We start from the raw sequence: 676,712 nt of genomic DNA, 5'->3' as shown, positions 1-676,712 counted from the left end.
CGATGAAGGACGTGGGAGGCCGCGATAGGCCCCGGGGAGCTGTCAACCGAGCTGTGATCCGGGGGTGTCCGAATGGGGAAACCCGGCAGTCGTCATGGGCTGTCACCTCTGCCTGAATGTATAGGGCAGTTGGAGGGAACGCGGGGAAGTGAAACATCTCAGTACCCGCAGGAAGAGAAAACAACCGTGATTCCGGGAGTAGTGGCGAGCGAAACTGGATGAGGCCAAACCGTATGCGTGTGATACCCGGCAGGGGTTGCGTGTGCGGGGTTGTGGGATCTCTTGTCTGTCGTCTGCCGGCGACAGGGCGAGTCAGAAACCGTTGATGTAGGCGAAGGGCATGCGAAAGGCCCGGCGTAGAGGGTAAGACCCCCGTAGCTGAAACATCAGCGGCTCGTTTGAGAGACACCCAAGTAGCACGGGGCCCGAGAAATCCCGTGTGAATCTGGCGGGACCACCCGCTAAGCCTAAATATTCCCTGGTGACCGATAGCGGATAGTACCGTGAGGGAATGGTGAAAAGTACCGCGGGAGCGGAGTGAAAGAGTACCTGAAACCGTGTGCCTACAAGCCGTGGGAGCGTCGCACAACAAGCTTGCTTGTTGTGTCGTGACTGCGTGCCTTTTGAAGAATGAGCCTGCGAGTTTGCGGTGTGTTGCGAGGTTAACCCGGGTGGGGTAGCCGTAGCGAAAGCGAGTCCGATAAGGGCGATGGAGTAGCACGCTCAAGACCCGAAGCGTAGTGATCTAGCCATGGGCAGGCTGAAGCGGAGGTAAGACTTCGTGGAGGGCCGAACCCACCAGGGTTGAAAACCTGGGGGATGACCTGTGGTTAGGGGTGAAAGGCCAATCAAACTACGTGATAGCTGGTTCTCCCCGAAATGCATTTAGGTGCAGCGTCACATGTTTCTTGCCGGAGGTAGAGCACTGGATAGGCGATGGGCCTTACCGGGTTACTGACCTTAGCCAAACTCCGAATGCCGGTAAGTGAAGTGTGGCAGTGAGACTGCGGGGGATAAGCTCCGTGGTCGAGAGGGAAACAGCCCAGAGCATCGACTAAGGCCCCTAAGCGTACGCTAAGTGGGAAAGGATGTGGAGTCGCAGAGACAACCAGGAGGTTGGCTTAGAAGCAGCCATCCTTGAAAGAGTGCGTAATAGCTCACTGGTCAAGTGATTCCGCGCCGACAATGTAGCGGGGCTCAAGCGTACCGCCGAAGTCGTGTCATCGATGCAATAGGACCAACGTCCGTATCGATGGGTAGGGGAGCGTCGTGTGCCGGGTGAAGCCGCCGTGTAAACGAGTGGTGGATGGTTCACGAGTGAGAATGCAGGCATGAGTAGCGATTCACACGTGAGAAACGTGTGCGCCGATTGACTAAGGGTTCCTGGGTCAAGCTGATCTGCCCAGGGTAAGTCGGGACCTAAGGCGAGGCCGACAGGCGTAGTCGATGGATAACCGGTTGATATTCCGGTACCCGCTGTGTGGCGACAAACATCGAGCCCATTAATGCTAAGGCCGTGAAGCCGCCTCTGATCCCTTCGGGGTGAGGGGGAGTGGTGGAGCCGCTGAACCAAGGTGGTAGTAGGTGAGTGATGGGGTGACGCAGGAAGGTAGTCCAGCCCGGGCGGTGGTTGTCCCGGGGTAAGGGTGTAGCCCGAGCAATAGGTAAATCCGTTGCTCTTGTGGGTGAGACCTGATGCCGAGCCGATTGTGGTGAAGTGGATGATCCTATGCTGTCGAGAAAAGCCTCTAGCGATGTTGCATGGCGGCCCGTACCCTAAACCGACTCAGGTGGTCAGGTAGAGTATACCGAGGCGTTCGGGTGAACTATGGTTAAGGAACTCGGCAAAATGCCCCCGTAACTTCGGGAGAAGGGGGGCCACATCCGGTGACGACATTTACTGTCCGAGCTGGGGGTGGCCGCAGAGACCAGCGAGAAGCGACTGTTTACTAAAAACACAGGTCCGTGCGAAGCCGTAAGGCGATGTATACGGACTGACGCCTGCCCGGTGCTGGAACGTTAAGGGGACCGGTTAGTACGACTTCGGTTGTGCGAAGCTGAGAACTTAAGCGCCAGTAAACGGCGGTGGTAACTATAACCATCCTAAGGTAGCGAAATTCCTTGTCGGGTAAGTTCCGACCTGCACGAATGGCGTAACGACTTCTCGACTGTCTCAACCATAGGCCCGGTGAAATTGCACTACGAGTAAAGATGCTCGTTTCGCGCAGCAGGACGGAAAGACCCCGGGACCTTTACTATAGCTTGATATTGGTGTTCGGTTCGGCTTGTGTAGGATAGGTGGGAGACTTTGAAACTCATACGCCAGTATGGGTGGAGTCGTCGTTGAAATACCACTCTGGTCGTGCTGGATGTCTAACCTCGGTCCGTGATCCGGATCAGGGACAGTGTCTGGTGGGTAGTTTAACTGGGGCGGTTGCCTCCCAAAGAGTAACGGAGGCGCCCAAAGGTTCCCTCAGCCTGGTTGGTAATCAGGTGGTGAGTGTAAGTGCACAAGGGAGCTTGACTGTGAGACTGACGGGTCGAGCAGGGACGAAAGTCGGGACTAGTGATCCGGCGGTGGCTTGTGGAAGCGCCGTCGCTCAACGGATAAAAGGTACCCCGGGGATAACAGGCTGATCTTCCCCAAGAGTCCATATCGACGGGATGGTTTGGCACCTCGATGTCGGCTCGTCGCATCCTGGGGCTGGAGTCGGTCCCAAGGGTTGGGCTGTTCGCCCATTAAAGCGGCACGCGAGCTGGGTTTAGAACGTCGTGAGACAGTTCGGTCCCTATCCGCTGTGCGCGTAGGAGTCTTGAGAAGGGCTGTCCCTAGTACGAGAGGACCGGGACGGACGGACCTCTGGTGTGCCAGTTGTTCTGCCAAGGGCATGGCTGGTTGGCTACGTTCGGAAAGGATAACCGCTGAAAGCATCTAAGCGGGAAGCCTGCTTCGAGATGAGGACTCCCACCCCCATGAGGGGTTAAGGCTCCCAGTAGACGACTGGGTTGATAGGCCAGATATGGAAGCCCTGTAAGGGGTGGAGTTGACTGGTACTAATAGGCCGAGGACTTGTCCATAGCTGCTCGCGTCCACTGTTCGGCTCCCAGGCAACAAACAATCTTGCCGGGGATCATGCTTGAACTCGTAACACCTTTAATTGAAGAGTGTGCTTGTTCGCTGAACCCGGAAATAGGGTTTCGGTGGTCATAGCGTTAGGGAAACGCCCGGTTACATTCCGAACCCGGAAGCTAAGCCTTTCCGCGCCGATGGTACTGCACAGGGGACTGTGTGGGAGAGTAGGTCGCCGCCGAACAATCTTTGAGGACCTGTGGTCCCAGCGTGAGCGCTGGGACCACAGGTCCTTTTTTGTTTTGCATTTGCTTCATTTGGTTTCGCTCGGAGCGCGCTGCCGACTCGGCTGCGTGAGAATGACTGCGGTACCTCGACACGACAGGAGCCCTTCCGATGCCCTCCAACGATGACGGCCGGCGGCCATCCGAGCAGCGCGATCGCGATCGGGATCGCGGGCGTGACCGGGATCGGGATCGGGGTCGGGATCGGTCCGGTGGGGACCGGGGCGGCTACCGGGGCCCGCGGCGGGATGACGATCGCGGGCGGGGTCCGCGGCGTGATGATGAGGGCCGTGGCAGGCGTCCGTACGGGCAGGGTGGCGACCGGGGCGGGGACGAGCGTCGGGGCCAGGGCGGTGGCGGTGGCTATCGCGGGCGGGACGATGACCGGCGCGGTGGTAGCGGCGGCTACCGCGGGCGGGACGATGACCGGCGTGGTGGCGGCGGTGGCGGCGGCTTCCGGGGTCGGGATGACGACCGCCGTGGTGGCGGTGCCAGCTACCGCGGGCGGGACGATGACCGGCGTGGTGGCGGTGCTGGCGGTTACCGCGGGCGCGACGACGACCGCCGTGGTGGCGGTGGTGGCGGCGGTTTCCGTGGCCGCGATGATGACCGTCGAAGTGGCTCCGGTGGCGGCTATCGGGGCCGGGACGACGATCGCCGTGGTGGTGGTGGCGGTGGCGGCTTCCGTGGCCGTGATGACGACCGGCGTGGTGGCGGTGGTGGCGGTTACCGCGGGCGCGACGATGACCGGCGTGGCGGTGGCGGTGGCTATCGCGGGCGTGACGACGACCGTCGTGGTGGCGGTGGCGGCTTCCACGGTCGGGATGATGACCGGCGTGGGGGTGGGGGCTTCCGGCGTGATGGTGATGCCGAGCGTCGCCCCTTCCAGCGGGACGATCGTGGGCCGCGGCGTGATGACGATCGTCGCGGTGGTGGCGGTGGCGGCTTCCGTGGTCGTGATGACGACCGTCGTGGCGGTGGCGGTGGCGGCTTCCGTGGCCGTGATGACGACCGTCGTGGCGGTGGCGGTGGCAGCTTCCGCGGGCGTGACGACGACCGACGCGGTGGTGGCGGTGGCGGCGGCTATCGCGGGCGTGACGATGACCGTCGCGGTGGCGGCGGCTTCCGTGGGCGCGGTGATGATCGCCGTGGCGGCGGCGGCTATCGCGGGCGGGACGACGATCGGCGCGGCGGTGGCGGGGGCTATCGCGGGCGCCGTGACGACGACCGCCGTGGTCCGCGCCGCGACGGGGACAACGGGCGGCCCGACCGCGAGCCGGTGCGTAGGCTGCCGATTCCGGATGACGTGACCGGGATGGAGGTCGACAAGTCGGTTCGGCAGGAGTTGAACAGCCTGCCCAAGACACTGGCCGACGATGTCGCCCGTAACCTCGTCATGGTCGCCAGGCTGCTCGACGAGGACCCGGAGACCGCGTACGGGCACGCCAAGGTCGCCCTGCGGCTGGCTTCCCGGGTCGGGGCCGTACGCGAAGCTGCCGGCTTTGCCGCGTACTCGACCGGGCGGTATCAGGAGGCGCTGGCCGAGTTCCGGGCCGCGCGGCGGATGACCGGGTCGCAGCACCTGTGGCCGATCATGGCCGACTGCGAGCGTGGCATGGGGCGGCCGGAGCGGGCGCTGGATATGGCCGGCGCGGACGAGGTGCAGAAGCTCGACAAGGCGGGGCAGGTGGAGATGCGTATCGTCGCCGCCGGCGCCCGGCGCGACCTCGGGCAGCCCGATGCCGCCGTCGTCACCCTGCAGAGCTCCGAGCTGGCCTCGAACTCCGTGCAGCCCTGGACCGCCCGCCTCCGTTACGCCTACGCCGACGCGCTGCTCGAGGTCGGGCGCGAGGCCGATGCGCGGGAGTGGTTCGCTAAGGCGCTGGAGGCCGATCACGACGGGGCTACGGACGCCTCTGACCGGCTTGCCGAGCTGGATGGGGTGGAGTTCACCGACGCGCTCGATGAGGACGCGGTGGATGAGGACGGCTTCGAGGGCGCGGCGGCTGCCGACGAGGATGAGCTCGATGAGGAGCGCGCGGGCGGTGCCGACACCGACACCGACACCGACTTCGACACCGACTCCGCCCCCGCCGCGGGCGAGGACGGCGCCGAGCGGCCACGCTCCGAGCCTGTGAGCCCCGACGCGCTCATGGACGCCGCCGACGAGGACTTCCCCGTCATCGAGGAGGGCCTCTCCGACCCCAACGAGGAGCGGCCCGTCGCGGAGGACGAGGAGCTCGTCGTGGCGGACGACGAGTCCGTCACCGATGAGGAGCCGGTCGCCGATGACGATCGCCCGGTCGTCGTCGACGATGACGACCGAGCCGACGTCGAAGCCGATGACGAGCGGCCCGCCGACGAGCCGCGGGACGACTGACGCGCCGAGCAAGAGCAGAGCAGAGGGGAGCTGGGCCGTCGGCCCAGCTCCCCTCTGCTCTTGCTCACTCCACCCCCGAAACCCCCAACACCCGCAACACCAGCCCCGTAGCCGGCTTAGGCCCAAACGACGTCGATTTCCGCGGCATAGTCACCCCACGCCGCGCATGCTCCCGCACGACATCCTCCGACACCGGCGCCATCAACACCGCCGTCCCCCCGATCTGCTCCGCCCGCGCCACCGCCGCCGCGGCACCGTGGATGTGGCTGACCTGTTCCGCGCCGTCGTCCCGGATCCCGCACAGCTCGCCCAGGATGAGCTGGTCCGCGATGGCGGCGTCCAGGGGCAGCGGGGCGCCGGCCGCATTGGGCTGGACGTGCGCCGCCACCTGCTCCAGGTCCGGCTCCGTGATCAGGTGATACGCGCCATCGCCCGCCAGCACAAACGCCGGCCCGGCAGCCGCCGCCCTCTCCAGCTCCGCCAGCGCGTCCTCCACCGGCCCCGGCACCGTACGCACCCCCGCGAAGGCGCCGCGCACCGCGCGCAGCACCGCCTCCGTGCCCTGCGAGTGCAGCAGCCGGTGGATCGCCTTCACCTCCAGCGGATAGCGGGCCGTGTCCACCAGCAGCACCAGCCCGTAGTCCCATGGACCCGCCGCGGCGCCGCGCTCGTCCCGTAGCCGCAGATACGTCGCCCAGCGGTGGTGGCCGTCCGCGATCATGGCCTGCCGGTCCGCCAGGTCCTTCTGGACCGTCGCCAGCTCGGCCGGATCCGTGACGCACCACAGGCGGTGGGCGAAGCCGTCCTCCGTGGTCGTCGACAGCAGCGGCGGGCGCTGCGCGACCTGCTCGATGACGGCCGTGGCGCCCATGGCGTGGCCGTTGCTGCGGTAGGCCAGGAGCAGCGGCTCCAGGTTGGCCGCCGTCGCCCGCATCACATTGGCGCGGTCGGCGACGATGTGCTCCATCACGCCCTCGTGCGGCAGCACCACACCCTCCTCGGGGGCCGACAGCCGCAGCGCCCCGACGACGCCGCGCTGCAGCAGCTCGCCGCGGCGCTGCTCGTACACGTACAGCGCGGGCTGCGGGTCCGGCACCAGGACGCCTTCCGCCTGCCAGTCGCGCAGCATGTCGGCCGCGGCCTCCGGCGTCGGGGGGAGGATGAGGCGGACGATGTTGTGCGGGTCCGCCTGTTCCAGGTGGTCCTGGCCGTCCGGGCGGACCACCACGTCGTACGGTGGCGAGGTCACCGCGGCAAGGCTGCGGACCCGCGCCGGTGCGTAGCGGAGGCCCGTGAACGGTTGCAGGTCGAGGCCGGAAGAATGCTGCATGCACCGGATCGTAAGCCGTGTGCCGCAGCCCATCAGCATGAGGAGCGTCAGCGCGTGAGGCAGACCGTCAGGACCCGGCCATCCAGCAGCGGCCGGCCGCTCAGCGAGGCGTACGACACGGCGCTGCTCGATCTCGACGGGGTCGTGTACGCGGGGGGTGAGGCCGTCGCGCATGCCGTGGAGTCGCTGGGGACGGCGCGGTTCGGGGGGATGCGGCTGGCGTACGTCACCAACAATGCGGCGCGGACGCCGGAGACGGTCGCCGCCCATCTGACCGAGCTGGGCGTGCCCGCCGACGCGGGTGATGTCATCACCTCCGCGCAGGCGGTGGCCCGGCTGATCGCGGAGCAGGTGCCCGCGGGGGCGCGGGTGCTCGTCATCGGCGGCGAGGGGCTGCGGGTGGCGCTGCGCGAGCGGGGGCTGGTGCCGGTCGAGTCGGCTGATGAGCAGCCTGCTGCTGTCGTGCAGGGGTACGGGGGGCCGTCGCTGCAGTGGGGGCGGTTTGCGGAGGCTTCCTATGCGGTGGCGCGTGGGGTGCCTTGGTTTGCGTCCAATACGGATCTGACCATTCCCAGCGGGCGGGGGATCGCGCCGGGGAATGGGGCGGCCGTGGAGGTCGTACGGATCGCGACCGGGGGCCGCGTGGAGCCGCAGGTCGCCGGGAAGCCGCTGCCGCCGATGCATCGGGAGACGATTCTGCGGACGGGGGCCGAGCGGCCGCTGGTGGTGGGGGATCGGCTGGATACGGATATTGAGGGGGCGTTCAACGGCGGGGTGGATTCGCTGCTGGTGCTCACCGGGGTGACGGACGGGGCGCAGCTGGTGGCGGCCGAGCCTCGGCATCGGCCGACTTATGTGGATGCGGATCTGCGGGGGCTGCTGGCGGAGCAGCCTGAGGTGTCGGGGGATGGAGAGTGCGGGGGGTGGCGGGCTCGGGCCGATGGCGGGCGCGGGGTGCTCGAGCTCGATGGTGAGGGGCGTGCGGTGGATGGGCTGCGGGCGTTGTGTGCCGCGGCCTGGCGGCAGGCGGGGGAGGGGAGCTGCGAGCTGGATGCCGGGAAGGCGCTGGCCCGGCTCGGGTGGTAGGGACTGGCCCGGCTCGGGTGGTAGGGAGCGGTATCGCCGTACGGCCCTACGCCGCCTCCCCGCTCTCCAGCAGCTGCGTCTCCGACGTCCCCCGCCGCCAGTAACCCGAGAACGTCACCCGCTTCCGGTCGACACCGCGCTCGCGGACCAGATGGCGCCGGATCGCCTTCACCGTCGCCGATTCGCCGGCGATCCAGGCGTACGGGGTGCCATCCGGGAGCTCCGCCTCCGCGATGGCCTCCGGGGTCGGGCGGGCCACGCCCCGTACCTGCCAGACGATCTCCGCGTCGGCGGCCGTCGGCAGGCCCTGGATGTCGGCCGGTTCCGCCACGTCGATCCAGGCGCGGACCGGGAGGCCGGACGGGAGGGTTTCGAGGATGGCGGCGATGGCGGGGAGGGCGGATTCGTCGCCGGAGAGCAGGATCCAGTCGGTGTCGGACGGCGGGCGGTAGTCGTACGCGACGTTGTCCGCCGCCACCGGGGCAAGCGCCGCCAGACGGTGCCCCGGGGCGGCGGACATCGCCCAGCGGGAGGCCGGGCCCTCGTCGCCGTGGACGGCGAAGTCCACGGTCAGCTGCTCCGTGGACAGCGCGCGGGTCGTGTACGTGCGCATGATGCCGCGGACCGCCGGGTCCAGGGCCTGGTACGCCCCGTACCAATTGGAGCCGTCGTCGTCCGGCAGGACCGGCGCGTCCTGGCCGGGGTGGGGGAAGAAGAGCTTGATGCGCTGGTCGCGGCCCGCCGAGGCCATGGACGCCAGCTCGGGTCCGGTCATGACGACGCGGATCATCGTGGGGGAGCGGCGCTCGGCGCGCAGCACCTCAAGGGCGAAGAAGCGGAAGGGGGCGGTCGTGGCGGGCGTGGCGGTGGTCGTCATGCGCGTACCTTCTTCGCTTCCTGGAGGGATTTGGCGAGGTTCTCGATGAGGGGGGCGTAGGCGGCGTGGCTGGGCGGGGCCTCGTTCATCCAGGGGATGACCTGGCCGGCCTTGACGGCGGGGAGGTCGCGCCAGGTGGGTTTGGACTTTTCCAGCTGGTCGGGCTGGAGGTTGCCGGTGCGCTGGTCGACGAGGATCAGGTCGGCGTCGTAGCGGTCGGCGTTCTCCCAGCTGGTGGACTCCCAGAAGCCGCCCTTGTCGCGCTTGCCGGGGGTGACGAACTGGACGCCCAGGTCCGCGAAGTGGCGCAGGTCGTAGAAGTCCGGGGCGAAGCCGGCGTAGAGGAGGTCGGGGGAGGCGGAGATGGCGAGGATGCGCACGCCGCGGTTCGACTTCGCCGCCTTACGGAGGGACTCGGACGCGGCCTCGAAGCGGGCCTTCGCGTCCGTGACCTTCTTCGCCTTCGGGTCGGCGCCGAGGGATTCGGCGAGGGCCGCGTATCGCTGGATCGACTTGACGAGAGTGGTCTTGCCGGTCTGGATGGCGACGGACGGGGCCAGTGACAGGATCTTCTTCGCGCTGTCCGGCGGCAGGTACCAGACCTCCGGTGGCACCATCATGCTGCTGACCAGCAGATCTGGTTCGAGCGCGGCGTATTTCTCGACATTGAACTGGCCGTAGGTATTACCGAGGTTGGTCAGTTTGTCGACATCGAGGCGGCCCGCCTGCATCTCGGGCTTACCGTTCTTGCCCTTCGTCGGGCCGAAGATGGCGTCGCACTCGATCCCCAGGTCGTGCAGCGCCGCCGCGGCGCCGACGTAGGCGACGATCCGCTTCGGGGTCGCGTCGGACTTCGCCGTCTTTCCGCGGTCGTCCTTGAAGGACCAGGCGCCGCCGCCCTTGCCGGCGGCCGTACCCGTACCGCCGTCGTCATCGCCGCAGGCCGCGAGCAGCGCGCCGAGTCCCAGGGCGCCGCCGGCGGCCAGAAATCCGCGACGGGAACGGGCTACGGTACGGGCTACGGGCATGGCTGTGGCGCCTGACATGGAGGTCCCTCTCGATCCGCAGGTGCAGGTTAGGCTAACCTAACCATCGTGTTGGTCGACAGTCCCCCGCGGGAGAGCGAAGCAGCCGCCCCCGCCGCACCCCCATCGCGCCGCCGCACCTCGGCGCGCGCCGCGGGCCTGCTGCTTTCCCTGGGCCTGCTTGTCGTGGTCGTAGTCGCGTCCATAGCCGTCGGCGCCAAGCAGATACCCGTCGGCGACGTCTGGCACGGGCTGTTCGGCAACACCGGCACCGACAACGACGTCGTCATCCGCGACCTGCGGCTGCCGCGCACCATCCTCGGGATGCTCGCCGGCGCCGCCCTCGGCCTCGCCGGGGCCGTGATGCAGGCACTGACCCGCAACCCCCTCGCCGAGCCCGGCATCCTCGGCATCAACGCGGGCGCCGCGGCCGCGGTCGTCTCCGCGATCAGCTTCCTCGGGATCAACTCGTTCACCGGCTACGTGTGGTTCTCCTTCGCCGGCGCCGCCGCCGTCATGGTCGTCGTCTACGCCCTCGGCGGCAGCCGCAGCGCCACGCCCGTACGCCTCGCCCTCGCCGGCAGCGCGGTCTCCGCGGCCCTCTTCGGATACATCCGGGCCGTCGAACTCTTCGACACCGCCGCCCTCGACCGGATGCGCTTCTGGACGGTCGGCTCGCTCGCCTCGGCCAACATGAACACGGTCCAGCAGGTGCTCCCCTTCATCGCCGTCGGCATCGTCCTGGCGCTGGCGCTGGCCCGCCCGCTCAACGCCATGGCCCTCGGCGACGACTCCGCCCGCGCCCTCGGCGCCCACCTCGGCCGCACCCGCGGCCTCGCCATGCTCGCCGCCACGCTGCTGTGCGGCGCCGCGGTCGCGGCCTGCGGGCCGATCGTCTTCGTCGGGCTGATGGTCCCGCATATGGTGCGCGCCATCACCGGCCCCGACCTGCGGTGGATCCTCCCGTACACGGCCGTGCTCGCGCCGGTGCTGCTGCTCGGCGCGGATGTCGTCGGGCGGGTGGTGACGCGGCCCGCGGAGCTGCAGGTCGGGATCGTGACCGCGGTGATCGGCGGTCCGGTCTTCATCTATCTCGTACGGCGACGGAAGATGGCGCAGCTGTGAAGACCCTGACGAAGGCGCGGCCCGCTCGTGCCGCTGAGGCGGCGCCCCGTACCGCAAAGCCCGCGCGTGCCCTGCGCACCCCGGGCGGACTCTCGCTCCGCCTCGACGTCCGCGCCGCCGTCGTCACGGCGGGGCTGTTCCTGCTGGCCTGCGCGGCCGGGGTGCTGCTGATCGGCAGCGGGGACTTCGACATCGCGGTTACGGACGTCATCAAGACGCTGTTCGGCGGCGGCACGACCGCGCAGGAGTTCATCGTCAACGACCTGCGGCTGCCGCGGGTGCTCGTCGGCCTGCTGGTCGGCGCGGCGCTCGGGATCGCCGGGGCGGTCTTCCAGACCGTCACCCGCAACCCGCTCGGCAGCCCCGACATGCTCGGCTTCAGCCACGGCGCCACGGCGGGCGCGCTCTGCGCGATCGTGCTGCTCCACGGCGGCCCGATGGCGACCGCGGCGGGGGCGCTCATCGGCGCCGTCGTCACCGGCATCGCCGTCTACACGCTCGCCTGGAAGCGCGGCGTGCACGGCTACCGCCTGGTCCTCGTCGGCATCGGCGGCTCCGCGGTCCTCGTCGCCATCAACGGCTACCTCCTCACCAAGGCCCAGATCGCCGACGCCGCCCGCGCCGTCCTGTGGATGACCGGCTCGCTCAACGGCCGCGACTGGGCGCAGGTCTGGCCGCTGCTCGCCGCCTGCGCGGTGCTCGTGCCGCTGACCGTCGGGTACGGGCGGCAGCTGCGGATGCTGGAGATGGGCGATGACACGGCGTACGCGCTGGGCATCCGCGCCGAGCGGGTGCGGCTGGTGACGCTCGTCGCGGCGACGCTGCTGGTGGCGGTGGCCACGGCGGCCGCCGGGCCGGTCGCCTTCGTGGCGCTCACCGCGCCGCAGCTCGCGCGCCGGCTGACGAAGGCGCCCGGGCCCAACCTGCTGCCGTCCGCCTGCATGGGCGCGGTGATCCTTCTCGTCGCCGACTGGGCCTCGCAGCGGCTCTTCGGCGCCGACCAGCTGCCCGTCGGCGTGCTCACCGGCATGCTCGGCGGCGGCTATCTGCTGTGGCTGCTCGCCGCCGAACGCAAGGCGGGCCGGATATGAACGACGTCAGGAATCCCAGGAGCGCACACGTGTCCCGTCTTACGGCCGAGAACGTCACCCTCGCCTACGACCAGCGGGTGGTGGCCGATGGCCTGTCGGTGGCCATCCCCGACCAGTCCTTCACGGTCATCGTCGGCCCCAACGCCTGCGGTAAGTCGACGCTGCTGCGGGCGCTGTCCCGGATGCTGAAGCCGTCCGCCGGGTCCGTAACGCTCGATGGCGCGGCGATCGGCTCGATGCCGGCGAAGAAGGTGGCGCGGACGCTGGGGCTGCTGCCGCAGTCGTCGATCGCCCCCGACGGGATTACGGTCGCGGATCTGGTCGCGCGCGGGCGCTATCCGCATCAGGGGCTGCTGCGGCAGTGGTCGCGGGACGATGAGCGGATTGTCGAGGAATCGATGGCGGCGACGGGTGTCGGCGAGCTGGCCGATCGTTATGTCGATGAATTGTCGGGTGGTCAGCGGCAGCGCGTGTGGATCGCCATGGCGCTGGCGCAGCAGACGCCGCTGCTGCTGCTCGACGAGCCGACCACGTACCTGGACATCCAGCACCAGATCGAGGTCCTCGACCTGTGCGCGGAGCTGCACGAGGAGCAGGGCCGGACGCTGGTCGCGGTCCTCCACGACCTCAACCACGCGGCGCGCTATGCCACGCACTTGATCGCGATGCGCGATGGTGCGGTGGTGGCGGAGGGGGCGCCCGGGGACATCGTGGACGCGGCGCTGGTCGAGGAGGTCTTCGGGCTGCGCTGCCAGGTGATCGCCGATCCGGAGACCGGGACGCCGCTGGTGGTGCCGGCGGCGCGGAAGGCGCGGGGGCGGGCCGAGGAGGTCGTCGACCGGGTCGAGCGGGTCGAGCGGGGTGGGGCTGAACGGGCCGAGGGTGAACGGGCCGAGGCTGGACGAGCCGACGCTAAAGCAGTGATCTGAGACGCAGCAGATCCATCACGCCCGCCTCCAGCTTGACCCGGCCCTGGCCCCAGGCCTTGGCGAAGTTGAGGTCGCCCTCGACCAGGGTGACGAGGTCGTCGCTGCTCATGGCGAGGCGGATCTGCGCGCGCTCGGCGGGGGCGCCGGGGGCGGAGACGACATCCTGGATGCGGCCGTCGCGCAGCCGCCCGGAGAAGGTCGTGTCCAGATCCGTGAGATGGCAGCTGAGCGACCGGTCCAGCGCCGCGGCCTTCTTCACATCCCCGCCGGCACCGCCCATGCTCTCGGAGAGCCGGTCGAGCGCCTTGCGGCACTCTTCGATCGTCTTCATCACGTACGACGCTACCTGAGCCGATGCGGGTGGCGGCGCTGGGAGTGCGCAGCGGCGGGTTGGCGGCCGGGCACGGTAGCGTCTTCACCATGAGCGATGCGATGCCTGCTGCGCAGGGGTACGGCGAGGGGCGGCCGGTTCCTGGTCCGCCCGGGCGGCGGCCGTTGGGCGGCGGGGGCCGGGCGGGCGTCGGCGCGGGTGCGGCGCCGTGGGCGCCTGCGGCCGAGGAGCCGGACCCGCCGGCTGGCGAGCGCGCTGCCGCGGAGGCGGCGGACCGCGAGCCGGAAGCGACCGACGAGCGGGTCTCGGTGACCAGGGAGCCCGCTGCCGCGGACTTGGAGTCGGAGGCGGTCGACTTGGCCGGGGAGGGTGCGGTCCCCGACGACGAGGGCGTAATCCCGGCTGAGGAGTCTGCGGGCCCGCAGGAGGGGGCCGACGGTCCCGTCGAGGCCGATCGAGCCGAGGCATCTGCGGAAGCCGCGCCACGCGCTACGGAAGCCAAGGCGCCTGCCCTGGCGGCCGAGGCGCCCGCGCGCATTGCTGAGGAGCCCGGCGGCGTGGCTGAGGAGCCCGCTCTCGTGGCTGAGGAGCCCGGCCGCCTGGCCGAGGCGCCCGCTCCCCTGGCCGAGGCGCCCGCCCGCGTGGCGGAGGCGCCCGCCGCCCGCGAGGCAGAGGCACCCGCCGCCCGCGAGGCAGAGGCACCCGCCGCCCGCGAGGCAGAGGCACCCGCTCCCCTGGCCGAGGCACCCGCCCGCATGGGCGAGGAGCCTGCCCCCGTGGGCGAGGAGCCCGCCCCCGTCGACCAGGAGCCTGCGCCCGCCCCCCTGGGCATCGCCCGTACCGCCACCGGTGACGCCGATGTCGATGCCGGGCTTGAACGGCTTGCGGATGCCGACGAGTTGCCGACCTCCAGTCACCTTGAGGTGTACGAGGACGCGCACCGGCAGCTACGCGACGCCTTGGAGGCGCTCGACCGCCGGCAGGGGCCGCCTCCGCCGGCACCGGGCCACGGCCGCCCCGCCGGGGCCGTACCCGCGCAGGGCCAGCAGTCCGCCAGGACGCAGCCGGTGCCCGGCGCGGCCCCGCGCCCCGGCTCCGGCGCGGCCCCGCGCCCCGCCCCCGGCGCGGCCCCCCACCCCGGCCCCGCCGCGACCCAGCCCTCCGGCCCCACCCCCTACCCCCGCCCCGGAGCCTCCACCCCCTACCCCCGCCGGGACGGCTGACGTGGCCGCGGCCAAAGCCAAGGTGCAGCGGCGGCGGCTCGACGCCGAGCTTGTGCGGCGGGAGCTGGCGCGGTCGCGGGAGCAGGCGTCGCAGCTTATTGCCGCCGGGCGGGTCAGTGTTGGTGGGGCCACTGCCACCAAGGCGGCGACGCAGGTGGAGATGAGCGCGGCGATCGTCGTCGCCGAGGACGACAGCGATCCGGGGTACGTCTCGCGCGGCGGGCACAAGCTCGCCGGTGCCTTCGACGCCTTCACGCCGCAAGGGCTACAAGTCGCAGGGCGGCGCGCCCTCGACGCCGGAGCGTCGACCGGCGGCTTCACCGACGTGCTGCTGCGCGCCGGCGCCGCGCACGTCGTCGCCGCCGATGTCGGGTACGGGCAGCTCGCCTGGTCGCTGCAGTCCGACGAGCGCGTCACCGTCAAGGACCGTACGAACGTCCGCGAACTGACCCTCGACCAGATCGACGGCATCCCCGTCGACCTCGTCGTCGGGGATCTCTCCTTCATCCCGCTCGGGCTCGTCCTCCCCGCCCTCGTCCGCTGCGCCGCGCCCGACGCCGACCTCGTGCTGATGGTCAAGCCGCAGTTCGAGGTGGGCAAGGAGCGGCTCGGCAGCGGCGGCGTCGTCCGCAGCCCCGAGCTGCGCGCCGAAGCCGTCCGTACGGTCGCGGAGCAGGCCGCCGCGCTCGGGCTCGGCGTGCGGGGCGTCACCGCCAGCCCGCTGCCGGGTCCGTCCGGAAACGTCGAGTATTTTCTGTGGCTGCGCGCCGGTGCACCCCCGCTCGACCCGGCCGCCGTGGACGACGCAGTAAAGAACGGGCCGCAATGAAGAACGGGCCGCAATGAAGAAGGGGCCGCAATGAAGCACACCCAGCCGAGCGCGCCGCAGCCCGGCGGCCGGACCGTCTTCCTGCTCGCCCACACCGGCCGCCCCGCGGCCATCCGCAGCGCGGAACTCGTCGTCCGCGGGCTGCTCAACAGCGGCGTCGGCGTGCGCGTACTCGCCGAGGAAGCCGCCGATCTGCCGCTGCCCGATGAGGTCGAGCTGTGCAAGGCCGGGCCGTCCGTCATCGACGGCTGCGAGCTCATCGTCGTCCTCGGCGGGGACGGGACGCTGCTGCGCGGCGCCGAGTTCGCGCGGGCGTCCGGGGTGCCGATGCTCGGCGTCAACCTCGGCCGGGTCGGCTTCCTCGCCGAGGCCGAGCGCGATGACCTCGACAAGGTCGTCTACCGCGTCGTCAAGCAGGACTACGAGGTCGAGGAGCGGATGACCCTCGACGTTCTCGTACGCACCAATGGCCGCGTCGTGCACACCGACTGGGCGCTCAACGAGGCGTCCGTCGAGAAGGCGGCGCGCGAGCGGATGCTCGAGGTCGTGACCGAGGTCGACCGGCGGCCGGTGTCGCGCTTCGGGTGCGACGGCGTCGTGTGCGCCACGCCGACCGGCTCGACCGCGTACGCCTTCTCCGCCGGCGGCCCGGTGGTGTGGCCGGAGGTCGAGGCGCTGCTGATGGTCCCGATCAGCGCCCACGCCCTCTTCGCCAAGCCGCTGGTGACCTCCCCCGACTCGGTCCTCGCGGTGGAGGTCCAGCCGACCAACCAGCACGGCGTGCTGTGGTGCGACGGCCGCCGCACGGTCGACCTGCCGGCCGGAGCGCGGGTCGAGGTCCGGCGCGGGGCGACCCCGGTCCGCCTGGCCCGCCTGCACCACTCGGTCTTCACGGACCGCCTGGTGGCGAAGTTCGCGCTGCCGGTCGCGGGCTGGCGGGGCGCACCGAACTAAACCGCCTCGCCGGACGATGCGGGCCCCCGCAACCCGTACATGCATCCCAAACCACCCCTCGACCGGGCCCCCGGCCGGGAGGCCCATCGCATACGACCCCGGGAACCTCGTATGGTCGTACCCGTGTTGGAGGAGATGCGGATCCAGTCCCTGGGCGTCATCGATGATGCCGTCGTCGAGTTGTCGCCCGGCTTCACCGCCGTCACCGGCGAGACCGGCGCGGGCAAGACGATGGTGGTCACCAGCCTCGGCCTGCTGCTCGGCGGCCGCGCCGACGCCGCGCTGGTCCGTATCGGCGCCAAGAGCGCGGTGGTCGAGGGCCGCGTCCTCGTCCCGGACGGCGCGCCCGCGGCGGTACGGGCCGAGGAGGCCGGCGCCGAGCTGGACGACGGGGCGCTGCTGCTGAGCCGTACGGTCTCGGCCGAAGGGCGCTCCCGCGCGCACCTGGGCGGCCGCACGGTCCCCGTCGGCATCCTCGGCGAGCTCGCCGACGACCTCGTCGCCGTGCACGGCCAGACCGACCAGCAGGGCCTGCTGCGCCCGGCCCGGCAGCGCGAGGCCCTCGACCGGTACGCGGGCGACGCCGTCGCCGTGCCGCTCGCGAAGTACGCCGCCGCGTACGCCCGCCAGCGCGCCGTATCCACCGAACTCGACACCATCACCACCCGCGCCCGCGAACGCGCCCAGGAAGCCGACATGCTCCGCTTCGGCCTCGACGAGGTCGCGGCCGTCGAGCCGCTCCCCGGCGAGGACGTCGACCTGGCCGCCGAGGCCGAGCGCCTCGGCCACGCCGAATCCCTCACCGCCGCCGCCAACGCCGCCCACGGCGCGCTGGCCGGCAACCCGGAGGACCCCGAGACGGTCGACGCCACGGCTCTGGTCGCCGGCGCGCACCGCGCCGTCGAGGCCGTACGCTCCCACGACCCGGCGCTGGCCGCGCTCGCCGACCGGCTCGGCGAGATCGGCATCCTCGTCGCGGACGTGGCGGGGGAGCTGGCCGCGTACGCCGACGGCATCGACGCCGACCCGCTGCGGCTGTCCGCGGTGGAGGAGCGGCGGGCGGCGCTCGCCGCGCTGACGCGGAAGTACGGCGAGGACATCGCGGCCGTGCTGGCCTGGGCCGAGCAGGGCGCCGGTCGGCTGGCCGAGCTGGAGGGCGACGACGACCGGATCGGCGAGCTCACGGCGGAGCGCGATGCGCTCACCGCGGAGCTGACCGAGCTGGCGGCGGCGCTGACGGAGGCGCGTGGTGAGGCGGCGACGCGATTCGCTGACGCGGTGACGGCGGAGCTGACCGAACTCGCGATGCCGCATGCGCGGGTCAGCGTCGACATCCGCCAGACCTCGGACTTCGGCCCGACGGGCGTCGACGAGGTCGAGCTGCTCCTCGCCCCGCACCCTGGCGCCCAGCCGCGGCCGATCGCCAAGGGCGCGTCGGGCGGTGAGCTGTCCCGGGTGATGCTCGCGGTGGAGGTCGTCTTCGCGGGCTCGGACCCGGTGCCCACGTACCTCTTCGACGAGGTCGACGCGGGCGTCGGCGGCAAGGCCGCGGTGGAGGTCGGGCGCCGGCTGGCGCGCCTGGCGCAATCCGCCCAGGTCGTGGTGGTGACGCACCTGCCGCAGGTGGCCGCCTTCGCGGACCGGCAGCTGCTGGTGGAGAAGACGTCGGACGGCTCAGTGACCCGGAGCGGTGTGACGGTGCTGGAGGGCGAGGCACGGGTGCGGGAGCTGTCCCGGATGCTGGCGGGCCAGCAGGACTCGGAGACGGCGCGGGCGCATGCGGAGGAGCTGCTGGAGGCGGCGCGGGTGGGGCGCTGAGGCCGAGCGGGTACGGTGCTGCGCATGCTTTCCGCGACATCTGCCCTGGTCACTGCCGCTACGACTACGCGGACCGCGCTCGCTGGGCTGCGGCGGCGGCCGCCGGGTGGGGCGGCGCTGTGGTCGCGTACGAACTTCGCGGGGCGGAGCCTGGATCTGCTGGGCGGCCCGGCATCGGCGGCAGGCACGCTGGTCGCGGTGGCGACGGCGCCTGGCCTGCGCGGCCGCACCCGAGCCGCCGCCGTCCTCGCCACGGCGGCCGCGGGTGGCATCGGCGCGTACGACGACCTCGCGGGGCGCGCCGACGCGCGCCGGGGCTTTCGGGCTCACCTCGCGGCGCTGCGGGAGGGCGAGCTAACGACCGGCGGCGTGAAGCTGCTGGGCATCGGCGCGGCGGGCCTCGCCGCGGGTGCGCTGCTGAAGGACCGCCCGCTGGACCGGCTGCTCGCCGGGGTGGTGATCGCGGGCTCGGCGCACGCAGTGAACCTCCTGGACGTACGGCCCGCGCGGGCCACGGTCGCGACGCTGGCGCTGGCCGCGCCGGGGCTGCTGCGGGGCGGCGAGGGCGCGGCACTGGCGGCCGTACCGGCGGGGGCGGCGGCAGCCCTGCTGCCGGAGGACGCGGCGGAACAAACCATGCTCGGCGACACAGGCGCCCACGCCCTGGGCGCGTCTCTGGGCGTAGCAATCGCAGCGGCAAACGCCCGCGCGGGCCTGGCGCTGCACGCGGCGGCGGTGGTCGCGGCGGCGGTGTACGGGGAGCGGGCGCTGCCCGGGTAGGTCTCTGCGGGCTGTGCTATGCCCGTAATCCCCGGGCGTGTCACTGCCTCGTCTCTCGGGGCGGCAGCGTCACCATCCCTCGTCTCTCGGGGGCAGACGTCCTCTCTTCGGGGGGTAGGCGTCCTCTTCGGGGGGTAGGCGTCCGTCTCTCGGGAGGGTAGGCGTCCGTCTCTCGGGCCCACCCGTCCCGCTGGGCGGGACGGGTGGGCCCGGGCGTTTCCGGCGGCCGCCGACGCGACTTGCGCCGAGGCGAACATGTGGCGCCGGGGCGCACGCCTCGGTCAAGGGCGCCAGGTCACCCGCAAGGGTGGACCGGCACCGCGTGCCAGCCGCAGCCCCGCCGTCAACCCGGCCACGCGCCAGCGAAAGTGGTGCCGGATCACGCCCAACGGATGGCATGCTGCATGCGGACCGCACCGGACACCGGCCGACCGGCCGACCGGCCGACCGGCCGGACAGAACCGGCCCGCGACCCCCGCCCGCCCCGACCGACAGGGAGCCCGTGACCACCTCACCCGCCGCCAAGCGCACGGCAAACGGCCCGCCAGGGCCATTGCACGCCGTGCAGCTGGTCGGCGGCGGCAGCCACGGCAGCGGAGTCCACGTGCGATCGCTCGCCGCCGGCCTCGTCGCCCGCGGCGTCCGGGTCACCGTCGTCACCACCCCCCGCGCCGCCCGGCTGTACGGCTTCGCGGACGCCGGGGCGCAGGTCGCGAGGCTCCCCACGGGCCGCGGCGCCCAGGCCCGTACCCTCGCCGTCGTGCGCGCCGCCTGCGCGGGCGCGGACCTCGTACACGCGCACGGCAGCCGCGCCGCACTCCTGGCGCGCCTCGTCCTGGGGCGGGACGCCCGCCGTACCCCGCTGGTCGTCACCTGGCACATCCGCCCGTACGCGGAAGGCCCCGGCGCCCGCGTCCAGCCGCTGCTGCAGCGGCGCGTCGCAAGGAGCGCGCGGGTGCTGCTCGGCGCCTCCACCGACCTGGTCGACGAGGCCCGCAGGCACGGCGCCCGCGACGCCCGCCTGGCCCCCGTCGCCGCACCGGCCCCGCGGCTGCCGCAGCAACTCGACGAGCGCGCCCGCCAGAAGGCCCGCGCCGAGCTCGGCGCCGTCGGCCGCCCCCTCCTCCTCACCGCGGGCCGCCTGGAGCCCGGCCAGGGCCACGAGCCGCTCCTGGACGCCGCCCGCATCTGGCGCTCCCTCGACCCGCCCCCGCTCCTGGCAATCGCCGGCGAAGGCTCCCAGCGCAGCGCCCTCCAGCGACGCATCGACGCCGAGAAGCTCCCGGTGAGGCTCCTCGGCTGCCGCGAAGACCTCGGCGACCTCCTCGGCGTAGCCGACGTGGCGGTCCTGCCGAGCCGCTGGGAGGCAAGGTCACTCCTGGCCCAGGAGGCCTTGTACGCAGGCGCCCCCCTCGTGGCCACCGCCGTAGGCGGCGTACCGGAACAGGTAGGCGAGGCCGCGGAACTCGTCCCATACGGCGACGCCCGCGCCCTGGCCACCGCCGTAGCCCGCCTCCTGGCCGAACCCACCCGCCGCGCCCAACTCACCGCCGCCGGCCGCGCCCGCACCGAACACTGGCCAACCGAAGACGACACAGTGGCCCAAGTCCTCAGCGTCTACGACGAAATCGTCGACACCCAGCCACGCCGCACGCGGTCGTTCTGACCGTAGGCGGGCGTCTCAGCCGCCCCAAGCCCCCGTAGCGCTCAGCCGCAACGCCGTATCGATCAGCGGCACATGGCTGAATGCCTGCGGGAAGTTCCCCACCTGGCGCTGCAGCCGCGGGTCCCACTCCTCTGCCAGCAGGCCCAGGTCGTTGCGGAGGGCCAGGAGCTTTTCGAAGAGCTCGCGGGCCTCCTTTACGCGGCCGATCATCGCCAGGTCGTCCGCCATCCAGAACGAGCACGCCAGGAAGGCGCCCTCGTCGCCCGGGAGGCCGTCCACGCCCTCTTCGCCGCCTGACGTGGGGTAGCGGAGGACGAAGCCGTCCGGGGTGGACAGCTCTCGCTGGATCGCCTCGATCGTGCCGATGACGCGCTTGTCGTCCGGCGGCAGGAAGCCCATCTGCGGGATCAGCAGCAGGGACGCGTCCAACTCCTTCGAGCCGTAGGACTGCGTGAAGGTGTTGCGCTGCGGGTCGTAGCCCTTTTCGCAGACGTCGCGGTGGATGTCGTCGCGCAGCTCGCGCCAGCGCTCCAGCGGGCCGTCCGCCTCGCCGGACTCGACCAGCTTGATGGTGCGGTCGACCGCGACCCACAGCATCACCTTGGAGTGCACGAAGTGGCGGCGCGGGCCGCGGACCTCCCAGAGGCCCTCGTCGGGGCGGTCCCAGTTCTCCTCGACCCAGCGGATCATCTTGAGCTGGAGGACGGAGGCGTAGTCGTTACGGGCGAGGCCCGTCATGTGGCCGAGGTGCAGGGCCTCGATGGTTTCGCCGTAGACGTCCAGCTGGAGCTGGCCCGCGGCGCCGTTCCCGGCGTGCACGGGCGTCGAACCCTCATATCCCGGCAGCCAGTCCAGCTCCATCTCGCCGAGCTCGCGCTCGCCCGCGATGCCGTACATGATCTGCAGGTTCTCCGGGTCGCCCGCGACCGCCCGCAGCAGCCACTCGCGCCAGGCCCGCGCCTCCTCGCGATAGCCGGTGCGCAGCAGCGACGACAGCGTGATGGCGGCGTCGCGCAGCCACGTGTAGCGGTAGTCCCAGTTCCGTACGCCGCCGATGTCCTCCGGCAGCGACGTGGTCGGCGCGGCGACGATGCCGCCCGTCGGCTCGTACGTGAGCGCCTTCAGCGTGATCAGCGAGCGCACCACCGCTTCCCGGTACGGGCCGTGGTACGTGCAGTGGCCCGTCCACTCCTCCCAGAAGGCCTCGGTGTTCGCCAGCGCCGTCTCGGGGACGGGCAGCGGCGGCGGCTCCTTGTGGGAGGGCTGCCAGCTCATCGTGAAGGCGACCCTGTCACCCGGTGCCACCGTGAAGTCCGAGTAGGTGGTGAGGTCCTGGCCGTATGTGTCGCCGGGCGTGTCCAGCCAAACGGAGTCAGGTCCGGCCACCGCGACCGTGCGGCCGTCGACCTTGTGCACCCACGGCACGATCCGCCCGTACGAGAAGCGCATCCGCAGCGCCGAGCGCATCGGGACCCGGCCGCTGACGCCCTCCACGATGCGTACCAGCTGCGGGGCGTCACCGGCGCGCCGCGGCATGAAGTCGATCACCCGGACCGTGCCGCGCGGGGTGTCCCACTCGGACTCCAGGATCAGCGAATCGCCGCGATAGCGCCGCCGGTCCGCCGCGGGCGGGCGGCGGTCCTCGCCGTATGCGGGGCCCAGCCGCCAGAAGCCGTGCTCCTCGGTGCCCAGGAGGGCCGCGAAGACGGCGTGCGAGTCGAACCGGGGGAGGCACAGCCAGTCGACAGTGCCGTCCCGGCAGACGAGGGCGGCGGTCTGCATATCGCCGATGAGTGCGTAGTCCTCGATGCGCCCGGCCACGTAGTGAATCTCCAGTCGACTGCGTGCGTCCGAGCAGAATACGACGCATGGACGTGATCCGCTTGAGGGCCCTCATATCCGTGCGTCGAACGTCCGCCTGAGCTCGTGCCCGACCTCCCGGCGACGGCTGCACTGCGTGCCGCCGTCGCGCAGCGGGTCCTCCTGGCTGATACCCTGGTAGCCCGTGGAGCGGAAGGTTTCGCCGCAGGTCCCGCGACCTCTTCGGCACCTTTCCAGGACCTTTCGCAACGCACCTTTCAGCAGCGACCACGGGAGCCCCTTTTGCCCAGGCCATCCACGACGACCAAGCACATCTTCGTCACCGGAGGCGTCGCCTCCTCCCTCGGCAAGGGGCTCACCGCCTCCAGCCTCGGCGCCCTCCTCAAGGCGCGTGGCCTGCGGGTGACGATGCAGAAGCTCGACCCGTATCTGAATGTCGACCCGGGGACGATGAACCCGTTCCAGCACGGTGAGGTGTTCGTCACCAACGACGGCGCCGAGACCGACCTGGACATCGGCCATTACGAGCGCTTCCTGGACGTGGATCTCGACGGCTCGGCCAATGTCACCACCGGCCAGGTCTACTCGACGGTGATCGCCAAGGAGCGGCGCGGCGAGTACCTCGGCGACACGGTGCAGGTCATCCCGCACATCACCAATGAGATCAAGTCGCGGATCCGGCGGATGGCCACCGACGACGTCGACGTGGTGATCACCGAGGTCGGCGGCACGGTCGGCGACATCGAGTCGCTGCCGTTCCTTGAGGCCGTACGGCAGACCCGGCACGAGGTCGGCCGCGACAACGTCTTCGTGGTGCACATCTCCCTGCTCCCGTACATCGGGCCGAGCGGCGAGCTGAAGACCAAGCCGACCCAGCACTCCGTCGCCGCGCTGCGCAACATCGGCATCCAGCCCGACGCGATCGTGCTGCGCGCCGACCGCGAGGTGCCGACGTCCATCAAGCGCAAGATCTCGCTGATGTGCGACGTGGACGAGGCCGCGGTGGTCGCCGCCATCGACGCCAAGTCGATCTACGACATCCCGAAGGTGCTGCACACCGAGGGCCTGGACGCATACGTGGTCCGCAAGCTGGACCTGCCCTTCCGCGATGTGGACTGGACGCAGTGGGACGACCTGCTGCGGCGCGTCCACCAGCCCGACCACGAGGTGACGATCGCGCTGGTCGGCAAGTACATCGACCTGCCCGACGCGTATCTGTCGGTCACCGAGGCGATTCGCGCGGGCGGCTTCGCCAACAACGCGCGGGCGAAGATCAAGTGGGTCACCTCCGATGACCTGAAGACCCCGGCGGGCGCCGCGAAGGTGCTCCAGGACGTCGACGGCATCGTCATCCCCGGCGGCTTCGGCGAGCGCGGCGTCGAGGGCAAGGTGCAGGCGATCCGCTGGGCGCGGGAGAAGAAGGTGCCGCTGCTCGGCATCTGCCTCGGCCTGCAGTGCATCGTGATCGAGGCCGCACGGAATCTGGCGGACATCGAGGGTGCCAACTCGACGGAGTTCGACCAGGCCGCGGCCCACCCGGTGATCTCCACCATGGAGGAGCAGCTCGACATCGTCGCCGGCGAGGGCGACATGGGCGGCACGATGCGGCTCGGGATGTATCCCGCGAAGCTCGCCGAGGGGTCCGTGGTGCGCGAGGCGTACGGCGACGCGCCGTACGTGGAGGAGCGGCACCGGCACCGCTACGAGGTGAACAACCACTACCGCACCGAGCTGGAGAAGAAGGCGGGGCTCGTCTTCTCGGGCACCTCGCCCGACAACAAGCTGGTGGAGTACGTGGAGTACCCGCGCGAGGCACACCCGTACCTGGTGGCCACCCAGGCGCATCCGGAGCTCCGCTCCCGGCCCACGCGCCCGCACCCGCTCTTCGCCGGGCTGGTCAAGGCGGCCGTCGAGCAGCAGGAGGCCTCCAAGTGAGGCTGCAGGACACCCCGGAGGAGTGGGAGGTGGTGGCCACGGCCACCCCCTTCACCGGCAACAAGACCTCGGTCCGCACCGACGACGTCGTCATGCCCGACGGCACGGTGGCGCGGCGCGACTATCAGGTGCACCCGGGCTCGGTGGCCGTGCTGGCGCTCGACGACGAGGACCGGGTGCTGGTGCTGAGCCAGTACCGGCATCCCGTACGGCAGAAGCTCTGGGAGATCCCGGCCGGGCTGCTCGACATCCCCGGCGAGAATCCGCTGACCGCGGCGCAGCGCGAGCTGTACGAGGAAGCGCACGTCAAGGCCTCGGACTGGCGGGTGCTCGCCGACGTCTACACGACGCCCGGCGGCTGCGACGAGGCGGTCCGGGTCTTCCTGGCGCGGGACATCTCCGAGGCGGAGGGCGAGCGCTTCGCCGTCGAGGACGAGGAGATGGACCTGGAGTTCGCGCGGGTGCCCCTGGAGGAGCTCGTACGCGGCGCCCTCGCGGGCGAGCTGCACAACAACTGCCTCGTGGTGGGGGTGCTGGCCCTGCAGGCGGCGCTGGCGTCTTCGGGAGGCGTGGGCGGGTTGCGGGCTGCGGATGCGCCGTGGCCGGCGCGGCCGTTTGAGGCGTAGGCATCCTGTGGCTTCGCCACGGATGTCCTCAAGCGCCGGACGGGCTTGATCGGTGGGTGGGCCGGTCCGAGTTCCACGACACCACCGAAAAAACGTGGTGGTCGGCTGCTGCTCGGTGCTGGGTTTTTTCGGCGGCGTCGTTCCACTCGGCCCTCCTCCCGGGGGGATGGATCGGGCAGGGCTTCCCCCATCAGGGCCAACCGCACCGGCGGGCTGGGGTGGGGGCGACTACGCTCGGCAAGCGTGAGCACCCCCTTTGTCGGTCGTGGTCGTGAGCTCGAGGCTTTGCGCGGGGATATCGCGCGGGCCGGTCTGGATACGCTCTCCGGGCGGCCCGCGCCGCGGGCCCGGGTGCTTCTCATCGCCGGGAAGCCAGGGTCCGGGCGCAGCCGGGTCGCCGAGGAGCTGGCGCGGCAGGTCATGGACGACTATCCGGACGGCGTTTTACGACTGGATGCTGACACCGCGGCGGAGATCCGGGACGTCCCGCAGCGGGTCCTGATCATCGTCGACGACGTCACCGAGGCCGAGCAGCTCGACGAGCTGATCCCGGACAGCCGCGACTGCCTGGTCGTCGCCGTATCCGAGGGGCCGCTCACCGGCGTCGCCGACGTGCGGCCCTGCGTGCTCGGCGGCCTGGAGCCGCCCGCCGCGAAGGAGCTGCTGGAGCACTTCGCCGGGGACATCCGGATCACCGTGGATCCGAAGGCGGCGGAGCGGCTCGCCGAGGAATGCGAGGGGCATCCGGCCGCCCTGACCCTGGTCGGCGGATGGCTCGCGGCCCGGCCCGAGGCCGCCGTCGCCGATGCCGTGCAGGCGCTGCCGGCCGGCGGGGCGCCGCTCGGGCGCGCCTTCCGGCTCGTATACGAGTCGCTGCCGCAGCCCGCCGCCCACCTGCTGCGGCTGCTCGTGCTCGCCCCCGCCGGGCTCGTCGACGCGCACACCGCGTCCGCGCTCGGCGGCTGCACCGTCGCGGCCGCGCGGGCCACCCTCGAGGACTTCGAGAAGCTGGGCCTGGTCCGGCGGGAAGGGGAGCTCTACGAGGTCCCCGGCTGCCTGCGGCCGCTGCTGCAGGAGCTCCTTGAAGCCAAGGAGCGGCCCGAGGAGGTGCTGCTGGCGCGGGCCCGGATGCTGGAGCGGACCGTGCGGCTGCTGCACTCCTGCCGGGCCGTCACGGAGCCCGAGGACTCGCCCGTACACAAGCGGCTCGCCGGGCTGCCCAAGACGCTGCGCTTCGCCTCTCCCGAGGCCGCGGGGGAGTGGCTGGCCGGGCGGAGGCCCGCGCTGATCGCGGCGGCCCGCAGCGCCGTGGCGGACGGCGAGCTGGACACCCTCGCGCGGCGGTTCGCGGCCGCGCTGTCGCGGGCGCTGGCAGCGCACCAGGGGGACGAGTCGGCCGCCCCCGAGCAGTACCAGCTGCACGAGCTGGTGCTCGGCGTGGCCGAGCGGCGCGGGCTCGTACGGGAGAAGGCGGCGGCGCTGCTGAACCTCGGGGACCTCGACTCCCGGTCGGGGCGGCCGGAGGAGGCGCTGGTGCGCTACCGCGAGGCGCTGACGGCCGCCCGGGAGGTGCGGGATCCGCAGCCGGTGGGGCGGGCGCTGGAGTCCATCGGGTGCACGTACCAGGAGTTGGGCGACTTCGAGCGGGCAGCCGACTGGTACGGGCGGGCGCTCGCGCTCGTGCAGTCGCGCGGCGGCGACGGGCTGGCCGACGAGGCGCGGCTGCGGGGGCGGCTCGGGGCGGCGCACACATACGCCGGGGCGTGGGGGCATGCGCTGCGGCAGTGGAAGGCGGCCGCGGCGGCCCGCCGGCGGCTCGGCGATCAGTCCGGGCAGGCACGGGCGCTGGGCGAGGTGGCGCGGGTGCAGGAGTACGCGGGCCATCCGCGGCAGGCGGTGGTCACCTGCCAGGAGGCGCTGCAGGTGGCGATGGAGGCGCGGGACGACCGGCTGCGGGCGGCCGTGCAGCTGCGGCTCGCGGACACCCTCGACCGGCTCGGGGACCCGGTGCAGGCGGAGCTGCAGCGGTCGGCGGCGGAGCGGCTGCTGGAGCGGGGTGCGGCCGACAGAATTACCGCCTCCGCCCATGGCTCCACCTAAGAAACATCGACGTTAAGCGAAAAGATTGTTTGGTTTGTAAGGCTGGACAGCGTGGCAGGCCTTCGTTCACACTGGGCGTGCCGCGCGTGGTGCCCAACCCTCGCCCACCGGGCATTCCAGTCAAATCCCTGTGATCCAAGGACCGTGATCTGTCGTGAAGGTCGGCATCCCCCGCGAGGTCAAGAACAACGAGTACCGGGTGGCCATCACCCCGGCAGGCGTCCACGAGCTGGTGCGCCATGGGCACCAGGTGCTGGTCGAGAAGAACGCCGGCGCCGGGTCGTCCATTACGGATGAGGAGTACGTCGCGGCCGGCGCCTCGATCATCCCCACCGCCGACGAGGTGTGGGGCCAGGCCGACCTGCTGCTGAAGGTCAAGGAGCCGATCGCCGAGGAGTACCACCGCCTCCGCAAGGACCAGATCCTCTTCACCTACCTGCACCTGGCCGCATCCCGCGAGTGCACGGACGCGCTGCTGGAGTCGCAGACCACCGCCATCGCGTACGAGACTGTGGAGACGGCCGGCCGGCAGCTGCCGCTGCTCGCGCCGATGTCCGAGGTCGCGGGGCGGCTGGCGCCGCAGGTGGGCGCGTACCACCTGATGGCCTCCGCCGGCGGCCGCGGGGTGCTGCCGGGCGGCGTTCCCGGCACCCACCCGGGCAAGGCCGTCGTCATCGGCGGCGGCGTCTCCGGCTGGAACGCCACGCAGATCGCGGTCGGCCTCGGCTTCCACGTCACCATGCTCGACAAGGACGTCAACAAGCTGCGCGAGGCCGACAGGGTCTTCGGCACCAAGGTGCGGGCGATCATGTCCAATGCCTTCGAGCTGGAGAAGGCCGTCCTCGACGCCGACCTCGTCGTCGGCGCGGTGCTGATCCCGGGCGCGAAGGCGCCGAAGCTGGTCACCAACGAGCTGGTCTCGCGCATGAAGCCGGGAAGTGTCCTTGTCGACATCGCGATCGATCAGGGCGGCTGCTTCGAGGACTCGCGTCCGACCACCCACGCCGAGCCGACCTTCAAGGTCCACAACTCGGTCTTCTACTGCGTCGCCAACATGCCGGGCGCGGTGCCCAACACCTCGACCTACGCGCTGACCAACGTCACGCTCCCGTACATCGTGGAGCTCGCCAACCGCGGCTGGCGCGAGGCGCTGCGCCGCGACCCGGCGCTCGCGCTGGGCCTCAACACGCATGAGGGGCAGGTCGTTTACGGTCCGGTCGCGGAGGCGCACGGCCTTCCGGTCACCGAACTGAGCCGCGTCCTGGGCTGATATCCGGGAGATACGAACGGCCTCAACAGCCGTCGCCAAAAGGGTAATAACGCACCACCGGCCGAACCTTGTCACCTGGGGTTCGGCCGGAGGTGTGTCGTGCATCACCACTGACTTCAGGCGTGTTCGATAGCCGACACATAGTGCCGCGTCCGCCGGTTTGTGTTGCTGACAGGCCCCGACACGCCATAGAGTCGCCAATCGTCGGCAAGATGCCACGCTGACCTATCTAGAAGTTTCCTGGTCACCAAGGAGGTAGGACGACTTGTGAATGAGTCGACATTTGCTCCCGGGGGTGGTCAACCAGGAACGCCTGCGCGGGGCCAGGCCCCCACCGGGGATCAGGCTCCTGTCGGCTCCGTCGCTGTCTCCACCTTCGCGGCACACCAGACGACGGGACAGCCGCAGAGCGGTTACGCCCACGACAGCAGGAACGATCATCACGTGAATGCCATGGCCGGCGACCACGGCGGTGGCGAGGACCCCACTCGCCTCGCCGACTACGACGACCTGTCCGAGAGTCACTTCTACGACCCGGACGCGGACTACGAACCAGACCCGGAGTACGCCGCGACGCTCGCACCCGACGCGGCGCGACAGCGCCGTGAACGTATCGGACCCACCGGCCGGCCCCTGCCGTACTTCCCGATCCCGGGGCCGCTGACCGACCACGGTCCGGCAAAGGTCATCGCGATGTGCAACCAGAAGGGCGGCGTCGGCAAGACCACGTCGACCATCAACCTGGGCGCGGCGCTGGCCGAATACGGCCGCCGGGTGCTGCTGGTCGACTTCGACCCGCAGGGCGCGCTGTCGGTGGGCCTCGGGGTGAACCCGATGGAGCTGGACCTGACCGTCTACAACCTGCTCATGGAGCGGGGGATGTCGGCGGACGAGGTGCTGCTGAAGACGGCGGTCCCCAACATGGACCTCCTCCCGTCGAATATCGACTTGTCGGCCGCCGAAGTGCAGTTGGTGAGCGAGGTCGCGCGCGAGCAGACGCTGCAGCGCGCGCTGAAGCCGCTGATGCAGGAGTACGACTACATCGTCATCGACTGCCAGCCGTCGCTGGGCCTGTTGACGGTGAACGCCCTGACGGCCGCGCACAAGGTGATCGTCCCGCTGGAGTGTGAATTCTTCGCGCTGCGCGGTGTGGCGTTGCTCACGGAGACGATCGAGAAGGTGCAGGAACGTCTCAACCCGGATCTGGAGCTGGACGGCATCCTCGCCACGATGTACGACTCGCGCACGGTGCACTCCCGTGAGGTGCTGGCGCGGGTGGTCGAGGCCTTCGACGATCACGTCTACCACACCGTGATCGGCCGGACGGTCCGCTTCCCGGAGACCACGGTCGCCGGCGAACCGATCACCTCGTACGCCTCCAACTCCGTCGGCGCGGCCGCCTATCGCCAGCTCGCCAGGGAGGTGCTCGCCCGGTGCCACGCCGAGTGAGTCTGCCCGGGGCCGACGAACTGTTCCGTACGACCGGGGGGATGGGACTGCAGTCCCCTCCCGGTACGGGCAACCGCGGCCACGCGAACGGCGAGTCGGGCTCCGCGCCTTCGACGCCTGGCGCACCGGGCACGTCGGCCGCGCCGCGGGTGCCGTCGCCGGCGCGTGAGGGCGATGCGGAGGCCGGCTCGGGGCCGGCGGGGGAGCGCGGGGCGGAGTCGGAGGAGGAGTCCGGGTCGGGATCCGGGTCTGGTTCCGGGGCCGGATCGGGCAAGGGTGGCGGCGGTGCCGCTGGTGAGTCTTCCGGTGGCCGCGGTGGTGACGCCGGCGGTGGCGGTGGTACGGCCACGGCCGGGAGTGACGCGGCGACGCGCGAACGTGAACAGGCGGAGCCTGCCGAGCACTCCGGCCGCGACGCGGGGCAGCCGCGGCGGGAGCGGCAGGCGAGTGCGAGTCCCTCCGGGCCGGGCACGCAGCGGCGGGCGGGGTCCGGTGCGGGCGGCGGCTCCGGGTCGACTGCGGCGCAGCGCCGTTCCAAGCGGGCGGCCGGTCGGCGGCCGAGTGGCCGTGAGCGGCACGACGAGAAGATCACCGTGTACGTCTCCGCGGAAGAGCTGATGGACCTCGAGCACGCTCGCTTGGTGCTGCGGGGCGAGCATGGGCTCGCGGTGGACCGTGGCCGGATCGTGCGGGAGGCGGTCGCGGTGGTCCTGGCGGACCTGGAGTCGCGGGGCGACGCGAGCATCTTGGTACGCCGCTTGCGCGGGCGCTAGCGCGCGGCTGTCGGCTCTTCTGCTGTTGCTGCATGCGACGGCGTCGCTGCGCCCTGGGCGATCGCGCCTGGCGGCGCTCGCCCTCAAGCGCCGGGCGGGCTTGATTTGCGCGTGGTCCGGCCCGGCGGACGGCGGTTGCTGCGCCCTTGGCGATCGCGCCTGGCGGCGCTCGCCCTCAAGCGCCGGGCGGGCTTGATTGTGCGTGTGCGCTTGCCGCGCGGCCTGGTGCGGTTTGGGGGGTGCTGGTGTGCGGGGCTGGGTCTGTGGTTCCGGGTGCGGCTGGCACGGGGTGCTACGCGGGGGTCGGCTTTGTGGGTCCGGGTGCGGCCCGGAGGGGCTGCTCCGCTAGACGTTGGTTGCCCTAGTCCCGGTGCCGGGCCACGCTCCCGCAGCCCCTCCGGGCCACACCCTCCGCAGCGCCGGCGCCCACCGGACCATCCCCGCCTCACCCCGACCCCTGCGGATCGCACCCCCACCCCCGCCTCCGGGGCGCATCCTCCGCACCGCCGCCCGGCCGCCCGGCCGCCCGAGGGGACGATGGCCCAGGCCGCACCCGGGCCCACCCAACTCGCCCCCCACACCTCCGAGGCCACATCCGCCTCACCACCGCCCGGCCGCCGAACACGACCACCCACCCCGCCCCCGCCTCCGGGTCGCATCCTCCCCACCCACTCACCGCCGCCCGGCCGCCCAAGGGGACCAGCCGCCCCCACCCCTCCGCAGCCCGCCAACCCCACTCGCACCGCACCCCACCGCAACCCGGCGACGCGGCCGCCACCATCCGATGCCAAGCCACCCGCACCCCACCCACCCGGCTGACCGCAGGCCGCCCCACCCAGGGAGGGGCCGGGGTGGAACGACGCCGCCGAAAAAACCCAGCACCGAGCAGCGAACCGACCACCACGTTTTTTCGGTGGTGTCGTGGAACCCCGGCCCCGGCCCACCCACCCAAACCAGGGCGCGCCCTGCCGCACACAGCAACGGGCGGGCGGGTGGGAGATACGCGGCCCAGCCCGCCGCAAGCGATACGCTGCGCAGCGATGGACAGGCACGATGACCAGTCACAGGCGCCAGCCCCCTCGCGGCGAGAGCTAGGCCAAGGCCCCCGCGCAGCGGCAACCGCCCCTGCGCCGGACCGCCCCACCCGCCCGCTGGAGCCGGACCCGGTGCCGGAGCCCTACCCCGAGCCGCTCCCCATCCCGCAGCCCGACCCGTCGCCGCTCCCGGACCCACCGGAGCCGGACCCCGTACCCATCCCGGCCCCCGCCCCTGCCCCCGAGCCCGTACCGGAACCGGAAACCGAACCCGCACCCGCCCAGGCACCCGACAACGACCCGGAGGCCGGCGACCCGGAGACGGGCGAGCCCGACGCACACGAGCCCGACGCACACGAGCCCGACGCACACGACCCCGACCCCACCGACAAATTCACCGTCCGCCTCGACAACTTCGAAGGCCCCTTCGACCTCCTCCTCCAGCTCATCTCCAAGCACAAGCTGGACGTCACCGAGGTCGCCCTCTCCCGCGTAACCGACGACTTCATGGCGCACATCCGCGGCATGGGACCGGACTGGGACCTCGACCAGACCACCGAGTTCCTGGTGGTCGCCGCCACCCTCCTCGACCTCAAGGCGGCCCGGCTCCTCCCCGCCGCGGAAGTCGAGGACGAGGCCGACCTCGCCCTGCTGGAAGCCCGCGACCTGCTGTTCGCTCGGCTGCTGCAGTATCGGGCGTACAAGCAGATAGCCGAAATCTTCCAGGACCGGCTGGAGCGCGAGTCGCGCCTCCACCCCCGTACCGTCGGGCTCGAACCGCACCACGCCGAGCTGCTCCCCGACGTCGCCATCTCCATCGGGCCCGAGGGCTTCGCGAAGCTCGCCGTCAAGGCGATGCAGCCCAAGCCCAAGCCGCAGGTGTACGTCGATCACATCCACGCCCCGCTGGTCAGCGTGCGCGAGCAGGCGGAGGTCGTGGTCGCGCGGCTGCGGGAGCTCGGGAACGCCGCTTTTCACGAGCTCGTCGCCGACGCACCGGACTCGCTCACTGTCGTAGCGCGATTCCTGGCGCTCCTGGAGCTCTACCGGGAGAAGGCCGTCGCCCTCGACCAGGACGAGGCGCTCGGCCCGCTGATAGTGCGCTGGACCGGCCCTGAGGACGGCGGGACGCCGATGGTGACCGATGAGTTCGACACCCCGGCCGGGGAACGCGAGAAGGACGAGGAGGGCGCAGCGCAGTGAGCGTTACGGAAACGGAAGACGAGCAGCCAGAGGTGGCGGAGAGCGCGGAGGCCGAGGAGAACGCGGAGAGCGCGGAGACCGCGGAGGCCCCGGCCGACCCCGCCGCCGACCCCATCGCCGACCTCCCCCTGAAGCCCGCCCTCGAAGCCGTCCTCATGGTCGTCGACGAGCCCGTCGCCGCCGAACACCTCGCCAAGGTCCTGCACCGCAAGCCCCGCGAGATCTCCGAGGCCCTGGCCGAGCTCGCCGATGAGTACACCGCCCAGCAGCGCGGCTTCGACCTGCGGCTCGTGGCCAATGGATGGCGGTTCTACACCCGTGCGGAGTACGCCGACGCCGTCGAGGGCTTCGTGCTGGACGGGCAGCAGGCCCGGCTCACTCAGGCCGCGCTGGAGACGCTTGCCGTCGTCGCGTACCGGCAGCCGGTGTCCCGGTCACGGGTCTCCGCGGTGCGCGGAGTGAACTGCGACGGGGTCATGCGCACCCTCCTGCAGCGCGGGCTGATCGAGGAGGCGGGGACGGAAGCCGAAACAGGTGCGATCCTGTACAGGACGACGAACTACTTCCTGGAGCGGATGGGCCTGCGCGGCCTGGACGAGCTCCCGGAGCTCGCTCCCTTCCTCCCGGAGGCGGACGCGGTGGAAGGCGAATCGCAGGAAGGGGTCCCGTCGTTCGACGTAGACGACGACAAGGACTAGCTGAAGTTCCATGCGAAGCAGCAGTGGCGGTGGCCGAGGCGGCAGCGGCGGCGGTGGCCGGAAGAGCGGCGGGAGCGGCGGTAACAACCGCAATTTCCGGGGCGCGGGCAACAAGGGTGACCAGAAGCGCGGCGACCAAAAGCGCGGCGACCAGAAGCGCGGCAAGCCGCGCCCTGAGGAGCGCCGGTACGACCAGAGCGGCAGCAAGCCCGGCGGCGGTCGGCCGGGCGCCGGCGGCAAGACAGGCGGCAGGCAAGGCGGCGGCCAAGGCGGCCGCGGTCGCCCCGCGCCCGCCCGCTCGCGGGAGTACGACGCCCAGATCGAGGAGCGCAATCGCGCCCGGCACAGCAAGCCCGCCATCAAGCTGCCGAAGACCTTCGGCGAGGAGGAGGGCGAGCGGCTGCAGAAGGTGCTCGCCCGCGCCGGCATGGGCTCGCGGCGCGCCTGTGAGGAGCTGATCGACCAGGCGCGGGTCGAGGTGAACGGGGAGATCGTCATGGAGCAGGGGCTCCGCGTCGACCCGGAGAAGGACGAGATCAAGGTCGATGGGCTGACCGTCGCCACGCAGTCTTATCTCTTCTTCGCGCTCAATAAGCCGGCCGGCGTCGTCTCCTCCATGGACGACCCCGAGGGGCGGCAGAACCTCGGCGACTACGTGAACAACCGCGAGACGCGGCTCTTCCACGTCGGCCGCCTCGACACCGAGACCGAGGGGATCATCCTCCTCACCAACCATGGCGAGCTGGCCCACCGGCTCACCCATCCGCGCTATGGCGTGCAGAAGACCTACCTCGCCCACATCCGCGGCCCGCTGCCGCGCGAGATCGGCAAGCGGCTGAAGGACGGCATCCAGCTCGAGGACGGGTACGCCCGCGCCGACCACTTCCGGGTGGTGCAGCAGACCGGCAACAACTTCATGGTCGAGGTCACCCTGCACGAGGGCCGCAAGCACATCGTGCGGCGAATGCTGGCCGAGGCCGGCTTCCCGGTGGACAAGCTGGTGCGGGTGAAGTTCGGGCCGATCGCGCTGGGCGACCAGAAGTCGGGGTGGCTGCGGCGGCTGACGAACACCGAGGTGGGGATGCTGATGAAGGAGGTCGGGCTGTAAGGGCCGTCCCTCCATTGCGGCAGCCCCTTACGACCACACCCCCAGCTCCACCGCCCGCCCCCGGGCATCCCTGCGTACCTCCAGCATCCCCACCACCGCGGTCCGGTTGATCCGCCCGTACACGTGGGGGAAGAGGGTCTCCGCCGGGATGCCCGGGGGCGGCGCCCCTTCCGCCCCTTCCGCCCCTTCCGCTCCATCCGCCGCCTCCCAGCTGATCCGGGCGTCCAGCGCGTGCTCATCGATCATCAGCACCATCAGCGGTCCCGGGGCGCCCCGGTACGCGGTATCAGCCACCGCCAAGCTCGTCGCCTCGTCCGGCGCGCAGTGCACGAAGCCCGCCTCGGCGAGGTGCGGCGGGGCGTACGGGCGGTCCGGCGCGATCAGCCAGTCGTCCAGCGGCACCACGTGGTAGATCATGCCGGTTCTGTACCGCGCTCGAGTGGCCGATATGCCGGAATTGCGGGAAATTGGGCTTGTCCGATGCCGGGGAATGCGTCGACGTGGCCCCCGGCCACATGCACAGCATGAAAGGGACATGGTCATGTCCAGTAACCCTCTCGGAGCACTCCTCGGCAGCCTGCTCGGCGGCGCCGGCGGTCAGCAGGGCGGTAGTGGTGGCGGTGCCGGCGGCCTGCTGGGTTCGCTGCTGAACGCACTCGGTGGCGGCCAAGGCGGCCAGGGCGGCCAGCAGAGCAACCCGCTCGGCAGCCTCTTCGGCCTGGTCGACAGCAAGGCCGAGCCTGACGACGCCGTCCGTGAGAAGGCGCAGTCCTGGGTCGGCAGCGGTGCCAACCAGGACCTCACCCCCGATGAGGTGACCCGCCTCCTCCCGGCCGACGCCATCCACCAGGCGGCAACGGAGCACGGCATCTCGGACGAGGAGGCGGCCAACGAGATCGCCCGCACTCTGCCGCAGGCCGTCGACCGCGCCACCCCGAACGGCGCCGACGACCTGCAGCGGCCCCTGGAGGACGTCGCCAACGAGGTCCTGCCGGGCGGCTGGGGCGGCCAGAAGGCTGCCTGACGCTGTCTGACCCGAGCAACCGCCCGCCGGGCCCCCGTCTCGACAGCCGGGCGGCCCGGCGGCGGCCTGCCCGGGCTCAGTACCCTTGACCACCGTGAGAACCGCACTCGTCATCGGCACCGGCCTCATCGGCACCTCCATCGCCCTCGCCCTCGCGGGCCGCGGCGTGCAGGTCTATCTGCGGGACGAGGACGCCGACCAGGCCCGTACCGCCGCCGCGCTCGGCGCCGGGGCCGACAAGGTGCCTGACGGGCCCGTGGAGCTCGCCGTCGTCGCCGTGCCGCCCGCCTACGCCGCCGAGGCCCTCGCGGCCGCCCAGCGGGACGGTGTGGCCCGCGGCTACATCGACGTCGCCAGCGTCAAGGGCGGCCCGCGCCGCGCCCTGGAGCAGGCGGGCGGGGACCTCAGCTCGTACATCGGCACCCACCCCATGGCGGGCAGCGAGCGTTCGGGGCCCCTGGCCGCGACCGCCGACCTCTTCGAGGGGCGCCCCTGGGTGCTCACCCCGACGCCCGGCACCGACACCGAGGTGCTGAACCTGGCGCTCGAGCTCGTCGCCCTCTGCCGCGCCGTGCCCGTCGTCATGGACGCCGACGCCCACGACCGGGCCGTCGCCCTCGTCTCGCACACCCCGCAGCTGGTCTCCAGCCTCGTCGCCGCCCGGCTGCAGCATGCCGACGAGACGGCGGTACGGCTCTGCGGGCAGGGCATCAGGGACGTCACCCGGATCGCCGCGTCCGACCCGGCCATGTGGATCGACATCCTGTCCGCGAACCCGGGGCCGGTCGCCGATGTGCTCTCGGAGGTCGCGGCCGATCTGGACGGGACCGTACGGGCGCTGCGGGAGCTGGAGACCGGTGGTCCCGCCGCCGGCATCGAAGACGTGCTGCGCCGCGGCAATGCCGGGCGCGACCGGGTGCCCGGCAAGCACGGCGCCGCGCCCGCCGCGTACGAGAGCGTCACCGTCCTCATCAGCGACGAGCCGGGCCAGCTGGGCCGGGTCTTCGCCGACGCGGGCCGCGCCGGGGTCAACATCGAGGACGTCCGTATCGAGCACGCCACCGGCCAGCAGGCCGGCCGCATGCAGCTCATGGTCGAGCCGCAGGCCGCCCCCGCCCTCAGCGCGGCCCTGCGCGAGCGCGGGTGGGCGCTCAGGGACTGACCGAGTGCCAGTACCCTTAGGCGGCGGCCCCCTCGGGGCCGTAGCTATGCGCAGGCTGAATCCGAAAGGTGCACATTCATGATCGTCGGAATCGACGGCCCCTCCGGTACGGGCAAGTCGAGCACTTCCAAGGCGGTCGCCGCCAAGCTCGGCCTGCGTTACCTCGACACCGGCGCCCAGTACCGCGCGATCACCTGGTGGATGCTGCACAACGGCATCGACCTCAAGGACCCCGCCGCCATCGCCGCCGCCGTCGGCCGGGCCGAGATCGTCTCCGGCACGGACCCGTCCGCCCCGACCATCACCGTCGACGGTACGGACGTGGCCGGGCCGATCCGCACCCAGGAGGTCACCTCCGCGGTCAGCGCCGTCTCCGCCGTGCCGGAGGTGCGGGCGCGCATCACCGCCCTGCAGCGCAGCATCGCCAAGGACGCGGCGGGCGGCATCGTCGTCGAGGGCCGCGACATCGGCACCACCGTGCTGCCGGACGCCGACCTGAAGGTCTTCCTCACCGCCTCCGAGGGCGCCCGCGCCGCCCGCCGCTCCGGCGAGCTCAAGGGCAAGGACGCGGCGGGCCTGAAGGCCACCCAGGAGGCCCTCGCCAAGCGTGACGCCGCCGACTCCACCCGCAAGGCCTCCCCGCTGGCCAAGGCCGACGACGCCGTCGAGGTGGACACCACGGAGCTGACCCTCGAGCAGGTCATCGAGTGCGTGGTCACGCTCGTAGAAGAGAAGCAGCAGGGTCGGTGACGTCGCAGCAGACCGAACGGCCCGCCAAGGCGGCGCAGCCGAGCCTGAAGGGGGCCGCCGTCGGGCGGCGGCTCGGCATCGGGATCATCAACGGCATGTGGCGGCCCCGGGTGCTCGGCGGCTGGCGGGTGCCCGCCGCGGGGCCGCTGATCCTCGCGATCAACCACACGCACAACGTGGACGGGCCCGTGCTCATGGGCACCTCGCCGCGGCCGGTGCACTTCCTGATCAAGAAGGAAGCATTCATCGGCCCGCTCGGCAGCTTCCTGCACGGCATCGGGCAGGTGGAGGTCGACCGCTCCGGCGCCGACCGTAAGGCCATCGGCCACGCTCTGGGTGTGCTGGAGCGGGGCGGGGTGCTGGGGATCTTTCCCGAGGGCACCCGGGGCGAGGGCGACTTCGCGTCGCTGCGCGCGGGGCTGGCGTATTTCGCCGTACGGTCGGGGGCGCAGGTCGTTCCCGTGGCGGTGCTCGGCAGCGGGGAGCGCCGCGGCCGGGTGATATCCGCGCTGCCGCCGCTGCGCAGCCGGATCGACGTAGTCTTCGGCGACCCGTTCGAGGCCGGCGACGGCAGCGGCAGACGTACCCGCAAGGCCCTGGATGAAGCCACCGGGCGCATCCAGGAGCGGCTCACCGCGCATCTGGCCGCCGCCAGGCGCGCGACCGGCCGGTAGACGAGACTTGCCGGGGGAGAATCCCCGGACCCCTGTGGATGAGGACAGCAACCCCATGACCGACGACACCACCCCCTCGGGCGCAGCCCACGGCGAGCTCTCCGAGTCCGAGTACGCCGAGTTCCTCGAGCTCGCCGCCCAGGAGGGCTTCGACGCCGAGGACCTGGAGGGCATCGCCGGCGAACTCGCCGCCGCGGGCGGCAGCACACCGCTGCCCGTGCTGGCCGTCGTCGGCCGCCCCAATGTCGGCAAGTCGACGCTGGTGAACCGCATCCTCGGCCGCCGCGAGGCGGTCGTCCAGGACCAGCCGGGCGTCACCCGCGACCGGGTCACGTACGAGGCCAACTGGGCCGGGCGCCGCTTCAAGCTCGTCGACACCGGCGGCTGGGAGCAGGACGTGCTCGGCCTCGACGCGTCGGTGGCCGCCCAGGCGGAGTTCGCCATCCAGGCCGCCGACGCGGTCGTCTTCGTCGTGGACTCCAAGGTCGGCGCCACCGACACCGACGAGGCCGTGGTGAAGCTGCTGCGGCGGTCCGGCAAGCCGGTGGTGCTGTGCGCCAACAAGGTCGACGGTCCTACGGGCGAGGCCGACGCCGCCATGCTGTGGAACCTGGGCCTCGGCGAACCGCACCCCGTCTCCTCCCTCCACGGCCGCGGCACCGGCGATCTGCTCGACGCGATCCTCGAGGTGCTCCCGGAGGCGCCGCAGCAGACCTTCGGCGCCGGCGGCATCGGCGGGCCGCGCCGGATCGCGCTGATCGGGCGGCCGAATGTCGGCAAGTCGTCTCTGCTCAACAAGGTCGCCAAGGAAGACCGGGTCGTCGTCAACGAGCAGGCGGGCACCACCCGCGACCCCGTCGACGAGCTCATCGAACTCGGCGGCAAGCAGTGGATGTTTGTCGACACGGCGGGCATCCGGCGGAAGGTGCACCTGCAGGAGGGCGCGGACTACTACGCGTCGCTGCGCACCGCCGCCGCGCTGGAGAAGGCCGAGTGCGCGGTCGTGCTCATCGACGTGAACGAGTCGATCTCCGTGCAGGACACCCGCATCATCTCGATGGCGGTGGACGCCGGACGCTGCGTCGTCATCGCGTACAACAAGTGGGACACCCTCGACGACGAGCGCCGCTTCTACCTGGAGCGGGAGATCGAGCGCGACCTGGTGCAGGTGCAGTGGGCGCCGCGGGTGAATGTCTCGGCGCGGACCGGGCGGCATATGGACAAGCTCGTCCCGGCGATCGAGACCGCGCTGGCGGGGTGGGAGACGCGGGTGCCCACCGGCAAGCTGAACTCCTTCCTGGGCGAGCTGGTGGCGGCCCATCCGCATCCGATCCGGGGCGGCAAGCAGCCGCGGATTCTCTTTGGTACGCAGGCGGGGACGAAGCCGCCGCGGTTCGTGCTGTTCGCGTCCGGGTTCATCGAGGCCGGGTACCGGCGGTTCATCGAGCGTCGGCTCCGGGAGGAGTTCGGGTTCGAGGGGACGCCGATTCAGATCTCGGTGCGGGTGCGGGAGAAGCGCGGCCGGAAGAAGTAAGAGCGGCCGCGCTTCTGGGGCGTTCCGTCACGTGCACGGCCTGCGGTAGTCCACCTCCGGCAGCCTGACGTCCCACTCCCGCTCGCTGATCGTGCCGCGCGCCCCCGCCCCCGCGCGGGCGCACACGGCCGCCACCGCCGCGTCCTTCGCCATCGGATGCGCCCGTACGCCCCCGGGCCCGGGCCCGGCCTCGTAAAGCCGCGCGCCGTCCGCGCTGAAGCCGGCCGTCACCGGGCCCGTGGTCGCGGTCCCGAAGCCGTGCCCCAGCTGCCGCTGCCACGACACATCCCACAGCCGCAGCGTGCCGTGCGCGCCGCCCACCGCCAGGACGCCCTTCTCCGAGAACTCGCTCCGCCCGAAGGCCAGCGACGCCACCCCTTCCGGACCGCCCGCGCCGTCGCCGCCGTCGGTGGCGGGCAGCACGCCGAGCCGGAAGCCGGTGCGCGCGTCGCGCAGGGTGACGCGGCCGAGGCGGTCGCCGTACGCGATGAGGCACTCTTTCGGGTGGAAGGCGAGCGCGGTCGGATCGGCGGGGGCGAGGCCGCGCTGGATCACCTTGCCGGAGCCGATGTCGATCACCTCGCCGCGGGAAGTGGCCAGCAGGCCGCAGGCGGGGGAGGCCGCAAGTAGCCCGCCGCCGGTGCCACGCACGGTCCCGCGCGGCCTGCCGTCCCGTACGCCGAGGAACTGGACCGCGTCCGGCCCCGACACGGCCAGCCGCTCGGCTCCGGGCAGGAAGGCCAGCCCGTGCGCCGCACCCGCGTCCCCCGCGCGCCGCAGCGTCCGCAGCCGCTCGACGCCCTCGCCCGAGACCCGCCACACCGCGACCTCGCCGTCCCGGCCGAGGGTGGCCAGCCGCCGGCCGTCGGGGCTGAACACCAGCTGCCGGTAGGCCCGTTCACCGCTGCCGATGGCCGCCTCCGCGGCCTTGGCGACCGCGCGACGCGGCGTGCGCTGTGACACCGGCTCGACCGCGAGGCGGCCGCCCGCGCGCTGCGTGAGCAGCAGCCGGCCGTCCGGACTGAGCACCGCCGCCGGACCACCGCTCGGCCCCTGCGGCGCCGTGCCCCGCACCCGCGGCTGCCACACGTCCACCGTCCGCACCGTGCCGCCGCTCAGCAGCCGCACCGCCTCCGCCTTGCCGTCCAGGGCGAGCGCGCCCGCCTCCTCGTTCCCGAGGGGGTACGTCACCGGCGGCGCCGGGTCCGCGGCCGGGCGCAGGTCCGAGGTGCGGTGCAGGGAGAGCGAGTTCGCGTCCGTAGCCGCCAGGAAGTCGCCGTCGGGGCTGAACGCCACCTTGCCCGCGCCCTCATGCGCAAAGCGCCGCAGCGGCGGCTTCGCGGCCGTCAGGTCCCAGCTGCACACCTCGCCCGCGAGCACCGCGGAGACGATCCGGCCGTCGGGGCTGAAGGCCACCGCGCAGTCCTCGCCGGCGATGAGGGTGGGGGAGGTGGTGAGGCGCGGCGTGTGCGAGCCGACGCGGAAGATGCCGATCGGCTTGCCCGTACGGCACATGGCGACGGTCTTGCCGTCCGGGCTGACCGCGACGGCGTCGTGGTGCGGGTACGTTCCCGCGGTCCGGCCGTGGCGGCGCAGCACGACCGCGCCGCGGGTGGTCACGGCGAGGGTGTCGCCGCCGGTGAAGGTGAGTGCCGTGACGGGGGACTTCGCCTGGTACGGGAGCGCGGTCCGGGCGCCGGTGCGGGCGTTGTACTGGGTCACGCGGCGGCCGTCGGCGACCGCGATCGTACGGCCGTCGGGGGTCATGGCGGCGGCGTCCGCGGCGCCGCCGGCGATGCGTGCGGCGGGGCGGGCGTCGCCGGTCCGGACGTCCCAGGTACGGAGCGTGCCGTCGCCCACCAGGGCCGCGGTGCGGCCGTCGGCGCTGAGGAGGGGGAGCGTGGGGCCGCTCCCGCCGCCGAGCCGCAGCACATCCGACTCCCGCTGCGACAGCGCCCCGTACAGCGCCGCCCGCGTGTCCACCGTGTCCGCGGCCCGCACCGCCGCCACCGCGAACTGCATCGCGCCCGCCGGGTCCGACAGCCGCAGCGTGTCCGCCACCGTCGCCACCCGTCCCGCGGCCTCCTTGCGGTCCTGTTCGGCCCGCGCCTCCGAGTTCACGTACGCGATCGAGCCCCCCAGCAGCGCGCACACCACCAGCACCGCTGCCAGCCCCCAGCGCGCCCGCTTGAGTCGCGTGGTGCGAGTGCGTGCCGCCGCGCCCGCCGCCAGGAACTCGCGCTCGGCCGCGGCCGGTCGCAGCCGCGGTGGCGCCTCCGCCACCCACGCCTCGGCCGTACGGAGGGCGGCGCCGCGGTAGAGGTCGTCGGGGCGACGGCCCTGCGCCGCCCAGTTCCCCGCGTCGCGCTCCAGCCGCCGCAGCGTGCGCAGCGTCTCGCGATCCTGCTGCACCCACCCGCGCAGCCGCGGCCACGCGCCGAGCAGCGCGGGGTAGGCGAGCCGCACGGACGTGCCTTCGGCGACGAGCAATCCGAGGGTGTCGGACTGGCTACGGACCCCCGCTTGCCCACCGCCGCCCGACTGGCCACCGGCACCCGACTGACCACCGCCGCCCGCTCGTTCGGCCGCCAGCAACCCGCCCGCCGTGAAGGCAGCCACCGCCTGCCGCGCCGCGGCCTCATCCACGCCGCCCGCCGCATCCGTACCGCCTGCCGCGCCCGCGCCACCCGTGCCCCCCGCCGCCCCCACGGCACCCGCGGCGACCGCCTCCCGCAGCTCCCCCCACTCCGCGCCACGGACCGCGTCCTCGCTCCCGTCCGCCCGCTCCCCTGGCACCACCAGCCGCAGCAGCACCGCCCGCGCCGCCTCCTGCCCCGCCGGCGACAGCGACGCGTACGCCGCCTCCGCCGCATCCCCCAGCGGCAGTTCCGGCAGCGACGCCTCGGCCACGGGCCGTACCGCCGCCGCGGTGTCCGCGCCCCGCTCCAGCTCGCCCTGGGCGGCCACCCGCGCCGCGGCGGTGCCCTGGCCGCCGATCAGGTCCAGCAGGATCTGCCGCGCCGTCGGGCGTAACTCGGGCTGCTTGGCCAGCGCCTGGTCCACCAGCGAGCGCAGCGGCTCGGCCAGCGCGCTCAGGTCGGGGCGGCGGAGGGCGACGGCCTCGATCACCTCGCCGATGCCCGCGCCGCCGAAAGGATCCCGCCCGGTCGCCGCGAAGAGCACCACCGCGCCCCAGGCGAAGATGTCCGCGGGCGGGCCCGCCTCGCCCGTACGGCCGCTGCCGCCGGGGGAGACGACCTCGGGGGCCATGTAGCTCGGCGTGCCGACGAGCATGCCGGGCTGGGTGTAGCGGCTGGACTCCAGCGCGGCGTCGAGGCGGGCGATGCCGAAGTCGATGACGCGGGGGCCGTCCGGGCCGAGGAGTACGTTGTCCGGCTTCAAATCGCGGTGTACGACGCCGCATTGGTGGATGGCGGTGAGCGCGGTGGCGATGCCGATGCCCAGGCGCAGCAGCGAGCCGCCGTCCAGCCGGCCGCCATGCCGCACCGACTCGCGCAGCGTCGGCCCGGCTATGAACTCCGAGACGATGTACGGGTGATCCGCCGCCGTATCCGCGTCCAGCACCCGCGCCGTGCAGAAGGCGGCCACCCGGCGCGCGGCATCGACCTCGCGGGCGAAGCGGCCGCGCAGCTCCGGGTCGTCGAAGCCCGTGCGCATCAGTTTGATGGCGACGCGGCCGCCGCTGCGGGTGTCGTACGCCTCGTAGACCACACCCTGGCCGCCCGCGCCGAGGCGCGCGGCGAGCATGTAGTTCTTCAGGCGCTGCGGATCAGTGGGTGCGAGTGCGGACCGGCCCATTTGCGCCACCCCCATAGGCGTGGGCTCTCAGTCTCCGTCTAGAGACGGTGTCCGTCACCCTCCTGGTTCCGCGTGGACTGTCCGTGCACCCAGCGGGTGCCGCCGTGGGGGAGCGGCGGCCGGCCGCGGAGCACCGCCTCGAAGCGCAGCTTCTCCTCGCCGGTGCGGTCGCCGGGCAGCGCCCGGAACAGGCGGCGGTACTCGGCGTACAGGGCGTCGTAGATCGGCGTCTGGTTGCTGCCGGGCAGGGAGTGGTCGTGGGCGGGACGCATGCCGGGGATGTGTGTCTGGTACGGGTGCACATCCGGGCAACGATCGCCACGCCCCCGAGGCTACGGCCCTTATGCGCCGGTCAGTCGCATGGCGGAGCCGACGAGCGTGCCGCGTGACGCCGCGCGCTCCAGCGCCTCCCGGAGCAGATCCTCGCGCGGCTGCCGGCCGATGGCGCCCGCCGGGGCGGCGTAGACCAGCACCTCGTGCGACTTCGCGGCGATGGTCCGCCAGCCCTCGGTGACCTGCAGCGGCTGATGCGCCTGCCACCACGCGGTGGGCGGCTCGCCGCCGGGGGAGGGCTGCATGACGGCGTGCAGCATGCCCTCGACGAGCAGCACCGACCAGCCGTCCACGCCGGACGGGGGCTTGTCCACGTCCATCACCGGGAGGAAGCCCTGCTCGATGAGGAGCGGCAGGAAGTCGTCGCCCGGTCCGGTGGAGCCGGGGCGGGCGATCGGCCCGGTGGGCTCGACGACCAGCGCCGGGCGCAGCTCCTCGCCGCACAGCACCAGGCCGCAGGTGACGCCGAGGACGGCCTGCTGCGGCGCGTCGGTGGCCGCGGGCTCGGGGCTGGGCGCGGGTGCGGGCGCGGCCGGCTGCAGGGCGGCCGGCTGCGGGATGACGGGCGGCGGCCCGTCGCCCCCTGCGCCGGCCCCGGCGCCGACCGCGGCGGGCGCCGGGGCCGGGGCGGGGGCGCCGTCCTCCTGGGAGGTGATGGCGCGTACCGCTCCCTGCAGCTGATCCTCGGAGACCGGGACCACCTGGGACGGCACGCACGTGGCGTGCGCGAAAGCGAGCACGGCCGTCTCGTCGCCGACGAAGAGCACCGTGGAGGTGCGCTCGCGCTCGGAGTCGCCGGGGGTGCGGCAGGACGTGCAGTCGTACTGTCCCGGTGCGTTGTCCCCGGCGAGCAGCCGGTCCGCTTCTTCGTCGCCGATCTCGGCGCGTACGTCGTCGCTCACATCGAGCATGCGAGGCACGGGTGGCTCCTCGGTGTCGTATGTCGTGTTCGTAAGAGCACAACGGGTGACATGTGTCCGGAGTCACGCCCAGGCCGCCGATTGCTCCACCCGTCGTGCGCACACCGTGAGATATCCGGCGGAACAGCTTACTCCCTGCCAACTCATGCGGAGAGCAAGCAAGTTGGGACGGTGAGGTGAGTCACAGATCGCTGCACACGGAGGGTGATATATCGAGATATCCCAGCATCAATCCGGTGGCTGAAAATCGCTGATACCGGGGGTAACCGTCAACTGGCCTGCGGCAGGGAGGACTTGGTTGATAGTCGGGCGAGCACGGCCATACATTCCTCCGCCGTGTGCACCGAGCACCGCCCGGACACGCCCCGCCATCCAAGCAACCAGCACCGTCGGCGGGGCGGGGCGGAGCGGTCAGCCGGCGCCAGACGCGTCCTGCGGCCGTGCCCGCCTTTGGGGGAATCCGGGTTCGTGGAGAGGGAATTCATGTCTCTTCCCCGGTACGACGTACGTCGCACCACCGCACTGCTCACAGGAGCGGCAGTCGTGATCGCGCCGCTCACCCTGCTCGCCACGGCATCCCCCGCGGGGGCGGCCGACGGCGGCGTGTGGGATCGCATAGCCCAATGCGAGAGCGGAGGGAACTGGCACATCAACACCGGCAACGGCTACTACGGAGGCCTGCAGTTCAACGCCGGCACCTGGCGGGCGCACGGCGGCGCGGCGTACGCGCCGACCGCCGACAAGGCGTCCAAGTCCCAGCAGATCGCCATCGCGACCAAGGTGCAGCGCAGCCAGGGCTGGGGGGCCTGGCCCACCTGCTCGGCCCGCGCGGGCGCCTCGGGCTCCGCCCCGGGCGTCCAGGCGCCGGCCGCAAAGCCCGCCGCACCCAAGGCGGCACCCAAGGCGGCCCCGAAGGCCGCCCCGGAGCGTACGGCTCCGCACCCCGATCGCGGCCACAAGCGTGGCAGCGGCAACTACACGGTCAAGAGCGGTGACACGCTCAGCAAGATCGCCAAGGCGCATGACGTCAGCTGGCGGAAGATCTTCCGGGACAACCGCAACACCATCGGCGGCAACCCGAACCTGATCTTCCCGGGCCAGCGTCTGGAGGTGTGAGCCTCAGCCCGTCCCGTTCGCCCCGCCGGTGCCGTGTTCGCCGGCGGGGCGTCCGCCGACCAGCTCCCAGAAGCAGGCGAGGTGGTCGGCCATGTCGACCCCGGGGTCGTACATCCACTGCAGCTGCAGCCCGTCGAGCACCGCCGCGGTCAGCACCGCGAGCCGCTCCGGGTCCAGCTCCGGCGGCAGCTGCCCGTCCCGCTGGAGCCGCGCGATGGCCGCGGCGAAGGTGGTACGGGTGCGCGCATACCGCTCGCGGACATAGTCGTGCGCCGGGTGTCCGGCCTCGGCGGCCTCGGACGTGAAGCGGGAGAAGAGCTGGACGAGGCCCGGGACTTCGGCGTTGTGCTCGACGACCCGGACGGTGGCGGCGCGCAGGTCGGGGACGGCGGTGTCCGGACCGTGGGGCTCCCGCTCCCCCTCCGCCGGAAAGCCGAAGGCCGCCCGGTCCCGCTCATCCCGCCGCCGCAGGATCTCCTTGAAGAGCTCCTCCTTCGACCCGAAGTAGTGCAGCAGCCCGGTCTGGCTGAGCCCGACCCCCTCCGCCAGCTCGCGCACGGTCGTACGGCTGTAGCCGGCGGTCGCCACGATCTCGAGCGCCTTGTCCAGGATCTCCTCGCGCTTGGCGACGCCTTTCGCGTACGGGCCTCTTTGAGCCATGCCCCCGACCCTAAGGCCTGCGGCAGATCCTTGCCGCCGAAAACCGAGTGACGTACGGTTTTGGCCATGTCCCTCGAAGAGCAGGCGGCCCTCGGCAGCGGCGCGGACTTCTGGACCACCAAGGCCATCGGCCGGGTGCCGTCGCTGCTGCTCACCGACGGCCCGCACGGCGTACGCAAGCAGACCGGCGACACGGACCACCTGGGCCTCGCCGACAGCCACCCGGCGACCTGCTTCCCGCCCGCCACCGGCCTCGCCCAGAGCTGGGACCCCGCGCTGGCCCGGCGCATCGGCGAGGCGCTCGGCCGGGAGAGCCGGGCGCTGGGCGTGGACGTGCTGCTGGGTCCCGGCATCAACATCAAGCGCGACCCGCGCTGCGGCCGCAACTTCGAGTACTACTCGGAGGACCCGCACCTCACCGGCGCCCTCGCCGCCGCCTGGGTCGAGGGCCTGCAATCGACCGGCACCGGCGCCTCCTTGAAGCACTTCGCCGCCAACAACGCCGAACACGACCGCATGCGCTCCAACTCCGACGTCGACCCCCGCACCCTCCGCGAGATCTACCTCCGCGCCTTCGAGCACGTGGTGAAGACGGCGGCGCCCTGGACCGTGATGTGCTCGTACAACCGCATCAACGGCGTCTACGCGGCCGAGAACCACTGGCTGCTGACCGAGGTCCTGCGCGACGAGTGGGGCTTCACCGGCGCGGTCGTCAGCGACTGGGGCGCGGTCGGCGACCGGGTCGCGGCGGTGGCGGCGGGGGTGGATCTGGAGATGCCGGGGACGGGCGGCGCCACGGATGCCGCGGTGGTGGCGGCGGTACGGGCGGGGCAGCTGGACGCGGCCGCGGTGGAGCGGGCGGCGGGACGGGTCGCCGAGCTGGCGGCGAAGGCGCAGTCGCGGACCGGCGAGACCGTGGAATCGGACGTACGGGACCACCACGCCCTGGCACGCGAGGCGGCCGCCCGCTGCCTGGTCCTCCTGAAAAACGACGACGACCTCCTCCCCCTCCCCGCCGCCGAACCCCTCGCCGTGATCGGCGAGTTCGCGACGAAGCCCCGCTATCAGGGCGGCGGCAGCTCGCATGTGAACCCGACCCGCCTCGACATCCCCCTGGACGAGATCCGCGCCGTCGCGGGCGAGGTCACGTACGCCCCCGGCTTCACCACGGGCGGCGACGCGGATGGTGAACTGCGCGCCGACGCGGTGCGAACGGCGGCCGCCGCCCCCGCCGCCGTCCTCTTCCTCGGCCTGGCCGCACACCAGGAGTCCGAGGGCTTCGACCGCGACGACATCGAACTCCCCGCGGACCAGCTCCAGCTGCTCACCGAAGTGCTCCGGGCCCAGCCCCGCACGACCGTGGTCCTGTCGCACGGCGGCGTGCTGCGCCTGGCCCCGGTCGCGGCGGCGGCCCCGGCGATCCTCGACGCCGCCCTGCTGGGCCAGGCGGGCGGCGGCGCGATCGCGGACGTCCTCTTCGGCAAGGTCAACCCCTCCGGAAGGCTGGCGGAGACGATCCCTGTCCGGCTCCAGGACACCCCCGCGTACCTGAACTTCCCCGGCGAGAACTCCCTCGTCCGCTACGGCGAAGGCATCCACGTCGGCTACCGCTGGTACGACGCCCGCGACATGGAGGTCACGTACCCCTTCGGCCACGGCCTGTCGTACACGACGTTCGCGTACGCGGACCTGGACCTGCTCGCGGACGCCGCGGGGATCACGGCACGGGTGACGGTGACGAACACGGGCGAGCGGGCGGGCGCCGAGGTCGTCCAGTTCTACGCGTCGAAGCCCGGCTCAGCGGTGACCCGCCCACCGCGCGAGCTGAAGGGCTTCGCGGTGGTGCCGCTGGAGCCCGGAGAAAGCAGGCAGGTCACGGTGCTGCTGCGGCGCGCGGACTTGGCGTACTGGGAGACGCGGGCGGACCGCTGGATCGTCGAGGACGGCGACTACGAGGTCTCGGTGGGCGCCTCCAGCCGCGACATCCGGCTGCGCCTGCGGGTCGAGGTGATCGGCGACGAACTGCGCCTGCCGCTGACGCTGGACTCGACGCTGGGGGAGCTGCAGGCGCATCCGGAGGGGGCGGCGGTGCTGCCGGAACTCGCCGGTCCGGCGGCCGGAGGGGACGACGGCGGCGAGGGCGCGCTGGGCATCGACCTGGCCCGGATGATGGCGTCGATCCCGATCCGCCGGATCGTCGACCTTGGGATGGGCGGAGTCACGCTGGAGGAGCTGGAACGCGCACTGGCGGTGGCGAACGGCGCCAAGATCAGGAGACGAAACCCCTAGCTGAATGACCCCAGCCGGCCCAACTCACTCAACTCTCCCGGCTCGCCGCCGAAGACGACCTCCCCCCGGCGCAGCTCATAGACCAGCCCGGCGGCTGCTCGCAGCCCCCGCGGCAGCGACTGCTCGGCCACGACGACGGTCGCGTCCAGCTCGCCCAGCAGGGCGTGCGTACGGGCGGCCATGGCGGCGGACATCCCCTGGCCCGGCTCGTCCAGCAGCACCAGGCGGGCTGGGGAGAGGAGGGCGCGGGAGATGGCGAGCATGCGCTGTTCGCCGCCGGAGAGGGTGCCGGCGCGGCGGCTGCGGAGGGGGCGTAGGGCCGGGTAGGCCTCGAAGGCGGGGGAGATGTCGCCGCCGCTTGCGACCAGCTCCAGGTTCTCGGCGACCGTGAGGGACGTGAAGACGGCGCGCAGGTCGGGGGTGAAGGCGAGGCCGCGGCGGGCGCGGGCGTAGGCGGGCAGACGGGTGACGTCGGCGCCCCGCCAGCGGACGCGTCCCGCGGTGAGCGGGACCGTGCCGGCGAGGGCGCGCAGGGCGGTGGTCCGGCCCGAGCCGTTCCGGCCGAGCAGGACGGTGAGCCGGCGGTGCGGCACCGCCAGGTCGATGCCGTGGAGCGCTTCCAGCGGGCCGTAATGGACGCGGGCGCCTTCAAGGGCGATCTCGATGCTCATGAGGCGGTGGCCTGCAGATCGGCGAGTACGCGGGGCGCGGGACCCGCGGCGGTGATGCGGCCGGCGCTCATGGCGTAGGCGGTGTCGGCGAGTTCGACGACGAGGTCGAGGTCGTGCTCGACGATGAGCAGCGCCATGCCGTCGGCGGCCAGCGCTCTGAGCGTACGGGCGAGGGCGCCGGCCTCGGCGGTGTCGAGGCCTGCCGCGGGCTCGTCCAGCAGCAGCACGCGGGGGCCGCCGGCGAGTGCGCGGGCGAGTTCGACGCGGCGGAGGGTGCCGGTCTGCAGCCCGGCGGCGCGGGCGTGGCGGAGCGGGGTGAGGTCGAGGAGGTCGAGGGCGCGGTCGACGGCTTGGGTGGGGTGGCGGCCGGAGCTCGCTCCGTGCTCGGCGCCGATGCGGACGTTCTCCTCGACGGTGAGGGAGGGGAAGACGGCGAGCTGCTGGAAGGTGCGGGCGATGCCTTTGCGCGTACGGGCGTGCGCGGGCGCACGGGTGATGTCGTGTCCGTCGAGGATGACCTGCCCGCTGCTGGGCCGCAGCGTCCCGGCGAGACAGTGGAAAAGGGTCGACTTCCCGGCCCCGTTGGGCCCGACGAGCGCGGTGATGCGACCGGGCGGGATGGCGATATCGACGGAGTCGAGCGCCTGGTAGTCCCCGTAGGCGACGCTGACGGCGCGAGCGGTAAGCCTCGCTGAGGCTGACGCCCCGCCCGCGCCCCCGCCCCCGGGGGCAGGCGTCCCGCTGGGCGGGAAGGGCGGGCCCGGACGTTTCCGCCGGACGCCGACGCGACTCGCACCGGCGAGGACCCGCTGCGCCCAGCGGCGCGTAGCCCGGCCCCGGTGCGAGTGGGGCAGGGCGGGTCCGGCCCGCTGCGCCCGCCCGTGCCGCCCAACGGCGGCCCGTCCGCCCGCAGCGGGGGTGGGTGGCGTTTGGGGTGCGTGGTTGTCTCCGGCGGGGGTGGGTGGCGTCTGGGGTGCGTGGTTGTCCGCGGCGGCGCGGGGATGCGGCGGCCGCGCGGGGTCGTCTGGGGCGGGGATGGGTGGTGGCGGCGCGGGGCTGTCCGCGGCGGCGGGGGTGTGTGGCGTCTGGGGTGCGTGGCCGTCTGCGGGCGGAAGGGCCACCGGGCCCCTGTTCTCCCTGGGCGGCTTGGCGGGTGGCTTGGCATCGGATGGTGACGGCAGGGCTGCCGTCGTGCGCCTGGTCCCGGTGCGGGTGGGAGGGCTGGCTGCGGAAGGGGAGAGGGGCGGGGCGCCGGTCCCGCTGCCGGGCGGCGGTGGGCCTGCGGCCGCAGCGGAGGCGCCTGAGTCCGCAGCGGAGGCGCCTGAGTCCGCCGCCGTGACGCCGACCCCCCTGTCCGCGACAGCAACGGGCGGGTGGGCGGGAGAAGAAGCAGCGGCCAGCCGCAGGCGCGCGCGCAGGTGCTCCCCCCGCGGAGTCAGGCGCACCGGCTCCGCGAGCCCTCGCAGCCGCCCCCACCCCCGCCCCGCCGCCTCGTACAGACCCCCGGGGAACCGCCCCAGCAGGACGGCAAGCACCCCCACCACCGCCGCCGCCATCCCACCCTGCGTCCCCGCATCCAACCCCACCAGCAAAGCCGCGGCCGCAAGGGCGCCCAGCACACTGTCCGCCCCCAACACCACCACCGCCGCAAACCACAACAACGCCCGCACCGGGTCATACGCATTCGGATCGAAGGCCTGCACCCCCATCCCCAACATCCCGCCCCCCAAAGCGGCCAAGCCGGCGCCAGCGACAAACGCTCCGGACTTCAGCGCCGGCACCCCCACCCCCGAAGCCGCCGCCCCCGCCTCGTGATCGCGCACCGCCGCCAGCGCCCGCCCCGTACGCCCCCGCCGCAGCGCCCACACCGCAAGCACCGCACCACCCAGCAGCAGCAACTCCAGCACGTAATACGAGCGGTCGTCCGCGAACCCCGCCGGCCGATCCAGCGTCAGCCCCGTAATCAGATCCGGCTGGGCAAAGACGAACCGGCTCACCGCCACCCCCACCGCCAACGTCGTCAGTGCCAGCGCCAGCCCCTGCCGCCGTATCGCCGGATACCCCACCAGCAGCCCCAGCGGCGCGACGACCACCACCGCGAGCCCCAGCGCCACCAGCTCCGGCACCGCCCCCACCCCCGGCACCCGCCCCGCCGCCAGCAGCGCCGCCAGCAGCGCGCCAAGACCCGCATACGCCGCCTGCCCCAGCGACACTTGCCCACCCCGCCCGGTCACGACCACCAGCGACAGCAGCACCACACCCAGCGCGGGCACCTGCACCGCCGTCGTCAGGTCCGTACCCGCGAAGCCCAGCGGCAGCAGGAAGAGCACCCCGGCCACCACCCAGGCCCGCCCGTCCCGGTCGGGAGTCGCCGCCGGCACCTTCAGAAAGCCCGCACCGTCGCCACCCCCGCCCAACACCCCGATCCGCGGCAGCGCCAGCGCCGCCACCAGCAGCCCTACGGCAAAGAGATTCGTCGACACGGCCTGCACCAACGTCCCCTCCCACCCCCCGGGATGGAAGCGCGTCAGCTGGCTCTGCAGCACCCCGATCGCGAGCGCCGCCAGCACCGCCACCGGCAGGTTGCGCATCGCGGCCGCCACCGCGACGCCGATCACGGCCATCACCAGCAGCGGCAGTCCGTACGGATCGAGCCACAGCTGCGGCGCCAGCAGCACACCCGTAAGCCCGGCCGTAAAGGTGCCGAACGCCCACCCCGTATCCGCCACCCGGTCCGCGTCGATGCCGCTCAGCGACGCCAGCCGCCGGTTGTCGACCACCGCCCGCAGCTCCCGCCCGATCCGCGTCCAGCGGGTGATCGCCGCCACCGCCAGGGCCAGCACGACCACCGTCGCCAACTGCACCCACGGATCGTCCGGCAGCAACTCCGGCGCGTCCGAGCGCGCCCCCGTGCCCCACAGCAGCCCCGCCGCGCCCACCAGCAGCACAAAGACGCCGATCGACGCCACCAGCGTCTGCGCGCCGCCGCTCTCGCCGCGGTCCTGCAGCACCGACAGCGGGCGGAACACAAAGCGCCCCAGCAGCAGCCCGATCCCCGGCGCGATCACCACCAGACACAGCGCCGCGGCCGCCCACAGCGGCCAGTCCCACTCCACCGCGAACTGCCGCAGCGCATAGGCGGTGATCATCGCCACCGCCCCGTGGGCGAGGTTCAGCACCCCGGTCGCCCGGTACGTGACGATCAGCCCGATGCCGGTCAGCGCCGCCGCGCTGCCCACCGCGAGCCCGGCGAGCGTCAGCTCGTACGTGAGCGACGCCGCGAGCGGCCCCATCACGCCTCCGCGGGCCGTACGGGACCGTCAGCCGCCTCGTCCGCCGCTTCATCACCCGGCTCACCTGGCTCGCACACGGGACATGGCGCCAGCCCCCGCCGCGCCTCCGCGTCCACCGCCGCCGCGTCGGCCTTGCCGCGCACCAGCGGGCAGTCGGGGCGGTGGTAGAGCGTGCCGCCCGGCACCGTCAGGCAGCCGTCGGCCGCGGTCGTCCGCGTTACGGGCGGGCCCGTCGCCTCCGGCTCCGTATCGCTCGCCACCAGCAGCCCGTACAGCTCCTCCACCCGCGCCGCCGCGAGGCCCTGGTCGCCGCGGGCGAGCAGGATCGCGCCGGCGATGATGAGCGCGGCGCCGGGGATGGTGCAGGACGCCAGATAGGGGAGCTGGCGCTCGGCGAAGCGCTCGCCGGAGATGCCGTACCAGCCGATCACGCACAGCACCGCGCCTCCGGACACCGCGGCCCAGCCGCCCCACTGGACGGCGAGCGACCGCACGCTCCGGCCCCACCGCGCGCTCACCTGAGGCATCTTTCCCCCTGCGCATCTGTGCATGTCGGCTGCTGGCATGCACTATGCCCCTTGACCCTTTCCTGCGCAGTAACCTGACGAAGATTCAACGTTCGTCAATGACCGTCAACTACCGCACGAGGTGAGGCAGATGGCCCGACGGGGACTCTTGGCGCGTACCGCCGCGCTGACCGCCGTGGTGGTGCTCGCGGGAGCGGGCATGGCCGGCTGCGGCGACGACAGCGGCGGCACCGGTGAGCCGAAGAAGACGCCCAAGCCGCAGCCCAGCAGCTCCGCCAGCTCCACGCCCGCGGAAGGGGGCGGCGGGGGTGCGCCGGCGGACAAGGCGGCCGCGGAGAAGGAGGTCAAGGAGAACTGGCAGAAGCTCTTCGACCCGAAGACGCCCGTCAAGGACAAGCCGAAGTACCTCGAGGACGGCGACAAGATGCAGCCCTTGATGGACCAGATGAGCAACGCCAAGGAACTCAAGCAGGTCGCCGCGAAGGTGACCAAGGTGACCTTCACGTCCGCGGAGAAGGCCGAGGTGAAGTACGCCCTGACGCTCAACGGCGCCACGGCCGTACCCAACACCACCGGCACCGCCGTCCTCCAGGACGGCACCTGGAAGGTCTCCAAGAACTCGATCTGCGCCCTGATCAGCCTCAGCGGCTCCCCGGCCCCGGGCTGCTGAGCGGCGAGCTGAGATGCGCCGCGCCGCCATCGTCCTCGCCGCGCTCGGCCTGCTGCTGAGCGCGGCCTGCGGCAGCCGGCTGCCGGAGAGCGACTTCGCCGACCGCGATCGGGACCGCGGCCCCGCCCCCACCGGCGAGGCCAAGGGCGAGCCCATCAAGGTCGGCATCATCACCAGCGCCACCAGCCCGGTCGGCGGCGAGACCTTCGTCGGCCCGCGCGACGGCGCCCAGGCCTACTTCGCCGCGCTCAATAAGCGCGGCGGGGTGCACGGCCGCCCGGTTGAGGTCGTCACCTGCGACGACGGCGGCAGCGGCGGCGGCAACAGCGACTGCGCGCGCAAGCTCATCCAGCAGGAGAAGGTCTTCGCGCTCGTCGCCACCACCGTCCTCGATTACGCGGGCGCGCCCCTGGTCAGTAAGGCGGGCGTCCCCGACATCGGCGGGCAGCCGATCGGGGCGGCGTACGAGACGTATCCGCACCTGTACGGGATCTACGGCAGCCAGGCGCCACGCAAGGGCAAGCCGGGCTGGGGCGGGCGGCTCTACGGCGGCACCGAGGTCTACCGCTACTTCAAGCGCGAGCACGACGCCCGCACCGCGGCCGTCGTCGCGTACAACCAGGCCGCCTCGGCCGCGTACGCCCGTAATGTCGCCGACGGGCTGCGCAAGGAGGGCTACAAGGTCGTCACCGAGCAGGTGGACTTCGCGCTGCCCAACTTCAAGGCGGTCGCGGCCGACCTGCGCGACAAGAAGGCCGACCTGGTCTTCGACGCGATGGACACGCACGGCAACGCCCAGCTGTGCAAGGCGATGGATGGCGCCGGCGTCGACCTCATCGCGAAGGTGACCAACGTGCAGAACTGGGCGTCCACGATCCCCGCCGACTACAAGGACGCGGGCAACTGCCGCAACACCCTGTGGGCGACCGGCGCCAGCCGCAACTACGCGGACGACGACGACCCGGCGGTGCGCGCCTTCAGCGACGGCATGGCCGTGTACGCGAAGTCCGCGAAGATCAAGACCCGCTCGCAGTGGCAGCTGGAGGGCTGGGCGGCGGCCATGTGGTTCGCGGACGCGGCGAAGTCGTGCGGGCGGCAGCTGGAGCACGCCTGCGTGGAGCGCTTCCTGGAGCGGGACAAGCCGTACACGGCCGATGGGCTGCTGCTGCCGGTGAACTTCCACGCCCAGGCCGAGCCGCCGAAGACCGAGCGGGCCTGCGTGTCCGTGGCCCGCTGGAAGGACGCCGCCGCGGGCGGCAAGGGCGGCTGGGTGTCTCAGGGGGACATGAACGACAACTGCTTCGAGGATGTTCCTCAGCTTTCGTATCGGCCCTGACCTGTTCGTGTGTGGTCCGCCACAACTGTCACTGCTGTGTAATAAGGCCGGTTTTTGACCAACCCTGCCCCACCCCTGTCGGTCGAACTGTGTGCAGGGCGGTAGAGAGAGGACTCACCGCGCACACAGTGGGGAACCGGGACTTATGCGCATCTCTTTCCTGATACACCATGCCTACGGCATCGGGGGCACGATCCGTACCACGGCGACCCTCGCCCGGATGCTGGCGGAGCACCACGAGGTGGAGATCGTCTCCGTGTTCCGGCATCGCGACGAGCCGGTCTTTGACCCGGGCCCGGGCGTACGGCTGCGTGCCCTGGTGGACCTGCGCAAGGACAGTCCCGGTTACGACGGCGACGATCCACTGCACGCGCAGCCGTCCCGCGGCTTCATGCGCTCCGACAACCCGTACAAGAGCTACAGCCGGCTCACCGACCGCCGGATCGCCGACCACCTGGCGACTCTCGACGCGGACGTCGTCGTCGGCACCCGCCCGGGCCTGAACGCGCACATCGCGCGGCAGACCCGCCCCGGCGTGGTGCGCGTCGGCCAGGAGCACCTCACCTTCGACGTGCACCCGTGGCAGATGAAGCTCGCCCTCAGCGCGCTCTACCCGCGGCTGCACGCCGTCGTCACCATGACCGACGCCGACGCCCGCGCGTACCGCAACCGGCTCCGGCTGCCCGGCGTCCGCCTCGAAGCCATCCCCAACGGCGTCCCGGAGCCGCCGTCCGCGCCCTCCGACACCACCGCCAAGTGGGTCGTCGCCGCGGGGCGTCTCGCCCACGTCAAGCGTTACGACGTCCTGGTGCGCGCCTTCGAGAAGGTCGTCGCCGAGCGCCCGGACTGGCGGCTGCGGATCTACGGCGGGGGCGGCCACCGCGACCGGCTGCGCAACGAGATCGAGAAGCGCGGCCTGTACAACCACGTCTACCTGATGGGCGCCGCCCACCCCCTTGAAGCGGAGTGGCCCAAGGGCTCCATCGCCGTGGCCACCTCCAGCATGGAGTCCTTTGGCATGACCCTCGTCGAGGCCATGCGCTGCGGCCTGCCGGTGGTCTCCACCGACGCCCCGCACGGCCCGCGGGAGATCATCACCGACGGCGTCGACGGCCTGCTGGTCGCGCGGCGCAGTGCCGACGCGGTCGCGGACGGGCTGCTCACCCTCATCAAGGACGACGAGCTGCGCCACAAGATGGGCCGCGCCGCGCTGGAGAACTCCGCCCGCTTCGACCCGGCCCGGATCGCCGAGCGCTACGACGCGCTGTTCACCGAACTCACCGGCGGTCCGCGCAGCCTGACCGGGCGCCGCTTCACCGGCGCGGTCCTCGGCGGCGTCTATGCGGCCAAGATGGCGGGCCGGAGGCTGGCGGCGTGAGCAAGAGCACCACCACCCCCCGCGAAGAACGACCCGCCGCCGACGTCGTCGCCGACGCCGAAGGCGCCCTCTGCTTCATCGTCCGCACCGCACCCGCGGGCGCCGCCCTGCTGCTGCGCCGCCGCGGCGGCACCGCCCCCGAGGACGAGCTGCGGCTGCCGCTCGACGGCACCGGCGCCGACGGCCCGCACGCCGTCCTGCCCGGCGACGTGACGCTGCCCGAGGGCCGCTGGAACGTCCATCTGGCGCCGCCGGAGGGCAAGTCCGTACGCCTGGCACCCGGCCTCAACGACCTGCGCGCACTGGTCGACCGGGACATCGAAGGAGACGCCACGGTCCGCGCCCGCATCCCGTACAAGACGGTCGAGTCCAACCTCTCCCTGGTCGCCTGGCACCGCTCCCCGCACGCCGAGGCCGCCGACCTGCACGTCACCGGCGCCACGCTGCGCGTCGGCGGGCGGCTGTACGGGGCCTGGCTCGCGCCCTCCGCGACGCTGGAGGCGCGGCGGCGCACGGACGACGGCGACGGCTCCTGGGAGCCGATGGCGCCGGTGACCGTCCAGGGACCGCGCTTCGAGGCCGGTCTGCCGTAGGGCGCCCTCGTCGAGGCCGCGAGACGGCTGAGCGGCCCGCAGATCTGGGACCTGGCGCTGCGCCCGGCCCCGGACGCGGCGCCGGTGCGGATCGCCCGCATCCTCGACGACGTGCCGCTGAAGAAGAGCATCTTCACCTACCCGGCAACGGAGTTCGACGGCGGCAAGGCCCGCCCGTACTATACGGAGAGCAACGACCTGGCCGTACGGATCAACCCCTAACGCGGTCAAAAGCTGTCCGCAGCCCCTGGCACACTGCAGCCATGCTGGAAACCTCCGCGCGACTCCTGAAGCTGCTCTCCCTCCTCCAGGCGCATCGCGAATGGTCCGGCGGCGACCTCGCCGACCGGCTCGGCGTGACGCCCCGCACCGTCCGCCGCGATGTCGACAAGCTCCGCGAGCTCGGCTATCCGGTGAACTCCTCGACGGGCGTCACCGGCGGCTACCAGCTGGGCTCCGGCGCCAAGATGCCGCCGCTGCTCCTGGACGACGAGGAGGCCGTCGCCGTCGCCGTCGGCCTGCGCCGGGCCGCGGGCGGCGGCGTCACCGGCATCGAGGAGACGTCGCTGCGCGCCCTCGCCAAGCTGGAGCAGGTGCTCCCCGGCCGGCTGCGCCGCCAGGTCTCGGCGCTGTCCGCTTTCACCGTGCCGATGCTGGGTTACGGAGCCGCGGGCGAGGCCACCGGCGTCGACGCCGAGGTGCTCACCGAGCTCGCCGCCGCCTGCCGCGACAGCGAGCGGCTGCGGTTCTCGTACGCGCCGACGAGCGGCGGCGAGCCCAGCCGCCGCGTCGTGGAGCCGCACCGGCTGGTCTGCTCGCGCAGCCGCTGGTACCTCGTCGGCTGGGACGTCGACCGCGAGGACTGGCGCACCTTCCGCGCCGACCGCATCACCCCGCGGCCGCCGCACGGCCCGCGCTTCACGCCGCGCGAGCCGCCGGCGCAGGACCTCGCCGAATACGTCTCCGAGGGCGTCGCCGTGCGGGTCTACCCGGAGCGTGCGGTGGTGCTGCTGCACGCCCCGATCGCCGAGGTGCGGCAGCGCATCTCGCCGTCCGCGGGCGTGCTGACCGAGGTGGACGCGGACAGCTGCCTGCTGACCACCGGCTCGTACAGCCTGGACGCGATGGCCATCCATGTCTCCATGACCGGCTACGACTTCGAGGTGCGCGAGCCGGTGGAGCTGACCGACCACATCAGGACTCTTCGGGACCGTCTTTCCCGGGCGCTGCCGGCGTCTTAGCGGCCGCGACCTCGGGTGGGGCGTGCGGCGCCGTGTCGTCGAAGGCCGCGTACGGATGGTGCAGGTCGAAGGCGGGGGACTCGGAGCGGATCTTCGGGATGGTGACGAAGTTGTGCCGCGGCGGCGGGCAGGAGGTGGCCCACTCCAGCGAACGCCCGTACCCCCACGGGTCGTCGACCTCGACCTTCTCGCCGTACTTCGCCGTCTTCCAGAGGTTGTACAGGAACGGCAGCGTGGACAGGCCGAGCAGGAAGGCGCCGATGGACGAGACGGTGTTGAGCGCGGTGAAGCCGTCGGCCGCCAGGTAGTCGGCGTACCGGCGGGGCATGCCCTCGGCGCCCAGCCAGTGCTGCACCAGGAAGGTGGTGTGGAAGCCGACCATCAGCGTCCAGAAGTGGATCTTCCCGAGCCGCTCGTCGAGCATCTTCCCGGTGAACTTCGGCCACCAGTAGTAGAACCCGGCGAAGGTGGCGAAGACGACCGTCCCGAAGACCACGTAGTGGAAGTGGGCGACCACGAAGTACGAGTCGGAGACGTGGAAGTCCAGCGGGGGAGAGGCCAGCAGCACGCCGGTCAGGCCGCCGAAGAGGAAGGTGACGAGGAACCCCGTACACCACAGCATGGGGTTCTCGAAGGACAGCGATCCCTTGAGCATCGTCCCGACCCAGTTGAAGAACTTCACCCCAGTGGGCACCGCGATCAGGAACGACATGAACGCGAAGAACGGCAGCAGCACGGCGCCCGTGACGAACATGTGGTGCGCCCAGACGACCACCGACAGGCCGGTGATGGCGATGGTGGCGCCGACCAGCATCGCGTACCCGAAGATCGGCTTCCGGCTGAAGACCGGGATGATCTCGCTGACGATGCCGAAGAACGGCAGCGCGATGATGTACACCTCTGGATGCCCGAAGAACCAGAACAGGTGCTGCCACAGCAGCGCCCCGCCGAACTCCGCATCGAAGACCACGGACCCGAACCGCCGGTCCGCCTCCAGCACCAGCAGCGCGGCGGCGAGCACCGGGAAGGCCAGCAGGATGAGGATCGAGGTGAAGAGGGTGTTCCAGGTGAAGATCGGCATCCGGAACATCGTCATGCCGGGCGCGCGCATCCCCAGGATGGTGGTCAGGAAGTTGACCGCACCCAGGATCGTGCCGAAGCCGGCCAGCGCCAGACCCATGATCCACAAATCGGCACCGAGGCCCGGCGACCGCACGTCACTGTTCAGCGGCGCGTACGCGAACCAGCCGAAGGACGCGGGGCCGCCCGGCACCGCGTAACTTCCGACGACCATCAGCCCGCCGAAGAGGAAGAGCCAGTACGAGAGCATGTTCAGCCGCGGGAACGCCACGTCGGGGGAGCCGATCTGCAGCGGCATGATCTCGTTCGCGAAGCCCGCGAAGGTCGGGGTGGCGAACAGCAGCAGCATGATCGTGCCGTGCATCGTGAACGCCTGGTTGAACTCTTCGTTGCTGATCATCTGCAGGCCGGGTCTGGCCAGCTCGGCCCGCATGATCAGCGCCAGGATGCCCGCGAACAGGAAGAACGCGAACGACGTGGCGAGATAGAGGTGCCCGATCTTCTTGTGGTCGGTGGTGGTCAGCCAGTCCACGAGCACCCGCCCGTGACTCGTCTTCACTCCCCGGCCGGGCGCGGGGGCGGTGGCCTCCGCGGTGTGCGTGGTCCCCATCCTGGTGTGCCCCTCTCGTGGACGGACGGGCTCTCACTCGCACGCCATGATGCTCGCGTTGGGGCGGGGTCCGACAGGGGGCGTGCGCGGCTTCCTGGTGAGCGAGGGGTGGCATGGGTTCCCGGGCGCGCGGGCGGAAGTTGTGAGGATTGTGTGTACGCGGCCCATTCCGGGGGTCCGCGGCGGAATTCCCGGCCGCCCTGCGGAATGATCATTTCCGCGTGAAATCCCGGTGAAATACAGCCGTCGTCCGGGCGAGTGGCGGTCTAATCGGAGGCGTTTATCGGGCGCGGTGGCAGGGCGGCAATAACGCGTCGGTAATGTGCACTTACGAGTGACCGGAGTGGTTCACTCCGCCGCGTTGACGGTTGTGACACAAGTGTGACCGGCGCCGGACTTGCCCGCTACGGACCCGTGGTGCTGGTCGCATCCGCCCGGAAGCTTCCGCCCCCGACGCTGTCCGCATAGCGTGGCCCCATGGCACCGCAACCGAACACACCTGTGGAACCCGACGACAATCCCGAGGCGTACGTGGGCCTCGCGGCCGACGCTGCGGAGCGCCAGGCGCGGGAGCGCGGCTGGCACACGGTACGGGCGTTGCCGCCCGGCGCCATCATCACGATGGAGTACCAGGGTGGGCGCCTGAACTTCGAGGTCGCGAGCGGGATGGTGAAGCGCTGCTGGAAGGGGTGAGGCGGCGGCCTGCGGTTGGTCTGTGGCGAGGGCTGTACCCGCCCACCCGCCCGTTGCTGTGTGGAGCAGCCCCCTGCATGGGCCTTACAGAGCCGAGTAACGGGCGGGTGGGCGGGCACAGCCCCGGCGCGCAGCGCCGAAAACCCCAGCGCGACCGCAGCCGGCGAAGCGCACGGCCCCCGACGCGACCGCCCGTGAGGGCGGCATGTCGGGGGCCGACGAGTGCGGGGAGGAGGTTGTGCGTACCGGCCCTCCCCGCCGTTCAAAGGGCCGGGCGCTAGCCCGAGCTGCCCGCGGAGCGCGTCCGCGCGGCGGAGCCGCGTTCCGTGTGCGGAGGACGGCGCGGACCCACCGGCGACACCGGGGTGCGCTCGTGGCGCGACGTGTGGGGGCGGGCCGGGTGGTGGGGCCAGCCGTCGGGGCGGGCGCCGACCGACGCCATCTCCGGCAGGGGCTGCGTCGAGCTGCCCTGCGACGGTACCGGCCGCTGGATGATCGACACCCGCGCCGCCAGCGGCGAAGGCGCCGGCTCCAGGCCTCGGCTGCGCAGCCGGTCCCAGGCGGTCATCAGGAAGCCCTCCGCCCGCGCCATCAGCGGCTCGAACCAGGGCAGCGCCAGCAGCACCAGCAGCCCGGCGGTCCAGCCGAGGAAGACGTCGGAGATCCAGTGCGTGCCCAGGTACACGGTCGTGAGACCGACCCCGAGCGCGACGATGGCGGAGATGACCGAAGCGATTCTGCGAGCCCGCGGCGTGGAGGCCAGGTAGGCCAGGATGCCCCAGGTCACGACGGCATTCGCGGTGTGACCGCTCGGAAATATATCGCCGCCGAGCCACATCTCGTTCGAGCCGATGTCGGTGGCGTAGTGCGGGCCCATCCGGCCCATGCCGAGCTTCGCGGCGCCGACGCTGAGGTTCAGCAGCAGCAGCGACACCCCCAGCACCATCAGCGGGTGCAGGGTCCGGCGCCGCCATGCGCACCAGCCGAGCCAGGCCAGGACGGCCAGGGCGGTGGGGCCGCGCTGGCCCAGCACCACGAAGTAGTCGAGGAAGGCGTGCACCTCGGGCCACTGCTTGTACGGCCGGAAAAGCATCAGCTGCCAGTCCAGCCGGACCAGCCAGGAGTTGATGAGGACGCCGACGACGATCGCCACGTAGACAGCCGCCACCGACCCGAACAGCCAAAGCCGTGTCCGGGTCATGCGCGGCTTGAGGCCGCGGCGGGTCGTCTGCCGCTCCAGCGGGGGAGCGAGCTTGTCTTCGGTACGCACAGATTCGACGCTACATGGCCAGCGCAGGCGGATTGACCAAGCGGCCGGTTTTGTAATGGCTACGTGATGTGGAGTTTGTCTCAACTGGGACTTTGTGCCCGGCGTTTTCGGGCCGTTGTACCGATGTTTTCCGGGAATAAAAGCGGCGTCCATCGAGCAATTGCTTTCCGCCTCCTCCGCTTCAATTAACGGAATCCGGCCCGCCGCCGTGCGTTTCCGCGACGGGCGCCAGAGGCCGTACGGATCAGGGCGGACCCGACCCGAGCAGCCAAAAGGCCCCGTAGGCCGCAGATGTGACCGCCGTCACCACGAGCACGGCGGCCGCCCGCGCCGGGCGCGCCCGCGCGAGCGCCACCGCCGCGGGCAGCAGCAGCGGGAACGCCGGCAGCAGTAGCCGGGGCTTCGAGCCGAAGTACCCCGATGCGGCGATCGCAAGCACGGTCACCACGCCCCCGTACGCCAGCAGCGGCCAGGGCTGCCGCTGCCGTACGCACAGCACACACACCCACACCAGCAGCCCCATCGCCACCAGCAGGCCAAGACCGGCCGCGACCCCCGCGGGCCCGTTGCCGAACTTCTCCGCGATGAAGCGGGCGAAGCCCCAGCCGCCGTCGAAGCCGTTCCCCCACGCCCCCTGCACATCCAGATAGCCGAGCGGCTCGCCGGTCTCGAAGCCGACCCAGACGACATAGCCGAGCCAGCCCAGCGGCGCGAGCACCGCCCCCGCCACCATCCGCGGGCGGAGCTCACCCCGCCGCCACGCCAGCCACACCCCGACCCACACCGCCGCCACCACCGCCGCCCCCACCGGCCGGGTCAGCCCGGCCAGCACCGACAGCGACCCGGCCCACAGCCACCGCCCGGTCAGCACCGCGTAGACGCCCCAGGCCGCGAGGGCGGTGAAGAGCGACTCCGAGTACGCCATCGACTGCACGATCCCGACCGGCAGCGCCGCCCACAGGACGGCCAGCATGATCCCGGCCCGCCGCCCGTACAGCAGCTCGCCGATCGCGTAGAGCCCGGCGGCCGCGGCCAGCGACGCCAGCGCGCTCACCACCAGGCCCACGTCCGCGGGCGTCAGCGACGTCACCGCGGCCCCCGCCTTCTCCAGCCACGGCAGCAGCGGGAAGAACGCCTTCGCCGGCAGCACCCGCCCGTCCGGCGCGACCTTCTCGAAGTCGTAGCCGTAGAGAACCACCCGGGCGTACCAGAGCGAATCCCAGCGCGCGGACAGCAGCTCATGTGCGCTCTTGCCGTTCGCGCCCGCCGACAGCGCGAGCGCCGCCACGCCCAGCGCGCGCACCGCCGCGAAGAGCAGCAGCGCGGGTACGGCCCGGCGGGCGGCGCCGCGCAGAGCGGACAGCCCCCGTCGCGCCGAGGGCGGCGCATGCATCGCGAGATCGGTCATCCGCATGATTATCTGGCATCTGGGCATGCGGAACCGGCAACCGGGGCCCCGGACCGGCGACGGGACGACCCGCCGACGGCGGGCGGTACGCACGTGAGTGCGCTCCGTCACGCCATGGTGCGAGGTTCGTCTCAAGTCGGACCGCACCGGTAACGGAACCGCGGACTCGCGTAATCTGACGTCTTCGCGCATGCGCAGGATGTGCAGGAGGTGCATTGATGGCAGGGACGACCACGGGTACCCCACGACCCGCGGGAGCGCTTGCCGTGCCCACCACCCGCGGTGGCGCGAGCCGCTGGACCGTCCTCGTCGTCCTGTGCTCCTCGCTGCTGCTGGTCGCGCTCGACGCCACCGTGCTGCATGTCGCCGTCCCGGCGCTCACCGAGGACCTGCGGCCCAGCGCCGTGGACCTGCTGTGGATCGTCGACGCCTACCCCCTTGTCGCGGCCTCGCTGCTCATCCTCTTCGGCACCCTCGGCGACCGTGTCGGCCGCCGCCGGGTGCTGCTGCTCGGCTACGGCATCTTCGGCATCGCCTCCGCCATCGGCGCCTTCGCGACCGACCCGCATGTGCTGATCGCGGCCCGCGCCCTCCTCGGCGTCGGCGGCGCCATGATCATGCCGGCCACGCTGTCGCTGCTCCGCCAGGTCTTCCCCGACCGCCGCGAGCGCGCCCTGGCCATCGGCATCTGGTCCGCCACCGCCGCGGTCGGCGCCGCCATCGGACCACTGCTCGGTGGATTCCTGGTGGAGCACTTCTGGTGGGGCTCGGTCTTCCTGATCAACATCCCGCTGATGGTCCTCGCGATCCCCATCGGCCGCTGGCTGCTGCCCGAGTCCACCGCCAAGCACTCCGGACCGTGGGACGTACTCGGCGCGATCATGGCCGCCGTCGGCCTCTTCGGCGTCGTCCTCGCCATCAAGAAGGTCGGTGCCGGCGCCGAGCCGTTCGAGCCCTTCGTCGTCGCCCCCGCCCTGTTCGGCGCGGCGCTGCTCACCCTCTTCGTCCGCCGGCAGCGCCGCCGCGACTGCCCGCTCGTCGACTTCTCGGTGATCTCCCGGCGCGGCTTCGGCACCTCCGTCGGCTGCATCATCCTCGCCATGCTGGCGCTGGTCGGCCTGCAGCTCATCGCCGTCCAGTACCTCCAGCTCGTCCTCGGCCTCAGCCCGCTCGAAGCCGGGATCCGGCTGATCCCGCTCACCTTCGCGGCCATCGCCGCGGGCCTCCTCGGCTCCCGGCTGCTGGCCCGCTTCGGCCCGCGCGCCATGGTCACCTCCGGCTTCGCGCTCACCGCCGTCGCCGTCCTCGGCCTGATCTCCCTCGGCGAGTCCGACCGGCCGCCGATCCTCTGCATCGGCTTCGTCCTCCTCGGCTTCGGCCTGGAGATGGTGCTCTTCGGCTCGTACGAGTCGATGCTCAGCGAAACCCCTGCCGACCAGGCGGGCGGCGCGGCGGCCATCGGCGAGACCTCGTACCAGCTCGGCGCCGGCATCGGCATCGCGCTCCTCGGCAGCGTCATGAACGCCGTCTACAGCCCCGGCGTCGCCGACGTCCCCGGCGTGTCCAGCTACGCCGGAAAGCACGCGGGCAACTCCCTCGGCGAGGCCTACAGCGTCGCCGCGAAGCTCGGCGGCGACGCGGGCGCGGCCCTGCGCAGCGCCGCCCGGGACGCCTTCGTCCACGGCATGCACGTCACGCTGCTCGTCAGCGCCCTGCTGCTGCTCGGCGGCGCGGCCATGGCGCTGCGGCTGCCGCGGCACATGGAGTGCGGCACACCCATCGAAGAGGCCCTGGACGCGGCGGATTACCCGGAAGTAGCGTCGGCCCCGAGCCGCGACCGACGCCCCCCGGAGGGTCCTGATGTCCGCAAGCAGCACTACGCCACCGCTCAATCCGGCCGACCCGCTCGGGATTGACGACCTCCTCGCCCCCGAGGACCTCGCCGTCCGCGACACGGTCCGCTCCTGGGCGGCGGACCGCGTGCTGCCGCACATCGCCGACTGGTACGAGCGCGGCGAACTCCCCGGCGTCCACGAGCTCGCCCGCGAGCTCGGCTCCATCGGCGCCCTCGGGATGTCCCTGACCGGCTACGGCTGCGCCGGCGCCTCCGCCGTCCAGTACGGCCTCGCCTGCCTGGAGCTGGAGGCCGCCGACTCCGGCATCCGGTCGCTGGTGTCAGTGCAGGGCTCCCTCGCCATGTACGCCATCTGGCGGTTCGGCTCCGAGGAGCAGAAGCAGCAGTGGCTGCCGCGGATGGCGGCCGGCGAGGTCCTCGGCTGCTTCGGCCTTACGGAGCCCGACCACGGCTCGGACCCGGCCGGCATGCGCACGTACGCCAAGCGCGACGGCTCCGACTGGGTGCTCACCGGCCGCAAGATGTGGATCACCAACGGCTCGGTGGCGGGTGTGGCCGTGGTCTGGGCCCGTACCGACGACGGCATCCGCGGCTTCGTCGTACCCGCCGACACCCCCGGCTTCTCCGCGCCCGAGATCAAGCACAAGTGGTCGCTGCGCGCCTCCATCACCAGCGAGCTGGTCCTCGACGAGGTGCGGCTCCCGGAGGACGCCGTACTCCCGGAGGTCACCGGCCTGCGCGGCCCGCTCTCCTGCCTCACCCACGCCCGCTACGGCATCGTGTGGGGCGCGCTCGGCGCCGCCCGCTCGTCCTTCGAGTCCGCCCTCGAATACGCGAAGACCCGCGAGCAGTTCGGTAAGCCCATCGCCGGCTTCCAGCTCACCCAGGCCAAGTTCGCCGACATGGCGGTGGAGCTGCACAAGGGCCTGCTGCTCGCCCACCACCTCGGGACGCGGATGGACGCGGGCACGCTGCGCCCCGAGCAGGTCAGCTTCGGCAAGCTCAACAACGTCCGCGAGGCGATCGACATCTGCCGTACGGCACGGACCATCCTGGGGGCGAACGGAATTTCGCTGGAGTACCCGGTGATGCGGCACGCGACGAATCTGGAATCCGTCCTGACCTACGAGGGCACGGTGGAGATGCACCAGCTGGTGCTGGGCAAGGCCCTCACAGGCCAGGACGCGTTCCGGGGTTAAACGGCTAGCTCTGGTTGAAGAACCCGCCGGAGGCGCCCCGCGCCGCCTCCCCGGGCACCACCCGGAAGTCCGCCGGGGTCAGCAGGAACACCCGGTTCGCCACCCGGTCGATCGAACCGCGCAGGCCGAAGATGAGGCCGGCCGCGAAGTCCACCACCCGCTTCGCGTCGGCCGGCTCCATCGCGGTGAGGTTCACGATGACCGGCACCCCCTCGCGGAAGAGCTCGCCGATGCCGCGCGCGTCGCGGAAGCCGTCAGGAGAGATCGTGGCGATGCGCTGCCCCTGCTCCTGCGCCGCCTCGGAGGCGATCCGCACGCGCGGGTCGGTCACCCACGCGGGCCCGTCGGTACGGGAGTCCTCAGTGGTGTAGTTGTCGTCGTCGTAGTAGCGCTCGCCGTCGTTGTCGTCGACGAGGCCGAGCCACGCACTCGCCTTGCGTACCGATCCCATTGACGCCTCCTCTCTCTCACGCGGCCAACTTCTCGTCCGCACCCCTATGGTCGTCCATGATGCGGATGATGTGCCAAGCCGATTGTGCCTGCGCACGGGTCTTGTGACAGGACTGGTGCTTTCCGGCGCCCCCGTGACCGAGTGCCGATCAGCATGCCGACAGCATACGGAATCTGACGGATAGGCAGATAATCTGTTTCCCGGGCGTATGGGTGAACTCTGTGCATGAGCTGTGCTGAAGGAGTGAAAAACGCCCGGCGCGGCAGGCTTGACGGCCGTGACGTGTCCCTGCCTGTCACCTGGGAATGCTCTTGAAGTGGCGGTGCCCACTGGACCCTTGCGCTTGGGTGTCGCTGCCCCGAATACTGCGGCCAGCGTTTGTCAGGGGCACGAAATGCGGGTGGGGTGAGAGGGCCTACGCTCCGGTGTCCTGTGGCAGCGCGTCAAGGGCCCGTTCACCGGCGGGCCCCCGAGCACCTCGGAGGCATGTGTGAGGAACAAGCCCAGGACCGGGCACGGACGCCGCGGCATAACCCGCCGCACCGGGCTGATAGCCGGGGTCGTCGCCCTTGGCGCGGGTGCCGCGGTGGCCGTGCCGGCAGCCAGCGCCGACCAGGCCGAGACCTTCAGCGCCAACCAGCTGCTCAGCACGAGCAACGCCGTGCTGAATGCCGACGTCGCCGGCACCGCCTGGAGCGTCGACAGCAAGACCGGCAAGGTCGTGGTGTCGGTCGACGACCGGGTGTCCGCGAAGGAGGTCGCCGCGCTGAAGAAGGCGGCCGGGGTGACCGCGGGAGCGCTGAAGGTCGAGCGCGTCGACGGCAAGTTCAGCAAGCTGCTGCGCGGCGGCGACGCCATCTACACCTCGCAGTGGCGCTGCTCGCTGGGCTTCAACGTCCGCAACTCGTCCGGGGCGTACTACGCCGTGACCGCGGGCCACTGCACCGAGGGCAAGCCGAACTGGTTCACCAACCAGAGCGCGTCGACCGCCATCGGGCCGACCACCGGCACCAGCTTCCCGGGCAATGACTACGGCATCCTGAAGTACACGAACAGCAGGGTCACCCACTACGGGACGATCAACCTGTACAACGGCAGGACCCAGCAGATCGACAGGGCCGCCAACCCGACCGTCGGCCAGTCGGTCAAGCGCAGCGGCTCCACCACCGGGCTGCACAGCGGCAAGGTGACCGGCCTCAACGCCACCGTCAACTACGGCGGCGGCGACATCGTCAAGGGCCTCATCAAGACCAACGTCTGCGCCGAGCCCGGCGACTCCGGCGGCCCGCTCTTCGCCGGCACCACCGCCCTCGGCCTCACCTCCGGCGGCAGCGGCGACTGCACCTCCGGCGGCACCACCTTCTTCCAGCCGGTGAAGGAGGCGCTGACGAAATACGGGGTGAAGGTCTACTGACGCCCCCGCACGTCTGCTGACGCCTTTTCAGCGATCGCGTAGGCCTCCTGCCCTCCCGGCTCTCCCCAGGGGTGTAGTCGCGGAGTTACCGTAAGAGATGAACGCCTGACTCGTACGGGTACGGCAGGAGGCCAGCGATGGTCGAGGAGCTGGTGGCCGCGGGAGTGACGGTTGCGTCCGTCGGTGCGGTCTATGTCATGTCAGCGGCCCGCGTGGTGAAGCAGTACGAGCGCGGAGTGGTCTTCCGGTTGGGCCGGCTCAGGCGCGAGGTCAAAGAGCCGGGCTTCACCATGATCATTCCGGGCATCGACCGGCTGCGTAAGGTCAATCTGCAGATCGTCACCCTTCCCATCCCCGCCCAAGAGGGCATCACCCGCGACAACGTCACCGTGCGCGTGGACGCCGTCGTGTACTTCAAGGTCGTGGACGCGGCCGACGCGATCGTACGGGTCGAGGACTACAAGTTCGCCGTCTCCCAGATGGCGCAGACCTCGCTGCGGTCGATCATCGGCAAGAGCGAGCTGGACGACCTGCTGTCCAATCGCGAGAAGCTCAACCAGGGCCTGGAGCTGATGATCGACAGCCCGGCGGTGGAGTGGGGCGTCACCATCGACCGCGTCGAGATCAAGGACGTATCGCTGCCGGAGACCATGAAGCGGTCGATGGCCCGGCAGGCCGAGGCCGCCCGCGACCGGCGGGCCCGGGTCATCAACGCCGACGCCGAGCTGCAGGCGTCGAAGAAGCTGGCGCAGGCCGCGCAGCAGATGTCGGAGCATCCGTCGGCGCTGCAGCTGCGGCTGCTGCAGACGGTGGTGGCCGTGGCCGCCGAGAAGAACTCGACGCTGGTGCTGCCGTTCCCGGTCGAGTTGCTGCGGTTCCTGGAGCGGTCGCAGGGTGCCGAGGCCCCGGCGCCGCCGTCGGGGAGCGGGGCGGGGGTGGTTGAGGCTGTTGCCAAGGCCGTCGGGGCTGCGGCTCCGGCTCCCGGGAACGAGGCGAGCGAGCTGCCGGAAGAGCTCAAGGACCTGCCGGAGCTGGGCCCGATCGATCCGGTCGGCCCGCTCGACGAGCCCTTGGGTGAGCCGGACGTGGAGCCCGAGTCCGACCGCAAGGAAGGCGACGGCTGACCGTATGCCACAGTGGGCGGCATGCCTGAGACGCCCGCGCCTGCCAACGAATTCCCCCTGCACGGCCGCGTGGCCCTCGTCACCGGCGTCAGCCGCCGTATCGGCATCGCCTACGCCCTCGCCCGTCGGCTCGCCTTGCTGGGCGCCGACGTCATGGCGCACTCCTGGGCGCCGCACGACGACGAAATGCCGTGGGGCGCAGACCCGGTGGGCGCGGAAGGCGTCGCGGCCAAACTGGCCGGGGAGCTGCCGCCGGGCGCCGGCCGGGTGCTCGCCCGCTCCTCGGACCTCGCGGACCCGGCCGCGCCGGGCGCGCTGGTCGACGCGGTGGACGCGGCCTTCGGCGGCATCGACCTGCTCGTCGCCACGCATGCGCGGTCGAGCACGTACGACCTGGCGTCCTCGACGGCCGCCGAGCTGGACCTGTGCTGGGCGGTGAACGTGCGGGCGACGCTGCTGCTGGCGCAGCGGTATGCGGCCGTACGGGACCACTCGCGGCCCGGCGGGCGGGTGGTGATGTTCACGTCCGGGCAGCACTTCGCGCCGATGGCCGGGGAGATTCCGTACGCCGCCACCAAGGGCGCGCTCCAGCAGCTGACCAAGACGCTGGCGAAGGAGCTCTCCGGGCACCGCGTCAACGTCAACTGCATCGATCCGGGCCCGGTGGACACCGGCTACGCCGAGCCGGGCGGGGAGCTCTACGAGATGGTGGCCTCGCGGATGCCCTTCAAGCGCTGGGGCGAGCCCGACGACATCGCGAACCTGGTGGAGTGGCTGGCGCGGGACGAGGGCGGGTGGATGACCGGGCAGACGCTCTCGCACGACGGGGGCTGGCAGTTCGGCGCGTTCGGCTGAGCGGGGCTAGCTGACGGACTGTCTACGGACTGGCTTATTCCGGCCTCGACGGGCGGGGCAGTACGCGATCAGGCTGCATGACGCCTGTGACGTACACGCACCCGTACACGTCCTACGAGGGAAGGCCCGTCCGTGAAGTTCAGCTACGCCATGCTGCCCGACTACCCCCTCACCGAGTCCATCGCCTCCATCCGCCTCGCCGACGAGCTGGGCTTCCACGCCGTCTACGCCGCCGACGAGACCTGGCACAAGGACATGTGGCTGCTCTTCGCCGCCGCGGCCGGGCAGACGAGGCAGATCCGCCTCGGCCCCAGCCTCTCCGGCGTCGTGCTGCGCGAGCCGACGCTGATCGCCCAGTCCCTCGCCACCCTGGACGAGCTCTCCGGCGGCCGCGCCGAAGGCGTGCTGTCCTGCGGCAACTTCGGGCTGCTCGCCCAGTACGGGGTGGACTGGACCCGCATCAAGCCCCTTTCGCGTACGAAAGAGGCGCTGCACGTCGTACGGACGCTCCTCGACGAGGGCGCGATCACGCATCGCGGCGAGTTCTACACGTACGAAGGGCTCTTCACCTTCGCCCGGCCCGTACAGGAGAAGCTGCCGGTGCTGCTCGGGGCGATGCGCGGGCCGAAGTCCTTCGAGGCGGCGGGGGAGCTGTCGGACGGCTGCCACCACGCGCTGTCGTATACGCGGGAGGCGTACGACTACGCGGTGCGGCACATCCGGGCGGGGGCGGAGAAGGCCGGAAAGGACTGGCGGACGCTGGACATCGGCGCCTGGATCGTCTTCGCCACCGGGCCGGACTCGGCGGCCGCGAAGGAGGCGGCGCGGTCGATGGTGGGCATCTATGCCTCCTCGATGCCCGAGGAGCAGCTGGTGCGCAATGGCGTCGATCCGGCCGAGCTCAAGCCCGTCATCGACGCGATCGGCGCCGGTGATCTGGCGCGGGGGATCGAGCTGACGACGCCGGAGATCACCGAGAAGCTGTCGGTGGCGGGGACGCCCGAGGAGTGCCTGGAGAAGATCCAGCGGGACATCGCGCCCAGCGGGGTCAACCACATCATTTCGGCCATCACCGACCGGAGCCTGGTCAAGGCCTTCACGGGGCGGGACCTGGAGGGCGTGGCGGACGCGGATACGCAGCTGCGGCTGATCGCGGAGGAGATCATGCCGCATTTCAAGGGCTGACAAGCAGATGTCCTCTGTGAGTTGTGAACCTACGTCGTACCGCCTTTAGTACGGAGGCGCGCGATGAGGTTCCATCGCTTCATTCTCCGGAGGTCCCGGCGGCCGGCGGGGGAGTGGCCGCGTGCCATTCGCCCGCCGACTGCGGCGCCGACGCCGTCCACGGCCACAACAACGTCGTTGGCGCCACCCTCCGTCTTCCCGCACCACATCGGCACGGGCGCCACCCGCGACCCGGGCCTGGTCAAGCGAGCCGAGCAGGTCACCCGCGCCACCGCCAAGCACTACGTGGGTGACGGCGGCACCACCTTCGGCACCGGTTCCGGCAACTACCTGACCGACCAGGGCGACACCCGGATCAGCTAGAAGGAGCTGCGCGCCGTCCACCTGCCGCCGTACCGCGCGGCGGTGAAGGCGGGCGTCGGTTCGGCCGGGCACCGGGCGGTGGCGCGGGAGGCCGTACGCAAGTCGCTGACGCTGCTGAAGTGAAGACCTGCATCGCCATCCTGGAGTCCGGCCGCCCGCTGATCATCGGCGGCCAGCTCCCGCAGACCGACGCCTTCGTGGCGGGCTGGCTGCCGGGTACGGGGGGCGAGGGCATCACGGACGCGCTCTTCGGGGCCGGGTTCTCCGGCAGGCTGCCGGTGAGCTGACTGAAGTCGGTGGCGGATGAGCCGGTGAACCGGGGGGGACGGTAAGGGGGCGCTGTTCCCGTACGGGTACGGATCAGGGGTTACTGACCCGGCTGCCGCCGACGGGCCCGGTCATGCCATCATCCGCGGATGACGCGCAGCCGGAAGCCCAGCGGAGGAAGCACCCGAGCGCCCGGGTCGGGAGGACACGTCCTCACCTGGACCCGGGCGCTCGCGGGCGGCGCGGCCGCCGTGGGGACGCTCGTGTTCGCCGTCCGGCTGTGGAACGACGACGGGCTCCGCCAGGACTGGCCGCGGATGATCGACATCAGCGCGCTGGGGCGGGGGGCCGAGGCCGTCATGGTGCTGTGGCTGCTGCTCGCGGTGCCTGCCGGGGCGCTGGTGCAGAGCGCGGTGGCGCCGTTCCGGCGGGCGCGGCTGGGGGCGGGGTGGGCGTTGGCGGGGGCGTATCTGCTGCTTGGCGTCGTGCTGGTGGCCGCGGCCTGGCAGGTCGAGGGGATGTTCCCTGACACGGGGGCGCGGGGGAAGAGCGGCGGTATGTACGGGGCGTTTCTCCTGATTGCGCTGGCGCCGCCGGCCTTTGTCGCTTGCTCGGGCGTGTTGTTCGTACGGCGCGGAGATGAGGCGCGGGGTGGTGATGAGGCGCGGGAGACGCTGGTGTCGCTGCTGCTCTGGCCCGCGGGGATCGCCCTCGGCTGCGCGGGCTTCTTTGCCGCGCTCGCCGCCACCCGTGAGCTGCCGCCGGATGGCGGCTCCGTCGTGCACGCGGTGGCGGCGCTGGGTGGCGGGGGTGTGCTCGGCGGGGCGGCGGCGTGCGCGCTGTGTGCCGGGGTGTTCGCGGGGGAGCGGGAGTGGCTGCTGAAGGCCGCGGTGGCGCTTGCCCGGCCGGGGGCCGCGGTGCTGGTGCTGGGCGCTGTGGTCGGGCAGTTGGGGTGGCTGGTGCCGGGGCGGTTCCTTCCGGTGGTCGGGGTGCCGGCGCTGGTCGGGGCGTACGCCTTCCTGGTGCGCCGGACGCCGCTGCGGGCGTGGCTGTGGCCGCCGACGGGGGTGTCCGGGCAGCGGGCGTGAGGGGCGCGGCAGCGCTCACCCGGCCCGGCGTCGGGCGGCCCGTCCGTCGGGCGGCGGCCGTCCCCGGCCCGTCCGTCCCCGGCCCGTCCGTCACCCGGCCCGTCCGTGCCCGCGTTCACCACCAGGCGGCCGTGGGTGAGGCGGGCGAAGGGCAGGTGGGTGTGGCCGCATACGACCGTCTCCACCTGGTCGGGGCGCAGCTGGTCCGCCGCCCAGGCGCCTTTCGGGGTAGATCGCGCCGTCGCCCAGGTCGCGGAGCGCGTCGAGGGTTTCCACGGGCAGCGGGCCCGCGGCCAGGTCGCCCGGCGAGGACGGCGACCGTGGTGGGGGAGGGAGGCATGTGTCGAGTACGGATCTCGGGGTGCGGGATGAGAAGTGGCCCCTGTCGTTGTTGGAGCGTTTGATTGGACCTACCGACTGAACGCTTCCACTGGAGACGACGACGCGATGACGGCTGCAGCCAGCACCGAGACTCCCAAGGTTGATTTCTACTTCGACCCGCTTTGCCCGTTTGCCTGGATCACCTCACGCTGGATCCTCGAGGTCCAGCGGCAGCGCGACCTCGACCTGCGCTTCCGCGTGATGTCGCTGTCCGTACTCAACGAGAACCGCGAGGACCTCCCGGAGCGCTACCGCGAGCTCCTCGACCGCGGCTGGGGCCCCGTGCGGGTGTGCATCGCGGCGGCGCAGGAGCACGGCGAGGAGGTGCTGCGTGACCTGTACACGGCGCTCGGCACCCGCATCCACAACCAGGACATCAAGGATTACGACGTAGCCATCAAGGGCGCCCTGGAGGAGGTCGGCCTCCCCGCCGCGCTCGCCGATGCCGCGCACTCCGACGCGTACGACAAGGAGCTGCGCAAGAGCCACCACGAGGGCATGGACCCGGTGGGGGAGGAGGTCGGCACCCCGACCATTCACATTGACGGCGTCGCCTTCTTCGGGCCTGTGCTCACCGAGATCCCGCGCGGCGAGGACGCGCTGAAGATCTTCGAGGGGGCGCGGCTGCTGGCCGGATACCCGAAGTTCTTCGAGCTGAAGCGGACCCGGACCGGGGAGCTCAACTTCGACTGAGGCGGCTTTGGGGTACGGGCACGGGCACGGGCCTCACAGCTCCACCGGCAGGCGGGAGTCCACCCCGCGCCCGTACTCCGGGTCCGAGCCGCGGACATGGATCGCGTGCTCGATGACCCGGGCCCGGTACAGCCGCAGCTGTCCCGGCGGCCGCAGCTCGGCCGCCGGGAACGGCTTCTGCTCCGGGAACCGCGCCCGGCACGCCACCTCCACGACCTCCGCCAGCTCCTTCTCCGGCACCTGCTCGCCTTTGGCCTCCAGATAGACGGCCTGCGCCTTACCGATCGCCGCCATCGAGTCGAAAATGACGATGCTGATGGCCGGCTGCCGGGCGATATTGCGGGAGTGCCGGGCGGCGGGCGAGGAGATCCAAAACAGGATCCGGTAGCCGTGCGGCGCGTAATAGACCGGCGTCACCCGCGCCCGGCCGTTGGCGTCCGTGGTCCCCAGGGTCATGTAGCGGTTTCCGTCGATGAGATAGCGGGCTATCTCATTGGGCTTCAGCCGGGTAGTCATGGCTCCAGCGTGCACCCAACACTCCGGATCGCGCCTCAGGTTTGCGCGACCGCGGGGCCGGTCTCCGTATGCGGCTGTTCCGCTTGCCGCCACGCCCGCAGGTGATTGAAGAGCAGGTTCAGCGCGAGCGCCGTTACGCAGCCGGCGCTGATGCCGCTGTCCATGACGGTCTGGAACCAGTCGGGGAACTTCGCGTACACCTCCGGGACCCCTACGGGCAGCAGCCCGACCGCCACGGACACGGCGACGACCGTGAGGTTGTTGTTCCCCCGGAAGTCCACCTGCGCGAGCGTCCGTACCCCGCTCGCCGCCACCGTCCCGAACATCACCAGGCCCGCCCCGCCCAGCACCGGCGCCGGGATCGCCGCCACCACCGCGCCGAGCTTGGGCAGCAGCCCGAGCAGTACGAGCATGCCGCCCGCGGCCGCCACGACCCAGCGGCTGCGTATCCGCGTCATGCCGACGAGGCCGACGTTCTGGGCGTAGGCGGTGTACGGGAAGGTGTTGAAGACGCCGCCGAGAACGGTGGAGAAGCCGTCGGCGCGCAGGCCGTCGGCGAGGGCGCGCGGGGTGACCTTGCGGTCGGTGAGTTCGCCGACCGCGATGAAGTCGCCGGTCGTCTCGGTCATGGCCACGAGGCCGACCACGAGCATGGAGATGATGGCGGAGGCGTGGAACTCCGGTGCGCCGAAGTGGAAGGGCGTGCTGACCCCGAGCCAGTCGGCGTCGCCGACCGAAGCGAAGTCGGTGAAGCCGAGCGGGATCGCGGCGACCATGCCGACGGCTATCCCGAGCAGCACGGCGATACGGGAGAGGGCGGGCGGCGCGAAGCGCTGGACGGCCAGGACGAGGAGGAGGACGGCGGCGGCCAGGGCGAGATTCTTCGGCTCGCCGAAGTCCTTCGTGCCGGCGCCGCCGGCGGCCCAGTTGCCTGCCACGGGGAGGAGGGAGGCGCCGATGATGAGGATCACGGTGCCGGTGACCAGGGGCGGGAAGTAGCGCAGCAGGCGGCCGAAGACGGGGGCGAGCAGCATCATCGCGAGCCCTGCGACGATCACCGCCCCGTAGATCGCGGGCAGTCCGCCGCCCTCCGTGCCGATCAGCACCATGGGCGACACGGCGGCGAAGGTGCAGCCCTGCATGATCGGCAGGCGCACGCCGAAGCGCCAGACGCCGACGCACTGGATGAGGGTCGCGATACCGCAGATGAGCAGGTCAGCGGTGATGAGGTAGGCCAGGTCGGCGGGCGGCAGCTTCATCGCGCCGCCGACGATGAGGGGGACGGCCACGGCGCCGGCGTACATGGCGAGGACGTGCTGGAGGCCGTAGGCGAGGAGGTGGGGGGTGGGGAGCCGCTCGTCGACGGGGTGGGGTGGTGTCTTGGGGGACGTCATGGCTGAGGACCGTAAACGCCTTGAACATTGTGTTGATTGCGGCGCTGTTTCGGCTCCGTATCCTCAGGTCACCGCCAGGTGGGAGCGGTGGTGGGTGGGGTGGTCGATCTCGTCGAGTACGGCGACCGCCAGGTCCGGGTAGGAGATCCGGGCGGCGAGGTCGCCGTGCTTGCGGACGGCGTAGCGGCCGGTGCGGGCGGCGTCGTGGTCGAAGTCTCCGGCCGGGCTCAGATAGACCCAGTCGAGCGCGCCGGCGTCCGGCGCTTCGGCGCGTAGCACCTCCAGGCCGGCGGCATGGGCGAGGGAGAAGGGGCGGGCCTCGGGCGGGAGGGCGGGGGAGTCGAGGAGGAGGGGCGGGTGTGTGCGGTCGTCCGGCTGCGACTGCGACTGCGACTGCGACTGCGGCAGCAGCGTGGCGATGCCGATCGCGATCAGGCGGCCGACGCCGGCGCGGGGGAGGCCGGTGGTGAGGGCGCGGGAGGCGGCGGGGAAGAAGGCGGCCGGGTCGGTGCCCTCGCCGTACACCGCGGCGGCGTTGACGGCCGCGTCGTGGCCTTCGGCGAGCAGCGCGACGGTGGCCGGGTCGGTGACGTCGCCGGCGGCGATCCGGACTCGGCCGTCGGCCGGACCCGGATAGCGAGCGGGGTCGCGGACCACGGCGGTGACGTCGTAGCTGCGCGGCCTGGTGGCGCGGTCGGAGTTCGACGGCGGGACCCGGGTCGAGTACGCGCTCACGCCGCTCGGCCGCAGCATGCTGGAGCCGCTGGCCGCGGTGTGCGCCTGGGCGGCCGAGCACTGGGACGAGCTGCTGGACGCGCAGGAGGCTTACGACAGCAGTGCCATCAGCCGCTCCGCCTGACGCCGGTCGGAGCCGGGCGGGTTGCGGCGGTTGGCGCCCTCGCTGTGGAGGAGCACGTGCAGCCAGATGAGCGCGATCAGGCGGCGGCACTCCCGTAGCCGGGTGGCCTCGGCGGGGGAGAGGTCGAGGTGGGCGAGGAAGTCGCGGCGCACGTCGAAGTCGGTGTCCACCCAGGTGGAGATGTGCTCGGTCAGCTCGGCCAGCTCGAAGACGCGGTCGCTGCGGCCCGAGGTCTCGAAGTCGACGAGGCGGACGCGGCTTTGGGCGGAGCTGGGGTCGTGGTCGTAGAGGTAGTTCGTGAGATTGCCGTCGGACATGCCGAAGACGGGGTGGTGGCCCGGGCCATCGTTCGACAGGCGGGTGCTGCGCAGCCAGCGGACGCCGGCGGTGTAGACGGCGAGGGAGGCCTGCGCGGTCCCGCCCAGGGGCGGCGGCGGGGCTTCGCACCACTGCCGGGTCTGGGCGACGGCCCCCGCCGGGTGCCAGGCGGCGGTCGGGACGCGGTCCAGGACGGGTGCGGGGAGTGCGGTGTGGAGTTCGTGGACGGCGGCGGCGAGCGCGGCGCCCTGGGCGGCGTCGATGCGCCGCCCGCGGAGGGGGGTGCCGGGGATGCGGGTCATGACCACCTCGGGCGGCGCGGCGCTGAGGTCGGCCCGTACGGGAAGCGGGGCCAGCCCCGGTGCGTACTCGGCGAGGAGCCGCAGCGCCCGCCACTCGCGGGCCGGCTCGTCACGATCGGTGGCACGGTAGCGCTTGGTGACGAGGCCGGTGTGAGCGTCGATGTCGACGTGGTGGGTGTGAGACGTGTCCGCCAAGTCAGGCTCCTCCGCCCAGTGGTGCGGTGTCGGGTCAACCAGCATGACCGCCCGTCCCACCTTCAGGTCCCGGCTCGCCCTGCCACCCCTGACCCTCGCATACCCATGGAAGGCTGATCACCGCGCGGAGTCCTGCGGGCCGGGTGAGTGTTGAAAAATTCGCTGTCGGCCGGGGACTTCGCGCCACCGCCGTACCGCCGCCGCCGACGGCTAGGCTCCGCAACATGTCGGAGATCCTGTGGAGCCGTGTCGAGCGCCTGTATCCCCTGTACGCCGAGCTGGACCAGCAGACGCTCATTCTCAAGCTCTCCGAGGAAGTCGGAGAGGTCGCCGAGGCGTACATCGGGATGCACGGTCTCAACCCGCGCAAGGGCGTATGCCGTTCCCGCGACGACGTCCTCGCCGAGCTCGCCGATGTGGTGGTGACGGCTGCGGTCGCGATGTGCGGCGTCGCCGGAGGTGACCCGGCTGCCGCCCGCGCGCACCTGGAGCAGCGGCTCGACGCGGTGGCTGAGCGAGCCGGAGTGCTCTGAGGCAGCAGCCCTTCACACCCCCGAATCACACCCCCGAATCACACCCCGAACACCCGCGCCGCATTGTCATGGCACACCGCCCGCAGCCACTCGTCCCCCAACCCCGTGGCCGTGCGCAGCGACTCAAGGGCATGGGCGTACGTATACGGAATGTTGGGGAAGTCCGTGCCCAGCAGCACCCGGTCCCGCAGCGCCCCCAGCCGCGGCAGCGCCGCCCGCGGGAACGGGGCCCCGGACTCGGCGAAGGGAGTGAAGGCCATCGTCGTATCCAGCAGCACCCGCTCGTAGCGCTCGGCCAGGCCGAGGAAGTCCTCGTACTCGGGCATCCCCAGGTGCGCCACGACAAGGCGCAGCCGCGGGTGGCGGGCGAGCAGCGCCGCCATCGGGCCCGGTCCGGTGAAGCGGCCGGGCACCGGGCCTGAGCCGCAGTGGGTGACCACGGGGGTCCCGGTCTCCGCCAGCAGACCCCACACTCCTTTCAGGGCCGGGTCGGCCGGGTCGTAATCCCCCACCTGCAGGTGGCACTTGAACACCCGCGCCCCCTGCTCCAGCGCCCGCCGCACGTCCGCCTCGGCGCTCGGCTCGGCATAGAACGTCGCCGTGTGCAGGCAGTCAGGGGTGCGCGCGGCGAAGTCGGCGGCCCAGTCGTTCAGCCAGCGGGCCATGCCCGGTTTGTGCGGGTACAGCATCGAGGTGAAGGCGCGGACGCCGAAGGAGCGCAGCAGGTCGATGCGGTGCTGTTCCTCGTGCCGGTACGTGATCGGCCAGTGCCGGCCGATCAGCGGGCCGGCCGCCTCGAAGTACTCCCACACCTTGGCCAGCACCCGGTGCGGCATGAAGTGCGTGTGGACGTCGATGAGGTGGGTCAGCCCCAGGGAGCTGCGGAATGCGGCCACTTGGGCCGCCTCGTCGGCTTCGGGCACGGCAGCCCCTCCTGATCGATCGTCGCGTACGCAGCAGGCTAGCTGCCGCTCACCCGCCCGGCCCCGGCGGACGGCCGCGCTCAGGCGTGGCGACCACCAGCGGCTCCAGTCGGCGGGCGACGAGGTTGACCGCGCCGTCGGCCCGCTCGATGCGGCCGTGGACGAGCAGGCCGGCGTTGTCGACGGCCATCTTCATGTGGGTGTCCCAGACCGGTGGGGGCACGATCACGTTGGTCATGCCGGTCTCGTCCTCGATGTTGAGGAAGCAGGTGCCCTTGGCGGTCGGCGGTCGCTGGCGGTGGGTGACGAGGCCGCCGATGGTCAGCGATGTGCCGTGCGGCAGTTGCCGTGCCGCGGCCGCGGTCAGCACGTGGCGGGCGTCCAGGTGGGAGCGGAGGTGCTGCACGGGGTGGGTGTCGGGGCTGGAGCCCGTGGCCCACAGGTCGGCGAAGGTCTGCTCCACCACCGTCATGCCCGGCAGGTCGGGCGCGGGCGGCGGGGCGGAGACGCCCGGGAGGGAGGCTTCGTCGACACCGGCCAGCGCCCCTGCCGCCCACAGCGCCTCGCGCCGGTCCACTCCGAAGGCGCCGAGCGCGCCGGCGGTGGCGAGGTTCTCCAGGACCTTCACCGACAGGCGGGTGCGCCGGGCGAAGTCCTCCAGGCTCCGGTACGGGCGGCCGGCGATGATCTCCTCCGCGGCGGCGTCCGGCATGCCCCGTACCCCGCTCAGTCCCAGCCTGATGGCGTAGCCGTCCCGGGAGTTCTCGTCGGGTTCGAGCCCGGCGTGCGGCCTTGAGCGGGTGACGTCCACGCCGTGGACGGCGACACCGCGGCGGCGGGCGTCGCCGATCAGCGTCAACGGGCTGTAGAACCCCATGGGCTGGTTGGCCAGCACCCCGGCGATGAAGGCCGCCGGGTAGTGCAGCTTCAGCCAGGCCGAGGCGTACACGATGTGGGCGAGGGACTGGGAGTGCGACTCCGGGAAGCCGTAGCCGGAGAAGGCCTGGATCATCGTGTAGAGCTCCTCGGCCGCCTGCTCCGGGATGCCGCGCTCGGCCATGCCGACCAGCAGCCGCGCGCGCAGCTCCTCGACCCGCTCGGGGGCGTGCTTGGCGGCGAGGGCCTTGCGCAGCGTGTCGGCGTCGCCGGGGCCGAAGCCGGCGCAGTCCATCGCCAGGCGCATCATCTGCTCCTGGTAGAGCGGCACTCCGTAGGTGCGCTCCAGCGCCCCCTCGGCGAGCGGATGCGGGTAGGTGACCGGCTCGCGGCCGGCCCGCCGCCGCAGGTACGGATGGACGGAGCCGCCCTGGATCGGTCCCGGCCGGATCAGGGATACGGCGACCACGAGGTCCTGGAAGGTACGGGGCTGCAGCCGCGGCAGCGTCGACATCTGGGCGCGGCTCTCGACCTGGAACAGGCCGATCGTGTCGGCGCGGGAGATCAGCTCGTACACGTCCGGGTCGTCGGGCGGGATGGACGCCAGGTCGTACTGGATACCCTGGTGTTCGGTGATCAGGTCGCAGGCGGTGTGCAGGGCGGAGAGCATGCCGAGGCCGAGCAGGTCTATCTTGACCAGGCCCGCCTCCTCGACGTCCTCCTTGTCGCCCTGCAGCACGCTGCGGTCCTCGGCGGTCGCCCACTCGACCGGCATCACCTCGCCGATCGGCCGGCGGGTCAGCACCATGCCGCCGGAGTGCACCCCGAGGTGGCGGGGCAACCCGGCCAGTTCCCCGGCGAGTTCGCGCACGTCGGCGGGGGTGTCGGAGTCCTCGCCCGGAGGCTCGTGGTGCTGGATGTGCCGGGTCATCTCGTCGATCCGGCCGATGGGGTAGCCCAGCGCGCGGGCGGCGTCGCGGACGGCGAGGCGGGGGCGGTAGGTGATGATGTTGGCGACCTGGGCGGCGTGGGTGCGGCCCCAGCGCTCGTAGACGTACTGGATGACCTCCTCGCGGCGGGCGTTCTCGAAGTCGATGTCGATGTCCGGGGTCTCGGCGCGCTCGACGGAGAGAAAGCGCTCGAAGAGCAGCTTGTGCTTGATCGGGTCCACGGCGGTGATGCCGAGGACGTAGCAGACGACGGAGTTGGCGGCGGAGCCGCGGCCCTGGCACCAGATGCCGGCGTTGTTGGACCAGTGGACGATGTCCCACACGATCAGGAAGTAGCCGGCCATGTCGAGCCGGTCGATGACGGCGAGTTCCTTCTCCAGCTGCAGCCAGGCGATGTGGGCGGCGGCGCCGCGCGGGCCGTAGCGGCGCTCGGCGGCGGTGACGGCCAGCTCACGCAGGTATGACATCTCGGTGTGGCCGGGCGGTACGGGAAAGCCGGGCAGCCGCGGCTGCAGGTCGGCGAGGTCGACGGCGCAGGCGCGGCCGAGCGCCAGGGTGGCTTCCAGGACGCCGGGATAGCGGGCCAGGCGCTGGGCCATGTCGTCCGGGGCACGCAGGTGGGCGGTGGGCGCCGGGGGCAGGTGGCCGGCGGCGTGGTCGAGGTCCTCGCGGCGGTGCAGCGCGGTGAGGGCCTGGGCGAGCCGGGCGTTCTTCGGGTGGGCGTAGTGGACGGCGTTCGAGGCGACGACGGGCAGGCCGAGCTGCCCGGCGGCGGCGTACAGGGCGTCGTTGCGGACGGAGTCGGTGGGCAGGGCGTGGTCGATCAGCTCGGCGTGGAGGTGGTCGGGGCCGATGAGGCGGGTGAGGGTTTCGAGGCGGTGGCGGGTGTCCTGGGCCGCGGCCGTTTCGGCGGCGCAGCCGGTCAGTACCGCCAGGTGCCCGTCCTGGACTTCCCGCGCGAGCTGGTTGGGATCGTGCACCGGAGCGCCCTTGGCGCCGGTCAGCTGGGCGGCGCTGATGAGGGCGGAGAGCTGCGAGAAGCCCGTCAGATCGCGGGCGAGCACCAGCACAGGACCGTACGGGCCGGGCAGGCTCAGCTCCGCGCCGTACACGGTGGCGAGGTCGTGCCGGCGGGCGGCGGAGGCGAGCCGGCGGGCCGCGTAGAGACCGTCCCGGTCGGTGATCGCCAGCACCTCGACGCCCAGCCGCGCCGCCTCCGCCGCCAGGACGTCGGGGTCGGAGGCGCCCTGGAGGAAGGAGAAGGAGGAGTGGACGTGCAGCTCGGCCCAGCCGGCCGGTGCGGGGTTCTGGTGGCGGGTGGGCAGGGGCAGCAGTCGCCCGAGCTCACCCATAGTGCGCCTCCGCCCACCACTGATTCCCCTCCAGCACCAGCAGCCAGGCCGGTCCCGCCTCCGTGACGACCTGCATGCGCACCAGGCGCCGGGCCCGGTCGGCGTTCCACCACTGTTCGAGGGCCGGCCACGGACCGGCCCAGCCGGTCACCACGGCGGGGCTGGGTGGAGTCCGGCCCTGGATGACGAGCCGGGCGGGCGGAGCGGACAGCACCAGGCGGGCGGAGACCGCCACCGTCTCGCCGTCGGCGTCGAGCAGCTGGGCGGGCTCCGGCCGGTCGGGCACCCAGGCGGGGTGCGGGGCGGGGAGGCGCCCGGGCCACGGCCCGTCGGGCAGCCGGTTCTCCGGCGGCACATCGCCGAAGGCGACGCGTACCGCTCGCTCGGCGGGGCCGCGGCCGCCGCCGAGTTCGACGCGGGTCACCGCGTCATGGCCGAGCATCGCCTGCAGCCGGGCGGCGGCGGCCTCCATCTCCGCGGTCGCCGACCGGTCGCCGAACAGCAGCTGCTGTTGCCCGGTGGCCACGCCCAGCGCCTCCGGGCGCAGCGCGAGGCGGAGGATGCCCGCGGCCGCGCCGCCCTCGTCGGTCAGGGCGCCGGTGTCGTGCCAGGCGGTGAGCTGCCAGCGGACGCGTTCGGCGACCGCCAGCTCCGAGAGTTTCCCTTCGTGGCGCCACAGCCGGGTCAGCCGCTTGCCGCCGCTGCCGCCGTCCTGGGCGGCCAGTTCCACGGCGACCTCGATACGGGCGGCCACCGCCCCCGCCGCGGCCAGCCGTTCGTGCAGCCGCCGGGCGAGCTCCTTCGCCGCGAACGCGACCGGCTCCAGCAGGGTCTCGGCCGGCTCGAAGCCGTGCGCGACGGTGAGGTCCTGGCCGGGGGTGCGGGTGCTCAGGCCGCGCGCCTCCAGGCCGCGGGCGGTGCGATGGGCGGCGGCACCGTCCGTACCGAAACGGGTGGTGACCTTGTCGCCAGGCAGCGCCGCGAAGCCACCCAGGGTGGGCAGCCCCATCCGGGCCAGCAGCACCGCGAGCTCGGGGCGGCCCAGCACGCTCACCGGATACGGGGCCAGGAACCGCCGGGTGTGGCCGGCCGGCACGAGGTGGCCCTGGCGGGCGGCGAGCGCGGCGGCGAAGACGGTGTCCGCGGCGCCGGTACGGGCGGTGAAGCCGACGGCGGCTATGGCGGCGGTGATCTGGTCGGCGAGGGCCTGCTCGCCGCCGAAGTAGCGGGCGGGGCCGCGGGAGGGGAGGGCGAGCAGGCCGGGGCGGATCACTTCCCAGCGGGGGGCGATGTGCTGCTCCAGGTACTGCAGCACGGGTTCGAAGCAGCGGGTCTCGTGCTCCACGTCGCGCTCGGTGATCTGCAGCTCGGGTGCCCGGCCGGTCGCCTGCCGCAGCCGCATCCCGCGGCGTACGCCCTGGGCGCGGGCGGCGGCGGAGCAGGCGACGACCTTGCCGCCGGCGACCACGGCGGTCGGGCGGGCGCCGTCAGGGTTGCTGCCGTCGGCGACGATGGGCCAGTCGGGGATCCAGGTGCAGATCACCCGTTCAGCTGCGCTCATCCGACGACGTGCAGGTCGCGCCGGGCCTTGGCGGGCTTTGCGGCGGCGGGTACGACGGCGCTGATCCGGGTGCCGGGGGTGTCGTCCGGCGCGGCGTCGACCAGTGCGACAGGGGCGGTGCCGGGCTGCTCGGCCGGGGCGGTCAAGGGGTCCGCGCCGTCGTCGGCCGGGCCCGCCCGGCCGTCCGGGCCCGGCAGCCACAGCTGTGCCGTGCGCGGGGCCCCGCCCGCGGCGCCGCGTCCGGTGGCCGTGACCTGTACCCGCCGGGCGCGCAGCAGGCCGTGCCCGGCGCCGACGCCTTCCCAGCGGGAGGCGGTGACCGCCATCCGCAGTCCGGCTCCCTCCCAGGGGCCGGTGGTCAGCAGCACCGTCCCCGTACGCCGCAGCACCGCCGCAAGCCGGCGCGCAAGCCGGTCAGGGGCCGGGCCGAGCGGGCCGAGCAGCAGCACCGGCACGGCCTCCGCGAGCGTGGCCACGACATCCGGCCAGCGCGGTCCCGGCTTGTCGACCCACAGGCCGGTGCCCACGTCGAGACCCATCGACTCGGCGGCGAGCACGCCCAGCTGCGGCAGTCCGATCACCGCCCAGGCTCCGGCTTCGGCGGCGGCGGGGGCGGCGAGGGCGAGCAGCAGCGGGAGGTCCCGGCCCACACTCACCGCGGAGCCGGGGCGCAGCCGGCCGCCGGGCAGCAGGGACTCAAGTCCGGAGGTGACCGGGTACCCGGTGCGGGTTTGCGCATCGTCCCTGCTGAGGACCGGTACTGCTGATGCCATGCCATGAGGATCGAACAGTTGTTCCTATAGCGCAAGGCGGCTCGCCGGGGTTCGTTCGGCCGGGCGCCGGGGCCGGTGGCCGGATGGGCTCAACTCCCGTGCCGGGCAAGGCGATCGGCCGTCGCGCGCCCGGTGGGTGAATTTCCTCACCGGCCTCCGGCCGGGTTGGGGCGGTCGGCTGTTGGCGCGGTCCAGGAGGAATGCCAGGATGTCCCGTATGACCGCTATCGCATTTATCGGGCTCGGCGCCATGGGCAGTCGCATGGCCGCGCGGCTGCTCGATGCCGGACACAGTCTCACCGTGTGGAACCGCAGTGCGGAGAAGGCGCAGGCGCTCGTGGGGCGGGGAGCCGTCTTCGCGAAGTCGCCGGCCGACGCGGCCGGTGCGGCCGACGTCGTGATCACGATGCTCGCCGATCCGGGTGCGCTGCGGGACGTCACCGAGGGGCCGGACGGGGTCGCGGAAGGGCTGCAGTCCGCCGGGGCCTCGGCGACGGTCATCGACATGTCGACCGTCGGGCCCGAGGCGGTGGCGCGGCTGGCGGAGGCGCTCCCCGAGGGCGTCGGGCTGCTCGACGCGCCCGTGCTCGGGAGCATCGACGAGGCCGCGGGCGGGACGCTGAAGGTGTTCGTCGGCGGGCCGGCGGAGCTCGCGGAGCGGTGGGCGCCGCTGCTGTCGGCCTTCGGTACGCCGGTGCACGTCGGCCCGCTCGGCTCCGGCGCGGCGGCGAAGCTGGTCGCCAATACCACCCTCTTCGGAGTGCTCGGCGTGCTCGGCGAGGCGCTCGCCCTGGCCAAGGGGCTGGGGCTTGAGCGGGACAAGGCCTTTGAGGTGCTGGCCGGCACGCCTGTGGCCGCGCAGGCGGAGCGGCGGCGGCCGTTCGTGGAGTCGGGGAAGTATCCGACGCGCTTCGCGCTCGACCTCGCCCTGAAGGACGCGGCGCTGGCCATGGAGGCGGCGACGGCGGCGGATGTCGACGTACGGCTGATCCCCGCCGCGCAGTCGTGGCTCGCCGAGGCGGCGGCCGCGGGGCAGGGGAGCCAGGATTACGCGTCCGTGCTCAGCACGATTCTTGGTGAGGAGGCGGGCTGACAGCCCCAGCCCCCTCACCCCGCCCCCTCACCCCACCTTCTGCAGCGCCCGCTCCCGTCGCGCCGCCACACTCGACCCGGACTCCCTCCGCGGCACCACCGGCGCCACCAGCAGGCCCAACACCGCCCACGCCCCCAGCACACCCACCGTCTCCACCTGCCGCCACGACTCGCCGATCTCCACGCTCACCGCGTCGGCCGACAGCAGCGCGGAGCGCATGCCCAGGCCGAGCCAGTAGACGGGGAAGACCTGGGCGATCCACTGCAGCCACTCCGGCAGCGCGGTCACCGGGTAGAAGATCCCCGAGACCGCGATCATGCCGATGACGGGCAGCTGGATCAGCCCCTGCGCGCGGGCGCTGGTGAACGCCGAGCCGAGGACGGCGCCGATCGGCAGCGTGGCCACCATGCCGAGCGCCACCACCCAGGCGAGGCCCAGCCAGGCACCCGCATCGAGGTCGAGCCCGTCGATCAGCAGCAGACCGGGGACCAGAAAGATCGCCAGGTCGGCCAGCAGCCCGCCGGAGACCGAGACGATCTTGCCGGTGAAGTAGCCGGTCATGCCGTACGGGGTGGCCTTGGCGCGCAGCAGGGTGCCATCCTCGCGGTCCGCGGTGAGCAGCTGGCTCATGCTGACCATGCCGAAGGAGACGTTCATGCCGAGGATGCTCGGCAGCGCGAGGGTGCCGAGCAGCAGGCCCGTACCGGCGAACTCCGCATCGCGCATGAACCACATCGCCCCCAGCATCAGCAGCGGCCACAGCAGATGGCTGAACAGCTCCGCGCCATTGGTGAACGACTGCCGCAGCTCGATCAGGCCGCGGGACAGGCCGACGCGTATCGCACAGGTCGTCACGATTCCTCGGCCTCCTTCACCAGCGCCAGATACGTCTGCTCCAGCGACGCCCGCTCGACCTCGAGCTCGCTGATCTCATCCCCGTACCGCCGGAACAGCTCCCGTACGAACTCGGTCGACCGCGCCGTCGCCCGGACCCGCCGCCGACCGCCCTGGCGCCACCGCACCTGGTCCTCGCCGGCGATCTCCCGCGCCAGCTCGTGCGGCGTGCCGTCGGCGACGATCCGCCCGCGGTGCAGGACCACGATGCGGTCGGCGAGCTTCTCCGCCTCGTCCAGGTCGTGGGTGGTCAGCAGGATGGTGATGTCCAGGCGGCGCACCAGCTCGTGGAAGTCGCGCCTGGCCTGCGGGTCGAAGCCGGTGGTGGGTTCGTCGAGGAACAGCACGTCGGGGCGGCCGACGATGCCGAGCGCCACGTCCATGCGGCGGCGCTGCCCGCCCGACAGCGTCTTGACCTTCTGCTCCGCCTGCCCGGTCAGGCCGACCGCGTCGATCAGCTCGTCCGGGTCCCACGGGGCGCGGGCGCAGCAGGCGTAGTACGCGGCCTGGTGGCCGAGGAGTTCGCGGACCCGCCACTTGCCGTGGTCGCGCCAGGACTGGAGCATGACGCCCGTCCGGGCGCGCCAGGGCTCGTCGCCCTGGGCCGGGTCGGTGCCGAGCACCTGGGCCCGGCCGGCCGAGCGCATCCGGAAGCCCTCGAGGATCTCGATGGTGGTGGTCTTGCCGGCCCCGTTCGGCCCGAGCAGCGCCACCACCTCGCCGGGCGCCACCCGGAACGTCACGTCGTGCAGGACGTCAGCGGTGCCGTACCGCATCCGCAGCCCCTCGACACTCAGCGCGGCCTGCGTCACAACTCGCTCCGCACCTGCTCGATCAGCGCGCCCCGGTCCACGCCCGCCAGCGCCAGCGCGCGCGGGATGGTGCCGGCCTCCGCCTTGAGGAGGCTGAGCAGCAGATGCCCGGAGCGCAGGTCCTTCTTGCGGTACGTGGTCATGAGCCGCTCCATGGCCAGCTTGAACGAGGCGCCCAGCCGCAGGCGTTGCGACGGATCCTGGGTCGCCGGCGGCAGGTCGTAGTCGTCCAGCGAGACCCCCGCCGCGGCCAGGCTGTGCGCGAACTCCTGGCGCAGGGCCTTCTTGAGCGGCTCGTATCCGAGGCCGGCCGCGGCCAGCATGCGCTGCGCGTCGGAGCCGTACTCGGCGGCCATCGCCAGCAGCACGTGGTGCGCGTCGATCGTCGTCGAGCTGTCCTGCCTGGCCTCCGCCTCGGCCCGTTCCATGACCGGCTGGAGGTAGCTGTCAAAGCGGCTCATCCCCGCCTCCTCAAGGTGACTCCGGCGGTGATGAGCCGCTTGGCGTGCTTCTTGTAGACCGCCTGGCGGGTGATGCCGAGCGCCTCGGCGACCTGCGGCCAGCCCCAGCCGGACCGCATCGCCTGCTCGACGGCGGCGTCCTCGAGCTGATCGGCGAGGCGGCGCAGGGCGACCACGGCCGCGAGGGCGTCCGCGGGATCTTTGCTGGACATGTAAGCAACCGTAGTTGCCTAATTCAGGTTAGGCAACCAAAGTTGCTAAGCGCGTCCGGCGCAGCGCCTCAGCCGTAGATCCGCTTCTCGTAGCTCGGGCCGTAGTACTCCTCCAGCGCCTCGAGCGTCATCTCGTACGAATCCAGCTCCTTGGCGATACGGGCCCGCTTCGGCAGCGCGTCCGGGGTCCAGGTCTCCGGCTTCCAGAGTTCGGAGCGCAGGAAGGCCTTCGCGCAGTGGTGGAAGATCTCGTCGATGTCGATGAGGAGTGCGAGCTGCGGGCGGTGGTTCTTCACGATCATGTCGTCGAAGAACGGGGCGTCCTTCACCAGCCGCGCGCGGCCGTTGATCCGCAGGGTGTCGCCGCGGCCGGGCAGCAGGTAGACCAGGCCGACGTGCGGGTTGGTGAGGATGTTGCGGAAGCCGTCGGCGCGCTTGTTGCCGGGGCGCTCCGGGATCGCGATGGTCTTGTCGTCGAGTACGAGCGTGAAGCCGGCCGGGTCGCCCTTCGGGGAGACGTCGCAGGTGCCGTCGGCGGCGGAGGTGGCGATCAGGCAGAACCGGGAGCTCGCCAGCCACTGGCGGTCCAGGTCGTGCAGGGCATGGCGCGCCTTGTTCGCGGCGCGGGCGTTCGGCTCGCCGATGATCTCGCGCAGCTCCGCCTCGGACGTGACTTCGGTTATTCCGGCCGTTTCCATGGACAGCACCCCTCTGCCTGCGGTCGCTACGACAGCGACAGCGCCCGGCTCGATCTTACGAGCCGGGCGCTGTCAGGCGATCGTCAGCTTGCCTTGAACCTCCGCAGCCGCAGGCTGTTCGCCACCACCGACACCGAGGAGAAGGCCATTGCGGCCCCCGCCAGCATCGGGTTGAGCAGGCCCGCCGCGGCGAGCGGCAGGGCGGCGACGTTGTAGCCGAAGGCCCAGACCAGGTTGGCCTTGATGGTGCCCAGCGTCTTCCGCGACAGGCGGATGGCGTCTGCCGCCGCCCGCAGGTCGCCCCGTACCAGCGTCAGGTCGCCGGCCTCGATCGCCGCGTCCGTGCCGGTGCCCATCGCCAGGCCCAGGTCGGCCTGGGCCAGCGCGGCGGCGTCGTTGACGCCGTCGCCGACCATCGCGACCGTACGGCCCTCGGACTGCAGCCGCTTGACGACGTCGACCTTGTCCTCCGGCAGCACCTCGGCGATGACCTCGTCGATGCCCGCCTCGCGGGCCACCGCCTCGGCCACGGCCTTGTTGTCGCCGGTGAGCAGGATCGGGGTCAGGCCCAGGGCGCGCAGCCGGCGGATGGCCTCGGGGCTGGTGTCCTTGATCGCGTCCGCGACCTCCAGCACCGCCCGCGCCTCGCCGTCCCAGGCGACGGCGATGGCCGTACGGCCCGCCGCCTCCGCCTCGCGCTTGGCCGCTGCCAGCGCCGCCGGCAGCTCGATGACCCACTCGGCGAGGAGCTGCTCGCGGCCGACCAGCACCGCGTGGCCCTCGACGATGCCCTGCACGCCGAGCCCCGGCACGTTGGCGAAGTCCTCCGGGGCGGGGAGGGGCCCCACCTTGTCGGCCGCGCCCGCCGCCACCGCCTGGGCGATCGGGTGCTCGGAGGCGTGCTCCAGCGCCCCCGCCAGCCGCAGCGCCTCGGCCTCGCCCGTGCCCTCGGCCGTGTGCACCGCCAGCAGCGTCATCTTGCCCGTCGTGACCGTGCCGGTCTTGTCGAGGACGACGGTGTCCGCGCGGCGGGTGTTCTCCAGCACCTCGGGGCCCTTGATCAGGATGCCGAGCTGGGCGCCCCGGCCCGTACCGACCGTGAGCGCGGTCGGCGTGGCCAGGCCCAGGGCGCACGGGCAGGCGATGATCAGTACGGCCACCGCCGCGGTGAAGGCGGCCGTGAGCCCTGCACCATTGCCGAGCCAGAAGCCGAGGGTGCCCAGGGCGAGGGCGATGACGATCGGCACGAAGACGCCGGAGATGCGGTCGGCGAGCCGCTGGGCCGCGGCCTTGCCGTTCTGTGCGTCCTCGACCAGGCGGGCCATCCGGGCCAGTTGGGTGTCGGACCCGACCCGGGTGGCCTCGACGACCAGGCGGCCGCCCGCGTTCAGGGTCGCTCCCGTCACCGTGTCGCCAGGGCCCACCTCGACCGGCACCGACTCACCCGTGAGCATCGAGGCGTCGACGGCCGAGGCGCCTTCGGCCACGGTCCCGTCGGTGGCGATCTTCTCGCCGGGGCGGACCAGGAAGCGGTCGCCGACGGCCAGTTCCGAGACCGGTATACGGGCCTCGGCCCCGCCCCGCAGCACCGTGACCTCCTTCGCGCCCAGCTCCAGCAGCGCCTTCAGGGCGGCGCCCGCGCGGCGCTTGGAGCGGGCCTCGAAGTAGCGGCCGGCGAGGATGAAGGTGGTGACGCCGGCGGCGGCCTCCAGGTAGATGTTCCCGGCGCCGTCCGTACGGGAGATGGTGAGCTCGAAGGGGTGGGTCATGCCGGGCTCGCCCGCCGTACCGAAGAACAGCGCCCACAGCGACCAGAGGAAGGCCGCGATGGTGCCGACCGAGATCAGCGTGTCCATGGTCGCGGCGCCGTGCCGGGCATTGGTGAACGCCGCCTTGTGGAACGGCCATGCCCCCCACACCACGACGGGTGCGGCGAGGGTGAGCGAGAGCCACTGCCAGAACTCGAACTGCCAGGCCGGGACCATCGCCAGGGCGATGACCGGGACGGACAGCGCGATCGAGGCGAGCAGCCGGTCGCGGAGCGGGCGGGTCTCGTCGGGCGCTTCCTCCGCGGCCGCCGTCTCGGGTGCGGCGGCGGGCGGGGGCGGGGGAGCGGCGGTGTAGCCGGTCTTCTCGACGGTGGCTACGAGGTCCTCGACGGATACCCCCTCCCCGTACGACACCCGCGCCTTCTCGGTGGCGTAATTGACGGTCGCGGTGACGCCGTCCATGCGATTGAGCTTCTTCTCAATGCGGGCCGCGCACGAGGCGCAGGTCATGCCGCCGATGGCGAGCTCGACCCGGTCGGTGTCCCTGGTGTCCCCTGCGTCCGTCGCTGGAACGGTGGTGGTCATGTCCGGCTCCTCGTCCGCCTTTGACTCGATCCAAGTATACCCTCGGGGGGTATGTCGTCGTGCTCCGTCAGGTATACCCCCACCCCCTATTTGAATGCAAGCGGATCCAGGGCTTGACTTCATACCCCTGGGGGGTATCTTCGGGGTCATGAATACGACAGTGAAGATCGCCGTTTTCGCCGGATCGCTCGCAGCGGCCTTCGGGGGCGCGTACGGGGTGGGGCAGGCCGTCCAGCCCGTGGACGCGGAGCCGAAGCACAAGGAGGCGCACGACATGAAGGAGCAGCCGGAGAAGTCCGGCGGTCACGGAGGGCATGGCGCGGCCGCCGCCGACACCGCGCCCGGCGGGCTCGCGGTCTCCGAGGGCGGGTACACCCTCGACCTCGAGACCCGCAGCCTCGACGCGGGCAAGCAGCAGGAGCTGCGCTTCGCCGTCCGCGGCGAGGACGGCCGGCCGCTCAAGGCGTACGCGAAGGAGCACGAGAAGGAGCTGCACCTGATCCTCGCGGCCCGCGACTTCTCGACCTACCGGCACCTGCACCCGACCCGCGCCGCCGACGGCACCTGGTCGACGCCGGTGAAGCTGCCGAAGGCGGGGGATTACCGCGTCTTCGCCGACTTCAAGCCCGACAAGAAGGGCGCGGAGGGGCTGACGCTCGGCGCCGACCTGGCCGTCGGGGGCACGTACCGCCCGGCCGCGATCCCGAAGCAGTCGGCGACCGCCAACGTCGACGGGTACACCGTCAAGCTCGACGGCACGCTCACCCCCGGCGCGGGCGCGGAGCTCAAGCTGAACGTGGAGAAGAACGGCAAGCCGGTCACCAACCTGCAGCCGTACCTCGGCGCCTACGGCCACCTCGTCGCCCTGCGGGCGGGGGACCTCGCGTACCTGCACGTGCACCCGAACGGCGAGCCGGGCGACGGCAAGACCAAGCCGGGCCCGGAGATCTCCTTCACGGCCACCGCGCCGAGCAGCGGGACGTACCGCCTCTACCTCGACTTCAAGCACGAGGGCGAGGTCCGGACCGCGGCCTTCACCGTGAAGGCGGGGGAGCGGGCCGCGGACGGCGGTGAGAAGGCCGAGGGGCACACTGATGGGCATGGTCACTGACACCGCCCTCGTCCGTCGTCCAGGACCGCGCCTCGCCGACGGCCTCGTCACCCACATCGACCGCAAGCCCGTCGATACGGACCTGGCCCTGCGGCAGTGGGAGGCCTACGTGGCCGCCCTCCAGGCGCACGGCTGGGAGACCGCCGAGGTGGCGGGGGCGGACGAGTGCCCGGACGCCGTCTTCGTCGAGGACGCCGTCGTGATGTTCCGTAACGTCGCGCTGATCACCCGGCCCGGCGCGGAGTCCCGGCGGGCGGAGACCGCGGCCGTCGAGGAGGCCGTCGCCGCGCTCGGCTGCCCGGTGGCCCGGATCGCCGCCCCCGGCACCCTCGACGGCGGCGATGTCCTCAAGATCGGCGACACCGTGTACGTCGGCCGCGGCGGGCGCACCAACGCCGAGGGGATCCGGCAGCTGGCTGCCGCCTTCGAACCCCTCGGCGCGCGAGTGGTGGCCGTGCCCGTCAGCAAGGTGCTGCACTTGAAGTCGGCGGTCACCGCGCTGCCGGACACGACCGTGATCGGCTATCCGCGGCTGGTGGACGACGCCGGGATCTTCCCGCGGTTCCGGCCGGTGCCGGAGGAGTCCGGGTCCCATGTGGTGCTGCTCGGCGGCAGGTCGCTGCTGATGGCGGCGTCGGCGCCGCGGAGCGCGGAGCTGTTCGTGGAGCTCGGGTACGAGCCGGTGACCGTGGACATCTCCGAGTTCGAGAAGCTCGAGGGCTGTGTGACCTGCCTGTCGGTGCGGTTGCGGGGACTGTCGGGGTAGACGCCGTCGCGGGCGAGGGCGATACGGGCCGAGGGCTCGAAGTCGCGTCGGCGCCGGGCGGTGGCCTTGGACCGCGGGCCGGCCAGCAGCGCCAGCACGCCGGCCGCGGCCGTCGTCAGGAAAGCGGCGCGCAGCCCGTACGCATCCGCCACCGCGCCCAGCGTCGCAGGCCCCGCGATCGTGCCCAGCGCCAGGAACGCCACCGTCGCGCTGAATCCCGTCGAAGGCCGCTCCGGGAAGACGTGATAGCTCCACACCGCCAGCAGCCCCGAGCCCGCCATGAACAGCGGCCCGTACAGGACGGCGGACACCACGACCGCGGGCAGTGCGCCCGGTGCGAGGCCGAGGAGCGCGACGGCGGTCGCCAGGCCGCCGAAGATCCCGGCGTGTACGCGGCGCAGTCCGTAGCGGCCGATGGCGTGTCCGGTGAGTGCGCCGCCGATGCCGGCGATGCCCATCAGGGTCCAGAACAGGGCGGCGGTGGCCTCGCTGCCCGTGCTGCCGCCCCGGCCCGACTGCACCGCGGCGACCGCGTACTGCCAGTAGACCGAGCCGACGATCCCGTACGCGACGGCGGTGGCGTACAGCGGGACGGCCGGGCGGCGGGCGAACCAGCGGAGGCCGACGCGGGGTTGGGCGGTCTGCTGCTTCTTCGGACCGCCGCGGCCCGGCAGCACCCGCGCGTTGTACACGGTCACGGCGAGGGACAGCGCGGCGAACAGCAGCCACACCGCCCGCCATCCCGTGCCCTGCCCGAGCAGCGCCAGCGGGCCCGCGGTCACGACGCCGAAGGCGGTGCCGGTGGCGATGACGCCCATGGCGCGTTCCCGCCGTCCGGCGGGCACCATGCGGTCCACGGCGTCCGAGTACGGCGCCCAGGCCCAGCCCGCGGCCGTGCCCGCGAGGACCAGGCCCGCGGTCAGCTGGACCGGCTCCTGGGCGGTGGCCACCAGCGCCATGCCGCCGGTCGCGGAGGCGCCGCCGGCCAGCACCAGGGGGCGCGGGCCGAGGCGGGTGACGAGGGCGCCGACGGCGAGCAGCGCGAGGAGGTAGCCGACGTAGGTGGCGCTGCCGATGGCGCCGACGAGGGACATGGACAGGTCGAACTCCCGCCGCAGCTGCGGCTCGAAGAGCCCGTAGCCGTAGCGGGCGAGGCCGAAGGTGACGCCGATGGCGGCCGTGCCCGCGATCACGAGTGTGTTCTGCTGCTTCATGCCATCCATGGTCTGACCTGCGGCGATGTGAAACTACTGGCGTAAACGTCAGGATGCGCTAGATTTACGCCATGAGCATTCGCGTCGCCGTCGCCCTCCTCGACCCCACCTCCCTCTTCGAGTTCTCCATCCCGTGCCACGTCTTCGGCGGCCCGGGCGGAGGCGGTGGGACGGACCCGGGCACGGACTACGAGCTCGTCATCGCGGGCACCGCACCGAGTGGCGACGCACACCGCGGCCCCGCCGGGCTGGCCCTCACCACCGTCCACGGCCTCGAGGCGCTGCGCACCGCCGACACGATCGTCATCCCGGCCGGGATGTACGGCGAGTACGTCCCCCCGCCCGACCTGCTCGACGAGCTGCGCGCCGCCCACGCCAACGGCGCCCGCATCGCCTCGCTCTGCACGGGCGCGTACGTCCTGGCCGCCGCCGGCCTGCTGGACGGCCGCACGGCGGCGACTCACTGGCAGTACGCGGAGGGCCTGCGCCGTGACTACCCCCGGGTGCGGGTGGACGACCGCTCCCTCTACCGCGACGACGGCGACATCCTCACCAGCGCCGGCACGGCCGCCGGCATCGACCTGTGCCTGCACATCGTCCGTACGGACTTCGGCTCGGCGGCCGCCGCCGAGGTCGGCCGCCGCATGGTGGTCGCGCCGCACCGCGAGGGCGATCAGACGCAGTACGCGCAGCCGGCGCGGCCGCTGCCGACCCGCGCGCAGGGGCTGGGGCCCGTATTGGACTGGGCGGAGGCCCGGCTGCATGAGCCGCTCACCATCGCCGAGCTGGCGGGGCGGGCCGGGATGAGTCTGCGGACCTTCGGGCGGCGTTTCGCGGAGGAGGTCGGGACTACGCCGCTGCGGTGGCTGAATCAGCAGCGGGTGGCGCGGGCACGGGAGTTGCTGGAGACGACTGACTTGACGGTGGATGCGATTGCGGATCGGAGTGGGCTGGGGACGGCGGATGGGCTGCGGCAGCACTTCCACCGGGCGGTGGGGACTACACCGGCGGCTTATCGGCGGACGTTTCGGGGGGCGGCTTAGGGCCGCGGCTCAGGGGCGCGGTCTCAGGCCGCGTCCGGGCGTACTCCCCGTGGAGTACGGGAGGTGCCCGCGGCTGTACGACGTGGCGGGCGGGGGTGGTACGGGACCGTGGTTGCCATGGCGATCACCGGAGCTCAGCAGCGCATCGTGACCACACTCGAGGCACGCTGGAAAGCCGCGCGTCCCGTGGAGCGGGTGAGCTATGCCGTGGGCGAGCTGTTGGTGCTTGCCGGGGTGTTCCACTTCGGGGTGTTCCTGGTCGACGGCGGGGCTTGGGAGGGGCCGGTGTCGTGGCGGAAGCCGACGACGTTCGGGCTGTCCTTTGGGCTGACGCTGATCTCGGTGGCTTGGGTGACGTCGTATCTGCGGATTCCGGAGCGGGCGCGGGCGTGGCTGCTCGGGGTCTTCGCGGTGGATTGTGTGGTGGAGGTCGGGGGGATCACGCTGCAGGCGTGGCGGGGAGTGCCGTCGCACTTCAATCGGGAGACGGCTTTCAACTCGGCGGTTGCGACTGTGCTCGCCGTTGGGGGTGCGGTGCTGGTGGCGACGCTTGTGGCCTTCGCGGTGCGGGCGTTCCGGGGGAATCCGGAGCTCCCGGCGAGCATGCAGCTGGCGCAGCGGGCCGGGTGGGCGACGATGCTGGTTGCGCTGGGGTCGGGGGCGGCGATGATCGCGCGGGGGGTGGTGGCGACGAATACGGATGGGCAGCAGGCCGGGTATGACGTGGGTGGCTTCCTGAAGCTCGTGCACGGGGTGAGCATGCACGGGGTGTTGGTGCTGCCGGTGTTGGCTTGGGTGCTTGGGCGCTTGACCTGGTCAGAGGAGCGGCGCGTGCGCGTCGTCGCGGTCGCGACCGGGGTTTATGGGGTGGCGATTGTGGGGGCGCTGGTGGTGTCGCTGGTGCGGGCGTGAGATGCCCCTGACCCGCCCCTTCCCGAAACTGGGGGGATTCGCCCCCAGGCCCCCCGGTCCGCGCTTCGCGCGGTTATCGCGCCTGCGGCGCTCGTCCTCAAACGCCGGACGGGCTTGTAATGAGCGTCAGGTGGCCGCCCAAAGGGCGCCCCCTTACCGCCACCGGGCGCAGCCCGCCCGGCAGGCCCACCGTCGCGCGCAAGCTGCTCGCCTGCCGGCGTGCTCGCTCCGCGGCGACCGCCGCGTCCGCCCCGCCCTCCGCCGCGTGGACGTCGGCCAGCACGTCCAGCGTCCGCGCCGTCCAGTACGGCGAGTCCAGCTGGCGCCAGATCGACAGCGACCGCTGCACCGCCGCCAGCGCCTCTCCCCGCCGAGCGGGGCCAGCGTGCAGCCACAAGTCCGCCTGCGCGCGCAGCGTGAGTGCCTCGCCGAAGCGTTCGCCGAAGCGGCGGTACGCCGACAGGCACTCGGCCAGCGTGGCGTCTGCTCGCGCCGCGTCGCCGCCCACGTCGTCCAGGTGGCCGAGCCATTGCAGGGCGTGGATCTCGCCGACCCGGTTGCCCTGCTCGCTCGCCAGGACCAGCGCGGTCTCCAGATGGCGGCGGGAGGCGTCCAAGTCGCCGGCCGCCAGGGCCGCCAGGCCGAGGCAGCGTTCCGCCGCGTACTCGCCCATCGTGTAGCCGTCCGTCCGCGACAGCGACAGCGCGCGGCCGAACTCCCGCCGTGCCGCCGTCGCCTCGCCGCGCTCCAGCAGCACCGTGCCCAGGCCGCCGTGCGCGTACGCCGCCGCCCGCGGGTTGTCCGCCGCCCGCGCCGCCGCGATGCCGCGGTCGAGGCAGGCGGCGGCCTCGCCGTAGCGGCCGCGCAGCCGCAGCAGCACGCCGAGGCCTGCCGCCGCCGCGCCCTCGCCCGGCTCCGGGCGGCCGCGCGAGGCGTACGCGCGCAAGGAGCGCTTGAAGGACGCGACCGCCTCGCCGTACCTGTCCTGGACCGTCAGCAGCTCGCCCAGACTGCGGTGCATCACCGCCTCGCCGAGCAGGTCGCCGGAGGCGGTCGCCGCCGTCAAGCCCGTCTCGTGGGTGTCGCGCCAGTCGTCGAAGTGGGCGGCGGACTCGAGGTAGTTGGCGAGGGTCGCCGCCAGGCGCCAGGCCAGGTCGGGTGGGGCCTGGCGGACCAGGGCGCAGAGGGTGGTGCGTTCCGCGTCGAGCCAGTCCTGCGGGGCCGCCCGGACCCGGTCCCGTACGTCCGCCGGTGGCGCCCATGCGTACGCGCCGTCCGGCACCGGGCCCGCGAAGCCCGCCGCGAGCGCGGTGTCGGCCGAGCGCGCCAGGTCCAGGTACGCCGCGCAGACGCGCCGCACCGCCGCCGCCCGGCAGGCGGCCGGGTCCTCCGCCGCCGCCTGCTCGTGTGCGTACAGCCGCACCAGGTCGTGCAGGCGGAAGCGGGGCTCGCCGCTGGGGTCGGTCGCGGCGACCTCCACCAGGTGGTTGTCGAGCAGCGCGTCCAGGGCGCGTTCGCCGTCGTCGTACGGGCCGTCCAGCAGCGCGCCCACCACCCAGCCGGGGAGGGTCGGGGCGTCCAGGAGGCCGAGGAGGCGCAGGGCGCGGCGGGATTCGGGGGGTAGCGCCTCGTACGACAGGGAGACGCTCGCGCGGACCTCCAGGTCGCCGGCCACCAGCTCGTCCAGGCGGCGGCGTTCGTCGGCCAGCGCGTCGGCGAGGCGGGCGGCGGACAGGTGCGGGCGGGTGGCGAGGCGGGCGCCTGCGATGCGGAGGGCGAGGGGGAGGTGGCCGCATTGGCGGGTGATGCGGGCGGCTGCCGTGGCGTCCCTTCGCGTACGGTCGTCGCCCACCGCCCGCGCCAGGAGGGCTAGGGCCTCCGGCTCGGGGAGCAGGCCGAGGCCGACGCGCAGGGCGCCCTCCAGGCCTGCCAGGCCGCCGCGGCTGGTGATCAGGACCGCGCTGTCGCCCGTTCCGGGGAGTAGGGGGCGGAGCTGGCGTTCGCTGACCGCGTTGTCCAGGACGACCAGGGCGCGGCGGTCCGCGAGTTCGGCGCGGTAGCGGCGGGCCCGCTCGTCGGGGGTGGCGGGCAGTGCGGCACCCGTTACGCCAAGGGTTTTCAAAAGTGCTGCCAGAACCTCGCCGGGGTCCAAGGGCTGGCCGGTGGAGGAGCGGAGGTCGGCGTATAGCTGGCCGTCGGGGAAGGACTCGCGCAGGAGGTGGGCGGCGTGGACGGCGAAGGAGGATTTGCCTGATCCTGCGACGCCGGTGACCACCACCATGCGGGGGGCGTCCGTCGGCTCGGCGCCCAGGAGGGCCAGGACCGTGGTGAGCTGTTTGCGGCGGCCCGTGAAGTCCGGTACTCGAGCCGGCAGTTGGCACCCGACCGCGCGACTCGGGCGGTCCGGCGGCGGCTCGCCGCCCAGGACCGTCCTGTACACCTCGCGCAGCTCGTCGCCCGGTTCCACGCCGAGCTCGTCCAGGAGGGTGCGGCGGGCCGTCGCGTACGCCTGGAGGGCGTCGGAGCGGCGGCCCGAGCGGTGCAGGGCGAGCATCAGCTTTGCCCACAGCGGCTCGCGGAGGGGCTGTTCCGCGAGGAGGGTGTGGAGTTCGCCGGCCAGTTCCTCGTGCCGCCCGGCCGCCAGCTTGGCGTCGGCCAGGTCCTGCCAGGCGGCCAGGCGGCTCTCCTCCATGCGGGCGGCCTCGGCGAGCACGGATGGGGTAGGGGGTACGTCCGCCAGCGCGCGGCCGCGCCACAGGTCGAGAGCCCGGGTGAGGGCGTCCACCGCGGCGTCGGGGCGGCGGTCGGCCAGGGCGGTGCGGCCGGTGCAGGCGAGGTCGGCGAAGTGTTCGGCGTCCAGGGCGCCGGGGGCTACGGCGAGTTCGTAGCCCCCGGGGCGGGTGAGGAGGGTGCCGCTTTCCGGGGTGTCGTCGTCGCTGCCGATGGCGCGGCGCAGGCGGTGCACGTACACCTGTAGCGACTTGGCGGCCGACGGCGGCACCCGCTCGCCCCACAGCTCGGTGATGAGGGCGTCGGCGGAGACGAACCGGTTGGCGTGGATGAGGAGATGGCCGAGGAGCGCGCGCTGCTTGGCGGCGGGGAGCGGGGACCAGGCGGTGCCGTTGTACACATCGATCCGGCCCAATATGCGGTAGCGCACCACCCATACACCCCCGACGAATAAGTCCGCCCTGGTCAGGGCGATTTCGTGGACTAGTCCAGTGGTCCGGAGTGCCACCATCCAGCCGCAGAAGTGCCCATGTCAACCCGTGCAACCGCGGCGCAACCGGCGCGCTGCACCCCTGTCGTACACACGTCACCGTCCGTACCCCCACCCCCGGGAGCTGCAGATGCGACGACGACCAAGACCGATCTGGGCGGCCGCGGCCGCCGCCCTCGCCACGCTCGCCGGTGCGCTGACCGGCGCCGCGCAGGCCGAGCCCGCCGCGGACGGCACCCGCACCGTCGCCTATCACGGCTACGAGATCCAGGTCCCGGCCGGCTGGCGCGTCGTGGAACTCGCCGAAGACCCGGACGCCTGCATCCGCTTCGACCGGCCCGCCGTCTACCTCGGCAAGCCGTCCGCCGCCCCCGACTGCGCCGCCGACCTCGTCGGCCGCACCGCGGGCATCGTCGTGCAGCCGCTCGACAAGGACGCGGCGGCCCGCACCTCGTCCGCCACCGCCCGCGCCGCCGCCGGCACCGCGACGGCGCCGAAGGCGGCCTCGTACAACGGGAACGTCCAGGTCGCCGTCGAGGACGCGGGCGTGCTGGTCACCGTCGCGCACACGGCGGGCACGGAGGACGATGTGCGTACGGTGCTGGACTCGGCGAAGCTCACCGACGGGGCTGCCCCGGCACGGCTTGCGAAGCCCAAAGCCGCCCCGCTCGCCGACAACGGCCCGCAGCCCGGCGACTTCAAGGGCAAGGGCTTCGACGCCTGCACAGCCCCCTCCTCCTCGGCCATGAACGCCTGGACCGGCGCCTCCCCGTACCGCGCCGTCGGCGTCTACATCAGCGGCGGGCTGCGCGCCTGCGACCAGCCGAACCTCACCGCGAGCTGGGTGTCCACCCAGGTCACGCGGGGCTGGCGGATGATCCCCATCGACGTGGGCCGGCAGGCGCCCTGCACCGACTACCGCAGCAAGATCTCGACCGACAAGGCCACCGCCAAGGAGCAGGGCCGCAGCGCCGCGAACTCCTCGGCCACCGTCGCCCAGGGCCTCGGCATCCCGCCCGGCTCCGCGATCTACAGCGACATCGAGGGCTACACCCCGAGCAGCAGCTGCACCGCCGCCGTCCTGTCGTACCTCTCCGGCTGGACCGAGGCGCTGCACGCCAAGGGCTATCTCTCCGGCTTCTACTCCTCGGCCTCGTCCGGCATCCGCGACGCGGGCAACAACTACGGCAACTCGGCGTACACCCGCGTCGACCACATCTGGTTCGCCTGGTGGAACAACGCGGCCGACACCAACACCGGCTCGTACGTCTCCGCCGACAAGTGGGCGAACCACCAGCGCATCCACCAGTACGCGGGCGAGGTCGCCGAGACCTGGGGCGGCGTGCGCATCGGCGGCATCGACCGCAACTACCTCGACGTCGGCAACGGCACCGCGCCACCGGTCACCTGCGCCACCGCGAACCTGAGCTTCAACGCGTACTCGACCCTCAAGGAGGGCTCGACCGGCGACCAGGTCAAGGCCGCGCAATGCCTGCTCAAGGCGGCCGGGCACGACCCCCTCGGCGGCAAGGACACCCCGACCGGCACCTTCGACGCGGCGATGACCACCGCCACCAAGGCCTACCAGACGTCCAAAGGCCAGACCGCCGACGGCGTCATCGGCAAGAAGACGTGGACGGCGCTGCTGGCCCGCGGCTCCACGCCCACCGTGCAGAACGGCTCCACCGGCGAGGCCGTGCTGCGGCTGCAGCGGGCGCTGACCGCGGCGCTCGGCCGCACCGTCGGCATCGACGGGATCTTCGGGTCCGGCACGGAGCAGGCGGTCAAGGACTACCAGTCGTCCCGCGGGCTTTCCGCGGACGGCATCGTCGGCGCCAACACTTGGGCGGCCTTGCAGGCCGGGAAGTGAGGAGTATGAGGATGAAGCACAAGAATCTCTTCCGGCTCGGCGGGCTGCTCGCCGCCGTCGCCGCGCTGCTCTTCGGCCTGATCCAGCCCGCCCAGTCGTACGCCTCGGCCTTCTTCCCGACGCAGAGCGCGGGCGACCGGGGCAGCGATGTGCTGGCCATCCAGCACCTGCTGGCGGCGAAGGGCAAGACCGTCCCGGCGGACGGGGTCTTCGGGTCGAGCACGACGACGGCGGTGAAGGAGTTCCAGCAGGCCAGCAGCATCGGCGTGGACGGCATCGTCGGGCCCAACACCTGGGGCAAGCTGACCCCGCAGATCAAGGAGGGCGCGACCGGCCCGGCAGTGAAAGCCGTCCAGTCCCAGCTGAACGCGAAACGGAACGCGGGCCTGACCGTCGACGGCACCTTCAACGCCACGACGACCGCGGCGGTGAAGTCGTACCAGAGCCACGCCGGGATCGGCGCCGACGGCATCGTCGGCCCGACCACCTGGAAGAACCTTCTCTGGCACTACGAGAAGGCCGACTTCGCCGGCTCGCTCTGCGACGTCGACCCGGACGGCAACACCAGCGCCAACTGGGGCACCGCCGCCGCGATCGCCGAACTGGAGGAGGCGGCCAAGAACTTCGGCTCCTCCGGCAACGGCGAGATCCCGGTCGGCGACGCCTCCTTCGAGCACGGCGGCGACATCGCCGGGCACGCCAGCCACGAGGTCGGCCTCGACATCGACCTGTGGCCGGTGCGCACCGACTCGGCGCAGTGCACCGGCTCCCGCATCACCTGGCGGTCCGCGGCCTACGACCGGGCGGCGACACGGGAGCTGGTGAAGGCGCTGCGGGCTGCCGCGCCCGGGCACATCAGGTACGTCTGGTTCAACGACCCCACGCTGATCAACGAGGGTCTGACCAGCTCGTACACCGGGCACGACAACCACCTGCACATCCGCTACTGCGAGAAGGTGCATCCCAACTCGCTGTACACCTGCTGATCCCGCACTGATCAGGCGCGGTGCCGGCCGCCCATCGTGCGCTTGCGCACGGCGTTGAACAGGGCGGCCGCACCGAGCGCGAGGGCGGCGGCGCCACCCAGGGCGTACGGGGCGGCGCTGCTCTCGCTGTCGCCGCCGGTCTCAGCGAGGGCGGGGCTGTCCGACGGCTCGGCGGCGGCCGCGTCCTTCGCGCCGCCCTTCGCCTCGGGGGCGTTGGCGGCGGGGGAGCTCGCCGGGGCCTCGCTGTGGTCGCCGTGGTCGCCGTGCTCGCTGTGGTCCACGGTGGACTTCGCGGCGTCCTCCTTGACCTTCTCGTCGCTCGGCGCGGCGGGTGCGGCGGCGCCACTGTCCTTGCCGAAGACCACGTCGGAGCAGGAGTAGAAGGCCTCGGGGCTGTCCGAGCGCTGCCAGATCGCGTAGATCAGGTGCCGGCCCGAGCGCTCCGGGATCTTGCCGTCGAAGGTGTACGTGCCGTTGCTCAGCTTCGGGTCGGTGGCCGAGGCGAAGGGCTTGGCCTCCAGGTCCGACCACTTCAGCGGCTTGGCCGGGTCGTACGACTCCTTGGTGATGTACAGGTCGAAGGTGCCCTTGTGCGGGGCGGTGCCCTTGTACTTGAAGGTGTGCTGCCCGGAGCTCATCTTCGTCGCCGACCAGTCGGCGCGCGGCAGGTCGAGCCCGGCGAAGTTCTTGTCGCCGCCGCTGCACAGCTGGCCGTCCGGGATCTTCTCCTTGGACTTGCCGCCGGCCTCGCCGTCGCGGACGCCGTTCCAGTCGTAGAAGGCCTGCGCGCCGCTCTTGGCGACCGCGGCCTTGCAGGCGGCGGACTTGGGGGACTCCGGGCCTTCCGCGTAGCAGCCGTAGACCCGGCTGATCGGGTCCTGCATGGAGCCGTGGGCGGCGGCCGGGGTGGCGGCGAGCGTGCCGAAGGCTATCGGCGCGGCGGTCGCGGCGGTGATCGCGGCGACGCGCTTCGTCAGGCGCTTGGAGCGGACAGTCATCGTGTGGTTCTCCCTGCGGGTGGGGGTCCGTCGTGCGGACGCGGCGGCCCTGGCCCCTCCCGGTGCCGCCCCCCGGGCCCGGCGCCGGACGGCGCCAGGGCACCGCGTCGGCCACGCACGCTAGACCCTCATGGGGGGCGGAAACCGCAGGGAGAACGGGGTGAGGGAGATCCTTAGGGTTCAGTTAAGGACCGGATCGGCCTCAGTTACGGATGTGGCGGAAGATGCCGTAGCAGAAGCCTGGGACGGCGATTTCGCTACCGGCGAGTACGGCTCCGGAGACGAGCACGGGCTCGGCGCCTTCCCACCCCGGGACGCTCGTCGAGGCCGCCTCCCGGCGCGGGTTGACCGCGACGAGATAGCGATCGCCGCGTACGTACACGAAGGGGTACGCGTCGTGCAGAACGCGCACGTCGGACAGCGCGCCCAACTCCGGCGTGGACTTGCGCAGCTCGATCAGCCGGCGCACCTGGTGCAGCACCGAGCCCTCGTCCGCGCGCTGAGCGGCGACGTCCGGGCGGCCGGGGGCGGGGTCGAGCGGCAGGTAGAAGTCCTCGGGCGGCGCCGAGGAGAAGCCCGCGCCCGGGGTGGCGTCCCACTGCATCGGGGTGCGGGAGCCGGCCCGGTTGTAGCGCGGGCCGAGGACGCTGCCCTCCTTGTCGGGCAGGTCCGGTACGTACCGCATGCCGATCTCGTCGCCGTAATAGATCGCGGGCAGCGTCGGCCAGGTCAGCTGGAAGGCAAAGGCGGCGGGGAGTTGCTCGGCGGTGCGGGGGCCGCAGGCCAGCCGGGAGAAGTCGTGGTTGGAGGTCGGCAGCACGAGATGCTCGGGTCCGACCGCGGCGGCGGCCGCCTGCCAGGCCTCGTGGAAGACGCGCGGTGAGCCCTTGCCCTCGGCGTCGAAGAAGCAGTCGATGGGGTCCCAGGTGTCGTCGACCGTGCCGGTGAGGTTGTTCCAGAGGGAGCGCATGGCGCGGCCCCTGGTCGGGCCGCCGAAGTGCAGGAAGAAGTCGGCGTGGAAGCCGCCCGGGACGCTCACCTCGGGGTGGCCCCACTCGGACAGCAGGATCGCGTCGGGGTGTTCGGCGTCCAGGCGGGCGCGCAGCTCCTGCCAGAGCTTGACCGTCTCCGCCTTCTCCGGATCGTCCTTGACCAGCGACGCCGCCATGTCGACGCGGAAGCCGGAGACGCCGAGGCGGAGCCAGTGGTCCATGATCTGGAAGAGCGCGTCGCGGTTGGCGCGGGGGCCTGGCGCGTCGACCGGGAGGCGCCATGGTTCGGCCGGGTCCATGCGGGCGTAGCCGAAGTTGAGGGCGGGCTGGGAGTCGAAGAAGTTGCGCTGGTACGAGCCGGGGCGGGGGCCGGGGGAGGGGACCCAGCCGTCGCCGAGGTCCGCCGCGGCGGCCTCGGCCCAGATGTACCGGTCGGCGGCGGGGTCCGCCCCGCCGGCGGCTTCGGCAGTGAACCACGGGTGCTGGTCGGAGGTGTGCCCCGCCACCAGGTCGAGCAGCACGCGGATGCCGTGCCGCCCGGCCGCGTCGACGAGCTTGGCCAGGTCGTCGTTGGTGCCGTAACGCGGGGCGACGGTGAGGTAGTCGGCGACGTCGTAGCCCGCGTCGCGGAAGGGGGAGGCGAAGCAGGGGTTCAGCCAGACGGTGTTCACGCCCAGCCAGGCGAGGTGGTCGAGCCGGGACTCGATGCCGGCGAAGTCGCCGATGCCGTCGCCGTCGGAGTCGGCGAAGGACTGCGGATAGATCTGGTAGAAGACGGCGTCGGCGAGCCAGGCGGGAGAAGTCATCGAGGGGGCCTTTCCGGGTGGGGCGGGTCGCGTCTCGTCTCGTGCCCATTGCGTGCTGCGTGTGCTGCCCACCCAGTCTCGCCGGGCACCTCAGGAATTGGTGGCCAGTTCGCGTACGCAGGTCCACTCCGAGCCCGCGGGCCGGTAGCCGAGCCAGGTGTTGACGGCCAGCATCGGGGCGTTGGAGGACTCGTTGCCGGTGTGGGCCTTGGTGATGCCCTGAGCGCGGGCCCGGTGGAGGGAGTCGTTCTTGACCAGCTTGGCCAGGCCGCGGCCGCGGTGCGGGCGGCGGCAGCCGGTGCCGCCGGACATGTAGCGGCCGTGGCCGTCGGTGAACACGAGCGTGAAGGCGAGCACTTCGCCGCTGTCCGCGACGGCGATGGTGGTCAGGTCCCGGTCCAGCATGGGGTTGCGCCAGGCGTTCAGCAGCCATGTGTCGTAGACGAGATGGTCGAGGGTGATGTCGCCGGGCTCGTCCTGCACGGTCTCGGCATCCGCCTCGTACAGGGGGTGCGGGTCGTCACCGAGGACTGCCGCGGGGTGCACGGTGACGCCTGGCGGCGTTGGCTCGAGCGGGGGGAGTGCGGCGGTCGTGAGGTCGAGGCCGAGGAAGTGGCTGCGGCGGGTGCGTCGGTAGCCGTGCCGCTCGGCGAAGGCGAGGGCGGCGGGGTCGTCGTCGGTGTACGCGTACACGGAGGTGGCGCCGACGGTGGTGAGGTGCTTCTCGGCCTCCGCGACCAGGGCGGAACCGGCGCCGCGGCGGCGGAAGTCCGGATGCACATGGACGTCGGCCAGGCCCTGGCCGGGGGTGCTGGACTCGTTCTCCAGGTGGGCGGGCACCTCGCCGACGACCCGGCCGTCGAGCTCGGCCACGAGCAGGCGCAGCCGCATGGCCTCCGGCGCGATGCGCCAGCGCCACAGGACGCCCGCCGCGGTGGTGACCATGAAGGGCACGGCGGCGCGTCGGACGTCGGCGACGGCGGGGGCGTCTTCGGGGCGGAAATCGCGGATTTGGAGGGCCATGGGCGGGAGGGTATGGGGGCGGGGTGGGTGGGTGCACGTGGATTTGTGGGGGCTGGTCGAGGGCTGGTCGGGGGCTGGTGGGGGGAGGTCGGGGGAGGTCGGGGCGTCTCGGGGTGTGGATAGTTGCGCCCGATTGCGCCGCGGGGGCGGTGGGGGTGGGGGTTGGGCCGTGTGGGCGGGGAGGGGCGCGGTGGGTGCGGCGACAATGGGGGCATGGCATTGAAGATCCGTATCGCCGCCGATGCGGCCGAGGCACCCTTCGAGCAGGTCCGGCGGCAGATCAGCGAACAGGCGCTGAGCGGCGCGCTCCCCGTCGGCCACAAGCTGCCGACGGTGCGCGGCCTCGCGGAGGAGCTGGGCCTCGCCGCGAATACGGTCGCCAAGGCGTATCGCGCGCTGGAGGCGGACGGGGTCATCGAGACGCGGGGCCGCCACGGCACGTTTGTCGCTGCCGCTGGGGACGCGGTTTCCCGCGAGGCGGCCGCGGCGGCACAGGCGTATGCGCAGCGCGCGCAGCACCTGGGCCTGGACCGCGCCGCAGCCCAGGCCGCGGTGGAGGAGGCCCTGCGAGCGGCGTACACCCGCTGACGCTCCGCCGCCCACCCGCCCGCCCGTTTCTGTCGGCGGCAGGAGGTGGGCGGGCGTTGGGAGGGGCACGCGGGGGAGGGCTACCCGCCGCTGGGGGCATCGTGCGCGGTGGTCCGGTGGTTGGGCGGCGCGGCGGCCCCGTGGTCGGGCGGTCGGGCGGCGCGGCGGCCCGGCGGTCGGGCGGTCCGGCGGCGCGGCGGTCGGGCGGTCCGGCGGTCCGGTGGTCGGGCGGCGCGGCGGTCCGGTGGTCGGCGGCGTGGCGGCCCCATGGTCCCGTGGCTCGGAGGCCCCGTGGCTCGGATGTCCCGTCCCGTTGGCCTGCTGCTTGCAGCAACGGGTGGGTGGGTGGGATCAGCCCGTCAGGGCGTTTCGCAGAGCAGGCACCAGGGCCGGCACCAGCACCGCGTTTGCCGCCTGGACCGGGATCCGTAGCGCTGAGCTCCGGCCGCAGGCCGGTACGTGGAGCCAGCCGTCCGTGGCCTCCAGCTCCGCCAGCTCCGGCCAGGTGAGCGACGCCGGCCTGAGGCGGCGGCCCGTGAAGCCGTGTAAGCCGGCCGCGGACAGGACCAGCCACTGCGCCGGGCAGACCGTCACCCGCTCGCCGTCCAGCACCCGCCCCGCCAGCTCCGCATAGAGTCGCGGCTCCACATGGCGGCGGGACAGCCGCGTCAAGCCCGACCACACCGGGTCCTGCTCCTGGTCCGCGCGCCACCGCTCCAGGTGGACCGCTATCTCCTCGCCCGCCCCGGTCACCGTGAAGTCCCACTGGCTGCCCGCGCCACTGCGGAAGAGGCCGTTCGCGACATACGTGCGCGTCACCCCGTACGCCACCGACTCCACCTCGGACCACGCCAGCCGCCGCCGGCCGTACGCGATCCCCTCCTCGTCCGCATGCAGCCGCCGACGGCGCAGCCCCACCTCGGCGTCGACGGCTGTGTCACCGGCACCGCTGAACCGTGCCTCCGCCATCGCGCGCACCGACCCCTCCCGTCGCATCCGCTGGACGGCGGCTCCGGGCAGAGACCCCCGTGCCCTGCCCGGTGCCGTCTTGCCATGAAGCCTGCTCGGCGCTTGGAACCGGGCGCAAGGCAGGGACGTCGATACGGGAAGGTGGAACGCCAATCCCGGCTATGACCAGCGGAGATGGGCGGTTCCTGGAATGCTGTACGGATCTCCGGTGGACGAGCGAACGAAAGAGGAACGCCGGTGGCGGGCGCGGAAGAGCAGGGCGACGAGCAGGACGGGGCGGACAGCGCGGCAGCGCACGGCGAGATTTTCGCGGCGCAGTTAAGAGCGCTGAAGGAGCGCAGCGGTCGGAGTTACGGAGCGCTGGCCGGGCGGCTGCACATGAGCGTGTCCACCCTGCACCGCTACTGCAACGGCGACGCCGTCCCGGCCGACTACGCCCCCGTGGAGCGCCTCGCCCGCCTCTGCGGCGCCACCGACGACGAACTCGTCGAACTGCACCGGCGCTGGCTGCGCGCCGACGCCGCCCGACGCCGGCCAGGAGGCGGCCGCCGCACCACCGCCGCGGCACGGACGCCGGCCTGGGCGAAGGACGCGACAGCCGCGAAGGGCGCCACCGCGACGAATGGCGCGGGCGCCAAGCCCAGTCCCATAGCCAAGCCCACCCCCGTCACCGACCCCACCGACGACGGCACCCCACCCCCCTGGCTCGTCCGCCATCGCACCATCATCTGGCCCGCCGTGGCCGCCGCCGCCCTCGTCCTCGCGCTGGTCGCCACCGCCGTCTTCGCGCCGCCCCACGACGAGCGAGCCGGCGCGCGCGGCGACGGTTCAGTAGGCGCGCCGCGGCAGGACGGCGGCGCGTACGGCGAAGGGAAGCCGGGTGGCGGCGGGAAGAATCCGTACGCCTCGCCGCACAGCAGCGGCGCCGGCACGCCCGCGGACGAGCGCGACAAGAGCGCATCGCCGGGCGCGGCCGACCGCGAGGGCAGCGGCGGCGGCTCCAAGGACGCGGGCGCCGGAGGCGACGGCAGCGGCGGCGACGGCACCGAGCAGGCCACCCCGCTCGCCGCCACCACCCGCTCGCACGTCTGGGATTACGGCTGCAATCACACCTACCTCGTCGACAAGTCCCCCTCATCCGTGCCCCCGCCCCCCGTCCAGCAGGACGCCGCCTCCTGGGCGAACAGCCTCGCCGCCGTGCACGGCGGCAACACCACCGTCGAGACCACCCTGGAGCCCAGCGGCTCCGCCCCCGTCGTCGTGGAGTCGGTCAACGTCCGCGTCGCGGGCCGTACGGCACCCGCGAAGCTGCCCGCCTTCGAGATGAGCAACGGCTGCGGCGGCCTGGTCAGCGAGGCGTACTTCAAGGTGAACCTCGACGCCAACCGGCCCGTCCCGCAGCCCGTCAACGGCTACGACGGCAAACGCAAGGTGCCGCCCGCCGAACTGCCCTACCAGGTCACCGAAAAGTCCCCGCTGGCGCTGCGGGTGCGCGCCGACACCAGCGCGTACGACGCCCGCTGGTACCTGGAGGTCGAGTGGACCAGCGGCGGACGGAGCGGCACGACCCGCATCGATGACGCGGGCCGGCCGTTCCGTACGAGCAGCACCAAGGGGCTGAAGCGCTACGGATATGCGCTGGAGGAGCGGCGCTGGGTGAGCGACTGAGCCGGCGGGCTCGGCGGGCTTACAGGTACAGCCCCGACCGATCCTGCTCCGGCACCGTCGCCACCCCCGGCGACGTGCCGCGCCGCAGCGCGTACAGCTCCGCCAGCGACGCGCCCTCGCGCCCCACGCCCTCGTCCGTGCCGAGCCACTCGACCGCCTCGGGGCGGGTCAGGTTCCCCACCTCGATGCGGGCCAGGCAGCGGCCCGGGCGGACCACGGCTGGGTGCAGCCGCTCCAGGTCCTCGTTGGTCGTGACGCCGACGAGCACGTTGCGCCCCTGCCCCAGCAGGCCGTCGGTGAGGTTCAGCAGCCGGGACAGCGCCTGGCCCGCGGCGTGTTTGGCCTCGCCGCGGATCAGCTCGTCGCAGTCCTCCAGGAGCAGCAGCCGCCAGCGGGACTTGCCGGAGCCCGCCGGGTCGTCCTCGCCGATGGCGATGTCCATCAGATAGCCGACGTCGTTGAAGAGCCGCTCCGGGTCCAGCACGCAGTCCACCTGGCACCAGTCCCGCCACGAGCGGGCGAGGGTGCGCAGCGCCGAGGTCTTGCCCGTGCCCGGCGGGCCGTGGAGCAGCAGCAGCCGGCCGCCGATGTCGTCCGGGGTCAGCTTCATCAGCCGGTCCATGGCGGTGGCGACGGGGGCGGTGTAGTTCGTACGGACCTCGTCCCATGCCGCGGCCGAGATCTTGCGCGTGGTGCGGCGCGGGCCGTGCCGGCCCGGCGAGACGTACCAGAACCCCATCGACACGTGGTCGGGCTGCGGCGCCGGCTCGTCCGCGGCGCCGTCGGTGGCCTGGGCGAGGACCTGCTCGGCGAGTTCGTCGGTGACCGCGGTGACGGTGACGTCCGCGCCCTGCTGCCAGCGGGAGACCAGCACCGTATAGCCGACGCCCTCGGCGAGGGTGGAGCCGCAGCGGTTCGCGTCCCTGGCCGCGCGCAGCACGACGGCGCCGGGCGGCAGCAGCCCGGCGTCCTTCTTGACCCGGTCGATGGTGCGGGTGCGGGAGTACGGCTGCTCGCCGGTGGCGAATCTGCCCAGGAACAGTGCGTCGACGACGTCGACGGTGGAGTCGCTGTCGTCGATGTTCAGCCGGATGTCGAGGGCATCCTCGGCTGGGGTGACGTCATCGTGGACGGGGGCATTGAGGGCAGGCCTGTCGACGGGCAGGAGGATCCTCCTCGCTTCGGTACGGCGCTCGGCACACATGCCGCCCATGGTCCGGTACGGAACCCGCTTGCGCACACAGGTTTTTCCGGGCGTGTCTCAGCGGGTGTCCCGTACCTTGCGTGCTGCCTGGCGGCCGCGGCGGATCAGCGCGTAGCCGCGGGTAAGTGCGCGGTCGGTGGCCACGTCGCGTAGCTGGGGGCGGCTGGATACCGCCCGCTCGAAGGCGTCGAGGGTGGTGTTTCTGCGGACGGTGAAGCGGCGGAGGGCGTATGGGCCCTGGCTGGGCTTGGCGAGGTCGTTCTCGACGGCGAGTGCCTGGGTGAAGCCGGCGGCCCTGACCGCCTGGCGGACGCGGCGGTCGGAGTAGCCGTACGGGTACGCGAACGACACCGGCGTGGTGCCGGTCTCCGCGGCGATGATCTCGCGGCAGACGCGCAGCTCGAAGCGCAGCCGCTGGTCGGCGATCTGGTCGAGCTGCGGGTGGGTATGGCTGTGCCCGCCGATCTCGACGCCGGCGCCCGCGAGCTCCCGCAGCTGCGGCCAGCCAAGCATCGCGTCGGGTGCGCCGCCGGTCTCGTACGGGCCGCAGAGCCAGCCGGTGGCGGCGAACAGGGTGGCCGGGAAGCCGTACTTGGCGAGGAGGGGGAGGGCGTGGCGGTGCACGCCGGCGTATCCGTCGTCGAAGGTGATGACGACGGGCTTGTTGGGGAGCGGGTGGTTGTCGCGCCAGGCGGCGGCGAGGTCGGCGGTGCTGATCGGCGTGGCGCCGGCCGCGGCGATGACGTCGAGCTGCGCGGCGAAGTCGCGGGGCGCGACGCTTAGGCGGTGCGCGGCTGGGGCGGGTGTCTCGCATACCGCGTGGTACATGAGGATGGGGACTGGGGCGGTCACGCGGCGGCTCCGTCCGTGGTGACTTGTACCCACCCACCCGCCCGTTGCTGTCGCGGGTGGGAGAGCGGGCCGGGTAGCGCTGCTGCCTGCGGCATCGGGTGGGCGGGCTGAGTCGTCCGTTGCTGTCGCGGGAGGGACGGCCGTGTGTCAGTGTCGGGCAGCGGAGCTGCCGGGTGCCGCCCGAGGCGCCGCTCTCGTATTCCTGCTGCTGGCAGCAACGGGCGGGTGGGTGGGAAGCGCATTACGCCGCCTCACCCCTCGCGTCCTCGACGCTCACCAACGCCGGTGCCACGGGCACCTGCGGCGAGCGGCGCGCGCGCCACGTGCCGACCGCGTAGCCCTGGACCGCGGCCATCGCACCCGCGACGATCGCGCCCGCGCGACCCGCACCCGCGGCGCCGCGCAGCAGCGCAGCATCCCGTACCCCGCGCAACACCCCCGCGGGCAGCACCCGCGTCGCGTACGAGCGCTCCGCCGACAGGCCATCACCCGCGCCGACGCTCTGCGAGACGAGCGCCTTCGACAAGCCCTCCGCGTACGACCTGCGCACCAGATACCCGAAGCGCTCCCGGTCCGCCGACACCTTGTGATGGATCACCGCCGCATCGTCCATCAGGATGCGCGCCGAGGGCACCGTCTGCGTCAGGCGGATGCACATCTCCGTTTCCTCGCAGCCCAGCGGGCGCGCGTCGCCGTCCCGGCCGATGCCGGTGGCGAAGCCGCCCGCCGCCGTGAAGGACTCGCGGCGGAAGGCGGCGTTGCCGCCCATGACGTTGCGGACGCGGGCGCGGCCCGGTGGCACGCCGGTGTACGTGCAGCCGACCGTCCAGTCGAACTCCGCCGGGAACCACGACGGGCGCCGCCCCGACGCCCACACCGGCTCCGTACGCCCGCCGACCGCCCACACCCGCTCGTCGGAGCGGAAGGCGGCGGCGAAGCCGCGCAGCCAGCCGGGGTCGGCGACGGCGTCGTCGTCGAGGAAGGCGATGAACTCGCCGCCCGCCGCCGCGATGCCGGTGTTGCGCCCGGCGGAGAGCCCGCGGGGCCCCGCGTTCGCGAGCACCCGCACGGCAGACGGCTCACCACCTCGCACCGCCGGCCCATATCGCGCCGCCAGGCGCGCGAGCAGCGCCGGATTGTGGTCCACCACCACCAGCGTCTCCAGCGCCGGCAGCGACTGCCGCCGCACCGACTCGACGGCCGCCAGGATGTCCTCCCAGCGGTCCTCCGTATAGACGCAGATGACGACGGAGAAATCCGGCGCGGTGCCCGAGTCGCTCAAGACGCCCTCCGCGGCGCGGCTGCCGCCGCGGTGAGGGCCTCTGCCGGGCGGCCCTGCATGCGCAGCCGTCGCGAGCGCTTCTCGCGGAGGATGACGCGGAGCACCCGCAGGCCGTCGCGGACCGCGCGGAGGTTGCTGGTGCCGTGGATGCGCTTGAACTCCTTGCTCGGGATCTCCTGCACCTTCAGGCGCGCCTGGGCGACGCGGATGTTCATGAGGGTCTCGACCTCGAAGCCGTTGCAGTCGAGCGCCATGCCTTCGAGGCAGCGCTTCCAGAAGGCGTTGTAGCCGTAGCAGAGGTCGCTGTAGCGGGCCCCGAACTTGCGGTTGACCAGCGCCGTCAGCACCGCGTTGCCGAGCTTGCGGATGGGCGTCATGTCCTCGGTGTCGCCGCCCTCGGCGAAGCGCGAGCCCTTCGCGAAGTCGGCGCCGGCGACGAGGGCGGAGACGAAGGTGAGGATCTCCTCGCCGTCCGCGGAGCCGTCGGCGTCGATGCAGACGATGATGTCGCCGGTGGCCGCCTCGAAGCCGCTGATCAGCGCGGAGCCCTTGCCCTTGCCGACCTGCGGGACGATCTTTACGTCCGGGCGCAGCTCGCGCGCGACTTCGACGGTGCGGTCGGTGGAATTGCCGTCCACCAGGACGACCTCGTGAATCCACTCCGGCAGGCTCTTGAAGACATACGGAAGATTCGCCTCCTCATTCATCGCCGGTATCACGACGCTGACAGGCGGCGCTATGGCCAGGTGTAACGACACCGGGCGGTACATCTGGCGCACAGAAGTGCTCATGTGTGTTCCGGTCCCTCTCGTCCGGTGGGCCACCGCCCTGGCGGCCCGCGACTGTCCGGTTCGAAAGGGGGGTCCCCCGCCCTTGCTGACGCTGTTGTGGAACAGAGCGGGTTGTTTGCGCGGCCCGCGACGCGGCGCACCATGCGGCACACCCGAAGCGGCACCCCCCTGCCGCGCCTCACGAAGGCCGTCGTGCCCGGGTCGCGTAGTGCGCGGCTCCCTCCCCTGGGGCCGCACGGAACCCGTGACCATCGCGAGTGAATCTATGAAGTTGGTGACCAATGAGACGTGACAGCAAAGGGAATGGAAGCTTCCGATTTCTCTCCCGCTTCTATCCCTCGTCGCTATCACTGACGGGGACGCGGAAAGGCGCCGCCCAGTTCCGAATGGGCCGCGGGAAAATTGACAATATCCGCGCTATGGCGCGGAGTTGATCGTATAGCTGCCGCTCGGGCTCGGCTCCTTCTCGCAGGTGATCGTGAACGGCACATGATTGCCGCTGGCCGCCTTGGGCTTGCTGACCTCCAGGCCGACCCAGCCCTTGCGGGTGCCGTCGGGGACGAAGACGGTCTCGGTGTGGTTGACCGACTTCGACTTGCCGCCGCCGGCCGGGAAGGACAGCGTCTTCCAGTACGCGCCGATCCCGCTCCCGTCCTGGTTCACCCACCGGTACGTGACGGTGGCCGGGAGCCGCGTGACGGTGATCGTGCCGGTGAAGTACGGGGCGGCGGAGGCGGGCAGCGGGCAGGCGCCCTTGTAGGTGGTGCGGCTGCCGCTGACCGAGACCTTGACGGACTGCGGGGGCTGATGGTGCGTCTTCGTCGGGGACGGCGAGTCGTCGCCGGGTGAGCCGCTGGCGGTGGTGCCGCCGTCCTGGCCGCTCTCCCCGTTCCCGCCGCTCGCGTCGGCCTGCTTATCGTCGCCCTTGCCCTTGCCGGCCGTATCGCCGCCGCCCGAGCCCGCGCTGTCGCCGCCGCTGCTGCCGCCGGTGTCCTTGGGGTCGTCGTCATTGCCCAGGAGTGCGTACGCGATCCCGCCGCCCGCGATCGCGAGCGCCAGCAGGCCCGCGGCAAAGACGGCTCCCGCGCGGCGCCGCTTGGAGACGTCGGTGGTGGTGGTCGTGGAGCCGAAGCCGGTGGGGCCGGTGGCCGCGGATGCGGCCGATCCGGCGGCCGGGGTCCAGGGCTGCGGGCCGCCCGGCGGTGGCGGCGGCGGGGTGGCGTGTTCCGTCGGCGGCTGGCTCGGTGTCGTGACGACCTCGGTGGGCGTACGGGGCGTGCCGCCCGCGGCGATCAGCCGCAGCTGCCCCTCTGCCGCGTCGGGGCCGAGCCGCTGCGCCGGGTCCTTCTGCAGCAGCGCCTGGATGACCGGGCCGAGCGGGCCCGCGCGGGTCGCTGGCGGCAGCTCCTCGTCGACCACGGCGCGCAGCGTGGACAGCGGGGTGTCCTGGCGGAACGGCGAATTGCCCTGCACCGCCGCGTACATGGTCACGCCCAGCGACCACAGGTCGGACGCCGGACCCGGATTGCGGCCCAGCGCCCGCTCGGGGGCGAGGAATTCGGGGGAGCCGATCAGCTCCCCGGTCATGGTGATCGCGGAGCCGCCCTCGACGACGGCGATCCCGAAGTCGGTGAGCACCACCCGGCCGTCGTTGGCGACCAGGATGTTCCCCGGCTTCACGTCCCGGTGCAGTACCCCGGCCTCATGCGCGGCGCGCAGGGCGGCCAGTACCTCCGCGCCTACCTTGGCGGCGCGGGCCGGCGTGATGGGGCCCTCGCTGTCGAGGATGTCGGCGAACGAAAGGCCCTTGATCAGCTCCATGACGATCCACGGCCGGCCCTCGTCGGTGGCGACGTCGTAGACCGTGACGACATTGCGGTGCGAGATCCGGGCCGCGGCCCACGCCTCCCGCTCCAGGCGGGCGTACAGCCGCTGTACCTCGGAGTCCTCGAAGGCGACCGGAGCGCGCACCTCCTTCACCGCGACCTCGCGACCGAGCACCTCGTCCCTGGCCTGCCAGACGACCCCCATGCCGCCCCGGCCCAGCGCGCTGATCAGCCGGTATCTCCCGGCGACGACGCGGTCTTCACCCCCGGCCCCGGTCTCCGCGCTACTCATGGCGTCCCCCATCCCCCCGTGCAGCGGTCGATACTTCGACGCTAGCTCAACCCACCGCGGTTGCCGCCCCTTTGAGCAGCAGTCCACACCCGAGGGCGAAAACCAGCGCGGCGCTGCCGAGCGGGGCGGTACGGCGCAGGCGTGCGGGGATGAGGTGACGGTGGGAGCGGGTGAGCCGGTCCCCGATCCGTACGGCCGCGAACCCGGCCGCGGTGAGGGTGAGCGCGAGCCCCGCCCCGTACGCGATGACCAGCAGCAGCCCGAACCAGGCCCGGCCGAGCGCGCCGGCGCCGACGAGGACGACGACGGCGGAGGGGCTGGGCACGAGGCCGCCGGCGAAGCCGAGGAAGATCGCGGAGCGGAGGGAGGGGGGTGGGTCGTGATGGTGGTGATGGTGGGCGTGCGGGTGGTGGTGTGCGCGGTGCAGTTTGCGGCGTCGCCAGGCGCGGCCGACAAGGGCGGCGCCCGCCATCGTCACCAGGAGGCCGCTGGCGAGGCCGAGCCAGCCGAGCAGGGCGGGTGTCGCGGCGGATCCGGCCACGACGAGGCCGCCCAGCAGGAACACGCCCAGCGTGTGCGTCACCGTGACGGAGGCGCCGAGGGCGAGCACCGCACGCAGCGATCCGCGTCCGCCCGCGGTGGCGGCCGCCGCCATCAGCGTCTTGCCGTGGCCCGGCGCGAGGGCGTGCAGGGCGCCCAGGGCGATGGCGATGGCGAGGGCCAGGGCGGCGAAGCCGGGGGCGAGTTCGTGGCGGGCGACGAGGGAGGTCAGCGCGCCGGTCCAGCGGTCGGTGCCGCGGGGGAGGACGGCGGCGGCGGGGGGTGCGGTGTCGTCGCGGTCCGTGGAGAGGGCGGGGCCGCCGGGGGTGGCGTGGAGGGTGGCCTTGGTGCGCTGGGGTGGGGAGGAGAGCAGGTCGCGGGGGTAGGCGGTGAGGCGGCGGCTTACGGAGGCCTGGGGGACTGCCGACTTGGCGAGGGTGATGCGGTCGCCGCGGGCGGTGATCTCCCGCCAGCCGGGGCCGGTGGTGGCGTCGCCGGGGCGGTAGCGGATGGTGGTTCTGGCCTGGTCGATGGGGGTGGCGGCGCGCAGCCCGCATTCGACGCGGAGGGTGAACAGGCCCGCCTGGCCGGGGCGCACGCGGGCCCGGTGGCTGGTGGCCCGCACGGCGGTGTCGCTGCCGCCGACGGTGGCCTGTGCCGTACGGGCGGCGTCGGCGCAGCGCGCGGCGGACCAGCGGCGCAGCTCCGCGCGGCCGAGCTTGCCGTCGCCGTCGCGGTCGATGCGCGGCTCCGCCTGGCGGGCGGGGATCTCGGCGAGGTCCTCTACGTGGTCGACGCGGAGGCCGCCGGGGGCGGCGATGATGCCGTCGTATTGGCTGACGGTGAAGTTGCCGAGGGGGTGGGCGGAGGCGTGGGGGGCCGGGAGGAGGAGCAGAGTGCTGAGTGCGGCGCCCAGGAGCACCAGCCAGCGGGCGAGGCGGCGCCTGGCCGTGGGGCGTTGGTGACCGCCGAGGCGCGGCATCCTCATCGCAATCCCTCCAGTGCCTTGCGGGCGCGCGGTGCGTCCGTCGCCGAGAAGCCGGGGTTCCAGGTCAGTGCCTGCTTCAGGTGCTCTTGCGCCGGCTTGCGCAGGTCCAGGGCCTTCTCGATCGCGCCGCGGTGGTACGTGAAGGACGCCCAGCGGTAGCCCTGCGCGGTGGCGATCCGGGCGTAGCGCAGCGCCTCGCGGTCGCGGCCGCTGGTGTGCAGCGCCCAGGCCAGCGCGTCCGCGGTGTGTACCGTCTGCCGCCGGCCCCACTCGGCGCGGGCGGCGCGCAGCGCGACCTCCGGGTCGCCGTGGTCCGCTGCCGCTATGGCCGTGTCCAGGTCGGTGGCGACGCCGGCGGCCTTCGCCAGGGCTGCCCAGTCGCCGATCAGGCGGTATTGCTCGCGGGCGGCGCGGTCGCGGCCCTTGGACTCGTAGAGCTCGCCGAGGGCGGCCAGGTCCGAGGGCAGGGGGGCGCGGTGGACGACTTTGCGGAGGTCGCGTATCGCGGCGGCGGTGTCGCCGGTGGCGGCGCGGGTGCGGGCGCGGCCGGAGAGGGCCGCGAGGTTGTCGGGCTCGGCCTTGAGGGCAGCCGCGTAGTGGCGGCGGGCGGTGCGGTAGTCGCCCTGGCTCCAGGCGAGTTGGCCGAGCTGGGTGGCGACGTAGGCGCGGTCGCCGGGCGCGCGGGCCTCGTGGGCGGCGCGGGCGAGGACGCGGCGGGCGGTGGGGACGTCGCCGCGGAGTTCGAGTACGTACGCGTAGCGCGTGGAGGCCGGGATGCCGGGGCGGCGGAGGTCCGCGGTCTTGGCGGCGCGGAGGGCGTCTTTGTAGCGGCCGAGTTCGACGAGTGCGTCCACGCGGGTGGCCAGGGCCCGCTCACTGTAGGCGTTGACGGCGAGGGCGCGGCGGGCGTCGCGGAGCGCGGACTTGAAGTCGTGCCGGGCGGCGGCGAGGGAGGCGCGGGCGGCCAGAGCGGCGTCGTTGTCGTCGGGGCGGAGGCGGAGGGAGCGGGCTACGGCGCGATCCGCCGCGGGATAGCGGGTGGGGTCGGCGGTCGTACGGGCCTGCTCGACGTAGGCGGCGGCGAGGGTGGCCCAGGCGGCGGCGTCTTTGGGCTGCTCCTTGAGGTGGGCTTGGAGGGCCGGGACGCCTTGCGCCGTGGCGGCGCCTGACTGGGGGCGCTTGGGGCCGCTGGAGTCGTCGTCCGGGGAGGGGCCGCCGATGACCAGGGCGGCGGTGGTGATGGCGATCGCCGCCGCGATGACCGCTGCCGCTCGGCGCCGCAGGGCGCGTCGGTTGGGCGCGGGGCTGGGAGGACCGGCGGGTGCGGGCCGCTTCGCCGGCCCACGCCGCCCCTCGGCGGCCCGGCCGCCCAAAGCGGCGGCAGCGGCGGCCGGGGCGGGGGTGGCCGGGGCGGGGGTGGCCGGGGCGGGCTGGTCGCCCAATGCAGTGGCGGAGTCCGCGAGGACGGAAGGGGCGGCGGTGGGGGTGGAGGCGGTGGCCGCCGGGCCGGGTGTCCCCGCCGGGCCGGGTGTCCCCGCCGGGCCGGGTGTCCCCGCCGGGCCGGGTGTCCCCGCTGGGCCGGGTAGTGCTGCCTGGTCCGTTGACTTGGGGTCGGTGCTCGGGCTCTGCCTCATCGGGCTTCCTCTTCCCTGGTCGGTCGGTTGGGTGGGGGTGGTGCCGGCGGGACGGCTGGACCTGCGGGGATGGGGTCTACGGCCGTCCCGCCGGGACGGAGGGCGCCGCCGCCCCGGGGGGAACCGGGCAGAGAGGGCGGCAGCGCCCCGTATTCGGGCGGGCCTTGGGTTACAGGCCCAGGGAGCGGCGGCGGTGGATCCGCCACCACATCAGGCCGGTGCCGACGAGCAGCGCCCCGGCACCGGCGGCCGCGCCGGAGGCGATGAGCACCGCGTTGTCGGAGCCGGAGTCGGACCCGGAGCCGGACGACTTACCGGAGCCGCCGTTCAGCAGCGAGCTGCCGCTCTTGTCCGACGAGCCACGCGCCTTGCCCGCCAGCGGGCCGCGCGAGCCGGACTCGGGCAGCGCCAGGTACGGGAAGGACTTCCCGAAGTCGCGGTCGTTGACGTCGACCGCGTCGCCCAGGTCGTTCTTCTGGCCGAGCAGCTCGCCCTCGACGACCTGCAGCTCGATGTCGACCACGTCGTCGGTCAGCCGCCGCCCGTTCGGGAAGCCCGCCTTGTCGCCGTCCAGCACGCCGAGCCGCTTGGGCTGGTCGGTGGGCGGGATGGAGGTGTTGAGGCGCAGCTCCTCGGCCGGGCGGACGTTCGGCGGCTTGTTGAGGCCGTCGACGCCGGTCAGGAAGGCGGACACCAGGTCCTTGCGGGGAGTCGCCGGAGCCGGGATCTTGTAGATCTTCTCGATCAGCCGCGACAGCTCGGGGTCGGTGACGTACTTCGCGAACTGGGCGTCGTTCCAGGGCGAGGACGCGTTGAACTTGTCCTTGTCCTTGACCGGGATGACGACCTCGTCCACGAGCGGGCTGCCCAGGCGCGAGACCTGGACGAAGTCGCCCTGCGCGTTCTTCTTCTGGGTGGTGGACCAGACGCCGATGATCGGCTGCTTCTCCGACTGCCGGAGCACCTTGGTGGGCACCTGCAGGGCGACGGAGTTGACGTTGTAGCCCTTCACGGTGTCATTGCCGACCTCGGAGAGGTCGCCGCCGTACAGGAGGTCGAAGACCCGCAGGTCCAGGAAGAACGGGTCGTCGGCCTGCCCTGCGAAGGCGGTGTTGCCGCCCGGCAGCTTCTTGACCGCCTGGTCGCGCAGCGTCTTGTAGTTGGGCATGGACGCCCGGCCGACGTTCGAAGGCGCGGTGGGAATGTCGTTCGCGATCTTCGTCTTCGACACGATCTTCTGCTTGTCGAGCTTGAGCAGATCGATGTCGTACGTCTCCCGGAAGTTCAGGTCCGGGTCGTCGAGGCTGGTGACCTGGTTGGTGTTGTAGAGGAACGTGTTGCCGTTCTGGAACTTGTTCTTGAACGTCCAGCGGTAGATCAGGTCGCCCTGTGCGTCGCCGTCGTTGTCGATGTGGATGTCGTGCTGCGCGTCATCCGCGAACGGGTAGAAGTTCGGCCCGCCGGCGGGCTCCTCGAACGGCGTCCAGTTGGCGATGAGCGTGGTCGTGTCCGCCTTGTCGGGGCTGACGAACGCATACACATCGGTGTTGTCGTACTGCGGCATCCCGGAGATCAGCGGTGCTTCGCGGTGACTCGAGGCGGCCGCGTCGCGCGGCTGCAGCAAGCTCACCGACCCCGTGGCCAGCCCTCCGGCGGCCAGGGCGCCGCAGGTGAGTGCGGCAACCGTTCTGATGGGTTTGATCGCGATCATCGCGTCCGTCCCCTCGTTTATGGATCTGTGTCTGCTTGGTGTGGTTGGTCGGTCGGTCGTGCAGGGGGTCGTTCGAAGCGTGCTGCGCGGCGGATTGGTTGCCGTTCGGGCCAGTCCGTTCGGCCCCTCGCCACGAATGAGGGGAGACAGGACAATGACCGCGGTGCGCCATGCCGTGGGGGAGGGGCGCTGTGGGCGACGACCTGGAAGGCAAGCTGCTGGCGCTTGTCGGGCGCGGGGATCAGGACGCGTTCGACGAGTTGTACGGACTAGTGGCCGCACCGGTGTATGGCCTGGTGCGGCGAGTACTGCGCGATGCCGCGCAGTCGGAGGAGGTGGCTCAGGAAGTGCTGCTCGAGGTGTGGCGGACGGCTCCGCGCTACGACCCGGCGCGGGGCGCGGGGCGGGCCTGGGTGCTCACCCTCGCCCACCGCCGGGCGGTGGACCGGGTGCGCTCGGTGCGCGCCTCGCGGGAGCGGGAGGACCGCGCCGGGCGGCGGGCCGAGGGCCCGGCCTTCGACGAGGTCGTGGAGGCGGTGGAGGGGCGCCTGGAGCGCGACTGGGTACGCCAGTGCCTGCAGAGCCTCACCGATCTGCAGCGGCAGTCGGTACAGCTGGCGTACTACGACGGCTGTACGTACCGGGAGGTGTCGCAGCGATTATCGGTGCCGCTGGGCACGGTGAAGACAAGGATGCGGGACGGTCTGCTGCGGATGCGGGCATGTTTGGAGGGGGCGGCGTGAACTCAAACGCACGGCACCAGGTGCCGTTCCCGTGCTGAGGCGACACCACCGCTCGCTCGGTGCTCCGTACGCGCTCAACGCCCTGCCGCCGAGGGAGCATCGCCGCGTCGAGCGCCATATCGCCTGGTGCGGCGACTGCCGGGAGCGGGTCGAGGCGCTGGCCATGGACTCGGCGCGGCTCGGCCTGGCGGTGGCCGCCGTGCCGCCGCCGGCGCTCCGCGACCGGGTGCTGACGGCCGTACGGACGATGGAGCAGGAGCGCCCAGAACCCGGGGTGCCGCAACGGAAGCCGGGCCCCGCGGCCGGCCCGGCTTCCGCAGGGAGACCCAACTGGGGTCTCCGCCTGGCCGTGGCGGGCGCCGCGCTGGCGCTCGTGGCCGCCGCCCTGCTGGGCGTGCAGCTGACCCGCGTCACCGGCGATCTGGATACGGAACGGACCCGCGCGGAGGGGGTCGAGCGCGTGCTCGCCGCCCCGGACGCGGCCGCCTCGACGGCCCGCGATGACGACGGCCGGGTGCTGGGCGCCGTGGTCTCGCGCGGTCTCGGCCGGGCCGTGGTCTCCGTCTCCGGCTTCCCGGACGCCGAACCGGGCCGGGACTACCAGCTGTGGGCGATGGATGACCGGTCGGGCAACTCCGTCCGCTCCGCGGGCCTGCTCCCCGACGGCACCGACGGTCCTGCCGTCGACCACGCCATCGGGCCGCAGGTCAGGTACCTCTCCGTCACCAGCGAGCCGGACGGCGGCTCCCCGCGGCCGACCACGAAGCCGCTCGTCCAACTCGCCCTGCCCACTTCGTGATCCCGGTCACATCCGCCCAACCGCCTTGAGAAGTAGGTGAATCCGCTTCGGGGGATGCGCATGAGGCGCCGCGTGACGATAGGGTTAGAGTGCCCGGGCCGGGTGCCCTCGTACGGGTGGGGAGTGTCATGGATCAGATAGCAATGCGAAGCAGGGCGCGAGTTCCTGCGATCAACTGTGAGAACACCGCGTCCAGAGCGCGTGTCGGACGGCATCTTGACGTGCTGTCCGGGCCCGCGGTCCCGCAGACGCAGGAGACGGAGAGCGCCACGCTGCTGATGCGTGAGCTCACCACGCGTGACAAGCAGCAGACCAAGCCGAGCCGGACGGCACGGGTTTCCCTTCTCGCACCGCTGCGGCGGCTGCGACGGACTCTCTTCGGCGGCCGCCACCGCGGATAAGCGGTCAGGCAGTCGCAGCAGCAGTAACGGGCGCGTCCCCCTCCCGGCAGGGACGCGCCCGACTCATGCCCGTACGGGGCCAGTGGCTGCCCGTACGGGCCCGGCGGCTCAGCCCTCGGCGGGATGCGCGTAACGGCGCACCGCGAGCGGCATGAAGATCGCCAGCAGCAGCACCGACCAGCCCAGCGAGGCGATCACCGGGTGCTCGATCACCCAGGCGGCGTCGGCGGCGCCCGGCGTGGCGTTGCCGAAGAGGTCGCGGCAGGCGGTGACGAAGGAGCTCAGCGGGTTCCACTCCACGACGGCCTGCAGCCAGCCCGGCATTCCGCCGGTCGGCACGTACGCATTGCACAGCAGCTGCACGATGAAGGTGACGCTGCCCAGCTGGCCCGCCGCCTCCTCGCTGCCGAGCTTCATACCCAGCAGGATGCCGATCCAGGCGGTGGCGAAGCGCAGCAGGAGCAGCAGCCCGAAGGCGCCGACGGCCGGGCCGAAGCCGCCCTCGATGCGCCAGCCGACCGCGTAGCCGACGGCCACCAGCGGGATCATGCCGATCGCGAAGAGGAGCACGTCGGCGGTCGCCTGCCCGAGCGGGGCCGCGGCCCGGCTGACGGGGAGGGTGCGGAGCCGGTCCATGACGCCGCGCTGGGAGTCGCCCGCGGCCTGCAGCATGCCCGTGACCAGGCCGCCGGCGGCGGTGATGACGAAGACGCCGGGGACCAGGTAGGTGCGGTAGTCGGCGCCGCCGGGGAGGGTGACCGAGTTGCCGAAGACGTAGCCGAAGAAGAGCAGGAGCATGACCGGCATCGCCTGGGTCATGATCAGCAGGGCCGGATTGCGGCGGACGCGCTGCAGCTGGCGGCCGAGGAGGGCGAGGCTGTCGGCGGCGAGGGTGTTCTGGGGCGCGGTGGTCGCGGTCGTGGTGGCGCTCGGGGCTGTGGCCGTGGCGGTACCCGTACTCATGCGGCGGTCTCCTGCTTCGTGGTGTTTCCGGTGGTCAGGCTCAGGAACGCCTCGTCCAGCGTCGGGCGGCGCAGCCCCGCGTCGAGGATCGGGACGCCGGCGGCGTCGAGTTCGCGGACCACGGCCGGGAGGGTGAGGTCGGCCTTCGTCGTGGCGGCGCCGACCGTATGGGCCTCGTGGTCGATCACCGGCTCCGAGCCGGTCAGCGGGCCGAGGACCACGGCCGCGGCGGAGAGGGCGGCCTCGTCGGCGACGACCACCTCGGCATAGGCGCCGAGCCGGGCCTTGAGCTCGGCGGGGGTGCCGGTGTGGGCGGCGACGCCGTGGTCGATGAGGACGACGTCGTCGGCGAGCTGGTCGGCCTCCTCCAGGTACTGCGTGGTCAGCAGCACCGTCGTGCCCGCTTCCGCGAGCTCGCGGACCGCCGCCCAGATCTGGTTGCGGCTGGCCGGGTCGAGGCCGGTGGTCGGCTCGTCCAGGAAGAGGATGCGCGGGCGGGAGAGCAGGCTTGCGGCCAGGTCGAGGCGGCGCCGCATGCCGCCGGAGTAGGTGCGGACCGGCCGGTCGGCGGCGTCCGTGAGGCCGAAGGACTCCAGCAGCTCGTCGGCCCGGTCGCGGCCCGCGGCGCCGCGCAGGCGGTGCAGCTTCGCGAAGAGGCGGAGGTTCTCGCGGCCGGAGAGGTCGTGGTCGACGGCGGCGTCCTGCCCGGTGACGCCGATGGCGCGGCGGACGGCGGCCGGTTCCCGTACGGCATCGTGCCCGGCCACGGTGGCCGTGCCCGCGTCGGGGCGGGAGAGCGTGGTCAGGATCCGGACGGCGGTGGTCTTGCCGGCGCCGTTCGGGCCGAGCAGGGCGCAGATGGTGCCCTCGGGGACGGCGAGGTCGAGGCCGCGGAGAGCGTCGACGCGGTCGTCGCCCGAGCCAAAGGTCTTCCGCAGACCCTCACTAAGTACAGCGTACGTAAAAGTCATGTCTGCATGCTAACCCATTCCGTACGCTGTACGTAACTAGGATGGTGTCCGAGGTGATGACGCTGATGGCAGCCAGCGGGCGCACGCCCCGCCCCGGGGTGATCTGGACCCGCCCGGAACGCACGGGCCGCGGCCCGCGCCCCGCCCACACGCGCGCGCAGATCGCGGCGGCGGCGGTGCGGATCGCGGACGCGGACGGCCTGGACGCGGTGTCGATGCGCCGCGTCGCGGCGGAGGTCGGCGCGGGCACGATGTCGCTGTACAACTACGTGCCGCGCAAGGAGGACCTCTACGAGCTGATGGTCGATGAGGCCAGCGCGGAGTACGACCTGGACAAGCCGCTGACCGGGGACTGGGCGGCGGACGTGCTGGGCCTGGCCGAGCAGGCGCGCGACCTGATGCGGCGGCACCCATGGCTGCCGCGGCTGACCGACAGCGCGGCGTACGGCTTCTCGCCGAACGCGCTGCGGTATCTGGAGCACTTCCTCGGGGCGCTCGAACCGCTGGACCTGCGGGACGGCGCGAAGATGGAGCTGATCGCGGCCGTGATGAACACGGTGACCGGCTATGTCACCAACGAGCTGGCGCTGGCCGAGCGGGCGCGGTCGCTGCCGTGGAGCCAGGAGGAAGAGGCGGCGGTGCGGGCGGCTTACCTGGCGGAGCAGTTGGGGACGGGCGGCTTTCCGCGGCTGGCGCGGGCGCTGGCCGGGATGGGGGAGGTGGCCGGGTCGGTCGATTACGAGGCGGCGTTCCGGCGGTCGCTGACGCGGGTGATGGAGTCCTTCGCGGCGGAGGCGGGGGCTTCGTAGCCCCGGCTGGTGTCACACCTCACACCAGCGCGAACTGGCCCTCCGGGCCCTCCTCGTGGTGATCGAGCACGGAGGCGGGGCGCTGGGCGGCGCGGGGGGCGGGCAGGACGGCGGCCTGGCGGAGGTCGTACGCGCTGATGGGGGCGGGGAGTTCGGCTGGCTCCGCCGGCTCGGGCAGCTCGGCGAGCAGGGTCAGGATGGTGATGAGGTCCTGCAGCTCCGAGGTCCACTGCTGCGGCCAGGTGTGCGGCCGGAGGGCGTCGAGCGAGCCGGGCTCGGCGGCGGGCGGCGCGATGCGCTCGGTCAGCCACTGCTCGAGTACGCGGACGCCGCCGACGGTGTAGTCCCAGGCGGCTTGCGGGACGGGGGAGATGCGGCCGGTGCCGAGGCGGAGGATCTCGGGGACGGGGGCCGGGGTGGCGGCTGCTTCGGCGGTGTCCCCGGGGTCGTCCCCGGCGGGATCGGCGGTTCCGGTGCCGGATGCGCTGCCCGCCGGAGCGCCTTCGCCGCCTCGGCGCGTGGCTGCGTCCTCGGCTGCCGCATCGCCGGCATCCTCTCCGACCGTCGGCTCCGGCTCCACCTCACCGTAACCGAAGTCGGCCGGGCGCGCCGGGATCGAGGCGCGCACATACGGCCGCCGCCCGCCCGGCAGGCGCGGCTTCGTGCCGCTGTGGGCGCCGCGCAGGTGCAGGTCGAGGATGCGGTGGCCGAGTTCGATGCCTGCGGCCCACGCGGCCGGGTCGGCCGTGAGCGGCACCCGGCAGCCGTCGGAGTGCGGGCGCGCCTGGGCCAGCACCCAGGCCAGCACGTCCTCGGGCGCGACCGGCACCCCGAGCCGCAGCCGCAGATACGGGATCAGGCCCGGCGCCAGGTTGGGCTCGCGGCCGCCCGGGCGCCGGTACAGCGGGCGAATCCGCCCGGGGCGCCCCGCGGGGGAGCGGCCATCGGGCAGCAGGGCGGACGCGACCGCCGCGGGGCCGCCGCCCTGGGCGGCCTGCGCGACCTGGCCCAGCTCGACGACAAAGACCTGCGCCTCGTCCGCCACCCGCCACAACTCCGGCCGGGCGACATCGATCAGCCGCTGGTCCGGTATCAGCCACTGCTCGTCAAACGCGCCGTGCAGCACCCGCACCGGCTCCGGACACGGCCCGTCCTCGCGCTCGAGCGGCCCGGTCCCGGTGCGCTGCCGCGGCAGCTGCCCCGCGGGTCGCCGCACGGACCGGCTCCTGCTGGCCCGGAACAGCGCCTCCCGGTCGGCCCCTTCGGCCTTCACGAGCGCGTCCCACCGCGCGGTGAGCGTGGCGGCGTCGGGGCCCATGACCCAGGACCTGCCCGTACGGAGCGGTGCCACGCCCCACGGCATCAGGTCCCCGAGCAGCGGCGCGCCCGCCGCCCCCGCCGCGGCTGTCCCGCCCATGCGCCGTCCTCCCCTCGCCTGCTGCCTGCGTCGTCCATTGACCGTTGTACGTACCCGGCCCGCCGCTTCCGCATCCTACGATCCACCGCCGACACCCCGCGGAGTTGAGGCATGCTGGCAGTCATTGGCGAGACGGGGGTACGGGGATGGTGCGACGACGCGCTGGAGCGATAGCTGTGGCGGTGCTGCTGGCGCTGCTCGCCGGGGGGTGCACCGGCGGCGACGGCGGGAAGGAGCCCGACGACGGCGCATCGCGGGAGGACGGCGGGCCGCGGTTGGAGCGGGAGTGGAAGATCTCCGTGAGCGGCCAGGTCCGGTCGGTGTGGCGGGTCGGCGGCACGTTCGTCATGGAGAGTCGCAAGGACGGGCTGCGCGGCTTTGATGCCGATACGGGGAAGCGGCGGTGGACGCTCGAACTGCCGCCGGGCGCGGACGGCATCTGTGAGATGTCCGTGCGCCCCGACAACGGGATGCTCGGCGCGGTCTTCGGGGAGAAGACCGACGAGGGGATTCACGCCTGCAAGACGGTCGGCGCCGTAGAGGTGACCTCGGGCAGGCTGCTGTGGCGGAAACGGGTGGCGGACGACTCGCTGGGTGCCGTGAGCATCGGCGGCGGCGTCGTAACGACGGATCTCTTCGAGGGTGGCGTGCGCCGGTACAACGCGGCGGACGGGGACGCGTTGCCCGGCCTGCGGGACGCGGGCAAGCCCGCGCACAATCGCAGCTTCCACGACGGCTCGCACGTCGTCGTAGGGCAGCAGCGCGGCGGCTTCACCGTGCATGACGCCGAATCCGGCAAGCGGCTGTGGGAGTCGGGCCGGGGAATCGAGGTGCACCGGCTCGTCGCCTCAGTGCCGCTGACGCTGGATGTGACCGACGGCGGACAGCGGCAGGTGAACGTATACGACGCCGAATCGGCCGAACGGCTCGGCACCTTCGCCCCGAACCAGCCGCTGCGCACGTACCGGAACGTCAGCGGCAGCCCGGTGACCGGGGACACGACGCAGCTCATCGACACGCCGAGGGGTCGGGGCGGGGTCCTGGTCACCGGCTACGCGGAGGGGGACCAGCAGACCGCGTACGACATTTCCGGCGCCCCCGGCAAGCCGCTGTGGCGGGGCTCGCAGAAGAAGGCCGTGCCCTTCCACGTCAATGCGGGCGGGATACTGGCGAGCACCACCGTCCGCGGCGAGCGGCCGGTCCCGGCGCTCGACGGGCCGGAGCCGGGCCGCCGACTGCTGCTGATCCGCTGGGGCCAGAAGGGTGCGCACAAGCCGGCCGACTGGGGTGTCGTGCCCAAGCTCGACGAGAACAACGCCCGCGAGCTCGGGGCCGTCCCGCTGCTCTTCAGCGACAGCACGGTGTACGTGATGCACCTGCAGGCCGTTACCGGCGACCGCCAGGGGAAGTCCATCGGCCGGGTGGCCGCCTACCGGGCGCCGTCGTAACTACTCCGCCGCACTACTCCGCCGCCACCGTCACGCTGAACGCGAACCGGTCCCCCCGATACCGGATCCGCGCCACATCCACCACCCGCCCGTCCCCGTCGTACGACACCCCCGTGTAGTACAGGATCGGACTGCACAGCGGCACCCCCAGCAGCTCCGCCGTCTCCGGATCCGCCAGCCGCGCCTCGACCGTGTCGGTGATCCGGGATATGCGCACGCCCGCCACGTCCCGTAGCACCTTCGTCATCGGCCAGCGCTCCAGATCCGCCGGGTCGATGCCGGCCGCCGCGTCCGGACGGACCGCGTTCTCCGCCCAGTTCGTCGGCTCGCCCGTCTCGCCGTCGTGGCGGAGCCGCCGGTACGTGACGACCTCCGCCAGGTCCGGGAAGTGCTCCGCGACCTCGACCGGTACGGGCGCCGGGCCGTGGCCGAGGACGACGGTGCGCTCGCCCGACTGCTGGGCGACGATCGCGTCGACCGAGCCGAACAGCCGCACCGGCGTGGCCCGGCGGGCGGCCTCCTCGATGAAGGTGCCGCGCCGCCGGTGGCGGGTGATCAGGCCCTCCTCCTCCAGCTCCTTCAGCGCCTGGCGGAGGGTGAGCACGCTGACGCCGTAGTGCGCGGCCAACTGCTCCTCGGTCGGCAGCCGCAGCGGGGCGTCCGGCGGGCGGCCGAGGATGGAGGCGCGGAGGGACTGCGAGACCTGGTACCAGAGGGGGAGCTTGCGGTTCAGGTCCAGCGAGTCCGGGGCGAAGACGGAAGTCACGGGCGGAAGTTCTTGGCCAGCCCCCGCCACACCTCGTCGTAGCCGCTCTGCAGGTGCTCCGCCTGCGCGGCCTGCGGCGTCAGCGTGACCGGCCAGCGGGTCTCGAACATGAACGCAAGACCGTCGTCGATCTTCTGCGGCTTCAGCTCGGCGGCGCTGGCCTTGTCGAAGGTGTCCCGGTCGGGGCCGTGCGCCGACATCATGTTGTGCAGCGACCCGCCACCGGGCACAAAGCCTTCGGCCTTCGCGTCGTACGCGCCCTCGATCAGGCCCATGTACTCGCTCATCACATTCCGGTGGAAGTACGGCGGCCGGAAGGTGTCCTCGCCGACCAGCCAGCGCGGGGCGAAGACCACGAAGTCCACCCCCGCCAGGCCCGGGGTGTCCGATGGGGAGGTCAGCACCGTGAAGATCGACGGGTCCGGGTGGTCGTACGAGATCGTCCCCATGACATTGAAGCGGCGCAGGTCATAGACGTACGGGACGTGGTTGCCGTGCCAGGCGACGACGTCGAGCGGGGAGTGGTCGTAGGTCGCCGACCACAGGTTGCCGCAGAACTTGTTCACCACCTCGACCGGCCCCTCCACCTCCTCGTACGCCGCCTGCGGGGCGAGGAAGTCGCGCGGGTTCGCGAGGCCGTTGGCGCCGATCGGGCCGAGGTCGGGGAGGGTGAAGGGCTGCCCGTAGTTCTCGCAGACGTACCCGCGGGCGTACGGGTCGAGGAGCTCGACGCGGAAGCGGACGCCGCGCGGGATCAGCGCCACGTGGCCCGGCTCGGCCCGTAGCAGCCCGAACTCCGTGCGCAGCAGCAGCCCGCCGTGCTCCGGCACGATCAGCAGCTCGCCGTCGGCGTCGCCGAACACCCGGTCGCGCATGGAGGTGTTGGCCGCATACAGGTGGATGGCCATCCCTGTGCGCTGGGTGGCGTCGCCGTTGCCGCCGAGGGTCCACAGGCCGGCGAGGAAGTCGGTGCCCGCGGGCGGCTCGGGGAGCGGGTTCCAGCGCAGCCGGTTCGGGTTGGGGGTGACTTCCGTGAAGGGGGCGCCGCTGACGCCCGCGGAATCGATGCGGTGGTACGGCGGGTGCGCGGCGGAGGGGCGGATGCGGTACAGCCACGAGCGGCGGTTGTGGGCGCGCGGCTCGGTGAAGGCGGCGCCGGAGAGCTGCTCGGCGTAGAGGCCGAGGGGTGCGCGCTGGGGGGAGTTGCGGCCGATGGGGAGCGCGCCGGGGACGGCTTCACTGCTGTGCTGATTGCCGAAGCCGGAGAGGTACGAAAGGGCCTCGGCGGCCTTCCGCGACTGCTCGACGCTGCTGGTCATGGCGCTCCTCGTCTCTATTCCTATAGGTGACCATAGGAATGGGGGTGGCGGAGGTCAATAGCCGCGCCCCGCGCAGAGGGCTGGTCGTGGGGAGAGGGACGTACTACGGTCGGAGAGAAAGGCGCACGAGCGTTCGCTTATGCCCGGCGCCGCCCCGTCCCCGAGGGAGAGCGATGTCCGAGACCGCCCTGCGCATCTGCCCGCTGTGCGAGGCCACTTGCGGCCTCACCCTCACCATCGAGGACGGCCGCGTCACCGGCGCCCGCGGGGACCGGGAGGACGTCTTCAGCGCCGGCTTCATCTGCCCCAAGGGCGCCGCCTTCGGCGAGCTCGACGGCGACCCGGACCGGCTGACCGCGCCCCTCGTCCGCGGCCCGGACGGCGAGCTGCACGAGGCCACCTGGGCGGAGGCCTACGCCGCGGTCGAGGCAGGCCTCAAGGGCGTCATCGACGCGCACGGCCGCGAGGCGATCGGCGTGATGCTCGGCAACCCCAACGTGCACACCATCGCCGGCGCCCTCTACCCGCCGGTGATCATGCAGGCCCTCGGCGGCCGCAACCTCTTCACCGCCAGCACCGTCGACCAGATGCCCAAACAGGTCGCCTGCGGCTACCTCTACGGCAACCCGCTCGCCTTCCCCGTCCCCGACCTGGACCGCACCGACCACCTCCTGATCATCGGAGCCAACCCGGTCGTCTCCAACGGCAGCCTCGCCACCGCCGCCGACTTCCCGGGAAAGCTGAAGGCGCTGCGGCGGCGCGGCGGCCGGCTGGTCGTCGTAGACCCGAAGCGCACGCGCACGGCCCGCCTCGCCGGCCGGCACATCGCGCCGCGGCCGGGGACGGATGCGGCGCTGCTCTTCGCGATGGTGCAGGTCCTCTTCGAGGAGGGCCTGGTTGCCACCGGCGAGCTGGGCGACCGGATTACGGGCCTCGGCGAACTCCCGGCCCTCGCGGCCGACTTCACCCCCGAGACGGTCGCGGCGCACTGCGACGTGCCCGCCGACGACATCCGCACCCTCGCCCGCGAGCTGGCCGCCGCGGAGCGGGCCGCGGTGTACGGGCGGATGGGCTCCACCACGACGGAGTACGGCACCCTCGCCAGCTGGCTTGTCGACGTGCTCAACGTCCTCACCGGCAACCTCGACCGCCCCGGCGGCGTCCTCTTCCCGCGGTCCGCCACCGGTCGGGCGCCACGCCCGCCGGGGCCCGGCAAGGGCTTCCGGGTCGGCCGCTGGCACAGCCGGGTCTCCGGGCACCCCGAGGTGATGAACGAATACCCCCTCGCCGCTCTCGCCGAGGAGATCGACACCCCGGGGGAGGGGCGGCTGCGCGCCCTGCTCACCATCGCGGGCAACCCCGTCCTCTCGGCCCCGGACGGCGACCGCCTCGACCTCGCGCTGGCGACCGGGCTCGACTTCATGGTCAGCGTCGACCCGTATCTGAACGAGACCACCCGCCACGCGCACGTGATCCTTCCGCCGCCGCGCCCGTCGCAGTCGCCGCACTACGACGTGGCCTTCAGCCGGATCTCCGTACGGGACAACGCCCGCTACTCGCCGGCTGCGGTGCCGCTGGAGTCCGGCCGCCCGGACGAGAGCGAGATCCTTTCGCGGATCGGGCTGGTGCTCGGCGGGATGCCGGTCGACGGCGACCCGGCCGGGGTGGACGCGCTCGTGATCGGGCACGGCCTGAAGCAGGCGGTCGGCGACCCGCACTCGCCGGTCTACGGGCAGGACCCGGACGCGCTGGCGGCGCGGCTGACCGGGGAGACCGGGTACGAGCGGCAGATCGATCTGCGGCTGCGGCTCGGTCCGTACGGCGACGGCTTCGGCGCCGACCCGGAGGGGCTGTCGCTGGCGCGGCTGAAGGCGTCGCCGCACGGCATCGACCTCGGGCCGCTGAAGCCGCGGCTCGGGGAGGTGCTGCGTACCCCCTCGGGAAAGGTCGAGCTGTGCCCGGAGCCGGTCGTGGCGGACGTGCCGCGGCTGCGGGCGTCGCTCGCCGCGCGCGCGAACGGCGGTCTGGTGCTGATCGGCCGCCGCCACCTGCGCTCCAACAACAGCTGGATGCACAACGTCCCCGCCCTGACCGGCGGCTCGAACCGCTGCACCCTCCAGGTGCACCCGGAGGACGCCGCGCGGCTCGGCCTCATCGAGGGCGGAAAGGCGGCCGTCAAAGGTGATGGCGGCGAGGTCATCGCCGAGGTCGAGGTGACGGATGAGATGCGCTCCGGAGTGGTCAGCCTGCCGCACGGGTGGGGGCATGACCGGCCGGGTACGCGGATGGCGGTCGCGGCCGCGGATCCCGGGGTCAATATCAATCAGCTGCTGGACGGCAGCCGCTTCGATCCGCTGTCCGGGACCTCGGTGCTGAATGGCTTTCCTGTTCAGGTCTCACCTGCGTAGATGCTTTGACCTGGGGTTTTGCTCGTTTTGGTCTTGCCTGAACCCCTTGTGGAGCTTTGTGAACGCCGCTTAACGTCGTCGTGCCATTCCCGGTAATGGACGTTCAACGACGCACGTTAGGCAGTTCCCCCATGCTGACATTCCTTGGCTTTGCCATGATCGCGTGTTTCCTCACGCTGATCATGATGAAGAAGATGTCCCCGATCGCCTCCCTGGTGCTCATCCCGGCGGTCTTCTGCGTCATCGCGGGGAAGGGCGCGCATCTCGGTGACTACGTCATCGACGGCATCGCGGATCTTGCTCCCACGGCCGCGATGCTGATGTTCGCGATCATCTTCTTCGGGATCATGATCGATGTCGGGCTCTTCGACCCGATCGTGCGCGGCATCCTGCGGTTCTGCAAGGCGGACCCGCTGCGGATCGTCGTCGGCACGGCGGTGCTCGCCGCGATCGTGTCGCTGGACGGCGACGGCTCCACCACCTTCATGATCACGGTCTCGGCGATGCTGCCGCTGTACCGCAAGCTGAAGATGAGCCTGGTCGTGCTGACGGGCGTCGCCGCCACGGCGAACGGCGTGATGAACACCCTCCCCTGGGGCGGCCCGACCGCCCGCGCCGCGACCGCGCTGAAGCTGGACGCGAGCGACATCTTCGTGCCGATGATCCCGGCGCTGGCGATGGGCCTGCTGTTCGTGTTCGTGCTGGCGTACTTCCTGGGGCTGCGGGAACGGCGCCGGCTGGGCACGCTGACGCTGGACGAGGTGCTGGAGAAGGAGCCGGAGTCGGAGACCGTGCTGGTGGGCGCGGGCGGCGGCGGTGCGGACCGTACGAAGAAGAGCACGGGCGGCGCGGGCACCGGGACCGGGGCTTCTGGAGACGAGCCGGAGGACAGCAGCTCCTTCATCCTCGACCCGAACCGGCCCACGCTGCGCCCCAAGCTCTACTGGGTCAACGCCGCCATGGTCGTCGCGCTCCTCACCGCGCTCATCATGGAGCTGCTCCCGATCCCCGTCCTCTTCCTCCTCGGCGCCGCCCTCGCGCTCACCGTCAACTTCCCGCACGTGGCGCAGCAGAAGGAGCGCATCGCCGCGCACTCGGACAACATCATCAACGTCTCCGGGATGGTCTTCGCCGCCGCCGTCTTCACCGGCGTGCTCACCGGCACCGGCATGGTCGACGAGATGGCCAAGACCGTCGTAGGCGCCATCCCGGACAGCATGGGCCCGCACATGGCGCTCATCACCGGCATCCTGTCGATCCCGTTCACGTATCTGATGTCCAACGACGGCTTCTACTTCGGTGTCGTCCCGATCCTCGCCGAGGCGGGCGCGCACCACGGCGTCGACCCGGTCGAGATCGCCCGCGCGTCGCTGGTCGGCCAGCCGCTGCACATGTCCAGCCCGCTGGTCCCGGCCGTGTACGTGCTCGTCGGGCTGGCGAAGGTGGAGTTCGGCGACCACACCCGCTTCACCGTGAAGTGGGCCGTGCTGACCTCCCTGGTGGTGCTGGGCGCGGGCCTCCTCTTCGGGATCGTGTGAGGTCGTACGTGTCAGGACCTGGCACCGGGCCCGGCAGGGGCTGGCTGCTGCGCCTTGTCATCACCTTTGCCTTCGCGCAGGGCGCGGTGAGCATGGCGCGGCCCGCCGTCTCCTACCGGGCCCTCGCCCTCGGCGCCGACGCCCGCGCGGTCGGCATCATCGCGGGCGTGTACGCCGTGCTGCCGCTGCTCGCGGCCGTCCCCCTCGGCCGGCGTACGGATCATGGGCGGTGTGCGCCGCTGCTGCCGGTCGGTGTCGCGCTGATCGGGATCGGCTGCGCGCTGAGCGGGCTGGCCGAGTCGCTGGCCGCGATGGCCGCGTGGAGCGCGGTGATGGGCCTCGGTCACCTGGTGTTCGTCATCGGCGCGCAGTCGCTGGTGGCGCGGCAGTCGGGGCCCGGCGACCACGACCGCAACTTCGGGCACTTCACCATTGGCGCCTCCCTCGGCCAGCTCATCGGGCCGATCGCGGCGGGCGTGCTGGTGGATGAGCGGGACGGGCAGATGGCCCGTACGAGCGCGCTGGCGCTGCTGGTGTCGGCGGCGGTGGCGGTGTGCGCGTACGCGGCGATGTGGCGGATCGAGCAGCGGCGTGGGGCCGTACGGGAGAAGAAGGCGGCCGCGGCGAAGGTGCCGGTGCATCGGATCCTGCGCACCCGCGGGGTCCCCGGCGGCATCTATACGTCCCTTGCCGTGCTGTCCGCCGCCGACATCCTCACCGCCTACCTGCCGGTCGTGGGGGAGGAGCGCGGCATCGCCCCGGCCGTGGTCGGCGTGCTGCTCAGCCTGCGCGCGGGCGCGTCGGTGCTGTGCCGGGTGGCGCTGCCGCCGATGGCACGGCTGCTCGGGCGGGATGTGCTGCTGATGGTGAGTTGCGCGCTGTCGGCGGGGCTGTGCGTGGCGCTGGTATTCCCCGCGCCGGTGTGGGTGCTGGCGGTGGCGTTGACGCTGCTGGGGTTCTTCCTCGGGGTGGGGCAGCCGCTGTCGATGACGACGGTGGTGCAGGCCGCCCCGGCGGAGGCGCGGTCGACGGCGCTGGCGCTGCGGCTGTCGGGGAATCGACTGGGGCAGATCGCGGCGCCGGCGAGCGCCGGTCTGGTGGCTGGTGTGGCGGGGACGGCGGCGCCGTTCGCGATGCTGGGCGGGCTGCTGCTGACGGCGGCGGGGGCGGCTGGGTTGCCGCTGGTCCGGCGGCGGGAACGTGACGGAGCGCACTCCGGGGCGCCCTGTGCCGCGGAAACTAGCACCGTTAGTTTGAAGGGGCGCCGAACGGGCTCGTGACTAGAGTGAGCGCCGGCGCAGCAAACCGGCGTGAAAGGGGACACAGAGTCGTGCAAGCATACAATGCCCTGTTCATCAACGGCGAGTGGCGGCCCGCCGCGGGCGAGGACGTCATCGAGGTCATCAACCCAGCGGATGAACAGCCCCTCGCCACGGTCCCGGCCGGTAGCGCGCAAGACGTGGACGACGCCGTCCGCGCGGCCCGAGCCGCCTTCCCCGGCTGGGCGGCCACGCCCCCGGCCCAGCGCGCCGAGCTCCTCGCCAACCTGCGCGACCAACTCGCCGCCCGCGCCGACGAGATCGCCGAGACCGTATCCGCCGAGCTCGGCTCCCCCCTCGTCTTCTCCCAGAAGGTGCACGCCGGCCTCCCGGTGCTCGTCGCCGGCTCGTACGCCGAGCTCGCGGCCTCGTACCCCTTCGAGGAGAAGATCGGCAACTCGACCGTCCTCCGCGAACCCCTCGGCGTCGTAGGCGCGATCACCCCCTGGAACTACCCCCTCCACCAGATCGTCGCCAAGGTCGCCCCCGCCCTCGCCGCCGGCTGCACCGTCGTGCTGAAGCCCGCCGAGGACACCCCGCTGGTCGCCCAGCTCTTCGCCGAGTGCGTGGCCGCCGCGGGCCTCCCCGCCGGGGTCTTCAACCTGGTCACCGGGCTCGGCCCGGTCGCCGGGCAGGCGCTCGCCGAGCACCAGGGCACCGACCTGGTCTCCTTCACCGGCTCCACCGCCGTCGGCAAGCGCATCGGCGCCATCGCGGGCGCCGCCGTCAAGCCGGTCGCCCTCGAACTCGGCGGCAAGTCCGCCAACGTCATCCTCCCGACCGCCGACCTCGCCCAGGCGGTGAACGTCGGCGTCGCCAACGTCATGGCCAACTCCGGCCAGACCTGCAGCGCCTGGACCCGCATGCTGGTCCACGCCGACCAGTACGACGAGGCCGTCGCCCTCGCCACCACCGCCGTGGCCAAGTACGTACCCGGCGAACGCGTCGGCCCCCTCGTCAACGCCGCCCAGCGCGACCGCGTCCGCGGCTACATCCAGCGCGGCATCGCCGACGGCGCCCGGGTGGTCGCGGGCGGCCCCGACGCCCCCGAGGGCCTGGAGACGGGCTACTACGTCCGCCCCACTGTCTTCGCCGACGTCACCCCGCAGATGGCCATCGCGCAGGAGGAGATCTTCGGCCCGGTGCTGTCGATCCTCCGTTACGAGAACGAGGACGACGCGGTCCGCATCGCCAACGGCACCGTCTACGGCCTGGCCGGCGCCGTTTGGGCGGCCGACGGCGCCGAGGCGGCGCGCTTCGCGCGGCGTCTTGAGACCGGGCAGGTGGACATCAACGGTGGGCGGTTCAACCCGAAGGCGCCGTTCGGCGGCTACAAGCAGTCGGGGGTGGGCCGGGAGCTGGGTGAGCACGGGCTCGCCGAGTATCTGCACACCAAGTCGCTGCAGTTCTGACCGGCCCGTCATCCAGCCACCAGGAAAGAGACCCGCACCCATGGTCCGCGCCGCCGTACTCCCCGCCGTCGACGCCCCGCTCGAACTCACCGAGATCGACCTGCCCGCACCGGGCCCCGGCCACATCCGGGTCCGGCTCGCAGCGGCCGGCGTCTGCCACTCCGACCTGTCCCTGTCCAACGGCACCCTCAAGCAGCCCGCCCCCGCCGTCCTCGGCCACGAGGGCGCGGGCACGGTGGTCGCGGTCGGCGACGGCGTCACATCCGTACACGAAGGCGACGAGGTCGTCCTCAACTGGGCGCCGTCCTGCGGCGACTGCCACTTCTGCGGCCTCGGCGAGGTGTGGCTGTGCCTGAATGCGGGCGCGGCGGCGGCCTCTCCGTACGCCCGCTGGCGCGACGGCGACCTCTACCCGGGGCTCGGCACCGCCGCCTTCGCCGAGGAGACGGTCGTCCCGGCCCACGCCGCCATACCGGTCCCGGCCGGCGTCCCGCTCACCGACGCCGCGCTGCTCGGCTGCGCGGTGCTCACCGGGTGGGGCGCGGTGCACAACTCGGCGCGGGTGCGGTCAGGCGAGTCGGTCGCCGTCTTCGGCGTCGGCGGCGTCGGCCTCGCCGTGCTGCAGGCCGCCCGGATCGCGGGCGCGGGACCGGTCGTCGCGGTGGACGTCTCCCCGGCGAAGGAGGAGCTCGCACGGGCCGCGGGCGCGACCGACTTTCTGGTCGCGTCCGACACCACGGCCAAGGAGATCCGCAAGCTGACCGGCTTCACCGGCGCCGACGTCGCCGTGGAGTGCGTCGGCCGCGCCGACACGATCCGCACCGCCTGGTCCTCGACCCGCCGCGGCGGCCGTACGACGGTCGTCGGCATCGGCGGCCAGGACCAGCAGGTGACCTTCTCCGCCCTGGAACTCTTCTACTTCGGCCGCACTTTGTCCGGCTGTGTCTACGGCAACTCCGACCCGGCCGCCGACCTCCCGGTCATCGCCGAACACGTCCGTTCGGGCGCCTTCGACCTCGCCGGGCTGGTGACGGACCGGATCGCCCTGGAGGGCATCCCGGCGGCCTTCGAGGCCATGACGGCAGGAAAGGGCGGGCGCGCGCTGGTCGTCTTCTGATTGGCTACGGCCCTATGGGAAGCGATCTTTACCCGGTCTCCGAGCCGTACGCCGAGGGCCTGCTCGACGTCGGCGACGGCAACCTCGTCCACTGGGCGGCCTGCGGCAATCCGGACGGCAAGCCGGCGCTGGTGGTCCATGGCGGCCCGGGCTCCGGCGCGGGCACGTCCTGGACGCGCTGGTTCGACCCGGCCGCGTACCGCATCGTCCTCTTCGACCAGCGCGGATGCGGCCGCAGCACCCCGGACGCCGGGCTGGTGACCACCGACCTGTCGGTCAACACCACCCAGCACCTCATGTCCGACATGGAGCAGCTGCGCGAAAACCTCGGCATCGAGCGCTGGCTGCTCTTCGGCGGCTCGTGGGGCGCGGCGCTGTCCCTCGCGTACGCGGAAGAGCATCCCTCCCGCGTCTCGGAGATCGTCCTCGTCTCCATCACCAACGGCACGCCGCGTGAAGTGGAGTGGATCACCCGCGACATGGGCCGGATCTTCCCCGCCGAATGGGCCCGCTTCCGCGACCACCTGCCGCCCGACCTCCGCGACGGCAACCTCGCCGCGGGCTACGCGCGGCTGCTCGCCGACCCGGATCCTGCCGTACGGGACGCCGCGGCGGTGGAGTGGTGCCGCTGGGAGGACACCCACGTGGCCACCCACCCCGGCCACAAGTCGGACCCGCGCTACGCCGACCCGGTGCTGCGGCTGCGCATCGCGCGCCTGGTGACGCACTACTGGGGGAACGACCATTTCCTCGAAGACGGCATCCTGCTCCGCGAGGCCGGCAAGCTGGCCGGTATCCCAGGCGTCCTGGTGCACGGCCGGCTGGACATCAGCGGGCCGCTGGACACGGCGTGGCACCTGGCGGCGGCGTGGCCGGACGCCGAGCTGGTGGTGATCGGCGAGGCGGGGCACGGGGCCGGGAACGACGCGGTGCGCGCGGCGCTGGTCGCGGCGACGGACCGCTTCGCGGGCTCTTGATACCTTCACGATCCCTTCGCCCGCCGGAGTCTCGACGCTTGGGTTACCCGCCGGTTACAGTGCGCCGGTGACCGTACGAGACGACGCATTGCACGTGCTCACAGCCTTGTTGCTGACCCCCGCCCAGTTCCCGGCCGCCCTCGGCGACGACTACCCGGAGGCCTGCACGGCGCTCGGCCTGCCGCCCGCGGCGGAGGGCTACGGCCTGGTGCTCGGGCAGGACGGCGAGGGTGCGCGCTGGACCGTGGCGGTGGCGGATGTGTCGGGGGTGGCGGGCGCGATTGCCGCGTGGGACTGCGGCATGGAGGCGGAACTGACCCCGTCGGGAGAGGTGGCCTCGCTCCCGGGCTGGCCGCTGGAGCTGGCGGTGTCGGCGCCTGACGTGCCGGAGCCGCATGATCCTCCGGAGGAGGCGTACGAGGAGGGGCTGCCGGTGCTCGCGCCGCCGAGCGGGGATGAGTGGGGGGCGGCGCAGCGGCGGCTGGTGGCGGATGAGATAGCGCTGCAGTGGCGGGCTTGGCGGGAGCAGTTGGAGGAGGGGGAGCCTGCGGCCGATGAACCCGCGGGTGAGTCCGCGGCCGATGAACGCGCGGATGAGTCCGCGGCCGATGAACCCGCGGATGACTCCGCTCCCGACGGCGCGACGGAACTGAACTCTCGCACCCGCCGCGTCATCGACGCCCTCCACGCCTACGTAACCGACCCCCCGCCCCCCGGCCGGATCCGCTCCTCCTACGCCACCGAGGACGCCCGCACCCTCCGCGTCGACGGCCCCGGCTGGTCCGTCGTCGCCCGCACCGACGACCTCGCCTTCATGCTCCTCGACGACGAGCCCGGCGAGATCTTCCCGGTACGGCCCGGCCCATCGCTCCCCGGACTCCTCGCCGACCTGGACGCGATCGCCGCCCGGCCCGCCTGACGTGCGGGGCGCGTCTCTTACGCCACCTGCTCCAGCCACCGCCCGTACGCCGCCTCCGTGAACGGCGCGCGGGCCGCGGCCACCTCCGACACCAGCCAGCGGGCGGTCCGTTCGGCGGTGTCGATCACGTCGGGCGGGTAGCCGTAGCGGACCTGGTGGTCGGCGAATTCGTCCTCGTCCACCAGCAGTGCGCCGGGCTTGTCGCGGCGCCGGATGACGTCGAGATCGAGGTCGACCCAGCTCACCTCCGCCGCGGAGCGCCACTGCGCCGGTGTCGTCACATCGACGTACACCTCCGTCGACTTGGGCGCGGCGTTGAAGGTCGCCGACCACCACGCCTCCGGGTCGTGCGGCACCAGATAGACGTACGCCCACGGGAGCGGCTTCACCGGATCGTGCCCCTTGCACAGCGGCGTGTGCGCCGGGGCGCCGAGCCACACCCCGTGCGCGTCCTCGCCGAGGCGGCGCATGGTCACATTCCAGTGCAGGGAGCCGTCGTACTTCCGGTATACCGCGCGCACCATCTCCGTCATGGCGCGATGGTAGTAGCCATACGATCAACCGCCTCCGCCAGGATGTCCGGGTGGGTGGCGAAGTTCAGCCGCGCGAAGCCCGCGCCGCCGCTGCCGAAGTGGATGCCGTTCGACAGCGCCACCCGCCCTCGCTCCAGGAAGGCCGCCGCCGGATCGTCGCCGAGGCCCAGCGCGCGGCAGTCCAGCCACGCCAGGAACGTGCCCTCCGGGATGCGGTATCCGACCCCAGGCAGCCGCTCCGCGAGCAGCGCGGCCAGCAGCCGCCGGTTCTCGTCGAGGCCGGCGAGCAGCGCGTCGAGCCAGTCGCCGCCGCCGCGGAAGGCCGCCGAGTGCGCGATGGCGCCGAGGTGGCTCGGGCCGTGGCTGACCTCCTCCGGCACCGTCGCGAGCTCCGCGGCCGCGTCCGCACCGGCCACCGCGAGCGCCGCCTTCAGCCCGGCGAGATTCCACGCCTTCGACGCCGACAGCAGCGCAAAGCCGCGCTCCGCGCCCGGCACCGTCAGATACGGGACATGCCGCGCGCCCGCCGGCACCAGCGGCGCGTGGATCTCGTCGGCGATCACCCGCACGCCGTGCGTGGCGGCCAGCTCGGCGACCGCGGCCAGCTCGTCGGCGGTGTGCACGGTGCCGGTGGGGTTGTGCGGGCTGCAGAGCAGGTACGCGGCGGGGCGGCCGCCCGCCCGGGCGTCGGCGAAGGCGGTGGCGAGGGCGTCCAGGTCGAGGCGGTACGTACCGGCGCTGAGTGGAGCCTCGACCACCCGCCGATCCATGTGCGTCGTGAAGGCGTAGAACGGCGGATAGACCGGGCAGTTGACCACGACGGCGTCGCCGGGGCCGGTGACCAGCTTCAGGATCTCGACGATGCCCATCATGACGTCCGGCATCAGGTACGTCTGCTCGGCCGGCACCCGCCAGTCCCAGCGCCGCTTGGCGAAGTCAGCGAGGGCGGCGTCGTACGGGTCGCCCATGGCGTATCCGGTGTCCCCGAGGTCGACCGCGGTGTGCAGCGCCTGCGCCACCGGCTCGGCGAGAGGGACGTCCATCTCGGCCACCCAGACGGGCAGCACGTCCGGGTCGTAGACCGTCCACTTGGCGCTGGTGCGGCGGCGGAGCTCGGGGAGGGTGAGTTGGCGCAGGGGGTTGGCGGACTGGGCTTCCAGCTGGGGTATCGCGGGATCCGAGGCCATGTGGCCATCGTAATCAGCGGGTCGTGGGCAGGCTCGTGAACTGGATCTCCAAGCCGTCGACCAGCGCCCGCAGCCCTGTCTCGAAGGCGCCCTCGTCCACCTCCTGCTGGTGCCCGGCGAGCAGGTGCGCCTGGCCCAGGTGCGGGTAGTCGGCCGGGTCGTACGCCTCGGGGTCGTCGACGAAGCCGCCGGCGAAGGAGCCGAGGGCGGAGCCGGCGACGAAGTAGCGCATCAGCGCGCCGATCCGCGTGGCCTGGGCCGGCGGCCACCCCGCCTGCACCATGCCGCCGAAGACCGCGTCGGCCATCTTCAGCCCGGCCGGGCGGCGGCCCGGGCCCTGGGCCAGGAACGGGACGATGTTCGGGTGCTCGGTGAGGGCCGCCCGGTACGAGCGGCCCCAGGCCAGCAGCGCGTCGGGCCAGCCGGTGCGGTCGGGGATGCCGGCGAAAGGCGACAGGTCGACCTTCGCCACCACCACGTCGGCCGCGGCGGCGAGGATCTCGTCCTTGTTCCGGAAGTGGTTGTAGAGCGACGGGCCGCTCACTCCCAGCTCGGCCGCCAGCCTGCGGGTGGAGAGGGCGGCGAGGCCCTCCGCGTCCACGAGGGCGAGGGCGGCTGTGACGATGCGCTCACGGCTGAGCAGGGGCTTGCGGGGGCGGGCCATGACGCAGATAGTAGATCCAGCGCGTAAAACTAGCACTGCTAATTTCTCACTGCTGATTTCTTACTCGAACCGGAGAGGTGTCGCCGTGAACCTCGGGCTGACCGCAGAACAGGAAGCCGTCCGCGACCTCGCCAGGGACTTCACCGACCGCGAGATCCGCCCGCACGCGGCCGCGTGGGACCGGGCGGAGAGCGTCGACCGCGCGATCGTGAAGAAGCTCGGTTCTGTCGGCTTCCTCGGGCTGACGATCCCGGAGGAGTACGGCGGCTCGGGCGGCGATCACCTCTCGTACGTGCTGGTGACGGAGGAGCTCGGCCGCGGCGACTCGGCGGTGCGCGGCATCGTGTCCGTATCCCTGGGCCTTGTCGGCAAGTCGATAGCCGCGTGGGGGAGCGAGCAGCAGAAGCGGCAGTGGCTGCCCCGGCTGACCAGCGGCGAGGCGCTGGGCTGCTTCGGCCTTACGGAGCCGGGGACGGGGTCCGACGCGGCGAATCTGACGACGAAGGCCGTGCGGGACGGCGACGACTGGGTGATCGACGGCGCCAAGATGTTCATCACGAACGGCACTTGGGCGGACGTCTGCCTGCTCTTCGCCCGTACGAGCGACGCGCCCGGCCACAAGGGCGTCAGCGCCTTCCTGGTGCCGACCGACGCGGCCGGACTCACCCGCCGCGAGATCCACGGCAAGCTCGGGCTGCGCGGCCAGGCGACGGCGGAGCTGGTGCTGGAGGGCGTACGGGTGCCGGACTCGGCGATGGTGGCGCCCGAGGGCAAGGGCTTCTCGGTCGCCATGTCCGCGCTGGCCAAGGGCCGGATGTCGGTGGCGGCCGGCTGTGTCGGCATCGCGCAGGCGGCGCTGGACGCGGCGGTCGGGTACGCGGGGGAGCGGGAGCAGTTCGGCGCCCCCATCGCGGACAAGCAGCTGGTGCAGGAGCTGCTCTCGGACATCGCGGTGGACGTGGACGCGGCGCGGCTGCTCACCTGGCGGGTCGCGGACCTGATCGACCGCGGCCAGCCCTTCGCGACGGAGTCGTCGAAGGCGAAGCTCTTCGCGAGCGAGGCGGCGGTGCGGTGCGCGAACAACGCGCTGCAGGTCTTCGGGGGTTATGGCTATATCGATGAATACCCGGTGGGCAAGCTGCTGCGGGACGCGCGGGTGATGACCCTGTACGAGGGCACCACCCAGATCCACAAGCTGCTGATCGGGCGGGCGCTGACGGGAGTCAGCGCGTTCTGACGCCGTAACCCAGGTATGTCACCACCGGCTTGCCGTCCGGCTCCGCGACCATGTCCACGAGCTCCGGCAGCTCCGCGTCCGTGATCTCGCCGCGGCGGCGGGCGCGGGTGGCGGTGACGAGGCTGCGTACGCGCCGGGGCTTGAAGGCGCGGACGGCGCCGGGGTCGACGCCGTGGCGGGTCAGGGCGGCCGCCATCTCGTCCGGAGTGCGGAGCCGTTCGGCGGCGTAGCGGCCGGGCGGCATGATGCGGGTGGCGCCGAGGCGTTGGAAGGCGCCCAGGTAGATGAGGCGGGCGACCGGCGTCCGGTTGACGGTGTCGTACGCGAGGAGGCCCTCGGGCCGGAGGGCGCGGGCGGCTTCGGCGACGGCGCGGTCGAGGTCGGCGGTGACCTCGAAGGTGTCGGCGGCGTAGACGAGGTCGAAGGCGGCGGTGTCGACGCCGAGCTCCGTGGCCGGGGCGGTGCGGGCGTCGATGGCGGCGGCCAGCCCCGCGCGCTCGTGCGCCTCGCGGGCCAGGGCGGTGGCGTCCGGCGACGGGTCGACGGCGGTGACGGCGAAGCCGAGCCCCGCAAGGCCGGCGGCGAGCGGCCCGCGCCCGCCGCCGATGACGAGCGCGCGGCCGCCTTCGACGCCGACCCCGAGCCGTTCGAGCAGGCCGGTCACGTACTCCATGCGCACGCGCTGGAAGGTCACGGCGCGGATGTGGCGGCCGTCGACGGAGTCCGGCGAGTCGAGCGCGATCGATGGGGTGGTGCTGGGCATGGCCACACGCTCCTCGGTGCTGGGTTCCTTCAAGAAACCTAGCATTGATGGGTTCCCTCAGGGAACTCGACTAGGGTGTCCTCATGACCAGGACTCCGCTCTCCGGTGTGGCCTGCTCCATCGCCCGCGCCACCGATCTCTTCGGCGACGCCTGGACCGCGCTGATCATGCGCGACGTGCTCACCGGCGTCACCCGCTTCGACGACATCGCCGCGGACCTGGGCGTCTCGCGCAAGGTCCTCGCCGCCCGGCTGGCCCGCCTGGTCGAGGAGGACGTCCTCGTCCGCGAGCGCTACCAGGAGCGGCCGCCACGTGAGCACTATGTGGCGACGGAGAAGGGCCAGGAGCTCTACCCCGTGCTCCTCGCCCTCATGAACTGGGGCGACCGCTGGTACGCGGGCGAGTCCGGCCCGCCCGTCCGGCTGCAGCACGTCGGCTGCGGCGAGGAGACGACGGCGGTGTGTGCCTGCGCGGTGTGCGGCGAGCCGCTGACGGCGGACGACACGGTCGAGCTGCCGGGACCCGGCGGGCGTACAGGGCCGGGGACTCAGGTGCTGGGTCCGCTGCTGGCATCCCGAGTGCACGACTGACATCCGACGTATTGCCGCTCACCGCGACCCGTCGTGACCGCCCGTACGGTCAACTCCCCACGTTCATCCGATGTTTGTGGCGTCGGAGGGCTTCCGGTGGGCAAGCGCTTGCTGCATTCTCCTGCGGGAGGAGATTGGAGCCCGACATGCCTTCACGACGGACCGTCCTGGGCGGCGCCCTCGCCGCCTCCGCCTCTGCCGGCCTTCCCGTTACGGCCCATGCCGCCGCTCGGCCCAGCGCCGATCCCGATCCCGGCCCCGGTCGCGGACCCGGCGCCGCCCTCATCCACGACAGCGCCTGGACCCAGGTCCTCGACGCCGCCGACCTCGTCTGGCAGCGCACGCCCACGACCTGGTACGAAGGTCCGTTCCTCGGCAACGGCTACCTCGGGTCCAGCATCTACGCCCACCCCGACGACACCAACGCCCTCCGCTTCCACGTCCAGCACAGCGAAGTCCAGGACCACCGCCCCGAGTTCGGCTCCCTCTTCGGCCTGGCCCGCCTCCCCATCGGCCACTTCACCCTCGAACCGGTCGGCACCATCACCGCCGTCGACTGGCGCCTGCACCTCGCCGCCGCCGAGCTCACCGGCACCATCACCACCACCGCGGGCACCCTGAAGCTCCGCGCCCTGGTACACAACTCCCGCTCCGTCCTCGCCATCGAGGTCACCCCGACCCCCGGCGAGCGCGCCTTCCGCTGGGTCTTCCACCCCGCCGAGGCGATCAGCCCGCGCGCCGCTTTCAAGGAGCCCCCGCCCGGCTATACGGGCAACCCGCCCGCCACCGTCGCCGACCACGACGGCACCACCGCCGCCACCCAGCCGCTCACCGCGGGCGGGCAGCACGTCACCGCCTGGCGGGAGCGCACCCGCGGCGCCACCCGCACCCTCTACGCCGCCGTCGCCCACTCGCACCCGGACGACGCCGCCCTCGGCCGCGCGCTCAAGACCGCCCGCGCCGCCGCCACTTACCCGTACGACGCCCTCGCCGCCACCCACCGCCCATGGTGGCGCGCGTACTACCGCAAGAGCTTCCTCTCCCTCCCCGACGCCCGCCTCCAGTCCTTCTACTGGATCCAGCTCTACAAGGCCGCTGCCGCCGCCCGCCGCGACGCCCCGGTGATGGCCACCTGCGGCCCCTGGCTCGAACCCACCCCCTGGCCCGCCACCTGGTGGAACCTCAACGTCCAGCTCGAGTACTGGCTCATCCACGGCGCCAACCACCTGGAGCTCGACGCCCCCACCCGCGCGCTGAGCGAGTTTCGCGACCAGCTCACCGCCGAGGTCGCGGAGCCGTACCGCAAGGACTCCGCGGGCATCCCGCGGACCACCGACATGCGGCTGCGCAATGGCGCCGCCTCCGCCACCGGCGGCTACGGCGTCGGCATCCCCGGCCAGAACCCGCCCACCCCCGAGGTCGGCAACCTCACCTGGGCCCTGCACAACGTCTGGCTCAGCTACCGCCACACCATGGACGAGTCGATCCTCCGCGACACCGTCTTCCCGCTCCTCCGCAAGGCCGTCAACTACTACCTGCACTTCCTCACCCCGGCCGCCGACGGCAAGCTCCACCTCCCGGCCACCTTCTCGCCCGAGTACGGCGTGGACGCCCCCGACTGCAACTACGACCTGATGCTGCTCCGCTGGGGCTGCTCGACGCTCCTGGAGGCGTCGGATCTGCTCGGCATCGACGACGAACTGGCGCCCCGCTGGCAGGAGGTGCTCCGCAAGCTCACCCCGTACCCCGTCGACGACAACGGCTTCATGATCGGCGCCGGCGTCCCCTTCGCGAAGTCCCACCGCCACTACTCCCACCTGCTGGCGGTGTATCCCCTGTACGAGATCACCTGGGAGCAGCCGGACCAGCGCAAGCTGATCGAGACCTCCCTCGACCACTGGGTCAGCTTCGAGGGTGCCCTCCAGGGCTACACCTTCACCGGCGCCGCCTCCATGGCCGCGCAGATGACGGACGGCGCGCGGGCGCTCGGCTATCTGGACCGGCTGATGAGCGACTTCATCCAGGCGAACACCATGTACAAGGAGTCCGGCCCGGTCATCGAGACGCCACTGTCGGCGGCCCAGTCGCTGCACGACATGATCTGCCAGAGCTGGGGCGGGGTGATCCGCGTCTTCCCGGCTGTCCCGGCCGCCTGGCAGGACGTCGCCGTGCACGACTTCCGTACGCAGGGCGCCTTCCTGGTGAGTGCGGTGCGGGAGGGCGGGGAGACGAGCTGGGTCCGGCTGCGGAGCGAGGCGGGGGCGCCGTGTGTCGTACGGCATGGGGTCCGGGGCGCGGTGGAGGTGCGGGACGAGGGCGGTGAGCCGGTTCCGTACGAGGAGATGACGGCGGGGACGCTCCGGATCGAGCTCGGGAAGGGGGAGGTGGCGGTGATCCATCCGAAGGGGGCGGAGCCCGACTTCACGGTCGCGCCGGTGCGGCCGAATGCTCCGGCGAAGCGCTGGGGGCTGCCCAAGTAACTGTCAGCGTCCGGGAGTTGACGCTGCAATAATGTCAGTGTCACTGTTGCGGTATGGCCGTGACCTGGACCCTGGCAGAGCTCGCCGAGCGCGCCGCCGACGAGCTGCGCTCCGGCGAGCCCGCGCCCGCGTCCTCGAACGGCCGTGTGCGGGACGTGCCCAGCGCGCGGCTGATCCGCTGGTACACGACGATCGGCCTGGTCGACCCGCCGCTCACGCGGCGTGGCCGGGTCGCGTTGTACGGGGAGCGGCATCTGCTGCAGCTGGTGGCGGTCAAGCGGCTGCAGGCGCGCGGGCGTTCCATCGCGGAGATCCAGAGGCTGCTGGCCGGGGCTACGGATGACCGGCTGGCGGAGGTGGTGGGGCCGGAGGCGCGGGAGCGCTTCTGGGCGACGGCGCCCGTACCCGCGCCCGTGCCCGTACCCGCGCCCGCGCCCGAGGAAGCCCAACCGGCCTCCCCGGCCGCCCCCGTCGTCGTCCCGGCCCTGCGCCTCGCCCCCGGCGTGACGCTCCTGGTCGACGGCGCGCCCCGTACGCCCGACGCCGCCGACCTGGCCGAGCTCGCCGAAGCCGCCGCCCCCCTGCTCGCCACCCTCCGCGCCCGCGGACTCACCGGAGCCGACACCTCCGCCCCGGAAAGCGACCCGGAAACCGACCCGGAAGGGAGCGCATCATGACCGTCCCCATCACCCCGCTCGAAAAGGACGACTACGCACCCCTCCAGGACGTGGACGAGGACGCGGGCCTCGGCGCCCTGCGTACGGACAAGGGCAACCTCCCCCTCGAAGCGGTCGACATCACCGCCCAACTGACCGGCCTGATAGCCGGGGTGACGGTGACCCAGGACTTCCGCAACGCACACGACGTGCCGCTGGAGGCCACCTACATCTTCCCGCTCCCCGACCGAGCGGGCGTGACCGCCTTCCGGATGGAGGCCGGCGACCGCGTGGTGGAGGGCGTGCTCAAGGAGCGCGGCCGGGCCCGCGAGGAGTACGACCAGGCTGTGGCCGAGGGGCGGCGGGCGGCGATCGCGGAGGAGGACCGCCCGGACGTCTTCACCATCCGGGTCGGCAACATCCTCCCCGGCGAGACCGTCCGCGTCCGCCTGACGATGAGCCAGCCGCTCCCGTACGAGGACGGTGCCGCCACCTTCCGCTTCCCCCTGGTCGTGGCGCCCCGCTACATCCCGGGCGCCCCGCTGGCCGGCACGCCGTCGGCCGGCACCGGCACCGAGCCGGACACGGACGCGGTCCCGGACGCCTCCCGCATCACGCCGCCCGTGCTGCTGCCCGGCTTTCCTTCGCCGGTGCGGCTGTCGCTCGCCGTGGATGTCGACCCCGCCGGGCTCGAGCTGGAGGAGATGCGGTCGAGCCTGCATGTGGTCGAGACGGCGGAGCCGGGTGGCGTACGGCTGAAGCCGGGGGAGCGGCTCGACCGGGACTTCGTGCTGCGGCTGCGCTTCGCGGCGTCGAGCTCGCTGGCGCTGGTGCCGGACGTGGAGGCCAAGGACGAGGGCACGTTCGCGCTGACGGTCGTGGAGCTGGAGCCCTCGGAGGGGCTCGCGCGGCCCCGCGACGTCGTCCTGGTCCTGGATCGCTCCGGCAGCATGTCCGGCTGGAAGATGGTCGCCGCCCGCCGCGCGGCGGCCCGCATCGTCGACACGCTCACCGCGCGCGACCGCTTCGCGGTCCTCTCCTTCGACACCGTGGTCGAACGCCCCGACCGCCTCCCGTCCGGCCTCGTCCCGGCCACCGACCGCCACCGCTACCGCGCCGTGGAACACCTCTCCCGCCTGGAGTCCCGCGGCGGCACGGAACTGCTGACACCACTGCGCGAGGCGAGCGGCCTGCTGGCGACCGGGGAGGAGGCCGGCCGCGACCGGGTGCTCGTCCTCGTAACGGACGGCCAGGTCGGCAACGAGGACCAGATCCTCCAGGAGTCGACCAAGGCCCTCTCCGGCGTACGCATCCACACGGTCGGCATCGACCGCGCCGTCAACGCCGGCTTCCTCGGCCGCCTCGCCGCCCTGGGCAGCGGCCGCTGCGAACTGGTCGAATCCGAGGACCGCCTCGACGACGCGATGGAATCCATCCACCGCCGCATCGCCGCCCCACTGGCGATGGACCTGACGGCGACGGGCGCGGACCTGGAGCTGATCCCGGATACGGTCCTCTGCCCGAGCTCCTTCTTCCCCGGCGTCCCGCTGACGGTCCGCGGCCGCTACCGGGCCGCGGGCCCGGACGCGGCGGTGACGGTGCAAGGCCGCTCCGCGACGGGCGAGCAGTGGCGCCGCACGGTCCCGGCCGCCGGCCTGACGGACCGCCCAGGAGTACGGACGGTATGGGCCCGCGCCCAGCTCCGAAGGCTGGAGGACCGCTACGCGGCGGGCGCCCACGCGCTGGAGCGCGAACTGGTCGAGACATCGCTGCGCCACGGCGTGCTCTGCCGCTTCACGGCCTTCGTCGCGGCCGACACGCAGGTGGTCGCGGAGGGCGGCCCGGGCCACCGGGTCACCCAGCCGGTGGAGCTCCCGAGCGGCTGGGGGATGCCGATGCCCCCGGCGCCGTCGGCACCCGGCTCGGGCTTCTACGTCCAGCAGCAGGCCGCGTACGGACAGCCCGAGATGGGACCGGTACGGAGGAAGGCCAAGCTGCGCCGGCCCTTGCTCTCCCAGGACGCGGCGACCGCCCACCGCCCGTCCTTCAGCGCCCCACCCGAAGCGGCGGACGTGCCCACCCCCGCCCCCTTCCAGGACCACCTGGCAGAAGAGCTCCGCCGCCTCCACGAGGCCGCCACCCTCCCCGCCCTCGACCGCCGCCGCCACCTCGCCGACCTCGGCAGCCGCCTCCAGGCCCTCGCCGCCGACAACCCGCGGCTACGCGCCCTCGCGGAGGACCTGCGCGAAGCCGAGCACCCGGACACGGACCTGGACGCCCTGTGGCACAGGACGGTAGAACTCCTCACGGAGCTGACCACCCCTGGGGAGCCACCCGCCCGCGCGTTCTGGAAGCGCACCTAGCATCCCCCTCCCGACTCCGGGCTCTAAGCGCTTGCTCACCCCACGTTGTAGGGTGTGGGCTGCTGGACTGAAGGAGGATCGGGAGGGTGCGCGATGGGCGACGCGGTGGAGTCCGCCGGGTGGTCGGACGTGGAGCCGGATGCGGCGCGGCGGCTGCTTGAGGGGGCCGTGGAGGCGTTTGCCGAGCGCGGCTATCACGCGACCACCACCCGGGACATCGCCGGGCGGGCCGGGATGAGCCCTGCCGCGCTGTACATCCACTACAAGACCAAGGAAGAGCTGCTCTACCGGATCAGCCGGTACGGGCACGAGCGGGCGCACGCCATTCTCGCCAAGGCCGCGGCGGCCGACGGCAGCCCCGCCGAGCGGCTCCGCCTCGCCGTGCACACCTTCGCGCGCTGGCACGCCGAGCACCACACCACCGCCAGGGTGGTGCAGTACGAGATCTCCTCGCTCGGCCCCGAGCACTACGAAGAGGTGCTCGACCTGCGCCGCGGCATCGACCGGCTGCTGCGCGGGATCATCGAGGACGGGGTCGCCGCCGGGGACTTCAGCGTCGATGACGTGCCCGGCACGGCGCTCGCGGTGCTGTCGCTGTGCGTGGACGTGGCGCGCTGGTTCAACGTCAACGGGCCGCGGACACCCGACGAGGTCGGCGCGCTGTACGCCGACCTCGTGCGGAGGATGGTGGGGGCCTAGCCCCCGCGAAAGGTCACCGCCCCTCGATCAGCCCCATCGCCAGCTCCGGCGAGAACTGCCCCGCCGCCATGTCCGGTGCCACCCCGCAATTCCCGTCCGACGCCCCCGGCGTCTTCACCCACAGCAGCATCTCCGCGCCGCCCGGGCCGCCGGTCTTCGCCGCCGGGCCGAGCTTGCGGCCGCCGGGGTTGCACCACTCGTGGTTGGAGCCGTTGCCGTTGCGGCTGGTGTCGATGACGTACGGCTTGGTGTAATCCGCGTTCCGCCGCAGATCGTCGTTGATCTCGCGGGCGAAGTCGCCGGACTCGCCGCTCTCGTAGTAGTTGGCCACGTTGATCGAGAAGCCGTGCGTGTTCCGCAGCCCGGCCGCGTCCAGGCGCTCGGCCATCTGGGGCGCCGGCTTCCAGTGGGCGGTGCCCGCGTCGAGGTAGGTCCAGGCGTTCGGGGCCTTGTCGCGCAGCGCCTCGGTGGCGTGCCTGATCAGGTCCGTACGCTCCTTCTGCTCGGACTCCGACAGGCATTCGTCCAGCTGGGGGAGGGCGTCCGGCTCCACCACGACCAGCGCCGGGCGGTCGCCGATGCCGGCCGCGAAGTCCTCGATCCAGGACCGGTACTCGGCGGCCGTCTCCGCGCCGCCGCCCGAATGGCCGCCGCAGTCGCGGCCCGGGATGTTGTACGCCACCAGCAGCGGCAGCTTGTCGTCCTTCGCCGCGGCACGGGTGTGATCCGCGACCGAGGCGCGCACGTCCGCGTCCCAGGGGCCGAACCAGCGGGCCATGGGCTTCTTCGCGATCGCGCGCCGGATGTCGGCGGCCCGCGGATCGCCGGCGTTGTCGCGCGCCCAGACGGCGGGCGGCGAGTCCGGGTCCACGTAGAAGCCGCGGGTGAGCTTTACGGGGTCGGGGTCTGCGGCCGCCGCGGGGGGTGCGGCGGCCGCGAGCAGGAGAGCGGCCAGGGTCAGGGCAGGGGTCAGCAACTGTCGTATACGCATGCGCAACCAGGAGCCGGCCCCCAGGGTCCGCCAGGCGCGGGGCCGTTCTAGAAGTAGTAGCGGCTGACGGACTCCGCGACGCACACCGGCTTTTCGCCGCCCTCGCGCTCGATCGTGAAGGCCACGGTGAGCTGGGCGCCGCCGGTGACGTCGGCGATGTCGACGATACGGGCGGTGGCCCGCACCCGCGACCCGACGGGGACCGGGGCGGGGAAACGGACCTTGTTGGTGCCGTAGTTCACGCCCATCTTCGCGCCCTCCACCGCCAGCAGCTGCGGGCCGAAGAGGGGGAGCAGGGAGAGGGTCAGATAGCCGTGCGCGATGGTGGTGCCGAAGGGGCCCGCCGCCGCCTTCCCGGGGTCCACGTGGATCCACTGGTGGTCGCCCGTGGCCTCGGCGAACTGGTCGATGCGCCCCTGGTCGACCTCCAGCCAGTCGGAGTAACCGAGCTGCTCGCCGACGGCGTCCTTGAGCTCCTCGACCGACTTGAAGATGCGCGGCTCTGCCATGTCCGTTCCTCCGGCCCTCGTTCGTATGCTCTAAGCAACTGCTTAGCATGCTCGCCGGGTCATGCTGTGTCAACGCCCCGCGCGCCCCGCCGCCAGCACCAGCCGCGCCAGCTCCTTGTGGCAGATATCGCTGTGCGCCCCCGCCGGCGCGCCGCCGGTCTTGACCACCGCCGCCGCGTCCACGCTGACGCAGCCCTTGGCGGGCAGGGCGTCCGCGGCCAGCGCCTCCTTCAGGGTGAGGTTCTTGGTGCCCGTGACCGCCTTGATCCCGTCGAAGCCCAGCGCGCCCCAGCGCTCGGCGCCGGGCAGCAGGCTCTGGTCGTCCCTGGCCATCCGGGCGGTCAGCGGGTAGAAGGTCCGCAGTGCGGTGTCGTGCTTGGAGTGGCAGGACACCAGCGGGCCCGCGATCCGGCGGTGCATGCCGTTCAGGGCGCCGGCCTGGCCCTTGTCGTGCGGGAGTTTCGGGGCGAAGGCGTAGTGCGAGAAGGCGCCCTGGAGCAGCGTGACCGAGGCGACCTGGCCAGGGGTGGCGGGCAGGGCGCGCAGCGCGTACGAGATGAGGCGGGCGCCGAAGCTGTGGCCGATCAGGTGCAGGCGGGCGTCGGGCGCGGCCTTGGCGATGCGTTTCAGGGCGGGGCCGAGGCCGCGCTGGCCGACCGTGCCGGCGCGGCGCTTCATGGCGTAGTACGTGGCGCCGCGCAGGAGTTCGCGGCCGCCGTCCCACAGCGCGGCCGGGTGCTGCGGATCCGGTGCGACCTCGTCGAGCGCCGTCGCGAACTCCGCGAGGACCGTCTCCGCGTCGGCGTCCTCGGCGAGCGCCAGCGGGACGGCCTCCTGGGCGGGCTCGTCCGCCATGTCGGGGGCGACGGTACGGGTCGGATTGCCGGGGTCGAGCTCCAGCAGCCTGCGCAGCAGCCGCAGGAATTCCGCGTACCGCTCGGGCTGCCCCTCGGGGCGCTCGGCGAGCAGCTCGGAGATCCGGGCGACCGTGTGGGTGCGGCCGGGGAACTGGGCGCCCAGCATCCGCTGCGTGGGTGTGTCGAGGCCGGGGGCGGGTGGCCTCGGCGGCGCCGCGGACCGCGGGAAGTCCGGGATCGGCTCGTCCGAGAAGCGCATCGCCGGCCACAGCACGCCGACGTACCCGAGCCGCACATCCGGGCCCGCGAGCCCCGGGAACGGGGCGAAGAAGCGGCTGTAGAGGCTCGTGGCGATGGACCGGTCGTTGTTCCAGCCGTGGCTGAAGAACAGCAGGTCCGTGACGCCCTCCTCGGCCGCCTGCCGCTCGATCCTGCCGCGCTGCGAGGCGTTCACATCGCCCTCGGCGTCGAAGGTCAGCTCCCAGTACGGGCTCACGCTCATCTCAGGCATGCCAGCCAGCGTGGCAAGCTCTCCGCGGCACGAGAAGAGGCCGAGCGGACCCCGGCCCGCAACGTCCGGTTCCACCCCCTTCCCCCGTACATACCGACCGGTTAGTCTGTCGCGTCATGGACTCCTTCCGGGACGCTGCAGTGGTGGTCACAGGTGCCGGCGGTGGCATTGGTGCCGCGCTGGCCAGACGGTTCGCGGCCGCGGGGGCGGCGGTCGTGGTGAACGATCTGAACGAGGGCAAGGCGCAGGCGGTCGCCAAGGAGATCGGCGGGATCGCCATCCCCGGCGACGCCTCCGCGGTCGTCCCCGAGGCCCGCGACGCGCTCGGCGGCCGGATCGACGTCTTCTGCGCCAATGCCGGCGTCGGTACGGGCGGCGGCCCCGACGCGCCCGAGGACGACTGGGCGACCGCCTGGGACGTGAACGTGATGGCGCACGTCAGGGCGGCCCGCGAGCTGCTGCCCGAGTGGCTGGAGCGGGGCGAGGGACGCTTCATCGCGACCGTCTCCGCGGCCGGGCTGCTCACGATGCTCGGCTCGGCCCCGTACAGCGTCACCAAGCACGCCGCCTACGCGCACGCCGAATGGCTCGCCGCCACCTACGCCCACCGCGGCGTCAAGGTGCACGCGATCTGCCCGCAGGGCGTGCGCACGGACATGCTCAGCGACACCGGCGCGGCGGGCGACCTGCTGCTGCGCCCCGGCGCGATCGAGCCGGACGCGGTCGCCGAGGCGCTCTTCGCGGCCGTGGCCGAGGACCGCTTCCTGGTGCTGCCGCACCCGGAGGCGGGCGAGTACTACGCGGCCCGCGCCGCTGACCCGCAGCGTTGGCTGCGCGGCATGAACAAGCTGCAGCGCGACCTGGAAGAGCGAGCAGACCGAAACCTGTGAAGGGACCGCAATGACGCGCTCCGCATACGAATCGATGCCCTGGCTCGCCCAGCTGACCGAGGCGCAGAAGGCACCCATCCAGCCGGCCGAGACCGTGCTGCACTCCTTCCGCGCGGCCGCGGCGCAAGCCCCCGACCGTACCGCCTTCGCCTACTTCGACGGCCGGCTCTCGTACCGCGAGGCGGACGAGCTCTCCGACTCCATCGCCGGGCACCTGGCCGCGGCGGGCTTCGAGCAGGGCGACCGGCTGGCGCTGATGCTGCAGAACACCCCGCACTTCGTGCTGGCGCTGCTCGGCGCCTGGAAGGCGGGCGGCACGGTGGTGCCGGTCAATCCCATGTACAAGTCGGGGGAGCTGACGCATCTGCTCGCCGACGGCGGCGTGAAGGCCGTCGTCTGCTCCGACCGGGCGTGGGAAGGCGTGCTGCGGGGCGCGGCCGAGGGCTCGCAGGTGAGCATCGTGCTCACCGCCTGCGAGCTGGAGCTGCAGAGCCGCGATGACGAGCGGGTGCTGGGCTTCGAGCGGCTGCCGCAGGCCGCGGACGCCGCCGACCTCCTGGCCGTGGCGCGGGCCGGCCACGCCGCCCCGGCCGGGCGCGAGCTGACCGGCGAGGACGTGGCGCTGATCAGCTACACGTCCGGCACCTCCGGCCGCCCCAAGGGCGCGATGAACACGCACGCCAACATCACGTACAACGCCGAGCGCCAGGCCACCGGCCTCGGCATCCCCGAGGGCGGCGTCTATTTCGCGCTCGCCCCGCTCTTCCACATCACCGGCATGGTCGTGCAGCTGGCCGGGTGTCTCGCGAACGCGGGGACGCTGGCGCTGGCGTACCGCTTCGACCCGGGCGTCGTCCTCGACGCCTTCGCCGAGCACCGGCCGCACTTCACCGTCGGCCCGTCCACGGCGTTCATGGCGCTGGCCGCGCACCCGGCGGTCAGCCGCGAGCACTTCACCTCGTTCACGTATATCTCCTCCGGCGGCGCCCCGCTGCCGCCCGCGCTGGTGGACGGCATCGAGGAGCGGCTCGGCGTCTACATCCACAACGGCTACGGCCTCACCGAATGCGCCGCCCCCTGCACCAGCGTCCCGCCGGACCGCCGCGCGCCCGTGGACAAGGTGTCGGGCACGCTGTCGGTGGGCGTGCCCGGGCCGCAGACGGTGGTACGGGTCCTCGACGACGCCGGCGCGGAGGTGCCGCTCGGCGAGACCGGCGAGATCGCCGTACGCGGCCCGCAGGTCTCGCCCGGCTACTTCGGCCGGCCCGAGGCCACCGCGGAGGGCATGCCCGGCGGCGAACTGCGCACCGGTGACATCGGCTTCATGGACGAGGGCGGCTGGCTCTACGTCGTGGACCGCAAGAAGGACATGATCAACGCGTCCGGCTTCAAGGTGTGGCCGCGGGAGGTCGAGGACGTCCTGTACACGCACGCGGCGGTGCGCGAGGCCGCGGTGGTCGGCGTCGCCGACGCGTACCGCGGCGAGACGGTCAAGGCCTACGTGAGCCTGCGGCCGGGGGCCGAGGTGGCGCCCGATGAGCTGGCGGGATACTGCAAGGAGCGGCTGGCGGCGTACAAATACCCGCGCGAGGTGGAGATCCTGCCCGAGCTGCCCAAGACGGCGACGGGCAAGATCCTGCGGCGCGAGTTGCGCTCCGGGTCCTGAGCGAGGAAAGGTTACGGCCATGGCCAGATCTACGAGAGGCGTGAGCGCGAGCGCGACGCAGGCGCCGGGCGACAGCGCGCCGGTGCCCCAGCGGCTCCTCGCCGCCGCCACGCGGCTCTTCGCGGAGCAGGGCTTCGACCGTACCTCCGTGCAGGAGATCGTGGAGGCGGCCGGGGTGACCAAGGGCGCCCTGTACCACTACTTCGGCTCCAAGGACGACCTGTTGCACGAGATCTACGCGCGGCTGCTGCGGGTGCAGCAGGAGCACCTCGACGCCTTCGCCGAGTCGGGCGCGCCGGTCGAGGAGCGGCTTCGTGAGGCGGCGGCGGATGTCGTGGTGACGTCGCTGGAGAACACCGACGACGCCACGATCTTCTTCCGCTCGATGCACATGCTCGCCCCCGAGAAGCAGAAGCAGGTGCGGGCCGACCGGCGGCGCTATCACGAGCGGTTCCGGGCGCTGATCGAGGAGGGCCAGGAGTCCGGCGTCTTCAGCAACGCGACGCCCGCCGACCTGGTCGTGGACTACCACTTCGGCGCGATCCACCACCTGAGCAGCTGGTATAAGCCGGACGGGCCGCTGTCGCAGCAGCAGATCGCGGATCATCTGGCGGACCTGCTGATGAGGGCGCTGCGCCCGTAGGGGTGGAGGTCTGGGGGCGGCGCCCCCAGACCTCCACCCGTCAGAGGTACTGCTTCAGTTCCCGGCGCGCCAGCGACCGCTGGTGGACCTCGTCCGGGCCGTCGGCCAGGCGCAGCGAGCGGGCTGCCGCCCACAGCTCGGCCAGCGGGTAGTCCTGGCTGACGCCGCCCGCGCCGTGGAGCTGGATCGCCTTGTCGACGATCTCCAGCACCGCCCGCGGCGTCGCGATCTTGATGGCCTGGATCTCGGTGTGCGCGCCGCGGTTGCCGACGGTGTCCATCAGCCAGGCCGTCTTGAGTACGAGCAGCCGCAGCTGCTCCACCTGCACCCGCGCGTCGGCGATCCACTGCTGGACCACGCCCTGCTGCGCGAGCGCCTTGCCGAAGGCCGTACGGCTCGTGGCACGGCGGCACATCAGCTCGATGGCGCGCTCCGCCATGCCGATCAGTCGCATGCAGTGGTGGATGCGGCCGGGGCCGAGCCGCGCCTGCGCGATCGCGAAGCCGCCGCCGACCTCGCCGACGATATTGGCGGCCGGCACCCGCACCCGGTCGAAGACGACCTCCGCGTGGCCGCCCTCGGACTCGTCGACGAAGCCGAAGACCTGCATGGGGCGGCGGACTTCGACGCCGGGCGTATCGCGCGGGACGAGGATCATGGACTGCTGGCGGCGGGGGTCGTCGCCGTTGGGGTCGGTCTTGCCCATGAGGATGAAGATCTTGCAGTCCGGGTTCATGGCGCCGGAGATGTAGAACTTCCGGCCGGTGATGACGTAGTCGTCGCCGTCGCGCTCGATGAGGGTGCCGATGTTGGTGGCGTCGGAGGAGGCGACCTCGGGCTCGGTCATCGCGAAGGCCGAGCGGATCTCGCCCGCCAGCAGCGGCTCCAGCCACTGCTTCTTCTGGTCCTCAGTGGCGAACTGGGCGAGCAGCTCCATGTTCCCGGTGTCGGGGGCGTTGCAGTTCAGCGCCGCCGGGCCGAGGTGCGGGCTGCGGCCGGTGAGCTCGGCGAGGGGGGCGTACTGGAGGTTCGTCAGCCCGGCGCCGTACCGCTCGTCGGGGAGGAAGAGATTCCAGAGTCCCCGCTTGCGGGCCTCCTCCTGGAGCTCGGCCAGGATCGGGGTCTTCTTCCACGGGTCGGCCGCCTCCGCGCGCTGGCGGACCGCCACCTCCTCGTTCGGATACACGTGCTCGTCCATGAACGCGAGCAGCTGCTTGCGCAGCTCCTCGGTGCGGGCGTCGTAGGCGAAGTCCATGGCTGTTCAGCCCTCCTGGAGGATGGTGAGACCCTTGGCAATGATCGGCTGCACCAGCTCGCCCATGCCGTCGAAGCCGGCGCCGACGGTCTGGCCGAGGGTGTAGCGGTAGTAGATGCCCTCCGCGATCACGGCGAGCTTGAAGTGCGCGAAGGCGACGTACCAGGCGACCGCCGAGACGTCGCGGCCTGAGCCCGCCGCGTAGCGCTCGATCAGCTCGGCGGAGCCCGGGTGGCCCGGCGCGCCGCCGGTGGCGCCGATCGCGCCCTCCGGGCCTTCGGTACGGGAGCTGTACATCACCAGCAGGCCGACGTCGGTGAGCGGGTCGCCGAGCGTCGACATCTCCCAGTCGAGGATCGCCTTGACCCGGTCGTCGGCGCCGACGAGGGCGTTGTCGAGCTTGTAGTCGCCGTGCACGACCGTCGGCGCCGGGCTGCTCGGCAGCGCCTTCGTGAGCCGGTCGTGCAGCTCGTCGATGCCGGGCAGGTCGCGGCTGCGGGAGGCGGCGAGCTGCTTGCCCCAGCGGCGCAGCTGCCGCTCCAGGAAGCCCTCCGGCCGCCCGAAGTCGCCGAGGCCGACCGCGGCCGGGTCGACGGCGTGCAGCTCGACCAGGGTGTCGATGAGGTTCAGCACCACCGCGCGGGTGCGGTCCGGGCCGATCGCCGTCAGCTCGGCCGCGGTGCGGTACGGGGTGCCGTCGACGAACTCCATCACGTAGAAGGGGGCCCCGAGGACCTCGTCCTCCTCGCACAGCAGCACCGTCCCCGGCACCGGCACGGGGGTGGGGTGCAGCGCGGAGATCACCCGGTGCTCGCGGCGCATGTCGTGCGCGGTGGCGAGGACGTGGCCGAGCGGCGGGCGGCGGACCACCCAGCGGGCGGCGCCGTCGGTGACCTCGTACGTGAGATTCGAGCGGCCGCCCTCGATGAGCCGGGCGCGCAGCGGACCTGCGACCAGACCGGGGCGGACCCGGTCCAGGTGGCGCCGCAGCGCCTCGGGATCGAGTCCCGGCGGCGGGAGCTCGTCGCTCATGCACTTCCCCCTTGGTTTTGTTGGGTACGGCCATGATGCCGACCGGTCGGTATGTAGTCCAGAGGCCCGGGCCGTGCAACTGATCACGGACGGGGATCCGGGCTTTGCTACGCGTGGCAGGTGGGCATCGAGCCGCCGTTGAGCTCGGCCATGTCGCCGAAGACCTGGAGCGGGTCCAGCGGCACCCCGAGCGGTCTGCCCTGGAGCTCGGCGTACGCGCGATGGAGATTGGGCGCCAGCCGCTCGGTCTCCCGCAGCTCGGCGAATTCGCCCAGGTCCGCGGTCTGCGCCACCTCCAGCGGGGTGCGCCCGGCCGCGTACCCCTCCTGGGCCAGGCCGGCCAGGAAGCGCAGATAGCGCTCCATGGCGTCGAAGACGCCCGGGTCGGTGACTGAGCCGTGGCCCGCGACCACCGTGCGGGCGCCGAGCGCGCGCAGCCGGTCGAGGGCGGCGAGGGAGCCGGTGAGCGAGCCCATCGGGATGAACGGGGTGCCGCCGCGGAAGACCAGGTCGCCGGTGAAGACCACCCGCTGCTGTGGCAGCCAGACGATCGTGTCGCCCGCGGTGTGCGCGACGCCGGGGTGGATCAGCTGCACTTCGGTGTCGCCGACGTGGAGGGTGAGGGTGTCGTCGTAGGTGAGATTGGGGGCGTTTATGGTGATCTCGCCGAAGTCGTTGTCCGGCCACAGGAGATGGAGCTGCTTGCCCGCGGCCTGCACCTCCGTACGGCAGCGGCGGTGGCCGATGACGGCTGCGGACGGGGCGAAGACGCTGTTGCCGTACGTGTGGTCGCCGTGGTGGTGGGTGTTGACCACCATCGTCGGCTGCGGGGCGCCGCTGGCGAGCACCGTGTCGCGGAGCTTCAGCGCCCGGGACTCGGTGGCGGCGGTGTCGACCAGGAGCGTGGTGGTGCCGTCGCTGATGAAGCCCGCGTTGCTCAGGCACCAGCCGCCGTCGGGCTGCACGTAGGCGTGCACGCCAGGGGCCAGCTGCAGCGGGTACGGGGCCCGTATCGCGTCGAGGGAGCGCTGCACCACGCCCTCCGGGGTGTCGGCCACGGAGATCGCGGCGCCGTTCTCGTGCCCGTTCAGCGGCTCCAGGTCGGCGAACTGGGAGCGCAGCAGCCCCTTCGGCATGAAGTGGTCCTTGCGCTCCTCCAGCCGCTCGCCGATCAGCTCGGGCGAGCCGTCCAGGTGCAGAAAGAACAGGCCCTCCACGGCCCCGGCGAGGCGCTCGCGATAGCGGCGCTTGAGCGCCGAGCAGGAAATGATGCCGCCACTCGCCACCCGCCCGGCCAGCCAGGCCGAGATGGCGTCCAGCCACGGCAGCCGGTCGTCGTCGTCGAGGGGCGTGCCGCCGGACATCTTCTCGATGTTGGCCGGCGGGTGGAAATCGTCGCCCTCCGCGTACGGCAGCCCGATCCGCTCCGAAAGCGCCTCGCCCACCGTCGATTTACCGGAACCGGTGACTCCCATGACGACAACCAGCGGGGCATGCGCAGGCATTGGCGGAACTCCTGGTGAGGGACGGCGGAGCTGTCCGGCCGAACATAGCTCAACAGGCCGTCACAGGACCATCACAGCACCGAACACGGCCAGCGCCACCACACACGCCGCGGCACCCAGCGGGACGCGTACGTCCTGGGCCTCGGGCGCGGCCTGGTCCATGGAGGTGATGCGGCGCTGCGACACCACCAGAAACGCCACCAGCGCCAGCAGCCCAAGGGCGGCCCCGACGCCGGCCGCCGCCGATCGCTCCTGATGGAGCGCGAGTCGTACGGCCAGCAGGGCCGCGACGGTGAAGGCGAGCGTGGTGCGGCGCCAGGCCATGCGGGTGCGTTCCGGCTGGGCGCCGGGGTCGCGTACGGGTGGCTCCGGTGCCGTCACCGGCCGGCACCGCCCAGGACCACCGCGCCGAGGATCAGCACCGCCGCCACCACCGTGGCCACGGCGAGAGTCGCCGGGAAGCGGGACGGCGGCAGGTCCTCGCCGCGGCGCATGGCGCGCTCGCAGCGGATCCAGTGGTTCACGGCCCGTACCGCGCAGAACGCCCCGCCCGCGAGCAGCAGCACCGCGATCGGGGTGCGGATCGGGCGGTCCAGGTCGGTCAGGAACTGGTCCGCCGCCAGACCGCCCGCGACCAGCGCGAGCGCCGTGCGGATCCAGGCGAGGAAGGTGCGCTCGTTGGCGAGTGAGAAGCGGTAGTCGGGGGTGGTGCCCTCGGAGCGGAGTTTCTCCGGGGCGAACCACAGGCGGACGGTGGAGGGGCGGTGCTCGTCGGTCACGGCGTCGACTCTATGCGTCGCGCCGCGCCAGCAGCCGCTGGTAGGCCTCCAGGCCGTCGGGTGTCCACTGCCACTCGGTGAGCTTCGCGGCGAGTTCGGCGTCGGTCAGGAAGGTGTGCCAGGCGACCTCCGAGGCCTGCGGGTTCACCTCGTACGGGCAGCGCACCTCATAGACCCCCGACCACCAGGTGTGCTCCGGCGACTCGTACAGGAACTTGAACAGCGGGCGCGGCGCGGGCAGCCCCGACACGCCGAGCTCCTCCTCGGCCTCCCGCAGCGCGGCCTCGTCCCATGACTCGCCCGCGCCGACGACCCCTCCGACCCACATGTCGTAGTGGGACGGGAAGATCATCTTCTGCGCGGTGCGGCGGTGCACGAAGATCCGGTCTGCCGGGTCGCGGGCGAGCACAAACGTGCTCCGGTGCCGCAGCCGCCGCTCGTACGTCTCAGCGCGCCGGGCCTGGCCCACCACCCGGTCCTGCTCGTCCACGATGTCCAGCAGCTCGTCCGCGGACATGGGGGCAGTCTCGTTGCTCTCCTCGCTCATGATCCCCATCCAAGCCCCCGTCCCGGGAATGCGCCAGAGTCGCTGGCAGAATGCTGCAAATGCAGCGAATTGTCTTTTTCGGGTGGCTGCGGCTCGCGCTCGGCGCGCTGGGTGCCGTGGCGCTGGGCTTCCAGGCGTACCGGTCGGCAGGCGACGGCACGCTCGACAACTTCTTCAGCTACTTCACCGTGCTCAGCAATATGGCGGGCGTGGTCGTCCTCCTCGCCATGGGCGGCGCGGCGCTGCTCGGCACCCGCGACGTGCCCGACCTGGTCCGCGGCGCTGTGGTGCTCTATCTCGCGATCACGGGGATCATCTACCAGGCGCTGCTCGCGGACCTGCAGGGCGGCGGCCAGAGCATCCCGTGGGTCAACCGCGTCCTGCACCAGCTGCTGCCCATCGTCGCCGTCGTCTACTGGCTCACCGACCCGCCCAGGCAGCGCATCGACCTGAGCGGGGCCGCGCGGTGGCTGGCCTTCCCGCTCGTCTTCCTCGCGTACTCGCTGATCCGCGGCCCGCTGGTGGGGGGCTGGTATCCGTACCCCTTCCTCGACCCGGGCAAGGCCGGCGGCTACGGCGGTGTGGCCGCCCGCTGCCTCGGGATCACCGTCGCTTTTGTGGTGGTCGCGGCGCTGTTGACCTGGCTCGGGAACGTTCGCAGACGAGACCTGGACCGCAGGGTGTTGACTACGGCCGGTAGTCTCCCGAGGATCTGACCGACTGGTCGGTAGCGAGCTTCGAGCGAGGGGCGGAAGGCCATGGCGTACGACGCCGATGTGATCGTGATCGGGGCCGGCCTCGCCGGGCTGGCCGCCACCGCGGAGCTCGCGGAGGCGGGCCGCAAGGTCATCCTGCTCGACCAGGAGCCGGAGCAGTCCATCGGCGGGCAGGCGCACTGGGCGTTCGGCGGCCTGTTCTTCGTCGACTCGCCCGAGCAGCGCCGGATGCGGGTCAAGGACAACCGGGCCCTCGCCCTGCAGGATTGGATGGGCAGCGCCGGCTTCGACCGCCCGGAGGACCATTGGCCGCGCAAGTGGGCCGAGGCGTACGTGGACTTCGCGGCGGGCGAGAAGCGGTCGTGGCTGCATGCGATGGGCATGCGCTGGTTCCCCGTCGTGGGATGGGCCGAGCGCGGCGGCTATGACGCGCAGGGACACGGCAATTCCGTCCCCCGCTTCCACATCACCTGGGGTACGGGCCCGGGCGTCGTCGCGCCCTTCGAGCGCCGGGTGCGCGCGGGCGTCGCGAGCGGCCGCGTCGAGCTGCGCTTCCGGCACCGGGTGACGGGCCTCGGCCGTACGGACGGCGCCGTCGACACCGTGCGCGGCGAGGTGCTGGCGCCGGACTCGATGGAGCGCGGCAAGGCCAGCAACCGCGAGGTCACCGGCGACTTCGAGCTGCGCGCGCAGGCCGTGATCGTCACCTCCGGGGGCATCGGCGGCAACCACGACCTCGTACGCAAGAACTGGCCGGAGCGGCTCGGCAAGGCCCCCCGGACGATGGTCGCGGGCGTCCCCGCGCACGTCGACGGCCTGATGCTCGACGTCGCCGAGGGCGCCGGCGCCCGGCTGATCAACCGCGACCGGATGTGGCACTACACCGAGGGCCTGCAGAACTGGAACCCCATCTGGGACAACCACGGCATCCGCATCCTCCCCGGCCCGTCCTCGCTGTGGCTCGACGCCACGGGCAAGCGCCTTCCGGCGCCGCTGTGGCCGGGCTTCGACACGCTCGGGACGCTGGAGCACATCATGCGGTCCGGGTACGAATACACCTGGTTCGTGCTCAACAAGCGCATCATCGGCAAGGAGTTCGCGCTCTCGGGCTCCGAGCAGAACCCGGACCTGACCGGGAAGTCGGTGCGCGATGTGGTGGGGCGGGCGCGGGTGGATGTGCCCGGGCCGGTGAAGGCGTTCATGGAGAACGGCGCGGACTTCATCGTGGAGCGCGACCTGGGGACGCTGGTCCGGCGCATGAACGAACTCACCGGCGACAAACTCATCGACGAGGCCGACCTGCACCGGGTGATCGCCGACCGCGACCGCGAGACGGTGAACCCGTTCACCAAGGACCTGCAGGTCATGGCCATCAACGGCGCCCGCAACTTCCTAGGCGACAAGCTCATCCGCACGGTCGCCCCGCACCCGATCCTGGACCCGAAGGCGGGCCCGCTGATCGCCGTCCGCCTCAACATCCTCACCCGCAAGTCCCTGGGCGGCCTGGAGACGGACCTCTCGGCGCGGGTGCTGACGGAGGGCGGCGAGCCGCTGCCTGGCGTGTACGCGGCGGGCGAGGCAGCGGGCTTTGGTGGCGGTGGGGTGCACGGCTACCGGTCGCTGGAGGGCACCTTCCTCGGCGGCTGCATCTTCTCGGGTCGTACCGCAGGCCGCGCTGCGGCAAAGGCTGTGGGCTAAGAGCCCACCCCGCACTCGTCACAGCCCCTCGCCATCCCGGCGAGGGGCTGTCGCACGTCTTGCCCCACCCGTAACAGCATGATTGTCTTCTCGCCGGACATCCCACCTCCAACGTCCCACCTATTCCGGAGAGTTCATGAAGAGACCCCGGCTCCTCGCCCTCTCGGCCGTGCTTGCGCTGGCGGCGATAGCCTTTGAAGGCGCCGCCGCCTCCGCAGCAACTGAAGGAAGCGCCGTGCCCGACGCCGCGAACTGCACCTCGTCCGTCCCCTTCTCCTCCGGTACGGGCGGATACGACACGTATCGCATCCCGGCCGTCGTCAAGACGCCCGCGGGCACCGTCGTCGCCTTCGCCGAGGGGCGCGTCGGCGGCGCTGGGGACTCCGGGAACATCGACGTGGTCGCCCGGCGCTCCACCGACGGCGGCTGCACCTGGGGGCCGCTCCGCGTGGTCGCCGCGGGCGACGGCGACACCCGGGGCAACCCCGCGCCCGTCGTCGACCCCAAGACCGGGCGGCTCGTGCTCGTCACCTCGTACAACAGCGGGGACGTCACCGAGGACCAGATCATGCGCGGCGAGGCGACGGCCGAGCAGAGCCGCCGGGTCTTCGTGCAGACGAGCCGCGATGACGGGCGCAGCTTCGGTGCGCTGCGGGAGATCACCGCGGACGTCAAGGCGCCCAATTGGCGCTGGTACGCCACCGGGCCCGGGCACGCCATCGCGCTCACCCGCGGCCCGCACGCCGGGCGGCTCGTCGTGCCGTCGAACCATTCGGTCGCCCCGCCGGCCGGGTCCGCGGACACGGGCGAGGAGGACAAGTACTACGGCGGCCACGCGATCTACAGCGACGACGGCGGCCGCAGCTGGCGCACCGGCTTCGTGGACGACAGCTACGACGGCCTGGTCAACGGCAACGAGTCGACGGCCGCCGAACTCCCCGACGGGCGGCTGTACTTCAACACCCGCGACCACAACGGCACCGACGCCGGCAACCGCGCCGACAGCTACTCCAGCGACGGCGCCGCGACCCTGGACCGCCCGTACGCCATCCAGCACTCCCTGGACGAGGTCCCCGTCGTCCAGGCCAGCGTCCTGCAGTCGCGCGGCCGCAAAGCGCCGCTGCTCTTCGCCGGGCCCTCCAGCCCCACCGCCCGCGAAAAGATGGCGCTGTGGCGGAGCGACGACGCCGGGGCCACCTTCACGAAGGTGACGACGCTGTCGCAGCAGCGGGCGGCGTACTCGGATCTGGTGCAGATCGGCGGCAGGACGGTCGGGCTGCTTTACGAGACCGGGGTCGCCGGGACGTACGAGACGATTGAGTTCCGGCGGCTTTCCTGGGGCACGTCGGGCAGTTGATGGCCGGAAGTCGTCGGTCGGACGGCGCCGTACGTGCCAAATTTGGATCATGTGTGGCGCCGTCCGGCCAGCGTACTTACAAGTAGTGATCGATCCCTTTTCGTCCGGAGTTCGGTATTCCGCCATTCGGGACAACGGCCTGAAGCGATCTGGCCAGTTGTTGCCGCGCAGGTAAAGACTGCTTGGGCACTCACGCATCAGGAGTCACCACAGTTTGTGGTTACGGGGGAACCGCTGCGTGCGGCGTTAGCCCCTATTTCCGTCCCCTGATGCCTGCCGGCACCTGTAGGAATGGAGGGGGACCTGCCGATGCAGCCGCGGACCTATCCCGGTGTCTACGTCGAAGAGATTCCCAGCAGCACCCGTACCATCGCCGCCGTCACCACGTCGGTGACCGCGTTCGTGGGCCACACCCGCCGGGGTCCGCTGGACACGCCGGTGAAGGTCGCGAGCTTCGCCGAGTTCGAGCGCCGCTTCGGCGGGCTCGGGCACGACAGCGCCGTCGGCTATGCGGTGCACCAGTACTTCGCCGGCGGCGGCGCCGATGCGGTGATCGTACGGGTCGTCAAGGCGAACTCCTGCGACACCGCCCACGTCACCCTCGAATCCACCGAAGGCCGCAGCGCCGAGCCGGTGCTGAAGCTCCGCGCCCGCGAGCCGGGCCACTGGGGCAATCACTTACGCGTCGCCGTCGACCACGACACGCCCTGCCCGGACGAGACGTTCAACCTCACCGTCCACGACACCCGCGGCGGCCGGCACGAGCACTTCCACGACCTGTCGATGGACCGGCACCACCACCACAACGTCGAAGACGTCATCCGCGAGCGCTCCCGGCTCATCCGCGCCGAGACCCTCGGCGAGCACCGGCCCGACCCGTCCGGCACCGTCTCCAAGCCCTTCGGGCACCCGCTGCCCGACCTCGACGTCGACATCACCGTCAAGATCGGCGAGGTGGAGCGGGAGTTCCACCTCTACGACCCGAGCTGCGACGGCCACCCGCCGCACCGCGTCCGCGAGCTGGCGCACCTGCTGGAGCGGAAGCTGCGCGCGCAGCGCGACCTGCCCGGCAAGCACGCCTTCGCCCGCGCCGAGGTCACCGCGTTCGGCCACAAGCTGCAGGTCACCGCCGGTTCGCTGGACCCCGAGGACACCGTCCGCTTCCTCGGCGAATGCGCCAACGACCTCGGCCTCGAGGCCTCCGTGAACCCGCCCGCCTTCGCCTTCACCGGCGGCGACGACGGCGAGGCGCCGGGCCCCGACGACCTGATCGGCTCCGAGGCCGCCAAGACCGGCATCCAGGCGCTGCGCGGCGCCGCCGACGTCAACCTGCTGACGCTGCCGGAGCTCGCCGGATACGCCGACATCGACGACGTCCTCGCCGTCCTCTCCGCCGCCCAGCGGCTGTGCGCCGAGCGCCGCATCTTCCTGCTCGCCGACGCGCCCGCCGCGTGGTGCTCGGTGGACGACGCGCGTGCGGGCATCGCCGCGTTCGCGCCCGTACGGCACGACCACACCGCGCTGTACTTCCCGCACATTGAGGCCGTCGACCCGGTGACCGGCCGGGTACGCGCCTTCCCGCCCGGCGGCGCCGTGGCCGGGACCATCGCCCGTACCGACGCCGAACGCGGCGTGTGGAAGGCGCCCGCGGGCACGGAGGCCAAGCTGGCGGGCGCGGTCGGGCTGTCCGTGCCGCTCACCGACCAGGAGAACGGCCTGCTCAACCCGCTCGGCCTCAACTGCCTCCGCACCCGCCCGCTCGCCGGGCAGGTCGTCTGGGGCGCCCGCACCCTCGCCCCGCTCGACCAGGAGGGCGACACCTGGCGGTACGTGCCGGTGCGGCGGCTCGCGCTGCACATCGAGGAGAGCCTCTACCGCGGCCTGCAGTGGGTGGTCTTCGAGCCCAACGACGAGCAGTTGTGGCAGCAGATCCGGCTGAATGCGGGCGCGTATCTGCAGACGCTTTTCCTGCAGGGCGCCTTCAAGGGAAAGGTGCCGCGCGAGGCCTACTTCGTGAAATGCGACAGCGAGACGACGACCGCGGAGGACATCGCGAACGGGGTGGTGAACGTGGTCGTCGGGATCGCGCCGCAGCGCCCGGCCGAGTTCGTCGTTGTGAAGATCCAGCAGTCCGCCGGCCAGTTCGAGCTCTGAGAGGTCCGGAACAGAAATCATGGCTGAGTTCAATGTGAATCCGCGCCGGCTCGACCCGTACAAGAACTTCAAGTTCCTGGTGCTGTGGGACGGCCGGCGGGTCGCGGGCGTCAGCAAGATAAGCCCGCTGAAGCGGACGACGGAGGTCGTCAAGCACCGTAACGGCGGGGATCCGTCGTCGCCGCGGAAGTCGCCGGGGCGGAGTGAGTTCGAGGGCGTGACGCTGGAGCGCGGGGTGACCCACGATCCGGAGTTCGACCGCTGGGCCAACAAGGTGTGGCAGGTCGGGGCCGGGCTCGGCGCCGAGGTGTCGCTCGCCGACTTCCGCAAGGACATCGTCATCCAGCTGCTGAACGAGGCCGGACAGGTCGCGGTCTCGCACAAGCTCTACCGGGCCTGGCCGAGCGAATACCAGGTGCTCGGCGAGCTGGACGCCAACGCCAACGCGGTCGCCATCCAGTCGCTCAAGCTGGAGTGCGAGGGCTGGGAGCGGGACTACGAGGTGCCCGAGCCCGAAGAGCCCTCGTACACGCACCCGGCCTGATGTCCGGGGCGGTCGCGGACCCGTCCTGGCTGCTCGCCGCCTGGGAGGCGGGTCTTGCCACGACCGGCGCCGGGCGGGCGCAGCTGCTGCACCGCACCGCGCGCCCCCGGGACGGTGCCGACGTGCTCGCGTCGGTGCCGGTCGGGGAGCGTGAGGCGGATCTGTACGGGCTGCGGCGGGCGCTGTTCGGCGAGCGGATGGAGGTCGTGCTGGATTGCGCGGCCTGCGGTGAGGCGCTTGAACTCGACTTGGACGCGGGGGCGGTTGCCTCGCGGCCGGGCGGGGATCCGCTGGAGGTGACGGCGGACGGGTGGACGGTCCGGTTCCGGCTGCCGACGGTGGGGGATCTCGCGGACGCGGCGCGGACCGGAGATGCGGGGGCGGCGCGGCGGGTGCTGATCGAGCGCTGCGTGCTGGCGGCTTGGGGGCCGGGCGGGGACGCCGCTTCGGGGCCCGGAGTCGGCGCCGCTTCGGCGCCGGGTGGAGACGTGAGCGCGGTGGCTTCCGGGCTGCCGGAGCCGGTGCTACGGGCCGTAGCCGATGCGGCCTCGGCAGCCGACCCGGCGGCCGAGGTCACCCTCAGCGCCGACTGCCCCGAGTGCGGCCACGCCATCCGCGCCGAACTCGACATCGCCTCCTACCTGTGGACCGAGCTCGACGCCTGGGCCCGCGACACCCTCCTCGACGTCCACCTGCTCGCCACCGCCTACGGCTGGAGCGAGCCGCAGATCCTGGCGCTCAGCCCACTGCGCCGCCGCTACTACCTGGAGCTGTGCGCCGATGCCTGACCTGCACGCCCCCGCCGGCGGGGGCGACTCCGACTCCCTCGACTACTTCGACCGGCTGCTCGCCCGGCACACGCCGGTGCGCGCGGCGTCGGCACCCGCCGACTCCGTACGGGCGCGGCCGCGGCTGCCCGGGCCTTTCGAGCGGGCGGAGGCCGTGTGGTCGGAGGAGGCCGAGGAGACCGTGGCGGCACAGCCCTTGCGGCCCGCGGCGGACGTACGGCCCGGGGCCGGGGTCGTACGGCATGAGCGCGAGATCCGTACGACAGAACGCGAAACCGTGCTGCGCACCGAGCCCGCGGCACCCGCACCCGAGCCGGACCGCCCGGCCCCCGCCGCCGCGCTGCTGCGGCCCGCCGCGCCGGCCGGCCCCGCGCTGCGACCGCCGGCGAGCCCGGCGCGTACCGGCGGGGCGCGTACCGGCGAGCTTGCGACCGGGGCCGAACGGCCCGCCACCGACGCGGCGCCCGCCGCCATCCCACCACCGGGCACGGGCGCCGCAGCCGTATCCGCCGCGCCATCCCCCCGTCCCGGCGCGGCGGATACGGCGCTGGCCCGCACCGCGGCCCGCGTGGCGGGGCGGCGGGGGGCGCGGGCGGCCGCCGAGCGGACGGTGCATGTGCAGATCGGGCGGCTCGAGGTCAGCGCGGCGGGCGCGGGCGGCGGGCGGCCCGCCGAGGGCCGCCGCGACGAGGGCCGCCGGGCGCCGGCGGTCAGCCTCGCGGACTACCTGGCCCGCGCGGGCCAGGACGGCGACCGCGGCGGCAGCCGCGACGGGGGAAGGTGAACCGACGGCATGAGCAACGCACTCGCCATCGCGCACGTCACGCAGGCGCTCGCCGAGCTGATCAGTGCCAACCTGCGGCCCGAGATCGACTTCGCGGTGACGATCGAGACCCGCCGGCCGCCGGCGGACCCGCCGTCGGACCCGACGATCACGGTCTTCCTGTACCAGGTGGTCCCGAACGTGGCCCGCCGCAACGACGACCTGCCGACGCGGGCCGGGAACGGCCACCTTGTGAAACGCCCGGCGGCGGCACTGGACCTGAATTATCTGATCACCGCATACGGCGAGGAGACCCAGGCGGTCGGGCAGCGGCTGCTCGGCGCGGTGGTGCGGACGCTGCACGAGATCCCGATCCTGCCGCGATATGCGATCGAGGCGGCGGCCGAGAAGCAGTGGCTGGCGGGCAGCGACTTCCCGGCGGCGGAGCAGAAGCTGCGCTTCACGCCGATCCAGATGGACGTCGACGAGACGTCGAAGCTCTGGGGGATGCTCAACCAGACGCCGTACGCGCTGTCGGTGTGCTACCAGGGCACGCTGGTGCTGATCGACGGCCGGGAGGAGCCGGCGGCGACGCCGGTGGTGCGGGAGCGGACGGTGCGAGTGGCGCCATTCGGCGCGCCGGGGGCGCCGGTCCCGCCGGGCAGCGGCCCGGGCTCCGGGGCGGGGACGGACGGGGCGGAGCTGGGCCGGGAGCCGGAGGGGGCGGGGCCGGGCCGGGAGGCGGACGCCGATACGGCTCTGGCGTCGGCGACGGCGTCGGCCCCCGCGCCGACCGCGTCGAAGGCCCTCGCCCGCGCCCCGAAGACCCCCGCCCCGGCCCGTAAACGCAAGGCCACGCCGCCAGCCCGCGCCCGCAAGGCGGCGGCGAACCGGGCGCCGGATCCGGCCCCGGCGCCGGAAGAGGGCACGGAGAGCTGAGGCGCGGTGCCGAGACCGGGGGGAGGGGACGCGATGGGGATACGGAACGGGCCCGACGACGCCCGCACCAGCGAGCCGGACAGCGCCGCCCTGGCACGCGCGATCGCGGCCGTCCTCGCCCGCGTGGACGCCCACGCGGAGCGGGGCCGGGGCCGTGGCTCCGAAGGCGAAGCCGCTGAGCACGCCGCCCCGCACCCCGGCCACGAGCCCGCGCCCGACGCGAACGCCGTCGTCACCGCACCGCCCGGGCAACCGTCCACCCCCACCCCCCTCGACGCCCTCACCCGCCTCTTCGACCTCACCCCCTTCGAGCGCGACCTCGTCGTCCTCACGGCAGCCGCCGAGCTGGAGCCCACCACCGCCGCCCGCTGCGCCGCCGCCTCCGGGGACCCCGAGCGCGCCTACCCCACCTTCGGCCTCGCGCTCGCCGCGCTCGCGGCACCGCACTGGAGCGCGCTCACGCCCGTCGCCCCGCTCCGCCGCTGGCGTCTCGCCGAGCTGGACGACGACACCCGGCTCACCACCTCCCGGCTGCGGCTCGACGAGCGGATCCTGCACTTCCTCCTCGGGTCGCCGTATCTCGACACCCGCCTGCACGGCATGCTGCGGCGCACCGCGTCCGCCGACGGCGTGCTGCCGCCCGCGTACGACTCCGCCGCCGGGCGCGTCGCCGCAGGGTGGGCGGTGCCGCGGCCCGAGGCGCCGCTGCGGGTCGAGCTCGTCGGCGGGGATCTGCGCAGCCGGGCCGATATCGCGGCGGCGGCCGCGGCCCGTTCGGGACTGGGTCTGTACGCGATGTCCGCCGAGGACATCCCCGTCGAGCCCGCCGACCGCGACCGGCTCGCCCGGCTCTGGCAGCGCGAGGCGATCCTGCTGCCCGCCGCGCTGCTCATCGAGGTCGGCGACATGGAGCGGGAGCAGGCCGCAGCCGCGGACGCGTTCATCGCCGGCGCCGCCGTACCGCTGATCGTCGCCGGCCCGGACCCGCGCCAAACCGACCGCCCGCGCGGCGAGCGCGTCACCGTGCCGGTGCTCGATGACGCCGAGCAACTCGACCTGTGGGCCGACGCCTTCGCCGGCGTGCCCGACATCGGCGACGAGCAGCTGCGCGGGCTGATCGCCCAGTTCCAGTTGCCGCCGCATGTCGTACGGTCCGCCGCCGCGGCCGTCCGCCGCGACCTGCCGCACGCCGACACCCTCGACGGCCCCGAACTCGCCTGGCAGGCGGGCCTGACCGAAGCCCGTATCGGACTCGACGAGCTCGGCCGCCGCATCGCGCCGGAAGCCGGCTGGGACGACCTCGTCCTCGCCGGACCGCAGACCGACATCCTCCGCGAGATCGTCGCGCACGTACGGCAGCGCGCCACCGTCCACCAGCAGTGGGGCTTCGCCCGCACGCTGCGCCGCGGCCTCGGCGTCACCGCGCTCTTCGCGGGCTCCAGCGGTACGGGAAAGACCCTGGCCGCCGAGGTGATGGCGAAGGAGCTCGGCCTTGACCTCTTCATCATCGACCTCTCCCAGGTCGTCTCGAAGTACATCGGCGAGACCGAGAAGAACCTCCGCAAGGTCTTCGACGCCGCCGAACGCGGCGGCGCCCTCCTCCTCTTCGACGAGGCCGACGCCCTCTTCGGCAAGCGCAGCGAGGTCAAGGACAGCCACGACCGCTACGCCAACCTCGAGGTCAGCTACCTGCTGATGCGCATGGAGGCGTACCGCGGCCTCGCCATCCTCACCACCAACATGAAGAAGGCCCTCGACTCGGCCTTCATGCGCCGCATCCGCTTCGTGGTCGACTTCGCCTTCCCCGCGGAGAAGGAACGCGCCGAAATCTGGCGCCGCGTCCTCCCCGACCAGGCCCCGATGCGCGACATCGACCCCGACCTGCTCGCCCGCCTCACCGTCGCCGGCGGCTCGATCCGCAACATCGCCCTGTCCGGCGCCTTCCTCGCCGCCGAGGAGGGCGAGGAGCTCCAGATGCGGCACATGCTCGCGGCGGCCCGCACCGAGTACCTGAAGCTGGAGCGCTCGCTGACGCCGGGGGAGGTGCACGGGTGGATCTGACCAAGGGGCAGCGGCCTGAGGCGCTCACCGTCGACATCGGCGAGCTGGTCCTCGACGGCTTCGCGCCCGGCATGGACACGGGACTGGTATCGGCGGCCTTCCAGGCCGAGTTGGGCCGTCTCGTACGGGAACACGGCGTGCCCCTCGCGGCGGGCGACGACGGCCTGGTAGCGGAGTCCCTGCGCGGCCTGCCGCCGCTGCCCGCCAACGCCTCCGCCCGCCGCCTCGGCGAGGTGCTCGCCCGCTCCGTACACGCGGGGCTCTCGGGGAGGGGGCGGATGCGGCGATGAGCGGCAGCACGGCACAGTCGCAGGAGGCGCAGCAGCCGGCCCGTAAGAAGAAGCGGAAGGAGCGGTCGGCCAAGTCCTCCGTACCGGAGCCGAAGAACATCGTCAGCGGCGCCGGGCAGCCGCTGGATTTGAGCGTACGACGGGATCTCGAAGAGCGTCTCGGCCACGACTTCAGCCAGGTCAGACTGCATACGGACCGGGACGCCGACGCGCTCACCGGGCTGCTGGGCGCGGATGCCGTCGCGGTCGGGCAGGACATCTTCTTCCGCGAGGGCGCCTATCTGCCGGGGACGGCGGACGGGCAGCGGCTGCTGGCGCATGAGTTGCTGCACACCGTGCAGGACCCGCACGGGCTCGGCGCATTGCGCGCGGGGCGGGATCTGGGAGCGGTCAGCCTGCCGGAGCAGGCCGCGGAGCGCGAGGCGGAGTCGGCGGCTCAGGGTGCCGTACGGGACGAGGCGCCGGAACCCGCGGCGGACGTGGAGCAGGAAGAGCCGCTGCCCGGCTGGATGCGTTACGCGACCGTCGACGCCGACCGGCGCCGGATGGAGCTGCTCGACCCGGCGACGCTGCCGGACCGGCTGGCCAACCAGGTGCTGCGGTCGCTGCGCGGCGACCCGCAGGACGCCTCCGGGCGGGTGCGGATGCAGCTGCGGCGGCTGTCGCCGGAGCTGCTCGACGCGGTGCTCGGCCGGCTGGAAGTGCGGCTGGTGTCCGCCGAGTACGAGCGGGTGCTCGACTTCGCGGTCGGCGTCGAGGACGAACTGCCGCCGCTGCAGCCGGGGGTGGCGCCGGAACCGGTGACGGATCTCTTCGAGCTGCTCGGGGTCGAGCATGTCGAGTTCCAGCGCAAGGCGGAGGGCGAGAAGGGCGACAAGGAGCAGCGGGACGGCGACGCCCGGCAGGAGAGCAAGGACGCCGGGGAGCGCAACGCCCAGGAGGGCTCGGCCACCAGCCGGGCGGCGAGCGACGCCGCGACCGAGGACGCCGAGACCGCGCAGCGGCAGGAGCAGGAGGACGAGCGCGCCCGTTCCCGCGAGCAGGCCGCCGCCGAGGAGCAGCAGGAGGACGAGAAGCAGGCGGGCCAGCGGCAGCAGGTCGACCAGGAGGGCGAGCAGGCCGCCGAGGACCGGCAGGCCGGCTCCGAGGAGCAGAAGGAACAGCGCAAGGAGCAGCGCGACCGCGAGGAGAAGGACCCGGAGCAATCCGCCGAACCCGGGGGCGAGAAGCGTAAGCGCGAGGACGACCAGAAGAAGGCTGCGGACGGGGCGAAGCCGGAGCAGGTCGATCCCAAGGCGAAGGGCCAGCCCGGGCGGGTGCGGCCGGAGAAGGTCGACGAGCGCGGCAATGAGCGGGACAGCGCGCTGTCCGAGCACGGGCTGCACGAGAAGGACGAGGCCGAAGAGGGCGAGCCGCGCGAGGAGGAGAAGCCGCTCGGCCTGGAGGCGGGCGCGGACGGCGAGGTGGGCGGCCCGGAGGAGGGCGAGCAGGACAAGGAGCCGGGCGGAAAGCCGGAGCCGGAGCTCAAGCCCGAGGACCACCTGCCGGACACCGACCTCGACCTGTCCGCCGTACCGACCGCGGACAAGATGAAGCCGGGCGACGCCGAGCCGGCCGCGCCCGACTTCCCCGCACCGCCGCCCACGAAGGCCGAAAAGGCCGAGCGGGAGCGGGAGAAGGAGGAGAACGACCCGGAGTCGGAGGAGCCGGGCGCCGCAGCCGAAGCGCGGCCACCGGGCGAGGACGAGGGGCCGGTGGAGGGCGAGGCGCCCAAGCCCGTCGGCGGGCCCGCGGCCGAGGCGGAGGACCGCGGCGCCAAGGACCTGCAGCCGGAGAAGCCCACCGAGCAGGAAGTCGGCCCCGACCCGGAGACCGAGGAGAAGGAACAGCAGGAGCCGGAGGCCGAGAAGAAGGATCCGGCCCAGCAACAGGACGCCGACGACGACGCCGCGCAAGCCGCCAAGCGCGATGAGGCGGAGCGGGAGAAGGACGAGGACGCGGGCGGCGAGGAGAAGCCCGACGCCAAGGACGCCGAGGACGAAAAGAAGGACCTGCAGGACCGCGACCAGCAGGAGAAGGCGCGGAACGAGCAGGGGCAGGGGCTTGGACAGCCGCAGGGCAGCGCCGTCGACAAGCCGGCCGGAGAGACTCCGTCCGGCAGCCCGCAGGCCGACCCGAAGCTGAACCGCCCCGCCGGCGCCCACACCGAGAAGGCGCCGGTGGAGGACAAGAACCCCTCCGCCGCCGCGCGTCGCGAGGCCGAGCCGCCCAAGCCCGACCGGGAAGCGGCGGCGGCGCCGTCCGCGGTGCCCAAGGAGTCGGGTCCCGGCGCCGTGGTGAAGGGCCCGGTCGGCGGCAGCGAACCGGCCGGACCGACCACGGCCGCTGGGCCGGGTGGTGCGCCGTCGGCCGCGCAGGCGTCGGTGAGCCCGGCGGCTGAGCCGGCCGCGGACCCCGGCGGTGCTCCCGCTGCGGAGGAGCCGCAGGCCAAGCCGGAGGCGTCGCTGGAGAAGGACGGCGGCGGCTGTGCGCCGCCCGAGCCGGCGCCGGAGAAGGAGGAGGGCAAGGCCGGTTGCGGCGGTGGCGGCGGAGCCGCCAAGGAGGAGAAGAAGCCCAAGCCGCCGGACGTCTCGGGGCAGGAGCCGAAGGCCGCGGTCAAGGCCGTGAGCAAGCTGCCGCCCGACCAGGCCGCGCAGGCGGTGGCCGGCGTGGACCGGGCCGCCGACCGGAAGATCGGCGAGGAGCAGCAGAATCTCGCCGCGAAGCCGCCCACCCGCGAGCGGCCTTCCGGCGCCCCGCGTACGCAGAAGTCGCCGCCGCAGGCCGCGGCTCCGGCGCCCGTCGTACGCGGCAAGGTCGAGCGGGTCGGGGAGCCGGGCGAGGGCGACAAGCAGAAGGCGAAGGGCGGCGAGCGGGCCGAGGGCAAGAAGCCCACCGACGACACCCCGCCGCCGACCGTCACCACGCCGCCGGCGAAGGAGCTCTCGGCGGAGGACGCCAAGAACGTCGACGCCGCCGCCGACGCCGTGCCCACGGTCGACCCCGAGTTGCGCAACAAGACCGTCGGCCCCGCCCCCAAGATCCGGCTAGAGGGCAAGAGCGACCCCAAGCGCACCGACGACCAGGCCAAGGCGCTGAAGGAGAAGCAGCGCGACATCCAGATGCGCGGCCGCGAAGACGCGGCCAAGCCCATGGGCGAGGACCAGATCTACCCGAACGCACCCGCGGAGCAGCTGCGCGGCAAGGTCTCCTCGCCGGGGCGGCAGCGTGGCGGCGCTCTGAAGCCGGAGTCGGCCGTCGACACGGGGGTCGGGGCCGTAGCCAAGGAGGAGAAGGGCAAGGAGGTCGCGGCGGGCGGCGAGACGGCCGGCGCCGGCATGGCCGCGGAGGAGAAGAAGCAGAAGCAGGGCGAGCAGCGCGAAAAGCAGCAGAAGCAGCAGGAGATCGACCGCTCCGTCCAGGACAACGCGGCCAAGCAGGCCGCACAGCGCGGCGAGACGGCGTCCGGCGTGCAGCGGGCCCGGCAGAGCTGGCGCGACGAGCAGGACGGCAAGGTCAAGGACTCCGATGACAAGGCCGGCAAGGAGCACAAGGCCCAGAACAAGGAGATCGCCGACGGCCGCAACAAGAAGGACAAGGAGGTCGAGGACAGGAAGAGCAAGGACAACGAGGAGATCGGCAAGGAGCGGGAGAAGGCGGAAAAGGAGGCCGAGAAGAAGAAGGAGGAGGAGAAGCCTTCCGGCGGCTTCTTCGGCTGGATCGCCGACAAAGTGAAGGCCGCCTTCGAAGCCATCCTCGACGCCGTCACCAAGGTCTTCGAGGCGGCCCGCAAGCTCGTCAACGGCATCATCGACAAGTTCAAGGAGTTCGCCAACAAGGCGATCGACTTCGTCCGCGACCTGGCCATCAAGGCGATCAACTTCCTGGCGGACGCGCTGATCGCGCTGGGTGATGTGCTGCTGGCGGCGTTCCCCGGGCTACGGGACAAGTGGCGCAATTTCATCAATGGCGTACGGGACCGGGCCATCGCCGCGGTCAACGCGCTCGCGGACGCCTTGAAGAAGGCCGTCAACTTCCTCCTCGACGCGCTGGCCGCTGGGCTGAACGCGCTGCTGAAGGTCCTTGAGTTCGCGGTGAAGGCGATCATCAAGGCGTACCAGGCCGTCATCATGGGCGCGATCAAGTTTGCGCAGGCGGCGATCGAGGCGCTGGGCAAGTTCGCGGCGCTGATCAAGGACATCGCTCCGGATCCCGGCGGCTGGCTGGGCAAGCTGGGCAGCTCGGCGAAGGAGGGCGTCACCTCCTACCTGTGGCCGGCCCTGAAGTCGGCGGTCAAGAAGTGGTTCGACGCCAAGGTCGAGGGCATCCTGGGCCTGGGCAAGGCGATCATCGGGGCGCTCACGAAGGGCTGCGTATCGCTGAAGCAGATCGGCAAGATGGCCTGGGACGCCATCATCGCGTCCCTACCGATGATCATCATCTCGCTGGTGATCGAGAAGCTGATCTCCCTGATCGTCCCGGCCGCGGGCGCGATCCTCACCATCGTCCAGGGCCTGATGGCGGCCTGGCAGAGCATCAGCTCGATCCTGACGGCGTTCAGCAAGTTCTGGGCGTACCTGCGAGCAGTGAAGGCAGGCCCGGCCGCCTGCCTCTTCGCCGAGGCGGTGGCGGCGGGCGCGGTGGCGCTGCTGGAGTTCATCGCCAACTTCCTGCTGATCCGCCTGCAGTCGGCCACGAAGGGCGTCGGCAAGCGCCTGAAGGCCATGGCCCAGAAGATCATGAAGGGCCTGAAGAAGGTCGGCAAGGGCGCCAAGAAGGCAGCGGGCAGCGCAATCAACCGCGCCCGCGGCGCCATGCGCAACGCCAAGCAGGCCCTCCGAAAGCCCCCGGTCCGCCCCAAGCCAAAGGGCAAGCCCACCCCGAACCCGAAAGCCCCTCCGAAGCCGAAGCCGCACCCGACCCCGAAGGCGCCGCCCAAACCGCAGCCGAAACCGGCAAAGCCGAAGCCAGTGGCGCCCAGAGACAAGACTCCGGACACCAGGGCCAAACCGCCGAAGAAGACCAAAGAGATTGAGGCTCCTAAACCGGCCAATCCCAGGAAGCCGAAGTCGCCCGTGGGCAGCACCCTGAACAAGGTAAAGACCGCGGTCAAAACAGCTTTGAAGAAGGTCCGTAACGCCGTACGGGCACTTGGCAAGAAGCTGGCCAAGAGTAAGCTCGGCAAGGCACTCAAGCGCGGTGCCAATAAAGTGCGCAATGCCTTCAAACGAGTGCGCACGAAGTTCAGGGCCAAGCTCAAGACGCGCCGAAATAACCGTACGACGCGAGCCAACAAGAACAAGAAGAACGAGAAGGAGTCGAAGCGGCAGCGGCTGCACAAGGCGATGCTTCGTATCCGACCGCGCATCAAGTGGAAGACCAAGAAGGGAGTGCCGGACAGGTCGTTCCAGACGATGCTCGATGGGCTCCGCAGGTGGTATCGGCTGAGCAGCCTCAACGACCCCGCGCTCGGCAACGGTCGGCGGATGGTTCGGGCCAGCCTGAACCCCGGTCCGGACGACCTCGAGGACGTGTACGAGAAGTCCGGTGACTGCGGCGAGGACGCCAAGGAAGAGCGTTCCGAGGTGTACGACGAGAAGCCCGAAAAAGATGAGAAGCACCCGGAACTCAAATCGAAGATGAAGGTGCGCGCCAAGAACAAGCACGGCAAATGGCCGGTCGGCGAGGTGCTCAATCTGCGAGAGCGGGAGTTCACCTTCTTTGGGCACGGTGAGAAGGGTGCCGAGGTCTTCAATGTCTGCAACAACGACAAGACTAAATGGGATAAGATCCTGCCCAAAGAGGCGCAAAAGTTCCTGTACGGTAGAGACTTCGAGGCGATCAGGCCGCTGCTGCTCTGGAGCCAGTACGAGCCGGACGCGCGACAGACGCTGAACTACAGGCACCACAACCACTTCGCCAATCCCGCCAGCGGCCCGTACATGAACTGGCATCACATCCATGAGCAGCGGGCGGCCGGGCCGAACACCATCGACAACCTGGTACTGACCACGGCAGTGGAGAACAACAAGTACGCGGCCTACTTCGCCACCAAACACGATCCAGGAACTTCACCCAGCGGAAAGCGGTTCCCCGGCACCAGGAACAAACCTCTGCGCAAGTACCTCGAGGAGATAGGAGCGACTCCTCAGATGCATCTCGACTGGGGCATGCGGGCTATCGAGGAGGAGACGCCGGGCAAGCACATCCGCAAGGTCAGCTACGGCCGCGGGATCTTCCAGGAACTCGTCTAGGCAGGGAGACAGCCAAGAGACATGCAGACCATCTACGTGCCATGCGGTGCACACCAAGAAGTGCGGCGGCTCCTGGAGCGGGCAGGGGCCGTGGCAACGGGCCTCGTCGCCCGCTGGGAAGTGCCCGCGGAGGTAGCCCCCGCCGTCAGCGCACAACTAACCCGCCGTGGCATCACGTTCCACACCGTTGCCGAGTCCGCCCCTGACAGCGAGTTTGCGGCTGCGCAGCTGCCGGGTTACCTGGGCTTGGAGGAATCGACCGGCAAGCCCGCCCCAGCTGAGGTCCCGGAGCTGCTGGAACCGCCCAAGGGCACCGCCCCGCTGGCGAATCAGCGCCTCATCGACCTGATCTCCCCGCTGACTCCCGGCCTCACCTGGTCCCCTCCTCACGACGGCCTGCGCTCCTTGGCCGACGCACCGCGGCTCTCCGACCCCGTGCGCATCGCGGACGTCTTCGGGAAGGACCAGGGGACCACCGGGATGTGGCTGATCGATCACGACGGATTCGAGTACCTGTCTGCGGCGAACCTGGCTGTCCTCAGGGAAGCCGGGGCTGCTTGGTCCCATGACTACCAGTTCGGTGAAGAGGTCTATCCCGTACTCCCCACAGTGATCTTCAACGGCAATGTGATCGACCTGTTGCTGGAGCACCAGGTCCGCTTTGCCGCCCCTCCCCTCTATCTGCTCCCGCTGCCCGAGACCGCGGTCGGCTGAGGGTGCGCGCACAGGAGCTCATGCGATGACGAGATACGCAGACATACCCAAGCCCATACGGTCCGGGATCGTGGTTGTCGACCCCGAGCGGGGGACGCCGCAGCGGGTCATCGTCCTGCAGTTCAATCCCGACTCGCTCGAACGGTCCGTCGCGCCGCAGGCCGCTGGGGGGTCGGGGGATGCGGGGGCCGGTGGGGCCGGGAGTGGGGATCGTAATGAGGCTTTACGGCTAAAGGGGCCGGCTGAGGAGACGTGGAAGTTCACCGCTGAGATCGACTGCACCGATCAGTTCGAGATCGCCGCACCCCACGGCATCCACCCCCAGCTTGCCGCCCTCGAGATGCTGGTGCAGCCCACCACCAAGCAGCTCAAGGACAACACCAAGCTGACCAAGAAGGGCGCCATCGAGATCTCCCCGATCGAGACGCCGTTGACACTCTTCACCTGGGGGAGTAAGCGGGTGCTTCCGGTCAGGCTCACCGAGTTGTCCATTAATGAGCAGGCCTTTGACGTGAATCTCAATCCCATGCGGGCATCGCTCTCCATCGGAATGAAGATCCTGTCCATCAGCGATCTTCCGGCCGGGCATCGCGGGGCGGATTTGTATATGGCGCATCTCGCGCAGAAGGAGAAGTTCGCGGCCGCAGGGGCCAATGGGCGGCTGGGGCAGCTCGGGATCGGGAGGGTGTGACAGACGATGATGGTGACGCCAGGTCCGTACGACAGCACGAATGATCCCCTCGATGCCCTCCCAGGAGCGCACCCGTACCCCCGCACCAGCCGCTATCACGATGCCGAGATCGGCACCCACACCCAGGACGACGGCACCGAAGTGCGGTATGCCAAACGGCGGTTACTCCCGCCCGTCCCGGAAGACCCCGACGACACCGCCCCCCACACCGTCACCGCCGGCGAGCGCCCCGATCACCTCGCCCAGCGCTACATCGGCGACCCCGAGCAGTGGTGGCGCATCGCCGACGCCAACCCCGTCCTCGACCCGCGCGAGCTGACCGACGAACCCGGTGAGGTCATCGGGATACCGGAGCCAGGGGTGGGGGACTAGCGGATGTCCGAGATACCCGTCGGGCAAGGGCCCGTTCACCTCGTCCTGCGCATGGGGCCCAAGTCCATACGGCCCGTGCCCGCCGCCGTCGCCGAGGCGCTGCTGTCGGTGCAGATCACCGCTACCGCGGGGGAGCGGAGCGGGTTTCAGATTGCCTTTGATCTGACCAAGGGCGGGCAGATCAATAAGCGGTTACTGCCCGAGCGGTTCTTCAGCCCGCGCACCCGCGTCGTCGCCACCGCCGTTGTGCGCGGCACCCCCATAGACCTCCTCGACGGGATCATCACCCGGCACGAGGTCGGGTCCAGCAACATCCCGGGGCAGTCCACCCTCACCATCACCGGCGAGGATCTGGGCATCATCCTGGACCTCGAGGACCGGACGGCCGGGTATCCCAATCTGTCGCCCGCCAAGCGGGTCAGGGCGATCCTCTCCCAGTACCCGGACTACGGGATCACCCCCGACGTCAAGGACGAGCAGATCCCGCAGACCGCCCTCCGCGACGTCCGCGTCGACTTCCAGACCGGCTCCGACCTCCAGTACGTCACCGAGCTCGCGCGCGCCAACGGCTACGTCTTCTATCTCGACCCCGGCCCCGGCCCCGGCCGCTCCCGCGCCTATTGGGGCCCCCAGGTCCGCCACGGCACCCCGCAGCACGCCCTCAACGTCAACATGGACGCCCACTCCACCGTCGACCAGCTCACCTTCGCGTACGACGGCACCGCCCGCGAGGACCCGCAGGCCCGCCTCCTCGACCCCGTCACCCGCGCCAGCGAGCTGCTGCCGCCCGAGGACATCAGCCCGCTGCGGCCGAGGCTCGGTGACCTGCCGACGCCCGCCCTGCGCCGCAAGACCCTCTCCGGTACGGCGAAATACAACCGGGAGCAGGCGCGCGCCGAGCTGCTCGCCCGGTCCGCGACCTCGGCCGACGTCATCTCCGGCTCCGGGTCCCTCGACGTCACCCGGCACGGGTACGCGCTCAGCCCCCGCCAGCTCGTCGGCGTGCGCGGGGCCGGCAAGGCGTACGACGGCAACTACTACGTCGCGTCCGTGACGCACAACCTCCGCCCCGGCTCGTACCAGCAGAACTTCACCCTGAGCAGGGAGGGGCTCAACGCCCGCGGCAACACCGTCCGTCCGTAACGGAACAAAGGAGAGCACCCCCGCATGGCACCCCCGAAGGACCGCTACCTCGGCAAATACCGGGGCCGGGTCGCGGCCAACGACGATCCGCTGCAGATCGGCCGGATCCAGGTCAACGTGCCCGACGTCCTCGGCCGCGAGGCGTCCACCTGGGCCATGCCCTGCTTTCCGATGACCGGGCCCGAGGCCGGTGTCATCGCCGTGCCGCAGGTGGGGGCGGGGGTGTGGGTGGAGTTCGAGCAGGGGGATCCGAGCTTCCCGATCTGGACGGGCGGTTGGTACGGGAACAGGGACGAGGCCCCGGACGATGCCGTCGTGCGGTCGCCCGATCACGTGATCGTGCTGCAGACACCCGGCGGCCACAAGATCGTGCTGTCCGACGACCCGGACACCGGGATCATCCTCCGCACTCCGGACAACGGGCCGTACCTGCAGGTCAAGAAGGACGGCGTCTTCGTCGGCGACAAGAACGGCGCCGCGATCAAGGTCAAGGCAGGCGAACTCGAAGTCGGGCGGCTCACCGTCCCGCGGAAAAAGAAGTGAGGAACGGGGAGACATGCCAGCGCACTACGGGAACGGGGCCCTCATCACCGACGCCGCCGTCATCAGCTGCCCGCACGGCGGGCGCGCGCACGCCGCCGGGGCGGGCGGGCTGAAGCTCGACGGGCGGCCCATCGCGACCGCCGCCACCACCTACACCGTCAGCGGCTGCCGGCAGCGGCCCACGCCCTGCACCACCGTGCGGTTCACACCGCCGCGCGACGGCCTGCGGCTCGACGGCGTGCCGCTGCTGCTCGACAGCACGCCTGCCGTATGCCTTACGGCGGAGGGCCTGGCGCAGGGTGCCGCCACCGTGACGGGGGTGGCCCGATGACGAGGACGGTACGTACCCGCACCGACATCGCCTTCCCGTATCGCATCGACGGGCGAGGACGCACCGCCCGGCCCGCCGGCTACGGGGGCCACGTCCGCGATCTGGTCGAGCAACTGCTCTTCACCAGCCCGGGTGAGCGCGTCATGCGCCCGGACTTCGGCTGCGGGCTGCTCGACCTAGTCTTCGCGGGCAGCAGCCCGGAGCTGGCCGCCACCCTCGAACTCTCCGTCCGCGCCGAACTGGAGCGGTGGCTCGGCGAGCTGATCGAGATCGAGGAGCTCGACATCGAGTCGGACGAGAGCGAGATACGGGTGTTCCTCGCGTACGTGGTGCGGGCCACCGCGGAGCGGCGCGAGGACAGATTCACGGGGAGAACGGGGAGCACGGGGAGGGCGACGGCATGAGCACGAGCACCAGCACCGATCTCACCTGCCGCACCGACGGCCGCCGCGCCAAGGTGCGCGAGGCCCGGCGCGGGGGCGTGGACGCCGTGGAGGTGAGCGACGACGGGCTCACCCTCACCGTCACCTTCCTCGGCAAGGCCCCCGACCCGGCGCCGGCCGCCGACAACATCCGCATCGACGGCGGCCGCCGCATCACCGGCATCCGCGCCGTCGCGGTCACGGTCGAGCGGGAGGACGACCCGGAGCTCGACGACCGCCTCTTCGTGACTCTGGACCGGGCCGGGGATACGTCCCGCTACCGGCTGTCGGTCGTCGAGACCGATCCGTACGGGCTGCCGGGCGATGGGCCCTTCTGCGGCTTCGACCAGCGGTATTACGGCGCGGACTTCCGCTTCCACCCGGACTGCCCGTCGCCCTTCGACTGCGACGACTTATCCGGGGCGGGTGAGGGTACGGACCGGGCCCCGGCCCCCGTCATCGACTACACCGCCCGCGACTACGACACCCTGCGCCGGCTCCTCCTCGACCGGCTGGCGCTCACCGCCCCCGGCTGGACCGAGCGCAACGCGGCAGACCTCGGCACCACGCTCGTGGAAATCCTCGCGTACGCCGGAGACCAGATCAGCTACCACCAGGATGCCGTCGCCACCGAGGCCTACCTCGATACGGCCCGCCGCCGGACCTCCGTCCGTCGCCACACGCGCCTGATCGACTACCGGATGCATGACGGCGCCAACGCCCGCGCGTTCATTGCGCTGGAGACGTCGGAGAAGGTGACGCTGCAGCCGGGTACGTATCGCTTCGCGTCCCTGGACGCGCCGGGCCCGGACGCGGTGCTCGACGACGCCGAACTCGACGACTGCGGCCCCGCCGAGATCTACGAGCCCGTCCAGCAGCGCGCGCTGCGCCTGCGCCCCGCCCACAACACCATCCGCTTGTGGACCTGGGGCGACGAGCAGTGCAGCCTCCGCAAGGGCGCGACATCCGCGACCCTGCGCGACGCGTGGGCGGACGAGGAGTGCACGCGGCGCGAACTCGACATCCGGCCGGGTGACCTGCTGATCTTCGAGGAGGTGAAGGGGGCGCGCTCCGGCACCCCGGGCGATGCCGATCCCCGGCACCGGCAGGCGGTCCGCCTCACCTCCGTCACCGCGGCGGTGGACCGGCTCGCCGGCAAGGGGCACGGGCACCACGGCGGGGATGGTCACGACGGCGGCCACGACCACCACGGCGACGGTGATCACGAAGGCGGGCACGACCACCACCGACACCACGGCCAGCCCGTACTGGAGATCACCTGGTCCCCGGAAGACGCCCTCACCTTCCCTCTCTGCCTCTCCACCCTCGGCGGCACCGACTGCGCCCCCGTCCCCGACGTCAGCATCGCCCGCGGCAACGTCGCCCTCGTCGACCACGGCCGCTCCCTCACCTTCTGCGGCACCCCACCCGAGACCGTCGTGGTCCCGCCCCAGCCCGCCGTCCTCGGCGGCTGCGAACCGCCGCCCTTCGGCTGCCCGGACCCGGACGCGGGCAATGCACCCGCCCGTCTGGTGACCTCCCTCCTCGACCGGGTACGGAGCGGGCGCATCCTGGGCAAGCGCCACGTCCAGGAGCTGTACGCGGAGTTCGGCACCGAGGCCACCACCCGTGCCGGCCTCGGCATAGCCGGCAATCACGCGCTCCCCGAAGGCCTCCCGGAGCAGGAGCAGGCCCTGGAGGCGCTGCTCGCGCAGTCCGTCTATCCGGGGATACGAGCCCGATTCCGGCCCGTGCTGCGGCAATTCCCGGTGGTCCAGGCCGCGCCGTTCCCCGACCCGGCGCACGTCGCCGCCGGGCAGGCGCGCCGACTCGCCGCGATCCCCGCCCGCCTGCGCGAGCGCCTCACCGAGCTCTGGCGTAGTGCCCGCGACCGCGATGGCCTGAGCGACGACGAGATCGCCGAGCTGGGCATCGTCTTCGGCCTGGGCCTCCTCGACCGGCTCGAACTGCGCCGCTACCCGGTCCGCGTCCTGCGCGAACTACTCCACCGCAGCGAGCAGCTGCTGCATGCCAAGCTCCGCCGCCTGCGCGTCCTGTCCGCCCGCGCCCGCGCGGGTACGGTCCTCGACGCCCGCATTGCCTGGGAGATCCGGCAGACCTGGGGACGCCCGTACGCCGAGGGCCTGCACCCCGACGATCCGGCGTTGTGCGGACCCGCGGCAGCCATCGCCGCCGACCCGCGCCGCGCCCTCCCGGCGGTCCGGATCCAGGACGGCGACGACGACACCTGGACCCCGCGCCGCGACCTCCTCCAAAGCGGCCCCCGCGACCGGCACTTCGTCGGCGAACTCGGCGACGACGGCCGGCTCACCCTCCGCTTCGGCGACGGCACCCACGGCGCCGCACCCCGCCCTGGCGCCCGGCTCGCCGTGTACTACCGCCGCGGCGGCGGCACCGCGGGCAACGTCGGCGCCGACGCCATCCGCCACCTCGTCGCATGCCGCGCGTCGGAGCACCCGGGACACCCGCAGCGCCCAGAGCACCCCGACACCCCCCTCCCGGACTGCATCACCACCGTCCGCAACCCCCTCCCCGCCACCGGCGGCACCGACCCCGAGCCCCTCGCCGACGTCCGCCGCCTCGCCCCGCTCGACCTGCACCGCACCTTGCACCGAGCCGTCACCGCCGCCGACTACGCCGCGCTCGCCGCACGCCTCCCCGGCGTGCAGCGCGCCGCCGCCGAGCTCCGCTGGACCGGCAGCGTCCAGGAAGCACACGTCGCCATCGACGCCTACGGCACCGGTGCCCCCGACCCCGATCTCCTCGACGCCGTCGCGTACGCCCTGGAGCCATACCGCCGCATCGGCCACGACCTCGTCGTCGGCCCGGCCCGCGCCGTCCCCCTCGACCTGGCCCTGGACGTATGCGCGCTCCCGGGCCACCAGCACGGCCAGATCCTCGCCGACCTGCACCGCGTCTTCGGCCGCCGCCCCGGCGGGCTCTTCCACCCCGACGCGCTCAGCTTCGGCGAACCCGTCAGGCTCAGCCGCCTGGTCGCCGCAGCCGCGGCGGTGCAGGGCGTGGAGAGCGTACGGGTGTCGAGGCTCCGCAGGCTGTTCCACGACGACGAAGGTGAACTGGAGGCAGGCGTGCTGCGGCTAGGACCGCTGGAGATCGCCCAGCTCGACAACGACCCGGACTGGCCGGAAAACGGGCGGCTGCAGATCAACCTCGGCGGAGGTGGCGCGCGATGACCGCGAGCACCTGCACCTGCGGCTGCGGCGGCCACGACGAGCGGCACGCCCCCGCCCCGCCGCACAACCCGCCCGGCCGCGCCGCCCTCGACTACCGCGTCGGCCGCCACGCCGACTTCCTCGCCGCCATGCTCGACCGGCTCGCCTCCCCGGCGTACCCGGCGCTGCGCGGCCTGACCACCCGCGACCCGGCGGACCCGGCGATCGCACTCGCCGACGCCACCGCCGTCCTGGGCGACCTGCTCACCTTCCACACCGAGCGGAATGCCGACGAGAGCTACCTCCGTACGGCGGGCGAGCACCGCTCGCTCGCCCTTCTCGGCCGCCTCGTCGGCCACCGACCCCGCCCGGGCCTGGCCGCCGACACCCACCTCGCCTACACCGTCGACCGCGACCTCGCCGCCGACGGCGGCACCGAGGTACTCATCCCGCGCGGCTCGCGCAGCAACAGCGTCCCGATGGCCCCCGGGGAGGAGCCGCACACCTTCGAGACCGACGCGGACCTGGTCGCCCGCGAGGCCTGGAATGAGCTCAAGGTGCGCAGGCGCCGCCCCACCCTCATCGTCCCCGAGGACCTGCGGCAGCGCTCCGAGGTCTTCGTCGCCGGTACGGACACGGGGCTTGCCGCGGGAGACCGGCTGCTGTTCCTCTTCGGGCGGCGCCGCGAGCTCCACCCCGTATCCCGGGTGCGCACCGACCGCGACGACGACGTCACCGCCGTCGCCATCCCTGTCTCGCCGCCGCCGACGCTCGCCGAACTGGTCGACGAGCTGCGGCAGTGGATCGTCGTACCCGACGGCCCGCCCCCGGACGACCCGACGCCCGAGATCCCCAACCCCCGCCCGGTCAGCGGCCTGATCCAGGCCTTCGACGCCCAGGTGCTGGCCCCGCTGCGCGCCGACGTGCCGCGGCTGACCACCCCGGAGGCATACGTCCGGCGGCTGGCCGACCCGCTCGCCCGGCTCGCCGAGGCGCAGGTGCTGGCGGCGGCGTACGAGGAGGTCGCGGCCTGGTTCGAGCAGCTCGCGGCGGTGCTCGCGGACCTGCGCGAACGGGCCGCCGAGCTCGGCTCGGTCCCGCTCACCGCCGCCGCGGACGACCAGCTCGCCTCCGCCGCCGTACGGGCCCTCCAGGGCGTGCTGCCCGCCCTGCGCGCCCGTACGGGACGGGCCCCCGAGGCCGCGGCCGAGCACCGGCTCGACGCCGGGGCCGACCTCGGCGCGCGGCTGCTCGCCGCGCTCAACCCGGCCGCGGCGGGGGATGTGTACGAGGCGTGGCGGCGCACCGGGCGGGTGCTGGCGCCGGTGCCCGACGCGCTGCGCGAGCTGATCGCGCTGCGCGTGCAGACCGCGCCCTTCGGGGTCACCGCGCCGCTGCGGCCCGTACAGGACGAGCACGGGCGGGTCATCCAGCAGGCCGACTGGCCGCTCGCCGGGTCCGCGCTCACCACCATGCGGGTCGTCTTCGAGACGAGCGGAAAGGATCCGGTGCGGGCGGAGTTCATCCACGCCGAGGGCGCGGCGACGGCGCAGAGTTCGGCGGCCCTGCCCGCCAACGTGACCATCCCGCTCGGCCCCGGCGAGGTCGAGCTGTCCACGACGGCCGGGGAAGCCGCCGACATCACCGCCGTCACCGCTCGCCTCACCCCGCAACTCCCCACCCGCACCCTCGTCGTCCGCCGCCCCGGCGAGGACGGCCGGATCCACGTCGAGGTCCAGGGCGGCCCCGAGCCGGTCGTCTTCGACCTCGCACCCGGCGCCGACGACCAGAAGACCAGCGGCGACTACGAGGTCACCGCCCGCTACACCACCAGCTCCGAGCCCGACGCCGTCGAGATCGGCATCTCCACCGTCCCGGCCGCCGAGCGCCGCAAGGTGCTGCCGCTGGAGGGCGAGCACCCCGAGATCACCCCCGGCAGCTGGATCGCCATCGAGCGGCCCGACAAGGGCGCCCCGGGTGACGACGGCATCCCGGGCAGCCGCCGTTACGCCAAGGTGCTCACCAAGGTCACGGAGGTGCGGACGGTCGGGTACGCCGCGTACGGCATCACCGGGCGCGGCACCCAGGTCACGCTCTCGGCCGCCTGGCTCGACGAGCGCGACACGCTCCTGTCGCACATCCGCGGCACCACCGTGCACGCCGCGGGCGACCTCCTCGACCTGGCGGGGGAGCCGCTCGGCGAGGACGTGCACGGCAACGAGATCGAGCTGGCGGGCCTCTACGACGGCCTCACCGCGGGCCGCGCCATCGCCGTCACCGGCGAGCGCACCGACGTCCCGCACACCCCGGGCCTGACCGCCACCGAACTGGCCGTCATCGCCCGCGTCGAGCACGGCGCCGACCCGCAACTCCCCGGCGACCACGTGCACACGACGCTCACCCTCACCGCCGACCTCGGCCACCGCTACCGGCGCGAGTCCGTGCGCCTGGCGGGGAACGTCGTCCCCGCCTCGCACGGCGAGACCCGCGACGAGCCGATCGGCAGCGGCGACAGCGGGCAGGCGCACCAGACGTTCGCGCTCTGGCAGCACCCGCTGACCTGGCTGCCCGCCGCCAACGCCACCGGCGCCAGGCCCGCCCTGGAGATCCGCGTCGACGGGCTCCGCTGGACCGCCGTCGACGGCCTCGCCGGCCGCGGGCCGCGCGAGCGCGTGTACGTCCTCGGCGCCGACGCCGCAGGCCGTACCACGGTCACCTTCGGCGACGGCGTGCACGGCGCCCGGCTGCCCACCGGGCAGGACAACGTCCGCGCCCGCTACCGGCACGGCTCCGGCGCCGCCGCGAACGTCCCCGCGGGCCGCATCACCCAGGCGGTCAGCCGCCCGCTCGGCGTCACCGCCGTCACCAACCCGATCCCGGCGAGCGGCGGCACCGACCCGGACGGCCCGGGCCTCACCCGCCGTACGATCCCGCTCGCCGTCGCCGCCCTCGACCGGCTCGTCTCCGTATCCGACTACGAGGACTTCGCCCGCTCCCGGACCGGCATCGGCCGGGCGGCGGCCCGCGAGCTGTACGACGGCCGCCGACCGGTCCTGCACGTCACCGTCACCGGCAGCGACGACGTGCCGCTCGACCAGTACTCCGACGCGCTGCCTGCCCTGCGCGCCGCGCTCGCCCGGCACGGCGACGACCGGCTGCCGGTGCGCGTGGACGTACGCGAACTGGTGCTGCTCGTGCTGGCCGCGAAGGTGCGGCTGCTGCCCGAGTACGACTGGCAACTCACCGAGCCACGTATACGGGCGGCGCTGCTGGCCCGGCTCGGCTACCCGGGCGGCGAACTCGCCCAGCCGGCCCGGCTGTCGGAGGTGCTCGCCACCATCCAGGCGGTCGCGGGCGTCGACTGGGTGGACGTCGACACCTTCACCGGCATCCGCGCCTCGGTCACCCCCGACGAGCTGTCCGACCTGGCCGCGGGCCTCGACCGCCCGGCCACCGCCGTTCCGGCCCGCCCGGCGGAGTACGACGAGGTGACGCACCGGGTGACCGCCGCGGACGGCGAGACCCTCACCGCCGTCGCCGCCCAGCACGCCATCCCGCTCGCGGAACTCCTCCGCCTCAACCCCGACATCACCGACACCCAGCCGCTGCGGCCCGGCCGCGCCGTCCTCGTCTTCCGCGGCATCCGCCCGGCCCAGCTGGCGCGCTTCGCCCCGGAGATCGCGGACACGATCATCCTTACGGAGGTACGGCGATGAGCCGGGAACCAGACGCCCTCGCCGCCCTGCTGCCCGAATGGCACCGGCTGCGCGACGCCGAGGAGGGCGAGCCGCTGCGGGCGCTGCTCGCCGTGCTGAACGAGCAGCTCGACCGGGTTCGCACGGGAGTCGAGCAGTCGTACGACGACCTGTTCGTCGAGACGGCCGCCGACTGGCTGCTCCCGTACCTCGGCGACCTGGTCGGCTACCGGCCGCTGCCCGGCTACGAACGCGTCCTCGCCCGCCGTGCAGGGGATGCCCGCCTCGCCGCCGCCCTCGCGCCCCGCGCCGACGTCGCCGCGACCGTCGGCAACCGCCGCCGCAAGGGCACCCTCGCGCTGCTGGAGGAGCTCGCCGATGACGTCGCCGGGTGGCCGGCGCGCGCGGTGGAGCTGTCGCGGCTGCTGGGCCACCACCAGTCCGTACGGCTGAACAGCCCCGGCACCACCGCCGACCGGGCGGCGCGCGGGCGGCTCGCGGACGTACGGGACGGGGACGGGCTCGACCTCGCCGGGACGCCCTTCGCCGCGACCGCCAGGACCGTGGACGTACGAAACGGGCACACGCCCACCGGAGTCGGCCTCTACGTCTGGCGGCTCAAGCCCCACCACCTCACCGCCGCACCCGCCTACTGCATGGACCGGGCCCGCAGCCTCTACACCTTCTCCATCCTCGGCAACGACACCCCACTCGTCACCAAGCCGGAGCCGGAGCCCGCCGCCACCCACATCGCCACCATCGACAACGTCCCCGCCTACATCCGCCGCCGCCAGCTCGCCGACCGGCTCGCGGACTACTACGGGCCCGGCAAGTCCTTCACCATCTGGCGGGACTGCGGCGACGACGGCGCGGAGGACGCCGAGCCGGTGCCGATCCAGGACATCGTCGTCGCCGACCTGTCCCACTGGCGCTACCGCGCCAAGCGCGGCCAGGTCGTCGTCGATCCGGAGCTGGGGCGGCTCGCCTTCGGTTCGCGCGGGGCGCCGCGGCAGGGGGTGTGGGTGACCTACCACCACGCCTTCAGCGACGACATGGGCGGCGGTGAATACCCGCGCCCGGACCGCGAGACGCCGCCGGACGCGCAGGTGTACCGGGTCGGGCCGGCCGCCCCGTATCAGCGAATCATGGACGCGTACGAGGCCTGGCGCGAGGACTGCCGGCAGCGGCGGCGCGAGGGGATCATCGAGATCACCCACAGCGGGGCGTACCAGGAGCAGCTCGACTTCAGCCTGGAGCCCGGCGACCGGCTGCAGCTGCGCGCGGCCGAGGGGACGCGGCCCGTGATCCGGCTCCTCGACTGGTACAGCAACCGGCCCGACGCGCTCAACATCCGTACCCCGGAGGGCGATTGCGAGCGCGGCGAGGAGCCGCGCATCGTGCTCGACGGGCTGCTGATCACCGGGCGCGGGGTGCACGTCAGCGGGCCCGTCGGCGCCGTCGTCATCCGGCACTGCACGCTGGTGCCCGGCTGGACCCTGGAGCCCGAGTGCACGCCGCACTCGCCGGAGGAGCCGAGCCTGGCGCTGGAGGACACCACCGCCTGCGTCGAGATCGACCACAGCATCATCGGCACCATCGAGGTCATCGGCGACGAGGTGCACACCGACCCGCTGCCGCTGCACATCCGCGACAGCATCCTCGACGCGACAGGCCACGACCGAGAGGCGCTGTCCGCGCCCGACTGCCGGCACGCGCACGCCGAGCTGCACCTGCACCGCACGACGGTGATCGGGGAGGTGTACGTGCACGCGGTCCGGATCGCCTCCGACTCGATCTTCACGGGCCGGCTGCACGCCGCCCGCCGCCAAATCGGCTGCATCCGCTACTCCTTCGTGCCGCCCGGCTCCCGCACCCCGCGCCGGCACCGGTGCGTGCGCACGCCGCGGCCGCAGTTCACCAGCGAGCGCTACGGCACCCCGGCGTACGGCCAACTCGCCGCCGGCTGCCCGCCCGAGATCGCCCGTGGCGCCGACGACGGCGCCGAGATGGGCGCCTTCCACGATCTCTACCAGCCGCAGCGCGCGGACAGCCTGCGCGCCCGGATCGCCGAATACACGCCGGCCGGCAGCGATGCCCGGATCCTTTACGTCAACTGAGGGGGACTCACACCCATGCACGCCGACCTTTCCCGCACCACGTTCCGGCCGGAACGCCACTACAGCGCCGTCCTCAGCCAGCAGGGCCGAGTGCAGCTGGACGCCGACGCGAACGAGCAGGCGGCGATCGACCTGCACCGGGCCCGTACGACCGCGGCGGATCTGATCGGGCCGCATGGCGCGCCCGCGGGGCACGAGGGCTTCGCGGTGGAATTCGACGCGCGGGGCCAGGACTTGGATGACCTGAAGCTGAGCTGGGGCCGGTACTACGTGGACGGCATCCTGGTCGACTCCGACCGGCCGAGCCCGATCGGGACCGTCCCGGACGAGGGCGCGGAGGCGGACTCGGAGGTGGCCGAGGATGCCCCGCCGGAGGCGGCCCTGCAGTGGACCTACTGGGACCAGCCGGACGCGTACCGCAACCCGGAAAACCCCGCCGACCGGCTGCCGTCCGCGCCCTTCCTCGCGTATCTGAAGATCTGGGAGCGGTCGGTGACGGCCGCCGAGGACCCGTCGATACGGGAGGTCGCGCTCGGCTCCGCGCTGCCGGACACGGCGGCCCGGGTACGTACCGTGTGGCAGGTGCTGCCGCTGTCCGCGGCCGACCTCGGGCTGAAGGCCGGGGCGGACGCGGAGGACGCCCGCAAGGCCTTCGACGAGTGGACGCTGCGGCAGGGCCCCGGCGGCGCCCTCGCCGCCCGCGCCCAGCGGCCCGAGCACGCCGACGACGACCCGTGCCTGGCGCGCCCGGACGCGCGCTACCGGGGGCCGGAGAATCAGCTGTACCGGGTGGAGATCCACGACGGCGGGCGCGGCGCGGGTTCGGGCGAGGCGACTTTTGTCTGGTCCCGGGAGAACGGCTCCGTCGTCTTCCCCGTCGACGGCCTCGACGGCACCTGGGTCGACCTCGCGCACCTCGGCGGCGACGCGAAGCTGGACGTCAACCCGGGGGACTGGGTGGAGTTCTGCGACTCGGCGTACGTGTCCCGGCTGCAGCCGAAGCCGCTGCTGCGGGTCGAGGAGATCGACCTGCCGCGCCGCCGGGTGCGGCTGTCGGGCGAGCCGGGCGGCGGCGTCGGCAGGCACCCTGAGCGGCACCCGTTCCTGCGCCGCTGGGACCACCGCACCGGCAGCCGCACGGCGGACGGCACGCTGACGCCGCTGCGGGGCGGGGCGGTGCCGGTCGAGGAGGGCCGCTGGCTGCACCTGGAGGAGGGCGTCGAGGTGTACTTCGGGCCCGGCGGCCGCTACCGCACCGGCGACCACTGGCTGATCCCGGCGCGGACGGCGACCGGCACGGTGGAGTGGCCGGCGGATGCGGCCGGGCGGCCGTATTTCGTGGATCCGGCCGGGATCGACTTTCACTTCGCGCCGCTGGCGTGGATCACGGCGGATGGGGTGGCGCACAACTTGCGGCGGGTGTTCCAGCCGCTGGCGGTGAGCCGGGAGGGCTGAGGCCGGGCTGCGCGTGCTGGGTCAGGCCCCGCGCAGCTGCCGCACCTTGCGGCGGTACGCGAACTGCCCGTACGCGCGCCAGGCGACGCGGGCGGGGGGCGGGACGTTCGGCCAGATCCAGGCGCGTTCCTCGGCGGTGGCGTCCTCGAGGAGCGCGCCGAGGGTGTGCAGCAGCTTGTGCTTCGGCGTGGTCTCGACGGCGTGATCGGCGAGCGCCTGCCACTCGGCGAGGGTGATGTGCCGCGCGACGAGGGGGAGGACCTGCCGCTCCTCGTCGTCGAAGTGCTCGGTGAGGGCGGCCTCGTGCTCGTCGAGTACGGAGGCGAGGTGGTCGCGGGTGTCGGGCAGCGCGGCGGCCTCCCAGGCGTCGAAGAGCGCGGCGGCGCGATCGAGGGTCGCCGCGACGACCTGGTGCTGCTCCTCCATCCGCAGCACCAGCTCCGCCTCCAGGTCGACCCGGGCAAGGAGCTTCGGCCAGAGCAGGTCGTCCTCGCCGGTGTGGTGATGGTGCAGCTGATCACGATTGTCGCGCCAGGCGGCGGCGATGGCGTGGGCGCGGTTGGCGTCACCGGCGGCCACGCCCCGTACAAGACCGGGAAAGAGCCGCGCCTCGCGCCGGAACATGCGGTGGACGACGACCATCTCGTGGGTGTCGGGCTGGGTCTCGGGCTGGGTAGTCATGCTGCACCATGCTCAGGGCCTGGTCAGGAGGCGGCTTGGAGGCGGCTTGGAGCGGGTCATAGGCTGCCGGTTGTGGTGGGGATACGGGTGCTGGGGCCGCTGGCGGCCGAGGTGGACGCGGATGACGGGGAGGCCGCCGACCTGGGCGGCCCGCGCCAGCGCGCCGTACTGGCGCTGCTGGTCACCGCGCGCGGCGAGGCGCTGTCCGCGGACCGCATGATCGAGGACCTGTGGGGGAGTGCGGCGCCGCCGCGGGCGCTGGCGTCGCTCCAGGCGTACGTGTCGAACTTGCGCCGGGTCCTGGAACCCGGCCGCTCGCCGCGCACGCCCGCGCGGCTGCTGGTGAGTGCCCCGCCTGGTTATGCGCTGCGGTTGGCCGAGGACGCGGTGGACGCGTGGCGCTTTGAATCCGCGGTACGCAGCGCCGACGCCCTGGTGACGACGTACCCGGCCGCGGCGCGGGCCGCGCTGGACGCGGGGCTGGCGCAATGGCGCGGCGAGGCGTACGCGGAATTCGCCGACGCCGCGTGGGCGGTAACGGAAACAACCCGCCTCGCCGAACTCCGCCTGACGGCGCGCGAGCTGCAGGCAGCGGCGACGCTCCGCCTGGGCCATGCGACGGAAGCCGCAATAGCCGCGGAGACGCTGACGAGATGCGGCCCCCTGAGGGAGGAAGGCTGGCGCCTACTGGCGCTGTCCCTCTGGGCCGCCGACCGCCGCGCAGACGCCTTGGCGGCCCTGCGCCGCGCCCGCGATGTCCTGGCGAACGAGCTGGGCTTGGACCCGGGCCCGGGTCTACGGGAGCTGGAGACGGCGATCCTGCAGGGGCGGGAGGAGCTGCTGGCGGAGGCCGTGGGGCCGGCGGCGGCCGTGGGACCGGCGGAGGCCGTGGGACCGGCGGAGGCTGCGACCGGCAGCACTGCCGCGCCCGCACCCGCCGCGCCGGCCGGGCCCGCGCCTGCCACGCCCGCGGGGCCCGCGTCTGCCGGGCCTGCGTCTGCCGGGCCCGCGTCTGCTGCGCCTGCTGCGCCCGCGTCTGCCGGGCCTGCTGCGCCCGCGTCTGCCGCGCCCGCAGCCGCCGCACCCGCGCCCGTCACGCCTGCCGGGCCCCTGCCCTCCCCGCCCGCCGAGCTCGCGGGCTCCGTACCGCACGCCACCTCGCACGGCTTCGTCGGGCGCGAGGCTGAGCTCGGCGTGCTTGCGCGGGTCGCGGCGGATGCCCGTACCGGCGGGGCCCGGGTGGTGCTCGTCAGCGGTGAGGCCGGGGCCGGGAAGACCAGTCTGCTGGCGCGGGCGTCTGCCGAGCTGCGGCAAGGCGGCTGGGTTGTGGCCACCGGCCGCTGCCCCGAGACGGATGGCGCGCCGCCCGCGTACGCCTGGGAGGAGGTCGTCGGCGCGGTGGCCGCCCACGCGGCCCCGGACCAGCGCCTGACCACCGACCTCGCACCGCTCCTGCGCGCCGGCGGCGCACCCGGACCGGCAGCCCTCCCCGCGCCCGCACCTCTCCCCGCGCCCGCACCTCTCTCCGCGCCCGCATCTCTCTCCGCGCCCGCGCCTCCCCCCGAGCCCACGGCTGAACCGGACCCACCGACAAGCCACGCCCCCCGCCCCACCCCCGGTGGCCCCCCGGCCACCGACCGCTTCCGACTCCACCGCGCCCTCTGCGCCTGGCTGGCGACCGTCGCCGCAGAGCACCCCCTCGCCGTCGTCCTCGACGACCTCCACCGCGCCGACGCCGAAACCCTCGCCCTCCTGGCCGCCGTCGCCGAAGAAGTCACCGGCCCTCCGCTCCTCCTCATCGCCGCCTACCGCCCCGACGAGGGCGACCTCACCGCCGTACACGCCCGCCTCGCCCGCCGCACCCCCCTCCGCCTCCCCCTCGGGGGCCTGGCGCCGGCCGACGCCGTGCGGCTCGTGCACACCGTGGACGGCGTCCCCGCCGAAGCGGCACCGGCGCTCGCCGAGCGCGCCGCCGGGAATCCGTTCTTCCTGCTGGAGAGCGCACGCATGGTCGCCGACGCCGGCGTCTACATGCCCGGCGACGTCCCCGAGGGCGTACGCGACGTCCTGCGCCGCCGCTTCGGCCGGTTGCAGGCGCCCGCCCTCTCCGTACTCCGCCTCCTGGCCGTCGCCGGCCGCGAGGCGGAAGCCGAGGTGCTGATCCGGGCCGCCGATGCCGACGAGGACACCGTCCTCGACGCCCTCGACGCGGGCGTCGAAGCCGGGCTGCTCACCGAACCCGCCGACGGACGCGTGCGCTTCACCCACGCCCTCGTCCGCGACACGCTCCACGCCGACCTCACCCGGCTGCGCCGCGCCCGCATGCACACCCGCATCGCCGCCGCCCTCCGCGACCTGCGCCCCGACGACGTATCGGCGCTCGCCCACCACTACCTCCAGGCACCCTCCGCCGACACCGCCCGACCAGCCGTCGAGTACGCGCTGCGCGCCGCCGACCTCGCCACCCGCCGCTATGCCCACGACGCCGCCGCTGCCCTCCTCGCCCGCGCCGCCCGCTGCCTGGAGGAGCACCCGGCCGCCTGGCAGGGCGAGGACGTCAGGGCCCGCCTCGTCGACGTCCTCGGCCGTCTGCTGCGGGCGCAGATCCGCGGCGGGCGCGTCACCGACGCCCTCGCCACCCGCGGGCGCGCGATGGATGTGGCCGAGGAGTTCGACCGCCAGGACCTGCTCATCGAGGCGCTCACGGCCTGGACCGAGCCCACCGTGTGGGAGAACCGCGACTACGGCGGCCCGGACTCCCGCCCCGCCGCCGCCCTGCACCGGCTCCTCGCCCGCGACGACCTGACCCCGGTCACCCGCTGCCGCCTCCTCGAAGCCCTGGCCTGCGCCCTCGACTCGGACGGCACCGGCGCGGCGAAGGAAGCCGCCGCCGAGGCGGTGCAGCAGGCCCGTACCCTCGGCGAACCCGAGCTCCTGGCCCAGGCGCTGAGCACGCTCAGCCGGGTCTCGGAATGGGAGGCGGACCAGGCCCCGCGGGAGGCCCTCGCCGCCGAGCTGGCGGAGCTCGCCGCCGCGCACGACCTGCCGGGCTATGCCTTCATCGCCGAGTACGTGGCCACCGGAGTCGCCGCCTTCCGCGGCGACCTGCGCACGATGCGCCGGCACCGCGAACGCGGCCGCGAGATCGCGGAGACCCACCGGCTCAGCGACCAGGCGGCGATCGTCCGCGTCCAGGAGGCGGCCCTGGCCATGGCGGCCGGCCGGCTCGAGGAGGCGGAGCGCGGTTACGGCGAGGCCATCCGCCGGATGCGCGCCAACGGCGCCCTGCACGCCGCAGGCCTGGAGACGATCGTCCACTTCTCGCTGCTGTGGCTGCGCGGCCGGCCGGAGGAGGGCGTGCCGCTGTTGCGGGCCGCGCAGAAGCAGTACGGGCCGCTGGTGGGCGACGCGCTCGCCATCGGCCTGGCCGCGGCCGGCGACGAGGCGGCCGCCCGCGAGGCACGCGCCGAACGCCCTCCGATCCGCCGCGACTTCTTCTACTCCCTCTTCCTCGCCATCCGCGCCCACGCCGCCCTCGCCCTACGGGAGCGCGAAGAGGCCGCGGAACTGCTCACCCAACTCCACCCGGTCCGCGACCAGATGATCGGCGCGGGCAGCGTGGCCGTGGCGCTGCAGCCGGTCGCCCTCACCATGGGAGAGGTGGCGCTGCTCCTCGACCGCCCGGCGGAGGCCCGTGCGCACTTCGAGCGCGCGGCCGAGGTGGCCCGCCGATGGGAGTCCGATTGGTGGGTGGCCAGAGTGCGGGAGACGCTGGCTCGGCTCCCCGACGCGTAGAGACAGCCGTACGGATGCCTTGACAGCGCGGCTGTTCAGCGCTCGCCTGGTGTGTTCAGGTCAACCGGCACCGGACGTACCGGACGTGGAGGGGCGATGCTGCGGGTGCACTTCACCGCCGAGGATCTCGCGCGGGTGCGCGTCGCCTCGCGGCCCGACTTCCTCTGGGAGATCACCAACAGCATGCAGACGCTGCAACGCCGGGACGGCGCCCGCGTGTTCGGCGAATGGCGGCGCTGGGCCAGGCCACGGGTCGCGGACAGCGGCCGGCTGCTGTCGCACCTGCTGCCGCCCAGCGGCTACTCCCCGGACTTCCTCACCCCCACCCGTGGTGACCGCGGCACCCTGCAGTCGGCCGTCGACACGCTGCTGCGCACCCCGCGCCCCCGCCTGCGCGCCGACCTCGCCCGCATGGCCGCGTACCGCGAACTCCCGCGCTGGGCCGTCTCCATGGCCGGCGGCGACAGCGCCGCGCTGCGCCGCCTCGCGCAAGCCATGCAGGCGTACCACCACACGGCGATCGCCCCGTACTGGCGGCGCATCCAGGCGCACATCGACGCCGACCGCATCCAGCGGCTGCACGACCTCCTCGACGGCGGTACGGACGGACTGCTGGAAGGGCTCGGGCCCGCAGTCCGCTGGGAGCCGCCGGTGCTGGAGGCGCCGTATCCCGTCGAGCACGAAATCCGTCTTGACGGGCGCGGGCTGACGCTGGTGCCGTCGTTCTTCTGCTGGCCGCGGCCCTTCACGCTGGCCGACCCGGGCCTGCCGCCGGTGCTGGTCTATCCGATCGAGCACACCGCCGACTGGGCGCTGCCCCGCCCCGGCGACCGCGCCGCGCCGGCCGACGACGCGCTCGGCGCCCTCGGCGCCCTGCTCGGGCACACCAGGGCCGCGGTGCTGCGCGCGGCCGCCACCGGCTGCTCCACCGTCGAGCTCGCCCGTCTCCTCGACGTCACCCATCCCGCCATCAGCCGGCATGTGAGCGTGCTGCGCGACGCGGGCCTGGTCGTGACCGTACGGCGCGGTGGCCGGTCCTTCCACGTCGCCACCCAGGAGGGGCGAGTGCTGCTGCGCAGCGCCGGGCGGGGCGAACTCCCGTCGTAGCGGCCGTAAATGCTGGCTTTCATTGTTTGCGCCATGACAGGTGCGCTCACCACTCTGGTCCGGCTGTGCACACCCCCCACCGACGAAGGAGTGTCAGGTGCGCATACGGACCAGAACCGCGATACCCGCCGCCGTGCTCGCCGCCGCGGCCGGCATGTTCGCCGTCCCCGCGGCCACCCAGGCGGCGCCGCCGAGCGCCACGGCGGCCAAGTCCGGGCATGGCATCGAGTGGTTCCAGAAGCAGCACGGGCTCAAGCAGACCGGCAAGGTCGACGCGAAGACCGCCCAGGCGCTGCAGGACGCCCCCAACGCCGAGCTGAAGCAGACCTTCGCCACCCCCGCCGACCTCGGCCCCGAGGAGCTCGCGAACGCCCGCACCGTCATCGGCGTCGGCAAGGGCGCCTCGATCCCCGAGCAGGGCATCGTCATCGCCCTGATGACGGCCATGCAGGAGTCCAAGTTCGTCAACTACCTGGAGCCCGTCGACCACGACTCGCTCGGCATCTTCCAGCAGCGGCCCAGCACGGGCTGGGGCACGCCGGAGCAGATCACGCACGTGCCGACGTCCTCGAAGTCCTTCTACGGGGTAGCCGACTTCGGCAGCAATCCCGGGCTGATCCAGATCGACGGCTGGGAGACGATGCCGCCCGGCGAGGTGTGCCAGGCGGTGCAGGTGTCCGCCTATCCGGACCGGTACGCGCAGTGGGAGCAGTTCGCCCGTGATCTGCTCGCCCAGGAAGGCCCGTCGGTGGAGCCGATCCCGTGAGCGGGCACGGCATGCGCCTCAGGGCGCGCAGGCGGCTGCTGCTGGCCGTGATCGCCGCGCTGGCGGCCCTGGTCGGCCTGGGCACCGCCACCGCCGCCGCGGGGGAGGAGTCCCCGGCCGCCGCGCCCGACTTCAAGGCGCCTTTCGCCTGCGGCCAGTCATGGACGTACAGCCACCACTCCGCAGAGGTCCGCCGCGCCCTGGACTTCGTCCGCGACGACGGCGGCGAGACAGCGGGCGCCCCGGTGCTGGCCTCGGCGGCAGGCACCGCCACGCAGCACTACGAGGACGGCGGCGCGGGCAACTACATCGTCATCGACCACGGCGACGGCTGGCAGACGTACTACTTCCACCTGGACGCCTTCTCGGTCGACGACGGCGCGCAGGTGGCCCAGGGCCAGCAGGTGGGCACGACGGGCGCCACGGGCAACGTAACGGGCCCGCACATCCACTACGAGCAACTGCTCAACGGCGAGGGCCAGGACATCACGATCAGCGGCACCGCCCTCCCGTACCCGGGTGAATACGGCCAGGAGTCCCTGACCAGCGACAACGGCTGCACGTAAGCAATCGTCCCGGGCCAGCCGGTCCGGCCCCTCCCGGGGGCGCTGACGCGCCTCCGGGGGCAGGCGTCCCGCAGGGCGGGACGGGTGGGCCCGGGACGTTTCGCGCAGCCGCCCCACCCAACCTGCACCGCGACCAGGCCAGGCGCCCGCCACCCGAGACTCCAAGCGACTCCCAAGAGGCCCCCAAAGCCCCACCCGCAGGGTGATCCGTAAGAAGAACTCGGACCACCCCGGAGGGGAACCGCATGTCCCGCCTGCTCGGCCGCCTAGGCGGCGGTGCCGCCGCCCACCCATGGCGCACCATCTCCGCCTGGCTGCTCACCATCGCCGCCGCCGTCGCTCTGATGACGACCTTCGGCGGCACGCCCCAGGACGACTACACCGTGCCCGGCACGCCCTCCCAGGCAGGCACGGACTTCCTCACCGAGCGCTTCCCGGAGATGTCCGGCACCAACGCCCGCGTCGTCGTCCATGACGCCGACGGCGACCGGCTCCCGCAGCAGGTGCTGAAGGACGTCCGCGAGCGCCTCACCCACATCGAGGGCGCGGCAGCCGTCGACCGCCCCCAGCTCTCGCGCGACGGCGACACCGCACTGATCGCCGTCACCTACGACATCCCGGTCACCGACTTCAGCGGCAGCGACGGCACCGACGCCCTCCGCGACGCCGCCGCCCCCGCCGAGAAGGCCGGCCTCGACGTCGAACTCGGCGGCCAGGTCCCGGAGAACATCACCAAGCCCAGCGGCACCGCCGAAGCCATCGGCTTCGCCGCCGCCCTGATCATCCTCCTCCTCGCCCTGCGCTCCCTCACCGCCGCCGGACTGCCGCTCGTCGTCGCCCTGGCCGGTCTCGCCCTCGGCACCGCCATCGTGACCCTGCTCTCCGCCGCCACCGACGTCAGCACCATCGCGCCCACCGTCGCCACCATGGTCGGCCTGGGCGTCGGCATCGACTACGCGCTGCTCCTCGTCGCCCGCCAGGCCGAAGGCCTGCGCCGCGGCCTCACCCCGCGCGCCGCCGCGGCCGAGGCGACGGCGACCGCGGGCGCGTCCGTCGTGATCGCGGGACTGACGGTGCTGCTGTGCCTGTTCGGGCTGCGGCTGACCGGGCTGCCGGTCTATTCGTCCTTCGGCTACGCCACCTTCGCCGCCGTCGGCGCCGTGATGGCCGCCGCGCTCACCCTCGTCCCGGCGCTGTGCGGCCTCGCCGGGCACCGGCTGCTGCCGAAGGCCGAGCGGCTCGGGCTCAAGACCCGTAACAACGAAGCGGCCAAGCCCAAGCGCCGCCCGCTCACCGAGCGCTGGGCGCGCACCGTCGTCCGCCGCCCCATCCCGGCCGCGCTCGGCGCGCTCGTCGTGCTGCTCGCGCTCGCGGCGCCGCTGCTGGGCATGCGCACCTGGCCGCAGGACGCGGGCAGCCAGCCGACGTCCAACACCACCCGGCAGGCGTACGACCTCGTCGCCGACGAGTACGGGGCGGGCGCCAACGGCCCGCTCCAGGTCGCCGTCGACCTCGACAAGATCCCCGCCGACCGGCTCTCCGGCCTGCGCAAGGACCTCGCCGCCGACCCGGGCGTGGCGTCCGTATCACCGCCCGCCCTGAACGCGGCCCGCGACGCCGCCGTCATCAACGTAACCCCGAAGACCGGGCCCCAGGACGAGGCCACCCCCGAACTCCTCGACCGCCTCCGCGCGGACGCGCTGCCCGCCAACGGCGCGGAGATCACCGGCACGGTGGCCGTCTTCGCGGACATCTCCGACCGGCTCGCGGAACGGCTCTGGGTGGTCATCCCCTTCGTCGTCGCCCTCGCGCTGATCCTGCTGACGGTGCTCTTCCGGGCGCCCATCGCGGCGCTGAAGGCCTCCGTCATGAATCTGCTGTCGGTGGCCGCCGCCTACGGCGTGATGACCGCCGTCTTCCAGTCCGACGTCGGCGCCCGGGCGCTCGGGCTGCCGCACGAGGTGCCGGTGTCGAGCTGGGTGCCGGTGCTGATGTTCACCGTCCTCTTCGGCCTGTCGATGGACTACGAGGTCTTCCTCCTGTCCCGGGTACGGGAGGACTGGCTGGTCACCCGCGACCCGCACGGCAGCGTCGTGCGCGGCCTGTCCGCCACCGGACGCGTGATCACCAGCGCGGCGGCCATCATGGTCGCGGTCTTCACCGGCTTCGCGATCGACCCCGACGTGACGGTGAAGATGATGGGCTTCGGGATGGCGGTCGCGGTCCTCGCGGATGCCACGATCATCAGGATGGTGCTGGTTCCGGCCACGATGACGCTGCTCGGCAACGCCAACTGGTGGTGCCCCAAGTGGCTGGCCCGCATCGTCCCGGAGCCGCGAGTGGAGGGCGCCCCGCCGGCCGCCGGGGATCAGTCCGACAGCCGCGACTCCGCCAGCTCCACCCAGCCCGTCAGTTCGTCCTCGGGGAAGTGACGGATAGCCCAGTCCGCCATCCGCAGGCTCAGATGCGCCCACGCGGGCCGCAGCACGGCAGGCGGTAGCTCATCCAGCAGGGCGTCGATCCGGTGCACCACGGCCGGGTCGACGTCCTGCTGCGGGTGCACGCCGAAGCGCAGATTGACCAGGTCGAAGGCCGCATCCCCGCGCGCCGCACCGTCCCAGTCCACGACGCCGGTGACGATGCCGCCGGACTCCAGGACATTCCCCGGGTGGAAGTCTCCGTGCACGGCATCATCACCCGGCAGCACATCGCCGAACTCCTCGCCGACCGCCCGCACCCGCCGCACCAGATCGGCCGTCCGGGCGCTGTGGGCGAGCGGCGGCTCGTGCAGGCAGTGGCCGGGACCCGAGGACAGCAGATGGAGGGGCCGTACGGGCACCGACACCCGCCCGGCCAGCGCCCCCACATGCCGGGCGCGTAGCTGAAGCACCTGCTCCAGCAGCCCCGGCGTCAACAGATCGATCTTGCTCCCGGGCAGCAGCTCCTGCACCACCGCCACGTCCTCGCCGAGCTGCACCGCCAGCTCCGTCGCCGGTGCCGGATAGCCGCTCGCCCGCAGCGCCTCGGTCACCGCCAGCGGGCCCACTTCCATCTCGGCGAGCGTGACGCCGGGCCGCCAGGTGAGTACGGCCCGGTGGCCGTCGTCGCGGCGTACGTAGGCCGCGCCCACCTCGCCGCCGGGGCAGCGCCCCTCGACGGCGTAGCGGACGCCCGTGGCCGCGTGGACAGCCGCCGCGATACGGGTGGGGTCGAGGCGTTCTGCCCGGTTCCAGGTGGCGGGGGAAGTGGTCATTCGCCGCAGTATTGCCGTTTCGCGGGCGTCGCCGCCAACACCTTGCTGGTCACCGGCAGATCACGCATTGGGCAGGACTCTTGACCCGCCGTCGCACCACCTCTTATGTTCCATCCGCTGGACATAGGACGTAGGACCTCCCATCTGCTACCTACCACCCGCGCACTTCCCAGGGACAGGGAAGGACGCGGCGACCCGCACCCCTTCTTGGAGGCACCCCGTGAGCGATGGCCTGAACCGCCGGACCTTGCTGAAGTACACCGGCGCGCTCGGCGCCGCCGGTGTGATCACCACGACCCTGTCCGCCTGCGGCGGCGGCCCCAAGTCCACCACCGACACCGGCGACGGCAAGGGCGGGACGGCCGACAACCTCACCGTCGTCATCGGCTACGGCAACGACCAGACCTGGGACCCGCTGATGACCGCGTCGGCCTTCGCCATGGCCGGCAACCACCACATCTACGAGGGCCTGCTCGACACCGACCCGATCACCCGCAAGCCCTACGCCGCCCTCGCCACCGAGGCGCCGTCCGACCTGAACGCCACCACGTGGAAGTTCACCCTCCGCGACGGCGCCAAGTGGCACGACGGCAAGCCGGTCACCGCCGACGACGTGGTCTTCACCTTCGAGCGGGCCCTGGACGAGAACACCCAGAGCCTCGCCTACAGCTTCTTCTCCGGCTGGCTGAAGGAGGTCAAGAAGGTCGACGACAAGAGCGTCGAGCTGATCCTGAACTTCCCCTTCCCGGACGGCGCGGCCCGCCTCACCCTCGCGAAGATCATGCCGAAGCACGTCTTCGGTACGAAGAAGGGCCTCGACGACGCCATCAAGGGCAAGGCCGTCGGCTCGGGCCCGTACAAGCAGGCCTCGCACACGCCGAAGACCAACACCACCTTCGAGGCCTTCAAGGACTACAACGGGCCGCGCAAGGCGAACTTCAAGAAGATGAACTGGCTGACGATCGTCGACGGCCCGGCCCGCGTCGCCAAGATCTCCGGCGGCAGCGCGGACGCGCAGATCGCCGACAACATCCCGTACGGCGACATCGCCCAGCTGGAGAAGGGCGGCCTCACGGTCGAGGGCGGGGCGGGCATGAACCATCTGTTCCTGCTCTTCAACACCAAGCACAAGCCGTTCGACGACGTCCGGGTGCGGCAGGCGCTCTTCTACGCCATCGACACCGACAAGATGATCAAGGCGGCGCTGAAGGGCAAGGGCAAGGCGGCCACGTCCTTCCTCAACGAGGCCAACCCCTCGTACCGCAAGGCGAAGACGGTCTACGCCTACGACCCGGAGAAGGCGAAGAAGCTGCTGAAGGACGCCGGGGTCAGCGACCTCAAGGTCACCCTGGACGGCTCCAACGTCACCTGGATCTCCGAGTGCCTGCCCACCATCAAGGCCTCCTGGGACGCCATCGGCGTCAAGACCGAACTCAACATCCAGGAGACCGGCGCCCTCTTCACCAAGCTGGACCAGAAGAAGGACTTCCAGGTGGTGGCCTCGGCCTCGAACCCCAACCAGTTCGGCCTCGATGCCGACCTGATCATGCGCTACAACTACGGGCCCAAGAACCTGTGGATGACCACGTACTCCCGGTGGGGCGCCAGCTCCGACGCCAAGCGCCTCTTCAAGCAGATGGACGCGGCGACGAAGGAATCCGACCAGGAGAAGAAGAAGCAGATGACGCAGGACTACATCGACGTCGTCGCGGAAAACGCGGTGCTCTACCCGGTGGTCCACAACGAGCTGCTCACCGCCTGGGACGCCAAGAAGCTCACCGGCGTCAAGGCGCAGCCCTATCCGGGCGTGAACCTGCTCGAAGCCAAGCCGGCGTAACCAGCAACTGCTAGGAGCACAACTGTGGCCGCAATAGCCAGAATGCTGGCACGCCGCATCGCCCTGCTCGTACCGCTGCTGCTCGGGGTCGTGCTGTTCGTGTTCCTCGTGATGAGGTTCGCGGACACCGACCCCACCTCGGCGTACTTCCAGGGCGCGAACCCGACGCCGGAACAGATGCACCAGTTCCGCGAGGAGAACGGGCTGCTCGACCCGCTGCCGGTCCGCTATGTGAACTTCGTCGGCGACCTGCTGCAGGGCAACATGGGCATCAGCGTCCTCACCCGCGGCGAGGTCCTCGACCAGGTGACCACCGCGCTGCCGCTCACCCTGCAGCTCACCTTCATGGGCCTGGCCATTGCCGTGGTCCTCGCCCTCGTCGGGGGCATCGTCGCGGCGGTCTACCGCGACCGGCTGCCGGACCAGATCATCCGTGTGGTGTCGCTGGTCGGCGTGGCCGCGCCCGCGTTCTGGCTGGCGCTGCTGATGATCCAGTATCTGGCGGTCGACGTCGGCTGGTTCCCCACCAGCGGATACGTGAATCCGGCGGACTCCTTCAGCGGCTGGCTGAAGACCATGACGCTGCCGGCCTTCTCGCTGTCCCTGCCGGTCGCCGCGCAGCTCACCCGCATCGTCCGTACGTCCATGGTCGAGGAGCTCGACAAGGACTACGTGCGCACGGCCACCGGCAGCGGCCTGCCGCCGTTCGTCGTGGTCGGCCGCAACGTGCTGCGCAACGCCCTCATCACCCCGCTCACCGTGCTCGGCCTGAGGGTCGGCTATCTGCTCGGCGGCGCGGTCGTGATCGAGACCATCTTCGCGCTGCCCGGCATGGGCAACCTGCTGATCTCCGCGGTCAAGAACGGCGACCCGGCGGTGGTGCAGGGCGTCGTGATCACGGTCGCGGTCGGCTTCGTGCTGGTGAATCTGCTGATCGATGTGCTGTATCTGCTGGTCAACCCGCGGCTGAGGGGAGCTGTCTGATGGTGTTCTCCTCACGTTCCAAGCTGGTCGAGACGCTGTCCCGGCCCGGCATCCGGCTGCGCCGGCTGCCGCTGCTGTCCAAGGTCGCCGTCGGCGTCATGGGCGTGGTCATCCTGGTCGCGCTGCTGGCGCCGCTGCTCTCGCCGCACGACCCGTACGAGCAGTACGACGTGGTCGGCGACGGCTCACCGTCGGGCGACCACTGGCTGGGCCAGGACCACCTCGGCCGCGACATCCTCAGCCGGCTCATGTACGGCGCCCGCTGGTCGCTCGCCATCGGCCTCGGCGCCACCGTGCTCGCACTGGCGGTGGGGGCGGCCCTCGGCGCCTTCGCCGCGACCGCCCGCAAGGCCGTGGACGAGCTGGTGATGCGCTGCCTCGACGTGGTGATGGCCTTCCCCGGCATCGCCCTGGCCGTCACCTTCGTGACCGTCTTCGGCGGCAGCATCTGGGTCCTGATCTGCTCCATCGCGTTCCTCTTCACGCCGCCGATCGCGCGGGTCGTACGGGCGAATGTGCTGGATCAGTACGGCGAGGACTACGTGGTCGCCGAGCGCGTGATCGGGGCCCGTACCCCGCATATCGTCCTCAAGCACGTGGCGATCAACTGCGCCGCGCCGATCCTGGTCTTCTGCACCGTGCAGGTGGCGGAGGCGATCGTCTTCGAGGCCTCGCTGTCCTTCGTCGGCGCCGGCATCCGGCCCCCGGAGCCGTCCTGGGGCTCGGTCATCGCCGACGGCAAGAACATGGTGCTCAGCGGCGGCTGGTGGGCGACCATCTTCCCCGGCCTGGTCATGCTGCTCACGGTGCTCGCGCTGAATATCCTCTCCGAGGGCATCTCCGACGCCTGGGCGGCCCCGGCCGCGCGGAAGGCGGAGGTGCGCAAGGAGGCGGAGAAGGCCGACAAGCTGGAGGCGCCCGAGGCCGGCACCGGCAAGGTGCTGGAGCTGCCAGGCCTGGAGACGGCGGCGCAGCGGCTGCGCCAGCGCGCCCGGCCGCTGCCGCAGGGCGAACCGGTGCTGGCCGTCAAGGACCTGCGGATCGGCTTCGACGAGCGGCACGACGGCGTCGACATCGTCGACGGCATCTCCTTCGACGTCCGCCCCGGTGAAGTCCTCGGCCTGGTCGGGGAGTCGGGCTGCGGCAAGTCGCTGACCGCGCTGACCGTCATGGGCCTGCAGCCGGACGGCGCCCGCATCGGCGGCAGCGTGCACTTCGACGGCAAGGAGCTGGTCGGCATGCCGATGAGCCGGCGGCGCCCGCTGCTCGGCCACGACATGGCGATGATCTACCAGGACGCGCTGTCCTCGCTGAACCCGGCGATGACGATCCGCGCCCAGCTCAAGCAGCTGATCCGGCGCGGCGGCACGAGGTCGGCCGAGGAGCTGCTGCAGCTGGTGGGCCTCGACCCGGTCCGTACGCTCAAGAGCTATCCGCACGAGCTCTCCGGCGGCCAGCGGCAGCGCGTGCTGATCGCGATGGCGCTGTCCCGCGACCCGAAGCTGATCGTCGCGGACGAGCCGACCACGGCGCTGGACGTCACCGTGCAGGCGCAGGTGATCGAGCTGCTGCTGCGGCTGCGCGAGGAGCTGGACTTCGCGCTGATCCTCGTCAGCCACGACCTGGCGCTGGTCGCGGACGTGACCGACCGGGTCGTGGTGATGTACGGCGGCCAGATCGTCGAGACGGGTGTGACGGCGGACCTCGTCGAGGCCCCGAACCACCACTACACCCGCGGCCTGCTCGGCTCCGTCCTGTCGCTGGAGTCGGCGCAGGAGCGGATGACGCAGATCAAGGGCGTCGTGCCCTCGCCCGCCGACTTCCCCGCGGGCTGCCGCTTCGCGGACCGCTGCCCGCTGGCGAGCGAGGTGTGCCACACGACGGCGCCCGCGCTGGAGGGCGACGGCGTACGGCACTCGGCGGCCTGCCACCACCCGGCGGGGCGGATCGCGACGGTGCCGGTGCAGCCAACGAAGCGAGACAAGCGAGAGGCCGTCTCATGAGCAAGACCGACCTGCTGACCCTGCGCGACGCGCATGTCGTGCACAAGGCGCGGACGGGCGGCCTGCTCTCCCGCGACCGGGTGTACGCGCTGACCGGCGCCGACCTCACGATCGCGGCGGGCGAAACCGTCGGCGTGGTGGGGGAGTCGGGCTGCGGCAAGTCCACCCTCGCCCAGGTGCTGGTGGGCGTGCAGAAGCTGACGCAGGGCAGCATCGAGCTGCACGGCAAGGACCTGTGGTCCATGGCGGCGGCCGAGCGCCGGGCCGCCGTCGGCACGGGTACGGGCATGATCTTCCAGGACCCGTCCACCGCCCTCAACCGCCGCCTCACCATCCGGCAGATCCTCCGCGACCCGCTGGACGTGCACCGCCGCGGCACGGTGGCGCAGCGCGAGGAGCGGGTGCGCGAGCTGATGTCACTCGTCGGCCTGCCAAAGGTGCTCGAGGACGCGCTGCCGGGCCAGCTCTCCGGCGGCCAGCGGCAGCGCGTCGCGATCGCCCGCGCGCTGGCGCTGGAGCCGGAGCTGGTGGTGGCGGACGAGCCGACATCGGCGCTGGACGTGTCGGTCCGGGCCCAGATCCTCAACCTCCTCCTGGACCTGAAGGAACGCCTCGGCCTCGCCCTGGTCTTCGTCTCGCACGACATCCAGACGGTGCGGCGGATGAGCGACCGGGTGATCACGATGTACCTGGGCCGGATCGTGGAGGAATCACCGGCGGCGGAGATCACGGACGCGGCGCGGCACCCGTACACGAGGGCGCTCTTCTCGGCGACCCCGGGGCTCCTCGACCCGATCGAGCCGATCCCACTGATCGGCCCGGTCCCGTCCGCCACCCGCCCGCCGAGCGGGTGCCCGTTCCGTACCCGCTGCTGGAAAGCGACGGACGAATGCGCCCGCACGATGCCGGACTTCGCCACCAACGGCGACGGCGCCGTCCACCGCTTCCGGTGCCACCACCCCGTAGCCGCCGGTGAGTCCACCCGCGAACTCGTCACCCAAGCAAAGGACCACGCATGACCCTTCCCGCACCTCTGACCGGCGTCGTACCGCCCGTCTGCACACCCCTGACGCCGGAATACGAGGTCGACACCGGGTCCCTGACGAGGCTGGTGGACCACCTGGTGGGGGGAGGGGTGGACGGACTCTTCATCCTCGGCTCGTCGTCGGAGGCCGCGTATCTGCCGGATGGCCACCGCCGCACGGTCGTGGACACGGTCGTACGGCACGTGGCCGGGCAGGTCCCGGTCCTGGCCGGCGTCATCGACATGACGACGCTGCGCGTCCTGGACCACGCCCGCACCGCGCTCGCCGCGGGCGCGGACGCGCTCGTCGCCACGGCGCCGTTCTACACCCGCACCCACCCGGCGGAGATCGACCGGCACTTCCGCGAGCTGGCAGGGCGCACCGGCGCACCGGTGTTCGCGTACGACCTCCCGGTGTCGGTCCACACCAAGCTCGCACCCGAGCTGGTGCTGAGCCTGGCGGCGGACGGCGTGCTGGCGGGCCTGAAGGACTCCAGCGGCGACGAGACGTCCTTCCGCAAGGTGATCGCGGGCGCGCGGGAGACGGCGGCGCCGGGCTTCAGCGTGCTGACGGGGTCGGAGACGGTGGTGGACGCGGCGATCGCCATGGGCGCGCATGGCGCGGTCCCGGGGCTGGCGAACGTGGACCCGCAAGGCTTCGTCAGGCTCTACGAGTACGCCCGGTCCGGCGACGCGGAAAAGGCGCGAACGGAACAGGAGCGGCTGCTGGAGCTGTTCGGCATGATCACGGCCGGCGACCCGGCGCGGATGGGCATGAGCTCGTCGGCGCTCGGCGCCTTCAAGGCCGCCCTCCACCTCCGCGGCGTCATCGCCTCCCCGACGACCGCGCACCCCCAGATCCCCCTGTCCCCGGCCGAAGTAGACCACGTCCGCGCGCACCTGACGGCCGCGGGCCTGCTCTGACCGCAGGGGACCGCGGGAACCCCGGGGCCCGGCTCAGCACCCGCTGAGCCGGGCCTCCACGAGCACGCCATTGAGCGCATCCCGCGCCACCGGCTCCTCCGGTAGGGCAGTGGCCTCCTGCGCGGCGTCGAGGACGCCATGCAGCACCGCCACATCGTCCGCCAGCCGCTCATGCCCTGGCGCATCCGGCACGTCGGCCAGCAGGCCGTGCTCTGCGCCGGCCTTGGCCCGTACGAGATCGGGCAGATACGCGGGCGACGCCACCAGCCCGGCCAGCGCCGGCAGGTCCGCCAGCACCTCGTGCGTACGCATCAGGTGGATGCCCGTGAGCAGCACGCGGAAGGTGTACAGCAGCGGCTTCAGCTCCCCGTTCTTGGCGAACAGCTCCCACTGCGTGCGCGCGAACCCGCGGTAGTGATGCGCGTGGTGCCGGGTCAGGAGTCCGGGCGCCAGGGCGACGAGCTCGGCGTGGACCGGGGTGGTGTGCACGACCAGCGGCGAGAGCAGCTGCTCCAGCACGTAGCCGTTGCGCTTGAGCAGCAGCCGGGCGAACTTCGCGAGGTCGTGCGTGACCAGGTCCATCTCCGTACCCTCGCGGTCCCACATGCGGCTGACCGTCTCCCGCGGCGCCGGCAGACCGACGACCTCGCGGAGCGGCAGCAGGTGCGCGCCGCGCAGGTCGATGTCGGAGTCGGCGGAGGGGAAGCCGTAGAGGTGGGCGCCGGAGACGGTGGCGAAGACCAGCTCGTGCTCGTACGACGCGGTGACGGGCGTCAGATCGGGCAGCTCTCTCACAGCGACCTCTCTCGTACGGACACCAGCCACTTCTCGACCGCCGCCGCGTCCGGGCGCTCGGGCAGAGGGCTGGTGTCGAGGGCGGTGTCCAGGCGGGTGGTCAGGGTGTCGCGCCAGGCGATGACTTCCTCCCACGGGAGTTCGCCGCGGCGGACGGTGAGCAGGCGGTCGCGGCTTTCGCCCACATCCACCCGCAGCTCCCCCGTGCGCAGCAGCGCCTCGCCGCTGATCAGCAGCCGCAGCAAGTGCAGTACGTGCTTCCAGCGGGGGGATCCCTCGCGCTCGATCCGTGAACGGGCCTTCGCCAGCTGGGCGTCCGCGTAGCGGCCGAAGGTGCGGTGCACCTCGCGGGAGAGGAAGGCCGGGGCCAGCGCGCGCAGCTCGTCGCCGAGCGGTGTGGACAGCTCCGTCAGCGGGGAGTGCAGCACCTCGAGGATGTTCGGGTTGCCCGCGAGCGCCAGCTCGCAGAAGCGTTCCACCTCCCAGCTGAACTGCTCCGGGAGCGGGCCCTCGACATGCTGCGGGGGTTTCGACAGCCGCCAGAAGTCGCGCGTCGGCGCCACGTACACGCCGCGCCGGTCGGTGTCCGAGTCCTCCGTGGCCAGGCCGAAGGCACGCGATCCTGCGACCACGCGCAGGATCGTGTGCTCCTCGACCAGCCGCACCCCGTTCGTCATGCGGCCATGGTGGCCACAGCGCAGCGGCCGCGGCCAGCGGTTTTACGGCAGTTGGGGGGCCACCGCGGACGCCACCAGCTCCAGGTGGTCCAGGTCGGACAGGTCCAGGAACTGCAGGTAGACGCGCTCGGAGCCGATGGCCGCGAACTGGGCCAGCTTGTCCGCCGCCTCCGCCGGCGTGCCGGCGATGCCGTTCTCCTTCAGCTCCGCCACATTGCGGCCGATCGCCGCCGCACGCCGCGCCACCTCCGCGTCGTCCTTGCCGACGCAGACGATCAGCGCGTTGGAGTACGTCAGGTCCTCCGCCTTGCGCCCCGCCGCCTCCGCCGCCGCGCGCACCCGCGTGAACTGCTCCTTCGACGCCTCCAGCGAGCCGAACGGGACATTGAACTCGGTCGCGTAGCGCGCCGCCAGCGCCGGCGTCCGCTTCGCACCGAACCCGCCGACGAGGACCGGGATCCGCGCCTGGGCCGGCTTCGGGAGCGCGGGGGAGTCCTTGAGCTGGTAGTACGTGCCGTCGTACGAGAAGGTCTCACCCGGCGCGGTCTCCCACAGCCCCGTGATGATCGCCAGCTGCTCCTCCAGCCGCGGGAACTTCTCCTTCGGGAACGGAATCCCGTACGCCGTGTGCTCGTCCTCGTACCACCCCGCGCCGAGCCCGAACTCGACGCGCCCGCCGGACATCTGGTCCACCTGCGCCACCGAGATCGCCAGCGGCCCGGGGAGCCGGAAGGTCCCGGCGGTCATGAGGGTGCCGAGCTTGATGCGGCTGGTCTCGCGGGCGAGGCCGGCGAGGGTGATCCAGGCGTCGGTGGGGCCGGGGCCGCCGTCGACGTCGCCCATCTTGAGGTAGTGGTCGGAGCGGAAGAAGGCGTCGTAGCCCAGGTCCTCGGTGGCCTTGGCGACGGCGAGGAGGGTGTCGTAGCTGGCGCCCTGCTGAGGCTCGGTAAAAACACGTAGATCCATGGGAGCCATTCTGCAAGGCTCGGGCCCATGGTTGATGCACACCTCTACGGAGCGTTTCTCATCGCAGCCTTCGCGCTGTGCATCGCGCCGGGGCCCGACATGATGTTCATCGTGGCGATGGGCGGCCGGGGCGGCCCGCTGACCGGCGTGCTCGCGGCCACGGGCGTGGCCCTGGGCATGCTCGTCCACATGGTCGCGGCGGCGCTCGGCCTCTCGGCGCTGTTCGAGAACCTGCCGGTGCTGTACCACGTGCTGCGCTGGGCCGGGGCGGCGTATCTGCTGTGGCTGGCGTGGAAAGCCTTCCGCGATCGCGGGGAAGTCACCGAGGACGCGGGGGTGGCGGCCGCGGGCCCGCGCCGCCGCAGAGCCTTCTGGCAGGGCATGGTGACGAACCTGCTCAATCCGAAGGTCATCATGTTCAACATCGCCTTCCTGCCGCAGTTCGTCGACGCGGGGCGCGGCCACGTCGGCGGCCAGCTGATGATCCTGGGCGTCTCGATCGTGGTGATGGGATGGATCAGCGACAGCTGCATCGGCCTCGCCGCCGGCCGCCTCTCCCAGCTGATCCGCCGCAGCCGCCGCTTCAACCGCGGCCTGAACATCTTCAGCGGCACGGTCTTCGCCGGCCTCGCCGTCCGCCTCGCCGCCTCCTCCCCGAAGTGACCGCGAAGCCGAAGTGACCCTGGAAGGACGCCTGTGGTCGACCGCCTCTTCTCCGAGCCGCGCCTCGCCGAGCTGTACGACGAGCTGTGCGCCGGCCGCCCGGACTTCGCCTTCTATCTCCCGCTGGTACGGAACGCCGGCTCCGTCCTCGACGTCGGCTGCGGTACGGGAGAGCTGCTGCGGCTCGCCCGCGAGGGCGGGCACGACGGGCGGCTGACCGGGCTCGATCCGGCGGCCGGGATGCTCGCGGTGGCGCGGCGACACCGTACGGACGTGGAGTGGGTGTCCGGCGACCTGTCCACCGTGTCGTACGACGCGGAATTCGACCTGATCGTCATGACCGGCCACGCCTTCCAGGTGCTGCTCACCGACGACGAGGTGCGCGGCACGCTCGCCGCGATGCGGGCGGCGCTGGCACCGGGCGGGCGAGTCGTCTTCGAGACCCGTAACCCGGCCGCGGAGGCGTGGCGGGAGTGGACGCGCGACCGGGCCGAGGAGACGGCGACGGGGTCGGACGGGGTCGTCAGGACCTGGGGCGGGGTGGATGAGGTGGACGGGGAGTACGTCACCTTCAGCTCCACCTTCGTGTCCGAGGCATGGGACACCCCCGACAACAGCCGCAGCACCATTCGCTTCCTCGGCGCCGACGCGCTGGACGCGTTCCTCGACGAGGCGGGCTTCGAGCTGCTCGACCGGTACGGGGACTGGGACGGCAGCGCGTACGGGCCCGGCAGCCCGGAGATCATCTCGATCCTGGCCCGCAGGGGCCGTTAGTCGCGCTCGACCAGCACCGCCGTGCCCTGCCCGACCCCCACGCACATCGTCGCCAGCCCCCGCCGCGCCTCGTTCCTGCGCATCCGGTGCAGCAGCGTCGTAAGAATGCGGGCGCCCGAGCAGCCCAGCGGATGGCCGAGCGCGATGGCACCGCCCGTCGGATTCACCAGCTCAGGATCGACGCCGAGCGCGTCCACGCACGCGACCGCCTGCGCGGCGAAGGCCTCGTTGAACTCGGCCTCTTCGACGTCGCCCACCGCCCAGCCCACGCGCCGCAGCGCCTTCTCGGTCGCCGGTACGGGCCCGATGCCCATGACGTCCGGATGTACGCCCGCGCTGGCCCCGGCCGCGTACCGGCCCAGCGACTCCAGGCCGAACTCCGCCAGGGCCTCCTCGCTCACCAGCAGCAGCCCGGCGGCGCCGTCGTTCATGGGGGAGGAGTTGCCGGCCGTGACCGTGCCGCCCTTGCGGAAGACCGGCTTCAGGCCCGCCAGTTGCTCCGCCGACGTCGCCTCGCGGATCGACTCGTCCGCCGCTACGACGGAGCCGTCCGCTCGCGTCACCGGCAGCAGTTCGGCGTCGAAGAGGCCGTCCTTGCGGGCCGCGGCCGCGCGCTGCTGGCTGCGCAGCGCGAAGGCATCCTGCCGCTCGCGGGAGACGCCGTGGCGCGCCGCCACCTCCTCGGCGGTCTCGCCCATGGGGAGCAGCCCGTGCAACTCCTTCATCTCCGGATTGACCAGCCGCCACCCGAGCCGGGTGTCAAAGGTCTCCATCTTGCGCGGAAAGGCCTCGTCGGGCCGCGGCAGCACGAACGGCGCCCGCGACATCGACTCCGAGCCGCCCGCGATCACCACGTCCGCCTCGCCCGCGGCAATGGCGCGGGCCGCGGTCGTCACCGCCTCCAGGCCCGAGGCGCACAGCCGGTTCACGGTGGCGCCCGGCACGGACTCCGGCAGTCCGGCGAGCAGCGCCGCCATCCGGGCGACATTGCGATTGTCCTCACCCGACTGGTTGGCGGCGCCCCAGTAGACGTCGTCGATGCGCGCCGGATCGAGCCCGGGCGCACCCGCAAGCAGCCCGCGCACCACCCCCGCGGCCAGGTCATCGGGCCGTACGCCGGAAAGCGCCCCGCGCAGCTTCCCGATCGGGGTCCGGCGGGCGGCAGCGAAATGGACAGCACGCACGGCGGCTCCTCAGCTACTCAAGCTCATCAAGCTACTGAAAACTAGCGGTGTTAGTTTGTCGACTATAGCCCCCACGCCACCGGGGGTGAAGGGACGTCGCGAACGTGTGCGATCTAGGATCGAAGGTGCGCGACAGCCCCTGACGGAGGAGAGCGGTATGGCTACCCCCAAGATTGCGGACCAGCTGGTCGAGGTGCTCCTGCAGTATGGAGTGAAGCGAATCTATGGGGTGGTCGGCGACAGCTTGAATCCGCTCGTGGACGCGATCCGGCGCAGTGACGGCGCCATCGAGTGGGTGCACGTCCGTAATGAAGAGGCCGGTGCCTTCGCCGCCGCCGCCGAGGCTCAGATCACCGGCGAGCTGGCCGCCTGTGCCGGGTCGTGCGGGCCTGGCAATACCCACCTGGTGCAGGGTCTATACGACGCCCAGCGCAGTGGCGCGCCCGTGCTCGCCATCGCATCCCATATCCCCTCCCATCAGATCGGCAGCGGCTTCTTCCAGGAGACCCACCCGGAGAAGCTCTTCGACGAGGCCTCCGGCTACTGCGAGCTCGTCTCCCAGCCGGAGCAGATGCCGCGCATCGCCCGCATTGCCGCGCAGCACGCCATTGGCGCGGGCGGCGTCTCGGTGCTGGTCATTCCCGGCGACATCGCCGACAAGCCGGCCGCGCACCCCACGGGCCGTACGGTCCCGTGCGTCCGCCCCGGCACCGTCACCCCGGACGCGCAGTCGGTGAGCGAGCTGGCCGGGCACATCAACTCCGCGAAGACGGTGGCGGTCTTCGCCGGCGCGGGCGTCCGCGACGCGCACCAGCAGGTGATGCGGCTGGCCGACACCGTGAACGCGCCCGTGGGCCACACGCTGCGTGGCAAGGAGTGGATCCAGTTCGACAACCCGTACGACGTCGGGATGGTCGGGCTGCTCGGCTACGGCGCCTGCTACGAGGCGTTGCACGAGGCCGATCTGGTGCTGCTGCTGGGGACCGACTTTCCGTACGACGCCTTCCTGCCGCAGGCGAAGACCATCCAGGTCGACAAGGACCCGACGAAGCTGGGCCGTCGCACGCCGCTCGAGCTGGCCGTCCATGGGGATGTGGCGGCGACGCTCGACGCCGTGCAGCCGCTGCTGGAGCCGAAGAAGGACCGGCGGTTCCTCGACGAGATGCTGCGCAAGCACGAGCGCTCGCTGACGAAGGTGGTCGAGGCCTACACCTCGAACGTCGACAAGCACGTGCCGATCCACCCCGAGTACGCGGCCCGGCTGCTGGACGAGCTGGCGGCGGACGATGCGGTGTTCACGGTCGACACCGGCATGAACAACGTGTGGGCCGCGCGCTATCTGACCCCCAACGGGCGGCGGCGCGTCATCGGGTCCTTCACGCACGGGACGATGGCGAACGCCCTCCCGCATGCGATCGGCGCTTCCGCCGCCGACCGCTCGCGGCAGGTGATCTCGCTGAGCGGCGACGGCGGGCTGAGCATGCTGCTCGGCGAGCTGGTGACGGTGCGGCAGCATGACCTGCCCGTCAAGACGATCGTCTTCAACAACTCCTCGTTGGGGATGGTCAAGCTGGAGATGCTGGTCGACGGCCTTCCCGCGTACGAGACCGACCACGCGCCGGTCGACTACACGGCCATCGCGAAGGGCGTGGGCATCCCCGCCTACCGGGTCGAGAAGCCGACCGAGATCGCACATGCGCTGCGGGACGCCCTGGCTACGAAGGGGCCGGCGCTGGTCGAGCTGATCACCGACCCCAACGCGCTGTCGATCCCGTCAAAGGTCACGCTGGAGCAGGTGAAGGGCTTCGCCCTGGCGGCTGGGCGTACGGTGCTGGACGGCGGTGTCGGCACGATGCTGGACATGGCGCGGTCGAATCTGCGGAACATTCCGCGGCCTTGAGGCGGTGAGCGGCCCCCCGGCGCCGAAAGGCGCATGCGCCGGGGGGTGTGTCGCTGGTCAGCTCAGCCGGCGGCCCGCCGCCCCCAGGACCGCCGCCGCCAGTGCGGCGATCGCGGCGCCGGTCCACAGCGCGGCCGACGGCGCCGCCGCATCGACCATCCCGCCGCCCACCGCCGACCCCGCGGCGATGGCGGCGTTGAACACCGCCACGTAGAGCGCCGATCCGGCCTCCAGGTGCTGGTCCCCATGGAACTGGCCGGAGACGCGCATGTTCCACATCTGCAGCGCCGAGGGCACCGGCCCGTACCCGAGCCCCCACACCAGCAGCACCGCCACCGCGGCGCCCGCGCCCACGGCCACCGCGGGCAGCAGCGCCGCGGCTGCCGCCACCACCGCGAGCGCCCCCGTCGCCGTCCAGCGGAGCGAGCGGGCGGCGAGCGCGGGCATGGCGAAGTTGCCCGCCATTCCGGCGGCCCCGTACGCCAGCAGCAGCGCTGCCGCGGGGCCCTGGCCGAGGCCCGCGGCCTCGCCGAGCGCGGGGGTGACGTAGGTGAAGGCGGCGAAGTGGCCGGTCACGGCCAGGGCGAGGGCGAGAAGCGAGGTGCGCATCGGGCCGTAACGCAGCATCTGCCGCAGCGTGCCGAAGCGCACCGCGCCCGCCGCGGGCAGCGACGGCACCAGCACCGCCACCGCGGCCAGCACCGCCAGCGACAGCGCGGCGAGCGCGATGAAGGCCGACCGCCAGCCGAGGCCCTCGGCCAGCAGCGTGGTCAGCGGCACGCCGAGGACCGCCGCGGCGGCCACCCCGGAGAAGATCACCGCGGTCGCCTTGCCCACCTGGCCGGGCGGCGCCAGCCGCGAGCCAAGGCCCGCGGCCACCGCGAAGAAGCCGCCGAGGGCCAGGCCGACCAGCACCCGGCCGGCCATCAGCACGGCGAAGTCCGGGGCCGCGGCCTGCACGGCGGAGGCCAGGGCGAGCAGGGCTGCCATGGCGAGCAGGGCGGTCTTACGGTTCAGGCGGCCGCCGGCGATCATCAGCAGCGGGGCCGCCACGGCCGCGACGACGCCGGTGGCCGTCATGGCGAGGCCGGCCGTGCCCGCGGAGACCGCCATCGCGTCCGAGACGGGCCGCAGCAGCCCGACGGCCACCAACTCGCTGGTCACCACGGCGAAGGTGCCGACGGCCACCGCTCCGACGGCGGGCCAGGTGCGAGCGGGCCGGAATCCCTGCCGGGCGTCGAGCGGGGACGCGGCAGTGTCGATCATGTCTGTCATACGTCCAGCCTCGAAGCCGCCGTGACCGCGAACAACAGCGATCCGCTCACCCTTCGATGAGCCCCGCGCATCGATGCCAGGAACAAACGCGAGCATGCGCCACTTGCACCAGTTATGGCCCACGACACCACCCCCACCGACCTCCGCGAACTGGAGTGCTTCCTCGCCCTCTGCGAAGAGCTGCACTTCGGCCGCGCCGCCGAGCGGCTCGGGGTCTCGCAGACCCGGGTCAGCCAGCTGCTGCGCGCGCTGGAGGCCCGGATCGGCGGGAAGCTGCTGGAGCGCACCAGCCGGCGGGTGCGGCTCACGGCTCTCGGCGCCCGCTTCGAGGCCGAGCTGCGGCCCGCGGTGGATGCGGTGACCGATGCCGTACGGGGCGCGCAGGCGCGCGCGTCGGGCGTGGGCGGCACGCTTCGTATCGGCTTTGTCGGCAGCGTCAATTCATGGGTGCTCGACGTCGTCGAGGAGTTCCGGGCCGGGCATCCGCAGGCCGAGGTGCGGCTGGTGGAGCTGCCGTACGGGAACCGCCTCGGGCCGGTGCGGGCGGCGGAGGTCGACGCCGCGTTCATGGAGACCGCGGGTCTGGACGATCCGCGGCTGCGGGTCGGGCCCGTGGTGCTGCGCAGCGGGCAGGTGGTGGTGCTCGCCCCGGCGCACCCGCTGGCCGCACGCGCGGCGGTGGGGTCGGCGGAGCTGGCCGGGATGGCCATGGTCACCGCGCCGCCGGTAAGCGCTTCGGCGCACGAGGACGGTACGGCCACCGTGCAGGAGGCGCTGTCCGTGGTGGCCGCGGGCCGGGCCGGGCTGTTGCTGCCGGACAGCTGCCAGGCCTACTGGTCGCGGTCCGACCTGACGGCGGTACGGGTCGTCGACGCCCCGCCCGCGGAGCTGGCGTTGGTCCGGCTGCGGCGCCATGCCCCGCCCGGGCTGCGGGAGTTCGTCGCGCTGCTGGAGCGGCGCCTGGCCCTGGACCCGGCGCAGGCCCCGCAAGTGGCAGATCCCATCAAGTAGGGGGCGGTCAGGTCGACTTGGATCGGTTGATCCCACAAAACTACGCGCGTAAATGTCATGTTCATTGACTCGTAGCCCAGCCGCGCAATGATGCCCCGCATGAAACTCTCCCCCCACATCACCCGAATCGGCGCCGTAGCCGCGCTCTCCTCAGCCCTCTTCCTCGGCGGCGGCACCGCCCTCGTCGCGCAGGCCGACGAGGCCGCCCCCACCGCCGTGGGCGACATCTGCTACTCGGCGCTGCCGGGCGAAGCGCACGACACCCTCGACCTGATCGAGGCCGGCGGCCCGTACCCGTTCCCGCAGGACGGCACCGTCTTCCAGAACCGCGAGGGCGAACTGCCGCAGCAGAGCTCCGGCTACTACCACGAGTACACGGTCATCACCCCGGGCTCCGACGACCGCGGCGCCCGCCGCATCGTCACCGGCGAAGCCAACGAGGAGGACTACTACACCGCCGACCACTACGCGAGCTTCGACCTGGTCGACTACGGCTGCTGACCGGCGGTCACCAGCCCCGTCTCGTACGCCACGATGACCAGTTGGGCCCGGTCGCGCGCCTGGAGCTTGGCGAGCAGGCGGCCGATGTGCGTCTTGACCGTGGCCGGGCTCAGCTGCAGATGGGCGGCGATCTCCTGGTTGGACAGGCCGCGGGCGACGAGCCCGAGGACCTCCAGCTCGCGGTCTGTGACGTCGTCCAGCAGCCGCGCCGGCGGGCGCCCGGGCTCCGGGCGCCGGGCGAACTCCGCGATCAGGCGCCGGGTGATGGACGGAGCCAGCAGCGCCTCACCCGCGGCGATCACCGCGACGGCGTCGAGCACGTGCTGCGGCGGGGTGTCCTTGAGCAGGAAGCCCGCCGCACCCGCGCGCAGGGCGCCGTAGACGTACTCGTCGAGGTCGAACGTCGTCAGCATCAGCACCCGAACGGCCGCCGTCTCCGCGGCCGCGCAGATCCGGCGGGTCGCCTCGATGCCGTCGAGGCCGGGCATGCGGATGTCCATCAGGACGACATCCGGTTGCTCGCGGCGGGCGAGTTCCACGGCCTCCGCGCCGGTGGCGGCCTCGCCGACGGCCGCCAGGCCCGGCGCGTGGTCGACCAGCACGCGGAAGCTGCCGCGCACCATCGCCTGATCGTCGGCGATGAGCACCCGTATCGCATCCGTCGCGGCCTGATCCGTCGTCGCCTGATCCGTCATCGCCCACCCCCCTCCTCGCGCGGCAGCCGCACCGACACCGTGAAGCCGCCCTCGTCGCGCGGCCCCGCCGCGAAGCTGCCGCCGTACATCATGACCCGCTCCCGCATGCCCAGGAGACCGTGTCCGCCGGTGAGTTCACCCGCCGATGCCGGTGCCGGTACGGGGTCCTCTTCGGTACGGCCCTCGTCGGCCACCTCGATACGGACCTCGCCGGCAGTCGCCGCCACCCGCACCGCGCACCGCGTCGGCGCCGCGTGCTTCACGGCGTTCGTCACCGCCTCCTGGACGATCCGGTAGACCGTCAGCTCCTGCCCCTCGGCCAGCCCTTCCGCGTCCTGCACCGCCAGGTCCACGGCCACCCCGGCCGCCTCCGCCTGCGCCGCCAGGTCCTGGAGATCGCCCAGCCCTGGGGCGGGGCCGAGCGGTAGGTCCGCCGGCGTACGCAACACGCCCAGCGTGCGCCGCATCTCGGCGAGCGCCGAGCGGGAGGTCTCCTCGATCACCTTCAGCGCGGACTGCGCCTCCCGCGGATCCGCCTCCGCGACATGCGCCGCGACGCCTGCCTTTACGGCGATCAGGCTGAGGTTGTGCGACACGATGTCGTGCAACTCCCGCGCGATCCGCAGCCGTTCCTCGGCCACCGCCTGCCCGGCGCGCCGCCGCTCCCGCGCCACCACCTCCGCCCGCCGGTTCCGTACGACGCACCCTGCCGCCCCACCGGTGCCCGAGCAGAGCAGCACCAGGAGCGCCACCCCCGCGGCCTCGGCCCAGCCGCCGCTCGGCGTGACCACCGCCTCGGAGAGCAGCACGGACACGCCGGCCACCACCAGGCCCGCAGCCAGCACCGCGACCGCGCGTCGGATGGGTTCGCACAGTCCGACCGCATACGCCGCGGCGGCCGCGGGCAGCCAGACCTCGCGCGTCAGGTCGAGCAGCGAGGCCGCGGTCAGTGCGGCCACGACGAGGCCGAAGGCGGGGACGGGCAGGCGGCGGCGTACGGCCAGCGGCACGCCCGCCGCCACGGCGATGAGCAGGCCGAGCCAGAACGGCCCGTGGAAGGCGGGCTCCCCGAGGCTGTCCGCCTCCCGGACGAAGCCGACATAGACCGCCGTCACCAGGACAGCGACGGCGGCGTCGAGGGCGTAGAGGTGTGCGCCGCGCAGTCGCTTCATTCCGGCCATCCCCCCTCAACTGCCGCCGATCATCCCGCTCCCACCCGCCACCGCGCATCAGCCCCTGGCCCGGACCTGCGCATCGGACCCAGGTATGACCCCGCCCCCGTCGCGGATCACAGCCGCACGTCGACCGCCAGCTCCGTGCCCTCCTGGCGGGCTTGCACCGCCCCGCCCAGGATCCGGCCCGCCGCCCTGACGTCATGCGCGACCTGGCGGAAGCGCTCCAGCGCATCTGCCGGGCCGGTGACGGTCAGCGCCGCGACCTCCGTACGCATCGACGCCTTGGCCTCGGACTTGGCCCGCCGCACCGCGGCGATCACCGCGGCCGCGGTCTCCAGCAGCGCGGGGTCGCCTCCCGCCGCGCCCAGCTCGCCCGGCTCCGGCCACGCCGCCCGGTGCACCGAACCCTCTGCGCGCCAGGACCAGACCTCCTCCGTGGCGAAGGGCAGGAACGGCGCGAACAGCCGCAGCTGCACCGACAGCGCCGTGGCCAGCGCCGCCCGCGCCGAGTCGGCCGCGTCCGGATCCCCGTCCCCGTACGCACGCGCCTTGACCAGCTCGACATAGTCGTCGCAGAAGCGCCAGAAGAACTGCTCGGTCACCTCCAGCGCCCGCGCATAGTCGTACGCCTCGAAGGCCGCCGTCGCCCGCTCGACCGTCTGCGCCAGCGCCGCGAGCAGCGCCCGGTCCAGCGGCTCGGTCGCGGTGGCGCCCGGCGCCGGAGGGCCGAAGGCGAGCACGAAGCGGCTGGCGTTGAGCAGCTTGATGGCCAGCCGCCGGCCGATCTTCATCTGAGCCGGGTCGAAGGTCGCGTCCGTGCCAGGGCGGGCGCTCGCCGCCCAGTAGCGGACCGCGTCCGAGCCGTACTGCTCCAGCAGATGGGCCGGGGTGACGACATTGCCCTTCGACTTCGACATCTTCTTGCGGTCCGGGTCGAGGATCCAGCCGGAGATCGCCGCATGCCGCCAGGGCAGCTGCCCCGACTCCAGGTGCGACCTGACGACGGTCGCGAACAGCCACGTCCGGATGATGTCGTGCCCCTGCGGCCGCATGTCCATCGGGAAGACCCGGCCGTAGAGATCCGGGTCGCCCAGCGCCCCGCCCGCGATCTGCGGGGTGAGAGAGGAGGTGGCCCACGTATCCATGATGTCCGGATCGCCGGCGAAGCCGCCGGGGCGGCCGCGCTGCGCCTCCTCGTAGCCGGGCGGCGGCTCGGCGCTCGGGTCGACGGGCAGCGCGTCCGGGGCCGGGGTGAGGGGGTGGTCGTAGTCCGGCGCGCCGTCGTCGCCGAGCGGATACCAGACGGGGATGGGCACGCCGAAGAACCGCTGCCGGCTGATCAGCCAGTCCCCGGCCAGGCCCGCCACCCAGTTCTCGTAACGGGCCCGCATGTGCGCCGGATGCCAGGTCAGCTCCCGCCCACGCGCCAGCAGCGCCTCCCGCAGGTCGCCGTCCCGGCCGCCGTTGCGCAGATACCACTGCCGCGTCGTGACGATCTCCAGCGGCTTGTCGCCGCGCTCGTAGAACTTGACCGCGTGTGTCACCGGCCGCGGCTCACCGAGGAGTTCGCCGCTCGCCCGCAGCATCTCGACGGTCCGCTCGCGGCCGGTGTGGACCGTGACGCCCGCCAGCTTCCCGTACGCCGCCCGCGCCTCCTCGGACTCAAGACCCGCCGGCGGCTCGGCGCGGAAGCGGCCGTCCCAGCCGAGCACCGGCCGGGTGGCGAGCCGCAGCTCCCGCCACCAGGTGACATCGGTCGTATCGCCGAAGGTGCACACCATCGCGATCCCCGACCCCTTCTCCGGGTCCGCCAGCCAGTGCGCGACGACCGGCACCTCGACGCCGAACAGCGGCGTGCGCGCCGTACGCCCGAAGAGGCCCTGATAGCGGGCGTCGTCCGGGTGTGCGACCAGCGCGACACAGCCGGGCAGCAGCTCGGGGCGGGTGGTGGCGACCGTGATGTCCTCGCCGTCCGGGCCGTGGAAGGCCAGGTCGTGGAAGGCGCCGGGCCGCTCCCGGTCCTCCAGCTCGGCCTGCGCGACCGCCGTACGGAACGTGACGTCCCAGAGCGTGGGCGCCTCGGCGGTGTACGCCTCGCCGCGGGCGAGATTGTCGAGGAACGCGCGCTGGGACGTCGCCCGCGCCCGCCCGTCGATCGTCTGGTACGTCATCGACCAGTCGACGGACAGCCCGAGCCGCCGCCACAGCGACGCGAAGGCCTGCTCGTCCTCGGCGGTGAGCCGCTCGCACAGCTCGATGAAATTGCGCCGGGAGACGGGCAGCTGCTGCTTGCCCGGCTTGGCGGGCGGCTGGAAGTCCGGGTCGTACGGGAGCGAGGGCTCGCAGCGGACGCCGTAGTAGTTCTGGACGCGGCGCTCGGTCGGCAGCCCATTGTCGTCCCACCCCATCGGGTAGAAGACCTCGCGCCCACGCATCCGCTGGTAGCGGGCGACCGCGTCGGTGTGCGTGTAGGAGAAGACGTGGCCTACGTGCAGGGAGCCGCTCACCGTCGGGGGAGGGGTGTCGATCGAGAAGATGTCACCCCGGGCGGCGGTCCGGTCGAAGCGATAGGCTCCGCCGTCCTCCCACGCCCGGGCCCACTTCTCCTCGATGCCGTCGAGGGAGGGCTTGGCCGGTAGGTCCGTCATGGGGTGATGTTAGGAGCGGGGGAGGGATCGACGGAAATCACTTTTGGGTGCGTCGCCGCTGACAGCAACGGGCGGGCGGGAGGGAAACACCACCCACTCAGCGGAGCATCCGCACCCGACCGGTGTCGAGATCAAACCGTCCCGCAGCGACTCGCACGGCCCCACCAAGCCCAGGCTCAGCCACCAGCCGCCGCCGCGCCCGCACCACGCTCTCCCCCACGGCGTTGTCCACCCAGTCCCCGCCCCGCCGCGAGGCGCTCCGCACCGCGGGAGTCAGCGCACGCTGCACGTACGCGAGATGCCCCGGCAGCGGCCGGCCGGAGGCCATGGCCTCCACCACAGACGACACCGCCCCACACCGCTCATGCCCCAGCACCAGCACCAGCGGCACCCGCAACTCCGCCACCCCGAACTGGATGCTCGCCAGCACCGCCTCATCCAGCACGCACCCCGCCGTACGCACGGTGAGCAGATCCCCGAGCCCCTGGTCGAAGACCAGCTCCGGCGGCACCCGGGAGTCGATGCACCCCAGCACGCAGGCGAACGGCTGCTGGGAGACGGCCAGCGCCCGCCGCCGGCCGGGACCGGCGTGCGGGTGGCGGGGATGGTCGGCGGCATAGCGCCGGTTGCCGGCGTCCAGGAGAGCGAGGGCGGCGGAGGCGGTGGCGGCGGCCGGGCGATGTCGGGTGTCGGCCGGGCGATGTCCGGTGTCGGCAGGGCGGGTCGACGGCAGAGCGGCAGCGAGGATGCTTCGGCGAGCTGGCACGTCCCGACCGTAGAACCGCGGCACCGCCCATGACCTGCGATTACGGAGCGCAATCCCCCCGCCGGGGGTGGCCCGGCGCACTCACTGATCGCGGCGGTGCACCGACATCACTCCGACGGCGGTCGCGAGCACGGCCCACACCCCGTACACGGTGAACGCCCCCTCCGGCGTCCAGGGATACGGACCGTGCCGGTTGAACGCCGCCTCCGTCAGCCGCTCCCACGCGGGCATCGGCAGCGCGTGGTTGAGGAGCACCGACCAGTGGTGGTCCTCGCTGAAGAGGAACGGGCACACCAGCAGGACTGTGATGCCCACCACCGCCGCCGCGCCGGGCTGCCGCAGCAGATTGCCGAGGGCCATGCCGACGAGCGCGCAGACCGGCGCCAGCAGCGCAGACCCGACAACCGCCTGCAGCGCCCCCGGATGCCCGAGCCCGACCCCGACGTCCCGCCGATCCAGGATCCCCTGGGTGGCGAAGAACGACACGATCGCCACCACGGCCCCGAAGACCGTCGTGACCGCCGCCAGCACCACCGCCTTCGCCGCCAGCACCGACCGCCGCGCGGGCACCGCCGCGAAGGTGGTACGGATCTGGCCGCTGCTGTACTCGCCGACCGCGGCGAAGACGCCGATGGCGGTGAGGGCGATCGCGAAGATCGTGGCGGCATTGGTGTGGAAGGCCATCTGGACCGGGATGCCGTCGGCGATGTACTTCGCGGGGGACGCGGGCGGCCGCTGGTCCCAGTAATGGATCACGTCGTAGGACTGGCCGATGTTGAAGCCGATCGCGGTGAGCGCGACGAGGAGATAGGCCCACGGCGTGGCACGCAGCGACCAGGTCTTGAGCCACTCGGCGGCGAGCAGGTCGCGGAAGCGGGCGCCGGATGCGGTGGCGGGCGCGGTGGCGGTGGTGCCGTTGGCGACGGCGGCGGTGGTCATCGGTGCTCCTCGGTGGCGTATTCGACGCTGCCTGCGGTCAGTTCCATGAACGCCTCCTCCAAGGAGGCGGTACGGGTGGTCAGTTCGTGCAGCAGGATCTGCTCGCGCATCGCGAGCTCGCTGATCCGCGCGGCCGGGAGACCGGTGACCGCGAGCAGGCCCTCCTCGTCCCGTACCGCCGCGCCCTCGGCCGTGAGCAGCGAGGTCAGCGCGCCCGGGTCAGGCGTGCGGACGGTGACGCTGAGGCGGGTCGCGCGGGCCGCGAAGTCCTTCAGGCCCTCGGCGGCGATCAGCTCACCACGGCCGATCACCACGAGGTCGTCGGCCGTGTGCTCCATCTCCGACATCAGATGGCTGGAGACGAAGACCGTACGGCCCTCGCCCGCCAGCCGCCGGAACAGGCCGCGGACCCACTTCACGCCCTCCGGGTCGAGGCCGTTGAGCGGCTCGTCGAAGAGCAGCACCGGAGGGTCGCCGAGCAGCGCGGCCGCGATGCCGAGGCGCTGCTTCATGCCGAGCGAGTAGCCGCCGATGCGGCGTCCGGCGGCGTCGGCCAGGCCGACCTCGGCCAGGACCTCCGCGACCCGGGTACGGGGGATGCGGTTGCCGCGGGCCAGCGCGGTGAGGTGGGCGCGGGCGGTGCGGCCGCCGTGCACGTCGGCCGCGTCCAGCAGGGCGCCGACGTGGCGCAGGCCGCGCGGGCGGTCGCGGAAGCGGAGGCCGTCGACGGTGACGGCGCCGGCGGTCGGGGTGTGCAGGCCGAGGATCAGCCGCAGGGTGGTCGACTTGCCGGAGCCGTTCGGGCCGAGGAAGCCGGTCACCCGGCCGGGGCGGACCGTAAAGGAGAGCCGGTCGACGGCGAGGGTCTTGCCGTAGCGCTTCGTGAGCTCGTTGGCTTCGATCATGGTGATTACGGTGCCGTGGCGGGCGGGGGCGGCACATCGCACCGGTGGTGACACTTGGCCGCGGGGTGGGGTCGGCCAGGGGTGTACACCCGCGGGCTGATGACCGGGAGCGCGGCCGCCCGTACGATCTCGGCATGTCCGACGGAGTGCCACAACCGCTGCTCAAACGCATCACGCCGGGTGCCTGGGTGGCGCTCGTGTGGGGCGTCGGGCTGCTGCTCACGATGCTGTTCTTCCAGCGGCTGCCGGGGGAGTGGGAGGCGGCCGACTATCCGGCGACGCAGCTCTACCGGTGGGACGGGATCGTCACCCTGGTCCTTGCCACGGCGCTGACCTTCGCGGGCTGCGCGAGGCTCGCCCGCCGCCCGCTGATCGCCCTCACGCTGATGCTGCTCGGGGCGGCGCTGGCGCCGTCGGCGCTGGGGGTGGGGGAGCTGCCGCTGCTGCAGTTCCTCGCGGTCGACCTCGCCGTCTACTTCGTCGCGGCCGCGTGGCCGCGCCGTACCGGCATCACGGCGGCCGCGATGGCCGTCGGCACCCTGGCCGCTTACGTGGGCACCCGGGCGGCCTTCGGCTTCAGCATCGGCCTGTCCACCGAGCTCAGCGTCGCCCTCACCACCGTCGTCGCCTGGCTGATCGGCAACTCCGCGCACCAGGCCGCCGCGCACGCCGCGCAGCTGCGCGCCCAGGCCGCCACGCAGGCCGTCACCGACGAACGGCTGCGCATCGCGCGCGAGCTGCACGACGTCGTCGCGCACACTCTCGGCATCGTCGCGCTGCAGTCCGGCGCCGCCCGCCGCGTCATCGACACCCAGCCGGTACGGGCCCGCGAGGCGCTCGCCGAGGTCGAGAACGCCAGCCGGGAGACCCTGGCCGGACTGCGGCACATGCTCGGCGCGCTCCGGGAGGCGGCGGAGCCGGACCGGTCCGCGCCGATCCACGACGCCCCCGGCCTCGCCGACCTCGACGACCTCGCGGCGGCGACCACGGCGGCGGGCGTGCGGGTGGCGGTGGCCTGGCGGGGCGAACGCCGGCCGCTGCCGCCGGAGATCGACCTGGCGGCGTACCGGATCGCGCAGGAGTCGGTGACGAATGTGGTGCGGCATGCCGGGATACGGGTGTGCGGGGTGACGGTCACGTACGGGGCCGAGGAGCTGATGGTGGAGGTCGTGGACGAGGGGAGTGGGATGAGCGGCAACGGCGCCAAGGGCGGCGCGGGTGCGGGATACGGCCTCGTCGGCATGCGCGAGCGAGTCGCGCTGCTGGACGGGGACTTCGAGGCGGGGCCGCGGCCCGAGGGCGGGTTCCAGGTGTCGGTGCGGCTGCCGCTGCCGGCCCCTGCGGGCGACCGCTTCGCTGACGCGGCGGTGGCGCGATGACGGATACGGCCCCCGCCGCTCCACTCCGCGTCGTGCTCGTGGATGACCAGCCCCTGGTCCGTACGGCCCTGCAGATGGTCATCGCCGACGCGGCCGATCTGGAGGTGGTCGGCGAGGCGGGCGACGGCGCCGAGGCCATCCGGCTCGCCGAGGCGCTGAATCCCGACGTCGTCGTCATGGACATCCGGATGCCGGGGACCGACGGCATCGAGGCGACCGGCCGCATCACCGAGGGGCCCTCAACGGCCCATGTCATCGTCCTGACGACCTTCGACGATGACGACTATGTCTACGCCGCGCTCCGGGCCGGCGCGGCCGGCTTCCTGGTCAAGGACATGGGGCTGGACGACATCCTCTCGGCGGTACGGGTCGTCGCCGCCGGCGACGGGCTGATCGCGCCGGGGGTCACCCGCCGCCTGATCGCGGAGTTCGCGGCGCGGCCGGCGGGCAGGGGAGACGGGGCGGCGGCCGCGGCCGCGCCCGCCTCCGCCGCGACGGACCGCAGGCTGGCGGCCATCACCGACCGTGAGTGCGAGGTCCTCGAACTCATCGGCTCCGGCCTGACCAACGCCGAGATCGCCGAGCGCCTGAGCATCAGCATCGCCACGGCCAAGACCTACGTCACCCGCCTCCTCGCCAAGCTGGACGCCCGCGACCGCGTCCAGCTGGTGATCCTCGCGTACGAGGCGGGGCTGGTGGCGGTCGGAGACGGGTGACTCACGCACCCGCCGGCCGACCCCACCGACTCACCCCACCGACTCACCCCAGCGCGACCTCCTTGTCGCGGAGCGACTCCAGCACCGGCCCGTACATCCCGGCCTTGATCGCCGCGATATTCGGCCCCGCCTTCGCCACCTGCGCCGCGGCCAGCTCGATCGCGGCGCTCCGCACCTCACCCTCCGCCGCCGTACGGTCGACGATGCCCGCGGCCAGCGAGTCGTGCCCGCCGAAGCGGTGGGCGGTGACCATCGCCCGGTGCGCGGTCTCCGGCCGCAGCCGGGCCCGGATGAGCGCGGCCATGCCGGGGGCGAAGGGCAGCCCGATGTCCGCCTCGTTGAGGCACCAGAAGCCGCGGTCGGCGCGCATCACCCGCAGGTCGAGGGAGAGCGACAGCATGGCTCCGGCGGCGAAGGTGTGCCCCTGCAGCGCGCCCACGGTGATCAGCGGCAGCTCCAGCAGCCGCGCGAACAGCTGCTGCACATCAGCGAGATACGACCCCATCTCCTCGGGGTGGGCGCCGAGCCACTCCAGGTCCAGCCCGTTGGAGAAGAACTTCCCGCTCGCCCCCACGACCAGCGCCTTGGGCCCTTCCGCCTGCTCGACCTCGTCCAGGCGGGCGTGCACGGACGCGATCCAGTCGGGGTGAAAGCGGTTCTCGGTGTCCCCGATGTCCAGAACGAAGACGTCGTCGTGTCGGTCGAGCGCGGGCATGCCCTCACCTGCTTACCGGTCGGTAACTAGCCTGACGACGGGAATGCTACCTAACGGCCCCGCCCCCAAGGAGGGGACGGGGCCATCGCCACTCAGCTGCGGCTACGGCACCAACACCCCAGCCGGCACCCGCGCATACCCGGCCGGCCGCGTCGCAAAGGTCCCGCGACCCTGCGTGCGCCCTCGCAGCCGCGACGCGTACCCGAACAGCTCCGCCAACGGCACCGTCGCCGTCAACACCGCCGTCCCGCCACGCGACTCGGACCCGGTGACCTGCCCCCGCCGCGCAGCGAGATCACCGAGCACGCTGCCCAGCGCTTCCTCCGGCACCGTCGCCGTCAGCTCGACCACCGGCTCCAGCAGCGCAAGCCGCGCCTCGCGCAGCGCGGCCCGCAGCCCCAGCCGGCCCGCCGTCCGGAACGCCGTCTCCGACGAGTCCTTCACATGCGTCGACCCGTCGGTGAGCGTCACCCGCAGCCCGGTCACCTGATGGCCGCCGAGCGGCCCGTCGGCGAGCGCGTCCCGGCACCCGGCGGCCACCGCCCGTACGAACTCCTGCGGCACCCGGCCACCGGTCACCGTCGACCGGAACTCGAACCCGTCCTCCGGCCCGAGCCCCTCCACATCGAGGACCACATGCGCGAACTGCCCGGCCCCGCCGTCCTGTTTGACGTGCCGGTACGTGACCCCGGACACCCCGCGCACCACAGTCTCGCGGTAGCTCACCCGCGGCCGGCCGACCGCGGCGTCCAGGCCCTGTCCGCGGCGGATCTTCTCCAGCGCCACCTCCAGGTGCAGTTCGCCCATGCCGGACAGCAGGGTCTGGCCCGTCTCCGGGTCGGTCCGTACCACCAGCGAGGGATCCTCCTCGGCCAGCCGCGCCAGCGCCGTGGCCAGCCGGTCGGCGTCCAGGCTGGTGCTGGCCTCGACGGCGACCGAGACCACCGGCTCGGCCACGACGGGCGGTTCGAGCAGCAGCGGCTGTGCGGGCGCGCACAGCGTCGCGCCCGCGCGCGCCGCCTTCACCCCCGCGACCGCGATGATGTCGCCGGCCACGGCGGTGCCGGTCTCGGCGTGCCGGTCGGCCTGGACCCGCACGATGCGGCCGATGCGTTCGTTACGGCCCGCGCCGACGTCGCGCACCATGTCTCCCTTCTGCAGCGTGCCGGCGTAGATACGCAGGTACGTAAGCCGGCCCCTGGCGGTCGAGCTGACCTTGAACACCAGAGCGGCGAACGGCGCCTGTGGGTCGGCCGGGCGTTCCGTCTCCGTGCCGTCGGGCGCTTCCCCGCGGACGGGGGGCACGTCCAACGGCGACGGCAGATACGCCACCACGGCTTCGAGCAGCGGCTCGATGCCGCGGTTGCGGTACGCGGAGCCGCACAGCACGACCACGGCCTCGCCGGCCAGCGTCAGGTCGCGGAGCGCCGAGGCCAGGGTCGCCGCCGTGACCTCGGAGTGCGCGTAGTACTCCTCCAGCGCGGCCGGATGCAGCTCCGCAACCGCCTCCTCCAGCAGTCGGCGGCGGCGCCGGGCTTCGTCGAGCAGCCCGTCAGGCACCGGGCCTTCCGTCGGCCCCGCGCCCGTACCGTCCCAGACCAGCGCCCGCATCCGGAGCAGGTCGATCACGCCCGTAAAGCCGGACTCCCGGCCGATTGGCAGCTGCACCGTCAGCGGCACCGCGCCTAGGCGGCCGCGGATCGACTCCACCGCCGCGTCCAGGTCGGCGCCCGCCCGGTCGAGCTTGTTGACGAAGGCGATCCGCGGCACGCCGTGCCGGTCCGCCTGCCGCCACACGCTCTCGCTCTGCGGCTCGACGCCCGCGACGGCGTCGAAGACCGCCACCGCGCCGTCGAGCACCCGGAGCGAACGCTCCACCTCGTCGGCGAAGTCGACGTGTCCCGGAGTATCGATGAGATTGATCCGGTGGCCGTTGACATCGCAGCTCACCGCCGCGGCGAAGATGGTGATGCCGCGGTCGCGCTCCTGCGGGTCGAAGTCGGTGACGGTGGTGCCGTCGTGGACCTCGCCGCGCTTGTGGGTGGCGCCGGTGAGGTAGAGGACGCGCTCGGTGAGGGTGGTCTTGCCGGCGTCTACGTGGGCGAGGATGCCGAGGTTGCGGATGTTTCGGATGGTGCGCACGGCTCAAGGCCTTTCAAGGGTGAAATGGGCACAGGGCAGCGCGATATGCCGGAGGTGTGCGGAGTTACTTCACATCGCCGAACGCGATGACGGGCGCGCAGCCGTCACCGGGCGGCGGAAGAGATCAGGACCACGTCGTACCGCGAAGGTGACGGCATGAAGGTGCGGGTGCGCACGGCCGGTCTCCCCTCGTCTCGTCGGTGGTTGCTGATCGACCGCGAGTGTAGGCACGCGGGACCTGAGCCCGCACCGGATTTATCCCCCGCTACGGTGCGCCCGCGCCCACAGCGCCTGCCAGCCGCCGCCCGCCACCCAGGCGGCGGGCACGCGCAGGCCGTCGGCGGCGATGTACTCCCAGAAGGCCTCGGTGTCCGCGCCCAGTTCGGCCGCGTCCGGCAGCGCGCGCTGCCAAGGCCCCTTCTCGTCGGCGAGGTCCGACGCCGGAAAGCCGGGGACGGTGACGGCGCGCGGCTCCGTGATGCGGATGTCGTCGGGGCGGGGTGCGCGGCAGGTGGCGGCGAGGGTGAGGGCGCAGAGCAGCGGCTCGCTCGTGCGGCGGCGGATGCCGTGCGCGATGGCCGGGCCGGCCGTGGCGGAAAGGCGGCCGATGGCGGCGCGGAGGCGGAGCGCGATGAGGTTCATGGCGTACGCGGGGGCCAGCTCCTCGCGCCGGACGAGCCTGCGAAGGGCGCGGGGGAGGGGGGCCGGGTTGGTGAGGAGGGCGAGCTGGGCGAAGCGGTCGTGCAGGGCGGGGTCGAGGCCGTCGAGGGCGGTGGTGAGGGGGCGGGCGGCGGAGGCGCGCCAGAGGGCGAGCAGGTCGATGGTGCCGTCGGCGAGGGCGGTGCGGGCGGCGGTGGTCAGGTCGCCGGTGCGGCGGAGGCGGGTGAGGGTGGGGGTAATGTCGCGCGCGGCTGCTTGGTCGCGGTGCGGGTGGAGAGGGCGGGTGCGGTCCGCTGTGCCCGCCCGTTCCGCCCCGGCGGAACGCACGCCCACAGCTTGCGGGTGGGCACGATCGCCCGCGGCTCGGGCGGCTTGTCCGCCCGCAGTGGCGTCGGCGAGCGCCGTCACCACCGTCACGACCTCCGCCGTCACCCGCTCCTCCCACGCCCGCGCCGCGAGCGGCACCAGCTCCGGTGCCACCGTCTCCAGCACCCGCGGCGCCGGTCGGCGGCCGGTCGGGCGGGGTGGCGCCGTCTCGTCGGCGGCCGGGCCGGGGTCGGTCGCGGCGGCGGGAGCCGGGATCGTACGGAGCCACTTCTCGAAGGCCGCCGCCAGCTCCGGGTCCGGGTCCTCGTTGAAGCGGCCGCGGATCTCCTCCACCGCCCAGCCGCGGGCGGCCGGACGGGCCGGGACGAGGGCGATGTTGGCGAGGATGCGGCCGTTCTCCGCATGCAGTGCGGCGAGGGTGGTGCGGCCCTTGACCGCCTCCTCCGGGTACGGCCAGCCGGAGATGCAGTTGCCCATGTAGTCGGCCCACTCGGCGAGGGTCCTGGCGTTGTACGCGACCCGGAACTGGGCGCGGGTGCCGGGGACGACGGTGCGGTCCGCCTCGGCGAGCGGCGCCGGGACCCGGAACTCGGCGCTCAGCGCCTCGTTCACGTCCACCCCAGCCCGCAGCGCGGTCATGAGGCCCTGCCAGGTCTTCATGCCCTTGCCGGGCTTGCCGCCGAGCGCGGCGAGCTGGGCCGCGACGGATGCGGCGTGGGCGACGGAGTCGAGGCGCGGGGCGAGTGGCTCCGGTTCGGGGGCGGGCGGGTCGTACCGCAGCGGGAGGATGCCGGGGGCCCAGCCGCCGACGGCGGCCGGGTGGCCGTACAACTGGGCGAGGTCGTCGTGGAGCTCGGCCAGCCAGAGTAGGTCGCCGGTGACTTCGACGTCCGCGGCTGAGGCTTCCGGCCGCTCACCCGACGCCGCCTCCGGCCGGTCGGCGCGCAGTCGCGCCGCGAGCGGCTCCTCCTCGCCGAGCAGGCTGCGGATGCGCGGCGGCACGCCGTCCCACTCCTGCGGCGGGCGGGCCGCCGTATAGCCGGCTGTCGCCCGCCAGGAGGCCATGGGACCGGCGGCCCACCGGTGCAGGATCTCCTGCGGCAGCTGTTCGGGGCCTTCCAGGGTGATCTCGAGGTCCTCGATGACGGCGAGCGCGTAGTCGCGGCCATGCGCCAGCCGCGGCCTGACGTGCCCTTCAAGCCCGGCGGGGGAATCCCAGGCCTTGCGCAGCCGCCGGAGAATCTCCCGTACGTGATTGCCGGGCCGGGCCGGCAGCCCGGTCAGCCCCGGCACGTGCTTGGCCGACCCGGCCGCCTCGGCGTCGGTCATCGTGGCGGCGGCCGCGGCCAGCAGCGGCTCGACGCGCGCCAGGCCCTCCGGCAGCCCGTGGTCGGCGACCGCGACGGCCGTACGCAGCAGGGCGGTGGCGGCGAAGGCGTCGTGGAGCAGACGGTTCAGCTGGTGACCCCACAGCGCGGCCGGCGAGGTCCAGCGGGCGGCCGTCGCCAGCGACGGCTCGCGCCCGTGGAAGGCCCACCGCAGCTGCGACTCCAGGATCTCGTCCTCCCGCCGCGTCCGCCGCTCGCGCAGGTCGTGCAGCCGGTCCTGCTTTCCCTGCGAGGCCAGCAGCCGTCTGCGACGGGCCGCTTCGGCGTCGTGGTCGAGCACCCGGTCCCACAGGTCGAGTACGGGGCCGAGCCGCTGCCGCGCCGGTACGGGCTCGAGCGCCGTCCGCAGATCGGCGGCGAGCGCCGACGGCAGCCCGCCCCGCACCGGATCGACACCGGCGGGTGCCCGCAGCCCGAGCACCTGCTCCAGCTGCTCGGGCCCGAGCACGTCACTGGCCGCCGCGGCCAGCCGCAGCGCAGGCCAGTGCCCCTCGGTCAGCGCCACATGGGCGGCAGCGCCAACCCGCTTCGTGGCCGCGGGCCCGAACAGCGCCACCAGCACCGCCCCCCGCTCACCCAGCCGCCCGTCCCCATCAGGCCCGAGCGCCCGCAGCGCACCCAGCACGGCGTCCCGCTGGTCCCCCCGCCCGCCCTCGAGCCGCGCAGACCGGAACCCATCCCCGAGATCCACCCCGGCCGCCGCCGCAACCACGCCCCCCGCGGCGACCAGCCGCCCAAGCTCCACCACGGCCCGCCGGGCCCGCACGTCATCGGCACCGTCGGGGCCCAGCGCGACCGCGGCCCCCACGGGTGCGTCCCCCTGCTGGAAAACCCGGACAGCCCCACCCGGCCGCAACAGCCAGGCCCCCTGCCCCGACGCCACCAACCCACCCGCAAGCCGCAATCTCATTCCGGCCATGGTGACGCAAGGGGCTTGGGCGTGCCAATGGAGTTTTTGTCAGACGTCGAAGTACAGCTCGAACTCGTGTGGATGCGGGCGGAGCTGCAGCGGGGCGATCTCGTTGGTGCGTTTGAAGTCGATCCAGGTCTCGATCAGGTCGGCCGTGAAGACGCCGCCCTGGAGCAGGAATTCGTGGTCGGCCTCCAGGGCGTCCAGGACCGCGGGCAGGGAGGTCGGGACCTGGGGGACGCCGGCGTGTTCGTCCGGGGCCAGTTCGTAGAGGTCCTTGTCCACTGGTTCGGCCGGCTCTGTCTTGTTGCGGATGCCGTCCAGGCCTGCCAGGAGCATGGCCGAGAAGGCGAGGTACGGGTTGCAGCTCGGGTCCGGGGCGCGGAATTCCAGGCGCTTGGCGCGTGGGCTCGGGCCCGTGATGGGGATGCGGATTGCCGCGGAGCGGTTGCGTTGGGAGTAGACGAGGTTGACCGGGGCTTCGAAGCCGGGGACGAGGCGGTGGTAGGAGTTGACCGTTGGGTTGGTGAAGGCGAGCAGGGCGGGGGCGTGGCGGAGGAGGCCGCCGATGTAGTGGCGGGCGAGGTCGGAGAGGCCGGCGTAGCCCTGCTGGTCGTAGAAGAGGGGCTCTGAGGCGCGCCACAGGGACTGGTGGGTGTGCATGCCGGAGCCGTTGTCGCCGAAGATCGGCTTGGGCATGAAGGTGGCTGTTTTGCCGTGCTGCCAGGCTGTGTTCTTGACGATGTACTTGTAGAGCATCAGGTCGTCGGCGGCGTGCAGCAGCGTGTTGAACTTGTAGTTGATCTCGGCCTGGCCCGCCGTGCCCACCTCGTGGTGCTGCTTCTCGACCAGGATGCCGCTCTCGATCAGGGTGAGGGTCATCTGCGCGCGCAGGTCGGCGAAGTGGTCGACCGGGGGTGCCGGGAAATAGCCGCCCTTGTAGCGGACCTTGTAGCCGCGGTTGCCGCCGTCCTCGATGGCGCCCGTATTCCAGGCGCCCGCCTCCGAGTCGACCTCGTACACCGCCCGGTTGGCGGTGGTCTCGAAGCGGGCGCTGTCGAAGACGTAGAACTCCGCCTCCGGGCCGAAATACGCGGCGTCCGCGATGCCCGTCGAGGACAGGTACGTCTCGGCCTTCTTCGCCACATTCCGCGGGTCGCGGCTGTACTGCTCGCCGGTGATCGGATCGTGGATGAAGAAGTTGACGTTGAGCGTCGTGTCCTTGCGGAACGGGTCGAGCCGGGCCGTCGCCAGGTCGGCGCGGAGCGCCATGTCGGACTCGTGGATGGCCTGGAAGCCGCGGATCGACGAGCCGTCGAACATCAGCTGTTCCTCGGGGTCGAAGGCCTCCACCGGCACGGTGAAGTGCTGCATGATCCCCGGGAGATCGCAGAAGCGGACGTCCACGAACTTCACGTCCTGGTCCCGGATGAATCCCCTGGCCTCGTCGGCGTTCTGGAACATCTGGCCCCCTGCCGGAATGGGATGAGGAGGAATGGGGCGGAGCGGTGCGGCGCCTTTGCCTGAGCCGAGTGAAGTCCTCCGTACCGGAAGGGTCAACCCCCGGCCAGTTACGGCACGGGGCGCAGGCCCGGGCGGCCCGCCTCGACCGCGTACGACGCCGCCGTGGTGACCGGGGCGCCCGGGGTGGTGACGTACGGGACGGTGCGGAAGTCGGCGCGGGCCTGCTGCTCGTCCAGCTCCAGGATGACGTAGCCGCGGCGGCCGCTGTAGAAGTGCAGGTGGGGGTTGGCCGCCAGCATCGCGTCCCAGTTGGCGAGCCGGTCGGCGCCGTCGCGCTCGCTGGAGATCGAGGAGGCGACGAACTCGGCGCCCACGACCGGCGATGCGGGGTCGCCGAAGTCGCGCTTGATGTCCAGGGCGCAGTGCACGTGCACGTCGGCGCTGAGCACGACGAGGTTGGCCACCCCGGCCGCCTCGGCACCGGCCAGCAGCCGTTCGCGGGCGGCCGGATAGCCGTCCCAGGAGTCCATGTTGAGCAGATACGCGGCGGTGTCGCGGTCGCGCCGCTGCCCGAAGACGACCGGCTGGGGGACGACGCTCCACAGCGCGTCCGAGGCGCCCCAGCCGTCCAGCAGCCACTGCTCCTGCGCCGCGCCGGTCATGGTGCGCGAGGGCTCCTCCAGCGCCGGGCCCGGCCGCCGCCAGCCGTCGCCGTACGCCTGGTCGGAGCGGTACTGGCGGGTGTCGAGGATGTCGAGCCTGGCCAGCGTCCCGTACCGCAGGCGGCGGTAGAGCTGCGCGTCGGGCCCGGCCGGGCGGTGCTGCTCGCGCAGCGGCATGTTCTCCCAGAAGGCGCGATACGCGGCGGCGCGGCGGGGCAGGAACGCCTCCGGCGGGCTGCCGGTCTGGTCGTACGCGCCCGCGTAGTTGTTCTCGACCTCGTGGTCGTCCCAGGTGACGATGAACGGGTGCGCGGCGTGCGCGGCCTGCAGATCCGGGTCGGACTTGTACAGCGCGTAGCGCAGCCGGTAGTCGCCCAGCGTCATCGCCTCGCGGTTGAAGACGGCGGGCAGCACGCGGTCGGTGTAATTGCGGTCGCCGCCCTTGGCGTTGACGGCGTACTCGTACACGTAGTCGCCGAGGTGGATGACGGCGTCCAGGTCCTCGGCCGCGAGGTGCCGGTAGGCGGTGAAGTAGCCGTGGTAGTACGCCTGGCAGGAAGCGAGGCCGAAACGAAGCCTTGACGGGCGGGCGTCCGGGGGAGGGGCGGTGCGGGTGCGGCCGGGCGGGCTGGTCCACTCGCCCGTGTGGAACCGATACCAGTAACTGCGACCCGCCTCAAGGCCGTCCACCGCCACGTGCAGCGTGTGATTGTCCTCGGGGAGGGCCGCTGCCTCGCCTTGGGCGACGACGGTCTGGAAGCCCTCGTCAGCGGCGAGCTCCCAGGTCACGGGGACGGCCTCCGGCGGCAGCCCGCCCCCGACCTGATACGGCTCCGGCGCCAGCCGGGTCCACAGCACCACACCGTCGGGCAAGGGGTCGCCGGAGGCGACGCCGAGCGTGAACGGGTCGGTCGTCATAGGAGCAGTGCACGAGACGGCCGCGGCCGGGCACCAGACGCGTTCCCGTCATCTTCGGCGGGGACAGGGAGCCGCAAGAGCCCGCATGGTTCGGCCACTTGCGTCGGAGTGCGCCTGGGGCTAGGTAACACATGCGCGCCCGGCAGGGGGCCGGCTCCGCGCGGGGAGGGACCCATGGCAATTCGCCGTGCCTTCGTGGCAGTCACCACCGCACTTTTCTTACCGCTCCTAGGCCTCACCGCCATCCCGGCAACCGGCGCACCACAGCCGGAACCCAAGCCGAAACCGGGACCGGCCAGTGACGTCCGGGAGCTGACCGGCAAGGACTTCAAGAACCTGAAGCTCGACGGCAAGCCGGTCAAGGTGCCGTCGAAGTACCAGGGCGAGAACGACGCGAGCCCGAAGCAGGCCGGAGAGACGCCGCCGGTCGGCACCGTACGGCAGTGGCTCGGCCTGGACGACTTCCAGGGGCGGCTCTACCGCAAGGACTACACGCTGCTGGCCGTCGGGGAGAAGATCGAGGTCTGGGTCGCCAACGACACCGCGTTCCCGGCGGGCGACTGCCGTACCCAGATCCCGGACTCGACCAAGGTCACCCAGGCGCAGGCGGAATACCTGGCCGACCAGTTCGACACCACGATGTTCCCGAAGGAGACGGCCGCCTTCAGCACGCCGCCGGACCGCGACGGCAGCAAGTCGACGCTCCCGCCGGACGCGAACGGCAACGGCGGCGTCTACACCGGCGCCGGCGACCGTACGGTGACGCTGGTCGACAACGTACGGGACGACAACTTCTACACCTTCCCGGAGGCGCCGACGTACACGGCCGGCTTCTTCTCGGCGCAGTTCAACGAGCTCTTCGACCGCAATGTGATGACCATCGACGCGTTCGACTGGCTGCACCGCACCGGCGCCGACCCGGCCGACGAGCCGACGGGCGACCTGTGCACCAGCCGGCCGGCCCGGCCGCTGCTGTACGAGGGCGTCTTCGCGCACGAGTGGCAGCACCTGCTGCAGTACTACACCGACCCGGGCGAGACGACCTGGATGAACGAGGGGCTCTCCGACCTCGCCCAGACCCTGGTCGGTTACGTCGACGGCACCCGGACCGTCTTCGACCGCGGCGGCGACAGCCATCTCTTCTGCTTCCAGGGCTTCGGCACCGTACAGACGCCGACCAACCCGAACCCGCGGGACTGCGGCGGCCCGGAGAACTCGCTGAACCTATGGGGCGAGGGCACTCCGAACAAACTCCTGGCGGACTACGGCAACGCCTACTCGCTGATGCTCTACCTGTACGACCACTACGGCACCGACCTGATCACCCGCCTGCACCGCGACGGCGCCCTGCACGGCCTGCCCAGCCTGGAGGCCGCGCTGAAGGCGGAGGGCGCGAAGGACCTCTACCGGGTGCTGCACGACTTCCAGACCTCGACGCTGGTCGACAAGTCCATCGGCGAGCGCCGGGGCATCTTCCTGGGCCGCCCGAAGTCCGCGGTGACCACGCCGAGCCTGCGCGCGACGGTCAACTTCGCGAATCCGGACGTGAACGACGATCCGGGGGCGGCGCCGAACGGCGCGGATTATGTGGCGCTGCAGAAGTCGGGCGGCACGCTGCTGAAGGGCCGCGACCTGCGCTCGTTGTCCTTCAAGGGCGCCACGACGCTGCCACCGCTGCCGCTGAAGTGGACCGTGGTGCCGAATGATCCCGACCGGCCGGGCAACCCGGTGCTGTGGTCGGGGAACGCCAGCAACCTCGACTCGGCGGCAGTCACCCCGGTCGCGGTGCCGACGGCGGACCCGACGCTTCGCTTCACGGCGAAGTACGGCGCCGAGACCGGCTTCGACTACGGCTACGTCGTGGTGTCCACCGACGGCGGATCGACGTACACGGCCGTCCCCGGCAACAAGACGGTGGCCGGCCCGCTCGGCCCGGCGGTGAACGGCACGACGACGGGCTTCGAGGCGCACTCGTACGACCTGTCGGCGTACGCGGGCGAGAACATCCTGCTCGGCTTCCGCTACGTCAGCGACGGCGGCGTCAACGAGGGCGGCTGGCTGATCGACGACATCACGGTCGGCGCGACCCAGGTGAGCGACGGCAGCAGCGTGGAGCCGTTCGACTCCCCGACGGAGATCAAGCCGACGACGGTGCACAACTGGAACCTGCGCCTGATCGGCCTGGACGAAAAGCACAAGATCGCGGCACAGGCGGAATACAACGGCAAGAACAGCTTCACCCTCAGCCGCGCCGCACTGGCCCGCTTCAGCCTGTTCCCGAAGGTGGTCGCGATCGTCGCGTACGACGAACCGACGGAGCAGGTCCAGCAGTACGCGGCGTACACGCTGACGGTGAATGGAGTTACTCAGCCGGGAGGAGGCGGGGGAGCCTGATCGCGTAATGGCGCCGGCCGGCTGAGCGCCGGCCGGCGCCATCGGGCGGCTCTTCCTGGTGTGGTGCCGGTCAGTCGATGATCGCCAGGATGATCGCTCCGATGCCCAGTGGTACGTCCAGCAGGATGCAGAACTCGGCGAGGGACCGGGGGACCACCTGCTTGCGCCGGTAGTGGATGACGTCCCACACGGCGTGGGTGGCCAAGGCGATTCCGGCCAAGGCGAGGCCGAGGCGGGGGGCCGTGTACAGCCCGGCTACGGCGAGGCCGCCGAAGCCGGCCAGGGCGATGGTCTGGGCGGTCAGCGGCGGACGCGGGACGTTGCCGCTGAGCCCGATGGCGATGAGTGCGACCGCGGCGATGCCGAGTCCCGCCCACCAGGCAAGACCGGCCAGCTCGCTGGCGACCACGACCAGGCTGCCGCCGACGATCCCCGCCCACGCGACCCACGGTCTGCCGAGCGCGGCGGCGGCGAGATAGCAGACGGCGGCCACGGAGATGGTGGTCGCGACGCCCTCGCGCGCCGCGCCGGTGACCAGGGACTGCGCGGCAGCCGCCAGCCCGAGCGCGCTCGGCCAGCGGTGCGCTAGGGCGCGCCAGCCGGGCGTACGGCGTTGTGACTCGTCTACGTCTGGGGTGCTCATGGCCGCCCAGATTGCTGGCGGGTGGGGCGCCGGTCCACAGTGTCCGGCTCCGGTGGCCGAATCAGCGAGAAATCCGGCCGTAGCCTGGACCGCATGACAGGGGAGCACGCCGCCGATCCTCGCGCCGTGGTCATCGTCGTATATCCGGGAGTTCTGGGCCTGGACGTCGTAGGCCCGCTTGAGGTGTTCGCACTGGCCAACCGCTTCGGGGCGGCTCCCGCGTACGCCACATCCCTCACATCGACGACCGGTGGGACGGTCACGGCCTCGTCCGGGCTGACCATCGGCAGCGAGCCCCTCGGCACTGTAGGGATGCCACTCGACACCCTGGTCGTGGCCGGGGGTTACGGCATAGGCCAGGCAATCGGCGACCGGGACCTCATCGACTGGTTACGCGGCTCAGCCGGGTCGGCGCGACGGGTGACGTCGGTGTGCACCGGTGCATTGCTGCTGGCCCAGGCGGGTCTGCTGGACAGCCGCAGGGCGACCACGCACTGGTCGCTCTACGAAGCACTCGCGAGAAACCACCCGTCGATCGACGTCGAGACCGGCCCCGTCTACGTACGCGACGGCAACGTGTGGACGTCGGGAGGCGTCACCGCCGGCATGGACCTCGCCCTGGCCCTCGTCGAACACGACCACGGTCCTGAACTGGCCCTGAGAGTGGCGCGCGAAATGGTGATGTTCGTCCACCGCCCGGGAGGCTTCCCCCAGATCAGCGCCCAGCTCCAAGTCCGCCGCCCGACGCGTGAACCGCTCCGCGCGCTCCTGGCCTTCATCGCCGAGCATCCCGAGGCCGACCTTTCGGTGCCCGCCCTTGCCCGCCGCTGCGCGATGAGCGTACGAGCGTTCAGCCGGGTCTTCCGCGGGCAAACGGGCACCACGCCCGCGGCGTTCGTACAGACAAGCCGAGTCGAAGCCGCCCGGCGCCTGCTCCAGACCAGCGATGCCACCTTCGAGGAGATCGCCCGGGCCTGCGGATTCCGCACGGTCGCGACGATGCACCGCACGTTTCAGCGGGCGATCGGCACGACTCCGGGCCGATTCAGGCCGCAGCGGAGTCCTTAGCGCGGTGCCCCGTTCCCGTTCTCCTAGGCTGGGGGACGGCCTCGAAGCCGCGAGGCCGGGACGCCGTAACGTCGCGCCGGATGCGCGCGCTCCCGCCCGTTCTGTCCAGGAGGCACCCCGTTGAGCAGCAAGCCGATCCCCGTCATCGTCCTCGCGGGCTTCCTGGGATCGGGTAAGACCACCCTCCTGAATCGGCTGCTGCGGTCCAGTGACGGCACCCGCATCGCGGCCGTGGTGAACGACTTCGGCAGCATCGAGATCGACGCGATGGCGGTGGCCGGCCAGGTGGACGCGATGGTCTCGCTGGGCAATGGCTGCCTGTGCTGTGCCGTCGATTCCAGCGAGCTGGACGCGTGTCTGGACCAGCTGGCCGGCACCGGGCGGGTGGATGTGATCGTCGTCGAGGCCAGCGGACTGGCCGAGCCGGTGGAGCTGGTGCGCATGATCCTGGCCGGCGAGAACCCGCGACTGGAATACGGCGGCCTGATCGAGGTGGTGGACGCGGCGGAGTTCGACGCCACCCGGGCCCGGCATCCGGAGCTGGACCGGCACCTGGGGGCGGCCGACATGATCGTCCTCAACAAGGCCGACCGGGTGGGCCAGGAAGCCCTGGACCGGCTGCGGACGACGGTGGCGGCGCTGAGCCGCCGCGGCGCCCCGGTGCTCCAGACGTCGTACGGCCGCATCGACCCGGAGCTCCTCTTCGACCCGCGCCCGCGCGACTCCGGGATGCGGCAGCTGTCCTTCGCGGACCTGCTGGCCCACGAGGACGACCCGCACGACGACGACCACAGCGGGCACGCACACACGCTGTACGAGAGCGTGGCATTCACCTCCACGGAACCGCTGCACCCGCGCCGCCTGCTGAACTTCCTCGACCGCCGCACCGCCGGCCTGTACCGCATCAAGGGCTACGTCCACTTCCCGGCATCCACATTCGACCAGCGCTACACCCTGCACGCCGTGGGCTCCTTCCTGCGCTTCACCCCCGCCCCCGCCCCAGCCCCCGCCGCGTCCCGGCACGGAGGCGACCGACCGGCAACGGAGCTGGTACTGATCGGCGCAGGCATCGACACCGCCGCCGTACACCGTGACCTGGCCGCCTGCCGCACCACGGAAGCCGCGGACCCGGAGGAAACCGAGCAGGCCATGTGGGCCGTGCAGAGCTACGTAGAAAACGCAAACAGCGCCGACCGGGAACCGGCCGACGCCTTGGATGATCTTGTGTCCGAGGGGGGACTTGAACCCCCACGCCCGATAAAGGGCACTAGCACCTCAAGCTAGCGCGTCTGCCATTCCGCCACCCGGACTTGGGCTGTCGTTTGTTGCGACGTGGTGAACCTTAGCAAAGAACCGGGGGTGCGCGATCACCCGCCCTTGGGCTGTGCAGCGTGGCGAGGCAGGATGGAGGCGGCAGACCCGCACGACACCAGGAGGTATCGGTGAGCCAGGAGCCCGCCCGTAAAGTCAGCGGTGAGGACGAGGTCGTCGATCTGTGCCGGGATCTCATCCGGATCGACACCAGTAACTACGGTGACCACTCCGGGCCGGGGGAGCGCGCCGCCGCCGAGTACGTGGCGGAGAAGCTCGCCGAGGTCGGCCTTGAGCCGGAGATCTTCGAGTCGGCGCCGGGGCGCGCCTCGACAGTCGCGCGGATCGAGGGCGAGGACCGGTCGCGGCCGGCGCTGCTCATCCATGGGCATACGGATGTGGTGCCCGCCAATGCCGATGACTGGACCCATCATCCGTTCTCCGGCGAGATCGCCGACGGGTGCGTCTGGGGCCGTGGCGCCGTCGACATGAAGGACATGGACGCCATGACCCTCGCGGTCGTCCGCGACCGCCTGCGCAGCGGCCGCAAGCCGCCGCGGGACGTCGTGCTCGCCTTCCTCGCCGATGAGGAGGCGGGGGGTGTTTACGGGGCCAAGCATCTCGTCCAGAAGAAGCCGGAGCTCTTCGAAGGGGTCACCGAGGCGATCGGGGAGGTCGGCGGGTTCTCCTTTACCGTCAACGAGGATGTGCGGCTCTACCTCATCGAGACTGCCCAGAAGGGCATGCACTGGATGAAGCTCACCGTCGACGGGACGGCCGGGCACGGGTCCATGACCAACACCGACAACGCCATCACCGAGCTCAGCGAGGCCGTCGCGCGGCTCGGGCGGCACAAGTTCCCGGTGCGGCTGACCAAGTCCGTGCGCGGGTTCCTCGACGAGCTCGGCGACGCCCTCGGGGTCGAGCTGGACCCCGAGGACATGGACGCCACCCTCGCCAAGCTCGGCGGCATCGCCAAGATCATCGGGGCTACGCTCCGTAACACCGCCAATCCGACGATGCTCGGGTCCGGCTACAAGGTCAATGTCATCCCCGGGCAGGCCACGGCGCATGTCGACGGGCGATTCCTGCCCGGATACGAGGAGGAGTTCCTCGCCGATCTCGACCGTCTGCTCGGACCGCGGGTGAAGCGGGAGGACGTACACGCCGACAAGGCGCTCGAGACGACCTTCGACGGGGCGCTGGTCGAGGCGATGTCGTCGGCGCTGAAGGCCGAGGACCCGATCGCGCGGGCGGTGCCGTACACGCTCTCCGGCGGGACCGACGCCAAGTCCTTCGACGACCTCGGCATCCGCTGCTTCGGCTTCGCGCCGCTGCAGCTGCCGCCGGAGCTGGACTTCGCGGGGATGTTCCATGGGGTGGACGAGCGGGTGCCGGTGGACGGGCTGAAGTTCGGGGTGCGGGTGCTGGACCGCTTCCTGGACGCCTGCTGAGGCGTCACCGGCGTAACAAGAACACCTGTGGGCCCGGCCGTTGATCGGTCGGGCCCACAGTCGTACGTACGTCTCCATACAGACTGAAATGGGTGAACCACACCATAGGTTCGTAGCTTGATTGCTCCGTCTTCGTTGCAAAGGGTGCGGTCCGCGGCTGGGACCGCACCATCAATGAGGAGGAAGAATGATCAAGAAGGTTGTCGCCGCTGCGGCTGCCACCGGTGGCCTCGTACTCGCTGGCGCGGGTCTGGCCGTCGCTGACTCGGGCGCCCAGGGCGCGGCCGTCGGTTCCCCCGGCGTCGCCTCCGGCAATGTCGTCCAGGTGCCGGTTGACCTGTCGCTGAACGCGTGCGGGAACACCGTGAATGTCATCGGCCTGCTGAACCCCGCCGCTGGCAACACCTGCATCAACAAGTGACGTTGCACGTCTGCCCGTAAGGGTACGACTCGGCGGCCCCGGAGTGTGTACGCACGCTCCGGGGCTCGCTGGGTACTCAGCGGACGGGCCGTCACCCGTCCGCTTCCAGCAAGGTAAGTAAGGCAGGGAACGACCCATGCGACATGTCGCAAGGAAGAGCCTGATCACCGTGGCCGCCGCGGGCGGTGTGCTCGCCGCCGCGAGTGGTTACGCGGCCGCGGACTCCGGGGCGAAAGGCGCGACGGCCGACTCGCCCGGCGTCGGCTCCGGCAACCTCGTGCAGGTGCCGGTCCATGTGCCGATCAACGTCTGCGGGAACACCGTCAGCGTCGGCGGTCTGCTGAATCCGGCCGAGGGCAACTCGTGCGTCAACAAGGGCGGCGGTGCCGACCAGGGCGGCGGGGGGTCGGCTGGGCGCGGCGGCGCGTCCGCGGACGGTTCCGCGCAGGGCTCGCCGGGCATCGCCTCCGGCAATGCCGTGCAGGCGCCGGTGGACGTGCCGATCAATGTCTGCGGCAACTCCGTCACGGCGGTCGGCGTCGGCAATGCCGCCACCGGCAACGACTGCGGTAACGCAGCGCAGCCGAGCCCGCCGAAGGACCGCGAGCCGGAGCAGCCCCCGGGCAAGCCCGACACGCCCGACAACCCGGGCAAGCCCAAGCCGCCGGCGAAGCCGGACACGCCCGACACCCCGGACGACCGGACGCCGAAGCCGGAGCCGGTCACGCACGAGACGCAGCCCGGCGGCGGGCAGCTCGCGCAGACCGGTTCCGACAACCGTGACCTGCTCGGCATCGGGCTGCCGGTCGCGGGCGGCCTGCTGGCCGCGGGCACGGTGCTGTACCGGCGGTCGCGCGCGGCAGCGTAAGGCGCCGCGTGTGGGCATGACGTACGGGGACGGGGCGGGTGCCGATAGGGCCCGCCCCGTCGCCGTGCGTCACCAGGTGGCGCGTAGCTGACGGATGATCCTGCGGCGCAGCCGCACCCTGCGGCTGCCGTCCGGCAGCAGGCGCAGCCGGTCCAACTCCCAGTGTCCGTACTCTGCGTGGTCGGTCAGTAGCTTGGTCGCCGCGGTCCGGGTCACCCCACGCGGCACGTACACATCGCGAAACTCGTATTCCGGCATCGCATCCATTGTGCGGAATGGCCCCCTCTACGGATAGCGTCTGCACTATGTCTGATGCTGCGCAGCCCACCGCTGCCGAGGTACGCGCCGCCGCGGAGGCGCTCAAAGCCGCGCTCGACCGCCATCTGGCGGCGGTCGAGAACCGGTCGGGCGAGGACGACTCGGCCGTCTACTCCGCCTTCGAGAAGCTGGCCGCCGCAGCTGAGGCGTATGACGAGCTGCTCTACGACGTCCACGACGAGGTCACGCCCTTCGAGATCCCGAGCAGCGACACGCTGCCCGCGTACACCGGTCCCGAGGAGCCGAGCGCGCTCAGCGTGCTGATCCGCCGGGACTACGCGGTCGTGGACTCCCACCGGCTGCTCGCCCAGGCGCAGCGCATCGCGGACCTCGATCCCGATGTGGAGATCGCCTCTGGGGGCGGTGGTGAGGACGAGGAGTCCGGCGAGCGCGTCGGCAAGAGCATGACGGCGGCGCTCGGCGTCCTCTTCGGCGAGTACGAGCCGGACGAGATCGCGTCGCGCCATCTCGAGCTGGGGCTCGCGGAGGGGGACTCCACGGTGTGGGTGGCGGCTTCGGAGGAGCCGTCGGAGCCGGGGGAGTGGCTGTCGGCGCCGTTCGACGCGGCTGATCCGGCGCAGGTGATCTGCCGCTTTGATGTGAGTGCGGCTTTTGATGAGGAGCTGGATATCGAGGAGGGGGAGCTCGAGGAGGAGGAACTCGAGGAGGAGGAACTCGAGGAGGAGGAACTCGAGGAGGAGGACGACACGGAGTCGGACTCCCTCGACGACCTCGACAACGGGGACGATGACTTGGAGCCGCTGGACAGCGGGCGCTGACTGCTTGGGCGCACGCGCCGCGCCGCTTGGGCGGACGGGCCGCCGTGGGGCGGCACGGGCGGGCAAGCGGCCCGCACCCGCCCTCCCCAACCCGCACCGAGACCAACCCGTGCGCCGCGGCGGCGCGACCTCAGCTCACTCGGCGACCGCGACCGGTTGCGGGCGCAGCAGCTCGCGCAAGCGAGTCGTGCGCTCGCGCCCCGGCACCTCGGCGATCGCCCGCGCCAGAGCGGGCCCCGCCCCGTGCACCACGGACAGATGCCGCTCACCGCGACCGAACGCCGTGTACGCCCACGAGCGGGTCAGCGCCCGCTCCGTACCCGGATCCCCGGGGACGACCACGACCGCCGCCGGCCACCGCCGCCCCGCGGCCTGATGCGCGGTGAGCGCCCACCCATGCCGTACGGCGCCGCCCGCGACGGCGTCCGGGCGGATCGTGAGCGGCTCCTGACGGCCCGGGCAGCGCAGCCGCAGACCTTGGTCGTCGGCCGACGCCACGGAGCCGAGCAGCGCGCGGCCCGGCGCCGGTACGTACACGACCCGGTCACCCGCGTCGAAGCCGCCGAATTTCCCCGGGCCAGGGTTGATCCGCTCCTTGAGCGCCGCATTGAGTGCGCGGGTCCCGGCCGCGCCGCCGTGGCCGACCGCGATCACCTGCACCTCGCCGGCCGGAACGCCGAAGGCGCGCGGCACCGAGTCGGCGACCAGCTGCACCGCCCGGTGCACGGCCTCGGCGGCATCGCGGGCCGGCACGATGACGACCTCCTTACCGGGCGCCTCGACCTCGGCCAGCTCGCCGATCCCGATCCCGGAGACGAGCTCACCGATGGGCCCGGGATCCGGGGTCCGCGACACGATGGCGGGGCAACCGCGGGCGGCGGCGAGGTCGGCGAACACGCGTCCTGGGCCGGTCGCTTCGAGCCCTGCGGGATCCCCGCTGAGCACGAGCCGGGCGCCGTCGGGCAACGCCTCCACGAGCGCGGCGGCGGCCTCGACATCGAGCAGCGGCGCGTCGGTGACCGCGAGGAGGTCGAGTGCGAGCACGCCTTCGGCGTCGAAACCGGGGCCTTCGGAGCCGGCGAGGAGGCCGGAGATGGTGACGGCGGCCGGGGCCGGCTGCGGGGCCGAGCCCGTCGTGGCGGGAGCCGGCTGCGCGGACGCGCTCTCGCCGAGCAGTTCGGCCATACGGGCCCGGCCCTCGAGGGTGTGGGAAGCGGTGTACGCGCGCAGTCCGAGGGACCTTGCGGCGCTCACCAGCGCGGCGGGTTCGGCGCGGGCCGCCTCGCCGCCGGAGTGCAGCACGAGTCCTGCGGCGGCGGCAGCACGGATCAGCTCCGCTGCGGATGGCGACGGGGCGGAGCCGGCGGCTGCGTCCCAGTCGCTCGGGGCGGGGGCCTCCGCCTCCGCGGTGCTCGCCGTCGCGAAGGTGGACACCAAGCGCGTGAGGCCGTCTGCCAGGCCCTCTTCGGCTACGGCCAGGCGCTCGAGGCCCAGGAGGATGCGTACGGGCTGGTGCTCCTCGCCGTCCTCGTCCGCCACTGGTTCGGCGGTGGCGTCCGGCTCCTGGAAGACCAGGGCGGTGCCTGCCTCTACGGCTGCGCGGACCGCGGCCTCCGGGTCCGGCACCGCGTTCTGGCCGAGGGCTCGCTGGAGGACTGAAGTCTCCAGTGCTGTGTGGCCCTTGACGGCGGCCTGCTCCAGCAGCCAGCCGACGAGGGCCGCTGCGCGGCGGTCGTCGGCCGGACCGCAATCCGCGCCTAGTAGGGCGCGGGCGAAGCCGTCGGCTTGCTCGGGGCGGATGCCGGGGACGGTGAGCAGCTCCCATGGGTCGGCGCGCAGCGCGTCGGCCGCGCCGGGGCCGAGGGACCTGGCGACCTGGGGGGCGAGGGCCTCCGGCGCGCCGCCGGAGGTGAGCACCTCGCGTACGGCTGCGATGGTCGACTCGTCCGCGGGGCCGGGCTCGGGCCCGGGTTCGGGGCCGGTGAGGGCGGCGCCGGGCGATGCGGAGGCGCCACGTGCCGCGGGCACGGAGGCCGCGGGGCGCGGCTGTGGGCGCGGCCGGGGCTCGGCGTAGAACGACGAGGCGTCGCGCTCGCCGCGCTCCACCGCGCGCACCGCCGCGAGCAGATCCGCGGCCTGGCCGCTGAGCGCCTTCCCGGCCTCGACGGGGATACGCTCCCTGCGGGCCTCCTCCGCCGCGCCTCCGTCCCCGGCCGCGTCCCCCTCGGCGCCGGCCGCGTCCTCCTCGGTGCCGGCCGCGTCGCCGTCCGCGGGTCCGGCGGTGCCCGCCCCTCCCGCCCGGCGGGACGCCCGCCCACCGTCTTGCGGCTGCCCGCCGCCGTCGCCGGACGCGGCGCTGCCTTGCGGCTCCTCGCCGCCGTCCGCGCCGGGGGCGGCGTCCGTGGCGCCGCCTTGCGGCTGCTCGTCGCCGTCCGCCACCGCCGGTGCGCCCCCGACGCTCGTCGGATCCGTACCTTCCGGGGCATCCGCCGCGGGCGCGGCGTCCGCGGGGTGTGGGGCGGTCGGGTCGGTCACAGGGTGCTCCAGTCCTGGTCCGGGTAGCGGTGTAGGGGGGCTGAGACGTCGTCCAGCGCCTGGCAGATCTCGACTGGAAGCGTAAGGCCCTCCACTGACAACGCCGCGGAGAGCTGCTCGGCGTTGCGCGCGCCGATTACTGGGGCGGCTACGCCGGGGCGGTCGCGGATCCAGGCCAGGGCGACCTCCAGGGGAGACACCGCCAGGCCGTCCGCCGCCGTGGCCACCGCATCCACGATGCGGCTCGCGTCCTCGTCCAGGTACGGGGCGACGAAGGGCGCCATGTGCTCCGACGCGCCGCGCGAGTCGGGCGGCAGCTCGTCATTGCGGTACTTGCCCGTGAGGACCCCGCGGCCCAGCGGGGACGAGGGGAGCAGGCCCACGCCCAGGTCGAGCGCCGCCGGGAGCACCTCGCGTTCGATGCCGCGCTGCAGCAGTGAATACTCCATCTGCGTCGACGCCAGCTTGGTACGGCCCGCGGCCGCCTGCTGCCACGTGGCAGCCTTCGCCAGCTGCCAGCCGCAGAAGTTGCTCACGCCCACATACCGGGCGCGGCCGCTCGCCACCGCGATGTCCAGGGCCTGCAGCGTCTCGTCCAGGGGCGTGGCCGGGTCGAAGGCGTGCACCTGCCACAGGTCGACGTGGTCCGTGCCCAGGCGCTCCAGCGACGCGTCCAGCGCCGCCAGCAGATGGCCGCGCGAGCCGTCGAAGCGGCGGTCCGGGTCGGGCACGCTGCCCGCCTTCGTGGCGATGACCAGGTCGCGGCGCGGGACCAGGTCGCCGAGCAGCCGGCCGAGCAGATACTCCGACCCGCCGTCGGAATACACGTCGGCCGTGTCGACGAGCGTGCCGCCCGCCTGCCAGAACGTCTTCAGCTGCGCCGCAGCGTCGCTCTCACCCGTGTCCCGCCCCCAGGTGAGGGTGCCGAGTCCTATCCGGGACACGCGAAGGCCCGTACGGCCGAGATGCCTGAGCTCCATGTGCGTTGAGATTACTGGGCCGGGGCCCCGCCCCGCGTCACCCTGTGGACAACTCCGCCCGGGACGCCCCCTGACGCGTCCCCGCCCGGCGCGCTAGAGTCCGCCACAGAACACGTTACTCGTTAGTAAGGGACAGGTGTGCGCATGCGGCTCGGCATCAATCTCGGCTACTGGGGCGCCGGCATGGACGCGGACAATCTCGCGGTCGCCAAGGAGGCCGACCGCCTCGGCTACGACGTCTGCTGGGCCGCCGAGGCGTACGGCTCCGACGCCGCCACCGTCCTCTCCTGGGTGGCCGCCCAGACCGAGCGGATCGACATCGGCTCCGCCATCTTCCAGATCCCGGCCCGCACCCCGGCGATGACCGCCATGACCGCTGCCACCCTCGACAGCCTCTCCGGCGGCCGCTTCCGCCTCGGCCTCGGCGTCTCCGGGCCGCAGGTCTCCGAGGGCTGGTACGGGCAGAAGTTCGACAAGCCGCTCGCCCGCACCCGCGAGTACGTGGAGATCGTCCGCAAGGCCATGAGCCGCGAGCGCCTCACCCACGAGGGCGAGCACTGGACGCTGCCGCTGCCGGACGGCCCCGGCAAGCCGATCAAGCTCATCGTGCACCCGGTCCGCGAGCGGATCCCGCTCTACATCGCCGCCATCGGCCCGAAGAACCTGGAGCAGACCGGCGAGATCGCCGACGGTGCTCTGCTGATCTTCTGCGCGCCCGAGCACGTCGAGGAGACCGCCCTCACCCACCTGCGGGCGGGCCGTACCAAGGCCGGCAAGGACCTCGACGGCTTCGACGTCGTGCCCACCGTCCCGCTCGCCGTCGGCGACGACCCCCGCGCGCTCGGCGACCAGTTCCGCCCGTACACCGCCCTCTACGTCGGCGGCATGGGCAGCAGGAAGCAGAACTTCTACAACCAGCTGGCGCAGCGCATGGGTTACGAGAAGGAGGCCGCCGAGATCCAGGAGAAATACCTGGCCGGCGACAAGGAGGGCGCCGCCGCGGCGGTGCCCCACGAGCTGATCGACTCGACCACCCTGCTCGGCCCGGTCGAGCGCATCGCCGACCGGATGCAGGCCTACGCCGCCGCCGGCGTGACCAATCTGTCGCTCGCCCCGGCCGGATTCTCGCTCGAGGAGCGGCTCGCCGGGCTGCGCGCGGGGGTCGAGGCGCTGGAGCGCGCCGGGGTCGCATAAGACCGACCCGTTTAAGACCGACCCGTATAAGAAGAGAAGCCTGCGGCCGTGGTGGGGGCTCGGGGGGTCTTCCCCGCCACGGCCGTCACCCAGCTCAACGCGTCATCGCCGGATCGGTTACGGCTTCCTCCTTTTGGCGGAGTCCGCTTCCTGGCCTGTTGCGCCTTTCAGCACACCGTATTTCACTCGACATTCGGGTAGATGTTGTGTTCGCAAGGAGGCAGCGCATGCTCTCGGCCAAGGCGATCTACCAGGAGATCCTCGACCACGACGAATCCTTCCGGCTGTTCTGCTCGATCGCCGCCGCGGGCGAGGCGCAGGGGGGCTGGGAAAACGCCCGCATCGCAGCCCTGGTCCCCGACTCGTACCGCGAGCTGGCCCCGAAGGTCGTACGCCACGGCGCCGACGAGGACAAGCACGGCCGCATCTTCAATGCGCTCCTCAAGAAGCGCGGCCTCGAGCCCGTCACCGTCCCCGGCGAGACCGACTACACCATGCTGCTCGAAGGCATCGGCATCGGCCTCGCCCACGACCAGCTGCGCCGCGACGACCAGCTCAGTGAGCGCGACATCATCGTCTACCTGGCGCACAGCCGGGTCACCGAGCAGCGCGCCAGCGAGCAGATGCAGCAGCTGCTGAAGCTCTTCGGCGACCACCCGGACGTCGGCCGGGCGGTGCGGATGATCTCCCACGACGAGGACAACCACCTCGCGTACTGCAATGAGGAGCTGCTGGCCCTCGCCAAGGCCGGGCACGCCCGCCTCATTCAGCGCACGCTCCGGGAATCCGCGCTCGCCGAGATCCGCATTTACCGCGACGTCAGCCATGCCGTGATGCAGCACATGGCCCGCATCCTGGAATGGCCGGCAGCCAAGCGGACCGCCATCAGCGCGGGCATCGCCGGCGCGTACGGCTATGAGCGGTCCGGCGGCTGGCGGCGCATGGTGAAGCTGAAGATGCCCGAGCACCGCAACGCCCTCGGCGGCCCACCCCCGGCGGCGGAGCAGGTGCCGGCATAAGGGCCACCGCCAGCCGGCTTCACAACCACCCGCGGTTCTTGAAGAAGCGATACAGCAGCCCCACCGCCACGACCATCAGCGTCAGCACCGCCGGATAGCCCCACACCCACTTGAGCTCCGGCATGTGCACGAAGTTCATCCCGTAGATGGACCCGATCACCGTGGGCGCGGCGGCCATCGCGGCGTACGCGGAGATGCGCCGCATGTCGTCGTTCTGGCGCACCCCGGTCTGTGCGAGATGGGCCTGGAGTACGTCCGTGACCAGCCGGTCAATCGACTCCACGTGCTCGGTGACGCGGATCAGGTGGTCGCTGACATCGCGGAAGAACGGCCGCGCGACCTCGGGCACATGCGGCACGGCGGCCCGCGCGAGGCGCTGCATCGGCTCGATGAGGCCGAAGGTGACGCGGCGGAATTCCAGGGTCTGGCGCTTGAAGTTGTAGATGAGGGCGGCGGTGTTCGTGCTGTTCCGGCCGCTGCGCGTGGAGGTCGGCTGGAAGACCTGCTCCTCCAGCTGGCTCAGGTCGTCGTGGAGCTCGTCCGCCACGTCCAGGTAGTTGTCGACGACGGCGTCGCAGACCGCGTACATCACCGCCGTCGGGCCGTGCGTGAGCACGTCAGGGGTCTGCTCCAGGCGGGCGCGCACCGTGCCCAGGGGGTTGGCGGGGCCGTGCCGGACGGTGATCACGAAGGAGTCGCCGAGGAAGACGTTGATCTCGCCCACGTGCACGGTGTCGCTCGGCTCGTCGTACCGCACCGGCTTCAGGACCAGGTAGAGCGCTTCGTCGTAGAGCTCCAGCTTCGGCCGCTGGTGGGCGTTGAGGGCGTCCTCGACGGCCAGCGGATGCAGCCGCACCTGCCGGGTCACCTCGGCGAACTCCGCCTCGGTCGGCTCGTGCAGCCCCAGCCACACGAACGCGTCCGGGTCCTTCAGCGCCGCGGCGTAGGCCACGGCGAAGTCCGCCTTGCCCCCGCTCGCGCGGCGGCCGTCCCGGTACAGCGCGCAGTCCACGATCACACTGTTCATTTTTGCGCTTTCCCGCCGTCCACGCCCACCGTCGTACGCTGGCTGCCATGCCCACGCTGCTCCTTCTCCGGCACGGCCGGTCCACCGCCAACACCCGGGGCGTCCTCGCCGGCCGCGCCCCCGGCGTGCCCCTGGACGAGCGCGGCACCGAACAGGCCGCCGCGCTGCCCGGGCGCCTCGCCGGCCTCCCGCTGGCCGCGATCGTCACCAGCCCGCTCGAGCGCTGCCAGGAGACGCTGCGCCCGCTGCGCGCCGCGCTCCCGGACACCCCGGTGCACACCGACGAGCGGATCGGCGAGTGCGACTACGGCGAGTGGACGGGCCGCAAGCTCGCCGAGCTCGCCGAGGAGCCGCTGATGCGCACCGTCCAGGTGCACCCCTCCGCCGCGGCCTTCCCCGGCGGCGAGTCGATGCGCGCGATGCAGGCGCGCGCGGTCGAGGCGGTACGGGACTGGAACGAGCGCATTGAGGCGGAGCACGGCGCCGGCGCGGTCTACCTGATGTGCTCGCACGGCGACATCATCAAGTCCGTGCTCGCCGACGCCCTCGGCCTGCACCTGGACCTCTTCCAGCGCATCGCCGTAGCGCCCTGCTCGGTCTCCGCCGTCAGCTACACGCCGATACGCCCGTTCGTGGTCCGCGTCGGCGATACGGGCGAACTCGCGGGCCTGGCCCCCGCCGAGGAGGGCCCCAAGGAGGGCGGCGAGTCCGATGCCGCCGTCGGCGGCGGTGCCGGCACATCGTGATCGACGGGCGCAGTAGGGTGGCTGGGCCAGTCAGGCCGAATGAGAACGTACGACGAGCAATCGGAGCAGGACGTGCCTCGTGAGGTGTACCTCTTTGACCCGCCGGACCGCTTCGTCGCGGGCACGGTAGGTCTGCCCGGTCGCCGCACCTTCTATCTGCAGGCGTCGAGCGGCAACCGTACGACCAGCGTCGCGCTGGAGAAGGCCCAGGTGGTGGCGCTCGCCGAGCGCATCGACGAGCTCCTGGACGAGGTGGTACGGCGCACCGGCGGGTCCACCGCCGTCCCCGCCGTGGCGCCTTCGGAGCTGAGCGACAGCGCGCCGCTGGACAATCCCGTGGAGGAGGAGTTCAGGGTCGGCACCATGGCGCTGGCCTGGGACGGCGACGCCGAGCGGATGATCGTCGAGGCGCAGGCGCTGGTCGAGCTGGACGCCGACTCCGACGAGGACCTGGCGGCCGCCGAGGAGGCGCTGCTCCAGGACGACGAGAACGGCCCGCCGATGCTGCGGGTGCACCTCACCGGCCAGATGGCGCGGGCCTTCGCCAAGCGCGCCCACGAGGTGGTCAATGCCGGCCGCCCGCCCTGCCCGCTGTGCAGCCTGCCGCTCGACCCGGAGGGACACGTATGTCCGCGCCAGAACGGATACCGCCGCGGCGAGTGAGCCCCGCCTCGTACGACCTGCTGAAGAACGGCGAGCTCACCGTCGTCGGCCGGATCCGCGAGTCGTCGAACTCGGCGCTGCTGTGCACGATCGAGGACGGCGGCACCAAGGCCGAGTGCGTGTACAAGCCGGTGGCCGGGGAGCGCCCGCTGTGGGACTTCCCCGACGGCACCCTCGCGCAGCGGGAGGTGGCGGCGTACGAGATGTCGCGGGCGAGCGGCTGGGATCTCGTCCCGCCGACGCTGCTGCGGGACGGGCCGTACGGCGAGGGCATGTGCCAGCTGTGGATCGACGCCGCGGAGGAGGGAAACGAGCTGCTCGCCCTGGTCGAGGGCGAGGAGCCGGGAGAGGGCTGGAAGGCGGTCGGCTTCGCCGACGTGGGCGGCGGGCGTACGGCGCTGCTGGTGCACGCGGATGACGAGCGGCTGCGCCGGCTGGCCGTACTGGACGCGGTGATCAACAACGCGGACCGGAAGGGCGGGCACCTGCTGCCGACCGCGGACGGCCACCTTTATGCGATCGATCACGGCGTGACCTTCAACGCGGAGGACAAGCTGCGGACCCTGCTGTGGGGCTGGGCGGGGGAGCCGCTGCCGGAGGAGATCACGGCGGTGCTGCGGCGCCTGGGCGGCGAGCTGGCGGACGGTGCGCCGCTGGCCACCCGACTGGCCGCCTTGATCACGGCGGCCGAGCTGGCGGCCGTACGGGAGCGCCTGGCGGCGCTGCTCGCGACGGGGCGGCATCCGGAGCCGAGCGGGAACTGGCCGGCGATTCCCTGGCCGCCGATCTAGGTCATGATCCGAGGTGTAGGGCCTATGACCTGACGGTTAGGCTCATGGGTATGTATGCCTGGCCCGCTTCCGAGGTCCCCGCGCTGCCTGGCGCCGGCAAGGACCTGAGGATCCATGACACCGCGACCGGCGAGCTCACGACGCTCGCGCCCGGTCCCGTCGCCCGCCTTTACGTCTGCGGCATCACGCCGTACGACGCCACCCACATTGGGCACGCGGCGACGTACAACGCCTTCGACCTCGTGCAGCGGGTCTGGCTGGACAACAAGCGGCACCAGGTCGATTACGTGCAGAACGTCACCGACATCGACGATCCGCTGCTGGAGCGGGCGGTGCGCGACGGCGAGGACTGGACCGGGCTGGCGGAGCGGGAGACGGCGCTCTTCCGGGAGGACATGACGGCGCTGCGGATGCTGCCGCCGAAGCACTATGTGGGTGCGGTCGAGGCCATACCGCGGATCGTGCCGATGGTGGAGCGGCTGCGGGCGGCGGGGGCCGCGTACGACCTCGAAGGGGATGTCTACTTCTCGGTCGAGGCCGATCCGCACTTCGGGTCGGTGTCGGGGCTGGATGCCGCCGCGATGCGTCTGCTCTCGGCCGAGCGGGGCGGGGATCCCGACCGGGTCGGGAAGAAGAATCCGCTCGATCCGCTGCTGTGGCAGGCCGCGCGCGAAGGGGAGCCGTCGTGGGACGGGGCCTCGCTGGGGGATGGGCGGCCCGGGTGGCACATCGAGTGTGTGGTCATCGCGCTTGAGCATCTCGGGATGGGCTTCGATCTGCAGGGGGGCGGGTCGGATCTGGCGTTCCCGCACCATGAGATGGGGGCTTCGCATGCGCAGGCACTGACCGGGGAGTATCCGTACGCGAAGGCGTATGTGCATGCCGGGATGGTCGGGCTCGACGGCGAGAAGATGTCGAAGTCCAAGGGGAACTTGGTCTTTGTGTCGCAGCTGCGCCGGGATGGGGTGGAGCCGGCGGCGATTCGGCTGGCGCTGCTGTCGCGGCATTACCGGGCGGACTGGGAGTGGACGGCTTCGGTCCTGTCGGAGGCGGAGCGGCGGCTGGCCCGGTGGCGGGCGGCGGTGTCGCGGCCTGACGGGGCTCCTGCGGAGGGCTGCATCGAGGAGGTACGAGCGGCGCTGGCGGACGATCTGGATGCGCCTGCCGCGCTGGCGGCGGTCGACCGCTGGGCGGAGCTGCAGATCGAGGAGGGCGGCTCGGATCCGGGTGCGCCGGGACTGGTGTCGCGCGCGGTGGACGCGCTGCTTGGGGTCGCGCTTTAGGTGAGCCCACCCGCCCGCCCGTTGCTGTGTGCGATGGGTGGGCGGGTTGCGTTCGGGTCGTACGGAGGGCTGTGCCCGCCCGCCCGTTGCTCCCAACGGCAGGGGGTGGGCCCCGTTCCGGGAGAGGTGGGCGAGCGGCAGTTCACGCCCACCCGGCGTCCGAGGGCAAGCGCCGTCAGGCGCGGTGCCGCCTCAAGCCCACCCGGCGTCCGAGGGCGAGCGCCGTCAGGCGCGGTGCCGCCTCAAGCCCGTCCGGCGTTTGAGGACGAGCGCCGCAGGCGCGATTCCGCGCGGAGCGCGGCGTTGCACGCTGTCGCACGGAGGAACGGGCGGGTGGGTGGGGGCTACTCGTCCTCTTCCCCGCCGTCGTCCTTTTCCGACGAAGTCGGACCCGTGCCGGGGTCCCGGAAGTACGGGCCCGCCTGCCCCGGCCCCCCATCCCTCCGCCGCAAATACCGCTCGAATTCCCGAGCGATCGCCTCGCCGGAGGCCTCCGGCAGCTCCGCCGTATCCCGCGCCTCCTCCAGGGACTGCACGTACTCCTGGACCTCGCTGTCCTCCGCCGCCAGCTGGTCCACCCCCAGCTGCCACGCCCGCGCGTCCTCCGGGAGCTCGCCCAGCGGAATGCGGACGTCGATCAGGTCCTCCAGACGGTTCAGCAGCGCCAGCGTCGCCTTCGGGTTCGGCGGCTGCGATACGTAGTGCGGCACCGCCGCCCACAGCGACACCGTCGGCACCCCCGCGTGCGTGCACGCCTCCTGGAGCACACCCACGATGCCCGTCGGGCCTTCGTAGCGGGTCTCCTCCAGGTCCATCGTCTCCGCGAGATCCGCGTCCGAGGTCACGCCGCTCACCGGCACCGGCCGGGTGTGCGGCGTATCGCCGAGCAGGGCACCCAGGAGCACCACCATCTCCACGCCCAACTCGTGGGCGAAGCCGAGGAGCTCATTGCAGTACGAGCGCCAGCGCATGCTGGGCTCGATGCCGCGGACGAGCACGAGGTCGCGGGCCTTGCCCTTGCCGTTCGAGTCCTGGATGCGCGCGTACGACAGCCGTGTCGTCGGCCAGGTGATCTTCCGGACGCCGTCCTCGAGGAAGACCGTCGGACGATTCACCTGGAAGTCGTAGTAGTCCTCCGCATCAAGTGCGGCGAACACCTCTCCCTTGAACTCCCGGTCGAGGTGGCCAACGGCAGCCGACGCGGAGTCGCCCGCGTCGTTCCAGCCCTCGAAGGCGCAGATCATGACCGGGTCGACCAGCTCGGGAACCCCCTCCAGCTCGATCACCCAGTGCCTCCCTTTCCGTGCCCAAAACAGCCGCAGCGTGCGGCCCCAGCCTAGAGCCTTCCCCACCCCCGCCCGCATCCCCCGTGCACGCCTCTGGACGTTGACCCGGCACCGCGGATATACATCGGATGAATGTCAGGCCTCCGATGAATCCCCGGCCCCCACGAACCGGCCGGTCCGGCGGAACACCCGACCACCAAGGGGAAGTGAGCCACCCGATGAGAACCCTCCGAAGCACCGCCGCGGCGGGCTGCGCCGTGCTGCTGGCAGTGACGGCGCTGGCGGGCTGCAACCGCGGCAGCGACGACGGCAAGGGCGGCGGCGCGTCCGGCAAGGTCGGCATCGACATGCCGCGTACGGACAGCGACTTCTGGAACTCCTACCGCCAGTACATCGACAAGGGCGTGAAGGACGGCGTCGTATCGGCGCTGCCCGTCACCAACTCCCAGAACGACATCGGCAAGCTGGTCGCCAACGTCCAGACCTTCACCGACCAGGGCGCGAAGGCTGTTGTCATGGCCCCGCAGGACACGGGCGCCATCGCCTCCACCCTCGACCGCCTCGCGGACAAGGACGTCCCGGTGGTCAGCGTCGACACCCGCCCCGACAAGGGCGACGTCTACATGGTCGTACGCGCCAACAACAAGGCGTACGGCACCAAGGCCTGCGACTACCTCGGCAAGCAGCTGAAGGGGAAGGGGAAGGTCGTCGAATTCCAGGGCGACCTCGCCTCGATCAACGGGCGGGAGCGCTCGCAGGCGTTCAAGCAGTGCATGGACGAGAAGTACCCGGACATCAAGGTCTTCGAGCTCGCGACCGAGTGGAAGGGCGACGTCGCCTCCGCGAAGCTGCAGAGCGTCCTCGCCAAGGAGAAGACCATCGACGGCATCTACATGCAGGCGGGCGGCGTCTATCTGCAGCCGACCCTTTCGCTGCTGAAGCAGAAGAAGCTGCTCAAGCCGGCCGGCGAGGACGGCCACATCACGATCGTCTCGAACGACGGCATCCCGCAGGAGTTCGACGCCATCAAGAAGGGCCAGATCGACGCGACGGTCTCGCAGCCGGCCGACCTCTACGCGAAGTACGCGCTGTACTACGCCCAGCAGGCGCTCAAGGGCAAGGAGTTCAAGCCCGGCAAGACCGACCACGGATCGACCATCGTAAAGATCCCGAACGGCCTCGAGGACCAGCTGCCCGCACCACTCGTCACCAAGGACAACGTCGACGACCCGAAGCTCTGGGCCAACCAGCTCGAGAAGTAAGGCAGATGCTGACCATGCACGCAGCAGTACGGGCCGAAGGCGTCGTCAAACGCTTCGGCCCGACCACCGCCCTCGACGGCGTGGACCTCACCGTGCGCCCCGGCGAGGCCCACGCCCTCGTCGGCCGCAACGGCGCGGGCAAGTCCACGCTCGTCTCCGTACTGACGGGGATGGCCCGCCCCGACGCGGGCTCCGTCACCTTCGGCGGCGAGCCCGCCCCGCCGTACGGCGACACCTCCGCCTGGCGGGCGAAGGCCGCCTGCGTCTACCAGAAGTCGATGATCGTCCCGGATCTGACGGTCGCCGAGAACCTGTATCTGGGGCGCTTCCCCGGCACCGGCCCCATCCGCTGGCGCGAGCTGCGCGCCCGCGCGCAGGCGCTGCTCGCCGAGTACGGCGTGGCGGTCGAGCCGGGCGAGCGGGCCAAGGATCTCGGTGTCGAACAGCGGCAGTTCGTGGAGATCGCGCGGGCGCTGTCCTTCGGCGCCCGCCTGATCATCCTCGACGAGCCGACGGCCCGCCTCGACGCCGGCGGCATCGACCGGCTCTTCGCAAAGCTGCGGGAGCTGCAGGACCAGGGCGTGGCGTTCCTGTTCATCTCCCACCACCTCCAGGAGGTCTACGAGCTCTGCGACACCGTCACCGTCTATCGCGACGCGCGGCACATCGTCACGGCGCCGGTCGCCGACCTGCCGAAGGCGGAGCTGGTGGCGGCCATGACCGGCGAGGGCGCGGTGGCCGACGGGGCGGCGGCGGGCGTCGGCCCGCAGGGCGGCCCGTCTCCGGCGGAACTCGAGCCGGTGCTGCGCACGGAGTCGCTGGCGCTGGCGGGTTCGTACGACCCGATCGACCTCGCGGTACGCCCGGGCGAGGTGCTCGGCCTCGCGGGCGCCGCCGCCAGCGGCAACACCGCCATCGGCGAGACGCTCGTCGGCATGCGGGCGCCGGACGGCGGCCGGATCAGCGTGCGGGGGAGCGACGTCCGCACCGGAAGCGTGCCGCATGCGCTGGAGGCCGGCATCGGTTACGTACCGGAGGACCGGCATCGGCAGGGGCTCGTACTCACGCGCAGCGTCGCCGAGAACGCGACGCTCACGGTGGCCGATCAGCTCGGGCCGTACGGGACCGTGCTGCCGTCGCGTACACGGGAATTCGCGCAGGGGATGATCGACTCGCTGGATATCAAGACCTCCGGGCCCGGCCAGGAGGTGTCCGGTCTGTCGGGCGGCAACCAGCAGAAGGTCGTGATCGCGCGGGCGCTCGCGCGCGATCCGGGGGTGCTGGTCGCGATCCGGCCGACCGCGGGGGTCGATGTGAAGTCCAAGGACGCGCTGCTGGGCGTGGTGCGACGGGTGGCCGATTCCGGCGCCGCCGCCGTCATCGTCTCCGACGAGCTGGACGACCTGCGGGTGTGCGACCGGGTGCTGGCGCTGTTCCACGGGCGGACGGTGGCGGAATTCGGGAGTGGCTGGAGCGACCGGGAGCTGGTCGCGGCGATGGAAGGCTTCGAGCCCGGCGGTGCGCCCGGCGGTGCGCGCGGCGCTCAGTCCGGAAAGACGGAGGACTCATGACCGAGACGGCGGACCGCGTGCAGAAGGAGACGGCGGCGAACACGACCGGGCCGCAACTCCGCGTCGCCGGCATGCACTTTGATGTGGACTTCGCGCGCTGGCGAGATTTCTCGCTGGTGCCGGTCATCTTTGTGCTGGGTGTCATCGGTTTCATTGTTTCGCCGGCATTCCTGACCTCGGACAACCTGATCGGGGTGGTGCAGCAGTCCACGGAGCTGGGGCTGCTGGTGCTGGGGGAGGCGCTGATCCTGATCAGCGGGCGGATGGACCTGTCGCTGGAGTCGACGATCGGCGTCGCTCCCGTGATCGCACTGTGGCTGGTGCTGCCGGCGAGTGGGCGTTTCACGGGCCTTGAGCTGCTGCCTTCGTGGATGTCGGTGCCTGTGTGCCTGGCGGTGGGTGGGCTGATCGGGCTCTTGAATGGCTTCTTGATCTTGAAGCTGCGGGTGAATGGCTTTATCGCGACGCTTGGCATGCTCACGATGCTGCGGGGGCTGCATGTGGGCATCTCCGAGGGGCAGTCGATCGTTACGGTGCCGGATTCGTTCGCGTATCTGGGGCGTGCTGATTGGCTCGGGGCGCCGGCGGCTGTGTGGCTGTGTCTGGGGTTGTTCGCCATCGGCGGTGTCGTGCTCGGGTATTTCCGGCACGGGCGGTCGCTCTATGCGATCGGGGGTAATCCGGAGGCTGCGCGGGCAGCGGGCATTCGCGTGGATCGGATTACGTGGGTCGTGCTGTGCGTGGGCGGCATGCTCGCCGCCTTTGCTGGGGTGCTCTATACCGGGCACTACGGGTCGGTGTCGGCCAATCAGGGCAACGGGTGGATCTTCCAGGTCTTCGCTGCGGCTGTGATCGGCGGGATCAGCTTGCGGGGTGGTCGGGGGACGCTGTTCGGTGCGCTTACCGGTGTGCTCACGTTGCAGTTGGTGATCAACGTGATGACGTTGGGTGGGGTGCCTGCGCTTTGGACGCAGTTCATTAACGGGGCGATCATCATTGTGGCGTTGGTGATCTCGCGGTTTGCGAGTGGGGAGAAGCAGGACTGACGGTCTGGGGTGGGGTGGCCTGGCCTGGCCAGGGGTGGTCTGGTCTGGCCTGGGGTGCGGAGGGCTTGGCATCGGATGGTGACGGCCGCGATGCCGTCTTCCGTCGGGGGCGGTGCGAGAAACGGATGGCCTCCTGCGTGGGGAGGCGGGGCGCGTTGGGCTGCCGGGTGGCGGTGTTGGGGGAGGGGGCGCGTGCCTTTGTCGGGGGCGTGCGAGGGGTTGGCGTGCGCTCTTTTTCGTGTGGGTGTGTCTGGGGGCCTGGTGCCTAGGTACGGTGCCTGCCCTCGGGGGGTGCTGCTGGCCAGACCCTCCGCTGTAGGCCCTTAGGTACCCCGGCCCCCGACACACCCACACGAAAAAGAGCGCACGAACGGTGTTCGTGCGCCCCGCCCCAGAGCCGTACGCCCCCTCCCCGTCTTGCAGGCTGTACGCACCCTCCCCGCCCTTGGCTCCGCCGCCTTCCTTCCCGCCCTCGGCTCCGCCGCCCGGCAGCCCAACGTGCCCCGCCTCCCCACTCCCACGCAGGAGGCCATCCGTTTCTCGCACCGAGCTCAAGCGCACGACGGCGGCGCGGCCGTCACTATCCGATGCCAAGCCCCCCGGCCCACCGAACAACCGCACGCAGCGGCTACCGCTAAAGCGTGCGCTTAAGCCACAGCTCCACACCCGCGATATGCACCGTCGACCAAGACCGCGCAGCCTCCGCATCCCCAGCCCGCAGCGCCGCCAAGATCGCCCGATGCTCCGTGAGCGTCCTGCTCACCGCATCCTCCTGCGTCAGGCCGCGCCAGATGCGCGCACGCGCTGTCGGGCCCGACAACCCGTCCAGCAGTGACGACAGCACCGAATTCCCCGACGACCGGACGATCCGCCGGTGGAATTCCAGGTCGCAGGCGACCAGATCCTCCACCGACGGCGCCGGGCCCAGCTCCTCCAGCTCTGCCTCCAGGGCGTCCAGCTCCGCCGTATCAATCCGTGCGCTGGCAAGCGCAGTGGCCGCCGGCTCCAGGATGCGGCGGACGGCCAGGAGTTCCAGGACGGTGTCGTCGCGGTGGAAGTCGACGACGAAGCCCAGGGCTTCCAGCAGGAGCTGGGAGTCGAGGCTGGTGACGTACGTGCCGTCGCCCTGGCGCACGTCGAGGATCCGCATCAGGGCCAGCGCCCGTACCGCTTCGCGCAGCGAATTGCGCGAGAGGCCCAGGTCAGCGGCGAGCTCGGCCTCTTTCGGGAGCCGGTCGCCGGGGCGCAGCGCGCCGGAGACGATCATTCCCTTGATCTTCTCGATCGCCTCATCGGTGACCGCCATGTGCACCCTCCCAGTCCGGTCCCCTCGGACGCCGCCAGACGCTTCTCAGACATCCGATAGACATCCGAGGTCTGCCGCACATTATGGGGTAAGACTGAGGGGAGAGGCGCCCCCGTGGCGCCTCTCCCCTCAGCAGTTTCTGCGGCTCAGCCCAGGACTGAGCCCAGGACTCAGCCCTGGTGGCGGGCCGCCAGCAGCTTCTCGACGCCGTCGCGGACCTCGTCCGTGTCGAGCCCGCGGATGGTCAGCGTCGTACGGCGGCGCAGCACGTCGTCGACCGTCTCCGCCCACTCGTGGTCGCGGGCGTACACCACCTGCGCCCAGATCTCCGGCCCATCCGGGTGGATGCGCTCGCCCAGCGCCGGGTTCTCGTTGACCAGACGGGCGATGTCGAACGACAGCGAGCCGTAGTGCGTGGCGAGGTGCCGCGCCGTGAGCGGGTCCATACGGGCGCCCGGGTCGCGGTCGACCAGCAGCCGGTGCGCCACCGCGTTCGGGTTCGCGATGCCGGGCAGCGGAGTGCGGCGGACCAGGGACTTCACCGGCTCCATGTCGTCGGCGAGGAGGCTGCCGGGGAGGTGGGCGAGCTTGTTCATGACGACGCGGCCGATGTGGCGGTACGTCGTCCACTTGCCGCCCGCGACCGAGAGCATGCCGCCGGCGCCCTCCGTCACGACCGTCTCCCGCTTGGCCTTTTCGACGCCGCCCGGCCCGCCCGGCAGCACGCGCAGGCCCGCGAAGGCGTACGTCATGAGCGAGCGGTCCAGGTCCTCGTCGCGTACCGAGAAGGCGGCTTCATCCAGGATCTGCTGGATGTCCTTCTCCTCGGCGCGGACATCGGCCGGGTCACCGTCGTACACCTCATCGGTGGTGCCCAGCAGCAGCTGGTCCTCCCAAGGCAGCGCGAAGGTGATGCGGAACTTGTCGATCGGGGTGGCCATCGCGGCCTTCCACGGCGACTTGCGCTTGAGGACGATGTGCGCGCCCTTCGACAGCCGGATCGACGGGGCCGCGTTGGCGGACTCCATCTTGCGCAGGTGGTCGACCCACGGCCCGGTTGCGTTGAGCACGACGCGGGCGTTCACGCCGAACTCGGTGCCGTCCATGCGGTCCTTGAGCTCGGCGCCGGAGACCTTGCCGTCGGTGAAGCGGAGCCCGGTGACCTCGGCGTGGTTGAGGACCACGGCACCCGACTCGACCGCCGCGCGGACCGTCATCACGGCCATACGCGAGTCGTTCATCTGGTGGTCGTGGTAGACCGCCACGGCCTTCAGGCCGTCGGTCCGCAGCGCCGGGTTCGCAGCCTGCGCCTTCGAAGGCGACAGCACATGGCCCACACCATCACCGAAGGCCGACAGCGCCGAGTACGCGAAGACGCCCGCGCCCAGCTTGGCGGCGCCGACCGGGCCGCCCTTGTAGACGGGGAGGTAGAAGGTAAGGGGGTTGACCAGGTGCGGGGCCACGTCCTTGGCCAGCACCCGGCGCTCATGGTGGTTCTCCGCGACCAGCTTGACGGACCCGGTCTGCAGGTAGCGCAGGCCGCCGTGGACGAGCTTGGAGGAGGCGGAGGAGGTGGCGCCGGCGAAGTCGCCGGCGTCCACCATCGCCACCCGCAGACCCGACTGCGCGGCATGCCAGGCGACAGAGGTGCCCAGGATTCCGCCGCCGATGACCAGGAGGTCGTACGTCGCACGCGACAGCAGCTCTCTGGTTTCGGCGCGGCCCTGGTTAGGACCGGCAGCCGGGTGCGTCCCTAGGGCAGGGACGGTGCTCTGCGGGGTGCTCATGTCGAACTACTCCTTGCTGTCTTCTTCGATCCAGCCCATGGTCCGCTCGACGGCCTTGAGCCAGCTCTTGTATTCGCGCTTGCGGGTGTCGTCGTCCATCTGCGGCGTCCACTCCGCGGCCCGGCGCCAGTTGGCGCGCAGCGCGTCGGTGTCCGGCCAGAAGCCGACGGCGAGGCCGGCGGCGTAGGCCGCGCCGAGGCAGGTGGTCTCGGCGACCAGGGGGCGCACCACGGGGGCGTCCAGGAAGTCCGAGAGGTTCTGCATCAGCAGGTTGTTGGAGGTCATGCCGCCGTCGACCTTGAGGGCCGTCAGCTCGACGCCGGAGTCCTTCGTCATGGCGTCGACGATCTCGCGGGTCTGCCAGGCCGTGGCCTCCAGCACCGCGCGGGCGAGGTGCGCCTTGGTGACGTAGCGCGTGAGACCCGCGATGACGCCGCGGGCGTCGTCCCGCCAGTACGGGGCGAAGAGGCCCGAGAACGCCGGGACGAAGTACGCGCCGCCGTTGTCCTCGACGGACAGCGCGAGGGTCTCGATCTCGGCAGCCGTCGAGATGAGGCCCATCTGGTCGCGCATCCACTGCACCAGCGAGCCGGTGACGGCGATGGCGCCCTCGAGGGCGTAGACCGGCTTGTTGTCGCCGATCTGGTAGCCGACGGTGGTGAGGAGGCCGTTGTACGAGTTGACCGGCTCGTCGCCGGTGTTCATCAGCAGGAAGGTGCCGGTGCCGTACGTGGACTTGGCCTCGCCCTCCGCGTAACAGGTCTGGCCGAAGAGGGCCGCCTGCTGGTCGCCGAGCGCCGAGGCGACCGGGACGCCCTGCAGGGAGCCGGAGGTGGCCTCGCCGTAGACCTCGGCGGAGGAGCGGATCTCGGGGAGCACCGCGGCCGGCACGCCGATGGAGGCGAGGATCTTCTCGTCCCACGCCATGGTGTGCAGGTTCATCAGGAGGGTGCGGGAGGCGTTGGTGACGTCGGTGACGTGCACGCCGCCGTTGACGCCGCCGGTCAGGTTCCAGATGACCCAGGAGTCCATGGTGCCGAAGAGGATGTCACCGGCCTCGGCGCGCTCGCGCAGGCCGTCGACGTTGTCCAGCAGCCAGCGGATCTTCGGGCCCGCGAAGTACGACGCCAGCGGCAGGCCGGTCTCGCGGCGGAAGCGGTCCTGGCCGACATTGCGGCCCAGCTCGCGGCAGAGCTCGGCGGTGCGGGTGTCCTGCCAGACGATGGCGTTGTGCACCGGCTCGCCGGTGTTCTTGTCCCAGAGCAGGGTGGTCTCGCGCTGGTTGGTGATGCCGATGGCCTTCACGTCGGCGGAGGTGATGCCCGCCTTGCTGACGGCGCCGTCGACGACCTCCTGGACGTTGGTCCAGATCTCCTTGGCGTCGTGCTCGACCCATCCCGGCTTCGGGAAGATCTGCTCGTGCTCCTTCTGGTCGACGGCGACGATGCGGCCGTCCTTGTCGAAGACGATGCAGCGGGAAGAGGTGGTGCCCTGGTCGATCGCGGCAATGAAGGGGCCTGCGGTGTGTGCGTCGGTCACTGTTTCTCCGAAACGTCGTTGTGTCGGGTGCTTAGCCGTATCTCTGCCGCGATCAGGCGAACGCGAGCTGGTAGATGCCGCCCGCGAGCAGGCCGCCGATAAGCGGCCCGGCGACCGGGATCCAGGCGTACGACCAGTCGGAGCCGCCCTTGTTCGGCAGCGGCAGCAGCGAGTGCACGATGCGCGGGCCGAGGTCGCGGACCGGGTTGATGGCGTAGCCGGTCGGGCCGCCGAGCGAGAGGCCGATGGAGACCACGACGAAGGCGGTGATCAGGGCGCCGATGACGCCGAGGCCCTTGCCGTCGGCCGACAGGCCCTGGGTGAGGATGGCGAGCACCAGGACGATGGTGGCGATGATTTCCGTGGCGAGGTTCTGCCAGGTGTTACGGATCTCCGGGCCGGTGGAGAAGACGCCGAGCACGGGGCCCGCGCCCTTCTCCTGGGCCTCCACGGCCTTGAGGTCCTGGGCGCCCGGGCCGCCGACGACCTCGCGGTCGGTGAGGTGGGCGAGGAACTGGCCGTAGTAGGCGATCCAGACCAGCACGGCACCGATCATGGCGCCGATGATCTGGCCGAGGAAGTAGAGCGGGACGTCGCTCCAGTCGTCATCCTTGATGGCGATGCCGACGGTGACGGCCGGGTTCAGGTGGGCGCCGGAGACCGGACCCGAGATGTAGGCGGCGGTCATGACCGCGAAACCCCAGCCGAGCGCGATGGCGACCCAGCCGGCCTCGAAGGCCTTGGACTTTTTGAACGTAACCGCGGCGCACACGCCGCCACCGAGGAGGATCAGCACCGCAGTGCCGATGATCTCGCCAGTGAGAATGTCGGAGCTGGACACCCGCGACTCCTTTGTCTGTCAGATCCAGATGAGTGATATCCGGTCCGCGGACGTCCATCCTACGACTAATGTCGTCAGGCGTTCGACAATGCCGACCGTCGAACGGCAGTTTTCCCCGCTGTAACCGGTGCGTCAAGAGGTGTGTGAGAGGTAACTCACTCGTGAAGATCCACTAGAACCGGTCGGCGCCCAGATCCCTGGCAACGGCGCGCGCACAGTCCCGTACGGCGGCCACCAGATCGGCCCTGAGCTCGCCTTCTGAGCACACGCGTTCCACCGCTCCGGTGAGCCCGACGGCCCCCACCGGCATCCGCCGGCGGTCGTGGATCGGCGCCGCGATCGACGCGACGCCGTCCCACGTCTCCTCCACATCGCCGCCCCAGCCGCGGGCCCGGGTCAGGTTCAGCTCCTGCTCGAAATCCGCCGCTTCGGTGAGCGTGCGCGAGGTCAGCGGCTCCATGCCGACGTCGAGCGCCTCGGCGTGCGCCACCGGGTCGTACGCGGCGAGCACCTTGCCGAGCGCCGTGCAGTGCAGCGGCCGCATGGCCCCTATTTCCAGCACCTGCCGGCTGTCGTCGGGGCGGAAGACGTGGTGCACGATCAGCACGCCCTGCTGGTGCAGCACCCCGAGGAAGACCGCCTCGCCGCTGGAGCGAGCCAGGTCGTCGGTCCAGGGCAGTGCGCGGGCGCGCAGCTCGTGCACGTCGAGGTAGCTGTTGCCCAGGCGCAGCAGCTCGGCGCCCAGCTGGTAGCGGCCGGAGGCCGGCTCCTGCTCCACGAAGCCCTCCTGCTGCAGGGTGCGCAGCAGACCGTGGGCGGTCCCTTTGGCGAGGTCGAGCGCGGAGGCGATCTCGGACAGGCCGAGCCGCCGCTCGCCTCCCGCGAGCAGCCGCAGCACCGCAGCCGCCCGCTCAAGCGACTGGATGGAACGTGCCATCGGTGGAAGCCCTCCCGTGCTCTCAGTACCGGTCGGCAATGCCAAACACTAGCGGGCATTGCCGCCCATGGCGCGCCCGGGAGCAAAACCCGTGCGCTACCCGTCACAGGCGCCGAGTACGCTGGCCGGGTGCGTCGCCCCGCGTGCGGGCCGCGCATAGCCGACAGCCGTCGCACTCCAGGGAGACTCTCCATGGCTTCGCAGCCGACCGTGCCCACGCCAGCCGCCACCGCAGAAGGCGCCCAGCAGGCCCGCGCCACCGCCCTCCGCGAGGCCTTGGCCTCCCGCGTCGTCGTCGCCGACGGCGCCATGGGCACGATGCTCCAGGCGCAGGACCCCACGCTGGAGGACTTCCAGCAGCTGGAGGGGTGCAACGAAGTCCTGAACGCCACCCGCCCGGACATCGTCCGCTCGGTGCACGAGGAGTACTTCGCCGCGGGAGTGGACTGCGTCGGCACCAACACCTTCGGCGCCAACTACTCCGCCCTCGCCGAGTACGACATCGAGCACCGCATCTACGAGCTGTCCGAGTCCGGCGTGCGCATCGCCCGCGAGGCCGCCGACGGCTTTACGGCCAAGGACGGCCGGCTGCGCTGGGTGCTGGGCTCCATGGGCCCCGGCACCAAGCTGCCGACCTTGGGCCACGCCCCGTACACCACCCTCAGGGACGCCTACCAACAGAACGCCGAAGGCATGATCGCCGGCGGCACTGACGCGCTGCTGGTGGAGACCACGCAGGACCTGCTGCAGACGAAGGCCGCCGTGCTGGGCGCCCGGCGCGCGCTGACCGCGACCGGTGCGGATCTGCCGCTGATCGTCTCGGTGACGGTGGAGACGACGGGGACGATGCTGCTCGGCTCGGAGATCGGGGCGGCGCTGACGGCGCTGGAGCCGCTGGGCATCGACCTGATCGGCATGAACTGCGCTACCGGGCCCGCCGAGATGAGCGAGCACCTGCGGTATCTGGCGCGGCATGCGCGGATTCCGCTGACCTGTATGCCGAATGCGGGTCTGCCGGTGCTTGGCAAGGACGGCGCGCACTATCCGCTGACGGCGCGGGAGCTGGCTGACGCGCATGAGTCGTTTGTCAATGAGTACGGGCTGTCGCTGGTCGGCGGTTGCTGCGGTACTACGCCGGAGCATCTGCGGCAGGTCGTGGAGCGGGTCCGCGATCTCAGCCCGGTCGATCGGGAGCCGCAGCCGGAGGCCGGTGCCGCGTCGCTCTATCAGACGGTGCCTTTCCGCCAGGACACCTCGTATCTGGCGATCGGGGAGCGGACGAACGCGAACGGGTCGAAGAAGTTCCGTGAGGCCATGCTGGAGGGCCGCTGGGACGACTGTGTGGAGATGGCGCGCGATCAGATCCGCGAGGGCGCGCACATGCTGGACCTGTGCGTCGACTATGTCGGTCGCGATGGCGTAGAGGACATGAACGAGCTGGCAGGGCGCTTCGCCACCGCCTCGACGCTGCCGATCGTGCTGGACTCCACCGAGGTGCCGGTGATCCAGGCCGGGCTGGAGAAGCTCGGCGGCCGGGCCGTCATCAACTCGGTCAACTACGAGGATGGGGACGGCCCCGACTCGCGCTTCGCGAAGGTCACCAAGCTGGCGCAGGAGCACGGCGCCGCGCTGATCGCTTTGACCATCGATGAGGAGGGGCAGGCCCGTACGGTCGAGCACAAGGTCGCCATTGCCCAGCGGCTGATCGCGGACCTGACCGGGAACTGGGGCATCAACGAGTCCGACATCCTCATCGACTGCCTGACGTTCACGATCTGCACGGGCCAGGAGGAGTCCCGTAAGGACGGCATCGCGACGATCGAGGCGATCCGGCAGCTGAAGAAGCGGCACCCGGACGTGCAGACCACTCTCGGCCTGTCGAACATCTCCTTCGGCCTGAACCCGGCCGCCCGCATCGTGCTGAACTCCGTGTTCCTGGACGAGTGCGTCAAGGCTGGCCTGGACTCGGCGATCGTGCACGCCTCGAAGATCCTGCCGATCGCGCGTTTCGATGAGGAGCAGGTGACCGCCGCCCTCGACCTGATCTACGACCGGCGCAGCGAGGGCTACGACCCGCTGCAGAAGCTGATGGAGCTGTTCGAGGGCGCCACCGCCAAGTCGCTGCGGGCCTCGAAGGCGGAGGAGCTGGCCGCGCTGCCGCTGGACGAGCGGTTGCAGCGCAGGATCATCGACGGCGAGAAGAACGGCCTCGAAGCCGACCTCGACGAGGCCCTGGCCGAGCGGGCGGCGCTGGACATTGTCAACGACACGCTGCTGGCCGGGATGAAGGTGGTCGGTGAGCTGTTCGGTTCCGGGCAGATGCAGCTGCCGTTCGTGCTGCAGTCCGCCGAGGTGATGAAGACCGCCGTCGCGTACCTCGAGCCGCACATGGAGAAGATCGAGGGCGACGAGGGCAAGGGCACGATCGTGCTGGCCACGGTCCGCGGCGACGTCCACGACATCGGCAAGAACCTGGTCGACATCATCCTGTCCAACAACGGCTACAACGTCGTCAACCTCGGCATCAAGCAGCCGGTGAGCGCGATCCTGGACGCCGCGGCCGAGCACCGGGCGGATGTGATCGGCATGTCCGGGCTGCTGGTGAAGTCCACGGTGATCATGAAGGAGAACCTGGAGGAGCTCAACCAGCGCAAGCTGGCTGCCGACTTCCCGGTCATCCTCGGTGGGGCGGCGCTGACCCGCGCGTACGTGGAGCAGGACCTGCACGAGATCTACGAGGGCGAGGTCCGCTACGCGCGCGATGCCTTCGAGGGGCTGCGGCTGATGGACGCGCTGATCGCCGTCAAGCGCGGCGTGCCCGGCGCGGTGCTGCCGGAGCTGAAGCAGCGGCGGGTGCCGAAGAAGGCGACCGCTGCGGTGCCGGCGGCCGGCGAGGACGAGGGCCCGGTCCGCTCGGATGTCGCGGTCGACAACCCGGTCCCGGAGCCGCCGTTCTGGGGCACCCGGGTCTCCAAGGGCATCCAGCTCAAGGAGTACGCGTCCTGGCTGGACGAGGGCGCGCTGTTCAAGGGCCAGTGGGGGCTGAAGGAGAACCGCAAGGGCGACGGCCCCTCGTATCAGGAACTGGTGGAGACCGAGGGACGGCCGCGGCTCCGCGCTCTGCTGGACGAGCTGCACACCAAGAACCTGCTCGAGGCCGGGGTCGTACACGGCTACTTCCCCTGCGTCTCCAAGGGCGAGGACCTGATCGTCCTGCACGAGGACGGCTCGGAGCGCACCCGCTTCACCTTCCCGCGCCAGCGCCGCGGCCGCCGCCTGTGCCTGGCGGACTTCTTCCGCCCCGAGGACTCGGGGGAGACGGATGTGATCGGCTTCCAGGTCGTCACGGTCGGCTCCCGGATCGGCGAGGAGACCGCGAAGCTCTTCGAGTCGAACTCGTACCGCGACTACCTGGAGCTGCACGGCCTGTCCGTCCAGCTGGCGGAGGCCCTCGCGGAGTACTGGCACGCCCGCGTCCGCGCCGAGCTCGGCTTCGCGGGGGAGGACCCGGCGGAGATGGCGGGCATGTTCGACCTGAAGTACCGAGGCGCCCGCTTCTCACTGGGCTACGGCGCCTGCCCCGACCTGGAGGACCGCGCCAAGATCGCCGCACTGCTGGAGCCGGAGCGCATCGGCGTAAAGCTGAGCGAGGAGTTCCAGCTCCACCCGGAGCAGTCGACGGACGCCATCGTCATCCACCACCCGGAAGCGAAGTACTTCAACGCCCGCTGACCGTGCCCACCCACCCGCCCGTTGCTGTGTGAGAGCAACGGGCGGGTGGGTACCACATCTCACACGGCGCTCCCCGAGCGCCCGTCGTACACTTGTCGGTCCAGTATCAGGCCGGTCGCCCCAGGCGACCGGCCTTCGCGCCCCTTGTGGGAGGTGGACGGATGACAAGCAGCATCCCGGCGGTCGACACCCGTTCGGCGGCAGGCGCAGGACTTGAGGCCGTGCTGCTGGACATGGACGGCACCCTCGTCGACACCGAGGGCTTCTGGTGGGACGCCGAGTCCGAGGTCTTCGCCGACCTCGGCTACGTGCTCGGCGACGAGCATCGCGAGGTCGTCGTCGGCGGCCCTATGTCGCGCAGCGCCGCGTACCTCATCGAGGCCACCGGTGCCGACATCGCCCTGCCCGAGCTGACGGTCCTGCTCAACGACAGGTTCGAGCACCGCATCGGCCGCGGCGTAGAGCTGATGCCCGGCGCCCGCCGGCTGCTGAAGGAGCTCACCGCGCACGGCATCCCCACCGCGCTGGTCTCCGCCTCGCACCGCCGCATCATCGACCGGATGCTGCACTCCCTCGGCGCCGAGAACTTCCGCCTCACCGTCGCCGGCGACGACGCCGGCCTTACCCGTACGAAGCCGCACCCCGACCCGTACCTGATGGCCGCCGCCGGACTCGGCGTGGATCCGGCCCGCTGCGCCGTGGTGGAGGACACCGTGACCGGCGTCGCGGCCGCCGAGGCCGCCGGGTGCCGGGTGGTCGCGGTGCCGTCCGTGGTGCCGATCGAGCCGGCCGCCGGGCGGCATGTCGTGCGTTCCCTCGAAGAAGTCGATCTGCCTTTTCTGCGCTCCGTGATCAAGCACATGCACTGAGAATTCACCGGCCCCGCCGACACCGCTTCCGCACCGCTTCAACAATTAGTCGTAGGCCGCCGGAAGGCCGCCGGATGGCTGAATTCCGGCCCTCTGGCACCTTGTTGACAAAGTGAGCTTCGTCACTTGCGAAGGGGTCGACAGGCGTGGTCGGCTATGCTCCTGCGCCGCGCGCGAGGGTGCTGGAGCCTGCCTTGTGTCCCGTTTGGTCCCATCCGCGAGGATGATTCCGCGGGTGGGATATCGCAGCGCTATCGCGTGTATTCGGGGAGTGATTTCCTCCAAGTTCACTGCGGCGTATTGCGCCTTCAGAGGCGCACTAAGGTCTGCGGGGAACTTGATGAGGGAGAAAGCCGACGATGATCCGTAAGACGCTGGTGGTGCCCGCTGCACTGATCGGACTTCTTGCCCCTGTGCTCGCCGCATGCGGCGACGACAGCGGCTCCGACAGCGAGGGCGACGCCATCCGCGTGGGCACCACGGACGGCCTGCAGGTGTCCAAGGAAGCGCCCGCGCCGCTGGACCCGGTCGCGGCGTACGACATCAACACCTGGAACGTGCTGCAGAACACCTTCCAGACGCTGATGCGGATGCCCCGCACCGGTACGGAGCCGGAGCCGGACGCGGCGCAGAGCTGCGAGTTCAGCGACAAGGAGAGCGCGCAGTACCGCTGCACCCTGCGCGACGGGCTGAAGTTCTCGAACGGGCACGACCTCACCTCCGAGGACGTGAAGTTCTCCTTCGACCGGATGCTCGGCATCCACTACGAGAACGGCCCGTACGGCCTGCTCACCAACATCGACAAGGTCGAGACCCCCGGCGAGAAGGAGGTCGTCTTCCACCTGAAGTCCCCGGACGCCACCTTCCCGTCGAAGCTCGCCACCGCCGCGGCAGCCATCGTCGACAAGGATGAATATCCGGCCAAGGGCCTCTACAAGGGCCTGAAGATCGTCGGCTCCGGCCCGTACGCCCTCGACGTGCAGACCAAGGACGGCCAGGCCGTGAAGTCGGTCTACACCCGTAACAAGCACTACAAGGGCGCCCTGAAGATCCAGAACGACAAGGTCGAGGTCAGCTACTACAAGACCGGCGTCGCGATGGAGAAGGCCCTCAAGGGCGACCGCATCGACCTGATGAGCCGCAGCCTCAGCCCCGACCAGGTCACCCGGCTGCGGGTGCGCGCGCCGAAGAACATCAAGTTCGTCGAGCAGGGCGGCCAGGAAATCCGCTACCTCGGCTTCAACACCAACGACCCCGCGGTGAAGAACAAGGCGGTCCGCCGCGCCATCGCGCAGGTCGTCGACCGCGACCAGCTCACCCGCGAGGTCTACCAGCGCACCGCCGAGTCGCTGTACTCCCTCGTCCCGCGCGGCATGGGCGGTCACTCCACCGCCTTCTACGACGTGTACAACGACCCGGACCCGAAGAAGGCCCGCGACATCCTCCGCGGCGCCGGGATCACCAAGCCGGTCAAGATCACCCTGCACTACACGACCGACCACTACGGCACGGCGACCAAGCAGGAGTTCGAGGCGCTGAAGAAGCAGCTCAACGACTCCGGGCTGTTCGACGCCAAGGCCGAGGGCGCGCCGTGGAGCAAGTACAACCCGGCGGCCAAGCGCGGGGACTACGCCGTCTACGGCATGGGCTGGTTCCCCGACTTCGCCGACCCCGACAACTACTCGGCCCCGTTCTTCGGCAAGGACAACTTCATGGGTGCGGGCGCTCCGTACCGCAACTCGACCATCGACAGCCTGATCTCCAGAACCCGCCAGCAGGAGCAGCGGGAGCGCACCACCAAGGACTTCGAGAAGGTCCAGGAGATCATGGCCGCCGACGTGCCGATCCTGCCGCTCTGGCAGGGCAAGCAGTACGTCGCTGCCCGCGACAACATCACCGGCGTTGAGTGGGCACTGAACGCGTCGTCGACGCTGCAGATGTGGGAACTCCGCCGCGGCATCGGTGAGTGACGCCGGCCCCGACCGGGCCGGTGGGACACGACAACACGCAAGGGGAAACACGCACGTGATCAAACGTTTGCCGCGCCTCGCCGCCCCCGCCGGCGCGACACTCGCGATAGCACTGCTCGCCACCGGCTGCGGCTCCGACTCCGGCGCGGCCGCCGGATCCGGCGACAAGGTCGTCATGGGAATGACCGACGAGATCACCGCCATCGACCCGGCCTCCGGCTACGACGTCGGCTCCTGGCTGGTGTTCAACAACGTCTTCCAGTCGCTGCTCAGCTTCCCCAGCGGCGGCACCGAGCCGCGCCCGGAGGCCGCCAAGTCCTGCAACTTCGAGGGCTCCGGCAGCAAGGTCTTCACCTGCAAGCTCAGGGACGGCCTGAAGTTCTCCAACGGCAACGAGCTCACCTCGAAGGACGTCAAGTACTCCTTCGACCGCACGCTGCGCATCCAGGACGAGGGCGGCCCCGCGGTGGCCATGCTCGCGTCCATCGGCAAGGTGGAGACGCCGGACAAGAAGACCGTCACCTTCAAGCTGAAGTACGCCGACGCCACCTTCCCCATGAAGATCGCGTCCGGTGCGGGCTCCATCGTCGACCACACCGAATACCCGGCCGACAAGCTCCGCAAGGACGGCAAGGCCGTCGGCTCCGGCGTCTACAAGCTCGACAAGTACGGCAAGAGCGAGGCCGTCTTCTCGGTCAACCCGGACTACAAGGGCACCGCCGAGGTGCGTAACTCCGGCATGACGCTGAAGCTCTTCCACAACGACACCGGCAAGCTGAAGAGCGCCCTGGAGAGCGGCGACCTCGACCTGGCCTACCGCGGCCTGGCCATGAAGGACATCGCCGACCTGCAGGCCAAGCAGCTCGGCGGCGACGGCGACCAGAAGATCAACGTCGTCGAGGGCACGGGCGCCGAGGTCCAGCACCTCGTCTTCAACATGGACGACCCGGTCGGCGGCGACCCGGCCGTCCGCAAGGCCATGGCGTACCTCATCGACCGCAGCGCCCTCGTCCGTGACGTCTACGAGCGCACCGCCGAGCCGCTGTACTCGATCGTCCCGGCGGGTGTGGCCGGGCACAACACCGCGTTCTACGACACGTACGGCGGCCGCCCCGACGTCGCCAAGGCCAAGCAGGCGCTGCGGGCCGGCGGGCGCGAAGGCAAGGTCAAGGTCACCCTGTACGCCCCGCCGGAGCGCTTCGGCCCCGGCACCGTGCCGTCGTTCAAGCTGATCGCCAAGCAGCTCAACGCCAGCGGGCTCTTCGACGCCGACATGAAGACGGTGCCGCTCGCGCAGTGGGACAAGTCCGTGAAGGACGGCAAGTTCGGCGTGTACGTGCGCGGCTGGGTGCCGGACTATCCGGATCCGGACAACTTCACCTCGCCGTTCTTCGGCAAGGACAACGTCCTGGGCAACAACTACGACCCGGGTGAGATCACCGGCAGCCTGATCCCGCAGACCGCGGCGCAGCCGGACCGCGGCAGCACGGTCGGCGACTTCGGCAAGGTGCAGGACAAGGTGGCCGCCGACCTGCCCGTCATCCCGCTGTGGCAGGGCAAGCAGTACGCGGTCGCCAAGGAGAACATCCTCGGCCTGGAGAACACGATCGACGCCTCCACGGTCTTCCGCTTCTGGGAGATCGAGAAGGGCGAGGACGACGAGTAGGCGCGGAGCGCCCGGGGGCTACTGAGCCCCCGGGCGCACCAGCCCGCTTTCGTACGCGTACACCGCCGCCTGCACCCGGTCGCGCAGGCCCAGCTTCGTCAGTACGTGCCCCACGTGCGTCTTCACGGTGGTCTCGCTGACGAACAGATCGGCCGCGATCTCCGCATTGGACAGCCCGCGCGCCACCAGCTTCAGCACCTCCACCTCGCGCTCGGTGAGGGTGTGCAGCGTGTCCGGAACCTGCTCCTCGCCCGACGGCAGCTTCCCGGCGTACTTGTCGAGCAGCCGCCGCGTGATCGATGGCGCCAGCATCGCCTCGCCGGCCGCCACCACCCGGATGGCCTGCACCAGCTCCGCCGCCGGGGCGTCCTTCAGCAGGAAGCCGCTGGCGCCCGCGCGCAGCGCCTCGACCACATACTCATCGAGATCGAATGTGGTCAGCACCAGCACCTTCGCCGGGCCGTCCTTCGCCGGCCCGGTGATCTGCCGGGTCGCCTCCACGCCGTCCATCCGCGGCATCCGGATGTCCATCAGGACCACGTCGGGCTGCAGCGCCCGCACCTGGTCCAGCGCCTGCAGCCCGTCGCCGGCCTCGCCCACCACGGCGATGTCCTGCTCGGCTTCGAGGATCATGCGGAAGCCGGTGCGCAGCAGCGGCTGGTCGTCGACGAGCAGAACCCGAATGGCCACGAGAAGCTCCTTAACGCTTTACGTGCCGCCCATTCTGCCCTGGCCACCCTCGCCGGACTCGGCCGGGCGCGGCTGGGGCACCGCGAGGTCCACCGGATACGGCGGCGGGGTGCCTCCGTACTCCGGGCAGAACTCCTGGAAGTCGCACCAGTCGCACAGCTTCGACGGCTTGGCGCGCCACTCGCCGGCCGCCATGGCCTGCTCAATGGCCTGCCACAGCGCCAGCACCTTGCGCTCAACGCCCAGCAGATCGCGCTCGTCCGGGTCGTACGTCAGCACATCGCCGCTGCCCAGATAGACCAGCTGCAGCCGGCGCGGCACCACGCCCTTCAGCCGCCAGAGCACCAGGGCGTAGAACTTCATCTGGAACAGGGCGCCCGACGCGTACTGCTCCGGCGGGGCCTTTCCCGTCTTGTAGTCGACCACCCGCACCTCGCCGGTGGGCGCCACGTCGATCCGGTCGATGACGCCGCGCAGCCTGAGCCCCGACTCCAGCTCCGTCTCCACCCACCACTCGCGCTCGGCCGGTTCAAGACGCGCCGGGTCCTCCAGCGTGAACCACCGCTCGACCAGCGCCTCCGCCTCGGCCAGCCACGCCGCCAGCTGCTCCGCCTCGTCGGCGCCGGCGAACAGCTCCCGCAGCGCGGGCTTGTCCGCGAGCATCCGCTCCCACTGCGGCCGCACCATGCCGCGGGCCCGCGGCGCGGTCCGCTCCGCGGCGGGGTCGTCGAAGAGCCGCTCCAGCACGGAGTGCACAAGGGTGCCCTTGGTGGCGGCCGGGCGCGGCTTCTCCGGCAGCCGGTCGATCACCCGGAAGCGATACAGCAGCGGGCACGTCATGAAATCGCTCGCCCGGGAGGGCGACAGCGACGGCGCGGCCGGTCCCGGCGCGGGCCGTTCCGGGTGATCCTCGGTGCCGGTGCGGGTACTCATGGTGTACGACCCTACGGCCCGCCACCGACAGCCGCGGCATACCATCGACGGCAGGCGCTGGAATGCGGGGCGCCGTACGGGGCTGACTGTTCAGGGGAAAGCACGAGGGGAGACCAGTGGCCGAGGACCGCAAGGAGAGCCGCCCGGCAGAGCGAGGAGGCGGCATCCTCATGGGACGTCCCTTCGGGGTGCCGGTTTACGTGGCGCCCAGCTGGTTCCTCGTGGCGGCGCTCATCACCTGGGTCTTCGGCGGCCAGCTGGAGCGGGTGCTGCCGGGCATCGGCGGGGTCCGCTATCTCGTGGCGCTGTTCTTCGCGGTCGCCTTCTACGCGTCTGTGCTGGTGCACGAGCTGGCCCACACGATTGTCGCGCTGCGCTACAAGCTGCCGGTGCGGCGCATTCAGCTGCAGTTCTTCGGCGGCGTATCGGAGATCGAGAAGGAGTCGGAGACGCCGGGGCGGGAGTTCTGGCTGGCCTTCGCGGGGCCGCTGCTGTCTCTGGTCCTGTCCGGTGTCTTCTACGGCGGGCTGCAACTGGTCGAGCCGCGCACGATCCCCGCGGTGCTGCTGGCCGGGCTGATGGTCTCCAACCTGATCGTCGCCGTCTTCAACCTGCTGCCCGGGCTGCCGCTGGACGGCGGGCGGATGCTGCGCGCCGTCATCTGGAAGGTGACCGGCAAGCCGATGACCGGGACGGTCGCCGCCGCCTGGGTCGGGCGCGCGCTGGCGCTCGCCGTACTGATCGGGCTGCCGCTGCTCACCCGCTCCCGCGGCGGCGACGACATCTCCAGCGCGGATTCGATCACCGACGCGCTGCTCGGCGCCATCCTCGCCGCGATCATCTGGACCGGCGCGGGCAACAGCCTCCGCATGGCCCGCCTCCGCGAGCGCCTCCCAGACCTCCGCGCCCGCGTCCTCACCCGCCGCGCCGCCCCCGTAACGTCCGACACCCCGCTCTCGGAGGCGCTGCGCCGCGCCAACGACGCGGGCGCGCGGGCGCTGGTCGTGGTGGACGGCGCCGGAACCCCGACGGGCGTGGTCCGGGAAGCCGCCATCGCCGAGATCCCCTCGCACCGCCGCCCATGGGTGGCCGTCTCGGGCCTCACCCAGGACCTGAAGGACGGCATGCGCGTGTCAGCGGAGCTGACGGGCGAGGAGCTCCTGGAACACATGCGCGCCTCGCCGGCGACGGAGTATCTGGTGGTGGAGGAGACGGGCGAGATCTACGGGGTGCTGTCGACGGCGGACGTTGAAAAGGCATTCGTCCAGGCCATGGCCCGACAGCCGCAATAGCAGCCACTCCGTGGGAGGGCGTCCCGCAAGGCGGGCCTGTGGCACGTCCGGCGCCGCCAGGCCTGTACGCTGGGACTATGTCCGAACCGACCGGTGCCGCCCGCCGACGTGGGCTCTTCCAGGTCGGGGATCAGGTACAGCTCACCGACCCCAAAGGCCGCCACTACACGTTCACGCTCGAAGCCGGGAAGGCGTTTCACACCCATAAGGGTTCCTTCCCCCATGACGAGCTGATCGGGGCCCCTGAGGGCACCGTCGTGCGCACCACCGGGAACGTCGCCTATCTTGCGCTGCGCCCCTTGCTCCCCGACTACGTCCTGTCCATGCCCCGCGGCGCAGCCGTCGTCTATCCCAAGGACGCCGGCCAGATCCTCGCCTTCGCCGACATCTTCGCGGGTGCCCGCGTCGTCGAGGCCGGCGTCGGGTCCGGCAGCCTGAGCATGTTCCTGCTGCGCGCCATCGGCGACCACGGGATGCTGCACAGCTACGAGCGCCGCGAGGACTTCGCGAAGATCGCGAGCGACAACGTCGAGCGGTACTTCGGCGGCCCGCACCCCGCCTGGCAGCTCACCGTCGGCGACCTCCAGGACAACCTCAGCGACACCGAGGTCGACCGCGTCATCCTGGACATGCTCGCCCCCTGGGAGTGCATCGACGCGGTGGCGAAGGCGCTCGTCCCCGGCGGCCTGCTCTGCGCGTACGTAGCCACCACGACGCAGCTCGCCCGCACCGTGGAGACCATCCGCGAGTACGGCTCCTTCAACGAGCCCGCGGCCTGGGAGACGATGGTCCGCAACTGGCACATCGAGGGCCTCGCCGTCCGCCCCGACCACCGCATGATCGGGCACACCGGCTTCCTGCTCACCGCCCGCCGCCTCGCCGACGGCGTCGAGCCCCCGATGCGCCGCCGCCGGCCCGCCCCGGGCGCGTACGGCGAGGACTACACCGGCCCCAACAGCGGCCGCGGGCGCGGGTCCGAGTAAGCGCTGAACTCGCCACGCCAGAACGGGTGCCGGTCCTTCCCCCGACCGGCCCGTTCTGGCAACATGCTGGCCACCCCCACGGCCACAGCTATCCCAGGAGACCCTCCGCGTGCAGCCCCTGGAAGGCGCAGAACTCCCGCACGAACTCCCGCACGACCTCGCTCACACCCGCTTCCGCCCTGCCCACTGGCTCGCCACCGCGGCCGCCCTGGCCGCCGTCGTCGCCGGCTCCGCGCTGCTCCAGCCCGACGGCGCGAACGCCGCCCACGCCCAGGACGGCAAGCAACTCCGCGGCCCCGACCCGGCCACCGCCCTCTATCCGGGCGTACGCTGCGGTGAACACCGCCCGCAGGTGCTGGCGAAGGGCTCCGCCGACCTCGACCACGACGGCCGCCCCGAGACCGCCGCCGTGGTGCGCTGTCCCGCGGGCATCGGCACCCCGCCGAGCGGGGCGTACATCCTCGGCGAGCCGGCCACCAAGGACGCGCCGCCGCGCATCCTCGCGACCCTGGTCGACCCGAAGGACGGCATGACCGTCAGTGACTTCTCGGTCCGCGACGGTGAGATTTCGGCCACAATCCTCGGCTACTCCTCGAAGGACGTGCCGCGCTGCTGCCCCGATCAGCAGGCCAAGCTCAAGTGGGACTGGAACAACGGCAAGTTCGACCGCCACGTCCTGCCCGCACCTGGTGACACGGCCTCCGTCTGAGGCCCCGCAGCAGGCCCGCAACGGCCCCATCAGGGCCGCGACCAGCCCGCGACACGCCCGTACGGAATCACGCCAGAAGGTCACCGACCGGGCCGGCAACACATCCGTTCGCTTTCCGATGTTGCTCAGTGGGTATTCCCCTGGCGTGAGGACGTGCGCAAGGGTGATGATCAGAAACACCCCGACGTCTTTTTGATCTAGGGGTTTCAACTGGGACGTCTCCAGGTAGGGTCAGGAAGCGTCCAGCTCCCCTTGGAGGAGGTGAGGACCGTGGCAGCCCACGACGACGACATGAACCGCGGCAACCGGAGCGGCCGGGGCGAGGACCCGACCGGTCAGATTGCCTACCTCGAGCAGGAGATCGCCGTCCTGCGACGCAAGCTCGCCGACTCTCCGCGTCACACGAGAATTCTCGAAGAGCGGATCGTCGAGTTGCAGACCAATCTGGCCGGAGTCTCCGCCCAGAACGAACGGCTTGCGAACACCCTCCGCGAGGCCCGCGACCAAATCGTGGCCCTCAAGGAAGAGGTCGACCGGCTTGCACAGCCGCCGGCCGGCTTCGGGGTGTTCCTCCAGGCCAACGAGGACGGCACCGCAGACATCTTCACCGGAGGCAGGAAACTCCGCGTGAACGTCAGCCCCAGCGTTGAACTCGACGAGCTCCGGCGCGGACAAGAGCTCATGCTCAATGAAGCGCTGAACGTGGTCGAGGCCATGGAGTTCGAGAAATCCGGGGACATCGTCACCCTCAAGGAGATCCTCGAGGACGGCGAACGGGCCCTGGTGGTCGGGCACACCGACGAGGAGCGGGTGGTGCGGCTCGCCGAGCCGCTGCTGGACATCACCATCCGCCCCGGCGACGCCCTGCTGCTCGACTCCCGTTCCGGCTATGTCTACGAGATCATTCCCAAGAGCGAGGTCGAAGAGCTGGTCCTCGAAGAGGTACCGGACATCGACTACACCAAGATCGGCGGCCTGGGCGGCCAGATCGAGATGATCCGCGACGCCGTCGAGCTCCCGTATCTCTACCCAGATCTCTTCAAGGAGCACGAACTGCGGCCGCCCAAGGGCGTGCTGCTGTACGGGCCCCCAGGCTGCGGCAAGACCCTCATCGCCAAGGCCGTCGCCAACTCGCTGGCCAAGAAGGTCGCCGAGGTCACCGGGCAGCCCGCGGGGAAGTCCTTCTTCCTCAACATCAAGGGCCCCGAGCTGCTGAACAAGTACGTCGGCGAGACCGAGCGGCACATCCGCCTGGTCTTCCAGCGTGCGCGGGAGAAGGCGAGCGAGGGCACCCCCGTCATCGTCTTCTTCGACGAGATGGACTCCCTCTTCCGCACCCGCGGCTCCGGAGTCAGCTCGGACGTGGAGAACACCATCGTCCCGCAGCTGCTCTCCGAGATCGACGGCGTGGAGGGCCTGGAGAACGTCATCGTCATCGGCGCCTCGAACCGCGAGGACATGATCGACCCGGCGATCCTGCGGCCGGGACGACTGGACGTAAAGATCAAGATTGAGCGTCCGGACGCCGAAGCCGCGAAGGACATCTTCTCCAAGTACCTGAAGAAGACCCTGCCGCTGCACACCGACGATGTCGCCGAGCACGGCGACAACCGGGAAGCCGCCGTGGCCGGCATGATCCAGTCGGTCGTCGAGCAGATGTACGCCGAGTCCGAGGAGAACCGCTTCCTCGAGGTCACGTACGCCAACGGCGACAAGGAAGTCCTGTACTTCAAGGACTTCAACTCCGGCGCAATGATCGAGAACATCGTCGGCCGCGCCAAGAAGATGGCCATCAAGGCCTTCCTCGAACACAACCAGAAGGGCCTGCGCGTCTCCCACCTGCTCGCCGCGTGCATCGACGAGTTCAAGGAGAACGAGGACCTTCCCAACACCACCAACCCCGACGACTGGGCCCGAATCTCCGGCAAGAAGGGCGAGCGGATCGTCTACATCCGTACGCTCGTCACCGGAAAGCAGGGCGCCGACACCGGCCGGTCCATCGACACGGTGGCCAACACCGGCCAGTATCTGTAATCCCCGCCGTCCGGCTGCGGACCCCCGTGCGGGGGGCTCCGCAGCCGGACGCTGCATAACGGGGGGAACTGTTACTGGACCGCGCGCGACCGGCATCGAAAGCCATATCAAAGCAATGACCGTAATGATCTCCCCACCGCCGCAAAGGCGTTCTAGGCTCTTCGGTACCGGTGCGCGAACCGCCAACGTGCCGGACACGCAGCGGTACTTGAGCACCGTCCCGGGCAGAGGGCGGTGCCGGGCAAGGAGGGCCGCATGACCGTACGGCGAGTAATGGGCATCGAGACCGAGTACGGAATCTCCGTCCCGGGCCACCCGAACGCCAATGCCATGCTCACCTCGTCCCAGGTCGTCAACGCCTATGCGGCGGCGATGCACCGGGCGCGCCGCGCCCGCTGGGACTTCGAGGAGGAGAACCCGCTGCGGGACGCCCGCGGCTTCGACCTCGCCCGCGAGGCGGCGGACTCCAGCCAGCTCACGGACGAGGACATCGGCCTGGCCAATGTGATCCTCACCAATGGCGCGCGGCTGTACGTGGACCACGCGCACCCCGAGTACAGCGCCCCGGAAGTCACCAACCCCCGCGACGCCGTCCTGTGGGACAAGGCCGGCGAACGCATCATGGCCGAGGCGGCGGAGCGTGCTGCCGCCCTGCCCGGCGCCCAGCCCATCCACCTCTACAAGAACAACACCGACAACAAGGGCGCGTCCTACGGCACCCACGAGAACTATCTGATGAAGCGGGAGACCCCCTTCTCGGACATCGTGCGGCACCTGACGCCCTTCTTCGTCTCCCGCCAGGTCGTCACCGGCGCCGGCCGCGTCGGCATCGGCCAGGACGGCCATGAGCACGGCTTCCAGCTCAGCCAGCGGGCGGACTACTTCGAGGTCGAGGTGGGCCTGGAGACCACCCTCAAGCGCCCCATCATCAACACCCGGGACGAGCCGCACGCGGACGCCGAGAAGTACCGCAGGCTGCACGTCATCATCGGCGACGCGAACCTGTCGGAGATCTCGACGTATCTGAAGCTGGGCACGACCGCCCTGGTGCTGTCGATGATCGAGGACAACTTCATCGCCGTGGACCTGGCGGTGGATCAGCCCGTACGGACCCTGCACCGGGTCTCGCACGACGCGTCGCTCGGGCATTTGATCGAGCTGCGCAGCGGGCGGACGCTGACGGCCGTTCAGCTCCAGATGGAGTACTGCGAGCTCGCCCGGAAGTACGTCGAGGACCGCTTCGGCGCGGACGCGGACGAGCAGACCAAGGACGTGCTCAGCCGCTGGGAGGACACCCTCAACCGGCTCGAGTCCGACCCGATGAGCCTCGCCGGCGAGCTGGACTGGGTCGCCAAGAAGAAGCTCCTGGAGGGCTACCGCCGCCGTGACAGCCTCGACTGGGACGCGGCGCGGCTGCAGCTCGTCGACCTGCAGTACGCGGACGTACGGCCCGACAAGGGGCTCTACAACCGCCTCGTGGCCCGCGGCTCCATCAAGCGGCTGCTTCAGGAGGCGGACGTGGAGCGCGCGAAGGGCGCGCCGCCCGAGGACACCCGGGCGTATTTCCGCGGCCGCTGCCTGGAGCAGTACGCCGACGACGTCGCCGCGGCCTCGTGGGACTCGGTCATCTTCGATCTCCCGGGTCGTGACTCGCTGCAGCGGGTACCCACGCTTGAGCCGCTGCGCGGGACCCGGAACCACGTCAAGGAGCTCCTGGACCGGTGCCGTACGGCCGAGGACCTGGTGCGGGTGCTTTCCGGCGGCTGAGCGCCCGCTCAGCCGGGCTGAGCTGCGGCGAAGCAGGGCTGAAAAGGTGCCGGAACGGGAATCACAAGGGTGGTACTCGGACGTTGTAACGAGTGAGGGGCCGATGTCGGACCCTCCTTGTAGGGTCTGATCTTGAGTACGTCGAACCGAGCGAGCGGGGTGAGGGAAATGGCGACTAAGGACACCGGCGGCGGCCAGCAGAAGGCGCAGCGCCCGACCGAGGAAGTCGAGGAGGCGCCGGAGGCACAGGCCTCCGAGGATCTGAAGGAGCGGCAGGAGAAGCTGTCGGACGACGTGGACGACGTCCTGGACGAGATCGATGACGTCCTCGAGTCCAATGCCGAGGATTTCGTACGTTCATTCGTCCAGAAGGGCGGGCAGTAGTACGCGCCCGCGGCGGAGTTGCCCTCGCCGGCCTCGCTCAGGGGCCGGCCGGGGCAACTGCCGCAGAGCATGTGGATCACGGCCACGGTCCGGGTAGGGTCCGTGGCGTACTCAGCTTCAGCTGCGAAGCAGCAACTTGCGGAGCAGCAACTTACGTGGAAGGAAACGCGTGGAAGCCAACCCTCGTAGCACCGGGCGTCTACCGGCTGCCTTCCTGACGCCGGGCTCGTCGTCGTTCATGGAGTTCCTCGGGGAGCATGCTCCGGAGCGGCTCCCCGGGAATCGCGACCTGCCTCCCGTCAAGGGCAAGATCGAGGCCCCCCATGGCACGACGATCGTCGCCGCCACCTTCCCCGGCGGCGTCGTGCTCGCCGGCGACCGCCGCGCCACCATGGGCAACATGATCGCCCAGCGGGACATCGAGAAGGTATTCCCCGCCGATGAGTACTCCGCCATCGGCATCGCGGGGACCGCCGGGCTCGCCGTCGAAATGGTCAAGCTCTTCCAGCTGGAGCTGGAGCACTTCGAGAAGGTCGAGGGCACCGTCCTCTCCCTCGAAGGCAAGGCCAATCGCCTCACCACCATGATCCGGCAGAACCTCGGCATGGCCATGCAGGGCCTCGCCGTGGTGCCCGTCTTCGCCGGGTGGGACCTCACCCGCGAGCGCGGCCGGATCTTCACGTACGACGTCACCGGCGGCCGCTCGGAGGAGAAGGGCTTTGCCGCCGTGGGCTCCGGTTCGGTGTTCGCCCGGGGCTCGCTGAAGAAGCTGTATCGCGACGACCTCACCCAGGACCAGGCCGCCACCGCCGTCGTCCAGGCGCTCTACGACGCCGCCGACGACGACTCCGCCACCGGCGGTCCCGACATGGCCCGCAAGATCTTCCCGATCGTCACCGTCATCACCGACGAGGGCTTCCACAAGCTCTCCGAGGCCGAGGTCTCGGAGATCGCCCGTTCCGTGGTGGACCGCCGGCTGGAGCTGCCGGACGGCCCGCGGGCCGAGGTGCTCTAGACGATGGCTTTCGCGAAGGTCTTTTCCAACAAGGCAGAAAGGGACGGGTAGCCGGTGTCCACACCGTTCTATGTCTCACCGCAGCAGGCCATGGCGGACCGCGCCGAATACGCCCGCAAGGGCATTGCGCGCGGCCGTAGCGTCGTGGTCCTGCAGTACGCCGACGGCATCCTTTTTGTGGCCGAGAATCCGTCCCGCGCGCTGCACAAGGTCAGCGAGATCTATGACCGGATCGCGTTCGCGGCGGTCGGCAAGTACAACGAATTCGAGAACCTCCGTATCGGCGGCGTCCGCTACGCCGACCTGCGCGGCTATACCTACGACCGTGATGATGTCACCGCGCGCGGCCTCGCCAACGTCTATGCCCAGACCCTCGGCACGATCTTCTCCTCCGCCGCCGAGAAGCCTTATGAGGTCGAGCTGATCGTGGCGGAGGTGGGGGAGGCCCCCGCCGACGACCAGATCTACCGGCTGACGCACGACGGCTCGATCGTCGACGAGCACGGCTCGGTGGCGGTCGGCGGCAATGCCGACCAGATCTCCAGCCATCTCGACCAGCGGCATCGCGATGAGATGACGCTTGCCGAGGCGCTGAAGCTGGCCGTGGAGGGCCTCGCCCGCGATGCCAACGGCTCGGACCGCACCCTCACCGCGGACCAGCTCGAGGTGGCGGTGCTGGACCGGACCCGGGCGCAGCAGCGGAAGTTCAAGCGCGTGCTGGGGCGGCAGCTGTCCCAGCTGCTGGAGGGGGAGCAGGCCGCGGGGTCGTCCTCCGACGACGATGCCCCGTCCGGTGGCGCGAAGACCGCGCCCGAGGAGGAGGACCTCGACCTGCCCGACGAGGAGTAACACTCCCGCTTTCTCAACCCCGTTCCGCCCCGGTCGGCTTCCCGCCGCCGGGGCGGAGCCATGCGCGGGGCCCTCAGCGCCCCGCTGCGGCCGCCGTGGAGCCCCGTACCACCAGCGACACCGGCACGGTCGTCCCGGGCGGCCGGTCGCCCTCCAGGACGGCGCGGAGCGCGCGCATGCCCGCCGCGCCGACGGCCTCCGCGGGGAGCCGTACGGTCGTCAACTCCGGCTCCACCGCAGTGGCGAGGGCCAGGTCGTCGAAGCCGGTGACAGACACGTCCTCGGGTACGCGCAGGCCCAGCCGCCGCACCGCCTTGCAGGCGCCCGCGGCCAGGATGTCGTCGTCGCACACCAGCGCCGTCGGCGTCCAGTCCCGCCCCCGCAGGGCCCGCTCGGCCGCCTCCCGGCCGCCGTCCACGCTGAGCTCCGCCGCCTCGGTGCGGACCACGGCGCCGTCCACATGCCGCACCGCCTGCGACAGCGCCCGGGCGCGTACGGAGAAGGTCCAGGTCTCGACGGCGGCGGCGATGTGCGCGATGCGGCGGTGGCCGCGGCGCAGCAGGTGGGCCATGACCTGGTGCATGCCGTCGTCCAGGTCGAGGTTGACGGTGGCGGCCGCGGTGGGGTCGGCCGGGTCGCTGTCGAGCATCACCAGGGGAAGGTCGCCGCCGCGGACGCCCTCCAGGGAGCCGGCCGCCATCGACGAGGCGATGATGCCGTCGAGGGCCGCCCGGCCCGGGTCGAAGGGGTGCCTGGCGGGTCCCGTGCCCTCGGGGGAGGGGTAGAGGACGACGCCGAAGCCGTGTTCCGCCGCGACCCGGGAGGCGCCGGCGTAGACGCGGGCGAAGAACTCGTTCGTCAGCGCCGGGACCACCAGCAGCGCCGTGCGGGTGCCGCCCATGCGCAGGCTGCGGGCGGCGAGATTCGGCCGGTAGCCGAGGTCGGCGGCGGCCTGGCGGACGGTGGCCGCGGTGGGCTCCGAGACGCGGCCGCGCCACTTGCCGCCGAGCACAAGGGACACGGTGGCCTGCGAGACGCCCGCGCGGCGGGCGACATCGCGGCTGGTGACGGCGGCGGGGGAGCGGGGCACGGTCGCCATCGTACGGTCCGCGTGGTTAAGTTATACGTACAACGTCAAGGCGCGACGGAAGCGCCCAGGACGGGAGAGCCGAAGGGGCGGGCGGGGCGATGGCACAAGCGGCGGGACTGGCCGGATATGTCGAGCTGCTGCGTACGAAGCACGCGGCCCGGCTGCTCGGCGGCACGCTCCTGGGCAGGCTGCCGAACGCCACCGCGGCGCTCGCGATCGTGCTCTTCACTCGCGCCGAGGGCGGCTCGTACACGCTCGCCGGCATCCTGTCCGCCGTATACGGCGTGGGCACGGCGATCGGGCAGCCGCTGCTCGGGCGGGCCGTCGACCTGTGGGGGCAGCCGCGGGTGATGCTACCGGCGGCGCTGCTGTCGGGCCTCGGCATGGGCATGTTCGCCCTCGTCGGCATCGAACCGCTGCCCCTCGCCTATGTCGCAATGATCATCGCCGGCGTCTTCACCCCGCCGCTGGAGGGCGGGCTGCGGGCGCTGTGGCCGAGCGTGGTGGGACGCGGCCCGAAGGTGCACGCGGCGTACGCGCTGGACGCCATCGCGCAGGAGGTCATGTTCGCCCTCGGCCCGCTGCTGGTGACGCTCCTCGTCGCCGCCTGGAGCGAGGCCGCGGCGCTGCTCGTCATCAACGTGGCCGGGGTGCTCGGCGCGCTGTCCGTCGTGATCTCCCGGCCCTCGCGCCGCTGGCGGTCCGAGCCGCGGGAGGCGCACTGGCTGGGGGCGCTGCGCTCGCCCGGGCTGCTGGTGCTGCTCGGCTGCTTCTTCTTCGTAGGCATCGCGCTCGGCTCGATCGCCGTGGCCGCCGTGGCGTACGGGACGGAGGAGGGCAATGACGCGGCCGCCAGCTATCTGCTCTCCGCGCTCGGCTTCGGCGCGCTCATCGGCGGCCTGGTCTACGGGGCCCGGCAGTGGCCCGGGCGGGCCGAGCGGCGGCTGCTGCTGCTCATCGGCGGCCTGGCGGCCGGATATCTGCCGCTCGCGCTCGCGCCGGGCGTGGCCGCCATGACCGTGCTCGCCACCGTCTCCGGCCTCTTCCTGGCGCCCGCGCTCGCCTGCTCCTTCGTCGTGGTCGACCGGGTCGCGCCCAGCGGGACGGTCACGGAGGCGTTCTCGTGGCTGGTGACCAACTTCAGCGTGGGCGCCGCCATCGGCACCGGAGTGGCGGGACCGGCCATCGAGGCGGGCGGCGCGCCCGGCGGATTTCTGGTCGCCGGGGTGGGCGGCATCGCCGCGCTGGCCGTGCTGCTGGCGGCCGCGCCAGTACTCCTGCGCCCCGTAAGTACCGCCGGACCAGCGGCATTGCCGGAAAATGATCGAATCGGTGCGGTCGAACCCGGTTTCACGACCGGGCATCAGGCGTAATGTTCAGTCATGGACCGCCGCATCTTCGGGCTGGAGAACGAGTACGGCGTCACATGCACGTTCAGGGGGCAGCGCCGGCTGTCGCCGGACGAGGTGGCGCGGTACCTCTTCCGCCGAGTCGTTTCCTGGGGCCGCAGCAGCAATGTCTTTCTCCGTAACGGGGCCCGCCTCTATCTAGACGTGGGCTCGCACCCGGAGTACGCCACTCCGGAATGTGACAACGTCATCGAGCTCGTCACCCACGACAAGTCCGGTGAGCGCATTCTCGAGGGCCTGCTGGTGGACGCGGAGCGCCGGCTGCACGAGGAGGGCATCGCCGGCGACGTCTACCTCTTCAAGAACAACACCGACTCCGCGGGGAACTCCTACGGCTGCCACGAGAACTATCTGGTGGCCCGGCACGGCGAGTTCTCCCGGCTGGCCGACATCCTGATCCCCTTCCTGGTGACCCGGCAGCTGATCTGCGGCGCGGGAAAGGTGCTGCAGACCCCGCGCGGGGCTGTCTACTGCGTGAGCCAGCGCGCCGAGCACATCTGGGAGGGCGTGTCGTCCGCGACCACCCGCTCCCGGCCCATCATCAACACCCGCGACGAGCCGCACGCCGACGCCGAGCGCTACCGGCGCCTGCACGTCATCGTGGGCGACTCCAACATGTCCGAGACCACGATGCTGCTCAAGGTCGGGGCCACGGACCTCGTCCTGCGCATGATCGAGGCCGGCACCGTCATGCGCGACCTCACCCTGGAGAACCCGATCCGGGCCATCCGCGAGGTCAGCCATGACATGACAGGACAGCGCAAGGTGCGCCTGGCCAGCGGGCGGGAGGCATCCGCCCTCGAAGTCCAGCAGGAGTACTACGAAAAGGCCGTGGACTTCTGCGAGCGCCGCGGTATCCGCACCGGCACCATCGAGCGGGTTCTGGAGCTGTGGGGCCGTACGCTCGAATCCATCCGCAACGAGGACCTGGACAAGATCTCCACCGAGATCGACTGGGTGATGAAGCACCAGCTCATCGAGCGCTACCGGGCGAAGAACAACATCACCCTGTCGCACCCCAGGATCGCGCAGATAGACCTCGCGTATCACGACATCCACCGCCGGCGCGGCCTGTACTACCTGCTGGAGAAGCGGGGGCAGGCGGCCCGGGTGTGCAATGACGTGAAGATCTTCGAGGGCAAGTCGGTGCCGCCGCAGACCACCCGGGCGCGGCTGCGCGGCGACTTCATCCGCCGGGCGCAGGAGCAGCGCCGCGACTTCACGGTGGACTGGGTGCACCTGAAGCTGAACGATCAGGCGCAGCGCACGGTGCTGTGCAAGGACCCGTTCCGGTCGGTGGACGACCGGGTGGAGAAGCTGATCGCGGGCATGTGAGGTACCCGCGCGTGTGACCTTGAGGGGTCGGGCAGTCGAGGCCGTACAGTGGCAGGACTGCCTGGCCCCTCACACATTCTGTTTGGACCCCCATGAACCTCAGCAAGACGACGCGCCTGGGCGCGGCCCTGGTCGTCCCTGCCCTGCTCTTCACCGCTGCCTGCGGTTCCGACGACTCCTCCGACTCGGGGAAGGGCTCGGGCAGCACGGTCTCCACCGTGTCCGGGAAGTTCGGCGAGCAGCCGAAGATCACCGCCCCCAAGGACGCGAAGGCGCCGGACGAGGTGGCCGTCAAGACCCTCGTCGCGGGCAAGGGCGACAAGATCGCCAAGGGTGACCAGGTGCGCCTGGACATCGCCGGGCAGGCGATGAAGACCAAGCAGGACCTCGGCTCCACCTGGGCCACCGCCAAGAAGGGCGCCAAGGGCCCGCACCAGCAGCTGATCGAGAAGGTCGGCCAGCCGAGCCAGAGCCTGCCGCCGAAGGTCCAGGAGGCGCTCATCGGCGCCAAGCCCGGCAGCCGGCTGCTGGTCGAGGGCACCGCGGGCGCCATCGTCGGCAAGGCCCTGAACCCGCAGGCCGGCATCAAGAAGACCGACGGCCTCACCTGGGTGCTCGACGTCCGCGGCGCCGCCAAGATCGACTCCAAGGCCGAGGCCGAGGGCAAGAACGCCGCCGTCAAGGCCGGCCTGCCCAAGGTCGAGAACCCGTCGCAGAAGCCCGCCAAGATCACCATTCCGAAGGGCGAGGACGCCCCGGAGAAGCTCGACCAGCAGACGCTGATCAAGGGCGACGGCCAGAAGATCGAGGCCGGCGACGGCGTCATCGCCCAGTACACCGGCGTGGCCTGGGAGGACGGCAAGAAGTTCGACTCGTCCTGGGACAACGGTGGCGCCACCCCGTTCCAGATCGGCACCGGCGCGGTCGTCAAGGGCTGGGACAAGACGCTCGTCGGCAAGAAGATCGGCGACCGGGTGCTGATGGTCGTACCGCCGAAGGACGCCTACGGCACCGACAAGAAGGCCCACAAGCTGGGCGGCAAGACCCTCGTCTTCGTCGTCGACGTCGTCGGCAAGGTCTGAGCCGAGCCCCCTGGGGACGGCAGTGGCGGGTCTGGAAGACTTGGCCCGTCATCGCATTGAGGAGCTATTCGTGAGCATCGACAAGCCCGAGGTCGACTTCCCGGGCGGCGAGCCCCCGGCCGACCTGGAGATCAAGGACCTGTGGGAGGGCGAAGGCCCGGTGGCGAAGGCCGGCGACAATGTCGCCGTGCACTACGTCGGGGTCTCCTTCTCGTCCGGCGAGGAGTTCGACGCCTCCTGGAACCGCGGCCAGCCGCTGCGCTTCCAGCTCGGCGCCGGCCAGGTCATCCCCGGCTGGGACAACGGCGTGCAGGGCATGAAGGTCGGCGGCCGCCGCCAGCTGATCATCCCGCCGCACCTGGCGTACGGCGACCGCGGCGCCGGCGGCGGCCGGATCGCTCCCGGCGAGACGCTGATCTTCGTCTGCGACCTGGTGTCCGTCTGACCACAGGTGCAAACAGCGGCCCCCGTCCTGTGAGGCGGGGGCCTGCGCTTTTGCGGGGGGCCGCGGTAGCGGTACCGTCGATGTTTGCAGCTGCCCGGACGCCGTCCGGCGGGGCTGACGGGTGAAGGGGACAAGGGACATCGATGGCGATCGCCAAGGCCGAGCGGCTGATGAACCTGGCGCTGTGCCTGCTCAGCACGCGGCGTCCGCTCTCCAAGCGTGAGCTGCGCGCCTCCATCGAGGCGTATGTGGAGGCCTTCGGCCAGGGGCGGTACGGGGCGGACCCCGATGCCGCCGATGAATCCTTCAACCGGATGTTCGAGCGCGACAAGGACGACCTGCGCGAGCTCGGCATGGTCATCGAGACGGTCGAGAGCCTCGACGGCGAGACCGGCTATCTGGCCCGCCGCGACCGCAACACCCTGCCGCCCGTCTCCCTCGACCCGGAGGAGGCCGCCGCGCTCGGCCTCGCCGCCAAGGTGTGGCAGCACGCCCGGCTCGCGGGCGCGGCGAGCGGCGCGCTGCAGAAGCTGCGCGCGGCGGGCATGCCGGACGGCGGCGATCCGTACGAGGGCGGGCACAGCGCGATCGAGCCGCGGATCCCGGCGCGGGAGGCTTCGTTCGAGCCGCTGATGCTGGCGTGCCGCGACCGGCGCCCCGTCGTCTTCGACTACCGCAAGTCCAACTCCCCGCAGCCGCAGCCCCGCCATGTCGAGCCCTGGCAGCTGGAGTGCTGGCGCGGCCAGTGGTATCTCGCCGGTTACGACCGGGACCGCGGCGCCGAGCGGGTGTTCCGGCTCTCCCGTATCACCGGCAAGGTGCGCAACCGCGGCCGCGGCTTCACCGCCGAGGTGCCCGACCGGGTCACCGTCCGCGAGACGGTCGCGGCCTGGGCGGGCGAGCTCGCCGACCGTACGGCCAGGATCCGGCTGCGCACCGGCGCCGGCTATCCGCTGCGGGCCAAGGCGCTGTCCGTACGGGAAGCGGCCGAGCCCGGCTGGGACGAGCTGGAGATTCCGTACGGGCACGGGCTCGACGCCTGGCTGGTCGAGTTCGGTCCCGATGTGGTGGTGCTGGAGCCGGCGGAGCTGCGCGCCGATGTGATCGACCGGCTGCGCGCGGTCGCCAAGGGCTGAAGGGGAGCTGCGTCAAAGCCATGGCCAATGCCATCGATCAGACCCGGCGGATGCTGTCGCTGGTGACGTATCTGCGGGAGCGGAACGGCGCGCGGGTGGGCGATGTCGCCCGCGCCTTCGGGATCAGCGAGGACGAGCTGATCGCGGACCTGGATGTGCTGCCGATGTGCGGCACATCCTTCCGCGGCGGCGATCTGCTGGACATCGACACGGACGGGGACCGGATCTGGTTCCGCAACCCCGGCGCGACCGAGACCGGCGAGCCGCTGCGGCTGGCGGCGGACGAGGCCACGGCGCTGCTGGTCGCGGCGCGAGCGGTGGCCACGCTGCCCGGGCTGCGCGCGGGCGACCGGGACGCGCTGGTACGGGCCACGGCGAAGCTGGAGGCCGCCGCCGGGGAGGTCGCGGGCGCCTCGTCGCGGCTTTCCGTCACCTTCGAGTCGGAGGGCGGCGTCTTCGCGGACGTCGACCGGGCGATCTCGGAGGGCCGGCGGCTGTGGCTGCGCTACTACTCACCCGCGCGGGACGAGCTGACCGAGCGGGAGGTCGACCCGATCCGGCTGTTCGCGGTCGGCCACACCTACGTGGAGGCGTGGTGCCGGCTGACGGAGGCGCGCCGCACCTTCCGCCTCGACCGGGTCGCGGAGATCCGGATCCTCGACGAGCCGTCCGACCCGCCGCCGATCGAGCCGCGCGACCTCTCCGAGGGCATCGTGCGGACCACGGAGGAGGACCCGGAGGTCGTGGTCGAGGTGGGGCCCGGCGGCCGGTGGGTCGCCGAGTACTACCCGCACGACAGCGCCGAGGAGCTCCCCGACGGCGGGCTGCGGGTGACGCTGCGGGCACCGGACCCGTCGTCGCTGCGCCGCCTCGCCCTGCGGCTCGGCCGGGACGGCCGCATCACCGCGCCCGCGGAGCTCGCCGACGCGGCGCGGGAGGCGGCGGTCAAGGCGCTTGCCGCATACGAATAAGGTGCTGGCGGCATACGAATAGCGCGATACGCTGACCGACATGCTCTGGGCCATGATCGCTGTCACTCTCGGCTTCTTCGGTATCGCCGTGCTGGGCGTGCTGGCCGTACGGGTCGGCCTTGAGGTGCGGCGCCTGGCGCGCGAGGTCAGCGCGGCTGAGCGGGCTGTGACCGCTGCGGCGGAGTCGCTGGAGCGGGCCGCAACGCCACTGGTGACGCGGAGGTGACCCTCCCCACCAAGGGGTGGTGCGGGGTACGCTTCAAGCTGGCCGTGGCCCTGCGAGCGAGGCGGGGGCCGCAACCAGGTGTCCGCACGGGCATTGCCGGGCGTTCACCCTGTCGGGTTACGATCCCAGCCAGACCCACGCCGCCTCGGTGAGAAGGTATAGCCAATGTTTGGACGGCTCGGAGCACCCGAGATCATCCTGATCCTCGTTGTCATCATCCTGCTGTTCGGCGCGAAGAAGCTTCCCGACATGGCTCGCTCCCTGGGGAAGTCCGCCCGGATCCTCAAGAGCGAGGCCAAGGCGATGAAGAAGGACGGCAAGGGCGACGACGACGCCGCTCCGGCCGACCCGCCCACCAGCGAGGCCCCGAAGACCATCCAGGCCGCCCCGGGCGACGTCACCAGCTCCCGCCCCGTCACGGAGCCGACCGACAAGACCACGCAGCGCTAGTACGCTGCGGCACCGTAGTCGGTACCGGACATGCGCATGAGATGAGGACGTGGGTTGCTGAAGGTTGCCCGCCGCAGCGAACGCGAGGACAGGGACCCCGAGGGGCGGATGCCGCTCGCGGAGCACCTGCGCGAGCTGCGTAACCGCCTGGCGAAGGCGTTGCTGGCGATCGTGCTGGTCACGATCGTGGCGGCGTTCTTCTACATGGACATCGTCGACTTCTTCACGAGGCCGGTGCTGGACTCCGTCGGCTGCAAGAAGTCGTTCGCTGACCTCGCCAAGCTCGATGAGGGGGATCGCTGTGCGCAGATCACCATCAATGGTCTGCTGACGCCCTTCACGCTGGCTCTGAAGGTCTCGCTGATGGCCGGCCTCGTCTTCGCGTCGCCGATCTGGCTGTACCAGCTGTGGGCGTTCCTCGCGCCCGGCCTGCACCGCCACGAGAAGAAGTACGCGCTGAGCTTCGTCGGTGCGGGCTTCCCGCTGTTCCTGCTGGGTGGCCTCTTCGCATATCTGGTGCTGCCCACGACCGCGAAGGTCCTGATCGAGTTCACCCCCGTCGGCGTGGGTAACCTGCTGCCGCTGGATGACCTGCTCGACTTGATCGTCCGCATGGTCGTGGTCTTCGGGCTCTCGTTCGAGTTGCCGCTGCTGCTCGTCATGCTCAATATCGGCGGTGTCATCACGGGCCGCCGGATGATCGGCTGGTGGCGCGGCATGATCATGGGCATCACGGTCTTCGCCGCGATCGCCACCCCCTCCACCGACCCGCTGACGATGCTGGCGCTGGCGCTGCCGATCGTGATCCTCTACTTCGGCGCGGCGATCTTCTCGCTCATGAACGACCGCCGCCGGGACCGTATCGAGGCGGCCAAGACCGACCCCGACGAGGCCGAGGACCTGGATCTCCCGGAGGACCTCGAGGACGTCGAGTCCGTGACGGCGGCCCCGGTGCTGCCCGAGCAGTCCGGCAGCCCCGAGGACGACGGCCCGGCCCGGCGCAACGGATACGACGACATCACCTGATCCGCGCCGGGCGGCGACGGGCACCGTAAAAGATCGCGTGCGCTGTCACACCCGGCCGGTAGGCTCGGTGCCAAGATGACCGACGACGAGACCCTCGCGCCTGCCGAGGCGTACGCCGCATCCCGGCGTCGCGCCGTCGAGCAGGCCACCGATCTGTACACCTTCCGCGGGCTGTACGACTTCGCTCTGGACGAGTTCCAGGTCGAGGCGTGTCAGGCACTAGAGGCCGGGAAGGGGGTGCTGGTCGCCGCGCCCACCGGCTCGGGCAAGACCATCGTCGGCGAGTTCGCCGTCCACCTCGCCCTCGCCCAGGGCCGCAAGTGCTTCTACACGACCCCCATCAAGGCGCTGTCGAACCAGAAGTACGGCGATCTCGTCCGGCGGTACGGCGCCGACAAGGTCGGCCTGCTGACGGGCGACAATTCCGTCAACTCCGAGGCGCCGGTGGTCGTGATGACCACCGAGGTGCTGCGGAACATGCTGTACGCGGGCTCCCAGACGCTGACCGGCCTCGGCTATGTGGTCATGGACGAGGTGCACTACCTCTCCGACCGCTTCCGCGGCGCCGTCTGGGAAGAGGTGATCATCCACCTCCCGGAGTCGGTCACCCTCGTCTCGCTGTCGGCGACCGTCTCCAATGCCGAGGAGTTCGGCGCCTGGCTGGACACCGTCCGCGGCGACACCGAGGTCATCGTCTCCGAGCACCGCCCGGTGCCCCTGTGGCAGCACGTGATGGCCGGGCGGCGGATGTACGACCTCTTCGAGGAGAAGGCCGGCAAGAAGGGCGGCACCGCCCGCGAGGTCAACCCCGATCTCGTACGGCTGGCGCGGATGGAGGCCGCCCGGTCGCCGCACAGCCGGGAGCGCGGCGGCCGCCGCCGGCTGCGCGAGGCCGACCGCGAGCGGGAGCGGCGCGCCCGCAGCCGCGTCTTCACGCCCAGCAGGGTCGAGGTCATCGAGCGGCTCGACGCGGAGGCGCTGCTGCCCGCGATCACCTTCATCTTCAGCCGGGCCGGGTGCGAGGCCGCCGTGCAGCAGTGCCTGTACTCCGGGCTGCGGCTCAATGACGAGGCGGGCCGGCTGCAGGTCCGCGAGATCGTCGAGGAGCGTACGGCCGACATCCCGCGCGAAGACCTCCACGTGCTGGGGTATTTCGACTGGCTGGAGGGCCTGGAGCGGGGCATCGCCGCGCACCACGCCGGGATGCTGCCGACCTTCAAGGAGGTCGTGGAGGAGCTCTTCACCAAGGGCCTGGTCAAGGCGGTCTTCGCCACCGAGACGCTGGCGCTGGGGATCAACATGCCGGCGCGGTCCGTGGTCCTCGACAAGCTGGTGAAGTGGAACGGCGAGCAGCACGCCGACATCACCCCGGGCGAGTTCACGCAGCTCACCGGCCGTGCCGGGCGCCGTGGCATCGATGTCGAGGGCCATGCGGTGGTGCTCTGGCAGCGGGCGATGAACCCGGAGCAGGTCGCGGGCCTCGCCGGCACCCGCACGTATCCGCTGAAGTCCTCCTTCCGGCCGTCGTACAACATGGCGGTCAACCTGGTCTCGCAGTTCGGGCGGCACCGGTCGCGGGAGCTGCTGGAGACGTCGTTCGCGCAGTTCCAGGCGGACCGCTCGGTCGTCGGGATCTCGCGGCAGGTGCAGAAGAACGAGGAGGGGCTGAGCGGTTATCGCGAGGCGATGACCTGCCACCTCGGCGACTTCGACGAGTACGCGCGGCTGCGCCGCGACCTGAAGGACCGGGAGACGGAGCTGGCGCGGCAGGGCGCGGCCCAGCGGCGGGCCGCGGCGGCGGTGGCGCTGGAGAAGCTCAAGCCGGGGGATGTCATCCACGTCCCGACGGGCAAGTTCGCGGGCCTGGCGCTCGTCCTCGACCCGGGCGTGCCCGGCGGGCGCAGCAACGGCCACCGCGGCTTCGACCACCAGGACGGGCCGCGGCCGCTGGTGCTGACCGTCGGCCGGCAGGTCAAGCGGCTCGCCTCCGCCGACTTCCCGGTGCCGGTGGAGCCGCTGGACCGGATGCGGATCCCCAAGTCCTTCAACCCGCGCAGCCCGCAGTCCCGCCGCGACCTCGCCTCCGCGCTCCGTACGAAGGCGGGCCACCACGAGCCGAAGCGGCACCGCAAGGACCGCTCGCAGGCCGCCGACGACACCGAGATCGCCCGGCTGCGCACCGAGATCCGCGCCCACCCCTGCCATGGCTGCGACGAGCGCGAGGACCACGCCCGCTGGGCCGAGCGCTATCACCGGCTGCGCCGCGACACGCGCCAGCTGGAGCGGCGCATCGAGGGCCGTACGAACACCATCGCCAAGACCTTCGACCGAGTGTGCGCGCTGCTCACCGACCTCGGCTACCTGGAGGGTGACAAGGTCACCGCCGACGGCAAGCGGCTCGCCCGGCTCTACGGCGAGCTCGACCTGCTCGCGTCCGAGTGCCTGCGCGAGGGCGTCTGGGAGGGCCTCGGCGCCGCCGAGCTGGCCGCCTGCGCGTCGGCGCTGGTCTTCGAGGCCCGGCAGTCCGACGACGCCATGCCGCCCAAGCTGCCGACCGGCAACGCCCGGCACGCCCTGGGCGAGATGGTGCGCATCTGGGGCCGCCTCGACGCCCTGGAGGAGTCCCACAAGATCGACGAGGCGGAGGGCGTCGGCCAGCGCGAGCCGGACCTCGGCTTCGCCTGGTCCGCGTATCAGTGGGCGCAGGGCGCCAGCCTGGATACGGTGCTGCGCGACTCGGAGATGCCGGCGGGCGACTTCGTGCGGTGGTGCAAGCAGCTCGTCGACGTGCTGGGGCAGATCGCGGCGGCGGCGCCGCAGGACGGCACGGTGGCGCGGGCGGCGCGCAAGGCCGTCGATGAGGTGCGGCGCGGGGTGGTGGCGTACAGCTCGGTCGGGTGACCGGCGGGGACAGCGCGGTTTACGCTGCCCGCGTGCTGTCGACTGACGAACTGACACCGCCCGAGCGGCAGTTGTGGGATGCCTTCCCGGAGGGCCGGACGGTGGACCTGACCGTGCGCGAGCCGCTGTGGCGGCCGGATCCGTACGAGGAGGAGGACGAGCCGGAGCCGTGGACGCCGGAGGGGCGGTGGGAGGCGCGGCATACGGTGCGGGCTCGGGTGATCGCCGCGCTGCTGCTGGGGGCGAATCCAGCGGCGGCGGGCGCGGTCGCGGCGCTGCGGCTGCACGGCGCCCGAATCGTCGGCGAACTCGATCTGAGCGGCGCCGAGACCCCGCACCTGATCTCCTTCAGCCGGTGCAGCTTCGCGGCTCCGGTGACGCTGCACGGTGCCGGCACATCCTCGATTCGTCTGCTCCGCTGCGAAGTGCCCGGCATCGAGGCCCACTTGCTGCGCATCGAAGGCACGCTGAACCTGACCGGCAGCGTCATCGACGGGCGGGTGGGCCTGAACAACGCCCGTATATCCGGGCAGCTGCACCTGTCCGAAGCCCGGATCGGGGGCGACGGCACCTGGGCGCTGACCGGCGGCGGCCTGGAGATGGGCGGGGGAGTCTTCGGCCGCCGCGGGTTCGTCGCCGATGCCGGGGTGCGGCTGGCCGGAGCGAGGCTCGCCGGCGGGGTCTTCCTGGAGGGCGCGCGGCTGGCGGCAGCATCGGGGGAGCGGCTTGCCCTCTCGGCCGACAACGCCTCCGTGACGGTGATGCTGCTGTCGGACGGCTTCGCCGCGGCGGGCTTCATGGACCTGGCCGGCATGCAGGTCAGCGACCGGCTTTCGTTCGCGGGTGCCGACCTGGCCGAGGTCGACGAGGTCAGGTGCCGTCGACTCCAGGGCGGGGACCTGGACTTCACCCCCGCCGTGGCGCCCGCGAAGTCCGTGGACCTGCGCGGCGCGAAGGTCGCCACCCTGCACCACGGTCCCCACACCTGGCCCGACGAGGTGCGCCTCGGTGACCTGCAGTACGAGGGGCTGCACTACACCGATCCCGAAGGTGTGGGCATGCCCGAGCGCATCGCCTGGCTGCGCCGATCACGCGGCTACAGCCCCCAGCCGTACGAGCAACTGGCCGCCTGGTACCGGCGGATCGGCCACGACCACAACGCCCGCGGCGTGCTGCTGGCCAAGCAGCGCGACCGCCGCCGCACCCTGCGTCCGCTCGCGCGCCTGTGGGGCTATCTGCTGGACGGCACCGTCGGCTACGGATACCGCCCCTGGCTCGCCGGGTTGTGGCTGGCGGTGGTCGCGGCGCTGGGCACTGCAGTCTTCGCACAGGCCGACCGGATCCCGATCAAGCCCGACGACAACCCCGGCTTCCACCCTCTCGTCTACACCCTCGACCTGCTCGTCCCCATCGGCGGCTTCGGGATGCGGGACGAGTGGCGATGGGTGAATGGGGGCGCGCAGGGGCTGGCGTACGCCCTCGTCGCAATCGGGTGGATCCTGACCACCGCCGTCGTCGCCGGCGTCAGTCGGACTCTGAACCGGACCTGAACTTCGCCCGATCCGCGGCAGCATCCGCGGCGGCCTCCGCCACCGGATCCGCCTCGGCATCCGCCGCCGCGTCCGACACCGCCGGCCCGCTCCCGTGCACCGGCCCGCCGTTCACCAGCACCGCCGCGGCAATCGCCGCCAGCAGCAGCGCGCCCGCCGCCCACCACGTCGCCGTGTGGAAGCCCTCCACCGTCGACTTCAGGCCCAGCGCCCGCTGCTGCCCCGGGCTCATGCCCGGCACCGCGTGGTCCTTCGCGTACGCCGTCGTGGCGCTCGTCGCGATCGTGTTCAGCAGCGCCGTGCCCACCGAACCGCCCACCTGCTGCGCGCTGTTCAGCGTCGCCGAGGTGACGCCGGAATCGTGTGGCGCCACGCCCGCCGTCGCGGTGGCGAAGACCGGCATGAAGACGCAGCCCATGCCGAGGCCGAGGATCATGATGGCGGGCAGCACGTGGCTCGCGTAGCCCGTGTCAACGCCGATGCGGGTCAGCAGCATCAGGCCGATCGCGGCCAGCAGCAGGCCCGGCACCATCAGCGCCCGCGGCGGCAGCTTGTCCAGCAGCCGGGCGGAGACCTGGGTGGAGCCGATGATGATCATCGCGGTCATCGGCAGGTACGAGAAGCCGGTCTTCAGCGGTGAGTAGCCCAGGACGCCCTGGAAGTAGTACGTGAGGAAGAGGAAGACGCCGAACATGCCGATCGTCGTCAGGCCCATCGCCAGAAAGGCGCCGGCGCGCTGCCGGTCCTTCACGATGTGCAGCGGCAGCAGCGGGTGGCGGGCCTTGGTCATCCAGTACGTGAACAGCGCCAGCAGCACCACGCCGCCGATCAGCATGCCGAGGACGAGGCCGTCGTCCCAGCCGCGCGGCTCCGCCTCGCTGAAGCCGAAGACGATGGCCAGCAGGCCGCCGCAGCCGAGCAGCACGCCCGGCACGTCGAGCCGGGCGCCGGGGCGGCCGGGGGAGTCGTGCAGCAGGCGCACGGCGCCCAGCGCGGCGATGATCGCGATCGGGATGTTGACGTACAGGCACCAGCGCCAGTCCAGGTATTCGGTCAGCACGCCGCCCGCGATCAGGCCGATCGCCGAGCCGCCGCCGGCGATCGCGCCGTAGATGCCGAAGGCCTTGCTGCGTTCCTTGGGGTCGGTGAACGTCGTCGTCAGCAGGGAGAGCGCGGCGGGCGCGAGCAGCGCCGCGAAGACGCCTTGGAGGGCGCGGGCGGCGTACAGCATGCCTTCGCCGGTGGCCGCGCCGCCGAGCGCGGAGGCGGCGGCGAAGCCGATCAGGCCGATGATGAACGTCCGCTTCCGGCCCGCCAGGTCCGTGATCCGGCCGCCGAGCAGCAGCAGGCCGCCGAAGGCGAGGGTGTATGCCGTGATCACCCATTGCCGGTTGTTGTCGCTCATGCCGAGCTCGCGCTGCGCGGAGGGCAGGGCGATGTTCACGATGGTCATGTCGAGCACGACCATCAGCTGGGCGAGGGCGATGACGACCAGCGCCCACCAGCGCATGGGGTCGGGCTCGGCAGGGCGGATGCCTTGATCGCTCATTGCTCCATCGTGACTCCGTATGGGTGAGGGCGCATGGCCACCCGCGCAGCATTGCGATGTATCGCGTGTTGACCCGTCCCGGCAATCGCGATATGTTCGGTTACGGATATACGGTTACGAGGAGGTGGGCGCGATGGCCCGGTTCAGGCGGGGCAACCCGCTGGCGCTGGCCGTGCTGGCCTTCCTCAGTGAGCGGCCGATGCATCCGTACGAGATCGGGCAGCTGCTGCGGCAGCGCGGCAACAGCGAGACCATCAAGATCAATTACGGCTCGCTGTACACGGTCGTGCAGAGCCTGGAGAAGCACGGCCTCGTCGAGGTCGCGGGCGTGCAGCGGCAGGGCAACCGCCCGGAGCGCACCGTCTACGCCCTCACCGACGCGGGCAATGCCGAGCTGCACGAGTGGCTGGCCGAGCTGGTGGGCGAGCCGGTGAAGGAGTATCCGGTCTTCGGGGCCGCGCTGTCGCTGATGGGCGTCCTGGGGCCCGATGAGGTGGTCGAGCTGCTCACCACGCGGGCCGAACACCTGGAGGTGCGGGCGGCCGGTGGCCGCGGCGTGGCCGAAGGGCTGGCCGAAAAGCTGCCGCGGCTCTTCATCGTGGAGGCCGAGTATCAGGCGCACATGATGGCGGCCGAGGCCGCCTGGGTGCGCGGCCTGGCCAAGGAGATCGCGTCCGGGTCGCTGGACGGCGTCGAGGAGTGGCGCCAGCTGCGCGACACGGGCGAGGTGCCCGAGAAGTGGAAGAGGCTGGAGGAGCCCGAGACGGACGCGTAACAGCAAAAGAGAATCCCGGCGGCGCTGCGGCAACAGCCCCGCCGGGGAAACGACCCGAGACCGCACCTGAACCCGCCGGAGGCGGGCGTGCGGGACATCCGAGACGTAGCACTTTCAGGATAGCCCGGCGCCGCTCGGCGGAGATCACCCATCTTCGTAAGAAGCGGAGCTTTGTCATGCCTGGAAACGGCAGCGCGCTCGCAGTGGACGCGCGCGACCTCGTCAAGACCTACCCCGGGGACGTCACGGCGCTGGACGGCATGTCCGTCCAGGTGGCCGCCGGCACCGTCTTCGGGCTGCTCGGCCCGAACGGCGCCGGGAAGTCCACCACCGTAAAGATCCTCACCACCCTCGCCCGCCCCGACTCCGGCGCCGCCACCGTGGCAGGGCACGACGTGGCGAAGAAGCCCGGCAAGGTGCGGCGCGCCATCGGCGTCGTCTCGCAGAAGTCCGGCGCCGACCCGGTCGCCACCGGCCGCGAGAACCTGATCCTGCAGGGGCGGCTGTACGGGATGCGCGGCCCCGAGCTGCAACGGCGGGCGGACGAGCTGCTGGAGCGATTCGACCTCGCCGACGCCGGGAAGCGCACGGTGAAGGGCTACTCCGGCGGCATGCAGCGGCGCCTGGATGTGGCCCTCGGCCTGGTGCACCGGCCCGAGGTGCTCTTCCTCGATGAGCCGACCACCGGACTCGACCCGGAGGCCAGGCAGGCCATGTGGGACGAGATCGGCCGGCTGGCGGGCGACGAGGGGCTGACCATCCTCCTCACCACCCACTACCTGGAGGAGGCCGACAAGCTCGCCGAGCGCATCGCCATCGTGGACCGCGGCCGCGTCGTCGTCGACGGCACCCCGGACGAGCTGAAGGGCGAACTGCGCGGCGACGCCGTGCACGTGGAGCTGCGCGACCCGGTGGGGGAGGTGGACGCGCGGCTGCTGACGACCGCACTGACGGAGTTCGCGGGCGTACGGGACGCGGCCGTCGAGGACCGCCGGCTGAGCGCGCGCGCCGACGACGGCCCGGCCGCCGTGCCGCAGGTGCTGGCCGTGCTGGAGCGGGAGGGTGCGAAGGTCGCCGCCGTCACCGTGGCGCGGCCGTCGCTCGACGATGTGTATCTGCGCTATGCGGGCCGCCGGTTCGCCGATGTGGACGCCGGAGGTGCCCGATGAGCAACGTACTCGACCAGACCTGGTTCATGACGCAGCGCCAGCTGATGGCGCTCGTCCGGCAGCCCGCCTTCCTGGTCATCACGCTGATCCAGCCGGTGATCTGGCTCTTCCTCTTCGGCAACCTCTTCAAGAAGGTCACCGAGCTGCCCGGCTTCGCCTCCGGCTCGTACCTGGACTATCTAGTGCCCGGCGTCGTCGTGATGAGCGCGCTGAGCTCCAGCATGTGGGCCGGGATGGGCACGCTGGAGGAGATCGAGCGCGGGACGCTCAACCGCTTCCTGACGACGCCGGTTTCGCGCGGCGCGATCATGAACGGCAACGTCGTACAGAACGCGCTGAGCGTCGCCCTGCAGTCCGTGATCATTGTGCTGCTCGGCAAGGCCGGCGGGGCCGACTACCCGGGCGGGGCCGGGGGTGTGATCATTCTGGTCGCGGCGGGCATCCTGCTCGGCACCGTGTTCGGAGCGATGTCCAACGCGATCGGGATGACCGTCAGGCAGCGGGAGTCGATCATCGGCATCAACACCTTCCTGCTGCTGCCGCTGACCTTCCTGTCCTCCGCCTTCATGGCGCCGGACCTGATGCCGTCGTGGATGCGGCACATCGCCGACTTCAACCCGGTCAACTGGGCGATCGTCGCGGGCCGTTCCGCCATGGCCGCGGATCCGGACTGGGGCGATGTCCTGACCCGCGGCGGGGCGCTGCTGGCGCTGGCGGTCGCGGCGGTGTGGCTGTCGACGCGGACGTTCCGGACGTATCAGCGGTCGGTCTGAGGAGGAGCGGCTACGGAGGGTGTGGCGTTACGCCGCCACGCCCTCCTGCTCCGCCTCCACCTGGGCGTTCCACTCCTTCTTCGAGGACTGCCAGCCGTCCTCGTTGTGGCCGAGCCGCCAGTAGCCGGAGATGGACAGCTGCTCGCGCGGGATCTCCCGCTCCACGCGCAGCATCCGGCGCAGCTCCTTCACCATGCCGGCCTCGCCGTGCACGAAGGCGTGCACCTGGCCCGCCGGGAAGTCGAGGGTGCGGACGGCTTCGACCAGGGCGGTGCCGACCGGCACGCCGTTACGGAACAGCCAGGTGACGTCGGCCCCGGCCGGGGCGGTGAGCGGCTGGCGCTCGTCGCGGTCCTCGACCTCGATGAAGCAGTGCACCTGCGCGCCCTCGGGCATCCGCTCCAGCGCGGCGGCGATGGCAGGCAGCGCGGACTCGTCGCCCGCGAGGAGGTGCCAGTCGGCCTCGGGGTCCGGGGCGTACGCGCCGCCGGGGCCCATGAAGAGCACGGTGTCGCCGGGCTCGGCCTTGTCGGCCCACGGGCCCGCCAGGCCCTCGTCGCCGTGGACGACGAAGTCGACGGTGAGCTCGCGCAGTTCGGCGTCCCAGCGGCGGATCGTGTACGTACGGGTGACCGGCCACTGGTCGCGCGGGAAGTCCTCGCGGATCTGCGCCATGTCGAACGGCTCGGGGTAGGTGACGCCCGGCTGCGGGAAGAGGATCTTGATGTAGTGGTCGGTGTACTCGCCGGCCCCGAATCCGGCCAGCCCTTCCCCGCCGAGCACCACGCGCACCATGTGCGGCGTGAGCCGCTCTGCGCGCACCACCTCGGCGCGGTTGACGGGCCTCTGCTTGCGGGCTGGACGGTCTGCCACTACGGCCTCCCGGACGCTTGTCAGCTACTTAGGTGACCCTAACCTAACAGCTCACGCCTGCAGAGTGGAGAGAACCCGCTCCAGGGAGCTCCCCAGCCCCCACCGCTTCGCCAGCGCCAGCAGCCGCTCCGGGTCCTTCGGGGTGCGGGGGAGGGCCGGGTCGTACGGGGGGAGGGGGATGTCGCTCGCGACCTTGACCACCGTCGGGGCCACCGCGATATACGGGCGGGACTCGTCCAGCTTGCGGCGCTGGGACGGGGTGAGGCCCGACTTCGGGTCGTCGACCGCGGCCATGATGCCGGCCAGGTCGCCGTGCGCGTCCAGGAGCTTCGCGGCGGTCTTCTCGCCGATGCCGGGCACGCCGGGCAGGCCGTCGCTGGGGTCGCCGCGCAGCAGGGCCAGGTCCACGTACCCCGGGCCGTCGACGCCGTACTTCTCGTGCAGCGCCGCCTCGTCCATCACCGTGGCGTTGCCGACGCCGCGTACCGGATAGATGACGCGGATGCCGCGGGCGTCGTCGATGAGCTGGAAGAGGTCGCGGTCGCCGGTGACGATGTCGACCGGGCCCTTCGCCTTGGCGGTGAGGGTGCCGATGACGTCGTCCGCCTCGTAATGGGGGACGCCGACGCGGGCGATGCCGAGGGCGTCGAGGACCTCCTCGATCACCGGCACCTGCGGGGAGAGGGTGTCCGGCACCTCCTCGGTGTCCGGCTCGGCCTCGCCCGGGTGTTCCTCCACGACGCGGTGCGCCTTGTAGGAGGGGATGAGGTCCACCCGCCACTGCGGCCGCCAGTCGGCGTCCATGCAGGCGACGAGGTCGTCGGGGTGGTGGTCGGCGGTCAGCCGGGCGATGAAGTCGAGCAGGCCGCGGACGGCGTTGACGGGGGTGCCGTCGGGGGCCTTGATCGACTCGGGCACGCCGAAGTAGGCGCGGAAGTACAGGCTGGCGGTGTCGAGAAGCATCAGGCGTCGGGTCACGGGGTCGATTTTGCCGTACGGGACGCCCGGCCGGGCGGGTGTGACGCAGTTGGCGGAAGTGCGGGTCGGTTCCATCGGATCACTGTGAAGTCGATCACCGGCCGGGGCGGGTGGGTACGGCCCCGAGCACGCGCCCGCCGGCGGCCGCGTGGAGGTCGCCGTACCCGCTCCCGCCAGGCAGTTCGCCTTCTCGACGGCAGGTCGGAGGGGTCGGCGGCGGAGGCTTTGCGGAGCGGGCCGCGCCCCGGGGGCGGGGGACAGATGGGTGTAAAACTTGGATGCAGTCGCCAACGAATGGTGGTTGGCGGCGGGTGCGCAACCCGACTGGAGAGGCCCTTCGGCCGGGCGCAACACGTGCGTTGAAGGTGACGCACGTCACCAGCGTGTTTGAGACACGTAAGTCTGGGCAGCGGCGCATCGGAGTGGATCCGGCCTGCCCAAGGGCAGAACGGGGCAAAACGGGCAGAACCCGCACCACTCTGCGACCCGCCGGCGGGGGAGGCGGGTCGTTTTACGTACGACTCGTGAGGTGTATGTGAGCAGGCTGCAAGCCGAGCACTTGTACAAGGTGTTCGGCAAACAAGCGGAACAGGCGGTGAGCCGGCTCGAATCCGGCGCAGACCGCGACGAACTGCGCAAGAACGGCACCACCGCCGCGGTCATCGACGCCAGCTTCGAGGTCGAGTCCGGCGAGATCTTTGTCGTCATGGGTCTGTCGGGCTCCGGCAAGTCCACGCTGCTGCGGCTGCTGAACGGGCTCCTGGAGCCCACGGCCGGCGCCGTGAAGTTCGACGGCGAGGACCTGACGAAGCTCAGCGCTCCCGCCCTCCGTGCGGTCCGCGCCAAGAAGATCTCCATGGTCTTCCAGCACTTCGCCCTCTTCCCGCACCGCAGCGTTCTGGAGAACGCCGGGTACGGGCTCGAGGTGCAGGGGGTCGAGAAGAAGGAGCGCGAGGAGCGCGCCACGGAGGCCCTGCACCTCACCGGCCTCGAAGGCTGGGAGAAGTCCTGGCCCGACGAGCTGTCCGGCGGCATGCAGCAGCGCGTCGGCCTGGCCCGCGCGCTGGCCACCGACGCCGACCTGCTGCTGATGGACGAGTCCTTCTCCGCCCTGGACCCGCTGATCCGCCGCGACATGCAGGACCAGCTCCTGGAGCTGCAGGAGAAGCTGAAGAAGACCATCGTCTTCATCACCCACGACCTGAACGAGGCCATGCGCCTCGGCGACCGCATCGCGGTCATGCGCGACGGTCAGATAGTCCAGATAGGCACCCCGGAAGACATCCTCGTGCGCCCGGCGAACGACTACGTGCGCCGCTTCGTCGAGGACGTCGACCGGACCCGCGTGCTCACCGCCGGCTCCATCATGGAGCAGCCGCAGGACGGCGCCACGATCAAGAGCTTCACCGCCGCGGTCAGCGTCCCCGAGGACACCCCGGTCGCCGAGCTGTTCGCGCCCTTCGCGGGCGGCGACGAGGCGGTCGGCGTCACCGGCGACGACGGCGACCTGGTCGGCCGCGTCGAGCGGGACCGGCTGCTGTCCGTGCTGGGTGAATCCGTCACCGGCGGCGAGGACGGCACGGACGCCGACGAGGGCGAGAGCGAAAAGGTGACGGCCGGTGCCTAGGATCAATTTCGGTGACTGGGTCGAGGACGCCATCAACTGGCTGATGACCCACCTCGCCTGGCTCTTCGACGCCATCAACTCCGTCATGTCGAACATGTACGACGGCATCAACTGGGTGCTCAGCGCCCCCGAGCCGCTGCTGATGGCCGGCATCTTTGCCGTGATCGCGTTCTGGCTGCGCGGACTGCTGCCGGCGGTGCTGGCGTTCATCGGGTTCGCGCTGATCGACTCGATTGAGCTGTGGCCGCAGGCGATGCAGACGGTCTCGATGGTGCTCGTCAGTGCCATCCTCACGCTCGTCATCGCGGTTCCGCTCGGCATCCTGGCCGCACGGAAGAACGGCTTCAGCGCCCTCCTCCGGCCGGTCCTCGACCTGATGCAGACGATGCCCGCGATGGTGTACCTGCTCATCGCCGGATCGTTCTTCGCCATCGGCGTCATGCCCGGCCTCGTGGCCACCGTGGTGTTCGCGATGCCGCCGGCCGTCCGCATGACCGAGCTCGGCATCCGCCAGGTCGACGAGGAGCTCGTCGAGGCAGCGGAGGCCTTCGGCACCAAGCCGGGCGACACCCTGCGGCGCGTGCAGCTGCCCCTGGCGCTGCCGACGATCATGGCCGGTGTCAACCAGGTCATCATGCTGTCGCTTTCGATGGTCGTCATCGCCGGTATGGCCGGCGCCGCGGGCCTCGGCGAAGAGGTCTACCAGGCCGTCACCCAGGTTCAGATCGGCCCCGGTTTCGAGGCCGGCGTCGCCGTCACCATCCTGGCGATGTACCTGGACCGGATGACCAGCGCGCTCAACCAGCGGGTCTCCCCGCTCGGCCGCCGCGCCCTGGCCAAGGCCGCCGCCATGGCCAGCGGCTGGAAGCTGGCGCACTACCGCCCCGCCACCTCGGTCGCCGCCGTCGGCGTCGTCGTGCTGGCGCTCATCGCGGGCGGCATGAACCTCGCCGGCTCCGATGACGACGGATCGCAGACCACCGCGTCCACGAACGTCGGCAAGGGCAAGGAAATCAAGATGGGCTACATCCCGTGGGACGAGGGCATCGCCTCCTCGTACCTCTGGAAGGAAGCTCTGGAGCAGCGCGGCTACAAGGTCGACCTGCAGCAGCTTGACCCGGGCCCGATGTTCGGCGCGCTGTCCAAGGGCGAGCTGGACTTCCAGACCGACACCTGGCTGCCGACGACCCACGAGCAGTACTGGAAGAAGTACGGCAGCAAGCTGGAGGACCTCGGCCAGTGGTACGGCCCCACGTCTCTGGAGCTGGCGGTGCCTTCGTACATGAAGGGCATCAAGTCCCTGGAGGACCTGAAGGCCAACGAGGACAAGTTCGACAGCAAGATCATCGGGATCGAGGCGTCGTCCGGCGAGATGGGCATTCTTAAGGACAAGGTCGTCAAGGAGTACGGCCTGACGGACTGGAAGGTCGTCTCCTCTTCGACCGCGTCGATGCTTTCGGAGCTGGACCGCTCGTACAAGCAGAAGAAGCCCATCGTGGCCACCCTGTGGTCGCCGCACTGGGCCTACAGCAAGTACGACCTGACCAAGCTCGAGGATCCCAAGGGCGCCTTCGGCAAGGGCGACAAGATCCACACCGTGGCCCGGAAGGGCTTCAGCAAGGACGACCCGACGGTCGCCGGCTGGCTGAAGAACTTCAAGATGAGCGAGAAGGACCTCACCGGGCTTGAGAGCATGATCACCGACGCCGGTAAGAGCCACGAGCAAGACGCGGTCAAGGATTGGCTGAAGAAGCACCCCGGCTTTGTTGACAAGATGGCTCCCGTCAAGGGTGGCTCCGGCGCCGTGGCCAAGGGCAAAGACGCCGGTAAGGCCGTGAACCTCGGTTACTTCCCCTGGGACGAGGCGATCGCCTCGACCTACCTGTGGGAGAACATCCTCGAGGACCGCGGCTACAAGCCGAAGACCCAGCAGCTCGACCCGGGCCCGCTGTACCAGGCGCTCTCAAAGGGTGAGATGGACGTCCAGATGGACTCCTGGCTGCCGACGACGCACAAGCAGTACATGAACAAGTACGGCGACAAGCTCACCGACATCGGGCAGTGGTATGGCCCCACCTCGCTCGAGCTGTCCGTGCCGTCGTACATGAAGGACGTGAACTCCCTGGAGGACCTGAAAGACCACAAGGGCGAGTTCAAGGGCAAGATCATAGGCATTGAGGCGTCCGCTGGCATGATGGGGATCCTCAAGGACAAGGTGGTCAATGAGTACGGCCTGAAGGACTGGAAGGTCGTCTCGTCCTCCACCGCGTCGATGCTCTCCGAGCTCGACCGCTCCATCAAGAAGAAGGAGCCGGTCGTCGTCACCCTTTGGTCGCCGCACTGGGCCTATGCCAAGCACGACCTGAAGAAGCTCGAGGACCCGAAGGGCGCTTGGGGCAAGGGCGATGACATCCACATCACCGGTAAGAAGGACTTCAAGAAGGACTTCCCCGAGCTGAACGGCTGGCTGAAGAACTTCAAGATGTCCGAGAAGGACCTCGCCTCCCTGGAGGCCGAGATCCAGAAGGGCGGCCAGGGCAAGGAGAAGGAGTCCGCCCGCAAGTGGATGGACGCCCACCCCGGCATCGTGGACAAGCTGGCTCCGGTCAGCTGACCCCACGCGCCCGCGGCCGCCGACGCCGCACCTCACCGAGGGGCCCCGCCCCGGCCGCCATCGCGACGGCCGGGGCGGGGCCTTCGGCGTTGCCGCCGATTTATTCGGATGACACCGACTCCCGGCGCTCGTACGGTATTTACCAGGAACAGCGGAGCGCCCGGTGCGCAGGCTGCGGTTACTTCTTGGGATCCAAAGGCTGCGGGTTCGAATCCCGTCGTCACTTCGGGTGGCGTAGCTCAATCGGATAGAGCATTGGAATGAATCCGCCGCCGTTTTCTGAACTCGGGCGCCCCGGCAATGGTCGGGGTATTCAGCGGGGGAGCCATGAGCAAGTTCAATCGGAAGGCGCGTGTCCGCGCGCCGGATGCCGTCACGTATGAGGGCGGCGCCGCCTATACGCGTGACAGCAAGTCAGAGCTTGTGCTGCTTGCCGTGGTCAACATGGTCGGCGAGGACACCTTTTACGAGCACGCCGGCGACCGCGACGACCGCTTCCGCACCCTGGTGCGGACCGTCGCCGTGGCCGACGGCGAGTGGACGGCGCGGTTCGTGGCGTGGCTGCGGGGCGAGGCCAACATGCGCTCGGTCTCGCTGGTCGCCGCCGCCGAGGCGGTCGCGGCCCGGCTGGCCGAAGGGCTGCACGGGGGCAACCGCGCAATCGTGGCGGCCGCGTGCCTGCGCGCCGACGAGCCGGGCGAGTTCCTCGCGTACTGGACGGGTGCCCACGGCCGTGCGCTGCCGAAGCCGGTCAAGCGCGGCCTCGCCGACGCCGTCCGGCGCCTGTACACCGAGCGTGCGCTGCTGAAGTACGACACCGGCGGCGCCCGGGACTTCCGCTTCGCGGATGTGCTGGAGTTGGTGCACGCGACGCCCGATGCGGCCAAGACGTGGCAGGGCCCGCTCTTCCAGCACGCCCTCGACCGGCGGCACGGCCGGCGCGAGGGCGCGGTGCCGGAGGCGCTGCGGACCGTACGGGCGCGGGCCGAGCTGATGGCGCTGCCCGAGGAGGGGCGGCGGCCGCTGCTCGCCGCGCCGGACGCGCCCGAGCGGCTGCGTGCGGCCGGCATGACCTGGGAGGCGCTCGCCGGGTGGCTGCAGGGGCCGATGGACGCGGAGGCGTGGGAGGCCGTGCTGCCATCGATGGGGTACATGTCGAAGCTCCGCAACCTGCGGAACTTCGACGAGGCCGGGCTGAGCGACGACGCCGCCGCGCAGGTGGCCGAGCAGCTCGCCGACCCCGCCGAGGTCGCGGCGTCGCGGCAGTTCCCGTACCGCTTCCTGTCGGCCTACCGCGCCGCGCCCTCGCTCCGCTGGGGGCCACGCGCTCGACAATGCGCTGACCGCGGCCACGGCCAACGTTCCGGCGCTGCCGGGCCGTTCGCTGGTGCTCGTGGACACGTCCGGGTCGATGGCCGGCCGGCTCTCGGGCCGCTCGCAGGTCACGCATGCCGACGTCGGCGCGCTCTTCGGGGCCGTGCTGGCGCACCGCGGCTGCGACGTCGACCTCGTCGGCTTCGCCAACGGGACGTTCCGGCACGGGCTGACGCCGGGCGGTTCGGTGCTGCGGGACATCGACGCGTTCTGCGCGCGGATCGGCGAGGTCGGGCACGGCACGGAGACGGTCGCCGCGCTCAAGGCGAGCTACCGCGGGCACGACCGGGTCGTGATCGTCTCGGACATGCAGGCGTTCGCGTACCCCGGCTTCGGGCGCGCCAACGTCTCGGTGTCGGAGGCGATCCCGGCGCAGGTGCCGATGTTCGGGGTCAACACCACCGGCTACGCCGCCGCGTCGATCGACGCCGCGCGGTCCGGCCGGTACGAGATCGGCGGCTTCAGTGACAAGCTGTTCAGCATGGTCGGGCTGCTCAGCGACGATCGCGTGGCCGCTTGGCCGTGGGAGACCGCGGCCTGACTGGGGGCGTACGGTGCCGGGGTGGACTACTCCGGCACCGTACGCATTGAGCGCGTCGTCTCCCTCGTCCCGTCGCTGACGGAGGCGGTCGCCGAGAGCGCGCCAGGGCTGCTGGTAGGCGCCACCGACTGGTGCAGCCATCCGGCTTCGCTGGAGGTGACGCGTGTACGGGGGACGAAGAACCCGGACGTCGAGAAGATCATCGCGCTGGCCCCCGACCTGGTCATCGCCAATGAAGAGGAAAACCGCGAGCCCGACCTCGCCGCCCTGCGGGAGGCCGGGCTCGACGTGCTGGTGACCGAGGTGCGGACGCTGGAGCAGGGCTTCGCGGAGCTGCACCGGGTGCTGGTCGACGCGTGCGGGCTGGCGCGGCCCGCGTGGCTGGATGCCGCGGAGGCCGCTTGGGCGGCGGTGGTTCCGGCTCGGCCGCCGCGGCGGGCGGTGGTGCCGATCTGGCGGCGGCCGTGGATGGTGCTGGGGCGGGACACCTTCGCCGGGGATCTGCTGGCGCGGCTGGGGGTGGTGAATGTGTACGAGGGCAGCGACGAGCGGTATCCGAAGATCCCTCTGGAGGCGCTCACGGCCTCCGGCGCCGACCTCGTCGTCCTGCCCGACGAGCCGTATGCCTTCACCGCGGACGACGGCCCGGAGGCCTTTCCCGGGCTGCCCGCCGCGCTCGTCAGCGGGCGGCATCTCACGTGGTACGGACCGTCGCTGGCGGAGGCGCCGGCTGTGCTGGGGGCGGCGGTATTCCGCTCGACCTGATCGTGGGGGCGCTGCCACCATTGATCGATGAGCAGCAGCATCGTGCCCGCCGAAGGCGTCCGCCTGCCCTGGGACGGCGTCCCCGATCACGTCCGGGGTGCCATCGAGGCCGAGCTCGGGTCGGGCGTCGTCGCTGCCGAGTCGCAGGCCGGGGGCTTCTCTCCGGGCGTCGCCGCCCGACTGCGGCTGGCCGACGGGCGGCGCGTCTTCATCAAGGCGGTCAGCGCCGACACCAACGACGTCGCCGCCCGCATGCACCGCAAGGAAGCCCGCAAAGTCGCCTTGCTGCCGCCCGGCACCCCCGCGCCGCGGCTGCTCGGGTCGTACGATGACGGGACCTGGGTCGCGCTCGTCTTCGAGGAGGTCGAGGGGCGGCAGCCGCATGTGCCGTGGGACGGGGGCGAGTTGCGGCGGGTGCTCGCTGCGCTCGGGGAGCTGGCCCGTATCCCCGCGCCGGAAGGCGTCCGGGCGCCGCGGGGGGACGGCTTCGGGCGGTGGCGGGAGATCGCCGTGGCGTACGACGCCGGTGAGGACGATCTGCACGGGCTCGACCCGTGGGTGCGGGCCCGTATCCACGAACTCGCCGAGCGCGAGTCCCGCTGGGCAGCGGCCGCCGCGGGTGAGGTGCTCGCGCACGGGGACGTGCGGGCCGACAACATCCTCCTGACCGCCGATGGCGCGGTCTTCGTCGACTGGCCGCACGCGCTGCGCGCCGCGCCCTGGTTCGATCTGCTCATCTCCCTGCCGTGCATCGCCATGCAGGGCGGTCCCGACCCGGAGGCGACCTTCACCGGGCACCCGCTGGCGCGGGACGCGGACCCGGACGATGTCACGACGCTCCTCGTCGCCGTCACGGGCCTCTTCCTCGGCGGCGCCCGCCTCCCCGCACCGCCCGGCCTGCCCACCCTGCGCGCCTTCCAGCGGGCGCAGGGCGAGCACGCGCTGGCCTGGCTCAGGAAGCGGCTCTGACCAGACCCTCCATGACCCGCAGATCGTCACCCATCTCCGGATGCCACTGCACGCCGACGGCGAAGCCGTCACCGGGGCGCTCCACGCCCTCGACGGTGCCGTCGTCCGCGTGCGCCGACACGGTCAGGCCCTCGCCGAGCCGCTCCACCGCCTGATGGTGGTACGCCGGAACCACCGTCTCGGCGTCCTCCAGCAGCGCGGAGAGGCGCGTCCCGGGGACGGGCTTGACCTTGTGCTCGCCGAAGACGCCGGGCGGCCCGTCGTGCCCGTCGAGGTGCTGGATTAGGGTGCCGCCACAGGCCACATTCAGCAGCTGGGCGCCACGGCAGATCCCCAACAACGGCAGCCCGCGCTCCAACGCCGCCTCGATCAGCGCCAGTTCCCACGCATCCCGCTCCTGCGCGGGCGGCCCCGTACGCTCCGACCGCTCGGCCCCGTACCGCCCCGGCTCCACATCAGGCCCACCAGCCACCACCAGCCCATCCAACCGCGCCACCGCCTCCCTGGCGGCCCCCACGGCCTCGTCGGGCGGCAGCAGCGCCGCCATCCCACCCGACCGCTGCACCAGCCGGTGATACCCCGAAGGCAACAGCGCAGCAGGCAACCGCCACTGCAACCAGGCGGCCTCCTCCACAAGGTAGGTCGAGACACCGATCAGCGGACGTCGCATGAGTTCTCCCCGGCGTGGGAATGCCCGTTCCCGATCAAGGGTAGTCAGGATTACCTTTCAGTGGCCTCCCGGCAGCTCCACCTCCCCGAATGAGGAAGGCGATTGCAGTGCCAGACCGCACACCTCCGCTCACCGTCGACGAGCTGCGGCGGCGCGCAGACGACGGCAGCATCGATACCGTCGTCGTCGCCTTTGCCGACATGCAGGGGCGGCTCCAGGGCAAGCGCTTTGCCGTACGGCACTTCCTCGATGAGGTCGTGGGGCATGGGACGGAGGGGTGCAACTACCTCCTTGCCGTCGATGCCGACATGAATACGGTCGATGGCTTCAAGATGTCGTCGTGGGATCTTGGCTACGGGGACTTCGCCATCCATCCTGACCTGGACACCTTGCGCATCACCCCCTGGAACGAGGGGACCGCTCTGCTCATCGCCGATCTGGCGTGGCATGACGAATCCCCCGTCACCCCCGCGCCCCGGCAGATCCTCCGCCGGCAGCTCGACCGGCTCGGCGAGCGGGGGTGGACGCCGTACGTGGGGACCGAGCTCGAGTTCATCGTCTTCCGGGACTCGTACGAGCAGGCCTGGTCGGGCGGCTATCGCGAGCTGACGCCGGTGAATCAGTACAACGTCGACTACTCCATCCTCGGCACCGGCCGCGTCGAGCCGCTGCTGCGCCGGATCCGTAACGAGATGGGCGCGGCCGGCATGCGCGTCGAGTCCGCCAAGGGCGAGTGCAATCTCGGGCAGCATGAGATCGCCTTCCGGTACGAGGACGCGCTGACGACGTGTGATCAGCACAGCGTCTACAAGACCGGCGCGAAGGAGATCGCCTCCCAGGAGGGCATGTCGCTCACCTTCATGGCGAAGTACAACGAGCGGGAGGGCAACTCCTGCCACATCCACCTGTCGGTCAGGGACGGTGACGGCGAGCCCGTCTTCGCCAGGGACCGGGCCGGCGGCATGTCCGAGGTGATGGAGCACTTCCTCGCCGGGCAGCTCGCGGCGCTGCGCGAGTTCTCGCTGCTGTACGCGCCCAACATCAACTCGTACAAGCGCTTCCAGCCCGGCTCCTTCGCCCCCACCGCCGTCGCCTGGGGCCCCGACAACCGCACCTGCGCCCTGCGCGTCGTCGGCCACGGCCACTCGCTGCGGCTGGAGAACCGCATGCCGGGCGGGGACGTGAACCCGTACCTCGCCGTCGCCGGAATGATTGCCGCCGGGCTGCACGGCATCGAGCAGAAGCTGCCGCTGCCCGAGCGGGTCACCGGCAACGCGTACGACCTCGACGGCATCGCCCATGTGCCCACTACGCTGCGCGAAGCCGCCGAGCTCTGGCACGACAGCGCGCTGGCCCGCGAGGCCTTCGGCGAGGACGTCGTCAAGCACTACCTCAATATGGCGCGGGTGGAGCAGGAGGCGTACGACAGCACGGTGACGGACTGGGAGCGGTTCCGGTCCTTCGAGCGGATGTGAGCAGGCAGTTGGAGTTCGAGATCGTCAACCCCGCCACCGGGGAGAACATCGCCACCGTCCCCGGCACCTCCCGCGAGGAGGTGGACGCCGCCGTCGCGCGGGCCGCCAAGGCGCAGCAGGCCTGGGCCGCGCTGGTGCCCGGGGACCGGGCCTGGCTGCTGCGCAAGGTCGCCGACGCCATCGACACGCACCTGGAGGAGCTGGCGCAGCTGGAGGTGCAGGAGGCCGGGCATCCGATCGGCGCTGCCCGGTGGGAGGCGGGCAATGCTCGGGACCTCTTCGAGTACGCGGCCGGGGGTGTGGAGCGGCTGACGGGGCGGCAGATCCCGGTGACCGGCGGGGTGAACCTGACCTTCGCCGAGCCGCTCGGCACCGTCGCCGTCATCGCGCCCTGGAACTTCCCGCTCCCCATCGCCTCCTGGGGCGTCGCCCCGGCGCTGGCGGCGGGCAACGCGGTCCTCCTCAAGCCCGCCGAGACCACGCCGCTGACGGCGCTGCTGCTGGCGGAGCTGGCGCTGCAGGCGGGGCTGCCGGAGGGGCTGTTCCAGGTGCTGCCGGGGGCCGGGCCGGTCACCGGGGACGCGCTGGTGGAGCACCCGGGGGTCGCCAAGGTCGTCTTCACCGGCTCCACCGCCGTCGGCAAGCAGATCATGGCCAAGTGTGCCGCCCAGGTGAAGCGGGTGACGCTCGAACTGGGCGGCAAGAGCCCGAATATCGTCTTCGGAGACGCCGACCTGGAGCGGGCGGCTGCCGCCGCGCCCGCCTCCTTCCTCGACAACACCGGGCAGGACTGCTGCGCCCGCACCCGCATCCTGGTGCAGCGGTCCGCCTACGACCGCTTCATGGAGCTGCTGGAACCGGCCGTCCTCGGCTTCAAGGCCGGCGACCCCGCCGACCCGGCGACGGAGATGGGCCCGCTCATCTCGGCCGCGCACCGCGAGCGGGTGCGCGGTTACGTACCCGAGGACGCGCCCGCCGCCATCCGCGGCACGGTGCCGGACGGGCCGGGCTTCTGGTATCCGGCCACCGTCCTCACCGACGTCCCCGCCGACGACCGGCGGGCGACCGAGGAGATCTTCGGCCCGGTCGCCATCGTCACGCCCTTCGACGACGAGGCGGAGGCGGTACGGCTCGCCAACACCGGCCCGTACGGCCTCTCCGGCTCCATCTGGACCCGCGACGCCGGGCGGGCGCTGCGCGTCTCGCAGGCGGTCGAGGCCGGGAACCTGTCCGTCAACTCCCATGGCAGCGTGCGCTACTGGACCCCCTTCGGGGGCTACAAGCAGTCGGGCCTGGGGCGGGAGCTCGGGCCCGACGCGCTGCATGCCTTCACCGAGACGAAGAACGTGTTCATCAGCACCGAGGAGAGCCAGTGACTCAGGAAGCCCCCGTCTGCCGCCGCCTCGTCGGCCGCACCGCCGTCGTCACCGGCGCGGGCAGCGGCATCGGCCTCGCCACCGCCCGCCGGCTCGCCTCCGAAGGCGCGAAGGTCGTCTGCGCCGACGTGGACGTACGGGCCGGGAAGGCGGCCGAGGAGGCGACCGGCGGGCTGTTCGTGAAGGCGGACGTGACGAGCGAGGAGGAGGTGGCGGCGCTGTTCCAGACGGCCTTCGAAACGTACGGCTCCGTCGACGTCGCGTTCAACAACGCGGGCATCTCGCCGCCCGACGACGACTCCATCCTCACCACCGACCTGGCCGCCTGGAAGCGGGTCCAGGACGTCAACCTCACCTCCGTCTACCTGTGCTGCAAGGCCGCGATCCCGTACATGCAGCGCCAGGGCCGCGGCTCGATCATCAACACCGCCTCCTTCGTCGCCCGCATGGGCGCCGCCACCTCGCAGATCAGCTACACCGCGTCCAAGGGCGGGGTGCTCGCCATGTCGCGGGAGCTGGGCGTGCAGTTCGCGCGCGAGGGGATCCGGGTCAACGCGCTGTGTCCCGGGCCGGTCAACACGCCGCTGCTGCAGGAGCTGTTCGCCAAGGACCCGGAGCGGGCGCAGAGGCGGCTGGTGCACATCCCGGCGGGCCGGTTCGCCGAGGCCGAGGAGATCGCCGCCGCGGTCGCCTTCCTGGCCAGCGACGACTCGTCCTTCGTCAACGCCGCCGATTTCCTGGTCGACGGCGGAATCTCCGGCGCGTACGTGACACCCGTGTGACGAAAGGATGTACGGTGCATGCGTTTCGATCCGTAGCACGATGACGTACGTACGGAGGCACCACCTTGCGCACCGCACCGCTGCTGTCCGCCCTGAGCCTGGCCGCGGCCGCCACCCTGACGGCCGCCCCGGCGGGCGCCGTGGCCCCGCACGAGTCGGGGCGTGACTGCCCGCAGCTGTCCGGCGACCTCGCCTGGTTCGGGGACAACCGCGACAAGCTGCAGGACGCGATCGACGAGGCCGGGAGCTGCTCGGGCGGCCACCGCGAACGGCCCGTCGCCGCCTTCGACTGGGACAACACGATCACCAAGAACGACGTCACCGACGCGGTGATCGCCTGGTCGCTGCGGCACGACAAGATCCTGCGCCCTGACAGCTGGCGCGACACCAGCAAGTGGCTCACCCCGGCCGCGGACAAGGCGCTGACCGAGGCCTGCGGCACGGACGTGCCGGTCGGCAAGCCGCTGCCGACCTCCACCGACACCGCCTGCGCCGACGAGATCTTCCAGATCCGCTCCAAGGCCACGACGATGGCCGGCGACGAGGCCTTCGAGGGCACCTGGAACCACCGCCGCACCGTCCCGGAGTACGCGTGGGTGCCGCAGCTGTTCGTCGGCCACACGGTGAAGGAGCTGCGCTCGTACGCGGCCAAGTCGCGGGCGGAGGCGCTGGCCGCGCCGATCGGCGCGAAGCAGACCGTCGGCACCCATGAGATCCCGGCCTACGTCCGCTACTACGACCAGCAGCGCGACCTGGTCAAGACGCTCAAGGAAGCCGGCTTCGACGTCTACATCGTCTCCGCCGGGTCCGAGCCGGTGACCGAGGTGTGGTCGAAGGGCATCGGCATCGACCCTAAGCACACCATCGCCATCCGCAGCGTGGAGAAGCACGGCAAGATCACGCCGTACAACTACGGCTGCGGCGACGTGGGCGTCACCGAGGGCGAGTACATCCCGTACATCGACGGCAAGCGCTGCGCGGTGAACCAGGAGATCTTCGGCGTGCAGGGCGCCGACGCCTGGAAGAAGCAGGACGCCAAGCACCGCATCGCGATCGGCGGCGGCGACGCGGACACCGACGTCACCTTCGTCGGCGACGCCACCGCCGCGCACCTCGTCCTGAACCGCAACAAGCCGGAGATCATGTGCCGCGCCTACGACGACGCGGACGGGCGCTGGGTGGCCAACCCGATGTTCATCGAGCCGCTGCCGAAGCTGCAGACGCCGTACCCGTGCGCCACGACGGCTTACACGAACGAGGACGGGACGCATGGGCCGGTCCTGCGGGAGGACGGCGACGTGGTGCCCGACCAGGAGGACAAGGCGTCCTGAGCGCGGGCCGTCGTTGACGCCCAGGGGAACTGTAACTAACCTGATTGCAGTTTGGTCGGCGCCGAGGGAGTGGTGATGGCGGTCAGTACCCGTACCGCGGTGGCGGCGCATGCGCTGACCTTCCTGGCAGGCCGGGAAGCGGACGGGCTGCAGTCGTCGGCGCGGATCGCGGAGAGCCTGGAGAGCAACCCGGTGCTGGTGCGCCGGGTGCTCGGGCAGCTGCGGGCCAAGGGTCTCGTCGACGCCGTCGAGGGCAGCGGCGGCGGCTGGCGGCTCGCCAGGCCGGCCGCGGAGATCAGCCTGCTCGACGCGTACGCCGCCGTCGAGGACGACCTCACGCTGCTGCCCACGCACGCCCATCCGCCCAGCCGCAACTGCGCGGTGGGCCGGCACATGCAGTCCCTCCTGGAGGAGGAGTTCTGCGCCGCGCGGCGCGCGATGGAGGAGCAGCTCGCCGGCACGACCATCGCGGACATGCACCGCCGCATTCAGCGGCGCGACGGTGCCGCACCCGTGAGCGGCTAGCCGCCCCGAATTGGCCGGAGTTCAGCTCCGGCCAATTTCTTGACCTTAACTGCAACCGTGATAGTTACAGTTCTGACGAGTGGAGTACCCGTGCAGCCACCAACCGCCCCCCTGCCCCGCCTGCTGAGCGTCCTGATCCCGGCGATGCTGCTCATCCCCATCGCCGCAGACATGGTCTCGCTCCTCCTGCCCCGGATCGCGACGGAGTTCTCGACCTCGACCGCGCAGGCCGCCTGGGTGGTGACCGGATTTCTGCTGGCGTGCGCGATCGGGATTCCCGTGTACGGGCGGCTGGCGGACCGGTTCAGCCTGCGCCGGCTGTTCACGGTGGCGCTGGTGGTCTTCGGGGCCGGCAGCCTGATCTGCGCCCTGGCGCCGAGCCTGGTGGTGCTGGTCGTCGGGCGGATCGTCATGGGCGCGGGCGGGGCCGCCATCCCCGTGCTCGCGATCGTGTCCGCGGCGCGGCTGCTGTCCGGGCGTGAGGCCGCGGTCGGCATCGGGTTTCTCGGGGCGTCGGCGGGCGTCGGTACGGCGGCGGGGCCCGCGGTGGGCGGGATCCTCGGGGACGCGCTGGGCTGGTCGGCGCTCTTCTGGCTGATGACCGTGGCCGCGCTGGCGCTCGTACCGGCGGTCCGGCGGGTCCTCACCGATGCGACTCCGGACGACCGGCGGTCCATCGATCTGCTCGGCGGCGTCCTGCTCGGCGGCGGGGTCGGTCTGGGGCTGTTCGGGGTCACCCGGATCGAGAGCGCCGGGCTCGGCTCGCCGACCTCCTGGGGCTCGATGGCCGCAGGGGCCGTCCTCGCGGCGCTCTTCATCTGGCGGATCCGTACCGCCGGACACCCCTTCGTGCCGCCCGCGCTCTTCGCGAACCGCGGCTATGTCGCGGCCGTCATGGTGATCTTCCTGGCCATGACCGTGAACCTGGCGACGCTCGTCCTCGTACCGATCCTCCTCATCAACGAGGGCGGCCTGACACCCACCGAGGGCAGCCTGGTCATGATCCCCGGCGGGCTGGCGCTGGCGGCGACCTCGCCGCTGGCCGGGCGGATCAGCGGCCGGGGCAGCCGGGGTACGGACGCGGGGACCCTGATCGTGACCGGACTCGCCGTGCTCGGCGGCTCGATGCTGCTGCTGTCCACGCTGGCCGCCGGCGACTCGCCGGTGCTCGCCGGGGTGGCGGTGTTCGCGCTCGGCGCCGGGTTCGCGGTCGTCGTCACGCTCACCACCACCGCGGTCAGCCAGCTGCTGCCGCCGGAACAGGTCGGCGTCGGCGTCGGAATCTTCCAGGGCGCCCAGTTCCTGGGTGCGGGCGTCGGACCCGCGGTCTTCTCGGCCCTGCTCTCGGCCCGGCTGGGCAGCGCGGACGACGCGGTGAATCCGCTCCACACCGACGCGGCTCCGGCGTACTCCGACACCTTCCTCGCCCTGGCCGCCGTGGCCGTCCTGGCCGTACTCGCCGCCCTGCGCCTGCGGCGGGCGACCGGCCGCGCCCGCGGCGCCGAACCGGCCGCCGACTACAGGAAGGTCCGCCCCTCACCCCGATAGGTGGGCACCTTCTCGACCACCTCATCGCCGTCGATGAGATGCAGCTCGTCGAAGCGCTCGCACAGCTCGCCCGCCTTCGCATGCCGGAACCACACCCGGTCGCCGACCAGCAGATCGTCCGCGGGCGAGCCGAGCAGCGGCGTCTGCACCTCGCCCGCGCCCTCCTGGGGGTCGTAGCGCAGGCCCTCGGGGAGGTACGGGACCGGCAGCCGGTCCGGTCCGGGCGCGCCGGACGCCGGGTAGCCGCCGCCGAGGACCGTCACCACGCCGACGCCGGGCCGCCGCACCACCGGCTGCGCGAACAGCGCGGCCGGACGGCCCCTGTACGACGTGTAGTTGTCGAACAGCCGCGGCTGGAAGAGCCCGGACCCCGCCGCCACCTCCGTCACCGCGTCCTCCGAGGCGGTGTGCTGCACGCTGCCCGTACCACCGCCGTTGACGAACTCAAGACCGCCGGGCCCCGCCACCGCCCGTACGGCCGCCACCGCCTCCGCCCGCCGCGCCGCCAGCTCCTTGCGCGCCTTCGCCTGCATCAGCCGGATCGCCCGCGAGCGCACCGGACGCCCGGCGATCGCGTCGCCGACACCGGCGATATGGCCCTCGTACGCCATGATGCCCACCAGCCGGAAGCCGGGGCGGCGGACCACCGAGCGGGCCAGCTCGGCCAGTTGCGCGGGGCTGGCGAGGGGGGAGCGGCGGGCGCCGACCCGTATCCGGCCGCCGAGCATCCGCAGCGCCGTGTCGAGCTCGATGCAGACCCGGATCTCCTCGCGGCCGCCGTCCCGGGCCGCGTCGATGAAGGCGAGCTGGGACGGGTCGTCGACCATGACGGTCACCGCCTCCGCGAGCTTCGGGTCGGCGGCCAGCTCGGCGAAGCCCGCCCGGTCGGCGGACGGGTAGGCGAGCAGCACGTCCTCGAAGCCCGAGCGGGCCAGCCACAGCGACTCGGCGAGCGTGAAGCTCATGATGCCGGCGAAGCCGGGGCGGGCCAGGACGCGTTCCAGCAGCGCCCGTACGCGCACGGACTTGCTCGCGACCCGGATCGGCTTGCCGCGGGAGCGGCGGACGAGATCGTCGGCATTGGCGTCGAAGGCCTGGAGGTCGACGATCGCCAGCGGGGCGTCGAGGTGCGCGGTGGCCCGGTCGTACCGTGCCCGGTCTGCTGTCGGTCCTTGCATGCCTTGCATGCGAGCAGCGTGCCAGAGTATCCGTACCGGCCGGTAGAGGCTGGAAAGAGCGGTGTCATCGGGTCAAGGGGTGGACTGACTGCCCACGACCGCCAAGACCTAAGTAAAGTGTCCGAGCGCATCAGGGAGCAGGTGCCGCAGGTCAGAGGGGACAGAGGGGAGGGCTGCGGTGAGCACGGATACCGGCGAGGCGTCCGCGGAACAGTCACCCGAGTCACAAGTCGAGCCACGACGCGAGCCGTCGCCCGAGTCGCCACCCGCCCCACCAGCACCGCCGCGCCCATTCGCGCCGCCGAGACCCGTCGAAGCCCCCGCCCGCGTCGGCGCCCCGCTGCACGTCGCCGCGGTGCTGCCGACGGACGCCCCTGAAGAGTCCGAGCCGGAGCCGCAGGGCCGCAGCCTCCGCCGCACCATCACCGCCGTGGCCTGCGCCATCCTCGGCCTAGGCCTGCTCGCCGGATCCGTCGCCGGCACCTGGCTGAGCGGCGGCGACGAGACCGGCGACCAGGCCGCGTACGAAACCGCCCGCCAGCTCTGGCACACCACCGAGGTCGGCACCCTCTTCCCCAGCACCCTCCGCGGCGAGGCCGCCGGACCCGGCGACGCCGACCGCACCTGGAAGCGGATCGCGGTGGCCAAGGACGGCGACTGCCGCGGCGCCTTCGACCCGAACCTCGGCAAGGCGCTCGCCCCCGTCGGCTGCGAGCGGCTGCTGCGCGCCACGTACGCGGATGCCACCGGGACGCATGTCACCACGGTCGGGCTGCTGTTCACCAAGGCCGGGCCCGAGCGGATGCAGGCGCTGCGGGCCCGCTTCGCGGACGAGGACCTCGCCGAGCGGAAAGACCTGCTGCCGCTGCCGTACGCCGTCCCGGGCTCCCCGGCCGCGGACTTCGGTAAGCGGCAGCGGGCGACCTGGACGGTGGGAGTGGTGACCGATGCGCCGGTGGTCGTGTACGCGGTGAGCGGATTCGCCGACGGCCGTACGGTGTCGGAGCCGCAGCCGGCGAAGAGCGCGGTGCGCGCCGGGCAGACGACGGTGGCCGCGCAGGCCGGCCTCGGCCACGACGCGCAGGGCATCGCGGACCGGATCGAGAGCAAGCTGCGCAGCCGGGCCGGCGCGGCCGCGGCGGAAGCTGGGGATATTCGGTGAGCCGTCGCGGTGTTTCCCGTACGGGCAGAGTCATGCGCGCTGCCGGGGTCCTCGCTCTCGCCGGGGCGCTGCTGGCGCCATCGGCGGCGCAGGCCGATGACGTACGGGACCTGGAGTGGGGCCTCGATGCCGTACGGGCGCCACAGGCCTGGGCCACCACCAAGGGCGAGGACGTCACGGTCGCGGTGCTGGACACCGGGGTCGACGCGAAGCATCCGGACCTGGCCGGTTCCGTGCTGCCCGGGAAGGACCTGGTCGGCTTCGGGGCCGAGCGCGGCGACGCGGCGTGGGCGCGGCACGGGACGGCGATGTCCGGGATCATCGCGGGGCACGGGCACGGTTCGGGGGGCACGGAGGGCGTCACGGGGGTGGCCCCGGAGGCCAAGATCCTGCCGATCCGGGTGATTCTCGAGGACAGCGACTCGGAGCGTAAGAAGGCCAGGTCGCAGCGGGGCGGGGCGCTGGCTGACGGGATTCGCTGGGCGGTCGACCACGGCGCGGACGTCATCAATCTCTCGCTGGGCGACGACAGCCGGTCGGCGCATCCCGAGCCGGGGGAGGACGCGGCGGTGCAATACGCGCTCCGCAAGGGGGTCGTGGTCGTCTCCTCGGCCGGCAACAGCGGCGAGAAGGGCGACCACATCTCGTACCCGGCGGCGTATCCCGGGGTGATCGCGGCGACGGCCGTGGACCGGGGCGGGGTGCGGGCGCCGTTCTCGACGCGGCGGTGGTACGCGACGGTGTGTGCGCCCGGTGTCGATGTGGTGATCGCCGATCCGGACCGCAGCTATTACGAAGGCTGGGGCACGAGTGCGGCTGCCGCCTTCGTGTCGGGGGTCGTGGCTCTGATCCGCTCGGCCCACCCGAAGCTGACCCCGGCGCAGATCCGCGACCTCCTCCAGGACACCGCGCGCTATCGCCCGGAGGGCGGCCGGAGCGACTCGCTGGGCGCGGGCCTGGTCGATGCGGCGGCGGCGATCAGCGCGGGCGGAAAGCTGGGCTCCCGGGCAGCCAAGTCCGGCACCAAGTCGGAGCACCCGCCGCGGTACTTCGGCGCGGGGCCCGCGCTGGCGGGCGTCGGCTCGTCGGACAGCGGCCCGGGGCCGCTGGCGCTGGCGGCGGGCTTTGTGGGCGTGGGCTTGCTGGGGGGCGCGTGGGTCGTGTGGCGGGGACCGCGGCGGGAGCAGGAAGAAAACTGACTCGCCCTGCCTCTCGGGGGCAGGCGTCCCGCTGGGCGGGACGGGTGGGCCCGGACGTTTCCGGCGGCCGCCGACGCGACTCGCACCGGCAGGACCCGCAGCGGAGCTGCCCCCGCGCCGCCGATAGGCTCACCGGGTGGCAGCGCCCAAGAACATCCCGGATTCTCCCTTCGCCGACGATGACGGCTCCGCCGACACTCGGCTGGCCGAAGCACTCGCCGCGCACGCGAAGGAGCCCACGGCCGACACCCAGGCAGCAGTCCTCGCGGCTCTGCGAGGCGCCCGCCTCCTCGTGCCGGTAGTCGCGCTGCTGACCGAGGCCGAGGTCGGCGAAGACGGATTGCGCCGCGACAGGACCAGCGAGATGGCCATCCCCACGCTCACCGGCCCCGGCGGCCGCAAGGCGCTCCCCGCCTTCACCTCCACCGACGCCCTCACCCTCTGGGACCCGGACGCCCGCCCCGTCGCCGTACCGCTGCAGCAGGCCATCCAGGCCGCCGTCTCCGAGCGCGCCGACACCCTCGCCCTGGACATCGCGGGCCCCGCCCCGTACGAGCTCAGCGGCACCGCCCTCCTCGCCGCCGCCGAGGGCCGCGACAGCGCCGACCCGCTCGACGACCCGGCAGTGCACGCGGCCGTACGGGAGGTGCTCGCGGCGGACGAGGCGGTACGGGCCGCCCACCTGGGCCCTGGCGGCGCCGACGCCGACGGCACCCTGGCGCTCGTGCTGGAGCCGGGCGCGCAGGCGCAGGCGGCGGGCGCCGCCCAGCGCGTAGCCCAGGCCCTGGCCTCGCACGACGCACTGCGCGCACGACTCAGGCGCGGGCTGACACTCGCGCTGATCCCGGCCGAGGCGGCCGCGCGGCTGCCGGGGGAGCCCGTCTACCGGCGCTGACGGCGGTCCCCGACAGGCAGCCGCCAGGCATTGCGCGCACAATGCTGGGAGCGGCAAAACGATCTCCACCACACACCGCAGAGGGAGAGGTCATGGAGACGCGCAAGCTGGTATCCGAGTTCATCGGCACGCTGATGCTGGTGCTCTTCGCCGTAGGCGCGGCCGTGCTTGCCGCCGAGTACATCGGCACCCTGGGCATCGCGCTCGCCTTCGGCTTCACCCTGCTGGCCCTGGCGTACGCGCTTGGCCCGATCTCGGGCTGCCATGTGAATCCGGCCGTCACCCTCGGCATGCTGCTCTCGAAGCGGATCAGCGTGAATACGGCCGTGGGCTACTGGGTGGCCCAGTTCCTCGGCGGCATCGCCGGCGCGGCGCTGCTGTTCCTGCTGGCCAAGCAGGTGCCGGGACTGCAGACCACCGGCGCCTTCGGCAGCAACGGCTTCGCCGACCGCTCGGCCGTGCACATCAACACCGGCGGCGCCTTCATCGCCGAGGTGCTGCTGACGTTCCTGCTGGTCTTCGTGGTGCTGTCGGTCACCCACCACATCGGCCAGCGCGCGACCGCCGGTTTCGGCGGCCTGGCGATCGGCATCTCGCTCGCCGTCATCCACCTGGTCGGCATCCCGCTGACCGGCACCTCCGTGAACCCCGCCCGCAGCCTCGGCCCGGCGCTCTTCGCCGGCGGGCAGGCGCTGTCGCAGGTGTGGCTGTTCATCGTGGCGCCGCTGGTGGGCGCTGCCCTGGCGGCGGCCGTGCACCAGCTCGTACACGGCCCGGACAAGGCGGATGCGGTGCCGGATGCGGCTGAGACGGCCGCGACCACCGCGAAGAGCTAGATCCGGTCAGCCGAAGACCGGCCCCGTGAACTTCTCGCCCGGCCCCTGACCCGGCTCGTCCGGGACCGCCGAGGCCTCGCGGAAGGCCAGCTGCAGCGACTTCAGGCCGTCCCGCAGCGGCGCCGCGTGGTACGAGCCGATCTCCGTGGCGCTCGCCGAGACCAGGCCCGCCAGGGCCGTGATCAGCTTGCGGGCCTCGTCCAGGTCCTTGTGCCGCTCGCCCTCCTCGGACAGGCCGAGGTTCACCGCGGCGGCGCTCATCAGGTGCACCGACAGGGTCGTGATCACCTCGACGGCAGGCACATCCGCAATATCGCGGGTCATGGCATCGAAGTCGGCGGCGGGGGTGGGCTCACTCATGGCGCTAGCCTAAGCGAGCCCCACGATGTGGGTGCTTCCGCCCCGGCCTGGTACTCTTGGGTGTCAGACCGGTCGGATGCGTGTGTGTCCGGCCCGCAAGTGGAGGCTCCGAACTCCCACCTGATCGACTTTACGGTCGGCAGGTCACCGGTCAAGATGCGCCCCGCGGTTCGCCGTGGCGGTGCTCCCCGGCAGGAGCCCCGTCACTTGTGTCCCGTTCGGGGCATTTTTCATGCCCCGCAGCGAGTGGTCACCACAGACGATTACGTGGCTGTCCGCCAGGCATCCGCGTAGGAAGCCCGAGGAGGCCCCATCAGCGCCGAGCCCCGCATCAACGACCGGATTCGCGTCCCCGAGGTGCGACTCGTCGGTCCCAGTGGCGAGCAGGTCGGCATCGTGCCGCTTGCCAAGGCCCTGGAGCTTGCGCAGGAGTACGACCTCGACCTGGTCGAGGTCGCGGCGAACGCCCGTCCGCCCGTGTGCAAGCTCATGGACTACGGGAAGTTCAAGTACGAGTCGGCCATGAAGGCCCGTGAGGCGCGCAAGAACCAGGCGCACACGGTCATCAAGGAGATGAAGCTCCGGCCGAAGATCGACCCGCACGACTACGACACCAAGAAGGGTCACGTCGTCCGGTTCCTCAAGCAGGGTGACAAGGTCAAGATCACGATCATGTTCCGTGGTCGCGAGCAGTCCCGCCCCGAGCTGGGCTACCGACTGCTGCAGCGGCTCGCGGACGACGTCCAGGAGCTGGGTTTCGTCGAGTCGAACCCCAAGCAGGACGGCCGCAACATGATCATGGTCCTCGGTCCGCACAAGAAGAAGACCGAGGCCATGGCAGAGGCCCGCGAGGCGCAGGCCGCCCGCAAGGCGGAGCGCCGCGGTGACGCACCGGCGGAGGCCCCTGCCGAGGAGCCCGCCGAGGCGTGAGTCTTCCGGGGTGCCCCGGAAGGGGCCGCCCCGAGCGAGCAGAACACGAAGAGCAGCTGACGCTTCAGCCTGCCGGTTTACGGAAACCGAAGGGCCGGGGCGCCAACACTGAGGAGAGACGGCCACCATGCCGAAGAACAAGACCCACAGCGGCACCAAGAAGCGCTTCAAGATCACCGGCTCCGGCAAGGTGCTCCGTCAGCGCGCCGGCCGTCGCCACTACCTCGAGCACAAGCCCTCCACCCTGACGCGTCGCCTCGCCGGCACCGTCGAGGCGGCCCCGGGCGACGCCAAGAAGGTCAAGAAGCTTCTCGGCAAGTGAGGCGAGGCGCCCCCGACCGGGGCGCCGCCTTATGCCGACCGGGACCCCATTCGTACTAGGAGAAGATCAAAGTGGCACGCGTCAAGCGGGCAGTGAACGCCCAGAAGAAGCGCCGGGCAATCCTCGAGCAGGCCAGTGGCTACCGCGGCCAGCGCTCGCGCCTGTACCGCAAGGCCAAGGAGCAGGTCACCCACTCCTTCGTCTACAACTACAACGACCGCAAGAAGCGCAAGGGCGACTTCCGTCAGCTGTGGATCCAGCGCATCAACGCCGCTGCCCGCGCCAACGGCATCACCTACAACCGCTTCATCCAGGGTCTGAAGGCCGCCAACATCGAGGTGGACCGCAAGATGCTGGCCGACCTCGCGGTCAACGACGCGAACGCCTTCACCGCCCTCGTCGAGGTGGCCCAGAAGGCCCTTCCGAGCGACGTGAACGCGCCGAAGTCGGTTGCCTGACCCCATAGCAGGTCAGACTTGAGGACCCGCAGGGCTTGCCCTGCGGGTCCTGTCGTTGCCAGCCCTCGGTTTTCCCTCCAACGCAGCCAGGAGACCCGTGCAGACCCCCCAGATCACGTCCCCGCGGTCCGCGCGCGTCACCGCCGCGCGCAAGCTGCTCAAGCGGAGCGCCCGCGGCAAGGAGCGCCGCTTCCTCGCCGAGGGTCCGCAGGCCGTGCGCGAGGCGACCGCTCTCGTACGGGACGGGGCGCCGGTACTGGACGAGCTGTTCGCCACCCCGGAGGCCGCCGAGCGGTACGCGGAGATCCTCGACGCCGCCCGTAAAGCCGGGGCCCGGATGCATACCGCCACCGACGAGGTCGTGGCCGAGCTGTCCGACACCGTGACGCCGCAGGGCCTGGTCGCGGTGTGCCGCTTCCTGGACGTGCCGTACGAGGAGATCCTCGCCGCCCGGCCGAAGCTGGTCGCCGTCCTCGCCCACGTCCGCGACCCGGGCAACGCCGGGACCGTGCTGCGCTGCGCGGATGCCGCGGGGGCGGATGCCGTCGTGTTTACGGATGCTTCCGTGGATCTGTACAACCCGAAGGCGGTACGGGCCTCCGCCGGCTCCGTCTTCCACCTCCCGGTCGCCGTCGGCGTGCCCGTGGAGGCGGCCGTCGCCGGGCTGCGCGGCGGCGGGGTGCGAGTGCTGGCCGCCGACGGGGCGGGGGAGCGGGACCTGGACGCCGAGCTGGACGACGGGGTGCTGGGGCGGCCGACCGCGTGGGTCTTCGGGAACGAGGCGTGGGGGCTTCCCGCGGAGACCAGGGCGCTGGCCGACGAGGTGGTGCGCGTCCCCATCCACGGGCGGGCCGAGAGCCTGAACCTCGCCACGGCCGCCGCCGTGTGCCTGTACGCCTCCGCGCGTGCACAACGCCCGGTCGGTGGCTCCCGGTTCGCCCCCGTGACCGAGTAAGGTGTGCCTGATCGGGGGGCCCGGGAGGATTCCGGGGCCAATCCCCCTGGCCGGAGAGGGGGTTGCGGAGTGGACGGCTCGTACGGTGAGCATGTGTCCACGGGGCTGTGCGACCCTGACGATCTCCCCGACGGGCTGGTGATCGCCGACGCCGACGGGCGGGTGGTGTGCTTCAACGCCGCGGCGGCCAAGATCACCGGCCTGGATCCGGCGAAGGCGCTCGGCAGCCGCTTCGAGGAGGCCCTCGCCCTGGAGGACCTCAAGGGCCGGAGCTGGTGGGCGCTCACCGATCCGTACGGCGGCCTGGCCGTCCGTACCGGACAGCCGGAGCGCAATCTGCTGCTGCCCGGCAATCACGAGGTGCTGGTCGCCGCCAAATACGTCCGCCGCCGGCCTGCCGGGCCGCTGGACCGCCTCGTCGTCACGCTGCGGTCGACCGAGGCGCGGCGGCGCGACGAGCGCAGTCACGCCGAGCTGATCGCCACCGTCGCGCACGAGCTGCGGTCGCCGCTGACGTCGGTGAAGGGCTTCACGGCCACGCTGCTGGCCAAGTGGGAGCGGTTCACCGACGACCAGAAGCGGCTGATGCTGGAGACCGTGCACGCGGACGCCAACCGCGTGACCAGGCTGATCGCGGAGCTGCTGGACATCTCCCGGATCGACTCCGGGCGGCTTGAGGTGCGGCGGCAGAAGATCGACATCGAGGCGGCCATCCGGCGGCATGTGGAGGCGCAGATCACCGCGGGGGAGGACCCGGTGCGGTTCGGGGTGCAGGTCTCGGCCGGGCTGCCGGCGCTGTGGGCCGACCCCGACAAGATCGACCAGGTGCTCGGCAACCTCCTGGAAAATGCCGTGCGGCATGGCGCGGGCACTGTCACGATCGAGGTGACCCGGTCTGTACGGCGCGATGAGGAAGGGACGACCGTCACCGTGAGCGACGAGGGCCCCGGCATCCCTGAGGAGTCGATGAGCCGCGTCTTCACGCGTTTCTGGCGGGGTTCCAAGCGCGGTGGTACGGGGCTGGGGCTGTACATCGTCAAGGGGATCGTGGAGGCGCACGGCGGCACGATCGCGGTGGCCCGCGCGGAGGGCGGCGGCGCGAGGTTCCGATTTACGTTGCCCGTCGGGGCGCCGGCCTATTTGGCCTGATCAGCTGCGACGGGCTTTCCGTGGCGCCGGGCATTGTCCGGTGCCAGTCGCGTCGGCGGCTGCCGGAAACGTCCCGGGCCCACCCGTCCCGCCCAGCGGGACGCCTGCCCCCGGAGTGGCGTGGGCGGCTGCCGCCGGAGTCCGGTTTACCGGTCGGCGCGACTCGCACTCCCAAGGCTCTAAACTCGACCTTTGGCACCCCGGGTGCCCATGTGTCGGGAACGGGCACCACAGCCAGCCAATCGGAAGCACGGGAAGAGATGTCGGCACCCAATAAGTCGTACGACCCTGTCGAGGTCGAGGCACTGAAACCGGAGAATGTCGAGCGCATGCGCGACGAGGCGGTCGCCGCCTTTGCCGCCGCGAGCGACCTCGAGCAGCTTCAGGAGGCGAAGACCGCCCACGCCGGTGGCACCTCCCCGCTCGCCCTCGCCAACCGCGAGATCGGCGCCCTCCCGCCGCACGCCAAGGCCGAGGCCGGCAAGCGCGTCGGCCAGGCCCGCGGTGCGGTGAACCAGGCGCTGAAGAAGCGCCAGGAGGAGCTCGAGGCCGAGCGGGACACCCGCGTGCTGGTCGAGGAGGCGGTGGACGTCACGCTGCCGTACGACCGCGTCCCCGCCGGCGCCCGCCACCCGCTGACCACGCTCTCCGAGCGCATCGAGGACATCTTCGTGGCCATGGGCTACGAGGTGGCCGAGGGCCCGGAGGCCGAGGCGTCGTGGCTCAACTTCGACGCGCTGAACTTCCCGCCCGACCACCCGGCCCGCGAGGAGCAGGACACGCTCTTCGTGCAGAGCCGGGACCCGGAGCAGGACTCCCATGTCGTGCTGCGCACGCACACGTCCCCGGTGCAGGTCCGGTCGCTGCTCGAACGCGAGCTGCCGGTCTACGTGATCTGCCCGGGGCGTACGTATCGCGCCGACGAGCTGGACGCCACCCACACCCCGGTCTTCCACCAGGTGGAGCTCCTCGCCATCGACGAGGGCCTGACCATGGCCGACCTCAAGGGCACGCTCGACCACATGGTCCAGCAGCTCTTCGGCGGCGACGGCATGAAGACCCGGCTGCGGCCGAACTTCTTCCCCTTCACCGAGCCGTCCGCCGAGATGGACATGGTCTGCTATGTCTGCCGCGGCGAATCCGTCGGCAACCCCGACAAGCCCTGCCGCACCTGCGGCTCCGAGGGCTGGATCGAGCTCGGCGGCTGCGGCATGGTCAACCCGCGGGTGCTCATCGCCTGCGGCGTCGACCCGGAGAAGTACAGCGGATACGCCTTCGGCTTCGGCATCGAGCGGATGCTGATGTTCCGCCACAACGTTCAGGACATGCGAGACATGGTCGAGGGTGACGTGCGCTTCACCCGGCCGTTCGGGATGGAGATCTGATGCGAGTCCCGCTTTCTTGGCTGCGGGAGTACGTCGACCTCCCCGCCGGTACGACTGGGCGCGACGTCCAGGAGAAGCTCGTCTCGGCCGGTCTTGAGGTCGAGACCGTCGAGCAGCTGGGCGCAGGGCTGACCGGTCCGCTGGTGGTCGGCAAGGTGCTGGCCATCGAGGAGCTGACCGAGTTCAAGAAGCCGATCCGGTACTGCCAGGTCGACGTCTCCGACGCCAATGGCACCGGCGAGCCGCAGAACATCGTCTGCGGCGCGACGAACTTCGCCGTCGGCGACAAGGTCGTCGTGGTCCTCCCGGGCGCCACGCTGCCCGGCGACTTCAAGATCTCGGCCCGTAAGACCTACGGCCACGTCTCTGAGGGCATGATCTGCTCGGCCGCCGAGCTGGGCATGGGCGACGACCACGACGGCATCATCGTGCTGCCGCCCGAGTACGAGCCCGGCATCGACGCCATCGAGCTGCTCGAGCTCAAGGACGAGGTCCTGGACATCGCGGTCACCCCCGACCGCGGCTACTGCCTCTCCATGCGCGGCGTCGCCCGCGAGACCGCCATCGCCTACGACCTGCCGCTCCGCGACCCGGCGCTGCTCGACGTACCGGCGCCGAACGACCAGGGCTACCCGGTCAAGGTCGACGACCCCGCCGGCTGCGGCCGCTTCACCGCCCGTACGGTCACCGGCGTCCGCCCGGAGGCGCGCTCGCCGCTGTGGCTGCAGCGCCGGCTGCAGAAGGTCGGCGTGCGCCCGATCTCGCTGGCCGTGGACATCGCCAACTACGTGATGTTCGAGCTGGGCCAGCCGCTGCACACGTACGACAAGGCGAAGCTCCAGGGCCCGATCGTGGTCCGCCGCGCCGAGCAGGGCGAGAAGCTCACCACCCTCGACGACGTCGAGCGCAAGCTCGACGCCGCCGACCTGCTGATCACCGACGACCGCGGGCCGATCGGCATGGCGGGCGTGATGGGCGGCGCCAACACCGAGATCGCCGACGTCGAGCAGGAGGAATCTCTCTTCGGCGGCGACGCGCAGGGCACCACCGAGATCGTCATCGAGGCCGCGCACTTCGAACCCGTGTCGGTCGCCCGCACCGCGCGCCGCCACAAGCTGTCGTCCGAGGCGTCGCGCCGCTTCGAGCGCGGCGTGGACCCGGAGGCGGGTGCGGCTGCCGCGCAGCGGACCGTGGATCTGCTGGTGCTGCTTGCTGGTGGCACGGCTGATCCGGGTGTGACGGAGGTGGTGACGCCGTCGGGCCCGCGGACGATTCAGATGCACGTTGATCACCCGGATCGGGTCGCTGGTGTGACGTACGGGCGGGAGGTTGTCGTCCGGCGGCTGCAGGAGGTCGGCTGTGATGTCTACGGGACCGATGAGCTGACGGTCACCGTGCCGTCCTGGCGGCCGGATCTTCGTGATCCCAATGACCTGGCCGAGGAAGTCATCCGGCTTGAGGGCTACGAGAACCTGCCTTCGACGCTGCCCAAGCCGCCGCCTGGGCGTGGGCTGACCGCGCGGCAGCGGCTGCATCGGCGGGTCGGGCGGGCGCTGGCAGGGGCTGGGTATGTGGAGGCGCTGAATTACCCCTTCCTGGGGGATGCGGCCTTCGATCAGCTGGGGCTGGATGCGGATGACGCGCGGCGGTCCACGGTGAAGCTCGTGAATCCGCTGAGCGACGCCGAGCCCGCGCTGCGTACGACGCTGCTGCCTGGGCTGCTGGCTGCGCTGCGGCGTAATGACAGCCGTGGGTCGCATGATCTGGCGCTCTTCGAGACGGGGCTGGTCTTCCATCCGGCGAGTGGGCCGGGGGCGACCGACTCCGCGCCGTTGCTGCCGGTGGACCGGCGGCCGACGGATGCCGAGATCGCGCAGCTGGGCGCGGCGCTGCCGGATCAGCCGCGACGGGTCGCTGTCGTGCTGGCGGGTGCGCGTGAGCAGGCCGGTTGGTGGGGCAAGGGTCGGCCGGAGAGCTGGGCTGATGCTGTGGAGGCGGCGCGTACGGTGGCCCGCGAGGCGGGCGTTGAGCTCGTGGTCGAGGCCGACCAGCATGCGCCCTGGCACCCTGGCCGGTGTGCTGCGTTGTACGCGCAGGTCGGTGGAGCCAAGACGCTGGTCGGGCATGCCGGTGAGCTGCATCCGCGGGTCGTGAAGGCCATGGGGCTGCCCGAGCGCACCAGCGCGATGGAGCTCTCGCTCGATCTGCTGCAGCGCGCGGGCGGGGACGCCCGGCTGATCGCGCCGGTGATTTCCACGTATCCGGTGGCTACGCAGGATGTTGCGCTGGTGGTGGACTCGTCCGTGACCGCGGCTGCGGTTGAAGCTGCGCTGCGGGATGGGGCGGGGGACCTGCTGGAGTCGGTGCGGCTGTTCGACGTGTACGTCGGGGAGCAGGTCGGCGAGGGGAAGAAGTCGCTGGCTTATGCGCTGCGCTTCCGCGCCTCCGACCGGACGCTGACGGTCGAGGAGGCCTCCGAGGCTCGGGACGCGGCTGTCGCTGTCGCGACGGAGCGGACGGGTGCGGTGCTGCGGGGGGCGTAGGTCCCGCCCACCCGCCCGCTGAAGTCATACGTAAGGGGCCGGCGCACTCTTGGTGCGTCGGCCCCTTACGTATGCGCGTCGCGCGTCAGCGCTTTGCGTGCTTGCCTCGCTGGCGGCCCGGCTGGGGCGGGGCGGGGTTGTCTGACGCCGCTGCCGGCTCCGCCTTCTTGTTCTTACGGGCCCTCAGGAACTCGATGATGATCGGGAGCACCGACAGGAACACGATCAGGATCAGCATGGCCTCGATGTTCTTGTGGACGAACTCGATCTGGCCGAGGAAGTAGCCCAGGATCGTCACGCCCGCGCCCCACAGGGTGCCGCCGATGATGTTGAAGGTGATGAAGGAGCGGTAGTTCATCCGGCTCACGCCCGCGATGATCGGCGTGAAGGTCCGTACGATCGGCACGAAGCGGGCCAGGACCAGGGACTTCGGGCCGTGCTTTTCGAAGAACTCGTGGGCCTTTTCTACGTTTTCCTGCTTGAAGAGGCGGGAGTCGGGGCGCCTGAAGAGGGATGGGCCCACCTTGCGGCCGAAGAGGTAGCCGACCTGGTCGCCGAGGATCGCCGCCAGCACGATGAGCAGGCACACCAGCCACAGCGGGTAGTGCAGGTACTTGCCGTTGGCCACCAGCAGGCCCGTGGTGAAGAGCAGCGAGTCGCCCGGCAGGAAGAACCCGATCAGCAGCCCGGACTCGGCGAAGACGATCACGAGGATCCCGAGCAGGCCGAACGTCGGAATCAGCCAGTCCGGGTCCATCCACTGCGGGCCGAGGGCGAGAGTCGTCACGGGTGTGGGCTCCTGGGTCACAGAACAAGAGACGGCGTGCGGTGGCACGTGTCGTGCCTAAAACTACAACGCCGCCGCGGGCCGCTTGGTTCTCCGGGTCCGTGACCAGGTGCGGTTCAGCCAGTGGTACGGCGCCTGCGCAGCAGCATCGCGACCCCGCCGGCTGCGGCGGCGATGCTGAGGGCGGAGCCGACCGCCACCTCCGTGGTGCCTCCGTCGCCGCCGGATGAGCCGCCCATTCCGCCGTGGGCGGGGGCCTGTGGGACGGCGGGGGCGGGGGATTCGGGCGATGCGGGGGACTCGGGGGAGGCGGACTCCGGCGGGGACGACGGGCTGGGGGTCGCCGTGCCGCCCGCGAAGGTGACGACGGCGTTCGTCACCGTGTCCTGCTCCGAGCCGCAGGCGAAGTAGATCGTCGCCCGCCGCCCGGGCTCCGCGTCCGGTGAGATCGTCGCCGTGCCCGTCACCGCCCCGCCCTCCGCCTCGCGCAGATCCGTCGCCTCGACCGGGAAGCGCGCCGTCGACCCGTCCCCCAGCAGCGCCCCTTCCGCCCGCCCGCCGTCGCTCGGATCGGTGCACCCGCGCAGCGTCAGCGTGACCTGCTGGCCCGGGCGCGGGTTCGCGGGGCTCACCTCGGCGCTGGGCTCCGCGGTGGCGCGCGGGGCCGTAACGGCGAGGATGGCGCCGCTCAGGATGATGACTGCGGATATGCGGCTGCGGCGACGGGTCATGGCGGCGGCTCCGGTTCCGTGGGGGGTAACTGAAGCCGACGCTAGGGGCGGGCGCGGTCGCGGGCGATTCCTGCTAGGCCCTTCAGGCGGTCTGGCCGTACGAGTAGCGGTCTAGCCGTACGAGTAGAAGCCCGCGCCGCTCTTCCGGCCAAGGCGGCCCGCGTCGACCATGCGCTGAAGGAGTGGGGGAGCGGCGTACAGGGGCTCCTTGTACTCCTCGTACATGGAGTCGGCCACCGAGACGACCGTGTCCAGGCCGATCAGGTCGGCGAGCTTCAGGGGGCCCATGGGGTGGGCGCAGCCCATTTCCATGCCGTCGTCGATGTCCTCGCGGGTGGCGATGCCGCTTTCGAACATGCGGACCGCGGAGAGGATGTACGGGATCAGGAGGGCGTTCACGATGAAGCCCGAGCGGTCCTGGGCGCGGATGGCGTGCTTGCCGAGGATCTCGGCGGCCAGGCCCTCGGCGCGCTTGATCGTTTCCTCGCTGGTGGTCAGCGCGGGGATCAGCTCGACGAGCTTCTGCACCGGGGCCGGGTTGAAGAAGTGGATGCCGATGACCTGCTCCGGGCGGGAGGTCGCGACCGCGAGCTTCACCAGGGGGATGGAGGAGGTGTTGGAGGCCAGGATCGCGTCCGGGCGGGTCAGCACCTGGTCGAGGATCTGGAAGATCTCGGTCTTGACCTGCTCGTTCTCGACGACCGCCTCGATCACCAGGTCGCGTTCCGCGAGCTCGCCGAGGTCGGTGGTGAAGCTGAGCCGGGCCAGCGCCGCGTCCCGCTCCGCCGCCGTGATCTTGCCGCGCTCGGCGGCCTTCGTCAGGGAGTTCGTGAGCCTGGTACGGCCGTACTCAAGGGCATCGCCGGTGATCTCGGCGACTATCACGTCCAGCCCGGCGCGCGCACACACCTCCGCGATGCCGGCGCCCATCTGCCCACAGCCCACCACACCAATGCGTTCGATGTCGCTACCCGCCACCACAACCGGCCCTTCCCTGGGTGTCACTCCTACCGGCCCGACGTTACCTCGCGGCCGCGCGGGTCTTGTGCCCCGGTCGCCGGGGAGGGAAGGATGTGCCCGCCGGGAAGTGGTACAGACCACTTTCGAATGACGTCTGGGGAGGGTGTGCGGTTATGGAGGCGGAGAGTCCTGGCGGCAGAGGGTCCGGTCTGGGGCGGCGCGGGCTGATCGCGGCGGCCGCGGGTGTGGTGGCGAGCGTGGCCGCGGGGAGCGAGGCGGTGGCGGCTCCGCAGCACGGGGGCGGGCATCACTGGCCCCGCCGGGAGCAGATGCGCGGCTCGTGGGTGGCGACCGTGGCGAACATAGACTGGCCGGTCAAGCAGGGCCTGAGCGCCGCCGAGCAGCAGGCCGGGCTGATCGCCCGCCTCGATGAGGCGAAGGCGCGCAATCTCAACACCGTGATCTTCCAGGCGCGGCCGACCGCGGATGCGATGTGGCCGTCGAAGTACGAGCCGTGGTCGGAGTGGCTGAGCGGGGTGCAGGGCCAGGACCCCGGCTGGGATCCGCTGGGCTTTGTCGTACGGGAGGCGCACCGGCGCGGCCTTGAGCTGCACGCGTGGTTCAACCCGTACCGGGTGCGCAACGACGCTGACGCGTCGAAGCTGATCGCGAGCCATCCGGCCAAGCGGCATCCCGAGTGGATCGTCCCGTACGGCGGGAAGATCTACTACAACCCGGGCATTCCGGAGGTCCGGCGCTTCGTCCAGGACTGCATGCTCGACGCGGTGCGCCGCTATGACATCGACGCCGTGCACTTCGACGACTACTTCTATCCGTATCCGGTGGCGGGTCAGGAGTTCGCGGACGATGCGACGTACGCGGAGTACGGGGCCGGGTTCCCGGACAAGGCGTCCTGGCGGCGCAGCAACATCGATCTGCTGATCCAGGAGCTGGGGCGGCGGATAAAGCGGATCAAGCCGCGGGTGCAGTTCGGGGTCAGCCCGTTCGCGGTGTGGCGGAACAAGGCGACCGATCCGATCGGCTCCGACACGACGGCGGGGGCGCAGACGTACGACAGCCTCTTCGCGGACACGCGGAAGTGGGTCAAGGAGGGGTGGCTCGACTACATCGCGCCGCAGGTCTACTGGAACATCGGCTTCGCCGCCGCCGACTACGCCAAGCTCGTGCCCTGGTGGAACGACGTCTGCGCCGGCACCGGCGTGAACCTCTACATCGGCGAGGCGCTCTACAAGGTCGGCACCGCCGGGCAGCCCGCCGCCTGGTTCGACCCCGCGGAGCTGTCCAGGCATCTGACCTTCTGCAAGGACTATCCGGAGGTCAAGGGCAATATCTACTTCTCCGCGAAGCAGATACCGCTCGATCCGCTGGGCGCGGTGAGCCGGCTCGTGGCCGACCATTACCAGCGGCCGGCGCGGCCGCCGAGGTGTTGAGCGTGTAGGCCCCGCTAGCGCGGCCCGGGCTCCCCCGCCGGTCCCTCGGCGACGCGGGTGGTGTCCGGGCCCGGGGACAGGACGGATTCGTGTCCCTCGGCGTCCCGCACGCGATACGGGCCCTCGGAGCCGAGGACCTCGATGACCTCGACGGTCTTGTCGTGCTGGCCCACGGTGCGACCGTGGGTGCACAGCTTGTCGCCCTTGTTCGCGCGCATCGGCGTGACCTCCCAGCCGTACGGATGCGGTAGCGGTCCGTAATCGAAAGTCTAGGGCCGAGGGCGGCGTCTGTCCCCCGGGGAGCAGTGAGTAGCCTCGCCGTTCATGCACGACGGCTACGAGCTCTCCACCGACCGCACCCGCCTCGACCGCGCCCTGGTGCACCGCTGGCTCTCCGAGGACGCCTACTGGGCGCTCGGCCGCAGCCGCGCGAAGCAGGACCTCGCCATCGAGGGCTCACTGAACTTCGGCGTCTACGACACCGCCTCCGGCGCCCAGGTCGCGTACGCCCGCATCGTCACCGACCACGCCACCTTCGCCTGGCTCTGCGACGTGTACGTCGCCCGCGAGGCCCGCGGCTTCGGCATCGGCACCGATCTCGCCGCCGCCGTGCGCGACCACCTCTCGCCGTACGGGCTGCGCCGCATCCTCCTTGCAACAGGTGATGCACACGGGGTTTACGAGAAAGTCGGCTTTACGCCGCTCGACGACCCGTCAAAGTGGATGGTCCTGGGCAAGCAGTGATCTCCCGCCTAGCATCCCGGGCATGAACGTCCGCCTCACCCTCCTCGCCGCGGCCCGCAGCTCGTCACTCCTGGACGTTCGTTTCGAGGACGACAGACCCCTGGACGCGGCGGGCTGGAGCGAGGCGGAGCGGGCGATCCCGGCGCTGGCTCACCTGGCGTCGGCGGAGATGCGCTACTGCTCCCCGACGCAGCGCTCCCGCGAGACGGGGCGGGTGCTCGGCCTCTCCCCGCTGGCGCAGCTCGCACTCCGCGACTGCGACATGGGCCGCTGGCGCGGCCGCACCCTCGGCGAGGTGACGGCGGTCGAGCCGCGCGCGGTGGACGCCTGGCTGGCCGATCCGCAGTCGGCGCCGCATGGCGGGGAGTCGCTGCTGATGTTCATACGGCGGGTGGGCGAGTGGCTCGACACCCGCCCCGCGGAGGACGGCGGGCACATCATCGCGGTGGCGGAGCCGTCGGTGATACGGGCGGCGCTGGTGTACGCGCTGAAGGCGCCGCCGCCCTCGTACTGGCATATAGAGCCGATGCCGCTGTCGACGGTGAATCTGATGGGGCGGCCGGGGCAGTGGAGCTTGCACTTGGATGGGTGGGGGTACTGACCTTTTGTTGGTGCTTCTTGCTCCGCTTACTCCGTCGCTTCCGCCTCCCGCTTGGCCTTCAGCCGGGCGGCTTCTTTACGTACATCCGCCTGCGTCGCGCGCTCCTGCTGCAGCCACTCGGGCAGCTCGGCCTTCAGCGCCTCGATCTGCTCCGTCGTCAGCGGGTCCGTAATGCCGCCGCGGGCCAGGCCCGAAATGGAGACGCCCAGCTTCTGCGCCACGACCGGGCGGGGGTGCGGGCCGTTGGCGCGCAGCTCGCGGAGCCACTCGGGCGGGTCGGCCTGCAGCGCATTCAGCTCGGCGCGCGAGACGACTCCCTCCTGGAAGGAGTCGGGGGTGGCCTGGAGGTACACACCCAGCTTCTTCGCCGCGGTGGCGGGCTTCATGGTCTGGGTGTTCTGCTGCGACGTCATGTATCCAGGGTATCGATCACCGGCCGTCCTCCCCGACCGCGCCGGGCGGTGGCGGATAAGCCGTGGCGGATAACCTGGCGGGGTGACAGGCAGCGATGACCCTGACCCGAAGGTTTTCCGGCTCGGCTACGTTCCCGGCGTGACGCCGGGGAAGTGGGTGGGGGTCTGGAACGAGCGGCTGCGTGGGGTGCCGCTGGAGCTGGTGTCCGTGGCCCCGGGGGCGGCGTCGTTCGAGCTGCTGCGCTCGGGTGGGGCGGATGCGGGGCTGCTGCGGTTGCCGGTGGATCGTACGGAGTTCAATGCGATTCCGCTGTATACGGAGACGACTGTCGTCGTCGTGCCCAAGGACCACTGGGTGACGGCGGCTGAGGAAGTGGCGCTGTCCGAGCTCTCGGATGAGGTCGTGCTTCACCCGCTGGACGACACGCTGGGCTGGGAGCCGGCCCCGCCGGGGGAACCTGCCTTCGAGCGGCCTGCGACCACCGCAGACGCGATCGAGCTGGTGGCGGCGGGCATCGGCCTGCTGTACGTACCGCAATCGCTGGCGCGACTGCACCATCGCAAGGACCTCACGTACCGCCCGGTGCCGGACGCACCGCAGTCGCAGGTCGCGCTGGCGTGGCCGGGGGTGGGGGAGGAGGCGCCTGACCTGGTGGAGGAGTTCATCGGGATTGTGCGGGGGCGGACGGTCAACAGCACGCGGGGGCGGCGGGGGCAGGCGGGGAAGGGGGCTGGGAACGGAGCTGGGAAAGCCAAGGCGCCGGCCAAGTCCAAGGGGGGCGATGGCCGTGCTTCGGGATCGAGGGCTGGGCGTAAGACCGGCAAGGGCCAGGTTCGGGGCAAGGGCGGTCCGCGTGGTGGCGGGCGTGGTCGCGGCCGTAGGGGCTGATGTTGTGGGCGGGTGGCTTGGCATCGGATGGTGACGGCCGCGTCGCCGTCTCTTGGCTTGGTCCGGTGCCAGAAACGGATGGCTGGCTGCGGAGGAGTGGGGGCGGCTGGGCACGAAGGGCTGCCGGGCGCCGGTCTGGGTCTGGGGTCTGGCAGGGAGGGGCGGGCTGGACCTGCCTGACGATGGCGGGGCTGCCGGGCGGCGGCTTGGCGGAGGGGCGCAACGGCTGGTGGTGGGGGCGCGGGGAGGGGTGGCGTGCGCTCTTTTTCTTGTGGGTGTGTCTGGGGGCCAGGTACCCAGGTCAGGCTGTCCTGCCTCAGCCCACGGGGCTCGGCCGGGCCGACCTGGGTACCGCGCCCCCCGACACACCCACAAGAAAAAGAGCGCGCACGGACCCCAAGTGCGCCCCCTCTTCACCGGATGCGCCCCGCTCCCCGGGGGAGTCCCTTCACCGCAATGCCGCCGCTCGGCAGCCCAGCGATCGTCAGGCAAGCCCGGGTCCGCCCCATCCCGCCAAGCCGCTGCCCGGCAGCCCAGCGATCGTCAGGCAGGCCCGGGTCCGCCCCATCCCGCCAAGCCGCTGCCCGGCAGCCCAGCGATCGTCAGGCAGGCCCGGGCCCGCCCTGCCAGACCGCCGCCCGGCAGCCCCTCCGTACCCACCGCCCCCCACTCCTCCGCAGCCAGCCATCCGTTTCTGGCACCGGACCAAGCCAAGACACGGCGACGCGGCCGTCACTATCCGATGCCAAGCCGCCCGTTCCCACCCGAAGCCCCGGCAACAGGCGTCCGCGGCAGCTCGCACAGCTTGCGTAGCGGCGAGAGGAAGACGGGCAGGAAGGCCAGCGATAGGCAAAGAGCGCCCGCCCACACCGCCACCCGGACACCCGCCAACTCCCCCACCAGCCCCGCCAGCGCCGAGCCGACCGCCAGGGCGCCCGTCAGGACGAAGCGGAAGGTGGCATTCATGCGGCCCAACAGGGCGTCAGGGGTGAGGTGTTGGCGGAGGGTGACGCCGAGGACGTTGTCGATGCCCATCTTCGTGGTGGCGAGCAGCCAGCCCGCTCCCGCCACCCACACCCACGGGCCGTCGCCGACCAGGCCGACCGCAAGGCCCGCCGGCGCGAGGCACAGGCCGGCCAGGCCGAGGGTGCGGCCGTGGCCCAGGTGCTGGGCCAGGCGGCGGGCGCACGTCGCGCCCAGGAGGATGCCGGCGCCGCCTGCGGCCCAGTACGCGCCCAGGGCCCCCGCAGGCAGGCCGAGTTCGCGGGTGAAGAGCACCGGCAGCATCGCATTGATCATTTGTGCCCCTAGGTTGGAGAGCGCGGCGGTGATGGCCAGGGCGCGCAACTCGCGGGCCGCGAAGACGTGCCGCAGGCCCTCCGCGATCTCCGTACGGAGGCGGCGGGTGCCCGCCGCCGGGGCCGACCGGCGCAGCGGGCCGAGGCCGGTGAGGCCCAGGGCGGAGGCCAGGTATGCGAGTGCCGCGCCCGCCAGGGCCAGCGGCGCGGAGAGCGCCTGTACCAGCAGGCCGCCGGCGCCGCGGCCGGCGATGTTGGCCCCCGCCATCAGGCCGACGACAGCGGCATTCGCCGGCACCAGGCGTTCCCGGCCGACCAGTTCCGGCAGCACGGTCTGCGAGCCGACGTCGAAGAACACCGTCGCGCAGCCATTCAGCAGCACCACCGCATACAGCTGCGGCAGCGACAGCACATCCAGCCACCACGCCACCGGTATCGACGCCAGCAGCAGCGCCCGCGCGGCATCCGCCGCCACCAGCACCCGGCGTCCCGGCAGCCGGTCCACCCACGCCCCCGCGGGCAGGCCGATCAGCAGAAAGGCGGCCGTGGACAGCGCGGCCAGCGCGCCGACCTGCCCCGGGCCCGCGTCGAGGGCGAGGACCGCGAGGAGTGGGACGGCGACGTAGCCGATGTTGCTGCCGGCGTGGCTGAGGGCGGTGGCGGCGAAGAGCGTACGGAAAGGGCGCAGGCGCCACGGGGACTGGTCGCGGGAGACGGGCGTCATGCGCGCTACGGTGCGTGCTCCTCGTGGCCGGACCTACTGATTTAGGCTGAGCTAAATGATCGAGATCGAGTTCGATGCCGAGGACGTGGCCCGTACGCGCTTCGCGCTGTCGCCGCTGTGGGAGGCGGTGGCGAGCGTGCGGGTGCTGAAAGGCGCCGACGAGCACGGCATGCACCGGGTCTGGGCGGAACAGGTGAGCCCTCGGCTGGCGGCCGCGGACGCCGACCTCCGCCCGCTCTTCGACCTGGTGCCGGTGCCGCCGAATCCGCGTTGGGCCGGCGCTCTGCCGGGCTTCATCTGCCCGCCGCCCACCACCCCGCTGCCGTCTCTTGCCGTGGAGCTGGCGACCGTACGGGCCACCCCGCCCGAGCAGTTGCGCACCACCGCCGACGTGCCGCCGGAGCGGCTGGCGGCGCTGCGCGCGGACCCGGGGCGGGAGCTCGGGCGGCTGGCGGAGGCCGTCGAGGCGTACTGGGAGCTGGCCCTGGAGCCGTACTGGCCGCGGATTCTTACCCTGCTGACCGGGGATATCCGCTATCGCGCCGACCGGCTGGCGGAGGGCGGTGCGCGGCATCTGCTGGCGGACCTGGATCCGCAGGTCACGTGGGCGGAGGGGGCGGGTGCGACGCTGCATCTGGAGCATCGGGCCGTCAGCCTGTCGCCGCAGCTCGGCGGGCGGGGGCTGCTGCTGGTGCCGTCGGCGTTCGTGTGGCCGCGGATCTTCTCCGTCTTCACCGAGCCGTGGCAGCCCTCGCTGCGCTATCCGCCGCGCGGCGTCGGCACGCTGTGGGAGACCCGGCCGGCGGCCGCGCCCTCGGCGGCGCTCGCGGGCGTGCTCGGGCGCTCGCGCGCGGCCATCCTGGCCGGGCTCACGGCGCCGGCGTCGACGACGGAGCTGGCCGGCCGGACCGGGCTCACCGCGGGCGGCGTATCGCAGCACCTGAGCGCGCTACGGGCCGCGGGCCTGGTCGGCGGCCACCGCGCCGGGCGAGAGGTGCTTTACGCGCGTACCCAGGCGGGGGAGACGCTGGTGCAGGCGGCGGGGGCCTGAGGGCTCGTCCCTCTCACTCGCGCGGCTGCATGAACCGGATCATGTTCCCCGCCGGATCCCGGAAAGCGCAGTCGCGCATCCCGTACGGCATGTCCATCGGCTCCTGGAGGACCTCGCCGCCCGCCGCGCGGACCTTCTCGAAGGTCGCGTCGCAGTTGTCGGTGTGGAAGTTGACGCCGCGCAGCAGGCCCTTGGCCAGCAGCTCCTCCGTGGCCTGGCGGTCGGCGGCGGAGGCGTTGGGGTCGGCGGCCGGGGTCTCCAGGACGATCTCCGGGCCCTCGCCGTCGGGCGAGGCGACGGTCACCCAGCGCAGGCCCTCGTACTTGACGTCGTTGCGCACCTCCAGGCCCAGGGCGTCGCGGTAGAAGGCGAGCGCCTTTTCGTGGTCGTCCACGGAGATGAAGCACTGCTGGAGTTTGATGCTCATGGCTTCGACCGTACCGTCGCGTGCCTGCTCCCGCCCGGAAGTCACCCAGCAGCACGGCTATTTCCACGCGGGCGGCTAGCGTTAAGACCAGCGTCTGCGCGCGTGGCGTGGCTGGTAGCGGGGGCGGGGCCAGTAGCGGGCCCGGCGGGCCGGGCGGGGTGGATGGCCCGGGGCCGGGGCGTACGCCGGGTCCGGAGGGTAGACCGGGACCGGGGGGCCTGGACGGTCCCGGTAATCGGGCCGCGCGCGATAGCCCGGGCCGTCCCACAGGCCGGGCTGCAGCGGAGGGGCGGCCGGGTGGACCGCGGCCCTGGCCTCCTCGTCGCGTACGACGATCCCCGCCCCGAAGGCCGCCATCATGCCGAAGAGAAGGTGCGCCGTCGCCATGATCCACGGTGTGAAGCCCGCCGCCGCCACCGGGTCGATCGCGTGCCAGATGCCGAACTGCATCACGATCCAGATGCCCGAGGCCATCAGCGTGCCCGCGGCGATCACCAGCGAGCGTGCCCTGGTGAACCGGAAGGCGAGGGTCGCGATGAGGATGCCGAAGAACATCGCCACCAGTACGTGCGTGACCAGCCCGATCAGGATCGCCGGCAGGCTCACCGCGCCGTCGAGCGGCGCGTCCCGCCACCAGGTGTGCGCGATGAGGTTGAGCGGCGTCAGCCAGCCGCTGCCCGTCAGCCCCAGCAGCACCATCGCCCAGGCCGCCATCGCCAGTCCGCCCAGGATCCCGCCGATCACGCCGGAACGTATTGCCACCGTGTCCCCCCTGGACAAACCCGGGCTTACGCGCCCCCTGCCGACACGCACCGTGTCAGCCCGGCCACGCGGAGGCGAGGGCCGAACGGGTACCGCGAGGTGCCCGGACGGCCCCTGTTCGCGGCTGCCGGAAGGCGAGCCGTTCCCAGCTGCGCGGCCCTGAGCCGCCATTGCATAAAACTTCCATGCTGCGTATAGTCATGCCATCGAGCTGGGAGGCATGCAAATGGCGGTACGGGCAGCAGTCGCGGGGGCGAGCGGATACGCGGGCGGTGAGGTGCTGCGCCTGCTGCTCGGGCACCCGGAGGTCGAGATCGGCGCCCTCACCGCTCATTCCAACGCAGGTCAGCCGCTCGGCGCCAGCCAGCCGCACCTCGCCCCGCTCGCCGACCGGGTGCTGCAGGACACCACCGCCGAGGCCCTCGCCGGGCACGACGTCGTCTTCCTCGCGCTGCCGCACGGCCAGTCCGCCGCGGTCGCGGAGCAGCTCGGCGACGGCACGCTCGTCGTCGACTGCGGTGCCGACTTCCGCCTCAAGGACGCGGACGACTGGGCCGCCTTCTACGGCACCGACCACGCCGGCACCTGGCCGTACGGGCTCCCCGAGCTCCCCGGGCACCGCGACGCGCTCCGCGGCAGCAAGCGCATCGCCGTCCCCGGCTGCTATCCGACCGCGGTCTCGCTCGCGCTCTTCCCCGCGTACGCCGCCGGGCTCGCCGAGCCCGAGGCCGTGATCACCGCCGCCACCGGCACCTCGGGCGCGGGCAAGGCGCTCAAGCCGCATCTGCTCGGCAGTGAGGTGATGGGCTCGATGAGCCCGTACGGCGTGGGCGGCGGGCACCGGCACACCCCCGAGATGCGGCAGAATCTCTCGGCCGTGGCCGGGGAGGACGTCACCGTCTCCTTCACGCCCACCCTCGCGCCGATGTCCCGCGGCATCCTCGCCACCTGTTCCGTAAAGGCGAAAGCGGGCACGACCGCGACAGCCCTTCGCGAGGCGTACGAAAAGGCCTTCGCCGGCGAGCCCTTCGTACGCCTCCTCCCCGAAGGCCAGTGGCCCGCCACCGCCGCCGTCTACGGCGCCAACGCCGCCCAGGTGCAGGTCGCGTACGACGAGCACGCCGGCCGCGTCATCGCCATCAGCGCCATCGACAACCTCACCAAGGGCACCGCCGGCGGTGCCGTCCAGAGCATGAACATCGCCCTCGGGCTCCCGGAGGAGCTGGGGCTTTCCACGACAGGGGTGGCGCCGTGAGCGTTACGGCAGCGAAGGGATTCACGGCAGCGGGGATCGCCGCCGGGATCAAGGAGAACGGGAACGCGGACCTGGCGCTCGTCGTCAACCGCGGCCCCCGCCAGGCTGCCGCCGGCGTGTTCACCTCCAACCGTGTCAAGGCCGCTCCTGTGCTGTGGAGCGAGCAGGTCCTCAAGGGCGGGCAGCTCGCGGCCGTCGTCCTCAACTCCGGCGGCGCCAACGCCTGCACCGGGCCGAAGGGCTTCCAGGACACCCACGCCACCGCCGAGAAGGTCGCCGATGTCCTCGGCGAGTCCGCCGCGGAGATCGCCGTCGCGTCCACCGGGCTGATCGGCATGCTGCTGCCGATGGACAAGCTGCTGCCGGGCGTCGAGACCGCCGCGGCCGCGCTGTCCGAGCACGGCGGTGAGAAGGCCGCCATCGCCATCAAGACCACCGACACCGTGCACAAGACGGCCGTGGTCACCAAGGACGGCTGGACCGTCGGCGGCATGGCCAAGGGCGCCGGGATGCTCGCGCCCGGGCTCGCCACCATGCTCGTCGTCCTCACCACCGATGCCGACGTCGACACCGCCGGGCTCGACCAGGCGCTCCGTGCCGCCACCCGCGCCACCTTCGACCGCGTCGACTCCGACGGCTGCATGTCGACCAACGACACCGTCCTGCTGCTCGCCTCCGGCGCCTCCGGAGTCGCCCCCGAGCACGGCGAGTTCGCCGAGGCCGTACGGGCCGTCTGCGACGACCTCGGGCAGCAGCTCATCCGCGACGCGGAGGGCGCCAGCAAGGACATCCGTATCGACGTCATCAACGCCGCGTCCGAGGACGACGCCGTCGAGGTCGGCCGCTCCATCGCCCGTAACAACCTCCTCAAGTGCGCCCTGCACGGCGAGGACCCCAACTGGGGCCGGGTGCTCTCCGCCATCGGCACGACGCGGGCCGCCTTCGACCCGGACCAGCTCAACGTCGCCATCAATGGCGTCTGGGTCTGCAAGAACGGCTCTGTCGGCGAGGACCGGGACCTGGTCGACATGCGCTTCCGCGAGGTCCGTATCACCGCCGACCTCGCCGCGGGCGGCGAGACCGTCACCGTCTGGACCAACGACCTGACCGCCGACTACGTCCACGAGAACAGCGCGTACAGCTCATGACCACGACGCGGAAGCACACCGCACTGCCCAAGGCGCAGACCCTCATCGAGGCGCTGCCCTGGCTGACGAAGCATCACGGCAAGACCGTCGTCATCAAGTTCGGCGGCAACGCCATGGTCGATGAAGACCTGAAGGCCGCCTTCGCGCAGGACGTCGTCTTTCTGCGGCACGCGGGCCTGAAGCCCGTGGTCGTGCACGGTGGCGGGCCGCAGATCAGCGCGCAACTGGACAAGCACGGCCTCGTCAGCGAGTTCAAGGCCGGGCTGCGGGTCACCACGCCTGAGGCGATGGATGTCGTACGGATGGTGCTGGCCGGGCAGGTGCAGCGGGAGCTGGTCGGGCTGCTCAATCAGCATGGGCCGCTCGCCGTTGGCCTCACCGGCGAGGACGCGCACACGATAACCGCCACCAAGCATCAGCCCCTGATCGACGGCGAGTTCGTCGACATCGGCCGGGTCGGTGAGGTGACGCAGATCGACACCGGCGCCGTGGAGGCGCTGCTTGCCGACGGGCGGATCCCGGTCATCTCCTCCATCGCACGCTCCGAGGACGACGGACATGTCTACAACGTCAATGCTGATACGGCGGCTGCGGCACTCGCTGCGGCGCTGGACGCCGAGACCCTGATGGTTCTCACCGACGTCGAGGGGCTCTACGAGGACTGGCCGAACAGTGACGACGTCATCAGCCGGCTGACCGCCAGCCAGCTGGAGAAGCTGCTGCCCGACCTGGCGAGCGGGATGGTCCCGAAGATGGAGGGCTGCCTGCACGCCGTACGCAACGGGGTGCACACCGCGCGCGTGATCGACGGGCGGGTCCAGCACAGCATCCTGCTGGAGATTTTCACGGATGAGGGGATCGGCACGATGGTCGTGCCGGACGCAGAGGAGGGGAAGGCAGCATGACGGCAGCGAACGCGAACGACGAGCTGACCCAGCGGTGGCAGTCCAGCCTGATGGACAACTACGGCACCCCGCGCGTCCCCCTCGTCCGCGGCGCCGGCGCCAAGCTGTGGGACGGCGACGGCAAGGAGTACAACGACTTCCTCGGCGGCATCGCGGTCAATTCGCTGGGCACGGGGCACCCGGCCGTGGTGCAGGCCGTCACCGAGCAGATCCAGACCCTCGGGCACGTCTCGAACCTCTTCATCGCCCCGCCGCCGGTGGCCCTCGCCGAGAAGCTCCTCGGGCTCTTCGGGCGTCCTGGGCGGGTCTACTTCTCCAACTCGGGCGCCGAGGCCAACGAGGCCGCCTTCAAGATCGGGCGGCTCACGGGCCGCAAGCACATGGTCGCCACCTCGGGTGGCTTCCACGGCCGCACCATGGGCGCGCTCGCGCTCACCGGGCAGCCGGGGAAGCAGGAGGGCTTCGCGCCGCTGCCCGGCGACGTCAGGCACATCCCGTACGGGGACGCCGACGCGCTGCGCGCCGCCGTCACCGACGAGACCGCGCTCGTCATCATCGAGCCCATCCAGGGCGAGAACGGCGTCGTCGTGCCGCCGGCGGACTACCTCGCGGCCGCGCGGGAGATCACGTACGCCGCCGGGGCGCTCCTCGTCCTCGACGAGGTGCAGACCGGCATCGGGCGTACGGGCCACTGGTGCGAGGCGCTCGCGCAGGGCGTCGAGCCGGATGTCATCACCTTCGCCAAGGGGCTCGGCGGCGGGCTGCCGATCGGCGCCACCATCGCCTTCGGCGACGCGGCCGGGCTGCTGCACCCCGGGCAGCACGGCACCACCTTCGGCGGGAACCCGGTCGCCTGCGCGGCCGCGCTCGCCGTCCTCGACACCATCGCCGCCGACGGGCTGCTCGACCACGTCAAGCGGGTGGGGGAGCGGCTGCGGGACGGGATCTGGCAGCTGGGGCACCCGCTGGTGGAGCAGGTGCGCGGCAGCGGGCTGCTGCTGGGTATCGTTCTCACCGAGTCCGTCGCGCCCGCCGTGCAGCAGGCGGCGCAGGACGCGGGATTCCTGGTGAACGCGGCGGTGCCCAACGTCGTCAGGCTCGCGCCGCCCCTGATCGTCACCGAGGCGGAGGCCGACGCCCTGATCCAGGCGCTGCCCGCGATCCTCGACGCGGCGGACCCCGCCGAGTCAGCCGTACGAACCGGAGAGTGACGAGATGTCCGATGAGGAGCAGGGTGGTCCGCAGGTGCCGCAGACGCGCACGGCACGCCACCGCCGGATCGTGGACATCCTCAACCGGCAGCCGGTGCGCTCCCAGAGCCAGCTCGCGAAGCTGCTCGCCGACGACGGCCTCACCGTCACCCAGGCGACGCTCTCCCGGGACCTGGACGAGCTGGGTGCGGTCAAGATCCGTAACACCGGCGGGGAGCTGATCTACGCGGTGCCGTCCGAGGGGGGCTTCCGCACCCCGCACGCGCCGCTCGGAGAGTCGGCCAAGGAGGAGCGGCTGCAGCGGCTCGCCGGGGAGCTGCTGATCTCGGCGGAGTCGTCGGCGAACATCGTCGTGCTGCGCACCCCGCCGGGCGCCGCCCAGTTCCTCGCCTCCGCCATCGACTCGGCGGAGCTCCATGCCATCCTCGGCTCCATCGCGGGCGACGACACGCTGATGCTCATCAGCCGCGACCCGTCCGGCGGGCAGGAACTCGCCGACCACCTGCTGAAGCTGGCCCAGCGCAGTCACTGAGCCGGGTGACCGCCGGGTGCGCCGCCCACCCGGACGGGCCGCCGCCTAGTGGACTGGCCGCCATGGCCACCACCCCCCGCGAATTCGACCTCAGCTTCGCCGCCGCCCAGCCGCGCTCGGCCACCACCCGCGACGTCGGGCTGCTCCTGCTGCGCCTGGTGCTCGGCGTGATCATGGTGGGGCACGGCACCCAGAAACTCTTCGGCTACTTCAACGGGCCAGGGCTCGACAAGGCCGGCCTGGGCTTCAAGGCCATGGGCTATCCGGCGGGCAAGACGATGGCGGCGATCGCCGGGCTGAGCGAGACGCTGGGCGGCGTCGGCCTGATCTTCGGCTTCCTCACGCCGCTCGCGGCGGCGGCCGTCCTCGGCACCATGATGAACGCGATGGCCGTCCACTGGGGCGGCTTCTTCGCGCCGAAGGGCCTTGAGTACGAGCTGATGCTGGCCGCCGCGGCCGCGGCGCTGTGCCTGACGGGGCCCGGCCGGCTCTCGGTCGACAACTACCTGCCGCGGCTGCGCGACGAGTCGCGGGCCGCGCACCGGTGGATCTGCCTGCTGCTGGGGCTGGTGCTGGGCGCGGTCGTGCTGCTGATCAAGGGGTAGGCGGCATCGGGAGCGGCAGCCCGGGGAGGCCGTCGATGCTGGTACCCACCCACTTGCTCTTCTCCTGGTAGGCGATGACCTCGGCATCGTCCTTGCGCCCGAAGAACTTCCGGTGCAGGTCACGGTCCTCGTCGTACGACATGAAGGGCACCGCATAGCCGCAGGTGTCCCGGATCAGCTCGGCCCGTACGACGATGATCGCGCGCAGGCCATTGCCGCTCGGGTCGATGTCCGTGAAGCGCCCCAGCAGCTCGGGGAAGCGCGGGTCGTCGCGGAAGACCGGCTCGCCGCGGCCGTGGACGCGGACGATGTTCGGGGGGCCCTGGAAGGCGCACCACATGAGGGTGATGCGGCCGTTCTCGCGGAGGTGGGCGACGGTCTCGGCGTTGGAGCCGGAGAAGTCGAGATAGGCGACGGTGTGCTCGTCGAGGACGACGAGGGAGCCCTTCAAGCCCTTGGGGGAGAGGTTTACCGTGCCGTCGCCGGCGAGCGGCGCGGTCGCGGTGAAGAAGATCGGCTGCTCTTCTATGAAGGCGCGGAGCCTGCCTTCTATGGCCTCGTGTGTCTTTCCCATGCCGCTGATCCTCGCATGCGGCGGAACCGCGGCGGATCCCGGGTTGACGATTCATACGGAGTTCTGCATACTCATGCATAGCAGCGCATGAATTCGTTAGAGGAGACCCCCGTGACTGAGCGCGTCGTACTCGCCTACTCCGGCGGCCTGGACACGTCCGTCGCCATCGGCTGGATCGCCGAGGAGACCGGTGCCGAGGTGATTGCCGTGGCCGTGGATGTCGGCCAGGGCGGTGAGGACCTCGACGTGATCCGCAAGCGCGCGCTCGCCTGCGGCGCGGTCGAGGCGGAGGTCGCGGACGCGAAGGACGAGTTCGCCGAGGAGTACTGCCTCCCGGCGATCCGGGCCAACGCGCTCTACATGGACCGGTACCCGCTGGTCTCGGCCCTCTCCCGGCCGACCATCGTCAAGCACCTGGTCGCCGCCGCCAAGAAGCACGGCGCCTCCACGGTCGCGCACGGCTGCACCGGCAAGGGCAATGACCAGGTCCGGTTCGAGGCCGGCATCGTGGCCCTCGCCCCCGAGCTGAAGTGCATCGCCCCCGTCCGGGACTACGCGATGACCCGGGACAAGGCGATCGCCTTCTGCGAGGAGAAGCAGCTCCCGATCGCGACCACGAAGAAGTCGCCGTACTCGATCGACCAGAACGTCTTCGGACGGGCCGTCGAGACCGGCTTCCTCGAGGACATCTGGAATGCCCCGATCGAGGACGTCTACGAGTACACGTCGAACCCGGCCACCTCCCGGGAGGCCGACGAGGTCGTCATCACCTTCAAGCAGGGCATCCCCGTCGCCATCGACGGCAAGCCGGTGACGGTGCTGCAGGCGATCCAGCAGCTCAACGAGCGGGCGGGCGCCCAGGGCATCGGCCGGATCGACATGGTCGAGGACCGGCTCGTCGGCATCAAGTCGCGGGAGGTCTACGAGGCCCCCGGCGCGATCGCGCTGATCACCGCGCACCAGGAGCTGGAGAACGTCACCGTCGAGCGGGAGCTGGCGCGCTACAAGCGGCAGGTCGAGCAGCGGTGGGGCGAGCTGGTCTACGACGGCCTGTGGTTCTCCCCGCTGAAGCGGGCCCTGGACGGCTTCATCAATGAGGCCAACCAGCACGTGTCCGGCGACATCCGGATGACCATGCACGGCGGCCGGGCCGTGGTGACGGGCCGGAAGTCGGACGAGTCGCTGTACGACTTCAACCTGGCGACGTACGACACGGGCGACACCTTCGACCAGTCGAAGGCGCAGGGCTTCATCGACATCTTCGGGCTCAGCCAGAAGATCGCCGCAAAGCGCGACCTCGCGCAGTAGCCTCGCCGCACGCCTGCCCCCGAGAGATTTGGAGCCATCCGCAATGGCCAGCAAAAGCGCCGACATCAAGCTCTGGGGCGGGCGCTTCGCCGACGGGCCCTCCGCGGCGCTCGAGAAGCTTTCCGCGTCCGTGCACTTCGACATGCGGCTCGCGCCGTACGACATCGCCGGGTCGCGGGCCCATGCCCGCGTGCTGCACACGGCCGGGCTGCTGACCGCCGACGAGCTGGAGCGGATGATCGCGGGGCTGGACCGGCTGGAGGCCGATGTCGCCGCCGGGGACTTCGTCGCCACCATCGCCGACGAGGACTGCCACACCGCGCTGGAGCGCGGGCTGCTGGAGCGCGTCGGGCCCGAGCTCGGCGGGAAGCTGCGGGCCGGGCGGTCGCGTAATGACCAGGTGGCCACGCTCTTCCGGATGTATCTGCGCGAGCACGCCCGCATCATCGGCGGGCTGCTCGCCGAGCTGCAGCAGGCGCTCGTCGGGCTCGCCGAGGCGCACCCGGAGACCGCCATGCCGGGGCGTACGCACCTGCAGCACGCGCAGCCGGTGCTCTTCGCGCACCACGTGCTCGCGCACGCACAGGCGCTCTCCCGGAACGGCGAGCGGCTGCGGCAGTGGGACGAGCGGACGGCCGTGTCGCCGTACGGGTCCGGCGCACTCGCCGGGTCCTCGCTCGGCCTCGACCCGGAGGCGGTCGCCGCGGAGCTGGGCTTCGAGCACGGGTCCGCCGGCAACTCCATCGACGGGACGGCGTCGCGCGACTTCGTCGCGGAGTTCGCCTTCATCACCGCGATGATCGGCGTGGATGTCTCCCGTATCGCGGAGGAGGTCATCATCTGGAACACGAAGGAGTTCTCCTTCGTGACCCTGCACGACGCCTTCTCCACCGGATCGTCGATCATGCCGCAGAAGAAGAACCCGGATATCGCGGAGCTGGCGCGCGGCAAGTCGGGGCGGCTGATCGGCAATCTGACCGGGCTGATGGCTACGCTCAAGGCCCTTCCGCTCGCGTACAACCGCGATCTCCAGGAGGACAAGGAGCCGGTCTTCGACTCCTGCGACCAGCTGGAGATCCTGCTGCCCGCCTTCACCGGCATGATGGCCACCCTCACGGTCAACCGCGAGCGCATGGAGGAGCTGGCGCCCGCCGGCTTCTCGCTCGCCACCGACATCGCGGAGTGGCTGGTGAAGCAGGGCGTGCCCTTCCGTGTCGCGCACGAGACGGCGGGGGAGTGCGTGAAGGTCTGCGAGGCGGAGGGCATCGAGCTCGACCAGCTGACGGACGAGCAGTTCGCGAAGATCTCTTCGCACCTCACCCCTGAGGTACGGACCGTGCTCAACGTCCCCGGCGCGCTGGCGGCCCGTAACGGCCGCGGTGGCACCGCGCCTTCGGCGGTGGCGGTGCAACTTGCTGAGGTGAAGCGGGACGTCGAGGTGCAGCTGGCCTGGGCGACGGCCAAGGGGTGAGCGCCGCGGGCGAGCGGGCGACGGCTCGCCCGGTCGCCCGGACCGTGCGGCCGCTCACGCCGCCTAGTGCGCCACCGGCACCGGCACCCCCTCCTGCTCCGGGACGCCCAGCAGGTCCGCGTCCCGCTGCGGGCGCAGGAAGCCCGTCGCCAGCGCGCCGCCCGCTGCCAGCAGCACGGCGGTGAGCAGCCAGCCGTTCTGGTAGCCCGCGTCCGCGTCGGGCGCGGCGTCCACGATGCGCCCCAGAGTGGCGGGCGCGAGTACGCCGCCCAGCGCGAAGACGCTGGTCAGCGCGCCCAGCACGATGCCGCGCTGCGGCGGCGGCGTGATCCGGGCGCAGGCCGTCGCGCCCGCCGTCATCATCACCATCGCCATGGACAGCGGCCCGAACATCAGCACCGTCGTCAGCCACGCCGCATCGGTGACGGCGAACAGCGCCACCGCCACGGCCGAGCCAAGCATCAGCAGCCCGGCACCGGCGCCTTGGCGCAGCCGCGGTGTCCGCCCGCTGCGGACCGTTCGCTGCGCGAGCAGCCCATGGAACAGCAGCGCCGCGCCGTTGGTGAGGGCCACCGCGCCGATGGCGAGCCCGGCCTGGCGGCCGCTCCAGCCCATGACGGTCTCCAGGTAGTCGGGCGCCCAGGTGAGTTTGGCGCTCATGAGCCAGTACGCCGCGAAGGTGGCGAGGCAGGCGCTGAGGAAGGTGCCGGAGGTCAGGATGCGGCGCAGCGGGACGGATGGGGCCGCGTCCGCGTCCGGGCCCACGTCCCCGCCCGCCGCGACCACAGCCGCCGCGCCGCCATCGCCGCCCTCGGCGCCGGACCGCCCCAATGCCCGTCCCACCGACGGGGCCAACGGCCCCTCCGTACCGCCAACACGCCACACCCCCGCCCACACCAGCCCGATCAGCCCCACCACACCGAACGCCCAGCGCCACCCCCACACCTCGATCACCATCGACAGCGTCGGCGCCGCCACCGCCACCCCCGCCGACGCCCCCACCATCAGCACCGCCGTAGGCAGCGTCCGCTCCCGCTGCCCGAACCAGCCGTGCACATGGTGCATCGCCACCGGCGCCGCCGGACCCTCCGCCGCGCCCAGCAGCACCCGGGTCACCACCAGCGTCCCGAAGCCGGCCGCGCCCCACAGCATCGGCAGCTGCGCGGCCGACCACAGCAGCGCCATCGCCAGCAGCAGCACGGTGGTCCGTACGGTGCGGGTCAGATACGAGACGCCCAGCGCGGCCAGCGAGAAGAGCGCGAAGAACGCGGACTGGGCCGTGCCGAACTGCTGCCGGGAGATGTCCAGATCGCGCATCAGCCCCGGGCCCGCCAGGCCGAGCACCGCCTTGTCGGCGAAGTTGACCAGCATGAACACCAGCAGCAGCCACGTGGTGCCCCAGGGCGTACGGAGCCGGGCGCTCAGGATCCGGGCGCTCAGTCCCGCCATCAGTCGTCCGCCACCGGCGCGTGCCCGACGTGCCCGACGCCCACCGTCCAGCCGCCGCTGCGCCGCCGCTCCTCCGTACGCGCCAGCTCGGTCGCGATGTCCGTCCCCTCGACCACCGCCGCCGACTCCGCCGCCGCCCAGGTGAAGATGCCGCGCGCCATGGTCGACGACTCGGACTCGACGCGCCGGTCGTACACCGCGGCCCGTATCCGCGCCACATCCGCGTCCTCGGGCGCGGCGAGCGCGGCGGTCTCCGCCAGGTGGCAGGCCAGCCGCAGCTCGCCCTTCACCGCCAGCTCCTCGGCCCGCCGCGCCAGCACGATCGCGCCGCCCGCCACCGCGGCCAGCTCCGCCGAAACCGCCGCGTCGGACGCGGGCTTGAGGTGCGCCGGGTTCTGGTCGTACCAGCCGCCCCACAGCCGCCACAGGTTACGGACGATGAACTCCGGCTCGTCGTAGTTCGGGTGCAGATACGGGCGGGCCAGCAGGTCTGCCGGCGGCTTCACCTCCTGCAGCACCGTGTCCAGGCGGTGGCCGGCGTTCATCGCCTTCTTGGTCTGCTCGCACAGCGACTCCAGCAGCCGTGCCGTGTCGTCCAGCGCCCGCTCGATGCGGTCCGCGCCGACGATCGGCACCCCGTGCCCCGGCAGCAGCACCTCGGCGCCGAGCTCCTGCATCTCGCGCAGCGCGACCGCCCACTCCTCCGGGTAGCGCTGGGCCTTTTGCGGGTTGCCCGCGTTGGGGGCGTTCCAGATGAACAGGTCGCCCGTGCACAGCACCTTCAGCTCCGGCACCCACACCCACGTGTGGTCGTCGGTCTCGCCGCGCGCGTGCACCAGCTCGAAGGTGAGGTCGCCGCGGCGGAGCGTCATCCGGTCGCGGTAGGTGGTGTCCGGGTAGCGGTAGTCGGTCGGCCACTCCAGGCCCGGCACCGAGAACTGGCGCTGGTTGATGGCGGCGTTGTAGCCGTTCGTCGCGCGGTAGCGGTCGAAGCGGGCCGCTATCGCCTCGTGGGCGATCACCGTCGGGCGCGGGTCCTCGGCGTCGAAGGGCGCCATCCCCGTCGCGTGGTCGACATGGCCGTGGGTGAAGACGACCTCGCGGACCGGACCCGGGGCGAAGGCCCGTACCGCCGGGTGCAGCTTCTCTCCCGTAAAGACGTCGCCGGAGTCGATCATCACCACGCCGTCGCCGGTGTCGAAGGCCGTGACGTTCGCGAACCCCGGGAACAGCCCCACCCGCTCCGTGACCGCGACCAGCTCAGCGCCCACGAAACTCCCCGAGAGATGCGGCAGCAGCGTGTCCTCGCCCTTCCAGACGCGGTCGGCGTAGGCCAGATAGTCGTTGTGCTCGCTCATAGCGGCTGTCCTCCGGTGCGGGTGCCTGATCTTCGGTATCCGAGTCTGGGCCGGTGTCCGGGCGGGCTGAAGCGGGCGTCGTCACAGCGTCCGTTGGCGGCTACTGTGACTCGTCACACCGAGGAGGCGATCACCCCATGCAGCAGCTCTCGGAGGGCGCCCGGCGGCTCGCCGCCCGTCTCGAGCCGCGCGTCAACGAGCTCGCCCGGCGCATGACCCGCGAGGCCTTCGAGGAGATGCCGGGGTATGCGGCGCTGCCCGACGAGATGAAGGACGTGGAGATCGCCGCCACCGCCCGTTATGGGATGCGGGAGTTCCTCGGCCGCGTACGGGACGGGCGCATCGGCACCGACGCGGGCACGGTCTTCCTCGACCGGGCCGCGCAGCGCGCCGAGGAGGGGATGCCGCTGCATCTGCTGGTGCGCAGCCACGCCCTCGGCTCGTACGTCCTGTGGCAGGGCCTGCGTGAAAGCGCCCGGCCCGGCGAGGAGAAGGCTCTCGTCGAACTCGCCGACCAGCTGCTGCACATCACCCCCGTCACGCTCGCCTCGATCGTCCGCGCGTATCTGGATGAGCACCACGCCCTGCACGCCGAGGAGTACGCCCAGCGGCAGGCCCTCGCCGGCAGCCTCCTCGACGGCCTGCTCCCGGCCGGAGCCGCCGGTCCGCAGCTCGGCCCGCTCGGCCTCGACGGCCCGGTGCTGGTGCTCGCCCTCGACGCGCCCCTCGGCGCGGCAGAGGGCACCGTCGTACCGCAGCGGCTGCAGCGCCGGATCCGCTCGACCATGGACGACGTGTTCGCCGTGGACTCCTTCGTGCTCCTGGAGGCGGGAGGTGGCCGGGCCCTCGTGCCCCGCGCCACCGAGGCGCCGCAGCGGCTCGCCGAGCGGCTGGCGCAGGACTGCGGCCATGTCATACGTATCGCCGCCGTCCCCGCGCCGGGACCCGACGCGGTCGCCGAGGCCGCCCGTACCGCCGCCGAGGTGCTGCGCATCGCCCGCGCCTGCGGGCATCCGGCGGGCGTGCACCACCTGGACGACGTGCTGCTCGAATACCACCTGTCGCGCCCGGGCGAGAGCGGCCGCCGCATCGCCGCGCTGCTCGACCCGCTCGCCGACCGGCCGTACCTCCTCGACACCCTGCGCACCCACCTCGCCCACGGCCGGCAGCGCCGCGCCACCGCCGCCGCGCTCGGCCTGCACCCGAACAGCGTCGACAACCGCCTCGCCAAAGCCGCCGAACTCACCGGCCTCGACCTGGGCACCCCACGCGGCACCGCCCTGGTGCTCGCCGCGCTGCTGCTCACGGAGAGCTGACCTGCGGGCGCCTTGTCTTCTACGGTGGGGTTGTTCGCCCTCGCAACGGACTGTCTCCAGGAGGCCACGATGAGTTTCGACCGGCTCGCCGCCGTGACGACGCCGACCGCGCACATCGGCTTCGGCCTCGCGGCCGTCGGGCGGCCGGGGTACATCAACCTGGGCCGCGAAGCCGACCTGCCCGCGGACCGCACGGTCGAGGCGCTGCGCGAGCGCAGCCACGAGCTGCTGGACGCGGCGTACGCGCAGGGCGTGCGGTATTTCGACGCGGCCAGGTCGTACGGGCGGGCGGAGGACTTCCTCGCGGACTGGCTGCAGGCCAGGCCCGATGTGCGGGACGCGGTGGTCGGCAGCAAGTGGGGCTATACGTACACCGCGGACTGGCAGGCCGACGCCGAGGTGCACGAGGTGAAGGACCACGGCGCCGACGTCTTCGAGCGGCAGCTCGGCGAGACCCGCAAGCTGCTCGGCGAGCGGCTCGACCTCTACCAGATCCACTCCCTTACGCCCGACAGCCCGGCGCTGACCGACCACGCGCTGCACGACCGGCTGCGGCGGCTGGTGGACGACGGCGTCACCGTCGGCTTCTCGACCTCGGGCCCCGATCAAGCCGCGGCGATCCGCTCGGCGCTCAACATCACGGCGAACGGCGGCACTCTGTTCCGTACCGTCCAGGCCACCTACAACCTGCTGGAGCCGTCCGCGGGGGAGGCCCTTGCCGAGGCGCACGAGGCGGGCCTCACGGTGATCGTGAAGGAGGGGCTGGCGAACGGGCGGCTCGCGGGCGCGGCCGCGCCCCGGGTGATCAAGGAGATCGCCGAGGAGACCGGCGGCACCAGCGACGCCATCGCGCTGGCGGCGGTCCTGGCGCGCCCGTGGGCGGGCGTGGCCCTCTCCGGCGCCGCCACCGCCGCCCAGCTCCACGACAATCTTTCGGCCGCCGCGGTCGACCTGGTCGCCCTGGACTACGAGCGGCTCGCGGATGTGGCGGAGAGCCCGGGGGAGTACTGGCGGCGCAGGTCGGAGCTGCCCTGGCACTGACGACGGCCGGGGCAACGGCTGCCTTTTAAGCCGGTTTTCGCCTTCAGATGGTGACATTCCTAGGAACCCGACCAAGGGAGTCACCATGACACGCCGTACGCGCCGGCTCTCCGTCGCCGGCATATCCGTCCTCGCGGCCGCCGGCCTCGCCACGGGCGCCTCCGCAGCCTTCGCGGGCGACGGCGGGGACGACAAGCCCGCCGTGGAATACGTCGTCAACGAGGACGGCGGCAGCGGTTCCGCGGCAGCCGACAAGGACTGCCCGGGACACGAGGGCGACCAGGGCTCCGACCCCGCCTCCGCGCTGTGAGCACCCGGCATCCCGAGGCGGAGCTGCTCGAAGAGGCGCTCTTTGAGGTCAAGCGGGTGATCGTGGGTCAGGACCGGATGGTGGAGCGGATGTTCACCGCGGTCCTGGCCCGCGGGCACTGCCTCCTCGAAGGCGTCCCCGGCGTCGCGAAGACGCTCGCCGCCTCGACCCTGTCCCGCGTCGCCGGGGGCACCTTCCACCGGCTGCAGTTCACCCCCGACCTGGTGCCGTCCGATATCACCGGCACCCGCATCTACCGGCCCTCGCAGGAGGCCTTCAGCGTCGAACCCGGGCCGGTCGTCGCCAACTTCGTCCTCGCCGACGAGATCAACCGCGCCCCCGCCAAGGTGCAGTCCGCCCTCCTGGAGGTCATGGCCGAACGCCAGGTCTCCATCGGCGGCACCACCATCCCCGTCCCCGAGCCCTTCCTCGTCCTCGCCACCCAGAACCCCATCGAGTCCGAGGGCGTCTACCAGCTCCCCGAGGCCCAGCGCGACCGCTTCCTCCTCAAGGTCGAGGTCGGCGCCCCGACCGAGGACGAGGAACTGGCGATCCTCTACCGCATGTCCACCGACCCGCCGACGCCGCGCCGGATCCTCACCCCGCACGAACTCACCACCCTCCAGCGCCATACGGACCTGGTCTTCGTCCACCACGCGGTGGCGCGCTATGCGGTCCGGATGGTGCTGGCCACCCGCGAGCTCGCCGCCCCCGAGGACAGCACCCTCGCGTACGGGGCCGGCCCCCGCGCCACCCTCGGCCTCATCGCCGCCGCCCGCGCGCTGGCGCTGCTCCGCGGCCGCGGATACGTACTCCCCGGCGACGTCCACGACCTCGCCCACGAGGTCCTCGGCCACCGCCTCGTCCTCTCCTTCGACGCCCTCGCCGACGGCGTCAGCCCCGCCCAGATCGTCGACCAGGTGCTGGCCTCCGTACCGCAGCCGCGCATCACCCCGCAGCAGGCCGAGGAGGAAGCCGCGGACCTGGAGGCGCGGCTCGAGAAGGACGGGAGAGCGGCATGAGCGGACGCTGGTCGTACGGGCCCGAAGGACCCACCCTCGGCGAGCTCACCCCCGAACAGGCCCTGCGCAACCTGGAGCTGATCTTCCGCAGGCGCCCCGACGGCATGCTCCAGGGCGAGCTCCCGGGCCTCACCCCAGGACCCGGCACCGAACCCGACGAGACCCGCGCCTACATCCCCGGCGCCGACGACGTCCGCCGCATGGACTGGAGCGCCACCGCCCGCACCGGCGAACCGCACGTCCGCCTCACCCTCGCCGACCGCGAGCTCACCACCTGGATCGTCCTCGACGCCACCGCCAGCATGGACTTCGGCACCGCCCGCATGGAGAAGCGCGACCTGGCCGTCGGCGCCGCCGCGGCCGTCGCCTTCCTCACCGAGCGGGCCGGCAACCGGCTCGGCGCCCAACTCGTCCGCCAGGACGGCCTCCAGCGCATCCCGGCACTGCCGGGCCGCGCCCACCTGCTGCGGGTGCTGCAGACCGCGCTCCAGCGCCCGCGCGGCGCGCCCGGGCCGATGCCGCACACCCTCGCCGAAGCGCTCACCGCGCTCCGCCGGGCGGAGCGGCGGCCCGGGCTCGTCGCCGTCATCTCCGACTATCTGGACGACGGCTGGCAGCAGCCGCTACGGGCCCTCGCCCGCCGCCACCAGGTGCTCGCCGTGGAGGTCGTGGATCCGCGCGAGCTGGAGCTCCCCGCGGTGGGGCTGCTGACCGTCGTCGACCCGGAGACCGGGCGGCTGCGGGAGGTGCCGACGTATGCGCGCGGGCTGCGCGAGCGGTACGCGGACGCGGCGCTGGCGCAGCGCGCGGAGATCAAGGCGTCGATACGGGGCGCGGGGGCCGCGCATCTGCGGCTGCGGACCGACCGCGACTGGGTGCGCGACATCGTGCGCTATGTGGCGGCGCAGAAGCGGCGGGCCGGGGGTGCGGCATGAGCCTCAAGTCCCCCTCCTGGCTGTGGCTGTTGATTCCGCTGGCCGCGCTCATCGCCGCGTACGTGGTGATGCACCGGCGCCGCGGCCGCTATGCCGTCCGCTTCACGAACGTCGACCTGCTCGACAAGGTCGCCCCGCGGCGGCCCGGCTGGCGGCGGCATCTGCCCGCGGCGGCCTTCGCCGCGATGCTGTGCCTGCTCGTCGTCGGCTTCGCCCGTCCCACCACGGACGCGAAGGTGCCGCGGGAACGGGCCACCATCATGGTCGCGTTGGACGTCTCCGCGTCGATGGAGGCCACGGATGTGCGGCCGAGCCGCTTCGAGGCGGCCAAGCAGGCCGCGCTCACCTTCATCGACAAGCTGCCGGAGCGCTTCAACGTCGGTCTTGTCCCCTTCAGCGGCTCGGCGAACGTGGCCGTCCCGCCCGTAACCGACCGCGAGGCGCTCCGCCGCGCGGTCGAGGGGCTCGACACCGGCAGCGGCACCGCCATCGGCGAAGCCGTCGTCAGCTCGGCGAAGGCGATCGAGCGATTCGACGCCGAGGCCCGCCGCAACCCGCCGCCGGCCCGCGTGGTGCTCCTCTCCGACGGCGAGAACAGCGCGGGCCGCGCCATCGAGGCGGGCGCCGAGATCGCCCGGTCGGCGAAGGTGCCGGTGTCCACGATCGCGTACGGCACGGAGGACGGCCGGGTCGAACTGGACAGCGGCCAGACCATCACGGTCCCGGTCGACGGCCCGGCCCTCGAAGACCTGGCGGAGACCACAGGAGGCAGCTTCTACGAGGCCGCCTCCGGCGAGGAACTGGAGCAGGTCTACGAGGACATCGGCAGCTCGGTCGGCCACCGCACGGTCCAGCGCGAGGTCTGGCCGTGGTTCGTGGCCGGCGGCCTGCTGGCGGCCATGGCCGCGGCGGCGATGTCCCTGGCGTGGTTCGGCAGGATCCCGTGAGGAGAGATGAACGGATGACTTCGCGCTACGAGGACGGCGGGGCCTGGCCGTGGATGCCGCCTGCGGCGGGCGGGAGAGGGGCGGCGGACGGTCATGCGGCCGCGGTCGCCGCCGATGACGCGGCCGCGCCGCAGGAGGCGGGTGGCTCGCGGACCGGCGCCGCGGACCGGACGGCCGCCCGCAGCGGCCAGGGCTCCGCGCCTGCCCCCGCCCCCACGCCGTACGGCCGCTCCGGCAGGCCGGAGGCCAACTCACGCCCGCCGGACGGCCAGTCGCTCTCCGGCGTCGGGCTCGGCCACCCACGCGGGCCCGCCTTCCTGAGCCCTCCGACCGCCGGCGCGGTCCCGGCGCCGCCCTCGACGCCCGCCGCCCTCATCACCCCCGCATCCACCCCCGCCCACCCCGAATCGTCCCCGCCCCGCCCCCCGGGGCGGGGACCCCGCACCGCGCTCGTCACCGCCGTGGTCCTCGCCGTCCTCGGCGGCGCGGGCGCCGGATACGCCGCGGGTGCGCTGGGCGACGACGACCCGGGTACGGACCCCGTGCCACCCGCCGCCGCGGCCCCCCAGCGCGACGGGCTCGGCGCCGTAGCCGCCCGGGTGTTGCCCAGCGTCGTCTCCGTCGAGGCCGGCAGCGGCCAGGGCACCGGGTTTGTCTTCGACCGGCAGCGGCGGGTGCTCACCAATGCGCATGTCGTCGGCGAGTCCGATCGCGTGTCGCTCGTCACCGACGGCGGCCGCCGCATCTCCGCCGATGTGCTGGGCCGCGACCGCGGGCGCGACGTCGCCGTACTCGAACCGGACGAAGGCGCGGGGCTGCGGCCGCTCTCCCTCGCGCGCTCCGGGCGGCCCGCCGTCGGCGACAGCGTGATCGCCGTAGGGTCGCCGCTCGGGCTCACCGGCACCGTCACCGCCGGCATCGTCTCCGCCCCCGACCGGCAGGTCTCGCTCTCCGGCGGTGGGCGCCGGTCCGCGATCCAGACCGACGCCTCCATCAACCCCGGCAACTCCGGCGGCCCCCTGGTCGACGCCCGCGGCCGGGTGATCGGCATCAACACCGCCATCGCCTCCCTCGCACGCGGCGGCCAAGGCGGCTCGATCGGCATCGGGTTCGCGATTCCCATGGCCGAGGCGCTGGACGCGGCTGAATCGATCATTGATGGGAATTAGGTTCGGTTCATGAGACTGCTGGTGGTCGAGGACGAAGAGGACCTGGTCGAGTCGCTCCGGGTCGGGCTCAAGCGCTCCGGGTACGCGGTGGACACCGCCGCCACGGTCGACGCCGCCCTGGAAAAGCTCGAGCTGAACGAATACGACCTGGTCCTGCTCGATTTGACCCTCCCCGACGGCGACGGCTTCGCCGTCTGCCGCCGCATCCGCTCCGCCCCCGGCGGCCCGCGCATCCTCATGCTCACCGCCCGCGACCGCCTCGCGGACCGGGTACGCGGCCTGGACGAGGGCGCGGACGACTATCTGGTGAAGCCGTTCGCGCTGCCCGAGCTCCTCGCTCGTATACGAGCCCTGCTCAGACGCGAGGACGGCGGCACGGCGGTGGTCGAGGTCGGCGAACTCCGCCTCGACACCGCCCGCTTCGAAGCCTTCCGCGGCGAGCGCGCACTCCAGCTCACGCCGAAGGAATTCGGCGTGCTGCACTACCTGATGACCCGCCCCGGCGAGGTCATCGGCGCCGAGGAGCTCCTCGAACACGTCTGGGACGAGAACGCCGACCCGTTCACCAACACTGTGCGGGTGACGGTCGGTTCGCTGCGGCGGAAGATCACGGGGGCGGACGAGCCATTGATCGAGACGGTGATACGGCAGGGCTACCGGCTGAAGGACGCGCAGTGAAACGGCCGCAGCTGCCCGCCTTCACCCACAGCATTCGCTTCCGGCTGACGGTGCTGTATTCGGCGATCCTGTTCGGGCTGACGTCGCTGGCGCTCGGCGGGGCGTATGTCGCGGTGGACCGGAGCGGGAATGCCTCACCGGTGACCAGGGAGATCCAGGTTGAGGCGCGGCAAGGAGACGTCGTCGTCAAGGAGTTCCCGGCAGTGAAGGTCCACGACTTGGAGGCGCGGATCAACTACGAGACGCTCTCCAACCTGCGAAAGTTCGCCTTCCCTGCCCTGGGCGGCCTCGCCGTCGCCAGCCTCGGCATCGGCTGGATCCTCTCCGGCCGCGCCCTGCGCCCGGTGCGCGCCATCGCCCGTACCGCCGACGACATCCAGGCCGCCGGCGACCTCTCCCGCCGTATCCGACTCACGGGCCCGAAGGACGAGTTGCGCATGGTCGCCGACACAGTCGACTCGATGCTTGACCGGCTGGAGGAGTCTTTCAAGGCGCAGCGGCAGCTGGTCGACGACGCCTCGCACGAGCTACGCTCGCCGCTGACGATCATCCGGGCGAGCCTGGACGCGGTGCTGACCAGCGAGGAGTCGGACGAGGAGGAGCGGCGCCGGGCGGTACGGGTCGTAGACCGGGCGACTACGCGGATGACCCGCCTAGTCGAGGACCTGCTGGCGACGGCCCGCCGCACGGCGCCGGCCTTCGCGGACACCGACACCGACCTCGCGGCGGCGGCAGCCGAGGCATGCGAGGAGTTCCAGCCGCTCGCGATCGAGCGTGGGCTGCAGATCCGCCCGCGGCTCACTACGGGACTGACGCTGTTCGGCGACCATGACGCGCTGCGCCGCGCCGTTGGCAACCTGCTGTCCAACGCGGTCCGGCTGGCGCCCTCGGGCACGCGCGTCACGGTGGCCGCAGGACGAGAGGCGGGTTGGATGTGGGTGGCGGTGGAGGATGCGGGCCCAGGTATCGGGGAGGGTGAGCAGGGCCGGGTCTTCGACCGCTTCTGGCGCGACGGCCGTACCCCGGAAGGCCGCGACCGGCACGCGGGGCTGGGCCTGGCCATCGTGCGGCAGATCACCGAGTCACATGGTGGGCAGGTACGGCTGCACTCGCGGTTGGGGCAGGGAAGCACCTTCGTGTTGTGGTTTCCGGCGGCGGACGCGGTCAGGGACGGCGGCCCGCCGGAAGAGAGCCCTTTGGCTACGCCACGGGTGTGACCTTGGGCGCGTAGATGGCCCTGGACCTACGCGCCCCACACATCGGATCGTCAACGGATTAGTCGCCGAGCGGAATCTCAACAAAGCTTCCACGATCCGCCGTCGGCAAGGTTCCCATCCCAAATCCAGCCATCCAGGCGAGGGGTCCCTTCATCGCGGAGGTGCGTCCACGTGTTACCCGCACTATTCACGACGTAGCAGTGGTAATACAGCTTGGCAGCAGGGTAGACCGTTGCGTCACGAGTGCAGCCTTCGTTAGGTCCTCTGCGCATGGCGGCAGATGGAGATTTCACGTGGCCGGTATTGGAGTCCTTGTTTGACCAGCTAGGATTCTGGCACGCCAGCGGCGCGGTGGAGTGAGCGCTGGCCGCAGGTATCGCGGTTGCCGCAACAGAAGCGATAAGAACAGGCACTGAGAGCGCTGACCGTAACCTTCTTTTCATGAGTTCCCCTTCTCGCGAGCCGTGCAGTTAAGGCCTATGGAGGCCCCTGTGTTTCAGGGATAGTTATGTGATCGACGTTTCCCCGGTGTAGATTTTTGTCATGAGGAGTCGCCTGAGTTAACCTTGGTTAATCAACTCATACTTAAGGCGTAGTCGGTGGTCATTAACTACGAGGTGCTTCAGCGGATTTTCGGGCCATACGCGTTGATCTCGCTGGGGAGTGCGGGCAGATTGCGGCACCGCTCCGGCGCCGAGGGGTCACGCGTTCGGTGTGGATGCGGCCTCCATGTGGCCTGGACCTTGACCCAGCGCGTGACCTCAGAGGCGTGTACTTCAGTGGACTGGGGCGATCGATTCGCGTATGGGCAGGCCGGAGTGCCAGGTGGCCGTCGGGGGCGGATTCATCGCGGCTCGTCCGGGGGTGTGGATGAGCGGGGTGGCCTCGTGTCGGGCGAGCATGCGACACCCGGTAGCGGTCCACAAGTCGGCGAAGTCGTCGCGTTCGCGCAGGTGGAGGGGCACGCGTCGCCTCGGTAGGCGATTCGGGCCGGGATAACGATGAGATAGTGTCGACCGCCAGGAGATATTGCCCGCCGGGCCGCCACCTGCTCCGCGATGTTTGCATGAACCGAGGACTGGTACGAAATTCACCGCCTGCCCTGCATCCTGGGTTATCGCAGCCCAATCGAGTACGAAGCCGTTCTCGTGGTCTGACCGGAACCGCCAACGTGCCCTGCACACCGAAGCAAGCTCACGCCGTTCCAGGTTTGACCGGTGAACGGCCGCGGAGAAACATATGGCATTGCAGTTTGCGGGCGGGTGAGAACGCATCGGTGCCTACGATCAGGGGCAAGGCTCGGGTTCCCGCATGCTCAAGAATTCAGAATTCTCCCCGTTGGAAGTCGGGACCTACGCCGCTGACTTGACCTTGGACGCGTATACGTCCACGTACTCCTGGCCGGACAGGCGCATGACCTCGCTCATGACCTCGTCGGCGACGGCGCGCAGGACGTAGCGGTCGCGGTCCATGCCCTCGTAGCGGGAGAAGTCCAGCGGCTCGCCGAAGCGGACCTCGAAACGGGCCAGCTTCGGGGTGCCGGCGCCGCCCGGCTGGATCTTGTCGGTGCCGACCATCGCGAACGGCACCACCGGCGCCCCGGTCATCAGCGCCAGCCGCGACACGCCGGTGCGGCCGCGGTAGAGCCGCCCGTCGGGGGAGCGGGTGCCCTCGGGGTAGATGCCGAAGACCTTGCCCTCCTCCAGGATCCGGCGGCCGGTCATCAGCGCCGCCACGCCGCCGTGGCCGCCGTCGCGGTCGACCGGGATCATGCCGCCGATCTCGCCGAAGAACCAGGCCATCAGCCGGCCCTTGACGCCCTTGCCGGTGACGTACTCGTCCTTGCCGATGAAATACACCTGGCGCTTGACCACCAGCGACAGGAACATCGAGTCGATGAAGGTGACGTGGTTACCGGCCACGATCACCGGTCCCGACTCGGGAATGTGCTCCGCGCCCTCGACCCGTGGGCGGAACAGGACGCGCATGAGCAATCCGAGAAACGCCTTGAGAACGATGCGGAACAACTTGGGGCCCTCCGTGGTCTATGTGTCTGCTGCGGCAGGTGTGACCCCCGCGACCTGCACGTACCGCACACTGCGCAGGCTCTGGACCATACTCGCGCGGGTTCCCCATTCGCACATCGGGTTCACCCCGTGGATACGCAGTGTTGACGGGGATTTGGGTGGCGTTCTGCCAGATGTCTCCCGTTAGCCACGTCCGGCGCCCTAGCATCAGGCCGACCTTTGTCAGGTGCGGGACACCGACGTGTGAGGAGCTACACATGGAGAAGCTGGGCAGAAGAGCTGTGCTCGGTGCGGCGGCGTTGGGCGCCGCGGGCGCGGCCCTGGGGGTGCCCGCAGGGTCCGCGAGCGCCGCGGGGGCGTCCGGCGGGAGCAGCCGGCTGCCGGTCCCGGCCGTGGTCGGCCACCGGGGCGCCAGCGGCTACCGGCCCGAGCACACCCTCGGCTCGTACGAGCTCGCCCTCGCCATGGGCGCGGACATCGTCGAGCAGGACCTGGTGATCACCAAGGACGGGCATCTGGTGTGCCGGCACGAGCCGGAGATCGGCGGCACGACGGACGTCGCGGACCACCCGGAGTTCGCCGACCGCAAGAAGACCAAGAACCTGGACGGCAGGGACACCCCCGGCTGGTGGGCCGAGGACTTCACGCTCGCCGAGCTGAAGACCCTGCGCGCCATCGAGCGCATCCCGGCGAACCGCCAGGAAAACACCATCTACAACGGCCGCTGGGAGGTCCCCACCTTCGAGGAGGTCCTGAAGTGGGCCGACAAGAAGGAGCGGGAGACCGGCCGGAAGGTCTGGCTGCACATCGAGACCAAGCACCCGACCTTCTTCATCAAGCAGGGCCTGCCGCTGGAGCCGCCGCTGGCCAAGCTGCTGAAGAAGTACGGGCGTGACGGGCGGCGGGCGCCGAACTTCGTGCAGTCCTTCGAGCCGAGCTCCATCCAGCGGCTGAAGAAGCTGGTGTCGTGCCCGGGCGTCGTGCTGCTGTCCACCGCGAGCTCCCGCCCGTACGACTTCGTCGTGGCCGGCGACCCGCGCACGGTCGCCGACCTGATCAAGCCCGAGGGCCTGAAGTGGATGGCGGAGTTCGCGAAGGGCATCGGCCCGACGCTCGACCTGATCATCCCGAAGGACGCCAGCGGCAAGCTGCTGGAGCCGACCACGCTGGTGAAGGACGCCCACGCGGCGGGCCTGGTGCTGCACCCGTACACGATGCGGAACGAGAACACCTTCCTCCCGCTGGACTTCAAGCGCGGCGACGACCCGAACGCCTACGGCGACGCCTTCGGCGCCTTCAAGACGTATTACGCCACCGGCATCGACGGCATCTTCTCCGACAACCCGGACACGGCCAAGCTGGCGGCAGAGGACCTCCGAGCGCAGCGGGGGTGAACCCCGCGCAGGTCCGACGCTGAGGCGGCGTCGCATCGGGTACGTCCCGCCCGGGTGCACGGCTCCCGGGACCCGGTGCGGCGCCGCTTCGGGATGCGTCACCCGTCCGAGGGGCGTGGCCGCGCGATGCGAAACCCGTCGCCGCCGGGGCGCGTCCCGCCCGACATGCAACCTCGCCGGAATGTCGCCCTCCACGTCCTCATCCCCATCCTCACCCCGCTCGTCGCCGCCGAAGCGGCAGCCGCTGTGCCCGATACGGAAGGCGACGACGTGACGCAGGCTGTGTGGGCGCGGCTGCTCGCGTTGCCCGCCGCGCCCGCGGATCCGGCCGCGTGGGCGCGGGCTGCGGTCCGTACGGAAGCGCGCCGCCTCCGGCACCGGGCCCGCCACGAACTTGCCTGCGCCGTACCGCCGTCGCCCCCGCCCTGCCGTGTCGATGACGCCGAGCGGGCGGCATTGCACGACGCCATCGCCCGCCTCCCCGGCCACTGCCCGTTCCTGCTGGACGCGCTCCTCCGCCCCGACCGGCCCGGATACCGGGCCATTGCCGCGGAGTTGGGAATGTCACACGGTTCGCTCGGGCCGCTGCGTTCCCGCTGCCTGGAGGCGCTGCGGAGAATGTACGGAGCCGGTCCCGGAAGGTCGGGGTCCCCGCCGAAGGTTGGACGCGTGGCCGGGCGGGGAAAGGGGCGTTAGGCGATGGGGAGGATGACGCGGACATGGGCACCAGCGTGACGATTTCCACGGCCGTCGACAGCGACGCCGAGCAGATCCTGAAGCTGCAGTACCTCTGCTACCAGCCCGAAGCGGCGCTCTACGACGACTACACACTCGAGCCTCTCACCCAGACGCTCGACGACCTCCGTGCCGAGCTGCGCCGGGGCATCGCCCTGGTGGCGCGGCTGGGCAGCGAGATCGTCGGGGCGGTGCGCGGCGAGGTGGACGGCGACGGCACGGCCAAGGTGGCCAAGCTGATCGTCCACCCGCGGATGCAGGGCCACGGCATCGGCATCCGGCTGATGTCCGGCATAGAGGAGCGTCTGGCGGTCGGCGACGCGGCCGCCACCAGCTATCAGCTCTTCACCGGCCATCGCAGCGAGGCCAACCTGAGGCTGTACAAGCGGCTCGGCTACACCCCGGTCAGCACCCAGCGGGTGAACGCCAAGCTCAGCCTGATCACGCTGGAGAAGGCTGCTCCGGGTCGCGAGCGTCCGCCGCAGGCCTCCGCTGCCGCGACAGCCACCACAGCCCGATGACAGGCACGATCAGCGGCAGGAAGAGGTAGCCCATCCCGTAGTCGGACCACACGGTCTGATCCGGGAAGGCGGACGGCTCCACCAGCGTCCACGTGCCGATGCCGAGCACGCCCGCGAGCTCGATGGCGCACAGCACCAGCGCCAGCTTGCGGGCGCGCTCGCCGCCGCGGACGAAGGCGATCAGGATGACGACGTAGATCGCCGCGGCGATGGCGGAGAGCACGTACGCGAGGGGGGCCTCGTCGTACTGCGTGCTGAGCTGGTAGATCGCCCGCGACGTGGCGCCGACGGCGAAGACGCCGTAGAGCGTGACCAGCAGCCGCCCGGGGCCGGATGACAGTTCGCTACGCACCGGCCGCCCCCCAAATGTCGTAGAGCCGCACCTGCAGCACGGCCAGCACCACGCCGCCCGCCGCGGCCGTCGCCGAGCCCCACCGGGACCGCTCGGTGAGCGACATGAACCCGGCCGCCGGCACGGTGAGGGCGGCGCCGATGAGATACGCCACGAACAGTCCCGTGCCCTGCTCCGGATCATCGCCCCCGGCCAGCCGCACCACGCCCAGGATCAGCTGGCCGACCGCGAGCGCGGTGACGACGCCCATCCCGATGTAATGCCAGTCCTTGGCCGGCTGATCGCGGAACGCGGCGATCGCACACCACGCACCGAGCGCAAGCGCGGCCACGGCAAGCGCGATCGTCAGGGGCTCGTACATGGCCCCGAGATTACTCGGCACCCCGACCCTCGCTGCGCGCGGTCCCGGCATGGGATTTACGATCACGAACTATGAGGATCTCGACAGACGCCCTGCTGTTCGACATGGACGGCACGCTCATCTCTTCCATGGAGTCCGTACTGCGCTGCTGGAACGCCTGGGCGCAGGAGTACGGCATCCCGGAGGACACCTGGGCCGGCGTCCAGCTGCACGGGCGCACGGCCCGCGAGATCATCGCCGACCTGCTGCCGGCGGACCAGGTGGACCAGGCGGTCGCCAGGATCGCCGAGCTGGAGATCGCGGACGTCTCCCCGGAGGGCATCACCGTACTGCCGGGCACCCTCGACCTGCTCACCTCCCTCCCGGACGAGAGCTGGGCCGTGGTCACCTCGGCCTCGCACCGGCTCGCCGAGGCGCGGCTGCAGGCCGTCGGGATCCGTACGCCGCTGTGCATCGGCGCGGAGGACGTGCAGCGTGGCAAGCCGGACCCGCAGCCGTTCCTGGTCGCGGCGGAGAAGCTGGGCATCGACCCGGCGCGGTGCACGGTCTTCGAGGACGCCCCGGTCGGGCTCGCGTCCGGCCGCGCCGCGGGCATGACCACCGTGGCATTGACCACAACGCACCGCTCGGACGAGCTGGACGCGGACGTCACCGTGCAGGACTTGTCCCACGTCAGGGCCGAAGAGGCCGGTCAAGGGGTGGAGCTGACCGTCGGATGAGACAGGCCGTCCGCAATGCGGACGGATTCTGATCGTGTGCGGACACGTGTTTTACTGGTCCGCATGACCACGACGAGCGACCGCACCCCTGCGACCGAGGCGATCAAAATGATCATGATGCCCGGTGCTCGTCGTATGTGTCGAATGTGCGCCTGATCAGCTGCCGCTGAGGGCCCTCCGGTACGGAGCTGCGCCCCGCCCGCTGATGGACCTGCTGGGTCCGCACACCTGAGCTCATCGCCATCACCCACTCATGCCTGCGGTGCTCCCGTCGGGGAGCTGCCGCGCGCGGCTGCGCTGCCGTGCCATTCCCTCAGGAGACGGAAAGTCCCGTGATCACCACCAAGGGCCTGACAAAGGTCTACCGAACCCGAGACCGCGAGGTCACCGCCCTGGACGGCGTCGATCTGCACGTACGCGAGGGGGAGGTCTACGGCGTCGTCGGACAGAGCGGCGCCGGCAAGTCCACCCTCATCCGCAGCGTGAACCTGCTGGAGGTCCCCACCTCCGGCACCGTCACCGTCGACGGCACCGACCTCACCGCCCTCGCCGGCAGCGGCAAGCGCGCCGGCGCCGAGCTGCGCCAGGCCCGCGCCCGCATCGGGATGGTCTTCCAGCACTTCAACCTGCTGTCCGCCCGTACGGTGCAGGACAACGTCGAGCTGCCGCTGGAGATCCTCGGCCACTCCGGCGCCGACCGCTCCCGCAAGGCCCTCGAACTGCTCGACCTGGTCGGCCTCGCCGACAAGGCCAAGGCCTACCCGGCGCAGCTCTCCGGAGGCCAGAAGCAGCGCGTCGGCATCGCCCGCGCCCTCGCCGGCGACCCCAAGGTGCTGCTCTCCGACGAGGCCACCTCGGCCCTCGACCCCGAGACCACCCGCTCGATCCTCCAGCTGCTCCGCGACCTCAACCGCGACCTGGGCCTGACCGTGCTGCTCATCACGCACGAGATGGACGTCGTGAAGGCCGTCTGCGACTCCGCCGCGCTGATGAAGAACGGCCGGATCACCGAGTCCGGCGCGCTCTCCGAGCTGCTGCACACCCCGGGCTCCGAGATCGCCGCCGAGCTCTTCCCGCTCACCGGCGACACGGGCGGCGCGCCCGATCGCACGGTGGTCGACATCACCTTCCTCGGCGAGAACACCGGCCAGCCGGTCATCTCGCACCTGGCGCGTACGTACAACATCGACGTCTCGATCCTCGGCGCCGCCATGGACACCGTCGGCGGCAAGCAGGTCGGCCGGATGCGGATCGAGCTGCCGGGCGCGTACGAGGAGAACGTCGTGCCGATCGGCTTCCTGCGCGAGCAGGGCCTGCAGATCGAGGTGCTCGGCGCAGCCGACGCCGTCAAGGACACCCAGCTGGTCGCGGAGGTCGCGCAGTGAACTGGTCAGAGATACGCCCCGAGCTCCTCACCGGCCTGTACGAGACCCTCGCCATGGTCGGCTGGGCGGGTCTCTTCGCGATCGTCGGCGGCGTCCCGCTCGGCGTGCTGCTGGTCCTGACGGACCGCGGGCGGCCGCTGCAGAACGCGGTGGTCAACAAGGTCATCGGCTTCGTCGTGAACGTCGGCCGGTCGCTGCCCTTCATCATCCTGATGCTGGCGCTCACCGCCTTCACCCGCGCGCTGGTCGGCACCTCCATCGGCCTTACGGGCGCCATCGTGCCGCTCGCGATCAGCGCCATCCCGTTCTTCGCCCGGCTGGTCGAGACCGCCGTGCGCGAGGTCGACGGCGGGCTCGTCGAGGCGGTGCAGGCCATGGGCGGCTCCACCCGCACCGTCGTCTTCAAGGCGCTGCTGCCGCAGGCGCTGCCCTCGCTGGTCGCGGGCCTGACCACCACGATCGTCGCGCTCATCGGCTACTCCGCGATGGCGGGCGCGGTCGGCGGCGGCGGCCTCGGCGACGTCGCCATCCGGTACGGCTACCAGCGCTACGAAGGCGGCGTCATGCTCGCCACCGTGATCCTGCTGGTCGTCCTCGTGAACGTGGTCCAGCTGATCGGCGACTTCTTCGTCCGTACGCTCTCCGACCGCACCACCCGCTCCGCCGCCTGGCTGCGGGCCCCGCGCCCGACCCGTACCGCCGTCACCGCCGTGGCGTCCGTCGGCCTGGTCGGCGCGCTGACCGCCGGCACCCTCGGACTCACCGCCAAGGGCGACGCCGAGTCCGACGACACGGTCACCGTCGCGGCCACCCCGACGCCGCACGGCGACATCGTGAAGTACGTCGCCGACAACCTGGCGAAGGACGCGGGCATCAAGGTCGAGGTGAAGGAGTTCACCGACTACGTCAAGCCCAATGAGGCGCTGCAGAACGGCGATGTCGACGCGAACTTCTTCCAGCACGTGCCGTTCCTCGACGACTTCAACAAGAAGAAGCACGCGGACCTGGTCCCGACCGTCGGCGTCCTGGTCGAGCCGATCGGCATCTACTCGAAGTCGGTGGACGACGTCGGCGCGATCGGCAGCGGCGACACCGTCGCGATCCCCAACGACACCACCAACGAGGGCCGCGCCCTGCACCTCCTGGACGACCAGGGCCTGATCAAGCTCAAGAAGGACGCCGGGCTCGACGCCTCGCTGAACGACATCGCCGACGACGGCGGCCTCACGCTCAAGCCCCTGGAGGCCGCGCAGACCCCGCGCGCCCTGGAGGACGTCGACGCCGCGATCGTCAACGGCAACTACGCGGTCGGCGCGGGCCTGAAGCCCAAGACGGACGCGCTCGTCCTGGAGAAGGCCAAGGGCAATCCGTACGTCAACGTCATTGCCGTCAAGAAGGAGAACCGGGACGACCCGGCCATCAAGAAGTTCGACCGGCTGATGAACTCGGACGCCACGAAGAAATTCATGGCGAAGAAGTTCCCCTCGTCACTGCCGGTCTTCGGGCCGGTGAAGTAAGGGACTTATCGACTTGTCGCTGGTGGGAGAGGGGGTGCGCGTAGCGCATCCCCTCTCCCATGCTGCATGCTGTGCAGGTCAGCTGATAAATCGTCTCGGCTACGGAGCAGCGCATGGCATCGACTTTCCCGGACGTCTCCCTGAGCACGGACCGGCTGGTGCTGCGCCCCTTTGACGACCTGGACATCCCCGCGCTCGCGGAGATGATGAACGACGAGATGGTCACCGCCTGGACCACCGTCCCGCACCCGTACACGGAGGCGGACGCCCGCGACTGGGCATTGCGCCTGTCCCACGAGGAGCGCACCGCGGGCCGCGGCATCGTCTTCGCCGTATCGGAGTTCCTCACCCAGCGGCTGGTCGGCATCGTGCATCTGCGGCACACCGACTGGCGCACCCTCGCCGCCGAGATCTCGTACGTCACCGCCCCCTGGGCGCGCGGCGAGGGCTACGCCACCGAGGCCGTGCTCGCGGTCGCGCACTGGCTCTTCGACAGCCAGAAGTTCGAGCGCCTGGAGCTGCGCACCGCCGCCGACAACGCGGCATCGCAGCAGGTCGCGCAGAAGGCCGGCTTCATCAGCGAGGGCGTGCTGCGGGCCGCGTGGATAGCCCGCTCGAAGACCGAGGACGGCGGCTGGACCGACATCCGCACCGACCTCATCCTCTGGAGCCTGCTCCCTGAGGACCTGGACGGCGCCCTGGGCGACAGCGCCGACGCCGGGAGCTTCTCGGCGTACCCCGACTGGCAGTGATCGAAGTAACCTGCTCTTCTCGTCCGCAGAAGCTTCACTTCATGAGCACGACCACGAGAGAGAGCTGAACGATGGCCGACCGGGTCACGGTGATCGGCTGGGACGGCACGCCGCTCACCGCGGCGGCCCGCTCCGCCCTCGGCGCCGCGACGCTCGTCGCCGGCGCCGGCCACCACCTCGAGCTCCCCGAGGTCCCGGCGGCCGCGGAGCGGATCCGGCTCGGCAGCGTGGCCCTCGCGGCGCGGCGGATCGCCCGCCACCGCGGCACGGCCGTGGTCCTGGCCGACGGCGACCCCGGCTTCTTCGGCGTCGTACGGGCGCTGCGCGCACCCGAGCACGGCCTCGAGGTGGAGGCGATCCCGGCGGTCTCCTCGGTCGCCACCGCCTTCGCGCGGGCCGGGATGCCATGGGACGACGCGCAGGTGGTGGCCGCCCACGGCCGTAACCTCCGGCGCGCGGTGAACGTCTGCCGCGCTTTCACGAAGGTGGCGGTGCTGACGTCACCGGGCGCGGGCCCGGCGGAGCTGGCGCTGCTGCTGGACGGCGTCCACCGCACCTTCGTCATCTGCGAGGAGCTCGGCACGGCGCGCGAAGAGGTCTCCGTACTCACGTCGGACAAGGTCCACGGCCACACCTGGCGCGACCCGAATGTGGTGCTGGTCATCGGCGGCCGCGGCGGCGAGGCGGCTGCCTCCGGCGGCTGGCTGCTGGGGCGCGATCCCGGCTATCCGGAGCCGGTACGGGGCTGGGGCCTGCCCACGTACGAATACGGCGCCGTCTCGGCCACCGACCCCGGCTCCTCCGCCCAACTGCGCGCCGCCCAACTCGCCCGGCTCGGGCCCCGGGTGGGCGACCTGGTCTGGGACATCGGGAGTGGCGGCGGTGCGCTTTCGGTCGAGGCGGCCCGGTTCGGCGCGGCTGTGCTGGCGGTCGACTCGGACGCCGACGCCTGCGCCCGTACGCTCGCGGCGGCCCGCCGCTTCGACGTACAGCTGCAGGTCGTGCACGGCACCGCACCGCAGGTGCTGGAGGATCTGCCGCAGCCGGACGTGGTGCGCGTGGGCGCCGGGGGAGTGCCGGTGGTGGCGGCCTGCGCGGCCCGCCGCCCGGAGCGCATCACGGCACACGCCGGCACCCGCGACGAGGCGGAGGCGATCGGCCGGGAGCTGGCCGAGGCGGGCTACGACGTGGAGTGCTCGCTGTTGCAGTCCGTCGAACTGAACACCTCCGCCACGTCCGTATGGACGGAACGCGAACGCGTGGTCGTCTTCCTGCTGGCCGCTTCCCGCCGGCCGTGATCCGCTCCCGGCCCCTGGCCGAAGCGGAATGCGCGGGCAGGTAGGCTGGCGGATTGTGTGCCGTGCCCGGGGGGTTCGGCGCTTCGCTGGCGAATTGGGCAGAAGCGCGGCGTTACTTGCAGTTTGCGCGGCCGCTTTGCGGCAGAGTCCTGGTCGGTTTGTCGGTGAAGCTGAACACTCGGGTCAGGTCGTGCCGCGCGGCGGGTGCGCTCGTTCTTGCTATGGGCGGCCGGTTCGCCGCGCAAGGGGGCGCGGCGTGCCTGTGCGGCTGGAAGGAGCACGAGCGATGGGCGAGGGGTACGTACGCATGACTGACACCGGCAGCCTCCCGGAAGAGGACCAGCCGGACCCGGCCGGTCACCACACACCCTTCCCGCCCGGCGGCGTGGCCGCGGGCAACGCTCCCGGGAGCGACCCGAGGGTGCCGGCACCTGACGGTGCCGCTCCGGCGGACGGCGGTGCGGCTCCGGCCGCCGGAAGCGTGGCCCCGGGGCACGGCGTTCCCGCCCAGGCGACGACCGGCCAGGACGAGGCCCAGGCTGCCGCTCAGGCCCACGCCGGCGCGCAGCCCGTCGGCGAGTCCCTCCGAGACCTGCCCGCGGGCGGCTACGACGCCGCGGCCGAGGGCTTCCAGCAGAGCGGCCAGGAAGACGACCTGCTGTACCTGCCGGGCGCCCAGGGCGCTTGGAGCGAACAGCCGCGCGGTACGGCTGCGGGGGCCGCCGGGGCGGCCGACGTGGGGAGCGATGCCGCGGTCGCGGCTGCGGGGGCCGCAGGTGCGGCCGACGCGGGGAGCGACGCCGCGGTCGACGCTATTGCTGACGCCATGACCGCCGCGGCTGCCCCCGGGGCGCAGCCCGCCGCGGCCGCCTCGGAGTCCGCCGCGGCAGCCTCGCAGTACGACTCAGCCGCGTCGCAGTCCGCCGCCGCGGCAGCCTCCGGTGCGCAGTCCGCCGCGGCCGGCGGCACGCCGCCCGGTGGAACGCCCACCCGTCGCCCGCTGCACCTCGGCCCGCCCGTGCCGGACCAGTCCAGCGGCGTGGTCCGCTCCCTCGCCGACCGCGGCCCGGCCCACGGCCGCCCGGCGCATGCCCAGCAGCCGACCACCCCCCACCCGGCCCACTCCGCCCACCCGGCCCCGGCCCACTCCGCCCAGCCAACGGCAGCCACCCCGCCCGCCGTCCACCTCACCGCAGTCCCCGACGGCACCCCACCTGAGGGCACCCCGCTCCCCGCCCCCACCCACCCGCAGCCACCCGCCCACCTGACCGCCGTACCCACCCCGGCGGCGGGAACCCCGACGCCCGGCACCCCGGCAGGGGGCATCCCGACGGCCGGCACTCCTGCGGCCGGCACCCGGGCACAGAGCGGCGAGGCCACGCCCGTGGCTGAGGCGGAGCCCACGCCGCAGGAACTCGCGGCACCGGACGGCACGCTGGGCACTCCGGCAGCCGGCACCCCGATCACGGCCACGGCAGCGCCCGCACCGCAGGCCGCCCAGGCGGCAGACTCCTCCCCGATCATGGCTACGGGAGAGGGCACCCCGGGCCACGGCATCCCGGCCATGGGTACAGGTACGGGTTCGACAGAGTCCACCCCTGGCCACGGCACCCCGGCGGCAGGCACCGCGGCGGGCACCCCGGCCCACGGCACACCCGCTCGGCACGGCGAGCTCGCCGGGCAGCCCGAAGCGGGGCAGTCGAACACCGCCCAGGCCACGCCGCCGCAGTCCTCGCCGAACGCCGCCCAGGGCGTCCCGTCGCAGCCGGCCCCCAGCGCGGTCCAGGCCGAGCCCGCACACCCGGGCACCGACACCCCGGCCGCCGGCCCGGGTTCGGCTGCCGACGCAGGCGCTGCCCACGGCGGCACAGCTCAGCCGACGCCGAGCGCCTCCCAGGCGGCCGAGTCCACACCCGCAGTCCTCGACGAACCGGCCACCAACCCGGATGCGGCGGCCGACGCGCACGCCGCCCAGGGCTCCGTGTCCCAGCCGACGCCCAATGCCGCCCAGGCGGAGCCCGCATCACCCGGCACCGACGCCCCGGCCGCAGGTGCCGGCGGCCGCGCCGCCCCGAGCATCCCCCCGCAGCCCGGCCCCGGCACCGCCCCGGACGACGGCGCAGCGACTCCGCCCGCCGGCGTACCCACACCTGAGGCGGCATCACCGGCCACCGCGGAGGACGCATCGCCGACCACCGCCGATGACGCCTCGCCGACCACCCCCGAGGCAGCCGCGAGCACCCCGCCCCGCGCGGCCCACGCCACCACTTCCCGCCGCGCCACCGGCGCCCACGCCCGCCGGACCGGCGACGCTGCTCCCCACGGGACCACGAACGCCTCGGCCCACGAGGCTGCGACCCCCTCCCACGACGCCGCGGACGCCCCGTCCCGCGAGGCTGCGGAGGCCCTCTCTCACGAAGCTGCGGAAGCCCTCCGCCGCGAGGCCGCGAGCGTCCCCTCCCACGAGACCGCGAGCGACCCGTCCCGCAAGTCCGCGAGCGACCCGTCCCGCGAGGCCGCGGAGGCCCTCTCCCGCGAGGCCGCGAACGTCCCGTCCCACGAGGCCGCGGACGTGGAAGCCCGCTCCCGTAAGGCCGCGGCCGATCCGTCAGACAAGACCCCGGACACCCCCTCCCACAAGGCTCCGAGCGATCGGGCCGCCCGAGCGGCGGGCCGGGCGGGAGCGGCCGGAGCGCGCTCGGCAGTCCAGCCGCCCCCGGCGGCCAACGTGCCCGCGACCCCCGTCCTCACCCAGCACACCCCCCACCCGCCGCCCGGTACCGCACCCGTCACCGGACCCGAGTACCTGGACATCGCCGGCATGGACCCCGACACCCTCCCGGGCCCCCAGCTCGGCCACATCCCCCCGCACCCCGAGACCTGGCAGGCCCAGCCCCAGGTCCCCCACCCCGCGGACGGCACCACAGAAGAAACGGTCCCTCCCGGCCCCGCCGTCGCCCCGACAGCAGACGCCGGTACTGCCGGGCCCGCCAGGGCAACCGGGACAGCCGCCGCCGGCTACCCCGACCCCGACCGCGAAGCCGTCCACCGCGTCATCCGCGAGCGCCGCGACATCCGTAACGGCTTCCGCTCCGACCCCGTCCCCCACGAGGTCCTCCTCCGCGTACTCGAGGCCGCCCACACCGCCCCGAGCGTCGGGCACTCCCAGCCCTGGGACTTCCTCGTCATCAAGAACGAGGCCACGAGACGCCGCGTGCACGAGCTCGCGGAAGCGCAGCGGGACGCGTACGCGCAGTCGCTCCCGAAGGGCCGCGCGAAGCAGTTCAAGGAACTGAAGATCGAGGCGATCCTCGACACTCCGGTGAACATCGTCGTCACCGCCGACCCCACCCGCGGCGGCCGCCACACCCTCGGCCGGCACACCCAGCCGCAGATGGCCCCGTACTCCTCCGCCTTGGCCGTCGAAAACCTCTGGCTGGCCGCCCGCGCCGAAGGCCTCGGCGTCGGCTGGGTGAGTTTCTTCGACGAGCGCGAGCTGGTCCAGGCGCTCGACCTCCCCGAGCACCTTGAGGTGGTCGCCTACCTCTGCGTCGGGTACGTGGACGAGTTCCCGGGCGAGCCGGAGCTCGTCCAGCAGGGCTGGTCGAAGCGCCGTCCGCTCGCCTGGGTCGTGCACGAGGAGTCGTACGGGCGCCGCGCCCTCCCCGGCGAGGACCCGCACGACCTCCTCTCCGAGACCCTGGAGCGGATCCGCCCGCTCGACGCCAAGGCGCTCGGCGAGGCCTGGGAGCGGCAGAAGCGGATGACGAAGCCCGCCGGCTCCCTCGGCATGCTGGAGATCATCTCCGCGCAGCTGTGCGGCCTCAGCCGCCAGTGCCCGCCCGCCGTCCCCGAGCCCGCCGCCGTCGCCATCTTCGCCGGCGACCACGGCGTGCACGCCCAGGGCGTCACCCCCTGGCCGCAGGAGGTGACCGGCCAGATGGTCGCGAACTTCCTCGGCGGCGGCGCCGTCTGCAATGCCTTCGCCGCCCAGGTAGGCGCCGAGGTCTGCGTCGTCGATGCGGGCGTCGCCAGCGAACTCCCGGCCACCCCGGGCCTCGTACCGCGCAAGGTCCGCGCGGGCACCGCCGACTTCACGCAGGGCCCGGCGATGACCCGCGACGAGGTGCTGCGCGCCGTCGAGGTCGGCATCGACACGGCCCGCGACCTGGTCACGGCCGGCAACAAGGCGCTGCTCACCGGCGAGATGGGCATCGCGAACACCACCTCCTCCGCCGCGATCATCTCCGTCTTCACGCAGATGGACCCGGCCGAGGTCACCGGGCGCGGCACCGGCATCAACGACGAGACCCACGCCCGCAAGGTCGAAGTCGTCCGCCACGCCCTCGACCTGCACAACCCGGATCCGGCCGACCCCATCGGCGTCCTCGCCGCCATCGGCGGCCTGGAACACGCCGCCCTCGTCGGCTACATCCTCGGCGGCGCCTCCATGCGCACCCCGGTGATCCTCGACGGCGTCAGCGCAGGCGCGGCGGCCCTCGTCGCCCGCGCCATCGCCCCCGAAGCCCTCGCCGCATGCATCGCGGGCCACCGCAGCTCGGAGCCCGGCCATGCCGCCGCCCTGACCAAGCTCGGCCTCCGCCCCCTGATCGACCTCGACCTGCGGCTGGGGGAGGGGACCGGCGCGCTGCTCGCGCTCCCGGTCGTCCAGAGCGCCGCCCGCGCGATGCGCGAGGTGGCGACCTTCGACGCGGCGGGGGTTACGGAGAAGGGCTGACCCCTCGGAAGCTGCTGACCCCGCGGAAGCTACAGCACGACCGTACGGCCGCCGCCCACCTCTCGGCGGCGGCCGTTCACCGTCACCGCCGACAGCCCCGGCGGCACGTGCAGCACCGTCCTCCGAGGCCGCGGCCCGCGCGTCGCGCCCTCGTACGCCACCTCCAGCCGCCCGCCCACCCGCCGCCACCGCAGGTCCACGGGCCCGTACCGCGTCGGCATCCGCTCGAAGCGCGTCTCCCGCCCGTCGCTGACCCACGCGAGCGGGCACAGCCGCAGCAGGTGCAGTTCGCCGTCCTCGATCTCGTCGTCGACCACCGCCATCCGCGCGCACCACATCATCAGCGGCGCGACGAAGACGGTGCCGTACATGCCGTGCCGGTGCTCGCCGTTGATGTACGTATCGGGGGCGATGCCGCCCGCGAACAGGCTGTACATGCCCTCCAGGAAGCGAGCGCGGTCGCCGAGCTGCCAGGAGTGCGGGACGTTCCAGGAGTAGCAGGGCTCGCCGGAGGCCATCTCGTGGCGGAGGACGGCGCGGTCGAGGGGGTTGCCGCGCGGTTCGAAGCGCAGCCGGGCGTTGGGGCCGACGCGGAAGTAGTCGGCGAAGGGCTTGAGCAGCGGGTCGTCCGCGCGCATCAGGCCCGACCAGACAAGGAAGAGCGGGCCGGTGTCCATCATGCCCATCTCGCTGAAGGCGTCGTCCAGGTGCCGGTCCACGGCGCGGGGGAGGATCGGGTGCGTGCCGCCGTCGGGGTGCTTCCAGGTGGGCTCCTTGGCCGCCCGCTCCCGGTAGGCCTTCACAAAGGTCCGGTGGTACGAGTCCCGCAGCTCCGCGAACTCCGCTGCCCTGGCGTGCCCGGTCCGCCGCAGCAGCTCCACCGCGCTCGTCAGCCCCCGGTAGTGCCAGCCGAGCCCCCAGATCGACTGCGCCTGTGAGCCGGCGTCATCCACCGTGCCGGGCGGCAGCAGCCCCTTCACCCCGTCGTGGTCGCTCTGCGCGCACGCGTCCTTGATGAAGTCGCAGCCCGCCACGATCGCGTCGGTCCAGCGCGCGATGAACTCCTCGTCCCCGCTGAGCAGCCCGTGATACGCGGCGGTGTGCAGGATCGCGCCGTGGTCGGACAGCCAGTCGAACTTCCAGTCCGGCGGCACCAGCTGCCGCGGCACGCCGAGATAGCCGCGGTGTTCCTTGTACGCGTCCCCCGCGGGCTTCACCTCGCCCTGGTGCTTGCGGAACAGCTCGATGTGCCGGTCCACGACGTCGTGATGGCCGAGCAGGTCGAGGAACATGTGGCTGATCATCGAGGTGGGCGTGCCCCACAGCACGTCATAGCCGTACGCCCCGGAGAGGAAGGAGTACTCGCCGGTCACCGGGGACTTCTCGGCGATGGTCTCGGCGAAGCCGACATTGCGCGCGATGGCCTCGTTCACGTACGGCTCAGGGGTGCGCACCGTCGCCGCCGTCTTCGGCCGCTCGCTCCAGAAGCGCTCCGCCTCCGCCAGCGCCCCCTCGTAGCCGAGCCGCAGCTCGCGGTCGAACTCCTCCCGCGGCTGGGCGGTCATGGCCACCAGCAGGTCCGCGTGCGCGCCCTCCTCGGCGGGGAGGACGGACGCGAGGTTGTAGATCCGCTCGCCGTCCTTGGGCCGCGTGAAGCGCACCGCGCCGCCGTTCTCCGCGGGCAGCGCGGCCATCCGTACGCCGGCCTTGTCGCCGATCCTGAGCCCGCCGCCGTCGAGTCCGTCCGCGCTCCACTCGGTGGGCAGCTCCTGTTCCTTGACGGCGTCCAGCACCATCCAGTCCTGGTGGAAGGACGGGATGCGGTGCTTCATGTACGTCTTGGTCAGGCGTACGGCCATGGGGAAGCTCTTCGGCGCCTTTCGCGGGTCCACGTGCTCCACCCGGAAGCGCACCCAGGCGTACAGCGGCTCGTCGCCCTTCTCGACCGCCTTGCCGCCCTTGACGTGAGCGAAGACGTACTGCCTGATGACCAGGCCCTCCTGGAGCCGCCATTCGGTCCACAGCACGGGCGCGGCGTGGTCCTCCTGCCACCCCTGCAGCCCCGCGCCCAGGTCGCGCTGATAGACGCGGTACTCCTCGCGCTTGGGGTGCAGTTCCGGCTCGGGCCACGGGTAGACGCCCGGCTCCGGCCACGGGCGGGTGGTGAGCTGGAAGCCCTGGCCTAGGTACGGCTTGACGCTCTCCCGGGGGCCGTTGAGGGCCACGCCCGGCTCGCAGAAGAGGCTGCCGGTGTAGAGCACGCTGAACTTGTGGATGTGGTCCCGCCACCCGACCGGCGTCCATACGCCGCGCGGCTGCGGCCACCACAGCCGGGCCAGCTCGATGTCGGGTTCCCGCGGGGGAGGGGCCGGCGGCTCCGCGGCCGACGCGGTCGGCGCGGTCACCGCGCCCCCGGCCACCACTGCGCCGCTCACCTGCAACATCCGCCGCCGCGAGACGGTCCCGGTCATTGCCGCACCCCCTGGGGTATCTTCGAAATATCAGAGATAGTTCCGAATATGCGTAATGATGGTAGGGGTGCGGGCTCGCGGGCCACAAGACATAGGGTTTGGCTTACCCTCGTCCCCCTCTGCAGGAGAGCGCGCACCGCCATGACCGAGCAGCGTCCTGACCTCGTCCCTTATCCCGTCGGCCTGCGCCTCGCCGGACGCCGCGTCGTCGTGCTCGGCGGCGGGCAGGTCGCCCAGCGCCGGCTGCCCGCGCTGCTGGCCGCCGGCGCGGACGTCACGCTCGTCTCGCCGTCCGCGACCCCGTCGGTCGAGGCGATGGCCGACGCCGGCGAACTGGCCTGGGAACGCCGCCCGTACCGCGACGGCGACCTCGCCGGGGCCTGGTACGCGCTCGTCTGCACCCGCGACGCCGAGGCCAACGCCGCCGCGTCCGCCGAGGCGGAGCGGGAGCGCGTGTGGTGCGTACGGAGCGACGACGCCGAGTCCGCCACCGCCTGGACCCCGGCGACCGGGCGCAGCGAGGGCGTCACCGTCGCCGTACTCACAGGGCGTGACCCGCGGAGGTCTGCGGCGGTCCGAGACGCTGTCGTCGAAGGTCTTCGCGACGGGACTTTGGTCGCGCCCCGGCATCGCGCTCGTACGCCCGGAGTGGCCCTGGTCGGCGGCGGCCCCGGCGACCCCGACCTGATCACGGTCCGCGGCCGCCGCCTCCTCGCCGAGGCCGACGTCGTCATCGCCGACCGGCTCGGCCCGCGCGACCTCCTCGACGAACTCCCGCCGCACGTCGAGGTGATCGACGCGGCGAAGATCCCGTACGGCCGGGCCATGGCCCAGGAGGCCATCAACAACGCGCTCATCGAGCACGCCAAGGCCGGCAAGCAGGTGGTCCGCCTCAAGGGCGGCGACCCCTTCGTGTTCGGCCGCGGCATGGAGGAGGCCGAGGCCCTCGCCGCGGCGGGCATCGCCTGCACCGTCGTCCCCGGGGTCACCAGCGCGATCAGCGTCCCGGGCGCCGCCGGGGTGCCGGTGACGCACCGCGGCGTGGCGCACGAGTTCACCGTGGTCAGCGGGCACGTCGCGCCCGACGACGAGCGCTCCCTGATCGACTGGCAGGCCCTCGCGGGCCTCACCGGCACCCTCGTCCTGCTGATGGCCGTGGAGAACATCGGCGCCATCGCCGCCAAGCTGATGGCCGGCGGCCGCGGCGCCGACACCCCCGTCGCCGTCATCCAGGAAGGCACCATGGCCGCCCAGCGCCGCGTGGACGCCACCCTCGCCACGGTCGGGGAGACGGTAAGGGCCGAGGGCGTCCGCCCGCCCGCCGTCATCGTCATCGGCGAGGTCGCAGCCCGCGGTACCGACGGGTAATCGATCCCCCCGCGCTCGTTGGCACTTCGCGGCTGGGAAGGCAGTATCACCCCTGTGGCCGAACTCATCACGATCGACGACCCCGAAGACCCCCGGCTCGCCGACTACACCGACCTGACCGACGTCGAGCTCCGGCGGCACCGCGAACCGGCCGAGGGCCTGTTCATCGCCGAGGGCGAGAAGGTGATCCGGCGCGCCAGGCTCGCGGGTTACGAGATGCGCTCGATGCTGCTGTCGGCGAAGTGGGTCGACGTCATGCGGGATGTCATCGACGAGGTCCCGGCGCCGGTCTACGCGATCGACCCGGCGCTCGCCGAGCGGGTGACGGGCTATCACGTACACCGCGGCGCCCTGGCGTCGATGCAGCGCCGCCCGCTGCCGGACCTCTCGGAGCTGACCACCGGCCCATTCCACCGCCTCGCCATCTTCGAGGACATCGTCGACCACACGAACCTCGGCGCCGCCTTCCGCTCCGCCGCGGCCCTCGGCGTGGACGGCGTGCTGCTCACCCCGCGCTGCGCGGACCCCCTCTACCGGCGCGCGGTGAAGGTGTCGATGGGCACGGTGTTCCAGGTGCCCTGGACCCGTATCACGCCCTGGCCCGAGGGCCTGGAGACGCTGCGGGCGGCGGGCTTCACGACGGCGGCGCTGTGCCTGAGCGAGAAGTCGGTCCCGCTGGAGGAGCTGGCGGCCCGCCGCTACGACAAGCTGGCGCTGCTGGTGGGGACCGAGGGCGACGGACTGACGACGGACGCGCTGCGGGCGGCGGACGAGTGGGTGCGGATCCCGATGGCGGGGGACGTGGACTCGCTGAATGTGGCGGCGGCCGCGGCGGTGGCGTTCTACGCGACGCGGCGGGCGTAGCGGCCGGATCGCGGAAGATCGTCAGGCCCGGCACCCCCGCTTCACTCAAAAATGTACAACTCCCTTTGACGGGCAGCGTGTCCCGCGCCACCTGCATGTTTGTCGGGTTCTCTGGCGGGGTTACTGCTAACTCGAAAGGGACCCCCATGCAGCTCCGAGGAGCCGTTTCCGGGGCGATCGTCAGCGCCCTCGCAATGGGCTTGACCGTCGCCGGCTCAACCACCGCTCATGCCGACACCCCCGGCACCGTCACCGCCCCCGACCAGCTCTCCGTACGCTCGGAGCCCACCACCGCCTCCGCGCGGCTCGGCACGTACCGGGCAGGCCAGCGGCTGTCGATCAAGTGCCGGACGAACGGCGAGATCGTGTACGGCAACAGCGGCTGGTACGAGCTCGAAAGCCGCGCCGGCTATGTCGCCTCGCATTACGTGTCGGCCGACAGCCCCGTCCCCGCCTGCGGCCCGCCGGGAGAGCGCGGCCCCAAGGGAGCGCGCGGGCCGGCGGGCGAGGACGGCGAGGACGGCAAGAAGGGCGCGACGGGTGCGCAAGGCCCGCAGGGCGACAAGGGAGACAAGGGCGACCAGGGAGAGAAGGGGGCCAAAGGCGAGAAGGGTGCCCAGGGCCCGCAGGGCGTCCAGGGCGTCCAGGGCGAGAAGGGCGACACCGGGCCGCAGGGCAATCCCGCCATCCCGGACACCCAGTTGGCGACCGAGAAGGTGACGCTGACGAAGGACCAGGAGGAGGAGGTCGTGGCGAAGTGCCCCGAGAGCCACCCGCGGGTGCTCTCCGGCGGCTACCACTACAGCCGCGACCCGATCGCCGGCGCGGCGTACGAGGTGACGGCCAGCATGCCCACCACGGAGAACAAGCCGGGCGCCTGGCTGGTGTCGGTCGTCGCCGACGAAGACGACGCCCCCTTCACCGGTTACGCCCTCTGCTCGAAGTAAGAAACAGGAGGGGGATGCGGCGGCCCGCGTACGCAAAACGCGGGCCGCAGGCCTACGTCGGCCCCTGGCACCCCTGCGCGGCCGCGATCCCCAGCGCCACCACCACCGTCACCAGCACAAACACAATCAGCCGCTGCCGCAGCAGCCGGCTGTCCGCGCCGCCGCCCTGGCGCCGGGCGGCGCCGGGTGCCGCGGCCTTGGGGCTACGGCCCGGGGCCCGGGGAGCGGGCGGGCGGGAGCTGTTGGTGCCCGGGCCGCCGGTCCGGCCGCCGTTCGTGCGCGAGGCGCCGGTGCGCGAGCCGCTCGTACGGCTGCCGCGGGCCGCGGGCCCGCGGGTGCCGGAGCCGCGTAGGGGTCGCGCGGGGCGCTGCGCGGTGCCCCGGCCGGTCGCGGCCGAGGGCGGCACCGAGGGCTCGGGCTGCCGCTCGGTCGGGCGCGCAGGAGACGGGATCTCGGCCGCCTGCACCTGCCGGCTCTCCGCCGGCGCCGCGCCCGCGCCACGCGCCTCCCGCGCCGCGATCTCCTTCAGCCGCACCGACAGCTGCAGGGTCGTGGGCCGCTCCGCCGGGTCCTTCGCGAGGCACGCCAGCAGCAGCGGTGCCAGCGCGGCCGGCGCGCCGTGCAGCTGCGGCTCCTCGTGTACGACGCGGTAGAGCATGACCTCCGAACTGCCCTGTCCGAAGGGCGAGTCCCCGGTCGCCGCGTACGCCAGCGTGGCGCCCAGCGAGAAAACGTCACTCGCCGGCTTCACGGCGACCCCCCGCACCTGCTCGGGGGAGAGGAACCCGGGCGACCCGACCGCCGTGCCCACGTGCGTGAGCGTGGACGCGCCCGTGGCCCAGGCGATGCCGAAGTCGATGATCCGCGGGCCCTTGGGCGACAGCAGAATGTTGGACGGCTTCAAGTCCCGGTGTACGACCCCGGCCTCATGCACCGCGACGAGCCCCTCGGCGAGCGCGGCGCCGATCGCGGCCACCCGGGCCGGCGGCAGGACGCCCTCCTCCTGCACCTTGTCGTGCAGCGAGGGCCCGGGCACATACTGCGTGGCGAACCACGGCCGGTCGGCGTCCAGATCGGCGGCGACGAGCCGCGCCGTACAGCCGCCGCGGATCCGCCGCGCGGCGGACACCTCGCGGGCGAACCGCGACCGGAACTCCTGGTCCTCCGCCAGATCGGGCCGGATCACCTTCAGGGCGACCCGCTGGCCGCGCCGGTCGGAGCCGAGATAGACGACGCCCATCCCGCCCGCGCCGAGCCTTCGATGAATGCGGAACGACCCGACAGCCCGCGGATCCTCGCGCCGGAGCCGCATCATCGCCATCAACCGTCCCCTGCCTGCCCTGACAAACCAGTTCGCCCATCGTTGTGCTGCCCCACAGCTTACGGACTTGACGCCGCTTCGCGCTGAACAGGCGCCACATGTACGGCCCGCGCCGCCGCTCGAATGTCAGTGCCGGGTGGGATCCTGGAAGGGTGGGCGAGGCCAATACGCGGCGTCAGAAGGGGGATTGAGTATCGATGAAGGGAGACCGGGTGGAGATAGTCGTGGACGCGGGGGACACGACGCGCACCTACCAGATGGTGGCCTCCCGGGCGGGCCGCCGGGTGGAGACGTCGGTGCGCCGCGGGGTGGTCGAGGTGAGCGAGGTCACGCGCAGCGGATCCGTGGTGCGCACGGCCCGATTCATGGCGACGCGGGTGCTGGCGCTGGTGGAACACCCCGTTCCGCGGGCGGACGAGTCCGAGCAACCCCTGGGGGATGTCCCCAGGACGTAGGTCCTCTTCTCCAACTACGGGAGTAGCCGAGTGGGCCCGGGGTCATCCTCCGGGAGGCCCGGGATTCAGTACGCGGGCATGACGTCTGACGAGATTCCCGGGCCTAATGTTGTTGTCAAGCGGCGGGTGCAGCACTCGTCCCCCGAGGTCAGACGCCCGCCGCCCCAGAATCGGACAGGAGAGCAGCATGACGTTCTACACACCGGAGCGCCACGGCTCCCGGACCCCCGGGCAGACGGTGGCCCACGGGGCCCGGGCAGTCGCCGGCTTCGGCGTGCAGCCGTCGGGCCGACGCCACCCCGCGGTGGCGGTGGCCATGGTGCTGCCCCTGGCGATCCTTCTGGCCGTCGTCTTCGGCGGTTGGGAAGCGGTCGTCACCAATGCGTCGTCCGTGGCCGGTCTTATGGGGCGCTAACACGCTTCTAGGTCCGGGAGAGCGGCCCGGGCCGGGGACAGCCGGCTGACAACCCCGTGGGGACGGGGGTGCGGCGGACGGACGGAAAGGACCCGGGCAGCAGGGGAGCTGCCCGGGTCCTTTGCGTTGCGCCGTGCGGCGGGCTGGGGCGATACGGGGCGGGTCGGGCGCGGTGCGAGTTGCGCTGCCCGGCGCGATCGGCCTCCGGCCGGGGGGATCCGCCTCCGGCGAGGTGATCGCCAGGCCCGGGCGCGTATCGTCTGGGTCGTGCAGGCAGACCTCGCTCGACGGCTCCGTGGTCCCGCGGAGGTCATATCCGACCGGTCCGATGGTGTCGTCCTGGGGGATGACGACGTCGTGGTGAAGGCGCACGGCACGGATGCGAGCGCCCACGACCTGGGCGCCCGCTTGGCGATCGCCGCGCATCCCCTCCTCCGCGGCATCCTTCTCCCGCCGCTCCCCGCCCCGCAGGAACCGCTGGACGGGCGGATCGTCACCGCTTGGCCGCGCGGCGCGACGGTGGATCCCGAGGACCCCGATGCCGCGCCGTGGGAGGCGGCCGGGCGGCTGCTTGCCCGGCTGCACCGGACGCCGGTCGGGGAGCTGCCGGGGCCCGTGCCGCCCATGCGGGGCCCCGCGAAGGTGGCCCGCGCCCTGGAGCGGCTCCGCGCCGCCGCCGCCGCGGATTGCGCGACCGCCACCCCCGTCCTCCAAGCCGCCGCCACTCTCCCCGCCTGGGTACGAGGCGAGGCCCCGCCCCCGCCCTCCCACACCCTCTGCCACGGCGACCTCCACCTCGGCCAGTTGGTCCGTCACCCCCGGCCCGACGGCCCCTGGCTCCTCATAGACGTAGACGACCTCGGCCTCGGCGACCCCGCCTGGGACCTGGCCCGCCCAGCGGCCTGCTACGCGACCGGACTCCTCATCCCGGAGGACTGGAGCGCGCTCCTCAACGCGTATCAAGAAGCAGGCGGCCCAGCCGCGGGCGGCCCGCCCGGCAACCTCTGGCCGGACGCCGTCGACCTGCCCGCCCGCGCCCTCACCGTCCAGCTCGCTGCCCTCTCCCTCGCCCGCGCGGCCCACGCACAGCGCGAACCGGACGACATCGAGCGCGACCTGGTCGAAGGCTGTGTCCGTATTGCCGCAATGCCCGCCGGTCCAGGGGAGCGGGATACGCCATAGGCTGTCCGGACCATCGCCGGTTTCTCAGGGAGTTGAGGCGAAACCATGCAGTGTCCCAAGTGCCGTGCGCCCATGCACACGTACAACCGCAACGGGGTCCAGATCGAGCAGTGCAGCGGCTGCCGCGGGATCTTCCTCGACTACGGCGAACTCGAGTCGCTCACCCGCCTCGAGTCCCAGTGGCAGCAGCCCGCCCCGCCCCCGCCCCCGGCCGCCCACGGCGGCGGCTACGCGCAGCCCGCACCGGCACCGGCGTGGGGCCACGGCGGACATGGCGGCCACTACGGCCACGGTCGCCGCAAGAAGGGCTTCGGCCACATGCTCTTCTCGTCCTGAGCGAGCACGGCACACGACAAAGGGCCCGGGTCATCGACCCGGGCCCTTGCCTGTGTGGTGCGCGATACTGGGATTGAACCAGTGACCTCTTCCGTGTCAGGGAAGCGCTCTCCCGCTGAGCTAATCGCGCGGGGCTTGCGAGAAGGAATACTTCCATGCCCTGACCTGCGTTGCAAGTCCATGATCACCAACGCCCTGAGCTGGTCGCTCAGTCCAGGTTCAGCTCGTACTCGACCTGCTCGACCGGCGTGCCGTCGCCGAAGTCGTAGGTCCGGGTCGCGCCGGACTCGGCGAAGCCGCGCTTGACGTAGAACCGGCGGGACTGCGGGGTGTCCCGCAGCGTCCAGAGGTGAACGCGCCGGAAGCCGCCCTCCCGGAGCCTGTCGATGGTCGCGGTCATGAGCGCGGCGGCGATGCCGCTGCCCCAGCCGGCCGGATGCCCGTAGCAGCCGATGATCTCCGCTGACCCGGCGTCCGCCGGTGACGGCCCGAAGTAAGAGAAGGCCAGCGGCTTGCCGCCGAGCGCCGCCAGCATGACGGTGGTCTCGGGCTCGGCCAGCCTGTCGTGCCACTGCCCACGCCGCCGCTCGACCGCCGCGACAAAGAACTCCGCCCCGAAGAAGCCCGCGTAGGCAGCCTTCCAGGACTCGGCATGGACCTCGCCCACCGCGTCCCCGTCGTGCGGGCCGGCCACGTACACGCTGATGTCGCTGTTCACAGGGTGACCCTACGAGGAGCTCCGCTCCCGAAGGAAGAACACTCGCAAATTGGTCGAAGAGGTGTCACCCTTCCGGTATGCGTATGCGCTGATGGGGAATTCGCTCTTGAATCTAGACAGGCGGAGATTCGCATGGAAGCTGTATCGCAGTTTCGGTTGCTCAGAGTGCACGAAAATCTAATTTCTCAGGAACTGCAGAACGCTCGACGCTGTGTTCATCAGAAATATTCGCGAGGGTGGCAAGGGAGATTGACCGAAGATGAGCGTTCTAGTGTGAATCGTGCCCTCTCGACGATGGATGTGGCTGGGTTCTACTGCCGGTCTTCCCAGATGGGAGAACTATCGATGGCTGGCTGGCGAAGCCGAAGAGTGTCTGAGGAGGAGGGGTGTGAATGTTGAGCAACTCGCGGCGCCGAGGCCCATCACGCCTGACGTCGACCCGCCGACCCTCGGCGGCTGAAATGCAGGGCGGTGGCGGGCTATTCGCTGCGGTGGGATTCGCCTTCGGATGGGTGTACCCATCTCAGGCTGCAATTCACGAGATGGCGCACCGGAAAATCCGGCGAGCTCTTCGCGCCTTTCTTGCCGGCGTCGGCATCGCAGCGGTGCTCGGCTGCACTGCTGACGGCGGCGCGACTGGTAAATCCGATCCGCCCCGACGCTCGGTGACGACTGGGGCCAGCCCGGAAGGGACCCCCAGCGAGACTCCGTCGCCCACCAAGCCCCCGGCCCCGGCCCCAACACCGGCCCCGATGACCGCGCGGCTCACCATCCCGGCCATCGGCCTCGAGGGCCTGCGCGTCATCCCCTACCAGGGGACGACCGACGACTGGCCGGGCACCCGGATCCAGAATCGCGGCGACGGCGCCAGTCCGTACGGCAAACGCGGTGGCGTCGGGCCAGGGCAGGTCGGCAACTACCTCGTCACCGCCCACCGTCTCTCCGCCGGCGGTCCGCTGCGCCGGCTGCCGGAGCTGGCCGAGGGGGAGCCGGTTCATGTGACGGCGGGCGGGAAGCGCTATGAGTACGAGATCACCGACAGTCGGCGCACCTCGTTCCGTTCGGCGCGGTCGCTCGCCGAGCAGCGGGCCGCTGTCCCGGGGCGCCCCGGCGAGCGGCCCACCCAGGCGATGATCACCGTCTCCACGTGCCTGACGCCCGAGGACGACGCGGCCGGGAACTTCTGGCGCGACGACAGGGGCAACCCCGAGCATCGCATCGACAAGATCGGCGTGCTGACCGCCACCCGGGCGGCCCCGGGCACGTGAAAGAGGCTGTTCCCGGAGCCCGGAAACAGCCTCTGACCTGCGTGGACGATACTGGGATTGAACCAGTGACCTCTTCCGTGTCAGGGAAGCGCTCTCCCGCTGAGCTAATCGTCCGTGAGGTGGAGACGGGATTTGAACCCGTGTAGACGGCTTTGCAGGCCGTTGCCTCGCCTCTCGGCCACTCCACCACATCGAGGGCTCGACAGGCCCCCTTCGAGCGGACGACCGGGTTCGAACCGGCGACCTCAACCTTGGCAAGGTTGCGCTCTACCAACTGAGCTACGTCCGCGCTGTCAAGATCCAGTAGGCGCTGTCCGCGCCCCTGCTGACGTCATGAACTGTAGCGGATTCCGTCCCCAGCTCAAATTCCGTTTCACCCGTCCTAGACTCGTTGCGTGCCCGACCTCCCGCCCTTGGCCCGCTTCGGCGGCGTGACCGCCACGGATCTCCGTGACGTCACCACGGACCCCGCAGCGCTGGACTCCAGCGGCTGGTGGGCGGTGGTCGCGGACTTCGAGGGCAAGATGCTGTGCGCGCGCTTCGGGGATGTACGGACCGCGTCCACACCGCCCGCCCCCACCGCGCGCCGCTGGCGCGGCCCCGACCCCGCCGCCTGGCGGTCCTCCCTCGACCGCGAGGCGTACATCGCCGGCGTCCGCCGCATCCGCGAGCACATCGCCGCCGGCGACGTCTACCAGGCGAATCTCTGCCGCGTGCTCACCGCGCCCCTCCCGGACCCCGAAGCCGCCGACGTGGACGCCCTCACCGGCCTCCTCGCCCGCGGCAACCCCGCCCCGTACGCGGGCACCGTCCGGCTCCCCGCGCACGGCGTCGAGGTCGCCTCCGCCTCGCCCGAGCTGTTCCTGCGCCGCGACGGGCGTGTCGTCAGCTCCGGGCCGATCAAGGGCACCGGCCACACCGCCGCCGACTTCGGGGAGAAGGAGCGCGCGGAGAATGTGATGATCGTGGATCTGGTCCGCAATGACCTCGGCCGCGTCTGTGCCACCGGCTCCATCACCGTCCCGGCGCTCTGCGCCGTGGAGGAGCACCCGGGGCTCGTCCACCTCGTCTCCACCGTGCGCGGCGAGCTCGCCCCCGGTGCCGGCTGGCCGGAGCTCTTCGACGCCACCTTCCCGCCCGGATCGGTCACCGGAGCTCCCAAGTCGAGCGCCCTGCGCATCATCGACGCCCTGGAGACCGCGCCGCGCGGCCCGTACTGCGGCGGCATCGGCTGGGTCGACGCCGACCGCGGCACCGGCGAACTGGCGGTCGGCATCCGCACCTTCTGGATCGATCGCGCCGCCGTGGGCGGGCCCGCCCTGTGCTTCGGGACCGGCGCCGGGATCATCTGGGACTCCGACCCCGAGAAGGAGTGGGCGGAAACCGAGTTGAAGGCGTCGCGGCTGCTCGCGGTAGCGTCAGGGGCGTACGCGACCACCGGAGGAACGCACCACTCATGAAGATCTGGCTCGACGGCGCCCTGCGCGAGGCTGCCGACGCACGTGTCTCCGTCTTCGACCACGGCCTCACGGTGGGCGACGGCATCTTCGAGACCGTCAAGGCGACCGACGGACGCCCCTTCGCCCTGACCCGGCACCTCGACCGGCTGTCCCGCTCGGCGGCCGGGCTCGGCCTGCCCGCGCCCGACCTGGACGAGGTACGGCGCGGCTGCGCCGCCGTGCTCGAGGCGAACCCGATGCCGCTCGGCCGTCTCCGCATCACGTACACGGGCGGCCTGTCCCCGCTCGGCTCCGACCGCGGCGACACCGGACCCACCCTGGTCATCGCCCTCGGCGCGGCCAAGCGCCGCCCCGACACGACGGCCGCCGTGACCGTGCCCTGGACCCGTAACGAAAACGGCGCCCTGACCGGCCTGAAGACGACGTCGTACGCGGAGAACGTCGTCGCCCTCGCCCGCGCCCACCAGGCCGGCGCCACCGAGGCGCTCTTCGCGAACACCGCCGGCCGGCTCTGCGAGGGCACCGGCTCCAATGTCTTCGTCGTCCTCGACGGCGCGCTGCACACCCCGCCGCTGGCCTCCGGCTGCCTCGCCGGGATCACCCGGCAGCTGGTCGTGGAGTGGACCGGCGCGCGCGAGACCGACCTGCCGCTGTCGGCCCTGCGCGAGGCCGAGGAGGTCTTCCTGACCTCGTCGCTGCGCGACATCCAGGCCGTGCACCGCGTCGACGACCGCGAACTCCCGGGCCTGGCGGGGCCGGTGACCGCCAAGGCGATGCGCGTCTTCGACGAGCGGTCCGCGGCGGACATCGATCCGTAGGATCCGCAACAAGCGCTCCGAGGGAGCCGCTCACGAGCGAGGGGGAGCCATGACGACGACGCTGCGGCCCGCCGGGCCGGAGACCCGCGAGGACGGCGGGGTGCGGCGCAGATCGTACGAGGTGTGCGTCAACGGCCGCCCGGTGGGCGCCCTCGCGCTCGCCACCCACCCCGTCTTCGGCCCCTCCGCAGGGCGCATCGAGGACCTGCGCATCGACGAGCCCGACCGCCGCCGCGGCCGCGGCACGGTGGCCGCGCTCGCGGCGGAGGAGGTGCTGCGCGGCTGGGGCTGCGGACGCATCGAGATCTCCGTGCCGGCAGCCGCGGGGGCGGGCCTGGGACTGGCCGGCGCGCTCGGCTATATCGAGCGCAGCCGCAACATGATCAAGCAGCTGCCGGCCACACCCCCGGACCTCCCGGAGGGGTCCTACTCCCGCCCGATGACCGGGGCGGAGTACGACATCTGGGCGGCCCACGCGGTGGCGGAGTTCGCGCGGGAGTGGAGCGAGCGCGGCGTGCCGGAGGCCGAGGCGCGCGCGAAGGCCGAGCGCGGCAATGCGGAGGCGCTGCCGGACGGCCTCGACACCCCGGGCATCTACATGGGCGTGCTGGAGCACGCCGGGACTCCCGTCGGCATCCTCTGGATCGACCCGGCCACCTCGCACGACCCGGCCGTCCCCTGGGTCTACGACGTGGAGGTCAAGGAGGGCCACCGCGGCCGCGGCCACGGCCGCACGCTGATGCTGCTGGCCGAGCGGGTGGCGCTGGCCACCGGCGCCGACCGCCTCGCCCTCAACGTCTTCTCCGGCAACCTCCCGGCGCTGAACCTCTACCAGTCACTCGGCTACGAGCCGACCTTCCGGCACCTGTACAAGCCCCTGCTCTAGCGGCTCAACCGGCCAGCAGCCCGTCCGCGATCTCCTCGATCCGCGCCCGCAGCCCCGTCTGGTCCTTGCTGCCGTCCAGGATCTTCCCGCCGATCTCGTACGTCGGCGTGCCCTTGACGCCCACCGCCCGGCCCTCGGCCTCGTCCGCGTCCACGGCGAGGAAGTGCCGGCCGTCCACCAGCGCGGTCTCCATCTCGTCCGCGTCCAGACCCAGCTCGCGGGCGACCTCCAGGAGCACCGGCTCGCCCTGCGCCGCCAGATCCTGCACCCGCGCCAGCACGGCCTCCACGTACGGCCACGCGGTCGCCTCCCCGCGCTGCGCCCCGGCCTCCTCGGCCGCCTGCGCGGCGGCGACGGCGTGCTTGTGCTTGTCCAGCGGGAAGTGGCGCAGCCGGATGTCGAGCCGGTCGCCATAGCGCTCGCGCAGGGCGCGCAGATCGGCGAGCGCCGTGCGGCAGTCGGGACACTGCAGCTCGCACCAGACGTCCAGGGTTACGGGGGTGATAGCGGGGTCGCTCATGGCCGCAAGTCTGTCATCGACTGGCACCTGGGTAGGACCCGTGACCCCGACATGTCCCTGAGACCGGGATAGACCATGGCAGGCCGGACCCTCGCGGGTGCAGGATGGAGACATGTTCACCACGACCGTGTGTGCCGCTCTGTCCGCAGCGGGCCTGGCCATCGCCCTGCTGACGGCCTACCGTCGCCGCTTCCTGCGGGCGACCAAGATCGCGGCCCTGTCGCTGCTGCCGGTCGGCCTGGCGATGGCCGGCCTGGTGAAGCTCTTCGGCAAGGTCGGCAAGGCGACCGGCGACTGGGCCACCGACCTGGTCTTCAAGCCGACGGTCTGGGCGGGCTTCGGCGTGCTCGCGATTGCCGTGGTGCTGTGGGTGATCGCCCGCATCGCGAGCGGCCGGGCCCCGACCCGTAAGGAACGCAAGGCCGCGAAGGCCGCGGCGCGCCGGCCCGCCGCCGAGCCGGGCGCCTCGGCCCCGGCGATCGCGCCCGCGGCGAAGCCGGCCGGCAAGAGCTCGGCCGCGGGATCCGGCTCCGGCGAGGACTTCTCCGATATCGAGGCGATCCTCAAGAAACACGGGATCTAGTGGACTGCCCACGATCGTGGGCGTGTTGACTGATGGCGCGGCCCCGGCTGCGCCATCATCGGCCCCGTCATGAGCACAGAACCCAACGCCGCCCCCGCGCCGCACTCCGAGCGGGGCTGCCTCTTCGCCCTGTCCCAGCCGCCGCTGATGCTGTTCCTGACCGTAGTCGGCGGGCTGATCTTCCTGACCGCGCTGCACGACCTCATTCCGTGGTGACGCCGGTGACGCCGGCCTCCGGCCGCTCGGCCTCCCGCCGCCGGGCCCGGTACGCGGCGACGTGCAGACGGTTGCCGCAGGTGCGGCTGGAGCAATAGCGGCGGGAGCGGTTACGGGACAGGTCCACGAAGGCGAGGCCGCAGTCCGGCGCCGTGCACCGGCGCAGCCGCTGGTGCTCCCCGTCGGCGACCAGGAACGCCAGCGCCATGCCGCCGTCCGCCGCCAGGTGCTCGGCGAGCGTGGCGCCGGGGGCGAAATAGTGGACGTGCCAGTCATAGCCGTCGTGGTCGGTGAGCTGCGGCGTGGTGCCGGCGCTCGCCACGAGGTCGTTGACCAGCGCGGCCGCGGCGCGGGTGTCCGCGGCGGCGAAGACCTGCTCGAAGCGATCGCGCACGGCCCGTACGGCGGTGAGATCCGCCTCGTCCAGGGAGCGGGCGCCGCTGATGTCATGCCGCGTGACGAAGCCGCGCAGCTGGGTCAGGCCGTCCAGCGGTGCGTTGAGCAGATCCGTGACGATCTCCAGGGACAGCCTGGTGTCGTGGTTGATCAGCACGGGTTTCGCTCCCCCTGGGCCGGTTCGGGTCGCCAGTGGGTACGAGCCTACGGCAGCACGGCGCCGTCACCGTGGCGTATCCGCCATGAAGGCGGCGCCGTGTGCCGCGGTATTCGGTTGTCCGTAACCGCGCCGTCGCCCCGAGTTCGGACGGCGCGGCCCGCGCCTCAGCTCTCCGCGAGGATGTGGGAGAGCTCGGTGTCGAGGTCGAAGTGCCGGTGTTCGGTGCCCGGCGGCACGGCGGCGTCTGTTCGCTTCAGGAACGACTCCAGCGCGCGTGCGGGCGCTTCCAGCAGCGCCTCGCCCTCCGGGCTGCTCAGGGCGATGCAGACGACGCCCTGACCGTGGCTGCGGGACGGCCAGACCCTCACGTCACCGGTGCCCGTGGGGCGGTGCAGCCCCTCGGCGAGGAGATCGCGGGCGAACACCCATTCGACCGTTTCCTCGGCTCCGGTGTGGAAGGTGGCGTGGACGGCGTAGGGGTCGGCGGTGTCGTATCGCAGACCGGCGGGGACAGGCAGGGATGACTCGCTCGACACAACGAGGCGCAGGTGCAGCTCACAGCTGACCGTGGTGTTCATAAGCGCCAGGGCCTTTCGCTCAGTGTGCGCTCGGGGATTCGCACGTCGGCGAAGTCGACATGCCACCTACCGGGGGGTTGTAAACCCCTCTGACGGTTTTGTGATGATTCAGGGCCTTCGTATGGCCTAGTGGTGGTCTGTGCCATTGGGCCATTCCGGTGAACTTCCCGGGTCGGGTAGTTTGGGCTGCATGAATGCGGAGAGTAACGGAGACATAGGTTCCGGTAGGGGAGGCGCGGCCGATGGCGCGGTGTCGGAGGGGGACCTTGACTCCGGTGGGGTGAAACAGAAGGACGAGCGGATCTCGCGGGCGCCGCAGTTCGTGCAGTCCCGCCGGGCGCTGCACCTCAGCTGGCAGGTCGGGGTCTTCGTGGTGGGCCTGGCCGTGGTGGTCGCGGGGATCATCATGCTGCCGCTGCCGGGGCCCGGCTGGGTCGTGATCTTCGGCGGCATGGCGATCTGGGCGACCGAGTTCGTGTGGGCGCGCCTGGTGCTGCGCTGGACGAAGCGGAAGGTCACGGAGGCGGCGCAGAAGGCGCTCGATCCGGCGGTGCGGCGGCGGAACATCATCCTGACATCGGTCGGGGTGACGATCTGCGCGGTGCTGCTGCTGGCGTACCTGTCGAAGTACGGCTTTGAGATGCCGTGGAACATCGACCGCTGACCGTCGGCGTAAGCACGGCCTGACATGCGGTAATGTTGGGCCCGCACCCGCGCGATTAGCTCAGTGGGAGAGCGCTTCGTTCACACCGAAGAGGTCGCTGGTTCGAACCCAGCATCGCGCACATGAAAACGAGGGGCGTCGGCTCAGGCCGGCGCCCCTCGCTGCATCGGTACCGGTTCCGGAGTGTGTGGGTCGTCGGGGCCCCGGGCGAGGCCGTGTACGAGGTGCTGGCGCGGGCCGAGGAGTACCCGGCCTGGTGGCCGCAGGTGCTCGAGGTGCGGCGGATCGATACGAGCTCGGGGACGGCGGCCTTTCGGTCCTTGCTGCCGTACACCTTGCGCGTGGGTGCGCGGGAGGCGCGGAATGATCCGGTGGCCGGGGTGCTGCAGATCGATATGAGCGGGGATCTGGAGGGGTGGGCGCGGTTCACCGTCGGGCCGGACGGGCCGCGTACGCGGGTGGTCTTCGAGCAGGAAGTGGTCGTGCACAAGCGGCTGTTGCGGTGGCTGGCGGTGCCCGCGCGGCCGCTGCTGCGGGCCAATCACGCGTGGATGATGCGGGGTGGGCGGCGCGGGCTGCGGAATCGGGTTTGAACCGCAGGCCTCCGGACCTGTATTGTTCACGTCGCTGCGGGCGATTAGCTCAGTGGGAGAGCGCTTCGTTCACACCGAAGAGGTCACTGGTTCGAACCCAGTATCGCCCACCCGTAGCAGAGGGCCCGCGAGGGCCCTTTTTGCTGTTCAGAGCGTCGTTTACGCCGCGTCCGCCAGGCCGCCGGTACGCACCGGCCACGCCGGATCGCAGGTCTCCGTCGAGCCGGTCCGGGTGAACCACGACTGCAGGCCGCGGGCCTGTGCCGCGTGCCAGATCGCCTGCCGGGTGTGCAGTTCCGCCGCCGTCATCTCGCCGAGCCGCTCCGTGTACTGGCGGCCGATCGCCCGCACCAGCTGCAGCGCCGCCCGGGCGTCCGCCGCCGCCTCGTGCGCCTCGGACAGCTCCACCCCGTACTGCCCGCACAGGTCGCCCAGCGTGCGGCGGCCCTTGCGGTAGCGGTCCAGGTGCTTGTCCATGACGTACGGGTCGAGGACGCACAGCGGGGCCGAGCCCAGGTACGAGCCGAGCGACGAGGCGCGATGGCGGCGCAGTTCGCGGTCGAGGATGGTCAGGTCGAACGGCGCGTTCATGATGACCAGCGGCACCCCCGCCGCGCACTGCGCGGCCAGCGCCCGGCCGACCTCCTCCATCACCGGCGCCGGCCAGCGGCCGAACTGCTGCAGATGGAGGTTGGACAGGCCGTGTATCGCGGTGGCGGCGCTCGGCACCTCGACGCCCGGCGAGACCAGCCAGGACGTGGTGCGCGGCGCGGCGTTGGCGTGGGTCTGCACGACGAGCGCGGCGGACACGATGCGGTCGTTCTCGACGTCTATGCCCGTGGTTTCGGTGTCGAATGCTGCGAGTGCGCCCTCGTGCCAGAGTGCGATCTTCTGCACGGTGGACTCCCTGTGTTCATAAGCGAGTTGATGGGTTCGTGTCCGTACCACTTTGTGATACCCCACGAGTACGCTCCGTGAACGAGTGCTGTTTGAGCAGGAGTTGGCGGGGTCACAACCTCAGTGGAGAGTTGTTCGAACTGGCACACCCCGGAAGGCAGTCGCAGCGATGGCGCTGGCGCAGCCGGAACCCGGCGGGCTGCTCGCACCCTCGCGCGGAAGTCTCGCCACGACGGCATGTATGGAGACGATGCAGGTCGGTTACCTGCATGCGGTGGCGGCCGCGGCCGGCTGCTCGCTGGCCCAGCCCTTTCCCGACTACGGGATCGACTGGCATGTCAGCCACAGCGCCCCCGGACCGGGGCACGCGGTCGACGACGAGGTCACGATCAAGGTGCAGCTGAAGTGCACCTATCAGGTGCCGCCGCGCGCGGCGGGCAAGCCGTTCTCGTTCACCCTCGACAACGCGCACCTGACGAAGCTGGCGCGCACGCCGGTGAGCGTGCACAAGATCCTGGTGGTGATGCTTGTGCCGCGTACGCAGGAGGATTGGCTGCGGGCCGCGCACGATCGGCTGGAGCTGCGGCACTGCTGCTACTGGATCAATCTGGCCGGTCACCCGGTGACGGGACGGAACCGGACCACGGTCCGGATACCGGCGAACCGGATCTTCGACGACCGGGCGCTCTGCGAGATCATGACGCGGGTCGGGGCTGGGGGTAAACCGTGAGCGCGTTGAGTGTGGTGAGCGGCTTCGGCGGGCCGGACCCGCGCGCGGTGGACCCGGGAGTGCTGAGCGCGCTGCTCGTACGGCACGGGTGGCGGTCGCACGGGGGCACGGCGGCGCGCGGCTACGCGCGGTGGACGCCGCCGGCGGGCGGCCCCGGGGGCGTCAGCCTGCTGGTGCCCGCCGACCGGGCGTATCCCGACTGCGACGACCTGCTGGCGGAGGCGCTGACCGCGTTAGGGCGCAGTGCGGTGCCCTCGGCCGCGGAGATCCTGGTGGCGCTCGCCGCGCCCGCCGACGAGGTGCGGTGGGAGCGGGGCTCGCCGTCCGGCGCGGGGTGGCCGGGGGAGGAGCAGTTACGGGCCGGGGCCCGGGCGATGCTGGTGGCCGCGGCGCTGGGCGTACGGGAGCGGGCCGGGTATCACGGGGCGCGGCACCGGGTGTGGGCGGCTGATGAGATGGGGCGGGTGGTCATCGGCCCGGGGGGCTTGGACGGCGTGCGTGGCGGGGCGCGGCTGACCGCGTTCGTGCCGGCGCCGGCCGGGCGGGCGGCGGTGGGGGTGCTGGTGCGCTCGCTGCATGCCGTACGGGACGCGGCCGACTACGCGCGGGCGACGGGCGGCATGGAGGCCTTTGACGCGGCCGTGGAGCTGGGGGCGTGCGCGGAGCTGACGGGCGCGGTGGTGGCGCTGGTCAGGGGGACGGACGGGGCGCGGGTGAGCGTGGCCTGGGCGCCGGGGGTGGGGGTGCCGGCGGGGTTCGCGGAGCGGCCGGAGCCGGTGGAGTTCACGCCGGGGGATCTGGATCTGCTGCGGCGGGCCGGGCAGCGGTACAAGCGGGATGAGCCGTCGTATCCGGTGCGGGTGACGGGGGTCGTGGTGCGGCTGCGGCGGCGGTCGGCGGCGGGGGACGGGGATGTGCGGCTGCGAGTGATCGCGGGGGCGGAGGTGGCGCAGGTGCGGTGCGTCCTCGGGGAGGACGCGTACCGGATCGCGGGGCATGCGCACCTGGTCGGGATGCCGGTGCGGGTGAGCGGGCGGCTGGAGAGCCGCGGCGGCTTCCGGCGGGTGACGGGGGTGTCGGAGGTGGTCCCGGTGGAGGTGGACGAGGCGGAGCGGGACCGGGCGCTGAAGTCGCTGCACGAAAATCTGGACTTCTTCGAGGATGCGTGCGGCGGCTGACGCCGCCGGGTGCTCGCGGGGTGGGCGGGGCTTTGGGGCGTGGGCCGGGCTGGGGTTCCACGACACCACCGAAAAAACGTGGTGGTCGGGTCGCTGCTCGGCGCTGGGTTTTTTCGGCGGCGTCGTTCCACCCCAGCCCTCGTCGCGCGGGCGGCCGCCGGCAGGCGTTTCGCGTCGGTGGGTGGGGGCTCGGTACGATTCAGCGCGGGCCCGATCGTGGCCCCTGCCGAATTCCTCCGAAGGAGCACCCGTGTCAGACGTCCGTGTGAGCATCAGCCGCGATTCCGCCGAGCGGGAAGAGCGGACGGTGACTACGGGGACGACGGCGGCCGAGCTCTTCGATGGGGATCGGAAGGTCGTCGCGGCTCGGGTGGGCGGGGAGCTCAAGGATCTGGCGTATGAGGTCGGGGACGGGGACGTCGTCGAGGCTGTGGAGATCTCCAGCCCCGACGGGCTGAATATTCTGCGGCACTCCACTGCGCATGTGATGGCCCAGGCCGTGCAGGAGCTCTTCCCGGAGGCCAAGCTCGGCATCGGGCCGCCCATCAAGGACGGCTTCTACTACGACTTCGACGTCGAGACCCCGTTCACGCCCGAGGACCTCAAGCGCATCGAGAAGAAGATGCAGGAGATCCAGAAGCGCGGACAGCGCTTCTCGCGCCGGGTGACGAGCGATGAGGACGCGCGGAGCGAGCTGGCCGCGGAGCCGTACAAGCTGGAGCTCATCGGGCTCAAGGGCGGCGCGGCGGAGGCCGCCGAGGGCGCGTCCGCGGAGGTCGGGGCCGGCGAGCTGACGATCTACGACAACCTTGACGCCAAGACCGGCGAGCTGTGCTGGAAGGACCTCTGCCGCGGCCCGCACCTGCCGACGACGCGGTTCATTCCGGCCTTCAAGCTGATGCGGTCCGCGGCGGCGTACTGGCGGGGGAGCGAGAAGAACCCGCAGCTGCAGCGGATCTACGGGACCGCGTGGCCGTCGAAGGATGAGCTGAAGGGCTATCTGGAGTTCCTGGCCGAGGCCGAGAAGCGGGACCACCGGAAGCTCGGGGCGGAGCTGGACCTCTTCTCGATTCCGGAGGACATCGGGTCGGGTCTTGCCGTCTTCCACCCCAAGGGCGGCATCATCCGGCGGGTCATGGAGGACTATTCGCGGCGGCGGCACGAGGAGTCGGGCTACGAGTTCGTCTACACGCCGCATGCGACGAAGGGGAAGCTCTTCGAGAAGTCCGGGCACCTGGACTGGTACGCGGACGGCATGTACCCGCCCATGCAGCTGGACGAGGGCACGGACTACTACCTGAAGCCCATGAACTGCCCCATGCACAATCTTATTTTTGATGCGCGTGGGCGGTCTTATCGGGAACTGCCGCTGCGGCTCTTCGAGTTCGGGACCGTGTACCGGTACGAGAAGTCGGGTGTCGTGCACGGGCTGACCCGGGCCCGGGGCTTCACCCAGGACGACGCGCACATCTACTGCACCAAGGAGCAGATGGCGGACGAGCTCGACTCGCTGCTGACCTTCGTGCTGAACCTGCTGCGCGACTACGGCCTGGACGACTTCTATCTGGAGCTGTCCACCAAGGACCCGGAGAAGTTCATCGGGTCCGACGAGGTGTGGGAGGAGGCCACCGCGACGCTGCGGAAGGCCGCCGAGAAGCAGGGGCTCGAGCTGGTCATGGACCCGGGGGGCGCCGCCTTCTACGGGCCGAAGATCTCCGTGCAGACCAAGGACGCGATCGGCCGGACCTGGCAGATGTCGACGATCCAGGTCGACTTCAACCTGCCGGAGCGCTTCGACCTCGAATACACGGCGGCGGACGGGTCGCGGCAGCGGCCGGTCATGATTCACCGGGCGCTGTTCGGGTCGATCGAGCGGTTCTTCGCCGTGCTGCTGGAGCACTATGCCGGTGCCTTCCCGGCGTGGCTGGCGCCCGTGCAGGCGACCGGGATCCCGATCGGCGACGAGCATGTGCCGTATCTGCACGACTTCGCCGCCGAGGCGAAGCAGCAGGGGCTGCGGGTCGAGGTCGACGGGTCGTCGGACCGGATGCAGAAGAAGATCCGGAACGCGCAGAAGTCGAAGGTGCCCTTCATGATCATCGCTGGTGACGATGACATGGCGGCGGGCGCGGTGTCCTTCCGCTACCGCGACGGCTCGCAGAAGAACGGCATCCCCAAGGCCGAGGCGATCAAGGAGATCGTGGACGCGGTGGAGCGCCGCGTGCAGGTCTGACCATATGCTGGCCCGCATGAACAACGAGCCGGAGCAGCAGATCGGGGTGGGGTCCCCGGACGCGTTTCAGCGGCTGTGGACCCCGCACCGGATGGCGTACATCCAGGGAGAGAACAAGCCGAGCGGCCCTGGGGCCGAGGACGGCTGCCCGTTCTGCTCGATTCCGGCGAAGTCCGATGAGGATGGCCTTGTCGTCGCGCGTGGTGAGTTCGTCTACGCGGTGCTGAATCTGTATCCGTACAACGGTGGGCATCTGATGATCGTCCCGTTCCGGCACGTGGCGGATTACACGGAGCTGAGTGCCGAGGAGACGATTGAGCTCGGGGAGCTCACCAAGCAGGCTATGCGGGCGCTGCGGGCGGCTTCCGGGGCGCATGGGTTCAACATCGGGATGAATCAGGGGACGGTGGCGGGGGCGGGCATCGCCGCGCATCTGCATCAGCACATCGTGCCGCGGTGGGGTGGGGACACGAATTTCATGCCCGTGGTGGGGCATACGAAGGTGCTGCCGCAGTTGTTGGCGGATACGCGGTGGATGCTCGCGGAGGCGTGGCCTCGGGATTAGCGGCTCCGGACGGGCTTGAAGCGGCCACCCCTCCCACCGCCGTCAGGCAGCCGTTGCCTTGGCCAGGGCCTGTTCCACGTCCGCCCACAGGTCCTCCGGGTGTTCGATCCCGACCGCCAGGCGGATCGTGCCCTCTGCGATGCCCATCGCCGCCAAGGCGTCCGCGTCCAGCTGGCGGTGGGACGTGCTGGCCGGGTGCATGACGAAGGTCTTTACGTCGCCCAGCGATGGGCTGAGCAGCGCCAGGTTGACGGATTCGATGAAGGTCCTTCCCGCCTCCCGGCCCGCCGCGATGTCGAAGGAGAGGAGGCCGCCTGTGCCGTTCGGCAGGAGGCGCCTTGCGCGCTCGTGGTCCGGGTGGTCCGGCAGGCCCGCGTAATGGACCCGGCTGACGGCCGGGTGCGCGGTCAGGCGTTCCGCCAAGACCTGCGCCGTCGCGGACTGGCGTTCCACGCGCAGTGCCAGGGTCGACAGGCCGCGTAGCGTCAGCCATGCCGCGAAGGGGTCGAGGGTGGCGCCCTCCTCCGTTACGTGTTCCCAGACCCGGTGGCGGAGGGCCGCGTCGCGGAAGACCGCTACGCCGCCGAGGACGTCCGCATGGCCGCCGAGGTATTTCGTCGCCGAGTGGATGACGATATCCGCGCCGTGCTCGATCGGGCGGCAGAGCACGGGTGTTGCGAAGGTGCTGTCGACCACCCCGGTCACGCCGGCCTCCGCCGCGACCGCGAAGAGGGCGGGCAGGTCGGAGACCGCCGTAGTCGGGTTGGCGAGCGTCTCCAGGTACAGGACGCGGGTGCGGGGGGTCAGCGCCGCCCGTACCTCCTCCGGGTCCGTGCCCGACACGTACGTCACGGACACGCCCCAGCGCGCCGCCAGGTCCTCGAAGGCGGCGTACGTGCCGCCGTACAGGCTGCGCTGGGCGATCACATGGTCGCCGGAGGCGAGCAGCGTGCGCAGGACGCCGTTGATCGCGCCCATGCCGCTCGCGAAGGCGAGGCCGCCCACGCCGCCCTCCAGGGCGCTGACCGCCTGCTCCAGCGCACGCACGGTGGGGTTGCCGAAGCGGCTGTAGAGGAAGGCGCCGTCGGGGGTGTGGAAGGCCGCCACCATGTCGTCCGCCGTGTCGAATGCGAAGACGTGGCTCTGGTGCAGGGGGGTGGCGATCGGGTGGCTGCCGGTGGGGGCGGGGTCGGCCGGCGGGTGGACGGTGCGGGTCTGGAAGTGGTGCGCGTCGTCGGTGCTCATGGGGGAAGTCTTGCCGAGAATTGGGTTGCCATGACAGGGCCAATGACGGCAGATTGGTTCGCCATGGAGGCTGGGGACGACATTGATGGTCTGGTCGGCGCGCTCGGGCGCTGGTCGACAGGGCGCGGGCCGCTGTATCTGCTGCTGGCCGGGCGGATCCGGGAGCTGATCGACGAGGGGCGGCTGCGGGCCGGCGCGCTGCTGCCGCCGGAGCGGACGCTCGCCGCGGCGCTCGCCGTCGGGCGGACGACGGTGGTGGCCGCGTACGGGGCGCTGCGCGCCGAGGGGCGGATCGTACGGCGGCAGGGGAGCGGGACCCGGGTCGCCGAGGCCGCGCTGGTGCCCGGCGGCATTGCCGAGACCGACAACCCGCTCTTCATGCATCTGCTGCAGCCGCCCGACGGGGTCATCCTGCTGAGCTGCGCCGCTCCCGACGGGGCGCCGAGCGAGCTGCGGGAGGCGTACGCGCGGATGGAGCTGCCCGGGCGCGGGCTCGGGTATCACCCGGCGGGGCTGCCCGAGCTGCGGGCCGCGATCGCGGCGCGGTACGGGGCCCGTGGGGTGCCTACCTCGCCCGAGCAGATTCTCGTCACGACCGGCGGTCAGCAGGCGTTGTCGCTGCTGACGCGGCTGCTCGTCGGGCCCGGTGACCGGGTGATGGTCGAGGCGCCTGCCTATCCGGGTGCCCTGGATCTGCTCCGCGAGGCCGGGGCGGTCCTGCGGCCGGTGCCAGTCGGGCCCGACGGGGTGGATCCGGAGGCGGCGGTACGGGTGATGAGCGAGGAGCAGCCTGCCCTTGCGTACGTCGGGTCCGTTCATCAGAACCCCACCGGCCGGGTGCTGCCGCCGCTCGTCGGGCAGCGGATCGCGGCGGCCGCCGCCCGTAACGGAGTGCCGCTCATCGACGACGAGGTGCCGGCCGAGCTCGCCTTCTCCGGCGATGCCCCGCCGGTGATGGCCGCGTACGCCGCCGATGTCATCAGCGTCGGCTCGCTCAGCAAGGCCGTGTGGGGCGGGCTGCGGATCGGGTGGGTGCGGGCGTCCGCCGCGATGGTGCTGCGGCTGGCGCGGCTGAAGGCGGTGCACGACCTGGGCACCGACGTGCCCGCCCAGCTCGCCGCCGCCGACCTGCTCTCCGGCCTCGACACCCTGCTCGCCCGCCGCCGCCGCGAGCTCCGGCACGGGCACGATCACCTGCGTGAGCTGCTGGCGCGGCGGCTGCCGGAGTGGGACTGTCCGGCGGTGCGGGGCGGGCAGACGGTGTGGGTGCGCTTGCCGTACGGGGACGGCGTGGCGTACGCGCAGGTGGCGCTGCGCCATGGCGTCGGCGTGCTGCCCGGTGTCTGCCTGGACGCCGGGGGCGGCAATCGGGACCGGCTGCGGCTGCATTTCGTCGCTCCGGACGAGGTGCTCACCGAGGCCGTCGAGCGGATGGCGGTGGCCTGGGCGGCGTACGACGGGCGCGGCGCGCGGGGCGGCACGGGGGCCGCTGTGCTGGGCGGGATCACCGTGTGAGGGCTGCACCGGACGGGCTTGTTGTTACGCGTCGTACAAGTCCGCCCTCCGCGGCTCCGCCCCCTGCACCTGCGCCGACAGGAACTTCGACCGGTTGTCGAAGTTCTCGATGCTCGCGCCGTGTTCCTCCAGGACCTTCATCGCCGCCGTATGCACCACCCGCAGCACCGGCGTCGCGGCGCGCAGCGCGTCGTCCGCCATGAAGCGGTGGCGCCATGGCTTGTCCGCCCATACGTGGCGGAGGCCGAAGGGCTCAGGGAGTTTCAGCTTGCCGCCGAGGAAGTCCAGCAGCGGGGGGATCCAGGTGAACGGCGCCCGCGCCGACAGCCGGACCACTTCCTGCGCCTTCACCAGCGGCAGCGTCTTGGTCTTCGTCTCCCAGAACTTCACGCTCCGGGAGACCTCCTTCTGCTCCGGCTTCGGCTTGGTGGTGAAGAGCGAGTGGACCGGGCCGAGAGCATGGCCGGTGACCTCGATCCGCAGCGTGTTGTGCAGCACCGTGACCGTGATCAGCAGGGTGATGACCAGCTGGCCGTCCCACAGGGTGAACTGCACGCCGAGGTAGTGCCTGTTGCCGCTGCCGAACTGCTGCTCATTGCAGATCCGCTGGATCTCGAAATCCTTTATCTGATACCCGTCGACCTCGGCGCCCTTCGGCCGCGCCACCTCCGAGGCCTTCTCACCCACGGGGGAGACCACCCAGTGCTTTATCGACGGCGCCGGGAAGCCGCCGGTGTGCAGCGGGCTGCGCTCCAGCAGCTTCAGCTGGGCCTGGATCGACTTGATGACATCCCAGCTGCGGAACGGGTGGATCTCCGTGTCCGCATCGCGGGGCACCAGGTCCTCGGCCATCTGCCAGGCGCCCCAGCGCGTGCCCATGCCCAGTATTCCCTTGGGGCCCGCGTAGAAGACGATGTTGCTCTGCTGCTCCGCGGAGAGCTGCGCCAGGCTGCGGCGGAGTTTCTCAGCGCTGGATTCGCCGGGATTACGGGGCACGGCCTCCGGGATCTTCGCCGGTACGCCGCCGCCGGAGAGCAGGCCGCCCCAGCGGGAGCGGAGGTCCTTCGCGTACTTCTCGCAGACCTGCTTCGCCCACAGCCAGCCGACCACCGGGGCGATGACGGCGGCCCGCGCGTAATAGCCCCAGAAGCCGCCGATCGGGAAGCGGATGAACAGGATCAGCGCCAGCACGCCGAAGGCGACCATCGCGGCGGCCCCGAGCGCCCCGGCCCGCTTGTCCTTGGCGCCGGCGATCGTCCGGCGCAGCTGGAAGGCGCCCAGCCACAGCAGCGTGCCCGGCAGGAAGAGCAGGCCGAAGACGCCCATCAGCGCGCTCAGCCGGGCGTCCCGCTCGCGGCGGATCCGGTTGGCCGCCAGGCAGTGCTCGACGACCGCCTGCGGCTCGGTGCCGAAGGACTGGATCATCTGCTTGCGGGCGCCGCCGAGCATCCGGACCTGGACGGCGCGGGCGAAAGCCTCGCCGAGGTTGGGCTCGAAGAGGGACAGCTTGCCCTTCTTGAACTCCGACTTGGCCCAGTCGTTGTCGGCCTTCATCAGGCCGTTGACGTCTCCGTCGCGGTAGGCGGCGGAGGCGAGCGCATGCGTCGCAGCGGTCTGGCCCGCGGCACCGGAGAGCGGAATCTCCGCCCCGGGCCGCAGGTCCAGATCCATGCCGTCGAATGACGTCGCCACTACCGCCCCCACGGGATTCAACTACTGCCTTGCCTGCACAGCTTGTGCCCAAGGCTACCGAGGGTGAACCTCACTCGCCTTCCTGTTCACGGATCTTCGCGGCGAGCTGCGGCGGCATCGGCTCGTGCCGGGCGTAACTCCGGCTGAACCGGCCGGTGCCGTGGGAGATGGAGCGCAGGTCGACCGCGTACCGGCCGATCTCGATCTCCGGGACCTCCGCGCGCACCAGCGTGCGCCCGCCCGGGGACTGCTCCGTACCGACGACGCGGCCTCGCCGCCCCGACAGGTCGCTCATCACCGGGCCGACATATTCGTCCGCCACCAGCACCTGCAACTCCGCCACCGGCTCCAGGAGATGGATCTGCACCTGGGCCGCGGCCTCGCGCAGCGCGAGCGCGCCCGCCGTCTGGAAGGCGGCGTCGGAGGAGTCGACCGAGTGGGCCTTGCCGTCGAAGAGCGTGATCTTGATGTCCACCAGCGGATAGCCGGTTGCGACACCCTTGACGGCCTGGGCGCGTACGCCCTTCTCCACCGACGGGATGAACTGCCGCGGCACCGACCCGCCGACCACCTTGTCCACGAACTCGATGCCGGAGCCCTGCGGCAGCGGCTCCACCTCGATCTCGCAGATGGCGTACTGGCCGTGGCCGCCCGACTGCTTCACATGCCGCCCGCGCGCCGTCGCCTTGCCGGCGAACGTCTCGCGCAGCGACACCTTGTGCGGTACGGCGTCGACCTGAACGCCGTAACGCGTCCGCAGCCGCTCCAGCGCCACGTCGATGTGCGCCTCGCCCAGGCACCACAGGACGACCTGCCCGGTGTCCTGGTTCTGCTCCAGGCGCATCGTCGGATCCTCGGCGACCAGCCGGGACAGGCCCTGGGAGAGCTTGTCCTCGTCCTGCTTGGTGTGTGCCGCGATCGCCACCGGAAGCAGCGGATCCGGCATCACCCACGGCTCCATGAGGAGCGGATCCTCCTTGGCCGAAACCGTGTCGCCGGTCTCCGCGCGGGTCAGCTTGCCGACGCAGGCGATGTCACCCGCGATGGCCTCAGGCAGCGTCCGCTGCTGCTTGCCGAACGGGGACGTGAGCGCCCCGATCCGCTCGTCCACATCGTGGTCCTCATGGCCGCGGTCCTCCAGACCGTGCCCGGAGACGTGCACCGTGGCGTCCGTACGCAGCGTGCCGGAGAAGACCCGCAGCAGCGACAGCCGGCCCACGTACGGGTCGGACGACGTCTTGACCACCTCGGCGGCCAGCGGCCCCTTCGGGTCGCAGGTCAGCGGCGGCCGCGGGGTGCCGTCCGGGGTCGTAACGGCCGGGATCTCGCGCTCCTCCGGCGTCGGGAACCCGCCGGTGATCAGCTCCAGCAGCTCTACGGTCCCGAGCCCCTGCGTGCCGTCCTCAGGGGCGTGCGCCGCCGCCAGCACCGGGTGGAAGACGCCGCGCGCGACCGCCTTCTCCAGGTCCTCGATCAGCGTCTTGAGCTCGACCTCCTCGCCGCCGAGATAGCGGTCCATGAGGGTCTCGTCCTCGCTCTCGGCGATGATCCCCTCGATGAGCCGGTTCCTGGCCTCCTCGATCAGCGGCAGATGCTCGTCGTCCGGCGGCCGCTCCACGCGGGCCCCGGACGAATAGTCGAAGATCCGCTGGCTCAGCAGCCCGATGAGGCCCGCGACGGGCGCCGTGCCGTCGGCGGCCTCCTCGCCGTGCAGGGGGAGGTAGAGCGGCAGCACCGCGTCCGGGTCGTCGCCGCCGAAAACCCGCCGGCAGATCGCGGTCATCTCGTCGAAGTCCGCCCTGGCCGCGTCCAGGTGCGTGACGATCAAGGCGCGCGGCATGCCGACCGCCGCGCACTCGTCCCAGACCATGCGGGTCGCGCCGTCCACGCCGTCCGCCGCGGAGACCACGAAAAGGGCCGCGTCCGCTGCCCGCAGACCGGCCCTCAGCTCTCCGACGAAGTCGGCGTATCCCGGGGTGTCCAGCAGATTGATCTTGATGCCCTTCCACTCGACCGGCACCAGGGACAGCTGCACGGAGCGCTGCTGCCGGTGCTCGATCTCGTCGTAGTCGGACAAACATCCGCCGTCCTCGACCCGGCCCGCGCGCTGCACCGCTCCCGCGGTCTGCGCCAGCGCTTCGACCAGCGTCGTCTTCCCGGACCCGCTATGGCCGACCAGCACCACGTTCCGAATGGAGGAGGGCCGGGCGGCCGCCGCTGCCCTGCCGGCGGCTCCGGGGTGTGCACTCGATTTGTCACCCATGTGTAGTCCCGCCTTCCGAGGTTCGACACCTTCGGCTCATTCGAGCTTTCCACCGGGCTCACGGTGCGTCCATAGATGTCACACGGGGCGCGATCGTCCTTTTCCGCCGCGGGATCCATCGGCGGAGGTGACTCCCCGGCCAGGCGGGTGTACCCGCACGGCAGCGGCACCCGCTGCGTGGCTACGATGGGCCAGCCCCGCAGCAAAAGCGCTGCCTCTGCCGAACCTCGGGAAGGCCATGCTGAACAAGTACGCGCGTGCATTCTTCACGCGTGTTCTCACGCCGTTCGCCGCTTTTCTGCTGCGCCGGGGGGTCAGCCCAGACACGGTGACGCTCCTGGGCACGCTGGGGGTCATGGCGGGCGCCCTGATCTTCTATCCGCAGGGCGAATTCTTCTGGGGCACGGTCGTCATCACGCTGTTCGTGTTCTCCGATCTCGTCGACGGCAATATGGCCCGGCAGTCCGGCGTCTCCAGCCGCTGGGGCGCCTTCCTCGACTCCACCCTCGACCGGGTCGCCGACGCGGCCGTCTTCAGCGGCATCGCGCTCTGGTACGCGGGCGGCGGCAACAGCGTCATGATGTGCGCCGTGACCCTGTTCTGCCTGGCCAGCGGCCAGGTGGTGTCGTACACGAAGGCGCGCGGGGAGTCGATCGGGCTGCCGGTCAATGTCAACGGGCTGATCGAGCGGGCCGAGCGGCTGGTGATCACGCTGGTGCTCGCCGGGCTCTCCGGATTCGACAAGTTCGGCGTCCCGTACATCGAGGTGCTGCTGCCGATCGCGCTGTGGATCGTCGCCGTGGGCAGCCTCATTACCCTGGGACAGCGGGTCGTCACCGTGCGGCGGGAGTCCGCCGAGGCCGACGCCGCCGAAGGGGGAGGGGCCGCGGTATGAAGGAACGCCTCACCGACGGGCTCTACGGCGCCGGCTGGGCCGGCGTGAAGAAGCTCCCGGAGCCCGCCGCGCGGGCGCTCGGCCGGCAAATCGCCGACGCCGCCTTCCGGCGCGGCGGCAAGGGCGTCCGCAGACTGCGCTCGAACCTCGCCCGGGTCCGCCCGGACGCCACCGCACCCGAGCTCGCCGAGCTGACCCGCGCCGGGATGCGCTCGTACCTGCGCTACTGGATGGAGTCCTTCCGCCTCCCCGCCTGGCCCAAGGACCGCATCCGCACCGGCTTCGAGCCCAAGGACGTACACCTCCTGGAGGAGGGCCTGGCCTCCGGCCGCGGCATAGTGCTCGCGCTGCCGCACATGGGCAACTGGGACCTCGCCGGCGCCTGGGTGACCACCAAGCTCGGCGTCCCCTTCACCACCGTCCAGGAGCGGCTCAAGCCCGAGACGCTCTACGACCGCTTCGTGGCGTACCGCGAATCCCTCGGCATGGAGGTGCTGCCGCACACCGGCGGCCGCGCCTTCGGCACCCTCGCCAAGCGGCTGCGGGACGGCGGCCTGGTGTGCCTGGTCGCGGACCGCGACCTGTCGGCGTCGGGCGTCGAGGTCGACTTCTTCGGCGCTACGGCACGGATGCCGGCGGGGCCCGCGATGCTCGCGCAGCAGACCGGCGCGCTGCTGCTGCCGGTGACGCTCTGGTACGACGACTCGCCGGTGCTGCAGGGCCGCGTGCATCAACCCGTGGAGGTGCCGGAGACCGGCAGCCGCGTGGAGAAGACCAAGGTCATGACGCAGGCCATGGCGGACGACTTCGCGTCCGGCATCCGCGACCACCCCGAGGACTGGCACATGCTCCAGCGCTTCTGGCTCGACGACCTGGAGCCCGCCCACCGCGAGGCGCTGAGGGAGCCGCGGTGAGGGTCGGGATCGTCTGCCCGTACTCCTGGGACGTGCCGGGCGGCGTCCAGTTCCACGTCCGCGACCTGGCCGAATGGCTGATCGAGGCCGGGCACGAGGTCTCGGTCCTCGCGCCCGCCGACGACGAGACGGTGCTGCCGCCGTACGTGGTCTCGGCGGGCCGCGCGGTCCCCGTCCCGTACAACGGCTCGGTCGCCCGCATCAACTTCGGCTTCCTGTCGGCCGCGCGGGTGCGGCGCTGGCTGCACGAGTGGGACTTCGACATCCTGCACATCCACGAACCGGCCACCCCGTCGCTCGCCCTGCTGGCGTGCTGGGCGGCGCAGGGCCCGATCGTCGGCACGTTCCACACCTCGAACCCGCGCTCCAAGACGATGATCGCGGCGTACGGCATCCTGCAGTCCGCGCTGGAGAAGATCAGCGCCCGGATAGCGGTCAGCGAGTACGCCCGCCGGACCCTGGTCGAGCACCTCGGCGGCGACGCGGTCGTCATCCCGAACGGCGTCGACGTCGGCTTCTTCGACGACGCCGAGCCGAAGCCCGAGTGGCAGGGCGGCACGATCGGCTTCATCGGCCGCATCGATGAGCCGCGCAAGGGGCTGCCGGTGCTGATGGCGGCGCTGCCGCGGATCCTGGAGGCCCTGCCGGAGACGCGGCTGCTGGTCGCGGGGCGCGGCGACGAGGAGGAGGCGGTGGCGGGGCTGCCGCCCGAGATGCGCTCGCGCGTCGAATTCCTCGGGATGGTGAGCGACGAGGACAAGGCGCGGCTGCTGGCCAGCGTGGATGTGTACGTGGCGCCGAACACGGGGGGCGAGTCCTTCGGGATCATCCTCGTCGAGGCGATGTCGGCGGGCGCGCCGGTGCTGGCGTCGGACCTGGATGCCTTCGCGCAGGTGCTGGACGGGGGCGAGGCGGGCGAGCTCTTCGCGAACGAGGACGCCGAGGCGCTGGCTGAGAAGGCCGTCGCGCTGCTCGGCGACCCCGCGCGGCGGGACGAGCTGCGCGAGCGGGGCAGCCGGCATGTGCAGCGCTTCGACTGGTCGACGGTCGGGGCCGACATCCTCGCGGTGTACGAGACGGTGACCGCGGGCGCGACGTCGGCGGTCGCCGAGGACGAGGGCTCGTCGGGCCGGTGGATGACACGCTTCGGGCTGGCGCGGGACCAGGCGGGACGGGACTAGTCCGCCCGGGTGCGCGACGGTTGGGCAGGGCGTAACCGCTAGCCTTTGGCGACGTGACCACCCTCATCACCATCGCGGCCGTACTAGCCGTCGTCGGCATCTACCTCAGCTGGACCGCCGGGCGGCTCGACCGGCTGCACGCGCGCATCGACGCGGCTAAGGCGGCCCTGGACGCGCAGCTGGTGCGCCGGGCGTCAGTGGCGCAGGAGCTGGCCACCAGCGGGCTGCTCGACCCGGCGGCGTCCATCGTCGTCTACCAGGCCGCGCACTACGCCAGACAGGCCGAGACCGACCAGCGCGAGGTCGCCGAAAGCGAGCTCAGCCAGGCGCTGCGCGCCGTATTCGAGCAGCCGCAGCAGGTGGAGGCGGTACGGGACGCGCCCGGCGGCGAGGAGGCGATCACGGAGCTGGCGGCGGCGGCGCGGAAGGTGCCGATGGCGCGGCGGTTCCACAATGACGCGGTGCGGGCGGCGCGGGCGCTGCGGCGGCACAAGAAGGTGCGGCTGTTCCGGCTGGCGGGGTACGCGCCGTTTCCGCTGGCCTTCGAGATGGACGACGAGCCGCCGGCGGCGCTGATGGAGCGGGCGGCGGCGCGGTGAGAGGGCTGGGTTCGTCGCGGTGAGCGGGCGGGCGCCGCGGCGAGCACGCCACGGCTTCGCGATTGGCTCTTTCCCCGGCGGGGCGGGCTGCGCTTCGCTTGGTGTGGCGTAGGGCGCCCGACCTGCGGTCGGAGTCCCGTCCGAACGCGCCTACGATAGATACATCGCTTTATCCGTCACCGTAGTGAGGTCACACCGTGTCCACCGAGAACCAGTCCCCGACCCCTGAGACCGGCACCGCCCGCGTGAAGCGCGGCATGGCCGAGCAGCTCAAGGGCGGCGTGATCATGGACGTCGTCACGCCCGACCAGGCGAAGATCGCCGAGGACGCGGGTGCGGTCGCGGTGATGGCGCTCGAGCGCGTCCCCGCCGACATCCGCAAGGACGGCGGCGTCGCCCGGATGTCCGACCCGGACATGATCGAGGGCATCATCGAGGCCGTCTCCATCCCGGTCATGGCGAAGTCCCGCATTGGCCACTTCGTCGAGGCCCAGGTCCTGCAGTCCCTCGGCGTCGACTACATCGACGAGTCCGAGGTGCTGACCCCGGCCGACGAGGTCAACCACTCCGACAAGTTCGCCTTCACCACGCCGTTCGTGTGCGGCGCGACGAATCTCGGTGAGGCGCTGCGGCGCATCGCCGAGGGCGCGGCGATGATCCGCTCGAAGGGCGAGGCCGGCACCGGCAACGTCGTCGAGGCCGTCCGCCACCTGCGCCAGATCAAGGGCGACATCGCGAAGCTGCGCGGTTACGACAACCACGAGCTGTACGCCGCGGCGAAGGAGCTGCGCGCTCCGTACGAGCTGGTCGCGGAGGTCGCTCGGCTCGGCAAGCTGCCGGTCGTGCTCTTCTCCGCGGGCGGCGTGGCCACCCCGGCGGACGCCGCGCTGATGCGCCAGCTCGGCGCCGAGGGCGTCTTCGTGGGCTCCGGCATCTTCAAGTCCGGCGACCCGGCGAAGCGCGCTGCCGCGATCGTGAAGGCGACGACCTTCTTCGATGACCCGAAGATCGTGGCGGATGCGTCGCGGAATCTCGGCGAGGCGATGGTCGGCATCAACATCGACACGCTGTCGGAGACGGAGAAGTACGCTGGCCGCGGCTGGTGATTCCCGCTAGAGGCTGATCCGCTCCGCAGGCCCCTGCACCGGGGGCTCCGCCCCCGGACCCCCGCATCGGCGCTCCGCGCCTCGTCCTCAGACGCCGGACGGGCTGGAATTGGCGCTCCGCGCCAACCCAGCCGCTCTCAAGCCCAGCCGCTCTCAAGCCCGGCCGGCGCTTGAGGCCGAGGCGCGCAGCGCCAATAACAGCCCGTCCGGCGTTTGAGGACGAGCGCCGCCAGGCGCGATCCGCGCGTAGCGCGGAAAACCCGAAGCAGCACGAGAGGTACACCTTGTCCGCACCCCGCATCGGCGTCCTCGCCCTCCAGGGCGACGTCCGCGAGCACCTCGCCGCCCTCACCGAGGCCGGCGCGGAAGCGACGAGTGTCCGGCGCCCCGAGGAGCTCGCGGCCGTCGACGGCCTGGTCATCCCGGGTGGCGAGTCCACCACGATGTCCAAGCTCGCGCACATCTTCGGCCTGATGCAGCCCCTCCGCGAGCGCATCCACGCCGGCCTCCCGGCGTACGGCTCCTGCGCCGGCATGATCATGCTCGCCGACAAGATCCTCGACCCCCGCTCCGGGCAGGAGACCATCGGCGGCATCGACATGATCGTGCGGCGCAACGCCTTCGGCCGCCAGAACGAGTCCTTCGAAGCCGCCATCGACGTCGACGGCATCGAGGGCGGCCCGGTCGAGGGCGTCTTCATCCGCGCTCCGTGGGTGGAGTCGGTCGGCGCGAGCGCCCAGGTGCTGGCGGCCGTCGACGGGCACCCCGTCGCCGTACGGCAGGGGAGCCTGCTCGCCACCTCCTTCCACCCCGAGCTGACGGGGGACCACCGGGTCCACGAGCTGTTCGTCGCGATGGTGCGCGACGGACAGTGACGGGATCCCGGTAGGATCGCGTCATTCAGTCAGGACCCTTTACGCGTCGTTGAATGGAGCACTGCCGTGTCCGGCCACTCAAAGTGGGCAACCACCAAGCACAAGAAGGCCGTGATCGATGCCAAGCGAGGCAAGCTCTTCGCCAAGCTGATCAAGAACATCGAGGTCGCCGCCCGAACCGGGGGCGCCGATCCTGACGGCAATCCCACCCTCTTCGACGCCATCCAGAAGGCCAAGAAGTCGTCGGTCCCGAACAAGAACATCGACTCCGCCGTCAAGCGCGGCGCGGGCCTCGAGGCCGGCGGCGCCGACTACGAGACGATCATGTACGAGGGCTACGGCCCCAACGGCGTCGCCGTCCTGATCGAGTGCCTGACGGACAACCGCAACCGCGCCGCCTCCGACGTCCGCGTCGCCATGACCCGTAACGGCGGCTCGATGGCCGACCCGGGCTCGGTGTCGTACCTCTTCAATCGCAAGGGCGTCGTGATCGTCCCGAAGGGCGAGCTGGACGAGGACGACGTCCTCGGCGCCGTCCTCGACGCGGGCGCCGAGGAGGTCAATGACCTCGGCGAGTCCTTCGAGGTGCTCAGCGAGGCCACCGACCTGGTCGCGGTGCGCACCGCCCTGGTCGACGCCGGGATCGACTATGACTCCGCCGACGCCAACTTCGTCCCCACCATGCAGGTGGAGCTGGACGAGGAGGGCGCGAAGAAGATCTTCAAGCTGATCGACGCGCTGGAGGACAGCGACGACGTGCAGAACGTCTTCGCCAACTTCGACGTCTCGGACGAGGTCATGGAGAAGGTCGACGCGTAAACCCTCGCGGGCAGGCACCGCCCCGCTTCACCGCCGTTGTCGGTGCGAGCCGATAACCTGCACTGACGTACGACGGTGAAGGGGGAGTGGCGGTGCGCGTGCTCGGGGTTGACCCGGGGTTGACCCGGTGCGGTGTGGGTGTCGTGGAGGGCACGGCGGGCCGGCCGCTGAAGATGGCCGGCGTCGGCGTCGTCCGTACGCCCGCGGACGCCGACATCGCCGAGCGGCTGCTGCTCATCGAGCAAGGGCTCGAAGCATGGCTCGACGAGCACCGCCCCGACGTCGTCGCCGTCGAGCGCGTCTTCAGCCAGCACAATGTGGCCACCGTCATGGGCACCGCCCAGGCCAGCGCGGTCGCGATGCTGTGCGCCGCCCGCCGCGGGCTGCCGGTCGCGCTGCATACCCCCAGCGAGGTCAAGGCCGCCGTCACCGGCTCCGGCCGGGCCGAGAAGGCCCAGGTCGGCGCCATGGTGCAGCGGCTGCTGCGGCTCGCCGCGCCGCCGAAGCCCGCCGACGCGGCGGACGCCCTCGCCCTCGCCATCTGCCACATCTGGCGCGCCCCCGCCCAGGACCGGCTGCGCCAGGCCGCCCGGCTCCAGAAAGGCTCCGTCCGTTGATCGCCTTCGTCAGCGGCCCCGTGGCCGCCATCGCCCCCGACCAGGCCGTGCTCGAGGTCGGCGGCGTGGGCATGGCCGTCCAGTGCACGCCGAACACCATCTCCACCCTCCGCATCGGCCAGGAGGCCAAGCTCGCCACCTCCCTTGTCGTACGGGAAGACTCCCTCACCCTCTACGGCTTCGTGGACGACGACGAGCGGCAGGTCTTCGAGCTGCTGCAGACCGCGAGCGGGGTCGGCCCGCGGCTGGCCCAGGCGATGCTGGCGGTGCACTCACCCGACAATCTGCGGCTGGCCGTATCCACCGGCGACGAGAAGGCGCTGACCGCCGTCCCCGGCATCGGAAAGAAGGGCGCCCAGAAGCTGCTGCTGGAGCTCAAGGACCGCCTCGGCGAGCCGCTCGGCACGGGCGCGCATGTGGTGCGCCAGGGCGCCGCAGCCCCGGCCCCCGGCTGGCGCGAGCAGCTGCACGCCGCCCTGACCGGCCTCGGCTACGCCCCACGCGACGCGGAGACCGCCGTCGAGGCGGTGGCTCCCCAGGCCGAGGGGACTGACCCGCATGTGGGCACGCTGCTGAAGGCCGCCCTCCAGACGTTGAACCGCGCCCGATGACCGCCACCCGCGAGCGAAAGGGCCAGGCGCCTCACCCCCGCGCACTTGCCGCACAGTTCAGCGGGCGGGCAGGTGGGCACGACCCGCAACCCTGCACCCGAGGTGAGGCGACAGCATGACCGGCGACGAATCCCGCCTCGTAGAGGCCGGCGCGACCGTCGAGGACGATGCCGTCGAAGCCGCCCTTCGCCCCAAGTCGCTGGACGAGTTCATCGGCCAGCATCGCGTACGGGAGCAGCTCGACCTCGTCCTCAAGGCCGCCCGCCAGCGCGCGGCCACGGCCGATCACATCCTGCTCTCCGGCGCCCCCGGCCTCGGCAAGACCACCCTCGCGATGATCGTTGCGGCCGAAATGGCGGCGCCGATCCGGATCACCTCAGGACCGGCCATCCAGCACGCCGGCGACCTCGCCGCGATCCTCTCCTCCCTCCAGGAGGGCGAGGTCCTCTTCCTCGACGAGATCCACCGGATGTCCCGGCCCGCCGAGGAAATGCTGTACATGGCGATGGAGGACTTCCGGGTCGACGTGATCGTCGGCAAGGGCCCCGGCGCCACCGCCATCCCCCTGGAGCTCCCGCCCTTCACCCTCGTCGGGGCCACGACCCGCGCCGGCCTGCTCCCCCCGCCCCTCCGCGACCGCTTCGGCTTCACCGCCCACATGGACTTCTACGAGTCCGGCGACCTGGAGCTGGTCGTCCACCGCTCCGCGGGCCTGCTCGACGTGACCGTCGACCCCGCGGGCGCCGCCGAGATCGCCGGCCGCTCCCGCGGCACCCCGCGGATCGCCAACCGCCTGTTGCGCCGCGTCCGCGACTATGCGCAGGTCCGGGCCGACGGCGACGTGACCAGCGACATCGCCTCCAAGGCCCTGGATGTGTACGAGGTGGACGCCCGCGGCCTCGACCGCCTCGACCGCGCCGTCCTCGGTGCGCTGCTCAAGCTCTTCGGCGGCGGCCCCGTCGGCCTCGGCACCCTCTCGGTCGCCGTGGGCGAGGAGCGCGAGACCGTCGAGGAGGTCGCCGAGCCCTTTCTCGTACGGGAAGGGCTGCTCGCGCGGACGCCGCGCGGGCGGGTCGCGACCCCGGCGGCGTGGGCGCATCTCGGGCTCGTACCGCCGCAGTCTCACGGTGTGCAGCAGGCCATGTTCGACGAGTAACGAGAACGAGTGACGGGAAAGGGGCGCTGAGCAGCGCCGGAAAGCCGGTCCGGCGCGGGGACTCGCCCCCGCAGGAACGGTAATGCCATGCTGGTCGTTGTCCATCAGACGCGGACTCGCTTAGACTCCGCCGACGCCATCCGCTCATTCGGACGGCACCAGCCCGCAGCACACCCCCAATACCAGGCCGCTGACGACGCGGTCACGCGAAGGAAATTCCGGACACCGTGGATATCGTGACTCTCCTGCCGTTCATCGTGCTCATCGGGGCCATGTTCCTGATGACGCGGTCGGCGAAGAACAAGCAGCGCCAGGCCTCGCAGATGCGGGAATCGATGCAGCCGGGCTCCGGCGTGCGGACCATCGGCGGCATGTATGCCGTGGTCAAGGAGGTCCAGGACGAGGCGGTGACCCTTGAGGTCGCCCCCGGCGTGCACGCCATTTATGCGAAGAACTCCATCGGTGCCGTCCTCGACGACGCGGAGTACAACCGCATCGTGCACGGCGCCGCGCCGGAGACCGAGGTCTCCGCGCCGGACGACGCCTCCAGCCTGACCGACCCGGTGGACGAGCCCGCCGAGGAGACCGACGCCGACGAGAGCGTCGACCTCGACAAGCGCTCCGCGGACGCCGACGCCGACGACGCCGCGCAGGATGCCGACGCGCAGGACGGCAAGAAGGACGGCGGCTCCGCCGCGAAGTAGCCAAAGAGCCTCACCCGTGGCCCGGGCGCCTCATCCCGGGCCTTGGGGCGGTTAGGCTGCATAAGGCACGTCCTCGCCGACGGCACAACTTCGCGTGCGCGCAGTGGGCAGCTCCCCGGCGTGCGTCTGGACAGGAGAATCGAGAAGGTGGCAGCACCGAACAGGGGTCAGAAGAGGGCCCGGGCAGCACAGGGCAGGCCGGGCCGGACGCTGGTCTTCATGCTCATCGCCTTGGTCGCGCTGACCGGGGGAATCTTCTTTGCCCCGAAGCAGACGCCGCGCCTCGGCATCGACCTCGCCGGCGGCACCAGCATCACGCTGGAGGCGAAGGAGCTCGCCGGTAAAAAGGGCGCGATCAACAAGAAGAACATGGACACGGCGGTCGGGATCATCGAGCGCCGCGTCAATGGTCTTGGCGTCTCCGAGGCCGAGGTCCAGACGCAGGGCGACCGGCACATCATCGTCAACATCCCCAAGGGCACCAACCAGAAGACGGCGCGCGAGCAGGTCGGCACGACCGCGCAGCTGTACTTCCGCCCGGTGCTGACGGTGGCGGACGCGGCCGCGCAGAAGCAGCCGGAGAAGAAGCCGGACCCGACGCCCAGCGCGTCGAGCAGCGGCAAGGGCGACGACAAGAAGTCGCCGAGCCCCTCCGACAGTGCCACCAAGCAGGGCCGTGCGCTCAGCGAGGGCCTGAAGCAGGCCGACGCCCAGGACGACCCGTCCAAGACGCCCAAGCCCGGCTCCTCCGACGCCAAGAAGCAGCAGGAGCAGCTGGAGGAGCAGCTCAAGCAGCAGCAACAGCAGCAGCAGCCGCCCGGTGTCCCCGCCGACGTGGCGAAGAAGCTCGAGAAGCTGGACTGCACCAGCCAGGAAGCGCGCTCGAAGGCCAGCCAGGACGTGGCCTCCTCGAAGACGACCGACACCGTCGTCGCCTGTGACGAGAAGGGCCAGGCCAAGTACGCGCTCGGCCCCGTCAAGGTCGAGGGTGTCGACATCAAGAAGGCGCAGGCCACCTTCGACCAGCAGAGCGGTTCCGGCTGGATCGTTGAGATGCAGTTCAACGACAAGGGCACCAGCAAGTTCACCAAGGTCACCACCGAGCTGTCGAAGCAGCAGCAGCCGATGAACCAGTTCGCCATCGAGCTCGACGGCGAGGTCATCTCGGCCCCCTCGGTGAGCAACCCGATCCCCGGCGGCAACGCCCAGATCTCCGGCAGCTTCACCCAGGAGTCCGCCGACTCGCTGGCCAACGTGCTCTCCTACGGCGCCCTGCCGCTGTCCTTCGAGGAAGCCTCGGTCGACACGGTCTCCGCGGCCCTCGGCTCCGACCAGCTGCACGCCGGCCTCATCGCCGGCGCCATCGGCCTGGCGCTCGTGGTCATCTACCTGGTCGCGTACTACCGCGGTCTGGCGCTCGTCGCCATCGCCTCGCTGATCGTCTCCGCGATCCTCACGTACACGCTGATGACGCTGCTCGGCCCGGCCATCGGCTTCGCGCTGAACCTGCCGGCGGTCTGTGGCGCCATCGTCGCGATCGGCATCACCACCGACTCGTTCATCGTGTACTTCGAACGCATCCGAGATGAGCTACGGCATGGCCGTACGCTCCGGCCATCGGTGGAACGCGCCTGGCCACGCGCCCGGCGCACCATCCTTGTCGCCGACTTCGTGTCGTTCCTGGCGGCCGCGGTGCTCTTCGCCGTGACCGTCGGCAAGGTGCAGGGCTTCGCCTTCACGCTGGGCCTCACCACCATCCTCGACGTCGTGGTGGTCTTCCTCTTCACGAAGCCGCTGATGACGCTGCTGGCCCGGCGCCCGTTCTTCGCGGACGGCCATCCCTGGTCCGGACTCGATCCGAAACGTCTGGGGATCAATCCACCGCTCCGCCGCCGCGGCAGGCGTTCCGCGCCGGGCACCGGCCCCATCGACCCGAAGGAGGCGTGAGATGTCGAAGCTCGGTCACATCGGCGCCAGGCTGCACCGCGGCGAGATCGGTTACGACTTCGTCGGCAAGCGGTTCCTCTGGTACGGCGTCTCCATCCTGATCACCATCGTCGCCATCGCCGGCTTCCTGGTGCGCGGGCTCAACATGGGCATCGAATTCGAGGGCGGCGCGGTCTTCACCACGCCGAAGACGAGCGTCACGGTCACCCAGGCCCAGGACACCGCCGAGAAGGTCTCCGGCCACACCGCCATCGTCCAGGGGCTCAGCGGCGACAAGCTGCGGGTCCAGGTCAGCGGCGTGGAGACCGGCCAGTCCGACAAGGTCCGCGAGGCCCTTGCCGAGCAGGTCGGCGTCTCCACCGACAAGATCGACGCGCAGCTGGTCGGGCCGAGCTGGGGTGAGCAGATCGCCAACAAGGCCTGGCAGGGTCTATGGATCTTCATGGTCCTAGTGGTGATCTATCTGGCCATCGCCTTCGAGTGGCGGATGGCGGTCGCCGCGCTGATCGCGCTGATCCATGACCTGACGATCACGGTCGGCGTCTACGCACTGGTCGGCTTCGAGGTCACGCCGGGCACGGTGATCGGTCTGCTGACCATTCTCGGTTATTCGCTGTACGACACGGTGGTGGTCTTCGACGGTCTGAAGGAGACCTCGAAGGACTTCACCAAGCAGACCAAGTTTAACTACCGCGAGCTGGCGAACCGCTCGCTCAACGGCACGCTGGTGCGATCCATCAACACCTCGGTGGTCGCGCTGCTGCCGGTCGCCGGGCTGCTGTTCATCGGCGGCGGCGTGCTGGGCGGCGGCATGCTCAACGACATCGCCCTGTCGCTGTTCGTCGGCCTCGCGGCCGGTGCGTACTCCTCGATCTTCATCGCCACTCCGCTGGTCGTGGACCTCAAGGAGCGGGAGCCGGAGATCAGGGCGCACACGAAGCGGGTCGCTGCGCGGCGGGCGGCGGATGCGCGGTCGGGTCGTACGGAGGAGGACGACGAGCCGCAGGACGTCGTGCCGGACGACGAGGACGAGGACGACGGTGCGGAGCCGGCTGCCGCCGGGGGTGTGGTCGGACAGCGGGTTCGTACGACTGGGCCGCGGCGGCAGCCGCCGTCGCGAAGCCGTGGTCGGGGGCGGCCGTCGGGTAAGCGGCGCTGAGCGTCGGCTGCTGCCGGGTTGCGCGGTGCTTGGCGTCGGCCGCCGCCGGTTTGCGTTGACAGGCTGTACCCACCCGCCCGCCCGTTGCTGTGTGCAGCAACGGGCGGGCGGGTGGGATTTTTTGCGTACGACGCGGCCGCGCCTTGGGCGCCTAGGCCAACCGACGGGGTGCCGCGCCTTGGGCGCCTAGGCCAACCGACGCGGTGCCGTACCTTGGGCGCCAAGGTGAACCGACGGGGTGCCGGTCCTTGGGCGCCGGGGCCAGCGGCGGGGGCCGCACCATGAGTGGCGGGGTCAACGGTGTCGGGCTTCTCTTGGCGTAGGGTCAGGGGACATGCCGAGCTCTCCCGTCACCTGTCCCTGTGGTTCCGGTTCCGCGTACTCGGAGTGCTGCGGTCGGTATCACTCCGGCGCCTCCGCCGCGCCGACCGCCGAGGCGCTGATGCGCTCGCGCTATGCGGCCTTCGCCCAGCGCGACGCGGCGTATCTGCTGCGCACCTGGCATCCGCAGACCCGGCCGCCGCGCGTCGACTTCGACGGCGGGCTGACCTGGACCGGGCTGCAGATCCTCGGCACCGCCGAGGGCAGCCCCTTCCACCGGACCGGCACCGTCACCTTCGCCGCCCGCTACCGCCGCACCGGCGACGGCACCGGCGAGATGCGCGAACGCAGCCGCTTCGCGCGGCATGAGGGCGCGTGGGTGTACGTGGACGGGGACGTGTCGCGCTCCTGAGCGGCGCCTCCCGTCCCTGCCGCAGTCACGCGGCGCCCGTCCCTGCCGCAGTCGCGCAGCCCCCGTCCCTCCCGCAGCCTCAGGCGGCCGCGGCCGCCGTGCGCAGCGGGGTCAGCGCCCGCGACCACGCGAGCAGCTCGTCGACCAGCCCGTGCACCTCCGCGACGTGCAGTTCCTGCGGCTTGAACTCGCTCATGTCGACAAAGTCCTCGCGGAGCGTCAGCGCCACCTGCGAGCCGATGTCCGCCATCCGCAGGAAGCCTGCCTGCGCGCGCAGGTCCTTTACGGCCATGACGGCGCCGTGGACCCCGTAGCCGACGTACCCGACGGCCTTGCCCGACCACTCGCCGTGGAGGTAGTCGATGGCGTTCGTCAGCGACGCCGGAGGGCTGAAGTTGTACTCGGGCGTGACGAACACAAAGGCGTCGCAGGCGCCGACCCGCTCCGCCCAGCGGACGGTGTGCGGATTGCTCCCCGGGACCGCCGCCGCGGGCACCGGCTCGTCGAGGATCGGCAGCTCGAAGTCGAGCAGGTCCAGGATTTCGAACTCGGCGTCCGGTCCCGCGTGCGCCGCGGCGAGGTCCCGTACCCAGGTGGCCACCTGCTCGCCGTTCCTGCCGGGGCGGGTGCTGCCGATGATGATGCCGACCTTGGTGGTCATGCTGTGCGTCTCCCTCGATGGGCGTCTTGCTGGCACCTCCGACGGTAGACAGCTCCGTACGAGACGATCCATGCATCACGATCTCAATTTTTGCAGCGATCGTCTCGCCCTGTTCGCTCGTACGAGACTCGCCTACGCTTGTCGCCATGGACGTCCTCAGCAGCGTGATCAACGGCATGCGCACCGGCCGCCCGGTGACGTACCGCGTGGAGTGTTACGCGCCCTGGGGCCGCCGCTTCCCCCGCCAGCCCGGCGTGAGCCTGCATGTCCTGCTGCGCGGCAGCTGCACGCTGCTGCCCGCGGACGGGGGCGAGCCGATGGCCCTGGAGATGGGCGATGTGGCGCTGCTGCCGCACGGCCACGCGCATTCGATGGCGCACTCGCCGGGCGCCCCGCTGGAGGCGGAGGAGTGCGTGCTGTCCAGGGAGCGCGGCACGCCGGACGGGCGGTCCGTCGTCCTCGGCCACCCCGACGGGGGCGGCGAGCCGGCCGCCGAGCTGCTGTGCGGCGTCTATCCGCTGGAGCAGTGCAACCGGCACCCCGCCCTCGACCAGCTGCCGGAGTCCATCCACCTGCGCGCCCGCCTCGGCCAGCACCCCGGGCTGCGGGCCGCCGTCGACATGCTCGCGGCCGAGCTGGGGGAGCCGCAGATCGGCGGGGACGCGCTGCGCTCCTCGCTCTTCGACGCCGTGCTGATGTACAGCCTCCGCGCCTGGTACGACGAGTCCTGCACCGGGCACACCGGCTGGGGCGACGTCCTCACCGACCCCGTGGTCGGACGCTCCCTGGAGGCGATGCACACCCACCCGGAGCGGCCCTGGACGATCGAGTCGCTCGGCGCCCATGTGGGCCTGTCCCGGGCGGCGTTCGCGCGCCGCTTCGCCGGGCTGGTGGGCCAGCCGCCGCTGGCGTACCTCACCTGGTGGCGGATGTCCCTCGCCGCCCGGTTGCTGCGCGACACGGACACCGCTGTCGCGGAGGTGGCGCAACGGGTCGGCTATTCCTCGGAGTTCGCCTTCGCGGGCGCCTTCAAGCGCGAGTACCAGACGACCCCGGCGCGCTATCGGAAGCGAGAGGCCGCGGAGTCGCTGACCGCGTCCTGAGGTTCCGCGGGGGTTGCGTTCTATGACGGCTGTCATGATACTGAGAACTATGACAGCCGTCATAAGTGAACCCGCGGCCCGCCCGGCCGCCGCACCCTGGCGTGTCGAAGCCGCCCGCCCGGCGGATGGGCCCGCCCTCGACGCCCTCTTCGCCGCCTGTTCGCCGGAGACCGTGTGGCGGCGCTTCTTCGCCCCGTATCCGGCGCTGCCTGGCGCCTATCGTGCGGGCGTGCTCGCTGGGGATCCGTACGAACACGACGCCGTCGTCGCCCGGCTGCGGGGCGGGCTCGTGGGCGTGGCCAGCCTGGTCCGCGACCGTCGCGCCGACGATCCGTACACGGCTGAGCTCGGCGTCCTTGTCCCCGACGACTGGCAGCGGTGCGGCGTGGGCCGGGCGCTGGTCGAGGCGCTCCTCGACCGGGCCCGCCGGCGCGGCGTGCGGCGGGTCGTCGCCGCGGTGCTCCCCGGCAGGTCGGACCTGCTTCGCAGCCTCTCCCGGCGGGTGGAACTCGACCACGCCGTCCGCGACTCCGACGGGCTGACCGGCGTCTATAAGCTGTGAGGCAGCGGGCAGAAGCGGAGGTCGGTGGATGGCGAAGCGGGAGCGCGGGCCGCGCGAGCGCATGGTGATGAGCGCGGCCGAGCTGATCCGGCGCGACGGGGTGAGTGCCACGGGCGTACGGGACGTGGTCGCACACGCGGGTGCGCCGCGCGGCTCGGTGCAGCACTACTTTCCCGGCGGCAAGGTGCAGTTGGTCAACGAGGCCGTGGAGTGGGTCGGCGGGTTCACCGCCCGGCGGATCGTCCGGCAGGTCGAGGCGATGGAGCGGCCGACGCCCGGCGCGCTCTTCACGGCGATGACGGACAAGTGGGCCCAGGATCTGACCACCTCGGACTTCGCCGGCGGCTGCACCATCGCCGCGGCCACCGTGGACTCGGCGGAGTCGACCGAGTCGACCCGGCAGGCCGCGGCCGCCGCCTTCGCCGCCTGGAACCGCCCCCTCGCCGCGGCCCTCGCCGGCATGGGCGTGCCGGAGGCGCGGGCGGAGGGGCTCGCCATCCTCATGCTCAGCACCCTGGAGGGCGCGCTGCTCATCGCCCGCGCCGAGCGGGACGTACGCGCCCTGACCACCGCGGGGCGCGAACTCGCCCCGCTGCTGGACGCCGCAGCGGGCTGAGCCCCCGCCCTCAGACCCGGTCCGCCGCGATCAGCAGATACTGGAAGCTGCCGCCGCGGAACGCCGCCAGGAACGTCTCCTCGATCCCCGTCGCCACCGGCGACTTGGCGCGCAGTTCCCAGTACGGGATCGCCGCCTCCGTCAGGTCGATCACCTGGACCGGGACCAGCCGGTGCGCGGCCAGCTCGCGGAAGTACTGGGCGCGCGGGTGGACGGCGCAGATGTAGTGCGCGTTGATCTCGCTGACCTCGCGGGACGGCAGCCCGTACGCGTCGTTGTAGCAGCCCGTCACGCACACGTACCGGCCGCCGCGCATCAGCAGCCGCGACACCTCCGCGAAGAGCAGGGACAGCTCCACGTACATCGTCGACTCGTTGTTCCACGCCGCCCGGAAGGCCCCCGAGGGGAAGCCCGTACCCAGCATGTCGCGCAGATGGAAGCCGACTTGCCCGCTGACGCCGCGCTGCTCCGCCATCTCGGTGGCGAAGGCGGCCTGCGCCTCGGAGATGGTCACCCCGTCGACGCGGCAGCCGAAGCGCTCGTGCGCCATGAACGACGTGCCGCCGCGCCCGCAGCCGGCGTCCAGCAGCCGGTCGCCGGGCCCCGGTTGGCCCAGCCGGTCGAGGAGAAAGCCCGCCTGCGCCGACTCCAGGCGGTGCAGCTCCTCGATGATCCGGGTCTCGCGCGTCTCCTCGGGGCCTTCGAGGACGGTCATGTCGGCCGTGCCGAGGCCGTAGTGGTGGTGGTACGTGCCGTCCACCTCGCCGAGGCGCAGGTTCACGGGGTCCTTCTCGTGGTTCCAGTAGTCGGCGACGGAATGCTGGTACGGGCTGGGAAGCAGGGGATCTGCGGCCGTCATGGCGGTCTCCTTCCGGGGCGACGGGCGGCCTTACGTCCGGTAGCGCGGGCTGGTGGCGTGCCAGTGCTTGCAGCCGCCCATCCAGGCCCACACCCCGGCCAGGAAGCGGCCCAGCTCGGGCGAGCCGGCCGCGGTCAGGGCGGCCGCCTCCGCCTCGAAGCTGTGCATGATCTCGTCGTGGATCGCGGCGGTACGGTCCACGGCCTCCTGCAGGCCGCAGCCGTCCTCGGCGGCGATGAGGCGGGGGAGCGAGGTGTCCTCCTCGTCCTCCTTCGCCATCGAGTAGAGGTCGTTGAGCAGGACGCTCGCCGTGCCCGCGTACAGATAGGTGCGGCGCACCCGGGGATCGGCGAACTCGGCGGCCGGCAGCGCGTATCCGCCCACCGGGTCGGTCAGCACCATGCACGGGAAGAAGGCGTTCTCGTACCGGTGCAGCAGGTACTCCCAGACGGCCGGCGTGCGGCCCGCGGTGCGCCACTCCGCCTCCTGCCCGTACGCCACGAACATCACCGCCAGCTCGTGCCGCAGCCGCGCGACCTGCACCGGGTTCGCGTACGGCGCCAGGCCCGCCAGCGCGGAGCGCAGGGCGCGCAGCACCGGCTCGCGCTGGACGACCTCCTCGAAGCGGTGCCCGTAGCGGGCCGGGAGCCGGACCGGGTCGACCACGGCGTGGGCCAGCGCGAGCCGCGGGCCGAGCAGCGCGGGGTCGGCGTCGTCGCCCTCGTCGACCCAGTGGTCGTCCACCGACCACTCGGCGAGGCCGCAACGGGCCGCGGCCAGCAGCCGGTCGGGGTCGTCGCAGTCGGGGTGGGCCAGCATGAAGAGGTGGCCGAAGCGGTGCGACCGGAGGCGGTCGAGCCGGCCGCTGTAGATGCCGGTCGTGGCCGCCCAGGCGACCAGGCGCTCGTTGACGGCGTCGCCGAGCGCCGGGTCGTCGCGTTCGGCGTCGGGGCAGTGGAGGGGTGGGATACGGATCGGGTCCTCGGTGTGGACCCCCGGTGGCCGGAGGCCTGAGGTGCCGAGGCCGGTGGGGTGGGTGGGCGGCAGCACGTCCATCCTCAGCGTCCGATCTCCACGTCCTCAAGAATTCCCAGCGCGTCAGGGACCAGCACCGCGGCGGAGAAGTAGACGCTCACCAGATACGAGATCACGGCCTTTTCGTCAATGGCCATGAAGCGCACATTCAGGCCTGGCTGAATTTCGTCCGGAATTCCCGTCTGGTGCAGCCCGACGACACCTTCCCTTTCTTCGCCCAGCCGCATTGCGATCACCGAGCTGGTGTTTTCCGCGGTGATGGGAATCTTGTTGCACGGCAGCAGTGGCACACCCCGCCACGCCGGGACCGTACGGCCGTCGAGCTCGCTCTGCGACGGATAGATGCCGCGCGCCGTGCACTGCCGCAGGAAGGCGGCGATGGTGCGCGGGTGGGCGAGCAGCACCCGGGTCTCGCGGCGGCGGGAGATCAGCTCGTCGAAGTCGTCGGGGGTGGGCGGGCCGGAGCGCGGCAGGAGGCGCTGGCGCAGGTCGGCGTTGTGCAGCAGGCCGAACTCCGGGTTGTTGACGAGCTCGTGCTCCTGCCGCTCGCGCAGTGCCTCGACGGTGAGCCGCAGCTGCTGCTCGGTCTGGTTCATGGGCTCGTTGAACAGGTCGGCGACCCGGCTGTGGACCCGCAGGATCGTCTGCGCGACGTTCAGCTCGTACTCCCGGGGCGCCAGCTCGTAATCGGCGAAGGTCCCGGCGAGGGCCGGCTCGCCGGAGTGCCCCGAGGTCAGGGTGATCTCGGCCTCGCCCTTGCGGTTGACCGGCGGCCGGGGCGCGGCGGCGAACGCCGTCAGGTGCTCGTCGAGGGCCGGGGAACGCCTGCGCATCGCCTGGATGTCGGCCAGGGAGGCGGTGAGGACGATGCCGCGGGTGGCGGCCCTGAGCGTGTGATCCCAGGTGCCGTCGGCGTCCAGCAGCGCGTCCGCGCCGACGTGCCCGCCCTCGGCCAGCATCCCCAGGTCCGCCTCGCCCTCGTACTTGCCGGCCACGGTGCGCGTGAACCTGCCGAACGCGATCAGCACCACCTGGTCGGCGGCCTCGCCCTCCTCCGTCACCGCGTCGCCCGCCGACACCTCGCGCTGCGTGAACAGGCCCGCGAGCGCCGACAGCGCCTCCTGGTCGTCGAAGTCCCGCAGCGGCGGCAGCTCGCGCAGCTCCTGCGGGATCACCCGCACCTGCCCCGCGGTGGACTCGAACTCCACCCGGCCGTCACCCAGCGCGTGCGTGAGCCGGCGGTTCACTCGGTACGTACCGCCGCTGACCTCCACCCACGGCAGCACTTTCAGCAGCCACCGGCTGGAAATGCCCTGCATCTGCGGGACGGTCTTGGTGGTCGTGGCGAGATTCCGCGCGGCGGCGGTGGAGAGACTCTGCTGGGCGGCCGGCCGGCTTTCTCCGTCCGGAGGTATCTGTTCGGCAGGAGTAGTCATAGCGGCGAAACTAATGAAGGCAGGCTAATTCCGGCAATCGCCCGAAGGTGTGCTGAAAATGGGGCCGGTCGGCGGAATTGCGGGCCGCCGGGAAACGTGCTCCCGGCGGCCCGCGTGGGCGGCTTTCCGCCGTCCGCGGGCGGATTTCGGCCGCCCGGCAGTACGCATCCACGCGGCCGCGGCATTGTAGCCGCGCCGCGGGAACCTGGGTGCAGCTAACCGACGTGCATTTATTCGTTCGCCGCCACGATGCCTGCCGCGCGCAGCGCGTTGAGCACCTGGAGGGTCTGGTTGTCGGCACCCTGCGCGTTGGGGTGGAAGGTCGTCAGCGTCTCGTGGCCGCGGAAGCCGGTCCCGCCGTTCGCGAGCAGACCCTGGATCCACGCCGTCCAGCCCGGCGTGAACGGCTCCATCCCGGCGCCGTCCGGGAAGCGGGCGGGCAGGTAGCCCTCCAGCGCGGTGTTGAACTCGTAATGCGCGTACAGCCCGAACATCCACTTCGCGGAGAGCTCCCGGCAGACGTGGTGCGGCCTGCTGGACTCGGCGATGTCGACGTACGTGTGCCCGTGCGCCTCCGCCGACTCCCGGATGACCGAGTCCACCAGGGAGAACTGCTCCTGGATGAAGGGCATGTCGCCCTTCTTGATGGTGATGTTCTCGTCCAGCCCGCCGTCACAGGTGCCCTGCCCCGGCCCCTCCGACGGGAACAGCGTGGGGTAGCCGACGAAGAAGAACGCGGCGCGGGGGGCGCGCTCCCGTAGCAGCGGCATCATCGTCGCGAAGCCGTCGCGCAGGTCGGACTCCTTCCTGGCCAGCGTGGCCCGCCCCTCCTCGGTGCCGCGGTAGTAGTCGGTGCCCGGGCTGCCGACGGAGCTCGCGCCGAGCGCGGCACACCGGGAAACGATCTCGCCGAGGTGGAACTGGTTGCCGCCGATGCCGACGGTGGCCAGAGTGGTGCGCTCGCTCAGCGCTTCGATCTGCGGGGCGCGGGGGGCGGGGGTGAAGAGAGGTTCCCCCTTCTCGTCGACCGGGATGTACGGCGGGCCGCCGAACTGCGTTTGCGGGGTCAGGATGCCGCCCAGCTTGAGCCCGCGGTCGTCGATGCCCGCGCCGCCGCTGGTGACGTCGACGAAGTCGTGGTCCTTGAGGATCCGGGAAAGCTGCTGCGGATAACTGCTCAGCGATCGGCCGGTGTAGTCGCCGGCCGGGCCGCCGAGGCCGCCGTCCACGGGCTTGCGGACGAGGTTGGCGTCACCGCCGATGAACTGTCCCGCGCTGTACGAGTCGCCTAACGCGACGTACTGAGGCTTGGATTCCGGCATGGTCCCCTCCCGAGGGTTCGGAGTAGTCCGCTGTGCAGCTTCGTCCGCGCCTCGGCCGGTGGATACCGTTCCGGGCAAAAATGGCGAAATACGTGCGTACCAGCACGGGAGGTGACGCCTAGGACTCCCGGGCGTCGTGCGTCAGCAGCGCCAGCTGGACCCTGTTGGTGAGCTCCAGCTTGGTGAGGGCGCTGGAGAGATGGGCCTTCACCGTGCCTACGGACAGGTGCAGGCGCGCGCCGATCTCCCCGTTGGAGAGGCCGTCGGCCACCGCTACGGCCACGTCCCGCTCCCGCTCCGTGAGCAGGGCGAGGCGCTGCCTGGCGTGGTCGGCGTGGCTCGGGGACTCGTCGGCGGCGTGGTCCATGAGCGCGCGGGCCGCGGACGGGGAGAGCGCGGGCTCGCCGCGGGCGGCGCGTCGTACCGCCTCGACGATCTCCTCGGGGGCGGCGTGCTTGACCAGATATCCGGCGGCGCCCGCGCGCATCGCGTCGAGGACGAGGGCCGGGTCGTCGAAGGTGGTCAGCACCAGCACCTGCGGGCCGCCGCTGCCGGCCGCGGCCAGCCTGCGGGTGGCGGCGATGCCGTCCATCACCGGCATGCGGATGTCCATGAGCACCACGTCGGGCGTGTGCTGCCGCACCGCCGACACCACCTCGGCGCCGTCGGCCGCCTCGCCGACCACGTCGACGCCCTCGGCGCCGCGCAGCATCACCTTCAGCCCGGTCCGTACGAGCGGATCGTCGTCGGCCAGCAGCACACGGATCATTGGATAGGTCACCTCGCGGGCCACGGTAGCCGGGCGCGCAGCGTGAACGCGCCGTCCGCGGCGGTCGTCTCGAGCGTGCCGCCGTCGAGGCGGACGCGTTCGGCGAGGCCGGCGAGGCCGGCGCCGGTGCCGGGGATGAGGGCGGGGGTGGCTGGGGCGGGGGAGAGGGCATTGCGGACCTCGACCGTGAGGCCGTGGCCGGGACCGCCGGTCAGGCGCACCGCGACGGGTGCGCCCGGTGCGTGCTTGCGGGCGTTGGTGAGGCCCTCCTGCACCGCGCGGTAGGCGGTTCGGTGCAGCTGCGGGCGCAGGTCCCGTACGGCGTCGGGGTCGAGGTCGCTGCTCCAGTCGACCCGCTGGCCGGCCTTCTGGGCGTCGGCCACGAGGCCGCCGATGTCGTCGATCCGGGGCAGGAGGGAGGACTGGGCCTGGCTGTCCGCGCCGTCCTCGGCGCGCAGGAGGTAGAGGACCTCTTGCAGCTCGTTGACCGCCTCGTGCGCATTGCCGCGGATCACCTCCGCGCTCTCCGCCACCTCGGCGCCGCTCAGGGCTGGTCCGGCGCCGGCCTCCGCCTGGCGGGTGCGGTAGGCGAGGGCGCCCGCGTGTACGGAGAGCAGGGAGACTCGGTGGGCGAGCACGTCGTGCATCTCGCGGGCGATGGCCGCGCGTTCGGCTTTGCGGGCCTCCGCGAGCCGGCGGTCGTGCTCGGCGCGGGTGCGTTGGGCGTCGAGGCGCAGGCGCTCCACGAGCAGGCGGCGGGAGCGGAGGGCGTTGCCGACGGCGAAAGCGGCGAGGAGATACGTCATTCCGAAGCCGGCATCGAACCAGGGGTCATTGCTCGCGCTGGGCAACAGCCGTCCCGACGCCAGCAGCACCACCACGTACAGGCCCAGCATCGGCAGTGCCCGCCGCCAGGGCAGCCGCAGCGCCATCCCGGTCACCAGCACCGCCCCGGCGGGCAGCGCACTGCTCCCCAGCGCCACGGCCGGCAGGCCGAGCAGGCTCACGGCGAGCGGATTGCGGTGCCGCCACCACAGCAGCGCGCAGGCGATGAGACCGAGCAGCGGATCGAGCTCCTCCTGCCACCGCGGCATGTCCTCGGTCTCCTGTACGTAACCGAGCACAACCAGCCCCAGTAGCACGGCCGCCGCGAACACGGCCGTGTCCCACACCCAGTCACGCGGGGTGCGCCGCGCAGGGGCGGCGGGGAGGTCGAAGGCGTCGGTCATGACCTGAGCGTATGCGGGGTCCGCAGGGGAGCACCTCGGCTGATCGGCCAGTGGCGGATAGGCCGGGTGGCCGGGGTGGTCTGGATCTCCGGCAGGGGTGTCGGGGGGTGGGGCGTCCGTAGCGTGGATCGTGCGGTCCGGAGCAGGTCAGGACCAGGAGCCGAGCACCAGGACCAGGACCAGGACCAGGATCCCAGGAGGGGTCACCATGCAGATCGACATCCGCCACAGCCCGTCATTCGCCGTCGCCCGCATCGGGCTGGCCGCGGGGGAGAGCGTCCGGGCGGAGTCCGGGGCGATGATGGCCACGTCGGCGGCGGTCGAGGTGGCGGCGAAGGCCGAGGGCGGCCTGATCAAGGGGCTCAAGCGGAGCGTGCTGGGCGGGGAGTCCCTCTTCATGTCCCGGCTGACGGCCGGCCCTGAGGGCGGCTGGGCGGATCTGGCGGCGCGGCTGCCGGGCGACCTCACCGCGATAGCCGTCGACGGCGGCGTCAACCTCGCCCGCGGGGCGTGGCTGTGCCACTCGGATGGCATCGACCTCGATACGAAGTGGGGCGGGGTGAAGAACCTGGCGGGCGGCGAGGGCGGCTTCGTGGTCAGGGCTGAGGGCCGGGGCGAGGTGGTCGCTTCGTGCTACGGCGCACTGGAGTCCGTGGAGCTGGGCGCGGGCGAGCAGCTGGTCCTGGACTCCGGCCACCTGGTCGCCTTCGACGACAACGTCTCCTTCACCACCCGCAAGGTGAACAGGGGTCTCGCCCAGTCGCTGAAGTCGGGGGAGGGCCTGGTCTTCGAATTCACGGGTCCTGGTCGGATCTGGACCCAGACCCGCAACCCCAAGGAACTGGTCTCCTGGCTCACCCAAAAGCTGCCATTCAGCAGGGGGTAGGCTCCGATGACATGACCAGCCTGCAGGAGCTTCTGCTCAGCCGTATCCAGGATGTGCCCGACTATCCGAAGCCGGGGATCACGTTCAAGGACATCACGCCGCTCCTTGCGGATGCTGCCGCCTTTACCGCGCTGACCGAGGCGCTGGCGGAGATCTGCCTGGCGCAGGGGGCGCAGAAGGTCGTTGGGCTTGAGGCGCGGGGGTTCATTCTCGCGGCGCCGGTCGCGGTGCGGGCGGGGGTCGGATTTGTGCCCGTACGGAAGGCGGGGAAGCTTCCTGGGGCGACGCTTGGGCAGTCTTACGAGCTGGAGTACGGGACCGCGGAGATCGAGATCCACGCGGATGCGCTGGAGCGGGGCGACAAGGTGCTGGTGATTGACGACGTCCTGGCTACGGGCGGCACCGCGGAGGCGTCTGTCGAGCTGATCCGGCGAGCGGGCGGCGAGGTCACCGGCCTGGCGGTGCTGATGGAGCTGGGCTTCCTGAGCGGCCGGGCCCGGCTGGAGCCGGCCCTCGCAGGGGCGCCGCTGGACGCGCTGGTCACGGTCTGAGCGGGTGGCGTCTGCCGACGCCCAGGGCTGCGGTGGCGGGGGGCGGGCGCCCGTCCCCACGCCAAGAAGCCCCACCTGAGCCCCCGGCGGCTCATCGCATTCGCAGCCGCCCGGCGAGCCCCCCGCCTCGACCGATACCATGGCAGCCCGGCCACCGATTGAACGCCGGGTGACTGCCAGGGAGTGCTCTTGCCAGACGAGGACCGGTCACACGCCGCCGCGGAGTCGCAGGAAGCGGCCGACGCGGCGGACACGGCGGCGCGCCCCGAATCGCCCGCCGCGCCTGCCTCGAATGGCAGCCCCTCTGCCCCGAGTGACAGCCCCGCTGACTCGAGCGGCAGCGCCCCTGCCCCGAATAGCGGCGGGCCCGCCCCGAAGAGCAGCCCTCCTGCCTCAAACGGCAGCCCCACCCCGAACGGCAGCCCCGTAGAGCGAGAAACCGTCCGCCCAGCCGCCGCCAGGCCCGCGCGTCCCGGCCCCACCCAGCCGCAGCAAGCCCCCCGCTCCGGGTCCCCCAATCGCGTCCGCGCCCGTCTCGCCCGCCTCGGCGTGCAGCGCCAGAGCCCGTACAACCCGGTCCTCGAACCCCTCCTGCGCATCGTCCGCGGCAACGACCCCAAGAGCGACCCCAGCGCCCTGCGCGCCATCGAGCGCGCCTACCAGGTCGCCGAGCGCTGGCATCGCGGGCAGAAGCGCAAGAGCGGTGACCCGTACATCACCCATCCGCTCGCCGTCACCACCATCCTCGCCGAGCTCGGCATGGACCCGGCCACCCTCATCGCCGGGCTGCTTCACGACACCGTCGAGGACACCGAGTACGGGCTCGAAGACCTCCGCCGCGACTTCGGCGAGCAAGTAGCCCTTCTCGTCGACGGCGTCACCAAGCTCGACAAGGTGAAGTTCGGCGAGGCCGCCCAGGCCGAGACCGTGCGCAAGATGGTCGTCGCCATGGCCAAGGACCCCCGCGTCCTGGTCATCAAGCTCGCCGACCGGCTGCACAACATGCGCACCATGCGCTACCTGCGCCGCGAGAAGCAGGAGCAGAAGGCCCGCGAGACCCTCGAGATCTACGCGCCCCTCGCTCACCGGCTCGGCATGAACACCATCAAGTGGGAGCTTGAGGACCTCGCCTTCGCGATCCTCTATCCCAAGATGTACGACGAGATCGTCCGCCTCGTCGCCGAGCGCGCCCCCAAGCGCGACGAGTACCTCGCCGTCGTCACCGACGAGGTCCAGCAGGACCTCCGCGCCGCCCGCATCAAGGCCACCGTCACCGGGCGCCCCAAGCACTACTACAGCGTCTACCAGAAGATGATCGTCCGCGGCCGCGACTTCGCCGAGATCTACGATCTCGTCGGCATCCGCGTCCTCGTCGACACGGTCCGCGACTGCTATGCCGCACTCGGCACCATTCACGCGCGATGGAACCCCGTCCCGGGGCGCTTCAAGGACTACATCGCGATGCCGAAGTTCAACATGTACCAGTCACTGCACACCACAGTGATCGGCCCCGGCGGCAAGCCCGTAGAGCTGCAGATCCGCACCTTCGACATGCACCGCCGCGCCGAATACGGCATCGCCGCCCACTGGAAGTACAAGCAGCAGGCCGTCGCCGGCGAGTCCAAGGTCCGCACCGACACGCCCAAGCGCGGGTCCAAGGGCGAGGACCATGTCAACGACATGGCGTGGCTGCGGCAGTTGCTCGACTGGCAGAAGGAGACGGAGGACCCGGGCGAGTTCCTGGAGGCGCTGCGCTTCGACCTGTCCCGTAACGAGACCTTCGTCTTCACGCCGAAGGGCGACGTCATAGCGCTTCCGGCAGGCGCCACCCCTGTGGACTTCGCGTACGCAGTGCACACCGAGGTCGGCCACCGCACCATAGGAGCACGGGTCAACGGCCGCCTGGTGCCCCTCGAATCCACCCTCGACAATGGCGACACCGTCGAGGTCTTCACCTCCAAGGCGGCGGGCGCCGGACCCTCCCGGGACTGGCTGAACTTCGTCAAGTCGCCGCGGGCGCGCAACAAGATCCGCGGCTGGTTCTCCAAGGAGCGCCGCGACGAGGCCATCGAGCAGGGCAAGGACGCCATCGCCCGCGCGATGCGCAAGCAGAACCTGCCGATCCAGCGCATCCTCACCGGCGACTCCCTCGTCACCATCGCGCACGAGATGCGCTACCCGGACATCTCCGCCCTGTACGCCGCCATCGGCGAGAGCCACGTATCCGCGCAGCACGTGGTGCAGAAGCTGGTCCAGGCGCTCGGCGGCGAGGACGCGGCCACCGAGGACATCGAGGAGACCGCCCCGCCGCTGCACGGCCGCGGCGCGAAGAAACGTCGCGCCACCAACGACCCCGGCGTGATCGTCAAGGGCGTCGACGACGTATGGGTGAAGCTCTCCCGGTGCTGTACGCCGGTGCCCGGCGACCCCATCATCGGCTTCGTCACCCGCGGCAGCGGGGTCTCCGTGCACCGCAAGGACTGCGTCAATGTCGAGTCGCTCTCGCAGCAGCCGGAGCGGATCGTCGAGGTCGAGTGGGCGCCGACGCAGTCGTCGGTCTTCCTGGTCGCCATCCAGGTCGAGGCCCTCGACCGGTCGCGGCTGCTGTCGGACGTCACCAGGGTGCTGTCCGACCAGCACGTCAACATCCTGAGCGCCGCCGTCCAGACCTCCCGCGACCGGGTCGCCACCTCCCGCTTCACCTTCGAGATGGGCGACCCGAAGCATCTCGGGCATGTCCTGAAGGCGGTACGGAAGGTGGAGGGCGTCTACGACGTGTACCGGGTGACGTCGGCCCGTAACAACTAGCAGGCAACCAGAAAGGGCCCCGCCGAAAGCGGGGCCCTTCCACGTGCGGTGAGCAGGCTCAGCCGCCGAACTCCTGCATCCCCTTCAGCGCCTGATCCAGCAGCGCCTGCCGCCCCTGAAGCTCCTGCTCCAGCTTCGCGGCCTTGGCGTCGTTACCCGACGCGCGCGCCGCCTCGATCTGCTTCTGCAGCTTCTCGACCGCGTCCTGCAGCTGCCCGGCCAGCCCGGTCGCGCGCGCCCGCGCCTCCGGGTTCGTACGCCGCCACTCGGCCTCCTCGGCCTCCTGGATGGCGCGCTCCACCGCGTGCATCCGCCCCTCGATCTTGGGGCGGGCGTCGCGCGGGACGTGGCCGATGGCCTCCCAGCGCTCGTTGATCTGGCGGAAGGCGGCGCGGGCGCCCTTCAGGTCCGTCACCGGGAGCAGCTTCTCCGCCTCGACGACGAGCTCCTCCTTGCGGGTGAGGTTCTCGCGCTGCTCGGTGTCGCGCTCGGCGAAGACCTCGGAGCGGGCCTGGAAGAAGATGTCCTGCGCGCCGCGGAAGCGGGTCCACAGGTCGTCCTCGTGCTCGCGCTGGGCGCGGCCCGCGGCCTTCCAGTCGGCCATCAGCTCGCGGTAGCGGGCCGCGGTCGGGCCCCACTCGCGCGACCCTGACAGCGCCTCCGCCTCCGTGACCAGCTTCTCCTTGCGCTGCCTGGCCTCCTCGCGCTGCGCGTCGAGCGCGGCGAAGTGAGCCTTGCGGCGCTTGGAGAACGCCGAGCGGGCGTGGCTGAAGCGGTGCCACAGCTCGTCGTCGCTCTTGCGGTCGAGGCGGGGGAGGCCCTTCCAGGTGTCGACGAGGGCGCGCAGGCGCTCGCCGGCGGCGCGCCACTGCTCGCTCTGCGCCAGTTCCTCGGCCTCGGCGACGAGGGCCTCCTTGGACCCGCGGGCCTCTTCGGTGGCCCGCGCCTTGGCGGCCTTGCGCTCCTCGCGGCGCGCGTCCACATCGCCGACGAGCTTGTCGAGCCGCTTGCCGAGCGCATCCAGGTCGCCGACGGCGTGCGCGTCGGTGACCTGCTCCCGCAGGTGCTCGATCGCGGTCATGGCGTCCTTGGCGGACAGGTCCGTGGTCTGCACCCGGCGCTCGAGGAGGCCGATCTCGACGACCAGACCGTCGTACTTCCGCTTGAAGTAGGCAAGGGCCTCCTCCGGGCCCCCGGCCTGCCAGGAACCGACTTCGCGCTCACCGTCGGCAGTGCGTACGTACACGGTCCCCGTCTCGTCGACGCGGCCCCAAGGGTCGCTGGTCACAGCGCCTCCTCACATGACGCCTGGCGGGCGGGCTGACCCGCGGCATCTTCCACAGTTTCGCCTCCTCGCCCACCGCGGGGAGGAGGGGCCTTCGGCCGTGCCGGCCGGTCTTCCGTAGTCGGTGCGCGGAAGAACGTCAGCGCAGGCACCCTACTAAACGCCAACATAGGCGACCGGCGCCCCGGCTGTCCGCATCCCGGTGGTCAGTTCTTCGTGACGGTTGCCTTGTTGATCACCACGGTCGCGTTGGGCGCCGTGTTCTGCGTCTGCGGGTCCATCGGGGCCACGCCCGCCTTGGCGATCTTGTCCAGCACCTTCATGCCCGCCTTGTCCACCTTCCCGAAGGGGGTGTAGTACGGCGGGAGCTTGCTGTCCTTGTAGACGAGGAAGAACTGGCTGCCGCCGCTGTCCTTGCCCTGCTTCGTCTGCGGGTTGTACATGTTCGCCATCGCGACCGTGCCCGCCGGGTACTTCCCGCCCTTGAGGACCTTCGACTTCAGGTTCTCGTCCGGGATGGTGTAGCCGGGCCCGCCCTGCCCTGTGCCCTTGGGGTCGCCGCACTGCAGGACGAAGATGCCCTGGTTGGTCATCCGGTGGCACTTGGTGTGGTCGAAGTACTTCTGGCCGGCCAGGAAGTTGAAGGAGTTGACCGTGCTCGGGGCGGCCGCCGCGTCCATGTCGATGCCGATGTCGCCGCAGGTGGTCTGCAGCTTCATCGCGTACGAAGCCGACTTGTCGATGTCAAGCTTCGGCTCCTTCTTCCACGTCTTGGTGGCCGGCTTCCCGGCCGCCGGCTTGTCACAGGGGTCGGGCGCCTTGCTGGTGGGCGGGGTCGACGGCTCGTCCGCGGCGTCGGCCTTCTTGCCGCTGTCGCCGTCGAAGGCGCCCGCCGCCCAGGCCATCCCCGAGCTCGCGAGGACGACCGCCAGCACGGCCGCGATGATGGCGTTGCGCCTGCGGGCCTTGCTGCGGGCCTCCTGGCGTCGCTGCTGCTGTCGCTCGTACTTCTCCCGGGCGATCTGCCGCCGCCGCGCATCCTTGCTGGCCACCGGTCCTGTCCTCTCCCTGTACGTCCGTCAACCGCGTGCGTGTGACGCGTACGGTATATCGGTTCGCGGCTCTATTGGGCCCGCCGGTAGTCTGAGGTGCGAGAACTTCCCGCCGGACCGTCGACCGAAGGACGATTGTGCTGATTGCCGGGTTCCCCGCCGGAGCCTGGGGGACGAATTGTTATCTCGTCGCCCCCGCCGCGGGCGAGGAGTGCGTGATCATCGACCCCGGCCACCAGGCCGCCGAAGGCGTCGGCGAGACGGTCGCCAAGCACCGCCTGAAGCCGGTCGCGGTCATCCTCACCCACGGGCACATCGACCACGTGGCCTCGGTGGTCCCGGTCTGCGGCGCGCACGACGTGCCCGCCTGGATCCACCCCGACGACCGCTACATGCTCAAGGAGCCGGAGAAGGCCATCGGCCTGGCGGTCGGGCAGCAGCTCATGGGCGACCTGACGGTGGGCGAGCCGGACGATCTCAAGGAGCTCACTGACGGCGCCAAGCTGGAGCTGGCCGGACTGGAGCTGAGCGTCGCGCACGCGCCGGGCCATACCAAGGGGTCGGTGACGTTCCGGATGCCCGAGCAGGAGGACATTCCTCAGGTGTTCTTCTCGGGCGACCTGCTCTTCGCCGGCTCCATCGGCCGTACGGACCTGCCCGGCGGCGACTCGGACGAGATCATGCGGTCGCTGTCCCGCGTCTGCCTGCCGCTGGACGACGAGACCGTCGTCCTGTCGGGCCACGGCCCCCAGACGACCATTGGCCGCGAGCGCGCCACGAATCCTTTTCTTCGGGAGCTTTCCTCTGGCGGGCACGCCCCCCAGACCCCCCGTCGCGGAATCTGACGAGAGACTTAAGTGAGCACCTTTCAGGCCCCCAAGGGCACCTATGACCTGCTGCCGCCGCGCTCCGCGCTCTTCCTGCGGGTACGGGAAGCCATGGCAGCCCCCGCGAAGCTGGCCGGCTACGGCTACGTGGAGACCCCCGGCTTCGAGAACGTGGAGCTGTTCTCCCGCGGCGTCGGCGAATCCACCGACATCGTGACCAAGGAGATGTACACCCTCACCACCAAGGGCGGCGACGAGCTCGCGCTGCGCCCCGAGGGCACCGCCTCCGTGCTGCGCGCCGCCCTGGAGGCGAACCTGCACAAGGCGGGCAATCTGCCCGTCAAGCTCTGGTACTCCGGCTCGTACTACCGCTACGAGCGCGCCCAGAAGGGCCGATACCGGCACTTCTCCCAGGTCGGCGCCGAGGCCATCGGCGCCGAGGACCCGCTGCTCGACGCCGAGCTGATCACGCTCGCCGCGCAGTCCTTCCGCGACCTCGGGCTGAGTGGCGTACGGCTCCTGGTGAACTCGCTCGGCGACCAGGAGTGCCGCCCGGCCTACCGCGCCGCGCTGCAGGACTTCCTGCGCGGCCTCGACCTGGACGAGGCCACCAGGGCGCGGATCGACATCAACCCGCTGCGGGTCCTGGACGACAAGCGCGAGTCGGTGCAGAAGCAGCTGACCGGCGCGCCCATGATGCGCGACCACCTGTGCGAGGCCTGCCGGGTCTACCACGACGAGGTGCGCGAGCAGCTGAAGGCGGCGGGCGTCGACTTCGAGGACGATCCGAAGCTGGTCCGCGGGCTCGACTACTACACCCGCACCACCTTCGAGTTCGTCCACGACGGCCTCGGCTCGCAGTCCGCGGTCGGCGGCGGCGGCCGCTACGACGGGCTGTCCGAGATGATCGGCGGCCCGGCGCTGCCGTCCGTCGGCTGGGCGCTGGGCGTGGACCGCACGGTGCTGGCGATCGAGGCCGAGGGAGTCGCGCTCGACATCCCCGCGGCCACGTCGGTGTACGCGGTGCCGCTCGGCGAGGAGGCGCGCAAGGTGCTCTTCGGCCTCGCGGCCGAGCTGCGGGCGGCCGGGGTCGCCACGGACTTTGCGTACGGCGGGAAGGGGCTGAAGAACGCGATGAAGTCGGCCAATCGCTCCGACGCCCGGTATGCGCTGGTGGCGGGGGAGCGGGATCTGGCTGATGGCGTCGTGCAGCTGAAGGACCTGGACAGCGGCGAGCAGATGGCGCTGGCGCCGGATGCGGTGGTGGATGAGCTGCGGGCGCGGCTCGGCCTCGGCTGAGTAATTTCCGCCCGGCTTTACGCGCCTCGAACACGCGGGTGGCCAATGTGGTTCCGTACGGGCCACCCGCGTGCCGTACCGCCCCAACTGCGGCCCGCGCTGCGGCACAATAAGCGGGCGCACGACGGCCAACCACACCCGACGGAACCGGAAACAGGCGACATGACGACGATGGCAGCTGACTCTCCCCGAACTTCCCGGGAACAGGACGAGCCCCGCTCGGAACTTGTGGGCGGCAGCCGCGTCTTCGCCTGGCTGCTGATCATCTGCGGCGCCATCGGCGTCGGCGCCTCCGCGATGATCACGCACGACAAGATGCTGCTGCTCAAGGACCCGGACGCCACTCTGGCCTGCAGCCTGAACCCCATCTTCTCCTGCGGCACCATCATGCAGAGCTGGCAGGCCTCGCTCTTCGGCTTCCCGAACCCCTACATCGGCTGGGTCGCGTACTCGATGCTCGTCATCATCGGCGTCGGCCTGCTGGCCGGCGGGCGCTTCGCGCGCTGGTGGTGGATCGGGCTGTGGGCGGGCACCCTCTTCGGCGCCGCGTTCGTGACGTTCCTGCAGTACACGTCGCTGTACGAGGTCCAGAAGCTGTGCCTGTGGTGCATGATCGCCTGGGTCGTGACGATCGCGCTCTTCTGGTACACCACCGTGCACAACATCAAAACCGGCGTCTTCCGGGTCTCCGAGGGCGTGCGGACCAACGTGACGGAGTTCCACTGGGTCGTCCCCGTCCTCTGGTACGTGGCGATCTTCCTGGCCATGTACGTGAAGTGGGGCAGCAACCTCTGGGCCTGATCCGGTACGGCGCTGTCAGTGGTGTGATTTAGGGTCGGTGGCGTGGAGGAGCCCGACCTGTTCACCTCAGCCGCCGAGGACCGCCAGGCCAATGACCCGGCCGGCAGTCCCCTGGCCGTCCGTATGCGCCCGCGCAGCCTCGATGAGGTCGTGGGCCAGCAGCATCTGCTCAAGCCCGGGTCGCCGCTGCGCCGCCTGGTCGGCGAGGGCGGGGGAGGCCCGGCAGGATCGTCGTCGGTGCTGCTTTGGGGCCCGCCCGGCACCGGAAAGACAACCCTCGCCTATGTGGTCAGCCGGGCCACCAAGAAGCGCTTCGTGGAGCTGTCAGCGATCACCGCGGGCGTCAAGGAGGTACGGGCCGTCATCGAGGGCGCCCGCCGCGCCTCCGGGATGCACGGCCAGGACACGGTCCTCTTCCTGGACGAGATCCACCGCTTCAGCAAGGCCCAGCAGGACTCCCTGCTCCCCGCGGTGGAGAACCGCTGGGTCACCCTCATCGCCGCCACCACCGAGAATCCGTACTTCTCGGTGATCTCCCCGCTGCTCTCCCGCTCCCTCCTGCTGAGCCTGCAGTCGCTCACCGACGAGGACATCCGCGGCCTGCTCCGCCGCGCGCTGAGCGAGGAGCGAGGCCTCGCGGACTCGGTGACCCTTGGCGAGGACGCCGAGGCGCATCTGCTGCGCATCGCCGGCGGCGACGCCCGCCGCGCGCTCACCGCCCTGGAGGCGGGCGCGGGTGCCGCGCTCGACAAGGGCGAGGCCGAGGTCACCCTCCAGACCCTGGAGGAGGCGGTCGACCGCGCCGCGGTGAAGTACGACCGCGACGGCGACCAGCACTATGACGTCACCAGCGCGCTCATCAAGTCCATCCGCGGCTCGGACGCGGATGCGGCGCTGCACTATCTGGCGCGGCAGATCGAGGCGGGGGAGGACCCGCGCTTCATCGCCCGGCGGCTGATGATCTCGGCGAGCGAGGACATCGGCATGGCCGACTCCACGGCGCTGCAGACGGCGGTCGCCGCCGCCCAGGCGGTGGCGATGGTCGGCTTCCCCGAGGCGGCCCTGATCCTCGCCCACGCGACGGTGGCGCTGGCGCTGGCCCCGAAGTCCAATGCGGTGACCCTCGCCATCGGCGCCGCGCAGGCGGATGTCCGAGCGGGCAAGGCCGGTGCCGTACCGGCGCATCTGCGGGACGGGCACTACAAGGGCGCGGAGAAGCTGGGGCACGGGAAGGGGTATGTGTATCCGCACGACGTCCCGGGCGCCATCGCCGCGCAGCAGTACGCGCCTGACGATCTGCACGGGAAGCGGTATTACGAGCCGACGCGGTACGGGGCGGAGGCGCGGTATGCCGACATCGTGGAGATGGTGCGGAGCCGCCTGTCCGGCGGAGAGGGCTAGGTCGGGCTCCGGCTGAGCGCCGCGGTCCCCTGCCGGGCGAGGCCCGGCGGCCGGTCGGGCGAGTCTGGGCGCGCAGTCGGCCGCAGCCGCGCATACGCTCCCGATCATGGCGCGCGCTCGGTCGAGGCTCAGCAGTTACGTCTTTCTGCTGGCGCTGGCCGCCGCCGTCGCGGCGGTGTGGTGGTTCGGCCGCGGCGAGGACCCGCGCGCGGCCCTGCCGACGACCAGCCCGGTCCCGAGCCCTGCCCCCACCGGCTCCGGGGCCCCCACGAAGTCCGCCGGGCCCAAGGCCGAAGCGCCCGGCTTTCCGCCTGCCGCAGCCGCCGCGCGCAAGTCGCTCGCCGCCCTCAAAGTCGCCTGGGGCAAGAACTGGGAGTCCTACCAGCGCTCCGAATTCGGCCCCTTCACCCCGCGCACCGACGACCGCTGCGACACCCGCGACTACGTACTCATCCGCGACCTCGACAAGCTGCGCCGCGGCGACCGCAACCCCTGCGTGATCTTGTACGGCGTGCTGCACGACCCGTACACCGGCAAGGAGCACCCGTACACCTACCGCAAGGCCTCCCAGGTCGAGATCGACCACCTCGTCCCGCTGGGCGCGGCCTGGCGGGCCGGGGCGTACGGATGGAGCGCCGAGCGGCGCAGCGCCTTCGCCAACGACATCGACGAGCTGCTCGCCGTAGACAAGCAGGCCAACCAGGACAAGGGCAGCCAGACCCCGGACAAGTGGAAGCCGCGCAAGGCGTACTGGTGCGAGTACGGGCGCCGCTGGACCGGGATCAAGGCGAAGTACCATTTGACCGTCACCGCGCCGGAGAAGCTGGCCCTCCAGGACCTTCTTGCGAGCTGTCCTCGCTGACCGGGAATGCGCGTCCTTGTGCACTTGTTCACATGGGGGTCGCGCCAGGCGCGATCAATCGCGTAAGGTTAGGCATACCTAATCTTCTGCAGTACCCCGAAGAACCCGAAAACCCCGAAGACCCGATCCGGAGGATCACCGCACCGTGAACCAGTCGCGCCCCAAGGTCCGCAAGTCGCGGGCGCTCGGCATCCCGCTCACCCCGAAGGCCGTCAAGTACTTCGAGGCCCGCCCGTACCCGCCGGGCGAGCACGGCCGCGGCCGCAAGTCCACCAGTGACTACAAGGTCCGGCTGCTGGAGAAGCAGCGGCTGCGCGCCCAGTACGACGTCAGCGAGCGCCAGCTGGTGCGCGCCTACGAGCGTGCTCAGAAGGTGTCGGGCAAGACCGGCGAGGCGCTGGTCGAGGAGCTGGAGCGCCGCCTTGACGCGCTGGTGCTGCGTTCGGGCCTGGCCCGGACCATCTACCAGGCCCGCCAGATGGTCGTGCACGGCCACATCGCCGTCAACGGCCGCAAGGTCGACAAGCCCTCCTTCCGGGTGTCCCCGGAGGACGTGGTGCAGGTGCGCGAGCGCAGCCGTACCAAGACGCCCTTCATCATCGCCAAGGAAGGCGGCTATGCCACCGACGGCGAGACCCCGCGCTACCTCGAGGTGAACCTCGACGCGCTGGCCTTCCGCCTGGACCGGACCCCGAACCGCAAGGAGATCCCGGTCATCTGCGACGAGCAGCTCGTCGTCGAGTACTACGCCCGCTGATCCCGGGCAGCAGCGCGCCGCCGCGGCCAGCGGACCCCGTCACCGGGTCCGCTGGCCGCGGCGGCGCGCTTTCGGCACTTCCCCCGCGGGCGCGGCGGGCGCCTGCGGCGGCTCCCGGCGCTCGCGGCACCGCTGCGCAGGGGGCGCCACCCCCGCCAGCGCCTCGGCGGTCATCGCCGCGAGTCCGAGCCCGCGGCCCTCCGCCACCGCGGCCTCGTAGCGGGAGTCGCCCAGCGCCTTGCGGGCGCTTTCGGCCCCGGCCTCGTACGGCTCCGAGAAATGCTGTGAGCCGAAGCGCTCGGCGCCGAACGAGCGCCAGCCCACCTCCGCGCCGCCCTGCAGCCGCGCCGCCAGCTCCGGCGCCTCCTCAGCCGTCAGCGGCGCCAGCAGGTCCAGCACTATGGTCATCCCGACCACATCGCGGAAGCAGTCCTTGATCGCCAGCGCCCGCAGGGCCAGCTCCCGGGCCGTGACCGGGTCGCCCATGCGCCAGAGGGTGTGCGCCCATACGTAGAGGGCGTACGAGCGCGCCCACTGCTCGCCGCTGTCCTGCGCGATCTCGTCGGCCTCCTGCAGCAGCGCCACCGCGGCCTCGGAGTCGCCGGCGAAGGCGAGCGCCTGGCCGAGCTGGACCTGGGCCAGCAGCACTATGGCGTTGAGCTCGCCCAGCGCATGGAAGCGCTCGACGGCGGTCTGCAGCAGCCGCACGCCCCGCGGGATGTCGTCGGTGATGAGTGCCGTGGCGCCCTGTATCTGCCAGGTGTGCGCCAGCGCGATCTCGTCGCCGCAGCTCTCCGCCAGCCGCTCCGACTCATGCAGCAGCCCCAGCGCGGCCACCGGATCGCCGCCGCCCACCGCGGCATGCCCGGCCACCCACAGCGCCTTGCAGCGCGGCTCGGGCTGACCGCCGTCGAGGGAGAGCGCCCGGTCCAGCCACATCCGGCCCTCGGAGAGCCGGCCGCAGCAGATCCAGTAGAACCAGAGGGTGGCCGCCAGATACTGGCCGACGTGCGCCTCTTCCGGGGACTCCAGGCAGTATTCGAGCGCGAGCCGCAGATTGGGCAGCTCGTCCTCGATCCGGCGCGCCACCTCCAGCTGCCGCGGGCCGAACCAGTCCAGCTCGCACCAGGTGGCCAGGCCCAGGTACCAGTCGCGGTGGCGGCGGCGCAGCGCGTCGGCGTCGTCCATCTCGCGGAGCCACTGGGCGCCGTAGTCGCGGACGGTGTCGAGCATCCGGTAGCGCACCCGGCCGCCGGACTCCTCCCGTACCACGATCGACTGATCGACCAGCTCGGTGAGGACGGTGAGCACGTCGTCGGCGTGCAGGCCGTCGCCGGAGCAGAGGTACTCGACCGCGTCCAGGTCGAAGTCGCCGGCGAATACCGACAGCCGCGACCACAGCAGCCGCTCCTCGGGCGTGCACAGCTCGTGGCTCCAGCCGATCGCCGTACGCAGCGTCTGATGGCGGGGCAGGGCACTGCGGCTGCCGCCGGTGAGCAGCCGGAAGCGGTCGTCCAGGCGGTGCAGCACCTGCTCCACCGACAGCACCCGCAGCCGGCTCGCGGCCAGCTCGAGCGCGAGCGGGATGCCGTCGAGGCGCCGGCACAGCTCGGCGATGTCGGCGGTGCGCACGCCGTCGCCGGGGAAGCCGCGCTGCACGGCGGCGGCGCGCTCGGTGAACAGCACGACGGCGTCGGGCTCCTGCCCGTCCACGAGCTCCGCGGGCGCGGGGGTGGGCAGCGGCGCGAGCGGGAACAGCTGCTCGCCCTCGATGTCGAGCGACCGACGGCTGGTGGCCAGCACCCGCAGCCCGGGGCAGCGCCGCAGGAGCGCGCCGACCAGGCGGGCGCACTCGGCGACCAGGTGCTCGCAGCTGTCCAGGATCAGCAGCGCATTGCGGTCCGCGAGATGCCGCTCCAGCGCGGCCTGCGGAGCGCCGGTGCCGGTGACGCCGAGCGCCTCGGCGACGGTGTGCCACAGGAGATGGCCGTCGCGCAGCGCGGACAGCTCGACCAGCCACACCCCGTCGGCGAAGCGATCCTGCAGGCCGGACCCGGCGCGCAGCGCCAGCCGCGACTTGCCGACGCCGCCGACCCCGGTCACCGTGACGAGGCGGGCGGCGGCCAGCTGCCCCTCGACCTCGGCCAGTTCCGGCGCGCGACCGACGAACCGGTTTACCTCCGCGGGGAGGTTGCCCGGCGTACGCGGTCTTGCTGGGTCGCCGCCGGGGCGCGAGGTGCGTCGCATAGAACACGGAGCGTACTCGTAGGTAAGCGGAACGTACAATCGGCCCGGGCAACTCCCGCACCACGTCCGGGCGATGCGCGCCTCGTGAAGCGGCATGTGCACTGGGCTGTCAGTGCGGCGCGATAGGGTCGGACCCGTTCTCACAGCGCGTAACCGCGGCGTCATCGCGGTGCGTCCCCGAATCGCCCTAAGGAGCGGTGCAGCGTGTCCGGTGCAGAGGTGGCCGCCATCCTCGTGGCCGTCTTCTGGGCAATCCTGGTGTCCTTCCTCGCCGTGGTGCTGGTGCGGCTCGCCCAGGTGCTCCGGCGGGCCACCACCCTGGTCAGCCAGGTCACCGAGCAGGCCGTCCCGCTGCTGGCCGAGGCGTCCGACACGGTCCGCTCCGCCGGCAGCCAGCTCGCCAAGGTCGACGCGATCACCACGGACGTCCAGGAAGTCACGTCCAACGCGTCCGCGCTGTCCACCACCGTCTCCTCGGCCTTCGGCGGCCCATTGGTGAAGGTGGCCGCTTTTGGGTACGGCGTGCGCCGGGCCCTCGGCCGTACGAAGGGAGAGCAGGCCGTCATCCCCGGGCGCGCGGTGCCTGCTCCCCGCCCCGCTACTGCATCTTCCCGGGGTGCGACCCCCGGACCCCCGAGAGATCTGCGCGCGCGACGGAGAAAGGGCTGAGTAGCATTGTTCCGCCGGACCTTCTGGTTCACCGCCGGTGCCGCCACCGGCGTCTGGGCCACGCTCAAGACCCAGCATGTGCTGCGCAGCCTCTCCCCGGAGAGCCTCGCGGCCACCGCCGCGAACAAGGCGATCGCCACCGGCCGCCGCGCGGTGATCTTCGCCAAGGACGTGCGCGCGGCCATGGCCGAGCGCGAGGGCCAGCTGAACGACGCCCTGGGGCTGACCTCCCGCGAGCAGGCGGCAGAATTGCCGGGGCAGCGCGTCAAGCTTCTGCTGGAGCAGAAGGCCGGCGCGACCCTGCAGCACCGCAAGACCCGCAGTAACGATCGGAAAGAGGACCACTGATGGAGTCGGCTGAAATCCGCCGCCGCTGGCTGAGCTTCTTCGAGGAGCGCGGCCACACCGTCGTGCCGTCGGCGTCGCTGATCGCGGACGACCCGACGCTGCTGCTGGTCCCGGCGGGCATGGTCCCCTTCAAGCCGTACTTCCTCGGCCAGGCCACCCCGCCCGCCCCGCGCGTCACCTCGATCCAGAAGTGCATCCGCACCCCCGACATCGAAGAGGTCGGCAAGACCACGCGGCATGGCACCTTCTTCCAGATGTGCGGCAATTTCTCCTTCGGCGATTACTTCAAAGAGGGCGCCATCAAGTTCGCCTGGGAGCTGCTGACCAACCCCCTGGACCAGGGTGGTTACGGGCTCGACCCCGAGCGGCTGTGGGCCACGGCGTATCACGACGACGACGAGGCCGCCCGCATCTGGCACGAGGTCATCGGCATGCCCAAGGAGCGGATCCAGCGCCGCGGCATGGCCGACAACTTCTGGTCCATGGGCGTGCCAGGGCCCTGCGGTCCCTGCTCGGAGATCTATTACGACCGCGGCCCCGAGTTCGGCCAGGAAGGCGGCCCCGTCGTCGACGAGGACCGCTATGTGGAGATCTGGAACCTGGTCTTCATGCAGTTTGAGCGCGGCGCGGGCGAGAGCAAGGACGACTTCCCGATCCTCGGCGAGCTGCCCTCGAAGAACATCGACACCGGGCTCGGCTTCGAGCGCCTCGCGATGGTCCTCCAGGACGTCCACAACCTGTACGAGATCGACACCTCCCGCGCCGTCATCGACAAGGCCACCGAGCTGACCGGCGTCGCCTATGGCGCCGCCGAGCGCTCGGACGTCTCGCTGCGCGTGGTCTCCGACCACATGCGCGCCTCGGTGATGATGATCGGCGACGGCGTCACGCCCGGCAATGAGGGCCGCGGCTATGTGCTGCGCCGCATCATGCGCCGCGCGATCCGCAATATGCGGCTGCTCGGCGCCACCGGCCCGGTCGCCAACGACCTGGTGGACGTCGTCATCAAGACGATGGGCCAGCAGTACCCGGAGCTGGAGACCGACCGCAAGCGCATCGAGACGGTGGCCCTCGCCGAGGAGGCCGCCTTCCTCAAGACCCTGAAGTCCGGCACCAACATCCTCGACACCGCCGTCACCGAGACCAAGGCCACCGGCTCCGCCGTCCTGCCCGGCGACAAGGCCTTCCTGCTGCACGACACGTGGGGCTTCCCGATCGACCTCACCCTCGAAATGGCCGCCGAACAGGGCCTGTCCGTGGACGAGGACGGCTTCCGCCGCCTGATGAAGGAGCAGCGGGAGCGCGCCAAGGCCGACGCCAAGGCCAAGAAGACCGGCCACGCCGACCTGTCCGCCTACCGCGAGGTGGCCGACGCGTCCGGCCCGACCGACTTCACCGGTTACGGCGAGACCGAGGGCGAGGCCACCGTCGTCGGCGTGCTCGTCGACGGCGTCTCCTCGCCCGCCGCCTCCGAGGGCGACGAGGTCGAGATCGTCCTGGACCGCACCCCCTTCTATGCCGAGGGCGGCGGCCAGCTCGCCGACATGGGCCGGATCAAGCTGGACACCGGCGCGATCGTCGAGGTCCGCGATGTGCAGCAGCCGGTCCCCGGCGTGTCCGTGCACAAGGGCGTCGTCCAGGTCGGCGAGGTGACGGTGGGCTCTTCCGCGTACGCCGCGATCGACATCACCCGCCGCCGCGCCATCGCCCGCGCCCACAGCGCCACCCACCTCACCCACCAGGCGCTGCGCGACGCGCTCGGTCCGACAGCCGCGCAGGCCGGCTCGGAGAACTCGCCGGGCCGCTTCCGCTTCGACTTCGGCTCGCCCGCGGCCGTGCCCGGCGGGGTCCTCACCGACGTCGAGCAGAAGATCAATGAGGTGCTGGCCCGCGAGCTCGATGTGCACGCCGAGGTCATGTCGATGGACGAGGCCAAGAAGCAGGGCGCCATCGCCGAGTTCGGCGAGAAGTACGGCGACCGGGTGCGCGTCGTCACCATCGGCGACTTCTCCAAGGAGCTCTGCGGCGGCACCCACGTGCACAACACCGCGCAGCTCGGCCTGGTCAAGCTGCTCGGCGAGTCCTCCATCGGCTCCGGCGTGCGCCGCGTCGAGGCCCTGGTCGGCGTCGACGCGTACAACTTCCTTGCGAAGGAGCACACCGTCGTCGCCCAGCTGACCGAGCTGGTCAAGGGCCGCCCGGACGAGCTGCCGGAGAAGATCTCCGGGATGCTCACGAAGCTGAAGGACGCCGAGAAGGAGATCGAGCGCTTCCGCGCCGAGAAGGTGCTGCAGGCGGCGGGCGGCCTGGTCGAGCAGGCCAAGGACGTCCGCGGCACCGCCTTCGTCGCCGCGCAGGTGCCGGACGGCACGTCCGCGGACGACCTGCGCAAGCTGGTGCTGGACGTCCGGGGCCGCATCCAGGGCGGCCGCCCGGCGGTGGTGGCGCTGTTCTCCGTCGCCAACGGCCGCCCGCTCACGGTCATCGCCACCAACGACGCCGCCCGCGACAAGGGCCTCAAGGCCGGCGACCTGGTCCGTACGGCAGCCAAGACCCTCGGCGGTGGCGGCGGCGGCAAGCCGGACGTCGCCCAGGGCGGCGGCCAGCAGCCGGAGGCCATCGACGACGCCATCGCGGCCGTCGAGCGCGCGGTCGCCGACGCCGGCTGATGGACGAGAGCACCTTCCGCCGCGGCCGCCGCATTGCCGTGGACGTAGGTGACGCCCGGATCGGGGTCGCTTCATGCGACCCCGACGGGGTACTCGCCTCGCCCGTGGAAACGGTGCCGGGACGCGACGTGCCCGCGGCGCACCGGCGGCTCGCCGCCATCGTCGCGGAGTACGAGCCGCTCGAAGTCGTCGTCGGCCTGCCCCGCTCGCTGAGCGGCCAGGAGGGCCCGGCGGCGGTGAAGGTACGCGGCTTCGCGCAGGAGCTCGCCCGGATCGTGCGGCCCGTGCCCGTACGCCTGGTGGACGAACGGATGTCGACCGTCACCGCGGCGCAAGGGCTGCGCGCGTCCGGGGTGTCGGTGAAGAAGGGCCGTTCGGTGGTCGACCAAGCGGCGGCAGTTGTCATCCTTCAGAGCGCGCTTGACTCCGAACGGGCGTCTGGCAATGCTCCTGGCGAGAGCGTCGAGCCGATTGTCTGATCGCGATACGGTAACGTTCCGCGCGGAAATGGCAGCCGTCATATAAGCGCACCGACAGCCCTCGCGGCTTAGGGGATCGATGACTGAGTATGGCCGGGGCCCCGGCTCCGAACCGTGGCACCCCGAGGACCCCCTGTTCGGCACGGGGCAGCACTGGGGTGGTGGGCAGCCCGCGCACGGGCAGGCCCCCTACGGCGGCGGGCAGCAGCAGCCGTATCAGCAGCCCCAGCAGGCCCAGTGGGGCGGCGGCCACCCGCAGCAGGGCGGCTACCCGTACGGCGGCCAGCCTCAGCCCGGGTACGACCAGGGTTACGACCCCGGCTACGGCGGCGGCCATGCCCCGCAGCAGCCCCAGCAGCCGAGCTGGGACACCACCGGCGGCCTGCCCGCCGTGGACCCCTACGCACACCCGCCGCAGCCCGCGGCCGAGCCGGATTACTACGGCTCGCCCGACGCGTACCCCCCGCCGCGCCCCCGCCCGCGCGGGCAGGAGCGCCGCCGCCCCGAGCCGGGCCGTCGGCCGCCGGAGCGCGAACACTCCTTCTTCGCCGAGGACGATGACGACGTCCTGGGCGACGACGACCCGAGACCTCGCAGACGCCGCGGCGGCCCGCCCGGCCCCGGCGGCCCTGGTGGCCCGCGCGGCCGTGACCCCCGGGGCCCGCGCGGCCGCGGCCGCGGTCCCGCCGAAACGAAACGCCGCAACGGCACCGCCTGCCTCATCGTCGCGCTGGTGCTGCTCGGCCTGGTCGGCGGCATCGGCTACTTCGGCTACAACTTTGTGAGCGACAAGTTCGCCTCCGCGCCCGACTACGAGGGCTCCGGCCACGGCATGGTCGAGGTGGAGGTCACCGAGGGCGCGAGCATCACCGACATCGGCAACATCCTCAAGACAAAGGGCGTCGTCAAGAGCGTTGACGGCTTCGTCCAGGCCGCCGGGGACAACGACAAGGCCAGCGGCATCCAGCCCGGGGTCTACACGCTCAAGAAGGAGATGTCGGCGTCGGCGGCCATCGAGATGATGACCGACCCGAAGACCTTCAACGCCCTGATCATCCCCGAGGGATGGCGGGCCACCCGGGTCTACGAGAAGATCGACAGCCACCTCGGCCTCGCCGAGGGCACCACGAAGAAGGCCGCGGAGAAGGGCGACCTCGGTCTGCCCGACTGGGCCAAGGGCAACCCGGAGGGCTTCCTCTACCCGTCCCGCTACAGCGCGTCGAAGGGCACCAAGCCGGAGACGGTGCTCAAGCAGATGGTGAAGCGCGCCAATGCGGAGTACACCCGCGACAACATCGTCAATGGTGCGAAGAAGCTGAACCGGACGCCGTACGAGATCCTCACCATCGCCAGCCTCGTCCAGGCGGAGGGCGGCAACAAGGAGGAGTTCGAGAAGGTCGCCACGGTGATCTACAACCGGCTCAAGCCCGGCAACACGGAGACCAACGGCAAGCTCGACATGGACTCCACCATCAACTACGCCAAGGGCCAGTCGAACCTCGACATCTCCACCAAGGACACCCAGTACGACTCGCCGTACAACACCTACCTCCACGCCGGTCTGCCGCCCGGCCCGATCGACAACCCGAGCCCGGAGGCGATCAAGGCGGCGCTCAGCCCGGCGAAGGGCAACTGGATGTACTTCGTCACCGTCAAGCCCGGCGTCACGAAGTTCACCGCGAGCAAGGCGGAGCACGACAAGAACGTCGAGGAGTTCAACCGCTACCAGCGGGAGCACAACAACTGATGCACCGGCCCACCCCCCGGCGGGCGGCGGTCCTCGGATCGCCGATCGCCCACTCCCTTTCGCCCGTCCTGCACCGCGCGGCCTATGCGGCGCTCGGCCTGGACGGCTGGACGTACGACCGCTTCGAGGTGGACGAGGCCGCGCTGCCCGGCTTCCTCGACGGTCTGGACGCGGGGGAGTGGGCGGGCCTGTCCCTGACCATGCCGCTCAAGCGGGCCGTGATGCCGCTGCTCGACGAGGTCAGCCCCACCGCCCGGTCGGTGGAGGCGGTGAACACGGTCGTCTTCGGCCCGGACGGCCGCCGCACCGGTGACAACACCGACATCCCCGGCATGCGCGCGGCCCTGCGCGAGCGCGGCGTCGACAAGGTCCCGGCCGCCGCGATCCTGGGCGCCGGAGCCACCGCGTCCTCGGCGCTCGCCGCCCTGGGCGAGCTGTGCAGCGGCGAGGTCTCGGCATACGTACGCAGTGACGCCCGGGCCGCGGAGATGCGCGAGTGGGGCGACCGCCTGGACGTCCCGGTCCGCACCGCCCCGTGGACGGACGCACCCGAGGCGCTGCGAGCGCCCCTGGTGGTGGCCACGACCCCGGCGGGAGTGACGGACGAGCTGGCCGACGCGGTCCCGGAGCGCCCGGCCACCCTCTTCGACGTCCTGTACGACCCGTGGCCGACGCCGCTCGCGGCGGCGTGGTCCGCGCGCGGCGGCGCGGTCGTCGGCGGCCTCGACCTGCTCGTCCACCAGGCGGTCCTCCAGGTGGAACAGATGACGGGCCGCACCCCGGCCCCCCTGGCGGAGATGCGCGCGGCAGGCGAACAAGCACTGACACACCGCTGACGACACGAGCCCCCGCGCGTCCACCCACCGGACCACTGCGCACCCGCACCCCCGCCCCATGGGAGGATCGGAGGCACCGAAGGCCTCATCTCAAAGGGATCAGGGAGCACCGTTGAGCAGGTTGCGCTGGCTGACCGCAGGGGAGTCGCACGGCCCCGCACTCGTCGCGACACTGGAGGGGCTGCCCGCCGGCGTGCCCGTCACCACCGAGCTGGTCGCCGACCACCTCGCCCGGCGCCGGCTGGGGTATGGCCGCGGCGCGCGGATGAAGTTCGAGCGCGACGAGATCACCTTCCTCGGCGGTGTGCGCCACGGCCTCACGCTCGGCTCGCCCGTCGCGATCATGGTGGGCAACACCGAGTGGCCGAAGTGGGACAAGGTCATGGCCGCGGACCCGGTGGACCCCGCGGAGCTGGCCGAGCTGGCCCGTAACGCGCCGCTCACCCGCCCCCGCCCCGGCCACGCCGACCTGGCCGGCATGCAGAAGTACGGCTTCGACGAGGCCCGCCCGATCCTTGAGCGCGCCTCCGCCCGCGAGACCGCGGCCCGGGTGGCGCTCGGCGCGGTGGCCCGCTCGTACCTGAAGGAGACGGTCGGGATCGAGATCGTCTCGCATGTCGTGGAGCTGGGCGCGGCCAAGGCGCCGTACGGCGTGGTGCCGCAGCCCGGCGACGTCGAGCAGCTCGACGCCGACCCGGTGCGCTGCCTCGACGCCGACGCGTCGAAGGCGATGGTCGCCGAGATCGACCAGGCCCACAAGGACGGCGACACCCTCGGCGGCGTCGTCGAGGTCTGCGCGTACGGCGTCCCGGTCGGCCTCGGCAGCCACGTGCACTGGGACCGCCGCCTCGACTCCCGGCTGGCCGCCGCGCTCATGGGCATCCAGGCGATCAAGGGCGTCGAGCTCGGCGACGGCTTCGAGCTGGCCCGGGTCCCGGGCTCCAAGGCGCATGACGAGATCGTCAGCACCGGCGACGGCATCCGGCGCTCCACCGGCCGCTCCGGCGGCACGGAGGGCGGCCTCACCACCGGTGAGCTGCTGCGCGTACGGGCCGCGATGAAGCCCATCGCGACCGTGCCGCGGGCCCTGGCCACCGTCGACGTGGCGACCGGCGAGGCGACGAAGGCGCACCACCAGCGCTCCGACGTCTGCGCCGTCCCGGCCGCCGGCATCGTCGCCGAAGCCATGGTGGCGCTCGTCCTCGCCGACGCCGTCGCGGAGAAGTTCGGCGGCGACTCGGTCGGCGAGACCGCGCGCAACGCCACCTCGTACCTCGAGAACCTGCAGATCCGATGACCCGCCCGGCAGTCATCCTGATCGGGCCGCCCGGCGCCGGAAAGTCCACCGTCGGCGCGCTGCTCGCCGAGCGGCTCGGCGTCACCCTGCGCGACACCGACGCCGATATCGAGGTGGCGGCCGGGAAGCCGATCCCGGAGATCTTCTACGACGACGGGGAGCCGCGCTTCCGCGAGCTGGAGCGGGCGGCCGTGCGCGCCGGGCTGGCCGAGCACGACGGCGTGCTGTCGCTCGGCGGCGGCGCCATCGTGGACGACGGCACCCGCGCGCTGCTCGCCGGGCATCCGGTGGTGTTCCTGGAGGTCGAGCTGGCGGACGCGGTCAAGCGCGTCGGCCTCGACGCCCCCCGGCCGCTGCTCGCGGTCAACCCCCGGCAGGCCTGGCGGCAGTTGATGGAAAAGCGGCGACCGCTGTATGTGGAGGCCGCCCGCGTCACCATCAGCACCGCGGCCCGCACCCCGGAAGAAGTCGCCGAGGCCGTACTCGAAGCATTGGAGCTCCACAGCGCATGACTGACGAGACCGTCACCCGGATCCACATCGGCGGCACCGCCGGCACCGACCCGTACGACGTGCTGATCGGCCGGGAGCTGCTCGGCGAGCTGCCCGGGCTGATCGGGACCGACGCCAAGCGGGTGGCCGTCATCCACCCGGAGGCGCTGGAGGCGACGGGGGAGGCGCTGCGCGCCGATCTCGCCGACGCCGGGTACGAGGCCGTCGCCATCCAGGTGCCCAACGCGGAGGAGGCGAAGACCGCCGAGGTCGCCGCGTACTGCTGGAAGGCGCTCGGGCAGTCCGGCTTCACGCGGACGGATGTGATCGTGGGCGTCGGCGGCGGAGCCACCACCGATGTCGCCGGATTCGTCGCCGCCTCCTGGCTGCGCGGGGTGCGCTGGATCGCCGTGCCGACGACCGTGCTGGCCATGGTGGACGCGGCGGTCGGGGGCAAGACCGGCATCAATACGGCCGAGGGCAAGAACCTCGTCGGCGCCTTCCACCCGCCCGCCGGCGTCCTCTGCGACCTGGCCGCGCTCGAATCGCTCGGCGTCCACGACTACGTGTCCGGCATGGCCGAGGTCATCAAGGCGGGATTCATCTCCGACCCGAAGATCCTGGAGCTGGTGGAGGCGGACCCGGAGGGCGCCCGTACGCCGAAGGGGCCGCACACGGCGGAGCTGCTGGAACGCTCCATCCGGGTCAAGGCCGAGGTGGTGTCGGCCGACCTGAAGGAGTCGGGGCTGCGCGAGATCCTCAATTACGGGCACACCCTCGCCCACGCCATCGAGAAGAACGAGCGCTACAACTGGCGGCACGGCGCGGCCGTTTCGGTCGGCATGGTCTTCGCCGCCGAGCTCGGCCGGATCGCGGGCCGCCTCGACGACGCCACCGCCGACCGGCACCGGGCGATCCTGGAGTCGGTGGGCCTGCCGGTCACGTACCGCGGCGACCAGTGGCCCAAGCTGCTGGAGACGATGAAGGTCGACAAGAAGTCGCGCGGCGACCGACTGCGCTTCATCGTCCTCGACGGCCTCGCCAAGCCGACCGTCCTGGAGGGCCCCGACCCGGCGATGCTGCTGGCCGCACACGCGGAGATCGCCGCATGACCCCGGTGCTGGTCCTCAACGGCCCCAACCTCGGCCGCCTCGGCTCCCGCGAGCCCGATGTCTACGGCGCGACCTCCTACGCGGGCCTGGTCGAGCAGTGCACGGCGCTGGGCAAGGAGCTGGGCTTCGAGGTCGACGTCCGGGAGACCAACGACGAGGGCGAGATGATCCGCTGGCTGCACGAGGCCGCGGACGGCTCGATCCCGGTCGTCATCAACCCGGGCGCCTTCACCCACTATTCGTACGGAATGCGCGACGCCGCGGCGCAGCGCACCGCGCCGCTCATCGAGGTGCACATCTCCAACCCGCACGCCCGCGAGGCCTTCCGCCACACGTCGGTGATCGCCGCGGTGGCGTCGGGCACGATCGCGGGCTTCGGGCTCGGCTCGTACCGGCTGGCGCTGCGGGCGCTGGCGGAGGAGCTGAAGGGCTGATCAGGGCAGCTCGTCGGTCCGCAGGATCGCGTACGTCACGCTGTCGCGCCACGAGCCGTCGCGCCAGATGGCGGCGCGGGTGACGCCCTCCCGCGCGAACCCGGCCTTCTCCAGCGCCCTGCCCTCCGCGAGGTTCTTCACGTCGGTGTTCGCCTCGATGCGGTGGGCGGTGGTGTGCGCGAAGAGGTAGCGGACGAGCAGCTTGTGCGCCTCGGTGCCGTAGCCGAATCCGCGCGCCTCCGGGAACAGGCCGATGCCCATCTCCCACGTGTGCAGATGGCGGGGCGGCGCCGGGCGGCGGAAGTTCACGAAGCCGACGCGCTCCTCGCCGCGCGCCACCATGAGGATGCTGTAGTCCTCGCCGAGCAGCCGGTTCTCCTCCCAGCGCTGGGCCATCCGTCTCGGGTTATGCCAGCCGAACCAGGCGAACTCTCCGCACTGCTCGGGGTCGGCGAGGTGCTCCTGCAGCAGCGATACGTCCGCTTCGCGGGCTGGGGACAGGGCTATTTCGTTGGTCATCGCGCCATCATGCCCCAGCAGTTGGCCTGGTCGGGCACCCCGGGACCGGACGGATCGTTGTCACTTACATGCCGGAACCGGGTACGGTTCCAGGCGTTGGCTTCGTGCGGTACGACCAACCGGGCGCTGTCGAGGAGAAAAGGGGACGGATGCACCACCACCCTGCTGGGGTTCCCCATCCGCCCCACCGGCCGGGACCTCCCGGTGGCGTGCCGATGCCGCAGCCGCCGCCCATGGCCCAGCACCCGCCGGGCCCACCGCACGCGCCGCACCCCGGGATGGTGCCGCGCCCCGGGATGCCGCAGCCGCCGGTCGAGAACGCCACCGAATCCACCGGCCACATTCGCCTCCCGGCCGGAGGTCTCGTCCCCGTACCCTCCCCGCCGCAGTCGCCGCAGCCGGTCGGCGCGCCGCCGCCCACCGTGGCGGTGCTGCTCATCGGCCCGGCGGGCGCGGGCAAGACCACCGTGGCGCGGCACTGGGCGGACACCCGCCGCTCACCCACGGCGCACATAAGCCTCGATGACGTACGCGAATGGGTCCGGGCCGGCTTCTCCGACCCGCGCGCGGGCTGGACGGACCAGTCCGAGGCGCAATACCGCCTGGCCCGGCGGACCTGCGGCTTCGCCGCCCGTAACTACCTCGCGAACGGGATCTCCTGCATCCTCGACGACGCCGTCTTCCCGGACCGCCCGGTCGTCGGCCTCGGCGGCTGGAAGCGCCACGTCGGCCCTGGCCTGCTGCCCATCGTCCTCCTCCCCGGCCTGGAGGTCGTCATGGACCGCAACGCCGCCCGCTCGGGCACCCGCCGCCTCGCGGACGAGGAGGTGGCGCGGATCCACGGGCGGATGGCCGGCTGGTACGGCTCCGGCCTGCCGATCCTGGACAACTCCCACCAGGACGTGGAGACGACGGCCCGGATGCTGGACGACGTGGTGCTGCGCAGCCTCACGAGCCCGCCCCGCTGGTAGCGGCCGCGCCCGCCCCGGACGGGCGTACTCACCAAGCACCGGACAGGCCTCGCAAATACGCTCAAACCATGTCAGAGGTCCACGCCGCTCGCCGCTCACGACTCCGCACCCATTGCGCTGGGACCGGCAGCGACGCCGCCCTCGTCTCCCGACCCGCCAACATCCACTATCTGGCCGGAGTCGCGCCGCCCGGCGCCGTGCTGCTGGTCGGCCCCGCCGAGGACATCCTGATCCGCCCCCGCGACCTGCCCGATGACGGCGGCGCCCGGGCGGCGGACGAGGACCTGCGGGTGCATGCCCTCGACGCGCCTGATGGCGATCCGGCGGTGGCCGCCGCGGATCTCGCGGGGGCGGCGGGCGCCGGCGCGCTCGCCGTGGAGGAGCATCACCTCACGGTCGCCCGGCACCGGGCCCTGGCTTCCGTCGCGCCTCGTATCCGGCTCTCCGACCTCGGCCGTACGGTCGAGCAGCAGCGGCTCGTCAAGGACGACGAGGAGATCGCCTGCCTGCGGATCGCCGCGGAGATCGCCGACCAGGCGCTGGGGGAGCTGCTGGAGTCGATCCTGGTCGGGCGTACCGAGCGGCATCTCGCGCTGGAGCTGGAGCGGCGGCTGGTCGACCACGGGGCGCAGGGGCCGGCGTTTCCGACGGCGGTCGGGACCGGGCCGCATTCCGGGCGGGCGGGTCATGTGCCGACTGACCGGAGAGTCGAGGAGGGCGACTTCCTCACCGTGTGTCTCGGGGCCCGGTATCGCGGATACCGCTGCGAGATCGGCCGTACGTTCGTGATCGGCGCCGCGCCCGACGACTGGCAGATCGAGCTCTACGACATGGTTTTCGCCGCGCAGCGGGCGGGCCGCGAGGCGCTCGCGCCGGGCGCCGAGTACCGCGAGGTGGACCATGCGGCGCGGCAGGTGCTGGACGCCGCCGGGCACGGAGAGGCGCTGGGTCCGTGGACCGGGCACGGCGTCGGGCTCGAAATCGATGAGGACCCGAAACTGTCGCCTGCGGCCATGGGTAAACTGGACGCTTGTGTGCCGGTCACCGTCGAGCCGGGGGTTCATCTCCCCGGTCGGGGCGGGGTCCGGATCGATGACACGCTCGTCGTCCGCCCACCCGGGGACGGCGGACCGGAGCTACTCACCATCACGACCAAGGAGCTGCTCGCCCTCTGAGAGGGGCGATCGGGCGCGCCTTGGCCGTCCGATCAGCAGTCCAGGAGATTTCGAGACGTGGCCAGCACGAACGACCTGAAGAACGGCATGGTGCTTAAGCTCGACGGGGGCCAGCTCTGGTCCGTAGTCGAGTTCCAGCACGTCAAGCCCGGCAAGGGGCCGGCCTTCGTCCGGACGAAGCTGAAGAACGTGCTCTCCGGGAAGATCGTCGACAAGACCTTCAACGCGGGCACCAAGGTCGAGACGGCGACCGTCGACCGCCGCGACATGCAGTTCTCGTACATGGACGGCGACTACTTCGTCTTCATGGACATGCAGACGTACGACCAGCTGCACGTCGACCGCAAGGTCGTCGGGGACGCCGCCAACTACCTCATCGAGGGCTTCGAGGCCACGGTGGCGCAGCACGAGGGCGAGGTGCTCTACATCGAGCTGCCGGCCGCCGTCGAGCTCAACATCAAGCACACCGAGCCGGGCGTGCAGGGCGACCGCTCCACCGGCGGCTCCAAGCCGGCCGAGCTGGAGACCGGCTACGAGATCCAGGTGCCGCTCTTCATCACCACGGGCGAGAAGATCAAGGTCGACACCCGCTCCGGTGAGTACCTCGGCCGGGTGAACAGCTAACCGTGGCCGCACGCACCAATGCGCGCAAGCGCGCTTTCCAGATCCTCTTCGAGGCGGATCAGCGGGGTGCCGCTGTCGCCGACGTGCTGGAGGACTGGAAGCGGCATGCCGCGTCCGACACCCGGCAGCCGCCGGTCAGTGAGTACACGGCGGATCTCGTCGGGGGGTACGCGCAGCATGCGCGCCGGATCGACGAGCTGATCTCCACGTACTCGGTGGACTGGACGCTCGACCGGATGCCGGTCGTGGACCGGAACATCCTGCGGCTCGGCGCGTATGAGCTGCTGTGGCATGACGATACGCCGGATGCCGTGGTGATCGATGAGGCGGTGCAGTTGGCGAAGGAGTTCTCCACGGATGACTCGCCGTCGTTCATCAACGGGCTGCTGGGGCGGCTGAAGGACATGAAGCCGACGCTGCGGCGCGAGTAGCCTGGCGGCTGGCTTGGCCCCGTCCCCTGCGGTTGGGGGGCGGGGCTTTTTGTGCCCACCCGCCCACCCGTTGCTGTCGCGGCGCGAAGGTGGGCGCTGCGTGCGATGGCGCTGCTGCGCCCTGGGCGATCGCGCCTGGCGGCGCTCGCCCTCAAGCGCCGGGCGGGCTTGATTTGCGTGCGCTCGCCCGCGCGGCCTGGTGCGGTTTGGGGGGTGGTGGTGCGCGGGGCTGGGTCTGTGGTTCCGGGTGTGGCCCGGAGGGGCTGCTCCGCTAGACGTTGGTTGCCCTAGTCCCGGTGCCGGGCCACGCTCCCGCAGCCCCTCCGGGCCGCACCCTCCGCAGCGCTGGCGATCGCCGGACCATCCCAGCTCACGCCGATCCCTGCGGGCCACACCCCCGCCTACGACCGCCAGGCGCCGCTCACGACCGACGCACTTCCACGCCCCCCCCGGGGCACGTCCTCCGTATCGCCGCCCGGCCGCCCGAGGGGACCAGCCGCCCCCACTCCTCCGCAGCCCGCCAACCCCACTCGCACCGCGCCCCACCGCAACCCGGCGACGCGGCCGCCGCCATCCGATGCCAAGCCGCCCGCACCCCACCCCCCGGCTGACCGCAGGCCGCCCCACTCAGGGAGGGGCCGGGGTGGAACGACGCCGCCGAAAAAACCCAGCACCGAGCAGCGAACCGACCACCACGTTTTTTCGGTGGTGTCGTGGAACCCCGGCCCCGGCCCACCCACCCAAACCCAGGGCGCGGCCTGCCGCACACAGCAACGGGTGGGTGGGTGGGCACAATCGCGTGGAGGGGGAAAAAGCCGGGCGGCAGCCCCGCCCCGGAGGGGGAGCCGCCGCCCGGCGGGCGTTACGTTTCTGCGTAAGGGGTGGCGCCGTTAGGCGTCTTCGTGGGCGACCGCGCGGCGCGCGTCCGCGTCCAGCACACCCCACCCGATCAACTGCTCGGTCAGGACCGACGGCGACTGGTCGTAAATGACGGCAAGCGTACGCAGATCGTCCTGGCGGATCGACAGCACCTTGCCGTTGTAGTCGCCCCGCTGCGACTGAATCGTGGCGGCGTAACGCTGCAGCGGCCCCGCCTTCTCCGGCGGCACGTGGGCCAGCCGCTCGAGGTCGAGGACGAGCTTCGGCGGGGGCTCGGCGGCGCCGCCGGGGGCGGAGCCGGGCAGGAGTTCCTGGACAGGGACGCCGTAGAAGTCCGCGAGCTCCGCGAGGCGCTGCACGGTCACGGCGCGGTCGCCACGCTCGTAAGAACCGACCACAACGGCCTTCCAGCGACCCTGCGACTTCTCCTCGACGCCGTGGAGGGAGAGGCCCTGCTGGGTGCGGATGGCGCGGAGCTTGGCCCCGAGCTGTTTGGCGTATTCGCTGGACATATAGCTCCCCGGACTCAGTCTTCGTAACTCACTGTGAGGTTACGCAGCGTAACCTGCGTCCGTCAAGCGGAAGATTACTCCCCTGGTCGGGGCACCGCCCCCCGCGTGAGAGCCGCCAAAGCCGCTGGTACCGTAGTGGGGACCTGATGTCCTTTAATGCCCGTCCCGTGAGGCGGGGAAGGAGATCCTTTTCATGGACGCTTCAGCAGGTCCGGCACGCCCCGTACTGGAGGCTCCGGACATCGCGCGGGTACTCACCCGCATCGCCCACGAGATCGTCGAGCGCGCCAAGGGCGCCGACGACGTGGTGCTTCTCGGCATTCCGACCCGCGGGGTCTTCCTCGCCCGGCGGCTCGCGGACAAGCTCGAAGAGATCACCGGCGGCAAGACCCCGGCGGGCTCGCTCGACATCACCATGTACCGCGATGACCTGCGCCAGGGCCCGGCCCGCGCGCTCGGCCATACGGACATCCCGGCCGATGGCATCGACGGCAGGCTCGTCGTCCTGGTCGACGACGTGCTCTTCTCCGGCCGTACGATCCGCGCCGCCCTCGACGCGCTCAACGACCTGGGCAGGCCGCGTGCCGTACAGCTCGCCGTGCTCGTCGACCGCGGCCACCGCGAGCTGCCGATCCGCGCCGACTACGTCGGCAAGAACCTCCCCACCTCGCTGCGGGAGACGGTCAAGGTCCAGCTCACCGAGGGCGACGGCCGGGACGCCGTCCTGCTCGGCGACAAGCCGGCCGCCCCGGCAGGCGGGCAGTAGCCCATTCGGGTCCCGGACCTCCGAACAGAGGCCCGGCCCGCAGGCATGCCCGCCGCACCAAAGACATAAGCCGCGCACCCTCTGATTCAAGACGTGGAGCCGACACCCAGATGAAGCGCCACCTCATCTCGACCTCTGACCTCAGCCGGGACGACGCCATCCTCATCCTCGACACCGCCGAGGAAATGGCCCGGGTCGCCGACCGCCCCATCAAGAAGCTGCCGACGCTGCGCGGCCGCACGGTCGTGAACCTCTTCTTCGAGGACTCGACCCGGACCCGCATCTCCTTCGAGGCCGCCGCCAAGCGGCTCTCCGCCGATGTCATCAACTTCTCCGCCAAGGGGTCGTCGGTGTCCAAAGGCGAGTCCCTCAAGGACACCGCCCTCACCCTCCAGGCCATGGGCGCCGACGCCGTCGTCATCCGCCACCACGCCTCCGGCGCCCCGCACCGCCTCGCCGGCTCCGGCTGGCTCGACGGCAGCGTGATCAACGCCGGGGACGGGACGCACGAGCACCCGACCCAGGCGCTGCTCGACGCCTTCACCATGCGCCGCCACCTCGCGGGCGCCGCGGACGGCGGCTCGACCCTGCACCAGGGCCCCGGCGACGGCACCGGGCGCGACCTGGCCGGGCGCAAGGTCACCATCGTCGGCGACGTGCTGCACAGCCGCGTCGCCCGCTCCAACGTGCACCTGCTGCACACCCTGGGCGCCGAGGTGACCCTGGTCGCCCCGCCGACCCTGCTGCCGATCGGCGTCGAGAGCTGGCCCTGCGAGGTGTCGTACGACCTCGACGCCGTCATCCCCAAGTCCGACGCCGTGATGATGCTGCGGGTGCAGCGCGAGCGGATGAACGCCGCGTTCTTCCCGACCGAGCGCGAGTACTCGCGGCGCTACGGCCTCGACGGCGACCGCATGGCCCGCATGCAGGAGCACGCGCTGGTCATGCACCCCGGCCCGATGAACCGCGGCATGGAGATCTCCGCCGAGGTCGCCGACTCCCACCGTTCGACCATCGTGGAGCAGGTCGCCAATGGCGTCTCGATCCGCATGGCCGTGATGTACCTGCTGCTGGGCGGTGCCGTGCTCGCCGACGAGCCGAGCGCGCCCGCCGCCGCCAACCCCACCCGCACCGAGGAGACCCCCAAGTGAGCACGAGCAAGATCCTTATTCGCGGCGCGAAGGTGCTGGGGGGCGACGTCCAGGACGTCCTCATCGAGGGCGAGCAGATCGCATCCGTCGGTACGGGCCTCAGCGCCGACGGCGCCCAGGTCATCGACGCCGACGGGCAGATCCTCCTCCCCGGCCTCGTAGACCTGCACACCCACCTCCGCGAGCCCGGCCGCGAGGACTCCGAGACCGTCCTCACCGGCACCCGCGCCGCCGCCAAGGGCGGCTTCACCGCCGTGCACGCCATGGCCAACACCTTCCCCGTCGCCGACACCGCCAGCGTGGTCGAGCAGGTCTGGCGGCTCGGCAAGGAGTCCGGCTACTGCGACGTGCAGCCGGTCGGCGCCGTCACCGTCGGCCTGGAGGGCAAGCAGCTCGCCGAGCTCGGCGCCATGCACGACTCGGCCGCGGGCGTCGTGGTCTTCTCCGACGACGGCAAGTGCGTGGATGACGCCGTGATCATGCGGCGGGCGCTCGAATACGTGAAGGCCTTCGACGGTGTCATCGCGCAGCACGCCCAGGAGCCGCGGCTGACCGAGGGCGCCCAGATGAACGAGGGCGTCGTCTCCGCCGAGCTGGGGCTCGGCGGCTGGCCCGCCGTCGCCGAGGAGTCGATCATCTCCCGCGATGTGCTGCTCGCCGCCCACGTCGGCTCCCGCGTGCACATCTGCCACCTCTCGACGGCCGGCTCCGTGGAGATCGTCCGCTGGGCGAAGTCCAAGGGCTGGAACGTCACCGCCGAGGTCACCCCGCACCACCTGCTGCTGACCGACGAGCTGGTCCGCTCGTACAACCCGGTCTACAAGGTCAACCCCCCGCTGCGTACGGAGAAGGACGTCCTCGCGCTCCGCGAGGCGCTCGCCGACGGCACCATCGACTGCGTCGCCACCGACCACGCCCCGCACCCGCATGAGGACAAGGACTGCGAGTGGGGCGCGGCGGCCATGGGCATGGTCGGGCTGGAGACGGCGCTGAGCGTCGTCCAGCAGACGATGGTCGAGACCGGGCTGCTGGACTGGGCCGGGGTCGCCGACCGGATGTCCTTCCGGCCCGCCGAGATCGGGCGCCTGGGCGGCCACGGGCGGCCGGTCGCCGCCGGTGAGCCCGCCAACCTGGTCCTGGTCGATCCGGCCTACCGTGGAGACGTGGACCCCACCGGCTTCGCCTCCCGCAGCCGCAACACCCCGTACGAGGGCCGCGAGCTGCCCGGCCGCGTCACGCACACCATCCTGCGCGGCCGCGCCACCGTCACCGGCGGTGAGCTGGCGTGACGCCGCTGATCCTGCTCGCCGACGAGCGGAAGTCGCAGGAGGTCACCGACTGGGCCGCCCGCGTCGGCTGGGTGGTGGGCCTGCTGCTCTTCATCGCGCTCTGCTACTGGCTGATGCGGCAGGGCTGGACCTGGCGCAAGGTGCTGCAGTCGGACGTGCCCGAGCTGACCGCCATCCCCGAGGACGCGGGTACGGCGACGCTCACCATGACCGGGCGCTACCACGGCTCCACCACCGCTGGTCAGTGGCTCGACCGGATCGTCGCCCACGGCCTGGGCGTCCGCAGCCGCGCCGAGCTCACCCTTTCGGAGCAAGGGCTGGCGGTCGTACGGCCCGGGGCCGGCGACTTCTTCATCCCGGCCGGGCAGCTGCGCGAGGCCCGGCTCGACAAGGGCATCGCGGGCAAGGTCCTCACCGAGGGCGGCCTGCTGGTGATCACCTGGGAGCACGGCGGCAAGGAGTACGACTCCGGCTTCCGCTCCGACCACGCGGCCGAGCACCCCGAGTGGGTCGCCGCCGTAAACGCCGCATCTTTTACCGACCAGCACGACACGAGGGAAGGCGCACGATGACGACCCCGAAGGCACCCGCGGTGCTCGTCCTTGAGGACGGCCGCACCTTCCGCGGCCGGGCGTACGGCGCGGTGGGGGAGACCGTCGGCGAGGCCGTCTTCTCCACCGGCATGACCGGCTACCAGGAGACGCTGACCGACCCGTCGTACCACGGGCAGGTGGTCGTCATGACCGCCCCGCACGTCGGAAATACGGGCGTGAACGACGAGGACCCGGAGTCCGGGCGGATCTGGGTGGCCGGCTACGTCGTCCGCGACCCCGCCCGCAAGCCCTCCAACTGGCGCGCCAAGCGCTCCCTCGACGAGGAGCTCGCCAAGCAGGGCGTCGTCGGCATCAGCGGCATCGACACCCGCGCCCTGACGCGGCATCTGCGTGAGCGCGGTGCGATGCGCGTCGGGATCTTCTCGGGCGAGGCGGTCGCGGACGATGCCGCGCTGCTGGCCCGGGTGCAGGCCGCCCCGCAGATGAAGGGCGCCAGCCTGTACGAGGAGGTCGCCACGACCGAGGCGTACGTGGTCCCGGCCATCGGCTCCAAGAAGTACACCGTCGCCGCCATCGACCTCGGCATCAAGGGCATGACCCCGCACCGCATGGCCGAGCGCGGCATCGAGGTGCACGTCCTGCCGGGCAGCGCGTCTATTGACGACATCTACGCCGTAAACCCCGACGGCGTCTTCTTCTCCAACGGCCCCGGCGACCCCGCCACCGCCGACCACCCGGTCGCGCTGGTCAAGGGTGTGCTGGAGCGCAAGACGCCGCTCTTCGGCATCTGCTTCGGCAACCAGGTCTTCGGCCGCGCGCTCGGCCAGGGCACGTTCAAGCTCAAGTACGGCCACCGCGGCATCAATCAGCCGGTCCAGGACCGTACGACCGGCAAGGTCGAGGTCACGGCGCACAACCACGGCTTCGCCGTGGACGCCCCGCTCGACGGCCCCTTCGAGACGCCCTACGGCCGCGCCGAGGTCACCCACGTGTGCCTCAACGACGACGTCGTCGAGGGGCTGCAGCTGCTCGACCAGCCGGCCTTCAGCGTCCAGTACCACCCCGAGGCGGCCGCGGGCCCGCACGACGCCGCGTACCTCTTCGACCGCTTCGTATCCCTGATGGAGGGCCAGCGTGCCTAAGCGCACCGATATCCAGTCCGTCCTGGTCATCGGCTCCGGCCCGATCGTCATTGGCCAGGCCGCCGAGTTCGACTACTCCGGCACCCAGGCCTGCCGTGTGCTGAAGGCCGAGGGCCTGCGGGTCATCCTGGTGAACTCCAACCCGGCGACGATCATGACCGACCCGGAGATCGCCGACGCCACCTATGTCGAGCCGATCACCCCGGAGTTCGTAGAGAAGATCATCGCGAAGGAGCGGCCGGACGCGCTGCTGCCGACGCTCGGCGGCCAGACGGCGCTCAACACCGCGATCTCCATGCATGAGCAGGGGGTGCTGGAGGCGTACGGCGTCGAGCTCATCGGCGCCAATGTCGAGGCCATCAACAAGGGTGAGGACCGCGACCTCTTCAAGGACGTCGTCGAGGAGGTCCGCAAGAAGATCGGGCACGGCGAATCCGCCCGCTCGGTCATCTGCCACTCCATGGATGACGTGCTGAAGGGCGTCGACACCCTCGGCGGCTACCCCGTCGTCGTCCGGCCCTCCTTCACCATGGGCGGCGCCGGCTCCGGCTTCGCGCACGACGAGGAGGAGCTGCGCCGCATCGCCGGTCAGGGCCTCACGCTGTCGCCGACCACCGAGGTGCTCCTGGAGGAGTCCATCCTCGGCTGGAAGGAGTACGAGCTGGAGCTGATGCGCGACAAGAACGACAACGTCGTGGTCGTCTGCTCCATCGAGAACTTCGACCCGATGGGCGTGCACACCGGCGACTCCATCACCGTCGCGCCCGCGATGACGCTGACCGACCGTGAGTACCAGCGGCTGCGTGACGTCGGCATCGCGATCATCCGCGAGGTCGGGGTCGACACCGGCGGCTGCAACATCCAGTTCGCGGTCAATCCCGACGACGGCCGCATCATCGTGATCGAGATGAACCCGCGGGTGTCGCGTTCTTCCGCCCTCGCCTCCAAGGCCACCGGCTTCCCGATCGCCAAGATCGCGGCGAAGCTCGCCGTCGGCTACACCCTGGACGAGATCCCGAACGACATCACCGAGGAGACCCCGGCCTCCTTCGAGCCGACGCTCGACTACGTCGTGGTGAAGGTCCCGCGGTTTGCCTTCGAGAAGTTCCCGAGCGCCGACGCCACCCTCACCACCACCATGAAGTCGGTCGGCGAGGCCATGGCCCTGGGCCGTAACTTCACCGAGGCGCTGCAGAAGGCGATGCGCTCGATCGAGAAGAAGGGCAGCCAGTTCGCCTTCACCGGCGAGCCCGGCGCCAAGGCCGAGCTCCTGGAGACGGCCAAGACTCCGACCGATGGCCGCCTGAACACCGTCATGGAGGCCATCCGCGCCGGCGCCACCGAGGACGAGGTGTTCGCCGCCACCAAGATCGACCCGTGGTTCATCGACCAGCTCTTCCTGATCAAGGAGGTCGCGGACGAGGTCGCGGCCGCCGACAAGCTGGGCCCCGAGCTGCTCGCCCACGCCAAGCGGCACGGCTTCTCCGACGCCCAGATCGCCGCGATCCGCGGGCTGCGCGAGGATGTCGTACGGGAGGTCAGGCACGCCCTCGGCATCCGGCCGGTCTACAAGACGGTCGACACCTGCGCGGCCGAATTCGCGGCCAAGACCCCGTACTTCTACTCCTCGTACGACGAGGAGAACGAGGTCGCCACCCGCGAGAAGCCCGCCGTGATCATCCTCGGCTCCGGCCCCAACCGCATCGGCCAGGGCATCGAGTTCGACTACTCCTGCGTGCACGCCTCCTTCGCCTTGAGCGACGCCGGCTACGAGACCGTCATGGTCAACTGCAACCCGGAGACGGTCTCCACGGACTACGACACCTCCGACCGACTGTATTTCGAGCCACTGACACTCGAGGACGTCCTGGAGATCGTCCACGCCGAGCAGCAGGCGGGACCGGTCGCGGGTGTCATCGTCCAGCTCGGCGGCCAGACCCCGCTGGGCCTGGCCAAGGCGCTCAAGGAGAACGGCGTCCCGATCGTCGGCACCTCCCCGGAGGCCATCGACCTCGCCGAGGAGCGCGGCGCCTTCGGCCGCGTCCTCACCGAGGCCGGCCTCCCGGCGCCGAAGTACGGCACCGCGTACTCCTTCGACGAGGCCAAGGACATCGCCGGCGGCATCGGCTACCCGGTCATGGTCCGCCCGTCGTACGTCCTCGGCGGCCGCGGCATGGAGATCGTCTACGACGAGCCCTCCCTGGCCGGCTACCTGGAGCGGCACGCGGGCCTGATCTCCGAGCACCCGGTCCTCATCGACCGCTTCCTCGACGACACCATCGAGATCGACGTCGACGCGCTCTACGACGGCGAGGAGCTCTACCTCGGCGGCGTCATGGAGCACATCGAGGAGGCCGGCATCCACTCCGGCGACTCCGCCTGTGCGCTGCCCCCGATCACCCTCGGCGGCTACGACATCAAGCGGCTGCGCGCCTCCACCGAGGCCATCGCGCGCGGCGTCGGGGTCCGCGGGCTGATCAACATCCAGTTCGCGCTGGCCGGGGACATCCTCTACGTCCTGGAGGCCAACCCGCGCGCCTCCCGCACCGTCCCCTTCACCTCGAAGGCGACCGCGGTGCCGCTCGCCAAGGCCGCCGCCCGCATCTCCCTCGGCGCCACCGTCGCCGAGCTGCGCGCGGAGGGCATGCTCCCGGCCGAGGGCGACGGCGGCACACTGCCGCTGGACGCGCCGATCTCCGTCAAGGAGGCCGTGCTGCCCTGGTCCCGCTTCCGCGACATCCACGGCCGCGGGGTGGACACCATCCTCGGCCCGGAGATGCGCTCCACCGGCGAGGTCATGGGCATCGACGAGGTCTTCGGCTCGGCGTACGCCAAGTCGCAGGCCGCCGCCTATGGTGCGCTGCCGACCAAGGGCAAGGCGTTCATCTCGGTCGCCAACCGCGACAAGCGCTCGATGATCTTCCCGGCCCGCGAGCTGGTCCAGCACGGCTTCGAGCTGCTGGCCACCTCCGGTACGGCCGAGGTCCTCAAGCGCAACGGCATCAATGCCACGGTCGTACGGAAGAAGAGCGAAGGCACAGGGCCGAACGGCGAGCCGACGATCGTCCAGCTCATCCACGACGGCGGGGTCGACCTGATCGTCAACACCCCGTTCGGCACCGGCGGCCGCCTCGACGGCTACGACATCCGCACCGCCTCCGTCGCCCGCGGCATCCCGTGCCTGACCACGGTCCAGGCGCTCGCCGCGGCCGTGCAGGGCATCGAGGCGCTCTCCCGCGGCGAGGTCGGCGTCCGGTCCCTGCAGGACCATGCGGAGCATCTCAACGCCGCCCGCGCCACCAAGTAGAAGGACGGCATGTACTCCCTCCTCTTCAAGTACGGCTTCAAGCGGATGGATCCGGAGAAGGCCCACCACCTCGCCTTCTCCGCCATCCGCACCGCCGCCGCCACCCCCGCGGTGCGCGGCGGCGTGCGGCTCACCGCCGCCCCGAAGCACCCCTCCCTGCGCACCAAGGCGCTCGGCCTGGACCTCCCCGGCCCCTTCGGCCTGGCCGCCGGCTTTGACAAGAACGCTGTCGGCATCGACGGCCTCACCATGCTCGGCTTCGACTTCGTCGAGATCGGCACGGTCACCGGGCAGCCGCAGCCCGGCAATGACAAGAAGCGCCTCTTCCGCCTCCCGGCCGACCGCGCGCTCATCAACCGCATGGGCTTCAACAACGACGGCTCCGCCGCCGTAGCCGCCCGCCTTGCCCGCCGCCGCGCCGGGCAGCGCGCCCCGTACCGGCCGAACGCGATCGTCGGCGTCAACATCGGCAAGACCAAGGCTGTCCCCGAATCGGAGGCAATCGGCGACTACGTCACCTCGACGGAGCGGCTCGCCGGACACGCCGACTACCTCGTCGTGAACGTCTCCTCCCCGAACACCCCCGGGCTGCGCAACCTCCAGGCCGTCGAGCACCTCCGCCCGCTGCTCACGGCCGTGCGCGAGGCCGCGGACCGTACGACCGACACCCGCGTCCCGCTCCTGGTGAAGATCGCGCCGGACCTCGCGGACGAGGACGTGGACGAGGTCGCGGACCTGGCCGTCGAGCTCGGCCTCGACGGGATCATCGCCACGAACACCACCATCTCCCGCGAGGGCCTGCGGACCCCCGCCGCCGAGGTCGACGCCTGCGGCGCCGGCGGCCTGTCGGGCGCGCCGCTGAAGCAGCGCTCCCTGGAGGTCCTGAGGCGCCTGTACGGGCGCGTCGGGGACCGTACGACCCTGATCGGCGCCGGCGGCATCGAGACGGCCGAGGACGCCTGGGAGCGCATCCTCGCGGGCGCCACGCTCGTCCAGGGCTACAGCGCCTTCATCTACGAGGGCCCGCTGTGGCCCCGCAAGCTCCACCGCGGCCTCGCCGAGCTGCTGGCAGCCTCTCCGTACGCCACCCTCGCCGACGCCGTCGGCGCCGACGCAAGGAAGGCGAACGCATGACAGCTCTCGAACCCTTCGGCACCCGCCTGCGGGCCGCCATGGACACCCGCGGCCCGCTCTGCGTGGGCATCGACCCGCACGCCTCGCTCCTGACCGCCTGGGGCCTGAACGACGACGTGGCGGGCCTCGAGCGCTTCACGCACACCGTCGTCGAGGCGCTCGCCGGGCGTACGGCCGTGCTCAAGCCGCAGTCCGCCTTCTTCGAGCGCTTCGGCTCCCGCGGCATCGCCGTACTGGAGAAGGCCGTGGCAGACGCCCGGGACGCGGGCGCGCTGGTCCTCATGGACGCCAAGCGCGGCGACATCGGCTCCACCATGGGCGCGTACGCGGCCGCCTTCCTGGACAAGGACAGCCCGCTCTTCTCGGACGCGCTGACCGTCAGCCCGTACCTCGGCTTCGGCTCGCTGCGCCCCGCCCTGGACGCCGCGCACGTCTCCGGGGCGGGCGTCTTCGTCCTCGGCCTCACCTCCAACCCGGAGGGCGCCGAGGTGCAGCGCGCCACGGCCGCTGACGGCCGCCCGCTCGCCCAGGTGATGCTCGACCACATCGCGGCCGAGAACCGCGGCGCGGAGCCGCTCGGCTCGGTCGGCGCGGTCATCGGCGCCACGCTCGGCGACGCCGGGGTGGATCTGGCCGTGAACGGCCCGCTCCTCGCCCCCGGCATCGGCGCCCAGGGAGCCACCCCCGCGGACCTCCCGGCGGTCTTCGGGGCGGCGCTGCGGAATGTGCTCCCGAGCGTCAGCAGGGGGGTGCTGCAGGCCGGTCCGGACGTAAACGGCCTGCGTAATGCTGCCGCACGTCTGGCCGACGAGGTACGGGAAGCTTACCGACAAAACGGTCAATAAGCGTACGAATTGCCATGCAATCTCAGTCTGACCAGGACTTTTCCGCTGTTCTCGCTGACTCAAGCGGACTCGGCCGCTAGTCTCCGTTTTCAGAGCGCGTGCACCAGCGCGTTGCTCGTTGCTCCGCAGGTGCGGGGCGACTAGGTTCCACACCGGTCCGTATCCGACAAGTTCGACATCCGAGGTGACGTAGGCGTGGCTCTTCCGCCCCTTACCCCTGAACAGCGCGCAGCCGCGCTCGAGAAGGCCGCCGCGGCTCGCCGGGAGCGCGCCGAGGTCAAGAATCGACTGAAGCACTCCGGCGCCTCCCTGCACGAGGTCATCAAGCAGGGCCAGGAGAACGATGTCATCGGCAAGATGAAGGTCTCCGCCCTGCTCGAGTCGCTCCCGGGCGTTGGCAAGGTCCGCGCCAAGCAGATCATGGAGCGCCTCGGGATCTCCGAGAGCCGCCGCGTGCGAGGCCTTGGCTCCAACCAGATCGCGTCGCTCGAGCGTGAGTTCGGCGGCGCCAGCGCCTGATCCCAGATGGTCTCAGGCACTCCTGGGAACCGGGATAATCGCTGCATGAGTGAACGTCCGCGGCTGACCGTGCTCTCCGGCCCCTCCGGGGTCGGCAAGAGCACGGTCGTCGCTCATATGCGCAAGGTCCACCCCGAGGTCTGGCTCTCCGTCTCGGCGACCACCCGCCATCCGCGGCCGGGTGAGAAGCACGGTGTGCAGTACTTCTTCGTCTCGGACGAGGAATTCGACAAGCTGGTCGCCAATGGCGATCTGCTGGAGTGGGCGGAGTTCTCGGGGAACCGCTACGGGACGCCGCGCAAGGCGGTGCAGGAGCGGCTGGAGAACGGTGAGCCGGTCCTGCTGGAGATCGACCTGCAGGGCGCCCGGCTGGTCCGCCAGTCGATGCCCGACGCGCAGCTGGTCTTCCTCGCCCCGCCCAGCTGGGACGAGCTGGTCCGGCGGCTGACCGGGCGCGGCACCGAGCCGCCCGAGGTGATCGAGCGGCGCCTGGAAGCGGCGAAGACCGAGCTAGCGGGGGAGAGTGAGTTCGACTCCACGCTTGTCAATACCTCCGTCGAGGATGTCGCGCGCGAGCTGCTAGCCTTGATGCAGGTTTCAGACTGATCATGATCATTTACGGAAGGCCTGAGAGTTGTCCTCTCCTATGAACGCGCCCGAGGGCATCATTAACCCGCCCATCGACGAGCTGCTCGAGGCCACCGACTCGAAGTACAGCCTGGTGATCTACGCCGCCAAGCGCGCGCGCCAGATCAACGCGTACTACTCGCAGCTCGGCGAGGGCCTGCTCGAGTACGTCGGCCCGCTCGTGGACACCCACGTACACGAGAAGCCGCTCTCGATCGCCCTGCGCGAGATCAACGCCGGCCTGCTCACCTCCGAGGCCGTGGAGGCCCCGGCCACCTGAGCGGCACCGCCGTATAGAGCGTTATAGAACGTTTTCCCCGGGCCCGGCAGCGCACCTGCCGGGCCTGTGGTGTGTGATGGGGGAGTACGCAGTCGTTTGATCGGAAGGGTGGGGACCCAGTCGTGACCCAGAATGCCAAGCCGAAGGTCGTGCTCGGAGTGAGCGGCGGCATCGCCGCGTACAAGGCGTGCGAGCTGCTGCGCCGCCTGACCGAGTCCGACCACGACGTGCAGGTGGTGCCCACCGCCTCCGCCCTGCACTTCGTCGGCGAGGCCACCTGGTCCGCCCTCTCCGGCAAGCCCGCCGCCACCGAGGTGTGGGACAACGTCCACGAGGTACCGCACGTCCGCATCGGCCGCTCCGCCGACCTGGTGCTCGTCGCCCCCGCCACCGCCGACATGCTCGCCAAGGCCGCCCTCGGCCTCGCCGACGACCTGCTGACGAACACCCTGCTCACCGCCACCTGCCCGGTCGTCTTCGCCCCCGCGATGCACACCGAGATGTGGGAGCACCCCGCCACCCAGACCAATGTCGCGATCCTCCGCTCCCGCGGCGCCATCGTCATCGAGCCCGCGGTCGGCCGCCTCACCGGCGTGGACACCGGCAAGGGCCGGCTTCCGGAGCCGGAGGAGATCTTCGAGGTGGCGAAGCGGGTGCTGAGCCGCGGCACCGCCGGAATGGTCCCGGATCTGGCCGGCCGCCGCGTCGTGATCAGCGCCGGCGGCACCCGCGAGCCGCTCGACCCGGTCCGCTACCTCGGCAACCGCTCCACCGGCAAGCAGGGCTTCGCCCTCGCCCGTACGGCCCTGGCCCGCGGCGCGCAGGTGACCCTGATCGCCGCGAACTCCGACCTGCCGGTGCCGGCCGGCGCGGATGTCGTACGGGTCGGGACCGCCCGGCAGCTGCGCGACGCCGTGGTGAAGGCGGCCGCGGAAGCGGACGCGGTCGTCATGGCGGCGGCGGTGGCGGACTTCCGCCCGGCGGTATACCGCTCCGGGAAGATCAAGAAGAAGGACGGCGAGGATCCGGACCCGGTCATCCTCACCCGTAACCCCGACATCCTCGCCGAGATCTCCGCCAAGCGGGCCCGCGAGGGCCAGGTGGTCGTCGGCTTCGCCGCCGAGACCGACGAGGTGCTGAAGAACGGCCGCGCCAAGCTGGCCCGCAAGGGCTGCGACCTGCTGGTTGTCAACGAGGTCGGGGAACGGAAGACCTTCGGCTCCGCCGACAACGAGGCCGTGGTCCTCGGCGCCGACGGCACCGAGACCCCCGTCCCGTTCGGCCCCAAGGAAGCGCTCGCGGACACCGTCTGGGACCTGGTGGGTGTCAGGCTGCTGCGCGGCCCGGAAGCCGACACTCCAGCGCCCAACCCCCGGTGAATATCTCGTGAACCGGAAGATCCCCAGGTCACGGGCCATCCACAGACCGAGACGTGGTTGTGGCCTCAGGGAGTCCGGCAGATAAACTGTGCCCGGATCGGCCGCGGGGGGGCTCTCCCGGGATACGGTCCACTATTGATAGCCAGCAGCCGCTGCAACCCAGGGAGCGATGTGTCCCGCCGTCTTTTCACCTCGGAGTCCGTGACCGAAGGTCACCCCGACAAGATCGCTGACCAGGTCAGCGACACCATCCTCGACGCCCTGCTCCGCGAGGACCCGTCCTCGCGCGTCGCGGTCGAGACGCTGATCACCACCGGCCAGGTGCATGTCGCCGGTGAGGTTACGACGACGGCGTACGCGGATATCGCGACCCTCGTCCGCGAGAAGATCCTCGAGATCGGCTATGACTCGTCCAAGAAGGGCTTCGACGGCGCCTCCTGCGGCGTCTCGGTGTCCATCGGCTCGCAGTCCCCCGACATCGCGCAGGGCGTCGACACGGCGTACGAGAAGCGCGTCGAGGGCGACGAGGACGAGCTCGACAAGCAGGGCGCGGGCGACCAGGGCCTGATGTTCGGCTACGCGACCGACGAGACCCCGTCGCTGATGCCGCTGCCGATCCACCTGGCCCACCGGCTCTCCAAGCGCCTCTCCGAGGTCCGCAAGAACGGGACCATCCCCTACCTGCGCCCCGACGGCAAGACCCAGGTCACCATCGAGTACAACGGCGACAAGGCCGTCCGCCTCGACACGGTCGTGGTGTCCTCGCAGCACGCCTCGGACATCGACCTGGACTCGCTGCTGGCGCCCGACATCCGCGAATTCGTGGTCGAGCCGGAGCTGGCCGCGCTGCTCGAGGACGGCATCAAGCTCGACACCGAGGGCTACCGCCTCCTGGTCAACCCCACCGGCCGCTTCGAGGTCGGCGGCCCCATGGGCGACGCGGGCCTGACCGGCCGGAAGATCATCATCGACACGTACGGCGGCATGGCCCGCCACGGCGGCGGCGCCTTCTCCGGCAAGGACCCGTCCAAGGTCGACCGCTCCGCGGCGTACGCGATGCGCTGGGTCGCCAAGAACGTCGTCGCCGCCGGCCTGGCCGCCCGCTGCGAGGTCCAGGTCGCCTACGCCATCGGCAAGGCCGAGCCGGTCGGCCTCTTCGTCGAGACCTTCGGCACCTCCACGGTCGACCCGGAAAAGATCGAACAGGCCATCTCCGAGGTCTTCGACCTCCGCCCGGCCGCCATCATCCGCGACCTCCACCTCCTCCGCCCGATCTACTCGGAGACGGCGGCTTACGGCCACTTCGGCCGCGAGCACCCGGACTTCACGTGGGAGAAGACGGACCGCACCGAGGCCCTGCGAAAGGCCGCGGGCCTGTAACACCGGCATTGACCGAGCGCCCCGGTACTCGCTTCGGCGGGTGCCGGGGCGCGGTCTTTGACGGTCAGCTAAGTGTGGGGCCGCCCGCAGGCGCGGAGCCGTTGGGGGAGGCGGCCGCATGAGCGTCCTGGCCGCCCTCATAGCCGTCCTGTGCTTCGGCGCGGCGCTGTGAGAGCGATCCGTACCGGAGACGGATGTGTGCGGCCGATTGCGCGTCCCCGCGCTGCTCCAGCTTCTCGGCCACGTGGTCGGCGAACAGCACGTAATCCGGATCGCCTTCGGCGGACCCGCAATGCCGGAGAAGGTCGGCGAAGGATGCGACGGGATCGTCGGCCCCGAGCGCTGCCGAGGCAGCCGCGGCGTCCGGACCTGCGGGCGGCCCATCGGGCAGGGGCGCTCCCACCCCCGCCTCGGGGTCCTCCGGCGGCTGCGGGACCAGGTGCTGGAACGGCTCGGCCACGAAGCTGTTGTTGGCCGCCGAGGCCAGCTGCGCGAGCAGGCCGATGTCCTCGACCGTCTTGTCCACCTTGTCGTCGTTCCTGTTGAGCCACCAGACGACCGCGCTGCCCGTATCGCGCAGCACATCTTTGCCGAGATACGCGCGGCGGTTCTGCTCGTACTTCCGCTCGTGCTCCCACAGTTGTTCGTCCTTGCGTACGGCCGCGAGTCGGTCGAGCCGCTCCTGGTCGGCGTCGGGGAGGCTGAGCGCCACCTCGACGGCCATGGCCTGGACCCGGCCCGTTCGGTCGGGCTCCATGACGGCCAGCCGACCGCTGAGTTCGTGCTGCACCAGTGAACAGCGCCACGGCTCGCGCCGCTCCGTGACCAGCCGTGCGCGGTCGAGGACCGCATCGACTGCGAGGCCGCCGGCGTTGACCACGGGGGCATGATCGGCCGTGGCGACCGGGCACCACCGCACGAGTGCGGTGAGGAGGAAGTCGTAGTCCGGCACGCCGGTCGGGATCCGCACCTTCCGCAGCTGGACCTCGCGCCGCTCCACCGGCGGTTGCTGCACGTCGGGTTCGAGCAGCGACGGCCGGGGAAACGGGTCGGATCGTCGGCGCCGGGTGAGCGAGGCGAGCACGGGTAATGCGATGACGACCGCGGCGGCACAGCCCCATGCCCAGTACGGCCAGCCGGAGAAGGTGCCGGCGATCGCGGCGACCAGTGTGGCGATGACGGTGAGGAACGCGGTGACGGTCTTCTGACCGGAGCTCATGGGGTGGTCCTCTCGTGAGTCTTGCGCAGCAGCAGTCCGGGCAGCCCCTCCAGGGACTCGTCCAGGGCGAGCAAGTACAGGGAGTTGAAGACGTGGTAGCGGCCCGCCGCGGCGTCGGTCAGCACCTCCAGAAGCCGGCCGCCCGCGGATCCGGCCGCGTGGGCGGTACGGAGCCATTCCCGCGCCCACGGCCGCCACACCGCTTCCGGGGCCCGCGCGTACACGGCGCGCCAGCCGGCGGTCAGCCGGTCGCGGACGCCCGGCTCCGCGATCAGCGGGCGGCCGCCTCCGGTCGGCTCCGTCAGCCATCCGGGCTCGGCAAGGGCGAGGAACAGCTGGGGGTCGGCCGCCGCATCCGTACGCTCCAGTTCGCCGGCCAGCCGGGACAGTACGCGGCGTAAGAAGCGGTGGTCGCGTCCGGCGAGCTCGCGCATGGCGCCGAGCGCCGGCCCGCTCGGCGGTTCGCGCCGTGCGGCCTGGTGCAGCCGGACCACGGTGATGTCGGGATAGCGCTCGGCGAGCGCCGACCGGCAGGTGTCGACCAGCACGCGCCGCCGACCGGTGCCGAGGCCGCTGCTGGTCGCCCAGCGGTACAGTCGCGCGCGTATGTGACGGCCGGCCCCCGGATCGCGCAGGCCGGCGGCGAGCGCGGTGACGGCGGCGCGGAGCTCGGCTTCGCCCGCGTCCGGTCCTGTCCAGCCCTCGGCCAGTTGCAGCAGGCCGAGGCCCCCGTCGGTGCGGATGCTCTCGGCCGCGTAGCGGTCGATGAACCGCTCGACGTCGGCGGGGCCGATACCGGGAAGCCTGACCAACTGGCCGGTCCACATCCGGATACTGCCGCGCAGGTCGGGCCGGTTGTCCCAGAAGTGGCGGAGGACCGCGTCCTCGGTACGGAGTCTGGTGAACCGGACCGTGCCGTCCTGACGCAGTTCCGCATCCAGCGGCCGCAGCCGCTCGGCCAGCCCGTCCTGCTCCAGCCGGGGTCGTTGGTCGGGCGGTTGCTTCACCTGGTCCAGCAGTTTCTGCGCCGCCCTGTGCACGGTTTCCGTAGGGCCGCCGTGCAGCATCGCCGTGGCCAGCAGAAGGGCGCGCTGTGCCCCGTCGGGCTGGGCGGCCACCAGCTTGTCGACAGCGTCCCCGCGGTCGGTGACGGCGGCTACGGCCTGCGCGCACCAGTCCGTGAGCGACGTACCCGGCTTCGCGCCGCGCCGCGCTTCCCTGATCAAGTCTGCTAAGTGGGCGACTTCGTCCATCGTCGGTCGACTGGCGAGATGGGCGGTGAGCGTCGGCACCGCCGCCGCGTCCAGCAGCGGCCGGATGTCCCTGATGCCGTCGTCGCGCAGATGGCGGAGTAAGGCGTCCAAAGGGTCGGGACGCTTGATCTCGGCGCGCAGCGCACGGAGGTCGGCGGCGAGCTCGGGCGAGGAATGCGCGGGCGCGGCCACGGCGAGGTGCGCACGGCACGCGGTGAGCCGGCTGCGGAACCCGAGCAACTCGCGCTGGGCGGTGCGCCACAGCTTGTCGTCGGCGTCCGACAGGTCCAGCAGCAGCCGGTCCTCGTCCTCGACGACATCCGGGGTGGGGAACGCGGGCTTGCCGTCGTCGGTCTCCGGCAGCAGCTCGCGGAAGTTGCCGCTTCCCCTGGGGAGCTCACACAGCAGCACGGTGGCAGCCGTGCGCCTGCCGCTCCCCGGTTCGCCGGCGAGGAGCACAAAGTGCTGCTCGCGCAGCAGACCGGCGGCCGTTTCGACGCCTTCGGGCCGGGAGAAGCACCGCTTGAGGCGCAGCCGCCGCTCCATGTCGATCTCGCGTGGCGCCTTGCTGCTCGGGGTGTACAGCGGATCCTGACCTGCTGCGTGGAAGTGGATGTACTGTGCCCCGCTGCCGGTGTGGAAGGCTCCGGCCGCTCCCGGCATGCTGGTGTGGGTCGTGCCGCTCACCGGTCGTCGTCCTGAGGGCTGCGGGGACGCGGTGCGTTGTCCTGGCGGATGCCGCCGTGGTTGGTGCCGGCCACGATATTGCCGTCGCCGGTGACCTGCGGTGAGTTGGTGAACTGCGGCCCTGTTCCGGTGTGCACGGCTCCGGTCATGCCTTTGATGACGGTGCCCGCCACATCGCCGCTGATGTCCCGTGCCTGCACGGAGTGGCCGTCGATCCGGCCCGAAACGGAGTTGGCCACCGAGCCGGATTCCGGCTGCGGCAGAGCACCGCGAGTCGTGTCCGCGGCGGCCAGAGCGGGCACCAGATCGGCGAGCTCGTCGCCGATGTACGGCAGGTCGCGTTCCGAGGTCTGGCTGTCGAAGCGCAGCGACTGGCAACGCGCCAGGCGTTCCAGCTCCGGGGGCAGTGCAGCCGGGGACAGCCTTTCGGTACGCCGGCCATCGAGGACCGGGATGACATGCAGCCGGCAGCGGAACGCCTCGAGAATCTCCCAGCGGACCCAGTCGTGCTCCTCGCGCAGCCCGGGGCTATCGGCCCAGCCCGGGCCGATCACCGCCAGCAGCACCGAGCTGCGCCGGACGGCTTCCTCAAGCGCCTCGTCAAAGGCGTCGCCGGATCGGATGGACGCGCTCGCGCGGAAGATCCGGTCCTTGCCGAAACGCTGGGTGAGCGCCTGCCAGATCACGGTCGCGGTCTTCTCACCGTTGCCGGTGCGGTAGTTCACGAAAACCTCGGGCATGGGACTGAGCCTCCCTAGTGGGCATGATGAGTGAGCGTCGCGATGAGCCGCGGGGACAGAGCTGCGTACGCCGGGTGGCCGCGGTGCCGCGCGAGGCGGCGGGCCAGGCGGCGCAGATCGTGGACGATGGTGGCGGAGCCGACGAGGTCGGCGGTGGGCAGCAGCCGTTGGGTCAGGTCGCAGGCGCGGTCCAGATCGCCTGCGCAGGCGTGGGCAAGGGCCTGTCTGACGCCGAAGCGTGCCTGGGCGCGCAGAGCGTGGGCGGGGAGCTGGGACATTTCCTCGTCGAGCAGTTCGGCCGCACGGCGCGGGCGGCCGAGGTCGAGCAGGCACCATCCCGTGACCATGCCGGCCGGGTCGCTGACGTTCGTGGAGCCGAGCAGCGGCAGGCCGGGCTCGCCGGCGGCAGTGGCCAGAAGCTCGCGGGCCCGGTCGAGGCTCCTCATGCTCGCGTTGTAGTCACCCGCAAGGGCGTGCCCCTGCGCCTCCCGGACGGCTGCCAGGCCACGGATCCGCGGCGGCACACCGTGCCCGTACGCCCCCTGCGCCAGCGCCACCGTCGCCGCCGCATCACCCCGGTAGTACGCGATGAGTCCGCGCCGGACGAGCGCGTAGGAGGCGAGGGGCGTGTCTCCGGCGGCATCGGCCAGCTCCACTGCGTGGCCGGTCCAGCGGAGGGCCGCGGTGTCATCGCCTGTCTCCTGGGAGAGCCAGCCGGCGAATTCCGCGTATCGCGCGGTGACCGCGAGGAGGCCGCGCGACGTGCGCGGGCCCACGGATGACGCCAGGGCGCGCAGGGAGCGGGTCTGCTCGGTCAGGGCAGGAAGTACGGCGGACGGAGGAGAGGACTGGGCGAGCCTGCGGTACTGCGCGAACAGCATCGTCGCGGCGGTGAGCAGGTCGCCGTCGGCGGTCGGCGGAGACAGGACCGTGGCCGCCGCGGTGGCCATGACCTGCCTGCGGCTGGGGTGCGGTGCGTCGGGTAATCGACCGGAGGCGTCCTCGGGCATGGCGATGGTCCCGTCTTCGGTTGCGGCTGGCGCGGTGTCCGGCGGGCGGTCTTCGGCGAGGCGAATCAGCGCGCCGTTCGCCTCCAGGACCGCGTCGCACAGGCGCGCCAGTTCGGATGTGGGCCGCTTGCTGCCGGTTTCCACCTTGCTGATCTGGCCCTTGCTGTAGTGGACCGATGCCGCGAGTTCCGTGAGCGTCAGGCCCGCGGCTACGCGAAGCCGCCGCAGCTCCGCGCCGAACGGCACTGGATGCCGCACGTCACTCCCCCTCCTGTTCCGCCGCCCCGGCAGCGGTCCACCGCCAGTTGCCAGAGTTGGCGCGGTGGAGGGTCGCGGCAAGGCGATCGGCCGTGTTTCCCGTTTCCGATTCGGAGGCAACAGCACCCGGCAAGTGCTGTCGAGACGGCTATTTCGGCCAGCGCTCGGAGCGGGTGTCCCGCAGCTCCGCGGGTGCGCGGAGCGTCAGTGGGCTCTGGTACGAATGGCATGTGAGCAGCGATGAGGGCAAGCGGGATGGTGCTTCGGCCGGAGAGCCGGAGCAGCTTGCGCTTATCCGGGAGACCGTCCGCAAGGGGAAAGAGAAGGGGCCGCGGGCGAAGCCGCGGACGTGGCGGGGGGCGCCGCTTGCTGAGGAGCTGCCTGTGGCGCGGGTGTTGGTCGACAAGGGGCTCAGTCATCTTGATCGGTACTTCGACTATGCCGTGCCTGCTGAGATGGATGTTGAGGCGCAGCCTGGGGTGCGGGTTCGGGTGCGGTTTGGGGCGCGGGTTGTCAAGGGGCGGCGGGAGGGTGGGGAGCTGCATGATGGGTTCATTGTTGAGCGGGTAGCCGAGAGTGAGTTTCGGGGGCCCCTCGCGCGGATTGCGCAGGTTTTGTCGGCTGAGGTTGTGCTGAGGCCCGAGTTGCTTGGGTTGTGCCGGGCCGTGGCGGATCGGTATGCCGGGTCGCTTGCGGATGTGGTGCAGCTGGCGGTGCCGCCGCGGCGGGCCAAGGTGGAGGGTGAGGAGAGCGCGGCGCCGCCTGCGTTGCCGGCCGCGCCTGGGGATCCGGCCGGGCCCTGGGGGCGGTACGGGGACGGGGCGTCGTTTCTACAGGCGCTGGCTCGGGGGGATGCGCCGCGGGCGGTGTGGGATGCGTTGCCCGGGCCGTATTGGCCCGATGAGATCGCGCGGGCCGTGGCCGCCACGCTGGCGTCCGGGCGGGGGGCGCTCGTTGTCGTACCGGATGGGCGGGCTGCCGCTCGGGTGGATGACGCGCTGCGGGCGTTGGTGGGGGAGGGGCAGCATGTGCTGCTTGCTGCCGAGACCGGGCCTGAGGAGCGTTATCGGCGTTGGCTGGCCGTGAATCGGGGGGCGGTGCGGGCCGTCGTCGGCACGCGGGCGGCGATGTTCGCGCCGGTGCGGCGGCTGGGGCTGGTGGCTATCTGGGATGACGGGGATGGCAGCCACAGTGAGTTGCATGCGCCGCAGCCGCATGCGCGTGAGGTGTTGTTGCTGCGGGCGGCGCATGAGAAGTGCGGGTTTCTGCTGGGCGGGCATTCGCGGACCGTGGAGGCCGCGCAGCTCGTGGAGAGCGGGTGGGCGCGGTCGGTCGAGGCGGCGCGTGATGTCGTGCGGGGGGCGGCGCCTGTCGTACGGACCGTGGGGGAGAACGACCAGGCGCGGGACGCGGCGGCGCGGGCCGCGCGGCTGCCGACGGTGGCGTGGCAGGCCGTGCGGGAGGGGCTCAAGCATGGGCCGGTGCTGGTGCAGGTGCCGCGGCGGGGGTATGCGCCGCGGTTGGCCTGCGAGCGGTGTCGTACGCCTGCCAGGTGCCGTAAGTGCGCTGGGCCGCTGGAGAGTCCGGGGAGTGGGGAGGCGCTGCGGTGTGGGTGGTGCGGGGATTCCGTAGCCGACTACTCGTGTGTGGAGTGTGGGTCTACGCGGCTGCGGGCGCAGATTGTGGGGGCGCGGCGGACCGCGGAGGAGCTGGGGAGGGCTTTTCCCGAGGTGCCGGTGCGGACTTCGGGGCGGGATCATGTGCTGGAGCGGGTCGCGGGTGAGGCTGCGCTGGTGGTGAGTACGCCGGGGGCTGAGCCGGTGGCCGAGGGCGGTTACGCGGCCGCGCTGTTGCTGGATGGGTGGGCGCTGCTTTCCCGGCCTGATCTTCGGGCGGGGGAGGAGGCGCTGCGGCGGTGGCTGGATGCGGCGGCGCTGGTGCGGGGGCAGGGGGAGGGGGGCGCGGTTGTGATTGTCGCCGATCCGGCGCAGCGGCCTGTGCAGGCGCTGGTGCGGTGGGATCCGGCGGGGTTTGCGGCGCGGGAGCTTGCTGACCGGGCGGAGCTTGGCTTCCCGCCGGTGTCGCGGATGATCGCGGTGGCCGGACCGGCGGCGGCGGTACGGGAGTTCGTGCCGGCCGTGGAGCTGCCGGAGGAGGCGGATGTGCTGGGGCCGGTGCCGGTGGCTCCGCCGGGGCCGGCTGGGGGGCGGCGGGGGTCGCGGCAGGGCGGGTCGGGCAGGTCTGGCGCGTCTGGCGGCTCGGGCTCGGGCTCGCGGCTCACGGCCGCCGGCCCAGGCGGGCCCGGCGGAGCTGCGGCGGCCGGCGAGGACGGCTGGGAGCGAGTGCTGCTGCGCGTGCCGCCCGGGCGGGGAGCTGCGCTGGCGGCGGCCGTCAAGACAGCCGTCGCGGCCCGGATGGCCAAGGGCGACCAGGCTCCGGTACGGGTGCGGGTGGATCCCGCGGATATCGGGTAGGGAGGGCCGGGCGGGGGTCGGCTCGCGCGGGCTGCCCGGGCGCGTCGGCTCGCGCGGGCTGCCCGGGCCCGGCGGCTCGGCGACCGTCGCTGGTCCGCCAGCGCGGCGGGGGTCGGCCTTCCGGGGCCTCTCGCCGGCCGGCAGCCCACGCCGGCAGCGGCCGGTCGGTCCTGCGGGCGTGGGCTGTCGGCCCCCGGGCGCCATCGGCCCGCGAGCGTCGCCCCCACACATCGGCTAAGAGCCTGTGATGAGGCACCCGTCTCCGCGTGGCAGCGGGGGCTTCATCACAGGCTCTTAGCCTGCTGTGCGGGGGTGTGGCGTCAGTACTTCGGCGCCGGCCCGTGTGCTGCGCCGACCTCGCTGCGTTCGCCGCGGTCGTGGAGCGGGGAGGGGGCCGGGCCGCGGTCGGCGCGGTCGTGCAGCGGGGACGGCGTCGTGGTGCCCTCGACCGGCGCCGGGCGTGCCGCCGGGACGACCGGCAGTGCGCGCGGTGCGGGGGAGCCCGGGGTCGCTGCGCCGTGGGTGGGGGCGGCGTGTGCCGCCGTCGCGGGGTCGACCGCGGGCTGCGTGGTGCCGCGTCGCGCTCCGTATCGCCGGTGCACGGCCTGCTTGGTGACCCCGAGCGCGGAGCCCACCGCGTCCCAGGAGAAGCCGAGCGAGCGGTCGAAGTCCACGGCGGCCGTCACCAGCGTCTCCACGCTGTCGCGCAGCTCCTGCGCGAGCCGCACTGTGGGCGCGGGCGCCCGGCCGTAAACGACGAAGCCCGTGGACGGGCCCGTGCGCCGCGGCCTGTAGACATTGCCGAGCTGGGCGGTCAGGGTGCGCAGCGCATCCACCTGCCGGCGAACCCGCTCGATATCCCTCACCAGGAGCTGCAGGCTGGCCCGTGCCTGGGCGTCGTGCGTTGCGTGGTCGGCCATGAAAGAGCCTCTCGAAACCGGCGTCGAAGTCGTAGCGGGGACAGCCCGGCGGCCGGCCCCGTGCAGAGCCCGTACGCATCGCGCTGTCCCCGAATCCGTCAATCTCACTAGACAACGCGGCAGTCCGCACACGGTCACGCTCCGGGGGCGTGCGGACAGGTGTCCGCAGCGCGTTGACCATGCGCGTACGCCCCTGCGTACGCGCCTTAGACTGGCCACACCCCGCCGCACGTCCCCCCGAAAGGTGACACGTCCCTGATGAGGCTCGTCTTCGCCGGCACGCCCGAGGTCGCCGTACCGTCCCTCGACGCTCTGATCGCCTCGCCGCGGCACGAGGTCGTCGCCGTGGTCACCCGCCCCGACGCGCCCGCGGGGCGCGGGCGCCACATGGTGGCGAGCCCGGTCGCCGAGCGGGCGGCGGAGGAGGGCATCGAGGTGCTCAAGCCGGGGCGGCCGCGGGAGGAGGACTTCCTCGCCCGGCTGCGCGAGATCGCGCCGGACTGCTGCCCGGTGGTGGCGTACGGGGCGCTGCTGCCGAAGGCCGCGCTCGACATCCCGGCGCACGGATGGGTCAACCTGCACTTCTCGCTGCTGCCCGCATGGCGTGGTGCGGCGCCCGTACAGCATTCGATTCTGGCGGGCGATGAGATGACCGGGGCGTCGACCTTCCAGATCGAGGAGGGGCTCGACTCGGGGCCGGTGTACGGGGTGGTGACGGAGGAGATCCGGGCGACGGACACCAGCGGTGACCTGCTGACCAGGCTCGCCTTCGCCGGGTCGGGGCTGCTGGCCGCGACGATGGACGGGATCGCGGACGGCACGCTGCACGCGCGGCCGCAGCCGGAGGACGGGATCACCCTTGCCCCGAAGATCGAGGTGGCGGACGCGCAGATCGACTGGTCGGCGCCCGCGCTGCGGGTGGACCGGGTGGTGCGGGGGTGCTCGCCCGCGCCGGGGGCGTGGACGGAGTTCCGGGGGGAGCGGCTCAAGGTGCGGTCGGTGCTGCTCGCGGCGGAGCGGACCGAGCTGGCGCCCGGGGAGCTCGCGGCCGGGAAGAAGTCGGTGCATGTGGGCACCGGTTCGCATGCGGTCGAGCTGCAGTGGGTGCAGGCACAGGGGAAGCGGCCGATGCTCGCCGCGGACTGGGCGCGGGGTGCGCGGGTGGCCGCGGGGGAGCGGCTGGGGGAGTGACCCCAGTGCGGCGGACGTAGGCTGGCAGTCGTAACGCCTGCTGATAACCGGAGCACCTTTCACGTGAGCGATCGTCCGCGCGCCAACCCGCGACGCACCAGCCGTTCCGCCAAGCCCTACCGGCGGCCGAAGAAGGATCCGGTGCGGATCCTCGCCTTCGACGCGCTGCGGGCCGTGGACGAGCGGGACGCGTACGCGAATCTCGTGCTGCCGCCGCTGCTCGCCAAGGCGCGCGAGGGCGGGGACTTCGACGGGCGGGATGCCGCGCTGGCGACCGAGCTGGTGTACGGCACGCTGCGGCATCAGGGCACGTACGACCGGATCATCGCGGGCTGCATCGACCGGCCGCTGCGCGAGGTCGATCCGCCGGTGCTGGATGTGCTGAGCCTGGGGGCGCATCAGCTGCTCAGCACCCGCATCCCGAGCCATGCCGCGGTGTCGGCGACCGTGGAGCTGGCGCGGGTGGTGCTCGGGGACGGGCGGGCGAAGTTCGTGAACGCCGTGCTGCGGCGGATCGCCGCCAAGGACCTCGACACGTGGCTGGAGGAGATCGCGCCGCCGTACGACGAGGATCCGGAGGATCATCTCGCCGCGGTGCACTCCCACCCGCGGTGGATCGTCTCCGCGCTGTGGGACGCGCTCGGTGGTGGGCGCGCGGGGATCGAGTCGCTGCTGGCGGCCGACAACGAGCGGCCCGCGGTGACGCTCGTCGCCCGGCCCGGGCGCGCCACCGTCGAGGAGCTGACCACCGAGGACACCGAGCCCGGGCGCTGGTCGCCGTACGCGGTCCGGCTCGCCGAGGGCGGGGAGCCGGGGGCCGTGGACGCGGTGCGCGAAGGGCGCGCCGGGGTGCAGGACGAGGGCAGCCAACTCGTCGCCCTCGCCCTGGCCAACGCGCCGCTCGACGGGCCCGACGAGCGCTGGCTCGACGGCTGCGCCGGGCCCGGCGGCAAGGCGGCGCTGCTCGCGGCGCTGGCCGCGCAGCGGGGCGCCGCGCTGCTCGCCGCCGAGAAACAGCCGCACCGGGCGCGGCTGGTCGCGCGGGCGCTGGCGGGCAACCCCGGGCCGTACGAGGTCATCACCGCCGACGGCACCCGGCCGGCCTGGCGGCCGGGCAGCTTCGATCGCGTCCTGGTGGACGTGCCGTGCACCGGCCTCGGCGCGCTGCGGCGCCGGCCCGAGGCGCGGTGGCGGCGGCGGCCCGAGGACCTCGACGGGTTCGCGCCGCTGCAGCGGGGGCTGCTCACCGAGGCGCTGCGGGCGGTGCGGCCCGGGGGTGTCGTCGGGTACGCGACGTGCTCGCCGCACCTTGCCGAGACGCGGGCTGTCGTCGATGACGTGCTGAAGGCGGGTGGTGGGGGTGGGCCGGCCGCCGAGCTCATTGATGCCCGGCCGTTGCTGCCGGGGGTGCCTGAGCTCGGCGACGGGCCCGATGTGCAGTTGTGGCCGCACTTGCACGGCACGGATGCGATGTATCTGGCGCTGTTGCGCAGGACTTGAGCTCAGTGCGGGTTGGCTCGGAGCTACGTCATCCCCGCGGTGAAGGGGTCGGCTCCCGAGTCGCCTCCAGCGGCTGTTCCTCCTCTCGTTTCGACAGTGCGCTGGGCCACCAGCTGCGTTTGCCCAGGTCCAGGAACAGGGCCGTCACCAGCATCGAGCGGACGATGAAGGTGTCCAGCAGGACGCCCACCGCCACCGCGAAGCCGATTTCGGCGAACGACACCATCGGGAGGGTGCCGAACGCGGCGAAGGTGCCCGCCAGCACCAGGCCGGCCGAGGTGATGACGCCTCCCGTGGCCGCCAGGCCCGTGAGGGCGCCCTTGGCTGTGCTGCCGTTGCGGGCGGCCTCCTCGCGTATTCGGGTGGCCAGGAAGATGTTGTAGTCGATCCCCAGGGCCACCAGGAACACGAAGACCAGCAGCGGGAAGGCGGTGTCCTCGCCCGCGAAGTCGAAGACATGGCGGAAGAAGAGCGCGCTGATGCCCAGCGCCGCCGCGAACGACAGAATCACCGTGGCCATCAGCATCAGCGGCGCGACGACCGCCCGCAGCAGAAGCAGCAGGATGATGAAGACCGCCGCCAGCACCAGCGGGATGATCAGCCGGTCGTCGTTCGACACCGCCTCGTCCATGTCGACTATCGCCGCCGTCGTGCCGCCGACCTGCGCGTCGGCGCCCTTGACTCCGTCGAGCTCACCACGCAGCCGGTCGACCGTCTGCTTGGCCGGTTTGCCGCTGGGATCAGCGTCCAGAGTGGCCTCCAGATAGACCCGGCCCGCGCGCTCCGCGGCGATGCCCTTCGGTGTGGCCACCGGCTCGTCCGCCACGCCGCGGGTGCCGGCCACGGCCGACTTCACCTGGTCGGCGGCGTCCGCGTTCGCGATGATCACCAGCGGGTCGCCGCCGCCGGCCGGGAAATACCGCGCCTGCACTTCGGCGCCCTTCACGGCATCCGGGCGGCTGGTGAAGGAGTCCTCGTACGACAGACCGGAAGCTTTGAGCTGCATCAGGCCCAGCGACAGCGCCGCCAGCGCCAGCGCGCCCACCACCCACACCGTCCGCGGACGATGCGAGATGCGATGGCCCGTACGCGCCCAGAAGCCGCCCGCGGTCGGCTCGTCGGAGCCGTAGTGCGGGCGGGCCGGCCAGAAGATCCACCGGCCCACGATCACCAGCAGCGCGGGGAACAGCGTCAGCAGCGCCAGCAGCGCCACGCCCACGCCGATGGCCAGCACCGGGCCGAGGCTCGCCGTGGAGCTCATCTCCGCGGCCATCAGCACCAGCATCGCCGCGACCACGGTCGCCCCCGAGGCGAGCACCGCCGGACCCGCGCGATGCAGGGCCAGCGCCATCGCCTCATGCCGGTCCTCATGCCGGCGCAGCTCCTCGCGATAGCGGGCGACCAGCAGCAGCGCATAGTCGGTGCCCGCGCCGAAGACCAGCACGGTGAGGATGCCGGCGCTCTGGCCGTTCACCGTCAGGCCCGCATGCTCCGCGAGCAGATAGACGATCGCCTGCGCCGCCGTCAGCGCCACCACCACCGATATCAGCGGTACGAACAGCAGCGTGGGACTGCGATACGTCAGCAGCAGCATCACGATGACCACGCTCATCGCGGCGAACAGCAGCGTGGAGTCGATGCCCTCGAAGCCCTCGGCGAAGTCGGCGTTGGCGCCGCCGGGACCCGTGATGTGGACGGTCAGGCCGCCCTCGCCCTTGCCGACCTTGTCCTTGATGTCGTCCACGGCGGGGACGATGCGCTCCCACGCGTCCTTACCCGTCGTCATCGGCACGACGACCTGCGCCGCCCGCGGCGTGCCGCGCCGCTCGAACTGCGGGGCCTGCGTGTCCTTGCCACGCAGCCCGTGGGCGCTCAGCCCGCGCAGCTCGGCGAGATCGTCCTTGATGCGCGACCGGTCGGCGTCCGTGAGGCCCGCTTCCCGGGCGTACACGATCACGGTCGGCATCTGCTCCGGGCGGAAGTGCTCCGACTCCCGCAGGACCTGCGTGGACTCCGCCTCCTTGGGCAGCCAGTTGACCGTCTGATTGTCCTGGGCGTCCGTGAGCTTCTGCGCCAGCGGGCCTAACCCGGCGAGCACCCCCACCCACAGCAACAGCACCAGCCATTTCGACCTGCGGCCGCATACGAGCCACGCGACCCCACGCCCCCTTCCGTCCGACATAAGCGCCCCCAAAATCGCTTTCGGACCTCTGTATGGGGCGAAAGCATGGCATGGGGCACTGACAATCCGACCCGGCCGACCGGCCCGGGAAGCGGACGATCGGGTACCGCCGCCGCGTTACCGCCCGTCACATGGCAGGCTTGAGGCCATGGCCGCCCAGATCAACCCCAGCATCCTGTCCGCCGACTTCGCCCGCCTCGCCGACGAGGCCAAGGCCGCCGAAGGCGCGGACTGGCTCCACGTCGACGTCATGGACAACCACTTCGTCCCGAACCTCACCCTCGGGGTCCCGGTCGTAGAGTCCCTGCGCAAGGCGACGGACACCCCGCTGGACTGCCATCTGATGATCGAGGACCCCGACCGCTGGGCCCCGGCCTACGTCGACGCGGGCGCCGGTTCTGTCACCTTCCACGTCGAGGCCGCCGCGGCGCCGGTGCGCCTCGCCCGCGAGATCCGCGCCAAGGGCGCCCGCGCCGCCATGGCGCTCAAGCCCGCCACCCCCATCGAGCCGTACGAGGATCTGCTCCCCGAGCTCGACATGCTGCTGGTGATGACCGTGGAGCCGGGCTTCGGCGGCCAGGCCTTCCTCGACATCATGCTGCCGAAGATCCGCCGCACCCGGGAGCTGATCGGCAAGCACGGCCTGGAGATGTGGCTGCAGGTGGACGGCGGTGTCTCCGCGGACACCATCGAGCGATGCGCGGAGGCGGGCGCGGACGTGTTCGTCGCGGGCTCCGCGGTGTACGGCAAGGACGACCCGGCCGCGGCGGTCCGCGGGCTGCGGCGGCAGGCTGAGGAGGCCACCTCCGCCGCTTCTTGGGCCTGCGGACACTGAGCGTTCATACTCACGCAGGCAAAAGCCGAGGCCAGGGGCTGAACGCCGGGCCTCGCTTCTGACAGGATGAACGGGCGACGGCAAGTGCTCGCGCAGATCGAGGCCGAGCGTGACAGCGTCAGTCGTCGAAAACGGTAAGGAGATCGCGGTGTCGACGGGCCGGACAGCTGCGCGGATGGGACCCGCGGAGCTGGTGCAGGCGGCGGCCATGGCTCGCCGCTTCTACCTCGAGGGCAAGTCCAAGATTCAGATCGCCGAGGAGTTCGGCGTCAGCCGGTTCAAGGTCGCGCGGGTGCTGGAGACCGCGCTCGAACGGGACCTTGTGCGCATCGAGATCCGGGTTCCCGCCGAACTCGACGCCGAGCGGTCCGATGCGCTGCGGGCGCGGTACGGGCTGCGGCATGCGGTGGTCGTGGAGTCGCCGGCTGATGGTGCCGTAAGTGATCATCACGATCCCGAGAATCTCGGGGCCGTCGCCGCTGATCTGCTGGGTGAGCTGGTCACTGAGGGGGATGTGCTCGGGCTTGCCTGGGGGCGCTCCACGATCAATATGGCCACGGCGCTGCGGCAGCTGCCGCCGTGCACGGTGGTGCAGCTGACCGGCGTGTACGACGCGGGGACCGCGGAGCGGGGGTCGGTCGAGGCGGTGCGGCGGGCTGCGGAGGTCGCCGGGGGTGAGGCGCATCCGATTTATGCGCCGATGCTGCTGCCGGATGCGGCCACCGCTAACGCGCTGCGGAGTCAGACCGGGGTGGCGCGGGCCTTCGAGTACTTCGACAAGGTGACGGTCGCAGCGGTGTCGATCGGCTCGTGGGAGCCGGGGATTTCCACCGTGCACGACATGCTCAGCGAGGAGGAGCGGGAGCATTACGCGTCGCTCGGTGCCGCCGCGGAGATGTCGGCGCATCTCTTCGATGCGGAGGGGCGGCGGATTGGGCGTGACCTCGGGGAGCGGTGCATTACGGTCGAGGCCGACCGGCTGCGGCGGATCCCGGAGGTCGTCGCGATCGCCGGGGGGCGGCGGAAGGCCGAGGCGATTGGGGCGGTGCTGCGGTCGGGGCTGGTGACGTCGCTCGTTACGGATACCGCTGCCGCGGACTTCTTGCTGCATGAGACGCATGCGGGGTCGCGGCCTGCGCTTGAGCGGGCGGATCCGGACGAGTTGTAAGGGGGCGGCTTGGGAGGGGATCCCCTGACCCGCCCCTTCCCGAAACCGGGGGCAGGCCCCCGGGCCCCCGAATCCGCGCTGCGCGCGGATGGCCTCAAACGCCGGCCGGGCTGACTAGGGCCGTACCACCGCCGCCGACCCACCCCCACGCCGCACCGGCTCCGCCGCCGCCAGCCAGCGGCCGTCCGGCAGTCGCTCCAGGGCCGCCGCCGCGCCGATCTCCGGGGTCGACGTGAAGGAGTGGCCCAGCGCCTCCAGGCGCGTCCGCTCCTCCAGCGCCAGGAAGCCCGGCTCCGCCTGCGTCGCCGCCGCGTTCCGCTGGCTCGCCCGCGGGGCCGCCACCGCCTCCGGCAGCGACAGGCCCCGGTCCAGGCGGCCCGCGAGGATCTGGAGCACCGTCGTGATGATCGTGGCTCCGCCGGGGGAGCCCGCCGCCAGGCGCGCCTTGCCGTCCTCCAGGACGATCGTCGGGGCCATCGACGAGCGCGGGCGCTTTCCGGGGCCCGGGAGGTTCGGGTCGGGGACGCCCGGGGTGACCGGGGTGAAGTTGAAGTCCGTGAGCTCGTTGTTCAGCAGGAAGCCGCGGCCCGGCACCGTGATGCCGCTGCCGCCCGTCGACTCGATGGTGAGCGTGTACGCGACCACATTGCCCCACTTGTCCGACGCCGTGAGGCTCGTCGTGCTCAGGCCCTCCCGGTTCTCCGGCGCCGCCTTGCCCGTGGTCGCGCAGCCGCCCGACGGGTTCCGCGGGTCGCCCGGCGGCAGCGGGCTCTTCAGGGCCTTGTCGGGCGAGATCAGGCATGAGCGGGAGTCGGCGTATCGCTGCGACAGCAGCTCCTTGGTCGGGACGTCCTCGAAGCGCGGGTCGCCCACCCACCGGTTGCGGTCGGCGAAGGCGATCCGGGAGGACTCCAGGAAGCGGTGCAGGTACTGGGTCTCGGACAGGGAGCCGACATCCGTGGGCTCCAGGATGTTCAGCGCCTCGCCGACCGTCGTGCCGCCGGAGGAGGACGGCGCCATGCCGTACACGTCCAGGCCCCGGTAGGTGAGGTGGGTCGGGCGCTGGGACAGCGGGCGGTAGCGGTGGAGGTCGTCCGTCGTGAGCTGTCCCTTGCGTACGGGCAGGTCCGATGCGGGGTCCACCGGCGGCTTGCGGACCGTACGGACGACGTCCTCGCCCAGCTCGCCCCTGTACAGCGCCCGCGTCCCCTTCTTCCCCAGCTCGCGATACGTGTCCGCCAGGTCGGGATTGCGCAGCGTGCTGCCGACGACCGGGAGCTCCCCGCCCGGCAGGAAGAGGTCCCTGGAGGCAGGGAAGGCGCGGAAGCGCTTCTCATTCCCCGCCGTCTGCTGCCGGAAGGTCTCGTCGACCGTGAAGCCGCGGTCCGCCAGCCGTTCCGCCGGCTTCAGCGCCGCGCGCAGCGGGAGCGTGCCCCAGTGGCGCAGGGCGTTCTCCCAGGTGGCCGGGGTGCCGGGGGTGCCGACCGACAGCCCGCTCGTCACCGCCTCCTCGAAGGGGATCGGCTTGCTGTCCTCCAGGAAGTAGTCCGCGTCCGCCGTCCGCGGGGCGGTCTCGCGGCCGTCGAGCGTACGGACCTTGCCGCTGCGCGCGTCGTAGAAGACGAGGTAGCCGCCGCCTCCGACACCCGCCGAATACGGCTCGGTGACGCCGAGCGCGGCGGCGGTGGCTACGGCGGCGTCGACCGCGTTGCCGCCCTTGCGCAGCACCTCGATGCCGGCCGCGGTGGCGTCCGCGTCGACGCTGGAGACCGCGCCGCCCTGGCCGACCGCGGTCGGCGTCTTGGCGGGCGGGTCCGCCGCATGGGCTGCCGGCGGCGCGGATACGGCGAGGGTGGCGAGCGCCGCGGTGAGGGCCACGGGGCCGGAGAGGCGGGCGGTCAGTCGCATGGCATCCGATCCTGACAGCTAATGCCGCATTGCCCAAGAGGGCCTACCGGCCCACCAGTTGGGCTAGCCACCACTGCTCGAGAAGTGCTGGTAGTCCGGGTGGTGCCAGCGGCCGCCCCACAGCCAGCCCTGGGCGCGCATCGCCGACCACACGGCGTCGCCCGGCTTGATCATGCCGGGGGTGTCCTTGCCGCGGTCGAGGTAGCGGCCGGTGTCCGGCGGGTGGATGACGCCGTTCGCGTCGACGTACGGGTTCTCCCGGGGGTTGATGTCCACCGCGTCGCCGTACGAGTGCTGCGACAGGCGCCACGGGACGCCGGTGACCTGGCGGCAGTTGAAGGCCGACGTGTTGTCGTCGGCCATGGCCCGCTCGTCGCTGCCGCCGTACTCGGACGCCGGGCGCATCTTGCGGATCGGGAAGCGGTCCTTCAGGGCCGCCTCGAAGACCTTGGTGACCGGCTTCACCATGTCGTCGCGTACCACCATCGTGCCGCGGTGGACCTTGCCGTCGAAGCCCCAGTGGTTCATTTCGATCTTCCGCAGCCGGTCGGGCCGGACCGGGCAGCCGTCGCGGTACGTGGCGCCGAGCTCCTCGGCGGTCACCCGGGAGACCTTGGCGTCGATCCCGCCGGGGTCCGGGGCGTCGGCGGCCGCGGCGGGCGCGGCCGGGCCGAGGGCGAGCAGGAGGGCGGTGGCGGCGACTGTAGTGAGGGGCACCTTGAACAGGTAACCGTTCCCGGCCGCCACCACCGCCTGTGACCTGCAGATTCACACGTTAAGCCGCATGATCAGCCGCGGCTCCCCGTCCCGTGACCGTCGTGCGGGCCGCCGTGCCCCGCGCCGTGGTCGAATTTCAGGGCCTCCGGCGGCATCACCACGAAGGGCCGCATCATGCCCATGTCCTCGTGCTCCAGCAGGTGGCAGTGGTACATGAACCGCCCGTACGCGCCGTCGAACTTGCCCATCACCCGCAGCATTTGCGGCCCGGGGACGAGGAAGACGTCCTTGTAGCCGCGCTCGTTGGGTGCGAGCGGGATGTCCCTGCTGTACGCGACCGGCTTGCCGGTGCCGCCCACCGCCGGGTCGAAGCCGGAGGCGTCGTACCCGTCCCGGCCCAGCAGCTGGAAGTCGGCCAGGTGGATGTGCATCGGGTGGCGGACCGGCGAGAGGTTCAGGAAGCTCCACTGCTCGTGGCTGCCCTCGGCGATGGTGAAGCCGAGGCCGTCGTTGAAGGTCCTGGCGGTGCGCCGGTACGTCTTGGTCTTCCCGTCCTTGTCGGTGACCTGGATGACCCCCTCGGCAGGGAAGACGATCCCGCTGGGATCCTTGATCTCCGTCATCTCCCAGATCTCCGGATGCCCGCCGCCGCCCTTGGTGCCGGGCGGGGTGAGCACGACGAGGCGGTGGCCGTGCCCGACGTCGTGCGTCAGCTGCCGGAACGAGCCGGAGAGCACCTCGGGCAGCTCGAAGCCGTCGACCTTGCCGCTCTCGTACACCCGGAACTCCATGACCGCCGGATAGCGCACGTCACCCGCCGGGTCGGGCACGCCCGCCGGCTGGTTGCGGCCCTTGTTGACCAGCCGCAGCGTGCGTCCGGCCAGGCCGCGGAAGTCCACCAGCAGGTCGAAGCGCTCGGCCGGGGCCGCGGTCAGCGTCGGCAGGGCGCCGGCGAAGTCGACCGGGACCGGGCGCGGCAGCAGGCCGCCGTCGCTGCCGATCTGCTTGACGATGCCGGGGACCGGCTTGTTGTCCTCATCGACCAGGACGAGGTCGTAGACGCGCGCGTTGGAGGCGTTGACGAGCCGGAAGCGGTACCAGCCGTCGGCCACGTCCGCGTACGGCCAGATGCGGCCGTTGACCGTCGTGTACGGGCCGGTGAACGGCAGCGACACCGGCTTGCCGGTCTCCGGGTTCTCCGGCTGCACGATCACCGTCTTGTGCAGCAGCCTGCCGTTGAGCCGGCCGTCCGGGTCGGTGTCGAGGTTGCGGTCGGCGAGCAGCAGCGGGATCTCCCGGTCGCCGCAGGGCAGGCCGAGGGACTCCTCCTCGTCGTCGCGGACGAGGTACGTGCCGTACAGGCCGGCCATCACATTCCAGCGGGTGATGTTCATGGCGTGGTCGTGGTACCACCACTGCACGGCCTGGTGCTGGTTCGGGTACTCCGACAGCTGGGCGTCGCCGTAGCCGACGGCGTTGTCGGCCCAGCCGTCGTTGCCGCCGCCGGTCTGCGCGCCGTGCAGGTGGGTCACCGACCAGGGCGGCAGGGCGGCCACGTCCTTGTTGGGCTCGACGCCTTCGCGGCCCGGCTCGGTGCTGCCCGGCGGGGTCCCGGGCGGGCGGCCAGGGACCTCCACCGCCGTGACCGGGTACTCGCCCTCGTCCTTGATCCGGTTGGTCCAGGCGATCCGGACCCGCTGGCCGCGCCAGACCTCGATGGTCGGGCCCGGGACCTGCCCGTCGTAGCCCCACATCAGGGTCGGCGGCAGCTGCGGGTGCAGGCGCACCCAGGCCGGGCGCAGGGCGATCTCGGTCTCCTGCAGCGCGTCGTCCGACTGCGGACGGATGACCGGCGGTACGGGAAGCTGGGCCACGTATGGCGCGAGCTCCCCGCCCGCGAGCGGCTGCGACTCGGTTGTCTGCCCGGTGATTCTTTCGATGATGTCGGTCAAGACCGAACACCCCCCGTGTTCTTGGTTCTTGTTCCCCTCCTCTCAGGAGACACCGGGCACATTGATCAGAGTTCCAGGAATGTGGCAATCCGGACGTGGAGGTTTGGTCAGCGGGCGAGCGCGCCCATCGGGTCCCAGGCGGGCAGCACGATCGGCGGCTGGTCGAGGGCTGCGGCCAGCTCGGGCGGCAGCGCGGAGCGGCGGACCGCGACCTCGAAGACGTGCTCGCCGAACCATGAGTCGTTCATGGTCCAGAAGCCCTTGTCGGCCTTGTCGTCGCCCCAGCTGTTCTCGACCCGCCAGCGGCGCGGGGCGCCGTCGACCACGTCGACGCCGGTGAACAGCATCGCGTGCGTCATCTGCGTCTCGTGGTGGATGAGCCGGTCCGCCTTGTCCATGTCGAACGAGGCGTCGTACACCGACTCGTAGTCGAAGAGGGCGGCGTCCCAGACGCCGATGTCGCCGCGCATCATCCGGGCCACGTCGCAGCCGAACCAGACCGGCTCGCCGCCGGTGATGGCGTCCATGCTGAGCTGCTTCAGGACGTCCATGCCCGCGTTGAGGTAGACCACCGGCGGGGCCTCGACCACATTGCCCAGGTATTCGACGGTGAAGGTGCGGCCGACCGGGCTCGACGGGCGCGGGTCGTGGACCAGGCAGACGTAGTCGTCGAGCGGTATCTGCACATACGACTGCGCGAACTCGCGCGGCGTCAGCCAGCCGTCCCGGTGGAAGTCCTGGTCCTTGTCCCGCCACTGCCACAGGAACCGGTCCGGCGGCGTGCCGAGGTGGATGCTCAGCACCCGGTGCACCGAGGCCAGCACCTCCCGCTTGTGCTTGCGCTGCGCCTCGGCCCCCTCGCCGGACAGCCGGCGCAGGTCCCTGGCGCCCTGCCGGAGCAGGCTCATCAGGGCCCGGTTCATCGGCCCGGTCGCCGAGGAGCTGTTCGTCTCGGGCATCGCCGACTTCGGTACGAGGCCGTGCTTGGCGACCAGGGCGACGAACATGTTCCACTGCCCGCCGTCGCTGATGGGGTCCGAGAGCAGGTGCGCCACGGTCCGGTCGTCGGCGGCCCGGTCCGAGGTCTCGATGATGCCCTCGAGGAAGTGGTTCGCGCGCTCGAACTTGTCCCACCAGTGGATGTAGTTCTGGGAGAACTCGAAGTCCTTGACGCCGAGCTTCTCCGCGGCGCCGACCCGCAGCAGATTGAGCCCGGCGAACAGCCAGCAGCGGCCGCTCTTCTTCTGGTTGGTGGCCTTCCAGTCGTCCAGGTGGTGTGACACCGAATGGTCGACCGAGGTCACGATCCGCCGGTCCAGGGCGATGTCGTCCACCGACGTCTGGGTCACGGCGTTCTGCATCAGGCGGTTCGCGGGCCGGGCGGCGAACTCCGCCTCGAAGCTCTCGAGTTGTGCGGGGGTGAGGTTGCGGTCCATGCCTCACCGTCGCACGGGCGTTCGCCCTGGTCAACGGAGTAGATTGTACTTACATGCGGACGTGCGTACGTCAAGGAGAGTGAACGTGACGCAGCTCGGCAAGCTGATCACCATCGACCGGAGCAGCCCGGTTCCGCTGTACTTCCAGTTCGCCCGGCAGCTGCAGCAGCTCATCGAGACCGGCGCCGTGCCGGCCGGCACGAAGCTGAGCAACGAGATCATGCTCGCCGACCAGTTCGGCCTCTCCCGCCCGACCATGCGCCAGGCCATGCAGCACCTGGTCGACAAGGGCCTGCTGGTCCGCAAGCGCGGCGTGGGCACCCAGGTCGTCGCCAACCGCATCCGCCGCCACCTGGAGTTCTCCAGCCTGTACGACGACCTGGAGCGCGACGCCCGGCGGCCCAGGACCAAGGTGCTGTCGTACGGCCTCAAGCCCGCCGACGCCGAGGCCGCCGCCGCCCTGCGGGTCGAGGAGGGCGCGGACGTGCTGGCCATCGAGCGCCTCCGCTTCGCAGACGACGAGCCGATCGCGCTGCTGCGCAACCAGCTCCCCGCCGCCCGCGGCGCCCGCATGTCCGCCGATGACCTGGCCGAGACCGGCCTGTACCAGCTGCTGCGCCAGTCCGGCGTGGAGCTGAGCACGGCCGACCAGACCATCGGCGCGCGCCGCGCCACGGCGGCGGAGGCGGCGCTGCTGGAGGAGAAGCGCGGCGGCACGGTGCTGACCATGACCCGCCTCGCCTACGACACCGCGGGCGCGCCGGTCGAGTACGGCACGCATGTCTACCGGGCCTCGCGCTATTCGTTCGCGACGACCGTCTCCGCTCGCTGAGCCGTGCCCTGCACTGTGCCCTGCATCGTGACGGCAGGACGACATAATGTCCTGACAAACCATTGACTCCCGGTATCCGCCCAGGCACGCTTCTCAGCAGGTGAGCAGGACCACCACCGGAAGAAGGTTTTGGCATGCCGACCGCACCTCTCGCCCGGCGCATCGCGGGCGCGCCGATCTCCTGGGGCGTCTGCGAAGTCCCCGGCTGGGGCCATCAGCTGGCGCCGGATGTCGTGCTGCGCCAGATGCGGGACATCGGGCTCGCGGCGACCGAGTTCGGCCCCGAGGGCTTTCTGCCCGACGCGCCCGAGGAGAAGGCCGCGACGCTGTCCGGTTATGGGCTGCGCGCCGTCGGGCAGTTCGTGCCCGCCGTCCTGCACGACCCCGGGTACGACCCGCTGCCGCAGGTGGAGAGCGCGATGACCGGGCTGGTGGCGGCCGGCGCGGCCACCGTCATCGTCGCGGCCGCCACCGGGGCCGACGGCTACGACGACCGCCCGGAGCTGGACGCGTCCGGCTGGGACGTGCTGCTGGGCAACCTCGACCGGATCGCGAAGGCCGCCGCGGGCGCGGGCCTCACCGCGACCCTGCACCCGCACGTAGGCACCATGGTCGAGACCGCCGAGGAGACCCAGCGGGTCCTCGACGGCAGCGGCATCGGCCTGTGCCTGGACACCGGGCACCTTCTCGTCGGCGGTGCGGATCCGGTGGCGCTGGCCGCTGCCGCGCCCGGGCGGATCGCCCACGTGCACCTCAAGGACGTACGCCAGGATTACGTCGACCGGGTGCGCTCCGGCGCGCTGACCTACACCCGCGCCGTGGCCGAGGGCATGTACGCCCCGCTGGGCGCGGGCGACATCGACATCGCCGCGATCGTCGGCGGCCTGGAGGCGCACGGCTACACCGGCTGGTACGTGCTGGAGCAGGACGCCGTGCTGACCGCCCCGCCGGGGCAGGACGGCGCCCCCGACCCGCTGGACGACGTCCGGGTCTCGCTGGCGTACCTGCTGGCCCTGGCCGCCACCGCATGAAAGACGCCGCGGAGCTCACCGCCCTCCGGGCCCGCGAGCCAGACCTCATCGCCCGCGGCTGGCAGAAGCGCTCCCGCCGCCCGCTGACCGGCGCCGACGACCGGCTGCTCATCATCGCCGCCGACCATCCGGGCCGCGGGGCGCTCGGCGTGCGCGGCGACGCGGGCGCGATGGCGAGCCGTACGGAACTGCTCGACCGGCTGGCGACCGCGCTCTCCCGCCCCGGCGTCGACGGGGTGCTGGGCACCGCCGACCTGCTGGACGACCTGCTGCTGATGGGCGCGCTCGAGGACCGGGTGGCGATCGGCTCGATGAACCGCGGCGGCCTCCAGGGCGCGGTCTTCGAGCTCGACGACCGCTTCACCGCGTACACCCCGGAGGCCATCGCCGCCCAGGGCCTGGAGGGCGGCAAGGCGCTGACCCGGATCTGCCTCGGCGACCCCGGCACAGCGGCCACCCTGGAGTCCACCGCGGCCGCGGTCACCAGCCTGGCCGAGCACGGCCTGATGGCGATGGTGGAGCCCTTCATGTCCGTACGGGACGAGGCCGGGGTCCGCAATCTCCTGGACCCGCCGAACGTCATGAAGTCCATCCAGATCGCGGCGGCCCTGGGCGCGAGCAGCGCCTACACGTGGCTGAAGCTCCCGGTCGTGGCCGACCTGGAACGCGTCCTGGACGCCACGACGCTCCCGACCCTTCTCCTCGGCGGTGACCCGCACGGCGACCCGCACGACACGTACGCCGCCTGGGAGTCGGCGCTGCGGCTGCCCGCTGCCCATGGCCTGGTCGTCGGCCGGGCCCTGCTGTATCCGCCGGACGGCGATGTGGCGGCGGCGGTCGACATCGCGGCGGAGCTGGTCCACGGGGGCCGCGGGGCGGCCTGATCACGCAAGCAGGCCGGCCACCCGCCGTGCCGTGGCCGCGTCCCGGGCGGCCGTGAAGGGCAGGGCGTTTCCGCCGGTGAGGGTGAAGGGCCCGCCCGTCCGGGTGAGGTGACTGCCGCCTGCTTCCTCGACCAGGAGAAGGCCTGCCGCGTGGTCCCAGGCCAGCTCCCAGGTGAAGGCGGTTGCGTCGAGGGTGCCGCGGGCGATGGCCAGGTACTCCAGGCCGGCCGAGCCGCACGGGCGGGGGGCGACGCCCTCGGCGTGGAGGCCGCCGAGGGCGTGCTTCTCGGTGGCGGTGGTGAAGTCGGGGTGTGAGGTGGCGACCCGGATCGCGGTGCCCGGGGCCGGCGAACCGGGGTGCAGCACCTGGCCGTTGAGGCGGGCGCCCCGGCCGCGTATCGCCACCGCCATGTCGTCGGGCACGGGCGCGTACGTCCAGGAGGCGAGGATGACGCCGTCCAGGGCGAGGGCCACGAGGGTGCAGAAGCCGGGGTCGCCGTGTACGAACTGGCGGGTGCCGTCGACCGGGTCGACTATCCAGACCGGCGCGGTGCCGCCGAGCGCCTCGTAGACGGACGGGTCCGCGGCGACCGCCTCCTCGCCGACCACGACGGAGCCGGGCAGCAGCCGCGCGAGCTCGCGGGTGAGGTGCTCCTCGGCGCGCCGGTCGGCGGTGGTCACCAGGTCGTGCGGGCCGCTCTTCTCGTCGATCTCGTGGGCGCCCAGCTGCCGGAAGCGCGGGGTGATCTCGGCTGCCGCGGCGGCGCGGATCGCGCGCTCGACGTCGGTGCGGAGCTTGTTGTTGATGTTGCTTGTCAGAAAGTCGTCGATGCTTTCCGTTATTGATTCGATCATGCCTCTATAAGAGCGCATGAGGATTACGGGGCGTGTTCCAGAGGTGAACGGGAGGTGGAAGCGGAATGAAGTTGTTCGATGTCGTCGAGATGCGTGTCCAGATCGCCGGCCAGGCGCTCACGGTATTCCGTGATCAGGGCGCGCATATTGGTGAGCTGCCCCTCCATCCGCTCGGCGCGCAGCCGCGCGTCCCGCTCGATGGCGGCCGCCTGGGTGTGGGCTTCGGCGATGATGCGCTGCGCCTCGGCGCGGGCGTCCTCGGTGGTCTGCTGGGCGGTGTGGTCGGCCAGCGCGATTATGCGGGCGGCGTGCCGGCTCTCCGGCAGTACGGACTGCGACTGCGTGCCGGGGGTTTCGCGTAGCGCGGCGACCTGTTTGTAGAGCTGGTCGATGGTGTATTCCACCTCCTTGAGGAAGGTGTCCACCGCGCCCATTTCGTAGCCCTCACGCAGGCGTACGGTGTCGAACCACTGGTGGTGTACGTCGTCCGGGGTGAGCAGCATTCTCCGCTGCCCGGGAATGTCGGGATGACGGTTGATCTCCGAATCCACGGGAGCGCCTTTCCGTGTCAGTGTGCCGCTAGGAGAAATGCGCCGACGGAGGCGGTCGCCGCGACGGCGGTGGCCATGTGCCAGGCGGGCAGCCGGCCCTTCCTGCGCCGCTCGGCGGCGTAGGCGATGCCGATGTGGGAGATGCGCAGGACGATGCCCGCGACCAGCGCGAGCGCCAGCGGCAGGACGGTGGCGGGCAGCGGATGGACGGTGGCGATCAGGACGCCGGCGGCGGGGCTGAGGCAGGTCGCCAGCAGCCAGGGGGCGAGTCGCTGCCGGGTGCCGCGCAGGACCGCGACCAGGGCCAGGCCGTCGCTGGTCGAGCCGACCAGGAGGGCGAGCAGCACCGGCAGCGAGAAGGCGACGGCCACCGCGCTGCCTTCGATGACCCGGTGCGAGGTCAGGGCGACGGCGGCGCCGAGGCCCACGGTCATCGCCCCGGCCGCCCGCTTCGCGCGCCGGTGCAGCCCGCGGGTGTGGGCGCCGCCGGTCCGGCCGGCGGCGGGCGGCTCGTGGCCGTGGCGGGTGGTGGACAGCATCGCCAGGTAGCCGGCCACCGCCGAGGCGGCGACGAGCCAGCCGGAGACCCGCGCGACGACGCCGTCGTGCCAGGCCTCGGGCATCAGGTCGAGCACATCGGTGGCGAGCATCATGCCGGAGGCGACGGCCAGGGTGAGAGCCGCGTGCCGGGCGCCGTAACGGGCGATCACCGCCCCGAAGGCGCTGGCGGCCGCCATGAGGACGGCTGTCAGCCATGCGGCGCCATGAGTCACGCTTTTCCCGCTTTCTTCCACATCTTTCGGACCATGTGGAAAATGGCTGCCCCCGCGGGGGCAGGGAAAACGGGAGCGAGATCCCTCGTCGGAGTGGAATCGGAGCGGGATGGGTGCCCGGCGGCCCGTCCCGTACGGATCAGGGCATCCCGCGCATCCGGTTGATCTCGGCGGTCTGCTGGGCGATGACGTCGGTCGCCATGTCCTCCACCTGCACGTTGTTGCCCTGGGCGAGCACATCCGTGGCCATCGTCACGGCGCCCTGGTGGTGCGTGATCATCAGCTTCAGGAAGAGCTTGTCGAAGGCCTTGCCCTTGGCCGCACGCAGGTCCTTGAGCTGAGCGTCGGTGGCCATGCCGGGCATCGCGTGGTCCCCGTGTCCGCCGCCGGCCCGCTTGTCGCCGCCGTTGCGCTTCTGCCATCCCTCCATCGCGCCGATCTCCGGCCGCTGCGCCGCCGCGATCCGCTTCGCGAGCCGCTTCACCTGTTTCCCGCCGGCCTGTTTCGGCGCGAGCTTGGTCATGGTGAGCGCCTGGGTGTGGTGCTCGATCATCATCCGTACGTAGTCGAAGTCCGCGGAGTTGGGCGAGTCGTCGTCGCCCTGCTTGGCCGCGTCCTTGGGGGAGAGGGTTTCGGCCTCCTCGCCGGGCTTGCCGGGCGCGATCACCGAAGGCCCGTCCTTGGCAGCGGACTTGTCGTCCCCGTCCGAGGTGCAGCCCGCCAGGGCCAGGGCCGCGGCGGCGAGGCAGGCCGTCAGGCCGAGGGTGCTGGAGCGCCGCGGTCTGCGGCGGGTGCGTACAACGTTCATTACAAGTGCGTTGCCATCTGTTGGGATGTGCATGGCAAGGACGATACTGCGGGTGTCCATGAACCGTTCGACTACGAACGGCGATTAGGGAGGACGTAGTGTCGATGAGCAGCGACCCCCGAGCACGGCGCAGACGCCTCGGAGTCATGACAGCCGTGGCGGGACTCGTGGTCACCCTCCTGACCGCGGGTCCGGCCGGTGCGACGCCTGACCCCGGTGACAAGCCGGCGAACGACAAGGACGTTTCGAGCAGCACGACCGCAAAGGTCAAGAAGCAGATCGCGGACGGCGACATACCGGCGCCGGACGAGGTCGTCCACTCGGACAACATCGAGCACCTCACCAACATCCCCAAGGACGCCCTCGGCGGGACCAATTCGGACCTCGCCTTCCAGGGCAAGTACGCCTTCGCGGGCAACTACGACGGCTTCCGGGTCTTCGACATCAGCAACCCGAAGGCGCCCAAGACCGTCGCTCAGGTCCTGTGCCCGGGCTCGCAGAACGACATCTCGGTCTCCGGGAACCTGCTCTTCCTGTCCACGGACTCCTCCCGCAGCGACGACTCGTGCGCCAGCACCACGCAGCCGGCGACCGAGAAGTCCTCGTGGGAGGGCATGAAGGTCTTCGACATCAGCGACAAGGCGAACCCGAAGTACGTCGCCGCCGTCGAGACCGCCTGCGGCTCCCACACCCACTCGCTGGTCCCGGAGCGCAAGAACGTCTACGTCTACGTCTCCTCCTACTCGCCGAGCGCGACCTTCCCCGACTGCCAGCCCCCGCACGACGGCATCTCGGTCATCAAGGTCCCGCGCAAGGCGCCCGACAAGGCCGCGGTCGTGAACTTCCCGGTGCTCTTCCCCGGTGAAGGCGAGGACGGCGGCGGAAACCCCGGTGCGCCCACCAACCCGGGCGTCTCCAAGACCACCGGCTGCCACGACATCACCGTGCTGCCCTCCAAGGACCTCGCGGCGGGCGCCTGCATGGGCGACGGCATCCTCTTCGACATCAAGAACCCCGAGCGACCGAAGGTCATCGACCAGGTCCAGGACAACGTCAACTTCGCCTTCTGGCACTCGGCGACCTTCAACCAGCGCGCCAACAAGGTCGTCTTCACCGATGAGCTCGGCGGCGGCGGCGCGGCCACCTGCAACGAGGCCATCGGGCCGAACCGCGGCGCCGACGGCATCTACGACATCACCGGCAAGGGCGACAAGCGCAAGCTCGTCTTCCGCTCCTACTACAAGATCGACCGCCACCAGGCCGACACCGAGAACTGCGTGGCCCACAACGGCTCGCTGATCCCGGTCAAGGGCAAGGACATCATGGTCCAGGCCTGGTATCAGGGCGGCGTCTCGGTCTGGGACTTCACCAACTCCACCAAGCCGAAGGAGATCGCCTACTTCGAGCGCGGCCCGATCTCCGCGGACACCCTGGTGGGCGGCGGTTCCTGGTCGGCGTACTACTACAACGGCTACATCTACTCCAACGACATGGCCAAGGGCTTCGACGTCCTGAAGCTGAGCGACAGGCGTACGGACCCGGCCAAGCGCGTCCGCCTGCATGAGCTGAATGTGCAGACGCAGCCGGATTACTTCGACTGAGCACTGAGCACTGAGCTCTGAGCCGGCGCCCACAGGCCCCGCCGCCCGGCGGGGCCTGTGGGATCACACCACCCGCACCCGCCCCGACCTGGAGCTTTGTCCGTCAGGCCGCATGCCGTGCGGCATGGGACACTGAAGTACGTGCGTTTCCTCAATGACTCGAAGCCGCCGTACGACCTCACGTACGACGATGTGTTCATGGTGCCGAGCCGCTCCGCGGTCGGCTCCCGCCAGGGCGTGGATCTGTCCACCCCGGACGGGACCGGCACCACCATTCCGCTGGTCGTCGCCAATATGACGGCCATCGCCGGACGCCGTATGGCCGAAACCGTGGCCCGCCGCGGCGGCCTCGTCGTCATCCCGCAGGACATCCCCCTCGATGTGGTCACCGAGGTCGTCTCCTGGGTGAAGGGGCGCCACCACGTCCTCGACACCCCGATCGTCCTCGACCCGCACAGCACCGTCGCCGACGCGCTGCAGCTGCTGCCCAAGCGGGCGCACGGCGCGGGTGTGGTGGTGCAGGACGGCAAGCCCGTCGGGATCGTCACCGAGAGCGACCTGAGCGGCGTGGACCGCTTCACGCAGCTGTCGGAGGTCATGTCCCGCGAGCTGATGCTCCTCGACGCCGACGTGGATCCGCGCGAGGCCTTCAACCGCCTCGACGCCGCCCACCGCAAGCTCGCCCCCGCCGTGGACGCGGACGGCCGGCTCGTCGGCATCCTCAACCGCAAGGGCGCCCTGCGCGCCACCCTCTACACGCCCGCCACCGACGACCGCGGCAAGCTGCGCATCGCCGCCGCCGTCGGCATCAACGGCGACGTGGCGGGCCGCGCCAAGGTGCTGCTCGACGCCGGCGTCGACACCCTGGTCGTCGACACCGCCCACGGCCACCAGGAGTCGATGATCGCCGCGCTGAAGGCCGTGCGCGCCCTCGACCCGCAGGTGCCGATCGTGGCCGGCAACGTCGTCGCCGCCGACGGCGTCCGCGACCTCATCGAGGCCGGCGCCGACATCGTCAAGGTCGGCGTCGGACCCGGCGCCATGTGCACCACGCGCATGATGACCGGCGTGGGCCGCCCGCAGTTCTCCGCGGTGCTGGAGTGCGCCGAGGAGGCCCGTAAGCACGGCAAGCACGTGTGGGCGGACGGTGGCGTACGGCACCCGCGCGACGTCGCGATGGCGCTGGCGGCCGGTGCGTCCAACGTCATGATCGGCTCGTGGTTCGCCGGTACGTACGAATCACCCGGCGATCTCCAGCAGGCCGCCGACGGCCGGCTCTACAAGGAGTCCTTCGGCATGGCCTCGGCGCGTGCCGTGCGCAACCGGACCTCCGACGAGTCCGCCTACGACCGCGCCCGCAAGGCGCTCTTCGAGGAGGGCATCTCCACATCGCGGATGTTCCTCGACCCGGCCCGGCCCGGCGTCGAGGACCTGATCGACTCGATCATCGCGGGGGTGCGGTCGTCGTTCACGTACGCGGGCGCGGGCAGCATCCCCGAATTCCGCGAGAAGTCCGTCGTCGGCGTGCAGAGCGCCGCGGGCTACGCGGAGGGCAAGCCGCTGCACGCGAGCTGGCAGTAGGCCGCTGAAGACGGCCCCGGTTCCCGTTTCGGGAACCGGGGCCGTTCGCGCTCTTCCCGCGCCCGAGGGCTGAGCGGTGGCGGGCGTCAGCGGGGCAGCGCGGCCTCGATCGCCGCGATGACGGACGGGTCCTCCGGCTCGGTGCGCGGGCGGATGCGGGCGACGACCTGGCCGTTGCCGTCGATGAGGAACTTCTCGAAGTTCCACTGGATGTCGCCGGCCTCGCCGTCGGCGTCCGCGGTCTGCGTCAGCTCCTGGTAGAGCGGGTGCCGCTCCGGGCCGTTGACGTCGAGCTTTTCGAACATCGGGAAGGTGACGCCGTACGTCGCGGAGCAGAAGGTGGCGATCTCCTCCGACGTGCCCGGCTCCTGGCCGCCGAACTGGTTGCACGGGAAGCCGGCCACCGTGAAGCCCCGGTCCGCGTACTGCTCCTGCAGCCGCTCCAGGCCGGCGTACTGCGGGGTGAGGCCGCACTTCGAGGCGACGTTGACCGCCAGGACCGCCTTGCCCTTGAACGGGGCGAGCGAGGAGGCGTCACCGGTGAGGGTGTTGAGGGGGATGTCGTAGATGCTCATGGCACCCACCGTAGTCCCGCGCCGCGGCCGGTTCACGGGCGTGTTCTACTGCCCGTATGCGACTAGACGATCTCGACGAGCGGATCGTGCGCGTCCTCGCCGAGGACGCCCGCCGCTCGTACGCCGACATCGGCGCCGAGGTCGGCCTCTCCGCCCCCGCGGTCAAGCGGCGGGTGGACCGGCTGCGGGACAGCGGCGCGATCATCGGCTTCACCGTGCAGGTCGACCCGGCGGCGCTGGGGTGGTCCACGGAGGCGCTGGTCGAGGTGTACTGCCGCGGCAAGACCTCGCCCGAGGACATCCACGACGCCCTGGCCCGCTTCCCCGAAGTGGCTACCGCGTCGACGGTGACGGGGGAGGCCGATGCCGTGGTGCAGGTCTTCGCCTCCGACGTGCGGCATTTCGAGCGGGTGCTGGAGAAGATCGCGGGCCTGGAGTTCGTGGAGCGGACGAAGTCCGTGATGGTGCTGTCGCCATTGCTGCGCCGGTACGCGGCACCCGCGCAATAGATCTCCGTCGTACGCCCGCATTGCGCAACGAATCGCTGGTCAGCGCGCAAAAGATGCTCCTTGCTGGCCGCCGGGCCGACTACGTACCTTCGAATCTGTTGCGTCAGGCGTCCGGCAGGGGAGGTGAGCGGTGGTGCGCATCGCGCTGCACCAGGGGCCTCCCGGCGTGCCCGCCTCCACCCAGGCCGCCCTGCGCGCCCTCGACGCCGCCGCCCACCGCGCGGCCGCGGGCGGCGCCCGGCTGCTGGTCACCTCCGAGCTGTACCTGACCGGCTACGCCACCGACCCGGCCCCGCTCGCCGAGCCCGCCCAGGGCCCCGGCGCGCACGCCGTCGCCCGCATCGCCGCCGAGCACGGCCTGGCGATCGCGTACGGCTACCCCGAGGCGGGCCCCGGCGGCGCCACGTACAACGCCGTCCAGCTCATCGGCCCGCACGGCGCCGCGCTCGCGAACTACCGCAAGACCCACCTCTTCGGCGACTTCGAGAAGAAGACCTTCGCCGCCGGCGCGGACCTGGTCGTCCAGGCCGACGTCGACGGAATCCGCGTCGGCCTGCTGATCTGCTACGACGTCGAGTTCCCCGAGGCCGTACGGGCGCATGCGCTGGCCGGGACCGAGCTGCTGCTCGTGCCGACCGCGCTGATGCGCCCGTACGAGATCGTCGCCAACGCCGTCGTGCCGACGCGCGCCTGGGAGAGCCAGGTGTACGTGGCGTACGCGAATCGCTGCGGGCGCGAGGGCGACTACGACTTCGCGGGGCTGAGCTGCCTGGCCGCGCCTGACGGCACCGTGCGCGCCCGCGCGGGCCATGGTGGCGAGGATCTGATCCTGGCCGAGGTCGATCCGGAGCTGCTGGGCGCCTCTCGGGCCGAGAACACCTACCTGGCGGACCGCCGGCCCGAGCTCTACCGCTGAACGCTGAACCTGCCCGCACCACCACCCTTTTCCCGCAAGGAGACCCGCGCCGATGACGTCCACGGTGCCCACCGCCGTCCACGCCACCAGCGAAGACGAGACCGCCGCCAAGCCGATCACCATGTTCGGCCCCGACTTCCCCTTCGCGTACGACGATCAGCTCGCGCATCCGGCCGGGTTGGGGCAGATACCCGCGACCGAGCACGGGGCCGAGGTCGCCGTCATCGGGGGCGGTCTTTCCGGGATCGTGGCGGCGTACGAGCTGATGAAGATGGGCCTGAAGCCGGTGGTGTACGAGGCCGATCGGATTGGGGGGCGGCTGCGTACGGAGGGTTTTGCGGGCTGCGACCCCGAACTGACCGCGGAAATGGGCGCGATGCGCTTTCCGCCGTCGTCGACTGCGCTGCAGCACTACATCGATCTGGTGGGACTGGAGACCAAGCCGTTCCCGAATCCGCTGGCGCCGGACACCCCGTCGACGGTGGTTGATCTGAAGGGCGAGTCACACTACGCGGAGACCATTGAGGATCTGCCGCAGGTCTACCGCGATGTGGCGGCGGCCTGGAATGCCTGCCTGGAGGAGGGCGCCGACTTCTCCGACATGAACCAGGCGATCCGGGAGCGCGATGTGCCGCGTATCCGCGAGATCTGGGGCCGGCTGGTGGAGAAGCTGGACAACCAGACCTTCTACGGCTACCTCTGCGACTCCGAGGCCTTCAAGTCCTTCCGGCACCGGGAGATATTCGGGCAGGTCGGATTCGGTACGGGGGGCTGGGACACCGACTTCCCGAATTCAATTCTGGAGATCCTGCGGGTCGTCTACACGGAGGCCGACGACCACCACCGCGGCATCGTGGGCGGCAGCCAGCAGCTGCCGCTGCGACTGTGGGAGCGGGAGCCGGAGAAGATCGTGCACTGGGCGCAGGGGACGTCGCTGGCGGCGCTGCATGCGGGGGGTGCGCCGCGGCCGGCGGTGACGCGGATGCATCGGACGGCGGGGAATCGGATCACGGTCACGGATGCGGGCGGGGATATCCGTACGTACCGTGCCGCGATCTTCACGGCGCAGTCGTGGATGCTGCTGTCGAAGATCGACTGCGATGACGAACTGCTGCCGATCGACCACTGGACGGCGGTCGAGCGGACGCATTACATGGAGTCGTCGAAGCTGTTCGTTCCGGTGGACCGGCCGTTCTGGCTGGACAAGGACGAGGTGACGGGGCGTGATGTCATGTCGATGACGTTGACGGACCGGATGACCCGGGGGACTTACCTGCTGGACGACGGACCGGACAAGCCGGCGGTGATCTGCCTGTCGTACACGTGGTGCGATGACAGCCTGAAGTGGCTGCCGCTGTCTGCTTCGGAGCGGATGGAGGTGATGCTGAAGTCGCTCGGCGAGATCTATCCGAAGGTGGACATCAGGAAGCACATCATCGGGAATCCGGTGACGGTGTCGTGGGAGAACGAGCCGTATTTCATGGGTGCTTTCAAGGCGAATCTGCCTGGGCACTACCGGTATCAGCGGCGGCTGTTCACGCACTTCATGCAGGATCGGCTGCCGGCGGACAAGCGGGGGCTGTTCCTGGCGGGGGACGACATCTCGTGGACGGCGGGGTGGGCAGAGGGGGCGATCCAGACGGCGTTGAACGCTGTGTGGGGAGTGATGCACCACTTTGGCGGGGCTACGGATGAGGGGAATCCTGGGCCCGGGGATGTCTTTGACGATATCGCGCCGGTGGAGCTGCCGGAGGATTAGGCGCTGGATCAGCTCCGGTCGAGGGGGACCAGCAGGCAGCGCGAGACGAGGCCGATCGACTGGTCGAGGCGCTGGTCGAATTCCTCGGCCATCTCGGGGAGTTCGCGGAGCCGCCAGCGCACTCTGGCCGCGGACCAGGCGCCTTCGCGGGCGCGGTCGAGGCTCCAGGAGCCGGCGAGGTGGGTGAGGGGGTCGGCGACGTCGAGGGCGTCGGGGCCTGGCATGAGGTCGTCGCGGATGCGGTCCTCGAGGGACTCGAGGAGGTCGCCGACGCGGTGATAGTCGGCGGCGATGTCGCTGGGGTGGAGGTCGCGCTCCTCGCAGGTGTCCACGACGGCCAGCGGCAGATCATGGCCCACGTGGGCGTTGATCCCGGCGAGGGCGAACTGGACGGGGGCGACCCCGCGATGCTGCCTGGCGAGGATGAGCGGGCGCCAGCAGGCGCGGGTGCGGCGCCCTGCCGAAGCGTCCGCGACGGCGTCGAGGAAGCGCTCGGCGAAGCGGGCGCACAGATGTGCGGTGGCGTCGGGGTCGGCGAAGTATCCGCCGCGGGCGAGCCGGCGCTCGACCTCTTCCGTCACGGACAGATAGAGATCGTTGAACACCGCAACCCCATCGCGCTCGGGCAGCGCAGCACGCAGCGCACGCATCCGCTCCACGATGGCGCCTACGGCGGGCGGCGCGTCGGCGAGACGTTCCCGTGGCGTCATACGCCCAACCTTGGCAGGCCCCGCGGCGGCAGGTCATCACCCGCAGGAGCGAATACCCCGCCCACCCGGCCGTAGCTCCTGGGGGGAGGTGCGGGGCGTGATACGGCGCACATTGGGGATTCGCCGGCGCAGCGTCGTGGCAGACTGGATGGCGTACCAGTGACAATCGCAGCGCACTCCGGGGTCGGTGAAAGTCCGAACCGGCGGTTACAGTCCGCGACCCGTCCGCAGCCAGCGGCCGGTTGACCAGGTGAAATTCCTGGACCGACGGTTAAAGTCCGGATGGGAGGCAGTGCGCGCGGGATGCCGCCGGTGCGGTGCCGCGCCAGGCGCCTCGCTCCGTCGCAGACGAGCGGGTGCAGCCCGTCAGCAAGGCCCCGTCCCGGGTCGCCGCGTTCCGTATATCTGTCGTACGTCGACAGCCCCGGAGTCTCTGCCCGTAGCAGGCAGGAGGACCCGGTGGCCCCCGCAGCAGCCGAAGCCCCAGCGATGCGCCGCGCCATCGCACTGGCCGCCCGCGCCCTCGGCGCCACCAGCCCGAACCCTGTCGTCGGCTGCGTCATGCTCGACCCGGACGGCCGTATCGTCGGCGAGGGATACCACCAACGCGCCGGCGGCCCGCACGCCGAGGTCCACGCGCTCGCCGATGCCGGAGAGCGCGCCCGCGGTGGCACCGCCGTCGTCACCCTCGAGCCCTGCAATCACACCGGTCGCACCGGCCCCTGCGCCCAGGCCCTCATCGACGCCGGCGTCACCCGCGTCGTCTACGCCGTCGCCGACCCGAACCCGGGCGCCGCCGGCGGCGCCGCCACCCTCGCCGCGGCCGGCGTCGACGTCGAAGGCGGGCTGCTCGCCGACGAGGCCGCCGCCGGCAATCGCGCCTGGCTGACCTCCGTACGGACCGGCCGCCCCTTCGTGCGCTGGAAGTACGCCGCCGGTCTCGACGGCCGCAGCGCCGCCGCCGACGGCACCAGCCGCTGGATCACCTCCGCCGAGTCCCGCGCCGACGTGCACCGGCTGCGGGCCGAGGCAGACGCGGTCGTCGCCGGGTCCGGTACGGCCCGTACCGACGACCCGCACCTCGCCGTACGAAACCGCGAGGACACCGCCCAGCCCCTCCGCGTCGTCGTCGACACCAACGCCACCGCCGTCAAGCCCGGCGCCCGCGTCCTCGACGACGCCGCGCCCACCCTCATCGCCGTCGCCCCCGACGCCGACACCGCCCACCTCGACGGCCACGCCGAGGTCCACCGGATCCCCCGCGCCGCCACCGGCGGCCTCGCGATCCCCGAGCTCCTCGCCGCTCTCCACGAGCGCGGCGTGCGCTCCGTCCTCCTCGAGGGCGGGCCCACGCTCGCCGGCGCGTTCCTCGCCGCCGGTGTGGTGGACGAGGTCACCGGCTATCTCGCCCCTGTCCTGCTCGGGGCCGGGCCCGCCGCGCTCGGTGACGCCGGAATCAGCACGATCAGCGAGGCGTTGCGCCTCGACGTGACCAACGTCGAGCGCATCGGACCCGACTTCCGTATTACTGCCGTCCCCGCCACCGCCACCGTCCCCGCCACCAAGGAGAACTGACGTGTTCACCGGAATCGTTGAGGAGCTGGGCGAGGTCGTCGCCGTCGAAGAGCTCGGTGACGCCGCCCGCTTCCGGCTCCGCGGCCCCGTCGTCACCGAGGGCGCCAAGCACGGCGACTCGATCGCCGTCAACGGCGTCTGCCTGACCGTCGTGGACCACGAGGGCGACGAGTTCACCGCCGACGTCATGGCCGAGACCCTCAACCGGTCCAGCCTCGGCGCCCTCCGCACCGGCTCCCGGGTCAACCTGGAGCGGCCCACCGCGGTCGGCGCGCGCCTCGGCGGGCACATCGTCCAGGGGCATGTGGACGGCACCGGCGGCATCATCGAGCGCAAGACCTCCGACAACTGGGAGATCGTCAAGATCGCCCTGCCGGCTGATCTGACCCGTTACGTCGTCGAGAAGGGCTCCATCACCGTCGACGGCGTCAGCCTCACCGTCGTGGACGCCGGGCCCGACTACTTCACCATCAGCCTCATCCCGACCACCCTCGCCCTGACCACCCTCGGCGTGAAGGAGCCGGGCGACCCGGTCAACCTCGAGGTCGACGTCATCGCGAAGTACGTCGAGCGGCTGCTCACCAGCGGAGCGACCGGAGCCGTCAAGTGAACGTCATCGACTGGCTCGAAGGCGACGCCTTCACGGCCTTCGGACAGCACCTCATCTGGTCCGACATCATCGGCAACACCCTCGGCCTGATAGCCCTCGCCCTCGGCTGGCAGCGCTCGCTGTGGACCTGGCCGGTGCAGTTCGCCTCCGGCGTCATCCTCGTCGTCGCGTACGCCTCCGCGCAGCTCAGCGGCGGTGTCGGCAAGCAGCTGCTGATCATCGGCGTGGCCGTATGGGGCTGGCGGGCCTGGCAGACCGGGCGCAAGGAGAGCGCGCAGGACGGCGGTGACGCCGCGAAGATCGCCGTACGCTTCGCCACCTGGCGCGAGCGCGGGCTGCTGGCCGTCATGGCCGCGGTCGGCACCCTCGTCGTCGGCGGGCTCTTCAGCGCCATCCCCTCGCTGTCCTGGAACCCCTGGCCGGACGCGTACATATTCGTCGGCACCCTCGTCGCCATGTACGCGCAGGCCCGCGGGCTCGTCGAGTTCTGGTTCGCGTGGCTGCTGGTCGACCTCGTCGGCGTGCCGCTCGCCTTCTCCTCCGGCCTGGCCTTCTCCGGTCTGGTCTACGTCGTCTACCTCGTCCTGGTGCTGTGTGGCCTCGCCTCCTGGTGGCAGCGCACCCGCATCACCCCGGCACGGCCCACCCTGGAAGGAGCCGCGGCATGACCGCAGTGCAGACCTGGTACGCAGACCAGGCCGAGGACCTCACCCTCGACCCAGTCGAGCGCGCCATCGAGGAGATCGCCGCCGGGCGCCCGGTCGTCGTCGTGGACGACGAGGACCGGGAGAACGAGGGCGACCTCATCGCCGCGGCCGAGCTGATCACCCCGCAGACCATCGCCTTCATGATGCGCGAGTGCCGCGGCATGATCTGCGCGCCCATGACGGGCGCCGAGCTGGACCGGCTGAGCCTCGGGCAGATGGTGGAGCAGAACACCGAGTCGATGCGCACCGCCTTCACCGTCACGGTGGATGCCGCGCCCGAGCACGGCGTCACCACCGGCATCTCCGCCTCGGACCGGGCCACCACCCTGCGCCTCCTCGCCGACCCGGCGTCGGCCACCGACGACTTCGTACGGCCCGGGCACATCTTCCCGCTGCGCGCCCGCGACGGCGGCGTGCTCGTACGGGACGGGCACACCGAGGCCGCGGTGGACCTGGCCCGGCTGGCCGGGCTGCGGCCGGCGGGCGCGATCTGCGAGATCGCGGGCGATGACGGCAGCATGCTGCGGCTGCCGCAGCTGGTGCCGTTCGCCCGGCAGCACGGCCTGGCGATCATCTCCATCGCCGATCTGATCGAGTACCGGCGGCGCACGGAGGGGGCGCCCGCGCCCACCCCCGCGCCGGAGCCCGAGCCGCAGGTGCGGCGCGAGGCCGAGACCCGGCTGCCCACCCGGCACGGCGCCTTCCGCGCGTACGGCTACCGCTCCGCCGACGGCGTCGAGCACATCGCCCTCGCCACGGGGGACCTGTCCGGCGGCGAGGACGTTCTCGTACGGATGCACTCCGAGTGCCTCACCGGCGACGTCTTCGGCTCGCAGCGCTGCGACTGCGGCCCGCAGCTGGACGAGTCGCTGCGCCGCATCGCCGCGGAGGGCCGCGGGGTCGTCGTCTACTTGCGCGGGCACGAGGGCCGCGGCATCGGCCTGCTGTCGAAGCTGCGCGCGTACGAGCTGCAGGAGCGCGGCCGCGACACCCTCGACGCCAACCTGGAGCTCGGCCTCCCCGCCGACGCCCGCGACTACGCGGCAGGCGCGGAGATCCTCACCGATCTGGGCGTCGGCTCCGTGATGCTGCTGACGAACAACCCCGACAAGGTCACCGCCCTGGAGAAGCACGGCCTGACCGTCACCGCGCGGGAGCCGATGCCGGTGCGCGCGGGCGAGCACAATCTGCGGTATCTCGTCACCAAGCGGGACCGTATGGGACACGACCTGCCGTGGCTGGACGCCGAGCGCGTCGCGGTCTGCGGCAATCAGTAACGAACACAGCGAACACTCGAGGGAGAAGCGCGTGAGCGGCAAGGGTGCCCCGGAACTGACCGTTGAGAACTGCGAGGACCTGCGGGTCGCCGTCGTGGCCGCGCAGTGGCACGACAAGGTGATGGACGGCCTCGTCGAGGGCGCGCTGCGCGCCCTGCGCGAGCTCGGCATCGTCGAGCCGACGCTGCTGCGGGTGCCGGGCAGCTTCGAGCTGCCGGTGGTCGCCAAGCGGCTCGCCGACCGCGGCTATGACGCGGTCGTGGCCCTCGGCGTCGTCATCCGCGGCGGCACCCCGCACTTCGAGTACGTCTGCCAGGGCGTGACCAACGGCCTCACCCAGGTCTCCGTCGACACTGGCGTGCCGATCGGCTTCGGCGTGCTGACCTGCGACACCGAGGAGCAGGCCCTGGACCGCGCCGGGCTGCCGGGCTCGGCCGAGGACAAGGGGCACGAGGCGGTCACCGCCGCCGTCGCCACGGCCGCCTCGGTACGCTCGCTGGCGGAGCCCTGGCGCTGAGCCGGGCGCCGGCCCGCGTAAACTTGACCTCACCATGGCCAACAAGACGTTCGAGGAGCTCTTCACCGAGCTCCAGAAGAAGGCCGCCGAAGGCGACCCCGCGACCTCCCGTACCGCCCAGCTCGTGGAGCAGGGCGTGCATTCCATCGGCAAGAAGGTCGTGGAGGAGGCGGCCGAGGTGTGGATGGCCGCCGAGCACGAGGGCGCCGACCGCACGGCCGAGGAGATCTCCCAACTCCTCTACCACCTGCAGGTGATGATGGTCGCCAAGGGCCTGTCCCTGGACGACGTCTACGCCCACCTCTGAGCCCAGCGCCCAGCCCGCCCCCGTACGACACCGAAGGAAGCCGACTCATGCTGCGCATCGCCGTCCCCAACAAGGGTTCACTCTCCGGACCTGCGGCGGAGATGCTCCATGAGGCCGGCTATGCGCAGCGCAAGGAGTCCAAGGAGCTCGTCGCGGTCGATCCGGACAACGAGGTGGAGTTCTTCTACCTGCGTCCGAAGGACATCGCGATCTACGTCGCGACCGGCCGCCTCGACATCGGCATCACCGGCGAGGACCTCCTGGTCGACTCCGCCGCCGACGCCGAGGTGATCCTGCCGCTGGGCTTCGCCCGCTCCACGTTCCGCTTCGCCGCCAAGCCCGGCACGGCGTCCTCGATCGAGGACCTGAAGGGCAAGACGATCGCCACCACGTACGAGGGCATCGTCGCCAAGCACCTCGCCGAGCACGGCGTCGAGGCCACCGTCGTGCACCTGGACGGGGCCGTCGAGACCGCGATCGAGCTCGGTGTGGCCGACGTGATCGCCGATGTGGTCGAGACCGGCACCTCGCTGCGGAATGCCGGGCTCGAGGTCTTCGGCGAGCCGATCATGCGCTCCGAGGCCGCGGTGATCCGGCGCAGCGGCGCCGACGGCGAGGAGCCCAAGGTGCAGCAGTTCCTGCGCCGCCTGCAGGGCGTGCTGGTGGCGCGGAGCTACGTGATGATGGATTACGACATCCGCGCCGAGCACCTGGAGCGGGCCGTCGCGCTGACCCCGGGCCTGGAGTCGCCGACCGTGTCGCCGCTGCACCACGAGGGCTGGGTCGCCGTCCGCTCCATGGTGCCGACCAAGGAGGCGCAGCGGATCATGGACGAGCTGTACGAGCTCGGCGCCCGCGCGATCCTGACCACCCAGATCCACGCCTGCCGCCTGTGACCGCCGCCGACCTGCCGGTCAGCTTCCGGCCGCGGCGCACCCGCGCCGTGCTGATCACCCTCGGCGTGGTGATGTGCGCCGCCGTCGTCGCGAACGGGCTGGTACTCAGCGGCCTCGGCCCCGGTGAGCGGGCCAGCTTCGTCATCACAGGGCTGCTCTTCCTCGCCGGCTCGCTGCTGCTCAGCCGCCCCAAGGTGACGGCCGACGCGACCGGCGTCACGGTCACCAACCTCACGACCGTGCGCCACCTGGAATGGCCGGAAATCGTCCGGGTGAACCTCCGCCAGGGCGACCCCTGGGTCCACCTCGACCTCGCCGACGGCACCTCGATGCCCGCCATGGGCATCCAGCCGGGCATCGCCAAACAGCAGGCCATCGCCGACGCCACCCGCCTGCGCGCCCTCGTGGAACGGCACGGCTCGGCCTCCCACACCGGCTGATCCAGTCGCTACTCTGGTGGGCAGCAGCCCCCCAGCTACTAGAGGAGTGACCCCCGCAAGCCGATGGACGGATCGTCCTGTAGTACCGGCGCCGCCCCCGATCCGGGGGCGGCGAGATGACCGAAGCACTGCTTCTGCTCGCGGCCGCGTTCGCGCTGATCCTCGCGAACGGGTTCTTCGTCGCGGCCGAGTTCGGCCTCGTCACCGTCGAGCGTGCGCAGGCCGAGCGGGCCGCCGCGGGCGGTGACCGGCGCGCCGGACGCGTCGTGGCCTCGCTCCGCCAGCTGTCGTTCCAGCTCTCCGGCACCCAGCTCGGGATCACCATCACCTCGCTGGTGACCGGCATGCTCGCCGAGCCCGCCCTCGGCCGGCTGCTGCGCGGCCCGCTGACCGCCATAGGGGTGCCCGAGGGTGCCGTGCCAGGCATAGCCATCACCCTCGGCGTGCTGATCGCCTCCGCCGTGCAGATGGTGATCGGTGAGCTGGTGCCGAAGAACTGGGCGGTGTCCAGACCAATGCAGGTGGCCCGCTTCGTGGCCGGCCCGCAGGCGCTCTTCGCCAGCTTCTTCCGCCCCCTCATCGCCGGCCTCAACGCCGCCGCCAACCGCCTCGTCCGCCTCCTCGGCGTCGAGCCCGCCGACGAACTCGCCTCCGCCCGCACCCCCGCCGAGCTGGTCTCCCTCGCCCGGCACTCGGCCCTCGCGGGCGCGATCGAGGCGGACACGGCAGACCTTTTCGTACGGACGCTGTCCCTGGGCCATCTGACCGCCCAGCACGTGATGACGCCGCGGGTACGCGTCAACGCCCTGCAGTCCGAGGCCACCGCCCAGGACGTCCTCAACCTCACCCGCGCCACCGGCCTCTCCCGCTTCCCCGTCTACCGCGAGCGGATCGACGAGGTCGTCGGCATGGTCCACCTCAAGGACGCCCTCGCCGTCCCGGCCCACGACCGGCTGCGCGTCCCCGTCGGCCGGTTCGCCGTGCAGCCCGTGCTCGTACCGGAGACGCTGCCCGTGCAGCCGCTTCTGGAGCTGCTGCGCAAGTCGCAGCCGATAGCCGTCGTCGTCGACGAATACGGCGGCACGGCAGGGGTCGTCACCTTGGAGGACATCGTCGAGGAGCTCGTCGGCGAGGTCCGCGACGAGCACGACCGCGAGGCCGAGGGCATCCCCGACCTGCGCGCCGCCGCGGCCGAGCCGGACGGCTCGCCCGCCTGGGACGCGGACGGCAGCTGCCGTACGGACACGCTGCGGCGGATCGGCCTCGATGTGCCGGAGGGTCCGTACGAAACGGTCGCCGGGCTGGTGGCCGATCTGCTGGGCCGCATCCCCGTGCCCGGCGACATGGCGGGTGTGGACGGCTGGCGGCTGGTGGTGCGGCAGGTCGGGCATCACCGGGCGGAGCTGGTGCGGGTGGTCCGTACCGTACGGGCACGGGAGCGGGTCGGATGAGCGTGCTGCAACTGATCTTCGCGGGCCTGCTGGTGCTGGCCAACGGCTTCTTCGTGGGCGCCGAGTTCGCGCTGGTGTCGGTGCGGCGGAGCCAGGTCGAGCCGCTTGCCGCGGCGGGGTCCTCGCGGGCGCGGCGGGTGTTGTACGGGCTTGAGCATCTGCCGCAGATGATGGCCGCCGCGCAGTTCGGCATCACCATCTGCTCGCTGACGCTGGGTGCGGTCGCCGAGCCGACGGTGGCGCGGCTGCTGGAGCCGGTCTTCCACGCCGTGCATCTGCCGGATGCGCTGATCCATCCGCTCACGTACGTCGTGGCGCTGGTGGCGGTCGTCTGCCTGCATCTGGTGATCGGCGAGATGGTGCCGAAGAACCTGGCCATGGCGGCGCCGGAGAAGACCGCGATCTGGCTGGCGCCGGGGCTGGTCGCCTTCGCGCGGCTCGTGCGGCCCGCGACCGCGTTCCTGGCCGCGTGCGCGCGGCTGGTGCTGAAGGTCTTCAGGGTCGAGGCCAAGGACGAGGTGGAGGCCGTCTTCACCCAGGAGCAGCTGACCGACCTGGTGGCCGACTCCCGCGAGGCGGGGCTGCTCGACCCGGGCGAGCAGGAGCGCCTGGAGGACGCCCTGGAGCTGGGCAGCCGCCCGGTGACCGAGGTGCTGCTCGCTCCGGACGCGCTGGTCACCGTCGACCCGTCGGTCACTCCGCGGCAGGTGGAGGAGCTGACCGTACGCACCGGGTTCTCGCGCTTCCCGGTGCGCGGGCCTGGGGGCGCGGTCATGGGCTACCTGCACGTAAAGGACGTGCTGGAGGCCGAGGACGCGGAGCAGCCGGTCCCGCAGCACATCTGGCGCCCGATGACGGTGCTTCGGGATGGCCTGCCGCTGGACGACGCCTTGGCGGCGATGCGCGCCTCGGGCTCGCACCTTGCGGCGGTGGCCGACGGGGACGGGCGGGTGCGCGGGCTCGTGGCCCTGGAGGACGTCCTGGAGATGCTGGTGGGCGAGGTCCGCGATCCGTCGCACCGGGACGAGCCGGGCACGCTGCCCCGCCAGCCCGCGGCCGAGCGCTCGCCGCAGGCGGCGGAGGAGGTCGCGGGGGTGGGGTAAGTACCCACCCGCCCACCCGCCCTGTCTCTCGTCTCTCGGGGGCAGGCGTCCCGCATGGCGGGACGGGTGGGCCCGGACGTTTCCGCCGCCCGCCGATGCGCCTCGCACCGAAGCAGGACCAGCGCGCCGTCAGCCGAGCGGCAGCGGGCCGTCCTCCGGCCCCCGGCCCGACAGGATCTCCCCGTACGCCTGCATCAGATCCGGCAGCCGCAGCGTCGCCAGATCGTCCCGCGTCGGCGTGGCCGGATACCCGGACAGTCGCAGGTCGCGGTAAGCGCAGCTCTTCTCGTACAGGGTGCGCAGGAAGCGCCCGTTGCCCAGCTCATCGATCCAGCCCTGGTCGACCACGTGCGCGCAGATGCTGCGCAGCTCCTCCAGGGACTCCTCGTCCCATACGTCGCCGTGCCCCCCGGCGAGCGACTCGCCGATCGCGGCGAGCTCCAGCGGCCGGTAGCTGGGGAAGTCGACGCGGGACGTGAAGCGGGAGCCGAGGCCCGGGTTGGCGGCGATGAGGCGGTCCATGCCCTCCGGGTAGCCGGCGAGGATGACGACCAGGCGGTCGCGGTTGTCCTCGGCGCGCTTCAGGAGCACCTGCAGCGCCTCGTCGCCATACGCGTCGCCCTTCGAATAGCCGACGCCCGCCAGCGAGTACGCCTCGTCGATGAAGAGAACCCCGCCCAGCGCCGAGTCGATCAGCTCATTGGCCTTCACGGCCGTCTGGCCGAGGAACTCGCCCACCATGTCGGCCCGTCCGGCCTCCACCAGGTGGTCGCTGCCGAGCAGCCCGAGGGCGTAGAAGACCCGGCCGAGGATCCGGGCGACGGTCGTCTTGCCCGTACCCGAAGGGCCGGAGAAGACGAAGTGCCGCTTCGGGGGCTGTACGGGCAGGCCCTGACCGGCCCGCAGCCGGGCCATATTCAGCTGTGCCGACAGCGCCTTCACCTGGCGCTTGACCGGCTCCAGGCCCACCATCCGGTCCAGTTCGGCGAGCGCTTCGGCGAGCATCGCCGGGTCGGACGGGCCGGCCGGCGGCTCGGTGGCCGCGGCGGCGCCGGAGAGCAGCGCCCGTTCGCGTACGGCGTCGGCGTCCACGGGAGCCCCGGGCTCCGGGCCCTGGAGACCGGCGCCGTCGTCGATGGTGCCCGCGGAGTCGCCCGCGGGCTCCGGTATGTCCAGCGGGCCGGGCACGTCGAGCGGCAGCGCGTCGGCGCCGGTGCCGGCCAGGGTGACCGCCGGGAGGCCGGCCGCCGCGTCGGAGCCGTCGCCCTCGGCGATCGCGGTGAGGCGGGCGGCGGTGTCCATGAAGGCCGGGTCGACGCGGTGCACGGCGCGGTAGAGCGGCAGCGCGGCGGGGGAGCGGCCGGTGCCCTCGTACGCGCGGGCCAGCCAGTAGCGCAGCTCCTTGCGCTGCGGCTGCTCGCTGCGGCAGCGCATCAGCGCCTGCGCGAGCAGCGGCGCGGCCTGCCCGTACATCTCGAGCCGCACCCGCGCCATGCCGCCGAAGAGGCTGGCCTCGATGCCGAGCAGCGGGTCGGCGGTGAGCGGTGAGGTGTGCCGGACCAGCTGCTCCCAGTCCTTGACCAGGTAGGCGCGGCAGGCGTGCAGGAAGCGCACCTGCGGGTCGGTGTCGACGGGCGGGCAGTCGGCCAGCGCCCGGTCGAGCTCGGCGACATGGCGGCCGTCGAGCCAGTGGGAGGCGTGCGCGAGCAGCAGGTCGCGCTGGGTGTCGAGGACCGGCTGCACCCACCAGCCCAGCCAGTACCAGGAGTTGAGCGGCCGGTCGTGCCGGGCGCGCTGCTCGCCGAAGCGGTCGCGGTGGCGGTACATCCGCAGCAGCGCCGTGGTGGTGTCGGCGCGCAGGGCGTGCAGGCCCAGCCAGGCGTCCGCCATGCCGCCGTCGAGCCGCACCGCCGTGCGGAATTCCTCCTCCGCCCGCGCATAGGCGCCCACGGTGTACGCGTCGACGCCGCGCAGCCAGGCGAGATCGGCCGGGGCCTGCGAGCCGCCCTGCGGATCGCGATCCATCACCCGAGTCCTCCGGGGTACGGGCCCGAGCCACCTGCGGACAGGGGGCATCGAGCCGAACAGCCTTGTGGGATGGGGGAGTTGCCCCAAGGCTCCGACTAAGTCGCATCGTACCTGCGTCGGCGGCGCGGCCGTAGGGTGCGGTAGCCGCCGGGACAGCGGTCCCGCCGGCCCGGAAAGTGACCCAGGGTGACGAAACCGTGCCGTCGCGCTGCCGCGATACGACCTGCAGGCAGAACGGAGCCCCCGGTCACGGGGGAACAACCGGGGGCTCCGCGATGTGTGGCGGACCCGAAAGCCCGCACATTCAGAACGTAAGACCTGTACGGGCCCTCGGTCAAGCCGAGTTGAGGCCCGGGTGCGGACATATGTGCGGTGCAACGTGGGTACACAGCACGACGGGAGCGGCCGTTCACGCAGAGTGAACTTCATCGTCCGTTTTTACGCGGCAGCCGCAGGACCGGGGACGGTGCGGTATCCGGACTCCTCCTGAAAGACCAGGAGATCAGCGTACGGACGGGACGGATCGCCCGCGAAGTGCCGCCGCTCGCCCGGCATCCACGCCTCCCAGAAGGGGTGTTGCTCCGCCCCGTCGCGCTGCCTTCCGCGCTCCCAGGCGGCGTGCTGCTCATACTCCATCCACAGCAGCAGCGCCAGCCGCGGCCGCAGCGCCCGCCGCCCCGCGCCGACGCCTTCGACGAGCACGACGTCCGCGGCCGGCAGCTCGCGGATCTCGCCGAAGGCGCGGCGGTGCCAGTCGTATACGCCGTACCGCGCCGGCTCGCCGCGCTCGAAGGGCTCGAGCACCTGACGCCGCAGCCGCCCGGTCCAGCCGAAGTGCTCCTCGTGAGTGGCGAGGTCGTCCAGGTGCAGCACGGGCGCGCCGCCGAGGGCGGCCGCGAGCCGGTCCGCAAAGGTGGACTTGCCTGACCCTGCGTGCCCGTCCACCGCGACCAGGCGGACCGGGCCGCACGAGGGCGGCAGCGCGCGCACCTTCGCCGCGAGCCGCGCGAGCGGGTCCTCCTCGGTGTCCATCGCCGCCAGCCTACGGGCCGGGGCCACCGGCTGCACCCCAGGTCACGCCACTGGTCTAGACCGATATCGATGCCGATTCGCGCCCTTCTACGGCTGGTTCAACAGGCTCCCGCCGGGCAATAGTTATGGCCTGTCGTGCACCTGCTGTTTCCCCGCGCATCAGACTGGAGACTCCCATGGCCAACTCCGCCTCCCGGCGTACCGTCCTCGCCGCCGCGCTGGCGGCCGCGGCCGGTGCGGCCACCGCCGCCCCGTCGGCGCTCGCCTCCTCGCGGACCAGCGGGACCAGACCCGCCCGCAACCCCCTGGCCGACTACCGCGGCTGGTCGACCGCCCCCGCCTGGTACAGCGGCAAGGCCGACGGCACCCGGGTCGTGACCGGCTCCCGCCCGGGCATCGCCATCGCCAGGCCGGTCGGCACGCTCCAGTACAAGGACCCGCACACCAGCAAGAAGGCGGATTACGAGTACGCCACGTGGACCTCCCCGGTGCACAAGCCCGGCGTACCCGCCACGGAGGTCGTCGCCTCCTGGAATGCGCGCACCCCGGCCGGCACCTGGCTGCAGGTCGACCTGAAGGGGAGCTACAGCGACGGCACGAAGACGCCCTGGTTCATCATGGGCCGCTGGACGGCAGGCGACGGCGATACGGACATCCGCCGTACCTCGGTCGACGACCAGACGGACGACAAGGCGAGCATCTGGACCGACACCTTCGCCATTGACGACGCCTCGACAGGCCTGCGCCTGGTCGACTACCAGCTGCGGGTGACCCTCTATCGCCGCGCGGGCAGCAAGGCCTCGCCGCTGGTGTGGCGGGTCGGGGCGATGGCCTCCGACGTGCCGGACCGCTTCGAGGTCCCGGCCTCCTCGCCGAAGCTGCTGCGCGAGCTGCGGGTGCCGCGCTACTCGCAGAACATCCACGAAGGCGAGTACCCCGAGTACGACGGCGGCGGCGAGGCCTGGTGCAGCCCGACGTCCACGACGATGGCGCTGGCCTGGTTCGGGCACCTGCCGACCAAGGAGCAGACCTCCTGGGTGGACCCGTCGTACGCCGACCCCGAGGTCGACCACGCGGCCCGCTACACCTTCGACTACCAGTACGACGGCTGCGGCAACTGGCCGTTCAACACGGCGTACGCGGCCACGTACGACGGCATGAACGGCGTCGTCACCCGCCTCGGCTCGCTCACCGACATCGAGATCCTCACGTACGCCGGCCTCCCGGTGATCACCTCCCAGTCCTTCATCTCCGCCGACCTGGACGGCGCCGGCTACGGCACCGCCGGCCACCTGATGTGCATCGTCGGCTTCACCAAGGACGGCGACGTCGTCTCCAACGACCCGGCCAGCGACAGCAACGACGCCGTCCGCAACGTCTACAAGCGGAGGCAATTCGAGAACGTCTGGCTGCGCACGAAGCGCTACGACGCCGACGGCAAGGTCAAGTCCGGCACGGGCGGCGTCGCGTACGTCCTGTGGCCGGTGAAGGCCACCGCCGCCCAGCGGGTGGCGCTGGCGGCGGTCGGCATCCGCTGACGCCGTAATTGCCGACGTAATGCCGCCGCAATTGCCGACGTGATGCCCGCCACCTTGCCGTGACGGGCCTCCTCCGATCGGGCATACTCCATCCGTCCCAGTCGAATTGCCCCCATTCCCGCGACCCGGGAAGGGAAGATCGTCGGGGACCACAAGCGCAGGCGCCGCCCCCATCCAGGGCGGTGTCCGCAGACGACGCGCCCGACAGGGAGAGGAGCGCCGCCCATGTCTGACCTCGGCTCGTACGGCCCGCAGCCGGTGGAGCGTGAGCTGCCCACCGAGGAATCCCGCGATCTGCTGAATCTCGTGCGTGAGCTGGTCCAGCGTGAGATCAGCCCCAGCGCGACCGCCGAGGAGGACGCCGGCCGCTTTCCCCGCGAACTCTTCCGCCTGCTCTCCCAGGCCGGGCTGCTCGGGCTGCCGTATCCGGAGGAGTTCGGCGGCGGCGAGCAGCCCTACGAGGTCTACCTCCAGGTGCTGGAGGAGCTGGCCGCGGCCCGCCTCACCGTCGGCCTCGGCGTCTCGGTCCACTCCCTCGCCTGCCACGCCCTCGCCGGCTACGGCACCAAGGAGCAGAAGGCCGACCACCTCCCCGACATGCTCGGTGGCGGCCTGCTCGGCGCGTACTGCCTCTCCGAGCCCGCGGCCGGCTCGGACGCCGCCGCCCTGCGCACCAAGGCCGTACGGGACGGCGACGACTGGGTCATCGACGGCACCAAGGCCTGGATCACCCATGGCGGCGTCGCCGACTTCTACACCGTCCTCGCCCGCACCGGCGGCCCCGGCGCCCGCGGCATCAGCGCTTTCCTGGTGCCGGGGGACGCCGACGGGGTCTCAGCCGCGGCGCCCGAGCGGAAGATGGGCCTGAAGGGCTCGCCCACCGCCCAGGTGCACTTCGACGGCGTCCGCGTCCCCGCCGGCCGCCGGATCGGCGACGAGGGGCAGGGCTTCGCGATCGCCCTGTCCGCCCTCGACTCCGGGCGGCTCGGCATCGCGGCCTGCGCCGTCGGCCTCGCCCAGGCGGCGCTGGACGAGGCGCTCCGGTACGCGGCCGGGCGCGAGCAGTTCGGCCGGCCGATCGCGGACTTCCAGGGGCTGCGCTTCATGCTCGCCGACATGGCGACGCAGATCGAGGCCGGACGCGCCCTGTACCTGGCCGCGGCCCGGCGGCGGGACGCCGGCAAGCCGTTCGCCAAGCAGGCCGCCATGGCCAAGCTCTTCTGCACCGATGCCGCGATGCGGATCACCACGGACGCGGTGCAGGTCCTCGGTGGCTACGGCTACACCGCCGACTTCCCCGCCGAGCGGTACATGCGCGAGGCGAAGATGCTGCAGATCGTCGAGGGCACGAACCAGATCCAGCGGGTGGTCGTGGCCCGGCACCTGGCGGGCCCCGAGACGCGCTGACGGCCTGTGGGCGAGCGGCGGCGCCATCAGTGCGCCGCCGTCAGCCGGGCGAGCGCCAGGCCCGCGACGATGAGGACGAGAGCGCCGATCCGGCCGTACGACAGCGGGTCGTGCTGGATCAGCACGCCGAGCGCTATCGCGCCTATGGTGCCGATGCCGGTGAAGACCGCGTAGGCCGTGCCGACCGGCAGGTCGCGCATGGCGCGGGCGAGGAGATAGACCGCTGCGCCGCCCAGCAGGATGCTGACGACGGTCGGCCAGAGGCGGGTGAAGCCGTTCGTGGGCTTGATGCTCTGCGCCCAGACGACCTCGACGATGCCGGCGGCGAGCAGGGTGAGCCATGCCATGGGGTGCCTCCGTAGCTGCTTTAAGTGGACGTGGTGTCCACTTGCCTGGCCGCTTTAACTGGACGTCTCGTCCACTTATTCCGTACGCTCGCCGCCATGGAAGCCGCCCCTCGCCGCGAGCGCGCCGACGCCGCCCGTAACCGCGACCTCATCCTGGCCGCGGCCGGCCGGCTCCTCGCCGAGGGCGACCCGCAGCGGGTCACCATGGAGGACATCGCGCGCGCGGCGGGCGTCGGCCGCGGCACCCTCTACCGCCGCTACCCGGACCGCGCGAGCATCGCCCGCGCGCTGCTCGACGACCACGAAAAAGCGCTGCAGGAGCGGATGTTGCGCGGCCGCGCCCCGCTCGGACCGGACGGCGAGGCGACGCCTGCCGAGCGGCTCGCGGCCTTCTACGACGCGATGCTGACGCTGCTGGAGCGGCACGGCCACCTCGCCCTGGGCGCGGAGACCGGCGCGGACCGCTACGCCACCGGCGCATACGGCTTCTGGCGCGCCCACGTCCGCGCCCTTGCCGTGGCGGCGGACGCCGCGGATCCCGACGTCCTCGCCGATACGCTGCTGGCGCCGCTGGCCCCCGAGCTGTACCTGGCCCGCCGCGCCCGCGGCACCAGCCGCCGCCGGATCGCGGCGGACCTGCACCGGCTGGCCTCCGCCCTCCTTGGCTGACGCCAACCCCTGGCCCCCTCAACCCGCCTGACTTATCGTCAACGCACACCGCAACGGGACCGCACCCCCCGCGCCGGTCCGGAAGAATCGTCAGACCCCGCCGGAGGCGCACCGTGGCAAGCGACCGTCCCGCACCGCTCGACGAATACCCGATCCACCAAGTCCCGCTCTCGATACGGCACGTCGCCACCGGCGACCGCAATGCCTACGACCGCTGCATCTTCCAGGTCTTCGACCACGCGGGCCGCGCGCTGCTCATCGCGGGGCTCGGCGTCTACCCCAACGCGGGCGTCATCGACGCCTTCGCCACCCTCACCACACCCGACGGCGCCGTCCTCGCCGTACGCGCCTCGGATGCCCTCACCGACGACCGGATGCGGCTGGCCGTCGGCCCGTTCGCGATCACCGTCGACGAGCCGCTCAAACGTTTCCGCCTCACCTGCGACGCCGATCCGGACGACCCGGACTCGCTGTCGTACGACCTCACCTGGACGGCCGCCTTCCCCGCCCTCTGGGAGCCGCACCACACCATGCGCACCGGCGACCGGCTCACCCTGGAGGCCACCCGCTTCGTCCAGGCGGGCACCCCGACAGGCCACATCCGGGCGGGCGGCCGCGAGATACCCGTGACCGCGGACTCCTGGACCGGCACCCGCGACCGCAGTTGGGGCATCCGCCCCATCCGCGGCGAGGAGAACGGCCGCGCCGCCGCCGAGCACCTCCCGGAGGGCTTCCACTGGCTCTGGTGCCCGGTCCGCTTCGACGACCGCTTCTTGATGGTCGTACTCCAGGAGAACCCGGACGGCTACCGCACTCTCAACCAGGCCGTGGAACTCCGGGACGGCCGCCCCGACACCCAACTCGGCTGGCCGCACGCCGACATCACCTACCGCTCCGGCACCCGCCACCCGGAGCGCGCCGTCCTGCACCTCACCGACCAGGCCCGCAAGCCCCTGGAGCTGCACGCCGAGACGCTGGTCTCCTCGCCCCTGGCCGTCGGCGCCGGCTACCCGCCCGCCGAGGACTGGCAGCACGGCACCTGGCAGGGCCGCGGCTGGACCGACCGCACCGCGTACGACCTCACCGACCCCGCGGCCAACCCCATGGCCGCCTACGGCGTGACCGACCACGCCGCCCGCTTCACCCTCGAAGGACGCACCGGCTACGGCATCTTCGAGCACGGCACCTTCGGCCGCCACGACCCCAGCGGATTCACCGGATACGACTCGGTCGCACCGTAGTCGCCCGCAGGCCGGTCGCCCAGTAAGCCGGTCGCACCGCGAAAGCGCACCCCAGCGCCCCAGAGAGGACCCACCGCCATGGCATCCACCCCGGAGGCCCCGAAGATCCAGCGCACCACCCGTGACCCCGAGGCGCTCGCCCGCCGCCTCGACGCCTGGCTCGGGAAGACGCTGCCCGGCGCGCGCACCTGCGACGTCGAAGTCCCGGACTCCAACGGAATGTCGAGCGAAACCCTGCTCTTCGGCATCGACCACCCTCAGGCGCCCGCCCGCCGCTGCGCCCTGCGGCTGGCGGCCGACCCGGACGCGTACACGATCTTCCCCGAGTACGACATGGCGCGGCAGCACCGCACCATGGGCCTGGTGGCCGAGCACAGCGATGTGCCGGTGCCCGCCGTGCACTGGCTGGAGGAGGACCCGGCGCACCTGGGCGCGCCGTTCTTCGTCATGGAGCGGGTCGACGGGCGGGTGCCGCCGGACGTCATGCCGTACACGTACGAGGGCAACTGGCTGCACGCCGCCACCGATGCCGAGCGGGAGCGCCTTGAGGCGGACTCCATATCCGTGATCGCCAGGATTCACGATCAGGTGCCGGCGGCGGAGGCCGAGTTCCTCGCGCGGCCGGGCGACGGCACGCCGCTGCGGCGGCATGTGGACGCGCTGGACGAGTACTACCTGTGGGTGGTGGGCGGGCGCCCGCGCTCGGCCGCCATCGAGCGCGCCTTCGGGCGGCTGGAGGCCCTCTGGCCGGACGACGAGGGCGAGACGGTGCTCAGCTGGGGCGACTCCCGGATCGGCAACATTATCTACGACGGCTTCGCGCCCGCCGCCGTGCTCGACTGGGAGATGGCCTCGGTGGGCCCGCGCGAACTCGACCTCGCCTGGGCGATCTACCTGCACCGCTTCTTCCAGGACCTGACCGTGTCGCTGGGCCAGCCGGGGCTGCCCGACTTCTTCCGCCGCGACGCCGTCCTGGAGCGATACGCCGAATACACCGGCCGCACCCCGCGCGACATGGACTTCCACACGCTCTACGCCTGCCTGCGGCACGCCATCGTCATGCTGCGCGTCGGCTACCGCCAGATCCACTTCGGCGAGGTCCCGCAGCCCGACGACCCGGACGACCTCATCATGAACCGCGCGGCACTGGAGGCGATGACCGCGGGGCGGTACTGGTAGGGCTACGCGGCCCTCACGCCGTCCTGCGGAACTGCGCGGGCACGCTGTGGCTGAACGGCTGCCGCCGCCAGTCGAGGCCCTCGGGGAGGCTCAGCAGCGTGCCCGCCTCCTGCTCCCGCTCCGCGCTGTCGTCCGCGGCGGGCCGCGCCTGGGCCACCGGCCGCCCCGAGCCCTCGCAGACCGAGATGCCGAAGGGGTTGAAGAGCGCCACCGTCCGGCCGTGGTCAGGAAGCCGGTCCTCGCCTTCGATGAGTGCGATGTGCTGCCCGCAGTCGGGGCAGACGACGCGGAAGATGTCGTACGTGTCGAGCGAATCGAGCATGGCGCTCCCCCTCGGATAGGCCGACCAGCCTGAACGTGGTCTCGACCACAGCAAGCATTTCCCGCCTTGTCCAGCGAATAATCCTGGGGCACTCTCCGGAGGCCCACGCAGCGTGTGGTTTTGGTCACATGGGGTCGGGTGAGGGCGTGGGGGGTGAGGCTGGATTGTGCCAAGGGTGCCGAGGGGCAGTAAGTTGATCCGTTGTGGAGGAGTTGGATCGGCACATCGTGGAGCTGCTCGTCGGTGACGGGCGGATGAGTTACACCGACCTGGGCAAGGCCACCGGCCTGTCCACATCGGCGGTGCACCAGCGGGTGCGGCGGCTGGAGCAGCGCGGCGTGATCCGCGGCTATGCGGCCATCGTCGACCCCGAGGCGGTGGGCCTGCCCATTACGGCGTTCATCTCCGTCACGCCCTTCGACCCGAGCGCCCCCGACGACATCGCGGACCGGCTCGCCGAGGTGTCCGAGATCGAGGCCTGCCACAGCGTGGCGGGGGAGGAGAATTACATCCTCAAGGTGCGCGTAGGCGCCCCCTCGGAGCTCGAGGACCTGCTCGCCCGCATCCGTACCCTCGCGGGCGTCTCGACCCGTACGACGGTCGTGCTGTCGACGCCGTACGAGGCGCGCCCTCCGCGTATCTGAGCACATCTGAACCGCGACAAGTCCATCGAGGTGACCCCGGTGACCGACCAGGCACGCCCGCGCACGGTGCTGCTGCGCGGCGGCGAAGTCCACACGCCCGCCGACCCCTTCGCCACGGCCATGGTCGTCGAGGGCGGCTCCGTCGCCTGGGTCGGCACGGAGGGCGCCGCCGACTCCTTCGCGGACGGCGTGGACGAGGTGATCCACCTCGAAGGTGCCCTGGTCACCCCGGCGTTCACCGACGCGCATGTGCACACGACGGCGACCGGCCTCGCGCTGACCGGGCTCGACCTGACCCCCGCGCACTCCCTCGCCGACGCGCTGTCGCGGATCCGCGCCTACGCTGCCGCCCGCCCCACGGACCGGGTGCTGCTGGGCCAGGGCTGGGACGAGACGACCTGGCCGGAAGGCCGCCCGCCGTCCCGCGCCGAAGTGGACGCGGCGACCGGCGGCCGGCCGCTGTACGCCTCCCGCGTCGACGCCCACTCGGCGGTCGTGACGACGTCGCTCGCCGACCTGGTGACCGGCCTGGCCGGCCGGCACGGCTTCGCGGGCGAGGCGCCGCTCACCTCCGACGCCCACCACGCGGTCCGTAACGCCGCCTATGCCGCCCTCGCACCGACCCAGATGGCCGAGGCCCGCCGCGCGGCCCGCGCCCGCGCCGCCGAGCTCGGTATTGGCGCGCTGCACGAGTGCGCCGGGCCCGACATCTCCGGCGAGGACGACTTCACCGAGCTGCTCCGGCTCGCCGCGGAGGAGCCGGGGCCGCGGGTCATCGGCTACTGGGGCGAGCTGGTCACCGGTCCCAAGGACGTCGAGCGGGTGCGCGCTCTGGGCGCGCACGGCGCCGCGGGGGACCTGTGCGCGGACGGCTCCGTCGGCTCGCACACGGCCCATCTGACCGCCCCGTACGCGGATGGGTCCGGGACCGGCAACCAGTACCTGGACGCGGCCGCGATCGCCGCACACGTGCAGGCGTGCACCGAGGCGGGGCTGCAGGCGGGCTTCCACGCGATCGGCGACGGTGCCGTACGGGACGTGGTCGCGGGCGTGCGCTCGGCCGCGGAGGCGCTCGGCCTTGACCGCGTACGGGCGCTGCGGCACCGCGTCGAGCACGCCGAGATGCTCACCCCCGACACCATCGCCGGCTTCGCCGAACTCGCCCTGACCGCCTCCGTGCAGCCCGGCTTCGACGCCGCCTGGGGCGGCGCGGCCGACATGTACGCGCAGCGGCTGGGCGCGGAACGGGCCGCCACACTGAACCCCTTCGCCGCGCTGCTGCGCGCCGGGGTCCCGCTCGCCTTCGGCTCGGACGCGCCGGTGACCCCGCTCGACCCGTGGGGCGCCATCCGCGCCGCCGCCTTCCACCGCACGGCGGAGCACCGGATCTCCGTACGGGCGGCCTTCGCGGCGCACACGCGGGGCGGATGGCGGGCGGCGGGCCGGGACGACGCGGGCGTGCTGGTGCCGGGGGCGCCGGCGGACTACGCGGTGTGGGAGACGGGCGAGCTGATCGTCCAGGTGCCGGACGATCGGGTGGCGAACTGGTCGACGGACCCGCGGTCGGGGACGCCGGGGCTGCCGGATGTGGGGCCGGAGGCGCGGCTGCCGGTGTGCCGGCGGACGGTGCTCGGGGGCGAGACGGTGTACGCGGCGCCCTAGCCCGCGGCATTGCTGCGCCAAGCGGGTGACTTAATGATCTTCTGTAGGCCGTTCGACGTGCCTTGCTTACAAGGCCCCTACGTCGCCGCCTCTCCACTGACCTGGCACTTCGTCAGAACACCCCAGGCGACACGGCTGTTGACACGACAAGGGCGGCGGCGGGTAGTTTCGGCCAGGTCCACCACAGGACGTCCGACCGCGGTCCTTCCACGCAGTCGTCGCAGGCCGCTGGGCCACAGGTGGTGTGCCGCACCGGCATCCCACCACTGGGAGCCAGGTCCAGCGGGTTACGGCACGGGGGCGGGATGGTGCCCGCCGGTCGGCAGGTGTGACCCGGGTAGGGCCCGGACGCTCAGTAGACAACGGCCCTCGGTCGATCCGCAGCCAGCGGGTCCCAGGTCGGACCGAAGGGCGCCGGGCCCGACCCGTCGTTTTTGCCCCGGGTCGCGCGGTGCGGTTATCCACAGCCCGGCGGCCAGCACGCCACATTGCGCCGTCCGCGTTATACGGTCCTCTGAAGCAAGCACGACCTGCAGGAAGGCCAGCGACCGTGCACGTGGGCCAGAAGACCACCACCACCGCCCCTGACGAGGGTGGCTCGGGCGCGCCCGGCGAGGCTTTGCCGACGGCCGACGCGTCCGGGGAGGGGCCGACGCTCCGCCAGGGGCGGCTGAAGCGCCTCGGCGCCTGCGCCCGGCGCAATGCCGCGCGCAGCGGCATCGCCGCCGTCGCCGGGCTGGCGCTCGCCGCCGCCTTCCCGCCGTACGACGTATGGCCGCTGTCGCTCGTCGCCGTGGCCGCGCTCTCGCTGCTGGTGCATGGCAGGACCGCCCGGCAGGGCGCCTGGTACGGCTTCGCGTTCGCGCTGCCGTTCTTCATCGGCCTGCTGAAGTGGCTGCATGTGGTCGGCTGGGACGCCACCATCGGGCTGTCCGTCATCCAGGCCGCCTTCTTCCTCTTCCTCGGCGCCGGGCTGGCCGTCACGTCCCGGCTGCCCGCCTGGCCGCTGTGGGCGGCCTGCCTGTGGGTGGCCGAGGAGCTGGCCCGCGACCGGCAGCCCTTCGGCGGCTTCCCGTGGGGCCGGCTGGCCTTCGCCAACACCGGATCGCCCTTCACGCCGCTCGCCGCCCTCGGCGGCGCCGTCCTGGTCACCTTCGCCGTGGCGCTGTGCGGGGCCCTGCTGGCCGCAGCGGCCCTCGCAGTGGTCCGGCTCAGGCAGGACACCTCCCGCACGCTCAGGACCGCCCTTCCGGCCGCTGCCGCCCTCGTCCTGGCCGCCGCGGTGGCCTTCGTGGGGCTCGCCGTGCCGGTGCCGACGAAGGCCGACGACTCGGCCCGCATCGCCGTCGTCCAGGGCAATGTCCAGCAGCCCGGCATGGACTTCCTCGGCCGCCCGATGAAGATCCTGGAGAACCACGCGGAGGCCACCGCGAAGCTCGCCAAGGACGTCCGCGCGGGCCGGGAGGAGAAGCCGGACCTCGTCATCTGGCCGGAGAACTCCTCCGACCTCGACCCGTACAAGTGGCCGGAGGCGTACGACACGATCGACCGCGCGGTCAAGGACATCGGCGTGCCGGTGCTCGTCGGCGCCCTCGTCGACCACCCGAAGAAGAAGGGCTATGTCGAGAACCAGGGCATTGTCTGGGACCCGAAGACCGGCCCCGGGAAGTCGTACACGAAGCAGCACCCCGTGCCCTTCGGCGAGTACGTGCCCTTCCGCGATCAGCTCAGCAAGGTGATCACGCGGCTGCAGCAGGTCCCGCGGGACTTCTACCCCGGGGAGCACAATGGCGTGCTGCAGACCGGTCCGGCGAAGCTGGGCGACGTGATCTGCTTCGAGGTCGCGTATGACGAGATCGTCCGTGACACGGTGAACTCCGGCGCCCGCGCCCTGGTCGTGCAGACCAACAACGCGACGTACGGCGAGACCGGCCAGCCCGAGCAGCAGCTGGCCATGTCCAAGCTGCGCGCCATCGAGCACGGCCGCGCCGTCGTGACGGCCGCCACGAGCGGCATCAGCGCGATCGTGCGGCCCGACGGCACGATCGAGCAGCGCACGAAGGAATTCACGCAGGACGTGCTGACCACGGACCTGCCGCTGCGGGACGACACGACCATCGCCGACCGAGCCGGTGCGGCACCCGAGTGGGTGCTCGCTATGGTGGGGCTGGTCTCCGTCGCCGCCGCGATCGTCATCGGCAGGCGGCGCCGGACGAATGACCTGATGGAAGAAGCAAGGGGAAGCAGTGACTGACGGCGGTCGGCGGCAGTACGGACCGCTGGGCACGGTCCTCGTGATCATCCCGACGTACAACGAGGCGCAGAACATCGGCCCGATCGTCGGCCGGGTCCGCGGGTCCGTACCCGAGGCACATGTCCTGGTGGCCGACGACAACAGCCCGGACGGCACCGGCAAGCTTGCCGACGAGCTGGCGGCCGAGGACGACCATGTGCACGTCCTGCACCGGCAGGGCAAGGAAGGCCTCGGCGCGGCCTATCTGGCGGGCTTCCGCTGGGGCCTGGAGCGCGGCTATGGCGTGATCGTCGAGATGGACGCCGACGGCTCCCACCAGCCCGAGGAGCTGCCCCGGCTGCTCACCGCCCTCAAGGGCGCGGACCTGGTCCTCGGCTCCCGCTGGGTGCCGGGCGGCCGGGTGGTGAACTGGCCGAAGTCGCGCGAGTTCATCTCCCGCGGCGGCAGCATGTACTCCCGTGTCGCCCTGGACGTCCCCATCCGGGACGTCACCGGCGGCTATCGCGCCTTCCGCCGCGAGACCCTCGAAGGCCTGGGCCTGGAAGATGTCGCCTCGCAGGGCTATTGCTTCCAGGTCGACCTGGCCCGGCGGGCGGTGGAGGGCGGCTTCCATGTGGTCGAGGTGCCGATCACGTTCGTGGAGCGGGTGCGCGGCGACTCCAAGATGAGCCGGGACATTCTGATAGAGGCCCTTTGGAGGGTCACGGTGTGGGGTGTTGGCGCCAGAGGCAAGAAAATCCTCGGGCGCAGGCACACTTGATACATGAGCCACCGCAGCCCGCAGCCGTACGAAGGTCCCGCAGGTCCGCCGCCTGGCGGTGACGGTGCCACGCCAGGAGGCGGCGGCTCCGGCGCGCCGCAGCGCCCCCGCCGCTCGCCGGCCCGCCGCGTGGCGCCGCTGATCGTCGCCGCCTGGGCCGTCCTGGAGATCTGGCTGCTGTACCTGCTGGGCTCGCAGATCGGCGCCCTCGGCGTCTTCGGCGTGCTGCTGCTCGGCGTCATCGTCGGCGCCGTGGTCATCAAGCGGGCCGGCCGCCGCGCCTTCCGCGGGCTGGCCGAGACCCTGCAGCCGGGCTCGGCGCCCGGCGCCCAGCCGGGCGGGGGCGGCAATGCGCTCACGATGCTGGCGGGGCTGCTGCTGATGTTCCCGGGGCTGGTCTCCGACGCCCTGGGCCTGATCCTGCTGCTCCCGCCCGTACGCTCCCTGATCCGCCGCAGGACCAACCGCTTCCTGGAGGCCGCGGCCCCGCAGGCCGGCCTCGACGACCTGAATCAGGCCTTCACCCAGGCCAGGATCCACCGCCCGGACGGCAAGGTCGTCCAGGGCGAGGTGGTACGGGACGAGGACGAGCCGAAGGCCCCGTAAGAACCACGAAGCGGCCGGTTCACCCCCACACCAATGGTGTGAGGCGAACCGGCCGCTTCGCTTGCTAGGTCAGGCGGCTATGCCGACTTCTTGCGGGACGCGCTGCTCTCCCGCGGATGGACCGCGAGATTCATCGCCCCGGATCGCAGCACCGCCAGCCGCTCCGCAAGCACCTCTTCAAGCTCATCGCGGGTGCGCCGCTCCATGAGCATGTCCCAGTGCGTACGGGCCGGCTTCAGCTTTTTCTCCTCAGGGCCATCGCCGTCCACCAGAAGCGCCTGGGCGCCGCAGGTCTTGCATTCCCACTCAGACGGAACCTCCGCCTCTACCGAGAACGGCATCTCGAAACGGTGTCCGTTCTGGCATGCGTACTCCACGGCCTGGCGCGGAGCCAGGTCGATGCCGCGGTCCGTCTCGTAGCTGGTCACCACGAGGCGCGTGCCGCGAAGAGCTCGCTCACTCATGAATTCGTGCCTCCCGGGCTCATCGCCCACAGGACAGGTGTCGCTGTCGTCGTCATCCGGTCAACGTCCGGTCGGCGATGAAGATTCCCGGTTTCGGGACATGCGTCGCCCGTCGTGCCGCCCCATTGCTTGTACCCATCGGTGTCCGTTATGTCACGCCTCGCGGGAGATGTCACCCTGGGAAGCCATCTCATCGCGCGCAGTAACCGAGAACCCGCCGGGCCAAGGGCGTACCTTACCGGGCCGATGCAGCTAGTTCGAAATCCGGGCGCCCTCGGCGGTGTCGCGTCGGTCACTCGACGCCACCCGCAGCTCGTCGCCGCCGGCCTCCGGGATCTCGAAGAAGCGCAGGAAGAACTGGGCGAGGGGGCCGATCGATACCGCGTACAGGACCGTGCCCACGCCCACGGTGCCGCCGAGGACGAAGCCCGCGGCGAGCACCGCGACCTCGATCAGCGTGCGTACGAGGCGGATCGACCGGCCGGTCCGGCGGTGCAGCCCGGTCATCAGGCCGTCGCGCGGGCCCGGTCCGAAGCGCGCCGAGATGTACATGCCGGTGGCGACGCCGTTCAGGACCACGCCCGCGATGAGCAGCGGGATTTGGAACGCCAGGCCGTGCGCGTCGGGCACCAGCGCCATCGCGCCGTCCATGGCCAGGCCCACGATGAAGACATTGGACACGGTCCCGAGGCCTGGGCGCTGCCGCATTGGCACCCACAGGAGCAGCACGATCGCGCCGACGATGATGGACACCACGCCGATCGTCAGCCCGGTGTGCTTCGCGACCCCCTGGTGGAACACGTCCCACGGGTCCACGCCGAGCCCGGCCCGCACCGTCAGGCCGCAGCTCGCGCCGTACAGCGCCAGGCCGATGTAGAGCTGGATCAGCCGCCGCGTCAGGTGCGGCGTTTGCCGGATTTTCCGCCCGAACCCCATCAGAATGTGCTCCCCTCTGGCCCCGTTGGCCTGACGCATGAAAGCCTGTGGCCTGGGTCGGTGACCGCAACATGGCCAATTTGGGAAAGGTGGACTGGTTCAGATGAGTGAGTGGACCTCATCCGTCGGAGCGACACAGCTCGCCCGCCTGCTGCGCTCGCAGCGCGCGGCGACGGCCGGCGCCGCCGACCCGTCCGGTCGCCGCCTGCCCGCCTATCGGACGCTCGCCGATGGCGTACGGCTGCTGGTGCTGGAGGGGCGGGTGCCGGTGGCCACGCGGCTGCCTGCCGAGCGGGAGCTGGCCACCGCGCTGTCGGTGAGCCGGACGACGATCGCGGCCGCGTATGAGTATCTGCGGGCGGCTGGGTTTCTCGAGTCGCGGCGGGGGGCTGGGAGCTGGACTTCCGTGCCGGGCGGTCATCCGCTGCCCACGCGTGGGCTGGAGCCGCTGCCGCCGGAGGCGACCGGATCGATGATCGATCTTGGGTGTGCGGCGCCTACGGCGACCGAGCCCTGGCTGACGCAGGCGATGCAGGGAGCGCTGGGTGAGCTGCCGCTGTACGCGCATACGCACGGGGATTATCCGGCCGGGCTGCCGGTGCTGCGGGAGACGATTGCCGCTCGGTATACGGCGTGTGGGGTGCCGACCATGCCTGAGCAGATCATGATCACGACCGGGGCGATGGGGGCGATGGCCGCGCTCGTGCGGTTGTTCGCCGGGCGCGGGGAGCGGGTGGCGGTGGACTCGCCGTCGTACGCGAATATCTTGCAGCTGATCCGGGAGGAGGGCTGCCGGCTGGTCCCCGTCGCGATGGGGGAGGGGCTTGCGGGGTGGGATCTGCCTGCTTGGCGGCAGGTGTTGCGGGATGCGGCGCCGAGGATGGCGTACGTGATCGCGGACTATCACAATCCGACCGGGGCGCTGGCGACCGAGGACCAGCGGCGGGAGTTGGTGGAGGCCGCGCGGCGGGCGGGGACGACGCTCATCGCGGACGAGACGATGAGTGAGTTGACGCTGGAAGAGGGGGATCGGGGGGCGTTGCCGGGGCCGGTGGCCGGGTTTGATCCGGCTGGGTCGACGGTGATCACCGTTGGGAGTGCGAGTAAGGCTTTCTGGGCTGGGCTGCGGATCGGGTGGGTGCGGGCGGCGCCTGAGGTGGTGCGGTCGCTGGTGTCGGCGCGGGCTTACGCGGATCTGGGGTCGCCGGTTTTGGAGCAGCTTGCTGTCAATTGGCTGATGACTGGGGACGGGTGGGAGTCGGCGGTCGGGTTGCGGAGGGCGCAGGCGCGGGAGAGCCGGGATGCGTTGGTGGGGGCCTTGAGGACGCAGTTGCCTGAGTGGGAGTTCGCGGTGCCGCGGGGTGGGTTGACGCTGTGGGTGCGGACCGGGGGGTTGTCCGGGTCGCGGATCGCGGAGGCGGGGGAGCGGTTTGGGGTGCGGGTGCCGTCCGGGCCGCGGTTTGGGGTTGGTGGGGCGTTTGAGGGTTACGTGCGATTGCCGTTCACGGTGTCGGGGGCGCTGGCTGAGGAGGGGGCCAAGCGGTTGCGCGCGGCCGCGCGCTTTGTGAGCGGTGGGGGTGAGGTCGCGGGTGAGGCGGCGACGGCGCTGATCGCCTGAACCTGTTCCGCGCTGCGCGCGGATATCGCGCCTGCGGCGCTCGTCCTCAAACGCCGGACGGGCTTGGGTCTGGTAGGAGCGCGCTTACCGCTTCTCGCAACTGCTCCGGCGTATCCGGGTCCAGCGGGTTCGGGGTGTGCGGGACCTGTACGCGGCAGGGTGCGGTCTCGCCCAGGCGGGCGTAGCCGCGGCCCGGGGGGACGTCCGTCGGCGGGGTGGTGTGGGGTGGGGCGCCCAGGACTGCTTCTACCTGGTGGGGGGTGGCTGGGCCCAGGACGACCCGGGCGCGGGTTTGGCTGCGGACGGGGGCTGAGAGGGAGTCTGTGGCGTCGAATTGGTCGGCTACGACCACGGTGACGTTGGCCGGTCGGCCGTGGGTCAGGGGGACCCGGAGCAGGTCTTGCGGGTCGCCGCGGCCGTCCGCGGCCGCAAGGTGGGAGAGGACCGCGGGGCGGTCGACGATCAGCCACAGGGGACGCGGGCGGGCGCCCGTCGCGGCGGCCGCCGGATCGCCGGCGAGGCGGCGCTCCGTTTCGCGGGCGGCCCAGTCGAGCACCGCGATCGCGCCGCTGAGCCCGCTCTCCACGCCCAGCACCCCGGCGCGGCCCGCGAGGCAGGCGTACTCGCCGCTGCCGGCGCCGTCCACGACGATCACGTCGCCCTCGCGCACCGCCTGCAGCGCCAGCGAGCGCAGCAGCGTCGTGGTGCCGGTGCCGGGCTGGCCGAGGACGAGGAGGTGCGGGGCCGTGGAGCGCATGCCCGTACGCCACAGGACCGGCGGCTCGTCGCGCTCGGCCGCGCCGGCCTTGACCGGGACGGTGCGCTGTACGGACACGGGGTCGGTGACGCCGAGGAGGACCTCGCCGGGGCCGGTCACGAAGCGCTGTGCCGTGACGTCCACGGGGAGCGGGGCGAGCACCCGCACCCAGAGGATGTTTTCCTCCTCGAACCACTCGAAGTGGTATTCGCGGCCCCGGCCGAGCTTCGCGTGCAGCACCCGCTCGACCGTCGCGCGCTGGGCCTGTTCGCCGTCCCGGAAATACGCCGGATAGCGGATCCGGAGGGCGCTGAGCCGACCGCCGTCGTCGAATTCCTCCTCGCTGAATACGGCGTGCCAGTCGCCGCCGTGGGCGTAGGCGGGGCGCGGGTCGCCGTCCACCGTGAAATACGGCACCAGGGACTCGTACAGCATGCGCAGGCGGGAATCCGATGGGGTGGTCTCCAGCGCGGCCGAATCGTCCGCGTCGTCCGTCGCCGCCTCGGGGGCAAAGCGGTCTCTCCCCATCCAGGCCGCCACCGCGATCAGCGCGGCCATGGCGATCACGATCCCGAAGGGCATCAGCCAGATGAAGAGCAGACATGCCCCGACGAGGAAGAGCAGCGGGCCGCGTCGGTCCCGCGGCGTGGCCAGCCACTGCTGCCTCACCACCGCCGCCAGCCGCGCCGTGCCGCGGGAGAGTGTCACCAGTGGGTGCAGCGCCTCGTGGGCGGCGGTGCCCGCGAGTTCCCGGCCGCGGCTGGGCCCGCGATCGTCTTGTCCTCCGCCGCCGGTGAGGATGCGCGGCAGCGGCCGTCGTGTCACGTTGTCACATCCCGGCTGTTGTTAAATCTTGATTCCGCCCAGCAGGCTGGCCAGGCTGGCGCCGCCCGCCTTGATGCTGGGGGCGATGGCGGTGCCCGCAAGATAGAAACCGAAGAGCGCACAGATGATCGCGTGCGAGAGCTTCAGTCCGTCCTTGCGGAAGAAGAGAAAGACAATGATTCCCAGCAGTACTACGCCGGAGATTGACAGAACCACGTTGTTCTCCAAGTGATGACGACGGACCGTCGCGATTCACTTACAGCGTGGCAGCGGGCAAGAGGCGGCACATAGCTGTGAATGGGTGATTCGTATGAATTCACTCAATCGGACTTGCATAACTTGCGGGCGCGTCGAGAACGTTGTGCACGATGCTGTGCGCCGCCCCCAGCAGCGGCCCGTCCGCGCCGATCGCCGACACCTCGGTACGGACCGTGCGGGCCGGATCGGCCACCCGCCCGCTCAGCTCCGCGTCGAGCGCGGGCAGCATCCAGGGGGCCAGCCCCGCCAGCGCGCCGCCGAGCACGATCGCACCCGGGTCGAGCAGGTTCACCGCCCCGGCGAGGGCGATGCCCAGCGCCGTGCCGGCCTCCTCCAGGGCGGTACGGACCCGCGCGTCACCCGCGGCCGCGCGCTCGGCCAGGAGCGCGATGCGGGCGCCGGGGCCCGGGTGCCGCCCCGCCGCGTCCCCGGGCTCGAGGCCGCCGGCGCGCAGCACCGCCTCCTCGCCCGCGTACTGCTCCAGGCAGCCGCGCCCGCCGCAGCCGCAGTCCGGGCCCTCGGGTCGTACGGGCACATGGCCGAGCTCGCCGGCGAAGCCGTGCGCGCCGCGCAGCAGCTCGCCGTCGACGACGACCGCGGCGCCGATGCCGATCTCGGCGGAGACGTGGATGAAGTCGCGGGGCGCGGGCGCCGGGCCGAGGTGCAGCTCGGCCAGGGCGCCGAGATTGGCCTCGTTGTCGACGGTGAGGGGGAGCGGGGTGTCGAGGAGGGCGGGGACGGCCACGTCGTTCCAGCCCAGGTTCGGGGCCCGTACGACGGTGCCCGTGCCGCGCGCGACCAGGCCGGGGACGGCCACCGCGAGGCCCGCGGGATGGAGGCCGGCGGACTCGGCCTCGGCGGCCACGGCGGCGACCAGGCGGCCGAGTTCGGCGAGCAGCGGTTCCGGTGCACGGCCGCGGTTGGCGGCGTCCACGGCGATCCTCGCGACCACCTTGCCGCGCAGGTCGACGGCGCACACCGCCAGATGGTCCACGCCCACCTCGGCGCCGAGGCCGCAGGGGCCGTGCTCGTTCAGGGCCAGGGCGGAGCCGGGGCGGCCGACCGTGCCGCTGCGGCCGGGGCCGAGCTCGGTGATCAGGCCGAGGCGCAGCAGCTCGTCGACGAGCGCGGTGACTCCGGCGCGGGTGACCCCGATCCGCGCGGCCACGGCGGCGCGGGAGAGCGGGCCCTCGGCGGCGAGGGTGTGCAGGACGAGGGAGAGGTTGCGCTGCCGCATCGCCTGCTGGGTGTTGGGCAGGGGCGCTGCCACGGCGGACTCCTGTCTTCATGTGCCGGTACCGGCCTGCGGGAAGACTCTAGCGAAGCCGCAAGTTGCGCGATCTGAGCAATTAGTTTGGACCTACTGCTTGTTTCGCGCAGTTCGGTGCGGGCATGATGGCGGCTCCCAGCCGGTCGGAGGAGGTCAGCGTGGATCTTCAGCTCCTGGCGGCGCTCGTGCTCGGAATCGCCACGATCATCGTGATCGTGCTGCGCACCCGGCTCGACGCGTTCGTCGCCCTGCTCATAGCCTCCCTGGTGACGGGGTTCGTCGCCGGGGCGTCCGCCACCGAAGTGATCGACTACATCACCGCCGGATTCGGCACCACCCTCGGCTCGATCGGCATCGTGATCGGGCTCGGCGTGGGCCTCGGCAAGATCCTCGAGGTATCCGGCGCCGCCGACGCCCTCGCCCGCACCTTCGTACGCGCCCTGGGCAAGGGCCGCGAACCGTGGGCCATGGGCGCCACCGGCGCCGTCGTCTCCATCCCGGTCTTCTGCGACTCGGGCTACGTCATCATGAACCCGCTCGCCCGCTCCATCGCCCGCGTCAAGCGCGCCGGTTACGTCACCCTGGCGCTCGCGCTCGGCTGCGGAATGACGCTCACCCACCACCTGGTGCCACCCACCCCGGGCCCGCTCGGCGTCGCGGGCATCCTCGGCGCGGACCTCGGCGGCCTGGTGCTCGCGGGCCTCGCCTTCGCCGTCGTGCTGCTGCCCATCGTCATCGCGTACGCGAAGTGGATGGGGCCGAAGCTGGAGAGCGAGATGGACCCGGAGGTGCGGGAGGCGGTCTACGGCAAGCAGGCCGTGCGGGCGGGCGTGGGCGCGACCAGCGCCGGAGGCGCAGGTGACGGGGGCGCCGGCGACGTACCGGACGACGAGCCCGCCCCCGACCCCGCCGCCGCGCTCGGCACCCCGCCCGAGGGCGCCAAGCCACACCGCGTCGGCGCCGTCATCGCCTTCCTCCCGCTCCTCGTCCCGCTGCTGCTGATCATCGCCAACACCGTCGCCACCGCCATCGACAAGAACGCCCAGGGCGGCGCCGCGCTCAAGGACGAGTCGAAGTACGACCCGTCGCCGGTCCCCGAGGCGCTCGCCTTCATCGGCAACCCGGTCGTCGCGCTGCTGATCGGCCTCGCCCTCGCCGTGTACGTGCTGCTGCCGCGCTGGACCACCCGTACGCAGGTCGGCGGCTGGCTCGCCCAGGCCGCCGCGTCCGCCGGGCTGATCATCCTGATCACCGGTGCCGGCGGCGCGCTCGGGCAGGTGCTGCGCGAGACCGGCGTCGGCGACGAACTGGCCGAGACCATCTCGTCCTGGAGCCTGCCGGGCGTGCTGGTGCCGTTCCTCGTCGCCTCGCTGGTGCGGGTCGCGCAGGGCTCGGGGACCGTCGCGATGATCACGGCGGCGTCCGTGTCCGCGCCGCTCGTCGACGGGCTCGGCATCTCGGCGCTGCTCGCGGCGCTGGCCTGCTGTGCCGGGTCGATGGTGTTCAGCTACTTCAACGACTCGTACTTCTGGGTCGTCACCCGCTTCACCGGCCTCGACGGCACGGCGGCGCTGCGCGGCTGGTCGGGGATCACGACCGCGGTGTGGGCGGGCTCGCTGCCGCTGCTGCTCGTCGCGAGCCTGTTCCTGTGAACGGCATGAACGTGCTGGTCGTCGCCGACGACCTGACCGGTGCCAACGCCACCGCGGCCGGCTTCGCCCGCGCCGGACTGCGCGCGGTCACGGTCGGGGCGGGCCAGGACCCGTCCGCGGTCGCGGGCCTCGCGGACCGCTTCGACGCGGTGGTGATGAGCACGGACAGCCGGCACTGCGCGCCCGCGGAGGCGGCCCGGCGGGTCGCCGCGGCCATCGCCGCGGCCGGTCCCGCGCTCCTGGTCAGCAATCGCGTGGACTCCACGCTGCGCGGCAACCCCGGCGCGTCCACCGCGGCCGCCCTGGACGCGGTACGGGCCGCGACCGGCCGCCGCGCCGTCGCCCTGTGCGCCCCCGCCCACCCGGGCGCCGGGCGGCACACCGTGCAGGGCACCCAACTCCTCGACGGCGTCCGCCTGGAGGAGACCGAACTGGCCCGCGACCCGCGCTCCCCGCTGCCCACCTCCGACATCGCCGCTCTGCTCCGTCGCCAGGCCGACCTGCGGATCACCCACCTGCCGCTGTCCGCCGTCACCGGCGACCCGGACGAGCTGCGCGCCCTGGCGGGCAAGCAACTGGCAGCGGGCGCGGAGGTGATCGTCGCGGACGCCCTGACAGCCGATCACCTGGAGCGGGCCGCGGCGGCCTGCGTGGCGGCTGGGGAGGGCGAGATCGCGTGGGTGGGCGTCGACTCGGGCCCCGGCTCGGTGGCGCTGGCGCGGGCGCTTGGACTTACCGGCCGCGCCGCGGGAGCACCGCTGCTCGCGGTATCGGGCTCGGCGACCGCCCTGACCCGCACCCAACTCGCCCGGCTGCGGGCAGAGGAGCGGGTGCGCGTCGTGCGGCCGGTGACCGAAGGCGACCGGCCCGCGCCCGGCGCCGGAGGGGCGGGGCCCGCGCCGCTCCCGGACGCCGACGCCACGGGAGCCGCTCTGGCCGAGGCGCTCGGCGCGGCCGCCCCCGGCGAGGTCGTGCTACTGGCCACCGTGCTCGACGAGGCCGACGTCGTGCCCCTGAGCAGCGCGGACGCCGAAGCCCTGCCCGCCGCCCTCGCACGCTCCGTCCGTATCGCACTCGAACGCCACCCCGTGGACGGCCTCTTCGCCACCGGCGGCGATGTCTCCGCCGCGCTCTTCGCCGAACTCGGCGCGGTGGGCCTGGATGTGGAGGAGGAGCTTGTCCCGCTCGCCGTGGCGGGTAGCTTCGTGGCCGGGCCGTGGGCGGGGCTGCCCGTCGTCACCAAGGGCGGCCTGGTGGGCGACGCGGCCACCACCGTGGCGTGCGTGGCGCACCTGCGGCGGGCGGCCGCCGTCGGGCGCAGGCACGTACCGGCGGCGCGCACGGGCACCGGACCGCGGGCCGGGCAGGACCGGCAACCCCTGCCGGACCAGCACCTCTCGCAGGACCAGCACTTCCGGCAAGACCAGCACCTCCCGCAAGACCAGCACGCCCCGTACGGAGAACGAAGGAGCCACCGATGACCCGTCCCGTGCTCGCCGTCACCCTCGGCGACCCCGCCGGTATCGGCCCCGAGATCACCGCCCGCACCCTCGCCGGGACGGCGGACCAGGACGGCCACCATGGCGTCGCGGTCGGCGACGCCGCCGCGCTCCGCCGCGGCGCCGAGGCGGCGGGCCTCGACGTCGAGGTGCGTACGGTCGCGGACTTCGCCACCGCGCCCGCAGGCCCCGGCGTGATCGATGTCTACGACACCGGCGTGCTCGGCGCCGACCTGCCCGCCTGGGGCGAGGTCGACGCGCGGGCCGGGCGGGCCGCCGTGGCCGCCATCGAGACCGCCACCCGGGCCGCGCTGGACGGCGAGGTCGCCGGGATCGTCACCGGGCCGATCAACAAGGAGGCGATCTGGCAGGCGGGTTCGAAGCACCTCGGGCATACGGAGATGCTGGGTGAACTCACCGGCGTCACCCGCCAGAACACGATGTTCGTCGTGCGCAACACCGCCGCCGAGGGCCACCACCTGCGGATCTTCTTCACCACCCGGCACGTCGCCCTGCGCACGGCCCTCGACCAGCTCACCAAGGAGCGCGTCGGCCACGCCATCCGCGAGGCGGCCACCGCCCTGCGCGTCTTCGGGGTGCCGGAGCCGCGGCTCGCCGTCGCCGCCGTCAATCCGCACGGCGGCGAGAACGGCGCCTTCGGCGACGAGGAGATCGAGCACATCGGCCCGGCCTGCGAGGCGGCCCGCGCCGACGGTCTCGACGTCCACGGCCCGATCCCCGCCGACTCGGTCTTCCACCAGGGCCTCACCGGCCGCTACGACGGCGTCCTGTCGCACTTCCACGACCAGGGCCACATCCCGGCCAAGACGTACGACTTCGACGGCACCATCTCCGTCACCGTCGGCCTGCCGATCCTGCGCACCTCCGTGGACCACGGCACCGCCTTCGACATCGCCGGCAGCGGCCGCGCAGAGCACGCCACCATGCTGTCGGCGTATCTTGCCGCCGTGGACTACAGCCCGTACGCGGACCGGATCCGCCAGGCATACGGCTGAGGACGAAGGGGAGTGGACGGGTGGGTCAACCGGCGACACGGCGCGGCACCCGGGAGCGGCACGAGGCGCTGCTGAAGCTGCTGCGACAGGGCATCACGCAGGTGGAGGAGCTGGCGGCGGCGCTGGCGGTGTCGCCCTCGACCGTACGCCGCGACCTCGGCCGGCTCACCGAGGACCGGAAGGTGGCGCGGACTTACGGCGGCGCGGTGGTCCCGGAGGCGTTCCACGAGCGGCCGGTGGGGGAGAGCGCGCAGGTGCGGCGGCAGGCGAAGGGGGCGATCGCCGCGGCCGCGCTGGAGTTGGTGCCGGCCACCGGCGCGATCTTCGTGGACGCCGGGACCACCTGCGAGGCGCTCGCGCACCGGCTGGCGGCCGCGGACGCGGGCCGCAGCATGGTCGTCACCCGCGGCCTGGAGACCGCCCTCGCCCTGGCCGATGCGCCCGACATCGACGTCGTCATGCTCGGCGGGAGCGTCCGCCGGCTCAGCCACGGCCTGGTCGGGCCGCTGGCCGATCTGGCGCTGGAACGGCTGTCGTTCGCGACCGCGTTCCTCGGCGCCGACGCGGTCGATCCGCGCCGTGGGGTCGGCGAGCCGACGCTGGAGGAGACGGCGGTCAAGGAGCGGGTGGCGGCGCGGGCGGAGCGGGTGGTGGTCCTCGCGGACGCGTCGAAGCTCAGCGTCGGCCAGGCGCCGTCATGGGCCCGGCTGCCGGCGGGGTGGACGCTGGTGACCGACGGCGAGGCGCGGGCGGGGTTGGCGGACGAGTGCGCGGCGGCGGGTGTAAAGCTCGTACGGACGTAAGATTCGTACGGACGTAATGCGGCGTCAGCCCCGCCCCGTGCCCCAGTCATCGCCGAGCGCGGGCAGCAGCTGGTCCAGATACGCCATCGTGCGCTCGCGCGCCGCGTCCACCGTCACCTCGGCGTCCGTGCCCCAGTGCCGCGCGGCGGCCTGCATGACGCCGGTGTACGCCGCCACCACCACCCGCGGCCGCGGATCGGCGTCCAGGTCGACGCCCTCGCGACGGGCGATCTCGGCGGCCAGCCGCTCGGAGGAGTCGATGGAGCGGCGCAGCAGCACGGCCACCAGAGCGGGAGTCTGCTCGATGGTCTGCCACATGCGCATATAGACGCGCACCGGCACGGTGTCCTCTATGGTCGCGCCGATGCCGTTCCAGGTGGACTCGATCGCGGTGCGCATCGCCTGGGACGGCGGCACCCCCGGCGGCTGCTCGCAGACGGCGGCGAAGAAGCGCTGCTCGATCATGTCGTGCAGGGCGAAGGCGACGTCTTCCTTGGTGGCGAAGTAGCGGAAGAAAGTGCGCTGGGAGACGTCGACCGCCGCGGCGATCTCGTCGACGGTGGTCTCCTCGTAACCCCGCTCGATGAAGAGCTCGATGGCGGCGCGGATCAGCGCCTCCCGGGTGCGTTGCTTCTTGCGCTCCCGCAGTCCCGTCACTCGTAACTCCGCCCTTCCGGTCGCGGTCAGCTTACCGGCACGCCCCTTCCGACCTGCGTCAGTCGCTGCCGCATGAACGTGTTTGTCATTTGTCAGCAGCTGACATTAGCGTGGGGTCCATGACCACCGACACCACCACGGGACCGCCGAGCGATCCCGTCGCCGCGGGCGGCCCGCGCAAGTCGCTCCGCGGCCATCCCTGGCTCACCCTCCTGTCCGTAGCCATAGGCGTGATGATGGTCGCCCTCGACGGCACCATCGTCGCCATCGCCAACCCGGCCATCCAGAAGGACCTCGGCGCCTCGCTCGCCGACGTCCAATGGATCACCAACGCCTACTTGCTCGCCCTCGCCGTCGCCCTGATCACGGCGGGCAAGCTCGGTGACCGCTTCGGGCACCGGCAGACCTTCATCATCGGCATCGTCGGCTTCGCCGCGGCCTCCGGCGCCATCGGCCTCTCGGGCAGCGTGTCGCTCGTCATCGCCTTCCGCGTGCTGCAGGGCCTCTTCGGCGCGCTGCTGATGCCGGCCGCGCTCGGCCTGCTGCGGGCGTCGTTCCCGGCGGAGAAGCTGAACGCCGCGATCGGGATCTGGGGCGCGGTCATCGGCGCCTCCACCGCGGCCGGGCCGATCGTCGGCGGGCTGCTCGTCGAGCACGTCAGCTGGCAGTCGGTCTTCTTCATCAACGTGCCGGTGGGCATCATCGCGCTGCTGCTCGGCCTGTGGATCCTCCTCGACCACCGCGCGGAGCACGCCCCGCGCTCCTTCGACATCCTCGGCATCGTGCTGCTGTCGGCGGCGATGTTCAGCCTCGTGTGGGCGCTGATCAAGGCCAACGAGTGGGAGTGGGGCAGCGGCAAGACCATCGGCTTCCTGGTCGCCTCCGTGGTCTGCTTCGTGCTCTTCGTCCTATGGGAGCGGAAGGCCAAGGAGCCGCTGCTGCCGCTGGGGATGTTCCGCTCGGTGCCGCTGTCGGCGGGCACCGCGCTCATGGTGCTCATGGCCTTCGGCTTCATGGGCGGCATCTTCTTCATCACGTTCTATCTGCAGAACGTGCATGGCATGAGCCCGGTCGACAGTGGGCTTCACCTGCTGCCGCTGACCGCGATGATGATCGTGTCGTCGCCGTTGGCGGGTGCCGTCATCACCAAGATCGGGCCGCGGGTGCCGCTGGTGGTGGCGATGCTGCTGACCGCGGTGGCGATGTTCGGGATGTCCACGATGGACGCGGAGAGCGGCACGGCGGTCACGTCGCTGTGGTTCGCGCTGCTGGGTCTTGGCCTCGCTCCGGTGATGGTCGGCGCCACGGAGGTCATCGTCGGCAACGCGCCGCTGGAGCACGCCGGTGTCGCGGGTGGCCTGCAGCAGGCCGCGATGCAGGTCGGCGGCAGTCTGGGCACTGCTGTGCTCGGCGCGGTCATGGCGTCGCGGGTCGACAGCGACCTGCCGTCGCGGTGGGCCGAGGCGAAGCTGCCGCCTATGGACGCGAAGACCGAGGCCGGGGTGAAGGGCGCGGCGGAGGTCGGCATCGCGCCGCCGGCGCCCAAGGGGACGCCTGAGCAGGTGGTGGAGGCGATGCGTGGGGTGGTGCACGGGTCGTTCATTTCCGGGATGGGCTTGGCGCTTACCTGCGCCGGGGTTATTGCGGTGGTGGCGGCGGGGATTGCGCTCTTCACCAAGCGCGGTGCCACTGACGCTGGTCCGTCCGTTCACGTGTAGCCGGGGCTTTCGGCGGCTCCGCCGCCGAATCGGCGCTCCGCGCCTCGTCCTCAAGCGCCGGACGGGCTTGATAGCCCGTCCGGCGCTTGACGCGCGCGTGATGCGGCGCAGAGAGTGCCCGCGATGCGGTGGAGTCCGCTATTCGGCGGCTTGCGCGGCAGCGCGTACGACACCCTGAGTTCTAGCGCTCACGGTCTGGAGCCTGCGGCGCAGCCGGCACCGTAATTCAAGCCCGTCCGGCGTTTGAGGACGAGCGCCGCCAGGCGCGATATCGCGACAGCGGGGCAACCGCTACCCCCGTAGCAACGGACCCGCCCCATCCAGCACCACCCCAATCCGCCCCAGCGTCTCCTCATCCCGCGCCACCGCTTCATACGTACGGCCCTCAGCCGTCGCCCACCGCCGCGCCACCGCCGCCGCGTCCTCCCCGAGCAGCAGCCCCGCCGCCTGCGCCGCCGCGCCCAGCGCGACCAGCTCCTGCGCATGAGGCACCTGCACCGGCCGCCCGGACAGCCGGCGCACCGTCTCGCGCCACGCCGTGCCCTGCGCGCCGCCGCCGATCAGCAGCAGCGGGGCAGCGGCATCGGCATCGTCGCCGGTCACCTGCTCCAGGGCCGTGAGCAGCGCGAACACCGCGCCGTCGTAGGCCGCTTGCAGCAGCTGGCCGCCCGTCGTCGCATGCCGCAGCCCGTGGATCAGCCCGGACGACTCCGGCAGGTCCGGCGTGCGCTCGCCGTCCAGGAACGGCAGCATCACCGCCGAGCCGCCCGGCTCCACCTCCTCACGGAAGCGGCCGAGCAGCGCAGCCACCCGGTCCACGGCCAGCGTGCAGTTCAGCGTGCACGCCAGCGGCAGCCAGTCGCCGCGGGCATCCGCGAAGCCCGCCACCGTCCCGGTCGGATCGGCGGACCGCCGCCGCGACACCGCGTACACCGTCCCCGACGTGCCCAGGCTCAGCACCGGCTGCCCGGGCCGCAGCCCGAGCCCCAGCGCCGCCGCCATGTTGTCCCCGGTCCCGGCGGCGACCAGCGCCCCCTGGGGGAGCGGCAGCCCGAGGCCGGAACGTACCGTCCCTGCCGCCTCGCCCGGCGCCACCACCCGCGGCAGCCGGTCGGCGGGCAGCCCGACGTGGTCCAGTGTCTCCGTGTCGTACGCCCCCGTGCCCCCGTCCCACCACCCGGTGCCGGACGCGTCCCCGCGGTCCGTCGTCGCCTCGCCCGTCAGTCGCCCGGTGAGGTAGTCGTGCGGGAGTCGCACCGCCGCCGTGGCCCGGGCGTGCTCCGGCTCGTGCTCGGCCAGCCAGGCCCACTTCGTGACCGTGAAGGCGGGCGCCGGCACGCTGCCCGTGCGTTCCGCCCACGCCTTCGGGCCGCCCAGGTCCGCGACCAGGCGGTCGCGCTGCGGGGCGGAGCGGACGTCGTTCCAGAGCATCGCGGGCCGTACGGGACGGCCGGCCGCGTCGAGCGTGACGAGGCCGTGCTGCTGCCCGGCCACGGACACCGCGGCCGCCTCCAGCGCGGGCTCGCCGCAGTCCGCCAGCGCGGCGCCGAGCGCCTCCCACCACTGCTCGGGATCGCTCTCCCGGCCCGCGCCGGTGCTCACGCTGTGCGGCGCCTGCCCCGAGGCCACCACCTGCCCCGTGTCGCTGTCGACGACCAATGCCTTGCAGGACTGCGTGGAACTGTCCACGCCGACCACCAGCGGCCCCATCCTTGTGCCTCCGACCCTCTGAGCTCTTCCCACGGCTGGCTGTGCATACTAATTTGTCAAACGGCCTTACGAAATACGTCGGACGATGGATACGGAGACGGCAATGGACTACACGCCGGTGCCCGAGGACAAGTTCACCTTCGGTCTGTGGACCGTGGGCTGGCAGGGGCGCGACCCCTTCGGTGAGGCCACCCGACCGGCGCTCGACCCGGTCGAGGCCGTGCAGCGGCTGGCGGAGCTGGGCGCGCACGGGGTCACCTTCCACGATGACGACCTGATCCCCTTCGGCGCCTCGGACGCCGAGCGCGAGTCGCACGTCAAGCGCTTCCGGGCGGCGCTCGACGCCACCGGCATGAAGGTGCCGATGGCGACCACCAACCTCTTCACCCACCCCGTCTTCAAGGACGGCGGCTTCACGGCCAACGACCGCGACGTGCGCCGCTACGCCATCCGCAAGGTGATCCGCAACATCGACCTCGCCGCCGAACTCGGCGCGCACACCTACGTCGCCTGGGGCGGCCGCGAGGGCGCCGAGTCCGGCGCCGCCAAGGACGTACGGGCCGCCCTCGACCGTATGAAGGAGGCCTTCGACCTCCTCGCCGAGTACGTCACCGAGCAGGGCTACGACCTGCGCTTCGCCATCGAGCCCAAGCCCAACGAGCCCCGCGGCGACATCCTCCTCCCGACCGTCGGTCACGCCCTGGCCTTCATCGAGCGGCTGGAGCGCCCCGAGCTCTTCGGCGTCAACCCGGAGGTCGGCCACGAGCAGATGGCGGGGCTCAACTTCCCGCACGGCATCGCCCAGGCGCTGTGGTCGGGCAAGCTCTTCCACCTCGACCTCAACGGCCAGTCCGGCATCAAGTACGACCAGGACCTCCGCTTCGGCGCGGGCGACCTGCGCGCCGCCTTCTGGCTGGTCGACCTGCTGGAGACGGCCGGCTACGACGGGCCGCGGCACTTCGACTTCAAGCCGCCGCGTACGGAGGACATCGACGGCGTGTGGGCATCGGCCGCGGGCTGCATGCGCAACTACCTGATCCTCAAGCAGCGGGCCGCCGCCTTCCGCGCCGACCCCGCCGTGCAGGAGGCGCTGCGCGACTCGCGCCTCGATGAGCTGGCGCAGCCGACGGCGGCCGACGGTCTTGCCGCGCTGCTCGGCGACCGGGCCGCCTTCGAGGACTTCGACGCCGACGCGGCGGCCGCCCGCGGGATGGCCTTCGAGCGCCTCGACCAGCTGGCGATGGACCACCTGCTGGGGGTCCAGTAAGCCGGAATGTAAGGCTCCGGGAGGCGGTGCGTCCCGGATTCGTCACGAGCCTCGAACGCGGGCGCGAACCCCGGCGATAGTGAGCGCATGAGCACTCCACCGCCTCCCGCCTCGCCCCCGCCGCCGCCCGAGGACTACGGCGCCTTCGCCGGGACGCCGCAGCCGGCGCCCCGGCGGCGGCGCGTCGTGCTGTTCGCGAGCGCCGCCGCGGTGGCGCTGGTCGCCGCCGGGACGGTGATCGCCTTCGCGGTCGCCGGGGGCGGTGACGGCGGGGAGTGCGCGTGCCAGCCGCCGGTGAGGTCGCCTTCGCCCTCGGAATCGGAGTCCGACGGGCCTTCGCTGCCCACGAAGTTGCCGTCGAAGCTGCCGACCGAGCTGCCGAGTGAGATCCCCAGCGAGTTCCCCAGCGAGTGGAAGACGAAGCTCCCGTCGGACTTTCCGACCGACCGACTCCCCACCGCCCCGGACGACTTGCCGACGGAGATGCTGCCTGGCAGCTAGTGGCCAATAGGGTGACTTACTTGGCATGGACACTTCCCGCAATGCATGTGCGCTGCTACGACATAAGTCACTGTCGTCAGCAAACGGGGAGTGTTCATGAGATTGGCCAGAGCCACGTCCTGGGCCGGTGCGCTGTTACTTGCGGCGTTCACGACCCTCATGACCGGCGCGGGCACCGCACACGCCGCCGAGCCGCCGTATGTGGCGCTCGGCGACTCCTACTCGTCCGGTGTCGGCGCCGGCTCGTACGACTCGGCAAGCGGCAGCTGCAAGCGCAGCACCCGCGCCTACCCGAAGCTCTGGGCCGCCGCGCACAGCCCCTCCTCGTTCGCCTTCGCCGCCTGCTCGGGCGCCAGGACCACCGACGTTACGGCCACCCAGCTCGGCTCGCTCAATGGCAGCACGGGCCTTGTCAGTATCAGCGCCGGCGGCAATGACGCGGGCTTCGCGGACACGATGACCACCTGCGTGCTGCAGTCGGAGGCCAACTGCCTCGCCCGCGTCAAGCAGGCCAACACGTACATCAACGGCACCCTCCCCGGCCGCCTCGACACCGTATACAACGCCATCCGCGCCAAGGCCCCCGCGGCCCACGTCGTCGTCCTCGGCTATCCGCGGCTCTATACGCTGGGCGGCTCCTGCATCGCCGGGCTCTCCGAGAACGAGCGCGCCGCCATCAACCAGGCCGCCGAGAATCTCAACTCCGTGACGGAGAAGCGCGCCCTGGATCACGGCTTCACCTTTGGAGACGTGAGGGATACCTTTACCGGCCACGAGATCTGCTCCGGTGACTCCTGGCTCCACAGCGTCACCTGGCCGATCGGGGACTCCTACCACCCCACGGCCACGGGGCAGTCGCGCGGTTACTACCCGGTGCTGGACGCCCTTGCCTGAGCGTCCGGTGACGTAAGGGGGCGTTGGCTGTGCAGCGGTGCCAAGGTGTGGTCGCGATGACGCTGTTCGTGATGATCGCCGCCCTGGCCGCCGCCAGCGGACCCGGCCCGTCCGGGCGGGCCGCGGCCGCCGAGGCCCGCGCCAAGGGCGGGCAGGCGGCCCGGCCGCAGCCCCCGCGGGCGGAACGGACGGCCCGGCCCGGGCGCGCGCAGCCGCTCCGGCCGCCGGCGCCCCGCCGCAACGGGACGCCGACCCCGTCCCGTACGCCGAGCCCGTCCGCGTCCCGTACGGCATCCGCGGACGAGGCCGTGCGGGCGGCGCTCGACGGGCTCGGCGGGCACGCCGGGCGGTATGCCATCGCCGTACGGGACATGGACACGGGCGCGTACGCCTCGTATGGCGAGGGGACGGGGACGTACGACACCGCCAGCATCGTCAAGGTCGACATCCTGGCCGCGCTACTGCTGCGGCACCAGGCGCGCGGCACCGAGCCGACCGCCGGGCAGCGCGAGCTCGCCGCCGACATGATCCGCTCCAGCGACAACGACGCCACCGACGCGCTGTGGCGCGCCATTGGCGGCACCGCGGGGCTCGACGCCGCCAATGAGGCGCTCGGGCTCTCCGGCACCAGCGCCGGGGAGTTCGGCCGCTGGGGGCTGACGCAGACCGTCCCCGCCGACCAGATCCGGCTGCTGCGGGCCGTCTTCGGCGACGACTCGCCGCTCGGCCCTCAGGCGCGGGCCTTCATCGCGGGGCTGATGGGGCGGATAGTGCCCGGGCAGGACTGGGGAGTGCCGGCGGCGGCCGACCCGGGCGCGCCTCGGGTGCTGAAGAACGGCTGGCTGCGGCGCAGCACCACGGACCTGTGGGACATCAACAGCATTGGGCTGGTGCCGTACGACGGCCATCTGGTGCTGGTCGCCGTCCTTTCGGCGGACCAGCCGAGCCGGGAGGACGGGATCGCGCTGGTGGAGCGGGCGGCCGCGGCCGCCGTGCCCGCGTTGGTGGATAACGCGTCGCCCTGAACGGGCGCCGGCTGAGAGCATGGCCGGGTGATCGAGGAGTCCGCGGCTGCGAAGGAGTTCCAGGGCCTGCTGCGACGGGTCGCCGACGATGAGCGGGTGGCCGGGGTGGTGCTCACCGGCTCGCAGGCGCGCGAGGGGGCGGCCACGGAGCTGTCGGACTACGACGTGTTGCTCGTGACGTACGACGACCCGGCCGGGCTGCCCGACGGCGAACGGAGCCGCGGCAGCCTCCTCGACGTCGTGCCGATGTCCCTGGCCGAATTCCGTACGCACGCCACCCCCGGTGCGCCCGACGAGTGGAACCGCTACGCCTTCACGTACGCGCGCGTCCTCAAGGACACCACAGACGGGCTGATCGCCCGGCTGGTGGCGGAGAAGGGCACCCTCGCGCCCGACGAGGCGCGGCGGATGGCGGCGGGATGGCTGGATGCCTTCTGCAATGCCGTCTATCGCTGGCTGAAGAACGACCGCGATGGTCGTGCGGCCGAGGCGCGGCTGGATGCGGCGGAGGCGATTCCGCCGCTGCTCACCTTGCTCTTCGCGCTGTACGGGCGGGTGCGGCCGTACAACAAATACCTGCTGCGGGACCTCTCCGAGCATCCGCTCGGGCCGCCTGAGCTCAGCGCGGAGCGGCTGGTGCCGCTGCTGGAGGAGGTCCTGGACGCGGGGGCGCCGGAGGCCGCCCACCGGCTCTTCCGGATCGTGGAGCCGCTCGCGCGGGCGGCCGGGCATGGCGCGGTGATCGACGGGTGGGGTGAGGACGCCGCGCTCATGCGCGGGGTCAGCGGGTCAGCACCGCGCTGAGCACGCCGCGGCCGCGCCGCGCGAACAGGATGGCCGGGTCAGCTCTTGGCGTCGCTCTCCAGGGCGTCATTCACGGCGTCACGCAGGTCTTTTGCGCCCTTGCGGACGCCGAAGACATGCCGCTCGCCGGTGCTGACGGCGGCGGAGTCCGCGGAGGACTCGTCCTTGGTGAAGGAACGGGCCGCCGAGGGGGTGGCGAGGCCCGCCTGGATCTTGCCGGTCTTTACGGCGTCCAGGAGCTCGTCGAGGTCCTTGTAGACGATCAGGTCGGCGTCCTTCGCCTTCTCGTCCGCGTACGACTTGGCCGCCGTGCCGGTCTGGACGCCGAGCTTCTTGCCCTTGAGGTCGCCGAGGTTCTCGTAACCGGCGTCCTTCTTGGCGACGATCGCGTGCTGGGCGGGGGCGTAGGGCTTGGTCAGGGCCATCGCCTTGCGGTGGGCCGGGGTGGCGGTGATGCCCGCGGCGAGGTCGCACTTCTTCGCCTTGAGCGCGGCGCCGGAGCCGAGGTCGGCGAGCGGCGTCTCGACGATGCGCTTCTTGGCGCCGATGTCCTCGGCGATGCGCCCGGCGAGCTGCTCCTCGGCGGCGGCGGACTTGGCCGGGGGAGCGACGCAGACGGTGAGCGTGCCCTTCTTCACCAGCGGCAGATCGGAGGCCTCCGTGCCGGAGTCGCCGCAGGCGGCGAGCAGCGCTACGGCTGCCGCGCCGAGGGATATGCGCGGCAGGGAACGGGCGATTGGCACGAATCCTCCAGGAGGGTGGGGGGCCGGACAGTGACCTTGCGGCATGTTACGGGAGGGGCCGAGGGGGTCGCGGGCCGGTGTAGGTGCCGCTGGGGCGCATGCGCAGGGGGCGCTCGTCGTACTCCTCCAGGGCATGCGCGATCCAGCCTGCGGTGCGGGCGACGGCGAAGATCGTCTCGCCCGCCTCGGCCGGCATGCCGGAGGTGAGGGAGAGGACCGCGAGCGCCAGGTCGACATTCGCGTGCAGCGGGCTGTGGCGGCGGGTGAGCTCCGCGACCTGGTGGGCGACTTCGAGCGCTCTGTGCGCGCGCGGGACGTCGTCGAGGAGCGTGAAGAGCAGCTCGGCGCGCGGGTCGGGGCCCGGGTAGAGCCGGTGCCCGAGGCCGGGGACGCGGCGGCCCGCACGGAGGTGCTCGGAGACGACGGCCGTGGCGCCGCGCTCCAGGGCGTCGGCGAGCATCCGGTGGGCCAGGCCGCTGGCCGCGCCGTGGAGGGGCCCTTCAAGGGCGCTGAGGCCCGTGGAGACGACCGCGTACGGGTTGGCGTGGGCGGAGGCGGCGGCGCGGGCGGCGAGCGTGGAGGCGGCCAGGTCGTGGTCGATGAGGAGGGCGAGGGCGGTGTCGAGGGTGCGCAGCGAGGTCGCGTCGGCGGGGCGGTCGGTGAGCCGGGGCCAGAGGCGGCGGGCGATCGGGGCGTTCTTGGCGGGCGGGCGGCCGCCTCGTACGGGAAGGGAGTCGACCAGGGCGGCGATCAGGCCGCGGGCGGTGGCGTGGACGGCGTCGGGGGTGAGGTCGAAGCGCAGCGGGTCGGCGGCGGACGCGGCCACGGCGGCGGCGCGGAGGCGGTCCACGGGGCCTGCGGTGTCCGGCAGGGCGCGGACGACGGGCTCGGCGGCGGCCAGCAGGTCGTCGGGTGCTCTGAAGCGGATGCCGCTGGTCATGACGCCGGTCCAGAGCCAGTCGGCGACCTCTTCGTAGTCGTAGTTCTCGGCCAGCTCGGCGGCGTCGACGCCTCTGAAGTAGTAGCGGTCGGAGCCGATGAGGGTGATGCCCGTACGGACCGCGAGGCCGCCGGGGACGGCGCCGTCCGGCTGGCGGCCCTGGCTCTTGCGGGCGAGGGCGTCGACCTCGCGGGCCTCAAAGAGGCTGCCGCGGCGGCCCTCTGCTTTGTGGCTGGTGAGCAGCCCGCGGCTGACATACGCATAGAGCGTCTCGGGCTTGACTCCGAGGCGCTCGGCCGCCTGTCGCGTGGTCAGCATTGATTCACTCAACATTGACAGACATTTAATCAAGCATGGAGATTGGAATCAACATTGAGGGAGGATCAATATGTCAACTCGCTCCGCCGAGACGCCGATCGTTGCCCCACGAGGGTTGAGCGGCGTGATCGTCACCGACACCCGGCTCGGCGATGTCCGCGGCCGCGAGGGCTTCTACCACTACCGGCAGTACTCGGCGGTGGAGCTCGCGCAGACTCGCAGCTTTGAGGATGTCTGGCATCTGATGTTCTACGGCGAACTGCCGGACGGCGGGCAGTCCGTCAACTTCGCGGCCCGGACGGCGGCGCTGCGCGGGCTGTCGGACGACATTCGCGACGCGCTGCCCGCGATTGCCCGGTCCGGGCTGGTGGCCGGGCCGCTTGCCGGGCTGCGCACCGCGCTGTCGCAGGTGGGGGCGTCGAAGGACTTCCGTCCGCTGTACGACATCGACGCCGGGCGGCGGGAGGCTGACGCGCTTGCGGCCTGTGCCGTGGTGCCGACGCTGCTCACGGCGCTGCACCGGCTCGGGCTGGGGCTGGAGCCGGTGGAGCCGCGCGCCGATCTGCCGTACGCGGCCAACTACCTCTACATGCTCACGGGTGAGGAGCCGGAGCCGGAGAAGGCGCGGGCGGTGGAGCAGTATCTGATCTCGACGATCGACCACGGGTTCAACGCCTCGACGTTCACGGCGCGGACGATCGCGTCGACCGGTGCGGACTTCGCGGCGTGTCTCGTGGGTGCCATCGGGGCGCTGTCGGGGCCGCTGCACGGTGGCGCGCCGTCGCGCGCCCTGGACACCCTGGACGCGATCGGCACGCCGGACCGGATCGACGAGTGGATCCGCGAGCGGGTGCTGGCGGGCGACCGCATCATGGGCTTCGGCCACCCCGTCTACCGGACGGAGGACCCGCGCTCCCGCATGCTGCGGGGCATCGCGCAGGGCTTCGGCGGGGAGCTGGTCGACTTCGCGGTGGAGGTCGAGCGCCGGGTCATCGAGATCCTCGCGGAGCTGAAGCCGGGCCGCGAGCTGCACACCAACGTGGAGTTCTACGCCGGCGTGGTCATGGAGCTGTGCGGCCTGCCCCGCGACATGTTCACCCCGACCTTCGCCGCGGCCCGGGTCGTGGGCTGGAGCGCGAATGTCCTGGAGCAGGCGGGAGACTCCAAGATCATCCGCCCGGCGGCCAGGTACGTGGGCCCGCCCCCGCCGGTGCCGGTCCCGGCGGCCGGCTGACGCCGGGTCGGGCGCCCACAGCTCCGCGGCAGGCGCCCACAGCTCCACACTCGTCGGGCAGCCCCCCAGCTCCGCGCTAATCGCGCAGCGCCCCCAGCGCTCCCGCGGGATCCAGCTCCGCCGGCCCCGCGGGCCACCAGGTGCCGCGCTCCTTGCGGTACGGCCACCAGCGGCCGTCGCGGCCGTAGCGGAGCTGGGTGTCGGTGCCGGTCAAGGTCCAGCGATTGCCGGTCGCCCGCAGCGCCGGCGCGCTCTCGTCCGACCAGGCCGCCGCCAGTTGGTCGCGGGCCCGGGCCAGCGCGGCCCGGTCCGGGGTCCAGTCGGATTCCAGCGCCTCCAGCGCCGCGGCGCCGCCGTAACCCCATGCCCGTACCGCCCGGTCCATCGCACCGCGCTCGCGGCCCGAGCCCTTCGCCAGCCGGGCTGTGACGTGGACGTCGCCGCCGCCCGCCGCGAGGCGCACCGCGTCCTGGCTCTCCGTCAGCTCCGCCGGCACCGGCGACTCGTCGTGGCCCGCCGACGGCGCGGCCGCCAGCCACCGCTGTGCCCGCGCGGCGGCGTCCGTGACGAGGAGTTCGAGGGCGGCGGGGTCGACGCCGGGCGCCGGGGCCGTATCGGCGGACAGGACGGGCGCCCGGCCCGGCTCCGCCACCGGCGGCGGGGGCGGCGGGAGTTCGGGATCCGGGGCGGCGAAGGCCTCAGCAGCCGGTACGCCCGCCGGTTCCTGCGCCGCCGCGGCCGCGGGCGCCGACGCCCGCATCGCGCTGCGTGACTGCAGCTCCGCCAGGAGCTCCCGTTCGCCTCGGCCGCGCATCAGCAGCAGGACGAACGGGTCCGCGTCCAGCAGCCGCGCCGCCTGGTACGCCAGCGCCGCCGTGTGTTCGCAGTCCTCCCACTCCTCGCAGCCGCACTCCGGCTGCAGGTCGCCGATGCCGGGCAGCAGATCCACCCCGGCCGCCGCCGCGTCCTCGACCAGTTGCGGGGGCATGTCGCGGTCCAGCAGCGCCGCGATGTGGCCGGCGCGGTCCGCGATGACATCCAGCAGCCGGTCCCAGTCGGCGTCCGTCAGCCGCTGCACCAGCACATCGGCGCGGTACGGGGTGCGGTCGCGGTCCTGGACCACCGAGGTGAGCCGCCCGGCCCGTACGGACACGGCCCCCACGGCGCCCGCCCGCGCCAGCTTGCGGCCCTTGCGGAGCAGTCTGCTGTCCAGCACCGAGGCCTCCAGGGCCTGCTGCCACGCCTGGCCCCACCAGGTCTGTGCGAAGCCGCGGCCGGCCGCGGGCGGCAGGGCCTCGAAGACGATTTCGTCGGCAGTCATCAGGCGGTGCCCCCTCGCAGCTCGACCAGTTCCGCCAGGTCGGCGTCGGACAGTTCGGTGAAGCCGGCCTCGCCGGAGCCGAGGACGGCGTCGGCCAAGCCCTGCTTCCTGGTGAGCATCTCGGCGATGCGGTCCTCGATCGTGCCTTCGGCGATCAGCCGGTGGACCTGCACGGGCTGGGTCTGACCGATGCGGTACGCGCGGTCGGTGGCCTGGGCCTCGACCGCCGGGTTCCACCAGCGGTCGTAGTGGACGACGTGCTCGGCGCGGGTCAGGTTCAGGCCCGTGCCCGCGGCCTTCAGCGACAGGAGGAAGACCGGGACCTCGCCGCTCTGGAAGCGCTCCACCATGGCCTCCCGTTCCGGCACCGGCGTGCCGCCGTGCAGGAGTTGGGCGGGGACGCCGCGCGCCGCCAGGTGCCGCTCCAGGAGCTTGGCCATCTGGACGTACTGCGTGAAGACCAGCACGCTCGCGTCCTCGGCGAGGACGACGTCGAGGAGCTCGTCCAGCAGCTCCAGCTTTCCGGAGCGGCCGGGGATGCGGGGGCGCTCCTCCTTCAGGTACTGCGCCGGGTGGTTGCAGATCTGCTTGAGGGCGGTCATCAGCTTCATGATGAGGCCGCGGCGTGCCATGTCGTCGGCCGCGGAGATCTTGGCGAGGGTCTCGCGCACCATCGCCTCGTACAGGCCGACTTGCTCGGTGGTGAGCGCGACGGCACGGTCCGTCTCGGTCTTCGGCGGCAGCTCCGGCGCGATGCCCGGGTCGGACTTGCGGCGGCGGAGGAGGAAGGGGCGGACCAGCTTGCCGAGTCGCTCTGCCGCCGCCGGGTCCGCGCCGCCCTCCACCGCCTGGGCGTAGCGCGTACGGAAAGAGCCGAGCGAGCCGAGGAGGCCCGGCGTGGTCCAGTCGAGGATCGCCCAGAGCTCGGAGAGGTTGTTCTCCACCGGCGTGCCGGTCAGCGCCACCCGCGCCTTCGCGCCAATGGTGCGCAGCTCCTTGGCGGTGGTGGAGAAGGGGTTCTTGACGTGCTGCGCCTCGTCGGCGACGACCATGCCCCAGCCGGCCTCCGCCAGCCGCCGCGCGTCCAGGCGCATGGTCCCGTACGTCGTGAGCACGAACTCGCCCGCCGCCAGGCCGTCCAGGCTGCGCGCGGCGCCGTGGAAGCGGCGTACGGAGGTGCCGGGGGCGAACCTGCCGATCTCCCGCTGCCAGTTGCCCATCAGCGAGGCCGGGCAGACCACCAGGGTCGGGCCCGCGGTCTCCTGCTGCTCCTGGCGCAGCAGATGGAGCGAGATGAGGGTGATGGTCTTGCCGAGGCCCATGTCGTCGGCCAGGCAGCCGCCGAGGCCGAGGGAGGTCATGCGGTGCAGCCAGTTGAGGCCGCGGAGCTGGTAGTCGCGGAGGGTGGCGTCGAGGGCCGCGGGGGCTGCCACGGGAGCGCGGTCGACCGCCTCGGGGTCGGCGAGGCGGTCGCGGAGCGCGTCCAGCCAGCCGCTCGCCGCCACCGTGACCTGTTCGCCGTCGTCCTCCACGGAGCCGGTCAAAGCCGCGCCCAGGGCGTCCACGGGCGTGAGTTGGGTGTCCTTGCGCTCCAGGGCGCGGCGTACGGACTCGGGGTCGATGAGCACCCACTCGTCGCGCAGCCGCACCACCGGGCGGCTCTCCTCCGCGAGCCGCTCCAGCTCCTCCTTGGACAGCTCCTGGTCGCCGACCGCGAACCGCCAGCTGAAGGCGACGAGGGCCTCCGCGGACAGGAAGGAAGGCAGGCCTGAGCCGCGGTCGTCGTCCTGGGGCCCGACCACGGCGCGGGTGGTGAGGTGCCGGGTGAGGTCTCTGGGCCAGTGCACCTGGACGCCCGCGGCGGCCAGGTCGCGCGCGGCGGGGCCGAGCAGCTCGGCGAGCTCCTCGTCGGCGAGCTCGATGCCGTCCGGGACAGCGGCGGACAGGAGCGGGGTGAGTGCGTCCCAGGCGCGCGCGGCCCGTCGCAGGGTGAGTAGCGCGTCCATACGGGCGCGCGGGCCGAACGCCGCGCCGTCCGCCCACACGTCGGCGGCGTCGGCGACCCGGGTGGGGTCGGCGGCGCTGTGCAGCTGCACGACGGCGGTGAACACCGGTCCGCGCGCCCCGCCCTCGTCCATCTCGACGCGCAGCGAGACCCGTACCCCCGCGTCATGCCCGGCGGCCACCGCGGCCGCCCACTCCCGCTGCTCCGGGATGCGCTGGGGCGTACGGGCGGCGAAGGCGGGGGAGCCGGTGGCGAGGGCGGCGGCGGGGGAGCGGGGGAGGGCGTCCGCGACGGCGTCCAGGAAGGCGCGCAGGAGTGGCTCGGGGGCCGGGAGGAGGAGGTCGCCCCCGGGCTCGTACGGGAGCGGCACGGCGTGCGCGGACGCGGGCATCGCGGCGGCCAGCTCGCGCACCCGGGCGAGGTCGTCGGCGTCCAGCGGACCGCAGCGCCAGGCGTCGTGGTCGGCGGCGCTGAGGCCCGGCAGCAGCCGGCCGCGGGCGGCGAGCTGCAGCGCGAGTACGGCGGCGGCGCCCCAGAAGGCGGCGGCGGGGTGGGCGCCGGGGGCCGCGCGGGCGCGGGTGAGTACGGGCAGGGCGGCGGCGACGGGGAGCAGCAGGGCGGCGGCCTCCCGGGTGCCGCCCTCGGGCACGGCGACGGTCAGCGCGGCCGCCTCGCCGGCCGTGGCGTCGTGCTCGGGCGCCGTGTCCGGGGCGTCGGGGCGCCAGAAGGCGATGCTGCCGGAGCGGGCGGGATCACCGGGGACGAAGACGGCGGCGCAGCGGGCGAGCTCGGCGGTGCCCTTCACGTACGGAACCACTCCTCAAGTTTGACTAATGTCGGGTTGCCGAGGGTAAACCAGGTCGGTTCCACCGCCAAACACCGAACCTGTGATCCCTGCCATATCCGATCGGGGTGTATCTGGCAACACCCGAAAACACGGGGGACAACCCCCGATTGAATTGGGGGGTGACGCCAGCGCTATTTGCCCGCGTGCTCCGTAGCGTTCCAGGTCAGTCACCCGACGAGTGGAGAACTCCATGCCTGCCGCCACCTTGACCGCGCCTGCCCGCACCCAGGGCAGTGACTTCGCGCCGCTGCTGCGGCAAGTGAAGGAGCGCGGGCTGCTCCGCCGCAGACGCGGCTGGTACGCCCGCTCCATCGCGGTCAACCTGCTCGCCCTCACCGCCCTGATGGCCGGCATGGCGCTGCTCGGCCACTCCTGGTGGGTGCTGCTGCTCGCGGCGCCGCTCGCGGTGTTCACCTCCCGTACCGCCTTCGTGGGACACGACTCCGGGCACGCCCAGATCGCCGGCTCCCGCCGGGCGAACCGCCTGCTCGGCCTCTTCCACGGCAACCTGCTCATCGGCATGAGCTACGCCTGGTGGACCGACAAGCACAACCGGCACCACGCCAACCCCAACCACATCGAGAAGGACCCGGACGTCGGCGTCGGCGCGCTGGTGTGGACCGAGCACCAGGCGGCGGAGCGCAAGGGCTTCGCCCGCTGGCTGACCCGCAACCAGGCCTGGCTGTTCTTCCCGATGCTGCTCCTTGAAGGCATCGCGCTGAAGGTGTCGGGCTGGCAGGACCTGCGCCGCCAGACGGGCCGCGAGCGGCTGGTGGAGGCGACGCTGCTCGCCGGGCACGTCGTCCTTTACGTGACCCTGCTGGCGCTCACCATGTCGCCCGGCAAGGCGATCGTCTTCGCGCTCATCCACCACGCGCTCTTCGGGCTGCACCTCGGCATGGCCTTCGCGCCGAACCACAAGGGCATGGAGATGCCCGACGGCACCGGGGAGTCCTGGGGTCACCTGCAGAAGCAGGTGCTCACCTCGCGCAACGTCCGCGGCGGCCTGGTGACCGACTGGTTCCTCGGCGGCCTGAACTACCAGATCGAGCACCACCTCTTCCCGAACATGCCCCGCCCCCACCTCCGCAAGGCCCAGCCGCTGGTGCGCGACTACTGCGAGTCGGTCGGGCTGCCGTACACCGAGGCGGGCCTCGTGGACTCGTACAAGCAGGGTCTCCTCCACATGCATGAGGTCGGAGAGCCCCTCCGCGTGGGATAAAGGAACCGGGAGGACCCGGCGTCCGTTCTCATTCCGAGAGAGCGGCGGTCGGCCGCGGAGGAGGCGGAAGATATGACCAATCGGGGCAAGGTCGCCGTCGGAGGAGTGGCTGTCGGGCTGCTGCTGTGGTGGATGACCTCCTTCTGGATCGCGCTGCTGGTGATCGTCGGGGTGCCGACGGCCGCGTATCTCATGCTGGACTCGAACCAGCGCAAGCGGCTGAAGAGGATCTCCCGCAAGGAGCTGGAGCGCTGAGGCGCTAGGCGGCGGGCAGGTCGAGCAGTGAGCGGGCGACCGTCTGCGGTGACTCATCGCGCTCGCGTGCGAGCGCGATGAGGGCGCGGCAGGCGAGTTCGTTCACGCCGAAGGCCATCGCCTCCGGGGTGACCCAGCGGGCGGCCTCGGCGCTGCGCTGCTCGTCGTTGTCAGCGCAGGCGGCCACGTAGGTCGCGGCCGCCTCGAAGAGATTGGGCCGGCGCCGCCGGGGCGCGGCGTCGGCGGGCGCGGTGTCGCCCGGGGACGTCACACGTTCCTGCGCGGTCTGTTTCCGCGGCCACCATGCGGCTTTGCGCCATTTGTCGAACACGTGGACCACCCCCTAGTGCTGCCAGTGTGCCCCAGGAGCGCACGGACTGAACGCTTCGGGCACACGGAAGCTTCACAGTCACTGGGCATATGCCATCGGAAAATTGACAACCGCGCACGTGTTCGTCGCGGAAGCGATCGTTCGAGACATCGAAGTTGTCAAATTCGGTCAGGTTTTGCACTGCGCCCCAGGCGTACGCCCCTCGGAGGGCTAGCGTCCTGTGGTCATGGGACACCTGGACCACGCCACCTTCGGGTGGTTGACCCCCCTCCTGTCGTACGTCATGGCGTGCATCGGCTCCGCCCTCGGGCTGCGCTGTACCGTGCGCGCGCTGACGGCGACCGGCAGCGCCCGGCGGAACTGGCTGATCACGGCCGCCTCCGCCCTCGGCACCGGCATCTGGACGATGCACTTCGTCGCCATGCTCGGCTTCAGCGTCAGCGGCACCGAGATGCGCTACAACGTCCCCCTCACCGTCCTCAGCCTGGTCGTCGCCATGGCGGTGGTGGGCGTCGGCGTCTTCGCCGTCGGCTACGGCAAGTCGCGCGGGCGCTCGCTCACGATCGGCGGGCTCACCACCGGCCTCGGCGTCGCCAGCATGCACTACATCGGCATGGCCGCCGTGCGCCTGCACGGCTCCATCTCGTACGACCCGGTGATGGTGGCGCTATCCGTCGTGATCGCCGTCGTGGCCGCCACCGCCGCGCTCTGGGCCGCGCTCAACATCCACTCCCCGGTCGCGGTCGGCCTCGCCTCGCTCGTCATGGGCGCCGCCGTCAGCAGCATGCATTACACGGGCATGGCTTCGGTGAGCGTCGTGGTGAAGCCGTCCGCCGAGGTGCTGGCCGGGGCCACGGCCATGCAGTTCATCTTCCCCCTGGCCGTCGGCCTCGGCTCGTACCTCTTCCTCACCTCCGCCTTCGTCGCGCTCTCCCCGAGCGCCCAGGAGCGGGCCGCCTCCGTGAACGCGCAGCGGCTGCCCGAGGGCGCCGCCCCTTGACGTACGACGCCCCGATGCCACCGGCACCGCCCAGCACCACCAGCCCGGCCGCACCCGGCGCGGGCGCCGCAACTCACCGATAGGGGTGGCAATGCGAACGCCGCGCAGCACGCCGGACCACGGCCCGTCAGGAGCCGAGCAGGCGGCCCCTGGCGCGCAGCAGGCCGGGCCGCACGGGCCCACCGCGCCGCCCGTACGGGGCCGCAGGGCGCACGCCGGACCGCCCGCGCACGAGCCGCCCGACCCCACCCCCTGGGACCGCACCCACCTGCCGCCCGCCGAGGAACAGCCGGCCGCGGCGCCGCAGGCCCCGCAGACCCGCATGCCGCGGCAGCTGCGGCTGCGCCCCAAGTCGGTGCGGGCGAAGGTCATCTGCGTGCTCATGGTGCCGGTCGTCTCGCTCATCGGGCTGTGGGGGTACGCCACCGTCACCACCGCCCAGGACATCTCCAGGCTGCGGCAGCTGGAGCGCGTCGACACCCAGGTACGGGCGCCGCTCGCCGCCACCGTCGCCGCCCTGCAGGACGAGCGCCGGGCCGCCGCCCGCTACCTCGCGGCGCCTGACGGCACCCGCGCCGACGACCTGGACCGGGAAGCGGGCGACACCGACCGGGCCGCGCGCCGGCTGCGGCTCGACAAGGAGCACACCGTCGCCGAGGGCGAGGACTTGCCCAAGGACGTGTCCGTACGGATGAGCGCCTTCGTCAAGGACGTCGGCGAGCTGCGCGGGCTGCGCGAGCGGATCCGGGACCGCGGGGTGCCGTGGAGCGAGGCGTACGCCGCCTACACCGACTCGGTCGAGCGGGCCTTCGCCGTCAGCGGCGCGCTGTCCGGGATCCAGGACCCCGAACTCGCCTCCGACGCCCGGGTGCTGGTCGAGTTCGCCAGGGCCGGCGAGATGCTCTCCCGCGAGGACGCGCTGCTCACCGCCGGGCAGCTGGACAAGTCGCTCGGGGCGAAGGAGCACCGGCAGTTCATCGGCGCCGTGGAGTCGCGGCGGCAGCTGGAGGGCTCGGCCGTACCCGATCTGCGCAGTGACGAGCGCGGCCAGTGGCAGGAGTTCGCGGGCAGCGGCGCCTACCGGGAGGTCCGCGCCCTGGAGGACAAGGTCGCCGCCGCGCCGCCGGGCCGGGGTGCGGGTACGGCCGTGTCCGCGTCCGACTGGGACACGGTGTTCGGCGACGTGCTCAGCTCGTACCGCGATGTGCAGACCGACGCCGCCACCGCCGCGGCCGCCCGCAACGACCCGTTCACGCGCGGCGTGCTCACCCCGGCGGGCGCGGCCGTGATCCTCGGCCTGATCGCCGTGGCCGCGGCGCTCATCATTTCCGTACGCATCGGCCGCGGTCTGGTCGTCGAGCTGGTCAGCCTGCGCAATACCGCGCTGGAACTCGCCCGCCGCAAGCTGCCGCACGCCATGCGCAGGCTGCGGGCCGGGCAGGAGATCGACGTCGACGCGGAGGCGCCGGTCGAGGTGCACGGGGACGACGAGATCGCGCAGGTCAGCGAGGCGCTCAGCACCGTCCACCGGGCGGCGCTGACCGCGGCCGTGGAGCGCGCGGAACTGGCCAGCGGGATATCCGGGGTGTTCGTGAACCTCGCCCGCCGCAGCCAAGTGCTGGTGCACCGGCAGCTGGCGCTGCTCGACTCGATGGAGCGGCGGGCCGACGACCCCAACGAGCTCGAGGACCTCTTCCGGCTCGACCACCTCACCACCCGCATGCGACGGCACGCCGAATCGCTCATCATCCTCTCCGGCTCCGCTCCGGGGCGCGCCTGGCGGATGCCCGTACCGCTGCAGAACGTCGTCAGGGCGGCGGTCAGCGAGGTCGAGGACTATGCGCGCATTGAGGTGCGCTCGCTGCCCGAGGCCTCCGTGGTCGGCGCCGCGGTCGCCGACCTCACCCACCTGCTCGCCGAACTCGTCGAGAACGCCACCCAGTTCTCCCCGCCGCACACCAAGGTACGCATCTACGGCGAACAGGTCGGCAACGGCTACGTCCTGGAGATCGAGGACCGCGGCCTCGGCATGGGCAAGGAGACCCTCGACGCCGCCAATGAGCGGATCCGGCAGTCCGAGGCGCTCGACCTCTTCGACAGCGACCGGCTGGGCCTCTTCGTGGTCAGCAGGCTCGCCGCCCGGCACGGCATCAAGGTGTCGCTGCGGGCCTCGCCCTATGGCGGCACCACCGTGGTCGTGCTGCTGCCCACGCCGCTGCTGCAGGCGGGCGTGCCGGAGCCCGGCAAGGGCGCCTCCGGTCCCGCCCAGCAGCCGGCCGGGCTGACCGCCCGCGCCGAGCGGATGCCCGAGAGCGTGATGGCGGGCGGCCCCCTCGGGGGCGGCCCCGAACTCCCCTCCCTGGGCAGCCGCGACGACGTCGTCCAACTGCGCATCGGACGGAACGGCGACGGCCCCGCCGGCCCCCCGCGCCCGCCGGGACCGCCAGGCACGCCACCCGACCGCAGCGACACCCGCACCCACCACCCGCAGCCCTTCGTGCCGCCCCCACAGGGCGGTGGGCCGGATCCGGCACAGGCCGATGGCGCCGGAGCGGACGGCCCGCCGCCCGGCGGCGCGGACGAAGCGCTCCCCAAGCGGGTGCGCCAGGCCAGCCTCGCCCCACAGCTCCGCGAGGCCCCCGAGAAGGAAGAGACCGCCCCCCGCCGGCCCCGGCCGGACTCCGGACCCGCGCCCAGGGATCGCTCTCCGGAGCAGGCGCGGGCCCGGATGGCGGCGTACCGCAGCGGCTGGGTGCGCGGCGGCGGCCTCACGGCCGGCCGGACCGGCGAGTCCAGAGCAGGCAGCAAGTCGAGCGAAGGAGACGAAGGATGATCGACCCGGGTACGGTCAGCCCCGCCCACCGCTCCGGTGAGCTCGACTGGCTGCTGGACGACATGGTGGCGCGGGTGTCCGAGGCGCAGCACGCCGTGGTGCTGTCCAACGACGGCCTGGCGGTCGGTGCTTCCGGCACCCTCTCCCGCGAGGACGCCGAGCACCTGGCGGCCGTCGCGTCCGGGTTCCACAGCCTCGCCAAGGGCGCCGGGCGGCACTTCGACGCCGGCAACGTACGCCAGACCATGGTCGAGATGGACGACGGCTTCCTCTTCGTCGCGGCGGCCGGCGCCGGCTCCTGCCTGACCGTCCTCGCCACCGCGGAGGCCGACATGGGCCTGATCGCGTACGAGATGGCGCGGCTGGTCAAACGGGTCGGCGAGCATCTGCAGTCTCCGCCGAGGGCAGCGACGAGCCAGCAGCCGCCCGCGAACGGCCAGGCCTGACGGGGGCGATGGCCGATATGACTTCGCAGCCACCCGGCACGCCGCCGCAGGGCAGCCACTGGTACGACGCCGAGGCCGGACCGCTGGTCCGCCCGTACGCGATGACGGGCGGCCGCACCAGGCCGGGACCGACGAGCGTACGCTTCGACTTCATCGCGCTGATCGACGTGGACGAGGGGGCCCTGGGGCATGGCGAGGAGACGGCGCTCGGGCCCGAGCACCGGTCCTTGATCAAGCTGTGCCGCATCGAGACGCAGTCGGTCGCCGAGCTGGCGGCCGACACCGACCTGCCCGTCGGCGTGATCCGGGTGCTCCTCGGCGACCTGCTCGAACTCGGCTACATCACCGTGCGCAGGCCGGTCCCGCCGGCCCAGCTGCCTGACGAGAAGATCCTGAGAGAAGTGATCGATGGACTCCGCGCGCTCTGATCGAGCGGCCCGCCCGACCGAAGACGCCCTGGCGCTGAAGATCCTGGTCGCCGGGGGCTTCGGGGTGGGCAAGACCACGCTGGTCGGCTCCGTCAGCGAGATCCGGCCGCTGCGCACCGAGGAGCAGCTCAGCGAGGCCGGGCAGACGGTGGACGACCTGGGCGGGGTCGGCCAGAAGACCACGACGACCGTCGCCATGGACTTCGGGCGGATCACCATCAGGAGCGGGCTCGCGGTGTATCTGTTCGGCACGCCTGGGCAGGACCGCTTCTGGTTCCTGTGGGACGAGCTGGCCACCGGCGCGCTCGGCGCGGTGGTGCTCGCGGACACCCGCAGGCTCCAGGACTGCTTCCCGGCGGTGGACTACTTCGAGCACCGCAGCATCCCGTTCCTGGTCGCGGTGAACTGCTTCCCCGGCTCCCGTACTTACGGCGCGCACGAGGTCTCGCGCGCGCTCGACCTGGACAAGGGCACGCCGGTGGTGCTGTGCGACGCCCGGGACAAGGATTCCGGGAAGGAGGTGCTCATCCGGCTCGTCGAGTACGCCGGGCGGATGTATACCCAGCGGCTGCTCGATGGGGCGGAGGAGTCGGAGGTCGTGGGGTAGGCGGTCAGCCGGTGCAGTGCGCGGGCGGTCAGCCGGCGAGGTCCGCCTGGGCGATGACCTTCTCGACCTTTACGCGGACCAGCAGCTCCCCGGGGACGCCGTTGCGGGTGCCGAACTCCTCGGCGCGGTCCTGCCCCATGTAGCGGCCGCCGATACGGGTGGCCGAGCTGCGCAGGTCGGCCGGGTCCTCGGAGAGTTCGGCGCGGCCGAAGAGGGTGACGAACGAGAAGGGCGGGTTGTCGTCGTCGATGCTGAGGGCGACGCGGCCGTCGCGGGCGAGGTTGCGGCCCTTGACGGTGTCGACGCCGGTGTTGAACAGGACGTCGTCGCCGTCGAGGACGAACCACACCGGGGCCACGTGCGGGCTGCCGTCGGCGCGCACGGTGGCGAGCTTGGCGGTGCGGGTGCCTTCCGAGACGAAGGCCTGCCACTCGTCCTTGGTCATCTGATGAGCCATGATCTCAAGTTATCCACAGGGGGTCGTCCGTGTCTGCCGCGGTCCGTAACTTCGCTTCGGAAAGCAACCGAATGGAAGCGGGAAGCGGGGGATCGCGATGGGTGTGAAGACGGTGGCGGCGCCGGCGGGAAGCGCGGCGATGGCCGGTCTGCGGCGGGCCGCGGGGGAGCTCGGGCTCAAGACGGGCGAGCTGGCGCTGGCGGTGGACCTGGGCCTGATCGCGGGCGCGCGGCGGGACTCGGGAGTGCTGCGGGTGCCGGTGGCGGAGATCGAGCGGCTGCGCGCCGGCGAGGGCTTCCCCGAGGCGCTGCGCAGCCGCCTGCGGCTGGTGGGCACGCGTGAGGGAGCGGAGCTGATGGGCGTGCCGCCCACGCGCTTTCTCCGCCTGGCCAAGGCGGGCTGTTTCGAGCCGGTGCGCTTCTATGTGAATCGGTACCGCGCGGTGGTGTGGCTGTATCTGGCGAGCGAGCTGGAGGCCTTCGCGGCGGGGGAACCAGGCCTGCTGAGCGGCCCGTTCCCACCGGGCGTCCGGGCCCTGCTGGAGCAGCGGTCCGACTGGCGCCCGCGCGGCTGGCGGGCGCGACATTTCGCGGGCCTGTCGGAATCGGCCTCGGGCCCGTGGGAGCGGGCGGCCTGTGCGGCCGCCCTGCTGCACCCCGACGATGTGGCGGAGGTCGTCGACGATCCGCGGGAGCGGGCGCATCTGATGAGCCTGCGATCCGAGCTGGCCGCCCCGGTCACCGGCGGCAGCGCCGCGGCGCTCGACGTCGCGTCGGACCTCGCCCGGGCGGACACGGAGGACGAGGTGCTCTGGTATCGCCTCAGCCTCGCCATGTCCCTGGACGAAGCCCGCGAGAGCAGCGCAGCGCCCGGACCGCTGCCGCCCGTCGGGGACGGCAGCGGGGCGCGACGCGGATGGGCGTGGTTCCGTCGTCGGGGCTAGGCGTGCTGTCCGGGCGCTTTGGTGACGGGGGCGGGCGGCGGCCAGTTGCGCAGCAGTGCGTCGAGGGCGTCCATGATCCGCGACCAGGTCTCGTCCGTGTCGGGTGCGCTGTGGTCGAAGCCGCCGCCCATTTCCAGGCCGACGTAGCCGCTGAAGACGCTGCCCAGCAGCCGTACGGCATGCGTCTGGTCCGGCTCCTCGATGTCGTAGGCGCGCAGGATCGCCCGCGTCATCTGGGCGTGCTTCGGGCCCGCGCTCGCGGCGGCGTCCTCGGGGGAGAGGCGCTGCTGGGCGGCGGCCCAGCGGCCGGGGTGTTCGTGGGCGTAGTCGCGGTAGACGCCGCCGAGGGCGGCCAGGGCGTCTCGGCCCGCCCGTCCTGCCAGCGCGTCGCCGGCCCGGTCGGCGAGCTCCTCCAGGGCGAGCAGCGCCAGCCGGGTGCGCAGGTCCTGCGAGTTCCGCAGGTGCGCGTACAGGCTCGCGACCTTGACGTCGAAGCGCTTGGCCAGCGCCGTCAGCGTCACCTGGTCGAAGCCCGTCTCGTCGGCCAGCTCCGCCGCCGCCCGGACCAGCCGGTCGGCGGACAGCCCCACTCGTGCCATCAGCCTCTCCTCCTCGGGGGAAAGCGTATGGTGAGCCCCCATGACGAACCCCACCAACCCGGCCGACCGCCTCGTCGACCTGCTCGATCTGGAGCAGATCGAGGTCAATATCTTCCGCGGCCGCAGTCCCGAGGAGTCGCTGCAGCGCGTCTTCGGCGGCCAGGTCGCCGGGCAGGCGCTCGTCGCGGCCGGCCGCACCACCGAGGGCGACCGGCCGGTGCACTCGCTGCACGCCTACTTCCTGCGGCCCGGCATCCCGGGCGTGCCGATCGTCTACCAGGTGGAGCGGGTCCGCGACGGCCGCTCCTTCACCACCCGCCGGGTGGTCGCCGTCCAGCAAGGCAAGACGATCTTCAACCTCACCGCCTCCTTCCACCTCCCCGAGCCCGGCTTCGAGCACCAGACGGCGATGCCCGACGTGCCCGAGCCGGAGTCGCTGCCCCGTCTCGCCGACGAGATGCGCGACCACCTCGGCGAACTCCCGCAGGCCATGCAGCGCATGGAGCGCCGCCAGTCCTTCGACATCCGGTACGTGGACCGGCTGCGCTGGACCCGCGAGGAGCTGGAGGGCGTCGAGCCGCGCAGCGCCGTATGGATGCGGGCGCTCGGCCACCTCGGCGACGATCCGCTGGTGCACACCTGCGCCGTCACGTACGCGTCCGACATGACGCTGCTCGACGCCGTCCGGCTGCCGATCGAGCCGCTGTGGGGGCCGCGCGGCTTCGACATGGCGTCGCTCGACCATGCGATGTGGTTTCACCGGCCGTTCCGGGCCGATGAGTGGTTCCTTTACGAGCAGGAGTCGCCGATCGCCACCGGCGGACGCGGCCTCGCCCGCGGCCAGATCTTCGACCGCGGGGGCAATCTGCTCGTATCCGTGATGCAGGAAGGGCTCTTCCGCAAGGTGCGCTAGGCCGTCAGCCGCCCCACATCGGTCACCCGCACCACCGCGCGCCCCTCCGCGTCCGACGCCGCCAGGTCGACCTCGCCGCTGATGCCCCAGTCGTGGTCGCCGTTCGGGTCGTCGAAGGTCTGCCGGACCCGCCACAGGCCGTGCTGAACGTCCTCGGTGATCTGCAGCAGCTTCGGGCCGCGGGCGTCCGGCCCTGTGCCCAGGTCCTCGTACTCGTCCCAGTACGCATCCAGGGCCTCGCCCCACCGCTCGGCGTCCCAGCCCGACTCCTCGTCCATCGCGCCGAGTTCGTCGGCGTTGTCGAGCGCGGCCAGCTCCACGCGGCGGAAGAGGGCGTTGCGGACCAGGACGCGGAAGGCGCGGGCGTTGGCCGTGACCGGCTTGACCTCGTCCGCGTGCTCCATCGCCTCCTCCGCGGACTCCTCCTCCGGGTTCGCCAGCTGCTCCCACTCGTCCAGCAGCGAGGAGTCCACCTGGCGCACCATCTCGCCGAGCCAGGCGATGATGTCCTGGAATTCCTCGGACTTCTTCTCGTCCGGGACGGTGTGCTCAAGGGCCTTGTACGCGGAGGCGAGATAGCGCAGCACGATGCCTTCGGTCCGCGCCAGCTCGTAAAAGGACACGAACTCGCTGAAGGTCATCGCCCGCTCGTACATGTCGCGGATGACCGACTTCGGCGACAGCGGATGGTCGCCGACCCACGGGTGGTCCTTGCGGTAGAGGCCGTACGCGTGGAAGAGCAGCTCTTCGAGGGGCTTCGGATACGAGATATCCATCAGCCGCTCCATCCGGTCCTCGTACTCGACCCCGTCCGCCTTCATCTGCGCGACCGCCTCGCCCTTGGCCTTGTTCTGCTGGGCGTGCAGGATCTGCCGCGGGTCGTCCAGCGTGGACTCGACGACCGAGACCATGTCGAGGGCGTACGAGGGGGACTCCGGGTCGAGGACGTCGAAGGTGGCGAGGGCGAAGGTGGACAGCGGCTGGTTCAGCGCGAAGTTCTCCTGCAGGTCCACCGTCAGGCGGACGATGCGGCCGTCGGCGTCCGGCTTGTCGAGCTGCTCCACCACGCCGCCGTCGAGCAGTGAACGGTAGATGGCGATGGCGCGGCGGATGTGCCGGAGCTGCGCCTTGCGGGGCTCGTGGTTGTCCTCCAGGAGGTGGCGCATCGCCTCGAAGGCGTTGCCCGGGCGGGCGATCACCGACAGCAGCATCGCGTGGGTGACGCGGAAGCGGGAGGTCAGCGGCTCCGGCTCGGAGTCGATGAGCTTCTTGAAGGTGTCCTCGCTCCAGTTGACGAAGCCCTCGGGCGCCTTCTTCCTGACCACCTTGCGGCGCTTCTTCGGATCGTCGCCCGCCTTGGCGAGGGCCTTGTCGTTCTCGATGACGTGCTCGGGCGCCTGGGCGACGACGAGGCCCGCGGTATCGAAGCCGGCCCGGCCCGCGCGGCCCGCGATCTGGTGGAATTCGCGGGCCCTGAGCGTACGGACGCGGTTGCCGTCGTACTTCGTGAGCGCCGTGAACAGCACCGTGCGGATGGGCACGTTGACGCCGACGCCCAGCGTGTCCGTGCCGCAGATGACCTTCAGCAGCCCGGCCTGCGCCAGCTTCTCCACCAGGCGGCGGTACTTGGGCAGCATGCCGGCGTGGTGCACGCCGATGCCGTGCCGGACGTAGCGGGAGAGGTTCTTGCCGAAGCGGGTGGTGAAGCGGAAGTTGCCGATCATGTCGGCGATCTGCTGCTTCTCCTCCTTGGTGCACATGTTGATGCTCATGAGCGCCTGGGCGCGCTCCACCGCCTGCGCCTGGGTGAAGTGCACGATGTACACCGGGGCTTGCTGGGAGCCCAGCAGCTCGGTCAGGGTCTCCGTCATCGGCGTGCGCTGATATTCGTACGACAGCGGCACCGGGCGGGTCGCGGACCGTACGACCGCGGTGGGCCGGCCCGTGCGACGCGTGAGGTCTTCCTCGAAGCGGGAGACGTCGCCGAGCGTCGCCGACATGAGGATGAACTGCGCCTGCGGCAGCTCCAGCAGCGGGATCTGCCAGGCCCAGCCGCGGTCGCCCTCCGCATAGAAGTGGAACTCGTCCATCACCACCTGGCCGATGTCCGCGTCCTTGCCGTCGCGCAGCGCGATCGAGGCGAGCACCTCGGCGGTGCAGCAGATGACGGGGGCGTCGGCGTTGACGGAGGCGTCGCCGGTGAGCATGCCGACGTTCTCGGTGCCGAACATCTTGCACAGCTCGAAGAACTTCTCGCTGACCAGGGCCTTGATCGGCGCGGTGTAGAAGGTGACCTTGTCGGCCGCGAGGGCGGCGAAGTGGGCGCCGGCGGCGACGAGCGACTTGCCGGAGCCGGTGGGGGTGCTCAGGATGACGTTCGCACCTGAGACCACCTCGATCAGCGCCTCCTCCTGTGCGGGGTACAGGGAGATGCCCCGCTCCTCGGCCCAGCCCGAGAAGGCTTCGAAGAGGGCGTCGGGGTCGGCGGTCGGCGGCAGCTGATCGATAAGGGTCACGCCCCCCATCTTGCCTTCTTCGGTCCCGATCCGGGGAACCGCCCTCCGCACCGAAGATCATCCACGCTAAGGTGCCGCCGACGGCACGGGACAGCTGTATAGGGGTGGGTTACGCATGATGGGTCCGGCGCATTCGCTTTCGGGGGCGGCCGCGTGGCTGGGAGTGGGTGCGGCGGCGACGGCCGCGGGGCACGGGATGCCGTGGCCGGTGCTGGTGGTCGGCGCGCTGATCTGTTCGGGCGCGGCGCTGGCGCCCGACCTGGACCACAAGTCGGCGACGATATCGCGGGCCTTCGGGCCGCTGTCGCGGATGCTGTGCGGGATCATCGACAACCTGTCGTCCGCCGTCTACAAGGCCACCCGCAAGCCCGGCGACTCGCGCCGCTCCGGCGGCCATCGGACCCTGACGCACACCTGGCTCTGGGCGGCGCTGATGGGCGTCGGCTTTTCGGCGCTCGCGGTGCTCGGCGGCCGCTGGGCGGTGCTCTTCATCCTCTTCGTACACATGGTGCTGGCCATCGAGGGGCTGCTGTGGCGCGCGGCCCGCATGTCGAGCGACATTCTGGTATGGCTGCTCGGCGCGGCCGCGGCGTGGATCCTCGCGGGCGTGCTCGACCAGCCGGGCAAGGGCTCCGACTGGCTGTTCGCCGAGCCCGGCCAGGAGTACCTGTGGCTGGGGCTGCCGATCGTGCTCGGCTCGCTGGTGCACTGCGTCGGCGACGCGCTGACGGTGTCCGGGTGCCCGATCCTGTGGCCGGTGCCGATAGGCCGCAAGCGCTGGTATCCGCTGGGCCCGCCGGAGTTCATGCGCTTCCGGGCGGGCAGCTGGGTCGAGCTGAAGGTGCTGAGCCCGGCCTTCATGCTGCTCGGGGCGGCGGGTGGCCTGTCGGCCATGGGGGTTATCGGGTAGCGCGCCGGTCGGTCTCGGTGCCGGCTGGAGGGCGGGTGCGGAAACGTCCCGGGCCAGCCCGTCCCGCCTAGCGGGACGCCCTCCCCCGGAGAGACCGGAGGAGGGCGGGGTGCCGCTACCCGTGCCAGGACCGCCACAGCGCCGCATAAGCGCCGTCCGCCGCCACCAGCTCATCGTGCGAGCCCAGCTCGCTGATCCGCCCCTCCTCGACCACCGCGATCACATCCGCGTCGTGCGCGGTGTGCAGGCGGTGGGCGATGGCCACCACCGTGCGGCCGTCCAGGACGCGGGCCAGGGAGCGCTCCAGGTGCCGCGCGGCGCGCGGGTCCAGGAGCGAGGTGGCCTCGTCCAGTACGAGCGTGTGCGGGTCCGCGAGGACCAGCCGGGCGAGCGCTATCTGCTGGGCCTGTGCCGGGGTCAGGGCGAAGCCGCCGGAGCCGACCTCGGTGTCGAGGCCGTCGTCCAGGGACCGCGTCCAGTCCGACGCGTCCACCGCGCCCAGCGCCGCCCACAGTTCGGCGTCGGTGGCGCCGTCCCGCGCGAGGCGCAGGTTGTCGCGCAGCGAGCCGACGAAGACGTGGTGCTCCTGGTTGACCAGGGCCACGTGCTCCCGTACCCGCTCCGCCGGCATCCGCGCCAGCTCGGCGCCGCCGAGGGTGACCTCGCCGCGGCGCGGCGAGTAGATGCCCGCGAGCAGCCGGCCGAGCGTCGACTTGCCCGCACCGGACGGGCCGACGAGCGCGAGCCGGGTGCCCTGCGGCACCTGCATCGACACGTCGTGCAGCACGTCCGCGCCCTCGAGGTAGCCGAAGCGCACCTCGTCGGCGTGCACATCGCGGCCCTCAGGCGTCAGCCGCCCGTCACCCGCGTCCGCCTCGATCTCCCGTACGCCCACGAGCCGGGCCATCGACACGCCCGCGACCTGCAGCTCGTCGTACCAGCGCAGGATCATCCCGACCGGCTCCGCGAGCATCTGCGCGAGCAGCGCGCCCGTGGTCAGCTGCCCGACGGACATCCAGCCTTCGAGGACGAACCAGCCGCCGAGCATCAGCACCGAGCCCATGATCACCAGGTGCGTCGCGTTGAAGACCGGGAAGAACATGCAGCGCAGATAGAGCGTGTAGCGCTCCCAGCCCAGCCACTGCCTGACCCGGGTGTCGGAGAAGCCCACCCGCCGCTCGCCGAGGCCGTGCGCCTCGACCGTACGACCCGCCTCGACCGTCTCGGTCAGCGCCGCGGCCACCGCCGCATAGCCGGCGGCCTCCGAGCGGTACGCGCTCGGCGCCCGCTTGAAGTACCAGCGGCAGCCGAACAGCAGCACCGGCGCGGCCAGCACCACCGAGATGGCCAGCGGCGGCGCCGTCACCGTGAGCGCGCCGAGCAGCAGCCCGACCCACACCACGCCGATGGTCAGCTGCGGCACCGCCTCGCGCATGGCATTCGCAAGACGGTCGATGTCCGTGGTGATACGGGACAGCAGGTCACCCGTGCCGGCCCGCTCCAGCACGCCGGGCGGCAGGCCGACGGACCGGACGAGGAAGTCCTCGCGCAGGTCCGCCAGCATCCGCTCGCCCAGCATCGAGCCGCGCAGCCGCAGCTCCCGTACGAAGATGGCCTGCACCACCAGCGCCACCGTGAAGATCACGATGGTGCGGGTCAGATGCAGTTCCCGCTCGCCCTCCGACAGCCGCTCGACCACCTGGCCGAGCAGCCAGGGCCCGGCCATCGAGGCGATGACGGCGATCGCGTTCACGGCGACCAGCACGATGAACGCGCGCCGGTGCCGCCCGATCAGCTCGCGGACATAGCCGCTCACGGTCCTGCCCGAGCCGACCGGGAGCGTGGTCGCGGTCGTGGGTGCGGCCGGGTCGTACTCCGGTGGCCGGACGCGCCAGCGGCCCATCGGACGCTGCACCCCGATCATGCCGTCTCCTCCAGCTCGTCGATCTCCGCGGCGGCCGCACGGAGCGGCACCGCCTGTTCTTCCTCGGTCTCCCGGGTGACCACCGCGCGGTACGCCGGCTCGGCGTGCAGCAGCTCCCGGTGCTTGCCCACGGCGGCCACCGTGCCGTCCGCGACGAGCACCACCCGGTCCGCCCGGTCGAGCAGCAGCGGACTGGACGTGAACGCCACCGTCGTCCGGCCGGCCCGCAGCCGCTTCACGCCCTCGGCGATACGGGCCTCCGTATGCGAGTCCACCGCCGAGGTCGGCTCGTCCAGGACCAGCACCTCCGGGTCCGTCACCAGCGACCTGGCCAGCGCGAGCCGCTGCCGCTGGCCGCCTGAGAGGGAACGTCCCTTCTCGGTGATGTGCGTACGCATCGGATCGCCCGACTCGTCCGCCGACGCCTGCGCGAGCGCCGCCAGCACGTCGCCGCACTGCGCGGCGTCCAGCGCCTGATCAGCACTCACCTGACCCGACGCCGGCACATCGAGCAGCTCGGCGAGCGTGCCCGACAGCAGCACCGGGTCCTTGTCCTGTACGAGCACCAGGTCCCGGGCCCGCGCCAGCGGCATCTCGTCCAGCGCCACCCCGCCGAGCTCGGCCGACCCGGTCCCGTCGGCCTCGGCCGGATGCCCGCCGAGCCGCTCGGCCAGCCGCCCCGCGGCGTCCGGATCGCCGCACACCACCGCGGTCAGCAGCCCGGCCGGGGCCGTGACGCCGCTGGCCGGGTCGACCAGGTCGCCGCCCGGCGCGGGCGCCTCGGCGCCCGAACCCGACGTGCTGCGCCGCAGCGCCAGCACCCGCGCCGCGCGCTTGGCCGACGGCTTCGAGAAGGAGTAGGCCATCGCGATCTCGGAGAAGTGCTGCAGCGGCATCAGCAGGAACGTCACCGAGCCGTACACGGTCACCAGCTCGCCCACCGAGATCCGGCCGTCGCGGGCCAGGCCCACCCCGTACCAGACCACGGCGACCAGCAGCAGCCCCGGCAGCGCCCGCTGCAGCGCGGCGATCAGCGCCCACATCCGGGCGCTGCGCACGGCGGCCTTGCGGACCTCCTGGGAGGCCGAGCGGTAGCGGGACAGGAACAGCTCCTCGCCGCCGATGCCGCGCAGCACCCGCAGGCCCGCCACGGTGTCGGAGGCGAGCTCGGTGGCCCGGCCCGCTTTCGCCCGCTGCTCGTCGGCCCTGCGGGCCGCGGACGGCAGCAGCGGCAGCGGCGCCAGGGCCAGCAGCGGCAGCGCTAGCGCGACCAGCAGGCCCAGCTCGGGCGAGTAGAACAGCAGGCTCGCGCACACCACGACCGCGGCCACCAGCGCCGCCGTACAGCGGGAGAAGGACTCGACGAACCAGCCGATCTTCTCCACGTCACCGGTCGACACCGCGACCACCTCGCCCGCGGCGACCCGCCGGGTCAGCACCGAGCCGAGATCGGCGGCCTTACGGGCCAGCAGCTGCTGGGTGCGGGAGGCGGCGAACAGCCAGTTGGTGACGGCCGCCTTGTGCAGCATGCTGTCGCCGAGCGTCAGCAGCACGCCGAGGATCAGCAGCAGCCCGCCGGAGAGGGCCAGCCGGCCGCCGTCCTTGTCGATGACGGCCTGCACGGCCATGCCGATCGGCACCGGCAGCAGGCCGATGGGCAGCATCCACACCAGGCCCCACAGCAGCGACGCCACCTGGCCGCGGAGCTGCATGCGCCCCAGCCAGACCAGGAAGCGGAATCCGTTGCGGACGTCGGGGTCGCCGGGGTCCGGATACGGAAGGTGGCGAAGTTGCATGACACACCAAAGGTCGAGTTCGGTTCGGGGGCCGACCAAGGTTCGCGTTTTGGGGGATTCAGTTCAACTGGTTTTGTGCGCGGGTGCGACCATGGGCCGTATGCGGATACGTGGTGCGATACGGATCTCCTCGACCGTCCTCGGCCTGGCGCTGCTCGCCGGCTGCGGGGCGGGCGGGGACGACGGCGACGGTGCCGGAGCCGGATCCGGCAAGGAGCGCCAGGCCGCGAAGGCGGCCGCGCAGCCGCTGCCCGGCGTCGGGAAGGCTCTCTACGGCAAGATCCCGAAGGAGTCGCGCCAGCTCGTCGCCGTGTACGGCAATGACAAGGACTCCGCCTTCTCGCGGGTGGTGCTGTACGAGAAGCAGGGCTCGAAGTGGCACGCCGAGCACCGCTGGGCCGCGCACAACGGCAAGCGCGGCTGGACCCCGAACCACCGCGAGGGCGACAAGCGCAGCCCGGTCGGCGTCTTCACGCTGAGCGATGCGGGCGGCGTCCTCGCCGATCCCGGCGCGAAGCTCCCGTACGCCCGCACCTCCGCCTTCACCGCCCCGCGCTACTGGCCGAAGTCGCATTGGCACGACTTCGACCTGGTCGTGGCCATCGACTACAACCGGGTCAAGGGCCGCTCGCCGCTCGACCCGACGCGGCCGCAGGGACAGAAGAAGGGCGGCAGCATCTGGTTCCACATGGACCACGGGAGCGGGACGTCCGGGTGCGTATCGATGTCGAAGGACGCGATGACGACGCTGCTGCGCACCCTTGACCCGAAGCAGCACCCGGTCGCCGTGATGGGCGACCGGGCGTCGCTCAAGCAGAGCTGAATCAGGCCGGCTTCTCCGAGTCGATGCCGTCGCGCTTCTTCTTCCACTCGCCGCGGGTGAAGTCCGGGATCTGCTGCGGGGCGCCGTGCGCCTTGATGGACAGGTGGCTGAGCGGCACCGGCGAGGTCCAGGTCACCGCGTCGTAGACGTCGAAGTCCGGGACCAGGCCGAGCTGCATGCACTGCATCAGGCGGAAGATCATGATGTAGTCCATGCCGCCGTGGCCGCCGGGCGGGTTGGAGTGTTCCTTCCAGAGCCAGTGGTCGTACTCGGCGAACTCCTCGAAGTCGTGCCACTTGTCGTCGGTGTGGCCCGGCTCCAGGTAGATGCGCGGCTCGTAGTCCTCGAAGACGCCGCGGGTGCCGCCGAGGGAGTTGATGCGGCTGTAGGGGTGCGGGGTGCTCACGTCGTGTTCGAGGCGGATGACGCGGCCCTTGGCGGTCTGGACCAGGCTGATGGTGCGGTCCGACTCGATGTACGTCTCCTTGAAGCTCGGGTCGCCCGGCGGCATGTGCTCCTTGCGGTACTCGGCGAGGCCGAGCGCCGGGGTGCCGAAGCTGGAGATGTGGGTGACGCGGTCGCCGCGGTTGACGTCCATGTAGTTGGCGGTCGGGCCGAAGCCGTGGTTCGGATAGAGGTCGCCCTTGAGGCGGGTGTGCCAGAGGCGGCGCCACGGGCCCTCGTAGTAGTCCGGGTCGAACATCAGGCCGCGCAGGTCGTGGTTGTACGCGCCCGCGGCGTGCAGCAGGTCGCCGAAGAGGCCCGCGTGCGCCATCCGCAGCACCCGCAGCTCGTTCTTGCCGTACGCGCAGTTCTCCAGCTGCATGCAGTGGCGGCGGGTCTTCTCGGAGAGGTTCACGAGCTGCCACAGCTCGCCGAGCTCCATCGCGATCGGACACTCGACGCCGACGTGCTTGCCGTTCAGCATCGCCACCTTGGCCATCTCGAAGTGCCACTCCCAGGGCGTGGCCACGTACACGAAGTCGACGTCGGTGCGCTCGCAGAGCTTCTCGAAGTCGTGGTCGCCCTTGACGTACGTGGCGGGCGCCGGCTGGCCCGCGTCGGTGACCTTCTTGGCGGCCTTTTCGGTCTTGTCCTTCACCGGGTCGCACAGCGCGGTTACTTGCACGCCGGGGATGGCGAGGAACAGGTCGATCATGCCGCCGCCGCGATTGCCGAGGCCGACGATGCCGACCCGGACCTTGCTGCGCTTCTCGAACGGGACGCCGATCATCGTGGCGCCCTGCCTGGGCGGGGCGGCGGGGGTGCCGCCGGTGTCAGCGGTGCCGTCGGTGCCGGCGGCGGCCGCCCGGCCGCCGGTGAAGCCGCCGAGGCCGAGTCCGGCACCTGCCGCACCGGCCCCCCGTATGACAGAACGCCGACTGAAGCCCTGCTCGCTCACTGTGCCTCCCGGTCCGAGATCCAATGGGTGAACTCGGCTCAGGACCCTGCTCGTTGGGGTGCGTGTTGCGCAAGAGGGCGTGCATGGATTCTGCGCACAAATGCTTGGACTTGGCGCAAACGAAGCAGATCAGCTCAGCGTGGGCGCGTGGCCCGCTCCAGCGCGAGCAGCGCGGAGTAGTAACTCCGGCCGGTGGCGTGGTCCATGCCGACCTCGCACATGCGGTTGGCGGAGAGGTGGGCGTCGTACGGGCGGGAGGTCACCTCGGCCGCCTCGCGGGCCGTCGCCGAGGCGGTGAGCTCCTGGTGCAGCATGCCGCGATCCCCGGCGAAGGCGCAGCAGCCCGCGTCGTCGGGGACCACGACTTCGTCGGCGACGGCCTCGGCGACGGCGGTCAGCTGCGCCTCGTCGCCGAGGTGGCGCATGGAGCAGGTGGGGTGGACGACGGCGGACTTGACGGTGGAGGTGACGGCGAGGTGGGGGAGGAGCTCGTCGGCGGCCCAGACGATCGAGTCGAGGACGGTCAGCTGCGCGTGCAGCTTGAGGTTCTCCTCGGTGAGGTACGGGACGACGTCGTGGGCGATGCCGAGGGTGCAGGAGGAGGCGTCGACGACGAGCGGCAGCTTGCCGCCCGCGGTCCAGCCCCAGGCGGCCTCGATGATGCGGTTGGCCATGAGGCGGGTGCCGGCCTCGTAGCCCTTGGAGTGCCAGATGGTGGAACAGCAGGTGCCGGCCACGTCGTCGGGGATCCAGACGGGCTTGTGGGCGCGGCGGGAGACGGCGACGACGGCTTCGGCGAGGGAGGCGTCGCCGGGGGAGCCGAAGATGCGGTTGACGCAGGCCGGGTAGTAGACGGCCACGGCCTCGGCGCGGCGGGTCGCCGGGAGGCCGCGGGCGGCGGGGCCGGGGATCTCGGGGAGCCACTCGGGGACGAGGTCCGGGCGTACGGCCTTGCGGGCGAGGCCGGTGGTGGCGGTGAGGAGGCGGTCGCTGATCTTGTCGGCGGCGGCGACCGCGAGGCGGGCGGAGCGCTCGACGAGCTTGAAGCGGCGGGCCGTTGCGGTGGCGATGCGCTCCTCGCGCTTGGAGTGCCGCTGGTGGCGGAAGTCCTTCATCATCTGGCCGGTGTCGATGCCTACGGGGCAGGCAAGCTTGCAGGTGGAGTCGCCGGCGCAGGTGTCCACGGAGTCGTAGCCGTACGAGTCGAGCAGCTCGCCGGTGACGGCGCCCTTCTTGGGCTGCCGCATCATTTCGCGGCGCAGCACGATGCGTTGGCGGGGTGTGGTGGTGAGGTCCTTGCTGGGGCAGGTCGGCTCGCAGAAGCCGCATTCGATGCAGGGGTCGGCGATGAGCTCGACCTTGGGGATGGTCTTGAGGCCGCGCAGGTGCGCCTTGGGGTCGCGGTCGAGGAGGACGCGGGGGGCGAGCATGTCGTGCGGGTCGATGAGCTCCTTGATGCGCCACATGAGGGTGGTGGCCTGCTCGCCCCACTCCAGCTCCAGGAAGGGGGCGATGTTGCGGCCGGTGGCGTGCTCGGCTTTGAGGGAGCCGTCGAAGCGGTCGACGGTGAGGGTGCAGAAGTCGTCCATGAAGGCGGCGTACCGGTCGACGTCTTCGGGCTTGCCGGCGTCGAAGGCGAGGAGGAAGTGCAGGTTGCCGTGGGCGGCGTGGCCGGCGACGGCGGCGTCGAAGCCGTGCTTGGCCTGCAGGGCGAGGAGCTCCACGCAGGCGTCGGCGAGGCGGGACGGCGGGACCGCGAAGTCCTCGGTGATGAGGGTGGTGCCGGCGGGGCGGGAGCCGCCGACGGCGGTGACGAAGGCCTTGCGGGCCTTCCAGTATCCGGCGATCTTCTTCGGGTCGCGGGTGAACTCGTTGTCGATGGAGGCGACGGGGGCAATGAGGTCGAGCCGGTCGAGGAGGGCGAGAGCGGTGCTCTCGTATGTGGCCAGCGCTTCCTCATCGGGAGCGCGGTACTCCACGAGGAGAGCAGTGCTCTCCTTTGGGAGCGCTGCCCAGTCGGCGGGCACGCCGGCGACGCTCACCGAGGCGCGCAGCGTGTTCCCGTCCATCAGCTCCACGGCGAGAGCGCCGCTCTCGTTGAAGAGGGGCACGGCCGCGGCGGCAGCCTGCAGCGTCGGGAAGAAGAGCAGTGCACTCGAAGTGGAGCGGTGCAGCGGCAGCGCGTCGAAGACCGTCTCCGCGATGAAGCCGAGCGTGCCCTCGGAGCCCACCATCAGCCCGCGCATGATCTCCACCGGCGTCGCCCCGTCGAGGAAGGCGTCGAGCCGGTAGCCGTTGGTGTTCTTGATCTCGTACTTGGCGCGGATACGGGCGACGAGCTCCGCGTCCGCCTCGATCTCGTCCTTGAGCGCCAGCAGCCCCGCGCACAGCTCCGGCTCATCCACCGCCAGCCGCTCGTCCGCGTCCGCCGCGCCCGTGTCGACCACCGTGCCCGACGGCAGCACGAAGGTGAGCGAGGCGAGCGTCCGGTACGAGTTGCGGGTCGTGCCCGCCGTCATCCCGGACGCGTTGTTCGCCACCACTCCGCCGAGCGTGCACGCGATCGCGCTCGCCGGGTCCGGGCCGAGCACCCGCCCGTGCCGCGCGAGGGTGGCATTGGCCCGTACGACCGTGGTGCCCGGCTGGATGCGGGCGCGCACGCCGCCGCCCTCCGGGCCGTCCGCCGCCTCGATCACCTCGATGCCCGACCAGTGCTGCCGCACGTCCACGAGGATGTCCTCGCCCTGCGCCTGCCCGTTCAGGGAGGTCCCCGCCGCCCGGAAGACGACCTTGCGGCCGTGCTCGTGCGCGTACCGGAACACCGCCGCCACGTCCGCGGCCGTCTCGGCGACGACGACGACCTGCGGTACGAAGCGGTACGGGCTGGCGTCGGAGGCGTAGCGCACCAGGTCGGAGATCTTGGTGAGCACCTTGTCCGCGCCGAGCAGCGCCGTCAGGTCGCCCTTCAGCGGCTCAGGGGTGCCGCTCGCCTGCTCGTCCGGTACCCGGTCCGGCGCCGGTCCCGGCGTGGCGGACGGGCGGAGTGCCCCGGGCCTGGGTTCGAGCAGGGGCGGCATCGGTGACTCCTCGGCGTCGTGCGTCGGCTCAGCAGCGGTGGTCGTCCGGTGGTTCGACCAAAGTGGAGAGTAGTCCTCCCAGCTGCTCGCGCTGCCGGGCGGTCAGGGGTTTCAGGATGTCCTCCGCGGCGGCGCGGCGCGCGGCGCGCAGCTTCAGGAGCATCGCGCGGCCCTCGCCGGTGAGCTCGATGCGGATGACGCGCCGGTTCGACGGGTCGGGGGCGCGGCGGACGGCGCCGCGTTCCTCCAGGGCGTCGACCAGGGTGGTGACGGCCCGGGGGACCACCTCCAGGCGGGCGGCCAGGTCGGCCATCCGGGGCGGTGTCTCGTAGTGGTCGACCGTGCGCAGCAGCCGGGACTGGGCGGGGGTCATGCCGAGCGGTTCGAAGTGCCGCTTCTGCGCGCGGTGCAGCCGGCGGGTCAGGCGCAGCAGCTGGTCGGCCACGGCGGAGTCGGCGCCCGCCTGGGTGGGGGCGGCGGCGGAAGAATCGGTCGGGGGCATGTGTTGAGCGTATCAGGACCAAGCTCATTGTGAGCATAGGTAAGAATGAGTTACGCTCACTAGGTCACGAAGCAACCGAACCCTATGGGAGGCACATGCCCCGCCACGACCACGCCCCCGAGTGGACCCCGCCGGAGCCCGACCCCGAACAGCCGGCCCAGGTCCGCCGCATCCTCCGCCTCTTCCGCCCGTACCGCGGCCGCCTGGCCGTCGTCGGCCTCCTCGTCGGCGCCGCGTCCCTGGTCTCGGTCGCCACCCCGTTCCTGCTCAAGGAGATCCTCGACACCGCGATCCCCGACGGCCGCACCGGCCTGCTGAGCCTGCTCGCCCTCGGCATGATCGCCGCCGCCGTCCTCGGCGGCGTCTTCGGCGTCCTGCAGACCCTCATCTCCACCACCGTCGGCCAGCGCGTCATGCACGACCTGCGCACCGGCGTCTACGCCCAGCTGCAGCGCATGCCGCTCGCCTTCTTCACCAAGACCCGCACCGGCGAGGTCCAGTCCCGCATCGCCAACGACATCGGCGGCATGCAGGCCACCGTCACCTCCACCGCGACCTCGATCGTCTCCAACGCCACCAGCGTCATCGCCACCGTCGTCGCCATGCTCGCCCTCGACTGGCGCCTCACCCTGGTCTCGCTGCTCCTCCTCCCGCTCTTCGTCTGGATCAGCCGCAAGGTCGGCCGCGAGCGCAAGAAGATCACCTCGCAGAAGCAGAAGCAGATGGCCGCCATGGCCGCCCAGGTGACCGAGTCGCTGTCGGTCAGCGGCATCGTCCTCGGCCGCACCATGGGCCGCTCCGACTCCCTCACGCAGGCCTTCGCGGACGAGTCGCGGCAGCTCGTCGGCCTCGAGGTGCGGTCCAACATGGCGGGCCGCTGGCGCATGGCCACCATCGGCGTCGTCATGGCCGCGATGCCCGCCGTCATCTACTGGGCCGCCGGCATCGCCATGTCCGCGGGCGGCCCCGGCATCTCCCTGGGCACCGTCGTCGCCTTCGTCTCGCTGCAGCAGGGCCTCTTCCGCCCGACCGTCAGCCTGCTGTCGACCGGCGTGCAGGTGCAGACGTCCCTCGCCCTCTTCCAGCGCATCTTCGAATACCTCGACCTCAAGGCCGACATCGAGGAGCCCGCGAACCCCGTGCCGCTGACGAAGGTCCGCGGCGACGTCCGCTTCGAGCAGGTCGGCTTCCGGTACGACAAGGACGCCGCCGAAGAGACCCTCCGCGGCATCGACCTGACGGTCCCCGCGGGCAGTTCGCTGGCCCTCGTGGGCGCCACCGGTGCCGGAAAGACGACGCTGGGCCATCTGGTGCCGCGCCTCTACGACGTCACCTCGGGCCGCGTCACCATCGACGGCACCGACGTCCGCGACCTCTCCTTCGACACCCTGGCGTCCGCGGTCGGCGTGGTCTCCCAGGAGACGTACCTCTTCCACGCCTCGGTAGCCGACAACCTCCGCTTCGCCAGCCCCGACGCCACCGACGAAGAGCTGGCGGCCGCGGCGAAGGCGGCCCAGATCCACGACCACATCGCCTCCCTCCCCGACGGCTACGACACCCTCGTCGGCGAGCGCGGGTACCGCTTCTCCGGCGGCGAGAAGCAGCGCCTGGCCATCGCCCGTACGATCCTGCGCGACCCGCCGGTGCTGATCCTCGACGAGGCGACGAGCGCCCTCGACACCCGCACCGAACGGGCGGTCCAGCAGGCCATCGACGCGCTGTCCGCGGGCCGTACGACCATCACCATCGCGCACCGCCTGTCCACCGTCCGCGACGCCGACCAGATCGCCGTACTGAACGGCGGCCACGTCGCCGAACTCGGCACCCACGACGAACTCCTCGCGGCGGACGGCCGCTACGCGGAACTCGTCCGGCGCGACGAGCGGACACAGCCGGTGGTCACGGTCTAAAAAGGCACCCCTGCGGTTAAAGTGGCGCAGACCCAACGACCAAGGGGGGACTCAGAATGCGTGCGACGACGGTCCGGAGAACGGCGCTCCCGGCGGCAGCGCTGGCCGTGGCGACCCTGGCGCTCACCGCCTGGGACCGGAGCGAGGCGACAGAAGCGCCCGCCGACACCGCCACAACCACCGGCTACGGCCACCCGCCCGCGAAGACCGAGAGCCGCCAGGTGGTCAAGCTCGCCGACGGCCGCAAGGTCGCGATGGGCTACAAGCCCCGCGAGGGCCTCCTGGAGCAGCACACCAGCAAGTCCGCCAAGGGCTGGTCCGCTCCCAAGCTGCTGTACCGCACCAAAACGGACCACTGCCAGAGCCTCACCCTGAAGGCCTTCGGCCGCACCGTGGCCGCCAGCGCCAACTGGGCCCTGTACTGCGCGGACGGCGAGCCGCCGAACGAGTCCATCGCCGCGGTCGGCACCGGCAGCTTCGCCAAGTGGGACACCCACTTCACCCCCTCCTTCGACGGCTGGGAGAAGATCCGCTCCGCCAACGCCGGCCGCACGGTCGACTTCACCAACGCGTCCGTGGAGACCCTGACCCGGCTGCGCTGGCAGAAGGGCACCGGCTTCGGGGACGTAGAGGAGATTCCGCGCTGACGCCGTCCCGTACGGGAACGATCACCCGAATGGGGCACACCGGGAATGCCCCGGCCTTCACGCCCGCCGAAGGTGGGTCATAGACCCGCGCACGGCGGAGCACCCGTCCCCAAGGGAGTGAAGGCGATGGCGACCAGGCACTGGACCGTACGTACGGCGGCGTTCACCGCGGGGGTGACCGCCCTGGCCGCCTTCGGCTGGGCGCCGCCCGCGGCCGCGCAGAGCGACGAGCCGCAGGACGGCGCGTGGCTGGTGCGCAACGCCGAGTTCGAGGGCGCGGACTCCGACGGGGACGCGCGGACGTACGACCCGGCGCTGGTGCCCGAGGGCTCCGAAGTCGCCGTGGTCGAGAGCTCCGGGGACGGCCGTACGGGCGTCGTGATCGCGCTGCACGGGATGAAGCCGAACCGCATGTACGGCGTGCACGTCCACACTGGCAAATGCGGCCCCAAGGGCGACGACGCGGGCCCGCACTACCAGAACCGCAAGGACCCCGAGACCCCGTCGGTCGACCCCGAGTACGCCAACCGCAAGAACGAGGTCTGGCTCGACCTGCACACCGACCCCAGCGGCTACGCCACCGCGAGCGCCAAGCAGAAGTGGCTCTTCCGCGACGGCGAGGCGCAGTCGGTGGTCCTGCACGAGCACCACACCTCCACCAAGCCGGGCGAGGCGGGCACCGCGGGCGACCGCCTGGCGTGCGTGAACGTGCCGTTCGAGTAAGGGCATACGGGCATACGGGCCCGGCCGCGCGCGGGCCCGGCCGTCAGCGGCGGTGCAGCGTCTCCAGCGCCTCGACCAGCACCTTCGGGTTGTGGCTGCCCTTGTAGACCTCCGGCGGACCGTCGGTGCCGAGGAGCCGTGACACGGCAGTCCAGGCGGTGCGCACCGAGTACTCGACGGTGAAGACGACGTCCTCGGGCACCTCCGCGTACTGGCCGATGAAGGCCAGGTTGGTGGACCGCTCCGGGACCACTCGCGGCCGGTCGCCGTGGCTGCGTACGAGGAACTGGCTGGTGATGTAGGGCATCAGGGCAGGGATGACGAGGGAGTTGTCCAGGAGCTGCGGGATCTGCTCGAAGCGGAGGTGCTGCAGCACCTCTTCGAGGATCTCCCGGCCGGTGCACTGGGTCATCGGCTTCTTCACGTAGTCGCCGTCCCGGCCGGTGAACAGGGCGTAGCCCCACCAGACGTAGGTATCGGCGGGCTGGTCGCGGAAGTGCGGCTGGTGGTTGAGGACGATGGTCAGCAGCCAGCTGGAGTCCTTGAAGGTGATCAGCCCGCCCTTGCCGGCCTCGCTGCCGGAGAAGCGCTCCATCAGCTCGAAGAACGTCGGGTCCTTGGTGGTGACGGTGAACGACTCCCAGGTGGACTCCGGCACGTTGCCGTCGAAGACGGCCGGATTGCCGACGTCGTCGCGCTTGGCGGCCAGCCGATGCCACAGCTGCCAGGCCCCGCCGTCGTCGGCGGCGGGGGTGTGCAGGGCGGGGGCGCGGTCGGTGCCGCCGAGGGTGGAGGCGGCGGTCATCGAGCCGTTGGTGACGAAGACGAGGTCGCCCGGGGCGACACGGATCTCCTCGCGGCCGTCGGGGGTCTCGCAGCGCAGGCCGGTGACCGACAGGGTTTCGCCCGCGCCCAGGTCCAGATCGGTGACGCGGGTGCCGAGGCGCAGCTTCACGCCCTGGTCGGTGAGCCACTTCAGCAGCGGGCGGACGATCGAGTCGAACTGGTTGTAGCGGGTGCGGTAGATCCCCGACATGGTGTCGAAGGTCTTGAAGAGGTGCACGAAGCGGTTCAGATAGCGGCGGAACTCGATCGCGCTGTGCCAGGGCTCGAAGGCGAAGGTGGTGCACCACATCCACCAGAAGTTGGTGGTGAAGAACTCCGGGCTGAAGCAGTCCGTGATCCGCTTGCCGTCCAGCTCCCGCTCCGGCGTGGCCGTGCACTTCACGAGCTCCAGCCGGTCGCGCTCCGTAAAGCCCATGGAGTGCGCGTCGACGAGCTGCCCGGCGGCGTCGACCAGCCGGGCGTGGTCGTCCCAGGCGAAGTCCTCGTGGAAGGCGAAGGTGTCCTCGGTGACGGACTTCGCGGGATCGTTGAGCGAGGGGATCGAACCCAGCAGGTCATAGGTGCATTCGAAGTGGATCTCGAACATCCGGCCGCCGCGCATGGTGTACCCGCTCTCGGGCGACCCGGCGGCGTCGAGGCTGCCGCCCTCCCGGTCCTGCTCCTCCAGCAGCACGATGTCCTCGCCGGCGAAGCCGCCTTCCCGGATCAGAAACGCCGCCGCCGACAGCGCGGCAATGCCGCTGCCCACCAGATACGCCTTGGGCATACAAGAGCTCCTTCGCTACGGATCGCGGACCGGCCGCCCCCGCTCGCCATTCGACCGCAGATCGTCATGGCTCGCCTCCCGGGGCGTTAGCGTGCTGGCATGCGCGTCATCACGGCAGTACGGGGCGACATCACCGAGCAGCGGGTGGACGCCGTCGTCAACGCGGCCAACTCCTCCCTCCTGGGTGGTGGCGGCGTGGACGGCGCCATCCACCGCAAGGGCGGCAAGCGCATCCTGGAGGAGTGCCGCGCGCTGCGCGCCTCCCAGTACGGCAAGGGGCTGCCGACCGGCGAGGCGGTGGCCACGACCGCGGGCCAACTGCCCGCCCGCTGGGTGATCCACACCGTCGGGCCGGTCTGGTCCGCCACCGAGGACCGCTCGGACCTGCTCGCCGCCTGCCACCGCAACTCGCTCGCCCTCGCCCGTGAACTGGGCGCGCGTACGGTCGCGTTCCCCGCGATCTCCACCGGGATCTTCTCCTGGCCGGTCGCCGACGCCGCCCGTATCGCGGTCGGCGCGGTGCAGGATGCGGTGGACAAGGCGGCCTTCGACGAGGTGCGGTTCGTGCTCTTCGACGACCGGTCGTACGAGGAGTTCGCCGGGCAGCTCGGCTGACCCGGCCCGCTCACCCGCCGCTCACCCTTCACCCGCTCGGAGGCACCGCGGTGGAGACCGCGCCCGCCCTGGCCGAGGCTGGAGACTCCCCATCCGCCGGGAGGCCTCCATGGACCGGTCGTCGCCGTGAACCCACCCGCCGCCGGTTCCGACGAGGCCGCCGTCCGGCTGCGCGACACCCTGCTCGGCCGCGGCTACCCGCGCCTGCTCATCCTCTCCGTGGCCATGGGCATCCCCATCGCGCTCGCCTGCTTCTTCTTCGTGAGCCTCCAGCACGAGGCGCAGCACTGGGTGTGGCAGCGCCTCCCGGAGGCCGCCGGGTACGACCACGCCCCCTGGTGGTGGCCGCTGCCGGCGATGCTGCTGGCCGGGCTCCTCCTCGCCCCCGTCGTGACCCGCCTGCCCGGCGCGGGCGGGCACGTGCCCGCGCACGGCCTCGGCGGCCCGCCGACCGGGCCGAAGGCGCTGCCAGGCGTCGTCTTCGCCGCCCTGGCGACGCTGCCGCTCGGCGTGGTGCTGGGGCCCGAGGCGCCGCTGATGGCGCTGGGCAGCGGGCTGGCCCTGCTGATGCTGCGGGCGGCCCGCCGGGCCGCGGACGAACGGGCCGTGGCGATGGTGTCGACCGCGGGCTCCACGGCGGCGATCTCCACCATCCTCGGCGGGCCTGTGGCCGCCGCCGTGCTCGTACTGGAGACCGCCGGGCTCGCGGGCCCGCGGCTGGTCGTCCTGCTGCTGCCCTGCCTGCTGGCGAGCGCCGCCGGGGCCCTGGTCTTCACCGGCTTCGGGCAGTGGACCGGTCTGTCGATCGGCGCGCTGTCGCTGCCCGAGGTGCCGCCTGACGTCACCCCGGACGCCGGGGACTTCCTGTGGGGAATCCCGCTGGCCGTGCTGATCGCCGTCGTCATCGCGGCCGGCCGCCGCATCGGCCTGCGGACCGGCGCCTGGACCGCGGACCGCGGCACGGCGGCCCGTACGGTCGCCTGCGCCGTGGCCGCGGGCTGCTGCATCGCGGCGTACGCGCTGATCACCGGGCGTTCCGCGGAGGAGGCGGCGCTGTCCGGGCAGGCCACCCTCGCCGCCCTCGCCGGGCAGCCGCACGCCTGGTCCGTCGCCGCCCTGGTCGCCCTGGTGGCGTGCAAGTGGCTGGCCTGGAGCATCTGCCTGGGCAGCATGCGCGGCGGCCCGATCTTCCCCGCCCTGCTGCTCGGCGCCGCGATCGGGATCGCCGGTGCGGGCCTGCCGGGGCTAGGCGCGACCCCGGCGCTCGCGCTCGGCCTGGCCGCGGCCATGGGCGCCGTCCTGCGGCTGCCGGTGGTCGCGGCGATCTTCCCGGTCATGCTGCTGGGCGCCGACGCCGTCCATCAGATGCCGCTGATCGTGGTCGCCGGCGTGGTCGCCGTCATCACCGCGGAGTTGCTCGAAGGACGCCGCGGCTGAAGGCGCGAGCAGCGCCAATTCATGCTAATTACGAACTATGTCGCACCCGGGTACGCTCGTACTGATCATGGCCGTCGCGGTGACCGCGCCGCTCCTGGCGTACGGGCTGGGCCGCTGGGTCGGCATCCCGCTGGTGATCTTCGAGATCGTGCTCGGCATCCTCATCGGCCCCGACGTGCTCGGCTGGGCGCACCGCGGTGACCCGGTCATCGACACCCTGTCCCACCTTGGCCTGTCGATGCTGATCTTCATGGCCGGGTACGAGATCGAGTTCCCGGCCGTCCGCGGCGACACGCTGCGCCGCGCGGTGTGGGCCTGGCTGATCGCTCTCGTCCTCGGCATCGGGCTGATGTTCGCGATCACCGGCGCCGAGGTCTCCAAGAGCCTGCTCATCGGCACCGCGCTGACCAGCACCGCGCTCGGCACGGTGCTGCCGGTGCTGCGCGACAGCGGCGATCTGAAGGGCCGCTTCGGCACGGTGATGATGGCGTTCGGCGCGGTCGGCGAGTTCGGGCCGATCATCGCGATCGCGCTGCTGCTGAGCGGCCGGTCGCCGGGCAAGTCCAGCGCCCTGCTGGCGGCGTTCGCGGTGATCACCGCCGCTCTCGTCTGGTGGGCGCTGCGGCCGCGGGCGCCTTGGTTCTCCGCGGTCGTCACCAAGACCCTGCACACCAGCGGGCAGTTCGCGGTACGGGCGGTGATGCTGCTGCTGGCCGCGATGCTCGGCCTCTCGCACGTGTTCGGCCTGGATGTGCTGCTCGGCGCCTTCGCGGCCGGCATGCTCACCCGCCTGCTGCTCGGCGGAGCCGCGCCCGGCACGGCGGAGGAGGTGCTGGGCAAGGTCGAGGCGATGGGCTTTGGCTTCCTCGTGCCGGTCTTCTACATCGTCACGGGTGTCGAGTTCGACCTCGGCGCCCTCCTCGACGGCGGCCGGCCGCTGCTCCTGCTGCCGGTCTTCCTGCTGCTCTTCCTAGTCGTCCGCGGCGGCCCGGTATACGCCCTGGCGCCGCGCGACCTGTCCGGGACCGACCGGCGGGCGCTGACCCTGTTCGCCGCCACCTGCCTGCCGCTCGTCGTCGCCATCACCACCATCGGCCTGGACGAGGAGGTCCTCGGATCCGGCGAGGCCGCCGCCCTGGTCGGCGCGGCGATGATCTCCGTCCTGGTCTACCCCCTGATCGCCCTCCGGCTGCGCGCGCAGGCCGCCGGAACCTCCGGCTCATCAGCGCCGAAGGACCGGGCCGCGGGAACAGAAGAGGTCTGGTGAGCTCGGAAGCAGCCGGTCTGCGGCCCGCCGAGCGGGTCAGGACGCCGCAGCGCAGCTACCGCGGCCGGCGGGCCCGCCAGACCCGCAACCGAGGCATCGCACTCCTCGTCGTGGCCACCCTCACCTTCCTCGGCTGGGCGCTGCCCGTCCTGGAGGAGCACCTGCCGCACCGCGGCCTCGGCTTCGACGCGTCCACCGCGCAGGCGACGCTCGCCGCCATCGCCGGCAGCATGATCACCCTGGGCGGCTTCGTCATCACCGTCATCACCCTGGTCATCCAGACCGTGCAGAGCATGTCGCACCGCCTGGTCGGTGCCCTCGGCCACCTCGACCACTACCTGGCGATCTTCGGGCTGCTCATCGGCACCGCCCTGTACGCGCTGGTCGCCCTGAGCCGGATCAGCGGCCACACCGTCCCCCGGCTCACGGTGACCGTCGCCCTCGGCCTGGTGCTGATCGCGACGGTCTCCCTGATGTTCCTGCTCTCCTCGCTGCGGCACGCCGTCACCGGCGGCGGCCTCTCCCGCGCGGTCGGCGACCGTCTCCGTACCGTCATCGACCGCAGCTACCCGGCGGCGGACACCGCACCGCCGCCCCAGGCGCTGCCCCCGGAGGAGGGCGTGGAGGTGACCGTCCGGCACGAAGGCAGCCCCGGCGTGATCCGCTCCTTGGACGAACCCCGGCTGGTCCACCTGGCCGCCGCCGCGTCGGCACAGATCGAGATGGCCCTGGCCGTGGGCGAGTTCGCCGGCTCCGGCGTCCCGCTCGCCCGCATCACGCTCCCGGCGGCGGCCGCCGCGGAGCAGGCGCGGCTGGCCGGGAAGGTGGCGCACTGCGTCCGCTACGGGCCCAACCCCACGGTCGAGCAGGACACTTCGCACGGCCTCCGGCTGCTGGCCGACATCTCCATCCGCGCCCTCTCCCCGGCCGTCAACGACCCCACCACCGCCGTCCAGGCCCTCGACCAGATCGAGGACGTCCTGCTGCGCCTGGCCGACCGCCCCCTCGGCCCGGCGTGGCTGCTGGACGGCGCGGGGGTGCCGCGGGTGGCGTATCCCGCACCCGGATGGGCCGACTTCGTCGGCCTCTCCCTGGACGAGACGCTGCTCTACGGAGCCGGGAACCCGCAGGTCGTACGGCGCCTGTACACCCTCCTCGACCGGCTCTCGGCGGCCGTGCCCGAGCACCGCAGGGGGCCGGTCGAGGAGCGCAGGGCGGCGCTGCGCCGGATGGCGGACGCCGGGCTGCCCGACGCGCTGCTGCGGTCCGCGGCCGGCCAGCCGGGCGCGGAGCCGCGACCCTGATCCGTAGCAGATCCGGATAAGAAAACTGTGCGAACGGTCGTGCTAACATCTCGCCATGAATGCCATCGGAGCACTGCTGCGTACGACCCTGAACGCCACCTCCGCCGCCGCCCCGGCCCTCGCCGGACGCGCCGCCTTCGCCCTCTTCCGCCGCCCGCTCGTACGCCCCAAGCTGCGCCCCCACGAGCGGGAGGTGATGGACTCGGCCTGGTACGGCAGCACCACCGTGAACGGCAAGAACGTCATCACGTACTGCTGGGGCGACGGCGAGCGCCCGGTGCTGCTCGTGCACGGCTGGCAGTCGCGGGCCGCGCACTTCTCGGCGCACATCAAGGCGCTGCGGGCGGCCGGCTTCTCGCCCGTCGCCTTCGACGCGCCGGGGCACGGGGCGTCGGGCGGGCGGGAGATGACGATCCTGGAGTACCGCGAGATCATGCGCACGCTGGGCGTGGAGCACGGGCGCTTCGACGCCGTGATCGGGCATTCCTTCGGGGCGCTGGCGGCGTTCTTCGCGGTGCGGGAGGGGGCGGTGGCCGCGGACCGGCTGGTCAGCCTGGCCGGGATCCCGGACTTCGGGCATCTGGTGCGGCAGTTCCGGGAGGAGCTCGGGCTGCGGCCGCGGCTGGAGGAGGAGGTGCGGCGGCGGGTCGTCGATTACCTGTTCCGGAACGAGGGCGACATCTGGGAGCGGTTCGCCTCGGCGAACCGGCCCGAGGAGGTGGACGTGGAGCGGGTGCTTCTGGTCCACGACGCCGATGACCGCCGGGCGCCGGCCGAGCTGTCGGAGCAGGTCGCCGCCGCGTACGGGGAGCGGGCCCAGCTTGTCGTGACCCGCGGCCTCGGGCACAACCGGATCCTGTGGGACGCCGGCACGACGGCGGCGGTGCTGGACTTCGTGGCGTCGCCGTCAGGTGCCGAGTTGCTCGGGTAGCACGGCCGGATCGGTCGCGGCCGTGGCCAGGCGGGTGAGGATGGCGCGGGATGCGCGGTCGTAGGCGGCGTTGTCGCCGTGGAGGAGAGAGTATAGCTGTGCCAGCTCCAGCGCCGCGATGAACTCGAAAGCGAGCTGTTCCGGGTCGTCGGCGGGCGCCAGCTCGCCCTCGTCCTGCGCCTGGCGGATGCTGGCCGCCACGTAGTCGCTCCACCAGCGGTGCGCGTTCACGACCGCGTCGTGCACCGGGCCGCTGCGGGCGTCGAACTCGATGGAGACGCCGGAGAAGAAGCAGCCGCCGGGGAAGACGCGGGCGCGGGAGTAGTCCGACCAGGCGCCGCAGACCGCGAGGACGCGGGCGAGGCCCGGCGGATGCTGCTCGGCGGGCTTGATGACGTGCTTGTTGAAGACGGATCCGGCCGCCCGCACCGTGGCCAGCTGGAGCTCCTCCTTCGAGCCGAAAAGGGCGAAGACGCCGCTCTTGCTGAGGTTGAGCTCGGTCGCGATACGGCCGAGCGACAGGCCCTCCAGGCCCTCCACGGAGGCGATGTCCATGGTGTGGGCCAGCACCGTGCGGCGGGTGGCGTTCCCGCGGGCGACGCGTCCGTCCGTCTGCGCTGTGGCCATGGGCCGACCTCCTTCAGGCTGCCCGTCCAGTTTACTGACCGGTCGGTCGTGCAGGTTGCGGCCCGAGGGGGGATTGTCAGTGGCGGCGGGCAGACTTGGCGGCATGGCTGAGGAGCGGAAGATCATCGAGCGGTTCTGGGCGGCGTGCGACGAGGGCGAGTGGGAGGTCTTCGCCGCGCTGCTGGCCGAGGACGTGGTGTACCGGGCACCCCTGTCGCGGGAGCAGGTGCGCGGGCGGGAGGCCGTGGTGCGGTTCAACCGGGAGTTCCCCGGCGACTGGCACCTCGCGGTGGAGGACCTCGTCGCCGGGGAGGGGCGGGCGGTCAGCCGGATCCGGTTCGACATGGACGGCGGGACGGATACCGGGATCTCGTTCTTCACGTTCGACCGGGACGGGCTGATATCCGCGATCGAGGACTTCTGGCCGGACCCGTACGAGCGCCCGGCCAGCCGCGCCCACCTGAGTGAGCTGTACTGAGCGGCTACCGGTAGAGGAAGTACCGGCGGCGGGTGGCCTCAAAGGCGGCGACCTCGTCCGCCCAGGCGGCCACGACCTGCTCCACCGACTTGCCGTCGTCGATCATCGTGCGCAGGCGCGGTGAGCCGGAGAGCTTGTCGATCCAGTACGGGCGGGCGGTGTCCCAGTCGTCCTTGCGCCAGGCGAAGTCCTTGTACTTCTTCGCCTCGACCAGCATCGCCACCGCCGTCGGGACCGGCTGGAAGCGGCGCCGGTCGGTCACGTGGATCTGCACGCCCGCGCAGGTCTTGCCCTGGTGCTTGCTGAAGGTGGGCACGAAGTACGCCTCGCGGAAGGTCACACCGGGCAGCCGCAGCGCGTTGAGGCGGTCGCTGTAGTGGTAGTCCAGGTAGGGCGCGCCGATCAGCTCGAAGGGGCGGGTGGTGCCGCGGCCCTCGGCGAGGTTGGTGCCCTCGAAGTAGCCGGTGCCGGCGTAGACCCCGGCGGTGTCCGGCGTGGGCATGTTGGGTGAGGGAGGCACCCACGGCAGCCCGCTGTCCTGGGCGAAGGAGCGCGGGTCCCAGCCGCGTACGGGCACGATCTCCAGCTCGACCTTGCCGCCGTCGCCCTCCTTAGGCAGCAGCTCGCCGTTGAAGTAGCGGGCGAGTTCGCCGACGGTGAGGCCGTGCTGCTGGATGATCAGCTCCTGGCCCACGCCGGAGGTGAACTCCGGTGTCATGAGCGCCCCGTCGGCCCGCCTGCCGATCGGGTTCGGACGGTCGAGTACGAGAAAGGAGGCGCCGATGGAGCGGGCGGCGACCATCGCGTTGTACATCGTCCAGATGTACGTGTAGAAGCGCACGCCGACGTCCTGGATGTCGAAGACGATCGTGTCCGCGCCCGCCTTGCTGAAGAGCTGCGCCATCTTCGCCGCGTCCGCGCCGTAGGCGTCGTAGACCGTGAGGCCGGTGCGGGGGTCGATGGTCTCGGGCTCCGCCTCGCCGGCCTGCGCGCTGCCGCGGAAGCCGTGTTCGGGGCCGAAGACGCCGACGATGTTCAGGTCCTTTTGGGCGGCCATCGAGTCGACGACATGCGCGGTGGAGCGCAGCACGCCGGTCGGGTTGGAGACCACGCCGACCTTGCGGTCGCGCAGCATCGACCAGCCCCGCTGCGCGGCCACGTCGGCGCCCGGGGTGACGGCTCGGGCGGCGGCCTCCTGCGCGGCCGCGGCCGAGCTGTTGGTCAGCAGCGGGGAGGCGAGCGCGGCGGCGGCGCTGCCGGCGAGCAGCGAACGGCGCGAGGGAGCACTGGGCATCGGCGGAGGTTCCTTTCGCACTGCGACCGGGTTGCTTTGGACGCGAAAGCTAACCCAGTACCGCAGCTGCGAACAGAGTTCTCACGCGTTGCCAGAGGTGTACATCACTGGCGCCGCGAGTCGGCGGAGCGGCTCGCCGGGGTCAGCGGAGCGGCTCGCCGAGGCGGACCGTGGTCACCGTGGTCTCCGTGCCGCTGTCGACCAGCCGCCCATCGGCGTCGAAGGCCTCGGCGCCGTCGCTCATGCCGAAGTCGTTGTCGTTGATGAGCGCCAGCGTGGAGCGGCCGGTGACGGCCACGCCCTCGATCTTGCCAGGCACGCCGTCGACCTTCCCGAGGTCGACCACGAGCTTCTTGCCGAGGACGCCGTGGCCCTCCTTGAGCCGCACCTTGTGCAGCCGCGCCGCCTTGTCCGTGCGCTCCTGCACCAGCAGCGTGTCGCGGCCGATCGCGACCAGGGAGGAGATCTTCAGCTCCGAGGGGTCGTCCTCGCCCGGGTCGACGACCGACACCGGGTCGAAGCGGTACGCGTACTCCGCGCTCACGGCCTCGCGCCCCGGCGAGAAGCGAATCAGCCGGGTGGTGCGGGAATCCTCGCCGGCGTCCGACAGCGGGCTCTGCAGCGCCGCCACCAGATCGCCGCCGGGCAGCTGCGCCAGGCCCTCGAAGCCGCGGTTGGTCTGCCGCTTCAGCAGCGTGCCGGGAAGCGCCTCGATGACGGGGTAGCCGGCGCCCTTCAGGTCGAGCCCCTTCGGTACGTAGCGGGCCAGCACCTCGCCGTCGGCGGCCACGTGGACGAGCGACGGGCCGTACTCGTCGGCCAGCCAGAAGGAGCCGTCCGCTGCGCGCACGACGCCCTCGGTGTCGAGGCCGTTCGGGTCGTACGGGAGCTTCTGCGAGGCGTTGTAGTTGTACGGGGCCTCGTCGCGTGACTCCTGGTTCGGCAGCCCCGTGACGGCCTTGCCGCCGCGCGTGGTGATCGGTATCGAGTCGAGGACCCGTACGCGGTCGCCGGTCACCCGTATCTTCACCAGCGCCGGGTCGAAGCCGGGCACGGGGAAGGTGCGGCGCTTCTCGCCGTCCACCTTGATCTGCCCGTTCGGCCCGCGGTCGGTGACCGTCCAGAACTCGCCCTTCCGGCCGGCCGGGAAGATGTCGCTGCCGATGCCGCCGAGGTCGACACCCCGGTCGTCGGCCACGCTGCCGGGCAGCATCCCGTTGCTGAACCCGGCGAGCGGCACGTCGGGCAGCGTGGCCGCCCCGGTGACGCGCGGCGCGGACGTGCCACTCGCGGGCCCGGCGGCGGCGAAGCCGACGACCCCGGCGACGACGGCGACCGGCAGCGCGAGCGCCAGGGCGCGGGACGGCGTACGGCGAGCGGGCATGCGAGCGACCTCCGGTCAGGGAACGTGGGTGCGCCGCGGGCGGTGGCTGCCCGCGGCGCGCACTCAGGCTGTCGCCTGAGGTCCAACGGGGAGTGATCCGGAGGTGAACGGAGGGTCAACTACGGGCAGCGGAGGCCCTCAGCGAGGCTGTTGCAGGGCGCGTCACCCGCCCGCCACCACCGCCTCCGCCTCGTCCCACTGCGCGGCGGTCGCCAAGTCCGGCTCGTACCGCCGCAGCGGCAGCGACTCCCGCAGCAGCCCGCGCAGCTCCGGCAACCCGCCGCTCACCGCGCCCGCGGCGCGGGCCTGCACCAGGACGTTTCCGTACGCCGCCGCCTCCGCCGGGCCCGCGATCACCGGCAGCTCGCAGGCGTCGGCGGTGAGTTGGCAGAGGAGCTCGTTGCGGACGCCGCCGCCGACCACGTGGACCACCCGCACCGTACGGCCCGCGAGCCGCGAGGCGTCCCGTACCGCACGCCGATGCGCCAGGGCCAGGGAGTCGAGAATGCACCGGACCGTCTCCGCCCGGTCGCGCGGCTCCGGCTGCCCGGTGCGGCGGCAGGCCGCGGCCACCCGGCCCGGCATGCCGCCCGGCGCGATGAACTCCGGGGCGCCCGCGTCGACGACCGACCGCAGCGGCGCGCGGTCCGCCGCGGCCGCCAGCAGCGGGTCGAGCTCCGGGTCGCCCCATTCGCGCAGGCATTCCTGCAGCAGCCACAGGCCCATGATGTTGCGCAGATAGCGCACCGTGCCGTCTACGCCGAGCTCGTTGGTGAAGTTGGCGCGGCGGCTGTCCTCCGTCAGCACGGGCGCGTCCAGCTCCAGACCCGCGAGCGACCACGTGCCGGTGGCGATGTACGCGAAGTCGCCGCCCTCGGCCGGGACCCCCGCCACCGCGGAGGCCGTGTCGTGCGAGCCGACCGCCGTGACCGGCACCGGGCCGCTGAGGCCCGTCTCCGCCAGCACGTCCGCCACCAGCTCGCCCGCCCGCTCGCCGGGCTGCCGCAGCGGCGGAAAGAGTGCGAGATCCACGACCAGCACCTCGGCGACCCGGCCGGACCACGTGCGGGTGCGCGGGTCGATCAGCTGCGTGGTCGACGCGTTGGTGAGTTCCGTGCCCGCCTCGCCCGTCAGCCAGTACGCGATCAGGTCCGGGATCAGCAGCAGCCGGCGGGCGGCGGCGAGCGCGGGCGTGCCCTGCGCCGCCGCCAGCTGGTAGATCGTGTTGAACGGCAGGTGCTGCAGCCCGGTCGCCGCGTACAGCTCGGCGGGGGAGAGGACCGCGGCCACCTTCTCGGACATGCCCTCGGTTCGCGCATCTCGGTAGTGCACCGGATTGCCGATCAGCGCGCCGGAAGCGTCGAGCAGACCGTAGTCCACGGCCCAGGAGTCGATGCCGACCGACGCCACCTGACCGGCCGCCCGCAGCCCGTCCAGGACGCCGCCGTACAGGGCGAGGGCGTCCCAGTGCAGCGTCCCGCCCGCCCGGACGGGCCGGTTGGGGAAGCGGTGCGCCTCCGTGAGCGAGACGGTGCCGTCCCGTACCCGGCCCAGCATCACCCGCCCGCTGCTCGCGCCCAGGTCGACGGCGGCGAAGGCCTGCTCGCTCATCGCAGGAACGCCGCCGCCACCCCGGCATCCACCGGAATGTGCAGCCCCGTCGTGTGGCTCAAGTCGCCGCCCGTCAGCGCGAACACCGCATTCGCCACATGCTCGGGCAGCACCTCCCGCTTGAGCAGCGTCCGCTGCGCGTAGTACGCCCCGAGCTCCGACTCCTCCACCCCGTACACCGCCGCCCGCTTCGCGCCCCAGCCGCCGGCGAAGATGCCGGAGCCGCGGACGACGCCGTCGGGGTTGATGCCGTTGACGCGGATCCCGTGCTCGCCGAGCTCCGCCGCGAGCAGCCGCACCTGGTGCGCCTGGTCGGCCTTCGTCGCCCCGTACGCGATGTTGTTGGGGCCCGCGAAGACGCCGTTCTTGGAGGCGATGTAGACGATGTCGCCGCCCATCTCCTGCGCCGTCAGTACCCGCGCGGCCTCCCGCGAGACGAGGAAGGAGCCGCGGGCCATGATGCCGTGCTGGAGGTCCCAGTCCTTCGACGTGGTCTCCAGCAGCGGCTTGGAGATGGAGATGCCCGCGTTGTTCACCACCAGGTCGACGCCGCCGAAGGCGAGCGCGGCAGCCGCGAAGGCGGCGGCGATCTGGTCCTCCGACGTGACGTCCACGGTGACGGCGGCCGCCTTGTCAGGACCGCCCAGCTCGTCCCCGACCGAAGCCGCCGCGTCGGCGTTGACGTCCGCGACGACCACGCACGCCCCCTCGGCGACGAGCCGCCCCGCGATCGCCTTCCCGATCCCGGAGCCGGCCCCGGTCACCAGCGCCACCCGCGTGGCCAGGGGCTTCGGCGGCGGCATCCGGCGCAGCTTGGCCTCCTCCAGCTCCCAGTACTCGATGCGGAACTTCTCCGCCTCCTCGATCGGCGCGTACGAGGACACCGCCTCGGCGCCCCGCATCACATTGATCGCGTTGACGTAGAACTCGCCCGCCACCCGCGCCGTCTGCTTGTCCTTGCCGAAGCTGAACATGCCGACGCCCGGCACCAGCACGATCGCCGGATCGGCGCCGCGCATGGCGGGGGAGTCCGCCAGCGCATGCCGCTCGTAGTACGCGCGATAGTCCTCCCGGTAGTCCGCGTGCAGCTCCCGGAGCCGCGCGATCGCATCCTCCAAAGAAGCCGTCGGCGGCAGATCCAGGACCAGCGGCCGGACCTTCGTACGCAGAAAGTGGTCCGGGCAGGACGTGCCCAGCGCCGCCAGCCGCGGATGCTCGGCGCGCTCCAGGAAATCCAGTACGGGCCCGCTGTCGGTGAAGTGCCCCACCTGCGCCCGGTCGGTGGATGCCAGCCCGCGGATCACCGGCGCCAGCGCCGCGGCCCGCGCCCGGCGCTCGGCCTCGGGCAGCGGCCCGTAACCCGCCAGCAGCGGCCCGAAGGGCTCGGCCTTGCCGCGCTCGGCCAGGAAGGCCTCGGCGGTGCGGATGATGTGCAGCGAGTTGCGCTCGCACTCCTCGCTCGTGTCGCCCCAGGCGGTGATGCCATGGCCGCCCAAGATGCAGCCGATCGCCTGCGGGTTGGCCGCCTTGACCGCGGCGATGTCGAGGCCGAGCTGGAAGCCGGGCCGCCGCCACGGCACCCACACCACGGTCTCGCCGAAGCACTCGGCGGTCAGCTTCTCGCCGTCGGCGGCGCAGGCCAGCGCGATGCCCGAGTCCGGGTGCAGATGGTCCACATGCGCGGCGTCGACCAGGCCGTGCATGGCCGTGTCGATCGACGGGGCCGCGCCGCCCTTGCCGTGCAGGCAGTAGTCGAAGGCGGCGACCATCTCGTCCTCGCGCTCCACCCCCGGATACACCTCGGTCAGCGCCCGCAGCCGGTCAAGACGCAGCACGGCCAGCCCCTCGGGCTTCAGCGTCCCGAGGTCACCCCCGGAGCCCTTGACCCACATCAGCTCGACGTCGCCGCCCGTCACCGGGTCGGCCGACGTGCCCTTGGCCGAGGCGTTGCCCCCGGCGTAGTTCGTATTACGCGGATCCGCACCCAGCCGGTGCGACCGCTCCAGCAGCTCGTCGTACGCAGCCATCAGGCACCCCACCCCATCTGGTCGCCGCCGACCCGCTCAGCCGCGATCTTCTCGGCCCATCCCGTCCGCCGGTACGCGGCCACCGGATCCGGGTCGAGGCCCATCTCCTGACGCACCTCGGCCAGCAGCGGCCGCACATCTGTGTTGTACGCGTCCATGAGCACCGCGTTCGCGTCCAGCACCTCGCCCGCCGCCTGCGCGGCCGCCAGGGCCTCGCGGTCGACCAACAGCGCCTTTGCCGTCGCCTCCTGGACGTTCATCACCGAGCGGATGATCGCCGGGATCTTCGCCTCGATGTTGTGGCACTGGTCGAGCATGAAGGCCACATCGGGGCCGAGGCCGCCGCCGCGCACCACCTCGTACATGATCCGGAACAGCTGGAACGGATCCGCCGCCCCCACCATCAGGTCATCGTCCGCGTAGAACCGCGAGTTGAAGTCGAAGCCGCCCAGCTTCTTCTCCCGCAGCAGCAGCGCCACGATCATCTCGATGTTCGTCCCCGGCGCATGGTGCCCGGTGTCCACGACCACCTGCGCCTGCTCGCCGAGCCGCAGGCAGTGCGCGTACGCCGTGCCCCAGTCCGGGACGTCCATGGTGTAGAAGGCCGGCTCGAAGAGCTTGTACTCCAGCAGCATCCGCTGCCCGGCGCCGAGCCGCTCGTACACCGTCGAGAGCGCCTCGGCCAGCCGGTCCTGGCGGGCGGCGATGTCGTCCTGGCCCGGGTAGTTGGTGCCGTCGGAGAACCACAGCTTCAGGTCCTTCGACCCGGTCGCGTCCATGATGTCGACGCACTCCAGGAGATGGTCGAGGGCCTTGCGCCGCACCGCCGGGTCCGGGTTGGTGACCGAGCCCAGCTTGTAGGCGTCCTCCTGGAAGACGTTGGCGTTGATGGCGCCGAGGCGCAGGCCGCGCTCCTTTGCGTACGTAGCCAAAGCGGCGTAGTCGTCCACCCGGTCCCATGGGATGTGCAGGGCGACCGTCGGGGCGACGCCGGTCGCGGCGTGCACCTGGGCGGCGTCGTCCAGCTTCTCCCGTGGGGTACGGGGGACGCCCGGCTGCGCGAACACCTTGAAGCGCGTGCCGGAGTTGCCGTAGGCCCAGGACGGGGTCTCGATCGCCTGGGACTTGAGCGCGGCCTTGATCATGCCGGTGCCTCTGCTTTCGGAAATCTGCGGACTTCAGGAGTACTGATGGGTGCCGGGGCCTGCCTGCACGGCTTTGTCGCTGCCGGGCAGCCAAACCTCTGCGGTGGTGTTGGGCGGGATGGTGACCTGCAGGCGGAAGCCGCCTTCGCTGCTCCACTCGGTGGCGACCGGGCCGTGCAGTGTGTCGTAGCGGGCCCGGCAGGAGGTGACGTCGCCGCCCGGGCGCGGGCGGATGACGAGGTGCGTGAAGCCGGGCTTGCCGGGGGAGATGCCGGCGATGTTCTCGTACATCCACTGGCCGACCGAGCCGTACGCATAGTGGTTGAACGAGTTCATGCCGGCGTCCTGGAAGGAGCCGTCCGGCTTGATCGAGTCCCAGCGCTCCCACATCGTGGTCGCGCCCTTCTCGATCTGGTAGCCCCAGCTGGGGAAGGTGCGCTGGTGCAGCAGCCGGTACGCGACGTCCGTATGCCCCGCCTCGGTGAGCACGGGCAGCAGCCGCGGGGCGCCGAGGAAGCCGGTGGACAGGTGCCAGTCCTTGGACTTGATCAGCTCGACGAGCCGGTCGGCGGCGGGCTTCCGGTCGGCGTCGGCCAGGAGGTTCATGGAGAGGGCGAGGACGTAGGCGGTCTGCGTGTCGCCCTTCACCCGGCCGCCCTCGGTGACGTACGCCGCCCGGAAGGCGTCCCGGACCGCGCCGAAGAGCTGCTCGTACGGGCCCGCGTCCTTGCCGAGCGCCTTGGCCGTACGGGCGACGAGGTCGGCGGAGTGCGCGTAATAGGCGGTGCCGATGACGTCCTTCGGGGTCTCGTCCTGGATGTTCAGCCAGTCGCCGTAGCCCTCGGCGGGGCGCAGATAGCCGCTGCTGTGCGCCTTCAGGTAGTCGAGCCACTTCAGCATCGCGTCCCACGACTCCTCGAGCACGCGGGTGTCGCCGTACGCCTGATACAGCGCCCATGGCACGGTCGTACCCGCATCGCCCCAGCCCGCCACGCCCTTGCCGACGCCGATGTACGGGGCCACGTCCGGGAAGGCGCCGTCCTCGGCCTGGTCGTCGCGGAGGTCCACCAGCCACTTGGTGAGGAAGCGGGCGGACTCCATGACGTAACAGGCGGTGGGGGAGAAGACGTTGATGTCGCCGGTCCAGCCGAGGCGTTCGTCGCGGGCCGGGGTGTCGGTGGGGATGGAGAGGAAGTTGCCGCGCTGGCCCCAGGTGATGTTGGAGTGCAGCTGGTTGAGCATGTCGACGTTGGTCTCGAAGTCCAAGGTGAAGGGGGCGTCCGTGTGCAGCACCCGGCCGGTCACCGCGGAGAGCGGGGGCTTGCCCGGGTAGCCCGAGACCTCGACGTAGCGGAAGCCGTGGAAGGTGAAGCGCGGCTCGTAGACCTCCTCGCCCGCGCCCTTCAGCGTGTACGTGTCGGTGGCGCGGGCCGTCCGCAGGTTGGTGGTGTAGACGGTGCCGTCCGGGTTGAGCACCTCGGCGTGCCGGAGGGTGACGGCGGTGCCCTTCTTGCCGCGGACCCGCAGCCGGACCGAACCGACCATGTTCTGGCCGAGGTCGAAGACGAACTTGCCGGGCGACGGTTCGGTGATCTTCTTCGGCTTGAGCTCCTGTACGACCCGTACCGGACCGTCCACCTGCGCCACGGGCTTGGCCTTCACGCCGTCGAGCTGCTCGGCGGGCTGCCAGCCGGAGTCGTCGAAGCCGGGACCGGTCCAGCCCGGGGTCTCGCGGCGGGCGTCGTAGTCCTCGCCCATCAGCAGGTCGCTGGTGAGGATGGGGGAGGCGGCGGCGCGCCAGTCCGGGGCGGAGAGGATCTGCTCGGACGAGCCGTCGGTGTAGGTGACCTCCAGCTGGGCGAGCAGGGCCGGGCGGTCGCCGTACTGGTGCGGGCCGAACATGCCGACGCAGCCCGCGTACCAGCCGGCGCCGAGGGTGACCGCGAGGGCGTTGCCGCCGGAGCGCAGCGCCTCGGTGACGTCGTAGGTCTGGTACTGGACCCGGGTGCGGTAGTCGGTCCAGCCGGGGGCCAGCTCGTCCTTGCCGACGCGCTTGCCGTTGAGGCGGGCCTCGTACACGCCGAGCGCGGTGGCGTACAGCCGGGCCCGCGCGACGCGCTTGCCTGGCAGCCGGAACTCGTGCCGCAGCTGCACGGCGGGGGAGTTGGCGACCGCCACCTCGCCCCAGGGCGCCGCGCCCCACTGCGCCGCTTCCTTGGCCGGCTGCCACGCGCCGTCGTCGAAGCCGGTGCCGGTCCACCCGGCGGCGGGTTCCTTGTCGGTGCTGCGCCACTTGGCGTCGGTCGGCACGGTCGTCGTGCCCGCGGAGGTGGTGAGCTCCAGCAGGCCGAGCAGACCGGCGGGGCCCTCCTTGCCGTTGGTGGCGCTCACAGCGACGACGGACGCGCCCTTGGCGAGGTGCGGGGTGACGTCGACGACCAGGGGGCGGCGCCAGTTCTCCGCGTCGGGCTGGTCGGACGGGGAGTGCGCGACCTGGGTGCCGTTCACGTAGGCGGTGAAGCCGTCGTCGGCGGTGAGGACGAGCCGGGCCCGGGTGACGCCCTCGGGTACGTCGAGGGTGCGCCGGAACCAGCGGGTGGCGGCGGGTGCGCTCTGCGCCGGGTCGCCCTCCGGGAACCAGATCCACGCCGAACCCTTCAGCGACGGGGCCGCGGTGAGCGCCGCCGGACCCGCGATCCACTGCGCCTTCCAGGCGTCGGCGGCGAGCAGGCCGGTCTCCCACCAGGTGGGGGCGGACCAGTTGCTTGCCTTGCCCGTCTCGTCCCAGATCCGGACCTGCCAGTGGTAGCGGGTACGGGACTTGAGCTCAGGTCCCTCGTACGGGACGAGCGCCGAGCGCGCGGAGTCGACCTTGCCGCTGTCCCAGACGTCCGGGTCCGGGAGGCGGTCGGGGGCGGTGGCGACGCGGACCTGGTACGCGCTCTGGCGCAGGCCGTCCCGGTCGGCCGACAGCGGCCAGCTGAGGCGGGGGCGGGGGGTGTCGAGGCCGAGGGGGCGCTGGACGTACTCGACGGTCGGCCGCGTGATGCGCGCGGCCTGCCCGGCGGTGGGGCGGTGCGCGGCCGCGGAGGCGGCCTGGGTGGGGATGAGGGTGGCGGCGAAGGTGGTGGCGCTGGTGGCTAGCAGTTGCCTTCTGCTGAACACGCGCGGCTCCCAACTAACGACTCGTGGGGTATGAATCGTTTCACCGAGGGGACGCTAGAGACGGGCCGCGACCATGTCAAGGGCCGGTGGATGGACTTGGCATCTGGACGAGAAATCGACGCCCCGACCATTGACGCTGCGGAAGTGCGGGGTCTAGCTTCCGTGCAAAGCTTTGAAACCTTTCACCCCACTCATGAACCAGCCCTCTGAGACCTTGGGTACAGCCATGACCCGACCCCCTATTCTGGCCGTACAGGGCCTGAGCAAGTCCTTCGGCGCCGTCCGCGCGCTGACCGACGTGACCCTCGAGCTGCACGCCGGCGAGGCGCACGCCCTGGCCGGCGAGAACGGCGCCGGCAAGTCCACACTGATCAAGACCCTCGCGGGCGTGCACCGCCCGGACACGGGCGAGGTGCGGCTGGACGGCACGGCGGTCGCCTTCGGCGGACCCGCCGATGCCCGCGACGCCGGCATCGCCGTCATCTACCAGGAGCCGACGCTCTTCCCCGACCTGTCCATCGCCGAGAACATCTTCATGGGCCGCCAGCCCCGCCGCTCCCTGCGCCGCATCGACGGCGCGCAGGTGCACGAGGCCACCGCCGCGCTGATGCGCAGGCTCGGCGTCCCGCTCGACCCGGCGCGGCCCGCGCGCGGCCTGTCCATCGCCGACCAGCAGATCGTGGAGATCGCGAAGGCGCTGTCGTTCGACGCCCGGGTGCTGATCATGGACGAGCCGACGGCCGCGCTGACCGGCAGCGAGACGGCCCGGCTGTTCTCCGTGGTCGAGGCGCTGCGCGCCGAGGGCGCGGCGGTGCTGTTCATCTCGCACCGGCTGGAGGAGATCTTCCGGCTTTGCGGCAAGGTGACGACGCTGCGGGACGGGCGCTGGATCGCGACCGACGACGTGGCCGCGCTCACCGAGGACGCCCTCGTGCGGCGCATGGTGGGCCGCGACCTGGATGAGCTCTACCCCAAGCAGGACGCCGAGCTCGGCGAAGTCGCCCTGTCCGTACGCCGCCTGACCCGCGAGGGCGTCTTCCGCGACGTGTCCTTCGACGTCCGGCGCGGCGAGATCGTCGCCCTCGCCGGGCTGGTCGGCGCCGGGCGCAGCGAGGTCGTCCAGGCCGCCTTCGGCGTGGACCGCGCCGACGCGGGCGAGGTGCACGTGAACGGCACCAAGCTGCCCGCCGGTTCACCCACCGCCGCCATGGACGCGGGCGTCGCCCTCGTACCCGAGGACCGGCGGCAGCGCGGCCTGGTCATGGAGCTGTCCATCGAGCGCAACATCGGCCTGACCGGGCTCGGCAGCCTCGGCACCGGCGGCCTCGTCAAGCGCGCCCTGGAGCGCGGCCGGGCCACGGACTGGGCGACCAGGCTGCAGCTGAAGTACGGCAAGCTCTCCGACTCCGTCGAGGTGCTCTCCGGCGGCAACCAGCAGAAGGTCGTGCTCGCCAAGTGGCTGGCCACCGAGCCGTCCGTGCTGATCGTGGACGAGCCGACCCGCGGCATCGACGTCGGCACGAAGGCGGAGGTGCACCGGCTGCTGTCGTCGCTCGCCGCCGAGGGCCTGGCGGTGCTGATGGTCTCCTCCGACCTGCCCGAGGTGCTGGGCATGGCGGACCGCGTGCTGGTGATGCACGAGGGCCGGCTGACGGCCGAGATCCCGCGCGCGGAGGCCACCGAGGAGACGGTGATGACGGCGGCCACAGGCCGTAACAACGGCAAGGAGGCGGCATGAGTATGACCACCCAGGACAGCCGCCCCGCCGCCCCGCAGGCCGACACCTCGGCCCGATCCCTGGTCGATACGGTCTTCCGCGCCCGCGAGCTGTCCATCGGCGGCGCGCTGGTGCTGCTGATCCTCGGCACCTGGATCGCCAACAGCAGCTTCCTCGACGACCAGGGCATCAAGGACCTGCTCCTCAACTCCTCGATCCTGGTGCTGCTCGCCGTCGGCCAGTCGGTCGTCGTCATCACCCGCAACATCGACCTGTCCGTCGGCTCGGTCGTCGGCCTCACCGCCTTCGCCTGCGGCGACTTCGTCAAGAACACCTCGCACAGCGCGCTCACCGTCTGCCTCCTCGGCATCGGCATCGGCGTGCTCTGCGGCCTGATCAGCGGACTTCTGGTGAGCTTCGGCCGAGTGCCCGCGCTGGTCGTGACGCTCGGCATGCTGTACGTCATCCAGGGCTTCGACTACTGGTGGGCGCACGGCGAGCAGATCAACGCCGCCACGCTCCCCGACGGCGTCCTGGACCTCGGCAGCGGCAGCATCCTCGGCATCCCGTATCTGCCGCTGCTCTCCGCGGCCGTGCTCGCCGCCACCGCGTACTACCTGCGCACCTACCGCGGCGGCCGCGAGCTGTACGCGATCGGCTCCAACCCGGAGGCCGCCCGCCTGGCGGGGATCCCGATCCGCCGCCGGGTGCTCGCCGCGTACGCCTTCTCCGGCGCCATCGCGGGCTTCGCGGGCGCGCTGTGGCTGGCCCGCTTCGGCACGGTCGTCGCCGACGCCGCCAACGGCTGGGAGCTGACCGTCGTTTCCGCCGTCGTGGTCGGCGGCGTCGCCATCACCGGCGGTACGGGCTCGGTGTGGGGCGCGGCGCTGGGCGCGCTGCTGCTCACCACCATCGGCAGCGCGCTCGTGGTGCTGAAGGTGTCGTCCTTCTGGCAGCAGGCGATCACCGGCGTGCTGCTCCTCGCCGCCATCACCACCGACCGCATCGTCCAGCAGCGCACCACCAGCGCCCTGCGGAAGAGGAGCCGGGCATGAGCAAGTACCTGCGCTGGGACACGGCCGTCGGCATCCTGCTGATCGCCGTCTTCCTCACCGGCTCCGGCACCACCGACGGCTTCGCCGACACGGGCAACCTGTCCTCCGCGCTCAACGACACCGCCGAGATCGCGCTGATCGCGCTGCCGATGACGCTGCTGGTGGTGGCCGGGCAGGTGGACCTGTCGGTCGCCTCGATGCTGGGGCTTTCGTCGGCCCTCGCCGGCAGCCTGTGGGACGCGGGCTGGACCTTCGAGCTGATCGTGCCCGTGTGCCTGCTCGTCGGCGTGCTCGGCGGGCTGCTGAACGGCTGGCTGGTCACCCGGATCGGGCTGCCGCCGCTCGCGGTCACCATCGGCACCCTCACCCTCTACCGCGGCCTCGCCTCGGTCGTCCTCGGCGACAAGGCGGTCGCCGACTTCCCCGAGGCGTACGGGAAGTGGGCCGCGTCCACCGAGACGGTGCCGGGCACCTTCGTCCCGTATCCGATCGCGCTCTTCATCGTCCTCGCCGTCATCGCCGCGGTGCTGCTGCACTCCACCGGCTTCGGGCGGTCGCTGTACGCGATCGGGGCGCAGGAGGACGCCGCGCACTTCGCCGGGATCCGGGTCAAGCGGATCAAGCTCGCGCTCTTCGCCGTCTCCGGGCTGGTCGCCTCCTTCGCCGGGATCGTCTACACCCTGCGCTACGGCAGCGCACGCGCCGACAACGGCTTCGGCCTGGAGCTGACCGTCATCGCGTCGGTCCTGCTCGGCGGCGTCGACTTCAACGGCGGCAAGGGCACGCTCGGCGGCGCCGTCGCCGGTGTGCTGCTCATCGGCCTGCTGAACAACCTCCTCACGCTCAACGACATCTCCAACGAGATCCAGGTCATCGTCACCGGCCTGCTGCTGATCATCTCCGTCCTCACCCCGCGCGTCATCGCCGTGCTCACCGAGCGCCGCCAGCGACGCCTCGCGGCCGCGCCCTGACCCCGTAGCAGAACCTCATCGACCCGGAAGGCACCCTCGCCATGTACCTCAAGAGCCGCACCCTCGCCGCGACCGCCGCGGTCTGCGCCCTGGCGCTGGCCGGGGCCGGCTGTTCCGGCACCACCAAGGACGACGCCAAGGACGACGCGAAGAAGGAGGCCGCGGGTGAGAAGGCGAACCCGGACGCGCCGCTGAAGAAGGGCCTGAAGCTGGCCTTCCTGCCCAAGCAGATCAACAACCCGTACGAGCAGATCGTCGACAAGGCCGGGATCGCCGCGAGCAAGGAGTTCGACGGCCAGGCCAAGGAGGTCGGCCCCTCCGACGCCAAGGCGTCGTCGCAGGTCAGCTACATCAACACGCTGATCCAGCAGAAGCAGGACGCGATCCTCATCGCCGCCAACGACCCGAACGCGGTCTGCGGCCCGCTCAAGACCGCGATGAAGCAGGACATCAAGGTCGTCGCGTACGACTCCGACACGGCCAAGGACTGCCGCCAGCTCTTCATCAACCAGGCCAGCTCCGAGGAGATCGGCCGCTCCCAGGTCCAGCGCATCGCCAAGCAGCTGGACTACAAGGGGCAGATCGCGGTCCTGTCCGCCACCCAGAACGCGACGAACCAGAACACCTGGATCAAGTTCATGAAGGACGAGCTGAAGGACCCGAAGTACAAGGACATGAAGCTGGTCAAGGTCGCCTACGGCGATGACGACGACCAGAAGTCCTTCCAGGAGACGCAGGGCCTGCTGAAGGCGTATCCGAAGCTGAAGGGCATCATCTCGCCGACCACGGTGGGCATCGCCGCCGCGGCCCGCTACATCAGCTCGTCCTCGTACAAGGGCAAGGTCGTCCTGAACGGGCTCGGCACGCCGAACCAGATGCGGAAGTTCATCAAGGACGGCACGGTCGAGGAGTTCTCGCTCTGGGACCCGAAGAAGCTCGGCTATCTCGGCGCCTACGCGGCCGCCGCGCTGGCGTCCGGGCAGATCACCGGCGCCGAGGGGGAGAAGTTCAAGGCGGGCGAGCTCGGCGAGCGCACTATCGGCAAGGACGGCGAGGTCATCCTCGGCCCGCCGACGGTCTTCGACAAGAAGAACATCGACGACTTCGACTTCTAAAAGGAGGGCGGCTCCGTGCAGCGCGTCTGCTTCCTGCTGAAGGTCCGCCAGGACCGGCTCGCCGAGTACCGAGAGCGGCACGCCGCCGTGTGGCCCGGGATGCTGGACGCGCTCACGGCGGCCGGCTGGCGCAACTACTCGCTCTTCCTGCGACCCGACGGGCTGCTCGTCGGCTACCTGGAGACCGACGACTTCGCCGCCGCGCAGGCCGCGATGGCGGCCACCGACGTCAACACCAGGTGGCAGGCCGACATGGCGCCGTTCTTCGAGCGGCTGGACGGCGCCGGGCCCGACGAGGCGATGCTGCCGCTGGAGGAGGTCTTCCACCTGGATTAGGAGATCCGGTAAGGCGCCTTAGAGTGGGCGGCACAACGGGCGAAGGGAATGCAGTCGTGGCGCGCATGGTGGGCATCAAGGACGTGGCGCGACAGGCCGGGGTCTCCGTCGGCACGGTCTCGAATGTCATCAACCGCCCGGAGACGGTGGCCGAGGCCACCAGGGACCGCGTGCAGGCGGTGATCGACCGGCTCGGGTACGTACGCAGCGAATCGGCCCGCCAGCTGCGGGCGGGCCGCAGCCGCATCATCGCGCTGCTGGTCCTGGACATGGCGAACCCGTTCTTCGTGGACGTCGCCACCGGCGCCGAGCGCGCCGCCAGGGACGCCGGCCTCGGCGTGATGCTGTGCAACAGCGCGCAGAGCGCGCAGGAGGAGGCCGCGTACCTCGAGCTCTTCGTGGAGCAGCGCGTGCGCGGGGTGCTGGTGACCCCGGCCGACGACTCCGGCGGCACCGTCGCGTCCTTCGCGCGGCACGGCATCCCGTACGTCTTCGTGGACCGCACCGTCGCCTCCGCCGACGCCTGCTCGGTGTCGGTGGACGACGTCGCGGGCGGCGCGCTCGCCGTGCGGCATCTTCTGGAGGGCGGCCACGAGAGCGTCGTGTACGTGAGCGGGCCGATGCACCTCCCGCAGTGCCAGGACCGGCGTACGGGCGCGCTGAACGCGCTGAAGGAGGGCGGGCTCGACGAGCGGGCGCTGCTGCAGATCGAGTGCGACCGCCTCGACGTGGCCGCGGGCCGGGACGCGGGCGAGCGGCTGCTCGGCATGTCGCCGCGGCCCACGGCGGTGTTCTGCGCCAACGACCTGCTCGCGCTCGGCATGCTGCAGACGCTGTACGCGGCCGGGGTCGATGTCCCGGGCGACATGGCGCTGGTCGGCTACGACGACATCGAGTTCGCGGCGGCGGCCGCGGTGCCGCTGACCTCGGTCCGCCAGCCCGCGTACCGGATGGGCCGCGCGGCCGCCGACCTGCTCATCGAGGAGACCGGCGACGACGCGGCCGCCCACGAGCACCAGCGGATCGTGCTGCAGCCGGAGCTGGTGGTGCGCAGGTCGAGCCTGACGCAGCGCTGAGCGGTACTGCTTACCGCCTTACCGCCTTACCGCGTTACGCCTTGCGCCCGAGCCCGCCGTACGCGTCCACCCGCTGCGGCGTGCCGACCTGCGTCGCCTCCGGGCGCCACTCGGTCACCATCACCACGCCCGGGTCCACCAGCTCCAGGCCCTCGTGGAAGCCGGCGATCTGCTCGGGGCTGCGGACGTAGTACGGGATGGCGCCGCTGGAGTTGTACTGGTCCTGCGCCTCGATCATCTCCGGCGAGGTGGCGGAGCCGTCGTAGTGCAGCAGATAGCTGCCCGGCGGGAGCGGCGCCATGAGGCTGCGGATGAGGGCGCGGGCCTCCTCGTAGTCCTCGACGTGCCCGAGGACGCCCATCATGATCAGGGCCACCGGCTGACCGAAGTCGAGGGTCTTCGCGGCTTCGGCGACGATCGCGTCCGGGTCGCGCAGGTCCGCGTCGATGTACGCGGTCTTGCCCTCCGGCGTGGAGGTCAGCAGGGCGCGGGCGTGGGCGAGCACCAGCGGGTCGTTGTCGACGTACACGATGCGGGCGTCGGGGGCGACGCCCTGGGCGATCTCGTGCGTGTTGTCGGCGGTGGGCAGGCCGGTGCCGACGTCGAGGAACTGGCGTATCCCCGCCTCTCCGGCGAGGTGCCGCACGGCCCGGATGAGCAGCTGGCGGGAGGTGCGCGCCACGTCCACGAGACCCGGCCAGGAGGCGGCGATCTGGTCGGCGATCTCCCGGTCGGCCTCGTAGTTGTCCTTGCCGCCGAGCCAGTAGTTCCAGAACCGTGCCGAGTGCGGCACGGAGGGGTCAATGTCTGTCATGCCGGCGCTCCCAGGTGGACGGTGGACCTTGTTCTGCCAACGATCAAGCTACCTCAGGCAGTTGGGGACTGTCGCCGGTGCCCGCATGTACTCTGAACATGTCAGAGGGGAGACGTACGTGCTGGAAGCGGCGTTGGTGGCACTTGCGGCCACGTGCGGCCGAGCGGTGGTGGCCGCGGCGGGGACCGATCTGTGGGAGGGGTTCAGGGACCGGCTCGCGGGCCTCATGGGGCGCGGCGACGAGCGGCACACCGATGTGGTGCTGCGGCGCCTGGACGACACCGCGCAGGCGCTGGAGTCGGGCGACGACTCCGACGACGCCGAGCGGGTGCGGCAGGAGGCCTCCTGGCAGGCGCGCTTCACCGACCTGCTGGAGGAGCTCTCCGAGGCCGAGCGGCAGCAGCTCGCCGCCCGGCTGCGCGAGCTGGTCGCCGAGGAGGCGCCCGCCGCGGCACCGGGCGGCGTGCAGGCCGGCGAGGGTGGCCTTGCCGTCGGCGGCGATGTCGAGGTGCGCGCCGACCGGGGCTCCGTGGCCGCCACGCAGATTCAGGGGGATGTGCAGATCGGCTCCCCTCAGCCGCCGGAGCGGGCCCAGGGCTGACCGCACCCGGCGTACCGGAGCGCGGGCCCGGTGGCCCGGGTGGCCCGGAGAGCCCGAGATCCACTCCTGCCGGGAGCGCCGGGAGCGACGTGCGCGCCGACCGCGGCAGCCAGGCCTTCGGCCGCGTCGGCACCGTGAACGTCTACGGGGACCAGGGCCAGGGCGCCGCCGTGTGGCCGCTGCGGCTCGGCACCATCCCGCGGCAGGCCGACAGCTTCCAGCACCGGCAGGCCGTCGACAGCCTCGACGCCGCCGTCCGCGGCGGCGGCACGGCGGTGCTCAGCCAGGTGCAGGTGCTCTCCGGCGCCGGCGGCGTCGGCAAGACCCAGCTGGCCGCGCACTACGCCCGCCGGCAGGACGCGGACGGCGACACCGCTCTGCGCTTATGGGTCACCGCGGACAGCCGGGACGCGATCGTCTCCGCGTACGCGCACGCCTGCCGGCGGATCACCGGCGCCGACCCGGGCGCCGACCCGCGGCAGGCCGGCGCGGACTTCGTGGACTGGCTGGCGACCACGGACAAGCGCTGGCTGATCGTCCTGGACGACCTGGCCGACCCAGCCGATCTGTACGGGCTGTGGCCGCCGCGGCGCGACGACGGGCACGGCCGCGTCGTCGTCACCACCCGGCGCCGGGACGCGTCGCTGCGCGGGAGCGGGCGGCTGCAGGTGCAGGTGGGCCTGTTCACCGTCGAGGAGTCCGTCGCGTATCTGGCCCGTACGCTGGCGGCGCACGGCCGCGAGGACGACCCGGCCGAGCTGCACGGCCTCGCCGAGGACCTGGGGTGCCTGCCGCTGGCGCTGGCGCAGGCCGCGGTGTTCATCGTCGACCGCGACCTGGACTGCGCCAACTACCGGCGCCGGCTGGCCGACCGGCGCCGTACCCTCGCCCAGAACTTCCCGGCCGACGCCCGCGCCGACGACTATCGCGCCACCGTCGCCGCCACCTGGTCGCTCTCCATCGAACTCGCCGACCAGCTGGCCCCGGCCGGGCTCGCCCGCCCCATGCTCCAGCTGGTCTCGGTGCTCAGCGCGCACGGCATCCCCGAGCGGGTGCTCGCCGGGCCCCCGGCCCTCGGCTACCTCGCGGAGCGGCGCACCGGCGGGCCGCTCGGTCCCGTCACCGAGGACGACGCCCACGACGCGCTGCGCTGCCTGCACCGGCTCAGCCTCGTCGACCTGCCGGCGGCGGGCGTCGTCGTGCACGGCCTCATCCAGCACGCGGCCCGCGAGCAGCTCGACGAGCCCGCCCTCGCCGAGGCCGTACGTATCGCCGCGGAAGCCCTCCTGGACGCCTGGGCGCAGCCGCAGGACGCCGACGGCGAGAGCGTCCTGCGCGCCAACTCCGACGCGCTGCACGCCCACGCCGGGCCCCGGATCTGGGCCGATGGCGCCCACGCCGTGCTCGTGGAGGCCAACCGGAGCCTGGTACGGGCGAAGCTGCTGGTCTCGGCGATCACCCGGGCGGAGGCCGATCGCGCCGAGGCCGAAGCCACCGCCGGGGCGGGCAGCCGGGTCAGCGCCGCCGCCCGGATGCACCTGGCGGCGCTGCGGGTCGACGCGGGATCGGTGCTGCGGGGCCGTACGGAGCTGGAGGAGCTGCTGGCGGAGCAGTCGACGGCGCTCGGCGCCGACGACCCGCTGGTGCTGGACATCCGTGAGGAGATCGTCCAACTGCAGGGCCGCAGCGGTGACGTGGCCGGGGCCGTGGGCGCCGCCGAGGACCTGCTGGGGGACCGGCTGCGGGTGCAGGGCGCGGCGGACGAGCGGACGGTGCGCAGCTGGTTGCGCTTCGCCGTGTTCCTCGCCGGTATGGGGGACTTCGAGGGCGCGCTGGACTGCGGCCGGGACATCCACGCGGTGCGCACCCGCAGCCTGGGCCCTCATCACCCCCTCACGGTCGCCGTACGGCAGCGGATGGCCCACTGGCTCGGCGAGTCGGGCGACCGGGAAGGCCAGCGGGCGGAGTTGGAGGCCCTCCATTCGGAACGGGCCGAGGCGCTCGGCCCCGAGAACCCGGAGACCATCGTGGCGCAGGCGCGACTCGCCCGCTGGTGGGCGATCCATGGGGAGCTCGAGGAGGCCCTGCCCCGCCTCGAGGAGCTGCTGGCCGTGCAGACGCGTACGCTCGGCGACGGCCACGCTGACGTCGCGGCCACCGGCCGGCTGATCGCCGCGACCCGGGGCGAGAGCTCCACCGAGCCGCCCGCCTCGTCACCCTCGCAGGACCTCGACACCCTGGAACGGCTCCTGGCCGAGCAGCAGCGGGATCTCGGCGACGACCACAGCGACACCCTCACGACCCGGCTGCGCATCGCCAACCAGCGGGGCGTCCTGGGCGACTTCGAGCGCGCCCTCGCCGAATGCCGGAGCCTGCTCGCCGACCGCGTCCGCCTGCAGGGCACCGACCACCGCGACACGCTCGCGGTCCGCGGCGCCGTCGTCGAACTGCTGCACGGCAGCGGCGAGAAGAAGGCGGCGCTCGCGGCTCTGGAGGAGCTGGTCGACGACCACATGCGGATCGTCGGCCCTGCGGGCCCGGCCACTCTCGCCGCGCTCGGCCGCCTCGCCCACCTGCGCAGCAACGCGCGCGACAAGGACGGGGCAGTCGCCGCCCTGCAGCGGATCGCCGCCGAGCGCAGCGGCGCGCTCGGCGCGGACCATCTCGCCACCCTCGCCGCCCGCACCCGGCTGGCCCGCTTCCGGGCCGAGATGGGCGACCGGCACCGCGCCCTGACGGAGTTCCGGGCGCTGCTCGACGACCGCGCTCGCGTGCAGGGCCCTGGGCACCGCGACACCCTCGCCGTCTTCGAGGAGGTCGCGGCGCTGGTGGGCTCCCTGCAGGACTGGACCGCGGGCGTCGCCGCCGCCCGCGCGCTGCACGAGGCGCAGACCGAGGCGTACGGCCCGGACGCGGAGGGGGTCCTGGCCACCGGCGAGCGCATAGCGGACTGGCAGGCAAGGGCGGGCACCAGGGCGGCCGACTTCCAGTCGCTCATGGACCAGCTCGCCGACGTCACCAGCAGGTTGGGCGCAGACCACCCGGACACCTTCCCGCTCCGCACCGAACTCGCACTGCTGCGCCGCAGGTCCCGCAACCGCCCCGTCCGGGCCCGCGCTCTTGCCGAGCTGGAGGCGCTGCTCGCCGACCAGGAGCGCGCGCTGGGCCCCGTACACCCGGACGTGCTCAGGACCAGGGAGACGGTCGGCACCTGGCGCCGGCGGAAGGGTGACCTGGCGGGTGCCCTGGACGTCGCCGAGCGGCAGTACGAGGTGCAGCGCGACGCCTTCGGCGCGGCGGACGCAGGCACCCTCAGGGCGCGTCTGAGCGTCTTCCAGCTGCACCTGCTCACCGGCGCGACGATGACGTTGGACGACTGCACCGCCCTTGTCGACGACACCCGCCGGGCCCTCGGGCCCGACCACCACCTCACCTTCGCGGCCCGTCAGGAACGCGCCGAATGGCGCGGCGGATCGGGCGACGCGCGCGGCGCCGTCGCCGACGCCGAGCAGCTGATCGAGGACCGGATCAGGGCCGAGGGTGAGACGTCCCCCGGCGTCCGCTTCGCCCGCAAGACGGCCGCGCACTGGCACGAGGAGCTGGGACAGCTGCTCCAGGCGCTCCGCCACCGCGAGCAGCACCTGCGCGCCTGCCGTGCCGCCCTGGGCGTGGAGCATCCGAACACCTACCGCTCCATGGGCGCCCGCAACCGGATCGACGAGCGGGTCTCCCGCGAGGGCCCGCGGGTCGCGCCGAATCCCCGGCCGCACCGGCTGCGGTGGCGGGACTCGGGCGGCGCCGAGCAGGAGTTCGCCGTCGAGTCGCGCGAGCAGGCGGAGGAGATGGCGGAGTGGGCGCGCCGGGGCGGCGGCACCGCCATCGAGATAGTCCCCGAGCCGCGCCCGGAGTGACCCCGCGGGCGGTCACCGGTCAGGCTATGGCCGGCAGTTGAGCCTTCTCGTCGGCCAGCAGCTCCCGGAGCTCGCGGACCGCCGTCCGCCCGGCCCGGTTCGCGCCGATGGTGCTGGCGGACGGCCCGTAACCGACGAGGTGGATGCGCGGATCGCGCATCGCCCTGGTGCCCTCGACGCGTACGCCGCCGCCCGGCTCGCGCAGCCGCAGCGGGGCGAGGTGGTCGATGGCGGCGCGGAAGCCGGTGGCCCACAGGATCATGTCGGCCTCGACGACGCTGCCGTCCGCCCAGGCGGCGCCCGTCGGGGTGATCCGCTCGAACATCGGCAGCCGGTCGAAGACGCCACGCTCGCGGGCGCGGCGGACGTCATCGGTGACGGCGAGGCCGGTCTCGGCGACCACGCTCTTGGGCGGCAGCCCCTGCCGGACCCGCTCGGTGACGCGGGCGATCACCTCGCGGCCCCAGTCCTCGTTGAACTCGCCGTCGCGCCATACGGGCGGGCGTCGGGTGACCCACGTGGTCTCCGCGGCCACCTCGGCGATCTCCAGCAGGTGCTGGGTGCCCGAGGCGCCGCCGCCGACGACGATCACGCGCTGCCCGGCGAAGTCGTCCGGGCCGTTGTACTGGGCGGTGTGCAGCTGGCGGCCGCGGAAGGTCTCCTGGCCGGGGTAGCGGGGCCAGAAGGGGCGGTCCCAGGTGCCGGTGGCGTTGATCAGCGTCCGGGTGGTCCACGTGCCCGCCGACGACTCGACGACGAGGCGCCCGTCATCCCCCTCCCGTACGGCCGTCACGTCGACGGGCCGCAGCACCGGGAGGTCGAAGGCGCGCTCGTACGCCCCGAAGTACTCGCCCACCACCTCCGCCGCGGGCCGCGTCGTGTCCCCCTCCTCCAGCCGCATCCCGGGCAGGTCGTGCACCCGGTGCGCCTTGCCGTACGTCAGCGTCGGCCAGCGGAACTGCCAGGCGCCGCCGGAGCCCGGGGAGTGGTCCAGGACGACGAAGTCGAGACCCGCCCTGCGCAGGAAGTACGCCGCCGAGAGCCCGGCCTGACCTGCTCCGATGACGACCGTGTCGACCTCGCGTCCGCTGTAGTTCATGTTTCTACCAACCGCGCGCGGCGGGAAAATCATCCCGTGCCCGCCGCGCGGCCGTTCACGGCCGGGACGCCGGCCAGGGGCGAGGCGGGGATGGTGGCGAGCAGCCCGCGCCGCGCCAGCTCGGGGGTGACGCCCTCGCCGAACCAGTACGCCTCCTCCAGGTGCGGATAGCCGGAGAGGACGAAGTGCTCGATGCCGAGCGCCCGGTACTCCTCGATCCGGTCGGCGATCTCGCCGTGGCTGCCGACGAGCGCCGTGCCTGCCCCGCCCCGTACGAGCCCGATCCCGGCCCACAGATTGGGCGCGATCTCCAGCTTGTCGCGGGACCGGGAGCCGCCGTGCAGCGCGAGCATCCGCTGCTGCCCGACCGACTCGCTCTTGCCGAGGGCCTGCTGCGCGGCGGCGACCGTGTCCTCGTCGAGGTCGTCGAGCAGCCGGTCCGCGACCGCCCACGCCTCCTTCGCGGAGTCCCGCGCGATGACGTGCAGCCGGATGCCGAAGCGGACGGTGCGGCCCTCGGCCTCGGCGAGGCCGCGGATCCAGTCGATCTTCTGCTTGACCTGCTCCGGCGGCTCGCCCCAGGTCAGATAGACGTCGGTGTTACGGGCCGCCACCGGGCCCGCCGCCTGCGACGAGCCGCCGAAGAAGATCTCCGGCAGCGGGTCGGGCGGCAGTGCGACGAGGCCGCCGTCGATCCGGTAGTGCCCGCCGTGGAAGTCGAACGGCTTGCCGCCCCACACGCCCCGTACGACCTGCAGGAATTCGTCCGTGCGGGCATACCGCTGGTCGTGGTCCAGGTGGTCGCCGAAGCGGCGCTGCTCGGTGGCGTCGCCGCCGGTGACGACGTTCAGCAGCAGCCGGCCGCGGCTGATCCGCTGGAAGGTGGCCGCCATCTGGGCGGCGAGGACGGGGGAGACGACGCCGGGCCGGAAGGCGACCAGGAACTTCAGCCGCTCGGTGTGCTGGGTGAGCGCGAGGGTGGTCAGCCAGGCGTCCTCGCACCAGGTGCCGGTCGGGGTCAGGACGGCCTCGAAGCCGAGCCGCTCGGCGGCCTTCGCGATCTGCGCGAGGTACTCGACGTCCGGGGCGCGGACCCCGGAGACGGGCGCCAGGCGGTCCCGCCGCACCCCGCCGTCGATGAAGGCGTGCCGGTCGACGAGCCCGCGGCCGTCGCCGCCGGTCGGCAGGAACCAGTGCAGGCGGATGGGGGAGGCGGACATCAGTTGCCCTTTCCGTAGGTGCGCGGCTTGGTGTCGTACGGAGGCAGGCCCGCGTTGTAGCGGAGCGCGGTGCCCGCGAGCGCGCCGACGGCGATGCCGAGCGCGACTCGCCGGAGCGAGGTGACCATGGCGTCGGGCAGCGAGCCGTCGCTGATCAGGTCCCCGGCGACGCTCGCGATGGTGCAGGGCTCCATTCCGGGAGGCGCGCGGGAGCGCCGCCGGGCAGCGGGGGCGTAAGGAAAAAGGGGGAGGCGAGCGTCAGCTGGTGCGGCGACAGCCGGCGGAGGCCACTCGCAGCAGATCAATGTGACCGCGCGTAGTGAGCAGGGCTGACGTAGGCATGTCCTGGAACGTAGCGATGCGGTCGGAGCCGGGTCAACGGCGTCTCGGGTGCCGGACGTTCATTGCGCACATGTTGCGGCGGTACGAACCGGTTGGACACTGGGGGCATGACCGACGCCTTCACCACCCGCACCCTGGACATCACCACCGGCTCCGGGGAGACCGTCACCGACCTCACCGCGGAGGTCGAGGGCTTCCTGCGCACCGCCGCGCGCGGCCGCGACGGGCTGCTGAACGTCTTCGTGCCGCACGCCACAGCCGGCGTCGCCGTGATCGAGACGGGCGCGGGCAGCGACAAGGACCTCCTCGCCGCGCTGCACGACCTGCTCCCCGCCGACGACCGCTGGGCGCACCGCCACGGCAGCCCCGGCCACGGCCGCGACCACGTCCTCCCGGCCTTCGTTCCGCCGCACGCCACGCTCCCGGTGATCGAGGGCCGGCTGGCGCTGGGCACCTGGCAGTCCGTATGCCTGGTAGACACGAACAGGGACAACCCGAACCGGCAGGTCAGGCTGTCTTTCCTGGGCTGAGGCCGGATATCTGCCGCAGCTGGTCCGGACGTGCTAGGGTTGTCGTCTGTTGCAGTTGTGGTTCCCGAAACTTTGAGTGCCCGGACGGCTGTATGTCGTCGGGCACTTTTGTATTACCGGTCCTTATCCGGGCGGGGTTCATCGTGGCAACGCTAGGGGTCCACACGGTGTGGGCCCGCGGGCACTGCCCCAAGGAGATCGATTATGGCTACCGGCACCGTCAAGTGGTTCAACTCGGAAAAGGGCTTCGGCTTCATCGAGCAGGACGGCGGCGGCCCCGACGTCTTCGCCCACTACTCGAACATCAACGCCCAGGGCTTCCGTGAGCTCCAGGAGGGCCAGAAGGTGAACTTCGACGTCACGCAGGGCCAGAAGGGCCCGCAGGCGGAGAACATCACCCCCGCCTGACGTTCACGCGTCCAGCACGCAGACTGGGGCCCCACCGTTTCGTACGGTGGGGCCCCAGTCCGCGTTCCGGTCCGCGCACTCAGCGGCGCGGGCGCTCCAGGGTGATGAGCAGGCCGCCGACCGCCCCCGGGCCTATCCGGCCCTTGACGTCGGCGGACGTGATCGCCTTGAGGGCCCAGCCGTCCTCGGCATGCTTGTTCAGCACCTTCTCCAGCTTGTCGCTGTCCAGTGCGTCGCCGACCAGGGACTCGCGGAAGGTGACGACCTTGTACTCGAGTGTGCTGGGGGTGCTCATGGCTGGCCTTCCCGTGGATGGACTGGCTGACGGAGCCGGAGGCCCTTCACATAACCTGGCTCTGTCCGGACCGGCAGAATAGGCGCAGGTGACGTATGGAGACCAGGCTCGAGCCCAGCGCGCGCCCGGCACCGAGGGCGAGGCGGCGTGGATAAGGTCGCGCTCACGGCCGCCGGTCTCTACGTCATCGTGCTGCTCCGCGCCGGGGGCACCTTCGCCGTCGGCTGGCTTGCGGGCGCCGGCGCCCGCCGCAGCAAGTACGCCGAGCGGATCTCCGCGTCCAAGCTGCAGCGCGTGGAGTCCGCCATCCAGCGCTGGGGCGCCCCCGTCGTCGCCGTCTCCTTCCTGACGGTCGGCTTCCAGACCGCCGCCAACTTCCTGGCCGGCACGATGCGCATGCCACTGCGCCGCTATCTCCCCGCGCTCTTCATCGGGGGAGCGGCCTGGGCGGTGATCTACGCGACCGCGGGGATCGGGGTGCTGCAGCTGCTGGGGCGGCTGTTCTCCGAGCATGCGGGGCTGGGGGTGGCCGGGGTCGCGGCGCTGGTGCTGGTGGTGGGCGGCGTGGTGGTGGTTCGGCGCCGTAACGCCGCGCGGGCTGCCGAGCGCGAGGGTGCCGACCGCGATGGCACCGACCGCGATGGCGCCGACCGCGAGGCCGTGGCGCCCGCCGACGAGACCTGAGGGCCGCCGCCGATCAAGGCTGCGGCCTTATTGCGTACCATGTGCAAGTGCCCGATTACCGCATCAGAACAGCCGTCCCCGGCGACCTCGACGCCGCCCGCGCCGTCATGCTCGACACCGTCTACCGCGACTTCGGCACCGGCTACGTACCGCGCTGGCACCGCGACATCATCGACCTCGAGGGCGCGTATCTGCGGGACCCCCGCCACACGCTGCTGATCGCCGAGGACGAGCGCGACGGCTCGGTCGTCGCCACCGCCGCGCTCGACTCCCGCGGCCCCGCGCACCCGCCGAACCCGCTCTGGGTCGCCGAGCGGTTCCCCTCGGGCGAGACGGCGCAGCTGCGGCGGGTGTACGTGCGCGCCGAGCACCGGCGGCGCGGCCTCGCCGGGCGGCTGGTGGCGGAGCTGCTCGACTTCGCCGCGGTGGCGGGCGGCTATCGGTCCGTGTATCTGCACACCGACCCCGGGGTGCTCGGCGCCGAGCCCTTCTGGCGCTCGCTCGGCAAGGTGGTGTGCGACGAGCGCGAGGAGGCCGCGGGGGCGCGGGTGGTGCACTTCGAGGTGCCGTTCTCTAAATGAAAACGATTGTCGTGTAGTCTCGTGCCCGCGACCACCCGCCCCGCCCGCAAGACCCCCTGAAGATCGAGGACCATGCGCTCCGTCCCCCGCCGCAGCCTCCTGGCCGGCCTCCTCATAGCCCCGCTGCTGACCAGCTGTTTCGCCGGGAGTAACGACTCGTCGTCCAGCGACGGTGCCGGCGGTGACCGGCTCAAGGTGGCCCTCGCCTTCCCGCCCGCCGAGGGCTTCTCCCCGTACGGCGCCGACGCCACGCTGCTCAGCCGCCTCGGCGTCACCGAGGGCCTGACGAAGCTGGACGCCAACGGGGCCGCGGCGCCCGCGCTCGCCGACTCCTGGCAGCGCAAGGGGGAGCGGGGGTGGCTGTTCACGCTCCGCGAGGCCGAGTTCCAGGACGGCGGCAAGGTCACTCCGGCCGCGGTGGCCGCCGCCCTCAAGCGCGCGGGCGAGGCGCAGCCGGTGACGGCCGCGCTGTCGGGCGTCAGCCTGCAGGCCAAGCCCGCGGGCGACCGACAGGTCCTGATCACCACCGAGGACCCGGACCCGGCGCTCCCGCTGCGGCTGTCCAGCCCCGGCCTTGCCATCCTCTCCGGCAAGGCGTACGCGAAGGGCGGCAAGGTCAGCCCGGTCGGCACGGCCACGGGCCCGTTCGAGCTCACCAAGACCACCGGCGCCACCGCGGCGACCCTGGACCGCTTCGACGACTACTGGGGCGGCCGCGCCCAGGCCGCCGGGATCGACGCACGGTTCATCGCCGACGGCGCCGCCCGTACGAACGCGCTGCGCACGGACGAGGTCGACATCGCCGAGGCGATCCCGGTCTCGCAGGCGTCCTCGCTCGACAAGGGCGGCCGCAAGGAGACCGCGACCGCGCGCACCACGGGCCTGCAGCTGAACACCGAGAAGGGCGCCTTCAAGGATCCAGGGCTGCGCGCCGCCGCCCGCGAGGCGGTCGACACCTCGGCGCTCGCCAAGGACGTGTACGAGGGCCACGCCGACCCGGGGCAGGGCATCTTCGGTCCCGCGCTGACCTGGGCCGCCGACAAGCGGGTCAAGCCCGAGGGGCGGGCGAAGGCGGCCGACCCGGACGGCGCGGCCATCACCATCGGCACGTACGACAACCGCCCCGAGCTGCCCGAGGTCGCGCAGGTGCTCAAGGGGCAGCTGGAGAAGGCCGGCTTCAAGGTGAAGATCGAAGTGCGCGAGTCGTCGCGGATCGAGCCGGACGCCCTCGACGGAAAGTTCGACGCCTTCGTCGGCGCCCGCAACACCATGCTCGACACCGGCGACGCCGTCTCCGTCCTGGCCAGCGACTACTCCTGCAAGGGCAGCTACAACCTCTCCCTGCTCTGCGACGACAAGGCCGACGCGGCGGTGAAGAAGGCCGAGAACACCGCCGACACTGCCAAGCGCCAGGACGCCACGATGGCCGCCGAGGCGGCGATCCTGCGCACCGACGCCGTCGTGCCGCTGGTCCACCAGCGCATCATCACCGGCGTCGGCCCGGATGTCCGCGGCGAGCTCCTCGACCCGTACGAGCGCACGCTCGTGGGCACCGGCACCCGGCGCTGATGCCGGGCCGGGTGACGGGGCGCGGCCTCGCGCTCGGGTGGCGGCTGCTGCTCGGCGCGGGTGTCGTCTGCGGGATCGGCCTGCTGCCGTGGCTGTCCCGCACCGACCCGGCGCTCACCGTCCTGAAGGCCCGGGCGCAGGAGCGTACGGCGACGCCTGAGGTGCTGGCGGCCGTACGGGACGAACTCGGCCTCGACGCCGGTCCGTTGGGGCTGCTCGGGCAGTGGGTCGGAGGGCTGCTGCGGGGCGACGCGGGGGAGTCGTGGATCTCCGGCGACGCGGTGCTGCCGTCGGTGCTGCAGGCGCTCGGCTCCTCGCTGCTGCTGATGGCGGCGGCCATCGCCGTCGCGCTCGCCACCGCGGCGATCGGGTGCGCGCGGACGCTGCGGCTCGGCGCGCGCGGGCGGCTCGGCGTCGCTCGGCCTGGAGGCGGGGTCGCCGCGGCGCTGGCGGCGCTGCCCGAATTCCTGCTGGCCTCGGTCCTCGCGACCGTGGTCGGGGTGCAGCTGGGGTGGCTGCCCGCGCTCGGTTTTTACGGGCCCAAGTGGCTGATCCTGCCCGCCCTTTCGCTGGGCCTGCCCGCGGGGGCGCTGCTCGGGCGGCTTCTCGCCGACCTGCTGCCAGGCGCCTTCGCCGAGCCCTGGGCGAAGGCGGCGGATGCCCGCGGCATCCCGGCCTCGCGCATAGCCTGGCACGCGGTGCGCCGCTGCCTGCCTGGGCTGCTGCCGAACCTGGGGCTGTTCGTCGTCGGCCTCACCGGCGGCGCCGTCGCCGTGGAGCAGGCCTTCGACATACCCGGCCTCGGCCGCACCACCCTTGAGGCGGCCGTCGCCCAGGACCTGCCGGTGCTGCAGACCGCCGCGCTGGCGCTGATCGTGCTGGCCGCGGTCGCCGGGGCGCTGCTGCGGTACGCGGCCCGGCGGGCGAGCGGTCCCGCGCTGCGGGACGGGGCGCTGCCCACGCTGCATCGGCGGAGGGGCGAGCGGCGCGGGTGGGCGGCGTATGCGTACGGGGCGGTGCTGGTCGCGGTCGTCGTGCTCGCCCTGCCGCGGGACCCGCTCGCCGTCGAGACCGCGGCGCGGCTGGAGGGGCCGTCGGGGGCGCATCCGTTCGGCACGGACGCGCTGGGGCGCGATGTGCTCGCGCGGGTCGGGCACGGGGCGCTGAACACGCTGTCGCTCGCCCTGGCCATCAGTGCCGCCGCGCTGGTCATGGGGCTGCTGCTGGGGCTGCTGCCGCGCCTGTCGGGGCCGCTCGTCGACACGCTCAACGCGATCCCGCCCGTACTGGCGGGGCTGCTGGTCGCGGGCGTCGCGGGCCCGGGGCGGCTGACGCCGGTGCTCGCCGTGGCCGCGGTGGCGTGGATCCCGCTGGCCGCCCACACCTCGGCGCTGCTGCGGCAGGAGCGGGCCACGGAACACGTCGCGGCGGCGCGGAGCCTGGGCGCGGACAGGGCGCATGTCGTCCGGCGCCACCTGCTCCCCGCCGTACTCCCACCAGTCACCAGGCACGCACTGCTGCGCCTCCCCTCGGTGGCTCTCGCCTTGGCGGTCCTCGGCTTCCTCGGCCTGGGCGCCCAGCCGCCGTCGCCGGAGTGGGGCCTGCTGCTCGCGGAGAACCAGCCGTACGCGGAACGGGCACCGTGGGCGGTGCTCGCACCGGCGGCGGTGCTCGCGCTGCTGGGGGCGCTGGCGGTGACGGCGGCGGGCGCGCGGTCGCCGCTGGGGTGGGTGCGGCGCGACCGATCGCCGGTGGCGGCTGTGCCCGCCGAGTCGCCGGCCGCGGCGCGGGCGCGGTCGCCGCTGCGGCTGCGGCGCGGCGGTGCGTCAGGGGCGGATACAGGCGCCCGGGCGCAGCGGCCGGCGGCCCCGGCCGGCGCGTCGCCGACGGCCGCGGTTCCGGGCGGTGCACCGGCGACGTCGCCGGTCCCGGACGCCACCTCGCCGACCTCCCCACCCCCGTCCCAGGCCGCCAGGCCCCCGCGGCCCGGCGCCGCCGACGACCTGCACTCCGACCCGAGCGCGCGATGACCGACGGCCCGCAGCTCGCCCCCAAGCGCACCCGCCCCGCCGCCCGCCTGGCGCGCGGCACCCGCACCTGGCGCACCCTCTCGCCGCTCCTGCGCCTGCTGCTCCTCACCCAGCTCGCCTTCAACATCGGCTTCTTCGCCGTGCTGCCCTTCCTCGCCGAGCACCTCGGCACCGGGCTCGGCATGGCGGGCTGGCTGGTCGGGCTCGTACTCGGGCTGCGCACTTTCAGCCAGCAGGGGCTCTTCGTCGTCGGCGGCGCGCTCACCGACCGCTACGGCGTCCGGCCCCTAGTGCTCACTGGCTGCGTCCTGCGCATCGCGGGCTTCGGCTGGCTCGGGTACGCCCGAGACACCGCCTCGATCATCGGCGCCGTCCTCGTCATCGGCCTCGCCGCCGCCCTCTTCTCGCCCGCCGTCGAATCCGAGGTCGCCCGCCAGGCCGTGCTCTGGGAAGACGCGGGCCACGGCCCCCGCACCCGCGTCCTCGCACTGCTCTCGATGGCGGGCCAGGCCGGCGCCTTCCTCGGGCCGCTGCTCGGCGCCCTGCTCCTCGCCGTGGACTTCCGCACCGCCTGCCTCACCGGCGCGGGCGTCTTCGTGCTCGTACTGGCCGGACATCTCTGGCTGCTGCCGCAGCACATCCCCGGCAGGGAACGGATCCGCGCCCGCGGCGGCGTCCGCGAGCTGCTGCGCAACGGCCGGTTCCTGGCGGTGTGCGCCGCCTACGGCGCGTACCTCCTGGCGTACAACCAGCTCTACCTCGCCCTCCCCGACGAGGTGCAGCGCGGCACCGGCTCGCAGGCACCGCTGGCGTGGCTGTTCGCGCTGTCCTCGATCCTCGTCGTGACCGCGCAACTCCCGGTGACCCACTGGGCCGCGCGCCGCCTCGACCTCCGCCGCTCCATGGCCGCAGGCCTGCTGCTGATCTCCGCCGGCTTCGCGATCGTGGCCGCCGCCCGCCCCGCCAACTGGACCGGTATCACCGGCCTGCTGCCCGCCGCCACCTTCGTGGTGCTGCTGACGGTCGGCCAGATGCTCGTCACCCCCGCCGCCCGCGCCTGGGTCCCGGAACTCGCCCCCGACGGCCGCATCGGCCTGTACACGGGCGCACTGTCCTCGGTCGCCGGACTGATCGTCCTGGCCGGCAGCGCCGCCACCGGCTCGCTCCTCGGCGGCGCGCTGCCGCTGTGGCTGCCGTGGCTGGTCCTGGCGGCGATACCCCTGGCCGCGGTGGCGGTGCTGCCGCGCAGGGGCGCCGCCCGAGGGTGATTGACTGGCGGGATGAGCCGAGCCGAGGAGGTCATACGTACCACCGAGCGGCTCATCTCCGTCGATGCCGCCACCGGTGCGCGGGCGGCCCTGCCGGCAGCGCGCGCGGCCCTGCGGCGGATGCCGCGGTACGGCGGCGGAGACGCCGATCTGACCGCCGCCCTCGCCGAGTTGTACGAGGTGATCGGCTGGATCCTCTTCGACGCGGGGCGCTACGGGCCCGCGCGGCACCTGAACGCCCACGCGTACGACCTCGCACAGCGCAGCGGTGACCGCTGGACGGGACGTCTCGTACTGCTCAACCACAGCATGCTGCTCGCCCAGCTGGACCGGCCGCGGGCCGCCTGCGCGACCGCGGCGCGGGTGCGCGGCCCGCGCCCGCTGCCCGCCCGCGTCGACAGCCTCGTCCTGGTCCGGCAGGCGCACACCGCCGCGATGCTGCACGCCCGCCGGGACGCGCAGGCGCTCATCTCCCGCGCCCGTGGCCGATTCCTGGACGGCGGCTCGCGGCACGACCCGGCCTGGGCCTGGTGGGTCGACGAGCCGGAGCTGACCGGACACCACGGCTGGGTGCTGGCGCGGCTGGGCGCGTACGACAAGGCCATCCCGCTGCTGCACCAGGCGGCCACGGCGCCTGGGCCCTCGTACCGGCACCTGTTCACGGCGAAGCTGCTCACGGCCCTCGCCGGGGCCGGGGCATGGCGGGACGCGGAGGCGCTGATCGAGGCGACCGCGGCGCGCGCGCGTGAGATCGGCTCCGCGCGTACGACGGCCGAACTGCGGCGCACGGCGGGGCAGTTGCGTACTGGTGCGCGGGTCCCGGCCGCTCTCCGCGACGCCGCCGCGTACCTCCTCGAAACTGTCTGAATCCGCCTCAACCCGGCAGCCGAAGCCCGCGTCTCACCCAGCACCCGGCAACCGCTACCCGGGCCAACAGGCAGGCGCGCGAGCGACCTCGCGATCCGAAGGGCTCGCGCCGGGCGGAGGAGGGCCGCGGATGGCTTTCGACTTCGACGTGGAAGCGGACCGGTTGGCGGTCGTCGCACTCGACGACCCCCGGGCGCGGGACGCGCGGCTCGCCGGCGCCAAGGCGGCGAACCTGGCGCGGGCGGCGGGCGCGGGGCTTCCCGTGCTGCCGGGCTTCGTGCTGCTGCCGGACGGTCAGGCAGGAGACGTACGGGACCTGCGCGCCGCCTGGGCCGAGCTCAGCGATGGCGGCGCGCGGCCGCTGATCGTGCGGTCCTCCTCCGCGTACGAGGACGCCGCCGACTCGTCCATGGCCGGGTGGTACGAATCCGTGCTCGACGTCCGCGGCTGGGAAGGGTTCACCGCCGCCGTGGCAGCCGTGCTCGACTCCGCGCGCCGGGTGCTGCTGCCGCCGCCCGGGGGCGGGTTGCGGCGCGCGCGGCCCGGCGGGGGGATGGCCGTGCTGGTGCAGCCGATGCTCGAGGCGGTGGCGGGCGGGGTCATGTTCGGCGTGGATCCGGTCGCGGGGCGTGACGACCGGATCCTCGTCAGCGCGGTGCGCGGGGGTCCGGCGCGGCTGGTCGACGGCTCCGCGCAGGGCGGTCGCTATCAACTGAGCCGAACTGGCCGCCTGTTGGGCGTAGCACCGGCCGAGCCGCGCGGCCGGCGCCTGCTCAGCGCCCGGCGGCGACGGCAGCTCGCGGCGCTGGCCCGGCGCGCGGAACGGGTCTTCGGCGGGCCGCAGGACATCGAATTCGGTTACGACACCGACGACCGGCTGTGGCTCTTCCAGGCCCGCCCGATCACCGCCGTCGGCGCCCGGCCACCACGCGGCGCGCGCCTGCTCGGCCCCGGCCCGGTCGCGGAGACCTTCCCCGGCGTGCTGCAGCCACTGGAGGAAGACCTGTGGCTGACGCCGATGTCCCACGGCCTGGCCACGGCCCTCGGCCTCGCGGGCGCGGCACCGCGCCGCCTGCTGCGCCGCGGCTCCGTCGTGACGACGGTGGACGGCCGCGCGGTCGCCGACCTCCGCCTCATCGGCGCGGCACCACCCCGCCACCGCGTACTCCACTTCCTCAACCCCGTCCCACCGGCCCGCCGCGCAGGCGCCGCCTGGCAACTGGGCCGCCTGCGCGCCGCGCTGCCGCTGCTGGCCCTCGACCTACTGGCAGACGTCGACCGCCAGCTCGCATCCTTCCCTACCCCGGCCGACATGCTGGGCGGCCCGCTGCTGGACGCCGTCGCCTGGGGCCGTACGACGCTGTCCGCGCTGCATGCGCAGGAGTCGCTGGCGGGGGTGCTGCTGGGGGAGGGCGGGGGCGCGACGGCGGCGGGGGAGGCGCTGTCGGTGCTGGGGGAGATGCGGGCGGAGATGCGGGCGGGGGTGGTGTCCGGGGTGGCGCATGCCGTCGATGCGCCGGTGGCGGGTGGCGGCGGTGCGTCTGCGTCCCGTGTCGAGGGGGCCGGGTCCCGGGCGGGGGGTGCGTCCGCGTCCCGTGGCGGCGGCGCGTACGCCCGCGGCGGCGACGTGCCTGCGTCCCGCGCGGCCGATGTGGCCGCTCCCCAGGCCGGGGATAGGTCCGCTCCCCGCGCCAACGGCGCCCCCGCGCCCGGCGCCGAGCCGCCCGACGACGCCGCCCTCATCGCCGCCCACCCCGTCCTCCTCGCCCTCCTCCCGCCCACCCTCGCCGACCGCCCCCCGCTGCCGCGCCGCCAAGGCTGGACCGGCGTGGCGCGCGGCGTTGGGCGGCTGCCCGTACGGGAAGGGCTGCGGCTGCGGATCCGGTGGGTGCAGGAGATGCAGGCGGCCATGGTGCGTGAGGTGGCGGGTCGGATGCATGCGGCCGGGCAGCTCGACGATCCGGAGCGGATCGCGCTGCTGCGGTGGGCGGAGATCAAGGCGGCCGCCGACGGCAAGGGGCTGCCGACCGATCTCCCGGAGCGGCTGCCGCGCCGCGAAGGCGCCGCGCTGCCCGCCGCGTTCCGGCTCGCGGGCACCGCGATCGTCGCGGAGCCGGCCGGCGGTGGCGGCGCGGGCCGTCGTGGCGGCAGCGGCAGTGGCAGGGGTCGCAACGCAGGCCAGGGCGCCGGCGGCGGCTACGGCACCGGCGTCGCCTGGGACGGCGCCGGGGCGCGCCCCGAGCGGGCCGTGCTCGTCGTCCGTACGCTCGACCCCTCCCTCGCGCCCGAACTCCCCGGCCTCGCCGGCCTCGTCGCCGAGACCGGCAGCGTCCTGTCGCATCTCGCCGTGCTGGCCCGGGAGTACGGCGTGCCGACCGCCGTCGGCGTACCCGCGGCCGTCGAGCGCTTCCCTGCCGGGACCGCGCTGGCCGTCGACGGCGGCACCGGAGCCGTCGACCGGCAAGACGACGCCGCCCAAGCGGTCGGCGGCGGTGTCTCCGCGACCGGCAGCCACGCCCCCGCGGTCGGCGACGCCATCCCCGCGGCCGGCAGCCACGCCCCCGCGGCCGGCGACGCCACCCCCACGACCGGCAGCCACGCCCCCGCGGCCGGCGACGCCACCCCCACGACCGGCGGCGACGGCCGGGAAGGGGCGGCCGCGTGAAGTACGTCAGCTATCTGCTCGGCGGGCTCTCCGCGGTCGCCGCCACCGGGTACTTCGTCGTCTACCTCTACCGCTGGGAGTGGCAGCGCGCCCTGATCAGCGGCGTGCTGCTGCTCGTCGTCGAGATCTTCCTCGCCTGCATGGTGCTGCTCGGCCGCCTCGCCCGCCTTGAGCGCCGGCTCACCGAGCGCGACGAGCGCGCCGAGGACGTACGCCGACGACTCGAGGCAAGCCGCGAGGACCGCGGAGCGGATCGCTTCGGATGGCTGCGCGACGTGCCGCGCGACGGACCAGGGCAGCGCACCTTCGTCTTCATCCCCGTCCTCATGGCCGCCGGGGCGCTGCTCTCCTTCGTCGCCTGGGCGGTGCAGAAGCTCGCCGCCGCCACCGCCCGCCCCGGCGCCCAGCGCCGCCTCGCCGGCCGCCTCACCGCACTGACCGCGCCTCCGCCCGGCGGCGGCGACGACCTGGAGGACCGCGACCCGGTGCCGCGCACCCGCGCCGGGTTCCGTACGGCCGGCGTCGCCGTCCTCGTCGCCGCCGCGCTCATCGGCCTCGACGTGCTGGTCGACGGCCTGGCCGACGCCACCCAGACCCGCGACGCGAAACGCCCCGCCTCGGCGGCCACCACCGTCGTCTTCCGCGTCGAGGCCCGCTCGGGCGCCTCCGCTCCCGCCGCCCGCGACCTGTGGGAGAGCTGCCGCCGCGCCACCCGCGCGGGCGTCGGCCACGGCGCGCTCGGCCGGCTGGACGGCGACGTGTGGGCCGGCGTCCTACGTCCCGCCCTCACCGACCACGACACGATGCGGCTGCGCGGCTGCCTCCGCGACGCCACCGCCAACCGGGCCCGCGCGGTCGTCCTCGGCGACGGGCAGACGGACTAGGCGGACTGGACGGCGGCAGAGCGACGGTAAGGTGAAGCGGCATCCGCACCCTCAAGTCCCGGGTGGTGCCCCAGTGTTGCTCCCTGCCTTATCCCCGCCGCTGCCCCCTCGGCTGCGCCGCCCCGCCAAGCTCCTCGGCTTCTGCGCGCTCGGCTACGCGCTCTTCTGGGCGACCTCCGCCCTTGGCATCCTCGGCGCCTCCGCCTGGGCCAGGGAACAGGTCCCGACGGGCGGCACGGTCGCCGGCATCCACCACTTCGAGCGCGTCGACGACCGCGTGTGGCGCGGCTCCGCCCCCGGCCCCGAGGGCTACCGGGAACTCGCCCGGCGCGGCGTCCACACGGTGGTGGACCTGCGCGCCGAAGACCTCACGCCGCGGCAGCTGGCCCAGCCGCAGCGGGCCGGCCTCACCGCCGTACGCCTCCCGATCCGGGACGGCCAGACCCCGGCCGCCGCCCAGGTCGACGCCTTCCTGGCCACCGTCCGCGGCGCCGACGGCCCGGTCTTCGTGCACTGCGGGGCAGGCGTGGGCAGGACCGGTTCGATGGCGGCGGCCTATCTCGTACGGACCGGGCAGGCCACGGCGCGAGCGGCGGCGCTGCGCACGGTCGCGGTCGGCCCGCCGTCGATCGAGCAGATCTATTACGCCGCCACCGCGGAACGGCACGAATCCGAGCAGCCGCCCGCCCTCGTCCGCGCCGTCAGCCGTCTCGCGGACGCGCCGCGCCGGATCAGCTCCTACCTCTGAACGATCAGCTCTGAACGATCACCTCTGAACCATTACTTCCGAACGATCCAGTCGAACGCCGTCTGCGCGTCGAACTCCCGCTGCCCGCCCCGGAATACCAGCCCCGCGGACGCCATCAGCGGATCGTCCCCCTGCGCCGCCAGATACGGCACCGCAATGCACCGCATCCCCGCCCGCCGCGCCGCCTCCACGCCCGGCGGCGCGTCTTCGACGACCACGCAGTCGGCGGGCTTCGTGCCGAGCAGGCGGGCCGCGGCGAGGAAGACGTCCGGGGCCGGCTTGCCGTCCGTGACCTCCTCCGCGGAGACGATCGTCGTCAGTACGGAGTCCAGGCCCGCGCCCGGCAGCACCGCCTCGATCGCCGTACGGGAGGAGCCGGAGGCCACGGCCATCGGGTTGCCGTTGGCCTGCAGCAGCTCGGCCAGCTTGCGCATCTGCGGAAAGGCGTCGGTGTGCGCGGCGGCCAGCTCCAGGTACGCGGCGTTCTTGAGGTCCAGCATCTCGTCCACCGGGGCGTCGATTCCGTACCGCTCGCGGAGGATCCCGACGGTCTCCCGGGTGCCGATGCCGATGAACTCGGCGTGCTCCTCCCATGTGAAGTCCGGCACACCGAATTGCGCGAGGATCCGCTTCCCGGCCTCGTAGTAGTTCGGCTCGCTGTCGACCAGAGTGCCGTCGAGGTCAAAGATGACGGCCGCGGGGGTGGAGATGCTCATGTGATCAGCATGCCAACCCTCGCGCGGACGCGCGGAACGGGCTGCTCTGATCGATTTGGTGGCCCGTGGCCGCAGATGCTTTCCTCATTGCGTATCACTATGCGGACAGGGCCGACGTGGCCGGAACAAGGGAGGTACGCGCGTGGCGCGGAAGTGGTTCGCCGCTGATCCGGGACGGCTGCGGTTGCGTACCGCGGCGCGTGCCGTGCTCGGTGTCGGTCTCGCCGTCGCTGCCGCGTACGCCGCCGGGCTGCCGCTGCCCGCGATGATCACCGGCGGGCTCGCGGCGCTGCTCGCGCTCTTCACGGTGGCCGACCCGTCCGTACGGGCCCAGGCGCTGACCACCGCGCTGCTGCCGGTCGCCGGGCTGCCGGTGCTCGCGGCCGGGACCGCGCTGCATGACTATCCCCTTGTACGGGACGCCGTCTTCCTGGCTGTCGTGCTGGGCGGGGCGTATGCGCGGCGGTGGGGGCCGCGCGGGCATGCGGTCGGGATCTTCGCGTTCATGATGTTCTTCGTGGTGCAGTTCCTGCGGGCGGGCACCGGACAGCTGGCGCAGATCGCCGCCGCGGTGCTGCTGGGGCTCGCGATGGCCGCCGCCGTGCGCTTCGGCGCCTGGTGCATCGAGCGGCGCACGCCGCCGCCCGCGGCGGTCGCCGCCGCCGCGGCGCGCGGGCTCGCGCGGGTCACCACACGGCAGGCGGTGCAGGTCACGGCCGCCTGCGCGCTGGCCATGGCGGTCGGGCACGCGGTGTCCTCCGACCGCTGGTACTGGGCGGTGGGCACCGCCTGGTGGATCTTCGTGAACACCGCCTCCCGCGGCGAGACCCTGGTCCGCGGCTTCCGCCGGGTGCTCGGCACGCTGTGCGGGATCGCCGTGGGTCTTGCCGTCGCGGTGCCGATCGAGGGCGCGGCGGTGCCGAGCGCGGTGGTGGTCGCGGCGTGCGTCTTCGGGATCTTCTACACGGCCGCGGTCTCGTACAGCTGGATGATGTTCTTCGTGACCGTGATGGTCGGCGTCCTGTACGGGCTGATCGGCGTCCTGTCGCCCGCCCTGCTGCAGCTGCGTGCGGAGCAGACCGCGGTCGGCGCGCTGGCGGCGGCGCTCGCGGTGGTCGCGGTGCTGCCCGTGACGACGCACGGGCAGACGGATGCGTGGGTGCGGCGGGCGCTGGAGTCCGTACACGCCTGCACGGAGGCCGCGGGGCGGCGGCTGCGCGGCTGCCATGCGGCGGATCCCGGGGCGCACCTGGTGGAGTTCGAGCTGCACCTGGCGAAGGTGCGGGTCTGCCTCGCGCCGCTGCTGCACCCGCTGAATCCGTTCACGGCACGCAAGGCGCGTGCTCGCCTGATCCTGGATCTGCTCGACGAGTGCGCCGCGGGCCTGCGCGGCGTCGCTTCCGCGGCGGACGAGGCGGCGCACCACACCCACCATGGCGCGGTGGAGACGGCCGTATCGCGGCTGCACGCCCCGCTGGAGGCGTCGCCGCGGGCGCCGTACGTACCGGCGGCGTAAAAGATCAAGCTGACGCCTCCCGCCTCCCGATAGGGTCACCGCAAACGCCCCGAGGAGAGGACGCGCACCGCCATGGCCGGAGGCCACTCGCTCGCTCACATCGGCTCGTTCACCTCCGAGGGGGGCGCCGGGGTCACCACCGCCCGGTACGACGCGCGCACGGGCGCGCTGACGCCCCTGTCGGCGACGGACGCCGTAGTCGATCCGTCCTTCCTCGCCGCGGATGCCTCGTCCGGGATGCTCTATGCGGTCAGCGAGGGTGAGAAGGGCGCGGCGGCCGCCTTCCGGATCGGCGCGGGCGGGCTGGAGCCCGTCGGGGCGCCCGTGTCCGTGGACGGCGCCGGGCCGACGCACCTGGCGGTGGCCGCCGGCCACCTCTTCACCGCGAACTACGTCTCCGGCAGCGTCAGCACCTTGCCGCTTGCGGCGGACGGCGCACTCGGCGGCGGTGGCGCGAGCGTGCTGCGGCACACCGGCTCCGGGCCGAACGCCGACCGCCAGGAAGGGCCGCACGCCCACCAGGTGCAGCCGGACCCGTCCGGCCGCTGGATCGTGAGCGTCGACCTCGGCACGGACGCGGTACGGGTCTGCGCGCTGGAGTCGAACCGGCTCCAGGTCCACACGACGGCGCAGCTGCGCCCCGGCAGCGGCCCGCGCCACCTGGCCTTCCACCCCCGCGGCCATCGCGCGTACATCCTGAACGAGCTCGCCCCGACGGTCACCGCCTGCCGCTGGGACCCTGAACGCGGCGAGCTCGAGCCGCTGGGGGAGACCGGCATCCTTCCGGCGGGCGCGGAGGACGTGACGGCGTACGGCTCCGGGATCGTGATCTCGCCGGACGGCCGGCTGCTGTGGACCGCGATCCGCGGCCACGACAGCGTGAGCACGCTGACCCTCGACGACGCGGGCGACACCCTGGAGCTCACCGCGAACGTCCCATGCGGCGGCCGCTGGCCGCGCGAGCTCGCCATCGACCCGGCGGGGGCGCACCTTTACGCGGCGAACCAGCACTCAGGTGATGTGGTGTGGTTCGACGCCGACGCGCGTACGGGGGAGCTGACGCGGGCGGGGTCGATCGCGGCGCCGGCGGCGTCGTGTGTCGTCTTCAGCTGAAGCTGCGCGAACCCCCGCCGTCCTAGCGGACGACGGGGGTTCGAAATGGGGGTCTGGGGGCGAAGCCCCCAGGATTCTTCTTCTGCCGGAGGACCGCAGCGGAGCTGCCTAGCGCTGCGTCACCGGCTGCGGCTGGATCCCCAGCAGGTTCGAGTACTGGGCGATGACCAGCTTGCCCACCGCCGGATAAGCCGCCAGCGGCTCGGCCATCGGGCACGCGGCCTCCCGGGCCGCCCCCTCCAGCAGCCCGGCCGGGAGCTCGGGGCCGATCACGTACGGAGCGAGCGCCAGCTGCGTGGAGCCGGAGGTGCGGAGCTGTTCGGCGGTGCGGCCCACCGCGCCCGGCACGTCCAGCGCCGTGGCGATGACCGGCACCGCGAGCCGTGCCGAGAGCAGCATGCCGGTGATGCCCGCGGACTGCACCGCCTCTTCGCCCCCCGCGGCCGCGAGGATGATGCCGTCCGCGGCGGTGGCGACGGTGAACAGCCGCGCCCGGTCCGCCCGCGCCAGACCCGCCTCGGAGAGGCGCACGTGCACGGCCTCGGCGAGCAGCGGGTGCGGGCCGAGGACATCGGTCAGCTCGGCGGGCACCCGGCTGTCTGCGATCGCCTGCTGGATCCGCCGTACCAGCGCCGCGTCGGGGCCGGCGAGCAGCGGCACCACGACCGCCACCGGGCCCTCGGGCACCGGCTGCTGCAGCGCCTCGGCGCGCTCCGCGCCCGCGGAGGCGAGCACGTCGTGCAGCGCGGGGAACTCGTCGTCGGCGCCGTCCAGGTAGCCGATCCGGGCGTCCAGGCCCGGCAGCTCGGAACGCGCTATCGAGACGGTCTCCTCGGCCAGGCTGCGGACGGCGATGTCCGGGGTGCCGGGGACGGCAAGCACCAGCGCCGGGGCGCCGTCGGGGGCGACCACGGGCTCCGGCTTGCGGTGCCGTCCCGGCTGCCGGGGGCGGGGCATTCGTACGGGCAGGCCGTGTTCGGGGCCAGCGGCAGAGCTCATGGAGCCGCATGCTAATGCCTCATGGTGACCCTCCGCAGTGGCGGGGTCGGTCGGACCGGATACGTCCGTATTCGTCCGGGAGTTGACCGGGCGCGCATGGCAACGGACCGTCACCCGGCGTGATCGTGCGCGCCGGGGTGTCCGGCATGTCGTGTCGGCCCCCGCCGTGTGCGGCTATTGCGTGACGTGCAGCATTCCGCCCTGGTCGACCGGCAGGCGCAGGTCGTCGGCCGCCAGGGCCTGCGCGATCCGGACCGAGCCCGCCAGCGGGTCGCCCGCGGCCGGTCCGGCGGAGACCTCCGGCAGCAGCACCGCCAGCCGGGCGCGCAACGGCGCCAGCAGCGGCTCACCGATGCCGAACAGGCCGCCGGCGAAGGCCACCGAACTACCGCTTTCCGGCGGGCAGACGGCGGCCGCCGCGGCGGCGATGTGGTGCGCTGCCTGCCGCAGGATGTCCGCCGCCACCTCGTCCGTCGCGGCGCAGGCGGCGACCGCGGGTGCGAAGGAGGCGAGCACCGCCGGCCGGTCCGCGCGCGGATACAGCTGCCCGGGCAGGGTGAGCGGCGCGCCGAACTGCGCCTCCAAGCGCGCCAGCAGCGCCGCCGAGCCGCCCTCGCGGCCGTCGAAGGCGCGCATCGCCGCCTCCAGGCCCGCGCGGCCGATCCAGGCGCCGCCGCCGCAGTCGCCGAGCAAGTGCCCCCAGCCGTCCGCCCGCTTCCACCCGGAGGCGTCCAGGGCGGTGCCGACCGCGATCATTCCGGTGCCGGCCGCGACGACGGCGCCCGGGCGCTGCCCGAGGGCGCCCGCGTAGGCGGTCACGCCGTCGGCGGCGAGCGCCAAGTGCCGTACGCCCAGCGCCCGCTGCAGCTGCCCGGGCAGCCGGGCGCGCAAGTCATCGCCGAGAGAGGCCATCCCGGCCGCACCGACGCAGGCGGCGGTCACCTTCGTGGCGCCGGCCTCCCCGAGGAGCTTCTCCGCGAGCGGCAGCAGCTGCGCGAGGAGGCTGTCCGCGTCGATGCCGGCGGGGCCGGTGACGGCGGGGGAGCCGGACGCGGCGGTACGGGCCGGGTCGCCGGATGTGGCGGTACGGGCCGGGCCGCCGGACGCCGCGATACGGGCCGGGCTGCCGGGCGCCGCTCCGGCGCTCCCGGCCGCTGCGTCCGCCGACGCTTTCGCCGCCGCCTCCGTCCCGTCCTCCGCGCGCGCCAGCGCGACGCGCACGCCCGAGCCGCCGGAGTCGACGCCGAGGACCCAGCGGTCCTCGGCCTGCGGCTTATCCGAAGCCACGCGAGTCCTGCTTCAGCGCCGTGTCGACGGTGAGGGCGGCGGCCACGACCAGGCTCAGCAGCGGGTCGGTGAGCTGGCGGTGGATCTGCAGGACGTAGTTGTCCGCCGTCGTGAACATCGTCTTGGCGAGGCCCTCCCAGGTCTTGGTGATCCGGGCGATCTCGCTCTCCGAGTGGTCGACTATCGCGAAGTTCCAGGCCCGCCAGTTCTCGGCCTTGATCGCGCCGATCTGCTGGCCATTCACCATGAAGCCGAATTTGATCTTGCCGATCGCGTTCTGCTGCACGATCTCGCCGACGGTCTGGCCGTCGGGCCGCTGCACGATCACCTTGGACTTCACGAACTTCGCCGGCCGGGTCAGCGTCAGGTGCACCTGCCCGTACGCGTCGCGCACCTCCAGCTTGTGGGTCATGAACTGATCCACGCTGGATATGAAGCGCACGGCCTTCTTGAGCGTGCTCTGGCCGACCTGGACCACCGAGCCGACGGCGTTGCCGTGCTGGTCCATGACGCTGTACTCATTCGTCATCTCGATCAGCTTGGCCTTCTGGTTCACCACCAGAACCGGCTCGGAGAACAGCGTCCCGCCGCCGCCCTGCTGAGCGGCCGGACCAAGCCCGGCCTGCTGCTGCACCTGGTGCTGCACCTTGGCCTGCTGCTGTTGCTGGTACTGCTGCTGGGCGGCCTGCTGCTGCGGCTGCTGGCCGGGGGCGCCGCCCTGCGCGGGGTGGGTGTTGTCGGTCCACTGGCTGCCGTCCCACCAGCGGAGCAGATTGGGTGCGCCGTGCGGGTCCGGGTACCAGCCCGCCGGCGTGTTCGTAGGCGTAGTCATGCCGTGCAGGTTATGGCAGCCGCCAGTCGACCGGCTCGGCCCCCTGCTCCTGCAGCAGCCCATTGGCCCGGCTGAACGGCCGCGAGCCGAAGAAGCCGCGGTCCGCCGACATCGGCGACGGATGCGAGGACTCGATCGCCGGTACGCCCCCGAGCAGCGGCCGCAGGTTCCTGGCGTCGCGGCCCCACAGGATCGCCACCAGCGGGCGGCCGCGCGCGGCCAGCGCCCGGATCGCCTGCTCCGTGACCTCCTCCCAGCCCTTGCCGCGGTGCGCCGCGGGGCTGCGCGGCGCGGTGGTCAGCGCCCTGTTCAGCAGCAGCACGCCCTGCCGGGTCCACGGCGTCAGGTCGCCGTTCGACGGGCGCGGCAGGCCGAGGTCGGTGTGCAGCTCCCGGTAGATGTTCTCCAGGCTGCCGGGAATCGGCGACACCTCGGGAGCGACGGAGAACGACAGCCCCACCGCGTGCCCCGGCGTCGGATACGGATCCTGGCCGACGATGAGCACCCGCACATCGTCGAAGGGCTGCTGGAAGGCGCGCAGCACATTCTGCCCGGCGGGCAGATAGGTGCGCCCCGCCGCGATCTCCGCGCGCAGAAAATCGCCCATCGAAGCGATGCGCCCGGCCACCGGGTCGAGCGCCTTCGCCCAGCCCGCTTCAACGATTTCAGGAAGAGGTCGTGCTGCCACAGTCGGTCACTCTATCCCCCTTGGCAGGGCCCGCGTTGAGCTCCTTCAGTCCAGCGCCACCGCCCGCACGCACAGCACATCCGGCAGATGCGACGCCAGCTGCTGCCAGCTCTCGCCGTCGTCCGCGCTGGCGAAGACCTCGCCATTGCGGTTGCCGAAATAGACGCCCGCCGGGTCGGCGTCGTCCGTACACAGGGCGTCGCGCAGCACCGTGCCGTAATGCGCCTCCTGGGGCAGGCCCGCGCTGAGCGGCTGCCAGCTCGCGCCCGCGTCCTCCGTCCGGTACACCCGGCATCTGTTCTCCGCGGGGACCCGGTCCTCGTCTGCGGTGATGGGGAAGAGGTAGGCGACATCGCCGCGGTGCGGATGCGCCACCACGCCGAAGCCGAAGGTGGACGGCAGGCCGGCGCCGATGTCCTGCCAGCTGCCACCGCCGTCGTCGCTGCGATAGACGCCCCAGTGGTTCTGCAGATACAACCGGTCCGGGTTCGCCGCGTCCTGCGACACCTTGTGCACGCACTGGCCGAACTCGGGGAACTGGCTGCCCTCCGGCAGGAACACCGCCTTCACCCCCGCATTGGACGGCGCCCAGCTCTTCCCGCCGTCCCGCGTCCTGAACACCCCGGCCGTGGACACGGCGACCAGCACCGAATCGGCGTCCCGCGGGTCCGTCACCACCGTGTGCACCGCGAGGCCGCCGCCGCCCGGCACCCACTGCGACCGCGACGGGTGCTCCCACAGCTCACGCACCAGCTCATAGGTCTCGCCGCCGTCGACGGACTTGAACAGCCCGCCCGGTTCCGTACCGGCATAGACGACCCCCGGCGCCTCGGGTCCGGCAGGGCGCAGCTGCCACACCCGCTCCAAGGAAGTCCCGGTGTCCTGCGGATACTTCACCGGTGGCTGCTTCGGCTCCTGCCAGGAGGCGCCGAGGTCATCGGACCAGAAGACCGAGGGGCCCCAGTGCGCGCTGTCGCCGCCGGCGAGAATGCGCGGCGCCGCGCCGCGCTTGTCGATGCCCACGGAATAGATCGCCTGTGCGTTGAATTGCGGCTCGCCGAATTTCCACGAGCCGCCCCTTCGCTTCCCGATGAAGAGCCCTTTGCGCGTGCCTACCGCGAGCAGTGCATCGGTCATGACATGCCACCTCCAAGACGCCGTTGTCCCGTAGAGCTGCCGTCAGCTCTGTGAGCTACGTGACATCCTGCACCCCGGCACTGACATCCGGCGGGAAACCGAGCTCGGGGCCGAGTCCGTACCGCTGGAAGAGCTCCCCGCGCAGCCGCGCCACCGGCATCGGCGCCCCCGGCAGCAGCACCGCGAACACCGCGCCCATCAGCAGCGCCCGCAGCATCGGATAGTCCGTGTCGACGTCGTCCGACCCGTACCGCCGCACGGTGTCGCGCAGGATCGCCGCCAGCTGCTGTTGCTCCTCGCACTTGATGAAGCCGTCCGCCAGCAGAATCCCCGCCATGTGCTGCCGCATCAGCACCGGCCGGTCCTGCGCCAGCCTCAGGATCGCGTCGATCGCCCTGGCCAGCCGCACCTTGCCGTCCTCGGTCACGGGCTCGCGCTCGAGCGCCTCGCTGAGGGTCAGGTGCATGAGCCGGTGCACGGCGGACTGCAGGAGCTGCCGCTTCCCGGGGAAGTAGTACGAGATCAGGCCGCGCGCCGAGCCCGCCCGGTCGGCGATGTCGCCCAGGGTCGTGGCTTCGTATCCGCGCTCGTCGACAAGATCGACGGCGGCCCGCAGCAGCCGCTCGCGGGAACGACGGCGCAACTCTTCGTTGACCGAGGCGCTGCGCGGGGACATGCTTAACTCCTGCGTTGACTGGCTGATAGCCAGTATACTTTCTGTGGCTTCGGGGACCGGTGTGGCTGATGTTGGCCTGCCGGTGTCCCGATTTCTCCCTTCGGGTTCCGGTGACGCGGGGGATCACCGGAACCCGAAGGCGGGTTCAGAAGAATTTTCCACCACGCGGGAACGCACCTGAGAACCCACCCGTTGGACAATTCGAGGCCCCGCGTTCCCCCGTCGCGGGGCCTCACCAATGCTCCCACCGGCTCGCCCGTCCGGAGAAGAATCCGGTGGCGTGCCCGGCAGTCGGCAAGCCAAGCTGATCGCATGCTCACTCCCGGCTCGGACGTCAAGGTCCGCCTCGTCAAGCACCCCCGCAAGGACGTCCGCTACCCGGCCACGGCCGTCTCCGACGACGGCACCCGCGCCGTCGTCCGCGCCCCCTGGGCCGGTCCGCCCGTGCGCGACTTCGGCTTCGTACGCTTCGAGTCGGGCGATGTCTTCACCGAGCACTATTGGCGCGACCGCTGGTACTCGATCAAGGAGGTCAGGGCCGCCGACGGCACGCTGAAGGGCTGGTACTGCGACATCACCCGCCCCGCCGTGGTGACCGGCGACACCCTCACCATCGAGGACCTCGACCTGGACCTGTGGCGGTCCGCCGACGGCGGCACGGTGCTCCGCCTCGACGAGGACGAATTCGAGGAGAGCGGCCTCGCCGAGCGCGACCCGGACGCGGCGGCCAGGGCGCAGGCCGCGCTGGACGAGCTGGAGCGGCTGGCGCGCGACGGAGGCTTCGCCGAACTCCTCGGGTGAACCCCCCTTATTGACAGGTGCACGCCCTCGCTTTCAGGGTGTAGTTCCCGCGCCCGGCCGGGGGATGCCGGGCGCTCAACACAGGGGGAATCCATGCCACTTGCGATCTGCTCGCTGAAGTGGGACGAGGAAACGGACATCACGCAGAAGGTCCAGTACGGCGACGACGGCTACCACCTCGTGCGCTTCCCGTACGGCGCGGCCGAGTCCCTGGACGACTGGGGCATGCACAACGTGGGCAACGGCGGGGGCGGCCACTCCGCCTTCCCAGACGCCCGCTCGGGCCTGATCTGGCCCAGCCACGACGGCTGGGGCGTCGTGTCGGCGCTGGTCTTCTGGGCGAAGGACGACGAGCCGTCCGAATACCGCCTCCGATTCGTCCGCGACCCGCTCGGCGACGCCCCCGACTCCACCGCCACCAGCGACTTCACCCGCACCGGCGGCGGTCAGTTCCGCGCGCACACCTGGCAGCTGATGGTGCACCCGGACGTGCCGCTCGGCCTCAAGATCACTGCCCGCGGCACCGGCGACAAGAAGATCCCGACGCCGATCGTGCTCGCCGAGTTCAAGCTCGCGATACACACGGACGTAATGAAGCCGTAGGCGCTCAGCCCACCAGCCGCAGCACCGGGCGCAGCCCCTCCGGCCGCTGCGCCACCGGCAGATGGTCGACCGGCAGATAGTCGCAGCCCACCGCCTCGGCTCCGCCGTCCGCGCGCCGGTCGTCGCCGACCATCAGCACGCTCTCCGGCGCCAGCCCGAGCTCCTCGCAGGCGATCCGGAACAGCCGCGGGTCGGGCTTCTGGATGCCGTGCTCGTACGACAGCACGCAGGTGTCCACCGCATCCGCCACGCCGTGCGCGCGCAGCACCGGCCGCAGATCCCAGCCGATGTTGCTCAGCACACCGACCCGCACGCCCCGGCGCCGCAGCTCTCCGAGCACCTCCGCGGCGTCAGGGTACGGCGCCCAGGCGGCGGGCGTCATATGGCGCTCGTAGAGCGCGTCATAGACATCCCAGGGCAGCTCCGCCTCGCGCGAAAGACCCGTATAGGCGGCGCGGTGCCGCTCCGGGTCCGTGTCCCGGGTGGCCCACAGCTCGGTGAGATGGCGGGGGACCTCCGCCGGATACGTGCCACCCGGGATGCCGCCCACCGCGTCCAGCCGCCGCGCGCCCTCGGCCACCGCGCCGTCGTCCGCCGCGATGCCCTGCTCCCGCAGCACCGCCGCGAGGCAGCCGGCCGCGGACTCGATGCGGAAGAGGGTCCCGGAGAAGTCGAAGAGCACGCCCTTGATCGCCATGCCGCGATCCTACGGCTCGCCTCTGACACGCTCGTGAAGGAACGCGACCGCCACCACCACGGCCGCCCCCATCAGCCAGCCGCCCACCACATCGCTCGGCCAGTGCACCCCGAGCCACACCCGCGTGAACCCGACCCCGGCCACCGACACCCCGGCCACCGCCCACGCCGCCCGCTGCCACCCGGCAGGCGCCCCGTACCGCCGCAGCAGCCACACCCCGATCCCCAGCGTCACGGCCACCGACATGGCATGCCCGGAGGGGAAGGCCGCATAGTGCGCCGAGTCGACCGGGTCCGGCCAGCTCGGACGGTCCCGTCCCACCGCCGCCTTGAGGCCCTGCTGCACGATCAGACCCACCACCGTCCCGCCCACGACGATCCCGGCGACCAGCCGCTCGCCGCGCCACAGCAGCCAGCCGACCACCACCGCGGTCAGCGCCCGCATCGTCCACGGGTCCCACACCCAGTCGGTGAGGATGCGGTTGGCGTGCGTGACATCGGGCTCGTCCACCGCGGGCCCGTGCAGCCCCTCCGCCGTCCACCGGTCGAAGTCCAGCAGTGGCCCCCAGCCGGCGGCCACCAGCGTGAGCAACAGCAGGGAGAGCGCGGCGAGGACGGCCAGCGCCGGGCCCGGGCGGGTACGGGAGCGGACCGGGGCGGACGTCAGCGTCATGCGGAAGATCCTCGCGTACGAGGCCGCCCTTACGCCAGCGTGCTCAGCCCCGGCACAAAGGCCACCAGCAGCGGCACCGCGGGCACCAGCGCCGCACACGCGGTCATCCGCAGCCGCCGCCCGGGCGTCAGCCGCGGCCCGGGCGCCAGCAGCCGGTCGACGCGCTGCGGCACCTGCGCCAGCTGCGGCGGGCAGGGGCCGAACACGCCGCGGTGCTCGTTGAGTTCGAGGAGGGCGGTGGCGAAGGTCATCCGCCCGAAGCGGCGGGACGCGGCGTCGTCGGCGGCCAGCTCGCACAGCCGGTGCACCTGGTCGCGGAAGGCGGCGAAGACGGGGACCTGCGGGAAGCCGCTCGCGAGCGCGCCCGCGCAGTACAGCAGCCAGTGGTGCCGGGCCCGCGAGTGCCCTTGCTCATGGGCGAGTACGGCATCGAGCTGGCGCTTGCGCAGCCGACGCAGCGCGCCGGTGGTGATCACGAGACGCGGCGTGGTGCCGCCGGGCAGCCACCAGGCGTCGGGGCGTTCGCCCTCCAGGACGACCAGGCGGTCGCCGCGCTGCTCCTCCTCGCCGGGCAACAGCGGCGCGCGGACGAGCAGTTCCGCCCGCTGCCTGCGGCGTACGGAACGGGCGTGGCGCACCTCGCGGACGAAGTTCACGGCGGTCCAGGCGCCGCCCGCGGCCAGCACCGCGGCGAGCGCGGCGGACCAGGAGCCGCCGGACCCGAGCCCGTACGCCTCGACGACGCCGTGCGGCGCGGGGGCGAAGACGCCGCTGCGCACGCTCTCCCACGCGGACGCGGCGCTGAGCGCCATGGCGAGGCCGCAGCACAGCAGCACGGCGGCGACCGCGCACTGCCACGCCCACAGCGCGAGCACCGGCTCCCGGTCCGGCCAGGAGGCGCGGCCGAGCAGGCTGGGAGTCGCAACCGCCACGACGGCGGCGAGCAGCAACAGCGCCATTGCGATCACCATGCCCCCAGCCTAGGGAGGGCGACTACTGTCCGGTACCGGCCGGAGCGCGAAGTGACCGACGCCACGCGATCTTTTACAGCGGTTACATCGCCAGAAGCATGGCGAACATCCCGATACCCATGCTGATCCGGCACCCCGCCACCAGCTCAGGCCGCTGTGTCCACCCGGCCCCGCCGACCGTTCCACCCCCCGCGACGACCAGCCGTGAGCCCCCGTACAGCACGTACGCGAGGTAATAGACGAGCAGCGCCCCGGTCACCAGCGGCAGCCCCGCCGGTGGCCCGTGCCCGGCATGTCCGCCCGCGGCCGCCATGGCGAGCCCCATATAGGCCATCGCCAGCGCGCCGATCAGATGGTGCAGATGCCCCGGGGCGTGCCGGAGCGGCAGTACGGCACGCACCGCGGCGGCACCGAAGACGGTGGCGAGCGCGTACCCGCCCCACCGGCCGGTGTCGAGCGCGGACGCCGGCACGGCCATCGCCGCCATGCCGAGCCCCATCAGCGCGTCGCCGCGCGCGGCCCGCCGCTGCCCGGCCGGGGCGGTGCGGATCCGCAGCAGGCAGTACGCGCCGACCGCGGCGCTCAACGCCACGAGCAGCCAGCCGGCGAGCGGCGGTGCGTGCATGGCGGCCCCCTTGGCGGAACGGCTTCGGGTACGGCCGGACCATGCCCGGGCGGGCGGCGGCACACGCAAGCGCATGGGCGCAAAGGGGTCGCGCGGGAGGGAGCGGGAGAGCGGGGAGCAGGGGAGGGGGCGGCCCGAAGCCGCCCCTCTCAGGCCGTGAAGCGAGCCGTGCGCTTGATCTCCGGGAAGTCCGTCACGACGCCCTGCAGCCCGAGGCCGCGGGCGAGCTTGAGCTGGTCGGGGGTGTTCACCGTCCAGGCGATCACGTCGAGGTCCGCGGCGTGTGCCTTCTCCACCAGCTCCAGGGTGAGGCGGCGGAGGTTGAGCGACAGCATGTACGCGCCCACGGCCTTGGCGCGGTCGACGATGTCGTGCCCGTAACGGCTGGCGACCAGGACCGTGCGCACCCGCGGCAGCAGCTTCTTGATCTCGTCGATCGCCTCGTCGTGGAAGGACAGCACCTCGACCCGGCCCACCAGATCCCGCCGCTCCAGCACCTCGGCGAGCGACCTGGCCGCGGCGACGTCCTTGATCTCCGCCTGCAGCGGCGCGGCGACCGCGTCCACGACCTCCTCGAAGACCGGGATCCGCTCGCCGTCGCCGGCATCCAGCTCGCGGAGCTCGTCCAGGGTGAAGTCGGCGATCGGGCCCTTGCCGTCGGTGGTGCGGTCCACCTCGGCGTCATGCATGATCACGAGGTGCCCGTCCTTGCTCAGGTGCAGGTCGAGCTCTACGCGGTCCATGCCCTCCCGGTCGGCGCGGACGAACGAGCGGAGGGTGTTCTCCGGCTCGATGCCCATCAATCCGCGGTGTCCAATGGTCACAAACGACACAGCACTCTCCGCTTCCGTCGGGGGCGGCTCACGACTCCCGGGTCGCCGAAAGCCTAGGCCATGCGCAAGAGATCGAACCCGGCCGTGCACTGGTCTGTGGGCGTGTCCGCGCACGGTGCTGACGTCGCGTGCGAAGGCGGCCCGTACGGAAGAACTGCGGTCGCGGCGCTTGATCGCAGCAGATTTTGCGGCGACCCCCCTTGAGTGCGACGGTCGTACGTGGATACGGTAGGGACACGAGAGGTTCTCCGCGGAGGAGTGGAAGATGACGGAAATTCTTGCTCATGGCGTAGCGGAAGGCGGCGTTCTGCCTGTGGAGCGCATCGTCGACAGGCCCGCCTGGGCCGCGCTGAAGGCCGCCGTGGAGGAGATCCGTCCGTGGCAGTCCAAGGACGGCTCGATCGACTTCGACGCCGAGGGCGCGCCCGCCCGCGCCGACGCCGATGCGGCGCTGGAGCGGGTGGTCTCCGGCGTGAGGGAGCTGGCCCCGCTGCTGCCGCACAACGAGGCGTACCACCAGGCGCTCGTCGCGGACCTGCGCCGCTGGGCCCAGGGCGGCTTCGGGGTGCCCGACTTCCTCGACTCGCTGCTCGCCTTCCAGCCCGCCGAGCAGCGCGCCGACGGCCTGCAGCACCTGGTCGTCTTCCCGATGTACACCCAGAACGGCAATCCGGACCGCAACCTGGAGGCGGTCGTGATCCGCGTCGTCTGGCCGGAGTGGCTCGCCGAGCTGGAGCGCACCCGTTACGACAACCCGCTCTTCCTCGGCATCACCTTCGAGGACTTCACCTCCGGCTACGACACGAACTCCGCCGTGCTGTTCCCGGAGACCATCGCGGTGCGCGAGGCACCCGAACGGTTCAGCTGGGGCGCCATCTTCTGCGACCGCGAGGCCGCCCGCTTCCGCCGCGTCATCAAGTCGGCCGTGGACGTCACAGGGCTGGCCCTGCCCGAGGACGCCCAGGGGCTGCTGGACGACCAGGAGCGGGCGCAGATGACCTTCGTGCTCTGGGACATGGTCCACGACCGCACCCACAGCCATGGCGACCTGCCCTTCGACCCCTTCATGATCAAGCAGCGGCAGCCCTTCTGGATGTACGGCATCGAGGAGCTGCGCTGCGACCTCACCGCCTTCCACGAGGCCGGCAAGCTGTACGCGGACGGCTTCGCCCAGGGCCGCGACGTGCAGTACGCGGTGCTGATGGACCGCCTCTTCCGCTTCCCGGTCACCGGCGAGCGCAACCGCAACTACGACGGCCTCGGCGGCCAGCTGCTCTTCGCGTACCTGCACAAGCACGACGCGCTGCGCTGGACGGACAACAAGCTGTCGATCGACTGGGACCGCGCCCGCGAGGTCACCGGCGCGCTGCGTACGGAGATCGAGACGCTCTACCGGGACGGCATCGACCGGCCCAAGCTCGTCCACTGGTTCAAGGCGTACGACCTCGTCTCGACCTACCTCTCGCCGCACCCCGGCTCGGTGTGGGCCAAGGGCCCTGACGCGCTCGACCTGTCGCAGCCGCCGCGCAAGCTGGTCGACGACGTGCTGCCGGACGAGTTCCCGCTGAGCATGTTCTACGAGGCCCTGGCCAAGAAGCTCCGTAAGACCATTGCCTCGACCAAGGGCATCACCGCCAAGAGCGACGCCGGCAGCGATGCCGTAGCCGCCTGAACGGAAAGACGGGACGCGCAATGAGTGAGCGAAGCGAGCGAATCAACAAGAGGTGCGCGCTGTGCTCACAGCCCGCCGAGCGAAGCGAGGCTGGCGCATGAGCATCTCGGGGAACGACACGGACAGCGCGCTCAGGGGCGCCGTGATCGCCGTGGCCGGCGCCGGTGGCCCCGCCGGCACCGCCGCGCTGCGGCGGCTCGCGGCCGGGGGCGCCACGGTGGTCGGCGCCGACGCCGACACCGAGCGGCTGAACGAGGCGGTCAGGGCCGCCTCCGGGCACGGCGGCTTCGTCTACGGCGAGCAGGTCGACCTGCTCGACCCGGAGGCCACCCGCGACTGGGCGGAGCGGATCGAGAAGGACCACGGCCGCGTCGACGGCCTGGTGCACCTGGTCGGCGGCTGGCGCGGCTCGAAGTCCTTCGCCGAGACCGACCTCGCCGACTGGGACGTGCTGCACAAGCTCCTCATTCAGACCGTGCAGCACACCTCCCTCGCCTTCCAGGAGCCGCTGCAGCGCAGCGGCGGCCGCGGCCGGTACGTGCTGGTCTCCGCCGCCGGCGCTTCGAAGCCGACCGGCGGCAATGCCGCGTATGCCGCCGCGAAGGCCGCCGCCGAGGCCTGGACGCTCGCCCTCGGGCACGCCTTCAAGAAGGCCGGGGGTGACTCGTCGCCGCCTGCCGCGGCTGTCATCCTGGTGGTGAAGGCCCTGGTCCATGACGCGATGCGGGCCGCGAAGCCGGAGGGCAAGTTCCCCGGCTTCACGGACGTGGCCGATCTCGCGGACGAGATCGCCCGTGTCTACGACCGCCCCGTCGAGGAACTGAACGGAACCCGCCAGTGGCTCACACCCCAGCCATAAGCCAGCAGACCGACGCCAAGCAGCGGCACAACCCGGAGTCGCGCGCCTTCGCCAGCGACAACTACGCGGGCGTGCATCCGGAGATCCTCGCCGCCATCGCCCTCGCCAACGGCGGCCACCAGGTCTCCTACGGCGAGGACGAGTACACCGAGGCCCTGCAGCAGATCTTCCGCAGCCACCTCGGCCCGTACGCCACGGCCTACCCGGTCCTCAACGGCACCGGCGCCAACGTGGTGGCGCTGCAGGCGGTCACCGACCGCTGGGGCGCCGTCATCTGCGCCGACAGCGCGCACATCCACGTGGACGAGTGCGGGGCGCCGGAGCGGGTCGGCGGTCTCAAGCTGCTCACCGTCCCGACCCCGGACGGCAAGCTCACCCCCGAGCTGATCGACCTGGAGGCGCGCGGCTGGGACGACGAGCACCGCGCCATGCCGCAGGTCGTCTCGATCACCCAGTCCACGGAGCTGGGCACCGTCTACACGCCCGACGAGGTCAAGGCCATCTGTGACCACGCCCACGAGCGCGGCATGAAGGTCCACCTCGACGGCGCCCGGATAGCCAACGCGGCCGCCACCCTCGACGTCCCGATGCGGTCGTTCACCAATGTGGCGGGCGTCGACATCCTGTCCTTCGGCGGCACGAAGAACGGCATGATGATGGGCGAGGCCGTCGTCGTGCTGAACCCGGACGCGGTCGGCGCGATGAAGCACCTGCGCAAGCTCTCCATGCAGTTGGCGTCCAAGATGCGCTTCATCTCGGTCCAGTTCGAGGCGCTGCTCGCCAAGGACCTGTGGCTGCGCAACGCCCAGCACGCCAACGCCATGGCCAAGCGGCTCGCCGCGGGCGCCCGGGCCATCGACGGCGTCGAGATCCTCTACCCCGTTCAGGCGAACGGCGTCTTCGCCCGGCTGCCGCACGACGTCACGGAGCGGCTGCAGAAGCAGTTCCGCTTCTACTTCTGGGACGAGGCGGCCGGCGACGTCCGCTGGATGTGCTCGTACGACACCAAGCCCGAGGACGTCGACGCCTTCGTCACCGCCCTGGGGGAGGAGATGGCCAGGGCCTGACCGCCGTACGGACCAGGCCTAGGCCGGCTCCGGTGCGCTCCCGCCCAGGTGGGCCGGGAGCCACCAGGAGTCGTCCGGGCCCTTCGGCTTGTCGGGATACGCCTTCTGCGCCGCCGTCAGCAGCTCCTGCATACGCCCCTTGAGCTGGGCTGTCAGCGCCTCCTGGTCGACCTCCGAGCCGACCCCCATCTTTTCCCCGACCCGGATGGTGATGGGGAAACGATTCCTCCCGAAGTCGCGCTTGCGGCCCTTCGTCCACAGCCGCTGCGTGCCCCACACCGCCATGGGAAGCAGCGGCACCCCCGCCTCCTGGGCGAGCCGCGCCGCGCCGGACTTGAACTCCTTGAGCGTGAACGACTCCGAGATCGTCGCCTCCGGGAACACTCCCACGATCTCGCCGCGGCGCAGCGCCGAGAGGGCCTCGCGGAAGGCCTGCGCGCCCTGCGCGCGGTCCACGGGGATGTGCTTCATGCCGCGCATGAGCGGCCCGGAGACGCGGTGCCTGAAGACCGACTCCTTCGCCATGAAGCGCACGTACCGCTTCGCCGGCAGCGCCGCGTAGCCGCAGAAGATGAAATCGAGATAGCTGATGTGATTGCTCACCAGCACGGCCCCACCGTCCTTGGGGACGTGCTGCGCGCCGTCAAGGTCGATGCGAAGTCCCAGGGCCTTGAACCAGGTGCGCGCAGCCTGGATCACCGGCGGGTAGATGAGCTCTGCCACGTCCGCAGGATACGGTCAGGCATCCTGGGCTGCATGGAAGCGCTTCTCACACCCGCGGACCTTGACATCGAGGGCCTGGGGAGCAGGGCCACCCTGGTGCAGTTCTCCAGCGCCTTCTGCCAGCCTTGCCGTGCCACCCGCCGGGTGCTGGCGGAGGTGGCGGCGATGGTGGAGGGCGTGGCGCATGTGGAGGTCGACGCCGAGTCGCACCTGGAGCTCGTACGGCGGCTGGAGATCACCGGCACGCCGACCGTGCTGGTCCTGGACGCCGCCGGGGCGGTGGTGCGGCGGGCGACCGGGCAGCCTGGTAAGGCGCACGTCATTGCCGCGTTGGGCGACGCAGTAGGGACGCAGTAGGGAACGTCACAGTTCAACGTCCTTGAAACCCGGGAATGACGTCGGTGTACTGACGAGTAATATTTATATGCTGCCAGCACGGCAGTTTCGAAGACGAGACGAACGAGAAGCGGTTGGGAGCCGGCGTGAGCTTGAGGATCGTTGTCTGTGTGAAGTACGTGCCCGACGCCACCGGCGACCGGCACTTCGCCGAGGACCTGACCGTCGACCGCGAGGATGTGGACGGCCTGCTCTCCGAGCTCGACGAGTACGCGGTCGAGCAGGCGCTGCAGATCAAGGAAGCGAACGACGACGACGCCGAGGTCACCGTCGTGACCGTCGGCCCGGAGGACGCCCGCGACGCGCTCCGCAAGGCGCTCTCCATGGGCGCCGACAAGGCCGTGCACGTGGAGGACGACGACCTCCACGGCACCGACGTCTTCGGCACCTCCGCGGTGCTGCAGAAGGCCGTCGAGCACGTCGGCTACGACCTCGTGGTCTGCGGCATGGCCTCCACCGACGGCACCATGGGCGTGCTCCCGGCGATCCTCGCCGAGCGCCTCGGCGTGCCGCAGGTGACCCAGCTGTCCGAGGTGTCGGTGGCAGACGGCAAGGTGACCGGCCGCCGCGACGGCGACGCCGCCACCGAGCAGCTGGAGGCCTCCCTCCCGGCGCTGATCTCCGTGACGGACCAGTCGGGCGAGGCCCGCTACCCGTCCTTCAAGGGCATCATGGCCGCCAAGAAGAAGCCGGTGGAGGAGCTGGACCTGGACGACCTCGGCCTGGAGGCCGAGCAGGTCGGCCTGGACGGCGCCTGGACGAAGGTCGACGAGGCCACCGAGCGCCCGGCGCGCACCGCGGGCACGATCGTCAAGGACGAGGGCGAGGGCGGCAAGCAGCTCGCCGAGTTCCTCGCGGGCCAGAAGTTCATCTGAGCCCGGTCCACGCCACAAGCCCTCACCTCTGCACAGGAGATCTGATTTCCCATGGCTGAAGTCCTTGTCTACGTCGACCACGTCGACGGCGCCGTCAAGAAGCCCACGCTGGAGCTGCTCACCCTCGCCCGCCGCATCGGCGAGCCCGTCGCGGTCGCGCTCGGCAGCGGCGCCGCGGACACCGCCGCCACCGTCGCCGAGTACGGCGCCGTGAAGGTGCTGACCGCCGACGCACCGGAGTTCGGCGAGTACCTCGTGGTGCCCAAGGTGGACGCGCTGCAGGCCGCGTACGACGCGGTGAGCCCGGCCGCCGTCCTCGTACCCTCCTCCGCGGAGGGCAAGGAGATCGCCGCCCGCCTCGCGCTGCGCCTGAACTCCGGCATCATCACCGACGCCACCGACCTGGAGGCCGGCGACGAAGGCCCGGTCGCCACGCAGTCGGTGTTCGCGGCCTCGTTCACCACCAAGTCCCGCGTCTCCAGCGGCACCCCGGTGATCACCGTCAAGCCGAACTCGGCCGCCCCGGAGGCCGCCCCGGCCGCCGGCACCGTCGAGGCGCTGAACGTGTCCTTCTCCGAGGGCGCCACCGGCACCAAGGTCGTCTCCCGCACCCCGCGCGAGTCGACCGGGCGCCCGGAGCTCACCGAGGCCGCGATCGTGGTCTCGGGTGGCCGCGGCGTGAACGGCGCGGAGAACTTCCATGTCATCGAGTCCCTCGCCGACTCCCTCGGCGCGGCCGTCGGCGCCTCCCGCGCCGCGGTGGACGCCGGCTGGTACCCGCACTCCAACCAGGTCGGCCAGACCGGCAAGAGCGTCTCCCCGCAGCTGTACATCGCGGCGGGCATCTCCGGCGCGATCCAGCACCGGGCCGGCATGCAGACGTCCAAGACGATCGTCGCGATCAACAAGGACGCCGAGGCGCCGATCTTCGACCTGGTCGACTACGGCATCGTCGGCGACCTCTTCGAGGTCGTCCCGGCGCTGACCGAGGAGGTCAAGACCCGCAAGGGCTGACCGCTGCTCGTCCCGCAGGCCCCCGTACGCGATCGCGTACGGGGGCCTGACCATTGACGTTCCGCATCGTGGAGATTAAATTTCACTTCAACGCTTTGTTGAGTTGAAGGAGTGTGGATGGTGCAGGGGACTGAGTCATCGGGTGGGGTCGCGACGACGCTCGCAGGCTCCGTAAGCGCGCAGCTCGGCGCCTCGCTGGCGCAGGTCGACGCCGAGCTGGCGAGCCGCTATCCGGGCGACCCGGGCACCCGGCAGCCCGTGCACACGGTCTACGTCCCCGGCGACGCCTACGCGGCCGACACCATCCGCTCCTGGGGCGACCAGGCCCTCGCCCTCCTGGACGAGCACGCGCCGGACGCGGGCGCGCTGGCGGGCGTCCTCGGCATCCCCGACGAGCTGGCCGGGCCGGTCTACGACCGCGTGCGCGCCAAGCTGACCCGCGAGCCCGTCGAGGACCTCCGTATCGACTTCGAGGACGGCTACGGGCCGCGCCCCGACGCCGAGGAGGACGAGGCCGCCGCCCGCGCCGCCGAGCTGGTGGCGGCGGGCAGCGACGCCCCGTATGTCGGCATCCGCATGAAGTGCATGGAGTCCGCCGTCCGCGACCGCGGCATCCGCACCCTGGACATCTTCCTCACCGGGCTGCTTGAGCGCGGCGGCCTGCCGGACGGGCTCGTCCTGACCCTGCCCAAGGTGACGTACGCCGAGCAGGTCACGGCCATGGTGCGGCTGCTGGAGGAGTTCGAGAAGGCCCGCGGCCTCGCCGCCGGTCGGATCGGCTTCGAGATCCAGGTCGAGACCACCCAGTCGATCCTCGGCGCCGACGGCCGCGCCACCGTCGCCCGCATGATCGAGGCCGCCGAGGGCCGCGCCACCGGGCTGCACTACGGCACCTTCGACTACAGCGCCTCCTGCGGCGTCAGCGCCGCGTACCAGTCGATGGACCACCCGGTCGCCGACCACGCCAAGGCCGTCATGCAGGTCGCGGCCGCGGGCACCGGCGTCCGGCTCTCGGACGGCTCCACCAACGTCCTCCCGGTCGGCGACACGGCCCAGGTGCACGCCGCCTGGAAGCTCCACCACGACCTCGTGCGCCGCTCTCTGGCCCGCGCGTACTACCAGGGCTGGGACATGCACCCGGGCCACCTGCCGACCCGTTACGCGGCCGTCTACGCCTTCTACCGCGAGGGCCTGGAGCAGGCCGCCGCGCGGCTGGCCGCGTACGTGTCGAAGGCCGGCGGCGCCGTGATGGACGAGCCCGCCACCGCCAAGGCGCTGTCCGGCTACCTGCTGCGCGGCCTGGACTGCGGCGCGGTCGACCTCGATGAGGTCACCAAGCTGACCGGTCTTGATCGCGCGCGGCTCGACTCGCTGGCCGGCCGCGGTTAATTGAGGTGAATTGCCCGCCGCCGCGCACCTACTGTGGGCGGCGGCGGCACGACCGGCCGCCGGAGACGGGGGTACGGGTATGGAGCAGCAGGAACGGGCCGAGTTCGGCCGCCTCTTCCGGCAGTTCCTCGACCAGATCGTCTACAACGACGGTGTCGAGGGCCGCTCATTGCTGGAGCGTCTCGAAGCCCACCTGGGGCGCAAACCGGAGCAGGTCCCGGTCGTCAAGGGCAGCTACGCCCCGTACGACCACGCCAACGTCCACGTCGCCGCCGAGCGCTGGTTCAGCTCCGAGGGCCGCAGCCATGAGCTGATCGGCATCACCGGCGAGGGCCGCCGATACGAGTCGCTGGGCGAGATCCTGGAGGCCGCGCAGCGCCGCGAGCGCTTCATCGTCGGCGCCGTCGACTACGCGTATCTGCCGGTCGCGCCCGGCGAGGAACTCTCCTGCGTCTCCTTCGGCATCTACCTCGGGACCGACGGCGACGACCGGTACGCGGTGCTGCTGCGCGGGCCCAGCGAGGAGTACGGCCGTGAGGAGGTGGAGCTTGAAGTGCTCGCGCCCTCCCGGGAGGCCGCCAAGCGCTTCCTCGCCGGCCTCGACGCGCTGATCCGCGAGCACAACGTCTTCCGCGGCAAGATCCTCTCCTTCGAGGGCACCGCCTTCAGCCACGGCATCGGCCCGTTCCGCTTCCACTCCCGCCCCGGCCTCGGGGAGGGCGACATCGTGCTGCCCAACGGGCTGCTGGAGCGCGTCGAGCGGCAGGTCGTCGGCGTGGCCCGGCGCCGGGAGGCGCTGCGCGCGGCTGGGCAGCACCTGCGCCGCGGGCTGCTGCTGTACGGGCCGCCGGGCACCGGCAAGACGCATTCGGTGCGGTATCTGCTGTCCCAGCTGCCGGACTTCACGGCTGTCGTGCTCGCCGGGCCGACCATCAAGTACGTCGGCGCCGCGTGCGCGCTGGCGCGGCAGCTGCAGCCCGCCCTGGTGGTCCTGGAGGACTGCGACCTGGTCGCGGAGGCGCGCGACCTCAGCGACGACGACCAGCCGCTGCTCTTCCAGGTGCTCAACGAGATGGACGGCCTCGGCGACGACGCCGACGTCGCCTTCCTTCTCACCACCAACCGCGCCGACCTGTTGGAGCCCGCGCTCTCCCAGCGGCCGGGGCGTGTCGACATGGCGGTGGAGATCCCGCTGCCGGACGCGGTGGGGCGGCGCCGGCTGTTCGGCCTGTACGGCGGGCAGCTCGGCCTCGACGGCGACGCGGTGGAGCGGGTGGTGGAGCGGACCGAGGGCACCACGGCGTCGTTCACCAAGGAACTGGTGCGGCGCGCGGTGCTGTTCGCCGCGGAGCGGGAGGAGAAGACGTCCGCGGATGACGTCCAGGCTGCCCTGGACGAGCTGCTGTCCGACCGGGACGCGCTGACGCGGCGGCTGCTCGGCGTCGGGGGCGCGTCCGGGGAAGAGCCCGACGACGACCACGACGACTACGACGACGTCGGCCTCGAGGACTGACCTCAGGCCGGGGGAATCTCCCCCGACCCGCGGGCGATGAGCCGCGTCGGCAGCTCCACCCGCTTCGGCGCGTCATGCCCGCCCTCCAGGCGGCGGAACAGCGTCTCCGCCGCCGTCCGCCCCAGCTCCGCCGGATCCTGGGCGACGACCGTGATGCCGGGGGAGAGCAGGTCGGCGAGCTCGAAGTCGTCGAAGCCGACCAGGGCGACGGGGGTGGCGCGGTCGCGCTCGCGGAGCATCCGCACCGCCGTCACCGTCACCCGGTTGTTGCCGGAGAAGATCGCCGTGACCGGCTCGGGCCCGTCGAGCATCGCGGCGATCGCGGTACGGACCCGGTCCGGGTCGGTCGACCCCATCGCCACCCACGAGCCGTGCACCGGCAGCCCCGCGTCGGCCATCGCCGTGCGATAGCCGCGCAGCCGCTCCGCGGCCGTGTGGATCCGCGGATGGTCGCCGATGTAGCCGATCCGGCGCTGCCCCTGGGCGATCAGATGCGCGACGCCGTCGCGGGCGCCACCATGGTTGTCCGTAAGCACGGTGTCCGCGTCGATGCGGCCCGCCGGGCGGTCCACGAAGACGGTCGCTATGCCCGCGGCGATCTCCGGCTCCAGATAGCGGTGGTCGTCGCTGGCCGGGACGATCACCAGGCCGTCGACCCGGCGGGCGCAGAACGCCAGCACCAGCTCCTGCTCGCGGGCTGGCTCCTCGGCGCTGGAGCCGTTGATCAGCAGGGTGCCGTGCGCGCGGGCGACCTCCTCGACGGCGCGGCTCAGCGGGGCGTAGAAGGGATCCGCCAGATCCTCCAGCACCAGGCCGATGCTGGACGTACGCCCCTTGCGCAGGATGCGGGCGCTGTCATTACGGCGAAAGCCCAGGGCGAGGATCGCCTCCCTGACCCGCTGCTCGGTGTCGGGCGTCACGCCCGGCTCGCCGTTGACGACGCGCGAGACCGTCTTCAGGCCGACGCCGGCGCGGGCCGCGACGTCCTTCATCGTCGGCCGGGAGCCGTAGCGGCTGGAGGCGCTCTCTGTCTGCGGGTCGGTCACGTTGGCGAGTCCTTCGGGCAGGGCCTTGGCAGGTGGTGTCGATCATAGGGGCTGGACAACGTTGTCAGGGCCAGGGAAGATATGCTCCGCCGCTGACCACTACCAGGAGAGCTCACGACGCCGATGCAGACAGCCTTGATCGCCGCCCTCGACATCGGCGGTACGAAGATCGCCGGAGCACTCGTGGATGGCGACGGGAGGCTGCTCGTACGGTCCCAGCGGCCCACGCCCGCCAAGGAGTCCGCCGCGGCGATGAAGGCCGCGGTCGCGGGCGTCCTGGGCGATCTGACGGCCGCCCCGGAGTGGCCGCGGGTCGCGGCGCTCGGGATCGGCAGCGCGGGTCCGGTGGACGCCTCCACGGGCACGGTGAGCCCCGTGAACATTCCCGTATGGCGAGACTTTCCGCTGGTCGCGGGCGTGCGCGAGACCGTCGGCGAGCTGCCGGTGGTGCTGGTCGGCGACGGCGTCGCCATCACCGCGGCCGAGCACTGGCAGGGGGCGGCCCGCGGGCGCGCGGCCGCCATGTGCATGGTCGTCTCCACGGGCGTGGGCGGCGGCCTGGTGCTGGACGGGCGGATCTATCCGGGGCCGACCGGCAACGCCGGGCACATCGGCCACATTTCGGTGGATCTCAACGGCGACCCGTGCCCGTGCGGGGCGCGCGGCTGCGTCGAGCGCATCGCCAGCGGGCCCAACATCGCCGCGCGGGCGCTGAGCGAGGGCTGGACGCCGGGCCCGGACGGCGACGCGACCGCGCGCGGCGTCGCGGCCGCCGCGAGTGCGGGCGACCCGGTCGCGCTGGCCTCCTTCGACCGGGCCGCGCAGGCTCTCGCCGCCGGTATCGCCGCGACGGCGACGCTCGTCGAGATCGAGGTCGCCGTCATCGGCGGTGGCGTGGCGGCCGCGGGCGACCTGCTCTTCGAGCCGCTGCGGCGCCACCTGAAGAGCTACGCGACGCTGTCGTTCGTGTCGGGCCTCGAGGTCGTACCGGCCGCGCTGGGCACGGACGCCGGGCTGATAGGCGCGGCGGCCGCGGCCGCGGAGAGCCTGCGGATCGGGCCGTTCGCGGAGGACTGACCGGCTTTACGCGGCGGCCTTGACCCCCGCCAGCATCTCCTCCAGGCGCCCCGAGGCCGCGGCGATGGCGACATGGTCGTGGTAGTCGCGGGACGTGGCGATCAGCCCGTCGCGCACTCGGACCACCTGGACGTTGGCGGCGCGGACGGAGTTGCCCCCGACGGTCACCACGGACTCGTACTCGGCGACGACCACCTCCGGGTCCGCGGTCTCGTGGAGCACGGTGTTCTCGATCTTCAGCTGCAGGCCCCCGGCGACGAGCGGAGCGAAGTGCTCGGCCAGCGACTCGCGGCCCTCGGCGTGCCCGGCGACGGGCTTGGCGAAGACGATGTCGACGACGGTGTCCGCCGCGTACAGCTCGGCGAGCTCATCCCAGCGGGACGCGGAAATGCGCTGGTGAAGCTCGGTGACGGTCTCGCGGGGCGTGCGGACGGCAGGCATGATGGCCTCCAGGTGGGAGAGAATCGGACTGGCTGGTCCGCTTAACAGAATCCGGACTGGCGAGTCCGTTTGTCAAGGAGTGTGGTCGTGGTCACATCGGGACGCCCGCTGCGCGCGGACGCGCAGCGCAACCGTGCGCGCGTGCTGGAGGCGGCCGAGCAACTGCTGTGGGAGCGCGGCGCCGGGGTGCGTACGGAGGAGGTAGCCAAGGCCGCGGGCGTCGGCGTGGGCACGGTCTTCCGGCACTTCCCGACCAAGGAGGCCCTGTTCTCGGCCGTCTACACCGCGGGTCTCGAACGGCTGACGGCGGAGGCGGAGGCCCTCGCCGCCGAGGCGAAGCCCGGGGAGGCGTTCTTCGGGTTCTTCACCAAGGTGGTGGGGGAGTCGGAGCGGAAGCTTGCCCTCGCCGACGCGCTGGAGGACGCCGGCATCGACGTCGCCCAGGCGCACGCCGACGCCGGCGCGGGACTGCGCGACGTGCTGTCCCGCCTCCTGGCGCAGGCGCAGCAGAGCGGCGCCGTGCGCGGCGACATCGGCGTACTCGAAGTGATGGCGCTGCTCGTCGGCGCCACCCGCGCCGTGAAGCAGGCGGGCGCGGACCCCGGCGTACGGGCCCGCGCCCTGGCGGTCGTGCTGGACGGGCTGCGCCCGACTAGCAGCTGAGCTTGGCCTCCGCCCAGTCCGCGTGATCGCTGTCGACCCCGTCGCCGCCGTCCGTGACGACCAGGCGGACGGTGGTGGCGCCCGTGACGTCGGCCGTCAGATCCTGGGCCGGCATGGCGTTGGTGAGGGTGTCCGTCGAGGCGGCCTTCTTGTCGTCCGCCCAGACCTCGAAGGCGACCGTGCCCTTGTCGCCCTTCTCGTCGTCGACGCCCACCTTCGCCGTGACCGCCGAGCACTTTTTGCCCGCGTAGTACACGACCTCGCTGACCGCGTGCGCGCCCAGGCCCTTCGCGTACGTGGTGCCGCCGATGGTGAGCGGCTTGCCGTCGCCCGCCGCGTCCTCGCCGACGCTGGTGTCCTTCTCCACCGGGCCCCAGCCGTTGGCGGCGCTCAGCCAGGTCAGGTCGCTCGCGTACGAGGCGCCGCCCGGTGGCGCCTGGACGATGTAGGCCCGGCCCGGGAGCTCGGCGCTCACCCGCTCACCGGCGGGGGAGGTGTAGCGGGACGCCAAGGTGAGGGTGTGGGCGCCCTGTTGGCTCCCGGCCGGTGCGGACACGGTCCATTTCGTACGGAGCTGGGCGCCGCTCTTGAGCGTCTTCGCGGTCGCCGGGCTGCCGGGCTTCGCCTGCCAGCCCTCCGGCCCCGAGAGCGCCGCCGAGACGTTACGGGCCGGCGTGCGGCCGTGGTTGGTCAGCGTCGTCGTGGTCGCGGCCGGCTTGCCCGCCTCGACGTACGGCGTCGTGTCGATGCCCGCCTCGACGGCCGGCGGGTGCGAGGCCCAGTCGCCGCCCGCCGACACCCGGAACATCGCCGTGCCGTGCGCCGGGACGGTCGCCGAGATGGCGCCCGCCGTGTTGTAGCTCTTGTGCTGCCAGAGGTCGCGCAGCACGTACGCGTCCGCCGCCGGCAGGCCGAGCGCCTTGGCCGACGTGGCGATGTGCTGCGGCTGGTCGGTCTCGTTGAAGAGGGTCACCGCGCGGCTGCCGTCCGCCAGCTCCTTGCCGACCACCCAGCGGCCGGCCTCCGAGGACAGCACCTCGCCCTGCTTGCCGAGCGGGTCCTGGTTGACGGCGATGACCTCCTTGTTCTCCAGGATCTCGAAGGTCGCCTCGTCGGCCTTGCGCAGGTCGGTGCCGATGAGCAGCGGCGCCGCCATGATCGACCACATGGAGAAGTGGCTGCGGTACTCCGTGTCCGTCATGCCGCCGTTGCCGACCTCCAGCATGTCGGGGTCGTTCCAGCGGCCGGGGCCCGCGTACTTCGCGAGGGGGAGGTTCTGCTTCATGATGCCGAGCATGCTCGACCAGCTGTCGCTGATGTCGCCCGTGGTACGCCACAGTTGGCCGAGGTCTCCGGCCCACTCCCAGGGCTTGTTCTCGCCCCACTCGCAGATGGAGTAGACGATCGGCCGGCCGGTGGCCTTCAGTGCGTCGCGCATCTTGGTGTAGCGCTGCTTGGCGTCCACGCCCTGGTTGTTGCAGTTGTCGTACTTGAGGTAGTCGACGCCCCAGTCGGCGAACTGCTGGGCGTCGGACTCCTCGTGGCCCAGGGCGCCGGGGAAGCCGGCCGAGTTGCAGGTCTTGGTGCCCGCGCTGGTGTAGATGCCGAACTTCAGGCCCTTGGAGTGGACATAGTCGGCGACCGCCTTGATGCCGTTCGGGAAGCGGGCCGGGTCGGGGACCAGCTTGCCGTCGGCGTTGCGCTCGGGGAGCGCCCAGCAGTCGTCCAGGTTCACGTACTCGTAGCCGGCGTCCTTGAGGCCGCGCTCGACGAAGATGTCGGCGATGCCCTTGACCATGGCCTCGTTGAAGTCCGCCCGGCAGTGGGTGGAGTTCCAGTTGTTGAAGCCCATCGGCGGGGTCTTGGCGAGGCCGTCCTCCACGAGTGGTCGGACGTCGTCGGCGGGACGGGCCTGGGCCGGCGCGGCGAGGGCGCCGGATGCCAGCAGCAGGGTGGCTAATGCTCCGATGATTCGCTTGCGTGATCTAGGGTGGCGCACGCTACGTCTCCTCGATCGTGGCGGTCGTCATGACCGCGTCAAGGTCCGAGTGTTTACGGTAGGCCGTGTTCGACTCTGTCGGAAGAGAAGAGATAACAGTTGCCTGCTGGGCGGTGAAACCCCTTGACGACGCCGGGAGTCGGGGGTGAGATCCGGGCATCCCGTTCGGTTGTGTTCGGTTACGCCCTTGAGGAGGCAGCGCCATGAGCCGCTCTTCGTACGGTCCCGCTTCGGCGCAACACGAGTCCACAGGTCATCCGATGTCCCGCCGCGGCCTGCTGCGTACGGCCGCCATCGGCGCCGGGGCCGTAACCCTGCCGAGCCTCCTGGCCGCCTGTGGCGAGGGGCCCGGTGGCGGCGGTAAGACCATCACCCTCGGCTCCAACTCCTCGGACCCGGTGCCGAAGAAGGCGTTCCAGGCCGCCTTCGACGCGTACGAGAAGAAGTCGAAGAAGACGCTTGAGGTCAACACCAAGGACCACAACGACTTCCAGGAGAACATCAACCGCTATCTGCAGGGGAATCCGGACGACGTCTTCATGTGGTTCGCCGGATACCGGATGCAGTTCTTCGCGAAGAAGCGGCTGCTGACCGAGGTCAGCGACATCTGGAAGGACTTCAAGGGCTTCTCGCCGGCGCTGAAGGCGCAGTCGACCGGCGAGGACGGCAAGCAGTACTTCGTGCCGTACTACTACTATCCGTGGGCGGTCTTCCACCGTAAGAGCCTCTTCGAGGAGAAGGGCTACGAGCCCGCGAAGAACTGGGACGACTTCATCGCGCTCGCGAAGAAGATGAAGAAGGACGGGACGCCGGTCGCCTTCTGCGACAAGGACGGCTGGCCCGCGATGGGCACCTTCGACTACATCAACATGCGGCTCAATGGATACGACTTCCACAAGTCGCTGATGGCGGGGAAGGAAGCCTGGACCGACAAGCGGGTCAAGGGCGTCTTCGACCTGTGGCGCGAGCTCATGCCGTACTACCAGGCCGGCGCGAACGGGCGCACCTGGCAGGAGGCGGCGCAGGGACTGCAGAAGAAGGAGACAGCGATGGCGGTGTTCGGGATGCCGCATCCGGGCCAGCAGTTCCCGAAGGGCGAGCAGGAGGACATCGACTTCTTCGCCTTCCCCGAGATCAGTCCCGAGCATGGACAGGACGCGGTGGAGGCGCCGATCGACGGGTTCCTGCTGTCCAAACGGCCGAAGAACGAATCCGGAGCCAAGGACTTCCTGAAGTTCATGGCCACGCCGAAGGCCGAGGACATCTACCTGGCCGGCGACCCCAACAACATCGCCTGCAACGACGGTGCCGACACCTCGAAGTACAGCGCGCTGCAGAAGAAGTCCGTGGAGCTGGTCTCCGGTGCCAAGCAGATATCGCAGTTCCTGGACCGCGACACCCGCCCGGACTTCGCCTCCACGGTGATGATCCCGGCGATTCAGAAGTTCATCGGCAACCCGAAGGATGTCGATGGACTGGTGAATGACATCGAACGGCAGAAGAAGTCCATCTTCGCGGCCGAGTAAGGGAGTTGCCGCCCGTGCCGCAGAAAGTGGAGTCCGTTCCCCGGCAAAGGCGACGGCGGTGGACGCGGCGCTTCACGCGCCGCGACCTCGTCGTCCTCGGCGTGCTGCTGGGGATACCGATCCTCATCGACATCGCGATCGTCTGGGGGCCGACCGTGGCGTCCATCGGGCTGTCCTTCACCAGCTGGGACGGCATCGGGGACATCAAGGGCGTCGGCGGCCGCAACTACGACGACCTCGCCAACACCTACCCCGCCTTCTGGCCCGCCGTCCGCCACAACCTCCTCTGGCTGGCCTTCCTCGCCCTCGTGGCCACGCCCTTCGGGCTGCTGCTCGCGGTCATCATCGACCGCGGCGTGCGCTTCAGCCGCTTCTACCAGTCGACGCTCTACATGCCGGTGGTGCTGTCCCTGGCGATCGTCGGCTTCATCGCCCAGCTGGTGCTCTCGCGCGACAACGGCGCCCTGAACGCCGTCCTCGCCAACCACGACAACCCCGTGGACTGGCTCGGCGATCCGGACCTGAACCTCTGGATGGTGCTCCTCTTCGCCGGCTGGCGGCACGTCGGATATGTGATGATCCTCTACCTGGCCGGGCTGAAATCCGTCGACCCGACGCTGAAGGAGGCGGCGGCGATCGACGGCGCGAACGCCCGGCAGACCTTCTTCCGCGTGGTCTTTCCGACGCTGCGCCCGGTGAACGTCATCGTCGGCGTCATCACGGTGATCGAGGCGCTGCGCGCCTTCGACATCGTCTACGTGATCAACAAGGGCCGCAATGGCCTGGAGCTGCTGTCCGTACTCATCACGGACAACATCATCGGCGAGGCCAGCCGGATCGGCTTCGGGTCGGCGATCGCTGTCGTGCTGCTGACGGTCTCGCTGGGCTTCATCGTCACGTATCTGGTCCAGGAGCTGCGAGGGGAGAAGGGCCGATGATCCGGCGTGGGCGGTACGGCACGCATATCTTCCTGGCGGCGGTCTCGATCGTCTTCCTGCTGCCGCTGCTGCTGGCGGTGTATGCGTCGCTGCGGCCGTATCAGGAGACGGCGGAGCACGGATATCTGTCGTGGCCGAAGCACCTTTCCTTCGACTACTACCAGCGGGCCTATACCGAATCCGGGATGGGGAAGTACTTCGTCAACACGCTGCTGATCGCCGTCCCGGCGGTCATCGTGACGATTTTCCTGGCGTCCTTCGTGGCCTTCGCCATCGCGCGGCTGCGGATCCGCTTCGGCATGGTGCTGCTGATCGCCTTCACGGCGGGGAACCTGCTCCCGCCGCAGGTGATCGTCACGCCTCTCTACGTGGCTTTCAACAAGATTCCCCTGCCGTGGTGGATGTCGGATTCGCTGCTGCTGTACGACTCGTACTGGGCGGTGATCATCGCGAACATCGGCTTCCAGATCGGCTTCTGCGTCTTCGTCCTGTCGAACTTCATGCGCACGCTGCCGACAGAAATCATGGAGGCGGCGATCGTGGACGGCGCGGGCGTCTGGACGCAATTCTGGCGCATCACCCTGCCGCTGTGCCGCCCGGCCCTGGCGGCACTGGCAACCCTGGAATTCACCTGGATCTACAACGACTTCCTCTGGGCCCTGATCTTCATCTCCAACCCGGACAAACTCCCCATCACCTCATCCCTGAACAACCTGAAGGGCCAATTCTTCACCGACTACAACCTCCTGGCCGCCGGCTCCGTCCTGGTAGCCCTCCCGACCATCCTCGTCTTCCTGCTCCTGCAGCGACACTTCATCGCGGGCCTGACGCTGGGGTCGAGCAAGGGGTAGGTCACACCACCTCCGCCACCTGGCGCGGGATGTGCCGGTGGGGGTGTTTGGGCTGGACGCTGGCGCGTTCGAAGGCTTCTCCGATCATGGAGATGAAGGCGTCCGGGCCTTCTGCGTCCCGCTGCGCGTCCATTGCCGCCGCGATGATGTCGCGGCGGGTCGTGGTGAAGCTGCCTTTCAGGGCGCCGCCGGTGTGGTGTTCTGGTTCTTCTGCCCAGGCGATGCCCTGGGCTATGTGGGAGTAGAAGGGGGCGAAGCCGGAGGCGTCGATGTCCGCCGGGTCCGTGGCGTCCGTGATCGCGGTGACGATGCGGTCGCCTACCAGGTCGGAGCCGTCTTCGCCGAGGACGCCGGTGTTGTAGTAGATGACGAGCTTGTCGAACTTCACCTTGCGGTCCTTGTTCGCGGTGGTCGACAGGTACGTCTTGAATTCGCGCAGGTGGGTTCGGGTGTCGCCTTCCTTGTACAGGTTGAGGAGTGCCTGGGTGAGTTTCCAGCCTGCCTGCTGTGACGTGACGTTCACGACGATCCGGCGCGCCAGACCGTCCCTGGCCGTGCTGACGTAGTGGCGGTTGAAGATGTGGAAGTAGTCGCCGCGGGTCGCCGCCTGGTATTGGTCGGACGGCAGGCCCGCGGTGGACCTCCCCCTGTTCTTCGCCTTCAGGTAGTCGGAGTACTTCTGGCTCCGGGTGGAATAGTCGTCGTTCCGCACCAGCAGGGTGTCGATCACCGACTTGGGGACGGCGTCCTTGAGATAGCCCGCCTGGCCCGCGCCCATGAAGTTGTACAGGGCATTGCTGCGGTTCTCGGCCGACATTTTCCAGAACTTCGGGTTCGTGTAGTACTCGTAGTACACATCCCGCAGGAACGCCTCATTCGCGTCCTGGTTCATCTCATGGCGCTGCGCGTCCGTGAGGCCGGTCTCGGACAGGTCGTCCAGTTCGATGTCGACGAGGTCGTCGCGCTTGGTCTTCGCCAGCGGCTCACCGTCGCCGAGGTCGAAGGTGAGGTTCAGCGGTTCCTGCGTTTCCTTCGGCTTCACCGGCGCCGTCGTCCGTACCGGCGCATCCGGGATGACCTCCACGCCCCCGAACCGCACCGTCTTCGCCGGGGCAGCCGTACCCGTGCTCTTCCCCGCCACCGACCCGTTGCGCTTCTTCTTCCGCGTGCTCAGACCGTTGGACATCGCGGGCTCCTTCCGTCACTGCGCGCCGGCCCGGTAGGCCAGGATCAGACCGAGGTTGGACAGTGCCTGCCGGTCGCCGTCCAGGACGAGCGTCAAGGCCTGGGCTCCGATGCTGAGGCCCGGCGTGCGCAGCAGCGTGCCGTCCGTCAGCCCGAGGCGTTCGTCGCCGCCGAGCAGGAAGCGGGCGCCGCCGCCGTTGGCCAGGGCGTACGTGGGATAGATGCCGGTGATCTGGCGGCCGCTCATGCCCGGGAACATCTCCGGGGCCAGCGGCAGCGTCAGCCGGTCGCTGCCGCCGCCGAGGAACAGCGCCCATTCGTCGGGGAATTCCGCGGCCACGTCGACCCAGCGCGCCGCGGGCCGGGGCCTGAGCATCCCCTTTACGGCGCCGGCGAAGTTCTCGCCGCCCTGCTCCGCCGCGTACTTCACCACGACCACGACATCCTCGACGCCGCCCGCGGCCCGCGCCCCCGCGGTCTCCAGCCGCCACCGCGCCACCGCGCCCGTGCCCTCGAAGGGCAGGTAGCGCTCGTCGTCGTAACGCAGCTCGAACAGGCCGTTGTTGTCGCGGCCCTCCTCCAGGTCGGACAGGGCGATCTGCTGGCCAGGGCGCCAGTCGCCGCGCAGTGCCGGTGGCGGGCTGCCCTGCGGGTCGAGCAGGAAGGCCACGGCCTTCGGGTCGGCCGTCAGCACCGTCTTGTGGTCGAGCTGAGTGAGCGTCGCCTGCAGGCCCAGCGCGCCCTCGGCGCCCTCGAAGGAGACGCTGAGGGTGCGCAGCCGGCGCCCGTAGTGCCCGGGGAAGTCCTGGTCGAAGAGCTCCTCGGTGAACGCGAACTCGCACCGCCCGGTGTCCCGCAGCGCGACCAGCGCCATCGGGTCGTACTGCCGCAGCGAGATCCGCTTGGTGATCTCCAGGCCGCGCCGGTCGCCGCCGACGTGCGCCTGCGCCAGCCGCTCCAGGTCCAGGCCAAGCCCGTCGCCCGCCAGCAGCCCACCGCGCCGGCCCTCCCAGTGCACCGGCTGGATGAACCGCTCCTCGGTGCCGCGCTCGAACTGGTACGCCCGCTCGGCGGACCGCGCCAGGTCGTACGCCAGCTGATACGTCTGCAGATACAGCCCGGACAGCCGCCCCGACATCCACTGATACAGCTCTGCGGTGGTGAACTTCTC

Annotated in this window: 585 protein-coding genes, 7 tRNA genes, 2 rRNA genes, 10 pseudogenes and 1 riboswitch (2 of these 605 running past the window's edge); of the genes and pseudogenes, 390 read left to right on the top strand and 214 right to left on the bottom strand. The window is 71.9% G+C overall.

All coding sequences use genetic code 11. From position 1 onward, the window contains the following. The 4 genes and pseudogenes from ACNNMR_RS07780 to ACNNMR_RS07765 form a co-directional block, all read left to right on the top strand. Positions 1 to 3,078: ribosomal RNA gene (locus tag ACNNMR_RS07780) — 23S ribosomal RNA — on the top strand (it extends 46 nt beyond the left edge of the window). A 119-nt stretch (positions 3,079 to 3,197) separates the two neighbouring features. Next, positions 3,198 to 3,314: ribosomal RNA gene (gene rrf, locus ACNNMR_RS07775) — 5S ribosomal RNA — on the top strand. Between the two features lie 165 nt (positions 3,315 to 3,479). Next, positions 3,480 to 4,664, top strand: a complete 1,185-nt coding sequence (locus tag ACNNMR_RS07770; protein WP_419993788.1) for a hypothetical protein — start codon at positions 3,480 to 3,482, stop codon at positions 4,662 to 4,664. Between the two features lie 5 nt (positions 4,665 to 4,669). Beyond that, positions 4,670 to 5,320, top strand: a pseudogene (locus ACNNMR_RS07765) (hypothetical protein); the annotation flags it as partial. A 478-nt stretch (positions 5,321 to 5,798) separates the two neighbouring features. Here the strand turns inward: ACNNMR_RS07765 and ACNNMR_RS07760 are convergent. Then, positions 5,799 to 7,064: a DUF1015 family protein gene (locus ACNNMR_RS07760; protein ID WP_419993787.1), complete on the bottom strand. Its 1,266-nt coding sequence runs from the start codon at positions 7,062 to 7,064 to the stop codon at positions 5,799 to 5,801. Positions 7,065 to 7,118: 54 nt separating this feature from the next. Between ACNNMR_RS07760 and ACNNMR_RS07755 the strand changes: the two genes are divergently transcribed. Next, complete coding sequence (locus ACNNMR_RS07755; RefSeq protein WP_419993786.1) at positions 7,119 to 8,150, top strand: HAD hydrolase-like protein; 1,032 nt, start codon at positions 7,119 to 7,121, stop codon at positions 8,148 to 8,150. Between the two features lie 46 nt (positions 8,151 to 8,196). On the opposite strand, the gene ACNNMR_RS07750 is transcribed toward ACNNMR_RS07755, so the two are convergent. After that, positions 8,197 to 9,027 (bottom strand): siderophore-interacting protein, encoded by an 831-nt coding sequence (locus ACNNMR_RS07750; protein ID WP_419993785.1) that lies wholly within the window; start codon positions 9,025 to 9,027, stop codon positions 8,197 to 8,199. Next, a complete protein-coding gene (locus tag ACNNMR_RS07745; RefSeq protein WP_419993784.1) occupies positions 9,024 to 10,073 on the bottom strand; it encodes an ABC transporter substrate-binding protein in 1,050 nt (349 codons plus the stop codon). Before ACNNMR_RS07745 ends, ACNNMR_RS07750 begins: the two co-directional genes overlap by 4 nt. Before the next feature lie 48 nt (positions 10,074 to 10,121). Here ACNNMR_RS07745 and ACNNMR_RS07740 point away from each other — a divergent pair, with 48 nt between their 5' ends. From ACNNMR_RS07740 to ACNNMR_RS07730, 3 genes are read left to right on the top strand one after another with little or no spacing between them, the layout of a single operon-like run. Next, entirely contained in the window at positions 10,122 to 11,177 is a 1,056-nt protein-coding gene (locus ACNNMR_RS07740; protein ID WP_419993783.1) for a FecCD family ABC transporter permease, read from the top strand. A 5-nt stretch (positions 11,178 to 11,182) separates the two neighbouring features. Further along, positions 11,183 to 12,268 carry a FecCD family ABC transporter permease gene (locus ACNNMR_RS07735; protein ID WP_420000286.1) on the top strand — a complete coding sequence of 362 codons (1,086 nt, stop codon included), beginning with the start codon at positions 11,183 to 11,185 and terminating at the stop codon, positions 12,266 to 12,268. Positions 12,269 to 12,297: 29 nt separating this feature from the next. Then, positions 12,298 to 13,197: an ABC transporter ATP-binding protein gene (locus ACNNMR_RS07730; RefSeq protein ID WP_419993782.1), complete on the top strand. Its 900-nt coding sequence runs from the start codon at positions 12,298 to 12,300 to the stop codon at positions 13,195 to 13,197. Here the strand turns inward: ACNNMR_RS07730 and ACNNMR_RS07725 are convergent. Then, complete coding sequence (locus ACNNMR_RS07725) at positions 13,181 to 13,528, bottom strand: SCP2 sterol-binding domain-containing protein (protein ID WP_419993781.1); 348 nt, start codon at positions 13,526 to 13,528, stop codon at positions 13,181 to 13,183. The two genes, ACNNMR_RS07730 and ACNNMR_RS07725, sit on opposite strands and share 17 nt — an antisense overlap. Positions 13,529 to 13,617: 89 nt before the next feature. On the opposite strand from ACNNMR_RS07725, the gene ACNNMR_RS07720 reads away from it, so the two are divergent. From ACNNMR_RS07720 to ACNNMR_RS07695, 6 genes are all read left to right on the top strand, one after another. Continuing rightward, positions 13,618 to 14,751 carry a hypothetical protein gene (locus ACNNMR_RS07720; protein ID WP_419993780.1) on the top strand — a complete coding sequence of 378 codons (1,134 nt, stop codon included), beginning with the start codon at positions 13,618 to 13,620 and terminating at the stop codon, positions 14,749 to 14,751. A gap of 22 nt (positions 14,752 to 14,773) precedes the next feature. Continuing rightward, positions 14,774 to 15,580: a TlyA family RNA methyltransferase gene (locus ACNNMR_RS07715; protein ID WP_420000285.1), complete on the top strand. Its 807-nt coding sequence runs from the start codon at positions 14,774 to 14,776 to the stop codon at positions 15,578 to 15,580. 30 nt (positions 15,581 to 15,610) lie between these two features. Next, on the top strand, positions 15,611 to 16,534 hold the full coding sequence (locus ACNNMR_RS07710) for an NAD kinase (protein ID WP_419993779.1): 924 nt from the start codon (positions 15,611 to 15,613) through the stop codon (positions 16,532 to 16,534). A gap of 135 nt (positions 16,535 to 16,669) precedes the next feature. Beyond that, a complete protein-coding gene (recN, locus tag ACNNMR_RS07705) occupies positions 16,670 to 18,352 on the top strand; it encodes a DNA repair protein RecN (RefSeq protein ID WP_420000284.1) in 1,683 nt (560 codons plus the stop codon). Positions 18,353 to 18,376: 24 nt separating this feature from the next. Then, entirely contained in the window at positions 18,377 to 19,132 is a 756-nt protein-coding gene (locus ACNNMR_RS07700) for a hypothetical protein (protein WP_419993778.1), read from the top strand. A gap of 502 nt (positions 19,133 to 19,634) precedes the next feature. Then, a complete protein-coding gene (locus ACNNMR_RS07695; RefSeq protein ID WP_419993777.1) occupies positions 19,635 to 20,798 on the top strand; it encodes a glycosyltransferase family 4 protein in 1,164 nt (387 codons plus the stop codon). Positions 20,799 to 20,813: 15 nt separating this feature from the next. On the opposite strand, the gene ACNNMR_RS07690 is transcribed toward ACNNMR_RS07695, so the two are convergent. Next, positions 20,814 to 22,619, bottom strand: a complete 1,806-nt coding sequence (locus ACNNMR_RS07690; RefSeq protein WP_419993776.1) for a glycoside hydrolase family 15 protein — start codon at positions 22,617 to 22,619, stop codon at positions 20,814 to 20,816. A 282-nt stretch (positions 22,620 to 22,901) separates the two neighbouring features. Here ACNNMR_RS07690 and ACNNMR_RS07685 point away from each other — a divergent pair, with 282 nt between their 5' ends. The 9 genes from ACNNMR_RS07685 (at position 22,902) to ACNNMR_RS07645 (ending at position 34,815) form a co-directional block, all read left to right on the top strand. Continuing rightward, on the top strand, positions 22,902 to 24,554 hold the full coding sequence (locus ACNNMR_RS07685) for a CTP synthase (RefSeq protein WP_419993775.1): 1,653 nt from the start codon (positions 22,902 to 22,904) through the stop codon (positions 24,552 to 24,554). Then, entirely contained in the window at positions 24,551 to 25,180 is a 630-nt protein-coding gene (locus tag ACNNMR_RS07680; protein ID WP_419993774.1) for an NUDIX domain-containing protein, read from the top strand. The genes ACNNMR_RS07685 and ACNNMR_RS07680 overlap by 4 nt, the downstream gene beginning before the upstream one ends. Before the next feature lie 243 nt (positions 25,181 to 25,423). After that, the gene (locus tag ACNNMR_RS07675) at positions 25,424 to 27,280 is read left to right on the top strand and encodes a tetratricopeptide repeat protein (protein WP_419993773.1); all 1,857 of its coding nucleotides are present in this window, start codon (positions 25,424 to 25,426) and stop codon (positions 27,278 to 27,280) included. A 154-nt stretch (positions 27,281 to 27,434) separates the two neighbouring features. Further along, on the top strand, positions 27,435 to 28,550 hold the full coding sequence (gene ald / locus ACNNMR_RS07670; protein ID WP_419993772.1) for an alanine dehydrogenase: 1,116 nt from the start codon (positions 27,435 to 27,437) through the stop codon (positions 28,548 to 28,550). A gap of 453 nt (positions 28,551 to 29,003) precedes the next feature. Continuing rightward, positions 29,004 to 29,999, top strand: a complete 996-nt coding sequence (locus tag ACNNMR_RS07665; protein ID WP_165241658.1) for a ParA family protein — start codon at positions 29,004 to 29,006, stop codon at positions 29,997 to 29,999. A 41-nt stretch (positions 30,000 to 30,040) separates the two neighbouring features. Then, entirely contained in the window at positions 30,041 to 30,772 is a 732-nt protein-coding gene (locus ACNNMR_RS07660) for a hypothetical protein (RefSeq protein ID WP_419993771.1), read from the top strand. A 1,040-nt stretch (positions 30,773 to 31,812) separates the two neighbouring features. Beyond that, positions 31,813 to 33,009, top strand: a complete 1,197-nt coding sequence (locus ACNNMR_RS07655) for a segregation and condensation protein A (protein WP_419993770.1) — start codon at positions 31,813 to 31,815, stop codon at positions 33,007 to 33,009. 32 nt (positions 33,010 to 33,041) lie between these two features. Further along, positions 33,042 to 33,707: an SMC-Scp complex subunit ScpB gene (gene scpB, locus ACNNMR_RS07650; protein ID WP_420000283.1), complete on the top strand. Its 666-nt coding sequence runs from the start codon at positions 33,042 to 33,044 to the stop codon at positions 33,705 to 33,707. 10 nt (positions 33,708 to 33,717) lie between these two features. Further along, the gene (locus tag ACNNMR_RS07645) at positions 33,718 to 34,815 is read left to right on the top strand and encodes a pseudouridine synthase (RefSeq protein WP_419993769.1); all 1,098 of its coding nucleotides are present in this window, start codon (positions 33,718 to 33,720) and stop codon (positions 34,813 to 34,815) included. Between the two features lie 27 nt (positions 34,816 to 34,842). Here the strand turns inward: ACNNMR_RS07645 and ACNNMR_RS07640 are convergent, their stop codons facing one another. Further along, positions 34,843 to 35,232: a DUF952 domain-containing protein gene (locus ACNNMR_RS07640; RefSeq protein WP_419993768.1), complete on the bottom strand. Its 390-nt coding sequence runs from the start codon at positions 35,230 to 35,232 to the stop codon at positions 34,843 to 34,845. Positions 35,233 to 35,356: 124 nt separating this feature from the next. On the opposite strand from ACNNMR_RS07640, the gene ACNNMR_RS07635 reads away from it, so the two are divergent. The 5 genes from ACNNMR_RS07635 to der all read left to right on the top strand — a co-directional run bounded on the left by ACNNMR_RS07635 (position 35,357) and on the right by der (position 39,959). Then, a complete protein-coding gene (locus tag ACNNMR_RS07635) occupies positions 35,357 to 35,839 on the top strand; it encodes a YidB family protein (protein ID WP_419993767.1) in 483 nt (160 codons plus the stop codon). Between the two features lie 94 nt (positions 35,840 to 35,933). Then, positions 35,934 to 37,001, top strand: a complete 1,068-nt coding sequence (locus tag ACNNMR_RS07630) for a prephenate dehydrogenase (RefSeq protein WP_419993766.1) — start codon at positions 35,934 to 35,936, stop codon at positions 36,999 to 37,001. A 78-nt stretch (positions 37,002 to 37,079) separates the two neighbouring features. Continuing rightward, positions 37,080 to 37,751 (top strand): (d)CMP kinase, encoded by a 672-nt coding sequence (gene cmk / locus ACNNMR_RS07625; RefSeq protein WP_419993765.1) that lies wholly within the window; start codon positions 37,080 to 37,082, stop codon positions 37,749 to 37,751. After that, positions 37,748 to 38,425, top strand: a complete 678-nt coding sequence (locus ACNNMR_RS07620; protein ID WP_419993764.1) for a lysophospholipid acyltransferase family protein — start codon at positions 37,748 to 37,750, stop codon at positions 38,423 to 38,425. The genes cmk and ACNNMR_RS07620 overlap by 4 nt, the downstream gene beginning before the upstream one ends. A gap of 55 nt (positions 38,426 to 38,480) precedes the next feature. Beyond that, entirely contained in the window at positions 38,481 to 39,959 is a 1,479-nt protein-coding gene (gene der / locus ACNNMR_RS07615; RefSeq protein ID WP_419993763.1) for a ribosome biogenesis GTPase Der, read from the top strand. A 27-nt stretch (positions 39,960 to 39,986) separates the two neighbouring features. On the opposite strand, the gene ACNNMR_RS07610 is transcribed toward der, so the two are convergent. From ACNNMR_RS07610 to ACNNMR_RS07600, 3 genes are all read right to left on the bottom strand, one after another. Next, positions 39,987 to 43,778 carry a WD40 repeat domain-containing serine/threonine protein kinase gene (locus ACNNMR_RS07610; RefSeq protein ID WP_419993762.1) on the bottom strand — a complete coding sequence of 1,264 codons (3,792 nt, stop codon included), beginning with the start codon at positions 43,776 to 43,778 and terminating at the stop codon, positions 39,987 to 39,989. 38 nt (positions 43,779 to 43,816) lie between these two features. Continuing rightward, positions 43,817 to 44,050, bottom strand: coding sequence for a hypothetical protein (locus tag ACNNMR_RS07605; RefSeq protein WP_419993761.1), 234 nt, complete (start codon positions 44,048 to 44,050; stop codon positions 43,817 to 43,819). A gap of 69 nt (positions 44,051 to 44,119) precedes the next feature. Continuing rightward, positions 44,120 to 45,022: a hypothetical protein gene (locus ACNNMR_RS07600; RefSeq protein ID WP_420000282.1), complete on the bottom strand. Its 903-nt coding sequence runs from the start codon at positions 45,020 to 45,022 to the stop codon at positions 44,120 to 44,122. A gap of 492 nt (positions 45,023 to 45,514) precedes the next feature. Here ACNNMR_RS07600 and ACNNMR_RS07595 point away from each other — a divergent pair, with 492 nt between their 5' ends. After that, positions 45,515 to 46,147, top strand: coding sequence for a transglycosylase family protein (locus ACNNMR_RS07595; protein WP_419993760.1), 633 nt, complete (start codon positions 45,515 to 45,517; stop codon positions 46,145 to 46,147). A gap of 3 nt (positions 46,148 to 46,150) precedes the next feature. On the opposite strand, the gene ACNNMR_RS07590 is transcribed toward ACNNMR_RS07595, so the two are convergent. Beyond that, positions 46,151 to 46,807 (bottom strand): TetR/AcrR family transcriptional regulator, encoded by a 657-nt coding sequence (locus ACNNMR_RS07590; protein WP_419993759.1) that lies wholly within the window; start codon positions 46,805 to 46,807, stop codon positions 46,151 to 46,153. Positions 46,808 to 46,873: 66 nt separating this feature from the next. Between ACNNMR_RS07590 and ACNNMR_RS07585 the strand changes: the two genes are divergently transcribed. Beyond that, the gene (locus ACNNMR_RS07585) at positions 46,874 to 49,096 is read left to right on the top strand and encodes a glycoside hydrolase family 3 C-terminal domain-containing protein (protein ID WP_419993758.1); all 2,223 of its coding nucleotides are present in this window, start codon (positions 46,874 to 46,876) and stop codon (positions 49,094 to 49,096) included. Here ACNNMR_RS07585 and ACNNMR_RS07580 read toward each other — a convergent pair. From ACNNMR_RS07580 to ACNNMR_RS07570, 3 genes are read right to left on the bottom strand one after another with little or no spacing between them, the layout of a single operon-like run. After that, positions 49,093 to 49,767: an ATP-binding cassette domain-containing protein gene (locus ACNNMR_RS07580; protein ID WP_419993757.1), complete on the bottom strand. Its 675-nt coding sequence runs from the start codon at positions 49,765 to 49,767 to the stop codon at positions 49,093 to 49,095. The genes ACNNMR_RS07585 and ACNNMR_RS07580 overlap by 4 nt on opposite strands. Next, positions 49,764 to 53,060, bottom strand: coding sequence for an ABC transporter permease subunit (locus ACNNMR_RS07575; RefSeq protein ID WP_419993756.1), 3,297 nt, complete (start codon positions 53,058 to 53,060; stop codon positions 49,764 to 49,766). The genes ACNNMR_RS07580 and ACNNMR_RS07575 overlap by 4 nt, the downstream gene beginning before the upstream one ends. Continuing rightward, the gene (locus tag ACNNMR_RS07570) at positions 53,060 to 53,587 is read right to left on the bottom strand and encodes a hypothetical protein (RefSeq protein WP_419993755.1); all 528 of its coding nucleotides are present in this window, start codon (positions 53,585 to 53,587) and stop codon (positions 53,060 to 53,062) included. Before ACNNMR_RS07570 ends, ACNNMR_RS07575 begins: the two co-directional genes overlap by 1 nt. A 130-nt stretch (positions 53,588 to 53,717) precedes the next feature. Here ACNNMR_RS07570 and ACNNMR_RS07565 point away from each other — a divergent pair, with 130 nt between their 5' ends. The 6 genes from ACNNMR_RS07565 (at position 53,718) to ACNNMR_RS07540 (ending at position 58,805) form a co-directional block, all read left to right on the top strand. After that, the gene (locus ACNNMR_RS07565) at positions 53,718 to 54,257 is read left to right on the top strand and encodes a hypothetical protein (RefSeq protein WP_419993754.1); all 540 of its coding nucleotides are present in this window, start codon (positions 53,718 to 53,720) and stop codon (positions 54,255 to 54,257) included. Between the two features lie 13 nt (positions 54,258 to 54,270). Continuing rightward, a complete protein-coding gene (locus ACNNMR_RS07560; protein WP_419993753.1) occupies positions 54,271 to 55,593 on the top strand; it encodes an ABC transporter substrate-binding protein in 1,323 nt (440 codons plus the stop codon). Positions 55,594 to 55,738: 145 nt separating this feature from the next. Continuing rightward, positions 55,739 to 56,971, top strand: coding sequence for a glycosyltransferase family 4 protein (locus ACNNMR_RS07555; protein ID WP_419993752.1), 1,233 nt, complete (start codon positions 55,739 to 55,741; stop codon positions 56,969 to 56,971). Next, on the top strand, positions 56,968 to 57,564 hold the full coding sequence (locus ACNNMR_RS07550) for a hypothetical protein (RefSeq protein WP_419993751.1): 597 nt from the start codon (positions 56,968 to 56,970) through the stop codon (positions 57,562 to 57,564). The genes ACNNMR_RS07555 and ACNNMR_RS07550 overlap by 4 nt, the downstream gene beginning before the upstream one ends. An 84-nt stretch (positions 57,565 to 57,648) precedes the next feature. Beyond that, on the top strand, positions 57,649 to 57,786 hold the full coding sequence (locus ACNNMR_RS07545; RefSeq protein WP_419993750.1) for a hypothetical protein: 138 nt from the start codon (positions 57,649 to 57,651) through the stop codon (positions 57,784 to 57,786). A 41-nt stretch (positions 57,787 to 57,827) separates the two neighbouring features. Beyond that, positions 57,828 to 58,805 (top strand): helix-turn-helix transcriptional regulator, encoded by a 978-nt coding sequence (locus ACNNMR_RS07540; protein ID WP_419993749.1) that lies wholly within the window; start codon positions 57,828 to 57,830, stop codon positions 58,803 to 58,805. Here the strand turns inward: ACNNMR_RS07540 and ctaD are convergent. Beyond that, positions 58,759 to 60,495: a cytochrome c oxidase subunit I gene (ctaD, locus tag ACNNMR_RS07535; RefSeq protein ID WP_419993748.1), complete on the bottom strand. Its 1,737-nt coding sequence runs from the start codon at positions 60,493 to 60,495 to the stop codon at positions 58,759 to 58,761. The two genes, ACNNMR_RS07540 and ctaD, sit on opposite strands and share 47 nt — an antisense overlap. Before the next feature lie 477 nt (positions 60,496 to 60,972). On the opposite strand from ctaD, the gene ACNNMR_RS07530 reads away from it, so the two are divergent. Continuing rightward, positions 60,973 to 61,188, top strand: coding sequence for an I78 family peptidase inhibitor (locus tag ACNNMR_RS07530; RefSeq protein ID WP_419993747.1), 216 nt, complete (start codon positions 60,973 to 60,975; stop codon positions 61,186 to 61,188). Positions 61,189 to 61,465: 277 nt separating this feature from the next. On the opposite strand, the gene ACNNMR_RS07525 is transcribed toward ACNNMR_RS07530, so the two are convergent. After that, a complete protein-coding gene (locus ACNNMR_RS07525; RefSeq protein WP_419993746.1) occupies positions 61,466 to 62,458 on the bottom strand; it encodes a phosphatase PAP2 family protein in 993 nt (330 codons plus the stop codon). A 244-nt stretch (positions 62,459 to 62,702) separates the two neighbouring features. After that, the gene (locus tag ACNNMR_RS07520) at positions 62,703 to 63,866 is read right to left on the bottom strand and encodes a hypothetical protein (protein ID WP_419993745.1); all 1,164 of its coding nucleotides are present in this window, start codon (positions 63,864 to 63,866) and stop codon (positions 62,703 to 62,705) included. Positions 63,867 to 64,084: 218 nt separating this feature from the next. Here ACNNMR_RS07520 and ACNNMR_RS07515 point away from each other — a divergent pair, with 218 nt between their 5' ends. Beyond that, positions 64,085 to 65,782, top strand: a complete 1,698-nt coding sequence (locus tag ACNNMR_RS07515; protein ID WP_419993744.1) for an MFS transporter — start codon at positions 64,085 to 64,087, stop codon at positions 65,780 to 65,782. Then, positions 65,727 to 66,920, top strand: coding sequence for an acyl-CoA dehydrogenase family protein (locus tag ACNNMR_RS07510; RefSeq protein ID WP_419993743.1), 1,194 nt, complete (start codon positions 65,727 to 65,729; stop codon positions 66,918 to 66,920). Before ACNNMR_RS07515 ends, ACNNMR_RS07510 begins: the two co-directional genes overlap by 56 nt. 4 nt (positions 66,921 to 66,924) lie before the next feature. Here the strand turns inward: ACNNMR_RS07510 and ACNNMR_RS07505 are convergent, their stop codons facing one another. Further along, on the bottom strand, positions 66,925 to 67,371 hold the full coding sequence (locus ACNNMR_RS07505) for a cell division protein SepF (protein WP_419993742.1): 447 nt from the start codon (positions 67,369 to 67,371) through the stop codon (positions 66,925 to 66,927). 490 nt (positions 67,372 to 67,861) lie between these two features. Between ACNNMR_RS07505 and ACNNMR_RS07500 the strand changes: the two genes are divergently transcribed. From ACNNMR_RS07500 to ACNNMR_RS07465, 8 genes and pseudogenes are all read left to right on the top strand, one after another. Further along, positions 67,862 to 68,785, top strand: a complete 924-nt coding sequence (locus ACNNMR_RS07500; RefSeq protein ID WP_419993741.1) for a S1 family peptidase — start codon at positions 67,862 to 67,864, stop codon at positions 68,783 to 68,785. Between the two features lie 137 nt (positions 68,786 to 68,922). Further along, complete coding sequence (locus ACNNMR_RS07495; protein WP_419993740.1) at positions 68,923 to 69,909, top strand: SPFH domain-containing protein; 987 nt, start codon at positions 68,923 to 68,925, stop codon at positions 69,907 to 69,909. A gap of 21 nt (positions 69,910 to 69,930) precedes the next feature. After that, complete coding sequence (locus tag ACNNMR_RS07490) at positions 69,931 to 70,764, top strand: SDR family oxidoreductase (RefSeq protein ID WP_419993739.1); 834 nt, start codon at positions 69,931 to 69,933, stop codon at positions 70,762 to 70,764. A gap of 132 nt (positions 70,765 to 70,896) precedes the next feature. Beyond that, positions 70,897 to 71,949, top strand: a complete 1,053-nt coding sequence (locus tag ACNNMR_RS07485) for an LLM class flavin-dependent oxidoreductase (protein WP_419993738.1) — start codon at positions 70,897 to 70,899, stop codon at positions 71,947 to 71,949. Between the two features lie 131 nt (positions 71,950 to 72,080). Next, positions 72,081 to 72,375: pseudogene (locus ACNNMR_RS07480) on the top strand (hypothetical protein); the annotation flags it as partial. Between the two features lie 56 nt (positions 72,376 to 72,431). Beyond that, positions 72,432 to 72,599, top strand: coding sequence for a glycoside hydrolase family 3 C-terminal domain-containing protein (locus ACNNMR_RS07475; RefSeq protein WP_419993737.1), 168 nt, complete (start codon positions 72,432 to 72,434; stop codon positions 72,597 to 72,599). A 129-nt stretch (positions 72,600 to 72,728) separates the two neighbouring features. Then, complete coding sequence (locus ACNNMR_RS07470; protein ID WP_419993736.1) at positions 72,729 to 73,667, top strand: hypothetical protein; 939 nt, start codon at positions 72,729 to 72,731, stop codon at positions 73,665 to 73,667. Between the two features lie 447 nt (positions 73,668 to 74,114). Next, positions 74,115 to 74,741, top strand: a complete 627-nt coding sequence (locus ACNNMR_RS07465) for a DsbA family oxidoreductase (protein ID WP_419993735.1) — start codon at positions 74,115 to 74,117, stop codon at positions 74,739 to 74,741. Between the two features lie 33 nt (positions 74,742 to 74,774). Here ACNNMR_RS07465 and ACNNMR_RS07460 read toward each other — a convergent pair whose 3' ends face one another. The 3 genes from ACNNMR_RS07460 to ACNNMR_RS07450 form a co-directional block, all read right to left on the bottom strand. Beyond that, positions 74,775 to 75,257 (bottom strand): pyridoxamine 5'-phosphate oxidase family protein, encoded by a 483-nt coding sequence (locus ACNNMR_RS07460; RefSeq protein ID WP_419993734.1) that lies wholly within the window; start codon positions 75,255 to 75,257, stop codon positions 74,775 to 74,777. A 35-nt stretch (positions 75,258 to 75,292) separates the two neighbouring features. Further along, a complete protein-coding gene (locus tag ACNNMR_RS07455) occupies positions 75,293 to 76,651 on the bottom strand; it encodes a nucleobase:cation symporter-2 family protein (RefSeq protein ID WP_419993733.1) in 1,359 nt (452 codons plus the stop codon). Between the two features lie 63 nt (positions 76,652 to 76,714). Next, positions 76,715 to 77,404, bottom strand: coding sequence for an NAD(P)-dependent oxidoreductase (locus tag ACNNMR_RS07450; protein ID WP_419993732.1), 690 nt, complete (start codon positions 77,402 to 77,404; stop codon positions 76,715 to 76,717). On the opposite strand from ACNNMR_RS07450, the gene ACNNMR_RS07445 reads away from it, so the two are divergent. After that, entirely contained in the window at positions 77,337 to 77,510 is a 174-nt protein-coding gene (locus ACNNMR_RS07445; protein ID WP_419993731.1) for a winged helix-turn-helix transcriptional regulator, read from the top strand. The two genes, ACNNMR_RS07450 and ACNNMR_RS07445, sit on opposite strands and share 68 nt — an antisense overlap. On the opposite strand, the gene ACNNMR_RS07440 is transcribed toward ACNNMR_RS07445, so the two are convergent. Then, positions 77,477 to 78,325 (bottom strand): phosphotransferase, encoded by an 849-nt coding sequence (locus ACNNMR_RS07440; protein ID WP_419993730.1) that lies wholly within the window; start codon positions 78,323 to 78,325, stop codon positions 77,477 to 77,479. The two genes, ACNNMR_RS07445 and ACNNMR_RS07440, sit on opposite strands and share 34 nt — an antisense overlap. Positions 78,326 to 78,549: 224 nt before the next feature. On the opposite strand from ACNNMR_RS07440, the gene ACNNMR_RS07435 reads away from it, so the two are divergent. Next, positions 78,550 to 78,858, top strand: a complete 309-nt coding sequence (locus ACNNMR_RS07435; RefSeq protein WP_419993729.1) for a hypothetical protein — start codon at positions 78,550 to 78,552, stop codon at positions 78,856 to 78,858. Between the two features lie 38 nt (positions 78,859 to 78,896). Here ACNNMR_RS07435 and ACNNMR_RS07430 read toward each other — a convergent pair whose 3' ends face one another. Genes ACNNMR_RS07430 through ACNNMR_RS07415 form a run of 4 tightly spaced genes read right to left on the bottom strand, consistent with a single transcriptional unit; the run spans position 78,897 to position 85,293 of the window. After that, complete coding sequence (locus ACNNMR_RS07430; protein WP_419993728.1) at positions 78,897 to 79,781, bottom strand: amidohydrolase family protein; 885 nt, start codon at positions 79,779 to 79,781, stop codon at positions 78,897 to 78,899. Positions 79,782 to 79,830: 49 nt separating this feature from the next. Then, positions 79,831 to 82,959 (bottom strand): error-prone DNA polymerase, encoded by a 3,129-nt coding sequence (locus ACNNMR_RS07425; protein WP_419993727.1) that lies wholly within the window; start codon positions 82,957 to 82,959, stop codon positions 79,831 to 79,833. Further along, the gene (locus tag ACNNMR_RS07420) at positions 82,952 to 84,520 is read right to left on the bottom strand and encodes a DNA polymerase Y family protein (protein WP_419993726.1); all 1,569 of its coding nucleotides are present in this window, start codon (positions 84,518 to 84,520) and stop codon (positions 82,952 to 82,954) included. Before ACNNMR_RS07420 ends, ACNNMR_RS07425 begins: the two co-directional genes overlap by 8 nt. Further along, positions 84,517 to 85,293, bottom strand: coding sequence for a hypothetical protein (locus ACNNMR_RS07415; protein WP_419993725.1), 777 nt, complete (start codon positions 85,291 to 85,293; stop codon positions 84,517 to 84,519). The genes ACNNMR_RS07420 and ACNNMR_RS07415 overlap by 4 nt, the downstream gene beginning before the upstream one ends. 217 nt (positions 85,294 to 85,510) lie before the next feature. Between ACNNMR_RS07415 and ACNNMR_RS07410 the strand changes: the two genes are divergently transcribed. Continuing rightward, positions 85,511 to 86,386 carry an NAD(P)-dependent oxidoreductase gene (locus ACNNMR_RS07410; RefSeq protein ID WP_419993724.1) on the top strand — a complete coding sequence of 292 codons (876 nt, stop codon included), beginning with the start codon at positions 85,511 to 85,513 and terminating at the stop codon, positions 86,384 to 86,386. A 27-nt stretch (positions 86,387 to 86,413) separates the two neighbouring features. On the opposite strand, the gene ACNNMR_RS07405 is transcribed toward ACNNMR_RS07410, so the two are convergent. The 6 genes from ACNNMR_RS07405 to ACNNMR_RS07380 form a co-directional block, all read right to left on the bottom strand. Then, positions 86,414 to 87,241, bottom strand: coding sequence for an ABC transporter permease (locus tag ACNNMR_RS07405; protein WP_419993723.1), 828 nt, complete (start codon positions 87,239 to 87,241; stop codon positions 86,414 to 86,416). Continuing rightward, entirely contained in the window at positions 87,238 to 88,056 is an 819-nt protein-coding gene (locus tag ACNNMR_RS07400) for an ABC transporter ATP-binding protein (protein WP_420000281.1), read from the bottom strand. Before ACNNMR_RS07400 ends, ACNNMR_RS07405 begins: the two co-directional genes overlap by 4 nt. Positions 88,057 to 88,088: 32 nt before the next feature. Further along, positions 88,089 to 88,553, bottom strand: a complete 465-nt coding sequence (locus tag ACNNMR_RS07395) for a Clp protease N-terminal domain-containing protein (protein ID WP_419993722.1) — start codon at positions 88,551 to 88,553, stop codon at positions 88,089 to 88,091. Next, positions 88,550 to 88,765, bottom strand: a complete 216-nt coding sequence (locus ACNNMR_RS07390) for a hypothetical protein (protein ID WP_419993721.1) — start codon at positions 88,763 to 88,765, stop codon at positions 88,550 to 88,552. The genes ACNNMR_RS07395 and ACNNMR_RS07390 overlap by 4 nt, the downstream gene beginning before the upstream one ends. Positions 88,766 to 88,833: 68 nt before the next feature. Next, complete coding sequence (locus ACNNMR_RS07385) at positions 88,834 to 89,463, bottom strand: pyridoxamine 5'-phosphate oxidase family protein (protein WP_419993720.1); 630 nt, start codon at positions 89,461 to 89,463, stop codon at positions 88,834 to 88,836. An 83-nt stretch (positions 89,464 to 89,546) separates the two neighbouring features. Next, a complete protein-coding gene (locus ACNNMR_RS07380; protein WP_419993719.1) occupies positions 89,547 to 91,817 on the bottom strand; it encodes a heavy metal translocating P-type ATPase in 2,271 nt (756 codons plus the stop codon). A 148-nt stretch (positions 91,818 to 91,965) separates the two neighbouring features. On the opposite strand from ACNNMR_RS07380, the gene ACNNMR_RS07375 reads away from it, so the two are divergent. Together ACNNMR_RS07375 and ddaH are read left to right on the top strand one after the other, a co-directional pair. Beyond that, the gene (locus ACNNMR_RS07375) at positions 91,966 to 92,928 is read left to right on the top strand and encodes a hypothetical protein (RefSeq protein ID WP_419993718.1); all 963 of its coding nucleotides are present in this window, start codon (positions 91,966 to 91,968) and stop codon (positions 92,926 to 92,928) included. After that, positions 92,918 to 93,694, top strand: coding sequence for a dimethylargininase (gene ddaH, locus ACNNMR_RS07370; RefSeq protein WP_419993717.1), 777 nt, complete (start codon positions 92,918 to 92,920; stop codon positions 93,692 to 93,694). The genes ACNNMR_RS07375 and ddaH overlap by 11 nt, the downstream gene beginning before the upstream one ends. A 146-nt stretch (positions 93,695 to 93,840) precedes the next feature. Here ddaH and ACNNMR_RS07365 read toward each other — a convergent pair. Then, positions 93,841 to 94,908: pseudogene (locus ACNNMR_RS07365) on the bottom strand (MFS transporter); the annotation flags it as partial. A gap of 71 nt (positions 94,909 to 94,979) precedes the next feature. Here ACNNMR_RS07365 and ACNNMR_RS07360 point away from each other — a divergent pair. Both ACNNMR_RS07360 and ACNNMR_RS07355 read left to right on the top strand, forming a co-directional pair. Further along, positions 94,980 to 95,951, top strand: a complete 972-nt coding sequence (locus ACNNMR_RS07360; RefSeq protein ID WP_419993716.1) for a GlxA family transcriptional regulator — start codon at positions 94,980 to 94,982, stop codon at positions 95,949 to 95,951. Between the two features lie 117 nt (positions 95,952 to 96,068). Further along, positions 96,069 to 96,863, top strand: coding sequence for a hypothetical protein (locus ACNNMR_RS07355; protein ID WP_419993715.1), 795 nt, complete (start codon positions 96,069 to 96,071; stop codon positions 96,861 to 96,863). A gap of 97 nt (positions 96,864 to 96,960) precedes the next feature. Here the strand turns inward: ACNNMR_RS07355 and ACNNMR_RS07350 are convergent, their stop codons facing one another. Then, the gene (locus tag ACNNMR_RS07350) at positions 96,961 to 100,023 is read right to left on the bottom strand and encodes a BTAD domain-containing putative transcriptional regulator (protein WP_419993714.1); all 3,063 of its coding nucleotides are present in this window, start codon (positions 100,021 to 100,023) and stop codon (positions 96,961 to 96,963) included. A 190-nt stretch (positions 100,024 to 100,213) separates the two neighbouring features. Here ACNNMR_RS07350 and ACNNMR_RS07345 point away from each other — a divergent pair, with 190 nt between their 5' ends. Both ACNNMR_RS07345 and ACNNMR_RS07340 read left to right on the top strand, forming a co-directional pair. Next, entirely contained in the window at positions 100,214 to 101,953 is a 1,740-nt protein-coding gene (locus ACNNMR_RS07345; RefSeq protein WP_419993713.1) for a glycoside hydrolase domain-containing protein, read from the top strand. 11 nt (positions 101,954 to 101,964) lie between these two features. Further along, entirely contained in the window at positions 101,965 to 102,939 is a 975-nt protein-coding gene (locus ACNNMR_RS07340; protein WP_419993712.1) for a penicillin-insensitive murein endopeptidase, read from the top strand. Positions 102,940 to 102,950: 11 nt separating this feature from the next. Here ACNNMR_RS07340 and ACNNMR_RS07335 read toward each other — a convergent pair whose 3' ends face one another. The 3 genes from ACNNMR_RS07335 to ACNNMR_RS07325 form a co-directional block, all read right to left on the bottom strand. Then, the gene (locus tag ACNNMR_RS07335; protein WP_419993711.1) at positions 102,951 to 103,937 is read right to left on the bottom strand and encodes a lytic polysaccharide monooxygenase auxiliary activity family 9 protein; all 987 of its coding nucleotides are present in this window, start codon (positions 103,935 to 103,937) and stop codon (positions 102,951 to 102,953) included. A 202-nt stretch (positions 103,938 to 104,139) separates the two neighbouring features. Continuing rightward, on the bottom strand, positions 104,140 to 105,735 hold the full coding sequence (locus tag ACNNMR_RS07330; RefSeq protein ID WP_419993710.1) for an alpha-amylase family glycosyl hydrolase: 1,596 nt from the start codon (positions 105,733 to 105,735) through the stop codon (positions 104,140 to 104,142). A 90-nt stretch (positions 105,736 to 105,825) separates the two neighbouring features. Further along, positions 105,826 to 106,758 (bottom strand): N-acetyltransferase family protein, encoded by a 933-nt coding sequence (locus ACNNMR_RS07325; RefSeq protein WP_419993709.1) that lies wholly within the window; start codon positions 106,756 to 106,758, stop codon positions 105,826 to 105,828. Positions 106,759 to 106,971: 213 nt separating this feature from the next. Here ACNNMR_RS07325 and ACNNMR_RS07320 point away from each other — a divergent pair, with 213 nt between their 5' ends. Beyond that, on the top strand, positions 106,972 to 107,346 hold the full coding sequence (locus tag ACNNMR_RS07320) for a GntR family transcriptional regulator (RefSeq protein ID WP_419993708.1): 375 nt from the start codon (positions 106,972 to 106,974) through the stop codon (positions 107,344 to 107,346). A 351-nt stretch (positions 107,347 to 107,697) separates the two neighbouring features. Here ACNNMR_RS07320 and ACNNMR_RS07315 read toward each other — a convergent pair whose 3' ends face one another. Continuing rightward, positions 107,698 to 108,315 carry a hypothetical protein gene (locus ACNNMR_RS07315; protein ID WP_419993707.1) on the bottom strand — a complete coding sequence of 206 codons (618 nt, stop codon included), beginning with the start codon at positions 108,313 to 108,315 and terminating at the stop codon, positions 107,698 to 107,700. Between the two features lie 237 nt (positions 108,316 to 108,552). Here ACNNMR_RS07315 and ACNNMR_RS07310 point away from each other — a divergent pair, with 237 nt between their 5' ends. Continuing rightward, positions 108,553 to 109,983 carry a helix-turn-helix domain-containing protein gene (locus ACNNMR_RS07310; RefSeq protein ID WP_419993706.1) on the top strand — a complete coding sequence of 477 codons (1,431 nt, stop codon included), beginning with the start codon at positions 108,553 to 108,555 and terminating at the stop codon, positions 109,981 to 109,983. A gap of 19 nt (positions 109,984 to 110,002) precedes the next feature. On the opposite strand, the gene ACNNMR_RS07305 is transcribed toward ACNNMR_RS07310, so the two are convergent. The 8 genes from ACNNMR_RS07305 to ACNNMR_RS07270 all read right to left on the bottom strand — a co-directional run bounded on the left by ACNNMR_RS07305 (position 110,003) and on the right by ACNNMR_RS07270 (position 121,103). Next, positions 110,003 to 111,187, bottom strand: coding sequence for a DUF5925 domain-containing protein (locus ACNNMR_RS07305; protein WP_419993705.1), 1,185 nt, complete (start codon positions 111,185 to 111,187; stop codon positions 110,003 to 110,005). Between the two features lie 57 nt (positions 111,188 to 111,244). Further along, the gene (locus tag ACNNMR_RS07300) at positions 111,245 to 112,015 is read right to left on the bottom strand and encodes a polysaccharide deacetylase family protein (RefSeq protein WP_420000280.1); all 771 of its coding nucleotides are present in this window, start codon (positions 112,013 to 112,015) and stop codon (positions 111,245 to 111,247) included. A gap of 265 nt (positions 112,016 to 112,280) precedes the next feature. Continuing rightward, a complete protein-coding gene (locus ACNNMR_RS07295) occupies positions 112,281 to 113,321 on the bottom strand; it encodes a glycosyltransferase family 2 protein (protein WP_419993704.1) in 1,041 nt (346 codons plus the stop codon). After that, positions 113,318 to 114,112: a glycosyltransferase family 2 protein gene (locus ACNNMR_RS07290; RefSeq protein ID WP_419993703.1), complete on the bottom strand. Its 795-nt coding sequence runs from the start codon at positions 114,110 to 114,112 to the stop codon at positions 113,318 to 113,320. Before ACNNMR_RS07290 ends, ACNNMR_RS07295 begins: the two co-directional genes overlap by 4 nt. Positions 114,113 to 114,529: 417 nt before the next feature. Then, the gene (locus tag ACNNMR_RS07285; protein WP_419993702.1) at positions 114,530 to 116,230 is read right to left on the bottom strand and encodes a serine/threonine-protein kinase; all 1,701 of its coding nucleotides are present in this window, start codon (positions 116,228 to 116,230) and stop codon (positions 114,530 to 114,532) included. Positions 116,231 to 116,276: 46 nt separating this feature from the next. After that, on the bottom strand, positions 116,277 to 117,758 hold the full coding sequence (locus ACNNMR_RS07280; RefSeq protein ID WP_419993701.1) for a sulfite exporter TauE/SafE family protein: 1,482 nt from the start codon (positions 117,756 to 117,758) through the stop codon (positions 116,277 to 116,279). After that, the gene (locus ACNNMR_RS07275) at positions 117,755 to 119,392 is read right to left on the bottom strand and encodes a tetratricopeptide repeat protein (RefSeq protein WP_419993700.1); all 1,638 of its coding nucleotides are present in this window, start codon (positions 119,390 to 119,392) and stop codon (positions 117,755 to 117,757) included. The genes ACNNMR_RS07280 and ACNNMR_RS07275 overlap by 4 nt, the downstream gene beginning before the upstream one ends. Before the next feature lie 169 nt (positions 119,393 to 119,561). Continuing rightward, positions 119,562 to 121,103, bottom strand: a complete 1,542-nt coding sequence (locus ACNNMR_RS07270) for a DUF4331 domain-containing protein (RefSeq protein WP_419993699.1) — start codon at positions 121,101 to 121,103, stop codon at positions 119,562 to 119,564. A 170-nt stretch (positions 121,104 to 121,273) separates the two neighbouring features. Between ACNNMR_RS07270 and sigK the strand changes: the two genes are divergently transcribed. The 3 genes from sigK to ACNNMR_RS07255 all read left to right on the top strand — a co-directional run bounded on the left by sigK (position 121,274) and on the right by ACNNMR_RS07255 (position 123,046). Beyond that, positions 121,274 to 121,846, top strand: coding sequence for an ECF RNA polymerase sigma factor SigK (gene sigK / locus ACNNMR_RS07265; RefSeq protein ID WP_419993698.1), 573 nt, complete (start codon positions 121,274 to 121,276; stop codon positions 121,844 to 121,846). A gap of 31 nt (positions 121,847 to 121,877) precedes the next feature. Next, a complete protein-coding gene (locus tag ACNNMR_RS07260) occupies positions 121,878 to 122,645 on the top strand; it encodes an anti-sigma factor domain-containing protein (protein ID WP_419993697.1) in 768 nt (255 codons plus the stop codon). Between the two features lie 128 nt (positions 122,646 to 122,773). Beyond that, positions 122,774 to 123,046, top strand: a complete 273-nt coding sequence (locus ACNNMR_RS07255; protein WP_419993696.1) for a hypothetical protein — start codon at positions 122,774 to 122,776, stop codon at positions 123,044 to 123,046. A gap of 108 nt (positions 123,047 to 123,154) precedes the next feature. On the opposite strand, the gene ACNNMR_RS07250 is transcribed toward ACNNMR_RS07255, so the two are convergent. Both ACNNMR_RS07250 and ACNNMR_RS07245 read right to left on the bottom strand, forming a co-directional pair. Continuing rightward, on the bottom strand, positions 123,155 to 124,009 hold the full coding sequence (locus ACNNMR_RS07250) for an ABC transporter permease (protein WP_419993695.1): 855 nt from the start codon (positions 124,007 to 124,009) through the stop codon (positions 123,155 to 123,157). Then, on the bottom strand, positions 124,006 to 124,980 hold the full coding sequence (locus ACNNMR_RS07245) for an ATP-binding cassette domain-containing protein (RefSeq protein WP_419993694.1): 975 nt from the start codon (positions 124,978 to 124,980) through the stop codon (positions 124,006 to 124,008). Before ACNNMR_RS07245 ends, ACNNMR_RS07250 begins: the two co-directional genes overlap by 4 nt. 65 nt (positions 124,981 to 125,045) lie before the next feature. Between ACNNMR_RS07245 and ACNNMR_RS07240 the strand changes: the two genes are divergently transcribed. Then, positions 125,046 to 125,789, top strand: a complete 744-nt coding sequence (locus ACNNMR_RS07240) for a TetR/AcrR family transcriptional regulator C-terminal domain-containing protein (protein WP_419993693.1) — start codon at positions 125,046 to 125,048, stop codon at positions 125,787 to 125,789. A gap of 19 nt (positions 125,790 to 125,808) precedes the next feature. Here the strand turns inward: ACNNMR_RS07240 and ACNNMR_RS07235 are convergent, their stop codons facing one another. Continuing rightward, positions 125,809 to 127,206: a type ISP restriction/modification enzyme gene (locus ACNNMR_RS07235; RefSeq protein ID WP_419993692.1), complete on the bottom strand. Its 1,398-nt coding sequence runs from the start codon at positions 127,204 to 127,206 to the stop codon at positions 125,809 to 125,811. Between the two features lie 146 nt (positions 127,207 to 127,352). On the opposite strand from ACNNMR_RS07235, the gene ACNNMR_RS07230 reads away from it, so the two are divergent. Continuing rightward, on the top strand, positions 127,353 to 128,654 hold the full coding sequence (locus ACNNMR_RS07230) for a PQQ-binding-like beta-propeller repeat protein (protein WP_419993691.1): 1,302 nt from the start codon (positions 127,353 to 127,355) through the stop codon (positions 128,652 to 128,654). Between the two features lie 13 nt (positions 128,655 to 128,667). Here ACNNMR_RS07230 and ACNNMR_RS07225 read toward each other — a convergent pair whose 3' ends face one another. Beyond that, on the bottom strand, positions 128,668 to 129,420 hold the full coding sequence (locus ACNNMR_RS07225; RefSeq protein WP_419993690.1) for a GntR family transcriptional regulator: 753 nt from the start codon (positions 129,418 to 129,420) through the stop codon (positions 128,668 to 128,670). After that, a complete protein-coding gene (gene hmgA, locus ACNNMR_RS07220) occupies positions 129,417 to 130,739 on the bottom strand; it encodes a homogentisate 1,2-dioxygenase (protein WP_419993689.1) in 1,323 nt (440 codons plus the stop codon). The genes ACNNMR_RS07225 and hmgA overlap by 4 nt, the downstream gene beginning before the upstream one ends. Positions 130,740 to 130,912: 173 nt before the next feature. Here hmgA and ACNNMR_RS07215 point away from each other — a divergent pair, with 173 nt between their 5' ends. The 7 genes from ACNNMR_RS07215 to ACNNMR_RS07185 all read left to right on the top strand — a co-directional run bounded on the left by ACNNMR_RS07215 (position 130,913) and on the right by ACNNMR_RS07185 (position 140,429). Beyond that, a complete protein-coding gene (locus ACNNMR_RS07215; RefSeq protein WP_419993688.1) occupies positions 130,913 to 133,147 on the top strand; it encodes a molybdopterin oxidoreductase family protein in 2,235 nt (744 codons plus the stop codon). 95 nt (positions 133,148 to 133,242) lie between these two features. Next, positions 133,243 to 134,685, top strand: coding sequence for a CitMHS family transporter (locus ACNNMR_RS07210; protein ID WP_419993687.1), 1,443 nt, complete (start codon positions 133,243 to 133,245; stop codon positions 134,683 to 134,685). Positions 134,686 to 134,693: 8 nt separating this feature from the next. Continuing rightward, positions 134,694 to 135,965, top strand: coding sequence for an MFS transporter (locus tag ACNNMR_RS07205; RefSeq protein WP_419993686.1), 1,272 nt, complete (start codon positions 134,694 to 134,696; stop codon positions 135,963 to 135,965). 50 nt (positions 135,966 to 136,015) lie between these two features. After that, positions 136,016 to 137,416, top strand: a complete 1,401-nt coding sequence (locus ACNNMR_RS07200; RefSeq protein WP_419993685.1) for an aldehyde dehydrogenase family protein — start codon at positions 136,016 to 136,018, stop codon at positions 137,414 to 137,416. Positions 137,417 to 137,456: 40 nt separating this feature from the next. Further along, positions 137,457 to 138,533, top strand: coding sequence for a zinc-binding dehydrogenase (locus ACNNMR_RS07195; RefSeq protein WP_419993684.1), 1,077 nt, complete (start codon positions 137,457 to 137,459; stop codon positions 138,531 to 138,533). A gap of 14 nt (positions 138,534 to 138,547) precedes the next feature. Further along, entirely contained in the window at positions 138,548 to 139,510 is a 963-nt protein-coding gene (gene pip / locus ACNNMR_RS07190) for a prolyl aminopeptidase (RefSeq protein WP_419993683.1), read from the top strand. Positions 139,511 to 139,577: 67 nt separating this feature from the next. After that, positions 139,578 to 140,429: a hypothetical protein gene (locus ACNNMR_RS07185; protein ID WP_419993682.1), complete on the top strand. Its 852-nt coding sequence runs from the start codon at positions 139,578 to 139,580 to the stop codon at positions 140,427 to 140,429. Between the two features lie 17 nt (positions 140,430 to 140,446). On the opposite strand, the gene ACNNMR_RS07180 is transcribed toward ACNNMR_RS07185, so the two are convergent. The 3 genes from ACNNMR_RS07180 to ACNNMR_RS07170 are packed head-to-tail and all read right to left on the bottom strand — an operon-like array spanning position 140,447 to position 142,813. Continuing rightward, positions 140,447 to 140,962: a DUF402 domain-containing protein gene (locus ACNNMR_RS07180; RefSeq protein WP_419993681.1), complete on the bottom strand. Its 516-nt coding sequence runs from the start codon at positions 140,960 to 140,962 to the stop codon at positions 140,447 to 140,449. Further along, positions 140,959 to 142,149 (bottom strand): MalY/PatB family protein, encoded by a 1,191-nt coding sequence (locus ACNNMR_RS07175; RefSeq protein ID WP_419993680.1) that lies wholly within the window; start codon positions 142,147 to 142,149, stop codon positions 140,959 to 140,961. Before ACNNMR_RS07175 ends, ACNNMR_RS07180 begins: the two co-directional genes overlap by 4 nt. Positions 142,150 to 142,162: 13 nt before the next feature. Then, on the bottom strand, positions 142,163 to 142,813 hold the full coding sequence (locus ACNNMR_RS07170) for a TetR/AcrR family transcriptional regulator (protein WP_419993679.1): 651 nt from the start codon (positions 142,811 to 142,813) through the stop codon (positions 142,163 to 142,165). Between the two features lie 85 nt (positions 142,814 to 142,898). On the opposite strand from ACNNMR_RS07170, the gene ACNNMR_RS07165 reads away from it, so the two are divergent. Beyond that, complete coding sequence (locus ACNNMR_RS07165) at positions 142,899 to 144,050, top strand: acyl-CoA dehydrogenase family protein (protein WP_419993678.1); 1,152 nt, start codon at positions 142,899 to 142,901, stop codon at positions 144,048 to 144,050. Here the strand turns inward: ACNNMR_RS07165 and ACNNMR_RS07160 are convergent. Then, positions 144,037 to 144,813: a class I SAM-dependent methyltransferase gene (locus ACNNMR_RS07160; RefSeq protein WP_419993677.1), complete on the bottom strand. Its 777-nt coding sequence runs from the start codon at positions 144,811 to 144,813 to the stop codon at positions 144,037 to 144,039. The two genes, ACNNMR_RS07165 and ACNNMR_RS07160, sit on opposite strands and share 14 nt — an antisense overlap. Before the next feature lie 83 nt (positions 144,814 to 144,896). Here ACNNMR_RS07160 and ACNNMR_RS07155 point away from each other — a divergent pair, with 83 nt between their 5' ends. From ACNNMR_RS07155 to ACNNMR_RS07135, 5 genes are all read left to right on the top strand, one after another. Then, entirely contained in the window at positions 144,897 to 145,403 is a 507-nt protein-coding gene (locus ACNNMR_RS07155; RefSeq protein WP_419993676.1) for a winged helix-turn-helix transcriptional regulator, read from the top strand. 146 nt (positions 145,404 to 145,549) lie between these two features. Further along, positions 145,550 to 147,883: a glycosyl hydrolase family 95 catalytic domain-containing protein gene (locus ACNNMR_RS07150; protein WP_419993675.1), complete on the top strand. Its 2,334-nt coding sequence runs from the start codon at positions 145,550 to 145,552 to the stop codon at positions 147,881 to 147,883. A gap of 53 nt (positions 147,884 to 147,936) precedes the next feature. After that, positions 147,937 to 148,560, top strand: coding sequence for a helix-turn-helix domain-containing protein (locus ACNNMR_RS07145; protein WP_419993674.1), 624 nt, complete (start codon positions 147,937 to 147,939; stop codon positions 148,558 to 148,560). Continuing rightward, entirely contained in the window at positions 148,557 to 150,902 is a 2,346-nt protein-coding gene (locus tag ACNNMR_RS07140; protein ID WP_419993673.1) for a VIT domain-containing protein, read from the top strand. Before ACNNMR_RS07145 ends, ACNNMR_RS07140 begins: the two co-directional genes overlap by 4 nt. Before the next feature lie 93 nt (positions 150,903 to 150,995). Beyond that, positions 150,996 to 151,601, top strand: a complete 606-nt coding sequence (locus ACNNMR_RS07135; protein WP_419993672.1) for a TetR/AcrR family transcriptional regulator — start codon at positions 150,996 to 150,998, stop codon at positions 151,599 to 151,601. Between the two features lie 13 nt (positions 151,602 to 151,614). Here ACNNMR_RS07135 and ACNNMR_RS07130 read toward each other — a convergent pair whose 3' ends face one another. From ACNNMR_RS07130 to ACNNMR_RS07120, 3 genes are all read right to left on the bottom strand, one after another. Continuing rightward, positions 151,615 to 152,598: a glycoside hydrolase family 6 protein gene (locus ACNNMR_RS07130; protein ID WP_419993671.1), complete on the bottom strand. Its 984-nt coding sequence runs from the start codon at positions 152,596 to 152,598 to the stop codon at positions 151,615 to 151,617. Between the two features lie 41 nt (positions 152,599 to 152,639). Next, complete coding sequence (locus ACNNMR_RS07125) at positions 152,640 to 153,101, bottom strand: MaoC family dehydratase (protein WP_419993670.1); 462 nt, start codon at positions 153,099 to 153,101, stop codon at positions 152,640 to 152,642. Between the two features lie 69 nt (positions 153,102 to 153,170). Next, on the bottom strand, positions 153,171 to 154,469 hold the full coding sequence (locus ACNNMR_RS07120) for a serine-threonine protein kinase (protein ID WP_419993669.1): 1,299 nt from the start codon (positions 154,467 to 154,469) through the stop codon (positions 153,171 to 153,173). A gap of 116 nt (positions 154,470 to 154,585) precedes the next feature. Here ACNNMR_RS07120 and ACNNMR_RS07115 point away from each other — a divergent pair, with 116 nt between their 5' ends. Genes ACNNMR_RS07115 through ACNNMR_RS07105 form a run of 3 tightly spaced genes read left to right on the top strand, consistent with a single transcriptional unit; the run spans position 154,586 to position 157,668 of the window. Continuing rightward, on the top strand, positions 154,586 to 155,359 hold the full coding sequence (locus ACNNMR_RS07115) for an SDR family oxidoreductase (protein WP_419993668.1): 774 nt from the start codon (positions 154,586 to 154,588) through the stop codon (positions 155,357 to 155,359). Positions 155,360 to 155,369: 10 nt separating this feature from the next. Next, positions 155,370 to 157,025 (top strand): AMP-binding protein, encoded by a 1,656-nt coding sequence (locus tag ACNNMR_RS07110; protein WP_419993667.1) that lies wholly within the window; start codon positions 155,370 to 155,372, stop codon positions 157,023 to 157,025. Positions 157,026 to 157,044: 19 nt separating this feature from the next. Further along, positions 157,045 to 157,668, top strand: a complete 624-nt coding sequence (locus ACNNMR_RS07105; RefSeq protein WP_419993666.1) for a TetR/AcrR family transcriptional regulator — start codon at positions 157,045 to 157,047, stop codon at positions 157,666 to 157,668. A 40-nt stretch (positions 157,669 to 157,708) separates the two neighbouring features. Here the strand turns inward: ACNNMR_RS07105 and ACNNMR_RS07100 are convergent, their stop codons facing one another. The 7 genes and pseudogenes from ACNNMR_RS07100 to ACNNMR_RS07070 all read right to left on the bottom strand — a co-directional run bounded on the left by ACNNMR_RS07100 (position 157,709) and on the right by ACNNMR_RS07070 (position 162,786). After that, a complete protein-coding gene (locus ACNNMR_RS07100) occupies positions 157,709 to 158,923 on the bottom strand; it encodes an acyl-CoA dehydrogenase family protein (protein WP_419993665.1) in 1,215 nt (404 codons plus the stop codon). 6 nt (positions 158,924 to 158,929) lie between these two features. Next, positions 158,930 to 159,955, bottom strand: a complete 1,026-nt coding sequence (locus ACNNMR_RS07095) for a phosphotransferase family protein (RefSeq protein ID WP_419993664.1) — start codon at positions 159,953 to 159,955, stop codon at positions 158,930 to 158,932. Between the two features lie 107 nt (positions 159,956 to 160,062). Next, a pseudogene (locus ACNNMR_RS07090) lies at positions 160,063 to 160,893 on the bottom strand (MBL fold metallo-hydrolase); the annotation flags it as partial. Between the two features lie 66 nt (positions 160,894 to 160,959). Continuing rightward, positions 160,960 to 161,460: pseudogene (locus ACNNMR_RS07085) on the bottom strand (gluconokinase); the annotation flags it as partial. A 60-nt stretch (positions 161,461 to 161,520) separates the two neighbouring features. Continuing rightward, the gene (locus ACNNMR_RS07080) at positions 161,521 to 161,841 is read right to left on the bottom strand and encodes a DUF202 domain-containing protein (RefSeq protein ID WP_419993663.1); all 321 of its coding nucleotides are present in this window, start codon (positions 161,839 to 161,841) and stop codon (positions 161,521 to 161,523) included. Next, complete coding sequence (locus ACNNMR_RS07075) at positions 161,838 to 162,239, bottom strand: YidH family protein (protein WP_419993662.1); 402 nt, start codon at positions 162,237 to 162,239, stop codon at positions 161,838 to 161,840. The genes ACNNMR_RS07080 and ACNNMR_RS07075 overlap by 4 nt, the downstream gene beginning before the upstream one ends. A 10-nt stretch (positions 162,240 to 162,249) precedes the next feature. After that, positions 162,250 to 162,786 (bottom strand): NUDIX hydrolase, encoded by a 537-nt coding sequence (locus ACNNMR_RS07070; RefSeq protein ID WP_419993661.1) that lies wholly within the window; start codon positions 162,784 to 162,786, stop codon positions 162,250 to 162,252. Positions 162,787 to 162,845: 59 nt separating this feature from the next. On the opposite strand from ACNNMR_RS07070, the gene ACNNMR_RS07065 reads away from it, so the two are divergent. The 22 genes from ACNNMR_RS07065 to ACNNMR_RS06960 all read left to right on the top strand — a co-directional run bounded on the left by ACNNMR_RS07065 (position 162,846) and on the right by ACNNMR_RS06960 (position 195,066). Further along, positions 162,846 to 163,502, top strand: a complete 657-nt coding sequence (locus tag ACNNMR_RS07065; RefSeq protein ID WP_419993660.1) for a Pr6Pr family membrane protein — start codon at positions 162,846 to 162,848, stop codon at positions 163,500 to 163,502. A 42-nt stretch (positions 163,503 to 163,544) separates the two neighbouring features. Beyond that, complete coding sequence (locus ACNNMR_RS07060) at positions 163,545 to 165,200, top strand: FAD-binding dehydrogenase (protein ID WP_419993659.1); 1,656 nt, start codon at positions 163,545 to 163,547, stop codon at positions 165,198 to 165,200. A gap of 136 nt (positions 165,201 to 165,336) precedes the next feature. Next, a complete protein-coding gene (locus ACNNMR_RS07055; protein WP_419993658.1) occupies positions 165,337 to 166,557 on the top strand; it encodes a sialidase family protein in 1,221 nt (406 codons plus the stop codon). Positions 166,558 to 166,866: 309 nt separating this feature from the next. Continuing rightward, positions 166,867 to 168,711, top strand: coding sequence for a phage tail sheath family protein (locus ACNNMR_RS07050; RefSeq protein ID WP_419993657.1), 1,845 nt, complete (start codon positions 166,867 to 166,869; stop codon positions 168,709 to 168,711). Between the two features lie 19 nt (positions 168,712 to 168,730). Continuing rightward, complete coding sequence (locus ACNNMR_RS07045) at positions 168,731 to 169,255, top strand: phage tail protein (protein WP_419993656.1); 525 nt, start codon at positions 168,731 to 168,733, stop codon at positions 169,253 to 169,255. Continuing rightward, the gene (locus tag ACNNMR_RS07040) at positions 169,255 to 170,043 is read left to right on the top strand and encodes a hypothetical protein (protein ID WP_419993655.1); all 789 of its coding nucleotides are present in this window, start codon (positions 169,255 to 169,257) and stop codon (positions 170,041 to 170,043) included. The genes ACNNMR_RS07045 and ACNNMR_RS07040 overlap by 1 nt, the downstream gene beginning before the upstream one ends. Further along, the gene (locus ACNNMR_RS07035; protein ID WP_419993654.1) at positions 170,036 to 170,827 is read left to right on the top strand and encodes a hypothetical protein; all 792 of its coding nucleotides are present in this window, start codon (positions 170,036 to 170,038) and stop codon (positions 170,825 to 170,827) included. The genes ACNNMR_RS07040 and ACNNMR_RS07035 overlap by 8 nt, the downstream gene beginning before the upstream one ends. Before the next feature lie 9 nt (positions 170,828 to 170,836). Continuing rightward, positions 170,837 to 171,745, top strand: a complete 909-nt coding sequence (locus tag ACNNMR_RS07030; protein ID WP_419993653.1) for a DUF4255 domain-containing protein — start codon at positions 170,837 to 170,839, stop codon at positions 171,743 to 171,745. Between the two features lie 33 nt (positions 171,746 to 171,778). Beyond that, the gene (locus ACNNMR_RS07025) at positions 171,779 to 173,806 is read left to right on the top strand and encodes an ATP-binding protein (protein WP_419993652.1); all 2,028 of its coding nucleotides are present in this window, start codon (positions 171,779 to 171,781) and stop codon (positions 173,804 to 173,806) included. After that, complete coding sequence (locus ACNNMR_RS07020; RefSeq protein WP_419993651.1) at positions 173,797 to 174,096, top strand: hypothetical protein; 300 nt, start codon at positions 173,797 to 173,799, stop codon at positions 174,094 to 174,096. Before ACNNMR_RS07025 ends, ACNNMR_RS07020 begins: the two co-directional genes overlap by 10 nt. Further along, complete coding sequence (locus tag ACNNMR_RS07015; RefSeq protein ID WP_419993650.1) at positions 174,093 to 180,389, top strand: eCIS core domain-containing protein; 6,297 nt, start codon at positions 174,093 to 174,095, stop codon at positions 180,387 to 180,389. The genes ACNNMR_RS07020 and ACNNMR_RS07015 overlap by 4 nt, the downstream gene beginning before the upstream one ends. A 21-nt stretch (positions 180,390 to 180,410) precedes the next feature. Then, positions 180,411 to 181,103 carry a hypothetical protein gene (locus tag ACNNMR_RS07010; RefSeq protein WP_419993649.1) on the top strand — a complete coding sequence of 231 codons (693 nt, stop codon included), beginning with the start codon at positions 180,411 to 180,413 and terminating at the stop codon, positions 181,101 to 181,103. 25 nt (positions 181,104 to 181,128) lie between these two features. Next, entirely contained in the window at positions 181,129 to 181,794 is a 666-nt protein-coding gene (locus tag ACNNMR_RS07005) for a hypothetical protein (protein WP_419993648.1), read from the top strand. 9 nt (positions 181,795 to 181,803) lie between these two features. Beyond that, positions 181,804 to 182,166 carry a hypothetical protein gene (locus tag ACNNMR_RS07000; protein WP_420000279.1) on the top strand — a complete coding sequence of 121 codons (363 nt, stop codon included), beginning with the start codon at positions 181,804 to 181,806 and terminating at the stop codon, positions 182,164 to 182,166. 3 nt (positions 182,167 to 182,169) lie between these two features. Beyond that, positions 182,170 to 183,309: a hypothetical protein gene (locus ACNNMR_RS06995; protein ID WP_419993647.1), complete on the top strand. Its 1,140-nt coding sequence runs from the start codon at positions 182,170 to 182,172 to the stop codon at positions 183,307 to 183,309. A 24-nt stretch (positions 183,310 to 183,333) separates the two neighbouring features. Next, a complete protein-coding gene (locus ACNNMR_RS06990; protein ID WP_419993646.1) occupies positions 183,334 to 183,852 on the top strand; it encodes a phage baseplate assembly protein V in 519 nt (172 codons plus the stop codon). Positions 183,853 to 183,865: 13 nt separating this feature from the next. Next, a complete protein-coding gene (locus ACNNMR_RS06985) occupies positions 183,866 to 184,183 on the top strand; it encodes a hypothetical protein (RefSeq protein ID WP_419993645.1) in 318 nt (105 codons plus the stop codon). Continuing rightward, the gene (locus ACNNMR_RS06980; RefSeq protein WP_419993644.1) at positions 184,180 to 184,587 is read left to right on the top strand and encodes a GPW/gp25 family protein; all 408 of its coding nucleotides are present in this window, start codon (positions 184,180 to 184,182) and stop codon (positions 184,585 to 184,587) included. Before ACNNMR_RS06985 ends, ACNNMR_RS06980 begins: the two co-directional genes overlap by 4 nt. Next, complete coding sequence (locus ACNNMR_RS06975) at positions 184,584 to 187,820, top strand: putative baseplate assembly protein (protein WP_419993643.1); 3,237 nt, start codon at positions 184,584 to 184,586, stop codon at positions 187,818 to 187,820. Before ACNNMR_RS06980 ends, ACNNMR_RS06975 begins: the two co-directional genes overlap by 4 nt. Then, entirely contained in the window at positions 187,817 to 191,515 is a 3,699-nt protein-coding gene (locus tag ACNNMR_RS06970) for a putative baseplate assembly protein (protein ID WP_419993642.1), read from the top strand. The genes ACNNMR_RS06975 and ACNNMR_RS06970 overlap by 4 nt, the downstream gene beginning before the upstream one ends. After that, positions 191,512 to 193,611 (top strand): hypothetical protein, encoded by a 2,100-nt coding sequence (locus ACNNMR_RS06965; RefSeq protein WP_419993641.1) that lies wholly within the window; start codon positions 191,512 to 191,514, stop codon positions 193,609 to 193,611. The genes ACNNMR_RS06970 and ACNNMR_RS06965 overlap by 4 nt, the downstream gene beginning before the upstream one ends. A gap of 15 nt (positions 193,612 to 193,626) precedes the next feature. After that, the gene (locus ACNNMR_RS06960) at positions 193,627 to 195,066 is read left to right on the top strand and encodes a DUF6519 domain-containing protein (RefSeq protein ID WP_419993640.1); all 1,440 of its coding nucleotides are present in this window, start codon (positions 193,627 to 193,629) and stop codon (positions 195,064 to 195,066) included. Positions 195,067 to 195,087: 21 nt separating this feature from the next. Here the strand turns inward: ACNNMR_RS06960 and ACNNMR_RS06955 are convergent, their stop codons facing one another. Beyond that, positions 195,088 to 195,747, bottom strand: a complete 660-nt coding sequence (locus ACNNMR_RS06955; RefSeq protein WP_419993639.1) for a hemerythrin domain-containing protein — start codon at positions 195,745 to 195,747, stop codon at positions 195,088 to 195,090. Positions 195,748 to 195,819: 72 nt separating this feature from the next. On the opposite strand from ACNNMR_RS06955, the gene ACNNMR_RS06950 reads away from it, so the two are divergent. The 5 genes and pseudogenes from ACNNMR_RS06950 to ACNNMR_RS06930 all read left to right on the top strand — a co-directional run bounded on the left by ACNNMR_RS06950 (position 195,820) and on the right by ACNNMR_RS06930 (position 204,413). Beyond that, positions 195,820 to 199,542, top strand: a complete 3,723-nt coding sequence (locus tag ACNNMR_RS06950) for a BTAD domain-containing putative transcriptional regulator (RefSeq protein WP_419993638.1) — start codon at positions 195,820 to 195,822, stop codon at positions 199,540 to 199,542. Positions 199,543 to 199,638: 96 nt separating this feature from the next. After that, positions 199,639 to 200,649 carry a helix-turn-helix domain-containing protein gene (locus ACNNMR_RS06945; RefSeq protein ID WP_419993637.1) on the top strand — a complete coding sequence of 337 codons (1,011 nt, stop codon included), beginning with the start codon at positions 199,639 to 199,641 and terminating at the stop codon, positions 200,647 to 200,649. A gap of 154 nt (positions 200,650 to 200,803) precedes the next feature. Further along, complete coding sequence (locus tag ACNNMR_RS06940; RefSeq protein ID WP_420000278.1) at positions 200,804 to 201,415, top strand: peptidoglycan-binding domain-containing protein; 612 nt, start codon at positions 200,804 to 200,806, stop codon at positions 201,413 to 201,415. Positions 201,416 to 201,426: 11 nt separating this feature from the next. Then, positions 201,427 to 201,975: pseudogene (locus tag ACNNMR_RS06935) on the top strand (M23 family metallopeptidase); the annotation flags it as partial. A 251-nt stretch (positions 201,976 to 202,226) separates the two neighbouring features. Continuing rightward, positions 202,227 to 204,413, top strand: a complete 2,187-nt coding sequence (locus ACNNMR_RS06930; protein ID WP_419993636.1) for an MMPL family transporter — start codon at positions 202,227 to 202,229, stop codon at positions 204,411 to 204,413. Here the strand turns inward: ACNNMR_RS06930 and ACNNMR_RS06925 are convergent. Further along, complete coding sequence (locus tag ACNNMR_RS06925) at positions 204,350 to 205,234, bottom strand: phosphotransferase enzyme family protein (protein ID WP_419993635.1); 885 nt, start codon at positions 205,232 to 205,234, stop codon at positions 204,350 to 204,352. The genes ACNNMR_RS06930 and ACNNMR_RS06925 overlap by 64 nt on opposite strands. A gap of 220 nt (positions 205,235 to 205,454) precedes the next feature. On the opposite strand from ACNNMR_RS06925, the gene ACNNMR_RS06920 reads away from it, so the two are divergent. Genes ACNNMR_RS06920 through ACNNMR_RS06900 form a run of 5 tightly spaced genes read left to right on the top strand, consistent with a single transcriptional unit; the run spans position 205,455 to position 212,006 of the window. Then, positions 205,455 to 207,071, top strand: coding sequence for an ABC transporter substrate-binding protein (locus ACNNMR_RS06920; RefSeq protein ID WP_419993634.1), 1,617 nt, complete (start codon positions 205,455 to 205,457; stop codon positions 207,069 to 207,071). Between the two features lie 42 nt (positions 207,072 to 207,113). Further along, entirely contained in the window at positions 207,114 to 208,055 is a 942-nt protein-coding gene (locus tag ACNNMR_RS06915) for an ABC transporter permease (protein ID WP_419993633.1), read from the top strand. After that, the gene (locus ACNNMR_RS06910) at positions 208,055 to 210,058 is read left to right on the top strand and encodes a dipeptide/oligopeptide/nickel ABC transporter permease/ATP-binding protein (protein WP_419993632.1); all 2,004 of its coding nucleotides are present in this window, start codon (positions 208,055 to 208,057) and stop codon (positions 210,056 to 210,058) included. The genes ACNNMR_RS06915 and ACNNMR_RS06910 overlap by 1 nt, the downstream gene beginning before the upstream one ends. Continuing rightward, on the top strand, positions 210,055 to 211,077 hold the full coding sequence (locus tag ACNNMR_RS06905) for an oligopeptide/dipeptide ABC transporter ATP-binding protein (RefSeq protein WP_419993631.1): 1,023 nt from the start codon (positions 210,055 to 210,057) through the stop codon (positions 211,075 to 211,077). The genes ACNNMR_RS06910 and ACNNMR_RS06905 overlap by 4 nt, the downstream gene beginning before the upstream one ends. Next, complete coding sequence (locus ACNNMR_RS06900; RefSeq protein ID WP_419993630.1) at positions 211,074 to 212,006, top strand: dihydrodipicolinate synthase family protein; 933 nt, start codon at positions 211,074 to 211,076, stop codon at positions 212,004 to 212,006. The genes ACNNMR_RS06905 and ACNNMR_RS06900 overlap by 4 nt, the downstream gene beginning before the upstream one ends. A gap of 33 nt (positions 212,007 to 212,039) precedes the next feature. On the opposite strand, the gene ACNNMR_RS06895 is transcribed toward ACNNMR_RS06900, so the two are convergent. The 3 genes from ACNNMR_RS06895 to ACNNMR_RS06885 are packed head-to-tail and all read right to left on the bottom strand — an operon-like array spanning position 212,040 to position 214,444. Continuing rightward, positions 212,040 to 212,801 (bottom strand): DNA polymerase beta superfamily protein, encoded by a 762-nt coding sequence (locus ACNNMR_RS06895; protein WP_419993629.1) that lies wholly within the window; start codon positions 212,799 to 212,801, stop codon positions 212,040 to 212,042. Next, the gene (locus ACNNMR_RS06890) at positions 212,798 to 213,478 is read right to left on the bottom strand and encodes a DNA polymerase beta superfamily protein (protein ID WP_419993628.1); all 681 of its coding nucleotides are present in this window, start codon (positions 213,476 to 213,478) and stop codon (positions 212,798 to 212,800) included. Before ACNNMR_RS06890 ends, ACNNMR_RS06895 begins: the two co-directional genes overlap by 4 nt. 42 nt (positions 213,479 to 213,520) lie before the next feature. After that, positions 213,521 to 214,444 carry an LLM class F420-dependent oxidoreductase gene (locus ACNNMR_RS06885; protein WP_419993627.1) on the bottom strand — a complete coding sequence of 308 codons (924 nt, stop codon included), beginning with the start codon at positions 214,442 to 214,444 and terminating at the stop codon, positions 213,521 to 213,523. 27 nt (positions 214,445 to 214,471) lie between these two features. Between ACNNMR_RS06885 and ACNNMR_RS06880 the strand changes: the two genes are divergently transcribed. Both ACNNMR_RS06880 and ACNNMR_RS06875 read left to right on the top strand, forming a co-directional pair. Then, positions 214,472 to 215,107 carry a LysE family translocator gene (locus tag ACNNMR_RS06880; protein WP_419993626.1) on the top strand — a complete coding sequence of 212 codons (636 nt, stop codon included), beginning with the start codon at positions 214,472 to 214,474 and terminating at the stop codon, positions 215,105 to 215,107. Positions 215,108 to 215,140: 33 nt separating this feature from the next. Further along, on the top strand, positions 215,141 to 215,881 hold the full coding sequence (locus ACNNMR_RS06875) for a class I SAM-dependent methyltransferase (protein WP_419993625.1): 741 nt from the start codon (positions 215,141 to 215,143) through the stop codon (positions 215,879 to 215,881). Here ACNNMR_RS06875 and ACNNMR_RS06870 read toward each other — a convergent pair. Then, positions 215,878 to 217,065, bottom strand: coding sequence for a thiolase family protein (locus ACNNMR_RS06870; protein WP_419993624.1), 1,188 nt, complete (start codon positions 217,063 to 217,065; stop codon positions 215,878 to 215,880). The two genes, ACNNMR_RS06875 and ACNNMR_RS06870, sit on opposite strands and share 4 nt — an antisense overlap. 157 nt (positions 217,066 to 217,222) lie before the next feature. Here ACNNMR_RS06870 and ACNNMR_RS06865 point away from each other — a divergent pair, with 157 nt between their 5' ends. Further along, the gene (locus ACNNMR_RS06865; protein WP_419993623.1) at positions 217,223 to 218,965 is read left to right on the top strand and encodes a pyruvate dehydrogenase; all 1,743 of its coding nucleotides are present in this window, start codon (positions 217,223 to 217,225) and stop codon (positions 218,963 to 218,965) included. Between the two features lie 57 nt (positions 218,966 to 219,022). Here ACNNMR_RS06865 and ACNNMR_RS06860 read toward each other — a convergent pair whose 3' ends face one another. Continuing rightward, positions 219,023 to 220,240 carry an MFS transporter gene (locus ACNNMR_RS06860; RefSeq protein ID WP_419993622.1) on the bottom strand — a complete coding sequence of 406 codons (1,218 nt, stop codon included), beginning with the start codon at positions 220,238 to 220,240 and terminating at the stop codon, positions 219,023 to 219,025. A 114-nt stretch (positions 220,241 to 220,354) separates the two neighbouring features. Here ACNNMR_RS06860 and ACNNMR_RS06855 point away from each other — a divergent pair, with 114 nt between their 5' ends. Both ACNNMR_RS06855 and ACNNMR_RS06850 read left to right on the top strand, forming a co-directional pair. After that, on the top strand, positions 220,355 to 221,251 hold the full coding sequence (locus ACNNMR_RS06855) for a LysR family transcriptional regulator (protein ID WP_419993621.1): 897 nt from the start codon (positions 220,355 to 220,357) through the stop codon (positions 221,249 to 221,251). A gap of 99 nt (positions 221,252 to 221,350) precedes the next feature. After that, positions 221,351 to 221,752: a ribonuclease domain-containing protein gene (locus tag ACNNMR_RS06850; protein ID WP_419993620.1), complete on the top strand. Its 402-nt coding sequence runs from the start codon at positions 221,351 to 221,353 to the stop codon at positions 221,750 to 221,752. On the opposite strand, the gene ACNNMR_RS06845 is transcribed toward ACNNMR_RS06850, so the two are convergent. From ACNNMR_RS06845 to ACNNMR_RS06820, 6 genes are all read right to left on the bottom strand, one after another. Next, positions 221,740 to 222,447 (bottom strand): response regulator, encoded by a 708-nt coding sequence (locus tag ACNNMR_RS06845; RefSeq protein ID WP_419993619.1) that lies wholly within the window; start codon positions 222,445 to 222,447, stop codon positions 221,740 to 221,742. The genes ACNNMR_RS06850 and ACNNMR_RS06845 overlap by 13 nt on opposite strands. Continuing rightward, positions 222,444 to 223,619 (bottom strand): sensor histidine kinase, encoded by a 1,176-nt coding sequence (locus ACNNMR_RS06840; RefSeq protein WP_419993618.1) that lies wholly within the window; start codon positions 223,617 to 223,619, stop codon positions 222,444 to 222,446. The genes ACNNMR_RS06845 and ACNNMR_RS06840 overlap by 4 nt, the downstream gene beginning before the upstream one ends. A 116-nt stretch (positions 223,620 to 223,735) precedes the next feature. Beyond that, complete coding sequence (valS, locus tag ACNNMR_RS06835) at positions 223,736 to 226,270, bottom strand: valine--tRNA ligase (RefSeq protein ID WP_419993617.1); 2,535 nt, start codon at positions 226,268 to 226,270, stop codon at positions 223,736 to 223,738. A gap of 97 nt (positions 226,271 to 226,367) precedes the next feature. Further along, complete coding sequence (locus ACNNMR_RS06830) at positions 226,368 to 227,036, bottom strand: carbonic anhydrase (RefSeq protein WP_419993616.1); 669 nt, start codon at positions 227,034 to 227,036, stop codon at positions 226,368 to 226,370. A gap of 81 nt (positions 227,037 to 227,117) precedes the next feature. Beyond that, on the bottom strand, positions 227,118 to 227,975 hold the full coding sequence (locus ACNNMR_RS06825) for an ABC transporter permease subunit (RefSeq protein ID WP_419993615.1): 858 nt from the start codon (positions 227,973 to 227,975) through the stop codon (positions 227,118 to 227,120). Beyond that, entirely contained in the window at positions 227,972 to 228,880 is a 909-nt protein-coding gene (locus ACNNMR_RS06820; protein ID WP_419993614.1) for an ABC transporter ATP-binding protein, read from the bottom strand. Before ACNNMR_RS06820 ends, ACNNMR_RS06825 begins: the two co-directional genes overlap by 4 nt. A 134-nt stretch (positions 228,881 to 229,014) precedes the next feature. On the opposite strand from ACNNMR_RS06820, the gene ACNNMR_RS06815 reads away from it, so the two are divergent. Together ACNNMR_RS06815 and ACNNMR_RS06810 are read left to right on the top strand one after the other, a co-directional pair. Continuing rightward, positions 229,015 to 230,259, top strand: a complete 1,245-nt coding sequence (locus tag ACNNMR_RS06815; RefSeq protein ID WP_419993613.1) for a sensor histidine kinase — start codon at positions 229,015 to 229,017, stop codon at positions 230,257 to 230,259. Further along, on the top strand, positions 230,256 to 230,975 hold the full coding sequence (locus ACNNMR_RS06810) for a response regulator (protein ID WP_419993612.1): 720 nt from the start codon (positions 230,256 to 230,258) through the stop codon (positions 230,973 to 230,975). The genes ACNNMR_RS06815 and ACNNMR_RS06810 overlap by 4 nt, the downstream gene beginning before the upstream one ends. 43 nt (positions 230,976 to 231,018) lie before the next feature. On the opposite strand, the gene ACNNMR_RS06805 is transcribed toward ACNNMR_RS06810, so the two are convergent. From ACNNMR_RS06805 to ACNNMR_RS06785, 5 genes and pseudogenes are all read right to left on the bottom strand, one after another. Continuing rightward, positions 231,019 to 231,690: an enoyl-CoA hydratase-related protein gene (locus ACNNMR_RS06805; protein WP_419993611.1), complete on the bottom strand. Its 672-nt coding sequence runs from the start codon at positions 231,688 to 231,690 to the stop codon at positions 231,019 to 231,021. Between the two features lie 102 nt (positions 231,691 to 231,792). Then, positions 231,793 to 233,832, bottom strand: a complete 2,040-nt coding sequence (fusA, locus tag ACNNMR_RS06800; protein ID WP_419993610.1) for an elongation factor G — start codon at positions 233,830 to 233,832, stop codon at positions 231,793 to 231,795. Positions 233,833 to 234,087: 255 nt separating this feature from the next. Next, positions 234,088 to 237,015 carry a hypothetical protein gene (locus ACNNMR_RS06795; RefSeq protein ID WP_419993609.1) on the bottom strand — a complete coding sequence of 976 codons (2,928 nt, stop codon included), beginning with the start codon at positions 237,013 to 237,015 and terminating at the stop codon, positions 234,088 to 234,090. A 150-nt stretch (positions 237,016 to 237,165) separates the two neighbouring features. Beyond that, positions 237,166 to 238,581, bottom strand: a complete 1,416-nt coding sequence (glnA, locus tag ACNNMR_RS06790) for a type I glutamate--ammonia ligase (protein WP_419993608.1) — start codon at positions 238,579 to 238,581, stop codon at positions 237,166 to 237,168. A 107-nt stretch (positions 238,582 to 238,688) separates the two neighbouring features. Further along, positions 238,689 to 240,191 (bottom strand): annotated as a pseudogene (locus ACNNMR_RS06785) (alkaline phosphatase D family protein); the annotation flags it as partial. A gap of 144 nt (positions 240,192 to 240,335) precedes the next feature. Between ACNNMR_RS06785 and ACNNMR_RS06780 the strand changes: the two are divergent. After that, the gene (locus tag ACNNMR_RS06780; RefSeq protein WP_419993607.1) at positions 240,336 to 242,555 is read left to right on the top strand and encodes a choice-of-anchor J domain-containing protein; all 2,220 of its coding nucleotides are present in this window, start codon (positions 240,336 to 240,338) and stop codon (positions 242,553 to 242,555) included. Positions 242,556 to 242,625: 70 nt separating this feature from the next. On the opposite strand, the gene ACNNMR_RS06775 is transcribed toward ACNNMR_RS06780, so the two are convergent. Then, positions 242,626 to 243,198, bottom strand: a complete 573-nt coding sequence (locus ACNNMR_RS06775; protein ID WP_419993606.1) for a hypothetical protein — start codon at positions 243,196 to 243,198, stop codon at positions 242,626 to 242,628. Between the two features lie 93 nt (positions 243,199 to 243,291). Here ACNNMR_RS06775 and ACNNMR_RS06770 point away from each other — a divergent pair, with 93 nt between their 5' ends. After that, positions 243,292 to 244,266, top strand: coding sequence for a GlxA family transcriptional regulator (locus ACNNMR_RS06770; RefSeq protein WP_419993605.1), 975 nt, complete (start codon positions 243,292 to 243,294; stop codon positions 244,264 to 244,266). A gap of 120 nt (positions 244,267 to 244,386) precedes the next feature. Further along, positions 244,387 to 245,442 (top strand): annotated as a pseudogene (locus ACNNMR_RS06765) (CobW family GTP-binding protein); the annotation flags it as partial. Positions 245,443 to 245,491: 49 nt separating this feature from the next. On the opposite strand, the gene ACNNMR_RS06760 reads toward ACNNMR_RS06765, so the two are convergent. Beyond that, a tRNA-Leu gene (locus ACNNMR_RS06760) sits at positions 245,492 to 245,576 on the bottom strand. Positions 245,577 to 245,708: 132 nt separating this feature from the next. Here ACNNMR_RS06760 and ACNNMR_RS06755 point away from each other — a divergent pair. The 3 genes from ACNNMR_RS06755 (at position 245,709) to ACNNMR_RS06745 (ending at position 248,320) form a co-directional block, all read left to right on the top strand. After that, on the top strand, positions 245,709 to 247,031 hold the full coding sequence (locus ACNNMR_RS06755) for a M20/M25/M40 family metallo-hydrolase (protein WP_419993604.1): 1,323 nt from the start codon (positions 245,709 to 245,711) through the stop codon (positions 247,029 to 247,031). A 187-nt stretch (positions 247,032 to 247,218) separates the two neighbouring features. After that, positions 247,219 to 247,452 carry a chaplin gene (locus tag ACNNMR_RS06750; protein WP_165240222.1) on the top strand — a complete coding sequence of 78 codons (234 nt, stop codon included), beginning with the start codon at positions 247,219 to 247,221 and terminating at the stop codon, positions 247,450 to 247,452. Positions 247,453 to 247,588: 136 nt separating this feature from the next. Next, on the top strand, positions 247,589 to 248,320 hold the full coding sequence (locus ACNNMR_RS06745) for a chaplin (protein ID WP_419993603.1): 732 nt from the start codon (positions 247,589 to 247,591) through the stop codon (positions 248,318 to 248,320). Positions 248,321 to 248,389: 69 nt separating this feature from the next. Here the strand turns inward: ACNNMR_RS06745 and ACNNMR_RS06740 are convergent, their stop codons facing one another. Continuing rightward, complete coding sequence (locus ACNNMR_RS06740) at positions 248,390 to 248,578, bottom strand: DUF5703 family protein (protein WP_165240224.1); 189 nt, start codon at positions 248,576 to 248,578, stop codon at positions 248,390 to 248,392. A gap of 47 nt (positions 248,579 to 248,625) precedes the next feature. Here ACNNMR_RS06740 and ACNNMR_RS06735 point away from each other — a divergent pair, with 47 nt between their 5' ends. After that, positions 248,626 to 249,417 carry a hypothetical protein gene (locus ACNNMR_RS06735; RefSeq protein ID WP_419993602.1) on the top strand — a complete coding sequence of 264 codons (792 nt, stop codon included), beginning with the start codon at positions 248,626 to 248,628 and terminating at the stop codon, positions 249,415 to 249,417. A gap of 135 nt (positions 249,418 to 249,552) precedes the next feature. Here the strand turns inward: ACNNMR_RS06735 and ACNNMR_RS06730 are convergent, their stop codons facing one another. Together ACNNMR_RS06730 and ACNNMR_RS06725 are read right to left on the bottom strand one after the other, a co-directional pair. Beyond that, positions 249,553 to 251,856, bottom strand: a complete 2,304-nt coding sequence (locus tag ACNNMR_RS06730) for a helix-hairpin-helix domain-containing protein (RefSeq protein ID WP_420000277.1) — start codon at positions 251,854 to 251,856, stop codon at positions 249,553 to 249,555. Positions 251,857 to 251,948: 92 nt separating this feature from the next. Beyond that, positions 251,949 to 252,932, bottom strand: a complete 984-nt coding sequence (locus ACNNMR_RS06725; protein WP_419993601.1) for an aldo/keto reductase — start codon at positions 252,930 to 252,932, stop codon at positions 251,949 to 251,951. A gap of 144 nt (positions 252,933 to 253,076) precedes the next feature. Between ACNNMR_RS06725 and ACNNMR_RS06720 the strand changes: the two genes are divergently transcribed. Beyond that, a complete protein-coding gene (locus tag ACNNMR_RS06720; RefSeq protein ID WP_419993600.1) occupies positions 253,077 to 254,126 on the top strand; it encodes an LLM class F420-dependent oxidoreductase in 1,050 nt (349 codons plus the stop codon). A gap of 227 nt (positions 254,127 to 254,353) precedes the next feature. After that, complete coding sequence (locus ACNNMR_RS06715) at positions 254,354 to 255,145, top strand: ferritin-like domain-containing protein (protein ID WP_419993599.1); 792 nt, start codon at positions 254,354 to 254,356, stop codon at positions 255,143 to 255,145. Positions 255,146 to 255,164: 19 nt separating this feature from the next. Here ACNNMR_RS06715 and corA read toward each other — a convergent pair whose 3' ends face one another. Continuing rightward, positions 255,165 to 256,172, bottom strand: a complete 1,008-nt coding sequence (gene corA / locus ACNNMR_RS06710; protein WP_419993598.1) for a magnesium/cobalt transporter CorA — start codon at positions 256,170 to 256,172, stop codon at positions 255,165 to 255,167. Positions 256,173 to 256,219: 47 nt separating this feature from the next. Between corA and ACNNMR_RS06705 the strand changes: the two genes are divergently transcribed. From ACNNMR_RS06705 to mshC, 4 genes are all read left to right on the top strand, one after another. After that, positions 256,220 to 256,918 (top strand): histidine phosphatase family protein, encoded by a 699-nt coding sequence (locus tag ACNNMR_RS06705; protein WP_419993597.1) that lies wholly within the window; start codon positions 256,220 to 256,222, stop codon positions 256,916 to 256,918. 72 nt (positions 256,919 to 256,990) lie between these two features. After that, positions 256,991 to 257,581, top strand: coding sequence for a DUF3090 domain-containing protein (locus ACNNMR_RS06700; protein WP_419993596.1), 591 nt, complete (start codon positions 256,991 to 256,993; stop codon positions 257,579 to 257,581). Beyond that, on the top strand, positions 257,545 to 258,372 hold the full coding sequence (locus ACNNMR_RS06695; protein ID WP_419993595.1) for an SCO1664 family protein: 828 nt from the start codon (positions 257,545 to 257,547) through the stop codon (positions 258,370 to 258,372). The genes ACNNMR_RS06700 and ACNNMR_RS06695 overlap by 37 nt, the downstream gene beginning before the upstream one ends. A 50-nt stretch (positions 258,373 to 258,422) precedes the next feature. After that, a complete protein-coding gene (gene mshC, locus ACNNMR_RS06690) occupies positions 258,423 to 259,655 on the top strand; it encodes a cysteine--1-D-myo-inosityl 2-amino-2-deoxy-alpha-D-glucopyranoside ligase (RefSeq protein ID WP_419993594.1) in 1,233 nt (410 codons plus the stop codon). Between the two features lie 344 nt (positions 259,656 to 259,999). Here the strand turns inward: mshC and ACNNMR_RS06685 are convergent, their stop codons facing one another. Further along, positions 260,000 to 260,941, bottom strand: a complete 942-nt coding sequence (locus ACNNMR_RS06685) for a PAC2 family protein (protein WP_419993593.1) — start codon at positions 260,939 to 260,941, stop codon at positions 260,000 to 260,002. Positions 260,942 to 261,159: 218 nt separating this feature from the next. On the opposite strand from ACNNMR_RS06685, the gene ACNNMR_RS06680 reads away from it, so the two are divergent. From ACNNMR_RS06680 to ACNNMR_RS06670, 3 genes are read left to right on the top strand one after another with little or no spacing between them, the layout of a single operon-like run. Continuing rightward, positions 261,160 to 262,203 carry a sugar ABC transporter substrate-binding protein gene (locus tag ACNNMR_RS06680; protein WP_419993592.1) on the top strand — a complete coding sequence of 348 codons (1,044 nt, stop codon included), beginning with the start codon at positions 261,160 to 261,162 and terminating at the stop codon, positions 262,201 to 262,203. Positions 262,204 to 262,208: 5 nt separating this feature from the next. Further along, positions 262,209 to 263,774 (top strand): sugar ABC transporter ATP-binding protein, encoded by a 1,566-nt coding sequence (locus tag ACNNMR_RS06675; protein ID WP_419993591.1) that lies wholly within the window; start codon positions 262,209 to 262,211, stop codon positions 263,772 to 263,774. After that, positions 263,771 to 264,820 carry an ABC transporter permease gene (locus tag ACNNMR_RS06670; protein WP_419993590.1) on the top strand — a complete coding sequence of 350 codons (1,050 nt, stop codon included), beginning with the start codon at positions 263,771 to 263,773 and terminating at the stop codon, positions 264,818 to 264,820. The genes ACNNMR_RS06675 and ACNNMR_RS06670 overlap by 4 nt, the downstream gene beginning before the upstream one ends. Positions 264,821 to 265,454: 634 nt before the next feature. Here ACNNMR_RS06670 and ACNNMR_RS06665 read toward each other — a convergent pair. The 5 genes from ACNNMR_RS06665 to ACNNMR_RS06645 all read right to left on the bottom strand — a co-directional run bounded on the left by ACNNMR_RS06665 (position 265,455) and on the right by ACNNMR_RS06645 (position 271,230). After that, entirely contained in the window at positions 265,455 to 266,126 is a 672-nt protein-coding gene (locus tag ACNNMR_RS06665) for a FadR/GntR family transcriptional regulator (protein WP_419993589.1), read from the bottom strand. Between the two features lie 170 nt (positions 266,127 to 266,296). Beyond that, complete coding sequence (locus ACNNMR_RS06660) at positions 266,297 to 267,913, bottom strand: FAD-dependent oxidoreductase (RefSeq protein WP_419993588.1); 1,617 nt, start codon at positions 267,911 to 267,913, stop codon at positions 266,297 to 266,299. Positions 267,914 to 267,919: 6 nt separating this feature from the next. Continuing rightward, on the bottom strand, positions 267,920 to 269,452 hold the full coding sequence (gene glpK / locus ACNNMR_RS06655; protein ID WP_419993587.1) for a glycerol kinase GlpK: 1,533 nt from the start codon (positions 269,450 to 269,452) through the stop codon (positions 267,920 to 267,922). A 52-nt stretch (positions 269,453 to 269,504) separates the two neighbouring features. Beyond that, the gene (locus ACNNMR_RS06650) at positions 269,505 to 270,293 is read right to left on the bottom strand and encodes an MIP/aquaporin family protein (RefSeq protein ID WP_419993586.1); all 789 of its coding nucleotides are present in this window, start codon (positions 270,291 to 270,293) and stop codon (positions 269,505 to 269,507) included. A gap of 172 nt (positions 270,294 to 270,465) precedes the next feature. Then, positions 270,466 to 271,230: an IclR family transcriptional regulator gene (locus tag ACNNMR_RS06645; RefSeq protein WP_419993585.1), complete on the bottom strand. Its 765-nt coding sequence runs from the start codon at positions 271,228 to 271,230 to the stop codon at positions 270,466 to 270,468. Between the two features lie 192 nt (positions 271,231 to 271,422). Between ACNNMR_RS06645 and metH the strand changes: the two genes are divergently transcribed. The 4 genes from metH to ACNNMR_RS06625 all read left to right on the top strand — a co-directional run bounded on the left by metH (position 271,423) and on the right by ACNNMR_RS06625 (position 279,467). Beyond that, the gene (metH, locus tag ACNNMR_RS06640) at positions 271,423 to 274,962 is read left to right on the top strand and encodes a methionine synthase (RefSeq protein WP_419993584.1); all 3,540 of its coding nucleotides are present in this window, start codon (positions 271,423 to 271,425) and stop codon (positions 274,960 to 274,962) included. Positions 274,963 to 275,123: 161 nt separating this feature from the next. Next, positions 275,124 to 275,831, top strand: a complete 708-nt coding sequence (locus tag ACNNMR_RS06635; protein ID WP_419993583.1) for an HAD family hydrolase — start codon at positions 275,124 to 275,126, stop codon at positions 275,829 to 275,831. 359 nt (positions 275,832 to 276,190) lie between these two features. Then, positions 276,191 to 277,801, top strand: a complete 1,611-nt coding sequence (locus tag ACNNMR_RS06630; RefSeq protein WP_419993582.1) for an ABC transporter substrate-binding protein — start codon at positions 276,191 to 276,193, stop codon at positions 277,799 to 277,801. A gap of 55 nt (positions 277,802 to 277,856) precedes the next feature. Further along, a complete protein-coding gene (locus tag ACNNMR_RS06625) occupies positions 277,857 to 279,467 on the top strand; it encodes an ABC transporter substrate-binding protein (protein ID WP_419993581.1) in 1,611 nt (536 codons plus the stop codon). 18 nt (positions 279,468 to 279,485) lie between these two features. Here ACNNMR_RS06625 and ACNNMR_RS06620 read toward each other — a convergent pair whose 3' ends face one another. Both ACNNMR_RS06620 and ACNNMR_RS06615 read right to left on the bottom strand, forming a co-directional pair. Next, positions 279,486 to 280,157 carry a response regulator gene (locus ACNNMR_RS06620; protein ID WP_165236828.1) on the bottom strand — a complete coding sequence of 224 codons (672 nt, stop codon included), beginning with the start codon at positions 280,155 to 280,157 and terminating at the stop codon, positions 279,486 to 279,488. Between the two features lie 18 nt (positions 280,158 to 280,175). Then, positions 280,176 to 281,090 (bottom strand): RecB family exonuclease, encoded by a 915-nt coding sequence (locus ACNNMR_RS06615; RefSeq protein ID WP_419993580.1) that lies wholly within the window; start codon positions 281,088 to 281,090, stop codon positions 280,176 to 280,178. Positions 281,091 to 281,260: 170 nt separating this feature from the next. Here ACNNMR_RS06615 and ACNNMR_RS06610 point away from each other — a divergent pair, with 170 nt between their 5' ends. The 9 genes and pseudogenes from ACNNMR_RS06610 to prcA all read left to right on the top strand — a co-directional run bounded on the left by ACNNMR_RS06610 (position 281,261) and on the right by prcA (position 290,123). Continuing rightward, positions 281,261 to 282,382, top strand: coding sequence for a site-2 protease family protein (locus ACNNMR_RS06610; protein WP_419993579.1), 1,122 nt, complete (start codon positions 281,261 to 281,263; stop codon positions 282,380 to 282,382). A 77-nt stretch (positions 282,383 to 282,459) separates the two neighbouring features. Beyond that, positions 282,460 to 283,365, top strand: a complete 906-nt coding sequence (locus tag ACNNMR_RS06605) for a tRNA (adenine-N1)-methyltransferase (protein ID WP_419993578.1) — start codon at positions 282,460 to 282,462, stop codon at positions 283,363 to 283,365. A gap of 109 nt (positions 283,366 to 283,474) precedes the next feature. Next, complete coding sequence (locus ACNNMR_RS06600; RefSeq protein ID WP_419993577.1) at positions 283,475 to 284,074, top strand: hypothetical protein; 600 nt, start codon at positions 283,475 to 283,477, stop codon at positions 284,072 to 284,074. A 270-nt stretch (positions 284,075 to 284,344) separates the two neighbouring features. After that, entirely contained in the window at positions 284,345 to 286,108 is a 1,764-nt protein-coding gene (gene arc, locus ACNNMR_RS06595; protein ID WP_419993576.1) for a proteasome ATPase, read from the top strand. 255 nt (positions 286,109 to 286,363) lie between these two features. Then, positions 286,364 to 287,875, top strand: coding sequence for a depupylase/deamidase Dop (dop, locus tag ACNNMR_RS06590; RefSeq protein ID WP_419993575.1), 1,512 nt, complete (start codon positions 286,364 to 286,366; stop codon positions 287,873 to 287,875). A 168-nt stretch (positions 287,876 to 288,043) separates the two neighbouring features. After that, positions 288,044 to 288,259, top strand: coding sequence for a ubiquitin-like protein Pup (locus ACNNMR_RS06585; protein ID WP_419993574.1), 216 nt, complete (start codon positions 288,044 to 288,046; stop codon positions 288,257 to 288,259). 53 nt (positions 288,260 to 288,312) lie between these two features. Further along, positions 288,313 to 288,477 (top strand): annotated as a pseudogene (locus tag ACNNMR_RS06580) (endonuclease VII); the annotation flags it as partial. After that, a complete protein-coding gene (gene prcB, locus ACNNMR_RS06575; protein WP_419993573.1) occupies positions 288,429 to 289,274 on the top strand; it encodes a proteasome subunit beta in 846 nt (281 codons plus the stop codon). The pseudogene ACNNMR_RS06580 and the gene prcB, both read left to right, overlap by 49 nt. A 54-nt stretch (positions 289,275 to 289,328) precedes the next feature. Beyond that, positions 289,329 to 290,123, top strand: coding sequence for a proteasome subunit alpha (prcA, locus tag ACNNMR_RS06570; RefSeq protein ID WP_419993572.1), 795 nt, complete (start codon positions 289,329 to 289,331; stop codon positions 290,121 to 290,123). Positions 290,124 to 290,196: 73 nt separating this feature from the next. On the opposite strand, the gene ACNNMR_RS06565 is transcribed toward prcA, so the two are convergent. Then, the gene (locus ACNNMR_RS06565) at positions 290,197 to 291,222 is read right to left on the bottom strand and encodes a LacI family DNA-binding transcriptional regulator (RefSeq protein WP_419993571.1); all 1,026 of its coding nucleotides are present in this window, start codon (positions 291,220 to 291,222) and stop codon (positions 290,197 to 290,199) included. Between the two features lie 89 nt (positions 291,223 to 291,311). Between ACNNMR_RS06565 and ACNNMR_RS06560 the strand changes: the two genes are divergently transcribed. The 11 genes from ACNNMR_RS06560 to ACNNMR_RS06510 all read left to right on the top strand — a co-directional run bounded on the left by ACNNMR_RS06560 (position 291,312) and on the right by ACNNMR_RS06510 (position 303,744). Continuing rightward, positions 291,312 to 292,586, top strand: coding sequence for an MFS transporter (locus ACNNMR_RS06560; RefSeq protein ID WP_419993570.1), 1,275 nt, complete (start codon positions 291,312 to 291,314; stop codon positions 292,584 to 292,586). A 9-nt stretch (positions 292,587 to 292,595) separates the two neighbouring features. Further along, entirely contained in the window at positions 292,596 to 293,957 is a 1,362-nt protein-coding gene (gene pafA / locus ACNNMR_RS06555) for a Pup--protein ligase (protein ID WP_419993569.1), read from the top strand. Between the two features lie 92 nt (positions 293,958 to 294,049). Beyond that, positions 294,050 to 295,039: an FKBP-type peptidyl-prolyl cis-trans isomerase gene (locus tag ACNNMR_RS06550; protein WP_419993568.1), complete on the top strand. Its 990-nt coding sequence runs from the start codon at positions 294,050 to 294,052 to the stop codon at positions 295,037 to 295,039. Positions 295,040 to 295,109: 70 nt separating this feature from the next. Then, entirely contained in the window at positions 295,110 to 295,484 is a 375-nt protein-coding gene (locus tag ACNNMR_RS06545) for an FKBP-type peptidyl-prolyl cis-trans isomerase (RefSeq protein WP_419993567.1), read from the top strand. A 143-nt stretch (positions 295,485 to 295,627) separates the two neighbouring features. Then, positions 295,628 to 296,620, top strand: coding sequence for a helix-turn-helix transcriptional regulator (locus ACNNMR_RS06540; RefSeq protein ID WP_419993566.1), 993 nt, complete (start codon positions 295,628 to 295,630; stop codon positions 296,618 to 296,620). Positions 296,621 to 296,640: 20 nt separating this feature from the next. Continuing rightward, positions 296,641 to 297,591 carry a helix-turn-helix transcriptional regulator gene (locus ACNNMR_RS06535; protein ID WP_419993565.1) on the top strand — a complete coding sequence of 317 codons (951 nt, stop codon included), beginning with the start codon at positions 296,641 to 296,643 and terminating at the stop codon, positions 297,589 to 297,591. Positions 297,592 to 297,631: 40 nt separating this feature from the next. Next, positions 297,632 to 297,817 (top strand): hypothetical protein, encoded by a 186-nt coding sequence (locus ACNNMR_RS06530; RefSeq protein ID WP_419993564.1) that lies wholly within the window; start codon positions 297,632 to 297,634, stop codon positions 297,815 to 297,817. A gap of 165 nt (positions 297,818 to 297,982) precedes the next feature. Continuing rightward, positions 297,983 to 298,267, top strand: a complete 285-nt coding sequence (gene tatA, locus ACNNMR_RS06525; protein ID WP_419993563.1) for a Sec-independent protein translocase subunit TatA — start codon at positions 297,983 to 297,985, stop codon at positions 298,265 to 298,267. 54 nt (positions 298,268 to 298,321) lie between these two features. Next, entirely contained in the window at positions 298,322 to 299,293 is a 972-nt protein-coding gene (gene tatC / locus ACNNMR_RS06520; protein WP_419993562.1) for a twin-arginine translocase subunit TatC, read from the top strand. Between the two features lie 75 nt (positions 299,294 to 299,368). Beyond that, entirely contained in the window at positions 299,369 to 302,194 is a 2,826-nt protein-coding gene (locus ACNNMR_RS06515) for a DEAD/DEAH box helicase (protein WP_419993561.1), read from the top strand. Positions 302,195 to 302,226: 32 nt separating this feature from the next. Further along, complete coding sequence (locus ACNNMR_RS06510) at positions 302,227 to 303,744, top strand: oxidoreductase (RefSeq protein WP_419993560.1); 1,518 nt, start codon at positions 302,227 to 302,229, stop codon at positions 303,742 to 303,744. On the opposite strand, the gene ACNNMR_RS06505 is transcribed toward ACNNMR_RS06510, so the two are convergent. Further along, the gene (locus ACNNMR_RS06505) at positions 303,719 to 305,293 is read right to left on the bottom strand and encodes an MFS transporter (RefSeq protein ID WP_419993559.1); all 1,575 of its coding nucleotides are present in this window, start codon (positions 305,291 to 305,293) and stop codon (positions 303,719 to 303,721) included. The two genes, ACNNMR_RS06510 and ACNNMR_RS06505, sit on opposite strands and share 26 nt — an antisense overlap. 133 nt (positions 305,294 to 305,426) lie before the next feature. On the opposite strand from ACNNMR_RS06505, the gene ACNNMR_RS06500 reads away from it, so the two are divergent. The 3 genes from ACNNMR_RS06500 (at position 305,427) to ACNNMR_RS06490 (ending at position 308,010) form a co-directional block, all read left to right on the top strand. Further along, positions 305,427 to 306,068: a helix-turn-helix transcriptional regulator gene (locus ACNNMR_RS06500; RefSeq protein ID WP_419993558.1), complete on the top strand. Its 642-nt coding sequence runs from the start codon at positions 305,427 to 305,429 to the stop codon at positions 306,066 to 306,068. A gap of 176 nt (positions 306,069 to 306,244) precedes the next feature. Then, entirely contained in the window at positions 306,245 to 307,237 is a 993-nt protein-coding gene (locus ACNNMR_RS06495) for an ATP-binding cassette domain-containing protein (RefSeq protein WP_419993557.1), read from the top strand. After that, positions 307,234 to 308,010, top strand: a complete 777-nt coding sequence (locus ACNNMR_RS06490; protein WP_419993556.1) for an ABC transporter permease — start codon at positions 307,234 to 307,236, stop codon at positions 308,008 to 308,010. Before ACNNMR_RS06495 ends, ACNNMR_RS06490 begins: the two co-directional genes overlap by 4 nt. A gap of 27 nt (positions 308,011 to 308,037) precedes the next feature. On the opposite strand, the gene ACNNMR_RS06485 is transcribed toward ACNNMR_RS06490, so the two are convergent. Both ACNNMR_RS06485 and ACNNMR_RS06480 read right to left on the bottom strand, forming a co-directional pair. Continuing rightward, positions 308,038 to 308,883 (bottom strand): siderophore-interacting protein, encoded by an 846-nt coding sequence (locus tag ACNNMR_RS06485; protein WP_419993555.1) that lies wholly within the window; start codon positions 308,881 to 308,883, stop codon positions 308,038 to 308,040. A 51-nt stretch (positions 308,884 to 308,934) separates the two neighbouring features. Beyond that, positions 308,935 to 309,846 (bottom strand): 5'-3' exonuclease, encoded by a 912-nt coding sequence (locus tag ACNNMR_RS06480; RefSeq protein ID WP_420000276.1) that lies wholly within the window; start codon positions 309,844 to 309,846, stop codon positions 308,935 to 308,937. 550 nt (positions 309,847 to 310,396) lie between these two features. Here ACNNMR_RS06480 and ACNNMR_RS06475 point away from each other — a divergent pair. The 5 genes and pseudogenes from ACNNMR_RS06475 to ACNNMR_RS06455 all read left to right on the top strand — a co-directional run bounded on the left by ACNNMR_RS06475 (position 310,397) and on the right by ACNNMR_RS06455 (position 317,751). After that, a complete protein-coding gene (locus tag ACNNMR_RS06475; protein WP_419993554.1) occupies positions 310,397 to 311,488 on the top strand; it encodes a quaternary amine ABC transporter ATP-binding protein in 1,092 nt (363 codons plus the stop codon). After that, positions 311,481 to 314,102 carry an ABC transporter permease/substrate binding protein gene (locus ACNNMR_RS06470; RefSeq protein WP_419993553.1) on the top strand — a complete coding sequence of 874 codons (2,622 nt, stop codon included), beginning with the start codon at positions 311,481 to 311,483 and terminating at the stop codon, positions 314,100 to 314,102. The genes ACNNMR_RS06475 and ACNNMR_RS06470 overlap by 8 nt, the downstream gene beginning before the upstream one ends. A gap of 327 nt (positions 314,103 to 314,429) precedes the next feature. Next, a pseudogene (locus ACNNMR_RS06465) lies at positions 314,430 to 316,017 on the top strand (TROVE domain-containing protein). 45 nt (positions 316,018 to 316,062) lie between these two features. Continuing rightward, a complete protein-coding gene (locus ACNNMR_RS06460; RefSeq protein ID WP_420000275.1) occupies positions 316,063 to 316,782 on the top strand; it encodes a helical backbone metal receptor in 720 nt (239 codons plus the stop codon). 27 nt (positions 316,783 to 316,809) lie between these two features. Then, positions 316,810 to 317,751: a phosphotransferase family protein gene (locus ACNNMR_RS06455; protein WP_419993552.1), complete on the top strand. Its 942-nt coding sequence runs from the start codon at positions 316,810 to 316,812 to the stop codon at positions 317,749 to 317,751. Here the strand turns inward: ACNNMR_RS06455 and ACNNMR_RS06450 are convergent. Continuing rightward, the gene (locus ACNNMR_RS06450; protein ID WP_419993551.1) at positions 317,735 to 318,421 is read right to left on the bottom strand and encodes a gamma-glutamyl-gamma-aminobutyrate hydrolase family protein; all 687 of its coding nucleotides are present in this window, start codon (positions 318,419 to 318,421) and stop codon (positions 317,735 to 317,737) included. The two genes, ACNNMR_RS06455 and ACNNMR_RS06450, sit on opposite strands and share 17 nt — an antisense overlap. Positions 318,422 to 318,528: 107 nt before the next feature. On the opposite strand from ACNNMR_RS06450, the gene ACNNMR_RS06445 reads away from it, so the two are divergent. The 6 genes from ACNNMR_RS06445 to ACNNMR_RS06420 all read left to right on the top strand — a co-directional run bounded on the left by ACNNMR_RS06445 (position 318,529) and on the right by ACNNMR_RS06420 (position 325,458). Then, on the top strand, positions 318,529 to 319,896 hold the full coding sequence (locus ACNNMR_RS06445; RefSeq protein WP_419993550.1) for a glutamine synthetase family protein: 1,368 nt from the start codon (positions 318,529 to 318,531) through the stop codon (positions 319,894 to 319,896). Beyond that, positions 319,893 to 321,272, top strand: a complete 1,380-nt coding sequence (locus tag ACNNMR_RS06440; RefSeq protein WP_419993549.1) for an aldehyde dehydrogenase family protein — start codon at positions 319,893 to 319,895, stop codon at positions 321,270 to 321,272. Before ACNNMR_RS06445 ends, ACNNMR_RS06440 begins: the two co-directional genes overlap by 4 nt. After that, positions 321,269 to 322,054, top strand: coding sequence for a 3-oxoacyl-ACP reductase (locus ACNNMR_RS06435; protein WP_419993548.1), 786 nt, complete (start codon positions 321,269 to 321,271; stop codon positions 322,052 to 322,054). Before ACNNMR_RS06440 ends, ACNNMR_RS06435 begins: the two co-directional genes overlap by 4 nt. Positions 322,055 to 322,119: 65 nt before the next feature. Continuing rightward, complete coding sequence (locus ACNNMR_RS06430; protein WP_419993547.1) at positions 322,120 to 323,385, top strand: haloacid dehalogenase-like hydrolase; 1,266 nt, start codon at positions 322,120 to 322,122, stop codon at positions 323,383 to 323,385. Between the two features lie 75 nt (positions 323,386 to 323,460). After that, positions 323,461 to 323,910 (top strand): Rrf2 family transcriptional regulator, encoded by a 450-nt coding sequence (locus ACNNMR_RS06425; RefSeq protein ID WP_419993546.1) that lies wholly within the window; start codon positions 323,461 to 323,463, stop codon positions 323,908 to 323,910. 90 nt (positions 323,911 to 324,000) lie between these two features. Next, positions 324,001 to 325,458: an MFS transporter gene (locus ACNNMR_RS06420; protein ID WP_419993545.1), complete on the top strand. Its 1,458-nt coding sequence runs from the start codon at positions 324,001 to 324,003 to the stop codon at positions 325,456 to 325,458. On the opposite strand, the gene ACNNMR_RS06415 is transcribed toward ACNNMR_RS06420, so the two are convergent. After that, a complete protein-coding gene (locus ACNNMR_RS06415) occupies positions 325,428 to 326,636 on the bottom strand; it encodes an amino acid deaminase/aldolase (protein WP_420000274.1) in 1,209 nt (402 codons plus the stop codon). The two genes, ACNNMR_RS06420 and ACNNMR_RS06415, sit on opposite strands and share 31 nt — an antisense overlap. 178 nt (positions 326,637 to 326,814) lie before the next feature. Here ACNNMR_RS06415 and ACNNMR_RS06410 point away from each other — a divergent pair, with 178 nt between their 5' ends. The 4 genes from ACNNMR_RS06410 to ACNNMR_RS06395 all read left to right on the top strand — a co-directional run bounded on the left by ACNNMR_RS06410 (position 326,815) and on the right by ACNNMR_RS06395 (position 330,728). Continuing rightward, complete coding sequence (locus ACNNMR_RS06410; RefSeq protein ID WP_419993544.1) at positions 326,815 to 327,798, top strand: hypothetical protein; 984 nt, start codon at positions 326,815 to 326,817, stop codon at positions 327,796 to 327,798. A gap of 32 nt (positions 327,799 to 327,830) precedes the next feature. Continuing rightward, positions 327,831 to 328,997: a type VII secretion-associated serine protease mycosin gene (mycP, locus tag ACNNMR_RS06405; RefSeq protein ID WP_419993543.1), complete on the top strand. Its 1,167-nt coding sequence runs from the start codon at positions 327,831 to 327,833 to the stop codon at positions 328,995 to 328,997. A 136-nt stretch (positions 328,998 to 329,133) separates the two neighbouring features. Continuing rightward, positions 329,134 to 329,892 (top strand): SseB family protein, encoded by a 759-nt coding sequence (locus tag ACNNMR_RS06400; protein ID WP_419993542.1) that lies wholly within the window; start codon positions 329,134 to 329,136, stop codon positions 329,890 to 329,892. A gap of 92 nt (positions 329,893 to 329,984) precedes the next feature. Then, the gene (locus ACNNMR_RS06395) at positions 329,985 to 330,728 is read left to right on the top strand and encodes an MIP family channel protein (protein ID WP_419993541.1); all 744 of its coding nucleotides are present in this window, start codon (positions 329,985 to 329,987) and stop codon (positions 330,726 to 330,728) included. 6 nt (positions 330,729 to 330,734) lie between these two features. On the opposite strand, the gene ACNNMR_RS06390 is transcribed toward ACNNMR_RS06395, so the two are convergent. Next, the gene (locus ACNNMR_RS06390) at positions 330,735 to 331,088 is read right to left on the bottom strand and encodes a DUF1844 domain-containing protein (protein ID WP_419993540.1); all 354 of its coding nucleotides are present in this window, start codon (positions 331,086 to 331,088) and stop codon (positions 330,735 to 330,737) included. A gap of 312 nt (positions 331,089 to 331,400) precedes the next feature. Between ACNNMR_RS06390 and infC the strand changes: the two genes are divergently transcribed. The 7 genes from infC to pheT all read left to right on the top strand — a co-directional run bounded on the left by infC (position 331,401) and on the right by pheT (position 338,830). After that, the gene (gene infC, locus ACNNMR_RS06385; protein WP_420000273.1) at positions 331,401 to 332,018 is read left to right on the top strand and encodes a translation initiation factor IF-3; all 618 of its coding nucleotides are present in this window, start codon (positions 331,401 to 331,403) and stop codon (positions 332,016 to 332,018) included. A gap of 127 nt (positions 332,019 to 332,145) precedes the next feature. Then, on the top strand, positions 332,146 to 332,340 hold the full coding sequence (gene rpmI, locus ACNNMR_RS06380) for a 50S ribosomal protein L35 (protein ID WP_165235380.1): 195 nt from the start codon (positions 332,146 to 332,148) through the stop codon (positions 332,338 to 332,340). Between the two features lie 71 nt (positions 332,341 to 332,411). Next, positions 332,412 to 332,798, top strand: a complete 387-nt coding sequence (gene rplT / locus ACNNMR_RS06375; protein ID WP_165235383.1) for a 50S ribosomal protein L20 — start codon at positions 332,412 to 332,414, stop codon at positions 332,796 to 332,798. 97 nt (positions 332,799 to 332,895) lie between these two features. Further along, positions 332,896 to 333,753: a TrmH family RNA methyltransferase gene (locus ACNNMR_RS06370; RefSeq protein WP_419993539.1), complete on the top strand. Its 858-nt coding sequence runs from the start codon at positions 332,896 to 332,898 to the stop codon at positions 333,751 to 333,753. Between the two features lie 69 nt (positions 333,754 to 333,822). Then, positions 333,823 to 334,902 carry an ATP-binding protein gene (locus ACNNMR_RS06365; protein ID WP_419993538.1) on the top strand — a complete coding sequence of 360 codons (1,080 nt, stop codon included), beginning with the start codon at positions 333,823 to 333,825 and terminating at the stop codon, positions 334,900 to 334,902. 260 nt (positions 334,903 to 335,162) lie between these two features. Beyond that, positions 335,163 to 336,287 carry a phenylalanine--tRNA ligase subunit alpha gene (gene pheS / locus ACNNMR_RS06360; RefSeq protein ID WP_419993537.1) on the top strand — a complete coding sequence of 375 codons (1,125 nt, stop codon included), beginning with the start codon at positions 335,163 to 335,165 and terminating at the stop codon, positions 336,285 to 336,287. Then, positions 336,287 to 338,830, top strand: a complete 2,544-nt coding sequence (pheT, locus tag ACNNMR_RS06355; RefSeq protein WP_419993536.1) for a phenylalanine--tRNA ligase subunit beta — start codon at positions 336,287 to 336,289, stop codon at positions 338,828 to 338,830. The genes pheS and pheT overlap by 1 nt, the downstream gene beginning before the upstream one ends. An 85-nt stretch (positions 338,831 to 338,915) precedes the next feature. Here the strand turns inward: pheT and ACNNMR_RS06350 are convergent, their stop codons facing one another. The 3 genes from ACNNMR_RS06350 to ACNNMR_RS06340 form a co-directional block, all read right to left on the bottom strand. Continuing rightward, on the bottom strand, positions 338,916 to 339,617 hold the full coding sequence (locus tag ACNNMR_RS06350; protein ID WP_419993535.1) for a DedA family protein: 702 nt from the start codon (positions 339,615 to 339,617) through the stop codon (positions 338,916 to 338,918). Positions 339,618 to 339,733: 116 nt separating this feature from the next. After that, a complete protein-coding gene (locus tag ACNNMR_RS06345) occupies positions 339,734 to 340,348 on the bottom strand; it encodes a hypothetical protein (protein WP_419993534.1) in 615 nt (204 codons plus the stop codon). 111 nt (positions 340,349 to 340,459) lie between these two features. After that, positions 340,460 to 341,326 carry a 3-hydroxybutyryl-CoA dehydrogenase gene (locus tag ACNNMR_RS06340; protein ID WP_419993533.1) on the bottom strand — a complete coding sequence of 289 codons (867 nt, stop codon included), beginning with the start codon at positions 341,324 to 341,326 and terminating at the stop codon, positions 340,460 to 340,462. A 155-nt stretch (positions 341,327 to 341,481) separates the two neighbouring features. Between ACNNMR_RS06340 and ACNNMR_RS06335 the strand changes: the two genes are divergently transcribed. Next, positions 341,482 to 342,759: a glycoside hydrolase family 10 protein gene (locus ACNNMR_RS06335; RefSeq protein WP_419993532.1), complete on the top strand. Its 1,278-nt coding sequence runs from the start codon at positions 341,482 to 341,484 to the stop codon at positions 342,757 to 342,759. Positions 342,760 to 342,773: 14 nt separating this feature from the next. Here the strand turns inward: ACNNMR_RS06335 and ACNNMR_RS06330 are convergent, their stop codons facing one another. After that, positions 342,774 to 342,977: a DUF1918 domain-containing protein gene (locus ACNNMR_RS06330; RefSeq protein WP_419993531.1), complete on the bottom strand. Its 204-nt coding sequence runs from the start codon at positions 342,975 to 342,977 to the stop codon at positions 342,774 to 342,776. Between the two features lie 106 nt (positions 342,978 to 343,083). Here ACNNMR_RS06330 and ACNNMR_RS06325 point away from each other — a divergent pair, with 106 nt between their 5' ends. Both ACNNMR_RS06325 and ACNNMR_RS06320 read left to right on the top strand, forming a co-directional pair. Then, complete coding sequence (locus ACNNMR_RS06325) at positions 343,084 to 343,503, top strand: GNAT family N-acetyltransferase (protein ID WP_419993530.1); 420 nt, start codon at positions 343,084 to 343,086, stop codon at positions 343,501 to 343,503. A gap of 22 nt (positions 343,504 to 343,525) precedes the next feature. Then, a complete protein-coding gene (locus ACNNMR_RS06320; RefSeq protein ID WP_419993529.1) occupies positions 343,526 to 344,104 on the top strand; it encodes a histidine phosphatase family protein in 579 nt (192 codons plus the stop codon). 26 nt (positions 344,105 to 344,130) lie between these two features. Here the strand turns inward: ACNNMR_RS06320 and ACNNMR_RS06315 are convergent, their stop codons facing one another. After that, positions 344,131 to 344,517, bottom strand: coding sequence for a DUF5997 family protein (locus tag ACNNMR_RS06315; protein WP_419993528.1), 387 nt, complete (start codon positions 344,515 to 344,517; stop codon positions 344,131 to 344,133). Between the two features lie 82 nt (positions 344,518 to 344,599). Between ACNNMR_RS06315 and ACNNMR_RS06310 the strand changes: the two genes are divergently transcribed. Next, a complete protein-coding gene (locus ACNNMR_RS06310) occupies positions 344,600 to 345,406 on the top strand; it encodes a LysR family transcriptional regulator substrate-binding protein (RefSeq protein ID WP_419993527.1) in 807 nt (268 codons plus the stop codon). 735 nt (positions 345,407 to 346,141) lie between these two features. Here ACNNMR_RS06310 and ACNNMR_RS06305 read toward each other — a convergent pair. Beyond that, a complete protein-coding gene (locus ACNNMR_RS06305) occupies positions 346,142 to 347,428 on the bottom strand; it encodes an MFS transporter (RefSeq protein ID WP_419993526.1) in 1,287 nt (428 codons plus the stop codon). A 55-nt stretch (positions 347,429 to 347,483) separates the two neighbouring features. Between ACNNMR_RS06305 and ACNNMR_RS06300 the strand changes: the two genes are divergently transcribed. Then, positions 347,484 to 348,479, top strand: coding sequence for a DUF5937 family protein (locus ACNNMR_RS06300; protein ID WP_419993525.1), 996 nt, complete (start codon positions 347,484 to 347,486; stop codon positions 348,477 to 348,479). 13 nt (positions 348,480 to 348,492) lie between these two features. On the opposite strand, the gene ACNNMR_RS06295 is transcribed toward ACNNMR_RS06300, so the two are convergent. After that, complete coding sequence (locus ACNNMR_RS06295; RefSeq protein WP_419993524.1) at positions 348,493 to 348,906, bottom strand: VOC family protein; 414 nt, start codon at positions 348,904 to 348,906, stop codon at positions 348,493 to 348,495. A gap of 81 nt (positions 348,907 to 348,987) precedes the next feature. Then, entirely contained in the window at positions 348,988 to 349,668 is a 681-nt protein-coding gene (locus ACNNMR_RS06290; RefSeq protein WP_419993523.1) for a hypothetical protein, read from the bottom strand. Between the two features lie 226 nt (positions 349,669 to 349,894). On the opposite strand from ACNNMR_RS06290, the gene argC reads away from it, so the two are divergent. From argC to ACNNMR_RS06260, 6 genes are all read left to right on the top strand, one after another. Then, positions 349,895 to 350,923 carry an N-acetyl-gamma-glutamyl-phosphate reductase gene (argC, locus tag ACNNMR_RS06285; RefSeq protein WP_419993522.1) on the top strand — a complete coding sequence of 343 codons (1,029 nt, stop codon included), beginning with the start codon at positions 349,895 to 349,897 and terminating at the stop codon, positions 350,921 to 350,923. Then, on the top strand, positions 350,920 to 352,071 hold the full coding sequence (gene argJ / locus ACNNMR_RS06280; RefSeq protein ID WP_419993521.1) for a bifunctional glutamate N-acetyltransferase/amino-acid acetyltransferase ArgJ: 1,152 nt from the start codon (positions 350,920 to 350,922) through the stop codon (positions 352,069 to 352,071). Before argC ends, argJ begins: the two co-directional genes overlap by 4 nt. Next, entirely contained in the window at positions 352,068 to 352,976 is a 909-nt protein-coding gene (gene argB, locus ACNNMR_RS06275) for an acetylglutamate kinase (protein ID WP_419993520.1), read from the top strand. Before argJ ends, argB begins: the two co-directional genes overlap by 4 nt. Next, a complete protein-coding gene (locus ACNNMR_RS06270) occupies positions 352,973 to 354,187 on the top strand; it encodes an acetylornithine transaminase (protein ID WP_419993519.1) in 1,215 nt (404 codons plus the stop codon). Before argB ends, ACNNMR_RS06270 begins: the two co-directional genes overlap by 4 nt. Before the next feature lie 4 nt (positions 354,188 to 354,191). Next, on the top strand, positions 354,192 to 354,719 hold the full coding sequence (locus ACNNMR_RS06265) for an arginine repressor (RefSeq protein ID WP_419993518.1): 528 nt from the start codon (positions 354,192 to 354,194) through the stop codon (positions 354,717 to 354,719). Positions 354,720 to 354,781: 62 nt separating this feature from the next. Next, positions 354,782 to 355,324 (top strand): DoxX family protein, encoded by a 543-nt coding sequence (locus ACNNMR_RS06260; protein WP_419993517.1) that lies wholly within the window; start codon positions 354,782 to 354,784, stop codon positions 355,322 to 355,324. Here ACNNMR_RS06260 and ACNNMR_RS06255 read toward each other — a convergent pair. Further along, entirely contained in the window at positions 355,314 to 355,898 is a 585-nt protein-coding gene (locus ACNNMR_RS06255) for a pyridoxamine 5'-phosphate oxidase family protein (protein WP_419993516.1), read from the bottom strand. The genes ACNNMR_RS06260 and ACNNMR_RS06255 overlap by 11 nt on opposite strands. 111 nt (positions 355,899 to 356,009) lie before the next feature. Here ACNNMR_RS06255 and ACNNMR_RS06250 point away from each other — a divergent pair, with 111 nt between their 5' ends. Both ACNNMR_RS06250 and argH read left to right on the top strand, forming a co-directional pair. After that, positions 356,010 to 357,206, top strand: coding sequence for an argininosuccinate synthase (locus tag ACNNMR_RS06250; RefSeq protein WP_419993515.1), 1,197 nt, complete (start codon positions 356,010 to 356,012; stop codon positions 357,204 to 357,206). Positions 357,207 to 357,249: 43 nt separating this feature from the next. Continuing rightward, positions 357,250 to 358,677, top strand: a complete 1,428-nt coding sequence (gene argH, locus ACNNMR_RS06245) for an argininosuccinate lyase (protein WP_419993514.1) — start codon at positions 357,250 to 357,252, stop codon at positions 358,675 to 358,677. A gap of 63 nt (positions 358,678 to 358,740) precedes the next feature. On the opposite strand, the gene ACNNMR_RS06240 is transcribed toward argH, so the two are convergent. Together ACNNMR_RS06240 and ACNNMR_RS06235 are read right to left on the bottom strand one after the other, a co-directional pair. Next, positions 358,741 to 360,126 carry an MFS transporter gene (locus ACNNMR_RS06240; RefSeq protein WP_419993513.1) on the bottom strand — a complete coding sequence of 462 codons (1,386 nt, stop codon included), beginning with the start codon at positions 360,124 to 360,126 and terminating at the stop codon, positions 358,741 to 358,743. Beyond that, complete coding sequence (locus tag ACNNMR_RS06235) at positions 360,126 to 361,484, bottom strand: alkyl sulfatase dimerization domain-containing protein (RefSeq protein WP_419993512.1); 1,359 nt, start codon at positions 361,482 to 361,484, stop codon at positions 360,126 to 360,128. Before ACNNMR_RS06235 ends, ACNNMR_RS06240 begins: the two co-directional genes overlap by 1 nt. Positions 361,485 to 361,621: 137 nt before the next feature. Between ACNNMR_RS06235 and ACNNMR_RS06230 the strand changes: the two genes are divergently transcribed. The 9 genes from ACNNMR_RS06230 (at position 361,622) to ACNNMR_RS06190 (ending at position 370,119) form a co-directional block, all read left to right on the top strand. Further along, complete coding sequence (locus tag ACNNMR_RS06230; protein WP_419993511.1) at positions 361,622 to 362,800, top strand: PucR family transcriptional regulator; 1,179 nt, start codon at positions 361,622 to 361,624, stop codon at positions 362,798 to 362,800. Positions 362,801 to 362,869: 69 nt separating this feature from the next. After that, the gene (locus ACNNMR_RS06225) at positions 362,870 to 363,841 is read left to right on the top strand and encodes an aldo/keto reductase (RefSeq protein WP_419993510.1); all 972 of its coding nucleotides are present in this window, start codon (positions 362,870 to 362,872) and stop codon (positions 363,839 to 363,841) included. 85 nt (positions 363,842 to 363,926) lie between these two features. Beyond that, positions 363,927 to 364,151, top strand: a complete 225-nt coding sequence (locus ACNNMR_RS06220) for a hypothetical protein (protein WP_419993509.1) — start codon at positions 363,927 to 363,929, stop codon at positions 364,149 to 364,151. Beyond that, positions 364,148 to 365,173, top strand: coding sequence for an AAA family ATPase (locus ACNNMR_RS06215; RefSeq protein WP_419993508.1), 1,026 nt, complete (start codon positions 364,148 to 364,150; stop codon positions 365,171 to 365,173). The genes ACNNMR_RS06220 and ACNNMR_RS06215 overlap by 4 nt, the downstream gene beginning before the upstream one ends. Then, positions 365,170 to 366,108 (top strand): DUF58 domain-containing protein, encoded by a 939-nt coding sequence (locus tag ACNNMR_RS06210; protein WP_419993507.1) that lies wholly within the window; start codon positions 365,170 to 365,172, stop codon positions 366,106 to 366,108. Before ACNNMR_RS06215 ends, ACNNMR_RS06210 begins: the two co-directional genes overlap by 4 nt. Beyond that, positions 366,105 to 367,055, top strand: a complete 951-nt coding sequence (locus tag ACNNMR_RS06205; protein ID WP_419993506.1) for a VWA domain-containing protein — start codon at positions 366,105 to 366,107, stop codon at positions 367,053 to 367,055. Before ACNNMR_RS06210 ends, ACNNMR_RS06205 begins: the two co-directional genes overlap by 4 nt. 14 nt (positions 367,056 to 367,069) lie before the next feature. Next, complete coding sequence (locus ACNNMR_RS06200; RefSeq protein WP_419993505.1) at positions 367,070 to 368,224, top strand: trypsin-like peptidase domain-containing protein; 1,155 nt, start codon at positions 367,070 to 367,072, stop codon at positions 368,222 to 368,224. A gap of 9 nt (positions 368,225 to 368,233) precedes the next feature. Beyond that, positions 368,234 to 368,902, top strand: a complete 669-nt coding sequence (locus ACNNMR_RS06195; RefSeq protein WP_419993504.1) for a response regulator transcription factor — start codon at positions 368,234 to 368,236, stop codon at positions 368,900 to 368,902. After that, complete coding sequence (locus ACNNMR_RS06190; RefSeq protein WP_419993503.1) at positions 368,899 to 370,119, top strand: sensor histidine kinase; 1,221 nt, start codon at positions 368,899 to 368,901, stop codon at positions 370,117 to 370,119. Before ACNNMR_RS06195 ends, ACNNMR_RS06190 begins: the two co-directional genes overlap by 4 nt. Before the next feature lie 1,352 nt (positions 370,120 to 371,471). Here ACNNMR_RS06190 and ACNNMR_RS06185 read toward each other — a convergent pair. Next, the gene (locus tag ACNNMR_RS06185) at positions 371,472 to 372,146 is read right to left on the bottom strand and encodes a lysophospholipid acyltransferase family protein (RefSeq protein ID WP_419993502.1); all 675 of its coding nucleotides are present in this window, start codon (positions 372,144 to 372,146) and stop codon (positions 371,472 to 371,474) included. 257 nt (positions 372,147 to 372,403) lie between these two features. On the opposite strand from ACNNMR_RS06185, the gene ACNNMR_RS06180 reads away from it, so the two are divergent. The 3 genes from ACNNMR_RS06180 to ACNNMR_RS06170 all read left to right on the top strand — a co-directional run bounded on the left by ACNNMR_RS06180 (position 372,404) and on the right by ACNNMR_RS06170 (position 374,796). Continuing rightward, the gene (locus tag ACNNMR_RS06180) at positions 372,404 to 373,540 is read left to right on the top strand and encodes a glycerophosphodiester phosphodiesterase (protein WP_419993501.1); all 1,137 of its coding nucleotides are present in this window, start codon (positions 372,404 to 372,406) and stop codon (positions 373,538 to 373,540) included. Positions 373,541 to 373,705: 165 nt separating this feature from the next. Next, entirely contained in the window at positions 373,706 to 374,236 is a 531-nt protein-coding gene (locus ACNNMR_RS06175) for a sigma-70 family RNA polymerase sigma factor (RefSeq protein ID WP_419993500.1), read from the top strand. A gap of 23 nt (positions 374,237 to 374,259) precedes the next feature. Continuing rightward, a complete protein-coding gene (locus tag ACNNMR_RS06170; protein WP_419993499.1) occupies positions 374,260 to 374,796 on the top strand; it encodes a GNAT family N-acetyltransferase in 537 nt (178 codons plus the stop codon). Here ACNNMR_RS06170 and ACNNMR_RS06165 read toward each other — a convergent pair. Next, positions 374,717 to 375,148, bottom strand: coding sequence for a hypothetical protein (locus tag ACNNMR_RS06165; RefSeq protein ID WP_419993498.1), 432 nt, complete (start codon positions 375,146 to 375,148; stop codon positions 374,717 to 374,719). The two genes, ACNNMR_RS06170 and ACNNMR_RS06165, sit on opposite strands and share 80 nt — an antisense overlap. Then, positions 375,141 to 375,509, bottom strand: a complete 369-nt coding sequence (locus ACNNMR_RS06160; RefSeq protein WP_419993497.1) for a hypothetical protein — start codon at positions 375,507 to 375,509, stop codon at positions 375,141 to 375,143. The genes ACNNMR_RS06165 and ACNNMR_RS06160 overlap by 8 nt, the downstream gene beginning before the upstream one ends. A 71-nt stretch (positions 375,510 to 375,580) precedes the next feature. Between ACNNMR_RS06160 and ACNNMR_RS06155 the strand changes: the two genes are divergently transcribed. The 6 genes from ACNNMR_RS06155 (at position 375,581) to cobT (ending at position 385,918) form a co-directional block, all read left to right on the top strand. Further along, complete coding sequence (locus tag ACNNMR_RS06155; protein ID WP_419993496.1) at positions 375,581 to 376,228, top strand: HAD-IA family hydrolase; 648 nt, start codon at positions 375,581 to 375,583, stop codon at positions 376,226 to 376,228. 332 nt (positions 376,229 to 376,560) lie between these two features. Further along, the gene (locus ACNNMR_RS06150; RefSeq protein ID WP_419993495.1) at positions 376,561 to 377,613 is read left to right on the top strand and encodes a methionine ABC transporter ATP-binding protein; all 1,053 of its coding nucleotides are present in this window, start codon (positions 376,561 to 376,563) and stop codon (positions 377,611 to 377,613) included. Then, positions 377,610 to 379,130 carry a MetQ/NlpA family ABC transporter substrate-binding protein gene (locus tag ACNNMR_RS06145; protein WP_419993494.1) on the top strand — a complete coding sequence of 507 codons (1,521 nt, stop codon included), beginning with the start codon at positions 377,610 to 377,612 and terminating at the stop codon, positions 379,128 to 379,130. Before ACNNMR_RS06150 ends, ACNNMR_RS06145 begins: the two co-directional genes overlap by 4 nt. Positions 379,131 to 379,243: 113 nt before the next feature. After that, a complete protein-coding gene (locus ACNNMR_RS06140; protein ID WP_419993493.1) occupies positions 379,244 to 379,882 on the top strand; it encodes a GNAT family N-acetyltransferase in 639 nt (212 codons plus the stop codon). A gap of 71 nt (positions 379,883 to 379,953) precedes the next feature. After that, on the top strand, positions 379,954 to 381,180 hold the full coding sequence (gene cbiE / locus ACNNMR_RS06135) for a precorrin-6y C5,15-methyltransferase (decarboxylating) subunit CbiE (RefSeq protein WP_419993492.1): 1,227 nt from the start codon (positions 379,954 to 379,956) through the stop codon (positions 381,178 to 381,180). 307 nt (positions 381,181 to 381,487) lie between these two features. After that, complete coding sequence (gene cobT, locus ACNNMR_RS06130) at positions 381,488 to 385,918, top strand: nicotinate-nucleotide--dimethylbenzimidazole phosphoribosyltransferase (protein ID WP_419993491.1); 4,431 nt, start codon at positions 381,488 to 381,490, stop codon at positions 385,916 to 385,918. A gap of 29 nt (positions 385,919 to 385,947) precedes the next feature. Here the strand turns inward: cobT and ACNNMR_RS06125 are convergent, their stop codons facing one another. Then, positions 385,948 to 388,389, bottom strand: coding sequence for a hypothetical protein (locus ACNNMR_RS06125; protein ID WP_419993490.1), 2,442 nt, complete (start codon positions 388,387 to 388,389; stop codon positions 385,948 to 385,950). A 141-nt stretch (positions 388,390 to 388,530) separates the two neighbouring features. Here ACNNMR_RS06125 and cobA point away from each other — a divergent pair, with 141 nt between their 5' ends. From cobA to ACNNMR_RS06110, 3 genes are all read left to right on the top strand, one after another. After that, positions 388,531 to 389,757 carry a uroporphyrinogen-III C-methyltransferase gene (gene cobA, locus ACNNMR_RS06120; protein ID WP_419993489.1) on the top strand — a complete coding sequence of 409 codons (1,227 nt, stop codon included), beginning with the start codon at positions 388,531 to 388,533 and terminating at the stop codon, positions 389,755 to 389,757. Between the two features lie 54 nt (positions 389,758 to 389,811). Then, a complete protein-coding gene (locus ACNNMR_RS06115; protein WP_419993488.1) occupies positions 389,812 to 390,621 on the top strand; it encodes a TrmH family RNA methyltransferase in 810 nt (269 codons plus the stop codon). 146 nt (positions 390,622 to 390,767) lie between these two features. Then, positions 390,768 to 391,568, top strand: a complete 801-nt coding sequence (locus tag ACNNMR_RS06110) for an SH3 domain-containing protein (RefSeq protein WP_419993487.1) — start codon at positions 390,768 to 390,770, stop codon at positions 391,566 to 391,568. Positions 391,569 to 391,620: 52 nt separating this feature from the next. On the opposite strand, the gene ACNNMR_RS06105 is transcribed toward ACNNMR_RS06110, so the two are convergent. Continuing rightward, complete coding sequence (locus tag ACNNMR_RS06105) at positions 391,621 to 392,889, bottom strand: protein kinase domain-containing protein (protein WP_419993486.1); 1,269 nt, start codon at positions 392,887 to 392,889, stop codon at positions 391,621 to 391,623. 197 nt (positions 392,890 to 393,086) lie between these two features. Between ACNNMR_RS06105 and ACNNMR_RS06100 the strand changes: the two genes are divergently transcribed. From ACNNMR_RS06100 to ACNNMR_RS06085, 4 genes are all read left to right on the top strand, one after another. Beyond that, on the top strand, positions 393,087 to 393,344 hold the full coding sequence (locus tag ACNNMR_RS06100; RefSeq protein ID WP_419993485.1) for a hypothetical protein: 258 nt from the start codon (positions 393,087 to 393,089) through the stop codon (positions 393,342 to 393,344). A 187-nt stretch (positions 393,345 to 393,531) separates the two neighbouring features. Then, a complete protein-coding gene (locus ACNNMR_RS06095; RefSeq protein WP_419993484.1) occupies positions 393,532 to 393,759 on the top strand; it encodes a hypothetical protein in 228 nt (75 codons plus the stop codon). Positions 393,760 to 394,026: 267 nt separating this feature from the next. Then, the gene (locus tag ACNNMR_RS06090) at positions 394,027 to 394,941 is read left to right on the top strand and encodes a phosphotransferase family protein (protein ID WP_419993483.1); all 915 of its coding nucleotides are present in this window, start codon (positions 394,027 to 394,029) and stop codon (positions 394,939 to 394,941) included. A gap of 45 nt (positions 394,942 to 394,986) precedes the next feature. Further along, entirely contained in the window at positions 394,987 to 395,277 is a 291-nt protein-coding gene (locus ACNNMR_RS06085; RefSeq protein ID WP_419993482.1) for a zf-TFIIB domain-containing protein, read from the top strand. Between the two features lie 55 nt (positions 395,278 to 395,332). On the opposite strand, the gene ACNNMR_RS06080 is transcribed toward ACNNMR_RS06085, so the two are convergent. Beyond that, a tRNA-Val gene (locus ACNNMR_RS06080) sits at positions 395,333 to 395,407 on the bottom strand. Between the two features lie 78 nt (positions 395,408 to 395,485). Next, entirely contained in the window at positions 395,486 to 395,995 is a 510-nt protein-coding gene (locus tag ACNNMR_RS06075; protein ID WP_419993481.1) for an N-acetyltransferase family protein, read from the bottom strand. A 542-nt stretch (positions 395,996 to 396,537) separates the two neighbouring features. On the opposite strand from ACNNMR_RS06075, the gene ACNNMR_RS06070 reads away from it, so the two are divergent. After that, positions 396,538 to 397,263: a class E sortase gene (locus ACNNMR_RS06070; protein ID WP_419993480.1), complete on the top strand. Its 726-nt coding sequence runs from the start codon at positions 396,538 to 396,540 to the stop codon at positions 397,261 to 397,263. A gap of 42 nt (positions 397,264 to 397,305) precedes the next feature. Here the strand turns inward: ACNNMR_RS06070 and ACNNMR_RS06065 are convergent. The 3 genes from ACNNMR_RS06065 to ACNNMR_RS06055 all read right to left on the bottom strand — a co-directional run bounded on the left by ACNNMR_RS06065 (position 397,306) and on the right by ACNNMR_RS06055 (position 397,552). Beyond that, a tRNA-Val gene (locus tag ACNNMR_RS06065) sits at positions 397,306 to 397,377 on the bottom strand. 3 nt (positions 397,378 to 397,380) lie between these two features. After that, a tRNA-Cys gene (locus ACNNMR_RS06060) sits at positions 397,381 to 397,451 on the bottom strand. Positions 397,452 to 397,479: 28 nt separating this feature from the next. Further along, positions 397,480 to 397,552, bottom strand: a tRNA-Gly gene (locus ACNNMR_RS06055). Positions 397,553 to 397,658: 106 nt separating this feature from the next. On the opposite strand from ACNNMR_RS06055, the gene ACNNMR_RS06050 reads away from it, so the two are divergent. From ACNNMR_RS06050 to ACNNMR_RS06040, 3 genes are read left to right on the top strand one after another with little or no spacing between them, the layout of a single operon-like run. Continuing rightward, positions 397,659 to 398,723 carry a chorismate-binding protein gene (locus ACNNMR_RS06050; RefSeq protein ID WP_419993479.1) on the top strand — a complete coding sequence of 355 codons (1,065 nt, stop codon included), beginning with the start codon at positions 397,659 to 397,661 and terminating at the stop codon, positions 398,721 to 398,723. Then, complete coding sequence (locus ACNNMR_RS06045) at positions 398,720 to 399,541, top strand: aminotransferase class IV (RefSeq protein WP_419993478.1); 822 nt, start codon at positions 398,720 to 398,722, stop codon at positions 399,539 to 399,541. The genes ACNNMR_RS06050 and ACNNMR_RS06045 overlap by 4 nt, the downstream gene beginning before the upstream one ends. 49 nt (positions 399,542 to 399,590) lie before the next feature. Next, complete coding sequence (locus ACNNMR_RS06040) at positions 399,591 to 400,427, top strand: GNAT family N-acetyltransferase (RefSeq protein ID WP_419993477.1); 837 nt, start codon at positions 399,591 to 399,593, stop codon at positions 400,425 to 400,427. Positions 400,428 to 400,431: 4 nt separating this feature from the next. Here the strand turns inward: ACNNMR_RS06040 and ACNNMR_RS06035 are convergent, their stop codons facing one another. After that, on the bottom strand, positions 400,432 to 400,947 hold the full coding sequence (locus tag ACNNMR_RS06035) for a DsbA family protein (RefSeq protein WP_419993476.1): 516 nt from the start codon (positions 400,945 to 400,947) through the stop codon (positions 400,432 to 400,434). 112 nt (positions 400,948 to 401,059) lie between these two features. On the opposite strand from ACNNMR_RS06035, the gene ACNNMR_RS06030 reads away from it, so the two are divergent. Together ACNNMR_RS06030 and ACNNMR_RS06025 are read left to right on the top strand one after the other, a co-directional pair. Beyond that, positions 401,060 to 401,530, top strand: a complete 471-nt coding sequence (locus tag ACNNMR_RS06030) for a hypothetical protein (protein ID WP_419993475.1) — start codon at positions 401,060 to 401,062, stop codon at positions 401,528 to 401,530. Between the two features lie 69 nt (positions 401,531 to 401,599). Then, entirely contained in the window at positions 401,600 to 401,746 is a 147-nt protein-coding gene (locus ACNNMR_RS06025) for a hypothetical protein (protein ID WP_419993474.1), read from the top strand. Here the strand turns inward: ACNNMR_RS06025 and ACNNMR_RS06020 are convergent. Together ACNNMR_RS06020 and ACNNMR_RS06015 are read right to left on the bottom strand one after the other, a co-directional pair. Beyond that, a complete protein-coding gene (locus ACNNMR_RS06020) occupies positions 401,733 to 402,299 on the bottom strand; it encodes a CGNR zinc finger domain-containing protein (protein WP_419993473.1) in 567 nt (188 codons plus the stop codon). The two genes, ACNNMR_RS06025 and ACNNMR_RS06020, sit on opposite strands and share 14 nt — an antisense overlap. A gap of 167 nt (positions 402,300 to 402,466) precedes the next feature. Further along, the gene (locus ACNNMR_RS06015) at positions 402,467 to 402,880 is read right to left on the bottom strand and encodes an SsgA family sporulation/cell division regulator (protein ID WP_003959770.1); all 414 of its coding nucleotides are present in this window, start codon (positions 402,878 to 402,880) and stop codon (positions 402,467 to 402,469) included. A gap of 190 nt (positions 402,881 to 403,070) precedes the next feature. Between ACNNMR_RS06015 and ACNNMR_RS06010 the strand changes: the two genes are divergently transcribed. The 4 genes from ACNNMR_RS06010 to ACNNMR_RS05995 all read left to right on the top strand — a co-directional run bounded on the left by ACNNMR_RS06010 (position 403,071) and on the right by ACNNMR_RS05995 (position 404,247). Beyond that, positions 403,071 to 403,544 carry a TIGR02611 family protein gene (locus tag ACNNMR_RS06010; RefSeq protein ID WP_419993472.1) on the top strand — a complete coding sequence of 158 codons (474 nt, stop codon included), beginning with the start codon at positions 403,071 to 403,073 and terminating at the stop codon, positions 403,542 to 403,544. A 49-nt stretch (positions 403,545 to 403,593) separates the two neighbouring features. Beyond that, positions 403,594 to 403,665: transfer RNA gene (locus tag ACNNMR_RS06005), tRNA-Val, on the top strand. Position 403,666: 1 nt separating this feature from the next. Beyond that, positions 403,667 to 404,137 (top strand): SRPBCC family protein, encoded by a 471-nt coding sequence (locus ACNNMR_RS06000; RefSeq protein ID WP_419993471.1) that lies wholly within the window; start codon positions 403,667 to 403,669, stop codon positions 404,135 to 404,137. Positions 404,138 to 404,175: 38 nt separating this feature from the next. Beyond that, a tRNA-Val gene (locus ACNNMR_RS05995) sits at positions 404,176 to 404,247 on the top strand. A gap of 49 nt (positions 404,248 to 404,296) precedes the next feature. Here ACNNMR_RS05995 and ACNNMR_RS05990 read toward each other — a convergent pair. Continuing rightward, the gene (locus tag ACNNMR_RS05990; protein ID WP_420000272.1) at positions 404,297 to 405,025 is read right to left on the bottom strand and encodes an exonuclease domain-containing protein; all 729 of its coding nucleotides are present in this window, start codon (positions 405,023 to 405,025) and stop codon (positions 404,297 to 404,299) included. Between the two features lie 178 nt (positions 405,026 to 405,203). Between ACNNMR_RS05990 and ACNNMR_RS05985 the strand changes: the two genes are divergently transcribed. The 4 genes from ACNNMR_RS05985 to ACNNMR_RS05970 all read left to right on the top strand — a co-directional run bounded on the left by ACNNMR_RS05985 (position 405,204) and on the right by ACNNMR_RS05970 (position 409,740). Continuing rightward, a complete protein-coding gene (locus ACNNMR_RS05985; protein WP_419993470.1) occupies positions 405,204 to 405,764 on the top strand; it encodes a DUF4365 domain-containing protein in 561 nt (186 codons plus the stop codon). After that, a complete protein-coding gene (locus ACNNMR_RS05980) occupies positions 405,761 to 406,942 on the top strand; it encodes a hypothetical protein (RefSeq protein WP_419993469.1) in 1,182 nt (393 codons plus the stop codon). The genes ACNNMR_RS05985 and ACNNMR_RS05980 overlap by 4 nt, the downstream gene beginning before the upstream one ends. A 250-nt stretch (positions 406,943 to 407,192) precedes the next feature. Next, a complete protein-coding gene (gene thrS, locus ACNNMR_RS05975; protein WP_419993468.1) occupies positions 407,193 to 409,175 on the top strand; it encodes a threonine--tRNA ligase in 1,983 nt (660 codons plus the stop codon). Positions 409,176 to 409,179: 4 nt separating this feature from the next. Further along, positions 409,180 to 409,740 carry an HIT family protein gene (locus tag ACNNMR_RS05970; protein WP_419993467.1) on the top strand — a complete coding sequence of 187 codons (561 nt, stop codon included), beginning with the start codon at positions 409,180 to 409,182 and terminating at the stop codon, positions 409,738 to 409,740. 42 nt (positions 409,741 to 409,782) lie between these two features. On the opposite strand, the gene ACNNMR_RS05965 is transcribed toward ACNNMR_RS05970, so the two are convergent. Beyond that, positions 409,783 to 410,985 (bottom strand): trans-sulfuration enzyme family protein, encoded by a 1,203-nt coding sequence (locus ACNNMR_RS05965; RefSeq protein WP_419993466.1) that lies wholly within the window; start codon positions 410,983 to 410,985, stop codon positions 409,783 to 409,785. A 42-nt stretch (positions 410,986 to 411,027) separates the two neighbouring features. Here ACNNMR_RS05965 and ACNNMR_RS05960 point away from each other — a divergent pair, with 42 nt between their 5' ends. Beyond that, positions 411,028 to 412,500 (top strand): PLP-dependent aminotransferase family protein, encoded by a 1,473-nt coding sequence (locus ACNNMR_RS05960; RefSeq protein WP_419993465.1) that lies wholly within the window; start codon positions 411,028 to 411,030, stop codon positions 412,498 to 412,500. A 24-nt stretch (positions 412,501 to 412,524) separates the two neighbouring features. Here ACNNMR_RS05960 and ACNNMR_RS05955 read toward each other — a convergent pair whose 3' ends face one another. Both ACNNMR_RS05955 and ACNNMR_RS05950 read right to left on the bottom strand, forming a co-directional pair. Then, entirely contained in the window at positions 412,525 to 414,171 is a 1,647-nt protein-coding gene (locus tag ACNNMR_RS05955) for a hypothetical protein (RefSeq protein ID WP_420000271.1), read from the bottom strand. A 91-nt stretch (positions 414,172 to 414,262) separates the two neighbouring features. Next, complete coding sequence (locus tag ACNNMR_RS05950; protein ID WP_419993464.1) at positions 414,263 to 416,455, bottom strand: elongation factor G-like protein EF-G2; 2,193 nt, start codon at positions 416,453 to 416,455, stop codon at positions 414,263 to 414,265. 238 nt (positions 416,456 to 416,693) lie between these two features. On the opposite strand from ACNNMR_RS05950, the gene pgsA reads away from it, so the two are divergent. The 14 genes from pgsA (at position 416,694) to ACNNMR_RS05880 (ending at position 429,771) form a co-directional block, all read left to right on the top strand. Beyond that, positions 416,694 to 417,350: a phosphatidylinositol phosphate synthase gene (gene pgsA, locus ACNNMR_RS05945; RefSeq protein ID WP_419993463.1), complete on the top strand. Its 657-nt coding sequence runs from the start codon at positions 416,694 to 416,696 to the stop codon at positions 417,348 to 417,350. Continuing rightward, entirely contained in the window at positions 417,347 to 418,264 is a 918-nt protein-coding gene (locus ACNNMR_RS05940) for a phosphatidylinositol mannoside acyltransferase (protein ID WP_419993462.1), read from the top strand. The genes pgsA and ACNNMR_RS05940 overlap by 4 nt, the downstream gene beginning before the upstream one ends. Beyond that, on the top strand, positions 418,261 to 419,445 hold the full coding sequence (locus ACNNMR_RS05935; protein WP_419993461.1) for a glycosyltransferase family 4 protein: 1,185 nt from the start codon (positions 418,261 to 418,263) through the stop codon (positions 419,443 to 419,445). Before ACNNMR_RS05940 ends, ACNNMR_RS05935 begins: the two co-directional genes overlap by 4 nt. 53 nt (positions 419,446 to 419,498) lie before the next feature. After that, positions 419,499 to 420,044 (top strand): hypothetical protein, encoded by a 546-nt coding sequence (locus tag ACNNMR_RS05930; RefSeq protein WP_419993460.1) that lies wholly within the window; start codon positions 419,499 to 419,501, stop codon positions 420,042 to 420,044. Between the two features lie 197 nt (positions 420,045 to 420,241). After that, entirely contained in the window at positions 420,242 to 421,150 is a 909-nt protein-coding gene (gene pdxS, locus ACNNMR_RS05925; RefSeq protein ID WP_419993459.1) for a pyridoxal 5'-phosphate synthase lyase subunit PdxS, read from the top strand. A gap of 284 nt (positions 421,151 to 421,434) precedes the next feature. Next, a complete protein-coding gene (pdxT, locus tag ACNNMR_RS05920; protein WP_419993458.1) occupies positions 421,435 to 422,025 on the top strand; it encodes a pyridoxal 5'-phosphate synthase glutaminase subunit PdxT in 591 nt (196 codons plus the stop codon). 66 nt (positions 422,026 to 422,091) lie between these two features. Then, positions 422,092 to 422,844: a YebC/PmpR family DNA-binding transcriptional regulator gene (locus tag ACNNMR_RS05915; RefSeq protein WP_419993457.1), complete on the top strand. Its 753-nt coding sequence runs from the start codon at positions 422,092 to 422,094 to the stop codon at positions 422,842 to 422,844. A 92-nt stretch (positions 422,845 to 422,936) separates the two neighbouring features. Beyond that, positions 422,937 to 423,461, top strand: a complete 525-nt coding sequence (gene ruvC, locus ACNNMR_RS05910) for a crossover junction endodeoxyribonuclease RuvC (RefSeq protein ID WP_419993456.1) — start codon at positions 422,937 to 422,939, stop codon at positions 423,459 to 423,461. Next, entirely contained in the window at positions 423,458 to 424,072 is a 615-nt protein-coding gene (gene ruvA / locus ACNNMR_RS05905; RefSeq protein WP_419993455.1) for a Holliday junction branch migration protein RuvA, read from the top strand. The genes ruvC and ruvA overlap by 4 nt, the downstream gene beginning before the upstream one ends. Positions 424,073 to 424,187: 115 nt before the next feature. Next, a complete protein-coding gene (ruvB, locus tag ACNNMR_RS05900) occupies positions 424,188 to 425,228 on the top strand; it encodes a Holliday junction branch migration DNA helicase RuvB (protein ID WP_419993454.1) in 1,041 nt (346 codons plus the stop codon). 227 nt (positions 425,229 to 425,455) lie between these two features. Then, positions 425,456 to 425,932, top strand: a complete 477-nt coding sequence (yajC, locus tag ACNNMR_RS05895) for a preprotein translocase subunit YajC (protein ID WP_419993453.1) — start codon at positions 425,456 to 425,458, stop codon at positions 425,930 to 425,932. A gap of 147 nt (positions 425,933 to 426,079) precedes the next feature. Further along, entirely contained in the window at positions 426,080 to 427,879 is a 1,800-nt protein-coding gene (gene secD, locus ACNNMR_RS05890; protein WP_419993452.1) for a protein translocase subunit SecD, read from the top strand. Position 427,880: 1 nt separating this feature from the next. After that, positions 427,881 to 429,038, top strand: a complete 1,158-nt coding sequence (gene secF, locus ACNNMR_RS05885; protein ID WP_419993451.1) for a protein translocase subunit SecF — start codon at positions 427,881 to 427,883, stop codon at positions 429,036 to 429,038. A 334-nt stretch (positions 429,039 to 429,372) separates the two neighbouring features. Further along, on the top strand, positions 429,373 to 429,771 hold the full coding sequence (locus ACNNMR_RS05880) for a YchJ family protein (RefSeq protein ID WP_419993450.1): 399 nt from the start codon (positions 429,373 to 429,375) through the stop codon (positions 429,769 to 429,771). A gap of 79 nt (positions 429,772 to 429,850) precedes the next feature. On the opposite strand, the gene ACNNMR_RS05875 is transcribed toward ACNNMR_RS05880, so the two are convergent. Beyond that, positions 429,851 to 430,432: an NADPH-dependent FMN reductase gene (locus tag ACNNMR_RS05875; RefSeq protein WP_419993449.1), complete on the bottom strand. Its 582-nt coding sequence runs from the start codon at positions 430,430 to 430,432 to the stop codon at positions 429,851 to 429,853. A 146-nt stretch (positions 430,433 to 430,578) separates the two neighbouring features. Here ACNNMR_RS05875 and ACNNMR_RS05870 point away from each other — a divergent pair, with 146 nt between their 5' ends. From ACNNMR_RS05870 to ACNNMR_RS05860, 3 genes are read left to right on the top strand one after another with little or no spacing between them, the layout of a single operon-like run. Next, the gene (locus ACNNMR_RS05870; protein WP_419993448.1) at positions 430,579 to 431,535 is read left to right on the top strand and encodes an AraC family transcriptional regulator; all 957 of its coding nucleotides are present in this window, start codon (positions 430,579 to 430,581) and stop codon (positions 431,533 to 431,535) included. Positions 431,536 to 431,584: 49 nt separating this feature from the next. Continuing rightward, a complete protein-coding gene (locus ACNNMR_RS05865; protein ID WP_419993447.1) occupies positions 431,585 to 432,097 on the top strand; it encodes an N-acetyltransferase family protein in 513 nt (170 codons plus the stop codon). Positions 432,098 to 432,125: 28 nt separating this feature from the next. Then, positions 432,126 to 432,713 (top strand): TetR/AcrR family transcriptional regulator, encoded by a 588-nt coding sequence (locus ACNNMR_RS05860; protein WP_419993446.1) that lies wholly within the window; start codon positions 432,126 to 432,128, stop codon positions 432,711 to 432,713. A 10-nt stretch (positions 432,714 to 432,723) separates the two neighbouring features. Here ACNNMR_RS05860 and ACNNMR_RS05855 read toward each other — a convergent pair whose 3' ends face one another. From ACNNMR_RS05855 to ACNNMR_RS05830, 6 genes are all read right to left on the bottom strand, one after another. Further along, on the bottom strand, positions 432,724 to 433,572 hold the full coding sequence (locus tag ACNNMR_RS05855) for a geranyl diphosphate 2-C-methyltransferase (RefSeq protein ID WP_419993445.1): 849 nt from the start codon (positions 433,570 to 433,572) through the stop codon (positions 432,724 to 432,726). Between the two features lie 30 nt (positions 433,573 to 433,602). Then, a complete protein-coding gene (locus tag ACNNMR_RS05850) occupies positions 433,603 to 434,628 on the bottom strand; it encodes a family 2 encapsulin nanocompartment cargo protein terpene cyclase (RefSeq protein WP_419993444.1) in 1,026 nt (341 codons plus the stop codon). 2 nt (positions 434,629 to 434,630) lie between these two features. After that, positions 434,631 to 436,043, bottom strand: a complete 1,413-nt coding sequence (locus ACNNMR_RS05845; protein WP_419993443.1) for a family 2B encapsulin nanocompartment shell protein — start codon at positions 436,041 to 436,043, stop codon at positions 434,631 to 434,633. A 230-nt stretch (positions 436,044 to 436,273) separates the two neighbouring features. Beyond that, complete coding sequence (locus ACNNMR_RS05840; protein WP_419993442.1) at positions 436,274 to 437,365, bottom strand: SGNH/GDSL hydrolase family protein; 1,092 nt, start codon at positions 437,363 to 437,365, stop codon at positions 436,274 to 436,276. 118 nt (positions 437,366 to 437,483) lie between these two features. Further along, positions 437,484 to 438,134, bottom strand: a complete 651-nt coding sequence (locus ACNNMR_RS05835) for a response regulator transcription factor (RefSeq protein ID WP_419993441.1) — start codon at positions 438,132 to 438,134, stop codon at positions 437,484 to 437,486. An 8-nt stretch (positions 438,135 to 438,142) separates the two neighbouring features. After that, positions 438,143 to 439,363, bottom strand: coding sequence for a sensor histidine kinase (locus ACNNMR_RS05830; protein ID WP_419993440.1), 1,221 nt, complete (start codon positions 439,361 to 439,363; stop codon positions 438,143 to 438,145). A 208-nt stretch (positions 439,364 to 439,571) separates the two neighbouring features. Between ACNNMR_RS05830 and ACNNMR_RS05825 the strand changes: the two genes are divergently transcribed. From ACNNMR_RS05825 to ACNNMR_RS05815, 3 genes are all read left to right on the top strand, one after another. Then, positions 439,572 to 440,249, top strand: a complete 678-nt coding sequence (locus ACNNMR_RS05825) for a TIGR00266 family protein (protein WP_419993439.1) — start codon at positions 439,572 to 439,574, stop codon at positions 440,247 to 440,249. An 11-nt stretch (positions 440,250 to 440,260) separates the two neighbouring features. Continuing rightward, the gene (locus ACNNMR_RS05820; RefSeq protein WP_419993438.1) at positions 440,261 to 440,800 is read left to right on the top strand and encodes an adenine phosphoribosyltransferase; all 540 of its coding nucleotides are present in this window, start codon (positions 440,261 to 440,263) and stop codon (positions 440,798 to 440,800) included. A 189-nt stretch (positions 440,801 to 440,989) separates the two neighbouring features. Next, the gene (locus ACNNMR_RS05815) at positions 440,990 to 443,608 is read left to right on the top strand and encodes a RelA/SpoT family protein (RefSeq protein WP_419993437.1); all 2,619 of its coding nucleotides are present in this window, start codon (positions 440,990 to 440,992) and stop codon (positions 443,606 to 443,608) included. Between the two features lie 58 nt (positions 443,609 to 443,666). On the opposite strand, the gene ACNNMR_RS05810 is transcribed toward ACNNMR_RS05815, so the two are convergent. Both ACNNMR_RS05810 and ACNNMR_RS05805 read right to left on the bottom strand, forming a co-directional pair. After that, the gene (locus ACNNMR_RS05810) at positions 443,667 to 444,896 is read right to left on the bottom strand and encodes a DUF349 domain-containing protein (protein WP_419993436.1); all 1,230 of its coding nucleotides are present in this window, start codon (positions 444,894 to 444,896) and stop codon (positions 443,667 to 443,669) included. A gap of 203 nt (positions 444,897 to 445,099) precedes the next feature. Beyond that, complete coding sequence (locus tag ACNNMR_RS05805; RefSeq protein ID WP_419993435.1) at positions 445,100 to 445,945, bottom strand: peptidylprolyl isomerase; 846 nt, start codon at positions 445,943 to 445,945, stop codon at positions 445,100 to 445,102. A gap of 137 nt (positions 445,946 to 446,082) precedes the next feature. Between ACNNMR_RS05805 and ACNNMR_RS05800 the strand changes: the two genes are divergently transcribed. From ACNNMR_RS05800 to rpsD, 6 genes are all read left to right on the top strand, one after another. Then, positions 446,083 to 446,790 (top strand): MBL fold metallo-hydrolase, encoded by a 708-nt coding sequence (locus ACNNMR_RS05800; RefSeq protein WP_419993434.1) that lies wholly within the window; start codon positions 446,083 to 446,085, stop codon positions 446,788 to 446,790. Between the two features lie 12 nt (positions 446,791 to 446,802). Further along, a complete protein-coding gene (hisS, locus tag ACNNMR_RS05795) occupies positions 446,803 to 448,071 on the top strand; it encodes a histidine--tRNA ligase (protein WP_419993433.1) in 1,269 nt (422 codons plus the stop codon). Between the two features lie 162 nt (positions 448,072 to 448,233). After that, positions 448,234 to 448,872, top strand: a complete 639-nt coding sequence (locus ACNNMR_RS05790) for a vitamin K epoxide reductase family protein (protein WP_419993432.1) — start codon at positions 448,234 to 448,236, stop codon at positions 448,870 to 448,872. 42 nt (positions 448,873 to 448,914) lie between these two features. Further along, the gene (locus tag ACNNMR_RS05785) at positions 448,915 to 450,273 is read left to right on the top strand and encodes a replication-associated recombination protein A (protein WP_419993431.1); all 1,359 of its coding nucleotides are present in this window, start codon (positions 448,915 to 448,917) and stop codon (positions 450,271 to 450,273) included. Positions 450,274 to 450,379: 106 nt separating this feature from the next. Then, the gene (locus tag ACNNMR_RS05780) at positions 450,380 to 451,135 is read left to right on the top strand and encodes an HNH endonuclease family protein (protein WP_419993430.1); all 756 of its coding nucleotides are present in this window, start codon (positions 450,380 to 450,382) and stop codon (positions 451,133 to 451,135) included. Positions 451,136 to 451,280: 145 nt separating this feature from the next. Next, the gene (gene rpsD, locus ACNNMR_RS05775; RefSeq protein ID WP_419993429.1) at positions 451,281 to 451,892 is read left to right on the top strand and encodes a 30S ribosomal protein S4; all 612 of its coding nucleotides are present in this window, start codon (positions 451,281 to 451,283) and stop codon (positions 451,890 to 451,892) included. Between the two features lie 39 nt (positions 451,893 to 451,931). Here rpsD and ACNNMR_RS05770 read toward each other — a convergent pair whose 3' ends face one another. After that, positions 451,932 to 454,139: an ATP-binding protein gene (locus tag ACNNMR_RS05770; RefSeq protein WP_419993428.1), complete on the bottom strand. Its 2,208-nt coding sequence runs from the start codon at positions 454,137 to 454,139 to the stop codon at positions 451,932 to 451,934. Positions 454,140 to 454,343: 204 nt separating this feature from the next. Here ACNNMR_RS05770 and ACNNMR_RS05765 point away from each other — a divergent pair, with 204 nt between their 5' ends. The 10 genes from ACNNMR_RS05765 (at position 454,344) to aroQ (ending at position 464,221) form a co-directional block, all read left to right on the top strand. Next, complete coding sequence (locus ACNNMR_RS05765; RefSeq protein ID WP_419993427.1) at positions 454,344 to 454,808, top strand: DUF948 domain-containing protein; 465 nt, start codon at positions 454,344 to 454,346, stop codon at positions 454,806 to 454,808. A gap of 6 nt (positions 454,809 to 454,814) precedes the next feature. Beyond that, the gene (locus ACNNMR_RS05760) at positions 454,815 to 455,156 is read left to right on the top strand and encodes a DUF6167 family protein (protein ID WP_419993426.1); all 342 of its coding nucleotides are present in this window, start codon (positions 454,815 to 454,817) and stop codon (positions 455,154 to 455,156) included. Further along, positions 455,156 to 457,825 carry an alanine--tRNA ligase gene (gene alaS / locus ACNNMR_RS05755; protein WP_419993425.1) on the top strand — a complete coding sequence of 890 codons (2,670 nt, stop codon included), beginning with the start codon at positions 455,156 to 455,158 and terminating at the stop codon, positions 457,823 to 457,825. The genes ACNNMR_RS05760 and alaS overlap by 1 nt, the downstream gene beginning before the upstream one ends. Continuing rightward, positions 457,825 to 458,304 carry a Holliday junction resolvase RuvX gene (ruvX, locus tag ACNNMR_RS05750; RefSeq protein WP_419993424.1) on the top strand — a complete coding sequence of 160 codons (480 nt, stop codon included), beginning with the start codon at positions 457,825 to 457,827 and terminating at the stop codon, positions 458,302 to 458,304. Before alaS ends, ruvX begins: the two co-directional genes overlap by 1 nt. 79 nt (positions 458,305 to 458,383) lie before the next feature. Then, positions 458,384 to 460,051 carry an endolytic transglycosylase MltG gene (gene mltG, locus ACNNMR_RS05745; protein ID WP_419993423.1) on the top strand — a complete coding sequence of 556 codons (1,668 nt, stop codon included), beginning with the start codon at positions 458,384 to 458,386 and terminating at the stop codon, positions 460,049 to 460,051. Further along, positions 460,051 to 460,887 (top strand): shikimate dehydrogenase, encoded by an 837-nt coding sequence (locus ACNNMR_RS05740; protein ID WP_419993422.1) that lies wholly within the window; start codon positions 460,051 to 460,053, stop codon positions 460,885 to 460,887. The genes mltG and ACNNMR_RS05740 overlap by 1 nt, the downstream gene beginning before the upstream one ends. A 112-nt stretch (positions 460,888 to 460,999) precedes the next feature. Continuing rightward, positions 461,000 to 462,184, top strand: coding sequence for a chorismate synthase (aroC, locus tag ACNNMR_RS05735; RefSeq protein ID WP_419993421.1), 1,185 nt, complete (start codon positions 461,000 to 461,002; stop codon positions 462,182 to 462,184). Then, a complete protein-coding gene (locus ACNNMR_RS05730) occupies positions 462,181 to 462,696 on the top strand; it encodes a shikimate kinase (protein WP_419993420.1) in 516 nt (171 codons plus the stop codon). The genes aroC and ACNNMR_RS05730 overlap by 4 nt, the downstream gene beginning before the upstream one ends. Continuing rightward, a complete protein-coding gene (aroB, locus tag ACNNMR_RS05725) occupies positions 462,693 to 463,787 on the top strand; it encodes a 3-dehydroquinate synthase (protein ID WP_419993419.1) in 1,095 nt (364 codons plus the stop codon). Before ACNNMR_RS05730 ends, aroB begins: the two co-directional genes overlap by 4 nt. Continuing rightward, entirely contained in the window at positions 463,784 to 464,221 is a 438-nt protein-coding gene (gene aroQ / locus ACNNMR_RS05720; RefSeq protein WP_419993418.1) for a type II 3-dehydroquinate dehydratase, read from the top strand. Before aroB ends, aroQ begins: the two co-directional genes overlap by 4 nt. Here the strand turns inward: aroQ and ACNNMR_RS05715 are convergent, their stop codons facing one another. After that, the gene (locus tag ACNNMR_RS05715) at positions 464,222 to 464,740 is read right to left on the bottom strand and encodes a GNAT family N-acetyltransferase (RefSeq protein ID WP_419993417.1); all 519 of its coding nucleotides are present in this window, start codon (positions 464,738 to 464,740) and stop codon (positions 464,222 to 464,224) included. A gap of 149 nt (positions 464,741 to 464,889) precedes the next feature. Between ACNNMR_RS05715 and ACNNMR_RS05710 the strand changes: the two genes are divergently transcribed. From ACNNMR_RS05710 to nusB, 4 genes are all read left to right on the top strand, one after another. After that, a complete protein-coding gene (locus ACNNMR_RS05710) occupies positions 464,890 to 465,711 on the top strand; it encodes an AAA family ATPase (RefSeq protein WP_419993416.1) in 822 nt (273 codons plus the stop codon). A 68-nt stretch (positions 465,712 to 465,779) separates the two neighbouring features. Further along, positions 465,780 to 466,886 (top strand): M24 family metallopeptidase, encoded by a 1,107-nt coding sequence (locus ACNNMR_RS05705; RefSeq protein WP_419993415.1) that lies wholly within the window; start codon positions 465,780 to 465,782, stop codon positions 466,884 to 466,886. Positions 466,887 to 466,943: 57 nt separating this feature from the next. Beyond that, a complete protein-coding gene (gene efp / locus ACNNMR_RS05700) occupies positions 466,944 to 467,510 on the top strand; it encodes an elongation factor P (RefSeq protein WP_165231639.1) in 567 nt (188 codons plus the stop codon). Between the two features lie 2 nt (positions 467,511 to 467,512). Next, the gene (gene nusB / locus ACNNMR_RS05695) at positions 467,513 to 467,941 is read left to right on the top strand and encodes a transcription antitermination factor NusB (RefSeq protein WP_419993414.1); all 429 of its coding nucleotides are present in this window, start codon (positions 467,513 to 467,515) and stop codon (positions 467,939 to 467,941) included. 890 nt (positions 467,942 to 468,831) lie between these two features. Here nusB and bldD read toward each other — a convergent pair. Then, on the bottom strand, positions 468,832 to 469,332 hold the full coding sequence (bldD, locus tag ACNNMR_RS05690; protein WP_165231633.1) for a transcriptional regulator BldD: 501 nt from the start codon (positions 469,330 to 469,332) through the stop codon (positions 468,832 to 468,834). Positions 469,333 to 469,525: 193 nt separating this feature from the next. Here bldD and pyrR point away from each other — a divergent pair, with 193 nt between their 5' ends. From pyrR to metK, 13 genes are all read left to right on the top strand, one after another. Next, entirely contained in the window at positions 469,526 to 470,098 is a 573-nt protein-coding gene (pyrR, locus tag ACNNMR_RS05685) for a bifunctional pyr operon transcriptional regulator/uracil phosphoribosyltransferase PyrR (protein WP_419993413.1), read from the top strand. Between the two features lie 110 nt (positions 470,099 to 470,208). Then, positions 470,209 to 471,249, top strand: coding sequence for an aspartate carbamoyltransferase catalytic subunit (locus ACNNMR_RS05680; protein ID WP_419993412.1), 1,041 nt, complete (start codon positions 470,209 to 470,211; stop codon positions 471,247 to 471,249). Next, entirely contained in the window at positions 471,246 to 472,538 is a 1,293-nt protein-coding gene (locus ACNNMR_RS05675) for a dihydroorotase (protein ID WP_419993411.1), read from the top strand. Before ACNNMR_RS05680 ends, ACNNMR_RS05675 begins: the two co-directional genes overlap by 4 nt. Beyond that, complete coding sequence (locus ACNNMR_RS05670; protein ID WP_419993410.1) at positions 472,535 to 473,110, top strand: hypothetical protein; 576 nt, start codon at positions 472,535 to 472,537, stop codon at positions 473,108 to 473,110. Before ACNNMR_RS05675 ends, ACNNMR_RS05670 begins: the two co-directional genes overlap by 4 nt. Then, on the top strand, positions 473,107 to 474,234 hold the full coding sequence (gene carA / locus ACNNMR_RS05665) for a glutamine-hydrolyzing carbamoyl-phosphate synthase small subunit (RefSeq protein ID WP_419993409.1): 1,128 nt from the start codon (positions 473,107 to 473,109) through the stop codon (positions 474,232 to 474,234). The genes ACNNMR_RS05670 and carA overlap by 4 nt, the downstream gene beginning before the upstream one ends. After that, positions 474,227 to 477,541, top strand: a complete 3,315-nt coding sequence (gene carB / locus ACNNMR_RS05660) for a carbamoyl-phosphate synthase large subunit (protein ID WP_419993408.1) — start codon at positions 474,227 to 474,229, stop codon at positions 477,539 to 477,541. Before carA ends, carB begins: the two co-directional genes overlap by 8 nt. 9 nt (positions 477,542 to 477,550) lie before the next feature. Next, entirely contained in the window at positions 477,551 to 478,675 is a 1,125-nt protein-coding gene (locus tag ACNNMR_RS05655) for a quinone-dependent dihydroorotate dehydrogenase (protein ID WP_419993407.1), read from the top strand. Beyond that, the gene (pyrF, locus tag ACNNMR_RS05650; RefSeq protein WP_419993406.1) at positions 478,672 to 479,520 is read left to right on the top strand and encodes an orotidine-5'-phosphate decarboxylase; all 849 of its coding nucleotides are present in this window, start codon (positions 478,672 to 478,674) and stop codon (positions 479,518 to 479,520) included. The genes ACNNMR_RS05655 and pyrF overlap by 4 nt, the downstream gene beginning before the upstream one ends. Before the next feature lie 195 nt (positions 479,521 to 479,715). Then, positions 479,716 to 480,039: an integration host factor gene (locus tag ACNNMR_RS05645; protein ID WP_093712873.1), complete on the top strand. Its 324-nt coding sequence runs from the start codon at positions 479,716 to 479,718 to the stop codon at positions 480,037 to 480,039. A 45-nt stretch (positions 480,040 to 480,084) separates the two neighbouring features. Further along, entirely contained in the window at positions 480,085 to 480,645 is a 561-nt protein-coding gene (gene gmk / locus ACNNMR_RS05640; protein ID WP_419993405.1) for a guanylate kinase, read from the top strand. A 40-nt stretch (positions 480,646 to 480,685) separates the two neighbouring features. After that, positions 480,686 to 480,946 carry a DNA-directed RNA polymerase subunit omega gene (rpoZ, locus tag ACNNMR_RS05635; protein ID WP_419993404.1) on the top strand — a complete coding sequence of 87 codons (261 nt, stop codon included), beginning with the start codon at positions 480,686 to 480,688 and terminating at the stop codon, positions 480,944 to 480,946. A 122-nt stretch (positions 480,947 to 481,068) separates the two neighbouring features. Beyond that, positions 481,069 to 482,325: a bifunctional phosphopantothenoylcysteine decarboxylase/phosphopantothenate--cysteine ligase CoaBC gene (coaBC, locus tag ACNNMR_RS05630; RefSeq protein ID WP_419993403.1), complete on the top strand. Its 1,257-nt coding sequence runs from the start codon at positions 481,069 to 481,071 to the stop codon at positions 482,323 to 482,325. A 171-nt stretch (positions 482,326 to 482,496) separates the two neighbouring features. Beyond that, complete coding sequence (metK, locus tag ACNNMR_RS05625; protein WP_419993402.1) at positions 482,497 to 483,705, top strand: methionine adenosyltransferase; 1,209 nt, start codon at positions 482,497 to 482,499, stop codon at positions 483,703 to 483,705. A 64-nt stretch (positions 483,706 to 483,769) separates the two neighbouring features. Here metK and ACNNMR_RS05620 read toward each other — a convergent pair whose 3' ends face one another. Genes ACNNMR_RS05620 through ACNNMR_RS05605 form a run of 4 tightly spaced genes read right to left on the bottom strand, consistent with a single transcriptional unit; the run spans position 483,770 to position 488,872 of the window. Beyond that, on the bottom strand, positions 483,770 to 484,924 hold the full coding sequence (locus ACNNMR_RS05620) for a hypothetical protein (RefSeq protein WP_419993401.1): 1,155 nt from the start codon (positions 484,922 to 484,924) through the stop codon (positions 483,770 to 483,772). After that, positions 484,921 to 486,864: a hypothetical protein gene (locus tag ACNNMR_RS05615; protein ID WP_419993400.1), complete on the bottom strand. Its 1,944-nt coding sequence runs from the start codon at positions 486,862 to 486,864 to the stop codon at positions 484,921 to 484,923. The genes ACNNMR_RS05620 and ACNNMR_RS05615 overlap by 4 nt, the downstream gene beginning before the upstream one ends. After that, a complete protein-coding gene (locus tag ACNNMR_RS05610; protein WP_419993399.1) occupies positions 486,861 to 487,589 on the bottom strand; it encodes a toll/interleukin-1 receptor domain-containing protein in 729 nt (242 codons plus the stop codon). The genes ACNNMR_RS05615 and ACNNMR_RS05610 overlap by 4 nt, the downstream gene beginning before the upstream one ends. 29 nt (positions 487,590 to 487,618) lie before the next feature. Next, positions 487,619 to 488,872: a helix-turn-helix domain-containing protein gene (locus ACNNMR_RS05605; protein ID WP_419993398.1), complete on the bottom strand. Its 1,254-nt coding sequence runs from the start codon at positions 488,870 to 488,872 to the stop codon at positions 487,619 to 487,621. A gap of 230 nt (positions 488,873 to 489,102) precedes the next feature. Between ACNNMR_RS05605 and ACNNMR_RS05600 the strand changes: the two genes are divergently transcribed. Beyond that, positions 489,103 to 491,346 (top strand): primosomal protein N', encoded by a 2,244-nt coding sequence (locus ACNNMR_RS05600; RefSeq protein WP_419993397.1) that lies wholly within the window; start codon positions 489,103 to 489,105, stop codon positions 491,344 to 491,346. A 320-nt stretch (positions 491,347 to 491,666) separates the two neighbouring features. On the opposite strand, the gene ACNNMR_RS05595 is transcribed toward ACNNMR_RS05600, so the two are convergent. After that, on the bottom strand, positions 491,667 to 492,266 hold the full coding sequence (locus ACNNMR_RS05595; RefSeq protein WP_419993396.1) for a hypothetical protein: 600 nt from the start codon (positions 492,264 to 492,266) through the stop codon (positions 491,667 to 491,669). 258 nt (positions 492,267 to 492,524) lie between these two features. Between ACNNMR_RS05595 and fmt the strand changes: the two genes are divergently transcribed. Both fmt and ACNNMR_RS05585 read left to right on the top strand, forming a co-directional pair. Next, positions 492,525 to 493,457: a methionyl-tRNA formyltransferase gene (gene fmt, locus ACNNMR_RS05590; RefSeq protein WP_419993395.1), complete on the top strand. Its 933-nt coding sequence runs from the start codon at positions 492,525 to 492,527 to the stop codon at positions 493,455 to 493,457. A 63-nt stretch (positions 493,458 to 493,520) separates the two neighbouring features. Then, on the top strand, positions 493,521 to 494,957 hold the full coding sequence (locus ACNNMR_RS05585; RefSeq protein WP_419993394.1) for an RsmB/NOP family class I SAM-dependent RNA methyltransferase: 1,437 nt from the start codon (positions 493,521 to 493,523) through the stop codon (positions 494,955 to 494,957). Positions 494,958 to 494,985: 28 nt separating this feature from the next. On the opposite strand, the gene ACNNMR_RS05580 is transcribed toward ACNNMR_RS05585, so the two are convergent. Continuing rightward, positions 494,986 to 497,139: an MMPL family transporter gene (locus ACNNMR_RS05580; RefSeq protein ID WP_419993393.1), complete on the bottom strand. Its 2,154-nt coding sequence runs from the start codon at positions 497,137 to 497,139 to the stop codon at positions 494,986 to 494,988. Between the two features lie 148 nt (positions 497,140 to 497,287). Between ACNNMR_RS05580 and rpe the strand changes: the two genes are divergently transcribed. After that, positions 497,288 to 497,974 carry a ribulose-phosphate 3-epimerase gene (rpe, locus tag ACNNMR_RS05575; protein WP_419993392.1) on the top strand — a complete coding sequence of 229 codons (687 nt, stop codon included), beginning with the start codon at positions 497,288 to 497,290 and terminating at the stop codon, positions 497,972 to 497,974. A gap of 148 nt (positions 497,975 to 498,122) precedes the next feature. After that, a complete protein-coding gene (locus ACNNMR_RS05570) occupies positions 498,123 to 499,142 on the top strand; it encodes a sugar-binding transcriptional regulator (RefSeq protein ID WP_419993391.1) in 1,020 nt (339 codons plus the stop codon). A gap of 114 nt (positions 499,143 to 499,256) precedes the next feature. Here the strand turns inward: ACNNMR_RS05570 and ggt are convergent, their stop codons facing one another. The 4 genes from ggt to ACNNMR_RS05550 form a co-directional block, all read right to left on the bottom strand. Beyond that, positions 499,257 to 501,050 carry a gamma-glutamyltransferase gene (ggt, locus tag ACNNMR_RS05565; RefSeq protein ID WP_419993390.1) on the bottom strand — a complete coding sequence of 598 codons (1,794 nt, stop codon included), beginning with the start codon at positions 501,048 to 501,050 and terminating at the stop codon, positions 499,257 to 499,259. Between the two features lie 63 nt (positions 501,051 to 501,113). Continuing rightward, the gene (locus tag ACNNMR_RS05560; RefSeq protein ID WP_419993389.1) at positions 501,114 to 501,767 is read right to left on the bottom strand and encodes a M15 family metallopeptidase; all 654 of its coding nucleotides are present in this window, start codon (positions 501,765 to 501,767) and stop codon (positions 501,114 to 501,116) included. Between the two features lie 71 nt (positions 501,768 to 501,838). Then, positions 501,839 to 503,719, bottom strand: a complete 1,881-nt coding sequence (phsA, locus tag ACNNMR_RS05555; protein ID WP_419993388.1) for an O-aminophenol oxidase PhsA — start codon at positions 503,717 to 503,719, stop codon at positions 501,839 to 501,841. A 107-nt stretch (positions 503,720 to 503,826) separates the two neighbouring features. After that, a complete protein-coding gene (locus ACNNMR_RS05550) occupies positions 503,827 to 505,155 on the bottom strand; it encodes an aminopeptidase C (RefSeq protein WP_419993387.1) in 1,329 nt (442 codons plus the stop codon). Between the two features lie 85 nt (positions 505,156 to 505,240). Here ACNNMR_RS05550 and ACNNMR_RS05545 point away from each other — a divergent pair, with 85 nt between their 5' ends. From ACNNMR_RS05545 to ACNNMR_RS05535, 3 genes are all read left to right on the top strand, one after another. Then, positions 505,241 to 505,987: a GntR family transcriptional regulator gene (locus ACNNMR_RS05545; RefSeq protein WP_419993386.1), complete on the top strand. Its 747-nt coding sequence runs from the start codon at positions 505,241 to 505,243 to the stop codon at positions 505,985 to 505,987. 134 nt (positions 505,988 to 506,121) lie between these two features. After that, a complete protein-coding gene (locus ACNNMR_RS05540) occupies positions 506,122 to 507,018 on the top strand; it encodes a TIM barrel protein (RefSeq protein WP_419993385.1) in 897 nt (298 codons plus the stop codon). Beyond that, positions 507,015 to 507,902 (top strand): Cgl0159 family (beta/alpha)8-fold protein, encoded by an 888-nt coding sequence (locus tag ACNNMR_RS05535; RefSeq protein ID WP_419993384.1) that lies wholly within the window; start codon positions 507,015 to 507,017, stop codon positions 507,900 to 507,902. The genes ACNNMR_RS05540 and ACNNMR_RS05535 overlap by 4 nt, the downstream gene beginning before the upstream one ends. Here the strand turns inward: ACNNMR_RS05535 and ACNNMR_RS05530 are convergent, their stop codons facing one another. The 4 genes from ACNNMR_RS05530 to ACNNMR_RS05515 all read right to left on the bottom strand — a co-directional run bounded on the left by ACNNMR_RS05530 (position 507,903) and on the right by ACNNMR_RS05515 (position 510,889). Continuing rightward, positions 507,903 to 508,757 carry an inositol monophosphatase family protein gene (locus ACNNMR_RS05530; RefSeq protein ID WP_419993383.1) on the bottom strand — a complete coding sequence of 285 codons (855 nt, stop codon included), beginning with the start codon at positions 508,755 to 508,757 and terminating at the stop codon, positions 507,903 to 507,905. It abuts the gene before it with no gap. Positions 508,758 to 508,780: 23 nt separating this feature from the next. After that, positions 508,781 to 509,260 (bottom strand): DivIVA domain-containing protein, encoded by a 480-nt coding sequence (locus ACNNMR_RS05525; RefSeq protein ID WP_419993382.1) that lies wholly within the window; start codon positions 509,258 to 509,260, stop codon positions 508,781 to 508,783. Between the two features lie 65 nt (positions 509,261 to 509,325). Next, on the bottom strand, positions 509,326 to 510,081 hold the full coding sequence (locus ACNNMR_RS05520) for a hypothetical protein (RefSeq protein WP_419993381.1): 756 nt from the start codon (positions 510,079 to 510,081) through the stop codon (positions 509,326 to 509,328). Positions 510,082 to 510,220: 139 nt separating this feature from the next. Next, on the bottom strand, positions 510,221 to 510,889 hold the full coding sequence (locus tag ACNNMR_RS05515; RefSeq protein WP_419993380.1) for a DUF305 domain-containing protein: 669 nt from the start codon (positions 510,887 to 510,889) through the stop codon (positions 510,221 to 510,223). 104 nt (positions 510,890 to 510,993) lie between these two features. Between ACNNMR_RS05515 and ACNNMR_RS05510 the strand changes: the two genes are divergently transcribed. Next, positions 510,994 to 512,490 (top strand): LVIVD repeat-containing protein, encoded by a 1,497-nt coding sequence (locus ACNNMR_RS05510; protein ID WP_419993379.1) that lies wholly within the window; start codon positions 510,994 to 510,996, stop codon positions 512,488 to 512,490. 132 nt (positions 512,491 to 512,622) lie between these two features. Continuing rightward, positions 512,623 to 514,071, top strand: a complete 1,449-nt coding sequence (locus ACNNMR_RS05505) for a GuaB1 family IMP dehydrogenase-related protein (RefSeq protein WP_420000270.1) — start codon at positions 512,623 to 512,625, stop codon at positions 514,069 to 514,071. Positions 514,072 to 514,157: 86 nt separating this feature from the next. Here the strand turns inward: ACNNMR_RS05505 and ACNNMR_RS05500 are convergent, their stop codons facing one another. Continuing rightward, the gene (locus ACNNMR_RS05500; protein ID WP_419993378.1) at positions 514,158 to 514,646 is read right to left on the bottom strand and encodes a glutathione peroxidase; all 489 of its coding nucleotides are present in this window, start codon (positions 514,644 to 514,646) and stop codon (positions 514,158 to 514,160) included. A 56-nt stretch (positions 514,647 to 514,702) separates the two neighbouring features. On the opposite strand from ACNNMR_RS05500, the gene ACNNMR_RS05495 reads away from it, so the two are divergent. From ACNNMR_RS05495 to ACNNMR_RS05485, 3 genes are all read left to right on the top strand, one after another. After that, positions 514,703 to 515,155 (top strand): Lrp/AsnC family transcriptional regulator, encoded by a 453-nt coding sequence (locus ACNNMR_RS05495; RefSeq protein ID WP_419993377.1) that lies wholly within the window; start codon positions 514,703 to 514,705, stop codon positions 515,153 to 515,155. A gap of 133 nt (positions 515,156 to 515,288) precedes the next feature. After that, the gene (locus ACNNMR_RS05490; RefSeq protein WP_419993376.1) at positions 515,289 to 516,071 is read left to right on the top strand and encodes a carbon-nitrogen hydrolase family protein; all 783 of its coding nucleotides are present in this window, start codon (positions 515,289 to 515,291) and stop codon (positions 516,069 to 516,071) included. 52 nt (positions 516,072 to 516,123) lie between these two features. Further along, the gene (locus ACNNMR_RS05485; protein ID WP_419993375.1) at positions 516,124 to 517,830 is read left to right on the top strand and encodes a flavin monoamine oxidase family protein; all 1,707 of its coding nucleotides are present in this window, start codon (positions 516,124 to 516,126) and stop codon (positions 517,828 to 517,830) included. A gap of 8 nt (positions 517,831 to 517,838) precedes the next feature. Here ACNNMR_RS05485 and ACNNMR_RS05480 read toward each other — a convergent pair whose 3' ends face one another. Continuing rightward, positions 517,839 to 518,540, bottom strand: a complete 702-nt coding sequence (locus ACNNMR_RS05480) for a DUF5995 family protein (protein WP_419993374.1) — start codon at positions 518,538 to 518,540, stop codon at positions 517,839 to 517,841. Between the two features lie 169 nt (positions 518,541 to 518,709). Beyond that, positions 518,710 to 518,840, top strand: a riboswitch (FMN riboswitch). A gap of 189 nt (positions 518,841 to 519,029) precedes the next feature. Here ACNNMR_RS05480 and ribD point away from each other — a divergent pair. The 10 genes from ribD to ACNNMR_RS05430 all read left to right on the top strand — a co-directional run bounded on the left by ribD (position 519,030) and on the right by ACNNMR_RS05430 (position 527,423). Continuing rightward, a complete protein-coding gene (gene ribD, locus ACNNMR_RS05475) occupies positions 519,030 to 520,115 on the top strand; it encodes a bifunctional diaminohydroxyphosphoribosylaminopyrimidine deaminase/5-amino-6-(5-phosphoribosylamino)uracil reductase RibD (RefSeq protein ID WP_420000269.1) in 1,086 nt (361 codons plus the stop codon). A gap of 1 nt (position 520,116) precedes the next feature. Continuing rightward, positions 520,117 to 520,725: a riboflavin synthase gene (locus tag ACNNMR_RS05470; RefSeq protein ID WP_419993373.1), complete on the top strand. Its 609-nt coding sequence runs from the start codon at positions 520,117 to 520,119 to the stop codon at positions 520,723 to 520,725. Beyond that, positions 520,722 to 521,393, top strand: a complete 672-nt coding sequence (locus tag ACNNMR_RS05465; protein ID WP_419993372.1) for a nicotinamide mononucleotide transporter family protein — start codon at positions 520,722 to 520,724, stop codon at positions 521,391 to 521,393. The genes ACNNMR_RS05470 and ACNNMR_RS05465 overlap by 4 nt, the downstream gene beginning before the upstream one ends. Beyond that, a complete protein-coding gene (locus tag ACNNMR_RS05460) occupies positions 521,390 to 522,709 on the top strand; it encodes a bifunctional 3,4-dihydroxy-2-butanone-4-phosphate synthase/GTP cyclohydrolase II (RefSeq protein ID WP_419993371.1) in 1,320 nt (439 codons plus the stop codon). The genes ACNNMR_RS05465 and ACNNMR_RS05460 overlap by 4 nt, the downstream gene beginning before the upstream one ends. Positions 522,710 to 522,740: 31 nt before the next feature. Further along, entirely contained in the window at positions 522,741 to 523,226 is a 486-nt protein-coding gene (gene ribH, locus ACNNMR_RS05455) for a 6,7-dimethyl-8-ribityllumazine synthase (protein ID WP_419993370.1), read from the top strand. A gap of 34 nt (positions 523,227 to 523,260) precedes the next feature. Then, complete coding sequence (locus ACNNMR_RS05450) at positions 523,261 to 523,533, top strand: phosphoribosyl-ATP diphosphatase (protein ID WP_165237582.1); 273 nt, start codon at positions 523,261 to 523,263, stop codon at positions 523,531 to 523,533. 47 nt (positions 523,534 to 523,580) lie between these two features. Further along, positions 523,581 to 524,429 carry an ATP phosphoribosyltransferase gene (gene hisG / locus ACNNMR_RS05445; RefSeq protein WP_419993369.1) on the top strand — a complete coding sequence of 283 codons (849 nt, stop codon included), beginning with the start codon at positions 523,581 to 523,583 and terminating at the stop codon, positions 524,427 to 524,429. After that, the gene (locus tag ACNNMR_RS05440) at positions 524,426 to 524,869 is read left to right on the top strand and encodes a PH domain-containing protein (RefSeq protein WP_419993368.1); all 444 of its coding nucleotides are present in this window, start codon (positions 524,426 to 524,428) and stop codon (positions 524,867 to 524,869) included. The genes hisG and ACNNMR_RS05440 overlap by 4 nt, the downstream gene beginning before the upstream one ends. Positions 524,870 to 524,985: 116 nt before the next feature. Then, entirely contained in the window at positions 524,986 to 526,320 is a 1,335-nt protein-coding gene (locus ACNNMR_RS05435) for a hemolysin family protein (RefSeq protein WP_419993367.1), read from the top strand. Next, positions 526,317 to 527,423: a hemolysin family protein gene (locus ACNNMR_RS05430; RefSeq protein ID WP_419993366.1), complete on the top strand. Its 1,107-nt coding sequence runs from the start codon at positions 526,317 to 526,319 to the stop codon at positions 527,421 to 527,423. The genes ACNNMR_RS05435 and ACNNMR_RS05430 overlap by 4 nt, the downstream gene beginning before the upstream one ends. A 129-nt stretch (positions 527,424 to 527,552) precedes the next feature. On the opposite strand, the gene ACNNMR_RS05425 is transcribed toward ACNNMR_RS05430, so the two are convergent. Both ACNNMR_RS05425 and ACNNMR_RS05420 read right to left on the bottom strand, forming a co-directional pair. Next, positions 527,553 to 529,448 carry an AAA family ATPase gene (locus tag ACNNMR_RS05425; RefSeq protein ID WP_419993365.1) on the bottom strand — a complete coding sequence of 632 codons (1,896 nt, stop codon included), beginning with the start codon at positions 529,446 to 529,448 and terminating at the stop codon, positions 527,553 to 527,555. A gap of 441 nt (positions 529,449 to 529,889) precedes the next feature. After that, positions 529,890 to 530,483 (bottom strand): uridine kinase family protein, encoded by a 594-nt coding sequence (locus tag ACNNMR_RS05420; protein ID WP_419993364.1) that lies wholly within the window; start codon positions 530,481 to 530,483, stop codon positions 529,890 to 529,892. Positions 530,484 to 530,659: 176 nt separating this feature from the next. On the opposite strand from ACNNMR_RS05420, the gene ACNNMR_RS05415 reads away from it, so the two are divergent. Both ACNNMR_RS05415 and ACNNMR_RS05410 read left to right on the top strand, forming a co-directional pair. Further along, positions 530,660 to 532,021 (top strand): peptidase C39 family protein, encoded by a 1,362-nt coding sequence (locus tag ACNNMR_RS05415; protein WP_419993363.1) that lies wholly within the window; start codon positions 530,660 to 530,662, stop codon positions 532,019 to 532,021. Between the two features lie 225 nt (positions 532,022 to 532,246). Further along, positions 532,247 to 533,428: an acyl-CoA dehydrogenase gene (locus ACNNMR_RS05410; protein ID WP_419993362.1), complete on the top strand. Its 1,182-nt coding sequence runs from the start codon at positions 532,247 to 532,249 to the stop codon at positions 533,426 to 533,428. 26 nt (positions 533,429 to 533,454) lie between these two features. Here the strand turns inward: ACNNMR_RS05410 and ACNNMR_RS05405 are convergent, their stop codons facing one another. Beyond that, entirely contained in the window at positions 533,455 to 533,775 is a 321-nt protein-coding gene (locus tag ACNNMR_RS05405) for a DMT family transporter (RefSeq protein ID WP_419993361.1), read from the bottom strand. 96 nt (positions 533,776 to 533,871) lie between these two features. Between ACNNMR_RS05405 and ACNNMR_RS05400 the strand changes: the two genes are divergently transcribed. The 3 genes from ACNNMR_RS05400 (at position 533,872) to ACNNMR_RS05390 (ending at position 536,864) form a co-directional block, all read left to right on the top strand. Next, entirely contained in the window at positions 533,872 to 534,444 is a 573-nt protein-coding gene (locus ACNNMR_RS05400; RefSeq protein ID WP_419993360.1) for a TetR/AcrR family transcriptional regulator, read from the top strand. Positions 534,445 to 534,557: 113 nt separating this feature from the next. Beyond that, entirely contained in the window at positions 534,558 to 535,685 is a 1,128-nt protein-coding gene (locus ACNNMR_RS05395) for a hypothetical protein (RefSeq protein ID WP_419993359.1), read from the top strand. 78 nt (positions 535,686 to 535,763) lie between these two features. After that, positions 535,764 to 536,864, top strand: coding sequence for a phosphotransferase family protein (locus ACNNMR_RS05390; RefSeq protein ID WP_419993358.1), 1,101 nt, complete (start codon positions 535,764 to 535,766; stop codon positions 536,862 to 536,864). Positions 536,865 to 536,877: 13 nt separating this feature from the next. Here ACNNMR_RS05390 and ACNNMR_RS05385 read toward each other — a convergent pair whose 3' ends face one another. Continuing rightward, positions 536,878 to 537,186, bottom strand: a complete 309-nt coding sequence (locus ACNNMR_RS05385) for a hypothetical protein (protein WP_419993357.1) — start codon at positions 537,184 to 537,186, stop codon at positions 536,878 to 536,880. Positions 537,187 to 537,389: 203 nt separating this feature from the next. On the opposite strand from ACNNMR_RS05385, the gene ACNNMR_RS05380 reads away from it, so the two are divergent. The 5 genes from ACNNMR_RS05380 (at position 537,390) to fxsA (ending at position 543,112) form a co-directional block, all read left to right on the top strand. Next, entirely contained in the window at positions 537,390 to 537,830 is a 441-nt protein-coding gene (locus ACNNMR_RS05380) for an Lrp/AsnC family transcriptional regulator (protein ID WP_419993356.1), read from the top strand. Positions 537,831 to 537,869: 39 nt separating this feature from the next. Next, a complete protein-coding gene (locus ACNNMR_RS05375; RefSeq protein WP_419993355.1) occupies positions 537,870 to 539,492 on the top strand; it encodes an amidohydrolase in 1,623 nt (540 codons plus the stop codon). A 550-nt stretch (positions 539,493 to 540,042) separates the two neighbouring features. Beyond that, positions 540,043 to 541,746: an apolipoprotein N-acyltransferase gene (lnt, locus tag ACNNMR_RS05370; protein WP_419993354.1), complete on the top strand. Its 1,704-nt coding sequence runs from the start codon at positions 540,043 to 540,045 to the stop codon at positions 541,744 to 541,746. Beyond that, a complete protein-coding gene (locus ACNNMR_RS05365) occupies positions 541,739 to 542,506 on the top strand; it encodes a polyprenol monophosphomannose synthase (RefSeq protein WP_419993353.1) in 768 nt (255 codons plus the stop codon). The genes lnt and ACNNMR_RS05365 overlap by 8 nt, the downstream gene beginning before the upstream one ends. A gap of 3 nt (positions 542,507 to 542,509) precedes the next feature. Next, positions 542,510 to 543,112 (top strand): FxsA family membrane protein, encoded by a 603-nt coding sequence (fxsA, locus tag ACNNMR_RS05360; protein ID WP_419993352.1) that lies wholly within the window; start codon positions 542,510 to 542,512, stop codon positions 543,110 to 543,112. Positions 543,113 to 543,189: 77 nt separating this feature from the next. On the opposite strand, the gene ACNNMR_RS05355 is transcribed toward fxsA, so the two are convergent. After that, positions 543,190 to 543,576 (bottom strand): RNA polymerase-binding protein RbpA, encoded by a 387-nt coding sequence (locus tag ACNNMR_RS05355; RefSeq protein WP_419993351.1) that lies wholly within the window; start codon positions 543,574 to 543,576, stop codon positions 543,190 to 543,192. A gap of 252 nt (positions 543,577 to 543,828) precedes the next feature. Next, positions 543,829 to 544,512, bottom strand: coding sequence for a YczE/YyaS/YitT family protein (locus ACNNMR_RS05350; protein WP_419993350.1), 684 nt, complete (start codon positions 544,510 to 544,512; stop codon positions 543,829 to 543,831). 103 nt (positions 544,513 to 544,615) lie between these two features. Between ACNNMR_RS05350 and ACNNMR_RS05345 the strand changes: the two genes are divergently transcribed. Next, positions 544,616 to 546,130: a PLP-dependent aminotransferase family protein gene (locus ACNNMR_RS05345; RefSeq protein ID WP_419993349.1), complete on the top strand. Its 1,515-nt coding sequence runs from the start codon at positions 544,616 to 544,618 to the stop codon at positions 546,128 to 546,130. Between the two features lie 46 nt (positions 546,131 to 546,176). Here ACNNMR_RS05345 and ACNNMR_RS05340 read toward each other — a convergent pair whose 3' ends face one another. The 3 genes from ACNNMR_RS05340 to ACNNMR_RS05330 all read right to left on the bottom strand — a co-directional run bounded on the left by ACNNMR_RS05340 (position 546,177) and on the right by ACNNMR_RS05330 (position 549,240). Continuing rightward, positions 546,177 to 547,712, bottom strand: a complete 1,536-nt coding sequence (locus ACNNMR_RS05340; RefSeq protein ID WP_419993348.1) for a hypothetical protein — start codon at positions 547,710 to 547,712, stop codon at positions 546,177 to 546,179. A gap of 21 nt (positions 547,713 to 547,733) precedes the next feature. After that, on the bottom strand, positions 547,734 to 547,928 hold the full coding sequence (locus tag ACNNMR_RS05335) for a hypothetical protein (RefSeq protein WP_165241405.1): 195 nt from the start codon (positions 547,926 to 547,928) through the stop codon (positions 547,734 to 547,736). 100 nt (positions 547,929 to 548,028) lie between these two features. Continuing rightward, entirely contained in the window at positions 548,029 to 549,240 is a 1,212-nt protein-coding gene (locus ACNNMR_RS05330) for an ROK family protein (RefSeq protein WP_419993347.1), read from the bottom strand. A 158-nt stretch (positions 549,241 to 549,398) separates the two neighbouring features. Here ACNNMR_RS05330 and ACNNMR_RS05325 point away from each other — a divergent pair, with 158 nt between their 5' ends. From ACNNMR_RS05325 to ACNNMR_RS05310, 4 genes are read left to right on the top strand one after another with little or no spacing between them, the layout of a single operon-like run. After that, positions 549,399 to 550,892: a GntP family permease gene (locus ACNNMR_RS05325; protein WP_419993346.1), complete on the top strand. Its 1,494-nt coding sequence runs from the start codon at positions 549,399 to 549,401 to the stop codon at positions 550,890 to 550,892. Positions 550,893 to 550,897: 5 nt separating this feature from the next. Further along, on the top strand, positions 550,898 to 552,373 hold the full coding sequence (locus ACNNMR_RS05320; RefSeq protein ID WP_420000268.1) for a four-carbon acid sugar kinase family protein: 1,476 nt from the start codon (positions 550,898 to 550,900) through the stop codon (positions 552,371 to 552,373). Continuing rightward, entirely contained in the window at positions 552,370 to 553,407 is a 1,038-nt protein-coding gene (gene pdxA / locus ACNNMR_RS05315; protein ID WP_419993345.1) for a 4-hydroxythreonine-4-phosphate dehydrogenase PdxA, read from the top strand. The genes ACNNMR_RS05320 and pdxA overlap by 4 nt, the downstream gene beginning before the upstream one ends. Before the next feature lie 20 nt (positions 553,408 to 553,427). Next, positions 553,428 to 554,210, top strand: a complete 783-nt coding sequence (locus tag ACNNMR_RS05310) for a DeoR/GlpR family DNA-binding transcription regulator (protein WP_419993344.1) — start codon at positions 553,428 to 553,430, stop codon at positions 554,208 to 554,210. 24 nt (positions 554,211 to 554,234) lie between these two features. Here the strand turns inward: ACNNMR_RS05310 and ACNNMR_RS05305 are convergent, their stop codons facing one another. Then, the gene (locus tag ACNNMR_RS05305; RefSeq protein ID WP_419993343.1) at positions 554,235 to 554,867 is read right to left on the bottom strand and encodes a TetR family transcriptional regulator; all 633 of its coding nucleotides are present in this window, start codon (positions 554,865 to 554,867) and stop codon (positions 554,235 to 554,237) included. Between the two features lie 119 nt (positions 554,868 to 554,986). Between ACNNMR_RS05305 and ACNNMR_RS05300 the strand changes: the two genes are divergently transcribed. Then, positions 554,987 to 556,585 carry an MFS transporter gene (locus ACNNMR_RS05300; RefSeq protein ID WP_419993342.1) on the top strand — a complete coding sequence of 533 codons (1,599 nt, stop codon included), beginning with the start codon at positions 554,987 to 554,989 and terminating at the stop codon, positions 556,583 to 556,585. Between the two features lie 291 nt (positions 556,586 to 556,876). Here ACNNMR_RS05300 and xylB read toward each other — a convergent pair whose 3' ends face one another. Further along, complete coding sequence (gene xylB / locus ACNNMR_RS05295; RefSeq protein WP_419993341.1) at positions 556,877 to 558,295, bottom strand: xylulokinase; 1,419 nt, start codon at positions 558,293 to 558,295, stop codon at positions 556,877 to 556,879. Positions 558,296 to 558,398: 103 nt separating this feature from the next. Between xylB and xylA the strand changes: the two genes are divergently transcribed. From xylA to ACNNMR_RS05270, 5 genes are all read left to right on the top strand, one after another. Next, a complete protein-coding gene (xylA, locus tag ACNNMR_RS05290; RefSeq protein ID WP_419993340.1) occupies positions 558,399 to 559,562 on the top strand; it encodes a xylose isomerase in 1,164 nt (387 codons plus the stop codon). 87 nt (positions 559,563 to 559,649) lie between these two features. Next, entirely contained in the window at positions 559,650 to 560,063 is a 414-nt protein-coding gene (locus ACNNMR_RS05285; protein WP_419993339.1) for a hypothetical protein, read from the top strand. Between the two features lie 96 nt (positions 560,064 to 560,159). Continuing rightward, positions 560,160 to 560,957 carry an SGNH/GDSL hydrolase family protein gene (locus ACNNMR_RS05280; protein ID WP_419993338.1) on the top strand — a complete coding sequence of 266 codons (798 nt, stop codon included), beginning with the start codon at positions 560,160 to 560,162 and terminating at the stop codon, positions 560,955 to 560,957. A 56-nt stretch (positions 560,958 to 561,013) separates the two neighbouring features. Further along, on the top strand, positions 561,014 to 561,982 hold the full coding sequence (locus ACNNMR_RS05275; RefSeq protein ID WP_419993337.1) for a serine hydrolase: 969 nt from the start codon (positions 561,014 to 561,016) through the stop codon (positions 561,980 to 561,982). Between the two features lie 27 nt (positions 561,983 to 562,009). Beyond that, positions 562,010 to 562,786, top strand: coding sequence for a nucleotidyltransferase domain-containing protein (locus tag ACNNMR_RS05270; RefSeq protein ID WP_419993336.1), 777 nt, complete (start codon positions 562,010 to 562,012; stop codon positions 562,784 to 562,786). A gap of 38 nt (positions 562,787 to 562,824) precedes the next feature. Here the strand turns inward: ACNNMR_RS05270 and ACNNMR_RS05265 are convergent, their stop codons facing one another. Further along, positions 562,825 to 563,529 carry a transporter substrate-binding domain-containing protein gene (locus ACNNMR_RS05265; protein WP_419993335.1) on the bottom strand — a complete coding sequence of 235 codons (705 nt, stop codon included), beginning with the start codon at positions 563,527 to 563,529 and terminating at the stop codon, positions 562,825 to 562,827. Between the two features lie 46 nt (positions 563,530 to 563,575). Next, positions 563,576 to 564,787, bottom strand: a complete 1,212-nt coding sequence (locus ACNNMR_RS05260; protein WP_419993334.1) for a citrate synthase — start codon at positions 564,785 to 564,787, stop codon at positions 563,576 to 563,578. 70 nt (positions 564,788 to 564,857) lie between these two features. Here ACNNMR_RS05260 and ACNNMR_RS05255 point away from each other — a divergent pair, with 70 nt between their 5' ends. After that, positions 564,858 to 566,021, top strand: coding sequence for a citrate synthase/methylcitrate synthase (locus tag ACNNMR_RS05255; protein ID WP_419993333.1), 1,164 nt, complete (start codon positions 564,858 to 564,860; stop codon positions 566,019 to 566,021). 76 nt (positions 566,022 to 566,097) lie between these two features. Here ACNNMR_RS05255 and ACNNMR_RS05250 read toward each other — a convergent pair whose 3' ends face one another. Together ACNNMR_RS05250 and ACNNMR_RS05245 are read right to left on the bottom strand one after the other, a co-directional pair. After that, the gene (locus ACNNMR_RS05250) at positions 566,098 to 567,342 is read right to left on the bottom strand and encodes an SWF or SNF family helicase (RefSeq protein WP_419993332.1); all 1,245 of its coding nucleotides are present in this window, start codon (positions 567,340 to 567,342) and stop codon (positions 566,098 to 566,100) included. After that, entirely contained in the window at positions 567,342 to 570,152 is a 2,811-nt protein-coding gene (locus ACNNMR_RS05245; RefSeq protein ID WP_419993331.1) for a DEAD/DEAH box helicase, read from the bottom strand. The genes ACNNMR_RS05250 and ACNNMR_RS05245 overlap by 1 nt, the downstream gene beginning before the upstream one ends. Before the next feature lie 232 nt (positions 570,153 to 570,384). Between ACNNMR_RS05245 and ACNNMR_RS05240 the strand changes: the two genes are divergently transcribed. Next, complete coding sequence (locus tag ACNNMR_RS05240) at positions 570,385 to 571,416, top strand: fatty acid desaturase family protein (RefSeq protein WP_419993330.1); 1,032 nt, start codon at positions 570,385 to 570,387, stop codon at positions 571,414 to 571,416. A gap of 72 nt (positions 571,417 to 571,488) precedes the next feature. Next, the gene (locus tag ACNNMR_RS05235; RefSeq protein ID WP_165240814.1) at positions 571,489 to 571,671 is read left to right on the top strand and encodes a hypothetical protein; all 183 of its coding nucleotides are present in this window, start codon (positions 571,489 to 571,491) and stop codon (positions 571,669 to 571,671) included. A gap of 4 nt (positions 571,672 to 571,675) precedes the next feature. Here the strand turns inward: ACNNMR_RS05235 and ACNNMR_RS05230 are convergent, their stop codons facing one another. Beyond that, positions 571,676 to 571,942 (bottom strand): hypothetical protein, encoded by a 267-nt coding sequence (locus ACNNMR_RS05230; RefSeq protein ID WP_419993329.1) that lies wholly within the window; start codon positions 571,940 to 571,942, stop codon positions 571,676 to 571,678. 286 nt (positions 571,943 to 572,228) lie between these two features. On the opposite strand from ACNNMR_RS05230, the gene ACNNMR_RS05225 reads away from it, so the two are divergent. The 5 genes from ACNNMR_RS05225 to ACNNMR_RS05205 all read left to right on the top strand — a co-directional run bounded on the left by ACNNMR_RS05225 (position 572,229) and on the right by ACNNMR_RS05205 (position 577,316). Further along, positions 572,229 to 573,002, top strand: coding sequence for an MHYT domain-containing protein (locus ACNNMR_RS05225; protein WP_419993328.1), 774 nt, complete (start codon positions 572,229 to 572,231; stop codon positions 573,000 to 573,002). Positions 573,003 to 573,093: 91 nt separating this feature from the next. After that, positions 573,094 to 575,835, top strand: coding sequence for a nitrate- and nitrite sensing domain-containing protein (locus ACNNMR_RS05220; RefSeq protein ID WP_419993327.1), 2,742 nt, complete (start codon positions 573,094 to 573,096; stop codon positions 575,833 to 575,835). Further along, on the top strand, positions 575,832 to 576,281 hold the full coding sequence (locus ACNNMR_RS05215; RefSeq protein WP_419993326.1) for a roadblock/LC7 domain-containing protein: 450 nt from the start codon (positions 575,832 to 575,834) through the stop codon (positions 576,279 to 576,281). Before ACNNMR_RS05220 ends, ACNNMR_RS05215 begins: the two co-directional genes overlap by 4 nt. A 17-nt stretch (positions 576,282 to 576,298) precedes the next feature. Further along, a complete protein-coding gene (locus ACNNMR_RS05210; protein WP_419993325.1) occupies positions 576,299 to 576,709 on the top strand; it encodes a DUF742 domain-containing protein in 411 nt (136 codons plus the stop codon). Further along, positions 576,690 to 577,316, top strand: a complete 627-nt coding sequence (locus tag ACNNMR_RS05205; RefSeq protein WP_419993324.1) for a GTP-binding protein — start codon at positions 576,690 to 576,692, stop codon at positions 577,314 to 577,316. The genes ACNNMR_RS05210 and ACNNMR_RS05205 overlap by 20 nt, the downstream gene beginning before the upstream one ends. Positions 577,317 to 577,344: 28 nt before the next feature. Here ACNNMR_RS05205 and ACNNMR_RS05200 read toward each other — a convergent pair whose 3' ends face one another. After that, positions 577,345 to 577,773 carry a PPOX class F420-dependent oxidoreductase gene (locus ACNNMR_RS05200; RefSeq protein WP_419993323.1) on the bottom strand — a complete coding sequence of 143 codons (429 nt, stop codon included), beginning with the start codon at positions 577,771 to 577,773 and terminating at the stop codon, positions 577,345 to 577,347. A gap of 97 nt (positions 577,774 to 577,870) precedes the next feature. Here ACNNMR_RS05200 and ACNNMR_RS05195 point away from each other — a divergent pair, with 97 nt between their 5' ends. After that, positions 577,871 to 578,716 carry a DUF6397 family protein gene (locus ACNNMR_RS05195; RefSeq protein WP_419993322.1) on the top strand — a complete coding sequence of 282 codons (846 nt, stop codon included), beginning with the start codon at positions 577,871 to 577,873 and terminating at the stop codon, positions 578,714 to 578,716. On the opposite strand, the gene ACNNMR_RS05190 is transcribed toward ACNNMR_RS05195, so the two are convergent. Further along, positions 578,713 to 579,315 carry a TetR/AcrR family transcriptional regulator gene (locus ACNNMR_RS05190; protein ID WP_419993321.1) on the bottom strand — a complete coding sequence of 201 codons (603 nt, stop codon included), beginning with the start codon at positions 579,313 to 579,315 and terminating at the stop codon, positions 578,713 to 578,715. The two genes, ACNNMR_RS05195 and ACNNMR_RS05190, sit on opposite strands and share 4 nt — an antisense overlap. Positions 579,316 to 579,355: 40 nt before the next feature. On the opposite strand from ACNNMR_RS05190, the gene tesB reads away from it, so the two are divergent. Continuing rightward, a complete protein-coding gene (tesB, locus tag ACNNMR_RS05185) occupies positions 579,356 to 580,228 on the top strand; it encodes an acyl-CoA thioesterase II (RefSeq protein WP_419993320.1) in 873 nt (290 codons plus the stop codon). Here the strand turns inward: tesB and ACNNMR_RS05180 are convergent. Then, positions 580,225 to 582,744: a DEAD/DEAH box helicase gene (locus tag ACNNMR_RS05180; protein ID WP_419993319.1), complete on the bottom strand. Its 2,520-nt coding sequence runs from the start codon at positions 582,742 to 582,744 to the stop codon at positions 580,225 to 580,227. The genes tesB and ACNNMR_RS05180 overlap by 4 nt on opposite strands. 115 nt (positions 582,745 to 582,859) lie before the next feature. On the opposite strand from ACNNMR_RS05180, the gene ACNNMR_RS05175 reads away from it, so the two are divergent. Beyond that, positions 582,860 to 583,654 carry a metal-dependent hydrolase gene (locus ACNNMR_RS05175; protein WP_419993318.1) on the top strand — a complete coding sequence of 265 codons (795 nt, stop codon included), beginning with the start codon at positions 582,860 to 582,862 and terminating at the stop codon, positions 583,652 to 583,654. Between the two features lie 115 nt (positions 583,655 to 583,769). Here ACNNMR_RS05175 and ACNNMR_RS05170 read toward each other — a convergent pair whose 3' ends face one another. Together ACNNMR_RS05170 and ACNNMR_RS05165 are read right to left on the bottom strand one after the other, a co-directional pair. Further along, positions 583,770 to 585,557 carry an ABC transporter ATP-binding protein gene (locus tag ACNNMR_RS05170; RefSeq protein ID WP_420000267.1) on the bottom strand — a complete coding sequence of 596 codons (1,788 nt, stop codon included), beginning with the start codon at positions 585,555 to 585,557 and terminating at the stop codon, positions 583,770 to 583,772. Between the two features lie 17 nt (positions 585,558 to 585,574). Further along, positions 585,575 to 587,374, bottom strand: a complete 1,800-nt coding sequence (locus ACNNMR_RS05165; protein WP_419993317.1) for an ABC transporter transmembrane domain-containing protein — start codon at positions 587,372 to 587,374, stop codon at positions 585,575 to 585,577. A 100-nt stretch (positions 587,375 to 587,474) separates the two neighbouring features. Between ACNNMR_RS05165 and ACNNMR_RS05160 the strand changes: the two genes are divergently transcribed. Beyond that, positions 587,475 to 588,197: a L,D-transpeptidase family protein gene (locus ACNNMR_RS05160; protein ID WP_419993316.1), complete on the top strand. Its 723-nt coding sequence runs from the start codon at positions 587,475 to 587,477 to the stop codon at positions 588,195 to 588,197. A 1-nt stretch (position 588,198) separates the two neighbouring features. Here the strand turns inward: ACNNMR_RS05160 and ACNNMR_RS05155 are convergent, their stop codons facing one another. From ACNNMR_RS05155 to ACNNMR_RS05145, 3 genes are all read right to left on the bottom strand, one after another. Continuing rightward, positions 588,199 to 589,599, bottom strand: coding sequence for a Gfo/Idh/MocA family protein (locus ACNNMR_RS05155; protein ID WP_419993315.1), 1,401 nt, complete (start codon positions 589,597 to 589,599; stop codon positions 588,199 to 588,201). Between the two features lie 134 nt (positions 589,600 to 589,733). After that, a complete protein-coding gene (locus tag ACNNMR_RS05150; protein WP_419993314.1) occupies positions 589,734 to 592,676 on the bottom strand; it encodes an FAD-binding and (Fe-S)-binding domain-containing protein in 2,943 nt (980 codons plus the stop codon). A gap of 28 nt (positions 592,677 to 592,704) precedes the next feature. Beyond that, the gene (locus ACNNMR_RS05145; protein WP_419993313.1) at positions 592,705 to 593,178 is read right to left on the bottom strand and encodes a MarR family winged helix-turn-helix transcriptional regulator; all 474 of its coding nucleotides are present in this window, start codon (positions 593,176 to 593,178) and stop codon (positions 592,705 to 592,707) included. Between the two features lie 95 nt (positions 593,179 to 593,273). On the opposite strand from ACNNMR_RS05145, the gene ACNNMR_RS05140 reads away from it, so the two are divergent. From ACNNMR_RS05140 to ACNNMR_RS05130, 3 genes are all read left to right on the top strand, one after another. Continuing rightward, the gene (locus tag ACNNMR_RS05140; RefSeq protein ID WP_419993312.1) at positions 593,274 to 595,088 is read left to right on the top strand and encodes an ABC transporter ATP-binding protein; all 1,815 of its coding nucleotides are present in this window, start codon (positions 593,274 to 593,276) and stop codon (positions 595,086 to 595,088) included. A gap of 56 nt (positions 595,089 to 595,144) precedes the next feature. Continuing rightward, positions 595,145 to 595,735, top strand: coding sequence for a hypothetical protein (locus ACNNMR_RS05135; RefSeq protein ID WP_419993311.1), 591 nt, complete (start codon positions 595,145 to 595,147; stop codon positions 595,733 to 595,735). A 126-nt stretch (positions 595,736 to 595,861) separates the two neighbouring features. Then, positions 595,862 to 596,458: a superoxide dismutase family protein gene (locus ACNNMR_RS05130; RefSeq protein ID WP_419993310.1), complete on the top strand. Its 597-nt coding sequence runs from the start codon at positions 595,862 to 595,864 to the stop codon at positions 596,456 to 596,458. 43 nt (positions 596,459 to 596,501) lie between these two features. On the opposite strand, the gene ACNNMR_RS05125 is transcribed toward ACNNMR_RS05130, so the two are convergent. Further along, positions 596,502 to 598,070: an oleate hydratase gene (locus ACNNMR_RS05125; protein WP_419993309.1), complete on the bottom strand. Its 1,569-nt coding sequence runs from the start codon at positions 598,068 to 598,070 to the stop codon at positions 596,502 to 596,504. Positions 598,071 to 598,169: 99 nt separating this feature from the next. Here ACNNMR_RS05125 and ACNNMR_RS05120 point away from each other — a divergent pair, with 99 nt between their 5' ends. From ACNNMR_RS05120 to ACNNMR_RS05100, 5 genes are all read left to right on the top strand, one after another. After that, positions 598,170 to 598,685 (top strand): O-acetyl-ADP-ribose deacetylase, encoded by a 516-nt coding sequence (locus ACNNMR_RS05120; RefSeq protein ID WP_419993308.1) that lies wholly within the window; start codon positions 598,170 to 598,172, stop codon positions 598,683 to 598,685. Between the two features lie 126 nt (positions 598,686 to 598,811). Continuing rightward, on the top strand, positions 598,812 to 600,122 hold the full coding sequence (locus ACNNMR_RS05115) for a chloride channel protein (protein WP_419993307.1): 1,311 nt from the start codon (positions 598,812 to 598,814) through the stop codon (positions 600,120 to 600,122). A gap of 37 nt (positions 600,123 to 600,159) precedes the next feature. After that, positions 600,160 to 601,389, top strand: a complete 1,230-nt coding sequence (locus tag ACNNMR_RS05110; RefSeq protein WP_419993306.1) for a cation:proton antiporter — start codon at positions 600,160 to 600,162, stop codon at positions 601,387 to 601,389. Beyond that, positions 601,386 to 602,693: a DUF2254 domain-containing protein gene (locus tag ACNNMR_RS05105; RefSeq protein WP_419993305.1), complete on the top strand. Its 1,308-nt coding sequence runs from the start codon at positions 601,386 to 601,388 to the stop codon at positions 602,691 to 602,693. Before ACNNMR_RS05110 ends, ACNNMR_RS05105 begins: the two co-directional genes overlap by 4 nt. Before the next feature lie 55 nt (positions 602,694 to 602,748). Continuing rightward, positions 602,749 to 603,624, top strand: coding sequence for an alpha/beta hydrolase (locus ACNNMR_RS05100; protein ID WP_419993304.1), 876 nt, complete (start codon positions 602,749 to 602,751; stop codon positions 603,622 to 603,624). On the opposite strand, the gene ACNNMR_RS05095 is transcribed toward ACNNMR_RS05100, so the two are convergent. Continuing rightward, positions 603,601 to 604,251, bottom strand: coding sequence for a TetR/AcrR family transcriptional regulator (locus ACNNMR_RS05095; protein ID WP_419993303.1), 651 nt, complete (start codon positions 604,249 to 604,251; stop codon positions 603,601 to 603,603). The two genes, ACNNMR_RS05100 and ACNNMR_RS05095, sit on opposite strands and share 24 nt — an antisense overlap. A gap of 103 nt (positions 604,252 to 604,354) precedes the next feature. Between ACNNMR_RS05095 and ACNNMR_RS05090 the strand changes: the two genes are divergently transcribed. Next, a complete protein-coding gene (locus ACNNMR_RS05090; RefSeq protein WP_419993302.1) occupies positions 604,355 to 604,729 on the top strand; it encodes a nuclear transport factor 2 family protein in 375 nt (124 codons plus the stop codon). A 4-nt stretch (positions 604,730 to 604,733) separates the two neighbouring features. Here the strand turns inward: ACNNMR_RS05090 and ACNNMR_RS05085 are convergent, their stop codons facing one another. The 6 genes from ACNNMR_RS05085 to ACNNMR_RS05060 all read right to left on the bottom strand — a co-directional run bounded on the left by ACNNMR_RS05085 (position 604,734) and on the right by ACNNMR_RS05060 (position 615,355). Then, positions 604,734 to 606,023, bottom strand: coding sequence for an exo-beta-N-acetylmuramidase NamZ domain-containing protein (locus ACNNMR_RS05085; RefSeq protein WP_419993301.1), 1,290 nt, complete (start codon positions 606,021 to 606,023; stop codon positions 604,734 to 604,736). Between the two features lie 142 nt (positions 606,024 to 606,165). Then, entirely contained in the window at positions 606,166 to 607,407 is a 1,242-nt protein-coding gene (locus ACNNMR_RS05080) for an esterase-like activity of phytase family protein (RefSeq protein WP_419993300.1), read from the bottom strand. 162 nt (positions 607,408 to 607,569) lie between these two features. Then, entirely contained in the window at positions 607,570 to 609,018 is a 1,449-nt protein-coding gene (locus ACNNMR_RS05075) for a rhamnulokinase (protein WP_419993299.1), read from the bottom strand. Continuing rightward, the gene (locus ACNNMR_RS05070) at positions 609,015 to 611,045 is read right to left on the bottom strand and encodes a bifunctional aldolase/short-chain dehydrogenase (protein ID WP_419993298.1); all 2,031 of its coding nucleotides are present in this window, start codon (positions 611,043 to 611,045) and stop codon (positions 609,015 to 609,017) included. Before ACNNMR_RS05070 ends, ACNNMR_RS05075 begins: the two co-directional genes overlap by 4 nt. Continuing rightward, positions 611,045 to 612,190: an L-rhamnose isomerase gene (rhaI, locus tag ACNNMR_RS05065; RefSeq protein WP_419993297.1), complete on the bottom strand. Its 1,146-nt coding sequence runs from the start codon at positions 612,188 to 612,190 to the stop codon at positions 611,045 to 611,047. Before rhaI ends, ACNNMR_RS05070 begins: the two co-directional genes overlap by 1 nt. A 33-nt stretch (positions 612,191 to 612,223) precedes the next feature. Further along, a complete protein-coding gene (locus ACNNMR_RS05060) occupies positions 612,224 to 615,355 on the bottom strand; it encodes an alpha-L-rhamnosidase (RefSeq protein WP_419993296.1) in 3,132 nt (1,043 codons plus the stop codon). A gap of 193 nt (positions 615,356 to 615,548) precedes the next feature. Between ACNNMR_RS05060 and ACNNMR_RS05055 the strand changes: the two genes are divergently transcribed. The 6 genes from ACNNMR_RS05055 to ACNNMR_RS05030 all read left to right on the top strand — a co-directional run bounded on the left by ACNNMR_RS05055 (position 615,549) and on the right by ACNNMR_RS05030 (position 621,625). After that, positions 615,549 to 617,093 (top strand): sugar ABC transporter ATP-binding protein, encoded by a 1,545-nt coding sequence (locus ACNNMR_RS05055; protein WP_419993295.1) that lies wholly within the window; start codon positions 615,549 to 615,551, stop codon positions 617,091 to 617,093. Further along, positions 617,090 to 618,127: an ABC transporter permease gene (locus ACNNMR_RS05050; RefSeq protein WP_419993294.1), complete on the top strand. Its 1,038-nt coding sequence runs from the start codon at positions 617,090 to 617,092 to the stop codon at positions 618,125 to 618,127. Before ACNNMR_RS05055 ends, ACNNMR_RS05050 begins: the two co-directional genes overlap by 4 nt. Beyond that, positions 618,124 to 619,098, top strand: a complete 975-nt coding sequence (locus tag ACNNMR_RS05045; RefSeq protein ID WP_419993293.1) for an ABC transporter permease — start codon at positions 618,124 to 618,126, stop codon at positions 619,096 to 619,098. The genes ACNNMR_RS05050 and ACNNMR_RS05045 overlap by 4 nt, the downstream gene beginning before the upstream one ends. 41 nt (positions 619,099 to 619,139) lie before the next feature. Continuing rightward, positions 619,140 to 620,213: a rhamnose ABC transporter substrate-binding protein gene (rhaS, locus tag ACNNMR_RS05040; RefSeq protein ID WP_419993292.1), complete on the top strand. Its 1,074-nt coding sequence runs from the start codon at positions 619,140 to 619,142 to the stop codon at positions 620,211 to 620,213. A gap of 15 nt (positions 620,214 to 620,228) precedes the next feature. Then, positions 620,229 to 620,549 carry an L-rhamnose mutarotase gene (locus ACNNMR_RS05035; protein WP_419993291.1) on the top strand — a complete coding sequence of 107 codons (321 nt, stop codon included), beginning with the start codon at positions 620,229 to 620,231 and terminating at the stop codon, positions 620,547 to 620,549. Between the two features lie 65 nt (positions 620,550 to 620,614). Further along, positions 620,615 to 621,625: a LacI family DNA-binding transcriptional regulator gene (locus tag ACNNMR_RS05030; protein WP_420000266.1), complete on the top strand. Its 1,011-nt coding sequence runs from the start codon at positions 620,615 to 620,617 to the stop codon at positions 621,623 to 621,625. Between the two features lie 34 nt (positions 621,626 to 621,659). Here ACNNMR_RS05030 and ACNNMR_RS05025 read toward each other — a convergent pair whose 3' ends face one another. Continuing rightward, positions 621,660 to 622,439 carry an SAM-dependent methyltransferase gene (locus ACNNMR_RS05025; RefSeq protein ID WP_419993290.1) on the bottom strand — a complete coding sequence of 260 codons (780 nt, stop codon included), beginning with the start codon at positions 622,437 to 622,439 and terminating at the stop codon, positions 621,660 to 621,662. A gap of 85 nt (positions 622,440 to 622,524) precedes the next feature. Between ACNNMR_RS05025 and ACNNMR_RS05020 the strand changes: the two genes are divergently transcribed. Both ACNNMR_RS05020 and ACNNMR_RS05015 read left to right on the top strand, forming a co-directional pair. After that, positions 622,525 to 623,040, top strand: coding sequence for a hypothetical protein (locus ACNNMR_RS05020; protein ID WP_419993289.1), 516 nt, complete (start codon positions 622,525 to 622,527; stop codon positions 623,038 to 623,040). An 89-nt stretch (positions 623,041 to 623,129) separates the two neighbouring features. After that, on the top strand, positions 623,130 to 626,951 hold the full coding sequence (locus ACNNMR_RS05015; protein WP_419993288.1) for an NB-ARC domain-containing protein: 3,822 nt from the start codon (positions 623,130 to 623,132) through the stop codon (positions 626,949 to 626,951). A 19-nt stretch (positions 626,952 to 626,970) separates the two neighbouring features. Here ACNNMR_RS05015 and ACNNMR_RS05010 read toward each other — a convergent pair whose 3' ends face one another. The 3 genes from ACNNMR_RS05010 to ACNNMR_RS05000 are packed head-to-tail and all read right to left on the bottom strand — an operon-like array spanning position 626,971 to position 629,464. Beyond that, on the bottom strand, positions 626,971 to 628,050 hold the full coding sequence (locus tag ACNNMR_RS05010; RefSeq protein WP_419993287.1) for an NAD(P)-binding domain-containing protein: 1,080 nt from the start codon (positions 628,048 to 628,050) through the stop codon (positions 626,971 to 626,973). 29 nt (positions 628,051 to 628,079) lie between these two features. After that, positions 628,080 to 629,270, bottom strand: coding sequence for an LLM class flavin-dependent oxidoreductase (locus ACNNMR_RS05005; RefSeq protein ID WP_419993286.1), 1,191 nt, complete (start codon positions 629,268 to 629,270; stop codon positions 628,080 to 628,082). After that, on the bottom strand, positions 629,270 to 629,464 hold the full coding sequence (locus ACNNMR_RS05000; RefSeq protein ID WP_419993285.1) for a hypothetical protein: 195 nt from the start codon (positions 629,462 to 629,464) through the stop codon (positions 629,270 to 629,272). The genes ACNNMR_RS05005 and ACNNMR_RS05000 overlap by 1 nt, the downstream gene beginning before the upstream one ends. A gap of 255 nt (positions 629,465 to 629,719) precedes the next feature. Here ACNNMR_RS05000 and ACNNMR_RS04995 point away from each other — a divergent pair, with 255 nt between their 5' ends. Both ACNNMR_RS04995 and ACNNMR_RS04990 read left to right on the top strand, forming a co-directional pair. Beyond that, positions 629,720 to 630,142, top strand: a complete 423-nt coding sequence (locus ACNNMR_RS04995; RefSeq protein WP_419993284.1) for a secondary thiamine-phosphate synthase enzyme YjbQ — start codon at positions 629,720 to 629,722, stop codon at positions 630,140 to 630,142. A gap of 204 nt (positions 630,143 to 630,346) precedes the next feature. After that, positions 630,347 to 630,550, top strand: coding sequence for a cold-shock protein (locus ACNNMR_RS04990; protein ID WP_419993283.1), 204 nt, complete (start codon positions 630,347 to 630,349; stop codon positions 630,548 to 630,550). A 79-nt stretch (positions 630,551 to 630,629) separates the two neighbouring features. Here ACNNMR_RS04990 and ACNNMR_RS04985 read toward each other — a convergent pair whose 3' ends face one another. Beyond that, complete coding sequence (locus ACNNMR_RS04985; RefSeq protein ID WP_419993282.1) at positions 630,630 to 630,845, bottom strand: DUF4177 domain-containing protein; 216 nt, start codon at positions 630,843 to 630,845, stop codon at positions 630,630 to 630,632. Positions 630,846 to 630,992: 147 nt separating this feature from the next. Between ACNNMR_RS04985 and ACNNMR_RS04980 the strand changes: the two genes are divergently transcribed. From ACNNMR_RS04980 to ACNNMR_RS04940, 9 genes are all read left to right on the top strand, one after another. Beyond that, entirely contained in the window at positions 630,993 to 631,529 is a 537-nt protein-coding gene (locus ACNNMR_RS04980; RefSeq protein ID WP_419993281.1) for a DedA family protein, read from the top strand. A 47-nt stretch (positions 631,530 to 631,576) separates the two neighbouring features. Next, complete coding sequence (locus ACNNMR_RS04975) at positions 631,577 to 632,110, top strand: GNAT family N-acetyltransferase (RefSeq protein WP_419993280.1); 534 nt, start codon at positions 631,577 to 631,579, stop codon at positions 632,108 to 632,110. Positions 632,111 to 632,182: 72 nt separating this feature from the next. Further along, complete coding sequence (locus ACNNMR_RS04970) at positions 632,183 to 633,679, top strand: ABC transporter substrate-binding protein (RefSeq protein ID WP_419993279.1); 1,497 nt, start codon at positions 632,183 to 632,185, stop codon at positions 633,677 to 633,679. Continuing rightward, positions 633,679 to 635,709, top strand: coding sequence for an ABC transporter permease subunit (locus tag ACNNMR_RS04965; protein ID WP_419993278.1), 2,031 nt, complete (start codon positions 633,679 to 633,681; stop codon positions 635,707 to 635,709). The genes ACNNMR_RS04970 and ACNNMR_RS04965 overlap by 1 nt, the downstream gene beginning before the upstream one ends. Continuing rightward, positions 635,706 to 636,977 carry an MDR family MFS transporter gene (locus ACNNMR_RS04960; protein WP_419993277.1) on the top strand — a complete coding sequence of 424 codons (1,272 nt, stop codon included), beginning with the start codon at positions 635,706 to 635,708 and terminating at the stop codon, positions 636,975 to 636,977. The genes ACNNMR_RS04965 and ACNNMR_RS04960 overlap by 4 nt, the downstream gene beginning before the upstream one ends. Positions 636,978 to 636,989: 12 nt before the next feature. Further along, positions 636,990 to 637,844 carry a DNA-binding protein gene (locus ACNNMR_RS04955; protein ID WP_419993276.1) on the top strand — a complete coding sequence of 285 codons (855 nt, stop codon included), beginning with the start codon at positions 636,990 to 636,992 and terminating at the stop codon, positions 637,842 to 637,844. A gap of 130 nt (positions 637,845 to 637,974) precedes the next feature. After that, entirely contained in the window at positions 637,975 to 640,509 is a 2,535-nt protein-coding gene (locus ACNNMR_RS04950) for a PEP/pyruvate-binding domain-containing protein (RefSeq protein WP_419993275.1), read from the top strand. Beyond that, the gene (locus ACNNMR_RS04945; RefSeq protein ID WP_419993274.1) at positions 640,506 to 641,393 is read left to right on the top strand and encodes a hypothetical protein; all 888 of its coding nucleotides are present in this window, start codon (positions 640,506 to 640,508) and stop codon (positions 641,391 to 641,393) included. The genes ACNNMR_RS04950 and ACNNMR_RS04945 overlap by 4 nt, the downstream gene beginning before the upstream one ends. A gap of 73 nt (positions 641,394 to 641,466) precedes the next feature. Next, positions 641,467 to 642,141 (top strand): protein-tyrosine phosphatase family protein, encoded by a 675-nt coding sequence (locus tag ACNNMR_RS04940; protein ID WP_419993273.1) that lies wholly within the window; start codon positions 641,467 to 641,469, stop codon positions 642,139 to 642,141. A gap of 32 nt (positions 642,142 to 642,173) precedes the next feature. Here ACNNMR_RS04940 and ACNNMR_RS04935 read toward each other — a convergent pair whose 3' ends face one another. Continuing rightward, positions 642,174 to 642,857 carry an HAD family hydrolase gene (locus tag ACNNMR_RS04935; RefSeq protein ID WP_419993272.1) on the bottom strand — a complete coding sequence of 228 codons (684 nt, stop codon included), beginning with the start codon at positions 642,855 to 642,857 and terminating at the stop codon, positions 642,174 to 642,176. Positions 642,858 to 642,999: 142 nt separating this feature from the next. Between ACNNMR_RS04935 and ACNNMR_RS04930 the strand changes: the two genes are divergently transcribed. Further along, on the top strand, positions 643,000 to 644,373 hold the full coding sequence (locus ACNNMR_RS04930) for an FUSC family protein (RefSeq protein ID WP_419993271.1): 1,374 nt from the start codon (positions 643,000 to 643,002) through the stop codon (positions 644,371 to 644,373). A 72-nt stretch (positions 644,374 to 644,445) separates the two neighbouring features. Then, the gene (locus ACNNMR_RS04925; protein WP_419993270.1) at positions 644,446 to 645,486 is read left to right on the top strand and encodes a lactonase family protein; all 1,041 of its coding nucleotides are present in this window, start codon (positions 644,446 to 644,448) and stop codon (positions 645,484 to 645,486) included. Positions 645,487 to 645,594: 108 nt separating this feature from the next. Here ACNNMR_RS04925 and ACNNMR_RS04920 read toward each other — a convergent pair whose 3' ends face one another. From ACNNMR_RS04920 to ACNNMR_RS04895, 6 genes are all read right to left on the bottom strand, one after another. Then, positions 645,595 to 646,485, bottom strand: coding sequence for a sirohydrochlorin chelatase (locus ACNNMR_RS04920; protein WP_419993269.1), 891 nt, complete (start codon positions 646,483 to 646,485; stop codon positions 645,595 to 645,597). 174 nt (positions 646,486 to 646,659) lie between these two features. Next, positions 646,660 to 647,772, bottom strand: coding sequence for an N-acetylglucosamine kinase (locus ACNNMR_RS04915; RefSeq protein WP_419993268.1), 1,113 nt, complete (start codon positions 647,770 to 647,772; stop codon positions 646,660 to 646,662). Beyond that, positions 647,759 to 648,604 carry a phospholipid scramblase-related protein gene (locus ACNNMR_RS04910; RefSeq protein ID WP_419993267.1) on the bottom strand — a complete coding sequence of 282 codons (846 nt, stop codon included), beginning with the start codon at positions 648,602 to 648,604 and terminating at the stop codon, positions 647,759 to 647,761. The genes ACNNMR_RS04915 and ACNNMR_RS04910 overlap by 14 nt, the downstream gene beginning before the upstream one ends. A 10-nt stretch (positions 648,605 to 648,614) precedes the next feature. Continuing rightward, positions 648,615 to 649,292: a uracil-DNA glycosylase gene (locus ACNNMR_RS04905; RefSeq protein ID WP_419993266.1), complete on the bottom strand. Its 678-nt coding sequence runs from the start codon at positions 649,290 to 649,292 to the stop codon at positions 648,615 to 648,617. Between the two features lie 45 nt (positions 649,293 to 649,337). Next, a complete protein-coding gene (locus ACNNMR_RS04900) occupies positions 649,338 to 650,429 on the bottom strand; it encodes a WD40/YVTN/BNR-like repeat-containing protein (protein ID WP_419993265.1) in 1,092 nt (363 codons plus the stop codon). Positions 650,430 to 650,484: 55 nt separating this feature from the next. Then, positions 650,485 to 651,105, bottom strand: coding sequence for a TetR/AcrR family transcriptional regulator (locus ACNNMR_RS04895; RefSeq protein ID WP_419993264.1), 621 nt, complete (start codon positions 651,103 to 651,105; stop codon positions 650,485 to 650,487). A 312-nt stretch (positions 651,106 to 651,417) separates the two neighbouring features. Between ACNNMR_RS04895 and ACNNMR_RS04890 the strand changes: the two genes are divergently transcribed. Both ACNNMR_RS04890 and ACNNMR_RS04885 read left to right on the top strand, forming a co-directional pair. Continuing rightward, positions 651,418 to 651,906: a DUF402 domain-containing protein gene (locus tag ACNNMR_RS04890; protein WP_419993263.1), complete on the top strand. Its 489-nt coding sequence runs from the start codon at positions 651,418 to 651,420 to the stop codon at positions 651,904 to 651,906. A gap of 93 nt (positions 651,907 to 651,999) precedes the next feature. Beyond that, positions 652,000 to 652,509, top strand: coding sequence for a hypothetical protein (locus tag ACNNMR_RS04885; protein WP_419993262.1), 510 nt, complete (start codon positions 652,000 to 652,002; stop codon positions 652,507 to 652,509). 4 nt (positions 652,510 to 652,513) lie between these two features. Here ACNNMR_RS04885 and ACNNMR_RS04880 read toward each other — a convergent pair whose 3' ends face one another. The 5 genes from ACNNMR_RS04880 to ACNNMR_RS04860 form a co-directional block, all read right to left on the bottom strand. Continuing rightward, positions 652,514 to 653,206, bottom strand: coding sequence for an HAD family hydrolase (locus ACNNMR_RS04880; protein WP_419993261.1), 693 nt, complete (start codon positions 653,204 to 653,206; stop codon positions 652,514 to 652,516). Between the two features lie 9 nt (positions 653,207 to 653,215). Further along, positions 653,216 to 653,878 carry a phosphatase PAP2 family protein gene (locus tag ACNNMR_RS04875; protein ID WP_419993260.1) on the bottom strand — a complete coding sequence of 221 codons (663 nt, stop codon included), beginning with the start codon at positions 653,876 to 653,878 and terminating at the stop codon, positions 653,216 to 653,218. A 29-nt stretch (positions 653,879 to 653,907) separates the two neighbouring features. Further along, positions 653,908 to 654,849 (bottom strand): M56 family metallopeptidase, encoded by a 942-nt coding sequence (locus ACNNMR_RS04870; RefSeq protein ID WP_419993259.1) that lies wholly within the window; start codon positions 654,847 to 654,849, stop codon positions 653,908 to 653,910. Between the two features lie 82 nt (positions 654,850 to 654,931). Continuing rightward, positions 654,932 to 655,474, bottom strand: coding sequence for a DUF5134 domain-containing protein (locus tag ACNNMR_RS04865; protein WP_419993258.1), 543 nt, complete (start codon positions 655,472 to 655,474; stop codon positions 654,932 to 654,934). Between the two features lie 149 nt (positions 655,475 to 655,623). Further along, positions 655,624 to 656,307: a glycerophosphodiester phosphodiesterase gene (locus ACNNMR_RS04860; protein ID WP_419993257.1), complete on the bottom strand. Its 684-nt coding sequence runs from the start codon at positions 656,305 to 656,307 to the stop codon at positions 655,624 to 655,626. A gap of 265 nt (positions 656,308 to 656,572) precedes the next feature. On the opposite strand from ACNNMR_RS04860, the gene ACNNMR_RS04855 reads away from it, so the two are divergent. The 3 genes from ACNNMR_RS04855 to ACNNMR_RS04845 all read left to right on the top strand — a co-directional run bounded on the left by ACNNMR_RS04855 (position 656,573) and on the right by ACNNMR_RS04845 (position 659,905). Then, positions 656,573 to 657,979, top strand: coding sequence for a DUF6421 family protein (locus ACNNMR_RS04855; protein WP_419993256.1), 1,407 nt, complete (start codon positions 656,573 to 656,575; stop codon positions 657,977 to 657,979). Between the two features lie 97 nt (positions 657,980 to 658,076). Next, positions 658,077 to 658,838, top strand: a complete 762-nt coding sequence (locus tag ACNNMR_RS04850) for an SDR family NAD(P)-dependent oxidoreductase (protein WP_419993255.1) — start codon at positions 658,077 to 658,079, stop codon at positions 658,836 to 658,838. Further along, a complete protein-coding gene (locus ACNNMR_RS04845) occupies positions 658,817 to 659,905 on the top strand; it encodes a threonine aldolase family protein (RefSeq protein ID WP_419993254.1) in 1,089 nt (362 codons plus the stop codon). The genes ACNNMR_RS04850 and ACNNMR_RS04845 overlap by 22 nt, the downstream gene beginning before the upstream one ends. An 18-nt stretch (positions 659,906 to 659,923) precedes the next feature. On the opposite strand, the gene ACNNMR_RS04840 is transcribed toward ACNNMR_RS04845, so the two are convergent. After that, positions 659,924 to 660,628 carry a lysophospholipid acyltransferase family protein gene (locus ACNNMR_RS04840; protein WP_419993253.1) on the bottom strand — a complete coding sequence of 235 codons (705 nt, stop codon included), beginning with the start codon at positions 660,626 to 660,628 and terminating at the stop codon, positions 659,924 to 659,926. A gap of 33 nt (positions 660,629 to 660,661) precedes the next feature. On the opposite strand from ACNNMR_RS04840, the gene ACNNMR_RS04835 reads away from it, so the two are divergent. The 5 genes from ACNNMR_RS04835 (at position 660,662) to ACNNMR_RS04815 (ending at position 665,815) form a co-directional block, all read left to right on the top strand. Continuing rightward, a complete protein-coding gene (locus ACNNMR_RS04835; RefSeq protein WP_419993252.1) occupies positions 660,662 to 660,985 on the top strand; it encodes a thioredoxin family protein in 324 nt (107 codons plus the stop codon). Positions 660,986 to 661,110: 125 nt separating this feature from the next. After that, the gene (locus tag ACNNMR_RS04830) at positions 661,111 to 661,899 is read left to right on the top strand and encodes an electron transfer flavoprotein subunit beta/FixA family protein (protein ID WP_419993251.1); all 789 of its coding nucleotides are present in this window, start codon (positions 661,111 to 661,113) and stop codon (positions 661,897 to 661,899) included. A 51-nt stretch (positions 661,900 to 661,950) separates the two neighbouring features. Then, entirely contained in the window at positions 661,951 to 662,913 is a 963-nt protein-coding gene (locus ACNNMR_RS04825) for an electron transfer flavoprotein subunit alpha/FixB family protein (protein ID WP_419993250.1), read from the top strand. 117 nt (positions 662,914 to 663,030) lie between these two features. Next, positions 663,031 to 664,302 carry a DUF6986 family protein gene (locus ACNNMR_RS04820; RefSeq protein WP_419993249.1) on the top strand — a complete coding sequence of 424 codons (1,272 nt, stop codon included), beginning with the start codon at positions 663,031 to 663,033 and terminating at the stop codon, positions 664,300 to 664,302. A gap of 79 nt (positions 664,303 to 664,381) precedes the next feature. Next, entirely contained in the window at positions 664,382 to 665,815 is a 1,434-nt protein-coding gene (locus ACNNMR_RS04815) for an AAA family ATPase (RefSeq protein WP_419993248.1), read from the top strand. A 2-nt stretch (positions 665,816 to 665,817) separates the two neighbouring features. Here ACNNMR_RS04815 and ACNNMR_RS04810 read toward each other — a convergent pair whose 3' ends face one another. Continuing rightward, positions 665,818 to 666,807, bottom strand: coding sequence for a LacI family DNA-binding transcriptional regulator (locus ACNNMR_RS04810; RefSeq protein ID WP_420000265.1), 990 nt, complete (start codon positions 666,805 to 666,807; stop codon positions 665,818 to 665,820). Positions 666,808 to 666,984: 177 nt separating this feature from the next. Here ACNNMR_RS04810 and ACNNMR_RS04805 point away from each other — a divergent pair, with 177 nt between their 5' ends. Next, positions 666,985 to 667,938, top strand: a complete 954-nt coding sequence (locus tag ACNNMR_RS04805; RefSeq protein ID WP_419993247.1) for an ROK family protein — start codon at positions 666,985 to 666,987, stop codon at positions 667,936 to 667,938. 6 nt (positions 667,939 to 667,944) lie between these two features. Here ACNNMR_RS04805 and ACNNMR_RS04800 read toward each other — a convergent pair whose 3' ends face one another. Beyond that, a complete protein-coding gene (locus ACNNMR_RS04800; protein WP_419993246.1) occupies positions 667,945 to 668,379 on the bottom strand; it encodes a nuclear transport factor 2 family protein in 435 nt (144 codons plus the stop codon). Between the two features lie 87 nt (positions 668,380 to 668,466). On the opposite strand from ACNNMR_RS04800, the gene ACNNMR_RS04795 reads away from it, so the two are divergent. Then, positions 668,467 to 669,042: a TetR/AcrR family transcriptional regulator gene (locus tag ACNNMR_RS04795; protein ID WP_419993245.1), complete on the top strand. Its 576-nt coding sequence runs from the start codon at positions 668,467 to 668,469 to the stop codon at positions 669,040 to 669,042. On the opposite strand, the gene ACNNMR_RS04790 is transcribed toward ACNNMR_RS04795, so the two are convergent. Beyond that, complete coding sequence (locus tag ACNNMR_RS04790; protein WP_419993244.1) at positions 669,032 to 671,041, bottom strand: NPCBM/NEW2 domain-containing protein; 2,010 nt, start codon at positions 671,039 to 671,041, stop codon at positions 669,032 to 669,034. The genes ACNNMR_RS04795 and ACNNMR_RS04790 overlap by 11 nt on opposite strands. A gap of 260 nt (positions 671,042 to 671,301) precedes the next feature. Between ACNNMR_RS04790 and ACNNMR_RS04785 the strand changes: the two genes are divergently transcribed. From ACNNMR_RS04785 to ACNNMR_RS04775, 3 genes are read left to right on the top strand one after another with little or no spacing between them, the layout of a single operon-like run. Then, complete coding sequence (locus ACNNMR_RS04785) at positions 671,302 to 672,567, top strand: ABC transporter substrate-binding protein (RefSeq protein WP_420000264.1); 1,266 nt, start codon at positions 671,302 to 671,304, stop codon at positions 672,565 to 672,567. 14 nt (positions 672,568 to 672,581) lie between these two features. After that, a complete protein-coding gene (locus ACNNMR_RS04780) occupies positions 672,582 to 673,505 on the top strand; it encodes a carbohydrate ABC transporter permease (RefSeq protein ID WP_419993243.1) in 924 nt (307 codons plus the stop codon). Further along, positions 673,502 to 674,356 carry a carbohydrate ABC transporter permease gene (locus tag ACNNMR_RS04775; RefSeq protein ID WP_419993242.1) on the top strand — a complete coding sequence of 285 codons (855 nt, stop codon included), beginning with the start codon at positions 673,502 to 673,504 and terminating at the stop codon, positions 674,354 to 674,356. Before ACNNMR_RS04780 ends, ACNNMR_RS04775 begins: the two co-directional genes overlap by 4 nt. 1 nt (position 674,357) lies before the next feature. Here ACNNMR_RS04775 and ACNNMR_RS04770 read toward each other — a convergent pair whose 3' ends face one another. Together ACNNMR_RS04770 and ACNNMR_RS04765 are read right to left on the bottom strand one after the other, a co-directional pair. Then, complete coding sequence (locus tag ACNNMR_RS04770; protein WP_419993241.1) at positions 674,358 to 675,542, bottom strand: T3SS effector HopA1 family protein; 1,185 nt, start codon at positions 675,540 to 675,542, stop codon at positions 674,358 to 674,360. 15 nt (positions 675,543 to 675,557) lie between these two features. Next, positions 675,558 to 676,712 carry the 3' end of a hemopexin repeat-containing protein gene (locus ACNNMR_RS04765; protein WP_419993240.1) on the bottom strand. The gene runs 5,793 nt beyond the window's last position, so the window shows 1,155 of its 6,948 coding nt (coding positions 5,794–6,948); its start codon lies beyond the right edge, outside the window; its stop codon occupies positions 675,558 to 675,560.

It is taken from the genome of Streptomyces boninensis (assembly GCF_048572725.1).
Lineage (GTDB): Bacteria > Actinomycetota > Actinomycetes > Streptomycetales > Streptomycetaceae > Streptomyces > Streptomyces boninensis.
Note: the sequence above shows the minus strand (reverse complement) of the source record. Positions and strands in the feature narration are given on the sequence as shown.

What these genes read in the sequence shown, in the direction of transcription:
- ACNNMR_RS04865 (WP_419993258.1), bottom strand. Translation starts at nt 655,474, where the DNA reads ATGCACGCACCGCCGCTCGCCGGCTGGCTGCTCGTGGCGTTGAGCGCC.
- rhaI (WP_419993297.1), bottom strand. Translation starts at nt 612,190, where the DNA reads ATGATCAAGGCCGCGCTCAAGTCCCAGGCGATCGAGACCCCGTCCTGG.
- ACNNMR_RS05830 (WP_419993440.1), bottom strand. Translation starts at nt 439,363, where the DNA reads ATGACCGACGCCTTCGACCTCCCCGCCGCCCCTGCGCGGCGCACCCCG.
- ACNNMR_RS06045 (WP_419993478.1), top strand. Translation starts at nt 398,720, where the DNA reads ATGAAGATCTGGCTCGACGGCGCCCTGCGCGAGGCTGCCGACGCACGT.
- ACNNMR_RS07515 (WP_419993744.1), top strand. Translation starts at nt 64,085, where the DNA reads ATGGCAGGGACGACCACGGGTACCCCACGACCCGCGGGAGCGCTTGCC.
- ACNNMR_RS04785 (WP_420000264.1), top strand. Translation starts at nt 671,302, where the DNA reads ATGTCCCGCCGCGGCCTGCTGCGTACGGCCGCCATCGGCGCCGGGGCC.
- ACNNMR_RS06070 (WP_419993480.1), top strand. Translation starts at nt 396,538, where the DNA reads ATGGCGCACCGGAAAATCCGGCGAGCTCTTCGCGCCTTTCTTGCCGGC.
- ACNNMR_RS07490 (WP_419993739.1), top strand. Translation starts at nt 69,931, where the DNA reads ATGCCTGAGACGCCCGCGCCTGCCAACGAATTCCCCCTGCACGGCCGC.
- ACNNMR_RS06645 (WP_419993585.1), bottom strand. Translation starts at nt 271,230, where the DNA reads ATGGCACGTTCCATCCAGTCGCTTGAGCGGGCGGCTGCGGTGCTGCGG.
- ACNNMR_RS06105 (WP_419993486.1), bottom strand. Translation starts at nt 392,889, where the DNA reads ATGGCGATGATGCGGCTCCGGCGCGAGGATCCGCGGGCTGTCGGGTCG.
- ACNNMR_RS06635 (WP_419993583.1), top strand. Translation starts at nt 275,124, where the DNA reads ATGACAAGCAGCATCCCGGCGGTCGACACCCGTTCGGCGGCAGGCGCA.
- ACNNMR_RS07655 (WP_419993770.1), top strand. Translation starts at nt 31,813, where the DNA reads ATGGACAGGCACGATGACCAGTCACAGGCGCCAGCCCCCTCGCGGCGA.
- ACNNMR_RS07725 (WP_419993781.1), bottom strand. Translation starts at nt 13,528, where the DNA reads ATGAAGACGATCGAAGAGTGCCGCAAGGCGCTCGACCGGCTCTCCGAG.
- ACNNMR_RS05000 (WP_419993285.1), bottom strand. Translation starts at nt 629,464, where the DNA reads ATGGAGCCCTGCACCATCGCGAGCGTCGCCGGGGACCTGATCAGCGAC.
- ACNNMR_RS05130 (WP_419993310.1), top strand. Translation starts at nt 595,862, where the DNA reads ATGGCGACCAGGCACTGGACCGTACGTACGGCGGCGTTCACCGCGGGG.
- ACNNMR_RS05715 (WP_419993417.1), bottom strand. Translation starts at nt 464,740, where the DNA reads ATGACCAACGAAATAGCCCTGTCCCCAGCCCGCGAAGCGGACGTATCG.
- ACNNMR_RS05225 (WP_419993328.1), top strand. Translation starts at nt 572,229, where the DNA reads ATGGGACACCTGGACCACGCCACCTTCGGGTGGTTGACCCCCCTCCTG.
- ACNNMR_RS04880 (WP_419993261.1), bottom strand. Translation starts at nt 653,206, where the DNA reads ATGGCGATCAAGGGCGTGCTCTTCGACTTCTCCGGGACCCTCTTCCGC.
- ACNNMR_RS07340 (WP_419993712.1), top strand. Translation starts at nt 101,965, where the DNA reads ATGAAGCACAAGAATCTCTTCCGGCTCGGCGGGCTGCTCGCCGCCGTC.
- ACNNMR_RS06320 (WP_419993529.1), top strand. Translation starts at nt 343,526, where the DNA reads ATGAACGTCCGCCTCACCCTCCTCGCCGCGGCCCGCAGCTCGTCACTC.
- ACNNMR_RS07385 (WP_419993720.1), bottom strand. Translation starts at nt 89,463, where the DNA reads ATGGAAACGGCCGGAATAACCGAAGTCACGTCCGAGGCGGAGCTGCGC.
- ACNNMR_RS05215 (WP_419993326.1), top strand. Translation starts at nt 575,832, where the DNA reads ATGATCGACCCGGGTACGGTCAGCCCCGCCCACCGCTCCGGTGAGCTC.
- ACNNMR_RS05790 (WP_419993432.1), top strand. Translation starts at nt 448,234, where the DNA reads ATGACGACGATGGCAGCTGACTCTCCCCGAACTTCCCGGGAACAGGAC.
- ACNNMR_RS06325 (WP_419993530.1), top strand. Translation starts at nt 343,084, where the DNA reads ATGCACGACGGCTACGAGCTCTCCACCGACCGCACCCGCCTCGACCGC.
- ACNNMR_RS07530 (WP_419993747.1), top strand. Translation starts at nt 60,973, where the DNA reads ATGGCACCGCAACCGAACACACCTGTGGAACCCGACGACAATCCCGAG.
- ACNNMR_RS07250 (WP_419993695.1), bottom strand. Translation starts at nt 124,009, where the DNA reads ATGAGTACGGGTACCGCCACGGCCACAGCCCCGAGCGCCACCACGACC.
- ACNNMR_RS06110 (WP_419993487.1), top strand. Translation starts at nt 390,768, where the DNA reads ATGCAGCTCCGAGGAGCCGTTTCCGGGGCGATCGTCAGCGCCCTCGCA.
- ACNNMR_RS05300 (WP_419993342.1), top strand. Translation starts at nt 554,987, where the DNA reads ATGACCACCGACACCACCACGGGACCGCCGAGCGATCCCGTCGCCGCG.
- ACNNMR_RS05415 (WP_419993363.1), top strand. Translation starts at nt 530,660, where the DNA reads ATGGCCAACTCCGCCTCCCGGCGTACCGTCCTCGCCGCCGCGCTGGCG.
- ACNNMR_RS06985 (WP_419993645.1), top strand. Translation starts at nt 183,866, where the DNA reads ATGCCAGCGCACTACGGGAACGGGGCCCTCATCACCGACGCCGCCGTC.
- ACNNMR_RS04820 (WP_419993249.1), top strand. Translation starts at nt 663,031, where the DNA reads ATGGTGCAGGGGACTGAGTCATCGGGTGGGGTCGCGACGACGCTCGCA.
- ACNNMR_RS05620 (WP_419993401.1), bottom strand. Translation starts at nt 484,924, where the DNA reads ATGAGCTCCGGTCAGAAGACCGTCACCGCGTTCCTCACCGTCATCGCC.
- ACNNMR_RS05965 (WP_419993466.1), bottom strand. Translation starts at nt 410,985, where the DNA reads ATGAGCACCGACGACGCGCACCACTTCCAGACCCGCACCGTCCACCCG.
- ACNNMR_RS05820 (WP_419993438.1), top strand. Translation starts at nt 440,261, where the DNA reads ATGACCAGCCTGCAGGAGCTTCTGCTCAGCCGTATCCAGGATGTGCCC.
- aroB (WP_419993419.1), top strand. Translation starts at nt 462,693, where the DNA reads ATGACTGACGAGACCGTCACCCGGATCCACATCGGCGGCACCGCCGGC.
- ACNNMR_RS06205 (WP_419993506.1), top strand. Translation starts at nt 366,105, where the DNA reads ATGAGCCTCAAGTCCCCCTCCTGGCTGTGGCTGTTGATTCCGCTGGCC.
- ACNNMR_RS06725 (WP_419993601.1), bottom strand. Translation starts at nt 252,932, where the DNA reads ATGGAGCTCAGGCATCTCGGCCGTACGGGCCTTCGCGTGTCCCGGATA.
- ACNNMR_RS06220 (WP_419993509.1), top strand. Translation starts at nt 363,927, where the DNA reads ATGACACGCCGTACGCGCCGGCTCTCCGTCGCCGGCATATCCGTCCTC.
- ACNNMR_RS04815 (WP_419993248.1), top strand. Translation starts at nt 664,382, where the DNA reads ATGGAGCAGCAGGAACGGGCCGAGTTCGGCCGCCTCTTCCGGCAGTTC.
- ACNNMR_RS05135 (WP_419993311.1), top strand. Translation starts at nt 595,145, where the DNA reads ATGCGTGCGACGACGGTCCGGAGAACGGCGCTCCCGGCGGCAGCGCTG.
- ACNNMR_RS07065 (WP_419993660.1), top strand. Translation starts at nt 162,846, where the DNA reads ATGCAGCGAATTGTCTTTTTCGGGTGGCTGCGGCTCGCGCTCGGCGCG.
- ACNNMR_RS06770 (WP_419993605.1), top strand. Translation starts at nt 243,292, where the DNA reads ATGACAGGGGAGCACGCCGCCGATCCTCGCGCCGTGGTCATCGTCGTA.
- ACNNMR_RS04775 (WP_419993242.1), top strand. Translation starts at nt 673,502, where the DNA reads ATGATCCGGCGTGGGCGGTACGGCACGCATATCTTCCTGGCGGCGGTC.
- tatA (WP_419993563.1), top strand. Translation starts at nt 297,983, where the DNA reads ATGTTTGGACGGCTCGGAGCACCCGAGATCATCCTGATCCTCGTTGTC.
- ACNNMR_RS05855 (WP_419993445.1), bottom strand. Translation starts at nt 433,572, where the DNA reads ATGACGGCCGCAGATCCCCTGCTTCCCAGCCCGTACCAGCATTCCGTC.
- cmk (WP_419993765.1), top strand. Translation starts at nt 37,080, where the DNA reads ATGATCGTCGGAATCGACGGCCCCTCCGGTACGGGCAAGTCGAGCACT.
- ACNNMR_RS07195 (WP_419993684.1), top strand. Translation starts at nt 137,457, where the DNA reads ATGGTCCGCGCCGCCGTACTCCCCGCCGTCGACGCCCCGCTCGAACTC.
- ACNNMR_RS06040 (WP_419993477.1), top strand. Translation starts at nt 399,591, where the DNA reads ATGACGACGACGCTGCGGCCCGCCGGGCCGGAGACCCGCGAGGACGGC.
- ACNNMR_RS07330 (WP_419993710.1), bottom strand. Translation starts at nt 105,735, where the DNA reads ATGACTTCTCCCGCCTGGCTCGCCGACGCCGTCTTCTACCAGATCTAT.
- ACNNMR_RS05255 (WP_419993333.1), top strand. Translation starts at nt 564,858, where the DNA reads ATGTCAACTCGCTCCGCCGAGACGCCGATCGTTGCCCCACGAGGGTTG.
- ACNNMR_RS05655 (WP_419993407.1), top strand. Translation starts at nt 477,551, where the DNA reads ATGTACTCCCTCCTCTTCAAGTACGGCTTCAAGCGGATGGATCCGGAG.
- ACNNMR_RS05025 (WP_419993290.1), bottom strand. Translation starts at nt 622,439, where the DNA reads ATGACAGACATTGACCCCTCCGTGCCGCACTCGGCACGGTTCTGGAAC.
- ACNNMR_RS05860 (WP_419993446.1), top strand. Translation starts at nt 432,126, where the DNA reads ATGGCGAAGCGGGAGCGCGGGCCGCGCGAGCGCATGGTGATGAGCGCG.
- rpoZ (WP_419993404.1), top strand. Translation starts at nt 480,686, where the DNA reads ATGAACGCGCCCGAGGGCATCATTAACCCGCCCATCGACGAGCTGCTC.
- ACNNMR_RS05240 (WP_419993330.1), top strand. Translation starts at nt 570,385, where the DNA reads ATGCCTGCCGCCACCTTGACCGCGCCTGCCCGCACCCAGGGCAGTGAC.
- ACNNMR_RS06745 (WP_419993603.1), top strand. Translation starts at nt 247,589, where the DNA reads ATGCGACATGTCGCAAGGAAGAGCCTGATCACCGTGGCCGCCGCGGGC.
- ACNNMR_RS06480 (WP_420000276.1), bottom strand. Translation starts at nt 309,846, where the DNA reads ATGCTTCTCGACACCGCCAGCCTGTACTTCCGCGCCTACTTCGGCGTG.
- ACNNMR_RS07375 (WP_419993718.1), top strand. Translation starts at nt 91,966, where the DNA reads ATGAATACGACAGTGAAGATCGCCGTTTTCGCCGGATCGCTCGCAGCG.
- ACNNMR_RS06680 (WP_419993592.1), top strand. Translation starts at nt 261,160, where the DNA reads ATGAGAACCCTCCGAAGCACCGCCGCGGCGGGCTGCGCCGTGCTGCTG.
- ACNNMR_RS05770 (WP_419993428.1), bottom strand. Translation starts at nt 454,139, where the DNA reads ATGCGACGCACCTCGCGCCCCGGCGGCGACCCAGCAAGACCGCGTACG.
- ACNNMR_RS06905 (WP_419993631.1), top strand. Translation starts at nt 210,055, where the DNA reads ATGAGCAAGACCGACCTGCTGACCCTGCGCGACGCGCATGTCGTGCAC.
- ACNNMR_RS05050 (WP_419993294.1), top strand. Translation starts at nt 617,090, where the DNA reads ATGAGTATGACCACCCAGGACAGCCGCCCCGCCGCCCCGCAGGCCGAC.
- ACNNMR_RS05345 (WP_419993349.1), top strand. Translation starts at nt 544,616, where the DNA reads ATGAGTGAGTGGACCTCATCCGTCGGAGCGACACAGCTCGCCCGCCTG.
- ACNNMR_RS06970 (WP_419993642.1), top strand. Translation starts at nt 187,817, where the DNA reads ATGACCGCGAGCACCTGCACCTGCGGCTGCGGCGGCCACGACGAGCGG.
- ACNNMR_RS05090 (WP_419993302.1), top strand. Translation starts at nt 604,355, where the DNA reads ATGGCTGAGGAGCGGAAGATCATCGAGCGGTTCTGGGCGGCGTGCGAC.
- ACNNMR_RS05125 (WP_419993309.1), bottom strand. Translation starts at nt 598,070, where the DNA reads ATGCCCAAGGCGTATCTGGTGGGCAGCGGCATTGCCGCGCTGTCGGCG.
- ACNNMR_RS07320 (WP_419993708.1), top strand. Translation starts at nt 106,972, where the DNA reads ATGGCATTGAAGATCCGTATCGCCGCCGATGCGGCCGAGGCACCCTTC.
- secF (WP_419993451.1), top strand. Translation starts at nt 427,881, where the DNA reads ATGTCGAAGCTCGGTCACATCGGCGCCAGGCTGCACCGCGGCGAGATC.
- ACNNMR_RS06735 (WP_419993602.1), top strand. Translation starts at nt 248,626, where the DNA reads ATGTCTGATGCTGCGCAGCCCACCGCTGCCGAGGTACGCGCCGCCGCG.
- ACNNMR_RS04895 (WP_419993264.1), bottom strand. Translation starts at nt 651,105, where the DNA reads ATGTCCCCGCGCAGCGCCTCGGTCAACGAAGAGTTGCGCCGTCGTTCC.
- ACNNMR_RS06820 (WP_419993614.1), bottom strand. Translation starts at nt 228,880, where the DNA reads ATGATCGAAGCCAACGAGCTCACGAAGCGCTACGGCAAGACCCTCGCC.
- ACNNMR_RS05210 (WP_419993325.1), top strand. Translation starts at nt 576,299, where the DNA reads ATGACTTCGCAGCCACCCGGCACGCCGCCGCAGGGCAGCCACTGGTAC.
- argC (WP_419993522.1), top strand. Translation starts at nt 349,895, where the DNA reads ATGGCGGTACGGGCAGCAGTCGCGGGGGCGAGCGGATACGCGGGCGGT.
- ACNNMR_RS07595 (WP_419993760.1), top strand. Translation starts at nt 45,515, where the DNA reads ATGTCTCTTCCCCGGTACGACGTACGTCGCACCACCGCACTGCTCACA.
- ACNNMR_RS05280 (WP_419993338.1), top strand. Translation starts at nt 560,160, where the DNA reads ATGAGATTGGCCAGAGCCACGTCCTGGGCCGGTGCGCTGTTACTTGCG.
- ACNNMR_RS06955 (WP_419993639.1), bottom strand. Translation starts at nt 195,747, where the DNA reads ATGACTACCCAGCCCGAGACCCAGCCCGACACCCACGAGATGGTCGTC.
- ACNNMR_RS06140 (WP_419993493.1), top strand. Translation starts at nt 379,244, where the DNA reads ATGGCATCGACTTTCCCGGACGTCTCCCTGAGCACGGACCGGCTGGTG.
- ACNNMR_RS05970 (WP_419993467.1), top strand. Translation starts at nt 409,180, where the DNA reads ATGCTGGCCCGCATGAACAACGAGCCGGAGCAGCAGATCGGGGTGGGG.
- xylA (WP_419993340.1), top strand. Translation starts at nt 558,399, where the DNA reads ATGGACTACACGCCGGTGCCCGAGGACAAGTTCACCTTCGGTCTGTGG.
- ACNNMR_RS05045 (WP_419993293.1), top strand. Translation starts at nt 618,124, where the DNA reads ATGAGCAAGTACCTGCGCTGGGACACGGCCGTCGGCATCCTGCTGATC.
- ACNNMR_RS05495 (WP_419993377.1), top strand. Translation starts at nt 514,703, where the DNA reads ATGCGACTAGACGATCTCGACGAGCGGATCGTGCGCGTCCTCGCCGAG.
- ACNNMR_RS06990 (WP_419993646.1), top strand. Translation starts at nt 183,334, where the DNA reads ATGGCACCCCCGAAGGACCGCTACCTCGGCAAATACCGGGGCCGGGTC.
- ACNNMR_RS05460 (WP_419993371.1), top strand. Translation starts at nt 521,390, where the DNA reads ATGACCGCAGTGCAGACCTGGTACGCAGACCAGGCCGAGGACCTCACC.
- ACNNMR_RS07030 (WP_419993653.1), top strand. Translation starts at nt 170,837, where the DNA reads ATGAGCAACGCACTCGCCATCGCGCACGTCACGCAGGCGCTCGCCGAG.
- ribD (WP_420000269.1), top strand. Translation starts at nt 519,030, where the DNA reads ATGCGCCGCGCCATCGCACTGGCCGCCCGCGCCCTCGGCGCCACCAGC.
- ACNNMR_RS07760 (WP_419993787.1), bottom strand. Translation starts at nt 7,064, where the DNA reads ATGCAGCATTCTTCCGGCCTCGACCTGCAACCGTTCACGGGCCTCCGC.
- ACNNMR_RS05535 (WP_419993384.1), top strand. Translation starts at nt 507,015, where the DNA reads ATGAAAGACGCCGCGGAGCTCACCGCCCTCCGGGCCCGCGAGCCAGAC.
- ACNNMR_RS06500 (WP_419993558.1), top strand. Translation starts at nt 305,427, where the DNA reads ATGGCCCGGTTCAGGCGGGGCAACCCGCTGGCGCTGGCCGTGCTGGCC.
- ACNNMR_RS06840 (WP_419993618.1), bottom strand. Translation starts at nt 223,619, where the DNA reads ATGAAGCGACTGCGCGGCGCACACCTCTACGCCCTCGACGCCGCCGTC.
- ACNNMR_RS07390 (WP_419993721.1), bottom strand. Translation starts at nt 88,765, where the DNA reads ATGTCCAGCAAAGATCCCGCGGACGCCCTCGCGGCCGTGGTCGCCCTG.
- ACNNMR_RS07145 (WP_419993674.1), top strand. Translation starts at nt 147,937, where the DNA reads ATGGCCGTGACCTGGACCCTGGCAGAGCTCGCCGAGCGCGCCGCCGAC.
- ACNNMR_RS07540 (WP_419993749.1), top strand. Translation starts at nt 57,828, where the DNA reads ATGCTGGAAACCTCCGCGCGACTCCTGAAGCTGCTCTCCCTCCTCCAG.
- ACNNMR_RS06315 (WP_419993528.1), bottom strand. Translation starts at nt 344,517, where the DNA reads ATGACGTCGCAGCAGAACACCCAGACCATGAAGCCCGCCACCGCGGCG.
- ACNNMR_RS04960 (WP_419993277.1), top strand. Translation starts at nt 635,706, where the DNA reads ATGACCGACGGCCCGCAGCTCGCCCCCAAGCGCACCCGCCCCGCCGCC.
- ACNNMR_RS06630 (WP_419993582.1), top strand. Translation starts at nt 276,191, where the DNA reads ATGATCCGTAAGACGCTGGTGGTGCCCGCTGCACTGATCGGACTTCTT.
- ACNNMR_RS07155 (WP_419993676.1), top strand. Translation starts at nt 144,897, where the DNA reads ATGACCAGGACTCCGCTCTCCGGTGTGGCCTGCTCCATCGCCCGCGCC.
- ACNNMR_RS06925 (WP_419993635.1), bottom strand. Translation starts at nt 205,234, where the DNA reads ATGACCACTTCCCCCGCCACCTGGAACCGGGCAGAACGCCTCGACCCC.
- ACNNMR_RS05875 (WP_419993449.1), bottom strand. Translation starts at nt 430,432, where the DNA reads ATGACCACCAAGGTCGGCATCATCATCGGCAGCACCCGCCCCGGCAGG.
- ACNNMR_RS07560 (WP_419993753.1), top strand. Translation starts at nt 54,271, where the DNA reads ATGCGCCGCGCCGCCATCGTCCTCGCCGCGCTCGGCCTGCTGCTGAGC.
- ACNNMR_RS06605 (WP_419993578.1), top strand. Translation starts at nt 282,460, where the DNA reads ATGTCCGAACCGACCGGTGCCGCCCGCCGACGTGGGCTCTTCCAGGTC.
- ACNNMR_RS07110 (WP_419993667.1), top strand. Translation starts at nt 155,370, where the DNA reads ATGACGCGCTCCGCATACGAATCGATGCCCTGGCTCGCCCAGCTGACC.
- ACNNMR_RS07420 (WP_419993726.1), bottom strand. Translation starts at nt 84,520, where the DNA reads ATGAGCGCAGCTGAACGGGTGATCTGCACCTGGATCCCCGACTGGCCC.
- ACNNMR_RS06155 (WP_419993496.1), top strand. Translation starts at nt 375,581, where the DNA reads ATGAGGATCTCGACAGACGCCCTGCTGTTCGACATGGACGGCACGCTC.
- ACNNMR_RS05120 (WP_419993308.1), top strand. Translation starts at nt 598,170, where the DNA reads ATGCGCGTCATCACGGCAGTACGGGGCGACATCACCGAGCAGCGGGTG.
- ACNNMR_RS06225 (WP_419993510.1), top strand. Translation starts at nt 362,870, where the DNA reads ATGAGTTTCGACCGGCTCGCCGCCGTGACGACGCCGACCGCGCACATC.
- ACNNMR_RS05285 (WP_419993339.1), top strand. Translation starts at nt 559,650, where the DNA reads ATGAGCACTCCACCGCCTCCCGCCTCGCCCCCGCCGCCGCCCGAGGAC.
- ACNNMR_RS05250 (WP_419993332.1), bottom strand. Translation starts at nt 567,342, where the DNA reads ATGACTGCCGACGAAATCGTCTTCGAGGCCCTGCCGCCCGCGGCCGGC.
- ACNNMR_RS05145 (WP_419993313.1), bottom strand. Translation starts at nt 593,178, where the DNA reads ATGCCCCCGACCGATTCTTCCGCCGCCGCCCCCACCCAGGCGGGCGCC.
- ACNNMR_RS06425 (WP_419993546.1), top strand. Translation starts at nt 323,461, where the DNA reads ATGGCGGTCAGTACCCGTACCGCGGTGGCGGCGCATGCGCTGACCTTC.
- ACNNMR_RS07305 (WP_419993705.1), bottom strand. Translation starts at nt 111,187, where the DNA reads ATGTGTGCCGAGCGCCGTACCGAAGCGAGGAGGATCCTCCTGCCCGTC.
- fxsA (WP_419993352.1), top strand. Translation starts at nt 542,510, where the DNA reads ATGAGCCACCGCAGCCCGCAGCCGTACGAAGGTCCCGCAGGTCCGCCG.
- ACNNMR_RS07435 (WP_419993729.1), top strand. Translation starts at nt 78,550, where the DNA reads ATGTCGGAGATCCTGTGGAGCCGTGTCGAGCGCCTGTATCCCCTGTAC.
- ACNNMR_RS07640 (WP_419993768.1), bottom strand. Translation starts at nt 35,232, where the DNA reads ATGATCTACCACGTGGTGCCGCTGGACGACTGGCTGATCGCGCCGGAC.
- ACNNMR_RS06260 (WP_419993517.1), top strand. Translation starts at nt 354,782, where the DNA reads ATGGCCACCACCCCCCGCGAATTCGACCTCAGCTTCGCCGCCGCCCAG.
- ACNNMR_RS04855 (WP_419993256.1), top strand. Translation starts at nt 656,573, where the DNA reads ATGACGGAAATTCTTGCTCATGGCGTAGCGGAAGGCGGCGTTCTGCCT.
- ACNNMR_RS06780 (WP_419993607.1), top strand. Translation starts at nt 240,336, where the DNA reads ATGGCAATTCGCCGTGCCTTCGTGGCAGTCACCACCGCACTTTTCTTA.
- ACNNMR_RS07245 (WP_419993694.1), bottom strand. Translation starts at nt 124,980, where the DNA reads ATGACTTTTACGTACGCTGTACTTAGTGAGGGTCTGCGGAAGACCTTT.
- ACNNMR_RS06030 (WP_419993475.1), top strand. Translation starts at nt 401,060, where the DNA reads ATGTTCACCACGACCGTGTGTGCCGCTCTGTCCGCAGCGGGCCTGGCC.
- ACNNMR_RS05075 (WP_419993299.1), bottom strand. Translation starts at nt 609,018, where the DNA reads ATGAGCGAGCAGGCCTTCGCCGCCGTCGACCTGGGCGCGAGCAGCGGG.
- rpe (WP_419993392.1), top strand. Translation starts at nt 497,288, where the DNA reads ATGGCCGCCCAGATCAACCCCAGCATCCTGTCCGCCGACTTCGCCCGC.
- ACNNMR_RS05530 (WP_419993383.1), bottom strand. Translation starts at nt 508,757, where the DNA reads ATGATCGAATCAATAACGGAAAGCATCGACGACTTTCTGACAAGCAAC.
- ACNNMR_RS06850 (WP_419993620.1), top strand. Translation starts at nt 221,351, where the DNA reads ATGAAACTCTCCCCCCACATCACCCGAATCGGCGCCGTAGCCGCGCTC.
- ACNNMR_RS05480 (WP_419993374.1), bottom strand. Translation starts at nt 518,540, where the DNA reads ATGACGCCACGGGAACGTCTCGCCGACGCGCCGCCCGCCGTAGGCGCC.
- ACNNMR_RS06660 (WP_419993588.1), bottom strand. Translation starts at nt 267,913, where the DNA reads ATGAGCACCCCGCAGAGCACCGTCCCTGCCCTAGGGACGCACCCGGCT.
- ACNNMR_RS06270 (WP_419993519.1), top strand. Translation starts at nt 352,973, where the DNA reads ATGACGGCAGCGAACGCGAACGACGAGCTGACCCAGCGGTGGCAGTCC.
- aroQ (WP_419993418.1), top strand. Translation starts at nt 463,784, where the DNA reads ATGACCCCGGTGCTGGTCCTCAACGGCCCCAACCTCGGCCGCCTCGGC.
- ACNNMR_RS07710 (WP_419993779.1), top strand. Translation starts at nt 15,611, where the DNA reads ATGAAGCACACCCAGCCGAGCGCGCCGCAGCCCGGCGGCCGGACCGTC.
- rpmI (WP_165235380.1), top strand. Translation starts at nt 332,146, where the DNA reads ATGCCGAAGAACAAGACCCACAGCGGCACCAAGAAGCGCTTCAAGATC.
- ACNNMR_RS07565 (WP_419993754.1), top strand. Translation starts at nt 53,718, where the DNA reads ATGGCCCGACGGGGACTCTTGGCGCGTACCGCCGCGCTGACCGCCGTG.
- ACNNMR_RS07470 (WP_419993736.1), top strand. Translation starts at nt 72,729, where the DNA reads ATGACGCGCAGCCGGAAGCCCAGCGGAGGAAGCACCCGAGCGCCCGGG.
- ACNNMR_RS06585 (WP_419993574.1), top strand. Translation starts at nt 288,044, where the DNA reads ATGGCGACTAAGGACACCGGCGGCGGCCAGCAGAAGGCGCAGCGCCCG.
- ACNNMR_RS07555 (WP_419993752.1), top strand. Translation starts at nt 55,739, where the DNA reads ATGCGCATCTCTTTCCTGATACACCATGCCTACGGCATCGGGGGCACG.
- alaS (WP_419993425.1), top strand. Translation starts at nt 455,156, where the DNA reads ATGGAGTCGGCTGAAATCCGCCGCCGCTGGCTGAGCTTCTTCGAGGAG.
- ACNNMR_RS05880 (WP_419993450.1), top strand. Translation starts at nt 429,373, where the DNA reads ATGCCGAGCTCTCCCGTCACCTGTCCCTGTGGTTCCGGTTCCGCGTAC.
- ACNNMR_RS05680 (WP_419993412.1), top strand. Translation starts at nt 470,209, where the DNA reads ATGAAGCGCCACCTCATCTCGACCTCTGACCTCAGCCGGGACGACGCC.
- ACNNMR_RS06515 (WP_419993561.1), top strand. Translation starts at nt 299,369, where the DNA reads ATGACCGACGACGAGACCCTCGCGCCTGCCGAGGCGTACGCCGCATCC.
- ACNNMR_RS07590 (WP_419993759.1), bottom strand. Translation starts at nt 46,807, where the DNA reads ATGGCTCAAAGAGGCCCGTACGCGAAAGGCGTCGCCAAGCGCGAGGAG.
- ACNNMR_RS07060 (WP_419993659.1), top strand. Translation starts at nt 163,545, where the DNA reads ATGGCGTACGACGCCGATGTGATCGTGATCGGGGCCGGCCTCGCCGGG.
- ACNNMR_RS06160 (WP_419993497.1), bottom strand. Translation starts at nt 375,509, where the DNA reads ATGTACGAGCCCCTGACGATCGCGCTTGCCGTGGCCGCGCTTGCGCTC.
- ACNNMR_RS07660 (WP_419993771.1), top strand. Translation starts at nt 30,041, where the DNA reads ATGGGACTGCAGTCCCCTCCCGGTACGGGCAACCGCGGCCACGCGAAC.
- ACNNMR_RS07000 (WP_420000279.1), top strand. Translation starts at nt 181,804, where the DNA reads ATGGTGACGCCAGGTCCGTACGACAGCACGAATGATCCCCTCGATGCC.
- cobT (WP_419993491.1), top strand. Translation starts at nt 381,488, where the DNA reads ATGACTGACACCGGCAGCCTCCCGGAAGAGGACCAGCCGGACCCGGCC.
- ACNNMR_RS06170 (WP_419993499.1), top strand. Translation starts at nt 374,260, where the DNA reads ATGGGCACCAGCGTGACGATTTCCACGGCCGTCGACAGCGACGCCGAG.
- ACNNMR_RS06495 (WP_419993557.1), top strand. Translation starts at nt 306,245, where the DNA reads ATGCCTGGAAACGGCAGCGCGCTCGCAGTGGACGCGCGCGACCTCGTC.
- ACNNMR_RS06560 (WP_419993570.1), top strand. Translation starts at nt 291,312, where the DNA reads ATGGCACAAGCGGCGGGACTGGCCGGATATGTCGAGCTGCTGCGTACG.
- ACNNMR_RS04885 (WP_419993262.1), top strand. Translation starts at nt 652,000, where the DNA reads ATGCCACTTGCGATCTGCTCGCTGAAGTGGGACGAGGAAACGGACATC.
- ACNNMR_RS07750 (WP_419993785.1), bottom strand. Translation starts at nt 9,027, where the DNA reads ATGACGACCACCGCCACGCCCGCCACGACCGCCCCCTTCCGCTTCTTC.
- ACNNMR_RS06100 (WP_419993485.1), top strand. Translation starts at nt 393,087, where the DNA reads ATGAAGGGAGACCGGGTGGAGATAGTCGTGGACGCGGGGGACACGACG.
- ctaD (WP_419993748.1), bottom strand. Translation starts at nt 60,495, where the DNA reads ATGGGGACCACGCACACCGCGGAGGCCACCGCCCCCGCGCCCGGCCGG.
- ACNNMR_RS06415 (WP_420000274.1), bottom strand. Translation starts at nt 326,636, where the DNA reads ATGCAAGGACCGACAGCAGACCGGGCACGGTACGACCGGGCCACCGCG.
- ACNNMR_RS06995 (WP_419993647.1), top strand. Translation starts at nt 182,170, where the DNA reads ATGTCCGAGATACCCGTCGGGCAAGGGCCCGTTCACCTCGTCCTGCGC.
- ACNNMR_RS05825 (WP_419993439.1), top strand. Translation starts at nt 439,572, where the DNA reads ATGCAGATCGACATCCGCCACAGCCCGTCATTCGCCGTCGCCCGCATC.
- ACNNMR_RS06825 (WP_419993615.1), bottom strand. Translation starts at nt 227,975, where the DNA reads ATGACCACCGCCGCCGTCGCCAACGGCACCACCGCCACCGCGCCCGCC.
- gmk (WP_419993405.1), top strand. Translation starts at nt 480,085, where the DNA reads ATGAGTGAACGTCCGCGGCTGACCGTGCTCTCCGGCCCCTCCGGGGTC.
- ACNNMR_RS06175 (WP_419993500.1), top strand. Translation starts at nt 373,706, where the DNA reads ATGCAACCTCGCCGGAATGTCGCCCTCCACGTCCTCATCCCCATCCTC.
- ggt (WP_419993390.1), bottom strand. Translation starts at nt 501,050, where the DNA reads ATGCGACTGACCGCCCGCCTCTCCGGCCCCGTGGCCCTCACCGCGGCG.
- ACNNMR_RS06845 (WP_419993619.1), bottom strand. Translation starts at nt 222,447, where the DNA reads ATGACGGATCAGGCGACGACGGATCAGGCCGCGACGGATGCGATACGG.
- ACNNMR_RS06180 (WP_419993501.1), top strand. Translation starts at nt 372,404, where the DNA reads ATGGAGAAGCTGGGCAGAAGAGCTGTGCTCGGTGCGGCGGCGTTGGGC.
- ACNNMR_RS06330 (WP_419993531.1), bottom strand. Translation starts at nt 342,977, where the DNA reads ATGCGCGCGAACAAGGGCGACAAGCTGTGCACCCACGGTCGCACCGTG.
- ACNNMR_RS06550 (WP_419993568.1), top strand. Translation starts at nt 294,050, where the DNA reads ATGAACCTCAGCAAGACGACGCGCCTGGGCGCGGCCCTGGTCGTCCCT.
- ACNNMR_RS05390 (WP_419993358.1), top strand. Translation starts at nt 535,764, where the DNA reads ATGGCATCCACCCCGGAGGCCCCGAAGATCCAGCGCACCACCCGTGAC.
- ACNNMR_RS05150 (WP_419993314.1), bottom strand. Translation starts at nt 592,676, where the DNA reads ATGCCGCCCCTGCTCGAACCCAGGCCCGGGGCACTCCGCCCGTCCGCC.
- ACNNMR_RS04970 (WP_419993279.1), top strand. Translation starts at nt 632,183, where the DNA reads ATGCGCTCCGTCCCCCGCCGCAGCCTCCTGGCCGGCCTCCTCATAGCC.
- ACNNMR_RS04900 (WP_419993265.1), bottom strand. Translation starts at nt 650,429, where the DNA reads ATGACCGATGCACTGCTCGCGGTAGGCACGCGCAAAGGGCTCTTCATC.
- recN (WP_420000284.1), top strand. Translation starts at nt 16,670, where the DNA reads ATGCGGATCCAGTCCCTGGGCGTCATCGATGATGCCGTCGTCGAGTTG.
- ACNNMR_RS05730 (WP_419993420.1), top strand. Translation starts at nt 462,181, where the DNA reads ATGACCCGCCCGGCAGTCATCCTGATCGGGCCGCCCGGCGCCGGAAAG.
- ACNNMR_RS06015 (WP_003959770.1), bottom strand. Translation starts at nt 402,880, where the DNA reads ATGAACACCACGGTCAGCTGTGAGCTGCACCTGCGCCTCGTTGTGTCG.
- mycP (WP_419993543.1), top strand. Translation starts at nt 327,831, where the DNA reads ATGCGCGCTGCCGGGGTCCTCGCTCTCGCCGGGGCGCTGCTGGCGCCA.
- ACNNMR_RS05540 (WP_419993385.1), top strand. Translation starts at nt 506,122, where the DNA reads ATGCCGACCGCACCTCTCGCCCGGCGCATCGCGGGCGCGCCGATCTCC.
- ACNNMR_RS06940 (WP_420000278.1), top strand. Translation starts at nt 200,804, where the DNA reads ATGTTCGCCGTCCCCGCGGCCACCCAGGCGGCGCCGCCGAGCGCCACG.
- ACNNMR_RS06230 (WP_419993511.1), top strand. Translation starts at nt 361,622, where the DNA reads ATGCAGCAGCTCTCGGAGGGCGCCCGGCGGCTCGCCGCCCGTCTCGAG.
- ACNNMR_RS05430 (WP_419993366.1), top strand. Translation starts at nt 526,317, where the DNA reads ATGAGCGTGCTGCAACTGATCTTCGCGGGCCTGCTGGTGCTGGCCAAC.
- ACNNMR_RS07230 (WP_419993691.1), top strand. Translation starts at nt 127,353, where the DNA reads ATGGTGCGACGACGCGCTGGAGCGATAGCTGTGGCGGTGCTGCTGGCG.
- pheS (WP_419993537.1), top strand. Translation starts at nt 335,163, where the DNA reads ATGTCGGCACCCAATAAGTCGTACGACCCTGTCGAGGTCGAGGCACTG.
- ACNNMR_RS05400 (WP_419993360.1), top strand. Translation starts at nt 533,872, where the DNA reads ATGGAAGCCGCCCCTCGCCGCGAGCGCGCCGACGCCGCCCGTAACCGC.
- ACNNMR_RS05110 (WP_419993306.1), top strand. Translation starts at nt 600,160, where the DNA reads ATGTCGCACCCGGGTACGCTCGTACTGATCATGGCCGTCGCGGTGACC.
- ACNNMR_RS06815 (WP_419993613.1), top strand. Translation starts at nt 229,015, where the DNA reads ATGTCCGACGGAGTGCCACAACCGCTGCTCAAACGCATCACGCCGGGT.
- ACNNMR_RS07045 (WP_419993656.1), top strand. Translation starts at nt 168,731, where the DNA reads ATGGCTGAGTTCAATGTGAATCCGCGCCGGCTCGACCCGTACAAGAAC.
- ACNNMR_RS06300 (WP_419993525.1), top strand. Translation starts at nt 347,484, where the DNA reads ATGATCGAGATCGAGTTCGATGCCGAGGACGTGGCCCGTACGCGCTTC.
- ACNNMR_RS07280 (WP_419993701.1), bottom strand. Translation starts at nt 117,758, where the DNA reads ATGAGGATGCCGCGCCTCGGCGGTCACCAACGCCCCACGGCCAGGCGC.
- ACNNMR_RS06810 (WP_419993612.1), top strand. Translation starts at nt 230,256, where the DNA reads ATGACGGATACGGCCCCCGCCGCTCCACTCCGCGTCGTGCTCGTGGAT.
- ACNNMR_RS04910 (WP_419993267.1), bottom strand. Translation starts at nt 648,604, where the DNA reads ATGACTACGCCTACGAACACGCCGGCGGGCTGGTACCCGGACCCGCAC.
- ACNNMR_RS05710 (WP_419993416.1), top strand. Translation starts at nt 464,890, where the DNA reads ATGCACCACCACCCTGCTGGGGTTCCCCATCCGCCCCACCGGCCGGGA.
- ACNNMR_RS05580 (WP_419993393.1), bottom strand. Translation starts at nt 497,139, where the DNA reads ATGTCGGACGGAAGGGGGCGTGGGGTCGCGTGGCTCGTATGCGGCCGC.
- ACNNMR_RS06025 (WP_419993474.1), top strand. Translation starts at nt 401,600, where the DNA reads ATGAGCACAGAACCCAACGCCGCCCCCGCGCCGCACTCCGAGCGGGGC.
- ACNNMR_RS07770 (WP_419993788.1), top strand. Translation starts at nt 3,480, where the DNA reads ATGACGGCCGGCGGCCATCCGAGCAGCGCGATCGCGATCGGGATCGCG.
- ACNNMR_RS04805 (WP_419993247.1), top strand. Translation starts at nt 666,985, where the DNA reads ATGCAGACAGCCTTGATCGCCGCCCTCGACATCGGCGGTACGAAGATC.
- ACNNMR_RS05595 (WP_419993396.1), bottom strand. Translation starts at nt 492,266, where the DNA reads ATGGCCGACCACGCAACGCACGACGCCCAGGCACGGGCCAGCCTGCAG.
- ACNNMR_RS04770 (WP_419993241.1), bottom strand. Translation starts at nt 675,542, where the DNA reads ATGTCCAACGGTCTGAGCACGCGGAAGAAGAAGCGCAACGGGTCGGTG.
- ACNNMR_RS06675 (WP_419993591.1), top strand. Translation starts at nt 262,209, where the DNA reads ATGCTGACCATGCACGCAGCAGTACGGGCCGAAGGCGTCGTCAAACGC.
- ACNNMR_RS07345 (WP_419993713.1), top strand. Translation starts at nt 100,214, where the DNA reads ATGCGACGACGACCAAGACCGATCTGGGCGGCCGCGGCCGCCGCCCTC.
- ACNNMR_RS07415 (WP_419993725.1), bottom strand. Translation starts at nt 85,293, where the DNA reads ATGGCATCAGCAGTACCGGTCCTCAGCAGGGACGATGCGCAAACCCGC.
- ACNNMR_RS06975 (WP_419993643.1), top strand. Translation starts at nt 184,584, where the DNA reads ATGAGCACGAGCACCAGCACCGATCTCACCTGCCGCACCGACGGCCGC.
- ACNNMR_RS05960 (WP_419993465.1), top strand. Translation starts at nt 411,028, where the DNA reads ATGACGGCAGATTGGTTCGCCATGGAGGCTGGGGACGACATTGATGGT.
- ACNNMR_RS04810 (WP_420000265.1), bottom strand. Translation starts at nt 666,807, where the DNA reads ATGAAGGACGTCGCGGCCCGCGCCGGCGTCGGCCTGAAGACGGTCTCG.
- ACNNMR_RS05275 (WP_419993337.1), top strand. Translation starts at nt 561,014, where the DNA reads ATGACGCTGTTCGTGATGATCGCCGCCCTGGCCGCCGCCAGCGGACCC.
- ACNNMR_RS07095 (WP_419993664.1), bottom strand. Translation starts at nt 159,955, where the DNA reads ATGAGCGACGAGCTCCCGCCGCCGGGACTCGATCCCGAGGCGCTGCGG.
- pip (WP_419993683.1), top strand. Translation starts at nt 138,548, where the DNA reads ATGGGAAGCGATCTTTACCCGGTCTCCGAGCCGTACGCCGAGGGCCTG.
- ACNNMR_RS07600 (WP_420000282.1), bottom strand. Translation starts at nt 45,022, where the DNA reads ATGCTCGATGTGAGCGACGACGTACGCGCCGAGATCGGCGACGAAGAA.
- ACNNMR_RS06565 (WP_419993571.1), bottom strand. Translation starts at nt 291,222, where the DNA reads ATGGCGACCGTGCCCCGCTCCCCCGCCGCCGTCACCAGCCGCGATGTC.
- ACNNMR_RS04835 (WP_419993252.1), top strand. Translation starts at nt 660,662, where the DNA reads ATGGAAGCGCTTCTCACACCCGCGGACCTTGACATCGAGGGCCTGGGG.
- ACNNMR_RS07255 (WP_419993696.1), top strand. Translation starts at nt 122,774, where the DNA reads ATGGATCAGATAGCAATGCGAAGCAGGGCGCGAGTTCCTGCGATCAAC.
- ACNNMR_RS06535 (WP_419993565.1), top strand. Translation starts at nt 296,641, where the DNA reads ATGGCCAATGCCATCGATCAGACCCGGCGGATGCTGTCGCTGGTGACG.
- ACNNMR_RS07035 (WP_419993654.1), top strand. Translation starts at nt 170,036, where the DNA reads ATGCCTGACCTGCACGCCCCCGCCGGCGGGGGCGACTCCGACTCCCTC.
- ACNNMR_RS06915 (WP_419993633.1), top strand. Translation starts at nt 207,114, where the DNA reads ATGCTGGCACGCCGCATCGCCCTGCTCGTACCGCTGCTGCTCGGGGTC.
- fmt (WP_419993395.1), top strand. Translation starts at nt 492,525, where the DNA reads ATGAGGCTCGTCTTCGCCGGCACGCCCGAGGTCGCCGTACCGTCCCTC.
- ACNNMR_RS07505 (WP_419993742.1), bottom strand. Translation starts at nt 67,371, where the DNA reads ATGGGATCGGTACGCAAGGCGAGTGCGTGGCTCGGCCTCGTCGACGAC.
- ACNNMR_RS07180 (WP_419993681.1), bottom strand. Translation starts at nt 140,962, where the DNA reads ATGACGGAGATGGTGCGCGCGGTATACCGGAAGTACGACGGCTCCCTG.
- ACNNMR_RS06750 (WP_165240222.1), top strand. Translation starts at nt 247,219, where the DNA reads ATGATCAAGAAGGTTGTCGCCGCTGCGGCTGCCACCGGTGGCCTCGTA.
- ACNNMR_RS05160 (WP_419993316.1), top strand. Translation starts at nt 587,475, where the DNA reads ATGCGGATACGTGGTGCGATACGGATCTCCTCGACCGTCCTCGGCCTG.
- ACNNMR_RS07140 (WP_419993673.1), top strand. Translation starts at nt 148,557, where the DNA reads ATGACCGTCCCCATCACCCCGCTCGAAAAGGACGACTACGCACCCCTC.
- ACNNMR_RS07275 (WP_419993700.1), bottom strand. Translation starts at nt 119,392, where the DNA reads ATGAGGCAGAGCCCGAGCACCGACCCCAAGTCAACGGACCAGGCAGCA.
- ACNNMR_RS06670 (WP_419993590.1), top strand. Translation starts at nt 263,771, where the DNA reads ATGACCGAGACGGCGGACCGCGTGCAGAAGGAGACGGCGGCGAACACG.
- ACNNMR_RS07015 (WP_419993650.1), top strand. Translation starts at nt 174,093, where the DNA reads ATGAGCGGCAGCACGGCACAGTCGCAGGAGGCGCAGCAGCCGGCCCGT.
- argB (WP_419993520.1), top strand. Translation starts at nt 352,068, where the DNA reads ATGACCACGACGCGGAAGCACACCGCACTGCCCAAGGCGCAGACCCTC.
- pheT (WP_419993536.1), top strand. Translation starts at nt 336,287, where the DNA reads ATGCGAGTCCCGCTTTCTTGGCTGCGGGAGTACGTCGACCTCCCCGCC.
- ACNNMR_RS05355 (WP_419993351.1), bottom strand. Translation starts at nt 543,576, where the DNA reads ATGAGTGAGCGAGCTCTTCGCGGCACGCGCCTCGTGGTGACCAGCTAC.
- corA (WP_419993598.1), bottom strand. Translation starts at nt 256,172, where the DNA reads ATGAACAGTGTGATCGTGGACTGCGCGCTGTACCGGGACGGCCGCCGC.
- ACNNMR_RS05435 (WP_419993367.1), top strand. Translation starts at nt 524,986, where the DNA reads ATGACCGAAGCACTGCTTCTGCTCGCGGCCGCGTTCGCGCTGATCCTC.
- ACNNMR_RS07240 (WP_419993693.1), top strand. Translation starts at nt 125,046, where the DNA reads ATGGCAGCCAGCGGGCGCACGCCCCGCCCCGGGGTGATCTGGACCCGC.
- ACNNMR_RS05940 (WP_419993462.1), top strand. Translation starts at nt 417,347, where the DNA reads ATGAAGGAACGCCTCACCGACGGGCTCTACGGCGCCGGCTGGGCCGGC.
- ACNNMR_RS05055 (WP_419993295.1), top strand. Translation starts at nt 615,549, where the DNA reads ATGAACCAGCCCTCTGAGACCTTGGGTACAGCCATGACCCGACCCCCT.
- ACNNMR_RS07010 (WP_419993649.1), top strand. Translation starts at nt 180,411, where the DNA reads ATGCAGACCATCTACGTGCCATGCGGTGCACACCAAGAAGTGCGGCGG.
- ACNNMR_RS07040 (WP_419993655.1), top strand. Translation starts at nt 169,255, where the DNA reads ATGTCCGGGGCGGTCGCGGACCCGTCCTGGCTGCTCGCCGCCTGGGAG.
- ACNNMR_RS06945 (WP_419993637.1), top strand. Translation starts at nt 199,639, where the DNA reads ATGCTGCGGGTGCACTTCACCGCCGAGGATCTCGCGCGGGTGCGCGTC.
- ACNNMR_RS07160 (WP_419993677.1), bottom strand. Translation starts at nt 144,813, where the DNA reads ATGCCCAGCACCACCCCATCGATCGCGCTCGACTCGCCGGACTCCGTC.
- ACNNMR_RS06390 (WP_419993540.1), bottom strand. Translation starts at nt 331,088, where the DNA reads ATGAGTGAGCCCACCCCCGCCGCCGACTTCGATGCCATGACCCGCGAT.
- ruvB (WP_419993454.1), top strand. Translation starts at nt 424,188, where the DNA reads ATGACCGGCGACGAATCCCGCCTCGTAGAGGCCGGCGCGACCGTCGAG.
- ACNNMR_RS05080 (WP_419993300.1), bottom strand. Translation starts at nt 607,407, where the DNA reads ATGCCCGCTCGCCGTACGCCGTCCCGCGCCCTGGCGCTCGCGCTGCCG.
- ACNNMR_RS05385 (WP_419993357.1), bottom strand. Translation starts at nt 537,186, where the DNA reads ATGCTCGATTCGCTCGACACGTACGACATCTTCCGCGTCGTCTGCCCC.
- ACNNMR_RS05235 (WP_165240814.1), top strand. Translation starts at nt 571,489, where the DNA reads ATGACCAATCGGGGCAAGGTCGCCGTCGGAGGAGTGGCTGTCGGGCTG.
- ACNNMR_RS07510 (WP_419993743.1), top strand. Translation starts at nt 65,727, where the DNA reads ATGTCCGCAAGCAGCACTACGCCACCGCTCAATCCGGCCGACCCGCTC.
- ACNNMR_RS07105 (WP_419993666.1), top strand. Translation starts at nt 157,045, where the DNA reads ATGGCCAGATCTACGAGAGGCGTGAGCGCGAGCGCGACGCAGGCGCCG.
- ACNNMR_RS05070 (WP_419993298.1), bottom strand. Translation starts at nt 611,045, where the DNA reads ATGGCTGCGTACGACGAGCTGCTGGAGCGGTCGCACCGGCTGGGTGCG.
- ACNNMR_RS07335 (WP_419993711.1), bottom strand. Translation starts at nt 103,937, where the DNA reads ATGACTGTCCGCTCCAAGCGCCTGACGAAGCGCGTCGCCGCGATCACC.
- ACNNMR_RS05950 (WP_419993464.1), bottom strand. Translation starts at nt 416,455, where the DNA reads ATGGGTGACAAATCGAGTGCACACCCCGGAGCCGCCGGCAGGGCAGCG.
- ACNNMR_RS06265 (WP_419993518.1), top strand. Translation starts at nt 354,192, where the DNA reads ATGTCCGATGAGGAGCAGGGTGGTCCGCAGGTGCCGCAGACGCGCACG.
- ACNNMR_RS05740 (WP_419993422.1), top strand. Translation starts at nt 460,051, where the DNA reads ATGCACCGGCCCACCCCCCGGCGGGCGGCGGTCCTCGGATCGCCGATC.
- ACNNMR_RS04965 (WP_419993278.1), top strand. Translation starts at nt 633,679, where the DNA reads ATGCCGGGCCGGGTGACGGGGCGCGGCCTCGCGCTCGGGTGGCGGCTG.
- ACNNMR_RS06200 (WP_419993505.1), top strand. Translation starts at nt 367,070, where the DNA reads ATGACTTCGCGCTACGAGGACGGCGGGGCCTGGCCGTGGATGCCGCCT.
- valS (WP_419993617.1), bottom strand. Translation starts at nt 226,270, where the DNA reads ATGACGGACCTACCGGCCAAGCCCTCCCTCGACGGCATCGAGGAGAAG.
- ACNNMR_RS06720 (WP_419993600.1), top strand. Translation starts at nt 253,077, where the DNA reads ATGCGGCTCGGCATCAATCTCGGCTACTGGGGCGCCGGCATGGACGCG.
- ACNNMR_RS07325 (WP_419993709.1), bottom strand. Translation starts at nt 106,758, where the DNA reads ATGGCCCTCCAAATCCGCGATTTCCGCCCCGAAGACGCCCCCGCCGTC.
- bldD (WP_165231633.1), bottom strand. Translation starts at nt 469,332, where the DNA reads ATGTCCAGCGAATACGCCAAACAGCTCGGGGCCAAGCTCCGCGCCATC.
- ACNNMR_RS05020 (WP_419993289.1), top strand. Translation starts at nt 622,525, where the DNA reads ATGTACTCTGAACATGTCAGAGGGGAGACGTACGTGCTGGAAGCGGCG.
- ACNNMR_RS07745 (WP_419993784.1), bottom strand. Translation starts at nt 10,073, where the DNA reads ATGTCAGGCGCCACAGCCATGCCCGTAGCCCGTACCGTAGCCCGTTCC.
- ACNNMR_RS05085 (WP_419993301.1), bottom strand. Translation starts at nt 606,023, where the DNA reads ATGCCCAGTGCTCCCTCGCGCCGTTCGCTGCTCGCCGGCAGCGCCGCC.
- ACNNMR_RS07135 (WP_419993672.1), top strand. Translation starts at nt 150,996, where the DNA reads ATGGGCGACGCGGTGGAGTCCGCCGGGTGGTCGGACGTGGAGCCGGAT.
- cbiE (WP_419993492.1), top strand. Translation starts at nt 379,954, where the DNA reads ATGGCCGACCGGGTCACGGTGATCGGCTGGGACGGCACGCCGCTCACC.
- ACNNMR_RS06345 (WP_419993534.1), bottom strand. Translation starts at nt 340,348, where the DNA reads ATGACCCGTCGCCGCAGCCGCATATCCGCAGTCATCATCCTGAGCGGC.
- ACNNMR_RS06980 (WP_419993644.1), top strand. Translation starts at nt 184,180, where the DNA reads ATGACGAGGACGGTACGTACCCGCACCGACATCGCCTTCCCGTATCGC.
- ACNNMR_RS06540 (WP_419993566.1), top strand. Translation starts at nt 295,628, where the DNA reads ATGGCGATCGCCAAGGCCGAGCGGCTGATGAACCTGGCGCTGTGCCTG.
- ACNNMR_RS05705 (WP_419993415.1), top strand. Translation starts at nt 465,780, where the DNA reads ATGTCAGAGGTCCACGCCGCTCGCCGCTCACGACTCCGCACCCATTGC.
- ACNNMR_RS04935 (WP_419993272.1), bottom strand. Translation starts at nt 642,857, where the DNA reads ATGAGCATCTCCACCCCCGCGGCCGTCATCTTTGACCTCGACGGCACT.
- ACNNMR_RS07125 (WP_419993670.1), bottom strand. Translation starts at nt 153,101, where the DNA reads ATGGCAGAGCCGCGCATCTTCAAGTCGGTCGAGGAGCTCAAGGACGCC.
- ACNNMR_RS07575 (WP_419993756.1), bottom strand. Translation starts at nt 53,060, where the DNA reads ATGGGGCCGCTCGCGGCGTCGCTCACGTACGAGCTGACGCTCGCCGGG.
- ACNNMR_RS07570 (WP_419993755.1), bottom strand. Translation starts at nt 53,587, where the DNA reads ATGCCTCAGGTGAGCGCGCGGTGGGGCCGGAGCGTGCGGTCGCTCGCC.
- ACNNMR_RS04890 (WP_419993263.1), top strand. Translation starts at nt 651,418, where the DNA reads ATGCTCACTCCCGGCTCGGACGTCAAGGTCCGCCTCGTCAAGCACCCC.
- glnA (WP_419993608.1), bottom strand. Translation starts at nt 238,581, where the DNA reads ATGTTCCAGAACGCCGACGAGGCCAGGGGATTCATCCGGGACCAGGAC.
- ACNNMR_RS06900 (WP_419993630.1), top strand. Translation starts at nt 211,074, where the DNA reads ATGACCCTTCCCGCACCTCTGACCGGCGTCGTACCGCCCGTCTGCACA.
- ACNNMR_RS06335 (WP_419993532.1), top strand. Translation starts at nt 341,482, where the DNA reads ATGGAGGCGGAGAGTCCTGGCGGCAGAGGGTCCGGTCTGGGGCGGCGC.
- ACNNMR_RS06880 (WP_419993626.1), top strand. Translation starts at nt 214,472, where the DNA reads ATGGTTGATGCACACCTCTACGGAGCGTTTCTCATCGCAGCCTTCGCG.
- ACNNMR_RS06240 (WP_419993513.1), bottom strand. Translation starts at nt 360,126, where the DNA reads ATGGCGGGACTGAGCGCCCGGATCCTGAGCGCCCGGCTCCGTACGCCC.
- ACNNMR_RS05405 (WP_419993361.1), bottom strand. Translation starts at nt 533,775, where the DNA reads ATGGCATGGCTCACCCTGCTCGCCGCCGGCATCGTCGAGGTCGTCTGG.
- ACNNMR_RS05100 (WP_419993304.1), top strand. Translation starts at nt 602,749, where the DNA reads ATGAATGCCATCGGAGCACTGCTGCGTACGACCCTGAACGCCACCTCC.
- ACNNMR_RS07050 (WP_419993657.1), top strand. Translation starts at nt 166,867, where the DNA reads ATGCAGCCGCGGACCTATCCCGGTGTCTACGTCGAAGAGATTCCCAGC.
- pgsA (WP_419993463.1), top strand. Translation starts at nt 416,694, where the DNA reads ATGCTGAACAAGTACGCGCGTGCATTCTTCACGCGTGTTCTCACGCCG.
- pafA (WP_419993569.1), top strand. Translation starts at nt 292,596, where the DNA reads ATGGACCGCCGCATCTTCGGGCTGGAGAACGAGTACGGCGTCACATGC.
- ACNNMR_RS07005 (WP_419993648.1), top strand. Translation starts at nt 181,129, where the DNA reads ATGACGAGATACGCAGACATACCCAAGCCCATACGGTCCGGGATCGTG.
- ACNNMR_RS05005 (WP_419993286.1), bottom strand. Translation starts at nt 629,270, where the DNA reads ATGTCCGCCTCCCCCATCCGCCTGCACTGGTTCCTGCCGACCGGCGGC.
- ACNNMR_RS05865 (WP_419993447.1), top strand. Translation starts at nt 431,585, where the DNA reads ATGACAGCCGTCATAAGTGAACCCGCGGCCCGCCCGGCCGCCGCACCC.
- ACNNMR_RS06930 (WP_419993636.1), top strand. Translation starts at nt 202,227, where the DNA reads ATGTCCCGCCTGCTCGGCCGCCTAGGCGGCGGTGCCGCCGCCCACCCA.
- ACNNMR_RS05525 (WP_419993382.1), bottom strand. Translation starts at nt 509,260, where the DNA reads ATGCTGCTCACCCCGGACGACGTACACCACCAGTGGTTCGACACCGTA.
- ACNNMR_RS05845 (WP_419993443.1), bottom strand. Translation starts at nt 436,043, where the DNA reads ATGACTACTCCTGCCGAACAGATACCTCCGGACGGAGAAAGCCGGCCG.
- ACNNMR_RS07410 (WP_419993724.1), top strand. Translation starts at nt 85,511, where the DNA reads ATGACCGCTATCGCATTTATCGGGCTCGGCGCCATGGGCAGTCGCATG.
- ruvX (WP_419993424.1), top strand. Translation starts at nt 457,825, where the DNA reads ATGGACGAGAGCACCTTCCGCCGCGGCCGCCGCATTGCCGTGGACGTA.
- ACNNMR_RS07635 (WP_419993767.1), top strand. Translation starts at nt 35,357, where the DNA reads ATGTCCAGTAACCCTCTCGGAGCACTCCTCGGCAGCCTGCTCGGCGGC.
- pyrF (WP_419993406.1), top strand. Translation starts at nt 478,672, where the DNA reads ATGACAGCTCTCGAACCCTTCGGCACCCGCCTGCGGGCCGCCATGGAC.
- ACNNMR_RS06295 (WP_419993524.1), bottom strand. Translation starts at nt 348,906, where the DNA reads ATGAGCATCAAACTCCAGCAGTGCTTCATCTCCGTGGACGACCACGAA.
- ACNNMR_RS06210 (WP_419993507.1), top strand. Translation starts at nt 365,170, where the DNA reads ATGAGCGGACGCTGGTCGTACGGGCCCGAAGGACCCACCCTCGGCGAG.
- ACNNMR_RS07585 (WP_419993758.1), top strand. Translation starts at nt 46,874, where the DNA reads ATGTCCCTCGAAGAGCAGGCGGCCCTCGGCAGCGGCGCGGACTTCTGG.
- ACNNMR_RS07120 (WP_419993669.1), bottom strand. Translation starts at nt 154,469, where the DNA reads ATGCCTGAGATGAGCGTGAGCCCGTACTGGGAGCTGACCTTCGACGCC.
- ACNNMR_RS06740 (WP_165240224.1), bottom strand. Translation starts at nt 248,578, where the DNA reads ATGCCGGAATACGAGTTTCGCGATGTGTACGTGCCGCGTGGGGTGACC.
- mshC (WP_419993594.1), top strand. Translation starts at nt 258,423, where the DNA reads ATGTATGCCTGGCCCGCTTCCGAGGTCCCCGCGCTGCCTGGCGCCGGC.
- ACNNMR_RS05190 (WP_419993321.1), bottom strand. Translation starts at nt 579,315, where the DNA reads ATGGCACGAGTGGGGCTGTCCGCCGACCGGCTGGTCCGGGCGGCGGCG.
- xylB (WP_419993341.1), bottom strand. Translation starts at nt 558,295, where the DNA reads ATGGGGCCGCTGGTGGTCGGCGTGGACAGTTCCACGCAGTCCTGCAAG.
- ACNNMR_RS05200 (WP_419993323.1), bottom strand. Translation starts at nt 577,773, where the DNA reads ATGGCTCATCAGATGACCAAGGACGAGTGGCAGGCCTTCGTCTCGGAA.
- ACNNMR_RS07455 (WP_419993733.1), bottom strand. Translation starts at nt 76,651, where the DNA reads ATGACGTCCCCCAAGACACCACCCCACCCCGTCGACGAGCGGCTCCCC.
- ACNNMR_RS05095 (WP_419993303.1), bottom strand. Translation starts at nt 604,251, where the DNA reads ATGGCCACAGCGCAGACGGACGGACGCGTCGCCCGCGGGAACGCCACC.
- ACNNMR_RS05780 (WP_419993430.1), top strand. Translation starts at nt 450,380, where the DNA reads ATGGCGCGCGCTCGGTCGAGGCTCAGCAGTTACGTCTTTCTGCTGGCG.
- ACNNMR_RS07450 (WP_419993732.1), bottom strand. Translation starts at nt 77,404, where the DNA reads ATGCTGCGGCCGAGCGGCGTGAGCGCGTACTCGACCCGGGTCCCGCCG.
- ACNNMR_RS06450 (WP_419993551.1), bottom strand. Translation starts at nt 318,421, where the DNA reads ATGCGACGTCCGCTGATCGGTGTCTCGACCTACCTTGTGGAGGAGGCC.
- ACNNMR_RS06860 (WP_419993622.1), bottom strand. Translation starts at nt 220,240, where the DNA reads ATGACAGACATGATCGACACTGCCGCGTCCCCGCTCGACGCCCGGCAG.
- ACNNMR_RS06235 (WP_419993512.1), bottom strand. Translation starts at nt 361,484, where the DNA reads ATGAGCGAGCACAACGACTATCTGGCCTACGCCGACCGCGTCTGGAAG.
- ACNNMR_RS05420 (WP_419993364.1), bottom strand. Translation starts at nt 530,483, where the DNA reads ATGGACACCGAGGAGGACCCGCTCGCGCGGCTCGCGGCGAAGGTGCGC.
- ACNNMR_RS05425 (WP_419993365.1), bottom strand. Translation starts at nt 529,448, where the DNA reads ATGGATCGCGATCCGCAGGGCGGCTCGCAGGCCCCGGCCGATCTCGCC.
- ACNNMR_RS05320 (WP_420000268.1), top strand. Translation starts at nt 550,898, where the DNA reads ATGAACGTGCTGGTCGTCGCCGACGACCTGACCGGTGCCAACGCCACC.
- pyrR (WP_419993413.1), top strand. Translation starts at nt 469,526, where the DNA reads ATGGACGCTTCAGCAGGTCCGGCACGCCCCGTACTGGAGGCTCCGGAC.
- pdxA (WP_419993345.1), top strand. Translation starts at nt 552,370, where the DNA reads ATGACCCGTCCCGTGCTCGCCGTCACCCTCGGCGACCCCGCCGGTATC.
- ACNNMR_RS07465 (WP_419993735.1), top strand. Translation starts at nt 74,115, where the DNA reads ATGACGGCTGCAGCCAGCACCGAGACTCCCAAGGTTGATTTCTACTTC.
- ACNNMR_RS07610 (WP_419993762.1), bottom strand. Translation starts at nt 43,778, where the DNA reads ATGGGCCGGTCCGCACTCGCACCCACTGATCCGCAGCGCCTGAAGAAC.
- ACNNMR_RS06035 (WP_419993476.1), bottom strand. Translation starts at nt 400,947, where the DNA reads ATGAGCGACCCCGCTATCACCCCCGTAACCCTGGACGTCTGGTGCGAG.
- ACNNMR_RS04990 (WP_419993283.1), top strand. Translation starts at nt 630,347, where the DNA reads ATGGCTACCGGCACCGTCAAGTGGTTCAACTCGGAAAAGGGCTTCGGC.
- ACNNMR_RS06615 (WP_419993580.1), bottom strand. Translation starts at nt 281,090, where the DNA reads ATGAGTACCCGCACCGGCACCGAGGATCACCCGGAACGGCCCGCGCCG.
- ACNNMR_RS05450 (WP_165237582.1), top strand. Translation starts at nt 523,261, where the DNA reads ATGGCCAACAAGACGTTCGAGGAGCTCTTCACCGAGCTCCAGAAGAAG.
- ACNNMR_RS05140 (WP_419993312.1), top strand. Translation starts at nt 593,274, where the DNA reads ATGCCCCGCCACGACCACGCCCCCGAGTGGACCCCGCCGGAGCCCGAC.
- ACNNMR_RS07395 (WP_419993722.1), bottom strand. Translation starts at nt 88,553, where the DNA reads ATGAGCCGCTTTGACAGCTACCTCCAGCCGGTCATGGAACGGGCCGAG.
- ACNNMR_RS06195 (WP_419993504.1), top strand. Translation starts at nt 368,234, where the DNA reads ATGAGACTGCTGGTGGTCGAGGACGAAGAGGACCTGGTCGAGTCGCTC.
- ACNNMR_RS04925 (WP_419993270.1), top strand. Translation starts at nt 644,446, where the DNA reads ATGGCCGGAGGCCACTCGCTCGCTCACATCGGCTCGTTCACCTCCGAG.
- ACNNMR_RS06610 (WP_419993579.1), top strand. Translation starts at nt 281,261, where the DNA reads ATGGGACGTCCCTTCGGGGTGCCGGTTTACGTGGCGCCCAGCTGGTTC.
- ACNNMR_RS05165 (WP_419993317.1), bottom strand. Translation starts at nt 587,374, where the DNA reads ATGCAACTTCGCCACCTTCCGTATCCGGACCCCGGCGACCCCGACGTC.
- ACNNMR_RS05030 (WP_420000266.1), top strand. Translation starts at nt 620,615, where the DNA reads ATGGTGGGCATCAAGGACGTGGCGCGACAGGCCGGGGTCTCCGTCGGC.
- ACNNMR_RS04985 (WP_419993282.1), bottom strand. Translation starts at nt 630,845, where the DNA reads ATGAGCACCCCCAGCACACTCGAGTACAAGGTCGTCACCTTCCGCGAG.
- ACNNMR_RS05010 (WP_419993287.1), bottom strand. Translation starts at nt 628,050, where the DNA reads ATGAACTACAGCGGACGCGAGGTCGACACGGTCGTCATCGGAGCAGGT.
- ACNNMR_RS04950 (WP_419993275.1), top strand. Translation starts at nt 637,975, where the DNA reads ATGGCTTTCGACTTCGACGTGGAAGCGGACCGGTTGGCGGTCGTCGCA.
- ACNNMR_RS05510 (WP_419993379.1), top strand. Translation starts at nt 510,994, where the DNA reads ATGAGCAGCGACCCCCGAGCACGGCGCAGACGCCTCGGAGTCATGACA.
- ACNNMR_RS05850 (WP_419993444.1), bottom strand. Translation starts at nt 434,628, where the DNA reads ATGGACGTGCTGCCGCCCACCCACCCCACCGGCCTCGGCACCTCAGGC.
- ACNNMR_RS07290 (WP_419993703.1), bottom strand. Translation starts at nt 114,112, where the DNA reads ATGAGCACTTCTGTGCGCCAGATGTACCGCCCGGTGTCGTTACACCTG.
- ACNNMR_RS07115 (WP_419993668.1), top strand. Translation starts at nt 154,586, where the DNA reads ATGGACTCCTTCCGGGACGCTGCAGTGGTGGTCACAGGTGCCGGCGGT.
- ACNNMR_RS07580 (WP_419993757.1), bottom strand. Translation starts at nt 49,767, where the DNA reads ATGAGCATCGAGATCGCCCTTGAAGGCGCCCGCGTCCATTACGGCCCG.
- ACNNMR_RS07100 (WP_419993665.1), bottom strand. Translation starts at nt 158,923, where the DNA reads ATGGACTTCGCCTACGACGCCCGCACCGAGGAGCTGCGCAAGCAGCTG.
- ACNNMR_RS06885 (WP_419993627.1), bottom strand. Translation starts at nt 214,444, where the DNA reads ATGGATCTACGTGTTTTTACCGAGCCTCAGCAGGGCGCCAGCTACGAC.
- ACNNMR_RS04955 (WP_419993276.1), top strand. Translation starts at nt 636,990, where the DNA reads ATGAGCCGAGCCGAGGAGGTCATACGTACCACCGAGCGGCTCATCTCC.
- der (WP_419993763.1), top strand. Translation starts at nt 38,481, where the DNA reads ATGACCGACGACACCACCCCCTCGGGCGCAGCCCACGGCGAGCTCTCC.
- ACNNMR_RS07495 (WP_419993740.1), top strand. Translation starts at nt 68,923, where the DNA reads ATGGTCGAGGAGCTGGTGGCCGCGGGAGTGACGGTTGCGTCCGTCGGT.
- ACNNMR_RS06095 (WP_419993484.1), top strand. Translation starts at nt 393,532, where the DNA reads ATGACGTTCTACACACCGGAGCGCCACGGCTCCCGGACCCCCGGGCAG.
- carA (WP_419993409.1), top strand. Translation starts at nt 473,107, where the DNA reads ATGACGACCCCGAAGGCACCCGCGGTGCTCGTCCTTGAGGACGGCCGC.
- ACNNMR_RS06910 (WP_419993632.1), top strand. Translation starts at nt 208,055, where the DNA reads ATGGTGTTCTCCTCACGTTCCAAGCTGGTCGAGACGCTGTCCCGGCCC.
- ACNNMR_RS06455 (WP_419993552.1), top strand. Translation starts at nt 316,810, where the DNA reads ATGAGCAGCAGCATCGTGCCCGCCGAAGGCGTCCGCCTGCCCTGGGAC.
- ACNNMR_RS07270 (WP_419993699.1), bottom strand. Translation starts at nt 121,103, where the DNA reads ATGATCGCGATCAAACCCATCAGAACGGTTGCCGCACTCACCTGCGGC.
- ACNNMR_RS07460 (WP_419993734.1), bottom strand. Translation starts at nt 75,257, where the DNA reads ATGACTACCCGGCTGAAGCCCAATGAGATAGCCCGCTATCTCATCGAC.
- ACNNMR_RS07380 (WP_419993719.1), bottom strand. Translation starts at nt 91,817, where the DNA reads ATGACCACCACCGTTCCAGCGACGGACGCAGGGGACACCAGGGACACC.
- ACNNMR_RS07315 (WP_419993707.1), bottom strand. Translation starts at nt 108,315, where the DNA reads ATGGCGGAGGCACGGTTCAGCGGTGCCGGTGACACAGCCGTCGACGCC.
- ACNNMR_RS06125 (WP_419993490.1), bottom strand. Translation starts at nt 388,389, where the DNA reads ATGACCGGGACCGTCTCGCGGCGGCGGATGTTGCAGGTGAGCGGCGCA.
- ACNNMR_RS05170 (WP_420000267.1), bottom strand. Translation starts at nt 585,557, where the DNA reads ATGGGCCGCTGGCGCGTCCGGCCACCGGAGTACGACCCGGCCGCACCC.
- ACNNMR_RS05350 (WP_419993350.1), bottom strand. Translation starts at nt 544,512, where the DNA reads ATGGGGTTCGGGCGGAAAATCCGGCAAACGCCGCACCTGACGCGGCGG.
- ACNNMR_RS05985 (WP_419993470.1), top strand. Translation starts at nt 405,204, where the DNA reads ATGGCGCTGGCGCAGCCGGAACCCGGCGGGCTGCTCGCACCCTCGCGC.
- ACNNMR_RS06715 (WP_419993599.1), top strand. Translation starts at nt 254,354, where the DNA reads ATGCTCTCGGCCAAGGCGATCTACCAGGAGATCCTCGACCACGACGAA.
- ACNNMR_RS07070 (WP_419993661.1), bottom strand. Translation starts at nt 162,786, where the DNA reads ATGAGCGAGGAGAGCAACGAGACTGCCCCCATGTCCGCGGACGAGCTG.
- ACNNMR_RS05870 (WP_419993448.1), top strand. Translation starts at nt 430,579, where the DNA reads ATGGACGTCCTCAGCAGCGTGATCAACGGCATGCGCACCGGCCGCCCG.
- tesB (WP_419993320.1), top strand. Translation starts at nt 579,356, where the DNA reads ATGACGAACCCCACCAACCCGGCCGACCGCCTCGTCGACCTGCTCGAT.
- sigK (WP_419993698.1), top strand. Translation starts at nt 121,274, where the DNA reads ATGCCGTGGGGGAGGGGCGCTGTGGGCGACGACCTGGAAGGCAAGCTG.
- ACNNMR_RS06865 (WP_419993623.1), top strand. Translation starts at nt 217,223, where the DNA reads ATGGCTACCCCCAAGATTGCGGACCAGCTGGTCGAGGTGCTCCTGCAG.
- ACNNMR_RS06305 (WP_419993526.1), bottom strand. Translation starts at nt 347,428, where the DNA reads ATGACGCCCGTCTCCCGCGACCAGTCCCCGTGGCGCCTGCGCCCTTTC.
- ACNNMR_RS07215 (WP_419993688.1), top strand. Translation starts at nt 130,913, where the DNA reads ATGTCCGAGACCGCCCTGCGCATCTGCCCGCTGTGCGAGGCCACTTGC.
- ACNNMR_RS05835 (WP_419993441.1), bottom strand. Translation starts at nt 438,134, where the DNA reads ATGATCCGTGTGCTGCTGGCCGACGACGATCCGCTCGTACGGACCGGG.
- ACNNMR_RS06010 (WP_419993472.1), top strand. Translation starts at nt 403,071, where the DNA reads ATGAATGCGGAGAGTAACGGAGACATAGGTTCCGGTAGGGGAGGCGCG.
- ACNNMR_RS05205 (WP_419993324.1), top strand. Translation starts at nt 576,690, where the DNA reads ATGGACTCCGCGCGCTCTGATCGAGCGGCCCGCCCGACCGAAGACGCC.
- dop (WP_419993575.1), top strand. Translation starts at nt 286,364, where the DNA reads ATGACCGTACGGCGAGTAATGGGCATCGAGACCGAGTACGGAATCTCC.
- ACNNMR_RS06255 (WP_419993516.1), bottom strand. Translation starts at nt 355,898, where the DNA reads ATGGGAAAGACACACGAGGCCATAGAAGGCAGGCTCCGCGCCTTCATA.
- ACNNMR_RS05955 (WP_420000271.1), bottom strand. Translation starts at nt 414,171, where the DNA reads ATGGATCTGGACCTGCGGCCCGGGGCGGAGATTCCGCTCTCCGGTGCC.
- ACNNMR_RS04995 (WP_419993284.1), top strand. Translation starts at nt 629,720, where the DNA reads ATGACCGACGCCTTCACCACCCGCACCCTGGACATCACCACCGGCTCC.
- ACNNMR_RS06695 (WP_419993595.1), top strand. Translation starts at nt 257,545, where the DNA reads ATGTCCGCGCCAGAACGGATACCGCCGCGGCGAGTGAGCCCCGCCTCG.
- ACNNMR_RS05410 (WP_419993362.1), top strand. Translation starts at nt 532,247, where the DNA reads ATGTCTGACCTCGGCTCGTACGGCCCGCAGCCGGTGGAGCGTGAGCTG.
- ACNNMR_RS07150 (WP_419993675.1), top strand. Translation starts at nt 145,550, where the DNA reads ATGCCTTCACGACGGACCGTCCTGGGCGGCGCCCTCGCCGCCTCCGCC.
- ACNNMR_RS06490 (WP_419993556.1), top strand. Translation starts at nt 307,234, where the DNA reads ATGAGCAACGTACTCGACCAGACCTGGTTCATGACGCAGCGCCAGCTG.
- ACNNMR_RS07235 (WP_419993692.1), bottom strand. Translation starts at nt 127,206, where the DNA reads ATGGGCGGGACAGCCGCGGCGGGGGCGGCGGGCGCGCCGCTGCTCGGG.
- metH (WP_419993584.1), top strand. Translation starts at nt 271,423, where the DNA reads ATGGCTTCGCAGCCGACCGTGCCCACGCCAGCCGCCACCGCAGAAGGC.
- ACNNMR_RS07665 (WP_165241658.1), top strand. Translation starts at nt 29,004, where the DNA reads ATGGCCGGCGACCACGGCGGTGGCGAGGACCCCACTCGCCTCGCCGAC.
- ACNNMR_RS05485 (WP_419993375.1), top strand. Translation starts at nt 516,124, where the DNA reads ATGACGTCCACGGTGCCCACCGCCGTCCACGCCACCAGCGAAGACGAG.
- ACNNMR_RS06775 (WP_419993606.1), bottom strand. Translation starts at nt 243,198, where the DNA reads ATGAGCACCCCAGACGTAGACGAGTCACAACGCCGTACGCCCGGCTGG.
- ACNNMR_RS06890 (WP_419993628.1), bottom strand. Translation starts at nt 213,478, where the DNA reads ATGACGAACGGGGTGCGGCTGGTCGAGGAGCACACGATCCTGCGCGTG.
- ACNNMR_RS06000 (WP_419993471.1), top strand. Translation starts at nt 403,667, where the DNA reads ATGAAAACGAGGGGCGTCGGCTCAGGCCGGCGCCCCTCGCTGCATCGG.
- ACNNMR_RS06960 (WP_419993640.1), top strand. Translation starts at nt 193,627, where the DNA reads ATGCACGCCGACCTTTCCCGCACCACGTTCCGGCCGGAACGCCACTAC.
- ACNNMR_RS04920 (WP_419993269.1), bottom strand. Translation starts at nt 646,485, where the DNA reads ATGAGCTCTGCCGCTGGCCCCGAACACGGCCTGCCCGTACGAATGCCC.
- ACNNMR_RS06965 (WP_419993641.1), top strand. Translation starts at nt 191,512, where the DNA reads ATGAGCCGGGAACCAGACGCCCTCGCCGCCCTGCTGCCCGAATGGCAC.
- argH (WP_419993514.1), top strand. Translation starts at nt 357,250, where the DNA reads ATGGCCAGCAAAAGCGCCGACATCAAGCTCTGGGGCGGGCGCTTCGCC.
- ACNNMR_RS07355 (WP_419993715.1), top strand. Translation starts at nt 96,069, where the DNA reads ATGGCGATCACCGGAGCTCAGCAGCGCATCGTGACCACACTCGAGGCA.
- ACNNMR_RS07360 (WP_419993716.1), top strand. Translation starts at nt 94,980, where the DNA reads ATGAGCATTCGCGTCGCCGTCGCCCTCCTCGACCCCACCTCCCTCTTC.
- ACNNMR_RS07175 (WP_419993680.1), bottom strand. Translation starts at nt 142,149, where the DNA reads ATGGCCTCGGATCCCGCGATACCCCAGCTGGAAGCCCAGTCCGCCAAC.
- ACNNMR_RS07700 (WP_419993778.1), top strand. Translation starts at nt 18,377, where the DNA reads ATGCTTTCCGCGACATCTGCCCTGGTCACTGCCGCTACGACTACGCGG.
- ACNNMR_RS07605 (WP_419993761.1), bottom strand. Translation starts at nt 44,050, where the DNA reads ATGCGTCCCGCCCACGACCACTCCCTGCCCGGCAGCAACCAGACGCCG.
- ACNNMR_RS05220 (WP_419993327.1), top strand. Translation starts at nt 573,094, where the DNA reads ATGCGAACGCCGCGCAGCACGCCGGACCACGGCCCGTCAGGAGCCGAG.
- mltG (WP_419993423.1), top strand. Translation starts at nt 458,384, where the DNA reads ATGACTGAGTATGGCCGGGGCCCCGGCTCCGAACCGTGGCACCCCGAG.
- ACNNMR_RS07285 (WP_419993702.1), bottom strand. Translation starts at nt 116,230, where the DNA reads ATGAGTAGCGCGGAGACCGGGGCCGGGGGTGAAGACCGCGTCGTCGCC.
- ACNNMR_RS06705 (WP_419993597.1), top strand. Translation starts at nt 256,220, where the DNA reads ATGCCCACGCTGCTCCTTCTCCGGCACGGCCGGTCCACCGCCAACACC.
- ACNNMR_RS05550 (WP_419993387.1), bottom strand. Translation starts at nt 505,155, where the DNA reads ATGGACCGCAACCTCACCCCCGCACAACTCGAGAGCTTCGAGGCGGAG.
- ACNNMR_RS05500 (WP_419993378.1), bottom strand. Translation starts at nt 514,646, where the DNA reads ATGAGCATCTACGACATCCCCCTCAACACCCTCACCGGTGACGCCTCC.
- ACNNMR_RS06395 (WP_419993541.1), top strand. Translation starts at nt 329,985, where the DNA reads ATGGAGACGCGCAAGCTGGTATCCGAGTTCATCGGCACGCTGATGCTG.
- ACNNMR_RS07720 (WP_419993780.1), top strand. Translation starts at nt 13,618, where the DNA reads ATGAGCGATGCGATGCCTGCTGCGCAGGGGTACGGCGAGGGGCGGCCG.
- ACNNMR_RS04800 (WP_419993246.1), bottom strand. Translation starts at nt 668,379, where the DNA reads ATGCCTGCCGTCCGCACGCCCCGCGAGACCGTCACCGAGCTTCACCAG.
- ACNNMR_RS07300 (WP_420000280.1), bottom strand. Translation starts at nt 112,015, where the DNA reads ATGTACCACGCGGTATGCGAGACACCCGCCCCAGCCGCGCACCGCCTA.
- ACNNMR_RS04875 (WP_419993260.1), bottom strand. Translation starts at nt 653,878, where the DNA reads ATGACGCTGACGTCCGCCCCGGTCCGCTCCCGTACCCGCCCGGGCCCG.
- hisG (WP_419993369.1), top strand. Translation starts at nt 523,581, where the DNA reads ATGCTGCGCATCGCCGTCCCCAACAAGGGTTCACTCTCCGGACCTGCG.
- ACNNMR_RS05515 (WP_419993380.1), bottom strand. Translation starts at nt 510,889, where the DNA reads ATGAACGTTGTACGCACCCGCCGCAGACCGCGGCGCTCCAGCACCCTC.
- ACNNMR_RS05195 (WP_419993322.1), top strand. Translation starts at nt 577,871, where the DNA reads ATGGGTGTGAAGACGGTGGCGGCGCCGGCGGGAAGCGCGGCGATGGCC.
- hmgA (WP_419993689.1), bottom strand. Translation starts at nt 130,739, where the DNA reads ATGACCAGCAGCGTCGAGCAGTCGCGGAAGGCCGCCGAGGCCCTTTCG.
- ACNNMR_RS06805 (WP_419993611.1), bottom strand. Translation starts at nt 231,690, where the DNA reads ATGCCCGCGCTCGACCGACACGACGACGTCTTCGTTCTGGACATCGGG.
- ACNNMR_RS06665 (WP_419993589.1), bottom strand. Translation starts at nt 266,126, where the DNA reads ATGGCGGTCACCGATGAGGCGATCGAGAAGATCAAGGGAATGATCGTC.
- ACNNMR_RS07425 (WP_419993727.1), bottom strand. Translation starts at nt 82,959, where the DNA reads ATGGGTGAGCTCGGGCGACTGCTGCCCCTGCCCACCCGCCACCAGAAC.
- ACNNMR_RS07645 (WP_419993769.1), top strand. Translation starts at nt 33,718, where the DNA reads ATGCGAAGCAGCAGTGGCGGTGGCCGAGGCGGCAGCGGCGGCGGTGGC.
- rhaS (WP_419993292.1), top strand. Translation starts at nt 619,140, where the DNA reads ATGTACCTCAAGAGCCGCACCCTCGCCGCGACCGCCGCGGTCTGCGCC.
- ACNNMR_RS04850 (WP_419993255.1), top strand. Translation starts at nt 658,077, where the DNA reads ATGAGCATCTCGGGGAACGACACGGACAGCGCGCTCAGGGGCGCCGTG.
- ACNNMR_RS06085 (WP_419993482.1), top strand. Translation starts at nt 394,987, where the DNA reads ATGCAGTGTCCCAAGTGCCGTGCGCCCATGCACACGTACAACCGCAAC.
- ACNNMR_RS07055 (WP_419993658.1), top strand. Translation starts at nt 165,337, where the DNA reads ATGAAGAGACCCCGGCTCCTCGCCCTCTCGGCCGTGCTTGCGCTGGCG.
- cobA (WP_419993489.1), top strand. Translation starts at nt 388,531, where the DNA reads ATGACCGAGCAGCGTCCTGACCTCGTCCCTTATCCCGTCGGCCTGCGC.
- ACNNMR_RS06505 (WP_419993559.1), bottom strand. Translation starts at nt 305,293, where the DNA reads ATGAGCGATCAAGGCATCCGCCCTGCCGAGCCCGACCCCATGCGCTGG.
- ACNNMR_RS05260 (WP_419993334.1), bottom strand. Translation starts at nt 564,787, where the DNA reads ATGCTGACCACGCGACAGGCGGCCGAGCGCCTCGGAGTCAAGCCCGAG.
- ACNNMR_RS07210 (WP_419993687.1), top strand. Translation starts at nt 133,243, where the DNA reads ATGGACGTTCAACGACGCACGTTAGGCAGTTCCCCCATGCTGACATTC.
- ACNNMR_RS05175 (WP_419993318.1), top strand. Translation starts at nt 582,860, where the DNA reads ATGATGGGTCCGGCGCATTCGCTTTCGGGGGCGGCCGCGTGGCTGGGA.
- ACNNMR_RS07025 (WP_419993652.1), top strand. Translation starts at nt 171,779, where the DNA reads ATGGGGATACGGAACGGGCCCGACGACGCCCGCACCAGCGAGCCGGAC.
- ACNNMR_RS06855 (WP_419993621.1), top strand. Translation starts at nt 220,355, where the DNA reads ATGGCCCACGACACCACCCCCACCGACCTCCGCGAACTGGAGTGCTTC.
- ddaH (WP_419993717.1), top strand. Translation starts at nt 92,918, where the DNA reads ATGGTCACTGACACCGCCCTCGTCCGTCGTCCAGGACCGCGCCTCGCC.
- ACNNMR_RS04870 (WP_419993259.1), bottom strand. Translation starts at nt 654,849, where the DNA reads ATGGTGATCGCAATGGCGCTGTTGCTGCTCGCCGCCGTCGTGGCGGTT.
- ACNNMR_RS07520 (WP_419993745.1), bottom strand. Translation starts at nt 63,866, where the DNA reads ATGACCGATCTCGCGATGCATGCGCCGCCCTCGGCGCGACGGGGGCTG.
- ACNNMR_RS04825 (WP_419993250.1), top strand. Translation starts at nt 661,951, where the DNA reads ATGGCTGAAGTCCTTGTCTACGTCGACCACGTCGACGGCGCCGTCAAG.
- ACNNMR_RS07170 (WP_419993679.1), bottom strand. Translation starts at nt 142,813, where the DNA reads ATGGCCCGCCCCCGCAAGCCCCTGCTCAGCCGTGAGCGCATCGTCACA.
- ACNNMR_RS06530 (WP_419993564.1), top strand. Translation starts at nt 297,632, where the DNA reads ATGCTCTGGGCCATGATCGCTGTCACTCTCGGCTTCTTCGGTATCGCC.
- ACNNMR_RS05840 (WP_419993442.1), bottom strand. Translation starts at nt 437,365, where the DNA reads ATGCCGGAATCCAAGCCTCAGTACGTCGCGTTAGGCGACTCGTACAGC.
- ACNNMR_RS07400 (WP_420000281.1), bottom strand. Translation starts at nt 88,056, where the DNA reads ATGCGGTACGGCACCGCTGACGTCCTGCACGACGTGACGTTCCGGGTG.